The following is a 922,746-nucleotide window of genomic DNA, read 5'->3' on the forward strand; positions in this document are numbered from 1 at the left end:
GGCGCTCGCCCAATGCGTTGAACGAGTCGATTGCGCGGGCCTGGGCTTCGGCAAAGCGTTCGAGCGCGGCGGCGGGGCTGGCGTCGGCAGTAGCGGGCGCGGGGGCGGCCGGAAGATAGCGAACGGCGCGCCCGATCGCGATGCCGGGCGCGCCGCCGGCCCCATGGAGCTGGGTTGGCATTGCGGGTACCTCGTTGGATAGTGTTTGTGGGGTGTTATTCTTCGCCGAAATTATCGGCAATTATCTGCGTCAGCGCGTCGATTGCGGCTTGCTCGTCGTCGCCCTCGGCACGCAGGCGCACCTGATGGCCTTGCAGCACGCCCATTTGCAGCAGGTTGAATGGGCTGACGGGCAATTCTTTGCCGCCTTCGCGGCTCAGGTTCTGGATGGTAATTTTGCTTTTGAACTCGCGGGTTTTCTTGTAGAACATGGCTGCTGGCCGCGCATGGAGCCCGACCGCGTTGGTGATGGTGAGCGTTGCTTCGGTCATTGTGTGGGTTCCTTCGCATGAATTGGGCGAGTGCGATTGCGCGGAAGCGTGGTTTTGGTTAACTAGAGCGGAACTTCGGAACCGCAGAACCGCAGAACTGCGGCATCGAGAAAGGCGTATTGCGTAGGTCAGAACCCAGAACTGAGGTCTCCACAGATTACACAGAGAGCGGTCGGTCGCGACATACAATCTGTGCAATCTGTGGATTTCCTGAGCGTGAAATGTTCTAGTGCATGAGCAAAAAGCGATGCGGAAATCAGGGAAGAGTTTCTGCATTGCAATCACCAAACCCTATTCCCTAACCCCTAATCCCCGCGCTGAAAGTGCCCTAGCTGTGAATTTTGACCATCTCGCGCGCCTGAAGCGCGGCGGCGGCGGTTTCGTCCAGGCTGGCCTCGGCGGCGGCCTCGAGCGCGGCGAGGTAGGCTCCCTCCACCAGTGGCGCGTCGCTGATCTGCACCTTTGCGTCGGCCCCAAGCGCCTCGATCGCCATCTCCACGCTCAGCACGGCGCTGCCCAGGTCCACCAGCACAAGCGTGCCATCGGGCGATGCGATCTGTTCCAGCGCCTGCTGGATGCGGCCAATGCTGGTGCCGAGCGCGCCATCGTCGGTGCCGCCAGCATCCATTATCTGGACGCCCGCGCCCGCGACCTGGCTGGTGAATTCCCGAACTCCGGCGGCGAGCTGTGCGCTGTGCGAAACGATAAGCAGGCTGACCATCGCTCACCCCATGGCAATGTACGATTGGGGGTTGCGATGGACGATTAGCAGCAAGAAACTACCAGATCGCCCACCGTAAACCGCAAACGCAAATCCTACTCAACCCAATCGAACGTGCGCGTGACCGCCTTCTTCCACATCTTGTACTGCTCGTCGCGGGTTGCGTCGTCCATCTTCGGCTCCCAGGTATGGTCGACCTGCCAGTTCTGCTTCAGGTCTTCCAGGTTGCTCCAGAAGCCCGTCGCCAGGCCGGCGGCGTAGGCTGCGCCGAGGGCGGTTGTTTCGGCCACCACCGGGCGAATGACCGGCACGCCCAGCACGTCGCTTTGGAACTGCATCAGGGTGTTGTTGAACACCATGCCGCCGTCGACCTTGAGCGCGGTGAGCTTCACGCCCGAGTCTTTCTCCATCGCGTCGAGCACTTCGCGCGTCTGCCAGGCAGTCGCTTCCAGCACGGCGCGGGCGATGTGGCCACGGTTGACGTAGCGCGTCAGGCCGACGATTGCGCCGCGCGCGCTCGACTTCCAGTAGGGCGCGAACAGGCCCGAGAAGGCCGGCACGAAGTAGATGCCGCCATTGTCCTGCACGGTGCCGGCAAGCGCCTCGACCTCGGCGCTGTTCGAGATCATGCCCAGGTTGTCGCGCAGCCACTGCACCAGCGCGCCGGTGATGGCGATCGAGCCTTCCAGCGCGTAGACTGGCTTGGCGTCGCCCATCTTGTAGCACAGCGTGGTGAGCAGGCCACTGTTCGAGGGCACCATTTCTTCGCCGGTGTTGAGGATCATGAAGCAGCCGGTGCCGTAGGTGTTCTTGGCCTCACCGACGCCGAAGCAGGTCTGGCCGACAGTGGCGGCCTGCTGGTCGCCCAGGATGCCAGCCACGGGCACGCCCGCCAGCGCGCCGACCGCTTCGCCGTACACTTCGCTGCACGAGTGAATTTCGGGCAGCATCGAGCGCGGGATGCCCATGATCTTCATGATCTCTTCGTCCCAGTCGAGGGTCTTGAGATCCATCAGCATGGTGCGGCTGGCGTTGGTCACGTCGGTGTAGTGCTTGCCGCCGTTCACGCCGCCGGTCAGGTTCCACAGCACCCAGGTGTCGATATTGCCAAACACCGCGTCGCCACGGTCGGCGGCTGCACGCGCGCCATCGACATTGTCGAGAATCCACTTGACCTTCGGGCCGGAGAAGTAGGTTGCCAGCGGCAGGCCGACTTTCTCGCGGAAGCGATCCTGCCCGCCGTCCTTGGCGAACTCATTGATGATTGTGTCGGTGCGGGTGTCCTGCCAGACAATTGCGTTATACAGCGGCTTGCCGGTGGTTTTGTCCCACACCACGGCGGTTTCGCGCTGGTTGGTGATGCCGACGGCGGCGATGTCCTTGGGGTCGATATTGCCCTTGGACAACGCGCCACGGATCACGCTCTGCGTGCGCTCCCAGATCTCCATCGGGTCGTGCTCGACCCAGCCGGGCTTGGGAAAGATCTGCTCGTGCTCTTTCTGGTCGAAACATACGACGCGGCCTTCATGATCGAAAATCATGCAGCGCGTGCTGGTGGTTCCCTGGTCGATAGCGGCGGCATACTTTGCCATGAGTGTGACCTCCTTGTCGATTTACGATTGACGATTTGCGATTTACGATTGCCGTAGCAACGAAAAATCGTAAATCCAAAATCTGAAATCGTAAATTATTCCTCAATGCCTTCGATTGTTTCCAGCATAACCTGGGCCATGTAAAATGCCGAGGTCGCGCCGGGGTCCTGGTGGCCAATGCTGCGCTGGCCGAGGTACGATGCGCGGCCCTTGGTTGCCAGCATGGGGATGGTGCCCTTCATGCCAGCCTCGACGGCGGCGACCGAGCGGCGCATGGCGGAATGGAAATCCTCGCCGCTGGCCTGTGCCTCCTTCAGCACATCGATGCCCGGCGCAATCGCGTCGATCATGGTTTTTTCGCCGCGCTGCGCCTTGCCGCGCGCCTGAATGCCTTCCAGCGCGGCTTCCAGCGCGGCCACCACCTCGGCGGGCGTCAGCTCGTAGCGGTCGGCCAGCGCCATGCCCGCGCGAATAAACGCCGTGCCGTAGAGCGGGCCGGATGCGCCGCCAACCGTGGACACCAGCGTCATGCCAACCGTTTTCAGGATCGTGCCGATGTCTTTATCAGCCACGGTTGGCAGCTTGTCGAGCACGGTGGTAAAGCCGCGATCCATGTTGACGCCGTGATCCGAGTCGCCAATCGGCTGGTCGAGCTGCACCAGCTCGTCGCGGTGCTCTTTGATTCGCGCGGCGACGCCTTCGATGAATTTAATGACATTTTCGGCTGTGATGCGCATCCTTCGCCTCCAGTATGCAGTTCGCAGTATGCAGTTCGCAGTAGTATGGCACTGCCGACTGCATACTGCAAGCCGCTACCTGCTTATTCGCCCCAGCGGAGCGCTGGCGTGTTCACCGGCGCATCCCACAGCGTGGTGAGCTCGTCGTCGAGCTTGAGCAGCGTAAACGAGCAGCCCGCCATTTCGAGCGAGGTGATGTAGCTGCCAATCAGGTTGCGCGTGATCGTGATGCCGCGCTCGCCCAGGATCTTGGCCAGCTCGTTGTACATGATGTACAGCTCGATCTGGGGCGTGCCGCCCATGCCATTCACAAAGGCCAGCACATTGTCGCCGCTCTGGAAGGGCAGGTCGTCGACGATTGGGCCGGCCAGCATGCCCGCGATTTCGGCGGCGCTGGCGAGCTTTTCTTTGCGGCGTCCCGGTTCGCCGTGGATGCCAATGCCAACTTCCATCTCGTCGTCGCCAAGCTCGAAGCCGGGCTTGCCGGCGTGCGGCACGGTGCAGGCGGTGAGCGCCATACCCATCGAGCGCCCCTGCGCGTTGACCTTCTCGGCAATGCGCTTGCACTCGGCCAGGTTTGCGCCGCCCTGAGCCGCCGCGCCAACGATCTTCTCCAGCAGCACCGTCACGCCCACGCCACGGCGTCCGGCCGTCCAGGTGCTATTCTCCACCGCCACATCGTCGTCGGTCACAACAGCAGCAACCTCGATTCCTTCGGCGGCGGCCAATTCTGCCGCCATCTCGAAGTTCATCACGTCGCCGGTGTAGTTCTTCACGATATGCAGCACGCCCGCGCCGCCATCGACCGCCTTGGTAGCCGCCAGCATCTGGTCGGGCACGGGCGAGGTAAATACCGCGCCGGGGCAGGCGGCGTCGAGCATACCTTTGCCAACGAACCCGCCGTGCATTGGCTCGTGGCCGCTGCCACCGCCGGAAATAATGCCGACTTTGCCCTTCACCGGGGCGTCGGCGCGCACAATGTAGTCGGGGTCGTAGTGCACCGTGACCACATTGCCGTGGGCGGCGGCGATGCCTGCCAGCGCGTCTTTGACCACGCCTTCGGGCGAGTTGATCAGCTTCTTCACTGCAAGTATCTCCTTTGAGCGGAAGAGGCACCGACGCGAACGCATCGGGCGGTCGCGCCGCGCCCCTACAGTTTTAGCCTGCCAGCGCCTTGAACAGAATCAGGCCGACGATCGCGCCAATGATCGGGCCGACGACCGGAATCCACGAGTAGCTCCAGTCGGAGTCGCCCTTGCCGGGGATCGGCAGCACAAAGTGCGCGATGCGCGGGCCGAGGTCGCGGGCCGGGTTCAGGGCGTACCCGGTTGGGCCGCCGAGGCTCAGGCCCAGGCCCCAGATCAGCGCGCCGACCAGATACGGTCCCAAACCACCCGGCAGCGTCGAGCCAGCCGCCTTGAAGATCGAGTTGACGATGAAGATCAGGGCGAAGGTGGCGATTGCCTCGGTGAGCAAGTTCGCGCCGGTGTTGCGGATGGCCGGGCCGGTGCTGAACACGGCCAGCTTCAGGCCCTTATCCTGCGTTTCGGCCCAGTGGGGCAGATACACCAGGTAGACCAGCACAGCACCAACAAAAGCGCCAACGAACTGCCCCAGAATGTTCATAATCGCGACGGCCGGATCCGCGCCGCCTGCCACAATACCGGCGATCTCGCCGGCCGGATTGAGCGAGCCAGGCCCGCCCAGCGCCGAAGACGTGAAGACACCGCACATAACGGCAAACGCCCAACCGGCCGTGATGACGATCCAGCCGCCGTTCTGGCCCTTCGACTTGTTCAGCAGCACGTTGGCGACAACGCCATCACCGAGCAGAATGAGCACCATTGTACCGAACATCTCGGCGAGGAACATACTGTTTCTCCTTTAAAAGTGACACGAAAACCTGTGTGTCCATGCAGATCATCGCTGATCTGTCCGCGCAGCATGGCGCGGCGAGGTGCAGAGCTTTGCTGCGCCTTCAGTCTGTCGCGCGCAGCACCGCGATGCCTCCTTTCTGTACGACTTCAGTGCGGCAGTGTTGGCCGTCGGCTTCGCCATTCGGGCACGGCAACGCTCATGTGTAAAGAATACACATGGCATACGCCCGGGCTATTCACCCCAGGGGCGCATCAAAACCACGCCTGGCCGAGTGCTCGGATGGCGAGGAACGAGTTGTTCTCTAGGCGCAAAACAGGTGCTGGTGTGAGGGCATTGCTACATGTGGATGCCAGCGCGAGTACCGACAGCGCCCCGTTGCACGTCAAACCCACCTGGATAATTCAGACACAGCCACGCCGATTAGCGCATTTCAATGCACCGCAAGGTGCTTCGGGCTATATGGCTAGGTCGCATCTGTGGTGAAATCGTATCACATGTTTAAATAAAGTCAAGGGCAGATTCCGCAGTGGTATGAAATAAATGTATTGCAATACTGAAACATTTTGTTTCAAGCACAGGCCTGATGCTGGCGCAAACCCCGCCGCCCGTGCCGGAGGTACTATGCGCCCGTGGCATAAAAAACGCTTAACAGTTGGGGATGTGGCGCGTCTAGCGGGGCGGGGTGCTGGCCGCCTGCCAGAAGTGATCTTTGGTCAGGCCATACAGCTTCATCTTGCGCCACAGCGTCGCCCGGCTGATGCCCAGGCGCTCGGCCATGTGCCCGAGGTGCCCGGCCGACTCGCGGCCCGCCCGCACAATTGCTTCGCGCTCGGCGGCGGCGTGGCGGTCGTACAGGCGGCTGTCGGGCAGCGGGGCCAGCCCGGCGGGCAGCGCCTGCGCAATTGCCGGCGGCAGGTCGGCCAGCGCCAGCACGCTTTTCTCGCTCAGGTGCAGCGTGCGCTCAATCACCGACTCCAGCTCGCGCACATTGCCGGGCCAGGGGTAGGCGCACAGCGCGCTCAGCGCCTCGGGCGCGAACAACACCTGCCGGCCCAGGCGGCGCGCCAGCCCGGCCAAAATCTGGTCGAGCAGCAGCAGCACGTCGTCGCCGCGCGCACGCAAGGGCGGGATCTCAATCGACAGCACGCTCAGGCGGTAGAACAATTCGTGGCGGAAGCGGCCGTCGGCCACGGCGCGCTCAAGATCGCTGCTGCTGGTGGCGATCAGGCGCACGTCCACGGGCACCACGCGCTGGCCAGCCATGCGGATGAGGTGCTGCGTTTCGATCACGCGCAGCAGGCTGGTTTGCGCCTCCACCGTCAGCGCGCCAACATCTTCCAGCATCAGCGTGCCGCCGTGCGCCAGCTCCAGCTTGCCGGGCCGGCCTTCCGGCGAGCTGGCGTGCCCGCCTTCATAGCCAAATAATTCGCCCATCAGCAGCGTGCGCGGCACCGCCGAGCAGTTGAGCACCACCAGCGGCTCTTCGGCGCGGGCGCTGGCATTGTGGATGGCATGGGCAAATAATTCCTTGCCCACGCCAGTTTCGCCCATCAGCAGCACCGGCGCGGGCGAATTCGCGGCCACGCGCGCGTGCCGCACGGCCACCTGCATGGTATTGCTTTCGCCCACAATGTCGGCAAACGAGAAGCGCGCCTGCGCGCCAACCACGCGCTGCACCAGGCGCTGCACGCTGTCGGATGGGCGCAGGGTGATCAGCGCGCCCAGGTAGCGCCGGCTGCGATCCCACACGGGCCGCACGCTGCACAGCGCCGCCACCGATCCTTTGCGGCCGGGAAACAGCAGCTCGTGGTCGCTGATCTCGCGGCGGCGCTCAAGCGCGGCCGCCAGTGGCGCGGGCAGCTCGATCAGCTCGTCGAGCATGCGCCCGGCCGCGCTGCGCGGCGAGAGCCCCAGCAGCTGGCCGGCGCGCGAGTTGATTTTGCTCAGGTGGCCCTGCGCGTCGAGCAGGATCAATCCTTCGCTCATGGCCTCGATTGCGGCATTCAGCTCGGCCAGGTGGTCATTCGTTTCGGCCAGCAGCATGTTGTTGCGCAGTTGCGCCTGAATCGCCTGCGTGACGGCAATGACCATGCCAAGCGTGTGGGCGTGCGCGGCGTCATTCGGCCCCAGCACGCCGATCAGGCCAATCGCCTGCCCGCCCACGTCGAAGATGGGCGCGGCCGAGCAGGCAAAGCTGTGGAATGCCGCGCAGAAGTGTTCGGCCCCGCGCGTCTGCCAGGGCAGCGCTTCGTGCAAGGCCAGGTTCAGCGCCAGCGTGCCGATCTGGTCTTCGCGCAGGCTTGCGCCGCGCAGCAGGCCGTGGTCGCGCAGCGCCGCCAGCATCGGCGCGTCGCCCAGCGCTTCCACCACCAGCGGGCTGGCGTCGGCCAGCAGCACGGCCAGGCCCGAGCCTTCGACAAACTGGTACAAATCTTCCATGTAGGGCCGCACCAGCGTGAGCAGCGCCTGCTGGGCCGGGCTGAGCGCCCAGGCGGCCGGCGAGCTGGCGGCGCTGCGCTCGGGGTTCACGCGCGCGGCCACGCTGCGCTGCCACGAGCGCACAATCGGCGGCGCAATCACCGTTTCGTCACACGCGCCACTGTGCAGAAAGGCGCGCCATTCCTGGAAAATCTGGTCGTTTGCTGTCATAGGTGTGGGTCGGCGGTTTCGCGCACATTATAGCGCGAAGTGCGGGGCAGTGGGGGCGAGGGAGCCACACGCCGTTGTGTGGGGAAGCAATGGCGCAGCGGCGCGCCGGGTCGCGTTCCGTCAGGATGCGCCGTCGTCGAGCCGTGTGCGGAGCCAGTTGGTCACGTCCTGCAGGCTTTCCGAGCTGACCTCGTGGGCCATCGGGTATTCCTTATAGGTCAGGTCGACTGGCAACTTCTCAAGGATGGCGCGGCTGGCGCGGCCATTCTGAATCGGCAGCACCGTGTCGCGCACGCCATGCACCACCAGGAAGGGTTTGCCTGCCAGGCGCTCGGGCGGCGCGATCAGCGGCTTCAGCTCGTCGGGCACGCGCCCGCTCATCAGCACCGCGCCGGCCACCAGCTCGGGCTGGGTCAGCGCCACGCTCGCGCTCAAAATCGCGCCCTGCGAAAAGCCGCACAGGTAGACCTGCCTGGGGTCGGCGCCATAGGTGTCGATTGCCGCGCCCAGGAATTCAAGCACCAGCTTGCGGCTGGCCTCGGCCTGGCGCGCGTCGATGGTGATTCCGCTGTTCGTCCAGCCAATTTCGAACCACGCATAGCTGCCGTAGGTGAGCGTGTAGGGCGCGCGCGCGCTGACAACCAGAAAGCGCGGGTCGACGTAGGGGGCCAGCCCGAACAGGTCGGCCTCGTTGCTGCCATAGCCGTGGAGGAGCAGGAGCAGTGGCGGCGGCCCGTCGCCGCGGCGGCGCGGCTGTTGCGTGAGGTGGACCAGCGCCAGCGTTGATTTGGTGGTCATGCCTTTCTTTCACCATTACAAGCGGCGAATGGCACCAGGCGCGCGGCCTGATGCCCACAAAGGTTAAAAAATTGTAGCGGAGAAGTGCGCCGCTATTGTACCACAGCTCCCGGCGGCATTTCCCACAGCAGCAGGTCGTCGCGCTGGCCGCTGCGCTGGAAGCCGGCCTTCTCAAGCACGCGGGCTGAGGCGGGGTTGTCGGCCAGACACTCGGCCACCACGCGCCGCACGCGCGGCTGCGCCTGCGCCCAGGCCACCAGCGCGCGCGCCGCCTCGGTTGCCAGCCCACGCCCCTGCCACGCCGGCAGCACGCTATAGCCGATCTCGACGGTGCCATTCGCGTCGGGCGGGCCTTTAAAGCCAATGTCGCCGGCCAGCGTGCCTTCGGCGGGCAGCAGAATCAGCCAGATGCCCCAGCCGGCATTGGCGGCGGCTTCGCCCACCATCTGGCCGTAGACCGGCAGGAAATCTTGCAGATCGATGGCGGGCCATTCTTCTGGCACCCGCACGCCAAGCTGCGCTTCAAGGGCGGCGCGGTCGGTGCTGGCGGCCTGCGCCGCAGCCACGGTGCAGGGGTGTAAGTGCAGGCGTGCGGTATCGATAGTGAGCATAGCGGGTTCCTTGTTATCAGGTTTGAAAGTTTCAGGTTGCAGGTTTGAAAGTTTCAGGTTGCAAACGAACGAAGGCCAGTATTATTCACCGCAAAGAACGCAAAGAACGCAAAGGGTTGCAGGTTTGAAAGTTTGAAGGTTGCAGGTTCAAGGTTGCCGGCGAACGACGAACGACGACAACCACGTTAGAAGTTACAGGTTGCAGGTTTGAAGGTTTCAGGTTGCCAACGAACGGCGAACGACGACGACCACGTTAGAAGTTGCAGGTTGCAGGTTTGAAGGTTTCAGGTTGCCAACGAACGGCGAACGACGACAACCACGTTAGAAGTTCCAGGTTGCAGGTTTGAAGGTTTCAGGTTGCCTGCGAACGACGAACGACGACCACCACCGGCGAAGGACGACGAATAAACACGACTATGGCATCCTGAGTAGCGCGCAGCGCGTATCGAAGGACGCTATCTGGCTATTTCTCATCTCTCAAGCTGCCCGCCAACTGCAAACTGCCGACTGTCATACGCTCTGCGCTCGCTCCTTCACCCTTTCACCCTTTCACCCTTTCACCCTTTCACCCTTTCACCCTTTCATCCCGTCATCGTGTCACCCTCTCACCCGCCGCCCAGGATGCGCCACCCGAACAGGCCGAGCAGCACGTCGAACGGGGCGGGGTTTTCGGGGTGGTGTTCAAAGCGCGCCCGCTCGAAATACTGCACCACATAGGGCTGGCCGTCTTCCAGCGTCTCGGTGAACTCTTCGCTCAGCGGGTAGCCGAACTGCGCCAGGCCGCCATTGCGCTGCCAGTAGCGCAGGAAGCTCGTGCGCACATTGTGGCCGGTTTCGGGGAAGTAGGTTGCGCCGGCCATTTGTGGCGCGGGCGGGTCGGCCGGGTGCAGGCGGCGACCAAACTGCCCAAGCAAAATGTCGAAGGGCGGCGCGTTGTTCGGGTGGTATTCCATGCGCACGCGCTCGAAATATTGCACGGTGTAGGCGTTGCCGTCTTCCAGCACCTGCGTGAACTCATTGCTGATCGGGTAGCCGTTGATCGCCAGCGCGCCATGCGCCTGCCAGTAGCGCAGGAATGGCCCGCGCGCGCAGAAGTTCGTTTCGCTGAAGCACTGTTCGGGCGCGGCGATGTCGCCATACAGCTCGGCGCTGGTCAGGTCGACGCCGTTTGCGCCACCGGGCAGCGGGCCACGCCCGCCGTCGCTGTAGCCGCCAGCCACCAGCAGCAGGGCGTTGGGCAGCGAAAGGGCGATATGCCCGGCGCGCGGCGTGCGGAGCGGCGTAGTCACGACCCAGCGGTCGATCTGCCAGTCGTACAATTCTGCATTGGCGAGGATGTGCAACTGCGCGCCGCCATTGCTTTGCAGCCAGCCGCCGGCCACCAGCACCTGCCCGCTGGGCAGCAGCGTGGCGCTGTGCTGCGCGCCCGTGCGTGCCGTCAGCATTGGGGCAGCTGCGCGCCATGTGTTATTGGCCGGGTCGTAGATGTCGGCTGTGCCATCGCCAACCACCAGCACGGTGTTATTTGGCAGCCATGTCGCAGTGTGCTCGGCGCGCGAGCGTGGCGGCGCGGCGGCGGGCGCAAAGCTGTTGCTGGCCGGGGTGTAAATTTCGGCCGTGCTGTCGCCATCATCGCCGCCAACGAACAGGAATCGCCCATCGGCCAGGAAGGTGGCGGTGTGGCCGGCGCGCGCCTGCCCCATCGCCGGACCGGGGCTCCAGCTATTGCTCGCCGGGTCGTAGATTTCGGTGCTGTTGGTGCGAATGCCCGTGTCGGCAATCTGGTCGATGCCGCCAGCGGCGAGCACGCGCCCATCGGGCAGCAGTGTGAGCGTGTGGCCGGCACGCGGGTGGCCCATTGGCGCAGCGGGCTGCCAGGTATTGCTCGCCGGGATGAAGCGCAGCGCGCTGGCAAAAACGCCGTGCGGGCTAAGCAGCGGACGCCCGCCCGACACCAGCACGCTGCCATCGCGCAGCACAACTGGCGTGCCCAGGCTGTTTTCAATATCGCCGGCCGAAGTCCAGCTATTGGCGCGTGGGTCGTAGACTTCGGTGGCGGCGGTGTTTGCGCCGCCAAGGATGAGTGCGCGGCCATCGGGAAGAACAACTGCTTTCGCAAAGGAATGCTGGCCGCGCATGGCAGCGGCGGGCTGCCAGCCGCCCAGCGCGCGTGCGGAGTGCGGGAGCGCGAGCAGCATCAGAAGGATCGTGCCAGGCAGCAGCCATTGGCGCTTGCGCATGGGTGCCTCCTCCAGTCAGGGCATGGCTCTGCGCCCTGGCGCTATTCTTCGCCAGCCCAGGCCGGCCGGTAGTCTTGCCCGACGATCAGCACAATGTCGGTGCGCGCGAGCGGGGTTGGCGCATCGGCGGGGGGCGAGGATGTGATGTAGCGCGGGTCGATGCCGAGCACGTCGGCGAGGTGCTGGCGCGTTTCGGGCTGGCCAGTGTAGTCGATGATCATGGAATGCGCGTAAGTTTGTTCAGCCTGGCCGGGCGTGGCGAGCACAAAGCCCTTATCTTTCAGGAAGGTGCTGACGCGCCCGGCGATGCCCTGCACGGCTGCGCCATTCAGCACCTGAATGCGGCCGCGCAGCTCGGCGGACTGCGGGCCAGCCAGCCACTGAGCCACCAGCGCAGCCACGTCATTCTCATCCCAGTAGATATCGGAGCTGTCTTCCTGTGCAATAGCGACATCGAGCGGGTTGATGCTGAATTGCAGCACGCGGTCGCCGCGCAGCTCGCGCGCCAGCCCGGCCAGCCCGTTGATCATTCCCAGATCGCCGATTGGCAGGGTGGTGCGGACGTTGTCTTCCAGCACCGCCGCCCACTCGGGCAGCGCGGCCACATTATTCAGCAGGCCACGCGCGCGCACCTGGTCGAGCACCGAGCGCAGCACGAGCTGCTGGCGCTTGCTGCGGTCGAAGTCGTTGCTGGAATGGCGCGAGCGGGCGTAGATCAGCGCGTTGCGGCCATTCAGCACCTGCACGCCAGCGGGGATGTAGACGCGCTCGACGCCGTAGTCTTCGGTCGGGTACTCGGGGTCGAGCAGCGTCCGGGGCACATCCACCAGCACCCCGCCAATCGAGTCGACCAGCGCCTCGAAGCCGTGGAAATCGACCTGCGCGGTGTAGTCGATCTTCACGCCCAGGAATTTTTCCACGGTTTCGGCCGCCAGCGCCGAGCCGCCAGCCTCAGGCGTGGTGCCATCGCCATACAGCTCGGCGGCGTTTGCGTAGCCATGCCCATAGGCCGAATTGATTTTGGCGTAGCCCAGGTGCGGCACATAGACCACCGAGTCGCGCGGGATGGACAGCATCGAGGCCCATTTCGCCACCGGGTCGACATGCACCGCGATCAGGGTGTCGCTGCGCACGCCTTCGGTGGGGTCGGGGCGCAGATCGACGCCGATCAGCAGCATGGTGAATGGCTCGCGCAGCGCGTCGGGCAGGGGCGGCTGGGTAGGGTAGAGCTCGCCGCCGCCAATAATCCGGTCGATAATTCCACGCGGCGTTGGCGTCGGCAGGCGGCGCGCGTCGGGCTGCTGAATATGATCAAGCGCCTGGTTGGTGCGCAGGTAGAATATCCCTGCGCCGCACAGCACCAGCCCAATAGCCATGCCAATGGCGAATGGCAGCCATTTGCGCCAGCTGCGGGCAGGGCGGCGCGGCGCGGGGTGCGGTGTTGCCACGTGTAGTCCTTTGACGTGCGTTGATGTCGTGTCGCGTGCGATTATACCAGCCGCGCGCGGCGCTTTCAACTGGGGCGCGGCGCAAGGTATGGTGCGTGGTTGGCATTCGCGCCTGCCCGGCCGTAAACGACCGGGCTTCGAAGCGACGCCCGCTGAAGCGGGCTTGTACGGCATGTGGCAAGCCCGCTTCAGCGGGCGTCGCTCCATAGCGCGGGGCTTCAGCCCCGCGTGCTTGGAAAGGTTCATCACATCCGTTTCAACTGGGGCGCGGCGCAAGCTATGGTATACTCTGCGCTGCGAACCACAAGCACGCGGAGGAGCCGATTTTGTGACCACCTACCAACAGGCTGGCGTCGATATCGCCGCCGGCACGCGCGCCACGCAACTGATGGCCGATGCTGTCCGCTCAACGCATACCAGCGCCGTTCTCGCCGGCCTGGGGGCGTTCGGCGGATGTTTTGATCTTGGGGCCGCGCTGGGTCAGGGCACGCCCGGCCCGGTGCTGGTCGCTTCCACCGACGGCGTTGGCACGAAGACGCTGGTGGCTGGCGCGCTGGGCCGCTACGACACGGTCGGCCAGGATCTGGTCAACCATTGCGTGAACGACATTCTGGTGCAGGGCGCGCGCCCGCTGTTCTTTATGGATTATGTCGCGGTCGCGCAGCTCGACCCGGCGCAGGTGGCCGAGCTGGTGGGCGGCGTGGCGGCGGCCTGCCGGGCGGCTGGCTGCGCGCTGCTTGGCGGCGAAACCGCCGAGATGCCGGATGTCTACCACGCTGGCGCGTTCGATCTGGCCGGCACAATCGTTGGCGTGGTCGAGCGCGAGCGCCTGCTGCCGCGCGATGTTGCGGCTGGCGACGCAATTCTGGCGCTGCCGTCGAGCGGGCTGCACACCAACGGCTTCTCGCTGGCACGGCGCGTGTTTGCCACCCGCTACGACGAGCGTCCGCCCGAGCTGGGCGGGGCTACCATTGGCGAGGCGCTGCTGGCGGTCCACCGCCCGTATGGGCGCGAAGTCGCGGCGCTGTGGGATGCGGGCGTGCCGATCCACGCGCTGGCGCACATCACTGGCGGCGGCGTGTACGACAACCTGCCGCGCGTGCTGCCCGCTGGCCTGGGCGCGCTGATCCGCCGCGAATCGTGGGATGTGCCGCCGATCTGCGAGCTGCTGATGCGCGACGGCGGGCTGGCCGAGCGCGAAGCCTTCCACGCGCTGAACATGGGCCTGGGCATGCTGGTGGTGCTGCCCAAGGCCGCCGCCGACGCCGCGCTGGCGCTCCTGCCCGAGGCGCGCCTCGTCGGTGAAGTCGTGCTGGGCTCTGAGGTACAACTTGTATAACCACCAAGACACCAAGGCACCAAGTTTTTCTTTTCTTGGTGCCTTGGTGTCTTGGTGGTGAAAGAAGGGCAAGATGGATATGGGTTCGAAACTTGCCGAGGGCAAGACCAAAATCATCTACGCGCACCCGAGCGACGACGCGCTGGCGGTGATGGTGCAGAAAGACAGCATCAGCGCCGGGGATGGCGCGCGCCGCAACACCATCGACGGCAAGGGCGCGCTGAGCGGGCGCACCGCCGCGAACGTCTTTGCGCTGCTCAACCGCAGCGGCATCCGCACGCATCTGGTCGAATCGCCCGAGCCCGGCACTATGGTCGTGCAGCGCTGCGCCATGATCCCGCTTGAGGTCGTGATGCGCCGTATGGCGACCGGCTCGTTTCTGAAGCGCAACCCCGCCACCGCCGAAGGCACGCGCTTCGACCCGCCGCTGGTCGAGTTCTTCCTGAAGGACGATGCGCGCCACGACCCGCAGATCAGCGAGGGCGAGATCGCCGCACAGGGCATTGCCAGCGCCGCCGAGGTCGAGCAGATGATCAGTGATGGGCGGCGCGTGTTTGCCGCATTGGAAGCGGCCTGGGCCGCGCAGGATGTTGCGCTGGTCGATCTCAAGATCGAGTTTGGGCGCGACGCGGGCGGGGCGCTGATCGTGGCCGACATGATCGACAACGATTCGTGGCGGCTGTGGCCGGGCGGCGAGAAAGATCGCATGCTCGACAAGCAGGTCTACCGCAACATGCAGCAGGTCGACGAGGCCGGGCTGGCGCAGGTGCGCGACCTGTACGAAACCGTGGCGGGCCTGACGGACGGGTGGCGTGCCTAAAGCTGAGTGCCAAAGATTGAGCCACAGAGCGCACAGAGCGCACAGAGTTGGATGGTCAAAATTCGGTGTTCTCTGTGGCTAACGTATTCCGCATGATTCAAGCGTTTTTGGTTCTGCGGTTCCGTAGTTCTGTGGTTCTCGGTTCTCGGCTCCCTTCGTGCCTTCGTGGTTCCCGGGGCGTATGCAATACGCCGGTTCCGCAGTTCTGTGGTTCTTGGCTCTTGGTTCTCCCTGACGGAGACAGCGAATTTATGCAAGCACTTGTCGGCATCATCATGGGCTCGAAGTCGGATTGGGAGACGATGGCGCACGCCGCGCAGACGCTCGAAGACCTGGGCGTGCCGTTCGAAGTGCGCGTGGTGTCGGCGCACCGCACGCCCGAGCTGCTGTTCGAGTATGCGGGCGGCGCGGAGGCGCGCGGCATCGAGGTGATCATCGCGGGGGCGGGCGGCGCGGCGCACCTGCCGGGCATGGCCGCCGCCAAAACCGCGCTGCCCGTGCTGGGCGTGCCGGTCGAGTCGAAGGCGCTGAAGGGGATGGACTCGCTCTTGTCGATTGTGCAGATGCCGGCTGGCATTCCGGTTGGCACGCTGGCGATTGGCCGCGCCGGGGCGATCAACGCTGCGCTGCTGGCAGCCGCCATCCTGGCGAACAAGTACCCGCCCATCCGCGCGGCCCTGCACGAATTCCGTGCCCGGCAAACGCAGCGCGTGCTCGATCAGCCCGACCCGCGCGATGGTTAGGAAATGTTGAGTGCTAAATGCTAAATGTTGAGTTTTGATTATTGGAACTCAAAACTTAGCATTCAACACTCCCTACAGATCGCTTTCGCCCGCCAGCACGCCCGTCGCTTCATACTGCGCCAGCGCGCGCGTGGCCACTTCGAAGCTGTAGTAATAATCGTGATTGCGCCATGCGCCAGTGGCCGGGTTGTAGCCAACCGACACCTCGATCTCGGCCGCGCCATCGGAATACACTGTCGCCGTCGCCAGCCAGTCGTTGCCGCAGCGCACCTCGTGCGCGCTCAGCAGCTCGCCGCGCAGCTTGTCGGCCCCGGCGGGTGTGGCGATCTGGCCGCGCGCCAGCTCGGTGCTTGTTGCCATGCTGTTTTCTCCCTGTGTGAAGCTCGCCCGTATCATAGCACACCGCGGCGAGCCAGAAGGAGTTGTTCCAATGACGGAAACGCCCGGCACGATGCCCGACATTATTGCGCGAAACGAGCAGGCCGTGCAGCGCGCTCTGAAAGCGCTTGGACGCCTTTCGCCCGCGCAGATGGTTGCGCCGCTGCTGACGGATGGCCGCACGGTGAAGGACGTGCTGGCGCATATGACATGGTGGGATCTCTGGCTGCTGGCGACTCTGCCGGCCGTTCCGGGCGCACCGCCAATCGTGCTGCCGCTGGCCGACCAGATCCCGGCAAGCGGGCAGTGGGCCGACGAGATGAACGCCAAAGTCTTTTCCTACAACCAGTCGCGCCCGCTGAGCGAGATTCTGGTGGAGTTCGCGACCACGCTGGAGCGCCTGCTCGACCGCGTGGCGCTGCTGACGCTCGATGACCTGTACGCGCCCGATGGCATGTCGGCCGTGGTGGGCCAGCCAGTCGCCCCGCTCATTCTGGGCATCTACGAGCACTACGAGGAGCACGCCCACGAGTTCGAGCAGCTTTGTGCTTCGTTGGGTGTGTGAGCAGAAAAGACGGAACCACGAAGGCGCGAAGACACGAAGAGAACGGAACCACGAAGGCACGAAGACACGAAGGGCGAGAAGAACGGAACCACCAAGACACCAAGACACCAAGTTTCGAAAAGACGGAACCACGAAGGCGCGAAGACACGAAGAGAACGGAACCACGAAGGCACGAAGGCGCGAAGGCACGAAGAGAACGGAACCACGAAGGCGCGAAGACACGAAGAGAACGGAACCACGAAGGCGCGAAGGCACGAAGAGAACGGAACCACGAAGGCACGAAGACACGAAGGGCGAGAAGAACGGAACCACCAAGACACCAAGACACCAAGTTTCGAAAAGACGGAACCACGAAGGCGCGAAGGCACGAAGGGCCAAGAGAACGGAATAACGCACTACGCACTACGCACCACGCACTACGCATTAGGTCGCCAGTTTTGGCGAAAGGAACAGCGAACGCCATGCGGCAGACAACCATTGGCATTCTTGGCGCGGGGCAGCTCGGGCGCATGCTGGCGCTGGCGGGTTACCCGCTTGGGCTGCGCTTCCGTCTGCTCGACCCGGCAGCCGACGCGCCGGCCGGGCAGCTTGCCGAGCACCAAGCTGCCGGCTACGACGATGCCGCGACGCTGGAGCAGTTCGCCGCCGGGCTGGACGTGGTGACCTACGAGTTCGAGAATGTGCCGGTGGCGGCGGCGCGCGCGCTGGCCGAGCACGTGTCGGTCTTCCCACCACCCGCCGCGCTTGAGGCCGCGCAGGATCGCCTCGCCGAAAAGACTTTTTTCCAGAATTTGGGCATTGCCACGCCGCCCTTCGCCCCGGTCGATTCGCGCACCAACCTCGACGCGGCGATTGCGCAGATTGGGCTGTCCGCCGTGCTGAAAACGCGCCGCCTCGGCTACGACGGCAAGGGCCAGCAGGTGCTGCGCGCCCCCGCCGACGCCGACGCAGCCTGGGATGCGCTCGGCGGCGCGCCGCTCATTCTTGAGGGGTTTGTGCCGTTTGTGCGCGAGCTGTCAATCCTGGCGGCGCGCGGTCGCGACGGACGTGTGGCCTGCTTTCCGCTGGTCGAAAATCACCACCGCGACGGCATCCTGCGCCTGTCGCTTGCGCCAGCGCCGGGGCTCACGCCCGCGCTGCAAGCCGCCGCTGAGCGTATCGCGCACGCCGCACTCGACGCGCTTGGCTATGTGGGTCTGCTGGCGATTGAGCTGTTCGAGACGGCGGGGGATGGGGGATGGGGGAACGGGAATGGTGGGACAGACCCGCATCTCCTTGTCAATGAAATGGCCCCGCGCGTCCACAACTCGGGCCACTGGTCGATTGAGGGCGCGGAAACGAGCCAGTTCGAGCAGCACCTGCGGGCGGTGCTGGGCCTGCCGCTCGGCCCCACGGCGGTGCGCGGCGCGGCGGCGATGGTCAATCTCATCGGCGGCTGGCCCGACCCGGCGGCGGTGCTGGCAGTGCCGGGCGCGCACCTGCACCTGTACGGCAAAGCGCCGCGCCGCGCCCGCAAGGTCGGCCACATCACCGTGCGCGCCGACAGCCCGGCCGCGCTCCATGCGCCGCTCCATGCCATTCAGGCGCTGGTCGCGGCGAGCGAGGATGGGTGACGGTGAAAAGGTGAAAGGGTGAGCGTAGAGCGTAGAGCGTTCACCCTAATCGTCAATCGTAAATCGCAAATCTTCGCGCTCTTCGCGCGCTTTGCGGTGAAATAAACTGGTCATCATTCGTCGGAGGTCGGTCGTCGCAACCTGCAACCCGCAACCTTCCAACCTGCAACCTGCAACCCATCCCCTAGCCGCACCCATACACCCAGTCGGTCCAGCCGAGGTTTTTGCCCGGCCGCGCCGGCAGCGCCACGCGGAACTGCTGCTGGTAGGCGTGGTTGACCACCCAGGGCATCCACTCGTCGTCGCCGGCGGCCCACCAGCGCCCCTGCTCGCGATCCAGCTCATCCAGAAACTGCGTTGCCCGCAGCAGCGCCCGGTCCGACCAGTTCCAGGCGTCGTAGCCCGCGCGCGCGAGCAGTTCGGCCTGCACCAGCGCGCCTTCCATCGCGCCCCACGGATAGTTGGTGCGCTTGGGCGGCCAGCGAAACGAGTCGCCGCGCCGCATGTCGTCGGGGATAGCGCCGTCGAGGCGGTGGCCGTCGCGCGCTGCGCCGGGCGGGTTGATCCCCACCGGGTTGGCCGGGTCGGCCTGCCACGACAGGTCGCCGTCGTAGATGAAATCGGCGTAGGTGGCGCGGTCGCCCAGCCAGCCGCGAAACACCTGCGCGGCGCGATCCAGGTCGGCGCGGTCGCCCAGGTACAGGTCGGCAGCGATGCGCCCCGCGCCAGCGTGCGTGCCCCAGTTGTTCGGGCGCTGCTCGTGCGTGCTGATCAGCGTGCGCCCATCCAGCACGGTGAAGCGCACCGCATTCAGCCAGCCGCTGAACTGCTGCTCGCGTGCCGGGTCGTACGTGCGAAAGTCGATCAGGTCGGCGGCGAGCACATACGACACCAGATTGCGCCCGAGCGCCAGCGTGCGGTCGCCCTGCTCGGTGCCAATCGCCGCCATAATGCCGTCGGCGGCTTTGGCTCGGAAGCGCTCGTCGCCACTGCGGGCATACACCAGCGCGGCGGCCAGCGTGTTCACGTCGTGGTTGCTGTCCTGGTCGGAAATATCGGCCTTGCCGGGCTTGCCCTCGGCGGCGGCGCGCAGCTGCTCCCAGGCCGGCCCGGCCATCGGCAGCCGCGCCAGCTCGGCGCGCGAGGTCCAGATCCCGCCGCTTGGCGGCACGGGCGGGCCGCACACCGCCGCGCCAGTTTCGCGCCCAAGCAGGCCAAGCAGCACATTGTAGGGTGGCGCGTTTTCGGGGTGCAGCTCGAAGCGCGCGCGCTCGAACCACTGCACAGTGTACTCTTTTCCCTCGATCTGCTCGGTCTGCGGCTCGCTCAGCGGCAGGCCAAACAGCGCCAGATTTTCGGCCTCACTCTTGCCGCGCCGGCCGTCGAACTCAAGCCCGCTGGCGCGCCACGCCTGCAAAATCTCGCCGCAGACGTTGTGCTGCGTTTCGGGGAAGTAGCGGCAGCCGGGCTGCGCCGCGTCGCTGCGCGCAAAGGTGAAGGGGTCGCGCCCCTGCTGCGCCAGCACGTCGGCGCCAAGCCGGCCAAGCAGGACATCATACGGGCGCGGGTTTTCGGGGTGAATTTCAAGCCGGTTGCGCTCGAAGCGCTGTGCCAGGATGCCCCGCCCTTCAATCATTTCTTCCTGCTGGGGCGCGAGCGGCAGACCAAACACGGGCAATCCGCCATTCTGCTCCCAGAACTCGCGGATGCGCCCTTCGATACAAAAGCCAGTTTCGGGAAAGCAGCGCTGGCCGGATTGCGCCAGTGCGGCGGGTGGCGCCAGCGCGCCGGCCAGCACAATACTGCCGGCCAGCAGCGCAAAGAGTGCGTGAATATGTCGTTTCATTGCTGCGGAACTTCTCCTGTGGCCATGCGCGGTCGTCGGCGGAGCAGGGGCAATCGCATGGCGGTGCGGCGGCGCGCGCCTGAGGGGTGGACGGCGCGCGGCCGGGTGCGGCCCACGCACCATTCCTCTCACCTTGGAGAACGTTCGAGGCGGCGTAGGAGATTCGCGCGGAAAAAGCGAGGAGCAACCAGTACGCAGTTGGCAGTTGGCAGGAGGCAGTTTTGAGTGCTGAATGTTGAGTTTTGCGTTTTCGCGAACACGCAACCTGTAACCTGCAAAACCTTTGCGTCCTTCGCGCCCTTTGCGGTAAAAGCTATTGTCATCTCGTGTCCCGTGTTTTCTTCGCTGCGCCCTGCTCACTGCCTCCTGCCTTCCGCCGCCCGTCTCGTGTCTCGTCGTCGGTCGTTCGTCACGCGCCGCCAGCAATGTTGCCCAGCAGCGCGGCGAGGTCGTGCGGGCGCGAAAACATGGGCCAGTGGCCGGTGGGCAAATCGACAAACTGCCACTGCGGGCCGGCCAGCTCGGCAAACAGCGGCCCGCCGGAAGCCACCATGGCGCGCACCTGCTCGGAGCTGAGCGTACACCAGATTGCAGTGCTTGGGATTGCGCGCCGCTGCGGGTTGTGCAGCCGGCCCGGCTGCCGCGCTGCGTTGAATGGCTCGTCGGTGGCGCGCTCGCGCATCAGTGCGCGGTCGGCATCGCTCAGGCCCGCCAGCGCGCCGTTCTGCCCCAGATCCTCCCACGAAGGCATGGGCCAGCGCCAGCCTTCGCCCGTCGCTTCCACCTGCTGCTCATAGGCGGCGCGCTGCTCGGGCGGGTAGAACTCGATCTGCGCAACGCCATCGGGCAGCGGCGCAGTGTCAACATACACCAGCCGCGCAATTCGCTCGGGGATGCGGTCGGCCGCGCCCGTGACCGACATATTGCCGCCGCTGTGGCCCACCAGCACGACTTCGCGCAGGTCTTCGTACGTAATCAGGTTCACCACGTCGTCGATGTGCGTGTCGAGGTTGACGTGCGGGCCGGCCAGGTGCACGCGCTCGCCCAGCCCGGTGAGAGTGACCGCATAAACTGTGTGCCCGGCCGCGCGCAGATCGTCGGCCACGGCACGCCAGGCCCAGCCGCCGAGCCAGTAGCCCGGCACAAGAATAAATGTTGCCATTCGATGGTTCTCCTTTTTAGAGCGCCAGCGCCTGCGCGCCAACAAACGCGCGATACTGCTCGGCGGCGGCGGCGCAGGATTCGCGCTGCGCCGGGCTGAGCGTGCCAAACGGCGCAAAGCTGATCTCCACGTCCTTCTTCCTGAATGTGCGCTTCCAGGTGCCCAGCACTTCGCCATCGATCACAATGATTGGGTTGAAAATGCCATTGCCGCCCGGCATCACCAAGTCCTTATGTGCTGGGTCGAGCGAGGCACTGCGGTCGCGGTAGGCCACCAGAAATTCGTCGAAGGGCGGCAGCAGAAAGGCCTGCGCCGGGTCGATCGTCACGTCCTGCACGTCGTGCGAGAAGAAATATTCCTGCCCGCCAATAGTCTCGCTCGCAAGCTCGCCGCCCACCGCACCCAAACCCTGCCGCACCTCAGCGGTCGTCAGCCCCGACCACCACATAAAATCCTTGATCGTGGCCGGGCCGTGGCTGCGGAAGTAGCGCAGCGTCAGCCGCGCCAGCGCTTCGTCTTTGGGCAGCGATTGCGCGCCCGGTGCGTACCGTTCGAGCAGCGCAAACGTCGGCTGTTTGCCCGCCCGCGACCCAAAGCACAGCAGCCCCTGCATGGAAAGCTGGCCGAGAATGTGCAGCCCGCGCGAGCCACTTGCCACGATGCCAACCTCCCCCAGCACGTCATACAATGCAGCGCGTGTTAGTTGCTCGTGTTTCTCAAGCGCCTTCGAAAGCGCTTTGGCGCTGGTCGCCAGCACCGCGTCATCGATTTCCAGCCCGCGCAGGCGGCTTTGCGTGCCACGAATCACGCGTGGCGCGAGCAGTTCGAGCATCCAGCGCGCATCTTCCGGCGCAACAAAATGGATCGTGCCGCGCATCGGCCAGGTGCGCACGATCTGGTGGGCCGCGATTGCCGCCTCGACATCCTGCTCGGTTGCGCCGGGCGTGCGCAGCGCCACCGCCCACAGCGCGCCCAGGAAATCCTGCGCCTGCACGGCACCCAGCCAGCGCACCACCTCGGCGGGCGTTTCGCCCACTGGGCGCGCAATCTGCTGGCTGACGAGGCGGCGGTGGGCAATTGCTTCTCGGCTCATCGAGGCTCCTCTTTATTTTTCTTGCTGGCCGCCACAGCCGTGGCGGCCAGCAAGAATTTATATATCTTTGGGAAGGCTCCGCCTACCCAAACCCCACCGCGCAATATGTGTAATGTAGCCATTCTAGCAGCAGTAGTGGACAGAAACGGTCCTCGTTGTTTGCGAGATTATTCGGCCTCCGCCGCGACGGACGCCTCAATTGCGGCAATCGCATGAGCAGTGTCGGTGGGGTGAAAATACCAGAGCGAACGCAGGCTGCTAGCCATGCCATGCAGGCAACCGCATAAGGCTTGCCGTATTATAGGGCGATCATAGGGGCTTGCAGATGCCAGCTGCCAACTGCAATAGGGCATTCAGCGCGTGTGCCGCTAGCCGCGCAGGGTGCGGAAGAAATCGCGCATGTCTTCGGCCAGCAGCGCGGGCTGCTCCATCGCAGCGAAATGCCCGCCACGCGGCATCTCGGTCCAGTGCTGCAGGTTCACGCGGCGGGCCACCCACTCGCGCGGCGGCGGGTTGATGTCTTTGGGGAATGACGCGAACGCGGCTGGCACGTCGGGCAGGCGCTCGAACGGCTGCATGCGATTTTCCTTGTAGGTGCGCATCGACGAGTTGATCGTCTCGGTCAGCCAGTAGATCATGATGTTAGTGAGCAGCTCGTCCGTGCTGACCGCGCCATCGAGCCGGCCGCCGTTGTCAGTCCAGGCATAAAATTTCTCGGCCAGCCAGGCCGCCAGCCCCGCCGGCGAGTCGTTCAGGGCGTAGGCCAGCGTTTGCGGCTTGGTCGATTGGATCATGAAGTAGCCGCCCTCGCGCATGCGCCACTCCTGATTGCGCTGCATATAGGCGCGCTCGGCGGCGCTGAGCGTGGCAGGGTCGGGCGCGCCGGCGTAGAAGCCGATGTAGGTCGGGTGCATGCCAATCAGCAGTTCGGGGCGCGTCGCCGCGAGGTGCTGCGAAACAATCGCGCCGAAATCGCCGCCGGCCGCGCCAAAGCGCCGGTAGCCCAGCACGTCGGTCATCAGCGTGGCAAGCATGCTCGCGGCGCGCTCGGTCGATGCGCCGGGCTGGCTCGGGCGGTCGGAAAAGCCATAGCCCGGCAGCGAAGGAATCACGACATCGAAGGAGTCGGCCGGGTCGCCGCCATGCGCGGCCGGGTCGGTCAGCGGGCCGATCAGCTTCACGATTTCGTAGAACGAGCCGGGCCAGCCGTGCGAAATCACGATTGGCGTGGGATTTGGGCCTTTGCCGCGCGCATGGATGAAGTGCATGCCAAGGCCGTCGATCTCGGCGCGAAAGTGCGGGATCTGGTTGAGCTTCGCTTCCTGCGCCCGCCAGTCGTAGCCGTGCTGCCAGTACTCCACCAGCTCGCGCATCACCGCGCGGTTTGCGCCATATTCCCACCCCGAATTTTCGATCTCGTCGGGCCAGCATGTGCGCGCCAGCCGCGCCTGCACGTCGTCGAGCGCCGCTTGCGGAATGGCGATGGTAAATGGTGTTGCTGCCATTGTTTCCTCCTGTTTTCCTGCTCATTTGCAGTGTAGCACCAGAAGCGGTTACAATTGGTCCGCTATTGTGCTGGTGGAGCAAAACGATGTACAACCCAACCACGCGGCTGCTGACCATTCTGGAGCTGCTGCAAACGCACGCCTCGCTCAGCGGCGACGCGCTGGCGCGCCGGCTGGAAGTCGAGCCGCGCAGTGTGCGGCGCTATATCACCATGCTGCAAGATATGGGCATGCCGATCGAGGCGGTGCGCGGGCCGGGCGGCGGCTACCAGTTGCGGCCGGGCTTCAAGCTGCCGCCGCTCTTGTTTTCCGAGGAAGAAGCGACCGCAATTGTGCTGGGCTTGCTCAGCACCTCGTGGCTGGCGCTTGGGCAGCCCACTGTGGCGGTGGAGGGCGCACTGGCGAAGGTGATGCGCGTGCTGCCAATGCGCGCGCGCGAGCGATTGAATGCCATGACCAACAATCTGGTGCTGTCGCCCAACGAGCGCGACAACACGCCACCCGCTGCGCGCCTGCTCGACCTGAGCGAGGCGATTCAGCAGCGCCGCCGCCTTGCGATCAGCTATCGCTCGCTGCAAGATGAAGTGACGGCGCGGGTGGTCGAGCCCTACGGACTGGCGGGCTGGTGGTCGCAGTGGTATCTTGTAGCGTACTGTTGCCTGCGCAAGGGCTTTCGCCTGTTTCGGCTGGATCGCATTGAGTCGCTGGAGCTGCGCGCCGACACCTTCACCCGCGCCGAGGATTTCGATGTCGCGGCCTATGTGCACGACAGCCTGGCGCGCACTGCGCCGCGCTGGCGCATCAAAATCCTGTTTCACGCGCCATTGCGTGCCCTGCGCGAGAAGATCCCGGCCAGCTATGGCACGCTCACCGAGCAGCCCGACGGCGTGCTGTTTGAAAGCGAGCACGGCGACCTGAGCGATGTGGTTCGCCTGCTGGTGACGCGCAATTTCCCGTTCGAGGCGCTGGAGCCGCCCGAGCTGCGCGCCGAGCTGCGGCGTCTTGCGGCTGAGCTGGTGCGCAGCGCCGGGGGCGAATATGTGGCCGATTCATAGCGCAGGAGTTAGGGAAGGGGGATCGGGACTGGTGAATACAATGCATCTCCCCTGATTTCTGCATGGCTTTTTTGATAATACAATAGGCACGACACTCGGGCCTCTCCATACCCCATCGCGCGATAGAACGCAGCCGCTTTTGGTCGTTCGTCGTTCGCCCGAAAAAGGAGCACCGCATGAAACAGCCGCCTGTGCGCTGGGCACCGCGCCTGCAACCGCAAAAGCTGCGCCGCCTGTACGAGCGCGACGCGCACGGGATTGTCGACGCCGAGCTGATTGACGATGTGGGCTACACGCTGTATGCGCGCTGCCGCAGCATTCTGCAGGTTGCTGACGCCATGCAGGGGCGCGTGCACTGCCCCGAGTGCGACACAATCATTACGCTCGGCGCGCCGCAGCCCGACGACCCTGTGCGCTGCCCGCAGTGCGGCTGGGAAACGACGTGGCATGCCTACGCAAGCACCTACCGCACGCAGGAGCTTGGCGCGGGCGGCGCGGCCGACATCTTCAGCGATTTTGTGCGCGATTGGGAGCAGGCCGGCGACCCACGCAGCCGCATGCTGCTGATCGACCAGCTCATTCACCGCTGGCACTGGGAAACTGCCAGCACGCCGCAGCCGTTTGGCCTGGGCCGGCCAACCGGGCTCAACCTGATTGAGGGGAACCGCGCGCAGGTGCTCGAATTGCTGGACACGCTGACCTATGGCACGGGCAGCACCGCCGACCCGGCCGCGCAGGCGGCATGGCGCGCCCGCCGCGAAGAGGTGCGCCAGCGCAGCCGGGGCGATGGCTAAACACAGGACGTGATAATCTGCAACAAAAGCCGCATACGGAAGCCACGGAGGACACGGAGGGCACTGAGTTTAGTATCATCCTCCTCTGTGATCTCTGTGGGCTCTGTGGCTCAATCGTATTGCATTCAGGCGGTGGGAGCCATCACCGACGCGTGCTCGGCGTAGGCTGCCTCGGTCAGCGCACGCACGGCGTCGCGCTCGGCTGGGCGCGCATCACGTATCACCAGAGCGGCGCTCATTTTTCCAGCACCTCGCGGCCATGCGGCGCGTCCCAGTCGCTGTGCGGCCCTTTCGGCACGATCCGCGAAGGGTTGAGCTTGTCGTGCGTCATGTAGTAGTGGCGCTTGATATGGTCGAAGTTCACGGTGTCGCCAAAGCCGGGGCGCTGGTAGAGGTCGCGCGCATAGGCCCACAGGTTCGGGTACTCGATCAGGCGGCGCAGGTTGCATTTGAAGTGACCGTGGTAGACCGCGTCGAAGCGCGCCAGCGTGGTGAACAGGCGGATGTCGGCTTCGGTGAGCTGCCCGCCGACCAGGTAGCGCTGCGTGGCGAGCCGCTCGTCCAGCCAATCGAGCCGGGCGAACAGCGCGTCGAACGCGGCTTCGTAGGCTTCCTGCGCGGTGGCGAATCCAGCTTTGTAGACGCCATTATTGACGTCGTGATAGACAAGTTTGTTCACCGCGTCGATCTCGTCGCGCAGCGCGGGCGGGTAGAGGTCGGGCGCGCCGGGGCGGTGGAAGGCGCTGAACTGCGTTTCGAAGTCGATGGTGATGTCGGGGTAGTTGTTGGTGACCAGCCGGCCGCGCACGCGATCCCACAGGCAGGGCACGGTGTAGCGCCCGGTGAACTCGGGGTCGGTGGCGAGGTAGGCTTCGGAAAGAAACGCGAAGCCGTTGATCGGGTCGGGGCTGTAGCCGGGGCCATCACGAAACGCCCAGCCGCGCTCGTCGCGGATCGGGTCGACCACCGACATGGAAATCACGTCTTCCAGCCCAAGCAGGCGCCGCACAATGATCGAGCGGTGCGCCCACGGGCAGGCCAGCGAGACGTACAGGTGGTAGCGGCCCGGCTCGGCCGGAAAGCCCGACGAGCCGTCGGCGGTGATGCGGTCGCGGATCGAATATTCCTGGCGAACGAACTCGCCGCGGGCGCTGGTTTCGGCCTGGAATTGTGGCGTGCTGACCATGGGCTGCCTTCCTGCTGGGGCGCGAATGCTGCGGGCATTCTACGTCGCGCAGCGGGAAGGCGCAACTGCGCTGAAAGCGCGCTACGCCTCGGCCTGCCATTCGGCCAGCGGGCGCACAGGCGCGTCGCCAGCGTCGGGGCCGGGCGCAAACAGCACGGTGATGCGCAGGTTAGTTGCCGGGGCTGCCAGCTTCACGCTGAGCTTGCTGATGCCTTTGGTGGGTTTCTGGGGCGCTTCGAGCTTTACTGGCTCAGCCACGAACTGCGCGCCGGCTGGCGAAAGAATGCGCGCGCTCAGGGTCGTGCCTTCAATGGTCAGCGTCGCGCGCTCGCCAGCGGCCTGCACCTCGGCGGCGGTGTGCATGGCCCAGGTGGGCGCAAGCGCGGATGTTCCGGTCACTTCATCCTGTAGGAGCACGCGCCGCCGTCGGTCGAACAGCATCACGCCGCGCCGCGCACGCTCCACACCATCCAGCTTGTAGGCTGCGGAAAGATCGGCCACGGCGAAGCCGCCGCCCGCCGCCGAGCCAAACGCCACCAGCGGCGCGACGGCGGTTTCGTCCTGGTTCGCGTTTTCGAACGCGAGCGTGTTGTGGCCCTCGGTGCGCAGGCGGTAGTAGCTCCAGCGGCGCGCGCCAAAATAGCCCGGCAGGGTATAGCCGTCGCGCCCGAGATCGAGCGCCCAGCGCTGGCCCTGCGCGTCGAGCACAAAGGTGCCCAGGTCGAGGTGCGCGTGCGACACGCGATTGTCGCCACCCTTGAAGGCGAGGTAGAGCGCGTTGGGGTCGTCCCACGCCGAGCGGAAAAAGGCCAGGTGCGCGCCGGTGAACTGGCGGTCGAGCGGCAGCTTGGCCAGGTCGGCGCCGCCCCCGTTGGCCTCGTACCAGAGCAGATCGCGGGCGGAAGGGTTGCGGGCAGCGGCGCGGCCAGCCGCCGCGAAGGCGGGCTGCCCATAGGCGCGGGCCAGCCAGAACAGCGCCGGGTCGTCGCCAACCTTTTCTTCGGAGTCGGCATAGTTGAAATACGCTTTCGTCGGCCCAACCACATGCAGGCGATAGTCGCCGGTTGCCGCCAGGCCGGGCGAGCTGCCCAGCCCCAGGTCGCTGCCGAGCGCGCTGTGCAGCGCGGCCAGGGCAACCGTGGTATAGCGCGTGGCGTAGCTCCAGTAGCTCGGGCCTTCGGCCCATGCGCCGTCGGGCGCGTAGGCGGCCAGCGAGTGCGGCAGGCTGTTGAGCGCGTGTTTCAGCACCGCGCCGGCCGGGTCGGGCTCTTCGTCGGCCACGGCCAGCGCGCCGCAAATCAGGCCGCCATTGCAGACGTTGTTCCAGTTCGAGGGCGAAGCGACCCAGTCGGCGTTATTCTCATACTCGCTCAGGCCCGGGCGCAAACCCTTTTCGACCAGCGCGCTGCGCAGGAGGGCACGGTCGGCGGGCGCGAGCGCATCGTAGAGCCAATCATAGCCAATCGCCACGGCGTGCGTCATTTCCGCAGTGTCGAGAAAGTGGCCGGGGCTCCAGTCGGGGAAATTAGCAACCGCGCGCAATTCGGCGATGGCGCGCTCGGCGTTGGCTTGCCCGCCGTCGAGGCGATACAGCAGCGCCAGCGCATACACCCGGTCGACCGTTTCGCGGCTAACGCCCAGCAGGTCATCGGCCTCGGCCAGCTCGTAGCGCGCGGGCGGCTGCGCATGCACGTCGGCGGCATCTTTCGCCAGCGCGTCTTTGTACTTGCGCAGGGTTTTATCGGTGGCGAAGAGCGACTGCACGCGCGCAATATCGTCGGGCAGGGCCAGCAGGCGCGGGTGGCTGGCGCGCAAATTCGCCAGCGGGTTGGCCGGCAGCGGGCTGGGCAGGGTGGTGGGCAGCGCGGGCGGGTCGGGCGGGCCAAACACGCGCGAAGAACTGCACGCCGCCAGAATTCCGCTTGCCAGCGCCATTCCGCCAGCGCGCAGCACACGCCGGCGGCTGAAGCCAGGGTATTTCACATTCGCTCCTTCCACACGCCCATATTGTAGCATCGCGCCTGGGCCGGCAACATGAACAATTGATGAATCATGCGCCAAACGCCCGGCCAGGAAGCGCGTGTTCTGGCATACATCCTGCATTTATAGCGAAGAGCAGATCAGTTGAGCCACAGAGCGCACAGAGGCCACTGAGTTTGGTTTTACCGCTCGGTGATCTCGGTGTTCTCCGTGGCTCAACCGTTTGGCCCTCGGCTTTAATGCTGCGCACCATGTCGCGAGGTTTGGGCTATCGGGAAGCATTCTGGGGAGGAAGGTCGTTGGAAGAACGTTTGGGGAAGCGCGAAGGGGATGCGCGTAAAAGCTCGCCACCCGCCCCGCTCAGCCGCCTGATCGGGCAAAGCCGCTATATCGTCCTGCTGGCGGTGCTGGCAGTGATCCTGGTCGCGCTCTCGCTGTTTGTGCTGGGCGCGCTGCAGGCCGTCACGGCGGTATGGCATGCGTGGGCGGCCTTGTTCGGCGCACAGCTCGATTCCACCAACCTGACGGTCGAGTTTCTTGAGATCGTCAGCGTCATGCTCAAGGCCGTCGTTTTTTACATCATCGGCCTGGGCCTGTACAGCCTGTTCATCACCCCGCTGAACCTGACAACGGCGCTGGGCGTGCAGACGCTCAACGATCTGGAAAGCAAGGTCGTCAGCGTGGTGATTGTGATCATGGCGGTCACGTTCCTTGAGCACTTCATCCGCTGGGAAAAACCTGAGGAGATTTTGTGGTACGCTGGCGCGCTGGCGCTGGTGGTGGTGCCAATGGTTGCGTTCCAGGTGCACAGCCACATGGTCAAGCGCGACGAGCAGCCGGTTGATGCCACTCAGCAGACGCGCGCGCAGGACGAGCTGTTCAATAAAGACCACGACGAGCAACGGGTTGATGGCGAAGAGCAGGCCGCGCCGGCGCGTTAGGACGGCATAGTTGGCTTTCATTTGCCTTTGCTGAGACGAAGGACGGAGGACGAGTGACCAATGAGGCTTCGTCATTCGTCCTTCGTCCTTCGTCGTTAATCAGAACCGGCAACGGATTTTCGAAAAACTGCACCAGCACTTGCCTTCCTGCCAAGTTGCGCTATCATCCCGCCAGATCATCGCCACGGGCAATTGCCCGAGTAACACATCCCAAGGAGCAATCTGTGGCACGTTTGGCGCGGCCGGCACGCTACCCGGCCTTGCAGCACCGCAACTTCTCGCTGATCTGGGGCGGTCTGCTGGTTTCGAACATGGGCACATGGATGCAGAACGTCGCCCAAAGCTGGCTAATCTACAAGCTCACCGGCAACAACCCGCTCTACCTGGGCTGGCTGGGCCTAAGCTTCGCCATCCCGATGGTGCTGTTTCCACCAATTGGCGGCGCAGTGGTGGATCGGGTTGACCGCATCAAGCTCCTGTACGTCACGCAAACGTGCTCGCTGCTGCTGGCCGCGCTGCTGGCGCTGCTCAGCTGGAGCGGCGCGATTCAGCCGGCGCATATTCTGGTCGCTTCGTTTGTTGGCGCGCTCCTGCTGGCCTTCGATAACCCCGCCCGCCAGTCGCTCATTCCCGAACTGGTGCCGCGTGAGCACCTGCTCAACGCCATCTCGCTCAACTCGGCCACCTACACCGGCGCGGCGCTGATCGGCCCGGCGCTGGCTGGCCTGCTGCTGGATGTGGTGGGCGCGGGCTGGCTGTTTATGCTCAACGCGCTGAGCTTTCTGGCGGTGATCGGCGCGCTGCTGGCCATGCGCAATCTGCCAGTGCGCCCGCGCCGCCCGGTTTCGCTGCGCGACGCCTTGTTTGGCGGCTTTGCCTACGCCGGGCGCGACCGCATTACGCTGCTGCTGCTGCTGCTTTCGGCGCTGGCGGCAGTGTTTGGGCGTTCGTACCAGCAGCTGCTGCCGATCTTTGCCGACGACATCTGGCGCGTGGGTTCGGGCGGCTATGGCGTGCTGCTTGGCGCGGGCGGCGCGGGCGCGCTGGCGGGGGCGTTTGCGATGGCCTCGGTGCGCCAGCTCGACCGCTACGGGCGCGGGATGATCATTAGCGGAATAGCGTTTTGCGCGCTGCTGACGGCCTTTGCGCTGTGCCCATTCTTCCCGCTGGGCGTGGTGCTGCTGGTGCTGGTCGGCATCGCCTCGACGGTCTTCACCACGCTGATCGCCACGGTCATTCAACTGCGCGTGCCGGGTGAGCTGCGCGGCCGGGTGATGAGCCTGTACGCCATTACGCTAATTGGCCTGCCTTCGCTGGGCGCGCTTGGCGTGGCGGCCGTAGCAAATGGGCTGGCCGCACCCGCACCAGCTGGTTGGGCGCGCGCACTGCTGGCCCTGCTGGGCGCGCTCGGCGTCGACGCGCTCACGGCCGAGCTGGGCAACGCGGCCGGCGCCCCGCGCGCGATTGTTGCGGGCGTGCTCGTGCTTGTGCTGGTGCTGGCGGCGGTGACGCCGCGACTGTTTGCGCGCCGCACCTCGGAAGAAGCGCCCGTGGCAGCAGAATAAGGAGTTTGCTATGCAATTGCGCAATGGTACATCGGCCAGGAGCATTCGCAGCCGGGCGAGCTACCGCAGCATTTTGAGCATCGGGAGCACGCACAGCATTTTGAGTATCGGCAGCGCGGGCAGCATTCTCAGCATTGGCAGCGCCGGCAGCATTCTCAGCATTGGCAGCGCAGGAAGCATTTTGTCGGTGCTGAGTGCGGGTAGCATTCTGGCGGTGCTGAGCGCCGGACGGATTCTGGGCAAAGGCCGAAAATAGCGTCTTTGGCGCAGGGGTTTGGGGAATAGTCGGAGTCGTCTCAGCCTACAGGCCTTGCTTGACAAAGATAAGAACGAGAACCGGCCAGACGCAATCGCACTGGCCGGTTCTCTTAGTCTGGGCGTATCGCATACGCCCTTCGCTTAGTCTGGGCGTATCGCATACGCCCTTCGCTTAGTCTGGGCCTATCGCATACGCCCTTTAGTCTGGGCGTATCGCATACGCCCTTCGCTTAGTCTGGGCGTATCGCATACGCCCTTCGCTTAGTCTGGGCCTATCGCATACGCCCTTTAGTCTGGGCGTATCGCATACCGCAGCTCAAGATTTGACGCGCTGCACGCCAAACTCGGCGCGCGCCGCGCCCGTGTCGTAATCGGGCAGGTGCTGCCCGACCAGCGCGAACACCTCTTCGATCAGCGCATGCAGCTGCGCCACGCTTGCTTCGGGCGCGGCGCGCAGGAGGCTGCGCAACCGCTCCGCCAGCGCGGGCGGGGCGATGGCCATGCGCGCAATCTCCCAGTCCAGCCACTTGTGGTAGGGGTGTGGCAGGTACAGCTCATTCAGCGCGTGGAGCACGTCCATGATGCGCTGGCTCCCGTCGTGTAAGTTACGGTGCAGCAAGAGGGCGTTGTCGCGCGCGGCCAGCATTTCCAGCTCCATGCGCGGCTTGAACCACAGGTGCTCGGCCAGCATGGCGTGCTGGAGCGCGGCAGGATAGTGCTCGGCCTGCGCGCGCCAGTGTTCGATCAGCGCCGGGTTGGCGAGCGGCTGGCCGTGCTGCAGCGCCGTGATGCGGATCTGCTTCTCGACCTCCATGTCGGCGCGCTCGACCACATCGGCAATCCACTGGTCGAGCGTGGAAACCAGAAACTGGCTGGTGTCGACCTTCACGCCCGCGATGTAGAAGCCATCGGCCCACTCGTAGTCGTCGACATGCTGGTACAGCAAATCCCAGCCGTTCGCCAGAATTGGCGCCATGCGGTCGGCCTCGCTGGGCGGCTGGTGCCAGTAGACATCGATCTCGATATCGGAAAAACGGTCGGCGGTGCCGCGCGCAACCGAGCCGGCCAGCAGCACAGCCGCGACCTTTGGGTTCGCAGCGTAGGCGGGCGCAATTTGCTCGGCCAGCTGCCGCCGGCGCGAAACTTCATCCATGATTATGCTCCTTTCACAACAATAGACGCTTCGGGCGCGGCGTCGGCTTCTTCATGGAACCACAGCTGCCGCAACTCCTCGCTGGTGGCAAGCAGCTCGTCAAGCGTGCCGCGCGCCTCGATCCGCCCTTCCTTCAGCACAATGATCTGGTCGGCGCGGCGCAGCGCAGCGCGGCGGTGCGAGACGGCGAGGATGGTGGGCAGTTGGCGGTCGGCAGTGGGCAGTGCGCCATTCTCTCCCTGCTGACTGCTGGCTGCTGACTGCTGACTGCTCAACCGTTCCCACAATGTCTTTTCCGTCTCGACATCCAGCGCGCTCGACAGGTCGTCGAACACCAGCAGCGCGGGCTGGCGCACAAACATGCGCGCGGCGGCGCTGCGCTGCACCTGCCCGCCCGAAAGGCGCACGCCGCGCGGCCCCACCACTGTGTCAAGGCCGTGTTCGAGCTGCGGCAAATCGGCTTCAAGCACGCTGGCGTGGAGCGCGCCTTCGAGCGCGGTGGGGGTGGCCGGCGCGCCCAGCAGAATGTTTTCGCGCAAGGTCTCGCTGAACAGGCGCGGCGTCTGCGGGGTATAGGCGCAGCGCGGCGGCACCATCCACGCAGCCACGTCGGCGACGGGCGCACCATCCCACAGCAGCGCGCCAGCATCGGCGGGCAGCAAGCCCAGCAGCGCGCGCAGCAAAGTGCTTTTGCCCGCGCCAATGCGCCCGGTCACCACGGTGAACGAGCCGGGCGGCAGCGCCATGTCGATCTCCGCGATGCCATTCGTGCTGCCGGGGTAGCGGTAGCTCAGCCCATGCGCGGCAAGCGTGGGGGTTGGGAGTTGGGAATTGAACCGCAGAGGCGCAGAGGGCGCAGAGTTTATTCCTGTTTCCCATTCTGTTCTGTCGCCTGTCTCGCGTCTCGCGTCTCGCGTTTTCTGCCGCTGACCCTCGGCATCGCCCACCGGCAGCGGCTGCACCAACGCCTCCGGCGGCTCGTCGGGCAGCAGCTCGGTCAGGCGGCGAATCGCGACCGCCTGCTGATTGTAATCGCCAATAAAGCCGCCAATCGTGGACGGCAGGCGCGTGGTGAACCACATATAGTACACAAACAGCGCGAAATCGCCCACGCTGAAGCTGCCCGCCGCCAGCGCGCGCCCGGCCAGCAGCAGCACCACGCCAATGCCCACGGTGCCGGCCACATCGGCAAAGGTGAAGAAAATGCCATACAGCATATGCACGCGCAGCGCCGCCCGCCCGCGTGTGGCGTTCAGGGCGTCGTAGTGGCCCAGCACGGCCTCTTCCGCGCCAGCAACCTTGACCGCCTGCACCGCGCCGAACAGCTCACCGACAAAGCCCGTGACATGATCGACGGCGGCGCGCTCGGCTTCCTGCGCACGCATAAACCGCGCCCACACCAGCCGAATCACCCACACCAGGCTGAACAGCGGCACGAAAATGATGAGCGTGATCAGCAGGTTGATGCGCGCCATGATAATCACGGCCAGCGCAAAGGCCAGGCCCTCGCCCACTACCTGTGGCAGCCAGGTCGGGAAATCGGACACCTCGCCAACGTCGTCGCGGTAGCGGCTAATTGCCTCGCCGGTGGAGACGGGCATGGGCAGCGCGCCGGGGCGGCGCAGCAGCGCGGCCAGCATGTTGTGGCGCAGCCAGCCGCCCACGCGGTAGCGAAAGGTCACATCGCCCCAGATCGCCACGAATGAGCTGGCCAGCCGCGCCAGCCCAACCGTCACATACAGCGCGATCAGCGTCCACAGGCCAACCGTGGCCGGTTCCGCGCCAGAAAGTGTATCGAACACCGTTTTTTCGATCAGGCCCAGCGCCACCGGCAAGCCGAGGAACAGCGCCTGGAACAGGCAGTGGATGGCGAACACCAGCGGCTCGCGCCGCATCAGCGCGCCGTTGAACGGCCAGATTTTAAGCCCTTCGCGTTGGGCGTTCGGTTCAATCATGAATGACCTCCGTGGCGATTATTGACGAACGACGAATGACGGCCAGATATTCACCGCAAAGGACGCAAAGAGCGCAAAGGATTTGGAAACAGATGACCGACCACCTACGAAAACTTGCGTCCTGAGTAGCGCGCAGCGCGTATCGAAGGGCGGCGGTTTTACAACCTGCCAACCTGCAACAGGCGTATGCAATACGCCCCGCCCGGCAATCAAGAACGGGCGTATCGCATACGCCCGCACCGCATACGCCCGCACCGCATACGCCCGCACCGCATACGCCCGCACCGCATACGCCCGCACCGCATACGCCCGCACCGCATACGCCCGCACCGCATACGCCCGCACCGCATACGCCCGCACCGCAACTCTTCCTCACGCCAGCACCTCCTCCATGCCGGTGCGCAGCAGCCCGGCGAAGCGTGAATCGGCGTCGGCGGCGAGCGCGGCGCGCGGGCCATGCTCGGCCACGCGCCCGCCGTCGAGGATCATGATCTCGTCGGCGCGCTGCACCGTGCCCAGGCGGTGCGCGATCACAATCGCGGTGCGGCCTTGCAGCAGGCGGCCAATTGCGCGCTCCAGCAGGCGCTCGGTGGCGGGGTCGAGCCGCGACGACGCTTCGTCGAGGATGACCAGCCCGGGGTCGCGCAGAAACACGCGCGCAAAGGCCAGCAATTGCGCCTCGCCGGCCGAAAGGCCCAGGCCGCCCGCGCCAATGCGGGTGTCGAGGCCGGCGGGCAGCGCGGCGGCCCACTCGCGCAGGCCCAGCTCGCCCAGTGCGCGCTCGATCCGCGCGTCGTCAATCGTGCGGTCGAACAAGGTCAGGTTGTCGCGAATGCTGGCGGCGAACAGCTGCACATCCTGCGTCACCATGCCCACCCGCGCGCGCAGATCGGCCAGCGCCAGCTCGCGCAGGTCGCTGCCGCCGAGCAGCACGCGCCCAAGCTGCGGGTCGTACAAGCGGAACAGCAGGCGCGTCAGCGTGGTTTTGCCGCTGCCGGTGCGGCCAAGCAGGCCCAGAATGCGCCCGGCCGGCAGCTCGAATGTGATGTCCGAGAGCACAGCGTTCGACGAATGACCAACGACGGTGGACGAATCGCTTTCTCCTTCGTCGTTCGTCGTTGGTCCTTCGTCGTCGTAGGCAAAGGTCACGCGCTCGAAGGCGACGTGGAGCGCGCCAGCTGGCAGCGCAGCGCGCACGCGCTCGGTCACGCGCGGCTGGAGCGCGAACAGCTCGCCAATCCGGCCCATGCCCGCGCTGGCCTGCTGCAGCTCCTGCGCCTGCCCGCGAATATTTTCGATCGGCGAGGACAGCATGCCAATGTAGTACACGATCACAAACGCGCCGCCCAGGCTGACGCTGCCCTGTGTGTACAGGTAGGCGCCCAGCGCCAGACCCAGGCCGTAGCCCAGCACAAACAGGAAATTCGTGATCACAAAGGCGATGTTGCTGGCCAGGCGCGCGGCCCGGTTGCTCAGCATCGCCCGGTGCATCAGCGCGTCGAGCTGGCCGAGCGTGTAGGCTTCCGCGCCGCTGGAACGAATGTCTTCGGTGCCCGCCAGGCGCTCTTCCAGAAAACCGAACAGCTCGGCGTCGGCCTGGCGATACGCGGCCCAGCGGCTGGTGCCAAGTGCCTGCAGACGGCCCAGCCCAAAGAAGGCCAGCAGCGTGTAGATGGTGAGCGCCAGCCCGGCCCGCCAGTCTTCGCGGAACAGCAGCGCCAGAATGCCCACGATCAGAATGAGATTGCCGACCAGCCACACGACGAACTGCGCGAAAAACTCGCTCAGCGTGGTCACATCGCCGTCGATACGCTCGATCAGTTCGCCGGGGGTGTGGCGCTTGTGGAAGCTCATGTCGAGGCGCAGGCAGTGGCGCGCCAGGTCGCGGCGCAGGGCGTTGGTCGCCACCCAGCCGGTTTGTTCGCCCACATAAAGCGCGCCCTGAAGCGCGGCGCGCTGCGTTAGCCCGGCCGCGATGAACACAAGCCCCGCCAGCGCCAGCGTGCCGCCGCCCGCCGTCTGCGCGGAGTCGATGAAAAAGCGAATGATCTGCGGGTTCAGCAGTTCCAGCGCGATGCTGGTGAACAGCAAGAGCGCCAGCAGGCCGACGCGGCGGCGCTGCGGGCCAAGATAGGTCGCGAGAAGATTCCGATATGGGTTCAGTGAGCTAAGCATATGGCTCCTTTTCAGAAACAAAAAACACCACGGGCGTACCCGTGGCGGCGTGGTGCGGCCAGGCAGGCACATATGGGGCCGCCTGGGCAACAAAAAACCAGGCGGCGCACTGCGCCCCTGGCGGGAACAGGCTCTGAAATGCTTTCTACACTTTCTACACAATGCACGCGCCACCAGCACATAGCTGGCGCGCGGCGCACCTGCAGGAAAGCATGCTCGGCGGGCTGGCGCGCAAAAGCTGCGGCGCAGCGCCGAGAGATCAGAGCAAGGCTTTAGTTATGGGGCGCACTCAAACGCGGATCGCACCACCGTTCTGGCGATTCGACCCGAACAAATTGTTGAGTGGTGTTGTCATGGTGCGCGCCTCCTGTGTGTGTTTGTGTTTTCCTGAGGCTACCACGCGGGGAAGGGCGGGTCAAGTCGGTCTTTCGCCCGATATAGAGCAGGAGTCAGGAGCCAGGAGCCAGGAGTCAGGAGTCAGGAGTCAGGAGCCAGGAGTCAGTATATTTTCGCGTTCCGAAGCTTTCGTACAGTGTGAATACTGACTTCTGAATCTTGACTCCTGACTTCTCGTAAACGACGTAGAAACGGCTGCCCAATTGCTTGGGCAGCCGTGAGGAGAATATGGGGTGCGGCTGAGGCCGTGCATCAGCGCGGTGCGGCGCGCTGGGAACGACTACCGCTGTCGTTCCTGTATTTCACTTGTGCTCGTTGTTTCGAGGTGATGCTATTGTGCCATGCAAAAATGAGCCTGGCATTAGTTCGCCGTGAGCGGAGCGTTAAGATTGGCCAGCGGCACTCTGCGCAAAAAAAACGGCTGCCCGCAGGCAGCCGTGAAAGAGAAGGTTGGCGGCGTATGGAGGTGAAGGATGTGCTAGCTTCACGTCGTGCGGGGCAACCGCCGGTATTGTTCCTGCACGCGCATCGTCAAGCACTGGGACGATTGAGCTACCTGTATTGTTGCATAGCGAAATGAACGGCACTTGAATAGCGCGTGAGAGCAGAATGAACGTTTTGCGAACCACACGGGCCGCCAAACGTGCCAGAGACCGCTCCAATGCCGAAAGAAGGTGCTACAATGCCGCTGCGTTTTTTGTCACAATAAGGAGAGCGGCGGTGGACTACCAGCAGGCAATCGATTACCTTTACTCATTCCCCGACAGCGAGTCGCGGCTGCCACGCACGCCGGCCGAGTTTAATTTGCCGCAGACGGCCGCGCTCTTGCGCGCTTTCGGCGAGCCGCAGAAAGAACTGCGCTGCGTGGTGGTGGCCGGAACCAAAGGCAAAGGCTCGACCTCGGTGTTTCTGGAAGCGATTGCGCGCGCGGGCGGCCTGCGCACCGGCCTGTGGACCTCGCCGCACCTGCATTCCTACCGCGAGCGCATCCAGGTGAGCCGTCAGCCAATCAGCCAGGCCAATTTCATTGCCGCGATTGAGCGCCTGCCGGGCGTGCTGGAAGGCTACAACCGCGCCGAGTTTGGCGAGCCGACCATCTTCCAGCTTGGTTTCGCGCTGGCGCTGCGCTACTTCGCAGATCAGAAAGTTGATCTGGCGATCTTGGAAGTCGGGCTGGGCGGGCGCTACGACAGCGCCAATGTCGTCACGCCGATGCTGTCGATCATTACTTCGATCAGCTACGACCATATGGCGATTCTGGGCGACACGCTCACCAAAATTGCCACCGAGAAGGCCGGCATCATCAAGCCCGATGTACCCGCCATCACCATCGCGCAGGACCCCGAGGCGATGAATGTGATCGTGCGCACGGCTGCGCGGGTGGGCGCGCCGCTGTATGTTGCGGCTGCGGGCGACCACGCGCTGGTGCTCGATGGCGTGCTGCCGGCCGGCGCGGCGCTGCCCACGCAGTTCGACCCATACGAGCGCTACTCCGGCCCAACGAAAACCGCTCTGCGCGGCAGCTTCCAACGCGAAAACGCCCGGCTCGCTACCGGCGCGGCGCTGCTGCTGCGCGACGCCGGCCTGCCGCTTGGCGACGACGCGATTGCGGCCGGGCTGGCCGGCGCGCAGTGGCCGGGGCGCATGGAAGTGGTGGAAGGCGCGCCGCCAATCGTGCTGGATGGCGCGCACAACGGCGACTCGGCCGCCAAGCTGCTGGCCTCGCTGGAAGCGGCATACCCTGGCCGGCCAATCGTTTTTGTGCTGGGCGTGTCGCAGGGCCACAGCGCCGACCATATTCTCGAAACGCTGCTGCCCCGCGCCCGCGCCGCGGTGCTGACGCAATCCACGCACCCACGCGCGATGGACACGGCGGCGCTGGCCGAACTGGCCCGCCCGCTCCTGCCGCCCGGCGCGCCACTGGATGTGGCGTTCACCCCAACTGAGGCGCTGGCGCGCGCCCGCGAACTGGCCGGTGCTGATGGATTAGTGTGCGTCACCGGCTCGCTGTTTGTGGTGGCCGGCGCGCGCGAGGCGCTGCATATTCCGCTGGAAAAGGATTAGCACGTGCGCGTGAACGCGCAGGGGATTGGGAAAAATTTTATCCACAGATTACGCAGATTACACAGATATGAGGTCGTGCATCTGCGTAATCTGCGTAATCTGTGGACAGATATATTGGCTCTGGCTCAGTGCGATCTATCGCCTAGCTGGCCGTTAGGCCTCGTTCAAAGCGCGCCACACCGCCTCTGAGCGAATGGGTGCCTCGGTGATGCGCGCGCCGACTGCTGCCCGCACCGCGTTGGCAAGCGCCGCCGCGCCCGCCGTGATTGGTGGTTCGCCAATGCCGCGCGCGCCAAACGGCCCGTTCGGCGATGGGTTCTCAATCAGAATGGCCTCGACGTTAGGCACCGTGTCGATCTTCGGCAGGTCGTAGTCCATAAAGCTGCCGGTCAGCAGCTGGCCGTACTCGTCGTAGATCATCGCTTCGTGCAGGCCCCAGCCCACGCCCTGAATCACGCCGCCGTGGATCTGCCCCTCCACCATCATCGGGTTGAGCGCGAAGCCCACATCCTGCACGGCCACGTAGTCCAGCGGCGTCACCTGCCCGGTGCTGCGATCCACGCGCACGCGCGCCAGGTGCACCACAAAGCCGGCGGTGCCGCTTTCCACCGCCGCAGTGCCTTCGCCCACAATCGGGCCAGCGCCACCCGATTTGCTTTCGGAAACCTCGACCAGGTCGCCAATCGGCATGGCGCTGGCGGGCACGCCCTTGACCTGCACCTTGCCGTCGGCAATTTCCAGGTCGTCCACCGCCGCCTCAAGCTGGTCGGAGGCGAGTTCAATCAGTTTGCGGCGCACCTCGCGGGCGGCATTCGCCACTGCGCCCGAGACGCTGTAGGTCGTCTGGCTGCCGCCGCTCGGCCCGGCGAACGGGCCGGATTGCGTGTCGCCCTGAATGAGCTCGACGCTATCGGGCGAAACGCCGATGATCTCGGCAGCTACCAGCACCAGGCTGCTGTTCACGCCCGAAATATCGACCGAGCCGACATGCACGCGAATGGTGCCGTCGGTGTCGGCGCGGCACACCGCTGCGGCCGGCGTTGAGCCAACCGGCCAGCCGCCCACCGCAATGCCAATGCCCTCGGCCACGCCATTGCTCGCGCCATTGCCGTTCGCGCGGCCCTGCCACAGCGGGTGCTCGCGCACGCGCTCCAGGCACTGCCGCAGGCCGATATTCGGCCACTTGCCGTTGTTGCCCATCGCGTCGCCGCTTTCCACCGCATTCTGCATGCGGAACTCCAGCGGGTCGAGGCCCAGCTCCAGCGCCATCTCGTCCATGTTCGACTCAATCGCGAAGGTGGCCGAAGGTGCGCCGGGCGCGCGGTAGGCACCAGCCTGCGGCTTGTTCGTGAAGACCTCGTAGCAGTCGATCTGCACGTTCTCGCACTTGTAGTAGCCGCCCAGCAGAATGCCCAGAATGCCGCCGACAGTGAAGGGAAACACGCCGTTGTCGAGCATCACGCGCGCCTGGATGGCGGTGAGCGTGCCGTCGCGCGTTGCGCCCGTTTTCAGCTCGATGATCGTGGCAGGGGCGGGCGTGGTGGTCAGGAAATCTTCCGAGCGCGTGAGCACCATGCGCACCGGCCGGCCCGACTGAAGCGCGGCCGCGCCGGCCAGCGCCTCGATGATGCCATACTTCGCGCCAAAGCCGCCGCCCACCGTCATCGGCACCACGCGCACCTTGCGCTTGGGCAGGCCAACAATGCGCGCAACCTCGTCGCGCACGCTGAACTGGCCCTGCGTGCTGACATACATCGTCAGGCCATCGCTCAGCGGCGTGGGCTCGGCCAGCACCGCGCATGGCTCCAGGTAGCTCTGGTGCACGATTGGCGTGCGGTAGGTGCGCTCGAACACCACGTCGGCGACGGCCAGCGCGGCAGCGGCGTCGCCACGCGAAAAGTGGTTTTCGGCATGGACGTTGGAAGGCGTGCGCTCTTGTTCCTCGGTGCCTTTATCCACCTGCGCGTGCGCGGCGGTCATGTCCACGCCTTCTTTTGGCAGGCCATTCGGCCAGATCAGCGGCGCACCCGCGGCGGCGGCCTGCTCCATATCGACCACCGGGTCGAGCGGGGTGTAGTTCACCTCCACGAGGTCGGCCGCGTCGCGGGCAATTGCTTCGCTTTCGGCCAGCACCACCGCCACCGGCTGCCCGCGAAAGAAGACCTTGCCACGCGCCAGCACTGCGCTGTGGCGCGAATTAATTGCGCGGTTGCGCGTCGGCAGGTCGTCGGCAGTGTATACGGCCACGACACCGGGCAGTTGCGCGGCTGCGCTGGTGTCGATCGACTCAATGTCGGCGTGCGCATATGGGCTCAGGATCGGGCGGGCATGCACCATGCCAGGGAGCTTGAGATCCGACACATAGCGCGCGCTGCCGGTCAGTTTTTCCAGGCCGTCGATTGCTTTGCGGCCCTTGCCAAGGTACTGGTAGTTCGCCATACCCTCTCTTTTCTTGTCTCGCTACGGGATACCCGCTATTGTACCCGATACCAGCTTCGGCTGCATGGCAATCATTTCGGATGATGTGCAAAATATTGTAAACCTTTTGTTAACTTGAAAGTGGGCGCAGGTATGAGTATAATGCAGAAGATAATCAGCTATACGTTTAAGCGGGGAAGCACTTTCTGGCAACCATGTCGTCCGCGGCTGGTGCTTTTGTTTATTTTTGTTGGCACTTGTTCAGTTCCTGAGCTTCCCCGCCTTCGCGTCACACAGCACCAGTGTAGGTCTGCGCGCCGGCCCAAAGCCGGCCACCATGCAGCGCCTGCTGAGTAGTTGTGTGCTGCGCGAGGAGTTGTTGCATGGCCACGCAGCGCCACACCACCACGGGCAGCACCCGCTGGGCGTTGCTTGTGGGTGTGCTGTTTCTCGCAATACAATCGGCAGTGCTGCCCCCCACAACCTTGCTGGCCATGCCCGCCCGCCCCGATGTCGCTGCGCCCGATCCCGCCCCCGACAGCATTGCTGTCACCACCACGTCCGACGCTGCCGACGGCAACACGGCGTCGTTTGCTGCGCTGCTGAGCCAGCCCGGCGCGGATGGCGCGGTTTCGCTGCGCGAGGCGCTGCTTGCCAGCGTCACAATGACTACGCCAGCCGCGCTCACAATCACCTTCGATATTCCGGCCAGCGGCGCGGGCTACAGCAGCGCGCAAAACACCTGGACAATCACGCTTGGCATCCAGGCGCTGCCGACCCTGGCGCGCGGCCATGTCACGATTGACGGCACCAGCCAGCCCGGCCCGGCCACGCGCCCGCGCATTGTGCTCGACGGCGCGGGTGTGTACGAGGCACCCGGGTTCAGCAATGGCTTTACAATCACCTCGGGGCATAACACCATTCGCGGCCTGACACTGATGAATTTTTACGACGACGGCGTGCTGCTGGATGGGCCGAGCGCCGCGTTCAACCGCATCGCCGGCTGCTCGATTGGCGTGGGGCCAACTGGCAGCGCCGCGCCAAGCGCAAATTACTTTGGCGTCGAAATCCGCAATGGCGCGCACGACAACATCATCGGCGGTGCCGGCGCGAGTGAGCGCAACCTGATCGGCGGCGCGGAGCACTCGGGCCTGCTGATTAGCGGCGCGGCGACAAGCGGCAACATTGTGGCGGGCAACTGGATCGGCGTCGACGGGAGCGGGCAAGCCGCGCTGCGCAACAAGGTCGCGGGCGTGGTGCTGAGCGATGGCGCACAGGCGAACACCATTGGCGGCGCGGGCCAGGGCAATGTTATTTCTGGCAATGATATTGGCATCTACCTCGACAGTGCTGCTGGCAACCAGATCAGCGGCAACATCATCGGGCTGGCCGCCGACGGCAAAACCCGGCTGGGCAACAGCACTGGCGGCATTTTCGCTATCAATGCCGCGCAGAACAACCAGATCGGCGGCACGACGCCCGCGCTGCGCAACGTCATCTCGGGCAATGGCGCGCCCGGCACAACCTTCGGCCAGGGCATCTATATTTCCGACACCAACAGCGCGGCGAATGTCATTCTTGGCAACTATATCGGCACCGACAGCAGCGGCATTGCGCCGGCCGGCAACTACCGCCAGGGCATCCTGATTGCGGCTGGTGCGCAGAATAACCAGATCGGCGGCACAGCGGCGGGCGCGGGCAATGTGATCGCCTATAACGGCCTGGGCGGCATCCGCATCGATTCGGCCTATAACCGCGTGCAGGGCAACCTTGTGGGCGTGGGCGCCGACGGCCGAACGCGCATTGGCAACCAATCGAATGGTCTGCGCATTGGCGGCAACAACAACACCGTCGGCCCGAATAATATTATTTCGAACAACCAGCACTCGGGCCTGCTGCTGCTCGGCAGCTACACCACCGTGCAAGGCAATACCTTTGAGCAGAATGGCCGCTCAGGCATCTGCGTGGCCGGGCCGAACACCACCCTCGAGGCCAACGCCGTCCGTGGCAACGGCACCGCCAGCGGCCCCTGGCCCGAGTGTTCCATTCGCGGCGGCATTGTCATCACCGAGACGAACAACACGCTGGTGACTAATAACACCATCACCGGCAATGCCGATGCGGGCATAACCGTGTATGGCGGGCAGTCGAACAGTCTGCTCGGCAACAGCATCAGCGGCAACCCCGGGCTGGGCATTCGGCTGCTGAGCGGCGGCAACAATAATGTGAACGCGCCATTGCTGCGCAGCACCGCCAACGACACCCTGCGCGGCCAAAGCTGCGCCGCCTGCCGCGTCGAGGTCTTTACCGACACAAACAACCAGGGCCGCGATTTTGTGGGCGCAACCGTGGCGGGCAGCGACGGCAGCTTTACGCTCGCGCTCGACCCCGAAAAGCTCAGCGGCCCGCGCCTGACGGCAACCCAGACCGACTCGCTTGGCAACACGTCCCCATTTGCCGCCGCCGTCGCTGCGCCAAAGCCTGCCCCACCACCACCACCGGCCACAAGCTGGCTGTACCTGCCCGTCGCCCGGCGCTAGGCGCAGACAGCAGTTCGCAGTTGGCAGGAAGCAGACGGCAGGAACATTTTCCGCTCCACAACGCGCTCTCGCTGGCACATACCAGGTCAGTTGTTCTGCAAATCGCTATGCGCTTGCTGGAACGAGCTTCAGCGACAGCGCACAAGTGGCAGCTGCGGTACAATCCGTTCAGGTGTGATTCCATATCGGCGTGAATAGGTACGGTTTACGCACTACGCACTACACAGCCAAATACAAGTGCATGGTGTGTAATCAGCGAACCCGGTATACAGTCAAAACAAGCCCATGCCACAATCGCCAAAAACTCGCCCGCCCGCGCTGCGCCACGCCTACCAAGAACACGGCGCGCAGGGCTACTACGAGCGCTATGGCGCCGAGTATCGCAACCCGCACGAGCCGATCGTCGCGGCGCTGCTGGCGCAGGCGGTTGCGCACTGGCAGCCGCCACTCGGGCGCGTGCTCGACCTTGCGTGCGGCAGCGGCGAGGCCACCCTGGCGCTGCGGGCGCTTGGCGCAGGCCAGATCGAGGGCATCGACCCCTACACGCATGCCGCCTACCTGGCGCGCACCGGCCAGCCCGCCGAGCGCCTGAGCTTCGAGCAGATTGCGGGCGGCGCACTGGCTGGCCGAGGCTACGACACAATTGTGTGCAGCTTTGCGCTGCATCTCGCGCCGCTTTCGCGCCTGCCCGCGCTGGCTATTCAGCTGAGCCTGCTGGCCGGCACGCTGCTGGTGCTCACGCCACACAAGCGGCCAGAGATCCGCGCCGCCTGGGGCTGGGTGCTGGAAGGCGAGCTGCTGCACGAGCGCGTGCGCGCGCGTTGCTATCGCAGCGGCGCAGAACTGAGCAGTTAGCAGTGGGCAGTGGGCAGCTACCTGCAACCGCACGCGGGTTTAGGGTCTGGGGTTTTGGGATTGGGCCTGCAACACGCTTCGCGTTCTTTGCGCTCTTTGCGGTGCGATATCTCGTCGTCAATCGTCAATCGCCAATCGTAAATCGTTCGGGGGTTTACCGCATGGCCCAGCGCAGCTTTGAGCAATCGATCACTATCGCCGCCGCGCCCGCGCAGGTCGCGCCCTTCTTCGCCAGCTACGATCAGCACACCGCGCTGCACCCGCTGATCGTCGCCATCCGCCCGATTGCGGTGCGGCCGGCCGCGCCCGACGCGCAGTGGTACGCGATCACCGACCGCATGCAGCTTGGGCCGCTGCGCTTCCGCTTCACCTACACCGCCGCGCTGCGCGACGCCGACAACGGCACGTTTATTTCCGACGCCTTTCAGTTCCCGCGTGTGCACCTCCATAATGTCACGCGCTGCCAGCCCGCAGGCAGCGGCACCCATGTCCACGAACAGATCACCATCGACGCGCCGCGCCTGCTGATCGGCTATGTGTACCAGCAGGCCTTCGCCGCGCACCGCGAGCTGCTGTCACGCCTTAAACAGCACGTCGAAGCGGCGCAGGGTGCTGGCATGGTATAATCTCGGCCGGCGGATCAACGAATTACGGACGGATGGCCATGCCCAAAACCTGGCGCGACTACAACTACTTTCTGCTCACCTGCGTGATCGTGCTCACCGGCTTCAGCCTGGCGATGATCTATACCACCACGCTCACCAACTCCAGCACACACGGCTACTTCGCGCGCCACCTCGTCAACCTGATCGTTGGCGCAGTGGCAATGGTGCTGCTCACCACGCTCGACTACCACGCGCTGCAGGCATGGTCGCGCCCGCTCTATCTGGGCGCAATCGCCATTCTCGCCGTCGTGATGGTGCTCGGCCACACGCGTGGCGGCGCGCAAAGCTGGCTCGAACTGCGCACGCGCACCTTTCAGCCTTCCGAGCCGGCCAAGCTCGCCATCATCATCGCGCTGGCCGCCTACTGGGAGCGCTTTTCGAAAATTGGCGGCGACTGGCGCGTGCAGCTTGGCGGCCTGATCCTCGCCGGAATCCCAATGGGCCTGGTGTTTATTCAGCCCGACTTCGGCACCGCGCTGGTGTTTGCCACGATCTGGATTATGATGGCGTGGACGGCTGGCATGCGCTGGTGGCAGATCCTGCTGATCGCGTTGGCCGCTGCGCCACTGGCCTACTATGGCTGGACGCATGTGCTGGAGACGTATCAGAAAAACCGCATCCTGATCTTCATCGACCCGCTCAAATACGACCCCAAGCTCGAAAATGGCGCGTGGAACATCCTCCAGTCGCTGAATGCGATCGGCTCGGGCGGCGTCACCGGGCAGGGCTGGACGCACGGCCCGCTCACGCAGGGCAACTACATCCCGGTGCAATATTCCGACTTCATTTTTGCGGCGGCTGGCGAAGAGCTGGGCTTTATTGGAACCACCATTCTGGTGCTGTTCGAAGGCCTGCTGATCTGGCAGGCGCTTTCGGTGGCCAGCGCCGCGCGCGACATGCTGGGGCGGCTGATTGCGGTGGGCATCGCCGCAATGTTTATGTGCCATCTGCTCGTCAACGCCGGCATGAACCTGAGCATCATGCCGATCACCGGCATTCCGCTGCCGTTCATCTCCTACGGCGGCAGCTTCAACATGACCGCGCTCGCTGCGGTTGGGCTGCTGCAAAGCGTGGCCCTGCGCCGCCGCCGAATCGTGTTCTAGCAGCAAATAGATCGAAATGGTAAAGACCACCACAAAACGCGGCGCGGCGCTCGCCTCGGTTGGATCGGGCGCGCTGCTCACCGTGCTCAAGCTCACGGTTGGCTTTAGCACGGGCAGCCTGGCGATCCTGGCCGAAGCGGCGCACTCCGCGCTCGACCTGCTGGCCGCTGGCATCACCTTTCTTGTCGTGCACATCGCCGATATTCCGCCCGACGACAACCACCCCTACGGGCACGCGCGCGCCGAACACCTGGGCGCGCTTGCCGAAGCCGTGCTGCTGGTTGTCACGGCGCTGCTGGTGCTCCGCGAGTCGTTTCTGCGCGTGTTTGTGCACACCGAAATGCCCGAAACCAGTGTGTGGGCCTTTGCGGTCATGCTGATCTCACTCGTCGTCGATTGGCGGCGCTCGCGCGCGCTGCGGCAGGCCGCCGCAGAGTTCAAAAGCCAGGCGCTGGCCGCCGACGCAGCCCACTTCACCAACGACATGATTTCCACCGCAGTGGTGCTGGCCAGCCTGACGCTAATCGCCATCGCGCAACGGATGACACTGGTGCCGGAATGGCTGCTGCTGCGCATCGACTCGGTGGCCGCCGCGATTGTCGCCCTGATCGCGCTGTGGGTCTCGTGGGGGATGAGCGTCCACGCCGTGCGCGCGCTGATGGACGACGTGCCAGCCGACCTGAGCCGCCGCCTGGTGCGGCAGGTCACCGCGCTGCCCCACGTCATCCCCGAGAGCGTGCAGATGCGCACGCGCTTTGTCGGCCACCAGCCCTATGTCGAAGTGTCGCTCGGCACGCCGCGCGGCGGTTCGCTTGAGCAGGCGCACCAGCTTACCGAGGCAGTCGAGCGCGTGGTTCAGGAAGAGCTGGAAGGCGCGAATGTGCTGGTGCATGTTGTGCCGGCGCGCACCGCCACCGAGCCCTACGCCACGGCGGTGTATGCCTCGGCCAACCGCCTGGGCCTGCATGTCCACAACCTCGACATCTACCAGCTTGCCGATGTGGTGCGCGTGGATATGGACCTGGAGCTGCCAACCGACCTGACGCTGGGCGAGGCGCACACCTCCTCGGAGCGGCTGGAGCGCGCGATCTGCGAGGAGCTGGGCGGCGCGACGGTGGTGGCGGTGCATCTGGAGCCGCGCCGCGACCATGTGCAGCCAGCGGTGCGCTATGCCCCGCTCAACTCGACCATCCGCGATGTGGTGGCGCAGCTGCCCGGCGCGGCCACCGTCGCCCAGGTCGAAACGCTGCTCACCGACGCCGGCACGATTGTGACGCTGCGCTGCGCCTTTGCGCCCAGCACGCCGCTGAGCGAAGTGCACACGGCTATGGCCGCGATGGAGCGCGAACTGCGCCGCGCCGTGCCCGACATTGTGCGCGTGCAGATCGACCCCGAGCCAGCTAGCGGGCCATGATTGGCAGAGTCATTTCAACGTTGGGATAGGACGCGATCTATCCACAGATTACGCCGATTACACAGATAAGGGTCGCAAATCTGCGTCATCAGCGTCATCTGTGATAAATTTTCGGACTTTGACATAGCCCTGAATCGATTGCTGAGCGCAAGCACTTCCGAGACAGCTATGCTACACTTATCCTGAAATGAGCGGGCTACTGTGTTACTGAGGATTGGGCATATGACCACACAGATCATACGTCGCCTCTTCACCACCAGCGAGTATGAACGCATGGTTCAAAGCGGCATTCTGCAGGAACACGAGCGCGTCGAACTCCTGGCAGGAGAGGTGCGTGAAATGAGCCCGATTGGTAGCCGGCATGTCGCCTGTGTCAACCGTCTCAACACTATTTTCAATATGCACATCGCCGGCCAGGCGATTGTGAGCGTGCAAAACCCCATTCGCCTGTCCGATTACTCTGAGCCAGAACCAGATATTGCCGTGCTTCACGCCCGCTCAGATTATTATGCGGCATCACTTCCCACCCCCGAAGACATCATTCTTGTTGCAGAAGTTGCCGACGCGTCGCTGGAATACGATCGCGACGAAAAGCTGCCGCGCTATGCAGAAGCAATGATCCCAGAAGTGTGGGTTATCGACCTCAGCCACGATACAATTGAGCGCTACGTTCGGCCCATTCGCGGGCGCTTTGCCGAGGCGATTACGTATCAGCGTGGCGAACAGTTCACCACCACTGTACTCACACCCCTGACGGTCAGCATCGACACTATCCTCGGGTAGCGCTTTCTGTAGCCACCACCTGCCCCGCATCAGCGGACAGCGCACGCCGGCGCAGCAGCACCAGCACCATCAGCACCAGCCCCAGCGCCACAATTTGCGCACCGCGCATGCCACCCACCAGCAGCCAGCTATCCCCACGAAATGCTTCGAGCAGCAGGCGTGTGACGGCTGCGCCGCCCAGCACCAGCAGAAAGGCCGCGCCCGCGAAGGGCAGCCAGTCGCGCAGCCGCCACCACGCCAGGAGCAACAGCAGCGCCGCAGCAATCTCGTAGAGCTGCGAGGGGTGGCGGCGCGCGCCCCACAGCGTGATGCTCCAGGGCAGGTCGGCTGGCGCGCCAAAGGCATCGCCGCTGGCGAGGTGCGCCACGCCCAGCGCCAGCAGCAGCGCGGCCAGCCCGGGCGCAAGCGCGTCGAGCGTGGGCCAGAGCGGCAGGGCGCGCCGCCAGCCAAAGACCAGCCCGGCCAGCGCGGCAAGCAGCAGGCCGGCGCGCGGATCGAGGGTGGCGGGGTTGGGCGACAGGAGGCTGAGTGGATCGGCGGCGTAGGTGGCGGCGAACTGCGCGGCGTAGCCCAGCCTCGCGCCGACTACCCAGCCGGCCAGCAGCACCAGCGTGAGCGTGCTGATCGTGTCGGCGGGGAGTGCAAGACGCGCCGCCTCGCGCTCGGCCAGCCAGGCCGCCAGCCACGCGCCCAGCATGATCGCCAGCGGCGCGGCGGGCAGCGCGAGCCGCCAAATTTGCAGCACGGGCAGCATCAGGGCGCCTCGTCGAGCAGCGCGCCCACTTTGGTTTCCAGCACCGCCGCGCTGATCGGCCCGCCAAAAATCACCGAGCGAATCACGCCCTTGCGATCGACAATAAACGTATTGGGCAGGGCGCGCACCATGTAGGCGCGTGTGACTGCGCCGTCGGTGTCGAGCAGGATGGGGAAGCTCAGGCCAAGCTCACTGATGAATGCCTCGGCATGGGCGGCGGTGTCCTGCACGGTGCTGTTGACGGCCAGCACCTGCAGGCCGCGCTCGCGCTCGGCGTCGTAGATCTGCTGGATGGCGGGCATCTCGGCGCGGCAGGGGCCACACCAGCTCGCCCAGACATTGATGATCACGACCTTGCCGCGCTGGCTACTCAGGGCGAGGGCAGCGCCATCGGGGGTGCTGAGCGTGAAATCGGGCGCGGCGAAACCTTCGCGCGGGCTGGCGCTGGCGACGGTGGGCGGCGCGGGTGTGGCCGACAGCGCGATCCACGTGCCGCCCAGCAGCAGGGTTGCAAGCACGAGCGCGCGCCAGCGCCGGGCATCACGCAGCCATTCGAGCATGGGTATTCCTCGCAGCAAAGAGCAGAAATAAAGCCACAGAGCGCACTGAGGGCACGGAGTTCAGCTGAGAAATTATTGCCAGCATGCCGCCCGGGTATCGGCGGCGGGGTGTGAAAAAGCGCCAGGCACAGCACGGGCGCTGCGGCGCTGCCAAGCATCTGGCTCGCTTTTTTCCAAATCATAACCACCAAGACACCAAGGCACCAAGGCTTCAGAATGCTCTTCTTGGTGTCGTGGTGTCTTGGTGGTAAATCTTTCTGGTATCTCGTATTTGAAGCGCTGCGCCTAGCCCAGAATACGCGCCCGCACCGTAGATACCACCGCTGCCACGCCTTCGTCAAGCCCTTCCAATAGCTCGGCGGCGCGGGCGCGGGCCTGCTCGGCAAAGGCGGCATCCTCAATCGCGCCGAGGTTGATGTCGACGTTCAGCAGCGCGGTTGGCACCGCCGCGCGCACGGCCAGCGCCGCCGCGCCAACATCGCTTACGGCGCTGCGGTTGCCGCTTCTGGCCAGCGGGGCGCACAGCGGCAGCACGGCGCGGGCGGCAGCGGCCATGGCCAGCGGCACTTCGGTGGCCTTGATCGTGGCCGCCTGCACGGCCGCCTTGCGCGCAGCCTGCTCGCTCTCGGTGGCCTTGGGCAGCTTGTAGGCGGCCATCAGCGCGTCGAAGGCGTCGGTGTCGGCCTGAATGAAATCCTGCAGCTGGGTGCGCAGCACTTCGGCCTGGGCCAGCAGCGCGCGCGCTTCGGGCTCGAAGGCGGCGTAGGCCTTTTTGCCAATCGTCAGGTTGCAGACCATCGCCACCAGCGCGGCGGCCTGCGCGCCCGCCAGCGCCGCCACCGAGCCGCCACCGGGCGTGGCACTGCCGCTGGCCAGCGCGTCGAGGAAGCCGCCCAGCGGGCTTTCGAGAAATGACTCGCTCATGCTTCTTTGCCTTTATTTTTCATCAAAAACGGTAGCTACCGCAACCTGAAACCCGGCCAGCAACGCCGATGGCACAACGTCGCCGCGGCGATACTCGCCTTGCGGCTGATACGCCGCGCCCTGGAGGCGCAGCACGTTTATCTGCTCTATGCGCGGGTCCACAATCCAATATTCGGGAATACCGCCTTGCGCATACTCCTGGCGTTTGGTCACAATATCGCGCTCGGGCGCGTCGTCGCTCACCACTTCAACGACAAGATCAGCGCCATCGAAAAACGCCTCATGCTCGCGGCTGCGATGGTCGGCCAGCATCACCACCAAGTCGGGCTCGCGAAATTTGCCTTCCCAGAGGCGTACACGCAAAGGGGCGCAGAGCACCGTGCCTAAGCTATTGGCGGCCATAAACTCATAGATCAGGCGATACAAGAGCAGCACGATCTTCTGGTGGCGGCGCGTTGGCATAGGCAGCACCTCGACATAGCCATCCGACAGCTCGACAAGATGGTTGGTGTGTTCGGTGAGGTTGAGGTAGTCGCTTTCCGACCAGCGACCCTGCACCGGAAAAAGGTGTGCGACTTCCCAGCTTGGCGCAAGAAATCCGCGCGATGGTTCGGTTGTTGTCGTCATAACAGGCCTCCTGCCCGCGCTACTCGCCCGAGCGCAGCGCCGCCGCAACGTCATTGCGTGCCACGCTGCGCTGCTCGCCGCTGCGCAGGTTTTTCACCACCACCTCGCCACGCGCCAGGTCGTCGGGGCCAAGCACGAGCGCGAAAGGAATGCCGCGCTGGTCGGCATACTTGAACTGCTTGCCGAGCTTGTCGCCCGCGTCGAGCGCGGTTTCGACCTTGAAGCCGGCCGCGCGCAGATCGTGCGCCAGCGCCAGGCTGGCCGGGGCGCGCTCGCGGTCGAACAGCGTCACAAACACCTGCGCGACGGTGCGGCTGGCCGGGCCCATGCCCAATTCTTCCATCAGGTCGTGCAGGCGCTCGATGCCAAAGGCCAGCCCGACGGTTGGGATGGGCCGGCCGGCAAACGCGCCCACCAGCTCGTCGTAGCGCCCGCCGCCCAGCAGCGAGCCCATTGGCGGCGACTCAAGCACGCTTTCGAACACCACGCCGGTGTAGTAGGACAGGCCACGCGCCAGCTGCGGCGAGACGGCGTAGGTGTTGGCTGGCACGCCTAGCTCGGGCAGGTAGGCCAGAATGGCGCGCAGGTTTTCCAGCGCGCTTTGCGCCCGCTCGTCGCCAGATAGCTGCTCGGAAAGCTCTTCGAGCACATCGCCGGGCGCGCCATGGAGCAGCACCATCTCAAGAATGCGCGCGGCCGCGTCGGCGGCGACACCGCTTTTCAGCAGTTCTTCGCGCACGCCATCTGGCCCGATCTTGTCGAGCTTGTCGATGGCGCGATACACCCCGCCAGCCGCCGCCTCGTCCAGGCCCGAGGCACGCGCCACGCCAGCGAGAATCTGCCGGTGGTTGATCTGCGTGGTGAAGCCGCTGAAGCCCAGCGCCTGCAGCGACTCAGTCAGCACCGCGATGATCTCGGCGTCGGCAATCGGCGAGGCCGAGCCGATGATGTCGATGTCGGCCTGCCAGAACTCGCGGTAGCGCCCGCGCTGCTGGCGCTCGCCACGGTACGATTGCCCGATCGCATAGCGCCGCCACGGAAACACCAGCTGCCCCTGATACTGCGCAATCACGCGCGCCAGCGGCACCGTCTGATCGTAGCGCAGGGCGACCTTATCACCGCCCGCCGTTTCGAAGTGATAGATCAGCTTTTCCTCGTCGCCGATCTTGCCTTCGAGCGTGCGCGCATATTCGATAATCGGCGTCTGGAGCGGCTCGAAGCCATGGCGCTCGAACACGCTGCTCAGCGTTGCGATGATATGCTGGCGCAGGATCATCGCCGCCGGTAGGTGATCGCGCATCCCTTTGAAATTTTGTGGCTTGTTGCTCATACCGCTCCTCCATACGTGCTGGAATGTGCCAGCTATGATACCATACGTCGTTCGCAGTATGGTCGGCCAAATGGCGGGTGCAGTGCGGCGCGTATCTGGTATACTGGCAGCAGCGTGACGAATTGCCAGCGCCGGCAAGTCAGCGAAATGCGCACGATCGCGGCATTCGTCCGATCGTTTCGCCGCCCACTGCATATGAGGCACGCCATGCACCTGAAAGACCACGCCGTTCGCGCGCCGCTCGATCTGTTCCACCGCACCTACCACTCGCTTCTGCGCAGCAGCGGCGAGATACAGATTCAAGCTCTGGTTGAACAATACGCGGCCTTCGAGCCAAGCCTGCACCACCAGCTCCGCCAGCCCACGCCCGACCCCGCCGCGCTGACCTATACCTCCCTGCGCCTGCCCGCCTGCATCGACGCGGTGCGCCTGGTGCTGATGGGCCAGTCGCACGAAGTATTTGCGCGCCACGGCTACGGCGATGTGCTCACCTGGCAGCCGGTCAGCGCGCCGGGCCGCCGCCGCAAAATGTTCTTCGATGGCAAAGAAACCCTGGCCGTGCTGATCGCCAGCCCGTCCGATGTCGACGACCTCATTCCCATCCTGGTCGCCTTCCAGATCGAGTGGAACAAAATCCACACCCTGCTGACCGACCACCACCTGCTTGGCGCGCTTGAGCGCCTGCGCGACCATGTCGACATTCCCGCCGACGAGCAGGCCACCCTGCTGGCGCGCGCCGGCATCGAGCGCGACGACGTGGCGCGCCTGCGCACGATCTGGGGCGACCAGATGCCCGCGCGGCTGCTGCGCATTGGCACCTGGAAAAAGCGCTTCGCCGTGCGGATGCTGGGCGGCTCGATCATGGACTACGAGCGCGCCACGCTGCGCTGGTGGTGGAAAATCGAGCACGAGCTGGAACCGATCCGCCTCAGCCAGCGCCCGGTCTACTTTGTGTCGAGCAACACCCACAGCCTGATCAACCTGCTGTCGGGCTTTGCGCTGCGCAACACCGACGAGCTGCTAAGCTTTATTCGCGAGCGCGAGCACGGCGGGCTGCTGGCCGAGTACGAGAAGATTGTTGACGAGCAGGTGCCGTCGTCGCTGGAAAACTTCTTCTACTACGTGCAGAAAAAATACCAGTCCGAACCCTCCAGCGCAGCCTATTTCGCCCGCCGCGCCGCCGAAGAGCAGGAGCTTGGCATTCATCGCGTGCCGAGCAAATTTTATGTCGATGTCGATGCCCAGGTGATCGAGCTGAACAAGCTTGAGCCATCCTGCCTCGACCCGCGCATCCGCGTGGATGGGGTCGAGGCGCTGCGTGAGAGCAACGCCATTCTGATCAACATCGACTACCCGCTCGGGCTGGCGGCCTACCACATTCTGAAGATCGTTGGCCGCACCGTGGGCGAGCTGCGCGGCGTGTATGTGCTGGGCAAGGCCGCCACGCTCAACGGCAAGATCGGCGACGTGCTTATTCCCAACATCATCTACGACGAGCACACCGACAACACCTACAGCTTCGCGCCCGCGTTCAGCGCCGCCGATGTCGAGCCCTACCTGGCGCACGGCAGCGTGCTCGACAACCAGAAGGCCGTCACGTCGCGCGGCACCTTTCTGCAAAACACCGCCTTCCTCGACGCGCTGTACCGCGATTTCTTCACCGACGTGGAGATGGAAGGCGGGCCGTACCTGAACGCGATCTACGAGCACACATTTGCCGAGCGCTACCCGAGCGACCAGAACGTCAGCTTTCTGCGCCCGCCCTTCGACCTGGGCTTTCTGCACTACGCATCGGATACGCCCTACAGCAAAGGCCTCAACCTCGGCTCGCGCAACCTGTCCTACTTCGGCATGGACCCGACCTACGCCACGTCGCTGGCAATTGCGCGGCGCATTTTGCAGCAGGAAGTCGGCCACCTGAAGGGGTGAGCAGGGAAGTTTTGAGTGTTGAGTGTTGAGTTTCAGTGGCGATGAACCGCAGAACCGCAGAACCGAGAACCGTAAAACCTTCGCGCCCTTTGCTTTCTTTGCGGTAAATATTTACTCTTTCCAGTATCGGCAACCTGCAACCTGAAAACCTGCAACTTGAAAACCCATCCTCTCGTACCCAATAGCAAAGGAGCGTAGCCCCGCGACAATCGCGCCCAAACGTTGTAAAAGCGAAAGGAACGCATATGGTCTTTGCAGGAATGATCTTTGGTTTTGTGGCCTGGTTTCTGGTGCGCTACCTGATCGGCGGCTTCTACACCGTCAACCAGAACGAGCGCGCCGTGAAAACGATCTTTGGCCGCGCCGAGCGCATTGGCAAATCCACGCTCGAAGACCCGTTTGTCGAATATCTGCGGCCCGAAGAGCGCGACCGCTACGCCTACCCGCAGGTGCGCGTGATTCAGCCCGGCGGCCCCTACTGGAAATGGCCCTGGGAGCGCATCTACAAGGTCTCGATTGCCACGCAGACTGTCAACATGGCCTTCGACCCGGAAGACCCGGCTGCCAACCGTGGCGGCACCGAGCTTGCCGCCGTCACCAAAGACCAGCTGAATATCAACCTGACCGGCCAGATCCGCTACCGCGCCTGCGAGCGCAATCTCTACGCCTACCTGTTTGGCGTCAAGCAGCCGGTAGTGCATGTGCTGGCCTACTTCATCTCCATCCTGCGCGAGCGCATCGCCAACTTCGAAGCGCCACGCGTCGGCAACCCGCTCGACACCGTCCAGCTCGACAATAATATCGTTACGGGCGTGTCGATAAACGACTTGCGCAAAAACCTGCGCGACCTGAACGAGCTGATGGACCGCGAGTGCCTTTCTTCGGAAGCGCGCTACGGCATCACCTTCGACGCCTCGCTGATCACCGGCATCGACCCGCCGCCCGAGGTCGAGTCGGCGCTGGCCGCAATCAACACTGCCCACAACCAGGTGTCGTCCGACATCAGCCTTGCGCAGGCCGCCGCCGACCAGAAGATCGTGCAGTCGCGCCGCGCCGTGGAGATCGAAACGCTCAAAGCCCAGGCCGAAGTCGAACCGCTGCGCGCCATGGCGGCGCAGCTGACCGAGCTGAAGCGCAACGGCCCGCGTGCGCTGGAGCTCTACCTGCGCAACGTCCGGCTGCGGCTCTACAACCTGGCCCAGCGTGCTATTCTGGAGGTGCGGGAATGAGCTTTATTATTGCCGCCTTTATCACGTTCGTTCTGAGCTTCCTGATCGTTCCGATCATTCTGGCCTTTGCGCGCATGTTCGGGCTGTACGCAATCGTCAGCGAAGGCACCTGCCACGTCTATGTGCTGTTTGGCAAAGTCGTGGCCGTGCTGCGCGAGCCGGGGCTGTACTTCCTGCCCCTGAAACTCGGCCCGGCCGCCTTTTTCATCAACTTCGCCGGCCGCCGCCACGTGCTCGACATGCGGCGCGACCAGATCTACCTGCGCTCGCAGCCGGTCAACTCCGAAGAAGGCGCGCCAATGGGCATTGGCATCTGGTACGAAATGTACATCAGCGACCCGGTTGCGTTTCTGTTCAAAAACGCCGACCCACGCGGCTCGCTGGCGGCGAACGTCAGCAACGCCGTGGTGCGCAACCTCAGCAATATGCCGCTCGCCGACATGCTCGAAACGCGCCACACCATGAGCCAGGCCGTGCGCTCCGAAGTGTCGCCCAAATCGCACGAGTGGGGCTACCAGCTTGGGTCGATCTACATTCGCAAGGTTCACTTCCGCGACGAAGGCATGATTCGCCAGATCGAGGCCAAGGTCGTCAACCGCCTGCGCCAGGTCACCTCGGCGATCCGGCAGGACGGCGCGAACCAGGTCAGCATCATCACCAGCACCGCCGAGCGCCAGGCCGCGATTGAGTTCGCCAAAGCCGAGGCGATGCGCCCCTCCATCGTTGGCGCGGCGCTGAACGAAATTGCGCGCGACCCCGAGGTGGCGCAGGCACTGTTCGAAATTCTGGAAAACCAGCGCCTGGCCGATGGTAAGGTGCCAATCACGCTGGTGCCGCCGCGCAGCGAGATCATGACGCAGCTGCTGGCCAGCCAGCCAACGCCACCCGCCACGCCGCGCCTGCCCGACGGGCGCTAGCGCAGGGTCGCACGACGACTGTCAAAACAGCGAGCATACAAAAAACAGGCGCGGATGGAGTTTCCATCCGCGCCTGCCGCTTTTCGCGAGCCAGCCTTACTGCACAATATTGATCGCATAGACACCTGTGTCCACCGAGCCATTGCTAAACGCCCCGGCCATATGCGTTCCCATGGCTACATGTCAAAGTTGTGTGACTGTGAACCAACGCTGTATCAACGACTGCCGGCAAGCGGGAATGGCATACTTCAATACCCCTCACCCATCGAACCTGCAACGTCTTGGTGGCACTCCGTTCAATACATCTCATGGTATGATTTGTCGATATAACAGCGTTACAGAAAGGCGCTATTACTCATGGAGATTAAATTCACGCCCTGGCGCATGGCCTATATCAGCAATGCCGATTCGCCCAACACACCTGGCTGCGTGCTCTGCGCGCGCGGCGCGGAAGAACCTTCCTCCGAAAATTTGGTCCTCTTTCGTGGCGCGCATTGCTATGTACTAATGAATCTCTACCCCTACAATACCGGCCATCTGATGGTGGTTCCCTATCAGCATACAGCCGACCTGTCTGGCCTCGCTATAGAAATCGCCACCGAGCTTTTCGAATTAACAAGAAAGAGCACAGCCCTGCTTCATGCTGCATTTCAGCCCCACGGTTTCAACCTGGGCATGAATCTCGGCCGTACTGCCGGTGCCGGTATCGATGAGCATCTCCATATGCATATCGTCCCGCGATGGACGGGTGATGCGAACTTTATGCCAATCGTTGGCGGCACCAAGCTCGTCCCAGAAGCACTGGATCAAACCTACGGGCGCCTACGGCCCTTGTTCGACGCATTATAAAGAAGATTCGGGGGCGGCGAAGCCGCCCCCGAACCCCCACGGCGTGCAAATATTCTTGCGGATGTGGTATCACATAGGCTTCCTGGAAGTTTCCGTTATATAGACTTATTTCCAGAGTAATTAGCACCAACACAAAAAACCAGCCGTTTGGCGGCTGGTTTTTCGTATACGGGCAGCGCTGGGACAAAAGCTGAAACAGTGCAGAGAACGTGTGTCGCCCGATTACAGCACGGGAAAAGCTACAAATCTTACAGAAGCATATCGTTGACAAGGCGGACGAACTGATCAACCTCGAAAGGCTTCTGGAGAATTACAGCCCCATCGGCTTCCATGTCGGCAAACCAGGGCTTTCGGTTCAGCGCCGTCATGATGAATACCGGAATGCCTTCATCCTGCAGCTCTTCCTTGATCAGGTGGAATGCTTCGACGCCATCCATCTGGGGCATCATAATATCGGAAACGACCAAGTCAGGTTTGAGCGCACGGATTTTCTCGATCCCTTCCTGGCCATCGTTCGCCAGGATGACTTGATACCCCGCCTCGCGCAGCGCAATTTCGAGCACTGTCTGCATGGCAAGATCGTCGTCCATAATTAAAATTGTGCGTTTTTGCTCCATGCTCACGACACTCCTACGTCGTCTAGACCAAGGCGGCGGTCTCGGTTATTATACCAGAAGATGCAGACTTACCATACGTTCGGGCTGCAACAGCCTGAGATGTGACAAACTCGTTATCTAAGAGCGTAGCATCACACGGCCCATCGGCGTTTACTACATAAAGCGTATCAAATATCTTCTTAATATTTTGAGCACAGGAGGAATATGTATGCAGCGAAATTCCATTATTGGTGTTGCGGTTGTCTTTTGTGTGATTGCTGCTCTCGCCGGCTATCTTGTCACAGGTATGTCATCTTCGGGTGGCGCAACGATTAGCGCGCTGCCCGGGGTTCCAACCGTAGCAGGCCAACCCACTGAGGTGATTGAAGAGCTGCCCAGCGCAATTCCAACCGATGAACCAACGCCAACGGCAGGCAGCGCCGCCGAGCCCGAGCAGCCCACCGCCGCAGCCGAACCAGCCACTGCTGCGCCCGAAGCGACCGCCGCGCCGGCGGAACCCACTGCCGCGCCCGAGCCACCAACTGCCGCGCCAGCCGGCCCTGCGTTTGTTGAGTATACGGTAAAGAAAGGCGATGTGCTGCAAGTAATTGCCAAGCAATATAACGTCACAGTTCGCGATATTATTGCCAATAACACAATCGCAAACCCCGATAGCCTGATTGTCGGTCAGGTGCTGCGCATTCCTCAATAAGAAACGAATCAGCAACGCAATTTTTGGCAGGGCGGCGCAGGCCGCCCTTTTTGTTTTTCGGCCCGATCACACACGCGGCAAAACGTGCTACCATGGCCGCATTGTTTCCCCGCACGGCTGAAGCTAGCAGCAAGGAGCCAGCATGGAACGCGCGAATCTCAATGCCGAGCTACGGCGAATTGTTGGCGACCGTGCCGTCGTCGATGATGCCGCCGCGCTGATGACATACGAGGCCGATGGCTGTGTGATGGACCTGCACGCGCCAAACCTGGTGGTGCTGCCCAACACCACCGAGCAGGTTGCTGCGGTGGTGAAGCTGGCAGTGCGTGCCGGCGTGCCGATTGTGCCGCGTGGCGCGGGTACCGGCCTGGCTGGCGGCGCAACGCCGATGCAGGGCGGCATTGTGATCGCCACCACGCGCATGGATAAAGTTCTTGAAGTCGATCCGCGTAACCGCCGCGCACGCGTGCAGCCCGGCGTGATCAACTGGGAGTTGTCGCAGCACCTCGCGCCGTTTGGCTACCAGTTCGTGCCCGACCCGTCGTCGCAGCGCGCGTGCACCGTGGGCGGAAATATTGCAAATAACAGCGGCGGCCCGCACTGCCTGAAATATGGCACTACCACCGACCATGTGCTGGGCCTGCGCGTGGTGCTGCCCGATGGCAGCGTGGTGTGGACGGGCGAGGGCAGTGCCGACCGGATCGGCTACGATGTGCAGGGCGTGCTGACGGGCAGCGAGGGCATGTGCGGCGTGATCACCGAGGCGTGGGTGCGCCTGACGCGCCTGCCCGAGGCGCAGCGCGTGGTGCTGGCCTTGTTCCCCGACATTCCTTCCGCCTCGCAGACAGTTTCGACGGTGATTGCGCGTGGCTTGCTGCCCGCCGCGCTGGAGATGATGGACCAACTGGCGATCAAGGCCGTGAATGGCATGTACCGGCTGGGCCTGCCCGAAAGCGCGGGCGCGGCGCTCTTGATCGAGCTGGATGGCGTCAGCGACGGAATTGACGACCTGCTGGCCGAAATAACCGGCACCTGCCGCGATTTCGGCGCGATGGAGGTACGGCCCGCAAAGACTGCCGAGGAGCAGGCGCAGGTGTGGGCGGCGCGCAAAAATGCGTTCGGCGCAATGGGCCGCCTTTCGCCCAGCTACTACCTGGTCGATACGGTGGTGCCGCGCACGCGCCTGCCCGCCACGCTGGCTCGCGTCAGCGAGGTGTCGCGCGAGTTCAAGCTGCCGATTGCGAATGTATTTCACGCTGGCGATGGCAACCTGCACCCGCTGATCTTGTTCGACCGACGCGACAAGAGCGAGCTTGAGCGCGCGCTGCTGGCGGCCAGCGCCGTGCTGCACGAGTCGATCGAGCAGGGCGGGGTGATTAGCGGCGAGCACGGCATTGGCGTCGAGAAGCGCGATTATATGACGCTGCTGTTCTCCACCGACGACCTGGCAGCCATGGCCGGCCTGAAGCAATGCTTCGACCCGCACGAGCTGTTCAACCCCGGCAAGGTTTTCCCGGCCGGGCGCGGCTGCGGCGAGCTGGCGGCCCTGCGCCGCACCGGGCTGCGCCCCGCCGACGTGGCTGGCGCGCCAGCGGGCGCGTGGCTGTAACGCTTTTCCTCGTGGCCCATGCACGACGGCTAGCCTTTGCGCTAGCCGTTCTGGCCCCATCAAGCACTAGCACAAGGACGTGATATGACTCAGCACGATCGGCTCGGCGCTGCCCTCGCCGCCATACTTTCGCCCGAGCACGTTCTGGCAGGCCCTGAAGCATGTGCAGCCTACGCCGTGCAGGGCGTCGTTCCTGGCTGTGTGGCCGCGCCGGGCAGCCTGGAAGAGCTTGCCGCGACCATGCGCGTGGCGCACGAACATGGCGCGGCAATCGTGCCGTGGGGCGGCGGCACGCAGCAAAGCCTGGGGCACCCTCCGCGCCAGCTCGACCTCGTGATTCACACGACGCGGTTGAACCAGGTGCTGCAGCACGAACCCGACGACCTGACGATCTCGGTTGGCGCGGGCATGACAATTGGCGCGCTAAACGACTACCTCAGCACCCACCGCCAGATGCTGCCGCTCGACCCGCCGCGCCCGGCCCGCGCCACGCTGGGCGGCCTGCTCGCCACTGCCGCCGACGGCCCGCGCCGGCTGGGCTATGGCACGCTGCGCGAGCTGCTGATTGGCATCACGGTTGTGGAAGTGGGCGGGCGCGTCTCGCGTGGCGGCGGCATGGTGGTGAAGAATGTCAGCGGCTTTGACATGATGAAGCTGTACCACGGCAGCTTTGGCACGCTGGCCGTTATCGCCACGGCAAACTTCAAGCTGCTGCCCATCCCCCGGGCGGCCGCCACGTTCCTGTGCCGCTTTGCGCGCCCCGGCGCGGCCTTCGCCATGCTCGACGCCGTGCACGCCACCCAGCTCACGCCTACCGCCGCCGAGTACCTCAACCGCGCCGCGCTGGCCGAGCTGGGCTTTGAAGGCGGCTGCGCGCTGGTTTTGCGCGCCGAAGGGCTGCCCGCCGCCGTCGAGCGCCATATGAACGACCTGGCCGCGCTGGCCGAAGATCAGCGCGCCAGTGGCGCGGCGCGGCTCGATCACGAGCAGGAAGCCGAGCTGTGGCTGCGGATTGCCGACCTGCCGCAGCTCGACACCTTGCCCGCTGGCACCGCACTGCTGAAGTTGGCTGTGCTACCGGGCGACGTTGCGCGCACAATCGAGCAGATCGAGCAGCAGGCCGGCGGGCAGGCACTGATCAGCGCGCGCGCGCTCAACGGCGTGATCTATGCGCGCCTGCCTGCCCCCGCCGACCCACGCGCGCTGGCGGCGCTGCCCGGCCTGCAATGGGCCGCCAGCGACGCGAACCTGCCGCACTGGGGCGCGCTTCCGGCTGGCTTCGAGCTGATGCAGCGCATCAAGGCCGAGTTCGACCCCGGCGGGCAGCTCAACCCTGGTCGCTTTCTCGAAGGCCTGTAAAGTTTACATTCTGAAAGAACATACGAGCCGTTTTTATGACAAGCAACGACCTGGTTGGCCTGCTTGCCTCTTACGCCTATGCGATTGGCCTGATCGCGCTGGCCGAAGTTTTGCGCCGCGCAGTGGGTGTTTCGCAGGAACTCACGCGCAAGCTTGTGCATATTGGCGCGGGCATGTGGGTGTTTGGCACGCTGGCGCTGTTCGATCACTGGCAGTGGGGCGTGCTGCCATTTGCAACGTTTATCGCGGGGAATTATTTCTTTTACCGCTACCGCATGTTTGGCTCGATGGATAGTGAGCATGGCACGCCCGGCACGGTGTATTTCGCGCTCGCCATCACGGTGCTGTTTGCGCTGCTGTGGCGGCCGCAAGGCCCAATCGACCGCGCGCCGGTGGCGGTGGCGGGTGCAATGGCGCTGACCTGGGGCGACGCGCTGGCGGCGCTGGTGGGCTTGCGCTATGGCTGGCACCGCTACCGCGTCGGGCGCAGCCAGCGCTCGTGGGAAGGCTCGGCGGCGCTGGTGGTGGCGGCGGTGCTGGCGATCTGGCTGGTGCTGGTGCTGCTGCCCGGCTCGCCGCTTAGCCCGCTGGCCGCGCCTGTTTCGCCGGGGCGCGCCGCGCTGGCAGCCACGTTCGCCGCACTGGTCGCCGCCGCTGCCGAGGCAATGTCGCCGCGCGGCACCGATAACCTGAGCGTGCCGTTTGCCGCCGCGCTGGCGGTGTTTCTGGTGGTGGGCTAGCAGAATTTCGGGCTAGCCGCCCGAAATGGGGATGGTGAGCGTGAAGGTCGTGCCGGCACCTTCGGTGCTGGTGAAGGCAAGATCGCCGCCGTGCAGCTGCGCAATGCGCTGCGCGATCACCAGGCTCAGGCCGCCGTAGCGCCCTTCTTTCAGTGGGTTGTCGCCCCGGAAGAAGGGCGTGAAAATTTTGGGCTGGTCGGCGGCGCGGATGCCCACGCCCGTGTCGGCCACATCGACGCGGATGGCATTGCCGTCGCGCGCGGCGCGCAGCGCAACGCTGCCGCCGGGCTGGGTGTAGCGCAGCGCATTATCGAGCAGGGCCAGCAGCAACTGGCGCAGGCGCGTGCGGTCGGCGGCAATGTTGGGCAGGCCATCTTCCAGCTCGACCGAAAACGTCAGCGGGCGGGCGGCAAAGTGCTTCTCACGCTCGTGCTCGATTTCGTGCAGCACGCCAGCGATGCTGATTGGTTCGGGGTGCATCTGGGCAATATCGTTGCTGAGAACATAGGCGTCGTAGATCAGCGAAAAAAGCGCGCCCTGGTGGCTGGCATTTTCCTTGATCATGGTCGCGAACTCGAGCTGCTCGTCGTTGAGCGGGCCAAACCAGCCGCGCATGAGCCCTTCGGCCGCGCCGCCAATTGCCTGGAGCGGCACGCGCACATCGTGCAGGGCGCGGTTAAGATATTCGTACTGGCGGCGCTGCGTTTCGACATCGGCGCTCAAATCGCGCAGCAGCAATAGTTCGCCTTCGGGCTTGCCATCTTCATCGAGCAAGGTCTGGCGCTGCACGGCAAGTGGCCGCCCCGCAACTTCGCACGCCACGCCCGCGCCAATTTCAATCGCCGCAAACTGCTCGGCACCCGGCAGCGCCGCCACCGGCTGGTCGATCACCCGCCCGGCCTGCACGCCGAGCAGCTGCTCGGCGCGCGCGTTGATCTGGCGCACTTTGCCGGCCATGTCGATCAGCAGCGCACCACTTGGCAGCGCGCGCAGCACGCTGGCACTGGTGGCGAAGAGGTGTTCGCGTTCGGTTTGTGTGGCGGAAGCGGACATTGCGATCTCCTCAGCACATACTTCAATATCGCTGGGCCGGAACATAGGGAGTGAGCTAGCGCGCTGCGTGGCGAAGGCTGTACTTAACTATAATCAAAAAATCCGATTTCCGCTATAAGAATTTGATTACAAAGATGTCAGCTACTGCGCCCGCCGCAGATCCTTGATGTTCAGCTGAAGCGTGCGGTTGCCGTTCCACTCGTGCGCTTCGAGCACATAGGCAATATCGATCCAGGGGTATTTCGCGAAATAGCCTGCCAGGTTGCCCAGCCGGAAGGCAATTGCGTCGAATGAAGGGCCGCCGCGCCCGTCGTCGATGCGCAGCTTGAGATGCTGGCCTTCCGCGCCGCGCGGCCACGCGCCCGAAACATGCACGCGCCGGCTCATCAGCACGGGCTGTGGGTTGGCCTGGCCGAACGGTTCCAGCACAGCAATCTGCGCCAGCAGTTCCCAGCTCAGGTGCGCCAGCGGCACCTCGGCGTCGATATCGAGCGGCGGCAGCTGCTCCGTGTCGGGCAGGTGCTCGGCGGCGTAGGCCAGCAGACGCTCTTCCAGCTTGGGCAGCTTTTCGGTTTCGATGGTGAAGCCCGCCGCCGCCGAGTGCCCGCCATAGCGCACAAACAGGTCGTCGCAGCTGGTGAGCGCCTCGATGATATTGAAATCGGGCACCGAGCGCGCCGAACCGCGCGACGTCGTTTCGCCGCGCTCAAGCATCAGCACGGGCCGACCGAGATCTTCGACCAGGCGGGCGGCCACCAGCCCAACCAGACCGGCCGGGAAGTCGGCGCTGTCGAGGATGACGATCGGGCGCTCGGCTTTGCCCAGGTCGTCGGCCTGCTGGCGCGCAACCTGCTGAATTTCCTTGGTCATTTCCTGGCGGCGGCGGTTGGCTTTGTTGAGCTCTTCGGCAAAGCCCTGCGCGGCGGCCGGGTCGTCGGCCAGCAGGAGCTTGTAGGCCAGCACGGCATCGTCGAGGCGGCCGGCGGCATTCAGGCGCGGACCAAGCATGAAGCTAATGTCGGTGGAGGTGACTTTGCCCTGCACCAGCCCGGCCGCGAGGATCAGCGCCTTGAGGCCGGCGCGCTGGGTGGCGTTGATCGACTCAAGGCCGGCGCGCACCAGGATGCGATTTTCGCCTTGCAAGGGGCCCATGTCGGTGACGGTGCCAAGCGCCACGACATCCAGCAGGTCGCGCCCGCGCAGCGGCATTTTCAGGCCCAGCCGCGCCAGCGCCTGCACGAGCTTGTAGGCGATGCCAACGCCAACCAGCTGCTTGAATGGGTATTCGCAGCCGGGCTGCTTGGGGTTCACAATCGCGAAGGCGTCGGGCAAAATTTCGGGCGGGGTGTGATGGTCGGTCACGATTACGTCGAGGCCCTGCTCGCGGGCGTAGGCGACTTCGCGCACGTTGCTGATGCCGCAATCGACGGTGAGCAGCACGCGCACGCCTTCGGCGGCAAGCTGGTCGATCGCTTCGGTGTTGAGGCCATAGCCTTCGCGCAGGCGGTGCGGGATGTAGGGCCGAATCTCGCCGCCCATTGCGGTAATAGCCTGCACCAGCAGCGTCACAGCCGTCACGCCGTCGGTGTCGAAGTCGCCATACACGACAATCGGCTCGCGTTCGGCAATAGCGGCGGCAACCCGGCGCGCGGCGGCATCCATGCCTTTCAGCAGGAATGGGTCGTGCAAGCCGCTCTTGTAGTCGGAAGACAGAAATGCGTCGACGCTGGCTTTGTCGCGAATGCCGCGCTGGTAGAGCAGGGTGGCGACAACCGGCGCGAGATGCCGCATGGACGACAGAACAGCGGGCGGGGCCGGGTCGCGCAGCACCCAGCGCTTTTTACGAGCGGACATGCAGCCTCATAGTGTTGCAGATTGGAGATCGCTAGGCGCGCATTGAAGATGTGGCCTGTATCGGGTGAGTATAGCATCTGCCACACGGCGGCGCAAACCCTGGGAGTGGGTTTTCACCACGAGGGCACGAAGGCACGAAGGACGAAAGAGACCGAGAAGCGCAGAACCACAGAACCACAGAACCACAGAACCGCAGAAGCACAGAAGCACAGAAGCACAGAAGCACAGAAGCACAGAAGCACAGAAGCACAGAAGCACAGAAGCACAGAAGCACAGAAGCACAGAACCACAGAACCGAAGAACCTGCAACTCGCAACTTTCAAACCTGCAACATGTAAACCCGCAACTTGAATCTTCTGTGGTGAATCTTTCGTCCTCGGTCCTCGGTCCTTCGTCATCAAGCTAGCGATCAAAGCGGAAGATCGCCACGTCGGGGTTGGGCGTGCCGGTGAAAAGGTCGCGGATGATCTCAGCGGCGATCAGGCTGTAGGTGATGCCATTGCCGCCATAGCCCAGCGCGAAGTAGCCATTCGGCCACTCGGGGGTTTCGCCAATGTAGGCCAGCCCATCCTTGGTTTCGCCAAAGGTGCCGACCCAGGCGTAGGCCACCTCGATTGGGCCACGCGGGAACATGGCGTTGTAGCGCTTCAGCAGGCGCTCGGTCTTTTTGGGCAGGCGGTGGTCGCGCTTGGCATCGCTGTCGAACAGGTCGTCTTCGCCGCCCACGAGCACGCGCCCGTCGTCGGTGGTGCGCATGTAGAGGTAGGGCCGCGCGCTTTCCCAGATCAGGCAGCCATCCTCGCCCCAGCCCTCGACCGGGCTGGTTGGCTCGCTGATGAATGCGTAGGTGCTTTTGAACGAAACGACTTTCTGCTTAAGGTATTGCTGCGTCTCGAAGCCAGCGGCAACGGCCACGCGGCGCGCCTGCACGCGGCATCCCCGCTCGGTGGTGAGCGTCACGCCGTCGGCTTCGTGCTCGTACTTCTCAATGGTGGTGCGGTCGTAGATGCGTGCGCCCATGCCTGCGGCGGCATGGAGCAGGGCGTGCGTGAGGCGGTAGGCATCCACCTGCGCGGCGTCGTAGGACAGCAGCGCAGCGGGGTAGTCGAACGAGAAGCGACTGGTGATGTCGCTGCGTTCGAGGAAATCGAGCCGGATGCCGGCGGCGCGGCGGGCTTCGTACTCGTCGCGCAGGGCGGGAACGTCGCGCCTGGTGCTGGCGAGGTAGAGGCTTTTTTTCGGCATGTAGCCGCAGTCGTCGCCCAGCTCTTCGGTCAGCTTGCCGATTTTGTGGATGGCTTCGAGGCAGAGGTGGTAGCTGCGCACGGCGTGTTCGCGCCCAACCATGCCGATCAGGTCGGCCAGGTGCGTATCGACTTCATATTGCAGCAGGGCGGTGCTGGCGCTGGTGCTGCCGGTGCCGATGTCGCGCCGGTCGAGCACAACCACGCCAACGCCGGCTTTCGCGAGATGATAGGCAACCAGCGCGCCGGTGATGCCGCCGCCGATCACGGCCACGTCGCAGCGCAGATCTTCGGCCAGGGTGGGGTAGCTGCGGATTAGGCCATTTTTAATCGGCCAGAACGGGTAGCCCGATTTGAGATCCATGAAAGCTCCATTGCAACAACAGGTGAACAAGGCAGCCGCCAGGCGCCCGCGTCGTCAGCATCCTTCACAACAATGGCCCCAACCCCGCCCCATCCCCGCACCTGGCGGCTCCATGTCCTACGAAATCGTATGCGCCGGGGATGCACGCTGCGGGCGGCAAAAGGGCTTCTGCTATAATAGCCGCGCCGCCCGGCGGCATTGTTGAGCGCATAAGGAGAAAACCAATGGCCTATGGTGTGAAACTCGATCCGCGGCCAATCGGGCCGGGGCTGAGCGTGCGCGACCTCGTCGACCAGCACCTGTATGCCTATAACGGGGCGCGGCTGCGCGAAGCCTGCCAGCTCTTCGCCCGCAAAATCGCCCAGCCCGACGTGACCGTGGGCGTGACGCTTTCGGGCGCGCTGACGCCAACCGGCCTGGGCACGTCGGCAATTGTACCGCTGATCCGCGCCGGCCTGATCGACTGGGTGGTGAGCACGGGCGCAAACCTCTACCACGACATGCACCGCTCGCTGGGCTTCGAGCTGTTCAACACCACGCCCTTCACCGACGACCGCGAGCTGCGCGACAAGCATATTATTCGCATCTACGACATTCTGTTCGACCAGGACGTGCTGCTGGAGTCGGATGAATTTCTGCGCCAGTGCATTCGCGGCCCCGAGTTCCAGCGCACCATGGGCACGGCCGAGCTGCACTACCTGCTGGGGCGCTACACGCAGGCGCGCGAAAAAGCGATCGGCACCGAGTATGTGTCGATCCTGACGGCGGCGCACGAATGCGGCGTGCCGCTCTATACCTCCAGCCCGGGCGACTCGACGATTGGCATGAATGTGGCGGCGCTGGCGCTAGCTGGCAACCAGCTCAAGTTCGATGTCGAGCGCGATGTGAACGAAACGACTGCAATTGTCCACCGCGCCAAAAAGGGCGGCGGCCAGAGCGCCGTGATGATCTTTGGCGGCGGCTCGCCCAAGAACTTCATTCTGCAAACCGAGCCGCAGCTTCAGGAAATCATGGGCATCTCGGAAAAGGGCCACGACTACTTCATCCAGTTCACCGACGCGCGCCCCGACACGGGCGGCCTGAGCGGCGCAACGCCCAGCGAGGCAATGACGTGGGGCAAAGTCGACCCCGACCAGCTGCCCGACACGATTGTGTGCTACGCCGACAGCACGATTGTGATGCCAATTCTCACCGCTTACGCGCTGGAATGTGTGGGCGCGCGCCCGCTGAAGCGCCTGTACGACCAGCGCGACTCGCTGCTGCAAGATTTGCAGGACGACTACGCCAAGGCCAGCACGCCCCACCACAGCGACGACATTCTGGGCGGCGGTGGCGGCACGGCCATCGGGCGCGGCACGCCGGACGCGGGGCATTAGGGCGCTGCTTTGTGCGCAGTTTTCGCGCGTAGCGCGAAAACTGCGCACAACAATAATCGAAATACCATGCTGCCGCAGGCTATAAATCAGTTCTTTCCCAAGCAGCTTAGAGAAGAAATGCAATGACCATCATCGACCGAAACGTCGACGTGGCAATGCGCCGCGCCAACATGGACAACCTGCCCAATTTCGCGCTGCCGCCCGGCTTCAGCGCGACATACTACCATCACGGCGACGTCGCGGCATGGCTGGCGGTGCAGCAGGCCGCCGAGCGCCACTTCCCAATCGACGAAGCGCGCTTCTGGCGGGCGTTCGGCTCGCACCCTGAGGAGCTGCCGCGCCGCCAGATCTTCATTCGCAATGATGCGGGCGCACCGATTGGCACAATCACCGCCTGGTTTGGCAACGATAAAGACGATGACGAGATCGGCCGCATTCACTGGGTGGCGATTGTGCCCGACTACCAGGGGCGCGGCCTGGCCAAGCCGATGCTGGCGCTGGCCTGCTGGCGGCTGCGCGAGCTGGGCCACACCCACGCTTTCCTCGACACATCGAGCGCGCGTGTGCCGGCGATCAATCTGTATCGCTCGTTTGGCTTCGCGCCCGACATCGCGACGCCCGAGGACGCGGCGAACTGGCAGGAGTTGATGCCGTTTTTGAAGTGAATCGCTTCGGGAAAAAGCCACAGAGCGCACAGAGGCCACCGAGTTTTCTTCTCTGTGACCTCGGTGCGCTCGGTGGCTCTTTTGCGTGTGGGATCACATCGGCAGAAGCAGCGCGCCCAGGCTCGCGCCCACCACCAGCGCCAGACAGAAGTAGTCGGCGCGGGCGAGCGGGCGCTCGTAGAGCAGGGTGGCGGGCTGTTCTGCCGTGAAGCCACGCGCCTCCAGCGCGGTTGCCAGCTCGCCCGCGCGGCGCAGCGCCCCGGCGTAGGCAGGAACCAGCAGCGCGGCCAGGCTGTCGCGGCGGGCGCGCAGCGAGCCGTGCCGGAAGTCGGCACCGCGCGCAAGCTGCGCCTTGACCAGCAGCTCCAGCTCGTTCGCCAGCGTGGGAATGAAGCGCAGCGCCAGGAGCGCCATCAGCGCAAAGGCATCGACGGGCAGGCGCAGGCGGCGCAGCGGCCCGAGCAGAATCGTCACCCCTTCGATCAGCGCCACCGGCGAGGTCGTCATCGTCAGCAACAACGCCAGCAAGTACAGCGCGAGAAACGACACCGCCAGTTGCGCGGCCACCCGCACGGACTCATAGGTCACTACCAGCGGGCCGAGCGCGAACCAGGTCGTTCCTTCCACGCCCAGCAGCAGAATCGCCGGGATGGTGCCGAGCAGCGTCAGCAGCGTGAGCCAGCGCATGCGCCGCCACAGCGCCCGTGCGCCCACGCGCGCCAGCGCCGCGCCAAGCAGGGCCAGCAGCACCAGCGCGGCGTAGGGCGCAACGCGGCCAAGCTGATTTGCCGCCGTGGTGTAGCCAACCAGCCAGACCAGCGCCAGCAGCTTGGTACGCGCACGCAGGCGATGGAGCGGGCTGTCGATTGGGAAGTAGGTGCCGGGCGCAAACTGCTCGAACATCAGCGCCCTCGCAGCGCGGCAACGGCCTGCGCAACTGTGGAAATGCCGTCAGGAAGCGCAATCCCCTCCATACGCAGCAGCGCCAGCAGCTCGAACAGCGGCGGCGCGGCCAGCCCCCAGCCACGCAGCGCGGCCGGGTCGGCAAAAATCGCGGCGGGCGGGCCCTGCGCCACCAGCCGCCCGCCTTGCAGCACCACCACCCAATCGGCCAGCGCGGCCACTTCGGCCATGTCGTGCGACACCAGCACCACGGTGACGCCACGCGCCTGCCGCGCCGCCCCAATCGCGCGGAGCAGCTCGGCGCGACCAGCCGCATCCAGCCCAACCGTCGGCTCGTCCAGCACCAGCACCTGCGGGTCGAGCGCAAGCACGCCAGCCAGCGCGGCGCGGCGCTGCTGCCCGCCCGAAAGACTGAATGGCGAGCGCAGGGCGTAGTCGTGCGGCGGCAGGCCCACCAGCGCCAGCGCGTCGGCGGCGCGGGCGGCGGCGGCAGCCGAAGGGAGGCCGGCGCGCTGCGGGCCAAACATCACGTCGGCAAACAGCGTTGGCGCGAACAGCTGCGCCTCGGGGAACTGGAACAGCATGCCCACCGCGCGCCGCACCGCCCGCATATCTGCCCCGGCGAGGTCGGCGCCGTTCAGCAGCACGCGCCCGGCAGCGGGCCGCAGCAAGCCATTAAAATGCTGCACCAGCGTCGATTTGCCCGAGCCGGTGACGCCCACAATCGCGGTGCAGCCGCCACGCGCGATCTGCACGCTGATATTTTCCAGCGCAAATCGGCCGGGCGGGCCGGATTGGTAGCGGTAGGCGAGGTTTTCGACGCTGATGATCGGGTCGGTCATTCGGGCGCGCCCTGAGCGGTTGCGGCGTGTTCCACCAGCGTATCGGAAAAGTGGATGAAGGGAAAGCACTCGGGGATGTGCGAATCCCACACGCCGTGCGGGCTCCAGGCCCAGCCGCTCGAGTCCTCGGCGGGCGGCGCGGCGCGATACTGGTTGAAGCGCGAAAAATCCATGCGCCAGGTGTCGCCGTGGCGTGGCGGCAGCGCGCGACCATCGCCATGCGCCAGCCAGCCCATTCCCGCCCACGGAAAAGCCAGCTCGACCGTCCAGCCGCGGTCGCGGTCGCTGTCGTCGTTGAGCGTGCCGTCCACATGCACGGCCGAGCGCAGGCCAGGGAAATCCCAGTTCCAGAAGCCAATACGCGGCCCGCGAGGGTGCCTGGTGAAGCCCACGCCGTTGAACGGCAGCACCTGCGGATGGTCGCGCCCGAACTCGGGCGCTTGCGCGTAGCCGCCGCGCGCATAGGCTTCTTCCCAGATGAAGAACACTTCGTAGATCGTGCCAAGCGCGTTGATCTCGAACTCGTAGTAGGCATCCTGGCCGGCAATAAAGACCTCGACGTCGTTGTTGGTGTAGATCAGCGAGTCGCGCTCGGTGAGCGTGGCGGCGACGTGCGGCTCTTCGACCCAGAAGCCAACGTAGAGGTTTTCGTCATCCCACAGCACGGCGGCGCGGGTGTCGTGCACGGCGCGCGCGCCGCTGATCAGGTCAGCAAAGCGCGGCGAACGCGGCGCAGCCTGCCAGCATGCTTCATCCAGCTTGCCATCGACGGTGGGCGGCGCGCCGACGCGGTAGGCGGTGTAATGGGCGATTTTGTCTTCGGGCCAGGGAAATGCGGCCATGCGCAAACCTCGCTTTGCTGTGGCGGTGGTGCATGGCGCGTATTGTAGCAGGAGTCAGGAGCCAGAAGTCAGGAGTCAGCAAGGCGGCACCCTTCTGCCACTCAGAGTGCCGCCTTTCGTCGTTCATCATTCGTCATTCGTCATTTGTCGTTCGTTGTTCGCCGGCAGAAGCGGGACGCTACGCGCCCTTGAGCAGCGCGCTTATGCGGCTCGCGAGCGCCTCGTCGGCGCGCACGATAAGGACCACTGCGGCGTCGTGCATCTGCTCCACGATGCGCTGCGCAGCATCAGCGTCGAGCCCGGCGTCAGCCAGCTCGCCAGCAAATGCGCCGGTGGCGAAGCTGCCAACCCGGTCGCGCTCGGCGTTATGCGCGTGCGCGCCCGCGTCGGCAAAACTGCCCATGTGCTCGCGCGAGGTGTCACTCGCGCTCTGGCCGCTGGCGAAGCTGCCAACCCGGTCGCGCTCGGCGCTGTGCTGGTGGCCGCCGCTGTCGGCAAAGCTACCCGTATGTGCGCTGCCGCCCGGCGCGAGCATGCGGATGGCCGCGCGCGGCACTCCTGCGCCCTCAAGCTGTTTGGCGGCTTCCTCGGCGGCGTGGGCGTCGGCGTAGACCTGGTACAGCGTTGTTTCCATGGGTCGCTCCTTTCGTCGATCACAAAACCAATCGGCTGTGAGCGATTGCGGTGCGATGAAGGCGCACTTTCAATTCGCTCTCTGCACCTATGGTCTCGGCAGGCGGCGTTGTGTTACACGACTGTTTGGATCAACAGATACCACCCGCGCGCATCCTGTATAATAGGGGCATGAGCAACCAACAAACCATCTATGAGCTTGCCGGCGGTGATCCGCCGTTTCGCGCGCTGGTCGAGCGCTTCTACGCCCGCGTCGAGGCCGACCCGCTGCTGCGCCCGCTATTCCCCGACGATCTTGAGCCGGGGAAAGAAGGTCAGTTCCTGTTTATTGCGCAGTATTTTGGCGGCCCGCCGCGCTATAATGCCCAGCGCGGGCATCCACGCCTGCGCATGCGCCACATGCCCTTTGCGATCGGTCAGGCGGAACGCGACGCCTGGGTGGGGCATATGCTCGCCGCCGTCGACGAGGTGGGCTTTGCCGAGCCGGTGCGCAGCGCCCTGCGCGAGTATTTCGAGCGCGCCGGGACGTTTATGATCAACCAGCAGGGTCAGGCCGGCATCGAGCTGCGCGGCTGAGAGAACATCCACAGATTACACAGATTACACAGATTTTGGCACACGCAAAAGGACGAGGGAAAATCCCTCGTCCTTTTGCTGCTCCCCCTCGGCAGGTGCTAGTGCGTTTGCGGCACGTCGTCGCCGCCCCACCAGTCCTGATACCAGCGCGCAACTTCGCTGATCTCATACGAGCTGCCGTCGCTGAAGCCGTAGACGTGCAGCTTCCACTCGCCCCAGCCGCCCCAGGCGTACACACTTTCGTTGAAGCCGGCGCCATTCGTGCTGCGCGCCATCTCAGAAAAGCCGCGATACAGGTAAAGATCGGGGTCGCCGCCGGTCCACGCCAGGTTAGCCCAGGTTTCGATCACACTGCTGTCGAACATGCTCCAGATGTCGCAGGTGCCGCGCGCCACCGACGGGTCGATGGTGAACTTCAGGAAGTAAGGCGTGCGCGGCTTGCGCTCGTCGAGCACCTCGATCTGGATCAGGCGGTCGCGCTGCAGGTTGGGCTTGTCGTGATCGTGCTCGGGCAGCGGGTCGGATGCTTCGCGCAGCAGCTCGGCACGATCTTCCTCCGACATTTCCTTCACGGCGGCGGGGTCGGAAAGCTTGTGCAGCGCTTCGAGCTGGCGCTGGAGCCGTTCGCTCTGGAGCTTGCACGCTTCGGCCTGGCGCTCGCGCATAAAGGCGAAATCGGCGTCGGTGCCGGGCGCAAACTCCATGGAGATGATGCTGGCCTCGGCGGCAAACTTATCGACGGCCTCGGGCTGGCCGTGCACGTAGATGCGGAAGTTGCCCTGGCCCTGCGGGTTCGAGTAGTAGGCGATGCCGGTCACATAGCCGTCATGCTTCAAATACTCTTTGAACTCAACCGGGGTGCCCTTGCGCGACGTGTCGGTTGTGCTTGGGTAGATTTTGCGTGGCTGCCACCTTGCTTCATCACTCATTGCATCCTCCCATTGTGTGTCAGTTTCTTATCTAAACGCGGCCTTGCCGGGTTTTCGCGGATGGCACGCGATTACAGGGTGTCGTTTTCTTGCATTGGCAGTGGGGATTGTGGAGAAAGCAGACGATGCGCAACGAAAATACGCACCACGCATTACGCACTATGCTCTTGGCTCTGTAGTGCATAGTGCATAGTGCGTGGCGTAGTGCGTAATGGTTTACTGGGCGCCAAGCGTGCTGCGCAGCTGCTCAAGCGGCACGCCGTCGAGGCAGCGAAAGCCGAGGTAGCTGTAGGCCTGATTGGCGAGCAGCGGGTAGCGGCGCGTGGCGTCGGCGCCGTCGGCGGTGGTGTAGAAGCTGCCGCCGCGCACCACTGCGGGCGCGGGCTTCTGGCCGGCGTCGGCGGGAGCGGGCCAGGTGGCGGCCAGCGCGCCCGGCTGCGTGTAGGGAAGGTAGAGCGAGCTGGTCCACTCCTGTACGTTGCCAGCCATGTCGGCCACGCCGTCGGGCGTGCGATCAGCGGGGAGGCTTGCAACCGGCTGGGACGCGCCGCCGCCACTGCTCGCGCCGACATTGACCGCGCCGGGGATGGGCGGGCTGTCGCCGGTGGGGAAGCGCCGCCCATCCGGCCCGCGCGCGGCCCACTCCCATTCCACCTCAGTAGGCAGGCGGCGACCCAGCCAGCCGCAGAACTGGCTGGCCTGCGGCAGCGTCACGTTGGTGACCGGCAGGTCGGCAATCGCGGCCTCGCAGACCTGCTGCGCGGCGTAGGCCGGGTCGTTGCCGCAGCCGCCCGCCTCGCGGCACAGGCAGAACTGCGCGTTCGATACTTCGTGCGCGTCGATGGCGAAGGGCGGCAAGGCAACCGTGCGGGCCGGGCGGCTGGGCGGCGCGGCAAAGGCGTCATTCGAACCGATGGTGGCGCGGCCACCGGGCACGGCAACGGCGACCGTGGGGCTAGCCCAGATTGCCTGCTGACGCAGCCACAGCGGGCGGGCCAGAACGGTGGCGCTGGCAAGCACCAGCACACTAAGCAAAACTACCAGTGCGCGCAGGTTGCGCACGGCGCGGCTTTGCGCCCGGGCGAGGGCCTGAGCCTGTGCCAGCGCAGCCGCCTGGGCTTCAGCGCGGGCCTGCTCGGCGGCAAGCAGGGCATCGCGGCTGGCTTGCGCCAGGGCTGGCAGGGCTTCCTCAAACCCTAATTCAAGGGCGTCGGGGCCAGATAACCAGCGCTCGGCCTCGGCCAGCTCCAGATCGTCGAGCAGACCGTTTGCGCCGCGCCCGAGGCGCAGCCATTCGTCCGCCTTGCTTTCCAGGCGGCGGCGCTCCAGCTCGGCCTCGCGGCGCTCGGCCAGCCAGGTTTGCAGCGTCGGCCAGCTGGTGATCAGCGTTTCGTGGGCGATGTCGGCGTGGCGCGGGCCGCCCTGCGCGCCGCTGAGCGTCAGCAGGCGCTGTTCGGCAAGGTGCAACACGGCGCGCTCGAACGCCCGTGGGTCGTCGGCGTGCGCGCGCAGGGCGTCGAGCGACTGCTGGCGGCGGGTGTCGGCCCGGCCCGCGCCAAACTGCACCAGGCGCAGAAAGACGCGCCGCGCAATCGCCTGACCGGCGAGGTCGAGCGCGGCCAGCGCGGCGTCGGCGCGGCGCGCCAGCACCACGTGCAGGCCGGCACGCGCGCCCGCACCCGGCAGCACAATCGCTTCGTAGGCAGCCAGCGGCAGGCTGCGCGCATCGAGCCGATCCCAAAGCAGGCGCAGCGTTTCCTGCACAATCGGCAGCACGCCCGGCTCACCAGCGGCGTCGGCCACCAGCCGCTCGGCCAGCGCCGGCTCGACTTGCACGCCAACCGCCTGGGCGGGCTGCACAATCGCGGCGCGCAGGCCGCGCGCATCGAGCGGCACGACCTCGGCGCGCTGGCGCTGGATCAAGGGCCACAGCGGCGCAAGCATCAGGTCGGGGTAGAAATCGGCGCGCACCGTCAGCGCCACGTAGCAGCCCGGCTGCGCCACCAGCGCCAGAACGGCCCCCTGGAACTGCGCGGCGTCGGGTGGCGCGGCGGCAAACACTTCCTCGAACTGGTCGATCACCAAGAGCAGGCGGGCGTGCGCGGTGCGCGCCAGCAGCGCGGCGGCGTCGTTCCCGGTTGCTTCGGCCAGGGCCGCCAGCGGCGCGCTGCCCGGTCGCATGGTGCGAACCAGCCACTCGCCCTCGCCAAACAGCGTGCTGCGGCGCAGCGCGGGGATGAGCCCAGCGAAGACGAGCGACGACTTGCCGCTGCCCGATGGGCCGATCAGCGCCAGGAACGGGTGCAGGTGCAGCCGCGCCACAAGATCCTGCACCTCGGCCTCGCGCCCGAAAAAGAGCTCGCTGGTGTATTCGCTGAAGGGCACCATGCCGGGGTAGGGGCAGGGCGGGCGCGGCGCGGGCGCGGCCGGGGTGCGGCGCGGCGGAACCAGCGCGTCGAGGTTGGGTGGGGGCAGGCGACCGACCCGCAGCGTGCCACGCGCCACCTGCACAAAGGTTTCGCGCTCGTCGGGCGCGAGGCGCAGCGGCTCGGCCAGCTTCTGCGCAAGGTCGCGCGAAGGGCGCTGCCCATCCGACTCGATCTTGCGGATGGTGGCGACGCTGTAGGCCACGCGCTGCGCCAGCTCTTCCTGCGAGAGATCGAGCGCCCGACGGCGCAGGCGCACCCACTCGCCAAACGAGAATACTTCCTCAATCACCTCGTCGTTCACTGCCACGCGCCACCTCTGCGATTTGCCGCTGTTCATGCGAGAGCGGCGCGGTTCCCCCCAAGACCATCGCCTCCCCGCCGCACCGCTCTCATAGATATAAACGGGCAAAAACGCCAATTATCGCTTTTTATCTCACTTTTTGTAGCGCAAAGTCATACTCCTGCGCGGGGCCGCCATGCTTCACTGTGGCCACGAACACAAGCACGGCAACACAGGAGGAAAGCGATGAACACCCCGACTATTGAACTGACCGACCACGAGGGCTACGACATGTTCCGGCGCGCAATCGTCGGGCGCGACGGCCAGGCATGGGCTGTGATCTACACGCGCTACCGCGGGCTGCTGCTGGCCTGGGCGCGCCGCTTCAGCGTGCGCCTGTCGGTCGATGAGCGCGCCGACGACGTGGCCGATCAGGCGTTTGCGCGGGCGTGGTCGGCGCTGACGCCCGAGCGCTTCGGCCAGTTCCCAACGCTGGCGAGCCTGCTGGCCTACCTGCGCAGCTGCGTTTCCAGCACGGTGATCGATATCGCCCGCGCACAGCTGGCGCACGAGCGGCGCATCCAGCCCGCCACCGAGCGGAGCGGCGCGTCGGCAGAGCAGCTGGTGATTGGCGACCTGGAGCGCGGCGAGCTGTGGCAGCTGGTGAACGCCGTGGCGCACAGCGCCGCCGAGCGCACGCTGCTGGTCGAGAGCTTTGTGCACGACCAGCCGCCGCGCGCCATACAGGCCCGCCACCCCGACCTGTTCCCAAGCATCGACGCGATCTACCGCACCAAGCGCAACTTGCTGGAGCGGCTGCAGCGCAACCCGGCGCTGCAAGGGCTCGCCGTCGGGTAAGAAACGAGTTGCAGGTCAGAAGGTTGAACGTTCGCATGTTTCCGTCAACCTGCAACTTGCCAACTGGCTACTGCCTACTATCGCTGGGGAGGATGTGATGAAGATCGTGAAACATGTGGAAACAGCGCCGCCCGCGCGCTACCCCGGCGATGCAAACGCGCACGGCGTGCCGCTGGTGGGGCAGAATGGCGAGCAGGCGATCAAAAACTTCCAGCTGATTCTGAGCCGTCTGTCGCCGGCCGAGCGCGCCGCCTTCGAGCAGCTGCGCGCCCAGGCGCTGGCCGAGCTTGCCGCCGACGAAGAGCCGCCGCTGCTGGAGCGCGCCGTGGGCGGCTAGCGCGTCCTGATGCGGCGAACTGACTTGTACCTGCGCATGCTATACTGGATCATCCGTGAGCGCCGCGCCCGCGCCCGCCGCCATAGCGTGAAGAAACAGCCGTGTAAGGAGAACAAAGATGTACACCATTTCCGGCCGCTTCAACGGGCAAACGATTGAACTTCTCGAAGACCCGCCAACCGGCGGCGAGGCCTATGTGCTGGTCACGTTTCTGGAAGGCAGCATGGAAGTGGCCGCCGCGCGCGGGCAGCGCCGCTCGGTCAGCGTCGCCATGTACAACCTCGACGCCTACCGCCAGTCGCTGGCGAAAAGCATGTCTAAGCCCTCGCCCGCCGTCGACCGCCAGCGGCCCTTCAGCGTTGGCGAGGTGATGACGCGCAAGGTGATCTCGATTTCGCCGGGCGAAAACGTGATGAACGCCATGCACCTGATGCACCAGCAAGGCATTACCAGTGTGCTGGTCGAGCCGGGCGACGAGGGCGACTGGGGGATTATGACCATGCGCGACGTGCTGAAGCGCATTGTGAACGCCAATCGCGCGCCCGAAGAGGTGAAAGTTGGTGAGATCGCCACCCGCCCGCTGATCGATGTCACCGCCGAAACCAGCCTGCGCGATTGCAGTCAGCTCATGATCGACAAGAACATTCGGCGCGCGGTGGTGAGCCAGGGCGGCGAGCCGGTGGGCATCATCAGCGACACCGACCTGTTCCAGGTGGTCGAGGAGCGCGGCTGGGGGCCGCCCGAGCCAGTTGAGGAAGATCACCTGTAGGAGTTTTGAATGATAAGTGTTGAGTTTTGAGTTGATGTCTTTTCAACTCAAAACTCAACACTCAAAACTCAAACCTACATATGGCTAATCATCGCGTCGGCAAAGCCCGAGCAGCTCACCTCGGTCGCGCCGTTCATCAGGCGCGCGAAGTCGTAGGTCACGGTCTTGGCGGCGATGGCGCTTTCCAGCCCCTTGATGATCAGGTCGGCCGCTTCGCTCCAGCCCATGTAGCGCAGCATCATGTCGCCCGACAGGATGACCGAGCCGGGGTTGACTTTGTCGAGGTTGGCGTACTTCGGCGCGGTGCCGTGCGTGGCCTCGAAGATCGCGTGCCCGGTGACATAGTTGATGTTCGCGCCCGGCGCAATGCCGATGCCGCCCACCTGCGCCGCCAGCGCGTCGCTCAGGTAGTCGCCATTCAGGTTCAGCGTCGCAATCACATCGAAGTCGTCGGGGCGCGTCAGCACCTGCTGCAAGGTAATGTCGGCAATCGCGTCCTTCACCAGAATTTTGCCGCTGGCCAGTGCTTCTTTCTGCTCGGCGTTGGCGGCTGCCTCGCCGCGCGCGGCCTTGGTGCGCTCCCACTGGCTCCAGGTGTAGCACTGGTCGCCAAACGCGCCTTCGGCCAGGTCGTAGCCCCAGTCGCGGAACGCGCCCTCGGTGAACTTCATGATATTGCCCTTGTGGACAAACGTGACATTGCGGCGCTGGTGCGTGATCGCGTACTGGATGGCGGCGGCGATCAGGCGCTGCGCGCCCAGCTTGCTCACCGGCTTGATGCCAATGCCCACCTCCACCGACGAGTCGGCGTCCTGCCCGATCAGCTGCCGCCAGTCGGATGACTTCGCGGCGTCGCCAAAACGCACCTTGGCGAAGTCTTTCGGGAAGGTCGCGCTTAGGAAATCGAGCACCTGCTGCGCCTCGGGCGTGCCGGCGCGGTACTCAACACCCGCGTAGATGTCTTCGGTGTTCTCGCGGAAAATCACCATATCGACCAGCTCGGGCCGCTTGACTGGCGAAGGCACGCCGGTGAAGTAGCGCACCGGGCGCAGGCACACATACAGGTCGAGCAGTTGGCGCAGCGCGACGTTCAGCGAGCGGATGCCGCCGCCGACCGGCGTGGTGAGCGGGCCTTTGATGCCGACCAGGTACTTCTGGAAATCCGCCACCGTCTCGTCGGGCAGCCAGTTGCCGGTCTGCTTGAACGCCTTCTCGCCCGCCAGCACCTCGTGCCACATCAGCTTGCGCTTGCCGCCGTAGGCTTTCTCAACCGCCGCATCGAACACGCGCACGCTGGCGCGCCAGATATCGGGGCCGGTGCCATCGCCCTCCACAAACGGGATGATCGGAAAATCGGGCACTTGCAGGCTGCCATTCTGGATCGTGATGATCTCACCCGCTGGAGCCTGTGAGCTTGTCGCGGTCATTGTGTCTCCTTAAGCTGTTCTAGATTGCACCCGCCAGGCGCGGCGCGGCACGCCGGGGCACGAACCGCCCGCTATTATACCATCACGCGGGGCGCTGCATTCCAATCGGGCACTTCGGCCATGGGGCTACACCAAAAATGTACAGGAAACGGCAAGTATCCACAGATTACGCAGATTACGCAGATGAGAGACCTGATATCTGCGTAATCTGCGTAATCTGTGGATACATTTTGGAACCTTGACCTGGCCCTGCTTTAACATCCTTAATCTTTGACACTGCCTACCCGCTATGCTACACTGCCGCCGCACCACACCCCGCCCCATTGCTGGCCGCCTCCATGGCGGCGCGATTGCTTGAAGGAGCACTGCGTGACTGTTGCTGCCGCATCGGCGGTTCGCGAAATGGCCGACCGCATTCGCGCCAATATCGCGCGCGTGATCATCGGGAAAGAAAGCTGTGTCGACCTGATGCTGGTGGCGCTGCTGTGCGAGGGCCACGTGCTGCTGGAGGATGTGCCCGGCACTGGCAAAACCACCCTGGCGCGCGCGCTGGCCCGCTCGATCGCTGGCGAGTTCCGCCGCATCCAGTTCACGCCCGACCTGCTGCCCACCGATATTACCGGCCTGTCCTACTTCAACCAGAAGCTGGGCGAGTTTCAGTTCCGCGCCGGCGCGATTTTCACCAATGTGCTGCTCACCGACGAGATCAACCGGGCGACGCCGCGCACGCAAAGCGCGCTGCTGGAAGCCATGCAGGAGCGGCAGGTGACGATCGACGGCGCGACGCACGCGCTGCCGCGGCCGTTTCTGGTGCTGGCGACGCAAAACCCGGTTGAGCTGGAAGGCACCTTTCCGCTGCCCGAAGCGCAGCTCGACCGCTTTATGCTGCGCCTGGAGCTGGGCTACCCCGCCGCCGAAGAAGAAGTCGCAATTCTGGAGCGCTACGAACAATCCGAGCCGCTGGAAGGCATCGCGCCCGTGGCCGACGCCGCCGCCGTGCTGGAGCAGCAGCACGCCATCCGCAGCGTGCCCGTTTCCGACCCGGTGCGGCGCTACCTTGTCGATGTTGTGCGCGCCACCCGCGCCAGCGACGACGTGCAGCTTGGCGCGTCGCCACGCGCCTCATTGGCGCTGCACCGTGGCGCGCAGGCGCTGGCCGCGTTGCGCGGGCGCGATTTCGTGCGGCCCGACGACGTGAAGGAGCTGGCCGTGCCCGTACTGGCGCACCGCCTGATCCTGGCGCCCGAGGCGCGGCTGCGCGGCCGCTCGCCCGCCGAGGTCGTGCGCAATGCCGTTGCGAAAGTGCCCGCGCCGGTTGAGTAAAGCGCGAGACGCAAGCGACAAACCGCAAAGAGCGCAAAGAACGCGAAGTGCGTATTGAATACGCAACCACGAAGGCACAAAGACACGAAGGTTTCACGAAACAGCTACTCATATTTCGCAGTATGCATAATAAAAATATCTTGGTGTCTTCGTGTCTTGGTGGTAAACGGTTTCGCTCGCCGTTTGCGGGCAAGAGTTTCCTGAAGGACGCGGATGTTCCGTCGCCAAACCATCCAGGGCCTGATCGTCCTGACCTTTCTGTCGCTGCTCACCGGGCAGGGCCTGCTGGCGCTGATCTGCATTCTGCTGCTCACCACCGCGTGGCTGGCCTGGCAGTGGGATCGCTGGTCGCTCTTGCGCCTGAGCTACAGCCGCGAACTCAGCCAGCCACGCGCCTTCCCCGACGACGAGGTTGAGCTGACCATCCGCATCGCCAATCGCAAGCCGCTGCCGCTGGTGGCGCTGGTGGTGCGCGACATTGTGCCCGCCCCGCTCGCCATCATCGGGCACGACCGCCGGCTCGACACCGAGGGGCGGCAGGTGATCAATCGCATCACCAGCCTGCGCTGGTACGAAAGCGTGGTCTGGCGCTACCGCCTGCGCTGCACCGCGCGCGGCGCGTACCGGCTCGGCCCGGCCAGCCTGGAAGGCGGCGACCCGTTTGGCTTCTACCGCAGCGAGATGCAGCAGCCCGCCCAGACGAGCATTATTGTCTACCCGCGCCTGCTGCCGCTCGACGAACTGGGCCTGCCGCCGCGCAACCCGCTTGGCGAACTGCGCGCCCGCCAGCTCATCCGCGACCCCATGCGCACCGTCGGCGTGCGCGACTACCACCCCGACGACCCGCTGAAAGACGTGCACTGGACGGCGACCGCGCGCACGGGCACGCTGCAAACCCGCATCTACGAGCCAACCACCTCGCGTGAGCTGGCAATTTTTCTCGACCTCGACTCGTTTGAGTTCTACTGGCAGGGCATCGACGAAGCGCAGATCGAGCGACTGATCAGCGCGGCGGCTACGCTGGCGCAGGTCGGGCTGCGCGAGGGCTACGCCGTCGGCCTGTATGTGAATGGTGCGCCCGCCGAGTTCGAGCGCTTTGTGAGCCTGCCGCCCGGCCGCAGCCCGGCCCAGCTTGAACGAATCATGGAAACACTGGCCCGCCTGACGCACTATTCCGTCACGCCCATGGCGCGGCTGCTGCGCACCACCGCCAGCACGCTGCCCTGGGGCGCAACGATCCTGCTGCTCAGTGGCATCGCGCCCGAAGGCACGCGCGCCGCGCTGCTGCGCCAGCGTGAGGCTGGCCGCTCGGTGGCGTGGCTGTACCTGGGCGAAGACGCGCCGCCCACCGTGCCGGGCGTGCTGGTGAAACACGCGCCGCCGCACACCGACTTTCGCGGCAATGGGCGCGCTTCCGCCCGCAGGCCCGCCACCAACGGCGCGCAGCCGCACGCCGCGCAGGAGGCGCTATGAACTTCCCTACGCCACTCCATGTCGCGGTCGGCTCGCTCAACCCGATCAAGGTCAACGCCGTGCGCTCGGCGCTTGAGCGCGCCAGCATCCCCGCCGAGGTGCATGCTATTGATGTGCCTTCGGGCGTGCCTGCCATGCCACTCGGCTACGGCGAAATGGCGCGCGGGGCGCGTCAGCGCGCCCTGGCCGCCTGCGCTGCCCTCGGCGCGCACTGGGGCGTTGGGCTGGAAGGTGGCGTGGAGTTCGACGCCGATGGCGCGGCCTGGCTGTACAGCGTGGTCGCGATTGTGGATGGGCAGCGCGAGTCGCTTGCGCGGGGCGGGCAGATTCTGGTGCCGCCGCGCTTTGTCGCGCAGTTGCGCGCCGGTGCCGAGCTGGGCACGCTGATGGACGGGCTGCTTGGCACCAGCAACATCAAGCAGAAGCAGGGCGCAATTGGCTACCTCACCGGCGGCCTGATCACCCGCGAGTCCGCACTGAACGATGTGTTTTGCCGCGCGCTCGCGCCGTTTCTGCACGCCGAGCTGTATGAAGAAAGATGACGAAGGACCAATGACAAAGGACGAAACAGCCAGCCCAGTCATTCGTCCTGTCTCTGTCAAGGTTTCTCACGATGGGACGCAGATGAACGCCGACACACACGGACAAATAGCGTTATGCACTGATCCGCGTTCTCCGCGTGCGTCAGCGTCCACTCACTCCCGACTCCTGACTCCTGAATCCTGGTAAAGGTCCCGCCCATGCTTTCATGGCAGCGCATCATCTACTACCTGAGTCTGGCGGTGGTCGAGGCCACCCCACCAACGCTGCTGCTCGCCATCACCGGGCACGACGCCTGGGGCGCCCTGCTGCTGGTGGTGCTGGCCGGCGCGCTGGCCGACTGGGTGGTGCTGCGGCGGCTGCGCCCCGAGCGCCAGGGCCTTGCGCTGGCCGGGCTGGGTTTGCTGGCCGCGCTGTGGGCCGCCAAAGTCTCGGCCTTCGATAATGCCAGCCTGCTCAGCGGCTGGGGCGACGCGCTGGGCGCGCTCGTCACCTTCAGCGACCCACGCGCCGGCGCGGCCTACCTCGCGCTGCTGGTCGGCCTGTACTGCTTCTGGCGGGGCACGCGCCTGGCCCTGCACGACAGCGTCAGCCTGCACCGCCTGTTCCGCCTCGCCACCGTCATGCTTATGCTGATTGTTGGCGTGGGCTTTCTGGGCAGCGGCGGGCGGCCCGGCCTGAGCGAGCTGGCCTCCACCGAGGTGCTGAGCTTCTTCGCGGTTGGCCTGCTGGCGATTGCGCTGGCCGCCGCCAGCGACGAGCGCGAAGCCGAGTTGCAGCGCATGGGCTGGCGCGGCCTCCTCACGCTAGCTGGCGCGATTGTGCTGGTGCTCAGTCTGGGTGTGCTGGTCAGCGCGCTGTTCGGCCACGAGGCCGCGCAGATCGTGCGCGTGGCCTGGCAGGCGTTTATTTTCCTGATCGCGCTGATCATCGCGCCGCTGCTCTACCTGCTTGCCACCGCCTTCGAGTGGCTGTTTCGCCTGCTGCACCTTGAGCGCATTTTCGACATCGCGCCGCCGCCAGTGCAGCCGCCCGCCACCGATCTGCCGCCAGCTGCCCAGGGCGTGCTCGGCATTTTTCCGCCGTGGGTTCAGGTACTCATTCAGGCAGTGCTGGCGATCGTGCCAGTGCTGATTATTCTGTTGCTGCTCTATTTTCTGCGCAGCCGCAGACGCCGAAGCACAAGCCCCGACGAGGAGCGCGTTTCGCTGTGGAGCTGGAGTGGCCTGGCCGACGATTTGCTTAGCCTGCTGGGCAAGCTGCGCCCAGCCGCGTCTGCCGGCGGCCTCCGCGATGCCCTGGCCCGCCTGCGCGGCACCGACCCGGCCAGCCGCATTCGGCGCAGCTACATTCGCCTGCTGCTGCTTGGCGAGGCCCGCGATCAGCCGCGCAACGCCCCACAGACCGCGCGCGAGTATGGGCCAGTCGCCAAGGCAATCGTGCCCGGCGCGGCGCAACCCGTCGCCACCCTCACCGACGCCTACGAGCGCGCGCGCTACAACCCGGCCGGCGCATCCCCCGCCGACGCCGACGCCGCCGAGCGCGCCTGGGCCGCAATCGAGCAAGCCAGCGCCCGCAAGGAGACATGATGAAAGGGTGACGGGGTGACAAGGTGACGGGTAAGCGTAAACCGCAGAACCGCAGAACCGAGAACCAAGAACCCGCCAACCCTAACCCTCAGATCTTTGCGCTCTTTGCGGTTTATCTTCTGGTGGTTGATGGTTGAGTATCGGTCGCCCAACCTGCAACCTCCAACTTTCAAACATGCAACTCAAACCTCCGTGCCTCCGTGCCTCCGTGCCTCCGTGGTAAAATCTTCGTCGCAACTCGCAAAACTGCAAACGAGGAACCTATGAGCGACAGCCTGCTCGCCCGCCGCGACGGCGCGGTGACAACCATCACCATCAACCGCGCCGCCGTGCGCAACGCCGTCGATGGCCCGACCATGCTGGCCCTGCGCGACGCCGTCGAAGCCTGCAACGACGACGGCAGCACCCGCGTGATTGTGATCACCGGCGCGGGCGGGGCGTTCTGCTCCGGCGCCGACATCACCATGATCGCCGGGGCCGAGCTTTCTGCCGATGCAGCCTGGCGCGTGCTGACCGACGCCTACCACCCGGCGCTGCTGGCAATTCACAACGCCCGCTGGCCGGTGATCGCCGCCGTGGATGGCGTGGCGGCCGGCCTGGGCTGCGATCTCGCGCTGGCCTGCGATATTCGGCTGGCCTCGGCGCGCGCCCAGTTTGCCGAGCTGTTCATCCGCGTCGGCCTGATCCCCGACGGCGGCGGCACATGGAACCTGCCGCGCCTCGTCGGCATGGGCCGCGCGCTCGAACTGTTCTACAGTGGCGCAAGCGTGCCCGCCGACGAAGCGCGCGCCATCGGCCTCGCCAGCTACGTCTACCCAACCGAAGACTTTGCCGCGTCGGTGGCGGCCTACGCCAGCCGCCTGGCCGCGCAGGCTCCCCTCGCGCTCACGCGCATCCGCCGCGCCGTGCGCGACGCGCAAGACAGCAGCTTTGCCGAGGCGCTCGCCCGCGAAGCCGCCTTGCAGCGCGAAATCCTCAGCAGCGCCGATGGCTTCGAGGGTTTTCGCGCCTTTCTCGAAAAGCGCCCGCCCGTCTGGCGTGGCGAGTAGGCCTGCACTAAAATGTAACTCCCTCGCGCTATGATCGCGCCAGAGCACAGCACCGCGACCCAGGGCCATGTCAACGATGGAAAAAGAACGAGATCGATCCACAGATTACGCAGATGAGCGGTCTCATATCTGTGTAATCTGTGGATAAAGTTTGGGAACTGTGACATAGCCCTGGCCGCTGCCAGCCGAGCGTTGACACCCTCCCCCCTGCGTGTTAGATTATCGCTACGCTCTGTGCAACCTATCACAAGGGCGCCCGCCACGCGGGCGCTTTTGGCTAGCGAAAGGGATAACACGCTGTGGCAGAACCACTTGGAAGCGCTGCGCGGCCGCTGCGCGTCGCAATTATTGGCGCGGGGCCGGCCGGCTTCTACGCCGCCGAAGCGCTGCTCAAGCAAGCGAATCTGAACCTCTCAATCGATTTCTTCAACCGCTTCCCCACCCCCTTCGGCCTGGTGCGCGAAGGCGTCGCGCCCGACCACCAGTCGATCAAGGCCGTCACCCGCATCTACGACCGCATTGCCGGCGACCCGCGCGTGCGCTATTTCGGCAATGTAACCTTTGGCGTAGACCTGATGCACGAGGACCTGAAGCCCTTCTACGACCAGATCATCTACGCGGTCGGCGCGCAAACCGACCGGCGCATGAACATTCCCGGCGAAGATCTGGTGGGCAGCTACCCGGCCACCGCCTTTGTCGGCTGGTACAACGGCCACCCCGATTACCGCGACTACGAGTTCGACCTGAGCACCGAGTGCGTGGTGGTGATCGGCAACGGCAATGTCGCGATGGACGTGACGCGCATTCTGGTGACCAACCCCGACGAGCTGGCGAAAACCGACATTGCCGACCACGCGCTGGCGGCGCTGCGCGCGAGCAAGGTGCGCGAGGTTGTGATGCTTGGCCGGCGCGGCCCGGCCCAGGCGGCCTTCACCAACGCCGAGCTGAAGGAGTTTGGCGAGCTGGAAGACGTGCAGGTCGCGCTCGACCCGGCTGAGCTGCAGCTCGACCCCGACAGCGAGGCGGCGCTGGCCGAAGACAAAATCGCGGCCAAGAATGTCGAGCTGATGCGCGCCTACGCCGCCCGCACCGACTGGGCTGGCTCGAAGACGATCCGCATGCGCTTTCTGGCCTCGCCCGTCGAGATCCTTGGCGCGGATGGGCATGTCGCGGGCGTGAAGATCGAGCGCAACCTGCTTGTGTCCGACGGGCGCGGTGGCCTGCGCGCCAAAGGCACCGGCGAGTTCGAAACGCTCGACTGCGGCATGGTGCTGCGCTCGGTCGGCTACCGGGGTGTGCCGCTCAAAGGCGTGCCCTTCGACGAAGCCTCCTACACGATTATGAATGTCGTTGGGCGCGTGACACACGCCAGCAGCGGCGAAAGCATCCCCGGCGAGTATGTGGTGGGCTGGGCCAAGCGCGGTCCCTCCGGCGTGATCGGCACCAACAAGCCCGACGCCGTTTCGACTGTGGCGGCGATGGTAGAAGATGTGCCGACGCTCGATGGAATTGATGATGCGAAGCGCGACCCCGACGCCGTGCTGGCGCTGCTCAAGGCGCGCAAACCCGATTATGTCACCTATGCCGACTGGAAGAAGCTCGACGCCCACGAGCTGGCGTCGGGCGCGGCGCAGGGCCGCCCGCGCGTCAAGGTCACCCGCGTGGCCGAGATGCTGGATGTGATCAAGGGCTAAACCAGCACATTTCAAAATGGGTGTTGGGAACGTTTACCACCAAGACACCAAGACACCAAGGGCTTCGTATGCAATATAACCTCGGTGCCTTTGTGCCTTGGTGGTTACTATAAAAAAGGTATTGGGGCTAGAACACTAAACGATGGAGGCACGGAGAAAATTCAACTTCTCCGTGCCTCTGTGTCTTGTCTAAAAAGCCGCCAAGTGGGGCGGGTCAACAAAAGACCAATGAAGGCTCGCAGAAGTGGCTTGGCTCTGCTATCCTATGCCTTGATGCATCTCAAGGCCGCAAAAGACCGATGCGCTCGACGCTGTCACAGAGAATGGCTTTCGATGCATCGTATCGCTTGTTTCACAAGACCGTGTAAGATCCCAGTGCCCACGAGCACGTAGCCTCAAGACTGGTCCGAAACAAGCTCCTTTTCTTGTCCTTTGGAGAGCTATCATGCACATTCTCGGCATTGACCTCGCCAAACTCACCTTCGATGTCACCCTGCTGCGTGAGGGTGGCGACCGTCGCCACAAGCAGTTTCCGAACACCTCCGCTGGTTTTGAGCAGCTCCAGCAGTGGCTTCGCTCCCAGCACATTGAGCACGTGCATGCCTGTATGGAGGCAACCAATGTCTATTGGGAAGCGCTGGCTGCCTTCCTCGCCGATGCTCAGCACATCGTCAGTGTGGTTAACCCTGCCCGTATCAAGGGTTTTGCCCAAAGCCAGATGATGCGCACCAAGACCGACAAACAGGATAGCCGCATCATTGCGTTGTTCTGCTTGCAATGCCAGCCCGAAGCCTGGACACCACCCTCTGCCGCCCAGCGCCGCTTGCGTGCGCTCACACGCCATCGCGACGACTTGCTCCAAACGCGCACGCAACTGTCCAATCGCTTGGGCGATACCAGCGACACGGTGGTGCGCACGTCGCTTGAAACGGTTCTGGCAAGCGTAGAGGAGCAGATCACAAGCGTCGAGGCACAACTCAAACAGCATCTCAAAGACGAGCGTGACCTGGGCGAGCAAGCTGCGCTTCTCACGGCGATTGTCGGAATAGGTACAATCACTGCCGCTAAGTTGCTGGGGGAGTTCTGCGATATCGACGCGTATACATCGGCCAAGGCGCTGGCGGCAGACGCGGGAGTAACACCGGCGCAGCACGAATCGGGAACGAGTGTGCGGCGGCGAACACACCTCTCGAAAGTGGGCAAGGCGAGCGTGCGAGCGGCGCTGTACTGGCCGGCAATTGTGGCGATGCGACGATGCGAAGGGTTCAAGGCGTTTGCGGAACGGCTGGCAGCGCGCGGCAAAGCCAAGGGTGTGATCATCGGTGCGGTGATGCGCAAGTTGTTGCACGTGGTCTATGGTGTACTCAAGCATAAAACGCCCTTTGACCCAAACAAAGTCCTTGGCCCGACCCGTTCTTCAACGTAATATCTCTGTGGTTCAAAATCTGGCGCTAGCGCAGGCCCGCGAACAGGTCGCTTTCGTAGCCCTCGCGCGGCGGCAGCGGCACCCGCGATTGGAGCAGCGTAAAGTACTCGGTGCCGAACCAGGTGCGCCCAATGTCGTCGGGCATGCTCAGAAACGGGCCGTCGGTGGCGATCTGCGTGCGGTGCTCCAGCAGCGCGGCGCGCTTCAAAGGCATATACTCGGCCACGTCAATCGCGGTGGTAATCACGTCGTCGGGCGCGGTGTAGTTTTCGATCTTATAGTCGGGGTTGTCGAGCGGGGTTTTGATGCCCTGCGCGCGCATCGCTTCCCACGCCTGGCGCGAACGCTCGCGCGGGCGGTTCATTTCGTAGAGCTTGTCAACCGCCCAGGCCGGCCCGGCCTCGGGGTAGCGCGCCGGGTCAGCAGCGGCCTCGAAGGCTTCCTGGGTGGTCTTGTAGCAGGCAATATGGTCAGGGTGGCCGTAGCCGCCGTGCGCGTTGTAGGAAATCAGCACCTGCGGGCGGTAGGCGCGGATCAGCTTCACCAGGCGCTCGGTCGCTTCGTCGGGGTCGGCGCAATGGAAGCACTCGGGGTGCGCGTTCGACTCGCGCCCATCCATGCCCGAGTCGCGGTAGCCCAGAAACTCCTGGTGCGCAATGCCCAGAATATCGGTCGCGGCGCGCAATTCTTCGCGGCGAATCTCGGCCAGGCGCGCGTGATTCTCGGGCGTGTCGATCTCCTTCACCACAATCTCGCCTTCTTCGCCCAGCGTTGCCGTCACCAGCACGGTTTGAACGCCTGCTTTCGCATAATGTGCAAACGTGCCGCCCGAGCCAATCACCTCGTCATCGGGGTGCGCATGAACAATCATCAAGGTCAGCGGGTTTTCCATGGGTTCGCGTTCTCCTGTTCCACCGGTCGATACCAGGCGTTTGGCGCAACAACACGGCCATTCGCGCGTCTTATAAAATGAGATGAATCGTATGCACGTCGCAGATAAAGCCACACGTACGTGCCTTCCTCCGTGTTCTCGGTGCTCTCTGTGGCTTTTGTACGAAACACCGCATCGGGCCGGGCAAAATGAGAGCCCGATGATAGTTGCGCGCCGCCAGTTGCCGCCAACGCCTGCCGCGTGATACTATACACCCAGACGATGTATTGTGCTGGAAACAATACACAGTATTGAGCCGAATATGACAGAGTTACCAATCACCGATATCCACCAGCTCATTCAGGACGGGCGCGCTGCCGCCCTGGCCGGCGACACGCTGGCCGCGCGTGCGTCATTCCGCCGCGCCACCGAGCTCGACGCGAGCAGCGTTGAGGCGTGGGTGGGCCTGAGCAGCGTCGTGCCAATTCTGGCCGAAAAGCGCGAATACCTGCAAAAGGCGCTGGCCTTGCAGCCCGACAACGCCGACGCCGCCGCCAGCCTGCGCTATGTCGAGCAGCTGATCGCGCAGGGCATGCAGCTCGAACCCTCGCGGCGGCGCGAGGAGCGCAACAGCTCGGGCGATGCCTCGCCGCTGCTGAGCGCGCCCGACACAGCCGCGCCCGCCACCGCCATCGAGTTCTGCTACCGCCACCCCGACCGCGAAACTGGGCTGCATTGTACTCAGTGCGGCCGGCCGATCTGCGCCGAGTGCGCGACCATGACGGCGGTGGGCCAGCTTTGCCCCGACGACCGCCGCGCGCGCCGGCCAAGCAACTACAAGGTCGCCCCGCGCGACGTGGTGGTGGCGGCGATTGTGGCGCTGCTGGCGGCGGCGCTGGTGGCGGTGCCGGTAGCATTCTTCGCGCGCGGGCTGTTTGGCTTCTTCATTGTGTTTATGGCCGGGCCGGCGATTGCCGAGTTCATTGTGCGGATCGTCGACAACGTCACCAAGCTCAAGCGCGGCCGCCCGATGCAGATTACGGTTGGCACGGCTATGGCGCTCGGCACCCTGCCGATGATGCTCGTCAACCCACTGATGGTGCTGATCTACCTGGGCATCAGTATTTCGACGGCAGTGGCGCGGCTGCGATAGGACGGGAACAATCCGCAGATGACACAGATTGCCCAGACTATGGTGCTTGACCTTCTGTGCAATCTGCGTAATCTGTGGATACATGACGCACTTGGGCGGCAGGCACCCGGCAGCGGGCGGCTCGCCGCCTTACGATTCTTCCCACGGAATCGGGCTGACGTCGTCGTGGCGCAGCGTACGCGTGCCAACCCGCTCGATGTGCATAATCAGGCGGCAGGCCGGGTCGGGGCAGGTCACGCGCGCGTCGGTTTCCATCCAGTCGGCCGGGTGGTTGCGGCGCTGCTTGGCGGGCAGCAGCGGAATCGCCGCCTGGAGCGCGTACAGGCAGAAATCACGGCCGTCGGGCAGCGCGAGCTTGCCACCGCGCAGAAAGAAGCAGTCGCCAACCTGCATGGCGCAGGTGCAGTTCCCCGCAATCGCCTCGACCGACACCTTCAGATCATAGAGTTCGAACTCATCACTGCGCGCCATGCTGGCTTCCTTTCAGTCGTGGCAGCACCTGCTCGCCCAGCAGGCGCAGACCGCTCGCCTCGCTCAGACCGTGCGGCGTGCCGAACTCCACGCGGTTGCAGCCGGCCGCAAACAGCGCCTCGGCCTGGGCGGCGACCTCGGCGGGTGTGCCAGCAAAGGCCAGCCGCGCCAGCAGCTCGTCAGAAATACAGGCCGCCGCAGCGTCGAAGTCGTAGGCAGCAGCAGCGGCGTTCACGCGTGCCAGCAGCTCCGGCTCGATCCCCAGGGTCGGGTCGAGCGGCGCGATCACGGGCAGGTAGAGCGCAGCCTGGCGGCGGGCCAGCGCGCGCGCCGCTGCGCCATCCTCGTCCACCACGGTCACTGCGCCCACGCAGATGCGTAACGCGCCCGGGTCACGGCCAGCGGCGCGCGCGGCAGCATCGGCAGCCTGGCGGACATGCGGCAGCACAGCCGGGTTGGCGGTGCCGCCGATCTTGATCTCGTTCACCAGCGGCGCGCAGGCGCGCATGGCTGCCGGCCCCCAGCTTCCCAGCAGAAACGGTATGTCGGGCCGCAGAATGCGCCAGCGCAGCGCGTCGCCGCCGACTAGCGGGAATATTGTGCTCTCGAACGGCTCGCGGCGCTGCTCCAGCAGGTGGCGCACACATGCAAAGGCCTCGCGCAGCGCCGCGACTGGGCGCTCGGGCGCAAGGCTCACAAAATCGAGCCACGCGCCGCGCGCCAGCCCGAGGTAGGCGCGCCCGCCCGATGCTTCGTCGAGCAGCGCGATGTTGCCCGCGATGTTGATTGGGTGGCAGGTGAAGGGGTTGACCGCCGCTGGCCCCAGGCGCACCCGCCGCGTGGCGCGCGCGATCTCAAGCAGCGGCAGCCAGGCCGGCTGGTACAGCATGTCGTTGTAGACCGTCACGCCGTCGAAGCCATACTGCTCGCACTGCGCGGCCATTGGGCCATACGCGCTGAGCGGGTGGTCGGTCTGGAAGGCGATTGTGATGCTGTGCGGCGCTGTCATGGGCGCAGGTAGCGGTCGAAGAATTCGGCCATGTCGCTGTACATACGGCGCAGGTTGGCGCGCGTGCGCACGTAGTAGCACTCGCCGGGGTAGGTTTTGTACTCCACAGTTTTGTACTCGCGGCGCATGGCCTCCACAAAGCGGCGCGAGTCGTCCGAGCGCGGCAGCAGCCCTTCGCCATGCAGCACCAGCGTGGGTGTCTGCGCCCGGCGCACATTGTATACGGGCGAACAGTGGCGGTACACCGCCCGGTTCTGCTCGAAGTCGCCAAATTCATAATGCATAAGCTGCAGGTGGCGGCGCTCCTGCTCGCCCATCACAAACACCCAGTCGGCATAGCCGGCGTGCGGCGCGGCGGCCTGAAACTCGCCCGGCGCGTTGCACACTGCCGACATGCTCAGGCAGCCGCCGTAGCTCGTGCCAGTGATGCCGATGTGCGCGCCGTCGGCCCACTCCTGGGCGCGCAGCCAGTTCGCGCCCGCAATCGCGTCGTGCAGGTCGCCGTGACCCCAGTCGCCGTTGTTCAGGTCTTCAAACTCTTTGCCATAGCCCGAGCTGCCGCGAATATTCGGCATCAGCACGGCATAGCCACGCGCCGCCAGAAACTGCGCCAGCGGGTCGAGCGCGTCGTAGAACTGGCTGGTTGGCCCACCGTGAATGTGCAGCACCGCCGGGGCGCGCGTGCCGGGCGGCAGGGTCGGCGGGCGGTACAGGTAGGCGTGAATCGTGCGCCCGTCGAAACTGGGGTAGCTGATTTTCTCGGGGCGAACCAGCTGGCCGCGCAGCCCCACCGGCAGCGTGTCGGTCACGCGCCGCGCCACGCCGCTGGCCGCATTCACCAGCCACAGGTCTTGCGTGTCGTCGGGCGCGGCAAGGAAAAAGGCGATTGTGCTGCCGTCGGGCGACCAGACCGGCGCGGCGCACACGCCCTGCTCGGGCGCGACCAGCGCGCGGGCGTTGCCGCCGTCGGCGTCGCACAGCCACAGCGCCAGCGTGCCGTTCGTGTTCGAAAGGAATGCCACCTGCCGGCCATCGGGCGACCATGTTGCGCCACTTTGGTCGGCGGCTTGCGGGCAGAACTGGCGCGGCTCGCCGTTCGCTTCCAGCGGCGCGGCCCAGTAGTTGATCCAGCCGCTGCGGTGCGAACGAAACAGCAGCGCGCTGCCATCCGGCGCGACGGCTGGCACGCCAAAGGTGCGCCCGTAGTGGTAGTCGAACAGGTCGCTGTCGGTGGCGATCACGCGCTCGTCGCCGCCGCCCGGCGCAATGCTCACAATCTCGTGGTCGGTCCAGCCTTCGCTGAGGCGCACATACAGCACGCGCGCGTCGCCCGGCGTCTCCACCGGCGAAACCTCGTAGCGCTCATCGCCGGTCAGGCACTGGGTTGCGCCATCCGCCACGCCCACACGATAAATGTCGTAGCCGCCGCGCGTGTTCGCGGCCACCAGCAGGCTCTGCCCATCGCGCGCCCAGCTATAGCCCGCAATATGGTTACCCAGGCGCGTGAGCTGGCGCTGGCGGCCAGTTTCCGCTTCCCACAGCCATAGCTCGGTCGCGCCGTTCGCTTCAGAAAGAAACGCAATCAGCCGGCCATCGGGCGAAAAGCTCTGCATCGGGCTGGCCAGAAACTGCAGCGCAATCGGCATGGTGGTGACACGGCGCGGGAAGCCGCCCGCCGCTGGCACCAGCCACAGCGCCAGCTCGCCGCCCAGACGCGCCGCCACCAGCAGCTCGCGGCCATCGGGCGACCAGCGCGCCACGTCGCCGCCGCCATAGGGGCCGCTGCCCAGCCCCTCAATCGCCAGAAGCTGGTCGAGCGTGAGTGCAGTATCCGAAGTATCCATCGAAATCTCCCTGTAAGGGCGAAGCATTCTGCTGACCGATGGCCATCGGTCAGCAGAATGCTTCGCCCCACGAACGCCAACCATCGCGCAACATCCTGCCCGCCCCAACGAATCGCACCGGCGTCACCGATCCCGAAAATGCGGCAGCACCTCGCGGCCCAGCACATCGAGCGCGGCCAGCGGCTCGGGCCCGATCGGCGGGCCAAAGCTCAGGTGCGTCGCGCCGAGCGCGGCAAGATGTTCCAAACGCGGGATCAAGTCGCGCGCATCGCCAGCCACGCCCACGCTCAGCATGGCGTCAGTAACAAGACTTTTCGCTCTGGCAAGATTATTTTCCACCTGCACCGCGTGGGCGATTGGGGCAAACTCGGCGCGCGCCACGCCCAGCCGCGCCAGGATCTGGTCGCTAAAGGCGTGGCCGTAAAAAGCCACTTTTTCGCGCAGGGCATCTTCGGCGGCGGCGCGGTCGGCGCTCACCGACACCCAAACGCAGGCGGCCACATCGATCGCGCCCATATCGCGCCCAGCCGCCGCCGCGCCAGCGCGCACCTGCGCAATCACGTCGGCGTACAGCTCGGGCGGGAACAAGAGCGGCAACCCGCCATCGGCCGCCTGCCCGATCAGCCGCTGCATGCGCGGGCTCATCGCGCCCAGGTAGAGCGGGATCGGGCGCGCGAGGAAGCGCAGGTAGGCTTCGTCGGTCCAGCCGCGCAGTTCCTGCCCGTCGAAGCGCACGCGCTCGCCGGCAAAGAGCTGCCGCAAGGCGGCGAGCGTTTCAGCCATGCGCGCCAGCGGGCGCTCCTGCGCCAGCCCAACCCAGCCCAGGAAATCGCCGGCGCCCGCGCCCAGCCCCAGCAGCATGCGCCCGCCGCTCAGCTCATCCAGCGCGGCGGCCTGCATGGCGATCTCGACCGGGTGCATGGTGTAGGGATTAACGATGCATGTGCCGATTTCGATGCGCTCGGTCGCCAGCGCGCAGGCCGTCAGGATCGGCCAGACGCCGCGCAGAAACAGGTCGTCGCTCACCCAGAACTGGCTGAAACCGGCGGCCTCGGCGGCGCGCGCCAGGCGCGGGTAGTCCTGCGCAGGCAAGTCGTTGTTGAAGCGAACAGAAAATCGCATACTTCCTCGGTCGGCAGTTTGCAGTTGGCAGTAAGAACGCAAGCGCGACTGCCGACTGCACACCGCCTACTGAATGATCGCGACGGCTTCGATCTCAACCAGCATCTCGGGTTCGATCATCTCGGCGCGCACCAGCGTGTTGGCCGGGCGGATCGCGCCAAAGACCTCGCCATGCACGCGCGCAACCGCTTCCCAATCAGCCAGGTTGCGCACGAAAATGCGCGTCCGCACGACATCTTCCGGCGTTGCGCCGGCCTCGGCCAGCGCGGCGGCGATTTTGTTCAGCACATAGCGCGCCTGCCCAGCCGCGTCGCCGGGGTGCTGCACCGCGCCGCTTGCGTCCGAGGCGGTGGTTCCCGAAACATACACCTGCTGGCCCACCCGCACTGCGCGCGAGTAGCCGGCCATGGCTTCCCACGGCGTGCCGCTCGAAACATTCTGGCGTGGCATCAATGCTCCCTTCGCAGAACCAAGAACCAAGAACCGAGAGGCATGGTTCTCGGTTCTCAGTTCTTCGCTGCGCTACTCCACCACGTACAAAGGCTGGAAGCCGGTGGTCAGCGGCTCGCCGCCATCGTCGCGCACCACCACCACGTCTTCGACACGGCAGCCAAGCTGGTGCGGTATGAAGATGCTCGGCTCAACGGTGAAGCACATGCCGGGCCGCAGCACCGTCTTGTCGCCAGCGGTCAGGAAGGGCGGCTCGTGCACATCCATGCCGATGCCGTGGCCCAGCCGGTGGCGGAAGGCCTCGCCATAGCCCGCGTCGGTGATCACGGCGCGCGCGGCGGCATCGGCCTGCTCGCATGTGTTGCCGGCCCGCAGCGCGGCAATGCCAGCGGCCTGCGCGCCCATCACCAGACCGTACACCTTGCGGTATTCGTCGCCCGGCTCGCCAAAGAAGACCGAGCGCCCAAAGTCGTAGCAATAGCCGTCGAGCACGCCGCCAAAGTCGAACGATACCGACACCGGCGCGTCGAGCGGCAGCAGCAGGGTTTCTTCGCGGTTATGGAAGTCGAAGGGGAAGTTCACGCCCATATTGTAGAAGGCCGTCACAAACGAGGGCGCGAGCGAGCCGTGCCGCCGGAGCTGGTAGTTCACCTCGGTAATCAGGTCGAGCGTCGTCATGCCGTGGCGCAGGCGGGGCAGCACATCCGCAAAGGCCGCCTCAGTGATCGCGCCGGCCTGCCGCATAATCGCCAGCTCGTCTTCGCCCTTGATCAGCCGCAGCGGGCGCATGATCGGCGCGGCGGAAACAAAGCGCGCGGCCGGGCGCAGCGCCTGCAGGCCCATCAGCGTCTCGGCCCAGGCGCGGTCGTCGAGCGCGATTGTGGCGCTGGCCGGCGCGCCCAGCGCGTCGAGCACCTCACGCGCCAGCGCGGCTGGGTCGCCAGCATCGGGCAGCACGCGCACGTCGTAACCTGTGATGTCGAGATGGAAGGCCGCCAGCATGCGCGGGATCGTCAGGATGGGCGCGCGGCCCGGCGCGATCCACGCGCCAGTCAGCCACTCGCCCGGGTACATCGTGTTGCCGAAATTCTGCTCCTCGCGCTCGATGCCGGTGAGGTAGTGCAGGTTGGCCGAGCGCTGCAGAAACAGCAGGTCGATGTTTTGCGCGGCCATCAGCTCCTGCACGCGCTGGAGGCGGGCGGTGTAGTCTGGCATGATTGGTCATCCTTTTTAGCCGAGAAGAAAACGGTTGCGCCAGCGAGGCCACCGAGACACTGAGGAAGAGTATTAAACTCGGTGGCCTTGGTGTTCTCTGTGGCTTCATATACCTCAATGGTCTGGCAAACGGCCTACTGCACACTGTTCCGCAGCTGCGGGTCGAGCGCGTCGCGAATGCTGTCGCCCACGAAGTTGAATGCCATCACCACAAGAAAGATCGCCAGCCCCGGAAAGGCCGACATCCACCACTGGTCGAAGAACTCGATGCCGTCGGCGATCATGCGCCCCCACTCGGGCGTGGCCGGGTCGGGCCCGAGGCCCAGAAAGCTCAGGCCGGCGAACACCAGCACCGCGTTGCCCAGGTCGATTGTGGCGACCACCACCGCAGGCGCAAGGCAGTTCGGCAGCACCGTGCGCCACAGGATGCGGCCCTCGGGTACGCCCAGCGCGCGGGCAGCCTGCACGTAGTCGTTCGCCTTCACCGAGAGCACCAGGCCGCGCACCACACGCGCGTAGCTCGGCCACCACACCACCACCATCGCCAGGATGGCGTTGATCAGGCTTGGCCCAAGCGCGCTGGCAATCGCCATGGCCAGAATGATCGTTGGGAAGGCCATAAACACTTCGGTGATGCGCATCATCAGCTCGTCGAGCCAGCCACCCGCAAAGCCCGAGATCGCGCCAATTGCGGTGCCAACAATGCCCGCCAGCAGCACCACCGACAAGCCGGCTGGCAGCGAAAGCCGCCCGCCGTACAGCACGCGCGTCAGCACATCGCGGCCAAGCTGGTCGGTGCCAAACCAGTGCGCCGCCGAGGGTGGCTTGAGGCGCTGCACGATTTTCTGTTCCAGCGGGCCATAGGGCGCGATCAGCGGCGCCAGCAGACTGATCAGCACCCACGCAATCACCAGCGCCAGACCCACCAGCGCCACCGGGTTTGCGCGCAGAAAGCGCCACGCCCGCGTCAGGCGCGTGGGCCGCACGGGCCGAAGTTCAATTGTTGGTGCGAGTGTTGCCATAGGCGTGTTTCAGTTGGCAGTTGGCAGTTAGCAGGTTGCAGGTTGCAGGTTGCAGGTTGCAGGTTGCCGCCGGGGCGTATCGCATACGCCTGCGGCGGGCAAGTTGCAGGTTGCAGGTTGCAGGTTGCAGGTTGCCGCTGGGGCGTATCGCATACGCCTGCGGTTGGCAGTTGGCAGTTAGCAGGTTACAGGTTACAGGTTGCCGCCGGGGCGTATCGCATACGCCTGCGGCGGGCAGGTTGACGGAAACTTTCGAACCTTCTAACCTTTAACCCACCCCAACCGTCAGGCCATCCGCAGGCGCGGATCGAGCACAAAGTACAGCACATCGACGATCAGGTTGGTCAGCACAAAGATCAGCGCGATCAGCAGGCTCACGCCCATGATCGCCGGGAAATCAAGCGAGGTCGAGGCGCGAAAGGCGTACTGCCCGATGCCCGGCCACGCAAAGATGCTTTCGGTCAGCACCGCGCCGGCCAGCAGCCCACCATACGAAAAGCCGATCACGGTGACCACCGGGATGAGCGCGTTGCGCAGGGCGTGGCGCAGCACCACCGTGCGCTCGCGCAGGCCCTTGGCCTGGGCGGTGCGCACATAGCCCTGCCCGAGCACCTCCAGCATCGACGAGCGCGTGACGCGGGCGATCAGGCCGGTGGTGTAGCTGCCCAGCACGATGGCCGGCAGCACCAGGTGGCGCAGCGCGTTCACAAACGCTGGCCAGTTGCCACTTGCCAGCGCGTCGATGGTGAAAAAGCCGGTCAGGCGCGTGGGCGGCTTCATGCCGGCGTCGAGACGGCCCGGCCCGGCGGCCCAGCGCAGCCGCGCATAGAAGATGAACAGCAGCACCAGCGCCAGCCAGAACACCGGCACGCTCACGCCAATCAGCGAGAAAAAGCGCACCAGCTGATCCAGCCAGCTATTCCGCCGCACCGCCGAGAGCACGCCAAAGAGCACGCCCGACAATACGCCCAGCACAATCGACGCGGTCGCCAGCTCGATTGTAGCGGGCAGGTATGCGCGCAGGTCGTCGAGCACCGGGCGGCGGCTTTTGATCGAGCGCCCCAGGTCGCCTTGCAGCAGCTTGCCGACGTAGATCACATACTGCTCGTAGGCGGGTTTGTCCAGCCCCCACTCGGCGCGAAACGCCGCGACGATCTGCGGGTCGGACATGGCCTTTTGCCCGAGGTTAGCGGTCACCGGGTCGCCGGGCACGGCGCGCGCGATTGCAAACGCAATCAGCGTAATGCCGACCAGCAGCGGCAGCGTGACTACCAGCCGGCGCAGAATGTAGGTGAGTATGTTCATAGTGCCTGCGCGCCTCTCCCTTTTGGTGGCTGTCGGTCACATTCGTGGCCGACAGCCACCAAAAGAGGGAATTCTTTGGAGGGCGAATGCCCTCCAAACCTCCCAAGCTCTGCAAACGTCGTGCTACTCGCCCATGCCGAGCTGCGCCAGGTCGACGCGCCACTGCGGGTTGTAGGCGAAGTTCTGTACCTTGCTGCTCAGGCCGATCTGCACGCTTGGCTGCACCAGTGCGGCATACGGGCCTTTGCTCAGCAGGTAGTCCTGCATCTGGCCAAAGAGCTGGTTGCGCGCATCGACGTTCGTTTCGACCTTGACCTTGTCGCGCAGCGAAATCACGTCCGCCTCGGCCTTGTCGCCCAGCCAGTTGGCGCGCTTGCCCACCACGCCATCGGGCAGGAACTCGACGTAGTCGAGCGAGTCGCGGTAGTCGGGCAGCCACAGCCACAGGCCAAACGCTTCCTTGCCCTGGCGGTAGTTTTCCAGCGCCACCTGCAGCTCGGCCGGCTTGAGGTTGACGGTGATGCCCGCCTCGGCCAGGTCGGCCTGCACCTTCTGCGCCATGGTGCCGAAGCTCACGCCGCCAAAGGTGAAGTCGGGATACTCCAGGTCGATTGTTGGCGCGGTCTGGCCGGCATCGGCCAGCAGCTTCTTGGCGGCCTCGACATCGCGCTTGAGCGATTTGTCCTCGCCATACGCGCCCGCAAAGCCCACCGGCAGGATCGTTGGCGGCGTGACCGCCTGCCCGCCCGCCAGCGCCTTGAAGCCCTCGTAGTCGAGCGCCAGGCGCACGGCCTGCTGCACCTTCGGATCACTCATCGGCCCGCCAATCGTCTTGTCCTGGTTCATCAGCAGGAAGAACATCGTGTCGCTGAGCGTCTGGAAGATTGTTACATCAGGGTTGTTCTGCAGCGAGCCAAGCTGGTCGGCGCTCAGGTCCATCGCGATCTGCACGTCGCCAGCCTCAAGCTGGAGCTTCTGCGTCGCCGCCTCGGGGATGTTGCGAATGATCACGCGCTCGATCTTGGGCGCGGTGCCAGTGTACTTCGGGTTGCGCTCCAGCACGGTCTCAACGCCCTTTTCCCACTTGGTGAGCATGTAGGGGCCACTGCCGGCCGAGTTGCTGTTGAACCAGGTTTCGGCCTTGTCGCCCTTGTCGGCGTCGGCCGCGTCGGTGGCGCCATTGGCCTGCGCCACTTTCGAATTTACGACACTAAAGGCCGAAAATACCAGCTTAGAAAGAATGGCCGGATCGGGCGCTTTCAGCTTCAGCTCGACGGTTGTGTCGTTGGTCGCGCTGACGCTGTCGATCGTTTCGGCCAGGAATGACGGGTTGCCCTTGATGTTCTTCATGCGATTGAACGAGAACACGACGTCGGCGGCAGTGACCGGGCTGCCATCCGAGAACATCGCGCCGTCGCGCAGCGTGAAGGTGTAGGTCTTGCCGTCGTCGCTGATCTTCCATTCCTTGGCCAGCAGTGGCTCGATCTTATCGACCGAGGCGGCCGGGAAGGTCACCAGCGTTTCGTAGGTGGCCTTGTGCACAATCGAGGGCGTGGTTTCAAACGCGCGGCCCGGGTCGAGCGAGGCCGAGTCTTCGGCAATCGCCATCACCAGCGTGCCGGGCTCGGCACCCGTGGCTGGCGCGGCGGTCGCTTCCGCTGCGGCGGTGGGCTCGGGCGCGGCAGTGGCCTCGGCGGCGGGCGCGGCCGTCGTCGGGGCGGGGGCAGCGGTAGCCTCGGCGGCAGGGGCTGCTGTGGGGGCGGCAGCCGGGGCCGCGCCACCGCAGGCGGCCAGGCTCAGCAGCATAATCGCTGCTACGAGCGCGGCCAGGAGCTTGTGTCGAGCGAACATGGCTTCTCCTTTATTGGGGTTGGAAACGGTCAGCGGCGCGTGCTCGGCCGGGCCGAACGAGAGCGCCACGGGCAGATCAGTGGGAGCAGCACGTCGTTGTGGGATTTAGCGCCCGAGTGAGCCGGGCAGTGTTTCGCCAAAGCTGGTGATGTGGTGCAGCATTGCGTGCGCGGCCTCCGCGCTGTTGCCCACGCGCAGCGCCGCAATCAGCGCAAACAGCTCGTCGATCACAGTATCAAAGCGGCGCTCAAGCGCGAAGCTCAGGTGGTCGCACAGGCTGCGCATGGTTTCGACCATGTCGTACATGCGGCGGTTGCCCGCCACAGCCAGGATCTCGCGGTGCAGCGCGTTGTCGATCTGGTTGAGCTGGTCGATCGCGGCAGCCGTTGGCGGCGCGTGGTACAGGTCGCGCAGCTGCGCCTCAAAATCGTCGAGCCTGGCGGGCGACATGCGGCCAGCGGCCATGCGCGCCGCAAACGGTTCGAGCTGCGCCAGAATCTGGCCGATTTCGAGGTAGTCGTGCAGATCGAGCTTGGCGACAATCGTGCCACGGTGCGGGATTGTCGTCACCAGCCCCAGCCCCTCCAGGCGCGAGAGCGCCTCGCGCACGGGCGTGCGGCTGGTCTGCAAATCGCGGCAGAGCTGCGAGTGACTGAGCGGCGTACCCGAGGCCAGCTCGTTCCTCAGAATGCGGGCCTTCAACGTTTCGAAGATGCGCTGCGTTTCGGTTTCGCGCGGCTCACTCATGCGCTCGCTACCTTTGCTGCCCGGCTCGTCTGTGAAATTAGTGTATACAAGCTGTATACAGTCTGTGTGCGCGGAGTATACCGAAAAGCGCGGGCGCTGTCAATTATGGCTTGCGCAGCCAGCGTTTTAGCCTTCGGCAGAGCGGTACTCAATTTTTTCTTTGTGTGCGATTTTTGCGCGCTACGCGCGCAAAAATCGCACACCATAATAATCGTTTGTACCTTGCTGCCGCAGGCGAAGAGTACAGCGTCGGGTACCCGCTGAGTGATGCCAATTCGCAAAAAAGGAAAAAATAACGCCCGGCGAGCGTTTCCGCTGCGGGCGTGGGGTGGGATGCTGTGGAAATTACACCGGCGGCCAGGGCACATTGCGGCCGGGGCCGGGGTCGGGGTAGATGCCGGTGTTGATCAGGCGGTCGAGGCGGCGGCGCAGCGCGCGCATTTCGTCGGTGTCGAGCAGATTTTCGAGCAGGCGGGCCATGTCGCCGGTGAGGTTAGCGCGAAACGCCCGCAGGTCGGCCAGAATGTCGGGGCGCATTGGCTGGCCGGCATAATCCCACAGCACGGTGCGCAGCTTCATTTCGGCGTGGAAGCAGATGCCGTGGTCGATCGCCCACAGCCGGCCGTCATTGCCTTTCAGGCAGTGGCCGCTCTTGCGGTCGGCGTTGTTTGCCAGCACATCGAAGACCGCCAGCTGCTCGATCGCCGCGTCGAAGCCGCCTTCCTTCTGCATGGTAAACAGGTGCGACTCGTGGTCGGCGTCGATGAACAGTTGCAGCGAGCCCACGCCATACGGGCCGTCGCGCAGCACCGTGGGCGGAACAAGATTCCAGCCCAGCGCGGCGTTTAGCACATAGGCGGCCACCTCGCGCTGGCAAAGCGTGCCACGCGGGAAATCCCACAGCGGGCGCTCGCCGCGGCGCGGCTTGTAGACGGCCAGGCCCTGCAGGTTGCCGTGGCGCACAGCGGTGAGCAGGGTGTAGTTGCTGCTCCACGGCAGCACGCCCTGCACATCCAGGTCGCCCTGGGCCAGCAGTGTCAGCACATCAGCGACGTTCAACTCGGAAGATGGTGTTTCTGGCATGGTGTCTGTGTCATTCAGAACGAGTGTGAGCGGTCGCCTCGTTCCAGTTACTATTCAGCTCGCCACAAAAGCTCGGCGTTTACAGATTTCCAAAGCCCTTCGTGCCTTTGTGCCTTCGTGGTATTCGCTCCTCGCAACCTCGATTGAGCGCTTAGTTCATCTGCGGGCAGAAATGACCAGTTGGGTCGATTGGCCGGCCGCAGTTGCCACAAATGCGCCGCCCGCGCGAGACCACCTGCGCGGCGTGCTCGCTCAGGGCGCGCATCTGCTGGCGCGTGGCGGCAAAGCGGGCAGTTGGCGCGTCCTCGCCTTCTTCTTCGGCGCTGCCCTGCATCAGCAGGATGATCAGGTCGCGGTCGGCGTCGTAGCCAATGCCCATCTGGGCAATGCGGAAGCGCGACTCAAGCGGCTCTTCCAGGCTCATGTCGGCGGCCAGCACCAGCATGTCGTCGCTGGACGACAGGAGCGGGTTTTTCTCGGTCAGGTCTTCGAGCAGCTGGGTAATATGCTGGGCCAGCGCGCGCACCTGCTCTTTCTCGCAGATCAGCGACACCAGCTGGCGGTCGCGGCGCGCCTGGATGTAGAACACGCGCTTGCCCGGCTCGCCAACCGCGTTGGCGGTGATGCGCGAGACTGGGTCGAGCTCGTAGGTATAATCGGGCATGAACTCTTACGTCCTCACTGGTTCAGGGCTTAAAACGTGGCCTGGAATTCGTGCGCCGCATCGGGCGACGCGCCATTGCCAGGCATTTCGGGCAGCACCGGCGCGGCGGGGCTGCTGGCGGCTTCGGCGGCAACCGGCTCGGCAGCGGGCAGTTCCGCCACTGGCGGCTCAGCGGCTGGCGCGGCTGGCGCTTCTTCGGTCGTTGTTATTTCTGCGGCCGGCTCGGCGGCGGGCATATCTGCTGCGACTGGCGCAACTTCGGCCACTGGCGCATCTTCCGGCTTCGGCGCATCGGCGGCGGGCTCAGCGCCATTGGCCGGCGCGTCTTCAGCCTTAGGCGGCTCTTCGGGCTTGGGCTTCAGGTATTCCAGCGTGCCAACATCGTTGTAGGCCAGCAGGCGCGGCCCCATGTTGGTGAAGCGAATGGCAGTCAGCGCGCAGGGCATAATTTCCAGCCGCTGGAACAAATCCATGTGCATGCCGACGTAGTAGGCAATCGCCAGCTTGATAATATCGGCGTGTGAAACTACTGCAATGATGCCTTTCGGGTGCTGAGCGCGCAGGTTGTCGAGCGTGGCGACCATGCGCATCTGCGCCTCGCCCAGCGTTTCGCCGCCAGGGAAGCGCGTGCCGCTGGGGTAGAACTGCACGCCCGGCCACAGCTCGTGCTTGTACAGTTCTTTCAGCTCGGCGCCCTGCCACTCGCCATATTTCACTTCGCCCAGGCTTTCGACCAGGCGCAGCGGCATGGTGCGCGGCCCGGCAATCGCCTGCGCCGTTTCGACCGTGCGGTCGAGCGGGCTGGCGTAGATCGCGTCGATTGGCAGAAATGCCAGCCGCTCGGCCAGCGCTGCGGCCTGCCTGCGGCCTTCCTCGTTCAAGTGCACGCCCGGCGTCCAGCCGGCAAGGCGGCCATGCACCCAGTCGTTGGTTCCATGGCGAATCAGCAGCAGCAGTGTCACGGGTGCTCCTTTGGCGTTCGGTCGGTGCAGCGCGTATGATACCACATCTTCCCGGCGCATGGCGGTTTCGGCGGGCATCACGGCGCTATGGTATAATCCCCCGCGCACCCGAACGAGCGGCGCGCACCGCCGCAACAGTATGCGTGGCCAGGCTTATGCAACGCTTCGACTACAAGACCTTTCTGCTGATCGTTGGCGCAGCTGCCCTCGGCGCGGCCTGGGCAGTGTACAACCGTGGGCTGGTGCCCGATCTCAGCGCCGACGAGCGTTTGCGCGCGCAAACCTGGGTGATTTTCGCCACGCCATTCGCCACCTTCTGGGGCTGGTTTTTCGCGCGCCGTGGCGAGCGCCTGTGGGCGGCGGCGGTGTGCTTCTGCATCTACTTCTTTGCGCCATTCATCGCTGCGCGCTACGAGTCGTGCGCGGTGGTGTGGGGGCAGTATGGCCCGGCCGGCTGCTTTACGGCCACCGCCGAGGCCCGCCAGCTCGCCAACGAGGCCAGGCACGCGCTCTACTTCCAGGCAATTGTGATCGTGCATCTGCTGGCCGCGCTGGCCGTGGCTTTGCAGCGCGCCCTGAGTCGTAGTACAATTTCAGTGCGGCCCCCCCACCCCGAAATCGAACCATCCAACGTGTAACGCGCATTTGTCAATTGCGGCAACTACCACCCGCCAGCCAATTGGCAGATGCATTTCATACCGCCACCCACGCATGCTGGCGCCAGGGAGGAATGACTCTATGTCACGCCCGACACACGCCGGCATTCGCGAGCGCGCTGAAGCAGACGAGCACGAGCGGCTTTCGCCACTGGCGGCCATGAGCGGCGCGGCCGTGCGCGACCGGCCCGAAGACGAGTCGCCGGTGCGCACCAGCTTTCAGCGCGACCGCGACCGCATCTTGCATTCCAAGCCGTTTCGCCGGCTGAAACATAAGACGCAGGTATTTATCGCACCGCTTGGCGATCACTACCGCACGCGCCTCACGCACACGCTCGAGGTCACGCAGATTGCCCGCACCGTTGCGCGCGCGCTGCGCCTGAACGAAGACTTAGTGGAAGCGATTGGCCTGGGGCACGACCTCGGCCACGCGCCCTTCGGCCACGCCGGCGAGGCGGCGATCTCGCACGCGCAAGGCCACTCGTTCCGCCACAACGAGCAAAGCCGCCGCGTGGTGGAGGTGCTGGAGAAAGACGGCCAGGGCCTGAACCTGACCTACGCCGTGCGCGAGGGCATCTACCTGCATTCCAAAGCCCGCCGTGACATCATGGCGACGGCCTGGGGCGTGGCGAGCACGCTGGAAGGGCAGATCATCAAAATCGCCGACTCAATCGCCTACATCAACCACGACATCGACGACGCCCTGCGCGCGGGCTTGCTCCAGCCGAGCGACCTGCCCGCCGATGCGGTGGCGGTGCTGGGCGACACGCACGCGCTGCGTATCAACACCATGGTGTGCGACCTGATCGACTATAACTGGTGGGCCAGTGGCACAGGCGCGCCGCCCGACCCGCCGCTGCTGGCGATGAGCCCGCACACGCTGGCAGCCACCAACGCCCTGCGCGAGTTTATGTACCAGAACGTGTACCTCGACTCGCGCGCCAAAGCCGACGACCAGAAAGTGCGCCAGCTGATCGACCTGCTGTACCGCCATTTTGTCGCGCATCCCGATCAGCTCCCGCCCGACCTGCTGCGCATCAACGCCGAGCGCAGCGAGCCAATCGAGCGCGCCGTGGTCGATTACGTCGCCGGCATGACCGACCGCTACGCGATCAAAATTTTCAACGACCTGTATGTGCCGCGCACGTGGGGAGCCTAGCGATTTACGATTGCCGATTTTGGATTTACGATTTTGGGCGTGCAATCAATCATTTACGATTGAAGATTTGGCGCAATGAATGAGGAAGAATTCAAAGAACGAACCAAGCAGCTTGGAGTGCGGATCGTTCGATTAGTTGAAGCTTTGCCTCCAACACGCTCAGCAGATGTACTGGGTCGCCAGATCCTTCGGTCCGCAACATCAGTCGGGGCAAACTATCGGGCAGCGTGCCGCGCAAAATCTACTGCCGATATCATCAACAAGCTCAAAATCGTCGAGGAAGAAGCCGACGAAACATTATTCTGGCAAGAGCTTTTGATCGAGGCTGGTCTGGTTCCAGCACAGCGCCTGAGCGAACTGATGCAGGAAACCAACGAAATCATTGCTATGACGGTTGCTTCTATCAAGACACTGCGCAATCGCAAATCGTAAATCGCCAGTGATGAGTTGCTAATCGTAAATCGTAAATCATAAATCGTAAATCAATATGTCAACAGTCATCGACACAATCAAAGAGCGCATCGACGTTGTCGATTTCATTTCGGGCTACGTGAACCTGCGCAAGTCGGGCCGGAACTTTGTGGGCTTCTGCCCCTTCCACCCGAACACCAAGTCGCCGGCGTTCTACGTCTTTCCCGAAACGCAGAGCTACCACTGCTTTGGCTGCAAAGCCTCGGGCACGGTGTTCGACTTCCTGATGCAGCGCGAAGGGCTCGATTTTCGTGGCGCGCTTGAGCAGCTGGCCCAGCGTGCCGGCGTGCAGCTCCACGACCGCACCGAGGAAGAAACCCAGCAGGAACATCAGCTCACGCGCATGCTGGAGATCAACGCCGCCGCGGCCACCTTCTTCCAGCACATGCTGCAAAAATCGCCGCGTGGCGAGGCAGCGCGCGCCTATGTCGCCAAGCGCGCCATCGACGCCGAAACGCAGGAAGCCTTTCAGCTTGGCTACAGCCCCGACGAGTGGAGCGCGCTGCTGGGCTACCTGACCGACCGCAAGGGCTTCGAGCCGGAAGAAATCGAGGCGGCCGGGCTGGCGATCAAGCGCGACCAGGGCGGCTACTATGATCGCTTTCGCGGGCGGCTGATGTTCCCAATCCGCAACGTCAAGGGCGAGATCATCGCCTTTGGTGGCCGCGCGCTTGGCGACGCCCAGCCGAAATACCTGAACTCGCCGCAGACGCCACTGTTCGACAAGAGCCGCGTGCTGTACGGGCTCGATCTCGGGCGCGAGGCGATTCGCGCATCGCAGGCAATTGTGATCGTTGAAGGCTATGTCGATGTCATTATTGCGCACCAGTACGGCTTCCGCAATGTCGTCGCGCCACTCGGCACCGCGCTCACCAGCGAGCATGTTGGAGTCGTCAAAAAATTGCAGGCCAAACACGTCTACCTCGCGCTCGATGCCGACGCGGCCGGCGTGCGCGCCACGCTGAAGGGCTTGCAGACGCTGCGCGACAATCTCGACGGCCACGAAGTACCCGTGCCAACGCCGCAGGGCTACATTCGCTGGGAGCGTGATGTCGACGCCGAGGTGCGCATCATCGCCATGCCCGATGGCAAAGACCCCGACGAGGTGATTGGCGCCGACCCCGAGCAGTGGCGCGCGCTGGTGGCGGCCGCCCGCCCAGCCATGGACTTCTATATCGACGCGCTGACCGCCGACCTCGACCTGAACAGCGCGCGCGGCAAAGCCGAAGCCGTCAACCGGCTCGGGCCATTGCTGGCCCAGGTTGTAAATCCGGTCGAACAAGCACACCATATTCAGCAGATCGCGCGTTTAGTACAAGTAGAGGATCATATTATTCGGCAGGGGCTGCCGCGCCCCGAGCGCAAAGCCGCCCCGGCCAAGGCAATCGTCGGGCTGACGAGCAGCGCCCCCAGCCAGGAAGACCATATGCTGGGCTGGCTGCTGCGTTACCCTTCGGTTTGCACAGCGGTACAAGAGAAGATCCGCCGTGACCTTTTACCATTCTCGTTCGTCGGAGAGTTCATCCAGGGTTCGCTGCTTGAACTGTTCGCGCGCATCGAAAACCGCGCCATCTGGCAGGCCTGGCACGAGCAGCCCACCGGCACCGATCCACAGGCGTGGGTCGAAACGCTCGACGACAGCCTGCGCGACCATGCGCGGCGCGTGCTGGCGCTGGAGCTGCCGCAGCCACAGGCCTACCGCCTTGTGAACGATGCGCTGGAATGTGCTAGAATGCTGCAACTCGATCTGGCACGCCGTTGGAAGAACCAGGCCAAGCATCAGGCCGTCGCCGCCACCAGCGAGGACGAGCAGCTCGCCGCCTACGAGCGCCTGGCGCAGATTATTGAATACATCGACGCAATCAGTGTCCCCAAACGCAGTTCGGCCTACGATGATCTTCACAATTTGCGCGCGGTGTAAGGGAGCGCTGCTATGGAAAAATACAAGGACGCTATGATCGACGACGATACCTCCTTCGAAGACCTGGGGCCGGAAGAACCCGAAACCACGCGCCCGCAGGAACCTGAAGAAGAAACAAATACAATCACCAGCATGCAAGAGCTGATCGCCCACGGCAAGCAGCGTGGCTTTGTCACCGAGGGCGAAATTCTGCAGCTGGTGCCCAACCCCGAAACCGACATCGACAAGCTGGAAGAGATCCAGCGCGCGCTGGCGCAGGCTGGCATCGGCACCCGCGACGAAATGATCGCTGGCGGTGCCGAGGTCGAGGGCATGTTCGACGAAGAAGCCGATCTTGAGGACGGCCTGAACGTCGATGGCATCAGCGTGAACGATACCGTGCGCATGTACCTGCGCGAGATCGGCCGCGTGCCGCTGCTGACGGGCCGGCAGGAAACCGACCTGGCGCAGCGCATCGAGGTGGGCGAGTATATCAACACCTACAAAGTGCAGTACGGCCCCGACTGGAAAGCTGCGGCGGTGCCTGAGATCGGCGCGATCATGTATGGTCGCTTCCAGAAAAACTGGCCCGTGGTCGAAGAAGGCATTCATCTGCTCTACGCGGTGGCCGAAAACCCTGCGCCCGACCCAGTGACCTATGGCATGGTGCGCGACATTCTGAGCCTGCAGGACAAGCTGAACTTTGAGCTGCGCCAGAACTACGAGCGTCGCCGCCTCGAAATCACCAAGCGCCGCGGCATCACCGCCGAGCAGTACGATCAGTCGATTGCGCACGGCATGGTCATCCACGGCCTGCTGCCGAAAGACATTCAGCAGCGCCTGCTCGAGGGCGGCGAGTGGCCCACAGTCGAAGACGTGATAGCGTCGTTCACCGCCCAGCGCGACCAGATCTGGCGCGAGTGGCAGGCCGCGATCGACTCGGGCGAGATGGCGCGCAAATACCTGACCGAAGCGAACCTACGTCTGGTCGTATCGGTGGCGAAAAAGTACATTGGGCGCGGCCTGCAGCTGCTCGATCTCATTCAGGAAGGCAATGTCGGCCTGATCCGCGCCGTCGAAAAGTTCGACTACCGCAAGGGCTTTAAGTTCAGCACGTACGCCACCTGGTGGATCCGCCAGGCGATCACCCGCGCAATTGCCGACCAGGCGCGCACCATCCGCATCCCGGTGCACATGGTCGAAACGATCAACCGCCTGATGCGCGAAAGCCGGCGCATGCTGCAGGAGCTGGGGCGCGACCCAACCGACGACGAGCTGGGCAAGGTGATGGGCATGCCGGTCGAGAAGGTGCGCTCCATCCGCAAAACCTCGCTCGAGCCGGTGTCGCTGGAAACGCCGGTGGGCCAGGAAGAAGACAGCCAGCTGGGCGACTTCATCGAAGACTCGAAGGTGCTTGCGCCTTCCGACGCGGCCAGCCACCAGATGCTGCGCGAACAGGTCGAGCAGGTGCTCAACCAGCTCACCGAGCGCGAGCGGCGCGTGCTGCAGCTGCGCTTTGGCCTGGAAGACGGCCACAGCCGCACGCTGGAAGAAGTGGGCAAGGAATTCGGCGTCACCCGCGAGCGCATCCGCCAGATCGAAGTGAAAGCCCTGCGCAAGCTGCGCCACCCGCGCCTGGGCAAAAAACTACGCGACTATCTTGAGTAGTCAGAATTGAGAAGTCAGGATTCAGAATAGCCCAAAATATGCGTATACTGTAGAGTGATGGGCTATTCTTGCTTCTGGCTTCTGTCTCCTGAATTCTGGCGGAGTATTTTGTGTCGGATTTCGAGAACCTCGACTACTACGAACTGCTCGGTGTTTCGCGCACGTCGTCCTTCGAAGAGATCAAGCGCGCCTACCGGCGAGAAATTTCGAAATACCACCCCGATCGGTTTGTGAACGCCCAAGCCGACCAGCAAGCCTACGCCAGCGAGCGCAGCCAGCGCCTCACGGAGGCGTATAGCGTTCTCGGCGACCTTGCGGCACGGAATGCCTACAATCGCGGGCAATCGCCCGACCGCAACGGCCGCGCCCCGCGCCCAACCGCCCCGCCGCAGCAGCGCGACCACCAGGCCGAGCTGTATGCCCAGGCGCTGGCGCACCTGAGCGCCGGCCGTTTGCTGCAGGCGGTTGGCGCGCTGCGGCAGCTCCAGCAGATCAATCCCTTCTACCGCAACAGCGCCGAGCTGCTGGCGCAAACCGAAGAGCAGCTCAACCGCCGCGCCGAGCGCCCGTCGCGCAAGCTCAGCCCGCTGCTGATTGGCGGCAGCATTGCAGGCGGCGTGCTTGTGGTTGCAGCCCTGGGCTGGGCGCTCGGCGTCGGGCGCACGCCCAGCACTGCGCGCCTGGCCACCAGCACCGCAGCCCCGATTGCCGCTGGCGCAACTGCCGTCGCTGCGCCAACCGCCGCTCCCGAGCCAACCGCCGCGCCACAGCCGACTCTTGCTCAGGCAACCGAACCGCCAGCAACCGAACCGCCAGCGACCGAGCCGCCGCCGACTGCCGCGCCCCCAACCGCCGAGCCGGCTACTGCCGCGCCCACAGCCCTGCCAACCGCTGCCGCCGAAGTTGGGCAGGTGCTGGTTTCCGACTCGTTTGGCGGGCCGGGCTGGGCAACGCTGAGCGGCGCGGCCTGGGAAGTTGGCTACCGGGGCGGGCGCTACCACGTGCAGGGCAGTGCCGGCAGCGGCCCGATCTGGAGCTACCGCGCCGCGCCGCAGGCCGACGCCAGCATCGGCATCGATATGCAGGTCACCAGCGGCGAAGGCGGCCTGATCCTGCGCTTTCTGGACGCCAATAACTATGTGAGTGTCGTGCTCAACCCCGCGCAAACGAGCTACCGTGTCGAACAAGTGCGGCGCGGCCGCACGAGCGTGCTGGCTGGCGGGCAAAGCGCCGCAATCAACGCCGGCCCCGACGCGATCAACCGACTGGTGGCGCGGCTGCGCGGCCCAAGCCTGCAGGTTTATGTCAACGACCAGCTCCTTGCCGATGTGACTGCAACCGAGCCGCCTGACACCGACCGCTACGGCCTGCTGGTGCTGGCGCGCGACAGCGACTCGGAAGCCTTCTTCGATAACCTCGCCATCCGTACCCTCGAATAGCGCCGTATAACCTGTGGTATGATGCTTCGCCAGAAGCACGCAGCGAGGGAGCGGCAGCATGAGCACCCGAATTATTGCGACCTTCTCGATCGTCGCGCGCGACCCCGCGAATGGCGACCTGGGCGTCGCTGTGGCCTCGAAGTTCCTGGCGGTTGGCTCGGTGGTGCCCTGGGCGCAGGCTGGTGCGGGCGCGGTTGCTACGCAGGCGCTGGCCAACATTGGCTTTGGGCCGCGCGGCCTGGCGCTGATGGCGGAAGGTCAGCCGGCAGACGCCGCGCTCGCCGCGCTGCTGGCCGACGACCCCGACCGCGAGCAGCGCCAGGTTGGGCTGGTCGATGCGCAGGGCCGCGCAGCTGCTCACACCGGCGCGGCCTGTTTCGACTGGGCTGGGCACAGGGTTGGCGCGGGCTTCGCGGCGCAGGGCAACATCCTGGCCGGGCCAGAGGTGGTTGATGCCATCGCGCACACCTTCGCCAACGCCGATGGCGAGCTGGCCGAGCGCCTGCTGGCAGCGCTGGCGGCTGGCGATGCCGCTGGCGGCGACCGGCGCGGGCGGCAAAGCGCCGCGCTCTACGTGGCGCGGGCGGGTGGCTCCTACGGCGGCACGCTCGACCGCTACATCGACCTGCGCGCCGACGACCACCCCACGCCGGTGAACGAGCTGGCGCGTCTGCTGAAGCTGCACCGCTTCTACCTGACCCCGCCGCGCGAAGACGATCTCCTGCCAATCGATGCCACGCTGGCGAACGAGCTGCAGACCCTGCTGGCGCGCGCCGGTTTCTTCCACGGCCCGCCCACCGGCCAGCTCGACACGGCGACGCGCACGGCGCTGGAGCAGTATGGCGGCGTGGAAAACCTCGAAGAGCGCCTGATCAGCCCCGACAAGATCGACCCGCAGGTGCTGGCTTATATGCGCGAAAAGCTGAACGTGGGGCAGTAGGGTTTGCAGGTTGCAGGTTGGCAGGTTGGCAGGTTGACGCCGGGGCGTATCGCATACGCCTGTTCGCAGGTTGACGCCGGGGCGTATCGCATACGCCTGTTCGCAGGTTGACGCCGGGGCGTATCGCATACGCCTGTTCGCAGGTTCGCAGGTTGACGCCAGGGCGATCGCATACGCCTGTTCGCAGGTTGGCAGGATGACGCCAGGGCGATCGCATACGCCTGTTCGCAGATTCGCAGTTTGACGCCAGGGCGATCGCATACGCCTGTTCGCATACATTCACGCAGGAGCATTGGTTGAGCAGGAAACGCACGTCACGGTTCGCATGCTGGCTGTTCCTGCTCGCGCTGCTGGTGGCCTGTGGCGCGCAAACGCCCGCCGGCCCGCTCCCCACGCCCACGGCTGCAAAGAATCAACTGCTGGTGGGCGGGCGGGCCTTTGAAGTACGCGGCCTGAACTACATTCACCCCAGCACCGCGCGCCTGCCCGACTGCGCGGCCCTGCAGTTCGGTGCCGACGCCAGCTGCCCCTGGGATCAGTCGCCAATCAACGCCGACCTCGACCGCCTGCGGGCGCAGGGCGTGAATACGGTGCGCATTTTCCTCAACTACTATGTGTTTGGCGGCGCACGCGCAGCCGACCCGAACTACTCGATGGACGCGGCGCTCGCCCACCTCGACACCTTTCTGACCGAGGCCACCAGGCGCGACATCTATGTGCTGCCGGTGCTGCTGGCGAAATACCCGCAAGATCGCTTTCGGGCGGAAGATGTGGCGGGCGCGATTGAGCTGCATGTTCGCCCGCTTGTGCAGCACCTGGCCGGCAAACCCGGCCTGCTCGGCTGGGATCTGTTCAACGAAATCGATCTGGGCGGGCCGGTCGATCAGCGCTGCTGGGATTGGGACAATGCCGACTTCCCGCTCTGCTTCCCGCTGGCGAACGAGCGATTGCACTTCATCAAGGCCATTCACGACGAGGTCAAGCGCCTCGACCCTGCGCACCTCACAACCGTGAGCCTGGGCTTTGGCAAGAACTACTTCCGCCCCGAAAAGGCCGACCTGCGCCTGGCCGATGTGGTTGATTTCTTCTCGTTCCACTACTACGATAACGACCCCTACGACAGCGGGCGCTATGCCGCGCACTGGTACTATGGCCAAGGCTTCCCGGCCGACTTGCAGCGCGCGATTGACGAACTCCACGCCTTGCAGCTCGGCAAGCCAATCGTCGTCAGCGAGCTTGGCTTCCCCACCGGCGACGGCGCGACCCGTGACACCGCCGCGCTCGCCCGCGATTTACAGGCCAGCCTGCAAGTCGTGCGCGACACCAGCGCGAATGGCGTGATCCTCTGGCCATTCCAGACCGACTATACCACGCTGCCCGGCGACCTGTTCACACGCTAGAATATTTGGTTGATCTCGCAAAGTATGTGGATTATACTGTGGATAACTATCCACATTGCGAGGTGTGCCATGAAGACGATTCAAATGACAATCGACGACGACCTGCTTGCTGAAGTCGATCACCTCACGGCAGCGCTCCAGACCACCCGTTCGGCCTTTATTCGTTCCGCCCTCCAGCTCGCACTGCGCCATCACGCGATGCTCGAAAAAGAGCAACAGCACGCCAAAGGCTATGCCCAGCACCCGATCGCGCCCGGTGAATTCGATATCTGGGAAGCTGAGCAATCGTGGGGCGAGGAATGAATCAGGGTGATGTGTACTGGTACACCTTCAAAGAGCCCGATAAGCGGCGGCCCGTGATCATTCTGACGCGTGATTCGGCGCTTCCCTACCTCACTGCAGTGACAATTGCACCGATTACCACAACCATACGCGCTATTCCTTCGGAGGTCGTTTTGTCAGAAACCGATGGTTTACTGGCGGAATGTGCGGCAAATTGCGATAATCTTCAAACAATCGCAAAATCAAAGCTCGGCGGGTATATTACACACCTTGCGCCCGAGAAAATGCAAGAACTGCGAGAAGCGATCAGTTTTGCGCTTGGCTTTGATACGCTTGAGTAAGAGCAACTCGGCACGGCCTATTCTCACAAACTCCCACTTATAACCTCTTCACAAACGCCGCATGTCCTTGTAGGATACAGGCAGCGCAGACGTATAGAGCGAGAGCATCATGGAATACATCCTGTTTGATCTGCAGTTCTTTCCGCCGGCCCAGGGGCGCTACAGCGTTGCAGTGAATTGCCCGCTGCTACAGGGCGACGCGCTGGGCGATTTTGTGTCGCCAGCCAGCGACCCTGCCTACGCCGCGCGGTATGCGCGCTTGCAGGCACTGGATACCGACGAGGATTTGCTTATCGCGCTTGGGCGCCAGCTCTTTGCTGCCTTATTCCAGGGGCAAATCCGCGACGCCTATACCGCCGCCCGCTCGGCGCTGAAGAACGACCAGGGCTTGCGGCTGCGTTTCAATATCGACCCGCGCCAGCTGCCCGAGGTGGCCGGGCTCCCCTGGGAGTTTTTGTGCGACGACGAGGAGCAGCCGCTGGTACTGTATGACACGCCAATCGTGCGCTACCTGCCGCGCTTCACGGCTCCTCCGACGATCAAAACGCCGCGCCCGCTCAGGCTGCTGCTGTCTGCCGCTGTCACCGAACCCACGTTCGACGTTACGCGCGAGCTTGAGCAGGTACGTTTGACTCTGGGAGAATTCGAGCAGTCCGGCGCGATTGAGGTCGTGGTAGAAGAGCACCTGACCATCGACCGGCTGGAAGCGCGGCTGCGCGAAGGCTTCCATCTGTGGCATTTCATTGGGCATGGCAAGCTGAACAGCGACGGCAGCAGCGGCATGCTGGTGTTCGAGGATACTGATGGCGAGGCGGCCGATTTCGGCGCGCGCGACCTGCGGGTGATGCTGAACGACAGCAAACTGCAGGTGATCATTCTTGATGCTTGTAACAGCGCCCAGCTCACCACCCGCCCCTACCGCAGCATCGCGCCGTCGCTGATGCTTGCCAATATCGGCGTGGTGATTGCCATGCAGTTTGGCTCGCCGCAGGAAAATACCAGGCCGTTTGCCCGCGATTTCTATCGCGCACTCGCGGCAGGCGAGCCGCTTGACAGCTGCGTAATGCGTGGGCGCAAAGCCGTGCAGCGCGTATCGCGCCTGCGCAACCCCGACTGGGGCATTCCCACCGTGTACTCGCGCGCGCCCGACGCGCAGCTCTTCCTGCCTGGAGAAACGCCCGCCCCAACAAGCGCGCCCGCCAACACCACACAGCCGCCAACCAACAATCAGGCGGGCGGCATCAACATCAATATTGGGAACAACAATGCGCTGAGCAACTCGCCGATTAGTGTGAGCGCGGGCGGTGCGCCGCAGCCCAGCAGCCGCGAGCAGGCCGAAGATGCCAGTTACCATGAGCAGGCTGACGCTCTCGGCGGGGAAGTGGCGGTGCTGCGCCAGAAGCTGAGGATTTTGCAGCTAAAAAAAGCCAGGGGCCAGCTCACCACTGGCGATATGGTCGAGCTGGAAGATAGCAAAAAAGAACTCGATGCGAAAGCTGTGGATCTGCTAGTTGTGCGGCAAGATCGGCTCGCCCAGCTCGAACGGCGGGCGGCGCAACCCGGCCGCGCCAGCGACGCCGCGCTCGCCGCCGACCTGGCCGACATGCGCGCAATCGTGGTTGAGGAAACCCTGGCAGTGCGCCAGCGCGAGCTTGAAAAGCAGCAGGCGCTGTTCCGCATCCAGCCCAGCGACCGTGGGCGCGCGCAGGTGCAGCAAAAGATCGACGCGCTCCAGGCCGAGATTGCCGACCTCAAAAAGCGTCGCGACAGCTAAATAGGACGTAATGCGTAGCCATAGGTTTCTACGCACTACGTCCTACGCACTATTTCTCACTTCACCACATCTTCGCCCAGCACCACCACAATATCGGCCCCAACTTCCTCGCCGGGGGGAGCGCCCTGCTGCACGGTTGCGTGAAGCTGGCTGGCCACGCGCTGTGCCGTGCGCGGCTTGTTATTCACGTTGTATACGACGGTTTTCGCCACGCCACTGGCCGCCGCATTGCCCGCCGGGATCATCGTGAAGCCAGCCTGCTCGAGCTCCAGCGAAATGCGCCCGGCCAGCCCACCCGTCTCGGTGGCGTTCAGCACCTGCACCGTGGCCGATTCGCTGGCCTCGCTTGGGCGCGTGAGAAATGAATCGACCACCTTCTGCACGTCGTTGGGGTCCCAGATCAGGTCGGAACCTTCTTCGCGGTAGTTCGGCGCCGACTCGGGGCTAAGCCGCACCTGCCCGATGGCGTCGGGGCTGATGCCGCTGGCGACCCAGCCCAGGCCAGCCAGCACATCCAGCCGCGCAATCGGCAGTGTTGTTTTCACTGCGCCTTCGAGGCTGCCAAGCAGCGTGGGCGCAAACAAAAGCTGCCCAAGCGTGCCTCGCGCGCGGATCTTCGCCACAATCGCCTGCATCACCTGCTGCTGGCGCTCGGCGCGCCCAAAATCGCTGTCGGCGTGGCGCGTGCGCGCATAGATCAGCGCGCGCTGGCCATCCATTTCCTGCACACCGGGCTGAAACTCCACCCGCGTAATGCCGAAATCGGGCGTGGGGTATTCGTCGTCCACAATCGCGCGCGGCACGTCGATCGTCACGCCGCCGAGCGCATCAATCAGGCGGGCAAAGCCATCAAAATTGATCTGGGCGACGGCGTCGATCTGCTGGCCACGCTGGCGCAATTGCAGGAATTGCTCTACTGTTTGCGCGGCCAGCGACATACCGCCCTGCTGCGGCGTGGTGCCGGGGCCGAAATACTGCTCGGCGGCGGCATAGCCCTGCCCATAGGCGACATTGATCTTGGTTTCGCCCAGGTCGCGAATGGTCGCGCGAGTGTCGCGCGGGATGGAAAGCAGGCTGGCCCAGCGCCCGTTCGGGTCGAGATGCACGACGATCAGGGTGTCGCTGCGCACGCCTTCTTCGGGGTGGTCGGGCCGCTCATCGACGCCAACCAGCAGGATGTTGGTGCCGCTGACCAGAGGGGCCACCAGCGGCGCGTTCGGGCGCGCATCGCTCACCACAATCTGCCCGGCGGCGGAGCGAATGCGCAGGTAGAAGATCACTGCCAGCACCAGCAGGAGCGCCAGGAGGCCGAGCAGCACGCGCAGAATGATTTTGCCGGGTGAGCGGCGCGGGCGGCGCAGGGCGCGGCGCGGTGGCGCGGGCGGCGGTTCGTTTGCGGGCAGGCGGCGCGGTCGTGGGGCGATGGGAGGCTCGCCCGGCGGCGCGCCGCGCGGCATCGGGATGGTTTCGCCGGTATATGCTTCGTCGTTGGGCAGTTCATACTGAGGGCGCGGCACCGGGCGGCGCGGGCGCTGAGGGTCGCTCATGATCATCACTTTCTGGCGTGCCAGTGGTCTGCGCGCAGTATAGCACAGCCCCCGCCCGCCCCGGTGACAGGCGGCTGCAACGCTGCTGAGAGCGGGTGATGTGAAGGGGCAACGGGGTGAGCGCAGAACCACGTGAGGGTTTAGGGTCTGGGGTTTTGGGATTTGGTTTGCAAACCCGCAACCTGCAAACCTGCGACCTTCAAAATCTCCGTGCCTCCGTGCCTCTGTGTTTCATCTTTCTTGTCGTTCGTCCTTCGTCCTTCGTCGCTCGCAACCTGCGAACCTGTAACATTCAAACTTTTAAATTCTTCGCGCCCTTTGCGCGCTTTGCGGTGGAATATTTCGCGGTCGGTCGTCCTTCGTCGCTCGCAACCTGCAACATGCAAACCTTCAAACCTGCAAACACACTCGTGGCACGCAGTTTGCTTTCACTGTGGCATACGCACACTGACAAGCGAACAGCTGGCGCGGCAGGGAACGAAAACCGTGGCACGCGAGTTGCATTACCAGTTCAGTGTGAACTCATTACAAGCTGCCGGCGGCAAAGCGCCAATGGCAAACTGATACACTCAATAGGAGAGGAATACCATGATCAACTTCATTCTGTGGCTGCTGTTCGGCGCGCTGGTGGGCTGGTTGGCGAGCATCGTGATGCGGACGGACGCGCAGCAGGGTGCCCTGCTCAACATCGTTGTCGGTATCGTGGGTGCGTTCCTGGGCGGCTTCCTGTTCAACCTGTTTGGCGCGGGCGGCTCGAACATCAACAACAGCGACTTCAGCCTGGGCGCGCTGGTTGTTTCGTTCATCGGCGCGGTTGTGCTGCTGGGCATCATCAACCTGTTCCGCCGCGGCTCGGTTCGTTAACCGAATTACGCAATTTCACGAACGACGCGCGGGGGCTTTATTGCCTCCGCGCGTTTTACGTGGCTGTGTAGCAGAGTTCTTGCAGTTTGTTATACGTTTTCGCCCGTTTTGCTCATTTCTTTGTCATCTTCATTTTCTATACTACCCCTGCGACAAAGGCGCCGCTCGAACAGAGGGCGCGTTTGCTTTGTTTAGCGGCAAGGAGCCGAGCATATGGCAACCATCGAACCACAACACTACACCCCGCAGCTCGACCTCGTCACTGAGCGGGAAACAACGTTTACCACCATTGATGAGCTTTCGGGCGGGCTCGGGCGGCTGACCACCGAGCGACCTGAGCGGCACCCGCTCGACCCGGCGCGGCTGGTGAACAACCCGGCCTGGCTGGGCGTGGGCGCCGCCGCCGCTGGCGTGGGCGCGCTGGCGCTGAAAGTGGCTGGCCGCCGCGCCGCCGCTGGCATGGGCGCGCTCGGCCTGGCTGGCGCGATCTACTCCAAAGTCTGGGAGCCCTCGCACCCAACGCTCGAGCAGGTCACGCTGCGCTTCCCAACGCTGCCGCCCGCGCTGGATGGCCTGCGCATCGGGCAGATCACCGACACACACCTGGGCCTGCGCTACACCGCCGAAAATCTGCGCTGGGCGGTGGGCGAAATGCAGCGTGCGCAGCCCGACCTGATCGCGGTGACGGGCGACCTGGCTGGCCTCAAAGCCGGCGTGCCGCTGATCACGCCGCTGCTGCGCGATTTGCGCGCCCCGCTGGGCGTGTATGCCGTGCCGGGCAACCACGATTACTGGGAAGGGCTGGGCGATGTTCAGGGCGCGCTGGCGCTGGCGGGCATCCCGCTGCTGATGAACCAGAACCTGCGCATGTCGTGGCGTGGCGCCGATTTCTGGCTGGCGGGCGTTGACGATGTGTTCGACGGCCGGCCCGATTTTGTGGCGGCCAGCGCTGGCATTCCGGCCGGCGCGTTCAGCATCCTGCTTGCGCACGCGCCCGACCTGGCCGACAATGCGCTGGGCCACGGCTTTGCGCTGCAGCTTTCGGGCCACTCGCACGGCGGCCACCTGCGCCTGCCGCAGCTTGGCGCGTACACACACCCGCGCTATGGCGCACGCTATGTGATGGGGCACTACACCGTCGGCAACATGCAGGTGTATGTGTCGCGCGGGCTGGGCGGCGCGCCGCTGCGCTGGCTGTGCCGGCCCGAAGCAACGATTTTCACCCTGCGGCGCGGCGGCTAGATGACCCCACCAATAGATCTCCAAGAACGGCGCTGGCTTCGGCTGGCGCTGTTTCTTTTGCGCGCCGCTTCTCAAGCGCGTGTATGGTATACTGCACCGCATTACACGTACACCACAAGGAGGCGCACATGGCGCTGACTGACCGCACGCAGGCCGCACCCGATCTTCGCCAGATCGGCACGCTGGTGGCCGGCGATTACATTGCGTTTAATATTGTTACGGCAATTGGTCTGCTGAGCCACGGCGAGCTAACCGGGCTTGGGCGCATTGGCGAAATCCTAACGATTGCCACGCCCTTCGCGGCCGGCTGGTTTGCCGTTGCGCCGTGGCTGGGCGCGTTTCGCGCCGACGTGGCGACACAGCCGAAACGCACGCTGGCGCGCTCGGCGCTGGCCTGGCTGATTGCCCTGCCAATCGGGCTCCTGCTGTGGTCGCTGGTGCGGCAGAAAAGCGTGCAGCCAGCCTTTGCGATTGTCACATTCATTACCAATCTGATTGTGCTGCTGGGCTGGCGCGGAACCTTTGCGTGGCTGGCCGGCCGCGTGCGCAGCCGCTAGGGCCAGCGATGGCGCGGGCAGCAGCCGGCAAGCGCAGGCGAGCCAGCCGGCCAGACGTGCCAGCCGGCCAGATCGCGCCATCGCGCATTCGGAGCGCTGCGCTGGGCAACGAGCGGGCGATCTGGGTATACGCGCCGCCGGGCTACAGCGAAGCCGGCCCGCCTGCGCAGCTGCTGTTCCTGTTCGATGGCGCTGCTTACCTGCAAGCCATCCCTGCGCCCGCCACGCTCGACGCGCTGCTGGCGAACGGACGCATCGCGCCCACACTGGCCGTGCTGATCGACAGCCTGGATGAAGACACGCGCGACCGCGAGCTGCCGTGCTACGCGCCCACGGTGGAGTTTCTGGCGGGCGAGCTGCTGCCGTGGGTGCGCGCACGCTGGAACGTGAGTGCCGCGCCCGCGACCATTGGCGGATCGAGCTATGGCGGGCTGGCGGCGGCCTTTGCCGCGTTTCGCGCGCCCGAGCTGTTCGGCCAGGTGCTGGCGCAGTCGGGCTCGTTCTGGTGGCGGCCACCCGGCGAAGCCGAGCACGAATGGTTGACGCGCCAGTTTGTAGCCAGCCCGCGCCTGCCATTGCGCTTTTACCTGAGCGTTGGCCGCGGCGAGGCGCGCGCGCGCATCCGGCCCAACCAGCTGATCGCCAGCCGGCACATGCGCGACGTGCTGCTGGCCAAAGGCTACCCGGTGCGCTATGCCGAAACCGACGGCAAGCACGACCATGCCGCCTGGCGCGCAACGCTTGCGGATGCGCTGGCCGCGCTGCTGGGGCCGGCCACGGAAAGAAATAGCGATGATCCTGGTTTCACCCAGTAACGCCGGAGCACCCGCGTGAGCGAACCGTCCACCCCGCTATCGCCACTTGCTGCCTATACCTTCGCCGACGAGTCATTGTGGAGCGATCTGCCCGCCGCCGAGCACGCCCGGCTCGAAGCGCGCATTACCAGCGAAACCTTTCCGTCGGGGCATATTTTCTATGCGCCCGAAGAAGGCGGCGACCGCCTGTTCATTCTGCGCAGCGGGCGGGTACGCATCTACAAGCTCTCGCCCGAGGGTCGCGCGCTGACGCTGCTGATCCTTGAGCCGCACGCGATCTTTGGCGAAATGGCGCTGAACGCCGACTGGGTGCACGACAGCTTTGCCGAATCGATGAGCGAGTGCACGGTCGGCGCCATCCCGCGCGACGAGATGCGGCGCATTCTGAACAGCAACCCGGCGCTGGCGCTGCGCTTCATGACGATTATCAGCCAGCGGCTGCGCGCGCTGGAGCAACGCCTGGCCGATATTGCCTTCAAAAGCGTGCCGCAGCGACTCGCAACTGTGCTGATCAACCTCGCGCAGCAGCCTGCCAGCGACGAAACGCCGCTGGTGACGCGCTATACCCACCAGCAGCTTGCCGAGATGATCGGCTCGTACCGCGAAACCGTTACCAAGGCAATTGGCGAATTTCGCGAGGCCGGGCTCATTCGCGTGGAAGAAGACAGCATCTCGCTCACCAATATGCCGCGCCTGCGCGAGCTGATGGCCGGCAAGTCGTAGGGCGTAAGCGCTTGTTCCGAAAGCTGTAATACTTTTCACTTGCACCGCTTGCGACGGATCGTGTACAATGGCGCCGATTTAGGCCGTTTCTGTGCGGCCCCAGCTAATGCGGCGGCCAGCGCCCACGCCGGCCACGCGCGACTCACCAATCACCATGTCTGTTGCTGAACTACCCCCACCAGCCGCGCCGCTGCGCGCAACGCCCACGACTGTTGCCGCGCAGCGGGCGCGCTTCGCCCCCACCTACGAGCAGCTTGCCTACGCCGGGCTGCTGATCTTTGCGCTGCTGATTCGGCTGTGGGGGCTGGGCGACCGCTCGCTGCACCACGACGAAACGCTCCACGCCGCGTATTCCTGGCAGGTCTACACCGGCCAGGGCTTTATTCACGACCCGCTGCTGCATGGCCCGTTTCTCTACCATATCGTCGCGCTGATGTACTTTCTGTTCGGCGATAGCGATTTTACGGCGCGGCTGAGCGTGGCGCTGTTCGGCACCGCGCTGGTGGGGCTGCCTTTCCTAATCCGCCGCGAGCTGGGTCGCAGCGCCGCGCTGATGGCTGCCTGCTATCTGGCGATCTCGCCGGTGTTCCTGTATATCAGCCGCTTCATCCGCCACGACATGTACAGCGTGGTGTTCGAGCTGCTGACGATCATCAGCATTGTGCGCTACGCAAGCACGCGCCAGGCGCGCTGGCTGTACATTGGCGCGGCTGCGCTGGGCCTGATGATCAGCAACATGGAAACCTTCTACCTCTTCATGGCGATCATCGGCTCGCTGCTGGGGCTGGTGCTGCTGTGGCGGCTGTGGCGGCCGGGCCTGGTGATTGGCGGGATTGTTGGGGTGCTGGTGGTGGCGCTGGTGTTTGTGCTGCCCGGCAAGCCACTCGCGGGCGCGGGTGAAAGCGCAGGCCGCGCGAATGGCCCATATGTCTGCCCGACGGCGGGCCAGCCCTTGCCGCCCGATAACCCGATGCTGTTCACGCCCGGCCCGATCTTCGGCTGGGCGCCGCTGGCAACCGCCGACAACGACTACGCGCTGTGCGTGCGCAACCAGTACGACGACAACCTGCCGATCTATTTCGTGAAGCTCGGCCAGTTCTTCGGCCACCCCGCCATTCTGCTGGGAATAGTGGTGGCGCTGGGCGGCATGGCTGCGCTGTACTGGCTGATTGGCCGGCAAAAAGGGCGCGATGGCCTGACGCCCTGGCAGCGCGCGCGCGCCAACAGCGACGATTTTGTGGACGTTGCCGCCAGCCTGGGCCAGGATCGGCGGGTGTGGGTGGCGCTGGCAACCTTTCTGGTGCCGTACACGCTCTTATTCACCGCGTTTTTTGGCCGGCCCTCGGGCGTGGTCAGCGGCGCAACCGGTTCGCTGCTGTACTGGCTGGCGCAACATGGCGTGCAGCGCGGCAGCCAGCCGAACTACTACTACCTCGTGCAACTGGTTGTGTACGAGCCGCTGCTGCTGCTCTGGGGTGGGCTGGGTCTGCTCTTCACCGTTGGCATGGCAGTGCGGCGTTTGCGCCGCGCAACCTGGACGCCCGGCGTGCTCGACTGGTCGATTGCGATGCCGCTGCTGCTGAGTTGGTGGGCGCTCACGACTTTTGCGCTGTACTCGTGGGCGGGCGAAAAAATGCCGTGGCTGACGGTGCATGTTGCGCTGCCGCTGGTGCTGCTGGGCGCGTGGGCATTTGCGCGCGTGCTGCGCTGGTGGCAGCGGCGCGCCTTCCCGCTGACCCTCCAGCCCGACGATGCCGCCAACGGCGCGGAGCCGCTGCGCATGCATGCCGTTAAGCCGCCCATGTGGGATGGCGCGCTACGGCTCTACCTGGCGCTGTTTGGCGTGATCGGCGTCTTGTTCTTCCTGATGGTGGCGATTGTCAGCGGGGCCGAGGCCCAGCAAGCGATTGCGCCATATATCTTCCCCGGCGCGCTGCTGCTGGTTGGCGTGCTGACGCTGTTTGGCGGGCTGCTGCGCGGCTGGCACTGGGCGGTGGGCGCGCTGGCGCTGGCGCTGACCCTGTTTGGCACGGTCGCTGCGACGCGCAACGCCTACCAGCTAAGCTACCGCTATGGCGACGATGCGCGCGAGCTGATGATCTTCGTGCAAACCTCGCCCGACGTGTCGCGGGTGGTGCGCGCGCTCGACGACGCGGCCACGCGACGCAGCGGCAAGCTCAAAATCTGGTACGACAACGAAACCGTCTGGCAGTGGTATATGCGCAACTTCAAGCAGGCCGAGCGCCAGTCGCCCAGCCTGCCCGCGCCCGGCGACGACGTGATGGCCGTGCTGATGCTGCAGGAAAATATCGACAATAATTCGCAGAATCTACAGGCGCTGCAAGGCTTCCGCATCCAGCGCTACCCGTTGCGCTGGTGGAACCCCGAGTATGAGCTGTATCGCCTGCCGCAGGATTGGACCACCGCCGAAGTGCAGCCCAACTCCTCGCTGCTGATGCGCCTGCTGCGCACGCCGCTCGACGGCAAGACGGCCAGCGAGTTCTGGCAGTACATGCTGTTCCGCCGCCTGCCTGCGCCGCTCGGCTCGACGGATTTTGTGGTGGCGGTGCGGCCTGAGCTTGGCGACGAAATGGGCCTGGGCACTGGCACAATCCAGAAATAAAATTCTTCTATTTGAGGACGCTATGGCCGCCATCCCCCGCGAAACCCGTGATTACCGCGCGCCGCGCTTGCTCGACCGGGCGCTTGATTTTTCGTGGCTGAACCTCGAAGTGCTGGCCTTTGGTCTGCTGGTGGTGCTGAGCATCGTTGCACACCTGTGGGCGCTGGACCATATGGCCATGCACCACGACGAATCGGTGACGAGCTGGACGAGCTGGCGCTACTATACCGGCGCGACGGGTTTCAACTGCGCGGGCCAGCGCACCGCCCCGAGCTACTGCTACGACCCGGTGTACCACGGGCCGGCCTACTACGTCCTCACGCTGATCTCGTTCTTTCTGTTTGGCGATGGCGAAGCCCAGGCGCGCCTGCCCGAAGCGCTGGCCGGCATTCTGCTGACTGTGTCGGCGTGGATGCTGCGCCCCTACTTTGGCCGCACCGGCACGCTGGTCGCCGCCGCGCTGCTGACATTCGCGCCGTCGCTGCTCTACTTCACGCGCTTTTCGCGCCACGACGCACTGATCGTCCTGTGGGCATTCTGGATGGTGATTGGCATGTTCCGCTATATCGACAGCGGGCGGCCACGCTACCTCTACCTCACGGCGGCGGCGACGGCGCTGGCGATGGCGACGCACGAGCTGTATTACATTCTGTTCTTCCTGTTTGGCTCTTTCCTGCTCATTCGCGTTGGCGCTGAGCGCCTGCCGCGCCGCACGCTGATGATTGGCCTGGGCGTGGCGCTGGCGGTGACGCTCGCGCTCACTGCGCTCAACCCGCAGATCACCGCGAACCTGCGCGGCGGCGGTCTGGGCCTGCTGTTTAGCACGGTTCTCGCCGTGGGCCTGCTCTCCATGCGCATCTGGGATTCTGAGCCGACCGTGAGCACGCGCCTGCTGGCGCTGTGGCGCGACGAGCGATCGGTGCTGTGGACGGCGCTGGGCATTCTGGTCGGCATTTTCGTGCTGTTGTTCAGCAACTTCTTCACCGACCTGCGCGGCGTGCTGGATGGCTTATACCAGGGCCTGGCCTACTGGCTTGGCTCGCAGCACGAATACGCGCGCGGCAAGCAGCCCTGGTACTACTACCTGATGCTGCTGCCGGTGTACGAACCGATTGCGCTGCTTGGCGCGGTTGGCGCGGCCTCGGTGCTGCTGGCCTGGGGCCGGGCGCGCATTGCTGCGCTGGCGTGGATTGTTGTGGGCGCGCTGCTGATCTACGCGGCTGGGCTGTTTGGCGGCGTGGGCGTGCTGATCAGCGCGGCGCTAACGGGTCTGGTGGTGTATCTGGTGATCAGCGGCTGGTGGCGCGGCCCGCAGCCCCTTGCCGAGCCTGCCGCGCTGGTGCTGCCCGAAAGTGAAGCAGTTGCCGACGGCGCAACCACCGAGCTGGCCGAAACCGAGCTGAATGGCACCGAACACGCCCCGCTGCCGGAAGCCGTGGCGGTTGCGCCCAGGCCCGCATTCGCGCCCGCACCGCTGTTCCCACTGTTTCTGGCCTTCTGGTTCGTTGGCGCGCTGGTGGCCTTCTCGTGGGCCGGCGAAAAAATGCCCTGGCTGCTCACACACATCGCTCTGCCCGGCAACCTGCTGGCCGCATGGGCGATTGGCCGCCTGATCGACTCGGTGGAGTGGCGCGACCTGCCCGACCGGCGCGCTGGCCTGATCCCGATCGCGCTGACGCTGGCGCTGGTGGCGATTGGCGTGGCGCTGTGGCGCTTCTCCTCGGCGGGCGAGGGCCAGGCCGGCCAGGCGGCGATGCTCCAGGCGCTGGTGCCATTGCTGATTGCCGGCTTGCTGATCTTTGGCCTGCTGACGATTGGGCAGCACCTGGGGGGCCGCGCCACGCTTACGATCTGCGCGCTGACGATTTTCGGCTTACTGACGGCCTATAGTGTGCGCGCAAGCTGGATGGTGGTGTACGACCACCCCGACACGCCGATCGAGATGCTGATCTATGTGCAAAGCCCGCCCGACGTGCCGCTGATTGTGAACGACATTCGCACCCTGGCGATCAACCAGACGCGCAACCAGCGCAACGCCGAGGACCCGACCGGCGGCCACACCATGCCGGTGATTATGGACTCGGGCGACGCGGGCGGCGAAGGCAGCCTGGCCTGGCCGTACCAGTGGTATCTGCGCGATTTCCAGCGCATCGAAAGCCGCAAGGCCGATTTCTTCCAGAACGCTACTGCCGACTCCTTCCAGGTGCCGGTGGATCGCAACCAGCCCGACGGCGAGAAAGAATTCGCGCCAGTGGTGCTGGCGTACGTGCCGCACATCACCGAGATGACGCGGCAGGCCCTGGAAGAAAATTATGTCAAAAAATATAGCTCCAAGCTGAACTGGTATTTCCCCGAAGGCGACCTGAGCGGCTGCGACCCCAGCCAGCCTGGCTACAAGCGCTTCTACTACAGCAGCGCCACCGTGGCCAACGCCAAGGCCGACCCACAATGCAAGAACCTGAATGTCGATGGCTTCTCCTACGCGCCGGTGTATGCGCCGCTGGTGTGGCCCTTCCAGCCGGAAAACTGGAACACGGTGAAGAACTACCTGCTCTACCGTGAGCTGCCCGACCCGCTGCAGGTGTATGGCCGCGAGATGGAAGTCTGGGTGCGCAAAGACCTGGTGGCGAGCGGCGAGGCAACTGGCGGCACCGGCACCAGCAGCGAAACGGTGAAGCTGGTGTCCGAGCAGGTGTTTGGCAGCCCGGGTAATGGCGAAGGGCAATTTGCCGACCCACGTGGCCTGGCGATCGACCCGCAGGGCAATGTGTATGTGGCCGACACTGGCAACCACCGCATTCAGGTATTCGACGCGCAGGGCGAGCCCAAGTTTGCGGTCGGTTCGCTCGGCAGTGGCGAGGGCCAGTTCAACGAGCCGCACGGCGTTGCAGCCGACGCGCAGGGCAATATGTACGTGGCCGACACCTGGAATGCGCGCGTGGTCAAGTTCGACTCGACCGGCACATTTGTGAAGAGCTGGGGCACCGGCAACGACATCGGCAATGGCCGCAGCGCAATGATGACCGACGGCACCGAGGCGGGGAATAATGCCGCGCCGCTCGGCTTCTATGGCCCGCGTGGCATTGCGGTAGACGCGCAGGGCAATGTGTATGTGGCCGACACCGGCAACAAGCGCATTGTGGTGACCGACAGCGAGGGCAAGTTCCTGTTCCAGTGGGGCCACGCCGGCAACGAGCCGGGCGCGTTCAACGAGCCGATTGGCGTGGCGGTCGATGCGCAGGGCGATGTGTATGTGGCCGACACCTGGAATGGCCGCGTGCAGGTCTTCGGCAAGGGCGAAAACGGCACAATCAGCCCGACGCCCACGGCGACGTGGCGCGTGCAGGGCTGGCAGCCCAGCACCTACGACGACCCGTTTATTGCGGTGGGCGCGAACGGGCAGGTGTTTGTAAGCGTGCCAGGCCGCAACCAGCTGCTGTACACCACCACCGCCGGCGACGCATTGTTGCGCTGGGGCGGCAAGGGCAACGACTTTGCGTCGATCACGCTGCCGAGTGGCGTGGCTGTCGCGCCCAACGGAAATGTCTATGTCGTCGACCGGGGCAACAGCCGGGTGATGAGCTTCAAGCTGCCAGCCTCGGGGCGCTAGCGCCTGCCGAGCGGGGCACGGGGGATGGGAGATAGGCGTTGGAAGGCGCGCTGAGTGCATAGCGGCATCGCGCGCCCGAAAGGCGAGATCTTGACTCTTTCAACGGGAACGGTTATGCGCAAAATCATTGTCTACAACGTCATCTCCCTCGATGGCTATCACACCGGTCTCGGGAATGATGTTACGGTCATGTTCCCAATGATGGGCGATGTCTTCGATTCGTATAATACCGAACTGCTAGGTACCGCCGACATACATCTCATGGGCCGCGTTTCCTTCGAGCTTTTCCAGAGTTTCTGGCCCAAAGTCGCTGATAATCCTTCCTCGGAAGAGTGGACCGACGCGCAACGTGATCTTTCCCAGGCGGGCAAGTCCATTCAGGGCATCGTCGTCTCGGATACGTTGACGGGGAAATGGCAGAATGTAACCATTATCGGGCGGCAAGACATCTACGAGCAGCTTGCCGAGCTCAAGCGCCAGCAGGGCAAAGATATTTTGATCACTGGCAGCAGCACGCTCTGGAACGATCTGCTGGCACACGACCTGATCGATGAGATCCATTTGCTGATTGGCAATCGTGTTTTAGGGCAGGGTGTCCCGGTTTTCGTGGGCAAGGCAGCCACATCGCTGCGGCTCATCGGCACCCGCAGGTGGGAAGGCTCCAACAACATCTTGCTGCGCTACGACGTTGTTCACAAACGCGTGTAATGCCCAGCAAAAGGATACAATAGCCGCTGCAAAGATGCACGAAAGGCGCCGAGCGATGTTTGCTCGGCGCCTTTGGTATGCCTGACTTCTGAAGCCTGACGACTGACTCCTGCGCCTTAGCGCGTCAGCACTGTCACGCACTCGATGTGCGCGGTTTGCGGGAACAGATCGACCGGCTGCACGCCTGTGATTGCATAGCCGCCTTCGGCCAGCAGCTTCAGGTCGCGGGCGAGGGTGGCCGGCTGGCACGACACATACACAATTCGCGCAGGCGCGAGCCGCAGCAGCTCCGCGATTGCCTGCGGGTGGCAGCCGCGCCGGGGCGGGTCGAGCACCACCGCGTCGGCTGGGCCATCGGCCAGCGCCAGCATAGCCTCGACGCGCCCGGCCAGAAACTGGACATTCGCCACGCCATTCAGCTCGGCGCTGGCGCGGCCATCTTCGACTGCGCCGGCAAACTCCTCGATGCCAACCACCTCGCGAGCGTGCGCCGCCAGCGGCAGGGCAAACGCGCCCGCGCCGCAGTACAGGTCGAGCGTGCGCTCTTCGCCCGTAAGCGCCAGGCCCTGGCTTGCCAGCGCCAGCAAGCGCTCAGCCGAGGCGCGATTCACCTGAAAAAAGGTGCCGGGCCGCAGCTGGAAGTTGATCTCGCCCAATTCTTCGATCAGGTTGGCCGCGCCGAGTGGCAAGTCGGGCTGGCCGGGCGCGCGCACCGTAACGCCTGCCAGCGCGGGGCAGTTTGCGCGCCAGCGCTGCACCAGCAGCAGCGGGTTGGTGTTGGCGGCCGGCCGCAGCGCCGCGAGCGCATAGCCATGCGTTTCGCTTGCGCGCAGCACCAGCTCGGCCGGGGCGTCGTCGCGCAGCACGGCGCGCAGGGCCGCCAGCGCCTCGTTCAGCACCGGCAGCAGCAGCCGGTCGCTCTCGATCGGCTGGAGGTCGCGCGAGTCGGCGGCGTAGTAGCCTAGCGCGTTGCCCGCGCCGTGCAGGCGCGCGCTGTTGCGGTAGGCCCATGGTTCGGGCGCGGGCAGGGTTTCGGCCACCGGCAGGTCGGGCATGCCGCCAATTTTCGCTAGCTGGTCGGCCACGATTTGCTGCTTGAAACGCAGCTGCGCCGCGTAGTCGATATGCTGCCACGGAATATGATCTGCGCCGGGCAAACGCGGCTCGACGCGCTCTGGCGCAACTTCGAGCACCTCGGTGACCGTGCCGCGCGCGTAGCTGTCGTGGCGCTCGCTCAGGCGCACCTGCACGCGCTCGCCGGGCAGGCCGCCGCCCGCAAAAACCACGCGCTCGTTCCAGCGGCCCACGCCCTCGCCGCCCTGCGCAATGCCGTCGAGCGTTATTTCCAGTGTTTCCGGCCAATTACTTGTCATGCTATCCATCTACTTGCTGTGTGAACCGCCGGGCAGTATAGCACGGATCAGCGCGGGTGCGGGCGCTTCGGCGTGGGCCGCGCGGGGCTCAAGCCACCGCGCTACTGAGCGACGCCCCGTGAACGGGGCTTGGTGTGTTGCACTTCAAGCCCGCGAGGCGGGCGCACGGATGCGGCGGAATCGCGTATAATCCCCGCATCGCCGCAAACGAAAGCGAGGAGCATATGGCGCGGAAACGCCTGTTGGCCGGGGCCGCCGGGTTGGGTATTGCCGCCGCGCTGGGCGTGCCAGCCGTGCGCCAGCGCATCTGGTCGCGCGTGCTGAAATTGCCGCCAGCGCAGAATGCTGTGCGCGCCCAGCGCAACATCCCGGTGCCGGTGGGCGATGGCGTGACGCTGACCGCCGACCACTACGCGCCACGCGGGCCGGGTGCCTTCCCAACGATTTTGATCCGCTCGCCCTACGGGAAATGGGCCGAGGCCGGCATTGCGGGGATGATCTGGGGCCTGCTGGCGCAGCGCATGGCCGAGCGCGGCTACCATGTGGTCGTTCAGCTCACGCGTGGGCGCTTTGGCTCGGGCGGCACCTTCGAGCCGCTGGTGGACGAGGCCGCCGACGGCATGGCGACACTCGAATGGCTGCGGGCGCAGCGCTGGTTTGATGGGCGGCTGGGCACATGGGGGCCGAGCTACCTGGGCTATGTCCAGTGGGCGCTTGCCGCCGCCGCGCCGCCCGAGCTTCAGGCTATGGTGCCCATGGTCACAGGCGCGCAGCTTGGCTCGCTCACGCACATGGATGGCGCGTTTGGCCTCGACACGCTGCTGACCTGGGTGGGCATCACCGAAACGCAGAGCACTCCCGAAAACCCCACGCCCTCGTGGCCTGCGCTGTTCCTCGCCGTTGCGGGCATGGAAAAACGGCTGGAGCGCGGTTTTCGGCAACTGCCGCTGGGCGCGGCCGACGCGCAGGTAGTTGGGCATAGCGTCGGGTTCTACCAGGATTGGCTGCGCCACACCGACCTGCACGCGCCCTACTGGCAGCAGCGCGACCACACCGCGAAGGTGCCGAACGTGGCCGTGCCGATGCATTTCTTTGGCGGCTGGTACGACCTCATTCAGCGCGAGATGCTGGCCGACTACAGCGCGCAGGTGGCGGCTGGGCGCGCGCCCTTCCTGACGATCGGGCCGTGGATTCATGCCGACGACGAGATGGTGCTGGAGGCATTGCGCGGCGGCCTGCGCTGGTTCGACCGGCACCTGAAAGATGCGCCGCCCGAAGCGAGGGAACCAGTGCGCGTGTTCCAGATGGGCGCAGACGAATGGCGCGAATACCCGGCCTGGCCGCCGCCCGCGCAGATCACGCCCTTTTTCCTGCACGGTGGCTTTGCGCTGGGCCGCGAGCAGCCCGCCGACGCCCTGCCCGACCGCTTTCGCTACGACCCAAGCGACCCCACGCCCGTGATTGGCGGGGCGCGCCTGAACAGCCCGATAAACGGCCCACAGGATCAGCGCCCGCTGGAAGCGCGTGCCGATGTGCTGTGCTACACCAGCGCCCCGCTCGACCGCGACGTGGATGTGATTGGCCCGGTGCGGCTGGTGCTGTATGTGCGTTCCAGCCTGCCCCACACCGATTTCCTCGGGCGGCTGTGCGATGTGCATCCCGACGGGCGCTCGGTCAACCTCTGCGAGGGCTTGCTGCGCCTGGTGCCCGGCAGCGGCGCACCCCAGCCCGACGGCAGCCTGCGCATCGAGATCGACATGTGGAACACAGCAGTGCGCTTTCGGCGCGGCCACCGCATTCGTTTGCATGTGGCGAGTGGCGCGCACCCGCGCTGGAATCGCAATCTCGGCACCGGGGAGCCGCTGGTCAGCGGCACGGCCATGCGCGCCGCCGACCAGACGATCTTCCACGATGCCGAGCATCCTTCGGCCCTGATGCTGCCGCTCGTTTAGCGGAAGCTGAGCGCGCGCGTGTTGCCGGGGCGCGTGTCGAGTACATATACGGCGCTATCGCCCGGCATCCACAGCACCGTCGCGCCGCTGCTGAACTGCTGCACCACCGCGCTGCCGCCCTGCTCGGGCGCGAGCGGCCAGCCCAGCGCCTCGCGCACAAACTTGTTGCTGACCCACAGCTTGCCAAAGCCCCGCACCGGCGCAACATGCCCGGCTGGCGGCGTCAGGCCATACTCAGCCGGCTCAGCTTCGGTCCAGGTGTCGTCGTTCACCTGGAAGGTTAGCGGGCGGCCCGGCGCAACCGGCGAGTTGTAGATGCTGTAGATTTTCTTGCCGCCCGCGCCCAGGTCTGCCCAGATCATGCGGCCGTTGTCGTAGGGCTGGAAGGCCGCCGGCACATTGACGAGCGCCTGCGCGGGGCAGCCCAGGTTTTCGATCAGGCCCGCTGCCTGCTCGAGCGAAGGGCGCAATACTGGCTCAATCGCTGTGACGCAGAGCTGCGGCGGCGCAGCCGCATACACATCTGCCCCAAGCCGGCCCAGCAGCACCTCATGCGGCGTGCCGCGCAGCTCGGTGTGGTGCTCCAGCCGTCGTCGTTCGAAATACTGCACCGTGCCCGTCCAGCCGCCAATCGTCTCGGTCATTGGCTCGCTCAGCGGGTAGCCAAAGCGCTCAAGCCCGCCATTGCGCTGCCAGTAGCCCAGGAACGGCTGGCACACGCTGTGGCGCGTCTGGTCGAAGTACACGCAGCCAGCGGGCAAGCCACCCGCAAAGGGCGGGAAATCGAACCACGAGCGGCCCTGCAATTCCAGCACGCGCGCGCCCATGCGCCCGGCCAATACGCCTTCGCTGTGCAGCTCCAGCCGGTCGCGCTCGAACCACTGCGTGTGGCCGACCCACGTTCCTTCCACCGTTTCGTTTGGTAGCTCGTCGCTGATTGGGTAGCCAAAAACGGCCAGCCCGCCATTGCGCTCCCAGTATTCGAGCAGCGCGCCCGACACGCAATGGCCGGTTTCGGGGAAGCAGCGCTGACGCGCTTGCGCGCCCGCCGCCGCAGCCGGCAGCAGGGCGAGAAGAAGAATCAAACCTATCCATAAAACACGCTTCATCGCGGAAAAACCCCTTTCGTAGAGCAAACTGTATGGAGAAAGTTGTTTCAAAACCACCAGGGGAGAAGAAGCCAGCGGATTCTGTGAACGCTATTCCTGACGCCTGGCGGCCTTGACAAGTTACAGTGTAGCGCGGCGCGGCGCGGCACGCCCATATACGCCATTCACAGGGAGATTATGCGAGGATGATAGGAAGCTGCGCGTGATATCAGGCAGCGCAGACTCGTGAGGGAGAAAATAAAACCGCAAAGTGCGCGAGGGGTTAACAGGTTGGCAGGTCTCAGGTTGGAAGGTTCGCGCGTCCGGGCTGGAACTTGCGACCCGCAACGTTCAAACCTGCAACGTTCAAACCTGCAACCCTTCCCGCCGCCAGAGCAGCAGCGCCAGCAGGGGCAGGTAGGCCGTCACAACGACGGCAAGCGCGACATGCGGCTGAGTATCGCCCAGCCAGAGGAGCAGCGGCCAGTAGAGCCAGCTCGCACCAGCCCACACCAGCATCTCGGTTCGGGTGCGCAGCGCCGCCGCCAGAATCGGCGCGTCGTAGAGGGCGCGCTGCGGCACAAGCGCACACAGCAGCAAAAAGCGCGCGTCGGGGTCGCGCCAGCGCACGAGCGCCAGCACGAGCAGCGCGCCCGGCACTGTCAGCAGCGGCACAAAGCCATTGAAGCCGCCCACCTGCGCCAGCCAGCGCCACGGCCAGTCGGGCAGGAACAGCAGCGAAAGCAGCACAAAGGCCGCGCAGGCCAGCGCGCGCCGCCAGGTCAGGCGGGTGAGCGCGACGGGCAGGCCAATGTGCGGCTTCGCCAGCGTGAGCGGCAGCAGCGCGGGCAGAAATGCCACCGCCAGCAGCAGCACCGCCCATTGCGCGAACCACAGCGCATACACGGCCGGCGCGGAGGCCAGCGCCAGCAAGCGCCACGGTGCCCCGCCGCGCAGCAGGCCAAACGCCGCCAGCCCGCCGCTCAGCGCCGCCACCAGCGCGGCGGTGTGCGCCTGCGAAAGGGGCGCGAAGGGCAGCAGCAGCACGGCAGTGGTGAGCGGGTTGGCTGGGTAGAGCCGGCCCGTTCCCGGCTCATAGTACTGGCAAACCGGCCCGTAGGGGTCGCGCCCGGCCAGCACCTCGCGGGCATAGCAATGCGGCCACGCGGTGTCGTTGCCGAAGCGCGCAATCGGCAGGAGGCGAATGAGCAGGATGGCGAGGCCGATCGCCACGCTGATGTAGATGCGGGTGCGCAGGCTCATTGCGCAAGTGTAGCAGAACTGCGCGGGCGCGGGCAATATCATTCCTGCGGCGGTTTGCTGCCGATTGCGCTGCTGCTACACTCTTTTCTTGGCGGCACGACAGAAACGACCAGGCCACAGAGCGCACAGAGGACACCGAGTTTTAGTTCCCGACTCAGTGATCTCTGTGTACTCTGTGGCTCAAATGCATCACGCTTGGCTATTTCGTGTCTTCGTGGTTGCTGTTTTACCCATTCTGAAAGGAAATTATTAATGAGCCAGTCACCACTGATGATCCTGGTTGCCGGGCCATACCGCTCGGGCACCAACGACGACCCGACCCTGATCGCCGCCAATGTCGCGGCCATGAACCAGGCCGCGCTCGCACTCTTCCGCGCCGGGCACATCCCCGTGCTGGGCGAGTGGTTCGCGCTGCCGCTGATCGAAACCGCTGGCGGCCACCACGGCGACGCAATCTTCAACGAAATTTTCCACCCGGTTGCGCACGCCATCGCCACGCGCTGCGACGCCTGTTTGCGCATTGGCGGGCCATCCGCCGGTGCCGACGGCATGGTCGAGCTGGCGCGCTCGCTGGGGCAGCAGGTGTTCCGCGGCATCGACAAGGTGCCAGCGGCCGGGGCATAGGCATGCAACTTCAGCCACTGCTTCAGCGTACATTCTAGCAACGACACAGCGGTGCCGGTCGGCTTGCCGATTCAGCAGCCATATGCTACGCTACCGCAGGAGAATGACTATGGCGAGCGTTATGCCGCCGCCCACGAGGAAACCCATGGCCGAGGTGCAGCAAATCCTCTGCCCAATTTGCCATAAGCCCAACCCGCCGCGGGCGAAATTCTGCATGCACTGCCAGTCCGACGTGATTTTGAACAACGACGGCCCGCTGTCGTTCAAAATTACGAAGGTGATCAAGGAAGGCGGGCAGGGCGCGGTCTACCAGGCGGTTGCGGCCGACACAAACGGTCAGCCGCATGGCGACCCGGTGTATGCCGTAAAGGAAATGCTCGACCGCTTCACCGACCCGAAAGAGGAGAAGGAAGCAATCGAGCGCTTCAACGAAGAAGCCCAGCTGCTCAAGCGGCTGTCGCATCCGCGCATTCCGCGCATCTACGCCAGCTTCAAGGACGAAGAGCGCCAGTATCTGGTGATGGATTTTGTGCGCGGCAAGGATATGGAAGACATTATTCACGAGCGCGGCGCGCTGCCCGAGGACGAAGTGCTGGCCTGGGCCGACCAGCTCTGCGATGTGCTGAACTACCTGCACAACCAGCGCCCCGAGCCGATCATCTTCCGCGATATGAAGCCTTCGAACATCATGGTCGAGCCGGATGGCAATGTCAAGCTGATCGACTTTGGCATTGCCAAGGTCTTCCAGCGCGCCCAGCGCGGCACGCAGATCGGCACGCCCGGCTATGCGCCGCCCGAGCAGTACCAGGGCCTGGCCGCGCCCACATCCGACATCTACGCGCTGGCGGCGACGCTGCACCACATGATCACCGGGCGCGACCCGCGCGACGAGCCGCCCTTCTCGTTTCCGCCCGCCTACGGCCTGAATCCTGTGATCTCGAAGCGCACTTCCGAGGCGCTGCAAAAGGCGCTGCAGATGAAGCCCGAAGATCGCTTTCAGTCGGTGGCGGAATTCCGCGCCGCGCTGCGCCCCTTGCCGGCCGCCCCGCCGCAGGTGCGCGTTGCGCAATCGACGCGCGTGCTGCCGCCCCAGCCGCAGGTGCAGGCTCCGCCGGCAGCCAGCGCCGCGCGCCCGGCCGCGCCGGCTGCTTCGGCTACGCCCGCCGCAGCACCGCCCGTTGCCACGCCCGCGAAGCCTCCGGTGGCGCAGCCGCGCCGACGCGGCGGCTTTCTGCGCGGCCTGATGTCGGTGCTGGTGCTGGTGCTGGTGCTCGGCTGCGTCGGCGGGGGCGTGTACCTGTTCTCCGACCAGCTGGGCGCGCTGGTGGGGCAGTACATCCCCGGCGCGCAGGCAGCGCCAACGGCTGCGCCGCAGCGCGTGTATGTGCCGAAAGGTACGTTCACCCTGCGCGACCAGGAGATCATCGTGCCGACCGGGCAGGACGTGCGGGCAGCCTTTCTGGAAACGTTTATCAAAGTTGCGCGCACCGACCCGCAGTACGGCCCCGATGCGATCACCAGCCAGAATGCGCCGCCAGCTTTTATTGGCGACCCGGTGAAGGTTGCCGACGAAGCGAACGGCACGCGCTACCGCGCCACGGTGCAGGGTCTCATATTTGTGCCGCAGTAGGCCCACCCAAGAACGACCCTCGACGCCGCCCCGCATTGCTGCGGGGCGGCGTTCGCGTTCCTGCTCCCGATTTGCGCGCATCCTGCCACAGTCGCCGCGCCCCGGCGGGCGTATGCTGTGCGAAAACCGCTAGCATGGAGCACACTGCATGACCCGCTTCGATATCGTTCTGTTTGTCGCTGGCGCGCTGCTGCTGCTGCTGGGCATCGCATGCGCGCTGCTCGCAACCAACCGCGAAGATCGCATGCTCGCCAGCACCGATACGCCCACCTCGCCCATCGCCGACCTGCCCGCAATCGCGCGGGCGCAGGGCGCGCTCGGCCAGCGCTGCGAAATCACGGGCGTGCTCGAAGCCGACAACTACTCGCTGACCAGCCCGATCAGCGGGCAGCTCTGCGCGGCCTTCACGCTCACCACCGCCTGGGAAGAATGGGGGCCACCGCGTTTTGTTGACGTGAAAAAGAGCCGCGACATGAATGGGCAGGTTTGCCGCGACACCGGCACGAACTTCGACGACCAGCGCGTGCCGAGCTTCTGGGTGCGCGACGCGAGCGGGCGCGTGCAGGTTGAGCCGCCAAACGCCACGCTCGACATGGCGCAGACCGAGCGGCGCTACGAGGTGATGACCGCCAGCTTCGGCGATAGCGAGCGGCGCAGCTGGCGCACCGAACACAGCCTGCCGCTCGGGCAGCAGGTGTATGTGCTTGGCTACCTGGGCGAGCGCAATGGCGAGCCGGTGCTGCGCTGCCACCCGCGCGACGGCAAGCAGCCCTTTCTGATCAGCCACCGCAGCGAGCGCCAGCTGGTGAGCGCAAACCGCTGGGCCGCGTATGGCTACTATTTCGCGGCTGGCATCAGCGGCAGCCTAGGGCTGGTGCTGATCGCGTGGCGCGTGCTGCTCCTGCGCGGAATGATTTAGCCATCCTTACGCTTAAAATTAACCACCAAGACACCAAGGCACCAAGGTTTTATAGCTTCATGCTGACCTTGGTGTCTTGGTGTCTTGGTGGTAAACGTTCTTCGTACTTTCTTTAGCTGGTGAATTCGTCGAGCTGGTCGAGTGGCAGGGTGGCGAAATAATCCTCGACGGTCTCGGCGCGGCGGATGGGCAGCACGGTGCCGTCGGCGCGCAGCAGCAGCTCGGCCGAGCGCAATTTGCCGTTGTAGTTGAAGCCCATGGCGTGGCCGTGCGCGCCCGCGTCGTGAAGCACCAGCAGGTCGCCCACCGCCACTGCCGGCAGCGCCCGGTCGATTGCGAACTTGTCGTTGTTCTCGCACAGCGAGCCGGTCACGTCGTAGAGCGTATCAGCGGGAATATCTTCTTTCCCCACCACGCTGACATGGTGGTACGCGCCATACATCCCCGGCCGCATCAGGTTCGCCATGCAGGCATCGGTGCCAACAAAGCGCTTGTAGCCTTCTTTCATGTGCCGCACGCGCGTGACGAGGTAGCCATACGGCCCGGTAACGACGCGCCCGCACTCCATCAGCAGCGCCAGCGGGGCCAGCCCGCGCGCGGCAATCATCGCCTCATAGGCCGCGCGAATGCCTGCCGACACGCGCGCCAGATCGACCGGCTGCTGCTCGGGGCGGTAGGGAATGCCAATGCCGCCACCAATATTCACGAACACGCAACGGATGCCCAGCCGTTCGTGCAGCTCGCCCACCAGCGCAAACAGCATGGCCGCCGTATCGACAAAATACTGCGGGTCGAGCTCGTTCGAGGCGACCATGGCATGCAGCCCGAAGCGGCGCACACCACGCGCCTGTGCATCGGCGTAGGCTCGAAACAGCTGCGCGCGCGTCAGCCCAAACTTGGCTTCTTCGGGGTGGCCGATGATGGTGTTGCCAGCGCGCTCCGCCCCCGGGTTGTAGCGGAAGCTCAGCGGCTCGGGCAGGCCCGCGCCCGCCGCGAGGTAGGCAATATGCCCGATGTCGTCGAGATTGATCACCGCGCCGAGCGCGCGCGCCAGCCGGAATTCCTCGATTGGCGTGTCGTTCGAGGTGAACATGATTGCGTCGCCGCGCAAGCCGGCGCGCTCGGCCAGCAGTAGCTCGGGCAGCGAGCTGCAATCCGCGCCCAGACCCTCGGCGGCCAGCAGCTTGAGGATGAACGGGTTTGGCGTGGCTTTCACCGCAAAGTACTCGCGAAAGCCGGGGTTCCAGCGAAAGGCGTGCAGCAGGGCGCGGGCGTTTGCGCGGATGGCCGCCTCGTCGTAGAGGTAGAAGGGCGTGGGAAAGTCGGCCGCGATTGCCTCAAGCTGCGCGCGGCTGAAGGGCAGGGTTTTCTCGGGCATGCAAAGTCCTCATGAGTTGCAGGTTTTCAGGTTTGAATGTTGCAGGTTGACGACCGACGACCAGATATTTCACCGCAAAGGGCGCAAAAGAATAAACCGCAAAGAGCGCAGAGGGCGCAAAGAGTTGCAGGTTCGCAATACGTTCACCCCGTCACCCCGTCACCCCGTCACTCATCATCTGCGCCATCGCAATCGCGTCCTGCCAGCCATCGCCGCCATCCTCAATCGACCACCAGGCCGAGAGGACGTTTTGCGCACAGCCCCAGGCCAGCAGCCGCGCTCGCTCAATTCCTAGCGCATCAGCGAAAATATCGACGCGGCGGGCGAGCAGGCGCGCAGGGTCCGCAGCGCGGAGCACGCGCCCGTGCGGGTTGCGCAGAAAGGCCGCCACCTCGAAGGCCGGCTCGCCAACCACGCCCTTCGGGTCGATTGCCAGCCAGGGCGCGCGCCCCGCCGAGAGAATATTGTCGTGATGCAGGTCGCCGTGGAGCAGAGTGGGCGGCCCGGCCGACGCCAGCAACTCCGCGAACAGCGCCTCGGCGCGGCCAACCAGCGCGGCCGGCAGCGGGCCAGTGCCGCCGCCAAAGCGCGCCCGCATACGCGCAAAGCCCTGCCCCCAGCGCGCCACGGTCGGGAAATCGTGCTCGGTGGGCGCGGGCTGCCAGAGCGCACGCATGACCCCGGCGGCGAGCGCAGTGGCTTCCTCGTCGTTGGAAAGCTGCGCCAGCGGCACGCCAGGCGCCAGCCGCTCGATCAGCAGCGCGCCCGCATCTGCGTCGGCATCGAGCAGGCGCACAATGCCGCGCCCGCCGTAGTGGCGCAGCGCGGCGATCTCGCTCAGCAGCTCGGGGTTGGGCACGCCCACTTTCAGCACCGCCGCCGTGCCGTCGGCGCGGGTGGCGGGCGCGACATAGTTGTACGAAAGCGTGAAGGGCGCGCCAAGCGCCAGCCCCCAGCGCTGCGCAAACGTGCCGAGCAGGGCCGGCAATTCGGCCAGCCAGCGCTGCCCGCGCTCGCCATAAAGCTGCGTGATGGTGCGCGAAAATTCGGCAGGAAGCTGCATGGTTCCTCCAGAGCAAAACAACAGCAAGTACTACACCCTATGGCAGCCGATTCAATGGTATAATCAGAATTCGCACACGTGTTTTGAGCTTAGTGCAGCACTATGTCCAACGTTCCTACGCGAATCGGCAACTACAAACTTGAGCGCCAGATCGGCAAAGGCGGCACCGGCGAGGTCTGGCTTGGCCGCCACCAGACGCTGGAAAACCGCCTGAGCGCGATCAAGCTGCTGATGTCGCAAGACCCCGAGTGGGTCGACCGCTTTGGCCGCGAGGCCAGCATCACCAGCCGCCTGCGCCACGACCATATCATCCAGATCTTCGACCACGGCTACCAGCCGCCATTCTACTATACGATCATGGAATATGTGACGGGCGGGGCGCTGCGCAGCCTGCTGAAGCCCGGCCGCCCGCTGCCGCTCGAGCTCACGATGCGCATTTTCACCGACGCTGGGGTGGCGCTCGACTACGCGCACGCGAACGGTGTGATTCACCGCGATATTTCGCCCGGCAATATTCTGGTCGAGCAGCAGACCGGGCGCGTGCTGCTGACCGACTTCGGCATTGCGCGCGAGTCGGGGCGCACGGGCATGACCACCACCAGCAAGGTCATGGGCACGCCGGGCTACCTCTCGCCCGAGCACGCCTCTTCGGCCACCGCGGTCACGCACCTGTCCGACATTTACAGCATTGGCGTGGTGCTCTACGAGATGCTGAGCGGCACGCTGCCCTGGGATCACACGCCCGGCATGCCCGACCAGACTGGCGGGCCGTTTACCGTGCCGCCCAAGCTGCGCGAGCGCGGCGTGCAGGGCCTGCCGCCCGATGTCGACCGCGTGCTGCAGTCGCTGCTGGCGATTGACCCGGCCAAGCGCTACCCAAGCGTGCGCGCCGCCATCGACGACCTCGACCAGGTGCTGGCCCGCCATACCGGCCCGACGCAGGTGGTTGGCGGCGTGCCAGCGCCCATGCCGCTGGTTGTGCCAGGATTCAGCCCGCCCGCCGGTGCGCCGCAGACGGTGCCAGCCAAGCCCGCCGAGCCGCACCCGGTTGAAAAAGTGCTTGGCCCCGACCTGATCAAAGGCCCGATGCAAAAGGCCCGCGAGCGCGCTGAGGCGCTGTCACAGGCGCACGTGCTCACCGAGCTGCTCAACAAGTGGAGTGTGTCTGGCCTGTTTCGCACGCCGCTGCTGGGCCGCCAGGCCGCTCTCCACCGCGCCACCAGCAACAACGTCTACTTCTACACCCTGAATGTGCTGTACGAAACGCGCGAGCCGGTGCAAACAAGCGAAGAGCCCGACCACCAGGCCCATCCGCCGCAGCTGGAGCGCGAGCAGGATCGCTGGGGCGTGCAGTTGCCAACGCCCAAAGGCTTCCAGCCCGAGCGCGATACTGTGCTGACGCTGCCTGGCTCGACACGCATTTTGCTGTGCGACGTATGCACCGGCAATGGCCGCATCACCTGCCCGCGCTGCAAAGGCTCGGCGCGCGTGCTGGTGAAGCGCGAAACGCCCAGCAGTCGGCGTGGCGACGCCCAGGCCGATGCAACCAGCAGCCAGGCCGCGACGGCGGTTGCGCGCCCGGCCGAGACGCTGATGCCCTGCCCGGAATGCGCCGGCTCGGGCAGCCTTAAGTGCGATCGCTGCGACGGCGTGGGCCGCCTGATTCAGCGCAAAACCACCACCTGGCGCCGCCGCCCTGAAGCGTTTGAAGGCAACGACGACCTGCCGCTGATCGACGAGAAATGGCTGCAGCGCACCTGCAAGCTCACCACGATCTACCACGAGCAGATGGCTGGCGATGTTCGGCCGGAGTGGAAGCTGGTGCCCGAGCTGGCCGGCCTGATCAGCAAGGCGCAGGGCAGCACCAATGCCGATACACGCATTATGCTCAGCGAAGTGGTGATCAAATTCATTCCCGTCACCGAGCTGCTGTTCGACCTCGGCACGGTGCCGCCGCCCGCCCCACCGCCTGCACCAGCCAAAAACGGCAAGCCCGCCAGGGCAGCCAAGCCCGCACCCGACGACGAGGGTTTGTTTCGGATGCACATCTATGGCTTCGAGCGCGCCTTGCCCGGCGACTGGCGCTTCCTGAACTGGGATCGCGTGCTGATGTATGTGTTCCTGGCCCTGCTGGTTGTGCTGCTGGTCTCGCTGCTGGCGATCTCGCTGCTGCGCGGCTAGCAAGAGCAGGTTTCAGAAGTCAGCAGCTTTTGGCTTTGCACGAAAAAGCACGGCATCGCGCGATGCCGTGCTTTTTCGTGCCTTTGCGCCAGAAAATTACACCAGCGGAATGACCATGTGGTCGGCGGGGACGAACAGGCTGCCCTCGGTGACGCCCTGCGGCGCAACGCGCTGGAGCTGGCGGCTCAGCTCGGCGCTGCTTGTGCGGCCCTCAAGCGTGTCGCGGAAGGCGCGGGCCACGCGCGTGACCTGCTCGCCGCTTTCGTGCACAAACTCCAGGCGGAAATGCGCCACGCCCGCCGCGCGCCATGCGTCGAGGTGGCGGCTGGCTTCCTGGGCCTGCGCGCCAAACACCGTGTTGCGGCAGCCCACATCGGCCATAACCGGGTGGGCGCGCCCGCTTACGTCGCGCAGCGCGACGCGGTGCTGCTCGCAGGGGTGGCCGCAATCCTTGTAGCTGGTGCCATCCGAGAGGAAGCGGCAGAACACGCAGTGCTCGGTGTGGAAGACTGGCAGGTGCTGGTAGGCCACCACTTCCACGCGCTCGGGCCCAAGCGCGGCGGCAAGGTCGGCCACCTGCGCGGCGTTGAGATCGTGCGTGGGCGTGATGCGCTCCAAGCCCATGTCGAGCAGGAGATTGGCCGAAAGGGTGTTGGCCGCGTTCAGGCTGAAATCGCCAATCAGCGCGGGCGCGTCTTCGGCGCGCAGGGCGTGTAACAGGCCGCCCGAGCGCACCACAATCGCGCAGCCGAGCTTGAGCAAGAAGCGAATAATGCGCTGCTCGCTGGGCTTGAGCACGCGCGGGCTGGCCACACGCGCCTCGATGCCGGCTTCCTGCACGCGCTCGACCGCCGGGCGCAGGCCGTACAGCTCAAGATAATCGAGGGTGATGCTGGCGGGGCGCAGCGCGATTGCGGCCTCAAGCTGCTCGGGCGTGCGCACCAGCAGGTGCAGCTGCGGCGCGAGCGGCGTGGGAACTTCGACGGCGGGCGCGGGCAAAACCTCGGCCAGCGCGTCGAGCGGATTGCGCAGCTCGGAAGTGCGCGGCTGGCTTTGCACTGTTTGAAGCTGCTCCACGGCGGCGCGGCGCAGGGTGTTGAGCAGCGAGCTGGGCGCGAAGGGGCTGCCCTGCACGTCAAGTGTCAGCTCGGCCAGCTCATAAGGCGTGTTACCCAGGCGGCCAAGCTGTTCGCGCAGGAACGAAACGTCAAGCGGGCGATTCTGCGACACGACCAGCGGGGCATCCGAGCACACCGTTACGCACGCATCCGGCCTCTCTTCCAACTCCCACACCAGCTCCAAAGGCTGGCCAGCGTGTGCCGTCGCCCGCACGCGCACGGGCTGCTTCGCCACCGGCGCGCCCGCCTCGGTGAATGGCCGCGCCGCCCGGTCGAGGTCGGGGTCGTGCGTGCGCCAGACCCAGTCGCCGGGGCGGATACGCGCCGGGGAGATCGCGCCCGCGCCAAAGCGCAGCTCAAGCTGGCCGCCGCGCGCCGGCAGCACCCCGTAGACATGCCCGCCTTCCTCGCGCTCTTCGGGGCTGCGCCAGCCGGCCGCGTCGAACACCAGGCCATCGCCGGGCTTGAGCGGCGCGGCCTCGGCCGATGGCTCGGGCGCGATGATGATCGCGTCGGCCAGCACGCGCGCCACGCGACCCACCAGCACGCCCCGGTGGCGCGGCGAGCGCCCGCGCACGACGGTCTGGTGGTTGGTGCCACCGACGAAGAACGAACCCAGCCCGCGCGAGTAGACTTGCTCAAGCTGCAACTCTTCGGCGCGGCTGATGCTGAGCGGCCGCCCGGCCCAGGCTTCGTCCACGGCCTTGCGGTAGGCAGCCGTGGTGAGCGCCACGTAGTTCGCGTCTTTGTAGCGGCCCTCGATTTTCAGCGCCGAGACGCCAAGCTGGACGATTTCGGGCACCAGCGGCAGCGCGTACAAGTCGCCGGGCGACAGCAGGTAGCGCGCGTCGCCCAGCGGGCGGTGCTGGCCGTCGACAAACAGCTCGTAGGGCAGGCGGCAGGCCTGCGCGCACTGGCCGCGGTTGGCGCTGCGCCCGCCCCACGCCTCGGACGAGAAGCACTGGCCCGAGTAGGAAACGCACAGCGCGCCGTGGACAAACATCTCCAGCTCGCAATCGGTCTGCTTGCGGATCGCGCCGATCTCGTCGAGCGACAGCTCGCGCGCCAGCACCACCCGCGTCACGCCCTGCTGCTGCGCCAGCGCCACGCCCTCGGCGGATGTGATGCTCATCTGCGTCGAGCCGTGGATTTCGAGGTCGGGCGCAATCTGGCGGGCCAGGCGCGCCACACCCAGATCCTGCACAATAATCGCATCGGTGCCGGCTGCGGCAATGCCAGCCAGCGCGCGCGCCGCCTCGGGAAGCTCGTGCTCGAACACCAGCGTGTTAAAGGTGACATAGCCCTTCACGCCACGCGCATGCAGGGTGCGAAAGACCTCGGGCAGCTCTTCGAGCGTGAAGCCGACCTTGGCGCGGGCGGTGAAGTGCGTCAGCCCAAAGTAGACCGCGTCGGCGCCGGCCTCGATGGCGGCGCGCAGTTGCGGCCAGTAGCCGGCCGGGCTCATGATTTCTGGTTTGGGAAATGTTTTGGTTTCGTGTTTCATGGCTTTATGTATAAATATTTGGCGGGAGTCTAGCTGTAGCGCGTTGTGCGTAGTAATCCCGCGTTTCTGGGCCGCAACTTGCAACTTTCAAACCTGCAACCTGCCAACCTTCCAACCCGCATAGGATACCACAAACTGCCGCGCACTGACGTGGTCCCCTTCTTGCTATAGTTTCTGGCGACACGCCGGTTCAGCCGGCACACAGAGGATTTAGGAGGAACGCGATGCGAAAACTTCTTGCAACCACGATGCTGGGCGGCGCGCTGCTGCTCGGCGCGTGTGGTGGTACACCCACAACCGTCAACGATGCTGCCAACCAGGCCGGCACCGCCGTGAGCGACCCCACGGCCGGCTCGCTGGTGAATGACGCCGCCACCGCCGTGAGCGACCCCAGCACCGCCACTGACGTGGCTGGCACCCTGAACGAGGCCGGCACCGCGCTGGCCGACCCGACCAACGCCGCAATGATCAACGAGGCCGCCACCGCCATCACCGGCCCCGAGGCCGCCACCGCCGTCACCGACGTGGCCGGCGCGCTTGCCGCCGCCGCCGACGATGTGACACTGGCGCAGGGCCAGGCGCTGGTGCTCGACGCCACCAAGTCGGCCGGCGACATCAAGGACTACAAGTGGACGATCACCAAGGCCCCCGCTGGCGCCGAGAGCGTGGTGGGACAGATCATCAAGGAAAACTCGAACGGCAACGTGTCGATCGACCCGGCCGACTACAACAAATACTTCCCACAGGCCGGCACCTACACGGTGCAGCTGGCCGTGACCGATAACGCCGGCAAGACGGCCACCGACGACTTCGACGTGATGGTGCCGTAAGGCAAGCTCGCTATCGAGAACAACAGCGCGGGCCGGGAGCAATCCTGGCCCGCGTTTTTGCGCCCTGCCCATCCGATCAGCACGCCGCCCGCCCTGCGGGTGATCCATATGCGCCCGAAAGCGGGTATAGTATCTGAGATAATGCGAAATCTTCCGTTCAGGAGAGGCAGAGGCAATGGTGCAAGACGTTACCCAAAACTCGCCGGCCACGGCGCCGGCTGCGCCCAGCGTCTGGGATCGCGCACACTGGCAGATCACGCTTGGCTTGCTGCTCGTCATCTCGGGCGCGGCCTTTGAGGCGCTGGCAGTGGCAACGACCCTGCCCGCCACCGTGCGCGATCTTGGTGGTTTGAATTTATATGGCTGGGCTTTCAGCGCCTTTATGCTCGCCAACCTCGTTGGCATTACCATCGCCGGCGCAGAAGCCGACCGGCAGGGGCCAGCGCGCCCGCTGCTGCTGGGGGCAGGCGTGTTTGTGGTGGGCTTGCTGATCGTTGGCTTTGCGCCCTCGATGCTGGTGGTGATCGCCGGGCGCGCGGTGCAGGGCTTCGGCTCGGGCGTGATCTCGTCGGTGGCGTATGTCAGCATTGGGCGCGGCTACCCCGAATCGCTCAAGCCGCGCATGCTCGCCATGTCGGCCAGCGCCTGGGTCATCCCCGGCCTGATCGGGCCGGCGCTGGCGGGCTTTATTGCCGATATGCTGGGCTGGCGCTGGGTGTTTCTCGGGCTGGTGCCGTTTATTCTGCTTGGCGCCGGCCTTGCGCTGCCGGGTCTGCGTCCGCTGGGCGGCAATAGCGACCGCCCGCGCGAGTGGCGCACTGCCCGCCTTGCCGTGATGCTGGCTGCGGGCGCGGGCATGGCGCTGGCCGCGCTGACAACACCCAACACCCTGCTGGCAGTCGCGCTTGGCGCGGCGGGGCTGGCAATTGGCATTCCTTCCTTGCTGCAGCTTCTGCCTGCGGGAACCCTGCGCCTCGCGCCGGGTCTGCCCGCCGCGATTGCCACGCAGGGCTTGCTCAATCTGGCCTTTTTCGGCGTCGACTCGTTTGTGCCGCTGGCGCTCACCAGTGGGCGCGGCCAAAGCGCCTCGGTGGCTGGCCTGGCACTTACTGCCGCCACGATCTTCTGGACCACCGGCTCGTGGGTGCAGGCGCACCTGGCCGCGCGTCAGAGCCGCCGCCTGGTCGCAAGCGCGGGCCTGGTGCTGATCGGCGTGGGCATTGCGGGCGTGGCGGCTGCGCTTTCCCCGGCAGTGCCATTCGCGCTGGCGATTGTCGCCTGGGGCGTGGCTGGTCTCGGCATGGGTCTGGCCTTTTCGACCATGCAGCTGGTGGTGCTCGAAACAGCTGAGCCCGGCCAGGAAGGCAGCGCCTCGGCCGCCCTGCAGCTTGGCAATGTGCTGGGCGTGGCGCTGGGCGCGGGGCTGGGCGGCGCGCTGGCGGGCAACGCCGGCACAGGCAGCGTTTCGATGGGCGGCTTGCTCACCCACGACCTGATTATGATCGGCGTGGCGGTTGCGGCGCTGCTGGCGGCACAACGCCTGCCGGGCAAAAAGCAGGCGCAGTAGCGCGTGTCAGCGGCGTGCCACAGGATTACGCACTACAAGCTACGAACTATCGGCGAGGGCCAAACGGTTGAGGCACAGAGAACACCGAGATCACCGAGCAGTACAACCAAACTCAGTGGCCTCTGTGCGCTCTATGGCTCAATTAATCTGCTCTTCGCTATATTCATGCAGCAGGGCCGGGGCAACAATTGCCGCCGGCCCTGCGTCTTTCCTGTGCACGCTGACGCGCAGATTGTATGGTACACTAGCGCCGTTTATCGGAACACAACCCACGTTAAAGGAAGGGCAAGTATGCGACGGATTTCCCTGTTTCTTCTGCTGTTTGCGCTCGTGCTGGCCGGCTGCGGCGGTAGCTCGGGCGATGTGACGGTTCCCGAACCGCCCAATACAACGGCATTCGAGAAATCGGATAGCGACCAGATCAACAAGATTATTGAGGGCTGGCAGGCGCAGGTGCCCACGACCCTGACCCAGAACCAGATCAAGCAGGAAACGATTGAGCAGAAGGTCTACGACTCCACGGCGTCGCTGCAGGAAGTCGTCGATTTCTACACCCAGCAGATCAGCAGCGCCAACGGCTGGACCGAAGTGCGCAACATGCCGGGCCTGCAGAACAACCTGTTCCTGAAGGCCTACGACCACGGCAATGTCAGCCTGGTGGTGGGGGCGCTCGACGCCAAGCAGTTTGGCGGGACGGGGACGGTGATTTACACCGCGAAGGGAAGCAAGTAATTCTGAATTTTAAATGCTGAGTGTTGAGTTGCGGGTTAACCGAAACTCAACACTCAGCATTTAGCATTTTGCCCTGAGATTTAGCGCCCCAGCGCCAGCACCGAGCTTTGCACCAGGTCGATCACTGGCGTCGGGATGATGCCAAACACAATCACCCCCAGCGCGGCCAGGCCCACGCCAATCGCCAGCGTGCGATCCAGCGCGGGCGTCACTTCACGCACCGGCTCGCGCATAAACATCTGCACGATGATCCGCAGATAGAAGAATGCCGCAATCGCCGAAGTGATCACGCCGACGATCGCCAGCCACTGCAGGCCAGCCTCCCACGCCGCCGCAAAGACATAGAACTTACCCCAGAAGCCCGCCGTTGGCGGCACACCCGCGAGCGAGAACATACACAGCGCCATGGCCACCGCCAGGAACGGGCGGCGGTACCACAGGCCCGCGAAATCGTCCATGCTCCAGGCCGCCTCGCCGCGCTGCTCCAGCGCGATCAGCACGGCAAACGCGCCCAGGTTGGTCAGCGAGTAGGCCAGCAGGTAGAACAGAAAGCCCTCGATGCCGCGATTTGCGCCGGCCGGGCCGCCCGCCGCCAGCACGCCCATCAGGATGTAGCCGGCGTGGCCAATGCTCGAATAGGCCAGCATGCGCTTCACATTCGTCTGCGCAACGGCCGAGATATTGCCCACAAACATGGTCACGGCGGCCAGCAGCGCCAGGATGATGCTCCAGGTGGCGAACTGCGAGCCAAGCCCCACCAGCAGCAGCCGGGCCAGCGCGGCAAAGCCCGCGCCCTTGGTGCCAACCGACATAAACGCCGCCACCGGCGTCGGCGAACCCTCATAGACATCGGGCGTCCACATATGGAAGGGCGCCATCGAGATCTTGTAGCCAAAGCCGATAATCACCAGCGCCGCGCCAGCCAGCATAAAGGCCACATCGTCGGCGGCCAGCCCGCTGCCAAGCTTCTCGGCAATGCCCGCCAGGCTCGATGTGCCGGTCGCGCCATACAGCAGCGCAATGCCAAACACCAGGAAGCCAGCCGCAAACGCGCCGATCAGCAGGTACTTCATCGCCGCCTCTTCCGAGGCGAGGCGCGGGTAGGCGAAGCCAGCCAGCACATACAGCGTGATCGACAGCAGCTCCAGGCCCAGGAACAGCACAATCAGGTCGGTGCCCTGCGCCAGCAGCATCATGCCGCCGAGCGCGAACAGAAGCAGCGCGTAGTACTCGCCGCGCTCGATGCCCTGGCGCGGCAGGTAGTCGAGCGAGATGATGATCGTGATCGCAGTGCTCAGCAGGAAGATCCAGTTCAGCACCAGCGCGAAGTTGTCGAGCACCAGCATGCCATTAAAGGTGCTGCCGTTGCTGCCCCAGGAAGGAATGCCAGCCGCAGCCGCCACCACCACGCCGGCCAGCGCCAGGTAGCCAATGATGCGCTTGCTGCCCGCGCCCACAAACAGGTCGACCAGCAGCAGCAGCATGGCCCAGCCAAACACGATCAGCAGCTGGAGCGACACGCCAAGGTCAATCGGGGGAATTTGAATAGGAGGCATAAGGAAACCTTCTCAATTGGCTTAGCGTACTGCCGCGACCACTGCCGTCAGGTGCTGCGCGATCTGCTCAACCGCCGGCTGCATTGGCGCAAACATAAAGTTCGGGTACAGGCCAATCGCCACAATCGGCACCAGCAGCAGCGCCAGCAGCGCGATCTCGCGCGGCGTAATATCGGCCAGCGCAGCATTCTCCGGGTTCGTCACGTCGCCCATAAAGGTCAGGCGGAACATGCGCAGCAGGTAGGTTGCCGCGAAGATCACGCCAATCACCGCAAAGGCCACAAACCCGCCGCCGAGCGCATCCGACAGGTAGGCGCCCTGCATAATCGTGTATTCGCCAATGAAGCCGTTCAGGCCCGGCAGGCCCACCGACGACATCACCATCGCCAGCGCGAGGCCGCTATAGATCGGCATCACCTTCCACAGCCCGCCAAACGCCGCCATCTCGCGCGTGTGCCGCCGCTCGTAGATATAACCGACGACCAGGAACAGCGCGCCGGTCGAAAGGCCGTGGTTGATCATCTGGATGATCGCGCCCGAGATGCCGGTCTGGTTCAGCGCGAAGATGCCCAGCACCACAAAGCCCAGGTGGCTCACCGACGAGTAGGCCACCAGCTTCTTCATGTCGGTCTGCGCAAACGAAACCATCGCGCCATACAGAATGCCAATTACGGCCAGCACGCCAATCGCCGGCGCGGCCCAGCGCGACGCTTCGGGGAAAAGTTGCAGGTTGAAGCGGATCAGGCCGTAGCCGCCGAGCTTCAGCATCACGCCGGCCAGGATCACCGAGCCAGCGGTTGGCGCTTCGGTGTGCGCCAGCGGCAGCCAGGTGTGGAACGGCCACAGCGGCACCTTGATCGCAAAGGCCAGGAAGAACGAGGCGAACAAGAGCCGCCCAACTGTCGGGTCGATCTTCAGCGTGCCATTCGCAACATTCTGCTGCAGGGTAGCGATGTCGAAGGTGCGGGACGCTGCGGGTTGCAGCAGGTACAGGGCAATAATGCCCAGCAGCATAAACACCGAGCCGGCAAAGGTGTACAGGAAGAACTTCACCGCCGCGCGCACGCGATTGCTGCTGCCCCAGATGCCAATCAGCAGCGCCATCGGGATGAGCGTGAACTCCCAGAAGATGTAGAACAGGAACAAATCCTGCGCCACAAACACGCCGAGCATGCCGGTTTCCAGCAGCAGCAGCAGCAGTTGGAAGGTGCGGAAATCCTTGTGCACCGAATCCCAGGTCGAGATCAGCGTGATCGGCGTGAGGAAGGTGGTCAGCAACACCAGCCACAGGCTCACGCCATCGATTGAGATGCGGTAGCCGATGCCCCACGACGGCACCCAGGCCATGCTTTCGGCGAACTGGTAGCCCTGCGCGCCATCAAACAGGAAGTACAGCGGCAGCGACACCGCCAGCGATGCCAGCGCAAACAGGAGCGCCACCATACGCTGCGCGCCGATGCTTTCGCGCGGCACAAACAGCAGCGCCAGCGCACCGAGCGTCGGCAGCCACAGCACAAGCGAAAGCAGAGGAAAGCCTAGCTGATTCACATCAGTCCCCAGTTGGCAGATGGCAGTTTGCAGCTTGCAGTAGCACGAATGTGAACTGCGGACTGCGGGCTGCGGACTGCCTACTAACTTACACGAACGCGAAATACCCGACCAGCACGACCACGCCGACAAAGAACACCCAGGCGTAGTTGCGGATGTAGCCCGTCTGGCCGCGCCGGAAGATGCCCGCCAGCCCGCCAAAGGCGCGCCCCACGCCATCCACCAGCGTGTTGTCGATGCCCTGCTGGTCGAACACAGTCGCCAGGAAGCCGCCAATCATATGGTAGCCGCGCACCAGCACCCGGTTGTAGAACCAGTCGAAGCCCCAGGCCAGCTCAGCGCCGCGCCAGATGTCGCCGGCATAGTAGTAGCCCGGGTCTTCCTTGGCTGGCTTGATCTTGCTTTCCAGCACCCGCGCATACAGGTACCAGCCGCCATACATCGAGGCACCGGCCAGCAGCGTCACCACGGTGGCCAGCACGCCCTTGCCCACCGTGTAGGGGGCGGCTTCTTCGCCCAGCACCGGGTGCAGGAAGGTTTCAAGCCAGTGGAGGCCTGGCAGGTTCATCACGCCGGCAATCGCCGCGCCAATGCCCAGGATGATCAGCACATTCTTCATGCTGCCGGTGCTTTCGTGGGCGTGCGCGGCGTGGTCGTCGCGCGGCTTGCCCCAGAAGACCAGCGCCACCTGGCGGCCCATATAGAAGGCCGTCATCAGCGAGGCGAGGATCAGGATCACGCCAGCGAAGGGATTGCCAACATCAAAGGCGTGCGCAATGATCTCGTCCTTGCTCCAGAAGCCAGCGAAGGGGAAAATACCCGCCAGCGCCAGCGAGCCGACCATATAGGTCCAGAAGGTGGTTGGCATGCGCGTGCGCAGGCCGCCCATGCGGCGCATGTCCTGCGTTTCGTGCGTGCCGTGGATGATCGAGGCCGAGCCCAGGAACAGAAGCGCCTTGAACACGCCGTGCGTGAGCAGATGGAACATACCGGCGACATACGCGCCCATGCCCACCGCCGCGACCATATAGCCCAGCTGCGAAACGGTTGAGTAGGCCAGCACGCGCTTGATATCCCACTGCGTCACTGCCGCCGTGGCCGCCAGCAAAGCCGTCAGCACGCCAATGCCCGCCACCCAGCCATTCACGCCATTGCTGGCCTCGAACAGTGTGTGGTTGCGCGCAATCAGGTAGACGCCCGAGGTGACCATGGTGGCGGCGTGAATGAGCGCCGAAACCGGCGTAGGGCCGGCCATTGCGTCGGGCAGCCACACAAACAGCGGGATCTGCGCCGACTTGCCAGTCACACCAATCAGCATCAGGAAGGTGATCAGCGTCACCATGCTCATCGCGCCAAAGATGCCAACATTCACCACCTGTGCGCGCGCTTGCTCGGCGCCCTCAAGGTAGCCGCCAACGCCGCCCGCCTGGTTGTAGAAGGTCAGCGTGCCAAAGGTGGCGAAAATCGCCATCATGGCCAGCAGCATGCCGGCGTCGCCAACGCGGTTGGCAACAAACGCCTTCACCGCCGCTTCCGAAGGCACAATGCCGGGCGGCACGCTCTTCCGGTCGAACCAGTGGCTGATCAGCAGGAACGAGCACAGGCCCACGCCTTCCCAGCCGAGGAACAGCAGCAGCATGTTGTCGCCCATAATCAGGAAGAGCATGGCGACAATGAACAGGTTCAGGTAGGCGAAGTAGCGCACCGGGCGGGCATCGCCGTGCATGTAGCCAATCGAGAAGAAGTGGATCAGGCCGCCCACGCCCGTCACCAGCAGCGCCATCACCGCCGTGAGCTGATCGAACAGAAAGCCGAACGGCACGCGGAACGCGCCAATCGTCATCCATTCCCACAGCACAAAGTCGATATGCTGCGACGCGCCCTCGGCACCTTCGGCCCCGGCAACCTGCAGCGACTGCAGCACCACAATCGAGGCGATCGTGGCGATGAATGAAAGCGCGACCATTGCGCTCGCCAGCAGCCCGGCCTGGCGCTCGTTGCGGATCACAAAGGTGTTCAGCAAAAAGCCCAGAAACGGGAACAGCGGGATGAGCACGACAATCCAGGTCAGGTCAGACATCTGCGTTCCTCGACAATACCGACCACTAAGCCCCGCCACCCGGCCGCACATGTCGCGGTCGCTGGCCGTCGGCGTCGGTCGTCATTACCCTTTGAGCGTATTAATCTCGTCGATATCGGTGGTGCGCTTGGAGCGGAAGATCGTCACCAGCAGCGCCAGGCCCACGGCCACTTCGGCGGCGGCAACAGTGATCACGAAAAACACCAGGATCTGGCCATTTGCCGACTGCCAGCGCTGCGCAAACGCCACCAGCGCGAGGTTGGCCGAGTTGAGCATCATCTCAACCGACATAAACACGATCAGCGCATTGCGGCGGGTTAGCACGCCCACCACGCCAAGCGTGAACAGCACCGCGCTCAGCAGCACATAGTAGCTCACAGGAACCATTGCTCTCTCCCGAACGTTGCTTGCCGACTAGGGCTTCGGATTCTCGACCTGGTGCTGGTGCAGCACCACCACGCCCACCAGCGCCGCCAGCAGGATCACCGAGGTGATCTCGAAGGGCAGCAGGTAGGTGCTGAACAGTGCTTCGCCAATCTTCACCGGCGTGGCGAAATCGGCCACCTGGTTGGCGGCATCGGCCAGGTTGGTGTTGGCGCGGGCAAAGAACACATACAGCGCCTCGGCCAGCAGCAGCGCAGCCATCAGCAGCGCCAGCGGCCGCTGCCAGCCCAGCCGATCCTGCTCGTCTTCGGCGCGCTCGGCGCCCAGCAGCATCACCACAAACAGGAACAGCACAATGATCGCGCCAGCATAGACGATCAGCTGCACCGCAAACAGGAAGGGCGCGTTCAGCAGCAGGTACAGCACCGCAATCGAGCTGAAGTTCAGCAGCATAAACAGCGCGCTATGCACCGCGTTGCGGCTCAGCAGCATCGCCACCGCGCCAATGATCGCAACCAGCGCCGTGATGACAAAGACAACGAATTCCATACGTTCTCCGATTTACGATTTTGGATTTACGATTGTGGATTTCGGCTTTACGGCTGGTTCAGCGCACTCGTAAATCGTAAATCGTCAATCGTAAATGGCAATCGGCAATCTACAAATCGATCTGGGCGGGCGGGCTTGGCCGGCGGTTGAGCTGCTGCAGAATCGGCGGGATCTCGCCATGGCCCTTGTCGGCCGGCACCAGGAGCATGTCCTTGGTATAGATCGACGATTTGCGGTCGTAGAACGACAGCTCATACTGGTGCTCAAGCACAATCGCGTTGGTTGGGCAGGCATCTTCGCAGTAGCCGCAGAAGATGCAGCGCAGCATGTTGATCTCATACGTGGCGGCAAAGCGTTCGCCCGGCGAGTTCGGCTGCTCGGGGTTGTTTTCGGCCGGCACCACCAGGATCGCGTCGGCCGGGCATGCCGCCGCGCACAGCGCGCAGCCGATACAGCGCTCCATGCCGTTCTCAAAGCGCTTCAGCTCGTGGCGGCCACGGAAGCGCTCGCGCACCGGGCGCTTGACTTCCGGGTACTGCACGGTGACGGGCTTCTTGAAGAGATATTTCAGGGTTGTGCCCAGACCTTTGACAATTTCGCCGAGCATAGATTTCTCCGTAGTAGCTTGTTCGCTTGCCGCGCGGGCTTACTTGGCGGTAGGGGCGCTCTTCTTCACCAGCGTAACCTGGCCGACGGCGGGCTTGCGCGGGCCATTCACCACCGACACGCCCACCACCACGGCCACGCCAATCACAAAGGCGATAATGCCAGCAATGATCTTGTCGGGAACGAGCACATTCACCACGGCGGTCATCGCCACGTTGAACAGCGCCATCGGCAGCAGGATCTTCCAGCCCAGGTTCATCAGCTGGTCGTAGCGCACGCGCGGCACGGTGGCGCGCACCCACACCGACAGGAACGACAGCAGCGTGACTTTCAGCAGGAAGGCACCCAGCGACAGCAGGCCGAACACGGCGTTGCCGGCAAACTGCCCGACGTTCGCGCTGACGAACTGCGACAGCGTGTACAGGCCGGGAAAGTGCCAGCCGCCCAGGAACAGCGTCACGGCGATGGCGTTCATCGCCACAAGCTTGATATATTCCGACATAAAGAACAGCGCGAATTTCATCGAGCCGAACTCGGTGTTGTAGCCGCCAACCAGCTCCTGCTCGGCCTCGACCAGGTCGAAGGGCGCGCGCACCACCTCGGCGGTGGACGACAGCAGGAAGATAATAAAGCCCAGGAACTGCGGCACAATGAACCACCAGCCCCACTGCTTGTTGACGATCTCGGCGGTGCTGAAGCTCTCGGCCTGCATCACCACGGCCAGCACCGAAAGGCCCAGCGCCAGCTCGTAGGAAATGACCTGGGCCGAGGCGCGCACGCCACCCAGCATCGAGTACTTGTTGTTCGACGACCAGCCCGCAATCGCGATGCCATACACGCCAACCGAGGTAACGGCCAGCAGGTACAGAATGCCAATGCTGATTTCGGCCAGCTGCAGGAAGTTGCTGCCACCTGCCGGCGCGCAGCCGCCCAGCGGCAGCACACCATCGCCGCCCACCGGCCAGCAGCCGAGCGGGATCGTCGCCCAGATGATCAGCGCGGGGATGGTGGCGAAGGCCGGCGAGATCAGGTACACCCACTTGTCGGCCAGCGCGGGCGTGACATCTTCCTTGAAGAAGAGCTTCACGGCGTCGGCGGCGGGCTGCAGAAAGCCGCCAAGCAGCTTGCGCCCACCCGGCAGCGGGATGTAGCCGGCGCGGTTCGGCCCAACGCGGTTCTGCAAGCGCGCCAGCAGGATGCGCTCGAACAGCGTGAAGTAGGCGAACAGCGTCGTCGTCGCCAGCGCCAGCACCAGGCACTTGACGATCAGGATGATGATGTCGAGGAAGGACATTTCCCCTCCGTTAGCAGGTTTGCAGGTTTGAACGGTGCAGAAGCGCGCTGCCAGCACAGGCCATTCGTGGCGAGCACAGGCGCGGCTGCTCGCTACTCCGTTTTGCCAACACTCACGCGCGTCTGCGGGCCAGTCAGCAGGCTCCCCAGGTCGGCGCCCTTCACCAGCGGCAGCAGCACCACGCCCGCGCCCAGGCCCGAGTCGATCTGCGCCCGCAGGTCGAGCGCGCCGGCCGCCGAGCTTACGCGCACGGTTTCGCCAATACCCACGCCCAGGCGCTGCGCGTCGGCCACGCTCAGAATAACGTGCGCCGGCACAGCGCGGGCCGCCAGCTTCGAGTCGCGCATCCACTCGCCGCCGTCGTAGGCGCGCACCGCCGTGATCAGCGTCAGCGGGAACTGCTCGTCGGCGGCGGGCGCAGCTGGCTCGCGGTAGGCAAGCTGGAACACGCTCCTGCCATCGTCGGCCAGGGTCGGCAGCTGCACACCCACGCCTTCGGTGTTCTCGTAGGATGTGCCGTCGTAGTAGAAAGCTTCGTTCGGCTGGCGGCCCCACGATTTGCGCGTCAGCTCCAGGCTGGTGTAGCTGGTGCCCTTGTAGCCGGCCACCGTGCTGCTGATCTCGTCGGCCACGTCGCTGGCGACGACGTAGCCCCAGCCCGAGGGCGGGGCAGCCACGGCAACGGCAGTGTTCGATTCGGCGGCGCGGGCTTTGGCGCTTTTCTTGGCGGGCGCGACAACCGCCGGTGAGGCCGGCTCCATCGCCAGCACGGCGCGGGCAACATCCTGGAACAGCGCCCAGTCGGCCGGGGCATCGCCCTCGGCGCGGCGGGCCTGCCGGAAACGCTGCACGCGGCGCTCGGCATTCGTGAAGGTACCATCGCGCTCGATAAAAGTCGCGGCCGGCAGCACCACATCGGCCAGTTCGGCCGTCTCGGTCATAAACAGGTCTTGCACCACCAGGAACTCCAGCTTGCCAAGCGCGTCGGCAACCGCCTTGCTCGACTTGGCCGGGTTCATGCCAGCGATGTACATACCTTTCAGCGTATCGGCGCGGGCGGCGTCCCACATTTCGCGGGCGCCCATGCCGGCGGCAACCACCGCGCCACCTGCGCCACGGTCGGGCCGCACGCCCATGTCGAGCGCGCCGCGCGTATTGCCTTCGGCAGTCAGCGCGATCAGGCCGTTGTTGGCGCGGCCGGCTTTGCCGCCCACCAGCGCCAGGTTCGCCAGCGCCTGCGTGAAGGCCGGGCCAGCGCCCAGCGCCGCGCGACCATAGACGATGATGCCGTTTTCGGCGGCGACGAAGCTGCCGGCAATTGCGCGAATGGCGTCTTCGGCCACGCCAGCAGCGGCAGCCAGCTCGCTCAGCGGCTTGCCGCTCACGCTGCGCTTCAGCTCGTCGGTGCCGCGCAGGCGTGCCGCCAGGGCTTCGTTCGCGCTGCCTTCGCTCAGGATGGCGCTCAGCAATGCCTGCACAAACGCGATCTCCGCGCCGGCCTTTACCGTCACGGCATTCTTGGCGAAGCGCGCCAGCTTGGTCGGGTAGGGGTTTACCACCGTCAGGTCGCCGCCACGGTCGGCAATGCCGCGCAGACGCAGCACATACAGCGGCGCTTCTTCCTCGGGGTCGGCCCCGATCACCAGCACCGCCGTGCCTTTGCCCAGCGTCATCAGGTTGGTGCCCGCGCCGACGCCCAGGATGTTCGGCAGGTCGTCGAGGCCGGCTGGCTCGTCGGGCGTGCCGCGCCGGTGGTCGATATTGTTCGAGCCAAGCACTTCGCGGAACAGCTTGCCAAACAGGAACAGGTCTTCGTTGGCGAGCTGCGCACCGGCCAGGCCGCCGAGCGCGTTCGCGCCATAGTTCGCGCGGATCAGCGTCAGCCGGTCGGCAACATAGCGCGCCGCTTCGTCCCAGGTTGCCGCCGCCCAGTTGTTGCCACGGCGGATCATCGGGGTTTTCAGGCGTTCGCCGCTGGCGATGTAGCGCATGCCATAGCGGCCTTTGTCGCAGTTCCAGATCTCGTTGACGAAGTCGTTCTCACGCGGCATCACGCGCATCAGGTCGTTGTAGCGCATATCAATCGAGATATCGCAGCCAACCGAGCAGTGGTTGCAGACGCTCGGGGTCGAGCGCAGTTCCCACACGCGTGCCTTGAAGCGGAAGTCGGAGCTGGTGAGCGCGCCCACCGGGCAGATGTCGGTGGTGTTGCCCGAGAACTTCGAGTCGAAGCCCGGCTCGCTCTTCGAGATGATTTCCCAGTTGCGCCCGCGATTATCGAAACCCAGCACCGGGTCGCCGGCGATCTCGTCCTGAAAGCGCACGCAGCGCGCACACAGGATGCAGCGCTCGCGGTCGAGGTAGATCAGGTCGCCCAGCGGCACGGGCTTGACGTTGTGGTGCTTGTCGGAATAATCGAAGCGCGAGTTGCCGGGGCCCCATTCCATCGTCAGGTTCTGGAGCGGGCACTCGCCGCCTTTGTCGCACACTGGGCAGTCGAGCGGGTGCGAGGTCAGCAGGAATTCCAGCACGCCGCGCTGCGCGAACTCAACGCGCTCGCCCACCGTCTTCACCACCATGCCCTCGCTGACGGGCGTGACGCAGCCGGCCTGCAGCTTGTTCGCCATCAGCGCCAGCTCGGGCTTGCCGTCGGCGCCAATCACCGGCTGGCGGGTCGCAGGGTCCATCTTCGGGGTATAAACCTCGACCAGGCACATGCGGCACATGCCAACCGGCTTCATTTTGGGGTGGTAGCAGAACACCGGGATCGCCACCCCGCCCACGCGCGCCGCGTCCACCACGTTCGTGCCAGCTGGGACGCTCACCGTCTGGCCATCTATCGTTAGGGTCACATCAGGCATAGTTTCCCGCCTTTATGGGTCGAAATCGAGTCAACCGTGCGTTCGAAAGCTTCGGGCTAGTGCCGCGACGAAACAAGCGGAATGGCGTTGCGGCCATTGCCGGCCGGTGCCGCGCCAATCTTGCCTTCAAACTCTTCGGGGAAGAGCTTCAGCGCGCTCTTGATCGGCATCACTGCGCTTTCGCCCAGCAGGCAGAAGCAGTTGCCGGCCATCTGGTTGTAGATATCGTGAAGCGTCGGGATGTCGCTGGCGCGACCGTGGCCCGCGTTCATGCGGTGCAGCACGCTCACCAGCCAGGTGGTGCCTTCGCGGCAGGGCGTGCACTTGCCACACGACTCGTGCTTGAAGAATTCGTCCATCTTGTAGGCCGTCTCAACCGCGCTGGTTGTTTCGTCCAGCACAATCACCGCGCCCGAGCCAAGCATCGAGCCAGCCGCCGCCACGCCTTCGTAGTCGAGCGTGACATCAAGGTGCTGCTCGGTCAGCCACGGGGCCGACGCGCCGCCCGGAATGATGATCTTGACCTTGCGGTCGCCGCGCATGCCCGCGCCATAGGCCGGGTCGTAGATCAGCTCACGTAGCGTGCGGCCAAAAGGCAATTCGTAGTTACCGGGCTTGTTCACGTGGCCCGAAAGCGAAAACGCCTTGGTGCCCGGGCTTTTCTCGGTGCCGAAAGTGCGGTACCACGCCACGCCCTTTTCGATGATGCGCGGCACGTTCGCCAGCGTTTCGACGTTGTTGATGATCGTCGGCTTGGCGTACAGACCGGCCACGGCGGGGAAGGGCGGCTTCAGGCGCGGCTGGCCGATCTTGCCTTCGAGCGACTCCATCAGCGCGGTTTCTTCGCCGCAGATATACGCGCCCGCGCCGCGATGGACGTAGATGTCGAGGTCGTAGCCGGTGCCAAGAATATCTTTGCCAAGAAAGCCTTTGTCGTAGGCCGACTTGATTGCGCGCTCCAGCGTGCGCGCGCCGTGCGCGAACTCGCCGCGAATGTAGATATAGGCGGTGTGCGCCTCGATCGCATAGGCCGAGATCGCCACGCCTTCGATAAGCTGGTGCGGGTTTTTATCGATGATCTGGTGGTTGTTGAAGGTGCCCGGCTCGCTTTCGTCGGCGTTGCAGAGCAGGTAGCGCGGGTAGACACCCTTGGGCAGGAAGCTCCACTTCACGCCGGTGGGGAAGCCAGCGCCGCCGCGACCGCGCAGACCCGCGTCTTTCACCATCTGCATCACGTCGGCTGGCGTTTTTTCCTTCAGCGCTGCTCGCAGCGACTCGTAGCCGCCGTGCTTCAGGTAGACCTCAAAATCCCCGATGTCGGGGATGTCGAGGTCGCGCATCACGATATGTTCAGTCATCGGGGGCATGGCACACACTTTCCAGGCCGATCGACAGGCACTCGTCTATGGCGATAAACAGGCATATAAAAGGGGCCTCTTTGCGGACGCTAATGTACCATTTCCGTTCCTTCGTGTCAAATCGCACAAACCTTACAGATGCGCTAGAGCGCGATCGAATCGACGCTTATTTCGAAAGTTTCCGCTTGACAAAGTTTCTTTATTAGCATATGCTAACCCGCGCTCGAAGATGATGCTAATACGCACTGTATCAACCGCAAACCTCGAGGAGCCCTGTATGCGAATCGCCCCCCGCAGATCACTCGTCGCCGCTGGCGCCACTGCCCTGGCGCTCGCACTCGCCGCCTGTGGCGGCCAGCCCGCCGCCGTTGCGCCCACTGCCGCGTCCGCCGCCCTTCCTACCGCCGCGCCCGCCGCTGTTGCGCCCACCACCGGCACGGCCGCCAGGCTCGACGGCATTAAAACCTACCTGCTTGGCAAAGTTGCCGACCTGAAGGCCAGCAGCGCCGCGCTCAAGGCCTCATCCGACAGCTACTACGCGCTGGCTAAAGAAGCCAACTTCGACTATGCCGCGCTGCGCGACCAGCACGGCGCTGAGGTTGCCACCACGCTTCAAGCGGCGCGCAGCCAGTGGAAAACTGCCAGCCCGCTCTACGAGCAGGTCGAAGGCGTGGTGGCCGGCGTGCCCAGCCTGGCCGAGTACGACCTGATCCTCGACGCGGGCGCATCCGGCGCAGAAGGTGGCGACTCGGTCGTGCCGTTCGACCTGACGCTGCCCGACGGGCGCGTGCTGCCCAAGCCCGGCAACCTGTTTGGCGTCACCGAAAGCACGCTGTGGGGCACCTACGCCGACTTCACCGCCAAAGACGTGACCATGGACGTGGATGGCGACGGCAAGGACAGCCTGGGCGATGTGCTGCCCGACGCAAACGTGCTCAAGGCCGCCGCCGACGCGCTCGACAGCTATGTCGGCCAGCTCGAAGGCAGCGCGCAAACATGGCAGCCCACCGACTCGGATGCCTTCACCGCGCTGGTGGTAATGGTGCCAACCATGAACGAATATTTCGACTCGTGGAAGAACTCGCGCTTTGTCGCGGGCGACACGAGCACCCAGCGCGACTTCGTGGCGATTTCGCGCCTAGCCGATATTCAGGACATTCTTTCGGGTTTGCAGGTCGTGTATGGCGAGGTCAGCCCGCAAGTGGCGAATGTCGATGCCGCGCAGGCTGCGCAGGCCGGCCAGCGCCTGAACGACCTCAAGGCGTTTGTGGCCGATGTCTACCAGCAGGAGCAGGGCGGCAAGCGCTTCTCGCCCGAAGAAGCCGACCTGCTTGGCGCTGAGGCGCAGAACCGCGCGACCGCAATTGCCGGCCAGCTCACCCAGCTTTCGGCCCAGCTCAATGTGCCGCTGCAAGGACAATAAGCCATGCGCCGCTTGCCACTGATTCTGCTCGCGCTCCTGCTGCTGCTGGCCTACGCGCCCATCACCAGCGCGGCAACAATCGCGCCCGCCCAGGCCGCCGAAACCGTGCGCGCCGAGCTGGTGCGCGCCCAGCTTGCGCTCGCCAGCGACCCGGCCCGCGCCCAAAGCGCGCTCGATGCCGCCCAGAGCGCCTACGCCGCCACGCTGGCCGATCCGTTCGGGAGCACCCTGCCCGCAATCGACGAACGCGCCCGCGCTGGCTTTGCCGCCGCGCAAAGCGCGCTCGAATCTGCCGACGCACCGGCCTTTGCGGCAGCGCGCGCCAGCACATGGGCTGCGCTGCTGGCTGGCGGCTACGGCATGGTCGAACACGCGCTGGCCGCCAACGACGCCGCGAGTGCCCAAAGCTGGCTGCCACTGCGCGAGTTCCGCCACGCCACGCGCTTTTCGCGTCCCGACTCCGACGCAACGCTGGCGGTGGCTGCCGCCGCCGCTGGCACGCGTCCGGCCGCCGAAGCGCTCGACGCCGTGCGCGCCGACCTGCTCGATACCTATCAGGCACGCCTGACCGAGGCCATTCACGACCTGAGCACCGCCGACGCCCAGGGCTTTGCCACCCGCCGCAGCGAGGCCGCCGCCCTGGCCGACGGCTATTTCGCCATTCTTGCGCCGGCCTACGCCGCGCAGCGCGGCGACGCGGCCCTGCAAACCGCTCAGGCGGCGTTTGCCGCATTGGGGCGCGCCGCCCACGATGGCAGCGCCCTTGCGCCCGCGCTCGCGCCAGTGGAAAACGCCCTGCGCGGCTTCCGCGCCGCGCCACTGAGCGCCGCCGACCAGGCCCGCCGGGCCGGGCAGCTCCAGCGCTTCCTGGCGCTGGTGCCGGTGGAATACGGGCGCGGCGTCAGCAACGGCCAGGTCACACAAGACCTCGAAATCCGCGAAGCAACCACCTTCCGCGATGGCGCAGCCGCCGCCTTTGCCGACCTGCAAACCGCGCTCGACGCCCGCGACCCCGCCGCGACCACACGTGCCGCCGCGCTGTTCGGCACACTTGAGCAGCAGCTTGCCGGCGCCAGCGCGAACAAAGATGTTCCCGACCCCGACGACGTGCAGGCCACAGTCGACGAACTCACCACCACGCTGCACGGCGTTATGCCTGCCGAGTGGCAGAAACGCGACACTGCCGGCGACTTCGACGTGATCAGCACCATGCTCGACCAGATGGTCGCGGCAGCCAGCGCCGGCCAGTATGAGCTGGCCGAATCGGCGCGGCTGGAATCCTATGCGGTGCTGGAAAGCGGCCCCGAGGCGCGGCTGGTTGTATTCGCACCGCAGTTCAAGGCCCCGCTGGAAGACCTGTTCTGGTACGGTCAGGGCGACAACAAAGGGCTCGCCTACCTGATCGAGCAGCGCGCCCCCCTGAGCGACATTCAGGTCAGCCGCGCCGCCCTCGACCGCGAGCTGGCCGCCGCGCAGGCCGCGCTCGGCTCGACCAACGCGCCCGTGGCAGTCGCCTCGAACGCGGCGATCATTGTCTTCCGCGAAGGGCTGGAAGCCGTACTGATTCTTGCCTCGCTGATGGGCAGCCTGAAGCAGGGCGAGCAGCGGCGCTACCGCCGGCCATTGTGGTGGGGCGCAGCGGCGGCGTTTGGCGTCACCGTGCTGACATGGCTGCTGGCGCGTGGCGTGCTGGCCTCGCTGGCGCGCTATGGCGAGCGGCTGGAAGCGATCGTTTCGCTGATTGCGATTGCGGTGCTGCTGCTGATCACCAACTGGTTCTTCCACAAGGTCTACTGGACTGGCTGGATGGCGAATTTCCACACCCGCAAGCGCCGCATCATCGGCGGCGAGATGGGCCAGTGGCTGGGCCTGGCAACGCTGGGCTTCACCAGCATCTACCGCGAAGGCTTTGAAACCGTGCTGTTTCTGCAGGCGCTGGTGCTCGAAGCCGGCACCCCCGTGGTGCTGGGCGGCGTGGCGCTTGGCCTGGGCGGCACTGCGCTGGTGGGGCTGGTGGTGTTTGCGCTGCAGGCGCGGCTGCCCTACAAGCGCATGCTAATCGTCACCGGCATTATGATCGGCGGCGTGCTGCTGCAAATGGTTGGCAACACTGCGCATGTCATGCAGGTGGTTGGCTGGCTGTCCATCCACCCGATCCGCTCACTGGAGCTGCCCTACTGGACGGGTATGTGGTTTGGGCTGTATGCCACCTGGGAAGGCATTGGCTTGCAGGTGGCGGCAGCAGTGTTTGTGATCGGCAGCTACTTCCTGGCCGAACACATGCAGCGCCAGCGCCCGGCCCCGGCCCGCGCCGCGCAGCCCACCCGCAAGGTGGCCTGATGCGCTTTCAGCGCAGGGGTTAGGGGATGGGGAATAGGGATTGGCTATTGCAACGCGAATGTTCTTCCCTGATTTCCGCAGCGCTTTCTTGAAGGCACGCATTCTTGGAATAATGACGCGGGAGACGCAGAAGCCGGCGGGAATTTTCCCGCCAGCTTCTGCGTTGGTTGGTGCCGTATTCAGAAACCAGGATTCGGAAGCCAGTATGTTTTGGCTTTCTAAAGCCAAAGGAGAATAATCAAGCTAAACAGAACACAGAAATCGCGCAGCAAGAAAGCAAACTCAGTGCCCTCTGTGTTCTCTGTGGCTCAATCAGGTCGTTCTCTTCTTCGTGCCTTCGTGGTAAAGAATGCACGCTGCCTAGAAGAAAACCTTGAGCACTTTCAGCACGCCCTGGCTCCACGGCACGCGGTGCGATACGCCCGAGGCATTTTCGAACTCGTGCATGTGCGCGATATACCAGTCGTAGTTGCGCACCATGGCGTCGGCAGTCGAGTATTTGGGCTTGTAGCCCAGCACGCGCTCGGCCTTCTCAATCGACACAAACGAGTCGGTGCTGGCCGTTTCGTACACCCACTTGTACAGCGGCGAAAGTTTCATGGCTTCCAGCACGCGCAGCGCCAGGATCACCGGCTTGGCCGGAAAGCCAAGAATTTTCTTGCCCTTGCCGGCGCGGTCGAGCACTGCCTGATAGTCCTGCTTCATGGTTGTGAAGATCTTCGCGCCGATGTTGAACGTATCGTTGACCTTCTCGCGATCAAGCGTGGCGCACAGGTAAATCGCCTCGCACAGGTCTTCCACATCGAGCAGCTGGTAGCGGTTTTTGCCGTTGCCGATCATCGGGAAGTTCTTGCCGTCTTTCGCCCAGTCGTACAGCAGCGCAAACACGCCCAGCCGCTCGGGGCCAACAAACGACTTCGGGCGCACGATTGGCACGCACATGCCCTTTTTGCGGAAATCGAGGCAAACCTGCTCGGCCTTGACTTTGGCCTCGCCATACGGCCCGACGCCCTCAAGCTTGTCGTCTTCCAGCAGCGGGTGGTGGTCGGGAATGCCATACACCGCCGTCGACGAGACATGGATGAAGCGCTCGACCTTGTGGTCCATTGCCGATTGCAGCAGGTTGCGCGTGCCGTCAATGTCGGTCGAGTAGATGTCGGCGGGCTTGTACAGCGGCAGCGCGGCGGCGGTGTGAATGACGATATTCACGCCTTCCATCGCCCGGTCGACCGCCGATTTGTCGCGAATGTCGCCGCGCACCTCTTTGATGCGATTCTTCTCGGGGTAGTCGAATGGCGCAATGTCGAGCGAAACGACGTTGTGGCCGCGATCGAGCAAGTAGCGCACCATGTTTATGCCCAGAAAGCCTGCGCCACCGGTAATAAGATAGGTTTGTGCCATACGTTTCACCTTATTCGTTTACTATCCGGCTGACACATAGGTCAGCCGTTACATGCATAACTAAGCTAATAATAAATCAAGTTCTGCCCGACCCTTGTCTCGTCCGACCTACGTGTCGGACGTGCACGACCTACGTGTCGGACGTGCACGACCTACGTGTCGAACGGCAGACTATACGTGCCGGGCCAACGCGCCACCAGCGCGCGAAACTCGCCCGCGCCAGTGCCCGGCGTGTTGGGCGCGGCGATGTGCTGCGCAAACCACTCGTCCAGGCGGCGCAACAGCTCGGCGTGCTGCTCATCGCTGAGCGACCAGTCGGCGCTGTACATGCGCGCGCTCAGGCGTTCGCGCATCTCGCGGTGCGTCATTGGCGGGCGCTCGAACGGCGTCAGCGCCACCTGTTCGACATGCGCGCCCAGCGATGTGAGATATTCTGTGATGCGCTCATCGCCGCCCCACAGGTTCGAGCGCCCGCTCGGCCGGCCCACGCCCAATTCTTCGCGCAGGCGCAGCCAGCGGTCGCGCACCTGCACCGCCTCGGGCACGCTTTCGCCCGCGATTGGCCGGCCGTCGCCGGGCGCGCTGTCGTAGCCCAGCACCAGCGCGCCGCCGGGCCGCAGCACGCGCCGCGCCTCGCGCAGCATCGCCTGCCAGTCGTCCACCAGATGCACGACATGCACGCTCACAACCAGGTCGAACGACGCGTCGGGGAAGGGCAGCGCCGTCACGTCGCCCTGCCGCAGATCGAGCCGGTAGGTTGCGCGTCCCGCGTCGCCAGCAAGTTGCGCCCGCAGCCGATCCATCATCGCCTGCGAGAGATCAATGCCGGTGAAGTCGTAGCCAGCACGAATGAACGGAAGCGCGATTCGTCCCGTTCCAACGCCAAGTTCCAGCACCCGCGCATCCGGCCCAATGCAGGTGTGCGCCACAATCGCGTCGCGGATGCGCTCGGCCGAGCCGGCCGCGTAGCCGCGCGTCGCGTCATAATACTCGGCCGCCCGGTCGAACGAAACTCCTGGCATGCTTCGCCTCCTACGCCTGCTCGCGGCTGCGCGCCGCGCCATAGCCAGCGGCAGCGCGCGCTACATCGCGCCCGAGTTCCACGGCGAAGTTCGTGCCACGATCCCACGGATACACCTGGCTCATGCTGGCCCAGAACAAGCCCGGCAGCGGCGTCGCCAGCGGCGGGATGTTGCGCGAATGGTTCACCGGCACGATTGGCTGGGCGTAGCGCTCGCGATGCACCCAGAAATCGCGCACCCAGCCGCGCTCGAAGCGCGGATTGACCCGTTGCAGCGCGGGCAGAAAACGCTCCAGCAGCGCGTCGTTGCTGAGCTGGAAGTACTCGTGCGACGGGTCAAGATAATCGCCGCAGTAGATCAGGGTGTCGCCGCCATAGTGCGCCCGGTCGACGAAATTCGTGTGCTCCACCAGCGCCAGAAACGGGAACTGATCTTTGGGCATGTTGATCCAGTACAGCCCGCCGGTCAGCGGTTGATTGAGCGCCAGCGTCATCACCACCGCGCCCATCGAGCGCAGGTTGTCGAGCCGGCTCAGGTAGCTCGCTGGCAGCTCGGGCGCGAGCTTGCGCAGCAGGCCCGGCGCGCCGGTCACAATCACCGCGTCGGCCTCGTAAGGCGCGCCATCGGCAAGCGCCACGCGCCAGCCGCCACCCGGCTGCGCTGCCACGCCGCTCACCGGCGCGCCGAGCGCCACAGTCGCGCCACGTTTCTGCACCGCCGCGACCATTGCGTCGGCCAGGCCCTGAAAGCCGCCCGCGAAATAGCCCAACTGCACCGAGCGCGCCTTGAAGCGCGACCACAGCCAGGCCATGTTCACCTGCTCGGCGTAGGGGCCAAATTTCCCTTCCAGCAGCGGTTCGAAAAAGCCACGGTAGAGCGTTTCGCCGCCCCAGCGCCGCGTCCAGGCCGCCGCCGTCTGGCGCTCCAGCGGCCGCCAGTCGCGCACGCCCAGCTTCAGGTAGGCCATCAGCGCGTTCAGGCGCACCCGGTCGAGCGGCGGCAGGCCCGGGTAGCCCAGCACCGTCAGCGCGCCAGCCGCCAGATCGGGCACGGGCAGCTCGCGCGGGGCCGCCATGCCGGGCAGGCGCACAGTGGGCTTCGAGCCGGTCAGCGCATAGCCGCGATTGCCCCACCACTGCGCGGTGAGCGGGCGGCGGAAAAACATCTGGTCGCCAAAGCCAATCTCGCGCACCAGCTCGATGATTGCGGCGTCGGTGGTAAAAATATGGTGGTAGAAGCGCTCCAGCGGCCAATCCCAGCGCGCGTCGCGAAAACCCGAGGCCAGGCCGCCCGCCTGCGCGCCCGCCTCGAATACGGCAACTGAGTGGCCCGCCTTCGCCAGATCATAGGCGGCTGTCAGCCCGGCAATGCCCGCGCCAACAATAGCAATTTTCATAGAAAACCTTTTAATATCACAAAAACAAACTCTTTACACTTTGCGCTCTTGGCTGTTCAATTCATGCTGCCCCTTACGGCGCAGCTTCGACATTGCGTTCTTCCACTGCGCGGCCAAAATCGCGCCAGCCAACATGTTCCAGCAGCATAAACACCGCGCCCAGCAGCGTAATCGGCAGCCACAATGCGATATGCAGCACCAGCGTGTAGCCAGTGGCGATCGCCTTCGGCACGCCATAGGCCGCCAGAATCGCAATGCCCGGCGCGTCGAAGGTGCCAACATAGCCGGGTGTGGAGGGCAAGGTCGTCGCCAGATTCACCACCGCGGTCATGAGCATCAGCACCAGGAACGAGACGTGGAAGGGGAATGCCTGCATCACAAACCAGTATTTCGTGGTTTCGGTGAGCCAGATCAGTGTGGAGGAAAGAAAGATCAGCAGCAGGTCGCGCGGGCTGCGCAGCGATTGCAAACCCACCACAAAGCGATCAAACACGCCATGCACGCGCGGCCGCAGCCCGGCCGGCACAACATGATCAACTACCCAGGCATACACGCGGCTCATGCGCGCCGGGCGCAGCGCCAGCGCCAGAAAGACGATCAGGGCGGCAAAAAACACCACGCTGAATACCGTAACCAGCACGGCATAGCCGGCCGGCAGCGGCGCGAACGGCAGCGTCAGAAACACGAACAGCAGCATCACCAGGCCATCGAACAGCCGCTCCAGCACCACCGTTGCCAGCGACGCGCTGACCGGCACGCCTTCTTTGCGCCGCAGCACATACGAGCGCAGCACTTCGCCGGCGCGCGCGGGGTAGACATTGTTGCCCATGTAGCCGATCACAACCACGGGGAACAGGCGCGTCAGCGAGACCGGCTTGATGTGGCGCAGCATATAGTGCCAGCGCCAGGTGCGCGCCCACACCGCGCCAAAATACACCGCCACGCCGGGGATGAGCCACCAGTAGTTCGCGTGGCGCACCGTCGTCCAGAAGCCGGCAAAATCCAGGCCGCGCAGCGCGAGGGCGAGAAAGATGATGCTAACAACTACCCCGAGCCAGAATTTCCAGCTTCGCAACGAACGTACCTCCATTGGATGGCGCGCACGCCAATGCCTTGGCTACATCTCGGCAGCCAGCGGCTATCATACTCGCGGGCCTAGTGCCTGTCAACGAACGGCGCGGAATTATGTACCACAGAGACACAGAGAACACTGAGATTTGGCAGTTGAAGGTTGAATGTTTACAGGTTGCAGGTTACTGTCCTCTGCTTACTGCCTACTGCCTACTGCTCACCCCGTCACCGCTCCCAGCGCGGCCAGAGTGTCCAGATCACCACCAGCACGGCAGCGATCCAGGCCCAGCGCGTTTCGCTGGCGAAGCCATTGATGCGCAGAAACACCCCGCCCAGAAACAGGCCCGTTGCAATGATACCGCCCGCCAGCCGCCCAGTGGCCCGCTCGACGCGGCGCATGCTGCGCTCCAGCCGGCTGAGATCGACGCGCAGCTGCAAATCGCCGCGGTTGGCCGCCTTGTAGAACTCATCCATCTGGCGTGGCAGCGTGGCGAGCAACTGCCCCGCGCCGGTCAGCTCCTTGCGCGCGCGGTCAATCCAGTCGCCGTCGCGCGACTCGCGGGCAACGAGTTCTTCGGCAAAGGGGCGCAGCGTGTCGAACAGGTTGATGTCGGGGTCGATAGCCGTGGTCATGCCGCTTACCATGCTCACCGCACGACCCATGTAGATCAAATCCTGTGGCATCTGGAAGGGCAGATCGCGCACAAGGTGCTCGACCTCGCCAAACACATTTTCGGCCACTTCGGCGCTGGTCAGCTCGCGGATGCTGCGGTCGTAGGTGTGGCGGAACAGGATTGTCGCGGCCTGGATAATGGGCCGCCGGTCGGCGTGGGGCAAAATCACGCCCAGGCGATCGAGCGCGCCAACAAAGCGCGCCGGGTCGTTGGTGGCGACCGCCACGGTGCCTTCGCGCAGCGCCTCGGTGGCGCGCGGGCCAAGCCGCCCAACCATCCCAAAGTCGATAAAGATCAGTGTGTAGGGCGCAGCATCGGGCATTGGCGGGGCATGATCCACCGGCGTTGGCTCTGCCCCATTGGCGTTTTCAGCCACCATCACCAGCGGCGCGGGTGCCAGCACGGCCGGCTCGGGGCGCACAAACAGGTTGCCAGGGTGCGGATCGGCGTGAAACACACCGTCGAGAAACCACTGCTGCAAATAAGCGCGATAAAAGCGCTGCGCAAGATCGCTGCGGTCGATCCCGGCGCGATCCAGCGCGGCAATATCGGTGATCTTGATGCCGCTGATGCGCTCCATCACCAGCACGCGCCGCGTCGACATTTCCTGGTAGGGTTCGGGAATGTATACACCCGGCATCTGCGCGAGGTTGGCGCGCACGGCGAGGGCGTTTTGCGCTTCCAGAAGGTAATCAAGCTCTTCGATCAGCACGCGCTTGAACTCTTCAAACAGCGCCAGCAGGTCGGCGCGGCGCTTGATCGCGGGGTAGTGGCGGATGATGCGCACGGCCCATTCCACTGCGCGCAGGTCGATCTGCACGATCTCGTCGATGCGCGGGCGCTGCACTTTGATCGCGACCTCGCGCCCGTCGCGCAGGCGGCCAAAAAACACCTGCCCAAGCGAAGCCGCCGCAACCGGCGTGGGCGTAAACTCGGCAAACAGCTCGTCGGGCGCTGCGCCGAGGTCTTCCATAATAGTTGCAAGAATGTAGGGCAGCGGCGCGGGCGGCACTTCGTCCTGCAGGCCGGCAAGCTCGTCGGTGATCTGCACGGGCAGAATGTCGGCGCGCGAGCTAAGGAACTGGCCGAGCTTGATCAGCACGCCGCCCATCTGCACGGCCAGCCCGCGAAAGCGGCGCGCAATGCCCACCCAGCGGCGCATGCCGGTGCGGCGCGGGTACCAGCGCGTCAGGCGCGAGCGGCTGAGCAAAATGTCGATTAGGAAGACGTGAATAATCACCCCGAGGAAATACCACGAGATGCGCAAAAAACGACGGCGCGGGCGGATGTTGAGCGGCGGCAGGTTGGTGGGTGGCCGGGCCGGCGCTGTTTGTGGGGCATTCGTGATAGTTTGCACATGCCTATTATACACGACGGAACCGATTGACGCGGCCCGCCTCGCGTGCTAGCATCTCTACGACATGGCCTTCCGCTGCCGCACGCTTGCACAAAGGTCGCTATGCGCACCAGCATCTGGCTCGTTCGCCACGGGCAAACCGAGCTGAACCGGGCCCGCCGCTACCAGAGCCGCACCAACAGCCCGCTTACGCCCTTTGGCGAGCGCCAGGCCGCCGCGCTGGCCGGGCGTCTGCGGCGCATCCCCTTCCGCGCCTGCGTGCTCAGCCCCGAGCTGCGCGCGCAAACCACCGCCGAAACGATCATTGGCGAGCGGGCGGCAACGTTTTTTGAAGATGCGCGCTGGGCCGAAACCGCGCAGGGCGTGTGGGAAGGCATGACCTACGCCGAAGTGCGCGCGCAGTTCCCACGCGAGGCGGCCGCCCGCTTTGCCGACCCGCTCCACGGTCGCGCGGCTGGCGGCGAAAGCCTGGCCGAAGTGGCGGCGCGCGTGGTGGAAGCCTGGCGGAGCTTGCTGGGCCAATTCCCTGGAGGTCGCGTGCTGGTCGTCACCAACGCCACGCCCATCCAGCTGGTGCTGTGCATGCTCAGCGGCATGCCGCCCACGCTGCACTGGCGCTGGCGGGCCGACCTGGGCAGCGTGACGGCCGTCGACGTGTATGGCACCAGCGCGATTATTCGGATGGTCAACGAGGTCCCACGTCTATGAATACATCTGACGAAATCGCGCTGCGCGACCTGTGCGCGCGCGTGCGCGGCCCGAACAGCGCGGCCCAGTCGGCGGCGCGCACGCGGCTGGAGCGCCTGAGCCGGCAGCCCGGCGCGCTGGGCGCGCTTGAGCCGCTGATCATTCGTTTGGCCGCGATCACCGGGCAGGTGCGGCCCGAGTTCAGCGCGCCCGCCGTGCTGCTTGCCGCCGCCGACCACGGCATTGTGGCCGAGCGGGTGAGCCCACAGCCGCCCGGCGCAACTGCCCAGATGCTGCACAACGTGCTGCGCGGCGGCGCAGCGATCAATGCGCTGGCGGCGGCTGCTGGCGCGCGCATTGTTGCGGTGGATGCTGGCCTGGCGAATACGCTGCCCGACCACCCGCGTTTGCGGCGGGTTGCGATTGGGCCGGGCACGCGCAACATCGCCCGCGAAGGGGCCATGACGCGGGCGCAGGCCGCCGCCGCGCTGCTGGCTGGCGCGCGCATTGTCACGGCTGAGGCGCAGGCCGGGCTGGATCTGCTGCTGCTTGGCGAGCTTGGCGCGGGCAATACGACAGCCGCCGCCTGCCTCACGAGTGTGTTCACAGGCGTTGCGCCCGAACTGACCACCGGGCGCGGCGCGGGCCTCGACGAAGCGCGCCTGCCGCACAAGCGCAGCGTCGTTGCCGGGGCGCTGCGCCGCGCCCGCGCCCGCCCGGCCGACCCAATCGGCGTGCTGAGCGAGCTGGGCGGCTTTGAAATTGGCGTGCTGGCTGGCGCGGCAATTGCGGCCGCCGAGCGGCGCATTCCGGTCGTGCTCGACGGATTCACCAGCGCGAGCGCCGCGCTTGTGGCACTCGCACTCGCTCCCGAGCTGCGCCACGGCCTGCTGGCCGCGCACCGCACCGCCGAGCCGGGGCACCGCGTCGCGCTGGAGTTTCTGGGCCTGCAGCCGCTGCTCGCGCTCGACATGCGCCTGGGCGAAGGCTGCGGTGCGGCGCTGGCGCTGCCGCTCATCCACGCAGCCACGCGCCTCATGCGCGACATGGCAGCGCCCGAGCAGCCCGCCAGCGAAGACAGATCGGCGCGCTGAGCGACTTTGGGCCGAGGAGATGTAAAGCGCTCAGGGTGATATTCTATGACAAAGCAATCGCATTATTGCCACAAACATCGATAAATCGTTTATACTAGGGGCAGTCATACCGTTTGCGCTCATCGCCACATGCAGCCGTACGGCCGCCAGCCGCTGGCACGTACATGCCGTCATACAGGCGTTTAGCGCCAAATCAAACGCGCGTCTCTGTCGCAACATTGATTACGTTTTGATCAGGTATAATCAGAGCCGACCGTTTAGACTCTGTAGTAAGTGCCGCACGAATCGGCGCCAGTTCGATTCGTGGTCGCTCGTAGGCGATGAGCATCACCAGTCCGTGTACCTGTAAGGAGCCAACTCATGCCAGAGGAACGTGGCACCGCAACTGACCTTGAGCCGCGCTTTTACCCGAACCTGATCGGGCGCTTGTATTTGATCAGCCTTGAGGACGTGATGGGCCGCAACGGCGTCAACGCCTTGCTTAACCTGGCTGGCGCGCGCCACCTGGTCAACACCTACCCGCCCTCCAACCTCAAGCGCGAGTTTCCTTTTGCCGACCTGACCACCATCTCCAAATCGACCGAGACGATGTATGGCCCGCGCGGCGCACGCGGCATGGAGCTGCGCGCCGGTCGCTACGCTTTCAACCTCGGCCTGAAGGAGTTTGGCCCGCTGCTCGGCATGGCCGACCTGGCGCTCAAGCTCATGCCGATGACCATGAAAATGAAGATCGCGCTGAACGCGACCGCGCAGACCTTCGACCGTTTTTCGGATCAGCCGACGCGGGTGGAAGAGCGCAAGGGGCAGTTTCTCTACATCATCGAGAAGTGCCCGGTGTGCTGGGGCCGGCACAGCGACAAGCCGTGCTGCCACCTGGCGCAGGGTATTCTGGAAGAAGCGCTGACCTGGGTGACGGGCGGGCATTCCTTCCACATGGAAGAGATCGAGTGCCGCGCGATGGGTGGCACCACCTGCACCTTCGCCATCGACAAAGACGCCATCGACTAAGCAAGATACTTTCTTCCGACGCACCCCGGGCCGAGAGCTACATCGCTCTCGGCTCTTTGTTCTTCCCCCGGTGCTATAATGCCAGCTCGATGATGAGCAAAAAAGGACACAACGATGAGTGATTCATACGGTTTTGCGACCCGCGCCATTCACGCCGGGCAAGAGCCCGAAGCCACAACTGGCGCGGTGATCGTGCCGATCTACCAGACCTCGACCTTTGCCCAGGAGGCGGTGGGCGTGCACAAGGGCTACGACTATGCGCGCTCGGGCAACCCTACCCGCACCGCGCTGGAAACTGCGCTGGCCGCGCTCGACGGCGGCGCGCACGCGCTGGCCTTTGCGTCGGGCCTGGCTGCCGAAACGGCGGTGCTGCTGGCGCTTTCGGCGGGCGATCATGTCATTGGCGGGGATGACTGCTACGGCGGCACCTACCGCCTGTTCGACAAAGTGTTTGCGCGCCACGGCATCAGCTTCGACTTTGTCGACACGCGCGACCCCGAAGAAGTCGCCGAGGCCATCCGCCCCGAAACCCGGCTGGTCTGGCTCGAAACGCCAACCAACCCCATGCTCAAGCTGGCCGACATTGCGCGCATTGCCGAGCTGGCGCGCGCGCGCGGCGTGCTGACGCTGGTCGATAATACGTTCGCCTCGCCCTACCTGCAGCGCCCGCTGGAGCTGGGTGCCGACATTGTGCTGTACAGCACCACGAAGTATATGGGTGGGCACAGCGATGTGGTTGGCGGCGCGCTGGTGCTGAATGACGACGATCTGTATGCGCGGCTGAAATTCTTGCAGAACGCGGCTGGTGGCGTGCCGGGGCCGTTCGACTCGTGGCTGGTGCTGCGCGGCCTGAAAACGCTGGCGCTGCGTATGCGCGCCCATAGCGCCAACGCAATGGCCGTGGCACAGTTTCTGGAAACACACCCGGCCGTCGCCCAGGTGATCTATCCGGGCCTGCCCAGCCACCCGCAGCACGCGCTCGCCAAGCGCCAGATGCGCGATTTTGGCGGCATGATCTCGCTCATTCTGCATGGCGGCGAGGCGGCGGCCAACGCCCTGGTAACGCGCACACACCTGTTTACGCTGGCCGAAAGTCTGGGTGGTGTCGAGAGTTTAATCGAGGTGCCGGCGGGCATGACGCACGCCAGCGTGGCTGGCTCGAAGCTGGAAGTGCCGGGCGGGCTGGTGCGCCTGTCGGTTGGCATCGAAGAGGCCGAGGATTTGATTGCCGACCTGGCGCAGGCGCTGGGGTAAAAGCAAGGGCCGGGGCCAGCAGTGCTGGCTCCGGCCCTCATCACCATACAATGCGGAAAGTGCTGTCTTGCTCGGTGGGCGCTTCCCACTGGACATCAACCTTTTCAACGCGGGCGTAGCGCGGCCCGCCGTAGCACCAGCTCACCATGCGGCTCACCGCTGCGCGCGGCCCTTCAAACACTGCCTCAACGCGCCCATCGTCGAGGTTGCGCACCCAGCCGCTCACACCCGTGGTAGCAGCCTGCTGCTGCGTCGATGCGCGGAAATTGACCCCCTGGACGCGCCCGTTAATCGTGACATGCGCCCGCACCCGTTCCATAGCCGCCCCCTCCGCAGTTTCGTGCGTATCTGCCATCGAGCCAACCTACCAAGAACCAAGAACCCGCCAGCGTAACAACCCATTTTCTTTTTACAAATCATCTGGGATTGTTGTAGCTTCTCAACACGAGCTGGGCTAGCCCCAGTATCGTTCAAATAACCACCACGAAACCAAAACACCAAGGAGGTTGGAGCATCCTAAAGCTCTCTATGCCGCCGTATCTGTTTGGTATAACTTCCTGGCGTTCTTATTCTTATGTGGATGGTATTGGGGTTAGAAGCAAAGCCCAACACGGGCGAAATTTGTGGAGGACATTATAGCAGTTTTCAGAAAAGAAGGCGTGAAGGGGCAGGAGGTTTAGGGCATTCTGAAGCGTACTACGCATTACGCACTACACACTAAGATTCATAGTGCGTAGTGCGTAGGGTGGCGTTTGTTCGTATTTGCCCGAGCTGGGTTTCAGGTGTTGAGCTGCTCGGTGACGTTGGTGGCGATGAAAATCACCCGCTCGGCGATGTTGGTGGTGCGGTCGGCCAGGCGCTCAAGCGTGCGCGCCACATCGAGCATGTAGATCACGCTGTCGAGCTTGGTGGGGTCTTTGCGCGCTACCGCCATCAGCTCGGCCACCACGCTATCTTCCAGCTCGTCCACGCGCTCATCTTCGCGGGCGAGCGAGCGCGCCAGCCCAACGTCCAGCCGCACAAAGGCATCCTGGCAGGTATGCAGCATTTCCTGCGCGAGCGCGCCCATGCGGTGCAGGCCGGGCGGGGTTTCGATCAGCGAAGGGGCGCGCAGGCAGCGATCGACACGCTTGGCGATGCCCTTGGCATAATCGCCAGCGCGCTCAAGCTCGCCCGCAATCGCGATCGTCGCGTTCAGCGTGCGCAGGTCGGTGGCAAGCACGGGCTGCTGGGTGGCGAGCAGCTCAAGGGTCGCTTCTTCAATCGCGTTGCGCGCATCGTCGATCTCGCGATCGCCCTGGATCACCTGATTGGCAAGGCCAGTGTCCCAGGTGGCAAGCGCGCGCATGGCGTCGGCAAGCGCATGCTCGACCCGGCTGCCCATGCGCAGAAGGTCATCGTGAACAAGTTTGAGCTGCCGGAGGTAACGATCGCGCATGGAAAGGCTCCTTCAATATTACCAGCGCCTGGTCGGCACGAGTGCGAGTATTCAACGGCTCAGCGCGGTAGCGACATGCTATCATAGCTGCCCATGCACCGCAACAGGCTTCAGGCACTGTGGCACATCATTTCACACCATGCTATGCGCGCAATGCTAAGGGTGTGTTAAGGATTGGTAAGAGTTTCCTCATCCGCGCAGCTTTGCGTTCCCCGCTTGATGCTGCTATACTGAGCCGAAGCGCATCATGCCACTGGCGCGCTGTGCCTTTTGTTCGTGCCTGCCACGCCTGTCACTTGCCGCGCGTGCTATCGCGTCCTCCCGACGCTATTCAATACAAACCCTATGCAAGATCAACAGCGGATTCGGAACTTTTCTATTATTGCGCATATCGACCACGGCAAAACCACCTTGTCGGATCGCCTGCTTGAAACGACCGGCACGATCAGCTCGCGTGAGCGGCGCGACCAGCTGCTCGACGGCATGGACCTTGAGCGCGAAAAAGGCATCACCATCAAGGCCAAGGCTGTGCGCATGGCCTACCGCGCCAACGATGGCGAGACATACGAGCTGAATTTGATCGATTGCCCTGGGCATGTCGATTTTACCTACGAAGTGTCGCGCGCGCTGGCCGCCTGCGAAGGCGCGATCCTGGTGGTCGACGCGGCGCAGGGTATTGAAGCGCAGACGCTGGCGAATGTGTACCTGGCGCTGGAGCACGACCTGACGATTGTGCCGGTGCTGAACAAGATCGACCTGCCTGGTGCCGAGCCGAAGATGGTGGCGCAGGAAATCGAAGATGTGCTGGGCATGCCAAAAGAAGAAGTGCTCCATACCTCGGCCAAAGCCGGCATCGGCATCACCGAAATCCTGGAAGCAGTCGTTGAGCGTATGCCGCCGCCGAGCGGCCAGCGCGACCAGCCGCTGCGCGCGCTGATCTTCGACTCACACTACGATGCCTATAAAGGCGTCATCGCCTACGTGCGCGTGCTGGATGGCGTGCTGGCGAGCGGCGCGCGCATCCTGCTGATGGGCACGCAGGTGGAAGCCGATACGCTGGAGCTTGGCGCGTTCCGGCCCGGTATGACGCCACTGCCCGAGCTTGGCCCTGGCGAAGTTGGCTATATCGCCACCGGGCTGAAGTCGGTAGTCGACTGCCAGGTGGGCGATACCGTCACCCTGGCGAGCCGGCCAGCCGCGACGCCAATGGAAGGCTACCGCCCCGCCAAGCCCATGGTCTTCGCCGGCCTGTACCCCGTCGAGTCGAACGCCTATATCGACCTGCGCGAAGCACTGGAAAAGCTCAAGCTTAACGATGCCGCGCTTGCCTACCAGCCGGAAACATCGGCCGCGCTGGGTTTTGGTTTCCGCTGCGGCTTTCTTGGCTTGCTGCATATGGAAATTGTGCGTGAGCGGCTGGAGCGCGAATACAACCTCGATCTGCTGATTACCGCGCCCAGCGTCGAGTATCAGGTGCTGCTCACCGACGGCGAGGTCGTTGCCGTGGATAATCCCTCGGATATGCCCGAAGTTGTGCGGATCGCCAGCATCGAAGAGCCGGTCATGCAGATCAGCGTGTTTACGCCCACGCGCTACATCGGCACGATTATGGATCTGGTGACGAACAAGCGCGGCGCATTTGAAACCATGGATTATCTCGACCCGCAGCGCGTGCTGCTCAAGTACAAAATCCCGCTGGCCGAGGTTGTGATCGATTTCTACGATCAGCTCAAATCGCGCACGCAGGGCTATGCTTCGCTCGATTACGCGCTGGCCGGGTATCAGGAAGCCGATCTGGTCAAGCTCGACATTCTTGTCAATGGCACGCCTGTCGACGCGCTTTCGCTGATTGCACACCGCGATTTCGCTTTTGCCAACGGCCGCACACTGGTGGAGAAGTTGCGCAAGCTCATTCCGCGCCAGCAGTTCGAGGTGCCCATCCAGGCCGCCATTGGGAATAAAATCGTAGCCCGCGAGACCGTCAAGGCCATGCGCAAGGACGTGCTCAGCAAGTGTTACGGCGGCGACATCACGCGCAAGCGCAAGCTGCTGGAAAAGCAAAAAGAAGGCAAGAAGCGCATGAAGATGGTTGGCAGCGTCGAGATCCCGCAGGAAGCATTTATGGCGATTCTGTCGCTGAACGACGACTAAAACAGCGTTTCAGGAATAAGATTTCTGGCTCGGCCGTTCGGCTGCCAAAGAACTGCAGAGCCGCCGAGCTGGCAACAAAATCCACTTTTAACAGCGTCATTGGCACGGTACCATATAAGGAGCAATGTAGTGTTCAAACGATGGATGGTTGGCCTGGTTGCGGCCCTGGCCCTGGTAGCCTGTGGCAGCCCGGCCGCCCAAACGGTGGCGCGCGTCGATAACGTCACGCTTTCACGCCAGGATCTCGACAAGCGAATTGACCGCATTCTGGACGCGTTTGCCAAGCAGCCGCAGAGTGGCAGCCCAACGCCTTCGCGCCAGGATGTCGAGAAAGAGCTTGTCGACGGCACCAATGGTTTTATTAATCAGAATCTTGTGCTGGCGCTGGCCAAGCAAAAAGGCGTGGCGGTGAGCGATGCCGAGGTTGAGAACCTGATCAACCAGTTTCGCCAGCAGATCAGCCAGAGCGGCCAGAACACCACCTTCGACGAAGTAGTGCAGGGCGCGCTGGGCTTGCCCGGCGGCGACTCGCCCGAGTTCCGCACGTTTGCTTCGTTCTTTGTGGCCCGCCAGAAGCTCTCGGAGACGCTGGTGACGACCGACACTGTGCGCGCGCAGATCGAGCCGCAGGTGCAGGCGCAGGCCTCGCAGAAGGTGAAGGAGTTCCACTCGGCGCATATTCTGTTCGCGGCGGGCGACCCGCAGAGCGGCGCGACCCCCACCGACGGCGATTTTGCGGCGGCGCTGGAAAAGGCCAATGCTGCGCTGGCACGCCTGCAAAAAGGCGAGGACTTTGCCGCGCTGGCGAAGGAGCTTTCCGACGACCCCGGCTCGAAGGATAATGGCGGCGAGTACGACTGGACGCGCGTGGGCTCATTCGTGCCCGAGTACGAGCAGGCCGTCGAGGCGCTCAAGCCGGGCGAGTACACCACCACGCCAGTGAAAAGCCAGTTTGGCTACCATATCATCAAGCTGCTCGAGCCGCTGCGCGAGGTGCCTGCGATGTCCGCCGACCAGGTAACCACGCAGATCGACCAGCAGGTGCTGCAAGAGCTGAACACGCAGCGCAACGCGGCCTTCGAGAAGCTGCTGAGCGATGAGCGCGCCAAGGCGCAGCAGTCTGGCCGCATCGTGGTGCCAACCTACCCCGACCCGACGGCCGCGCCGGTTCCGCCGGCCCAGGAGCAGCCGGCACCCACTGCCGCACCGTAAGGCCATGCAAGTCGGGTCGGGGCGTATGCAATACGCCCCGACCCGACCCCGACCCTGACCCCGACCCGACCCGACTTGCTCTCTACGCCCCGACTTGCATCACAAACTCTGATTTGCTCAACACGCCCCGACCCCTTGATTTCCCATCAGCAAAGCACTGACTCCTGAATTCTTCCTTCTGACTCCTCGCTCAGCACAGCACTTCGAGCACAAAGCCGCCCGGCGCAGTGAAATAGAAGGTCCACGAGCCGTGCTGCTTGCTGGGCGGCGCGACATCGTAGCCGTCGTCCTTCAGGCGCTGATTGATGGCGTTGACCTGCTCCTCGTTCGGCTGCATAAAGCCGACGTGGAAGGTGGCCGGGTAGCGCACCTCGTCTTCCTTCCCAATCTTGACGTTGGTGAGCGAAATCACTGCGCCGTCGTCGTCGGCCAGAAAGGCCATGTTTTTGTTGCCGCCCAGGCTGCGCAGGCCAAAATATTTTGCCAGAAAATCGTGCGTCTCCATCGGGTCAGTGACCGTCAGGTTCAGGTGGTTCAGTTTCATTGGTTTTCCTCCTTTTGCTGGCAGGACGTGAGGGGTTACATTCCAGGCGCTCACGAATCGCACGCAGCACGCCGAGCGCCGCTTCCAGGTCTTCGGGCGCCTGCCCGCCGCTGATCTGCTCGGCCCACGCCTGCTGCTGCGCCTGCACGTATTCAAGCGCCCGCGTTCCCTGCGCGGTGATCTGCATGAGCTTGGCGCGACGGTGGTGCGGGTTTTCGCGGTAGGTGATGAAGCCGTCGCGCGCCAGACCGTCGGCGGTTTGCTGCACAGTCTGGCGGCTCAGGCCCAGATTGCGCGCAACATGCGCCACCGGCACCGCGCCGTGCTCGACAATGCCAAGCACCTGCCAGCGCGCGCTGGTGAGGCCAACCGGCTGCGTGATGCGGTCGCCGTCCTCAAGAATGAGGTTGTTGAGGCGAAAGATTTCGATGATGATGGCGGTGAAGGCATCATCGTGCTGCTGCGGCTCGTCCATATGACAGTATATTACCAATATGACAATACCCTGTCAATACATCGCTGGGCGGAGCAGTCGGCAGTCGGCAGTTGGCAGTTGGCAGGAAGCAGTTGGCAGTTGGCAGTGGGCAGTTGGCGGTTGGCAGTTGGCAGTTGGCAGTTGGCGGCATCTCAAGCCCTCGTGTCTTCGTGCCTTCGTGCCTTCGTGGTGAAATCTCCCGCCTCCGGTCGTCAGTCGTCGGTAGTTGGTCGTTCGCCAAACCTTTGCGGTTAGATAAGCGTACCGCCACACGCATTCGTTGACGCGCGGCGCATGCCTCACCTATAATGACGCCGATTCCATTACCAGGCACAATCGCCCGCCTGTTTGCCCCATTGCCCTGTTCTTGCGCAACTGTCGAACCCATTCAATGGCATACGTTAGGCAATCGACCGATATCCAGCTTATAATGGCGCATTGGCAAAATACGCTGGTGCCCGGCTCGTAAACGAGCGGGCTAGGCATTGCAAAGCCCGCCTACGCGGGCTGCTTTCTATATTTGCACAACATCATCATTAGGCGGAGTTATGCTACAAAACCAACGCCCAGGGCATTTCCAGCCGGCAACACGAGGCCGCGCAGGCGGCCTTCGCAAATGGAGCCGAGGGCTTTAGCCCCACGGCAGGTACCACCACCTAGCGCGAGACATTGCAGCTATGAGCGACGACGAGATTCTATTCAACTTAAAGCGCCGCCTAATCTTGTTAAGGCAGCAGCAGGCACGCGCCGGCTTTGACACGCGGCCGCAAATCACAATGGAAATCGAAGAGCTGGAAGCTGAGATCGCGCGGCTGGAAGAAGCGGCTGCGCGTGCCGGTCTGCCCAGCCCACCCGATCCCGATTTTGTGCATCCCTACCCGATCCAGTCGGGTTTTACCGGGCGCGTGGCCGAGCGCACGATGCTGAGCGCGTGGCTCGCCAGTGGCGCGCAGCCAGTGCTGGTGCTGATTGGCATTGGTGGCATGGGCAAATCGGCGCTGAGCTGGGCTTGGCTGCAACGCGATGTGCTCGGCCTGCCGCTGCCCGGCGCAAGCACAGACACACCCGATGCTGCGGCGGCCTGCCGCCTGCCCGAGAACGCCCGCCCAACCGGCGTGCTGTGGTGGTCGTTCTACGAAACGGGTGCTGGCTTTGAGAATTTTCTAGACGAAGCAATTAGCTACGCCAGCGAGCGACGCACCAATGCACGCGACATCGCATCCACCTACGACAAAGTGCGCATGCTGCTGAGCATGTTGCAGAGCCAGCGCCTGCTGCTGGTGCTGGATGGCTTTGAGCGCGAGCTGCGCGCCTATGCCAGCCTGGGCGCGGTCTACCAGGGCGATGACGTAGAGAAAGAAAAACAGGGCGAGCATCGCGCCTGCATCAGCCCGCACACCGCGCGCTTTCTGCGCGACGCCGCCACGCTGCCGCTCAAGAGTCGCATCCTGATGACCAGCCGCCTGTTCCCGCGCGAGCTGGACGAACTGGCCGGCTGCGAGCGCAAGGATTTGGCACGAATCAATCCTGACGATGCAGTGGCCTTTTTCCATGGGCAGGGCATTCGCGGCACACGCGCCGAGATCCAGGCCGCCTGCGCACCCTATGGCTACCACGGGCTATCGCTGCGCCTGCTGGCCGGCGTGGTGAAGAAGAACAAGCGCATGCCCGGCGACATCAAGGCGGCGGCGCAATATCCCATCCTGCCCGAGCTGAAAGGGCAGGCGCAGCACCACATTCTGCAAGTCGCCTATGATCAGCTCGACGCGCCAAAGCGCGGGCTGCTGAGCCGCCTGGCTGCTTTTCGTAGCCCAATGACCTACGATGCGCTGCTGGCAATGAACAACTACACCGACACTGTGCGATTTGACCAGGCGCTGGAGGAGCTTGAAGATCGCGGTCTACTGTTTTTCGACCCAGAGCAAGAACGCTACGACTTGCACCCGGTGGTACGCGGCTATCCCTATGAGCGCTTGGTCGATAAATTGCGCGTGCACGTCCGCTTGTACGATTATTTTGTGGTCTTTTCCGCGCCAGAAAAAGACAGAATACAGAGCCTGGACGACCTGCTGCCGGTGATTGAGCTTTACCACCATAGTGTACGCGCCGGACGCTACGAACAGGCGTTTGAGCTATTCCGAGACCGTCTTATAATTCCGCTCTACTTCCGCCTGGGCGCATATCAGACCTGCATTGACCTGCTGATTGCCTTATTCCCCGACGGCGAATCACAGCCTCCCCGGCTAAAGGATGAAAGCGATCAAGCATGGACGCTGAATTCATTGGCAAACGCCTACAGCATGGCCGGCCAGCCGCGCCGAGCCGTGCTGCTGTTTGAGCAACAGAATGCAATTCAGGAAGCAGTAGATGACAAGCAAAATCTCGCCATTGGCTTGGGCAACATTGCTTATATGGCTCAAATCATCCTTGGCGAACAGGCCGCCGCCGAGCAGAACCTGCGCCACAGCATCGCGCTGTGCCGCGAGATCGAAGATGAGCCTTGGGAAGCTGTTGGACACCAGGAGCTTGGGCGACTGCTGGCTTATCAGGGCATGTTTGAGGAAGCTGCGACGGAACTGGACATTGCACAAGCAACATTTCAGAAACAAAGCGAGCAACAAAGTGAGGGTGTCCTGTCGGCCAATCGCTCCCTGCGAGCTTTACTCGTTAACGAGCCAAAAGCTGCTTTGGCAGGCGCACGCCGGGCGCGCGAGCTTGCCGATGTCGCGAAATATGAGCGCGACATTATTCGTACCGAGTGGTTGCTTGGCGCGGCGCTACTGACAGGAATTGATGAAGTTGAAAGCAAAGCTAATATATTGACCGAGGCTGAAATTCACCTCTCCGATGCACTCACGCGCTGCCGTAAGATTAATTTGATTTATCATGAACCAGATATTTTGCTAGCGTGGGCACGCTGGCATCAACTCAGTGGCAACGTGGCCCAGGCGCGCGGATGCGAATGAGGCGCTCCAAATTGCGGACCGCTGCGAGTACCGGCTTGTGCAGGCCGACGCGCACCTGTTTCTGGCACGGCTGGAGATGGCGGAGAACCAGCGCACCGCCGCACGCCAGCACGCGGAGAAGGCGCGCGAGCGCGCGTGGTGCGATGGCCCGCCGCACTGCTACAAGCCCGCGCTCGATGCGGCCGAGCGGCTGCTGGGGGAGTTGGGTGGGTGAGTTTTGAATGTTGAGTGCTGAATGCTGAGTTTGCAGATGGCAGTAGGCAGTCGGCAGCAGCAAGTCGTTTTCCTAGACCTCCGCGCCCTCTGCGCTCTTTGCGGTTAAATACCCTAGCGGGTGAGTGCTGAGTTTTGAGTGCTGAATGCTGAATTTGCAGTTGGCAGTATGCGGTAGGCAGCAGCAAATCGTTTTCCTAAACCTCCGCGCCCTCTGCGCTCTTTGCGGTTAAATACCCCATCGGCGCTCGTTTGCTGGCACCTCCTTCGGCAAGCCATACGATCCATTTCTTCAAAACCTTCGTGCCTTCGTGTCTTGGTGGTAAATCTCCCCCTCTGCGGTAAATTCGCCGCCCTCACGGCAAACCTGCAACCTGCAACCCGCAAACCTGCGAACCCGGCACCGTTCGCGGTATAATGGGGAGCCACCGGCCGCACGCATGCATGGAAGAGGTTTTGCTTGGCAACGATTACTATTCTGGGCCTTGGCCCCGGCGACGCCGGGCTGCTGACGCGCCAGGCCTGGGATCTGCTCGAACACACGCCGCTGCTCTACCTGCGCACAGCCATCCATCCCACCGTCGCCGCGCTGCCGCCGCAGATCGAGCTGCGACCCTTCGATGCGCGCTACGAGCAGGCCGGCGCGTTTGGCGATGTGTATGCGCAGATCGTTGGCGAGCTGATCGAGCGCGCGGCGGGCGGCGAAAGCCTGGTCTACGCCGTGCCGGGGCACCCGCTGGTGGCCGAGGCAACCACGCGCCTCCTGCTGGCGCAGGCGCGGGCGCGCGGCATCGAGACACGCATTGTCGGTGGGCTGAGCTTTATCGAGCCGGTGTGCGCCGCGCTGGGGCGCGACCCGCTGGAGCACGGCATGCAGCTGATCGACGCGCTGGACATGGTGCCCAGTGTTGAGTTCACAGTGTTGAATTCTGAGTTATCCGAGGCAAGCACAACTCAACACTCAACACTCAACACTCAAAACTCACAAGCGGCGTGGTCCGAAATTCAAGGTGTTGGCCCATATCAACCGCCATTACTGCCTTTCCCGCTGCTGCCCACGCGCCCGGCCCTGATCTGCCAGATCTACAACCGGCGCGTCGCCTCGGAGGTGAAAATCTCGCTGATGGAGCGCTACCCGGCCAGCCACCCGATCACGCTGGTGCGCGCGGCTGGCGTGGATGGCGACGAGCAGGTGTGGACGGTGCCGCTGCATGAGATCGACCATCAGGACGCGCTGGATCACCTGAGCTGCGCATTTGTGCCCGCGCTCGACCCACTGGCCGACCGGCGCAGCCCCGAGGGGATTGGCTACGTGGTGGCACGCCTGCTGGGGCCGGGCGGCTGCCCGTGGGATCGCGAGCAGACCCACCAGTCGCTGCGGCCCGAACTGCTGGAAGAAACCTACGAAGTGCTGGAGGCGCTCGACGCCGACGACAGCGACGCCCTTTCGGAAGAGCTGGGCGACGTGCTGCTGAGCGTGCTGATGCACAGCGAGATTGCGCGCCAGGCCGGCGAGTTCGACATTGGCGACGTGTATGAGCAGATCGCTTCCAAGCTCATTCGCCGGCACCCGCATGTGTTTGGCGATGTGACGGTGAGCGGCAGCGGCGAGGTGCTGGTGAACTGGGACGCGATCAAGCAGGCCGAGCGCGAAGCTGGTGGAAAAGCGCCACGCGGCTTGTTCGACGGCATCCCGCCCGGCTTGCCCGCGCTGATGGCCGCGCAGGAAACCGTGCGCAAGGCCGCCAAGGCCGGCTTCGACTCGGACGACCCGCAGTGGGCCTGGGAGAAGCTGCACGAGGAGCTGAACGAAGTGCGCGCCGCGGCGACGACCGAGCCCTACCCCGACGATGCGGCCCGCGCCGAGCGCGTGGCGGAGGAGTTTGGCGACCTGCTGCTGGCGATTGCCAAGCTGAGCATGCGCTTGAAGCTCGACGCCGAAAGCGCGCTGCGCGGGGCGATTGCCAAGTTCCGCCGCCGCTTCGCCGCCATGCAGCGCGTGCTCGCGGAGCAAGGGCGCGACTTCACGGCGCTGAGCGTGCCCGAAAAGGAAGCGCTGTGGGCACAGGCGAAAGACGAGAGCGCGGCGGAGTGAGGGACAAATGCCGCGTGGTGAGTTGGCCTTATTTATCCACAGATTACGCAGATTACGCAGAGAGGACCAAGAACCACAGAACCACAGAACCGAGAACCACAGAACCGAGAACCAAAGAACCGAGAACTAGGAGCCAGCTCGTTAGAAATGACGCTAACGAATACTCAAACCCTTAATCTGCGTCATCTGTGAAATCTGTGGATACTGAATCTACGAAATCTGTGGACACAGATAGAAAGACCCATGCCAAAGCCGCCGATTGAACTGTATATTGGCGATGTCGTGCAGACGCGCAAGCCGCACCCGTGCGGAGGCAGCACCTGGCGCGTGGTGCGCCTGGGCGCCGAGATCGGGATGCGCTGCGAGCAGTGCGGGCGGCGCGTGCTGCTGCCGCGCTCTACGTTCGAGCGCCGGATCAAGAAGTTTGTGGCGCGTGGCACGCCCGGCGCTGCGCCCGAGCCGGATGCCGCCGATGCCTAGCGCCCGCCGTTTCTTGCTGGCTTTGCTGCTGCTGCTTGTGCTCATTGGCGCGCAACCCGCCGGTGCGCAGCAGCCCGCCGCCGCTGGCCCGATCTATCGCGCAGCCGTCGGCGGCACAATCACATCGGTCAGCACCGGCTACCTGCGGCGCGCGTTGCAGCTGGCCGAGGCCGCCAACGCCAGCGCGCTCCTTATCGAGCTGAGCAACCACGGCGCGGTGCTGAGCGAGGCGCGCGCCTTTGCGGGCGAGATCGCCGCCGCGCATGTGCCGGTGGTGGTGTATGTCACGCCGGGCGGCACGCACGCGGGCGCGGCTGGCGCGCTGTTCCTGAGCGCCGCGCACATTTCGGCGCTCGCGCCCGGCACCAGCTTTGGCAGCCCCGCGCCGCTGGCCGATGTCGATGCGGCACTGAGCGAGCAAACCCGCGATATGCTGCTCGACAGCGTGGCTGGGCAGCTGCGCGAGTGGAACGCCACGCATGGCCGCAACCTGGCCTGGATCGAGCAGGCCGTGCGCGCGGGCGTAGTGCTCGACAACCAGCAGGCCAGCGTGTTGAAACCGCCCGCCGTCGATCTGGTTGCCGCAAATGATGGCGAGCTGCTGACGCTGCTTGAAGGCCGGCGCGTGGCCGTGCAGGGTGGCGGCAGTGTGACGATCAGCGCGTTAGGGCGCAACGTAGTCGATGTGCCGCCGACCGCGTGGGAAAGCCTGCGCCTGGCGCTGGCCGACCCAACCGTGGCGTTTGTGCTGCTGGTGCTGGGCGTGATTGCGATTGGGCTGGAGTTTGCCGCGCCGGGAACGAGCCTGTTTGCGGGCGCGGGCGTTGTGCTGCTGGCCGGGGCCGCGCTGGGCTTGTTCGTGCTGCCGCTCCAGCTTTGGGCGCTGGGCCTGCTCGTGCTGGCGCTGCTGCTGCTGGTGGCCGAGTTCATTGCCCACGCGCACGGCGCGCTGGCCGTGGCGGGCGTGGCGCTGCTGGCCGTCAGCGCGCTGAATATCATCGACCCGGCCCAGGCTCCCGGCGCAGTGGTGGCCGTCTGGGCAATTGTGCTGGTGGGCGTGGCGCTGGCGGCCTTCGCGGCGCTGGCGCTCTGGCTGGCCCTCCGCAGCCGCGAGCGGCCGATTTCCACCGGCCAGGAAGCGATGGTTGGCAAGCTGGCCGAAGTGCGCCAGCGGCTCGCGCCCGACGGCATGGTATTTGTGGAAGGCGCGCTCTGGCAGGCGATCATCGACGGCGAGCCGGCCGAGGCGGGCGAGTGGGTGCGCGTGGTCGCAACGCACGATCTGCGGCTGATTGTGCGCCGCCTCGACGCGCCGGCTGCGGCGAGCTAGCAATCGAGGTAAGGTAATCCACAGATTACGCAGATTACGCAGATACCGAGAGAACCAAAGAACCAAAGAACCAAAGAACCGAGAACCGAGAACCAAAGAGCGAGAACTTGCAAACCCGCAACTTTCAAACCTGCAACTCAGTTCAGCAGTTTTCGTCATTCGTCCCTGGTCATTCGTCGTAGAAGGAGCTTCCCTATGAACGGTGCCATTTTACTGCTTTGTATTGCGGTCATTCTCTTTCTGGTGCTGATGGTTGTGCTGTCGGCGGTGAAGATTGTGCCCGAGTACGAGCGCGGCGTGGTCTTCCGCCTGGGCCGCCTGGTTGGCGCGCGCGGGCCGGGCCTGTTCTTCCTCATCCCGGTGTTCGAGCGCATGGTGCGCGTCGATACGCGCGTGATCACGATGGACGTGCCGGCGCAGGAGGTCATCACGCTCGACAACGTGACGATCAAGGTCAATGCGGTGCTCTACTTCATGGTCGTCAACCCGAACTACGCGGTGGTCAAGGTGATGGACTACATCCGCGCGACGATGCAGATCGCCCAGACGACGCTGCGCAGCGCGGTTGGTCAGGTCGATCTCGACACGCTGCTGGCGCACCGCGAAAAGCTCAACGAGCGCCTGCAAAAGATCATCGACGAGCAAACCGAGCCGTGGGGCGTGAAGGTCACGATTGTCGAGGTCAAGGATGTCGAGCTGCCGCAGAGCATGCAGCGCGCCATGGCCAAGCAGGCCGAGGCCGAGCGCGAGAAGCGCGCCAAGATCATTCACGCCGACGGCGAGTTCGAGGCTTCCAAGAAGCTGGCCGAGGCCGCCGACATCATCGCCCGCGAGCCGGTGACGCTGCAACTGCGCTACCTGCAAACGCTGACGGAGATTGCGGTGGAGAAAAATAGCACGATCATCTTCCCATTGCCCGTCGACACGATCAAGGTCTTCACCGATATGGCCAACTACGCCGGCGTGAATGGTGCGCCTGGCAATCGCCCCACCCCGGTGGTCGCGCCCCCCACCGACCAGCCGCCGCAGTCCGGCGACACTCGCCGCCTCGACGGCTAAGCGCACCCACCGTTTCGTACAGAACACACGGCGCCTTGCACAGTGCAGGGCGTCGTGTGGCGTTGGGGCGCGTTGTGACGACCGACGACAAGATGTTTCACCACAGAGACACAGAGGCACGGAGGTTTTGAGTTACAAGTTTGCAGGTTGGCAGGTTGCAGGTTGAGCGACGACCGACGACAGACAACTGACGACCAATAGCGGAATAGTCAACCGCAAAGCGCGCAAAGAACGCAGAGAAGTTGCAGGTTGGCAGGATGCAGCCGGGGCGTATCGCATACGCCTGTTGCAGGTTTGAAAGGAATGCACCACCCGGCAATGGCAATGCACCAGCCGGGAATGGCACTGTACCGCCCGGCAATGGCAATGCACCGCCCGGCAACGACACTGCACCACCCGGCAACGACACTGCACCAGCCGTCAACGGCACTGTACCGCCCGTCAATGGCAATGCACCGCCCGGCAACGGCACTGTAGCGTCCGGCAACGACAATGTACCGGACGAAGACAAGCTTCTCCTTGTCTCCTGTCTCCTGTCTCCTTGTCTCCTGTCTCCTGTCTCCTGTCTCCTGTCTCCTGTCTCCTGTCTCCCGGCATGGTACAATGCCGCCCATGAACAATGCACGACGACGCGCCGGCTGGCTGATGCTGGCGCTGCTGCTGGCCGGCTGCGACGTGGTCGCGCTTGCGCCGCCGGCCGCCACCACCGGCCCGGCCACCGCCGCGCCCACGCCAGCCGCCACTGCCACACCCGCCCTCACCGCCCTGCCCGCCCCCGAGCTGCTGAACCGCGCGCTCGCGGCCCGCAGCGTGGGCGACTACGATGCCGCCGCCATTGATCTGCGCGCGCTGCTCGACGCCCACCCCGCCAGCGCCGAAGCGCGCCCGGCCAGCTTCTACCTGGCCGAAAGCTTTGTGCTGCGCGAGCGCTGGACCTCGGCAATCGAGGCGTTGCGCGCATTTCTCGCCAGCGAGGCGCAGCCCGCCGCCGGCCAGCCGCCCGACGACCTGTACGCGCGGGCGGTCTTCCTGCTGGCGCGCGGCTACGAGCAGGCCGGCGACTGGACCAGCGCCGTCGCCCAGTACGAGCGCTACCGCAGCTTTGCCACCGTGCTGGAGCCATATGCGCGCCTGCGCCAGGCCGCCCAGCAGCAGGCGCTTGGGCAGAACGACGCCGCCGCGCAGAGCTACGAGGCCGCCGCGCAAACCGACATCGTGGCGGGCGAGCGCGCCGGGGCCTATGAAAAAGCCATCGCGCTGCGCAAACAGCTTGGGCAGAACGACGCGGCGCTTGCGCGTTACCGCACGCTGCTCGGCTTTGCCGAATCGCCCGACTATCGCGCGCGCATTCTCTTCGACGCGGCGGCGCTGGCCGACACACAAAACGCGCCCGACGACGCGCGCACCTGGCGGCGCGAGATCGCCGCGGAGCTGCCCGCCACGCCCCAGGCGCTCGACGCCGCTAACGCGCTCGCCGCCGACCCACAGGGCGGTCTGTCTCCTGCTGATGCCGCGCAGGTCTACGCCACGCACGAGCAGTGGGCCACTGCGCTGCCGCTCTACGATGCCGCGATTGCCGCAGCCAGCGGCGACGGCGCGCTGGAGCTGCGGCGGCTGCGGGCGCTGGCGCAGCGCGCCACCGGCGATTTCGCCGGCGCGCTCGATGCCCTCGCCGCAATTGGCGCTGAATCGCCCAACAGCGAGCCCGGTCGCCAGGCGCAGCTCGATTGGGTGCAGACGGGTGGGCAGAACGGCGACACCCAGGGCGCGATCGACGGCTACCGCCAGTTCGCCGCCGCCTACCCCGACGACGCGCGCGCCCCCGAGGCACTTAGTCGCGTCGCCACGCTGCTGGGGCGCTTGAACGACGCCGAAGGCGTGATTCGCCAGCAGCTTGAGCTGGGCCAGCGCTACCCCGACAGCGAGCAGGCCCACGACGCGCTGTATGTCGCTGGCTGGTCGCTCTTCAACACCGGGCGCGGCGACGAAGCACGCGCAGCCTGGGAAACCCTGCGCCAGCACAGCCGTGGCGTGGCCGCCGCGCAGGCCGCCTTCTGGGCCGCGCAAACCCTTGGCGCAGAATCGCCCGAGCGGCGCACGATGCTCACCGCCGCGCGTGACGCCGCGCCCGACTCTTACTACGCGGCCCGCGCCGACGAGCTGCTCGGTACCCCAATCACTGGCACGGTCGCGCTCGACACGCCAATCAGCGCCGAAAGCTGGCGCGCCGCCGAAGACTGGATCGCCTCGTGGTCAAAGGAGCCAGCCGTGCACCTTGCCGACCAGGGCTACCCGCCCGAGGTCGTGCAGGCGCCGTCGGTGCTGCGCGCAATCGCTCTGAGCGATGTTGGCTTGCAGCCCGAAGCAATCGCCGAGTGGAATAGCGCCCGCGCCGCCTGGCACGACGACCCGGGCAAGCTCTACCTGCTGGCGCGGCTGGCGCACGACCACGGCGTGCCCTACATCGCGCTCAAAGCCGCCGAAGATGTAGCGCACGCGGGGCCAGACGCGAGCTTCGCGCACGCGCCCGAGGCACTGCGCCGCCTGATCTTTCCCACGCCCTACAGCGATGTCCTGCTTGCCCAGGCCCGCGAGCATGGCCTCGACCCGCTGGCGCTCTACGCCATGCTGCGGCAGGAAAGCCTGTTCAACCCCGGCGCAACTTCGTGGGTTGGCGCGCGCGGTCTGGCCCAGGTCATGCCTTCCACCGCGCAGGGCATCGCGCAAAACCTGCAAGTGGCCGATTTCCACGAAGACGACCTGTATCGCCCGGCGGTGAGCATTCGCTTTGGCGCGTTCTACCTGGGCCACCAGATCGAAACCATGGAAGGCAGCTTGCAGGCCGCGCTGTCCGCCTATAACGGTGGGCCGGGCAACGCCCAGCGCTGGGCCGGCGGCACACGCGTCGCCGACCCCGATCGCTTCACCGAGGCGATTGACTACGACGAGACACGCAATTACGTCAAGCTGGTGTATGGCTACTATGGCGCATACCAGCGGCTGTATGCCGTGCCGAGCAGCACAGGCTAGCGCGAGCGCGGGGATGGGTTTTTTGAAACCCGCATAACGCAAAAGGCGAAGCCGGCTGGCTTCGCCTTTTGCGTTATAGAAACGAAACTTACTTCGAGCGGCGCTTGCGGTCGCGGCGCGAATCGCGGCGGGTCGTCATCGCGGGCGGGCGCGGCGCGCTAATCGCTGGCGTGCTGTTTGCGCCATTTGCCTGAAGCGCGGGCTGAGGCCGGCTGGGGCCGCGGCGGCCACCTTTACGATTCGAAGCATCGTAGGCAGCAACCCGGCCGGGCAGCACTGAAAACAGGAAATAGGCCGCGTAGATCGCGAGCACAAGCTCGAGCACCGTCGCAATCGTGAACCAGATCGGCATGGTAAAGAGCTGCACCGGAACCAGGCGCAGGATGCCGAAGAGCAGACCCAGCACACCAACCGCCAGCAGCGCGTAGCCCAACATGCGCGATGCTTCGCGGCGCACCGGGTGTGGCTCGGCGCGCAAGAAAACAAGGTACGCCCCGGCACCTGCCAGCACCACCTGTGCAACCAGGTAGAGCCATTCAAGCGCTCCAAAATCGGAGGAAAAGGTCGTTAGGTAGGTAACCGGGTCCATCGTACTGGCCTCCTGGCGCGTAATCTGTGAAAAAACGAACGGTTACGCCGATTATACCAATCTCCTGCCTGCGAGTCAAACTGGCACGCCGCCCATCGGCGGAGCGGATAGGGCTTTCTATCGCAAGATTCGCCTGCCAGTCATTCGCGCCGAAGTTGTTTTTCGGGTTTTGATTTTTTTGACCGGCGAGAGTTGCAGGGATGCCCACGCAACCGCACAAACTGGCACAACGTCACTTCCTCGCCCTCCAAAAACGACATACGTTCGCACATAGCGCCGCCGAATATTTAAAACTTTTTACAAAATCACTAAAAACCTTTGTCAAAGACTGGTAAATCTGGTAAGATGAAAACCCTATATTTACCGAGCGCATCCGGCCCGGAGCCACAATGGCACATGCCACAGCAGCCGATATGGAGCTGAGCCAGCTTAACCAGCAATTTACCGTTGCCCTGGCCCAGGCTCGCACGCTGGGCGAGGCGGCGCGCCTGTGCCTGCCTGCCATCGAAAGTATCACCGGCGCACGGCAAACGCAGGTTGTCTGGCTCGCTGGTGAAGCGCATCAGCTTCTTGCCGGCAGCGGCGAGCCTGTTCAAATTCCCACAGCTGGCGAACAGCACGAACTCGTCGCCGGGCAGCCCGTTGTGCGCTGGCAGGCCGGCCAGGCGCTGGCGTGTTTTGTTCCGCTGCATGCTCGTGCCGACCTGCTTGGCTGGTTCTACCTCGAACAGCCGCATTGGAGCGACGAAAGCGCCAGCGCGCTCGCCATGCTGGCCAGCCAGGCCGCTGCCCCACTCGCGCTGATCGATATGGCCGCGCGCCGCGACGACCGGGTCGCGCAGCTTCACACCCTGAACGATATTGGCCGCCTGCTCAATGGCGTGCTCGATCCCGATACGCTGCTGGAGTCGATCTACACCGCCACGCGCCAGCTTGTCGATGCGCCAGTGTTCTTTCTGGCCTTCTACAACGAAACCACCAGCGATCTCGATCTGGCCTACCTCGTCTACGATGGCGTGCGGCAGAACCAGGAACTGCGCTGGTCGTCGCAGGTGGGTCTGGCGGGCGTGGTCGTGCGCGAGCGCCAGCCGCTCCACACCGCCGACTATGGCGAAGAATGCCGGCGGCGTGGCGTTCAGCCGCGCCCCTTCGATGGCTACCACAACTCGCGCGCCTGGCTTGGCGTGCCGCTGCTGTCGCGCGACCGGCTGCTCGGCGTGATGTCGATCAGCAGCTACCGCCCCGGCTACCAGTATAGTGTCGAGCAGATCGAGGTGCTCACCACCATCGCCGCGCAGGCGGCGGTGGCGCTCGAAAACGCGCGGCTCTACCAGCAGAGCGAGCGTCAGGCCCGCCAGCTTGCCACCCTCAACCGCATTGGCCGCACCCTCACGTCCTCGCTCGACCCCGAGCGCGTTCCCGCGCTGATTATCGAGCAGGTCACCGAGCTGCTGGAAGCTGAAGAGTCGTCGCTCCTGCTGGTCGACGAAGAAACTGGCGAGCTGGTATTCACCTACACCACTGGCACGGTTGGCGAGCAGCTGCTCGGCCAGCGGCTGCCACGCGGTGCCGGGCTGGCCGGCTATGTCGTGGAAAACGGTCGCTCCGTGATTGTGAACGATGTCCAGCAGGACACGCGCTTCGATGACCGCACCGACAAAAATACCGGCTACAAAACGCGCACCCTGCTGGCCGTGCCGCTGCGCGGCGTGGGCGGCGTGCAGGGCGTGATCGAAGCGCTTAACCCGCGCAGCGGCGGCCATTTCACCCTTGAAGACCAGCACCTGCTCGAAGCCCTGGCCGACCAGGCGGTGATTGCGCTGGAAAATGCGCGCCGCTTCGCAAAAGTCGATCAGGCGCTGGCCCGCCGCGCCCAGGAGCTGGTTGGCATCAATGCCGAGCTTCAGCACAACCTGCGCAGCCTGACGGCGCTGAACGGGCTGGGCATGGCGATCAACACCACGCTGCGCAGCGCCGACGAAATTTTTGGTATGACCACCCATGGCGTGGTTGAAATCGCGGGCGGGCTGGGCGCGGCCGTGCTGCTGCGCGAAGCCGAAGGCCTGCGCACCGCCGTGCAGATCGGGCCGACGCTGCCACAAACGCCCGAGGTCGCCGACATTGTGCAGCACGTGATTAGCAGCGGGCGCACCGAAATTCTGGCCATCCCGCCCCCGGCGCTGGCGCGTGCTGGCGTGCGCTGGATGCTGTTTGTGCCGCTGCGCGCCACCCAGCGCACGCTTGGCAGCATTTGCGTTTACTATGGCGAAGAAGCGCCCAGCGCATCGGATCGCGAGGCCGTAGTGCTGTTCGCCACCCAGGCGGCCGTCGCCGTCGAGAGCATCGAGCTGTTCAACGCCGTGCGCAATGGCCGCGACCAGATGGCGTCCATCCTCGCCTCCACCCGCGACGGTATTATGCTCGTCACGTCCGACGCCGAGGTTGCGATTGTGAACAGCGCGCTGGCGCAGCACGGGCGCCTGCCCGCCGAACGGGCTGCAAAACAAAACCTCCAGGAATTTCTGGCGATGTGGGAGCAGGCCGCCAGCTATGTGCCCGAAGAATGGCAGTCGCTGCGCCGCGAGCTTGCGCATGTCGTGGCGGGCGAGGTGTCGTTTGCCAGCGGTGAGCTGAACGAAGGCGGTGCCGCGCCGCGCGCATTCGAGTGGGCCGCCCTCACCGCCCAGCGCAGCGGTGGCAGCACCGGCGGGGCGCTGCTCGTCGTGCGCGACATCACCGAAGACAAAGAGTCGGCCCGCCTGCGCCACGACCTCACCAACATGATTGTGCACGACCTGCGCAGCCCGCTGTCGAGTGTCATGGCCTCGATCGAGCTGATGCAGAAAGGCGTGGCCGGCGAGCTTGCGAAAATGCAGCAAACCGTGATGGGCATCGCCTATAACAGCGCCGTGCAGATGCTCGACATGATCAATGCCCTGCTGGACGTAAGCCGCCTTGAGTCGGGGCGCATGCCCGTCAACCAGCGCGCCACCGCGCTGCGCCCGCTGATCGAGCACGCCACCGAAAGCTTGTCGTCGCTGGCAAACGAGCAGCGCGTGAAGATCAGTTTCTCACTTCCCGCTCAGCTGCCCCTGGTGCACGCCGACGGCGAGCTGATTATGCGCGTGATCCAAAATCTGCTGGGCAATGCCTTGAAGTTCAGCGGTCGCAGTTCCTCAATCACCCTGCGCGCCGAAGCCAGCCCGCCCGACAGCGCAAAAACCGCACCCATTACGATCTCGGTTGCCGATCAGGGGATTGGGATTGCCCCGCAGGATCAGGAGAAGATTTTTGCGAAGTTCAGCCAGGTTGGCGAGCGCCGTGGCGGCACTGGCCTGGGCCTGACCTTCTGCAAGCTCGTGGTCGAGGCACACGGCGGCCGCATCTGGGTGCAGAGCACGCCCGGCCAGGGCAGCACGTTTTTCTTCACACTGCCAACAACCTGAACAAAATACAAATCTGAGTAAACACATAAAACTACGCACGACGCACTATTGAGATAGATAATAGTGCGTCGTGCGTAGTTTTATGCGCGAACTGAGGGTAACTTCGCCCAGCCCAGCTAGATAATTATTTCCAGACCTTCGTATGCCGCGCACACGTTGGGGAATGTTTTCCGAGCATTTTCCTCGATCGCCGTCACGGTGTCGTCGGCATAGGTTGGCTCGTGGTGGAACAGCACAAGCTGCTTGGCGTTACACGCCTGCGCCACTGCCATCGCCATTTCGGGCGTGCTGTGGCCCCAGCCCTGCTTCGGCTTGGAAGGGTTGGTATAATCCTCGATCTGGTACTGGGCGTCGTGAATCAGCACGTCGGCGTCCTTGGCAAACTTCACCAGCCGCTGATCGCTCTGCACATAGCCTTCTGTATCAGTCGCGTACACCACCGTCTTGCCGCGCCACGAAATACTATACACATTCACGCCGCTTTTGGGGTGGGCATAGCTGTGGTAGGTGCGCACGCGCACTAAATCTGGCGAAGGGTCAATTTCATTGTGGTAAATATTAAGCACTTGCACATCGGCTGGGCGCGGGCCGATCAAGACAATATCGGTTTCGTTGACATTGCGCAGAATTTTGAGTGAAGGCAAATCTTCTAAAGCCACCGGGAAGCTGGGCGGCAGCATGGCGTGCGAAAGGGTTTCTTCTAAATCGCTTTCAAACACTTTTGGGCCAAGGATGTGCAGCGTGCTCGCGCCCACATACGCCGGGTCGAAGAAAGGAAAGCCCTGCGTGTGGTCGTTGTGCATATGGCTGAACAAAATCGTTGCCGTCACAGGCGCGCCATTCGCACGCGAGCGGCGCATGAGCTCGGCGCCCAGGTTGACAATGCCAGTGCCAGCATCAAGAATCAAGGTGTGCTGGCCGGCCTGGATTTCGACACAGGCTGTATTGCCGCCAATGCGAACAGTGCGCGGGCCGGGCACGGGGTAGCTCCCGCGCACGCCCCAGAAACGAATGATTAGGTTGTCGTCCGGCATGTGACAGCCCCTCCTCGTGAGCGCGCCTCATTACGCGCTGGCTTTGCAAGATTGTGTGAGTAAAATAGCAGCCTGCTGGCATGCCTGGCGCCACTGCTCGGGCGGCCCCGCACCCCAGCTCACCTGGCCCGCAAATAAAACCCCCGGCTGCCCGCGCCCTTTGGAGCGCCCACAGCTGCCGGCGGCCATACGCTTGCGCTGCCAACAAGGCTCAGCGCAAGACACTGTGCATGAATGAACGCATTCACACCGCAAATTTACCATGCGCCGGGCGATGATTTTTTGTATTTGTTCACAGCACTCGCGCCGGCTGCCCAGGCGATCCGTACGCGCCAGGCATGCTTATCGGGGCACTCGGACCGTGTGGCCGAGAGCATATGAACGCAGCAAAAGCCGTGTGAACCGAGTGATCGAAAGCCGCGGCGGAGCGGTCAAAATGCATTATATCATGGTGAGCAAGTATTTCAGACCTACTATACAGCCGCGCAGAGCAACAATTTGGCGTTGAAACGGGCAATCCTTTGTTCAGGGAAATGCGAACATTTGTTTTAATATCACCGTCGTGCTATAATGCCGGCTACCAAGAGTCGTAACGTGTGAATGGAGTATGGTCCAATGAGCCAGCTCGACCGCCGCCTCCAGCAGCGCCAGCTGCGCGATCGGCTTGCCGCCGAATTCCCCGAATTTGAGCTTCTCAACTGGTATATTCAATACCGCGAGCTCAAAGCCGCCCACCCCGATACCGTGCTGCTGTATCGCCTGGGCGACTTCTACGAGACCTTTGACGACGACGCCAAGCTGATCGCTGAGCTGCTCGAAGTCACGCTCACCTACAAGAAATTCGCCAACCACAAGAAATCCAAAACCGAGCAGCGTGCGCCCATGGCTGGCATGCCCTACCACGCAATCGAGCGCTATGTTACCGCGCTGGTGAATGCGGGCTACCGCGTGGCGATTGCCGAGCAGGTTTCAGAAACCGCCTCCAGCAAATCGGACACCCGGCCGCGCTCGGTGTTTGCCGCTGGCATCGAGCAGGGCGAGCGCCGCCGCGATATTGTCGACCGCGAGGTGGTGCGCGTGATCACGCCCGGCACCGTGATCGACAGCGGCATGCTTGCGCCCACGCAAAATAATTACCTCGTGGCGGTACTGGCCGACGGCGAAGTCGTGGGCGTGGCCTATGCCGACCTGAGCACCGGCGAGTTTTGCTGCACCGAGTTCAGCGGGCCGCGCGCCGCCCACCAGGCCCATGGCGAGCTGGCGCGTCTGCAAGCCAGCGAGGTGCTGGTGCCCGACGACCCGGCGCTGCGCCTGCCCGGCCTCGATCCTTCCAGCGCGCAGCTTGAGCACGACCTTGAGTTTATGACCAAGGGCGAGCGCGAAAAGCTCCTGCCCGGCGAGCGCGTGGCCCGCCGCGTCGAGCGCGAAAATGTAGCGCGCTGGGCGCACGGCCATGTGACTGGCTGGCCCGGCTGGCGCTGGAAGCTCAACAACGCCGCCGAGGCGCTGCAACTCCAGCTGCGCGTGCACTCGCTCGATGGCTTTGGGCTGCGCGGCAAGCCATTAGCCGTGCGCGCGGCTGGCGCAATCATCCAGTATATTCACGAAACCCAGCGCAACGCCGCCAGCCAGATCACCTCGCTGCGCACCTACACCAATGGCGGCACCATGTTCCTCGACCCGCAGACGCGCCGCAACCTTGAGCTGCTCGAAGGATCAAGCGGCAAAGCCAAAGACGCGCTGGTTGGCGTGCTCGACCACACGCGCACGCCAATGGGTGGCCGCCTGCTGCGCCGCTGGATCTCGCAGCCGCTGATCGACCTGCCGCAGCTCCAGGCGCGCCAGGACGGCGTGCAGCACTTCTTCGACGATACTTTGCTGCGCGCCAGCGTGCGCGATGCGCTGAAACTTTCTGGCGATCTTGAGCGCGTGGTGAATCGCGTGCTGCAGGGCATCACCGTGGCCACGCCGCGCGATATGGTGCGCCTGCGCGATGGCCTGCGCGCCCTGCCCGCCCTGGCCGATGCGCTCAATGGCTGGCTGCCGCCCCAGGCCGAAGCGCCCGCCGCCGAGCCCGCGCCAGCCGCCCCCGAAGACAACGGCGCGGCGTGGGAGTGGGAAGCCGAAGACGACACAGCCCCGCCCGATGCAGCCCCCGCCAAGCAACCAAGCCTGCGCGAGCAGCGCGAAGCCCGCACCACCGTTGCGCCGCGCTACGACGACGACGACCTGTTTGGCGAAGACGATTGGGACGATACGCCAGCGCCAGCCCCCGCCCCGCGTCCGGCGGCGGTTGCGCCTGCGCGCCGCGCCCCCGCAGCGGCGGCGGCTGTGGCCGCGCCCGCGCCACAAACCGCGCTCGATACCTGCGCCGAGGTGCTGGCCTTTCTCGAAGAAGCGCTCGACGACGACCCACCAGCGCTGCTTGGCGCCTCGAACTACCTGCGCGCCGCCGAAGAAAATGGCGAGCAGCCGCGCCGCGTGATTCGCCCCGGTTTCGACCAGCATATGGACGAGATCATCGAGCGCAGCCTGAGCGCGCAAACGTGGATCAACGACCTCGAGCCGATCGAGCAGGAGCGTACCGGCATTAAATCCCTGCGGGTGGGCTATAACAAGGTGTTTGGCTACTACATCGAAGTAGCGCGCAGCTTTGCCGACAAAGTGCCCAGCGACTACATCCGCAAGCAGACGCTGACGACCGGCGAGCGCTATATCACGCCCGCGCTGAAAGAGCACGAAGACGTGGTGCTGCGCGCCAAAGAAAAGCTCAACGAGCTTGAGCTGGATGTGTTTCGGCGCGTCTGCGCGGCGGTGGCAAAGCACGGCCCGCGCCTGCTGGCAACTGCCCGCACCCTGGCCGCCATCGACGTGTATGCCGCCCTGGCCGAAGCCGCTGTGCGCGGGCGCTATATTCGCCCCGAGCTGAACGAGGGTACCGCGCTGGAGATTAGCGGCGGGCGACACCCGGTGGTCGAGCAGCGGCTCGACGAGTCGTTTATTGCCAACGACACCACGCTCGACACGGCTGCCACACAAATTATGCTCATTACCGGCCCAAACATGGCCGGCAAAAGCACCGTGATGCGCCAGGTCGCGTTGATTGTGCTGATGGCCCAAATCGGCTCGTTTGTGCCAGCCGACAGCGCCGCGATTGGCCTGGTTGATCGCATTTTTACGCGTATTGGCGCGCAGGACGACATTGCCACCGGCCAAAGCACCTTTATGGTCGAAATGACCGAAACCGCCGCGCTGCTGGTGCAAAGCAGCCCGCGCAGCCTGATCGTGCTCGACGAAGTTGGGCGCGGCACCAGCACCTACGACGGCATGGCCATCGCCCGCGCCGTGGTCGAGTATATCCATAACGAGCCGCGCCTGGGCTGCCGCACACTGTTCGCCACGCACTACCACGAGCTGACCGAGCTGGAACAAACCCTGCCGCGCGTGAAAAACTACCACATGGCGGCGGTCGAGCACGACGAAGGCGTGGTCTTCCTGCACGAACTGCGCCCCGGCGGCGTCGATCGCTCCTATGGCATCCATGTTGCCGAGCTGGCCGGCATCCCGCGCTCCGTCATCCGCCGCGCCAACGAGCTGCTGGCCGAGCTCGAACAGCCGGGCCGCAGCGCGCCGCCCGCCAGCGCACGCCAGCCCGAGCCGCGCCCACAGCGCGCCGCCCGCAACGCGCCGCCCGCCGAGCAGATCGGCCAGCTTGGCCTGTTCGACATGGCGCCAAGCCCGGTGCTGGAAATGCTGCGCCGCCTGAACGTCAACGAGCTGACGCCAATCGAAGCGCTCAACAAGCTCAACGAACTACAGAAGCTCGCCAAATAGCAAATGGGTTTTCGCGGCCTATGAACACACTGCGCGACGACATTTTTACGTCGGTGCATAGCGCCAACCCGCTTGAAGAAACCATGGAGCGCATTGTCGGGGCGATCAAGGCGCGCCTGCTCAGCCCCGGCGACCGCTTGCCGGCCGAGCGCGAGCTGGCGGTGCAGCTTGGCGTCAGCCGCTCGACACTGCGGGTGGCGCTGCAAAACCTGGTGCAGGCCGGCTGGCTGGAGGTGCGGCGCGGGCGCAGTGGCGGGGCCTTTGTGGCGCGCTGGCCGCTGATGCCCGGGCCGCGCCGCCTGCCCGAAGTGCTCACGCGCTACCGCGAAGGCTTGCCGGCCCTGCTCGACTACCGTCGCGCCGTGGAAAGCGCCGCCGCCGCCTTTGCCGCCGAGCGCGCCAACGCCGACGAGCTGGCCGAGCTCGAAACGCTCACCGGCGCAATCGACGGCCACGAGCGCGATTTCGAAGCCTACCGCGCTGGCGACGCGCGCTTCCACATCGGCATTGCGCGCGCGGCCCACAGCCCGCGCCTGCTCGAAGCCGTCACCGAGGTGCAGGCCGCAATGACCGAAGTGCTCGACGCGATTATCTACCACTCCGTCGAGGTGCTCGGCCACTCAACCGACTACCACTGGCGCATTCTCGACGCCATTCGCACCCACGACAGCGAAGGCGCGCGCCGCTCCATGCTCGATCACGTTATGGCCACCGAAAATGTGATCTACGGCCTGGTTCCCGAGATCATTGCCAACCCCAACCATCAGCCGGAAGAATAGCCGCGCCAAAACAAAAACTACGCAATGCGCACTCTAAAGCCAAGTGCGTATTGCGTAGTGCACGCCAGGAAATTTGCCCAAACACAGCTTCGCTGCTCAGCGAACAGCTATTGCTTCTGCTTCTGCTTGATGTGCAATTCTTCGGTGCGGCCAGTGCGCTCGCTTGAGCGGGCGCGGTCGTCGTTGAGGTAGGGCAGCAAGATCAGGGTAAGAATAATCATGGCCACAAGCAGCAGGCCCGGAAACGATTCCATCATGCGCAGCTCCACTCATCCTGCGCATTCTGATTGCGCATGACTAGAGCTTAGCAATTTGTGCATTCGTACACAATGACAACTGCCTGAAACACGACTGATTCGGCGCGAGCTAGCGGAGCACGTCGCGCACAATCTGCTCAAGCCGATCGAGGGGAAATGGCTTAGGGAGGTAGTGATCAACGCGATGCTCGCGCGCGCGCTTTTCGAGCTCGGGGGTGGCGTAGGCTGTGATCAGCACCACCCGCGTCTCGGGCGAGGTTTCTTTGATCGCGTCGGTAAGCTGCAGGCCGTTCATGCCTGGCATGTTGTAGTCGGTAATTACCAGCGGCACTTCGCGCAATGCAATCTGCGCCAGCGCCTGCGCCCCGCCATTGACCGTCACAATATCGTACCCGCCGGTCAGATCGCGCATCAGCCGATGGAGAATAATGAGAATATCCGGCTCGTCTTCCACAAGAATAATCGCCGGATTTCGGACGGGTTGGTCGGGCATACAATTACTCCTCAAGCGGCGCGCTGCAGGCGCGGCTCTTCCTGCGCATCCATTCTATCATACAGCGCAATCACGGGCAACCACGCAAGGCAAAGCAATCGCGCATGCTGCGCTGCCGACTATCGTTTTCTGTTCACGCAGCATGCCCATGCCAAAAAACTATACTGTCGATAGCATTCTGTTGCGGATCTGTTCGGAAGCAGAATGCCCCGGCATACTATAATGTGGGGCACACTTTACGCCGAGCAGAGCACCGTGGGCGCTGTTTGCCCGCGCAATGCAACATATACTACCCCGGTGAAAGCAAACACATGAAAGTACTCATTGCCGACGACGACCCCGTTTCGCGCATTATGGTGCGCGTGCCGCTGCTGCGTTTAGGGTATGACGTTCGCGAAGTAGCCGATGGCGAGCAAGCCTGGTCGCTGCTGCAAAGCGAACCCTTCTCGATTATGATCACCGACTGGCTGATGCCACGCCTGGATGGCCCTGGGCTGATTCAGCGCATCCGCAATGCCGACTTCCCCAACTATGTTTACAGCATTCTGCTCACCAGCAAAGATGCGAAAGACGACATTATCGCCGGGCTCGACGCGGGTGCCGACGACTACCTGAGCAAGCCGCTCCACCCGAACGAGCTTCGCGCGCGCATCTCAATCGCCACGCGCATCATCGACCTGGAAACGCGCCTGCGCGCCGAGCGCGACACGGATGCGCTGACCAGCCTGCGCAACCGGCGCGCAATTTCCGTCGCCGCCCATGCCGAGCTGTCGCGCGCCGCGCGCGAGCATACCGCCCTGAGCGTTGTGCTGATCGATATCGATCATTTCAAGCAGGTGAACGACCGCCATGGCCACCAGGCCGGCGATCAGGCCCTGCGCCTGGTGGCAGCAACAATTACCCAAAATTTGCGCCCGTACGACAGCGTGGGGCGCTGGGGCGGCGAAGAAATTCTGCTCCTGCTGCCCAGCACCACCTCTGAGCACGCCGCATCGGTGGCCGAGCGTGTGCGCGCCGCCATTGCTGCCACGCCCTTGCTGCTCGAAACCGGCCAAGCCGTGCCACTGAGCGTGAGCATGGGCCTTGCCAGTACCGATTCAGTGGATCTCAATCAGTTCGAGCCATTGCTCCAGTGTGCCGATTCTGCGCTCTACCAGGCCAAGCAGCACGGGCGCGATCAGGTGGCGATCTACCAGCCTGCCCCGGCTTCGTCACCATAGTAAACACGTCGCAATCCCACACGTACTTCTAAAACAGTCGCGTTTCCGCGTATGCCCATGATATACTGAAGCCATGCCAGAGTGTCTTCTGTGACGAGAATGGAGCAGCGCAATGGCCTCCCTCACCGAACGACTTGCCGACGTAATCAAGCGCAAACGCCAGCGCGATCGCTTTACCCAATCCGACCTTGGGGCGCGTATTGGCGCGAGCGGCTCGTATATCAGCGCGCTTGAGGGCGCGACAACCAGCCCGCGCATCAGCGATATCGAAGGGCTGGCGACCGCTTTCCGCACCACTGGCTTCGACCTGATCTGCGAGGCGGCGAAGCAGGACGGCTATACCTTTTCCACATCGAACCGCGAGCGCGACGCATTTCTTTCGCTTTACGATGCGCTTTCCCCCGAAAACAAGCAGCAGGCGCGCACGTATTTGCTGTTTCTGCGCGAACTACAAGATCGCCCACCGCAGGAGTAAGTGCAGCGAGTGAGTTTGTGATACAATACACAAGCACCTATTCAGTCGCTACTGCCACGAATGAACCAAGCTCCCGGCCTGGGTGAAAGGAACAGCAATGAAACAGGGCGATCAAAAGGGCAAGCCGAAACTCGGCCCGCCCGCGCCGCGCAAACCATACCACGACCTGCTGGACGAGATTTTTGCCAAGGCTCAGGCTGATGGCCATTTCACCAACTTGCCGGGCGAAGGCAAGCCGCTCAAGCTCGATGACGATGACCTGGTGCCAAACGATGACCGCCTGGGCTACCGGATGCTCAAAACAGCTGGCTTCGCGCCACCCTGGGTCGAAGCGCGCCGCTCGATCGACCAGGAGCGCAGCGAGATCGCCCGCTGGCTGGCCGACGCGCAACGGCGCCTGCGGCACCTCGATGCCAAAGGGCAGGCAGCGCTCCAGGTGTCGTACAAGCGCAAACTCACCGCCCTGCAGGGCATGATTACAAACTTCAACCTGACGGCACCGCCCGGCGTCGAGCACCTTGAAGGCCTGCGCATGGCCGAAGAGCTTGCCAAACTCAGTATGTAGTACCGCGCTGTTCCAGCCAAAAAAAGCACTGTGGTATAATGGCCTTGATTCAGCAGCCCTCCCCAATGGACACCAGCGTCTTCGGAGCGGCCAATCTACTTACCACTATGCTGTTGCAACTTAACGACTTGCTGTCGGCTGCAGTGCTGATCGTTGGCTTTTCGCTCCTTGCCTATATTGCGCTTCAGAACTGGCAAACGGCTATTGCGCGCGCATTATGCGTGTTGTTGCTGGGGGTAGTCGTTGTTTTCGGCGGCGATGTGCTGCTGGGCCAGGCCGAGCGTGAGACAACGATCCAGTTTCTGCTTCGCGCGCAGTGGCTTGGCATTACCCTGGTCCCGGCGGGGTATGTCCACTTATCCGACGCGCTGCTAACGTACAGCGGCCTGCCAAGCAAAGGGCGGCGCTGGCTGGTAGCCTTGGGCTACCTGATCAGCCTGGTATTTTTTGGCCTGGCGCTTGGCAGCAACCTCTTGCTCTCGGGCGGCATCGCGCGCGGCTCGCTCGCACAGTTTGGCGCAGGCCCGCTGTTTGGCCTGTTTGTTCTGTATTTTGCAGCAACCAGTGTCTGGGGACTGTGGGTGGTCTGGCAGGTGCGCCATATTGCCCTCACACCAACCCTGCGGCGCCGCCTGACCTACCTTGGCGCAACATTTCTCGCGCCTGGCCTGGCGGTCTTTCCTTACCTGATCATTGCCGGCACATATCGCGTCCTTTCGGATAATATTATTTTGCTGCTGGCGGCATTAGGCAACATTGGCGTTGCTGTGATGATCACGATCATGGTCTACAGCATCGCATTTCAGGGCTTGCTGCTGCCCGATCGCCTGATCAAGCAGGATTTCATTCGCTGGGGGCTGTATGGCCCGTTCATTGGCGTCACGATCATCTTGTTTTTGCGCAGCACGCCGGTGCTGGCGCGCTGGTTCGGGCTCCCTGCCGCAACACTCGTCATTTTTGGTGTGATGATTATGACGGTGCTGATGCCGATTTTTGTGAGCAAGATCAAACCGTACCTCGACGCGCTGGTCTACCGGCAGGATCGTGCCGAGATCGCGTATTTGCGCACGCTGCCGCGCAATACGTTTACCTATGCCGATCTGCGCAGCCTGCTGGAAAATACGCTGGTGGTGATCTGCGGCGCGCTGCGCGTCGATACGGGCTTTGTGGCCGCGCCCGACGATGGCCCAAACTATACGATCAAGACGATGGTGGGCGCGCGACGCGAGGTCAAGCGCTTTGTTGCCGAGCACCCGCTGGCCGAGGTGATGCCGCAGATTGCCGCGCTGCCGCCAAACAGCCCGGGCGAAGTGCCGCCGATCGAGTCGTTTCTGCGCTACGATGGCTTTTGCATGCTGTCGCTGCACGGGCCGGAAGGCGATTTCCTTGGCGCGCTCGGCGTGGCCTACCCATCGGGCGGGCTGACGGTGGAAGCGCGGCGGCTGATTGGCGTGCTGGCACACCAGATGGAACTGGCGCTGGCAACCGTGCATATGCAGCAGCGCCTGTTCGACACGCTGCGCGGCATGGGGCCGGAAATGCAGTCGCTGCAAGCGCTGAACACCCGGCTCGAACAGGCCACGCCTGCCTCGCTGGAAACGCTTGAGTCGGATGTGGCCCTGCTGCCCGAGTTTCCACAGCTGGTGAAAGACGCGCTGACGCACTACTGGGGCGGCCCCAAGCTTTCCGACAGCCCGCTGCTGAAGCTGCGCACCGTGCGCCGCCTGCTGATCGAGCAGGGCGGCAGCCCAACCCGCGCGCTGCAAACCGTGCTGCGCCAGGCGATTGAAAACCTGCGCCCCGACGAACAGCTCGACCCGACCGCGCAAGAGTGGTTGCTCTACAATATTCTGGAACTACGCTTTCTTCAGGGCAAACGCACCCGCGACATCGCCGAACGGCTGGCTATGAGCGAATCCGATTTTTACCGCAAGCAGCGCATCGCGGTGGAAGAAGTCGTTCGCCAGCTCGCGCTGATGGAAGAGTCGGAGTCGTCATGAAAATTCTGCTGGCGGAGGATGAACCCGATATTCAATTCGTTACGCGCCTGGCGCTGGAAGATGCCGGGCATGAGGTAGTGCTTGCCGATGATGGTATGGCAGCACTTGAACACGCCCAGGCAGAGCTGTTTGACGTGATTCTGCTGGATGTCATGATGCCGCGCCTCGATGGTTTGGCGGTGTGCCACAAGCTAAAAACCGACCCGCAGCTCTGCCACATGCCAGTGATTTTCCTGACTGCGCGCTCGCAGCAGTATGAAGTCGAAGCCGGCTTGCAAATGGGCGCAGTTGGGTATATTGTAAAGCCCTTCGATATGTTTGGCCTGAGCCGCGAGATCAACGCGATTTTAGCCCAGCATGGCAGTTCATGAGTGGAATCCAGCGAGATGCACATCAACGCCTTCTGGCCGCAGTCGATGCGTTTGACGCGATCGCTCATGTTCCCGGGCGGCCATCGCCACTGGTGTGTGCCCACGCGCTGGCTAGCATGCTGAACGTGCTGGAGGTTCCCGAAGGCGCGATTTTCCTCTACCAGCCTCAGCTGCGCCGCATCGATCTGGTAGCGCACAGCCCCGCCGATAGCATTCTGTCCCAGCACACTCCCCAGCGCGTGTTCACCGCCGATAGCCCCAACCTCGCCGCGCTGGCTGCGCTGCATAGCTCGGTGCAGGTTGGCGAGCTGGCAAGCGGCCTAGTTCCCCGGCGCTCAATGGCCGCGCCCATGTACGATGGTGCCACACTGTTTGGCGTGGTGCAGATTGTGGCTGGCCCTGAGCAAACCCTGAGCGCTGAGCAGCGCTGGCTGCTGGAAACACTGACGCAGCGCCTGGCCGCCGCCATGTGCTATGCCCAGCACGACCCCAGTACCCAGCTGGCGCAAGAACACACCCGCGCATTGGTCGATGCCAGCAACGATGCCATTCTGATGCTCGATTCGCTTGGCGTGGTGACGATGATTAACCGGCGCGCCAAGTATTTTTTTGGGCTGGCCGAGCGCGACGTGGTTGGGCGGAACCAGGCGCAGCTGCGCGCCGTGTTTGAGCGCATTTTTGAAGACAGCCGGGCATTCGAAGCGTGGCTTGCGCCGCTGCTGGCCTCGGCAGAAGAGCGGGCCGTTACCGAGCTGCGCGTGCTGCGCGCCGCCCCGCGCCTGCTGCAATGCTTTAGTGCGCCAGTCCTCGATCATCGCGAGCAGCTGCTGGGGCGCATGCTCGTGTTCCGCGACATTACGCGCGAGCGCGCCGTCGAGCAGATGAAAACCGACTTTGTTTCGACCGTCTCGCACGAGCTGCGCACGCCGCTCACCTCGATCCGCGGCGCGCTCCAGCTCGTGGTGGGGCGGCCGCAGCAGCCCGAATTGGGCCATCGAACGCGCGAGCTGCTGGAAATTTCGCTGAAGAACAGCGAGCGCCTGATTCGCCTGATCAACGATATTCTCGATATTTCGAAAATTGAACAAGGCTCGCTGCAGCTTCGCCGCACCGCACTCGATCCACTGACGCTCTGCCAAAATGCCGTGCAGGAGGTCGAGGCTATCGCCGCCGGGCGCAATGTTGCGCTGCACATTCAGGCGCCGAACACCCTGCCGCCAGTCAGCGCCGACCAGGATCGCGCGCTGCAAGTGCTGACAAACCTGCTCTCCAACGCGATCAAATTCTCTGAACCTGGCCAGCAGGTTGAGCTTTCGGCGGTGCAGGGCGGGGCGATGATGTATTTTGCGGTGCGCGACCACGGGCGGGGTATTGCGCTGGAAGATCATGAGCGGATCTTCGAAAAATTCTCTCAGCTCGACAGCTCGCTGACGCGCAACGCCAGCGGCACCGGCCTGGGCCTGGCGATCTGCCGGGCGCTCGTGGCCGAGCAGGGCGGCCGTATCTGGCTCGATAGCGCGCTGGGCAAAGGCGCAACCTTCACATTCACGCTGCCACTGGCCGGCCAGGAAAATCAGTTGTCCGCGCACAGTGATTTCAACCAGCCCACAATTCTTGTCGCCGACGATAATAGCGCGACACGACAGATCATCCGCGCGATGCTCGAGCACGCTGGCTACCAGGTGGCCGAAGCCGACGGCGGCACAGCGGCCTTGCAGCTGGCGCGCTTTCTGCAACCCGCGCTGATAACGCTCGACGTCATGATGCCCGATCTCGACGGCTTCGACGTGGCACAGCTTCTGCATACCGATTTGCTGACACAGGCAATTCCGGTACTGTTTGTATCGGCCAGCGGCGAGGAAGACCGTGCAAAAACACTGGGAACGTATCTTTCCAAACCTTTTACAGCCGACGAACTGCTGCGCGAGATTCGCCGGCTCACCGGGACGCCGCGCCGCCATGTGCTGGTAATGGACGATGACTACCATGTTCGTCCAACCCTTGTTCAGCTTCTGCAACGAGGTGGCTTTGTTGCAAGCGAGGCTGGGGATGCCCGCAGCGGGCTGGCAATGCTCGAGAATAACCCGCCCGATCTTGTGCTGCTCGATCTGCGCATGCCCGATGCCGATGGCTTCGAGCTTATTTATAAGCTGAAACATGACCCGCGCTTCAGCCATATCCCAATTGTCGTGCTGACCGTGCGCGATGGGCATCCCGACGCTGAAATGCGCGCCATGGCCCTTGGTGCGGTACGCTACCTTGAAAAACCGATTTCGGCAGACGAGCTGCTGGCCGAAATCGAGCGACTGCTGCCCTGAGCCGCGCGCAGCCACGCGATTGCGGTGCTAGGCTATTGAGACACTATGAACGAACATTCTTCAGAATACGATAGCGATGCGTATTTCATCCACGCATTCACCTCGCCGATCACTGCCATGCGCGGCGCGCTTGACCTGCTGCACAGCCCCGCCCGCACGCCCGACGACCCGCTGACCCAAAGTTTGCTCGCGACTGTCGAGCGCAACCTGCTGCGCCTGAGCGGCTACCTCGATATTCTGCTCAAGCATCATTCGCTGCGCGGCCAGCAGATCGAAATTATGGTGCCGCTCGGCCTGCTTGGCATTGGCGCGCACGCTACGCCGGCAGCGGCCCCCGCCAGCACCGCCGCGCCCGCCGCAGCACTGGCCGCCCCGGCGCTGGAAGCAGCCCACGCCGCTGCGAACAATCCGCCGCCGGCCGACACCAGCCTGCTGCTGATCGGTGCCTTTCGGGCCACAGCACCCTCTGTCGTGGCGCAATTGCAGCAGCTTGGCTACCACCTTAGCGAAGTCGAAGATGGCGTGGCGGGCATCGACAGCGCGCGCGATTTGCGCCCCGACATGATCCTGGTGGAAAGCGAGCTGCCGAATATTGGCGCGCAGCAGATCGTTCGCGTGCTGCGGGAAGATCCGGATACCAAAACGATCCCGCTGCTGCTGGCCTCGCCACACCTGCCCGCCGAACAGCATAACGACACGCTCTGGCTTGGCGCGCCGGTTCAATCCACCATTCGGCGCATCGAGCAGGCGCTGGCGGCGGCGCGCGCAGCCGACTCGCAAACACCAACCCTGCTGATTATCGACGACGATGCCGACATCCAGCGCATTCTGATGCTACGACTACAGCAGGATGGCTTTCGGGTGGTGCAGGCGATGAATGGCGCGCAGGGCCTGATGGCCGCGCAGAAGCAAACATTCGACCTGATTATTCTCGATCTGCTCCTGCCCGACATCGACGGCTTTTCGGTGCTGGGCGCACTGCGGGCGCGCAACGCCACCGCAACCACGCCCATTCTGCTGCTTTCGGCGCGCGACAGCGCCCCCGAGAAAGTGCGTGGCCTGCAGCTCGGTGCCGACGATTATGTCACCAAGCCTTTCAGCCCAGCCGAGCTGCAGGCGCGCGTGCGCGCAACGCTGCGCCGCTTCGAGCGCGAGGCCGGCGCGAACCCTTCCACCCGCCTGCCGGGCAACACCGCAATCGAGCGGACGCTGCGCCGGCGCATCGAGCTGGGCATTCCCTTTGCGGTGTGCTACGCCGATATCGACAACTTCAAGGCCTATAACGACACCTACAGCTTCCTGAAGGGCGATGCCGTGATTCACCAGACGGCCAATGTGCTGATGGAAGCGGTGGCGCAGCAGGGCAATTACGACGATTTTGTGGGGCATATTGGTGGCGACGATTTTGTGGTGATCACCACGCCCGAGCGCGCCGCAGCCGTGGCCGGCTACGCCATTCGCACTTTCGATCTGCTCAGCCCACTGTTCTACGACGCAGCCACGCGCGCGCGCGGTTATATCGATGCGAAAGATCGGCAGGGCCGGCCAATGCGCTTCCCGTTTGTGAGCTTATCGATCGGAATCGTGAGCACGGATCGCTACCCGATCCAGCATGTGGCCGAGGTTGCCCAGCGCTCGGTTGAGCCCAAGAAGCTGGCCAAAGAGCACGAGGGGAGCGTCTTCATCTTTGAAGAGTGAAAGTGTGGAAGAGGTTTACGCGGCAGCGGCGTGCTGGTGCAGAAGGTGGGGCGCAACCGCGCGCCGCAGCTGCTCGGTGGCAAGCGGGCGCTCGATATAGCCATCTGCGCCAAGGATTTCGGCCTGCTGGGCCAGCGGCTTGCCGGCCGTCGATACCAGAATGATTGGTGTGTTGCGGGTGACACTGTCGGCGCGCAGGAAGAAGTACAGGTGTGGGTTATCGGTGGCGTGCGACAGCTCGAGCAAAATAATGTCGGGCGCAATATTCTGCACTGTTTGCCGGAGCGAACTCGTCAGCTGCGAGGCCGACAGCAGGTGAATCGTGTGGTTGCCTTCGCCCAGCCCCTGCTGAACCGCATTGACCACGGCAGCGTTGTCGGCAAAACAAATGATCCGTGCCATTTCAGCATTCCTTTACGGTCACAAACCTCTCTACTTTCTAATAATGCGTTAACATGGGCACAAGTTACGCGCCGGCTCGATTGTGAATTCTGGCTTTACTACTTATTCTCGTAAAACCGCTGGCTCAGATCAGCACCTCGAGCCCGGCCGGCAGCAGCTCCACGCGCACCTCGCGCGCCGAGGTCGAAACCACCTCGCCGTCGGTGGCCACGGGCATTGCCGCCGGGCAGCGCACCATCACGCTGCGCGCCCGCCCGATCCACACCTGCTTCAGGCGCGTGTGCGTGCCCTTCATCACCAGCGGCACCGCGCGCACAATCTGATCCATGCGCATGTTATCAACCAGGCACAGATCAAACATGCCGTCGTCGATGATCGCTTCGGGCGTGAGCCAGAAGCCACCGCCCTGGCATTGCGCATTGGCCACGCTGGCGAAGAGCAGCCGCCCTTCGCGCCGCTGCCCGTCGTATTCCACGCTCATGGGGTGGGCTTTGTAGCGTGTCAGCGCGCGCAGCACCGCCACGATATAGACCACAAAGCCCTTGAGGCGCGTAAGCTTGAGCGACTCAACCGCGACCTGCGCATCGAAGCCCATGCCCAGCGCATTAATGAAATAGCGCGGCGGCAGGGTATCCACATAAATGCGGCCAATATCGACCGGGCGCGTGCGTTCGCCTAGCGCGCGCGCGACACCGCCCGGAATATCGTTTGCCACCACGCCATCGAGCATTTTAATAAAATCGCTGCCGGTGCCAAGCGGAATGATGCCCATGCGCGGGCGCGGGCCGCCGGCTGCCTCGGCCTGCTTGATGCCATTCACCACCTCGTTGATCGTGCCGTCGCCGCCAACCGCGACGATGCGCTCGAAACCGCGCTCTGCTCCCTGCCGCGCCAGCTCGATCGCGCCGCCCCGCCCGGTGGTGAGCGCCAGCTCGTACTCGACGCCCGACTGGCGCAGCGCGGCTTCCAGATCGGCACGATGGCGGCCAGCATTGCCCCGGCCCGCCCACGGGTTGAGAACGATCAACAGCTTGGTCATGCAGCACTGCCTTTATATTGTTGCGTAACGCTTCGGTGCAGCGATAATACCATTTGGCGTGCGTATGGGCAAATCGCAAGCTTTTGCGCCCGATTCGCTCCCAATTCGTTCGGTCAGCGGCGCGCCTACCACGTAGACTGAGGGCATTGCAAAAGCCGAACGCACGCCATCACTTCGCGAGCGTACCAAAAAGGCTCCTGGCCAGCGTTTGCTTTAGTGATACTATCTTTCGCATAAAACGCAGGGAACGTTTGCCACGAAGACTCGAAGAGCGGAAGAACGCCTTTGTGGCTATTTGAAAAGTTTTAGCCCTGGCAGAACCTTGTGTGGAGCCGAGCATGGCGTCCGAATTAGCCACAATTCTTGCTTCCCTGACCAGCGCAATCGATCAGCAACTGCACCCCGACGACAACGACTTCGTTGGGCGAGCGTATGTGCGCGACGAAATAGCGAAATTTCTGGCGGTGCGCAACCGTATGTTCGTGCTGGTTGGCCCGCCCGGCATTGGCAAAACCGCGCTGGCGGCGCAGCTTGTGCGCGAAAACATGGCCGCCGACACGCCCTACCTTGCACACTTTTGCAGCCTGAGCGGCGACGACAATCCCTACACTTTCTGCGACGCGCTGGCCCAGCAGCTTCAGGCGCTGCTGGGCGAAGGCTACAGCCTGCCCGACACCGTGCGCAAGCAGCAGGTGACAATTCAGGCCAGCGCGAATATTGCGCAGGCCAGCGGCCAGACCAACGTCAAAGTGCTGACGCTGAACATTGGCGGCATGCATCCGCGCGAAGCATTTCGGCAGGCAGTGCGCGAGCCGCTGCGCGCCTTTCACGAACAGCACGGCGGCCTGCCAAACAAAGCCCAGCTGCTGATTGTGATCGATGGCCTGGATCGCGCCTGGGACTGGGATGGCGGGCAGGATGGCAACATTGTGAGCGTGCTGGCCGACGCGCAAGACCTGCCGCCGTGGATCAACCTGCTGTGTACGGCGCGGCCCGGCCCGGCTGTGCAAACCCTGCGGGCGCAGGCGGGCGTGCGCGTGATCGACCTGCAAGGGCCGGCCAACCTCGATGACATTGCCACTTTTTTTCGCGAGCGCTTTCTCGGCACGCTGCCCGCCGAGCTGCGCAGCCAGTTCGAGCAGCTGGTGGCCGTGGCACGCCCAGGCGCGGGCAACCCCGCCGAGGCATTTGTGGCGCAGGCCGTGGCCGCCAGCCAGGGCAACTTCCTGTTTGTGCGGCGCTATGCGGCCGCGCTGCGGGCTGCACTACTCCCCGGCGACACGCAGCCCACCACCGATCCCTCGGCACTATTACGCTTCGAGAATACGAGCCTGGCCAGCGTGCTCGACGCTACCTACGCCGCAACGCTCGATCAGCTGCGCCGCTCGCTCGAAGCCACGCCCAACGACGCCGACGAGGACGTGCTGGCGGCGCTGGCGATTGCATTCGAGCCGCTGAGCCTGCCCGTGCTGGGCTGCATCAGCGGGCTGCCGGCCAGTAGCATTGCCGAATCGCTCAACCAGCGCCTGAAGGCCGTGCTTGTAGCCGAAGGCAGCGACGAAGCGCGCACCTACGCCTTCTACCATCACGCCTTTGGCGACTATGTGCGCCGCCAGCTCAGCCAGCAGGGCCGCCCAACCGACGTGCTGGCCGCGCAGCGCCTGGAACTGGCCGACGACAACAACCCGCAGTTGCGCGGGTATCGCGACCGTTTCCGCTGGCCGCACCTGCTGCGCGGGCTCGACCTGGCCGACGCCGCGCGCGACCAGAACGCCGAGCAGGAAGCTGCGCCGGCCCCGGCTGCCACGCCCACCGCCATCACTGCCGACAGCGTTGCACAGATTCGCGAACATGTGCACGACCCGATTATTCAGGCCCAGCTGCTGCGCGGCCTCGCCACCCGCGCGCTCGATCCCTCGCAATCGAATGCGATGGGCAGCTGGCGCTCGGCGCTGAGCTGCCTGCGCGCAGCCGAATATGCGCTGCGCCACAGCCGCGCGCTGAGCTACCTGCGCCAGCGCGGCTGGCAGCTCGACGGCAGCACGCCGGCCTCGGCCGAGCTGATTGAGATGGAGCGCACGCTGATGGCGCTGGGCGACGCCTACAGCACTGTTGCGCGGCGGATGGACCCCAGCACCACGCGCCCGCGCCGGCCCAGCGGCATTGTGCTCTGGCTGCACCTGATCTGGGATACGCTGGCACGCCTGCCACTCACGCTCTACCTGCTGTTTGTGCTGATCCAGCAGGGCGTGCGCGAAGTACATATCCCTGGCGCGCTGCAAAACCTCGGGCGCGGCCAGGATTGGACGGTGGCGCGCCTGTGCGTGCTGAGCGTCAGCGCCTACCGCCGCGCCCGCGCCCTGGCGCGCGCCCGCAACGACGACGACAGCTATGGCGAAGTGACGCAGCGCCTGGCGCGCCTGTACCGGCTGATGGGTGCCTACGACGCCGCCGCCGCCACCTACGACTCGCTGCTGGCACGCCCAAGCACCCTGACACGTGTGTGGCGGCAGGCGATGTGGCGGCTCGAGCTGGGCGAAGTGCTGGTGGCGCAGGAGCGCGCCGAGCAGGCCGTGGAAGTGCTGAACAGCGCGCTGCCGGTGTTCATGCGCCAGGAAGCACCCACCCAGCAGGCGCGCGCCCTGAGCGCGCTGGCCGCCGCCAACAGCCTGCGCGCCGATGCCGCCGACAGCCGCCGCGACGGGCAGATTGCCGCCGCGCTCGACGACCTGACCATTCGCAACTCGCGCGAGGCGCTGGACGCCTGGGCCAATGTGACCACGCTCCAGGGCGACGAAACCGCGAGTGTCGACCCGGCGCTGGCGGTCAGCACGATCTCGCACCAGCTCTGGCGTGCCGCCCGCCAGCCGCGCATGAGCGACGAACAGCGCTACCGCATCCGCGCCATGCTCGACGGAATTGGCGAACGCCACTTCCCCCAGCGCTTTGAGCACCCGTTTCTGCGTTTGTTCCGGGTATCGGCGGCGGTGTTTCTACCAGCCTACCTGCTGTTCGGTTTGCTGATGGCGGTGCAGTTGCCAACCGATGTGACGATTCAAACCCAAACCCAGCTCACCTTTCCGCCGCCGCTGATCGATATGGCACGCTTCCCGAATGACCTGGTGAACGGCAGCAGCAACGCCTCGACCACCAACGACCTGGTGGCTGGCCGCCTGTCGGGCCGCACCGCGCTCGACATCGGCTCGTTCGACGTGCTTTCGCTCACGCAGCTCGCCAGCAGCCGCGTAACGCTGCAACCCAGCCCGCCGCTGCTCGACCCGCTTGGCACGACGCGGCGGCTGCTGTGGATCATGGGCCTGTACCTGCTGACCTACACGGTGCTTGGCATCACGGTCATCAGCTTGTCGTCGCCCGCGCAATTCCAGAACCGCCGTCCCGGCCGCCTGATCCTCGGTCGCGCCAACCTTGCGTGGCATGGGCCAGCCGGGCAGGGCTCGCTGATGGATGCGGTGATCTGGTTGCGACAAGATCTGCGCAGCCTTCTGAAGCGTCTGCTCCAGCCGGTTATGCGCCTGCTGCGTGCCGAAACCCCGCAGCCCGCGCCGAAGGGGCCATCCATCCGCGCGCTCGGCTTTGCCGAAATCGGCGCGATGATCAGCGTCGACCGGCGCGCGTTTGGCTACCTGCTGCCCGATTTCTCGATGACGCTCATTCAGCCGCACGACGCCACGCGCCGCGCCCTGATCATCCCCGGCACGCTCACCAACTACCCCGAGCTGTGCGACGAGCTGGAAATGCGCCTGCGCCGGCCGCGCCGCTTTTTCAGCGTCGAGATCATTCGCAGCGTGTGGGGTATGTGCTTTCTGGCTACGCTGCTGTATGCGCTGGCGCTGGTGCTGCTGCTCGCGCTGCGCCCCGCGCCGGTGAACCAGCCCATGCTGCTGGGCTACTCGCTGGTGAACCTCTATATTGTCGCCACGCCCGGCCTGCTCATCCCGCTGCTGTGGTGGTTTGTGGCCCAGCCGCTTGGCGCGAACAGCTTCACGGCGGGCGCGCCCACGCCGCTGATTGCCACGGCAATTGTTGGCGGCGGCCTGACGGCGGGCGTGCTGGCGAACCAGATCGATCTTTCCTTGCTGGGGCTGCGGCCCGACCTGGCGACGCCGGTGCTGGCGGGCGGATTTATGCTGGCAATTGCCTGCTACGCGCCGCCACGCCCGTTCCGCCTGATGTTTTCGCCCCGGCTGCCGCACCTGCTGCGCAACCTGCTGGCGCTTGCCGCGCTGGCTGGCCTGCTGCTGCTGTGCTGGCACACCGGCACCACGCTGCGCTGGTACGATGCGCTGGTGCGCGGCAATCGCTTCACCGAGCAGGCGCTGGCCTCGCCCGAGTGTGCTGCCAACCCAGGCGGCTGCGCGCCGATTGCCGAGGCAATTGCGAGCTACAGCCAGGTGATCTGCCTGCGCCCGCGCGACAGCGACGGCTATGCGTTTCGCGGCTTTGCCTACCTCGTGCAGGGCGAATACGCGCAATCGCGCGACGATTTTGCGCGCGCGCTGGGCGAGGCTGCCCCACGCGATGCCTGCACGCATGGCGCGCAGCCCGCGCCAAGCGCGGCGCAGCAAGTCGGCCTTTACGCCAACCTCGGCGCGGTCGATACCCTGCTGGCGCGCAGCCAGAGCCAGCTCGCCGCCGAAACGCACTACACCAGCGCGCTTGGCAACTACGCCCGCGCCCTGCATCTCGACACGCCCAGTGTCGTGCCCGACTGCAGCCTGCTCGCCGCGTCGCTGGCTGGCGACTCGGCCGTGCTCGATCTCCAGCAGCTTCCGTCCTTGCACCTGGCGGCAGGCCAATCGCAGATCGTGCTGCAGCTGGCCGACACCTGCTACAGCCGTGGTTCGGGCCTGGCCGGCGCGCCCACCCGCGACGCCCGCGACATGGCCTGGCGCGACCTGGCCGCCGCGATTGCCGAGTACCGCGCCGCTGCCGACGCGAGCGATGGCCATATTCGCGACATAGCGCAGCGCGGCGAGGCCGCCGCCTGGCTGGCAATCGGCCAGATCGACCAGCCGCCGCCCGGCCAGCCCAACCGCGCCACCGCGCTGCTGCACGCGCTGGCCGCCTATGGTGCGCTTGCGGCGGCCAGCGCCGACCCGGCGGCCTACACCGGGCAGGCGTGGAGCAGCATCCAGCTTGGCGCGTGGGGCAATGCGCGCGCGCCGCTGGCCGCCGCCGCCGAACTCAACCCCACCGACCCGACCTACCCCGCCCTGCAAGGTTTAACCTACTGGCTCGACAGCACCCAGTACGACGCCGCCCGCAAAGGCGCGCCCTCGCTTGGCTACACAATTGCAATCAACAATGCGCTTGAGCGCTACACCCGCGTGATCGACATGGGCGGGGCCGACATGACCCGCGCCTACGCCACGCGCTCGCTGCTCAACTTCAGCCTGCGCAACAGCCCGCGCCCCGGCGCCGCCCCCGACGCGCCCTACCAGGACGCCGACTACAGCATCTGGATGCGGCACGCCATTGCCGACGCTGGCAGCGCGCTTCAGGCCGCCGAGCGCCAGAACGTGCCGCCCGAGCAGCAGGCTGGCTACCGCTACTGGCGCGCGCGCATGCAGCTTGTGCTGGCGCTGACCCTGCAGGAAAAAGGGCGCGGTCTGCACGATTGGAATGAGCTGGCCGCGCTCTACAGTGGCGCATATGCCGACTACAGCACAGCCGCCAGCGCCGACACGCTCGACCGCCGCCGCGCGATTTTCACCAGCTTCTGGATTCCCTGGACACACGCGCTGCTCACCAACGCCAACCACCTCCAGCTTGCGCAGGAAGCGCTGCGCAGCGGCAAATACGCCACCGCGCGCGCTGAGCTGGCGCTGGTCGATATGCGCGTTTCGACCTTCCAGAAGTGGGACAAGCTGTCTGCGCCGCTGCCCGACGCGCTGTATATGCAGGGGCTGGTCGCGCTGGGCCTGGGCGACACAAGCAGCGCCGCCAGCAGCTACGCCGCCGCAGTCGCCGCCACCGAAAACCAGGCGATTGTGCCGCAGCGCGGGCCAGCCTACCCCGACGACGCGCGCCCGGCGATCTACCATGCCGAAATCGCCAGCCTCGACCGGCTGCTCGCGAACCCGCCGCGCAACTGGCCCGCCACCGCCCGCGCCGCCGCCGAGCGCACACGCGCGCAGCTTGCCGAACGCCTCGACGCTGCACAAAACGGCAGCGGCGGGCTGGCCGGCGTGCCCGCGCCCGACGACACCGCCAGCCCGTTCGCCAACCGTTAACGCCGCCCTTCCATCTGCTATCTGCCCGCTATCTGCACAAGGAGCGCGTATGGACGATGCCGACTGGACCTGGATGATCTACCTCGCCACCCATAACGATGCCGCTGAGGTTGGGGAAGCAAGCGTGGTGCGCATGGGCCGCGCCGTGCTGAACGATCGGGTGCGGGTGCTGGTTCAGCAGGCCACGCCTGCGCGCACAGTGCGGCGCGCGATTGGCACGGCGGCGCCCGACACCGATCTTGGGCCAATCGACTCGGGCGCGCCGGAAACGCTGCTCGATTTCATTGGCTGGGCTGCGCAGACGGCCCCGGCGCGGCGCTACGCGCTGGTGCTGTGGAGCCACGGCAGCGGCTGGGAGCCGCGCGAGATCGAGCGCATGGCGCAGCAAAACCCCGCCGCCGTGCCCGTCACCCCCGGCGAGCTGCAGCAGCGCGGCCCGGAAGACACGGGCGGGCAGGTCTTTTTTTCCTCCACGCTACGCGAGCTGATCACGCGGCCCACACCCAGCGAGCGCGCCATCGCCCGCGACGACGGCAGCGGCCACTCGCTCGACACGATCGAGCTGGGGCGCGTGGTGGCGCAGGCCGCGCGCGCGCTGGGCCGCCCACTCGATTTCGTGGGCATGAATGCCTGCCAGATGAGCTGTGCCGAGGTGGCCTATCAGCTGCGCGGCAACGCCGAAGTGTATGTTGCTTCCGCCGAAGACATGCCCGCCGAGGGTTGGCCCTTCGACGACCTGCTGACGCGCCTGGCCGCCGCACCCGACTTGGATGCCGCCGCGCTCGGCCAGCTTGTGGTCGAGCGTTACTGCGCCACTTTTCGCGAGAGTACCTTGCCCTGGGGCAGCGAGGGTTTGCCCGAGGGCGTCACGCTCACCGCCCTCAAGCTCGACGGCATCCCGCTGCTGGCAAGCGCGGCTGGCGCGCTGGCAGACACCTTGCGCGAGCACATCACCGAGCTGAGCGATGCGGTGTGGGCGGCGCATCGCAAAGCCCACAAGTTCAAATTCCAGCTCTATGATCTCGCCAGCTTCTGCCAGGTGCTCGCCACCGAGCCCGGCGCGGAGCTGGCTGGCGAGGCCGCCCGCGCCGTGCTTGCCGCCCTCGCCAACCCTGCCCTCACCCTGGCGAGCGAGCATGTCGGCACGGCCTACGCCACCGTCGGCGGCCTGACGACCTACCTGCTGCCGCCCGGCGCGGGCCTGCCGATTTCGCCCTACTACGCCGCCACCGCCTACGCAAAAAACACCGGCTGGGGCGATTTCCTGGCCGCCTACCACACCAGCGTTGGCTAGTGCACGCGACGCGCAGGGCTTAGGGGTTATAGCAGTTTGCCGTCGGCAGGATACAGTTAGCAGTTTGCAGTTGGCAAACCACGAATTGCAGATCAATCGAGCTGCAAAGAACACCGAAGCTGGTTTTATACTCTGTGATCTCTGTGTTCTCTGTGGCTCAGCATATTTGCAGTCTGCCATATGAAGATAGCAAGCGAGGAATTGCAATGCGCTACCACGACATGACCATCGAGGCGGCCAGCGCCACGCTGGAGCGCACGCCCGACAAGCGCCGCGTGGGCGGCTTCAGCGTGCGCGTGCTAGCATCGCCAGCGGGCGAAATGCGCCCCGAAGACGCCGCCGCCGTTTCTTACGACGACAAGGCGCTGCAGCTGAGCTTGCAGCAGCTCGAAACCCGCGCGCTCGATCACGCCGGCATGGTGGCGCTGGGCCGCACTCTTGCAAGTTTGCTGCTGCCGCCCAAGGCGGCGGGCGCGCTAGCTGGCGCGGGCGACCTGCTGGCAGGCAGCCTGCTCACTATCGGCCCCGACGAGGGCTTGCGCCTGCGATTGCGCCTGCCGCCGCAGCTGGCGGTGCTACCGTGGGAATATGTGTATGTCGAGCGGGTGGGCGGCGGCGATGGCATGGATGGCTTTCTGGCGCTCGACCCGCGCGTGGCGATTGTGCGCCACGAGGCGCTGGCCGCGCCCGATTCGCAGCCGCTGGCGCAAGAGCCGCTGCGCGTGTTGGCGGCGCTGGCCTCGGCCGAGGGGTTGCCGCCGCTCGACCTGGCGCGCGAGCAGGCTGATCTGCAGGCGGCGTTTGCGAGCCAGCCCGGCATCGCGCCGGTGTGGCTACCCGACGCTACGCTCGACGAACTACTGGCCGCGCTGCCCGGCACCGCAATCTTCCACTTCGCCGGTCATGGCGTTTTCACGCGCCAGATGGCCGACCAACCCGGCACCTACACTGGCACCGGCGCGCTGGCCTTCTACGATCAATCGGTTGATGCCGAGCAGCTTGGCATTAACCTGCGCGGGCAGGGCGTGCGCCTGGCGGTGCTGGGCGGCTGCGAAACGGGCCGCCGCGATGGCGTGAATGTGTGGAGCGGCGTTGCGCCCGCGCTCGTGAAGCAGCAGATCCCGGCGGTGATTGCCAACCAGCTGCCGATCAAGGATGCCTGCGCGATTGCGTTCAGCAAGCAGCTGTATGGCGCGCTGGCCGGCGGTCTGCCGATCGAGCAGGCGCTGGCGGCCGGGCGCGTGGCTGCCTACAATGCCGACAAGGATGGGCGCGACTGGGGCGTGCCGGTGCTGTATATGCGCGACGCCGACGGCGTGCTGTTTGCCGCTTCCGGCGCGGGCGCGCAGGCCGCCGCCGCGGCGCATGCCGTGCTCAACATCCGCGTGGGCGAGCTGGCGGCGGGTGGGCATGTCGTTGGCCCCAAGGCGACAATCAAGCAAGGTACGCTCGACAGCACCATCACGGTCGAAACGGCCGCCGACAGCAGCATCGAAGCGGCGCAGCTCGACATGAGCGGCGGCACGGCACATATCAACGTCGACGTGGGGAAGACCAGCGGCAACACCACAATCGAGGGCGGGGAGATTACGCTGGGGTAGGTGGCAGTGAAGGAGTGAGCGGGTGACAAGATGAAGGGGTGAAAGGGTGAAAGGGTGACAACCTGCAACGCGCAAACACGCAACTTCGCGCCCTTTGCGGCGAACGATCTGGTCGTCGCCCTTCGATACGCGCTTCGCGCTACTCAGGACGAAATTGCTGGTCGTCGCTCAACCTGCAACCTTCAACCCGCAAACCTGCACCGTGCAAACACGCAACTTCGCGCCCTTTGCGGTGAATTATCTGGTCGTCGCCCTTCGATACGCGCTTCGCGCTACTCAGGACGAAATTGCTGGTCGTCGCTCAACCCGCGACCTGCAACCTTCAAACCTGCAACACGCAACTCGCACCCTTTGCGCCCTTTGCGGCGAACGATCTGGTCGTCGCCCTTCGATACGCGCTACGCGCTACTCAGGACGAAATTGTTGGTCGTCGCTCAACCTGCAACCTTCAACCCGCAAACCTTCCACCCAAGACCTGCAACCTCTCATACCTTCGTGTCTTCGTGCCTTCGTGGTAAAATTCGGTCGTCGGTCGTCAGTTGTCGGGCTACGAATTGCCGGCCCTGGCGCGCTTCCAGTTGCGGAACACATCCAGCAGCGTATCGCGCGCTTCCGGCTCAATCGACTCTTCGGTGAGATGGCCAGTCATGCGAATCGTGGCGCGCATCTGCTCGAAGTAGGCGGTGCAGCCCGGGCACACGGCCAGGTGCGCCTCGAAGATCGCGCGCTCACGCGGCGGCATTGCGCCCTCAAGATATTCGGTCACCAGCTCGACCATTTCGCGGCAGGTTAAATATTCTCGAATCATACTATATCTGCATTCAGGTATTGATCGACTTCCTTGCGCACTTTTGCCCGCGCGCGATGCAGCAATACCCGTTGGTTGGTCTCAGTTATTTCCAAAATGTTACAAACTTCTTCCGAACTCCAGCCGTCGATGTCGCGCAGCGTAATAACTTCGCGCTGGGTGGGCGGCAGCGCCGCGATTGCCGCGCGCACGCGCTCCATCACTTCCCGCGAAAGCAGGCGATCTTCGGGCAGCTCGTTCCAGTTGCGCGGGTAGGAAACCCAGATATTCGCCCAGGACGGGTGATCGGCCGGCCAGAACTGGTCGGCGTCGACACTGGTTTCAGATGCGCTGGCGTCGGCGGAGGCAAGATCGGAAAAGGGGACAGTGCGTCCTTCGCGCTGGCCGCGTGTTTTGGCGCGATTGGTGAGAATGCGGAAGATCCAGGTTTTCAGCGACGAGCGGCCTTCGAAACGCGCCAGCCCCTGCAGCACGCCCAGCCAGGTTTCCTGCACCACATCCTCAGCCACGGCGCGGCTTGGCACATACATCATTGCCAGGCGCAGCAGCGGCGCGTTGTAGCGCTCGACCAGCGTCATAAAGGCAGCTTCGTCGCCCGCGCGCAGCGCCGCAACCAGCTGCAGATCGTCGTCGCTGGCCGGTGGGCCGGAATTCGTCGGTTCCTGTTCGATCTCGGCCATAAAAATGGCGCCTCCAATCAGCCAACCACGCCGCCAGACCCGCGCTCGCGCCACATCCATGCGGTTTGCTCTCGGCACGCGCAGTATAATACAAAACCCGCCTGCGCGGAAATAGCAGCGCCTATTGCCGAAGGCCACACTATTATGCCACAGAGCGCACAGAGGCCACCGAGCGATAAACCAAAACGCTGTGCCCCAACTGATCTGCTCTTGGTTCACCGCCTGTAACAAATCCGCCGCGCCGCAGACTACACTCGCAGAACCGCATGCGAGAACAAAGGAGACATTCCCCATGTCCCACACAAACCTAACGGTGTATGGCGCAACCTGGTGCAGCGACTGCAAGCGCGCCAAGAAGTTTCTGGGCGAGCAGCGCGTGCACTACAACTGGGTCGATGTCGAGCAGGACGCCGACGGCCTGGCGCTGGTCGAGCGCGCCAACAACGGCAAGCGCATCATCCCGACGATTGTGTTCGACGACGGCAGCATGCTGATCGAGCCGAGCAACGCCGAGCTGGCCGCCAAGCTGGGCCTGCAGACGCGCGCCAAGATGGATTACTACGACCTGATCTGCATTGGCGGCGGCCCAACCAGCCTGACGGCCGCGCTGTATGGCGCGCGCGAGGGCCTGGATGTGCTGGTGATCGAGCGGAGTGGCTTGGGCGGGCAGGCCGGCGTGACCGAGCGGCTCGACAATTTCCCCGGCTTCCCCGATGGCATTGGCGGCGCGGAATTTGCCGACCGCCTGACCTTGCAGGCGCGCCGCTTCGGCGTGGAGCTGCTGCAGGCGCAGGAAGTGACCGCGCTGCGCAGCGAGGAAGAATCGCACTACGTGACAACCGCCGACGGCAACAGCTATGGCGCGCGCGCCGTGCTGATCGCCACCGGCTCGACCTACAAGCGCCTGGGCGTGCCCGGCGAAGACGACCTGATCGGCGCGGGCGTGCATTTCTGCGCCACCTGCGACGGCCCCTTCTACAAGGGCAAGCAGGTCGCGGTGATTGGCGGCGGCAACAGCGCGGGCGAAGAAAGCCTGTTCCTGACGCGCTTTGTCGATAAGGTGACCATCCTGGCGCGCGGCGACCGCCTGACCGCCAGCAAGGTTGTGATCGACAAAATCGAAGAGACGCCCAAGGTCGAGGTGCGCTACAACACCGAGGTGACGGCGCTGCACGGCGAGAGCAAGCTCAGCGGCATCAGCATCCGCAACCGCGCCACTGGCGCGAGCGAGGAACTGGAGCCGGCGGGCGTGTTTGTGTTCATCGGGCTGACGCCGAACAGCGGCTGGCTGCCGCCCGCAATCGAGCGCGACAAGTACGGCTTTATCGTCACCACGCCCACGCTCGAAACCAGCGTGCCGGGCATTTTCGCGGCCGGCGACGTGCGGCTGGGCAGCACCAAGCAGGCGGCCAGCGCTGCCGGCGAAGGCGCCACCGCCGCGCTGATGATCCGCGAATACCTGAAGAACGTGTAGCGGGCAGGACGAAAGACGAAGGACGAAGGGGGCAGAGAACCACAGAACCAAGAACCACAGAACCAAGCACTTGCAAACCTGCAAACCTGCAAACCTGCAAACCTGTAACTCTTCGCGCCCTTTGCGTCCTTCGTGGTTCACTCTTTCGTCGTCGGTCGCCTGCCCTGAGCTTGTCGAAGGGTCGGTCGCCTGCCCTGAGCTTGTCGAAGGGTCAATCGTACACCCTTCGTCGTCATTGCAGACAGGAAGCCTGAGCCATGCCAGAGTTCACTTCAGCCGAGCACGAGCGCCTGAAAAACGCGCACTGGAAACTGTGGGGGCCATACCTGGCGGATCGCGCCTGGGGCACTGTGCGCGAAGACTACAGCCCCGGCGGCAGCGCCTGGGACTACTTCCCCCACGACCATGCGCGCTCGCGGGCCTTTCGCTGGAGCGAAGATGGCATTGGCGGCATGTGCGACGACCAGCAGCGCCTGTGTTTCGCGCTGGCGCTGTGGAACGGGCGCGACCCGATTTTGAAGGAGCGGCTGTTTGGCCTGACCGGCCCGGAAGGCAACCACGGCGAAGATGTCAAGGAATACTACTTCTACCTCGACTCGACGCCAACGCATTCGTATATGCGTATGCTCTACAAGTACCCGCAGGCCGCCTTTCCCTACGACGAACTGCTGGCTGCCAGCCGCGCCCGCACCAAAGCCGACCCCGAGTTCGAGCTGATCGACACGGGCGTGTTTGCCGAAGATCGCTACTTCGATGTCGAAATAGAATATGCGAAATCAAGCACGCACGCCATGCTCATCCGCATCAGCGCCACCAATCGCGGGCCAGAGCCCGCCGAGCTGCACCTGCTGCCGACGCTGTGGTTCCGCAACACCTGGGCCTGGGGCGATGAACACGACGGCGCAGATCGCCGCCCGGTCATCCGCCGCGCCGCGCCCGACAATGATGCCTCACACGCCTGCATGCTGGCCGAACACTGGAGCCTGGGTTCCTACACGCTGGTAGCCGAGGGCGGCCCGGCGCTGCTGTTCACCGAAAACGACACCAACGCCGCGCGCTTGTTTGGCACGCCCAACCCCACGCCCTACGTCAAGGATGGCATCAACGACGCGGTGGTGAATAGCCGCGCCGAAGCCGTGAACCCGGCCCAGACCGGCACCAAAGCCGCCGCGCACTACCGCCTGAGCATCGACGCGGGCGAGACGGCCACGATTCGCCTGAACCTGATCCACGCCCGCGCTGAGCCGCAGCCCGCCGCCACCGACGGCGCGGCCGACACGCCCGCGATCCACCTGCCGCCCTCGGCCTTCGCCGACTTTGACACGATCTTCGCCCAGCGCAAGGCCGAGGCCGACGCCTTCTACGCCGAGATTCAGCCCGGCGCGCTCAGCGACGACGAGCGCATGATCCAGCGCCAGGCCTTCGCGGGCATGCTCTGGTCGAAACAGTATTACCACTACGATGTGGACGTGTGGCTGCGCGGCGACCCCGGCCAGCCCACGCCGCCCGCCGAGCGCTGGGACGGGCGTAACCGCGATTGGATGCATCTCAACAGCGCCGACATTCTTTCCATGCCCGACACCTGGGAATACCCCTGGTTTGCGGCCTGGGATCTTGCCTTTCACTGCATCCCGCTGGCGCTGCTCGACACCGAGTTTGCGAAAAACCAGCTGGTGCTGCTTGGCCGCGAGTGGTTTCAGCACCCCAACGGCCAGCTTCCCGCCTACGAATGGGCCTTTGGTGATGTCAACCCGCCCGTGCAGGCGTGGGCGGCCTGGCGCGTGTACAAGATCGAGCAGAAATGCACTGGCGAAGGCGATGTGGCGTTTCTGGAGCGCATCTTCCACAAGCTGCTGCTGAACTTCACATGGTGGGTCAACCGCAAGGACACCGAGGGCAAGAACGTCTTTCAGGGCGGCTTTCTCGGCCTCGACAACATTGGCGTGTTCGACCGGAGCGCGCCGCTGCCGACCGGCGGGCATATCGAGCAGAGCGACGGCACCAGCTGGATGGGCATGTTCTGCCTGAATATGCTCACGATCGCGCTGGAGCTGGCAACCAAAAATCAGGTCTACGAGGACATTGCCACCAAGTTCTTCGAGCATTTCCTGTATATTGCCGAAGCGATGAATAATATTGGCGGCGAGGGTATTCCGCTCTGGGACGAGGAAGACGAGTTTTTCTACGATGTGCTGCACCTCGGCCCGCACCAGAACATCCCGCTGAAAATCCGCTCGATGGTCGGCGTCATCCCGCTTTTCGCAGTCACAACAATCGAGCCGGCGATGCTGGCGAAGCTGCCCGAGTTCGCTACGCGCATGGAGTGGTTTCTTGAACATCGCCCGCATCTCGCTGATCTGGTTTCGCACTGGCAGGTGCCGGGCGCGGGCGAGCGCCGCCTGCTGGCGATCTGTCGCGGCCACCGCATGAAGCGCGTGATTGCGCGCGTGCTCAACGAAGCCGAGTTTTTGTCGCCCTACGGCGTTCGCGCCCTGTCGCGCATCCACGCCGAGCATCCCTACCAGCTGGAGCTTGACGGCACGACCTACGAGGTGCATTACGAGCCAGCCGAATCGCGCAGCGGCTTGTTCGGCGGCAACTCGAACTGGCGCGGGCCGATCTGGTTCCCGGTCAATTTCCTGATCATCGAGGCCTTGCAGCAGTTCCACCACTACTACAGCGACGATTTCCAGATCGAGTGCCCGGCCGGCTCGGGCCAGCTGCTTTCGCTCACCCAGATCGCCGACGAGCTGTCGCGCCGCCTGATCAGCCTGTTCACGCGCGGCGATGCCGGCCAGCGCGCGGTGTTTGGCGACACAGCGCTGTTCCAGAACGACCCGCACTGGCGCGATTACATTCCGTTCTACGAGTACTTCCACGGCGACACGGGCGCGGGCCTGGGCGCAAGCCACCAGACCGGCTGGACCGGGCTGGTCGCCAAGCTCATTCAGCAGCAGGGGCTGCACCGCGTCACCCCGCAGCCCGCCGACCAGAGCAGCGCGCCTTCCAGCACGCAGGCCAACGCCGAAGACATGGCGCATGTGCCAGGCTAGCGGCGTGGGACCGAGGGTTAGGATCAATTCAAATAAAGACGACAGAAACGTTTACCACAGAGACACAGAGGCACAGAGGGCTTGAGAATCACACAAAAACTTGCTGCCTCGGTGTCTTGGTGCTTATTTGAATGATATTGGCTTTATAGCGGTTTCCAGAACGATTGACCATGTATGTGCTGGCGAGAAACGCAATGCAAAGCGGAAAGACCACTGCCTCCTGCATCCTGCCAACTGCAAACTGCTATAGGGTTGGCGTTTCTGCAATTTCGCGCTTCGTGTCTTCGTGCCTTCGTGGCAATCGTTCTTCACAATTTCGTGGAATGGTATTGAATTTGAAATAGCTCGAAAGGAGCACCCCAATGCGATTTCTGGTCGAATCAGCATTTACCCAGGCGCCCACGCCCGAGCTGCTGGCGCTCATCCCCGCCGAGATCGAGCACGGCATGAAGCTCGACGCTGCCGGCGTGCGCGAGGGATTGTTCGTCGCCGCCGACAACTCGCGCGCCTGGCAGGTGCTGCGCGCCGGCTCGCTGAATGAGGCGCAGGAAATCAGCAATTCCTTCCCGCTTGCGCCATTCGTTGCGGTGACAATCACGCCGCTGGCCGAGCCACAAATGTAGCGCGGCGCGCACATCAGTTCCCGCACACCAGCGCCAGGGCCTAACCAACCCTGGCGCTGGTGTGTTCAATTTTGTTCAAAACAGGAGGCATGGCACGCTGACGGCGACTTTGTGCTCTTTTCTGCCAGAAGAAGGAAAAATGGCAGCAATCGCAATCAATGGCACAGTTTTTGAAGAGAAGGCGCTGCCTGAAGTGAAGCATCTGCACAGAAATATCGGCAAAGCGGTTGAAAGGAGCGATTATGCCACAGGTACGCAAACTCAGCGACCAGGAAGTAACGGCGCTACAGAACAAAGGCAAAGGCAAACGGCAGCTGGCCGAAGAAGCATACGATACCATGCTCAGCGAATACGAAACGGGCGATTACGGCGAGGCATCGCTTGACCCGGGCGAAAAACGCCTGACCGTGCGCAACCGCATGAAAGCTGCTGCCAAACGGCGCGGCATTGGCCTTCTGTTCCAGCGCACCTCCGGCGACATGGTGCGCTTCAAGGTTGTGCCCGCCGCCGAGATGCGCGATAACGAAGGCGACCTCGAAACGGCGGTTGCCTCGGATGCGCCGCCAGCCCGCCGCAAAAAAGCGCGGGCTAAATAAGGCGGGCCGCGCCAGCATCGAAGCCGCCCGGCAATTGGGCGGCTTCGATGCTGGCGCGGCGTTTCGCGCTCGTGCAGTATCAAAAAAAGCGATGCGGAAACGGGGGAGCGTTTCTGCTTTGTAATCACCAACACCCCATTCCCCACGCGCTAACCCCTGCGCTGAAAGCGCGCTAGCCAGCGTTCGCGGGCAGCGCTTCGCCATGTTCCTGCCACTGCTCGTAGAGCGCGGGCAAAAAGCGCTCGAAGTTGCCAACTTCTTCGACATTATGCTGCAGCCAGGCCCGCCCCATGTCGTCGGGCATCACCAGCCAGGGCAGAATGCGCCGGTTCAGCAGCAGCCGGCCAAACAAGCTGTCGCGGCCAACCAGCATGCGCGATTCGTAGCGCGTGCCAGCGGGCGCAGCAATGAAATCGTGCTGCAGCGTCGAAACATCGACGCCGAGCGGCAGCAGCGGCGTGTGCACGCGCCCAAAAGTCAGCGCGGCCTGCTCAGTCGAAAGCAGAATGCCGGTTTCGTCGAGCTTCACCACCCGGTCGATAATATCCACCATATAGCGCCGCTGGCGATCAAATGCCTCGACAATGCGGCGCAGCGTCCCGGCGCTGCCGGTGCCGTCGGCGGCGCGCGTGACATCGCGGTAGAAAATATGATCGCGCGGGTGCCAGACACGGTAGCGCGGCACGATCTGCCCGCTATACTCCATCGTCCCGTCGATCCGGCAGAACCACCACGCCAGCATCTCGCGGCTTACGCCACGCAGCAAATCGTGCTTGATCGTCAGCTCCAGCTGCCCATTCGGCAGGTGCGCCAGCCGCGTTTGCGCGCTGCTGACCGATTTGAACTGCCACGGCATCGGCAGCGGCGCGGGAAGTGTATAATGCATTGCGTCCGATCCTCATTAAAGCTCATTCATCACCATTTCCATGCATACAGACGCGCAAGGCAGCGCCCGAGGTTACAGCCATGCCAGAACATGCCGAGGCAATCCTTAGCCGCCCGCTGGTGGCATTTGGCCGCGAGGTCTGCGGCGACCTGCTGGCCGGGCTGCGCCGCGAGTGGCTGGTGACCAACGGCCTGGGCGGCTACGCCTCGGGCACGCTGGCCGGCCCGAACACGCGCCGCTACCACGGCTTGCTGGTGGCCGCGCTGGAGCCGCCAGTGGCGCGCACCGTGCTGGTGGGCGCGGCGGTCGAGTGGGCCGAGTATGCCGGCACGCGCACGCCCCTGTTCGCCTTTGAGTATGCGGGCGGCACAATCGACCAGCACGGCTTTGCCTTTTGCGAGTCGTTTGCGCTGGAAGGTATGCTGCCGGTGTGGCGCTACGCGCTGGGCGATGCGATACTGGAAAAACGAGTGTGGATGCCCGATGGCGCCAATACCACCTATCTGCGCTACCGGCTCATCCGGGGCAGCACGCCGATCGCCCTGGCGATTACGCCACTGGTGACGTATCGCGATTTCCACACGCTCAGCCGCCGCGCCGACCACGCGTTTCATGTCGATGCTGGCCCGCAGGGCGCGACGATCCTGGCCGCGCCGGGCGCGCGCCCGCTCCACATGCATGCCAGCGCAGGCAGCTTCACGCCACAAAACGACTGGTTCGAAAACTTCTTTCACCGGGTCGAGCACGAGCGCGGCTTCGACGACACCGAATCCGACATGTTTGCGCCTGGTACGTTCCGCGCTACCATCCAGCCCGGCGAGGCGTGGACGCTGGTGTTTTCCGCCGAAGCCCAGCCCGACACCGACGCCGAGCGCGCGCTCTTCGCCGCCCAATCGCGCCAGGGCGCGCTGCTGCGCCAGGCCCGCGCCGACCATGCCGACCCGGTGGTGCAGCAGCTTGTGCTCGCCGCCGACCAGTTCGTTGTGCAGCGCGGCGAGCCGCCCACAGCCGCCAAGCCCGCGCAGCCCGGCAAAACCGTGATCGCCGGCTACCACTGGTTCAACGACTGGGGGCGCGACACCATGATCGCCCTGCCTGGCCTCGCGCTGGCGACTGGCCGCCCCGCCGACGCGGCCGGCATTCTGCGCACCTTTGCGCGCTATGTCGCCGATGGCTTGCTGCCCAACAATTTCCCCGACAGCGCGGGCGTCATCCCTGGCTACAACACCGTCGACGCGACCTTATGGTACGTCGAGGCCATCCGCGCCTACGAGCACGCCACCGGCGACGCCGCGCTGGTGGACGAGCTGCTTCCCACACTGCACGACATTGCCGAAAAGCACATTGCCGGCACGCGCTTTGGCATTGGCGTGGATGCGCGCGACGGGCTGCTGCGCGCGGGCGAGCCGGGCCTGCAGCTGACATGGATGGACGCCAAGATCGGCGACTGGGTGGTGACGCCGCGCATTGGCAAGCCGGTTGAGATCAACGCGCTGTGGTACAACCTGCTGCGCACGCTGGGCGGCTGGCTGGCGGCGCGCGGCGACGCGGGCGCGGCACGCTACCACGCCCTGGCCGAGCAGGCGCGCGATTCCTTCGCCCGCCGCTTTGTGCGCGCAGACCGCGTCCATCTTGCCGATGTGGTCGACGGGCCGGGCGGCGACGACTGGACGCTGCGGCCCAACCAGATTTTCGCGGCATCGCTGCACCACCCGATTGTGGCGGGCGAGGCCGCCCGGCGCGCAGTCGACTCGACGGCGGGCGCGCTGCTCACCAGCTATGGCCTGCGCTCGCTCGACCCCGCCGACCCGGCCTACTGCGGGACATTTGTTGGCACGCCAAAAGCGCGCGACAGTGTGTACCACCAGGGGCCGGTGTGGAGCTGGCCGATTGGCGCGTTTGCCGAGGCGCACTTCCGCACCTACGGCGATGCTGCGGCGGCACTGGCCTTTCTGCGCCCGTTCGAGCACCACCTGCGCGACGCGTGCCTGGGCAGCGTGTCGGAAATCCTCGAAGGCGACCCGCCGCACCTGCCGCGTGGCGCGGTGGCGCAAGCCTGGGGCGTGGCCGAGGTGCTGCGCGTGTGGCGGCTGCTGGCGAGCGCGGGCGACAAGATGACGGGGTGAGGGGGTGAAAGGGTGAGCGGCGGTACATTGTCATTCCCGGCTGGTACATTGCCTTTGCCAGGCGGTGCAGTGCCTTTGTCGGCTGGTGCATCGTCGTTGCCGCCTGGTACATTGTCATTGCCGGGCGGTACATTGTCGTTGCCGGCAGGTGCAGTGCCTTTGTCGGCTGGTGCATCGTCGTTGCCGCCTGGTACATTGTCTTTGCCGACAGGTACAGTGTCTTTGCCGACTAGTACATTGTCGTTGTCGGCTGGTACATCGCCTTTGCCGGCTGGTGCAGCGCCTTTGCAGGCTGGTACAGTGCCCTTCGCAAACCTGCAACCTGTAAACCTGCAACTCTTGTCGATCGTCGCTGGCACCCCTCGATACGGCCTGCGGCCTACTCGGGATGCCATAGATTTTTGGTTCTTCTCAAAACCTTTGCGCTCTTTGCGGTGAGTTTTTCCGATCGTCAGTTGTCGCAGCCTGCAACCTGCAACATTCAAACCTGCAGACCTGCAACCCCTCCGTGACGAATTGTATAAGGAGCGAATCGTGCGTATCATCGATCTGCGCGCCACCGACACGGCACTGATTGAGCAAATCGCGGACCTGCTGGTGGCTGCCTTTGCCGAGCACTGGCCCGATGCCTGGCCCACGCTGGAAGAAGCGCGTGCCGAAGTACACGAATCCTTTGCGCCAGAGCGACTCAGCCGTGTGGCGCTCGATGACGACGGCGCGGTGATGGGCTGGGTTGGCGGGATCAGCGGCTACAGCGGCCTGGTGTGGGAGCTGCACCCGCTGGCAGTGCAGCCGCACCTGCACGGGCGCGGTGTGGGCCGCGCGCTGGTGGCCGACCTCGAGGCGCGCGTGCGCGAGCGCGGCGGCCTGACGCTCACCGTCGGCACCGACGACGAGGACGACATGACCAGCCTCTCGGGTATCGACCTTTACCCGAACGTTTGGGAGCACATCGCCAGCATCCGCAACCTGCGCGGCCACCCCTACGAGTTCTACCAGCGCTGCGGCTTTGTGATCACGGGCGTGGTGCCCGACGCAAACGGGCGCGGCAAGCCCGATATTCTGATGGCGAAGCGGGTGTAGGGTATGGGGAATAGGGTTTGGGGGTTGGGGTTTGGGGGTTGGGAGAAAACGAACGACCAGGGAAACTTGCCCCCGGTCGTTCGCCTCTCAAAACCTTTGCGCCCTTTGCGCTCTTTGCGGTGAATCATCCCGTCGTCAGTCGTTCGGGCACGATGCATCGTGCCCTGACGGGCGACATGCTACTAATCGTCGTCATCACCCCGCCAGCGCGGCCAGCCGCGCGCGCGCGCTTTGCTCAAGCTCGGCAATCGCCGCGTTCATGCGCGTTTCCTCCGCGCCCAGCGCCGCCAGCCGATCCTCAAGGCCGCCGAGCGTGGCGACATAGCGCGAGCGCAGGGCACCTTCTTCGCCCTCGCGGCCAAGCGGGGCCAGACTGCCCTGAATTTGCTGCTGCTGGCGGTAGGCAGCCTCGCGTTCGCGCGCGATCTCTTCCAGGCGGCGCTGGTGCGCCTCGATCTGGCCGTAGATCTCCAGCACGCCCGACAGCTCGCGGTAGGTCGCTTCGTCCAGAAAGCGCTGCTTGAGGAATTCTTGCAGCGTGCTGGGCGCCAGGCTGCGCACCTGCTCCCAGCGGCTGGTTTCGGCGCGCTGGCGCACCTCGAACGTCGTTTCGGCATTGGCAGCGCACGCCACCGCCCAGCGCGCCTGGCCCTGTGCCTGCTCCTGCGGCGCGGCTGTATCGTGCAGCGCGTAGCCGGGAATCAGCCCCAGCTCGATTGTGACCGTGGCGGGCGCGACGAGCGAGTTATGGATGCGGAAGCGCGTGGTGTGCACATCCCACTCCTGAATGAGCAGGTATTCGTCGCGCACCTGCATGCTGCTGGTGATGCGCGTGCTGTCGTATTCTTCCAGCACATTGATCCCAAGCTCAACCGCGTAGGGCACAATCAGCTCGCCGCCCGCCCGCGTGAATGGCAGCACCGCCTCGCCGGCATAATCGCCCATGTCGAGCACCGTCACCGGCCCGCGCTCCAGCGTCAGCCCGGTTTCGTTGCGCAGGCGCAGGCTGGCGACCGGGTGCTTGGGCAGCTTGGCGTTGTTGTACAGCAGCTCTTTGCTGCCACCCAGACGCTGGCTCACAATCGGCACCATGGCCGACTGCCCGCGCGCCACGCTGACCGGGTGGGCAACGCGGTACTGGAACAGCGCGCCACGCTCTTCGCCCGTGCTGGCCGCCGCCGTGGAGGCCTCCAGCGCGCCAGCCGAAAAGCGCTCGGTCGCAACAGAATCGGCCGCCATGTTGATGGCGCGCGCGCGCTTCATCATGGGCGCGGGCGCGGCCATGGCCATTGGCGCGGCGGCAGCGGGTGGCGGCATGCCCGCAAACTCGATTGGCGCGTTGACCGTGCGCTCCTCGTCGGCAATCAGCGGGCGCTCGGGCGTGTGCGGCTCGTACAGGCGGTAGCGGAACGACACCGGCATGCCTGCCACCAGCGTCAGCTCCACATCCTCCAAATCTTCGTCGAGCTGGTTGTCGAACAAGCCCCAACCTTGCAGCAGGCAGGTTGCAGCTTGCAGTTTGTTCTTGTCAGCATCAGACTGCTGACTGCTATCTGCTGACTGCTCGCTTTCTTCGAAGAGAATGCGGTAGCTCACCCGCCATGCCGGCGCGGGCGCGATGTAGCCCACCAGCAGGGCGTGCTCGCCGTCGGAAAGGCGCAGGGTCGCGGCGCGGCGGTCTTCTTCGCTCTGGGCGGCGCGCAGGAAGTAGCTCAAATCCTCGGCCGAGCGGTCGTCGAGAATTTCGACGCGCTGAATGTCGCGCACGGCGAACGAGCGCACCTGGCGCGTGTCGGGCTGGTAGATCGACACCAGCGGAATGCGCAGCGGCTCCTTGTCTTCCACATCCACACCCACCACCAGCCCCTCGGCCTGCGTGCGCCCGCCAGCGGCGGGATCGGCCGGCGGCGGCGCGGGCGGCGCGTTGCGCGAGCCGCCCAGGCCAAAACCCGGCCGCTCGGCCGGGCGCTCGTCGCTCAGGTGCAGGCGCACGCGCCGCCCGCGCAAATCGCGCAGCAGATCGAGCAGGCTGCGCTGGTCGGAAAGGTGGATCGAGCCACGCGCAATCTGTGCCGCGCGATCTTCGGGCGTTTCGAAATCGATGCCGCGCACCTGCCCCGCGCCCGTGTCGAGCGCCACCAGGCTTTTTAGCACATCGTCCATGGCGGCGCGCGGAAAGCTGAGCCGCAGCTCGGTGCCGCTCACGTCGCCACGGCGCTCGAAGTAGCCAACCCCGTGCTTGTAGAGGATCATGCGGCGAATAGGAAGATCGGGCATGGGCGCGCTCCTTCTGGCTAGCGGCACAAACAGCGGGCCGCGCAAGCGAGTTCAGCATTCACAGGGGCAGCGGGTGGTGCGCGCAGCAGCCGGTCATTCTGCGCGCTGCTGTATAGACGCAGCGATGGGCGCGGCAGTTGCATTGCGCGAGCATGATTTACAGCCCACGCCGCAAAAGAACCGAGCCACAGAGCACACGGAGGTCACGGAGGAGAATGCGCGCTGGCTTCAGCCAATTCTGCTTTTCTCTCTCGCACCTTCGTGTCTTCGTGCCTTCGTGGCAAAAATAGGCCCGCGCCGCAGGCGCATCACTTCGGAGCGATTGGCACCGGGTTGTAGTAGGTATAGACCAGCCGCGTAAACGCTCCCAAATAGGGCGCGAACACCTTGTCGGCCAGCGGCACGCCTGGCTTGGTGGCGCGGTACAGGTAGGTTGCAATCACGAAATCGCCGCCGGGCGAGCGCACAATGCCCGCGTCGGCCTGCATGTCGTCGATCCAGCCGCTCTTGTGCTCAACGCGCACGCTCTTGTCGAGCCCGGAGCGCATGCGGCTGCGGTCGGCATTTTCAAACAGCCGGTCGAGCATTTCGCCGCAGCGTTTGGCGTTGAGCTTGGGGAATTTCTCGATCAGCGGGCCTTCGCCCTGGCTGCACTGATCGATGTAGAGGTAGATTGTCGCCATCTCGCCCGGGGCGGTGCGCAGCGCGCGGCCCGAGTCGGTGTAGGGCGCTTCGCCAGCGCGTTTGGGGCCAAGCTGGAACTTGAGCTTCTTCTGCGCCAGGTAGTCGGTTGCCTCGAAGGGCACGTACAGGTAGGTATTTTCCAGCCCCAGGCCCTTCAGCATCGCGCTCATCTGCTCGGCACCCTTGAGCGCATCCTCGGTGCCCGCGCCCTCGACCGCCGCCGCCAGCACGGTGTTGGCCGCGATGTTGTCGCTGTTGATGATCATCTTCTTCATCGCAGCGTCGAGCTTGGACGAGATCGTGTCGAGGTGGGCGTAGGCGTTGAGCATGATCGCGACTTTGATCGTGCTGGCGGCCGAAAAGACCGTGTTCTTGTGAATGCTGGCGAGTTCCTTGCCGGTGGCCAGGTCGTAGACCATCACGCCCGCGATGTCGCTCCAGTCGTCGGCGATGATCTCAAGCTGCGCTTGCAGCTGCTCGGGGGTGGGGCGCACGGCGCTGGCGGCCAGGGGCAGCTCCAGCGTGCGCGTGCCGGTGATCGTGCGCAGCTGCGTGTCAATTGCCGCCAGCGCCGCATCGACATCGATTGCCTGCCCGCCGCTGAGCGCAAAGCTGCGCGAAATCGTTTTGGTGCTGCTGATCACCGAGATCGCGGGCGGCTCGCCCATGCCGGCGGCCAGCTCGTCGAGCGCATCCTGCACTTTAGCCTTGTCGTAGGAAAGCTGCAGGTCGATGTCATCCCCGGCGCTGGCGTCTTCAGCGGCCTTCAGCATCGCATCGAGCGGCAGTTCCAGCCCAATATCGGCCGGCTTGAGCGTGGCGCGCTCGCTGCCAGCGCGCAGTTCCAGCGGCTCTTGCAGTGGCGCAAGCTCAGTGGTGAGCTTCTGCAGCGCAGCTTCGGCCGTCAGCCCGCCAAGATCGATTCCGCCAACCATCAGCGGCTTGGGCAGGGTTGGCACGGCTGTGGGCGGCACGGCGGTGGGGGCAGCTGTTGGCGCGGCGGTGGGGGCGGCGGTGCCCGCAAGGGTGGGTTGTGGCGCGGTTGCCTGGGCCTGCGGGCTGGCGCACGCGGCCAGCAGTACAATCAGGCAGGCGAGCGCGGTTGCGGCACGCAAGCGGTGAACCATAGCGCGATCTGTTCCTTGTGTGTTAAGAATTGGCGCATCCTGCGCGCCGCGTAGTATAGTCGAAGTGCAGCGGTTGAACAAATTGCGTTGCGCGCCGCCCGCGCCTGTGGTATCATAGCCCGCGCTGTCATTCGCGCAGCCACTGTGGCTGCTATCCCTCTGAGCCGGTAGCGGCACCGCCGCTACGTCGTGGGTTGATGAAGGAATTTCACACCAATGGGAACCAAAATGAAGGTCCTGCTGACGCAGGACGTTGAGAAGCTGGGCAAGACCGGCGAGGTCAAGGAAGTGTCGGGTGGCTATGGCCGCAACTTCCTGCTGCCCAAGGGCTTTGCAGTGCTGGCCACGCGCGGCCAGGTCAAGCAGGCCGAAGAGCGCATCGCCGCCAACCAGAAGCGCGTGCAGGCCGCCCGCAAGGACGCCGAGGCGCTGGCGGCGCGCATTTCCGGCCAGACGCTGCGCTTTGTGGCGCGCGTCGGCGAGCTCGACCGGCTGTATGGCTCGGTCACCAGCGCCGACATTGCCGAGAAACTGCAGCAGCAGACTGGCGTGGAAGTTGATCGCCGCCGCATCGACCTCGATGAGCCGATCAAGCGCATTGGCATCTACCCGATCAAGGTGCAGCTGATGGCCGGCCTTGAGCCGGTGCTGAATGTCGTCGTCGAGGGCGAGGCCGGCTCGCTCGAGCTGCCCGCCGACCCCGACGCGGCCGAGTAGGTTGCGGTTAGAAAGTTACAGGCTAGCAGGTTCGCGGCGCTACATTCGTAGAACAGCAACCTGCAAACATTCAAACCTGTAACCTGCGAACCAACGTTGAAACATTCAAACCTGTAACCTGCAAACCGTTTAATTCATAGCACAGACATGCGATAATGTGTCACACCCACGGCGCGGTGTGGCACATTATCGCGTCTATGGGGCATGTGGATAACTTTGGGGAAGAGTTGTCAATGAGCTGCGTAGACATTGGGCATAATTCCAAGAGGCACGGATATGACGCACCCTGAGCTGCCGCACAACCTGGAGGCCGAAAAAGCCACGCTGGGCTCGATTCTGCTGAACCGCGAGGCGATCGTGGCAGTGGCGCCCTGGCTCATGTCCGAGTTTTTCTATATGGAACGGCACGCCCAGATCTACGAGGCGATGCTGGCCTGCTACAACGCGCGCATCCCGCCCGACACCCGCACCGTGGCGGAGGAACTGCGCCGCCGCAACCGCCTCGACACCGTCGGCGGCGTGGCCTACCTGAGCGACCTCGTCGACACCGTGCCAACCTCGTACCACGTCGAGTACTACGCGCGCATCATCGAGCGCACCGCGCTGCTGCGCAAGCTGATCAACGCGGGCGGCAAGATCGCCGCGCTGGGCTATAACGAAGAAGACGAGCTGGAAGACACGCTCGACAAGGCCGAGCAGACCCTGTTCGACATTTCGCAGCGCCGCGCCACCCAGGATTTTGTGCCGATCAGCCAGGTGATCGACAACTACTACGAGCAGATCAACTACCTGCAAGAGCATCGCGGCGAGGTGGTGGGCGTGCCAACCGGCTTCCGCGACCTGGATGAGATCACCGGCGGCCTGCAGCAGTCCGACCTGATCATTCTGGCTGCGCGGCCTAGCGTGGGAAAGTGCGTAGCCGCCTGGACGCTGATCGACGACCCTGTGAGTGGCGAGCGCATCACCATCGAAGAATGCGTGCGCCGCAAGCTGCCCAGCGTCCACGGGATCGACGCTTTCGGGCGCGTGCGGCCGGCGCTGATCGGCGCGTGGATCGATAGCGGCGTGAAGCCCTGCTTTCGCGTCCGCACCTGGAGTGGACGCACGCTCGATGTGACGGGCAATCACCCGCTGCTCACCGCCAGCGGCTGGCGGCCAGTGAGCGAGCTTGCGCCCGGCCAGGCGATCGCTGTGCCGCGCGCTGTTCCAGCCTTCGGGCACCGCGAAGACTGGTCGCTCGCGCAGGTGCGTCTGCTGGCGTATTTCATTGCCGAAGGCAGCCTGACGGGCTCATCGCCCGCATTTACAAACACCGATCCGGTCATTATCGACGATTTCACGCGCACGGTTGGCGAGCTATTCCCGACCTGCCACATCCGCCAGCACGGCATTTCCTATGCAGTGTCGCGGCCAGGGCGCGGCGGCGTCCCCACTACGAACCCGGTCTACGCCTGGCTTGAGCAGCTGGGCCTGCGCGGCAAACTTGCCCACGAGAAGCGCTTCCCCGATTGTGTGTGGATGTGGAGCAAGGGCTACCTGGCTGAGTTTGTGCGCGCCCTGATGAGCTGCGACGGCTCGATCTACCAGGTGAGCGGCATTCCGCGCATTGAGTTTACCGTCGCCTCGCAGCACCTCGCCGCCGACCTGCACCACGCCTTTGTGCGCTTCGGTTTGATTACGCGGCTCTACCAAACCAAGGCCGGCGCATGGCGCGTGCAGATGACTGACCCGGACTCTGTAGCGCGCTACCAGCGCGAGATCGGCTGGATTGGCGAGAAAGCCGCGCGCTTTGCCGAACACACGTATAGCTTGCCGCAGCGCCTGAGCAATGTTGGCCACCCGCCGCCGGAAACATGGACCTTGGTACGCCACGAACTGCAGCGCCAAGGCCTATCGTTTGCTGAACTGGCGCGACGCAGCGGTGAAACCGTGAAAACGGGCAAATACGCCGGCTACAACCCACATACACAGCGCAGTGTGCCGCGCACGCGTCTCGCCCGCTATGCCGATGTACTGGGCAACCAGGCGCTGGCCCAAATTGCCAGCCCAGATATTTTCTGGGATCCGATCGTTGCAATTGAACCGCTGGGTGAACATCAGGTGTATGACCTGACTGTGCCCGAAGGGTCGAACTTTATTGCGCAGGACATTTGCGCGCACAATACGTCGTTTGTGCTCAGCCTGGCCTACAACATCGCGCTGCGCAACCAGCGCAACGTCGGCATTTTCAGCCTGGAAATGAGCCGCGACCAGCTGGTGCAGCGCCTGCTGGCGATGGACTCGCGCATCGACACGCACCGCCTGCGCACCGGGCACGTGGGTGAAACCGAGCTGCAGGTGGTGATGAGCTCGATGGCGCGGCTGGCGGCGGTGCCGATTTATATCGAAGACACGCCCGGCCAGAGCATCATGGAAGTGCGCAGCAAAGCCCGCCGCCTGCAATCGCAATATGGCGTCGACATTATTATCATCGACTACCTGCAGCTCATGGCTGGCAAGCGCAGCGAAAACCGTGTGCAGGAAGTCAGCGAGATCTCGCGCGGGCTCAAGGCGCTGGCGCGCGAACTGAACGTGCCGGTGATCGCGCTCTCGCAGCTTTCGCGCGCGGTGGAAGGCCGCACCTCGCACGTGCCCATGCTCAGCGACTTGCGTGAGTCGGGGTGCCTGACCGGCGAAACGCAGGTTTACCTGCCCGATAATGGTGGCTATCGGCGGATCGACGAGCTCGTAGGGCAGCGCGATTTCAATGTTCTCGCGCTGAATACCGAAACATGGAAACTCGAGCCGCGCCGTGTGCTGAACGCATTTGCAACCGGCACAAAACCCGTCTATCGACTGACGACCCGGCTTGGCCGAACACTGCGCGCAACCGCGAACCACAAATTTCTTACCATCCAGGGCTGGAAGCGGCTCGACGAGCTTTCGCCAAAGATGCGGCTGGCCTTACCACGTACACTGCCCAGCCCAGCAGTGGCAACAATGGCGGAAGCCGAACTCGCACTGCTTGGGCACCTGATCGGCGACGGCTGCACGCTGCCGCGTCAGCCCATTCATTACACTACGAATGATATAACGCTGGCTGAAACAGTGGCAGCGCTCGCCATCGAGCAATTCGGCGATGCGATTCGGCCACGCATCAACCGAGAGCGGCAGTGGTATCACGTCTATCTCGCCGCTGGATATCGCCTGACACACGGCGTGCGCAACCCGATTGCACAATGGCTCGACGAGATGGGCGTGTTCGGGTTACGCTCGCATGAAAAGCACGTTCCACAACGCGTGTTTGCACAGCCTGCCAAGAGCATTGCGCGCTTTCTACGCCATTTATGGGCAACCGATGGGTGCGTCCATCACAGCAGCGGTGCCAAACATTACATGGGTATCTATTACGCTTCCAGCAGCTTGCAGCTAGCGCGTGATGTTCAGTCGCTATTGCTCCGGCTTAGTATTAATGCCGTGCTGGCGCGCCGCTCCCAGGGTGCAAAGGGCCGCGACCAATACCATGTCATTGTCAGTGGCAAGGGCGATATTGAGCGTTTCTTTGCACAGGTCGGCGTCATAGGGCAGAACAAAATCACTCACGGTGCAGCTATTGTCGATGCGCTTGACGGCAAAATTGCCAATACTAACCGCGACGTGTTGCCGCGCGAGATCTGGCGCCAACATGCAGTTCCCGCTATGCAGGTAGCTGGTATGTCTGCCCGCAATATGCAGGCGCAGTTGGGCACTGCCTATTGCGGTACAGCCCTCTATAAACAGAACGTGAGCCGTGAGCGCGCGCTGCACCTTGCGCAGGTGGTAGGTTCTCCCGACCTGCTGAAGCTGGCAGACAGCGACGTCTATTGGGATGAGATCATTGCGATCGAGCCGGACGGTGATGCCGAAGTCTACGATCTCACTGTGGAAGGGCTTCATAACTTTGTTGCAGGCGATATTGTCGCGCACAATAGCATCGAGCAGGATGCCGACATCGTCATGTTCATCTACCGCGAAGAGCTGTACGACAAGGAAACCGACAAGAAGGGCATTGCCGAGCTGCATATCGCCAAGCACCGCAACGGCCCGATTGGCGTGGTGCCAATGCGCTTTGATGCAGCGACCACGCGCTTCGACGACCTGACCTACCGCACGCCTGAGGGATATTAGCTGGTTGGCGGGTTGCAGGTTTGCAGGTTGCAAGTTGCGGGTTTGAATGTTGCAAGTTGCAGGTTTGCAGGTTGCAAGTTGCGGGTTTGCAGGTTGCAAGTTGCGGGTTTGCAGGTTTACAGAGGCGGGGCGTATCGCATACGCCTGTGCAGGTTGACGGGTTTGCGAGTCGGCACGGGCAACTTGTAAGGTATCGCTCTGTCAGTTCGGCCCGAACAGGCGTATAATGATAGTGACCGCCCAAACGAAAGCACCATCTTCGATGACCAGCGCACCTGCTACAACCTACGCAGCTGCCACGCCCGCGCGCCTGCCCGAAGAGGCGCTGCGTGTGACTGGCGCGGCGCGGCTGGTGTTGGTCATCAATCTTGGCAGCTTTGTCGCGCCCGCCGACGCCGACGCCTTCCGCCACCTGCGCGGCTCCGAAGCATTCGCCGCCGCGCTGCGCGCGCTGCGCCCAAGCGCGCCTTTCGGCATCGACACCGCCACGCAGGCGATTGAGAAAAATGCCTACACGCTGCGGATCTTCCGCTCGCGCCTGATCGCAAATCACTTCTTCCCAACCTATAAAATCGCCTGGGACGCAACCATGCGCGAGCGCATGCAGCAGCTTGGCTGCGACGACATCGAGCACTGGCAGCGCTGGTCGGCCCGCATTCGCCTGACGCGCAACGGCCTGGCGCAGATCACCCTCGATCAGCCGTTTGAAGATATTTCGCTGATCGAGTGCACCGAGCATATTCTTGAGCTGCCGGCCCACGGCCAACACTCGCACGCCCACGACCAGTGGACGATCGCGATGAGCGTGCTCGAAGCCTTTCTCGACGCAATTGGCCGCACGCTGACCTTGCAGATTGGCGATCAGCCACGCGCGATCAGGTTTGAAACGCCCAAGCAGCCCGAGCATACGCTGCGCCTCGACCGTTATGTCATCTATGCCTTCCGCAAGATCACCCGCGACGGCGCGCTGCTGATGCCGCCCGAGCTCAAGCGCGACTACCCGCAGACGCTTTCGGCCTTCATGGAAAACATGCTGATCGAGTACGACGGCGTGCGGCGCTTTTCGCACCACGCCCTGCATGAAGCGAACGAGCTGGTCGCGGCCGATGTCTCGTCGTGGGAGGATGAGCTGTGCCTGCTGCGCGGCGAAAGCGCGCTGCTCTATTTCCCGCTGATCGGGCGCGGGGTTGCGTATGTTGGCGGGCCGCTCGGGCTCGACGCGCGCGCCTATGGCGCCTACTGGGACGGCATCATGCGCGGCATTGAGCACCTGGTGGCATTTCGCGCCGAGGCGCAGCAGGCCGAGCGCCGCACCACTGGCCTGCTCAGCCAGGTGCCAAGCCTGACCCATAAAGTGAATGACGGCCACCTCAGCACCGAGGATCTGGAGCTGCTCGATCACCTCGCCGCTGGCCTGTCGGACATTTTCGACAGCCTGCCCGAGCTGCGCAGCCTGGCGGTTTCCACCACCGCCGTTCGTGCCGATTTCGCGCGCCGCAAGTTCGATGCGCTCCTGCGCGAGCTGGCCATTCACGAAACGCTGGAGCTGGTGAACACCAACGTCGAGCAGCTCAACTTCTTTCTTTCCTACTACAACGACATGCGCCTGCAATGGCAGGGCATGCGCAGCAACAACCTGGGCATCATCCTCGGCACGGTGGTGCTGTTTATGGCGATCTCGTCGTTTCTGGCCGACACCTTCAACGTTGTCGACCGGCTGGGCGGGCCGCAACAGGATGGCTGGGATATTCTGGCCTGGGTTGTGGTGGTGGTAGTTGGCCTGGTGATGTTTGTGGTGCTGATGGGTTCGGCGCGGCGGGTGTTCAACCGTTTGCTTGGGCGGCTTGCGCGCAAACAGGCGCAGATGCACGAGCACGATCCGCACGCCGAGCGAATGTAGCAGGCCGCCCTGAAATCATTGCAGCGCAACACTATGCCTTTTACTGGCTTCACAACCGATAAACTGGTGGGTCTGCCGCCCGAGCTGTTCACCGAGGTGCTGCCGCAGATCACCCTGCCCAGCGAGCTGAAGGTCACACTGCACGTGTTTTATCGCATGAGCCGGCAGCGTGGCAGCGCGCCGCGCCGCGTGAACTGGGACGAGCTGGCCGCCGACAAAACGCTGCGGCGCGGCCTGCGCGCGATCTCCAAGCTGCGCGCGCCCGACGAGCTGCTGGCCGAAGGGTTGGAAGCCGCCGTGCAGCGCGGATCGCTGCTGCACGTTGTGCTGCCGGACGACGGGCGCTCGGTCAACTGGTATGTGATTAACACCAGCGCCAACCGCCTGTGGGCCGAGCGCATTGGCCTCGCTGGCGCGGCCATTGCACCCAACGCCGCCGCGCCCGACGAGCGCCCGGCGCTGATCACCCTGTACGAACACAACATCGGGCTGGTGACGCCGCTGCTGCTCGACGAGCTGCGCGAAGCCGAAGACCGCTACCCGATGCACTGGATCGAAGACGCTATCCGCGAAGCGGTGCGTGCCAACGCCCGCTCGTGGCGCTATATCAGCAAGGTTCTTGAGAGGTGGGCCGCCCATGGACGACAAGATGCGCCGAATCGGGCCGAACGACCTATTGATGTTGACAAATACACGAATGGATCCTATGGCGACCTTTTCCGACGCGGCAGCGACACCTCCGACCTCTGAGCCGGTCTGCCCGCACTGCGGCGACGCAGGGTACTTCAAAGAAGCGGTGCCGTTCGGCCACCCGCACTTTGGCGTGCTGTTCCCCTGTGAGTGCAAGCTGGCCGAAAAAGAACAGCGCCGCGTCGAAGAGCTTGATCGCCTGAGCAACCTCGAAGTGCTGCGCGACAAAACCTTCGAGGCGTTTGTGGCCGACGTGCCGGGCGTGCGCCGCGCCTACCTGCGCGCGGTCGAGTACGCCAAGCGCCCGCAGGGCTGGCTGGTGTTCTTTGGCAACTATGGCGTTGGCAAAACCCACCTGGCCGCCGCAATCGCCAACCACGCGCTGCGCCGCCAGATCCAGGTGCTGTTCACGATCGTGCCCGACCTGCTCGACCACCTGCGCTCGACCTTCGGGCCCTCCAGCGAGGTCGAGTACGACGAGCGCTTTGAAATGATCCGCACCGTGCCCCTGCTCGTGCTCGACGACCTCGGCACCGAGAACACCACGCCTTGGGCGCGCGAAAAGCTCTTCCAGATCATGAACTACCGCTACAACGACGCGCTGCCCACCGTCATCACCAGCAACCGCAAGCCCGAAGACATCGACCCGCGCATCTTCTCGCGCATGAGCGACCGGGCGCTCTGCGAAGAGCATATCATCATCGACGCGGCCGACTACCGGCGGCTGACCATCCAGCAGCGCTACCCCTTCAACAGCAACGTGCGGCGACGCATGCAGGGCTAACACAACCATTTACACTCTCCACAGTGGCGGGGCGGCGCGGGCTGCCCCGCTTGCGCTCCGTGCGGCAATCGCTGCGCCACAGCATCGCACACCGTTTGTTCCTCATTTCTTGCCATTCTGTGCTATGATAGAGCACATGTCACGTTCTGGTTCCGATTCATGTTCGCGACTTCCTTGCTGCCGACACCGGGAGGCAATCGATGCCAGGCAACCGAGCTCTGTTCGACCGCGCCATGGAGCAAAGCCGCGAGGCGGCGCGTCAGAAACAATGGGATGAAGCGCTGAAGCAGGCCGCTCGCGCGCTGCAGGAGTTCCCAACCGACCTCGACGCGCGCTCGTCGATTGCGGTTGCGCTGTTTAACACCGGGAAACACCCGCAGGCCCTGCAAATACTTGAAGAGCTCCGCGCCGCCGATGCCACGAATCCGTTCTTTCTGGAATACATCGCCCGCACCCACGAGCGCATGGGCAGCGTCCCCGCCGCCGTGGCCGCCTACACGCAGCTTGCCGAGCTGCAGCAGGGCCGCCGCCTGACGGCGCGCGCGGTCGAGGCGCTGCGCGAGGTGCTGCGCCTGCGCCCCGGCGCCGACGACCAGCGCCTGCAACTGGCCCGCCTGCTCGAAGAAACCAACAGCCCGGCCGAAGCCGCCGCCGAATATCTGGTGCTGGCGCAAAACTTCCAGCTTCAGGGCCGCATCGAAGAAGCGACCACCCACGCCGAAACTGCCCTGCGGCTCGACCCAGGCAGCCGCGAGGCGAAGGAACAGATCGCCGCCCTGCACGAAAGCCTGGCCAGCGCCGCGCAGATTGCCGTCACCAGCGCCCCGCCCGCCACCGAAGCCGCGCCCGCACCCAGCTTTGTGCCCCCCGGCGCCACCGGCGCGCTGCGCTCGCAGCAGTTCGCGATCGAGCAGATTGTGGCGCTGGCGCAGAAGCACCAGGAAGCTGGCGACTCCGACGGTGCGATTGCGCAGTACGAGCGCGCGCTTGGCATGGGGCTGGAACGCAGCGACGTTTTCTACAGTCTGGGCTTGCTCTACCAGGAGCGCGGCGACCACGCCCGCGCCGCCGATGTGCTGGCGCGCTCGACCCACGACTCCGAGTATGCCCTTTCGGCGCACTATGCGCTCGGCTCCTCGTACCAGGAGCTGGGCCGCCTGAAAGAAGCCGCCCAGGAATACGAGCAGACGATTCGCCTGGTTGATCTGCAAACCATCGGCAAGGCCGAATCCGACGACCTGATCCAGATGTACGAAAGCACGTCGCAGATCTACTCGCAGCTCGGCGACATTGCGCGCGCGGCCTCGCTCTACTCGACGCTGGCGAATTTCCTCAACAGCAAGCGCTGGGGCAAAGAGCGCGCAGAGGAGTTCCGCCAGCGCGCCAAAGAGCTGACCGAGCGCAACATGTTCGCCAAGCTGCGCACGCTCGGCACTGGCGCGCTGACCATGCCCGAACCGCCGCCGGAAGCGCCCACGCAGCCCGAAGCACCCATGCCCGAGACATGGGGCAAAATCCGGCCGATCACCGACTTCCTGCGCCCCGAGCGCCAGGCCGAATCGAGCAGCATCGATATTTTTGCCGTCACCGCCTCGCCCGAGCAGGCCACGTCGATCGACCCGCTCGACGAGCTCGACGCGCTGCCCAGCGCCGAGCGCCCAGCATTCGAGCCGCTCACCCCGCTCGATACCACTGGCCTCGACGAGCTGTGCGAGCGCTACGTGATCGCCAGCGAGAAATATATCGAGCAGCGCCTGATGCTGAGCGCGGTTGACGCCTGCATGGAAGTGATTCACCTCAACCCCGATTACCTGCCCATTCACCTGCGCATGGGCGAGATCTATGAGCGCGAAGGCCGCCCCGACGAAGCGCTGACGAAATATCAGCTTCTGATCGATACCTTTCTGGTGCGCAACGAGCCGTCGCGCGCGATCGACGTGTACCGGCGCCTGATCAATCTTTCGCCCGACACGATCAGCGCGCGCTCGCGCCTGGCCGACCTGCTGAAGAACGACGGGCGCAACGAGGAAGCTGCCGAACAGATCGCGCTGGTCGCCTCAACCTATTTCCGCATGGGGCAGACCAACAAAGCGCTGGAAGAATACCGCCGCGGCGTGCAGCTTGCGCCAAACAATGCAACCCTGCGCGCGCAGTACGGCGAGGCCCTGCTCAAGCTCGAACGCTACGAAGCCGCGCTCAGCGAATTTGGCCGCGCGCTCGACCAGAACAAGGACGACGCGCTGGGCATTTCGCGCGTCAACATGACCCTGGCGCTGATGCACGACCAGGCCGCGCCGATCTGGCAATCGCTGGCGACGCTGCTCGATCAGCTGAAGCACCAGCCGCAACAAGTGTCGCCAGTGCAGGCCGAATATCGCTCGGCGCTGATGGTTTCCGACGACCCGCTGCTGCACTATATTCTGGGCATTATTCAGCAGCAGGCCGGCCAACATCCTTCGGCCCTGCTGGAATTCGAGCAGGCCGAGGCGCTGCTGAACGACGATGCCGACCCGCTGCTGCCGCTGGTGCTGGTGCACCAGATGATGGCCGACAGCCATATCGCCATGGGCCAGCCCGACGAGGCGCTGGAGCAGCTGCAAAAGGGCCAGGCCGTGGCCGACCGCGCCGCGCTGCCCGAGCCAGCCGCCCGCTACCCCTTCTCGTCGCCGCTCTCGCAGGGCGACCTGGTGCGCCGCATGGCCGAGGCATACGCGGCATCGGGAAATATGCCGGGCGCAGAGCAGGCACTCCAGGCCGCCAAGAAGCATCTGCCCTACGACCGCGCGATCTACACCAAGCTCGCCGATGTCTACTTTCAGCAGGGCAAGCTGAACGAGGCGCTGGCGCAGCTCGACGAGCTGGCGACGCACTACGAAAATCGGCAGGATCTCGACCGGGCGATTGAGTCACTGGAATATGGCGAGCAGATCGCGCCCAACAACATCCCAATTGTCAACCGGCTCGCCAAGCTGCAAATCCGGCGCGGCTACCTCGACAAAGGCGTCGATGGTCTGATTCGCTCGGCTGAGCTGCAGCGCAAAGCCGGCCAGCTAAAAGATGCCGTTGCCAGCCTGCAGCAAGCCGCCGAGGTGCACTGGACACTTGGCCAGCAGGACAAGGCCCGCGCCCTGTACGACAAAATCGTCCAGATCGCGCCCAACGACATCGAGGCGCGCCAGTGGCTTTCGTTTATGTATACACTGGCCGGGCGCACCGCCGACGCGATCAACGAAAAAAAGCAGATCGTGCGCGTGCTCCTGCAGATGCGCGATTTCGACAACGCCATTGCTGAAATGCACCAGATCTACGGGCTCGACCAGAACGACGTCGACAACCTGTACGCGCTTGGCGACGCCCTGATGCGGCGCAGTGAGTTCGAGCAGGCCGTGCGCATTTATGGCCGCCTGGCGAAAATGCCGAATGTCGAAGCCGAGCGCATCGAAGCACTTCAGGCGGCCGCGCGGCGCATGTACGAACAACAACGGGCCAAGGCTTAGCCAAAATTCTTGTATGCCACCGCCCGGGCTTGGGGCGCGCCGTGCGCCCGCCTGCGGCGGTGGCATTCTGATGCAATCGCTTTATGTCTGAGATACAAACGCTGCTGGAAAGCCTGAACCGCGTTTTTGCGCGGCTCAATCCACTAAGCGACCCCAAGCCGCTGATCGATATTCTGATCGTCGCGCTGATCTTCTACTGGCTGCTGGGCGTGATTCGCGGGACGCGCGCAGTGCAGCTGCTGCGCGGCATTGGCGTTCTGCTGGCACTCTCGATCCTGCTCAGCTCGGTGCTGCCGCTCGACACCCTGCGCTGGCTGCTCACCAATGCCATCCAGCCCGCCCTGTTCGTCGCCATCCCAGTGCTGTTTCAGCCCGAGCTGCGCCGCGCGCTCGAAAGCCTGGGCCGCACCAACGACCTGTTCGGGCGCGGCTTTGGGCGCGCAAACCGCTCGGAGCTGCTGGAAACGATCAACGGCGTGTCGCGCGCGGCGCAGCAGCTTTCGCAGCAGGGCGTGGGCGCGCTGATGGTGCTGGAGCGCGAAGTTGGCCTGCAGGATTATGCCGACCGCGGCGTGATCATCGACGCGCGGCTGGCCATCCCGCTGCTGCTGAATATTTTCTACCCGAACTCGCCGCTGCACGACATGGCGGTGATCTTGCGCGGCAACCGCATTCTGGCGGCTAATGTCGTGCTGCCGCTGAGCGAAGACGTGGGCGGGTCGCGCCGCTATGGCACGCGCCACCGCGCCGCCAAAGGCATTTCCGAGCAGTCGGATGCGATTGCGGTGGTTGTTTCCGAAGAAACTGGCGCGATCTCACTGATGAATGACGGGCGCATGGTCAGCTACCTCAACGAGGCCCGGCTGCGCAGCATGCTGGCGGGGCTGCTGAAAGTCTCGCTTGAGGAGAACGAGAAGTGAGCTGGCTACGCACCTTTGGTCTGCGGCTCACGCTGGCGCTGGGCCTGGCGTTTGCGCTGTGGGTGTTTGTATCCTACACGCAAAACCCCGACCGCGACACATCCTATGATAGCGTGCCGGTCGATATTGTTGGCCGGGCGTCGGAGCTTGTGCTGGTGGATCAGGACGGCTTGCCGCGCACGAGCCTGCCCACGGTGGATGTGACGGTGGAGGGCGACACCGAGACGCTGACAAAACTTCAGCTTAGCTCGCTCCGCGCCCTGGTCGATCTGAGCGCGCTTGGCCCAGGCGAGCATCAGGTGCCTGTGGATGTCGAAACAACACGTTCCGATCTCAAGCGGCTGACTTTTTCTACCAGCCCCAACTTCCTGCCGATCCGCCTGGAGCAAGAAATCACGCGCACTGTGCCGCTGACGGTGGAACTCGAAGGCAGCGTGCCGTTCAGCTTCGAGGCCGGAACCGCACGCCTCGCTGTGCGAAACCAGGAAATCAAAGAAGTGCAGGTGCGTGGCCCGCAAAGCCGCGTCGAGCGCGTGACTTTGGTGCGCGTGACCGCGAATATCGACCGGCTCACCGCAAACTACAGCTCGCCGCGCCCGGTGCAGGCAATTGCCAGCGACGGCCAGCCCGTTGCGGGTGTAACAGCCGAGCCGGGCAATATCGACGTGCTGGTGCCAATTGTGTCGAGCGCGGGCATCAAGCGCGTGCCAGTGGTGCCACAGATCGTTGGCCAGCCAGCGAGCGGCTTTATTGTCACGAACATTTCCGTCGCGCCACAGTTTGTGCGCCTGACGGGCAGCTCGGGCCCGCTCGACGCGGTGCAAAGCCTCGCAACCGAAAATGTTGACATTACTGGCGCGGCGCAAACAGTGGAGCGCACGGCCGCCCTTCGCACGCCGCTCAATATTGGCCTGGCGTCGGGTGAGCCAAGCGTGGTAACAGTCACGATTACCGTCGCCCCGATTGATCGCCCTTTTGAGGTTACGCTGCCTGTGCCAATTGTGGCGGTCGATATTCCAAACGGTCTGAGCGTTTCGTTCAGCCCTTCGATTGTTCAACTCGCGCTCACCGGCTCGGCCGGGCGCCTCGCGGGAATAAACGCAAGCGCGCTGCAAGGGGTGGTGAGCTTGCGCGGGCACAGCGCCGGCACGAGCCCATTCACGCCCGAGTTCAACTTGCCGGAAGGCGTTAGCATCGCTGGCGAGCCGCCCCGTGTCACGGTGACGCTGCGCGTGATCGAGCAGCCCACCGAGGCAGCAACCGAAACGCCAACCGCAGAAGGCACGCCAGCTGAAGCCACGCCCCGCCCTGCCGAGACGCCCGAGCCGCCCACGCCCGAGCCGCCCACGCCCGAGGCACAGGCCAACCCGACTGCGGTGCCATAGCGCGCTTTCAGCGCCGGGTATACCAAATTCGAGTAAATACTTTGGTTTTGTCATTGCTTGCTTCTGAAGCATGACCCCTGAATACTGGCAGTATTGACAGCCCGCGCAAGGCGCTGTACTGTATGCCGCAAGCATAGAAGGAGTTCCCACATGGCGCTGACGATTGAAGAAGTGCAGCACGTTGCGCATCTGGCGCGCCTGCGGCTTTCCGATGAAGAACTGGCCAAGCTCCAGGGCGAGCTTTCGCATATTCTCGGCTACATCGACATGCTCTCGGAAGTGGATGTGAGCGATGTTGCGCCAACCGCGCAAGTGACCGACCTTGCCAACGTGATGCGCGAGGACGAAGTGCGCCCCTCGCTGCCGCGCGAGGATGTGCTGGCCAACGCGCCCGACCAGCGCGACGGCATGTTCCGCGTGAAAGAAATCTTCTAGCGCCCGCCGCAACAATTGCCGCACCACCAGCGTCACACCCTCACAAGCCAGAACATGGTGCAACAAAGGGGGCAGTAATGTATAACGGAAATGGCAATTCGTATAGCGGCGGGCCGTACCGGCGGCGAACCGGCATCCCGCCGCTGTACCTGTATATCGGGATTGGCGTGCTGGCGCTGTTTGGCATCTGGGCGCTGCTCAGCTTCTTCCGCGTCGGCATCGACGGTTACTTCGCGCTGGTGGCGGGCATCCTGCTGGTGCTGGGCAATCTGCGCGACCTGATCGCCAACCCGTACATGCAGCGCGGCAACGTTTCGCTGCTGAACACGCTGATCGGTGGCGGGCTGATCTTCTTCTTCCTGGGTAAGGGTGGCTTCCCACCGATTGGCTGGGGCTGGTATGTGCCGGCGATTGTGCTGATGCTGATCGCTGCGCCGCTGATGCTGGGCCGGGCAGTCGTGTACACGGCCTACCTCAACACCGCTCGCCGCGCCATCGGCACGGTGAAAAGTGCAGTCGGCAGCCGGATCAAAACTTACTGAGTTTTAAGTCTTGAATGCTGAGTGCTGAGTGCTAAGTTCTGAGTTCATAACTCAAAACTTAGCACTCAGCATTTTGCATTTTTATGGATAAATCCGGTACAGCATGCGCGGGAACGGGATGGTCTCGCGAATGTGATGCGTGCCGGCGATCCAGGCTGTGCAGCGCTCGATGCCCATGCCGAAGCCCGAGTGCGGCACGCTGCCGTAGCGCCGCAGGTCGAGATACCACTGGTAGTTTTCGACCGGCAGGCCATGCTCCCTGATACGCCGCTCAAGCATATCGGCGTTGTGGATGCGCTGCGAGCCGCCAATGATCTCGCCATAGCCTTCGGGCGCGAGCAGGTCGGCGCAGAGCGCAACCTCGGGGCGCTGCGGGTCGGGCTCCATGTAGAAGGCCTTCACCACGCTCGGGTATTTTTCCACAAACACCGGCTTGTCGAACTTGCTGGCGATCAGCGTTTCGTGCGGCGCGCCAAAATCCTCGCCCCAGGGGATGGGCGTGGCGTTTTCGACCTGCCCCTGATTGTCGGCAATCAGCTGGAGCGCGTCGTCGTAGGTGATGCGCGGGAAGGGCGGCAGGCAGCGCTCCAGCGTGGTGGTGTCGCGCTCCAGCACCTTCAGGTCTTCGCTGCGCCGCTCCAGGCAGCGCTGCACAATCGCGCTCACGAAATTTTCCTGCAGCACCATATTGTCGGCGTGCGACGCAAAGGCCACCTCGGGCTCGATCATCCAGAACTCGGTGAGGTGGCGACGCGTTTTGCTCTTCTCGGCGCGGAACGTTGGGCCAAAGCAGTAGACCTTGCCGAAGCTCATCATGCCGCTTTCGACATAGAGCTGGCCAGTTTGCGCCAGGTAGGCCTCGCCTAATTCGAAGTACTTGGTGGCGAACAGATTCGTCGTTCCCTCAGCGGCGGTGGGCGTAAGAATGGGCGTGTCGTAGCGCACAAAGCCCTGGTCGTTCAGCCACTCCTGCGCGGCGGCGATCACCTCGGCGCGAATGCGCAGCAGCGCGTGCTGCTTGGCCGAGCGCACCCACAGGTGGCGGTGTTCCATCAGGAACTCAGTGCCATGATCCTTCGGCTGGATGGGGTATTCCTGCGCCGGAACCTGCACCACGTCCACATCATTCACATCCAGCTCGTAGCCGCCGGGCGCGCGCTCGTCGGCGCGCACCGTGCCAGTGACGCGGCACGAGCTTTCGAGCGTGAGCTGCTGCGCGGCAGCAAATGCCTCCTCAGACACATTCTTCTTAAACACCACACACTGAATGGTTCCGCTGCCATCGCGCAGGCGAATGAAGATCAGCTTGCCTTTGGCAGTTTTATTGGCCACCCAGCCCGCCAGCGTGACCGTCTGGCCGTCGTGGCCAGCGATCTGGGCAATGGTGGCAGTTGGGAGAAGCGACATAGCGCAACCTTTCCAATGCAGAATTGGCGATTCTGCCGGGCAGTATAGCATAAAACGCTGCTGCGCCCACGCCATTCCGCAGGCTGGTAGTAGGAAATTTTGCCCCGGCCAGACGTTTACTGTGTATGAGGGAATGCCGCTGCGGAGTACCGCCGGCAGAATAGGAAGCATGGCCGATTGCCGCCCGGCGGCAGCATTGCTACACTCGCACTATGGCCTGGGAAATCGCAGCCCTGCCCGCGCTGCCCCAGTCGCTGGTCTTGCTCTCGCCCTCCACATTTGCCAAACACTTTTTGTTTCGTTCAACTCACATCCAAACAGGGAGGAATCGCATGCGTATTTTTCGAGCACTCGGGTTTCGGCTGGTCATCGTCGTGGTGGTGCTGCTGGTGATGGGTGTTGGCTGGGCAGTCAACAGTGTTATGCGCTCGCAGGCGCGCGGCGACGCCCAGAAGACCGTGAGCTGGTTTTACGACGATGCGCGCTTCGAGGATTTTTCGCAGTTCGTTTCGAGCAACAGCGACTACCTGGCCGAAGCCGAGCGCGCCCAGGGGCAGGATATTGAGACGGCGTTTAGCTGGCTCGACCGCGATGATTTTGCCAATGAGTTTCAGAGCACGGGCCTGATGTCGCCCGAGCAGCTTGTGTTCAAGGTCGATAAGCTGACCGAGCAGGACAACGACGGCAACACGGCGCATGTGCTGGTGAATGGCGCGATCCGCCCGGCTGACGTGAAGCGCGGCAAAACCAACTACCAGTTTTCCGACGACACCTTCGAGCCGTTTACGCACATAGTCACGCTGACCAAAAACGGCGGCAGCTGGTATATCGCCAGCGTCGAGCCGCGCAACTAATGCGCGTGAACGCGCAGGGGTTAGGGGATGGGGAATAGGGTTTGGGTATTGCAATTACACCAACACAAAGCCCGAGCAGCTTGGCTGCTCGGGCTTTGTGTTGACGCGTGAAAATTAGGCCAGCGCGTCCAGCAGCATGTCGCCTTCCTCGGGTGAGATGCGGCCTTCGGCAACCATCTGCAGGATGGCGGCGCGCTCGGTTTCGATGTCGCGCGGGGCGGCGGGCGCGATGTCGGGCACGTCCAGCGGCGCGGGCGCCGTGTCGATGCGGATGGTCTGCCCGGTCATGGGCGTGGGCGGCGCGGGCGGTGCAGGCGGAACCGGCGCGCCGGGCACCGGCGGCTCGGGCGGCACACCCAGCCCGGCCAGCGCCCGCTCAACTGCGGAAAGTGCGCCGCTGATGCCTTCCTGCGCGGCGTCGCGGGCCTGCTGCTTCAGGCGCTCCAGCCGCTCGGCGTCGAAGCGCCACTCGCGGTCGTTGATACGCACCTGCATGCGGCCCGGCCCGCCCGTGCGGCGCTCGGCTTCTTCGGCGGCGCGGCGGGCCTGGCGCTCGGCGCGGCGCACCTGCTCTTCGGCGTTGCGCACCTGCTCCTCCACGCGCCGCTCGACCTTGCGCTCCCACTTTTCGCGCCCGGCGACATCCTCGGGGCCAAACGCGCCGCTCAGATCGTGTGCCAGCTTCTGGCCGAACTGGCTGAACTCCTGGCCGATGTCTTTGCCGAGGCGGCCCATGTCCTGCCCGAAACGGCCCCAATCCCAGCCGACGCTGGATGTGCGTGGCGCGCCGCCGCCGTCGAGCGAAAGATCGCCGCCGACCAGCAGATCGAGCCGGGCCGCGCCTTCGCCATACACAGCCGTGAACATGCCGCCGTCGCTGGCCACCAGCCGCTCGCCGTGGATGTCGCCGCCGACGGTGGCGCGCAGCGTCAGGTTGGCGTCGCGCGGCAATTCAATGCTGGCGTCGCCACCAACCGTCGCGCCGGTGGTGCTGTCGGGCGGGAAATCGGCGCGCAGCTGCAGGTCGCCGCCAATGTTGCCCAAGCGCACGCTGCTGCCCTCAGCGTCGATATGCGCGTCGCCGCCGACGCTGCCCAGGCGCAGCTCGCCACCAATATGGTTAAGGGCACAATCGCCGCCAATGCTGCCCATGGAGAGCGCGCCCTGGATGTTGTTAGCGGCGCAGTCGCCGCCGATGCTGCCAAGCTGCGTATCGCCGCGAATCTCGTTGATCGCGCAGTCGCCGCCAATGTCGCCAAGCTGCGCACTGCCGTTGTTATGCAGCGCGGCATCGCCGCCAACCTGGCGGCAGCGCAGCTCGTTCACGCCCTGCGCGCTGAAGTCGCCGCCGACGTTGCCAAGCGTCGCGCTGTCCACATCGTCCACATCGGCGTCGCCATCGACGCGCTCGACCTGCAGTTGCTTGATCGACTCGACGCGCAGATCGCCGTCTACCCGGTTGCTCACCTGCAGCGCCGCGAGGTCGCTTGCGCTCAGGTCGCCGCCCACGCGCCCAAGCTGCGCCGCGCCGCTCAGCTCGTTCAGCTCAGCATCGCCGCCAACCGACTGCGCCGCCAGCGCGGCGAAATCGCGCGCCCGCAGATCGCCGCCAACGCGCTCGATCACAATCTCGGCGTCGGACGGTACGCTCAGCTCCAGGTCACGGGCGGCGCGCTCGATCACCAGCGCTTCGTCGGTCTGCTGCATGCGGTCGGGCATCTGCGATGAGCCAATCTCGACCACGCCATTCTCGCCCACAGTGATCTCCAGATCGCCGCGGCAATCGCCAATGACGATGCGCGGGGCGCTGCCCACCGAAAAAGTTCGCGTTTCCATTCGTGTTTCTCCATTATCTTCAGGGTGCGGAACGTGCCAAACGGTGGCGCGCCCTCACTCGACAAAAATCTCGATCCGTTCGTTTTCGTCCAGATCCTGCAGCTCGAAAATGCGCCCGGTCGCGCCGGTTTCGAGCGCGCGCAGGATGTCGCTGGGGTTGGCGTTCGCCACACGCGGGGCCAGCCGCGCGCCCAGCTTCAGGCCAACTTCCACCAGGCTCACCGGAATAGTCACGTTGATCGTCTGGCGGCGCGTGGCCAGGTTGGTCACTCGCACGCGCAGGGTGCGCGAGACGGTTGGGCGCGAGCGTTCGCGCGATTCGCCCAGCGCGTCGATCAGCTGCGCGCCTTCTTCTGCGTTGACCTGCCCGTCCTCGATCAGCTTCAGGATGCGCAGACGCTCATCTGCATTCGGCATGGCTTGCTCCCATTGCGCGCTAGCTGCGCAGCAGTTTCATCGCTTCCTCAACCGAAATTTCCTTGGCGGCCAGTCGATCCAGCACGGCGCGGCGGTCGGGCCGGCCATTTTCTTCGGCGGGCGGCGCAGAATAACCCAGCGCAGCGACCACATCGTCCAGGCGGTTACGGGCGGTATTGTAAGCCACGCGCAGGTCGCCCGCCACGCCGTTGATGTTGCCGCGATTCTTCACCAGCAGCTCAACGAACTCAAGCTGCTCGCGGGTGAGCCGGCCGATCCAGCCCAGCGTGAACTGCCCATCGATGCCACTATGGCAGTCGTTGCAGGCCAGCCGCACGGCGTGCAGCTCGCCGCCGCAAACCGGGCATGTGGTCAGAAGTGGGTACATTGTGTTTCTCCTTTATTTGTAATGGAAGCGAATAATGGTTAGAGTTGCGGGGCTGCCTGCGCCGGCGCGGCCTCGTGGCGGGTGATTGCGCGCCCGCCCAGCAGCACGAGCACTGCCAGCCCGGCCAGCACATACGCCAGCCCCTGAATATTCAGCACCGCCACCACTGGCACGCGGTCGCCCAGCGCGCCAGCCAGCACCGTGCCAGCGATCGCCAGCAGCGCGCCGGTGGTGCCGTAGGTGCCGAACACGCGCCCACGGTACTCATCGGCCACCGCCAGTTGCAGCAGCGCGTTCATGCTGGTGAACATGACCACGCCAGGAATGCCCACCAGCACAAACAGCAGCACAATCGGCAAAAAGCCCGGAAAGAACAAAGGGTAGTTGAAAATAGCCAGATCGATCAGCCCGAACAGGATTCCGGCCACGCCAATCATCAGCGCCGGCCGCCCGCCGCCCAGCCGCCCAACCAGCAGCGCGCCCAGCAAGCCGCCCACCGCCTGCGCCGACATCAGCCAGCCGATCTCCTGCGCGCCGCCGCCCAATATCTTATTGACAAACAGCACGAACATCACGCCCATCACACCTTCGCCAAGAGAAGTAATTGCGATCAAGGCGAACAGCACGGCCACCGGGCGGCTGCGGGCGATCACGCGCAGGCCCGCCAGCCACTCGCTGCCGAGGGCGCGCAATGCGCCGAGCGGGGTGGCAGGCGCGTCGGCGGCGGGCGTGGCGCGGTAGTTCCCACGGATCAACCAGACCAGCAGCGCGGCGATCAGGAAGGAAGCTGCGTCGAACAGGGCCACGCCACCCAGGCCGAGCGTCACTGCCGCGAGCCCGCCCAGCGCCGGGCCAATCAGCCGCGCAATATTGTTGTTCAAGCTGTTCAGCGCGTTGGCCGGCACAATATATTCTTCGCCCACCAGTTGCGGCAGCAGCGCATTTTCGGCCGGGCTAAAGAACTGAATGATTGTCGACTCGATCAGCGCCACGAGGTAGACGATCCAGACCTGCTCGGCCGAGCGCACCGCCAGCAGAGGCAGCAGCGTCAGCGCCAGCAGCAGGTTTGCCACCAGCATGGTTCGCCGCCGGTCCCAGCGATCGATAAACACGCCCGCCAGCGAGCCAAACAGCACGCTTGGCGCCCGGCTCGCAATGAACATGATGCTCACCGCCGCCGCCGAACCCGTGAGCTGGTAGATATAGATTGGCAGCGCAATCATCAGCATCCAGTCGCCAGCCAGCGATATCAGCCCGGCAAACCAGAGCAGCGCAAAGTTCCGTTGGCGAAGCGTGGCAATCATGATCCTCCTCGTTTCTCGCGTCTGCGAAGCCCTTGCTGGTGCGCTTTCAGCGCAGGGTTTAGGGAATAGGGTATAGGGTTTAGTGATTACAATGCAGAAACTCTACGCTGAATTCCGTATCGCTTTCCTGATAATGCACTGGGAACGTTTGCCACAAAGGCTCGAAGACTCAAAGCGCGTACGAGTGTCATTCAATTCTTCGTGCCTTTGTGTCTTCGTGGCTATTTGAAGGGTAGTATTCCCCATCCTCCATCTCCCACCCCCACGCTAATGCATGCTCAGCGTGCCGCGCACCTGGCAGTAGCGCTCGACGCGCTTGAAGACGAAATAGCCCAGCGGCGTCATCACGAGCATAAAGGCCAGCAGAATGCCGATTTCATACGGCACGGCCAGCAGCGGCGTGACGCCCAGCAGCATCGCCCGCACGGCGTCGAAGCCGTAAGTGAGGGGGATGGCCAGCGAGAGCGGCAGCAGCAGCCGTGGCAGCGCCTGCACCGGGAACTGGCTGCCCGACAGGATCGACACCACGTAGTTCGAAACATCGACCAGCGTATTCGATTCACGCATCAGCAGCACGATGGCGGCAAAGGCGAAACCGAAGCCGTAGAGTGCGACCAGCATGGGCACGAGCGTCAGCGCCGCTGCGAGCACATTGCCCGAAATCTGGAAGCCAAAGATCAGCCAGCCCAGGAAGAGCATGCCCGCGCTGTTGAAAGTCGTGATCGCCAGGCTCGCCAGCGTCTGCCCGACCAGCAGCAGCGCGCGCGGGATGGGCGTCATCCAGTTGCTTTCGAGCACGCCCGAGTCCATTTCCGATTTCAGCGCGTAGCCCATGCCCCAGAACACGGCGGCGATGTAGTTCGCCAGCACCGCGCCCAGCAGAATGAACGACATATAGTCATTCGTGCCGGTGTAGGCTGCGAAGCCGCTGTTGCCAGCCGGCCCGGCGAAGCTTTTGCCCAGGAAGTACACAGGCGTCAGCCAGGCGATTGGCTCGATCACGCGGAACAGCGCATTGGCCGGGTAGCGAAAGAACACCAGAATATCTTTGCGGGCAATCGCCAGCGCGGCGCGCACAGTGGAGCGCCAGCTTGGTTGCGCGAGGCTTGTGAGTGCCATGAGCTTCTCCTTAATACTGCCCGAGGTCGCCGCGCCGGCGCGCGCCGCGCTCGACAAGCCCAAACAGCGTGTAGCCCAGCAGCGGCGCAGCCACCGCAAAGCCCGCCAGCACCAGCAGATCGCCCGACAGCTCGGCCCAGCCGGCATTGGCCAGCAGCGCGCCGCGCACCGCGTGGATGCTGTAGGTGATCGGCAGCACGGCGGCGACCGATTGCATCCAGCCGGGCAGAATCGCCACCGGGAAGGTGATGCCACAGAAGATCATCACAATACCGCGCACCAGAAAAACCATTGCGTTGGCTTCTTTGAAGCGCAGCACCAGGCTGGCGAAGGCGATGCCGATGCCGTGAATAATCGGGATGGTCAGCAGAAAGGCCAGCAGCGCCGGGCCAAAGTTGCCGTACAGTACATTCACGCCCAGCAGCAGGCGAAATTCGAGCAGCCCCACAAAAATGAACACAACCGATATCAGCATTTTGGTCAGCGCGCCGCCCAGCATGATCGAGACGCGCCAGGTCGGGCAGAGCCAGTTCGACTCAAGCGTGCCGTGCATTTGCTCGTTGCGCAGGTACATGCCCACGTCCCAGAGCGTCATATTCAGCCACATCCACATCACGCTGCCCAGCACAATAAAGCTCACGTAGTCGCTTGTGCCGGCGATGCGCTGGAAGCTGGCGACCGCCGCGCCATCCGGGCCGCCGAGCGCCCGCGCCGTGAAGATATAGCCCAGCGGCAGCAGCACCGGCCAGATGAACATCGCGATCACCCAGCTTGGGTAGCGGCGGAAAATCGTCCATTCTTTGCGGGCGATCATCAGGATGGCGCGTACTTCGGCGGCAAGCGAGCGGCCCGCGCGCCAGGGTTCGGCAATTGGCGCGTGCATGGCTAGTCCCTCAGCTGCTTGCCCGTCAGGGCGATGAATACGTCTTCCAGCGACGGCTCGGCCACGGCCATGTGGCGAATGCGCCCGCCGCTGGCGGTGATCAGCGCAATGGCCTGCGGCAGCACGGCGCGGCTGTCGGCGCTGTGGAGCGCCAGCGCCCAGGCGCGTTCGTCGTCGCGGTAGCGCGCGGCGCAGTGCTCCACGCCGGGCAGCGCTTCCAGACCGGGCAGCAGCACCTCGTCAAAGGCTTCGACTTCGAGCTGCATCACGTCGAGCTGGCGAATTGAGCGCTTGAGCGCGGCGGGCGTGTCGAGCGCGATGATTGTGCCCAGGTCGATGATGCCCACGCGGTCGCACAGCAGGTCGGCTTCTTCCATGTAGTGGGTGGTAAGCAGCACCGTGCGCCCTTCACTCTTGATTTCCAAAATCAGCTCGCGCAGGTTGCGCGCCGACTGCGGGTCGAGGCCGATGGTGGGTTCGTCGAGCAGCACGACCGGCGGGCTGGCGAGCAGCGCCTTGGCGATGGCAATGCGCTGCTTCATGCCCGAGGAATAGCCTTCGACCGGGTCGTTGGCGCGATTAGCCAGGCCCAGGCGCTCAAGCAGCTCGGCAACGCGGCGGCGCGCCACGTCGGGCGGCAGGTGGTAGAGCGCGGCGAAGTACTCGAGGTTTTCGCGGCCCGTCAGCTTCCAGTAGATGCTGCGCTCGCCAGTGAGCACCGCGCCCAGGTTGCGGCGCACCATGTCGGGCTGGGTCGCGAGGTCGTAGCCGTTGATGGTGGCGTGGCCGGCGCTGGGCTGCAAGAGTGTCGAGAGCATGCGGATGGTGGTGGTTTTGCCCGCGCCATTCGGCCCGAGCAGGCCAAAAATCTCGCCCTCGGCAATGCCAAAGCTCACGCCCGCGACGGCCACGCGCTCCTCGGTGGGGCGCGCGCGGAAGGGCAGCCGCTGCCAGAAGCTGGCGTCGGGCGGGGTGGTGGCGCGCTTGGCGAAGACCTTGCGCAGATCGCGCACATCGACGATCAGGCGCGTGGCGGGGGCAGCCGTGTGCCCATTCGCGGCCGGCGCCAGGGTTGGCTCGTGCGGCGGAAGTTCGAGTAGGGTTGAAGGGCTGGCCATTGCTTCTTTTTCCTTTAATAACTGAGCCACAGAGCGCACCGAGACTACTGAGGAGAAATATCAAACTCGGAGTGCTCCGTGTTCTCTGTGGCACAATACGTCTTGGTATCTCAGGCAAGCTCGGCGGCGGGGCGCGGATCGGCGGCGCGCAGCTGGTAGCTATGCAGCAGCGCCAGCGCGAGCAGGCCACAGCCCATGTAGAGCAAACCGACGAGATCGACCATTGTGACAAGATTGATGTGGTCGCCCAGCGCGCTGGCAAGCACCTGCCCGACGAGAGTCGCCAGCCCGACCGCCGCGCCATATGCGCCAAACACGCGCCCGCGAAAACGGTCAGCCACGCTTTGCTGCAAGAGCGTATCGACGCTGACAAACATGCCCATCACCGGCAGGCCCTGCAAAACCTTGATGAACAGCGCGGCGGGCAGCCACAGCGCGGGCGCAATAGGCAGACTGGTGACATTGGCGTAGGCCAGTGTCAGCAAGCCCAGAATGACGCCGCTCGCGCCGATCAGGTGGGAGGTGCGCACCTGCCGCGCCAAACGGCCGACCAGCAGGCCGCCAAGCAGACCACCCACGGCCTGGGCGCTGGTGAGCCAGCCGCGCTCAAGCGCGCCGCCGTGCAGCACCTGCTTGAGCCATGGAAAGCCCAGCACGTTCAGAATGCCTTCGGAGATCATCGCCACGCCGACGACGATAAAGATTGCGCGGATCGGGCCGCTGCGCCGCACCAGCGCTGCGCCCTCGCCAAGCTCGCGCACCACGCGGCCCAGCGCGCCAGCCTCGCCCGCCTCGGCAGGGATGGGGCGCTCGCCCGGCGCAAGCAGCGCAAACAGCGCCGCCGCAGCCAGAAAGGAAATTGCGTCGATCACCACCGCGCTGTGGAAGCCGAGCGCGACCATTGCCAGGCCGCCCAGCGGCGGCGCGATCAGGCGCATCAGCTCCCAGTTCAGCGCCAGCAGGGCGTTGGCCTGCAGCAGTTCGGGCTCGGGTACCAGGGACGGCACCAGCGCGCTTTCGGCGGGCATAAAGAATAAGGAAAGCGTGGTATGCAGGAATGCCACTGCGTAGACCAGCCAGAGCTGGCTGGCGTCGTTCACTGGCAGAAGCAGCAGCAGCACCGCCGCCGAGAGCAGGTTCGCGACGATCATGGTGCGGCGGCGATCCCAGCGATCGACAAACACGCCCGCCAGCGAGGCGAACAGCAGGCGCGGCAGCGACAGCGCGATAAACGCGCCGCCCGTCGCCATAGCCGAGCCGGTCAGGTCGTAGATGAACACCGGCAGCGCGATCAGCATGGCCCAGTCGCCAGCGAAGGAGATCATGCCGCCGAGCCAGAGCAGCGCGAAGTTTCGGTTGCGAAGCGGTGCAAGCATTGCGTCCTCGCTAGTTCAGCTCGGCGCTGCGGGCGGGCACATAGGCGGCGGGCTCGGGGTTGGCGTAGCGGGCCAGGCGCGCGCCCAGGCTCAGCAGCGCGCGGGCGATTGGCCGCGCCACGCGGTGCAGGCCATCTGGCGCGCAGCTGGCGACCAGACGGCGGCGGGCGGCATTGGCGCGCTCGTTGCGCAGTTGTTCGGCAATATAGTTCTGCTCAAGCTCGATTCGGCTATTCATGGCGGGCCTCCTTGTGAGAAGTGACATTCGACATGGCACTTTCAATCAACTTGGTGGCGATAATATCATAGCGCTTGTAGAATGTCAATACATGAATAGCAATATTTGCCATATTCATTGAAAAATTTAATATCGGCTTGCAAATCTCTTGCAGCCAGCTGGTGATTATTACCATGCGCGTGAAACACAAGCTGCGCAGGCGCGCATAGTTCGCCGAGGATAGGGGATGGGGTTTAGGGGTTGGGGTTGCGATGCGCAAATGTGGAACGGATTGGCCACTGCGCCAGCGCCGCGTAGGGAAGCACCCCGCTGCCGCAGGCGAGCAGAATGTGCTATTATGCGCATAGCATCGAGGAATGGAGCATACCGTATGAGCGAACGCGAGCAGCTGCGGCCGCACGCCTTGCCGGCCAGCGCCGCGCCTTTCGTTGGGCGCGAGCAGGAATACGCGCATATTCTGGAGCATCTGCGCGCGCCTGAACGCCGGCTGATCTCGGTGGTTGGGCCGGGCGGCGCAGGTAAAACGCGCCTGGCGATTGAGTGCGCGCGCGCCTACGCCGCCGAGCGCGGCCCGCGCTTCCCCGATGGCATCGCGCTTGTGCCGCTGGCCAGCCTTGCGCCGAGCGAACAGTTGCCTGCACAGCTTGCCACCGCCATCGCCAGCGCGCTTGGGCTGGCGCCTGCGCCCGTCCAGCCCGCCATCGGCCAGCTGATCGACCAGCTTGCGGGCAGCGCGCTGCTGCTCATTCTCGATAATGTCGAGCAGGTGTTGCCCGCCGCCCCGGCCCTGGCCGAACTGCTGCAGGGCATTCCCGGCCTGGCCATCCTCGCTACCTCGCGCGCGCCGCTGCACCTGCGCGGCGAATGGTGCGTGACGCTGGCGGGCCTGCCCTTTCTGCCGGTTTCAGGCCAGAGCGACCAGCCCCTCACGCCGGCCGCGCTGGAGCCATTTGCCGCCAGCCAGCTCTTTGTGCAAATTGCGCGCATGGCCTCGCCCGATTTCGCGCTGACCGACGCAACCGCGCCAGCGGTGGCGCAGATCTGCCAGTTGCTGGAAGGGCTGCCGCTTGGCATCGAGCTGGCCGCGAACTGGCTGCGCACGCTTTCGTGCGGCGAGCTGGCCGCCATGCTTGCCGACGACCTCGACCTCGCCGCCAGCACCACCCTCGACCTCGACGAGCGCCAGCGCAGCCTGCGCGCCGTGTTCGATACCTCGTGGCGCCTGCTCAGCACCGACAAGCAAGCCGCCTTGCGCAAGCTGGCAATCTTTCGCGGCGCATTCACGCGCCAGGCCGCCAGCGAGGTGGCACAGGTTTCGCTGCCCGAACTGGCCGCGCTGATCGACACCTCGCTGCTGCGCCGCGAGACGGGCAGCGCCGCCGTTGCGCCGGGGCGCTTCCTGATGCCCGAGCTGGTGCGCCAGTATGCCGCCGAGCACCTCGCGCAGTCGGGCGAGCAGCCCGCGCTGGCCGCAAGCCACGCCCGCTTCTACGCCGACATGCTGGCCGCCCAGGTTCCCGAGCTGCGCGGCAGCGGCCAGCGCGCCGCTCTGGCGCTCCTTACCGCTGAAATGCCCCAGCTGCGTGCCGCCTGGCAAACCGCCTGCGCCGCCGCCGACGCCAGCACAATCGGCCGCGCTGCCAATGGACTGTTCCACTGCTACGACATGCTGAGCTGGTTTCAGGAAGGCGCAACCGCCTTTGCCGCCGCCGCCGATGCGCTGGCCCCGCAGCAAAGCGACCCGGCCGCTGGCCCGGTGTGGGCGCACGCCCTCGCGCGCCAGGGCTGGTTCACCTTCCATATCGGCCAGCAGCGCGAGGCCCAGGCGGTCATGCAGCGCGCGCTCAACGCCCTGCGCGCGCTGGGCGCGCGCGCCGAAATGCTGTTCCCACTGAGCTATGGCGGCGCGGTGAGCGCCTACCTCGGCGAGTATGCCACCACCGAGGCGCTCTGCCACGAGGCGCTGGCGCTCGGGCAAGAGCTGGGCGACCGCTACAACCAGGCGATTGCGTGCAACATTCTCGGCCAGGCCGCCTATGATCAGGGCCAGTACGCCACCGCGCAAGGGTGGTCGCAGCAAAGCCTGGCGCTGGAGCAACAGCTTGGCAACCGCTGGAGCATGGCCTACTCGCTCACCAACCTCGGCAAGGTCGCCTACATCACTGGCGCCTACCCCGAGGCGCGGCGCATGTTTGAAGAAAGCCTGCGCATCCGCCAGTCGATGGGCGACACACGCGGCGTGGCGGTGTGCAACGTGCGCCTGGGCGAAACTGCCGTCGCGCTGGGCGCGCTCGACGAGGCGCGCGAGCAGTACGACCAGAGCCTGCAGCTGTTCCGCGCAATCGGCAACCGCTGGGGCGAGGCCGCCACCCAGATCAGCCGCATGCAGCTGGCGCTGGCGCAGCACAATACCACTCAGGCGCTCGACCCCATGCAGGAAGCGCTTCAGATCGCGCTCGACCTCGAATCGCTGCCGCAGCTGGTGACACTGCTTGCCACTGCCGCGCCGCTCATCCGCCAGGGCGGCGACGAAAGCTGGGCCGCCGCGCTCGACCAGCTGCTGGCCGCCGCGCCCACCTCGCTGCTCGACTATCAGTCCGACGCCTACCGGCTGCTGGCATGGATCAAGCGCGGCGGCGCGCAATTGCTTGTTGCTGCGCCCGCCAAGCCCGCCGCCGAAGCCCCAGGCGAACAGCCCGCCGCCCGCCGCCAGGGCAACCCCGGCGGCCTCACCGCCCGCGAAGTCGATGTGCTGCGTCTGGTCGCGCAGGGCCTCACCGACGCCGAAGTCGCCGAGCGCCTGGTCGTTAGCCGCCGCACCGTCAGCACGCACCTTTCCGCGATCTACGGCAAGCTGCAGGTCAACTCGCGCAGCGCCGCCACCCGCTTCGCCATCGAGCACGGCCTGGGGTAGGTTTGCAGGTTGCAGGTTTGCAGGTTGCAGGTTTGCAGGTTGCAGGTTGCAGGTTTGAAGGTTTGCAGGTTGCGACGACCGACAACTGACGACTGAACACCCCTCGCCAGCGACAGCACCCAGCAACGGCAATGCACCAATCCCCAATGACAAAGCGCCTTGTCATCCCCTTGTGATACCAATTACGGATGATTACTTCCGAATTGTTATGCTTCGATTCGCTGAGCGTGCCTCGGCGCTTGGGATAGAAGCTTCTTCATTCCGCTATCGCTCCGTTCATAATGACAAAGCGAAACTGATCATTTTCGACCGGTGTATTTCAAACGCAAAGGACGTACATCCATGCCTCGCCGAACATCGCACACTGCATTGCTGCAACTTACAGGCTTTTCTCGTCTGTCGTCCTGCTTGCCGTGGCGCTTGCGCTGCTGGCCGGGATACTTGCGCCTGCCCCGGCGCAGGCCGCTGCACCACCATCCTCCACCGCCATCGCGGCAGTCAGCGTTCACACCTGTGCGCTGCTGAGCAGTGGCGCGGTCATGTGCTGGCATGAACTGGGAGGGTCAGCTCGGCGGCGGGACCATGACGGATAGAAACACGCCAGTGGCGGTGGCGTGGCCCAGTCCTCCCGCGTTCACCAGTGGCACGCCGGCCGCTGGCTCCTTCGGCACCAGCTTCAGCCAGCTCTACGACCTCGCCACCAAAGAGCCAGCGCCGCCCAGGCCCGAGCCAATGACTCGTCGCAGAAACACATAGCACTGCATTGCATTGTTGCTGTTGGACCGACCTACGTGTCGGCCCTTAGCTTGTGCGCCTCCTATCTTCCTACGTTCTGCAATCCAACCGATCCACAATCGAAAGCTCCTCAGGTGTATCGTACGAACAAATACAACAAAGGAGCTGCCATGCCATCTTTCACCCGCTCTACTTGCACACCAACTCCGGGCCGACACGTATGCCGGGCCTAAACCGTCCCGGCGAACCGGAGCTTGCCCTGAGCGCAGGGCAGGGTGTTCGCTGTTGTATGTTCTATGTAACGCAGTTCGCCGCAGTTATTGAAAATCAGGTACAGCTTGAAGCCAAAAAACCAGTCAACCGATTTGCTACGCTTTGGCTTCAGCATCCACAGTGTAGCCGATTTGGAGCCTTCCTCCTCTGTTTATCCCGCACTGACGTAAATCATGTAGCTCAGCAAACAGAAAGGTTCATTGACGTATGCGTAGCCAATTGCACACTTCTGTATCCCGCCGTACCCTGCTCCTCATGCTCCTGATCCTCAACGCCCTCTTTCTCTCGACCATACCACCTATTCACCTCACAAACGCAGCCGACCATACCCAACAATCAACCGCACGGGTGTGGCTCCCGTATGCTGCTATGCATCCGCCTTTCAACCCCAGCGTGAATGGATTCAGCTTCGCTAACTACGGCGGCTCGCAATACAGCGGTATCACCTCGGTTGAAATGCGCCGCCTCTTCGGCAAGAACGTATGTTCCTCTGCTGTTCAGACGGACGGGAGTTGTACACTCACTCCGGGGGGCCAACGTTGGATGGAGGAGACCAACAGCTATATGCTGTTCGGACGGTGCGAGGGCATGGCAGTGCTGAGTGTCTTGATGTTTAACGGACAACTCAAGCCCCAGGATTTCGGGGCTGCACGGGTCAGTGATCTCGTATTAGAAGGCAACACCAAGCTGCAACGCGAGATCGCCTACTGGTTCACCACGACGCGTGTGCAGAAAACGGCGACGGTGAAACGTTCCCCCAACGATGTGTTAGCCGCGCTACGGGCAAGTATTGCTCGCAACGGCAGTCCATTTGGCACACTGCGTTTCTCCAAGGTCGATCACTCTGGTGCCCATTCTGTGACACCAATCAGCATCGTTGAACGACCGAATAATCAGGTTGCTATCAGCGTGTACGATAGCAACTACCCAGGGGAGACTCGTGAGATCACGATTGATACAGCAGCCAATACCTGGTTTTATTCGCCGGAAGCGAACTTGATCGAGGACAACTACACCGGTGATGCACAAAGCCAGACGCTTGGCTTCGCCCCGATTCAGCCTCGAATAGGCACACAAGCGTGTCCATTCTGCCAAAGTACGCCAACCACAACACAGTTATTGCTGCCTGCACAAACCTCAAATACTTCTACTGCTGATAGTCTAGTCTGGCCGAGTGATTCTTCACATTATTCAGGTGTCGGCGTTAGTGGTAATAAGCCTATGGACTTTGAGATGGCCCCAAGCAGTAATCAGGTGCTTCGTTCATGGGAGACGCCAGCGATCCCACACTATACTGTTGTCCCCACAGAGACAATAACATTTGATCTGTTCGGAAAAAGTGACGCAACCACAGCGGACGCTTGGAACTTTGATTACATTGGTCACGGGTACGTCTTCGAGATCAGTGAGTTACGCTTCGAGCCAGGCGAGAAGGATAGGGTAGAGATCGCTGATGGTGGCACAACGATCACCTATACAACAGGTTCCGGTAGCGTGCCAGAACTCTTCGTCGGCTTTGAACGGCCCGACGCCGACTTTGGTTTCTCGTTCTTTGATTTCGATATGCTGCCCACCGATAAAGTACAGTTGCAGATCGATACAGTCAACAATCTGCTTGATGTACAAATTGATACCGTTGCAGCTTCGGGTCAAGTCGTCTTCGACTTTGAAATGTCTCGCGTCAATGAAACCAGCGCAGAGATTTTTCATTCACCCGAGGGAGGGTTCGATCTCCGCAACGGTGAAACCTTGCTGATCGACTATAGCTCCTGGCACGGTGGCACTAATCCGCTACGAGTAGGCTACGACGCCAACAACAACGGTTTGCTCGATCCTGACGAAGTATTTACCTGGGAAGAAACCCCTTAAAAGACCTTACAAGTGCAGTCTTGAAGGTAGCCTGAAAGCACATCGTTCGCCCACCATCACAAAGCCTGCGAACAACACGCCGCCATAGGCAAACGTATTGCTCACCTAACACTTCCCGCTGGCGGTCGGCTAGCGACGCTGCCCGGCCTTAGCCCACCAAACAGATGCCCTGCCGATTGGCAGGGCATCTGTTTTATATTGCACAGCAACAGCATCGTGTCGTCGCCGAAGTTGCCGAGCGCCTGGTCGTCAGCCGCCGCACCGTCAGCACGCACCTTTCCGCGATCTACGGCAAGCTGCAGGTCAACTCGCGCAGCGCCGCCACCCGCTTCGCCATTGAGCACGGCCTGGGGTAGGTTTGCAGGTTGCAGGTTGCAGGTTGCATGTTTGAAGGTTTGAAGGTTTGCAGGTTGCAGGTTGCGACGACCGACAACTGACGACCGACGACCAGGAATTTCACCGCAAAGCGTGCAGAGAGTTGCAGGTTGCAGGTTTGCAGGTTGCAGGTTGCGACGACCGACAACTGACGACCGACGACCGGGAAATTCACCACTGAGGCACAGAGGCACGGAGGGTTTGCAAGGGAAATGGCGTATGGCACCCTTCGATACGGCCTGCGGCCTACTCAGGATGCCCGTGACGACCGACCCTTCGATAAGCTCAGGACAGACAGACTGGCAATCAAACTCCACCCGTCAACGACAATGTACCAGTTGCCTCCTGCCAACTGCCGACTGCTAACTGCCTCCTGCCGACTGCTAACTGCCTCCTGCCAACTGCCAACTGCCAACTGCCCCCTTCACCCCGTCTCCCCTTCACCCCCTCGCTTCCGCTGATCGGGTATAATGCCCAGGTTAGCAAAACAAATGAGCGAGGATCGTTGATGGACCGGACCTTTGTCGCGATTGACGTCGAAACCACCGGGCTGGAAGCCGGCACCGACGAAATAATTGAAGTCGCCGCAGTGAAATTTAACGGCGACCAGGTGCTCGAAACCTTCCAGCAGCTCGTCAAACCGCGCCACGCGCTGCCGCTCAAAATCACGCGGCTCACCGGCATCAGCGACGACATGCTGAAAGACGCCCCGCGCTTTTCCGAGATCGCGCCCGATCTGGTGCGCTTTGTAAAGAGCTACCCGCTGATCGGCCACTCGGTCGGCTTCGACCTGAAGATGCTCCAGGCCCAGGGCATGCGCTTCGGCCAGGCCTCCTACGACACCTTCGACATGGCCACGCTGCTCATCCCGCAGGCGCCCGCCTACCGCCTGAGCGCGCTCGCCGCCACGCTCGGCGTCACGCACGACGACGCCCACCGCGCGCTCAGCGACGCCGACGTGACGCGGCAGATCTTCCTGCACATGCTGCGCCGCATCGAGTCGCTCGATCTCGCCACGCTTGGCGAAATCAGCCGGCTCACCGCCAAGCTCGAATGGCCGCTGCGCGACCTGTTTGGCGAAGTCGAGCGCAGCAAAGCCAAAAACATCTTTGTCGAGCTTGGGCAGAAGAAGGATGAAGAAACAAGCGCGCCGGCTGATGGAGCGCCCGAAACGTCCCTGCGCGCCACGGCAAATGAGCCCACGCCGCTGAAACCCACAGGCGACACCAACCCAATCGATCTTGGCGCGGTGCGGCGCTTTTTCGCGCCCGATGGCGCGCTGGGCAGCACCTTCGACGGCTACGAGCAGCGCGAGCAGCAGGTCGAAATGTCCGAGCAGGTCGCCGCCGCCTTCAACAACAGCGACGCCGTCATGGTCGAGGCTGGCACCGGCACCGGCAAAGGCATGGCCTACCTGGTTCCCGCAGCCATGTTTGCAGCCCAGCGCGGCGAGCGCGTGGTCATCTCCACCAACACGCTCAACCTGCAAGATCAGCTTTTCTTCAAAGACATTCCGGCGCTCCAGCGCATCATGGCCGCCGACGGCACGCTGCCCGCCAACAAAAAGCGCAAAAGCGCCGCCGAGCCGCCCTTCACCGCTGCGCTGCTCAAGGGGCGCGGCAACTACCTGTGTTTGCGCCGCTACAAAGACCTGCGGCGCGACGGGCGGCTGCTTTCCGAAGAGATTAAAACCCTGCTGAAAGTGCAGCTCTGGCTGCCCAGCACCAACAGCGGCGACAAGGCCGAGCTGCTGCTGATGGACAAGGAAAATGCCGCCTGGGGGCGCATCAACGCCACGCCCGAAACTTGCACTGGCGCGCGCTGCCCCGATTTCAAAGAGTGCTATTTCTTCAAAGCCCGCCGCGCCGCCGAGGCCGCCCACCTGATCGTCGTCAACCACGCGCTCATGCTCGCCGACATGGCCACCGAGGCGCAGGTGCTGCCCGAGTACGATCACATCATCATCGACGAGGCGCACAACCTCGAAGACGTGGCGACCGACCAGTTTGGCTTTTCTGTCAATCAAACCCAGCTGCTCGATTTCCTCGACAGTCTGTTTGAAACTGGCGGCGCGCAAACCAGCGCGGGCCTGTTTGCCGAGCTGCCGCGCCACTTCCAGCACAGCGCCGCCGGCTCGGGCGACATGGACAAGACCAACGCCATTGCCCAGGCCGCCGGCCCGGCCGTCACGCGTGCGCGCCAGAGCGTCTACGATTGTTTCAACCTGCTCACGGCATTCATGGCCCAGTCGCCCGATTCTTCGGCCTACGACGCGCGCCTGCGCATCACCGACGGCGTGCGCAAAAGCGAAAACTGGGGCGTGGTCGAGCGCGCATGGGACAACCTGTCCGTCCAGCTCACCGCCATTGGCGACGCGCTCGGCAAGCTCGACACGCTGCTGGGCGAGCTGAAAGACGCCGAGCTGCTCGACTACGACATGCTGCTGCTGCGTGTGCAGTCGCTGCGCCGCTACGCCACCGAAGTGCGCATCAACATCGGCTACGTCGTCAACGGCGGCGACGAGCAGAAAATCACCTGGCTGGTGTACGAGCGCGCCCGCGACACGCTAGCCCTGCACGCCGCGCCGCTTTCCGTGGCCGAGCTGCTGGAAGCCAACCTTTTCTCGCAAAAAGCCACGGTCGCGCTGGCCTCGGCCACCATGGCCGTCGGCGGCGATTTCACCTACATCAAAGATCGCATTGGCCTGCGCGAACCCGAAGAATTGCAGCTCGAATCGCCCTTCGACTACCAGAAGCAGGCGCTGGTCTACATCCCGAACGACATCCCCGAGCCCAATCAGCGCGGCTACCAGCAGGCGCTCGAAGAAACCCTGATCGGCCTGTGCACCGCCACGGGCGGGCGCGCGCTGGTGCTGTTCACGGCCAATAGCGCCTTGCGGATGACCTACAAGGCCATTCAGGAGCCGCTTGAAGAGCAGGGGATCGCCGTTCTCGGCCAGGGCATCGACGGCTCGCGGCGCAATCTGCTCGATCGCTTCAAGGAGTTCCCGCGCACGGTGCTGCTTGGCACCACCAGTTTCTGGGAAGGCGTGGACGTGGTGGGCGACGCGCTGAGCGTGCTGGTGATCGCCAAGCTGCCCTTTAGTGTGCCGAACGACCCGATCTACACGGCGCGCTCGGAAGGCTTTGACGACGCCTTCAACGAGTATGCCGTGCCGCAGGCGATCCTGCGCTTCAAGCAGGGCTTTGGCCGGCTCATCCGCTCGCGCGAGGATCGCGGCATTGTGGCCGTGCTCGACAAGCGCCTGCTCAGCAAGAAGTATGGGCAAGTCTTTCTCGACTCGTTGCCGCACACCACTGTGCGCAGTGGGCCGGGCAAGCACCTGCCGCTGCTGGCCGCGCGCTTTCTGGTGTGATACTTCGGCACTAATGTCATGCACTGCGAACTATGTTCTTGGCGTCATAGTGCGTACTGCGCATCGCGGAAAGTGCTTCACGACAAAAAACGCAGCACCCATTTCGTTTGAAGGCGAAATGGGTGCTGCGTTCGTTTTCTGGCAAAGCCACGATTATGTCGTGTTCAGCACCTGAAGCGCGAAATAGAGTTCGTTGGGCGTGAACGGCTTGGCCAGCAGTGGGCGGCCAGATTCGCCCAGAAAATCATACGACGCGATGTTGCTGGTGTCTCCACTGATAAAGATCAGCCGCTCGACATACTCGGGCGCGGCAGCCTGAATCTCGGCATACAGCTCGTTGCCGCGCATGCCCGGCATTTTCAGGTCGCACAACACCACATCGAAGGTACTCTGCCCGAGAAGTTCCATGCCCTCGTAGCCGTTCTGCACGATTGTGACGGCATTTTCCGGGCTGAGCGCATCGTGCACCAGGCGCTGCACCAGCTCGTCGTCGTCGATCACCAGTACGCGCCGGCCAGCTGGTCGCTCCTGCGCCGCCGGGCGTTTCGTGTTTGCAAGGTGCTGTGGCAGCGGCAGCTCGGCAAACAGCGACGCGCCCTGCCCCTCAGCCGACTCCGCCCAGATCCGCCCGCCATGTTCACCAACAATGCCATAGCAGACACTCAGGCCCAGGCCCGAACCTTGCCCCTGTGGCTTGGTGGTGAAAAACGGCTCGAAAATTCGGCTCAGCACATGCGGCGGCATGCCCGGCCCATTGTCGGACACCGCGACCTGAATGCAATTGGCTTCGGGGCGGTGCTGCACCTGAATGAGCAAACGGCGCCCGTGCGTCCGGCTGCGCAAGGCATACTGTGCATTGTGCACCAGGTGAAGCAGCACCTGGCTGAGCGCCCCGCCATCCCCCCAGATATTGGGCAAATCGATGGGCAAATCGCGCTCAACATCGATCTGGTCGATCATCAGTTCGCCCTGTTTCAGCGCCAGCACCTGATTGATCAGCAGCAGAATGTCGACTTCGCCCTGGCCGTGGCGCTGCTGGCGGGCAAACATTTGCAGGTTGCGCACCACCTCGCGCATGCGGTTTGCGCCCGAGCGAATATGCAGCAGTGCGTCCATCGCGTCGTCGGAAAGCTCTTCGAGCTGCAACAGCTCGGTGTAGCCAATCACCGCCGTGAGGGGGTTGTTGATTTCGTGCGCGACGCCGGCCACCAGCCGCCCAAGCGACGCAAGCTTTTCGTTTTCGGCCAGCTGCGAGTGTGTGCGCCGCAAATCCTCAAGCAGCTGGGCGTGCTCGATCACCGCGCCAGCCTGCTCAGCCAGCAGCATAGCAGTCGCTTCGGCGGCGGGCGGGAAAGCATCGTAGCTTTCCAGATTGTCGAGCACAAGCGTGCCAAAGAAGTTGCCCGAAACAAAAATTGAGCTGACCATCGAGCGGCGAATCAGGTGGATATCGCCGTGCATACGGAGGGTGCGGTTGGATTCCGTATCAAGAAATTCGGAATTCCACTCATCGTAGCTCAGCACTTGCGTGCCGCGCTGGCCGGCTGGCAGCAGCTGTAAAATCTGCTCGATCGGGAAGCGCACATTTTGCAGCTTTTCGAAATCGTAGCCGTGCAGCGCACGATAGCGGAAAAATGCGCCTTCGCGCACCACCAGGCTGCCACGCTGCGCGCCCGGCACGCACTCCACCGCAGCATCAAGAATGGCTTGCAGCAGGGTGTCGAGCGATTGGGGGGTTCGCAGCAACTGGTAGAAAGAAAGCAGCGATTGCAGTAGTTTCTGCGTTTGCTGATTGGGGCCGCGCCAACGGCGGTGCATTGTATATGGACGCCGAACCAAGCACGTTTCCTTTAGCGATATGTACGTTGTATGCCAGGCAGGCAGCATAAAATTCTGCCATCACCATACACGATCGCCAGGGATGGTGGGGTGCAGAGACGGCGACGGAACATTGCCAAAATGGCAGCAATTCAACCGGCGCTTAACCGGCGGCGCTGCGCTGCGCCAGGATTTTGGCGATCTGTTCAAGGTGGGTTACGTCGTGATGCCCGACCTGGATGGCTGCGTCGGTGAGGGTGAAGTGGCCGCGCTCGGGGTGTATGCCAGCCCGCTCCCACTGCTCGGGCGCGAGGTCGCTGAAGAAGCCGCGGGTTTGCTCGCGCGAGGCGTTGAATTCTTCAAGCATGGCGCGCAGGTCGCCCGCGTTGTAGGCGCGCTCGATCGCCAGGGCCTCGTGGTCGTAGGCGGGCAGGGTGGGGTAGTGCTGCGCGCAGATCTGTTCGGCACGCCCGCGAAAAAAGCCGTCGAAGTCGCGCAGGTGGCCCAGCACGTCGAGGAGCGTCCAGCCGTCGCCGCCGTCGCGCAGGGTGGAAGCGTCGCGCTGGCTCACGCTTTCGAGCAGGAGCGTGATGGTTGCGGCGGTGGTGCGCATCAGGCCAAGGTGGCGCGCGCGAATTTCGTGCAGTTGGTCGTACATGGACCGAGGCTCCATTCTTTCAGAAAAGCGAATTTATTCCCACAGCAGCGTATCGCTGGCTTCGCGCCAGCGCGCCAGGTCGGGCGCGGCCGCCCCGCGCGCCCACACGCCCGCGCCGCCAGCGGCGGCCCAGGCACGCAGCGGCGGTTCGTCGCCGGGTGCCAGCTCGTAGGCCCAGATGATTTCGGCGGCGGCGCGATAGGCTTCTGGCTCGGCCTGCGCGACCCAGGGCAGCACCAGCCACAGGCGCGGGCTGGCGCGCTGATATGCCGGCGCAGACTGTTCGGCCCGGTACACCGCCACCCGGTCGAGGTAGCCGGGCGTGAAGGGCAGCGCATCGCGCCACGATTGCAGCGCGGCTGGCGCGGGCGGCTGCATGCCGGCCAGCAGGTAGCAGTCGAACAAGGTGCTGGGGTTGGCGGCGATGGCCGTTTCCAGCCATGCGGCCAGCCGCTCGGCATCGGCCCAGCGCGCAATCACATCGACATGGCGCGCCAGCCGATTCGCGCTGCGCACCGCCTCCCAATCGGCTGCTTCGCCCGACAGGTCGACCCGCGTGACGGCTGGCCCGTCATCTGCGCGCCCGGCGAGCGCATCCGGGCGCGGCGCGGGGCAGCCCTCGATCTCGTCCGGGTCGAGGCCGGCGCCGCGCTTGAGCGTGTGGCGCAGCCGGCGCAGCTCGGCGTAGGGCAGGCGGTCGGTGCCGAGCACGTAGTAGGGCGGGCGCGCCTGATATTCCAGCGCGTACTCGGCGGCCTGCTGGCGCGTGGCCGTGCCGGGCAGCACCTGCAACGTGAAAATATCGTACGACCCCAGGTCTTCGCGGGCAATGAAATCGAGTGTTTCGGCCACGCCAGCGGCATCGTCGGCGGGCAAGCCCAGAATGACATCGAGGAAGATCGCGACCCCGGCGCGCTGCAAGCGGCGCGTGCCGGCCGCCCATTTGCGCAGGTCGGTGCGGCGATGCGCTACCTGCAAGGCCAGCGGGTTGGCCGTCTGCAAGCCCACTTCTGCTACCTGCAGGCCGGCGCGGCGCAGCATACTCACCGCTTCGTCGGTCAGGTGCTCGCCGCGCAGCTCGGCGTAAAGCGCCAGCGCGCCGTCGGCATTCAGGTCGGCCAGCGCGGCCATGAGCGGGCGAAACAGTGGCACCAGGTTCAGGTTGGCTTCGATGAAATGCACCTGCGTCGCGCCGCGCTCGCGCCCCCACGCGATTTCGGCCAGCACGCGTTCGAGCGGGAAATAGCGATTGCCCAGGCGCGGCCCCATGTTGCGGCCATACAGGCAGAAGGCGCAGGCGTAGGGGCACCAGCGCGAAATTTCGACCATGAGCATGGACGCGGGTTCGAGAAAGCCCAGCAGGTAGGGCGACGGCACGGCCGCAAGATCGTTCAGCGCCACGCGCTCGGCAGTGAAGCATATTTTGCCAGAAGCATCGCGCAGGGCCAGGCCAGGGATGGCTTCCAGCTCGCGCAGATCGCGCGGAATGCCGTTTTTCGTAAGGTGTTGCAGCAGCTCGCAAAAGGTCTGCTCGCCCTCGCCGATCACCGCAATATCGACGGCGGGGTGACGCAGCACCCAGTCGTTGTCGCGCTGCACCTCGGGGCCGCCAACCAGCACCAGCAGGCCGGGCAGGCGCGCGCGGGCACGCTCGGCCACCAGCAGGCTGCGCTCGCTGTTCCAGGTATACAGCGAAATGCCGAGCACCTGCGGGCGGCGCGCTACAATCGCATCCACCAGCATGGCATCGCCAGCGTGGTCGGCCAGCGCGCGCGGCAGAATATCAACCTGCACGCGTTCGAGCAGGCCCTGAGCGTGGGCATAGGCTTTGAGGTAGCCAGCCGCCAGCGGCACATTTGTGGCCGGGTTGTTTGGCACCGGCAGCTGCATCAGCAGGACGTTGAGCGTTTCCATAGACACAGTATTATACCCGCTTGAAGCGCAAACAAAAAGCAGAGGCGGATTGCCCGCCCCTGCCCAGGTTTAGTGCGTCATGCGTAAATATTTCAACGGATTTTTCATTCGCATCAGCCACAAATCTGCGTCATCTGCGGATGTCGCTCTTCCTTACCCCCCATACAGCGCGCGAATGACCTGCGGCGTGAGCAGCCCTTCGATCAGGCCGGCGAGCAGGAACAGCGGCACCAGCACATACAGCCAGACCTTCGCCAGCTGCGCCAGCGCCCACAGAATATTCTGCCCGACGGTGAAGCCCTTCGGCGGCGACATCAGCGCCGCGCCCACGCGCAGGCCCATGGCCGAGCCCAGGATGGCCGTGGGCAGCTCGATGATTCCGTGCGGCACAATATAGCCCAGCAGAAACTGCAGCGGGCTGGTGTGACCAAGCGCGAACCAGCTGCCGCCGCGCTCGGCCAGCGTGCTGGCCACAAAGCCAATTTGCGCAAACGCCACCGCCGGCACCAGAAACGCGAATATGCCAAACACAAACAGCGAAAACACGCCCGACAGCAGCGCCACGCGAATGTTATTCAGCGCAATGCCGATGCCCAGGCCAAAGCTTGGCGCGGGCGGTGCGCCAATATTCGAAAGGTAGGCATCAAGAAAGCGTACGCGGTAGGTGCTGCCGATATAGCCGCCGCTCAGCAATCCGCTCAGCGCGGCGACAAGCGCCACCCCGATTGGCAGCCGGTAGTCGCGCAGCAGGGCGGGCAGCTCGCTGCGGTAGAAGCGCGCCACCGAAAAGCGGCGCTGTGTGTACTGGTCGGGTGGCACGCCAGCGGGCCGGTATTCGTGGAAAAAGGTCATAAACGTGCGGCCAACTTGCCGGATGTTGAGCTGCTCGTGCTCGCGCGAAAGAATTTCTTCGCGGTTGAACGCGCCCATACCCGTGCGGATCAATGTAATCGCAATCACCGAGAGAAGCAGCACAATAATCCATAGCACGCTCCAGGCGCGCGCCGTTCGCCCGATGATCAGAATCGCTTCGAGCTGAACCACCGAAGCGGTTGGCAGCAGCACAAAGCTCGCCAGCAGGTTGGCGGCGCGCACGCTGGTGGTGTGGCTCGAAATAATCACCGCGCTGGCAACCATCACAATCGCTTTGGTGGTGATCAGCAGGAAGATCACCAAGATGTACTCGGGCGTCAGGCCGCGCGCAAAAAGCTGCGGGTAGCCCAACGCCAGCGCGCCGCAAAACACGCCCATCGCGGTGAAGGCCGAAAACAGCGGCGGCAGCAGCGACGAGGCCAGTTTGCCCAGGTACAGCGCGCCATCCGAGATCGGCATGGCCAGCAGCGCTTCCAGGCTGTTGCGCTCGCGCTCGCCCACAAAGGTTTCGAGCGCGGTGATCAGCGAGAATGATGCAGGTATGAAACCAACCAGCAGCATCACAAACGGCACCAGCAGCGGCACGGTATTTTCGTCGGCAATGAAGCGAATGGCGAAGTTAGCCGCGCTGACCAGCAGAAGCGGCAGGATGAAGGCGAGAATGAACATCGGCGCAAGGATGCGCCAGTCGGTCAGCGTGTCGCCGACTTCGCGGCGGGTGATGGTGCGGATCGCGCTGATGCTCATGGCTGCACCTCCTCGACTTCGGGAAGCGGCTCGCCCGGTGCGGGCGGCGCATCGCCTGCGCTCCAGGTGCGCTCGTTTTCGTCGGCCACAATGCTGAGGTAGACATCTTCCAGGCTGCGCGGCAGCTCGGCCAGCGCAACCACCGGCACGCCGCGCGCGGCCAGCCGCCCGAGGATCTGCGGGTTCAGCGCGCGCGGGTCGGCGCAGCGGAATTGCAGCCAGTCGTCGCCAACCGCCTCAACGGGTGCAAGATCGGCCAGCACGCCGGCCGCCACGTCGGAGGGCGCGGCCAGCCGCAATTCCCAGATCGGGTCGCCCAGCAGCTGGCGGGTGAGCTGGGCGCGCGTGCCCTCCGCGACGATCCGGCCGCCGCGCACCACCACGATGCGGTCGGCCAGCGTTTCGGCCTCGACGAGGTTGTGGGTGGTGAGCAGAATGGTGCGGCGGGCGGCACGCAGCTCGGCAATCGCGTCGCGCACGGTTCGCGCGCTATGCGGGTCCATTGCAGTGGTCGGCTCATCCAGAAACAGCACCGGCGGGTCGTGAATCAGCGCACGAATCAGCGCGATCTTCTGCTTCATGCCTTTCGAGTAGCTGTCGAGCCGCTTCTCACGCGCTTCCCACAGCCCAAACTGCTGAAGCAGCGCCTCGCCGCGCCGGGCGCACTCGCGCGCGCTCATGCCTTGCAGCGCGCCAAAAAATGCCAGGTACTCCTGGGCGCGCATGCGATGGTACAGGCCGGGAAACTCAGTCAGCAAGCCCACAACGTGCCGCACCTCGCGCGCCTGCTCGACCACATCGTAGCCTGCGATGCGCGCCGAGCCGCTGCTGGGTTTGAGAATAGCGCCCAGCATGCGCACCGTGGTGGTTTTGCCCGCGCCGTTTGGGCCAAGCAGTGCCACCACTTCGCCTTCGTCAACCTGCAGTGAAATCTCGCGAACCGCTTGAAAGGTGCCAAATTCTTTATGGAGTTGGACGGCTTCGATCATGCAATGCTCCATGGGCGTACAATTGTCGCACAGGCAGTATAGCAGGATGCTTCGTGCCGCGGCAATGGCAGAAGGTGTGCGTTTCGCCAACGATTGGGCAAACGTGGCGCATGAATGAGCCGGGCAAGGCGCGCGGGCGTAGTATAATTGACCGCTACCATCGCTTTCAGCAAAAGGCCGGCCGCACGCATGCCAAGCCGCGAGGACATCGAGCAAACCATCGCCGCGATCGAGCAGCGCCGCGCCACCCTGGGCGATGCGCTCACCGATGCGGCGCTGGCACCGCTGCGCCAGCAGCTGGCCGCGCTCGACGAGCAGCGCAAGCAGGTGACGGTGCTGTTTGCCGATATGGCGGGCTTCACCGCCACCGCCGAGACAATGGACCCCGAAGACGTGCGCGACGTGATTCGGGCCTATTTTGGCCGCCTGTCGAAAGCGATCACGCACTACGGCGGCTGGATCGAGAAGTTCATTGGCGACGCAGTGATGGCGATCTTTGGCATCCCCACCGCCAACGAGCGCGACCCCGAGCACGCCCTGCGCGCGGCGCTCGACATGCACGCCTCGCTGGCCGAGCTGAACGCCGAGCTGGAGCGCGAGCGCGGCATTCGCCTGGCAATGCGGATCGGCATCAATACCGGGCCGGTGGTGGTGAGCTTTCTGGGCGGGCGGCAGGGCGAAGATTTCTCGATTGTGGGCGATACTGTCAACCTCGCCAGCCGGCTTGAGCACGCCGCGCCGGTTGGCGGCATCCTGATTTCGCACGCAACCTATCGGCATATACGCGGCCTGTTCGATGTGCAGCCGCAGCCGCCACTGGCAGTGAAAGGCAAAGTCGAGCCGATCCAGGTCTACGAGGTGCGGCGCGCCCGCCCGCGCACGCAGGAAACGCAACTGCGCGGCGTGCAGGGCGTGGCCACGCCGATGATCGGGCGCGATGCCGATCTGGCCGCCTTGCAGGATGCCTTGCGCGCTTGCGGGGCGCAACAGCGCGCCCAGGTGGTGACGCTGCTGGGCGACGCAGGAGTCGGCAAGTCGCGCCTGGTCGAAGAATTTCTCGAATGGGGCGGCCAGCAGCCCGAGCATGTCTGGCTGTTTCGCGGGCGCGGCGGCCAGGAGCCGGGTCGGCGGCCCTACGCGCTCATCCGCGACCTGTTCGCCTTCCGCTTCCAGATCCACGACAGCGACCGCGCCGCCGAGGCGCGCCAGAAACTCGAACGCGGCATTGTGAGCTTTATGGGCGCGGCCGGTGCCGAGCGCGCGCCCTTCATCGGCCACCTAATCGGCTTCGACTTCTCGGCCAGCCCGGCGCTGCACGGCATTCTCGACAACGCCCGCCAGCTGCGCGACCGCGCCTACCACTACCTGGCGCAATTCTTTGAAGCCGCCACCGAAGTGCAGCCGGCGCTGATCTGCCTGGAAGATATTCACTGGGCCGACGACAGCTCGCTGGAAGTGATCGACTACCTGGCGCGGGCCTGCGAGCGCCTGCCGCTGATGCTGCTGGCCGTGACGCGGCCAGTGCTGTTCGAGCGGCGGCCTGCCTGGGGCAGCGAGCACCCGAACCCCACACGCATCGCGCTGCGCCCGCTGAACGAAACCGACAGCCGCAGCCTGGTCGCCCAGATTCTGCGCCAGATTCCCAACACCCCGCCCGAATTGGTTGATCTGATCGTCAGCCGCTCGGAAGGCAACCCGTTCTACCTTGAAGAGCTGATCAAAATGCTGGTGGAAGATGGCGTGATCGTGGCCGAAGGCGAGCAGTGGCGCGTGGAGGTGGCGCGCCTGGCCGAGACGCGCGTGCCGCCCACGCTGACTGGCGTGCTTCAGGCGCGCATCGACGCGCTGGCGCCCGAGCAGCGCGCAACCCTGCAGCGCGCTTCGGTGATCGGGCGCGTGTTCTGGGATGCCGCCGCCGAGCGGCTGGCCTCCGACGGGCGGGCCGGGCGCAGCGCACGCGTTCAGAACGACATGCGCGCCACCCGCGACATGGCCAGCATCATGCGCACACTCACCGACCTTGAAACGCTGCACACCAAAGGGCTGACGGTCGCGCGCCCGGTGTCGTCGTTCGCCGGCACACAGGAATTTATGTTCAAGCACGCCCTGCTGCACCAGGTGACCTACGACAGCGTGCTGAAGCGCCAGCGCCGCCAGTACCACACGCAGGCGGGCGAATGGCTGATCGAGCGCAGTGGCGAGCGCGTGGCCGAGTATGCTGGGCTGATTGCCGAGCATTTCGAGCGCGCTGGCGACGCCGACCGCGCCGCCGACTGGTATGCGCGCGCGGCTGGGCAGGCGCAGGAAATCTATGCGTCGGATGTAGCCGCCGAACACTTCCGCAAGGTGCTGCGCCTGCTTCCCACTACCGAAGAGCGCGATGTAGCTGGCGCAATGCGCAAAGCTGCTGCTTACGAAGGGCTGGGCGAGATGCTGCTGTGGCAGGGGCGCTACAGCGATGCAGCCGCCAGCTACACCGCCATGCGCTCGGCCGCTGAGCTGGCCGGCGACGGCATTGCCCAGGCGCGCGCGTGGTATGGGCTGGCCGAAGTGCGCGAGCGGCAGGCCGACTACCCGGCTGCCCAGGCCAGCGCCGCCCAGGCCGAACAAATCGCCGAGCAGGTCGGCGCGCATGTCGAGCGCGCCATGGCCCAGCAGCTCCAGGCCTGGTGCCTGTTCCAGCAGGGCGATGCAGCCGCCGCGCAGGAGCGCGCCGAAGAGGTGCTGCTGCTCGCCACCGAGCACGACGCGCTGCGCGAAATGGGCCGGGCGCTCAACCTGCTTGGCGCGATCCACAAAGCTGCCGCCAACTTCCCGCAGGCCAGCCGCGCCATGCGCAGCGCGCTGGAGCTGCACCGCGAACTGGGTGATCGCCTGCGCGTCGGCGGCACGCTGAACAACCTTGGTCTCACCGCCGAAAGCAGCGGCGATTACGCTGCCGCCGCGCAGCATTACGACGAGGCGCTGGCAATTGCGCGCGAGATCAACGACCCCGAGCTGGAATGCCAGTCGCTGGCAAACCTGGGCGGCACGCAGGTGGCGCTGGCGCGCTTCGCCGAGGGCGAGCAGAACTTGCGGCAGGCGCTGCGCATCGCTGCCCCGAATAACCCCGGCCTGCCGCGCGTTCACTGCCGCCTGGCAGCGGCATGCCTGGGCCAGAATGATATTCCCGGCGCACTGGCCGCTGTGCAGCAAGCTTTTGAGCTGGCCCAGGCCCTGCGCGATCGCCCGGCCCTCGGGCTGGCGTGGCGCGTGCTGGGCCAGCTTGCCGCCCAGCCGCAAGGCGCAATGGCGCTGCGCGAGGCGGCGACCCAGTTGCCCGCGCCAATGCGCCAGCCACACGCCGCAGCCTGCTTCGCCGAAAGCACGCGTATCTTTGCCGAGCTGGGCATGCCATACGAGCGCGCACTCACCCAGCGCGAGCTGGCTCGCTATGAGCTGGCGCGTGGCAACCGCCTGGCCGGCCTGGCGCTCTGGCGCGAGGTGCGCGCGGTTTTCACGCGCCTGGGCATGCGGAGCGACCTTGCTCAGATGGATGGGCACAGTGGGGAGGAAGGGCAATGACCACTCCCGTGACACACCAGCAGCGTGCCGGCAGGGAAACTATCCGCAATGCTGTAAACAAATTCTTATTTCCTTATGACAAGTAAGCAACGCGCTGCATGGCGCTGACGCTTCGCGGCGCGGCATGTCATGGCGCGACTGTCAGCATCCTGTCAGAAAGGCGCGACAGCAACCTATGGTATAATGGCGCCATATTCGCTTGACATATCGGCAACACCGCCCCGATCCCTGCTCGACGCGGGTCGCGGTTGGAGGAATACACACGTGGCGATTAACCCGCTGAACTCACTTTTTGGCGCATTCAGTCGCGATCTCGGCATCGACCTCGGCACCGCCAACACCCTCGTGCATGTGCGCGGCAAGGGCATCGTCATCAGCGAGCCTTCGGTTGTCGCCATCGATAAAAAAAGCAAAGAAGTAAAAGCCGTCGGCGCGGAGGCCAAGGCGATGGTGGGCAAAACGCCTGCCAATATCATCGCCGTGCGCCCGCTGAAAGATGGCGTGATCGCCGACTTCGACGTCGTCGAGAAGATGATCACGCACTTCATCAAGAAAGCGCACGATCGCTCGTTTGGCGTGATCTCGCCGCGCCCGCGCGTGGTGGTGGGCGTGCCCTCGGGCGTGACGCAGGTGGAAATGCGCGCCGCCCGCGATGCCGCGCTGAACGCCAACGCCCGCGATGCCTATGTCGTCGAAGAGCCAATGGCCGCCGCGATTGGCGCTGGCCTGCCCGTCGACGAACCAATGGGCTCGATGATTGTCGACATTGGCGGCGGCACCACTGAGGTGGCTGTGATCTCGCTGGGCGGCATTGTGATCAACCACTCGATCCGCACCGCTGGCGACGAGATCGACGAGGCGATTGTCAACTTCGCCCGCCGCGAGTACAACCTGCTGATTGGCGAGCGCATGGCCGAGAAGGTCAAGATCGCCGCCGGCAGCGCCTACCCGCTCGACGAAGAAATTCGCGTGGTGCTGCGCGGCCGCGACATGCTGACCGGCCTGCCCAAAGCCGTCGAGGTATCCAGCGTCGAGCTGCGCGAAGGCATTTCTGGCCCCGTCAACACGATTGTGGCCGAGGTGCGCGCCGCCCTGGAAGAAACACCGCCCGAGCTGGTGGCCGACGTGATGGAGCACGGCATTATGCTGGCTGGCGGCGGCGCGCTGCTGCACGGCCTCGACCGGCGCATCGCCGCCGAGACGAAAATGCCCGTGCATATCGCCGAAGACCCACTTTCATGCGTGGCGCGCGGTGCCGGCAAAATGGTCGAAGAATTCCACAACCCGGTGTACCGCGACATTCTGAACAGCACGCAGCGCACCCGGCGCGTTCGCTACAAGTAGTTGCCGATTGGGGAGCGCTGAACCCGGCGCTTCTCCAATTCGCAATGTGCCTTCTGACTATGCGTGACTCCGTTCGCAATCGCTCCATGCGGCTCCCCCGCCCATCGCCCTACCGCTCGCTGACCCTGATCGTTTCACTGCTGGTGCTGGCTCTGCTGCTGGTAGTGCTCGACCAGGGCGGCATGCTTGGGCCGCTGCGCGCGCGGGTGCAAACCTACCTTACCCCGCTGATGCAGCCCCTGCGCCAGTTCGGCGACCGCGTTGGCGGCATCGGGCAGAGCATCAGCGAGGTGCAGCAACTGCGCGACCGCGTGGCTGCGCTGGAGCAGGAAAACGGCAGCCTGAAGGCCGAAAACATTAAGATCCAGGAAATGCAGCAGCGGCTTGACCAGCTCGAAACGCAGCTTCGCATTGAGCGCGAGCGCAAATGGCAGCTACTTGGCGCCGATGTCAGCGCGCGCTCGCCCGACGGCGGCCGCCGCATGCTGATGCTGAATGCCGGCGAAGAAAAGGGCATCAGGCCCGGCATGGCGGTGCTGGGGCAGGAAGGCAGCAGCCCGCCCGCCCTGATCGGCGTGGTCGATTCGGTTGGCCCCCGCAGCGCCAGCGTCCTGCTGATCACCGACTATAGCAGCGCGGTGAGCGCCAAGATCTACCACAATAATGTCGCTTCCACCGGCGTAGTGCAGGGCCAGTGGCAGGTTGGCTCGCGGCTCAGGCTCGAAGCGATTGATCGCTCGCTGCCGCTGACGGCTGGCGATATTGTCTTCACCGCTGGCCTGACGGCTCAGTTCGACACCGAGCTGCCCCGCGCCGCGATTCTGAAAGACATCCCGATTGGCACCGTCGAGGAGATCGAAATCGACGGCCACAACCAGAACGCCGACGTGCGGCCGTATGTCGATCCCGACCGTGTGACGTATGCATGGGTTCTGCTGAACCAAAACGACTAGAAGAGCGCATTGTGCGCGAGCTGTGGCTGGCGCTGGTGCTGCTGGCCGCCGCAATGCTGCAGGCTACTGTGCTGCCCAAACTGTTTGGCAGCACGCCCAACCTGCTGCTGCTCATCATTATCTGCCGGGCGCTGCTGAATGGCCCGCGTAACGCCGCCCGCTGGGCTTTCTATGCAGGCCTCGGCCTCGATCTGTTCGCCGACACAGCGTTAGGCTCGCACGCGCTGGCGCTGCTCTTGGCAGTGTTACTGGGCACGCTGCCACTGGCCTGGCTTAGCCGCAGCAACTGGCTGCTGCCACTGCTGGGTATTATGCTTGGCACGGTTGGCTACCATGCCATGATGATTCTGCTCAGCACACTGCTCACCGCGCCAGTTGATGTGCGCACCTACCTGACCGTGGTGGCACTCCCTGGCACCTTGCTGCTGCTCATTCCGGCGCTGCCGCTGTTTCTGCTGATGCGCTGGCTGGAAGGTCGCCGCCGTGGCGAAGTCGCGCTCGATGTGTATTAGTGCGCGTGAACGCGCGGGGGTTAGGGCCTGGGGAATAGGGATTGGTGATTGCAATGCGTAGTGAAGCCCTTCACTACCCTATAACCTCACTTGGAATTACACCAGAGCAGGGGAGGGAGAATAGTGGTTAGTGTTCGTTTGCTCAGGCTGCAAATCGAATGACCGACCACGCCACATCGTCAGGAGTTTTGAGTGCTGAATGTTGAGTGTTGAGTTGCATCGCACCAACCCTCAATCGCACCATCTCCGTGTTCTCTGCGCCTCTGTGGTGAATTTTTCCGGTCGTTTGTCCGCGGTCGGGCGTCACAATCGTAAATCGTAAATCCAAAATCGCAAATCGTGAACCGTATTATTCTGCCAAAACTGATCGTGCTGGCCATTCTGGTTGCCCTGGTTGGGCGGCTCTACCAGCTGCAGGTCGTGCCCGACGAAGCCGAACGCTACAGCGCCTCGTCGCGCGCGCGCACACTGCGCTACCTGCCGGTGCGGCCAACTCGCGGCGAAATTTTTGCGGCCGATGGCAAAACGCTGCTGGCCGAAAGTGTGCCGATCTACACGGTTTCGATCCGCCCGGCCGACCTGCCCTCGCTGATCAGCGAGCCAGAAGCGCGCGCCGAGGTGTTCAGCCGCCTGAGCCAGCTGCTTGGCATCTCGAACACGCTCACGATCTCGCCCGCCGCCGCGCTCGACGAGAGCGTGCTGCACAACGACCTGCTGCAAGGGCTTGGCGCGCCCAGCTTAGCCACTGCCCAGCGCCTCGAATCGCACCCGCCCGCCACGCTCCAGCTCGCGCCCGAGCTGCGGCCCGGCGCGGCGCAGCTGGTTGCGCAATACCGCCCGGTGGCCGAGTTTGGCCCGCCGCGCCGCACACCCAGCAGCGGCGGCACGCCCGTGCCCGACCTGGTGCCCGTCACGCTTGATGGCGGCACGGTTGTCACCACCACCAGCACGCTCGTCATCTCGCCCGCGAGCAGCCTCGACACCAGTTCCACCCTGCGCGACGATATTGCGCGCCTGCTTGGCACGCCTGCGCTCAGCGCAATCAGCCGCCCCGCCGACACCGACTGGATCGAGCTGACTGTGCCGCCGAAACAGCTTCGCAATGCGCTTACGCTCAGCGCCGCCTACACGCAGACATTGGCGCTCACCAACCCGCTGGCCGTGAAAGTTGCGCAGGCCGACGTGCCGGGCTACCAGACCGTGCCAATCAAGCAGGATATTCCGCGCGAGCTGGCGCTGATTCTGCGCGAAAACGCCACCAGCCTGCCCGGCGTTGTGATCGAGCAAGACTATCGGCGCAACTACCCACTCAGCGGCCAGATTCAGTCGTTTTCGCACCTGCTTGGCTATATTGGCAGCGTGACGGAATGCGAACTGGTGCGCAAAAACAGCGCGCGCTCGTGGGTGGGCAGCCTGCTCGAGTCGCTCGGCCACGCCGAAGAATGTGGCATTGTCACCAAACAGCTGCGCCCCGACGAGCTAGGTGTGCCGCGCTACCTTGAAAACCAGGACCGGATTGGCAAGGACGGGCTGGAAGCGAGCTACGAAGACGAACTGCGTGGCCAGCTCGGCTGGAACAGCCTGCTGGTCGATGCCGCCGGCCGGCCCGTGCAGGCGCCCACCGAGATGAAGGCCACGCACGATGGTAATAACCTTGTGCTCACGATCGACGCGCCTTTCCAGCAGCAGGTCGAGCAGATTTTGCGCAACTGGATCGACATTGCCGAAAAGCGCCGCCTGGCGCAAAGCGGCCAGTTCGCCTTTAAGCGCGACTACAAACCGCTGCGCTCGGGCGTTGCAATTGCCATGGAAGTGAAAACCGGGCGGATTCTGGCCATGGCCAGCTGGCCAGGCTACGACAATAATGTCTGGTCCGATCCCAAGCGCACCAGCGACCTGAGCGCACTGCTCGATCTTTCCAACCCCGAAAATCGCCGCCTGACGCCGCTGCTGAACCGCGCCGTGCAGCTGCAATACCCGCCCGGCTCGACACTCAAGCAGTTCGACGCGCTGGTGGCGCTGCAGGATGGCGTCATTACGCCGCAAACGCGCGTCCACGACCCAGGCACGCTGGTGGTGGAAAACCGCTTCGCGCCGGGCGTCACCACCACCTTCCGCAACGCCGGCTCGCGCGGCTATGGCGACATCAACGTTTCCGATGCACTGCTGCACTCGTCGAACATTTTCTTTATGTCGGTGGTGGGCGGCAACAAAGAGCAGGTGGTCAACCTCAGCGACCCGCAGAAAAACATCCCGCAGGGTTTGAACGACCAGCGCTTTGCCGCTGGCATGGGCTTGTTCGGCCTGGGCCAGAAAACCGGCGTGATGCTGGCCGGCGAATTGCCCGGGCGCGTGCCAACGCCCGAGTGGAAGCAAAAAGCCAAGCTCGAAGCATGGACTACCGGCGACCTGTACAACGCCGCGATCGGCCAGGGCGACCTTGAAGTGACGCCTTTGCAGCTCATCACGGGTGGCGTGGCGGTGGCGAATGGCGGCACGCTCCTGCGCCCGCAGATCGTTCAGGCTATCACTGATTCGCGCGGCAATGTGGTGCGCACGGTCGCGCCCGAAGTGCTGCGCAACGTCCCGGTCGACCCGGTGTATTTTCAGGTGGTGCACGACGGCATGCGCCGCTCGGTAACCGAGGGCGCGAACGTCGCCGCGCGCGACCAGTGCTCGGGCCTGCAGATCGCCGGCAAAACTGGCACCGCCGAGTTCGGCCCCGAGATCCAGCCGCCGCCAGTAAACGGCCGTGCGCGCCTGGCTGTGCGCCAGAGCCATTCGTGGTTCGTTGGCTTCGCGCCCGCCAACGACCCGCAGATCGAAGTGCTCGCTCTGGTCGAGGGTTCGGGCGACCTGGGCGACGGCTCGGCCACCATTGCCGTGCCAGCCGTCACGCAAATCATGCAAGCCTACTTCGGCACCACCCCGCCCAACCCGCTGCCACGCGGCTGCCAGACCGACATGCCGCCGCTGCCGCCGCGCCCAACCATCGGCGCAGTCGCGCCGCCACTGGTTGGCCCTACGTCGCGCTAGCCTGCTGCGGTAAATGAACTACAAAACTGCAAAACCACGGAACCACAACGCATAAACGCCAGCCATTCTCAGTTCCACGGTTCTTGGTCCACGGTTCTTGGTTCTTGGTCCTCGGTTCTTGGTTCTCACTGCATGGGTTTTCCACAATTGCGCCGCACGACTCGTGATAAGAGCGGAACATGCTTGTGTGTAGTTTTCTGAAATACTTGACAACATATGGTATTATGGTGAGTACCAACTGCAACATGTGTGCGACGAACCAGCCATGGCGAACCTGATCGCAATCAAAGGCAACAAAGACGGCCTGCGCCTCCAGCTTGACGAAGCGGCGGCATGGGATGAGCTTGTGGCAGCGCTCCGTGGGCAATTCAGCCAGGGGGCGAACTTTTTTCATGGCGCACACATTATTATCGACATTGGCGAGCGCACACTGAGCGATAATCAGCTCACCACCCTGCTGGATCTGATGAAGCAGCACGGCGTGCGGCCCGAGTCGCTCGCCTCGACCACGCGCGAAAGCCGCAATGCCGCCCGCAATGCTGGCATTACTGCGCGGGCACTGGCGCGCACCCCCGAGCCCGAAGAGCGCGGCGACGCCGGCTTTATCACCCGCACCGTGCGCTCGGGCCAGGTCATTCGCCACCACGGGCATGTCACCGTTCTGGGCGATATCAACGCCGGGGGCGAGATCATCGCCGCCGGCAATGTGATCGTGTGGGGGCGGCTGCGCGGGATCGTGCATGCCGGCGCGCTGGGCGACCGCAGCGCAATTATTGGCGCGCTGGAGCTGGCACCCATGCAGCTGCGCATCGCCGACCTGATTGCACGCTCGCCGGAAGGCGGCAGCAATAGCTACCCGGAAGTCGCATTTGTCGATAACGACCAGATCAACGTCGAGGCATGGGATGCCTATCGAAAGTAAGTATGGGTTTTGAGTTTTGCGTTTTGCGTTGAATCCTGTTTCAATTCAAAACTCAGCACTGAAAACTCAAAACTTCGGAGGGAATATGTCGCGCGTCATCACCATCACATCCGGCAAAGGCGGCGTCGGAAAGACGACCACAACCGCCAACCTGGGCACCGCACTGGCCATGCAGGGCCTGCGCGTGGCTGTTGTCGATGCCGATATCGGCCTGCGCAACCTCGACGTTGTAATGGGCCTGGAAAATCGGATCGTCTACGACCTGGTTGATGTGGTGGAAGGGCGCTGCCGGCTGCGCCAGGCGCTGATCAAAGACAAGCACCTGCCCGACCTGTGCCTGCTGCCCGCCGCCCAGACCCGCGACAAAGACGCCGTGAACCCCGACGACATGATCGCGCTGGCGAACCAGCTGCGCGCCGAGTTCGATTACGTTCTGTTCGACAGCCCGGCCGGCATCGAAGCGGGCTTTCGCAACGCCATCGCTGGCGCGGATGAGGTGCTGATCGTCACCACGCCCGAGGTTTCGGCCGTGCGCGACGCCGACCGGATTATTGGCCTGGTCGAAGCCTTTGAGAAGGGCCACCCGCGCCTGATCCTCAACCGCCTCAAGCCACGCATGGTCAGCCGCGGCGATATGATGAGCGTCGACGATGTGCTGCAAATTCTGGCGATCGACCTGATTGGCGTGGTGCCCGACGACGAAGCGATTGTGACGGCAACCAACCGCGGCGAGGTGGCCGTGCTTGAGCGCGCGTCGCTGGCCGGGCGCGCCTTCTTCGACATTGCCCGCCGCCTCAAAGGCGAAAAAGTGCCCTTTATGGTGCTCGAAGAGCAGCAAGGCATGATGGATCGGCTGTTTGGCATGTTTGGGCGGCGGCCACGCGGCAGCGAGCGCTAACCACCGGGTGGCGCAACATTCGCGTATAACCATTCGTCCTAACGAAGGAGACGAGCGTGAGTTTTTTCAACTCTCTTTTCGGCGGAAAGCGCGAGCGCAGCTCGGATGTGGCCCGCGAGCGGCTGCTGACCGTGCTGGTGCACGATCGCGTCAAGCTGACCCCCGAGATGCTCGATCAGCTGAAAGCCGAGCTGTCTGCTGTGATCGCGAAATATGTGCCTTCCGTCGAGCCTGGCGAAATCGAAGTCTCGATATTGCGCGGCGAAGCCAACGATCACATCAAAGCCGATATCCCGCTGCGCCGCACAACCTGAACAATCATTCAACCCAGGCTGCCTGTTCCTGACATAATTGCCATCCGTAGCAGGCGCGCGGTCGCTTCTCTTTCGGCCCGTCATGCAGTACAATAAGGGTATTATATACAACGCCGCTCGGTATCAGCCGGGGGCGTTGTCGTATCACACACCTGAGGTATCGCTGTGAGCGTCGAACCAAAACCAATCCGGCTTTCCTCTGCAGGCAAGTTCATAACCGTGCTGCTGATTGTGACCATGAGCCTGCTCCTGATCTGGCTGGCACAATCGATCCTGGCCCCTTTTATTGCAGCGCTGATCACTGCATATCTGTTCAACCCGCTGATTAGCTGGCTCAACCGCCGCACCAGCATTGGGCGCGCGGTCTGGATCCTGGTGCTGTATGTGCTCGTGGGCATTGTTGTCTACGGCCTGATCCAAACCTTTGGCCCGCGCCTGGCCGCACAGTATGGCGAAATGGTGGCGCAGCTCCCAGCCATGCGCGCTCAGATCGAAAAGTTGCTGGCCGACAATCAGATCTGGGATCTGGGTGGCGTTACCTTCGATCTGCGCGAGCTGGAAGCGCCGATCTACTCCTTTGTCAGCGATCTTGCGACGACCTTGCCCGCCACCGTGCCGCATCTGGTCGTGTCAGCGCTCGAAAGCGTGGTGCTGTTCGTCACCTACCTGATCGTCACCTTCTATCTGCTGCTGCAAGCCGAGCAGCTTACCGACTGGATGTATGGGCTGGTGCCCGCGCCCTACCGCGCTGAGATCCGCACGCTTGGCCAGCAGGTCGATGCCACACTCAATGGCTATATTCGCGGCACACTTATGCTCATCCCAATTATGTCGGTGCTGACGTATATTATGCTCACCTTCCTGCAGGTGCGCTATGCATTGGTGATCGCAATCGCCAGCGGCGTGCTTGAGATCATCCCGCTGATCGGCCCGTGGTCGGCGGCTGGCCTGGCGGTTTCGGTGTCGCTGCTGCAACCCACGACGCCTTTCGGCTGGAGCCACCTGCTGCTCGCAGTGGTGATTGGCGTCGGCTATTTCGTGCTGCGTATGGCCGAAGATAATTTTATTATTCCGCAGGTGATGGGCCACGCGGTGCATCTGCACCCGGTGCTGGTGCTGTTCGCCATTCTGGCCGGCGGCGCGATTGGCGGGCCGTTTGGCCTGCTGATCGGTATTCCCGCTGTGGCTGTTGGCCGGCTGCTGCTGCGCTATCTCTACCGCAAGCTGATCGACGCGCCCGAGCCGCCGCACGACGTCACCACACCACCTCCCGAAACGCGCCCGCTCACCAAGCCGCTGAAAAAGCCAGCGCAGCCGCTTGCGCCGCAGCAACTGCGCAAGCGCCGCTCATAACGTTCAGGGCAAAAAAATGGGGCCGGCCGGTACGATGTACCAGCCGGCCCCGTGTATTGCTTGGCTAATCCTGCAGCGTCACGCTGATATTGTGGAAGCCGCCATCCACATAGATCGTCTCGCTCGTCACGCCCGCCGACCAGTCGCTGCACAGCCACAGCGCGGCCTTGCCCACATCGTCAATCGTAATATTGCGGCGCAGCGGCGCGACACTGGCAAACTGCTTGTGCAGGTTGCGGAAGCCCGCAATGCCGCTGGCGGCCAGCGTGCGGATGGGGCCAGCGCTGATCGCATTTACGCGAATGCCCTCTGGCCCCAGGTCGTTCGCCAGGTAGCGCACACTGGCCTCGAGCGCGGCCTTGGCTACGCCCATCACATTATAGTTCTGCGCAACCTGCTGCGATCCGTGGTAGGTGAGCGTAAGAATCGACGCGCCCGGGTTGAGCAGGCCGCGCGCAGCTTTGACAAGGGCAGTGAGTGAGTAGGCGCTTACTTCGAGCGCAAGCCGGAAGCCTTCGCGGGTCGTGTTCAGATAGTCGCCGCTCAGCTCATCCTTATTCGCAAACGCAATGCCGTGGATCAAAATATCGAGTGACCCGAACTGCTCGCGCACGCGCCCCATCAGCGTGTCGATCTGCTCATCACTCTGCACATCGCACGGCTCGATCAGTGTCGCGCCCAAGCTGGTGGCCAGCGGGCGCACACGCCGCTCCAGCGCCTCGCCCACATAAGTAAAGCCTAGCTCGGCACCTTCGGCGTGCAGCGCCTGCGCGATGCCCCAGGCGATCGAGTGATCGTTCGCCACCCCCAGAATCAAGGCTTTCTTGCCATCGAGCAGACCCATAGTGCAATCCCTTCTGTTCGGGCGCGGCGCGCCCACTCCATACGCATGCCACGCCCGGCGGCCAGCAGCCGCCCGCAGCCGGCACAATGCGTTGCCAGGGCAGAATGGGCGCTATAATACACCGAATGCGAAATCAGGACAAATATCGCAGGAGTCAAGGGTCAGAAGTCAGGGGTCAGTTTATTCTTGGCTTTTTGAAGCCTTTATCGAGATATGAAATCGCTTCGTTGATCTGAAAAGCGCAATACGGAATGAAAACATTTTCGGCACTGGGGCGCGCGCTGCTGTTCTGGCTGGGCGCGCTGGAATGGCTGGCTGGCCGGCAGGGCTGGTGGGGCCTGAGCTGGCTTGGGCGCGGATCGCAGCGCACACTGGTCGGGGCCTTGCTGGCCGCGCCACTGGGCATGCCGGCTGGGCGCTGGCGGCGGGCGCTGAGCTTCGTGCTGGCCGCGCCGCTCGCGCTCGCCCTCCAGGTCGGCGCAAGCAGTTTGCGCAACCGCCGCGCCGACCCGCGCAGCGGCTTGCGGCCCGGCGCGCATCCCGGCCGGCAGGTCGAGCACCTCCACATCGCGATGGAGCAGGGTTTTCTGCCGGGGATTGTGGCCGCCCCAGAGGAAGAAACCAGCGCCGCCGTGTGCATTCTGCACGGCTCGGGCGACCACAAGGGCGCGTATACATGGTGGATGGTCGATGCGCTGCTGGCGGAAAATATTGCCGTGCTGCTGGTTGATCTCGACGGGCATGGCGAGAACCCGCGCACGCAGCAGTTCCCGGCCATTCTGGAAGACGTGAGCGCGGCGACCGACTATTTGCGCGAACGCTACCGGCGCGTGGGCGTGTTAGGCATTAGCCTGGGCGGCTGCATTGCCGCGCGCGCCGTCGCCGATGGCACCCCCGTCGATGCGCTGGTGCTGATGGAAGCGCCGCCCCTGCTGCACTTCACCCGCGCCGACATGCGCCGCGAGGCGCTTGCGCTGGCCCACTGGCCGGCCATGCAGGTCTTCCGCAACACCAGCGTTCACCAGATCGCCGACACATGGTCAACCGCGCCAATTCGCGCGGCGATCAGCACCTGGGATTTAATTGCCGCGCTCGATCTGCTGGCTAGTGTGAAGCGCATCCAGGCACCGCTTTTTCTGCTGTACGGCGGGCGCGACGCGATTGTGAAGCCCGCGCAGGCTGCTGAGGTGCAGGCTGCTGCGCCACCACACGCGACGTTCTGGACGGTGCCGGGCGCGAGCCACCTCACGCTGTTTCTGCGGCGCGATGTGCAGGAGCGGATTGCGAGGTGGTTTGCCAGCCAGCTGCACAGCTAGAACAAACACCCTTCTCATAGGGCAGCCAGGAACGTTTACCACGAAGACACGAAGGCACGAAGGGCTTTCGAAAGCTATCGAACTTCGATTCTTCGAGCCTTTGTGGCAATCTGAATAGTATTTTTTAGAGCAGAGTGTAAACAGATCTATTTACTAAGATCATCACCTTTCGTAAAAATCTGCATAATCTGCGTAATCTGCGGATAGTACTTCTTCCCCGTTTGCATTCAGTTTACACAAGCGGTGTATCTTCTGCCGGTGCAGCAGAAAGGAAACCCGGCGCTATGAGTGCCATTCTGGTTGTAGACGACGACCCGCATATTCGCGAGCTGGTGCGCGTGTTTTTGCATAACGAGGGCTTCGCCGTGTTTGAAGCCGCCGATGGCCGCGCCGCGCTCGATCTGCTCGAAACTGAGCGCGCCGATCTCGCCATCCTCGACGTGATGATGCCGCGCATGGACGGCTGGGAGCTATGCGCCGAGCTGCGCGCCAGCTACGACATGCCGGTGCTGATGCTCACCGCAAAGGGCGAAACTGCCCAGAAGATCAAGGGCTTTCAGCTTGGCGCGGACGACTACCTGGTCAAGCCCTTCGAGCCGCTGGAGCTGGTAATGCGCGTGCGCGCGCTGCTCAAGCGCTACCGCATCGCATCGTCGCAAACGGTCCAGCTTGGCGAGCTACGCATCGACCGCGCGACGTTTGTAGTGACGGCGCGCGGCCAGGATCTGACGCTGCCGCGCAAGGAGTTCGATCTGCTGTTCAAGCTGGCCAGCTACCCGGGCCAAACGCTTTCGCGCGACCAGCTGATTGAAGATGTGTGGGGCTACGATTTCGCGGGCAACGAGCGCACGCTCGACGTGCATATCAACCGCTTGCGCGAGCGCTTCCCCGAAGCGCAGTTCGCCTTCAGGATTCGCACAATTCGCGGGCTGGGCTACCGCGCCGAGGCCAGCCGATGAAGCGCCGCAGCAAAACGCGCGAAATTGGGCGCGGCATTCTCGCCACGCTGGCTGCCTTCGGCTTTCTGCTGGCGATGATTGCAGTCGCTTTTTTCATCACGGGCTGGCTGTATGGCCAGATCGGCTACACGCCGCCCGCGCTGGCCGCGCAGCTGCTGAACGCGCTGCTGGGTTTGCTGCTTGCTGTCGCCGTGGTGTACGTGCTGGTGCAACTGTCGGGCGCGGCGCGGCGCAGCCAGGAACTGGGCATGTTCCGCCCGATTGTCGAGGCGCTGGAACGGATTGCCAAGGGCGATTTCAGCGTGCGGCTCGAGAACGACCAGCCGATGGGTGTGGTTGGCACGCTGGCGCAAAGCGTGAACGCCGTGGCGCTGGAGCTCGACCAGCTTGAGAAAATGCGCCAGGAGTTCATTTCAAATGTCTCGCACGAAATCCAGTCGCCGCTGACCTCGATTCGCGGCTTTGCGCGCGCGCTGCGCGACGAGCAGCTCGCGCCGGGCGACCGCGAGCGCTACCTGACGATCATCGAGGACGAGAGCGTGCGCCTTTCCAAGCTCAGCGACAACCTGCTGAAGCTGGCCGCGCTCGAAGCCGAGAACATGCACTTCGCGCCGCACGCCTACCGCCTCGACCGCCAGATCCGCAGCGTGCTGCTGGCCTGCGAGCCACAGTGGAGCGCCAAATCGCTGGATGTCGACATCGCGCTCGACGAGCTGAGCGTCACTGCCGACGCCGACCTGCTCAGCCAGGTGTGGACCAACCTGATCCACAACAGTATCAAGTTCACGCCCGAGGGTGGCAGCGTGCGGGTCGAGCTGCACCGCCGCCTGAGCGAGGTCGTATTCCGCATTACCGACACCGGCATCGGCATTGCCGAGTGCGACCTGGCGCATATTTTCGAGCGCTTTTTCAAAGCCGACCTGGCGCGCGACCGCTCGCAGGGCGGCAGCGGCCTGGGCCTGGCAATCGCCCAGAAGATCGTGGCGCTGCACAATGGCACCATCGGTGTCGCGAGCGCGCTGGGCATGGGTACGACGTTTACGGTTTCGCTGCCGGCCGAATAGCTGCACCGGCCGGTTTCTTTCCCTTTTGCACGTTGAAGCGATGCATGGCGCCCACATGCGCCAGCATAGCATTGCCCTGCCTGCGAAACATCGTTAGGCGGCTACAAGGAGATCCCTCATGGTTCGCGATATTGAGGCCGAGCGCGCGGAAATGCTGCGCAACCGGCAGGAAAACCCGCCCGCGCCCCTGCAATCGATCAGCTGGCGGCGCTTGCTCGCCTACCTGCGGCCCTACGCCGGGCGCATGGCCGTGGCCGTGCTGGCGCTGCTGCTGTCCAGCGGGTTGGGGCTGGCCTTCCCAATGGTGATCGTGCGCCTGCTCGATTCGGTCACGCAAAGCCAGAGCTATGGCCCGCTCAACACGCTGGCCGCCGCGCTGGTCGGCCTGTTCCTGCTGCAAGCCGTGTTCACTTTTGCGCAATCGTACCTGCTGACCTACATTGGCGAGCATATTGTGTACGACCTGCGCGTGGCTTTGTACACGCACCTGCAGCGCCTCTCGCTCGATTTCTTCGCGGCGCGGCGCGTGGGCGAGCTGGTATCGCGCCTTTCGAGCGATGTGACGCAGATGCGAACGATGCTGACCACCAACATCACCTCGCTGCTCAGCCAGATCATCACACTGGTGGGCGCGGTCGTCATCATTCTGTCGCTCAACACCAGCCTGACGCTGCTGATCGCGGGGATGCTGCCGGTGCTGCTGCTGGTGGCGTTCACCTTTGGCCGCCGCCTGCAGGGAATGAGCGTGCGCGTGCAGGACGACCTGGCAAGCTCGACCGTGATGGCCGAAGAAGGCTTGCAGGGCGTGAGGATTGTCAAGAGTTTTGGGCGCGAGAACTACGAAACTGGCCGCTACAGTGCCGCCATGCAGCGGACCTTCCGTTCATCGCTGAGCGTGGCGCTGTTCAACTCGATCTTTATGGCGGTGATGATGTTTCTCGGCTTTGGCGCGATAGCCGCGCTGGTGTGGTATGGCGGGCGCGAGGTCATTGCTGGCCGGCTGACGCTGGCGATGATCACGGGCTTTTTGATTTACGGCGTGACGATTGCGATGACGCTGGGCGGGCTCGGCGGCCTGTATGCGCAACTGCGCATGGCGGTGGGCGGCATTCAGCGCGTGTTCGAATTGCTTGACACGGAGCCCACAGTTCAGGATGCGTCAGCCGCCGCCGCGCTGCCGCCCGCCGAGGGGCGCATCAGCTTTGAAGACGTGGCGTTCAGCTACGAAGATGGCGCGCCCGTGCTGCGGGGCGTTTCGCTTGAGCTGCATGCTGGCGAGATTGTGGCGCTGGTTGGGCCGAGCGGCGCGGGCAAAAGCACGCTGCTCAACCTCATCCCACGCTTCTACGACCCTGCGGGCGGGCGCGTGCGCATCGACGGGCGCGACCTGCGCGGCGTGACGCAGGCCAGCCTGCGCGCCCAGATGGCAATCGTGCCGCAGGATACGATGCTGTTTGGTGGCAGCATCCGCGAAAATATTCTGTACGGCCGGCTCGATGCCAGCGAGGCCGAGGTACAAGCCGCCGCGCAGGCCGCCAACGCCCACGATTTCATTATGGCGCTGCCGCAAGGGTACGACACGCTGGTGGGCGAGCGCGGCACCAAGCTCAGCGGCGGCCAGCGCCAGCGCGTCGCCATCGCCCGCGCAATTTTGAAGGACCCGCGCATTCTGCTGCTGGACGAGGCCACCAGCGCGCTCGACAATCAATCGGAAGGATTGGTGCAGGAGGCGCTCAATCGCCTGATGCAGGGCCGCACGACCCTGATCATCGCGCACCGGCTCAGCACGATTAAGGTCGCGCACCGCATCGCCGTGATGGACGCGGGCAGGATTGCCGAGCTTGGCACGCACGCCGAGCTGATGCAGCAGAATGGGCTGTATGCGCGGCTGTATGCGATGCAGTTCAAGGAGGCGCTGCACGCTGAAGCAGTTTTATAAGCATTATTCTACTCGGGGCGCTTCGCCCCCGTGCCCCCGATTAGGGAAACCCTTCCGGCAAAGGGCGCTGGTATCAAATAAACGCTCGTTGTCATGCTTTGCGACGAACATACAAGCTTGTACTGGCTCGCTCGGCAGATGCCTGATTTCGGCATAACGGAGGCATGACACGCTAACTTTTAGTTTGCCAGCTAGCTAAAATTTGGGGTTCGGGGCGCGAGCCCCGACGCCGGGTGCCGGGCGGCGCGAGCCCCGGCGGCCCTGCGGCCTGAGCAACACACCTTCAATACCAGCATATCTTTAAGCCAAAGGCGTAAATAAAGCACCGACGACATTCTGCTTGAGAATATCGTCGGTGCTATCTGAATGTCAGGATATTGCGAAAAGTAACCTAGCCAGCCGAGCGATCAAGAATATGGTCGATCAGGCCGTATTCTTTGGCTTCCTGCGCGGTCAGAAACTTATCGCGGTTGAAATCACGCTCGATCTGCTCGGCAGTTTTGCCCGCGCCCTTGCCCACCAGCTCGCTCGTCACGCGCTGCAGGCGCAGCAGCTCGTTCACGGCGCGCTCAACGTCCGGTGCTGAGCCTTCCATACCCGACGAAGCCGGGTGAAAGTGGACGGTCGAATTCGGCAGTGCATAGCGCTTGCCCGGCGCGCCGCCCGCCAGCAGCACCGTTGCCATGCTGCCAGCCATACCAATGCAGACGGTGTTGACGTCGGGCGCGATCAGCTGCATGGTGTCGTAGATCGCCAGGCCATCGCGCACGCTGCCGCCCGGGCTGTTGATATAAAACCAGATATCGCGCTCGGGGTCGCTGTGCTGCAGAAACAGCAGCTGGGCCACAATCGGCACCGCCACTTCATCATCGATGGGCGTGCCAAGCATAATTACCCGCTCCTGGAGCAGACGTGAGAACAAATCCCACGCTCGCTCGCCACGGGGTGTTCGTTCGATAATCGTTGGAATGCGAACCGATGGCATAGCGGTTTCTCCTCGCGACGAGCCATTCTTTGTGGGCCTAAGTATAGCACATTCATCCGCGATTCAGAGGTGCCCAGATCACACGCGCCAACCTGCCCATACCGAGATAGTACCATGGGTTCATTGAGGCGCCCGCGCCGCCGATTTATCATAGAGCTACTCGCGGTTTTTAACCCCCAATCCAAAGAAGGAGGCCCCGATGGCAGTCGCAGAGATGGTTCAGCCAAGCAAAATTCGCGTGCCGTGGTCGCTGCGGGGCAAGGTCGAAATCAGCCATCTGCAGTTTGTTGGTCAGAATCAACTTGGCCTGCCCTACATTCAGGGCGCGATACGGAATCGTTCGGGGCGGCCGCTGAGCCTGCGCATCGTGATGCGTGTGCTGAACGAGCAGCGCCAGCCGATTTTCAGTGGCACACCGGGCGTGCTCGAAACCATCACGCTCGACTCGCAGCAGCAGCGCGCCTTCCGCATTAGTTTGCGCGACGACGGGCAGGCCGGCCAGCGCGACCGCCAGCGCCTGTGGCTCACGCGCGCGGGGCTTGAGGTCAGCATCGAGGAGTAGGGTCCGGGGGAATAGCCATAGATGCAGGGGCGGCGCACACACGCCGCCTCTTTTTTATGACCGCTTCGTGGCATGTTAGCCCAGCAGGCCGCCATGCCCCAGCGCCACAATATCGGCGCGGCGGATGTGCTCGCCAGCGAGCAGGCGCGGCAGCAACAGATCAACGATGTTGGTGTCGCGTGAGCGCACGCAGCCGGGCGCGCCCAGCACCGCCAGCTCGCCGCCCGCTTCTTCGAGGTAGGCCAGCAGCAGGAGGTTGCCCGGCTCGACCGGCGCGCCATAGTGCTCGACGCGCCCACCCGCCAGGCGAATGCCCTGCGGTGTGACATCATCACGGTCCATGATCGAGGTTTCGCCCGCGATAATCAGCAGGCGCGCGCCCGCCGCCCGCAGTTCGCCAATTGCCGCCGCCACAGCAGCCTCGTCGGTTGGCACATAGCGCGTCGCGCACACCGCCGACCCCAGCTCAGCGACACGCGCCGCAATTGCGGGGAACACGCCATCCATGATCCGCTCGCGCGCGGCTGCGCTGCCCACCAGCGCCACGCCCACCTGCGTTGGCCGCAGCGGCGCAAGCGCCACCACCGGCGCGCCGGCCAGCGCAATCGCCTCAGCCGCACACAGGTCGGTTTCCAGCACCGCGAAGGGAATAATCTTGATTGTGGCGACGCGCTTGCGTGCGCGCACCAGCGCGTGGTTCGGCAGCGTGGCAATCGTCAGCCCGTCGATCTGGTTGATCTCCAGCAGGCGCGCCACGTCGATCTGCACCACGCCATCGGCCTCGGCCAGCAGGTTGACGCGACTGGCAGCCGGGCGACCAGCCAGCACGCCCGCGCCGCACACTGCCGCCGCCAGCCGCCGCGCCGCCTCGTCTTCGTGTACGTCGCCCGGCTCCAGCACCGCCACGCGCACTTGCGCAATGCCCAGCTCGCGCAGGCGCGGCAGGTCGGTTTCGGCGATGCGATGCCCCTTGGCGAAGGCTTTGCGCCCCTGCGCGTCGGCAAGGTTGTGGCGCAAAATGTGGCCGATGGCTTGTTCGGGCGGCAGAATTGTTTGGTACATAATGCAGTTGGCAGTAGCCAGTCGGCAGTAACAGTTTGCAGTCAATCCACTTCCGGCGACTGCGTACTGCTGACCGCCGACTGCCGTAGTCGCTCATATTCTTCGGGCGTGTCGATGTCGGCCAGCGGGCGGGAATCCTCGAACGGCACCAGCGTCACGCGCTCGCGATTGGCGGCGAGCACGCTGCGCGCGCCCTGGTCGCCCTGCACCGCCAGCAGTTCGGAAAACACCGTTCGCGCAAATAATACCGGGTTGCCGCGCTGGCCCGCATACACCGGGGCAACAATCGCGCCATCGCCGTTCTGCCACGCTGCCAGCAAGCGCCCCACAATCGCGGGCGTGACAAAGGGCTGATCGCCCAGCAAAACCACTGCCGCCGCAACCGAGTGCCCAAGCGCGGCAATACCCGCCCGCAGCGAGGTGCTTTGCCCCTGCGCATACGCCTCATTCACCACAAGATGCACCGGCAGATCGGCCAGCGCTTCGGCCACGGCGCTGCGGGCGTGACCAACCACCACCAGCACGGGAAACAGCCCGGCGGCCAGTGCTGTCGTGGCGGCGGCGCGCACCAGTGGCTGCCCATCCCAGTCGAGCAACTGCTTGGGCTGGCCCATGCGCGAGGCCGCGCCCGCCGCCAGCACCACGCCCGCCACCACCGGAGCAGCCGTCGCGCCATTCGCAACTGTGCGTTCGGCCACAATCTCGCCGTCGGGCAGGGTGCTGGTGGGGCGAAAACCAACCCCGGCGTAGGTGAATGCCGCCGCGAGGTCTTCGGGGCGATAACTCACGAAAGTGCCGTTGCCGCCCGGCTCTTGCGCCAGTGCGTCGAGGGCGGCAAGCAGCCCGGCGTGGCCGTAGCCGCGCCCCTGGTAGCGCGCGTCGATCATCAGGCGCACAATCCAGTCCTGCCCGCTTGCAGGGTCGCGCCCATACATCACAAAGCCAACCATGCGGTCGCCGGCGTAGATTGCGCGCGGGACAAAGGCCGGCTCGACCAGCGACTGGATCAGCGACACGGTGTTCGAGGCGACAAAGTGCTTCTGGTGCGGCGCGACATGCAGGCGCAGGCAGTCGCCAATGTTCTGCGCGGTGATTGGTTCAAGATGAATGTGCATGTTGGTTGCAGGTTACACGGGGCGTATGCGATACGCCCGTTCGCAGGTTGAGCGACGATCAGCAATTTCGTCCTGAGTAGCGCGAAGCGCGTATCGAAGGGCGACGACCAGATTATTCACCGCAAAGAGCGCAAATGTTTTGGGTGCAGCTTATCGCTTCCGCCTTCGTGTCTTCGAGTCTTCGTGGCAAACACTCGCCCGCACCGCGCTAGCCCTTGCCGGTGTGGCCGTGCCGCGCCGCGACGATCTCGGCGATGATGCTGACGGCAATTTCTTCGGGGGTGTTGCCGCCGATCTTCAGGCCGATTGGCGCGTGGAGGCGCGCAAGCTGCTCTTCGGGCATGCCTTCGTCGCGCAGGCGCACGAGGCGCTTGGCGTGCGTGTTCGGGCTGCCGAGCGCGCCGACATAGCGCGCCGGGCTGGGCAGCGCCACTTTGAGCGCCGGGTCGTCGAGCTTGGGGTCGTGCGTGAGCAGCACCACAAAGCTGTTGCTGTTGAGCCGCCCTTCCAGCGCCTCGTCGGGCCACTGGTTCACCAGCTCGTCGGCGTGGGCGAAGCGCTCGGGCGTGGCGAAGGCACCACGCGCATCCACCACCACGGTGCGGAAGCCCAGCACTTTGGCGAAGGTCACGAGCGGGATGGCGATGTGCACCGCGCCAACAATAAACATCGTTGGCGGGGGCGGGTAGGCTTCGATAAAGACCTCGGCCTCGCCGGCGGGGGTGGCGTAGCGCCGCGTGCCGCTTTCCGCGCGCGCCAGCATGGCGAGCATTTCCTGCACAACCGGCTGCTCGGGCAGGCCCGCGCCCAAACTGCCAATCGTTTCGCCGCCGGGCCGCGCCAGCAGCTTCGCGCCCACCTCGCCCGCGCCGCCAATGACTGTCGCCACAGCGACCGGCTGCTCGGCGGCGAGCGCGGCGGTCAGGGCCTCGTAGATGCTCATATGTGCCTCAGATAGCGCTGCGGATTTGCAAGAAACTCCCGGGTGACGCTGACGTGTTCAAGCTCGTGGTAGGCAACCGCCCGCACCGGCGCGGCGTCGAAGCTGTAGATCGTCGCGTCGGGGTAGGCCATCAGGATGGGCGAGTGCGTGGCGATGATGAACTGCGCGTTGTGCTCTTCGACCATCATTTTGATCATGGCGAGCAGGCCGATCTGGCGCATGGGCGAAAGCGGCGCTTCCGGTTCGTCGAGCAGGTAGAGGCCGTTGGGCACAAAGCGCGAGCGAAACAGGCGGAAGTAGCTTTCGCCATGCGAGTTGGCGTCCAGATCCGCGCCGTAGCGCTGCTCCATGTCGTGCAGCTCGCGCAGGAAAGGCATGCGCGCCAGGCCGCGCGCTTCTTCCGAGCGGTTCTTATATTCTTCCTCGATGGCGGCCAGGTCGCGCTCGAAGCCTTCGCGCGTGGCGCGCAGCCACTTCACATAGCCGAAGAAATCTTCCGAGCGCATGAAGAAGCCAGCGTGCCGGCGCGCAGCCCACGAGAGCTTCAGCCGGCGGGCCAGCGCCCGCGCCGACTCGAGCGTGATGTCGTGCTCGGCCCCGGCGCTGCCCACGGTGATCGAGCGCGCGGCGCAGGCCAGCCCTTCCAGCAGCGTCGATTTGCCCGAGCCGTTTTCGCCCACAAAGAATGTGACGGGCGTGCCGAACTCAAGCTGCGCGCCTGCCAGCGCGGCGATGGCCGGGACGCTGAACGGGTAGCGCGCGGCCTCGCCTTCGGGCAGCGTCGGCAGGCTGATTGTGCACAGATGCGGCACCTACGGGCCTAGCGGCTCGACAAAGACATCGATCATGCCGCCGCAGGCCAGGCCGACATCCCAGGCGTCGTCGTCGGCGACGCCGAAGTGCAGCAGGCGCGCCGTGCCGGTGGCGAGCGCTTCCTGGCAGGCGTCGAACACTGCGCCCTCGATGCAGCCTCCGCTGACCGAGCCGGCCATGCTGCCGCCCGACGAGACGGCCATCTTTGCGCCGATGCCGCGCGGCGCGGAGCCAAGCGTTTTCACAACCGTGGCAATTGCCACGCGCTCGCCGCGCGCGCGCCACTGCTCGATCGCGGGCAGTACGTCGTTCATAGGGGTTCTCCTCGCTGTTGGTGTGGGCGCATGGTAGCACAGTTTGGGGCTTTGCGGTTGGAGTTTATATTGGGGGCTGCGCGCCCCCAAACCCCGCGGCAAAGGGGGCGGGCTGCAGCTATCTTCATTGGGGGCTACGCGCCCCCAAACCCTGCGGCAAGAGGCTGCCGCCAGCCTCCTGCACCTCGCCGTCGGGGCGCTGCCCCGAACCCCAAAAAGAGCGTGGCCGGCTTGCGAGATGCGGGTGTGCCATGCCTCCGTTATGCGATTAGGCCGGCAACAATCGATTGATGGTGTACCAGCTTTCTAACTAATTCCTTTCACTCATCGTTTGATACCAGCGGACGGCACAACGGAGGCAGGACAGATAGATTTTGTTTTGTCGATCACATCAAATTTGGGATTCGGGGCGATAGCCCCGACGCCGGGCGGGTACCCACAAAGTGGGTGGGGCGGCGCGAGCCCCGGCGGCCCTGCGGCCTGAGCAAGCTGGTTTGAAGCTGGTACTGCCTGCGATTATGCGAATTATAATGAGCGTGGTGAGTCTATGCGATGCTGTGCGCTCATGCCCCCGTCACGGCAGGGCTTGGCAAGCGAGGGGTTGGTATTTTTCCTTTGCTCAGAATTGTTCTTGCTTCAGTCGTCGGTGGTTCCCGGTCATTCGTCGGTGGTGTGCGGTCGCTCGTCGGCAGTGCTCGGTCATTCGTCGGTGATGCGCAGTCACTCGGCGGCGGTGCGCGGTAGCTCGGCGGTGGTGCGCGGTGGCTCGTTGGTGGTGCGCAGTCTGGGCGTATAGCAATACGCCCTTCCGGTGGTGGTGCGCGGTGACTCGTCGGTGGTGCGCGGTGGCTCGTTGGTGGTGCGCGGTGGCTCGTCGGCGGTGCGCAGTGGCTCGTCGGTGGTGCGCGGTGACTCGTCGGCGGTGCGCAGTGGCTCGGCGGCGGTGCGCAGTCTGGGCGTATAGCAATACGCCCTTCCGTCGGCGGTGCGCGGTCGCTCGTCGGCGGGGCGGACACGTAGGTCCGCCCAGACAGGTCCGCCCAGACAGGTCCGTCCTGACAGGTCCGTCCTGACAGGGATGAGGGAGCGGCCGAGCACACCTAGCTCGCCACCCGCAGGGCCTGAATGCGATCGAGCCGGAAGGTGCGCTCGGCCTGCTGCCGCTGGCACGTGCCGCGCAGGTACCAGTGCTCGTCGCGCGCTTCCAGCGCCAGCGGCTGCACCTGCCGCCGTTCCGCTACCCCGCGCCCGCCCGTGTCGTACTCCAGCTCCAGCAGCTGCGCCCCCGCCAGCGCCGCCCGCACCACCGCCAGCGCCTGCTCGGTTTGCACAGGCGGCACCGCGCTCGTTTGCGCGTGGGCGCGGGCCAGCGCGGCCAGTGCCTCGGCGACGGCGCGACCGAGCGCGGACGACAGGCCGGTGCACAGCCGTTCGCTCAGGGCGGCGTGGGGAAGCAGCGGCGCATCGGGTGGGGCGTGCTGCCCGTAGAACGCGCACGCCACCGCCAGCGCGGCCCGCTCGCCCGCTGCCAGCGCGCCCGGCTCGTTTGCTGCGCGTGGAGCCTGCTCGGCGGGCGGCGCGGTGCCTTCCCAGCCGATGCCGGCGCGGTCGAGGGTGCGCGCCAGCCGCGATGCCTCGCCCGTGCGGAGGCGCGCCACCGCTGGCCCGAGCCGCTCGACGGCGCGCCGCACACTGCGCTGCCCGAGCAGCTGCGTGAGCTGCGCGGGCGTACGCGTGAGCAGCAGCGGCCCCTGTACCAGCCGCACATCTGGCGCGGCGCTGTGGAAAAGCTCCTGCCACTCGGGCGGCAGCGGCCCGGCCTGCCCTTCGAGCAGAGCGACGCACGCGGCGAGATTGTGCCCCTGCCGCGCTGCCCGCGCCAGCGTGGCACGGCTCAGCTGGTAGCGGCTGCCACGCGCGTCGGAACCCTGCCAGCGCGCATAGGGCAGCAGGCGCGCAACGGCCGCGCCAGGGGCGCGGTGCGGGATGCGCACGATGCCCGGCGCGTCGTATTCCCAACACGCTGCTGTATCCGTGGTGCGGTGTGGCAGGCCCGGCGCGGGCGCTCCTTCCTGCCAGCGTGTTGCGCGCGCGGAGTGTTTGGGCCGCCCAGCCGTTCCCCAGCTGCGGCGCATGCGGAACGGGTGCGTCGGCGCTGCTGTCGCCAGCCGGCCTTCCACCGAGCCGCCACCTTCTTTATTATCATTATCATCCGACGGCTCGGGCGTGTCGCCAATCGCGCCCAGCCAGCCGAGCGGGCCAGCGAGCGCGGCCGCCCAGACCTCGGCGGCGCGGCGCGGGTGCCAGGGCGCGCGGCTGCGCGTGCGCAGGCCGTGGGTTTGGGCGTTGCCCAGCGGGCCGAAGGCGGCCGCCAGCGGCGCATAGCTCGCGAGCCCCTCAGCCTTGGGCGCGGCGTGCGCGGCCCAGTCGAGCAGGCGGCGGCGCAGCGCCGGCCAGTCCACCCCATCCATGGCCACGCGCAGGCGCAGCAGCCAGGCGTCGGGCGTGGGCGCGGCGACCCACAGGCGGCGCAGGGTGGCAAGCTGCTCCGTCGCATCGGCGGCCAGCCAGCGCTCGCCAGCCGGGGTGATCTGGGCGCGGCCCGCGTGCGCTTCGAGCAGCGCGCCATCGACCAGGATGGGCAGCAGCCAGCTGATCTGCGCGGCGGCTTCGGCGCCATCGAGCGGGGCGAGGCGGGCGGCCAGCGCGTGGAGGAGTGGGCGCGGGAAGGCGCAGGCGCGGTTGAGCAGGCGGCGCGGCCGTTCGGCACAGGCGAGTAGGAGCATTGTGGCGGCGCGCAGGGCCGGCGCGGGCGGTCGTTCGGCAGCAGGAAGGCGCGGCCGGGCGGGCAGGGGCGTGGGCAGGGCGCGGCGCAGCTCGGGCGGCACGAGAAAGTGGGCCGGGTTGTTCGGGCGGGCCGGGCGCAGAAACAGCCAGCCGAGCAGCACGAGCTGTTCGCTGACGGACTGGGGCGCGCGGTGGGCGGCGAGCGCGGGCCAGGGGCGCACGGGGCCGTAGCGGCTCAGCACATAGTTGGTCGGGATGACGCCACGAAAGGCGCGCAGGTCGTGCAGGGCGGCCTGCACCTCGGGCGGCAGGACGGCGTACACGGCGCGGACGGACGGGGCCGGGCAGAGCGCGTGGCGCAGGCGCAGCAGGCGGGTGGCGGCATCGGTGCCGTGGGGCAGCGAGATGCGGTGCGCGCGGGCGATGGTGCGCTGAGCGAGCGCGGGCGCGGCGGCAAGCAAACGAGCCCAATGATTCATGGTTGACCTCCGGCGCGTAACCGCGTATACTGAGCAAGCGAGCACATGATAGCAAGATGTGGCCAGAAGCGCAAAACGGCGCAGCGAAGGCCGGCAGGCGCAGAACAGCGCGAGCTGCCAGCAGCGGCACAGGCGCGGCGGCCACTGGCACGACGGACTGAGGAACCCTGCCCCGCTATGAAGGGGTTTGAAACCCCTCTGACTTCGATCTTGTCATCCTCCTTCTTTCGCTGAGGAACCCTGCCCCGCTATGAAGGGGTTTGAAACAACGTCCCCCCGACCGGTGCCCGATGAGGGCACCTTACTGAGGAACCCTGCCCCGCTATGAAGGGGTTTGAAACTCGGGCCGCACGACGTCGATCTCCACCCACTTTGCACTGAGGAACCCTGCCCCGCTATGAAGGGGTTTGAAACTCGAGACCACCAAAAGCTCGACCGAAGTCGTGCTGGTCTGAGGAACCCTGCCCCGCTATGAAGGGGTTTGAAACACGTCGACGCTTATGACGTCGACGGACACTGGCCTGCTGAGGAACCCTGCCCCGCTATGAAGGGGTTTGAAACCGAGATCGCCTTTGATTTCGTCTGCTATATCCCTATCCTGAGGAACCCTGCCCCGCTATGAAGGGGTTTGAAACTCTGTTGTTCCATGAACGGAGTCCTGCTGCTTTCTTCTGAGGAACCCTGCCCCGCTATGAAGGGGTTTGAAACAGTGTTAAGGTTCTGTTCAATTCGTAGTACCCCCTTTCTGAGGAACCCTGCCCCGCTATGAAGGGGTTTGAAACCCCAACAGACAAAGCAGGTCGGTCATGTGCGTGGGCTGAGGAACCCTGCCCCGCTATGAAGGGGTTTGAAACATCACGCCCTGGAGGGCTTCGGTGAAGATCGCCTTGCTGAGGAACCCTGCCCCGCTATGAAGGGGTTTGAAACTCGTACCCGGGCGTGAGGAAGTTCACCGAGAAGATGCTGAGGAACCCTGCCCCGCTATGAAGGGGTTTGAAACCTGTAGCCGCCCTTGCCGCCGGAGCTGCTGCTACCGCCCTGAGGAACCCTGCCCCGCTATGAAGGGGTTTGAAACGTGATCCGATTGTTCTGCTTCATCGTGGTCCTGCACCTGAGGAACCCTGCCCCGCTATGAAGGGGTTTGAAACAAGAGTGTGACTCGCCAATGCTCTCCATTGGCATCGTCACTGAGGAACCCTGCCCCGCTATGAAGGGGTTTGAAACTTCTCGGATACGAGGCTTTGGCGGGAAACCCGCCTCCTGAGGAACCCTGCCCCGCTATGAAGGGGTTTGAAACAATCCGCCTTTCTCGGATACGAGGCTTTGGCGGGAACTGAGGAACCCTGCCCCGCTATGAAGGGGTTTGAAACTCGCTCCAGAACTGTGAGAACTGGTTGTAGCCAACGTCTGAGGAACCCTGCCCCGCTATGAAGGGGTTTGAAACACTGTGATCCGTCTTAAAATGCAGTGCTGCGATGTGTCTGAGGAACCCTGCCCCGCTATGAAGGGGTTTGAAACCCAGCTCCAGCTTCCAGCTGGTTTCGAGGCTGACTCCTGAGGAACCCTGCCCCGCTATGAAGGGGTTTGAAACACTTGTCGCTCGAGTTGCTGATCTCCAGAGTGTAGTCTGAGGAACCCTGCCCCGCTATGAAGGGGTTTGAAACTGGCGGCCGTCGGGGCGACGAGCTCGATCAGGTTGCCTGAGGAACCCTGCCCCGCTATGAAGGGGTTTGAAACATAGCGCCTTTGGTGTCAACAGCGGTCTGGCGCATCCTGAGGAACCCTGCCCCGCTATGAAGGGGTTTGAAACACAACGCCAGGGTACGTGTGGTCTCCGGCGTCCGCCACTGAGGAACCCTGCCCCGCTATGAAGGGGTTTGAAACGATAATATTGGGCAACTCCTTAGGCTGCGAGTATGTTCTGAGGAACCCTGCCCCGCTATGAAGGGGTTTGAAACATGGCAACCTGAATGGCTGCAACACAACACTGTGTCTGAGGAACCCTGCCCCGCTATGAAGGGGTTTGAAACTTGGCCGTACGCCCGTTTCCTATCCTGTCGAACCGCCTGAGGAACCCTGCCCCGCTATGAAGGGGTTTGAAACATGCAAATGACGGTATTCCTACTGTTGAGCTGAGTCGCTGAGGAACCCTGCCCCGCTATGAAGGGGTTTGAAACTAGAAATAAACCGTAAGGTCGGTAGCAAAAGATGTGTCCTGAGGAACCCTGCCCCGCTATGAAGGGGTTTGAAACAGAGCTTACCGTCAGAAGAACGGTGGACTAGCCACTCTGAGGAACCCTGCCCCGCTATGAAGGGGTTTGAAACCATGGAGACCCGCTTGAAACCTTTATCTGGGTCGAACTGAGGAACCCTGCCCCGCTATGAAGGGGTTTGAAACACGCTTATCACGACTGGTCTGATGGTAGTCACCTTCCTGAGGAACCCTGCCCCGCTATGAAGGGGTTTGAAACATGGCCGGGACCTGCCCTGGTTGTGCATCGGGCGCGACTGAGGAACCCTGCCCCGCTATGAAGGGGTTTGAAACCTCTATATTCATATCTGCGTCCGAAAGACTCGGCCGCTGAGGAACCCTGCCCCGCTATGAAGGGGTTTGAAACGCGGGGCGGAACGCTTGGTTTGTGACTTTGTGTTCGCAACTGAGGAACCCTGCCCCGCTATGAAGGGGTTTGAAACACCTCGACTGGGCCCTGCGGGATGATGCGAATGGCTTCTGAGGAACCCTGCCCCGCTATGAAGGGGTTTGAAACGGGTTAGCCGCGTCCGTGGGTGTTGGCTGCGCCTGCCTGAGGAACCCTGCCCCGCTATGAAGGGGTTTGAAACCCCAGTTGGGGACGAATGCCTTATCCTTCACAAAGCTGAGGAACCCTGCCCCGCTATGAAGGGGTTTGAAACATCTCGCCGCCTGCGCAGTCATCGCAGGGGCGGGCGACTGAGGAACCCTGCCCCGCTATGAAGGGGTTTGAAACTCCACCTTGCCGACCTTGTACAGGTTGTACTGCTCGTACTGAGGAACCCTGCCCCGCTATGAAGGGGTTTGAAACCCGCTGATGTGCGGCGTGCCATGGTTCGTGTCTTGAACTGAGGAACCCTGCCCCGCTATGAAGGGGTTTGAAACGGTGAGGAGCCTTGTGGCGCCTCACAATGCACCGACTGAGGAACCCTGCCCCGCTATGAAGGGGTTTGAAACATGTGTGTCCCTTCGGGTGCGTTATGGGACGCCTGAGGAACCCTGCCCCGCTATGAAGGGGTTTGAAACAAAAGGGGTGTAGTTTTTACCATCCAAGGAATAGCCCTGAGGAACCCTGCCCCGCTATGAAGGGGTTTGAAACTTGAATGTTATCATCAGCGCCAGAGCGGCGCCGATGCTGAGGAACCCTGCCCCGCTATGAAGGGGTTTGAAACACCACGTTGGTGTCTGGATCAATTGGGTTGAACAACCTGAGGAACCCTGCCCCGCTATGAAGGGGTTTGAAACAACCACCAAATGGATCAGTCTCAATCCATGCAACCTTCTGAGGAACCCTGCCCCGCTATGAAGGGGTTTGAAACTTGCCGAGAGGCGGCACCGCCTTTCGGCAAATGCCTTCTGAGGAACCCTGCCCCGCTATGAAGGGGTTTGAAACTGGAACGTGACCTTACCCGCGATGGGCTGGCACTTCCTGAGGAACCCTGCCCCGCTATGAAGGGGTTTGAAACAGGCCAGGCTCGCACTCGAGGCTAATGGTGCCGCTGACTGAGGAACCCTGCCCCGCTATGAAGGGGTTTGAAACACGAAGTTCTTGAACATGCGTTCAAGGAGCTCTCCCTGAGGAACCCTGCCCCGCTATGAAGGGGTTTGAAACCCGATGATCAACAACGCCACGAACGCGAGGCCCCCCTGAGGAACCCTGCCCCGCTATGAAGGGGTTTGAAACCTGGCAGGCCGCCGTTCTGTTCCCAGAACTCACGGATTCTGAGGAACCCTGCCCCGCTATGAAGGGGTTTGAAACCCGAACGGCTCACTGGCTGTGGAACAGAGCGTGGGCACCTGAGGAACCCTGCCCCGCTATGAAGGGGTTTGAAACGCAGCCATGCTTATTGGCGCACCGTTTAACCTGGCGACTGAGGAACCCTGCCCCGCTATGAAGGGGTTTGAAACAAATATAGCCCAAAGAGCCCCACTATTATCGCCACTGAGGAACCCTGCCCCGCTATGAAGGGGTTTGAAACAGCAAACCATTCCGCGATCCGGCTTAATACGAGAAGAACTGAGGAACCCTGCCCCGCTATGAAGGGGTTTGAAACGGGTTGATGAGCAACCAGACACTCTTACGGCCATGCGCTGAGGAACCCTGCCCCGCTATGAAGGGGTTTGAAACTTTGTTCAGAAGCAATATACGCTACAGCAACCAATGTCTGAGGAACCCTGCCCCGCTATGAAGGGGTTTGAAACAAAAATGCCTGTACCACCAATCAGCAATGCCACACCACTGAGGAACCCTGCCCCGCTATGAAGGGGTTTGAAACAAATAAGCATAGCGTACAGGTTTGATCACAACATGGCTGAGGAACCCTGCCCCGCTATGAAGGGGTTTGAAACCAGAAGCCAGGTAATAACACCGCCAAGCCCACATCCTGTCTGAGGAACCCTGCCCCGCTATGAAGGGGTTTGAAACCAGCGTATGCGTGCCCGAGATTGGCTTGGAAACTCTGAGGAACCCTGCCCCGCTATGAAGGGGTTTGAAACAGGGCCAGGAACCATGTTCCCAGTCACCTGGTGGAAATACTGAGGAACCCTGCCCCGCTATGAAGGGGTTTGAAACTTGGATCTGGAACACTGGTCGCGGCCTGGGTAGCCGTCTGAGGAACCCTGCCCCGCTATGAAGGGGTTTGAAACCTGCAACCTAAACTACTTAGATTGCTGTAGGGACCTACTGAGGAACCCTGCCCCGCTATGAAGGGGTTTGAAACGCGACGATGTTCTGCTGCGCGCGGGCCGCGGAAACGCTGAGGAACCCTGCCCCGCTATGAAGGGGTTTGAAACAGGCAAGTCCACCGTTGGTGAACTCCATGATATATTCTGAGGAACCCTGCCCCGCTATGAAGGGGTTTGAAACGTGGCGCCAAGAGAGGTAAGTAATTGTTGGACAGATGCTGAGGAACCCTGCCCCGCTATGAAGGGGTTTGAAACATGGGGTTGGGCTGATTTCCAGCCAACCACTGAATGAACTGAGGAACCCTGCCCCGCTATGAAGGGGTTTGAAACCGGTGGCGTCCCTTGCGGGACGCCACGATGACCTGACTGAGGAACCCTGCCCCGCTATGAAGGGGTTTGAAACGACGAATAAGGGCCGGGAGTGCGCGCATTGCGCACTCCTGAGGAACCCTGCCCCGCTATGAAGGGGTTTGAAACGATCAACAGCGTGCTGTCACCGTTCGCGTCCATCGCCTGAGGAACCCTGCCCCGCTATGAAGGGGTTTGAAACACCGAGGTATTGGTGGCAGTTGCAGTGGGAGTTGGCTGAGGAACCCTGCCCCGCTATGAAGGGGTTTGAAACTTAGCCACGTCCGACTCCAGTGAAACCCGGTCACCCGCTGAGGAACCCTGCCCCGCTATGAAGGGGTTTGAAACCAGAATATTCACATGAACCGTAGCCACGAGGTACGAACTGAGGAACCCTGCCCCGCTATGAAGGGGTTTGAAACAGGCCGAGCATGAGCAGAGTGAGCAGTGTCGCTACTCCTGAGGAACCCTGCCCCGCTATGAAGGGGTTTGAAACGCCAAGGTACTACATTCGCTTGGCTCAACGAAGACCTGAGGAACCCTGCCCCGCTATGAAGGGGTTTGAAACACTGCCAGCCGAGCTGAGAATACACAGCCGCCCGGCTCTGAGGAACCCTGCCCCGCTATGAAGGAGGGGTGCGCGAAACATAAGGAGGTGGATTTCTTGGCGCGCTGAACATAAGAAAGTGCGCACAGTCGTGGTGCCTGTATTTGCCGGCTGACGGCAGATCCAGCGCCGCATTCCGCCCGCGCCTGGCGACACACGCACTGGCAGATGCCCGTTTCTGGCGCATCACAGCGCTGATGTGCCCTTTCACGCACACGCGCTCTCGACCCGCTCTCGCAACTGTGCGAGCAGGTGCTCGAGCTGTCTGGGTTGTCGTCCCTGGCTGTGGCGTCTGTCTCGGCGACCTGCTGCTATCAACCTACCCACCTTCGTGTACTGTGCAGGCCGCCTCTTGAGCTATGCCGCCAGGGCTGTCCTGCTCGCGCTCGGCCGCGCCTCCTGTGCGGCTCGGATGCGCTGCAAAGCACGCAGGTTGATCAGCACGTAGCTCACGCTGTTCTGGTTCGCAATCGCCCGACCACGCCGCAGCTTCGGCTGCAGCATGCCCAGCGCCTCTGCTTGCGAATTGACCCGCTCGACCATCGTGCGCTTGGCGTAGAGTTGCTTGTACCCCTCACTCTCGCGGTCGAGCGTGTGGCGCAGGCGTGAGCCGGCATCGGCTGCCAGCGTCGTCGTGCAGCCGCCCTTCGCGAAATGCGCGTCATCAATCGGGCAGGGCTGGCCGTTCGGCTGTGGAAACAGCAGCGCGCAGCCGCACTTCTCACGCCGGTGTGGAATCAGACCGCTCGTACGGTCGAGATAGGTAAACAGCTGTGGCATGGGCAGACCAGCCGCGCACAGCGGCCAACCATCGACGTCGAACAGGCGCTTGCCGCCTTTCTTGCCGGGGTTGAACGGCACCGCCGCGAAGCCGCCAGCCTGGTGAAAGTAGTCGTAGACGTAGTGCGCGTCGAAGGCACAATCCCAGGCGCCAAAGCGCGGCTTGCGACCGAGGCGGCGCTCGACCTGCTGCATCAGCGGGAAGAAGTAGGACGGGTCGCTCTCGTTGAATGGGCGAGTGCGCTCGGCCAGCACGACTTCGCTGCCATCAGGCATTCTGGTGACTACAATGCCACTTGCGTAGCCCCAGAAGATCTCGACGCCAAGCTGCACGTCGCGAGCGGGTTTGGCGTCGCTGGTGGGAGCAGGAGGGTCATCGCCGTCGGCATCGGCAGGAGCGGTGTTTCGGGCTTTCTTGATGCCAAGCTTGCAGTCCGGGTCGGCCTTGGGCTGCTTGGTCTTGTCCAGACGTCCTTCCTTGATATATTGCTTGGGGTTGTTTTCCTTGACCCAGGCGAGCAGGGCTTGGGTATCGCCGGCGATGGTGTCGCCAAAGCTGGCGTGCTCGTCGGGCGGGAGCGTGGCGCGGAGCAACTCGACCGATGCAGACAGCAGCCACTGCAGGGCCTCATTGGGCAGAGTGCGCAAGACACGACTGAGCTGACGGCGGTCGGGGACGGTTTGGGTGACGGCAAAGCCGTGGAGGCTGGAGGGGTCGGGCACGCGCTCGAAGCCGAGCCAGTACACCAGCGCAGGATGCTCGAGGAGGAACGAGCGCAGTTCAGACATAAAGCGCTTGCCTTCGTGGAGTTTGACCAGATAGGCGGCGACGAAGGGCGCGCGCGGGTCGGGGGAGGGACCGGGCCAATTTCGGTCGGAGGAACGCTCGGGGAAGCACTCCCAGGGCAGGTCGCCGATGAGCGCGCGATACTTTTGGACGATGGGGTCGGTCGCGACCCAGGCGGGCAGCGGGGCGGAGGGCTGTTTGAGCGGGCAGGCAGGCTCGGGGTGGACAGGCGGACAGGGCGGCTGGCGCCAGAGGGTAGCGCCGAGGCGCTTGAACGAGGCGAGAAAATCGAGTAGCATGGCAGTGTCTCTCACAGGTGGTGGGTGGGTTGTTAGCGCTTCCATGCTACCACTGGTGGGCGGCACAGCGACGCCGGATGAAGATCCGGCGTCGCTGGGAGACACGAGCGCGACACCAAATGGGAACTGGCGTCGGCGAGTGATGCCGATCTTATGTTTAGCGCTCCCCTCATGAAGGGGTTTGAAACCCGCACCCGCGCCTTCGAGGGCCTGGATAGTGCATTCCTGAGGAACCCTGCCCCGCTATGAAGGGGTTTGAAACTTCGGTTTGATGTGGGTGGTCCGGTGTTGCTGTCGGATACTGAGGAACCCTGCCCCGCTATGAAGGGGTTTGAAACAATGTGGATGTGTTCCAGGGGTTGAAACGTCATTTCTGAGGAACCCTGCCCCGCTATGAAGGGGTTTGAAACTGCGTCATTGCTTGGCGTGGCCGTGTCATCGAACAGAGCTGAGGAACCCTGCCCCGCTATGAAGGGGTTTGAAACAAGGGGTTGGATGGTTCCGAACTGTTGAAGGTCAAGCTCTGAGGAACCCTGCCCCGCTATGAAGGGGTTTGAAACTTAGACACCTACGATGTCTAGGGACGTCCAGTCGCTCTCTGAGGAACCCTGCCCCGCTATGAAGGGGTTTGAAACCTGAATCAGTAACACCGTGTTGCTGACCGTCGCGCTTCGCTGAGGAACCCTGCCCCGCTATGAAGGGGTTTGAAACGCCTAAAAACACGCCTGCAGTCACAAACACACCTCGCTGAGGAACCCTGCCCCGCTATGAAGGGGTTTGAAACTCGGCGTTTCAAGCGTCATCGCGGTCGGCGTGGCAGTCTGAGGAACCCTGCCCCGCTATGAAGGGGTTTGAAACCCTCTCCTTTCCCGCCATCCGGCGGGACACAAATTTCCTGAGGAACCCTGCCCCGCTATGAAGGGGTTTGAAACCAGGGGACCAAGTTCGTTCCGGCAGAGCAGGTTGAGCCTGAGGAACCCTGCCCCGCTATGAAGGGGTTTGAAACTATTTACCGCGCTTACAATATGTAATCTTCGAGGAGACTGAGGAACCCTGCCCCGCTATGAAGGGGTTTGAAACCCTTCTGTATTAGATCACACTTTAATCAACAAGAACTGAGGAACCCTGCCCCGCTATGAAGGGGTTTGAAACTTTTAGCGTTTGCTCCTGGCCCCACGCGGGACGTTACCTGAGGAACCCTGCCCCGCTATGAAGGGGTTTGAAACCACGTCGTGCTGCCCAAGGACTGGCACACATGGGGCAGGGCTGAGGAACCCTGCCCCGCTATGAAGGGGTTTGAAACAGCAGCGCCGCCGCGTACCACAGTTCCATTGACTTCCTCCCTGAGGAACCCTGCCCCGCTATGAAGGGGTTTGAAACTTTCCGCAAGATGCAGAGCGCCATCATGTCAGGGTTCTGAGGAACCCTGCCCCGCTATGAAGGGGTTTGAAACAGCGGTCAGCTGCTCGAACTCGGCACGCTCACCCAGCCTGAGGAACCCTGCCCCGCTATGAAGGGGTTTGAAACTTGACATCCCTGCGATACCGGCTATCGCTTTTTTTTCTGAGGAACCCTGCCCCGCTATGAAGGGGTTTGAAACGCGATGAAGCAATCGCCTTCCCAACCTGTAATCTCCAGCTGAGGAACCCTGCCCCGCTATGAAGGGGTTTGAAACAAGGCGGCAACTTGGGGAACAGCTGCTCCATGTCCAACTGAGGAACCCTGCCCCGCTATGAAGGGGTTTGAAACTTCCCCAGCTCGGCTGGGGTCTGGTTCTCGCCTTTTCCTGAGGAACCCTGCCCCGCTATGAAGGGGTTTGAAACTCAGCGTTTCAGCTTCCGGTCGGGTTTGGGCCCAATCTGAGGAACCCTGCCCCGCTATGAAGGGGTTTGAAACTTGCTTGGCTGATGCCCAAGGCAACGTTGATCGCGTTACTGAGGAACCCTGCCCCGCTATGAAGGGGTTTGAAACACAGCCCGTTTGTCCTGTGACAGAGACGGGCAAGCGATCTGAGGAACCCTGCCCCGCTATGAAGGGGTTTGAAACTGGTGAGGGCAAACCAAAGTACAGTGGCAGTCAGGGTCTGAGGAACCCTGCCCCGCTATGAAGGGGTTTGAAACCCTGCTGCAAATGCAAACAGGGTGATCAGTGCCAAAAGCTGAGGAACCCTGCCCCGCTATGAAGGGGTTTGAAACCTTTCGACTATAGCGCGCGAGTCTGTATATGATAAACTGAGGAACCCTGCCCCGCTATGAAGGGGTTTGAAACGAGTCCAGGACTCATGGTTGTCTTTATGTAAGCTGCATCTGAGGAACCCTGCCCCGCTATGAAGGGGTTTGAAACAAGCCCCGACACCCAAAAGCTTACGCATGACATCCTCCTGAGGAACCCTGCCCCGCTATGAAGGGGTTTGAAACTCGACTCCAAGAATCGTTTCGTCCGAGATGTCTAGCTGAGGAATCCTGCCCCGCTATGAAGGGGTTTGAAACATTTTTTTAATTTCTACCTCAAAACGGTAGAAAGTTACTGAGGAATCCTGCCCCGCTATGAAGGGGTTTGAAACTACACAGGATTTTCGGGGTAAATGGGTTGACTTCTCGCTGAGGAATCCTGCCCCGCTATGAAGGGGTTACAAGTTGTTTGGTGCTTTTCTCGGGCGCTTCGCTCCCGTGTTCCCGATTAGGGAAACCCCTGCCGGTTTCCCTAAAACCCTTCCGGCAAAGAATGCCGGTATCACCCGAACGCTCGTTGTCATGCCTTGCGGCGATAGTGCAAGCCAGTACTACATTATTGGCCGATGCCAGCGGTCGGCACAACGGAGGCATGAGCGCGCAGCTTCGCAATTGTTCGCCACATCAAATTTGGGGTTCGGGGCGATAGCCCCGACGCCGGGTGCCGGGGCGGCGCGAGCCCCGGCGGCCCTGCGGCCTGAGCAAACTGGTTTGAAGTTGGCACTGCCACGGCCCTGCGGCCTGAGCAAACTGCACTCAAACAGGCGCAAGCCTCCCTACCCTGCCCCGCTATGAAGGGGTTTGAAACGTGGCTGGACAGCTTGCCTGACTTGATTGTCCTGCGGCTGAGGAACCCTGCCCCGCTATGAAGGGGTTTGAAACACCTTTACAAAAGTCGACAATTCTCCGGTCTCCAAACCTGAGGAACCCTGCCCCGCTATGAAGGGGTTTGAAACCAGGGAACTCCCGCATGATGCCACGCTCGAAATACTGCGTCTGAGGAACCCTGCCCCGCTATGAAGGGGTTTGAAACTTGGTATCAGCCACCAGGTCGTTGGCGAGTGTTCTGTCTGAGGAACCCTGCCCCGCTATGAAGGGGTTTGAAACCAGAAGATCGAGTTGGACGTCATAGGGAGCCTGGTCTGAGGAACCCTGCCCCGCTATGAAGGGGTTTGAAACTTGTTGGTTGCTGTTGGGGTTGGGGCGCAGGCGGGCTGAGGAACCCTGCCCCGCTATGAAGGGGTTACAAGTTGTTTGGTGCTTTTCTCGGGGCGCTTCGCTCCCGTGTTCCCGATTAGGGAAACCCCTGCCGGTTTCCCTAAAACCCTTCCGGCAAAGAATGCCGGTATCACCCGAACGCTCGTTGTCATGCCTTGCGGCGATAGTGCAAGCCAGTACTACATTATTGGCCGATGCCAGCGGTCGGCACAACGGAGGCATGAGCGCGCAGCTTCGCAATTGTTCGCCACATCAAATTTGGGGTTCGGGGCGATAGCCCCGACGCCGGGTGCCGGGGCGGCGCGAGCCCCGGCGGCCCTGCGGCCTGAGCAAACTGGTTTGAAGTTGGCACTGCCACGGCCCTGCGGCCTGAGCAAACTGCATAACGGGCTGGCACAGCCACGGCCCTGCGGCCCGAGCAACCCACAAAGCTCCCATCTGTCACCGAACCGCCCCCAAATTGCACACAAAGCCCTCTATCCTTCTGCGCTCTGCGCCCCGTATAATCGCCCAAACATTATTCACCGTTGGGCGACACTCGCCGCCCGACCATACACCAGCAGGTGAGGAGCATTTATGCACCGAAACGGAAAAACCTCCCCATCGACCAATGGCGCGCTGCTGAGCGAGCCGCTGCCGCCGCGCAAAACCCCGGCTACGCTGCTCGACACCGATGCGCCCACGCCCACAACCGCAGCGCCCTCCGGCGACACAGCGGCGCGCACCTTCGGCCCCAGCGCAAACCACTCGATTGCCGGCCAGCTCTTTGCCGCGCGCATGGTGATCGAGACCGTGCTGAACAACGCGGATGTGCAGGCAGCGCTGGAGCCATACGGCTACGACGCAGCGCGCATGCGCGAGGGCCGGGCGCTGTTCGAGCAGGCGTTGGCGCTCCATCAGCAGCAGCAGGCCGGACGCGGCGAGCGCTATGCCGCCACCGATGCCCGCGACGCCGCCCAGGCCCATGCCCACGCGGTGTACATCCGCCACTTGGCGGTTGCGCGCGTGGCGCTGCGCGGCGACCGTGGCGCGGCCCAGGCGCTTGGCCTGGCGTCGCGGCGCAAGAAGAGCCACGCCGACTGGCTGGCGCAGGCGCAGCAGTTCTACACCAACGCCCTGGCCAGCAGCGCGATCTGGCAGCGGCTGGCGCCGTTTGGCGCTGGCATGGCGCAGCTGATGGATGCGCAGGCGCTGGTGGCCGGGGTGGCGGCATCGCTGGTGGCGCAGGGGGCGGCGCGCGAGGCGGCGCAGGCACTGACCGAGCAGCGCGATGCGGCATTGGCGGCGCTGCGGGCGTGGATGCGCGACTTCCGGGCGATTGCGCGCGTTGCGCTTGGGTAGGGGTTTCTCTTTTTTCGCTCGCGCCGGGGTGTATTGCATAGGCTCCGGCGCGTTTGTTGTTGGGGCTACACTATCTTTATTGGGGCTGCGCGCCCTAAACCCTGCCCTTCGACAAGCTCAGGATAGACGGCAAAGCGGCGGCTGCAACTATCTTCATTGGGGGCTACACGCCCCCAAACCCTGCGGCAAGAGGCTGCCGCCAGCCTCCTGCACCTCGCCGTCGGGGCGCTGCCCCGAACCCCAAAAAGAGCGTGGCTGGTCTGCGAGAAGCTCGTGGTCATGCCTCCGTTGTGGATGGAGCCAAGGCATCGAACGACATAATCATCGTCAGTTAAAGAGCGCCGCGAACTGGTTTGACATCTATCGGTCGCTGCCAGCGATCGGCACAACAGAGGCATGACAGACTAACGTTAACCAAGATTACCACATCAAATTCGGGGTTCGGGGCGATAGCCCCGACGCCGGGTGCCGGGGCGGCGCGAGCCCCGGCGGCCCTGCGGCCTGAGCAAGCTGACCTGAAACTGGCACTGGCATAGATGCAAAAGAAGGCCCTGCGGCCTGAGCAGGCTGGTTTGAAGCTGGTACTGGCCTGAAGGCAAAAGAAGGCCCTGCGGCCTGAGCAGGCTGGTTTGAAGCTGGCACTGGCTTACAATCGCACAAGTATGGGGCGGACACATAGGTCCGCCCAGACAGGTCCGCCCAGACAGGTCCGCCCAGACAGGTCCGCCCAGACAGGCCCATCAAACTGGCAGAGTTTGGTATACTACGCCCCGTGCAACGGCATCATCGCCCGCGCAGCGGGCCAGCGAGGAATACAGTGAACTACGAAACTCTGCCGCCCCAGAACTTCCTGGGGCTCGATGACGAGCACAGCGCCTACGAAACCAGCGCCGCCCTGATCCTGCCCATCCCCTACGAGGGCACGGTCAGCTACGGCCAGGGCACCCGCGAAGGCCCGCGCGCCATTCTGGAGGCGTCGCGCCAGGTGGAATTGTACGACCGCGAGCTGGACGACGAGCCGGCGCTGACCTATGGCATCCACACGCTGCCCGCGCTTGCGCCGGTCGTCAGCGGGCCGGCCGGCATGGTCGATGCGATTGCGGCCTGCGCCGAGGAGCAGCTGCGCAGCGGCAAGCTGCTGGTGGGTTTGGGCGGCGAGCACACCGTCTCGGCGGGGATGGCGCGCGCGGTGCAGGCCGTGCACGGCGACTTTGTGCTGGTGCAGATCGACGCGCACAGCGACCTGCGCGACGAGTACGAGGGCAGCCCCTACAGCCACGCCAGCGTCGCGCGCCGCGTGTTCGACCAGGGGATGGCGATTGTGCAGTTTGGCATTCGCTCGATCTGCCGCGAGGAGATTGACCTGATCCGCGCTGAGCCCGAGCGCATCCACGTCTGGTTTGCCGAGGATGTGCATGCCGGCGGCCACCTGCCCCGGCTGGCCGAGCTGGTGCGCGGCAGGAAGGTCTTTCTGACGATTGACCTGGATGGCTTCGACCCGGCGCTGGTGGGCGCGACCGGCACGCCCGAGCCGAATGGGCTGAGCTGGAACCAGGGGCTGGAGATCGTTCGCACGGTGACGCGCGAGGCGCAGGTGGTGGCGATCGACTGCGTGGAGCTGGCACCCTTGCCCGGCCAGCACGCCAGCGATTTCCTGGCGGCCAAGCTCGTGTACAAGGCGATTAGTCTCACACTGGCGAGCAAGGCAACTAGCAATTAACCACGAAGAATAGAAGACACGAAGGGGCACGAAGTTTATAATTCTTCGTGCCCCTTCAAACTATTACATTTTCAGTTCTTCGTGTCTTCGTGCCTTCGTGGTTACGTTCTCTCTCGTGTCTTCGTGTCTTCGTGCCTTCGTGGTTACGTTCTCTCTCGTGTCTTCGTGTCTTCGTGCCTTCGTGGTTATGTTCTCTCTTCGTTTCTTCGCAGTATAAATCACGCGCTTGGCGCAAGGCCACTGTTCTCGCGGCGGGCCTCGATCACATCCGGCAGGCGGTTAAGCTTGTCGAGGATGTTCGAGAGCTGCGAAATACTCTGGATCAGCATGGTCACATTCAGCACGGCGCGGTCGGGCTTGCGCGTGGGGATCTGCTGCACTTCCTGAATGTTGATGCCCGCGTCGGCCACGCTGCCCGAGATGTCGCGCCACAGGCCCACGCGATCCCACGCCTCGACACGCACCAGAACCGGGTGACCGTGCTGCGGGCTGGCTTCGCCCCAGGTCACTTCCACCAGCCGCGCGGTGTCGCGCTCGTTGATTACCGTCCGGCAATCGGCGCGGTGGACGGTTATGCCCTTGCCGCGCGTCACAAAGCCCAGGATGGGCTCGCCCACTACTGGATGGCAGCACTTCGCCAGGCGCGTCAGCACGCCATCGACGCCGCGCACCGAGATGCCCTTGGGGTCGGTTTTGCGCTCGGGCGGCGGCGTGATCTGCGGCAGGCCGGCCAGGTCTTCTTCGTGGCGGGTGCGCTGTGCGACAATCCGCTGCACCAGCGTGCGGGCGGTGATGTCGCCGCTGCCAATATTGGCGAACAGATCCTCGATCGAGCGCACGCCCGCGAGCTGGGCGATTTCTTCAAAGGCAATGCTCAGGCCCAGGCGCTTCAGCTCTTTTTCCAGCAGGTCGCGTCCGGCGGCCTCGTTTTCGTCGCGGCGCAGGCGCTTGAAGTAGCGACGGATGTGGTTGCGCGCGCCCGAGGTCTGCACGAAGTTCAGCCAGTCGCGGCTGGGGCCACGCGCGTTCTTGGTCGTCATCACCTGCACGATTTCGCCGCTCTGCAGCTGGTAGTCGAGCGGCACCAGCCGGTTGTTGACTTTCGCGCCCACGCAGCGGTTGCCAACCTCGGAGTGAATGCGGAAGGCGAAATCGACCGGCGTAGAGCCAACCGGCAGGTCGATGATCTTGCCCTTGGGCGTAAAGACGTAGACCTGCTCTTCCAGCACGTCCGACTTGAGCGACTCCACGAACTCGCGCGCGTCGGTCAGGTCGCGCCGCCATTCGATCAGGCCGCGCAGCCAGGCCAGCTTGGCTTCGAACGATGCGTCGGAGCGGCCAAAGCCTTCTTTATAGCGCCAGTGCGCGGCAATGCCATGCTCGGCAACTTCGTGCATTTGCTGGGTGCGGATCTGGATTTCGCAGGGCTGCCCGCCGGGGATGAGCACCGTGGTGTGGAGCGACTGGTACATGCTTTCCTTGGGGTTGGCGATATAGTCGTCGAACTCGCCCGGCACCGGCGGCCACATGCCGTGCGCGATGCCCAGCGCCTGGTAGCAGTCGCCCACGCTTTTGACGATCACACGCACCGCAAGCTGGTCGTAGATCTGGTCGAGGCTGACGCCCTTGCGCTCCATCTTGCGATAGATCGAGTAGATGTGCTTGGGCCGGCCCGTGATGTCGGCCTTGATGCCTTCTTTGTCGAGCGCCTGGCGCAGCCGGCTAATCACGCGGTGGATGATCTTCTCGCGGGCGTCGCGGCGCAGCGCCAGCGCCCGGCTGATCTCCTGATACTTGTCGGGGTTCAGCAGCGCGAACGAGCGATCTTCCAGCTCCCACTTGATCTGCCAGATGCCGAGGCGGTGCGCAAGCGGCGCGTAGATGTCGAGCGTTTCTCGGGCGTTGCGCTGCTGGCTTTCGGTCTTCATCGCGGCGATCGTGCGCATGTTGTGCATGCGGTCGGCCAGCTTCACCAGCACCACGCGCGGGTCGTCGGCCATGGCGATGAACATCTTGCGGTAGGTGCCAACCTGCGCTTCTTCTTTGGTCTGCGCTTCGAGCGCCGAAAGCTTGGTGACGCCATCCACAAGGTGCGCGACCTCGCCGCCAAACGCCTGCGCCACCTGCTCTTTCGTGACCGAGGTGTCTTCCACCACGTCGTGCAGCAGCGCGGCGGCGATCGAGTTCACGTCGAGCCGCAGCTCCAGCAGCAGGTTAGCGACTGCCACAGGATGATCGATATAGGGCTCGCCGGAAGCGCGCTTCTGCGTTTTGTGGGCCTCGTGCGCAATCGCGTAGGCCGCGCGGATGGTGGATGTGTCGCGCGCAAGCTCGGCGTTATGCTGCTGGTAGGCGCTGAAACGCTGCACAAGATCGTCGGCAACCGGGCTGGACATTTTTTCGGGGTCGGGGCGCAGCGGCTGAACCTGTGGCGTGGCGCTGACGCGACGGGGCGGGCGGGCGGGGTCGGTCGTGGTATCGCTCGCGACCGGTGCCGGTGTGAGTCTCGTATCCATAATACTACGTTCTGCCGCAGCGTTGCGAGCCGATTGCGCGTGGTGGCGGGGTCACGCGTTGTTGGGTGCGGTTTAGGTAGCGCGTAGGATAGCACGGAGGGTGGGGGCTGTCAAGGAATTTTGTGTGGGGCAGTAAGGGCCGACACATAGGCAGCAAGGGCCGACACATAGGTCGGCCCGAACAATCTATTATATTTGTTCGGGCCGACCTGCTATGTCAGGGCCGACCTGCGTGTTCGGGCCGACCTGCGTGTCGGCCCCCCTACGCCTCGGGCACGTACACGATCAGGGCATTGGAAGAAGCGGTGATCTGCCCCTCGTAGGCGGCGCGCGCCTGCAGGGCGTCGGCGGTGAAGCTGCCAATCGAGAGTGTCGAAAGGTGGATGTAGCCGTCGTCCTTCGCCATCAGCAGCAGTGCGGTTTGCTCATCCTGCCAGGCGATATCGGCGTAGATGCCCGGCGCGGTGGCCCCGCCAAGCGTGAGCGACTGCTCGTCGAGGCCGTTCGCCTTGAAGGTTTGCAGCGTGGTCTCGTTCAGCGAGTAATCGCTCGACGAGGCGATCAGCAGCTGGCTGCCGCTGGGCGACCAGCGCAGGTGGCGCACATAGCCCTGGCGCTCGGGGATGATCACCTGCTCGCCGGGCGCGCTGGCCGACACGACCTTGACGTTCATCGTCGGAACCGAACCCATGCCCGGGTTGCCGGTAATGATCGCGACATGCGCGCCATCGGGCGCAGGCACCGCCCCCAGGAAATCGCCCTCGTAGACCATGCGCTGCGAGCCGTCTTCCGTATTCACCAGCGTGACATTGCGCGGCGGGGCGTCGGTGGCCCACATGATGTCGGCGGTAAACAGGCCACCCCGGGTCCATTCCATCGGGCGCGCAATCAGCGGCAGCGGGCCGTTTGGCGAGGCGACGGTGGTAGTGCCTTGTTGCACTTCGTGCATGGTGCCGGCGGCCAGATCGTGCACCTGCAGCGACCACGCCGGTTCGTTCAGCATGGTCAGCGCCAGCGAGTGGCCGTCGGGCGCGAAGGCAAAGCCCACCGTCATACCGCTGAGTTCCTTTTCGAGAATGCGCGTGAACGTGCTCATATCGACAACGACGAGCTTGCCATCGGGGCCGTTGTAGGCGATATACGCGCCACCAGGCGCGCTTTGAATAATGCCAGCCGGCGCGGGCAGGCCACGGGCTTCAAGGCTGAGCTGTTCGTCATCACCGTTGAGCGCGCCATTGGCAAAGACCCACGGCACGTCGCGTGGCAGGGCGCTATTCAGGGCCGGGGCAGCTGTTGGCGCGGGCGCGCTCGTCGGCGCGGGCGCGTCGGTCGGAACAGGCGCGTCGGTCGGAACAGGCGCGCTGGTTGGGGCTGGCGCGCTGGTTGGGGCGGGCGCGCTGGTTGGGGCTGGCGCGCTGGTTGGCATGCCTGCGCCGGGCGACGACGTGCTGCACGCGGCCAGCGACAGCGCGATCAGCAGCATGCCCAGCGAACGCCGATCTATATGAAGCTTTCGCATGAATTCCTCCTGCACGATGAAACAAAGGTCGCAAACCCAGACGTTGTTTGGGCGTCGCAGGTTTCAACACAATGCTAGCGTGCAAGCGGGCACAAAACGATGATCGCCTGATGATCGGCGCGTGATAGGGGAATTGTGAGGGTATCAGGTTGGTAGAGGGAGAAGGGCGTATTGCTATACGCCCGAACGCACAACCAAGGGCGTATTGCTATACGCCCAGACTGAGGCACAACCAAGGGCGTATTGCTATACGCCCAGACTGTCTGCGTGATCTACCTTAACCACCCACATCGCCAGCGAACACGGTGTGGAGCGTGCCGTCGGCATCACGCACGCGCAGCGCGCCGCTCGGCTCGACATCTTCGGCGGTGCCGTGCAGCTCGCCAGCGGGCATGCGCACCTGCACCGGCAAGCCCAGTGTTGCCAGCCGCGCCCGCCAGCGTTCGAACAGGCGCTGGCGCTGGCCCTGCCGCAGCGCGCTGTATTCCTGGTCGATTTGCACCAGCAGGGCGCGCAGCAGCGCAAGGCGCTCGACGGGCTGGCCGAGCGCTGCGCTCAGGCTGGTGGCTTGCTGCCCGAGGTCGCGGCCATCTACCACGCCCTGCGGCGCCCAGTTGACGTTGATTCCCATGCCCAGCACCACCCAGCCGATCCGGTTGCCGTCCAGCTCAAGCTCGCTGAGCACGCCAGCCGCTTTGCGCGGCCCGGCCGGTGTGGGCAGCAGCAGGTCGTTCGGCCATTTCAGGGCGGCGTGCATGGGCGCGGCCTGCTCGACTGCCGCGCACAGCGCCACGCCCGCCAGCATGGTCAGCAGAAAGGCGTCGGCGGGCGCGAGCCACGCGGGGCGCAGCAGCACCGAGAGCAAGAGGCTGGTGCCCGGCGGCGCGGCCCAGCCCCGCCCCAGCCGACCACGCCCGGCCACCTGCTCGTCGGCCAGCACCACCAAACCTTCGGGCTGGCCGGCGCGCGCCCGCTCGCGCGCGATGTCGTTGGTGGAGCCAAGCTGCGCGTAGCACTCCACTGCGGAGCCAACCACCGTGGCGGGCAGATCGCGCTGAATGAGGGCAGGGCTCAGATCCATGCGTTGGCCTCAGAATAGAAAGCCAGCAGGAAGAAATGCAACTGCTCTCTGCATCCTGCCGACTGCTGTAGTGCGTTGTGCGTATCTCCATGCCTGGCAGTTGTATCTGTGTAATCTGCGTAATCTGTGGATTAACTCGCGCTCACCAGCCGATCAAAGGCGTCGTCGTCGAGCTCGGCCAGCGTATCGACCACAACGTCGGCGTGGAGCTCGGCGTGCGAGGAGCGAATGCCCACCGTGCGCATGCCGCCGCGCCGCCCACCTTCCAGCCCGGCCGGCGCATCTTCCAGCACCACGCAGCGCGCGGGTGGCACGCCCAGGCGCTCGGCGGCCAGCAGAAACACCTGCGGGTCGGGCTTGCCGCGCTGCACATCTTCGGCGCTGGCAATCGCCCCGAAGAAGTCGGCAATGCCAAGCGCTTCCACAATCGCCTCGACATTCGCGCGCGGCGCGGCCGACGCAATCGCCTGCCGCCAGCCTGTGTCGCGCAGACGGTGGAGCCAGCGCTCGACGCCTGGCAGCAGCACAATGCCGCGCTCGCGCACAAACTCGCGGTAGCGCTGTTCCTTGGCGTCGCCAATGCGCGCCATCTCGCTGAGCGCCAGGTCGTCGCCCAGCCAGCCGCGCAGGATCGTGTCGTTGCGCTGGCCGAACGAGGCAAGGAATCGCTCGTGGGTCAGGTCGACGCCCTCGCCCGCCACGATCTCGCGCCAGGCCAGCCAGTGATACTCTGCCGAATCGAGCAGCGTGCCGTCCATATCCCACAGCGCCCCGCGCAGCTGGTGTGTTTCGCTTGTCATGAAATGCTCCTCGTGCAGTGCTATTACAGGCGGTTTATTAGAACGTACGTTGTGCGCAATTCTTCATTCCAACGCCGTACTTCTTGCCTGCCCTTCGACTTCACTCAGGAAGTTCGGCAGCAAGGTATTTCCAATTATTATAGTGTGGGTTTCCCGCGCTACGCACGGAAAAACCCACACAAAGAAAAGATGAAGACTGCAAATTCCAAACGTAATAAGAAGCTACTTTTCGTCCCGGGCATGGCAAAGGGAACACGCAAGAGGCCAGGTGCGTAACTCCCATTCTGCGTAATCTGCGTAATCTCTGGATTGCTTTACGCTCCCAGAAATGGCACTACGGCGAAGAAGGCGTCAGCGTCGGCGTCAGCGTGTCGGTTGCGGTCAGCACGGCGGTGCCGATTGGCGCGGGCGTTTCCAGCTCGAGTGTCCCGCTGATCAGCGAGGGGATGAGCAGCGTCTGGCCAACCTGAATGGCGTTGGCGTCGGTCAGGTTGTTGGCTGCCATCAGCTCTTCCACGGTGGTGCCGAAATCTTCGGCCAGCTTGCTCAATGTGTCGTTTGGCTGCACCACATACAGGCCGGCGGGCGTCGGCGTGGGCACCAGGCGCACGGCATAGGCCGTGGCAGTGGCGTCGATGTCCTGCGTTGGTGCGGGCGTGATCTCAATAATCGTGGCAGCGGTGGGCCGGGGCGAGCTTGGCTGCGGCGGCGCGCAGGCCGCCAGGAAAAGGGCGGCGGCCAAAAGCAGATGGCGCGCGGCCCGCGAATTCAGATGGTAGGGCATGCAGATCAACCTTGTTTCCAAACCTCAAAGCGGCGCGGATTGTAGCAGCAGGATCTGGCTCTGTCAATGGCTGCGCGTGGCCGCCGAGCGCGCCACAAACGAGAAGGGCGCGCCCGATCGTCGATCAGAGCGCGCCCCCAGGCAAGAATGGAGCTACACCAGAAGTTTACTTCTTTGGCGTTTTCTTGGCTTCTTTTTGCTTGTTCTGCTTCTGGTTGTTTTTCGGACTTTTGTCGCCCATGGTGCTCCTCCTTTAACGGACTTACAAGGCCATCTTTGTTCCCAATTCGTCCGGTGTCTGGATTATAGCATGCCATGCAAGAGGAAGACTACCCCCTGCACCCTGGGGAAAATTCCTACTCCTCGGCCACAACTTCGTCTGCTTCATCCAGGTCTGCGACACTTTCCGCCCCGTTGCTATGCGGTTCGGCGTGTGTGTCGGCCCCAGCAACGGCGCGGCGCGTCTGGCCGTCGCCATTATTCAGCTGCGTGTAGATCTGCGTGGTCGAGATCGAGGCGTGCCCAAGCAGCGCCTGCACCGAGCGAATGTCGGCGCCGCTGTTGAGCATGTGCGTGGCGAACGAGTGCCGCAGCGTGTGTGGCGTCAGGTCGCCAATGCCCAGGTCTTCGGCATAGCCCTTGAGGATGAGCCAGAAGCCCTGGCGCGTCAGGCGCTTGCCGCGATGGTTCAGGAACAGCGCGTCGGTCTTCTGGGCCGCGCCGCGCGCGAGCTGCGTGCGGGCGATGTCGAGGTACTCTTCCAGCGCGGTCGTCGTCGAGCCGCTAATCGGCAGGATGCGCTCGCGCCCGCCCTTGCCAACGCAGCGCACGCTTTCCGACTCCATGTTCAGGTCGCGCAGGTTCAGCGCCACCAGCTCGCTCACGCGCATGCCCGTGGCATACAGCAATTCGAGCATGCCCTTGTCGCGCAGGCGCTCGGGCGTGGGCTCGCGCAGCGGCAGCTCCAGCAGCTCATCGACCTGGGTGGGCGTGAGCGACTTGGGCAGGTAGCGGTCGACCTTGGGCGAGTCGATCTGCTCGGTCGGGTCGGCGGCGATGATGTTCTCGTTTTTCAGAAAGCCATAGAACGATTTCACGGCTGCGGTGCGGCGCGCCACGGTTGAGTTGGCGTAGCGGCGCTCGCGCAGGAACAGGAGAAATGCCAGGATATCGCCGTGCGACACCGACACCCAGTCGGGCACCTGGCGCTCGCGAATAAACTCGCCAAACTGCTCGAGATCGGTGCGATACGCTGCGGTAGTATTTGCCGACAGGCCCCGTTTTTCAGCCAGGTTTGAAAGAAATAGTTCGACTTGCTCGTCCATACCTACTCCATAACGCGGGCGGACCGCGTCGCCGACCGCACGGATGGTAGCACGCAAATGCTGGTCGCACAGATGCCAAACGGCCCCATGCAGCCAGGGGCTATAGATGATGTGTTGCGTAACTTAGGGAAATGCTCGTAGTTTGTCGTGGTGACCCGTAAACCGTTGGCGTATGTTACCGCAAGCCTTGCGCTATGTCAACCGAATCGGCGGCGTTTTTGCGGCTGGCGCGGCCGTTCGATTCGCCCGACACCTCAGGCAATAGCTGCGTTCCCGCAAGCCCATGATACGCATTGTAACATCAATTCGTTTGCCATTCCAAAGGCATGCGTGCCTCACCGCACTCGATACATCACCTGCCGAAGGAATACGCCCTGCTCACATGCAACGGCGCGTGGGAAACGCGCCCGCGAAGAGAAGAGAACGGAGAGGATCATGGCAAAGAATAGCAATGGCAATGGCCAAAATAAAGATCACGACCTGGCCCGCGCTACCACCGAAGCGGCCAGCTACCTGACCGACAACCAGGGCCACCCGGTTGGCGACGACCAGAACTCGCTGCGGGCCGGGCCACGCGGCCCAACGCTGCTGGAAGACTATATTCTGCGCGAGAAGCTCCAGCACTTCGACCACGAGCGCATCCCCGAGCGGGTGGTGCATGCGCGTGGCGCGGCGGCGCATGGCTACTTCCAGGTCTACGAATCGCTGGCCGAGTACACCACCGCCAACGTGCTGCAAGACCCATCCAAGAAAACGCCGGTCTTTGTGCGCTTCTCCACCGTCGCCGGCTCGCGCGGCTCGGCCGACACCGCCCGCGACGTGCGCGGCTTCGCGGTGAAAATGTACACCGAAGATGGCAACTGGGACATTGTGGGCAACAACATCCCGGTCTTTTTCATTCAGGACGCGATCAAATTCCCCGACCTGATCCACGCCGTCAAGCCCGAGCCGCATAACGAAATCCCGCAGGCGGCCAGCGCCCACGACACCTTCTACGATTTCATCTCGCTCACACCCGAGTCGATGCATATGCTCATGTGGGTGATGAGCGACCGCGCCATTCCGCGCAGCTTCGCCACGATGGACGGCTTTGGCGTGCACACGTTTCGCCTGATCAACGCGCAGGGCAAATCACACTTCGTGAAATTCCACTGGAAGGCCGTGCTGGGCGCGCACTCGCTGGTGTGGGACGAAGCCGTGAAGATCGCCGGCCAGGATGCCGACTTCCATCGCCGCGCCATGTGGGAATCGATTGAGCAGGGCAACCCGTTCGAGTGGGAACTGGGCATCCAGCTCATCCCCGAGGGCGAAGAAGGCAAGTACGACTTCGACGTGCTCGACGCGACCAAGCTCTGGCCGGAAGATCTCATCCCGGTCAAGATCGTCGGCAAGATGACGCTCGACCGCAACCCCGACAACTACTTTGCCGAAACCGAGCAGGTTGCGTTTATGACCACCAATATCGTGCCGGGCATCGACTTCACCGACGACCCGCTCCTGCAGGGGCGCAATTTCTCCTACCTCGACACGCAGCTGAGCCGGCTGGGCAGCCCGAATTTCTCCGAGCTGCCGATCAACCGCCCGGTGGCGCAGGTTTCGAACAACCAGCGCGACGCGCATATGCGCTACACAATCAACAAGGGCCGCGTGTCCTACGCGCCCGCCACGCTCGACGGCCACTCGCCCGACGAAACGACCTCGGCGCGCGGCTTTCACAGCTACCCGCAGGATGTGAGCGGCCAGAAGGTGCGCGTGCGCAGCGAGAGCTTTGGCGACCACTACGGCCAGGCGCGCTTGTTCTGGAACAGCATGGCCCCGGTGGAAAAAGAACATATCGTCAAGGCGCTGCAGTTCGAGCTGAGCAAGGTCGAAACCCGCGACATCCGCGTGCGCATGCTCGGGCATCTCGCGCAGATCAACGAGGTGCTGGCCGCGCAGGTGGGTTTGGCGCTGGGCGAGAACGTGCAGACCAGTGCGAAAACCGCCAAGCCCAATGGCACCGCCGACTCGGCGGATGAGATCGCGGCGCTGGCGAACGCAAGCTCGCCCACCAGCGCGTCGGGCGGCGTGCAGCGCACGGGCGGCCTGAGCCTGGAAGCGGGCCAGCCGCAAACCGCCACGGGCCGCAAGGTCGCCATCCTGGCTGCGCCGGGTGTGGCTGCCGCGCAGGTGAAAGCCATGCAGGACGCGCTCAAGGCCGCGGGCGCAATGGGCGAGGTGGTTGGCCCCTACCTGGGCGCGCTTGGCGACTCGGGCGTGGAAGCGGCCAAGACCTTCGCCAACAGCAGCTCGGTGCTGTTCGACGCGGTGTATGTGCCGGGCGGCGCGGAGGGCGTGGCAATGCTGCAAAAGCAGGCCGACGCGCGCAAGTTCATCGACGAGGCCTACAAGCACGGTAAGGCAATTGCCGCCTCAGCCGAGGGCGCCGACCTGGTGATGGCGACCGAGCTGGGACGTTTTGCGCAGGGCAATGGCGGCGCGGGCGGCTTGGCCGAGCAGGGCGTGCTGCTGGGCAAGGACGGCGCGGCGCTCGCCAAACAGTTTGTCGCCGCGATTGCGCAGCACCGCTTCCGCAACCGCACCTACGCCGAGATGGTGGCGGCGTAGAGCGTTTCGAATGATTTTATCCACAGATTACGCAGATTACACAGCTATATGAGGGCGCAGAACTACGCACTACGCACTCTTTATGGTAGTGCGTAGTGCGTAACCGTAAAGCTAAACTCGGCTAATCTGTGAAATCTGTGGATATATAAAAGGGTGCTTCTGCATTGCGCGGAAACACCCTTTCGCTTTACCCGCGCTCGCGGGCGCGCAGCGGCTCGGCGCGCGGGCGGAAATGCGGCGTCGGCAGATCCAGCACCGTCATCAGGCCCGGCGCGGCGGCCAGCACCTGCGGAATGGCGTGCACGATCAGCGCGGCGGTGGCATGCTCGCCGTGCAATCCCCCCTGAATGAGCACATCCAGCGGCGGCGTCGCATCAATATAGATCGCGTCGTGGGCCTTGCGCGAGCCAACCGCCTGCTCCCACGTCAGCGAGATCACGTCGCGCCCGTGCATCCAGCCGCGCGCATTCTGGCGCACACCGGCCACCTGCCCCGGCGCAATCGTGCCGTAGGGCGTCGTCAGCCACTCGCTGGCAAGAATCGGGTCGATCTGCTCGGTGATGCGGTAGAGCTGCCACCCCAGCCCATCGGCAATCAGCCCAATCGACTCGGGCAGGCCAACGTGGCGCACATCGCCGCGCGCCACATGCTCGCGAAACTGGTCGAGCGACAGGCCCGCGCCAATGCGCTGGTGCACGCCCACCCGGCGCTTGGTCGCGTCGATCACGCGCGTGACGCTGATGCGCTTGACGTTCACGCACGGCGCGGTCAGCATCAGCGGCAGCAGGTCCATCACAAAGCCGGGGTTGACGCCCGCGCCCACTACGGTTGCGCCCGCCTGTGTTGCGGCGCGGTGCAGCTCCTGGGCGGCGGCTGGCTCTTTGCCAAAGGGGTAAACCAGCTCTTCGCAGGTGGAAATGACATTGGCGCGGGCGTTCAGGCAGGCCCGCAGCTGGGGGTAGACGTTGTGGAAGCGCGGGCCGGTGGCGTGAATAACCAGATGCGGCTGGGCATGGCGCAGCGCCTCGTTTGCATCACCCGAGACAGCCACGCCAAGCGGCTCGCCCAGCCCGATCACGTCGCCCAGGTCGCGGCCAATCTTCTGCGGGTCGTGGTCGATGCCGCCCACCAGCTCAAGGCCGCGCTGCGTGGCGGTCAGCAGCGCCACCGCGCTGCCAATCGCGCCAAGGCCATAATGAAGCACACGAATCGCTTCCATCACCTACCTCCCATTCCGCATGTGCAAGGTGACGGGCGGGCAGCGACACGATGCCGGTACGCGCCTGGGTATAACGATCGCGCGCCACTGAGCGATCGGGCCATTGTCCGCCGGTTCAGACGGCGACAAGCTCCAGATACGGTGCGAAGAAGCGCTCGATATGCTCGCGCGCTTCGTCGGGTGTTGCCGAGCGCTGCACCGCCGAGCGCAAAACCGCGCTGCCGGGAAGCGCCACCGAAAACTGCCCGATCAGCTGTTTCAGCTTGTTCAGCGCCAGCCGCTCGCCCATGTCTTCCTGGCAGATCGCCAGGTAGCGCAGCAGCCAGGCACGCTTGTCGGCGGGGCTGGGCTCGAAGGGCAGCTCGCCGCGCCGCACCTGCGCAATCTGCTGGAAGATCCACGGGTTGCTCATTGCGCCGCGCCCGATCATCACGCCGTCCGCGCCGCTGGCGCGCAGCTTGGCCAGCGCCTCGGCTGGCTCGCGCGCGTCGCCATTGCCAATGACGGGAATGCCCACCACCTGCTTCACTTCGGCAATATGGTCCCAGTTCGCCAGCCCGCTGTAGGCCTGCGCGCGCGTGCGGGCGTGCAGCGCCAGCGCGGCCACGCCAACCGACTCGGCCATGCGCGCCGTGTCGAGGTAGTTCAGGCTGGTTTCGTCCCAGCCCGAGCGGAACTTCAGCGTCACCGGGATCTGCACCGCCGCCTTCACGGCGCGCAGCAGCCGCTCCATCTTCGGCAGGTCGCGCAGCAGCGCCGAGCCATGCCCGCCGCCCGTGACCTTGGGCGAGGGACAGCCGCAGTTGATGTCGAGAATATCGGCGCCAAGCTGCTCGACCATGCGGGCGGCGTTGGCCACCAGCTCGGGCTCGTTGCCGCTGAGCTGCATGGTGATCGGCCGCTCTTCGGGCAGAAAATCGAGCTGGTGATGATGCTTGATCGCGCGCGCGCTGACGCTGGCGGCGTTGGTCATCTCGCTGCTCACCAGGCCGCAGCCGCCCTGCCCGAGGATCATGCGCCGGAACACGCTGTCCGTCACGCCCACCATTGGCGCGAGCGTGATATTCGGCTGAATAAGAATATGCCCAACCATGTAACTGGTGGGCAGGTCGTCATACTGATTCATTCGCCCATACCTTATGTTGACAGGCACCTATTATAGCACGCCCTGCCAGCAACGGTCGTTTGCATGGCGCAACTTCGTTCGCGATTTCGATCACAGAATTTAACATGCCGCTAACTTGCCATTGATGTGCGGCGGCTAGTCTTGATACATCCACATTGCCTGAGGCATGGCTGCGATGCGTGCCCATGCCGGGCCGCCAACCACCACTGAAGGAGGAGTTTGCCCATGATTCGCCTGCCAAAATCGCTGGCATCAACTGCCGCTGCTGCGCTGGCCGCGCTGGCAATCGGCACGGCTGGCGCGGCCAGTGTCGGTGGCCCAGTCGGGCCAAGCACCAGCACCACGCCCTATGTTGTGCCAACCGAGCCCGGCGTCGCCACCAAATCGATCCTGACCGTCGGCGACTCGGTCAACGCCAAGCCCGACGGCACGCCCTACCGCATGGTCGGCATCCCCGACGGCCTGGGCGCGTTCGACAATGGCGACGGCACCTTCACCGTGCTGATGCACCACGAGCTTGGCAACACCGCCGGCGTTGTGCGCGCGCACGGCGCTGCCGGCTCGTTCGTTTCGAAATGGACGATTCGCAAGCGAGACCTGACGGTGCTGCACGGCGAAGACCTCATCCAGCAAATCGCAACCTGGAGCACCGCCAGCAGCAGCTACAACGCCCCGGCCAAGGGCATCGCGCTGAACCGCCTGTGCTCGGCCGACCTGCCCGCGAAATCGGCATTTTATGACGATGGGCGCGGCTACAACGGGCGCATCTTCATGGATGGCGAGGAAGCGGGGGCCGAGGGCCGCGCCTTCGCCCACCTGATGAACGGCACCAGCTACGAGCTGCCGCGCCTGGGCAAGTTCAGCCGCGAGAACTCGCTGGCGAACCCCGAAAGCGGCGACAAGACCGTGGTCGTCGGCACCGACGACAGCAACGGCGGCCAGATCTACATCTATGTCGGCACGAAAAGCAACAGCGGCAGCCCGATCGAGCGCGCGGGCCTGACGAATGGCTCGCTGTTTGGCCTGGCCGTAAGCGGCTTCCCTGCCGAAAACGCCGCCAGCGGCATCCCCTCGGGCACGGCGTTTACGCTTGCCAGCCTGGGCAATGTCGAAAACAAAACTGGCGCGCAGCTTGAAAGCATGAGCGTCGCTGCCGGCGTAACGGCCTTCCAGCGCCCTGAAGATGGCGCGTGGGACCCCAAGCACCCGAACGACTTCTACTTCGTCACCACCGCCAGCTTCACCGGCAACAGCCGCCTGTGGCGCCTGCGCTTCGTGGATGCTGAGCAGCCCGAGCGTGGCGGCACCATCGCCATGCTGCTCGACGGCAGCGAAGGCCAGAAGATGATGGACAACCTGACCATCAGCGAGCGCGGCCAGATCATTATTCAGGAAGACCCGGGCGGCAACGACTACCTGGCGAAGCTGCGGCGCTACAGCATCAGGAACGACACGCTGGCCGAGATCGCGCAGCACGACCCCGCGCGCTTTCTGCCGGGCGCGCCAAACTTCCTGACCATCGACGAAGAGTCCTCGGGTGTGATCGACGCGTCGGGCATCCTGGGCGAGGGCTGGTACCTGTTCGACGTGCAGGCGCACTACAGCGCCGGCGACGCCGAGCTGGTGGAAGGCGGCCAGCTGCTGGCGCTGCACATCCCGCCCGGCCGCCAGTAAGAGCTGCTTCGACCAGCAGCTTTTGGAGTTACCAATAACCACCAAGACACGAAGACACCAAGATTTAGCAGGTACTCGAAATAAAGATTCTTGGTGCCTTGGTGCCTTGGTGGTTTATGCAAACACTCCCCAACTGGAGCGGGCGCAAGTATGCGCCCGCTCCGGCTTGCCAAAAGCCGCCCCCGGCAGTACCATAGCGTCACATCCACATGCTGCGCCGGGAGGCACCGCTATGCCCGACCCATGGCTCCGTGATGCGATTGCGGCAATCAACGCCGACTTCACGCGCTCGGCCGACACGCACCTCGTGCCGGTGCCGCTGCATGCGCTGCCGCAGATCAAGCTCTACATCAAAGACGAATCGACCCATGTGACTGGCAGCCTGAAGCACCGCCTGGCGCGCTCGCTCTTCCTGTACGCGCTCTGCAACGGCTGGATCACGCGCGACACGCCGGTGATCGAGGCGTCGTCCGGCAGCACCGCCATCTCCGAGGCCTACTATGCGCGCCTGCTGGGCCTGCGCTTTATTGCGGTGGTGGCGCGCAGCACCTCGCCCGAGAAGCTGCGCCGCATCACGCAATACGGCGGCGAGTGCGTGCTGGTGGACGACCCGCGCCAGGATCGCGCGCACGCCCGCGCGCTGGCCGCCGAGCTGGGCGGGCATTTCATGGATCAGTTTACGTTTGCCGAGCGCGCCACCGACTGGCGTGGCAACAATAATATTGCCGAGTCGGTGTTCAAGCAGCTCGCCGACGAAGCGCACCCCTGCCCGCGCTGGATCGTGTGTGGCGCGGGCACCGGTGGCACCGCCGCGACGTTTGGGCGCTACATCCGCTACCGCAGCTACACCACCGAGGTCTGCGTGGTCGATCCCGAGCGCTCGGTCTTTTACGAATATTTTCGCACCGGCGAAGCTGGCGCAAGCCCGCCCGGTGGCTCGGGCGTCGAAGGCATTGGCCGCCCGCAGGTCGAGCCCTCATTCATGCCCGAGCTGGTCGATCATATGATTCGCGTGCCAAATGTGGCTTCTTACGCGGCGATTCATGTGCTGGAATCGCTGGTGGGCCGGCGCTACGGCGGCTCGACCGGCACGATCTTCTTTGGCGCGTGCTGCCTGATTGCCGACATGGCCGCGCGCGGCGAGGCGGGCGCGCTGGTGATGCTGGGCTGCGACGCGGGCGAGCTGTATCGCGACACCTACTATAATGCGGAATGGCTGCGCCAGCAGGGCATCGACATCGAACCTGCCTGCGAGCAGATGCGCGCCTTGCTGAAGCACGGCGTGTGGACGCCCGGCCCGGTTGAGCGTGCCGACGCAATGGCACGCAAGTTGCCTGCCGTGTAGCAGAAGTATTTTCTTTCTTTGTTTCGTATAGTTTTCGAACTTTACCGTTCGGTGGGGGTGTGGGGGCGGCGAAGCCGCCCCCACAAAGAACCCTTTTCTGGCACTGCCAGAGCCGTAGCTCTGGCAGTGCCAGAAAAGTATATTCTTTTAAGGAGGCACAGCTATGGCGCTTGACCGACTTCAGGAAATGTTGGGCGGCAGCCCGCAGCAGCAGCAAGATGCGGCCGACTTCCTGCGGCGCTACCAGGACCAGGGCCAACGCATTATGAATGAAGCATAAAACGACGTTTTGTCTGTCAAACGCTTTCAGTATGGGCGAAACAAAGCAATGTGGTTCTTTATGCTGTTTTTCGTGCACTCGTGCATCAGAGTGAGCAACTCGCCATCGCGTTTCTGATGCTATAATCACCTCTCTGAATGGTTTCCAGCAGCAGGAGGTGTGTGGTGGAATTACCGACGTCGCTTTCTCGCCATTTTGGCGATCTGCCCGACCCGCGTATCGACCGCTGTAAACACCACAAACTGATCGACATCATCTCGATTGCCATTTGCGCGGTTTTGAGCAGTGCTGATGGCTGGACCGACATCGAAGCCTATGGCCACGCCAAACACGCCTTGCTGGAGCAGTTTCTCGAGTTGCCCGCTGGCATTCCGTCGCACGACACCTTCGCCCGTGTCTTTGCGCGTCTTAATCCCACCGCGTTCCAATCCGCCTTTCTCGCCTGGGTCGACACCATTCGTGCCAAACTGCCCGGCGATGTGATTGCGATTGACGGCAAAACCGAACGTCGTACCCACGACCGTGCGATCGACCTGTCGCCACTGCATATCGTCAGCGCGTTCTCGGCGGCCAATCACCTGGTTCTCGGTCAGGTTCGCGTGAACAGCAAATCGAATGAGATCACCGCCATCCCGCTGCTGCTCTCGCTGCTCGACATCAACGATTGCATCGTGACGATTGATGCGATGGGCTGCCAGGTGGCGATTGCCGAACAGATTGTGGCGCAGGGTGGTGACTATGTGCTGGCGTGTAAAGACAACCAGCCGCAACTGGCGCGCGACATTGCACGCATCTTTGCCGAGCCGATTGAAGAGGAACACCTGGATCGATGCATCATCACAATGGAAGGTCACGGACGGAGCGAACGGCGCGAATATCGCAGCTGTGACCAAGTGGAGAGCATCGTCGACCGCGCGCGCTGGTCGCAGTTGCGCTCGGTTGTAAGGGTGCATTCGACGCGCACGTGTGATGGTGTGACGAGCGAGGAGACACATTCGTACATATCAAGTTTGCCGCTGGGAGCCGAGCGGGTTGCAGACGCCATTCGGCAGCATTGGGGGATCGAAAACCGGCTGCATTGGGTGCTGGATGTGGTGTTTGCCGCCGATGACAGCCGCGCGCGAATTGGTCACTCAGCGCATAATCTGGCAATTATTCGGCACTTGGTGTTGAACCTGCTGCGCGAGGAAACGACGTTGAAGGCGAGTGTACGTCAGAAGCGGCTGCGTGCGACTTGGGACGATGCCTATGCGATGAAAGTGCTTCAGGTTGAGCCACGTCTGTAGAACATTTGTAATGCGTTGGCCCTGCTACCAGGACGACCCGGGCAGCATTTCCGACGCCGAGGCGGCCCGCCGCTACCGCGAGATGATGCGCAATGCCCCTGCCGACATGGCCGCCGACGCGCACAGTTCCGCGCTCGACCAGCTTTCGGCCGAAGAGCGCGCCAAGCTCGCCGATCAGTACAAGCAGGCGCACAACGACCCGAACAGCCCCTTCGACGGCTACCAGCACGACGACCCCTCGCAGGCCGCCGACCCGAGCAACATTGGGCGCATGGCCCACCAGGCCGAGCAGCAGGACCCCGACCTGTTCGACAAGATTTTCGGCCAGGGCTCGCCGCTGGGCAGCACACTGGGCAAGCTGGCGATGGCTGGCGTGGCCGCGTACATGGCCAGCCGCGTGCTGGGCGGGCAGAATCAGCAGGGCGGCGGCTTCCCGGCCGGCGGCGGGCTGGGCGGCCTGTTCGGCGGCGCGGGCAGCAATGCCCCCACGCCCGCGCCCCAGGCCGAGCCGGGCCTGCATGTCAAGGGCAGCAAGCGCGGCTAGAAGCGGCGCGAGAAAACAGCAAAGGGCGCGGCAAGCGTTTGCCGCGCCCTTCTGCATGCCTAATTGTTGCCTAGCCCAGCAAATCCTCGAAAAACACATTCGCTGCTGTGGCCGTCAGGAAAAACAGCGTCAGGCTGGCGATGCTGATCAGCAGCCACACAAGCCGCTCGGCGCGCGAAAGCGGCAGCCGCGCATTGGAAGCGGCAAACGCCAGGCCCACCGCCGCAGGCAGCGCCAGAAACGCCATTGCCAGCGCGCTCCAGCCGCCCGCCTGCGAGCCCAGGCCTTCGCCAATGGTATCGGCCCCTCCGTCGGCGCGCGGCCCGTCGGCGCTGGCCGCCACCGACACGCCGATACGATGCGTTTGCAGGGGAATAACCACATTTGCGAGGTAGAAGGCGGTGATCGCAATCACCAGCACGCTCATGGCGAGCAACGGAAGACGCGAGTTGAATGCAGTGCTCATATCGACCTCCTGTGCAGAAACGCTCCCATGCATTATACCGCCCAGGTTCGCCAACAGACCTAACAATTTGCTTATGTCTACGGCAGGAGTCACGAGTCAGGAGTCAGGAGTCAGCATAGTACTCTGGCAAGAAAGTTCGTGTATACAACGGGCAAGCTTCCAGGAAGCTACTCTGGCTACCAGATTGAAGGAAAACTGGCTTGAGCTTCCTGAAAGCTGAGTACAGGGAAATTTATTTTCCAGCGTAATGGTGGCTCTCCGCATACATCAGAAGCACGCTACACCGCGCCTGCAGGTGACCGCGCCGAACGCTCCACACGCTCGCTCAGCAGCACGGTCGGGAATGTGCCGGCGCGTGGGGAGTCTTCGGCGCTGCCGCTGCGGTACTGCACCTGCACGGCCCACACCAGGCGCGTGCGCACGCCATCGCGATCGACCAGCGCGCCCTGCTGGACTGCTGCCACAATTGCCCCTACGTTCCAGCCAGTGTCCTGCAAGTAGGCAAGCAGCGCCAGGGTGCGGGTTTTGGCGCGCTGCAATGCCACGCCTTCCAGCACATAGCGGTAGCGCACGCTGGTAAGCTCGCCGCGCGAGTAATCTTCGGCCTGCAAGGTTAGCGGGCCACGATACACCTGGTGCGCGCGGGACTCGCCGCCCTGCACCGGCACCCACGCGGCGCTCAGGATGCCCTCGGCGCTGTCCGGCCAGCGCGCGCCCGATGCATCCGGGCGATCCAGTGTTACGACAGCATCGAGCTGGATCGAAAAAGCAATCTGCTCCACTCTCGCTCCTTTCGCGGCCCGAGGCAGCGCTGCCTCCGTGGCACGCTCAGTTCATTCTCGGCACTATAGCACATGGGCGTGCTGCTTGCGCAGGCTGCTTTTACCTGCGGAGCAGTGGCTTGTTTGGCTTGGGCCGCAGGGCTTGCCTGTCGGCAGGGCTTTGTTCTCACAGTGAAGCGCAGTGCCAGTTTCAAGCCAGCTTGCTCGGGCCGCAGGGCCGCTGTTTTTATCTGTGGGCCAGTGCCAGTTTCAAGCCAGCTTGCTCAGGTCGCAAGCAGTGCCAGTTTCAAGCCAGCTTGCTCGGGCCGCAGGGCCGCTGTTTTTATCTGTGGGCCAGTGCCAGTTTCAAGCCAGCTTGCTCAGGCCGCAAGGCCGCTGGGGTTCCCACCCCAGCACCCCGGTCGGGGCTATCGCCCCGAACCCCAAATTTGATGTAGTCGGCATCTTCAGCGTTTGTCTGTCATGCCTCCGTTGTGCCAAAAAGCTGGCAACGAACGATGAAAGTATCGTTGTGTATGAAAGCATTCAAGCTGACGCGCACTCTATTGCCGCGCAGCCCTCGCACAAAAGCACAAACAGTCGTTCACGGGTGCTCTGCGCTTACTCCCGAGTGCTCTGCGCTTACTCCCGAGCGCCTTGCGCTTACTCATGAGTGCTCTGCACTTACTCCCGAGCGCCTTGCACTTACTCATGAGTGCTCTGCACTTACTCCCGAGTGCTCGTCAGTTACTCATGAGTACTTGGCGCTTGTTCATGAGCGCTTGGCAGTCGTTCCGAAGTGGTCTGCGGCCAGCCGCAGAGGTTATGAGTTTGTTCGCAGAGGTCGAATAGTCATTTGGAGGAGTCATGCGGTTGTTCGTGAAGCTTGCATGCTTGCTCGCAGGGTTCGAATGCTCATTCGAGAGGGTCATGTGGCCGTCTGGAAGGCGTGCCGCGTCGTGTGCAGAGTTTCTCCGTTCAGCCGCGAGGCTCACATGGTTAGCCATAGTGGTCACAAGGTCGTTCGCAGGGGTTGAATGCAGTTCCCACGCTGCACGCGGGGCACTTGCGCCGCAGCCATAGTTCCCAAAGATTGCCCACCACGGGCGAACACGCAGGTTCGCCCTGACATTCTTTTCCCAAAATTCGTGCGGGTCACCCTGTCCGCGCTGACCGTGCGCGCCGACCTATGTGTGAGTGCGTCAGCGCACACCCCTGCGAGGATTGGCCAGCACGGGCGAACACACAGGTTCGCCCTGACATTCTTTTCCCACGAATTCGTGCGCGTCCCTGTCCGCGCTGACCGTGCGCGCCGACCTATGTGTGAGTGCGTCAGCGCGTGCCCCTGCGAGAATTGGCTACCACGGGCGAACACGCAGGTTCGCCCTGACATTCTTTTCCCAAAATTCGTGCGGGTCACCCTGTCCGCGCTGACCGTGCGCGCCGACCTATGTGTGAGCGCGTCAGCGCGTGCCCCTGCGAGGATTGGCCACCACGGGCGAACACGCAGGTTCGCCCTGACATTCTTTTCCCACGAATTCGTGCGCGTCCCTGTCCGCGCTGACCTACGTGTCAGCGCGAACCCCTGCGAGGATTGGCCACCACGGGCGAACACGCAGGTTCGCCCTGACATTCTTTTCCCACGAATTCGTGCGCGTCCCTGTCCGCGCTGACCTACGTGTCAGCGCGAACCCCTGCGAGGATTGGCCCCTTCGTTACCTGATCGCGCAAAACGACCCGAGCATCGCCGCAGGAGGTCACAGTCCCCCTGCGAGGATTGGCCCCTTCGTTACGGATGCGTTCACCTGGGGAATTAAGGCTAAGGCTGGTGTCACAGTCCCCCTGCGAGGATTGGCCCCTTCGTTACCTGGCCATTCTAATCTATTCGACGGGAAGCTGTCGCTACGTCACAGTCCCCCTGCGAGGATTGGCCCCTTCGTTACCTGATCGCGCAAAACGACCCGAGCATCGCCGCAGGAGGTCACAGTCCCCCTGCGAGGATTGGCCCCTTCGTTACGGATGCGTTCACCTGGGGAATTAAGGCTAAGGCTGGTGTCACAGTCCCCCTGCGAGGATTGGCCCCTTCGTTACGGAGCAGCCATGGTCTGTGCTGCCCCCATAAACACTACAAGCAACATCATCCATTCCCCAACTCCCATCCCCCATCCCCTCCGTCATGGCGTCAGCGTCAGCTGGTCTGCAGCAGCCGCATCGACGCTACTTTGCGCAAAGCGCATGGGCAGGTACTCCACCCGCTGCCAGCGCGCGATCAGGTCGGCGTAGTGGCCGCTGAGCACATAGCCCGACTGCCCAACCGTGTGCATGAAGCGCGACGAATCGAGCGCGCTCAGGTCGATGATCTCGCGATAGGACGGCACGTGCGTCTGGTTATACACATTGCCCTGCGCGATCGGCGCAACATCGACGGTGAAGCCATCGCCGCCATTCGGCACGCTGCGGCTGAAGACCGGCTTGAGCGCGCCCACGCCGTCGAAGACGTTGTGCGGGAACAAGGTGTGGTGGGCGGCATCCCAGCGCCAGCGCGTCATGTCATCGCTGCCCTGCACCTGCGCCATGCGCGCCAGCCCGTCGTCGAGCGCGCGGGCAAGCTGCGTGGGGCAATCTTCCTTCGCCGGGGTTGTCACGTCGTCGCACCAGGGGTCGTTGGCGTTTTGCAGCAGCGTGGGCAGAATAATCGCGTGGTAGTTGCGCTCGTCGGAATAATCGTCCCAGATTTCGCCGCCAACTTCATCCTGGAAGACGCGCGCCGGCACTTCCTGATACCAGGCCTGGAACACCGCCGCCGCCGCGCTATCGCCGCTGGTGGTGCCATCCCAGTCGCGCAGCAGCGCCAGCGCCTGCTTCTGCCGGTCGTTTGCGGGCGGCGTGGCGAGCATGGCGGGCAGCACCGCGCGCGCCAGCGCCGAGCGTTGGTCGGCCTGCATGGCCGCGATGTCGTCGGGGGCGAGCCTGGGCTTGGCTTCGATCAGCTCGACAATCCGTTGGGCGCGGTAGGGCGCGGCCCAGTCACTGCTGATCAGATACGGGTAGCTGTCGTCCACCACTTTATTATTCGCGGTGGCGATGTAGCCTTGCGGCGGGTTGAAGGCGTGCGGCAGCTCGGCAAACGGCACATAGCCAGTCCAGTCGTTTGCGCCCGTCCAGCCCTCGGCGGGCGCGCGGCCATCGCCGCCGGCGCGGATGGGCAGCTTGCCCGGCGCGTAGTAGCCGATATTGCCATCCACGTCGGCGTACACGAAATTCTGCATGGGCGCGCCATACACCTGCAACGCGCCAGTGAACTCATCCCAGCTCTGCGCCATGTCGATGTTCAGGAATGCCTCAAAGGTGCGATCCTCGGGGTCGAGCGCGGTCCAGCGGAAGGCCAGCGGCTGGCCGGTGCCGTCGATCACATCCGAGATCAGCGGGCCATGGCGCGACACGCGCACCTGCAGGGTGACGTCGGGCTGGCCTTTGACTTTGATCGTCTCGGGGATGATCTGCAGCGGTTCCCACGCGCCTTTATACTCGGCCTGATTCTGGTCGTTGACATGCTCGACGAACAGATCCTGCACATCCGGCCCGGTGTTCGTCACGCCCCAGGCGATGCGCTGGTTGTGGCCGATCACGATGCCGGGCACGCCGGGCAAGGTCGCGCCAATTGCGTCGAGCTTGCCGCCGGTGATGTGCGCGAGATACCAGATCGAGGGGATGCGCGCGCCGAGGTGCGGGTCGTTCGCCAGCAGCGGCTTGCCCGTGGTGGTGCGCGCCCCGCCGATCACCCAGTTGTTGCTGCCCACCATCGTGCCGCCCAGGTCGAGTTCGTTTTTCAGGGTGCGGTTGATGGCCAAGAGGGGGGAAGCATTCGCGGCGGCGTTCGCAAGCACTGTGCTTGTTGTGGCGAATGCTTCCCCCTTACGAGGCGAGGATCCCTCGGCGGCGTTCGCAAGCACTGTGCTTGTTGTGGCGAATGCTTCCCCCTTACCAGGCGAGGATTCCGCGGCGGCGTTCGCAAGCACTGTGCTTGTTGTGGCGAATGCTTCACCCTTACGAGGCGAGGATAGTGGATTGCTTGCACTCCCCCCCGGCAGGATCAGCGGGCCGTCGGCGGTGTAGGCGGGCATGAGCGCGGCGGCCTTTTCGGGGCCAAGCTTGGTGGCAAGGTGGGCGAACATCAGCTCGTTGCTCCAGTTGCCGCCCAGATCCCACGACATCATCTTGCTCCAGGCCAGCACGTCTTCCGGCCGCCAGGGCTCGGGGGTGATGCCGAGGATGGTGAACTCGACGGGCAGCTCGCGGCCGCTGTGTGTGCTCACAAAGGCGTTCACGCCCGCCACATAGGCCTCAATCAGCGTGCGCGCCTCGGGGCTCATGCTGGCCCAGGCGGTTTTGGCGGCGCGTGCCACGCCCAGCGTGCGCAGGAACTTGTCGGTGTCGAGCTGCGAGGGGCCGGCGAACTCGGACAGGCGGGCGTTGCCGATGCGGCGCTGGAATTCCATCTGCCACAGGCGATCCTGCGCGTGCACATAGCCCAGGCCGAACAAGGCGTCGGTTTCGCTTTGCGCGCGAATATGCGGCACGGCGTCGGAGTCGCGCACGATCTCAACCGGCGCGCTCAGCCCCTGCACCTTGATGCTGCCCGTGGTTTGCGGCAACGCGCCGCGCAGCCACAGGTAGCCCCCGCCGCCGACGAGGAGCAGCAGCACCACCAGCACAACCAGCACCCAGCGCAGAATTCGCAGCAGCAACCGCATTGTCGCCCCCTCTGTGGTCAGGAGTCAGGAGTCAGAAGACAGGATTCAGGAAGAAAGAGCATCGGCAGATTTCGCAGATTGCACAGATGAAACGCTCTGCGCTCTTACGCTTTATGTCGTTCGGCCAAGAATGTCGCGCAGCGTTGCGTAGAGTGGGCTTTCGCGCAACTGCGCCTCGGTGGCGTCGCCGCGATACACGCGATTCGCCAGGTCGCGGTTGAGGCGGGCCATATGCACGCGCCCCTGCACGGCATCGCGGAAGGCGGTGTGCTTGAGCAGCAGCGCGGCTTCGTTCTGCGGGCGCAGCTTGCCAGCGTAGAGCGAATAGGGCGCGCGCACCGGCAGGTTGAGCGTGTCGCAGCGCGCCAGCAGCTCGCGGTCGCGGTTAGCGCGGTAGCTGGCGTCGGGCAGCGGCTGCGTGCCATACAGGTCGCGGTAGTAGCTCGGCGGGTAGCTGCCAATGCGCGCCAGCATCTCGCCAATGCGCGCGCGATGGCGCTCGCTCGGGATGTTCAGAAAATCCCACACCACGAAATCCGCGCCGGCATCGCGCACGGAATGGAGCGTCGTGCTGAGCATGTAGTCGGTGTCGGTGACGTAGGGAATGACCGGCAGGTAGGCCACGCCCACCGGGATGCCGGCGCGCTTCAGCTCGGCAATCGCGTCCAGGCGCAGCGCGGGCGCGGGGGCTTTGTCTTCGAGCTTGGCCGAAAGATAGGGATCGGTCGTCAGCAGCGTGAACATGACAATCGCCAGGCTCTGCTTGTTGATCCGCTCCAGCAGCACCAGATCTTCAAGGATTGTGTGACTCTTGGTCAGGATCAAACAGGGCTGACCCCGGTCGGCCATGCGCTGGAGCAACTGCCGCGTCAGGCGGTAGCTCGCCTCGGCAGGCTGGTAGGGGTCGGTCAGCGCGGTGATGCCAATCAGGTCGCCGCGATCGACGTTTTCCAGCTCTTTCTCGGCCAGCAGCGGCAGGTCGGTATCGATCCGCACCGTCTCGTTGAATGGGCGCAGCCGCGCGGCCCAGCCATCGCAGTACGGGCAGCCGAACTCACAGCCGTCGTACACGGCCATGCTGTAGGAAGAAAGAAAATATTCGTTGATCGTTGGGCGCCGCTCGCCAAGCGCTGGCCCTTCGATCTGATCTTCGAGGTAATAGGCCATGGGAACATTCCGCTAGGTGAGAACCGGGAACCGACAGTATGCAGTTGGCAGTTGGCAGTTGGCAGTTTTGAGTGTTGAGTGTTGAGTTTCAGTAACTTGCAACCACACAAGGGTTTAGGGTCTGGGGTTTTGGGATTGGGCCTCAACCTTATACACCTTTGCGACCTCTGCGCCCTTTGCGGTTCATTTATCTGGTCGGCAGTTTTGAATGTTGAGTGTTGAGTTTCAGTAACTTGCAACCGCGTGAGGGTCTAGGGTCTGGGGTTTTGGCATTGGGCCTCAACCTTATACACCTTTGCGACCTCTGCGCCCTTTGCGGTTCATTTATCTGGTCGGCAGTTTTGAATGTTGAGTGTTGAGTGTTGAGTTTCAGGTAACTTGCAAACCTGCGAACTTGCAACCTCAAAATCGCAAACTCTCCGTGCCTCCGTGGTGAACTATTCCGTTCGTCCTTCGCCTGCCCTGAGCTTGTCGAAGGGTCGGTCGCCCCAATCGTAAATCGTCAATCGGCAATCGAAAATCACTCGCCGCCCAGCACGCCAATCAGCTCGTCGTGGATCAGGCCGTTCGAGGCCAGCGCGGTTTTGCTCCACAGCGACCACGCGCCGCCCTGGGTGTCGGTCAGGCGGCCACCGGCCTCGCGCACAATCAGCGCCGCCGCGCCAGTGTCCCACGGCTTCAGCCCGATCTCCCAGTGCGCGTCGAGCCGGCCCATCGCCACGTAGCAAAGGTCGAGCGCGGCGGCACCGGCGCGGCGCACGCCCTGGCAGCGCGCCTGCACGCGCGCAAAATCGGCCAGGTTGTTGTCCGCGCGCGAGCCGAAGTCGTAGGGGAAACCGGTCGAGGCCAGCGCGCCCGCCAGCGTCGCCACCCGCGACACGCGAATTGGCTGGTCGTTGCATGTCGCGCCCGCGCCCGCCTCGGCGGCGAACATCTCGTCGCGCAGCGGGTCGTAGATCACGCCCAGGCGCGGCTGGTCGTCTTCCCACAGCGCGATCGACACCGCAAAGTAGGGGAAGCCGTGCGCGTAGTTATTTGTGCCGTCCACCGGGTCGATCAGCCATGTGGGCCGGTCGATGCCCATCGCGCCGCCGCTTTCTTCGGCCAGAATTGCGTGGCCGGGAAAATGCTGGTGGATCGCCTGGACAATCAGCGCCTCGCTGGCGTGGTCGACATCCGTCACCAGCTCGTAGGGGCTTTTCAGGTCGATGCTGCGCTCCTGGCGCAGCCCGTCGCGGAGCAGAGCGCCAGCGCGGCGCGCAATATCGAGTGCAATTTCTCGCATGGTAGTCGCATTCGGCAGCGTGGAACTGCGGCCGCGCGCGCAACGTCCTTCCTGTGTACAATGCACACTGGCGGGGCGCAGCGCCCGCACCAGACATTTAGGAACAATAGCCGGACGCGCGCTATTGTAACAGGGAGTTTCCGATGCGTAAAATATTCTTGCCGCTGCTGCTGGGCGCATTTGCGCTGGCCGCGTGCGGCACGCCAGCCACGGGTGGCACGGCCAGCACGCCAGCAGCGAGCACCCAGCCCACCGCGAACACGCCGCCCACGGCCGCGCCCGAGCCTACCGGCGCGCCAACCGATGCGCCCGCAGCCGCGCCAACCGATGCCCCGACCATCCCGCCCGCGCCAACCCACACGCCCGCGCCCAGCGCCGCGCCGGGTGGCCCGAAGCCGGGAGTTGGCGCAGGCGGCACCTCGGTGCGCCCGCCCGACACGCTAATCCAGGCCGCGCAGCAGCAGCTCGCCGCCTTTCTCAAACGCCCGTTGAACGAAGTTGTGCTGCAAAGCGCCAACAAGCAGGAATGGCCCGACGGCTCGCTGGGCTGTCCGGTGGAAGGCATGCTCTACCCACAGGTCGTTACGGACGGCTTTTTGCTCGTTTTCACCACCGATAGCCAGGCGCAGCAGTACGAAGTGCACACGGGAATGACGCCCGCGCAGATGCTTCTGTGCGCGAACGGCAAAGCCACCACCATTTCCGCCGCCAGCAACGCCGAGCCGGGCGCGGCCAACCCGCCCGCGCTTGATGCGCAGGGGCAGGCCATGCTGGCGCTGGCGCGCGCCACGCTGGCAAAGGATCTTGGTGTGCATGAAACGGCGGTTCAGGTGCTGAGTGGCGAGCCGGTGGAGTGGAACGACAGCTCGCTTGGCTGCCCGACGCCCGACCAGATGGCGCTACAAGTCGTCACGCCGGGCTATCGCTTTGTGCTGCAGTCGGGCGGGCAGAGCTACGAGCTGCACACCGACGCGGGCAAGCGCGTGGTGCGCTGCGACGCGCTGAAGTAAAACATCAGGCCACAGAGAACACAGAACGCACTACGGACTACGCACTATACTGCCAAGTGCGTAGTCCGTAGTGCGTAAGCCTATATGATATCTGGTGGTGCGCAGCCGCCCGTTGCTATTTCTTGGGGCGCTTGCGGAAGAACTCAAGCCATTCTTCGACCTCGGCCTCGCTCAGGGGCTTTTCGCGCTTTTCCTCGGCAGTAGGGGCGGCCGGGCGCTGCTGGCCGGCCTGAAGCTGCTGGGCAAACTCGCGCGAGCCAATCACGCGCACGCCCCGGTCGTTTGCCTCGCGAATGATCGCCCGGTCGGAAGTGACCAGCGTCCAGTCGCGCGGGCGCTTTAATGCGCGCAGCCGCTTGATCAGCTCGGCGTCGGCATCCTGCGGCGAGCGCGCAAAGTGGCATGTAATGCCGTAGCCATTCAGCTGCTGCGGGTGCCCGTACACCCCCCGGTCGAACACCACCACCACCTGCCGCCCGCGCTTGGCCGTGCTATAACGCCGCAGCAGCATCACCAGCTGCGCCTCGTCGTCGGCGTCGGCCAGGCTCAGCCCCGGCACCTGCCCAATCAAATTATGTCCATCGACCAACAGCGGCATTGTTTCGTCCCCGGCGCAAACGCGCCCACCCGGCATTATACCGTACCCTGCTGCGCTTTTTCCATTACGCAACACTGCCCTGAATCAGATGCAAACCTTTGCGCTTTCAGCGCAGGGGATAGGGGTTAGGGAATAGGGTTTGGCGATTGCGATTTTTATGCTAAGAAACACGAAAACACCAGGACATCAAGAGCCGCGAAACACTCTTGGTGCCTTGGTGTCTTGGTAGTGAAATTTCTGGCACTCGTTTTTGAAATGTATCGAATGTAAAACGTTTGCCCAACCTATTGACAGGTGACATCGCGCTTGCTATACTCTATCTAAATTATTCACTTAAGTGAGTAATTTAGATAATTGCATTAGACGAGAAACCAATGCCAGCGACACTCACCGCCGACCTGATGCGGCGCAGCTCCGAGGCCAAGCTCAGCCTCGGCATCGAACCCGCGCCAAATATCTTAACCAGCATGCAATTCATCAACTCGGTCGAGGCGCTTTCGGGCCTGGGCGAGTGGGTGACGCGCACGGCCGCGCAGCTCACGCGCGCGCAGCTGCACCGCAACCGGCTGGTGTTCGATGGCATCTACTACGCGGTGCAGCCGGTGCAGCGCTGGCCGAGCTTCACGACCTATCTCGATAATCTGGGAAGCATCGATCCCGCCATTCTGCGCGACCGGCTGCTGGCCCAGATCGCCTGCCCGCTTACGCCCAGCAACCCCGAGCGGCGCGTACTGATCTCGCATGCCGAATTGCTCTCAAGTGCAGAGACCTACCTGAATTTCGTGCGGGCGCACTTCGAAACGATTGACGAAACGATTGAGCGTGAAGCGCACGCCCTGCTGTGCGACCCGCCCGCACTCCAGCGCGTTGCGACCGGCCATATCCGCGAGCTGTGGGACAGCAGCATGGCCGCCGAGTGGGAGCGCGTGCTGCCGATGCTGCACGAGTCGGTCGCGGCCTTTGAGCGGCTCGACCTGGCGGGCAAGAGCAGCAGCGAAGTGGTGCGGCTGGTGACTGGGCAGGAACCCGACGAAAAGTGGGAGCGGCTGGTGGCCGAAGCGCAGCAGATCGTGTTCGTGCCGTCGGCGCATATTGGCCCCTACCTGCGCAAATGCCTGGCGCGCCCGGTGATGTGGCTGGTGTTTGGCGCGCGCCTGCCCGACGGCGCGCCCGCCAGCGGCTCGGCGCTCAGCCGCTCCGACCTGCTGGTGCGCCTGGGCGCACTCACCGACGACACGCGCCTGCGCGTGCTGGCGCTGCTGGCCCAGCACGACGAGCTGTGCGCGCAGGACATTATGACCATGCTGGATCTTACGCAGTCGGCTACGTCGCGCCACCTGCGCCAGCTCAGCGCCACCGGCTACATCACCGAGCGGCGGCGCGAAATCGCCAAATGCTACACGCTCAACCGCGCGCGCCTGGGCGATACCTTTCGCGCCGTCGAGCAGTTTCTTGCGCAGCCAGAACCGTAGGCGCAGGGGATGGAGCATAGGAACTGGTCATTACAATGGCGAAATTTTCCCATACTGGTCATGACCAAAGACGAATGACGAACGACGAAGGCAATCTGGTCATTCAGCAACCGGAACGAATCCGACCGACCTCGGACTATCCAAGCGCACAGGAGGGAACCATGAGCACGCAAACACAGTTTGACGCCATGCCCGCATTGCAGGGCGGCATCGCCACGCTTGCCACCCGCTATCTGGACGCGCTCCAGCAGGCGCAGGCGCAGTTCAGCATCGACGGACCCAAGCTGCATATTCTGCTGAGCGCGCAATCGGCTGCGCCGCTGGGAATCAGCATTGCGCAGCAGCGCCGCCAGATGCCCTACGGCTCGGCGGCTGTGCTGCAAGGCCACTTCGATGCGCTGGCCGAAAACGGGCTGCTGCGCCTGACGGATGGGCTGTACTACCTGACCGAACGGGGAAGCGCGGCGCTTGAAGGCGGCTTCGCTGTGGTACACCAGTCGCTGGCGGGCTACACGCCCATTCCCGCCCTGGATCGCCTGCTCGCCCTCGCGCAGCGTCTGGTCGAGTCCGCGCTGGCCGCACCAGCGCCCGCCGCCAAACCCGACCTGCTGGCCAGCCGGCGCACCGATCCCGGCGCATCCGGGTCGGCGGCGGCGCGGCTCGACCAATACCTGACCGATCTGTTCTACTTCCGCGACGACGCCCACCGCGCGTCGTGGCAGGGTCTGGGCGTGGATGGCGGCGCGTGGGAAATGCTGACCGTGCTCTGGCGGGGCGAAGCCAGCACCCTGCCCGAGCTTCAGCAGCGGCTGGAGCGCCACGCCTACACACATGCCGAGTACGACCAGGGGCTGGCCGAGCTGACCGAGCGCGGCTGGCTGGCGCGCGACGGCGAACGCTACCACCTCACGCCAGCCGGGCAGGCCGTGCGCGACAGGAGCGAAACCACCACCAACCAGCTGTTCTACGCACCCTGGGCCGCGCTCAGCGCCGACGAAACCGCCGAATTTCTTGCGCTGCTTGAGCAGCTACGCGATGCCGCACCACCTTCTTCACACCAAACCGCTGGATAGCACCCGGAAAGGAGCACCCCATGATCACCTGGCTCGATGAAACCGTCGCCCGCGCGCGCTATGCCGATATGCAGGCCAGCGAACGCCAGCGCGCGCTCGTTCGCGCCGCCGCCAGCTATCGCCCGGCTGCGCCACACTTCTACAACCCGGCGCTGGCGTGGCTTGGCCGGCGCATGGCCAGCTGGGGCAGCAGCATCGAAGCGCGCTACACACCCGCCGCACTCGGGCCGTGCGAAGGCTGCTAAAACCCTGGTACAAAACCTGCCACACGCTCGCTGGGGCCACCCGGCGGGCGTTTTTTTTGTGCCGCAACACCGCCCGCCCGGCAAGCGTCTTAGCAGCAGAACGATGAACCGTATGAACGCAGCCATGCGAGGGATAACGATATGACCGATCAGGAAACCTACCAGGCCCGGCCCGACGCGCCACCCGCCCCCACCATGCCGACGCTGCCTAACGAGCCCTATTACCAGAACCCGCCAGCCCCGCTGCGGCGCGGGCGCAACGCCGGCCTGGGCATTGCGCTGGTCGTCGTTGGGCTGGTGCTGCTGGCCTTTCAGGCATTTGGCCGCACGGTGCCGTTTGGCGGAACATATAAGCTGGTTGATCAGGAGCTGCCCGGCAAGCACCTTGAGCTGGTGGCCGGCAATTCCGATGTTGAAGTGCGCAGCTGGGATGGCGATACGATCAAGATCGAAGCGATTCAGCACGGCGGCGCGCGCGGCGACTATCAGGTGAATGTCGAGCAGATGGGCGATGTCATACGCATCGACGAAAGCTCCGGCAACTGGTTCTGCTTTTTCTGCTCGCGCGGCATCTCCTACCGCATCGACGTGCCAAAATCGGCGGATGCTTCGTTGCAGACCACCAGCGGCACTATTGATGTGAATGGCCTGGCCGGCGCTGTCACGCTTGCAAGCACCAGCGGCGATATTCACGCCGACGAGCTTGATGGTGGCCTGACCGTCAACACCACCAGCGGCGAAGTACGCCTGAGTTCGATCAATGGTCGCTTGCAGGTCGAGACAATCAGCGGCGATGTGCAGCTGGGCGATGGCGCCGTGGATGGGGCGACGGTGAACACGACCAGCGGCGAGATCAACCTGGACGGCGTGGGCGGCGAGCTGCAGATCGGCACCGTATCGGGCGATATCAGCGTGCGCGATGGCAATGCCTCGCAGCTTGATATTTCCACCACCAGCGGCGAAATCAGCTACGACGGCGCGTTCCGGGCCGGCAGCGACAGCAAGGTTTCGACGATTTCGGGCGATGTGGGTCTCAAGATGCCCGAAGACAGCAGCTTCTCGCTGAACGCCAGCACCGTCAGTGGCGACATCAGCAACGAGTTCGAGCTGGCCGGCGCGCAAGATGACCAGCGCAGCCTGACGGGCACGATTGGCAGCGGCGGCCCGACCCTCACGGTCGAGACGACCAGCGGCGATATTAGCCTGGACCAGCGGTAGTCGCCATTTTCCGCATAGCAAACGGCCGCGCCTGAGCGTGCTCAGGCGCGGCCTTCGTGTGTATATTGGTTGCGCTACGGCGCGATCGTGATCTGCGCGTCGTCGGCCTCGCGCCAGGGCTGCTGGTGGCCCAGCCAGTCGGTGGCGCGTGCGCGGAAGGCGTAGCTGCCCGGGCCGGGCGGCACAAACGCCGCTTCGAGCGTGGTTGCGCCGGTCTGCCAGTCGCTCCACCCGCCGTCGGGCAAGGCGCGCGCCTGCACATCGTAGGACGCCACGCCGGCCACGTCGTCGCTGCCGGCCCAGCGCACCAGCACGCTGCCGTCGGGCTGGCGCGCGGCCTCGGTCACGCGCGCATCGGGCGCGGCGGTGTCGGCGCGCGGCCGCCACTTGATCGCGTCGAAGCGCACGGCCTGGCCGTCGTCGCCGGTCACGTCGGTGAGCTCAATCGCCACCCCTGGGTCGTTCACCTGGTACACACCCAGCGACACCCAGGTGCCAGCCGCGGCGGCCTGGTTCACCGCCACCTCGTTTGTTTGGCCGTCGTGCAGCACATGGTAGCGTGCGGCTTGCGTGGCTGGCTGGCCGCAGGGCGGGATGAAGGCAAAAGCCTCGTAGAAGCCGCCGCCCGGCAGCTGCGCACCCCAGCGCGACCGATTTTCGCCCTGCGCGGCGTCGGCGGTGCCGTAGGTCCAGGCGTGCCGGCCGTTCTGGCCGCAATCCTCGCTGTACCACTTCACCGCCGCCTCGCCGCTGTAGCCAGCCGCGCCATCGTCCACCACAATCGCGTCCGGCTCGGGCGCGGCAGTGGGCGGCGGCGGTGGTGGTGGCGGCGCGCCGGCATCCTGGCCCAGCCACAGAAACGTCACATCCACCCAGTCGGCCTGGTTCATCCCCAGGTCGTCCCAGAATGCGCCGTCGGCAATATCAATACCGTTCGGCATCCGAATGCGGCGGCCAAACTCATCGCGCCCGCCGTTGTAGCCATCCTGGTAGGCGGCCTGCGCCATTGGCCGGCCAACCGGCAGGTCGCCATAGCGGCGCTGCGGTGCCCAGTAATTGTCGCGCGTGTTCCAGGGGCCAACATCCCACACAGGCAGCACCACGCTGCGGCCCCGGTATGTCACGCGCACCTGAAATTCATTTCCGCCATTGCTGGCCACTACGCTGGCCGAGGGGAGCGCCACAAAGCGATCGCGCGGGCGAATGCGGTGGCCGTTGGCGGTACGGTGGCCCACCAGCCCTTCGCGCGTGGCAAAAACGGTGTAGGTTGGCGCAGTCGGCGGCTCTTCCGCGCGCGCAGGAACGGCCGGCAGCGCCAGAACAGCGCCCAGCAGCACCAGCGACGCCGCAGCCAAGAGGCGTCGATTCACACAGGTTTCCTTTCACGAAGCCAATACAAAAGTGCGCCGCCAGCGAACACACCGCTGGGCGCAGACGCGATCGGCCGGGGAAAGTTGCGGGTAGGGGGAAATACGCCGGAGAAAAAGGCATCCCGCTGGGGAATGCCACCGGAGAAGCCGATGCGGGCAGGAAAACGAATTGTTCGGGCGCGCGCACGCAGGCTGGCCGGCACCCACTCACACCGTGTGGTACCGCGTTGCACTGCGTCGCGCCCGGGTCTATGCGTTTGCTCCATGCTGGCGGGCAATTATAGGCAGGCGCACCGAATTGTCAAGAAATGTTAATCTTCCCGCCGCACCAAGCGCCCGCATTTCCGCCGCATTGCTGCGTTTCGGCTAGCGTTTTATCCCGTTCCAATGCCATATTCGCAAACACGCCATTTACTACAAATAATAGCAATACGTATATCTATGCCAACACACAAACATGGTGTTCGACAGCGCGTGAGGAACTGCCCGGACCGTGCGTCATGAATAACAAGCGCGTGAGAATCACAGGAAAGCTGGCCAGCTATTCGAACACGCGGCATGCAAGCGTTGCACGCCGATGCACACACAATAGGAGAACCACAATGGGCAAACGCACATGGGCATGTCTCGCTGTCACCCTGCTCGCACTCCTCGCGGGCGCGGCGCCGGCATTCGCGGGCGGCTGGGCAATCATCTCGCTCGACGCGCTGCCAGCCGATGTTCGCGCCGGCCAAACGCAGCAGATCGGCTTCACCGTGCGCCAGCATGGCATCACCCCCACCAGCCGCGATCTCGACGGGAACACGCTCGTGCCGGTGCTCACCATCACGCCGCTCGACGCGGCGGCCGGCAAGGCGCAAGAGTTCACCGCCCGCCCCGAAGGCAGCACCGGGCACTTCATCGCCGACGTGACCTTCCCCGCCGCCGGCCGCTGGGCCTGGTCGATCCAACTGCCCACCTACATGGTGCAGACCAACGGCACCAGCAGCAAGGGCGCGGAGTTCGAGCCGCTGACGGTTCTGTCGCCCACGCCAGCCGCTGCGCCAGCGCCCGCGCCAGGCATGCTCCCCGCTGCGCTGCGCTGGGGTGGCGTCGCTCTGCTGCTGGCCGCGCTCGGCGCGCTGCTGCTTGGCCGGCGCGCCCGCCCCGTCGCCACTCGCGGGAGCGAGCGGGTGGCGGGATGAGCGAGTTTGCAGGTTGCACGTTTTGAATGTTGAATGTTGACTTTCGATCAACATGCAAACCTTCTAACCTGCAAACCTCTGCGCTCTTTGCGCCCTTTGCGGTTCACATTTTCGTCGTCGGTCGTCGTTTGCGCGTATGCGATACGCTGGTACTTCACCGTGTTCGGGCGTATCGCATACGCCCGCGCCGTCGTCCTAATCGCAAAGGCCACCCACTATGTACCGAATCAGCGCCATCCTCGCCACAGCCGGCCTGCTCTTGCTGGCAGGCTCGGCATTCGCCGCGCCACCCGCAACCGTTCCACCACCTGCCGCTACGCCGGCCGTCGATCTGGTTGCGCAGGGGCGCGCGCTCTTTGTCGCTAAAGGCTGCGTTTCGTGCCACAGCCACGCCGCCCTGCCCGGCTCGGGGCCATTCCGCGGCGACGACGTTCCCGACCTCAGCACGCCCCGCAGCGACGCCGATTTCCTGCGGGGCTGGCTTGCCAACCCGGCGGCGATGAAGCCCGGCACGTACATGCCCAAGCTGGGCCTGAGCGACGCCGAGATCGACGCGCTGATCGCATTTCTGGGCCACGGCTAGCCGTGCGTGCTATGATACCGAGCTGCCGGAACCGCCCCACAGGAGCTGCCCACCGTGAGCGAAGCCAGCGCGAGCCGGGACGAGCGCAGCGCGGATGCCGCCCTGGTGGCGCGCATCCGCGTTGGCGACGCCGACGCCTTCGAGCTGCTGGTTGCGCGCTTTCAGGCGCCGCTGTTTCGCTACCTGCACGGCCTGGTCGGCAGCCACGAGCAGGCGCAGGATCTGCTGCAAGAAACATTTCTGCGCGCCTACCGGGCGCTCGCCAGCCTCGACGACCCGGCCCTGCTGCGCGGCTGGCTGTACCGCATTGCGCACAATCAGGCCGTGTCGGCGCTGCGACGGCGCCGCCTGATCAGCTGGCTGCCACTGAGCCTGGGCCAGCCGCTGGCCGCGCCCGAGCGCAGCAGCATCGAAGCGCTGCATGTGAACGATGCGCTGGCGCGTGTGCCAGTACATCAGCGTGAGCCGCTGCTTCTGCACCTGGTTGGCGGCTTTTCCTACACCGAAATCGCCACCCTGCTCGGCCAAAGCGAGGGCACCGTGCGCATGCGTATCAGCCGGGCGCGGGCGGCCTTTCGCGCAGCCTACGGCGGCGAGGAGAACGACAATGCATCCTGACACTGCGCGCCTGGCCGCCTATCTCGACGGCGCGCTGCCCAGTGCTGAGCTGGCCGACGTGCGCGCCCACCTGCTGACATGCGCCGCCTGCACCGCGCAGCTTGCGCGCCTCCGCGCCGACGCGCAACGCATCGAGCGCGCTCTCGCCGGCCCCACGCCCGACGTTCGCGCCGCTGTGCGCGCGCGCCTGCGCGCAAACCCGGCGCGCTGGTTCGCGCCAGCATTAGGCATTGTGGCGGGGCTGGCGGCGCTGCTGGTGTTTGCTTTGCTGCTTAGCGCGGGCGAATTCCGCACGGCGGCCAGCCCGCCCGCCCGCCTGTTCATCACCGAGCGCAGCCGCGCGCAGGTGCTGGCGCTCGATCCCGCCACTGGCGCGCAGCTTGCCGTCGGCCCACTTGGCGAAACGCCCGCCGCAATTGTGTACGACCCAACGCGCGCGCAGCTGTATGTCGCCCTGCCGCACGCCATCGCCGCGCTCGACCCGGCCACGCTGGCGGTGCGCTGGCGCTGGCAAGCTCCGCAGGAGATTTCCGCAAATGCGAACATTGCGCTCCAAGCGGCGGGCGGGCGGCTGTACCTGCCGCAGCCCGATGGCGTGCTCGCGCTCGATGTGGGCGGCGACGCGCCCGCCGTTGCGCATGTATTCACGCTAGGCGCAGCCCCGCAGGCGCTTGCGCTCACGCCCGACGGCGCAACACTGCTGGCGCTTGCGCCGACCGAGGCGCGTCTGTGGAGCATCGGCACAGGCGAAGGAACCGCCAGCTCGCAGCAGCTCGCCCAGCCCGACGCCACGCGCAGCGGCTGGCTCGCACTCAGCCCCGACGGCGCAACATGCTACGTGCTGCTGACGCGCGCCAGCCCCTCAACCACCCCGATGGTCTGGCAGATCAACCGGCGCGACGGCGCGAGCACCACGCTGGCGCTGGGCAGCGCGCCCGCGCCGTGGGATTTCGCGCCGCTGGCAGGCGGGCTGCTGGCCGTGCCACGTGGCAATGGCACGCGTGGCGGCATCGAGCTACTGTCTACCGCGCCGCTCAGCAGCGCCGCCCAGCTCGACGCGAACTACGACCAGCACCACATCGTTGTGGGGGCAAACGGCGCGCTGTTCGGCCTGAACTTCTCGCACGGCACTGTCACCCGCTACGACGTGGCGGCGCGGCGCGTGCTGTGGCGCACGCCCGCCGATACCGGCATGTCGCCCTGGGATGGCGTGCTCGTGCCATAAAGTATATGTTGACCAGCCGCGCCCTTCGATACAGCCTTGCGGCTTACTCAGGACGCGGCGCCGAAGAAGTTATTTTTAGAACAAGCAAACTATGCAGATGAGCGACCTCATATCTGTGTCATCTGCTTCATCTGTGGATTGATCGCGTTCTCATTCCAACGTTGAGATGACCCTGTTCTGCTACAATCGCTCGTTGACATGCGGCGCGCGGGCGTGCCATAATGCGCTTCTTTACGCGAAAGGAAGCGCGCCATGGCCGAAGCAAGCGACCTGCTCACACTCTACACCCGCCTTGCAACGCTCAAGCTGCTGCCGCGCGCCGGATGGCTGCAACGCGGCGTCGCCCAGCCCGAAAGCGTGGCCGAGCACACTTTTGGCGTGGCGGCGCTGGCGCTGCTGGTGGGCGACATGCTGCCCGACCTGGATCGCGGGCGGCTGCTGGCGCTGGCGCTCGTGCACGACATGGCCGAGGCGCTGCTGGGTGATCTGCCCGCTTCGGCGCGGCGCCTCCTGGGCGCAGATGTGAAACATGCCGCCGAGCGGCGCGCAGCCGATGAGCTGTTCGGGGCGCTGCCGCAGGGCGCGAATTACCTGGCGCTGTGGGAAGAATATGCCAGCGCCGCCACACCCGAGGCGCGGCTTGTCAAAGGGCTCGACCGCATTGAGATGCTGGCGCAGGCGCTGGCCTACGAGCGCGCTGGCAGCCGCGCCCTGGCCGAGTTCTGGGAAGGCGCAGAGCGGGGCTGGGGCGAAGAATTCCCGATACTGGCGCAGCTTGCCGCAATGCTGCTGGAACGGCGCTAAACGCGCCAAACAGAAAGACGCCCCGGCGTGATGCCGGGGCGTCTTTCTGTTTGGCGTACCAACCGTGCAACTTCACAGAGCAACGTGCTGGTAGTATGTGGTTCCCCACTGCTCGGCGAAAGTGTGGCGACGTGTGCAAAAACGCGAGTGTGATGTGTGCGAAAGCGTAGTGCAGCGATGTCGAGTACGACGCAAGTGCGATGTCGGGTTGAATTTTTCGCGAGCAAGATTGCGTTGATACGCCAGCCTGTGGTTCGGGTGTTCAAAATGGAATTCACATTGCCGCCCCACGTGCATACTCTAGCACGCGTGGGCAGCAACGGCAATCCGCCATTGGTCATCCCTGGCGCAACCCACAGTACTAGCCGCACCCCTGCCGCAAAGTACTACCGCGCCCGCGCTTGCGCCCCCCCGCGACTTCGGCTATACTACGGGCGTGGCGCAAGCCAATGGGGCGGTAGCTCAGTTGGGAGAGCATCTGCTTTGCAAGCAGAGGGTCCGGGGTTCGAGTCCCCGTCGCTCCACCAGTCTCTGACGCGGTTTTCCGAAATGGAAGCCGCGTCTTTTTCGTTGGCCGGGAGAGGTTACGGCGTTAGAACGGAATGCGCCCTATCCGAAAGCCTACTCGCCCGCCATTAGCTCCTCGGCGTCGAGGATGGAGTAGGCGTAGCCCTGCTCGGCCAGGAAGAGCTGGCGATTGTGGGCAAACTCCAGCTCCTGCGTGTCGCGGGTGACGAGGGTGTAGAAGTGCGCCGCGCCGCCGGCCTTGGGGCGCAGCACGCGGCCCAGGCGCTGGGCTTCTTCCTGGCGCGAGCCAAACGCGCCCGACACCTGAATGAGCAGCTCGGCGTCGGGCAGGTCGAGCGCGAAGTTGCCGACTTTGGAGATCACCAGCGCGGGGGCTTCGCCGCGCCGGAACCGATCGAACCAGCGCTCGCGCTCGCGCTGTGGCATTTTCCCACTGATCAGCGGCGCGGCCAGATTGTCGGCAATATATTCGAGCTGGGCCAGATACTGCCCGATGATCAGCGTGGGCGCGCCCGGGTGCCGCGCCATGATGGCGCGCAGCAGCGGCAGCTTGCGCGGGTTCTCGGCGGCGATGCGATACATGTCGCGTGGCTCGGCGCGGGCAAAGCGTTCGCGCTCGGCGGGCGGCAGGCCCACCCGTACCTCGGCGCAGGTGGCTGCGGCGATCCAGCCGCGCGCCTCAAGCTCGCGCCAGGGCGCTTCGTACTTCTTTGGGCCAATCAGCGAAAATACGTCGGCCTCGCGGCCGTCTTCGCGCACCAGCGTGGCGGTGAGGCCAAGCCGGCGGCGGGCCTGGATGGCGGCGGTGGCGCGGAACACCGGCGCGGGCAGGGCGTGCACTTCGTCGTAGATGATCAGGCCCCACGCGCGCGCGTCGAACAGGCGCAGGTGCGGCAGCTCGCCCGCCGCGTCGCGGTAGGTCAGCATCTGGTAGGTGGAAAGCGTGACTGGCGCGATGCCCTTTGCGCCGCCGGTATACTCGGCCACCTGCTCGGGCCGCGCCCCTGTGCGCGCCAGGATTTCGCGCCGCCACTGGTTTACCGAGGTGCGGTTGGTGGTGAGCACCAGCGTCGATTGGCCGACCAGCGCCATGGCTGCCAGACCAACCACGGTTTTCCCCGCGCCGGGCGGCAGCACCACCACGCCCGAGCCGCCGCGCGCCGCGCCCCCGGCGTAGAAGGCCTCGGCGGCGGCGCGCTGGTAGTCGCGCAATTGCACACGATCTTCGCGCAAAGCCAGCGCAAAGGCCTCGCCCTCGACATAGCCCGCCACATCATCGACCGGCCAGCCGGCCGCGAGCAGGGCTTGCTTGAGCAGGCCGCGATGCGCGTCGGGCACGGCATAGCCGGCGGGCGCGGCCTCGCCCACGAGCGCGGCAATATCGGGGCGGGCCGCCAGCTCGGCCAGCAGCGCGCCATCGCCGGTGAGAACGAGCGCGCCAGCGGCACCGGCCAGGCGCAAGCGACCCCAGCGCCCAGCCAGATCGCGCAGCCGGGTTTCGGCCTCGGGCGGCACGGGGTAGCGCGCCAGCGCGTGCATCGCAGCAAGGAGCGATTCCACATCCAGCCCGGCGGCAATCGCGCTCCACAGCGAGAAGGGCGTGACGCGGTAGGTATGCAGGTAGGCGGGGCTTTTCGCCAATTCAGCGAAGGGCGCAACAGCGGCGCGCGCCTCGGCGTAGCGCGGGTGCTGGGTTTCAAGCAGCAGCGTGCCGTCGGCCTGGGCGATCAGGGGCTGCGCTGGGTCGTAGCTGGTCATGCGCATATTGTAGCGCGAATTTACGATTGACGAACGAGGCAGGCGTATGCGATACGCCCCGTCCACCCTTTCGCCCTGTTCACCCTTTCGCCCCGTCCACCCTTTCACGTCCCTTTCGCTGCGTCGTTTATAATCGCGCGAAACGCAGATGCCGCGAAAGAGGAAACGAATGACTGAACAGTTCCGCCCGGCCTATCACTTCACGCCGCCGCGCATGTGGATGAACGACCCGAACGGCTTGGTGTATGCCAATGGGCAGTATCACATGTTCTACCAGCACCACCCGCATTCAACCGTGTGGGGGCCGATGCACTGGGGCCACGCCACCAGCCGCGACCTTGTGAACTGGCAGCATCGGCCCATCGCGCTCGCGCCCGACGAGCACGGCACCATGTTCTCGGGCAGCGCCGTGGTCGATTGGCAGAACACCGCCGGCTTTGGCGCGGGCGCGCTGGTGGCGATCTTCACGCACGATAACGATGCAGGCGAGTACCAGAGCCTGGCCTACAGCACCGACGATGGCGCAACATGGCAGAAATACGCCGGTAACCCGGTGCTGCGCCCGGCTGGCGCGTGGCGCGACTTCCGCGATCCCAAGGTCTTCTGGTTTGCGGAAGGCGGCGCTGGCCACTGGGCTATGGTGCTTGCTGTCGGGGCGGGCCTGCGTTTCTACACCTCGCCCAACCTGATCGACTGGACGGCGGGCGGCAGCATTGGCTACACCGAAGGCGAGAACATCACCTGGGAAACGCCCGACCTGTTTCGCCTGCACGCCAACGACGGCACGGCGCGCTGGGTGCTGACGGCTGGCATGTCGCGTGGCGGGCCGGGCGGCGGCTCGGGTACGCGCTACTTTGTGGGCGAATTCGACGGGCGCGCGTTTCATGCCGAAACGCCGGCCGAGCCACCGCTGTGGGCCGATTTCGGTGGCGATTTCTATGCCGCGCAGTCGTGGAGCGACGAGCCGCAGGGTCGGCGCATCTGGGTGGGCTGGATGAGCAACCTGGCCTACTCGGGCGCAACGCCCACCGACGATGAAGGCTGGCGCAGTGTCTACTCGGTTCCGCGCGTGCTTGCGCTGGCACACACGCCCGCGGGCTTGCGCCTGCGCCAGCAACCCATTCCCGAGCTGGAGTCGCTGCGTGGCCCGGCGCAATCGTGGCGCGATGTGCGGGTGGAACCGGGCGCGAACCTGCTGGCGGGCATGGGCGGCACGGCGCTGGAAATTGTGGCCGAGTTCGAGCTGAACGCAGACAGTGAGCGTTGCGGCGTGCGCGTGCTGGCCGGCGCGGGCGAATACACCGAGATCGGCTACGACGTGCAGGCGGGCGAGCTGTACCTTGATCGCACGCGCTCGGGGCAGGCCGATTTCCACGCGATCTTCGCCGCCCGCCATGCCGCGCCACTCGCGCTTGAAGGCGGCGTGCTGCGGCTGCGCATCCTGGTCGATCATTGCTCGGTGGAGGCGTTTGGCGCGGATGGGGTGGCGGTATTCAGCGAGCAGGTCTTCCCCGCGCCGGGCAGCGACGGGCTGGAACTGTTTGCGGAAGGCGCGCCCGTGCAACTACGCGCGCTCGATCTTTACCCACTTGGCGCGGCGCAGTTTCTGCCGGTAGCCGGTGGCAGCGGGTAGCGGGCGAGAGGTTTGAAGTTACTCGCCCAGCAGCGCGGCGATCCGGGCCAGCGCGCCGGCTGCATCTGGCCCAACCTGGGGATGCGGGCCCTGGAGCGCATCGAGCGCCGGGGCGGCCAGCGCGTCGAGCGTAGCACGCGCCTGCGCATAATCGTCGATACTGGCGAGCGCAGGCACTTCGGGCGGGGCAGGCAGCACCTCGAGGCCAAGCGCGAGCCCGTGCCGGCATGCCAGCTCGGCGGCGCTGTGCAGCGCCGAGGCGCGCGCCCGCAGCATAGCTGCAAGGTAGAAAGCAATCCGGGCGGGCAGGGTGGCGCTGGCCGAGCCAACCAGGTAGCAATCGGTCTGGCCAAGCGTATCTTCCGCGACATAGGGCAGCGCAAGGTGCTTGCCTTCGATCAGAAGCGGGGCGGGCACAAGCGCGCCGCCAAGCAGCAGGCGAAATGCGAGAAGCTCGCTCCACGGCGAGCGGGCACGCACCTGGAAGCGGCTGTTCTGGGGCGCAAAGGCCAGCAGCGTGCCTTCGCAATCGACAATGCCAGCCGAGCCGTGGCTGAAGACCACGCTGGAGTACATGCCGCGCACCAGCCAGCCGCCCTCGGCGCCATCGCCCTCCACCGCCGCGCCAAGCACATCGTCGTCGCGCATCATCAGCACGCCGCCGCGCCCGGCGCCCAGCGCCACATGGGCATGGAGCACCGCGCCATCGGCGGCGCGGTAGGCGAGCGTGCCGTTGTATGCGTGCGGCTGGCGGTTCTCGACGAACAGGTAGGCATTGGCCACGCCATACAGCACGCGCAAAGCCACGCCCGGCGCGTCGGCCCAGGCGTAGCGCGCGCGCCCGCCGCGCAGTTCCAGCGCCTCGTAGAGCTGTTCCACCGCCAGCGGCCAGGGCAGGTGCGCGCCGCTGCCAGCGGCGGCACCGGGCGGGCCGGCGAGCATGGCATTGCCATTCGGCGCGAGCAACTGCTGGGCAGCCAGGCGCCCGGCCAGCGCGGCGGGCGCAAGCACCAGCGCGTAGCTGGCGAGCTGCTGTGGCGTGGCGGCCGCAATATCGAATGCGTGAAAGGCGGCCCCATCGGTGGCGAGCTGCGCGAACAGGCTGCCCAGCGTGGGATCGTTTTCGGGTGGGCCATCGGCAAGCAGCGCAAGATCGGCTGGCGGCGTGGCGGTGGCGAAATCGGGGGTGGCGAGCAGGGCGCGGATGCTGCGCGCGCGCCAGAACTCGGCGCGGGCGCTGCCGTCGGCGCGCAGTAGCGGCGGGCCGGCAGGGGTGGGCCGCGCCGACAAGTGCGGAAACACTGCCGACAGGAGCACGGGCGGGAAATCAGGGCCGGCGGCGGCAGTGCCAAGCGGGTGCGGCCAGCCGCCAGCGCGCAGCCACTCGGCAGCGAGGGCGGGCACATGCAAGGCAGCAAGCGACCCGTGTGGGGCGTAGCATGGCGCGAGGGCCGTGGCAAGCGCGGCAGCCCACTGTGCAGGCAGGCGTTCGGCGCCGGGGCTGGCTGGCAGCTCAAGCGCAAGCACCAGCGCCAGATCGAGCCGGCCACATTCTTCCACAAAACCCAGCAGATCGCGCTCGGGCAGCGTCGCGCCCGCAAGATCAAGATCGCCACCCGCCGCAGTGTGATGCGCAAGCGAGAATGGCGCAATAATGGTGGTAGCGCCAAGCTGGCGCGCCCGCAGCAGCACCACACCCCACACAGCCCGCGGGAATGCGCGGTAGTGGACAGTGGCGGCCTCCAGCGCGCCGGCAGACTGTTGGGCTGAAGCCATGGCTTGCTTTCACGCGGGAGCGAGGGAACGAACGATGCAATGGAACGACTATACCATAAAAACGTTGAAAGAACGTTATCCGGATGTCACAGCCAGATGACAGTTTCTGCATCCCAGGGCCGCCGCTTGCGAGTATAATGGGAAGGAGAAGACGCGCCTTCGCCGGCCATTCGGCTGGCGCATAATACAATGGAGGGGCCAATGAAGGTAAACCCTGGAATTTTCAAAGCATACGACATTCGCGGCATCTACCCAACCGACCTGAACGAAGAGGCGGCTTACGCAATTGGGCGGGCGTTTGTGTCGTTTTTGAAGGTGGACAAAGTGCTGGTGGGGCGCGACATGCGCACCTCAGGCCCGCAGATCTTCGAGGCCGTGACACGCGGCATTATGGATCAGGGCGCCGACGTCGTGAATATTGGCATGGTCAGCACCGACCAGTATTATTTCGCCTGCGCGCAAACCAGGCTGCCCGGCATGATGGTGACGGCCTCGCACAACCCCAAGGCCTACAACGGCTTCAAGATGGTGCGGCAGATGCCCTACCTGCTCAGCGGCGACGAGGGCATTCAGGATCTGCGGCGGATTGTCGAGAACGACGACTTTGCCCCGGCCAGCGGCAAAGGCAGCATGAGCGAGCTCGATCTGTCGGAGAAGTTTATTGAGGCGGTGCTGGGCCTGATCGACATCGAGGCATTGCGCGCGCACCCGATGAAAGTGGTGGCCGACACCGGCAACGGCATGGTTGGCCCGATCCTCCAGCGCGTGTACGCACGCCTGCCGGTGGAACTGACTGGCCTGTACCTCGACCCGGATGGCACGCTGCCGAACCACGGCCTCGACCCGCTGCAGCCCGAGAACCGCGCCGAGCTGGAGCAGCGCGTGCTGAGCGAGGGCGCGGCGGCTGGCTTCGCCTTCGACGGCGACGGCGACCGCTTCTTCACGATCGACGACCGCGGCGAGTTTGTGGCCGGCGACTACATGACCGCGCTGCTGGGGCGCTACCTGCTGGCGAAAAAACCCGGCAGCAAGATCGTCTACGACGTGCGCGCTTCGTGGGCCGTGCCCGACCTGATCACCGACGCGGGCGGCACGCCGCTGATCGAGCGCGTGGGCCACGCCTTTATCAAGCGGCGCATGGCAGCGGAAAGTGTGCTGTTTGGCGGCGAGGTTTCCGGCCACTACTACTTCCAGGATTTCAACTACGCCGACTCGGGCCTGATCCCGTCGCTGCTGATCATGGAAATGATCGCCAAAACTGGCACCAAGATGTCCGACCTGCTGGCCCCGCTGGAGGCGAAGTACTTCATCTCGGGCGAGATCAACTCGCAGGTGGCCGACTCGAAGGCCAAGATGGCCGAGATCGCCGAGCGCTACAGCGACGGCACGATCGAGCGGCTGGATGGCATTTCGGTGAGCTACGACACCTGGCACTTCAACGTGCGCGGCTCGAACACCGAGCCGCTGCTGCGCCTGAACCTCGAGTCGGTGGCGAGCCGCGAGGAGATGGAGCAGAAGCGCGACGAGGTGCTGGCGCTGATTCGCGGCTAGGGTTGGTTCAACTTGGTGGGGTGCAGGGGCGGCTTCGCCGCCCCTGCAAAAAATCCTTTCTGGGTTTGTCAGTGCCGTGGCACTGACAAACCCAGAAAGGATTTTTCTTTGGAGGGCTCCCGCCGGGCAGGCGAGCGCGAGCCGCGCTAGCGTGCGAACGGCGCGTAGACCTTGTAGTCGGTCGGCAGCTCGTGCGTGACGCTGGGCGCGGGGTTGTAGTTCAGGTCGCCCGGCTGCTCGGCAGTGACATAGCACTTCTGCGGGCCAGTCAGCGTCAGCAGGTTGTCGTCGGTGATTGTGCATGCGCCCGATGTGCTGAAGATGATCGCCAGACCCGACGTTGCGCTGCCGTTGATGCGGAACGGCGGATCGCCGTAGCGATTGTCGGGCGGCAGATTGAACGAAATATTCTGGAAGGCCTTCAGAATCGTGAAGCTCTGCGTCACTGGCGTGGCCGCGTCGAAATCGGCATTGCCAACCTGGCTGGCCGTAACCGAGCAGGTGCCCGCGCCGACAGTGGTGATCACCGCGCCGCTGACGGCACAGGCATCGTTCGGGTTGGTGTCGCTGTAGCTCACGGCCAGCCCCGACGAAGAGGTGGCGCTGATGGTGAACGGCGCGTCGAGGTAGCGCTTGCCCACGGGGGCCGGCGCAAAGGTGATCGCCTGGCTGGCCTTGCTGATGTTGAATGCCGCGCTTTCGATGGCCTGGAAGCCGGCGCTGCTGGCGGTGAGCTGGTAGGCTGTGCCGGCCTTGTTGACTGCCAGGCCGCTGAAGCTCGCCACGCCCGCGACAGCATTCACGGTGGCGGTGCCGGTGAGCGCCGCGCCCGAGGTGCCAGTGCCGCTCTTGATCGCCAGCGTCACCGGGCCATTAAAGGTCGTGTCGGTCTGGCCCTTGTTGTTCAGCACCGTCACGACCGGCTGCATGGCCAGCGGCTTGTTGATCTCGGCGCCGTCGGGCTGGCCGTTGAAGATCAGGCGTGGCGTTGGCGTGCCCAGGTCGAGCACGTTGTGCAGGTACACGCGCTTGCTTTCATCGCTCGCCATCACCACCAGGTCGCTCACCGCATCGACGGTTTGCTTGGTGCCGGTGACGTTGTTGATGCAGGTGTAGGTGCTGCTGCTGATGAACGGCGTACCCTTGCCGGTTGGGAAGCTCAGGTTGTCCATGCTGGTCGATTTCATGTAGATCACGCCGCAGCTTGTGGGGGCGGTGGCGAACATATACACTTTGCGATTGGTCGTGTCGAGCAGCACCAGCGGGCGGGTGTGCTGATCGGTGGTCGTGCCAAACGTTGCCCAGTCCCATGTGTTATTCGGTCGGCGCACCACCAGCCGCAGCAGGTCTTTGCCGCCGGTGCAGCTCCCACTATCACCAGTGGAGGTCTTGAGGGCAGCATAGAGCGAGCCGCTTGGATCGGCCTGAAGCGACTTGATATTGAGGTGGTCGTCGGCAAGGCAGGTGCCAGAGCCGGTGCCGCCATAAATGGATTCGATTGGTTGCCATGCGCCGGGGGCATCGGCGTCGCGGTGGAAGGCGAAATTCATCATGGCTGGCGCAGATGCGGATGTGTGGTTGCTCCAGATCACGCCGATGCTGGGGCCGGTCTGATCCTTATACGCGACGATTGAGGCAATATCGTCGGAGCCGATGGTGGTTGAGCCAGGCAGCTGGAATGGCGTGGCCCAGACAGTATCGGCGGTGGTGCTGTGATTGACGAACACCTTGCTCGACTGGGTATAGGCAATCCACAGGCGTCCGGTCGAGTCTTTATCCATCGCCAGCGTTTCCGAGCTGCCGGTCATAATCGTCGCCGGGAAGCCGGTGTCGAGCGTGTACGACTTGCTGGTGCTGTTGTAGGAATAGCGCGAGAGCTTGGCCTGGTTGCTGGCCGAGAAGCGCACCAGCGAGGAAATGTACAGGTGCCGGCCATCCCACAGTGCGTCGGCGCGTGAGGTGGCGCGGGTGTCGACGACGGTGCTGGTCGGCGTCCATTTATCTGGCCAGGTCAGCTTGTAAATCAGCCAGGTGTTGGCGGGTTTGGTCGGGTCGACATTCGTGTGGAACATCACTGCCCACCACGAGCCGTCGTTGAACCACAGCTTGCTCTGGGGCTTGTCGGCAGTCGGGTCGGTGCCGGGGGCGGTGCTGAAGGGGTCGTCAACAAAACCGACATTCGCGTTGGCGCCGCTAGCCGTGGGGATGGCGCCGGAAGTAGGAATAAAAACCGCGAGCAGAATACTTGCTACAAGCCCAAGGACTGCAATGTGATAGCGCCGCATAGCCCACACTCTCCATCTTCTTTAAAACTGAAAGCTTTGCTGCAGTTCATCTACGCATTCTCCGCACCAGCCCAAAAGCCGCTTTCGCCCGGGCACGCGCTGCTGTCATCGCAGTATTTTCTCTCGAAGGGCAACGAGAGGGTTATGGCAATACCTGGCTGGTGCAAACATTAGGGCCAAGTATACGGCACGCAAACATCAAGATGAAGTGACACTTTTGTTAAGCGCAGGGTCAATAATCGTAAAACGAGCTTTAACGATTGGGCTTTGCGGTGCGGTATACGGAGATTATTCGCACGCAGGATCCAGCGCGCTCAAGATGACAATCCTTTGTAATAGAAGCATTCGCGGCGGCGATGCAGGCGGTGTATAATTGCCGCCGGAGCCGCGCGGGCCAGCCCGCACCAAAGGCGAGCAAACACATGCCCCCCACCCTTGTTCTGCCGGCCGAGCGCAAACGCCGCGAACCCGCGCCGGCTGAGTCGCGCCGCACGGTTGTGTGTTCGCGTGGCGGCGAGTGCCGGCCCTCGGTCGATGCCGCAGAGATCAGCGATTTGCTGCAGCAGGCCGACACCTTTGTCTGGCTCGATCTGCAAAACCCGCTCAGCGCCGACCTGCAGCTGCTGCACGACGAATTCCACTTCCACCCACTTTCAATCGAAGACGCCACGCGCCACCACGAGCGCCCCAAGCTCGAAGCCTTTGAGAAGTACTATTTCATGGTCTTCTACGAGCTGGGCTACAACAGCCAGGATCAGCGGCTGACCAGCCAGCCCATTGGCCTGTTCATCGGCCCGAACTATATTGTGAGCGTGCACAACCAGCCGATCAAAACAATCGACGAGACAATCACGCGCTGGCAGAACAACACGGCCGAGTTTGGGAATGATGCGGGCGCGCTGCTCTACTCGCTGCTCGACTCGATTGTGGACGATTATTTCCCGGTGATCGACGAGCTGGCCGAGCGGGTGGAAGATATCGAGCAGCAGATTTTCGAGCACTTCCAGGAAGAAGCCCTGCAGCAGGTATTTGCGCTCAAGCGCGACCTGCTGGGCGTGCGGCGGGTGGTTTCGCCCGAGCGCGATGTGCTGAATGTGCTGATCCGCCGCGAAGTGCCAATCTTCGAGCGCAACACGATTTTGTACCTGCAAGACGTGTACGACCACATCGTGCGCATCACCGACAGCATCGACACCTACCGCGACCTGCTGTCGAGCGCGCTGGATGCGTTTCTGTCGCTGCAATCCAACCAGCTCAACCAGATCGTCAAGGTGCTGACGATCACCTCGATTGTGCTGATGTGCGACGCCCTGATTGCCGGCATTTATGGCATGAACTTCGAGTTCATGCCCGAGCTGCACTGGCGCTATGGCTACCCGTTCGCGCTGGGGCTGATGGTGGTAATCAGCGTCGGCCTGGTGTTGTTTTTGCGGCGGCGCAAGTGGTTGTAACACCAAAAGCTTTCACATAACCACCAAGACACCAAGGCACCAAGATTCAGTAGATTCTTGGTGCCTTGGTGTCTTGGTGGTAAATTTTGGTGACCTAAGGGCAATAGGGAGGAAGTCAAGAGGCTTGGTGATGCATTAGCTTCGCGAACAAACAAAAAAAGGCGCGGGCGCACTGCCCGCGCCTTTTGCTTTTTTGTGCGCGGCTAATCGCGCGGCAGGCTGATCTTGCGCTTTTCGGCGTCGGGCTGGCGGCGGAAGAGGATCGCGGTGTTGCCAATCACGTAGATCAGCTCAGCGCGGGTCTGGTCGGCCAGCTCCTGCGCGACTTCGCGCTTCTGGTCTTTGAAATCGATGAACTTGACCTTGATCAGCTCGTGCGAATCGAGCGCGATCTCGGTGGAGCTGAGCAGGTTCTCGCTCAGGCCGTTTTTGCCAATATGCACAATCGGCGCGAGGCCGTGCGCGGTTTTGCGCAGAAATTGTCGCTGGCTTTGCGAAAGGGTTGTTGCCACGGGTTAAACTTCCTTGAATAACGAACGCAGCGCCAGGCATTCCCGGCGCTGCCCCAAGTATACACGATCCGCGCCGGGGCGCAATTTTCCCGATTCTCGCGCACCCTTCGATACGGCCTTTGGCCTACCCAGGATGCGCATATGCTTGATTCACGGGCGCAATTACGCGGTGCCGAGCTGCCAGCCCTGCGCGTAGCGGATTTGCGCGCCGTCGAGCGCGTCGAGCTGCACGCCCAGCGCGGCCAGCTTGAGCTGCGCCACCCGCTCGTCGATCTGCGGCGGCACATCGTACACGCCTGCCGGCAACTGCTGGCCCACCTCGAACAGGTAGGCGGTGCTGAGCGCCTGGTCGGCAAAGCTCATGTCCATCACGGCGGCGGGGCTGGCTTCGGCGGCGGCCTGCCCAACCAGCCGGCCCTCGGCCAGCAGGTAGAGCGCGTTGCCGTTCGGCAGGCGATATTCGACCATGTTGTCGCGGGTGGGAATGGCGGCGACGGCCAGCTTCTGCAAGCCCGCCACATCCACCTCCACATCGAAGTGGCCCGAGTTCGCCAGAATCGCGCCATCCTTCATGGCCTGCATGTGCTCGGTGCGAATCACGCCGGCCATGCCCGTCGCCGTCACAAACAGGTCGCCCAGCGGCGCGGCGGCGGCCAGCGGCATCACGCGGTAGCCTTCCATCACCGCTTCCAGCGCACGAGTGGCGTTGATCTCACTCACAATGACATTCGCGCCCATGCCGCGCAGGCGCATGGCAATGCCGCGCCCGCACCAGCCAAAGCCGGCCACAACGGCGGTGGCACCGGCCAGCAGCATGTTGGTGGCGCGCAAAATTCCGTCGATGGTGTTTTGCCCGGTGCCGTAGCGGTTGTCGAAGAGGTGCTTGGTGGGCGTGTCGTTCACGGCAATCACCGGGAAGGCCAGATCGCCGTTGGCGGCCATTGCCCGCACGCGCGTGACGCCGGTGGTGGTTTCTTCAATGCCCAGGTATGTCGAGCCGCGACTCGGGCGGGTGTGCAGCGCCACAATCAGGTCGGCACCGTCGTCCATCACCAGGTGCGGGTCGGTGGCGAGGGTTTGCTCGATGTGGCGATTGTAGGTCGGCAGGTCTTCGCCGTGGAAGGCAAACACGTCCATGCCATCGACCACCAGCGCGGCGCAGATGTCGTCGCGGGTGGAAAGCGGGTTGGACGCGCACAGGGCGATCTGCGCGCCGCCAGCCTGCAAGGCCCGCATCAGCACCGCCGTCTCGGGCGTGATGTGCAGCGCGGCGGCGATGCGGCGACCCTCGAAGGGGCGGCTGGCGGCAAACTCAGCAGTGACCTGGCGTAGCACGGGCATGTTGCGCGCGGCCCAGGCAATCCGGTGCTGGCCGCGGTCGGCCAGGGCAAGGTCGCGAATTTCGTGTGCCATGAGAATTCCTCCTGTATATAAGCAGTGTTAAGTGTTGAATGCTGAGTGTTGAGTTGGCGAGACACGAGGCGCGAAACACGAGAACCGCAGAACCGCAGAACCGCAGAACCGCAGAACCGCAGAACCGCAGAACCGCAGAACCGCAGAACCGCAGAACCGCAGAACCGCAGAACCAAGAACCAAGAACCACAGAACCAAAAACCAAAACTCTGCGTCCTTTGCGCTCTTTGCGGTTCAAATTTTCGCCATTCGTCGTTTGTCAAGCGTATGCGATACGCCAGTACGGTCGGCGGCGATACGCCAGTACGGTCGGCGGCGATACGCCAGTACGGTCGGCGGCGATACGCCAGTACGGTCGGCGGCGATACGCCAGTACGGTCGGCGGCGATACGCCAGTACGGTCGGCGGCGCTACGCCAGTACGGTCGGCGGCGCTACGCTGCGCTTTGCTCGGAGCCGCTGCTGAGCAGGCCGCGCTGTTTGCGCTGCTCCCAGTCGAGCCATGCCAGCGACTGCGCGTCGCGCGCGGGCAGGGTGGGCGCGCTGTTGCGCAAGGCGGGCGCGGCGGGCTGGAGGGCATGGCGCAGCGGCGCGACAAAGCCCGGGTTGCTGCTCGCAACAGCCTGGCAGTGTTCGGCGGGGGCGAGCGTGCCCGCCAGCCCGTCCCGGTCGTCGGCAAGAAGCTGGATAGTAGTTGCGCTTGCGGCCAGCGGCTGCAGGGTAACGCGGCAGCCGCGCGCGCGGGCTTCGGCCAGCACCGGCTCAAGCTCGGCAAGAACGGCTGGCGCGGCGCTGAGCGCGACAATGCGTTGCGCCTGGGTGATCGCCGTGCGGGTGTGCGCAAGGATGGGCGCGCGCCCACGCAGCACCCAGAAGCCGTCGGCGGGGGCAGGGCGGGCAAGCTCGGCCAGGGCGGTGCCAAGCGCGTCGAGAGTGGTGAGGGTGGCGGCACGCGTGCGCGCAACAAACTGCTCGGGCGGCTCGGCGCGGTAGCGCGGTGGGTCGCCCGGCTGCTGAAGCGCCAGCCCCTGCGCAAGCAGCCGCTCCAGGATCTCATAGCTGCGCGAAAGGGGCACACCCGACTTTTTGCCCAGCTCGTACCCGGTCAGCGGGCCATGCAGCACCAGCGCCGCATATGCCTCGGCCTCATATTTATTCAATCCAACCTGCTGCAATAGCTCGGTAACCATACGCCCTCGTTAGTAACCACTCCAGTGGTTACTATAGTACGACGCGAATCAGGTGGCGTCAAGTGCGACTTTTGGAGGAGCAGAAGAAGCGAGGTGTCTAGGATGCGGGAGTGTGCTGCTCCTGCTGCCAGAGAGCGCGCATGGCTTCGGAATGGGTCAGCAGCTCGCTGAGCGTGCCCTGTGCGGCGACCCGGCCATCTTCCAGCACAATAATTTGGTCGGCACGGCGCAATGCGGCCGGGCGGTGCGAAACGGCGAGAATCGTCGGGGTTTGGGGTCTGGGGTCTGGGGTCTGGGGGGTATCGTCGCTCCCAATCCCTAAACCCCATACCCCACACCCCTCGCTAAGGCGTTCCCACAGCAGCTGCTCGGTTTCGACATCCAGCGCGCTTGAGACGTCGTCGATGGCGAGCAGCGCGGCGTCACGCAGAAGCATCCGCGCCACGGCGGCGCGCTGCACCTGCCCGCCCGACAGGCGCACGCCGCGTGGGCCAACCAGCGTGTCGAGGCTGTTGGGCAGCGCATGGAGATCGGCATCCAGCACGGCGCGGTGCGCGGCGCGTGCCAGCGCGCCCGGTTCGTCGGGCAGGCCAACCAGCAGGTTTGCGCGCAACGATTCGCTGAACAGGCGCGGGGCCTGCGCGGTGTAGGCGCAGCGCGGCGGCACCATGAACGCGGCAGGATCGGCCACGGGCGCACCATCCCAGAAGATTGTGCCGGCGTCGACGGGCAGCAGGCCGAGCAGCGCGCGCAGCAGCGTGGTTTTGCCCGCGCCCACCCGCCCGGTAATCACTGTGAACGAGCCTCGCGCAATCGCGAGATCAAGTGGGCCGACGCCGCGCCCGCTGGCGGGGTAGTGGTAGCGCAGCCCGCGCGCTTCGAGCAATGCGGCGGGTTGTGGCTCGAACCGCAGAGGCGCAGAGGGCGCAGAGATTTCTGCCGTTGGGCGTATGCGATATGCCTGCTGCGGCTGGCTATCGTCGGATTCGCGCGCCAGGAACTCGCGCAGCGGGCGCGGCTGTACCAGCGCGGCGGCTGGCTCGCCGGGCAGCGTGGCCAGCAGCCGACCCAGCGCCACCTCGCTCTGGCGGTAAATCGCCAGCAGGCGGCCAGTCCACATCGTGCAATCGCTGATGCGCGGCAGCAGAAAAACAAACAGCGCGAAATCGCCCACGCTGAACGTGCCGGCGCGCATGGAGCGGCCGACCATCAGCAGCACAATTGCCGCGCCAACCTGGGCAATGTTGTTCACCAGCGTGAAAATCAGCGTGTAGCTGACCAGCGTGTCGCGCAGCGCGGCGCGGCGGCGTTGCTCGTTCAGCCCGCGCAGGCGCGCAACCACGTGCGGTTCCGCGCCGGCAACCTGCAACGCCTGCGCCGCGCCAAGCGCCTCGCCCAGAAACGCGCTCACCCGGCCGTCGGCGGCGCGGCTGGCCTGGTTGAAGGCAAACAGGTGCCGGCTGGCAAGCTGTGCCAGCGCCGTGGTGAGCAGCAGCGGCACCAGCACCACCGCCGTCACCAGCGCGTCGATGCGCAGCATCAGAATTACCGCCACCAGCGCACCGGCCAGCGAACCGACCTGGATGTTTAGCTGTGCAATGCAGGTTGCGAGCGTGCCGGCGTCTTTTTCCAGCCGGTTGACAATATCGCCGGCCGGCACCGCCAGCGCCCGCACATCGGGGCGGGCCAGCAGGCGCGCAAAGGCGTTGGTGCGCAGCAGCCCGGCGCTCGTCAGGTAGCCGGTCAGCTCGGCAAAGATTGCGCTCAGCAGCACGGCCACGCGCGCCAGCGCCACGCCTACCAGCAGCGCAATCAGGCCCCACAACCCCCAGCCGAAGCGATCCGCGCCGGCCAGCGTGTCGAAGATGCGCTGGATGACCAGGCCGGGCAGCACCAGAATGCCGAGCCGACCGATCTGGAGCAGCAAACTCCCGGCGTAGAGCCAGGGCGTGAAACGTAGCAGCCGCCAGAGCAGCGTTCGTGCGCTCATGCCAGCACCTCTGCGAGGCCAGCGCGGCGCAGGCGCGCAAAGCGCGAAGCCGGGTTGGCGGCCAGCGCGGCACGCGGGCCAAACTCAGCCACGCGCCCGCCGTCGAGCAGCAAAATCTGGTCGACCTGTTCGACCGTGGCGAGCCGGTGCGCGATCACAATCGCGGTGCGGCCAGCGAGCAGGCGCGCGGTGGCGCGGGCGATCAATTGTTCGGTGGCGGGGTCGAGCCGCGACGAGGCTTCGTCCAGAATCACCAGCGCGGGGTTTTGCAGAAACACGCGCGCAAAGGCCAGCAGCTGCGCCTCACCCGCCGAAAGACCGCCGCCGCCTGGCGCAAGCTCGGCATCCAGCCCGCCCGGCAGGCGGCCGAGCCAGGGCAGCAGCTCCAGCGCGGCCAGCGCCGCCATGATCCGCTCGTCGGAAATCGCCGGGTCGAACAGGGTCAGGTTGTCGCGCACGCTGGCGTGAAACAGCTGCACCTCCTGCGTGACCATGCCAATCTGGCGGCGCAGCACCGCCAACGGCAGCGACCGCAGATCGGCGTCGTGCAGCAAAACCTGGCCGGCCTGTGGATCGTAGAAGCGGAACAGCAGCCGGGCAAGCGTGCTTTTCCCGCTGCCAGTGCGGCCAAGCAGGCCAAGCGAGCAGCCCGCGCCCAGCGTGAAGGAAACATCGCGCAGCACGCGCCTTTGCTCGCCATCGCCCGTCGTTTCATAGGCGAATGACACCTTTTCGAAGGCCAGCGCGGGCGGGCCGGACGGCACCATTGCAGAACCAGTATCGGGTACGGCGCTGCGCAGTGCGCGCAGCTCGCTAATGCGCTGGATGCCAGCAGTGGCCTGCTGAAGATCGTCGAGCTGCTGGGCGATCAGGAGGACGTTCCATGCCACCAGATCGGCGTAGGCGAAGGCCAGGTAGACCGTGCCAAGCGTGATGCTGCCGCGAAACAGCAGCCATGCGCCAAGCGCAAACATAGCCGCAGTTGCAACGGCCACCAGCAGCTCGCCCGCACTCTGCATGATTCGGCCAGCGGTGTTGCCGAGCCGCGCACGCACCAGGTGCGCGCCCAGCAGCAGGGCGTGGCGGCGCATCGTGAAAGGGAGCGCGCCAATGCCGCGCAGGTCTTCGGTGCCGAGCAGGCGCTCTTCCCAAAAGCCGCTCAGCGTCGCAAAGCTTTGGCGGTGCGACTTCATGATCGGCACGGCAAAGCCTTGCAAGCGGTAGAACCCCAGCGCGCCGATTAGTGCGAGCGCCAGCATCGCCATGCCCAGCCGCCAGTCGTCGCGCAGCAGCAGCGCCACAATCCCCACAATCAGCAGCAGGCTGCCGAGCACGCGCACCACAAACTGCGAGAAGAAATTCGCCAGCGCCGCCACGTCGCCATCCACGCGCTGGATCAGCTCGCCGGGCGTGTGCGCGCTATGAAAGCGCAGATCGAGGCCGAGCACATGGGCCAGCAGGTCGGCGCGCAGCAGGTTCGTCGCCACCCAGCCCACATCCGTGCCGAGGTAGACCACGCCGGTTTCGAGCGCCTGGCCGAGCAGAACCACCAGCAGGTAGATCAGCGCGATGGTAGTGAGCGTTTCGAGTGGGCCGCTGCTGCGCGCGGTGTCGATAAACTGGCGCAGCACGCGCGGCCCGCCCAGCTGAAAGGCCGTGCTGCCAAGCAGCAGCAGCGCAAGCAGCGCCGCGCGCCCGCGCTGCGGGCGCAGGTAGGTGGCGAGCAGCTGCCATATCGGGTGGGACGCGAACGTCATTGGCGCTCCCTTTCGCTGGGTCGGTGGAAATATGTGAAATATATCACGATATAGGGATAGTGTCAATGGAAAAGGGAAGGGCGTATTGCTATACGCCCAGACCGAGAGCCTGCAACAGGCGTATTGCTATACGCCCCGGCTGCAAACCTGAACAGGCGTATGCTATACGCCCCGGCTGCAAACCTGCAACCCGGCAATCGCCTGCGCGACGAACCAATCGTAGTGATCGCGAATGTGCTGCGCGGTGATGTCGGTGCGGCCAAAGGGGTGGAAGAATGCCGCCCAGCCCTGGAGATCATCGCCGACAAGGCGCGCAAGACGCAGCGCGGCAAGCGCATCCCAGCGCGCGAGGCGCGGCACATCGAGCGGGGCGTGCTCGCGGTAGTGCGCGGTGAAGGCCAGCATGGCGTCGCGCCCATAGATCCACAGGAGGTCGAGCCGACTGATCGCCAGATCGCGCAGTGGGTCGCCCAGCGCGGCGTCCTCCCAATCGATCACTGCGGCGAGCCGCCCGCCACTCCAGAGCACATTGCCGGGCCAGAAGTCGCCATGGAGCAGCACGGGCGCAGCCAGCGGCAGCGGCGGCGCAGCAGCGAGCGCGGCGCGAATGTGCGCAGTTGGCAGCGTGGCGCTGGTGGGCGGCCCTGGCTCGGCGGGCGGCGCGGGCAGAAACGCCAGCCCCGGCGAGCCAGCGTCGATCTGGTGGATTGACGCAAGCTGCGTGGCAAGCTGGCGCGCGGCATCGACAGGATCGGCGGGCACAAAGTCAATCGCGCCGTCGATGTATTCCATCGTCAGAAAAGGTTCCGGGAAGATCGCGCCCGAGGCGTCGAGCAGCAGCGGGCGCGGCACGAGGACGCCGTGGGTGTGCAGCAAGCCGAGCAGCACATGCTCGTCGTGGGCGGCGCGTGGGTTACGTGCCAGCGCCGCAGCACCGGGCTGGCGCACCACGGCGCGCATGCTTTCGCCAGCGGACAACGCGATCTCCAGCGCGGTCATTCGTGCCGAGATGCCGCCATCGAGCGTCCAGGCGCGCAGCAACTCCCCGTGCGGTGCAAGCTGCGCGGCAATGCGTGTGTAGGCGAGCTTATCGGCTGGTGGAGGCATAGCAGCGGTAAGGAGTTTTGAGTGCTGAATGTTGAGTGTTAAGTTTCAGCTAACTTGCAACCGCGTAGGGGTTTGGGTCTGGGGTTTTGGGATTGGACCTGCAACCTATGACCTCAAACACCTTTGCGCCCTCTGCGTCCTTTGCGGTTCATTCTTCAGTCGGCAGTTGGCAGAAACCTGCAACAGGCGTATGCGATACGCCCCGGCTCTGCAACCTGCAACTTCCGTGTCGCTGTGGTTTGGTCGTCGGTTGTCAGTCGTCGGTCGTCGCCTACGAAGGATACAGCCGCCCGTTTTCCACGCGCACCTTTTTGGCGCGCTCCAGAAACGCCGCGTCGAAATCTTCCATGCCCGTGGCCGTTACCAGCGTCTGCTGGCCGGGCTGCGCAAGCGTGGCAAGCAGGTGGCTGCGCCGCTCGGCATCCAGCTCGGAAAGCAGGTCGTCGAGCAGCAGCACCGGCGCGTCGCCAGCGCGATTACGCATCAGCTCGGCCTCGCCCAGCTTGAGCGCGAGGGTGGCGCTGCGCTGCTGCCCGCGCGATCCATACGTGCCAACGCTGATCGTGCCCATGCTCAGCAGCAGGTCGTCGCGATGCGGGCCAACCAGCGTCTGCCCACGCCCAATCTCGTCGTCGCGGATGCGGGCGAGGTGCGCCAGAAATGCCGCTTCGATGCTGCGCTCGTCGGGCGTGCCGCTCAGGCCGGTCACGCTGCTCTGGTAGGCCGCCAGCAGCGGCGTGTCGCCAGCGGTGACGCGGCAGAAAATCGGCCCAAGCAGCGTATTCAGCTCGGCTACGGCGACCAGGCGCTCGTGGAGCACATACGCGCCCGAAAGCGTCAGCTCGCGATCCCAGAAGGCCAGCTCGTCGTCGGCGCCGCGCAGCGGGCGGCGGCGCTCGCGCCAGGCGCGCAGCAGGCTGTTACGCTGCTGCACAACTTTGTTGTAGTGCGAGAGCGTGCGGACATAGCGGCCATTCAGCTGCGACAGCGTGACATCCAGGTAGCGCCGGCGCTCGGATGGCGCGCCCGTCACCAGCGCGAGGTCGGCCGGCGTAAACAGCACCACGCGCAGGTTACCCACCAGATCGAGCGCGCGCACGGCCTTGCGGTCGATCCGCACGGTTTTCAGCGATGCGGCGGTGAGCTGGCCTTCGTCGTCGGCGCGGCGCTGCACCACCACTTCCAGCCGCACCTTGCCGTCGGTGCGCTTCACGTCGCACAGCAGGCGCGCAAAGGGTGGCGTGCCAATATCGCCCTGCGCGTCCCAGCGCACCAGCTCACGGTCCGCGCCCGCGCGCGGCGAGCGCGTGGTGGCGAGGTAGAACAGCGCTTCGAGAATGGTAGTTTTGCCGGCGGCGTTTGGCCCGTAGAACAGCGTCGTGCCCGGCTCCAGCGCCAGGTCGAGCCGGTCGTACGAGCGGAAATCGCGCAGACTCAGGCTTGTAACAAGCATAGTATTCAGAAGTCCGGAGTCAGGAATCAGAAGTCGCGGCGTGATGCGATGGAGCGAGCCACAGCCAGGGATGCGAGGTCAACTTCTGTTCGTCTTCTACATTCGTTCCAGCGGGAGCGCGCGCAGGGCCTGCAAGTCGCCGCAGCCGCTACAGAACATTGCCACGCGCAGCTCGTCGATATACGCCTGCAGACCAGCAATGACCGCTTCGGTTTTGCCGGTGTTGGCAGGCTCCAGCGCGGGCTTAGCCGTCGCGCCCAGGTCGGCGCCCAGCGCAATCGCTTTTGCAATATCCACGCCGCTGCGCACGCCGCCGCTACCGATCAGCGGCACGTCGGGCAGGGCTGCGCGCACCTGCCGGATCGCCTCGGTGGTAGGCAGGCCCCAGCCGGCGAACGCGCCCGCAACGCGCCCGCCCTGCGCGGTGGTGTGGCGGAATCGCTCGACCTCGCTCCAGCTTGTTCCGCCCGCGCCGGCCACATCGATGCCCCACACGCCCGCTTCCACCAGCCGTTGCGCGGCGGCGGCGCTGATGCCGTTGCCAACTTCTTTTGCGATCACCGGCACGGGCAGCGCGCGGCAGACCTGCGCGATTTTGCCGAGCAGCCCCTTGAAGTTGGTGTTGCCTTCGGGCTGAACGGCTTCCTGAAGCGGGTTGAAATGCAGGATCAGCGCGTCGGCCTCGATCATCTCAACTGCGCGGCGGCACTCGTCCACGCCGTAGCCATAGTTGAGCTGCACCGCGCCAAGATTCGCCAGCAGCGGAATATTGGGCGCGACTTTGCGCACCTGATAGGTGTAGGCCAGCCGTTCGTCGCGAATGGCCGAGCGCTGCGAACCAACGCCCATCGCCAGCCCAAGTGTTTGCGCGGCTTCGGCCAGCGCGAGGTTGATACGGGCGACATCTTGCGCGCCGCCCGTCATGGAACTGATCAGCAGCGGGGCGCGCATGGCTTTGCCAAGAAACGTTGTGCAGGTGTCGATCTCGGCCAGGTCGAGGTCGGGCAGGGCATCGTGCGGCAGGCGGTAGGCCCCGAAGCCGGTATAGACGCCCTTGGCGGCGACGTCTTCGCCCAGCACAATACGAACGTGATCGAGCTTGCGGCTACTGGTTGGGTCGTTTTCTGTCATGGTGTTGTGTGTGTCGGCAGTGCGCGGCTATCGGCAGCGATGATACGAATATACGCATGGCGTGTCAAATTGGCTTTCGGCGCTCTCAGCATTTCTTTAGATCGCCGCCGAACGCGATCGAGTATAATAGCCGCTGGTTCTGCGTTCAAACCAACTATTTAAGGAGTGTTCTTCGTGAGCCAAGCAAATCGCCCCAAGCGCGTGGCGCCGCCGCCGCGCCAGAATCCTTTGCCCGGCATCATTTCGGCCCTGGTGGTCGTGCTGCTGCTGGCCGGCCTGATCATTATGCTGGTGACGAACCGTGGTGGCGGTTCCACCGCTGCCGCGCCCACCGCCGCGCCCTTCGCTGCCGAGCCGACCGCCGCAGCGCCTGCGGCTGCTGCCGGCGGGGCCGACGGTGTGGCCGCCCGCAACGATAAGTATGCCGCTCAGGGCGCGCCGCCGATGACAATCGACCCGAGCAAAAACTACACCGCGACGATCACCACGCCGCGCGGTGATATTGTGATCAAGCTGCGCCCCGACATTGCGCCCAAAACCGTCAACAGCTTTGTGTTTCTCTCAAAAGAAGGCTTCTACAACGGCGTGACGTGGCACCGCGTGCTGTCGGGCTTCATGGCGCAGGGCGGCGACCCGACCGGCACCGGCACCGGCGGCCCCGGCTACACCGTCCCGGGCGAATTCACCGACAAGGTGCTGTTCGACAAGCCCGGCATTGTGGCGATGGCGCGCCCCGGCAACGACGTGAATGGCAACGGCTCGCAGTTCTTTATCACCACCGCGCCAGCGACCAGCCTGAACAACCAGTATACCGTATTTGGCGAGGTTCAGAGCGGCCAGGATATTGTAAATGGTATCCCGCTGCGCGACCCCGACCAGAACCCAACCACGCCCGGCGAGCAGATTGTGAAGATCACAATCAGCGAATCGTAGCGCAAAGCATTGTTCTAACCGAAAACCAAACGATTAGGCCACAGAGAACACCGAGGACACCGAGTTAGGATTTCCACGCTCAGTGCTCTCCGTGCGCTCTGTGGCCCGATCATTCTGCGCCGCACGCTTGAAATCGAAAATCGTAAATCGTCAATCGTACATGCACTAGCCCAGACTCACACCAAACCAGCCCAGCACCGTGATGCCAATCAGCCCCACCGACAGCACGCTGACGATAATCGCAATCGCCCAGGCCAGCGTGTTGTAGCCGCCGCGATTCGTGTACTTCCCCATCAGCTCGTGGTTGTTGACCAGCGCCAGAATCGCGAATAGCTCAATCGGCAGCAGCACGCCATTCAGCACATACACGCCCACCAGCACCTGAAACAGCGGCAGGCCGGGAATCAGCGCGATCAGTGCGCCGAGCGCCACCAGGCCCGTGAACAAGCCCATAAAGATCGGTGCTTCGCTCCACGAGCGCGACACGCCACGCTCAAATCCCAGCGCCTCGCTCATCACATAGGTCGTCGCCAGCGGCAGCACGCCCGCCGCCAGCAGCGACGCGCCCAGCAGGCCCATGCCAAACAAGAGGCGCGCATACGGCCCGGCCACCGGCTCCAGCGCCGTGGCGGCGTCGGCGGCAGTTTCGACGGCAATGCCGCGCGGGAACAGCGTAGCCGCCGTGGCGATGATGATGAACGCGGCCACGATGCCGGCGAACAGCGTGCCGGCAAACACATCAAAGCGCGTGTAGGGGTATTCTTCCGGCGTCACGCCCTTTTCCACCACCGACGACTGGACATACAGCTGCATGTAGGGCGAGATCGTCGTGCCGATCAGCGCGATCAGCAGTTGCAGGTAGCCCACTTCCAGGCGCGGCATGGGCCGCACGGTTTGCAGCAGCACATCGCCCCAGTCGGGCCGCGCCAGCACCGCCGCGCCGATGTAGGCAAAAAAACCCAGCGTCAGCACCAGAAAGATTTTTTCCACCCGCTCGTACGAGCCGCGCGTGATCAGTGCCCAGACCAGCGCCGCCGCAATTGGCACGGCGATGTAGCGGCTCACGCCAAAGAGCTCGGCGGCGGCGGCGATGCCAACAAACTCCGAGACGATAATGCCGAAATTGGCGACGAACAATGTCATCAGGATCAGCGCGGTGACGCGCAGCGAGAAGTTTTCGCGCACCAGGTCGGAAAAGCCTTTGCCCGTCACTGCGCCGAGCCGGGCGCTCATTTCCTGCACCACGCCCACAAACAGCGTAACGATTACCATGGCCCAGAGCATTCCATAGCCATAGGAAGCGCCCGCCGAGGCGTAGGTTGCGATGCCACCGGCGTCGTTGCCCGCGCTGGCCGCCAGCAAGCCGGGGCCGAGTGCCATCAGGTAGGGCCAGATCCGCCGCCGCCGCGCCCGAATGCGCTCGCGCACGGTGCCGCTGCTGGCCGTATTGCGTGTCGTCATAATCGTGATTCCTTGTCGTAACGCTTGTCGCCAGCGATCTCGCGCAATTCCCAGTGAGGTTTTATAGCGGTAAAAGGCTTCGTTGCGCATCGCAATCCCCAAACCCTAAACCCCAACCCCTGCGCTGAAAGCGCACTAGCCAAAAGCCCGCGCGCCGCGCCGCTGCCAGATCTCGGGCAGCAGAACTGCCAGCGCGTCGTCAACCGTCACAATGCCAATCATGCGTCCGTCGTCGTCGAGCACTGGCACAGCCAGCAGGTTATACTCGGCCAGCACGCGCGCCGCGTCTTCCGCGCGGTCTTCCGGCCCGACGGTCGGCACGTCGTCGTCCATCAGCTCGGCCAGCGGCGTGGCCGGGTCGGCCAGAATGAGGTTGCGCAGCCGCACAATGCCGTGCAGAAATGCGGGCGCGTCGTCGTCGGGCGGGAGGTCGGGTGGCGTTTCGACGATATAAACCGCTAGCAGCGGGTCGGGCGCTTCTTCCAGCCCGCGCACAATCGCCAGCGCGTCGCCTACCGATGCGCCCACCGGCACGCGCACGAAATCGGTGGTCATGATGCGGCCAGTGCTGTCTTCGTCGTAGGCCAGTAACTGCTGAACATCGGCGGCTTCTTCCGGTTCCATGCGCGCCAGCAGCTGCTCGGCCACTTCGTCGTCGAGGTCTTCCAGCGCGTCGGCGGCCGCGCCAGGCGTCATTTCTTCCAGAATATCGGCGGCGCGCTCCTGATCCATGCCTTCCAGCAGGTCGGCCAGGCGCTCGTCGCTGACTTCTTCCAGCGTCTCGGCGGCGGTTTCGTCATCCAGCGCGGCCACGATCTCGGCGCTCTCGCGGTACGAAAGCGCATCAACAATCCGCGCCAGGTCGACCGGGTTGATCTCGGAAAGGCGATCGTAGGAAACCCGGAGCTGCACGGGTGCGGCGCTGGCGAGGTACTGCGCCTCGCGCCAGTCGATGATCTGCCGGCCGATGATTCGGTCGGACAGGCGGCGCGGCCCGAGCCGGCGCACCAGCGCCTGCGGGCTGACATCCACGCCAATCAGGCGGTATGCGCCTTCGACGCGGGCGAGCTGCACGTCGTTGACGCGCACAATCCGCCGGCCAGTTATGTCGATAATCTGGTGGTCGAGCACGTCTTTGCGCAGCAGCACTTCGCCGTCGCGGCGGCTGAACGGGCGCAGATTAACGGTGGAACTTAAGAGCTTGGCGACGCCGTTGATCGACTCAAGCTGTGCGGCGGGCACAAAAAACAGCCGCCGCCGATCGCGCACCACCAGGCCGCTGATCGGGGGGTACAGATCGTCGCCGATGCGCACGATCACATCTTCCAGCCGGCCAAGCGGCTCGCCGCGCTTGCCATGCACGGCGCCATCAAGAATCGTTGCGAGAAACAGCATGGCGTGCCTCCGGTTGCCGCAAACTGGCAGCAAACCGCGGGCCTGCCGCCGCGCGTGGTGCGCGGCTTAGCGCCTGCCGCTACGGGGTGGCAGGAACGGGCCGGCGCAGCACGCTGGGGAAGGAGCGCTGCCGACAGATTGCGGATGCACATTGCACCGTCGCGGAATGACCGTCGTCCATATACCATCCATCAAAACGCCCCCTCGCAGATGCAAGGGGGCGGAAAACGCAGACGCTGCGTCGTCCTCTCCCCCCTGGTTGAGCTTAAGCCCCCACACAACGTAGCAATCGCTGCAGTCACCTTGACATGACCCTTAGGCCGGGCCGCGCCGTGTGCCCCTTAGCGTCTTTCGACGGTTCGGGACAGTGACCTGTGTTTGTGTGAGCGCCGCGCCTAACGAAGGAGCGACCAACTCCGTGATTTTTGTCACCGCGGCTAGTATACGCCGGGGGCGGGGGGCTGTCAAGGCGCACAAAAAACCGGGGTGTAGCGCGGGCCGTGGGGCTTAAGCCCTCGGCTGCAATTGCAAAGGCCGCCTTCGCGGCCTGCTCCAGCCCGCGAAGGCGGGCTTCGCCGCAATTTAGCCCGCTGCTTTAGCGGCCAGGGCAAAATGTTTGCCGGATTATTTTGTACATCTTCATCCCGGGCCGGGCGTGCCCACACAAAAAACCGAGGCCCGGTGCAAACCGGAACCTCGGCGTTTGGTGGGCGTACCTGGACTCGAACCAGGGACCTCGATCTTATCAGGATCGCGCTCTAACCAACTGAGCTATACGCCCGTGCCCGTATTATAGCATAACTTTACCACAGGAATGCAAGCCAGACGATGCAGGCAAGGAAGAGTGCCTGAGCTCCCTAGAAAGGAGGTGATCCAGCCGCACCTTCCGGTACGGCTACCTTGTTACGACTTCGTCCCAGTCGCTGCCCCTGCCCTCGGCCGCTGCCTCCGCCGAAACGGTTGGCCCACGGACTTCAAGCATTGACAACTCCCATGACGTGACGGGCGGTGTGTACAAGGCCCGGGTACGTATTCACCGCGCCATGGCTGATACGCGGTTACTAGCAACTCCGCCTTCATGGGGGCGAGTTGCAGCCCCCAATCTGCACTGGGTCGGTGATTGGCGATTTGCTCCCTGTTGCCAGGTCGCTGCGCATTGCCACCGACATTGTAGCGTGTGTGTCGCCCCAGGCGTAAGAGCCATGCGGACTTGACGTCATCCCCGCCTTCCTCCCAAGATGGGCAGTCCGGCCAGACACAGGTAACTGACCGTAGGGGTTGCGCTCGTTGCGGGACTTAACCCAACATCTCACGACACGAGCTGACGACAGCCATGCAGCATCTGTGGCACACCCTCGAAGGCGACCGGCTTTCACCGGCTTGCAGTGCCATGTCAAACCTGGGTAAGGTTCTGCGCGTTGCGTCGAATTAAACCACACGCTCCGCTGCTTGTGCGGGCCCCCGTCAATTCCTTTGAGTTTTAAGCTTGCGCTCGTAGTTCCCAGGCGGAATACTTACCGCGTTAGCTGGGGCACCCGGCGGACGAATATCGCCCCCCAGATGCCGAGTATTCATCGTTTACGGCGTGGACTACCCGGGTATCTAATCCGGTTCGCTCCCCACGCTTTCGCACCTGAGCGTCAGCTCTGGCCCAGTTCGCTGGTTTCCCCCTTGGTGTTCCTGCCGATCTCTACGCATTTCACCACTACACCGGCAATTCCACGAACCTCTGCCAGGCTCAAGTCGGGCCGTATGGGATGGCCTCGGCCCGTTAAGCGGGCCGCTTTCACACCCCACGTGCCCAACCGCCTGCGTGCGCTTTACGCCCAGATCAATCCGGACAACGCTTGGCTCCTCTGTCTTACCGCGGCTGCTGGCACAGAGTTAGCCGAGCCTTATTCCCGGGGTACGGTCACAATCATCCCCCGGAAAAGGAGTTTACAACCCGAAGGCCGTCATCCTCCACGCGGCGTTGCTCGTTCAGGCTTGCGCCCATTGACGAAAATTCCTTGCTGCTGCCTCCCGTAGGAGTCTGGGCCGTGTCTCAGTCCCAGTCTGGCTGGTTGTCCTCACAGACCAGCTACCCGTCAGTGGCTTGGTGGGCCGTTACCCCGCCAACTACCTGATGGGCCGCAGGCTCCTCCGACCGCGCATTACTGCTTTCCTCTTGCGAGCGTATGCGGGATTAGCACGCCTTTCGGCGCGTTATCCCCCACGGTCGGGCAGATTCCCACGTGTTCCTCAGCCGTGCGCCACTCAGAGCCCGAAGGCTCTCCGTGCGACTTGCATGCATTAGGCACGCCGCCAGCGTTCGTCCTGAGCCAGGATCAAACTCTTCATAAAATGGTTTTCCGATCATAATGATCGGGTTCACCGCACTGACTTGCATTTCTGTGTTGGTAAAGTGCAGACGCAAGGCCCTTGGCAAATAAAAACCAGCACGCCAGAGGCTGTGCTAGCTGTATTGCCTTGTAAAATGTTTACCTCGGGGAGGTGAAACAGGTTGCCTCACGTCAACGCCCGCGGATTATACTACAGCGGCGCGGCCTTGTCAAACGCGATTCACGCTAGCGCGGCTTTGCGGAAAGCCATTATGTTTTTCATAGTTGTGATGCGCTTTTGCCTGCGGCAGCAAGGTATGTACGATTAATTTGTGCAGGATTTTTGCGCGTTGCGCAAAAATCCTGCACAAAGGAAATTGATCATGCTTTCCGCAATAGCACCCTGAGTAGCGCGCAGAACCTATCAAAGGGTGCAGCCCAAGAAGTATGCTATAATGCCGCCCGCAATCGTGCCTTTCTGCCCACCAGAATAGCTTGCGCTGTGTATCTCAAACGCCTCGACATCCAGGGCTTCAAGACGTTTGCCACCCGCACGATCCTTGAGTTCCGCCCCGGCATTACCGCGATCATTGGCCCGAACGGCTCGGGAAAGTCGAACGTGGCCGACGCGGTGCGCTGGGTGCTGGGCGAGCAAAGCTTCAGCGCGCTCCGCTCGAAACGCACCGAAGATCTGCTGTTTTCGGGCGGCAGCAAGCGCGCGCCCGCCGGCCTGGCCGAAGTTTCCCTCACGATCGATAACGCCGACCGGCTGCTGCCCCTGCCCTACGGCGAGGTGACGATCACGCGCCGCGCCACGCGGGCTGGCGACAACGAGTATTACATCAACCGCAACCGCGTGCGCCTGCGCGACCTGCAAGAGGCGGTTGGCCCGCTGGGCGGCTCATACACGATCATCAACCAGGGTCTGGTCGACGCGGCGCTGACGCTGCGCCCGGAAGAGCGCCGCCGCCTGTTCGAAGATGCGGCCGAGATCAGCGTGTTCGAAACACGCAAGCACGACGCCGAGCGCCGCCTGCGCGAAACGGGCACGAACCTGGAGCGCAGCGAAGATGTGCTGGCCGAGCTTGAGCCGCGCCTGCGCTCGCTGAAGCGCCAGGCCAGCCTGGCCCGCACGCACCGCGAATATTCCACCGAGCTGCGCGCCCTGCAACTGCGCCAGTATGCCGCACAATGGCACGCTGCCCAGGCCGCCCGCGCCGCCGCCGAAATCGCCGCCGCCGAGCACGAGCACGCCCTGGCTGCGCGCCGCGCCGCCCAGGCCGCCGCCACCGCCGAACTGCACAGCACCCGCGAACAGCTGCGCGCCCTGCGTGAGCGGCTTGGCGCGCTCCATGCCGAGTCGAGCGCGCTCCATACCCGCGCCGAGGCCGCCCAGCGCGACCTTGCGGTGGGCACCGAGCGGCAGGCCGCATTGCTGCGCCGGGGCGAAGAGTTTGCCCGCAGCCTGGGAGAGTTCGATCTGCGCCGCGAGGAGCTGGAACGCGAGCGCGCCACCGTGGCCGAGCGCCTGGCCGCCGCCGAAGCGCGCCTGGCTGAACAGCGCGCCGCCGTCGCTGCGGTCGAGCAGGAGCTGGCCGCGCGCGAGGCCGAGCGCCGCGCCGCCCAGCGCACCCTGGATGCCGCTCAGCGCGCCGAGATGGAAGCCACCGCCGCGCTGGCCGAGCGCCGCCGCCGCGCCGAGGGCTTGCAGGCGCAGCGCGCCCGCCTGCTGGCCGAAGAAGCCAGCGCCGCCGAAGGCTTGCAAGCTGCCGAGCGCGTTCTGGCCGAGCGCCGCTTGGCACTTGAAGCCGCGCAGACGCAGTTCAGCAGCGCCGAGCAGGCCCAGCAAGCCGCCGCCAGCGCAGCCGAGCAGGCCCGCGCCGCGCTCGATCAATCCCGCGCCAAGCGCGCCAGCGCCGACGAAGCGCTGGCCCAGGCTCGCCGCGCCGTGGCCGATTCCGAAGCGCGCCTGGAAACGCTCACCCGCCTGCAGCGCAGCTATGCCGGCGCCTTTGCTGGCGTGAAAGCTGCCATGCAGTGGGCCGAAACGCAGGGGCGCGACGGCTTTGTGCTGGTGTCGTCAATCATTCGCACGCCCGCCAACCTCGAAACCGCAATCGAAGTCGCACTCGGCTCGCGCCTGCAAAATGTGGTTGTCGAGCAGTGGGCCGACGCCGAAGACGCGATTGCGGCGCTCAAGCGCGGCGGGCAGGGTCGCGCCACCTTTCTGCCGCTCGACACCATCCGCCGGGGCGACGACCGGCGCGCTTCGGTGAATATTGCTGGCGTGCTGGGCGTCGCCACCGACCTGATCGATTTCGACGAGCACTACCGCCCGGTCGTGCAAAATCTGCTTGGCCGCACCCTCGTGGTAGAAGATTTGCCGACTGCACGCCAGGCGCTGCGCCAGCTCACGGGCGGGTGGACGCTGGTGACGCTGGCGGGCGAGCAGGTCAGCAGCGGCGGGGCGGTGACGGGCGGCGCGCAGGTAAAAGAAACTGGCACGCTGCGCCGCGAGCGCGAGCTGCGCGAGCTGCCCGAGCAGGTGTCGCAGGCGCGCGCCACCGCCGAGCGCGCGGCCCAGGTGCGCGCCACGCTGGAAGCACAAACCGCTCAGGCCGAGCGTGCCTTGCGCGAAGCCGAAGGCGCACGCCAGCGCGCCGGACAGGATCTCGACGTGCAGCGCGGCGTGATCGAGCGCGCGCGCCGCGCCGCCGCCCAGGCCGAAGCCGACCTCGACCTGCAAACGCGCCGCCACGCCCAGCACGCCAGCACACTGGCCGACATTGGCGAGCAGCAAGGCGCGCTGGCGCAGGAACAGGCTGCGCTGGAAGCCCGCGCCGCCGAGGCCCACGCTCATCTTGAGCAGCTACGCACCGACGATCAGGGCCGCGCCGAGGCCGAGCGTGGCGATCAGGCGCGGGCGGGTGCCTTACGCACCGCCGCCGCCACTGCCGAAGGCGAAGCGCGTGCCGAGCGCGCCCTGCTGCAATCAAGCGCGCAAAACCTTGCGCGTCTGGCCGAGCAGCGTGCCGCCGGCGAGCACCGCGTCGATGAACTCGCCAGCGAGCGCGCCGCTCTCGACGCCGAGCTGGCGGCTTTGCACAGCGCGCACACCAGCCTGCTGGCCCAGATCGACGCCTTGCGCGCGCAGATCAGCCCTTCCGAAGCCGAGCAGAGCGCACTGGAGCGGAGCCAGGCCGAGCTTGAGCGCGCCGAAACCGAGGCAACAAGTGCCCTGCTGGCGGCCGAATCGGCGCATGGCCGCGCCGCCCTGGAGCTGCAGCGCACCCGCGACCGCATCGACGCGCTGTGGGAGCGCGCCGCCGCCGACGACATCGATATTGAGAGCGCGACGACCGATGACCAACCACTGACGACTGACGACAAGCCACACGATCCTGATGCCGTTCCATCTTCGCCCGATGCGGAAAACACAGAGTCGCTCGAAACCAAAATTCAAAATCTCAAATCCAAAATCCAGCGCCTCGGCACCATCAATCCGCTGGCGCTGGAAGAGTTCGAGGAAGAGTCGCAGCGCCACACCTTTCTGACCGGGCAGATCGCCGATCTGCGCGCGGCCGAAGGTTCCCTGCGCGAGCTGATCGCCGAGCTCGACAGCTCGATGCAGATGCGTTTCGAGGCGACATTTCGCGCCGTCGCCGCCGAGTTCGAGCGCAGTTTCACGCGCTTGTTTGGCGGCGGGCAGGCCCAGCTGCTGCTCACCCGCCCCGGCAGCGCGGCCGCAGCAACTAATGGCGACGGCAATGGCGAAGAGCACGAAACCGTCGCTGGCCTGGGCGTGGAAATTCTGGCCCGCCCACCCGGCAAGCGCCAGCAAACCCTGTCGCTGCTTTCGGGCGGCGAGCGCACGCTCACGGCGGCGGCGCTGCTGTTCGCCATTCTGAAAGTGAACCCGTCGCCCTTCTGCGTGCTGGATGAAGTCGACGCCGCGCTGGACGAGGCCAATGTCGGGCGTTTTCGCGACGCGCTGATCGACCTGGGCGCGCAGACGCAATTCCTGCTGGTGACACACAATCGCGGCACCATCGAAGCCGCCGACACGATCTATGGCGTCTCGATGGGCGATGACAGCGCATCAAAGGTGCTTTCGCTCCGCCTTGAGGAGCTGGTAACCGACGAATAAGAGGTGCATATGAGCGCCCCGCAACTCCCGCAGCGCGTGCTCGATCAGCTGCACGCGAACCTGCGCGCCGCCGGCATCACGCCCGACCCGGCCGACATCCAGGGCATTATCGACAAAGGCTTTCTCAGCCGCCTGCTCGACTTCGAGCAACTGGTCGCGGCGCTGCCCAGCGACAGCACGCCCGGCTACTTATCGGCTTGGGCACCCCCGCCCGCGAACGCAGGGAGCGCACCGGCGACGGGCTACGCCGACTCGCCAATTGGCGAATTAGGCGCGCAGCTGCGTTCCGGCGCAATTTCGCCCACCGAGATGGCCGAACAAACACTTGCCGCAATCGCCGCGCGCGACCCGGAGATGAACGCGTTTCAGCTCGTGCTTGGCGATTACGCCCGCGCCGCCGCCGCGCGCGCCGAGCGCGAGCTGGCCGGCGGGCAGGCTCGCGGGCCGCTCCACGGCATCCCAATCGCCGTGAAAGATTTGCTGGCGATGCGCGGCACCCGCACCACCGCCGGCTCGAAAATCCTGGCCGACAATATTACCGACTTTGATGCGGCGGCGGTTGAGCGCCTTGAGGCGGCTGGCGCGGTAATTGTCGGCAAAACGCGCCTCTCGGAATTCGCCTACTCGCCCGGCTCGAACAACGCGCACTACGGCCCGACGCGCAACCCCTGGCACGCCGAACACGACACCGGCGGCTCCAGCAGCGGCTCGGCGGCTGCCGTGGCTGCCGGGCTGGTGCTGGCCGCGCTTGGCAGCGACACGGGCGGCTCGATCCGCATTCCCGCGTCGTTCTGTGGCATTGTTGGCTTCAAGCCGACCTATGGGCGCCTGAGTCTCCATGGCGTCGCGCCGCTGTCGTGGTCGCTCGACCACCTCGGCCCGCTCACGCGCAGCGTCGCCGATGCCGCGCTGCTGGTCGGCACGCTCGCCGGCCCCGACTCACGCGACAGCCGCACGCGCCCCGGCAGCGAGTTTGCCCTGCCCAACCTCGACACGGGCGTGCGCGGCCTGCGAATTGGCATGCTGGGCGACGATGGCTCGGGCGCGGCGCTGGGAACGCCTGCCGCGCTGGCAGGCTGGCACGCCGGGCTCCATGCACTGGAGCGCGCTGGCGCAGAGCTGGTGCCGCTCGACATGCCCGCGCTCGAGGCGCTGCGCCTGGTGAATGGCGCAATCCTCGCGCTTGAAGCTTCGACCCTGCACGAAGCGAACCTGCGCGCGCGCCTGGCCGACTACGGCGAGTTTATGCGGCAGCGCGTGCTGGCCGCCTATGCCTATGGCCCACGCGCCTTTGTGCAGGCCCAGCAGGCCCGCGCCACGCTGCGCCGCGAGTGCGATGCGCTGTTCGAGCGCGTTGACCTGATCAGCACGCCCGCGCAGCCGGGCACCGCGCCCGCGCTCAGCACCATTGGGTCGACGGCATTCACCGGGCCGTTCAATGCGCTGGGCTGGCCAGCGATCAGCGTGCCGGTTGGCCTCGACGGGGGGCTGCCACTGGGCTTGCAGCTGGCCGGCAAGCCGTGGGACGACGCGACCGTGCTGCGGGCGGCGCGCGCCATCGAGCAGGCGATTCGTTTGCCGGCACCGGCGTAGCTCTTCCACACAAATTGCGCGCAAAAAACGCCGAAGGACGAACAGTGTGTTCGTCCTTCGGCGTTCGGGCAGCGGAAAAATTTTACTCAGTTCATTGTCAAGAAAGCGATGTGGAAATCAGGAAAAATTCCGTAGTGTAATGACCAAACCCTATTCCCCGTCCCCCAAACCCTGCGCTGAAAGCGCATCAGGGATCGATGCCGCACTGCACGCGCAAGACGTGGAGCGCCGCAAGCGAGCTATCGGTGTTGCGCTGCAGCAGCTCGTAGAAGGCCATTGCGTCGGAGCCGGAAAGATGCCCCTGCGCCAGCATATCGGCGGCGAGCACCAGCACCGTCAGGCTTTGCGACAGGTCGGTAAGCGCGGTCGATGTGATCACGCGCATGTCGCGCAGCTCGTGCATCGTTGATTCGGCCTGGCGCGCATTGGGCTGAAGCCACTTGCGCAGCGATGGGCGGGCCAGCACATTCGGCTCGTTGATAATAAGGGCCGAAAAGTGGCGGAGCGATTCCAAGGCTTGGGCGAGCTGGCCAAACAAGCCTTGCAATGTCTCGCGCGCTTCGCCGCTGAGCAAAAAGCCCGAGGCCGAGATGCCGCGCGCCGGCGCGGATGCACCGTTATTCGCGAGAGATGCTGACGTAGCTCCGACAGAACGTGGTAGTGTCATTTTCCACCTTCCTGCTCGCAAGAATGGAGCAACATGGCAGCCGAGGTGGCAATATTGGTAAACATGGAAGTGATTATACCGAGCGCCTCCCCAACCATGCAACGTACTCATGGTCCTATTAAGTACAGTACTTATGTTTCGGGGAAAGCTTGGAGACGCGGCGCGTTTGCGCTATAATCCATTTTCGTCGCCGCACACAGGGGCATCGCGCATGATCGACAACCGCCGACCGGGCAGTTCCTGGCTGCTTTTCCTGCTGATTGGGATAATTGTTATTCTTTCTGGCACGCTGGCCTTGCGCTGGAAGATTCTGTTTCCGCCCGAATCAGCTGCCGCGCAGCCCGCGTTCAGCGTGCGCCTGCCCACCGCCGCTGTGCGCGCCGCCGATGCCTCCGCCCAGGTGGCGGTAAAACCGGGCGCGGCAATTGCTGTGGCCGACTCAGTCAACCTGCCCGCCGCGCCCGCAGCTGCCGCCCCGACCGTACTTCCCGCCACGCCCGAAATCCTTCCCACGCCAACAATCACGCCCGTGCCATTGGGCGAGGTTGGCGCGCCCAGCCAGCCCATCCCAACGCTGATGCCAACCATTCCGCCCGCCGATGCGCCGCCCGCGCAGCCGGGCACCGCTGCGGGCGTGCCGGTGGCCGTGCCGATCCTGATGTATCACTACATTCGCACGGTCGACCCAAATGCCGACCCGATGGGCTACAACCTGTCGATCACGCCCGACGAGTTCGAGCAGGAAATCGCGTGGCTGCAGGCGCAGGGCTACACCGCCGTGACCATGGCGACGGTGCAGGCGTGCCTGCGCGGCGAGGGCTGCCCGGCCAATCCGGTCGCGCTCACCTTCGACGATGGCTACGAGGATGCATTCACTAATGCCCTGCCCACCCTGCAGCGCCACGGCATGACCGGCACGTTCTATGTTGTGAATTCGTTTGTCGGCCAGCCTGGTTATATGAGCTGGGAGCAGATCGCGCAGCTGCGCGACGCGGGCATGGAGATCGGCGCGCACTCGGTGAGCCACCTCAACCTGACCACGCTGGACCAGGCGATGGCGACGGATGAGATCGCGCGCTCGAAAGGTGAGCTGGACGCGCGCCTGGGCATCAATGTCACCAGCTTCTGCTACCCGGCCGGTTTCTACGATGGCACTATCGAGGGAATTGTGCAGGCGGCCGGTTACAGCAACGCCACCACCACGCGCTGGGATGGCGACTACAGCGACATACTAGCCCTGCCGCGGCGGCGGGTTGCGGGCGGCACCAGCCTCGACGGCTTCGTGGGCATTGTCGCGGGCGGGTAGGGCCATCTTCCAGGGCCAACGCATTACAAATGTTCTACAGACGTGGCTCAACCTGAAGCACTTTCATCGCATAGGCATCGTCCCAAGTCGCACGCAGCCGCTTCTGACGTACACTCGCCTTCAACGTCGTTTCCTCGCGCAGCAGGTTCAACACCAAGTGCCGAATAATTGCCAGATTATGCGCTGAGTGACCAATTCGCGCGCGGCTGTCATCGGCGGCAAACACCACATCCAGCACCCAATGCAGCCGGTTTTCGATCCCCCAATGCTGCCGAATGGCGTCTGCAACCCGCTCGGCTCCCAGCGGCAAACTTGATATGTACGAACGTGTCTCCTCGCTTGTCACACCATCACACGTGCGCGTCGAATGCACCCTTACAACCGAGCGCAACTGCGACCAGCGCGCGCGGTCGACGATGCTCTCCACTTGGTCACAGCTGCGATATTCGCGCCGTTCGCTCCGTCCGTGATCTTCCATTGTGATGATGCATCGATCCAGGTGTTCCTCTTCAATCGGCTCGGCAAAGATGCGTGCAATGTCGCGCGCCAGTTGCGGCTGGTTGTCTTTACACGCCAGCACATAGTCACCACCCTGCGCCACAATCTGTTCGGCAATCGCCACCTGGCAGCCCATCGCATCAATCGTCACGATGCAATCGTTGATGTCGAGCAGCGAGAGCAGCAGCGGGATGGCGGTGATCTCATTCGATTTGCTGTTCACGCGAACCTGACCGAGAACCAGGTGATTGGCCGCCGAGAACGCGCTGACGATATGCAGTGGCGACAGGTCGATCGCACGGTCGTGGGTACGACGTTCGGTTTTGCCGTCAATCGCAATCACATCGCCGGGCAGTTTGGCACGAATGGTGTCGACCCAGGCGAGAAAGGCGGATTGGAACGCGGTGGGATTAAGACGCGCAAAGACACGGGCGAAGGTGTCGTGCGACGGAATGCCAGCGGGCAACTCGAGAAACTGCTCCAGCAAGGCGTGTTTGGCGTGGCCATAGGCTTCGATGTCGGTCCAGCCATCAGCACTGCTCAAAACCGCGCAAATGGCAATCGAGATGATGTCGATCAGTTTGTGGTGTTTACAGCGGTCGATACGCGGGTCGGGCAGATCGCCAAAATGGCGAGAAAGCGACGTCGGTAATTCCACCACACACCTCCTGCTGCTGGAAACCATTCAGAGAGGTGATTATAGCATCAGAAACGCGATGGCGAGTTGCTCACTCTGATGCACGAGTGCACGAAAAACAGCATAAAGAACCACATTGCTTTGTTTCGCCCATACTGAAAGCGTTTGACAGACAAAACGTCGTTTTATGCTTCATTCATAATGCGTTGGCCCTGGGCCATCTTCCAGCAACAAGTACCAAAAAATCCACAGATTTCGCAGATTATACAGATAGCGGCAACTTACGAACGTTTATCTGCGAAATCTGCGAAATCTGTGGACTATACCAAACGCCATAAACCTCCTAGCGCCCCGCCGCCCCTTTGCCAAGCTGACGCCACGCGACGTAGGAATAGCCGAACGAAAAGACCAGAATAGCCACCACGCCTGCCATCACAATCGCGGCGGTGGCCGCGAAGGGCAGCAGCAAACCGGCCAGCACAAACACCAGCCCAATCGCCACGAACAGCCGCCCGCCCACGCGATGCGTGCGCCGCCAGACCTCGGGGTCGGCCAAAGTCCAGGGTGTGCGGATGCCCACAAACCAGTTCGGCTTGATGCGCCCCAGCTCGTTGCCCAGCGCCGCAAACAGCAGCCCCACGCCAGCGATCACGATACGCGGGAACGGGATGTTCCAGCCCAGCGCCACGCCAAGCATGCCAGCGTGCAGCAACGCCAAGAACAGCATCAGGATGTTGACAAACAGCTGCAGCGTGCCGCTGAATGCCGCATACGACTCGCGGCGCGGGTCGATGCGCGGCAGCACGAGGATCAGCAGCCAGACGAACAGCGCCAGCACCGGCGTGAAAAGCGCGCCCCAGGGGCGGCTCATTGTGCCGTCGACCTGGCCATCGATGCCCCAGTGGCTGGGAACGGTCGCCGGCAGGCGGCTGTAGACGGCGGCGCTGAACGCCAGCATGGCCACAATCACAATTGGCGCAAGCCATCGATTACGCATGATTATCCTCCCCCACGCGCAGCAACTGCATGATTTCCTGAAGAAATTCCTGCACCACTGTGCTGTTCAGTGAATAGACGATCGTCTGGCCGTTGCGCTCGCTGCGCACCAGGTCGGCATGTTTCAGCACGCTCAGGTGGTGCGAAACGCTCGGCGCGGAAATATCGAAGCGCGCCGCCAGCTCGCCAGCGGTTTTGTCGCCTTCGCCCAGCATCTGCAAAATTTCGCGCCGCTTTGGGTCGGCCAGCGCCTGCAAGGTTCGATTGAGTGATAGTTCCATAGATACTTAGCCAACTGTCTAAATGTCAACTTCAGTATATCATACGTTTTTCGCCGCAACAAGTTGCGCGGTGGGAACTATCTTTTTTTGGCCATGACTTTCGCTCAAGCCGATTTTACGCCTGCGGCGAGCAAGGAAGACGATCTTTTTCTTGTCGCTTTTTTGCGCTACGGCGCAAAAAAGTGACAAGGGCTGTTTCGAGCCGCTGCTGCAAGCGAAAGTCGCGTTGACATCGGTCGTCACAGCTAGGATGGTCTGCGACCCTCCAAACCACCTGCCGAGAAGGTGTAGGAAATGGTCATGCTGCGCGCTCGGGCGCTATTCATCTGCGCAATCTGCGTCATCTACGGATGATTGCTCCATGTCGATTATATTTAGGGAACAAGAAACCGATGCGAATTTGAGGAGGGTGCAATGGATCTGGCAGGAAAAGTAGCCATCGTCACTGGCGGCGGCTCGGGCGTGGGCACGGCGATTGCGGGCCAGCTCGCCGCTGCGGGCGCGAAAGTGGTGATTGTGGGGCGGCGCGCCGAGCAGCTCGACGCCGCGCGCGAGGCGATTGGCGCGGGCGAGGCGGTGCAGGCGCGCTCCGCCGACGTGGCCGACCGCGCGCAGGTGCGGGCGCTGGTCGAGGAAGCGGTGGCCGAGCACGGCGGAGTCGATATTCTGGTGAACAATGCGGGCGTCAACATCCCGGCGCGGCAGCTCGCCCAGCTTGCAGACGAGGATTGGGACCAGCTCTTGCAGGTGAATACCACCGGCTCGTTCAACATGATCCAGGCCGTGCTGCCGCATATGCGCGCGCAAAACTCGGGCCTGATCATCAGCATATCGTCGATTTCCAGCCTGCGCGCCAGCAGCCTGGCCGGCGCGGCCTACAGCGCTTCCAAGCACGCGCTCAACGCGCTGACCTTTGTGGTGGCGCAGGAAGAAGAGCAGAACGGCATTCGCGCCACAGTGATCGCGCCCGGCGACATCAACACGCCGCTGCTCGACAAGCGCCCAAACCCGGTGAGCGCCGAGCACCGCGCGCGCATCCTCCAGCCCGACGATATTGCCGCCACGGTGATGTTTGTCGCTGGCCTGCCCGACCACGTCGCCATTCCCGAGATTGTGATCAAGCCAGTCGGGCAGTCGTTCAGCTAAGGTTTCGCCGGCGCGCCGAATGTGGGGTTTTCCTGCCTGCGCACGGAAAACCCCACCCAGCAGAACAGCCTACGCACGCTTGGCCTGAGGCGATATACCTGCCTTGCTTCTGCGCCAGAAGCAGCAGACCAGGATCACGAATTCAAGCACAATGGTGGTGACGCCCCAGATGCGCGTTTGTGGAGACCCAAACAAAGTTCCCATGATGCTTGCGAGCAGCATCAGCACTGTGCACACAACCACCAGCGCAACGCCCCAGCGCCGCCCGTTCCAGCTACCGTATGCGCCAAGCAGGGCTGCGAGGGAAGTAATGGTTTGCACAATCACCACGGCAAAGGGCGGCCCCTCGCCGGTGCTCGCGATCTGATCCACAGCCGCCGCCCCGCTCATAAGCCCAGGCAGGTCGTAGACGAACAGTTCAACCAGGGCCAGGAATGCAATGATGGCGGCGGCGATCTTGAGCGCGGTCGGTCGGTCCAGACGGTTCATACACGAATCTCCTCGAAGCATAGTTGGCACAGCCAAACAAGCGCGCGAGGGGCGCTGCGCTCCTGAACGGCATGTGCGACACGATTGGCACGCTCACTATAAAGCGATCAATCGGGCTTGTCTTGACTATTCTCGTCAATAGTGTGAATATTCTTGCCACGCGGCAGCAGATCGTGGGGAGCCACGCCAAGGTGGCGCTTGAGGCTGCGCGCAAGGTGGCTGTGGTCGGCAAAACCGGTGGCGTGGGCCACGTGCGCAACACTGAGCGTGCCGCGCTGAAGCAGCATGCGGGCATATTCGATGCGACGCCGCAAGAGATACTGGTGCGGCGCAAGGCCCGTGGCGCGCTTGAACTGGCGCGTAAGCGTGGAAGGGCTGATCTGCGCGGCGCGTGCCAGATCGGTCAGGCCAATCGACTCGCCGATGTTCGCTTCCAGGTAGTCGATCGCGCGCCGAATTGCCGCAGGCATGGCATAGACATGCTCGACGTTCCGCAGCTGAACGCTGGACGATCGGTGCCGCAACAAGTGCAGCGCCAAGGATTGCGACAAACTTTCGGCATACAATCGGCCTACCGGGCCAGGATTGTACAACTCTGCCCGCAGCGCCGCGAAGATCTGCTCAGCAAGCGGATCGCGCGCATTAAAGCGAAATGGCAGATCGAAGCGTGTGGGATCGCCTTTCGCAAACTCGGCGGCTGCGTTCACAAACAGCTCGGGCGAAAGAAACAGATGGCAGACCTGGGCTGCCGCACTGCTATCCCAGTACGAGGTGCCGTGCGGCGGCAGCAGGCTGAAATGCCCAGCCGACGACCATTCGCGGCCCTGGAAGCCTTCATAGCGCGAGCCTAACTGCACGCTTCCGCTCACCGTCAGGCTAATACTGTATGCTCCGAGGCGAACCTCTTCATTGACAATCGAACCACCCGGCATTGGCCCAATCGCCGCCTCATATATCACCAGGTTCTGCCAGTCGCGATCAGCGCTTGCGGCAAGGGAATGATATTCATACACATACATCTGGTTGTGGCGCAGTCGATCAAAAACCTGCACAAGTTCGTGTGTGGCGATTGCCATCCGTGCCATCCTTCTTGGTATTCAAAAGAATCTGCAGAACAGCAAAGAAAACAGCTGCAACTTCAATCGAAGCACCTTTAGGGCAGTAGGTGCTGTTCTCAGCGCGGAAAACGCATACTTTTGGGGAAGCGTTGCGCCAATACGCCCTGTATTGTAGCAGATATCAATGCAACTGCTTGGACAAGAACAGCAGAAACGGGCGAGAACGGCTGCACAAGTGTGTTGGCGAACAGGCACTGGCAACGGAGGGTTTCGAGCCGCCCGCCAAGGCAGACGGCGAAGCTTCGTAAGAAGATCAAACAACTGGGCCACAAAGCGCAGGGAGGGTGCTGAGTTTTATTGCTCAGTGCCCTCCGTGCGCTTTGTGGCTCAACTGATCTGCCGTTTTTCCAATTGCTCAGGCGGCGCTACGCCGCTGGCCAGGCCGCCACCAGCTCGGGCAAGCCGGCGAAGATCGCGTCGGGCGTGATCGGGCCGGCTTCGGCTTCGGCCTGCGTGGAAACGCCGGTCAGCACCAGCGCGGATGCCAGCCCTGCGCCAGCCGCGCCGGCAATATCGGTATCGAGCCGGTCGCCAACGGTGAGGGTGGTGCTGGCTTCAGCGCCCAGAATGTCGATCGCAATCTGAAACATCACTGCGCCGGGCTTGCCGATCACGGTTGGCGCAACATCGGTGGCGGTTTGCAGCAGCGCAATGATCGAGCCAGCGCCCGGCACCAGCCCTTCCTCCACCGGCAGCGTGCGGTCGGCGTTGGTGGCAACATAGCGCGCCCCGGCGCGAATCGCCAGCGTTGCAATCTTCACTTTCTGGTAGGTCAGCTCGGAATCCAGCCCCGACACCACCACCTGCGGGCGGTGCTCGTCGTAGACGAAGTAGCCGTCGCTGAACAGCGCCTCGTGCAGGCCCTTCATGCCCACGTAAAAGGCTGGCGTGCCGCGCGGAAAATCGCGCTCCAGCAGGCGGCGCGTCGCCACCGACGAGGTGATGATCTGCGCGGCGGGAATGTGAATGCCCATGCCAGCCAGCTTGCTTTCGTACTGCGCGGGCGTTAGCGTGGAGTTATTCGTCACGCAGGCGTAGCGAATGCCGCGCTGCGCGCACAGTGCCAGCAAGTCGTTCACGCCGGGCAGCGGCTGTGGGCCGCGATAGATCACGCCGTCCATGTCGAGCAGAATGGTTCGGAAGTGCCCAAGATCAAGCACAGGAACACCTTTCCAGCAGATCAGCGCGGTTCAAGCGTTTTCTGCATGAGCACATTGGTTACTTCGTAGCCCAGCTTGGCATACAGCGCCTGCGCGCCCTGGTTGAGCCCGAAGACGTGCAGGCGAATGGCATGGAGCCCGAGCCCGCGCACCAGCGGCTCCATCGCGAGAAACGCCTGCGAGGCATAGCCACGGCGGCGGTACTGCTGATCGACCAGCAGGTTATACACAAACGCCACGCGCTTGCCGGCAGCTTCGCGCACCGCAAACCAGAGCATGCCGACATTCGTGGCGATATCGGGATCATAGATGGTGAAAAGGTGATGGTCGGGCGTCGCAGCGCCGTTTGGCAGCAGTTCGCCAAACTCAGCCGCCGAGCGCTCGACCGCGCCTTCGGCGGGCCAATCGCCGGCCTGCACATGCTCGTTTGCGTAATCGGGCACTGCAAACGCCAGAAAATCGGCATACTCTGCGTCGGTCATTGGGCGCAGCTCAACCATCACCACTCCTCCCTACATTCGCTCGGGCACGCGCAGGCCCAGCAAGCCCAGGCCGTTATGCAGCGCCTGGGCCGTCGCCGCCACCAGGTGCAGGCGGGCGGCGCGCAGCTCGGGCGTTTCGGCCTTCAGCACCGAGCAATCGCGGTAGAAGCCCGACAGCGCGCGCGCCATTTCGTAGCACCATTCGGCCACGACAAAGGGCGCATAGCGCGCGCCGGCCTCGCGCACCGCGCCGGGCAGCCTGGCCATCTGCTTGAGCGCGGCCTGCTCGGAAGGGTGCTGGAGCAGCGCGGCATTGTAGGGCGGCAGCTCCGGCCCTTCTTCGGCGGCGCGACGCAGGATCGAGCGGCAGCGCGCATACATATACTGAATATAGGGCGCGCTGTTGCCTTCCAGCGCCAGCATGCGGTCCCAATCCAGCGTAATGTTGCGGCGCGGGTCCTGGTACAGGTCGTTATACATCACCGAGCCAACGCCCACGATCTCGGCCACTTCGTCCTTCTCGGCATCGGGCAAGTCGGGGCTGGCCTGCTCGACCACGGCGCGCGCGCGCTGGTGCGCGTCGTTCAGCAGGTCGGCCAGGTAGATCATGTTGCCGCGCCGGGTGGAAAGCGGCTGGCCGTGCTGGTCGAAGATCGTGCCGAACTTGATGTGCTCCAGCTCGACATCCTGCGCGTAGCCCATGGCGCGCACCAGCGCAAAAAGCTGGCGGAAGTGCAGCTCCTGCGGCATGCCGACAACATACAGAATCTGCGCGGGATCGAACTCTTTCAGCCGGAACAGGATCGTCGCGACGTCGCGAGTGTGGTAGAGCGTGCCGCCGTCGCTGCGCTGCAGCAGGAAGGTTGGCAGGCTGCTGCCCAGGTCGACCACCACCGCGCCGCCTTCGTCGCGGTAGGCGACTTTTTTGTCGAGCGCTTCCTGAATCACGCCCGCCAGCATCGGCTCGTAGAAGCTTTCGCCATAGTTGTGGTCGATATGCACGCCCAGGCGGTCGTAGTTGCGCTGGTTGGCGCTCAGCGTCAGGTCGACCATCGACTGCCACAGATCGCGCGCGATCGGGTCGCCCTGCTCGAGCTTCAGCGACCAGGCGCGCGCCTCGTCGTCGAGCGCGGAGTCGGTTTTCGCCATGTTGGCATACTGCGCGTAGAGTTTGTCGATTTGCGCCAGGGCTTCTTCGCCCTCGCCGTCGGGCTTGCCCCAGCGCACAATCGCGGCAATATTCATGCCAAACTGCTTGCCCCAGTCGCCCAAGTGGTTGTCGCCAACCACGTTGTAGCCCAGGAATTTGAAGATGTTGTAGAGCGACTGACCGATGATCGTCGAGCGAATGTGGCCGACGTGCATCAGCTTGGCGACGTTGGGCGACGAGTAGTCGATCACCACGGTTTTGTTGCCGCCCACGCTGTCGCTGCCATAGCGCGGGCCAAGCTCCTCAACTTCTTCGAGCACGGCGTTTGCGAGGCCAGCCGCGTCGAGGCTGAAGTTCAGAAATGGGCCGGCCGCAGCCACCGCGCCGATCAGCGTTTCGGCGGGGGGCTGGATTGCGCCGGCCAGGCTGGCGGCAAGCTGCGGTGGCGGCGTGCCAAGCTGCTTGGCGGCCTTAAAGGTGGGAAAGGCCAGGTCGGCCGGAATATTTGGCTTGGGCGCGGTCAGCTCCACCGCCGCCTCGGGCACCTGCCCGGTGGCAGCGATGGCAGCGCGCACCTGCTGTATAAATCGGTCTAGCGCGTAGTCCATCAGAATCTCCCAGAAATCGCAACAACGGCATCTGCTTGCCGCAAGTATATGCGCAAGCGGGTTGCCGCGCAACCGGATGCGGGAGCCGACGAAGGGCGTATTGCTATACGCCCAGACTCAGAACCGCAGAACCTGCAACTGCATGAGAGTTTAGGGTCTGGGGTTTTGGGATTGAGTCTGCAACCCGCAACCTTCCAACTTTCAAACCTTCAACCGTAAACGCCTTTGCGCCCTTCGCGCTCTTTGCGGTTCATTCTTCTGGTCGGCGACCCGCAACTTTCCAACTTTCAAACCTGCAACCTGCCAACCTTCAACCGTAAACGCCTTTGCGCTCTTTGCGTCCTTTGCGGTTCATTCTTCTGGTCGGCGACCCGCAACCTTCCAACTTTCAAACCTGCAACCTGCCAACCTTTAACCGTAAACGCCTTTGCGCTCTTTGCGCTCTTTGCGGTTCATTCTTCTGGTCGGCGACCTGCAACCTTCCAACTTTCAAACCTGCAACCCGCAAACCCGCAAACCCGCCGTCGCTCAATACGCAACGCCCACCGCGCGCAGGTCGTCGGCCAGCTGTGCGGCATTCTTGAACTGGATCGTATGCATGCCCAGGATGCGCGCCACCTCCACATTCATGGGCCGGTCGTCGATGAACAGGCACTCGTCGGGCGCGCGCTGCGTGATCTGCAAGGCGCGGCGGTAGCACTCGGGCTGCGGCTTCAGCAAGCCCAGGTAGCACGATGTGAAGAAGGCCATAAATCGCTCGCGCAGGCCGAAGCGCGCGATGCGGTACTCGTTCAGCTCACGCGATTCGTTGTTGAGCGTGGCCAGCAGGTAGCGCCCGCTCCCGCGCAGCGCCGACACAATGTCCAGCGTGTCGGTGAACGGCGCGGAAAGCTGCTCGATCGAATCCACAACCGCAGCGGGCGTGAACGGGCGCGGCGCGTAGAACAATGTCCACTGCAAATACTCGTCGAGCGTAAGCTGGCCGCGCTCCAGCGCATCGACCACCTGGCGGTGGCGGCTGTCGAACGCCTCGTAGTCGAAGCCGAAGGCGCGCGCCAATTCCTGGCGCTGCTCGTGATCCCAGCCATTGCTCAGACACACCCCGCCCAGGTCGAAAAAGATCGTTGTGATGGCTGCCATGATCGTGTCCTCAATTCCACTTATCGCCCGCAAAACGGCGAAGTCCGCCAGCGCATCCATATCCGCATAAACTGGGCCAGCGCCCGCCGCAACCCCCCAGCGTAGGCCAGCAAAATGAGAAATCGAATAAGCCGCTGTTAAGAATGAACGCATTTTCACGAATTGTAAACGAACATTCATCTGGCACTCTTGAATCGCCCGCGCAGCGCGTGCTAGGATCGCAACCAGGCAACAAGCTGTTTTCACCGTATCAAAGACGCATACGCGCCATCCCGCCGAGTTCGAACCGCGCTTGCCGCTGTGGCGGCGAGGGTAGCGCGAGCTTTCACTCGACATGGGCAATGGCTTCAGCTGGGCGCGTGCTGCTTGGCTCTGCGCGCTCGGGCAGGCGCAAACGATCATGGGGCTGTTTCGCGGCATTCGTTTAAGCATACGCACCAAAGTGCTGCTGCTGGCGCTGGGCCTGGCGCTGGTGCCGCTTCTGAGCGTCAGCGCGCTGGGGCTTTCCACGCTGCGCACCGCCCGCGACACTGCCACCGACACCAGCATTGCCGCGCTGCGTGAGCAAGCCGAGCAAAACCTCGCCAAGCGCGCCGCCGACAAGGCCAAGCTCTATAACGCCACGCTGGAAGACATTCAGCGCCAGGTCGAAGGCGTGGCCACCAACGTCACCTCACTGCTGGCGGCCAGCCAGGCGCCCAGCAACTCCAGCGGGCGCGTCTGGGTTTCGCCCAACGGCCCCATGCCCGAAGCACTCGCCCAGCACAGCCAGTCGGTTGCGCGCGCGCGCCAGTTCATCCCAATTCTCTCGACGGTGGTGCAGCGCTACCCGCTGCTGAGCCTGGGTTATGTCGCGCTGGACGACGGCGGCGTGATCGCCTTCGACCACGATATTATCGACAACCTGATGCCGCACCGCCCCTTCGATGCGCGCACCCGCCCCTGGTACACCAGCGCCCGCGTGGCCGGCCACACTGTCTGGGTCGATACCTACATCGACGCGAATACCGGCAAGCTCACCACCACCTGCGCCGCGCCATTCTACGACCAGCGCGACAACTTCATGGGCGTAGTTGGCTTCGACCTGCTGCTCGACACGATTCAGCAAGACCTGCTGAAGCTCGATATGGGCGCGGCGGGCTATGCCTTTCTGGTGAATGGTGAAGGGCAGGTGCTGGTGCGGCCCGACCTGCAGGCCAACGGGCAGCGCTGGAACGAGCCATTCAATGGCGAAAACCTGCTCACCACCAACGACGACACCGTGCGCGCCGCCTTTGAGCGCATGGTGCACCACCAGCAGGGCGTCGATCGGCTGATCTACAAGGGCGAAAGTGTCTACCTCGCCTACGCGCCAATCGAAAGCACCGGCTGGAGCGTCGGCATCGTCATTCCCGAAGCCGAGATCATCCGCCCGGCCGCGAACGTGGGCAACGCCATCGCCACCAGCCAGGAGCGCCTGCGTGAGCTGATTGTGGTGGTGGGCATTCTCAGCGTGATAGGCGTGCTAGTGCTGGGCGCGATCTTCTCGTGGCTGCTCACCAGCCCGCTGCTGCAGCTGCAGGGTGGCGCGCAGCGCGTGGCCGCCGGCGACCTGCAATACCGCCTGCCGCAGCCCAGCAACGACGAAATTGGCGATCTGGTGCTGTCGTTCAACGTCATGGCGAACGCGCTGAACCAGAAAGTTGCCGAGCTGGAAGAAAACCTCAGCCAGCTTGCCACGCTGAACACCGTCTCGAATCGCTTCAAAACGATCCTGTCGCTGCCACAGCTGTTTCAGGCCATTCCGCAGGCGCTGTGCGACGAGTTTGGCTTCGAGCGCGCCGTGCTGTATTTGCGCGACGGCTCGCATCTCAATGTCGCCGGCACCGCCTTTGGCGCCGAGCACATCAGCGACGCGGCTGCCTTCATGAACGAAGTCAACGCCCAGCCGATCATGCTCGACAGCCCAACGCTGGAAGCCGATATCGTTCGCAGCGGACAGGCCGTAATTGTGAATAACCCGTGGCAGCACCCGCGCGTGCTTCAGAGCAAGCAGCAGCTTTCGCGCAGCGAATCGTATGTGCAGGTGCCAATTTTCGGCCACGAAAAGCAGGTGATCGGCCTGATCTCGGCCGACTACTACTACAGCGGGCGCGCTGTCAGCCCGCGCGACGCCGCGCAGCTGCTGGCCTACGCCAGCATGGCCGGCCTGACGATTGAAAATGTGCGCCTCTACACCGAGCTTGAGCGCCAGGTCGCGCAGCGCACCACCGAGCTGCGCAACGCGCTCGCGCGCGCTCAGGAAGCCGACCAGCTCAAGGGCCAGTTTCTCGCCGCGATCTCGCACGAGCTGCGCACCCCGTTGAACGCGATCATCGGTTTCTCAACAGTCATGCTCGACGAGCTGGATGGCCCGATTTCGACTATGCAGCGCGAAGACCTGCGCACGATCAACCAGAATGGGCGCTTTCTGCTGCACCTGATTAACGAGCTGCTCGACCTGGCACGCATCGACGCCGGCAAGCTCGAACTCGATCTGGAGACCATCGACCTGCCCAAACTGCTGGGCGAAGTGCTCGACACGGTGGGCGGCCTGCTGCGCAACAAGCCCGTCACGCTGCACGCGCAGATCGAGCCGGGCCTGCCGCTGGCGCGCGCCGACGCGGCCAAAGTGCGCCAGATCGTGCTCAACCTGCTGTCGAACGCCGTGAAGTTCACCGACCGGGGCGCGATCACGCTGTCGGCGCGCTGCGTGATTGCGGCGCACGACTTGCCCGCCGACACGCACGAATCGGCGGTGCGCACCCGCGATGGCCGCTGGGTGAAGCCGTATATCGCAATCAGCGTGCGCGACACCGGCATTGGCATTTCCACCGAGCACCTGCCGCTTATTTTCGAAGAATTCCGCCAGGTGAACACGCGGCGCGGCGAAAAAATGGGCAGCGGCCTGGGTCTTTCGATTGCGCGCAAGCTGGTCGAGGCGCATGGCGGGAATATCTGGGTGGAAAGCCGCATGGGCCAGGGCAGCATGTTTACCTTCACCGTGCCGTGCGCCATCACCGAAACCGACATCGAAGCCGAGCCGCGCGCCATTGCCGTCGGCGAATCGCTATAGAACAGGTCGAAGCCATGCCATCACAGCCATCAATTCTCTATATCGAAGACAATGCCGACAACCAGCGCCTGGTGCGCCGCATTCTCGAATCGCGCGGCTACGACGTGCAGCTCGCCGACGACGGGCCGGATGGCATTGCGCAGGCGCGTGCCTCGCAGCCCACGCTCATCCTGGTCGACATCAATATCCCCGGCCTCGACGGCTACGAAACCACCACGCGCCTGCGCGGCATGACCCACCTGCATGGCGTGCCAATCATCGCCGTGACGGCCGATGGCCGGGCTGGCGCGCGGGCGCGGGCGCTGGTGGCCGGCTGCGATGGCTATATCACCAAGCCGATCGAGCCGCGCCGCCTGATCGAGCAGCTGACCGAGTTCATGGGCGGCAAGCGCGAAGCCCTGCCCCAGGCCGCCGAAGCGCCGCTGCTGCGCGAATACAACCAGAAGCTGGTCGAGCGGCTGGAGCAGCAGGTGCGCGAGCTGAGCGCCGCCAACGCCGAACTGCACGAGCTCGACCAGCTCAAGAGCCAGTTTCTTGCCACGCTCTCGCACGAGCTGCGCACGCCGCTTACGTCCATCCTGGGCTACCTCGAACTGTTCGAGCGCGGCACATTGGGCGCGCTAACCGACACGCAAAGCCAGGCGCTCGACGTGATCACGCGCAATGCCCACACGCTCACGCGCCAACTCAACAACCTGCTGTACCTGCAGGAAGTGCGCTCGGCGCAGCTCAAGCCCACGCCCGTTTCGATCTACGACATTCTGCTGCGGCTGACTGTGGAGCACCACGCGCAGGCCGGCGAGCAGGGCGTGCAGCTCGAAAGCGCGATCCAGCCGGCCCAGCCCTACATCGGCGACATGATTGCGCTGGAGCAGGCCTTTCGCAACCTGATCGAGAATGCGCTAAAGTTCACGCCGGCCGGCGGCCACATTCGCGTGTCGCTGCACGACGACGAGCAGCGCGTGATTGTGCGGATCGAGGACACGGGGATTGGCATGACTGGGGATGCGCTGGAGAAGATTTTCGTGCCGTTCTACCAGGTCGATTCATCGCTGGCGCGACCGCACGCGGGCACCGGGCTGGGTCTGGCAATCGTGAAGCACGTGATTGAGGCGCACGGCGGGCATGTGAGCGTGCGCAGCGTGCCGGGCAAGGGCAGCGTGTTTACGGTGGTGCTGCCGCGCACGGCCAGCAGCCAGGCGCGGGCGTAAGCACCAACCAACGGGAAATTTACCACAGAGGCGCAGAGGCGCGGAGAAGTTAGGGAGAACCGAGCAGTGAGCAGTCGGCTGTTGGCAGGAAACAACGACCGCAACCTGCAAACCTTCCAACCTGCAACCTGCAAACCTGCAAACCTGCCGAACCACGGAACCGCAGAACCGAGAACCGAGCAGTGAGCAGTCGGCTGTTGGCAGGAAACAACGACCGCAACCTGCAAACCTGCCGAACCACGGAACCGCAGAACCGCAGAACTGAGAACCTGTCAACCTTCCAACGCCACTTTCACCCCTTCATCTGGTCATTTTGTCATCGTGTCTCCCCATCTTGTGTCTCCCCATCTCCCTGCCCCGGCGCTTCCTGCTCGGCGGCAGGCGCGGGCATGCGCAGCAGCACACGGTAGCACACTGCCGCGACTGGCAGCATCAGCCAGAAGGCCAGCAGGCGAAACAGCACCGTCGCGCCCAGCGCCGCCTCGATTGGCACGCCCTGCACGCTGAGCGCCACTGCCAGCGCCGCTTCCACCGTGCCGCCGCCAGCCGGCAGCAGCGTGTAGGCGCTCACAATCAGCGAAAGGCCGTAGGCCGCCAGCACCGCCAGCGGCGGCAAGCGCACGCCCAGGGCGTGCAGAATCGCCAGCAGCGCCAGGCTATGGAGCGCAAAGATCAGCAGCTGCAAGCTCACCAGCAGCAGCACGCGCTGTGGCTGTTCCATCACCAGCTGCCGGTTGTGCGCCAGCTCGTCGACCATCTTGCGCACGTGTTCGTCGCTCCACACCCGGCCAAACACGCGCTCCACGCCGCGCTTGATGCGCATAGCCCACAGCAGCATGGTGTCGCGCGGGCGGCTGCCGAGGAACACATACACACCAACCATCAGGCCCACCGTGCTGAAGCCGGTCAGCGACGCGCCCGCAACCGTTTGGTCTGCGGTTGAAAGCAGCACATACACCAGGCCATAGACAAACAAGAGCAGCATCGCGCCGCCCCAGCTCAGCAATTCCAAACTGGCGATCACCGCCACGCTGGTGCCGGGAATATTGCGCCGCCGCAGGCTGGTGGTCAGAAAGGCGTAGCTCGCCACTGTGCCGATTGGCAGTGCCTGGCTGAGCAGCATCGTCACCAGCGCCGCGCCCGAAAGCCACAATGCCGGCGCGCGATAGCCCAGCGCCACCAGCACGCGCCCGTAGATCTGCCCGGCGCACAAGTAGCCCGCCACTACCGCCAGCGCCGCCAGCACCAGCCAGCCTGGGCGGGCGGCGCGCACCAGCTGCCACGCCTCAAACGCTTTGACCTGAATGTGCGGCCAGTTCCGTATGGCAAGCGCGGCGAGCAGCACAAACACCACCGCCGTGAAGATTTGTCCCCAGGGAATTCGTCGTCGTGAAACCGCCATGATCCAACCTTTGCTCAAGGATGCGGCGCGAACGGTTCGCGTTCAAGCTCCATTGACAAAACGCAGCACGTTCGGCAATTTCGCACATGCGGCGCTGTGTGCCTGTAAAGAAACCGCTCCAGCGGCGGTTTGGGGCACGCAGCAAGGCGTTGTAGCAAAGACGCGCCGTATTTTCGAAAGGTTGCAACCGATTACGTGAGAGAAAGGCGAGCCACAGGGCACGCAGCGACCGCACAGAGAAAGCAAAATTCAGTGGCCGCAGTGTATTCTGTGGCTCAAAATGGCCTGTGCTTTTTGCGTTATTCGTCGCCGAGCGTGTAGCTGAATTCGTAGGCGTGCTCACCATCGGCGATCACAATACCCATTGTACCAGATAGACCCGCCAGCTCGCCCGTGCCCGAACCCGGCGCAACGGTGATGGTCAGGCTCTGGCTGTCGGGCGTCATGACGCCATTGTGCACGAGCACAAAGCTGCCGCTGCGCCCCTGCAACGTGCCGGTGACGCGCTCCATGGCAACATATGTGGCCGAGCCGGTTTCGTTGCCGACGCTCAGCATCTCGCCCTGGCTGGTCGCATCCAGATCCCCGAAAAAGCGCTTGTCGATCGAGAGGCGCGCAGTGCTGACCCCATCGGCGGCGGCCTGCGCTTGCGGCTGGAGCTGAACTTCGAAACGGCCCTGAACCTGCGTTGGCATTCTTTTCCTCGATTCTCATCAACTTTTACTGCACCCAATCAAGCAAAGCATACCACGCGCCGGCAAATGGCAGAAACCACGGCCGCCCGTCGTAGAGGCCCAGCGGCGCGCCGGGGAAGGGCAGGCCGGCAAATGGATTTGTGAAGGGCGCACCGGCCAGCTGCGCGCCAAGCTGCGTGCCCAGGTAGGTGGCCATTGCGACACCGTGGCCCGCGTAGCCGACCGCGTAGTGGCAGCCGCCGTGCTGGCCGGCGTGCGGCATCATGTCGAAGGCGACGTCGAGCGTGCCGCCCCAGGCGTACTCGGCGGGCGTGCCGCGCAGCTGCGGGAATACCTGCGCCATGTCGCGCTCCAGCACCGCCGCGCTCGCGCGCACCATGGCCGGGCTTTCGGGGAAGAAGCGCGCGCGCCCGCCAAACAGCATGCGCCCATCCGGCGTGAGCCGGAAGTAGTGCAGCAGGTGGCGCGTGTCGAAGGCCATGCGCCCGCGTGGCAGCAGCTCGCGCGCCAGGTCGGGCGGCAGCGGCGCGGTGGCGATGATGTACGAGCCAAGCGGCACGATCTTGCGCTGGATGCGCGGCGTGGCGCGGCCCGTGTACGCGCCGCTCGCCACAATCACCGCGCCCGCCTGCGTGCTGCCGCGCGGCGTGCCAACCCGCCAGCCGCTGCCGTTGCGCGCCAGCTGCGTCACCGGCGTCTGCTCGAAGACCTGCGCGCCCGCCCGCAGCGCGGCGCTGGCCAGCCCGGCCACGTAGGCCGCCGGGTTCACGCCCGCGCTCACTGCATCAAGCAGGCCACCGTGGTAGATCGACGAGCCGATCTCGGCGCGCAGATCACCTGCGGCGAGCAGCTCGGTGCGGTGGCCGAACTCGCGCGCCAGCAGATCGGCTTCGGCGGCGAAGGCGCGCGCGTGCGCAGGCTTGGAGGCGAGCAGAATGTGGCCGGCGCGCTCGAACGCGCAATCGATCGCTTCTTCGCGCACAATCTGCTCCACGCAATCGATTGACGCGAGCGAGGCGGCAAACATCTGGCGCGCGGCGGGCAGCCCATAGCGCCGGGCCAGCTCGCCCACATCGAGCTTGAGCCCGCTCAGCACCATGCCGCCATTGCGTGAGCTTGCGCCCCAACCGGCGCTGCGCGATTCGAACACGGCCACGCTGGCGCCGCGCCGCGCCAGCTCGCGCGCAGCCGCCAGCCCGGTGTAGCCCGCGCCCACAATCGCCACATCCACGCGCGCCGGCAGCTCGCGCCCCGGCTCAATCGTGGGAAATGCCACCCCTTCGCGCCAGACCGGGTATTCTTTCAGCGCCATTGCGTTCCTTTTCTGCCTCAGATCCATCCACAGATTACACAGATTACGCAGATTATAGACCTCATATCTGTGTAATCTGCGTAATCTGTGGATAAATCTCGTCCCCATTTCAACGTTGATATGCCTTGTCTGAGCATATCTCTTGCGGTCAGTTGCGCGCCTGCGCAGCTTTGCAGTACAATACGCGGCACGGCCATTCGCCGCCGCACGGCCGCCCAGGCCAGCAACGGCGGCCTACGGAAGAGCCATTCGTGCGACTGATCCAACGCCCACACGCGATTATTCTTGGCGCGCTGCTCATCCTGCTGTTCACCACCAGCCCGGCGTGGCCGGTTGCCGCGCCCGCGCCGCGCCTGCCCGCAGCCAATGCCAGCCAGCCGCCAACGCCATCCGCCGCTGCGCGGTCTGCTGCTGCGCCGCCGGCCACCGCGCCACTGGCGACTCAGCGCGTGCCCAGCCCCGCGCCACCCACCCGCACGCCGCTGCTCATCCCAACGCCCGGCGCGGCGCTCACGCCGCTCGGCCAAACGCTCGACCGCTACCTGAGCGATCTGGTGCCGGCTGGCCTGTTTCAGGGCAGCGTGCTGGTGGCGCGCAACGGCCAGATTATTATCGACCGAGGCTACGGCTACGCAAATGTTGCCCGGGCCGAGCCAAACACCAGCGCCACGCGCTTCCAGATCGCTTCGATGACCAAGCAGTTCACCGCAGTGGCGGTGCTGCAGCTGGTGGCGCGCGGGCAGCTCGCGCTCGACGACCCGGTGTGCAACTACCTGAGCGACTGCCCGGCGACGTGGCGCACTATTACTATTGCGCAGCTGCTGAGCCATCGCTCGGGCCTGCCCAACTACACCGACTACGCCTCATTCGACGCGACCCAGATGCTGCCAACCACGCCGGCCGAGCTGGTAGCGCGCTTTCGCGACCAGCCGCTGCTCTTCACGCCCGGCACAGGCTATATGTACGAAAACTCCGACTATGTGCTGCTTGGAATGCTGATCGAGAAGGTAACAGGCAGGCCCTACGCCGATGTATTGCAGACCAGCATCTTTGGGCCGCTCGGCATGCGCGACACCGGCGCTGATACCGACACGCAGCCCGGCCGCGCGCAGGGCTACCACCTCAGCGGCCAGCCTGCCCCGCCGCTCGACCCCAGCACACTCTTCGCCGCTGGCGCGCTTCACTCCACCACCCACGATCTGCTGCGCTGGGACCAGGCGCTCTACACTGACCAGCTGCTGCCGCCCGAATTGCGCGACCTGATGTGGCAGCCGAACCAGGGCAAGTATGGCTACGGCTGGCTGATTGGCAGCCGGGGCGGCCACCGCGTGCAAAGCCACCCCGGCCTGATGGATGGCTTCGCCAGCGTGATCGCGCGCTACCCCGACGAGCACCTGACGGTGATTGTGCTGGTCAATATGTCCGCCGCCGACCCCGAGGGCATTGCGGGCTACCTGGCCGATCTGGTGCTTGGCGCGGGCTAGGGCAGGCGAAACGACCGAGCCACAGAGAACACGGAGATCACCGAGCCGTAAAATTAAACTCAGTGGCCTCTGTGCGCTTTGTGGCTCAATCTATCTGCTTTTCGCCCTAATGCGCGGCCGGGCGGCGGCTCAGCCCGCGCACTGCCTCGCGGATCTGGCTGCGGTTGCGGAACGCGAAAAACACCGCCAGCACAATATAGATAATCGTGATCGCCGTGTGCGTGGACGGAATAACCAGCTGCACCAGGAACAACACCACCAGCGCCGCCGCCTCGAAGATCGAAAGGTGCAGGCCCAGCAGCATCGCCACCGCAAACGCCGACTGTGCCGACGTCAGCAGCAGATCGTCGCGCTGCACCTGGTCGAGCTGAAGCGACGTTGGCACGGGCTTGCCGATTGTATATGAGGCCAGGTTGAACACCAGCGGCACCGTGCCCACCAGCAGCGTCCACTGGTTCACCTTGGACGAGACCAGCGCGCCGAGGCTGGCCGCGCCCAGCAAGCGCCAGGCGAATATGCCGGTGATCAGGAACTCGGGCGCTTCCGAGGCCAGCGGCGCCAGCCACTGCACCAGCGTGCGCCGGTCGAAACCCAGATCCACGCCCGCGTCGATCAGCGATTCTGCGAATGGCTCGGCCACCATGAAGATCGTAAAGCCAGCAATTGCCAGAAACAGCACCGTCACCAGGCGGCGCGGGCCATCGGCCAGCTCGCCAATCACGCGCGCCGGGCCGATCAGGTCGGGCTCGACGTGCGCCGACTTCGAGACCTGCCAGGCGTAGAAGCCAAAAATCGTCACCAGCACCGCCACGTCAATCAGGTCGAGCGTGCCCTTGATTGGCAGAATGAACGAGTACAGCGTCGCCAGCCCCAGAAACAGGATTTCGGTGTTCTGCCCTTCGTCGAGCGTAATACCGGTGGTGGGCTTACCCACCCGGCGCGATTGCCACCAGTAGAGAAACACGACCGTCGGCCAGCCCAGGCCGATCAGCAGGCGGTTTGCGCCGGTCATGTTCACCAGCGCCAGCGGCCCATAGGTCGCCGGGTCGTCGGCGGCGCGCCAGGCCAGGTACATATCGACGGCATATTCCGGCAGCACCGCGATCAGCGCAAGGATGGTAAGCGCCAGCGCGCGCGGAATATCGTGCTGGGCCACTTCGGCCGCCCACGAAAGCAGGAATGCCGCGCCGACCACGGCCAGGCCGAAGATTGCGGCATCGGCCAGCGGGTTGATGTGAATGCCGAACAGGCGCAAAATGACACCGGGCAGTGTCAGCAGAATTGCGCCGATCATAAAGAAAATTTGTCCCATACGCTGCGGCAATTCCTTTCATACATGGCCGCCCCGCCTGCGCCGCGCTCCCTCTTCGCTGCGCGCCCGGGGCCGGCCGTTCACCATAATACGGTCGCCCATCATTATACGTTCAAAGTACCCTGGGCGATGCTCAGAACAGATGCAATAGCTGTGCCTAAACGCGGTACAATAGCGCGAACAAAACCAGCCACCGGCGGGCGTGGGCGCTGCCGCAGGGCAGGCGCGCGCCAGCCAGGAAGAGATGCGTGACCGATAGCATGATCCCGATCACGGCAGCGGTGGAAGATTTCAAGCGGGCGCGACGCCGCGCCGCCATGCGCGAGCTGATTGCGCGCTTCACCGGCCAGCCATCCGACCTCTTGTCGTACGAAGATGTGCGCCAGAAGCTGCGTGCCCACCCGAGCGGCCGCCGCGAACTTCACGATATTCCGGTCGATGCGATTGTTGGCAGCGTGGGGCGCTATGGCGATTTCACCCGCGATTTCCTGCCGCGCAAGGACAGCGATGCGCCGCGCTGGGTTGGCGTGCGCCGCGCCATCGAATCCGGCCACGGCGTGCCGCCAATCGAGGTCTACCAGATCGGCGATGCGTATTTCGTGATCGACGGCAACCACCGCGTGTCGGTCGCGCGCGAAACCGGCGCAACGCACATTCAGGCCTACGTCATCGAAGTGCGCACGCGCGTGCCCTTCACCCCCGGCGACTCGCCCGACGCGCTGATCAGCAAGGCCGAATATGCCGATTTCCTCGACTCAACGCGCCTGGGCGATCTGCGGCCCGATGCCGACCTGAGCGTGACCGCGCCGGGCCAGTATGGCTTTTTGCTCAGCCAGATCAGCGCCGAGCGCGACAAGCTCAGCGCCGGCGGACAGCCCGCCGACATGGCCGCCGCCGCCACAAGCTGGTACGACACGGTGTACATGCCGGTGGTGCAGACCATCCGCGAGCAGGGCGCGCTCCACGAGTTCCCTGGCCGCACCGAAACCGACCTGTACATCTGGGTGGCGCAGCACCTCGCCGCGCTGCACGAATCGCTTGGCTGGCATGTCGAACCCAAAGCCGCGCTAACCGACCTGGCCAGCCAGCAAAGCCCGCGCGGCCCGGTCGCACGCCTGCGCGAGCTGGTGCTGCCCGACACGCTCGAAGCCGGGCCGGCCCCGGGCGCGTGGCGGCACGAGCGCGGCATGAATTCCTATGGCGAAAGGCTGGTTTCCGACCTGCTGGTGGCGGTGAGTGGCGAAGAAGCGGGCTGGAATGCGCTCGGTCAGGCGCTGCTGGTGGCTCGCCGCGAGCGGGCGCGCCTGCTGGGCCTGCATGTCGTGCCAACTGAAGCTGCGCGCTACAGCCCCGCCGCCCAGGCCCTGCGCGCCGAATTCGAGCGGCGCTGCACAGAAGCCGGCGTTGCCGGCCAGTTCGCCATCGACGTTGGCACCGTCACGCGGCAGATCTGCGAGCGCGCCCGCCTGGCCGATCTGGTAGTCGTCAGCCTTTCCTACCCACCCGGCGCCGAACCACTGGCGCGCCTGCGCTCGGGCTTCCGCACCCTGCTGCAACGCTGCCCGCGCCCGATCCTGGCCGCGCCCGTGCCAGCCATGCCAATCGCCAGCGCGCTCTTGCCCTACGACGGCAGCCCCAAAGCCGAAGAAGCACTGTTCGCCGCCACCTACCTCGCGCTGAGCTGGAAGATCGATCTGACGGTGCTGACCGTGAGCGACGGACAGGAAACCACCGAGTCCACGCAGCAGCGCGCGCGCGACTACCTGGAACGCCACGGTGTGCAGGCGAGCTATGTGCTGGCCGAAGGCGCGGCCGGCGCGGCCATCAGCGAAACTGCCCGCGAGCGCCGCTGCGACATGGTTGTGATCGGCAGCTATGGCTTCAACCCGCTGCTCGAAATCATGCTGGGCAGCTCGGTCGATCAGGTGCTGCGCGAAAGCCGCGTGCCCGTCCTTCTGTGCCGCTGAAACGACAGATATGCTGAGCGAACTGCTTGATCAGCTCATTAATGGCCTGCTGCTGTTTGTTTCCTACCTGCTGATCGGCCTGCTCAGCGTGCTGGTGTTTGCGCTGATCGGGCAGGTGCTGGGCTGGCTGATCTGGCGGCTGGCCTACTACCGGCGGCGTCTGCGTGGCGGCATCACCCAGCAGCGCAGCCTGACCATGCGCCAGCTCATCCAGTCGCTGATGAACGCGCTGGCAGTGCTGCTGGGCGTGATCTTCCTGCTGGGGCAGGTGACGACGCCAACCGCGCTCACCACCGCGCTCGGGCTGTTTAGCGCCGGCATCGGCTTTGCGGCGCGGCCCTTCATCAGCGATGTGCTGTGCGGCATTCAGCTGCTGGTGCAGGATCAGTTTGCAATTGGCGAGAAAGTCGAGATCGGCGACCGCAGCGTGATCGGCGTGGTGGAGGAAGTCTCGCTTACGCGCACGCTGCTGCGCGGCGAGAATGGCGAGCTGTGGACGGTGCCAAACGGCGATGTGCGCACCATCCGCAACTTCACGCGCGGCAGCTTCTCGGCGGCGCACATCCACCTCACGCTGCCCACCGCCCAGTTCGAAGACGCGCTGGCCGTGCTGCAGGAAGTCATTGCCGACCCCGGGCCCGACGTGCTGGAGCCGCCCGAGATCATCAGCGAGACCGGGCAGATGGGCGAAAGCACCGAGCTGATGCTGAAGGTGAAAGCCCGGCACGGCGCGGCCCCGCAGGTGCGCCGCCGCCTGCTTGCGCGCCTGCACGAAGCGCTGGCCGCCCACGCCATCTTCCCCCGCGCCAGCGACGGCGCGCCACCCACTCACAGCGATGTGACGAATTCGTAGGCCGGTCGTCTTTTTCCTGCCGCCCACGTATGGCGGAGCAGGCGGGCGCATGTGCGCCGGCAAGAACAGGAGGTTTCTGTGCTGAAGGAATTTCGTGAGTTCATTGCGCGCGGGAATGTGCTGGAGCTGGCAGTGGCCGTGATCATCGGCGCGGCGTTCGGGTCGATCATCGACTCGCTGGTGGCCGATATCATCAACCCGATCATTGGCCTGATCTTCGGCCAGCCCGATTTCTCAAGCGTATATATCAACCTGTCGGGCCAGGTCTACCCCACCTATGCGGCGGCGAAGGAAGCCGGCGCGCACGTGATCGGCATTGGCGCGTTCCTCACTGCAATCATCAACTTCTTAATCATCGCCTTTGCACTTTTTACGATTGTGCGCGCCGCCAACCGCATGCAGGCCGAGCGCGCCGCCGACCCCGCGCCGCCCGCGCCATCGAAGGAAGAAGTGCTGCTGACCGAGATTCGCGACGCGATTCGGGCGCAGCGCTAGCGTGGGAGATGGGAGTTGGAGGTTAGGGGAATAGAAAAGACGCCCGCGTTCGCAATGAACTTGGGCGTCTTGTCTATCTCGGCAAAGAGAACACCAAGTCTTGTTTGCTCGCTCAGTGCCCTCGGTGCGCTCTGTGGCCCTATTTTTGTGCGCTCAGGCACGCTACTCAGCGGCGGCTACCTGGTTGCGCAGCACGCCAATCGTGTCGATCTCGGCTTCCATCACATCGCCGGCCTGCATGTAGCGCGGCGGCGTGAAGCCCATACCCACGCCGCTGGGCGTGCCGGTGGTGATGATCGTGCCCGGCTCCAGCCGCTGCCCGCGCGACAATACCTCAAGCGTGGTCGGGATGTCGAAGATCAGGTCGCCCACCGTCGAGTCCTGGCGCGTTTCGCCATTCAGGCGCAGGCGCAGGCCCAGCGCCGCCGGGTCGGGGATCTCATCGGCGGTCACGATCCACGGCCCCATCGGGCAGCTATTGTCGAGGCTCTTGCCCTTGTAGAACTGCTGGTGGCGGTTCTGCAGGTCGCGCGCCGACACATCGTTAAGGATGGTGTAGCCGAAAATGTACCCCATCGCGTCGTTCTTGGCGATGTTCTTGCCGAGCTTGCCAATCACAAACGCCAGCTCAACCTCGTAGTCCAGCTCGCTGGTCACGTTCGGGTCGAGCGGGATGGTGTCTCCGTTGGCGCAGACCGTTGTGGCGGCCTTGGTGAAGAAAACCGGGTGCGGCGGCAGGCTTGGCTCCAAGCCCTTGGCGCGCATCGACTCGTAGGCGTGCTCGACATAGTTCATGCCCAGGCAGATGATGTCCTGGCGCGGTTGCGGAATCGGCGCGAGCAGGATCACCCCGTTGAGCGGCACGCCCTCGGCATCGCTGGCGACAATCGCGCGCGCCTGCTCCAGCGCCGCTTCCCCACCCTCGATCAGCGCGAGCATGCTCGGCGCCACCTCGTCCAACGGCACAATGGTTGAGTCATCGCGCAGCGCCCCAACGTGAACGCCAGCATAATCTCGGTAGGTAAGCAGCCGCATGTGGGCCTCCTTTGCTCGATCGGCAGTGTTCGCGGCAGCCGCGCGGCCGGGCGCAGCGCCTGCCCGATAGTACCACACTTCTGCGCGAGCATGGGCGGAACCGGGAAGCGCAGAACCGCAGAACCGAGAACCACGGAACCGCAGAACCACAGAACCGGGAAGCACAGAACCGAGAACCGAGAACCACGGAACCACGGAACCGAGAACCGGGAAGCACAGAACCGAGAACCGGGAAGCGCATACGCTCAGTCTGCAACCCGCCAACCTGCAACCTTCAAACCTGCAACCCGCCAACCTTCAAACCTGCAACCTTCAAACTTGCAACCCGCCAACCTGCAAACTTCAAACCTGCAACCTTCAAACCTGCAACCCGCCAACCCGCACTTCTGCTGTTAGCCCAACGCAGGTGGCTGCGGCGCGGGTGGCGGCAGAACGCGCCGCTCGTTCAGCGCCCGCAGGGCGCCGCGCAGCGAGCCGGCCAGCCGCTGGAAGGGCGCGGGGTGGCGGCCCAGCAGGTGCGCGTCGAGGTATTCCAGCGCGGTGCGATGGCCAGCCGCCACCAGTTCGGCACTGTGGCTGAAATCGTTGTATGGCAGGTTTTGCCCACTGGTGAGCTGAATATCGTGAATGGTGATGCCGCGCGCGTGCGCCAGCGCCACCGTGCGGCGCTCCTGCTCTTGCTGGCGGTGCAGCATGGCATTGAGCGACGACGTAAGCGTGAAGATCAGGCCCTGGCGCGAACCGCTGGCCATATCGTCGGCGATCTCAAGCGTGTAGATCGTGCGCGCGCCGCGCAGGATCGCCAGCGAGAGCGGCAGGTTCGCCACCAGCGCGCCGTCGAGGAATTGCTCGTTCTGGTAAGCGTAGGGCGCAAAGAAGGGTGGAATGGCGGTGCTGGCCAGCAGCGCGTCGAGCAGGCGCTCGGATGGATCTTCGCCAAACAGGTGCAGGCGCCCGGACGACAGCGCGGTGGCCGTAACGACGCAGGGGATCTTCAGATCCTTGAAGCGGCGCGCATTCGGCGGCAGCGTGGCCAGCACAAAGCGCGCAAAATTCTCGCGCCCATGGAAGCTGCCGCGCCCCGTCAGAACGCGCCAGCCCACCGTCAATGCGTTGCCAGGGAAAATGTCGTTCCGCCGGATGTTTGCCCAACCGGCGGCCTGCCGCCGCGCCCCTTCCACCGACGGGTCGCCAGCCAGCACCACACCGTTCAGCGCCCCCACCGACGTTGCAACAATCAGGTCGGGGACGATGCCGCGCTCGATCAGCGCCTGGAGCGCGCCGGCCTGAAGCGCGCCACGGTTTCCGCCACCACTCAGTACAAATGCGATCATAGATCGTGCTCCTTGTGCGCCACGTCGTTGTGGTTTTGGGTCGTCAAATTCCCTGCATCGGCATTGATGCAAGGGTAGCAAGAGCCCGGCCGCGAATACAGGAAAAAAGAGAGAATAAGAGCATGCCGGGTTCGGCATGCTGTGCTGCCATGATACCGCAAATCGGGTGCGTTGTCATGCGCCAAAAGGCTTATGTCGACTCCTGCGTTCCAACATTCTCCACATCGTTCCTTCACACAATCTGAACGCGGGCACGCTAGCATAACCCCATACCATTCAGCACATCGCAGCGCGCAACGCAGCACGACATACAGAAAGGATACTTCCATGAACGCAATTTCGTTCGCACATCCGCAGCCGGCCCGCCCGATCATGAGCGGCGCGCTTGTTCGCGACAGCCTGTGGGCCGGCCTGCTGGGTGGCAGCGCAATGGCGGCGGCGGGCGTGCTGCTGGCCGAAATTTCGGGCTACGACGGCTGGTTCCCGCTCAAGGCGCTGGGCAGCCTCGTGCTTGGCCCGGGCGCGCTGAGCGCCAGTGGCTTTGTAGCCGCGCCAGTGATTGCCGGCCTGCTGATCCAGCTCGCGGTGGCCGCGCTGCTTGGCCTGCTGTTCACCTTTCTCACGCGCCAGCTTGGCCGGCTCCCCACCGACTATGGCATCCCGGCGCTGAGCGGGCTGGTGTTTGGGCTGGCAGTGTGGCTGGGGCTTTCGCTGGCGCTGCCCGCTCTGCTGCCGCAACTGCTGGCCAGCACCGCGCCGGCATTTATCGCCCAGTACATGATCTATGGCACGCTCACCGGCCTGATCGTCGCATGGCTGCACCCGCGCGTGTACGCCGCGCGGCCTGCGGGCGGCAGGCGCTAAATCGCGCTTTGACAGGGCCGAATGAGTATGCTAGAATCGGCCCTGTGGCGACGTAGCCAAGTGGTAAGGCAGAGGTCTGCAAAACCTCCATTCACCGGTTCGAATCCGGTCGTCGCCTCCAGTGCAGTCCCTTCCTTTTCCAGAGGAAGGGACTGTGTGCTTTTCGCACGGTCGCGATACCCTGGCTCCTGCGTCGTAACACATTTCGGTTCTGCCACTGCTGACCAATACTTTCGGCCATGCTGGCCGCCCCAGCCGCTCGCCGCCTGAGCGCGCATCGATTTGGCGTTGGCGCCATTTCCGCAAAAGAGAAACTCCTGGTCCGTTTAGTTCGTATAAGTAGGTAACAAGGACGTCATCGTCGCTGGCGCACACTTTTGCAAGGATGCGCGTTGCCCGAACAGCCCGTTGCGGTCGGCAATTCAAGGCATACTTATTGCCATTGGCTTATCACCAAAGCAAACGGGAATTGTAACAACTTTCTTATTTAATAATCGCGTTCTTTCTTTATAATGGGAGTGTCGGTTATACGAGGAATCTCACGAACAGCTACCGACGGTTCGCAATCTGCGCGGGCGATCACCCTGGCACTGTGATCGCAAAACGTCCCCTGACATCCGCGCCGGCGAGAAAGGAAACCAGGCCATGATAGACATACAAACCCTCGACGTTTATCAGCTGGAACAACTCCGCGATGCTATTAACCGCCAGCTTCTGCGCGTCCGCCGCACCGAAGGTCTTCGCCTGCCTGAACTCCTGCAATTGTTTGAAGAAGTAAAGACGACGCTCCACGACCAGGGCAAAGAGTGGCACTCGCTTGAGCGCTGGCAGTGGATGGAAGGCGGCATCAAGTTCTGGCTCAACCCCAGCGAGCAAGACATTTATCGGCCAGGCTGGTACACGATCGATGACCTGATCGCCTGGGCGCACGACACTGGCCCGGTGCTGATCGAGGAGTTCGATTTCGAGGACGAAGGGCCCGACCCGTTTGGCCTGCCCAGCAGCGACCGGAATGTGCCAATCCGCTGGCTGCCGAGCAGCGACACGGCCGACACACCCGCGAATCACGAGTAGCCCCAGCTTCGCGCTGAATTGATACACAAGCCCGCGTGCTATACTGGCCCGGCCAGCCGCACGCGGGCTTGTGTGATTCTTGTGAAAAGAAATTTCTATGCCCGAACGAACCGAGGCTCTTTCGCTCGACCTCGCGGCGCTGAGCGCGCTGGCCGGCGCGCCCGTGCTGGCCGCCGAGCGCTGCGGCTGGGGCTTTGAAAACGAAACCGCGCTGCTCACCCTGAGCAACGAGCAGCACCTGATCGTGCAGCTGATCTCGAACCGGGCGCGCGCCGCGCAGACGCTGCGGCTGGCAGGCGAATTGCCCGCACGGCTGCTGGCTTCTGGCATTGGCGCGCCACGCCAGCTCGCCGCCGACGCCAGCGCCAGCCCGCCCTACGCCATTCGCGAGTACCTCCTCGGCACGCCCGCAGCCAGCCGCATGGGCACAATCGCGGGCGCACGCACGGTGGCCGGGGCAATGGGCGCGCTGCTGCCGCGCCTGGCTGGCCTTGCTACCCACGGCATTGAGCTGGATACCACCTGGGCACGGCCAGACGCGCTTGCCGCCCACGCACGCGGCCTGCTGGCGCGCTGCGCGCCCCTGCTTGCGCCGGGCGATGCGGCGGTGCTGGAAGAAAGTATTGCGGCGCTGCCGGCACAGTTCGCCGGGCGCGAGGTTGCGTTCGCACACGGCGATTTCTGCCCGGTGAACGCGCTGCTGGCGGGGGATGAGGTAGCGGCGCTGCTCGACTTCGAGTTTGCGCGCCTGGCCGACGCGCTGTTCGACGCGGCGTGGTGGGGCTGGGTGGTGCGCTACCACCACCCCGAGCGCTGGCCCTTCGCCTGGCCGGCACTGCTCGCCGCTGGCGGCATCGCGAACGACCCCGCCAACGCCGCGCGCATGCGCAGCCTGCAATTGCTGCGCTGCCTGGAAATGCTCGACGACCACGCCCACGGGCGCGCAGCTGGCCAGGCCAGCATGTGGGCCGAGCGCCTTCATACGACCGTTGGGTGGAAATAATAATATTTGATGGATGAGTGCGTATCTGAAAGGCGCACCCTTCGATACGCGCTTTGCGCTACTCAGGATGCGCACGCAGTTCATTCCCCTCAGCTTACGCCGCCCGCGTGAAGCGCGCCCGCCGACCGATTCGCGCAAAACCCAGCCGCTCATACACACGCGACGCGCCTGGGTTATTGACATTCACCGTCAGCAGGGTGCTGGTTGCGCCAGATACCTGGGCGCGCCGCAGCATCTCAGCCGCCAGCGCCGCCGCCAGGCCGCGCCCGCGCCAGGCCGGCACCACGCCCACCTGCACCAGCCAGCCTTCCGCGCCAATTAGAAAACCAATCGGCGCATCGCCGTCGCGCGCCAGCAGCGACAGCTCGGGGCGGAAATCGTCGTCGTCGGTGGCCCACTCGATCCACTGCTCGGCGCTCCAGCCGGGGAAGCCCGGCCGCGTGCGGAACGAGCCGTCGTAGGCGGCGAAGAACTGCGCGGCACGCTCGGGTGCCCAGGTGTCGAGCGCGATGCCAGCGGGCAGCGGGGCATCTGGCACGTCGCCGGCCATGTCGCGGCGCATCACATCTTCGGCAAAGCTCTGCGCGAAACCATAGCGCGCATACAGGCGCTCGGCGTCGGGCACAAGCCCCTCGGTGGCGATGCGCAGCGCGCGCGGGCGCGGGTGCTCGGCCCCGGCCAGCAGCGCCTGCCCCTGCGCAATGCTCCATTCGATCAGGTGGCGGCCAACGCCGCGCCCGCGCGCGCCGGGGTGCACATGCCCAACAATCGCGGCCACGGTTTCGTCGGCACCTTCTTGCAGGCGCACGGCGCACCCACCCAGCAGTTCGCCATTTTCGCTCCACGCGCCAATCGCCGGCGCGCTGGCATCCAGGTAGCCCGCAATCGGCAGCGGCATAAAGCCGCCATCGGCCGCCTGGCAGGCGTGGGCAAGCGCTTCCACCTGCGCGCGGTCGGCGGCGAGAAGCGCGGCCCAGCGCACGCCCGGCAGCGCGGCAATATCTGTAGTCATAGCATAATTCTTTCTAGCGGGCAGCGACGGCGCGGCCCAGCCTCGCAAAGCACATCGTTAGTGCGCTTTCAGCGCAGGGTTTAGGGAATGGGGGATAGGGTTGATCGATTAAATGCAGAAACTCTTCCATAATTTCCGCATCGCTTTCTTGATAATGCATTAGGTATAGACGCACAACACACGCGCTGCGCTTCATTCTCGAAAGAGAGCCATTGTGATCATCGCCTGGCATCACGCGCTGGCGCGACGGGTAGCTGCACCGTGACGCACAGCCCACCACCAGGGCGGGGGGCCAGCGTAAGCGTTCCGTCGTGTGCCTGCGTGATGCTCCTGACGATTGCCAGGCCCAGGCCCACACCTGCATGGTCGCTGCGGATGCGCTCGCTGCCGCGGCGAAACGGCTCGGCAAGCGTGGAAACCAGCTCCGGGGCGAGCTTCTCGCCAGTGTTTTCGACGGTGAGCATCACACATTTTGCGTGAACGCTGGTGGTGGCCCATACGCTGCCGTGTTCGGGCAGGTTATGGACAATTGCGTTGTGCACGAGGTTCGTTGCCAACTGCAGCAGCAGCGCGTGCGAGCCAGCCGTTGGCGCCAGATCGCCACAGGTTTCGATTGTGACGCCGCGCTTTTCCGCAAGCGAGAGAAGTGTTTCTGCGGCTTCTTCCACGACGAGCGACAGGTCGACAGGTTCGCGCGCAAAGGCGCGCTGGTCGGCGCGGCTGAGCACAAGCAATGCCTCGGTGAGGTCGATTGCGCGGGCGTTGACGGCGTGGAGGCGTTCAAGGAGCTCGCCGTCGCTGCGGTTCGGGTCGTTGCGGGCTGCGTCGAGCATTGTTTGCGTAATGGCCAGCGGGGTGCGCAACTCGTGCGATGCGCTGGCGGCAAAGCGCTGCTGCTCGGCAACATGCGCTTCGAGCCGCGCAAGCATGCTGTCGAAGCTGTCGGCTAGCTCGCGAAACTCGTCGTTGCTGCCCAGGAGCCGGATGCGATGAGCCAGCGACCCGTTCGCAGCCAGGCGCGTCGCGTTGGTGATGCGCGCCAGCGGGGCCAGCATGCGGCCAGCGAGAAGCCACCCGCCCACAAGACCAAACACCAGCAGGAACTCCAGCATCATGATCGCCTTCGGCGCGAACGCGCGTATGAGGTCGGCGCGGCCAGGGATAAAGATAACCGGGGATATAAGCGAGTCGGGAGGCATGTCGCGCATGGGGATTGTATACGCATCGTCGGGCACGTAGCGCAGCAGGAAGACCCACACGACCGCGAGCAGCAGCACGCCCGCGACCATCAGGAAGCCGGCATAGCTGAGGGTGAGCTTCAGGCGAACGCTCAGGCCCGGCGCTCTATCCACGGTTTTCTCCCTCGCGTTCGCTTTCTGTGTCGATGCGATAGCCAGCGCCCGCCACGGTGGCGATCAGCCAGGGTTCGCCCAAGCGCTTGCGCAGCCCCGAGACGGTGATGCGCACGGCGTTGGTGAACGGGTCGGCGTTCTCGTCCCAGGCTCGCTCCAGCAGCTCTTCCGCGCTGACGATACCGCCCTCGGCAGCGACCAGAACTTCGAGCACAGCGAACTGCTTGCGGGTGAGCGCGACATAGCGCCCGTCGCGGTAGACCTCGCGGCGGAATGCATCCAGCCGCAGGCCCGCGATCTCGCGCACGGGCGGCCGGCTGTGGCCGCGGCGGCGGTCGAGCGCCCTGAGCCGCAGCACGAGCTCGCGCAGCTCGAACGGCTTGGTGAGGTAGTCGTCGGCACCAAGCTCGAAGCCGCTGGCCTTGTCGTCGAGCCGGTCGGCAGCGGTGAGCATGAGAATCGGCATGCCACTGCCGGAAGCGACAATGCGGTGGGCGATCTCGTCGCCCGACGGGCCGGGGATGTCGCGGTCGAGGATGGCGATGTCGTAGGCGTTGAGGCTCAGCAGCTCCAGCGCGGTGTGGCCGTCGCCCGCAATGTCGGCGGCAATCGCTTGCAGGCGCAGGCCATCGCGGATGGCTTCGGCCAGGTAGGGTTCGTCTTCAACAATCAATACGCGCATGTGCCGATTATACCAGCCACCACTTATCGCCAGCATATCGAAAACTGCATACGCGCTGGCAACATTGTGCTGTCTACACTGGCGGCATGAATTACAGGAAATCAGCACGAACCCGCATTTCTACAATCTTTGTCGCCAGCCTGCTCGCCGCCATCGCATGGATCGGCTACCCGCTGCTGGCGTCCTCACCCTCGTCGGCCGCGATGCCCATTGCCATCCTGCACGATCCGCCTCGCCGCGAGGTGCCGGGGGTGGCTGATGGCGTTGTTCCCAACGGCACCACAGTCTTTGATGATGAAATTGTGGGCGTTGCCAAACTAGCTCCAGCGCTGCTGGACGCCCTGCGGCGGGCTGCAACCGATGCTGCGAATGACGGCATGACATTCTACGTCACCAGCGGCTGGCGTTCGCCGGCGTACCAGAATCAGCTGCTGCGCGAGGCGGTTGCCGAGTATGGCTCGGAAGCAGAAGCCGCGCGCTGGGTCGCCACAGCGAGCACGTCTCCGCACGTGACGGGCGGCGCGGTCGATATTGGACACACCGACGCCATGACGTGGCTGGCCGAATATGGCGCGAGGTACGGGCTGTGCCAGATCTATCGCAACGAACCCTGGCACTACGAGCTGCGCCCCGACGCGATCGAGCACGGCTGCCCGCGCCTGTACGCCGACCCCACGCACGACCCGCGCATGCAGCGGTGACGGGCAAGACGAACGCCTGAGCGCACACTTTCGTCCTTCGTGGGGGAACGCAGCAAGCGCATCACCACCGTCGGCCCTTCTCACTTGGCCAGCGCATGTGGCACGACCGCAAAATTCACTCGTTGTTGCCATACGGATACCACCAGCTTTTGCGCTCCTGGTTGAAATCCCAGTGAACATGCTTGGTTTCCAGAAAGGCTTCGAGTCCTTCTTCGCCCAGCTCGCGCGAGCCGCCCGAAAACTTCATGCCGCCGAACGGCCCGGCGTCGTTGTCGGTCAGCGGGTCGTTCACCCAGCAGGTGCCGGCTTTGACTTCCTCGTAGTACTGCTTGACCTTCTTCGGGTCGCTGGTGTAGAGGTTTGCGCCCAGGCCGTAGTCGCAGTCGTTCGCCAGCGCAATCGCCTCGTCGAAGCTGCGGAAGCTCATGATTGGGATGGTCGGGCCGAAGGTTTCTTCGCGCATAATGCGGTGCGAGTGATCGATGCCCGCCAGCACAGTTGGCTCATAGAAGAAGCCGCGCGCGAACTGCGGCGGGCGCTGGCCGCCCGTGAGGATACTGGCGCCCTTGTGGCGCGCTTCATCCACATGCTCTTCGACCTTCTGGCGGTAGCGCGCGCCAATCAGCGGGCCAATGTCGGTGGCGGGGTCGCTGCCGGGGCCGAGCCGCAGCGTGCGCACGAAATCAACAAGATTGTCGGTGAAGCGTTTGGCAATGCTTTCGTGCACATACACGCGCTCGGTGCTGGTGCACACCTGCCCGGCATTCAGCAGCGCAGCCCAGGCCACGCCCGGCACGGCCACATCCAGGTCGGCATCTTCAGCAACAATAAAGGCATCCTTGCCGCCCAGCTCCAGGTGCGTGCGTTTGACGCGCTCGGCAGCCAGGCGCGCAATCTCGCGGCCGGTGGCGAACGAGCCGGTGAACGCGATCATCTGCGTGTCGCGGCTCACCACCAGCTCGCGCCCAACCGTCGCGCCATAGCCGGTGACGATATTCACCACGCCGGGCGGCATGTGGTCGAAAATCTCCGCGAACATGAGCGTGCTGAGCGGTGTCATTTCGCTGGGCTTGATGATTACCGTGTTGCCGGCCGCCAGCGCGGGCGCGACCTTCCACGACATCAGCAGGATGGGGTAGTTCCACGGCACAATCGCCGCCACCACGCCATAGGGCTCTTTCAGCACCATCGCCAGCTGCGAAGGCTCGACCGAGGGGATGACGCGGCCACGCGTGTTGCGCTGAAGCTCGGCATAGTAATCGAAGCAGGCTGCGCTCCAGCCCATTTCGTCGCGGTTTTCGAGCAGCGGCTTGCCGCCTTCGCGGGTAAGCTGCGCGGCCAGCTCTTCGGTGCGGGCGCGGATTTTGCGGGCGACTTCGTGCAGCAGCTCGGCGCGCTCGTGCGCGGTGGCGGCGCGCCAGCTGCGGAAGGCCGTGCTGGCGGCAGCAATCGCCCGGCGCGCATCGTCCTCATTCGCCATGGGCGCCTGCCCAACTACTTCTTCCGTGGCCGGGTCAACCACGTCGAACCACTCGCCAGTGACGCTCGGCACGCGCTCGCCATTGATCAGCATGGCTTCGGTCATATGTATTCTCCTTGCAGGTGGCGGTTTCTGCGCGCAGTATAGCCAGCTCGCGCGGCGCGGGCAAATCAAAGAACTCTCGCGCTGTTGGCGCAACCAGGCTTCGGCAGAGCGGTATGTATCTGTTCTTTGTGTGCCATTTTCCGCGCTGTGCGCGGAAAATGGCACACAACAATAATGGGAAGTACCTTGCTGCCGCAGGCAAAATACAGCGCAATGGTGCAGAAGAAAAGATAATTCCATCTTGACAACCATGACGCAGCGTGTTATACTCCCATCATAACGCAATGCGTTATTCGAAATAGACGATAACTATCTGAGCGATATAAGGAGGAAAATCATGACCGAGGAAGTTGAAGTCAAAGTTCGTGAAGTGGTTGAGAACGGCAAGGAAGCCGGCAGCACCTTTGTCGAGGGCCTGCGCAAGCTTTTGCTGGCCGGCATTGGCGCGGTGGCGCTGAGCCGCGACGAAACCGAGACATTCGTGAACAAGCTGGTCGAGCGCGGCGAGCTGGCCCAGAAGGACGCCGAAAAGCTGCTGAATGAAGTTCAGAGCCGCCTGCGCAAGAACACCTCGGGCGTCGAAGAGCGCGCCGAGCGGGTTGGCACCCGCGTCGAGCAGGGTATGGAAGAATTCCTGAACCGCCTGAACATCCCTTCCAAGCGCGACATCGAAGATCTGAGCGCAAAGATCGCCCAGCTTTCGGCCCGTGTGGAAGAGCTGCGCAAGCAAAAGTAACACACCGTTCACCTCCCACCCTGGCCGCGCGCTGGCAGTTTTTGCCGGCGCGCGGCTTTTTGCTGCCTGCTGCTGCCCCAGCTACGGCGCTGGCTCGTGAACGTTTTGTTAACCTCCTCTCAACTTTATTCATTGGCGGCTCAGCCACACCCCCTACAATACACCTACGACTTTAGCTACGCCGGCGTTGGCGTGGACTCCAGGCTCAGGAAGGTTGCTATGAAAATAGCATTCATTGTGCTCCCCAATATCGAAGATCCCTGCATCACGCCGCCACTCCCGATCGGCTACCTTGGCGCGCTGCTCGAGCAGCAGCGGCATATTGTGCGGATCTACGATCTGGCCTTGCACGACACCTCAAACGCCTCTGAGGCGCTTGCCCCGCTGCGCGCGTTTCGCCCGCATATGGTGATTGTTGCCGCCAGCAGCCCTTCGGCGCGCACCCTGATCGAGGCCGCACTGGCCGGCATCACCGCCAATGTCATTCATATCGAGCTGCATATGCGCAGCGCCACGCCCGCCCAGGCCGTCGCCCGCGCGCTCTGGTCGCTGGAGCGCCCAACCGACCCAAGCGATGAACAGAGTGTCATTTTCGAGGCCCTGCTCGGGCTCGACGACGACCTTGACACATTGCCCTTCCCGGCACGCCATCTGCTACCGCTTGAGCAATACCCGCTGTTCACGCCCATGGGTGATTTGCAGACGACGCTGCTCACCGGGCAGCAGTTCACCAGCACCAGCTACATCCCGCGCAACCCGGCCCTGATCAGCGCCGAGCTGCGCAGCGTTGCGCGCGAGCACGGCATCCGCCACTTCATCCTCACCGGCCCGCTGCTGACGCTCGACGCTGTCTGGCTCCACGATCTGCTCTACCACCTGGCCACCTCCGACGTGGGCGTGTGCTGGGAAGGCAGCGCGGAATACCGCCAGCTTACGCCCGATCTGCTGCGCAAGTTTCGCCGGGCCGGCTGCGAAGTAATCAGCCTGCCCTTCGACGCGGCCGAAGTGCTCGACTCGAAAGATGCCCGCGCGGCGCTGCTCGACGTGGTGCGCATGGCCCACGAGCTGGGCATGGCGGTGCGCGGCCAGATCGACCTCGACCCGTCGTACTCGGCAATGCCCACGCTGGTCGATCTTGCGGCGACGTTTGGGCTGGATGACATGCGCTTCTCGATGCCCAGCGCGGCCAGCGCCCAGCCCATAGCTGGCAGCGACGAGCTGGATAATATCACCGAGATGGTGCAGTCGCGCTACCGCTCCAGCCAGAGCCGCCAGTTCTTTGTCGAGCGCTTTGGGGCACGCATGGGGCCGATCCTGTGGCGCGTGGGCCGCTCGGGCCTGCTGGGCCGCGCCTGGCAGCGCCGCGCCGGCGGCAGCGACGAGGTCGCCCATACCCTGACGCGGGGCGCGAGTGCCTAGTGCGCTTTCAGCGCAGGGTTTAGGGCATGGGGAATAGGGATTGGCGTTTGCGATGCTGGTATTCTTCCCTGATTTCCGCATCACTTTCCTCATAATGCACTAGCCGATTTGCGATTTGCGCATGCTAGAGCCGTTTGCAGAACAACTAACCACTCATTGCTCTGGAAAATAAATTTCCCTGTACTCAGCTTCCAGGAAGCTCAAGCCAGTTTTGCTTCAATCTGATAAGCAGATGAGCTTCCTGGAAGCTTACCCGTTGTAGAAAAGAACTTTCTTTCCAGAATACTCATGCGCTGGCAAGAAGCGTAGTGGAGTGCGGAAAATGCAACTGCCTTCTGCATTCTGCCGACTGCAATCTGCTATACTACGCTCGCCCATCCTCGCACACGTTTCCTCACATCGCGCTCAAACCATCAATTTCGCCTCTCCGCCGTGCCCCTCGGCGTAGTGTGTGTCGGAAAGCCCAGGGCAAACTCCCTTCTGATTCCTGACGCCTGAATACTGTTTTCTGGCCCGAAATGGCTTCAGAAAGCCAAGCGAAAACGGGCAACTGATTCCTGATGCCTGAATACTGGTATAATAGCGAACCTTCCATTGAGACAGGCGAAGCTATGAGCGGCTTTTTTGCGGATGGCGACCTTTCGCCCAATCGAATTGAGCTTGCCCGCCAGCAGGCCGCCGCCGGCCCCGGCTATATCGACCTCACCAGCAGCAACCCGACCGCGCAGGGCCTTCTGTTCCCAGAAGATGTACTTCAGCAGGCCGCCGCCGCCTACCTCGCCACGCGCCGCTACACGCCCGACCCACACGGCAACCCAGCCGCGCGCGACGCGATTGTGCGCTACTACGCCGGCCGCACGCCCGCGCTGGCGCTCGCGCCCGACGATATTTTCATCACGGCCAGCACCAGCGAAGCCTACGGCCTGCTGTTTGCGCTGCTCACCGAGCCGGGCGACAATGTGCTTGCGCCGGTGGTGAGCTACCCGCTGTTCGAATATCTTGCCGCGATCTACCGCGTTGAGCTGCGGCCCTACGCCCTCGATGCCGCGCGCGGCTGGCGGATCGACCCGGCCAGCCTGCACGCCCAGGCCGACGAGCACAGTCGCGCGGTGCTGATTATTTCGCCGCACAACCCCACCGGCATGGTCGTGCAGCAGGCGCTGCCCGCGCTGAGCACCCTGCACCTGCCGGTGATCTGCGACGAAGTATTTGCCGGTTTCCCATATGGCGTGCCGGCCGTGCCGCCGCTGGGCGCGCTTCACCCCGAGCTGCCGATCTTCCACCTGAACGGCATCTCGAAGCTGTTTGCCCTGCCCGACCTCAAGCTCGGCTGGGTGGCGCTGAGCGGGCCGGCTGGCGCGCAGTTCGGCGAGCGGCTGGAGCTGCTGAACGACACATTTCTGGGCGCAAACTCGCTCACCCAGTCGATGCTGCCGAGCCTGTTCGAGCACGGCGGTGCGTTTGTGGAAGCCATGCGCGCGCACGTGCAGCGCAACCTCGACATGGCGCTGGCGCGACTGGCCGGCCACCCGAGCCTGAGCGTGCACGCGCCCGACGGCGGCTACTACCTGTTTCTGGAAGTGCGCGGCTGGAGCGATGAAGAAGAATTGGTGTTACACTTACTGCGGCAGGGCGTGCTGGTGCACCCCGGCTATTTCTATGGCTACGAAGTTGGCACGCACATTATGATCTCGGCACTGACCGAGGCGGCGCAGTTTGCGGCGGGCTTTGAGCGGCTGCTTGCGGCGCTTGGCCAATAAGGGCCGAAAACCACGAAGACACGAAGACACGAAGATTTTATAGAACGATAGAACGTTGGACGCGAATATAGCTGCCTATCAAGCTATCCTATATCTGTGTAATCTGTAAAATCTGCGGATAACCTTCTGCACATGCATTCCCAGGAGATAGTTTCATGGCGATCTCGCTTCGCTCGCGCGCGCAGATTGAGCTGCTGCGCGAAGCAGGCCGGCTGGTGGCGCAAACCTTTGAGCTGCTGCGCCCACACGTCCAACCCGGCATGACCACCCGCGAGCTCGACCGCATGGCCGAGAAATTCATTCGCGACCACGGGGCAATTCCCGTGTATAAAGGCTATAACGGCTTCCCCGCCACCATCTGCGCTTCGGTCAATAACGTCATCTGCCACGGCTTCCCCAGCAAAACGCCACTGCGCGAAGGCGATATTGTGGGCATCGACATTGGCGCCAAGCTGAACGGCTGGATTGGCGACTCGTGCGTGACCTACGCGGTGGGCGCGCTGGCGCCCGAAACGCAGCGCCTGATGGATGTGACCGAGGAAAGCATGTGGCGTGGCATTCGCGCCGCGACGGCGGGCAACCGCCTGGGCGATGTTGGCGCGGCCATTCAGCAGTATGTCGAATCGAATAAGTTTTCGGTGGTGCGCGAATACACTGGGCATGGCGTCGGCCAGGTCCTGCACGACGAGCCGCGCAACATCCCGCACTATGGCAAGCCCGGCACCGGCCTGCGCCTTCAGCCCGGGCTGGTCTTCACCATCGAGCCAATGGTGAATGCGGGCCGCGCCGAAACCAAGCTCGACCAGCGCGACGGCTGGACGGTGCGCACCGCCGACGGGTCGCTTTCGGCGCAGTTCGAGCACACGATTGTGGTGACGGAAAACGGCCCCGAGATTCTGACTGCACTGTAACGGGTTTCACGGCGAAAGCCGCTCGATCAGCCAGCCCGCGCCCGCGCGCCGGTAGCGCAGCCGGTCGTGCAGGCGGCTGGGGCGGCCCTGCCAGAACTCAATCGCGTCGGGCACCAGCCGGTAGCCGCCCCAGTGCGGCGGGCGCGTCACCGTGCCGTCGGCATACTGCGCGGCCAGGTCGGCCACACGCTGCTCAAGCGGCTCGCGCCCGGCAATCACCTCGCTCTGCTGCGAGGCCCACGCGCCGATCCGACTGCCCAGCGGGCGGCTGGCGAAATAGGCGTCGGACTCCTCCGGCTCGACCTGGCCAATGCGCCCTTCCACGCGCACCTGCCGCTCCAGCTCAGGCCAGTAGAACACCAGCGCGGCCCAGGGGTTGGCGGCCAGCTCGCGGCCCTTGCGGCTGTCGTAGTTCGTGAAAAATACGAAGCCGCGCGCATCCACGCCTTTGATCAGCACCGTGCGCGCCGAGGGCCGACCCTCCGGCGTGGCGGTTGCCAGCGTCATGGCGTTAGGTTCGGGCAGCTGGGCGGCCAGCGCCTGGCTGAACCAGCGCTCGAACTGCACGAACGGGTCGGCGTCCACATCGCTTTCCAGCAAGCCCTGGCGCGTATATTCTTTGCGCAAATCGGCAACGGACATGGAGATTTCCTCTTTCCTGTTTGATCGACGACCGGGATAATGAACCGCAAAGAACGCAAAGAACGCGAAGGGTTGCAGGTCTGGGCGTATTGCTATACGCCCGTTCTCGGTTCTCGGTCTGGGCGTATTGCTATACGCCCGTTCTCGGTTCTCGGTCTGGGCGTATTACTATACGCCCGTTCTCGTCCCCTCACACCCGCAGGCGGCGGGCCAGCGCCAGCACCGCCACGCCGCTCAGACCGACGATCAGGAGCGCGGCGCGCAGGGAAACCGCATCGGCCACCCAGCCGGTGATTGGCGGGATGATTATAAAGCCGGTGTAAGCCACCGACATAATGCCGCCGGTCACCAGCCCGCTGCGGCCGGGTGCCAGCCGCGCGCCCGCGCTCAGCACCGTTGGCACAATCCCGGCCACCGCCAGGCCCATCAGCATAAACGCGGCGACGGCCAGCCACAGCCCGCCCGCCAGCAGCACATTCGCCAGCACCAGCCCCGCGCCCGAGAGCAGCAGCGACGCGCGCATGCCCCAGCGGCCCACCACCCAGGCATTCACAACGCGCCCGGCAAACATCGCGCCATTAAACAGCCCAAACACCGCGCCGCCCAACAATGCGTCGGCCCCAAGCTCGTGCAGGTAGATCACCGACCACAGGTTCGCCACGCTCTCGCCTACCACGCCCATCACGCACAGCGCCGCCAGAATGAGCATGGCGCGCTGGCTGAACAGCAGGCGCAGCGTTGCCAGCGGGCCGGGCGACTCCTGCGCGGCGCTGTCGGTCGGCGGGAAACGCGCCGGCAGCGAAAGGAGCAGCATCACACCGCACAGGCCGGCCAGCGCGAACAGCACCACCCCGTAGCCAAGCCCCTGCCCGAGCATCAGGCCGGCGGCAAACGCGCCCAGCACCGCGCCCGCGCTGAAACCGGCATGCAGCAGATTCATCACACTGCGGCCAGTGGCCTGCTCCCAATCGAGCGTCGCGCTGTTCGCAGAGGTTTCCAGCAGGGCCGCGCCCGCGCCAGCCAGCAGCAGCGCCACAATCAGCATCGAAAGGTCGCCCGCGACAGCCAGCAGCGCATTGGAAGCCGCCAGCAGAACGAGCGCAACGATAGCTAAGGTTTTTTTGCCAAACCAGTGTGCAAGCTGCGCGCCGATCATCAGCAGCCCAACGGAAAGCAGCGGGCCAAGCAGTTGGGCCGCGCCAAACTGCGCTTTGCTCAGCGACAGGGCGCGAATCACTTCGGCCCACAGCACGCCCTGCGCGCCGATCAGAATGCCAAACAAGGCCAGGTAGCTCAGCAGAAGCGCAAATACAGCCCGCGGGCGCCAAGCAATGCCCGGCGCGAGTGGTTGCGAAATCATAGTGCCTCGAAATTTTTGCGCACAGCAGGGCAGCGTGTACGCGTAGGGGGTATGCTGCCAGTATAGCGCATTCCCCCCAGTTTTCTGGTATAGAAGTTATCTATCGAAGAAACAGAAAGCATTTATTTCTCAATTGGCGCGGGAAGGGCTATAATACAGCGCATAAGAAAGCACCCGCATGCGGTACAATACGTCCCAGCCAGATAGGGTCTAGCCCAAGAAAGGTTTGTTGCTATGAGTGACGCTCTCACCGATCCGTTTGGAGCGCGCGCACCATTAAGCGTGGGCGGAAAACAGTACATCATCTATCGCCTCGATCAGCTGGCGGCGCGCACTGGCGCCGACCTGAGCACGCTGCCGTTCTCGGTAAAAGTCGTGCTCGAGGCGCTGCTGCGCAACATTGGCGATGGCTTTACCGACGAGGCAGACGTTCGGGCGCTGGCGAGCTGGACGCCCAGCAGCGCCGGTAAGCGCGAGATCGCCTTCAAGCCCGCGCGCGTGCTGATGCAGGATTTCACTGGCGTGCCGGCCGTTGTCGATCTGGCGGCAATGCGCAATGCGATGCAGCAGCTTGGCGGCGACCCGGCGCGCATCAACCCGCTGTCGCAGGCCGATCTGGTGATCGACCACTCGGTGCAGGTGGATGCGTTCGGCAACGGCATGGCGCTGCAGATCAACGCGCAGCTTGAGTTCGAGCGCAACCGCGAGCGCTACGAGTTCCTGCGCTGGGGCCAGCAGAGCTTCAGCAACTTCAGCGTGGTGCCGCCGGCCACCGGCATCTGCCATCAGGTCAATCTCGAATACCTGGCGCAGGTTGTGCTGACCAAGACGATTGATGGCGAAACCGTGGCCATGCCCGACACCCTGGTTGGCACCGACAGCCACACGACCATGATCAACGGTCTGGGCGTGCTGGGCTGGGGTGTTGGCGGCATCGAGGCCGAGGCCGTGCTGCTGGGCCAGCCGCTGGCAATGCTCACGCCCGAGGTGATTGGCGTGAAGCTCACCGGCACGCTACGGCCGGGCACCACCGCCACCGACCTGGTGCTGCGCGTCACGGAAATGCTGCGCAAGCAGGGCGTGGTCGATAAGTTTGTCGAGTTCTGCGGGGCGGGCCTGAGCGCGCTGAGCCTGGCCGACCGCGCCACCATCGCGAATATGGCCCCCGAGTATGGCGCAACCTGTGGCTTCTTCCCGGTGGATGAAGAAACCCTGCGCTACCTGCGCGGCACCGGCCGCGACGAGGTCGCCCCGCTGGTGGAAGCCTACGCCAAGGCCCAGGGCATGTTCCGCACCGACGACTCGCCCATCCCGACCTTCAACACCCTGCTGGAGCTCGACCTGAGCACGATCGAGCCGAGCATGGCTGGCCCGCGCCGCCCGCAGGATCGCGTGCAGCTGAACGACCTCAAGCGCTCGTTCTGGCAGGCCATGAAAACGACCTTTGGCCGCGAAGTAAACACCAACGACGAGGCTGGCAAGGGCTACATCCGCTGGATGGGCGAAAGTGGCAACGAGGCCGAGCCCGAGCAGGCGCCGGTCGTCAGCCGCTACGACATCTACAAGGGCAGCGCCGCATCCGTCACGCTCGACGGGACAAGCAGCACGCTCACCCACGGCGCCACCGTAATCGCCGCGATTACATCCTGCACCAACACCTCCAACCCTTCGGTGATGATCGCCGCTGGCCTGCTGGCGAAAAAGGCGGCGGCGCGCGGCCTGAAGCCGCAGCCCTATGTCAAAACCAGCATGGCCCCTGGTTCGCGCGTGGTGACCGAGTACCTCAAGAAGGCCGACCTGCTCGACGACCTCGACGCGATGGGCTTCAACGTGGTGGGCTATGGCTGCACCACCTGCATCGGCAACTCCGGCCCGGTGGCCGACGAAATCGCCGCCGCGGTGAAGGACAGCAACCTGGTGGTGAGCGCGGTGCTCAGCGGCAACCGCAACTTCGAGGGCCGCATCAACCCGGTGGTGCGCGCAAACTACCTGGCCTCGCCGCCGCTGGTGGTGGCCTTCGCCATCGCCGGCACGGTCGATATCGACATGCGCTACGAGCCGCTCGGCACCGGCAGCGACGGCAAGCCCGTCTACCTTGCCGACATCTGGCCGACGCAGGAAGAAGTGCAGACCGCGATGGCGAATTCGGTCACGGCCGAGCTGTTCCGCGAGCAGTATGGCAACGTCTTCACCGGCAACGAGGACTGGAACCAGATCCCGGTGGCCGGCGGCGACCTGTACGCCTGGAACGACAGCTCGACCTACATCCAGAACCCGCCCTACTTCGTGGGTATGACCCGCGACGTGCCGGCCCTGCGCTCAATCGTCGGGGCGCGCGCGCTGGCCGTGCTGGGCGACAGCGTGACAACCGACCATATTTCGCCAGCCGGCAGCATCGCCAAGGATAGCCCGGCGGGCCGCTACCTGGTGGAGAATGGCGTCCAGCCGAAAGATTTCAACTCGTATGGCGCGCGGCGTGGCAACCACGAAGTGATGATGCGCGGCACCTTCGCAAACATCCGCCTGAAAAACGCCATGGTTCCCGGCGTCGAGGGCGGCTACACGGTCTACCTGCCCACCGGCGAGCAGATGAGCATCTACGACGCGGCCATGCGCTACCAGACCGACGCAACGCCGCTGGTGGTGCTGGCCGGCAAGGAATACGGCACCGGCTCCAGCCGCGACTGGGCGGCCAAGGGCACCTTCCTGCTGGGCGTGCGCGCCGTCATCGCCGAAAGCTTCGAGCGCATTCACCGCTCGAATCTGGTGGGCATGGGCGTGCTGCCGCTGACCTTCCTGAACGGCGAAAGCGCCGCGTCGCTGGGCCTGAACGGCACCGAAACCTTCACCATCGAGGGGATCGAAGACCTGCGGCCCGGCCAGGAGCTGACGGTACGCGCCGAGCGCACCGACGGCACGACGCTCAGCTTCCCGGCGCGCGTGCGCATCAACTCAGAAGGCGAGCTGGCCTACTACCGCAATGGCGGCATTCTGCACTATGTGCTGCGCAACCTGGCCGCGCAGGGCGAGCCAGTGTCGGCGTAAGCACACTCGGTTCTGGCAACACAAAGCGCCGCCCGAATTGGGTGGCGCTTTGTGCTGGGAAGCTGGTTGAATTTCGATCAGCTCGTGTGGGCGCGGCCCGTGATCTTGCAGTAGAACGAGTACAGCGCATCGCCGGTGCTGTTCACCGCTGCCGCTGCTGGCGAGCCCCAGCCGCCCGCGCTGGCAGAAGGTGCGCCGCTCTGCGGATCGACCGTGAAGGTAGCAAGCATGCCTGCCAGAATATGGTCGTTCACATGGCAGTGGAACAGCCACGTACCGGGGTTGTCGGGCGTCATGTCGAGGATCTTCATGCTGCCCGGCAGCAGCTCGACCATGTCGGTGCGCATGCCCATCTGCCCGCCGCTCATCAGCAGGGTCTGGCCGTGCCAGTGTGGCGTATGCAGATCGACTTCGGTGCCCATGCCAATCGTGTACCAGCGCACCCGCTCGCCGACGCGCATCCGCAGGCCGGGCAGGTTGCCAAACACATAGCCATTGATCGAGTGCATCAGGTTGCTTTCGCCGAACTCTTCGTCACCTTCCGGCGGTGCATCCGGCGCGTTGATGTGGGCCTTGATATTTTCCGGCAGGTAGGGCGACTGGTTTTCATCCGACACCAGGAACATCGTGACGAATTCGCGATCAATGTCGGCCGGCGAACCATCTTCCCGGGCTTTGCCACGCGCCGTAATGATCATCGGGCCAATCAGGCCGCTGTAGCTGTCGCCCACTTCGTCGGTGTGCGAGTGATACATCCACAGCACCGAGCTGCCATCGCCGGGGCCAGGGCCAGCGCGCTCGGGCACCTGCCAGGTGTAGGTGTAGGTCGTGCCGGGCGCAACGCCATCGTCGCCTTTGTCGGCGCTGCCGGTGCCGTCGTTGTAGGGCGCGCCTTCGGCATTTTTGTTATAGAACACGCCGTGCGGGTGAATGCTCACCGGCAGCTCGGTGTTGTTCTTGAACTCGACAATAATCGTGTCGCCCACCTCGGCGTGGATGGCCGGGCCAAGCGTACCCAGGTGCTCCCACTCGGGCGCAGCTGGCTTGCGCGTGCTAAAGGTGTTATCCGTGTATTCACGGTAGAGCGCCTTGCGGTAGACGCGCCCGATGCGGCCAGGGCCAGCGCCAACAAATACGTTTGCCGCATCGTCGAACGGCTCACCGGTAATTTGATTTTTGCCGCTTGGCGCGTAATCCCAGTTCACCATGTCGGCGGCGATGTAGTAGTGGCGCGTTTTTCCCGCCGCTGCACTGCTCGGGCTCACCTGCCGAAACGCAAAAAACCCGATTACCGCCAGCAGCGTGCCATACCCAACAATCATCATCCACCGCGGCCCAATTGACCCTAAGAGCTTCTTCATGCCATCCTCGCTTTGTGCGATAGGGTGCGGCACCGCGCCTGGGCAATGGTGGGGCCACATACGATAGAGCGCATTCTGAACACATACGGCGAGCCGCCCGAGAGCAGGGTTTCGGCGCTCGCGCTGAATCATTCTTTTGGCCTGTGCCAGTGTCGAACAAAGGCAGTATATCGGCCAAATGCTGGTTTTTGGTGATCTGCGAACCAGCACAAATGACGAAACCTTTATGGTGCAATAGTGGCCCTTTACCGCTCTCTGATGCCGAATACATCACAATAAGCGTTGATCTCTCAGCTACTATGAGCAGTGACAAAACGTTTATTCTTTGGAAGCTTAATCAAAAACTAAGATTTGTGTGGTAGTGCGCAAATTTGCTTCTCAATACATCGAACGCGCGCCAGGTTGCTGTTTGAACCTGGCGCGCGTCCGACTTTTGGCGGAGTTTATACGAATGTATGGTGCGGTTAGCTATCCACGAGCGGCACCCAGGCGCGTGGCAAGAGCTCCAGCGCGCTGCCTGGCTGGAGGCGCATGCGCGCCACGACCGGCACAGCGATTGTCCCGTCGCCGCCCACTTCTACGGTGAACAGTGTCATGCTGGCGCTTGCGACCGAGCCAACCAGCGCGTCGACGGTGTAGGTTTCAACCTGGCCGGGCGCGAGCGCGCCACCCGTGAAGCCGCCGTCGGTTGCGACAAAGCCACTGCCCTGGCCCTGCGCCTTTCCACTACCCAGCAGGATGAGGGTGTTGCGTGGCGTGTCGAAGGGGAGGGGCGCGCTGTGAATGCTGATGATATTGACCGGGCCGGTGTTGGTCATGGTGACCGTGAAGCGTATGATATCGCCGGGGCTGGCCGGGCCGCCCGGGTCGCCGCTCAGGTTGGTGGCGCTGGCGGTGGCGGCCAGCTGCGGCTCCGCGCCGCTGACGATCACGGCGCGCGGGCCGGCCCATGCGCTTGAGCTGCCCACCCGATTGGGATGCGCCGGGTCGGCCAGGGTGCTGGCTGCATAAACGGTGACGGTGCCGCTGGGCAGGGTGCTGGTGAAGGTGTAGTTACCAGTTGCGTCGGCGGTGGCGCTGCCCGCGCGCGCAACGGTGAGCTGGTTGTCGAAGAAAATATCGACCAGCGACAGCGGGTTGGCCGTGCCAGAGACCGCAACGCTCAGGCCGTCGGCGCTTTGCGCGCTGCCGATTGTGGGCGTTGCGGCCCAGTTGTTGGCGTGGGTCGGGTCGTCGTCGCCGCCAAACGCGCCGGGCGGCACAAAGCCCGCCAGCCCGCGCGGGAACGGATCGCGGATGCTCACGCGCTGCGCCGCGCCCGTGGCATCGGCCCCAACCGTCACGCTGGCGTTGCGTACACCGGCATTCTCATCGCCGCTGCCGCCGGGCGCATCGCCCAGGCGCGTATCGCTGCCGGCCGGCGTGACGCTCACCGCCTGGGCGATGTAGTTGCGGCGGATGATGGCGTGGTCGCCGTCGATCACCAGCGCGGCGTGCCAGGGCGGCTGGTTCAGTGGCATGCCATCGCCATCCACCGAGCGGCCCAGCCCCACGCCGCAAACCTCGACATCGGTGCCAGCGATGCGCACGCTGACCAGGCCGCGCAGCAGCGCAATATGGCGCAGGGTTGCATGGGCGTTGAGCACCATCAGCGTGGGCATGGCCTGCGCGGGCGCAAGCACGGGGTCGGCAATAGTTACCTGTGGGGCAGTGTAGCTGCCGCAATCGGCCTGGCTGCGGCGGCCGCCAACCGCGACATTGGCCGGCACCACCAGCGGGCCGTTCTGCGGGTCGAGGTAGATCGTGTCGGCCCCGATGTCGCCGAACTGAACATCTTCGCCGTCGGCAACATGCGCCAGCACAAAGCGCAGCGAGCCGCGCCGGCTGGCCAGGTCGCCATCGGCGGGGTTGTCGCCGGCGCGATCAACCAGCCAGCTGCTGGACCATGCATACACTGGCAAGACGACGCCCGCCAGCAGCACCGCCAGCCACCAGGCGCACAAACCTGCAAAGCGCCGCCAGCGCCGGGAAGAAAACCGAGCAGAATTCATGGCACATTGCTCCTGTACGAAGCCACCGGCACAGCCGAGCCGGTGCACGCGAAACTGCCAATGCGCAAGATCATGAGACAAAATGTAGCACTTCTGTATACGTCGCAGATTGGCGGGAAAAGTAACGGGGCGCGGGCACTGATGTGCATGCAGGTTGGGATGTGTTCGGCAGGCGTGCCACGTTGCCGTGGCAGAAGCAAAAACGCTGGAGATGTGCGCTCAACCGGGCACAGCGCCCGTTTCCTGTGCCAAAACAGCTTGCCCAGGCACCAGGGCCATATCACAGTGCCAAAACTTCATCCACAGATGGCGCAGATGAGAGACTTCATATCTGCGTCATCTGTGGAGCGCAGCACCAGTTGACATTGCGCTACGGCCCGATCAGCGTGGTGCGCGTGGAAACAAAGGCGTCGAAATATTCGGTGCCGCTGCTCTTCGAGCTGATGCTCGAGGGTCCAAGCCGGACGGTTTCGAGCGTGTAGGCACTGGTGTTCAGGCTGGTGATGGTTTGCTTCAGCGCGCCGTCGATATACAGGCTGAATGCCGCGCTTGCGGCCGACTGCCAGGCGATTTCGATTGGGTGGGCGGCGTTGCTGATGGTGTACCAGCTTGTGCTGGTGGTGCCGCCGCTGCGCTGCACCACCGCACGCAGCTGGTAGGCGCCGCTGCTGAGGCGGTACTGCACGCGGAAAAGAACGGTGCTGCCGCTGTTCAGGCCGATAAAGATGTCGTGCTGGCTTGAGCCGGTGGTGGTGCTGTTTGGGTGGAAGTAGAAGCGGGCGTGATAGGCGACTTCGCTGGCGGGCGTGGTATCGGCCACGTACATGGCCGTGGTGCTGCTGATCTGCGCTTGCATGCCACGCGTGCCTTGCAGCGCCGCCGCGCTCGAAACGCTGAGCTTGCCGCCATTGGTTGCCGAAGAAGCCCAGGCACCCAGCGTGCCGCTCTCGAAGCCATCGGCAAATAGTGTGCTCGGCGTTGGCGTGCTGGTTGGCGTGGTCGTCGGCGTTTTGGTGGCGGTTGGCGTGTTTGTGGGCGTGCTGGTTGGTGTGTTTGTGGGCGTGCTGGTTGGTGTGTTTGTGGGCGTGCTGGTCGGCGTGTTCGTCACCGTGGGCGTGTTTGTTGGTGTGTTGGTTGGGATGTTGGTAGCGGTGGGAGTGTCGGTGGCGCTTTGCGCGGTGGGCGTTGCCGCGCCGCCGCCACCTGCCGCGCGATTATAGGCGGCCAGCGCATTGACTTCGCCCGCGCCAAAGGTATTGTCGGCGCCAGCCACGCCAAGATCGGAAACACTGCCAAGCAGGGCGTCGCGCTGCTGCGCCACCGTCAGGTTCGGGAAGGCGCCAAGCAGCAGCGCCAGCACGCCACTGACGTGCGGGGCGGCCAGCGACGTGCCGGAAGGCGTGTAGTACCAGCCGTACAGGTCGGTGGTGTTGATCAGCACGCCGGGCGCGACCATGTCGGGGTAGGTGCGCGAGCCGCTGCCGCAGGCGGTTGGGCCACGGCTGCTGCCCGAATAAATTGCGCCGCTGTTGTTCACCGCGCCAACCGACAGCGCCTCGGGGTTGTTGGCCGGGCTGGCGCTGGACGATGTGCCCGGGCCGTAGTTGCCGGCCGCAAACACGGGCGTGATGCCGGCCACCACCAGGCTTTGCAGATCGGGCTGGAAATCGAGGTTGCAGCCGCCAATATTGCCCAGCGCCCAGGAATTATTGACGACGTTGGGCGCGTCGGCGGTATTCGGATCATTGTCGGGGTCGAGCAGCCACTGGTAGCTCTGGTGAATCGCGCTTGTTGCTGCGGTGCCGCTGTCGTTAAAGATTTTAGCCGCGATCCACTGGGCCTGCGGCGCAATGCCGATTGAGGTGCCGCCAGCATCGCCGCCGACCATCACGCCCATTGTCCAGGTGCCGTGGCCGTTGGTGTCGAATGGGCTTGCATGCTGGCCATAGGGATCATACCAGCTATTGGAACCGCCACGCCAGCGCCCGCTCAGGTCGGGGTGCGTTACGTCAACTCCAGTATCGAGATTCGCCACCACCACGCCCTGGCCCTGAAAGCCCAGCGCCCAGAGCGCCGGGACATTGATCGCGTTCAGGTTGGCTTCGGGCGCGCTGGAGCTTGTGCTGGCAGTGCGGGGCGGCGCTTGAATTAAGACATCATCGGCAATGCGCGCGATCTGCGGCTGCGCGGCGATCTGCGCAATGGCGTCGGGCGTGCCGGTGATGGCGATGGCGTTGAACACCCACAGTGGCGTGTAGCGCTGCACGTCGCCCGATTTCTTGAGCTTTGCCAGCAGCGTCAGCAATGATTTCTGCTCGTCGTCAGATTTCTTTCGCAGCGCCTTGACCAGCTTTTTCTGGCGAGCCTTGCGATCCGAGCCAGAGATCGTTTTCACGTCGAGCTGATTTTTCAGGATCGCAATGAATTGGACGGGCTGCGCCGTTTGGGCTGCAAGCGAACGCGCAATGCTGGCGTCGATCTGGGTGGGCGCAGATGCGCCAGCGCGGGCCGGGCCCAGCATGCTCAGGCCAAGCGCGGCGGCAAGTGCGATCATTCCGATCCAGTGGGCAGAGCGTTTCATGGCAGTGTTCCTTCGGCACCAGGCGCGCGGCCCGGCTGAGTGTTCGAGATCGTCGGCTGCAATGTACTCGTCGGGGACTGAACAGCGCGCCGCCAGAGCAACAGCCAGCTTGCAAGCGCCATCAAAGCGGCGGCAAGCAGCGCAGCGGCCCATGCCCACGGTGCCAGCGGCGCAGCCGAGATCAAAACCGGGCGGGTGGCCTGCGCGGGCGGCAGAACGGTCCACGGAAGCGTTGTTGTAGCGTCGGGCAAACCAGCGCGCCGGACGGTGACTGTGAGCTGCCACGCGCCGGGCTGGGCCAGCGCGGCGTCCACAATTTCGTAGCGGCCAGCGCCCTGCGGGCGGGCGTTCAGCTCGGGCGTTGCCGCGCCCCCCTGCGAAACCAGCCGCGCGCGAACTTCGTCGATCGGCCCGGGGGCGGGGCGGCGCGTATCGAACACACCCAGGGCGATGAAGTTCTGGCCCGGCCGGTTCGGCTTCAGCGCCACCGTCACCACCAGATCGTCGGCGTGCGTGGTGGCGAGCGCGGGAACCTCGGCGGCGGGCGGGTCGAACTCGGGGCCGCGCGCGGGCTGGCTGGCCGCAAGCACGGCAGCGCACAGCACAACCGCCCCGCCAACCAGCGCCTCGGCGCGCACAGCGCGCCAGATCGGCGGGCGCGCAGGCACGGGCAGGCGGCGCAGCAAGCTGGATACACGGGCGTGCAGGCGCGCAGCGTTGCCGAGGCCCAGCAGCGCGCCAATCACCACCAGCGCGAGCTTCAGCAGCAGCGCGCGGCCATACAAGGTGGTAAGCAGGGCATCGGGCGAGGCGACGTCCCGGGCCATGAGCGCAAGCCCGCTGAGCAGCAGCAGCGCCATGCCGGCAGCGGCCTGCATGCCGAAGCCGCGCAGCATAGCGCGCCCCAGTGGCCTGGCAGCCTCGTCGGCACGCGCCAGCGGCCACACTGCCAGCGCAAGCCCGGCCAGGCCACCGGCCCATGCGCCCGCGCCAAGCAGGTGCAGCAGGCTGGCGGCCGCGCCTAACGGTACTGCACCATCGGCGGCGGCGGCATGGCCCTGAAATGCCTGCGCCAGCAGCGCAACCAGCACGGCCAGCGCCTGCCCCGTCGGGGCGAGCCGCCCACGCGACCGGCGGGCCAGCGGCAGCAGCATCCCCAGCGCCACCAGCGCGCCCTGGCGCAGCAGCCAGGCGTGGCCATAGCCGGTGCCGCTCATGATCTGCCATGCGCCAGCCAGCGCGCTCGTGATGCGGGGGCCAGCAACAATAAACGATTGCAGCAGCAGCAGGGCCACCCCGCCCAGCAGCGCCAGCACGCCCGCCCATTCAGCCAGGGCCAGCAGGCGCACCCGCAGCACGGCGCCCGTTTCGGCAAGTGCCGGCTGTGCGCGAAGGGCGCGTGGCAGCACCAGCAGCGCCAGCGCCAATGCGCCGGCCAGCACCAGCAGCGCGCCCATGTCGGCCCAGCGCAAGGCAACTTCGAAAGGCGAAGGCGTGGCTTCCAGCGCGGCAACGGCTGTGGTATTGGTGGCGTGCTGCACACCAAAAACGATCAGGCCACTGGTGGCATGCAGGTCGGTGTTCGAAAGCGCGCGCCAGCGCAGGCGGTACACGCCCGGCTCAAGGCGGGGCAGATCGACCATCACCTGCACGGCGCTGCTCTGCTCGTTGCGCACGGCCACGGCCAGGCCAGCCGCGTCGGCATGCACGCCCTGCACAGCAACTGCGCGTCCGGCCCCGTCGATCAGCTCGACGGCGCTCATGTTCAGGGCGACAGGTTCGCTGAACCACAGGCGAATCTGCTGCGGCGGGGCATCGAGCACCGCGCCGTCGGCTGGCTCGCTGCGCAGCACAATGGCATGGGCGCTAACAGGCTGCGCGCCCAGCGCAAGCACGAGCGCCAGTGCTATGCAGCTGGCCAGAAATGCGCGTTTCAGCATGGGTTCACCAACCTGTCGTTTCAGAATTCCGCCGCGCCTACTGCGCGATCAGGTGCTCCAGGCGCAAATCGCCAATCACCACCGTCAGCATGCTGCCCGGCTTCACTACGCCCTTCGGGTTGCGATACAGCTCGAAGTAGGTCAGGCCAGGGTTGAGGATATGTTTGTGCGACATGGTGGGCGACGAGTTGATAACTACGCCGCTTGCCTCGTCGATGATATAGGGCTGCGTCGTGGGGTCCTGGTGCATTGCCATCGACTTGTCGGTGTCGAGCACGAGGTAGCGGAAATCGAGCAGGCCGCCGTCGGCAGTGACGCCCACCTGCTTCACGCGAACGCCCCAGCGCTCCTCGATCGCGGCGCTGGTGGGCGGCGGCGCGCCGAGCGGGGCCAGCACGGGTGGCGGGGCGGCGGTTCGCCACCAGAAGCCATACACCGCTGCGACGACGCCAAGCACCAGCACAAAGGGGAAAAGGCTACTGGCAAAAGTTTTCATGCGCGGGTTTGCTTGCAACATATTGTTACCTTTTGGAGGCTTGTGGCTGGGCGCGCGCGACCGTTTCGCACACGCCCAGCCACTCGGGAAAGCAGGGAACTACGGGCCGATCAGCGATGCGACCGAGCGCTTCGAGCTAAAGGCATCGAAGTACATCAGCGTGTTGTTGCCGGTGTTTGTCACACTACCCATCCGCACTGCCGTCACAGCGCCAGTGCTGGTTGTGTTCAGTGACTGAACCTGCGTGCCGCCGACATACAGCCGCAACGTGCCGGGGTTCGGGCCGCCGCTTCCCACGGCCTGCCACACAACCTCGATAACATTGTTAGTAGTCGCGCTGAGGTTCGACCAAGTCGTGTTGCTGGTGCTTGTGCCAAGTTGGATCTGCACCTGCGGCGTCGAACCATTCAAGCGGTAACGCACCCGGAACAGGGTTTGCGAACTGCTAAACCCAGTTCCGCTGGCAGCAACCAGGATATCCTTGCCAGAGCTGTTGTTACCGTTTGGCCGGAAGTAGAAACGCGCGTCGTAGGTGGCCGAGGCCGGGTTGGTGCTCGAGCCAAAGTTGTACTGAACGTAGTTGGCGTTGTCGCCCTGCGCCTGCATGCCACGCGAGCCCACCAGTGCTGCCGTTGTGGTGTTGTTCAGGCGCGAGGTTGTGTTGGTCGAGCGGCTCGTCCAGTTGCCTGGCAGCGTCGTCGGCGACTCGAAGCCGTCGCTGAAGATCGTGTCGGGCACGAGCGAGAACGACCGCGTACCGGTCGCGCTCCAGTTATTCGCGCCGTCGCGCACGCGCACGCCAATGGTATGCGTTCCAGTCGTCAGCGCGCTGACGTTGATCGATGCGTTCAGGTTCACCGTGGCTGCTGGCGAGGCGATCGTCAGCGCGGTGGCGCTGCCAATGCCCGGGTCGGTGTCGATGTAGTACTCAGCCGCCACGATGTTCGAGCTTGGCGACGCGTCGGTGGCAGTGGCCGTCAGCGTAACGCTGTTGACCGCGACCGCCGGGTTGGGCGTAACGACCGGGGTGGTCAGGGTCGGCGCAGTCTTATCGACCAGCAGGGTGATCGACGTTGCCGGGCCCCAGTTGCCGGCCGTGTCTTTGCCGCGCACATACAGCGTATGGTTGCCGGATGCAAGCAGGCTGACGGTTGGCAGCGGGATGTCGGCGTAGGCCGGTTCGTTGCTGCTGTTGAACACGCCATCGACGGCCTGGAACGGGAAGCCCGCGCCCTGCGCGCCCAGCGTGTCGATGAAGCCTTCGCCAGTGGCAATTGCTGTCGCGGCGTCGGAGAGCGTGGCGAACATACGCACGGCGCTGACGCTGGAGTTGAATGGTGTCGTGCCATTGTTCGGGTTCGGGCTGGCGCTCACCGCCGTTGGCGCGGCCGGGCCAACCTTATCCACCACCAGCGTGATTGTGTTGGGCGTGCCCCAGTTGTTCAGCGCGTCGCGGGCGCGAATGCTGATCGTGTGGTTGCCCGCCGCCAGCGCATTCACGGTTGCCGCCGCGATGGTGGCGTTGATGCTGGCGGTTGGCGCGCTTGCGCTCACGCTCATGGCCTGCGCCGTGCCGCCGTCGATCGTGTATTCGGCAGCAGCGATATTGCCGTTGCCGTTCGCTGCGTCGCTGGCGGTGGCCTGAATGCTCACCGCAGCCGTGCCATTGCTGGCTGGCGGCGTCAGCGCCATTGCGCTCACATCCGGGCCCTTCTTGTCGAGCACCAGTGTGCCGGAAGAAACTGCGCCCCAGCCGCTGGCGTTCTGGCCATGGACATAGAAGGTGTGCGAGCCGCTTGTCAGGGTCGTCAGGTTGGCACAGGGCGCGCTGCCGCCCGAAACCGGGATGGTTGCGCTGGCCGTGCCCGCCGAAACGCTCATCGCGCAGCCAGCACCGTTCGCGCCAACCGCATCGACAAAGTACTCGGCTGCGGTGGGCGCGTTGCTCACCGAAGCGGAAAGGGTGATGTTCGCCGTGCCGCTGGTGGGCGACTGGCTAAACGCAACATTGCTCGTCACCGGCGTGCTGCCGCCCGACGAGGTACCACCAACCGCGAGGAAGGTCATCATGCCGCCGAAGTTCAGCACGCCGCTGCTGCGCTGGCTGGCATTGCGCGGCTGGCCGTTGGTGTTATACACGGCATACTTCGCGCCAGCCGGGGCGGTGGCCGGGATGCTGGCAATCACGTCGAGCGTCTGGCCTGCGCCAATCGTCTCGGCGATCACTGTGCGCGCAAACGGGAGCACGCTGCCGTCGGTTGCCAGCACCGTCTGGCGCAGGCCCAGCGCGCCCATCGAGTGCGGCTGCACGCTGGCGTTCACATAGCGCAGCAGCACTTTGTCGCCAGCGGCTACGGGAATCGCGTCGGTGCTGGGGTAGGCTTTGCCGTTGATCAGCCAGAAGTTCGGGTTGAACTTCGTCATGCTGTAGGTCGTGGGCGCGCTGTTCAGGTTGGTGTCGATCTCGCTCAGCACCAGCAGCGCCTCGTCGACATAGGTGCTGGCCGCCGTGCCGTAGGCCGTTGTCGTTGGGTTGGTGCTGGGCCGCACGACAAGCGCGCCGAACAGGCCCATGGCCACCTGGCGCGTGCCGTTGGCGGTCAGGCCCGCTTCGTAGAGGTAGGTGCCGGGCGCGCTGGCAACGAAGGAATAGGTTTTGGTGCCGCCCGCCGCCGCGCCGGTTGTGTCAGGCGCGAGCGCCTGGCCAGGGAACGACAGCGAGCTCGCCTGGCTCAGGCTGTTGTGCAGGATGACACTGACCGACTCGCCCTGGTTGACGATCAGGGTCGGGCCGGGCAGGCCCGCCGCGCCGCCCGAGGTGGCGCTGTAGCCCCAGATCGTCACGCTCGGCATGCCGGGCAGCGCGACGGTGCCAGTCTTCGCCCACAGATCGCAGGTACGAACGCCACTCACAAGGCTGCAGCTCGTGGCAGGCAATGTGGCGGCTTGGGGCGCGGCGGCAGCCCGCGAGGCAGCGCCCATCGCACCCAGCAGGGTCAGCATTGTGACCATTGCCAGGGCTGCGCCAACTCGCAAGAGCCGGTGGATGATTGTGCGCATGATGCTCTCCTACTTCGAAATGGTTGCTGTGCGGCGCGTGGCCGCGCGCAGACCATCAGAAATATCGTTTAGGGGCAGCCGCCGGGCGGGTCGATGCGGGTGTAGGTGATCTGGCCAATGGCCGTGATGCCCCAGCCCGCAATCTGCGTCAGGTTGTGGTTGTGCGCAATATGGTAGTACTCGCCGCACACATTCTGGTTTTCGGTGCCGGCTGGCTTCGAGTCGAGCGTGCCCAGGTAGGGGCTACCGTAGTACGGCCCGAAGGTCAGGTTCTGGTCGCGCGGCACTGTCACCACACTGTCGATCGGCTTGCTGTTGGGGTTCCAGCTTTCGGCGTCGCTCCACACAAAGGTCGCGTCCCAGGTTTGGCCCGAGCCAACCGGAATGGAGAACTCGTCGGAGCTGAGATCTTCGCCGCCGGGGCCGGCGTAGGGCTGGCCGTCGCGCCCGATGATCTTGCTATGGTTGCCGTGCGGGTGGAAGGGAACGTCGGTGGTGCCAACATTCAGGTAGCGCACCAGCGCCGGCTGCGGGTTTGTGCTTGAGCTGTAGGGCTGGATGTGCGTCAGCGAGCCATAGGGCTGATCGGGCAGCCAGCTTGCGTTGTTCGGCGCGATTGTGTCGGGGAAGCCACGGCCGTTGATCAGGAAGTAGCGCGGCACGTAGTTCACCATGTTGAACGAGATCGCGGCCGGCGGGTTCTTGTGGACATTGACATCGACCGCGTGGTGCAGGATCGGGTCAATTTCCGAGAACAGCTCGATATACTCGTTGTTCAGGCTGAACTGCGAGTCGGCGCGATTGTAGGCATAGCCTGCGCCCATGCTCGGCCGCACCACCAGCGCGCCAAACAAGCCCATCTGCACCTGCAGGCCGGGCTCGGTGCCGCTTTCGTAGAGGTAGGTGCCGGGCTGGCTCGCAACAAAGCTATAGGTCACGCTGCCGCCATTCGCCGCCGCCGTTTTGGCCAGCGAGGTCAGCGCGCCGCCGCTATCGAACTGCGGCTGATCGGCCGCGCCATCGGCCTGCACGTCGGCCTGGCCGGGGAACACCAGCGAGGTCGGGCGCGGCAGGTTGTTGTGCAGCACAATCGTCACGGTGTCGTTCTGGTTGACGCAGAGCACCGGGCCGGGGTGCTGGAAATCGCCGCTGCCGCTGGCGTAGCTCCACATGTACACGATATTGCCGTCAGGCACGCCAATGCTGCCTTCGGTGGCGGTGAGCGAGAAGCTCGGGTTCGGGCTGCTGCTGGTGGTGCAGGCAATGCCCGATTCGCCGGAGCTGGCCGCGCGCGCGGCGGGTGCGCTGCCGCGAGGGAGCGCCCCAATCAGCAGGGCGCCGAGCGTCAGCGCCAGCCCCCACCTGATTCGCTTGAATAACGATGTTTGCATCGTCTGAATGCTCCTTTATCACGGTTTCGAGCCGCGGTTCGCCAGGGCGGGGCCGCTTGGCTCAGAACGGAGTGGCTAGGTGTTCGGGCTGGTTTGCGCCGCCAGCGTGCCAGGCTGATACACACGGATCTCGGTCATCTGCCCGCCCACGCCCGCGCCGCCTGCATTGCTCAGGTGGTCGTAGTTGCGGTTGTAGAACAGATATTTGTTGTACGTGGGCGAGCCCGCCAGCGCCGTGTCGGTGAAGACCTGCGCGCTGGTGGTGTAGGCCGGCGCCTGGAAGATCGCGTCGTAGCTCTCGCCCGCGCCAAGTGTGACGGTGTTGGTGTAGAAGGTCTTGTCGGCGGAGCCATTCTTCTGCAAGGTTGCGTCTTTGCCCACCACCCGCATCTTGATGCCTGGCAGCGTCATCGACTGGCGCAGGAAGCCCAGGTTCACAATCCGCAGCAGGCCCTTTTCGCCCGCGTTGATGCGCACCAGCGACGAAATCGGCTGGTATTGCAGGTGCGCGTTGGGCGAAGCCGGAACATTCAGGTAGCCGTCGGTATCGTAGCCGGTGCCGTTCGGTGCCAGCGTGTCGGGGTAGCAGCGCCCGTTCAGCAGGTAGAAATCGGGCTTATAGTCGGTCCAGTCGGGCAGCTGAATGTGCGCGTCGTCCCAGTGCGCTTCGGCCCACACCTCGCTCAGGAACATCACAAACTCGCGGTCGAAGCCGGTGCTGGCATCGTTATAGGCGAAGTTGCGGCCCATGGTCGGCCGCACAAACACGGTGCCCGTCATACCCATATGCACGTGCTCGGTATCTTCGAAGTGGCAGTGGTACATATAGGTGCCGGCAGCGTGCGGGTTGAAGTAGTAGGTAATATTGCGCCCAATCGGCACCGAGAGCGACGAAGTTGGCTCGCCGTCGAAGAGCGGGATGGCGTTGCGGAAGCCGTGCCAGTGCATGGTGTGCGAGTCCACCAGGTCGGGGCGCAGCGCCAGGCCGATGTTGGTGAGCTTGATCGTCATTTCGACGTTTTCGGTGGCTTCCAGAATGGGTGCCGAGACCTGAGCATGGTTTTTCTGGTTCGCAATCTGACCGTCGTTCATGCCCGTCAGGTTGCGGAAGCCAAAGACGTAGGTGTTGAACGGGCTGGGTGCCAGCGTATCGGGAAAGTAGGGCGAGATCGCCGGCGCGCTCGGCGGCATTGCCACCCAGCCATCGGTGCCGCCCAGATGGTAGGTCGGGTTGATCGTGGCGTTGGCCACCGAAGCCGCCGGCTGGAGCAGGTTGGCCACTGCGCCGGGCAGCAAGCGCGCCCCGGCAGCAGCCGCCACCGCGCCGCCACCTAGCTTCAGGAAGCCGCGCCGCGATATGTCAAATCGCTTGTTCATGCATATCTCCATAGAGAGCGGTGTGAGCTTTGGGCGTTGGGTGCGGGAACACCGGCCCGCCCAAAGCCCACACCTGCGAGCTAACTGTCGCTAGGGAAGCGTGCCGCCACGGAAATCATCGATCCGCGCATTCGCCGGTAGCTGGATGCCAACCCGACCACTGCCGGTGAAGGTGGAGGTCAATGTATGGCCCAGGTAACTGGTAACGTTCGCCGCCGTGATCTTCCACACATCCACCGAGCCGTCAGCATTGGCCTGGGCCAGCAGCCGGTCGCCGCTCGCAAAGGTTGCTGCAAACGAGCCAATGGTGTTGTAGGTTGGGTTCGCATTCGTGCCATTTGTGGTGGTTGCCACAGTCACTGTGCTGCCACTGTACAGCACTCGAATGAAGCTCGACAGCGCCGGGGCGGTGCCACCACTCGCCTTCAGCAATAGTGCCGTGTTATTCACTAACGTGGGCGTGTTGGCAAAGGTGAAGCCGGCAGCCTGCTTGGCGTTGAAGCCGCTGGTCGGGTTGTTCCAGTAGGCAGTGCCAGCCGAGTTCGCGAACGCCTGATTGCTATTGACGCGGATCGCAGCGTTACCGCTACTCACCGTCTGGCTCCAGTTTGTGCCATTGTTAAGCGTGTTCGCATTGGCGCGGTTGAAGTTATCAAGCGGGGTATTCAGCACAGGCGTTGTCGGCTGGATCGTGTCAGCGTCGGCGGCCGAGTTGTTGCCGCTGTTGCTGTCCGTCACGCCGCTCGGGGCCGCAACGCTGGCGCTGTTGGTGATCGAGCCGCTTGCGCTGCTCGAGACGGTGGCGCTGCCGGTAAAGGTTGCGCTGCCGCCGTTCGCCAGTGTCACCGTGCCGGTGCGGTTGTTGCCCGAGCCGCCGGTGGTGCAGCTCGAACCCGCGCTTGCCGAACAGGTCCAGCTCGTTACGGTGAGCGAGGACGGGAAGGTATCCGTCACTGGCGCGCCGGTTACCGGGCTGGGGCCGCTGTTCGTCACCACAATCGTGTAGGTGGTACTCCCGCCTGCGGTCACGCTGGTCTGGCCGTTGGTCTTCGTGATCCCCAGGTCAGCCGTTGCGCCAAGCAGCTCATCCGCGCCGATGTCGAAGCTGCCAAACTGCGGGCGCACGTCGTGGTCGAAGTCGAAGGTTTGCGCGGTGACGCTGCCCTTGCTGGGCGTGCCAGCGTTGTATGCCGGCGAAGTGTTGCTCGCCAGGTGGTAGTTGCCCAGCAGGTTCGGCGGCGCCTCAACCGCCACAATCGCCGCGTTGACGAAGTTGGGGTTGGTGCGCCACGGGAACACCGCCACCGACAGGTCGTACACGCTCGTCACAGCCGGGTTGGTCAGCTTGTTGGTTGACGAGGTGGTGTAGTTGTGTGTTGGGCTGCCCGCAACGGTGTTCTGCTGGATGACCGAGTTTGTTGGCGCGAGTACGCCCGAGCCATCGGCGACGCCCAGGTCCCAGTAGTTCGGCGTCGTTGCCGGGTCGCCGGTCAGGCCAATGCCCGAGACGCCGCCGCCCGTCCAGGTGCCGGCGCGGTTGTCCCAGAAGATATTGTTGAACAGCACCGGGTTGCTGAACACGCCAGCGCTCGGCACGGCGGCGCGAAGCTGCGCGCTGTTCTGCGCCGTCGAGAGGCCGGCGGGCGCGGGCAGGCCATTGCTGGTTGCCGCCGTTGCGGTGGTGATGTTCTTCATGATCGTGTTGCCATACACCCGCACGTTGGGCGCATCGTCGATGGCAACGCCGCCGCCCTCGTGGGTGCTGATGTTGTTCACGATCATGTTGTTGTAGACGTTGAAGGCGTAGTTGCTCGGGCCAGCCGCCATCAGGAAGCGAATGCCACCGCCGTCGTCGTTCGCCAGGTTGCCCTGGATGAGGTTGTTGTAGATGTCGACGGCGCCCGCGCCCGGCGAAAGCGTCGCTGGGTTGGCCGGCAGCTGCCCGGCGATCATGATCGCGCCAGCCTCGTCGTACGAGCGGTTGAAGTAGATCCGGTTGTCGTGGATCTTGCCGTTCGTGCTCAGGCCATAGTGGCTGATCGCGCCGCCATACTCGGCCGAGAAGTTGCCGCAGATGTCGTTATTGGCGATCTCGTAGTTGTCGGCGCCGGCGAAGATGCCGATGCCGCCAGCCAGGTTGGTGCCGCCATTGGCGATCACGCGGTTGTTGGCGATCACGAGGTTTTCGTTATGGTTGTTCGTGTCGGGCGCGGGCAGGTCGGGCGTGCCCATGCGGATCGCGCCGCCATATGCGCCACCATTGTTCTGGAAGATGTTGTTGGTGATTTGCAGGTTGCGCACGTAGCCGTTGACGAACACGCCGCCGCCCTGCGTCTGCACCGTCGCCGGCAGGCCGGTTGGGGTGCCACCAATGACGTTGATATTGTTCGGGAAGCCGGCCTGGTCGCCACCCTGGATCGAGAAGCCGTCGATTGCCGGCTTGTAGGTGGCGTTGGTCGGGAACTGGTTGGTGTTGCGCGCCAGCCAGTAGACCGTCTGCCCTTCGTAGGGCGTCTGGTTGCCGGCCCAGGTCATGTTGCCCAGGCGCGTGCGCCACGTGTCGGCCAGCGGGGTGTCGCCGCCAAACGCGCCGCCATCGATGATCGAGCCTTCCACCACCGAGCCGTCGGGGTAAACGCCGCCCGGGCCGACGCCCTGGAGCTTCACCGGCGACGAGATGATCAGGTTCTCGAAGTAGGCCTTGCGCGGGTTATAAGTTGGATTGGTCGAGTCGGGCACGCCGCCAGGGTAGACCACCACCAGCGCCTGCGCGGTGTTCTGCGCGGCGTCGATGGCGGCCTGGATGCTGCTGTAGGTCTTGCCCGGGCCAACTTCGTAGACCGTCGGGTTGTATGAAGGGTTGAACGTGCTCATCACATGGATGCTCACGCCGTTCACCGACTTCATGCCGTTCGCGCCAACAATGCTGAGCTGCTGCGGGCCAGATGCAATTGCGGGCGGGCTTGGCACAAGGAATGAGATTGACCGATCCGTCCAGCTGCTCACGCCCATCTGGGTCGAGCCCAGGTAAAGCTTGCCCGCCGTCGCGCCGAAACCCACGCCCGTCACGGTAAGCGTGCGTGAAGCAGGGCTTGTATCGCTTGTCTTCAGGTAAGGCTTGCTGACGGCAAAGATCTGCGGCGTCGTCGTGTCGAGCGCGCACGCCACCGCGCTGTTGAACTGCGAGCCCGGGCCCTGGATCGAGACGCCCACCTGGGTTGGCGCAAGGTCGGCCGGGACGATGTCGCCGGGGAAGAGCTCGAACGTGGCCGCAATTGTGCGGAATTGCGGGTTGTAGTTCGGGTTCAGCTTGCCCGGCACGCCTGGGTCGTTGCCAACCATGCGGTACAGGTTGGTACACACGCCTGTCGGCGACGGGCAGTTGATCGTGGTGGTGGACGGCAGCAGTATGTCGAAGATGCCGTTCGGGTCGGAGTTGACCGTCATCACCAGGCGGTTGCTGAAGTCGTAGATGCCGATCGGCGAGTTGGGCACGCCGGCTTTCTCACCAAACAGCAGGTCCTGCGGGTTGGTCGAAAGGTTCAGGTCGTCCACGATATAGCCGTAGAAGCGGCCCGGCACCGGCACGTCGGTGAACAGGTTGAAGGTCGGCGCAATCGAGCGGCGGTCGTTGAGCGACACCAGTTTGGTGCTGCACAGCGGGAGCGCCTGGCCCTCGTAGGGGCTGCCGCCGCCGTCGGCGAAGTCGGGGTTGTCGGTTGGCGTCGAAGCGCCCACCGTCACGCCATTCGCCAGCGTCTGAGATGCGTAGCCGTCGGTGCCAGAATCGGTAACGTCCACAATGTGCAGCGGGCCGGCGCACGGCGGCGGCGGCACCTGCGGCACATACTGGTCGCCGCTGAAGATATTGATATCTTCTTCGCGCGTTACCTTGTAGATGGGCTTGCCGAAGCTGTCGTTGGGGATCGCGACATCGACGAGGTAGTCGCCCGCCGGCAGCGGGTCGAAGCCACCCGAGCAGGATGGGGCGCTCGGGTCGCTGGCGTCGAGCGTGCCGGTGAAGCAGCCGTCGCCAAAGCCGTAGTTGCCATCAACCGCGGCAAACTCTTCGTCGAACTGCACGCCCATCAGCGGGCCTTCGAGGCAGTCGTAGCCGCCGGTGGCCGGGGGCAGCACCTGCTGATCGACCGGCTTGCCATCGACATCGCGGGCCTGGCAGTCTTTCGGGCGCTGCCACGACTCGGTCAGGTAGGTGTTGAGCAGGCGGCCTTTGGCATAGGCGCCGGCATTCGGGCCGCTCGCCACCAGCTCGTACAGGCCGCTGTCGTCGCAGGGCGCGCTTGTCGTGCCGCAATCGACGGGCTGGTACAGGCCAACCGTCAGGCCGGGGATGCCGGGCTGCCAGTTTTCCACCGCCGCAAAGCGCGGGTTCAGCTCGTTGCGCGTGGTGTCGTAGCTGACGGTGCCAACAATGCCGCCGTTGGTGCCGGCCGCGTAGGGCTTCACGCCCCAGTCGAGCTGGCCCGACTGGCCGATGATCGGCAGGACGTTGACGTCCACGCCCGCGCCCACAACTGTGGTTGCGGTTGGCTGGTTGTCGGTCTGGTAGGTCACGCCCGTGGTGTAGTAGCGGTCGCTGTAGGCTTCCACAACCAGCCACTGCGTCAGCGGGTAGGCGTTCTCCATCACGTAGTGGCCGTTGGCGTCGGTAATCACCAGCGTCGAGCCACGATCCATGAGGGTGTTGGTGCGGCGCTTCAGCGCAACGGTGTAGCCTGCGATGCCCGGCTCGCCCGAGTCGCGCTTGCCGTTGCCATTCACGTCGTTGAACACATAGCCGTCGACCGTGGTGAACCAGCCGGTCAGGAACAGGTTGCCGAGATCAATCGTCTCGCCGTCCTTCACTGTCACATTCACCAGGTCAAGAATATAGTTTTGCGGGCCATCCCAGTAGGTCAGGGTGTAGTCGCCTGCCGGCACATTCGGGATGTCGAACTGGCCGTTGGCGTTGCCCTGGCCGACGTAGATCGCCACGTCGCCGTTGTTCAGGTCGCTGAGCGAGATCCAGGGGTTTTCAATTGGGTGGTCAATCTTCGCGCCCGAAAGGCCGCCCCAGATGCCACCGTTATACGGCAGGCCACCATTCAGCGGCACGTACACCTTCGCGGCATCGACAACGCCCTTGATGCGGCCCGTGCCGCCACCTGGCAGCGATTTCGGGTGCACAAAGCCAGCGATGGTGAAAGGGAAGGGCTCGCCGGCAATCGCAAATTCGGTGTCGTTGCCGGTGGCGCCTTCCTGCAGCCAGGTGTCCCAGTCGTGGTTGCCTTCCAGCGTCGTCGTCTGCACCCAGTCGGTGCCGTCGGGCGGGATGGCCGAAAAGGCATAGCGGTTCGGGCCGAGGTTCGGGATAGTGATGATGCCGTCTTGATCGCTGATGCACGAGCCGCCCGTGCCGGGGATCGGGTCACCATTTGAGTCGTACTTGGTGCAGAGCGGGTTGCCATAGACGTCGGTTGTCACCTCGCCGAGGCTGTCGGTGATGGCCGCGCGGAAGCCCGCCAGGCCACGCTCGGCCGGCAAATCGGGGCCACTGTTTACCGGCGCGTTGTCTTCAAACACCTGCGCGCGCAGCGTGGCGGTTGGCAGCGGCAGCGGCTGCAATTCCACCTTCACTGGGGTGCTGTTCGCCAGCGGCACGGTGAAGTGCGCGCCGTCGAGCTTGAAGTGATCGGCCATGACCGAGATCAGGTATTTGCCGTTGGGCAGGTTCAGGCCATGCAGCGCCGCGTCGAGCGAGGTTTCGTCGCCCTGTGTCACAATCGGGCTCGAGCCGTTCATGGCCTGAATCGAGGGCCAGTGGCAGTTCGCCGGGTAGCTGCCCGAGGAAGGCGAGCAGTTGGGCGAGCGCGACTGGTTGGGGTCGCCAACATTGTCTTCGTTGATGATGTACTTATAATGGGTAATTGCGGTGCCGGCAGTCACTCCCGGCGCGCCTGGCGCGCCATCGGGGTATTTCGGCTCGGTGCGCGCGCTGACAACACTGATGTGCAGGGTGTTGGTAGCGGCACTCGCAACCTGCGCGCCACCCGGCCCACCCGGGAGCGCCGCCACCGCGACCACTGCCAGCAGCGCCAGGCGCAGCAGGCTCGACCATACTGGTCGTCGCTGATTCATTCTCTGACCTCCTACGAAACGTGTTCCTGCCCAAACCATACTGATCAATCTGCCAATTTCTGGCAGGCTGATGCGGGCGATGAACAATGAGGGGGATGTCCGTGGAGGTCTTGGCGGGCGTAGAACCAGCTTTTGGCAGCTGCCACCCACACAGCGTCTTGAAAAAAGACGCACAAAACCCCACTCCCCGAACGCCAGCAGCTTCGGAAGACTATGAAGATACGCAATGGGAGTGCCTGAATGCATGTGCCGCCAGGGCACCATGGCCAGCTCGGCTCTCGCACAGCCAAAACTAGCCTCGCATCAGAGTTACTCGCTAGGGGGGTGCTGGGTAAGGCATACATTCCTCCGCTCTGTAGTCGTCAAACGGCGCGCACCCTTCCCGCGGGCACAGCAGGAGCGCCAGGGCACAGTTTGTAATAATACATACTGTGATAATTACGTTAAGATTTTTTTGCTTTTTACCTTGACCAGCGTGCTATAATTTACGCAGACAGACGCCCCCACTCTGAACGCCAGCAGCTTCGGAGCAATCGTTTGTCAGCGGTACCGGAAGTTCTCGCACAACTTCCGGTGCCTTTTTATTTTCCCAGCTCGGAGTGTATAAATACAGAGATTAGCAAGACGATGCGTATCACCAGCACATCGAACGCGATGTGCCTTGAAACCTCAGCTACGACCCAAGCAGTGCTGGCAGCATAGCAGCGACCAGCAACAGCATTCCCAACATTACCGCACCGACAACCGAGGCCCGGCCCGGCCGGCCGGATGGCTGGCTTAGCCGGATCATTTGTTCCACCCGCGTGCGCGGCGTATGGCCGGCCCGCGCGAACATATTCGCAGTGGAAAGCGCAGGAAGAGAAGTATTCTGCTTGCTGGCTGCAACCTTCACAAGTGCCCGCGCCAGCACCAGGGGCTGGCGCGTCATGCGCGCGGCCAGGGCATCGCAGGCTTCGTCCTGGCTGGCTGCCATGGCCTGCCAGGCAGTATGGCTGCTGGGCAGGAACCACAGGACATCGCGCAGCAAGCGCACTGCCGTATTCCACAAAATATCGCGCCGCTGCACGTGCGCCCACTCGTGGCACAGCACAGCCACCGCCTCGTCGGTGGTGAGCGAGTCGAGCAGGGCCGACGACACATAGATGCGCTGGCGGGCGATACCCGTTGTGAATGCCAGCTGCACCGAAAGATCGCACACATAGATTGGCGGCAAGGCACCGTAGTGCGGGTCAACCACCGAGAGCATGCGGTTCATCACACGTGTGTAGGGCGTTTCGGCCAGCAGTGTGGTGGTGCTGAGCGCGCGATCAAGCCGGCGCGTGCCAATAATAAAACGCGCGATCGAAATCACGGCCAGGCCGCTCAGCATCACAACCAGGGTTTCTTCGACCGTGGGTGAAAGAAATGAATCGATTGGCAGGCGCTGGAGATAGTATGCGTGAAAATGCGTCAGCAGGTAGCCTAATGGCGTTTCGGGCGCGGGGCGAATGAGGTTGACCAGATAGCCCAGACCCTCGCCAAAAAGTGGCAAGCCAATAACAAGCGCATACAGCAGCACCCGCAGCCGAGGCGCGTGCGTAAGAAACCAGCGACTATACAGCGTAACGCCGCCCCAGGCAATACACGCAATCACGAGCGTATAGGCCAAATGCGGGTGATACGGATCGTAAGGAATAACGTCAGTACCCATAATTGCCGGCCTCCGTTGCCTGTAGCATTCGGGGATACGTTTATAACGTTGGCTTATTCGGCTTTGGGTTTCTTTTTCTCGGCCTCGTTGATCATCTGCGTAAGCGCATCGATCTGCTCAGGATCGGCTTCCTGCATTTGATCGAGGAACTGCGCATAGACTGGTGTGCCAAACCCTGAGAACAGGCCGTCGAGGATTTCGCGGATGGCCGAGTTGGTGAACTCTTCGCGATTCAGGCGAGCATGGTAAATATACTGATTACCATCAAGCATGCGCACCAGCACCTGCTTCTTCACCAGCCGGTCGAGCACCGTTTTTGTTGCGCCATACGAAAGGCGCTGCCCCTGATCGCGCAGGCCCTCGAAAATATCGCGCGCCGATGCGTTTTGCCGTTCCCAGATCAGCGCCATAATGTCGGCTTCAAGCGAGCCGAACAGCTGGCGCAGCCCTTCACCATGTGGTTTGAACACCGATACGATCGCGCGTTTCATCTTGCTCTCCCTAAGTGCACCGCGTCCCCGCCGTACTGAAATCGCCGCAAATGCCAGTTGTGGTTCAGCGCCGGGGCTGCCTGGCCAAAACTATTGTTCACTTGGAGCCTTTTCGATGAAGCTATTATATCATGTCATACAGACCCCTTCAATGGAATGCTTTGCAGGTGAATATGACATTTTATTCATCATATTATTACATGATGTATCACTACTGGACGCGAAATATGCCGCTCGTATGCGGGCGAATAGCAGCGTTCTTCTGCGCTTACCACGCGATTTGAAGATAACAAATTTTTTAGCGCGGCCTTGTGCAGCACATTTTCAGGATGTTGACAATATCACCGTTCACGCCTACGATGGCGCAAAACCCAGCCATACAGTGAGTGATCAATGCCGCATTGGGATAGGCTAAAACGGCAATATCGCATGGTATTTCCTGGCATACTGGTGTTGCTGGCTTTAGCTCTGTGCTGGTATGTGCGTGGTGCTCCGTTTGAGTATGGGCTGTTTCGCATCGATGCCTTAAGCGCCTGGTTGTTTGCCATCATCATTCTCGGGTTTAGTACAGCATTTTGGCAAAATAAGGGCAACGAGCATCCAACACTCTTTCTTTCCGTGGCATGCTTATTGCTAAGCGTATTAACTTCTTTTATACTTTTTATTTCTCTGGCCTTGCTGCTGGCCAGTTTGGGTTTTGCACGGACGCCTCAGGCAAGCAGCTGGCGCGCTCGCCCGTTGTGGGTGGGCGCGGGCGTATGCATCTTCCTCGGCTACAGCGCGCTTTTTGCGCGTGGCATTGTGCGCTACACAGACGCAAACCCTGGTGGCGCGCTGGTGAACGCAGCTTTCTGGTGCACGTTGGCTGGCACGCTGATGGCCTTGCTGGCGCTGCTGCCCGGCCGCGCGCCACGTGCAGCGCGCGCATTCGCGCCGGCCTGGCTGTATCCACTGGTTAGGCTCTACAGTTTGGGCGAATGGCAGATTGGCTGGAGCCTGGCGGCGCTGCTGCTTGGCGGGGTACTGGCCGGCTGGTGCGCGCTTGCCGCACTGGCCGAACCGCGTTTGTTGCGGCGGGCGGCTTTGCGCAGCGTGGCGGTGCTGGCTGGCGCGCTTGCAGGCGTTGGGCTTGGCAGCAGCGCGGGGATTATTGCTGCGTGTTACGCGCTATTATGCTACGCCGTGCTGCTCGCGGGCGAACAGCGCAGTGCCGGGGCAGGCGCGCACCCCTTCAGCGCAGCTTTTGTGGCGGGCTGGATGCTGATTGGCGCAAGCATGGCGGGCGGCGCGGGCGTGCTGGCCGGGCTGCTGTGGCTGGCCGCGCTGCTGGCCGGGCTTGGCTGGGCTGTGTGGGGGGCGCAGCCGGGCGGGCGCGCGCTGGGTGCTGCCAGCCTTGGGCTGGGCGTTGGCGCGCCGCTGCTGGTGCGCGCCTTGCTCGCGCCGGTGGCGGGGCAGCTTGCCGACGGCTTGTCGCCCTATGGCGATTTCGGTACCTGGCCGTGGGTTGGGCTGGCCGCCACCGACGCCGCGCAAACGCCGGTGGCAAGCTGGCCTGTGCTTGCGGCGGCGCTGCTGCTGCTGGTGATACTGGCGCTGCTGGCGCTCCTAACGCGCTTATACCCTGCCGCGCCAGCCACAGAAGAAACGCAAACCAGCGCCGCCGCAATTGCCGAACTGCGTGAACACGTGCCCTGGCTTGGCTTGCTGCTGGGCGCGCCAGCCTCCACGAAAGGCGCGGGCGATGAGCCCAGGTGAGCTGATCGGGCTGATTGGGCTGGCCTGGGCGCGTTTGTTTGTGTACCCCGGCGGCATGGCTGCCGTGCTGCTGGCGGCGCTCCTCTGGCGCGGCGACACCCGCCCGGCCTTCCGGCTGCCACTCCATGCCGCCGCCCTGCCCTGGCTGGCGCTGGCGCTCTTGCCGCTGCCGTTTGCCCGCCCGCTCGGGCGCGGCGTTGACCTGCTGGTGATTGTGGCGCTGCTGGAGTGGCCACAGCTGCTGGCGCTGCGCATGCTCCTGCGCGCCGCCGACCCGGCCACGCGCGCGGCGGGCATCCGCCGATTGGCTGCCGAGCTGAATGGGCTACTCCTGCTGGCGCTGGCAGGGCTGGCGCTGGCCACGGCCGCCGGTACCTTCGACCTGCTGCCAATGATGCGGGGGCCAGGTGCGCCGCGCCCGCCCGAGGTGCAGGTATTACGCTGGCTTGGCGCGCTGGGGCTGATCGCAGCACTGCCGCCACTGCTCGGGCTGGGGCCGTTTGCAGCGCAGCAGACCTCTGCATCGGCGGCGGGGTTAGAACCGGCGCACGTCCCCGATCTGCCGGCACCCGCGCCCGAAACCGGCACGCGCTCTTTTTTTCCTTTTGCGTTTGTGCGGGCGGCCTGGGCCACCGTAGCCGACGGGCTGCGGCTGCGGGCGCTGGGCTTTGCGGCGCTGGCAACGCTGCCGTGGCTCGGCGCGGGCGGCGCGCTGGAAACCGAAGGGGCGCTGGGCGCGGTTGCGCTGGCGGCCTGCGTGCTGGTGCCGCTGGCGCTGGCCGGGCTGCTGTGGGCCTGTGCGCGCATGGCGCGTGGGCCGCTGCGCCGCTGGAGCTGGCTGTGTTTCGGGCTTGGCGCGCTGCTGCTGGCCGGGCAGCTTGCGGCCAGCCTGGGCGGGCTGCTGCGCCGCTAGCCGAGCGGGATGACGTCGAGCGGGGCGTCGCCTTCGCCCAGAAAGCGCTCGATCATTTCGGGGCGGTAGATGCCGCGGTGGGTGATGATTGCGCTGATCTGCGCGGGCGCGACCACCTCGGCGGGCGCGAGCTGTGCGGCGCTGGCACTATCGGGGTCGGGGCCGTCGGTGCTGAGCAGGTAGCAGGGCAGGCCGTTTTGGCGCGCTTCCAGCAGCACCGCGCCATCGCCGGGGCGCACGGCGGCGCTGCCGTCGCGGGCGATGCGCGCGGCAGTGAGCATGCAGATCGTCGCGCCAGTTTGGGCAGTTGCGACACCAAGCTGCGCGGCCAGCGCCGCCGCCCAGGCGTGGTTGGTTTGGAACACAAGCGTGGGCTGCTTGCCTTCGGCGCGGGCGGCAACAAGCGCCCAGGCCAGCGCCGGGCCAGCATGTCCCCCGCACGCAACTGCGTCGTGCTCGTCGAGCAGGCCGGCGGCAATGCGCCCGCAGCGCTCGGCGGCACGGTCGGCGCGGGCCACGTCGGCGTCAGCAAATTCCACCAGCGCGGCTTCGGCACTGTTCCCGGCAAGGATTGCCGCGTCGGCACGCGCCAGCGCCGCGTCGATCAGGGCGGCTGCGCGCGCGTCGGCTGGCAGGGCATTACGCAGCCACGCGCCGGCCTGGATGATCGCGGCGCGGCGCGCTTCGGAGGGGCGGGCAGCCCAGTGGTGCGCGGCCAGCGCCAGGCCGTAGCCAACCAGAAAGCGCGCAGCTTCGCCGCCCAGGCCCGCGCTCAGCGCTTCGGCCAGCGGCTCGGGCGCGCTGAACTCGGCCCACTGCGCGGCGGGCAAGGCGTGTGGGTCGAGCGCGGCCAGGATGCCACGCGCGGCGTCGTAGCGCAGCTGGCTTCTGTAGCGCAGGAGCGGATTGTGTTCTGTCACAGGTTTGTTCCTTGAGTAGGACGATATATCCACAGATTACGCAGATTGTGCAGGTTGGCAGATTGCAGGTTGGCAGGTTGCAGGTTGCAGGTTGGCAGGTTGCAGGTTCACACGTTTGAACGTTGCAAGTTACCGAGCATGGCTCCCTGCTCACTGTTAGGTTTTACGGTTTTCAGTTCTCGGTTCCTGGCACTCTTTAGGCCGGCTGCGTCAGTGCGGTGTACACCACGCGATGCACCACGGCGCGAAAGCGGCCCCAATCGGCCCACGAGCCCTGCACCTCGTCGTCGCTGGTGTCGGGCACGCTGGCCAGCGTTTCGGCCTGCGCGGGCAGCTCGTCCACTCGCAAAAAGCGAAACGCGCCAATCCGCTCGTCGGGGTCGCTCACCACCAGCTCGCCGCCAAGCTCATCCAGCAGAAACGCGAAGGTGGCGAAGCGCTTGCCCGCCAGCGCGGGCAGCTCGTACTCGATCACGGCCAGAAAGCGGCGCACCGCTACATCCAGCCCGGTTTCCTCGGCCACCTCGCGCACGAGCGCGTCGGCAATTGCTTCGCCGAAATGCACGCCGCCGGTAAGCAGGCGAAACGCGCCGGCCGGGTAGAAGGTTTTGATCGCCGTGATCAGCGTGCCGTCGGGCCGGCGCACCACCATGCACACCTCGCCATAGCGGTCGCGCATAAACAGCGGGTCGAACAGGCCGCCGGTGAGCGGCTGCACCACGCGCAGCGGCGCGCCATAGCGCCCGGCCAGCGCGGCGATCTCGATTTCGATTGATTCGGCAAGCATGGCGACCTCACGAATACGCTTTCAGCGCAGGGTTTAGGGAATAGGGTATAGGGTTTCACGATTACAATGCAGAGTATCTGCGCATAATTCCGCATCGCTTTCCTGATAATGTGCGAGAAACTTTGCGCCTGCATTATAGCGGATGATCGGCGGCGATGGCGTCCCAGACGGCCAGGGCCGAATTTTCAAAACGCGCGAAATTCGCCCGTTACTTTTTCGCAGGGTTTGCGACTGTAGGTGTGGCGCCGATGGAATAGCATAAAAACAGGACAAAGGAGCTTCCCTATGATATCGCGCATGTCATCTGCAATCCGTTCCGCTCGTTTCGCCATGCTGGCGCTGATCGCCGTCCTTGGTCTGGCCCTTTCTGCCTGTGGCCAGGTGGTGCAGGCCCAGCAAGGCACGCCCACGGCCATCCCAAGCCCAACCAGCGACGATGGCACGCCCACCGCAGCGGCAACCGCTGACGCCAGCCCCGAGCCAACCAGCGACGCAACTGCCGAGCCCACAGCTGACGCCAGCCCCGAGCCCACCAGCGACGCAACCAGCGAGCCTACGGCTGACGCCAGCCCCGAGCCCACCAGCGACGCGACCGCAACACCGCTGCCCACGGTCAGCGCGCCCGCTGTGCCGACGGTTACGGCCGACACCGAGGTGAAGTTCGCCGGGCATGTGATGGCCTATAGCGGTTCCTCCATAACGGTTGGCAAGCGCACCGCTGCAATCACCGGCGCGACCGAGATTAAAGGCACGATTGTGCTGAATGCGATTGTGCAGGTTGAAGCGACCGTGACCGCGAATGGCCTGGTGGCGCGCGAGATTCGCCTGCTGACCACCGCGCCCGCCGACGCGAACCCCACGCCTGGCCCGCAGGGCAATGGCGCAGACGACGGCGCGAACCACGACCAGAACGACGACCACGGCAATGGCGGCAATGGCGCGGATGACGGCGCGAACCACGACCAGAACGACGACCACGGCAATGGCGGCAATGGCGCGGACGACGGCGCGAACCACGACCAGAACGACGACAAGGGCGGCAACAGCGGCGGCGGCGGCAACGACGACGGCGCCAACCACGACCAGAACGACGACAAGGGCGGCAACACTGGCGGCGGCGGCAACGACGACGGCGCGAATCACGACAAAAACGACGACAAGGGCGGCAACACTGGCGGTGGCGGCAACGACGACGGCGCCAACCACGACAAAAACGACGACCACGGCGGCAACAGCGGCGGTGGCGGCGGCGGCGGCAAGAAGTAACACGGTAAGCACAAACGTGTACGGTGCTACGTAGACTCAACCAGAGCGGTGATATATCGGGAACACACCCAGCCCGGCACCTTCCCTGCCACGCGCGGGGAAGGTGCTGGCACTCACACTTTCCTGGTATACTTGGCACACCCGAACAGGCCGTCGCCAACGCCCACATGCCGATTAGCCTGCTGAAAGATAGCAACCGTGCTGGACGAAGCTGCGCTGCTCAAGCGCGCACGACAATTTGATACCGACGCGCTGGCCCAGATCCACGACGCATATTACGGGCCATTGTTCCGATACATTAGCTTTCGCGTAAGCGACCGAGATGTTGCCGAAGACCTGACGAGCGAGGTCTTTACGCGTTTTCTCAGCTCGCTGCGCCAGCGCAACCCGCCCGAAAGCACCCTGCGCGGCTGGCTCTATGGAGTCGCCGCCAACGTCGTCGCCGACCATATGCGCAAGCGCTACCGCGCCCCGCAGGTGGCGCTCGACGAAACCATGCCAAGCCGCGCCGCCGGCCCTGCCGAGCTGGCCGAAGCCGCGCTCACGCGCTCGGACCTGCGCGACGCGATTGGCGACCTGACCGACGAGCAGCAGCATGTCATTGCGCTGCGTTTTGGCCGCGAACTGCCGATTCAGGAAGTGGCCCGCACGATCGGCAAAACCGAGGGCGCAGTGAAACAATTGCAGGCGCGCGCAATCGCGGCGCTGGCCCGCAAACTCATGCCAGAAACGGCCGAATGATGGACGCGCAGCTTGAACGAAAACTGATCGAGTGCCTGACGCTGATCGACGAAGGTGAGCCGATCGAGCGCATTCTGGCGCGCTTCCCCGAAGATGCCACCCGCCTGCGCCCCATGCTCGAAACCGTTGGCCTGATCCAGCGCCTGCCCGCCGATCCCGACCCAGGCGCGCAGCGGGCTTCGCGCCGCGCTTTCCTCAACCAGGCCGCCGAGCTGCGCGATCAGCAGGCGCGCCGCCCGCGCTGGTTGCCCTCGCGGCTGGTTGCGAGCCTCGCGGCCGTGCTGGTGGTGCTGTTTATGGCGGGCGGCGCGGCGGCGGCTTCGCAGCAGGCCCTGCCCGGCAGCGCGCTCTACTCGGTCAAACGCGCAGTCGAAACCGCCGGCCTGCTGCTCGCGCCACAGGGCGACAAAGCCGCGCTGGCGGCCAGCTTCGATCAGCGCCGCCGCGACGAAGTGCGCGCCCTGCTCAGCAGCGGGCGCGAGGCCGAGGTGCGCTTCACCGGCGCGATCGAGTCGCTCACGCCAGGGCAGTGGCTCGTGGCGGGCATCCCGGTGGGCCTGAACGCCGCCACGTCGATCACCGGCACGCCGGCGGTGGGCGCGCGCGCCGAGGTGCAGGGCATCACAAGTGGCGGGCAGGTGGCTGCTTCATTTATTACAATAGACGTGGTCAGCGTGCCAGCGCCAACTGCAACACCAAACCTGGTGAGCACGGCAACCGCGGTCGCGACACCCACACAGCCTGCGGCGATTGCCACGCCAACGGCCCTCGCCGCCACGGCCACGCCATTGGCCGAGCCAAGCGAGCAGGCCAGCACCAAAGCGCCGCTGCTGCCCAGCAGCACACCAATCGTTCCAACCGCAACCAGTGTTCCGCTGCCAAGCGCAACGCCTGTGCCACCCAGCCCGGTGCCACCCACGCCAGTTCCGCCCAGCCCGGTGCCGCCCACGGCAGCGCCCGCCCCGCCCACCGAGTTCGAATTCAGCGGCACCGTCGAGCGCATTGGCAGCACCTGGCAGATCAGCGGCCAGATCGTCGAGATCGACGGCAGCACCGAGATCCGCGACACGATCAACATCGGCACGCGCGTCAAAGTGCGGGCGCTGCGCTACACCGACGGCCGCGTTGTGGCCCGGCGCATCGAGCGCGACAACAGCGGCAGCGGCGGCGGCGACGGCAACAACAATGGCAATGACAACAGTGGCGGCGGTGGCAGCGACGACAACGGCAACAACAATGGCAATGACAACAGCGGCGGCGGCGGCGGAAATGGCGACAACAGTGGCAGCGGCGGTGGCGGCGGCGGCGGTGGCGGCGATGACAAAAACAACGACAACAGCGGCCATGGCGGCGGCGGCGGCGACGACAACAAGAACGACAACGGGAAAAAGTAGCCTGGTGCGCGTGACCGCGCAGGGGTTGTGGGTTAGGGATTGGATGCGCAGCGAGGCTTTCTCTGCCCTATAGCAGGAGGCAGTCGGCAGGTGCATTTTCCGCGCTCCAACGTGTTTCTTGCCAGTGCATGAGTGGTCAATTGTTCTGCAAAACACTCTACTTGTGCAAAGCCCTGCCAAATGCACACCGTATGCCGAGGCTTACGCACTACGCACTATTTTTTGAAAATAGTGCGTAATGTTGTTGGCGGGCAAATCTTTTCGGATATTGCGGCCACGCCTGCTCCCCTGAGCGGGCGCACACCGCCGCAAACGCATCAAGCAGGCGAAAACGTGATATAGTCAGCCGGCAAGGGTTGCAGGTACGCGTACCGACTTCGCGCAGGTGGCGCTGTACCAAAGGAGGTTGAGATGAATTCCACGCTCCAGGGGCGCGTGCAGCAGGTGATCGACGACCTTGTCGATTCGGGCAACGAAATTGGCTTACAGGTCGCGGCATATGTCAATGGCGAGCTTGCGGTTGATGCGTGGAGCGGCGTTGCGAACCAGGCGAGCGGGCAGCCGGTTGATGGCGATACGCTGTTTACTTCCTGGTCGACAACCAAGGGCTTTGTTGCAACCTGCCTGCATATTCTTGCCGATCGCGGGCGCGTCGACTACGACGCGCCGATTGCGCGCTACTGGCCCGAGTTCGGCGCATACGGCAAAGAAGCCGCAACCGTGCGCGATGCGCTCACCCACCGGGCGGGCGTGCCGCAGATGCCCGATGATGCTACCCCCGAGATGATGACCGACTGGGAGGCGATGTGCGCGGCGATTGCGTCGCTTACACCGCTGTGGCAGCCGGGCACGACGGTTTGCTACCACGCATGGACTTTCGGGTGGATCATTGGCGAGCTTGTGCGGCGAATCGATGGCCGGCCAATTGCGCAGTTTGCGCGCGAAGAACTCTGCCAGCCGCTGGGAATTACGGATTTCTACCTGGGCATTCCCGAGGCTGTGGAAAGTCGCGTCGCGCCGCTGGTGGAAGCGCCATCCGAACCCGAGACCAACCCGCTCTCGCTGCGGGTGATGCCGCCGCACCTCACTTCTGCTGCGGTCGTCAATCGGCCCGATTTCCGCCGCGCGTCGATCCCGGGCGGCGGCGGGATTATGAACGCCCGCGCAATTGCCCGCCACTACGCGATGCTGGCGCAGGACGGTGCGCTGGATGGGGTACGCATCCTTTCCGTCGAACGGTGCAAGCGCATCCGCGCCCTGCAAACCGACGCGCCCGATGCCCGCTCGGGCATGCCACGACGCCGCGCGCTTGGCTATGCGCTTGGCGGCAACCCCGAGCAGGGCGGCGATATTGCGATGGGACGCGGCGGGAGTGAGTTTGGGCATGCGGGCAACGGCGGCTCGCTGGGCTTTGCCGACCCGGCGCGGAAGTTTAGCTTTGGCCTCGCCAAAAACCGTATGCGCTGGCCGGAGGAAGATGAAGACGAGCCATCGTTCATTGTTGCCGAAGCCATTCGCGCCTGCCTCAACGAGATACGGGCGTAGGAGGTTTGCGAGTTGCAGGTTGGCAGGTTTGAAGGCCCAATCCCAAAACCCCAGACCCAAAACCCTCATATGGGTGTCATTCTGGGCGTATAGCAATACACCCTTCGTCGGTTCTGCATTTCATCAGGCTAACACCGCCCACGCGCCCGCTCACACGCCCATCCGCTCCAGAAAGGCCGCGCACCACTCGGCCGGCCACTGCGCCAGCGGCTGCTGCGGCCCGTGCGAGTCCGAGCCGCCCGTGACAAGCAGGCCCAGGCGCTGGGCCACGTCGCGGTAGAACGCGCGCTGATCCTCACTATGGCTGGGATAGAATGCCTCCAGGCCATCCAGCCCGGCCTCGGTCATGGCGGCAAGGTCGCTTTCGGTGGCGGGAATGGCGTAGATGCCCTTGGAGCGGCCAGGGTGCGCCAGCACCGCCACGCCACCGAGCTGGTGCGCCACGGCAATCACTTCGTCCACACCAACTGGCTGGTAGCCGCCAGGCACATGCGTGAGGATATAGCGCATGCCCGCGCTCTCGTCGTCTTCGCCGGGCTGGCGCGAGGGCAGCGCGTGCTGGCGGGCCAGCGCCGTGCCCACGTCGGCGACGTTCGGCAGGCGGCCCAGCGCGTCGAGCCCAGTGATGGGAAAGCCACGCGCGGCCAGCTCGCCCTGCAAGGCCACGGCGTCGGCGGCGTTGCGCGTGAACACCGATTCGCACAGTTCGAGCAATGCGGGCGCGTCGGGCGCTGCGCCGTAGATCAGCGTGTGCCAGAGCTTGCCGCCAAAGCCGCTGTCGATCTCAACGCCCGGCACGACGCCAACGCCAGCGCGCTGCCCGGCCGCCACGAGCGCGGCCACGCTCGCAGTGCTGTTATGATCGGTTGCTGCAATGGCGCGCAAACCCAGCTCGGCGGCGTGCTGCGCCAGCGGCTCGGGTGCCCAGCTGGCGTGGTGGGGCGTGGCAATCGTGTGGATCTGCAGGTCGATGTGCATACGAGCGCCTTCTTCTGTGTGAATGTGGCGCTAGTATACACCAGGGGCGGCCAACAGGGAGACACGAGACGAGGAGACGCGAGAGTGGGAGGCAAGACGAGGCACACAACCGCAGAACCAGCAAAGGGCGTATTGCTATACGCCCAGACCACGGAACCTTCAAACCTGCAACCTTCAAACTTTCAAACTTGCAACCTTCAAACCTGCACCCTCACAGCCCTTCGCGTCCTTTGCGCTCTTTGCGGTTAATATCTACTCACCCTTTCCGCACGGCGAGAGCGCGCTCGGCGTCGGCACGGCCCATGGCGAACAGCGCCTCGTGGTTGGCCGTCTCATAGTCGATGATCCAGTCGAGGGGCATGAGTGCCTCGGGTGCGATCACCGTCGGTGGGGCGATTGGGCGCGGCACCGCGCCCTCCAGGCGCAGCGAGGCATCGCCCAGCTGCTCGGCAGCACGCGCCAGCTTGTCGGCGGCGGCAGCCAGGCGATTGCGATGCTCGATGGCCTCGAAGGCCACGCGGTACGACGCCAGCAGCGCCCAGTCGAGCGTCAGCGACAGCGCCTGCACAAGATCTTGCGGCATCTGGCGAGTTTGCAGCCGCATGGCGTCGGGGTCGGCGTTCCAGGGCGTCATCATCACCACCAGAATATCCACATCGTCGTCGCCAGCCAGATCGATCACCGGCTCTAGTGGCGTGTTCGCCAGCACCGCGCCATCCCAGTACTTGCCGTCGCCAATTGCCGTCCAGGGGTACACAATCGGGATGCTCGACGAGGCCATCAGGTGGTCGAGCGCGATTGTGTCGGCGGGGCGGCCTTCCAGCGGGCGGTTACAGAACACGCGCAGCGCGCCGCTTTGCAGCTCGGTGGCGGCCAGCAGCAGGGCGGGCGCGTCGGCGCTGTTGATGCGCGCAAAATCCATCCACTTCCCAAGCGTTCTGCGCCAGGGCGTGGTATCGAGCAGGCTGCGGAACGGGCGGCCGTGAAACAGCGCGCCCAGGCGGCTGAACAAGCCTTCCGCGCTCATGTCGCGCTCGGAGGGGGGCAGGGTGTCGCGCGCGCCGCCGTGCGCCTCGGAGGTAAGCACGCTGCGCAGCAGAAAGCGCAGCAGCGGGCGCGAAACGGCGGGCAGGTCGCCCGACAGGCGGTGGACTTCTTCGGTGTGCATGCCCAGCCAGCGCCGCCGGAGCTGCGCCACCGTCAGGCCCGAGGCCAGCGCGGCAGCATTGATCGCACCAATCGAGGTGCCAGCAATAATATCTGGCCCTTTGCCGTCTTCCATCCAGCCAGCCGCGACCAGCGCCTCGAGCACGCCTATATGGTATGCGCCGCGCCCACCCCCGCCCGAGAGCACCAGCGCTTTTTTCGTAGCAGCCATGTCTTTCCTCCGCGACGTTAGGTTGTACGTTTGCATGAAAGAACGTAGCCAGCAGAAGAATTTGGCAGGCGAACCGACGAACAAATAATTCACCACAGAGACACAGACGCACGGAGATTTTGGATTTACGATTTACGATTTTCGATTGGGACGACCAACGACCGACGACCGACGACCGAAAGATCACCACAGAGACACAGAGGCACGGAGATTTTGGATTTACGATTTACGATTGGGATGACCGACGACCGACGACCGACGAATGACAAACGACGGAGGAGCAGAGGATCTGGAAGACAAAAGTATGGCATCCCGAGTAGGCCGAAGGCCGTATCGAGGGGTGCTGCTCAGCCGCGCCCTTCGATACGGCCTTCGGCCTACTCAGGACGCTATTTACAACGCCGTATCTGTGCCCACCACTGACCGCTAACTCAACATTCAACATTCAACATTCAAACTTGTAACCCATGACCGCTAACTCAACATTCAACATTCAACATTCAAACTTGTAACCCATGACCGCTAACTCAACATTCAACATTCAAACTTGTAACCCACCCCCTCACCCCGCCGCCGCAATCACCAGAATGCCGGCGAAAATCAGCAGCGCGCCAATGATGCGCGTGCGGCCAAAGTCCTCGCCCAGCCAGCGCCAGCCGATCAGCGCGGCGAACACCACGCTTACCTCGCGAATTGCGCCCGCATAGCTTACGCGCCCGGCGCTGTAGGCCGCCAGCACCATCGCATAGCCCAGCAGAACCAGCCCGCCCGTCACCAGAATGCGCGGCCAGTTTGCGCGCCACTCTGCCGCCAGCGTCGCAGGCGGGTAGCGCCGCAGCATCACTGGCGTGAGCGCCAGCACCGTGACCAGGAAGACCGCAATGGTATAGGGCAGTGGCGCGGCCAGCTGCACCGCCGCGCCGTCAATCACCGAGTAGATCGAGATCGCCAGCGCCACGCCCAGCGCCGCCAGCACTGCCGCGCCCCGCACCGGCTGGCGCGCACGCCCAAACAGCCCGCCCACCGTCATCAAGCCCAGCAGCAACAGCGCCAGCCCCAGCAGCCCCGCCACGGTCGGGCGCTCGCCCAGCAGCAGCGCCGCCCAGAGCGCCAGCAGCGCCGGGGCAGTGCCGCGCGCCAGCGGGTAGACCTGTGAAAAATCGCCCAGCGCGTAGGCACGCGTCAGCGCCAGCGAATAGCCCGCTTCGGCCAGACCGCTTGCCAGCACATACGGCCAGACCGCCCGTGGCAGCGCGGGCAGGAAGGGCAGCAGCGCCGCGCCAGCCAGGCTGCCTGCCAGCCATGCCCACCACAGAAATACATCCTTCTCACGCGCCTGCTTCACCAGCAGGTTCCAGCCGGCGTGCACCAGCGCCGCCGCCAGCAGCAGCAATAAGGCAAACGGTGGCATCGGAGTGTTCCTATCGATACGACGTACGCAGTCGGCGTTTTTAGCCTTCGGCAGAGCGGTACTTTACGATTAAGTGTGCATCGATTTTGGCGCTGCGCGCCAAAATCGATGCACAAAGTTGTCAACGCGATGGAGAGGGGAAATGCAACTGCCTTCTGCGTCCTGCTGACTGCAAACTGACATAGAGATTACGCATCCCCGCCCAGCTGCGCGCGCGCCGCGCGGCTCAGGCCCGCCACCACCAGCCGGTACGATTCCTCGATCATCGACTGGATGCCCTCGGCGGGGATGCTGCCATCCAGCAGCACCGTGTTCCAGTGCTGCTTGTTCAGGTGGTAGCCGGGCGTGACGGCGGGGAAGCTGTCGCGCAGAAACTGGGCGTGCGCCGGCTCGCACTTCAGCGAAACACTCAGCGGCTCGCCGGTTTCATCCAGCAGCGCGAACATTTTCCCCATCACTTTCACCACCAGCGGCTGCGGGCCGAACGGGTAGGTTGGCGTTGCGCCGGGCAGCGCCAGCAGGCGCGCGCGCACATCGTGAAGCTGCATCGAAAATCTCCTATCAAACATACGTTCTGGCAGTATTGTATGCGAAAGTGCAGATTCATATATCAAATTCCATTCATCGCATCGAAAGCATGCCGTAACCTGCACGGAACAAAGCGCCGCAGCATGTATGGTATAATCGCGCCAAGTGTATGAGTTGTTAAAAAAGTGTATCGGGCATTGGCCCATTAAAGGGCAAGAGTTATGAGCCAGCTTGGCGAGCGGTTGCGCGAAGCCCGCGAAAGCCAGGGTATCAGCATTTCACAGGCATCTGTCGAGACGCGCATTCTCCAGCGGTACATTGTCGCCCTCGAAGATGGCGAATTTCAGCATCTCCCCGGTGATGTGTATGCCCGCGGTTTCCTTCGCAATTATGCCGAATATCTGAATATTCCAGCCGACGAGCTGATTGATATGTACCGCCATGAGCGCGGCCTCAGCGAGCCGATTCGCGTAGTGCCGGTGACATCCGCGCCACGCGTGCGCAGCATGATGGTGCCGAGCTTCTTTGGTGTATTTTTTGTGGTGCTGGTGCTGATTGGCGCGAGCTACCTTGCGCTCAGCACGCTGAATGTCGTCGGCCAGGGCTCGCAAACGCCCGTGGCCCAGGCTCCCACGCAGGCACCCACGCCCCCGCCGCTGCCCACGTCTGCGCCGCGCCCCACCGATGCGCCAGCCGTTGCGCTCGCGCCCACCGAGGTGAGCGGTGCCGCCGGTGGCGTGCCGCTGAACGCGCCAACCGCCAGCCCGACGGTCGACCCCAGCGCGCCAATCGTCGCCGAGGTCAGCATCGACCCGAACGGCGGCCCTGGCTCGTGGCTCGAAATCCGCGTGGATGGGCAGACGGTCTTCCGCAAGGTGCTCGGCGCGGGCCAGTCGCTGCCCGCCTACAAGGCCCAGCGCGATTTCTGGGTGCGTGCCGGCAATGCGGCGGTGGTTTCGGTGGTGGTGAACGGGCAGAAACAGTGCTGCACCGCTGCCCCCGGCGACGTCGTGACCTTCTCCTGGCCGCCGCGCTAAACGCCCTCACAACGCGAAACGCACAGCAGGGAGCGCAAGCTCCCTGTTTTTTATGGTATACTGGCGCGGTTTGCGCGGCGCGTGCCGCGATGTGGGGGTTAGCTATGCCTGCTGAAAGCACCTTTGATATTGTCTCGGAGTTCGACCGCCAGGAGCTGGTGAACGCCGTCGATCAGGCCCAGCGCGATGTTCGCACACGCTACGACCTGAAAGACAGCAAGACCGATATCGACCTGAGCGAGAAAGAACTGACGATTACCTCGGGCGCGGAAATGCACGTCGATGCGGTGCGCGATATTCTCGAAACCAAAGCCCTGCGGCGCAACCTGTCGCTGAAAATCTTCAAGTGGGGCACGGTGGAAGAGATCGGCGGCCTGCGCGTGCGGCAGGTGGCGACTTTGCAGCAAGGCATCCCCGACGACGTGGCGAAAAAGCTGCAAAAGCTCATTCGCGACAGCTTCCCGAAGGTGCAGCCGCGCATCCAGGGCGATGCGCTGCGCATCGGCAGCAAAAGCCGCGACGATCTGCAAGCCGTGATCAAACTCGTGAAAGAGCACCAGGACGAATTCGCCGTGGCGCTCCAGTTTACTAATTATCGCTAGAGGTTTTCGGTTCTGAGTTTTCCATTTTGAGTTCGTGCTAACTCAACATTCAAAACTCAAAACTCAACATTATGAAATACCATATCATTACCCTGGGTTGCCCCAAAAACTCGGTCGATAGCGAAGGCATGGGTGGCATTCTCGCCGCGCAGGGCCATACCGCCGTCACCGCGCCAGCCGACGCCGATGTTGTGATTGTGAATACCTGCAGCTTTATCGCCGCCGCGCGCGACGAAACGCTGGATGTGCTGCGCGACATGGCCGCCAGCAAAACCAGCGGCCAGCAGCTGATCGCCGCTGGCTGCATGGCCGAGAGCCATGGCGCGCTGGTCGGCGCGGTTCCCGGCGTCGATGCGATCCTGAGCACGCGCGAGTGGATGAAGATTGGCGATATTGTTGGGGTTACGGAAACACGGAGACACGGAGACACGGAGACGCGAAAAACGTCTGGCGGCTTTAGCGATATTATTCCGCTGACAGCCAGCCCGCTCCAGGCACCGTCTTCAACGATTGCCTTGTCTCCTAGCCTCCCTGTCTTCGAATCTGACGATCTGGTTGTGCCCGGCGAATATGCCGACTGGCGCACCGCGCCGATTCGCCGCCATGCCGGCGGGCCGTCGGCCTACCTGAAGATTTCGGATGGCTGCAATCTGCGCTGCGCCTTCTGCACCATTCCCTCGTTCAAGGGCGACATGCGCTCCAAGGCGATGGGCGCGATTTTGGGCGAGGCGCAGGAGCTGGCCGCGCAGGGCGTGAAGGAGATCGTGCTGGTTGCGCAGCACCTGACCGACTATGGGCGCGACCTGAAGCTGAAGGATGGGCTGGCGACGCTGCTGGAGGAACTGTGCGGGGTGCTGCCGCGCGACATGTGGGTGCGCCTGATGTACGCCTACCCGCACGGCATCAGCGAAAAGCTGATCGCGACCATGGCCGCGCACCCGCAGATCTGCGCCTACCTCGACATGCCATTGCAGCACGCCCACCCCGAGACACTGCGCCGCATGCGCCGCCCGCCGGATACCGACCGCACCAAAGGCATTCTGCGCGATCTGCGCGCGGCCATGCCCGATATTGCGCTGCGCTCGACCTTTATTGTCGGCTTTCCGGGCGAAACCCGCGAAGAGTTCAAGGCGCTGCTGGCCTTCCTGGAAGAAGTGCAGCTCGACCGCGTGGGCGTGTTCCGCTACTCGCAGGAGCCCGGAACGCACGCCGCCACGCTGCCCGGCCAGGTGCGCGAGCGCGTGACCGACCGGCGCTGGCATGAGGTCATGCAGCTTCAGCAGGGCATTTCGCTGGCGCGCAACCGCCGCTGGCAGGGCCGCATGCTTTCGATGCTGGTGGAAGGGCAGGGAACATCCGAGGATGGCGCGCCGCTGGTGGTCGGGCGCTCGTTCCGCGATGCCCCCGAGGTCGACGGCCAGGTGTTTGCGTGGGGCACCGCGCCGGTGGGCAGTCTGGTGCCGATGCGCGTGACGCAGCCGCTGGAATACGACCTGTGGGGCGAGCTGGCCTAGAACCAAGAACTGAGAACCTTTTGAATGGAGCTGGTTCTCGGTTCCTGGTTCTATTCAGGGTCCGGCTCTCTTCAAGCGGCGACGCGGGCCTGCAGAGCTTTCTGCAGGCGGCGCAGCTCGCTCGGGTTGCGGCGGGCCAGGTAATCGACCATGTAGTCGATCGCCGTCTCGCTGTAGTCGTCCAGCAGGCCATCGAGCACCTGCTGCACCACCATCGTCACAAAATCGTCTTCGGTGATGGCAGGCGTGTAAACATAGGCCAGGCCCTCGCGGTGGCGGTTCAGCACGCCCTTCTCGGCCAGGCGGCTCATGGTCGTCATCACGGTGGTGTAGGCAATGTCGCGCTGCTGCGAGAGCTTGCGGTGCACTTTCTTCACGGTGCTGCGCTCATCCTGCCAGATGATCTGCATAATGTCGGTTTCCAGCGGACCCAGCACTTTGACAAGGCCGTCCTTCGTTGGGCTGAAACGGAAGCGCATGTTGAGGGGCATCGGAGGTCTCCTTTCAAATGGCGTGTCCGCCGTTTGTGTTGCGTGTTTGTTTGGTTGCGCGCTGTCGACACTGACACTGTGCTGAGCGCCGAGTACAACCTTGTGTACGAAGTGTTGCGTTTATTTGCGGCCCGCGTATGTAGTGTATTAGTTTACTGCTCTAACAACAAGAGTATTTGATTACTAGGCGGTTACATAAGATTACTGGAAGATTACAACGTTTTGTCATACTATACAGTATGCATACACGAAAAGCAGCTTCTCTATTTATACATTTATTCATCACCCAATTGCCAAACGTGTTACTATTTTCAATAGTATTATCGGAATAAACGATGACACATCCTGAAATTCGCGCGCAGATCCAGGCAGCTATGCGCGCAGCTTTCCCCGCCGCCGAAACGCGTGTCGCGCAGTTCTATGCAATGCAGCAGTATCAGCTTGGCTGGCGCGACGAACAGCTGGCCCCGGCGGATGTCGACCCCGGCAAGCTCCTGCGCCCCTACCTCGCATTGCTGGCCTGCCGCGCCGCTGGCGGCGACGAGCGCCAGGCCCTGCCGCTGGCGGCAGGCATCCAGCTCGTCCACGATTTCTCGCTCATCCACGACGACATCGAAGACAATAGCGACCTGCGCCGCGGCCGCCCGACCGTCTGGAAGCTGTGGGGCCTGCCACAGGGTATCAACACCGGCGATGGCCTGTTCACCGTGGCGCACCTGGCGCTCCATGGCCTGAGCGACGCGGGCGTGCTGCCGGCAGTCGCGCTCGAAGTGCTCAAACGCTTCGACCAGACCATCCTGACGATCTGCGAAGGCCAGTTTCTCGACATCAGCTACGAGGGCAACCTGGCGATCAGCGAGAGCGACTACCTGGCGATGATCAGCCGCAAAACCGCCGCGCTGATTGCGGCAGCCGCTGGCCTGGGCGCGATTGTTGGCGGGGCTTCTGCCGGCACCGCCCGCGCCTTTTACGAGTACGGCGAGAGCCTGGGGCTGGCCTTCCAGGTGCAGGATGATGTGCTGGGAATCTGGGGCGACCCCGAGCTTACCGGCAAGCCGTTCGCGGCCGATCTGTACCGCCGCAAGCTCAGCCTGCCAGTGATTCACGCGATCCAGGCCACCGGCAGCGACGGCCCAATCGCGCAGTGCTACCGCAAGCCCGAGGTTGGCGACGCCGACGTGCGCACCATGCTCGACGCGCTCGACCAGACGGGCTCACGCGGCTACACGGCTGGCGTGGCCGAGCACTACCATCGGCAAGCACTGGCCGCGCTCGATGCTGCGGATGGCGAAGCGGCCACAATCGGCACGATTCGCGGGCTCACCGAACAGCTGCTGGATCGACGATTCTAACACATCCTGCGCCGATATGGAATAGCCAGCGCGCCATTTCAAAGGCCGCATGGGAAACGAGAGCAATCCACAGAGTACGCAGATTACACAGATATGAGGTCTCTCATCTGCGTAATCTGCATACTCTGTGGATTGATTTTAGGACTTTGACCTAGTGCTGCAACGTGGCCCAGGCGGCAGTAAATCCATGCGAATTGCGCTTCTCAGCGGCGAATATCCCCCACAGCCCGGCGGCATTGGCGATTACACGCGGGCGCTTGGCGTGGCATTGGCCGCGCTCGGGCACGGCAGCCTGGTGCTCACTATTCAGGGCGGGCAGCTGCTGCGCTACGACCTCGCCGCAGCCGAGCGCGCGCCCCAGCCGATTGCCCCGGCGCGTGGCTGGGGCTGGGCCTCGTGGCCGGCGCTACGGCGCGCGCTGGCGGAAACCCGGCCCGATGTCCTGCACATCCAGTACCAGACCGGCGCGTTTGCCATGCGCCCGGCAATCAATTTCCTGCCCTGGCGCCTGCGCGCACAGGCACAACGCCCACGCATCGCCGTCACCGCGCACGACCTGCTGCCACCCTACCTCTTCCCAAAAGCTGGCCCGGCGCGGCGCTGGGTAACGACGGCCCTGCTGGCTGGCGCGGATGCTCTGGTGCTCACCAACAGCGCCGACCTCGCCACCGCCGCCGACATGACACGCCGGCCCGCGACGATCATCCCAATTGGCAGCAACATCGAGGTTGCGCCGCCGCCCGATTTCGAGCGGGCAGCGTGGCGGGCGCGCCTGGGCGTAGCCGCCGAAGGGCCGCTGATCGCGTTTTTCGGCCTGATGTCGCGCAGCAAAGGGCTCGACACGCTGCTGGCGGCGCTGCCGCAGCTGCCCGATTATACGCGCCTGCTGGTGGTGGGCGGCGCGGCCACAGCCCCCGCCGACCGCACCTACGCCGCTTCGATCCAGCAGGCAATTGCCGCCACGGGCCTCAAGCCGCGCGTGACGATCACGGGGCACTGCCCGCCCGCCGAAGTGTCGGCGCACTTGCTGGCGGCCGACGTGGTGGCGCTGCCCTTTGCCGACGGCGCATCGTTTCGGCGCGGCAGCCTGCTGGCGGCGCTGGCCCACGGCCGCCCAGTCGTCACCACCCGGCCCGCCACGCCCACGCCCGAGCTCGCCGACGGCGAAAACGTGCTGCTCATCCCGCCCGGCGACGCGCCCGCGCTGGCAAGCGCAATACGGCGCGTGCTGGCCGACATGGCGCTGCGCACGCGGCTTGAAGCGAACGGAGCGGTGCTGGCGCAGCAGTTCGGCTGGGACGCGATTGCGCGGCAGCACGAAGCGCTGTACGTCGGCATGCTTGCGCGCAAGACCTAGTGCGCGTGAACGCGCAGGGGTTAGGGGTTAGGGGTTAGGGATTGGGGTTACGATGCGCAACGAAGCTTTTCCCTGGTAGTTGCTGGTTCTGCGGTTCTGCGGTTCTTGGTTCTTCGGTTCTGCGAAATCTGTGGATCATAGACTCATAGGCTTGGGCGAAAGGCATTTGCCGCAACCACATGCCACGATTGTGCGTCGTATGATGCAGGCAGGCAATAACGAGGCGGGAGAGGCATGATCAGCTACGCGAACGAGGTGTTTGCTGCTATCGACCACGACCACGTGCTGGAACGAATTGCTGGCGGCAACGAAACCGAGGTCTACCGCACCGACGACCAGCGTTATGTCGTGAAGCTGAAGTGCGACCTGGGCAACACGCTGCCCAGCGCGCTTGCGCACGCCCGCGCCATGCGCGATGCCGCCGAGCGCTACACCCGCTGCCTCGGCCCGCGCCACACCATCGCCAGCCACTACATCGTCGCGCGCGACACCGACGGCCGCATTCAGGTGCTGGTTCTTCAGGAATTTCTGGCCGGCGCGCAGCCGCTGTTCGCGCTCGATTACGCGGGAATGAGCAGCGAGGAGCGCGCCCACATCGCCGCCGAGCTGCGCGACATTATTCGCCGCTCGCTGGAATTCTTTCGCGCCACCGGCAGCATGCCCGACCTGTATGGCCGCACCAGCGCCAGCAGCGACGAGCGCGCCAAGCAAAAGCGCCTGGCGAACCTGCCCCGGCGCGTGTGGAGCTTTGTGGCGCAGCGCAACCTCCTGCGCTCGCACAACCTGATGCGCACCGCCGAAACGCCCGCTCGCGTGGTGCTGGTCGATTACGACTTTGTGCGGCGCGGGCGGCTGTATCGGCTGGTATATTTTACGGTGCGCTGGATGCTGTTCTGGCGCGACCACGCGCTGATTCTGCTGATGCGCGAAAGTGGCAAAACCCCGGCTCAGCCGCGCTGATCGAGCAGTTCGCGCACATGCGCGCTGAGCACCTCGAGCCGGTAGGGCTTATACAGCAGCAGCGTGCCGTCTGGCGCTTCTTCGCGCACCTGCTGGTGCGGCAGCGACTCGCCGTAGCCCGTGACGAACAAAGCGCGCAGTTCGGGCCGCAGGTTGCGCATGTGTTTGAAGGTATCGCGCCCGCTGAAGTGGGGCATCACAAGATCGAGCAGCGCCAAATCAATCCGCAACGGGTTGGCCTGAAAGCATTGCAACGCCTCCAAGCCATCTTCGGCCTGGATCACGGTGTAGCCCAGGCGCTCCAGCATCGCCGCGACCATCCGCCGCAGCGCCGGGTCGTCTTCCGCCACCAGAATGGTCTCGGTGCCACCGCGCACCTGCACTGGCGGCGGCGCAGCTTCTGCCACCTCGGGCGCGCTGGGCAAGGGCAGCACAATCGTAAAGGTCGCGCCGTGGCCGGGCACGCTTTCCACGCCAATCGCGCCGTCGTGCTGCTGCACAATGCCATACACCACCGAAAGCCCCAGCCCGGTGCCGCGATCCTGCTCTTTGGTGGTGAAGAACGGCTCGAAGATGCGCAGCTGCGTGGCGGCATCAATGCCCACGCCTGTGTCGCGAACCGTTAGGCGCACGAAGCATCCTTCTTCGATCACAGGAACAAAGCCACCCGCCCGCGCCGGCAGCCGCACCGTGTCGGTGGTGAGCTGAAGCCGCCCGCCACCGGGCATGGCGTCGCGCGCATTCACGGCCAGGTTCATCAGCACCTGCTGGATCTGCGCCGGGTCGGCCAGAATGCGCGGCAGCTCGGGCGCGAGCGCCAGATCGATTGCCACATCTTCGCCAATAATCCGCATCAGCATGCGCAGCAGATCGCGAATGGTGCCGTTCAGGTCGATCAGGCGGCGCTCGATTGGCTGGCGGCGGCTGAAGGTCAGCAGGTGGCGGGTAAGCTCGGTGGCGTGCACGGCGGCCTGCTCGATCTGGCTGAGCAGCGGGTGGTCGGCCGAGCTGGGCGGGTTGTTTTCCAGCACCATCTGCACATTGCCCATGATCACGGTGAGCATGTTGTTGAAATCGTGCGCAATGCCGCCCGCCAGCGTGCCAATCGACTCAAGCTTTTGCGATTGCAGCAGCTGGTGCTCCAGGCGCTTGCGTTCTTGCCGGGCGCGCTGGCGCTCGCTGATGTCGCGCGCAATGCCCTGTACGCCCACTGGCTCGCCATCCTCGAAGATCAGGCGCGAGCTGACTTCGACCCACACGCGCTCGCCAGTTTTGGTGACGAACTCCAGCTCTTCGGGAATGGCCAGCTCGGCTTCGGAGCGGGCGCGCAGCAGCTCTTCGGCGCAGAGGTGCAGATATTCGGGCGCAAACAGGTCGCCCACGTGCATATGCAGAAACTCTTCGGCAGCGTAGCCTGTCAGGCGCTCGCCACGGCTGTTGACCGACGTAAAGCAGCCGTTCAGGTCGCGCGTGTAGATCATGTCGTTGGCGTTTTCGAACAGGTCGCGGTAGCGCGCTTCGGCGCGGCGCAGTGCTTCCTCGGCCTGCTGGCGCTGCTGCTGCTCGCGGCGGGCACGCAGGGCGCGGGCGGCAACCCTGCCCAGGCGGTGCAGCTGTGCTTTGGCGACATAGTCGGTCAAACCCGCCTTGAAGCACTCCACGACTTTTTCTTCGCCCAGCCCGTTTGCAATCAGAATAAAAGGCAGGTCGGCATCGCGCTCGCGCACCTCACGCAGCGCCTGCAGGCCATTGAAATCGGGCAGGCTGTAATCGCACAGCACGAGGTCGAAAGGTTCGCGCGCGAGCGTTGCCTGAAAATTGGCGAGGGTATGCACAACCGTGGGGTGGCAGTCGCAGCCGGCTTGTGCGAGCAATTCGAGAAAGTGCTCAATATCGCCTGCATTCTGGTCGACGATCAAAACGTATAGCTCAGAAACCATATATTCGTCTCGAAATATGTACTTCAATTGCGCCGATGCCGCCAAACACTCTGCAGCAGTTCTCAAACTGCAGCGACACCCGCGCCACGCAACGATGCCAGCCGCTGGCCCGCTGCGCCGTGTGTACGCAGAACTCCCCCCCATCACCCAGCATATTTGATTTGAATGGCGCTGCGAGCGATGACAATGCCCTGGCGTGGGGCGTATCGCGAGCGCATAAGAAGAACCCGGTGGAGAGCTGGCCCGCCCCTATGCGCGAGCCAGCGAACGGCGCAGTGCCGCCGGGAAGAAGATGCACAAGCCCATTACAAGGTCAGCTTGCGCTCTTTCACCAGGCGCTGCTTGGTTTTCTTGAACAGCTCGTCGTAGTTCATGCGCCCCATGGTTATTTCATATTTGTAGGCTTGCAGCATCTTGTGAATCTCGGCATCGAGGTTCTCTTCGACCATCAGCTCGTCGGTGATGATCTGCTGCGCGGCCATGCGGATCTGCCCATCGTCGCCCTGAAACAGCACGCCGTCGATCTCGGCAAGCTGGTCGACCAGCGCGGCGGCGAGTTGCTCAACTTTTTCCGGGGAAAGTTTCATAGCTGCTCCTCAGTTTGCTCCCGCTTAGTGTAGGCATGATCGCGCAAGTCGTCAACCGGGGGGCAGTAGGGGTTTGGTACCATTTTCGGGCAAAACGAGTGGGCGTATGCAATACGCCCTTCGTCGGTCTGTCGGTCTGGGCGTATGCAATACGCCCTTCGTCGGTTGCAGGTTGGCAAGTTGCGCATCACAATCCCCATTCCCTAACCCCCATACCCTAACCCCCGCGCTGAAAGCGCAGGAGGTTGCCAAGCCCCGCCCCTTCTGGTACACTGCCCGGCGCCCGCGTGGTGGCGCGGCAAGGCAACAGCAAGCGGTTAGTATGGAACACGCCGAATATGAAGTGATGGCGGCCGTGGAAGATCGCCACTGGTGGTATGGCGGCATGCGCGCAATCAGCGCGGCCCTGCTCGACGAAGCCTTCGCCGGCCGCTACGACCTCGCGATCCTCGACGCGGGCTGCGGCACAGGCGGCAATGCGCGCTTTCTGCGGCGCTACGGCCGCGTGGCCGGGATCGACCTGGCGGCCGACGCGCTGGCGCTGGGCGGGCCACGCGTGCCGGGCGCGCTGGCGCGGGCTTCCGTGCTCGATCTGCCCTTTGCCGACGGCTCGTTCGACCTTGTGACCTCGTTCGACGTGCTGTACCACCGCGCCGTGCCCGACGAAACCCGCGCCCTGCGCGAAGTGCGCCGCGTGCTCAAGCCGGGCGGCCGCCTGCTCATTCGCCTGCCCGCCTATGAATTCCTGCGCAGCAAGCACGACCGGGCAGTACACACCCGCCGCCGCTACACCGTCGCCAGCGCCCGCGAGCTGATCGCGGCCGGCGGGCTCGAAGTCGAACGGTGCTCATATATCAACACGCTGCTTTTTCCCATCCCGCTGGCGCAGCGCCTGCTCGAACGGGCCATGCCCTCGCTTGAGCACAGCGATTCCGACCTGGCGCTGCCCGCGCCGCTGGTGAATGAAGCGCTGCGCTGGCCGCTCGCCACCGAGGCGGCATGGCTGGCGCGCGGCGGCTCCTTCCCGATCGGCCTTTCGATTGTTATGCGCGCGCGCCGGCCTGGCGCGTAGCTGTGGGGAAATATTATGCTTGAGCAAGCCCTTGATGGCGTATCGAAGAACCCGCAGGCGTGGAACATCCTGCGCCGCGTGGTCGAAGCTGGCTTTCACGGCGAGAAAGAGGTGATCGCGCGCGAGCTCGACCCGTGGCGCGATGCCGGCCAGCGCGAGTTTCTCGATTTCGGCTGCGGCACTGGCGAGTTTGCGCCATGCTTCCCGCCCGCGCACTACACCGGCGTCGATCTGGCCAGCTACTATGTGCGCTTTGCCGGCCGGAACCACGCCGGGCGCTTTGCGGTGGCCAGCGGCGCGGCAATTGGCCTCGCGCCGGCCCAGTTCGACGCCGCGCTGGTGCTGGGCGTGTTTCACCACATGCCCGACGAGCTGGTGCGCAGCAGCGTGGCCGAGCTGCACCGCGTGATGAAGCCCGGCGCGACCATGCTGGTGATGGAAGACACACCGCCGCCCGACCCGTGGAACGTGGGCGGTCACCTGATGCACTGGCTCGATCGCGGCGGCTACATTCGCACCGACAGCGAGTACCGCGCGCTGCTGGCCCCGCATTTCGGCGTGCGGCGCAACTACCTCATGCGCAGCGGCATCTGCGACTACGAGGTCTATGTGCTCGACCGAGTGGCGTAGGGCAAGCTTCGGGCGGCATACGCCAGTTGCAGGTTGCCGCCGGGGCGTATCGCATACGCCAGTTGCAGGTTGCCGCCGGGGCGTATCGCATACGCCAGTTGCAGGTTGATACCAACGAGCGAGGGCCGAAAATTTACCACGGAGTTGGCAGGTTCTAGGTTTGCGGGTTCACAGGTTTTCTTTCTCCTTCGTGCCTTCGTGCCTTCGTGGTTACGGTTCTCGATTCTTGGTTCTGTGGTTCCGCGGTTCCCGGTTCCGCGGTTCTTGGCGCCGCGCTAGCTCTCGCTGCCAATGGCCGCAGCCGCTTCCGGGGCAGGCGCCTCGCGCGCAGGTATGAGCGCCCGAAACACCGAGCCAGCGCCCACCTGGCTGCGCACCTCAATGTCGCCATCCATCAGCTGGCAGAGCTTGCGGCTGAGCGCCAGGCCCAGGCCAGTGCCACCTGAGCGTCGGCCTTCAACACTCACCTGCGTAAACTCCTGAAAAAGCTGCTCGATCTCCTCCGCGCGCATGCCAATCCCAGTGTCGCGCACCTCGAACACCATACACTCGCCGCCGGGCAATGCCTCGCGCGCCACGCGCAGCGTCACCGTGCCCGCGCTGGTGAACTTGGCCGCATTCGACAGCAAATTAAGCACGACCTGCCGCACCCGCAGCTTGTCGCCGTACAGGAGGCCCAGGCCATCCTGCACATCGAGCACAAAGCTATTCGCATTATGCTCGATCAGCGGGCGCGCCACCGTGCCAAGCTCGGTGATCAGGTGATCGACCTCGAACAGCGCATGATCGAGCACCAGCTTGCCCGCTTCGATCTTCGAATATTCCAGCACACTATTGATCAGATTCAGCAGGTGCTGGCCCGAGGTTTTCACGCGCTGAATATCGGCGGCCAGATTGCCGAACTCGCCGTACTCCACTTCGGCCTCGATCAGCTCGGTGTAGCCCAGAATCGCCGTCAGCGGCGTGCGCAGCTCGTGGCTCATGGTCGAAAGAAACAGGCTCTTGGCCTGGCTGGCGGCCTCGGCGGCTTCTTTGGCTTCCTGCAGCGCAATTGCATTATTTTCGAGCTGCTGGCGCTGCAGCTCGAGCTGCTGCTCGGCGCGCTTGCGGCTGGTAATATCGCGCCAGATCACCAGCCGGCCCGACTGGTGGTTGCGCCAGTCGGTGAGCGGCGAAATTTGCAGCTCGAAATGCAGCGTGTGCCCGTCGGCAACGAGCGAGATCTCGTCGCGCGCGACATGCACATCGCGGTAGCGCTCCAGCAAGTCGTGCCAGCCCATCAGCACCTGGTTGATCGGCATGCCAATCGCTTCCTCGGCTGGCACACGCAGCCCGGCATGCACCGCCGGGTTCAGGTCGATCACGTGGCCGTTCATATCGACCACAACCATTCCATCGCCCATCTGATCGACAACATAGTGGCGCGCAATTGGCGCAAGCGTCAGCAGGCGGTAGCGAAACACGCCCCAGGCAATGATCGGGTTGGCAATCGCAAAGGTGATCGGCGAAAGATCGAGCCCTTCCATGCCGCGAATTGGCACCGCCCGCAGCACAGTGACGAGTGAGCCAAGCAGCGGCACCAGGAAGCCGCAGCTCACCGCCAGAACCTGCTGGCGGTACAGCCAGCGCGAGTGCTGCAAATGGCGCAGCAGCAGGCCAAGCGCGATCAGATCGAGCGCATAGGTGTAGCCAAGCGTTAGCCACATCCACGGCCCGTAGGTATAGACGAGCGCCGGGAAGGCCCCGGTAGTGTCGAGCTGCGGGGCCGTGCGCACCAGGTGGTGGAGGGTATCAGTCCATACCAGCAGCGCATTCGCCACCGGCTCGACCAGAAGCAGCGGGGCAAGCTGGCGCGCAGTGTGCTCGCGCTGGGTGTAGAACAAGGCAAACAGGAAGATGCCAAGCGTCGCAATATCGACGGCTGTGAACTGCAGATTATCCCAGAAACGCTTGCCAGCAAAGCTCTGCGAAAGCAGCTCGCCGCCATAGCCGAGCATCCAGGCGCTTTCGCCGGCAAGGATAATTGCAAACTGCAATGCGCCGCGCACAATTCGGTGGCGCAGCGCGCTGAAAATCAACCCCACCGCAATAATTGTCGAGCACGTCAGTAAAAATAAAAAGAGTGAGAATAGATTCATGCTGATCGTATGATGAAGCGCGACACAACAGCGACCAGGGGCAACACCAGCGCGCCAGGCAAAGCCTGACCGGCGCACACCTGCCGCTACCCATATAAACGGGCGGCGTGGCACACATTGTAGCGAAGAGCCAGGCAATCGGCAACCGTGTGCAGCCCGACTGGTGCTACAATAGCGCCACCAGGCAACCCGGCGCGGCCAGGAAACAGTGCGCGGTGCTGCGAGCGCGCCACGTCACGGAGCATTACAAACCCCATGACAGCGAGACGAAATATGCTGATCTATATATTACTGCTGGTAGCAATCGGCCTGACCGTCACTGGCGAGGTGCTGCTCAAGCTCGGCATGAACACCGTGCGCGCCGACGTAGGGGCATTCAACGCCTCGCTGCCGGTGCTGCTGCGCACCTTTACCGAATGGCGCGTGGTGCTGGGCTTTGCGCTAATCTTTAGTGGCGCGCTGTTCTGGCTCGGCGTGATCTCGCGCGCCGACTTCTCGTTTGCCTACCCGCTGCTGGCGCTCAGCTACGTGGTTGCGCTGCTGCCTGCGCACTTCGTCATCGGCGAGCGCATAACGCTCAGCCGCATTATTGGGGCGTTTGTGGTAGTTGTTGGCGCGGTGATCATCGGCTGGGAACAGAAGTAGGCCCATGCGCGATCTTCGCAGCATTGTCGCATGGCTTCGGCACGAGCTTGGCTTGCTTGCGCAGTTCGCACGCGAGCCGCAGCTGTGGCTGGCGCTGCTGATCGGGCTGGCGCTGTGGGCGCTGGCCTACCAGGCACCCTTCGCCTACCAGATCGACATTGGCGGCAACCAGGCCACCCGCCACCAGCGCCACGACGACCCTTTCCTGAGCGATTTCAACGACCCCGAGCCAAAAAGCCTCTACGACAACCCTGAGATCACCCCCTACCGCTGGACCAGGGAACACTCCGAGATTGTGCTGCCGGGGGTGGGCGGCGGGCGCTGGCATGTGCGGGTGCGCGCCACCAGTGGCCGCCCCGATGGCAGCGCGATCCAGACGCAGTGGGATGCTGGCAGCGGCCCGATCCGCATTCAGGTGGATGGGCGGCCAGTGCTGTATGCGCTCGAAGCCAGCGCCACCCCGGCCGGCGACCTGCGGCTGGCGCTGGATGCCCCGGCGCTGCCCAATGCCGCCGACCGGCGTGTGCTGGGCATGGTGCTGTATGAGATGGCGGTTGAGCCCGACACCGGCCCCATGGTGCCCGCGCCGGGCCAGCTTGCGCTGATGGCCGCGCTGCTGGTGCTGGGCTACCTGCTGGCGCGGCGGCTGGTGTGGCGGGTGCGCGGCGCATTCTGGTGCGTGCTGCTGCTGGCGGCGCTTGGCGCGGCGCTGCTGGTGTGGGCGCGGGTGGGGCTTGCGCTGGCCACGCCGCCGCTGGCGCTGGTGCTGGCGGGCTGCTACCTGCTTGGCATCCTGGGCGACGCGATCTACCGGCGCTGGCTGATGCCAGCCGTGGGCGCGGGCCGGCAGCCGCTGATTGTGGCGCTGGTGCTGCTGGCGCTGGCGCTGCGCCTGGGCGGCGTGCTGCACCCCTATGCGATCTTCAGCGACCTGGGGCTGAACCGCCATAACCTCGAAGGCGTTGCCCGCGGCGAAATCTACTTCACCGAAGGGCTGCCCTCCGAGGCCGGCGGCGGCGATGCGCCCTACCCGCCCGGCCAGTATCTGCTGCTCGCGCCCGCAATGCTTGCCCTTCCCGGCGGCGACGCCGCGTTGAATGCGCTGATCAAAGTCGGCAACGCGCTGGCCGACAGCCTGGCGCTGGCGCTGATCTGGTTTTTGCTGCGGCGCGGCGGCTACTCCGAGCGCGCGGCGCTGCTTGGCGCGGGCTTGTACCTCCTGCCCGGCCCGATGCTCAGCTCGCTCTCGGTGGGCGAGTTTGCCAATGTTGCGGGGCAAGCGCTGGCGCTGCCGCTGCTGTTCTACGCCGGGGTGCAGGCGCGCGATCTGGGCACGCGCCACGCGCGCGTGACACTGGCGGCGCTGCTTGGAATCGCGCTGATCGGCCACCTGGGCGTGACGATCTCGCTGTTTGGCGTGCTGGCCGCCCTCCTGCTGGCGTGGATGCTGCGCCCAGCCACGCGCCTGGCTGCCCGCGCGCTGCTGGTGGGCGGCGCGCTGGTGGCCGCGCTGATTGTGCTGTTCTACTACACCGCGCTGCTGGACGTGCTGCTGGCGCGGCTCGGCTCGCCCGGTGCCGCCAGCGCCAGCCTTGCGAAGAAGGTGCAGGACCAGATCAACCGGACGACTGTGCTGCGACTGACTGTGCTGCTGGTGGGGCTTGGGGCAATTGGCGGCGTGCTGGCGGGCGTGCGCACACGGCGCTGGGCGCACGCCTGGGCGCAGCCGGCCATTGGCACGCTGCTGAGCGCCTGGTGGGCCGGCACCGTGCTGTCGCTGGGGTTGCTGCTGTTTGCCAGCCAGGGCGTGCGCTGGCAGGCCTTCTTCTACCCGGCGCTCTGCTTAGGCGGCGGGCCAGCACTTGATCAGTTATGGAAACGCGGGTGGGCTGGGCGTGCGGCGCTGATCGCAGCCGCCAGCTTTCTGCTCTGGAATGGCCTGGAGTTCTGGATCAGACAAATTTATTATTATCTTCACTAGCGCCGCCCCGGCTGCCACGCCGCCCGCGCCACCACAGCACAATCGCAACCACCCAGCCAGCCCACGCCAGCATCCCCAGGCCGAAACGCGCCACAAACAGCGTGCCAAACAGTGCCGCCCGCAGCACGCCGATCAAGGCGCGGCCACGCACGGTTGGGCGCGCTGGCGCGTCCCAATCGAGCGCAACGATGCGCGGCAGCAGATCGCGCGCCACGCAATCTTCCAGCGAGTACACATAAATCAGCTCGGTGTGCTGCGCGGCCAGCAGCAGATCACGGCGCAGCGCCAGCCACGGCAGCGGCGTGTAGCCTTCGGCGTCGGGGTCGCCGTCGCCCGCGCTGCCAATGCTGATCGCGTCGGCGCCCGCGCCATAGCTGGCAATCAGCGCGCCGCCCAGGTCGTTGCGAAACGGGTCGAGCGGCAGGCTGCTCGAGCACATCAGCACATCGACGTCGGCGGGCAGGTCGACGATGTCGAGCGCGCGCTGCAACAGCGAGGTGCCGGCGCGACGGTCGTCGGCAATGACCGGCATCTGGAAGACATGCGCCTCGTAGCCGTCGAGGTGCATGGTGACGATCAGCTCGCCGTAGGCATTCTGCGCCGACGGGTACAAGATATTTTCGCGCGCCAGCCACAGCCGCCGCAGGAGCGCGCGCGCCAGCCCAAAGCTGCCCGGCCGCTCACCCAGCGCCAGGTCCTCCAGCGGCGGCTCGATGTTCAGGCTCACCGCCGCAAAGCGCAGGCCGTTAGCGCGCGCCCAGGCGTGAAAGGCACTGTAGTGCTCAAAAGCGCGCGGGTAGTTTTGCAAGTTGAAGGCAAAGCCTTCTTCGGGCGGCAGGCACAGGCTGGCAACCACATCGATGTTGTGGCGGGCCAGCAGCCGCGCCGCCTCGATACGCGTTTCGTCGAAGCGCGGCAGCATCAGTGCCACGCCATAGCCCTGCGCGCTCAAGAGTTCCAGCACGCCGGGACGCGCCAGGGCGCGCAGCAGCTCGGCGCTATCGAGCTCGGTGCTGAACACCAGGCGCGGATGTTCGTTCAACAACAGGTTGGCATGCGGTTCTTGCTGGGTAGCCACGGCAGATACGGCTTTCTGATGGTCGGCGGTGCGCCGGTCAGTGTACCATAGGAAATCACCGGTTGGGGCGCGCTGGGGCGTCCTGTGGTACACTAGCGGCGCAGCAGATAAAAGCGAGGCCCCATGACCGCAATTGTGCAGACGCGCGACCTCACGCGCCGCTATGGCTCGACGCTGGCGCTTGATCACCTGACCCTGGAAGTGCCGCAGGGCGCGATTTTCGGCTTTATTGGGCCGAACGGCGCGGGGAAAACCACGACCATGCGCATCCTGACCACGCTGCTCACGCCCAGCAGCGGCGAAGCCTGGGTGGCGGGCCGCTCGGTGCTGCGCGAGCCGCTGGAAGTGCGCAAAGTCGTTGGCTTCATGCCCGATTTCTTTGGCGTGTACGATAACATGAAGGTCTGGGAATATCTCGACTTCTTTGGCCGCTCCTACGGCGTGGCACCCGGGCGGCGCAGCAGCATGATCGGCGAGCTGCTGGAGCTGGTGGACCTGAGCCACAAGCGCGACGATTTTGTGATGGGGCTTTCGCGTGGCATGAAGCAGCGCCTGAGCCTGGCCCGCACCATGATTCACGACCCGGCGCTGCTCATTCTCGACGAGCCGGCCAGCGGGCTCGACCCGCGCGCGCGCATTGAGCTGCGCGAGCTGCTAAAAGAACTGCGCGCGCTCGGCAAAACCGTGATGATCAGCTCGCATATTTTGACCGAGCTGGCCGAGATGTGCACACACATTGCGATCATCGAGCGCGGCAAGCTGCTGGCCGCGGGCGATGTGCAGACCATTCTGCGCTCGCTGCAGCCGCACCGCACGCTGGAGGTGCGCGTGCTGCGCGGCATCGGGCAGGCCGAGGCGCTCTTGCGCCCGCGCGCCGACGTGCTGGGCCTGCGCCGCGAAGAAACTCCCGCCGAGGCAGCCGCGCCCGCGCCACCTGAGACCGCCCCAGAAGCCCCACCCGCAGAGACCGAGCTAGCCGCTCCGCCCGAGGCCGCGCCAGAAGGCGAGCCGCCACAAACCCTGCTGGTCGATTACACTGGCGACGAAGCGGGCATGGGCGAACTGCTGGCCGCGCTGATCGGCGGCGGCGTGGTTGTCACGCGCTTTGCCGAGCAGTCGAGCGACCTGGAAGATATTTTCATGCAGGTCACCAAAGGCATTGTGCAGTAGCGCGCTGCGTAAGAAGCGCCAAACCACGAAGACATAAAGACACAAAGGAGCGCGATTTTCTATTGTGCTGCCCAATGTGCCCAATGATTTCGGCAGCCAAACGCTCTGTGCCCTCCGTGTTCTCTGTGGCTTATCCGTTTGTTGCGATTATGGCGAGAAATGCCGGCGCGGAGAAGGAGAGATTATGCGCACACGCATCAACAATATCAACCTGCTGGTTCGCGATGTCCAGGCCGCGAAAACCTTTTACACCACGGTGCTTGGTTTAGCCGAACCCGAGGAGCGCGGCGGCCCGCCGACCATGGCGCTGCTGCTCGCGGGCGGCTGCACCATCAGCCTGCAAGACGCCGACGCGATGGGGCTTGCGCCGGCCGCGTGCGAGGGCATCGAGCTGGGCTTTGAGGTGGAGGATGTTGACGCGGCGTGGCAAGCCATGCAGGCGGCCGGCGCCGAGGTGCTGGGCGAGCCGGTCGATCAGTCGTTTGGGCGCACCTTCGACGCGCGCGACCCCGACGGCCACCGGCTGGTGATTTTCCACCTGAAAGGCGAGTAGAACCGCGCTATGCCGTTTTTCCCCGCCCTGCCGCGCAGCAGCGAACCCGAACTGCTCGACGCGCCTGCGCCCGACCCCGCCGCGCTGGACGACAACCTGCGCGATCTTCGTTCGCTCGACCGCTGGCTGGGCGGCACCGCCCTGACATGGCGCGCGCTCCGGCCCATGCTGCGCAGGCTGCCGACTGTCGCTCCACTCACCCTGCTCGACGTGGCGGCGGGCGGTGCCGATGGCCCGCGCATACTCACTGCCCGCGCCCGCCGCCTGGGCTACACCCTGCGCCCGCTCGCCTCCGACCGCCTGCGCGAGGTGCTCTTGTGGGCATGGGCGGCGGGCGGGCGCTTCCCGCTCGTCCAGCACGATGCGCTCGCCATACCGCTCGCCGATCGCGCCGTCGATTTCGTCACCTGCTCGCTGGCCCTGCACCACTTCGAGCCGCCCGCTGCCGCCGCGCTCTTGCGTGAGCTGGCGCGCGTGGCCCGCCGTGGCGTGATCGTCAACGACCTGCGGCGCGGCCGATTGCCCTACCTCGGCGCGCGCGCGCTGGCGCTTGGCCCCTGGCACGCCATGGCCCGCCACGACGGCCCGCTTTCGGTGCTGCGCGCCTACACCCTGCCCGAAGCGCACGCACTTGCCGTGGCCGCGGGCCTGCCACACGCGCAGGTCGAAGCGCGCCCCCTGTTTCGCCTGCTGATCACCGTGCGGGTTACAGACGACCGACGACCGACGACTGACAACTGACGACCAGAAGATTCACCACAGAGACACAGAGTCACGGAGATTGTGGTGTTGTAGGTTGTAGCGCCAATCCCAAAACCCCAGACCCTAAACCCCATACGGTTGCAGGCTCCAAGTTACTGCCGGCTGCCCACTGCCTCCTGCTTCCTCCTGTCTCCTGACTCCTGAATCCTGACTCCTCGCGGTAACGCCCGCCCGCTACAATACGGCAGATAACGCCACAAGGAGCCTGCCGTGAACACATCCCCTGCCACCCAACCCCGCCACCGCCTGCTGCGCTACGCCGCACTGCTGGCGCTTGCCCTCGGCACGCTCGCATGGCGCGCCTGGCCCGACGGCACCCTGCGCGTGATCTTTCTCGAAACACCCGGCGACGCCGTGCTCATGCAAACGCCCGCCGGTGGCTATGTGCTGATCGACGGCGGCAGCGACCCGGCCGCGCTGGCGGCGGCGCTCGGCAAACACATGCCCTTCTGGCAGCGCACGCTCGACGCCGTGGTGCTGACGGGTGCGGGCAGCGAGCGCCTGCCCGGCCAGGTGGCGGCGCTCGGGCGCTACCACGCGCGGCTGGCGATTGCCGGGCCAGCAAGTTCGCGCAGCCCGCTGATGGCCGAGTGGCAGCGCCTGCTGCGCGCCGACAGCACGCCCATTCACATCGCGCAGGCGGGCCAGCGTTTTGCCTTTGGTGGTGCGCAGTTGCGGGTTTTAGCGATTGGGGAAGGAAAAGAAGGTGGGATGCTCTTGCGGCTGGAGTACGGTTCCACCAGCGCCGTGCTCGACCAGAACGCCCTCGCAGGTGCCGTTGGCCAGCGCGCCGCCGACATGCTGGCCTTTCCGTGGGAGTACGACCCGCGCAATGACGCAGTGGCGGCGATGCACCCGCGCGCAATCATCTTCACCGACGGGGCCAGCGCGCCCGACCCCGCCGAGCTGAGCTTTCGCGACCGCGCAGTTGGCGGCGCGCAGCTTTTCCACGAGCGCCTGAACGGCACAATCACCTGGGCCAGCAACGGCCGCCGCGCCACCGTCACCAGCGCGCGCTAAGCCCCGTGCCGACGGCGCGCTCCTGCGCGTCTAGTAACTCGCTCAGGGCACCAGGCAGCCAAATGCTGCGGTGGGAATACCAGTGAATTAGGACGACAAACCCCCAGTAATCACTCTGGTCATAATGTTGGCAAAACGCAATGGGTCGGGATGTGGCTGCATCCCGACCCATTGCGCTCTTCCCACCCCCCAATCCCTATCTCCCATCCCCTCTCCACAGGCACTACGCATAGCCCATGCGCTGGCGCAGGTCGCTGTTGCGGCCCAGGCGGCTCAGGACATTGCGCTTCACGTTATACACGTCGTTGACATTGCTGAACAGGTCGGGGCGCTCGCCATAGATCTCGCCCGGCTTCAGACCCAGCACATACGAGCCGATCACCACGGCGCGCTCGGCATCGTCGTTCAGCAGGTCGCCAATTTCCTGCCAGAACTCGCCGCGCTGCACGCGCTCAAGCGCTTCCTCGTCGGCCGAGCTTTGCGGCATCTGGCTGGGCGTCAGCGACTCTTCGGCCACCATTTCCGACCACGACTGTGCGCGGACGCTGTCGATCACCACCGAGCCGGTGCAGAGCTGCAGGTAGTGCAGCAGCGCCGCCACCGTCCCGAAGGTCGCAAAGCGCTCGGGCGACATTGCGCGCCAGAACTTGGTGAAGGCTGCGCCAACGAAATACTCGCTGCTTTCGCCACAGCCGGCAAACGCGCCACTGCGCCGCACCCAGCTATCGACCAGTGGGCTGTACTGCTGGTAGACATATTCCCACGCCTGCTCGTTGCGCTCGGCCAGCGCGCGGCGGAACAGCTCGTAGGCAAAGGCGGTATCGTGCGGGCGGCCGCGGTAGAAGTGCTCGCTCTCGACGATGCAGCGCTGCGCCAGCGCGCCCAGGCTCAGCGCGCGTGGGTCGACCATAGTCGGCCCAACAAGGCGCTCGCCAGTGGTGCGCGCACGGCCTTCGCCGCCGTGCTGCGAGTGGTTCATGCCAGCATTCAATGTCATCATCGCAGTCTCCTTGTTCGCTATGCCGATAAGCCAGGCGGCGCGTGCCGTATTTCTGTGCACAGCATAGCAAAGCCGCACTGCGGTATCAGTGCGGCCCGACTGCGGTGAAACTGCGGTGACGGAATCTCGTGGAATTGGGCGCTGCGCGGGAGGAAAAGCTCCCTGCTTTTCACATGATCTTAACGAGTGTGGGGTGCGATTTTTGCGTATGGGGCAATATAAATACTTCGGCTTTCGCGCTGCGCCCGCCGCTAAAGCAGCGGGCTACATATGGCAAAGCCCGCCTGCGCGGGCTTTCGGGGTTATTGAGACAAGCCAAGAATATGCTCGCGCAGCGGTGATCGCAACCTACATAGTGGGCGCAGTTGTCCCGGCGCGGCGCATACTCTTCTTGCGCTCGCTCATGCGCGTGCCACCCATCATTTCGTACTGCGATGAATCGTCTCCATAAATGCCCTTGATGGTTGCGCGTGCGCGCTTCACCACTTCCCAGATCGCGGCGAGCTGGTCGTCGCGGCGGACGCGCAGGTCGATCAGTTGCAATTCCAGCTCGGCAATCTGCGCCTGGATGCTTTCGGCCTGGTCGAGCTGGGTGCCAAAGGCAGCCAGACTGGCATTGCCGACGTTGAGCGTCGGATCGATCTGCTTGCAGGCGGCCAGTACCATGGTTGCCTGCTCGAACGTGTCGGTTGGGAAGTTCTTTGTGGGCATACTTTATTCCTTTGTAGTGGTAAATGCGCACGCAAGTTGTGCTGCTACAGGATATAGCACGTTGGGTAATACTATTTCAAGACGCAAAGACACGTTGGTTTGTAGCAAAAACATTGCGAAAGGCGATATTCTTCACGCAGGAATCATACATTGAGGAGTCTGTCTAACGGGCTGTGTAAATGGCGTCCGTTAGGATTAGGCCCGGAAGCGGCCTTCGAACCGAATGGCAAGCTGGTTGAGAATACTGGCCCAGTTTTGCGGCGGCATCGTCCACTTGCGGGTGATATCGCGCGTGACCAGGAACAGCAGCTTGCGTGCCGCCTCGGCGGTCGGAAAGGCGCCCTTGGTCTTGGTCACCTTGCGCAGCTGCCGATTGTAGCCCTCAATCGTATTGGTAGTGTAGATCAGACGCCGTATCTCGGCTCCATAGTCGAACATCGTCGCCAGATCTTCCCAATTGGTCTCCCACGAGCGGACCGCCACGGCGTAGATCGCTCCCCACTTCTCTGACAGCTTGAGCAGCTCGGTCTCCGCCGCTTCGCGCGTCGGTGCTTGATAGATCGCCCGCAGGTCACGCGCAAATACCTTGCGGTCCTTCCAGGTCACGTACGTCAGGCTGTGCCGTATCTGGTGGATGATACAGCGCTGGATCTGTGTCCGAGGGAAGACGGCTTGAATGGCTGCTTTGAACCCTGTCAGCCCATCAACACAGGCCAAAAAGATGTCGCTCACACCGCGTGTTTGCAGGTCGGTCACGACCGAGAGCCAGAAGTTGGCGCCTTCGGCCCCGTCGCCGACCCAGTGTCCAAGCACGTCGCGCTGGCCCTCCAGATCAATCCCAAGCACAATGTAGACGGCCGTGTTCAGCACCTTCCCATCACGTCTCAGCTTAAGATGGATCGCATCGAGGTACACGATCGGATAGATCGCGGCCAGTGGGCGGTTCTGCCACGCCTCCACCAGATGCCAGACCTTGTCGGTCACGGTGCTGACCGTCGCAGCCGACACCTCAACCCCATAGAGGTCCTTGAGGGTGGCCTGAATATCGCGTGCCGACATGCCCTTGGCGTACAGGCCGATGATCTTGTCTTCCAGTTCGTTGGTGCTGGTCTGATACGGCTCGAGCAGTGGCGATTGGAAGGAGCCGTTGCGGTCTCGCGGCACGGTAATGGTGGTATCACCAGTCGAAGTGCGGAGCGAGCGCGTGCGCTTGCCGTTGCGGCTGTTGCCCGAGTTGCGCCCCTGTGGAGCGTAGGGCTCGTAGCCAAGATGGGCTGTAAGCTCGGCTTCGAGCATCTGCTCGAGCGTGCTCGCGAAGAGCCGTGCGAAAATGCCCTCCTTACCAAAGAAATCGTCCAGGCTGGTCGCGCTAGCCAGCTCCTGCTGCACACGCTCGACCGATGGCATCGTTACTGGAGCCGCGGAAGCGGCTTCCCTGTCAGTCGTCTCTGGCGTTTGTCGCGCATCAGTCGTTGGTCGTTTGTCAGGCATGATGTCATCCTTTTCTTGGCCAGCGAGAGGCGGTAGTATACCGCAAACTGGCTCTTCTCAGGACGCATCTCTTACACAGCTTATTTTACACTCTCACATTGAGCGATACTTAAGCCAGCGCATGCAAAAGTGCAGGCAGCGATCCGCACCTGACTAGGTTTCAGGCGGCGCTTCCCGCACATTTGCTGCCGAGCCTTGCGTAATATCCCAGCCCATATGCGCAGAGAGCACGCGCACAACCTCAATAATGTCCTCCTCAGCGATATTGCAAGCCCTGGCTGCCTCTTCAATATGTTCCAGCGGCACCGGTTCGGTTGGGTCGAGGTAGGGCTCAACACCATCCAGGTCGCGTGTAAACACTATCCGGCCAAACTCTGAATGTTTCGCGCCAACATGCGTGGCTGCAAATCCATTTACGCAAGCCTCCTGCTGGAGAAGTGACTGGGTTTGCTCATCATTCCAGAGCGCCGTCAGCTGCTCGAGCGCCGTTCGGCGCACACCTACATCAGCATCCTCGACCGCACACTCGGTTAGCAGTCCCCGCGTCCCCTCTTCCTTCCACCCCTGACCCAGCTGTTCGAGCGCCGTGCGGCGCACATATGCATCAGCATCCTTGACCGCACGCTCGGTTAGCAGTCCCCGCGTCCCCTCTTCCTTCCACCCCTGACCCAACTGCTCAAGCGCCCCACTGCGCACATATGCATCAACATCCTTGACCGCACGCTCGGTTAGCAGTCCCCGCGTCCCCTCTTCCTTCCACCCCTGACCCAACTGCTCAATCGCCGTAATGCGCACATTCGCATCAACATCCTTGACCGCACGCTCGGTTAGCAGTGCCCGCGTCCCCTCTTCCTTCCACCCCTGACCCAACTGCTCAAGCGCACCACTGCGCACATATGCATCAGCATCCTGGACGGCACGCTCGGTTAGCAGTCCCCGCGTCCCTTCTTCCTTCCACCCCTGACCCAGCTGTTCCAGCGCTGTGCGGCGCACACCTGCATCAGCATCCTGGACGGCACGCTCGGTTAGCAGTCCCCGCGTCCCCTCTTCCTTCCACCCCTGACCCAGCTGTTCCAGCGCTGTGCGGCGCACACCTGCATCAGCATCCTGGACGGCACGCTCGGTTAGCAGTCCCCGCGTCCCCTCTTCCTTCCACCCCTGAGCCAACTGCTCAAGCGCCGTGCGGCGCACACCTGCATCAGCATCCTCGACCGCGCGCTTGGTTAGTAGCCCCCGCGTCCCCTCTTCCTTCCACCCCTGAGCCAACTGCTCAAGCGCAGTGAGGCGCACACCTGCATCAGCATCCTCGACCACACGTTCGGTCAGTAGCCCCTGCGTCCCTTCTTCCTGCCAACCTACCGCCAACCATGCGAGCGCGGTGCTACGTACACCTGCATCGGCATCTTCGACCGCGCGCTCGGTTAGCAGTCCCCGCGTCCTCTCTTCCTTCCACCCCTGAGCCAGCTGTTCGAGCGCTATGCGGCGCACAACTGTATCAGCATCCTCGACCGCGCGCTTGGTTAGCAGCCCCCGCGTCCTCTCTTCCTTCCACCCCTGAGCCAACTGCTCAAGCGCCGTGCGGCGCACACCTGCATCAGCATCCTCGACCGCGCGCTCGGTTAGCAGCCCCCGCGTCCCCTCTTCCTTCCACCCCTGAGCCAGCTGTTCGAGCGCTATGCGGCGCACATACGCATCAACATCCTCGACCGCACGCTCGGCCAGAAACTGACGCGTCCTCTTCTCCTGCCAGACCGCTGCCAACTGCTCAAGCGCCCCACTACGCACATACGCATCAACATCCTCGACCGCACGCTCTGCGAGCAGTTGCTGTGTCTTCTCTTCCTGCCAGCCCTCCGCTAATGCTCCAAGCGCCGTTCGGCGCACACTTGCTTCCACCTCCTGGACTGAACGCTCGACCAGAAGCTGACGCGTCCGCTCGTCCTTCCAGTTTTCCGCCAGCATACTAAGCGCGCTCCCACGAACGTTAGGGTGTTCATCTTTGAAAGAGCAAACACTAAGTACTTTATAGGTTTCATCATCTGGCCAGTGGTTAGCTAATGCCTCAGTCGCATCCCAGCGCAAAGCATAAGATGGCGCATCCAAAAATTTATAGATCAATGCCTTGTTAGGATGTAAGGCTGCAACGAATTGAGGCCAATAGAGCATACCCTGGTGTGAAAGCTCCTCTGCGATTGACATTGCAATAGGTGCAATCTGCTCGCCTGAAGGCCATTGTGTTCCTAGTTCCTGAGCGGCCACAAGCATTTCATATATGTCTGTAGAATTATCCTTACGATAAATTATGACGGCTTGCTCTAACAAATCTTTGCCAATCCGAGTAAGTTTGCTCTTGTTGCGCGCCTCACTTAGACAAAGAATCGCCAACGGTAAAATAGGTGTTGTACTTTCAGATCCACCATCTGAAGCCGTCTGATTGACTAGCGCGATTAGCCGTTCAATAATATTTCCGACATACTGTTCATTGATTTGCCCACAAATTAAGCGCAGCACTTCACGCCACTCGTCGTCGCGGCAATGTTGCTCAAACAAGGCGAGCAGGTCTTCAAGCGTCAATGTTTGTGGCTGCCGGTCAAAGCGTAGAACATATTCAGTCGCGGTCAAATATTCCAGAAAGGTACGGTGGACAAAGCCATACAGTTGCGGACCACGCAGACAAAGAATGTAGTTGCGCTCGCGTAGTTGTTGGATGACGCGATTGGCGGCCTGTTTGGCGCCAACACGATCAGTCTGCCCCAGGTCATCAACCAAGAATGCCTGGATCTCTTGTTCCAGCTCATGCTCCTGAATGAAGTTGCCTTTTAGCCCTCCCATACCACTTTGCATTCGCATCGCCACCCGCCGCAAGAGCTTTTTCTTGTCATCGGCTTTGAGGTAGGCATCATCCGGCAAATCGAGATGGCGGTTGACATCCCAATGATGGCACAGGGATTCAACCGCCTTTTCATAAAAACTCACGCGTTCGCGCGGCAGCTCGGCTTCGCGTGCCAGCAGCGCCATAATTGTCAGCAGCATGGGGTTGCCTGCCAGCAGCCGCAGCGAGGCCGAACGCTCTACGCTGCCAAGTACGCGCTCGCTGCGCTGTTTTGCCCGCACGACATCCTGGGGGAAGGTTAGCGCGAACCAGCCGCGAATAAAGGTGTTGATCTGCTGATCGTCAAGGTCTTGCAGGCCAAAGTGGGCAAAACCGGCTTCGCGCAGGATATGCGGCTTGTAGCCCACCGGGCGCGAGGTTACGATGATGCGGGCGTGTGGGTAGCGCATGGCAAAGCCGGCGATTTCGTGCATGGTGCGCTGGCGGTCCACCGGGTCGAAAATCTCATCCAGGCCGTCGAACATCACCAGAGCCGGCCCATCATTCAGGTAGTTTTCGGCTGCCTGGGCGTCGAGAAACCATTGCTCGGTTTTGCCCATATAGCCAACATATTCCAGAAAGCTGTCGCACTCATTCTTCTGGCGCTGGCCATAAAAATCGCGCAGCTCGATCAACAGCGGGAACGCATCCTTGAATGCCTGCGTCCAGGGAAACGGTTGACCGCTCTGTGGATCAAGCGGTGGCTCAATGATGCCAGTCAGCAGGTAGCGCAGCAGTGTCGATTTGCCCGCCCCTGGCTCGCCGGTAATGACTAGCAAGCGGTTAGCCGGTGCAGCGATCACATCCAGCACTGGGCGCGGCGATTGTCGCCCATAGGCCGCGCGCAACTGCTCGATCTGACGCGTATCTAATTCGTGTTCCTTCTCTGCATCGGCATTGCTCTGCCCATCTTTGCCGAGGAGCGCCAGTACATCCTTTGGCAGCTCGACTGGCGGTGGGTTTTCGCGTACATGCTGCGCAATAAACACATCGCGAATTACCATACGCCCGGGGTCGTCGGCAGTAGCTGGCATAACATTCGCCAGGTCCACTGGTGCGTACTTCAAGCGCATGCGCTGCCGGTAGCGATCTATCTGAACAGGCGTTGGGACACCGACCTGGCGTTCGAGCAGCTCTTTCACTTGCTGTATGTTCTGCGCATTCAACAGCTCGCGCAGCTCGGGCGAAAGGAGCGCGTTCTTGGTGGCCTGGCGGCGAAACGCCCTGGCTACACCTTGCCAGACCAGGTCCGATGGCAGCTCAAGGCCGCCAATTGCTTCCCAACGTTCGCGCAGAAGGTTGGCTGAAGGTAAGTCGGCGCGCTCCGGCTCGCGAATGGCACTGAGCAATTCTGCGGCAACGCGCTTGTCTTTCACGAACTTCTTCAGCGACGCTGCATATTCCTTCAGCTCGTCGTCGTTCAGGCCCAGCGCTTTGAGGTTTTGCAGCAGCATGTCGAGGCACACCGCATATGCTCGCTCCATGGCATCCTGGTAGGCTAGTGCAACTTTGTCGCCCTCGCCTAGCTTCTCCAACCAGCCCAATACCGAAAGAACGTCGCCTTTCAAGTAGTCTTTACAGGCGTCGGCAATGACATCGGAGGCGAGTTTGCCAAGGACTGTAAGCACAAGCGGGGTGATGATTGGATCCATTGCGCGGCGCTCCTTTGCAGGTGTGGCGAATAATCCTAGCCAGGCAGGCCCAGTGCCGAAGGAACATTCTCAATCGATAGGCGGATTGTTGCTGTGATCTACGCAGTATAGCTATTATGGTTGCATACTAGCGTTTATCTCGATCATCTAGCAAACGTGCGCCACATCGTTTTTCGCGCATCGATTTCAAAATTGTCATCATGGTTGCATCTGGGCTTCGCCTCCACACCCACAGGGTTTAACTCCACGCGTTGGGGGTTTGACTCCCTGCGCGGAGGGTTTGATCAGGAGGTCGCAGGGTTTGACTCCATGCACGGAAGGTTTGATCGGGAGCGCGTGCGGTTTGCCTCCGCGCGACCGGGGTTTGATCAGCAGGGAGCGAGGTTTGATCGGGAGGGCGTGAGGTTTGAATCCGCGCGTCCAGGGTTTGACTCCCTGCTCGAATGGTTTGATCAGGAGGGCGTAGGGTTTGACTCCCTGCTCGGAATGTTTGATCGGGAGGATGCGGGGTTTGCTTGGCTGAAATTAGAGCTGCAAATCATTGATTCTCAACGTCGGGCGGACACGCAGGTCCGCCCCGACCAATGAAGCTCCAAGAAAATCATCGAATATCACTGCGTCCAGGCGGACCTACGTGTCCGCCCCCAGTTCCCCAATCACCACCTGCGCGGCGTTGTGGCCGGGAATGCCCGTCACGCCACCGCCGGGGAACGCGCCCGACCCGCACAGGTACAATCCCGCCAGCGGCGTCCGGTAGTCCGACCAACCAGCCAGCGGGCGCAAATTAAAGCTCTGGTCGGGTGTCATTTCGCCATGGAAGATATTGCCGCCCGTCAGGCCAAAGCGCCGCTCCAGGTCGAGCGGCGAAAGCATCTGGCGCGCAATCACCGCGCCCGTGATATTCGGCGCGTACTCGGCCAGCTTCGCCACGATGCGATCGGCAACCTCTTCGCGCAGACCATCGTCCCAGCTGCGGCCAGCCACTTCGTAGGGGAAATACTGGCAGAAGCACGACAGCACATGCTTGCCGGGCGGGGCCATCGTCGGGTCGGTGGGCGACTGCGAGAAGATCTCGATGAACGGCTCGCGCGAAGGCTGCCCGGTCTTGAAGTCGTCCCACGCGCGCTCAAGGTAGGCCAGCGACGGCGCAATATCAACCGTGGCGCGCGAGCAGATTTCGGGCGCAACATCGGGCGGCGCGGCAGTGTAGCGCGGCAGCTCATCCAGCGCCAGGTTCAGCTTGAACACCGTGCCGCCAATGCGGTAGTTCCGCTCGATGCGCTGGCGGAACTCAGCGGGCAGCGCGCTGGCGGGCGTGAGACCCAGGAAGGTGCGTTTGGGATCGGCGTTCGAAAGCACGGCACGCGCGCGGATCGTTTCGCCATTCGCCAGCACCACGCCCGCTGCGACGCCGCCCTGCACCAGCACCTCGGCTACAGGCGCTTCGGTGCGGATTTCCACGCCCAGGTCGCGCGCCGCCGCTGCCAACGTGCGCGTCACCGTACCCATGCCGCCCTTCACATAGCCCCAGATGCCGCGCCGCCCCTGGATCGCCCGGCCAATCGCGTGCACCAGAAACACAAACGGCGAGCCCGGCGTGCCCGGCCCGGCCATGGTGCTAATCAGCGATTGCGGGGCCATAGTCGCCTTCACCCGCTCGCTCTCAAAAAACTCGTTCAGCAGGTCGGTGGTGCTCAGCAGCATCAGGCGGCGGAAGTCGTCGGCGCAACCGGCTGCGTGGAAACGCTCGGCCAGCTCGCCAAGCGAGATCGGCGGCTGCATCAGCGTCGGCTCGATGATGTCGCAGCAGCGATCCCAGAAATCTTCCCAGGCGTCGTAGGCCGCCGCGTCGCGCTGCGAGAAGCGCGCAATCGCCACCTTGCTGCGCTCGCGGTCGCCCGCGTAGAGGAACAAGTGCTCGCCGTCGGGAAAGGGCATGAAGTAGGATGGCTGCTTGGGATACACCTCGAAGCCATAGCGCGCCAGCCCAAGCGTTTCGATAATCTCGGGGCGCATCAGGCTCATCGAGTACGAGGCCACCGACACGCGAAAGCCGGGGTGAATTTCCTCGGTAATTGCCGCGCCACCAACCGTATGGTAGCGCTCCAGCACCAGCGCCTTGTAGCCAGCGCGCGCCAGGTAGCAGGCCGCCACCAGCCCGTTGTGGCCGCCGCCAATAATAATCGCGTCGTAGGATGCCACGCTCGCCTCCTTGTTTCACAGCACCATTGCCGCGCCACAGTAGAGCGAGGGCTTCTTTTTGTCAAATAGCGTGGTCGGCCGGGCAGCGTCTTGTGGCAACGCAAAGTTCGGGGCAAAACAAAACCCCGCCGCCGAATGGGGCAGGGCTGGGCGTGCAGGTAGCAGTTGGCAGTGGGCAGTGGGCAGTTCGCAGTAACCTACAACCTTCAAACCTGCAAAAGCATTGGGGTTGAGGGTCTGGGGTTTTGGGATTGGCTCTGCAACCTGCAAACCTTTAACCCGCAACCTGCAAACCCGCAACGCCCTACGCCGCCAGGCGCACTCGCACCACGTCGAGCAAATCGTCGATCTCAAATGGTTTTTCGAGGAACGTTTCGACCTTGAGGTTTTCGGCCAGGGCCGACAAATCGTGGCGGGCCGAGAGCAGCACCACCGGGATGTGCAGCGTCGTGGGGTTGGCCCGCAGCGCTGCCAGCACCTGCCAGCCGCTCATCTCGGGCATCATCATATCGAGCAAAATCAAGGCGGGCTGCTCATCGCTGGCCCATGTCACGGCGTCGCGGCTCTCAGAAACCGCAATCACCGGGTAGCCCTCGTAGTCGAGCAACTCGGAGACCATGTCAAGAATCGCACGGTCGTCGTCCACAACCATGATCGGTTTTGCAGGAATGCTGTGCGCCATACACGCCCCCTTCCCCTCCGCTCAAGCAGCGCCGCCTCTGCAGCGCCCCACATTATACAGCGACAATTGTGGCCTTGCGCGGAATGAAACTATTTAACCCTATGAACGCACATCCTTTCCCGAAAGATACGCGCAGACCGCCGCCACAGTTGACGTGCGCGCGCGCACTCGCTATCATTCCACGCCAGCGGCGCGCTGTATACGCCCGCTCATAGACCAGGCGAGGTGTGCGTGCACGCAATGGCTTCTCGCACCATCCGAATACTGCGCGCCGCAATCGTGCTGCTTGGCGCGGCCTGGCTGCTCACGCAAAGCGCGCGCGCCGCTCTGCCCGGCAACCCACGCGACGCGCTGCGCGAGGCCGACGCGCTGTTCGCCGCTGGGCGCCTGTTCGAGGCGCGCGGGGCCTATGCGGCGCTGGCCGGGCAGCAGCCCAATCTCGCGCCCGCCTGGCTGCGCCTGGGAATTGTCGCCACCCTGCGCGCCGAGCCCGAAGCCGCCGACAGCGCATTTCTTGGTGTGGTGCGCGCCGGCCCTGCCGCCGACGACAGTGCGCTCCTGCGGCTCTACCAGGGCGAGCTGGCCGCGCGCGCCGGAGATGCTGGCCAGGCCCAGCAATATTGGGCGCGCATCAGCGACGATTCGCCGCTGGCGGGGGTGCGCCACCTGCTGGCCGCCGAGCTGCTGCTTAACAGCGCCGACTACCCCGGTGCCGAGGCCACCTACCACGCCGCGCTGGCGGCTGGTATGCCCCCGTCCGGCCGGGCGCTGGCGCAAAGCCGCCTGGCGCTGCTGCGCGCCTCCAGCGACCCGGCAGCCGCCCGCACGCTGCTGGCCGAAGCGCCCGCTGGCCCGGTCGCCCGCGCAAGCATGTGGGTTGCGCCGCTCCTGCCGCCCGCCACACCCAGCGCTGGGCAAATCGCTGCCGCGCTGGATGCGCCCGCCGCAGAACGCCCGCAGCTGCTCGGGCAGATCTACCTCGGGGCGCGGCTTTATGCCCTGGCCGAGGCTCAGTTCGCCGCCGTCGACCCGCGTGGCCCGAACGCGCTGGCGGCAGCAGCTTATGCCGCCTACACGCGCTGGAGCGCGGGCGACCGCGCCGAAGGGCTGCGCCGCCTTGAGTCGCTGGCCGCAGATAACCCAGCCGAGCTCCGCGCCCGTGCCCTGCTGGCCCTCGCCCTGCTCAACAATCGCGACGACGAAGCCGCCCGCCGCGAGCTTGCAATGGTGCGCAAGCTGGCCCCGCGCTCGCCCGACACGCATCTGGCCTGGGGCCAGTGGTACGTCGCTCAGCACGATTATATTGCCGCCGCCGACGCCTACCACCAGGCACTGCGCGACGCCCCGGCCGAGCAGCGCGGAAATTATGCGCTGGCCCTGGCGCGCTTCTATGTCGACACCGACTTTCAGCTCTGCGCCAGCGGCCAGCCCGCCGCCACCACCGCGACGCGCGCCCTGCCCGACGACCCACGCGCCTGGGCCGCGCTGGCCGCCGCCGAGCTGAGCTGCGCCAACCCCGGCGGGGCGCGCGCCGCCGCCGATCACGCGCTTCAGCTTGCCCCCGGCGATGCCGAGGCCGCCTATTACCTCGGTCGCGCGCTCGCCGCACTAGGCGAGCGTGCCCCCGCCCGCCAGGCGCTCATCCACGCCGCCGACAGCGCGCCGGCATCGGCGTGGCGTGTGCGCGCCGAGCAGCAAATGGCCGCGCTAGGCCTGTGAGTGCAGAACCGAGAACCACAGAACCGCTGAAGGGCGTATTGCTATACGCCCAGACTGAAGGGCGTATTGCTACACGCCCAGACCGAGAACCGAGACCTGAAACCTGCAAACCTCACAACCCCTTCGCGCCCTTTGCGCTCTTTGCGGTAAAAAGGCGGTCGTCAGTCGTCGGTCGTCGGTCGTCGGCTACACCGCCAGCGTCTTCCAGCGCCCACGCCGAAACTGCCACAGCGCCAGCAGCGCCTGCACCGCGAAATCGCTGCCCATCGCCACCCACACGCCGTTCAGGCCCCAGCCGAGCGCCAGCAGCGCCAGCACGAGCGGCAGACGCACACCCCAGGTACTCACCAGCTTGGAGTACAGCGGCCAGCGCGTGTCGCCCGCGCCGCGCAGCCCGCCCGACACCACAAAACTCAGCGCCAGAAAGGGCTGCATGGCCCCGGCAATTCGCATCGCGCCCGCGCCCACGTCGGCCACCTGCGGGTCGGCCACGAACAGCGCAATCAGCTGATGCGGCAGCAGCATCATGCCCATTCCCAGCAGGCTCATCAGCAGGGCGCACTGGCGCAGCGCCTCGTAGGTGCTCGCCTCCGCCAGGTCGGGCTCGCCCGCGCCAAGATACTGCCCCACCAGCGCCGAGGCCGCAATGGCGTAGCCCAGGCCGGGCAGGAACGACAGCGACTCGATGCTGATCACGACATTGTGTGCGGCATAGGCGGCCGTGCCAAGCTGAGTCACAAAGCTCACAAAGATCAGCAGCGCGCCCTGAAACACCAATTGCTCGGCGCCACTCGGCCCACCAATACGCGCCAGCCGCTTCAGCAGCGACCAGTCGGGGCGCATGTCGGGCACGAGCCGCAGCCCCGAGCGCCCGCGCAGCAGCACAGCCACCAGCACCAGCCCGCCGCCGCCGCGCGCCACCGCTGCGCCAATTGCCGAGCCCGCAACACCAAGCACCGGCGCGCCCATGTTGCCATTGATCAGCAGCCACGAAAGCGCGATATTCACGACATTCACGCCCAGCATCACCACCAGCGGCGTGCGAGTATCGCCCACGCCACGCAGCGCGGCCGTGCCAATAAACAGCAGCGCAGCCGGCGCAAATGTACTCGACGCGATCTGCAAAAACAGCACGCCGCGCGCAAGCACGCCCGCGTCGGGGCCAAGCGCCTGCAGCATTGGCCGGGCCAGCCCCACGCCAATCAGCGTTGCCAGCACGCCCATTGCCAGCCCGCCCAGCAGCGACTGGCGCAGCACCCGGTTCGCCAGCGCGTCGTCGCCCGCGCCGCGCGCCCGCGCAATCATGGCCGTGCAGCCGACACTCACCGCCATAAAGCACACCGTGATCAGCCAGATTAGCTGGCTGGCCAGGCCCACGCCAGCTAACGCCTCGGCGCTGGAATAGCCAAGCTGCGCGCTCGCCTGCGCGTTGAGGTGCCCGACCAGAAAGGTATCGGACAAGCCCACCAGCGTGTTCAGCATCTGCTCGCCCACCGCAGGCAGCGCCAGCCTTACCACAGCGCGGCGGAGCGCCGGGCTGCGCGGCTGCACAGCAGCGCTCGATTCACTCACAATCGCCACAGAGTTTGCTCCTTTGCCTGGGTGCTTCGGCGCACAAAGTGTAAATCATTCTATTGGCCCAGCCCGCCGGGCGCGCGCATGCGCGGTAAACAATGCTCCATGAAGCTGTAGTACGAAGCAGGGTCGCGAATGCAGGCATTGCCGCCGGCATCGTGAAGCGACCTGAAGCCCGAAACTGCCCGCATAGTAGCAGAAAATTGCGCCTCTATCCCCCGCCGCCGATCCAAGCCTGATTCGCGTGCTGCGCCAAATTGGTTCAGGATTCGTCAAAATTTCAGCTTGACGTGAAACACATGTTCTGATATACTGCACGCAACCCGATATTAGAACATACGTTTTACACAACCGCGATTGACGCCAAGCAGTTCGGGTGGCAGACGGGTTGCTCAGGATCGCATAGGAGCTGGCAAAGGAGGCCCCAGCAATGGCAGTACGTAGTCAAGAAATGCGCAACACCACCACTCGAACCGGGTCAGCCGCACCGCGCGCGTCGATCACTGTTCCGCCGATTTCGTTCCACACGCTCGCCTATATCGTCACCGCCGTGCTGGCCCTGCTCGCCATCTATGCGATCATGGGCAATGTCATGAGCTGGGGGCAGAGCAAGGTCGATGATTTCCGCTATGGCGCCACGCGCACCTACCAGGTCGACGCAGTGGTGGGCCACGACGACGGCGCAGGCACGCCCTCGCACTTTATCGCGATGAACCTCAACCGGCAGGTGATGGTGATCGAGATCCCGGGCGGCGATGCCAGCAAAATCCGCACGCTCACCGGCCCCTACCTGTTCGGCGCAGGCGAAGACAAGACGCCCGTGCTGCTGCGCTTCCAGGATTTGAATCGCGACGGCTCGCAGGACCTGATTGTGAACGTCAAGAACGAGGAGATCGTCTACCTGAACAAGGAAGGCCAGTTCCAGCCGATCACACCCGAAGAGCGCGCGCGCCTGGTGCAGAATCAATAGCCGGCCTTCGCGCCTCATCGCTTCTGGCATACAGCGCCGCCCACCCGATCAATTCGTGTGGGCGGCGCTGTATCTTCTCGGTTTGCGTTTATGGCATATTGGGATAGTGTTGGTTGAGGGCGAGCAGCTTAACAGCGCCAAGAGATGCTTCGCTACGCTCAGCATGACAATACAGAAGTAATCATCCGTATTTGGCATAAGCATGCGGGGTTCTGCACCGGCCTGGCGGCGGCACGTATTGCTGGCTGGGCGCTCGCAACCGATCAGGCTTCTTCTTCAAAACCACCAAAATGCTCTACCAGGCTGGCATATGCCTCTTCCAGCATGGGCAGTTCGTCGGCTTGTTTGAGGCGCACGCCTAACACATCGGCGAGCGGCGCGAGCAGCAGCATTGGCGGCGGGGCGCCAACGCGCACTTCCTTGGGGCGCACGCCGACCTGCTCAACCAAGGCCAAAAACTGATTTTGAAAATCAGCGCGATACTGATCGGGGCTCGAAAGGTGTGTGCCAAGCACCATGCCGCTGCGATGCTCGACCCACAGTGACATGAGCGGGAAATAGGGGCGCTGGTCGCGTTCTTCCTGAACGGGGGTGGGGGCTGGCACGACACCCGCTTCCCACACCGAGCGGCTGCTTTTCAGGGCCTTGAGCTGCTTTGCACGGCCCAGATCGGGTTCGGGGAGTGTGGCTTCCGGCTGCTTCGGTTCGGCTGGCGCAAGCCAGGCATCGTGCCAGACCAGGCCATCGCCGCTCGGCTCGGGCACGCGCACAAAGAACTTGCCTTCGGTCGGCGGATCAAACAAGTCGGCATCTTCGTCGAAGCGCTGCGCCACCAGCACGGCCTGCTGCAGGGCAAGCGTCAGAAAGCGCGCCTGGGCTGCGGTAAGGTACCAGGGGAAATAGCCGGGCGCGTGGTCGCGGAATTGTGTCCAGGCGTTACGCCCACGAAACTTCAGGCCCAGCGACTTGATCACCGCAAGATCCTGCTTGCTAAGGAACTCGCGATCTTCAAACGACGCCATCAGGCACGATTGCGAGAAGATTGCCGCCATTGGGTCGGGCTCGTCGCCAAACGCGCCGGTTTGCAGCGCCATGTAGCCCGCCAGGCCCAGGCTGCCTTTATACACACCCAGCGCAAAATGCTCGCCCAGGTTGCCCATCACGCAGCAGTAGCCAATTTCGCCATCTTCCGGGTTCTGCACGCCAAACATGTCGGAATCGTACATCCACTGCCACGGCGCGGCGGCCTTAAATGCTTGCGCAGCCTGGTAGAGCGCGCGCCATTCTTCCTGCGAAGGTTGCTGATCAGTCATCGATTCTCCTCTCACCCGCCGCGCTGGGCGCTTTTCTCCACCGCCATTGGCAGGGGCGTGTTCAGGCCGTGATAGCGGCCGCGCAGCGCATACCAGCGCACGGTAAGCACATCGCGCAAATTGCGCCACGAGTCGCGCAGCGGGCTGACTTTGGTTTCCGTGCCGTAGCGCCACATCACCGGCACTTCGGCAATGCGGAAGCCGCGCCGCCGCGCCAGAAACAGCAGCTCGACATCATAAGCCGTGACGGCCGCGCCCTGCACGGTGGGCGCATGTTCGCCATACACCTGCGCGCGCTGAAACAGGTCGTGCGCCACGTCGCCGCGCAGGGCTTTGAAGCCACATTGAGTATCCTGAATGCCGCCGACCGCCACCGCCTGCACGATCAGGTTGAACACGCGCCCCATCAGGTGGCGATACCACGGCTCGCCCAGACGGTGCGCGCCTAACCCCTCGCGCGAGCCAATTGCCACTTCGTAGCCCTGGCTGAGCCAGCCATAGAGCGTTTCCCACTCCTCAATCGGCACGGCCAGGTCGGCATCGCACAGCAGCACATACTCGCCGCTCGCGTCGAGCGCGCCCGCCCGCACAGCAAAGCCCTTCCCACGATGATCGAGTGAGAGCAGGCGCAGGCCAGGGTGCTGGGCCGCCATCGTATTCACAATTGCCGCTGTGCTGTCGGTGCTGCCGTCGTCGGCCACAATAACCTCGAACGCGAATTGCTGCTGCTCAAGGTAGCCAAGAATCTGGGCCAGTGTGTCGGGCAGACGCAGCTCTTCATTATAGGCCGGCACAACCACCGACAAGAACAGCGGTTCAGAGCGGAAACTCACGGCGGGCTCCTTACGAGGTTAAGGTCGACGCCAGCTCCGGCGTCGCAGCGTGCGCAAAACGGTTCAGGCGCTTGCGCAGAAAGAGCGGCAGGGCAACAATGCCGGCCAGCTGGCCGCGCAGCCGCGCGCGCGCAGCTTCTTCACGTACATGCAGCAGCGCCGCAGCGGTGAAGCGCAGCTGCGCCAGAAGAAAGCGCGGCCAATTGCGGCGGATCAGCGCGCCGGGCATGTTCTTCGCCCACACCAGAATGAAGTTGCGCCCACAGTAGTAGCTGGCCAGCTTGCCGCCGCCGGTTGCGCTCAAACGATGATACACCACCGCCTGTGGCACAAACACGGTTCGCAAGCCACGCAGCCGCGCGCGCAGGTTCAGGTCAACATCTTCGCAGTACATCACCAGGTCTTCGTCGAGCACTTTGCCGCGCTCGCTCAGCGCCTCAAGCGCCTCGCGGCGGTAGGCAGCCGCGCCAGCGCACGGGCCAAACACTTCCTGCATCACCGAAAACTGTGGCGCGTCGTGCTGCCACACGCCCCGGTTGCCCGGCACGCCATCGGTGCGGTAAAAATCGCCCGCCGAGTGAATGAACTCGCGCCGGTCGAACAGCATGAGCTTGCTGGCGGCAAAGGCGTATTCGGGGTAGCGATCCAGCGCGCCCACAAGCTGCTCGAGCCAGCGCGGCTGCACTTCGGTGTCGTTGTTCAGCAGCACCACATATTCGCCACCGGTCGCGTCAAACGCGGCGTTGACCGCCACGGCCAGCCCACGGTTCTGCTGCAGCGCAATCACCTGCACCTCGGGGTAGTGGCGGCGCAGCAGCTCACACGAATCGTCGGTCGAGCCGTCGTCGACCACCACCACGCAGAAATCGCGGCGCGTCTGGCGGCGCAATGCCTCCAGACAGGTGGGCAGAAACGCGGCCCCATTATAGTTTGGGATAATGATGTCGATCATGATGTGCTTGGGCTCGAAAGCGCGCCCTGCTGAATGCCTGCAATATTTTCGGCCAGCGCTGCCTGCCAGGGCCGCAGCTGAATACCCAGCGCCGCCGCAGCCAGGTTCGCCAGCGGGGTGAATGGCGGCACCACGCTGTCGCGCTTGTAGTCGGCCAGCCCAATCGGGTCGAGCGCGGTGCGGAAGCCGGCCTGGCGCACAATTTCGGCGGCAAACTCGTAGCGCGAGCAATGCCCGCTGTTGACCAGATGATAGGTGCCGTAGAAAGGCGTTTCGATTAGCTGGGCGATGCCAGCCGCCACATCGGGCGCGTAGGTCGGGCTGCCCACTTCATCCGCAACCAGCGCCAGCCGCTCGCGCTCGGCGGCCATGCGCAGAATGGTGCGCACAAAATTGCGCTCGCCGCCAAACAGCCACGCCACCCGCACAATGTAGAAGCGATCCAGCAGCTCGCGCACGGCCTGCTCGCCGGCCCACTTCGAGCGCCCGTAGGCATTAATCGGCGCGGCGCGATCATACTCGAAGTACGGGCTTGTTCCTGCCCCGTCGAACACCTCGTTAGTGCTGATATACACGAGTGGCGCGCCCAGTTCGCGGCAGGCCAGCGCGACATACTGCGTGCCCAGGCCATTCACCCGAAAGGCCAGCTCGGGGTCGCGCGCGCATCCATCCACATTGGTATAGGCGGCGGGGTGTATCACCAGGTCGGCGCCGGTAGCGACAAGCTGCGCCACACAGGTTGGGGAACCGAGTTCCAGCTCGGCGTGGCCGAGCGCAACAAGATCGTGCGCCGGGCCGAGCTGGCGCTGAAGCGCCTGCCCAAGCTGGCCGTTTGCGCCAGTAATCGCAATTCGCATGGTAAGCCTGTTCCCTGCTGCTTCGCGCCCTGCATGATAGAAGATCGTTTCCTGAACGTCAAATCTGCCGGCGCTGCAAAAATAAAACGCGCTTCCCGAGCCTGTGTCGTTGAGTACTGCTGAATTGAATACCCCAGTACCACTGTTAGGCTTGACCTTGCCATTGTTTCCGTAGTATCCTGCCAGTAACGTTTCCGGCTGTCTGAAGAGGTAGATCTACCTTGACGACGAGCGCAACACACCTGCCGCCCGCCGCGCCCCTCGACACGCTGCTGATCTCGCTGGGCGGCGAAACATACGCCCTCCCGTCGAGCAGCGTGCGTGAAGTTATTCGCTACCGTGAGTACACGCCGGTGCCGGGTGCGCCGCCAATCCTGCCAGGTATTCTCAGCCAGCGCGGCCAGATCCTGCCGATTGTAAACGCCTACCCACTGCTTGGCCTGGCAGCGCCGCCCGTGAGCCGCGCTACCCGCCTGGTGATTATTGCGCACAACGATATCGATCTGGCTTTACTTGTCGAAGCGGTGCACGATCTCGCCGCGATCGACCTTGAAACGATTGAGCCGCTGCCAGTCGCGCTCGATCCCGCTCGCGCGCGCTTTCTGCGCGGCCTCGTTCACGCCGGCGAACAGCTTGTCCCTTTGCTCGATCTTGCAGAGCTCATCGCCAGCGTGCGCGCTTGAGATACTATGACGGCCGATCCGCTGCTGATAATTCAAACCGCCTGCCGCCACTACGCCGTGCGCCGTCGTGATATTGCTTCCATGCGCCTGATCGCCGATCTGGCGCAGCTGCGCGCCCCCGGTGCCTTCGACCGCCCCTGCCTCGACGTGGAACTTGGCCCGCTGCTCGACCCAGCCGACCAGAGCACCAAGCGGCGACGCCATGCCCTGGTTGTTTCGATTCGCCGCCGCTATGTCGCGTTTCTGGTCGACACCGTCGACACGTTTGTCGATGCCGAGGCTGCCGAGCCGCTGCCGCTCTTGCTGAGCGAGCACTTGCAGCAGCCCTGGGCCATTGGCGTTCTGCGCCAGAGCGAACAGCTTATCGTTCTTCTCGACATTCTTGCCATTGCCCGCAGCGCAGTGCATTCCCCGCCGTCAGCCGCCGATACCAAAGGTAGTACGCCATATGTCTCAGGGTTCTAATTCAAATCGCCTTGCGCGCACCATCGCAAGCAGCTCAAATAGTGAGCACGAGCGCAGCCAGTTGCTTGGGCGCAGCGCTATCAGCCTGGGTGCGGCCGCAGCCGTAGGCAGCCTGATGCTATTGCTGCTCAATGTGTTCAGCGCCCTGCCCGCGCCACTATTGAATGGTGTTGTGATCTTTCTGCTCGTGCTGGACGCCGCATTCACCATAGCAACGCTCTGGCTGCTTCGCCAGAACATGTATCAGCTGGCAACCGTTGTGTTTCTCTACTCCGCTGTTGCATTTATTACCATCGCCGTATACCTTGTTGGTGGCGCATCCAGCCCGCTTGCGCTCTTTTATTTTGTGCCAATCACTGCCGGCGGGCTGTTTGGGCGCGGCCGCGACAGCCTTCGCCTGTTTGCTGTTTCGGTGCTGTGCTATGGCACGATTGTGGTGCTTCAGGGCTTGAACATCCTCACCCCCATGATCGAGTTGCGCGGGCTGAGCAACGACATACTGGAGCTGGTGGCCTTTGCGTCGATCGGCGCGCTGATGGCCTACCTTGCGATGGTGTGGGCCAGCAGCACCGCGCATTTTGCCGATCAGGCCGGCGCGCAGGCCGATGCGTTGTTTCAATCAAACCAGAAACTGCTCGAAAAGAATATTCAGCAAATCGAGCTTGGCAGCGAGCTTTCCACCGCCGCCGCCGAACTTCTTGCCGCATCGCACCAGCAGGCCAGTGGCGCAACCGAGCAAGCCAGCGCGGTGTCGCAGGTCAGCACCACCATCGAAGAATTAGGATCGACCGCCCGCCAGATTGCAATTGCCGCCGAGCAGGTTGCCGATGCATCGCGCCAAACGCTCGAAAACCTGAGCGAAGGCCAGGACGCAGTTGACAACAGCATTCAGGCAATGGAGCGTATTCGCGGGCGCATGCGCGATGTTTCATCGCGCGTGCTGAACCTGGGCGAGCGCTCGCAGCAAATTGGCGAAATCATCGACCTGATCAACGATCTTTCTGACGAAACGCATCTGCTGGCGCTCAACGCCGCGATCGAAGCCGCAGGCGCGGGCGAGCACGGCCGCCGTTTCGCGGTCGTCGCTGCTGAAGTCAAGAGCCTGGCGAATCGCGCGCTCGCCGCCGCCAAGGAAGTGAAGGGTGTGATCGCCGAAATTCAGCAAGCCACGAACTCGGCGGTGCTGGCGGCGGAAGAAGGTGGCAAGGAAGTCGAGCAGGGCGTTGAGCTTGCGCACAGCGCCGGCGAGGTGATGAACGCGATTGTGATGGTGGCCGAGCGCACAGCGCAAAGCAGCGGCGAGATCAGCCTGGCAACCGCGCAGCAGCAAAGCGCCAGCGAGCAGGTGGTTGAAACCATGCGCGAAATCGCCGACGTGGCCCGCCAGACGGCAGCAGGCTCGCGGCAAATGGCCGAATCGGCCCAGATGCTTACGGCCATTGCCGAGCGCCTGCACGGCCTGGTATACGACGAGACGCACAACAGCTCAACAGACGCCGAAATGGCCGCAATCGACCGCCGCATGCGCGCGATTGCTGGCAATAATGGAATGACATAGCCGTGGATCTTACGTCATTCTACAACCAGTTTCGCGACGAAACCGCCGAAAATGTGCGCGTGCTGAACGAAGGCCTGCTGGCGCTTGAGCCGCTCGCCGCCGACGACCCAGCCCGCCGCGCGCATATCGACGCGATCTTCCGCGCTATGCACACGATCAAAGGCTCGGCACGCCTGCTGGGCTTCGAGGCGGCTGGGCGTCTGGCGCACACCTGCGAGCATATTCTTGGCGCGGTGCGCGAAGGGCGCCGCGAGCTTGATCGCACCCTCGCCGACGACTTGCTGCGCGGCGGCGACGCCATTCTTGAGCTTGTGAATGCCGGCGTCGAGGGTCGCGCTTCAGAAATTGACGCTGAAGAAATGGCGCGCACGCTTGGCCGTGGCACCCGCGCTGAACTCGCCACAGAACTGCCAGCACCGCGCCCAGCCGACACCCCGCCAAGCCCGCCCCTGCCCGAAGCAAACACTGCTGCGCGCGCGGCGCGCGGCCCGGCACGCCAGACCATCCGCGTGCGCGTCGACCGGCTTGATCGCCTGCTCAATCTTGCTGGCGAGCTCGCGGTTGGCCGCCAGGTTCAGGTTTCGCACAGCCAGACGATGCACGATATTCTCGACCTTGTTGTGCAGCAAGAGCGGGCACTCGTTGGCCTGGAGCGCGAGCTGAAGCAGCTGCGCTTTTCAGCATTGCAGCGCGAAATGCTGGATAAACATCTCAACACTGCGCTGAATACGGGCGAGCGCGCAACCCGCCTGCTTCGCGCGCACACCGAACGATTTGGCCAGCACGTCAACCAAACCAACCAAATCATCGAAGATCTTGAGCAGGAAGTAATGTCGGCGCGCCTGCTGCCAATTTCAACGGTTTTTGCCACCCTGCCGCGCGCGGTTCGCGAACTTGCGCATGAAACCAGCAAGGAAATCGAGCTTGTGCTCGAGGGTGAAACCACCGAGCTGGATCGCAAAATCATCGAGGCGCTGAACGACCCGCTGCTGCACCTCATCCGCAATGCCGTCGATCATGGCATTGAAGTGCCCGATCTGCGCGAGCAGAAGGGCAAACCGCGCAAAGGCACAATCCGCGTAAGCGCGCAGGCAATGGGCGCGTTTGCCCAGGTGCGCGTGCACGACGACGGGCGCGGCATGTCGCCTGCGAGCATGCGCGAGGCAGCGGTGCGGAAAAATCTTTTTGCCCCCGAGATGGCCGCCGCCCTGACCGATCAGGAAGCACTCGATCTGATCTTTCTGCCCGGCTTCAGCACCGCCCAGATGATCACCGATATTTCGGGACGCGGCGTGGGCATGGATGTGGTGCGAACGAATATCATCGAGCTGGGCGGGCAGGTACAGATCGAATCATCACCCGGGCACGGCACGACGATCACGCTCTCGCTCCCCCTCACGCTGATGACCACGCGGGTGCTGCTGGTGGAAGTTGGCGAGCAACTGTTTGCGTTGCCCGCCTCGGGCTGCCAGGGCAGCACCTGGGTCTATGCCGAGCGCCTGCAAACCGTCGAAGGGCGCGCCATGCTGCCGCACAATGGCCGGCTCGCCTCGCTGCTGCGCCTGGCCGATCTGCTCGATGTTGGTGGGGCACGCCTGCTGCCCACGCGGCAGCGCATGCCCGCTGTGCTGGTTGGCACGCAGCGCCCGCTGGCGGTGCTGGTCGACCGCCTGATCGACGAGCGCGAAGTTGTGGTGAAACCGCTCGGGCCACTGCTCGAAAAGCAGCGCCGTTTCAGCGGCGCGATTCAGCTTGGCGATGGTCGGCTGATCCTGCTCATCAACCCGAGCGAATTGCTGCACACTGCGCGTGGCATGACACTCACCGCCCCGCCCGCCGAGCGCGTTTCTCAGCGCCGCCAGGCGCACCTGCTGGTGGCCGACGATTCCTTCACCACACGCGAGCTAATTCGCTCGATCCTGCAATCGGCCGGCTACCAGGTAACAACCGCAATTGATGGCTTCGATGCCCTTGACAAACTGCGGGGCGAATCCTACGATCTAGTTGTGAGCGATGTTGAAATGCCGCGTATCGACGGATTTTTGCTCACAAATACGATTCGAACTGAACTGGGCTTAGCCGATCTGCCCGTTATTATTGTCACCAGCCTCGCCTCTGAAGCGCATCGCCGGCGTGGGCTCGAGGTTGGCGCGCAGGCGTATATTGTAAAAAGCCAGTTCAACCAAAATAGCTTGCTTGAAACAGTCCAGCAGCTTCTTGCATAACCACCCTTCACGCTGGGGCGAAAATTGTTTCGCCTCACCCACTGGAGCATCCAATGTCCGAAAAAATTCTTGTCGTTGATGATAGCAAGCTGGTGACCGATATTGTGAAAATGCGGCTGAGCATGTATGGCTACGACGTGCGCCTGGCCCACAGCGGCGAGGAAGCGCTCGAAAAAATAGCAGAAGAAATGCCTGATCTGATGGTACTGGATGTGCAGATGCCAGGTATCGACGGCTATGAAGTATGCCGCCGGCTGCGCGACAATCCAGCCCTCGATGAATTGCGTATAATCATGTTAACATCGAGTGATGATAAGCACGCCGCCTTTGAAGCTGGCGTGGACGATTATCTTAACAAAGATATCGACCTGCTCAATTTACCCAATCGCGTCAAGCATATTCTTGAAATGCAGTGAGTTGTTGGCCTGGCGTTCATGCGCCAGAGTACGGCTCGGCATCCATATCGAAGCCGGGGGTGAACCCTCGGCAATAGCTAACCGTCGCTTCAAAGCCGGCACGCAGGCACATTAGCACGACAATTTCGAAACAGGCACCCATGAGCGAATCAATTCGCATTCTTATTGTTGACGACTCCGCGCTGATGCGGCAAGTGATTGCTGGCCTGCTCGAGCAGGACCCGGCGCTTAAGGTCGTTGGCAAAGCGCGCAATGGCCGCGAAGCCATCGCGCTGGTCGAAGAACTCCGGCCCGATATCGTGACCATGGACGTGCGCATGCCAGTGATGGATGGTCTTGAAGCGACCGAATACCTGATGGCGCACAGCCCGACGCCGATTCTTGTCGTCACCTCTTCGCTTGAGCGCTACGACATTGATATTACGTTCAAAATGCTCGCCGCTGGCGCACTTGAAGTATTTGAAAAGCCAGCTGGTCGCGATCAGGCCCAGCTGGCGCGAGCCGGCCAGATGCTTATTCAGCGCATCAAGGTGCTTGCACGCGTCAAAGTCGTTACGCACCTGCGCGGGCGCCGCCGCAGCAACCCAGAATCGCGGCGCGAGGTCGTTGCGGTTGTGCCGCCGCCCCTGCCGCCCGAAAAAATGCCAGCAGTGCTGCCGCAGCCGCGTCTCGGCCCACTGCCACCTTTCCCGCTGGTGGTTATTGGGGCCAGCACTGGCGGTCCGCGCATCGTGAACCAGATCATTAGCGCCTTGCCGAAGGATTTTCCGGCGACTGTCCTGGTGGTTCAGCATATTGCTGCCGGGTTTAGCAGCGGCATGGCCGAATGGCTGAGCTACAGCAGCTCGCTGCCGGTGCGGCTAGCCCAGGAAGGCCAGGAACTGCTGCCTTGTACTGCACTGATCGCCCCCGACCAAACCGACTTGCTGATCACGGCCGAGCGTAAAGTGCACCTGAGCGATAACCCGCTGCTGCTGCAACGCCCCTCGATCGACATTTCGATGCAGGCCGCCGCCGAGATGTTTGGCGCACGGGCGATTGGCGTGCTGCTCACTGGCATGGGCCGCGATGGCGCATACGGCATGCTCACGATCAAGCGCGCCGGGGGCTACACCATTGCGCAGGACGAAGCCACCAGCACGATTTTTGGCATGCCACGCGCGGCAATTCACCTTGGCGCAGCGTGCGATGTATTGCCCGCCCATGCCATCGCTGCGCGCCTGATTGAAGTGGTTAGCCGCCAGATGCGCGCACCTGTTGCGCTGGATGCGCGAGATAGCCTATGAACCGCCACGCCAAGCCAAGTGAATCGTCCGACGCAGGGCCACCCAAGTCTGCGGCAGCGTTTTCGCCTGAAGTGTTTCTGTTCTTCCGCGATGCGCTGGCACGCTACAGTGGCGTTTTCCTCGACCACGCGCGGCAGCGCCTGCTTGAACAGTCGGTGGCGCGGCGCCTGGCAGCCACCGGCGACACGCTCGCGGCCTACCAGCGGCGAATTGGCATGCCGCAAGGCGCGGCCGAACTTGCGCGCCTCGCTGAACTGGTGCTCAATCACGAGACAATGTTTTTCCGCAACGGGCCGCACTTTCAGGCATTGCGCCAGCAACTTCTGCCCGAGCTTCATGCGCGCAAGCCCGCTGGCGCACCACTGCGCATCTGGAGCGCTGGCTGCGCCACTGGCGAAGAACCATATTCATTGGCAATTGCCGCATTAGAAACACTCGGCCAGCCGCTTCCCCGCCCGGTAGAAATTCTCGCAACCGACCTGAGCGAACCAGCCTTGCAGAAAGCACGCGCTGGCCTGTATCGCGGCCGAACGCTTCAAAATATCACGCCAGAACAGCTTGATCGCTATTTTACCCCGATCGCAAACGATTATGCGGTTGGCGATTCCGTGCGCTCACTGGTGCGTTTCGAACAATTAAACCTGTTGGAGCCGTTCCCGGCAATTACGCAGGGAATAGATATCATCTTTTGCCAGAATGTGACGATCTACTTTCAGCTCAAAACCTGCCAGGCACTGATTGCGCGCTTTTATGAGTGCCTGCCCACAGGTGGGCTGCTTTTCCTGGGTTTTTCGGAAACACTTTGGAACGTATTCGAACATTTTTCGACGCGAGAAGTTGCTGGCGCATACGTTTATTCGAAAGGACACACGCAATCGGCCCGGCCTTTGGGGCCAGCGCCCGCGCCCCAGGCGCGCCGCAACAAAACGGGCGCATTGGCTCAGCCGCCGGCACAGCGCGCCCCCATAGCAGCGCCGCTCGCGGGCGGGCGGGCAGGCCACATGACGCCGGCCAGTGATCGCGCGCTGCTGACGCGCGGCTCTGAATTGCTGCACGCCGGCCACTACGATGAAGCCCTGGAGGTGTTGCGCCATATTCCTTTGCGCTCGGCAATTGTGCCCGAAGCACTGACTTTAATTGCGCGCGTGCACGCCGACCGTGGCGATCTCGATTTGGCGAGCGCCGAAGTGCAGCGCGCGATTGAAATGGATGCGCTGCACCACGATGCCTACCTGCTGCTGGGACTGATTGCCAGCCGCCAGGGCCAGTGGCTCGCCGCCATTCAGCAGCTCGAGCGCGCCCGCTACCTGAATCGCGATGCGCCAATTGTCTCGTATCACTTAGCTGAGGCATACCGGCAGGCCGGGCGCGCAGAAAAAGCTCTACATGAATATCGCAATACACTGCAAAAGCTGCAAAAACACCCGCCCGGAGAATTATTAGATGGGGTGGCGGTGAGTTGGCTCGCTGAAACGTGCCAGCGGCATATCGAATCTATATCGCGCTCGATATCGAGTAAACCAGGGGCGTAAAGCCCCTTTACTATCTACACTAGTATATGTCAAAGTACTCTCTTGCTCTAAAACGTCGACTACCTGCGAGCTTATTCGCTCATGCTGCGCAGCGCCGAACGGTGCGAAAAGCCCAACCTGTGCCAGCACCTGCTGCGCCCGCACCAAGCATGGAAGAATTACGCCGCCAGGCCGAGATCGAGCATGATCTGCGATTGGCGCGCGATATTCAGCAAGGCTTGCTGCTCGAAGCGGTGCCACGCCTGCCCGGCTGGGAAATCAGCGCGATCTCGCTCCCGGCGCACGATCTGGGCGGCGACCTGTATGATTTTCTGCCAATGGCGAATGGATGGCATGGCATCATGATTGGCGATGTTTCGGGGAAGGGCTTGCCCGCAGCGTTACGCATGGCAGTGGCGCGCACGGTTTTTCGCCACGCGGCCCGGCGCGATGAAGGCCCTGGCATAACCCTTGCGGCAACCAATAGCGGTATCATGTCCGAGATCCCGCAGGGAATGGTCACCATGCTCTACGCCAAGCTCGACACGCTGCGTGGCGATCTCTGGCTGGCGAATGCCGGGCACAACTACCCGATTATTATGAGTGGGCAAGTTTCCGAGCTTGAGCTTTCCGGGCTACCACTCGGCGTCGATGATGAGGGCCAGTACGAAGAAGCACACACGTGCATCGAGCCGGGCAATACCGTCGTACTCTACACCGACGGCGTGGTTGAGGCCGGGCCACCAGAAGGCGAAATTTACAGCTACAGCCGCCTGGAGCACATGCTGCGCGCCCATGCACACCTGAAGCCGCGCGCGCTGGTGGCGGCGCTGCTGCAAGAGCTGCGTGCCTGGAATGGCCACCAGCAAGCCGACGACATTACCATGGTCGTAATTCGGCGGCGGCTGGCCGACCCCGGGGCCGAACTGCGCAGCATTGCCGATGATGTGCTGGGCGCAGAGCGCGCCGCTGAACTGTGGCAAACGCTTGATCTGGGCGGCACGGGGGCAAGCGCGGCGCACTGGGCCGAACGCCTGCCACTGCTGATCGGCCAGGTGCAAAGCCGCTTTGGGCGCGGCTTTGCCCGCGAGCTGCAGGCACAGCTGCGGCTGGCTCTGGAAGAATATCGTTTGGGTGGGGAATGATGCGGGGCCACGTGGCCATTGGAGCTAAACACAACCCTGTTGGATACGAATGACTGGCGGAACCACACGCGTCGCCAGGGAGCGACTCTATGACGACCAATGAACCCCTTAATTTCATGCCGCTCGACCTCGACACCTTCAGTGGGAGCGAGCGATTCATGGCCGGCACGCGGCTTGGCGCGGCGTTTAGCCAGGGTATTCGCGCCTATTTGCGTGCAGCCTACAGCGACGCGATCGAGCATTTCAAGGCCGCCCTGATTGCTGCCTATGTCGAGGGCGAAGAGCAAGCTCAGATCTTCGACCGCGAGCGCGCAATTATCTACCTCTACATTGGGAACGCGCTGGCGTTTCAGGAAGATTGGGAAGGCGCGCTGCGCGAGTACCTGGAAGCAGTGCAGACCGACCCGGAACTGGCCGAGGCGCACTACAACCTTGGGGTGGCGTTTGCCTCGCGCGGCCAGATCGACCGGGCGATTGCCGCCCTGAAGGAAGCGCTTGAGCACAACCCACGCCTGTACGAGGCGCATTTCTCGCTGGGGCGCTGCTACCAGCGGCTCGACGACGCCGGGCGCGCGTATATTCACTACGATCAGGCGTGTAATGCGCGGCCGCAGGCCGCCGAGCCGCGCTACTACATGGGCCTGATGCACCAGGACCACGGCGCGCACGAGCTGGCCCAGCGCTGCTTCACCGAGGCCCTGCGCGTCGAACCAACCTTTATTTCGCCCGAAGTGCAGGACGAAGTCCTGGTGATGCGCTCGGAAGAAGAAGTGACGCAGTGGTACTACCGCCTGAGCCAGGACCTCAAGCACCAGGGTTATGAAGAAGAAGCCGAGCGCATTTACCGCGCGCTGCTGCAATGGCGCCCGCAAGAGTATCGCGCGCACTACATGCTTGGCAACCTGCTGGCGCGCGCACGCAAGCTCGAACAAGCGCTCGACGAATACAGCCAGATCCCCGCGCACAACCCGCATTACGCCGATGCGCGCATTCGCCTGAGCGCGATCTACAAGCTGCAGCGCAAGCTGCGCGAAGCGTATTTGGTATTATTCGAGTGCGCCAAACTCTACCCTCAGCAGGGCAAGCTCTTCCTGAACATGGGCAAGCTGCTGTACGACATGGGCCGAAATGCCCCAGCCACACGCGCATTCGAGCGCGCCGTGCAGCTGCTGCCGCGCGACCCGCAGGCGCACTACCTGCTTGGCTTTATGTACAACCTGACCGGGCATGAAAACTGGGCGCTCGCAGCATGGCGCAAAGCCGTCGAACTCGCGCCCGATGCCCATTCGCTGCGCTACGACCTGGGCTACATGTATGTGCGCCGCGAGCGTTTTGACCTGGCCGCCCAACAATTCGAGCATGTGCTACACTATTGGCCAGAAGATGTCGAAACGAATTTTATGCTGGGCGTGTGCTACAAAGAGCTGATGGAGCCTGGGCTCGCCGTTCCGCTCTTCGAAAAAGTGCTCCGGCGCAACCCGCAGCACACTCAATCGCTGTATTACCTGGGCGCAGCCTACCTGCAGCTTGGCAATACATCGCTTGGCAAAGCCTACCTGCGCCGCTACGACCACCTGCAGCGGCAAGCAGAGCAGAGCAGCGGCGCGCAGCGTTCGCAGCAGGCGCGCGCGCGTGCCGGGCGCGCAAGCGGCGCGGGAATGCGGCCTGCTTTGCTCAGCGCCGGGCGCGCTTCTTCCTGAGCATATGGTATGACATCCCGGCATACTGCTTTATAAAGGACAATACGCATGGAACAGGTGCTGGTTCATATTCCTTCCGACCCCCTGTTTGAGCGCGTGGTGCGCGCAAGCGCCAGTGAGATTGGGCAAGTGCTCGGCTTGACGCCCGAGCGCCTGGAAGACCTGAAGCTCGCCGTGAGCGAAGCCGTCAATAACGCAATTGATCATGGCAACCATCGTGAAAGCACAAAGCTGGTTGAAGTGACCTTTATGCTCGACAACGACAAGCTGGAAGTGCGAATCAGCGATCAGGGCAGTGGTGTCGAGCAGCCCGATTTTTCGCGGCGTATTGTTGAAGAACAAAATTTAGACAGCGGCATGCATCGCGGCTTTGGCATGTATTTGATGAGTGCCCTGGTTGACGATTATGAAGTTCGCTCGTCGCAGCATGGTACGATTATGACCCTGCGGCTTTATCGGGAGGAGCGATCACATGACTAATAACGAACGAACAAGCAATGATGTGATTCGCCGCGAAGAATTTGGCGATGTTGCAGTTCTGCATATCCTGACAACCAGTGTAGATACGAACTCAGCTGCGGCAATCGAAGCCAGCGCCACAATTTCGGCGATGCGGCCGATCACCGTGCTGGATTTTGCCAATGTCGCGTTTATCAATTCTGCTGGTATTTCGGCCTTGCTCAAGTTTGTTGTTTCGGCGCGCAAAGCTGGCAACAAATTGTTCGCAATGAACGTCAGCCCACACCATCAGAAAATCTTCAAGATGGTTGAAATGTCGCGCTTTATGCCAACAATTGAGGAGCGCGATCTGGCGGCCTATCGCTGAGCTTTGCACCCCGCCCTGAGCACATGACAGCCCGATTACAGATACGTCACCCATGCACGAAATACGTAACTTTACTGTCGAGATTTCGTTCACATGTGGTAAAATAGGCAATATCTGCATCAGGTCTATGCGTACAAGTACAGTCTGAATGCGGCCGCCTCACAGTGAAATCGCCCAAATAGTTATGTGTTCATAAGGATACGGAGGTCTTCCCATGTCATTGCCGACCAGCCCGGCCGTAACCAATGGTAGCACCCCACAAGTTTTGATTGTTGAGGATGATGCCGCGACCCGCAGACTCTATAAATTTATGTTAACAAATGGCGGCTACCCGGTGCTCGAAGCCGAAGATGGCGTTGCCGCCCTTGAGCAGTTAGCGAAAAATCACTGCGATCTTGTTATTACTGACATGAACATGCCGCGCATGGATGGCATGGAATTGATTCAGGCGATTCGCCGCGATTATAACGATGTGTATGTCATCCTGATCACGGCGTTCGGCACCCCCGACACCGAGAAGCAGGCGCGCCGCATTGGCGCGAACGATTACCTGGCCAAGCCGTTTGATTTCGAAGAGCTTGAGCGCCGCGTGCGCCTGTTCTTCGAAAGCCGCGCGCGCCCGGCGTAGCGTGATGCGCACACTGCTGGCTGCATAAGTGGCTGTCGAAGGCCATGGTTTGTTTTCGCCCGCAGTGCTGTTCACCATGGAGCCAGAACGCAGCGCTATTTATGAGCAGCTCGTGGCCACGCTGCACGAGGTGCTGGGCTGTAGCGGAATTGCCGTGCTCGCCCGCAACAACGCGGGTATCACCATCCATGCCCAATATGGCACCCCCGCGCTTCCTGCGCTTGTTGAATCATCCCCTTCGTTTACACCTTTTTTGGAACAGCTGGCGCTAACACACGAACCCGTGTTAGCGCTGCGTTCGTTGGCGGGTCTGCCGACGCCTGGCTCAGGCCGCGATTGGCTTGCATTACCCCTGGCCGCAAACAAAATTGTCTATGGCTATATCAGTTTGCTGGGCGAGTTCGATGGCGGCAGCGCATTGAGCGCACATGCGGTGATGCTTCAGGCAGCGCAAACCCTGCACTGGCTTGCCCGCTGGCAGGCAACACAAACCCAACAGGAGCAACTGCTCGATCTCGACGCCCGCATTCGCCACGCGCCCGACCAGGCCTCGGCGCTGGCGCTGATTGTCGATACGTCGATCGAGCTTACGAAGGCGAGCCACAGCTGTATTTTCGCAAACAATCAGGGGCGCGCGGTGATGCTGGCGCGGCGCGGCTATAGCCCCGAGGAAGCCGTGCTGGTGCAGCAAATCCCGCCGAGCCTTGAGCATGGCCTGAGCGGACGCGCATTTCGCGAGCGCGCGCCGGTTCGCTCCGACGATATCGAGCACGACCCGCAGGTGCTGCCGGCGCTGGCGAGCACGCGCTCGCAGCTGATTATTCCAATTGTAGCTGGCGAGCAGAGCCTGGGCATTATCGACCTGCAATCGCCGGCACTGGCGGCTTTCGCGGGGGCCGATGTTACGCTGCTTCAGTTGCTGGGGCAGCTTGCGGCAGTGGCGATGAAGCACCGCGGCGCACGCGCGCTGGCACCTGCTTCCGAAACAGAAATCATTGCTGAGCACGATCTGCTGCTTTCGTCGCGGCTGGCGGTGGTGAACGACCTGGCCGCAGGCGTGGCGCACGAGATCAACAACCCACTCACCACCATTCTGGGCTATACGCACTTGCTGCTGCGCAACCAGGACCTGCCAGAGGCCGCCCGCGACGATATTTCCCACATCATGGTGGAAGGTCAGCGCATTGCGGCCCTGGTCGAGCGCTTTCTGCGCTTTGCGCAGCCATCCTCAGGCGGCAAGATCCCGCTGCCAATCGACCAGCCGCTGAACGAGGCGCTGGGCCTGCTGCGCAACCGCGTCAACGAAGGCGGCATTCAGCTCACGCTCGATCTGCCAGCGGTGATGCCAATGGTGCTTGGGCAGGCCGGCCAGCTCGAGCAGGCATTCCTTGAGCTGCTGCAAAACGCCATCGAAGCTATGAGCACCAGCGATCAGCGCCAGCTTGGCATTGGCGTTGCCGAGCAAAACGAGTGGGTGCGGGTGACGATTTCCGACACTGGCCGCGGCATCCGCCCCGATCTGCTGACGCGTGTGTTCGAGCCGGGCTTTACCACCAAAGTCGACAAAGGCATTTCACGCGGGCTCGGGCTGGGTTTGTATGCGGTGCATATGATTGCGCAAGACCACTGGGGCCGTGTGGAAGTGCAGAGCCAGGTATGGCGCGGCAGCACATTTACGGTGTGCCTGCCGGCAATCTGACGATTTCGCGATATACGAGCGCAGCGCGTATCTCTCACTTTTGGCATAGCGATATACCTAGTAGCGAGTTGCACAATGAGGTAGAGTTCATGAGTACGATTGTTCAGCCAGAGCAGAATACAACACCCACGCGGGTGCTGATTGTTGAAGATGATACAAATGTCCGCGATTTCTGTGTGCGCCTGCTGCGCATGAATGGCTACCAGGTGGTCGCAGCCGAAAATGGCCGTGTCGCGCTGGGCGTGCTTGAGCAATCGCGCTACGATCTGGTATTTACCGACCTGCAAATGCCCGAAATGGGTGGCATCGAGCTGCTGCACGAGCTGCGGCAGCGCTACCCCGAAACCGATGCGATTGTGTTTACCGCGCACGCAACCGTCGAAACGGCCCGGCAGGCGCTCAAGCTTGGCGCGTTCGATTACCTTACCAAGCCGGTAACGGTCGATGACCTTGAGCGCACCGTGCGCCGCGCAATGGAGTGGCGGCACGTTCGCGAAGAAAAGCAGCGCCTTTCCGAAATTGTTGCGCTGCACGAGGTGAGCCAGACCTTTGCGTCGACGCTCGATACGGCGACGGCCGTGCGCGAAATTACGCGGCTGCTGTGGCGGCGCTTCGCCCCGCGCTCGCTTTCGCTCTCGCTGCTGCACCCCGAAGATAACGAGCTGGAGCTGCTGGCCCAGCGCGGCACCGGCATCGACCGCGCGCCGAATAGCCGCGTAACAGTCAGCGCCGCCGACGAGCGGGCGATCCTGGCCGGGCATGTCGAGCTGGTGGGCGAGGACGATGGACAGCTCGGCCCAAGCCACCTGGCGCGCATTACGCTGCGCAGCAATCAGCGGCCCGTGGGCATGCTCGAACTGTCGCGCGGCGTGGATCAGCCGGGCTTCGATGCCGAGGACCGCACACTGCTGAATGTATGCGCCTCGCATATCGCGGCCTCGCTCGATAATGCGCGCCTGTACCGCCAGCTGAAAGACCAGCACCTGGAAACGATCTCCGCGCTGGCCGCCGCGATCGATGCGCGCGACCCCTACACTGCCGGCCATTCCGAGCAGGTGCGCCGCTATGGCGTGCGCCTGGGCGAGGTGCTGCGCCTGCCCGCCGAGCGGGTCGAGTATATTCACTATGGCGCGCTGCTGCACGATATTGGCAAGATCGGCATTCGCGACTATATTCTGCTGAAGCCCGGCCCGCTCAACGACGAAGAATACGCGATCATGCAATCGCACCCAACGATTGGGGCCGACATTCTGCGCAAGATCAAGGCGCTGCGCGATGTGATCCCGATTATTGAGTGCCACCACGAGCGTATGGATGGGCGCGGCTACCCGCAGCACTTGCAGGGCGTGGCAATTCGCGAAGAAGCGCGCATTGTGTCGATTTCGGATGCGTATGACGCCATGACCTCGCACCGCGCCTACCGGCGGGCGATGGAGCCCGAGCAGGCATTCCAGATTTTGATGAATGGGCGCGGCACGCACTGGGACGGCAATTTTGTCGAAGTCTTTATTGACCTGATCAGGCAGGAAGGCCCGGCGCTGCTTCTGCCGCGCCCACGCCCGCCGCAGCTGGCGGTAAACAGCCTGCTCGACCGGCCGCGCGAAGTGGAAATGAAGCCGCGCTAACCCGGCCCATCGCAAACAATACAACGGCCCAGGCGAGTTTCGCCTGGGCCGTTGTGCATGGGCGGAGAAAGCTACTTGCCGCTCACTTCGTCGTGGTTGCCCTCGCCATTCATGTTGATCAGAACGTTCTGGCTGCGCTCGTCGTCGTCGCTCGGCTCTTCCACCGAAAGCGCGGCGACCTTATCGCCCTTGACGAGGTTCAGGATCGTCACACCCTGCGTGGAGCGGCCAAGCTGCGAGATATCCTCAGCCAGGCAGCGCATGACCGTGCCGCCAGTTGTGATGAAGGTCAGCAGCGAGGTTTCGTACACCACGCGCGCGGCGGCAACTTCATCGCCAGGGCGCAGCTTGAGCGTAATCACGCCGCCAGTGCCACGGCCCTTGGGTGGGTATTCCTCCACCGCAGTGCGCTTGCCGAAGCCGTTGGCAGTGACTACCAGCAGCAGGCCGTTGCTCTGCACCAGATCCATCCCCACCACGCGGTCGCCATTGCCCAGGTTGATGCCAATCACGCCACTGGCCGGCCGGCCCATCGAGCGCACTTCTTCCTGGCGGAAGCGGATTGTCTGGCCGCGCGCCGTGGTGATCAGCACATCCTCGTTGCCCTGTGTCATCGACACCCAGCCGAGCATGTCGCCATCTTCCAGGCCAATCGCGATCAGGCCGTTCGAGCGCACGGCGCTGTATTCCTTGAGAATGGTGCGCTTGATCTTGCCGCGCTGCGTCGCCATAATCAGGTACTCGCCTTCATCGAAGTCGGGCACCGACAGGATCGACGTGACCTGCTCGCCCGGTTCTAGCGAGATCAGGTTGACCAGCGGCAGACCCTTGGCAGTGCGGCCCGCGTCGGGCACTTCGTGCGCCTTGAGCTGGTAGACCTTGCCGCGATCGGTGAAGAAGAGCAGGTCGTCCATGGTCATGCAGGTCACGATGTGGCGCACAACATCCTGCTCGCGGGTCATCATGCCCTTGATGCCACGCCCGCCGCGCCGCTGCGTGCGGTAGGTGTCGGCGTTGATGCGCTTGATGTAGCCGCGCTCGGTGATGGTGACCAGCACCTTGATGTCGGGGATCAGGTCTTCGTCGCTGACTTCGCCATCGGCATCGGGGATGATGCGCGTGCGGCGCTCGTCGCCATATTTCTCTTTGAGGTACTGCAGGTCGGCCTTGATCAGGTGCAGCACCTTGCGCGGGTTAGCCAGAATATCTTCCAGCTCGGCGATCAGCTTGATGACTTCCTTGTACTCATCTTCGATGCGCTTGCGCTCCAGCGCAGCCAGGCGGCGCAGCTGCATGTCGAGGATGGCTTGCGCCTGAATTTCGCTCAGCTTGAAGTTGCGCATCAGGTTGTTGCGCGCGCTGTCGGCATTGCGCGACTCGCGGATCATGCGGATCACTTCGTCGAGGTTGTCGATTGCGATCTTCAAGCCTTCGAGCACATGGGCGCGCGCGCGGGCCTTCGCCAGATCGAACTCGGTGCGGCGGCGGATGACTTCGCGCCGGTGGTCGATATGCTCCTGCAGGGTGCGCTTGAGCGTGAGCACGCGCGGCTGCAAGCCCCCTTCGACCAGCGCCAGCATATTGACGCCAAAGGTCGTTTGCATCTGGGTATGCTTGTACAGCGCGTTCAGCACCTTCTTTGGCTGCGCATCCTGCTTCAGCAAAATCACCAGGCGCATGCCGCTGCGATCCGATTCGTCGCGCACGTCGCGCACGCCTTCGATCTTGCGCTCTTTCGCCATTTCGGCGATGCGCTCTTGCAGGCGCGCTTTGTTGACCTGGTAGGGCAGCTCGGTGACCACGATGTTGTAGGCGCTGCGGGCAGCTTCTTCGATATGTGCCTTGGCGCGCAGGGTGATGTGGCCCTTGCCAGTGCTGTAGGCATTGACAATGCCCTCGGTGCCGAGGATCATGCCGGCAGTCGGGAAGTCGGGGCCGGGGATGATTTTCATCAGGTCTTCGACAGTGGCCTCGGGGTTGTCGATCAGATGCATAATCGCGTCGCACAGCTCGGTGAGGTTGTGCGGCGGGATGTTCGTTGCCATACCCACGGCAATGCCAGATGCGCCGTTGAGCATCAGGTTGGGCAGGCGCGCGGGCAGCACCGTCGGCTCGCGAAAGGTACCGTCGAAGTTATCGCGGAAATCGATTGTGTCTTTGTCAATATCGAACAGCAGCTCTTCGGCAATCGCCGAGAGACGCGCCTCGGTGTAGCGCATGGCTGCGGGCGGGTCGCCGTCGACACTGCCGAAGTTCCCCTGGCCGTCGACCAGCGGGTAGCGCATGTTCCACGGCTGCGCCAGGCGGGCCAGCGCATCGTAGACCGACACGTCGCCGTGCGGGTGCATCTTGCCAAGCACATCACCAACGATACGGGCGCTTTTCTTGTAGGGCGTGCTGTGCCGGATGCCCATGTCCCACATGCCATAGAGGACGCGCACGTGCACCGGCTTGAGGCCGTCGCGTGCGTCGGGCAGCGCGCGCGACACGATTACGCTCATTGCGTAATCCAGGTATGCGGTTCGCATCTCGTCGTTGATGCTTACCGGCCGAACGATCCCGATTTCCATGCTGCCTCCAAAACGCGATCAGCGGCGGCATGTTGGCCGCCGGCTGACAATAACTCGTACTAAGCGTACAACTCGATTCTTGGCATATTATACCGCTAAAACGCGATTTTGTCCACCAAAATCAGAACATATTTTCTATGGATTTAAAGCGATGTGGCAGCTGGTTTTGAGGGGGAATTTGCGTAGCAGCGTGGGTGCCGTCAGGCGCAGGTACCCGGGGTGCTGTTCGCGTGGCGCGCTAGCTCGCTGGCTCGGCGGGGCTGGGTTGGGCAGCTGGCAGGCCACGCACGGCAACCGGCCCAAAGCCCAGGTAATCGCAGGAGGTGAGCTGGTAGTACACGCCTTCGATCTGCCCCTGCATGGCCATGGTCCAGTCGTGCGGGCGGTGGAGGTGCCCGTAGATACAAACGGCCGTGCCGGCGGCGGCGATTCTGCGGGCGAACTCGGTTGGTTTCCGATCAAGAAAGGGCGGGTAGTGAAACATCACAATGATCGGTTTACTACCGGCCGCCAGTTTCTGCGCCGCCTGCAAGGCCAGGTCGAGCCGAATCAGCTCGCGCTTGTAGACGGTTTCGTCTTCGCTGGGCTTGAAGCCGGGCGTGTCGGGAGTGATCCAGCCGCGTGTGCCGCACACCACCGCCTCGCCCACGTCCAGCGCGTCGCCCTGCACCACCGACATGCCGGGCGGCAGCTGGCGGCGCACGCGGCCGGCGCTTTCCCACCAGTAATCGTGGTTGCCGCGCGAAAGCACCTTGTGGCCGGGCAGCTCAGCGATCCACTGCAGGTCGGGCAGGGCTTCGGGCAATTTCAGCGCCCACGAAATATCGCCGGCAACCAGCACAGTATCGTCGGGGCGCACGCGCTCGCGCCAGGCCACCGCAATACGCTCGGGGTGCTGCTTCCAGCGATCGCCGAAAATATCCATCGGCTTGGGCTTCACTGTTGAAAGATGCAGGTCTGAGATCGTCCAAATCATCGCGCTATGATACCAGAGGCGTGCGTGCTTGCCAAACCAGCGCGCCGCACCATTGAAACGATTTGTTAATCCGTGATAAAGATCATAGTGTAAACGCAGCAGCGATCCTATAATAGCGTCAACATAACCACTACCCACGGGGGCACCAATGGACAAGCTCGAACTTCTTAAACACGTCAACGCCTTCGCCCGGCTCGACGACAGCCAGCTCGCCTTACTGGCGCGCAGCGTAGGGTCGCAGACGTTTCAGCGCGGCGAGACCATCTTCCACGAGGGCAATATTGGCAGCACCCTGTTCATGATCGTTTCGGGCCAGGTCCGCATTTATACCACCAGCGAGGCCGGCCAGGAACTCACGGTCACACTCTTCCGCGACGGCGACTTCTTTGGCGAAATGGCCCTGCTCGACGGCCAGCCACGCGCCGCCAGCGCCGAAGCGATGTGCCGCACGGTCACGCTCACGCTGCAACGGGCCGCCTTTCTGCACACCATCGACGTCTGCCCGGCAATCGCCGCCTCGGTGCTGGAAGTGATGACGGCGCGCCTGCGGCAAAGCAACGCCATTGCCGATCAGCTGGCGAATATGTCGGCCTCGCAGCGGGTGGTGCGGCAGCTACTTGGCCTGGCCTCGCGCTATGGCACGGCAGACGGCGGCATCATTCGCATCGACCTGCACCTCACGCAGGACGACCTGGCCAGCCTGTCGGGCACCACGCGCGAGACCGTTAACCGCGTGCTGGCGCAACTGCGCGATCAGGGCTTGATCCGCGTGGAACGCGCGCGCGTGAGCGTGCTCGACTACGAGCAGCTTGAGCAATCGCGCGAATAATTTCCCGTGTCCCTGAGCATTCTTTCGGCATATGCTCACCAGCGCTTCTGCACGCGTGCTTTCTCTACCATCAACGGTAGTTTGTATATTCATCCGGCCATCTTGCCGAATGCTTGGCAGCGATTTCATCCACAAGGAGAACCATGATGTTGTACCTGTTCCTGTTTGCGCACCTGTTTGCCGATTTCGTGCTGCAGCCCTACTGGCTGGTGTTGCGCAAGCGGCGGCTGGATGGCCTGCTGATCCACTGCGGCATTGTGCTGCTGTGCATGCTGGCGCTGCCGCTGTTCGAGCCCGCCACCCTGGCGCTGATCCCGGCAATGCTGTTGATCACGGTGGTGCATTTCGGTGCCGACTGGTCGAAGGTACATTATGGGCACCACATCCCCGGCCCGCCAATCGGCCCCTTCCTGCTTGATCAGGTCGTTCACATCACCACAATCATCGCCGTGCTCAGCCTGGCGCTGCCGCCCGCGACAGTGTGGAACGTGCATGCGTCGCCGCTGGCGCTGCTGGCCCTGTACGGCTCGGCCTATGTGGTGGCAGCTTTTGCAACCCCTATCGGCGTGATGATCTGGCTCGACCCAACTTCGTCGAACGCGGCGCTTTCGGGCGGGGCGCGATTGCGCAGCCTGCTGACGGGAATCTCGGTGGTGTCGATCACGCTGTTTGGCGGGCTGATTGCGCTGCCGACCACGCTGCTGGGAATGGCGCTGCTGCGGCGCTACCCGCAATCAAACCACCCGCTCGATCTGCCCTCGGGCACGCTGGCGGTGCTGTTCATTGGCGCAACAATGGGGATGCTGCTGGCCTTCTTGCGCTAAGGTTCGGTGGCTGGAAACAAAAACGGGCTCGGCTGATGAATGATCATCAGCCGAGCCCGTTGCTGTGCGTGCCTTATTCGAGGTAGCCGCGCAAGTGGCGGCCATAGTGCGGGTGGCGCAGCTTGCGCAGCACCCGCGCTTCGATCTGGCGGATGCGTTCGCGGGTGATGCCGAACTCGCGGCCCACTTCTTCAAGCGTGCGATACTGCCCATCGGCCAGGCCGTAGCGCAGCTGAATGATCTTGCGCTCGCGCTCCGGCAGCTTTTGCAGGGCAATGTCGATCTGTTCGCGCAGCAGGTGTTGCGCGGCTTGCTCCAGCGGCGCTGGCCCGCCCTTATCCTCGATGAAATCGCCGAGAACGGCTTCGCTTTCGCTGCCCACCGGCGCTTCCAGCGAGATCGTCTGGCGCGAGGCGGCCAGCGCGCGGCGCACTTTATCGGGCGAAATGCCCAGCTCGTCGGCGACCTGATCGGGAGTTGGGTCGTGCTCCATCGACTGCTGAAGGCGGTTGGTGGTGCGCAGCACGCGGTTGATCGTTTCGCCGACGTGTACCGGCAGGCGGATGGTACGGCTCTGGTCGGCAATCGCGCGGGTGATCGCCTGGCGAATCCACCAGGTGGCGTAGGTCGAGAACTTAAAGCCGCGATGGTAATCGAACTTCTCGGCGGCGCGCATCAGGCCAATGTTGCCTTCCTGAATCAGGTCGAGAAACGACAGGCCGCGCCCGAGGTACTTCTTAGCAATCGAGACCACCAGGCGCAGGTTGGCCTGAATGAGATGATCGCGGGCGGTGCGCCCTTCGTACGAGCAGCGCAGCAGGTGGGCGCGCTCATCGGCGGTGTAGCTACCGTGTTCCAGACGCTCGGTTGCTTCCTCGCCGCGCTCGGCCTTTTGCGCCAGCAACTGTTCTTCCTGCGATGTCAGCAGCTCGACGCGGCCGATCTCGCGCAAATAGATGCGCACCGGATCGTCGGCGGCGATGCCATGCTGGTCGAGGTCAGCGTCGAGCTCATCGCCATTGTTGGCTTCGGCGTGTTCGTCGGGGGCGGCTGCGGTTTCATCGAAATGAAGCTCGGTTTGAGCGAGATGTTCAGGAAGGAGTTCTGGGGAGAGTTCGTGCTCGAAAGCACGTTCGGTGGGGAGGTGCCGCTTCGCGCGGGCCGTAGACAACAGCAGATCGAGTGTATCGTTCACTGGGTCCGGCTTTCTATCTAGACGGCTTTTCATGTTATGCAAAGTGTACTATAGCACAAAAAGGCTTCTCTTTCAAGAGGTATTTTTTACGATTTTATATATATTGCGCAGAATTTAACGAGCATAGTGCGATAGACGCTTACTATACATAGTGTTGGTGATAACACTTTTTTTACAAATACCGCAGTTGCAGGTGGGCCTAGCGCGAGCTTGCAGCGATGCGATTCAGCATTGGGGCGGTGTATGCGTGGCAGATCGCAATCGCCACGGCGTCGGCGGCGTCGTCGGGCTTGATGATCGCGGGCAGCTTAAGCGTCATTCGCACCATGTCCTGCATCTGTTTTTTGTCGGCACCGCCATAGCCCGCCACGGCCTGCTTGACTGCCAGCGGCTTGTACTCGTAGATCGGCACACCCGCCTGCGCCAGCGCCAGCAGCGCCACGCCGCGCGCCTGGCCGACGTGGATGGCGGTGTTGACATTCTTGCCGAAAAACAGCTCCTCGATTGCGGCAGCCTGCGGTGCGTGCTTTTGCAAAATGGCTTGCAGTCCGTCGTACAGGATCAAAAGGCGTTCCTGCTGCGGCATGCCGGCGGCGGTGGTCAGCGCGCCGCATTCCACCAAAGTGGGTGTGCTGCCCTGTTCGTCGATCACGCCCCAGCCCATGATAGCGGTGCCAGGGTCAATGCCAAGAATACGCATAGTGCCTCGTTTCGTGTGTTTAGAAAGCAAAAACCGAGAACCAGCCTTGCAGCCAGCCCTCGGTTTCTGAGCTTTGCGGGTATGCGTTACATGTTCGCAAACTGCTCGGCCAGTTCGTCGGTGACTTCGAGGTTGCTATAGACCTTCTGAACATCGTCGAGGTCTTCGAGCTTCTCGATCAGTCGCATCACGCGCAGGCCGTCGTCGACCTCGGCTTTGACTGTCGTTGTTGCGAGCATCGTCTTTTCGGCGCCACTCAGCGGCAGGCCAGCAGCAATCAGCGCCTCGCGCACAACTGCAAGCTGCTGGAACTCGGTGTACACCTCGATAATGTCATCGCCAACCTCGACATCGTCGGCGCCCGCGTCGATTGCGGTAAGCATGACCTCGTCGGGGTCGAGCTTCTTGACGGTCATGTCAATGGTGATCAAGCCTTTGGTCTTGAACATCCAGCCGACCGAGCCAGGTTCGCCGGGATTGCCACCAGCCTTGGAGAAGGCTGCGCGCACTTCGGAATTGGTGCGGTTGCGGTTGTCGGTGGCGGTTTCGACCATGAGCGCGATGCCGCCGGGCGCGTAACCCTCGTAGTAGATTTCTTCGAGCTTGGCCTCGCCGCCCTTACCCATGCCGCGATCAATCGCGCGCTGGATGTTGTCGGCGGGCATGTTGCTGCCCTTCGCCTTATCGACTGCGATGCGCAGCCGGAAATTTGCGTCGGGGTCGCCGCTGCCCCCTTCGCGCGCTGCAATCGTAATATCGCGCGCGAGCTTGGTAAAGAGCTGCCCGCGCTTCTGATCAAGAATGCCTTTTGAGCGGCGAATCGAATGCCATTTCGAGTGGCCGGACATACCATCTGCCTCCTGTGGTTGTGTTGCAGGCCGTATTATAGCACAGCCCTTCCGCCAACGAAAACCGGGGCACTGCGATGCAGCGCCCCGGCTCGTGCGGTGAAGAACGTTAGGCCAGCGTGTTCGGTACGTCTACCAGCGGCGTGGTGGCAGTGCTGCCATTGCCGTTAACGTTCGGCTCGGGCAGCGCAAGCTGCTTGACGCGGCCCAGCAGCTCGCGCAGGCGCTCGCCGTCGATCGTCTCGTACTCGATCAGCGCGCTCGACATGTCGTTCAGCACGGCGCGGTTGGTCGTGAGGATCTCACGCGCGCGGCTGTAGGCTTCGTCGACGATGCGATGCACTTCGCTATCGATCGAGCGGGCCACATCGTCGCCATAGTTGCGCTGCTCGCTGATCTCGCGGCCGAGGAAGATCAGCTCGTCCTTCTCACCAAAGGCGATTGGGCCAAGCTTCTGGCTCATGCCGTAGCGCGTCACCATTGCGCGGGCGATCCGTGTGACAGTGGTGATGTCGCTCGACGCGCCGGTGGTGACATCGCCAAAGACGATCTCTTCGGCAACGCGCCCGCCCAGCGCCACGGCCAGCTGCGCCTCGAACTGCGACACGCTCATGTAGTTGCGATCTTCGTCGGGCAGGAACAGCGTGTAACCGCCAGCACGCCCGCGCGGGATGATCGTCACTTTCTGCACACCGTCGGCCTTGGGCATGCCGCCGCCAACAATCGCGTGGCCAGCCTCGTGGTAGGCAGTGATCAGCTTTTCGCGCTCGGTCATCACGCGGCTGCGGCGCTCGGGGCCACCCATCGCCACGCGCTCGATCGCGTCTTGCAGCTCGGCCATGCCGATTTTCTTCTTCGAGCGGCGGGCTGCCAGGATGGCAGCTTCGTTGACGGCGTTGGCCAGGTCGGCGCCCGAGAAGCCCGGCGTCTGGCGTGCAATCACTTCAAGCTGAATGTCGTCGGAGAGCGGCTTGCCCTTGGTGTGAACCTTGAGCACGGCCACGCGACCTTTGACATCCGGCGCATCGAGGATGACCTGCCGGTCGAAGCGGCCCGGCCGGATCAGCGCCGGGTCGAGCACGTCGGGCCGGTTGGTGGCCGCGATCACAATCACGTTGGTGTTGGTGTCGAAGCCGTCCATCTCAACCAGGATCTGGTTCAGCGTCTGCTCGCGCTCGTCGTGCGAGCCACCCAGGCCGGCGCCGCGCTGGCGACCGACTGCGTCGATTTCGTCGATGAAGACGATACAGGGCGCGTTGCGCTTGGCCTGGTCGAACAGGTCGCGCACGCGGCTGGCGCCGACGCCGACAAACATTTCGACGAACTCCGAGCCCGAGATCGAGAAGAAGGGCACGCCGGCTTCGCCCGCCACCGCGCGCGACAGCAGGGTTTTACCAGTTCCAGGCGGGCCCACCATCAGCACGCCACGCGGGATGCGCGCGCCAAGTGCGGCGAACTTGTCGGGGAATTTCAGGAACTCGACCACTTCGGTCAGGTCCTGCTTGGCTTCTTCCTGCCCGGCAACATCGGCAAACGTAATCGTCGGCTTGTCGCCCGAGAACATGCGCGCACGGCTCTTGCCGAACGACAGGGCCTGGTTATTCGAGCCCTGCGCCTGGCGCATGAAGAAGATAAAGAAGCCAATCATCAGCAGCACGGGCAGCAGGATGGTGAAGATATTCAGCAAACCACCCCACGCCGGCGCGGGCTGCACGATCACCTGCACGGTGCTCGGGTCGACGCCCGACTGCACCAGCAGGTCGGTGATGCTGTCAGTCGCTTCCAGCCGCGAGCGATACCGCTGCTTGGGGTTGTCTTTCAGCGTAAAGAAAATATCGTTGCTGGCTGACTGAGGCTCGATTCGATCGATCTTGCCCTGCTTGGCCAGCGCTATCACCTCGGTGATACCCTTTTCATCCGGCGCGCCCTGCTGGTTGTTGAAGTAGTTGAAGAATAGCGCCAGCGCAGCTACCAGAATGATCAGGTAGACAAAGCTATTCTTAAGCCATCGGTTATCGCCCATAGTCGTAATCCGCTCCCCTCTTCAGGAGCCAGGCTCCTCACTAGAAGGCATCATGCAGAACATTGCATTCCGCAGCGATTGTATGCGCGCATTATAGCAAACCCGCCCGCCCGCCGACAAGGTAACGAGATCACAGATCAGGGCGATTTTGGAAAAGATTTGCCCGAATACTGCCAGCGCCGCGCTAATGGGTGTAGATCTCGGGCTTGAGCACGCCAATATAGGGCAGGTTGCGGTAGTGTTCGCCGTAGTCGAGCCCGTAGCCAACCACAAACTCATTCGGGATGTCGAAACCCAGGTAATCGACTGGCACATCGGCCTCGCGGCGATCGGGCTTGTTGAGCAGCGAGCAGATCCGCAGGCTGGCCGGGTTGCGCCGCCGCAGCTGGCTGGTCAGATACTCAAGTGTCAGCCCGCTGTCGATGATGTCTTCGACGATCAGGACGTGCCGGCCAGCGATGTCGGTATCGAGGTCCTTCAGCAGGCGCACCACGCCGCTGGACTGGGTGCTGTGGCCGTAGCTGGATGTGGCGATGAAGTCGATGGCGAGCGGCAGTGGGATGGCACGCGCCAGATCGACCATGAACATGATGCAGCCCTTGAGCACGCCAACCAGCAGCAGATCGCCCAGTGGGCCGTAGTCTTGCCCAATCTGCGCGCCCATTTCACGAATCTTGGCTTGCAGGTCGTCGGAAGAAATCAGGATTTTGGCGATATCCTGGTCCATAGATGTGTGACTCCATTTCTTGATTGTACGGAAGCGCGGCGGCGCGTGGATGTCAGCCGTCTTCGGCGCGAAGCAGGGTGAGCGTGATTGTGTCGCGGGTGGACGGGCCGGCGCGAAAGGCACCGGCAAGGCGCACACCCGGCACCCAGACGACGGATTCGGCATGCACCAGCAGCGGCCAGGCGTTGCGCAGCGCGCGCGGCACTTTGGCGTCGGTGAACAGATCCTGCACGCGCCGGTGGCCGCCCGCCTCCAGCGGCATCCGGTCGCCGGGGGCGCGCCGCCGCACCAGCAGCGGGCCGGGCAGCGTTGCCGCGTCAAGCCGTGCCGCCCACGGGCCGGCGGGTTCGGGCAGCGGTTCGCGCGAAACCTGGAGCGCCCAGCCACTGCCCAGCGCGACGGTGCCCTGTTCAGGAAGCACGATGCTGGCAGCCGCGAGCTGCGGCCCCTCGGGCACGGGCGCCGCGCCAAGCGCAAAGCTGCCGCCATAGCCAACCTGCAGCCCCACCCCGCCCGGCAGATCGAGCTGCCCGCCCACGCCGCGCCCGATTATGGCGCGCGCCTGCTCGACATGCTGCAGCCCAAGCGTTGCGCCCGGCGCAAGCCGCGCATGCGCCCGCCGAAGCGCGGCCTGCTGCAGGGCGGGGGCAAGCATGCCCCATTCTGCGCCCGCGATGTCGATGCCGCCAGCGCGGAGTGTTGCCAGGGCCGGCCAAACTGCATCCAGCGCCGTTTCAACAAACTCATGCTCACCGGCGCTCAGGGCAGCAGTGCGCCCAAGCGCGGCGACAACGTGCGGATTATACTCGATCAGCAGGGGCAGCAATTCGTGGCGGATGCGGTTGCGCGTGGCCGCACGGTCGAGGTTGGAGGGGTCGTGGCGCGGCGCAAGCTGGTGCTCGGTGCAGTACGCCTCTATCGCGGCGCGCTCGACGCCGAGCAGCGGGCGGATGAGCGCGGCGCCGCTGCCAGTGCCACCAGACCAGGCCTGCCAGGGCTGCACTGTCCGCATGCCGCTCAGGCCTTCGGGGCCGGCGCCGCGCAGCAGGTGCAGCAGCACCGTTTCGGCCTGGTCGTTGGCGTGGTGGGCAACGGCAACGGCCTGCGCGCCAGTGGCCTGGGCAACTTCTGCAAGAAAGCTGTAGCGCACTGTGCGGGCGACGGCGTGGAGGTTGGCGCGCGTGGCGGCAGCCTGGGCGGGCACATCGCGGGCGGCGACGGTGGCAGGAATGCCCCACTCCTGCGCCAGCTGCGCCACGAATTGCGCCTCGGCGGACGATTCTGCGCCGCGAATCTGGTGATCGAGATGCGCGACATGCAGGCCAACGCCAAGCTCGGGCGCGAGCTGGTGCAGCATGTGAAGCAGCGCGAGCGAATCGGGGCCGCCGGACACCGCCACGACAACCGGCGCGGGGCCAGCGAGCATCTGGTGTGCGGCAAGGGCGGCACGCACCGCCGAAACGAGATCGCTCATGGTGTTATCGATTGTGGCACGGCTGGCGGCTTTAGCTGTTCAGCCGCACAACATAGAGCGTGAGGCTGTTCTGCGCGCTGGCCTGGCCATTGACAGTTGCGGGCAGCACCGGCTGGCTGACCCAGCCCAGCAAGTAGACGCTGTTGGTATCGAGGCCGCTGGCGGGCGTATTGGGGTTGCGGAACTGCAGCATATCGCGGTCGAACAGCAGGTTGATCATGGGCTGGCGGTCGAACACGCCGCTTTGCGACAGATTCAGTCCAGTGGGGAAATTGGGCTGCAAGGAGCCGTTCGCAATCTGCGCAGTCGCGCCCGGCGCAAGCGTGCCAAGCTGGGCGAAGGTATCGCCGCGCACAAGCACCGCATCGTCGAGCGCGACCTGCCCGGTGTTACGCAGCTCGCCGCTAAGGCCGTTTGCGCCCACTGTTAGCTTACTCTGCACCTGCACCGGCAGATCAACCAGCGACTCGGCCACAAAGGTTGTTACCGAAGAAATATCGGCCAGCAGCTGCACCGACGGTATGCCGGCCTCATCGACGACCACCGGCTCGAACTGCGCGTTCAGAAACTGCTGGTTAGGGCCACTGGTGACCTGCGTGGTGGCGGGAAAGGCCAGGGTATAAGTCGCTCGGCGCGGCGAGAAAAAGCCAACAAACGAGGTGGCCTGGCCGCGCGCCTGCCCTTCGCTGCTTTCCACAATTGCAAGCTGGTTGTACTGCGCGCTGCCACCGCGCAGCAGCGTGCCCACGACATACAGCCCGGCAGTGAACACCAGCACCACGGCTGGCACGGTAATCCAGGCCAGCTCCAGCCGGCCCATGCGGCGCAGCACAATGTAGTTGAGCGGCCCAAGCACCACCACATACGCCAGAATAAACAGCAGCAGCGACCACGTCGAAGGCAGGCTGAGCGACGGCAGCTTCAGCACGCCGCGATCCAGCAGGTTGAACTGGCTCAGATGCGCGCCGGTGCCGGGCGTTGCAGTGGCAAGCTGGCGCAGCGCATTGCTCCACAGCGCAGCTTCACTTTCCCAGGCGCGCAGGGCAGCAATATCAAACGTGGTGAAGGTAACCAGGCCGGCACCGTAGGGCTGGCGGAACAGCAGCCCGCTGCCGGGCGGCACTTCTTCGGCCCCAGGCTGCGGCTCAGCGCGGCTGAGCGTGGCGCTGGCCGGCAGATTCGCATTCGTGCTTCCCGCCAGTGCCGCCAGTGGCGCAAGGCTGCCCTGCGCCAGATCGCCAACCGAGCGCACCGGCAGCAGATCGCCCAGACCGGCAGCGGCAGCCTGGCCGCCCGGCCCGCCGCTCACCACCAGCTGCCCGCCCAGGCTGGCCCACAGCGCCAGCGATTCGCGCTGGCTGGGAAGCAGGGCGGCCGTGTCGATATTGTGCAGGAAAATCGCGTCCAGGCCGCGCATGGCCGCAACCGACTCGGGAAGGTCGGCGGGGGCGAGGTGGCTGATATGCGCCGAGGTAAAATTGCCGATCTGCGCGCTTGTGAGGCTATTGAGCAGTGCTGGGTCGCTGCTGACAACCCCGATCAAAAACACGCTTTCGTCAATCGCGTCGAGCTTGATATCCTGGTTCAGCAGCTCGGTCGTGCCATCGAGCAGGCGCAGCTGGCCGTTGCGCACAAAGCCGGGGGTATACACATCGAGCGTTACGCGCTTGCGCGAGCCACGCGGCAGATCAACCAGGCGCTGGAAGACCTGCTCATCAAGAATCCGTCCAGGCAAGCGCCATTCCAAAGTAGCGCGCACATCCGGGCCGTCGTTGGCAATATCGACCACCACCGGGAACCATTCGGCCAGGCGGTACGCGCCGTCGTAGCCCACGCGCGCGCGCATAGAGATCGCGTTCTGGGCGCGCGCATGACCCGCAAGGCCCAGCTGCGCCAGAAACGTCGCGATCAAAACCAGCAGTGGCGCATAGCGCCGGGCAGAGCGGAGCATGGGTTTGGCCTTACGATTCGGAGCGGCGGCGGAGCATGCGGCTGCGCGCCGCGCTGCGGCGGAGCGCAAGATTCACCTGGCGGCGCACCTGCGCATTCACATGGCTGGCAACTTCGCGCTCGACCTTGGCAGGAATTTCTTTATCGGCGTACTCGGCCACTTTGGCAGAAACAGCGGCGTCGATCTTGGTCTTATCGACCAGCTCGTCGTGCACAATCTGCATGTCGTGGTAGTGCTTGAACATCGCCACGGTAGCCTGCTGGGCGCGCTCGCGCTCGCGCTTTTTGAAATCGGTCATGTAGTCGGTGATGGTGCGCGCAACATTTTCCGGGTCGGGCACGTGGTGAAAGGTAAGCTTGCCACCGCTGCCGCCGGTTTCAATAATGACATCGCCAAATCCCAGCCAGCTTTCGATATAGCCCTGGTCGAAGCGCACATCCTGCAGCTTATCGAGCTGGGCGTTGCGCTGGCTTTCCGGGCCAAACGGGCGCTTGTCGATGTCGATGACTTTTTCGCGGTTGAGGATATATTTGTCGTTTTCGTGCTCTTCGCGAATCCAGATGATCCGCGCCAGGCTACCAAGCGCAATTGGCAGCCAGATCAGCGTTGCAATACCGCTGCTGAGCAGCTGGAGCCGCACAACAATCACAAGAATGATCGTGCTGACGATCAGCAGTGCCAGCGGGCGCGACATGGCCAGCACCAGAAAGATCCAGAAAGGCCGCCAGGTAATTTCTTCTTTTTTATAGTCGATTTCGGGGTTGGTAGCGAACAGCCACGGGAACATGCCGTGATGCTCTTCGACATGGATGGGCGGCGGGCTCTTCTGGGGCGGTTTGTTGCCATACACCTGATCTTCGATCAGCTGGCGCACGGCGTCGAGGTCTTGCTGCTTGCGCAGCTTGCTGACTTCGCCATTGATCTTCTGCTGCATGGTCGAGGGGTCGGCGCACCAGGTGAACTGGATTTTGCTGAGCCCCAGCGAGCTGACCGACAGGTTGCCATAGGCAACCGACGATTTGGCGGGCGGCGGGTCTTTGCGCAGCCCAATGTTATAGAAGAAGCTTTGGCGCCACAGCGCCATGTTGCCGAGGAAGTGCGCAAAGTAGCTCTGGGCCTTGAGATCAATCTGCTGAATATTGTCGACCAGAATTTCCTGCTTGACATGCCGCACCAGCAGCTGGGTGTCGTCGTAGATCACGCGCGTGGTCGTGAGGATCAGGAAGTCGTTCGACCAGTCGATAAAGCTGTAGATCATCGAGCCAAGTGCGGTCAGCGCGATCAGGAACAGCACAATATTAATGATGTCGGCGCCGCGCGCGTAGGCGGGGTCGATATAAAAGACGCGACCGCCCTGGTAGCGGAAGTAGATCATCACAACCAGCAGCGCCATGCCCAGCACCAGCAGCGCGTCGGTGGTGACGCCAAGCCAGGCTTTTTTCTTTTTCTTGGCGTCGCGGTTGCTGCGCAGCCAGAGGATAACCAGGCCAGCCAGCAGCGCAAAGAAGATGATGTTCGAGATATCGAAAAGGCGATTGGGCACGCCGACATTACCAGGGAAGAACAGACCGCCGGCAGCGCGATACAGGAACACGCCAAGCGTCAGAATCATAACCACCAGCGGCACAGTGATGCGCTGCAGCAGCAGCAGCCAGTGGCGCCGCGCGAAGTGCAGTATCCGCTCGTTTTCTTCAGCTTCCAGATCGACCCGGGGTGTCATGAACCTGAACATGAAGACCTCCTCGGTCAAGCCAGTATGTGGTGCTGCATTCTATTGTAGAGAACTGCGCCCGGGCCTCGCTGGTTACGCCCATGCCGGGGCAATGTCAGCCCTGCGCCCGCAACTGCGCAACGATCGCATCAACCTCGGCCTCGGGCGAGAGCGCGTCGTTGTTGAGCACCAGCGCATCGGGCGCGCGGCCCATGACATGCTGGTCGAGCGCGTCGCGGCGGGCAACATCGGCCTCGATCGCGGCGGTGTCGGCGGCAAGGCCGCGCGCCTGCAATTCGGCCGCGCGCCGCGCCGCCCGCGCCTGGAGCGATGCTTCGAGATAGACCTTCAGCCGCGCCTCGGGCAACACAATCGTGCCAATATCGCGCCCAACCATCACAACGTTGCCGCGCATGCCAATCGCGCGCTGGCGCGCCCGCATGATCGTGCGCACGGCCGGGTGCCGGGCTACCTGCGAGACGCTTTTTTCAACACTGGCGCTGCGCAGTTCCCATGTTGCGTCGGTAGTATCGACGAGCACGGTAAACTGCCGCCCATCGTCCTGCGTTGGCGGCGCAATATCAATCGCGAGATCCTGCGCCAGTGCGGCCAGCGCATCGGCATCGCTCAGATCGAGCTGGCGGCGCAGCGCGGCCCAGGTAAGCGCGCGGTACATAATGCCGGTATCGAAATACAGATAGCCCAGCCGCTGCGCCAGAAGCGCGCCAAGCGTGCTTTTTCCTGCGCCGGCCGGGCCGTCGATCGTGATCGTGTCAGGGTTGTTTGGTGCTGTCATTGCCTGGCTATATCTGTGTGCATGGCGTGGGAAGCATTTCCGCGCTATTGTAGCACGGGCGCGCAAGAGCCGGCAAGCGTTTCATATTGGACGCACACCGCATTCATGCCTATAATACGCTATCGTTTCCCGTGCAATACCTGCCCGCGAGCCACAACCATTTATGAATAGCACCTTCGCCCCCGACGAGAGCACTGAGCCACGCCCGCAACACCGCCCAAAGTTTGCGGCCGCATCCTGGCACCACTGGGCGATGCTGGCAGCGATTATGCTGCTGGGCGCGTATTTTAATACGCTGAACCTGTTTGGCTGGGATGGCAGCACCGGACAGCACCCCGACGAGCGCTTTATGTCGCTGGTAGCCGACCACCTGAAAGCGCCAGCAAGCCTGGGCGAGTACATCGACTCGCAGCGTAACCCGCTCAACCCGCGCAATGCCGGCTACCCATTTTATGTCTATGGCCTGCTGCCGCAGACGATCACGCACTACACGGCGGTGATGCTCACGCCAAACAGCGCGCTGCCGCCGACGGTGATGCCCGCCAGCCCCGACAGCTATGGCGCTCAGCAACCCGTTCCTAACCCCGACCTGAACGTGCCGAAGCTGACGCTGCTACAGCCGCTGTTCAACCCTTCCGGCAAGGACATGACCAGCTACTACAACGTTTCGAAAGTTGGGCGCTCGTGGTCGTCGCTGTTTGCGGTGCTGAGCGTGCTGGTGGTGTTTTTGATCGGGCGGCGATTGTATGGTGCGCGCACCGGCCTGGTGGCCGCGCTGCTGCTGGCGCTGTCGGCGCTGCCCATTCAGCTCGCGCACTTCTTCACAGTCGACTCGGCCACGGCCTTCTTTACGCTGCTGTCAGTATATGTTGCGGTGCGGCTGGCGCAAAATGGCGGCTGGCCCACAGCCCTGTTCCTCGGGCTGGCAATTGGCGCGGCGATGGCCTGCCGCGTAACGATGGCAACGCTGGGCATGCTGGCGGTGCTGGCAGTTGCGCAGCGCCTGTGGGCCGCGCGCAACGATGTGCCGCCGGCCAGCGATATCTACTTCATCCCGGCGCGCCGCCGCCTGACCTTCTGGAGCGCCGCCGGCATGGTGGTGCTGGCGGGCGTGCTTTCGATCCTCACCTTCCGCATGCTGCAGCCCGACGCATTCGTCGGCAGCTCGTTCTTCGATCTGCGCATCGAGCCGCGTTTCATTAGCAATATTCAGGAAATTGGCGCGGCGGTGAATGGCGAGGCCGACTCGCCGCCCAGCCAGCAGTGGGTCGGGCGGGTGCGCTACCTGTTCGCCCTGCAAAACATGGTGATCTGGGGCATGGGCTTTGCGCTGGGCCTGACGGCCTGGCTTGCCTGGCTGTGGGCCGGGGCGCAGCTGGTGCGCGGCCTGTGGGATGCCTGGACGGGCGCGGGCTGGTCGCGGCTGCAGCGCGCACTGCGCCACACGCTGCCGTGGTTCTGGATCGGCTTCTACTTTGCGTGGCAGGGCGGCATTTTCGGCATGACCATGCGCTACTACCTGCAGCTGTATGGCTTGCTGGCGCTGTTCGCGGGCTGGGCGCTGGTGCGCGCGCTCGATTTCCGCCTGCTGATCTCCGATTGGCGGCCACGCCGCGCCCGGCTGTATAGCCTGCAAGCGGCGGTGCGCTGGGTGCCGCTAGTGCTGGTGGTGGCGCTGACGCTGGCGTGGGCCTATGCCTTCACGCGCATCTACACGCGCCCGCACTCGCGCATCATCGCGTCGCGCTGGATGTACGATCACATTCCGCCCGGCTCGGCGGTAAGCTCCGAGCAGTGGGACGACGCGCTGCCAATCTCGATTGACGACCGGCGCGCCTTCGACCCGGGCGTGGGCGGCTGGTTCTATAACGTCGAAACCTACCCCTACGCCGAGGACGACCCGACCAAGTACACCGGCTTTATCGACCAGAATGGCAAGCCCTCGCTCGGCTTGCTCGATCACCTCGACCAGATCGACTACATTGTGCTGAGCAGCAACCGCGTGTATGGCTCGGCCACGCGCTCGCCAATGCGCTACCCGGCCCTCACGCGCTACTACCACTACCTGTTCAACGGCCAGCTTGGCTTCGAGCAGGTGGCCGATATTACATCGTACCCAACACTCTTTGGCATCCCAATCCCCGACCAGGGCGCGGAAGAAGCGTTCAGTGTCTACGACCACCCGCGCGTGCTGATTTTTAAGAAAACCGCCGCCTACAACCGCGCCAACGCCACCGACCTGATCACCGGCGACGTTGTGTGGAGCGAGGTCTACAAGCTCTCGTCGCTGCGCGCCAGCCGCGTGCCCACCGCCCTGCGCCTGACGGATACGCAGTGGGACGCCTTCCGCGACGCTGGCACCTGGGCGGCGCAGTTCAACCCGGCCGGGCTGGCAAGCCTGGTGCCCTGGCTGCCATGGCTGCTGGTGCTGGAATTACTGGGATGGAGCATGTTCGCGCTGCTGTTCCGCGCGCTGCCGGCCCTGCCCGACCGCGGCTTTGCGCTGGCGAAAATGCTGGCGCTCCTGCTGGTGGCCTACCTTGCGTGGCTGCTGGGCAGCTTGCGCCTGCTGGCCTTCGGCACATTGAGCGCGTGGCTGTGCGCGGCCGTGCTGATTGTGGCCGGCGCGGCGCTGGCGTGGCGCAACCGGGCGGCCTTGCGCGCCTTTTTCCGCGAGCGGCGCACGGCGCTCCTCACCGCCGAAGGTCTGTTCCTGCTGGCCTTCCTGGGCTTTGTGCTGCTGCGCGCGCTCAACCCCGACCTGTGGCACCCGGCGCGTGGTGGCGAAAAGCCGATGGACCTGGCCTTCCTGACGGCGGTGGTGAAAAGCCCCTACTTCCCGCCCTACGACCCGTGGTTTGCGGGCGGCTTTCTCAACTACTACTATTTTGGCTTTGTAATCGTCGGCACGCTGGTGCACCTCACTGGCATTGCGCCGGCCACCGCCTACAACCTTGCCGTGCCAACACTGTTTGCGCTCACGGCGCTGGGCGCGTGGGGCGTGGCGTTCAACCTCGTTGCGCTTGCGAAATCCGCCACTACGGAAGAAAAATCAGACGCGACCGAACCCTTCCTGGGGCGCGAACGACGCGCAATTGCAAGCGGTCTGGCGGCGGCGGCGTTTGTGGTGCTGCTTGGCCCGATCACGCAGGCGCTGTGGTTCCTGCCCGGCTCGGCAAAAGCCGACCCGACGCTGCCGGCCGATTGCCAGCAACTGACGAGCTATGCCAGCCAGCAGGCCTGCCGCGGCCGCAGCGAATGGGCTTTCTGGGACGCGACGCGCCTGGTGGGCATGAGCCAGCAAGACAGCACGATCAACGAGTTCCCATTCTTCACCTTCCTGTTCGCCGACCTGCACGCCCACATGATGTCGCTGCCGCTGGCGCTGCTGGCGCTGGGCCTGATGGTCGCGCTGATCAAAGGCGCTAAACTGCCCAACGAGCGGCGCTGGCGCTTCGATGGCGCGCAGTGGCTGGCAATCGCTCTGCTGGCGCTGGCCGTTGGCGCGCTGCGCGCAACCAATACCTGGGATTTCCCAACCTACCTGGCGCTTGGCATGCTCACGCTGGGTCTGCTGGCCTGGCGGCGCTTGCAGCTTGGCGCGAGCCTGCCGCACACGGCGCTGGCCTGGCTCGGCGGCGCGCTGGCGCTGCTGATCGGCAGCAGCGTGCTGTTCCTGCCATTCCTGCGCAGCTTCGCCACCGACTATGCTGGCTTCGATCTGTGGCGCGGCGCGCGCACTTCCGCCGCCGACATTCTGCGTATCAACGGGCTGTGGCTGTTCTTGCTGCTGAGCGGCGCAGTGCTGATCTACTGGCGGCGCGGCGCGGGCCTGGTGCAGCTTGCGCTGCTGGCGCTTGGCCCGCTGCTGCTGGCGCTTGGCGTGGTGCTGCGGCAGGGGAATGCGCTCTGGCTTGTGCTGCCACTGGCCGGCGCGGCAATTGTCGTCGTTGTGGATCACCTGCTGGAGCGCAGCACGCGCCCGCTCGCGCCGCAGATCGCGCCCGCCGATCAGGACAGCAGCGAGCCGTATATGCAGCTGGAACTGCCGCTGCTTGGCCCGCCGCCACTTGGACCGTCGCCCGACGCACGCGATCCCTTCACGCCGCTGCCCACGCTGCTCGCGCTCGTGTGGGGCGCGATGGCCCTGCTGCTCACGCTCGTGACTGAGGTGGTGGTGGCGAAGGGCGATATCGGGCGCATGAATACGGTGTTCAAGTTCGGCATGCAAAGCTGGGTGCTGTTTGCGCTCACTGGCGCGCTGGCGTTTGGCTATGTCTGGCCCGCGCTGGCCGCCCGCACCTACCCGCTGCGCAACGCGGCCTGCTGGCTGTGGCGCGGCGCGGCGGCGCTGCTGGTGCTGGCCGCGCTGGTCTACCCGCTCACCGCCACACCCGCGCGCCTGGCCGACCGCATCGACGACTCGATTGGGCCGACGCTTGACGGCGTGGCGTTTATGGCCTCGCCCAAGGGCAGTTGGGCCGAAAACGACAAGCAGTTCAATTTCGTGGAAGATGCGGCGGCGCTGAGCTGGATGCAGCAGAACATCGACGGCACGCCGATTGTGCTGGAAGCGCATACCGAAGCCTACCGCTGGGGCGGGCGCGTGTCGATCTACACGGGCCTGCCAACGCTGCTGGGCTGGCCCTGGCACGAAACGCAGCAGCGCCAGGTTGCGCAGGTCGGGCCAATTCTCGCCGGCCGCCAGGCGCTGATTCCGCAGCTGTATGGCGAGCTTTCGCCGGAAAACACCCTGCGCCAGTTGCAGCTTTTTGGCGTTGAATACGTGTACATTGGCAAGCTGGAGCGCGCACTCTACCCGGCCTCTGGTCTGGCGAAATTCCAGACAATGGCCGACGCTGGCACGCTCGAACGCGTGTATAGCGAGGGCACAACCCAGATCTTCCGCGTGCCGCGTGGCAACAATGCCCTGGCCGTGCTTTCGGCCACGCTGGACACACGCGCGCCCACGTACCCCGCGCCGCGCAGCACGCAGTTGGCGCAGCCGGTGTATACGCTCAAGGCCGTGCCCGAATATAGCTGGAGCGCGCTCGGCCAGTCGCAGCCGGTAGCGATTGTGCTGTGGCTGCTGGCGATCTATGCGCTACTGGCACTTGGTTTACCGGTTGCAACGATCCTGTTTGGCGGCATGGCCACGCGCGGCGCGGGCGCGGCCGATGGCGGCTGGGCATGGGCGCGGCTGATCGGCCTGCTGCTGCTTGGCTACGCGGTCTGGCTGCCCGTGAGCATGGGCCTGTTCCACTACACGCGCTGGAGCATCCTGTGGGGCGTGCTGCTGGTGCTGGGCGCCGACGCGATTGTGGTGTTCTGGATCGGCCGGCGCACCGACGCATCCAGCGACCGGCGCATTCGCGCCGCGCTCGGGCGCGGCTGGGCAGAGTTTCGCGCACACATAGCGGGCCGCCGCCGTGCAATCCTGATCAGCGAACTGCTGTTCCTGGCGGCCTTTGCGGCCATGGCGCTGCTGCGCGCCTTCAACCCCGACCTGTGGCAGCCCTACTGGGGCGGTGAGAAGCCGTTTGAGTTTGGCTTCCTGAACGCGATCCTGCGCAGTCCGGTGATGCCACCCTACGATCCGTTCTTCAGCGACGGCACAATCAACTACTACTACTACGGCCTGTTCCTGGCTTCGCTGCCGATCAAGGCCACTGGCATCAACCCGGCGGTAGGCTTTAATCTGGTGATCGCCACGCTGTTCGCGCTGACCTTTGGCGGCGCCTGCGCAGTGGTGGCGCGTCTGACCGGCCGCATGCGCTATGGGCTGGCCGGTGGCGTGGCCGTGGCGCTGCTGGGCAACCTGGCTGCCGCCTTCCCGGTTGGCTGGGGCGCGGGCCTGCGGCCAGTGCTGGATGCGCTGAAAGGCGGGCTGAATGGCTTTGGCACGCGCCTCGACGCATGGTTCGTCGGCCCGAGCCGCGTGATCATCGTGCCCGACAAGTTGATCACGATCAACGAGTTCCCATTCTGGAGCTACCTGTTCGCCGACCTGCACCCGCACCTGATCGCCATGCCAATCGCGCTGCTGGTGATTGCGCTGGCCTACGAGCTATTCAGCGCGCAGCCGCTTGTTCGCGGGCGGCGCGGCCTGGTGCCGATTGGCGCGCGCTGGCTGCTGGCCGCGCTAGCGCTGGGCGCGCTGGCCATCACCAACTCGTGGGATTTGCCGACCTACACACTGCTGATCGCGGGCGCGCTGTTCGGGCGCGCGTGGCTCGGGCGCGGCAAACACCGCTATGCGCTCATGCCACGCCTGCTTGGCGCGCTGGCGCAATCGGCGGGCGTGGCCGTGGGCGCGCTGCTGCTGTATTTGCCCTTCTTCCAGAACTATGTGCGCCCGGCCGGCGTGAATGGCATCGGCCTGGTGCGCGACGGCTCGCCGCTCGGCGGCTTTGTGCTGATCTACGGCCTGTACCTTCTGATTCTGTGCATGTGGGTGGTTGGGCTGGCAATTCAGCTCTTGCAGCGCCGCCGCGCGCCGCAACCCGCCCCGCTTGCGCCCGCCGAGCCGCCCGACCAGAATGTCGTGCTGGGCATTGTGGCGCGCCCGCCAGCGAATCCGCTGCGCAACCCGGGCATGGCTCTGATCGTGGTGGGCGTGCTGCTGGCCGCGCTGGTGCTTTCGAACAGCGCCATGCTCGCGCTGGTGGCCGCAAACACCATGCTGCTGAAGGTGCTGCTGGTAGTGCTGCTGCTGATCAGCATGCCGGCCCTGCTGGCGCGGCACCTGCCCCGCCGCGTGTGGTTTGTGCTGTGGCTGGCGGTGCTGGCCTGGGCGGTGTCGCTTGGCGTCGAGCTGGTGTACATTCGCGATCACCTCGACACGCTCAACAGCGATTCCTACCGCATGAACACGGTCTTCAAGTTTGGGCTGCAAGCCTGGATGCTGATGGCGGTGGCCGCTGCGGCTGCGCTGCCCTGGCTGGCGCGCGGGCTGCGGCGCGCGGGCGCGATTGCGCAGGCGCTGGCCTGGGGCGTGATCTGCGCGCTGGTTGGGCTGGCGCTGGTGTTCCCGCTAGCCGGCATCCCCAGCCGGCTAGCCTACCGCTTCCCGGTGTCGCCCGGCCCCACGCTCGACGGACTGGCCTTTATGGAGCAGGCGCAGTTCGAGCTGCTGCCCGAGTACCTGGGCCAGGCGGGTGGCGTGGCAACGAGCATCACGCTGAAAGACGACCTGGACGCGATTCGCTGGCTGAACACGAATATCGAGGGTACGCCGATTGTGCTGCAATCCGACCTGTGGTTCTACCGCACCTATGGCGTGCGCGTGGCCGCCAACACCGGCCTGCCCACAGTTGTCAGCCCGCTGCACGCCAGCGAGCAGCACGACCCCGCCGAGGTCAGCGCGCGCGACGCCGACGTGCAGGAAATCTACTACACCCCCGACGAGGGCCGCGCGCTGCGGCTGCTTTCGAAATATCACGTGGCCTACGTCTATGTCGGCCAGATCGAGCGCGCCGCTTATGCCAGCGCCGGCCTCGCCAAGTTCGATCAGATGCTTGGCTCGTACCTGAGCATGGCCTACGAAAACCCGACGGTCAAAATCTACAAGGTGAACGACAGCGTTTACACGCTCACGACCGCCTCGGAGCTGACGCCACCGCCCGCAGTGCCGCAGCTGGAACCGCAGCAACCAGCCGCAGAGCAGCCCGCGCAAACGCCCGCCGAGCCAGCACCGCAGCCGGTTGGCAAGCCCTCGCTCGAAGAATTGGAACAGCAGTCGGCCGCCGACCCAACCGCCGCCGGCCCGGCCTTCGAGTTGGGGCAGCGCTACCGCGAACTCCAGCGGCTGGACGATGCGCTGCGGGTGCTGAAGCTCGCCGCCACCGCGCACCCGGCCGATATTGCGCTGAACCAGCTGCTGGGCGACAGCCTGCGCGATGCGGGCCAGTTCGACGAGGCGGTGACGGCCTACCGCGCCGCCATTGCTTCCGACCCAACCGCGGGCAACTACAACAAGCTGGGCATCGAGCAGCTCAAGGCGAATCGCACCGCCGACGCGATCACGACGCTGAATGAGGCCGTCGCCGCCGACGCCAATGCCGCCGAGCCGCACTTCCACCTAGGCGAAGCCTACGAATTGCAGGGCGATACCGCCAAGGCGCTGGAGGAATACCGCGCTTATCTGGCTATCGCCACCCAGAACGACCCGTACTACCCGCAGGCTACCGCCGCCGTGGCGCGGCTGCAACCGTAGCCAGCCGACGATAAAAGGTTTAGAAACGCCTGTGATCACAGCAATTTTCGTCTGGTGGCTCACAATCCAGCTGCTTGGCGTGCTGGCGCTGCCGCTGACACAGTGGTTTTTTCGCGCCCTGCCCGACCGTGGCTATGCCTTCAGCAAAGCGTTTGGCCTGTTGCTGACGGGCTACACGACCTGGCTGCTGGCCATGCTCGGCATTGCGCCATTCGAGCGCGGCCCGATTGTGGCGTGCGCGCTGGCGGTTGGCGGGCTGGGCCTGCTCGTCGGCGGCGGGCGGCGCGGCCTGGCGGCGCTACGCGCGTGGCTTGTGGCGCACTGGCGGCGCGTGCTGGCCTACGAGGCACTGTTCCTGCTGGCCTTTCTGGCGCTGCTTCGTATGCGCGGCTACGACAATGGCATCATGATCAGCCCGAACCCGTATGGCACCGAACGGCCGATGGATTATGCGCTGTTCAACGCCATCCGCGTCAGCGGCAATTTCCCACCGCACGATCCCTGGCTGTCGGGCTATAGCATCAACTACTACTATTTCGGCTACCTGCTGATGGCGCTGATGTCGCTCCTGAGCGGCATTGCGCAAGGCACCGCCTACAACCTCTCGCTGGCGCTGATCTTTGCGCTCACCGCGCTGGGAGTCGCGGGCGTGGTTTTCAACCTGATTGATTTGACGGCTGGCAAGCCACGAGCGGCAAATGAGAAAGAAACGCCACGCCGCGTCTGGCTGCATCGCGCTGGCCGGCTGGGCGCGGCGGCGCTGGCAATTGTGCTGGTGCTGCTGGCTGGCAACCAGGGTGGCGCGCTGGAAATCATTTCTGGCTCGCACAAAATCCTCGAGCTCGGGCAGCAGGATTTTGTGCGCGCAGTGGCGAATGGCCTCGGCGCGCGCGCCCCGCTCACGCTCGATGCGCCGTATACCGCCTGGGGCGACCCCGACCTCACCACCGAGATCACGCCCGCCGACACCGCCGCCGACTTCAACTGGTGGAATCCCTCGCGCGCGCTGTGGGACACCTCACCGCAACCGGGCGACAGCACGCGCTACTACACCATCACCGAGTTCCCGTTCTTCTCGTTCTGGCTGGGCGACATGCACCCGCACGTGATGTCGCTGCCGTTTACGCTGCTGGCGCTGGCGCTGGCTCTGCAAACACTGGCCCGCCCGGCTGCGCCAAACTACACCATGGGCTGGCGCGGCTGGGCCGAACTGGCGCTCACCGGCATTGTGCTCGGCAGCCTGTACCTGATCAACAGCTGGGATCTGCCGACCTACCTGCTGCTCTACCTCGGCGCGCTGCTGCTGCTGTATGTGCGCCTGGGCACCCCGCCCGCGTCGCCTGACGCGGAGGAAACACCGGCAGGCGCATTCGCGGCGCTGGGGCGGGTATGGTGGCGGCATTTTGCCAACCAGGCAATTATTGCGCTGATGGCGGCAGCGATCCTGTTTGTGCCATTCCACCTGACCTTTCGCTCGCTGGTGGGCGGCAACGGCTCGCCGCTGCTGCTGGTGACGTGGACGCGCTCGCTGCTGCACAGCTTTCTGGTGATTTTTGGGCTGTTTCTGGTGCCGCTGCTGGCGTATGTGTTTGCGCAGCGCCGCGCCACCCAGCCCGCTAACCTGGCGCTGGGCATTGCGCGCACCGGCGCGCGCCCGGTTTCGTTCGGGGTTGCCGCGCCCTGGCTGATCGGCGGGACGCTGCTGGTCGGGCTGGCGATCGGCTTCCCGCTGCTGGCGCTCGTTCCGCTGGCGCTCTACGCCATTAGCCTGGCGCTGGAGAACGTGCAGCGCCCCGCAGCCGCGTTTGTGCTGTGGGCCTTTGCGCTGGCCTGTCTCGTATGTTTCGGCACCGAAATCATCTACCTGCGCGATGTGTTCAACTCGCGCATGAATACAATCTTCAAGTTCTACTATCAGGTCTGGCTGATCTGGGGTGTGCTGGCGGGCTACGCGGTCTGGTGGCTGCTGGCCGCGAGAACCGAAAACCGAGAAGCAAAAACTGAGAAGCGCACGAGCACGTTGCGCCGCTTGCTGGTTCCTGTTTCGCTTGGTATCTTCGTGGTATTGCTGGCCGGCGCGCTGGTGTACCCGTGGATGACGGCCGGCAAGCTGCTGCGCGAAGCGCCGTGGGTCGGCATTGCTGGCGTCACGCCGCGCGAAAAAACGCCCGATGGCGCGGCCGCGATTGCCTGGCTGCGCGCCTACGTGCCAAGCGATAACGTCGTACTAGAAGCGGTTGGCGGTTCATACGACAATGGCTATTCGGGGCTGGGCTTCGGGCAGGTTTCGGGCAGCACCGGCCTGGCAACCGTGCTGGGCTGGCCCGGCCACGAGGATCAGTGGCGCGGGGGCGACCCGGGGGCGCGCGCGCAGATCGAGCCGCGCAAGGCCGATGTAACGACGATCTACAGCACCACCGACACGGTGCAGGCGGCTGATCTGCTGCAAAAATACAGCGTCGATTACATCTATGTTGGCGAGGCCGAGCGCGCAACCTACCCGGCCGAGGGTCTTGCCAAGCTCGCCCAGCTCGGGCAGGTGGCCTTCCAGCAGGGCGATGTGATTATTTACAAGGTGCAGTAAACAGGTGCAGGGGCGCGGCAAGCCGCGCCCCTGCACCTGTTTACCGATACCCCGCCGCCTGCATCTCGAACAGGCGCGCATAGGTGCCGCCCAGCGCCAGCAGCTCGGCGTGCGAGCCAAGCTCGCTGATTTGCCCGTTCTCCACCACCGCAATCCGGTCGGCCATGCGCACGGTGCTGAAGCGGTGCGAGATCAGCACGGCAATCTTGCCGGCGGTCAGGTCGCGGAAACGCTGGAAGATCTCGAACTCGCGCTCGGCGTCAAGGGCGGCGGTGGGCTCGTCGAGCACCAGCACCTCGCCGTCGCGCATAAAGGCGCGGCTGAGCGCGATCTTCTGCCACTGCCCGCCCGAAAGCTCGTGCCCCTTGTCGAACCAGCGCCCCAGCATGGTGTCCATGCCTTCGGGCAGCTCGGCAACGACCTCATCCGCACCGCCGCGCTCAGCCGAGCTGTTCAGGCGTTCGGCGTCGTCCAGCCGGTCGATCTGCCCAAAGCCAATGTTCTCCTTGGCGCTAAGCTGGTAGCGCACGAAATCCTGAAAGATCACGCCAATGCGCTTGCGCAGCTCGTCGGGGTCGTACTCGCGCAGGTCGACTCCGTCGAGCAGGATCTGCCCCTCGTTCGGGTCGTACAACCGCGTGAGCAGCTTGATCAGCGTGGTTTTGCCCGCGCCATTCTGGCCCACCAGCGCGAGCTTTTCGCCCGGCGCGATCTCCAGGTTCAGGTCGCGCAGCGCCCAGTCGTCGCGGCCGGGGTAGCGGAACCAGACGTGGCGGAACTCCAGCCCGCGCGTCAGGTCGCGCGGCATTGGCACGGGCGTGGCGTTTACCGACATCTGCGGGGCCAGCTTCAGAAAGGCGAACAGGTTGTCCATAAACAGCCCGTTCTCGAACAGGCGGTTCACATTGTCGAACAGGCCCTGGAAGGTGCCCTGGCTGTTGCGGAACAGCGCGAGGTAGAAGGTCATCAGGCCCAGCGTGATCTGGCCGCCCGCCGCCAGAAAGATGATCCAGGCGTAGGCGCCATAGTAGCTGGCCGAGGCAAGCATGCCCCACAGCAGGCTGATCAGCGAACGACGGCGCGCCAGGTGCTCATCTTCCTCGAAAATCTTCCAGAACATGTCGGTATAGCGCTGCAGCAGCGGCTCGCCCAGCCCAAACAGCTTGATCTCCTTGACGGTGTTATCGACCGTGAGGACGTGCTCAAGGTAGTTCATGCGGCGCGACTCGGGCGCGCGCCAGGTGAGCAGGCGGAACTGGATTTTGCTGTATTTGTTCTGCGCGATGAACGACGGAATGGTTGCGCCAAACAGCAGCAGCGCGACGATTGGGCTGAACGCAAACAGCGCCACCCCAAACGAACCGAGCGTGATGATGTTCTGCACCACCAGAAAGCCGCCGTTGATAATGCCGAGCGCCCGGAAATCAGCTTCGCGGCGGGCGTTTTGCAGCTTGTCGTAGAAACTCGCGTCTTCGAAGTATTGCAGGTCGAGCGCGAGGGCTTTGCGAATTACCGACGTATTGATGAAATGCCCCAGCCGCGCATTCAGCACGTGCTCGGCCAGCCGCCGCGCCTGCGAGATGATTGCGCCGAGCAGGATCAGGCCAAACTCAATCGCCAGGTAGGGCAGCGCGGCTTGCAGGCCCACCTGCGAGCCAACATTGCCATTGATCGATTGCACCACCGAATCGACGATCAGCTTGCCGATCCACGCCTGCGAAATCGGCAGCGCCGCGCTGATGAGCGTCAGCACCGCCATCACAATCGTGCTGCGCTTGTCGGCCCCCCACACCAGCCGGAACGCGCCGGGAATGTTGCCATATGCCGTGCGGACATCCTGCAAGCGCTCGCGCCAGGGCTTCGGAGCGTCGGGGGTGCCGGGTTTGCCCGCGCGAACGTTGCTTGACTGTACGATCATTCACACCTCTTGAATATGACGGCCATCGGGGCCATCACTTTAGCTTGAAGATAATCAATAGGTTTAAATAATACCACGTTTGTGTAATTTTGTAATCGTCCGAAAGGACGGGTTTGAACATCCACCGGCAAGCTGATGCCGGGACGAGTCGCGCGGTCTATACTGCGGTCTATACTATAGACCACTATAGGCTATAGATCACTATAGACTATAGACCACTATAGACTATAGACCGCTATAGACTATAGACCGCTATAGGCCTCGCTACTATACAACCATGCCACGACATGCAGTGTCACATGCAACTCACGCGCCCGCCCAGCGTAGAATCATCAGGCAATATTTTCATTCAGTTATATCCATGCGGCAGGAGCGATATGGGAACATACCTTCGCCTATTCGCACGCTATTCCCTCGCCGTGCTGGCCGCGCTGCTGCTGGCCGGCATCGCTGGCAGCGCGCGCGCGCAGGCCGGCTACCCCCAGCGCGCCGACCCGACGATCAACGATTTTGCCGGCATTCTTTCCGCCAGCGACCGCGCCGCCCTGCTCGAAATCCACGACGACATGATGCGCCAGCGCGGCGCGGAGCTTGTGATCGTCACGATTGGCGGGCTGGCCGACTACGACGTGCCCGACCGCACGATCGAAGCCTTTGCGACGGGCTTGTTCAACAGCTGGGGCATTGGCGACCGCACGCGCAACGATGGCGTGCTGCTGCTGGTGGCGTTTCGGGATCACAAAGTGCGCATCGAGCTTGGCAAGGGCTACGGCGGCGGCTACGACGATGCGCTGCGCGTGCTGATCGAGCGCGACATGGGGCCGCTATTCCGCGCTGGCAGCAACGGCGAGGCGATTCTTACCGGCGCGCGCGGCATTCAGGCGACCCTGGCCGCGCCACCCGCCACCAGCATTGCGGGTGTGCCGCTCAATCGCGCCCTGGGTGGCGCGCTGGCGGCGCTGGCAATTGGTGGCGCGGTGGGGCTAGTTGCGTTTGCAGTGCGAAAATCAGGCCGCCGCTGCCCGAAATGCCGCGGCGCAATGCGGCCATTGCTGCGGGCCGAAGCGCAGCAGGTGCTGACCGAGGGCCAGCTTGTCGAGGAGCGGATTGACGCGATGCACTATACGGTTTGGCGCTGCCGGCGCTGCCAGAACACCAGCAGCGTCGGCGCGGTGGGCAAACGGCGGCTGGAGCGCTGCCCAAGCTGCCGCTACCAGACCCTCGCCAGCACCAGTACGCGCCAGCCGCATAAAAAACTGAAAGGCCGCACGCTGGTACGCACCGAGCGCCATTGCTACAACTGCAACTTCCACGACCACCGCAGCGAAACCCTGCCCAAGAGCGGCGACACCTCGCAAGCTTATTCCGCGTCCAACTCGTTCACCACCACCTCCGACTATTCGAGCAGCTCGTCGGATTATTCGAGCTACTCAAGCAGCTCATCGTCGGATTATTCGAGCAGCTCATCATCGGATTACTCAAGCAGCTCGTCGTTCGACTCGGGCGGCAGCTCTTCGGGCGATGGCGCGAGCGGCAGCTGGTAGGGAACAGGGCTATAGCAACGTTGGAACGAGAACGAGATCAATCCACAGATGACGCAGATTACACAGACATAAGGTCTATAATCTGCGTAATCTGCGTCATCTGTGGATAAATTTTGGGGCTGTGACGTGGCCTTGGGTACGGAATTTATCGCGGGTACTCGGGCCAGCGGTACGGCCCGCCGCCCGGCAAGCGCATGAATTCGTCGCCCAGCGCGCCAGCACGCACGGCCCCGCCAGCAACGGGGCGCTCCAGGCGGGCGTAGCGCGTGTATTGCACAATCATCGCCCCGCGAATCAGCTCGCCGGTGATCGGCGGGCCAAACTGCTCCGCGCCGCCCTGCTGCTGCCAAAAGCTCTGAAACTCAGGGCTGATTGTGCCAGCCGCGCCCGCGCCATTCACGCGCAGGCCAGCGTCGGCCAGGTGCACCAGTTCGCCCAGCGGCAGGCGCTCGGCGGCACCATTCACAAGCCGCAAACAGGCGCGTGCAAAGCATTGGAGCGTACCCGTATCGAACGGCACCGCCGGCATGATTGGGTCGCCCGGGCCGGCTGGGTCGTCGCTGCCGAACTGCCGCCAGGCCGCCAGCAGTGGCGCGGGCACATAGTAGCCGCGCTCACCCATCTGCCGTCCATTCGCTTCCGCCACTTGGAGCGTTGCAAAGGGCTGCGGCGCGCCCGCGCCGCTGAGCGCCAGCGCAAGCTGGTAGCTGCCGGGCGGCAGCTCGGGCGGTAGCGCAAGGGGTTGCAGGTGCTGCACCGTCGCCCCGCCCCAGCCGCTCGGCGCGAGCGCGCCATACAGCAGCGGGCGCGTGAACTGGAGCAGCCTCTGGCCCTGCGCATCGCGCAGTTCCACCAGCACATCGCGCGGGGCATCGCTCGCGCCAGCGCTGGCCTGCCACTCAAGCGTCAGCAGCGCCGTTTCGCCGGGGTGAAAAGCCGGGCCACCCGGCGCGGGCGCGAGATGGTAGCCAACCATGCGCAGGCCGGGCGCAGGCTCCAGCGCCGCCGCCACTGCCGGGCCAGGCGCAACCGGGCGGTAAAGATCGTAGGTGCCGCGCGAGCCGTCCTGGGCGTAGCGGTGCGTGATCAGCGTGATCATTTCGGGCGTGAGCCAGTTGCCCAGGTAATCGAGCACGACCAGCGGCACGCGCCCGTTCGCCATATCGCGCAGAAGGCCGCGCTGGTCGGCCAGGCCGGCGTCGAGCAGCTGGCGGTATTCAAACGCCTGCACGCGCGCGAGCTGCCCAGCCTGCGCGGCCACGCCCGGCACATCGGTGAAGATTGGCGCGCCAGCAGCCTGCACTTCGCCCACCAGCGCCGCGTTGATGCCGCCAAACGCCTGCAAGAGGTCGCGCTCGCGCCGCAGATCCTGCCAGACACCATAGCTGCCAAGCGCCAGGCGCGGCGGGTTGCGCCCTTCGATCAGGCCAGCCGTCTTCAGGTAGGTTTCGCTCCACTGCGGGTAGTAGCGCAGCTGCGCGCCCAGCGCCAGCAGCACAATGCCCAGAATGGCAAGACTGTTGGCGAGCGGGCGCGGCGGCAGGCGGCTGCCGGCGGCGGCACGCCACGCGCCAGCGGCAGCCAGCCAGACCAGCCCGGCATAGAATTCCAGAAAATAGTTTGTATACGCGCCAACCTTGCCGACGCCATAGGCCACGCACGCGCCAACGAGCGTGTAGTACAAGGGCAGCAGCAGCGGGCGTGGCCGTTCTTCCGCAAAAAACAGCACCAGCGCGCCAAGCGCCGCCGCCGCCACCAGCGGCCACAGGATCACGAGCTGATCGTGCCAGAAGCCATAGGCCAACTGCGCATCCCAGGCGTTGGCGTTTGCCGCAACGACGTGGAGCAGGAACCAGCCGCCGCTGGCGTATTCGAGCGCGCCCACGGCGATGCCGCCAATTGCGGCGGCCAGCAGGCCCACCAGCAGCGCGCGCCGCCAATCGCGGAACACGAGCCACAGCAGCGCGGCACCGGGCGCGGCCAGCAGCGAGGGCTTGACCAGCAGGCTCAGCGCGAGCAGGGGCGCGGCCCACAACACGCTGCGGCCAGCATTCCGCTGCACCGCCACCAGCGCCCACAGGCCCAGCGCCACGCCCAGCATATCGACACGCACCACTACCGCCCACTCGCGCACAATTGGGATGGCCAGAAAGGCCGCCACCAGCAGCACGCGCGCGCCAAGCGCGAAAAAACGCACCCGCCAGCCGCCGGCCGGGGCGGGCGCGGTTGCGCCCGTCAGCAGCCACAGCGCCGCCAATGCCGCGCCAGTTGCCAGCAGCGACACAACGCGCCCGGCCAGCAAGGCATCGCTGGTGAGAAATGCGACCACTGCGGCGGCGAGGTGGTACAGCGGCGGGTAGTTGACCACCGCGTAGGGCGGCTGGTCGGGGCTGGCGTAGAGCTGCCAGAAGGGCAGGCCGCCACGCAGGAGCGAAATCTGCGCGAGCAGCGGGCCTTCGCCGTAGTCGAGCGGGAAGGGGTAGCCAAGCATGTGCGCGGCGTGCAGGGCGAAGAACACCAGCTGCGCCGTGACAATCAGCGCAAAAACCACCAGTGCCGCGCGGCTGGCCAGGCGCGCCAGGCGCGAAAGCAGCGCGGCAAAACGAGACGTTGGGGCGGATGCGGTGTGCGACATTGCGTCTACGATGCTACAAAGGCCAGCGATTGTTCCGCCAGCTGCGGCCAGTGTTCTGCCTGCGCGAACGGTACCTGCACCCACTTGCTCATGGCGCGCTTCTGGCCAGGCGGGTGCCATACCTGCGCGCCCGGCAGGGCCAGCGCGGCGCGGTGCTCGTCGCCACCAAGCTTGAAAATCATGCTGTCGTGCTGAAACAGGGCAAAGAGCTTGCGTTCCACCAGCAAACAGTCGACGCCAAACATGCGGCTGGCCGAAATATCGCCGCGCTGAAGCAGCAGCGCCTGGGCGATTGCATCGTAGGCGGCGCGCGGGTTTTCGGGCGGCGGGCTGGGCATTGCGAGGCTCCTTGCTGGCGGCGCAAGTATACGCGCAGGGTGCGCGGGCCGTCAAGCACGGCGGGCACGGCAACGGCGAAGGGGGAGCGCCACCCTTCGCCGTTCGTGTTTACCCATAGCACATAAATATTGGGCCACAGAGAACACAGAGTACTCCGAGTTTATAATTTATCCTACTCTGTGCACTCTGTGACTCAACTGTTGCTCACGGCTTTACTGGCAGCCGTTTAGCCCTTCACGCCGCCAACCGTCAGGCCGCCGACGATGTATTTCTGCAGCGCCAGGTACACAATCGCCACCGGCAGCGCAATAATCAGCGCCATGGCGGTAAAGCGCGACCAGGGCGTCTGGCCGGCGTACTGCCCGACCATGTTATACAGCGCCATCGCCAGCGTGAAATTCTTCGGGTCGGTCAGGAACTGCCACGACAGGTAGAATTCCGTCCAGCCGCCCAGAAACACCAGAAAGGCCGTCACTGCCAGCGCCGGGGCCGCCAGCGGCAGAATAATGCGCAGAAAGGTCTGGGTGCGCGTCGCGCCGTCGATCGTGGCGGCTTCTTCCAGCTCTTTCGGAATGGTGTCGAGGTAGCCCTTCAGGTTCCAGATCGCAAAGGGCAGCGCGCCCGACGTCATGGCCAGGCCCACGCCCAGCAGCGAGTTGCGCAAATTGAAGCCGTTGATCACCACGCGATTGAGCAGCACAAACAGCGGCGCGATGCCCGCAACTGCCGGCAGCATCAGCACGCCCAGCACCGCCAGCATCAGCTGCGAGCGCCCGCGAAAGTTGATGCGCGAAAAGGCGTAGGCCGCGCTGACCGCGATAGCAAGCGCAAACAGCGTCACGCCGCCCGCCAGCATAATCGTGTTGATCGCCAGCCGCGCAAACGACACGGGGTTGGTCGTTGGCTGCGAGAGCACGGCGCGGTAGGCATCCAGTGTCGCGCCCTCGGGAAGGAGCGACGTTGGGCGGTTTAGCGAGCTTGGGTCGATCGAACGCGCCACCACCCAGAAGATTGGGTAGAGCACGGTAAAGGTCAGGAACAGGCAGATCGCCTGCAAAATAAGCTGGGTGCGCAGTTTCAGCGGGCGGCCCGAGGAGGTGCCGCGCTGGCGCCGGCCAAAGGTGCGCGTTGTCTGCGGTGGGGTTACTGTCGCCATATCAACCTCTTTCCCTGGCTATCAGCGAGCCGTGGTCGGTCGTGCCTTGTTCAGATCATCGGTGCCGGAAGCGTCGGCTAGATATCGGCATAGCCCGACGTAACTTTCGCCAGGCGGTTGGTGATCAGCGTGAGCACGAGCAGAATAAAGAACTCGTACACCGCAAATGCCGATGCAATGCCATAGACTTTTTGCTCGTTCACCAGGCGGTAGGCCCATGTCACAAGCAGCTCGGTACGATGATCAGGCCCGCCGCCCGACAGGAAGTACGAGAGGTGGAAGAGGTTGAAGGTCGTGATAAAGCCAAAGATTGCGTAGGGCAGCAGCGCCGGCCGCAACATCGGCACCGTAACGTTGAAGAACTGCTGCGTGCCGCTCGCGCCATCGATCTCGGCGGCTTCGTACAGCTCTTTCGGGATGCTTTGCAGCGCGCCCGTAGCCACCACCGCATTGAGCGGCCAGCCCAGCCAGATGTTGGTGATCAGCATCGCGTAGTAGGAAAGCGGCAGCGGGATGAAGGGAATTGGCAGATCAAACGAGTCGAGCCAGCGAATATGCACTTCGCCGGTGGAGCCAAACCAGTGGCTGATCGTCGTGAGCATGCCGTTGATCGGGCCGTAGTCGGCGTCCCACAGGTTCTTCCACACCGTCGCAATAATCAGCGCGGGGATGACCACTGGCAGCACATAGATCGCCCGGTAGACCTGCTTGCCCCACAGGCCCTCGGTGTTGAGCAGCACCGCGATCAGCACGCCCAGAACGACATGGATGACCACATTGGAAAGCGCCCACCACAGGTTGAATGCCAGCGTGCCCCAGAAGTTGAAGCCGGGGATGTTGACTTCGTTGGTGAGCAGACGCATATAGTTGCTCAGGCCGACGAAGTTTGGCGCGGCCGAGTTTACGCGCAGGTTCTTCAAACCAAAGTCGGTAAACGACATGTAGATTTGATACAGCAATGGGTAGAAGGTGATGACGCCCATGACGAGAAAGGCCGGGAGCAGGTAGAGATAGGCCGTGCGTGTGGCCTCCGAGCGCTGCCAGAACGCTCGTCGTCGGGCGGTCGGAACATTTGACTGCACATCGAATGTGGCCATGAGGCGCTCCTTAGTGTACGACCGAGGACTGAATTAGCGCTTGGACGGGGAAGGGCCCGTATTATAGCACGAAGTGCTGTTCGTGCGTGCCTTGCGCTGGTATGCGAGCCAGGGCTAAGCCCAGCTGGTTTGGCGATATTCATCATTTTCTTCTATGCAGTTTTTCGCGCTCCGCGCGAAAAACTGCATAGAAGAAAATGCTGCCGCAGGCTAAATGAGTGTGGGCGCTGGCAGAAGCCAGCGCCCACACAGCCGTTTACTTGTTGTTGGCCTTGTCCATCGCGGCGCAGGTGTCGGTCGAAACCTTGGCCGGATCTTCGCCCTTCTCGATGACGTTGTTTACAGCGTCGCCGAACGGGCCCCAGAAGTTGTCGAGCTCGGCAACCTGCGGGCGCGGGTAGCCAGTGGCAGCCGCCTCGGCAAAGCCCTTGGTCACCGCATCCGCGATCTCGATGGTTTTGTTAGCGGGCACGTGGCCGGCCTGGTCGACATAGATCTTCTCAGAGGCCGGGCTGGTCAGGTACAGGCCCAGCGCCACCGCGCCATCGACGTTCTGGCTGTTGACATTGATGTAGAAGCCGTCGGTGCCAGTCAGCGGGCCGGCCGGGCCCTTCGGGCCAGCGGGCACAGGCGCAACCGCAACCTTGTCGCCCAGGCTCTTCTTGTAGTCGCCAGTGGCCCACGGGCCATTGATGATCGCGTCGGCCGCGCCGGTCTGGAAGGCGTCATTCGCCTTGCCGCCGTCGGTGTAGAACTGCGCGCCAGCGTCTTTCAGCTGCTTCAGGTAGGTCATCGCCTCACCGAAGGCCGGGTCGAGCGCGCACTTGCCGGCGTCATCGACGATCTTGCCGCCAAAGCCGACGAAGAAAGGCACGTTGTGGTAGGCGTTCTGGTTGATCGCCAGCTTCAGGCCACCCTTCACCGCAGTCAGCAGCTCGTCGGTGGTAGTCGGAACCGTCTTGACCTTGTCGGTGTTGTAGAACATCGCCACGGCCTTGAGCGACTCGGGCACGCAGTAGAGCTTGCCATCAACCTTGCAGCCTTCGACCGCAACCGGCAGGAGGTTGTCGAGGTGGCCGGCCATCTTGTCGTCGATCGGCGCGAGCAGGTCGGCGCGAACTTCCTTGCCCAGGCTGTCGTTCGGGGCAATGAACATGTCGGGGCCGCCGCCAGCCGCTGCCTCGGTCTCAAACTTGTTGTAGACCTGGTCGAACGGAACTTCGAGCACGGTGATCTTGGCGTCGGGGTTGTCCTTCTGGGCGTTCGCAATCAGAGTGTTGATCGCGGCCTCTTCGGCGCTACCCGCGCCATAGGCGTGCCACAGCGTCACTTCGCCAGTGACCTTCGGCATCGCCATGGCTTCGCCACCAGCCATTGCAGCGGTGGGGGCTTCAGCCATTGCAGCAGTGGGGGCTTCAGCCATTGCGGCGGTCGGGGCCTCGGCCATTGCGGTTGGCGCTTCAGCAGCCGGGGCGGCGGTGGCCTCAGCGGCCGGGGCCGGAGCCGACGTCGGAGTCGCTGCTGTGCCACCACCACATGCGGCCAGCAGGAGTGCCATCAGCGAGAAGGCACCCAGGAGTTTGAGCATCCGTTGCATACCTGTTTCACTCCTTTGCTTTGACAGGAATCTGAAAACGTGGGAAATTCGCCTTGGGAAAACGCGGGATACCATAACGTAGTGTTGGTTCGAGCGGATGGACGCGCCTGGTCGGTTCCCGATGCGGCGCAGCGCAACACCCCCTTTCCAGCACAGTTGCCGGAAGCCGCGCCCTCGCGCAGCCACTGGCAGCTTCCCCTAGCCCAACAGTACGTCCGCATGGAAATCTGTGGATGGCCGAACCATTGATGGCGCGCTCAGCGCGTGATGCACCACCAGCGATACAGCCCCAACCGCCACCACATCAGCACCAAGCGTGCCCAGAGTTATTGCGACATTGTCGGCGGCAACTGACAGGCCGCGCCGACGCATGGTGCTGCGCAACGATCCCAGCAGCAGGTCGCCTGCGGCAGCCAGGCCGCCACCGATCACCACGCAGCCGGGGTTGATCATATTCAGAATATTTGCGACGGCGATGCCAATATATTCGCCGGTCGCGTCGAGCAGGGCAACCGCTTTGGCGTGGCCGCCACGCGCCAGCGCCAGCAGTTCGTCGAGCGTCGCAACGGGCAGGCCAATCGCCTGGGCGCGGCGCAGCACGGCGGGCGTGCCGGCCAGCGCCTCCAGGCAGCCACGCGATCCGCAGCGGCAGGGTGGGCCATCTTCCTCAACCATGACGTGCCCGATTTCGCCAGCCGAACCAACGTCGCCGCGATACAGCCGCCCGTCGAGGATCAGGCCGCAGCCAATGCCTGCGCTGCCCAGGTAAAGGTACACAACATTTGGGCGGCCCTGCGCCGCGCCCCAGCGCTGTTCGGCCAGCGCGGCCAGGTTGGCGTCGTTTTCCACAAACACGCGCATGCCGAGCGCCTGCTCAAGCCGCGCCTGAAGCGGCACATCATGCCAGCCCGGCATCACGGGCGGCGCGATTGGCCGGCCAGTGGCGTGCGCCAGCGGGCCGGGAATGCCAACGCCCACACCAACGATCTTCTCGCGGGCGATCTGCGCCTCGGCCAGCAGGTCGTCCACAGCCGCAGCAACGCGCGCAATGCCCGCGCGCGGCCCATCCGTGATGGTAAAGGGCAGGGCGACACGCCGAAGCACTGTCGCGTCCAGGTCGGTCAGCAGCAGGGTGAGGGCAGTGTTGCCAAGCTCAATGCCAAGCGCAAACGCGGCCTGGTAGTTGAACTCGATCATGATCGGTCGCCGGCCGCCTTGCGAGTTCCCAATGCCGGTTTCGCGCACCAGGCCGGCGCCAAGCAGGGTGGTGATAATGCTGGAGATGGTGGAGCGGCTCAGATTACTGCGCCGAGCAAGCTCTGCGCGTGAGATCGGCCCTTCCTGCCGCAGCAGGCCCAGCACAATCCGCTCGTTGAGCTCGCGCATCAGCGCAAGATCGGCCGGTTGCTGCTCGCCCATTCCCCACTCTGCTCTGCCGCCAGACCCACGGGCCGGGCGTAACCATCATTGGTAAATCGGTTTAGAAATCTGATGGCTGTGATACTAGCATACTCTCAAAAGTTTGTCAAGAGAGCAAACAAATGCGACTCGACAGATGGCGCTTCTTTTCGTACAATGGCTCGGTATACACCGACGAAGGACGAATGGCGAAAGCGATGCCGCGCAATGCTGGCGCTTTTGTTTTTCGTCCTTTCTTCTGAGTCGTTGCGCTCTGTACGGTGTTTTGGCCGACTAAAGGAGGTTCCGTGAATATTACGACCGCCGACATCCTCTTCACCCCGATTCCCGCGCGCATCAGCCGCCTGCGCGAACTGGCATTCAACATCTGGTGGAGCTGGCACCCCGAAGCTCAGGAACTGTACCGGCAGATCGATCCCGAGCTGTGGGAGCAGGATTACCACAACCCCGTCGATTTCCTGCGCGATGTGCGCCAGCGCCGCCTGGAAGATGCCGCCGATAACCCGGCCTATACCAAGCAGTACGATCAGGTGCTGGAAAGCTTCGACCGCTATATGGGCGAGCCGAAAACCTGGTTCGCGACAACCTTCCCGAACTCCAGCAACAAAACAATTGCCTACTTCTCGGCCGAGTTCGGCCTGCACGAATCGCTGCCGATCTACTCGGGCGGCCTGGGCGTGCTGGCCGGCGACCACGCCAAAGAAGCCAGCGACATTGGCCTGCCCTTTGTGGCGGTCGGCTTTCTCTACCCGCAGGGCTATTTCCGCCAGCGCCTCGACCACAGCGGCTGGCAGGAAGCACAGTATGTCAAGCTCGATTTTGCCGACGTTGCCGCGTCGCCCGCGCTCACGCCCGACGGCCGCGAGGTGGTGGTGGAAGTTGAGCTGCCTGGCCGCACAATCTACGCAAAGGTCTACCGCATTCAGGTTGGGCGCATCCCGCTGTTCCTGATGGACACCGACATTCACCCGAACAGCGCGCAGGATCGCGAGCTTTCGGCGCGCTTGTATGGCGGCGACCAGGAAATGCGCGTGGCGCAGGAGATCGTGCTGGGCATTGGCGGCGTTCGCGCGCTGCGCCAGATGGGCATCGACCCGCAGGTGTGGCACATGAACGAAGGCCACTCGGCCTTTCTGGTGCTGGAACTGGCCCGCGAGCAGGTGCAGAAGGGCACGCCCTTCGCTGAAGCGATCAGCAATGTGCGCCGCGAGTCGGTCTTCACCACGCACACGCCCGTGCCAGCCGGCAACGACGCCTTCCCGCTGCCCATGATCGAAAAATACTTCTGGCAGTACTGGTCGCAGCTGGGCCTCACGCGCGACGAGTTTGTGAATGTGGCCTTGCAGCAGCAAAGCTGGGGCCCAACCTTTGCGATGACCGTGCTGGCGCTCAAGGCTTCCGAACGCCACAACGGCGTGAGCAAGCTCCACGGCCATGTGGCGCGCGGCATGTGGCAGTGGATGTATGAGGACAAGCCGCAGGACGATGTGCCGATCACGTCGATCACGAACGGCGTGCACACCGCCACCTGGCTCGCGCCCGAAATGCGCCGCGTGTTCGAGGCCTACCTCGGCAAGGATTGGGAAGACCATATCGACGACGTGGACATGTGGAAGAAGATCCACGACGTGCCCGACGATGTGCTGTGGCAGACGCGCCAGGGCCTGAAGAAGCAGCTGGTCGAGTTCGCCCGCGAGCGCACCCGCGCCCGGCACCTGCGCCTGGGTACCTCGCCAGCGGTGTGGCCCGTGCTCGACGAAACGGCTTTCACGATCGGCTTTGCGCGGCGCTTCGCGACCTACAAGCGCGCAACGCTGCTGTTCAAGGATCCCGAGCGGCTGAAGGCAATTCTGAACCGCTGGGATCGGCCGATGCAGATTGTGTTCGCCGGCAAGGCGCACCCCGCCGACGACCCGGGCAAGCTGTTCATCCAGCAGGTCTACCAGATGTCGCAGCAGCCGGGCTTCCTCGGCAAGATCCTGTTCGTGGAAGAATACGATATGTGCGTGGCGCGCAAGCTGGTGCAGGGCGTCGATGTGTGGCTGAACACGCCGCGCCGTCCCTACGAGGCCAGCGGCACCAGCGGCCAGAAGGCCAGCCTGAACGGCGCGCCCAACCTGAGCATTCTCGACGGCTGGTGGCCCGAGGCGTACAACGGCAAGAACGGCTGGGCGATTGGCGAGGAGCGCGAGTACAGCAACCTCGACGAGCAGGACTGGCGCGATTCGCAGCACCTGTACCAGCTGCTGGAGAATGAAGTGCTGCCGCCCTTCTACGAGCGCGGGAGCGATGGCGTGCCGCACAACTGGATCGCGCTGACCAAGGAAGCGATTGCGACGGTTGCGCCGATGTTCAGCACACGCCGAATGGTGAAGGAATACGCGACGCGGCTGTATATGCCGGCGGCGGGCGTGGTGAAGGACTAGTGCGCTTTCAGCGCAGGGGTTAGGGGCTGGGGTTAGGGGTTTGAGATTGCAGTGCGCAACCAGACCTTTCACTGCCCTAAAACCTCACTTGGAAAAGACGAAGGACGAAGGGCCGTCTGGTCATTCGTCCTTCGTCTTTCGTCTTTCGTCTCAGCAAACATGGCCGAACTTCAACCGAGTTGCATGGGGCGAGAAGTTCGCACAAACACAAGCGCGGGGCGGCTGGGCCGCCCCGCGCTTGTGTTTTGCAGCAGAAACGCGATTACTGACCGAGTTTTTTCTTCAGCTCGGCCAGCTCGGAATCGACTTCCTGATCGCGCTCGAGGTCGCGGAACTTGCTTTCGAGCGTGCCGGCCTCCAGCTTCGCCATTGCGTCGGCGCGCGCCAGCCGGTCGTCCACACGCTCCTCGAGCTGGTCGAGCTTGTCGAGCGCGCTGGCATTGCCAAGGCCGCGAGCCATGCGCTGCATCGCTTCCTGCGTCTGGGCGCGGTTCTTCTTGGCGACGATCAGCTCGCGCTTGGCGCGCGTTTCGGCAATGCGCGTTTCGAGCTGCACCAGCGCCTGCTGCAACGCCTCGACCTGCTGGTCCTGTGCGTCGGACTGCTGCGTGTACTGCTGGGCCAGCTTCTGCGACTGCACCTTGCGGGCCAGCGCAGCCTTGGCCAGCGTTTCGTCGCCGGCGCGCAGGGCAGCCTCGGCCTTCAGCGACCACTGCTCGGTTTCGGCAAGGTACTGCGCTTCCTTGTTGTTGAGCTTGGTGGCGTCGGCCATGGCCGAGGCGACGCTGGTTTTGGCCTCGTACAGCTCGTTGTTGAGCTGGCGCAGGTATTCGTCGGCCATTTTCTCGGGGTCTTCGGCGGCATCGAGCATGGCGTTGATATTGGCGCTGAGCAGATCGCGAACGCGTGAAAAGATCGACATGCTTGCTTCTCCTTATGCAATTCCAGCTACAGCCTGATCGGCAACATGAGAACGGCAGCTTTGCGGGAAATGCTGCCCTGCTGTCATTCTAGCACAAACGCCGCATGGCTGGCGGATTATCGACAAAGCACGAAGGACGAAGGGCGAAAAGTTCACCACAGAGGCACAGCGGATTTTGGATTTACGATTGACGATTTGCGATTTACGATTGAGGAAAGGGCTACCAGCGAAGGGCGACTGGAAAATAAACCGCAAAGAACGCAAAGGGCGCGAAGGGTTTGAGTTGAAGGCTTGAGGGTTATTTTCCAGCCACTGCCAACTGCTAACTGCCTGCTGCCGACTGCTTACTGCCGACTGCCGACTGCCTGCTGCAAACTGCCGACTGCCTGCTGCAAACTGCCGAGTGAACTTGGTCGTTCGTCCTTCGTCTCGGGGCTAGAGCGGGCGCTTGGCTGGCACGCCCGGGGCGCGCGGGTACTGCGGCGGGGTAGGGGAGACTTTCGACACCACCACCAGCGAGCGCGGCTCGACGCCGGGAACCGCAACTTGCTCGACGGGCAGGGCGCGACCGCCCAGCAGCGCAATAGCTGGCTGCGCCGCCGCAAGCTCGGGTTCAATGTTCGGGCCTTTGGGCGCGAGGAAACGCCCGCCCACGCGGCACACGGGCAGGCAATACTCGGCCAGCACGCGCAGATCAGCGACGGCGCGGGCCACTGCCACGTCGTAGCGCTCGCGGTGGGCGGTTTGCTGCCCAATGTCTTCGGCGCGGGCCACCAGCACGGTTACCTGGGCGAGGCCAAGCTCGCCAGCAATGTGCTCAAGAAAAGTAGCTTTTTTGGCGATACTTTCGACCAGTGTGAGCCGTAGATCGGGGCGCAGGATTTTGAGCGGCAGGCCCGGGAAGCCCGCGCCCGCGCCGATGTCGATCAGGGTTGTTGGCGCAGCACCCCAGCTTTGCGCGCAGCGCAGCGAATCGAGGAAGTGGCGCGCCACGATGCCCGCGTCGTCGGTGATGGCGGTGAGGTTGACGCGTTCGTTCCAGCGCTGCAGCTCGGCGGCGTAGTGCGCAAACTGATCGAGCTGGGTGTCGGAAAGGGGCAGGCCCCATGCGGCGGCGGTTTCGGCGAGCTGGCGGCGGTGATGCATACTTCCCCAGATACGTGCAGCTACGTGAGAAGCCAGCCATGCGGGCACCTGCGGCGCGGCGCAGCATGACGACCACGTTTCCACGAAGAATACGGCCCAAAACGGCAATGCGCGCATTATACCAAGAACCGCAGAACCCGCGAAGGGCGTATTGCTATACGCCCAGACTGAGAGCCCGCGAAGGGCGTATTGCTATACGCCCAGACTCGCGAAGGGCGTATTGCTATACGCCCAGACTCGCGAAGGGTGTATAGCAATACGCCCAGACTCGCGAAGCAACGCAGATCGACAGCCGCCCCAAGCTGGGCTATACTCTGGCGCAGGAGATGCAACGATCCACAGATTTCGCAGATTATTTTATCGCTTTGTAAAGATACGCGATGATCGACCTTGCGCCCCACAACCCGTATGGCCTGCGGCTGCGCGCCCCCGTGCTGGCGGCGGCCGGCTGCTTCGGCTATGGCGTCGAGTACGCGCACAGCATCGAGCGGATGCGCGCGGGCGCGATTGTGACGCGCAGCACCTCGCTCGCGCCGCGCCGGCAGCGCCAGCCGCGCCTGCTCGAAACGCCGGCCGGGCTGCTGATCAGCGGCGGCTGGCACAACCCCGGCATAGAGTTTGTGCTGACGAAATATGCGCCGGTGTGGGCGGGCTGGGATACGCCAGTGATTTTGAGCCTCGTGGGCGCGAATGCCGAAGATTTTGCGACGCTGGCCGGCGCGCTTGAGGGCGTCGAAGGGGTTGCGGGCGTCGAGCTGAACCTGGCCGAGTTGCCCGAGCAGGCGGCGCGCATTACGGCGGCGGCGCGGCGGGCCACGCAGCTGCCGATCCTGGCGAAACTGCCGCAAGCCGCCGCGACCGAGCGCCTGTGCGCCGAGGTGGCCGCCGCTGGTGCGGATGCGCTGACGCTGTTTGCGCCACCGCGCGCCGCTGTGGCCGACGCGAGCGGGGCGCTGGTGACGGGCTGGCTGGCTGGGCCAGCGATTCGGCCGCTGGTGCTGGCGGGAATTGCCGAGCTGGCGGCAAGCGTGGGCGTGCCGATGGTGGCGTGTGGCGGGGTCGCTAGTGCCGAGGATGCGCAGCAGATGCTGGCGGCCGGCGCGGTGGCGGTGCAGGTGGGCAGCGCGCTGCTGGCCGCGCCCGAGCTGCTTGGGCAGATCAGCGCGGCGCTGGCCGCCGAAGATTGAAATCCTTTTTCTGGCACACAAAAAGAGCGCCCGCGTGGGCGCTCTTTTGTATTGAAACCGGGTGCGTGTTAGCGAACCGAGCCGCGGCGAACAAGGTTGACAATCGCCAGCAAAATCACCGCGCCGACGAACGAGATCAACAGAGCCGTCAGGTTGAACGCGCTGCTATTGATCGTCGGGCCGCCGAACAGAAAACCGCCGATCATCGCGCCAATAATACCGACGACGATGTTGAGAATCGCGCCCTGCTGCCCATCGGTCCGCATCACGATGCTCGCCAGCCAGCCCACCAACGCGCCGAACAGTAGCCACAGAATAAGGTTGATCATGGAAGTCCTCCTGCTTTGTTGTTTGTGGCTCAGCACCGTGGCTGAACCCTTATTTGCTCTCCTGCCATAACTAAAGCAAGGGGCGTGCCACGGTTCCTATTTGTGGGCAGAGTTTTCCAAAAAATTCGACAAATGTTTTTTGCCTACGCTTCGGCAGCCATGCCGCGCAGCAGCCCGGCGGCGTTCTCGCCCAGCGCAGCGACGGCATAGCCGCCTTCCTGCACCACCAGTGTGGGCAGGCCAAGCGCGCTGATGCGCTGGCCAATGGCGGGGTAGGCCGCGCCACCGAGCGCAAAATCGCCGATCGGGTCGTCGCGAAACGTGTCGAAGCCAGCCGACAGCACCAGAAAGCGCGGCGCGAACGTACGAATCGCCGCCAGCGCCCCATCCAGCACCGCCAGGTAGCGCGCATCGTCGACGCCGGCTTCGAGCGGCAGGTTGAGGGTGAAGCCTGTGCCCGCGCCGGTGCCGCGCTCGTCGGCATAGCCGCCAAAGTAGGGATACTCACGCGCCGGGTCGGCATGGATCGACACAAACAGCACGTCGTCGCGCCCGTAGAAGATTTGCTGCGTGCCATTGCCGTGGTGAAAGTCGATATCGAGAATGGCGACACGCGCCGGCCCGCTGCGCACAAGCTGCTCGGCAGCAATGGCGGCGTTGTTCAGGTAGCAGTAGCCGCCGTACATATCGCTGCCGGCGTGGTGGCCGGGCGGGCGGCACAGCGCGTAGGCCAGCCGCTCGCCTTCGAGCAGCAGGGCCGCGCCCGTCAGCGCACTATCGGCAGAGGCACGGGCGGCGCGGTAGGTGCCGGCCACAATTGGTGCGCTCAGGTCGAAGCTGTAGTAGCCGGGCGCCACCAGCGGGTGCAGGCAGCGCCGATCCATCCAGCGCACCGCCAGCGTGCTCGGCAGCACGGCGGCCGGGTCGCCGCCTGCCGCCACCCAACGATCATAGGCGTGTTCCAGGTAATCGAGAAAATCGGGCGCATGCACGGCATGCAAGGGAGCATCGCCAAACGCGCGCGGCTCCACAATCGGCCCAAAGCCGGCGCGCGCAACTGCCGCGAGAATGATCTCGGCGCGCTCGGGCGACTCGTAGGGTGGGATGAGCCGGCCATCGAGGAATTCGTGCGGGGCGCGGTGTTGCGCGTGCGCGGGCGAAGCAATGGTGATCATGCGGGCCTCCGTGGTGGCAATTCTCGCGCGCAGTGTACCATATGCTTCATGCGGCAGTGTGGTACACTGTTGGTGCGTCGCGCGGAGCCTGGGCACATTTCCTGCCTGTGCGCCTCAAACTCTGTATGATTGCAGCGAGCAGCCGTGGCGCGCAGGGGCCCCAACAGCATTATGCTAGGCTTACTCAACAAACACAGCTACATCGCGATTTTTCTGGCCATCCTGCTGGAGGAGCTTGGCATTCCCATGCCCATCCCCACCGACCTGCTGATTGTGCTGGCGGGTGTGCGCGGCGCGGCTTCGTTCGAAAGTCTGGCGATCTGGTTTGCCTTGCTGAATATCGCCTCGGCAATCGGCGCAAGCGGGTTGTACGCGATTATTCGGCGGGGTGGCCGCCCGCTGGTGGCGCGCTTTGGCCGCTATGTGCACCTGGGGCCGCGCCAGCTCGACCGGGCGGAGCGCTTGCTGGCGCGCGGCGGCTGGACGAGCATTGCGGTTGCGCGGGCGGTGCCGGGGCTGCGCTACCTGGCGGTGATTGCATGTGGCCTGCTGAATATCCCCTATTCACGTTTTATCACCGCGCATATTGTTGGCTCGTCGGTGTATATCGCGCTGTTTCTCGCGCTTGGCGCAGTGTTCGGGCCGACGGTGATGCGCTATGTGCACCTGCCAGCAGTTGAGCTGCGCCTGGTGTGGCTCCTGCTGCTGGCGCTGGGCCTGCCCTTGCTGCTGGCCTGGTTCTGCTACCGTGGGCATGCCGAATATACGGTTGCGCCGTCGCGCCGCCGCACCTGGGGCGCAATTCTGCTGGCAAGCTTTGCCGGCGCGACGGCGCTGGGCGCGGCCTGGGCTGCCGCTGCGTCGCTCGCCGAGGTATGGCACGAGCCGCGCCAGCTCAATATTGCGTTTATGCTGGCGGATGTGTTGCTTGGGCGCGGGCTCAGCCCGGGCAGCGCGTATATGCTGGTGTACAGCGCGCTGCTGCTGCTGTGCATCGGCGTGGGTGTGCTGTACTACGAAGTCGTGCTGCCAATTATTGCGCCACGCGGCACGACGCTTGTGCTGCAAACGCTGGGTCTCGCGCTGCTGGGGCTGGTGCTGGTATGCAGCTTCCTCGGCTCGGCGCTGGCCTTTTCGCGCGGCGGGCCGATCGACCGCTGGTGGGAAACAAGCGGGCCGGCCTACCTGACGCCGGCGCTGCTGGCGGGCTTGGTGAGCTTTGCACTTACCACGGCCTGCGCGCGGGCGCTTGCCATCGCCATCCTGCCCTCGAGGCGGCGCAGCGAGAAACTGCCCGTGGTGGTGGTTGAAACGCTCGCGCCAGCCACCGAGGAAAGCCTGCCTCACCCGCCGCTAGTGGGGCTGCCCCACCCCGCAACGGTTGAGATCGAACCACAGGCGAACGAGCCATAGCGGGCGTTCAAGGGCCGATGACTAAAAACCGCAAAGAACGCAAAGAGCGCGAAGAGGTAGGGAGGGTTACAAGTTTGAAGGTTGCATGTTTGCAAGTCTCAGGTTTGCACGTTCAATCCCGAAACCCCAGAAAGCAGTTGGCAGTATGCAGTTGGCACTAACTCGCAACCTGAAAACCTCAGTGAACAAGTAGACAGTCGGCAGTTATTCATACTCTTTGCGTTCTTTGCGCACTTTGCGGTGAATAATCTGGCCGTCGGCCATCGGCAGGCCCAATCCCAAAACCCCAGGCCCTAAACCCCAGAAAGCAGGTGGCAGTATGCAGTTGGCACTAACTCGCAACCTGAAAACCTCAGTGAACAAGTAGACAGTCGGCAGTTATTCATACTCTTTGCGTTCTTTGCGCACTTTGCGGTGAATAATCTGGCCGTCGGCCATCGGCAGGCCCAATCCCAAAACCCCAGGCCCTAAACCCCAAAAGCAGTTGGCAGTATGCAGTTGCCACTAACTCGCAACCTGAAAACCTCAGTGAACAAGTAGACAGTCGGCAGTTATTCATACTCTTTGCGTTCTTTGCGCACTTTGCGGTGAATAATCTGGCCGTCGGCCATCGGCAGGCTCAATCCCAAAACCCCAGACCCTAAACCCCAAAAGTAGTTGGCAGTATGCACTATGCAATAACCTGCGAACCTGCAACCTGCAAACCTCAACACCCAACGTGCAACACTCACAGCTCGGCGCGCGGCGTGACGCCGTGGCCGGCGCGGATCTGGCTCAGGTCGATGCGCGCGCTTTCGTAGATCATGCCGCCGTCGAAGGGGTTTTCGGCCATGAACAGCGGCGTGTCGAGATCGACGAACTGAAAGCCGCCCTGCCCGGCCGCAAAACATGCCGAGGTCGTCATCGCCAGGGTTGACTCGACCATGCCGCCGATCATCAGGCCCAGGTGCGCGGCGCGGCAGATCGCGGCAATGTCGAGCGCCTCGGCAATGCCGCACTTCATCAGCTTGATGTTCACCACGTGCGCGGCCCGCTCCTGCACGATCCGCAATACTGCCGCCGCGCCGTCGGCGGTTTCGTCGGCGGCCACCGGCACCCCGCCCCACTCGCTCACCTGCTGCATGCCCAGCCAGTCGTCCTTTTTCACCGGCTGCTCCAGCAGCGCCACGCCCACCCCGCGCTCGCGCAGCTGCGCCACCAGCTGCAATGCGTCGTCGGCGCTGAAGCCGGCGTTGCCATCAATAATGATTGGCGATTTTGGCGAAACCTCGGCAATCGCCTGCACGCGCGCAATGTCGAGCGCGAGGTCGCCCGAGCCGACTTTGACCTTGATCGTGCGAATGCCGCGCGCCACAATTGCGCGGGCGTCGGCAGCGGCCTGCTCAGCCGTACCAGTCGTCACGGTCATGTCGGTTTCCAGGCTGACGCCCACCCCGCCGAAGAAGGCCCACAGCGGCATGCCAGCCTGGCGCGTCAGCGCATCGAGCACGGCCGTCTCAATCGCGCACTGCGCCGAGCCAACCGGCCCAATCGCGCTGCGCAGCGCCTGCGCCAGCCGCCGCCATTCGCGTGCATCCGCCCCTTCGATTAGCGTAGTGGCTGCCTCAACTGCCGCCTGCGCAAGCGCCTGGGTTTCGCCATTAAAGGCCGGGAAGGGCGCGGCCTCGCCATAGCCGCGTGTGCCGTCGGCCAGTTCGACCGTCACAAGCAGGTTGCGGGCAACATCCTGCGCGCCGCCGGCAATGCCGAAGGGCGTGTGCAGCGGGATATCGAGTGCGGCGACGCTGAGTGAGTGGATGGTAGTTGGCGCAGGCATAAGGCACCTTTCAGCAAGCAATAATGGCGTGATTATACTACGGCCAGCCACCGCGCCATTTAACCAAACCCTTATACTTTCATAATGCCAAACGCGCCTGCTGCGCCGCCGAAAGCGGGTAGGATAGTGCAAGGATTGCAGTATTCCGCCCGGCCGCACACGCGGCGAGCGTAGCAAAAGAAGGCTCGTATGGCACCGCTTCCCCGCCAACCACAACCAGGCGCGCACTCGCCCGGCCTGCGCCCGGCCCGCCGCGCCCTGCACAAGCTCAACAACCCCGCGCTGCTTGAGCCGCTGTCCTGGCTGATCTGGCTGCTGGCCGTGGCCGGCTTCGCGCTGTGGACGCTCCATTCCTACCAGGCACCCGCCAACCCGGCCTGGATCGGCATGACCATCCACACCACGGTGTTCGCGCTCTGGGGCCTGATCATGCGCGAATGGGCCGCGCTGCGCTGGCGCACACCGCGCGATAGGTAGTGCCAAGTTTGCGAAAATGCTGCGCACCCTTCGATACGGCCTTTCAGGCAACTCAGGATGCGCTTTTCTTGCAATGTCATTTCTTTATAAGCCGCCGAATCAGCGCGCCGCTGGCCGGGTTTACCAATAACTACAGCGGTTTGCAGAACTATTAACCATCAATGGACTAGCGAGCGAGGCGTTGCAGAGCAGAAAATGCAACTGCCTTCTGCAAACTGCAAACTGCTACAAGGACGGAGAGAAGGAACACACGCTCGTATGATCGACACACTCAAACGCATTCTGGTCGGGCAGCCGCTCGAAACCTCGGCGCAGCAGCACCAGCGGCTCAGCAAAACCATCGCCCTGGCTGTCTTCTCGTCGGATGCGCTTTCGTCGGTGGCCTATGCCACCGAGGCAATTCTGTTTGTGCTGGTGCTGGCCGGCTCGTCGGCGCTGCCGCTGGTAATACCGGTGTCGGTTGGCATTGCGCTGCTGCTGTTGATCGTCGGCTTTTCGTACCGCCAGACCATCCACGCTTACCCGAATGGCGGCGGCGCGTATATTGTGGCGCACGAAAACCTGGGCGAAGTGCCGGGCCTGATCGCCGCCGCCTCGCTGCTGATCGACTATGTGCTGACCGTCGCGGTGTCGGTGTCGTCGGGCGTGTTTGCAATCACGTCGCTGGCGGCAACCTGGGGCTACCCGAACCTGGCCGACTACCGGGTGGAGATCGCGCTGGTGCTGATTGCGCTGATTACCATTATCAACTTGCGCGGCGTGAAGGAAAGCGGCGCGATCTTTGCGGTGCCGACCTATGTGTTTGTGGTGAGCATGTTCGGCCTGATTATTGCCGGGCTGGTCAGCCGCGTGTCGGGCGGCGCGCCGGTTGCGCCAGCTGCGCATGTGCCCGCGCCAAGCGAGGCGCTTGGGGTGTTTCTGCTGCTGCAAGCCTTTTCGGCGGGCTGCACCGCCATGACGGGCGTGGAAGCAATTTCCAACGGCGTGCCGGCCTTTCAGCACCCAGAATCGAAAAATGCCTCGCGCACGCTGATTGTGATGGTTGGCATCCTGGGCTTTATGTTCCTCGGCACCAGCGTGCTGGCCTATCTGTACGGCACCGCGCCGCGCGAAGATCAGAGCGTGGTTTCGCAGATCGCCAGCATGGTGGTTGGCACCGGCCCGGCCTATTTCGTCATTCAGGTCGCCACCGCGCTGATCCTGGTGCTGGCCGCCAACACCAGCTATGCCGACTTTCCGCGCCTGGCGTCGCTGCTGTCGCGCGATCGCTTTCTGCCGCGCCAGTTCTCCAGCCGCGGCGACCGGCTGGTGTTCTCGAATGGCATCCTGGCGCTGGGCGTGTTCGCGGCGCTGCTGGTGATTGCGTTCAATGCGCGCGAGCAGGCCATGCTGCCGCTGTACGCAATTGGCGTGTTCATCTCGTTCACACTGTCGCAGTGGGGCATGGTGCGCCACTGGCTGCGCACGCGCGAGGCGGGCTGGCGCAGCAGCGTGGTGGTGAATGGCGTGGGCGCGGCGCTGACGGCCGTGGTGTTTGTGGTGATTATTGTGACGCGCTTTCTGCACGGCGCGTGGGCGGTGCTGGTGCTCATCCCGATTCTGGTGCAGATCTTCCGCCTGATCCGCCAGCATTATGTCGATGTGGCGCGGCAGCTTTCGCTGGCGGCCGCCAAGCCAATTGGCGCGATCAAGCGCCACACCGCGCTGGTGCTGGTGTCGGGTATTCACCGCGGCGTGATTCCGGCGCTGGAGTTCGCCCGCTCGATCGCGCCCGACAACACCACGGCGCTGTATGTCGAGTTCGACGAAGAAGACGCACATCGCGTGCAGACAAAGTGGGCGCAGTGGGGCTGCGGCATGCCGCTGGAGGTGCTGCCCTCGCCGTATCGCAGCTTGCTGCGGCCAATTCTGCGCTATGTCAAAGAGGTCGATGCGCGCTACGACGACGATGTGCTGTCGGTGATTATCCCCGAGTTTATCCCTTCGAAGTGGTGGCAGCACCTGCTGCACAACCAGACGGCGCTGGCGCTGAAGGCGGCGCTGCTGTTCCGGCGCGGCGTGATTGTGATTAGTGTGCCGTATCATCTGGGGGATAGGGGATAGGGTTTGGGGTTTAGGGAGTTGCCGGTCTGGGCGGGCTTGTCTCGGAGAATCTGTCTGGGCGGACCTGTCTCGGAGAATCTGTCTGGGCGGACCTGTCTGGGCGGACCTATGTGTCCGCCCTTTCCTATTTCTCATTTCAGCGCAGCTTGCTCGAGCCGCAGGGCGCTTTTTGCATCCAAGCAATGCCTTTTTCAAACCAGCTTGCTCGGGCCGCAGGGCGCTTTTTGCATCCAAGCAATGCCTTTTTCAAACCAGCTTGCTCGGGCCGCAGGGCGCTTTTTGCATCTAAGCAATGCCTTTTTCAAACCAGCTTGCTCGGGCCGCAGGGCGCTTTTTGCATCCAAGCAATGCCTTTTTCAAACCAGCTTGCTCGGGCCGCAGGGCCGCAGGGGCTCGCGCCGCCCCGGCACCCGGCGTCGGGGCTTCGCCCCGAACCCCGAATTTGATGTGATGAGCAACAGCAAAGCTGCGCGGTCATGCCTCCGTTGTGCCAAAATGCTGGCAGCCAAAGAGCAAAGAATTCCAATTTTGGAAGTGTTTCAAAGTGGCACTTCTTGAATCGCATGATGCCAGCGTCGAGCATAACGGAGGCATAACTGGACGCCATTTCGTCAGCCGATCACGTTCTTTTTGGGGTTCGGGGCAAGGCCCCGACGGCGAGGTGCAGGAGGCTGGCGGCAGCCTCTTGCCGCGGGGTTCGGGGGCGCGTAGCCACCGATACGACCTCCAAACACCCTAATATGGAGCACGGGGCGAAGCACCCGAAACGTGCGGGCTGCGGCGCACACAACACGCCGCAGCCCGCACCTGCCTACCAGCCGAAGGCACTCACCCGGTCGGCGGCGAGGCGGCCCAGCAGCACCTTGTAGGGCGCGGGATTGTTCGGGTGGTACTCAAAGCGCGCCCGCTCGAACCACTGCACCAGCAGCGTCTCGCCGGTTGGCAGCACTTCGTAGGAAGGCGGCGTGAGCGGGTAGCCCCACAGCGCCAGCGCCTCACGCTCGCTCACCCCACGGTCGCCCAGCTCCAGGCCGTGTGCGCGCCAGTAATCCCAGAACTCGGGCGCGATGGCCTGGCCGGTGGCGGGGTAGTAGTGCGGCGTGGCTGGGTCGGCTTTCGGCAGCGATTGCCAGTCGGTGCCGCGCGTGGCCAGCGCCTCGGCGCCAAGACGGCCAAGCTGCACAAGGTAGGGCGTGCCACTGTTCTCGGGGTGCAGCTCGTAGCGCTGGCGCTCGAAATATTGCACCACATAGTCCATTCCAGTGTCGGCGCTAGTTTGCTGGAACTCCTCCGTCAGCGCGTAGCCAAACACAGGCAGGCCACCATTACGCTGCCAGTAATTGCGGAATTCGCCGCCCAGCGTGTGGCTCGTTTCGGGGAAGAACAGCTGACCGCTGGCGGTTTCGGTTGCGTTGCGCGGCGCGCCGGGCAGCAGGCTGCTGATCGGGCGGGCGCGCACGGTGTAGCTGTTCGTTGCTGCGCGCTCCACCCAGGCCAGCCAGCCATTACCAAGCGCCGGTGCTACCACTTCGTCGGCGGTGCTCACCTGAAACGTGCTGGCCGACTGCGCGTCGAACCCAAACACCCCCAGCGTGGCGACATGGTTCCAGAATGTGTAGCGCCCAGCCAGCGCCAGGTCGGCGTTGGCGAGCGGTCCGCTGCGCGTGGTCTGGCCGCTCGGCAAATCGCGATTCATCAGCACATGGTAGCTGTCCAGGTAGGCCAGATGATTGCCATCCAGGTCGAAAATCACCATCTGGCTATCGAAGCACTCAGTGTCGTCGATTGTGTACAGGGTTTTATTGCTCAGCGACAGCGCATAGAGCAGCGGGCAGCCGAAGTTCCCGCCCGACCGCGCTCCCCCTTGCACCCAAACCGCCCAGTCGCTATTTGTGCGCGCCGCGCGCAGATCGTAATCGTGCGCAAGCGAGATGCGGTGCACCTCTTTTGCGGCGACATCTCCGCGCAGCGGGCGCTGCATCAGGGCAGCAGTGGCGGTGCCATCGGCGGCGGTTGTAATATCCCACCAGCTCACCTGATCGCTGGCGATGTTCGGGAAGGCGCCGCTGTTGGCCGCAAGCATCCACGACTCACCACTACGCAGGTCGAGCGCCCTGAGCGGAAAAGGGTTCTGGCCATCGACGCCGTCGCGCCATACCAGCACGCCATTGTCTAGATCGAACGACGGCCCCCACTGCCCGCCGTAGTTCCCGAAAGCCAGCTGGTTCAGCTCCAGAACGCTTTGCCCATCGGCCAGCGACGCGACGTGAATGTTCGCATAGCGCGTAAAGCGGTTAGGCTGCGCCAGCTCGACCCAGGCGACATAGGTGCCGTCGGTGCGGAGCGCAAGCGGCATGCCCGTGCCGCCAAGGATGTCGGTGGCAGGTGGGGCTGCGAGGGTGGCGTGGGCCGGCACGCCCAGAAAGAGCGCGCTTATGACCAGCGCGAGTGCCAGATATATTCGACGCATACGTTCCTCCTCGATCAGTAGTCAGCCGTCAGAAGTGAGGAGTCAGGAGAGTTGGCGTTCAACCGTTCTTGCGAACTATGAATCGCTTTTCTCTGCTCACACCTACATCAACGATAGAACGATCGTTTTCTGTAGCATAGCCACGCTGCGGCAGCCGCGCGAGTGTGGCACAGTGAAGTGATTCTGATGCGCTGGTGATGAGGATGAAATGCGAGGAGTGAACGGGGGAAGTTTTGAGTGATGAATGCTGTGTTTGCAGGTTGCGGGTTGGAACGTTGCGGGTTACTGCCCCTGCATACTGTCTACTGCTTTTTGGGGTTTAGGGTCTGGGGTTTTGGGATTGCGCCCTCAGCCTGCAGTTGTCAAAAACTTCGTGTCCTTTGCGCACTTTGCAGTTTATTTTTCCAGTCGTAGGGGGGGCGTATTGCTATACGCCCGTATGGCCCTTCGCCGGCTAGTCAGGCGTGGCGCGCAACGCGATCAGGCGGCCGGTGCCGATCTGCTCAAGGTCTTTCGCCACACGCGTGTCGCCCGAAAGCAGCGCCTGCACGGCAGCATGTGGCAGCGCCAGCGCCACCAGCGGCGTGAGCGTCACCACGCTGGCCACGGGCGGTGTGCCACGCAGCAGCTCCAGCTCGCCAAAGAACTCTTCGCTGCCAAGCTGGGCGACTTTGCGCACTGGCGCGGGCGCGTCGCCGTTCGGCTCGTCGCGCACCAGCACGGCGGCCTGGCCCTGCCGAATGATATAGAACACGCCCGACGGCGCGCCTTGCCGCACGATCACGCTGCGCGGCGCAAACTGCTGCTGGCGCGCAATATTCGCCAGCCCGCGCAGAGTGTTGCGTGGCAATTCAGCAAACATGGGCACGCGCTCCAGCAGCTTCAGGCGCGCGGCAGCCTCGCTGCGGCCGCTGCCCGGCGCGCTGGCGCGCAAGGCTGGGGCGCATACCTCCGCCGGGATGAACAGCAGATCCGAGCTGATATTGGCGCGAAAGGTCAGGTCGCTGGGTGCGCCGTCGGGCAGGAACTCTGCGCCAAAAGCATCACCGCGATGAAGTTCTTCCACAAGCTGGCGGTTGCGCGTGGCCGCCACTTCGCCAGCCTCGATCAGCCAGATGCCGGGCGCATGCGCGCCAGCCTGAAGCAGCGAAGCGCCAGCCGCCACATGCCGCTCCTCAATCGCGTGTGCCAGCGCGGCCAGCTCGTCGTCGTCGCAGGCGAGAAACAGGTCGAGCTGGCGCAGCAGCCGCAAGCGCGACTCGCGCACATCGCCAAACGCATTCGAAAGCTCACGCGCCCAGGGCGTGTCGGGGAAACAGTAGCGGCTGGCGGTTTCGCGCTCGGGCCAGGGCAGGGCGTCGTAGGCGGCTTGAATGGCGCGGCGGGCAAATGTCGCGCCGGCAATCGCCTCGACCGACGCGACCGTGTAGCGCAGCACCTCGGCATAGCGCGCGCCCTGCATGTCGAGCGGCAGCGCCGCCACCAGCGGGCTGATGCGGGCGCGTTCGCGATCCAGCGTGACATCCCAGTTCGCCGTGGCGGCCAGCACATCCATCCGGTCGTCGAGCGCGCGCGTGCGGCGGGCGCCATACACCGCCAGTAGCAGGCGGTAGCAGCCGGCGTAGCAGAACTGAAAGGCGCGCTGCAAACGCTCGGTGTCGCTGGTGCTGGGCTCGTGCGGCCAGGCAATCTCGTCGGGCGCGATCTGGCGCAGCGTGGCGAGGTGCACCAGCCACGCCCCGGCCCACAGGCCCGCCGCCAGCACGCCCAGCGCCGAAGGCCGCCCGCTCAGGTCGGCAACATACGCGGCGGTATATACCAGCGCGGCGCACCAGAGCAGCACCCACGACCACACCAGCCGCGAGTCGTGCAGGTCGAACAGGTGCGGCAGGAACAGCGCCAGCGCCAGCGCGCCGCAGTAGGCGGGCGAAGCAACGGCGATCTGGCCCGCCAGCGATCCACGCAGTGGCGCAATCAGCAGCGCAGTCGCGCCCACGCCAAACGCAGCAAGCAGCAGCAGCGCGGTTCCTGCCAGCTCGCGCGGCGTGGAAAGGCGCAGATCGACATCCAGCAGCGCGGCAAAGCCAGCGATCAGCAGAAAAATAAATGCCACGCCCTGCGCCAGCAGTTGCAGCGGCTCGGGCACCTGGCCGTAGCGCGCCGTGGCCGCCAGCGTCGCCAGCCCCAGCATAATCGCCAGCGCGTGCACGGTGGTACCAATCGCGGCGCGCCGGTAGTCGGGCAGCACGGCCAGCAGCGCGGCCAGCGCCACCGCCCACAGCAGCGGTGCGGCCAGCCCGGCCCAGGGATTGCCCGGCCCTGCGCGCCACACCAGCGCGGCCAGCAGCACGCTTGTGCCCGCCGCAAGCCCGGCCAGCAATGCCGGCTGGCGGCCATAGCCGCGCCGCAGCAGCCAGCGCAGCCCCGCGCGCCCCACGCCAATCAGCGCCAGCACCAGCGCGGCCAGCACCGGCAGGGCCACCAGCAGCACCAGCAGCGCAGCCACGATTTTGGGCAGCAGTGTGTCGGCCCCCCACAGCGCGCGGATCGTACCGAGCAGCTTCCCATTCCAGAACTGCACTGCGAAGACAATTGCGACAATCGCGTACACGAGCGTCAGCACGCCATAGATCGCCAGAAAGCGCTCTTCGTGCGAGAAGCTGCGCGGCGCGGCCGGGGCGTCGGCCTGCGCGGGCGGCGGGCGCAGCTTCTGCCAGAGCGGGCCGCGCACAAAGGCCAGCGCGCGGCGGCGCAGATCGGGCATGCGCAGCCAGTCGACCAGGATGAAATAGCCGTCGAGTTCGAGCAGCGGGTTGAGGTTGAACAGCGTGGCGATATAGCAGGTAAACGCGAGCTTGTAGGCCACGCCAGCCGCCGCAAGGTCGGGGCGCAGCAGCACCAGCAGCGCGGCCAGCCCGCCCACAAACAGGTCGGACATAGGGCCAGCCGCTGAGACAAGCATGCGCGCGGCGCGCGGCGAGCGCCAGATGTCGCTGGTATCGACAAAAAAGGCGGGCATGCCGAAGTAGAGCATCGCGCCGCCTGAGCGTAGCTCGCGGCCGAAGTGCTTGACCGTCAGGGCGTGCGCGCTTTCATGCAGGAAAAAAGAGACCAGCAGCGCACACCAGAGCGCCACCAGCTCGGCTGGCACTGCTGCGCTGTTCAGCACCTGCGGCGACGTGCCCAGGCCCAGCAGCAGCGCCACAAACGCGCCCAGGCCCACCAGCGCAACGGCGACCCAGATCGCGGCAAACAGCCAGGTGAACAGGAGCCAGCCGCCAGCGCGGTAGATCGCGCCATAGAAGCCATCGATAGTCGCAAACTGCCAGCTCGCCCGCGTGACGCGCCGCACCACGCGCCGGCCCCAGCCTTCGGCAGTGCGCGCTTCCAGCCGCCCGCCGAGCGCGTGGTACAAGCTCACCGGCGACTCGGTCAGGAAGCCTTCAGCGCGCAGCGTTGCCACCAGATCGCCGACAGGCAGGAGCTGCCTGGTGCGCAGAAATGCCTGCGTGGCAAGCTGGGCCACCGTGCGCGTGCCATCCATCTGGTGCCACAGCTCGCGCTGAGGCGGCGTGAGGCGCAGGTAGTTGCCGCGCGGGCTGCGGATGACGGTCATCACCTGCTCGCCATCCTGCACCTGCTCTTCGGCGACATCGGGCACGGCGCAGGGGCAGTATTGCGCTGGGTCGGTGCGGGCGGCCAGCGCCGGCCACAGCCCTTCCTGGGCGGCAGGCCGGGCCAGCAGCAGGCGGCGCGCCAGGCCGCGCCAGATGTCGCCGCTGCCCATGGCGGGCGCGTCGGCGGCGCTGGCGAGGCGGGCCCACAGGCCAGCGGGCCGGGCGTGGGCGTGCGTGTGCGGGTGGTGTGGCGTCGTCATAGAGTAATATTCAGCATTCAGAATGCGTAAAGATTAGAGTTCGCACAGGCCTTAGAAAATCAGAAGCTACCGACTCCTGACGCCTGGCTCCTGACTCCCGCTCTAGTATAGCGCGCCGTGTCTAGCTTCTGCCAATACAAACGCTCCATGCGGCGCAAAGTTGCATATTCGCACCCAACAGAACAGGTGCAGGAACAGTTCGCCGGCACTTCTGCCAGTTGCCCGTGCCACCCGGGTGTTGAGGCGCAAAAGGCCCAGGGAATGGCTACACTGAATCGCTCTATGCACGTTTGTGGTATAACCTTTATTATGCCGCAAACACTAGACAAAGCTATTCGCATCAGGTATGCTACCGGCAGAGCTACAGGCGCCAGGAGGATGTATGGACCAGAGCGATGAGGCGCTTGTGCAGGCTTGTCGCGCTGGGAACCAGGCCGCCTGGGAACTGCTCGTTGAGCGGTATCAGCGCCTGGTTTTCTCGATCGCGCGGCACACCGGCCTTGACCAGGAACAATCTGCCGATGTGTTTCAGCGCGTTTTCACCACGCTTGTAGAACGTGTCGACCGCATTGAGCAGCCCGCATCGATCCGCTCCTGGCTCATTACTACCACGCGGCACGAAGCCTGGCGCCTAAGTCGGCAAGAGCGTGCGCGCCGCCATGGCACCGAGCAAGAAAACTCCCTCGAGGTCTCGCAGGCCGATGAGGCACAGATGCCCGACGTACTGATTTTGCGTCTGGAAGAACAGCATATTGTCTATAATGCCGTGCAGGGGCTGAACGAGCGCTGCCGCGAGCTGCTCGTTTTGCTATTCTACCATCCCGAGCCGCCAGCCTACGCCGATATCGCAGCGGCGCTGCACATGAGTGAAGGTAGTATTGGCCCAACCCGCGCCCGGTGTTTGAAGAAGCTTCGGCAGCTTCTTGAAGATGGTGGGATTTAAAGTATTTTTAAACCCATGCGCGCCTCTCTTTAAGTGAGTATAATGAAAGGCTCACAGGAAGCATATGGGTCGATTACTTGCACATATTCCGTTTACGAGCTTAATCGATGTCGCAGAAGGCCGCGATCGGCTGGATGACGCAGCACAGCATCACCTAACGATCTGCCCGCGCTGCACTGCCGACTTCGAATGGCTCACACGCACGCTTGGCGTGATGCGCGCCGATGCGGGTGATTCGGCCCCTGCCCATGTGCTTGAACAGGCCAAACGGCTTGGCGCGCGCCTGAAGCGGCCGGCAAATCGCCTGCAGGCGCTGGCTCGCCTTCTGTTCGATAGTGCCCAGGCTCCGCTGGCTTTTGGCATGCGGGGCGGCGCGAACGAGCAGCGCCATTTGCTCTTTGAAACCGAGCACTATACAATTGATCTGCGCGTGAAGCCCCAAGGCGAGCTGTGGAGCATTGCCGGCCAGCTGCTTGGCGCCGACAGCAGTGGCAGTGCCTCGCTGGGCGGCGCTACCGGGGCCACTAATGCGCTGAATGAGAACAGTGAATTCAGCCTGCCGCCCGTGCCACCCGGCACCTACACGCTGACGCTGAATCTTGAGGCGCTTGAAATTACGCTGCCCGAGTTTGAGATCAAATGAGCGCATACGAGCAGGTTTCGATCGCCAATCAGGTGGCAGCCGCCAGCCCGGAAGAACGTTCGGCCTTGCTCGTGCAGTTCTCCAGCGACCCAAACGGCCTCGCCCGTGCCCTCAAAAACCTGTACTTCGATTCCTACAGTAGCCTGCCCGCCCTGGCGGCCGGTGCCGCCGACGCCCTCGACGATCTGGCTGTACTCAGCCCACAAGCCGAGATCCTTGCGCTTGCAAGCTGGACGCGCGGCATGGCTGCGTTGCAGCTCGAAGGTGCGTTTGAACGGGCCATTCAGCTGATCGACGCCGCAGCCGAGCAGTTCGGCGCGCTTGAACAGCCGCAAACCGCCGCTGCTACGCAGGTGAGCAAAATCTACGCGCTGGCGATGCTTGGCCGCTACGATGAGGCGATCGCATGCGGGCTGCGCACGCGCGAGGTTTTCCTGGCCTATGGCGACATCCTGTCGGCCGGCAAGGTCGAGCAGAACCTCGGCAACCTCTACCACCGCCGCGATCAGTACCCCGAGGCCGAGCGCTTTTATCGTGCCGCGCGCGACCGCTTTCTGGCGCTGGGCGACCAGAAGCTGCTGACCTACGCGAATAATGGCCTTGCCAACGTCCTCAGCCTGCAATATCACTTCCGCGATGCGGCGCAGCTCTACGAGCAGGCGCTCTTTCACGCCGAGGCCGCCGACCTGGAAGTCACGCGCGCGGAGATCGAGTGCAACCTGGGCAATCTTGAGCTGTTTCAGGGCCACTACGACCGCGCGCTCGATTACCTGGAGCGCTCGCGCCGCCGCTACGCCGACCTGCACATGCCGCTCGACTCGGCGGTGGCCGAGCAGGAGCTCGCCGACGCCTACCTGGCGCTGAATCTTGCGCCCGAGGCCGCCGCAATCTACGAGCGCGTGTCGGGCATGTTTACCGAGCTGGGGCGGCGCGCCGAGCAGGCCCGCACGCTGCTGAACCACGGCCTGGCCTGCTTGCAGCTTGGCCAGCACGACAGCGCACACAGCCTGCTTGGCCAGGCGGCAGCGCTGTACCAGGCCGAAGGCAATAAAGTTGGCCTGGCCGATGTGCTGCTGGCCGAGGCGCAGCTGGCGTATACGGTGGGCGAATATCGCACCGTTTTGCAGAAAGCCGAGCAGGCCGAGCGAACGCTGCTCGCGGCCGGGGCGCGTGGCCGGGTCTTGCTGGGGCGCTGGCTGCGCGGTGAATCGTACCGGGCCCTGAGCTACGTTGCCTCGGCCGAAAACCTGCTTGACGCAACCCTGCGCGACGCCCAGCAGCATAACATTCCACAGATCGCCCAGCGCTGCCTGACGAGCCTAGGCATGCTGGCTGCGGCGCGCGGCGACATGGCAGCCAGTGCCGCCGCGTTTCAGCAGGCGATTGCGCTGATCGAAACCATGCGCGCGCCGCTGCCGGCGGATGAGTTTCGCACGGCCTTTATTGCCGACAAGCTGGCACCCTACACCGAAATGGTGCGCCTGTGCCTGAACGACCCCGATGGCGCGCGTGTGGCCGAGGCATTTCACTACGCCGAGCGCGCCCGTGCCCGCGCACTGCTCGAACTGCTAGGCACCACCGAGCAGCGCCTCATACCACGTGATACGTTTGAAGCCACCCTGCTGGAACGACACAACGAGCTGCGCGCCGAGCTCAACTGGTTCTACAGCCAGATCAACCGCCCGTTCGAGGGCGATGGCGACGCCTACCCCAACACGCTCAATGGCTGGCAGGCAGCAGTGCGCGATCGCGAAGCGGCACTAGCTGGCCTGATGCGGCAGCTTCAGCAAAGCACCGCCGCAGAGACGCGCAGCCCAACCCAGGCGCTCGACCATGGCCGGCTGCAGCAAGCGCTCGGCAGCGACACCGCGCTGATCAGCTTTTTCGATCTGAACCAGCAGTTTGCGGCCTTTGTCGTCACGGGCGACAAGATCAGCGTCGTGCAGGCACTTGGCTCGGTTCCGGCAGTTACCGTTATTGTCGAGCAGCTGCGGTTTCAGCTCGAAACGCTGCGCTATGGCTCGGCCAAGCTGCACAGCCACATGGAACAGCTCACCACGCGCACACGCCGCCACCTGGCCGAGCTCTACACCCGGCTGATTCGCCCGCTTGAGGAGCACATTGGCACGCGCCGCCTGATTATTGCGCCACACCAGGTACTGCACTATGTGCCATTCCATGCCCTGCACGATGGCGCGCGCTACCTGATTGAGCAGCGCGAAGTGGCATACACACCCAGTGCCCAGGTGCTGCTCCATGGCCTGGAGCAGGCCCGCCGCCCGCTCAACCACGCCGTGCTCGTAGGCATTCAGGATGCGCGAACACCCCACGTGCGCGAAGAAATTGAAGCGGTGGCGGCGCATTTCCCCACACACACACTCCTGCTCGACCAGCAGGCGACCCTTGATGCCGTGCAGCGTGCCGCGCCCCGCGCCGACGTGCTCCACCTGGCCTGCCACGGCCATTTCCGCCCCGACAACCCGCTGTTCTCGGCAATTGAGCTGAGCAATGGGCAGCTGACGGTGCGCGACACCTACCGGCTGGAGCTGCAAAGCGAGCTGGTGGTTCTCAGCGCCTGCGAGACGGGCGTAAACGATATTGCGCCGGGCAACGAGCTGCTTGGCCTGGCGCGCGGCTTTATGTCGGCTGGCACGCCCACCCTGCTGATGAGCCTGTGGGCCGTCGACGATGCCTCAACCGCACGAACCATGGAAATTTTCTACACGCATCTGCGCAATGGCAAGCACCCCGCTGCAGCCTTGCGTCAGGCGCAACTGGCGATCATCCAGGAGCAGCCCCACCCTTTCTTCTGGGCACCGTTTATCTTGCTCGGTCGTTGGTGACAGTTTTGACATTTCGCGATCTAAGAGCTTAACAAGCAATCCAAGCTGCGCTATAATTCGCATATTCTTCCGAACATTCCATACTATCCATACGACATCCTTATTATGCTGCAGGTCTGAATACCCTGCTCTGCCGCGCAATGCTGCGCACGCTTGGTAGGGAGCCAATAAGGAGTTTTCTATGCGTCTTTCGCGACGCCTGCCATTCGGTCTTTTCGGTTTGCTGGTAGCGCTGGCTGTGCTGCCAGTGCAGAGTTTTGCGGCCCCTGCCCACGATCGCCGCGCTTCCTCGATTATTGCCAAGCTGGCGCCTGGCACCGATGTGCGTATGTTTGCGGGGCTGAATGGCCTTGAGGTGCCGGAAGCGCAGGCCGATAGTTTAACAAGCATGTCGGCGTACCGCTTCAAAATTGACGATGGCAGCACGGTGAGCCAGAAGCTGGCGCAACTGGGTGGCAACACCCAGGTAGCCTATGCCGAGCCAAATACCGATGGCCAGATCCCCGAAGCGCGCCAGCGATCATCGTGGGTGGTGGGCGGCAGCGATGGCGAGTATGCCAGCCAGTGGGCCAGCGATAATATTCGCCTGCCAGCGGCGCACACTGCTACCACCGGCGCGGGTATTGTGGTAGCCATCCTCGATACGGGTATCGACATGGAGCACCCGGCGCTGCGCGACCGGCTGGTGCCCGGCTACGATTTCATTGGCGAAGACAGCGTGCCGCAGGAAGAAGGCGAAGAAGGGCGCGATGCCGCGTTTGGCCACGGCACGCATGTGGCCGGCCTGGTGGCGCTGGCCGCGCCGGGCGCGAAAATCATGCCGCTGCGCACGCTGCGCCCCGACGGCACGGGCGATGTCTGGGCGCAGGTGCGCGCGATTCGCTATGCAATCAACAATGGCGCGGATGTGATCAACCTGAGCTATAGCTTCGAAGTGCGCTCGCAGCTGCTCGACGAAGTGCTTGGCCAGGTGACATGCGTGGCCGGCGGCGTTCCGGATTGCCGCCAGCTTACCCGGCCCGGCGCAGTGGTTGTGGCTGCGGCCGGCAACAGCGGCATGCGCCTGCGCGAGTACCCCGCCGCTGACCAGGCTCCGGGCATTCTGGGCGTGGGCGCGAACACCAGCGATAACGCACTGGCGGCCTTCTCGACCTATGGCGCGTGGGTGCAGGTGATGGCGCCGGGCGACCATATTATGAGCACGATCCCGGGCGGCGGCTATGCAAGCTGGAGCGGCACTTCCATGTCGGCGCCGCTGGCGGCCGGCGTGGTTGCGCTGGTGCGCGCAGCGAACCCGGCGCTGCGGCCAAATGAGGTGATTTCGCGCATTACGACCACCGCCGCGCAAACGAATAGCGCGGTGCGCCGCCGGCTGGATGCAGCGGCGGCGGTGGGTGTGCTGCCTGCCAGCAAATAGCGCACACAGAAACGGCACTACAAGGCGGCTCGGGGAAACCCGGGCCGCCTTTCTTATGGCGCGACGTGCACCGTGCCAAGCGTGATCGCGTCGGCGGGCTGGCCGCCCACGCTGGTGGCGGGGTGCCCGCCGCTCGCCGGGTCGAACATGCCCACCACCAGCGTGTAGTCGCCGGGCGGCAGGCTGGCGGGCAGCGGCACGTCGTTGATGTCGACGGCGAGCGTGCCAGCGCGCCACGAGCTAGTGGGGAACAAGCCCTGCCAGGGGGGGGCGTCGCGCTGCGCCACGGTTGCACCAGCAGCATCGCGCAGGTGCACGAAGATGAAATAGTCGCGGTCGAAGGGCTGGCTGACCTGCCAGAAGGTGCGCAGCGCCAGCACTTGCCCGGGCGCGAATTTCTGAGCAGGTTCCAAGCCCAGCGCAGGCGTTTTGGTGTCGGGGGTGCCGAGCGCCACGCCAGCAAGCTGCGCGCCGCCCACCTGCGCGTCGCCAGGGATAGGCTGGGGCGCATCGGCGGCGCTGAGGCCGGTGGCGTAGATCGCGAGGTGCGGGCCAAGCTGCGCGCGCGGGTCGTCGCCGCCGAACTCGGCGGCGGGCGTGCCGGCCAGCTGCGCGTATGCGGGCGGAATAGCCCACTGCCGCCATGCATCGGAAGAGGCGAGCAGGAAGGCATAGCCCTGCCGGCGATACCAGGCCATGTCGCGCGCGGGCAGCGATGCCACCTCGGCCCAGCGGCTTTCGGGCGCGCCGGGCAGCGGGCGCATTTCGGCGGCGATGCGTGCGCCGGGCGGCACGTTTGCGGCGATCCAGGCGATTGCCTGCACGCGGGTATCGCCGCGCCGCAGGCGCTGGGTATACGCCCAGGTTTCCAGCATGCTGGGCAGCAACAGCGCCAGGCATAGCGCAAATGGCACGAGCGCAAACGCGACACCGGCACCTTTTCCAGCCCGCCCCTGCTGCCTGCGGGCCAGCGCAAAAACTGCCTCGCCAGCCACGCCAACTGGCAGCGCGCACAGCACCACCACGGCCACCATGTTGCGGTTGAAGTGGCTGCTTTGCGCCATATGGAGCAGCAGGTAGGGCAGCACAAAGCTCAGCCAGAGCAGGCCGGCGGCGCGCTGGCCGGGGCGCGTGGGCCGCGCCAGCAGCAGCGCCAGCCCGGCGAGCGCGGCGGCGAGCGCCAGCACGCCCAGCCCTTCGCTGGCGAAGAAGCTGGCGTAGCCGGCCAGATTCCACGCGCCAGTGAAATCGCCATGCGCGGTTTCGCTGTAGTCCTTCACCTGGCCGAGAATGCCGCCCAAAAACTCGTTCCAGCTCAGCAGCGCGTAGGGCGTGCCGGCCACAAAGCCCAGCGCCGCCGCTGCGCCCGACGCAAACAGGCGCGGCGCGCGCCAGATCGCCGCTCGGCGCGCCCAGAGAAGATGGGCGACGCAGGGCATCAGCGCGGCCACGCCAGCATTGTACTTGGTTGAAGCGGCCAGGCCGACAAACGCGCCCGCCGCCAGGTAATCGGCCCAGCGCCCGCGCCGCGCCACCGCCAGCGCCGCGCCAAAGGCCAGCAGCACCAGCCAGGCGGTGGCGACGTCGGTGGTGACATATTGCGAGTGGCGCAGGTGGAAGGGCGCGAGCGCAACGAACAGCGCGGCCAGCAAGCCCGCCCGCCAGCCAGCAATGCGCCGCGCGATCACGCCCGCGCTGACGACGGTGAGCGCGCCAATCGCGGCGGTGAGCACGCGCCCCCATAGGAAAAAGTCCGGGATGGTGGTGTACAGATGCGTGGTGACGGTCATCTCGCCAAGCGGGACGTAGAGCCCGTTGGCGCGGCCCCAGGCGTAGTGCGGGCCAAGCACCGCCAGCAGCAGGTAGACGTAGAGCGACGGTTTTTGGAAGAAGTGCGGGTTGGGGTCGCCGGTGCGCAGCATTCCCACGACATAGTTGATCGGGTTGGGCTCGTCGGGGTGATCGACGTAGGGCAGGTTGAGGCGCAAGGTCCACGCGCGCAGCGCAAAGGCGGCCAGCGCGATGGCGGCCAGGGCCAGCCAGGGCCAGCGCGGCGCGGCGGGTTTGGGTGGGTTGTGCGCGGGGGCGTGCTGCATAGCGCCGCCGGGCGGCGGGGTGTGCATTTGCATGGGCCGCCCGGCGCCGCGCCATTATAGCGGAAAACCGGCCCTAGTCGTAGAGCACGCGCAGGGTATAGGCGTGGTCAGGGTCGGCCACGCCGTTGGTATACAGGCGAACGACATAGGTGCCAGCCTGTGGCAGCGAGCACAGCCTGCTGAAGTGCGCATCCAGGATATTGGTCTGCTTGCAGATCTCGTGGTTCTGGCGCAGGTCGGTGCTGGCGTAGAGCCAGAAGTTGGTTTGGCCCACCAGCCGCGCCGGCAGATCGATATCGACCTGGATCTGGTTGCTGGTTGCAGTGGTGAAGAAGTAGTTGTCTTCGTCATTTGCGCACAGATTGGCAATAATTTCCTGGTTAGACGCGATCGGGCCAGTGCGCTGGCTGGCGCGGTTGTCGTTTGGCTCATACTCGTCGCAGCGGTCGCGGGGGTGGAACACCGCCTGCGGCACATACACCGGCTCGGAGCCGTTGGAGTGCAGCGCGTCGAGGTACTCGCCAAAACCCGATTCGCTGGCCCACTCGCTCGCGGATTCAATCGACGCGCCTTCGCCCCAGCGATTGAACGTGGCGATCAGCTGGAAGTCGGCGCCTGAGGCGGCCATGGAGCGGACGTTGGCCTTCCAGCGCGTCAGGTTGCGCGGCAGGCGCGGCTCGTCGCCATATTTCCAGTAGCCCGGGCTGATCGAAACGCTGTAGGGCGCCTGCCAGTCGAGCGCGGTGGTGGGGCTGTACTGGTGCCAGCCGTCGGCCTGGCCGGCGCAGGCGGGGTAGCCTTCGAAGACCTGAAACACGAGGTATGCGCCAAAGGTGTTGGCCTGGTTCCAGCGCTGGACCATGGCGCAGCCGTCGGCGGCGTCGATCGACACAAACACCACAAAGCGCCCGCCAATGCGCAGGTAGGCCGGGTGCGTGCCAAACTGCTCGTGGATGTGCTTCAGGTCGTTGGCGATGACGTCGGGGGCGGGGTCGCCGCGCCCTTCCAGCGCGTCGTACAAAGCCCAGCGAAAGGGCGTGTTTTCTGCGGCGGCCAGCAGCGCGGGCATGCGCGCGTCGGTGGTCGAGCTTGCGCCTTCCCACCAGACAATGCCGGCCCCGATGTTGGCATACTGCATGGCTGCGATATGGTTGGCGATCACGCCGCTGTTGCCTGAGTCGTAGAAGCCGAGCGTGGGTGTGTAGTTACTGAACGGGTAGATATTGCGCACCGTCCAGGCTTCGGGGTACCAGGCGTAGTAGAAGGCCGCGCGCAGCGGCAGGGTGGGCTGGGTGTCGGCGGCATGCCCACCTAGCGGCGACAAGCCAGCCAGCCCCAGCCCTAGCGCGAATAACAGCCCCAGTTGGCGAAAAACGGCTTTCATATCGTGTTCCTACCAGAACCGAGAACCGCAGAACCGCAGAACCACAGAACCACAGAACCACAGAACCGAGAACCGGTCGGCAGGCAGTAGGCAGTAAGCCAACTTTCAAACCTGCAACCTGCAACCTGCAACCTGCAACTTTCAAACCTGCCGACCTGCAACTTTCAAACCTGCCGACCTGTGCTATGGGCCAATCGGCGCGGTGTTGAAAACGGCATCGTCGAGCACAAGGTTGTAGGTGCGGCCCGATTGCACCTCGCCAATTTGCATGCGCCCAACCGGCGTGATGCCCAGGTCGGTTGTGACCGAGAGCGACGTCATTTTCACGCCATCGAGCCAGACTTCGGTGCTGCTCGCCACGCCATTAATCACGGCGTGAAGCTCAAGCGCATGCCAGCCGCTGCCGCTGCTGACCGTGGTGGTGCTGGTGAAGGTTGCCGCGCCAGCATCGTTGCGCAGGGCCAGCTTACCGGCGGTATCGACATACACGTAGGCGATCGAGCCGTCGGCGGCAGTGCGCAGGCGCAGAAGGTTGATCTGGCTGGTTTGGCTGAGAATGTTGAAGTAGACCCGCGCATAGGCGTTGGTGTAGGTGCTGGGCAGCGTTTTCTTGGCGTAGGTTGCGCCCGTGGTGGTGTTGCCCTGCGCGGCGAACGTGCCGGCGTGCGCGGTGATGCTCTGCACCGTCAGGCCGCCGCTGCTTGTCCATGCCGACATATTGCCGCTTTCAAAACCATCGCTGAAGATCGGCGCGCTTGGCGGCGTGCTGGTTGGCGTATTCGTGGGTGGGATGGCAGTGTTCGTGGGCGTATTCGTGGGCAGAACGGCAGTGTTGGTTGGTGTATCTGCTGGCGGAATGGCGGTATTTGTGGGCGTGTCTGCGGGCGGAATGGCCGTGCTGGTGGATGTGCTGGTGGGCGGAATGGCCGTGCTGGTGGATGTGCTGGTGGGCGGAATGGCCGTGCTGGTGGATGTGCTGGTGGGCGGGATGGCGGTGTTCGTGGGCGTGCTGGTGGGCGGCGCGCTGCCAAAATTATAGGTCTGCACATCGAATGTTTGGCCGTTCGAGTCGGTGGGCGCGACCGTCACCTGGTTGCCATTGATGCTCACCAGCAGGAAGTGAAACACGCGCGCGCGCGAGCTGGGCGGGCTGGCGCTGCCGCACGCACTGCCCGCGCCCGCGCCGCCGTTCGCCGAGTACGACCAGCCGATGCCATAGGCGTCCATTGAGCTGCATCCGTTCGGGCCGATCGGCTCGGCTTTCGCGCCGCCCGCGCCGGTCACATACGAGATCAGGCTGTTCGCATTGGGCTTGGTGTTGCGCTGGTAGATGTGCGAATGCCCGCTAAAGGCGATGCCGACGCCATTATTGCTCAGCAGGCGCTCGAGGCTGCCCGGCCCCTGCAAAAAGGTGTCCGACGAGTGATCGCTCTTGTCGGAGTAGAGCGGGTAGTGGAAGAAGGCGAACTTCAGGCCGCCCGGGTGCGCCGCGAGGTCGGCCGCCAGCCAGTTGTACTCGGCCTTGCCCGACACCCAGTGATTTGCAGCATCCATGCCGTAGTCGGTCGACGTGCCAACATTCGAGTCGGCCCAGGCGGCATCGAGGATATAGAAGCGCGCCACGCCAGCGTCGAAGGCGTACCAGGCGCTGGGGTAGCTTGCCGAGCTGCTGCCATTCAGGCAGCAATAGGTATCTTTGGTGTAGCGCCCGCCCGAGCTGCTCACCGCCACGCTTTGCGGCCAGTTCTGGAAGTGCGGGTGGTTTGTGTCCGAGCGCGAGAGGCCGTGGTTGCCGAGCGTCGGGAAAAGCGCCATCGACGCACCCGCGCGCTTCCAGAACGATGGCCCGAAGATCGCGCTCAGGTCGGCGCCAACTTCCACAAGGTCGCCATAGTTGTTCTGGCTGCCCGAGGGGTAGGCGTTGTCGCCGGTGGTAATGGCGAAGCGCGCCCCGCTGCTGGCGATGCGCTGCATCAGGTTGGCCTGCTCGGGGTTTGCGCCCGCCGAGTCGACCGCGCCCCAATCGCCAAAGACGGCGAAAGAGAAGGGCTGCGTGTTGCCGGCTGGCAGCTGCGTCCAGAAGCGCGGCGCGGCGTCGGTGCCGAGCAGGTCGGTGCTGCTGAGGTAGACGCGGTAGCAGTACTGCGTGTTGGCCGCAAGCGCAATTGTGGCGGCCCACTGGTATTCCGAAACCGAGTTGACCGTCAGGCTGGTTTTGCTGGCGGTGACGGTGGTGCTGGGCGTGCAGTTGCCGCCGGCATCGACCGCGCCCCACTTCACGCTGCCCGTGCTGGCCGAGCGGTCGGTCGCCCAGTTGATGGTTGCCGACGAAAGCACGACATCGGTGAGGTAGGGGTAGCGCTTGAGCTTGCTGCTGTAGGCTGCGGCGGCGGCCGCTTGCGGCGCGGCGGCCAGCTCGGTGCTGGGCAGGGCAGCCAGCGCCCCGAGCGCATCGGGCGAGCCGGCCAGCGCGCGCACTGCCCCCTGGCCGCGCTGCTTCGAGCGGTGGCCCACGGTGTCGATGGCCTCAAGCGTGTAGCTATGCGTTTCGCCGGGGCGCACGCGCGTGTCGAGGAATTGCAGCGTGCCGGCCGGCACGACGATCAGGCGCTTGCCGTCGCGCCGGATCAGGAAGGCGGTGATGTCGCTGTCGTCGATCGAATAGTACCAGTTGAGCAAAATACCGTCGGCGCGTGGCACCACATCGAAATCTTCCGGCTCGGTTGGCGGCAGGGTGTCGGCGGTGTCGGGTTTGGCGGGTGTTTGCGTGTCTTTCGATTGGGCTGTGGCGAGCTTCTTGCCGCCCGAATCGAGCGCCTCGACAGTGTAGCGGAAGCGTTTGGAGGAGGCGATGCCCGGGTCGGCATAGGTCAGCGTGGCGGCGTCGAGTGTAGCAAGCAGCTGCTTGTCGCGCAGCACGCGATAGCTGGCAACACTCGGCGCGAGGTCGGCGCTGATCGCCCAGTCGAGCTGAATTTCCTGCACACTGGTGGCAACGGCGCTCAGCACCAGCGCATCTTTGGGCGCGGGCACGGCCACGCGACCCTGCGCCGGCAGGATGAACGCGAGCGCCAGCAGCAAGGCAAAGCCCAGTGCCATGCGGCCCCCAGAGTGAACGAGTTTTTGGCTTGCCATGGTTTTTTCCTTCACGATAGATGCGGAGTGGCGCGAATGTGCTCAGCTATGGCATGACGACCTGGGCCGGGTTGGATGGCACGGAGCTATGCTCAACAACGTCGATCGCTTCGATGGTGTAGGTGTAATTCGCGCCAGCCGCCACGCCCGTATCTTCATAGCGCAGTGTGCCCGCGCCCAGCAGCGCCAGCGGCAGGCCATCGCGCCGCAGCAGGTAGGCGCTGATGTCGGTGTCGTCGTTGGCGGGGTACCAGTCGAGCAGCACTGCGCCCGCGTTCACGGCGGCGCTCAGGTTCTCAGGCGGGCTGGGCGGCGTCAGGTCGGGCGTGTCGGGCAGCGGCGGCACCTGCACGGCAAGGCTGTTCGATGCGGCGGAGGCTTCTTCGCCTTCGATTGCGCGCACGCTGTAGGTGTAGGCGCGGCCGGGCTCCACGGTCGTGTCGATATAGCCGAGCTGATCGCCATTCACCACGGCAATGCGCGTGGCGTCGCGGCGGATCGAGTAGCGAATCGCGGCCGGGTCGATTGGCGCGGCGGCCCAGCGCAGCACCACTTTCTGCACACTCAGGGCAAAGCCGCTCAGCTCGCCGGGCGCGGGCGGGTTGGGCGCGGCGCTGGCCGCGCCAGTGGGCGTAATTGCCAGCACAAGCGCAGCGGCGACAAGCAGCAAACCTGCAAGCAGCAGGCGGTCGGGCCGATGGGCGATGTTCATGCGTTCACTTCCTTTTCCCATTGATCACGGTTTTCTGCTTGCCAGCGGCCCAATCAGCGCCGCGCCACAGGTACATACTGCACGGGCGGCGGCAGCGCGGCCGGCGTGCGCAGCACTGCCTCGGGCGAGGGTGCCGAGCGGTTGCCAGCGCGATCGAGCGCGAGCACGCGGTAGCGATAGGTTGAAGCGGGCCGAACGGTTGCATCCAGGTAGCGCAGCTCGTCGCGCGCGAGGCGGGCCAGCTCGTCGCCGTCGCGCAGCAGCACATAGCCGGTCACGCCCACATCGTCGCTGCTGGCGGCCCAGCGCAGGTCGGCACCCTGCGGGGCCATCGCCACGCTCAGGCTGGCGGGCGCGACGGGCGCGGTGGTGTCGGGCGGCGTGTGCACATCCAGCCACTCGCTGCGGTCGGAACGATTGCCCGCCGCGTCAAAGGCCGCCAGCGCATAGCGGTAGGCCGTGTCGGGCGCGACATTGGTGTCGGCAAAGGCGAACAGGTCGGCGCTGAGTGTTTCGTACTCCGCGCCGTCGCGGAAGAGCGTGTAGCCCGCCACGCCCACATCGTCGCTGGTGGCGGGCCAGCTCAGCTCGACGCGCCCGGCACCCACCGCAACCGCGTTTGGCGTGGCGGGCGTGAGCGGCGGCTGCGTGTCGCCAGAAGCGCCAAATTCGTAGGTTTGAACATCGAACGATTTGCCCAGCGCATTGATCGGCTTGACCATCACGCGCGTGCCCTTCACCGTTACCAGCAGGAAATGAAACACCTGCGTGTCGGAGCTGGGCACCTGCGCCGCGCCACAGGCGCTGCCCTTGCCCCTGCCACTGTTCGCCGAGTACGACCAGCCGATGCCATAGGCATCCAGCGCGCTGCAGCCAAATCCAGCAATTGGCTGCACCTTCGCGCCCCCCCCGCCTGTGACATACGTAACCAGGCTGTGCGAGTTGGGCTTGATGTTGCGCTGGTACATGTGCGCGTGGCCGCTAAAGGCGATATTGACGCCATTTCGGCTCAGCAGCCCTTCCAGCCGATCCGCGCCCTGCAGGTAGGGGTCTTGCCCTTCGGTGGCGTTATCGGAATGAATCGGGTAGTGCAGAAACGCGAACTTCAGCCCGCCCGGGTGCGCCGCCAGATCGGCCACCAGCCAGCGATACTGCGCGGTGTTGCTGGCCCAGTGGTAGGCATAATCGACGCCATATTCGTCGCTGCGGCCCACATTCGCTTCGCTCCAGGCGGCATGCAGCACATAGAAGCGCGCCGCGCCAGCGTCGAAGGCGTACCAGGCGCTGGCGTAGCTGGCCGAGGCGGTGCCGCTCTGGCAGCAGTAGGTTTCTTTGGTGTAGCGCCCGCCCGAAAGCGCCACCGCGTGATCTTGCGGCCAGTTGAGCAGGTGCGGGTGGTTGGGCGTGGTGCTGCCCAGGCCGTGGTTGCCAATCGCCGGGAAGAGGGGCATCGACGCGCCGGCCACCGCCCAGAACTTCGGGCCAAACACGGCGCTTATATCTTGCCCGCGCTGCACCAGATCGCCATAGTTGGCCTGGCTGCCCGAGGGATAGCCATTGTCGCCGGTGGTGAGGGCGAAACGCGCGCCGCTGCTGGCGATCAGACGCATGATGCTGGCCTGCGGCGCATTGCTGCCGTCGGCATTCACCGCGCCCCAGTCGCCAAATACCACAAACGAGAACGACTTGTCGCTGCCGACTGGCAGCTGCGACCAGAAGCGCGGCGAGGCGTCGCTGCCAAGCAGGTCGGTCGTGCCCTGGTAAACACGGTAGCAGTACTCGGTGTCGGGCTTGAGCTGCAGGCTGGCGCGCCACTGGTAGAGCGCGGCCTGGTTGACGCTGACGACCGTGCTGGTTGCGGCGGCGCTATGGGCCGTGCACGATTCCACGCCACGCTCGCCCCAGCGCACGCTTCCCTGCGCGGCGGCCTGGTCGGTCGCCCAGTTGATCGTCACCCAGCCCTGCACAAGGTCGGTCAGGTAGGGGTAGCGGCGCAGGTGGCTGCTGGCCGCGCGCGCGGGGGCTGGCACGGCTGCGAGCAGCGCGCCAAGCAGCAGCAGGCACAGCAGAAATCGGCGGGCGATCTTATGGTGTGTGTGGCTCGGCATCGTCGTACTCATACAGCGTTGTATCTTTCTCGTCGGGTTGCGCGCCGCCCGGGCCGCGCCGCATGCTGCGCCACACCAGCACGCCCAGGCTGCCGGCGATCAGTGCGGCCATGCTCACCAGCGGCGCAAGCACCTCGGGGCGCACTTCCACATCCACGCTGCCGGGCATGCTCGAATCGAGGTCGGTGGCGGGCGTGGGCACGCTGCCGCGCCCGTAGTTTGCGAGCACGTCCAGGTAGCGCTGGCCGTAGTTGCGGCTCGGCTCGATGTAGGAATTTTCGCTGAACTCGTTCCAGCTAATCAGCCCAACCGCGTCGGGCGACGAGCGCAGCGCCGCGTCGAGCTGCGTGCGCAGGGTCGCGCCGTCGTTGCGCTCGACCACCTGCGTGCCGCCGATCAGGCGCGCATCGAAACCCGAGGCGGCGGGCGCGATCCACAGGCCGCCGCGCTCGTGCACGGCTTTCGCCATGCTGTCGAGCTTGGTCTGGTAGTGCGGGAAAGTCGCCGGGTTGACCGACGACCAGTAGTAGGCGTCGCCATCCACCAGGTCGGCAATGCGCGTGTAATCGTCTTCGTTGCGCTCGGAAGCGAGCAGCAGCATGCTTTTGCGGCGCGGGCCAGCCACCTGCGCAATCTCGTCGCGGCTGAACTTCCATGTGCCCGACCAGATCACCGCCGGGCGACCAAAAACGTTGAACACCGGGTTGCTGGCGTAGTTTTGGGCGAAGAAATCGAGATCGGCGGCGACGCGATCAGCGGGCAGCGGGTTGCGGTCGAAATCGAGGCCCTGGTAGATCACCACCAGCTTGAACTGTTCTTTGCTGGCGACGTCGATTAACTGTTCAAGGCGGCGGTTCAGCGCGGGCGTGCTTTTCCAGCTCACAATAAACCCGCCAATGCCGGCAGCCTTGGCCCAGCGCACATGCTGCTCCATCACGCCCCGGTCGTCGCTGGAATACGCGCCAAGCTGCGGCAGGTCGGTTTTGGCGCGATCCCACGAGCCGGTGTCGAACCAGATGTAGTAGTAGGCCAGCACCGGGATGGGCGGCGCAGGGGCGGCCTGAGCGCGCCCGGCGACGGCCAGGCCGACCAGCAGAATGCACAGATACAGTTGCTTCCACCAATGCTTCATGGGTCACCTATCGCTTGTCTCGGTCGCGGCGGCGCGGCAGGCGCTGTCGCAGGTGTTGAGCGCCGCCAGCGTGGCCGCGTCGGCTTCGCCAGTGACGGCCAGGCCGCGCGCCCGCTGAAACTGCCCAACCGCCTGCGCGGTCAGGGCGCCATAAAAGCCAGTATTCTCCGGGTAGGTGAAATAGCCCAGCTCGCGCAGGCGCTGCTGAAGGTGCACCACCGCCGCGCCATCGCTGGCCCGCGCAACTGGCGTTTCGAGCGCGGGCGGCGGCAGCGGAGCGGCAGGCTGCACAGTGGCGCGCGCCGGTTCGGGCACAGGCGTGGGCGTCGGCAGGTCGGGTGGCGCGGCGACCCCGAGCGGCTGGCTGGTGGCGGTGGGCACGGGCGCAAGCTGCGGGCGCACGGCCACGCCGGGGCCAAGCGCGCTGCCCAGGCCGCCCAGCGACACCAGCGCAACGGCGGCCAGCACAACCGGGTCGGTGCGGGCCAGCCGCGCGCGCACCACAGCGGGCGATTGCCTGCGCAAACGCGCAAGCCAGAAGGCAGCCGTTTTTCGCAGGCGGGCAGGCGCAAGCCGCACGGCAGCAAGCCCCTGCCGCGCCAGCCCGAGCGGGTCGCGCAGCAGGCCCGGCAGCCAGGGCCGGCCAACCAAGAGCAGGCTCAGCGCCAGCAGCGCCAGAAAGCCGCCGATCACGGCCATGTCGAGGTAGCTCAGCACCAGCAGGCGCACTTCCTGGTCGTGCGAGATCGCGGCCGGCGTGATTCCGGCCATGCCCGGCGCGTCGAGCTTCACGCTGTACTGCCCGCGCGCCAGCCCATCAAAGGTTGCGATGGCATCGGGGCCAAGCACGCGCGTCTCGGTCTGGCCGTCGGGAAAGGTCAGGCTCAGCGATGTGCCGGAAGAAATGCCGAACAAGGCGTCGCGCGCCACAAAACGCGCCGAGTAAAGCTGCAAGTGAATGCGCCAGTGCTCGCCCGGCCCGGTTGTAAAGCGCTGCTGGGCTTCATTCACCACATTCGCCCCGTCGATCATCACACTTTCCACCGCATAGGCCACGCTGCTGGCGGCCAGCCCGCCCTGCCCACGCACGACATGAATGCCGCGCAGCCAGCGTGGTGCGAAATCGGTGGTTTCGTAGTTGGTGCCGTAGCTGCTCGTGAAATGGAAGCGCGTGATGCGGGCCGGGTCGACGCTGCGGCCAAGCGGGTCGACAAAATCGTGCGCCACCAGGTAGCTCACATCGAAGCCGGCTGCCAGCGGCTGGCGCATGGGCAGCGTGATTGTGCGCACCGGCTCGAATACCGGGTCTTCCCAGCGGTCGAACTGGGCGCGCATGCCGGTGTCGTCGCGATCCCAGGGCAGCACCGCCAGCCGGTACGCGCCGGGGCGCAGCACCTGCACGCGTGCCACGCCATCCTCGCCCGACACAAACACGCGGTCGTCGAGCGCGAAGCGCACGCCCGCCAGCGCGGGCACGGTGCGCACCGCCAGCAGCGCCGGGCCAACCGTCAGCGGCAGCTCGGCGCGCGCGGGCAGCAGGCCGGGCGCACCGGGGAACTCAGCCGCCAGCAGCAGCGCGCCGGCTGGTATTTCGCCCTTGAGCGTGCGCTGGGCGATGCCATTCGCGTCGGTGCGCAGCTCGGCGCGGCGCGCCCCACCCACGGCCAGCAGCACCCGCGCCTGCGGCACTGGCGCGCCATCCGCGCCAGTCACACGCGCGCGCACCACCAGCGGCTCGCCCACGCGCGGGACGTCTGGCGTCACGCTCAGCGCGATACGCGCGGCGTCAATCGCCAGCGGCTGCGTGGCTTCGGCGCGCAGGTCGCCTTCTTCAAACATGGCTGTGACACGGTAGCGCCCGGCCCCCAAACGATGGCGCAGCCGCCAGCTCGCCTGGCCAGACGCATTGGTGCGCGCCTGCCCGTCGTAGGCATCGCCCACATAAAAGCGAACGGTGGCGTTGGCAATCGCCCCGCCCTGCGCATCCGCAAGCTGCGCCGCAACACGCGCGCGCTCGTCGCCAGTGGGGGCAATAACCTGCAAGCGCAGCGCCGGCCCACGCCCTTGCGCGCCGGCAATGCCCGGCAGCAGGGCGGCAAGCAGCGCGCCTACCAGCAGTTGCACGAGCCGCCGCTTCATGGCCGCACCCCGGCGGGCAGGCGGCGTGGCGCGCGCCCGGCAATCAGCGCGGCGGCGGCGAAGATCAGGCCGGCCAGGATCATCGCTGCGCCATAAAAGCGGTAAATAATTTCGCGGCGCGGCTCGGCCACCGTGGTGCTTGCGCGCGTCAGCGGCACCAGCCGCGCCGGGCGCGGCGGCTGCGCAAAATCGAACGCGCCCAGCAGCGAGCCAGCCGCCGCAACGCGCGGCGTCAGGGGCGCGAGGCCGTAGTTCTCGGCAATAAACTTCAGAATCGTGGCGTGATCGAGCTGCGTGTGGTCGACCTGGCCGCGCCGCGCATACGGGCTCACCAGCAGCGCCGGCACGCGAAAGCCATAGCCATAGCCATCGGCGCTTGTGGGTGGCGCGACATGGTCGTACCAGCCGCCCCAGTCGTCGTAGGTCAGCAGAAAGGCCGAATCATTCCAGGCCGGGCTTTGCATCAGGGTGTTGAGCAGGCCGCGCGCGAAGCGCTGGCCGTTTTGCGGGTGGCCGGGCGGGTACTCAGTCGCGCTGGTTGGCACAATGTAGGCGACCGAGGGCAGGTTGCCGGTGCGAACATCTTCAAAATACTGGTCGGTGCTGGCAATATGCGCAAACAGCGCCGGGTCGTCGACAAAGCGCGGCATAGCAAGCAGCGGCATGCGCAGCACCTGGGCCGGCATCTTGCCGCCCTTCTCCACAACATGCAAGGTCTTGGCCGGGTCGTAGTTCTGGATGTAGACCTTCCAGCTCAGCCCGCGCCCCTCCAGTGCGTCGAAGATCGTTGGCACGCTGGTGTAGCCGCCGGGCGGGATGCGATACTGCGCCGCGCCGGGCGCACCGCTCAGCCAGAACATGCGGTTCCACACATTCCCGGCCGCCGCGCTGCTGAAATAGCGATCAAACAGCACATACTCATCGGCCAGGTTCCAGTAGAACGGCAGATCGGCGTCGGTGTAGTAGCCCATCGCCACCGCGCCATCCTGGTTGCGGCGGCGCAGCGCGTCCACAAAGCCGTTCATCTGCCCGCCGTGGCGCTGGAGCGCGAAGGTCTGGGCGGTATGGCTCAGCTTCTCCACCGAGCGCTCGCCAATCGGGTAGGGGCGAATGCACGAGGTGCGCTGCGCCCGGCTCAGGTCGGCGGGCAGGCAGGTGTCGGCGGGCAGGCCATCCGCGCCGGGGTAGGTGCCAAAATAGTTGTCGAAGCTGTGCCCTTCCTGCATCAGCACAAAGAAGTGCTTGATCGGCGTGGTGGGCGCGGGCGCAGCGGCTTGCGCGGGCATGGCCGGCAGGGCCAGCAGCACAAGCGCGCCAAGCAACATCGCGCAGCGAGAGGCACGGATCATGGCCGCACCTCGTAGATAATGATGATCGGCTTCAGCGCCGTGCTGCCGTCGGGCAGCGTCACCGGCACCGACTCGCTGTGCACCACGCGCCCGTTGTAGCGGCGCACATAGCGCATCAGCGACTCGGTAAAGTGCTTGGTGCGCGCCTCGGAAAACACGTCGTACACAAAATAGTGCAGGTCGCCATCGCGGATGCGCCGGTCGGGGTTCACCACCGGCTCGTAGACGGGGTTGCGGTGCAGCGGGTTGCTGCTCACCGAGATGCCATAGCTGCGGCGGTGCCCGTAGAACTGAATGATATTCGCCATCGACGGGCCGATCGCCACCAGCCGCGCGCCGGGCGGCACATGCTCGCGCACCCACTCGCCGGCCTCGCGCCCGCCCGGGATGCCGCCCGTTCCGGCAAAAAACTCATCCGAGATCACAAAATTGATCTGCGCCCAGCTTGCCCACACCAGCGAGCCAAGCACCACAGCCGTTGCCAGCGGGCGCAGCGCAGGCCGCCACGCCGGGCGAATCTGCCGCCCAAACGCGGCAGCGGCGCGGCGCAGCGGGCGAGCGAACCATTCCCACACGCGCTGCAAGAAGCCCAGTTTGCGCCAGCGCACGGGCGCGCCCGGGGCAGCTGCCGGGATGGGGCGCATCAGCGCGCGCGCCGCCAGCACCGCCATGGCCGGCGCGGTCGGCAGCAGGTACTGAAAACCTTTCACCGGCCAGAGCTGGAAGAACACCGTTGGCACCAGCACCCAGGCCAGCAGCAGCGTTTCGCGCCAGCTTGCCTGGCGGCGCAGCAGCCACAGGCCCGCCAGCGCGGCCACAATCACCAGCGGGCCAATCGCGGGCGGCACCGAGGTGGGGTAGAAGCTGGCCTCGTGATTCGGGCGGCGAAACAGTTGCCAGAGCAGGAACTGCTGCGCGGTTTTGGTGCGCCCTACCAGCGAAAGCGCCATGAAGTGCGGGGCCATGACCGCGGCCAGGCAGCCCATGGAGATGACCAGATCGCGGATGCGCACGCGAATGCGCGGGCTGAGCGACAGAAAGGCGTAGATCGCGCCCATCAGCACCAGCCCGGTTTCTTTGGTCAGGAAGGTCAGGCCCATGCCTGCGCCAACTGCGTACAGCCAGAAAGGATGCTGGGTTGTGCCGAAGCGCGCCAGCAGGTACAGGCTCAGCGTCGCGAACAGCACCATTGGCCCGTCGAGCAGCACCTGGCGCGTCACAATCACGTGGTAGGGCATGGCCGCCAGCAGAAAGGCCGCCAGCAGCCCGACCCTGCGGCCATACAGCTGCTTGCCGAGCTGAAAGACGATCACAATCGTCACCAGGCCAAACACAACCGACAAGAGGCGGCCAAGCAGGTCGCTCACACCGAAAAAGCGAAAGGTGATTGCCAGCAGGAACTGGAACAAGAGTGGGTGTGCGCGAAAGATCGGGAAGATGTCTTTCAGCGTGGCGTCGGCGGCAATCGACGCGCCCTGGCCGGCGTACACAGCTTCATCGCTGTTGTAGCCCAGCCGGTTCAGCGCCCACAGGCGCAGCGCCGCGCCCAGCAGCACTGCCGCCAGCAGCAGCATGCGGCTGAGCGCCACCCGCCACTCGAACGCCAGCCCCTGCCAGCGCTCGCGTGCCGGCACGGCCACCAGGCGCGGGGATGCAATTGGCACCCAGCTTGCGCGTTTGGAAGAATAATCTCGCGCCATACCTACGCGTTCCTTTGCGGCCGGGCGCGCTGGCACCATAAAATGCCAGCGCGCCCGGCGTCAATCAGGCGATGCTCGCCCCCGCCGGCAGGCCCGGCATTTCGCCCACCGCCCGCTCGCGTGGTTCGCGTGGCTCGCGCGCGCCGGGAGCATCCACCAGCAGCGGGATGCGCTGCGACCAGTCCATCGTCGTGCTGCGCAGCAGGGTGGCTGGCAGGCCATGCAGCGCCCGCCCGATGATGTCGCGCTCGATCGCGCGCAGGTCGGTGTCGTGCGCGTTGTGCAGGGTGGTTTTGATCACGTCGTAGGGCGGGAAGCCATAGGCGTCTTCGCAGTTCGCCAGCAGAATGTCGAGCCCTTCCTGCTCGGCCAGCTGCTCGTCGCCCACGCCGCCGCGCTGAATGATGATCAGGCCGGCCAGCGTGGCGCGCTGCTGCACGCGCGCGTGCGGCACCAGCTGCTGCACGTGGTACTTCGGCGGCGGCACCAGCAGCTGAACAATGGTGTTGATCGTGGCGACGGGCAGGCGCGTGTTCGTTAGCCAGAAGGCGAACTGGCGGCCTTCGCGCGAGTGCAGGCGGCTTTGCAGCGGCAGGGTCAGTCGTTCCTGCCAGGCCAGCTGCGGCGTGTTGATCGCGGCCACGGTGTGGTGGCTGATCGTCATGGGCTTGGGGTAGGTCAGCACGCCGCCGTCGGGCGTCACCAGCGTCAGGTCGTCGGAAAGAAACGCGCCGCTGTCGCTGGTGCGGCGCTGCCGGTCGAGCAGGCGCAGGATGGTGGTGGTTTTGCCCGTGTCGGTGCGCGCCGTCACCATGTAGGCCCGTTCGCCAAAGCTGATGCACGCGCCATGAACCAGCGCGTAGCCCTTTTCCACAAACGTCCAGCGCAGGATCGGCTCGACGACGTTGGTGTAGAGCACATGCGGCGACCAGCGCAGCAGCGGCGCGGCCAGCACGTCAATCGTTTCGCCCAGCGTTACGTCAATGCCGAAGCCGAGCGCGCCCATCCCCTCGTCATACACGATCCGCCGCGCGCCATCGCTGCTGGGAGCTGCGGGCGCGTGTGGCTTCACCGCGCCGATGCGCACGCGCATGGTCGGCGGGGCTTCGAGCGTTGCGACGCGAAACTGCTCCAGCTCGGGCAGGCCCACATCCGACGCCACGGTGATGATGCCGTGGATGTCGTAGCTGTGAGTGGCCGGCACATAGCTGCGCGATTTGGCGCGGCCCCAGATCACGCGGTCGGCCACGGCGTAGCGCAGCACAGTGAGCGCCACCAGCGAGAACAGGTTCGAAACCAGGTAATACATGCCAAGCTGGTCGGTCAGCAGGTAGATGATCGGGCCGCGCAGCAGCAGCGCCGCGTTATTCATCGCGAAGAACAGCAGCATGCGCCAGCGCGCGCCCTCGCGCCGTTCTTTTTGCGAAAACACCCAGTGCTCGGTCAGCTCGAAATTCCACAGCGTCGAAACCTCGGTGGCAAATACTGCCGACACGAGATAGTGCAGGCCCAGCAATTCGGTGGCGAAGGCCAGCGCCAGCGTATTCACCACTAGGCCAGAAAGGCCAACCAGCAGGAACATCACGAACTGCACAAAACCCTTGCCAAAGCGCAGCTGCGCCAGGTGGCTCAGGTAGCGCATGCCCTCGCGCAGCGACGCCTTGCTGTCGCCCGCGTGGCGCTGCCCAAATGCGAAGCCCAGCTCGGCTACATGCAGGTGTGGGTGGCGCACCAGAATTTCCAGCAGAATCTTGAAGCCGTTCGGGCGCAGGTCGTCGAGGTTGAGCGCCGATTTGCGCGCCATAAAAAAGCCGCTCATCGGGTCGGTGACGCTGCGCAGCTGGCCGGGAAACAGCAGCCGTGCCGCGCTGGACGACATCCGCGACACCAGGGTGCGCGGGCGGTTCAGGCCGGCCGCCGCGCCTTCTTCCCAGTAGCGGCTGGCCACCACCAGGTCGGCGCCGCTGCCCTGCAGGCGCGCCAGCATCTGCGGCACCAGCGTGGGCGGGTGCTGCAAATCGGCGTCCATCACACACACATGCGTGCCACGCGCAGCGCGCAGCCCGGCCAGCACCGCGCTGCCCAAACCGCCGTCGCGCAGGCCCTGCGGCCGATGCAAAAGCACAATGTCGAGCGATGTGGTCGCGCGCGCGGCCTCAATGGCCGCCTCGGTTTCGTCGTCGCTATCGTCGACGAACACCAGCTCGGCTGGGGTGGCGGCAACAGCGGCAGACAGTTGCGCAACCAGGGGCGCGATGTTGCCAGCCTCGTTGCGCGTGGGGATGATGATCGACAGGAATGTCGCGGCTTGTGCGGCTGGCGCAGCTTCGTAGTGGCGCTGTGCGTCGAAATCGGCACGCAGCGGCATGGGGGCCACAGTTGTGGTCATGAATACCTCCGTACGCAATACTTGGTTTGGATGCTCGCAGCTTTCTTCTTTCTGATGGGCGGGCAGCACGCATCAGGCATGCAGCGCCGACCGTGCGCCAGGGCCGGTGCGGTGCTCAAATGGTTCCCACGCCATTTGGCCCGCAAGATCGCCCTGGCGGCTTGTGCTTATGCCATGCAGCTCCTCCTTACATCAATATGAGCTAAATGCGTATAAACGGCACGCGATGCGCTTTCAAGGCAAGCGCATCGCGCTGCGAACTATGCGTCACTTTGCTGCCATATACGCGGCGATCAACCACGCAAGCGTCAGCGTTTGCCATACCGCCAGCCAAAACCACGCGGGCAACCAGCAGGTCATGCGATATTTTCGCCCAGTAAACAATATCAAAATTATGTATACTGAGGTGAATATACTCTATTGTATTAATATACACGCTAAAGTATATCTTCAAAAAAAATACATATTGCGAACAGATCTTTATTATTGATTTCGACAAATCGAGGCTAGTTCGTATATAATGGAGATGGCCGTACGCATGCACTTTGGTTTGGATGCTCGCAGCTTTCGAATGCAAAGCCCATGCAGGTCAGTGGCGAGAAGCGGTCCCACACGCTTCTCGCCTTTTTTTGCACAGGTTGCAACGAAGCTGGAACGTTCAACGTGCACGAACCTCCCACCGCCCGCCAACGTCCGCCACCACAACGAGGCTACAAACCAGCACATCAATCGGTCGCTCTGGGCTGCTTCCGATGATGCACACACGCCGATAAGGCAGTTGAGCCTACCAGCCGGTTGCACAATGCACATGCGAAGATAAGGAAGATGAAGCTAGAATGTTTGGCTCACAAGAGCCATTATTCTGGTGAGTTGAGGCTTGATTGCAAGAAAATGCAACAAACAAGTACCGTAAAAAAAGACTGACACTTTTGTCAGTCAACGGCGACTTGTTCTTTGCCTGACTACGTCAGTGTGTACTTAACTGGACTTTTGCAGATTTGCGGCAACAAGCTTCTGAGCATATGATCAGGCGAGCGTTGGTCTACCAGTTGGGAGGCACAGGTGCCAGCAATTGTCGCGATACCACAGGTGGTCGAGGAACTGCTGGTCCAGTTCGCCGACCTGTTTCCAAATGAGCCTTCACGCCGCCACTTTGCCGAATACCTGACCGGGCTGTTTGTAGCGGAGCACAAGACCGTGAGCGGTATCACGCGAGAGTTTGCCGCCCCACCCGACCAATCCACTCTCAATCGATGGTTGACTGAAGCGCCCTGGGATGTCCAGCGCATCAACGCGCACCGGCTCGAATGGCTTCAACAGGACGCTGCAACGCGCTATCGTCACGACGGCGTTATCGCGATCGATAACACTTTGATAGATCATGACGGCAAACTGATAGAGGATGTCGGCTATTTCTGGGACCATGCCGACAAACGCCACCTGATCGCCCACGATTACCTGTTTGCCAACTACGTCAACCCGAGTGGGAAGCATTATCCGCTCGATTTCCGGCGCTTCCGCAAGCGCGAGCAGTGCGACGACGAGCGCCCGTTCAAGAATCACACCGACCTCGCTAAGGAACTGATCGATTGGGTTGTCGCTGAGGACATACCGGGCGACTTCACCTTCGACAGTTACTTCACCAACGCGCCAATTATGAACACCCTCCACGCCAAAGGTCGCAGCTACATCGGTGATTTGAAAGCCAACCGAGTGATTGTAGTCAGCGGGAAGCAGACCAGCGTGACTGAGTGGGTCAAAACGCTCACGCCGCTTGTTCGCACCAAGTTTACGGTCGGCGGTCACACGCAATGGTACTTCACCAAGTCCGTTCGTCTGCCCAATGTCAACCACCCAGTGCGTATTCTGGTGTTGTGGTCAGAAGCAGAAGCTGCGACGCCACGCAAGATCCTGATCAGCAACCGAACCCAGTGGGAAGCTCATCGCATTTTGAAGGTCTACAAAAAGCGCTGGACAGGGACGGAGACCTTTCATCGGGACGGGAAGCAGCATTTGGGCATGGGCGAGTGTCAGCTCAGGGACGGGATGGGCCAGACCAGGCACATGCACCTCGTCGTCCTGGCGTACACGGCTCTGATGCGCCAATTGAAGCATGATCGTGCCTTCGAATGGGCTCACACACGCCTGATGACCATTGGCGAGTCCTGTCGCACCATCGCTCGCGAGACCTTGGGCAAAACGCTTGCTTGGGCCATCGAACAATCGCACCAAGGCATGACTCTGTCCGATATCAAGCTCCGTTTGGCTTTACCCTGAGCTTTCGCCTATTTCTGCAAAACCTTAGATCCATGATAAAAAAGACGGGCTCGCCATCCTGCAACAAACCGTCCCGTTTGCGAGCATCTGGATGAGGTTGATTGCCTGGAAACGATTGTTCCTGCCAGGCTGTTACTTGGTCATCGTCTTCAAACCGCCGTATAAGATCAGTGCTCAGCGAATGGGTTGCGACGATAGAGTCGAGAAAGACAAACTCCATATGTTTGTTTTGCATATGGCCCGTGATAACTAAGGTGCCTTTTGAAAAGCTAGGCTGCATAACCCAGTCTGCCTGATGCACAGCACGAAACAGAAGATATTTATCACCAAACTGGTACGGATTAGGTGTCATATCCGCTTGTACATAGATGGTTTGATGCTGAAAGTGCCAGTTTGGATGAAAGTTTGCGTTGTTACCTGATTTATACGGCACACCACTCCGCATGGGGATAGAGGTGATAACTGGATGATCTGGCTTATTAAAAATGCGGGCGACATCACACTCCTCGATAACGTAGCCACCGGCCTGTTTTCTGAGAAAACCCGTGCGTACGAGCGACTCGTATACTGGCAGTCTGCCGATATCGGTGCCACGACGCGCAAAGGCCTCTCGGTAGTGGGCGTTTCTGACATCGCGGTAGAACAGTTGCTGATCCGTCACCTTATCCATCTTGCTGTAGCTTGTAATTTCAACCAGAGCGCGCAGCATTCCGCGAAGGCTGCTGCCAGGAATAGTTGGGGAATCAGAATTACCGTAATGAAAAAATTCCGCACGTCGGCGCTTTTGTTCCTCCGTCAACTCATGAAAGGGTTTGGTACCGAAGGTTGCGTACTCTTCAGGTGTATACCCACACCGCACATAGAGTGGCGATGCAGTCGTTAACGTGCAGGCAATACGGCCTGTGTAGCGCGGTTTCGCTCCTTCGCTCGAATAGTATCGGTCGTGAGGCATATCGATACTATCAGGTTCAGCTGGCACTACTTTTTCAGGAAGCGGGACAAAGTTATACGGTGCAATCGCGGCGCGGCTTTCTAGAATACTTTGCATTTGTTGTGGCAGTGTCATGACGATTCTCCCGGCCTCAACAACATCACCACCCGGCTATGCGTCACCCGCACCACTCCCGCTGCATCCTCATCAACATAGTGGCGTACTTTCAGCCGAACACGCTCCTGCTCTGTTGGCACTTTGTCGCCAATCGGCGGGGCATGGATAATGCCCTGCGACCCTTCAACAATCGGCATGAAGCCCGGGTTGGCTGTAGCTGATTTGTCTTCGCGATTGCCCCACAGCATCTGGCACTCATCGATCCATTCCATGGCGCTACCCTTGCCATCCTCGATCAGCCGCGCTTTCCATTCCTGCGGCCCTTGCCACACAAAGAGTTCAGCATTGTCGCTAAATAATCGTGCTTGCTGGAGCATGGCCCAATCGAGGGTATTGCCCACTGAGAGGGCAAGCGTGGTAGTACGCAGTTCCCCCCAGATTACGCCAGTTTCGGAGTGAAGCAGCAACGTGCGCAGACCACTGCTGATTGCCTGTTGCGCAAGCCAGTTGTGCAGCGGTGTTTGTGTCGTTACAACCACCGGCGTTGTTATGCTTTGCCCTGAAACAATCGTGCGTCGTGCGGTTTGTTGCTGCGTCACTACGAGGCTCCTTTCGACCCATTCAGCGCGCCAACATAGCTGCTGAATGCTGTTCGTGCCTTGTCATCCAGTTCGATACGCCCATCCACCTCACGCATTTCCCAGGGTTGGCCTTCACCTTCATCCTTTATAGTGGCGTGCAGGCCGCGCAAACGTCCGCGCCCAATGCTGCTGGTGCCGCCAATTGGCAAGTCGCCCGTCCACAGATCCTTGAGTAATTGCAGCAGCAAGCCTTTTTCTGCTGGCTTTGGGTCACGGATGACGATTACGAGTTCGATATCGCCACCAACCTGTGGGGCTTCGTCGAACAGTGCGGTGTCAAGCGCGCCCCCGGTAAAGCGATCAATCGCTACACGGTTCTGCACCAGTGTGCGTCCCCCGGTAATAGCCGACTCGCGGGCAATCAGGCGGCTGGCGCTTGGATCACCCTTGGCGCGATGCATATCGCGGCCAAACAGATCGTTGAGATCGAGCGAAGCGCTAATGGTGTTGATGATGCGATTTGCGCGCCCGCGCAGCACACCGGCCAGGCTTGTTCCCGGCACAATTGGCTCATTGTGGCTATTGTGAAGATGCACCTGATCGGGCTGCGCGCCGTTTTCCAGCGCGTCTTCCGAACGAATAAGCATTGGGCTGGCAAGCGCGAAAGTTGCTTTAATAGTGAAGCTGCGACGCAGGTCACCTTGTGGCGCCTCAACATCCAGCACTTCTTCCGCTGTGCCAGTACGAATGGCAGCATCTGCCAACGCATATCCCCAATCGGCATGATCGGCACTTAGCCAGGCCAGCAACTGGGTTGGCTCGCACAAGTCATAGGTCGTTGCGCGCCACTGCTCAACAATACAGTGGCCAAAGCCGCGTGTTTTGCGCCCACCCAGATCGATCTCGCTCGCTTCAAGGCCATGGAGCGCCAGCGCCAGTGTGCTCTTGAGCAGTATTTCGTCGGCATCTTCGAGCACAAGCAATTCAAAGCGCAGTGGAAATATCACGCCCGCCGGGAGGAGCTCAAGATCATATTTGAACTTGTCTTCGGCGGTGCGGGTGCGACCGTCGATACGTACACCATCGCGTACCTCGGCCTGGGTTGGCATGCGCGCCCGCGCATCATCCACTATCAGGCGGCTTTGCTCACCGCCGGGGTCGTTGTCGTCGCCATTGCCTGTATCGCCCTTCACTGCGCCAAACAACAAAACTGCTAGGCTATCGCGCTCCTGCTTTCCTTCCGCAGCACCAAAACCTTTTTCTCGGCTGCGCACGTAGTTGCGCAGCGCGCCGGCAATCGATGCGCCGGTAAGCAGCGGCAGCGGCTCATCGCCAGCCGTATCAAGCAGCAAGGGCATATCGGTCAGGCTTTCCGCGTCGCCATTACCAAGCGCGGTCGGCGTCAGCAGCCGCAGATCGCCTTCAACAACGATGCGTTTGAGGATCTGGCGGCTTTTTGGCTTTGGTATATCGGTCATTATCGCGCCTCCTGCTGCCGTTCATCGCGTGCCGGCGCTGCGAGCACTGCAGCAATCAGCTGCAGGGCAACACGCGGCGCGTTCCGTTGTGCCTCCTGACCAGCAATTGGCGGCGGGCGGAAGTCGTAGAGTTGATTCCATACCTTTTCAGGGTCTTTGAGGAGCATACCGATCCATTCTTCGAATGTGTCGTGGCCTATGTGTGCCCGTTCGTACTGCCGCCTGGCAGTTGGTTTAAAGGCGGCAAAGTGCGCGCGCACATATTCTGCGTCGGCCTTTGGCAGCGCCTGCCGCACCAGCGTGCGCAAACGGCCAAGTTGGCTGTTCTCGGGTGGTTTGTCGATCGGGTTATTTTTGACGAACTCAACAATACTCTGCTCAACACTGCGCGTATACAGCTGGCGCGCCATTCGCTGTGCAAGCATCACGGAATGAGAAGTTTTTACTTCCTGGCTGGCCGCATGCGCATAGCGAGCGATCGTGCCACTATACATTTGCCCTTCGCGTGACCACCGCCAGTTAAATGCAATGCGTCCAAAGCCTTCGGCGCGGCGCGTGCCAATCCCACGCTGTTCGAGCGCGGTAGTTTGGTCGGCGCTCAGTGGCTGGGTAAGCGTAAAACTAATCACGCTTCCCGCTGCCAGGGCATATTCCTGCTCCAATGGCAGTCGCCAATAGCGATTAAAGCCACCGCTTTCGCTGGCTTCGCTGAAACTATGCAGCGAGTTGATCTTCACCGCATCTTCAGGCACATTGAGGTAGGCAGCAAGCGTGGCATCGTCGAGATCTGCTATTGGTTGACCATCAGCGTCATGCAAGAGCGCGTCGCTTAAGAATGTGATGCTATGGATTCGCTCATCCCCGCCGTCGAGTGCCGGTGTATTTGCGTCCTGGGCATTGCATTCGCGAAAGCTATTGTGAATTGCGATCTTGCTGATTGTCGTCTTGCCATAGTGCGCACTGCGCGATCGCCCAAGCCAGCAAGTATCCAGTTCTTTCAGTAGGCTTTCTATTTCTGCTGCATCTTCGTCATCATCAGCTAGCACAACGCCAGCAAACTGCTGCTCAGGTGCGAGTGCATCATAGCGAAACACCGCTCCATCCGGCGCTTGCTGCGCAGCTGTACCACCACCCGTGCGCAATGAGCGCCCTTTCACCGGGTTGCGCTGAATATGAACCGCAATCGTTCGGTCGGGACGGTAGGTATAGATGTTTTCGCCAGCCATTGCGCAGAATGGTTGCCCAAGCGGTTTGAGCGTGTCGTCTTGCTCAAAGCGCGTGCGCACTGCAATGCTGTAATCGGGATGGCTGGCATCAAGATAGTCAATGCTTGATGTTGGGTCCGTTGCATCCAGCTCGTCGCGCTTTCGGCGCAGCACGGACTGAGGCGTTGGCAATGTTCTCTGCATACCTTCTTTTGCCAGCGGGTATGCATGCAAAAAACGGGTACTGCCATTGATAAACAGCCGGTGAGTCTTCTCATTCGTTGGTTCCAGCAGCTTGCCTTGCAACTGGTGCTTATGAATGTAGTGCTGAATCAACGCGCCACGCACCAGGCTGCCAGGAACATAGGGCAGCGAGACGCTGCTATTCGGGTCGCCTTGCAATGATGTTGCCAGCAATGGCTCGTGCAACGTGAGCGTATAGGTAACAGCACGCATTAGCGCACCTCCTGAGCAAATCGCTGAAACTGCGCTTTGGTGAAATCTGCATGGTTATAGTCGTCGGGCTCGTGATCGTGGATCAGGAGCGAAAGGCGACCGCGCCCGCGATTGCGCACACTACCGCCGCGCCGCACGCCGAGCGCACATGCTGCAAGCAAGGCTAATGTCATCTCGTTTGGCTCTTCCGCAAAATCGAGCGATGCGATCATGGGCGTTTCGCGCAGCAGCACGCGAAAGGCGCGCAACGAACCGCGCTCTGGTGCGCCGGTTTCTGCGTCAATTGCTGTCTGGCGGCGAATAGTTGTGAGCGATGCCAGAACCTGATCGCGGCCAAGTTCTTGCGCCCGCACTGCGCCGATCAACTCAGGCGGAAGCGTTGCTTTAGCAATGCGCAGAATGGCCGCACCTTCCAGCAATGCGCCGGAAGCACCAAAGAGTTCGTTTGCAGCTTTGTTCCATTGTGTACTTTTGCTTTCGCCAAGCGCGTAGCGCAGGTTTTGCCATTCTTCCTGAAGCAAGCCTTTTAAGGCGCGCGCGCCAAGAAAAGGGAAGCCATATTCGTCGTGCTCAATTTCAACATCGACAAGCCCGGCCACACCTTCACCTCGCCCGAAGGTTGCATCGCTGCACAAACGCACTGTCAGATAATAGTGTTTCACGATGCAATTTCCTCCTGCTTCACTGGCTCGACCGGCAGGTAGAATTCGAGCGCCTCGATTGCATCGAAATAGCCCGAACGCATCTTCGCATGTTTGGCAGGTTTTTTCTCACCACTGTCAGCCCAGCCTGTTCTGCGGAGATTTGTGTCGTCACCCGCGAGCTTCGGCAAAAAGTCGCGGAACTGGTAGTTACGCAGGAAGTGCTCAACTTCTTGTTCGCCCCCACGCAACGCCTCACGCAGCGCCACCACCTTGTTATGCCGTTCGCGCCACGCATCCTCATTTACAAGCGTTTCGATCAGGGCGCGCAGGCTGTTCCATTCGCGCCATCGCTGGCCAATTCCAGGGCCATCGACTGTGATCGGCCGCATCGTCAAGTTGCCATTTTGTGGCGATGGAACCCCGTATTGCCGCTGGCGCATTTCGCCGAGGCTGGCATTGATACCAGTCGCTGCAAAGTGCCAATCCATCGCCGACGCACCTTCGGAATGTTCGGCTCGCACGACGCTTTTGGCGTGGTCGCAGAGCGCGCTGCTCAGCGCATAGGCGCGCGCGAATGGGTAATGAGCCTTCACAATTGCGACGCCAGCGCATGCATACGCTGGTTTCTTGAGCTTTTCTTTGAGCGTTTCATCCTGAATGGGCAGCTTCGTAAAATGCTCGGTTGTGTGCGTATGGAAGGCGCGCAGATACACTGCCGCAAGCGGAAGACCCAGGCGCCCATCGCACACCAGTGTGAGATCGTCGCCGCCGAACACCAGTGGGCGTACTGGGAAAATGGCTTGATCGGAGCCTTTTTTGAGTTTCAAGTCTGTTGTGAACTCGCGCATGCGCTCGTCAAGTTCAGTTTGACCATGCGTTTTGAACGACTGATCAAGCTGGTTCAGGGCATCGTGCAATGCCTGGCGGCCGCTCGCCTCGACAGCTTGCGAAAGTGCGTATATCGTATCCAGACATTCACGATTCTGCGAAACATCACCGAAATACTCGACCACTTCTTCGAAGCGCTTGCCCATACCGTTGCCATCGGCGTGGATAACCGCGATATAGCTGCTATCGTCGCGGCTGCGCCCGAAGTCGTCGAAATCGAGACCAAGGGCGTATGTTTGAAAGATAGCGCTAAAGTCCGTAAGCCGGGTATTGGCAGCATTGACGGCTTTGAGCTTGGCATCAATTTCAGCGCTGACGAAGCGATTCTCTTCTGAATCGAGCGCCACTGCTGGGAGCCCGGTAGCGCGGCACGCCAATGTAACGCTTAAACCAAGCTGAGGCACCGAGCGACGGCGTTGCTGCTTCGTAGTGCTGAGTTTTTGAAGCAAGATGTTGTAGGCACCGTTTTTGCCGCCGATTGCTTGTTGGGATTCGAGGACGAGATGCGCAGCACTAATCTCAAGCCCTGGCGCTTGCTGAAGCAATATCCGGCTGAGTGCGCGAACGACATTTTTCGCAGTATCTTCATTTTGCGAGAGGAACACAACATTGCCGCCGCCGCTGTAGATGACTTCGACCTGTTGAGCGCCGCCCCTGGTAAGCGGATTTCGGGCAATGGTTCCGTCGGGGCTGAAGTTATGCGCACCTGGGCCAGCTTGTTCCAGTGCTGCGTGCAGCCAGCCTTCGCTCACCTGCACAAGCAAGTGCGACGCGCCGATATTCTCTTTGAGCTTGTTGCTGCCAAAGATATATTCCTGGATTCCGGTGGTGTCGACGATACTCAGCGCCCACCCTGCCATATCTTCCATAGGTATTTCCTCGCAACTCTGTGCTTATGGCTTACTTGTCAGACGATCCAGGCTCACAACCCATTGTTCGATAGCTTTCCGCAGGTTTGGCAGATCGTCGCGCGCAAATACGCGCGCCTGGTTATCGCGCACCAGCGCATCGACCTCGTTTTGAAGATCGCGCGCATCTTCGTAGCAACATACCAGTGCAATGCGTGCTTCAGAACCGCCGAGCTGCCGCGCCCGTGCCACAGCTTCGAGCAGCTTGTGTTTGCATGCGCGCCGGTTTTGAGTGACAGTGCAGGAAAAAGCGAAGAACTGGTAGTTACGGATGGCTACGACATCAAACTCAAAATCGCGGTTACCAATTTTTGGCTGGAGATTAAGTGCGAATTCTCGAAAAGCATGACTCTCTTCCAGCTGCATAAGCTCAGCGAAGACATGATCCTCTAGCCAGCCGCCGGTCAGCCAATCGAAAAGAGCAGATGACTCCGCAAACGGGCTCTGTTGCAGCAGGCTCTCGACAGTGGCAGGAAACGAAACACCAGTTGCTGCTTGCCATTGTTTATAAACGTGCTCCCGAAATTGCGGGTGTTCCAACAACTCGCTGCTGGAAACAAACTGTTCGAGTGTGCGGATCTTTCCCTGGGCATCCCTGAACCAAATAGTGCGCAAAGACTCTGAACTATAAACAATCGCAAGGCCACGAGCTACACTCGGCCAGATAGCCGCCGTGCGCACAGGCTTTTTCAACTCATCGCGCCGGTGCAAGGCTAATAAATCGCACAACGAAACATCGACATTGTTGCCAACATACTGCGCTTGAGCGCCGCGCCAGTCCGATCGTTCGGCCCACAAGTGCAGTGTGCCGGCATCGAGATATGTCGAGCAGACGCGCCGGTTTTTCGGTTTTTCGCGCTGCCAATCCTGAAGGGCTCGGAAGGAATGTACAGCCATAACCTTTGTGCCACCAGTATAGTGCAAACCGACGCTGGCAGAGTCAGGGATAGATTTCAGGTGACCAGTTATAGCTGTGAAAATACTGGAAGGGTTCGCCGCCTGGGTGGGTACGTTGATAATCTGGCATTGGGCAAGCTGTTGCATGATTTTCGCCATAGCTTCCGACTGAGCTGGTGCAGTTTCTTTCGCTGGCCAGCACGAAACAGATTGGTGCCCTTGCTTCAGCACTTTCTCCAGCGCCTGGCGCTGATCGGCAGTTTCTTCGGAATACACTAGGTATATAACGGCTTCGGGAGTGGTGAGCAGACATGCAGCAACATAATTTGGCAGAGTGTTGCCGCCAATGAGCATAAAAAGGTATTTTGTTTTTACATCATCAAGTCGAAACGGCATTTCATACTCCTGCACAATTCAATACATGCTCGTAACGTTTCTTTTCCTATCGACGGATAGAGTGTCTCCTTCTTTCCCCAAAACGCGAGCGCCGCAGCATCGGCACCAATCCCCCATGCCGCTCGATCGCGCTGCAATGCGGCGCGCTGCCATTGCGCCACCAAAGCATGCAGCGCAATTGCCCACTTGTGCACCGCCGCTCGATTCGTGGTCGCTATAGCGCATTCCAATGCCTTCTGCGCGAGGCACTGTTTCCAAACCCTTCATAGCGGGTCAGTGCCTTCAACCAGGGCGACGGCAGCGGCGCGAGTACGCTTGCCGATCAAAGTTTCCAAACCCTTCATAGCGGGTCAGTGCCTTCAACCCCAGCACGCCCGATCCCATGCCGCTCTGCATGAGGCGTTTCCAAACCCTTCATAGCGGGTCAGTGCCTTCAACCTGCTCGTCAGCAGCCAGTCGAGCAGGGCATACTTGTTTCCAAACCCTTCATAGCGGGTCAGTGCCTTCAACAGCGCCCAGGTCGTGCCGCTCGACTTGGTGCCGAGGTTTCCAAACCCTTCATAGCGGGTCAGTGCCTTCAACGCCAGCGCGAACGTGTGGCGCGTCCAGGGATAGAGTTTCCAAACCCTTCATAGCGGGTCAGTGCCTTCAACTGCGGGGCTTCCTGCGGGGCAACAAGGGGGCGCATAGTTTCCAAACCCTTCATAGCGGGTCAGTGCCTTCAACATGAACGGAACCACCGCCCGCGCCGCACTGGCCAAGTTTCCAAACCCTTCATAGCGGGTCAGTGCCTTCAACCATGTGGATTGAAGGTCGCCAGCCGGTGCGATTCAGGTTTCCAAACCCTTCATAGCGGGTCAGTGCCTTCAACCAATCACGCCCTGTGCGATCAGGCGCTCAATATTGGCGGTTTCCAAACCCTTCATAGCGGGTCAGTGCCTTCAACCGGGCGCGGGTGCGGGTGCGACCTCCTCGACAGGTGTTTCCAAACCCTTCATAGCGGGTCAGTGCCTTCAACTTGCGGCTGGCTTGTCGAGCCCGAGCACCGCGAGAGTTTCCAAACCCTTCATAGCGGGTCAGTGCCTTCAACCCCTTGATGAGCGCGCCCGCAGTGGGAACGTCAGCAGGTTTCCAAACCCTTCATAGCGGGTCAGTGCCTTCAACTGCACAGCTGAGCAGCAAGCTGCTCAGCTGTGCTATGTTTCCAAACCCTTCATAGCGGGTCAGTGCCTTCAACAATGGCCCGCCCGCCATTGTGAGATTATTGTGATGTTTCCAAACCCTTCATAGCGGGTCAGTGCCTTCAACATACAGCGCATCATAGCCCCCGAGCGAGACATAGCGTTTCCAAACCCTTCATAGCGGGTCAGTGCCTTCAACGCAGCCGTCGCTGTGGCGGCTGCACATCCTATATCGTTTCCAAACCCTTCATAGCGGGTCAGTGCCTTCAACAAGGTCGCGCCACAGCAGGCCCGACGCTTCGCCCTTAGTTTCCAAACCCTTCATAGCGGGTCAGTGCCTTCAACGCCCGCGCAAAATGGGCAGTAGAGCCGGCCAACAATCGGTTTCCAAACCCTTCATAGCGGGTCAGTGCCTTCAACACTTGCATTACAAGATGCACACCGTATTGATTTACAGTTTCCAAACCCTTCATAGCGGGTCAGTGCCTTCAACGTGGCCTGGGAGAAGCTCGGCGAGACGTGTAATCAGTAGTTTCCAAACCCTTCATAGCGGGTCAGTGCCTTCAACTGCGGGTGCTCGATTTCAGTTATGAGGTGCAATAATGGGTTTCCAAACCCTTCATAGCGGGTCAGTGCCTTCAACGACCTGCGCAGCGCGATCATGCTCCTGCGTGATGAAGTTTCCAAACCCTTCATAGCGGGTCAGTGCCTTCAACACGACCAGCGCGCCAAGCTTGCCGATGAGAACGCCAAGGTTTCCAAACCCTTCATAGCGGGTCAGTGCCTTCAACTGATGGTCGTGATGGAGGGGGCGGGGGCCTTGGCGGCGTTTCCAAACCCTTCATAGCGGGTCAGTGCCTTCAACAGTCATGTTGGTGAGTCAATCGGGCGGCGCGGATTGGTTTCCAAACCCTTCATAGCGGGTCAGTGCCTTCAACCGTGGCTTCAGGTAGTCATTGATTGCCTTTTCAATCGCAGTTTCCAAACCCTTCATAGCGGGTCAGTGCCTTCAACCGCCGGCTGCCGAGCGAGCGCGAGTACGAGCGCTTTCTGTTTCCAAACCCTTCATAGCGGGTCAGTGCCTTCAACCTACTGGCCGTGCAACGTGTACACGATGGGCTGCACCGTTTCCAAACCCTTCATAGCGGGTCAGTGCCTTCAACCCGTGTGCGCGCTCGTACAGCTCGGATGTGATTATATGTTTCCAAACCCTTCATAGCGGGTCAGTGCCTTCGGGTGGCGACTTGCGCGAGTGAACCTTGTTTGCTCAGGCCGCAGGGCCGCTGGGGCTTCCCGCCCCAGCACCCCGGCCAGGGGCATCGCCCCTGGACCCCAAATGGACGTGGGTAGCGATTGCAAAGCTCTGCAGGCATGCCTCCGTTGTGCCAAAACCTGGCAACGTTTGATACAGGATGTACAAGCGAGTTTTGCCTGCTTCGAACAAGGTTTAAGATTATTTGCCCAAACTCGACATCAATCCAGTGTTAGCTTCCTTCACCCCACATGGCACAACGCTGCATCTGCCATTCAATCCAGTATTGGCTTGTACCATCGCCGCATGGCACAACAACGAGCCTCGCAATCGGCACCAGCACCCTTTGCCGCAAGGGTTTCCCTCGAGTTTTGCCTGCTTCGAACAAGGTTTAAGATTATTTGCCCAAACTCGACATCAATCCAGTATTAGCTTCCTTCACCCCACATGGCACAACGCTGCATCTGCCATTCAATCCAGTACTGGCTTGTACCATCGCCGCATGGCACAACAACGAGCCTCGCAATCGGCACCAGCACCCTTTGCCGCAAGGGTTTTAGGGAAACCGGCGAGGGTTTCCTTAATCGGGGCATGGGGACGAAGCGCCCCGAGAAAAAACAATTAAGAACCTCAATCAGGGGCACGAAGGCTGGGTGCCTTTGGGCGCCCCGAGAAAAGCACCAAACAAATCTGTCCCCCTTCATAGCGTGCCGGGCCTATAACGATACCGTAACGATGCCTACTCTATAAGAGGCCAAATTGCTGATCCTGTTTCATGGCTCCATACGGCCAGATGTAATAATCTTGTCGCCACGCCCCAGGCTTCTTATGATCGACCATAAGCTTCTTATGATCGACCATAAGCTTCTTATGATCGACCATAAGCTTCTTATGATCGACCGTAAGCTTCTTATGATCGACCGTAAGCTTCTTATGATCGACCATAAGCTTCTTATGATCGACCGTAAGCTTCTTATGATCGACCGTAAGCTTCTTATGATCGACCGTAAGCTTCTTATGATCGACCGTAAGCTTCTTATGATCGACCGTAAGCTTCTTATGATCGACCCTTAATGCCTAATCAACAAGGCGATGCAGAAATCAGGAACATGTTTCTGCATTGCAATGCGCAAACCCTATTCCCTATTCCCCAAACCCTGCACTGAATATGCGCTAGCGCAGCTCGGCCAGTTCAATCTTGCCATGCCCAAATACCGCCGCCTTGCCGGCATGCGCCAGCGTGCCTGCCAGCAGCAGCGCGCGCAGCTCTGGCGGCACGTTGCGCAGCACCGCCGAACCCACCAGGCCGCCCAGCGTCATCGTGCGCGGCTTGCCACCCCGCGTCGACGTGCGCTCCCAGTCGAACCACTCGGTGCGCGCCTGTTCAAGCGTCACACTGCGCGCCTGTTCCATCAGCGCGCGGTGATCGACTTCCCACGGCCCGCCGCCGTGAAAAGCCGCCAGCGCGCTCAGTCGCCAGCACAGCGTCTGCACCAGCGCGGGCAGCTCCAGCTGGCTAAGTAGCTCGCCGCGCGCCTTGATGCGCAAGGGCGTTGGCAAGGTTATGCGCAGGTCGCGTGGCAGCCGCCCGGCCCGCTCGGCAATACATGCCGCGCTATAGGTATAGCCCACGCTGTCGCCGCGCAATCGCGCCGCCTCGGCAGTGGCGCGGCCCTCGCTATACACCGCCACGCCGGTCGGCTCCCAGGGTCGCAGCGCCTCGACACGCTCCAGCCGGGCGCGCGCCTGCTCGCGGCCCAGGCCCATGCGCCCAAGCTGCTCGAAGCTATACAGAAAATAGGCCAGGTGATCGATGGCGCGGCCAAATAGCACCAACCCGAACTCCAGCGCGTCGCCGGCAGCGTAGGCGCGCTTCTGATCCAGCGGCGGCTCGATCACAAACGGGCGCGGAATATCCTGAAGATCATGCAGATGCGCAACGCCGGGCGGGTGTGGCGTCTCAAAGATCCAGCGGTAGGGGCAGAGCGCGCCCACCGCGCAGGAGTCGGAGTGGCCCCAGCAGGTTTGCGGGCAGGAAGCGCGCTGAAAGGCGTAGCCAAAGCCGCCGCGCAGCATCGCGCCTTTGTATGGCGGCAGGGTTGTTGCGTCGAGCAGGCGCAGAGTCACGCGCAGGCGCGCGATCGGCAGCTCTAGCCCGCTGAGCGCGGTGTGAGCCGGTGCGGTTAGAGGCTCGGTCATCCTTCCCTCCCTTGCGCGGCGCTGTGCCACAATGATGTGGCCGGCGTACCCCATTGTAGCAGACGTATGCGTCGCATTTGCGACGTGGCGCGCCCTTGGATTTTTCTTTTTTGGGTTCTTCGTCTACTAAACGGAGCACGCGCGATTTTTGGTTGGGGAATTTGCAACGATTTTGGGTCGTATTTTGGTGAGGGACCGTGTAACGATGTTGGGTCGTAATACTGTGAAAGAAGCGCCGGCACAGATTCGCGCCAGCCGAGGCACCACGCAATCGTGCCGCTCACGACACCGGGCAGGTCTGCGTGCTATCGGAGATGCCGTACGCTGCGCGCTCCCCCGGCGTGAAATCACGCAGGAGCTGATGGCAGAGACTCAGAATTGCGTCGCGCAGATCGATATCCCAGATGCGCGCTCCCATCATCACTGCTGGTGATCACCTGTATAGTGGCTCAACTTGTCAAGACACTTTTTTCGGCAGTTATCCGTTGACTGCGAGCGCAAAACGATTGACAGTCAAGACGAGCAGCGTCGAGCAGAATGCCTCCGCACTACGCCCGGCGTGAGCTGTCCACAGCCTAATGGAGCGACTTGATTGGCCGACTTGCTCTCTCTCCGGTAGAGCCTGCTGTGGGCAGGTCATGCCGGGCCGCCGAAGGCGCCAAGGTCGGCTCTGTCTGCCGTCAGGTAGGCATTCCAAAATACCAGGTCACTGGGGTTTGGTAACCGAGCGCCTCATGTGGGCGCTTATGATTGTACAAACCGATATATCGCGTGATGCCAGCCCGCGCCTCACGTGGAGTGCCATAATCGTGGAGATACACCTCCTCGTACTTGAGTGAGCGCCAGAAACGCTCCGTAAAGATGGTGTCGAATGCACGACCACGCCCATCCATACTGATCTGCACGCCTTTTGCTTTCAAAAGCTCGGTACACAGTGGGCTTGTAAAATGACTGCCTTGATCGCTATTCCAAATCGTCGGCGTAGCGAGGTTGAGCGCGCTCTCGATCGCCTCGAGCACAAACCCAATTTCCAGACTGTCAGAGAGTGCCCAACTGATCACATAGCGCGAATACCAGTCCAAAATCGCCACCAGATACAGCCAGTTTCCACGCAGGCGGATGTAGGTGATATCGATGCCCCAAATGTGGTTGGGATATCCGGCACGCACATTCCGCAGCAGATAGGGATAGACGGCATGCTCGGGATGCTTCCGAGAGAGTTTTGGACCGGGATAAATCGCCTGCAGCCCCATCTCGTGCATATACGAATGCACGGTATTGCGCGCAAGTGGCGCAAAGTCTGGAAGGAGGAGCGCGTGCAGCTTCCTCGAACCATAGAATGGGCACTCCGTGAAGAGTTCGTCAATGCGATGTTTGATCGCAACTTCACGTTTTGATGGCGCGACTGGCCGATAGTAACAATGTGTCCGGCTGATGCTGAGGAGGCTGGCTTATGTTGCCACCGAGAGTTCTTCAGCCTCTGGCTCTATGAACGCTCGTCGGGTTGGATAAGCGAGGGTGGCAGCTTTTTTTTCAACCAGTTGATCTGCGTGGTGAGCCGGCCAATCTGGGCATACAGGTCTTCCAGCTGCTGAGCGTGTGTGGCTTTGAGGTCGGCCACGTCGTTTTGCCGCTCAAAAACGGCTGGTAAACCCTTCAGTGCTTGAGCACGCCAATCGCGCAGTACATTGGCATGGACACCATACTCCGCGCTGAGCTGAGCGAGCGTTTTCTCTTCCTTGAGCAACTCAAGCGCAACCTGAGCTTTGAACGCTGGAGTGTAAACCTTTTTCATCGAGAGGACTACCTTTCATTAGCCGTTTCAAGTGTCTGAATTTGTGTAGCCATTATAGCCGCGCCGCAATGAATCACAAATGCGGCACCGCGCGTGCATGCGCGATACCGCATTGTGATGCTGGTGCCGGAGGCGGGACTCGAACCCGCACGGACTTGCGTCCAAGGGTTTTTAAGACCCCAGCGTCTGCCATTTCGCCACTCCGGCGCGCCCCAATCATACCATGCCGCGTTGCGGGCGGCAATAGCCTGCTAGATCAGCTGGCTGAGCGCCAGCACTATCACCGCGATTGGCAGCCAGGGAATGCCAGCAAGGCCAGTGAAGGCCAGCAGCGCCAGCACAATCGCCGCCGCCGCCAGCATCTGGCTGGTGCTGAGCCGCCGCCCACGTCGTCGGGACATTCCTGCCTCCTTATGAGCGGTTCGCCAGCGCGAAGATCAGCTCGGCCTCGCAGGCAAGCTGCCCATCCACTGTCGCCACGCCTTTGCCTTTGCCAATGCCCATGCGAATTTTGTCGAACTGCACCTCCAGGCGCAGCGTGTCGCCGGGGCGCACCATACGCTTGAAGCGCACTTTGTCCAGCCCGGCGAACAGCCCGATCTTGCCGGCGTTTTCGGGCAGCACCAGCGCGGCGACACATGCCGTCTGGGCCAGCGCCTCGACGATCAGCACGCCCGGCATCACCGGGTAGTCGGGGAAGTGGCCCTGGAAGTAGGGTTCGCCTATGGACACTTGTTTTTCGCCAACCGCGCGCACGCCCGGCTCAAGCTCGACGATCCGGTCGATCAGCAGAAACGGGTAGCGGTGCGGGATGATGTTCATGATCTCTTGCGCGCTGAGCGTGGCCATGGGCAGTCCTTTTATGTGTTGCGCTATCGGCGGGCGGCTGGATGCGCCTATGGTAGCATTGGTCGCGTTGGCGTGCAAGTGCGCCGCGCCTTGCCGCCACGCCGGGCTGCGCGTATAATCCGCGCCGCAGGAGGGCACATGCGCATTGTAATCAACGGGATGTTCTGGGGTGAGCCGAATGTTGGCAGCGGGCAGTACCTGCGCGGGCTGGTGGCGGGCCTGGCCGAACAGCGCGCCGGGCACGAGTATACACTCCTGCTGCCGGCCTACCGCCAAGCCGAGCCAGCCGACGCGCCGCCAGCGGGCTTTTCGCTTGCTTCAGTGCGCACGCCCTTCGATGGCCGAAATGCCAACCTGGCCAAGCTATGGTTCGAGCAGATGGGCGCGCCGCGCGCCGCCGCCTGGTTGCGGGCCGATCTGCTCCACGTACCCTACTTCGCGCCGCCGCTGGTTTCGGCGGTGCCGGTGGTGGCAAGCGTGCTCGATCTCATCCCGCTGCTGCTGCCCGAGTATCGCGGCGGCGCGGCGGTGCGTGCCTACATGCGGCTGGTTGCGCTGGCGGCGCGCCGCGCCCACGCAGTGATCGCAATTTCGGAAGATTCGCGGCACGATATTATTGCGCACCTGGGTGTTGCGCCTGCGCGTGTGCGCGCCATCCCGCTGGCCGCTGGCGCGCAGTACTGGCCGCGTGAGCCCGCACAGGCGCAAGAAGCTGCTGCGCGCTATGGCCTGCGCGGGCCGTTTGTCTACTATGTTGGCGGGCTGGATGCGCGCAAGAACGTGCCGACCCTGCTGCGCGCCTGGGCTGCTCTGCGCCGCGCCGGTGGGCCGGCTGCCACGCTGGCGCTGGCCGGGCGTGCGCTCGGCAGCGACCCGCTGCTGTTTCCCGACCTCGACGCGCTGGTTGCCGAGCTGGGGATTGGCGACTCGGTGGTGCGCATCAGCGTGCCGCATGCCGACAACCCGCTGCTCTACAGCGCGGCCACGGTGTTCGCCTTTCCGTCGCGCTACGAGGGCTTTGGCCTGCCGCCGCTGGAGGCGATGGCCTGCGGCGCGCCGGTTGTGTGCAGCAGCGCCTCCAGCCTGCCCGAGGTGGTTGGCGATGCCGCGCTGCTCGCCGCGCCCGACGACGTGCCAGCCTGGACGGCGGCGCTGTGGCGGCTGCTCGCCGACGCCGGGCTGCGCGCCGACCTGCGCGCGCGGGGGCTGGTGCAGGCGGCGCGCTTCAGCTATGCGCAGAATGCCCGCGACACGCTGGAGGTGTACCGGGTTGCAGGTTCGCAGGTTTGAAGGTTGGCAGGTTGCAGGTTGAAGCACGGAAAACTACCGCAAAGGGCGTAAAGAGCGCAGAGTTTTTGAGTTACAAATTGCGAAGTTGCAAGAGTGTACGTTGTAATAGGCGAATACTCAACACTCAGCACTCAAAACTGCCAACTGCGCGCTGCCTGCTGCATACTGCCCGCCGCCGTCATTGTCTTGTAATCTACGAACACTTGTTCGTATTGCCATCGCTGTAGTACACTCGCTTTTACCGCTTCTTCATGGTTGCGCGTGGCGCGGCCGCAGGAAATAGTAAAAGCGATGAATGAAGATGAGTTGATCGAGGAGATCAGCCACCATGACAATCTGCTGCGCATCCATCGCCGCAACTTGCGCGCGCTGGAGCTTCAGATCGCGCAGCACGGCCCGTTCGATGTTCCGCTGCATATGCAGCTTGCGCAGGACGATTTGCGCGCCGAGCTGGCGCGGCTCGAGCGGGCAGTGCGCGATCTGCGTGCGCGCCTGCGCCGCAGTCAGCGGCGTCGCGGCACGGGCTAGCGCGGCGCTGCGTTTGTTCTTCCGAAGCTGATGCTGTGAGCGTATGATGCGTGTGCTTATTCTTTCCAAGGCGCTGGTGGTTGGCCCCTACCAGCGCAAGGCCGAAGAGCTGGCCGCCCTGCCCGATATCGACCTGACGGTGGCGGTGCCGCCCAGCTGGCGCGAGCCGGGCGCAGTAGAGCAGAAGCTGGAACGGCGTTTCGTGCGCGGCTACCGCCTGGCCGAGCTGCCGATCTGGTTCAATGGCCGCCACCACGAGCATTTCTACCCCGCGATTGCGCGCCTGCTGGCGGCGGTGCGCCCCGACGTCTTCCATATCGACGAAGAGGCGTTTAACTTCGCGACCTTCCACGCCATGCGGGCGGGCGTGCAGGCCGGCGCGCGCTGCTGCTTCTACAACTGGGCGAATATCGAGCGCCACTACCCGCCGCCCTACGGCTGGTTCGAGCGCTACAACTTCCGCCACGCCGCGCACGCGATTGCTGGCAACACCGAGGCCGCCGCGATCATTCGCGGGCACGGCTACGCCGGGCCGGTGGCGGTGCTGCCGCAGTTCGGCGTCGACCCTGCGCTTTTCTCGCCACGCCAGAGCAACCCGGCTGCGGCGAATAGTTCGCGCTTTGTGGTGGGCTACCTCGGTCGGCTGCTGCCGCAAAAGGGCTTGCTCGACCTCGTGGAGGCGCTGGCGCAGACGCCCGAGCGCGTGCAGCTGCGCATCATTGGCACGGGCGCGCAGCGCGCCGAGCTGCTGGCCCGCGCCGAGGCGTTGGGTGTGCGCGCGCGCGTTGAGCTGGCAGAATGGACCGACGACGTGCCGGGCGCGCTGCGCGGGCTCGATGCGCTGGCGCTGCCGTCGCGCACCACGCGGGCCTGGAAAGAGCAGTTCGGGCGCGTGCTGATCGAGGCCATGAGCTGCGCCGTGCCGGTGATCGGCTCGTCGTCGGGCGAGATACCGAACGTGGTGGGCGATGGCGGGCTGATCTTCCCCGAGGGCGATGTGCCAGCCCTCGCCGCTGCGATTGGGCGGCTGGCGGCAAGCCCGGCCCTGTGCGCTGAGATTGGCGCGCGTGGGCGCGCGCGCGTGCTGGCGCACTATACGCAGGCCGCGCTGGCCCGCCAGTACGCCGAGGTGTATCGCGCAATGCTTGGCTAGCCTGCGTGCCGCGCTGGAGCGCGCCAGATCGAATACGGCTGTTCTGGCCCCAGGCGCGCTTGCCGCGCAGAGATTATTACTCTGGAAAATACATTTCCTTGTACTCAGCTTCCAGGAAGCTCAAGCCGGTTTTGCTTCAACCTGGTAGCCAGATGAGCTTCCAGGAAGCTCAAGCCGGTTTTGCTTCAACCTGGTAGCCAGATGAGCTTCCTGGAAGCTTGCCCGTTGTATGAAATAACTTTCTTTCCAGAGCACTCAGCTTCCAGGAAGCTCAAGCTAGTTGTCCTTCAATCTGGTAGCCAGATGAGCTTCCTGGAAGCTTGCCCGTTGTATGAAAGAACTTTCTTTCCAGAGTAATTACGGATTCGCGAGAGTACTACTTCTATAAGTGATACAAAGCGTAATAATAACTATTGAATTTATTCAATAGTTATTATTACGCTATTATTGTGTATTCTTGCATACTAAGACCGAAAATGACAAATTATTAAGACCTTTAACCTAATCTTAACTTGATTTTAGCCAAAGCTCTATGATATATTCACATTGTCGCAACTATTTCATTAAGTACTAAGGTTTTGCAGAAATAGGCGAAAGCTCAGGGTAAAGCCAAACGGAGCTTGATATCGGACAGAGTCATGCCTTGGTGCGATTGTTCGATGGCCCAAGCAAGCGTTTTGCCCAAGGTCTCGCGAGCGATGGTGCGACAGGACTCGCCAATGGTCATCAGGCGTGTGTGAGCCCATTCGAAGGCACGATCATGCTTCAATTGGCGCATCAGAGCCGTGTACGCCAGGACGACGAGGTGCATGTGCCTGGTCTGGCCCATCCCGTCCCTGAGCTGACACTCGCCCATGCCCAAATGCTGCTTCCCGTCCCGATGAAAGGTCTCCGTCCCTGTCCAGCGCTTTTTGTAGACCTTCAAAATGCGATGAGCTTCCCACTGGGTTCGGTTGCTGATCAGGATCTTGCGTGGCGTCGCAGCTTCTGCTTCTGACCACAACACCAGAATACGCACTGGGTGGTTGACATTGGGCAGACGAACGGACTTGGTGAAGCTACCATTGCGTGTGACCGCCGACCGTAAACTTGGTGCGAACAAGCGGCGTGAGCGTTTTGACCCACTCAGTCACGCTGGTCTGCTTCCCGCTGACTACAATCACTCGGTTGGCTTTCAAATCACCGATGTAGCTGCGACCTTTGGCGTGGAGGGTGTTCATAATTGGCGCGTTGGTGAAGTAACTGTCGAAGGTGAAGTCGCCCGGTATGTCCTCAGCGACAACCCAATCGATCAGTTCCTTAGCGAGGTCGGTGTGATTCTTGAACGGGCGCTCGTCGTCGCACTGCTCGCGCTTGCGGAAGCGCCGGAAATCGAGCGGATAATGCTTCCCACTCGGGTTGACGTAGTTGGCAAACAGGTAATCGTGGGCGATCAGGTGGCGTTTGTCGGCATGGTCCCAGAAATAGCCGACATCCTCTATCAGTTTGCCGTCATGATCTATCAAAGTGTTATCGATCGCGATAACGCCGTCGTGACGATAGCGCGTTGCAGCGTCCTGTTGAAGCCATTCGAGCCGGTGCGCGTTGATGCGCTGGACATCCCAGGGCGCTTCAGTCAACCATCGATTGAGAGTGGATTGGTCGGGTGGGGCGGCAAACTCTCGCGTGATACCGCTCACGGTCTTGTGCTCCGCTACAAACAGCCCGGTCAGGTATTCGGCAAAGTGGCGGCGTGAAGGCTCATTTGGAAACAGGTCGGCGAACTGGACCAGCAGTTCCTCGACCACCTGTGGTATCGCGACAATTGCTGGCACCTGTGCCTCCCAACTGGTAGACCAACGCTCGCCTGATCATATGCTCAGAAGCTTGTTGCCGCAAATCTGCAAAAGTCCAGATGGATGGAACGGAAGTAGCGTTTTTTGGCCGCGCACAGCTTTTCCGACGCCCATATGGTTCTTCACCATACGAATTTATATCAGCCATTGTTCGCTACGGCGTAAACGGCACTGCCGCTTTGCCAGAGATTGATCTGGCCGAAGCCATCTTTGGCTTTGTGCCTCAAAGAAAAGACGATCGACGATCAGCGGTAGCGGGGCGCGTCTTTGTCAGTGATGCACGCTTGGCCGAAGGGCAAACAAACGTCCTTTTTGCTCAACCACTGACCCCACGCGTTCTGGGGTCGCCGAAGCCGACGACCTTCCAACATTATCTTGTTCAAACGGATCAAACACAGGCTGCCCAAAATCGATTGCAGGGATATAACACCACATGGGAACAAACAACCATCCGTGGTTATAAGCTGTACTGGCATAAGGATAACGTTGGCAGCGAAGCTATTCGTGAGCACGATCAGCAGAAAATCGAAAAAGCATCAAAGCAATATACCAAGATGCAGCCAGTAAATTCAGGAGTGACATTCTCGTTTGATATTCATTTTGAAAATCTGACTGCGGTTGAGCTTGGCGCACTGCTTTGGGTACTTCAACTTGCTGCTGATTCCAATTATCGTTTGAAACTAGGCATGGGTAAGTCGCTTGGCATGGGCGCTGTCGCAATAACGCACAATATTATTCTCAGCAACCAGACTGAGCGCTACAGTCATCTCTTTACGACAACCACGGGATGGTGTACGGGCGAGGCATTAATGTCTGCAACGCAAGCCGAAACCCTGAGAGGCGAATTTGAGCGGTATGTCCTGCAAAACAGTGAGGAAACGGCACCACAGCTCGCTGACACACTGCGCATGCGCTGCTTATTGACCCTGCTTACCTGGCCTGGGCCTGATCCCGCTAAGACGCGTTCCATGGAAATTGAACGAGACGCCTCGGACAGTGCGAATATTGTTTCTTCAGCACGACAAAACCGCCGACGCTGGTCACACGAACGCAACGTACATGTGATAAACGAATTCTACACACGCCCAGTGCTGCCATTACCAATCGCTGTTTACCCTAACCACGAACGCATCCAGGGTGATGAAAATGCGGACACACTGGACGCAGTACCCCTTGAGGTGCAAACGGTACAGGCGCGTATTGGAGGAGTCGGCACCGTAGATGCAGCAGTTATACCTCTTGACGGCAGAAAACCAGGCCGAGCGCGTTTTGGCTCATCTTTGCCGCGCAAAGTGAAGGCTGGAGATATTGTTCTGGTGCAACTGAATACTGAAGGCCGTCCTGAGGTAATAATTGGATTTGTCAACATAAATGAGACACCACAATGACCTTCACACATATCACATCACTACCTGAAGAACGCGCCGCAATTGCACCCTACAATTTCGTGCCTTTGCCGAATACTGTTGTGCAAGCAGAGCCAGCGGCGCTACAGAATACGTACCACGCTGCTCGCCATACCGGCACGATTGCCTGCACACTTACCACATCATCGCCACTGTATGTGCGTGGCGGGCTGACGCCCGAACAGTTTGCGGAAGGGCTGGAGACTAAGAATCTCCCTGATTTCTTCAGCCTGCTCGAACGAAGCAAACCCGTCATCCCTGGCAGCAGCCTGCGCGGCATGCTGCGCGCACTCGTTGAAGTTGCCAGCTACGGCAAGATGGAGAAAGTTACCGATCAGCCGCGCTATTTCTACCGCGCAGTAGCGGCGAAAATGGATGATCCGCTTGCTTTGCCATATCGCAACCAGTTGCGCAATGTTCGCGCGGGCTACCTGGTGCTACACGGCCGGGATTGGTTCATTCAGCCGGCGCGATTGATCGGCAGCGAAGGGTACTTGAAGGCGCGTGAGGGCGATATTCCCCCGGCGCTTGGCCTGATGCGCCTGAATGAACGCAACTACCATCTGCAAACCATCCCGATCAGCTTCACGACCAAAAAGCTTAAACCGAGCCCGCGTAACCCGCAAGGCCGCTGGGTAGTCGATTTGATTGGCGCACCAGGCAAATATAATGAGCATCAGGGCATGATCGTTACCAGCGGCAATATGCTGGAAACCGGCAAGGGTTCGCAGCGCAGCCCGCGTAAAAATCATGCGGTGATCGGCGAAGCTGGCAGTGGTGAAATCAAGATTGCCAATACCGCAATAGACGATTATCGCAACGGCCTGAGCACCTTTGTTGTTGAGCAGCTGGGCGATAATGGCGTGCTGCAAGATGGCCATCCGGTGTTCTACTGCGAGCCGGCACGTGGCAGCAATGGCGAGGTTGTGTACTTCGGGCATAACCCTAACTTCCGCCTGCCATTTCGTTTCCCTGGCAGCGAGCGCGCCGCAAGCCCGCGCGACTTTGTCCCAAAAGAATTGCGCGACGACACAACGATCGATCTTGCCGAGGCGATTTTTGGTTTTGTGCGCGGTTCACGACGCGACGAAGGACAGGCGCTGGCCGGGCGAGTATTCGTTGGCGATGCCTTGCTCGACGCAGGCCAGGCCGATATCTGGTACAGCGATGAGCCGATTACACCGCGCATTCTGGCAACGCCCAAGCCGACGACATTTCAACACTACCTTTCGCAACCTTCGGCAATTCGGCCCGAACTGAAGCATTACGGGAGCAAGCCGGGCGAAGAGACAACAGTGCGCGGCCACAAAATGTACTGGCACAAAGGCGACCAGCCAAACATTGGCTTGCCAGCCGAGCAGAATGACATTAAAGACACACAGAAAACACAGACCCGCCCGGTACGCGCCGGGGTTAGCTTTACCTTCGATGTGCGCTTCGAAAATCTGAGCAATGTCGAACTGGGCGCGCTGTTATGGGTGCTGCAACTTGCTGCGCATGACGATTATCGTTTGCACGTGGGCATGGGCAAGCCGCTGGGAATGGGTGCGGTGAAGATCGCGAGTACCGTGACCCTGACGGAACGCGTGGTGCGCTATACGGCGCTATTTGACGGTGAAAGCTGGGCGACTGGGGCACACGACCAGCTTGAGAGCGCTGAGCGGGACCAAATTATCAAGGCATTTGAGGATTATGTGCTTGAGGAGAGCAAAGACCCAAGCGCAACGGGCAAGCTCGCTGATACCTTGCGGATGCAGTGTCTGTGCGCGCTCTTGCGCTGGCCAGGCCCACAACCGCAGATAACTCGCTATATGGAAATAGAGCGCGATACACGGCAAGGAGCAATTGCCGCCGCCGAGCCGAAGCGCAACGAGCAGAAAGTGAACGAGTACAAGCTGCGCCCGGTGCTGCCCAGTCCGCTCCAGGTGATCAACGAACTGCGTGCAGATATGTCGACGACAGGAGCACCTGCGCAGCCTGTTTCGCAAGCTTCACCAGCCGAGCCACCGAAACCCACTGCCCCGCAGCTGCCCGCTGTCGGCGATGTTGTTACGTGGAAGATTATTGCAGCCGATGAAAGTCTCGTCGTGCTTGAGGTGCCTGGCTTCAGTAATGATAAAACTTTCGGTGCATTGAAAGCCGAGAACATAGAGGATGGACGCACTACGCGCTACAAAGTTGGCAATACAGCTCGTGTTGAGGTCATTGATGTACGAACGTTAAAAAGCGGGCGAGTGATCGTGGAGCTGAAGCCGGGGGCGAAAAAGCAGTAGCTAGACCGTCTCGTCAGGCGAGCCGGCAAAGAAGCTCGCGACGGCAGCGCGGATCGGCAAGGTCGGGGAGATGAGCTCGTGCGACTGGGCGAACGTGACGGAGTGGAGATACTCGCCCAATGCGGCGTCGGGCTGCGAGAGTACCAGCACATCGCGCTCAGCAGGCCGCACGATCCAGTATTCTGGCAATTCGGCGCGAGCGTACGCCGTGCGCTTGATCGTCGTATCTTTCTCGGCATTGCCTGGCGACAGCACTTCGACAATCAGCGATGGCACGCCATTGATGCGCCGGTCGTAGATCATGCCGCGGTCTTCGCTTCGCACGGCCACAATATCCGGCTGCACCGGGTCGCATCCGGGCATAAGCAGGCCGATCGGCGCGAAGGCGACAATACCGATGCCGGGATCTTCAAGCTGTGTTTGAAGCACACGCGTAATGCGGCTGATGATCCACTGGTGAAAAAAGCTCGGCGCGGTGGTCATATACAGCACTCCATCAATCACCTCGTAGCGGTTGCCGTCGTCGGGCAGCTGCGACCAGCGCGCATAGCTCCAGTTCGCATCGAGCGAGCGCGTGGTGAACTCAGGAGGGGCTGTGGCAATGTCAGCGGTCATAACGAACCTCGTTATTTGCGTGTAGCCATATTGTAGCACGGAACAGCAGGCAGACAGTCCACGATATTGAGGCTCTTGATGGAATATCTCAGCACTGCCGCCGACATCATCGGCATTCTAGGCGCGGTTTTCGCACTGTTTGCCTGGCAGAAAGCGCGCCAGGTGCAGCAGGAACTCAGGCATGAGCAGCAGCGCCAGCAGAAGAAAGTCACGGTGGTGCTGCAGTGTGGCGCGAAAGAGCGCGAATTGCCGATTCAGCTGCAACGCGCCGAGCTGACCCGCGCCGAGGTGATGGGCATTCTGGGCATGCTGCCGATGAAAGAACGCGGCAAGCGCTTTTCGATTGATTCGGTGTCGACCAGGGATTTCCTTGAGCGCATTAACGCCATTATCACCAGCGATGGCGACCGGCGCTTGATCATTCACTGCCAGCAGGCTGAATTCGACCAGTTCGACTTTGATGCCTTCGGTAGAAAGATCGTATGAATTTTCCTGAAGAGCTCGCCGCCTTTCGCGCGCGCACCACCGACCCTGGCTACGCCGTCTTGATTGTGCTTGGCACGCGCCAGGCTACTACAGCGGCGCTCCTGCTCGGCACGCTCGCGGTGGAGCGCGTGGCGTTTCTGCTCACCGACGACACGCGCGCGATGCCGGGCGATGTTGCCGCGCTGCTGGGCAGGACGACCGACGGCTGGCTGCAACCGGACGGCGACCACAGCACCACGCTGGATGTGTATCGCGGGCTGCGGCGCGTGCTCGATGCCTGGCCGGATGTGGAGCGCGCGCGGATTGCGGTGGATGTGACGGGCGGTCTCAAGCCGATGTCGGTGGGGGTGGAGAAGGCTGCGCACGTGCTTGGTCTGCAGACAATTTATATTCAGAGCGATTATGAACAGCAGCCCGACGGACGTTTTTTCATTGTGCCTGGTACGCAGCGCCTGGTCATCCCGCCCGATCCCTATGCAGTGTTTGGCGATCTCGAAGCGGCCGAGGCGCGCCGCCTGTACCACGCGCACGACTATGCCGGGGCGCAGCGCGGCTTTGCCGAGCTGGCGGCGCGCGTGCCGGGCGCGGATGGCGCGCGCTACACTGCGCTGGCCGAGCTGTCGCATATGTACGCCGCCTGGGATGTGCTCGATTTCCCGGCCGCGCTCGCGCACGCCGATATGCTGCTGGCCCTGCTGCCCGACGAGGCGGGGGAACTTGCGCCACACGTCGCCACCCTTGCGCGCCAGCGCGCCATGCTGCGCGAGCTCGACACGGTGGCGCGCTCGGTGGTGGGGCGCGGCGCGGCAGCGGTGCAGACGCTGGCCAGCCCGGCGGCGATGCTACCACTACTTGGCACGCTCCACGCCAATGCGCTGCGCCGCGCCGCGCAGGGGCGCTACGATTTCGCGGCGCTGTTTCGCTACCGCTGCCTGGAGCTGATCAGCCAGCACCGTCTGGCGAGCTATGGCCTGCTGGCGAATGCGCCGCAGTTCGATGTGCTTGATGAGAAGGCGCAGGTCAGTGAACGCTTTCAGCAGCAGCAGCGCGACGCCGGCCGCACGGCCGTGCGCGGGCTGGGCAAGCTGCGCGTGGTGGGGATGTTCGACGGCTACATGCTGCTGGCCGCGCTGGATGACCCGCTGGTGCGCGATTTCCCGATCCGCCAGATCGAGGAGCGCAGCCAGGCGCGCAACACCAGCGTTTTGGCGCACGGCTACCGCCTGATTGGCGCAGCAGAGTACGAACAGTTTGCGGCCGTGGTCGATGCGGTGCTGGACCGCTTGTTTGGCGCGGTGCTCGGCCAGCCGCGCACCGCGTGGGAGCAGGACGCAACCTTTGTGGCGCTGTGAGCGGCGTGTAGGAAGGCGGGCATTCTGATGGCAGCTTCGGGCGGCACGCGCCGCGACAGCAGCATGGCAACCCTGCGCCGCCTGCACCTGGTGCGCGTGCTGCTGCGCGGCCCGGCCACCGCCGACGCGCTGATCGCGGCGTTGCAAGCCGCGCTGGGCGACGATATCTACCCCACGGCGGCGCGCACGGCCCTGCGCCACGATCTGAGTGCGCTCGGCGAGACGTTTGGCTGCGCGTTTGTGTTTCGGGCTGCCGAGGGCTATTTTCTCACCAGCCTGGGCACCCTGACGCTGCTCGACCTGGCCGATGATGAGCTGGCGGCGCTGGCGCTGGTGGCGGCGGCCATTCGCGCGGGCGCGCTGCCGCAAACCCAGCCGCTGCTGCGCCTGCAAGAGCGCCTGCATGCCTTGCTGCCGCCGGCGCAGCGCGTGCAGCTGGCCGCGAGCGACCCGGGTCTGCGGCTGGATCTGCCCGTGGCGCGTGGCAGCTCGGCTGGCCGGCTGATTACACGGCTGCACCCGGCGTTGGGCAAGCGCGAAGTGGCCTTCCAGTATCGCAGCCCGTACACCAGCGCCGAAACGCTGGAAAGCCACCGCGTGGCGCCGTATGCCCTGGTGCAGCGCGACGGCATGACCTACCTGGAGGCGCATTGCCTGGAGGCGAGCCTGCCCAAGCTGCACGGGCGCACGATCTTCTACCGGCTCGACCGGATTGTGGCAAACTCGCTGCGCCGGCTGCCGCAGCAATTGCCGCCGGTGCGGCACGCGCGGCGGAACTACCAGCTGCGCTACTGGGTGGGGCCGCAGGCGGCGCGGCGGCAGGATCTGCTGCTGTGGTTCGACGGAAGCACGTGCAGCTATGCCGACGACGGCAGCGCGCTGGTGGAGGCGTGCATCAGCGATTTGTGGCAGGCGCGGCAGGTGCTGCTGCGCTACCGCGAACACTGCCGGGTGCTCGAACCGCCCGAGCTGGTGGACATGATGCGCGAAAGCATTGCCGCGCTGGCGGCGGTGTATGCGCCAGAGGCAGGTGGCGAGCAATAGCACAGAAGGGGGGATTTCTGGCACATGGGACTTGACGAGGAACGAATGACTCACTATACTGAGCAAACCGAACAGTATCCACGCAATCTGGCCAAAATGGCGCAGCAGTTTCGGCACTGTGGTCAGTCGTTGTACACGCAGAGCGCATCAGGAAGCCGAATGCGTGAAGGCTGCTGATACGACGGAGTGCACCGCAATGCCCCGCTATGAAGGGGTTTGAAACATTCGGCGGCCGAACTACGTCAGGCCGCCGCAACGCCGTGCACCGCAATGCCCCGCTATGAAGGGGTTTGAAACCAGGCGGCTACGGTTGGTAACCGTACCGACCATCCCTTTCGTGCACCGCAATGCCCCGCTATGAAGGGGTTTGAAACAGGCAGCGAGCGTTGCCTTGGATTGTCCGTCCGGCGAGTGCACCGCAATGCCCCGCTATGAAGGGGTTTGAAACTTCCAGGGTCTTCTTCGACCCTGTAGTAACAGTCCACGTGCACCGCAATGCCCCGCTATGAAGGGGTTTGAAACCTGGCGCGTTCTGCGTGTACTGCCACAGGGGCAGCACGTGCACCGCAATGCCCCGCTATGAAGGGGTTTGAAACTCGCGCGGTTGAACTCGGGGATGTTGTCGCCGAGTTGTGCACCGCAATGCCCCGCTATGAAGGGGTTTGAAACTCTACGGCTTCTGGTTGGGGTGGCGGGGCATCTTGCCGTGCACCGCAATGCCCCGCTATGAAGGGGTTTGAAACTATTCAATGAATAATCCTGCAGACATACACAACAGCGTGCACCGCAATGCCCCGCTATGAAGGGGTTTGAAACCTGCCTCCAGCCGTTCAACTTATACTCAGCATCACGGTGCACCGCAATGCCCCGCTATGAAGGGGTTTGAAACGTCGGCGTATTCGTCGGCAGGGTTGTCGGCGTATTCGTGCACCGCAATGCCCCGCTATGAAGGGGTTTGAAACGCGGACCTCCACGCTGACATTAGAATGCGTGTCTACTGTGCACCGCAATGCCCCGCTATGAAGGGGTTTGAAACGTGATGTACCACTTGTTCAGGGTAGATGTCGCCTCGAGTGCACCGCAATGCCCCGCTATGAAGGGGTTTGAAACTTCTTGGCTAACTTCCGGCTGTGACGTGCGCCATTCCGGTGCACCGCAATGCCCCGCTATGAAGGGGTTTGAAACTTGCGGCGTTGATGTTGCATCGCCTCCTGGGGTGATGAGTGCACCGCAATGCCCCGCTATGAAGGGGTTTGAAACGTCGATACTGTACGTGGAACATTGGTTTGCGTTGTGGGTGCACCGCAATGCCCCGCTATGAAGGGGTTTGAAACCCAAAGCCAGGGCGATCCACGCTGCTGTCGTCCGTTGGTGCACCGCAATGCCCCGCTATGAAGGGGTTTGAAACACGAACCAACCGAGACACACGCTTGCGACACCGACGAGTGCACCGCAATGCCCCGCTATGAAGGGGTTTGAAACCCTTCGAGATCGGCGTAGCTGGCTGGCAAATTCTCCAGTGCACCGCAATGCCCCGCTCTGAAGGGGTTTGAAACGAGGCCAACGGCGGCGAGGAAGGCGACGATGCCCGTGCACCGCAATGCCCCGCTCTGAAGGGGTTTGAAACAGCGTGCGTCTTGACCGAGCGCTCGTGGTACCAGTCGTGCACCGCAATGCCCCGCTCTGAAGGGGTTTGAAACACAGCATGGTGCCTTCAGCAATCATGCCGTAGACCCCCCTACGTAGCACTGCCCCGCTCTGAAGGGGTTACAGGTTTGTTTAGTGCTTTTTTCCGAGGCGCTTCGCCCCCGTGCCCCCGACCGGTGGAACCCTTGCCGGTTCCCCCGGACCCCCTCCGGCAAAGAATGCCGGTATCACTCGAAACGCTCCGTTGTCATGCTTTGCGGCGATGGTGAAAGCCAGTACTCGATTGACTGGTAAAGTTCGCAGCGAATACAAGGCTCACCAATTTTAAGCGGAGCAGAAAGATGCATTCTGCATCCTAAAACTGGCATTGTTTTGATTTGTGGATGCCAGCGGTCAGCACAACGGAGGCATGACAGCACCGCCTCATAGATGCTCATCACGTTCATTCGGGGTTCGGGGCGATAGCCCCGACGCCGGGTGCCGGGGCGGCGCGAGCCCCGGCGGCCCTGCGGCCTGAGCAAACTGCATTCAATGTCAAATTGCGCTGAGGATATGGGGACTGAATCTAGCGGCCCTGCGGCCCGAGCAAACAGAGCTAAAGTGGCACTGTCGCCGAAGCAAGAACAGCGGCCACGCGGCCCGCGCGAACCCGCTATAATACCCAGCACGCGCAGCCAAACAGCGCAGCCCGCGACCAAGCGAAGGAAACCGCGATGATCAACGCCCACACCGAACTGCTGCTCACCACCCGCCAGCACCACCTCGCCGCGCTTGAGCAGCAGCGCGCAACGTTTGGCGCGCACACCCCAGCGCACATCACCGTCGAGATCGCGCAGATCACCGCTGAGATCGCGCAGCTGCGCCGTGAGCGCACCCAGCAGATCCCCGAGCCGCGCACGCTCAGCGCCGCCCGCCCCGACCCCGCGCCCGGTCTGATTGTGCTCATCAGCCCGCAGCGTGCCACCGAGCGGCTCGAAGACCTCGCCAGCTATCAGGCGCTCGCCTTCCACCAGCGCCGCCTGTCGCACTGCTGGCTGATCGCCACCAACGGCCCGGGCGGCTCGCTCGCCACGGCGCAGGCGCTGGCCCAGCACTTCGGCGCGTACGGCGTCAGCTCAACAATCTGGCAAGTACTTGATGCCACCCACGCCGACGAAACCTTTGCGCTGGTCGAGCAGATCTACAGCGCCGAGGTGCCCGAGGCCGGCCTCGCCGAGCAGGATGTAATTGCCGACATCACCGGCGGCACCAAGCCGATGACGGCGGGCATGGTGCTGGCCTGCGGCGAGCGCCGCCCGATGCAATACATGGTTTTCCAGCAGAACGGCCCCTCGCTGCCAGTGGCGCTGCGTCTGCGCGCACCCTAAAGCCCCAGATTACAGCACGCTAACACCACTTCTGCCGCGCAGTCACGCGACGGAGCGCAGCCTAATGCGCCCGGCGCACGCTTTCGCCTTGCTCTTTCTATGCTGTCCTGCCCAACATGTGTCTGCCGCCGCCGCCGCGTCGCAAATGTGACGCGGCCCGCTGCTATGCTCGGCGCACGAGTAGTCGATTGCAGCAACAAGAAAGAGGTGGTGGTATGAACACATCGTCCTGGTTCACACGTGCGGCAATGCTCTGCCTTGCCGCCCTGCTCGCGCTGGCGGTGGCTGCGCCGGCGCTGGCGGCTGGCCCGCTGACCATCCGCTACATCAGCCAGTACACCGGCCTGACGACGGAAAAGGTCGATTGCGGGCCGGCGGCGGTGGCGATGATCCTCGACGCGTATGGCAAGCGCCCGGCTGGCTGGACCGATAAGCAGTTTGTGGCCGATATTCGCGCAAAGACTGGCGGCACTGGCACGACCGGCTTTGCGCAGTTGGAGCGCGCCATTGCCGCCTATGGCCTGAGCTTTGCCGAGGTGCCAAACACGGCAACGCCACAGCCCGACGCGCAGATGCAGACCATAAAGGCGGCGCTGGGGCGCGGCCAGCCGGTGATTGCACTGCTCCACGGCGCGACACTTGGGCGCGGCACGGCCTACGGGGACCACTGGGTGGTGGTGCGCGGCTTCTCCGACGATGGGCAGACGGTGTGGTTGAACGACCCGGATAACCAGCCGGCGCGCTCGGCCGCGTGGATCGCCGGCGGGCAGATTGCGCTGCCCTACGCGACCTTCCGACTGGCGGCGTATCAGGCTGCGCCGGGGCCGTATGGCATTATTGTTGGCGCGGGCCTGGTGAGCGGGCCACCAGCGACGCCGGGTGGACTGGCGATGGTTGGCGTGGGGCCAAACGCTCTGACGCTGGGCTGGCAAGCGGTGGCGGGCGCGAGCGGCTATCGTATTTACCGCTGGGCCTTTGCCGAAAACCGCTGGGACTTCTTCCCGCTGGCGACGACCGCCAGCACGAACTACACGCAGGGTGGGCTTCCGTGCGGCAATTCGTTCAACTACTACCTCGTGACGGCCTACAACGCCGTGGGCGAGTCGCCGCGCAGCGGCTGGGTGCAGGGCACCACGCAAGCTTGCGCAGCCCCAGCCACGCCAAATGGGTTGGCGGTGGTTGGCGTGGGGCCAAACGCGCTGACGCTGGGCTGGCAGGCGGTGGCGGGCGCGAGCGGCTATCGCATCTACCGCTGGGCTTTTGCCGAGAACCGCTGGGATTTCTTCCCGCTGGCAACGACCGCCGGCACGAACTACACGCAGGGTGGGCTTCCGTGCGGCAACTCGTTCAACTACTACCTCGTGACGGCCTACAACGCCGTGGGCGAGTCGCCGCGCAGCGGCTGGGTGCAGGGTAGCACGCGCGCTTGCACAGGCGTGCAGCCGCGCGTACCTGCCGCCCGTGGCGAAGAACCGCAAGCGCAGCCAGCACAGCCAGCGCCACCAGCCGCACCAACGCAACCAGCGCCGGCTCCGCAGCCGTAGCGATGGTATCGACTGCCGCAGGCCAGATCTGGATTGATCTGGCCTGCGGCTTTTTGGTGTTCGTTGGGCTAAAGGTGCGCCTAAACTGAGAAACTCTACGCCGAACTCCTTCTTTCTTCCCCCCGAGTATTATTGACTTCACCGTGAAGCCCGCTATAGTAAAACAATTGATTGCACTCGCCAGGAGGACAGCAATGCTACACCTGACCCGTGTGAGCGATACGCTCGTATTCCCCCGCCGCCGGCCACGACGTAATATTTTTCTGCGGGTTGCACGTAGCCATGCTCTGTTAAATGGCTTGCTGATCACGCTGACGATTGCTTGTTCGGCTCTGCGCTATGCTCCCAGAATGGTTGGCGGTTGGTTGCTGTGCTTCTGGCTATATAAGCTTGTACGTCCACTTTTTTTCAGCATTCCATCCGCTCATGCATCGCTCAAAAATCGTATTGGTGAAATGCTGCGCCTTACGGCCATTATGATCTCGGCAACCGCGCTCGTTTGCTACCTGTATTTCTGGACAAACTATGTGCAGGAAAATGGCTTGTCGAGCACGATCTGGCTGCTTTATATCCTGCCGATCTTTATTACCATTCAATACAGCGAAAACAGATCGATTCTTGCCACTGTGCTGGCATCTATCGCCAGCATGACAGCGATCAATTTTATCTATGCGCTGATCCATTTTCAGTATATTGCGATGCCCGTGGTTTATGCCACTCTCGCCGACATATTTTGGCTAGTGCTGCTTTCGTTTATGCTGTATGTACTGGTGCGCATCATTAACGACCGCTCGGCCAATCTGCGTTTGCTACACGATCTTGGCAATGAGTTACTCGGCATTCCGGCAGCCGACGATGAGCCGGCTTTGTTTCAAACAATTGCCAGGAAAATTTCTGAGCAGTATCCCTATAACCACATCCTGATTTTTTTGCAGAAGGATGGCGTGCTTCAATGTGTAGCTGGCTCATCGGCAGAGAGCGAACTGCTGGCGCGCGAGCATTTTCCGCTCTCGCGCGACGATCCCGAAGCACTTGGGATTATTCGCCACGTGTTCGAGACGCGCAATACCTACTATACAAACTATGTGCGACGCGATCGATACTACCGGCCGCATGCGGCCCTCAAAAATACACAATCCGAGCTGGCCGCGCCAATTTTTGTGGACGATGAGATCGTTGGTGTGCTCGATATTCAGGATCACCGGCGCGGCGCATTTCTCGCCCAGGATCGCGAGATTATGGCCATTCTGGCCGAGCACATCGGCCGCGTGTTCGATAACAGCACCTCGCTTCATGCAATCGTTCGCTCGGTGGCGCGGCGTTTCATGTCGCACCACGAGCTTGAAGCGACCCTGAACGATATTGCGCGCGCCGCCCACGATGAGCTGAAAGCCGATATTGTTCTGCTGTACGAGCACGATCCGCTGATCAATCAGGTGCAGCTTGGCGCTCATGCAGGCATACCAATGGCACAGGATCAGTTCCAGCAGCTGATTGACCACAGCTGCGCAATCGTCGATCGTCTGCTGGTTGCCGAGGATGACTATTATTTTCAGGCCGACGTACACGAGCCGACCGACTACGCGATCTTGCGCTGGGCCAGGCGTTTTACGCCGAGCTATATGTTTTTTGAGCAAGAAAATATTGTTTCGCTCGCAACGCTGCGTTTTCGCGCAAACAATGATGCCGTTGGTGTCATGTTCCTGCTGTTCCGTAAGCCGCGCACGTTTAAGGATAGCGAGCAGCGCAAATTTTCGGTATTCGCCGATCTTGCGGCGCTCGCCATTCAGAAGGCGCAAATCCAGCAGCAGCAAATTCGCCATCAGCGCGAGCGCCTGGCAATGCAGCTGCACGACGATATTATTGCCAATGCCTTCGGCATTTCTAAGCTTATTTCTGCCGCTCAGCTGGATCGGTCGTTCACCCCGCCGCAGCATGCACGCCTTGCGACCATGCAGGAGGCGGTGCAAGAGCTTTCGCGTAACACCAGGCAGTTGCACCGCGCCTGGGCTGAAACCAGCGCGCTCGATCTCTGGCTCACCGTCAATCGTATTGTTGACAAGGCGAAGCAGATACACAATATCGCCTTCGAGCTCAGCTATGATCGGAATGAGACAATCGTTCAGCCGCAGCTAATCGAGCAGCTGCGTTCGATCTTGAACGAAGCTATCACCAACGCCATTCGGCATGGTGGTGCAACGGCAATGCGGCTCGATTTCAAAGTCATCAACCACTCGCTGCGCATTACAATCGAGGACAATGGCGTGGGCTTTGAAGCTGACGCCCAGATTGGATCGGGTATTCCCAATATGCGCGCCCGTGTGCAGCGCTGCCACGGCTCACTTCAGATCGAAAGCGTGCTGGGCCAGGGTACGCGCCTGTGCTTAACGCTTCCCATATAAAAGGAGGTTTCTGATGGTTGAAACTGTTCGTGATGCTGCTGCGGAAACGCCAATGCTGGTTGTTGCGGTGCTGGAAAATGACCGATTTGCCCGCAAAGGCATTCTGGCCGAGCTCGAAAGCGACCAGATCGCAGTGGCTGGCTACACCGGCGATGCTGGCGAGATCGTGCAGATCGTTGCCGAGCGCCAGCCCGATGCCGTGATTATCGATTTGAAATTAAGCCGCGATGATGACGAGTTCCGTGGCCTGGAGGTGATCAGCGCGATCAAGCAGGCCTCGCCCTACACGCGCTGCATTGTCGTCACTGGTTTCCCAACGCTGGCCAACTTTCGCGCGTCGGTGCTGGCGGGGGCCGAAGGTTTTATTGCCAAAGAAAACTCGATCCAGGTTGGCCTGACCATGGGCGAAGCAGTGCGGCGGGCGGTGCGTGGCGAGCGCTGCTACGATGGCGACCTTGTGGCGCAGTTTGTGATGCTGGCCAAGCCGCAGCCAACAATCCAGGCGAACCCGCTCACCGAGCGCGAGCAGGAAGTTTTACGGATGGCTGATCTGAGCAATGAAGATATTGCCGAGCGACTGATGATCGCAGAAAGCACCGTCAAAGCGCATTTCAAAAATGCCTTTGAGAAGCTGGCGCAGGTGTCTGGGCGCAAAATTCAGAATCGCCGCGATGCTGCTGAGGTAGCCCGAGTATTAGGCTTTCTAGAATCATAGCGCCGCGCGGCTGAACAGGGCTTTGTACCTTCCTCCTCCCTGACCTACTCCCATAGTCAAACCAAATGCTTCCTGGCCTCCACCGTCGAGGCACGAGATCGATCGATAAGATCGGTCTCTTTTTTCTACCCAGGAGAATGGTAATCCTGCACCGTCTGATCTAACCTCATGCCATACCAGTCAACAAATCAGCGTAGCAAGGAGGTTTGCGATGGTACTGAACAGCCAGCAGCTACAGCGCTTCAGCTATGCGCCGCAGGCGGCCGCACCCCCGAGCGACATTGCTCGTCCACCCGCCGAGCTCGATACCACCGTGATCTGTATGGGCAACTCGGCCGAGGCGCTAGGCCTGCGCTTGCAGGCGCTCGCCTACCAGGACAGAACGTGGCTCAACGTCAACGGCTTGAACAATGATCGCCTGCCGCCGCGTGCGCTGGCGGTGAGCGGGCTTGCCGAACCGCTCACCTTGACCGAGCGGCTGGTGCTCGACGCCGAGAACCCACGCGAGCAGCTGCTCGATGATCCGCTGCTGGCCAGCCGCTATGGGGCGGTGCTGCGCGGCATTTCGGTGTTCGAAACTTATCCGCGCGCCGGTTCCGGCGGGCACGGCCTGCCAGCCATCTCTGGGCTCGACATTGACCTGAACAGTGGCCGGGTGCATGGCTGGCTGCGCGGCATTGCCCGCCAGCTGCGCGGCCTGGCCACACCTGCGCCCGGGCAGGGCGACATCGGGCGGCTGCTTGCCGAGCACGGCCAGCGCAACGCCCCGGCGCGCGAAAAACGCATCCTGGTGATTGGCGGCGCGTGTGGCGCGATGGGCAATGCCGGCCACCAGCTTGTTCCCCCGCTGCTCCACACAACGCTGGCCGAGCAAGGCATCCGCCCCTACGAGGTCTGGGGCGTGATGCTTGGGCCGCGCGCGTTCACCGGCCTCACGCCGTATGTGCGCCATAACTTTCGCGCGCTGCTGGAAACGATTGAGCATCTCAGCCAGCACGGTATGCGCCGTCGCTACTCCGCCGACCTTGAGATTGTGATGCAGCGCCCACCCTACGACCGCCTCTTTCTGCTCGACGACCCGCGCCTGCCGGGCAGCGCCGCCAGCGTCACCGAAGCCGAGATGGAGCACTTTCTCGACCAGTCGGCGCTCAGCCTGTACACGCTCCTGCGCGGCACGATCTGGCCAACCATTGCCAGCCACACCGCCAACGACGATGGCGTGGTGCGGCCCGATGGGCGGCTGTGCTATCTGCACACCGTTCGCGGCGCGCTGCTGCACGCCGATCGTGCGCAACTGCATGGTGCGCTGGCGGCCGGGCTGGCCGTGCGAACGCTTGACCGATTTCTGAGCCAGTTTGGATCATAAGGAGGAGAACCGTGATGCCTGCATTAGTGAAGCACCCGGCCGCCACGGCCGAGACGCCCGCGTACCAGGAAGATGAACTGCTCGACGCCTTTGGGCTGGACGCTGGGCTGCCGAATGCGTTGCTGCAAGACGCAACGGGCCGCGTGTTCGAGCCATTCCAGCTCAGCACGGATCACGACCTGGCGGAGCAGCTTGCGCTGCTGCTCCGCTCCGAGCCGCTGGGCGGTGCCGAAATGCTGGTGGCCGAGAACGCGCAGCGCGCCGATGCCCAGGCCGACCAGCAGCTACGGCAGGCGCTGACGGCCTTGCGCGACGTGCCGCGCTCGTTTTTCCAGGCCTTGATTGATCTGGCGCGCAACCGCCGCGAGCCGCTAGCCGCCCAGCTTGCACAGCAAAGCGAGCAGTTGCAGCGCGTCCAGGAGCGTTTGCACGCCTGGCAGAGCCGCCAGAGCGAGCCGGAGCAGGGTTTCGGCGGCGCGCTGCTGCGCTGGATCATCGGCGGCGAAGATCGCCTGTCGCTGCCCGATGCCATTGCGCTGTGGAATCAGCGCGAGCACCTGGCAGCCCGGCGCGTGGCCCTGCACGCTGCCACACAGCGGTTTGCCCGGCTGATCGAAACGTTGAGTCTGCTGCTTGCCCAGATGGATACGCGCCTGGGCGAAGCCCGCGACGCCCGCGCTGCCGCGCTGCGCGCCGCCGAGCAGGCCCGCCAGCCCGCGACCACCTATAGCCCATGGACGCTGCACCTCGCTCCTGCCATGATTGCGGACGCGCTTATTGCCCAGGCCGACCCGGCCCTGCTGGTCGCCGATCTGCTTGCCCGACTGACGGCCGAGGAAGGCGCATCGCTCAGCGAGCAGGTGCAGGCGCTGGCCGCCGAGGCCGCCGACGCAGCGCTGGCCCGACTGACAATCGCCGACCTGGCGGCGCTTGAAGCTGGCGCATATGCGGCCGGCGCTGCCGACCCGCTGCTGCCGATTGGCCAGGCCCTGCTCGACCTGGCGCAGCAGCCCAGCTGGCAGCTTGCGCGGGGCGCTCGCCCGCGCAGCGAAACGCTCCAGATCACGCCGGATGGCCGACCGATCTACCAGCTGGAAGGGCTGGGCAGCGCCGCCTATGGCGGCAACACGCTCTGCCTGGGCTTTGTGCAGGTGCAGCTTGGCGTTGCCAAAGCCGATCTGGCGGCGCTGCGCGATGATGACGACGGCTTTCGCGCAACGCTGCGCCAGCGCAACCTGTTTGTGCTGGAAGAGCTGGCGCTGGCCTGGGCACCGGAGGCGGGCGATGTGACCAGCAACGGCCATGCTCCACTCGCTGAGCACGATGCCCTGGAGGCGCTCTCATGAAAGGGCGCGGCGCACTCCTGCCGCGCCTGACGCTCAGCCGTCGCAGCATGACCTTCAGCCTGCGCGTGCCTGGCACCCGCATGCGCCTGCGCTGGCATTGGCGCTGGCGGCACGTGCTGGCACGGCAACGCACACCTCAGCGTGTAAGGAGGCGGAGATGAACTGGCACTATGCGTTGCCGATGGCCGCCGCGATGCTGCTCACCCTGGTGGGTCACCAGCCGGCCCCGCCAGCGGTCTGGCAGCTCGCCCCGGCGATTGCGCCCGCGCCGCCGGCACGCGTTGCACGCAGCACATTCTTCAGCCGCAGTCAGGCGCTCGTGCTGCCCGGCAGCACACTCTGGCTGGCCTCGACGCCGGATGGGCGTGGCGAGCTGTGCAGCGACGATCGGGCGACGGTGAGCGTGCAGGATGCGCAGCAGATCGTGTGGCGCTGGTCGCATGTGTTTGCCAGGGCCGATCGGCAAGGGATTGCGTGCGTGGAGCCGCAGCCAGTGCCTATTCCATCGGCTGGCACCTACACGGTCACGATCACGCTGGACGACCTGTTTCCCGATACGTACAGCTCGCGCCCATATTTTCTTGTGTTCGAAGGTAGTGGTGAGAGCGCGCCGGCAGCGACTGCGCTTCCGCAGCCGCAAGCCATGCCAGCACCAACGCGCGCGGCGCCAGTGCCCACAAACGCGTCGGCCACCGCCATCCCAAGCCCGGCACCGCCAACTCGCGCACCACTTGGCGAACGCAAAGAGCCGCCACAGCCCATCAGCATGTTCTGGCTTGGTGGTGCGATGATGGCACTGGTGCTTGTGCTGCTGCTGACGCGCCGACTTCGGCGGCGAAGCGCCGCACCATCTGCCCAGGCCATTCTCGACCTGTTCGACCAGGAAACGCGTGAAGCGCGCACGCTGGCGCTGCCCGCCGGCACCGCGCTGATCGCGCGCCACCCTTTACGTATCGTAGCGCAGCCCGTTGCTGGCGATGCCACAGCGCAGATCGGGCGGGTGCAGCTTGCGGCTGGCGGCGCACAGCTTTCGTTTCCCGGCCTGCCCGAGCGCGCGCCAATCGTGCTGCACCCCGCGCAGCGCTACGAGCTGGCCGGCGGCGCGGTGGTGCTGCGCTACCGTGGGCCAGCGCCGAGCACGCTCAGGCGCAGCGCGGCGCTGCCGAAAAGGAGGCCTCGATGAGAAGCGACCCTCACTGGCGCACTCTGCGCGCCGCACCTCACGACCCGAAAGGAGAAAGCGATGACACAGAACATGATCGCCTTGTGGTGCCTGATTGGCCTGGCCGCACTGGCGGGCGCGGGCGCGCTTGCCACGCTGCTGGTGCGCCCATCGCGGCTGCGCGTGCCGCGCCCGGGGCGGATGATTCGCGGCTGCGTGGCGCTGCTGTTCCTGCTGGCAGCCCTGCTGATTGCCCTGATCGCGCTGCTGCTCGCGCGGCCGGGCTGACGCCGGTGCTGGTTCAAGTCGATGGCACGCCCGGCATGCCGATGCGCGGCATTGCGGGGATTGGCGTGGTGGTGCGCGACGCAGCGGGCCATGTGCTGATGTGGCGCTGCCTGCGCGCACCCGCCCGCAGCAACAACGAGGCCGAGTATCAGGCTGTGATCAGCGGGCTTGGGCTGCTGCTGGCGCACTACCCGGGCCGGCACGCGATCTGCCTGACCGACAGCCGCATTGTGGTCGAGCAGCTGGCCGGGCGCAGTGCCGTGCGTGCCGCCGCGCTTCAGCCCTTGCATGCGCGCGCTGCTGCGCTCGCCAGCCAGTGCGCGTCGCTGCGCCTGCTGGCGATCCCGCGCGAGCTCAACCAGCTTGCCGATGCATTGGCCTGGGAGGCGTTGAGCGGGCGGCAGCAGATCGCCGGCCTGCTGCGCCGCGAGACGGAGTGAAACTGGTGAAAGGAGACGATCATGCCACTCTTTCCGCGCTATAGCGGGGCGACGCTGATGGCCGAGGTGTGCAGCGTTGAGAACCTGACGCAGGCGTGGCGGCGCGTGCGCCGAAACATTCAGGTGGCGCGGCGCGGGCGCAGCGCCGGCCCTGACGCCGTGACGCTGCGCGATTTTGAAGCCGACTGGACCCGCCAGATGATGGTGCTGGCCGACGAATTGCGCAGCGGTGCCTACCGCCCGCTGCCGCCGCGCCACGTCCAGATTCCCAAAGCCAGCGGCGGCGCGCGCGCCATTGCCATCCTGGCCGTGCGCGACCGGATCGCCCAGCGCGCGGTGCAGCAGGTGCTGGAGCCGCTGTTCGACCCGCTGTTTCTCGATTGCTCGTATGGCTGCCGGCCGCTGATTGGCGTGCCCGAGGCGGTTGCGCGCGTGGAGCGCTATGCCCAGCAGGGCTTGCAGTGGGTGGTGGATGCCGATATCGCCAGCTATTTCGATACGATCGATCAGCGCATTCTGCTGGGCCTGGTGCGCCAGCGCATTGGCGACCCCGCGCTGCTGCAGCTGATTGCGCAGTGGCTGGCGGTGGGTGTGTTTCAGCAGGATGATGCCCTGCCGCCCACCCCCGCCGAAACCACGTTGCAGCGCTGGGGCCGCGCCCTGCGAACCGCTGCGCCGTGGGGCAGTTCCGCCGCGCTGCCGCTTCTGCCCGCCGAGCTGCCACCCGCCGATACCGATCTGTATGCGGCGGCGCAGTGGGAGCGGCCCGGCCTGAATATGCCACCCGGCCCGGCGCCGCTCGGCCAGAACAGTCTTGAGCAGCACCTGTGGACGGCGATGATGATGGCGCAGCCAGTGCTGAATGGCGCGCGCCATGCCTGGCCCTACATCCGTCGCTTTGGCGGCCGGCGTATTGCGCTGGCTGGCGCGGTCGCGGCCGGGGCGCTCGCCGCCGGCGAGGCAGTGCGCCGCACCGCCAGCCCCGAGCGGCGCGGCACGCCACAGGGCGGGGCGATCTCACCGCTGCTGGCAAATGTCTACCTGCACCCCTTCGACCTGGCGCTGACCAGCCAGGGCATGCGGCTGGTGCGCTTTGTCGACGATTTTGTGGTGATGTGCGCCACCCAGGCCGAGGCCGAGCGGGCCTTGCTGCTGGTGCAGCAGCAGCTGGCCGTGCTGCGCCTGCGCCTGAATGAGGATAAAACGCAGATCGTGAACTATGGCGACGGCCTGGCATTTCTTGGCCGCGCGCTGCTGCCACGCGCCCGTGGGGTGCGCCTGGAGCAGGGGCTTGAAACGTTTGAGGAAGCGCAGGCGGCGCTGCGCACTGTTGCGGGCAAGGCCCGCCGCACCAAAGAATAAGGAGGAACGCCATGCCAACGCTGTATGTTCAGGAACAGGGCGCGAAGGTGCGCAAGAAAGATCAGCAGATCATTGTGACCAAGGATGATCGCACGCTGCGCGAGGTGCCAATGGCGCAGCTCGATCAGGTGGTGCTGATGGGGCGCGGCGTGCATATTTCCACTGCCTTGCTGGTGGATTTGCTAGAGCGCGGCGTGCCGGTGACAATTACAAACCAGCATGGCAACCGCCACTACGCCACGCTCACCGCCGGCCCTTCGCGCTTTGGCGAGCTGCGCAGCGCGCAGATGCTGTTTGTTGGCGCGCCCGAGCGCGCCCTGGGGCTGGCCCGCGCAATTGTTCAGGCCAAGCTGCGCAACCAGCGCCAGCTGCTGACGCAAACGAAATGGCCGGCCGCGCTGGCGGCAATCACGCAGATCGATGCCGCGCTCGGGCAGCTGGCGGGCGCGGCGACGGTGGACAGCCTGCGCGGTTACGAGGGCGCGGCGGCGGCAGCCTATTTTGGCGCGTGGCGGGTGTCGGTCGGGCCGGGCTGGGGCTTCGATGGGCGGGCCTTCTACCCGCCGCCCGACCCGATCAATGCCATGCTTTCGTTTGGCTACACGCTGGCGCTGCACGATGTGCTGACCGCCATCCAGATCACCGGGCTCGACCCCTACCTCGGCACCTTCCATGTGATTGAAGCCGGCCGCCCGTCGCTGGCGCTCGATCTGCTGGAAGAGTTCCGCCCCCTGATCGTCGACCGGCTGGTGCTGGAGCTGGTGCAAAGCAATGCCCTGCCGCCGGCGCGTTTCAGCCAGCCCGCCGAGCGCCCCGGCGCGGTGTACCTGGACGCGGCCGGGCGGGCACTGCTGGTCGACCGCTACGAGGCGATGATGCAGAGCCGCGCGCGCCTGCCCAGCGGCGAGCAAACCACGCTGCGCCAGATCATGCTGCTGCAGGCGCGCGCCGTGGCCCGCGTGATGCGTGGCGAGCAGGCCGAGTATGGGGGCTACACGCCACGCTAGCAGGGGTTAGGGGATGGGGCGCAGGGGCTGGGGATTGCGATGTGCGACGAGCAAATTCCCGGCCCTGCAAGCTCAGGTGTAACTGCTTCAAGAGGCCTGCCAATGCTGACACTGATAAGCTATGATGTGGTGATCGACAAGCGGCGCACCCAGGTGATGAAATACCTGCTTGGCTATGGCTCGCGCGTGCAGTATAGCGTGTTCGAATGCGACCTGACGGCTGAGCAGTTCGCCGCAGTGCAGCGCGACATTGCGCGCCTGATCGACCAGCAGACCGACAGCGTGCGCTGCTACCGGCTGGATGCGGGCGCGATCAAGCAGATCCGCATTCTTGGGCGCGGGCAGGTGACAACCCTGCCGCCGTATTATCTGGTTGGCTAGCTGGCCACGCGCATGCAGCTTCGGGGCGGACCTGTCTGGGTGGATTTGTCTCAGTCGGACCTATCTCGGCGAACCTATCTCGGCGGACCTGTCAGGGCTGATCTGTCAGGGCTGATCTGTCAGGGCGGACCTGTCAGGGCGGACACCTGCGTGTCCGCCCCACCCAACCACCCGCCCCAACCAAAAAATTGCCTGAAAATCGGCCAACGAAAAATGCAGGCACGCACGTTCAATATATAAGTGCGGATGAAAACGGGCGACCAACCTGCTTCACTGCGCGGATTAGCACATACTGTGGCGCCCTGGCCAAAATCGCGAAACTGTGCGATTATAGGGGTCAGCCGCTGGAAGCGACCGGCGCAGGGGAGCAGGCCAGACGAAACTGCTGCTGGCACGACGGACTACGCAGCAATGCCCCGCTATGAAGGGGTTTGAAACGACCTCCTTTTCTTGCTACAACGTACTGGTTATCCACTACGCAGCAATGCCCCGCTATGAAGGGGTTTGAAACCTCATGCTTCCTTGGTAATGACCTCCTTTTCTTGCCTACGCAGCAATGCCCCGCTATGAAGGGGTTTGAAACGAGCTGGTTCTGCTGCACGCCCTCCTTGAGGCCGTCCTACGCAGCAATGCCCCGCTATGAAGGGGTTTGAAACAAGAAAGCAGGTGTGCAAACACCCCTGGACGCGCTGCAACTACGCAGCAATGCCCCGCTATGAAGGGGTTTGAAACACGATACATGCGAGCGGTGCCATCAGGGTGATCCGATCTACGCAGCAATGCCCCGCTATGAAGGGGTTTGAAACACGAGCGCCCCGAAGATCAGCGGAACCATGCGTCGCGCTACGCAGCAATGCCCCGCTATGAAGGGGTTTGAAACATCAATATGGTCGGCTTCACCTTGCGGTGCTTTCGGTCTACGCAGCAATGCCCCGCTATGAAGGGGTTTGAAACCCGCCGAGAACGTGCCGAGGGCGCCCATGAATGGCCCTACGCAGCAATGCCCCGCTATGAAGGGGTTTGAAACCAGTCATGCCAATTTCTACGGTAATGAGAAATGCCACTACGCAGCAATGCCCCGCTATGAAGGGGTTTGAAACCTCGCCATTTCATGTCGTTGCCTCCATGCCCCGCGTCGCTACGCAGCAATGCCCCGCTATGAAGGGGTTTGAAACTTGCTGCACGGGAGCAGCGGCGGCGGTTGCCGCAGCACTACGCAGCAATGCCCCGCTATGAAGGGGTTTGAAACGCTGATGCACTGTCCCGTTTCCGGAAAGCAGCGCACTTCCTACGCAGCAATGCCCCGCTATGAAGGGGTTTGAAACCTGTGGGCAATGAAACAGCCGTTGCCGAGTTGATCGGCTACGCAGCAATGCCCCGCTATGAAGGGGTTTGAAACGCCGAGGTAGTTAGTGATAGCGCGATAGGCCTGAACCCTACGCAGCAATGCCCCGCTATGAAGGGGTTTGAAACCCCGACTACCGCGGCCTTGCCTACAAGTGCTAACGCTACGCAGCAATGCCCCGCTATGAAGGGGTTTGAAACACCAAAGATCGGGCCGCTCATGCCAAGGATCCAAATACTACGCAGCAATGCCCCGCTATGAAGGGGTTTGAAACAGCAGTAACCAGATCCGGTTAGCCTTTAACTTCTGAAGCTACGCAGCAATGCCCCGCTATGAAGGGGTTTGAAACTTGTGCAAGGGCGATGAGCTGAAATGCGGCCCCAACCCTACGCAGCAATGCCCCGCTATGAAGGGGTTTGAAACTCCTAGCATATCGCTAATAATCGCGAATCTCAAACCCTGCTACGCAGCAATGCCCCGCTATGAAGGGGTTTGAAACTTGGTGCGTTGGGGTCGCAGACCCCAGCCATGACTTCTACGCAGCAATGCCCCGCTATGAAGGGGTTTGAAACTAGTGAACCGATCACGCGTTTCATATCAAACACCTTTCTACGCAGCAATGCCCCGCTATGAAGGGGTTTGAAACCCGCTGGGTTGGAGGCACTCTACTGGTTGGAACTGAACTACGCAGCAATGCCCCGCTATGAAGGGGTTTGAAACTCCCGCGATCAGACCCTCCCACCAGCGCGATCGCTGACTACGCAGCAATGCCCCGCTATGAAGGGGTTTGAAACAAGACAATTCCCACCACAACCAGCAACAGACCAAGAGCTACGCAGCAATGCCCCGCTATGAAGGGGTTTGAAACTTCCCACCACAACCAGCAACAGACCAAGAGCACCAGGCTACGCAGCAATGCCCCGCTATGAAGGGGTTTGAAACTTGACGTATTTCAGTTGATCGCGCTCGTCGTAGGTACTACGCAGCAATGCCCCGCTATGAAGGGGTTTGAAACGAGGATATCCTCGATCTTAGTTGGCCTGTCGGGCATGCTACGCAGCAATGCCCCGCTATGAAGGGGTTTGAAACGCAGAGTCCTCAGTGTGGTCATCATCTGGAAGGTGGTCTACGCAGCAATGCCCCGCTATGAAGGGGTTTGAAACTCGGCGATCGGAATCGCCGCGTACTTCACGAATTGCTACGCAGCAATGCCCCGCTATGAAGGGGTTTGAAACAGAGCGGCGCCGATGATTTGGAGCAAGCGTTTAGCGCTACGCAGCAATGCCCCGCTATGAAGGGGTTTGAAACTCGGCGTTGATGTTGCATCCTTTCCGGGTGTAATTTCCTACGCAGCAATGCCCCGCTATGAAGGGGTTTGAAACGCGACGACCACGGCCAGTAGGTGGCGCAGCCATGCTTCTACGCAGCAATGCCCCGCTATGAAGGGGTTTGAAACCTGGCTACCATTTTTCACGCTTCTAGCCAGAACCTCTCTACGCAGCAATGCCCCGCTATGAAGGGGTTTGAAACTCCGCCGACGCGATGTCCATGCACATTTTTATTAATCCTACGCAGCAATGCCCCGCTATGAAGGGGTTTGAAACTCGCCTTCCAGCGATCATAGGCAGCCTCTCTCTCATCTACGCAGCAATGCCCCGCTATGAAGGGGTTTGAAACGCTCTGGTTGCGGCACATGCAACCAGGTTGTCATTCTACGCAGCAATGCCCCGCTATGAAGGGGTTTGAAACAAGATGATCAGATAGTTGTTGAGGTCGTGGCCGACTACGCAGCAATGCCCCGCTATGAAGGGGTTTGAAACTAACGGTACAACACCATCTTCAACATTCGAGGTAAAACCTACGCAGCAATGCCCCGCTATGAAGGGGTTTGAAACCAGGACAACATAGAACCTAGATTCGGGGAGATCAGCCTACGCAGCAATGCCCCGCTATGAAGGGGTTTGAAACTTCGTTGCGGAGACAGCGTCGATCGGGAGATCCAGGCCTACGCAGCAATGCCCCGCTATGAAGGGGTTTGAAACCCGCCAGTGTTTTAGCGTCACCCAAAAAGGGGATGAAACCTACGCAGCAATGCCCCGCTATGAAGGGGTTTGAAACCTTAGAGGCATAGAACATCTTGCGACGTTCGCCTATTACTACGCAGCAATGCCCCGCTATGAAGGGGTTTGAAACATGCTTCCATCAGCTTCCGTGCCGACCTTGGTCATCGCTACGCAGCAATGCCCCGCTATGAAGGGGTTTGAAACTCGCATTCCTCATGATTCACCTCTTCTTGCTAAAACTACGCAGCAATGCCCCGCTATGAAGGGGTTTGAAACACCCTGCGCCCCAACAAAGCGTCCGATGTCACAATTCTACGCAGCAATGCCCCGCTATGAAGGGGTTTGAAACATCGATATCTTCGCGGATGAAGTCCATGTAACTCTGGCTACGCAGCAATGCCCCGCTATGAAGGGGTTTGAAACGGGCTGGGGTCAAAGGGAAGCTGATGAAGGTCGCCAGGCTACGCAGCAATGCCCCGCTATGAAGGGGTTTGAAACGAACTGGGTCATGGCAACGAACGTAACGCTCGCCCCCCTACGCAGCAATGCCCCGCTATGAAGGGGTTTGAAACGAGTAGGGCTGACCGTTCGGGTTCCAGCCCCACTTGACTACGCAGCAATGCCCCGCTATGAAGGGGTTTGAAACCACACAATTCACCGAAGTGAAATGTGATTTACAATCTACGCAGCAATGCCCCGCTATGAAGGGGTTTGAAACATTACACCATACACAATCTCCTTTCCGTTCAGGGAACTACGCAGCAATGCCCCGCTATGAAGGGGTTTGAAACCAGGTTCTTGTTCGACTCCAAGAATCGTTTCGTCCGACTACGCAGCAATGCCCCGCTATGAAGGGGTTTGAAACTCCAGCTGTCGCGGAAGAAGCGGTTGAATACGCGCGAGCTACGCAGCAATGCCCCGCTATGAAGGGGTTTGAAACGCCAGGACAGCGCCGACTTGGTCAGTCCCAGGTAGCCGCCTACGCAGCAATGCCCCGCTATGAAGGGGTTTGAAACATCTCGTATACCGTTCCAAGCGGCGCCACGATCACCCGCTACGCAGCAATGCCCCGCTATGAAGGGGTTTGAAACTTCCTTGCAACCAATCAAGGCACCTTCACCGAGCGTTGCTACGCAGCAATGCCCCGCTATGAGGGGGTTGTAGTGTGTAGCGCTTTATGCAGGGCGGCTCCTGCCCCCTGCACCCCCGCTGGGGAACCCTCGCCGGTTCCCCAGACCCCTCGTATACTAGTGATGTTCCACGGTGGTGGTGTGGCTGCCAGACCCCTAGCGGCAGTGACCGCGTGACGGAGATTAGCCCCCACCACTGCGGGCAACCTGAGTCAGTACCGTATCGTGTGGCTCTGACCACGTATCACGAGGAACGATGGGTGTTGCCCTGGAGCTTGGTATCCATTTGTGCTGTGAGGTGGACTATGCTCGTGTCTGCGCCTTCCTATCGCCTGTTTGTCGGCGTCGACATTGCCGCAACTTCCTTCGCCTCCGCCTGGACCCTGAGTGGCCCGGCTCGTGGACGCGCTCAGACTTTCAGCCAATCCCCTGACGGCTTTACAGCCTTTCAGGCAGCCCTCGCCCGTACTGGCGTGGAGGCTGCCCAGACGCTGATCGTGCTCGAAGCCACCGGGAGTTACTGGATTACGCTCGCCGTCACCCTTCACCAAGCCGGCTATGCTGTGAGTGTCGTCAATCCGGCGCACGCACATAACTTCTTGCGCTCGCTGCCGCGTCGCGCCAAAACGGATGCCCTGGACGCGCAGATGCTGGCCCAGTTTGCCGCCGAGCGACAGCCGCCACGCTGGAGCCCGCCCGAGCAGGTCTACCACGAGCTGCGCCAGCGCTTGCTGGTGCGCGATGGTTTGCTGACGATGCGTCAGCAGGCACGCAACCAGCGCCACGCGCTTGAGCAGTGGCCAGTCACCATCGAGGCCGCACTGACGGCTTTGGATAAGGTGGTGGCCGAATGCGACCGCCAGCTGCAGAGCCTGGAGCGAGAGATTGCGACGGTGTTGCAAGAAGGCGCCTGGGCTGAGACGGCAGGCTTGCTCGCGAGCATCAGCGGTGTGGGACTGGTCACAAGCGCCTGGTTGCTGGTCAGCACAGTGAACTTTACCGCCTGCGCTTCGGCGGAAGCCGCAGCCGCGTATGCCGGGCTGGTGCCGCTGGCGCACGAGTCGGGCACGAGTGTGCGCGGACGACGCCAGATTGGGCACGCTGGAAACGCACGCTTGCGGACGGCATTGTATATGGCGACGTTGAGTGCGGCACGCTACAATCCAGTGATACGCGCACAGTATGAGCGACTGCGAGCAGCGGGCAAGCCGACGAAAGTGGCGCGCTGTGCGTGTGCGCGCAAGTTGTTGTATTTGGCGTATGCGGTGGTGACAAAAGGACAGGAGTTTGACCCGCACTACAGAGAGCACAGCGGGTAAGCCGACCAGGTGAGGCAAGACGCAAAAGGCAACGCCTGCGCGGAGCTGTCCACAATCCAGTGGCACAGCGGTGAAGGTGCGCGCAGCGATTGGTCGGTGGGAAAGCTTGTTGTGGGCAGGTCGGTGCAGGCCGCCGCAGGCAAACTGGAAGAGCATCACATATTCCCACTTGACAATCAATACCGTATCTCCGGCAATGAGCGCTGGTGTCAGTTATAGCGCACGTTGTTATGCCTTGCGGCGATGGTGGAAGCCAATACTGGATTGATTAACAGACTCCGGCTTTCTGGCATAACGGAGGCATGAGCGCGCAGCTTCGAAATTGAACACCACATCAAATTTGGGGTTCGGGGCGATAGCCCCGACGCCGGGTGCCGGGGCGGCGCGAGCCCCGGCGGCCACGCGGCCTGAGCGACCAGCGCTCAAAATGAGGTAGCGTTGGGGAAATGAATAGGGCCACGCGGCCCGAGCAAGCGGCGCTTCACACGAGAGGCGTGTGATATTCAGATGCCAGCTTTCTGGCACAACGGAGGCATGAGCGCGCGGCTTCGCAATTGAAATCCACATCAAATTCGGGGGTTCGGGGCGATAGCCCCGACGCCGGGTGCCGGGGCGGCGCGAGCCCCGGCGGCCCTGCGGCCTGAGCAAGCTGGTTTGAAGCTGGTACTGCCTGCGATTATGCGAATTATAATGAGCGTGGTGAGTCTATGCGATGCTGTGCGCTCATGCCCCCGTCACGGCAGGGCTTGGCAAGCGAGGGGTTGGTATTTTTCCTTTGCTCAGAATTGTTCTTGCTTCAGTCGTCGGTGGTTCCCGGTCATTCGTCGGTGGTTCCCGGTCATTCGTCGGTGGTGCGCGGTGGCTCGTTGGTGGTGCGCAGTCTGGGCGTATAGCAATACGCCCTTCCGGTGGCGGTGCGCGGTGGCTCGTTGGTGGTGCGCGGTGGCTCGTTGGTGGTGCGCGGTGACTCGTCGGTGGTGCGCGGTGGCTCGTCGGTGGGGCGCAGTCTGGGCGTATAGCAATACGCCCTTCCGGTGGCGGGGCGCGGTCGCTCGTCGGTGGGGCGGACACGTAGGTCCGCCCAGACAAGTCCGCCCTGACAGGTCCGCCCAGACAGGTCCGCCCAGACAGGTTCGCCCAGACAGGTCCGCCCAGACAGGTCCGCCCTGACAGGGATGAGGGAGCGGCCGAGCACACCTAGCTCGCCACCCGCAGGGCCTGAATGCGATCGAGCCGGAAGGTGCGCTCGGCCTGCTGCCGCTGGCACGTGCCGCGCAGGTACCAGTGCTCGTCGCGCGCTTCCAGCGCCAGCGGCTGCACCTGCCGCCGTTCCGCTACCCCGCGCCCGCCCGTGTCGTACTCCAGCTCCAGCAGCTGCGCCCCCGCCAGCGCCGCCCGCACCACCGCCAGCGCCTGCTCGGTTTGCACAGGCGGCACCGCGCTCGTTTGCGCGTGGGCGCGGGCCAGCGCGGCCAGTGCCTCGGCGACGGCGCGACCGAGCGCGGACGACAGGCCGGTGCACAGCCGTTCGCTCAGGGCGGCGTGGGGAAGCAGCGGCGCATCGGGTGGGGCGTGCTGCCCGTAGAACGCGCACGCCACCGCCAGCGCGGCCCGCTCGCCCGCTGCCAGCGCGCCCGGCTCGTTTGCTGCGCGTGGAGCCTGCTCGGCGGGCGGCGCGGTGCCTTCCCAGCCGATGCCGGCGCGGTCGAGGGTGCGCGCCAGCCGCGATGCCTCGCCCGTGCGGAGGCGCGCCACCGCTGGCCCGAGCCGCTCGACGGCGCGCCGCACACTGCGCTGCCCGAGCAGCTGCGTGAGCTGCGCGGGCGTACGCGTGAGCAGCAGCGGCCCCTGTACCAGCCGCACATCTGGCGCGGCGCTGTGGAAAAGCTCCTGCCACTCGGGCGGCAGCGGCCCGGCCTGCCCTTCGAGCAGAGCGACGCACGCGGCGAGATTGTGCCCCTGCCGCGCTGCCCGCGCCAGCGTGGCACGGCTCAGCTGGTAGCGGCTGCCACGCGCGTCGGAACCCTGCCAGCGCGCATAGGGCAGCAGGCGCGCAACGGCCGCGCCAGGGGCGCGGTGCGGGATGCGCACGATGCCCGGCGCGTCGTATTCCCAACACGCTGCTGTATCCGTGGTGCGGTGTGGCAGGCCCGGCGCGGGCGCTCCTTCCTGCCAGCGTGTTGCGCGCGCGGAGTGTTTGGGCCGCCCAGCCGTTCCCCAGCTGCGGCGCATGCGGAACGGGTGCGTCGGCGCTGCTGTCGCCAGCCGGCCTTCCACCGAGCCGCCACCTTCTTTATTATCATTATCATCCGACGGCTCGGGCGTGTCGCCAATCGCGCCCAGCCAGCCGAGCGGGCCAGCGAGCGCGGCCGCCCAGACCTCGGCGGCGCGGCGCGGGTGCCAGGGCGCGCGGCTGCGCGTGCGCAGGCCGTGGGTTTGGGCGTTGCCCAGCGGGCCGAAGGCGGCCGCCAGCGGCGCATAGCTCGCGAGCCCCTCAGCCTTGGGCGCGGCGTGCGCGGCCCAGTCGAGCAGGCGGCGGCGCAGGCGCCGGCCAGTCCACCCCATCCATGGCCACGCGCAGGCGCAGCAGCCAGGCGTCGGGCGTGGGCGCGGCGACCCACAGGCGGCGCAGGGTGGCAAGCTGCTCCGTCGCATCGGCGGCCAGCCAGCGCTCGCCAGCCGGGGTGATCTGGGCGCGGCCCGCGTGCGCTTCGAGCAGCGCGCCATCGACCAGGATGGGCAGCAGCCAGCTGATCTGCGCGGCGGCTTCGGCGCCATCGAGCGGGGCGAGGCGGGCGGCCAGCGCGTGGAGGAGTGGGCGCGGGAAGGCGCAGGCGCGGTTGAGCAGGCGGCGCGGCCGTTCGGCACAGGCGAGTAGGAGCATTGTGGCGGCGCGCAGGGCCGGCGCGGGCGGTCGTTCGGCAGCAGGAAGGCGCGGCCGGGCGGGCAGGGGCGTGGGCAGGGCGCGGCGCAGCTCGGGCGGCACGAGAAAGTGGGCCGGGTTGTTCGGGCGGGCCGGGCGCAGAAACAGCCAGCCGAGCAGCACGAGCTGTTCGCTGACGGACTGGGGCGCGCGGTGGGCGGCGAGCGCGGGCCAGGGGCGCACGGGGCCGTAGCGGCTCAGCACATAGTTGGTCGGGATGACGCCACGAAAGGCGCGCAGGTCGTGCAGGGCGGCCTGCACCTCGGGCGGCAGGATGGCAAAGACGGCGCGGACGGAGGGCGCGGGGCAGAGCGCGTGGCGCAGGCGCAGCAGGCGGGTGGCGGCGTCGGTGCCGTGGGGCAGCGAGATGCGGTGCGCGCGGGCGATGGTGCGCTGAGCGAGCGCGGGCGCGGCGGCAAGCAAACGAGCCCAATGATTCATGGTTGACCTCCGGCGCGTAACCGCGTATACTGAGCAAGCGAGCACATGATAGCAAGATGTGGCCAGAAGCGCAAAACGGCGCAGCGAGGGCCGGCAGGCGCAGAACAGCGCGAGCTGCCAGCAGCGGCGCAGGCGCAGCGGCCACTGGCACGACGGACTGAGGAACCCTGCCCCGCTATGAAGGGGTTTGAAACGCAATAATCATGCCTGGTGTCCGCAACGTCTGCGACACTGAGGAACCCTGCCCCGCTATGAAGGGGTTTGAAACTCTCGACCTCGGCGCTCTGCGCCGTGCCGGCCTTGGCTGAGGAACCCTGCCCCGCTATGAAGGGGTTTGAAACAGGGAGACGCACGGCATCTCGGCCGTGCACCCCCCCCTGAGGAACCCTGCCCCGCTATGAAGGAGGGGTGCGCTAAACATAAGGGAAGCGATTTGGTGGTGCGCTGAACATAAGCAAGCGCAAGCCCTCTTGGTAGATGTCGTCAGGCGCTCAACGCTGGTGCTGCACGCCTGTGCCGGGGCTGCTTGAGGGCGCGCTCGTCCTTTTCGGCACGTTTTGCCGCATCACAGCGCTGGTTTGCCGTTTCGAGCGCACGAGCTCACGACCCGTCCTTGCGTCCTCGCGAACAGGTGTGTGCGGTTTGGCTTATCGTCCCTGGTTCTGGTGTCTCTCTCGGCGGCCCGTTTGCCACTCCCACCCACCCTCGAGTATCACAGGCCGTCCGCTTGAGCTATGCCGCCAGGGTCGTCGTTCTCGTGCTCGGCCGCTGCTCCTGCGCGGCACGAATACGCTGCAGGGCACGCAGATTGATCAGCACGTAGGTTAAGCTGTTCTGGTTCGCAATCGCTCGACCACGCCGCAGTTTGGGATGGAGCATACCTAGCGCTTCGGCCTGCGAATTGATCCGCTCGACCATCGTGCGCTGGGCATACAGTTGCTTGTACGCTGCACTCTCACGGTCAAGCGTGTGCCGAATACGCGCGCCGACATCAGCCGCCAAGGTCGTGGTGCAGCCACCCTTCTCAAAATGCGGATCGGCGATTGGGCAACTCGTACCTGTCGGTGCTGGGTGCAGCAGTGGGCAGCCACACTTCTCACGCGTGTGTGGAATCAGACCACTGGTGCGGTCGAGATAGCGCAGCAGCTGTGGCATTGGCAAGCCAGCTGCACACAGCGGACGACCGTCGGGGTCAAATTGGCGTTTGCCGCCTTTGCGTCCGGGGTTGAATGGCACAGCTGCAAAGCCGCCGGCTTGGTGGAAATACTCGTAGACGTAGTGCGCGTCGTAGGCGCAATCCCAGGTGCCGAAGCGCGGTTTGCGACCGAGACGCTGCTCGACGGCATCCATCAGCGGGAAGAAGTAGGAAGCATCACTTTGGTTGAACGGTCGGGTGCGCTCGGCAAGCACGACCTCGGTGCCGTCGGGTATTCTGCTGACCACTGATGCCAGAAGCGTAGCCCCAGAAGATGTCCACGCCAAGCTGGAGGTCGCGAGCCGGTTTGGCGTGAGTGGCGGGAGCCGGAGGGTCGGCAGCACCATCGGCGTCGGCAGGGGCAGAGTTGCGGGCTTTCTTGACGCCGAGCTTGCAGTCCGGGTCTGCGATAGGTTGGCAGTCCTTGTCGAGGCGACCTTCCTTTATATACTGCTTGGGATTGTTCTCTCTGACCCAAGCCAGCAGCGCCTGGGTGTCGCCAGCGATGGTGTCGCCAAACAGAGCTTGCTGCTCGGGCGGAAGCGTGGCTTGGAGCAAGTCGAGTGAGGCGGACAGCAGCCATTGGAGCGAGTCATTGGGCAAGGTGCGCAAGACCCGACTGAGTTGACGACGGTCGGGGACGGTTTGGGCAACAGCAAAGCCATAAGGAGAGGAGGCATCCGGCACACACTGGAAGCCAAGCCAGCAGAGCAGGGCAGGATGCTCGAGCAGGTACTCGCGCAGTTCGGACATGAAACGCTTACCTTCGTGAAGTTTGACGAGATAGGCGGCGACGAAGGGAGCGCGCGGGTCAGGCTGAGGGCCAGGCCAGGGGCGGTCGGTGGATCGCTCGGGGAAGTCAGCCCAGGGTAGGTCGCCGATGAGTGCACGATACTTGGCGACGATCGGGTCGTTTGCGACCCAGGCGGGCAGGGGCAGGTCGGGGTGATTGAGCGGGCAGACAGGCTCAGGGGCTGGAGGCGAGCAGAGCGGCTGGGGCCGGAAGGCGGCGACGAGGCGCTTGAACGAGGTTGACAAATCGAGTAGCATGGCAGTGTCTCCACAAGTGGTGGGTGGGTTGTTAGCGCTTCCATGCTACCACTGGTGTGGCGGCACGGCGACGCCGGATGAAGATCCGGCGTCGCTAGGAGACACGAGCGCGACGCCGAATGGGGAACTGGCGTCGGCGAGTGACGCCGATCTTATGTTTAGCGCACCCCTCATGAAGGGGTTTGAAACCAGCGGGCGCTGCCGGCGTCGAAGGCGCAGGTAGCGCCTGAGGAACCCTGCCCCGCTATGAAGGGGTTTGAAACCTGGCGCAGCGGGCGCTGCCGGCGTCGAAGGCGCAGGCTGAGGAACCCTGCCCCGCTATGAAGGGGTTTGAAACATGATCTGGAGGTGGTCGGCCACCTCGTCAAGCGCGGCTGAGGAACCCTGCCCCGCTATGAAGGGGTTTGAAACGTGGCGCGTGCGTGACGGAAGGAGTGGTACTACCGCTGAGGAACCCTGCCCCGCTATGAAGGGGTTTGAAACGTTAAGGTTCTGTTCAATTCGTAGTACCCCCTTTGGACTGAGGAACCCTGCCCCGCTATGAAGGGGTTTGAAACGCCGGACTTACCCGACTTGCCTGCCGAGCGCGCTGTACTGAGGAACCCTGCCCCGCTATGAAGGGGTTTGAAACCGGGATATCCGGGATCGGGAGCCGAGGGTGCAAAGACTGAGGAACCCTGCCCCGCTATGAAGGGGTTTGAAACCTCGAGCATGTGCCGGACTTACCCGACTTGCCTGCCCTGAGGAACCCTGCCCCGCTATGAAGGGGTTTGAAACAGGGAACTGTGGCAAACCATGTCGGTGGGGAATACGACTGAGGAACCCTGCCCCGCTATGAAGGGGTTTGAAACTCACCGCACTTGAGCGACCCGTTGAAGGTATCACTCGCTGAGGAACCCTGCCCCGCTATGAAGGGGTTTGAAACTCCTAATTGCGACAATACGTCGCGTAGGCCGAATCCCTGAGGAACCCTGCCCCGCTATGAAGGGGTTTGAAACGCCGCGATCACCTTGACAACATCCTCGGCTGCTGTGCTGAGGAACCCTGCCCCGCTATGAAGGGGTTTGAAACGAGTACCACTAGCGCAGCCAGCGCTAGGCGAAAAGACTGAGGAACCCTGCCCCGCTATGAAGGGGTTTGAAACATCGGGAAGCACGTCAATCGCTTCCGATACGGCCGGCCTGAGGAACCCTGCCCCGCTATGAAGGGGTTTGAAACACTGATCTTGTCGCCCAGGTCGTCGAGGCGCTGGTTGCTGAGGAACCCTGCCCCGCTATGAAGGGGTTTGAAACCTCCACCCCCAGCCAGCCGATCGCAAGGTAAATCCCCCTGAGGAACCCTGCCCCGCTATGAAGGGGTTTGAAACCCTGAATCGTGCTCGGGTCGCCCAGCTGGGCGTTGCCCCTGAGGAACCCTGCCCCGCTATGAAGGGGTTTGAAACGGATCGGCGTCATCCAAATCGAGGATACTCGCCAACGCTGAGGAACCCTGCCCCGCTATGAAGGGGTTTGAAACACGCCGTTACCAGTGCATACCCACGTAATCGTCAGCACTGAGGAACCCTGCCCCGCTATGAAGGGGTTTGAAACCAGCCGTAGCCGGCGCAGTGGTGGGCAGGGTGTCCGCCTGAGGAACCCTGCCCCGCTATGAAGGGGTTTGAAACGTCCACATCACCTCTGCCGTCCTTGTTTGTCCACAGATCTGAGGAACCCTGCCCCGCTATGAAGGGGTTTGAAACACGAACAGGGTGGTCAGGCAAACGATTCGCCTTCGATCTGAGGAACCCTGCCCCGCTATGAAGGGGTTTGAAACAAGATTAGCCGGATAGTGCCGGGGCAGAGCGACCGGACTGAGGAACCCTGCCCCGCTATGAAGGGGTTTGAAACACGTGAACGGCCGGGCCGTGCCACGCGGCAAACCCGACCCCTGAGGAACCCTGCCCCGCTATGAAGGGGTTTGAAACAAGCTAGTTGTCCACATCCGGCTCCGGCCGCTGACACCTGAGGAACCCTGCCCCGCTATGAAGGGGTTTGAAACACTAACGTCGTCATAATGAGTGAACATTCCGAGAAACTGAGGAACCCTGCCCCGCTATGAAGGGGTTTGAAACACGACGCCTGCGAAGTATAGCTTCGCGTCGTAGCCCCTGAGGAACCCTGCCCCGCTATGAAGGGGTTTGAAACTTCATTGTTTTATCTCCCTTTATCTATATTCATATCCTGAGGAACCCTGCCCCGCTATGAAGGGGTTTGAAACAAGTCGTCGCAGCATATCCGATACCGCCGTTGGCCATGCCTGAGGAACCCTGCCCCGCTATGAAGGGGTTTGAAACGTAGCGGGGCCGGCGGCGAACCGCCAGCAAGAGAATGACTGAGGAACCCTGCCCCGCTATGAAGGGGTTTGAAACATGTTAACGCATTTACCGCGCGTAGCGGGGCCGGCGCTGAGGAACCCTGCCCCGCTATGAAGGGGTTTGAAACTCCGCTCCACATCCGGCTCCGGCCGCTGACACAATCCCTGAGGAACCCTGCCCCGCTATGAAGGGGTTTGAAACTTGGCCAGGCCAAGTTGTATCAGCGTTTGCGAATTCCCTGAGGAACCCTGCCCCGCTATGAAGGGGTTTGAAACTTCAAGTAGGAATCGCTCGCTGTCTCGAGGACAGATGCTGAGGAACCCTGCCCCGCTATGAAGGGGTTTGAAACATGTGGGCAACGGTGCGCCCTTTTCTGCCCACGGCTTCTGAGGAACCCTGCCCCGCTATGAAGGGGTTTGAAACATATAAGCCTGTTATTATTATGTCTTATAGTATAGCACTGAGGAACCCTGCCCCGCTATGAAGGGGTTTGAAACATCGCACGCCGACGTTACCGTCGTAATCCTTAGGAACTGAGGAACCCTGCCCCGCTATGAAGGGGTTTGAAACAAAAGTGCCAAGGGTAGGTTGAGCAAGTCGCTCTTTTCTGAGGAACCCTGCCCCGCTATGAAGGGGTTTGAAACAAGAAATATCGGGCTTCGGCCAAATGTTTCGACACCAGCTGAGGAACCCTGCCCCGCTATGAAGGGGTTTGAAACCTCTGGTGTCCCCGGCGTTGCTGTGTCTATCGTGGTGCTGAGGAACCCTGCCCCGCTATGAAGGGGTTTGAAACATCCAATTGCTGCCGAACCGCTTCGACTGAAAAAATACTGAGGAACCCTGCCCCGCTATGAAGGGGTTTGAAACAGAGCTCGCTGTTGCGGTCGAGCTGGGAACGGGTGTTCTGAGGAACCCTGCCCCGCTATGAAGGGGTTTGAAACAGCGTTGGTTTCGAGGTGTAGTCGATAACGACTCCGACTGAGGAACCCTGCCCCGCTATGAAGGGGTTTGAAACTTTCTCCTTTGTTTGTTGTTGTGATTGGCGTACGCCGCTGAGGAACCCTGCCCCGCTATGAAGGGGTTTGAAACTAGTTGGTCTTGGTCGTCGCCTGCACGATGATGCGCACTGAGGAACCCTGCCCCGCTATGAAGGGGTTTGAAACAAGTAGCGGGTCATGTAGCCAAGCAGGGCGCCGATCTGAGGAACCCTGCCCCGCTATGAAGGGGTTTGAAACTTCACGCGCCTGCCGGGTAAACGGCAACCACTCGGGCCTGAGGAACCCTGCCCCGCTATGAAGGGGTTTGAAACTAGCCGTAATTTTCAGCGACATCGGCTAGCGGGGAGCCCTGAGGAACCCTGCCCCGCTATGAAGGGGTTTGAAACAATAGTATGCATTAGGGCCTAGCAAGCCTGCTGCGCTGAGGAACCCTGCCCCGCTATGAAGGGGTTTGAAACCAGGATGCTACCCGGCCCGTAGTTCGTGAACCGTACGCTGAGGAACCCTGCCCCGCTATGAAGGGGTTTGAAACACGAGAGCCAGGCTTTTCGCCTTGTCCAACATTCAAGCTGAGGAACCCTGCCCCGCTATGAAGGGGTTTGAAACAACAAACACACCAGTACTCAGTCCAAGGATTGTTCCTCTGAGGAACCCTGCCCCGCTATGAAGGGGTTTGAAACTTGAACAGGATTACCAGTACGACAAGGATCAGAAAGACTGAGGAACCCTGCCCCGCTATGAAGGGGTTTGAAACGAGATGGTAAGATCGTAATGATCGTTGTGCGCCTCAACTGAGGAACCCTGCCCCGCTATGAAGGGGTTTGAAACGTAAGCAGCATTACAACTCGCCAGAAGTTGCCATAACTGAGGAACCCTGCCCCGCTATGAAGGGGTTTGAAACAACCGATATGGTCGGCGCTGTGGCCAGGAGCTGGCCTCTGAGGAACCCTGCCCCGCTATGAAGGGGTTTGAAACTAGCGGTGTCATCCTCGGGGGTCGCGGTGCAGAGCGCTGAGGAACCCTGCCCCGCTATGAAGGGGTTTGAAACAAGGCGGTATCGGCATGCGGCCGGGATACGGCTGGGTCTGAGGAACCCTGCCCCGCTATGAAGGGGTTTGAAACCAGCGGATGCGAAAACCCCGACTGATGGCCGGAGCTCCTGAGGAACCCTGCCCCGCTATGAAGGGGTTTGAAACTCGAAGTAGTTGGTGGTCACGACCGTGCCGGTTGGTGCTGAGGAACCCTGCCCCGCTATGAAGGGGTTTGAAACGGGCGAAGTGAACAGGTCAACGTTCGCACCGAGCTTCTGAGGAACCCTGCCCCGCTATGAAGGAGGGGTGCGCTAAACATAAGGGAAGCGATTTGGTGGTGCGCTGAACATAAGCAAGCGCAAGCCCTCTTGGTAGATGTCGTCAGGCGCTCAACGCTGGTGCTGCACGCCTGTGCCGGGGCTGCTTGAGGGCGCGCTCGTCCTTTTCGGCACGTTTTGCCGCATCACAGCGCTGGTTTGCCGTTTCGAGCGCACGAGCTCACGACCCGTCCTTGCGTCCTCGCGAACAGGTGTGTGCGGTTTGGCTTATCGTCCCTGGTTCTGGTGTCTCTCTCGGCGGCCCGTTTGCCACTCCCACCCACCCTCGAGTATCACAGGCCGTCCGCTTGAGCTATGCCGCCAGGGTCGTCGTTCTCGTGCTCGGCCGCTGCTCCTGCGCGGCACGAATACGCTGCAGGGCACGCAGATTGATCAGCACGTAGGTTAAGCTGTTCTGGTTCGCAATCGCTCGACCACGCCGCAGTTTGGGATGGAGCATACCTAGCGCTTCGGCCTGCGAATTGATCCGCTCGACCATCGTGCGCTGGGCATACAGTTGCTTGTACGCTGCACTCTCACGGTCAAGCGTGTGCCGAATACGCGCGCCGACATCAGCCGCCAAGGTCGTGGTGCAGCCACCCTTCTCAAAATGCGGATCGGCGATTGGGCAACTCGTACCTGTCGGTGCTGGGTGCAGCAGTGGGCAGCCACACTTCTCACGCGTGTGTGGAATCAGACCACTGGTGCGGTCGAGATAGCGCAGCAGCTGTGGCATTGGCAAGCCAGCTGCACACAGCGGACGACCGTCGGGGTCAAATTGGCGTTTGCCGCCTTTGCGTCCGGGGTTGAATGGCACAGCTGCAAAGCCGCCGGCTTGGTGGAAATACTCGTAGACGTAGTGCGCGTCGTAGGCGCAATCCCAGGTGCCGAAGCGCGGTTTGCGACCGAGACGCTGCTCGACGGCATCCATCAGCGGGAAGAAGTAGGAAGCATCACTTTGGTTGAACGGTCGGGTGCGCTCGGCAAGCACGACCTCGGTGCCGTCGGGTATTCTGCTGACCATGATGCCAGAAGCGTAGCCCCAGAAGATGTCCACGCCAAGCTGGAGGTCGCGAGCCGGTTTGGCGTGAGTGGCGGGAGCCGGAGGGTCGGCAGCACCATCGGCGTCGGCAGGGGCAGAGTTGCGGGCTTTCTTGACGCCGAGCTTGCAGTCCGGGTCTGCGATAGGTTGGCAGTCCTTGTCGAGGCGACCTTCCTTTATATACTGCTTGGGATTGTTCTCTCTGACCCAAGCCAGCAGCGCCTGGGTGTCGCCAGCGATGGTGTCGCCAAACAGAGCTTGCTGCTCGGGCGGAAGCGTGGCTTGGAGCAAGTCGAGTGAGGCGGACAGCAGCCATTGGAGCGAGTCATTGGGCAAGGTGCGCAAGACCCGACTGAGTTGACGACGGTCGGGGACGGTTTGGGCAACAGCAAAGCCATAAGGAGAGGAGGCATCCGGCACACACTGGAAGCCAAGCCAGCAGAGCAGGGCAGGATGCTCGAGCAGGTACTCGCGCAGTTCGGACATGAAACGCTTACCTTCGTGAAGTTTGACGAGATAGGCGGCGACGAAGGGAGCGCGCGGGTCAGGCTGAGGGCCAGGCCAGGGGCGGTCGGTGGATCGCTCGGGGAAGTCAGCCCAGGGTAGGTCGCCGATGAGTGCACGATACTTGGCGACGATCGGGTCGTTTGCGACCCAGGCGGGCAAGGGCAGGTCGGGGTGATTGAGCGGGCAGACAGGCTCAGGGGCTGGAGGCGAGCAGAGCGGCTGGGGCCGGAAGGCGGCGACGAGGCGCTTGAACGAGGTTGACAAATCGAGTAGCATGGCAGTGTCTCCACAAGTGGTGGGTGGGTTGTTAGCGCTTCCATGCTACCACTGGTGTGGCGGCACGGCGACGCCGGATGAAGATCCGGCGTCGCTAGGAGACACGAGCGCGACGCCGAATGGGGAACTGGCGTCGGCGAGTGACGCCGATCTTATGTTTAGCGCACCCCTCATGAAGGGGTTTGAAACTTGACGTCTCCCAGCACCAGATACGGGGCGTACTCAACTGAGGAACCCTGCCCCGCTATGAAGGGGTTTGAAACACTGCGGTTGCAGTGGCGGTTGGCATGCTTGTGGGCACTGAGGAACCCTGCCCCGCTATGAAGGGGTTTGAAACTGGTCGGCAGGGTTGTCGGCGTATTCGTCGGCAGGGCTGAGGAACCCTGCCCCGCTATGAAGGGGTTTGAAACCTTGCTCAGGGGATACATACGAAGTCATCATGAGGTCCTGAGGAACCCTGCCCCGCTATGAAGGGGTTTGAAACCATCTTCGTGTCGCTGTTGTTCGGTTATGAGTTCCGCAACTGAGGAACCCTGCCCCGCTATGAAGGGGTTTGAAACTCAACGTACAGCCGGCGTTTCTTTTTAATCAGGTCAACCTGAGGAACCCTGCCCCGCTATGAAGGGGTTTGAAACGCGGCACGCTCATCGGAATCGAGGTCGGGCATGCGCGTCTGAGGAACCCTGCCCCGCTATGAAGGGGTTTGAAACACGAGCGGAGTAGCAGAATGATCACGACTGCGGCGATGATCTGAGGAACCCTGCCCCGCTATGAAGGGGTTTGAAACACAACTTGTGTTGCCGCCGGGGCCGAGGTAGCCCTGAGGAACCCTGCCCCGCTATGAAGGGGTTTGAAACTCCAATGCCTAGCAATAGTAGAACGATGCCACCAATCTGAGGAACCCTGCCCCGCTATGAAGGGGTTTGAAACATGACCGATGGATTTTCGACGAAATGTGTCGCTGCCTGAGGAACCCTGCCCCGCTATGAAGGGGTTTGAAACGCCACCGCCGCACCCGCAGCGGCAACGGCGGTGGCGGCCGCGGGTTTGGCTGAGGAACCCTGCCCCGCTATGAAGGGGTTTGAAACTTGGCGGTAGTAGTTACACTACCGTTCCCACTTTGCACCTGAGGAACCCTGCCCCGCTATGAAGGGGTTTGAAACAAAAATGAGCCCGTCAACTTCGTTTACATCGCCGTCCCCTGAGGAACCCTGCCCCGCTATGAAGGGGTTTGAAACTTAGTTGTCTGCTTTTGCGGTTGGCACAAACGTGAACCTGAGGAACCCTGCCCCGCTATGAAGGGGTTTGAAACGAAGTTGTCATTCGACAGAGAACTCTTGACTTTTTGGATCTGAGGAACCCTGCCCCGCTATGAAGGGGTTTGAAACGAGCAGCCACGCATGACCACCACAGGAACTTCACCCTGCCTGAGGAACCCTGCCCCGCTATGAAGGGGTTTGAAACGTCCGCCAGCCGTTTGGTGGCCGCGTCGGTGATCTCCTGAGGAACCCTGCCCCGCTATGAAGGGGTTTGAAACCACAACCTAGTACCCCCTATTCGGACGCTTCCCGTGACTGAGGAACCCTGCCCCGCTATGAAGGGGTTTGAAACAATAGCCGGCCACGGTGTAGAGCACCATCTTCATCTGAGGAACCCTGCCCCGCTATGAAGGGGTTTGAAACTTGGGTCGCCTTGATGACCGCCGTTGTCTGTCCGGCGCTGAGGAACCCTGCCCCGCTATGAAGGGGTTTGAAACAGATTGGTCGTCTTGTTGGCGTACAGCGCGACAGAAACTGAGGAACCCTGCCCCGCTATGAAGGGGTTTGAAACACGACGATGATCACGGCCGGGTTGAATCGAGCCGAGACTGAGGAACCCTGCCCCGCTATGAAGGGGTTTGAAACCAGGTCATACACGCCAACCTGCACAGCCTTGAAGATACTGAGGAACCCTGCCCCGCTATGAAGGGGTTTGAAACTCCCCGCTAGTTCTGGCGGGGGCAGTCTAAAAGATCTGAGGAACCCTGCCCCGCTATGAAGGGGTTTGAAACGTCGAGGCAACACCCGCAATCACCACCAGGGCAACGACTGAGGAACCCTGCCCCGCTATGAAGGGGTTTGAAACACGGGGCAACGCGGGCAAAGATTGCTTTTAACACGACTGAGGAACCCTGCCCCGCTATGAAGGGGTTTGAAACCGCCCGTCAACAGTGTTGAGGATCTCGACTCGACCATCTGAGGAACCCTGCCCCGCTATGAAGGGGTTTGAAACATAATAATCACTGGCGCCACCAAGCCTAACGGAATACTGAGGAACCCTGCCCCGCTATGAAGGGGTTTGAAACGTCTATTCTTGGATGCTGGCTTTGTGGGTCACCACAACTGAGGAACCCTGCCCCGCTATGAAGGGGTTTGAAACGTCAGCGCCATAGCGTTAACATCGATAATGAACAGGCCTGAGGAACCCTGCCCCGCTATGAAGGGGTTTGAAACAAGATTGTAATACCTCCGTTAGCGTTGTGATCGCCCAACTGAGGAACCCTGCCCCGCTATGAAGGGGTTTGAAACGATCAGAACCATGAGAGCCGTCATGGCGCGGTTGTCTGAGGAACCCTGCCCCGCTATGAAGGGGTTTGAAACGTCTCGGTCACCGGGTTCGGCGTGTCTGGCCCAGCCCTGAGGAACCCTGCCCCGCTATGAAGGGGTTTGAAACACAGCGTCCGGATCAGTCTCATCGATCAGGTCATTACCTGAGGAACCCTGCCCCGCTATGAAGGGGTTTGAAACATCGACAGTCCCCGTTTTGGCATATCCGCGGGGGCCGCTGAGGAACCCTGCCCCGCTATGAAGGGGTTTGAAACGCGACTCGTTCAGATGCCGCCAGCCGCTCCAGACCTTCCTGAGGAACCCTGCCCCGCTATGAAGGGGTTTGAAACTTGCGTCAGCGTGCCGGTCGGCGTGATTATGGTGCCCTGAGGAACCCTGCCCCGCTATGAAGGGGTTTGAAACCCGACACGAACGACTCACCAATGAACGGAATACCCAACTGAGGAACCCTGCCCCGCTATGAAGGGGTTTGAAACTCCCCGGAAAATTATCGGCGAACGTCGGTGTCGCCGCCTGAGGAACCCTGCCCCGCTATGAAGGGGTTTGAAACAAGTAGTCGTCGGGGTCATCGACCATCGTGCGCTCGTCTGAGGAACCCTGCCCCGCTATGAAGGGGTTTGAAACGAAAACGATGCCGATCTGCCGGGGTGCTGTGTTCACCTGAGGAACCCTGCCCCGCTATGAAGGGGTTTGAAACCTCTGGAACAGTCACCTGACTGTTCCGTGCCAAGGGCCTGAGGAACCCTGCCCCGCTATGAAGGGGTTTGAAACCTCTCTCTTTTGGTCGGCTGTCTCTTAAAGACTACGCTGAGGAACCCTGCCCCGCTATGAAGGGGTTTGAAACGATACACGGTGAACCCGAAAGTCTGGCCGTCTTCGCTGCTGAGGAACCCTGCCCCGCTATGAAGGGGTTTGAAACAAATATCTTCATTCCACGACACGCGTCGTGGAAGCAGCTGAGGAACCCTGCCCCGCTATGAAGGGGTTTGAAACCTGGGCGGGGTTGACGGTGGGCTCGGCGGTGGGCTCTCTGAGGAACCCTGCCCCGCTATGAAGGGGTTTGAAACTGGCCGGCACCAATGTCTGCGTGCCGTTGACACCGCCTGAGGAACCCTGCCCCGCTATGAAGGGGTTTGAAACGAAGGCGAGAACCAGTTGACTAACGAGTCGACAGTGCTGAGGAACCCTGCCCCGCTATGAAGGGGTTTGAAACACCAGGTGCCGCTGGCTGGATTGCTGGCTGGGTCGGTCTGAGGAACCCTGCCCCGCTATGAAGGGGTTTGAAACCTGCTGGCGTACAACCTCGTAGCTTCCGGTATAGACTCCTGAGGAACCCTGCCCCGCTATGAAGGGGTTTGAAACTTGGATCTGACTTTCGTCTGATCAAAAAGGGAAGGCCTGAGGAACCCTGCCCCGCTATGAAGGGGTTTGAAACACGCCTACGTACGTAACTGCGTTCGTTTTGGCGAACACTGAGGAACCCTGCCCCGCTATGAAGGGGTTTGAAACATGAACCGCCATGCGTTGAACAGTAGTGCGGCAAAAACTGAGGAACCCTGCCCCGCTATGAAGGGGTTTGAAACACCACCAGATGGACGCACGTCGCCTTCAGGTGGTTCTGAGGAATCCTGCCCCGCTATGAAGGGGTTTGAAACTCCGGGACAGGAGAGCGCGCACCGCCCAGATCAGGAGCTGAGGAATCCTGCCCCGCTATGAAGGGGTTTGAAACACCCGCCTTCACCCAAAACGCGTTTTGGTCTGCGTTCTGAGGAACCCTGCCCCGCTATGAAGGGGTTTGAAACTAGGTCGACATTGAGATGAACTCGTTCGCCCTCATGACTGAGGAACCCTGCCCCGCTATGAAGGGGTTTGAAACCAGCACGTTGCCCGCACGAGAGAGTGCGGCGGGCTTTTTCTGAGGAACCCTGCCCCGCTATGAAGGGGTTTGAAACACGCCGCCGGAGTCGCAATCGAGGTGGTGCGCCAGCGCTGAGGAACCCTGCCCCGCTATGAAGGGGTTTGAAACGTGTGGAAGGTGTTCCTCATCCGGGCGATGAGCCTGAGCTGAGGAACCCTGCCCCGCTATGAAGGGGTTTGAAACAATTACCGTCTCCGGCCAGCTACCGATATATTGATCCTGAGGAACCCTGCCCCGCTATGAAGGGGTTTGAAACGAACGCCCGCGGGAACACCCTGCGAGGCCTGGAACACTGAGGAACCCTGCCCCGCTATGAAGGGGTTTGAAACGTAAACGCATATCGATCCGGCACGAGCCCCTGCGCTGAGGAACCCTGCCCCGCTATGAAGGGGTTTGAAACAAGTCAAGGGTATTGTAGCGCCATGTCCGCAATTTCTTCTGAGGAACCCTGCCCCGCTATGAAGGGGTTTGAAACTTGCGGTGTTGGTTGCCGTGGCCGTGGCCGAAGCTTCCTGAGGAACCCTGCCCCGCTATGAAGGGGTTTGAAACCAGTGTCTGGCGTCTCGGTCGGTCCGGTGGTCGGCACCTGAGGAACCCTGCCCCGCTATGAAGGGGTTTGAAACACCTGGGCCCACAGGTGTAGGCTCCTTATCGTCGCACCTGAGGAACCCTGCCCCGCTATGAAGGGGTTTGAAACCACGGTCTGCAACGCCTTGGCAGGATCGCAGCTCACTGAGGAACCCTGCCCCGCTATGAAGGGGTTTGAAACAACCGAGTGCTTGACGCTGCCAGGGGCTGCGCCAACTGAGGAACCCTGCCCCGCTATGAAGGGGTTTGAAACGTTGCCCATCACAACGCCCATGATCAGGTCGCCGACGACTGAGGAACCCTGCCCCGCTATGAAGGGGTTTGAAACAAATCGATCCTCGCCGATAATAGTTACTTCGGGCCCTGAGGAACCCTGCCCCGCTATGAAGGGGTTTGAAACCTGAGACTGTCTATGTACACCGGAGCATAGAACTCCACTGAGGAACCCTGCCCCGCTATGAAGGGGTTTGAAACCTCAAGGACACGACAGGGAGCCAGATATTCTGTCTCTGCTGAGGAACCCTGCCCCGCTATGAAGGGGTTTGAAACAACATCACGTCCTTCATCTGGATCATGTTGCCTTCTTCTGAGGAACCCTGCCCCGCTATGAAGGGGTTTGAAACAAGAAACCCGCGTCGTGGGCACCGAACAGCGTCATACTGAGGAACACTGCCCCGCTATGAAGGGGTTTGAAACATCAGGAAGTGCCGGTGCCTGATTTGGGGCCGTTAACTACGCAGCAATGCCCCGCTATGAAGGGGTTTGAAACATCATCGCCCAAATAATGGGGAGCGGCACCATAAACCTACGCAGCAATGCCCCGCTATGAAGGAGGGGTGCGCGAAACATAAGGAGGTGGATTTCTTGGCGCGCTGAACATAAGAAAGTGCGCACAGTCGTGGTGCGTGTATTTGCCGGCTGACGGCAGCCCCAGCGCCGCTTTCCGCCCGCGCCTGGCGACACACGCACCGGCAGATGCCCGTTTCTGGCGCAGCACAGCGCAGCCTGGCCGTTTCGCGCGCAGGCGCTCTCGACCCGCTCTCGCAACTGTGCGAGCAGGTGCTCGAGCTGTCTGGGTTGTCGTCCCTGGCTGTGCCGTCTGTCTCGGCGACCTGCTGCTATCAGCCTACCCACCTTCGTGTACTGTGCAGGCCGCCTCTTGAGCTATGTCGCCAGGGCCGTCCTGCTCGCGCTCGGCCGCGCCTCCTGTGCGGCTCGGATGCGCTGCACGGCACGCAGATTGATCAGCACATAGGTCACGCTGTTCTGGTTCGCAATCGCCCGACCACGCCGCAGCTTCGGCTGCAGCATGCCCAGCGCCTCTGCTTGCGAATTGACCCGCTCGACCATCGTGCGTTTGGCGTAGAGTTGCTTGTACCCCTCACTCTCGCGGTCGAGCGTGTGGCGCAGGCGTGAGCCGGCATCGGCTGCCAGCGTCGTCGTGCAGCCGCCCTTCGCGAAATGCGCGTCATCAATCGGGCAGGGCTGGCCGTTCGGCTGTGGTGTCAGCAGCGCGCAGCCGCACTTCTCACGCCGGTGTGGAATCAGGCCGCTCGTACGGTCGAGATAGGTAAACAGCTGCGGCATGGGCAGCCCAGCCGCGCACAACGGCCGACCGTCGGCGTCGAACAGGCGCTTGCCGCCTTTCTTGCCGGGGTTGAACGGCACCGCCGCAAAGCCGCCAGCCTGGTGAAAGTAGTCGTAGACGTAGTGCGCGTCGAAGGCACAATCCCAGGCACCAAAGCGCGGCTTGCGACCGAGGCGGCGCTCGACCTGCTGCATCAGCGGAAAGAAGTAGGACGGGTCGCTCTCGTTGAATGGGCGAGCCGGTCGCATACCTTTTGAAGCCTTCCAACGATAGGCGCGGCATAGTTCGTCCGGTGTCCAACGCTCGGTCGGCTTGCGATTCTTGTCATAGAGCTGGTTAGTTTCAGATACTGGCGCAATTGTGTAGCCGGCACGCTGGAGGTGGAGCGCGGCCGAGGCGTAGCGTTCTGCCTCGTGCGCAACCGGCGTCTTCGGATGTGAAACGGCGAGGTGCGTCATTATTACACCTCACCGCAGGATGTAATTTGGGATGGAATCGATAGATATTCTGTGCTACTGTGCGACACAGTTGCAAATGGTTTTTGGCATTCTGACGCGCTTGGGGCGGTGTGTGGCAGGCTGTGAAAATCGGGAATAAAGAACTTAAAAACCCTTGGACGCAAGTCCGTGCGGGTTCGAGTCCCGCCTCCGGCACCAGCAGCACAATGCGGCATCGCGCACACATGCGCGGTGCCGCATTGGTGATTCAGCGGGGTGGCACTGCATAATTCATGCTTGACAAAATACCGCTCCATTGTTATTATTAATTCGAATTAGTGAACGAAGCGAATGGTGCGATTTCTCCCGCTGCCGCAAGTTTGTGTGATCCAAGGAAGGCCGCGCTCATGGCGCCACAACGCAAATCTACCAAGCGCAGCACCCCTTCGATGTACGACGTCGCGCGCGTGGCTGGCGTATCGCAAACAACCGTGTCGTTTGTGGTCAACGACGTGCCCAACACCAACATTCTGCCCGAAACGCGCGCGCGTGTCTGGGCGGCGGTGAAAGAGCTGGGCTGGCAGCCCAACGCCATCGCGCGCGGCCTGCGCTCGGCCCGCTCGCACACCATTGGCCTGATCTCCGACGAGATTGCAACATCGTCGCACGCGGGCAAGATCATTCAGGGCGCGCAGGATGCCGCCTGGGCCGGCAATACTATGCTGCTGGTGATCAACACCGACGGCAAGCCCGAGATCGAGCGCGCTGCGATACAGATGATGGCCGAGCGCCGCGTCGAGGGCCTGATCTACGCCACCATGTACCATCGCACCGTCGCGCCCGCGAGTGATCTGGCGCAGGTACATATTGTGCTGCTCGATTGCTTTGTTGCCGATCGCTCGCTGCCGTCGGTGGTGCCAGATGAGGTGCAGGGCGCGCGAACGGCAACCGAGCTGCTGCTGCAAAAAGGGCACCGCCGGATTGGCTTTATCAACGAGGTTGGGCCACTTCCCGCAATGTTTGGCCGGCTTGAAGGCTACCAGCAGGCCCTGGCAGCGCATCGCATGCCGTTTGATGCCGGGCTGGTTCGCACCGGCACAGTCACCGCGACCGAGGGCTACCGCTGCGCGCTTGAGCTGCTCACCCAGCCCGACCGGCCGACCGCGCTGTTCTGCTACAACGACTCGGTGGCAATGGGCGCGTATGATGCCATTCGCCAGCTTGGGCTGGCAATCCCCAATGATGTGGCGGTGGTTGGCTTCGACAACCTTGAGGTGATTGCCACACAGCTGCGCCCAGCCCTTACGACCATGGAGCTGCCGCACTATGCAATGGGCCAGTGGGCCGTGCAGTATCTGCTTGACCATGCCCAGGATGGCGAGCTTGCGCCCGTGCAGCAAACAATTCCCTGCCGCCTGATCGAACGCAAATCGGCATAAACGGCGGGTTTGACCAATGTTCTCAGCAGATAATTCGAATTAATATTACTACTAATACGTATTGAGCAATTTATGAAGCATATGCCGCAGCGTCACAGATTACTAATTCGAATTACTAAACGACATCTCGATCCGCTTTCCCTGCCGTCTATGAGTTTTTCTTACATATGCCCAGCCGCCCCGCAATGCCGCCTGGCACATACCCCATGCCGCCCGGGCTACGCGGCAGGAAGGCACTGAGATGGACGCTCGGCATCAGGCCGCGCTGGCAGAGCTGGCCGAAGCCACCCGCGCAGGCACCGACCTGCCCGCGCTGCTGAGCCTGGCAGTGCGCCTGGCTGCAGCGACGCTTGGCGTGGCATACAGCGCGATCTGGGAGCTTCGGCCCGATGGGCGGCTGGTGCTGCGCGCGGCGGCTGGCTGGCCGGGCGAGCTGGCAGAACCGCCAACGCTTGCAGCAAGCCGGCCATCGCACCTGGCAAGCGCTGCGCGAGCTGCCGCGCCGCTGATCATCGCAGATTGGGCGCATGAAACGCGCTTCGAGCAAATACCTGCCCTGCGCGGCAAAGGCGTGATCAGCAGCGCCGCACTTGCCATCCCTGGCCACCCAAATGCCTTTGGCTGCCTGGCGGTGGATGCCACTGCGAGCCGACAGTTTGGCGAAGAAGAGATCGTTTTTCTTGGCATGCTCGTAACCACCATCACGTTCGCCATTGAGCGCGCCCAGCTTGCCCAAACCATCGAGCGGCGCGTTGGCGAGCGCACGCGCGCAATCGAAGAGTTGCTGGTTTCGGCCGCGCAAGAGCAGGCCGTGCTGGAAGAACGCCAGCGCCTGGCGCGCGATCTGCACGACTCGGTGATCCAGGCGCTGTACAGCGTGACTCTGCACGCCCAGGGTGCGCGCGGCCTGCTGGTTTCCGGCAATCTGCCCCAGGCCGCCGACGCGCTGCGCGGGCTGCAGGAAACCGCGCAAGAGGCGCTGGACGAGATGCGGCTGCTGATTTTCGAGCTGCGCCCGCCGATTCTCGAGCAGGTTGGGCTGGTGGCGGCACTCCAGGCGCGGCTGAACTCGGTGGAAGGCCGCGCCAGCCTGCACACCCGCCTGCTGGCCGACCGCGTTACCAAGCTGCCCGAGGCGGTCGAACAGGCCTTATATCGCATCGCGCAGGAAGCGCTGAATAATGTGCTGAAGCACGCGCAGGCCCAGCATGTTACGGTGCGGCTGGAGTGCGCTGAAAGCGCGGTGCTGCTTGAGATCAAGGACGACGGCATTGGCTTTGAACCATCGCGCATGGATACCAGTGGCGGGGTTGGGCTGCGCGGCATTGCCGAGCGGGTGGCGCAGCTGGCGGGAACCTTCACCCTGCTGAGCGCGGTGGGTTCTGGAACATACCTGCATGTGGAGGTGCCACTATGACGTGCCCGATTCGTGTGTTGGTAGCCGATGACCATCTGGTGGTGCGCCTGGGCATTCGCACCCTGCTGGCGGCCGAGCCCGATATCGACGTGGTTGGCGAAGCGCGCGATGGCCTGGAAGCCATTGCCGAGGCGCAGCGGCTCCAGCCCGACGTTATTCTGATGGATTTGATGATGCCGCATGTCGATGGCATCGCGGCGATCGAGCGCATCCGCGCCCACCAGCCGTCGGCGCGCATTCTGGTGCTCACCACCTTCGAGGCCGACGACAAGGTTTTTCCCGCTATTCGCGCGGGCGCGCTGGGCTATACGCTCAAGGATTTTGGGCCCGACGAGCTGGTGCGCGCAATTCAGCGCGTTTTCCGCGGCGAGTCGTCGCTGCACCCGGCGATTGCGCGCAAGGTGCTGCACGAGCTGGCGCACCCCGCGCAGCGCCAGGCATCCGAGCCCCTGAGCGAGCGCGAGCTGGCCGTGCTGCGCCTGATTGCGCGCGGCGAAAGCAACCAGGAAATCGCTGCGGCGCTTCAGATCAGCATCGCCACGGTGAGCAAGCACGTCAGCCATATTCTCGACAAGCTGCACCTGGCCAGCCGCACCCAGGCGGCGCTGTATGCCCTGAGCGAAGGGCTTGCGAGCCTCAGGGAGCGCGAGCAGGGGGCGTAGCTGCGCCGCCCGGCGTCCCCCTAACCCCAAGACGCTTCAAATCAGGACGATAGAACCGTTCACCACAGAGACACAGAGGCACGGAGAGTTGCAGGTTTGAACGTTTGAAGGTCCCTGCCTCCCGCTGACTGCCAACTGGATAGATTCTAAACCCCTTCCCGGTTCTGACAGACTTTCCGCACACTACTTCGGGCATACCCAGTTGCGCATTTTGCGCACCAACGCTGTGCATTTTGCCTGCGGCACAGAAAGATTCCTCACCCCATTTCCCCTCCCAGCATAAAGCACTACGCATTTTGTGGTAGTGGCCATACGCATTTTTGGGTATGGTTAAATTCTCGTTTTTATCAATGACACAGGCGGTTTCCGCTGGCATACTGAGGGCATCAATAGCTTGCACAATAGCTGACACGAGTGCGAGGAACGATGATGGTGCAGCCCATTCGTGTCTTGGTTGCCGACGATAGCGCGCGAACTCGCGACGGCCTGCGCGTGCTTTTCGCTACATGCCCGCAGGTAACCGTCGTTGGCGAAGCCCCGGATGGGCAGGAAGCATTGCGCCTCGTCGCGCTCTTGCGCCCCGATGTGGTGCTGCTCGATCTGCACATGCCGCTGCTCGATGGCTTTCAGGTGGCGCAATGCATCAAGCAGCGCTGGCCGGAAATCCTGGTCGTGGTGCTGACGGTCTATGCAGCCGAGCAGAGCGCGGCGCTTGCAGCCGGGGCCGATGCCTTTGTGATCAAAGGCACCTCGCCCGAACGGCTGCTGAGCGCGATCGGGGTGCTGAATGGCGTTGAGCCATAGGCCATGCCGGGGTCGCCATTCGCTCCGCTGCCAGAACATCGCTGGGCGCTTGCGCCCGCGCCAATACCGTCGTTCACATATGCCGCCCAACCGCCGAACCGCCGCCTGGACGATGCGCCGATGCATACATCAAAAGCCAACAATGGCCTGATGCGCGAGCTGAACGAGCGAATTGTGCTGAGCCTGCTGCGCCAGGAAGGCACGATCTCGCGCGCTGAGCTGGCGCGGCGCAGCAGCCTGAGCCGCTCAACTGTTTCGAGCATTGTTGCGGGGCTGCTTGCAGCCAAGCTGGTGCGCGAAACCGGCAGCGGCGATTCACGCGGCGGGCGGCGGCCAATCATGATCGAGCTGAATGAGCAGCCACGCTATGCCGCGGGCGTGGAGATCGGCAGCGGCGCGCTGACGGTGCTGCTTGCCGATCTGGTCGCTACCGTGCTGCTGCGCAGGCAGCGATCCTTCCCGATTGCCAGCGGCCCGCACGCATGCGTCGCGCAGGTGGCGGCCTTGCTCGGCCAGATGCTGAGCGAAACCGGGATCGCGCGCGGGCAGCTGCTGGGCGCGGGCGTGGGCGTGCCGGCTGCCGTCGCGGGTGGCCGCCTGGCCGCGCCCGCGCTGCCGCCCGGCTGGCACGATGCCCCGCTGCGCGCCATGCTGGAAGCTTCGCTGGAGCTGCCCGTGCTTGCCGAGAACGATGCCAACCTTGGCGCGCTGGCCGAGCACCGCTGGGGCGCGGCGCGTGGCTGGAGCAATGTCGTCTACCTTTTTCTGGGCGGCCTGGGCCCTGGCTGCGGGCTGATCCTCGATGGGCGGCTGTATCGCGGCGACATCGGCGCGGCCGGCGACATTGGCGGGCTGCCTGCGCACGAGCCGGGTGCTGGCGATCTCGCAGCTTCGCCCGGCAGCGTGCAATCGGCGATTGGCACCGCTGCGCTGCTGGCCCGCGCCCGCGAGCATGGCCTGGCCTGCGCCGGAATTGACGAGCTTGTGCAGCTGGCGCAGCACGGCAACGCCTGCGCGATTGCGCTGGTGGAGCAGGCCGGCGCACACCTCGGCGGCGTTCTGGCCAGCCTGCTCGCGATCGTCAACCCCGGGATCGTGGTGATCGGCGGGGGGCTTGCGGCGGCTGGCGACACCCTGCTGCACGCGGTGCGCGGGGCGCTGGCGCGGCAATGTTCCACGCCTGCAAGCGCGCGCGTGCCGATTGTGCCGGGCGATCTTGGCGGGGATGTGGTTGCGCTTGGCGGCGCGGCGCTGGTTCAGCAAACGTTCGACATGCCGGCGGCAATGCTGCCAAGCATGGTTATCTGACGGCCGGGCGGCACCACAAGCAGCCGTTCCCCGGCCAGGCTGCGTAGCGCGGCACTCGATGCACAAGAAAGGGGGATGAACAAACGGTGGCGCATTGCCGAACAACTGGCCTGCGCCGGGACACACCGATGAACGCCCGCTTTGATATCGGATCTGGAAGCAAAGGAGCGCACAGGTATGCAACGAATGCTCAAAACTTTTAGCCTGCTGAGCCTGCTGGCCTTGCTGCTGGCAGCCTGTGGCGGCGGCACGGCAGCAACCCCCACCGCCGCGCCAGCAGCGGCTGGCGAAGCAACTGCCGCGCCCGCGGCCGGCGGCGGCACAACCAGCAGCGTCGCGAACTGCGCAACCAACGGCCCCAAAGTCGACAAGCTGACGCTCTGGACGCGCGCGGCCGAGCAGGCAGATGATCCCAACTCGGAATTCGCCCTGCTCAAATCGGTGACCGATGCCTACACTGCGGCTGCTGGCACGCCAGTCGAGCTTGTCACTGTGCCCGACGCCGACTTCAAATCCAAGATGTCGATCTCCTCGCCAGCAGGCGAAGGCCCCGACGTCTACGGCCCGATCGCCCACGACTGGCTTGGCGAGTTCGCCATCCAGAAGATCGCGCTGGAAATCCCCGACAGCGCAATCAAGGAAAAGAGCGACTTCCTGCCCACCACGCTCGACGCCGCGACCATCGACGGCAAGCTGTATGGCCTGCCGCTTTTCGTCGAGTCGGTTGCGCTGCTCTACAACAAGAAAATGGTGCCGACCCCGCCCAAAACCTGGGACGAGCTGGTCAAAGTCGCCACCGACCTGACCAAGGACGACGTGTATGGCTTTGGCTTCCCGCTGCTCGAGCAGTACCACGAAGGCGCGTTCTTCATGGGCTTTGGCGGCTATGTTTTCAAGTACGACGCCGGCAAGTTCAACACCGACGACATCGGCCTGAACAACGACGCCAGCATCCAGGCCGCCGAGTTCCTGCGCGACATGTACCAGAAAAAGCAGCCGCCCATGCCCGATGCAGCGATCGACCGCGCGAACATGCACGGCGTGCAGGAAGGCATGATGGAAGCCGGCAAGCTGGCCATGACGATCAACGGGCCGTGGCGCGAGTCGCCGCTGAAGAAGGCCGGCATCGACTATGGCGTTGCCAAGCTGCCGACACTGCCGAACGGCCAGCCCATGCGCCCCTTCCTTGGCGTGCAGGTGTTTGGCGCTAATGCCTTTAGCAAAAACAAAGAAGCTGCGCTCGACCTGGTCAGCTTCATGACCTGCACCTCCAGCGCGGTCAGCCTGTACAAGTTCAACCTGCGCGCGCCGGCCCGCACCAGCGTGGTAGAAAACGCCGACGTAAAATCCAACCCGAACATTGCAACCTGGAACGCGCAGGCCGCCGATGGCGTGCCAATGCCAAACATCCCCGCGATGAGCAATGTCTGGAAGCCGTGGGGCGACGCAATGGACTCGATCATCCCGACGAACGCGCCCGATGATCAGATCAAGGGCCTGCTCGACAACTCGGTGGAGCAGATCAAGACGGCAATCGCGCAAACCAAGTAGGCCGGTTCGTGACGTATGAGCGCGGGTGTGGCGCATGCGCCGCGCCCGCGCCATAAGAGGGAGACTCGCTATGGCAGCAAAAGTCGTTGCGCCACCTGCCCGGGCCGCGCAGGCGCGCCCGATCGACCGCGCAGCATACCTGTACCTCGCGCCCGTGCTGATCGCCACGGTGCTGTTCATTATTCTGCCGTTCCTCTACACCGTCTACATCTCCTTTACCAACTACAGTCTGTTCCACTTCCTGGAATTCGAGTGGGCCGGCTTCCAGAACTACCAGCAGATCTTTGCCGGCGGCAGCGCCTTTTTCCCGGTGCTGGGCTGGACGATCATGTGGATGATTTTGTGCACGCTGTTCAACATCGGCGTGGGCATGGGCCTGGCCATGATGCTGAACAACTCGCGGCTGCGCGAGCGCAACCTGTACCGCACCATCCTGATCATCCCCTGGTCGATCCCGTTTATTCTGACCTCGCAGGTGTGGGCCGGCATCTACAACACGCAAGGCCCGCTCAACCTCATCCTGGGCTGGTTCGGCGTTGAGCGGATCAACTGGCTGAACCAGGCCGGCCCGGCTCGCGCGGCCCTGATTATTGTCAACCTGTGGCTGAGCTACCCCTTCTTTATGACGGTCTGTCTGGCGGCCTTGCAAGCCATCCCGGCCGAGCTGTACGAAGTAGCCGACCTCGACGGAGCTAACAACTGGCAGCGCTTTCGCGCAATCACATGGCCGTTTATGCTCACTGCCATCACGCCCCTGATCATCACGCAGCTGGCATTCCAGTTCGGCAATGCCGGCGTGATCATTCTGATCACCAACGGCAACCCGCTGGCCTTCCCCGGCGCGAACTATGGCGCAACCGACACACTGGCAACCTTTGCCTACAAGCTGATCTTCCAGCTGCGCCTGTATGGCCTGAATGCGGCCTATAGCATCATCATCTTCTTTATTCTGGCGGCGCTGACGATTTTCAACGCGCTGGTAACCGGCTCGTTCAAGGAGATTGAGCGATGACAACAGGAACACAGCCGGCCGCCCGGCCCGCAAATCGCACCTCGATTGCGCAGTCCTACCGCTTTCAGCAGGCGCTGGGCCTGTGGGCGCTGCGCATTGTGCTGATCATTGCCTGCCTGATTTCGCTGTTTCCCACGCTGTATGTGGTGATGTATTCGTTTAAGGGCGGCGGCAACAGTCTGTACAGCCCAACGCTCATCCCGCAGCAGCTGACGCTGGCAAACTACCAGAAGCTGCTCAGCAGCCAGTTCCCGCTGTGGGTGCGCAACAGCCTTATTTTGGGCGGCGTCAGCGCGGCCGTGTCGGTGATGCTGGCAACTTTTGCGGGCTACGCCTTTTCGCGGCTGAATTTCGTGGGCCGGCGCTACGGTATTTTGATCTTGCTGATCATCCAGATGCTGCCAACCGTCGGCTCGATGGTGGCGATTTTCCGCGCCTTCCAGGTCTTTCACCTGCTCAACTCGCTGTTTGGCCTGATCCTGCTGTTCGGCTTTGGCGGCAGCGCGCTGGCCGTCTGGCTCATGAAGAATTTCATGGACAGCATTCCGAAGGAGCTGGACGAAGCCGCGTCGATCGATGGCGCGACGAACTGGCAGATCTTCTGGCAGATTCTGTTCCCGCTGCTGCAGCCCATGCTGGTGGCGCAGTTCATTTTCGGCTTTATTGGCATCTACAACGAGTATATCGTCACAACCGTGTTTCTGTCGGATTCCAAGCTCTACCCGCTTGGCGTCGGCGTTCGCACCTTCTCGACGCAGTTCGCCACCAACTGGACACAGTTCTGCGCGGCGGCGGTGCTTGGCTCGATCCCGATTATGATTGTATTCTTCCTGGCGCAGCGCTTCCTGGTCGAGGGTTTGACCAAGGGCGCGCTGAAGGGCTAGCGCGCTTTCAGCACAGGGTTGGGTGTATGGGGAATGGCTTATATCCACAGATTACGCAGATTGCGCAGATATGAGGTCGCCGATCTGCATAATCGGTGTAATCTGTGGATGGTTTTTGCGAATTTGCCCCTGTTCTGCCTGTTCTGCCTGTTCTGCCTGTTCTGATGGTTGATTCGATGCTGTGTGGATGAGCGACTGCATATGACCGACAAAAACACCCTGTCACGCGCGCTGGCCAGCAGCCTGGCACAGCTCTTTGCCGAACACCCGGCCGTGGAAGCGGTGGCGCTTGGCGGTTCGCACAGCGCCCACGCCTCCGACGCGCAATCCGACATCGACCTGTGTGTGTACACCCGCGCCGAGATTTCGCTGGCCGAGCGGCAAGCCATAATCGAGCGTGCCGGCGGGGCGGCGCGCGCAAATATTGGCATGACCATCTGGGGGCCATGCGACGAATGGTTTCACCGCGTGACGGGCATCGAAATCGATAGCATGTACTTCGATTGCGCCTGGATGGAAGGGCAGATCGCGCGCGTGCTGGACGAGCACCAGGCCAGCCTGGGCTATAGTACCTGCTTCTGGCGCACGGTTCGGCAATCGCAGCCGCTGTTCGACCGGAGCGGCTGGTTTGCGGGCCTGCAGCAGCGCAGCCAGGCCGAATACCCTCCTGAGCTTCAGCGCAACATCATCGCGCTCAACCATCCTGTGCTGCGCAATGTCATTCCTTCCTACTTCCAGCAAATCGCGAAAGCTGTGCAGCGCCAGGATCGCGTAAGCGTGAACCACCGTTTGGCGGCGCTGCTGGCCAGCTACTTCGACGTGATCTTTGCGGTCAATCGCGTGCTGCACCCCGGCGAAAAGCGCCTGCTGGCCTTTGCCGCCGCCGAATGCCACACGCTGCCGCTGGAAATGGCCGTCGATCTCCACGCCGTGCTGGATGGCGGCCCCGAGATTGTGGCGCGCATCGCCACGCTGCTCGATCAGCTCGACGACCTGCTGGAGCGCGAAGGCTTTGATCACCGCGCATGGACGTGAACATATGAAGCAGACCTCATGGTTGCGCGCGCTGACGCTGGCGCTTGGTGTGCTGGCGGTCGCTGGCTGCGCGGGCGGCAATTCAGCCAGCGCGCCGCCCAGCAACGCCCCGGCGGAAGCAGCAACAGCGGCACTGCCCGCCACGCCCACCCGCAACCTGCCCACGCCCGCGCCCACCATCACCGTCGGCCCAACCGCCACGCCCTTTCCGCTCGCGGCCGGCTGGTGGGATGGCGCGGTCTGCTACGAAATTTTCGTTCGCTCGTTCTACGACAGCAATGGCGACGGCATTGGCGACCTGAACGGCATTGCCCAGAAGCTCGACTACGTCAACGACGGCGACCCCAAAACCACCAAGGACCTGGGCGCAAACTGCATCTGGCTGATGCCAATCATGGAATCGCCGAGCTACCACGGCTACGACACCACCGACTACTACACGGTCAATCACGAGTACGGCACGAACGACGACTTCAAAACCCTGGTGGCCGAAGCGCACAAGCGCGGCATCAAGGTCATTCTCGATCTGGTGCTCAACCACACATCCAAGCAGAGCCCGTGGTTCCAGCAGGCCGCCAAAGACCCGGCCTCGCCCTATCGCGACTGGTATTTGTGGTCGAAGGACAAGCCCGGCTACAAAAACCCCTGGGGCGACGACCCCTGGCGACAGTCGTCGGCGCGCAACGAATACTACTACGCGATTTTCTCGGTCAGCCAGCCCGACCTGAACTATCGCAACCCGGCCGTCACCGCCGAGGCGCGCAAGATCAGCGCCTTCTGGCTGAACGACATGGGCGCGGATGGCTTCCGGCTCGACGCGATCAAGCACCTGATCGAAAATGGCCCGAACCAGCAGCACACGCCCGAAACGCACGCCTGGCTGCGCGACTACCGCGCCTTCCTTCAGCAAACCAAGCCCGGCGCGTTCACCGTGGGCGAAGTTTTTGGCGACCCGGTTGCGACCCTGCGCACCTACTACCCCGACCAGCTCGACGAATATTTTGAGTTCGATGTAGCCCAGAATATTGTGGCCGCTGCCAGCGGCGGCATTGCCCCGCCATTTATCAGCGCCGTCACCACCGCAGAAGCCGTGCTTCCATACAATCGTTGGGCGCCATTCCTGACGAACCACGACCAGAACCGCGTGATGAGCACGCTGGGCAACGACATGGGCAAAGCCCGAATTGCGGCCACGGCGCTGCTGACGCTGCCCGGCCTGCCGTTCGTCTACTATGGCGAAGAAATTGGCATGACCGGCCAGAAGCCCGACGAGCGCATCCGCACGCCCATGCAGTGGAGCGCCGATGGCGCGACCGGGGGCTTCACCAGCGGCAAGCCGTGGGAGGCGCTGCAAAAAGACACGCCCACTGTCAACGTGGGCGCGCAGGATGCTGACCCCGGCTCGCTGCTGAACCTGTACCGCGCGCTGATCACCCTCCACACCACCAACCCGGCGCTGCGTGACGGGGCGTTTGTGCCGCTGCGAACCAGCAATGGCGCGGTGGCGGCGTTTCTGCGCCAGGCCGCCGACGAAACCGTGCTGGTGGTGCTGAACTTCAGCAAAGTTGCTGCCAGCAATGTCACGCTCGATCTTGCCGAGAGCACGCTTGGCGCGGGCGACTACCAGCTTGCGCCGCTGCTTGGCGAGCAGGCCAGCGCGCCGCTGACGGTTGGCGATGGCGGCGGCATCACTGGCTCCATGCCCTGGCCGAGCCTCGCGCCACAAACCGGCTACATCGCCACACTCCGCCGCTAGCGCGCTTTCAGGGCAGGCTTGAAGGTTGCAGGTCGACAGGTTGCAGAGGCGGGGCGTATCGCATACGCCTGTTCGCAGGTTGGCAGGTTGGCAGGTTGCAGAGGCGGGGCGTATCGCATACGCCTGTTTGTAGGTTGCAGAGGCGGGGCGTATCGCATACGCCTGTTTGCAGGTCGGCAGGTTGCAGAGGCGGGGCGTATCGCATACGCCTGTTTGCAGGTTTGCATGGCGGGGCGTATCGCATACGCCGGTTCGCAGGTTGCAGAGGCGGGGCGTATCGCATACGCCGGTTCGCAGGTTGCAGAGGCGGGGCGTATCGCATACGCCCTGCTGCCAACTGCCAACTGCCGACTGCTTGCTTCTCGGTCTCGGTTCTTGGTTGCAGGACTCACAGCTATGACAGACAACGTCTCGCAGGATTTCGTTTTTGGGACGCTGGCAACCGACGCGCTGCGGCTGGCGCAGCTGCGGGCTGCCAGCGCGGGCGTGGCCCACCAGCACGACATCAGCCCGCCCGACCCGCGCCCCGGCCAGGCGGTCGAGGTGCGCGTGAGCCTCGGCCCAGGCGTGGCCGCCGAGCACGTCACCTGCTACTACACCACCGATGGCCGCGACCCGGCCGGCGGGCGCGGTGTCGCCAGCACGGGCGTGGCGCTGGGGCTGGCGCGGGCCGAAACAATCTGGGACACGCTGCTGTGGGGCTATCGCGAAATCTGGGCGGGCAGCATACCGCCACAGCCCGACCAAACGCTGGTGCGCTACCGGCTGGAAGCGTGGTCGGAACAGAGCAGCACCTGGGCTGCCGAGATCGCGGGCGTAGCCGGCGGCGAGCGCCCGCCCGGCGTTGCCGAGCTGGATGCCGAAATGTTTGCCGACTGGGGCCTGTGGCCCGTGCGCCGCGCCGGCAGCTATGCCTACCACGTCGACGACGAGCGCGTGCCGGGCTGGCTGCGCGATGCCGTCATCTACCAGATCTTTATTGATCGCTTTGCAACCGCCGGCGGCCAGCCATTCCACACGCCCGACACCCCCGGCGGCCTGTATGGCGGTACGCTGCGCGGCGTGCTCGAGCAGATCGACTACATTGCCAGCCTGGGCGCAAGCTGCATCTGGCTGTCGCCGCTCTTCCCCAGCCCCTCGCACCACGGCTACGACGCCACCGACTACCGGAGCGTCGAGCCGCGCCTGGGCAGCGCCGACGACCTGCGCGCCCTGACCGACGCCGCGCACGAACGCGGCATACGCGTCATTCTCGACTATGTGGTGAACCATGTGTCGTGGCATCACCCGGCCTTTGTGGCGGCGCGCGCCGACCAGGGCAGCCCCGAGGCGGCCTGGTTCACCTTCACGCGCTGGCCCGACCAGTACCTGACCTTTTTTGGCGTGCAGGATCACCCGCAGATCAACAGCGACGACCCGGGCGCGCAGCATTACATGATCGAAAGCGCAACCCACTGGCTCGCATGCGGTCTCGATGGCTTCCGCTGCGACTATGCCAACGGCCCATCGCACGCCTTCTGGAGCGCATTTCGTGCCGCCACGCGCGCCGCCAGACCGGGCAGCATTACGCTTGGCGAGGTGGTCGAAACGCCAGCCTTGCAGCGAAGCTACCAGGGCCGCATGGATGGCTGCCTGGACTTCATGCTGCTCCAGGCGCTGCGCCAGTTTTTTGCCTTTGAAAGCACGAGCGCACCAGCCTTCGACGCATTTCTCCAGCGGCATCTGGCCTTTTTTGCGGGCGATTTCGTGCTGCCCTCGTTTCTCGACAACCACGACATGAACCGCTTTCTGTGGGTTGTGCGCGGCGACACCCGGCGGCTGAAGCTGGCGGCGATCTGCCAGTTTACCCTGCCGCACCCGCCGATTATTTATTACGGCACCGAAGTGGGCTTGGGGCAGCAGCGCGACGTGCGCTACGCTGACGGCAGCGGCCACCCGGAAGAATCGCGCCTGCCAATGCTGTGGGGCGAGCAGCAGGATCAGGCGCTGCTCGATTTCTACCGCCGGCTGGTGTGGTTGCGCCGCTCGACGCCGGGCTTGTGGCGGGCCGCGCGCACAACGCTGCAGGCGAACGACGCCGGACTGTATATCTACCAGTGCAGCGACGCAACCCGCGCCGCCACCGTCGCCCTGAATCGCAGCAGCAGCGAGCGGAGCGTGCGGCTCGCCAGTGGGGGCGCGCACCGCCTGCTGCTGGCCAGCGAGGATGCAACCGCGCTGTATGGCGACACGCTGTTTCTGCCGCCGTTTGGCGGGGCGGTTGTTGCGCAGGGCGAGTGGTGAGCGCTGTTAGCTGCGTGGCAGCGGCGGCGCGGGAATGCGCAGAATCGGGTGGATCGACCCGCGCGAGCCAAAGCGCAGAATGACATAGACCGTGTACTCACGCGGGCACCAGCCTGGTGGGTGCCGGTGGTGCGCCACGTCGTCGCGGCAAAAATCGCCCACCCAGATCGGCCCCAGGTCGAGCAGCTCGGCGGGCGGCGCAACGTGCAGCCGGTTGGTTTGAATGCCGATCACGGCAAGCGCGCCAGCCAGGCCGAGCACAATGCAGCAGGCCAGAATCACCATTACACAGCCGCGTCGCCATCGGCCAGCCATGGCAGCACCTCATTCGTGCGCTCGGAGCGCAGAGTTTAAGGGATGGGGAAGCCAGTAAGGCCCAGTATAGCACTCCGCTGCGTATGCAGTATTCAGCCGTCAGGAGCCAGAAGTCAGGATTTTTTGGCTTTCTACAGCGGTTTGCAGAACAACTGACCACGCATGGACCGCTGAGAAACGCGCTGTAGCGCGAAAAATATAACTGCCTCCTGCCAAGTGCCAAGTGCCGGCTGCAAACTGCTATCGGGGAGGCTAAAACCCCCAACTGCGCAAGCCCTGTGAACGAGACGCCAACTATGAGCGAAGCCCTGTGGTCACAGCCCCATCACGATGGCTCGGAAATCTACGTTCCCGAGCCGAACCCCACGCTTGGCGACACAATCAGCGTCTTCTTGCGCGTCCCGCACGCGAGCGACGTGACCAGCGCCTGGGTGCGCGTGATTTCCAACGGCGAGCCCGAGCTGGTGCGCGCAACGCTCGACCGCCGCGACGCGCGCGATACCTGGCTGCGCGCGCAGCTGCCGGTGGTGAACCCGGTGCTCAGCTACCGCTGGCTGCTCGACGGCGGCCCGCACGGCTACCAGTGGCTGAATGGCGTGGGCCTGCACAGCCACGATGTTGCCGACGCCGCCGACTTCCGGCTGAGCACCTACGAGCCACCGCCAGCGTGGGCCACGCGCACGATGTACCAGATCTTCCCCGACCGCTTTGCGAAATCGTGCGAGCGGCCCGCGCCCGCCTGGGCCATTCCTGCCGCTTGGGACGACCCGGTGATTGGCGAAGGGCCAGACACGCCGCGCCAGTATTTCGGCGGCGACCTCGACGGCATTGCCGCGCATCTCGATCACATCGCGTCGCTTGGCGTCGGCACGCTCTACCTCACGCCCTTCTTCCCGGCCGAGTCGAACCACCGCTACAACGCCTCGACCTTCAGCGAAGTGGACCCGCTGCTTGGCGGGGATGCGGCCATGGCGCGGCTGGCCCAAGCTGCCCACGCGCGTGGCCTGCGCCTGATGGGCGACCTGACCACCAACCACTGCGGGCACACGCACGAATGGTTTCAGGCCGCGCTGGCCGACCCAACCGCGCCAGAAGCGGCGTTCTTCTTCTTTCGGCAGCACCCCGGCACCTACGACGCATGGTGGGGCATGCGCGAAATGCCGATCTTCGACCACCGCAGCCCCGAGCTGCGCCGCCGCCTCTACGACGGCCCCGACTCGGTGGTGGCGCGCTGGCTCGGGCCGCATGCGCTCGACGCCTGGCGGATCGACGTTGCGAATATGACCGGCATTCGCGGGGCGATCGACCTCAGCCGCGAGGTTGCGCGCATCATCCGCCGCACCATGGCGCAGGCAACGGGCGGGGCATTTCTTCAGGCCGAATCCAACCACGACGCCAGCCGCGACCTGCTTGGCGACGGCTACCAGGGCACCATGAACTATGCAGCATTCACGCGCCCGCTGTGGCAGTGGCTGCTGCCGCCGCAGCCTCGGCCCTACGCGCACGCCAAATATCCCGCGCTGCCCAACCTTCCCGGCCGCCTGGTTGCCCGCGCCATGCGCGAGCTTTCGGGCGTGACGCCCTGGCAGGCTACCCTGCACGCCATGAACCTGATCGGCTCGCACGACACGCACCGCGTTGCATCGCTGCTCGGCGACCCGCTGCGCACCGATGTGGCCTTTGGCATGCTCGCCGCCTACCCAGGCGTGCCAATGCTCTACGCGGGCGACGAGCTTGGCCTGTCCACAATGGGGCCAGAGTACGCCCGCATTCCCATGCCCTGGGCGCACCCCGAGCGCTGGGACGCGCGGCGGCTGGCGCTTACCCGTGCGCTGTTCGGTGCCCGCGCCAGCAGCCCGGCTTTGCAGCGCGGCGGCCTGCGCTGGCTGTGGGTGGGCGACGACGCGCTCGTGTTTCTGCGCGAGGCCCCCGGCGAAGCGGTGCTTGTCCACGCCGCCCGCGCCGCCCACGCGCCCATCCACATCCCCGCCGCCGCGGTGGGCGCGCAGCTCGAAGGGCTGGCCGGCAGCCCGAACCTCCGCGCCAGCGCCGACGGCACAGTCGCGCTCGCCGCCAGCGGGCCGGCGTTTGGCATGTGGCGCTTGACTAACCAGGATGGAAACGAGCGCTGAGTTGAGCCACAAAGCGCACAGAGGCCACTGAATGTTGAACTAAACACTCGGTGTTCTCCGTGTTCTCTGTGGCCAAAATTTTTGCACTTCGCTTTATTTCTGTTACGCCGCCTTGCGAGCGTAGGCGCGCGCCGCAAAGAAATATGCGACAACAGTGATCCCCAGGCACCACGCCAGTGCAACCCAGAGATCGCTGCCCACCGATTGGCCCGCCAGCAGCGCGCGAATCGCTTCCACAATCGACGTCACCGGCTGGTTTTCGGCAAACGCGCGCACCAGCGGCGGCATCGATGCGGTGGGCACAAACGCCGAGCTGATAAAGGGAAGAAAGATCAGCGGGTAGGAAAATGCGCCTGCGCCATCCACCGATGTTGCCGACAAGCCAGCAATCACCGCGACCCAGGTCAGGGCCAGCGTGAACAGCGCGAGGATGCCAGCCACAGCGAGCCACGCCAGCACGCCTGCCGGCGAGCGAAAACCAATCAGCAGCGCGACCAGAACAATGACAACCAGCGAGATCGCATTCGATACCAGCGAGGTGAGCACATGGCCCCACAGCGGGGCCGAACGAGCGATGGGCATGGAGTAGAAGCGCTCGAAGATGCCGCGCTGCATATCCATAAACAGCCGGTACGACGTGTAGGCAATGCCGCTTGAAATCGCAATCAGCAGGATGCCGGGCAGCAGGTAGTTCACGTAGCTGTCCGTGCCGGTTTGGATCGCGCCGCCAAACACAAACACAAACAGCAGCATAAACATGATCGGCATGATCGTGACGGTGATGATCGTATCCAGGCTGCGGAAAATATGGCGCATGGACCGCCCCAGCATCACGCTCATATCGCTGAAATAGTGTGTCTTGGCCGTCTCCATCACTTGCCTTCCTTTTTGCCAATGATTGCGAGGAAAATATCCTCCAGGGTCGGCTGCTTTTCCACATACTCCACCGTCGCCGGCGGGAACAGCGTTTTCAGTTCGGCGAGCGTGCCGCTGGCAATGATTTTGCCCTCGTGCAGAATGGCGATACGGTCGGCAAGCTGCTCGGCTTCTTCTAAATACTGGGTGGTAAGAAAGACGGTGGTGCCGTTCGCCGCAAGCGCTTTGACCGTTTTCCACACCTCGATGCGCGCCTCGGGGTCAAGCCCGGTGGTTGGTTCGTCGAGGAAAATGATCGGCGGTGTGCCAACCAGGCTCATGGCAATATCGAGCCGGCGGCGCATCCCTCCCGAATAGGTGGAAACTCGGCGGTCGGCGGCATCGCTCAGGCCAAAGCGCCTCAGTAGTTCGTCTGCGACCTGACGCGGGCCGGTGAGATGCCGCAGCCTGGCGATCATCACGAGGTTTTCCCGCCCGGTCAATATCTCGTCCACCGCGGCAAACTGCCCGGTCAGGCTGATCGACTGGCGCACGCTGTCGGCCTGAGCCGCGACATCGAAACCGTTGACAGCGGCGCTTCCGCCATCCTGGCGAAGCAGCGTGGTGAGGATTTTGACGACCGTGGTTTTGCCTGCGCCATTGGAGCCGAGCAGCGCGAAAATGCTGCCTTGTGTAACTTCAAGATCCACGCCCTTCAGAACCTGAAGCTGCTTGTAGGATTTTTGCAGCCCGCGTACCTGGATTGCCTGGTTTTGCATATTCGATCCTCCTGAACGCTAGATGATCGTCACGGTTGGCAGATCGACGCCCATGCCTTTGAGCGCGGCGTAGGTCAGTTTGTCCATCATCGCGCCATCGAAGTTGATGGTTTTGAGCGCGCGATAGTATTTGTTCGTCAGGGCAAAGCCCGGCACAAAGGAGACATTTCTGAGCGTTGCGCCCTGGAACGATGCTTCACTCAGCGCCGCCTTATCGAACTTCACGCCGACAAAGGTGTGGCCGTCGAGCCGCATGCCGCGCATGTCGCACTGCCGAAAGTCGGTGCCGTTGAAAACACATCGTTCAAAGAGTGTTTTTCGCAGATCGGTTACGCTTATGTTAACATCGGCCAGGGTAGCATCGACGAATTTGACGCCCTCGAGCCCCGATGCGCTGAAGTTGGTACGCACAAGAATCGTTTGGCGGAAGCTCGCACCCGCCAGATCCAGGGCATAAAAGCTACAGTCGGTGAGGTTTGCGCGGTCGAAATTGGCTTCGCGCGCATCACTGCCTTTAAACGAGCTGCCGGTCAGGTCGGCGCCCGAAAAGTCGGAGCCGCGCAGTGCGCTTCCTTCAAATTTACTCTTATGCGCGGTAACGCCCGCGAAGTCGCTTGCGGGCAGGTTGGTTCCGCTAAAATTCGTCAGAACCTGCCGCTCCAGCGAGCGGGTGGCGTTCGCAACTTCCTGCACGGTTTGCTCAATATCGCCAATGCTGCCAATGGTTATCTCAAAAGCAGTTGCATCGTCCTTGCCTTCGGCTTTCAGTTCACGAAAGCGCTCCTGCAGATCGGCAAGCAAGTCGGCCTTAAGCTCGTCGACGCTTTTTATGCCGCTGTATGGCGCAAAAACGCCATTCACATAGTTGGTTAGTTTTTCGCTCATGCCCTCACCTCCCTAGAGTAATGTGTCGAGCACGCGCTTCGCGTACTCCCAGTTGCTCTTGTTGGCAGCGTATGTGGCCCGGCCTTTGTCGGTGATGCGGAAGTATTTGCGCCTGCCGCCCTGCGATTCGTCGCCCCAGTACCACGCAATGTCGCCATCGGACTCAAGCCGCCGCACGCTGGAGTACATGGTGGCTTCCTTCAGTTCGTACTCGCCGCCCGAGCGCTCGGCAATCAGCTTGACGATTTCGTAGCCATATCGGTCAGCTTCGCAGAGCAGCCGCAAAATCATCGTATCGGCATTGCCGCGCAGCAGGTCGGATGTGATTTTGTTTTCGTTCATTGTTTCCACCTCGCGCGATCAGTATATGTCACATTACTATGTCTGTCAAGGTAGTTTAGCAGGTATATTACAGCGGCTTGCAGAAGCATTGACCATGCGGGTGCTGGCGAGAAACGCATTGTAGAGCGAAAAATGTAACTGCCTTCTGCCAACTGCTATACTGAGGGCGGATGGCGTGGGTTTCGTCGATGACAAACAACACAAAAAGGGAGCGGCAGTGCCGCTCCCTTTTTGTGTCCCTGCCAGGTGCGTGCCTGGCGCGTTTGGGTTTCTACGCCACTGGGTGCAGGCCGAAGCGCTGCGCCACCGCCGGAGTGATCAGGCCCAGCAGCGCGTAGCCCAGGCCGGCGATCACAAGCCCCAGCGCCACGAAGGCGATACCCAGAGCAATTGCGCCATAGGAAGCGCCAATCGCCATTGCCGACAGGCTCAGCGCCGTGACCAGGCTGGCAGCCGTGAGCTGCGTGTTGCGGGCCTGGTTGGCAACTGGCTTGCCAGCGGCATCCTTCAGCGCGTCCTCGGCCTTGTTTGTGCCGGCCGGGTCGCCACTCGCCACTGCGAAGCGGCCCATCTGGGCGTAGGTCAGGTTGTTGCCACTGGTGGCAGCGTGATGCTGAATAATGTTCGCCATGCTCAGCGCAGTCGCCATGTTGTTCACGGGCATGTTCGGCATGCTGGCGTCCTCAGGGGTGGTAATTTGCTGCGAAGCCAGCTGCTCGGTCACAAAGCCGCGAATGTAGATGCCAGCGCCGGCCACAACCAGGCCAGCAACTGCGAACGCGATACCGACAACGATCACCATCTTCGGGAAGAGACGTAGCGCTTTCATTGGGTTCCTCCATATATTGTGCATGTTTCGTGATTGCTTGTACAAAGTATAGGCGAGGAACACATACCATTTAATAAATAATCGACTACGTATGGAGAACGCACCGCAACCAAATACACGCGCCCGGGTGCGCAAGCCGCCGATCCGCGCTATAATACGCGCCTAGCACAGATTTTCGTATAGTTGCCGCACGCGGCAGGGGGCAGGCATGAAATTTGGCGCGCATATGTCGACATCGGGCGGGCTGCACCGCGCATTTGCGCTTGGCGAACGCGCCGGCTGCGATACCATCCAGATTTTCAGCAAGAACCAGCAGCAGTGGCGCGGCAAACCACTTACCGACGCCGAGATTGCGCAGTTCAAGGCCGAGCAGGAGCGCAGTGGCCTTGGCCCGCTGATTGTGCACGATTCCTATCTGATCAACCTGGCCTCGCCCAAGGACGATCTGTGGGAAAAATCGATTGCGGCCTTTGGCGACGAGCTGGAGCGCTGCGCGGCGCTGGGCATCCCCTACCTCGTCACGCACCCTGGCGCGCACACCGGCTCGGGCGAGGCGGCCGGCCTGCAGCGCGAGATCGCCGCGCTGAACCGCCTGCTCGACGCGGGCGTGGGCGGCGACACGATCATTCTGCTGGAAACAACCGCCGGCCAGGGCACCTGCCTGGGCCATCGCTTCGAGCACCTGGCCGAGCTGATCGCCGGCGCACATCACCCCGAGCGCGTTGCCGTCTGCGTCGATACCTGCCACCTGCTCGCCGCCGGCTACGACATTCGCACGCCCGAGGCATGCGCCGCCACCTTTGCCGAGTTCGACCGCGTGATCGGCATGGAGCGCCTGAAGGCCTTTCACCTGAACGACTCGCAGAAAGACCTGGGCAGCCATGTCGATCGGCACGCGCACATTGGCGATGGCTGCGTTGGGCTGGAAGGCTTTCGCGCGATTGTGAACGACCCGCGCTTCGAGGGGCTGCCTATGCTGCTCGAAACCCCCAAGGGCGACGACCTGGCCGAAGACATTGCCAACCTGGCGAAATTGCGCGGCCTGATCGCGGCACAGGACTAAGCCACAGAGCACACAGCCGGTCACTGAGTATATCAAACTCGGTGCCTTCTGTGTGCTCTGGCTAATGTTTTGCCCTCGGCTAGCGAGCGCGAACGGTTCCTGGTTCTGTGGTTCTCGGTTCTGTTTTAAGACCAATACCTTTCAGATAGCCACAAAGGCTCAAAGACTCCAAGATTTTATCGCATCCTGATGCTCTTCGTGCCTTCGTGTCTTCGTGGCAATCGTTCCTGGCGGCCTTCTCTGAAAGGTATTGGTTTTAAGACACCTTACCCTGAAACTGCAAGATCGTGATCGACACAGCCGGCGCTTTTACCGAAACCGCGTTGCTGCTGAGCGACAGCGACGATAGTATTTTGATGGCTGGTTGGGCGTCTTCCGGGCTACTACCCACAAACAGGGTTTGCCTCACTGTTTTGCTGCTGGCCTTGTAGTTGGAAAGCTTCACATTCACCGACTGGCTCGACGTCTTCTTGTTCAGCACCCACACAGTTAAAGCGCCCGTTTTTGTGTTGTAGCTGGCAAACGTGCGCAGTGTACTGTTGCTGCTGGCTTTCACCATCGAGTCGTGCATATAGTTCGAAAAGAGCGTCAGCGATTGCCCAACCGGCGTAGGAGTGTTATCGGGCGTTAGTGCATCAAATAGTTTGACACCATCATTATTCGTAATCCAGCGCGTATTCCAGAATAGCGAAAACATTACCTGTGGGTATTGCAGCTGCTGGCCAAGAATATCGAATGCCACCAGCGCGTGGCCAGTGTCGTTTGCTTCGCCCCAACCACCCCACGAAAGCGCGTTATACTCGGTAATTGCGATTTTCAGGCGGCTGCGATCGCTGGATTTGGCGAAGCGCGCAATTGCTGAAATTGCCCGATCAACATCTGAGGTAAGCGCGGTTTTCGAGCTATAAGTGCTGTACGAAGCCCAATTGTAGGCTGGGTAGTTATGCACAACCAGGAAATCGATATATGGGCTTGTGATCGGCAGAATTGTGCTCCACCAGGCGTCGTTGCCGCCATTCACACCTATTTTGATGCTTGGGTCGGCCGCTTTCATGGCTTGCGCAAATATCACCGCTTGCTCGGCATACTGCTGGGCGCTTGGGCTGCCATTGAACGAGCCCTGGTAGCTTTCGTTGCCAAGCTCCCAGTAGCGCGCGTTGTAGCTATGATCCCTGGCATAGCGCACCCACGCCACGGCGGTGTCGAGCAGATCCTGCTGCGTGGGCGCGGTGCCATCCGGCTCGGCTGGCTTGAACATGCTGTCGAAATCAACCACCAGCACCGGCTCGGCACTGCGCGATTGCGCAATCGCCATAAACTGATCGAAATCCAGCGGCGGGCGCACAAACGAGCCGTCGGCGTTCACCAGGGTGCGGTCGCCACTGGGCCACTCATTCGGCCCGGTGCGTGCAAGCGACGGCTGCACCTGGGTGAAGGGCGGAACCGACCACAGATAGCTGTCGGACTTCTCGCCGCCGGGGTAGCGCAGCGCGCCAACATTCAGCGCGGCAATGCCATCGGCCGTGTTTGTTGCGCCGTCCATCAGGTAGTTGGTATTCAGCCCAACCGACTGAGGCGACACGGTGCTGAGGCGGCTTTTGGGATCGACGGTGAGCGTTGTGGCGGCTTGTACCGGCAGCGGCAGAAGGATCAGAAAAAGCAGAATAAGTGAGAGGAATCGACGACGCATGGCATTCTCCTGTGCTTGCACGCACCAAAGCCGGGCAGAAAGCGCTACCCAGGTTGCAGACGTGACATTGCAAACAAATATGCCAGAACGTGTGTGGTGGCAAACGCGCCACCTTGCCGATAGTATACCCGAAAAAAACCGAATACTTGCGAAACAGTCCTGCAGCATTGATTAGTGGCAAACACCTTGCTTTTTCATTTTTGCGCAGCCAAATCGCCGCCGGCTTGTGGTATGATGGCGGCGCACCACGCTGTATTCGCCCCGCTGTTGGAGCATAAGCTATGGTAAAACGAAGCTTCTGGCTGCTGCTTGCCGCGCTTGGCGCGTGGCTCGCGTGGCAGTGGATGCAGCAGCGCCGCGACGAGATGCTCGACCGCTCGCCGCAGTTTGCGCCGCCGCGCCCATATGTGCCGCCCGCCCCAAGCATCCCCGCCGACGATGATCAGGTTGCGGCGGTGACGGTGCCGCCACCCGTGCCAGCGGCGCCACCTGCGCCACCTGCGCCCGCGCCTGCACCCAGCGTGGCCTTCACGCCCGCCGACGACGACCAGATCGGCGCGCCACCTGCGCCGCCGAGCGATGCCGCGCTTGACGCGCTGTTCGCGCCCGAAGAAAAGCCTGCCGCGCCAGCTGAAGCACACGCCGACGACCTTGCTGACGCTGTGGCGGTTGCGCTGGAAGAAGCTGGCGATGCTGCTGCCGAAGCGCCGGCCACGGTTGCCGCTGCCCCGGCAAGCGAAGCCCCCGCCAGCGCGCCCGACACACATGGCGCGGCTGCCGAATCGGGCGCGCCCATCGAGGAAGAGGTGCTGGGCTACTGCGTGCGCTGCCGCGCCAAACGCCCCATGCAGCACCCGCACGAAGAGTTCAGCGAAAGTGGCCGGCGCGCGGCGCGTGGCACCTGCCCGGTGTGCGGCGCGACCATGTTTACCTTTCTGGCAGCCAACGACGAGGAGCAAGGAGCCAGCGCGTGAAACAGGACCTCGACCGCCTGATGGCGGAGCGCAACCTCGACGCGATCGTCGTGGAAGGGCCGGATGGCTTCGACAACGCCAACCCCGACTTCAAGTACATGACGGGTGGCATTGGCCTGACCGGCACCGTGATCAAGCGGCGCGGCGAGCCGGCCATGATCGTTTACCGCACCATGGAGCGCCAGCAGGCCGCCGAAACCGGCCTTGTGATGGTGCCCTACGACCGCTGGGACATGCGCGCAATCCGCGCCCGCACCGCCGATAATTTTGCCGCGCTGGTGGAACATCGCCGCCAGATGTTCACCGACCTGGGCATCAGCGGGCGGGTGGGCATGTACGGCACGGTGAAGGCCGGCCCGTTCTTCGCCACCATGGTCGCGCTGGGGCAGCAATTGCCGAATTTCGAGATTGTTGCCGAATTCGAAAACGACCTCTTCTCAGCGGCACGCCTGACCAAAGATGCCGCCGAGGTCGAGCGCATGCGCGACCTGGGGCGCAAAACGTGCGAAGTGGTGCAGGCGGTGGTTGATTTCATTGCGGGCGGGCATGCCGAGGGCGAGCGCGTGCTCGACGACGCTGGCCAGCCGATTACCATCGGGCGGGTGCGCGCACTGGTTGGGCGCGAGCTGGCAGCGCGCAGCCTTTCCGCGCCCTACGGCACGATCTTCGCGCAGGGCCACGACGCGGGCATGCCCCACGCCGAGGGCGACGACGCGGCGACCCTGATGCTCGGGCAGGCGATTGTGTTCGATATTTTCCCGCGCGACCTGGCGGGCTACTACCACGACATGACGCGCACCTTTGCGATTGGCTATGCGCCGCCCGAGCTGCAGCGCACCTACGACGAGGTGTTGGGCGCGTTTGAGCATGTGGTGGGCGAGCTCGAGGCGGGCGCGCCAACCAAGCCCTACCAGGACATGGTGTGCAGCTACTTCGAGGCGCGCGGCCACGACACGATTGGCCGCACATCGCCGATTGAGGAAGGCTACACGCACGGCCTGGGCCACGGCCTGGGGCTGGAAGTGCACGAGGATTTTGGCTTCCCCTCGGGCGCGGATCGCGGCGACGTGATTGTGCCGGGCGCGGTGTTCACGGTGGAGCCGGGGCTCTACTACCCCAGCAAGGGCTATGGCGCGCGCATCGAAGACACGCTCTACTGCACGCCCGACGGCGAGTTCGAGAGCCTGACGCCCTTCCCCAAGCAGCTTGTTATTCCCATTCGGGGCGCGTGAAACGGGCCGAACCACGAAGACGCGAAGGCACGAAGATTCGTATTACAACTGAGCAAGCGCGTGCCTATACACAATTACGCACTACGCACGTGTCATCATAGTGCGTAGTGCGTAATTTTCGTGTCTTCGTGGTAAAAGCGCCTTGTTAGCCCTGCGCGTCGCGCCAGGCCACCAGCTTCTTCAGCGGGGCCATATCCCACGGCGCGCCCATGCCCAGGATGAAGTGTGTGGCCCCGGCCTTGACGTAGGCATCCAGGTCGTCCAGTTCGCTCACATTCGGGCAGACGGTGCGCTCGATCTCGGCCGGGTTGCGCCCAAGCTGGTTGCACCAGTCGGTCAGCACCTGGTTTTTGTGGCCCCACTTTTCGGGCGGGCCAAAGCTATTCCACTGGTCGGCGTAGCGCGCGGTGAGCTTGAGCGTAACTTTCTCGCCGCCGCCGCCAATCATGATTGGGATTTTGCGGGTGGGCGGCGGGTTGAGCTTGCCCCAGCGCTCGACGATCACTGGCAGGCTCGCGCCAAGGTCTTTCAGGCGGCTCGGGCCAGTGCCGAACTCATAGCCATACTCGTCGTAGTCGCGCTCGAACCAGCCCGAGCCAATGCCCAGAATGAGCCGGCCGCTGCTGATATGATCGACCGTGCGGGCCATGTCGGCCAGCAGGTTGGCGTTGCGGTAGCTGTTGCACGTCACGAGGCAACCCACCTCGGCGCGGCTGGTGAGCGTCGCCATGGCAGTCAGCAGCGTCCAGCCCTCGAAGTGCGGGCCGTCTTTTTCGCCATACAGCGGGTAGAAATGGTCCCAGTTCCAGATCGTATCAACGCCCAGGTCTTCGGCGCGCTTGACGGCGTCGGCGAAGGCGGCGTAGGTGGTCTGCTGCGGATGAAGCTGGACTCCAACGCGGAATTGTGGCATCGAGGCACCTCAGTTAAAGAGTGTAATCGCGTAATCATGATACACCCGATGCCGCGTTCCGTCGAATAAGAAAGAGACGATCACCGCGAAGACATGAAGGCACGAAGATTCGACTTTTGAATCTTCGTGCCTTCATGTCTTCGCGGTTGTGAAACGGTTCTAGCCCTCAGTCGCGCGCGCATCGCTCTGGAGCACGCTGGTCCACACGCCCGAGATCGCCAGCGCCAGCAGCAGCATGCCCATCAGCGCAATGCCGAACTGGTGCGAAAAGGCGATAAAGCCCACCCCCATCACGCCCAGCGCGACGCTGGCGAACAGCACAATCCAGCGCGGCAGCGACATCGCGCCCTGCCGTCGGGCCAGCGCTACCAGGCCAAAGATCGCCAGCAGCCCCATGAGCGCGCCGGCCGGGAACATCGCCGGGATGCTGTCGAGGCCAATGCCCAGCAGCAAGGTGGCCGAGCCGCCGAGCGTGCAGAGGATCAGCAGCGCCAGCAGCGAGGCCAAGCCCTGGCGGGCATGCAGCGCCTGGCGCGTGGGCGGGTCGTGCGCGGCGATGCCGGCGCGGGCATTATTATCGCGGCGCAGCTGCGAGCGCACGCTTTGCGCGCCGGCCAGAAAGCTTGCGCAGCGCTCGCAGCGCGCCAGATGCTCGACAATCGTGTCGCGGCTGCCGGGGCTAACCTCGCCTTCGAGGTAGAGCGGCAGCAGATCCTGGATCAGCGCGCAGCTGCCAAACTCGGGCTGCGGAATTTCGGTGGTCACCGATTCATATGACTCATAGGCAGGTGTCATTCGTGTTCTCCTTCGGGGCGCTCGAAAGCGGTGTAGGCGGCGCGAAAGGCGGCGCGGGCGCGAAACAGGTTTACTTTCACGGCGGCCATGCTGATTTCCAGCACGTCGGCAATTTCGGCGTAAGCCAGCCCTTCGGCGTCGCGCAGCAGCAAAATCGTGCGGTGCCGCTCGGGCAGCTGCGCCAGCGCCAGCGCGATCTGGCTGCGCTGCTCGGCCGCTGCGTAGGCGCGCACCGGGTCGCCCAGCGGCGTGGCATCGGGGATGGCCAGCAATTCGTCGGTCTCGATGCGGCGCGGATCGGGTCGGCGCAGGCTATCGAGGTAGGCGTTACGCGCGATGCGGAACAGCCAGCTTGAGATCGAGCATTCGCCGCGAAAGCTCAGCAGGCCGGCGCAGGCCTTCACAAACGTCACCTGCGTGAGCTCTTCGGCAATGTCGGCCGAGCCGCACATCTGGAAAAGAAATTGCTGAATCGGCCCGCGATAGCGCCGGTACAGCGCGTCGAGAGTGCGCAGATCGGCCCGCATCGCCTGCTCGCTAGCGCCGCCCTGGATGTCGGCATAGTCGTTCATACCCGTGCTCCGTGTGTGCTTCTTGTTGGGTTAGACGCGAGGCGGCGGGGAATGTTACACAGCCACGCGCTCGATATCGGCGAAGCTGATGGCGATCTGTCCGTTGGCGTCGATATGCTCGGCGGCGCTGGCGGGGAAGACCAGCAGCTCAACGGGGGCGCTGCGGCGCACGCCACGCAGGGCAGCGGCCAGCATACCCGCGAAGGGCTGCGGGTTGATCGCCCATTTGGCGAAGACGAGGTGGGTGGCGCGGTAGCGGCTGCACAGGGCGCGCAGTTTTTCCGCCCCAACTTCGCCGGCCTCGCCCCAGAACTGCGGCCCGCCGTCGGGCGCAAGCTGCACCAGATCGGGGCGGTAGCGCGCGCCAATCGGCACGTCGATGCGCAACTCGGGGTAGCGCGGCAGGTAGAGCGACCACATCAGCGCCATCATCAGGCGGTGTTCGATCTTTTCGTTGGGGCGTTTGACGAGCACAAGCGTGCGCCCGTGGGCGTGGAAGGTGAGCTTGCGCTGAAGGTGGCGTTCGGTCATGCCGCCATGGTAGCGCGGAAGTGCGGCGCGGGCAAGCGTGGTGGTTGCCCTCACCCCGAATTTTATGTGAGTATCACGGGCGAAGCTGTATTGTTATGCCTCCGTTGTGCCGGCCGCTGGCATCAAACGATGGGTGAAGGAAATTGGTTGGAAAGTTGGTACATCATCATTCGACTGTTGCCAGCCCAATGGCACAACGGAGGCATGACCGCAGAGCATTTCGTAAGCCGGCCACGCTCTTTTTGGGGTTCGGGGCAGCGCCCCGACGGCGGGGTTGTTAGGGGCGGGCGGCCGCCCCTAACCGCGGGGAACGGGGCCGCGCAGGCCCCGGCTCAACCACCCGAGCGGGGTACAGGGGCGAAGCGCCCTGCGAAAAAGCCCCCTAACCGCGGGGAACGGGGCCGCGCAGGCCCCGGCTCAATACCCAGAGCGGGGTACAGGGGCAATGCGCCCGCACCCTTCGATACGCGGCCTCGCCGCTACTCAGGATGCAAAACACATCGCCCCGGCGAGGAAAATAAACCTACGACGCGACGCGAATGCCCAGCTTTTCGAGCAACTGCGGCTGCCCGGCCAGCGCCACGCGCGCGATCTCAATGAAATCGCCCACCCACTCGTTCAGCGCATCCAGCGCCGCGTCGCGCACTTTGGTGGAGGTTTGGGCGTCGCCGCGCTCGCGCTCTTGGGTGTGGCGCGCGGCCAGCACGGCATCCACCTCGGCTTTGCCCGCTTCGAGCCGCGCCTGGGTGATGTTGTAGCGCGCCAGCGTGGTGAGCACGGCGGGGGTTTCGAGCGCGTTGGTGTAGAACTGGCACGCCTGATCGAGCCAGCCCGTCAGGCTGATTTTGCGCGTACCCACAAGGCCCAGCGCGGTGATGGCCTGGTGATCGCCTTTGAGCGCGACGCGCGCGATTTTCAGAAAGCCCATGTAGGTTGCATCGGCCTGCTGGCGCGCGGCGTCGAGCGCGGCGGTGGCGGCGTTTTGCTCGCCATACTCACGCTCCTGCGTGCGGTTGAGGTCGTGTGCCTGCTCGTACAACGCCTGGCCGGCTTCGAGCGTGGCCTGATCGTAGCCGACGCCAGCGAGCAGCGTGGCGATGGCGGGGTCTTCCAGGGCGTTGCTGATCGCGGTGTTGGCGCGTTCGAGCTGGCTGGCGACGCTGCTTGGGGGAGGAACGGAGTTGATTGTCATACAAAGCTCCTGTGTGGTGGCCCGCGCACCCATGATGATCAGCCATTTCCGGCAGGTGATCAGCCATTTCCGGCAGGTGATCAGTCGTTTCCGGCAGGTGATCAGCCATTTCCGGCAGATGATCAGCCATTCCCGGCAGGTGATCAGCCATTCCCGGCAGGTGATCAGCCATTCCCGGCAGGTGATCAGCCGTTCCCGGCAGATGATCAGCCATTTCCGGCAGGTGATCAGCCATTTCCGGCAGGTGATCGATCATTTTTGCGCGCAGGCAATGCTGTTTATGCGGCTATGTATGAGCGGCGTGGCGAAGTGGCTGCCACCTGGCGGCCCGTGCTCCTTCCCATTGCGCGCGGCTGCGGGGCAGCGCGCTTGCGTGGGTTCCCTCACCCCCGGCCCTGAGATTGCCTCACCCCCGGCCCTTCTCCCAGGCCCGGGAGAGGGGAGAAAAATTGCTCCTTACAAGAACCCGATGAGCCCCGGCCGCTAAAGCAGCGGGCTACGTATCGCGAAGCCTGCCTGCGCAGGCTGCACCCGGCAGGCTGCAGCAGGCCGCGAAGGCGGCCTTCGCTCCATGGAGCCAAGGGCTTCAGCCCCACGGCATCCATTCTACTCAATCGGCCACGCGCCGATGCGCGCATCGATGGCGGCCATGACCCGCCGCGTTTCGGCGAGCGCGATGTAGACGCGCTGGTAGTGCAGCAGGTCGTCGAACGACAGCGGGCGGCCTTTGCGATCCTTGAGCCATTTGTCGAGCACCTGGTAGCCGCCGACGCGAAATTCCCAGGTGGCCGGGTCTATGCCTTCGAAGTAGCTGGTCTTGCTGATATACACGCGCCCGTCGGCGGCGTCGTAGCCAATCTTTTCGACCATGTTGGCCCCGCCGCCCTGGAAGCGCGTGCGCGACTTGAGGAGCGCGGGATGCCCGCCATTGCCGCCGACCGCGCCGCGCGGCACTGCGCCGGGCAAACGCAGCAGGTGTAAATCGACCAGTTCGGCCCCGAGCGCGGCCAGATCAGCGAACAGCGCACGGTCGCCGGTGAGCGGCAGGCGCGGGAAATCGATCTTGAGCAGTTCGGCATAGCGGCTGCGGTAGGTCGGGCTGTGGAACACCGCGTAGGCATAGTGAAACACATCTTCCGGCCCGACGGTGAGCACCTCACCCCCTGGCCCCCTCTCCGAGTTCGGAGAGGGGGAAGTTGCGAACGATGGTCCTCTGTCCGAGTTCGGAGAGGGGGAAGTGGCGAGCGATGGTCCTCTGTCCGAGTTCGGAGAGGGGGAAGTGGCGAGCGATGCCTGGATGATTTCAAGCACGCCTGGCAGATTGTGAAGCACCGTGTCGTTCGAAAAGCGCACAACACGATAGCCCGCACTTTCAAGGAACGCCTGACGAACCGCATCTTCTTCAGGAGTATAATCGTGAATCGGCCCATCGACTTCGACAATCAAACGAGCTTCCGGGCAGTAGAAATCGACAACGAAGCGATCGATGGAATGTTGACGACGGAATTTCAGTCCATTGAGTTGATTGTTTCGTAGAGCTTGCCACAGGGCATTCTCGGCAGGGGTTGGCTCGTGACGCATTTGTCGGGCAACGGGTTTGAGCTTGGCCCATAATTCTGGCGACGTTTGCCAGGAATACTCTGGTTTCACATCTCCCCCGTCGCCGTCACCGCCACCGCGACTCCCGCTTACCTCTCCCCCGCCGCTGCCGCGACTCCCCCTTACCTCTCCCCCGCCGCCGCCGCGACTCCCGCTTACCTCTCCCCCGCCGCCACCGCGACTCCCGCTTACCTCTCCCCCGCCGCTGCCGCGACTCCCGCTTACCTCTCCCCCGCCGCCGCCGCGACTCCCCCTCTCCGCTTGCGGAGAGGGGGTTGGGGGGTGAGGTTTACCCACGCTCCCCCGCCCATCCGGCACCCACGCCGCGCCGAGCCTGCCGGTGAGATCGGCGATGAACTCCGCGCTCAGGTTCGCCCGCCGCCCGCCCGGCCCCGCGCCTTCGTCGCCCGCGTCGTCGAACAGCGATGCCTGGCTTTGCTTCTTCTCCGTGGACGGGTAGAGGTAGAGGGGGAAGACAAAATTAATATCGTATGCAGCGTATGATTTATGACCACTGACAGACTCAGTAACAAGTCCGCCCCAATCATCTCTCGTCTGACGAGTGGTTATCAATGCAATATTTGAAAGCAATGCAATATGTTGCATCACACGCTCGCGGCGATGTACCGCAACATTTGAGTCAAAGACTGTCCAACGAACATCAAAGGGCCGATAGAGAATTGGAAGTGTTTTGCTCCGCCAATCTGTCCTTGGCAACTGCTCTTTTGCACGCTGATAGTTCCATTGCTCTTGGCTACAAAGACGCCAAATTGCGCGTGCTTCTTCTTCTGTGTTCGTCGCGAGTAATCGTTCGACTTTGTGAACCGCTTCGTTTCGATCCCAAGAAATAGCAAATTCGTCTTGTGTGGTCACAATGCCAGGTGCCGGGTCGCCATTGACGCCCATATATTCTGATAGCTTCTGCCCTTTTTCATATTCTGTTTTTAGGTCAACATCCTGTGGCACAAATAAATAGAACGTGCTGGAGGGCGAAAGTGTGTCCCACTGGATGGAGTCGATGTGGTGCTCGGTTAGCTCAGCGTACTTGCTTTCGCGCACGCCCCAAAGATCGGCGTAATGGATGGTGGCGACCTCACCCCCGGCGCTGCGCGCCTCCCCCTCTCCGCGTGCGGAGAGGGGGTTGGGGGGAGAGGTTCTTTTCACAAACAGGGCAATCGCCACACCCTGGCGGATGTCGAACACATTCTCGTCCGGCCCGCCGTTCGGGGCGCGCTCCTTTTTGTTGGCGTTGCCGTGCAGGTTCAGGATGTAGATGTCGTCGAAGCTGCGCATGAGGCTTTGCCGCATGCCGCGAAACGTCGGGTTGTCGAGGTAGCTATTATCACTAATGTATGCCAGTATACCCTCGCCGGTCTGCCCGATCCGCCATTGCCCAAAGCGAATGAACTTTACGTAGTCATTTTGCAGCCACTTGGCTTGTGCAGGCTTGGAAAGCTCAGGAACATTCCGCTTGTAATCGTCGATCAAGCCGCGAATAAACGGGCTGTTGTTTTCCGAATGGCCGGAATACGGCGGGTTGCCCAGCACCACCATGATCGGCTTGCTGGATTTGACCTCAGCGGCGGCGGCGCTTTCGTCGGCAATATAGCGCGCAAAGGGCATGGTCGTTTGCGCGGGCACGCCTTCGTCCAGCGCATTGGTCAGGTACACGCCCAGGCGCTCGTTGCGCCCGAAGTCGTAGCCTTTTTCCTGCAATTGCAGGCCCAGCTTCAGGTGCGCCACCGCGTAGGGTGCCATCAGCAGTTCAAAGCCGAACAGGCGGCGCAACAGGCTGCGCGGGCCATCGCCCACATAGCTGTTCCAGCCACTTGCCAGCCCGTTCTGGCGCAGGGTTTCGTAAATCTGCTCGACGACAAAATACAAAAACGTCGCCGTGCCGGTCGCCGGGTCGAGGATCAGCGTGTCCTGGTCGGCCAGCCCGAGCGCCTTGCCAAAGCGCGTGCGCAGTAGGTGATCGACCGAGCGCACAATAAACGACACCACCGGCTCGGGCGTGTAGTACACGCCGCGGCTTTCGCGCATCTTGGGGTCGTAGGCCGCCAGAAACGTTTCGTAGAAATGCACCACCGGGTCTTCCTGGCGGGTGCGCTTGCCGAAATTGCGCAGAATCTCGGACATATCGGCGCGGGCGAGCAGCGCGGCAATGTCGTCCACCGCCCAGGCGATTCGGTCGTCCAGGTCTGGCCCGGCGATCTCGTAGAACAGCTTGCTCAGGAACGGGTTGGTTTTCGGCAAAAGCTGCGCGGCGCTGTAGCGGGTAAACGAAACCTCACCCCCGCCGCCGCCGCGACTCCCCCTCTCCGCCTGCGGAGAGGGGGCCGGGGGGAGAGGTGTGTTAACGCGCGCCGCGAACAAGCCATACGCCAGCGTCTGGGCGTACATATCCGCGAACTCATCGGCATCCAGGCCGGGGATCAGCGCCTTGCGGAAGGCGTCGTACTGTTCGTGCAATTCGCCGCGCTGGTCTTCGCGCTTGAAGGTTTCGGCGATCAGGGTGCGCGTCAGGCGGGCCATTTCGGCCAGGCGCAGGGCCAGGTCGCGCGGTGTCCCGACGACGGGTGGCTGCTGGGAAAGAAAGCCCTGGAGCAAGCGGTTCAGATCCATCTCGCCCTGCGGCTCGCGCACTATTTTATACCCCCCACTTTCCCCCCGCTGGCGGGGGGACGAAAGGGGGGTGTACCGCCCGATGCGCGCTTCCTCGCGCAACTCGCCATTCACGAACCAGCGGAAATCGAGATAGTTCGTCAGAATCAGGTTGGGCAGCGCCTTGAGGTAACGCGCCATCTGGCTGCTGCGCGCCTCCTTGTCGAGATCGACGTGCAAATCCTTGGCCTCGACATGGCCGACGGGGAGATTGCCGCGCGCCACCTGGTAATCCGGCGCGCCACACGCGATCCGGCGCGGCTCGTTGGTCGCGGCGATTCCAGTGTCGAGGGATTCCAGCAGGGCTTTCAGGGCGGGGCGAAATGTATGTTCGGTGGCATTTCCGCGCGCGGCTTCGGCCTGCACAGCGGCGATGTATGCATCGATGGGCATAGCGCATCCTTGAGCTTCCAGGGCGAACGGTTGACACGGCCAAGGCGGGCGCGGCGGGGGATACAGCACCAGCAACGGGGCGGGATGCGCTATGCTAGCATAACGAAACACGGGTTGTCAAGAGTTTGGGGTTGTTTTGCATTGATTGCCCTCATCCCCTGCCCTGTTGCCCTCACCCCGGCCCCTCTCCCAGGCGCGGGAGAGGGGAGAGAGGTGCTCCCCTTCTCCCCTTGTGGGAGAGGGGGCCGGGGGATGAGGGGCAAAAATCCTACACCACCACGTTCACCAGCTTGCCCGGCACGACGATCACCTTGCGCACGGGCTTGCCCTCGATAAAGGCCAGCACGCGCTCGTTGGTCAGCGCCCACTGCTCGAGCTGGGCTTTGTCGGCCTGGGCCGGCACGTTGATCTTGCCGCGCACCTTGCCATTCACCTGCAGCACCACCTCGATCTCGTCCAGCACCAGCGCGGCCTCGTCCCACTCGGGCCAGCCGGCGTCGTAGACGCTGCCTTCGCCGCCAAACCAGCTGTGCAGCTCTTCGGCCAGGTGCGGCGCGAAGGGCGCCAGCAGCCGCGTGTAGGTGTGGGCCAGCCAGGCGAACACCGGCGTGGCCGCGCCCGCCGCCGCACGGTAGCTGATGGCGTCGTTCAGCAGGCTCATCAGCGCCGAGATGGCGGTGTTGAAGTGGAACGCCTCGGTGTCCTGCGTGACCTTCTTGATCGTTTCGTTGACGCGGCGGTACAGCTCTTTATCGGCGGCATCGGCGGGGGCGGCAAATGCCCCGCGTGGCGCAGCCGCAATCGCCTCGCGGTCGGTGCTGAACATGCCAACAATGCGGTTCAGGAAGCGCTGCGCGCCGCTCACGCCTTCGTCGGTCCATTCCATGCTATTTTCGGGCGGCGCGGCAAACAGCACCACAATGCGCGCCACATCCGAGCCGTACTGGCGCACAAACGGCCCAACCGGGATGCCATTGCCGGCGCTTTTCGACATTGTGACCGGGCCGCTGGTCGCCAGCCACTCGTCGCCGCTCTGGTCGAGCGAGTAGCCGTGGCCGCGCAGCGCGCCGCGCGCGTGCTCAACTTCCTGCGCCTCGGCGGGCAGCTCGATCTTGCGGCGCAGCTCTTCGGGGAAGCGCACAATGTCAGCAGAAACGCTTTCCAGCGGCGTTTGCACGCGGCGCTGCACCATGCCCTGCGTGAACAGCGCGCGGAACGGCTCGTCGTCGGGCACCAGCCCTTCGTCGTACAGCACTTTGGTGATGAAGCGCGAGTACAGCAGGTGCAGAATGGCGTGCTCGATGCCGCCAATGTACTGGTCGACCGGCATCCAGCGGTCTGCCGCCGCCTTGCTGAAGATCTCGTTCGCGTTTTGCGCGTCGCAGAAGCGCAGGTAGTACCACGACGAATCGACAAACGTGTCCATGGTGTCGGTGTCGCGGCGCGCGGGCTGGCCGGTTTCGGGGTCGGCAACGTTCACCCAGTCTTCGGCGGAGGCCAGCGGGCTGCGGCCTTTGGGCAGGTAGTCGTCGATCTCGGGCAGCACCACCGGCAGCTGGTCTTCCGGCACCGGCACAATGCTGCCGTCGGCGCGGTGAATCATCGGGATGGGCGTGCCCCAATAGCGCTGGCGGCTGATCAGCCAGTCGCGCAGGCGGTAGTTGATCGTGCCTTTGCCCTTGCCGCGCTCTTCCAGCCACGCAATTGCGGCTTTCACGCTTTGCCCCGCGCCCTTGCCGGCCGGCACACCGTCGAGCGGGCCAGAGTTGACCATTACGCCTTCGTCGGGCCATGCTTCGGTCAGCTCGTCGGCGCTGATGTTCTGCCCCTCGGGCTGAACAACCAGCACAATCGGCAGACCAAACTGCCTGGCGAACTCGAAGTCGCGCTGGTCGTGGGCGGGCACCGCCATGATCGCGCCAGTGCCGTAGCCCGTCAGCACATAGTCGGCGATCCAGATCGGAATTTGTTCGCCGTTGACCGGGTTGGTCGCATATGCGCCAAGAAACACCCCAGTCTTTTCTTTCACGGTGCTGGTGCGGTCGATCTCGCTCTTCAGGCGTGCCTGCGCCACGTAGGCATCGACCTCGGCCTTGCGCTCGGGCGTGGTGAGCTGCGCCACCAGCGGGTGCTCGGGCGCCAGCACCATAAATGTCGCGCCCCACAGCGTATCGGGGCGGGTGGTAAATACGGTGATCGGCTCCGTCTGTAAGGGCGAAGCATTCGCTGCCGTGCTGGCGCCAGCTGCCTGGTTATCGGCGAATGCTTCGCCCCTGCTTGGCACGATGGCATCGAATACAACCTCCGCGCCCTCGCTTTTGCCGATCCAGTTGCGCTGCATCACCTTCACGCGCTCGGGCCAGTCGGCGAGCGTGTCGAGATCTTGCAGCAGGCGCTCGGCGTAGGCGGTGATTTTGAAGAACCACTGCTCCAGCTCGCGCTTCTCAACCTTCGCGCCCGAGCGCCACGAGCGCCCTTCGGCGTCGACCTGCTCGTTCGCCAGCACGGTCTGATCCACCGGGTCCCAGTTCACCAGCGATTTGGCGCGGTAGGCCAGGCCCTTCTTGTAGAGCAGCTGGAACAGCCACTGGTTCCACTTGTAGTAGTCGGGCGCGCAGGTCGTGACTTCGCGGCTCCAGTCGTACATGATGCCGGCGATGTCGAGCGAGCGCTTCGACTCCGCGATGTTGTTGTAGGTCCACTCGCGCGGGTGCTTCTTGAACTTGATCGCCGCGTTTTCGGCGGGCAGGCCGAAGGCATCCCAGCCAAAGGGGTGCAGCACATCGTAGCCACGAATGACGTAGTAGCGGGTCAGCGCGTCGCCGATCACGTAGTTCTTCAGGTGGCCGACATGCAGGTCGCCGCTGGGGTAGGGGAACATTTCGAGAATATAGCGGTTGGGCGCATCGGGGCGGCGGCCCGCGTTGAAAATGCCTTCGCGCTGCCAGAACTCGCGCCAGCGCGGCTCAATCGCCGGGTCGAAGCGCTCGGCGCGCGGCTTTTTGGTCGGTGTCGTCATGCGTGGCTCCTCGATAATTTTGAATAGTGAGTGTTGAGTTTTGAGTTCGTTCGTTAGAGCGTAACCCCGTAGGCCGCGCGCGTTTCGCGGCGCAGCATCCACCACAGGCCCACAAATGGCAGCACCAGCGGCATGAAGAAATAGCCAATGCCGTAGTTCGACCAGACGGTGGCATAGGGAAACGGCTGCCAGATCACGTCGATTGTGCCGACGATCAGCACGCCCAGCAGCTCCACCGACAGGAGCGCCAGCGTAGCCCACCACCAGCGCGGCGTGCGCTTGCGCAGCCCAACGATGATGAAAATGTACAGCACGCCCACAAAGGTCGAAAGGTGCGCCGGCACATAGGTGGCGACATTTTTCTTAAACAGGTATTCCCACGACGAGCGGCCCAGCGCCGAGAAGGCCCACAGCCCGTAGAAGAAGCCGAGCACATCCGACGCACCGCGCGATTGCTTGTTCGTTGTAGTCACCATATGTTTCACCAGAGATCGAGGTTAGATTTACCACGGAGACACGGAGACACGGAGTAATTAAGTTTTATATCAAAGCACAAGTCGTTTGATACCGCTTTTAAGAACTGGCACATTGAAATTGATAAGCAAGCCCACTTTACATCTGGTTAGTTTCAAATATGTCAAAAGCTGAGCTTCGTGTATTGCGATAATCTGCTCTACTGTTTTCAATTCAACTATAATTTTGTTAGCCACAATAAAATCAAGACGATAGCCACAATCGAGTAATACACCTTTATATTCAAGCGGAAGCGCTTTTTGCTGCTCAAACGGCATCTGGCGTAATGTTAATTCCTGAGCTAAACAGGCTTGATATGCAGATTCAAGCAGCCCAGGGCCAAGCGCACGATGTACCTCAATTGCTCCACTGATAATTTCGGCTGTTAATTCTTTTTCGAGTAGCACGATACACCTCTTGGCTTCATTTGTTATGTGTATCTTCCTCTCATCAATCCTCCGTGCCTCCGTGTCTCCGTGGTATATGTAAAGCCCTGTGCCTCTGCGGTGAGTTAGAACGGCTCGATTGGCGGCAAGCGCAGCGCCATCGCATTCATCCACACGCCGATCGTCAGCCAGCACACATACGCCGCCATCGCCAGCGCCACCACGCGCGCCGAGCGCCCGCGCCGCCACAGCATCGCCAGGCCGATCGCGCCGGCCACGGCCACCGCCCAGCCGGCAAACATCAGCCAGCGCGTCGTGATCGACGAGAGCGTAACGAAGGGCAGCAAGCCCTGCGACGCGCTAATCAGCAGCGTCAGCCAGAACAGCGGCGCGACCACGCGGCCCAGCCGCCCGCGCCCGATCAGCAGCGCGCCTGGGATGAGCAGCAGCACCGGGAAAAAGCCATAGTGCGTGATCAGGCCGCCTTCCCACAGCACGCGCAGGCTGGTTTCACGCGGAATCGCCGCCCGCCCGGTCGCGCCATTCAAACCGCCCTCGGCCACGCCGCCAAGCTGCGCCAGCACCACATCCAGAAACGACGTGTAGTAAAACAGCGCGACAAACGCACCCACCAGCACGCCCGCCAGCGCAATCGCCCCAGCCGCCCGCCGCTCGGCTGCATCGCGGGCGCGCCACCACAGGATCGGCGCGAGCAGCAAGCCCAGCAGCGACACGTTGATAAACAGGCCAATGTGGCCGAGAAACACGCCCGCCAGAATGATGATCAGCATCAGCAAGCCCGGGCCGTCGGCCAGGCGCGGCCAGCGCAGCGCCACCAGCAGCACCAGCGCCACCTCGAACCACTGCGCGCCCACCTGCGTTTCAAACGCAAACCAGCTGGTCATGTAGCCCGCCGCCGTCAGCGCGTAGATCGCGCCGGCCAGCAAGCCCACGCGCGCGCTGGCGGTGGTTCGCGCCACCAGCGCGTACAGCAGCAGCACCGTGCTGGCCTCGAACACGCCCGTCGCCAGCTGAAACACCAGCCGGATCGGTGCGCCCAGCAGCGTGAACGGTGCCAGCATCAGGTACAGGCCGGGCGGGAACGGAAAGGGCAGGCCGCGATGCCGCGCCACCACAAACAGCTCGCCGTTCAGCGCCGCCGTGTAGCGGTTGATGTGCAGCTGGATGTCGCCGCCCATCGAGGCCGGGTAGAGCCGCGCCGCATACTTCAGCACAAAGCTGATCGTCACCAGCAGCAGCAGCCAGCGCAGGATGTGCGGCGGCGCGCTTGTGCCAAGCCAGCGCAGCAGCGGCGGCGCAAGCCAGGCGCTCAGCGCGGCGCACAGAAGCGCCAGCGCGCCCGCCTGCAACACCCACGGCACACCAAAGCCCAGGTGCGGGGCATCGACGAGCAGCAGCAGCGGAATGACCACCGCCAGCGGCAGCAGCAGCGCCAGCGCCAGCCGCGCCGCAAAGCCCATGATCCGCAGCGCCAGCCACAGAAGCGCCAGCGCCAGCGGCCATGCCAGCAGCATCACCGCGCCCGGCAGCACAACGCCATCGCGCACACTATCGACACGGAGCGCCTGCCCAATCGCCACGCCCAGCTCGCGCCGGTCGCCGGCTTGCTGCCAGGGCGTGCTGTGCAGGCCCACATGGAGCGCGCCGTCGAGCGGGCTGGCCGGCACATACACATAGTAGCGCGCCGGCTCAGGGCGCAGCGCCAGCTTCACGGTTGCGCCGTCGGGCAGCGCAAGGTCGAGCGCGCCTGTGTCGCCGCCCTGCTGCTGGCCCTGGTGCGAAATAACATCGAACGAGAGCAGCGCGCCGCGCCCGCCCAGGCCCGGCACCGTAATGTCGGCATCGCCGCGCGACCAGCGGAAGCTCGCGTCGCCGTCGCCCTCGGGGTCGTTGAAGTTCGACAGAAACGGCAAGTCGCTGCCCGGCCCGCGATCCTTGCCGACCTTGATGTCGTAGCTCAGCGGCGCCTGGTTCAGCAGCACCAGCAGCAGCACGCACACGCCCAGCAGCAAGGCCAGCCGCCAGTCGCGCAATGTCGCCAGCGCGCGCACAACCGCCGCCAGCAACTGCCGCACTGCCGTTTGCGCCGCGCTTGCGCGCTGCAGCCGCAGCTCTTGTGTTTCGGCCTTCACTCCCGCCCCTTCCGCGCACAGTAGATCACCCGAAACGATGCGTCGCTGGCCGGCTCGCCGCCGGGTGCCAGCCGCGCCACCAGCGCCATGCCAGCCGAATCGAGCGCGGCGCGCAGCTCAGCATCGGTCCAGGCGCGCTCGGCGTGCGTTTCCTCGCCGCGCCACCAGCGATCCAGCTCGCGCACAAACCACACAATCCGGCCCGCGGCCAGGCGCGTGTCGTGCTGATAGTGAATCTGGTTGTACACCAGAATGTCCGGCCCGTCGTGCGTCACAATATCACGCTCGTGGTAGGCCCGGAACACCGCCTCGGTATTCACGTCGAAGATCAGCCAGCCGCCCGGCCGCAGCGCCGCCGCCACGCCGCCAAACACCCGCTCCAGGTCGCCGTCGGCGCTCAGGTAGTTCAGGCTGTCGTAGAAGCATGTGGCCAGGTCGAAGTGCGCGGGATGGATGGAAAAAGCTGCGCTGTCGCCATCCTGCAATGCCGTGCTGTCTGGCCCCGCTCCTGCCCGCAGCACATCGCGAATATCGCCTTCCAGAAAGCGTATTGCCTGGCTGGCGTCGCGCGCGCGGCCACGGGCGATCTCAAGCATCGGGCGCGAGCGATCGACGCCAGCGACATAGCTGCCCGCCGCCGCAAACACCTGCGCCGCCGCGCCCGTGCCGCACGCCAGGTCGAGCACGTGCGCAGGGGTTTCGCCGCGCGCCGCCAGCCATTCCAGCGCCCACGCTGCCAGCCGCGCGCCCAGGCGCGCCTGCCCGATCGCGTCGTACACGGCCGCGTACGACTGGTAGATCTCCGCTTCAGGCATACTATTTTCAGCCCATGAATGAGGAGTTTCGTGGTGATGTGTGAGCAGCAACGCCGGAACTCAGCACTCAGAACTGAAAACTCAACAAAAAACCCCGCCCCATGCCAGGGACGAGGCGTGTGCTCGTGGTACCACCCTGCTTCGGCGGCGGCGTGTGGCCGCTGCCCTCGCATTGCGCGCTATCGGGCGCACCCGGGGCCAACTACCTGCGGCGATTGCGCGCTGGCAACGGCCGCCATTCCCTGGCCCGGCGCTCACCCAGGCGAGTTCGGCGCGGGCGCGGCCTCGCACCACCCGGCCGCTCGCTGCTATTGCGCCTACTACTCCTGGATCTGGCCTGTTATTGCGGCGCAGTATACCATAAAAGGGGGGCTGCTACAAAGCCGCAGAGATGACAATGCGCTGGCGCGGATGTCTGCTCCGATAGGAGCTTGTTTGGCTTCTTTTCGGGGCGCTTCGCCCCCGTGCCCTGGCGTCTGCCCCGATAGGAGCTTGTTTGGCTTCTTTTCGGGGCGCTTCGCCCCCGTGCCCTGGTGTCTGCCCCGATAGGAGCTTGTTTGGCTTCTTTTCGGGGCGCTTCGCCCCCGTGCCCCCGATTAGGGGAACCCTTGCCGGTTCCCCTAAAACCCTTCCGGCAAAGAGTGCCGGTATCAAACGAACGCAAGTTGTCATGCCTTGCGGCGAACATGAAAACCAGTACAAGGCTGATCGGCAGATGCCAGCCCAATGGCACAACGGAGGCATGAGCGCACAGCTTCGCAATCGTCAACCACGATCATTTCGGGTCCAGGGGCGAAGTTCCTGGCCGGGGTGCTGGGGCGGGAAGCCCCAGCGGCCTCGCGGCCCGAGCGACCTGCGCTGAAAGCGCCACGAGCTTTGCAGTTCAAGCAACCAATGTGCCCTCGCGGCCCGAGCGACCTGCACTCCAAATAGCTTGATGTTCATCTCTAACGGCCTCGCGGCCCGAGCAACCTGCTAGGCGCAGCCATTTGTCAGCAGCTGCTGCTCTTCGGGGCTGCCCGGCGCAACCGCTGCGTGCGGCGCAATCTTTGCCCCCTCGATATGCCAGCCCAGCTTGTCGAAGGGCGGCACGTTGGCGCGGCGCATCGTATAGGTGCCGCAGAAAGTCTGCTGGCTGCCGTCGGCGCTGGTGGCCTGCACCACCGCAGGAATCTCGCTGTACAGCGAGCCAGCCGCGCCCTGCTCCTGCCCCGTGCCAAGCGCAACCGTCGCGCTCTTCGTCTGGGCGTAGCCAGCGGCAAACGGCTCGAAAGTCTGCTGGCTGGCCTGGCCGTTGCCATTCCAGATCGTAAAGGCGTGGGCCAGCGCATGGCTGGTAATCGCCGCGTAGAAGGCGTTCAGCGCGCTTGCGGGCGTGGCCAGCTCGGCGGGCGGCAGCGCGCCACCATTGGCGGCGGCAATGTTTGCGCTGGCGATCTGCCAGCCGCTCGCGGCTGGGGCCAGCGTGTAGGTGCCTGTGTACTGCTCAATCGTCTGGTCGGCGGTGATGCCGGGCGCGTTGACCACCGAAAGAATCGTGGCCGGAACCGCAACTGTGCCATCGGCGGCGGGGGCTGGCTCGCCCAACATCACGTCCACGCGCACGGTTTTGGCGAAGCCTGTTTTGAACTGATCGAGCGACTGGCCGCTGGCCGCGCCGTTGTTCGCCCACAGCGCGTAGCTGGCGTCGTATTCCTGCTGGTTGATGTGGTTGTAGTAGTCGAGCAGCGTTTGCACCGCGCCGGCTGTGCTCCCCGCAGGGGCGGCAGTTGCGGCGGGCGCGCTGGTTGCGGCGGGCGCGCTCGTCGGCGCCGGGGCATTGGTCGCGGCGGGCAGGGCAGTTGCGGCGGGCACGGCAGTTGCGGCGGGCGCGCTTGTCGGCGCAGCGGGAGCAGCGGTCGCTGCCGGGGCCGCCGTTGCAGCGGGCGCGCTGGTGGCGGCGGGAAGGGCAGTGGGCGTGCTGGCCGCCGGTGCGCCACAGGCCGCCAGCAGCAAACCCAGCGCCAGCGCCGCCGCGCCACGGGCCGCCCACCCGCGATACATTCCGATGTTCATGATCATCTCCTTTTCCGGCCACGATGTTGGGCCGGGTCGGCTATGATCATACTACGCGGGCGGGCAGCGTGGGGTGATAGCGGTGTGAACCGAAGGTGAAGCGGGCCTTGCTCGTGCAGTTCAAAATGAGATTGGGGCAGGGAAAAGCTTTGTTATGCATCGCAATCCCCAAACCCCATACCCTATCCCCGCGCTGAAAGCGCACTACGCGCCCGCCGGCTCCGCGAGGTGCAGCAGCGGCAGCAGGTCGTCGCCATCTTCATACGGCCCGATCACCGCCATGTGCAGCGCGCCTTCCTGCAGCACGCGCCCGGCCACGCGCAGCACATCGTCGCGCGTCACCTGCTCCACTTCGCTCACCACCTGCTCGACCGGGATGACGCGGCCGTAGCGCTGCTGGTGCGAGCCATTGCGCGACGCCACCGACCATGTGTCTTCCAGCGAAAGCAGCATGCCGCCCTTGACCTGCTCTTTCACGCGCGCCAGCTCTTCGTCGGTGATGCCCTTTGCGAGCGCGGCGCGCAATTCGCGCATGGCCGTTTCCACGCAGGGGCGCAGGTTGTCGGGCTCGACGCTGCCATACACCACCCACTTGCCGGCATCGTGATGCTCGCGGCTGTACGAGCCGACGCTGTAGGCCAGGCCCAGCTCTTCGCGAATTTCCTGAAACAGGCGCGACGACATGCCGCCGCCCAGGATGGTGTCGAACACCTGCATCGCCCGCCGGTCGGGGTCGTCCTGCGGGATGCCGGGGAAGCCAATGCAGAAATTACCCTGCTCGCTGTCGTCGGTGCGCAGCGCCAGCGCCGGGCCGGGCTGGGGCGGCTGGCTGGGCACGAACGATGCCGGCGCACCGGCGGGCAAGGCATCAAAGGCCTGGGCAATTGCTGCCACGGCGCGCTCGGCGCTGATGTTGCCCGCAATCGAAATCACGGTGTTGGCGCGCGTGTAGTAGCGCTGCCAGTGCGCCAGCACCTGCGCGTGGGTGTAAGCAGCCACGGCGGCTTCGTCGCCGGCAATATCGCGGCCCAGCGGCTGGTCGCCCCACATCGCGCCGTCGAGCAGCAGGTGCACCAGTTCGGAAGGCGTGTCTTCGGTAGCGCGCAATTCTTCCGCGATCACGCGGCGCTCCTTCTCGACATCGCGCGGGTCGAAGCAGGGGAACAGGAGCATATCGGCCAGCACATCCACCGCGCGGTCGAAGTGAATATCGGCCACTTTTGCGTAGTAGACGGTGGACTCGAAGCTGGTATAGGCGTCGAGGATGCCGCCAATGCCCTCGATCGCATCCGAGATCAGGCGCGGGTTGGGGCGCTTGCGGCTGCCCTTAAACAGCATATGCTCAATGAAATGCGAGATCCCGCAGTCGGGCGGGTTTTCGTGGCCCGAGCCAACGCCCACAAAGCAGCCAACCGACACAGAATGCGTGTGCGGCAGCTCTTCGACGAGCACATGCAGGCCGCCGGGCAGGGTAACAGTATGCAGCATGAAGTTCCAATCAATAGCTATTCGCGTGCGTGCGCCCGCCGCGCCGGTGCAGCAGGCGTTACCATTATACGCCGAATATCGGGGCAGTGGCGGGGGTAGGGGCTGAGGCCGGGTGCGCGGGCAATCTATGCTATAATCGCGGCCAGAGAATCGCTACACCCGGGAGGATGTTGTGTATAGTAAACTTGGCACTGTTGTCGCCATTGCAATGGCGATCTTCCCCTTTTCGGTCGTGCTGGCCAAGCTGGCCGAAACCGAAAGCACCCTTACACTCATTGTTGTGTCGGCCATCTTCATCATCTTCTTTGCGACGATTTTTATCGCTACGCGCATCACGCTCGATCCCGAAACGGAAACAGCCGCCGCCCCGCGCGCGCCCGCCCCGCCAATCGCGTGGAGCTGGGATGGTGTGAACCGCCAGCCCGGTGCGGAAGACGAATCGGCAGCTACTTCGAGCGAAACTCAGCACTAGAGCAGTCGGCAGTCAGCAGAAGCCAGTCGGCAGCAGCACTAAGGCATCAGAAAGCTATCGCGTACAAGATTGACGGCTCATCCATTGTGACGAATGCTGTAAGCTGGCGCGCTGCCAGAATACAAAGGGCCGCCCGTTACTTCGGGTGGCCCTTTTGATTCGTGCCGAGGAACCGGCGCGGCAGACTTACCTTTGCACATGCGCCGGCTTTGTTGATGCACAAAGGCTTTGGAACGCCAGCAACCTCCTGCCTCCTGCTATAGCGCCTCGAGCATTTCGAGGGTCTGGCGCGCTACGTGTTCGACTTCGGCGGCCAGCGCGCGGGCCGTGTGGCGCTCGCCGCCCTTGCCGGCTCGCTCCAGCTCAACGCACAGCTCGGCCAGGCGTGTCGCGCCAAAATAGGCGCTGCTGCCGCGCAGGCGGTGCGCTGCGTGCGCCAGCCCAAGCATATCGTCGGTGCTGTGCGCCTCGCGAATCGCGCTGATCTGCGTTTGCACCTCGTCCTGGTACGTGCGCATCAGCTCATCGAACATCGCCACATCGCCCGTGTCAAACGAGCGCAATTCCTCAAGCACGCGCAAATCCACCAGGCGCGGCGCGCGCAGTTCCGGGCTCGGCGCTGCGCTTGGCAGCACCCAGCGCTCGATCATGCGCCCCAGTTCGGCAAGCTGCACCGGTTTCGCAAGGAAGTCGTTCATTCCCGCCGCGTGGCAGGCATCGCGATCGCTCTGGAGCGCGCTCGCCGTCATGGCAATAATTGGCATGTCCGCCCCGGTTTCGTGGGCGCGAATAGTGCGTGCTGCTGTAAAGCCATCCATCTCGGGCATATGGCAATCCATCAGTACCATGCGGTAATTATGCTCGGCCCCGAACAGGCGCTCAAGCGCCTGGCGGCCGTTGTTGGCCACATCGGCGCTGTAGCCCAGGCGCTGAAGCTGGCGCAGCGCGATCTGAACATTCACCGGGTTATCTTCCACCAGCAGAATGCGCCCGCGCGCGTTGCTGGCAGGCTGTGGCAGCTGCGGCTTTGGCGTTTCCGCGGCGGCTGGCGCGCCTTCCACAATGCCAACGCGGGCCGTAAACCAGAAGGTTGTGCCCTCGCCTTCGGTGCTTGCAAAGCCAATCTCGCCGCCCATCATCTCAACCAGCTTGCGGCTAATCGCCAGGCCCAGGCCCGTGCCGCCATACTTGCGCGTCACCGAGCCGTCGGCCTGAGTGAAGGGCTGGAACATGCGCGTCTGCGCGGCGGCCGGGATGCCAATACCGGTATCGCTCACCAGGAAGCGCAGCACAAGCATATCGGCCTCGCGCTGTTCGGTTTCAACGCGCATCGACACACTACCCTGATGCGTGAACTTCACGGCATTTCCGATCAAGTTCAAAAGTATCTGCCGCAAGCGCCCGGCATCGCCTGCGAGCTGTGTTGGCACATCGGCGCTGATCTCGGTGACAAGCGAAAGCCCTTTGCTGCGCGCGCGCCCATTCATCAGGCTCACCACGCTGGCCATCAGGTCGGCAATCGACAGTGGCTCGATCGCAAGCGAAATATGCCCGGCTTCGATCTTCGAGAAATCAAGAATATCGTTGATAATCGTGAGCAGCGCCTGGGCCGAGCTATTGATGGTATCCACAAATTCGCGCTGCGTCTCGTCGAGCGTTGTGTCAACCAGCAGCTCGCTCATGCCAATCACGCCATTCATTGGGGTGCGGATCTCGTGGCTCATGGTCGCAAGGAATTCCGACTTCAGGCGCGACGACTCCAGCGCGGCATCGCGGGCCTGTGCCAGCTCGGCCTCGGCCAGCTTGCGGTCGGTAATATCGCGCGCAATAATCGCAAAGCCCGCCAAACCATCCGCGCCTTTGATCGGCGAGATCGTGAGCGCCACATCGATCAGTTGCCCATCTTTATGCTTCCAGACCGTCTCGTTATGCACCACCTCGTCGCCGCGTGCCAGCTCATCGTAGAGGGCCATGCGCTCGTTGCGCATGCTCGCGGGCACCATTTTCAGAATCGAGCGGCCAAGCACTTCCTTGGCGTCGTAGCCGCACATGCGCTCGGCGCCAGCGTTCCAGCTCATGATCCGGCTGTCCATCCCCACGCCGATGATCGCATCGCCCGATGAGTCGACGATGGCGGCCAGCCGGGCGCGGGTTTCTTCGGCCCGGCGCTGCTCGGTAATATCGATGGTCAGGCCCTGCATAAACAGCGGGTTGTTATGTACATCGTAGACAGTTTTTGCCGTGTCGCGCAGCCAGATGATCTCGCCATCGCGGCGAATGGCGCGGTATTCGCTTGAATAGGACTCGGTGCTGTTTTGCACCTTTCCCACCGCCGCCAGCACGCCTGGGCGGTCGTCGGGGTACACCTGCTCGAGCCACAGGTTCGGGTCGGCCAGCCATTCGGTTGGCGTGAAACCCAGAATATCCTTGATCTGCGGGCTGACATAGCGCGTGGGGCTGGTCGGATCGAGGTCGGCGGTGTAGATAATCGCCGGCAACTGCTCGATCAGCGTGCGGTGGCGGGCTTCGCTTTCGCGCAGCGCGGCCTCGGCCATCTTGCGCGAGGTGGTGTCGTCAACCACATAGGAAAAGCGCGTGGTAGAGCCGGCGGCGAGGTTGATCGGGCAGACAGTGGCCGAAAACCAGCGCGTCATGCCAGTGTCTGCCTGCTTATACTCAAATGTCATCGGGCCGCCGCGCCGCTGGCTTTCGCGGTAGTGCTTGACCCAAAGCGCCAGCTGCTCGGGCGGCACGCCCATGGCGCTGGCGCGCTGATTGCGCATTTGCTGCTGCGTGCGGCCAAACAGCCTGGCAGTGGCTTTGTTATCGGACAAGTGGAGGATATCGTCTTCCTGCAGCTCGACAACGCCCATCATCAGGGGCGTGCTATCGTAGAAGCTGCGCAAGATCGCTTCGCTGGCGCTGAGCGCTTCCTCGGCGCGCTTGAGGTCGGTAATATCCTGCCCATAGCCCATGATATAGGGCGTTTCGCCATCTTCGGCGTAGAGCATGTTGCGATACAGCAGCACGCGCGTATCGCCGTCTTTGGTAAAAATATGCAGCTGGCCGTTGGCCACGCGCTTTGTGGTGATCTCGTGCAGGTAGGTATCGAAGTATTTCTGCGCCTCTGGGGTGAGGAAATCGCGCAGATTGTGCCCGATCAGCTCATGCGTCTTGTAGCCCAGCAGCGCAGTCGCCGCCGGGTTGATCGAGCGCAGCACGCCGTCGAGATCGTGCGAGCAGATCAGGCCCTGGCTGTTATCCACCAGCTCGCGGTAGCGCTTTTCGCTATCGTGCAGGGCGGCTGCGGCCTGGCGCTGCGCAGTGATATCGATGCCAGTGCCAATAAAATATTCGGGCTGGCCGCTGGCGTCGCGCAGCAGCGCATACGACCATGCAATCAAGTGGCGCTCGCCGCTGCGCGTAAGCCAGAAGCTCTCATCGGGTTCGGGCAGCGCACCAGCCAGCATGATCGCCATGCGCGCCTGAACCCCGGCGATATCTTCCGCCGCAACCAGCTTTTCCCAGATCTGCGTGTGGCGCACATCATCGAATGTGTAGCCGGTGATTCGCTCGCACGCCTGGTTGAAACGCACGATCTGGCCGGCGCGATCGACCACAACCACCAGGCTGCCAAGCGTATCGACCAGCGCGGTGTTGAAGTCGCGTTCGCGCCGCGCCTCGGCGAACAGCCAGGCCCGGTTGATGGCAATATCGATCTGTTCGCCCATCACCGTCATCAGGCGCAAATCATCGATGGTAAGCGACTGCTCGGCGGTGCTTTCGATATTGAGCACGCCAGCGACCACGCCCTGGTTGAAGAGCGGCACGCACAGCTCGGCGCAAATGCCTTCGTACACGCCAATATAGTCTGGGTCGTTCTGCACATCCTCGATCAGCACGGGCTTGCCGTTCTGCGCCACCCGGCCAATAATGCCCTGCCCAGGCGGCACGCGCATGAGCATCTGGTCGTAGCCCTTCTGGTGCTGCAACACCAGATCATCGCCTTCGCGCAAAAACAGGCTCACCAGCGCATAGCCAAAGGCGCGCGAGATCGCCTCGACAACGGTGCTGAATATCTGCGCGAGGTCGGTTTCGACTGCCAGCGCGCTGCGCACCTGCTCCAGCAGCGTTAGCTCACGCGCCTGGCGGTTGGCGGCGGCCAGCAGGTTGCGATAGCGCTGCTGCGCTTCCTGCAGCTCGTGGTTGCGCGCCAGCAGCTCGCCGCGCTGTGCTTCGAGCTGGGCGGCCAGCGTCACCGAATCGCTCAGCGCGGTGCGCTCCGAGCGCAGCAGCAGCAGCATGTCGGCGATTGGGTCGTGCACGGCGAAGTCGTTGAGCGAGAGCCCGGCCGCGCCAAGCTCGTCAACATTCGTCAGCCAGGGCGAGCCAAGAAAGGCCAGCAGCGAGCCGTTTGCAATCAGCAGCATCTGGCCGCGCAGTTGCGGGCCGCCCTGCACAGCTTCGAGCAAAAACACCATTTTCTGCCGCCGGCTGATTGCAGCAAAGGTCGCCGTATTCAGCGGGCGGCGAATGCTGTAGAAATCGGTTATTGGCTTGCCCAGCTCGATCGTTGGGCAAAGCTGCGCGAGCGAGGCGCCAAATTGCATCACGCGCAGATGTTCATCCACAACGAAGTGAAATGGGAAGAGCGCGCTAAGCTCGGCAGCGGAAAGTCCTGTGCTGATGCTGTTCATAGTGTTACACAATCTGGCAGTTCTTCGTGGGTGGGCCGCCGTGCCGTTTCGCACAAAAATGCTGCGCCGGGTATTTCACTCGGCGCAGCAGTACAGGTCTATGCTTCTCGCGACACGCGGCCCCACCGAGTGGCGCTGCGCCACTATTGGCATTATTTATAGTCGATCCGAAAGATTTCGTGATCGTCACCTGCCTCTCGGCTCGCGATCATTTCGATAGCAATCAGCGTCTGGAAACGCTCGGCCAGCCCTTCCAGCAGGCCAACGACCATGGGCGCGAGGCCCTGCCGATCGGAGTAGTAGTGCACCAGCACGCCACCTTCAAACGGCTCGGTATCAAAGGTTGGCGGCACAAGCTGCGGGTAGCTAAAGCTCACGCGGGTATGCAGGTTGGGCAGGTTTTCCATAAACTCTTCAAACGTGCGCCCGGTGACGTTGAGCAGCTCACCATAGCCTTCGGTGGCGGTATACAGCACCCAGTAGCGGCCAAACGCGCGCAGAATGTCGGCGTGGCTCAGGCCAACAGTGTGGTGCGCCGAATCGACCAGCTGGTAGGTGATGTCGTCGGGGTAGGGCCGCAGCGACACAAATGTCGAAATATCGACCCCGGCGTGCTGTTTGATCGCTTCCCAGGTTTCGGGGTTGAAGTGGCTGCACACCATTTGCTCTACGGCTTTGTTGACTAGTCCGTACATATTGTTTTGCTCCGTTGAGTTAGCCGACCAGCCGGCCAACCGTGGCCAGCAGATCGCGCGTGCTGGTGGGTTTTGTCAGGAAGTCGCTGGCGCCAGCCGCCTCGGCCAGCGAGCGATCGTGCTCCTGCCCGCTGGCCGTCAGCATCACCAGCTGAAGATCGCGCAGCTCCTGGTCGGCGCGAATGGCTTCGAGCAGGCTCAGGCCGTCCATCTCGGGCATGGCAAGGTCGGAAATCACCAGATCGACAAGCTGAACATTCAGAATATCGAGCGCCTCGCACCCATTCGAGGCCATCACAACAGTGTATCCGGCCCGCTGCAGGGTGTAGCTCAGCAGGCGCTGGCTGACGGGTGAATCGTCGACTACGAGAACAATCGCCATGGCGTGCCTCAAAAATCTTTCATTGCGGCGCTGACGCTTTCGGCCATGGTAAAGACCTGATCGAACTTGGTGAGCCGCAGAATGCGCTTGGCGGCTTCTTCGGTGGGCCACACCAGCCGCACATCGCCGCCAAGCTGGCGAGTGCGCTTCAGCAGGCTCACCAGCACGGCCATGCCGGCGCTGTCGAGAAACGGCACCGCCGAAAGATCGAGCACGAAACGGGTGGTGCCCTGTTCGAGCATGCCATCCAGGCGGGCGCGCAGCTTGGGCGCGCTGAAGGCGTCGATGCGCTGGTGCGGCGCCACCAGCATGATGCGCACGATATGTTCCGTTACTTGCATGTCCATTTCGGTTTCTCCTTACAGATGTTTTGCTAAGTGCCAGTGGTTGCCGTCGGGCCGGCGCTGATATTCCACCTGTTCCATCAGCTGCTCCACCAGGAACAGGCCATAGCCGCGTATCTGGATGTCGTCGAGGTTGGGCGCGGCCACGCAATCGGGCTTGAATTCGCAGCCGCTGTCGTGCAGCTCGATAATGAACTGCCGCGGTTCGTCGTGCAGGCTGAAGACGATATCGACCCAGTGGCCAGCCTGGCCGGCGTAGGCGTGGTCCACAATATTGGCGAAAATTTCGTTGACGCCAAGCTGCACGTTGTAGCTGAGTATTTCCGCGTCGTCGACGTTGTCTAATCGCTCGATCAGGCTGCTGATGCAGGCGCCAAGAACATTTAAGTACTGGTGTTCGGCCAGGATCTGGAGCCGCAGCAGTATAGTTGCCTGGCTCATCGCCTTACCCCCTTTATGACAATAACGGTCTGGTCGTCGTCTTGCTCGTGGCCCGCGCCAAAGGCCTGCACCGCCTCGAAGAGCTTGAGCCCAATCTGCTCAGCGGATTCTGCGGCCAGCGTGTCGACCAGTTCGAGCAGGCGTTCGTAGCCCAGCATCTCGCCAGTGAGGTTGGCTGCTTCGCTGAAGCCATCGGTGGCCACCACAAGAATGTCGCCAGGGCCAAAGGCGACCGATTGGGTTTGGCTCAGGCTCATGGGCAGCACGCCCACCGGCACGCCATCGCCTTCCAGCAATTCGGACGCGCCGCCGGCCGGCCGGAAGATCACGGGGGCGTGCCCGGCGTTGGCATAATCCATGCGCGCCTCGGCCGGGTTGTACGAGCAGACAAATGCCGTGGCAAAGGTGTCGAGCGTGGTGAAATCGTCGTACAGGTATTCGTTGGCGCGCGACAAGATCGCCGCCGGGTCGGGCACGGGCATGAAGCGCGCGGCGCTGTTGGTAATGGCGTGGATCATGCCCATAATCAGCGCCGCTGAGATGCCCTTGCCCGAAACATCGCCCAGAATGGCGATCAGCGGGCGATCGGGCTGCACCACGAAATCGTAGAAATCGCCGCCAACCTCGCGCGCCGGCCGCGACGATGCATACACATCCAGCGAGGGCAGGCTGGGGCGGTGCTGGGGCAGCATTTGCAGCTGCACCTTGCGCGCCACTTCCATTTCGGCCTGCAGGCGCGCCTGGCCCAGCAGCTCCCGGTGCAGCAGCGCCTGCTCGATCTGGGAGCTGGCGTGCTCGGCCATGGCGCGGGCGAGCTTGAGCTCGGGCGCAGAAAACAAGGCCGGCGTATTGATCAGGCCAAGCGCGCCGCGCACTTCGCCCTGAATGGTCATTGGCAGCAGGCAGAAGGTCAGCGGCTCGCTTTCCTCGTCGGCCCCGCTACCCGCCACCAGCTCGTGGCCGCTGGCGCGCAGCTGGGCAAACTTCTCAGCCAGCACATCGGCGGCGATGCGCGGGCTTGGGTAGTGGGCGCACATGTCGTCCATCAGGAACAGCGCGCCCTCGGCTTGTGCCAGGCGCATGGTTTCGCTGGCCAGCAGGTGCAGCATTTCTTCAATGCCGATCGCGCCGCGCGTGGCGCGCATCAGGTCGTAGAAGGCCAGCAGCTGATCCTGCATTTCGACCATTTCGCTGGTCATCTGCTGAAGCTCGCTTTCGCGGGCCAGCAGCTGCTCCAGCAGCCGTGCATCGGCGGCAAGGCGCTGCTCGGCGGCGCGGCCAGAGATGCCGCTCACGCCGATTTCGCCCACCGTTTCGCGGCCCTGATGGATGGGCGCAGACAGGCCGGGCAGCTCAGTATCACCCCATTGCATCTGAACCTGGCTGCCACGGGTGAGGTAGAAGCCGCGCGCGCCAGAAACCAGCCAGGTGTCGGCCAGCGCCGCCAGATGTGCACGATACGCTCTAAACACAGTGTCTATCCCATTCTTGCGAACTGATGATGCTGCCAACCGCAGACATTAGCGAAATGCAGCGACGGCGTCCTGCTCGGTCGGGAAAATTCTGAAGGCTTTGTCGAGCTTGGTCAGCTCGAAAATAATGCGCACGGGCGGCTGCATGGCGCACAGGTGCACATCGCCGCCCTGCTGGCGGCAGCGCTTCAGGCCGCGCACCAGCATCGCCAGCGCCGACGAGTCGATAAAGGTCACGCCGGCAAGGTTCACGACGACATGGTTGCGGTCGGTGGTGCTGTCCTGCCATTCTTTGAGCTGTGGGGCCATATGGGCATCGAAGCGGCCGCGCAGGTTCACGATCTCGATCGCGCCCTGCGATTGGGCATGGATGGTCATCGGTTTCTCCTGTTGGATGTGTAATGAGAAAGGGCGAGTGGCGCGCTCAGGCGGCCCGTGTGCTGGGCACACGCGGCGTGGCGTGGCGGCCCCGCAGCAGCGTTTGCGCGTGGAGCAGGTACCAGTCGACCACGTCGGAGATCGGCAGGCCGCAGGCGGCCAGGTAGTTGCGCATGCCAAGCTCCTGGCGGTGCGCCGGGTCGGCCAGCACGCGGTCGAGCGCGGCGGCCAGGCTGGCGGCGTCGCCCGGCTCGAAGAATTCGCCGACATAGCCTTCTTCGGCAATGATCTCGGCCAGGTCGCCAATGTTGGGCATCACCACGGCGCGGCCATAGTTGCCAGCCTGGTGCAGCACGCCCGAGCTGCCGGTGGTGCTGTCGTAGGGGAAGGCGACCACGCTGGAGTCGTAGAACAGCTGCGGCACTTCCTGCTCGGAAACATAGCCCGTGAAGCGCATGCCGTGCAGCTCGGGATGGGCCTCGCGCACGCCTTCAAGGTAGCCGGCCGCGTTTGGGCTGTCGGTGCCGGCGATCACCAGCTCCAGGCCGGGGTAGCGCGCTTGCAGCAGCTTGAACGCCTCGATCAGAATTTCGACCTTTTTGTAGGTGCCAAACTTGCCAAAGGTCATAATTTGCAGCGGGCCATCGCCTGTGAAGGTTGGCGGCGGCGGGGCCTGCTCGAAGGTGCCATGCGGCGCGAGCAGGACGTTCTGCGCGTGGTAGGTCGTTTCCAGAATTTCGACGTATTTGGGGATGGTGAGCGCGACGAGGTTGGCGCGCAGCAGCATGCGGGTGATCGCCGCGCCAGCCAGGCGAATAATGCGCTCGCTGAGCGGGTTGGCGCTGTAGCCGGCCTGCTTGAGATCAACCGTTTCCATGATGTTGTGCAGCAGCACAATGCAGGGGAAGCCGGCCGCCCGCACCATCGCCGGCGCAAGCAGGCCCAGCGAGGCCGGGACTTTGCCGCTGCCAAAGGTGGCGAACTGGATGTTGAACAGCACGACGTCGGGCTGCTCGGCGCGCACGGCTTGCAGAATGCGCCAGGCATTCGTCAGCCCGCCGAAGCGCCAGCAGGCCAGCCGCCGCAGCGGTGCCATGCCCGGGCTGGTATCCACAATCGTTGCGTTCGGCATGTCGGGCAGCTCGTCGCCCAGCACAATCACTTCGCGCACGTCGGGCTTCTGGCGCAGGAATTTGACGAAGTGATAGGCGTATTCGTTGAGCGTGCCGGTGCTGGGGGCGTAGGTTGAAACAAAAGCAACTCGCATGATGGGCCTCGTTGTGCTAATGGGTTGATAATCAGGAGTCGCGGGGTGGCAGGGCGGGCCTCGTGCATTTTCGATTTACGATTCGCCCAGGGGGCACCCGATTTACGATTATGCCGAGGCGCCTGCTGAACGAGCGCCGCAGGCACCCGTACAGGTCGTTTGAAAATGCGCTAAACGTACACGCCGCGCAGGTCGTTCCACTTGATCTTCAGCAGGTCGCGCATGAAGCGGCGCGCTTCTTTCAGCGCATCGACTTTCGAGCCGGGTGCGTCGATCCAGGCCACGGGCACTTCGGCCACCTGGTAGCCAAACTTCGCGGCCAGGTACAGGATCTCAAGGTCGAATGAGAAGCCGGCAATGGTTTGCGAGCGGTACAGGCGCTGGGCGGCCGTGCGCGAAAAGAGCTTGAAGCCGCACTGTGTATCGCGCACGCCAATGCGGAATACGTGCTTGACGATCCAGCGCAGGCCGTTGCTCATCAGCTGGCGCAGGGCCGAGCGGTGCGCTTCTTCCGCGCCATTGGCCGCGCGCGAGCCCACCGCAATGTCGTAATCTTCGTGCGCGACTTTCGCCAGCAGCTTGCCCAGCTCCTCAATCGGCGTGGAGTTGTCGGCGTCGTCGAACAGGATGTACTGGCCGCGCGCCGCCAGCATGCCCCGCCGCACTGCGCTGCCCTTGCCGCCATTGCACTCGGCGCGCAGCACGCGCAGGTTCGCGAAACCCAGCTCTTCCACCAGCTCCACCGTCTCGTCCTTCGAGCCGTCGTCGGCGATGATCAGCTCCCACTCGAAGCCCAGGTCGGAAACGTGGGCAGCAATTGCGCCAATCGTGGGAACAATGCGCACTGCCTCGTTGTAGGCGGGAATGACAATCGAGAGCAGCGGCGCATCGCTCACGGGCGTACTTTTCCACTGCATTTAGCTGTCGTATAGTTGCACATCGCTATCAATCATAGTTGCGTTGCTCCTCAGCCTCAAAAGTGTCGCGTCGGGCCGTCGCCGAACTGTTTTTAGGATAGCAAGTAGTTGATTTTCCGTATAGAATTCAGGATGACGCCCAGATTACTGGACATAGGCGGAACAGTATCAGCAATGTTGCCGTTTGATCGCGGGCCGGACGACCGACGAATGACGAACGACGAACGACGAACGACGAACGACGAACGACGAATGACGAAGGGATTATTAACCGCAAAAAGCGCAAAGAGCGCGAAGATATTTCGCTCACGGATTGCACCTGCCGACTGCCGACTGCCGACTGCTAACTGCTATAATGCCCCGCTGAAACCCACACGCCTTTTGCAAATGAAAGAGAACGCCCATGGCAAGCGCAGAAGATATTGGCCGCTACCGCACGAACTGGCAGGACGAGATCGAGAGCGCCGCGCTGTACGGGGCGATTGCCGACCACGAGCAGCAAGCCCAGCTTGCCGAGGTCTACCGCCGCCTGGCCGCCACCGAAGAGCAGCACGCCCAGTTTTGGGAAACGCAGCTGCGCGCCGCCGGCCAGCCAATCCCACAGCGCCGGCTCGGCTGGCGCACGCGCACGCTGATCTGGCTGGGGCGGCGCTTTGGTGCGCAGTTTGTGCTGCCCACAATTGCCTCGCTCGAGCAGGCCGACGACACTGGCTACCGCGCGCAGCCCGAAAGCCGCGCCACGCCCATGGCCGCGCAGGAGCGCTCGCACTCGCGCCTGATCCAGACGATTGTGGGTGGCATGCGCGGCGGCATGGAAGGCAGCGCGATCGCGCAGCTTGAAGGCCGGCATCGCGCCGCCAGCGGCAACGCCCTGCGCGCGGCGGTGCTGGGCGCAAGCGATGGCCTGCTGTCGAATTTCAGCCTGGTGATGGGCGTGGCCGGCGCGGAGATGAACGGCAATGGCGTGCTGGTGGCCGGGCTGGCCGGCCTGCTGGCGGGCGCGTTCTCGATGGCCCTGGGCGAGTGGATCTCGGTGCAAAGCTCGCGCGAGCTGTACGAACGCCAGATCGGCATCGAGCGCGACGAGCTGGCGGCCAACCCCGCCGAGGAGCAGGAAGAGCTGGCGCTGATCTACCAGGCCAAGGGCTTGCCCGAAGACCAGGCGCAGGCGCTGGCCGCCCGCCTGACCGCCGAGCCCGCCAACGCGCTCGACACGCTTGCCCGCGAGGAGCTGGGCGTCGACCCCGAGGAGCTGGGCGGCTCGGCATGGGAAGCCGCGCTCACCTCGTTCTTTCTGTTTGCGCTTGGCGCGATCATCCCGGTTGCGCCGTTTCTGTTCCTCGGCGGGCTGACCGCCGTGGTGGTGAGCGTGGCGCTGTGCGGGCTGGGCCTGTTTGGCATCGGCGCGGCGATCACGCTGCTGACCGGGCGGAGCGTCCTGCGCTCGGGCTCGCGCCAGGTGCTGATCGGCTTTGCGGCGGCGGCGATCACGTTTGCCATCGGCCGGCTGATTGGCGTGTCGATCAGTGGCTAGGGCGAGGAGATTTTCACCACGAAGACACGAAGGCACGAAGGTTCTCTAGCAGTTTGCAGTCGGCAGGATGCAGAAGGCAGTTGCATTTTCCGCGCTACAATGCGTTCTTCCAGCATATAAGCGTTCTATTGCTCTGCAAACCGCTATAAAGCACACAAACCAGCTTCGTGAATTGGGTTTGATGAGCGAGACGAGGAGATTTTCACCACGAAGACACGAAGGCACGAAGGTTCTCTAGCAGTTTGCAGTCGGCAGGATGCAGAAGGCAGTTGCATTTTCCGCGCTACAATGCGTTCTTCCAGCATATAAGCGTTCTATTGCTCTGCAAACCGCTATAAAGCACACAAACCAGCTTCGTGAATTGGGGTTGATGAGCGAGACTCGTTGGCTCTTGGTTCTCGGTTCTCGGTTCTCGGTCCCTGGTTCCTGCTCACTGCCTACTGCCTACTGCCTATTGCGGTAGAGCTGTAACGCAACGTTAAGGTTGCACGCTTGAAGCGCGCCCAACGAAAATGGATAATCGTGGTGTTCCGTTATCAATTTCAGAAAGGACACCCGATGCTCACCCATGTTTGGCAGCGCGCCCACCAGCATCGCCTGTGGTTTATGCTGTTCTGGTGCGCCGTGCTGGCCGCGATTGTTGCGCTGGCGCTGCCGGCCCGCGCCGCCGAGCACACGAATGCGCTGCCGTTTGTCAACAATTTCGCGACGGCGCGCTTCAAGCTGCTTTCCACCATCAGCAGCGGCGACCAGAAAATTTCGCTCTATGGCGGCGGCGAAGCCGTGCTTCCCGACCGCAGCAGCACCTGGCTGGGCAGCGCCTTCTCGAAAGATTTAATTTACACCATCCAGATTGGTCCGGCCGTCTACCAGCGCATTGGCAGCGGCCCGTGGAAGCGTACCGACGGCTCGGCGATGGGCGGCATTCAGGCCCAGCCGCTGTCGGCGCAGTTCAACTTGCTGCAGGAAAAGGCCAGCGCGATCATCAACTTTGGCCCCGAAAATGTGGGCGACGTGCCGGCCACGCGCTACCAGGTCTGGCTGAGCGGCACTAACGCGCTGGCGCTTTCGGGCGAAAATGCCGACATGCTGCCCGCGCAAACGCGCGACGAAATTGCCAAGCTGACGATTAAGTACGATTTCTGGATCGGCACGCAGGATAGCTTCCTGCACCAGCAGAACATTGAGATCGCGGTGCCGCAGAGTGGCGACACGCCCGCCGTCACCACCAGCATCCTCACCACGTTCTACGATATCAACGACCCGAACATCAGCGTGAATGCGCCGCAATAGCGCGACAGGCGCTCCCAGAAAAAGCCGCGTGGCAATTGTTGCCGCGCGGCTTTTTCATGCACTGCGCACCGTTCAAACAAGTATCAAGGCACGGCTATTTTGAGTATTCTGATGCCTTCGTGTCTTCGTGGTAAACGTCCTTATCTGAGCAGTGTTATCCCAACACCAGCGCCTCAAGCTCGGCCAGCAGCGCGCCAAGCATAGTTTCGGCGTGGGCGCGTGCCTGCGCGCAGGCGGCTATGTCGCCCGCCGCCTGCGCGGCCATTGCAGCGGCGTGGGCGGCTGCCACGGGCGCGTAGCGTTCGGCCAGGGCGCGCTGCTGCGCGGGCGCGAGCTGCGGCACCTGCACCTGCAACAGCTCGTCGACGCTCAGGTTCACCGTGCCAACGCCGTTCTGCAAGCGCAACAACTGCTCGCGGCCGGCGCGGCTGGCCAGAAACAGGAACAAAAACACCGGGTCGAGCGCGCGCGGCCGGATGATCAGCACATCGCCAGTGCACGACGCGCCGGGCTGGTGCGTCAGCAGGCACACCCGGCCGCGCCCCGCGCCGCCCACCCCCGCGCACGACACCAGAACGTCGTGCTGCTGCACGGCAGTGTGGCGCAGCCGGGCATGGGCGCGCGCGTCGCAGCGTTCGAGCCGGGCGTAGTTGTAGCCAGCCGGCAGGAATTCGCGGGTTTGGTAGTACTCGTAGGGCAGGCCTGCGCCACGCGCCTCGCCACGCGACGGGCGGACATGGTCGCCGGCAATCACCTCGCCGGGGCCGAGCAGCGCGCCCATTGGCTGCAAAGGCCAGCGCGCCCGCATGCGTTCGATCAGCGCGCGCGCGGCTGGCCGCCAGAAGGCTGCGTCGAGCCGGGACAGGCCGGGCTGCTGTGCCAGCCAGAAACATTCGGGCTGGCGGCCAGCCGCGCCGCTGCGAAAGGCCGACACCACGGCAGGCAGTTCTTCCAGCGTTTCGGGCAGGGCGAACAATATTTGATGTTCGGGTGATGGCGCAGCACGGCGCAGCAGCAGCAGGCTGCACGCCGCTGTGGTGCCGGTGCCGTAGAAAGTGCCACGCGGCAGCGCCACCACCGCCAGCACCGTGTTGTGCGCAAGCAGGCCGGCGCGCAATTCGCGCAGGCGCTCGTTCGCCAGCACACCGTTTGGCAGCACCAGCGCCACCGAGCCACCCGGCCGCGCCAGCTCCACAGCGCGCAGCAGAAAGCGCACTTCGCTCGCCAGCGATGCGCTGCGTGAAGCGCGCACGCCAAAGGGTGGGTTGCCTACCACCGCATCGAACGCGCCCGCCGGCAGGCTGGCCGGGTCGAGGCCGTCGGCGCAGCGCACACCCGCCAGCCCGGCGCCCTGCAGTTGTGCCACCAGCGCCGCGTCCAGGTCGCAGCCGGCCAGCTCGGCCTGCGGGGCAAATTCGCGCGCCGCCAGCAGAAATGCGCCATCGCCGCAGGCCGGGTCGGCAATGCGCGGCGCGGCGGGCAAGCACCCTTCGAGCAGGGCGTAGGCGCAGGCAACCACCGGCGCGGGCGTGAAATATTGGCCAAATGCGCGCCGGTGCGCGCTTGCTTTCGGCATAAATCGCTATTCTCCGCCTCGGCTCAAGCCCTTGGCAGTAATCTATCCACATTTTGTGGAAATTGTGGAAGAAGCATACAACATCTAGAAAATGGGTATAAACGCGCGTGTAGTAATCACCTCCTGCCTGCCCGGCGCAACAGCCAGCACCATCGGCGAACGGCGCGGAAACAGGCATTTTCGCCATTCTGGTGCTGCAACACGCTAAACGGTAAAATGCACATTAAAACAAAAAGTAGTATATACTAGCGTCCTACGTTTCAGGAACAGTCATATTGGCGGCTGTGCGCAAGTGCAGCCAATGCAGCACCGAATCCGATGCGGCAGCTTCATACGCCCGCAATCCGCCCGAAGCAGCCCCGGAGGCTCGGCAAAGCCGAGTCACTTCATTCGATCTGGTTTCGTATCACGGCATTTTGCACAGTCGCTCAATTGTTGCAGCAAGGCTGTGTTCCTTTAGCAACCCTTCGTTCCATCACATAAGCCTGCGCTGGCGCTGTTTCGATGCGCCAGGCGCATCTAGCGCAGAGTGAGGGTCTTCATGAAGCAACCGTTCTACGCGCGCCGCACCACCCGCCGGCTGCTGATCGCCCTGCTGATTATAGCGCTGCTGCCCGTGAGTGGCCTCACCAGTGTGCGCCCAGCCCAGGCTGCCTACGTCAACCGTTTCAGCATCACCACGCAGGGCGCAATGACGTTTACCGGCAACACGCTGGGCCTGAGCAAGCGCGCCGGCGCAAATGCGCCCGGCACGGTCGACGGCATTGGCGCGTTTATCAGCACCAACCCGGCCCTGCGCGACGCAACCTACCCGGCTGGCACCACCGCCCTCTGGCAGCAGAATGGCTCGTCGGCAGTGCTCGCTATTCCGGCTGGCAGCACAATCATTCGCGCTGAACTGATCTGGAGCGGCAGCTACAGCTATGGCGGCGAAGATGTCAGCGCATCGCTCGACCAGAGCATCAGCTTCACCACGCCCGCCAATGCGGCTGCCCCCGTCGCGCCCGCGCCAGCCGCCGGCACGACGCTGGGCACCAAAGGCCCGAATGGCACCTGCGCTTCCGACCCTGAGACGATGGTGCCGCCCAAGGTTGTGCCCTGTTTCTATGTGCGCTGGGCCGATGTCACGGCGCAGGTGCGCGCGGCTGGCGCGGGAACCTATAGCGTTGGCGGCGTGCCCGCCACACAATCCGACACGCCCGGCCTGGGCCAGGAAACCCGCAACAACGCTGGCTGGACGCTGGCGGTGATCTATGGCAACCAGACGCTGCCGGCCCGCAACCTGACCTTGTTTGTGGGCAACGAAGTAACCAACAAATCGGAGCAAAGCGACGCGGTGGTGCAGGGCTTCTGCACGCCACAAACCGGCCCGCTCTCGGGGCGGCTGATGCTCAGCGCCTCGGAAGGCGACGCCAACCGGGTGGACGACCAGATGCAGTTTGGGCGCGACACCGCAACACTCACTGCCGTCTCGGGGCCAAACAACCCATTGCATAACTTCTTTGGCTCGCAGATCAATCAGGATAACGGCACGCTGAACACCACTGGCTCGTTTGGCACGCAAAACCAGAACGCGCTCACCGGCGTCAACCGCGCTGGCGCCCGCCAGGGCTGGGATATTACCAACCTCGACGTGTCGGCGCAGCTGCAAAACGCCCAGACCAGCGCAGTGGCGCGCGGCACCTCGGCCGGCGACCAGTATGTCATCAATGCGCTTGGCACGCAGATCGACATTGGCGCGCCCTTTTTCCCGCCCGATGTCAAAACCGTGGACAAGGCCGCAACGTTTGCGGGCGACACGCTGACCTATAGCGTGCGTGTGGAAAACCAGGGCACCGCCACTGCGCTGAATGTTATTTTTACCGACGCGCCGCCCGCTGGCACCAGCTTCATCCCAGGCACCTTCACGATTGGCGGCGTCGTGCAGGCTGGCGCGAACCCAGTGGCCGGCGTGCCGCTTGGCGATATTGCCGAAGGAACCGGCAAACTCATCTCGTTCAAAGTGCGCGTCGATAGCATCCCGGCCTCGTTTCAGTTCGAAAATCGCGCATCGTGGACGTACAGCTATGTAAGCTGCCAGGGCCAGACGCCGCTGAACGGCTCGGTGACGACCAACCCGGCGATCACGCGCGCGGCCAGCATTGCCCCCGTGAAAAGCGCCAACCCGACCGGCCCGGTTGGCCCCGGCCAGGTGGTGACCTACGATGTGCGCGTGCCGAATGTTGGCCTGGCACCCACGGCCGGCAGCACGCTGGTCGACCCCATGCCGGCGGGCGTGACGTATGTGGCGAATAGCACCACGCTGAACGGCGCAGCCGTGCCCGACCTGCCCGGCGGCATTATGCCCTTCACGCAGCCGCGCCTGATCAACAGCCCCGGCGCGCCAGCCGGCCAGATCGACTCCGGCGCGGCGGCAGTGGTGCAGTTCCGCGCCACCGTGAACGCGAACGTCAGCGCGGCAATCGTCAACATCGCCACCGCCGACGAAGATGGCAGCGGCCCGATTCCGCCCAAGCAGGCGCGCGCCTTCAACCCGGTGGTGAACCTGCGCGCCACCAAAACCGACGCGATTGTGGCCGACACCGCGCCGCCCGGCGGCTCGCCCGGCGACACAGTAGAATACCGCATCAATGTGCAGAATACCGGCACCGGCACGGCCTCGGGCGTGGCATTCACCGACGCGGTGCCAGCCAACACCAGCTATGTGCCGGGCAGCACCACGCTGAATGGCGCATCCGTGCCCGACCTGCCGGGCGGCATCATGCCCTTCACACAATCGCGCGCGATCAACAGCCCCGGCGCGCCAGCCGGCCAGATCGCGCCAAACGCCGCCGCAGCGATTGTGTTCCGCGTGGTGGTGGCAAACCCGCTGCCGCGTGGCGTGCGCGAGATCGCCAACCAGGGCACCGTCACCAGCAACGAGCAGCCAACCTTCTTTACCGACGACCCGGCCACGCCCACGGCTGGCGACCCAACGATCACGCCCGTCACCGCCGCGCCCGTGCTTGCAGCCGATAAGTCGCCCGCGCTGCTGATCGACGCCGACGGCAACAATGTCGTTTCGCCCGGCGACACGCTGGGCTACACCATCATCATTCGCAACACCGGCAACACCGAAGCGGCTGGCGTGGTTTATTCCGATACGCCCGACGCCAATACCACGCTGGTGCCTGGCTCGGTCACAACCACGCAAGGCACAATTACGTCGGGCAACGCTGGCACGCCGCCGATTGGTGTCGATATCGGCAGCATCCCCGCGCCCGATGGCACCGTCACAATCAGCTACCGCGTCGTGGTGGTGAACCCGCTGCCGGTGGGTGTGACGCAACTGGTGAACCAGGGCGTGGTTGGCAGCACCGACCTGCCCGCCGTGCGCACCAACGACCCGCGCACCCCGCAGCCGAACGACCCGACCCGCGTGCCAGTGTCGGCCGCGCCCGAGCTTAGCGCCGACAAAACCGCGCGCCTGCTGAACGACGCCGACGGCAACAACGTCGTTTCACCCGGCGACACGCTGGTCTACCAGATCGTCATTCGCAACACCGGCAACACCGCCGCGCTCGACGTGGTCTATTCCGACACGCCCGACCCCAACACCACGCTGGTGCCAGGCAGCGTGCAGACCGACGCCGGAACCGTGACGGGCGGCAACACCGGCACGCCGCCAGTGGCCGTGCAGATCGGCACGCTGGCGGTTGGCTCAGTCGTCACAATCAGCTACCGGACCACCATCAACAAACCGCTGCCGGCTGGCGTGACGCGGCTGGAAAATCAGGGCCTGGTGACGAGCAGCAACCACCCGCCCGTCCCCACCAACGACCCAACCACGCCGCGACCCAACGACCCAACCATCATTATTATTGTGGCGCAGCCCGAGCTGAGCGCCACCAAAACCGACACGCTGGTTGGCGATGCCGACCTGAGCGGCGCGCCTTCCGCCGGTGACACCCTGCTCTACCAGATTGTGGTGCGCAACACCGGCAACATCGCCGCCGCCGACCTTGCGCTGGCCGACACGCCCGACCCCAACACCACGCTGGTAGCGGGGAGCGTGCAAACCAACCTGGGCACCGTCACGCGCGGCAACACCGCTGGCGACCGCAGCCTGGCTGTGGCGCTGGGCGATCTGCCGGGCGCGGGCGGCAGCGCCACAATCAGCTTCAGGGTGCGGATCAACAGCCCGCTGCCCGCTGGCGTGACGCAGGTTGCCAACCAGGGTGTCTTTAATTCCAGCAGCGGGCCGGCTGTGCTCACCGACGATCCCGACACGCCCGCGCAGGACGACCCGACCATCACGCCGCTGACGCCCGCGCCCGCGATTGCAGCCCAGAAAACCGACGACCTGGCGCGCGACGCCGATGCCGATGGCGTGCCTTCGCCCGGCGACACGCTGCGCTACACGATTGTGGTGCGCAACACCGGCAATGGCACGGCCACCGGCGTCGCCCTGGACGACACGCCCGACCCGAACACCACCCTGGTGGCTGGCTCGGTCACCAGCACGCTCGGCACCGTCACACGTGGCAACACCGCTGGCGACCGCAGCGTGGCCGTGGACATTGGCGGCCTGCCAAGCGGAGGCAGCGCCACCGTCACCTTCCAGGTGGTAGTAAACGACCCGCTGCCCGAAACGGTGACGCAGGTGGCTAACCAGGCGCTGATCAGCGGCAACTTCCCCACCGTGCCCTCCGACGACCCTGCCACGCCGCCAATTGGCGACCCAACCATCACGCCGCTGGTGCGCGCGCCACGCCTGAGCGCCAGCAAAGTCGATCTGCTCGACACTGATGCGGATGGCAATGGCGTGGCCTCGCCCGGCGACACCCTGCTCTACCAGATCACGCTGCGCAACACCGGCAGCGCCAGCGCCACAGGCGTGCTCTTCACCGACGCGCCCGACGTGCGCGCAATCATCTCTGGCACACTCACCACGACGCAAACCAATGTCGTCCTGGTGAGTGGCACTGTGCGAAGCAGCCAGGGCACGGTGGAAAAAGGTAATGCGAACGGCGACCAGACCATTCGCATCACCATCGGCACGCTGCCCGCGCGCACCGGCATTGTCACCATCAGCTTCAAGGTGCGGATCAAGAACCCCGTGCCGGCCAGTATTACCCAGGTCTCGAACCAGGGCGTCGTCAGCGGCGACTTCCCCAGCCTCGCCACCGACGACCCCGACACGCTGCCGGTGGGCGACCCGACGGTCACGCCCATTCGGCTCGACCCGGCCATCAGCGCCGACAAGACGGTGAGCCTGGCGGTCGATGCCGACAACGACAAGCGCGTCTCGCCCGGCGACACGCTCCAGTATCGCGTGATCATCACCAGCCGCGGCAACATCCCGGCGCTGGCGCTGGTTTATACCGACACGCCCGACCCGAACACCACGCTGGTTCCCGGCTCGGTGAGCACCAGCCTGGGCAGCGTGCAGAACGGCAACACCGGCACACCGCCCGTGCGCGTGGCAATTGGCGACCTGCCGCCCGGCGCAAGTGTCACTATTAGCTACCGCACCACCATCAACAAACCGCTGCCATCAAATGTGACGCGCATCGAGAACCAGGGCCTGGTCACCGGCTCGAACATTCCCGACACGCCCACCGACGACCCAAGCACGCCCGCGCCCGGCGACCCAACGCGCATACCCGTCACGCCCACGCCAACACTCGTTGCCGAGAAGTCGGATTTCCTGACTGGCGACGCCAACAGCAATGGCAAGTTCAGCGCAGGCGACACACTCACCTACCTTGTGCGCATCACCAACAAGGGCCAGGTGGCGGCAACCAACGTGACATTCAACGACAACCCGACCAGCTTCTTCCGAAACGTCACATTCCAGGTCGGCACCGTTGTCGCCAGCCAGGGCACGATCCTGAAAGGCAATAATGCGGGCGATACTACCATTCAGATCGCAATCGGCACCTTGCCGCCCGGCGCCAGCGTGCACATCAACTTCGACGTGCTTATCAACAACCCGGTCAGCCCCAATTTTGTGAAAAACCAGGGCACCATCGGGGCCTCAAATGCGCCGACGACGCTGACCGACGACCCCGACACGACTGAGCCCAATGACCCAACCATCACGTACATACCGCCGGGGCAGGGGCCACCCACCGCGATTCAGCTGCTGAGCTTCACCGCGCGCTGGCAGGGCCAGCAGGTAGCAGTGCGCTGGGCTACCGGCGCGGAGCGCAATACGTGGGGCTTCCACCTCTACCGCAGCGCCTCCCGGCAGCGCAGCAGCGCCAGCCGCATCACGTCCACTATCATTCTGGCGGCGGGTCGTAATGGAGGTGCAAGCTATTCATGGATTGACACGCCCAACTCTCAGGCTACAATGTATTATTATTGGCTGCAGGAAATCGAGCTCGACGGCACGATCCACGAATATGGGCCAATTGTAACGAGCAGGTAGTTCAGCGTTGATCTGTGTTCGGCTGGGTCATGGCTTGCTTCAGGCACATGACCCAGCCCGCGCGTCTTCGCTCGCCTGCGCAGCGGTTCTATAACAAACGAAGGAAAAATCTCTTATTCTTTTTGCAACAGGAGTTATTTATTATGAAACTGGCAACCTGGAAAGTTATTTTTTTAATATTTTGGGTTAGCATTCTTTCGATCGGCCTGTTCACCAGCTCATTGCCGCGCAGCACAGCCGCGCCGCTCGCCGCCATCAGCGAAACGCCGATTGAACAACCCACCCGCACGCCCACCAGCACACCCGATACACGCACCCCAATCGCCACTCCCCACCGCGACAAACCCGGCATTGCCGACCCGGCAGTGACCAAGTCGGTGAATGTAGGCGAGGCGCGCATTGGCGACGAAGTGACCTTCACGATCAAAGTCACGAACCGGGGCAACGATACCGCCAACGACGTGGTAGTGACCGACCCCATCCCCGATTATATGGATGTGATTGAAGCGACCACCACGCGCGGCAATGTGTCGAGCAATGGCCGCACTGTGATTGTGAATGTCGGGCCGGTTGCGCCCGGCGAGGAAGTGACCATTCGCATTCGCGTGCGCATCAACGAGCGCGCCCAGCCGCCGGTTGGCCGCAATGGCGTCAGCATCACCACCAGCAGCCCCGGCGACGACCCCGGCAATAACAGCAGCGAAACGACGTTCAGCATTATTGGCGAGGCCACGCCCACCGCCGAGCCGCTCACAGCCACACCTGTGCCCACGGCCGCGCCGCGCCAGCTCCCACGCACCGCCGCAGGCGATGATAATAAGGAACTCATCGTCCTGGGCGTGCTGGTTGGCCTGGTGGCGTTCGCCCTGAGCTTGCTGATGCGCCGCCTGCGGCAGTTCTAAGCAGCTTCCCCATCACAAACAGCAGAGCCGTCGCACAGTGCGACGGCTCTGCTGTTTGCTGGCCACCGGCAGAATTGCAACCGCATTATTAAAAGACAAGGCGAAAACAGGGAAAGAACGTCAGCATTGCAATTCCCAAACCCTATTCCCCACACCCTAACCCCTGCGCTGAAAGCGCCCTAGCCCACTTCCAGCAGATCGAGCCGCGCCGCGCCAATCGACAGCGCGCCCCAGGCCACCAGCCCGGTCAGCGCCAGAAACAGCGCCCAGCTTAACAGCACCAGCGCGGTGGCGAACTCGGGCGCGAACTGGCCCAGCACGGGCAGAAACAGCACAATACCCAGCCCAAGCACGATGTACACGAGGTAGGCGATCGGCGCGAGGCAGCCAGCGCGAAACGAATTCTGCTGGCGCGGGTTCTCCCAGTTCAGCTTGGGAAAGGCCGCGCCAATGCCGACCGTGATGCTCACCACGCCCAGGCCCGCCACCAGCACCAGCGCCAGCGAGCGCGCAACGTCGGCCGGGCTGCTGCGCTGCAATACGCCCAGCGCCACCGTAAACAGCACGCCCACGGTTGGGTACGGCAGGTAGGCCAGCGCAAGTTTGCCCAGCAGCAGGCGCATCGAGCTGATTGGCGCGGTTTTCAGCAGCCAGAAGCCACGCCCTTCGCGGCTTACGCCCGCGCCGCCCATCGCGCCCGAAAGCACCAGGCAGATGTAGAAGCTAATGCCGGCCGAGGTAAAGGCCTGCAAGGAAGCGAACCACGCGGGCGTCTCGGGGTCGGGCGCGCTCGCACCACCGCTGATCAGCCGAAACGACCAGATCGCCGCCAGCACCAGCGGGAAAATCAGCTGCTGGAGATTGCGCAGGTCGCGGGGAAACACGCGCAGGTCTTTTTCCAGCACGGCGCGCGACTGCGCGGGCAACACCCACGACCACAGGCCGAGCGCCCACGGCCTTTTGCTGGCCGCGCCTGCGCGCCGCTCGTCCTTCACGCGCCTGCGAACGCGCCCACCCTGCGTCGCCATATTCGACCAGCCGGCGTAGTACAGCCGCTCGGCCAGCAGCAGGCACGCGCCAAACACCAGCGCCGACAGCGCCACAAACAGGCCGCCGTAGAGCGCCAGGGTGCCCCAGCGCCCTTCGCCCGCCGCAATCAGCGCGCGGCTGGCCCACGCCGAAGGCGCGAGCGGGGTGTCGAAGCGGCGCAGGTAATCGAGCATGCGCGTGTTGCTTACCTGCGGGGCCAGCTCGCGCGAAAACTGGCTGAAAATATACCAGGCAATGCCGACCATGCCACCCAGCACGCCAACGATCTCGCGCGCGCGCCGCGCCGGGATCACGCGCACCACCGCCATTGTGAGCAGCGCGCCCAGACCCATGGGCAGCAGCGGCAGCAGCAGCAGCGTCACAATTGCCACGACGAAGTAGGCCGCGCCAAAGCCTAACCCCTGCCCAAAGCCCACCAGAAACGGCCCAAGCAGGAAAAACAGCAGCAGGTAGGGCACCAGCAGGCCGCCAAAAAACTTCACCACAAACACGGCGCGCATCGGCACGGGCGCGGCCAGCAGCATGTCGATATCGCCCGACAGGTACAGCGACGACAGCACCGTGGTGAAGCTGGTGAGCACCAGAATGACCAGCGCGCCAAACAGCACCACCGACGGCACCGCCAGCAGGTAGGTGCGGAAATCGACGCTGAAGCCCGGTGGCAGGGCCGCGCCCTCGCGGGCGGCGCGCGCCAGCAGCTCTGCGAAGCGCGGGCTGGTCAGGCCGCGCACAATGCTGCGCGACAGCCAGTAGAGGCCGTAGGCGGCCGCGCACAGGCCCACCGCCAGCAGCAACAGGCCAATTTTATTCGCCACTTTGCCGCGCCAGAAGCTATTGCGCGCAATGATGAAGCGCGTGCGGATCAGCACGCCAATTGCATGAATCATTGTTTCTTACTACACACAGGTTTGTGCGGCTCTGAACAGGTACGCACTACGCATTACTGACTATATGCCAAGTGCGTAGTGAGTAGTGCGTAATTCTTCCACCGAGTTCGTGGTTTTACAAACACAACGCTACGCCAGCGCCGCCGCAATCTCGGCTTCTTCCGAGCCGCCGGTCAGCTCCAGAAAAATATCTTCCAGACTCGCGCCCGTATGCCCGGCGCGCAGCTCGTCCATTGTGCCGGTAGCAATCACCTGCCCGCCGCTGATAATTGCCACGCGGTCGCACATGCGCTCTGCGATCTCAAGAATGTGGGTGGTGAGAAACACCGCTGTGCCGCGCTCGGCCACGCCGCGCAAAATGTCTTTAATCAGGCGGGCGCTGCGCGGGTCGAGGCCCACGGTTGGCTCGTCGAGGAAGAAGGCTTGCGGGTTATGCAGCAGCGCGCCGGCCAGCGCGGTTTTCTGGCGCATGCCATGCGAGTAGCCGCCCACCAGCTCGTCGCCGCGATTCTCAAGGTCGAACAGCTTCAGCAGCTCTTCGCCGCGCCGCTGCGCCGCCGCCCGGTCGAGCTGGTAGAGGCCGGCAATGAAATCGAGAAACTCGCGCGCGGTCAGTTTTTCGGGCAGGTAGGGCTGGTCGGGCACGTAGCCAATCAGCGATTTCGCGGCAATCGGCTCGCGCTGGATGTCGTGCCCGCCGATGCGCGCCACGCCCGCCGAGGGGCGCAGCAAGCCGATCAGCATTTTGATGGTCGTGGTTTTGCCCGCGCCATTCGGCCCCAGAAAGCCAAAAATCTCGCCAGGGCGCACCTGCAGATCGACGCCTTTCACCGCCAGGGTATCGCCGTAGCGCTTCTGCAAGCCAACGGCTTCAATAATCGGCGGCAGGCCGTTCGGTGGGTTCATCATCATCTCGTTTCAGTGGGTGAGTGCATGTGGCTGGGATGTATGCGGCTGTAGGGTATACGCGCCTGCGGCGCGCAGGGTTGCATGATAGCACAAAGTGCGCAGGCACCCTCGTGTTGGGCAGCCGCGCACCAAATACGCCACAGAGAACACAGAGGCCACGGAGAAGGAAAGCTCCGTGGCCTCTGCGACTCAATCACCTGCCGTTATTCGCTCAGCGCGGCCGGCGCCACGATTGGCGGCAGGCGGCGTGCAATCTCGTCGCGCTGCCCTTCCAGCCAGGGCGGCAGCTGCAATTGCGTGCCCAGAGTCGCAAGCGGCTCATCGACGGCGAAACCCGGCGCGTCGGTGGCGATCTCAAACAGCACGCCGCCCGGCTCGCGGAAGTAGATCGACTGGAAATACTTGCGCTCGCGAATTTCGGTGACGCCAACACCCTGAGCCAGCAGCGCCTGCCGCCACGCCTCCAGCGCCGCCGCTTCGGGCACGCGCCAGGCGACGTGGTGTACCGAGCCGGCCGCAATCGAGCCACGCGGCACATTCGGCCGCTCAAGCAGCGTCACGCTTGCGGCGCTCGCGCCTTCGCCGAGCACAAGCGCACCCTCGGCGGCGTGGAAACCGAGCAGTTCGGCCAGAAACGCAGCGCTCGGCGCCGCCTGCGCCACGGTCAGCGTCACGCCCGCCAGGCGCTGGATCGCCACCGCCGGGGGAACGTCGCCCGCAGCCGAGCGGTGCGCCTCGCCCACTGTTTCCACCAGCTCAAGCAGCAGCCCGGCCGGGTCGTAGAGCTGGATCACGGCTGCGCCGTTGCGCGTTTCCGGGCCGCCATAGCGCCAGCCAACATCGGCAAGCCGCGCCTGCCAGAAGGGTAGCGCGCCAAGCGGCACCGCAAACTGGATGGCGCTGATCTGCCCGGTGCCGCTGCTGCCGTGGCGGCTGGCCGGCCACGGGAAGAAGGTGATGATCGTGCCGGGCTGGCCGCTTTCGTCGCCATAGTAGAGGTGATAGGTGTAGGGGTCGTCGAAGTTCACGGTTTGCTTCACCAGGCGCAGGCCAAGCACGCGGGTGTAGAAATCAATATTTTCCTGCGGCTCGCCAACAATCGCGGTGACGTGGTGAATGCCGAGCAGTTGCGTGTTCATAGGTTCTCCAAATTGTTTAGCACTAAACATTCCGACCGAAAAGAACGCCGCATCGCGGCGGGTGGTTTGTGTGCTGACAATAGTTTACCACTAAACTATCATGATGTCAATAGCTAGGGGAGCGGAGGTTTCAGGTTTGCAGGTTGGCAGGTTCTCAGGTTGCGACGAGCGGAGCTATCAACCGCAAAGAGCGCAAAGAGCGCAAAGAGTTGCAGGTTTGAATGTGGCAGGTTTGAATGGTGCAGGCTCAATCCCAAAACCCCATACCCTAAACCCACATGTGGTTGCAGGTTGCAGGTTGCAGGTTGCAGGTTCGCAAGCACAGCTCACTGCCGACTGCCAACTGCCGACTGCTTGCTTTTCGGTTCCGTGGTTCTGCGGTTCTGTGGTTCTGCGGTTCTGTGGTTCTGCGGTTCTGTGGTTCGTATCAGGCGGCCTGCGGCTCGGCGCGCTCCAGCCACTCGGCGGGCGTCCACTCCTGCGCATCGAGCGGCAGAGTGAATGAGAAGGTCGTGCCTTCGTCCTCGTTCGCGTCGAACCAGATCTCGCCGCCGTGCAGCTCGACCAGACGCTTGGTGATGCTCAGGCCCAGGCCGGTACCGCCCACCTCGTCGCGCAGGGGGTTGTCGGCACGGAAGAAGGGTGTGAAGATGTAGCGGCGCGCGTCTTCGTTGATGCCCACGCCCGTGTCGCGCACATCGACGCGCAGGCGATTGCCGCCATTCCGCAGCGTTATGTCCACATGCCCGCCAACCGGCGTATATTTGCACGCATTGCTCACCAGATTTACGGCAACCTGGCGCAGGCGCTGGCGGTCGGCCATGATGCGCGGCAGCCCCTGCTGCACATCAATTGCCAGCGAGATCGAGCGCTCGGTGAACTGCGAGTACAGCGATTCGCCCACTTCGTACAGCACTTCCGACACGTCGATTGGCTCGCGCCGCAGCCGAATCTCGCCCGCCTCGACCTTGGAAACATCAAGCAGGTCGTCAATCAGCTCGACCAACCGCGCGACGTTATTCTTCACGACTTTGAGGAATTCACCTTGCGACTCGCTCACCGGGCCGAGCGTGCCAAGCAGCAGCAGGTCGACATAGCCGCGTATCGAGGTGAGCGGCGTGCGCAGTTCGTGCGAGGCGGTGGCAATAAACTCGCTCTTGAGGCGGTCGGAAAGCACTTCGCGCGTGATGTCGTGGTACACAATCACGCCACCCAGCCACGTGCCACCCGCCGAGCGCACTGGCGCAAAATGGGCATGCAGCGACCGCTCGCCCACCTGGAGCTGCTGCACGCCTTCGGCCTGAGTTTGCTGCAAATCGGCGGGCACACCGGGCAGGTCGTTCATAGGCCGGCCCAGGAAGCTGGTTGCCTGAATGCCAAGAATCTCCTCGGCAGCCGGGTTGATCATGCGCACGCGCCCGAGCCGGTCGCTCACGACCACGCCATCGGCAATCGAGCGCAGGATCGCAAAGGTCTTGCTGATTTCTTCTTCGCGCTGGCGCACCGTCACGCCCAGGCGCTCGCTCTGCTCAGAGACATAGCGGTAGAGCTGGGCTTTGGAAAGCGCAACCGCGATCTGGCCAGCCGCCGCCAGCGCCAGCTGGCCGTGCTCGGCGCTGAAATGCGCGGGCGCGGAATGCACCAGCACCAGCACGCCCAGCACTTCTTTTTCGAGCATCAGCGGCGCGGCCAGCACCGAGCGGTCGCCCGATTCATCGCCCGCCGGCCAGCGCGTGTCGCTCGCAGAATCGTCAATCACCGCAACTTCGCGGCTGGCAAGCACCCAGCCGGCCAGTGCGTGCGCCGGCTCAAGCGCGTTCACTGCCGCGCTGCCCGCCACAACCCCGCGCTCGTGATCAAAGGCCGTGCGCAGCACCAGCCGCCCGCCGGTTGGTTCCACCAGCATAATGCCGCCATGCAGCGCGCCAGTGGCCTGCGCAATCAGCGTCAGCGCCTGCGCCAGCACCTCGCGCTCATCGAGCGTGACGGCCAGCGTGCGCGCGATCTGGTAGAGCGTCTCGGCGCGGTCGCGGGCCAGCGCAAGGTCGGCGCGCGCCTGCTCGATAGTAGCGGTGGCGGTGATCACGCGCTGCTCCATGGTGCTGTAGAGCGCGTTGTTATCGAGCGCGGCGGCGGCCTGGTTCGCCAGCAGCTCCAGCAGCGGCAGAGCTTCTTCCAGCGCATCCTGCTGGTTGCTTGCAGCCGAAACCGTCATCAGGCCCTGCACTTCGGCGAACTGGCTACTCAGCGGCAGCACCAGATGCGACTGGCCGCGGATCGAGCGGAATGGCAGCTGGTCGGCGCGGTAGGTGCTTTGCCCGGCACGCCGGTTGGCGTTCAGCAAGGGCGAGAAATCGTCCCACGGCAGCTGCAAGCCTTCGAGCGCGCGCAAGCGCCGCCCGCTCGCGCCCAGCGCCATGGTCACTGCCACGGTGCCAGCGTGCCAATCGACCTGGCTGAGTGTCACGCAGTCGAAGTTGCCGCTGGCCTGCACCGCCTGCGCCACTTCTTCCAGCACCTGCTGCGGCTGGCTGGTCACGCGCAGCCGGTTCGACACCTTGAGGAACTCGTGCAGCACCTGCTCGCGGCGCTGTGAGCGCTGGCGCACGCCTTCCTCAATCGAAAGTGCGCGGTAGAGGACCACGCCGATCAGGCCCACGCCGGCCGCCCGCAGCGCCCACGTCAGCGCGGCCGGCACCAGCGCCGCGGGGGGCACCTGAAGCAGGAACAGGCCATCGACCAGCCAAACCGAGCCAATCAGCAGGGCCGCCCAGCGCCCGCGCAGCAAGAGCGGCGTGGCGGTAGAGACCAGCAGCAGCGCGACCCACATGGGCGAGCTTGCGCCGCCGGTGGTGGCGATCAGGCCCAGCGCCGCCACGCCATCGACGGCCAGCAGCGTCAGCGCCAGTGGCCGGTGCCGCATGCGCCGCCCGCGCCCGAGCATCAGCCCGGTGAGCGGGCCAGCAACCGCCAGAATGATCAGAAAAATGGCGACGCGGAACTGCCCAACCACGTTGGCAACCTGGATGGCCGCAAGCACCAGCAGCGCCAGCGCAAACGTCGCATAGCCAAGCGCAACCCAACGGCGGGTGAGCATCCCACCAAACGAGCTAGCTGAAGGCTTCGGACGGATCAATGCACTTCCTCCACTCAACGGTGCCGGCGCGCGTTCAAGTGCGCTCGGGCAGCGTTTCGAGCACCAGCGCGAGCCCGATTGTGCCCCAGAACAAGGCCACCATGTGGCTGAATTCGATGTTGAAGAAATAGTGATCGAGCAGGCCGACCGCCAGCGCAGCGGCAATTGCCGCCTGCAAACCCAGCAGCGCCGCGCCGCGTTCCATCTGGGCGTGCGCAAAGGCTCGCCGCATGGCGGGCAGGCTGCGCGCAAAAAACGCGGCCATCAAGCCCAGGAACCAGAACAGGCCCACCAGGCCCACGCGCTCGGCCAGCGCCAGGTAGATGCTCGAAACGCCCACGCCCAGGTCGATATCGGGGCCGCTTTTGCCGAAGCCAATGCCAAACACCGGGTAGCGCTGGATTATCGTCCACGCATTCTGAAACTCGTTCAGCCGCATCTGGTTGGCCTGGTCGCGGAACTGCACGCCTTCGGTGATGCGCGTCACGAAATTTTCGCCAATGCCAAAAGCCAGGTAGGCCACCAGCACCAGCAGAATGCCGCCCAGCACCGGCCACCAGAGTTTGCGGTAGCGCAGCGCCGCCACATACAGCACGCCCACCATCAGCCCGCCCAGCGCCCCACGCGATTGCGTCAGGAAGGTCGCCAGCCCCAGCGCGCCGGCCATAGCAATGGCCCACGGCCGCGCCACAATTGGGCGCTCGGCGACGGCCTGCGTGGCGGCGAACGCGCCCACCAGCGCAAGCATGCCGCCAAAGCTGTTTGGGTCGACCGCCAGGCCAATTGCGCGCTCGACGCCGCTCGGGTCGTCGGCGACATAGCGCAGCACGCGCCCGCTGGTGGGGTAGCCAATCGGCCCGAGCGCCACCAGAATGCGCTCGGCCAGCGCGTCGGGCATGGCAAACAGCAGCAGGCCGATCAGTGCTGAAAGCGCGCCGCCAATGAGCAGCACGCGCATCAGCAGGTTGGCCTGCGCGGGCGTGCGCACGCAGTTCACAACACTGAAAAAGAGCAGCACCGCCAGCACAAACTTGAAGTAGTTGTGCAGCGTCAGAGAGTCGGGGCTGGCGTTGGAGCCAAGAATGAAGGAAAACAGCGTGACGCCCAGGAAGCCAATCAGGGGCAAGCCCAGCGGCGTCAGCTCCAGCGATTGGTCGGGATTGATCAGCAGGCGCAATATCCAGATCGCCAGCAGAGCAAGCAGCGCCAGCTCCAGGAAGTTTGGCGTGACGCCGGCCTTGAAAGGGAGCGTGCCAAAGGGCAGGATCGTGGCGATCAGGACGCTGCTGGCCAGCCCAACGTCCGTCGAGCGCAGCACCAGGAACACGGGAACCAGCGCCAGCAGGGCCGCAAAGGCGATCCAGGGCGGGGCAAATGCCACCGCCGCACCGCCGGCAAGGCCCAGCAGCACCGCCACGCCCGCCACCAGGGCGTTGCGCGCAAGCGCGCTGCGCTCGAACGCGCGACTTATGCGCGCGCGCCGATTGTCAAGCAGTGCACTCACAATTGCCTATGTATATCACTATCGGGTGAATCAAGCAACTTACTCCGAGGAGCTTACTACAAATGATAGTATTCTTTAGGAAACAAACGTATGGCACCCTAAATATTATACATGCCCTGGCAAGCATGAATCTATAACAATTAGGACTTACGCAGTTGCGCATTTGGCATTTGAACGCTGTGCTTTTCGCCTGCGGCAGCAAGGTAAAAACGATCATTTTTGTGTGCAGTTTTTCCGCGCTACGCGCGGAAAAACTGCACACAAAAGAAAATCGAGTACCGCTCTGCCAAAGGCTCAGCAGACCAACTGCGCAAGTCCTAACAATGACTAAAATTCATGCTCATCGGGCCAGTCGATCTCGACAAACACATCGTCGCCGTCGATATGAACGGGATAAACCGGTATGCGAATTCCCACCGGCGGGACGATCGCCTTGCCGGTGCGGATGCTGTAGGTCCAGCCGTGCCAGGGGCACGTCACCGTTTCGTCGATCAGTGCGCCGGCCGAAAGCGGCCCGCCTTCGTGGCGGCAGACGTCGCCAAAGGCGTAGATTGTGCCGCCAGCGTTGGCCAGCGCAACCGGCAGGCCGTCGAGGTCGAAATAGCGCATTGCGCCGGGCGGAATATCGCCAACAGCGGCGACGCGAATTCGTTCTGTTGGCATAGGTATGCAGGATTATTAGCCAGAGTGATCTGGCTTGCTCGCGTTGCGCGGCCTTTAGAATGACGTTTGGTTCACTTCAAGTATAGTTCTGCGAAATCTGCGTAATCTGTGGATGTATTTCGCTGGCAGCATTTACAGCCGCCCGGCCACATGCCCAACCGTCAATTCTTCGGTGGCCATGTAGGCGGGCTGCGCGGCCAGCTGCGCAATCGCCGCGCCAACGTCTTCGGCGCGGAGCATATTGGCGCGGTTCCACTCGCCCGGCAGCGCATCCCACAGCGCGGTGTCGGTGGCGGCCGGCAGCACCATGCTCACGCGAATGCCGCGCGGGCGCAGTTCTTCGCGAATGGCGCCCGAAAAGCCCAGCAGGCCATGTTTCGCCGCCACATAGGCCGACCAGCCGGGGAATGCCTGGCGTGCTGCCACCGACGCGACATTGACGATCAGCCCGCCCGCGTCCATGCGCGGAGCGACATGCTTACACGCCAGAAACACGCTTGTCAGGCCAATGCGCAGCGCGCCTTCCCAGTCGGCCAGCTTGATCTCCTCGAAGGGTTGCACCAGCGCGCCGCCCGCGCTGTTCACCAGCACATCGATGTGCCCGCTGATCGCGGCAGCGGTTTCGGCCAGGCGGCGCATGTGCGGCTCGGCGGTGGCATCGCAGGGCACAACGGTCGCGCTCGCGCCGCGCTCACGCGCCGCAGCAGCCACGTCTTCAAGCGCGGCGGCATCGCGCGCGGCCAGCACAAGATGCGTGCCCGGCGCGGCCAGCGCCAGCGCGGTGGCCCGGCCAATTCCACGCGACGCGCCGATCAAAACAATAACGCGATCCTGCTGCCGATCGCTCATAAGTTCCTCTCATACGCTATGGGCTATTCTGGGGGATGTTCGGGCGAAGCAGGTGACGTTGATACATGCGTATCAACGTCACCTGCTTCGCCCAGACCGATAGCAATATCCCGTGATTTGGCCAATTTAATCGTGATCGATGTGGCTCATAAACTCGGCGCGCGTGCGGGCATCCTTGCGGAACACACCGCGCATCGCCGACGTGACCATTTTGGCGTTGGCTTTTTTCACGCCCCGCATCACCGAGCACATATGCACGCCCTCGGCCACCACCGCCACGCCCTGCGGGTGCAACGCGTCGTTGATGAAGTTTGCAATCTCGACCGTCATGCGCTCCTGCACTTGCAGGCGGCGCGCAAAGGTTTCGACAATGCGCGGGATTTTGCTCAGGCCAATGACCTTGTCGTTCGGGATGTAGGCCACATGCACGCGCCCCATGAAGGGCAGCATATGGTGCTCGCACAGGCTGTAGAAGTCGATATCCTTCACAAGCACCATCTCGTCGTAGTCGACCGAAAAGATCGCGTCGTTGATCAGTGCCACCGGGTCGACATGGTAGCCAGCCGTCAGTTCGGCATACATTTTTGCGACGCGGTAGGGCGTGCGCTGCAAGCCTTCGCGCGCGGGGTCTTCGCCAATATTCGTGAGAATGGTGCTGACCGCAGCCTCGATCTGGTCGTTGCTGGCGAAAGTCATGCCTTCGAGCTTGCCCTGACCCGGCAGCACAAGGCCGTTTTCTTCAGCCAAGAGCGCGCGCGGCAGGGTGCTATTGCCATTCGTATGCCCATTGCTTGTCATGTGTATCTCCACATAGGGTTCGGGTGCTGAAAACACATCTGCCCGATTGCAATGCGCTATTCCTACCGCTCCCCGCTATATTCAAATACGTTGTTCCGCGTTTCCCACAGGCGCAGGTGCCGCAGCTGGCCTTCCAGCCGCGCGGCGAGCAGTTCCCACAGGTACAGCACAATATGCTCGCCGGTGGAGGCGCGCGCCGCAAACCAGGGCACCTCGCGGTCGATGTGCTTGTGGTCGAGCGTGTCGATCACGCCGCGCACCTGCCCGTCGAGCGCAACCATATCGATCACCATGCCGGTCTGCGGGTCGACCGCGCCGTCGACAGTTACCTCCAGCGTGTAGTTGTGGCCGTGGCCGTTCGGGTTGTTGCACTTGCCGTACAATTCCTGATTTTCCGCGTCGGAAAGCTGTGCCGAGTGCAGGCGATGCGCCGCCGAGAACACATACGAGCGGCTGAAACTCGCTTCGTCGCTGCCATCGTACTCGGCCCACAGGTCGCGCATTTCGTACAGGCGCAGATGCGCCAGCGCCACGCCAGCGGGCAGACGCGGGGCGATCAGCCGCCACAGCACGCGCACAATATTTTCGGTGGTGGGGATCAGCTCTTTGAAGTAGGGCGTGTCCTCGTTCAGATGTTTATGATCAAATCCGTCGAGCACCTCGTTCACCAGCGCCTTGAGATCGACCATGTTCATGATCATACCTGTGGCCGGGTCGGGAGTGCCGCGTATTGTAACATCGAGCGTGTAGTTGTGCCCGTGGCCGTAGGGGCTGGTGCATTTGCCAAACACGCGCTCATTTTCCTGCTGGCTCCATTCGTCGCGCCAGTAGCGGTGCGACGCCGAAAAATCAAATCGCCGACTTGCTCCAACCATTCTTAACCACCTATTCTGTGCATGCCAGGGATTGCCGTGGCGCAGCCGCCTTGCTTCATGTACGTGCGCATTCGCCTGTTTGAATCGCTGCCACTCTACGCCAAGCGCGCCGAGCCGGTGCCGAAAATCCTGCGCCCCTGCCAACTTGCGCGACATAGGGCACAGGCCGTGCCGCCGGAAAACAGCGCGCTATATGAGGAGTCTCGCAGACGCGCGAAACGTTACACCAGGCCACAAAACAAACTTCGGAGGCGATTGCTCGCTTCCGAAGTTGCAAAGAAGCATATCAGAATACGCGAAAAAGAACTTTCACCACGAAGGAATTGCGACGGATTTTTCTGTGGCGCGCGGGGCTTAAGCCGCCGCGCTACCGAGCCACGCCCCATGAATGGGGCTTGCTATTGCCTCATTCAAGCCCGCTTCAGCGGGCGTCGCTTCGAAGTCCGGTCGTTTACGGCCGGGCGGTGCGCAAAACAAAGAAGGCGCGAAGCTTTCAGAATATCGCCAGCCTCGCGCCGCCGTAGTCAGCAAAACTCTCCACTCTACAAATCAAACTCAACCTTGGTCGGGTCGCCGAACGAGCGGCGGAAGCGGAAGCCGAGCTTCTGGAACACGCGCTGCATTTCGCGATTCTCGGGCAGCACGTCGGCAATAATGCGGTCGAGCTTTTCGTTGCGGCCAATCTCGATCAGGCGGCGCAGTATTTCGGTGCCCAAACCCTGCCCGTGAAAGCCGTCGGCCACCACGGCGGCGAACTCACCATCATTCGTGCCGGGCACTTTCAGCAGATTACCCACACCAATGATCGAACGCTTGCCGGTCTCGTGGTCGGTGTGCTCGGCCACTAATACCATCTCGCGGTCGTAGTCGATAAAGCAGATCCGCGCCAGGCGCTCGTGCGCAATGCGCTGGTCGAGCGACATGGGGTAGAAATAGCGCAGGTAGACGCTCTGCTCCGACAGCGTGCCATGAAACTCGACAATCAGTGGCTCGTCTTCGGGGCGGATGGGTCGGAACAGAATTGTCGTGCCGTCGCGCATGGCCCATTCTTCGACATAGCGCGTGGGGTACGGGCGAATCGCGGTGCGCGGCAGGTCGGCGGCGGTGATGCTCGGGTCATGCAAGATCACGCGGGCGTCGAGCGCAATGATGCGCGCTTCGGACACCAGCAGCGGGTTGATCTCAATCGACGCGATCCAGCGCTGCTCGATCACAAGCTGACTGAAGCGCACCAGCAAGTGTTCAATCGCGGCAAGATCGACCGGCGGGCGGCCATTGCGCCCTTCCAGCGCGGCGTAGATGCGCGTCTGCTCGATCATGCGGCGGGCCAGCGTGGTAGTGAGCGGCGGCAGGCCCAGCGCGCGGTCGCCCAGCACTTCCACCAGCCGCCCGCCCGCGCCAAACAGCAGCACCGGGCCGAACTGCGGATCGAGGCTGCTGCCCACAATCAGCTCGTAGCCGTCGTCGGCAATCATGGGCTGAACCGACACGCCCTGGAAATGTTCGGGGCCGGCCTTCGCGCTCACCGCTTCCCGAATTTCGCGAAATGCGCGCCGCACCGAGCTTGTGTCGTCGAGGTGCAGCTTCACGCCGCCCACGTCGCTTTTGTGGGTGATTGTGTTCGACAGGAGCTTGAGGACGACCGGGAAGCCAATCTCGCGCGCCAGATGCACCGCCTCGGTTTCGCTCGCGGCGACGCGCGACTCAGCGGTGGGGATGCCGTAGGCCGCCAGCAGTTCCTTCGACTCGATTTCGTTCAGCAGGGTGCGGCCCGAGGCGCGCGCCGCACCGATGCGCTCACGCACTTCCGCGCGCTGCGCCGACACCGGCTCGGAGGCTTGCGGCAGAATGGGCGTTTCGTAGAGGCCGCGCAGGTTGTAGCTGTAGCGCCACATGTAATGAAACATGCGCGCCGCCGTGTCGGGGTAGGGGAAAGTCGGGATGTTTGCCCGATTGAGCACGCTCTCGCCCTCGGCCGTGTCGGCGCCGCCCATCCAGCTCGCCAGCAGCGGCTTGCCACTGTTGCGGCTAAACGCCACCAGCTGCTCGGCGGTTTTGGTTGGGTCGGTCACGGCTTGCGGGGCCAGAATGACCAGCAGGCCGTTGCTGTTCGGGTCTTTCATCGCCACCTCAAGCGATTTGGCGTAGCGCTCGGGGCTGGCATTGCCAACGATATCGATCGGGTTGCCGTGGCTCCAGTGATAGGGCAGCAGCTGGTTCAGCGCGGCAACCGTACCCTCGGAAAGCGGCGTCAGCTCGCCGCCGCTGGCCAGCAGCTCGTCGGCGGCGAGCACGCCCGGTCCGCCAGCATTGGTCACAATCGTCAGGCGCGGGCCGGCCGGGCGCGGCTGCTTGGCAAGCACCTCGGCCATGTTGAACAGGTCGGCAATCGAGTTTACGCGCACCACGCCACAGCGCCGCAGCGCCGCATGCAGCACTTCGTCGCTGCCGATCAGCGAGCCGGTGTGCGAGGCGGCCGCCTGCGCCGTGGCGGCGGTGCGCCCCCCTTTCAGCACAATGATCGGTTTGCTCAGCGCCACTTCGCGCGCGGCCGACATAAACGCCCGCACGTCGCCAATCGATTCCATGTAGAGCAGGATACTTTTGGTGTGCGGGTCGTTGCCGAGGAAGTCGATCAGGTCGCCCCAGCCCACGTCGAGCATCGAGCCGACCGAGATGAACGCACTGAAGCCGAAATGCTCGCGCATGCTCCAGTCGAGGATGGCCGCGCCAAGCGTGCCGCTCTGGCTGATAAAGGCGACATTGCCGGGGCGGGCGATGCCGGTGGCGAGCGAGGCATTCAGGCCGGTGGTTGGGCGCATCACGCCCAGGCAGTTTGGGCCAATAATGCGCAAATTGCCCTGGCGGGCCTGCTCCAGCACGCGCTGCTCGAGTGCAGCACCTTCCGGCCCGGTTTCGCGAAAGCCCGCCGAGATGATGATTGCCGCGCCCACGCCCGCTGCAATGCACTCGCTAATCACACCGGGCACGGTTGGCGCGGGCGTGATGATGATGGCGAGATCGGGTGGCTCGGGCAGGTCGGCCAGTTTGGGGTAGGCTTTGATGCCCAGCACGCTGGCACGCTTGTCGTTGACCGGGTAGACGGTGCCGCCGAACGGGCTGCTCACGAGGTTCCACAGCACGGTGCGGCCAACGCTGCCAGGCACTTCCGAAGCGCCAATCACGGCAATTGCCTTGGGCGCAAAAAACACCTTCACTGGCCGCGGGCGGCGGCTCGGGCGCGGGGCTGTTGGTTCAGTCATAGGTTTCTGGCCTATTGTTGCAAAGGTGCCGCGCCGATGCGGTTCTGGCGGTTCGGGATAGGGTTATCCGCAGATTACGCAGATTACACAGATGCCTAGAGCAATTTCAAATGACCGATGCGGATTTCGGTCGCGCTCATTCAACATCAGTATGCGCCTCAGCACAATCGTAAATCCAAAATCGTAAATCGAAAATGCACTAGAGCATTAGCAAGCCATATCTGCGGAATCTGCGTAATCTGTGGATCGAAACGCATAGGTTCAAGATATAACTGTCGGTGTTGTGGCCAGTGGGCGCGGCGCGACGCCAACGAGCTTTGCGCCATTCTGCTCGGCGGCGTGCGGCACGCGGCTCATCGCATACTCGGCCAGCGCGGTGATCGTCAGGCTCGGGTTCACGCCCGGGTTAGCCGGCACAATCGAGCCATCGACCACAAGCAGGCCGGGGTAGTTATGCACCTGGCAATCGAGATCGACCACGCCTTCGCGCGCGTCGCGGCCAAACGGGCAGCCACCCAGAATATGCGCCGTCATTGGGATGTTCAGCAGCGCCTCGTTGATTGTGCCCGAGGCGATGCCGCCGGTCATTTCGGCAAAACGTTTGGTGACGGCGTGGCCGATTGGGATCGACGTGGGGATGCTGCTCTCGTCGTCGGGCTGCGAGGTCAGGCCGCGCCGCCAGAGTGTCGTCAGGCCGCGCCCCAGCCGCAGCTTGATGCGGTTGTCCTCGGTCTGCATCACCAGCATAATTGTTGTGCGCTTGGCCCAGCCGGGCAGGACGTGTGTGCGCAGAAAGTCGGCCGGGCGGCGAAAAATATCCACCACCGAGCGCAGCAGGCGCTCGCGCAGCGTGCCGGTGTCGAGCAGCGGGCCAGACAGAAAGCGCATCAGGTCGGAGCCAGCCGAGTAGCGCACCGGCTCGATTGTCGTCACGTCGTCGGCATTAAAGATCGACGTGATCGCAATTCCTTCGGAATAATTCGTCTTCAGGCTGCGGTTCACCACACCCAGCAGCGCCTCGCTGTTCGTGCGCACAATATCGCCCAGCCGCCGCGAAATCCCCGGCAGCGAGCGCGTGATGTCGCGGCAGCGGAACAGGAGCCGCAGCGTGCCCAGCGTGCCGGCCGAAACGACGACATTGCGGGCGCGCACAATGCGCGGGCGGCCCTTGCGCCAGGCCGTCGCGCTGCGGTACACCACCTCGTAGCGTGCGCCATCGGCCTGGCCGGCCGGCAGCGGGCGGATGTCGCGCACGTCGCACTCGGCGCGCACCTCGGCGCCCCACTGCTCAGCGAAATACAGGTAGTTCTTCATCAGGGTATTTTTGGCGTTGTGCCGGCAGCCAACCATGCAGCCGCCGCAGTGGATGCAGCCGCGCCGCGCCGGCCCCGCGCCGCCAAAGTAGGGGTCGGGCACTTCCTCGCCGGGCGTGCCGAAAAACGTGCCAACCGTGGTGGGCCTGAAGGTGCTGGCCTGCCCCATGTCCTGGGCGATCAGCTTGAGCGTGTTGTCGGCCGGCCACATGCGCGGGTTGGGCGCCACGCCCAGCATGCGCTTGGCCGTGTCGTAGTGCGGGCGCAGAATGGCTTTCCAATCGGCCAGGTGGTGCCATGCCGGCGCGGCAAACAGCTCGTCGCTCGGCTCCATCAGCACATTCGCGTAGCCCAGGCTGCCGCCGCCCACGCCCGCGCCATGCAGCACAAACACATTGCGGAACGGGCTGATCTGCAAAATGCCAAAGCAGCGCGCCATTGGCATCCAGATATATTTCCGCACATTCCAGGTCGTTTTTGCAAAATCCTCGTCGCGGAAGCGCTTGCCGCGTTCGAGCACCAGCACACGGTAGCCCTTCTCGGTCAGCCGCATTGCCGACACGCTACCGCCAAACCCGGAACCAATGACCACATAGTCGAAGGTCTCGCTGGTTGCGCTCATACCGTCTCCTCTTCTGCCGTCGTGCGCGGGCGTGCCGCGCATGGGCAGCGCAATTGCTGAGGGTGCTGGCCGCCACACAGCGGCGCAGGCCTTGAGAAAGCCACATTCCAGCGGGCGCAGGAACGGTGGCGTTGGTGTAGAATTTTCATGACGCAGTGTACCATAAACCAGGGTTCACGCAAGTTCAGCGCCGCCGCCAGGCCCGCGCAGAAGCCCACATTTAGTGCATTACAAAGGCATTGTGCCGCCAGGCAGGGCGTAGGCTGGCAGCAAAATCGCACCACCCGCGCAGGAAACTGCACGCGCGCTTGCCGCGCCGCCGCCCATGCCGTATGATCATGCTGGCCGCAACGAGGCGGCCCTAACCCTACAAGCGAGGCGGTATGATGATGCAGGCCTTAGTGAAAGATCAAGCCGGGCCGGGGCTGCGGCTGATGCAGGTGCCGGTGCCCGAAGTTGGGCCGAACGATGTTCGAATCAAAGTCTTGCGCACGTCGATCTGCGGCACCGATGTGCATATTTACAACTGGGATGCCTGGGCGCAGAAAACCATCCACCCGCCCATGGTCATCGGCCACGAGTATGTGGGCGTGATCGACGCGGTGGGCAGCAACGTGCCCGACCACAAGCCCGGCGAGCTGGTGGTGGGCGAGGGGCATATTGTCTGCGGAAGCTGCCGCAACTGCCTGGCCGGGCGGCGGCACCTGTGCCCGAACACCCAGGGCGTGGGCGTCAACCGCGACGGCGCGTTTGCCGAGTATATTTCCATTCCCGTCGCCAATGTCTGGCACTGCGACCCCAGCATTCCGCTCGATATTCTGTCGTGCTTCGACCCGTTTGGCAACGCGGTGCACACTGCGCTGTCGTTCAACCTGGTGGGCGAAGATGTGCTCATCACCGGCGCAGGGCCAATTGGCGCAATGGCCACCGCGGTCGCCCGGCATGTTGGCGCGCGCCATGTGGTGGTGACGGATGTGAACCCGGCGCGGCTGGAGCTGGCCGCGCGCATGGGCGCAACCCGCACCGTCAACGTGGCCGAGCAATCGCTGCGCGATGCGATGGCCGAGCTGGGCATGCGCGAAGGCTTCGACGTGGGGCTGGAAATGTCGGGCAACTCGGCCGCGCTGAACGACATGCTCGGCACCATGTGCCACGGCGGCAAAATCGCCATGTTGGGCATCATGCCCGCGCCCGCCGCAATCGACTGGAACACCGTGGTATTTAACGGGCTGACGATCAAGGGTATCTACGGGCGCGAAATGTTCGAAACCTGGTACAAAATGACGTCGATGGTCCAGTCGGGGCTCGACATTTCGCCAGTGATCTCGCACCGCTTTCCCTACCAGCAGTTCGAAGAAGCGTTTGAGCTGATGCGCTCGGGGCGCTCGGGCAAAATTGTACTCGACTGGAGCGCGTAGCGAGGAAGCGGCGGGCACAGCAAAGGGGCCGGCGCAATGCCAGCCCCTTTGCTTTACCCACAAAAGCGCTATTCTTCGTCGTCGTCGGATGGCCCGAGGCCGCCAATCGTTTCGGGCGTTTCGATCCAGCCGCGCCGCAGCGCCATAATCACGGCCTGTGTGCGGTCGTTCAGCGAGAGCTTGCGCAGAATAGAAGAAATGTGGTTCTTCACGGTTTGTGTGCTGATGCCCAGCGAGTCGGCAATATCCTTGTTGCTGCCGCCCGCCGCAATGCGCTCAAGCACCTCGATCTCGCGTTCGCTGAGCTTGTTGTAGAGCGCGAAATCGGCATCGCTGGCGTCGTAATCCTGCGGCAGGTTGCGAAACTGCGAAAGCACCCGGCTGGCGACTTTCGGCTTCTCGACCATGTCGTTGATCACATACTCGCCACGCGCCACCCGCCGGATCACGTCGGCCAGTTCCTTGGGGTTTACGTCTTTCGAGCGGTAGTCGGCCGCGCCGGCCTGCAATGCGTTAAAGGCGTGCTCGTCGCCCTCGTGGATGCTGAGCATCACCACGCCCAGGCTGGGATACTGGTGGCGCAGCTGGCGCGTCAGCAGCAATCCGCTCACGCCCGGCAGGTTCAAATCAACCAGCGCCACGCTTGGCTCGCGGTTTGGCGGCGCAGCGTCCAGCCAGGCCAGCGCTTCTTCGGCGCTCGCCACATCCGACACAACGTCGATATCTTCGTAGCTGGCCAGCGCGGAACGCACCCCCTGCCGAAACAGCGGGTGGTCGTCCACAATCAGCAGCTTTATGGAAAGGTGGGGGGGCATGGCAGCGGCTCCTTTCCTTGAGCGTGAAGCCAGCGCCGATACGCATCGGCTGGATCGTGCAGGGCGGAAATGCCCGCCCCCACAAGCATTGCGTGAGTTTCGACCAGCGGCAAACCCACCACGCACGTATAGCTGCCGCTCACCGACTGCACAAGCTGGCCGCCGAGTCCCTGAATGCCATACGAACCAGCTTTGTCCATTGGCTCGCCAGTAGCAACATAGGCAGCAATCGCCTCTGCGCCAACCGGTGCAATCAGAACGTCGCTGGCCACCAGGGCAAGCGCGGGTGTCTGGGAGCCCGGTCGCGCGACCACCAGGCCCGTGTAGACGGTGTGCTGGCGGCCAGCCAGCCGGCCAAGCATCGCCCGCGCATGATCTTCGTTGCGCGGCTTGCCCAGCACATCGCCGCCCAGCACCACAATCGTGTCTGCACCGATGATAACACTATCGGGGGCTTCGGCGCAAGCCGCCTGCACTTTCCGCCACGCCAGCAGCGTCGGGTGGGTGGCCAGCGGCACCGGGCAGGGCGGCAGCGCCGCAACAAGCTCGGCGGGTGGCGCGTCGTCCCGCTCTTCGCCATCGGTTGCAATCGCCTGGAACACTGCCCCCAGCCATCCCATCAGCTCGCGCCGCCGTGGCGATGCCGAAGCCAGAACAAGGCGGAGCGCCGGGCCAGCCAATCGAGCGCCAGAGGTTTCCCCCTGGCGCTCGTTCGCAAAACGCTGTTCGTCGTTCATCAAAACACTAATGGTTATTTTGATAGGGCGTTCGCTCGCTTACTGGCTCGTTAATGTACAAATTACCCTTATGAATCTTCAAATTGAAGCCACAAGACGGATTCGTACACACCCAGGCCTTATATGTTACCGTTGCTCCATCAGTACCATAATCGGAGAGCGGAATAAGCTCACCATCGGAGCATTTACGGCATTTCGGCCACGTTGCTACTACCATCAGACTGCCTCCTACTAGATGCTCTCCACAGTAAAGTGTATCGCACTGCGGCTGGCCAGCATCTTCAGGGACCAGCGCACAACTGACAAGAAGAATGTGCGCATACCATTGGAATGTGTATTGTACCCAGCCTTGTGGTACACGCCAACTTGTTGTTCCGCTATCCTATGCAATTCCTATGCCATGCTCAAATGAGAACACTTCTTTTTCCACTTCTCCATCAAATATTCATAAATCAGCAGTACAATACCGGCATATGCGCGAGTATTGCCCACATTTCGCCAAGCTTAGCGCAGAAGTGGCGTAAAGGAATGAGAACGTGGCGCAGCGAATTCTTATTGTCGACGACGAGCGCAAACTGGTGCAGGGCCTGGCCGCCTACTTTCGGCAGGCCGGCTTCGAAACACTGGCCGCCTACGACGGGCGCGCAGCCCTCGAGTCGGCGCGGCGCGACCAGCCCGATCTCATTCTGCTCGATCTGATGCTGCCCGAGTTGGATGGCAGCGAGGTATGCCGCCAGATTCGGCGCGCTTCGGCTGTGCCGATTATTATGCTCACCGCCCGCGTCGACGAAGCCGACATGCTGATTGGCCTGGAAATTGGCGCCGACGATTATATCACCAAGCCGTTTAGCCCACGCGAAGTGGTGGCGCGCGCGCGGGCCGTGCTGCGCCGCACCACGGGTGCAATGCAGCCAGCGGCGGTGCTGCGCGGCGGCGATGTCCAGGTCGATCTCGACCGGCGCAGCGTGCTGGTTGGCGGCCAGGTCGTCGAGCTCACGCCCACCGAGTTCGATCTGCTGGCCGCGCTGCTGCGCCACGCCGGCCGCCCGCTTTCGCGCGCGCAGCTGCTCGACGCAACGCAGGGCGATGAATATGCCGGCTTCGAGCGCACCATCGACGCGCACATCAAAAACCTGCGTCGCAAGATCGAAACCGACCCAGCCAGCCCGCGCATGATCGTGACGGTGTTTGGCGTTGGCTATAAATTCGCCGAGTGATGCCTATGCGCAGTCTTCGTTCACGCCTGACCTTTACCCACGCGCTGGTGGCGTTTGTGGGCGTGGTCATTGTTGCCGTGCTGGTCACAATGGTGCTGCGCCTGGCATTCAATCGCCTGACCGACCGGCGCATCCAGGCCGAGGCCGACGCCGCCGCCGACGTGATCGCGGCCGTCTACCAGCGCCGCCAGAGCTGGGATGGCGTGGCGCAGGTGCTGCAGCGCCGTGTGGCCCAGAACCGCCCAAATGATTTGCTGCGCCGCCGCCGCCTGCTGGTGTATGATGCCGCGGGCAACCTGATTTTCGACAACAATGGCGCGGCACAGGCGCCACGCGCGGGCCAGCCGCGCACGGGCCTGGAAAGCCCGATCATCGTTGACGGGCGCACGGTAGGCAGCGTGGTGATGGGCGGGCAGGTTGGCGAATTCACCCAGGCAGAAACCGAATTTTTGCGCATGGTGCGCTGGAGCCTGATTGCAGGCAGCGCGCTGGCCGTGCTGATTGCGCTGATCGTTGGGCGGGTCATTACTGGGCGAGTGACGCGCCCGCTGCGCTCGATGCAGGGTGCGGCGCACCGCCTGGCCAGCGGCGGCGACCACCAGCCGCTGGCAATCCCACCTGATCGCGAGCTGGCCGAGCTGGCGGTGTCGTTCAACACCATGGCGGCTGAGCTTGGCCGGCAGGAGCAATTGCGCCGCCAGCAGGTAGCCGATATTGCGCACGAGCTGCGCACGCCGCTGAGCGTTCTGCGGCTCCAGCTCGAAAGCATTGAAGACGGCATCGCCCAGCCCACGCCCGACACCCTGCGCTCGCTGGCCGAAGAAACCAGCCTGCTCACGCGCCTGGTCGACGACCTGCGCTTGCTTTCGCTTGCCGACGCCGGGCAGCTTTCGCTGGCGATTGAGGCGGTCGATGCTGGCACGGCCGGCGAGCGCGTGGTGGGGAATGTCGCGCCGCGCGCCCGCCAGCAGCAAATCGATCTGCGCATCGAGCGGCCCCACGCCGCGCTGGCGGTGCTGGCCGACCCACAGCGCCTGCTGCAAATTCTTGGCAACCTGATCGAGAATGCCCTACGCTACACCCCGGCCGGCGGCACGGTGACGCTGCGGCTGGCGCAATCGGCGGCCAGCGGCGCGCCCAGCCTGCCAGCGCGCCCGGCCGGCTGGGTCGTGTTCGAAGTGGCCGATACTGGCGCGGGCATCCCAGCCAGCGAGCTGCCGCAGATCTTCGAGCGCTTCTACCGCGCCGACAAAGCGCGCGCCCGCGAAACTGGCGGATCGGGCCTGGGGTTGGCGATTGTGCAGCGCCTGGTTGAAATGCAGAGCGGGCGCATCTGGGTGAGCAGCGCGCCTGGCCAGGGCACCACGTTCCACGTCGCTTTGCCGGCCGCGCAGCCGGAAGCCGGGGCCGCATAAAACTTGCACAGTCAGCACTGGTATGATATGATAGCCTGCATAGGCGGGTAGCTCAATTAGGCAGAGCAGCGGTCTCCAAAACCGCAGGTTGCAGGTTCGATTCCTGTCCCGCCTGCCATCGCGCCCCCAGTGGCGCAGCGGAGAGATGGCCGAGCGGTTTAAGGCAGTTGTCTTGAAAACAACCAGGCGCAAGCCTCGTGGGTTCGAATCCCACTCTCTCCTCCAGTCGACGACGGCACGCACATGTGGGGAGGTCGCATAGTCGGCCTAGTGCGGCGGTTTGCTAAACCGCTAGGGGAGCAATCCCCTCGAGGGTTCGAATCCCTCCCTCCCCGCCACAATGCTTTAATCGGCGTGCTCCGCACTGTAATGGTGCGGAGCAAAACTCACAAACGCGCACGGCCGCTCAAAAGGTTAAAACCTTAGAACGGATGTGCACTATAATTGAGGCACAACACTGTGCCTTTACCTGTGCTGTTAAGGTACGGGTCGGCGGCCTCGTAGTGACTGTTTCTCAGGCGGACGCTACGAGGCCGTAATTATTTCCCTTTTCCTCGCCGTAATTTCCTTCAGTGCGAACTCGTTCAACCTCAGCGGCATCGATGAAATAGCGCGGCTTTGTCTTGTTGAGCCCACGCCGTTTCGCTGTCATCAGCCCGGTGCGAATCCAGCGATAGATTGTCTCATCACTTACGCCAAGCTCTTCGGCGGCCTGCTTCGGTGTGTACGAGGGTTTGTCGCTCATCACACCTCCATATGGGTTGCGTGGAACGTGTGGATTATAGATCGACTCGGTTTGGTCGTCAAAAGTGGCTACCCGGCGGCGCGCTCGTGCATCCATTCCTCAGCGGCTTCGCGAGCACCACCTTGGCCGCCGTACTTCGCGTCGCTGAAGTAGCGTCGCCGGTCGGCGTAGGCGAGCCACCCGTTGAGGCGCTCGTAGTCGGCGCGCGTGATGTACCAACGGCGCGGCTTCTTTGGGCGCGGGCCGGCCAGCTTGCGCATATGATCGCGCCAGTTGATGGCAGCCTGTAGCGCGGCCAGCGTCCCGCCGTGAAGGCTGTCGGCGAACTGGCGGTGCAGCTCGATGCTGCGGGTATAGACGCGTGCGCGCCAAGCGTGTTCGCCGGCGATGTCGATGCGCGTGAGGCCGCGCCGGTCGGGCACATTGGCGAGCAGCTTTTTGGGGTCGGCGTTAGGGAGTGTGGGCGGAAATGATGGCGACCAGGTGGCGGCTTCGTGGGGGCTTACTTTTCGAAACTTTGGCATTATACGTTTGGGTAATCCTTTATATTGTCATTACTTTTTTAGTCAGACGGCGTGGCATAGGAGTGTACATCTATTCGTTCGTTTCTGCGACAAATAAGACTTCCATGGCATCTTGCTGAGTGATTTTGGCAGCTTCTGCGTAAGCGCGGGCAATTCGTGCAGCAGTAGTCATTCGCATTGGGCGAAAATGGCGCAACTGAGTACTGAGATTGGTATGATTGACGTCTGCATTGCGTGCAAGATCTGCTTGACTAATGCCAGCCATGGCAATGATTTGGGCTGCATCTTGTTTGAATTTATAGTACATCATGCCATCCATATTACCATGAAAAGCAAATGAAAGCGATTATTTACAAGGTTCTATCTTTCCCTTTTAATCCTCGGCGATCATCGGCAGCTCACAGTCGCCACAGATGAGCCGCGCGCCTGGCTTGGCCCAAGCGTTCTGGCCGCACCCTTCGCACGAATATTTTGTCTTGCTGGCGCGCTTCTTGGCGGCAGCATCGCCGCCGATGCCTCGGCCGGCAGCCTGCCAGCGTAGGGCGAAACCTCCCGCGAGCAGGCGCGCGCAGGCACGCGCGAAATGGCCGTTTTCTTCGATATAGTGCGTCATTTTCTGGCCGGTCGGCTTGCCGCCGAGCTGGCCAGTGGCGGAAGGGATGAGGCCAACGGCGCGCATCATTGCGCCCCACTCGGCGTTATGGTAGGCGTTGCGGCTGGGCTTGCCGAAATGATGCTGCTGCAGGTGGCACATCTCGTGCACCAGCGTCGACAGGATCTCAGCGTCCGTGCGGTCGGCGAACGTCTCGGGATTCATTGCGATTTCGTCGGTGGCCTGGCTACCGCTACGCGCGCTGAACTGCGCGGCCCAGAAATAGCCCCGCGCGCCGTGTTTCCTCTGGAGTGTGATCAGGCAGTCGGGGAGCTGTCCGGCGAACAGCTCGGCGTTGAAAAAGTCGTAGGCCTGCTGAAACACGAGGTATTCGCCGGTGGGCTTTGTATCGTACGATGCAATCATGTTCAATCCTCGGTGGGCGGCTCGACCACGAACACGCGCGGCGCGGCTGGTGCTGGTTGGCGACGCTGGCGTGCCTGGCGCGCCTGGGCCTGTCTCTTCCTGATGTGCTCCCAATCGACCGGGGGCAGGCCGGGCATGCTCAGCTGCGCGGCTGCCGTCGGCGCGAATGGCCGCTCGGTGGCTTCCTGGCTGCGCAGGGCGAAAGGCTCGTCGGCGAATAGCTCGGGAAACATATAACCGGCCGCGAGGTCGGCGGGGTCGACCCGCTCGGGCTCGTTGTTGCGTCGTCGGGGCATGCTCGTGTCCTCGGGTGCGTGGATCGCGCCGCCCTTCGATAACCTCAGGACGGCGCGATCGGTCTGGAATGTCATGTGCTGGCGGGGTCGTTCAAGATGGCGACGATCTGCTTGGCGGCTTCTACGCTCACGCTGCCGATGCGCTCGAAATACACGCCGTACTGCTCGACTCGGGCGTGGAAGTAGGCGCCGCCGGGGCGGTTGAATACCTGCCATTCCTGCCAACTGCCCACACAGCCGGCCGCGATCATCTCCTGGAGCCACATGGCGCGCTGTGCTTCGCGTTGGCCATGCTGGCGCAGCGCTTCGCGGGCTTGCTGCCAGGCCTGCCGCGCCTCGGGCAGGAGCCGGCGCGTGATCTCGCGGGCGAATTGCATGCTGCTGCGGTCGGCGCGGACGGTGATACTCCGAAGCGCGCTGCGATCAACGAACTGGTAGGCATCGCCGAAATCAACCCCGATCTGGATGCGGTCGGGGTGGAGCTTGTGCAACGTGAAGGTCAGCTCGTCGGGGGCGACCACGCGCTGGCTGAGCTTCTCAGCGTGATACTGGCGCTTCCATTCCTCGCCGGTGGTGACCGTCAAGGCGTCAGCGAGGTCTTTGTACAGTTCTTCGATACGTGCCTGGATGTTCATGGCTGTCCTCTCGATGTGATGGTGGGTCGTGTCCTGCCGCGCTGCCGGCAGGCTGTGCCCGGCGCAAGCGCAGCGCAGCGGGGGCCGATTCGATACAAACGGCGCGCACCGTGGCCGCGCCAGCGGCCGTGAATCGAGCGCGCATCCGCATCTGGCCCAAACGGCGCGTCCTGAGCTTGTCGAAGGGCGCATCGGCCAAAACTGCCAACGTGCGCGCAGCGCTGGGCAGCGCGGCCGAGTCGGCCGCGCCGTCTGCGCCTCGGGCGCCTGCACTCGGCGGGAGCTGCATAGGTGGCCCATCCTTTTCTGCTGATTTCTGCGCCTGGTCGGTCATGTCGTCCTGGGTGGTGGCGCACCGCCCTTCGATGATCTCAGGGCGGCGCGGCTGGGGCTGCTACGCGGCGCGGCGGCTGGCGCTGCGGCGGGTGCTGGCCGGCGGGGGCGGCGGTACTGCTTCCTCGTCACGCTGCTGCTCGGCTTCGGCCTGGTCGCGCACGGCTTCGGCGGCGCTGATCCAGCCGTCGATGGTCTGCGGCTTCGGGTGGTTGTGGCCCAAATATGCCCGAACGTCGAGCCAGCTCTCGCCGCCGATGATGTCCTTGTAGCGCGCGAAGAATCGCGCCTCGGCTTCCTCGGGCGTGGCGGGCTTGCGGTAGGGTGTGGGCTGCGCGGCCGGTGCGGGCGTGGGCGGCGCAGCAATCGCGGCGATCAACTGCTCCTGAATCGCCTGGCGGATCATGTCCAGGCTGGCCGCGATGCAGGCGCGGATCTCGTCGGCTTCGCCGGTCGTCTCGGCTTCGATGCTGATGCCGTAGCCGGTGATCTTGCCGGCGGGGTCGGTGGCGATGGTCGTTTTGACGCTGTGCATGGTGGGGTTTCCTTTCGGCCGGGCGCGCCCAGCATGGACGCGCCTGGCGGTAGATTGCTAGAAGGGTGGCTCCATGTCGGCGGGGAATTCGGGCGGCTGCCAGCGCGGGCGGACGTAGGACAGCAGGCCGGCGCGGGCGCGGCTTCGGATGCGCTGCCGGTCGTGCTCAAAGGCTCCGTTCTGCGGTACGGCGTCGGTTGCGGCGAGGCCAAGCGCGATGATGTAGTTCATGTAGGCGCGCGGATCGCCGTTCCAATGCTTGAGCACGGTGGCCCACCATCCGCGCCTGCCGATCAGCTCCATGTAGGTGCTGCCGTGCTTCTCGGCGGTGCGGCGGCCGCCCTTCGCGCCCATCGCGGCGGCGTTGGCTTTGGTGAAGGGCCGGCCGCGTGCGGGCTTGGGGGCTGGCTCGGCGGGTGCGGGGCGGCGGCGCAGGATCTCGCGTTCGTGATCGGCCGCCAACTGCTCGGCGTCGTCGCGGCGGGCGCGGTAGCCGAGGAATTCGCCGTCATAGTACGCGGCCCAATCGCCGGTTTCGGGGTCGCGCTGAACATGCCGCCCAGATGGTAGAATGGGTGGTGACATACGGGTGCCTCTCGTTGTGTCAATGGCGCGCCAGTGGTACGAACACTGGCGCGCCGCTGCGTTGGTGGGCGCTATGCCCGCCGGTAGATGTTGAGGCCGATCTTGATCTCGGCGTCGCCCGGCGCGGCCTGGTTGCCCTCGCTGCTGGCAATGATGCGGCTTTTGCCTGAGCTGCTGAGGCCGTAATCCTTGGCGATGTCGATCACCAGCGTGAGCGTGCTGCCTTCCAGCGTGGCGCTGATGTTCTTGCCGATCTGCTTCGTCTGCTTCGGTGTGGGTGCCATGATTCTTTGCTCCCTTGTGTGGTGCTGGGCGCGGCGCACGATACGCCGCGCCAATGGGCCGCGATACGCTGCGGCGGGCGCTAGTCGTCGCCCTTCTTGCGCTTAGGCGGCGGGTAGTAGTAGGTCGGCTCGGGGCGCTGCACCGGCGTGTAATTGCTGAGGATGATGCCGTAACAGCCATAGCAGAAGCGCATGCCTCCGCCGGCTTTCTTTTTGCCGCATCCCTCACAGATCGTTTTTTCGCTTCGTCGGGCCATGGCTGATCTCCCTAAAACATGACGAGCTGCTGCACAGTGGCTGCCTGCTGGGCCAGCGCGCCAGGCTGGGCGAGAAACCAGCCGCGGCCGAGCGGGCCGAGTGGCCAGGCGGCCGGCGGCTGGAGTGGTGCGGGCGTGTACACCAGGCACGGCAGGCCGAGGCCGAGCGCCAGCGCGAGCGCTGACCAGGTGCCCGAGCCGAAACCGCCGAACGTGGCGGCGGGCTTGGCAGATGGGGCGAGGCTGGCGGGCGCAGGCCGGGCCGGAAAGCTGCACCACACGCCGCCGGCACGGGCGCAGGCCTGCACGCAGGCGACCGAGCGCGCGACGAGCTGCGCGCGGTAGGGGGCACGCGGGCTGCCGTGCGCGCCAACCTGGAAGATGCGCGCCTGGGGCAACAGGGCGGCGGCGGCGGTGTCGATGCCGGCGGCATCGCCGACCAGCACGGCGGCGCAGGCCGGCACCAACGCTGCCAGGCTGCGCAGGGCGGCCAGGCTGGCGGAGCAGGGCGTGCGGCTGCCGCTGATGCCAACGGCGGCGGCGGTGGTGATGAGCTGGCGAGCTGCTGACATGCGGCACCTACTGCGCGGACGAAACCGGCACGGGAACGACCCAGCCAGGGCCGGCGCGGCGGACAAACGGCGGCACCACGCCAAACAATGCCGGGCAGGCGCGGGCGAAGCGGCAGGCCTGGGCGAAACCGTGCGGGCCGGCGAAGGCGCACAGCGCGACCAGGCCGCAGGGGGCGCGGCGGGAGCTGGCGACGACGACCGAGCCGGCACCGACGCCGAGCGCGCGCGGCGCGACGGCGGAAAAGGCGCGCCCGCAGCGACAGAACGACGAGCCGGCGCGCTGACCACAGGGGCAATGGTGAGATGACGACATAGAGCACCCCAATGCACTAGAACGATGAATGACCTACTAGTATTATAGCACGAAAAGCAAACTAAAGCAAACTAAAGCAAATTAGAAATGCAGCCGGGAGCGCGAATGAGAACACCGCGACCAGCGCCGAGCTGCCCAGCGAGAACGCTGCACCGCTCGGCGGCGCGCCCGGCCGGCAGGCCGGCGCGGAGGTGGGAGAAGGAGGAGGAAGGGGTGGGGGTTTGGGGGCGGGGAGGGTGTCCATGGCACCCCGCCCCCAAATAAGTGGAGTACCGCTGGAGCGAAGCGAGGCCAGCGCCCGCACGCGGCCGCCGATTCGTGGCGGCGTGCGGGCGGGGCACGTGGTGGTGCGCAGCTACCGCGTAGACCGCCTGGTGGGGTGTGGGGCACGCGGCGGCGGAGCGGTGCCCCACAAATAATAGACGCGCGCACCGTGGCCCCGCAGGGTAGAGAGACGGTCGCGCGCACCGGGCAAGGCTTGGACACCGTGGCCGCGCAGCGTGGGTGCCGTGGGCGCAGGCGACGGCTACCGCGTTTTGATGAATGTGTGCTCGGGCTGGCCGGCGCGTGGCCGCTGCAGTCGGAGCGCAGCGTAGTCAGCAGCGGGTATGCGCCGGGCCGGTGGGTGGAGCGGTCGCGCGGGAGCGCGCGGTGGTGGCGGCGAACCCTACCGCTTTGGCTTCTGGCGCGCACAAAAAAAGCCGACGCCGAGCCGAAGCCCGACGCCGGCGAAGAACCTAGCGGCAACGAAGCGCTGGGCGACCGTGAGCGCGACGGAAGCGACGAACTGGCAACGAAGCACGCACCTGGGCAATGGCCGTGACGTGGACGCAACCGGCAGCGCTGAACTGGAAGCCGCGCGTGACGAACGCGAACACAGCCGCCGACGTGCGAGCCTGGCCGAACGAGAACACGAACGCACCGGCGCGGGGCGAAAGCGGGGCGCTGGAAACGAGAGAGCCGCCGTTGTTAGCTGCAAAGAGCCGAACTGTTGAGAGAAGCATGACACAACCCCTGAGCGAGAAGACGAAAACGCTGCGACACAGCGCCGCAGCTACGTGCAGCACAGCGCCCGAGCACGCCGCAGGCCGGCCGCTTGCGAGTCCGCAGCGCTTGCGCTGGTGCCGGGTGCTATGCTGAGAAGTGCTGCGCGCATATCACTTTCAATTTGCAGATCGATAATCTCCACCTTGCTGCCGGCAGGCTTGCTGCATTGCTGAGCGCGCGAGGCAGGCGGCCGAATCAAATGCCGTGCGCGGCTGCGTAGCGGCGATGCACGGCGGGGCGCTCGGGATGGTTCGGCGTGTGGCTGAATAGTGCGAGTGAATTCGCAGAAAGTTGTAGTTTTCTCAAAAGAGATTGCGAGTGAATTCGCAGAAAGTTGGATTTTTTCTCCCCGAATAGTGCGAGTGAATTCGAAAATAGTGCGAGTGAATTCGAAGACCTAGTACAAGCATGGACTTGGGAACTATTGCTGTAAATAGGTTGCTATGCGAAGATACACACGTCAGCAGCGATAATGCGCGGCATTAGGTGAGAACACGGCTTCTCCCTGATGGCCGCGCTTTTTGGTGGCCGAAGTGAGCACAGCACCACAGCAGAACATCGAGGACTACGGCAGCGACGGCTACACCTATGTGCGCGGCGACCTGCAGCGGTATCAGACCAAGCGGGTGCGGACGATCCTGCCGATGGACGGCGAGAGCAATGCCGCGTTTGAGCTGCGCATGCACGGGCTGGCGCTGCAGCTGCTGGCGCGGCCAGAGATTTATAGCGTGAGCACGGATATCGACCGGATGAACGGCTCGCATGTGAAATGCACGATCACGATTGTCGAGGCGCCGCGCGCTGCACCGATTGCGCCGGATCATCGGCCGGCCGGTGGACGCTGGAGTGGCAGGGGTGTGCGGGGCGGGCGATAGGAGCCTGGGAGACACGAGACACGAGACGGGCCAGCAGCGGAAAGATCGCGCGGCTACTCCTTCGGGGGTGGCCGCTTTTATTTGGGAAGAAAACGAGATGGCAGTTGAAATGATCGGGCTGCGGGGCGACGTCGAGCGGATTGAGTCGCGGCAGCTGGAGCTGATTACGGATGTTTCGAAACTTTTGCGGCGCGTGGATTGGCTGCTGGTGGCCGTTTTGGCGCTTGGCGTGGCGTCGATGGTGTTGTCGTTCGTGGTGTTTGTGGTCGTTCTTATCCGATTGTAGCGAGGTAATGAGCATGTCTGGTAATGGCCTGGTAACAGCGTTTTTCGTTGTGGCGGCGCTGATTGGCGCGGTGGTGGGCGTGGCGACAGTGCTGGCGCTGCGGGCGCTGGGGGCATTGAAGTAGGGCGCATGCAATGCGCCCGTACCGCGCCAGGAAGCGGCGCGGTCTGCTCAGCCTGATAGCAGGGAGATTTTGGAATGGGACGCTTTGTGAAGGGCAAAAGTGGCAATCCAGCAGGGCGAGCACCGCGAGCGGTGGAGAATGCGCAGCGCTCGGTGCTGCTCGAGCTGTTCGATGAGCGCGCCGAGCGCCGCGTGATCGCGGGGATGATCGAGGCTGCGGCGGGCGGGGATGTTGGCGCGTTCAAGGCGCTGTACGAGCGGAAATACGGCAAGGTCAAGGATGTGGTGGAAGAGAAGAACGAGGTGGTGGTGACGGTGGAGTATGCGGCCGACACATAGAGGGCGAAGCACCTGCTCTCGGGTTCAAGGTGAGGGGCAGGAAAAGGGCAGGTGCTTCGCCCGAACAGGCAGGGCAGGCAGGTGCTTCGCCCATACGATCAGCAGCGGAACGCGCGACTGACAGCCGACACGTAGGTCGGCTGGTGACAGGAGCGCGTTTTTATGCCTCAGATTTCACTGAAACTTCGGCGCCCGCACGATGGGCAGGCCAAGATTTACAAGGGAATGCGCCGCTTCAATGTGGTGAGCTGCGGGCGGCGGTTTGGCAAGACAATCATCGGCACGAACTTGCTGCTCGAAGCGGCGCTGGAAGGGCTGCCGGTGGCGTGGGCCTCGCCGACCTACAAGATGCTGCTGGAGGTGTGGCGGGATTTCTTGCAGCTGGCCGCGCCGGTGATTGCCAAAAATGGGATTGACAAGCAGAACAAGCGTGTGACCTTGATCACTGGCGCTGTTGTCGACTTCTGGAGCCTTGCGAGCGCGGACTCAATCCGTGGCCGGAAATATCGCCGTTTCATCATCGACGAAGCGGCGATGGATGGCGCGCTGCTGGACCATTGGAACCTGGTGATTCGCGCCACGCTCGCCGACTATCGTGGGGATGCGTTCTTTCTCTCGACGCCGAAGGGCAGGAATGGCTTTTGGAACTTGTTTCAGCTCGGGCTTGACGATGCCCAGCGCGATTGGGCGAGCTTCCAGATGCCGACGGTGACAAATCCGCATATCGACCCCGACGAGATCGAGAGCATGCGGGCGTCGGTGCCGGAGATTGTGTTTATTCAGGAATTTCTGGCGCAGTTTGTCGACGACAACGCCGGGCTGTTCCGCAAGGTGATGGCGGCGGCGGTGGCCGAAGCGCAGGCTGCGCCGGTGGCGGGGCATAGCTATGTGTTCGGCGTCGACTGGGGGCGCAGCGGGGATTACACTGTGATCAGCGTGGTCGACATGAACACGCAGGAGCAGGTGGCGCTCGACCGGTTCAACCAAGTCGACTATGAATTGCAGCTGGGGCGGCTGGATGCGTTGTATCGTACGTTCAAGCCGCGGCTGATTGTGGCTGAAGCAAACAACATGGGCGGGCCGCTGGTTGAGCAGCTGCGGGGTAGGTATCCAGTGCAGCCGTTTGTGACGACGAACGCCACGAAGAAGGAGATTATCGACGACCTGGCGCTGGGGATGGAACAAGGATGCTTTCGGATACTCAACGACGCAGTGCAGATCGGGGAGCTGCTGAGCTTTGAGCAGACGCGGCTGCCCTCGGGCTTGTGGCGCTACGCTGCGGCGGGCAATGGGCACGACGATACGGTGATGGCGCTGGCGCTGGCCAAGCACGCGGCGAATGTGACGCCGGCGGTGGGCGGGAATGTGGGGGTGTGGAAAAGGTAGCGGCGGACACCCTTCGACAGGCTCAGGGCAGGCGTAGGTCCGCCGGGACGGTGGCAGCAAACACCCTTCGACAGGCCCTTCGACACGCTCAGGGGAGCCTCAGGGCAGGCGTAGGTCGGCTCGAACATAACTTTTAATGCAGTATATCTGATACGTTGCAAACGCATTAATACAGAGTCGCCACGCCAGCTATTGCGCGGGCGGCACTTCAGTAAGACCGGATGTTTCGTTCCAAAAGAGGCGCGCGCCACTTGATTCGCTATATTTTCTTAAAAGTTCCCAGGCTAAATCGCGCACAGTCTGTTCCCCTGATCGAGCTGGAGCTAGCCGATATTGAATTATATGAGTGTCATCGTTTAGGTATTGGCCCAGCTGAACTATATGGTGTGATGTTATGGATGATGCACTATCGGATTTGTCGAAGAAAGACAGAAGATGCTTTGATACTTCGTTGCGAATTTGAATATCATCGTGAGCTAGCAAAGTTAATAGGAGGAGACAAATCTCGCTTTGTGCGGATTCAATATTCTGACAGGCTCTGGCGGCTGCGATTCGAATCTCAGGCACAGGATCTTTCAGAAGCCCTAGCAGTGTAGGTATGGCCTCAGAAACAGGAGTTTCGTCGACACCAGGTGTTAAGGCATCGATAGCTGTTAAACGTATTTTCAAATCTGCTTCGTTTACACTTGATAGTAATTCAGGGATGAAACCAGAGATAGGGCGGCCTGCTCGTGGCCTTATAAGCGATCTCCTATTTTGATACAGTTTATAGCCAGCACCTACTCCCTCAATGACAGCGATCCGCACCTCGGGTACGATATCCTGAAAACGGGACGATAAAGGAATAATTATTTCAGGCACTAATAGAGAATCTTCATCAGATCTTCTTGTGAAAACCTGAATTGCTGCTATACGAACCTCTGGATGTGGATCTTCCAGAAGAGCCAGTGGATTAGCTACTGCTTTTGGGAGCGGCTCGGCTTCTGTGAGCCAGGCTACAGCTTTGACAGCCGCAGCGCGCACTGCGGGCTGTGGATCATCAAGCAGTGGCAGTAGTCCAGATATAACTTCGGCCGAAGGATATTTGGTCAAGCTACGGCTTAAAGCGTCGATTGCTGCGATACGTATTTCTGTTTCAGGATCATTGAGAAGCTTGACCAGGGCAGCTATAACGTCAGGGTGGAGTTCATAATTACGCCCTAGCGTAGCTATAGCCGCGATGCGCACTTCTGGTTGAGATTGATCGAGAAGTTCTAGGAGCGCGGATATAGCTTCGTCAGAAAATTCCCGCTGCACTCGCCCTAATGCACTTATAGCTGCGATAGCGGTTTCGGCTTGAGGAGATTTGAGAAGTTTCAGCAGCATTGGTATGGCTGCTGGTACATTACCTACTGCCCTAATAGCTGTAATGCGTATCTCGTCGTGGGGATCGTTGAACAGCTCCAGGAGGGCAGGTATGGCTTCGGGAATAGGAACACCCCAAATGTTGCTGCCTACAACTTCGATAGCAGCGATACGCACCTGTAGTTCCTGATCATGGAGAAGTTTCAGCAAGGCAGAAGCAAATTCAGATGGGAAATTTGTGAAGAACGGCCCGCGATACATAGCATTGATAGTGGCAACGCGCATGGCAAGGTTATTATTTGTAAGTTTCGATAGAAATGCTGAAGCAATTGCTGGTGTACTGAAGAGAACGGACTTTCTTGAACCTAGCTGAGAAAGAGTTTGGGTACACACAAATGGATCTGGATCGTGCAATAACACTATTAATCGTTCGACCGCTTGTGTCGCATGAGAACTACCAGCAAGCTTTTCAAGTACATATAATGCGGTTCTTCGCAGATTTGCGAAGGGCGATTTACGAACAATATGTGCAAGTTGATCAAGCACTGTTTTTTCGACTTCAGGATCGACTCGTAAACGATCTTCCAGACATTCGGCGGCGAGCAAGAGATTGTTTTGGAACATGTCATCGGGCAGAGCGAGTATATCGCGAAGCAGGGGCGATGCGTTGCCGGCAGCGGCGTAGAGAAGAACGACTTCGTGCCACCAGGATTCGGCAAGGTGGGTGAGTAGTTCGGCGCGACCTGTTTCGTCTTGTGAGAGTAAGTAGTTGGCAGTGAGATATTCCTGAAAAGTGAGGTGTGAGAAGCCATAGATGTTCATACCGCGTTCGACGAGCAGACCGCTGCGCTCTTTGACGTTTTCCAGAAATTCAAGCGCATCTTCTGGTTTTGCGCCGACGAGTGGCAGGGCAGCGGCGATCTGCTGCTGAGCATCGGCGTGTTCCACATCGCGTATGCTGTTTTTGTGCATCCAATAGGCTAGAGCTTCTAAAACTGTGCGCTTGCTGGCCCATTTCATTTGGCTAAAGGATACGCCTTTGGCTTCATCCCAGGAGCCGAGCAAGACCTGGACGCATTCATCGTAGAGTTCGACGCGACGCTCTGGGAGCGTTGCGCGATAGCGATGCACGGTGGCAACAATGGTTAATAAGAGTGGATTGACTGTGAGGCGGCGAATGCGATCGTTGCTTTCAATAGCTTTCACGAGGGCATTTGTATCTTGCTCAGCTTTACGGCGTGCGACTTCTTCGCCCATTTTGGTATCGCCGCGGCCGGCGAGCTCGACCGCGAGGCACCAGTGCTCGGCAAAATCGCGAATATCCTGATCGGCAAAGTCACAGACATCGAGCTGAACAAAGCCTGGAATGGTTACACCTTCGTAGCCAATAGGCCGCGAGGTGATGATGTAGCGATTATTGGGGTAGAGATTTACGAAATCTTCGACCTGGCTTGCGATGAGATGGCGCTGCTCAAGCGATGCGACTTCGTCGACACCATCGAGGAGTACGAGGCATTTGCCCTCGAGAAGGCGATTTGTGAAAAGGGTGGGCGAATATTCACGAGCAAGATCTTCTGGCAGGCAGACAGCAGGCAAATTCTCGGCCGATAATTTTGTGTTGGTGCGAGCGAGTGTGCGAAGCGGAATAATGATCGGCAGGCGTTGTTCGTCGAGGCCGAGCTTGCGATCGGCTTGCGAACGCGCAAATGTGAGTGCAAGAAAGCTGAGCAATGTTGTTTTGCCTGAGCCTGGGCCGCCAATAATGACCAAGCGGCGTGAGAAGGCAAGGGCTTGGCTGATGGATATTTGTTTGTTTTCTGGCTCTTGTATTGTTAGAGTGTCTTGCTCTTCTGGCGCTGGAGCGGCGGCCTTTGTACGCCACCAGATAAGTCGGTTCCAAATATCTGGGTTAGGAGCTTTTTTTAATGCTTCCCAATCAAAATCTTGCTTGAGTGCGGATGGATCGAGCCTGAGAGAGACGTAGACACGATCAAGTTCGATGGATGAAACACCAGAACGCGTGCGGATGCCACGTATTTGCAGGAAGCGGTGTTCTTCGCAGAGCCAACTGCGATAACGACGCTCGAAGCTTTTGAGCGAGCGGCGGCCCCCTAGCAATTTCCAGAGTTTGGCGATGATTGCACCAAGCCCTTTCCAGATGCCTGGAACGATGAGTTGGAATATGAGAATCGCTACTGCGCCGACGAGTGCGCCAACAACAGCCGCTATAACTGCATCGGATGGATTTTGGAGTTGCTGCCAGATGTTCATAGTGTTTCCCTAGTGCAGCTTGGGGCCGACACGTAGGTCGGCCGGGACGGGGCTTGGGCGTGGGCCGACACGTAGGTCGGCCGGGACAGGGCGGCGGACACGTAGGTCGGCCGGGACAAGCAGTTAGGGCGGCCATTGGTAAGTATCGGATTTGGTGGCGTGGTAGTTTGCATCGAGCGCGGGGGCGAGCAGGATGATGGCGGCGATGCGGCGGGCGATGGCGGTGACTTCGCGGACTTCGTCGGTGGTGAGGGCGCGGCCGAGCAGTGGCTTTTCGCGGTAGCTGAGCCACTTTTTGATGACCTGGTAGCCGCCGATGGTGTATTCCCAGACGGCGGCGGGGATGTTATTCCAGTAGGCGACGTTGTTGAGGTAGATTTCGTGTGTGCTTGCGCCGAGCAGGATGTGTGCGCCGGGCAGGGCTTCGAGGGCGGCACGCTCGGCGGGGGTGTAGGCGCGGGCGATGGCGCGACCTTTGCCGGGCATGGTGACGCCGCCCTGGCCGGCGTGGCCCCAGCCAGCGGTGAGATCGAGCTCGCCGGCGGCGGGCTGGAGCGCGCCACCACCGACGCGGGTGATTGCGCCGATGGCGCGCAGCTCGGGGCGGATGGGGCCGGTGGTGACGCCGGCGACGGGTGTTTCGGGATCGAGGAGGGCGGCGAGCTGGCGGCCGAGCGCAGCGGAGGCGCGCAGGGCTGCCGCGCTGGCGGGCAATGGTACGCGCGGCCAATCCTGGCGCAATGCGCCGGCGTTTTCTTCGCGGTAGGCGGGCGCGTGCAAGCTGGCGATGGCGTGGTGGAATAGCTCGGGCGCGCCTGCGCCAAGGCTGGCGAGGTAGACGCTGGCTGCGTCGCTCAGGTTGGGCCTGGTGTCGGCGTCGTGCTGATCGAAAAGTGTCTGCTGTTTGCTTTTGAGATAGAGTGGAATATAGCTTGCGCCACGATCCATCAAATCAAGATTACCAAGTTTATGTGTAACTTGGGGAACTGACCATTCACGTCGTGGCTTTTGTTGGGATACTATCCATATATTTCCTGCGAACACATGCGGAAAATATGCGGGTGATTTTTCGCCTAACAACCGAGTTTCCGGCTCCCAATAAATCCATCGAACATCAAAGGGGCGGTAACTGTAACGTACAAAATACTCAGGCAATAGACCGCGCCTTATTAGATAATCCCGTGTCGTACGCGCATCAAAGCGTGCAGTATCCTCCATACTTCGGGGTAGTAACTTCGACATCATTTCATGAGTTGTTTTTGGATCGAAATACTGTTTCATTCGATAGACGAGAGCACTGTGTTCAATATCGACAACCAAGTCATCACGTTTGGTCTGAACACCTGCGAAAAACACCGGGAATAGCTCAGGCAGCAGCGGCCAGGCGGTGTACGCGGCGGCGACCTGGGTGGGCATGAAGGGCAGGCCGATAGCGAGCGGCGGATCGAGCGGGGCGTAGCCGGCCGGATCGGGGCGCTCGGCTGATTCGAGCAGCTCGGCGCGCTTGTTTTTGCCCCAGAAGTGGCGGAAGGATAGGGATGCTGCTGGGCGGATAGGATCCGCTGGGCGGATACGCAGATCCGCCCCGACGGTGGATGAGGATGAAGAGCGGCGGACGAGCAGGGCGATGGCGGTGCCGACCTGGATGCCTTCGGGGTTGAAGGGTGTGGAGAAGACGCTGGGATCGGGCTGGCCTTCGGGCGTGAGCTTGCCGGTTTTGTATTTGTCGCCGTTGAGGCTGTCGATCCAGATGCGGTCGAAGGTTTCGAGGTAGCGCTCGCGCATGCCGGTGAAGGACAGACCATCGAGCCAGGAGTAGTTGGAGATGAAGCAGATGACGCCCTGGCCGGTCTGTTCGACGATGCGGCGCTCGGCCATGCGGTAGAAGCGGATGTAGAGATCGTTGAGGCCCTGGCCCTGCGGCTTGGGCGCGCGCACGGTGGTGCGGTAGGCGGTGGTGAGATCGCGCTCTTCGCCCATGGCGATGCCGGCATAGCCGGAGTAGGGCGGGTTGCCCAGGATGACCAGGATGCGCTCTTCGCGTTTGACCTGGCGGGCGAGGTCGCGCTCTTCTTGCAGGCCGGGGATGCCGGCGAGCTGGAGCTGGACGACGCGCTCTTTCTGGGCGTCGGGCGGTTCCCAGCCGGTGAGAGCGTTGGTGAGATAGACCCCGACGCGCTCGCCGTCGTCGGCCAGTGGCGCGCCAAGGGTGCGCAGCAGCAGGCCAAGCTGGAGGTGGGCGACGACAAAAGGCGCGGGCAGCAGCTCGAAACCGAAGATGCGCTCGCGCGCGGCGCGCTTGAGATCGTCGGCCAGGAGGGCGTCGCCGCCTTGCTCGCGCAGGGTGGTGGCGATGTGACGCAGGACTTCGACCAGGTAGGCGCCGGTGCCGCAGCAAGGATCGAGGACGACGACGCGCGGATCGGCCAGGCCGTCGGCGATGCCAAGCTCGGTGCGCAGGACGGTGTCGACGCGGGCGACCTGGTAGCGCACGATTTCGGTGGGGGTGTACCAGACGCCCAGCTCTTTGCGCAGCTCGGGGTCGAAGGCTTCGAGAAATGGCTCGTAGAAGTATTGGACGGCGTGGCCTTCTTCGAAACGCTGGAAGAAGGCGGCCCGATCGACGCGATTGAGGGCGGCGGCGGTCCAGTCGAGCACTTCCATGAGGCCGAGCGGGCGCAGGCGGGTGGGCGCGGCAACCTGGCTGAAGAGCGCTTCGATCATGGGCACGTGCAGGTAGTAGGCGGCGGAGCGCCAGTCGAAGCGGTCGTCGGCGCTGGTGTGTTCTTTGGACCAGAGCACCCAGGCGGAGAAGATGCCGTAGAAGAGCGTTTGGATGAGCGTGGAGCGGAAGAAGTGATCGCCACGCTCGCCCTGGAAGGCGATGCCGAGGGCTTCTTCGAGCGCGGTGCGGACGGTGTCGAGGGCGGGCAGGGCGGCACGCTCAACGCGGATGCGGGCGTCGCGGGCGTAGGAGGCGAGGAACGAGGCGACGTCGCGCGGGTCGGACAGGGCGGCACGGCTGAGCATGACGCGGCGCAGGTATTCGGCCAGGCGCTCGGCGTGCTCGTCGGCAAGGGCGGCGGGGTCGGCGAGCGCGGCCAGGAAGGCGGCTTCATTGGCTGCAAGGCGGTAGCGTTCGAGCAGCTGGGGCTGGCCGGCGCGGTCGCGGCCGACGAGCAGGAAGTCGCGGTAGTTGGTGACGAGGACCTGGCCGTAGCGGGCGAGGTATTTGGCGACTTGCGGGCTGGCGGCGACGTGGTCGACGCTGTCGGCGATGGGTTTGATTTCGATGACGCCACGGGCGGGGACCTGGGCGGCGATGCTGGTTGCATCGACGTTGCGGGCGAGCTGGTCGGGGGTGTAGAGGCCGCCGTCGGGGATGCCAGCGCCGAGGCTGCGCGGGTGCATGATGCAGCGCACTTTGGGCTTGAGGGTGCCGCCGATGGTGTTGAGCAGGTTGGCGAGCGTGGCGTAGAAGGATGTTTCGGCGACGCCGATGGCGCGGCCGTCGCGCAGTTCGCGCAGGTAGGTTTCGAGCGGGTTGAGGGCAGGCATGCGGTGCTCTCGGCTAGGCGCTGGGCCGCCGAGCGCGGGCTTGCCAGAGGGCGAGCGATGCGCTAGAATCAGCACAGCTTCAAAAACTACAGGAAACCCACTCTTGCTTGGCGGCGGGGTGGGTTTTCTGTTTCCTTTTTTTGCGGCGGACACACAGGTCCGCCGGGACGCGTGGCGAATACGCAGGTTCGCCGGGACATGTTTGGGCGTATGCGATACGCCGGGACGGGCCGACACCCTTCGACAAGCTCAGGGCAGGCTCCGGTTCGCCGGGACAGCCGACACGTAGGTCGGCCGGGACATGTTTGGGCGTGCAACGAATGGCGGAATTATATCATGTTAAGTAAACGGATGTGGAGGATTTTTTGGTGTGTGATTTTTGGGCAATTTTGAATTTGTGGCGTATGCGATACGCTGGTGCGTAGGATTATGTGACTGCGAGGGCTACGCGCCCTCGTGCTCCGCGGCAAAGGGCCGGCCGCGGCCCTCTGCACTCCCCGGCCGGGACTGCGTCACACCCACTGCGTGGGTACCCGACCCTGCAAAGGACGTGGCCGGCGTGCGAAACGCCCGTTGTCATGGCTCCGTTGTGGATGGGGGCTGGCAGCCGGCGATTGGCACTGTACGCTTTCGTGACTCGCGGCAGCTATGACTCGTCGCAAGCTGAGCAAACTGTCATCCTCCAGCCGTATGGATGACTATACAATCTCACCGCACTGAACTATACTAATGCCGCTTCTCTGATTTTCTCTGTTGAATCGGTGAGGGCCAGGAGGCCACACAACCATCTCTCCTTTTTCGTTGTAAAGGAAAAAAGCTCATGGTTTGGCGCTCAGCATGGTTGCGGTGTATGGTTGCTGTTGTGCTGCTGGCTTCATTTCCATCGCTTGGTTCAGCGGCTGACCATGCTCGCGTGCGTATTCGCTATGTCGCTGACGATATTCTGGTGCGGCTCGCGCCGGGTGTGGATGCCCGTGCGTTCGCCAAGGCCAAACAATTGCGCGATGACGTTCAGTCGATCGAGCGCCTCGGCACACTGCCGCTGTACCGCTTCAAGCTCACCGACGGCGATGCGCCCCCTACCAAGGCGTTGAAGCTGAATGCCGACCCACAGGTGATCTACGCCGAGCCAAACTACGAATCCTTGCTGCCCGAGGCACGCCAACGCTCTTCCTGGGTAGTTGGCACCGCCAGCGACTATCAGGAACAATGGGCACCCGCACAGATGCACCTACCCGAAGCGCACGCCATCACAGAGGGGGAGGGCATTACGGTTGCGCTGCTTGATACCGGGGTGGATACGCAGCATCCATTGCTGCGTGATCGGCTGCTTGCCGGGTACGACTTTGTGGATGGTGACGATGACCCGAGCGAAGAAGGAAGCTATGGCATCGATGCTGCCTACGGACACGGCACGCATGTGGCGGGGCTGATTGCGCTGGCGGCGCCCCAAGCGCGGATTTTGCCGTTGCGAACGCTCGACCGCGATGGTGTTGGCACGGTGTGGGCGCAAGTTGAGGCGCTGCGTTATGCGGTTCGCCAGGGTGCCAGCGTGATTAACCTCAGTTATAGCTTTGCCGTTCCTTCTGCAATGTTGGATGATGTGCTGTCGCGGATCACGTGCGCGCGTGGTGCTGATGTGGCTTGCCAATCGCCGACGCACCCTGGCGCGGTGGTGGTGGCGGCGGCCGGGAATAGTGGCGCGTCCAGCCGAGAGTATCCGGCCGGAGATAGTGCGCCAGGCGTGCTGGCGGTGGGCGCAAGCACTGCGGCAAATACGATTGCGTCATTCTCGAACTATGGATCGTGGGTGCAGGTGGCTGCGCCAGGCGATAGAGTCACGAGTAGTATTCCGGGTGGTGGGTATGCGACCTGGAGTGGGACATCGATGGCGTCGCCGCTGGCGGCGGGCACGATTGCACTCATACGCGCACGGTTCCCGGCATTGCGTCCTTCTGAGGCGGTGGTGCAGCTGAAGACGACGGGCGATCCGCTGAAGCTGACGATCCGCCGGCGCGTGGATGCCTTTACGGCTGTGACGTTGCAGCGTTGAGCAAACGGGCGATGGTGGCGTGGACAACGACGAAGGAGCGAGGCACCACCTCGCTCCTTCGTCTTGCAGGCGGCCAGCGTCGGTATCGATGATTTTTTCGCACGCTCCGACATTCGCCGAGATAGCGCTTCGGCGATTTTTTTGTGAACGCAGAGGCCAGGGCGTAGGCGGGGCGGTGGGACTTTCCCCCCAACGGCCTGAGGAAACTGCTTTGAGAAACGAGCCTAAGGGCTGGCGTAGCTGATCGGGATGGCAGTGTTATGCGCGCCACTGGCTGCGATGGTTATGCCGGGTAGGAAGATGGCGGTGACGGTGGCGGTAGCGGGCCTGGTCGTGGTCACAACGGTGCTGGTATGATAGTGCCTGGCCGACTGATCGGACACGATCACGACATGTTCTTTGCTGCCAAGAAGCCTGGTTGTTTCAGACCCAAGTATCTTCACCGATGTTGCGGTGACGCCGCGCGGAACATGGACGGTGTAGGTGATATCGGTGACGGAGGCTACATCGATGGTGACGGCGAGAAAGATCTGGATCCGCATGCCATTGGAGAGGTAAATAATGGGGTCGGCGCGGCAGCCTACGACGGCGGCAAAGGTTTGCCCGGGAATGAGCACCAGAGTAAGCGCAAACACCAACGCTGCCAGGAAGCGCTGCTGTGCCCTGGCGCGGGACGAAGCAAGACTGTGCGACATGGCACTTCTCCTCTATAGTTATGCACGATGGTCGTGCGAATGATGATACATAGGGTAGCATAGGCGAAGGCAATTACCAGGTGAGCACCAGGGCCTGGATTGCCACTTTACAATACGCACTGACGTGCTATACTCGCGGCATGTCGAAGCGTCACAAACTGTTGTGGCAAGCGCTGCGGCGCGCCCTGCTGATACTCGCCGATGCGATCAAGGTGTTCATTGAGAGCGCCGACGAGCAGCCCGCGCCGAAGTAGCCGCTTCGCACTCTAATCCCGTGTCACGCGCCGCCTACGGCCCCGTGTGGTTGTACCCGGCGCGCGTGTGAGCGCCCCGGTACACGGCCCGCTCTTTCGTATTTACGATTTACGATTGTAGATTTTCGATTGCGTGCAGCGTAATCGTCAATCGTCAATCGGAAATCCAAAATCGATTGAGCGCGGCATGCCCTCAATTCTCGACCTTCCCCAATTTGAACAGTTCCGACTGCCGTGGCAGGCGCGGTGCGCGCGCTATGCGCGGAATCGGGCGTACTACACTGGCAAAGCCTACGAAAAACTAAGCCAGTACGCCTGGGCGCAACAGCTCTACAGCGGCACACGCACACTGTTTAGCCCGCTGCGCCGCTGCGTGCGCGTGGATGTGGCGAAAGTTCCAGGCGGCTGGCTGCTGCCTGATTCGGCCTCGGCGTACACGCGCCGCGAGGTGGATTCGCTGCGCGCGCGAACCGGTGCGCTGGCCGCCTATGAGCGCTTTCTGCTCTATGGTGCGGTGGCGGGCGAGGCGGCGCTGATACTCGCGGGGCGGCCGGGCGCGCCGGCGCCGCTGGCGCTGCGGGCCGACGAGGTGATCGTTGGCCCTTCGACAGGCTCAGGACAGGCGAGCGAGGCGCTGATCATCAAACGCAAAGCTGCGGGTCTGGTGTCGGAAGAGTATGCGCAGGCGATCACGCCTGAGTGGGTGCAGGTGTTTGTCGACGGCGCGGCGCGGCCGGCGGTGCGCAATGCCTACGGCTTTGTGCCGGTGGTGCTGGGCCAGTACATCGCGGGCGAAGATGGCGCAGGCGAGCCGGCATTCGGTGGGGTGCTGGAGCTGCTTGACCGCGTAAATGAATTGGCCTCGCTGACGCTGGATGTGGTGGCGCGCAACGCCGAGCCGCTGCTGGTGGCGACGGGCGTGCAGGATATTGTGATGCAGCCGGGCCAGGACGCGATTAAGGAACGCAACCCTGACGCGAAATTCTACACCGTGAACCCTCAACTCGCCATTGCTGAGACGCTGGAGCTTATTCGCGACGTGCGCAGCGAGTACAAAAGTCTGCTGCCGCAATTGCACCTGGATGAGCTCAGAGTCAGGGGCGACCTGGCGTATGACACGGTGGTAACGATGCTAAGCGAGCTGGGCGACCACGTGCTGGCGGTGCGCTCGGGTGTCGATCGGGCGGTGGAGCAGGTAGAGCGCTGGATGCTGGATGCGACCGGCGGCACGCCCAGCGACTATGCGCTGCACCACGAGCGGCGCTGGCTGGCGCTGAGCGAGGCGCAGCAGATTGATCTTCAGCTCAAACGCCAGCAGCTGGAAGAGCGCCGAAGGGGCCAAACCACGGAGGGCGGGAGAGACATGAGACACGAGACACGAGAAGGGGAGCGGGGAAACCGAACCACGAAGGCACGAAGACACGAAGGGGAAGGCCGAAGAGACCAAACCACGGAGGCACAGAGGCACGGAGGGTAGGAGCGAGAAGGGGAGCAAGGAGACGCGAGGCAGGGAGCAAAGGCATCGGAAAGCCAAGGGCATACTGCATACTGACTTCTGACTCCTGCTCTTTGTGTCGTACGAAACAATGGTGCTGATGCGCGGCAGGACTGCGCTGGGCATATGAGGGCACGAGCATCGTGCCCGAACACGGCGGCTGATGCGCGGCAGGACTGCGCAGCGGCCAGGATACCCGCCAGGCGCGGGGAAAGGAACGATCATCATGGCAGAGGAACAGACTGGTTCGGAGACGGTGACGGAGCGCGTGACTGAGCGGACGACGGTGGCGCAAGCGGAGCAGCCGGCTGGTTCGGCAGCTTCGGGTGCGCAGCCGTTTGATGACCTGGGGCGGGCGAATGCGGAGATTGCGCGGCTACGGCATGAAAATGCTGAGCGGCGCGTTGGCAATCGCAGCCTGCAGGAGCAGATCGACGCGCTGAAGGGCCAGGTGCCGAGCGCGGATGTGCAGCGGCAGCTTGACGATCTGCAGGCACAGCTCCAGCGCTACCAGGCCGCCGGTGAAGCGGGCATCTCGCCCGAATTGCTGGCAGCGAATGCGCGCCTGGCGAACGCGACGACGGCGGACGAGATGCGGGCGGCACAGGAGCAGATCGCGCGCGTGATGACGCCGGCTGCGCCTCCGGCCAGCAACCCGGCGCCGCCGGCGGAGCCGACACAGCCCCTGAGCCGAGAGGAACAGACCGCAGCAGCGATGCACACCGGCAATATGCGCGAGGTCGAGCGACTGAACGCGGAGAAGCTGGCCGAGCTGAGCCGCAGCGGGTAGCAATGGGGCGGCGGCGGGTGCGAGGGCGGAAACCGCGTGCAGGGCGTATGCAATACGCCCCGGCCTACCCAGCCCGCCGCCGCCACTCATGTGAGGACAAACAACCATGCCAACAATTACGGATCTGGCGACGACCTACAACCTGCCGCAGTATGCCGGGCCGATCATGATGGGAACCAGCACCGACACGCCGTTTTTGGACGCGATTGGCGGGCTGGCGTTTGAGGACGCCGACCTGCTGGTGGCGTCGGTGATTTTTCAGTGGGGCGTGGAAGAGCTGCCGGCGGCGAGCCAGCCGGCCGTGCTGGAAGGCGCCGACGCGACCTACGGCGAGGTCTCGGGCTCGGGGCCGTTCAATGTGGTGCAGATCTTCCAGGAAGCCGTGAATGTCTCGTACTCGCGCCAGGGGTCGTACTTGCAGACGGCGGCAGTGGGCGGCGTGGCGACCGGCCAGCAGGCGATGATCCGCGATATTCTCGGGCACCAGATCGGGCTGAAGCTGCCCAAGATGCGCCGGGATATCAACTACTCGTTTGTGGCGGGCACCTACCAGCTGCCGGCGAATAACCTGAGCGCGCGCAAGACGCGCGGGATTATCGCGGCGACGACGACGAATGTGACGGCGGCGGGTGGGGCGGCGCTGACCGAGGATATGACGCTGGATATGATCCAGAGCGTGTTCGCGTCGCGCGGGGTGGTGCAGGCCTGGGAGCCGACGCTGATGGTTGGGGCGACGCAGAAGCGGGCGCTGACCGACCTGTTTGTGCGCAACGCGCGCTTCCAGCAGGTGAGCCGGCGGGTTGGCGGGGCGAATGTGCAGGCGATCGAAACCGACTTCGGGATCATCAATGTGATGCTGGAGCGGGTGGTGCCGGCGGATACGGTGCAGTTTTGCCACTTGCGGCTGTGCCGGCCGCGCTTTATGCCGGTTCCGTCGAAGGGGGTGTTCTTCGGCGAGCCGCTCGCGAAGACCGGGGCGTCGGACAAGTACCAGCTGTACGGCGAGGCCGGGCTGGAGTATGGGGATGAGGGGTACCACGGCAAGATTACTGGGCTGGCGTAGCTTTGTGCGGGGCGCTGCCCCGTGCCCCCTAGCTTTCGCTTTCTATCGGAGTGGGTGAGGATTTTTGCGGGGCGCTTCGCCCCCGAAAACCCCCGATTAGGGAGGGAGATCAGTCGGGGGCTACGCGCCCCCGTACCCTGCGGTTAGGGGCGGGCGGCCGCCCCTAACAACCCCGCCGTCGGGGCCTTGCCCCGAACCCCTCAAAGAATGTGGTACATGCTCGAAATGTAGGGGTGTCATGCCTCCGTTGTGGATGAGGGCAAGGCACCGGACGAGGACAGCCATACCAGCTATAGAACACTGAGCTCCAGGGGGCTTTCACATTGCTGCAAGGTTTGTTGAACGCTGCCAGCGGTGGGCATAACGGAGGCATGAGCGCAGGGTGCTGAACAGGGAACCACCTAAAATTTGGGGTCTGGGGCGCAAGCCCCAGCGCTGGGGGTTGTAGGGGCGGGCGCCGCCCCTGCGGCCTTGGCCTGAGCAAACTGGCTTGAACACGGCACTGGATTGAGAGAAGCGGAAAGGAAACGCAATGCCACGAGCAAAGCACCCGGCGGCTGCGCCGGGAGATCACGATGAGCACGATGAGGGAGCGCCGGCGGCGGGCGAGGAGCCCAATGAGAAAGGGCAGATGCAATCTGCCCCCACTTCCGAGAAGCCGGCAGCGGTGACAGCGGTGTTCGAGAGCGAGCACGCGAGCCTGATTGTGTACCGCAAGGGCAAGAAGATCGCGATGTTTGTGGGCGGGCGCTTTGCGACGAGCGACCTGGGCGCGATCGAAGCGCTGCGGGGTAGCGAGCTGGTGCGCGAGGTTGGAAGCGATGACTGAGGCGGAGCTGGCGGCGCGGCTCGCGCGCGACCTGGGGCCGCTGGCGGCGGATGCCAGCTGGAGCACGGCGGCGACTGAGGGGCAGGCGCAAGGCCACTACTCGGACGCGATCAGCGATGCGAAGGCGGTGCTTGGGGTTGATGGTGCGCTGGCTGATGCAACGCTGAACAGTAATCAGCAGCTGGAGCTGATGGCGCGGGCGCTGCTGGGGTGTCTGGAGCGGCTGGAGCTGCACTATACCACGCTGGTGGATAGCTCGGCGGGAACGGGCGCGGGTGCGCAGCAGCAGAAGCTGAGCCAGGTACAGGCGGGGATTGCGAAAGTGCGGCAGCGGCTGGCAGCGGCGGTGTATGCGCAATCCTCGGTGGCGAGCGCGCCGGCGACGGGGGTGAATGTGCGCGGGCAGCGGCGGCCGGACTACTCGCTGGGCGATGGGAATGAGGCAGAGGACGCATGAGCCTGGGGCACACGATTGTGCGGACGCCGCGCGGCGCTGGCACCTGGAGCGTGCAGGGCGTGACGGGCGAGCTGAACCTCAGCGAGCGCGCGGTGGTGGAGCTGGGCGGGCAGCTGGGCCCAGGCGCGCAGGAGCTGGTGCTGACGCTGCGGCCACGGGTGGGGGTGGATGTGGCGCAGCTGCGCCGTGACCTGCTGCCGTTCTGCCGGCCTGAGACGAATACCTTCACGCTGGTGTATGTCGGCGCGGCGCGCTCGGTGGAGCTGGCGTGCGCGTATCGCGGCGGCCTGGAGAGCCTGGCGCTGCGCCTGTTCGCCCCGGAGCTGCGCTGGATCGGCGGCGGCACGCAGTCGTTTGGCCTGCCGGCCAGCACGGTGATTCTTGGCTCGGCGGCGACCGCGCCGACGCTGCGGCTCAGCGGCGCGGGCGCGGTGGCGCGCATTCGCAGCACGTTCAACTATGGTTACCTGGTGCGCGACCTGCTGCTGAACCTGATGCTCGCGCCGGGCGAGATCGTGGCGATCGACACCGCCGCGCTGACGATCACAAGCTCGACGCGGGGCGCGCTGCTTGGCGCGCTGCAGGCCGGCTCGCAGCTGGCCTCGTTTCGACTGCTGCCCGACGGCCTCAACCAGCTGGAGCTGACCGCCGATGCGGGCGTGAGCTGCCAGTGCCGCTATGCGCCGGCGTGGTGGAGCTGGGAGGATGCCGATGCTTGAGGTGTGGGTGCATGCGCCCGACTACGGCGAGCGGCTGGCGATCATTGCCGAGCGCGGCGACGGCTGGGTGTTCCGCTCGGCGGTGGTGCCGCGCGCGCTGAACCAGGTGACCGAGGCGGTGCTGGCGCTGCCGTACCAGCCGGGGATCGTGGCGCTGTTTCCGCTCGATGCGCGGCTGGAGTTCTGGGACGATGGCCGGCTGGAAGGTGAGACGCAGTGGTTTGTGCGCGTGCCGCCGAAGCTGATCTATGACGACGCCGGCGCGCTGGTGGTGGAGGTACACGCGGCCTGCGCGCTGTACCTGCTGGCCGGGCGGATCGTGGCCTACCCGGCTGGGTCGGCGCAGGCGGAGAAGACCGGGCCGGCCGACGACCTGATCAAGCAGGTGGTGCGCGAGAACCTGGGCGCGCTGGCCGGCGCGGAGCGCGACCTGAGCGCGTATCTGGATGTGGCGGGCGACGCGGGGCTGGGCGCGACGGTGCGCAAGACCATGCCGCGGCGGAATGTGCTGCTCATCTGCCAGGAGCTGGCGCGCGCGAGCGCGCAGGCGGGCGTGGCGCTGTTCTTTGATGTGGTGTGGGTGGCGGCGACGCGGCGGCTGGAGCTGCGGACGTATGTGGGGATGCGCGGGGCGGATCACCGGGCGGAGTCGAGCGCGCCGGTGGTGCTCTCGCCGGAGTTCGGCACCCTGCGCGAGGCGGCGCGGTCGTTTGACCACCGGAATGAGGCGACGGTGGTGTACTGCGCGGGACGCGGGCGGGGCGACGAGCGGGTGATTGTGTCGGTGGCGGATGATGCGCGGCGGCTGGCGACGCCGTTCAACCGGCGCGAGGTGTTTGTGGATGCGCGCTACCTGGCGCTGGCGGAGAGTGTGGCAACGGAGGCGGACGCGACCTTGTGGCGACGGCGGCCGGTGCAGGAGCTGAGCGGGGTGTTTGCGGACACGGCGACGTGGCGGTATGGGCGGGACTGGGGCTGGGGCGACCTGCTGGCGGCGGAGTTTGCGGGCGAGGTGCTGACGGTGCTGGTGCACCGCACCGAGCTGCGGGTGGCGGGGGGCGAGCGGCGGGTGGTGGGCGAGCTACGAGCCGACTCGACCGAGGCGGACGACGCGGTGCGGCGGATCGAGGGGGCACTGGATGCGACGGCGGCCGACGAGCTGCCGGTGTTTTCGGCGACACCGCTGGCGGGGGCGGCGGTGCTGGCCTTACCAACGGGCTTTCTTGATGATGGCTGGCTGAGCGCGAGTATTGCGAGGACGCTGGACATTGCCAGTGAAGCGGCGGCGCGGGCGGCGGGTGATGCGGGCCTCTCAGCAGACATCGCTGCTGAGGCGACAGCGCGGGCAGCTGGCGAAACGAGCCTGGCGGCGGATCTATCGGCTGAGGCGGCAGCGCGGGCCACGGCGGACAGCACGGAAGCCAGCACGCGGGCGGCGGGGGATAGTGCGTTGGCTGCCGATATTGTAACGGAAGCCGCCGCGCGATCGAGCGGGGATAGTGCGGAAGCGACGGCGCGGGCCGCTGCGGATGCCTCGGAAGCGAGCACCAGGACGGCGGCTGATACAAGTCTTTCGGCGGCGATCTCGGCTGAGGCGTCGGCGCGGGCCTCGGCTGATAGCTCGGAAGCCAGCACCAGGGCTGCGGCTGACACGGCGCTCGCTGCTGATATCGTGGCGGAAGCTGCGGCGCGAACCTCTGCGGATAGTGCGCACGAAGCGCTCACCACTGGCGCGCACGGCGGGATCGTGTCGTCGGCTGATGCGCGCCTGAGCGATGCCAGGACGCCAACCGTGCACGCGGCCACGCACAAACACGGCGGCTCGGATGAGATCGCCACAGCGACGCCGGCGGCGAACGCGATACCGAAAACCGGCGCGGCGGCGAACCTCGACTCTTGGATTTCGACGGCGCTGGCGCGGATCGGAACTGCAAACAACTGGACTTCGGCGCAGGCTTTTTTGCCAACGCACAGCACGGCCACCACGCCGCTGACCGTGATGTCCTACAACGTGATCGCCTCGGGCGTAACGCCGGCGGCAGGCTTCGGGCAGGATCATGTATTCAACGCATCGAGCGACACGCAAAACCGCAACCAGCATCTGCAACGAACGAGCTGGGTTTCGGCGGTGGATGCCAGCCGCAAGGCGCGCACGATCTTCTACACGTTCGACACGGCGGCGCGCGAGGCGTTCAGGATCGAGGCCTCGGGCAGCGCGCCGATGATTGGCTTCCTCGGTGCGGCGGCGGTGATTCGCCAGGTGGTTACGGCGCTGACGGTGAGCGTGGGTACGGCTGACGGAACGGTGGCTGATGTGGGCGCGACGTTCAATCAAACCACGCTGAATAACAACTTCCGCGACCTGGCTGACAAGATCAACCAGCTGCGTACGGCGCTTGTGAACCTGGGGTTGGTGGGGTAGGCGTATGATTCTTTACCGTATCGTCGTGACCATTCCCGCCGCCGCGTAGCGCCACAGCCCGCTTGGCTGCCGCGTCTGCTCAAAGCTCAGCAGCTCCCCGATCTGCACCGCATGGTTGAGAATGCAGAACATACGAACAGTATCAGCCATGATCGATCAATCTGTATTCGGCACAAACCTGTGCTCTATGGTATACTTACACCAACCCCAAATACATTGTTGAGCATCGCTCAACTTCATCACCTGGCGCCTGATGCCGAAATCAAGCGGTTCGTGATACGAAAAGGACCACTGATGCGGATATCAGCCGCTATTCTTGTCGCCGAGACCGACCAGGTCATCGCCGAACGTATCACCGAAATTCTGCACGATGATGGCTATGCATGCCAGCTACGATAGCTTGGCGTACCTGGCAAACCCTTCTCGCTCGATACGCTGATTGCGCTCGTCAGGCCCCACTCCCTTTGCATGGCCTAGCCACCGCATACTCAAGTGTCAGAAGACGCAACCGGGCTACCCCATGCACTGCGACTCAAGCGTGCTTCCTTGTAGAGTGCTTAGCGACTATATCCACTCTTTGCCCGATGAAACGGTGCGCTTTCATCGCTGGGGAGCTTCTCTTTCACCCTTTCCGTTTAGAAGAAGTGACCGCGAGCAATCCCTACGCGTGCTGGTATGCCAAATTATCAAGGAGAACACAATGAACCTCTATGTAGGCAATCTTTCACTCGAAACCAGAGAAAACCAACTCCAATCCGTATTCGAATCATTCGGTCAAGTTGAGTCGGTTACCATCATTCGTGACAAGTTTAGTGGCGACTCGCGTGGCTTTGGCTTTGTCGAAATGCCAAATCACACTGAAGCACTGGCTGCCATCTCAGGGTTAGCGGGTCAAGAAGTCGACGATCGTACGATTACTGTGAGCGAAGCGCGGCCACGGAACAATGCTGGCCAAAGTGGCCGCAGCGGTGGTCACGGTCGTGGTGGCCACCGCTCGTGGTAAGTCAGTGCTGGCTTGCCTATTCGCCAAGCAAAACGGCAATCACCATCGCCGCTGCCGAAGGCAAGAAAGGAAATAGCATATGAGCATCTTATCAATTAGTGAATCCGGCGAGGTAAGCCTCACGCTGCGCGGGATCGAGGAAAACCGTATCCTTGCAACCGTGCGGCGATGGCCCTATTGGCGGCGCGTGGCGCTCGAGCATCATCCAATCGATACCGAACAATGCCTTGCAGTAACACTCTTTGCCGATCAAATTCACGAAACAATCGTTCGCGATATCCTCAAGCGCAGCTTCGGGATGACCTTTCCACAAGCGGGCGGTGCATGTGAGCTACTTCCCGAGCCTTCACCTCCTATTCGCCTGCGCCGGCGTGGCAGCTAGCCCTAACTGCATCTCAGCAGCGCACAGGAGCGGGCAGAATAATGCTGCCAAAAACGGCGCAGCCGACAACGATCCAATCGTGTATATGCTCAAATCAGTAACGCCAGAGTACATGAGCATTGGCATCCTCACCCTGCACACCAAGGGCCTGCCAGAGCAAACAGCCCATCAGGCCAGGGCCTGGCGCAAGCGGCAAACACGGGGCGGTGTACGCCGTCCATAAGCGCAAGGAGCGTTGACCATGATAATGAACCGAGATGCCGCTCGCGTCGGCTGGCATTACGATCCACTCCACCGCCAACCAGTCTATCTATTCTGGAGCCAGGGGGTTTGGCAGGCACGCTTTGTGTGGCAAAATCCGAGCGCCGAAGAGCGAGTCGACTCTGGCGGGCGCTTCAGTGGCCACGACGAGAAACTGACCCACACCATGTACGAGCGGCTGATACCGCTTGGGCAAGCAGAAAAACAAGATTACACAGATATTGGCGGCTGCGCCATTCGCGGCCTCTATGGCATGCGCAAATCAGTTCAGGTGAAACCGGCAGCGAGCGGCCAGGGTGTATTTATTCAGGCCCCAATCGTCGGCGACTTCGGGCAGTGCGAGCCAGGTTGCCAGGCTGTGTGGCTATCCGACGACGAAATACCAACAATAATCCGCGCACTGCAAGCGCGTCGCCGTGCTGTCCTTGATCCTCATGCGGAGGCAGATGAGGAGCCACCCCAGCCCGAGCATTGAAATAACACCAACGCGCGTTCGGGTACGCTCCCAGCACCTGAACAATCCTCTCCACTCGTCCCTCGCCGAGGCTCATCGCAGCACAAAACCAATTGCGGAAGCAATCACTACCCTCCACACCCCTGCCAAGTCCGGCTCGCAAAATTGCAGCAAACACCCCTATCCGGCCAGCATGCTGAATTGAAACCTCACTATGTTGATCGCTGGCCATATCACGCCGAGTCTAAGCTGCTTGCAGACCTCTTCTCTTCGCACTCGTCGCCAGCATCTTGAGCAGGCTCGCATCCAGCGCCGTAATGTGGATACCAGCCTCGTCCAACACCAGCTCCCGAAGTGTGTGATCAAAGAAACTAAGGCGCATCCGCAATACTGCTAGTATACGCCGAAGAGCTCCGGCAACCTCATACTGCTGCATCACAATCACGTTGTCGCCCAAAACGGCTAACGGCGAATTCGCCAAATCCACTCGCAACCCATCGAATGCCGCAATTTCGTGCAGGTACATTCCGGTCGCATGCGCACCATACACAAGCTCGTTGAGCGCACCGAGATAGTCGCGTGTCCGCTCACCCAGCTCGTGCAGCAGAACACTTATATCATCGATCACCAGGCGGCGCACCTCTGCTGCCGCAAGCTCACGGAGCAAAACCGATGTGATATAGTCAGGATTTATATCCGCCGCTCTGAAACGCACGATTCGCAGGCTACCATCATCAAGCGCACGCTGCAAATCGAGCCCAAATGCTGCCGCCTTACGCACCAGCTGCTCTGAGTGTTCCGCAAACGACACAAATATGCTGGCTGCGGCAGGTTCAGCCTGCGCCAAAGCCCAGTGGAGCCCAAGGGTTGTTTTACCTACGCCTGCTGCTCCAGCAAGCAAGGTAGTCGTCCCAACGTTCGGTCCGCCACGCAGAATGTGATCAAGCTCTGGAAGCTGAAACGGCATCCGTTCGTGCGTCGGTGGGCGCGCTGCAAGTGGTGGTGAGCTTTCAATCCGTGGAAAGACCTGGACACCCGCCTGATCCATCTGGTAGCTATGCAGTCCCGGCTGTTGTGCTCGCCCGCGCAGCTTTACAATCTCCACAAGGCGCTCATGGCGCCGTCCCTGCACCCTATAGCGTAGCGCAATTGCCGCGTCCGCGATGGTCATTTCCGTATGGAATTGGGCATCGCGCGCGTCCCCGGCAATGGTCACAAGCACGGTAGCGTCAAGATAGCGGATCTGGGTCGCCAGCGCCGAGAGAAGCGCACGCACCGAGCGATCGGCAGGAAGCTGCGCTTCAACACTCTGAAATCCATCCAACAAGACAACCTTGGCTCCGCTTGCGCGGATGGTGCGAGCAATCGCCGTATCAGGCGAAGCATCCTCCGTCCGAATTTGGCTTGCAAGTGTAAACACTTGCACTGCATCGCCAACCATGGCCGTATCAAAGAATTCAAGCGGCTGCATATGTTGTATATACTGCTCAACACCCTCAGAAAATGATGTGAAGACAATCGTCTTCAGCCCGCGTCGGGCCGCGTGGAACAGAATCTGACTTGCGAGTACCGTTTTCCCAGCCCCCGGCGCTCCAATGATCGCCACCAACGATGGGCGGCTTAAACCGCCGCCCAAAACGGTGTCGAGACCGAACACACCAGTCGGAAGGAGCATATCCTTATTAGTCATAGACAAATTCATTCCTTTGAGCTTGTGTTCAAATCCACCAGGCTACCTTCTGCCCCGCTACGGCAGCCTACCTTGCTCGGCAAGGCGCTGCGCAACCTCAGCAAGGCGTCGGGCTGTAAGCTGCCGCGACGTTCCAAGGTATACTGTGTCGCTCTTCCTGGCACCTCGCCGGGAGGCGTACCAGTAGCCTAAACCTCTGCGAACCTGCTTTCGCGCCGTGAATGCCCCACTTGGCGACTGAAAGTAAAACGTTGTTTTTGCCATCAGCCACGCAAACCAATGCGGGCTATCAAGTGCCAGCGTCTCATTATCGGCATATAGAAAGTCATTCTCAACAATCGGGATTGTTCTCATGCGGTTCACACCATACTATGCGGTCGCCGCCCAACTCGCTCGTTTCGTCAGCGGGGGGATGGCTAGCATCAGTTTTCTAATTCTCACCGTCTATCGCTTGCCACTTAGAAATCCGTCTCATCGGCAGGTCCCGCACCACCCGCCCGCCCCTCGGGGATGTCGGTGATCAGCGCCTCGGTGGTCAGCAGCAGGCCCGCGATTGAAACCGCATTCTGCACTGCACTCCTCGTCACCTTCACCGGGTCGACCACGCCCTGCTCGAGCATGTCGCCGAACTCGCCGCTCAGCACGTTGTAGCCGTAGGCCGTATCGCCGTGCTCGTGCTGGTGCCGGCGCACTGCGTTGATAATGAGCGAGCCTTCCTCACCGGCATTCTTGGCGAGCTGGCGCATCGGCTCCTCAAGGGCGCGGCGCAGGATCTGCACGCCAAAGCGCTCGTCGTCGTTGTTCGTCTGCACGTGTTCCAGCGCGCCGAGTGCGTTGATCAGCGCCACGCCGCCGCCCGGGACGATACCTTCCTCAACCGCAGCGCGCGCCGTCGAAAGGGCGTCCTCAACGCGGTGCTTCTTTTCCTTCAGCTCAGGCTCGGTAGCACCACCGACCTTGAGGACCGCCACGCCGCCGGCCAGCTTCGCCAGCCGCTCCTGCAGCTTCTCGCGGTCGAAGTCGCTGGTGCTTGCCTCGCTTTGTGCGCGGATCTGCTCGATGCGGGCGCGAATGGCCGCCGCATCGCCGTGGCCCTCAACAAAGGTGGTGGTATCTTTGTCGGCCACAACCTTGCGGGCGCGGCCCAGGTCTTCCAGCGTCGCGCTGTCGAGCTTGCGGCCAATCTCTTCCGAGATCACCGTGCCGCCGGTCAGGATCGCGATGTCCTGCAGCATGGCCTTGCGCCGGTCGCCAAAACCGGGGGCTTTCACGGCCAGGATGTTGATCGTGCCGCGCAGGCGATTGACCACCATGGTGGCGAGTGCCTCGCCGTCGACATCTTCTGCGAGGATGAGTAGCGGGGTGCGGCTTTGTGCCACTTTCTCCAGCACCGGCAGGATCTCGTTGATCGCCGAGATCTTCTTGTCGGTGATCAAGATGTAGGGGTCGTCCAGCTCGGCTTCCATGCGCTGCTGGTTGGTGGCGAAGTAGGCCGAGATGTAGCCGCGGTCGATCTGCATGCCCTCGGTGTATTCCTTCTCGAAGGCGATGCCCTTGCTTTCCTCGACGGTGATGACGCCGTCCTTGCCAACCTTCTCCATCACCTCGGCGATCAGGTCGCCAATTTCGGAGTCGGCGGCGGAAATGGTGGCGACGTGCGCAATGTCGGCGCGGTCGCGCACCGGCTTGGCCAGCGTGCTCAATCGCGCCAGGATTGCCTGCGCACCCTTGTCGAGGCCGCGCTTGATTAGCATCGGGTTAGCACCAGCGGCCACAATCTTCAGGCCCTCAGTCACAATCGCCTGAGCCAGCACGGTGGCGGTGGTGGTGCCGTCGCCGGCGACGTCGTTGGTCTTGGTCGCGACCTCGACGAGCAGGCGGGCACCCATGTTCTCAAACGGGTCCTTGAGCTCGATCTCTTTGGCAACCGTCACGCCGTCGTGGGTGACGGTCGGCGCGCCGTACTTCTTGTCGATCGCGACATTGCGGCCGCGCGGGCCAAGCGTCGTCTTGACGGCATCGGCCACGACATCGACGCCGCGCTTGAGCGCGCGCCGGGCCTCTTCGTTGAAAAATAACTGCTTCGGCATATCCCTTCGATTTCCTCCATATACAGAAGTTCTGAGTTTTGGGTGTTGATTACCTCAAAACTGAGCACTCAAAATTCAACCCTACTCCTGGATGATGCCCAGAATATCTTTTTCGCTAAGGATCAGGTATTCGACATCGTCGATCTTGTACTCGGTGCCGCTGTACTTGGCGAACAGAACCTTGTCGCCCGACTGCACGTTCATCGGCACGTGCTTGCCATTGTCGTCCAGGCGACCCTCACCAACAGCCAGGATGGTGCCTTCCATCGGGCGTTCTTTGCTGGCGGTGTCGGGCAGGAAGATGCCACCCTTGGTCTTTTCCTCGCGCTCCGCTGGCTTGACCACAACGCGGTCGCCTAGCGGCCGAATCCGAAAATCGGCTGCCATCAATAGAAGTACCTCCAATATGCTTGAATAAACCACCATTCTTGGGCCAACAAAAAGCGCAGCAAATACTCAGGAAGTGTGAGTGTTCGCTGCCCTTCATAGTTACTCACTTGAAATGGGTCGTGCGCTTGTATAAAACCCTATTCGCGCAGTGCCTTTCTCCCTTTCCAGCTAACAAACTCCTGTATCCGGTGCTCGCCTCTATCCGCGCATCTAGCGAACATAGACAGTGTCAGGCGTCGGCGTTAGCGGATACTCTGGATGGTGCTGCCGGAGTAATTCCCAGCGCCATCCATAGCGCCATGTGCTGCCACTGCAATCGAAATACGGGCAAAGCGCTAAGGCCGCCGGGTGGGGATGGAGTGCATCGGCCGTAAACCGAACCATTCGCGATGTCCCCGTCAAGTATGCACGCTGACAGTGCGAACACCACGTCCACGGCAGTGACAAGCCTGGTCCTGCATCCAACTGTTCATTGTTCAAAGCAACCTCTTTATGCTTATATCCGTCGCCACGTCTCGTGCTAAATCGATGCGCTATGCGCGGCAAGCCATTGGAGCAGCGCCTCCCGTACCGCAAGTGAAGTCGGGCCGGTCTGCTCTGGCACGTATGCATTCCCTTCGATCCGCCCACGAAATCCTACACGTATTTGCCAAACAAACGCCGCATAGTCTGTGCCCGCATGCGAAAAGCGGTAAACCTGTCCTTGCCGCTGCACACGACTTTGGATTTTTTTCATGGAATCGATCTCCATTACGGCGAGTCAAATGACACCACTTTTATCCAGCGCGCCTGGTTGAGCCTGTTAACGAAGGTAAAACGGACCGATCTCGTCTCGACGTCGATGTGGTGACCGCCCCAGCGCCACGGTGCCGCAAGCCGGCCATTCGCATCAATCGCAGGCATCGGCGTACACAACTGGGTCGAAGTTGTCGACAAGTTGATTTGGACGATAAAGGTAGCCCCGCCATTGGGCGCGAACACCACAGCCGGGTATCGTAACCGCATCGCTGAAAGCCTTTCTCCTACTACTGCGGAGCTGGCTAAGCAGCCGGCTCGGCGAGTAGCACCATCACCATAAAATAGCCTATTTCCTTGCCTACTGCGTGGTATCTGGCAGATCGTCGCTCCCTGCTACCATTCTTAGCGCCATTGCAAATGTGGCGCTGCGGGTCCGGCCAGGTCAAGTGTGTGCAGCCGAGCTACAAGTCGTAAGGTATGCTCAGCGGCCAACAGCCAGGTCCCGCAAGAAGCAGTTCCCCAGGGCTATCGTCGGCACACAATCACAACTTCGTGCAACATCAAGCTCAGTAGCCCAAGTTTGGCCACCTCGCAGCACCGAGGAAAATAGAGAGGATGGGGTAGGAAAGGGCTGAAACTCAGATCTCAGAACGCCTAAGCGGAATACTTCGTAACGCTCAAGATCTAAGCTCCAGGCAGCTCATACCATATTGATGTTCGCCAATGAAGATAGCGCCCAAACACGATAGAGCGGTCCTTGCTATCGCGAACCGCATGAGTGCCGATCAAGCGCTGGGCGATATGGTCGAGCGCGTCGCTCGGGTGGGAAAGCACAAACTGTGCGTGTGGAAGTGATGGATTTAGTATACCACAGTTATCACTACAGTATGGCGCGTCACTCATACCTTCTTTCCCAACAAGCGAGATATGCACGTTTCTCAAGCAGCAGACTCTGCCATACAGCTTCCAAAGCAAGACACCACGCGAAAAGGCGTGCAGAAAAATGCTTGTCTGTATCACCGCAAGGAAATATACAGCATTACGATTTCCATCCACTCAGCATTTCGATCTTCGCCAACGCTCCCATAAAACACAACTTGTCGGTGATCAGGATGTAGGGGTCGTCCAGCTCGGCTTCCATGCGCTGCTGGTTGGTGGCGAAGTAGGCCGAGATGTAGCCGCGGTCGATCTGTATGCCCTCGGTGTATTCCTTCTCGAAGGCGATGCCCTTGCTTTCCTCGACGGTGATGACGCCGTCCTTGCCAACCTTCTCCATCACCTCGGCGATCAGGTCGCCAATTTCGGAGTCGGCGGCGGAAATGGTGGCGACGTGCGCAATGTCGGCGCGGTCGCGCACCGGCTTGGCCAGCGTGCTCAATCGCGCCAGGATTGCCTGCGCACCCTTGTCGAGGCCGCGCTTGATTAGCATCGGGTTAGCACCAGCGGCCACAATCTTCAGGCCCTCAGTCACAATCGCCTGAGCCAGCACGGTGGCGGTGGTGGTGCCGTCGCCGGCGACGTCGTTGGTCTTGGTCGCGACCTCGACGAGCAGGCGGGCACCCATGTTCTCAAACGGGTCCTTGAGCTCGATCTCTTTGGCAACCGTCACGCCGTCGTGGGTGACGGTCGGCGCGCCGAACTTTTTGTCGATCGCGACATTGCGGCCGCGCGGGCCAAGCGTCGTCTTAACGGCATCGGCCACCTGATCCACGCCACGTTTCAGCGCGCGCCGGGCCTCTTCGTTGAATTTCAGTTGCTTGGACATAGGGTTTGTTTGCCTTTGCTATAAAGAACGCAGGAGGGATTTGTGGATATATTCTCGCGGATTTCGAATGATTATTGTATATACAAATACATTTCGTTATGATTATATTTTGCTTTTGCCCAGCCATAACCATATAATAACCGTATATACTAATATCGAGAAAGGCGACAACCATGAAGATAACACGGCGATCAGAAAACGGCAAGAGTGGGCACCTGCTGATCTCTGTACCCGCCAGCCGGGTGGCTGAGGTTGAGGCTGCGTTGACCTTTCTTGAGGAAAAACGTCAGCAGCGCGGGTCACAAGTTGTGATCGATCTGATCATTCGCGCGGCGCTCCGCAACGGTTGGCGGCCGCTGCCTTCGGAGGGCAGTTCGGTCACCGACTTGTAAGGGTACGGCGAGAGTGCAGCGCGGGCACTCACCAAGCTAGGAAAAGCATGGTGCGTGTGTTACCGGCCTACGGCTCTCATCACTGGTGCGAAATCAGACCAAATATAGACTAGCCGCCTTATTCCTACCCGCGTTTCCTCAAATGCCAGCTACTGATCTACAAAGATCATGGTTATAAGCCCACTAATGAGAAAAATAAACCCAATACCAAGCCAGAGCACTTGTATACTGTCGGTTTGTATCCTTGGTGTATCAATTGCAGACGCCATCACGAGCCATCCGAGCAAAGCAAGCATAAGGCCAGCCCGGGCTTTGATAGCGACGAGTATATGTGCGAGCATTGATATGCCTTTCCAATCTTCATGAGATGGGTATTGCCATGCGAATACTGCCCTATACCGAGCGCGTGTAGACAACGTTCGGCTGTGGTGTGAAAGGGTATTCAGGGTGTTGCAAGCGTACACTTGACCACAACCATCCATTGCGGCTGATGCTGCCGCTACAGCCCACGTATGGGCACATTTTTAACACAGGCGGATGTGCGTGGAGCGCATCTGGAGGAAATCGAACGATACGGCAGGTGCCGCTCACGTAGGCGCGCTGGCATACCGAGCACCACGACCAGGGTACCGCTAGCCCGTCAGCGATTGCTTGGGACGACTCTGGTTTCATTGCTTCCCTCTTTATACCTCATACAGTGCAACTTCATCGTGGTAGCAGAACAGCTCTGGTTGCCCAGCGCGGTCGCCATCGACCCGCACCAGGCAGCTGTCGCGCGGCACGCGGAAGAGCTGGACCACCGTTCCGATCTGGCCAAGAAACGCGGGAATAGTGCGCCGCCCCTGCTGAATGACCACTCGATCACCGATCGCCGGCTCGCGTGTGGTGGGCGCTGGCGCATCTGGGTTGCGCGGACGCTCCCAGGCGTCTTGCTGAATGACGCGAATGGCTCCGGCGCGGGTATTCTGGCGCTGCAGCGCGCGAGCAGGAGCGTGTTGCAGCAGCGGCACGATGGCGGGCTGTTCGGCGACTGGGTGCGGCAGTGTGGCGAGTGTTGCGACCAGCAAGGTGACGGCGCGCCCAACATTGGCCTGGGCAAATAGCGTGGATAGTGGCGTGACGCCAAGAAAGAGCGCCGGATGATCATCATAGATTGCCGGCCAGCCGGCCGCGATCGCTGCTGCCAAAGTCGCTGAGCCGCTGTCGGTGGCTGGCCCGCGCGGGTAGCGCTCTAGCCACATGGAAGGTGTCAGCACCGCCAGCCAGCCCTCAATTACGTTGCCGCCGACCGCGGCGCCATTTTCGGCAAAGCGGGCGAGCTCTGTGGTGTTGAGGGTTCGCTTTCCGAGGTGAATAGAGGTTTCGCTGGAGCCACTCGGCACAATCATGATCGCAACTTTTCGTTCGGTGCCATTCGGGCACAGAATGGCGTCCAAAGCACGGTCGCCGATCCACATGCGGCCATTGATGGGCGGCCCAACCTGGCCCGTGATTATCGTAATGTCGAGATCATGGGCAGTGGCTAGCAAGGTTTCGAAGTTCGGGTGCATTTGAGTCATGGCTGTATTCCTTCCGGCGTGGCCACGCTATAGTGGAGGAGGGGCATTCCTTGAGCGACGGCTCTGCCCGAACTGCCCAGCCACGCGGCCAGTGCATTACCTGGAACAGTGCGCTCACTGGCAAAAGCTGCTTTTCTAGTAAATTATTTTTGTATATACATATTCTAACACATTTATTGAATTTATGGTCTTTAATAAATACAATAAAATAACAATTGTATATACAAAAAATAACGGCAAATTATTTGTTTATGCCCTACAATACAATTTCCATTAGACTCAGGGCACACGGGCGCCGCTGGTGTGGGTTCAGCGGAGAGCACGCAGATGAAGCAGAGGCCGACCTGTGTGTCGGCCCGGACGACAAGGAGGTTGGTCTGGACGACCAGGGCGGATACGCAGGTCGGCCGGGACAGGATCTGCTATACTGAGGTGAGAAAACGCGACACCCACCCCTGCTTTGGCTGGCGGGGTGGGTGCGCTGACATCCGTGTGATGCTGCGCCTATTGTAGCACTGCCGGCGCGACGCTGGCAATCCCCTACGCTCGGCGCGGCCGGGAGCCACGCATGGCCGCCCTCGATCCCTCAGACGAAACGAAGCAGACACAACCGGAAGCCGACCCTGCGCCGGCTGCGCGCCAGCATACCGTGAACATTGGCGATTCAGCCGTGGTTGGCTTGGCTGTGGCCGGTGATGTGCTTGGCTCGGTGACGGTGCAGTACCTCGACCTGCCCCCGCTGCCGCCGGTTGACCAAGTAGCGGCCGAGGCGGCGTTTGCCCAACTGCCCGTTGCTGCCGTGCCAGATGTAGCGCGCACGCTGCCGCTTGGCTCGCGCATGCCGTACCAGCCGAATGCGCTTTTTACCGGGCGAGACGACGAGCTGCGCGCGGTGGCGGCGGCACTGGCGGCCGGCGATGCGAATGTGATCAGCACCGGTATTGGCGGCGTGGGCAAGACCAGCCTTGCGATTGAAGCAGCCTGGCGCTATGCGCCGCACTTCCTGGGCGGCGTGTTCTGGGTGAACTGCGCCGAAGCCGTGAACATCCCCAGCGAAATTGCGCAGTGCGGCGGGCCGGGTGGGCTGCGCCTAGCAGGAATGGCAGGGTTGAGTCTTGACGACCAAGTGCGGCTGGTGCGGGCAGAGTGGGCACGTGAAATTCCGCGCCTGCTGATCTTCGACAACTGCGAAGATCCTGAGCTGCTGCGCGAATACCGGCCGCAGGGCGGCGGCTGCCGGGTGCTGGTAACCAGCCGGAATGCGCTGTGGCCGCCCACGCTGCGCGCCGCGACACTTGCGCTCGATGTGCTGGATAGCAATGCAAGCGTGGCGCTGCTGCAAGCGCTGTGCGCGCGGCTGACGGACGATGAAGCGGCGCAGGTCGCTGAGGTGCTGGGGCGGCTTCCACTGGCCCTGCACCTGGCCGGCAGCTTCCTCCAGCGCTACGGCACGCCGGTGCCGAAGTACTTGGAAGCCCTGGAAAGCCCAACCCTGCTGGAACACGCCTCGCTGACCGGGCGCGGCGTGAAAGAGCGGCCAAGCGGGCGTGAGATGCATGTAGCGAAAGCGTTTGCGCTCAGCCTCGACCGGCTCGCAGGCGACGATCCGATTGACGCGGCGGCGTGGGCGCTGCTGGCGCGGGCGGCGTGCCTGGCGCCAGGCGAGCCATTCCCGCAGGAGCTGCTGGAAGCCACGCTGGCGGTAGACGCGGGCGACGACGAGGCGGAGCTGGTGCGCAGCGACGGCGTGGCGCGGCTGCTGGAAGTGGGGCTACTGGAGCGGGCAGGCGACGACAGCCTGAAGCTGCACCGGCTGCTGGCGCGCTACGCCGGGCGGGCGGTGGTGGATGAGGCGGCGCTGGGCGCGGTGGAAGACGTGGTTGACAAGCGCGCGAGAGCCCTGAACAATGACGGCTACCCGCTTCGATGGGGGCCGATGCAGACGCACCTGCGCCACATGACCGACCGCGCGATGGCGCGCGACGACGAACGCGCCGCGCAGCTTTGTAACGAGCTGGGTGCACTGCTCCAAGAACAGGGCAATCTCCAAAACGCGCGACTCTACTTTGAACGGGCGCTCGCCATCACCGAGAAAGTGAAGGGACCAATTCATCCTTACACCGCTCGCAGCCTGAATAACCTAGGTACTCTGCTGCAAGCCCAAGGCGACAATGTAGGCGCGCGACCGTACTATGAGCGGGCGCTAGCAATTAATGAGCAAGCGCAGGGTTCAACCCATGTTTACACTGCTCGCACCTTGAACAACCTGGGTGTTCTGCTGCAAGCACAGGGTGACCTCCAAGCCGCACGGCTCTGCTATGAGCGAGCGCTGACCATCACTGAGCAGGCGTTAGGAAAGGACCACCTCGACACCGCTCATAGCCTACACAACATGGGCTACCTGCTGCAAGCCCAAGGCGACAATGTAGGCGCGCGACCGTACTATGAGCAGGCGCTTACTATCTATAAGCAGGTGCAAGGTCCGACCCACCCCAACACCGCTCGCAGCCTGAACAACCTGGGCTACCTGCTGGAAAATATGGGCGAGTATGCAGGCGCGCGACCCTACTACGAGCAGGCGCTTGCAATACGCCAGCAGGTGCTGGGACTTACGCACCCCTATACTGCTCGCAGTCTGAACAATCTTGCCACCCTATGCTACTACGAAGACAAGCTTGATGAAGCGGCAAGGCTGATGCGGCGAGGGCTGGCGATATTTGAGCAAGCGCTTGGTGCGGATCATCCCGACACGTGCAACTCACGTGATAATTTGGCGGCGATTGAGAAGAAGCTACGGGTGCAGAGCGAAGAGGCACGGGACGCGAGGCAAGAAGATGGGGAGAAACAAGCAAACTAATGTCCATGCCTACGTCTCCCCTGTCCCTGCCTCATTACTTATCGCGAAGTTATGCGCGCCGGGTGATCTTGATCTCGGGCCTGGGCGGGGGCGCTGGCTCTTTGATGGCGAGATCGTAGAGCTGGCTGGCACGCTTATAGCGTGGGTCGGTGCCGGAGCGGGATAACCCCCATCCGGCTTTGATTGCCCCTGATTTGGTCTTGTCTGCCGAGGTGAGATTATGTCGCAGGGCGCGCCCGAGTGCCTGCAGCTCGTCTGCGGTGGCGGGTGGGAAATCGGCCTCGGTGGGCGGTGGACCGCCACCGTGGAGATCGGGGTTTTCGGCGGCGGGTAGCGGAGAAGTGGGTGGCACCGGTGGGGGGAGGGTGGGCGTGTGCAACACGCCCCCAACGGTCGGGAACATTGCGCCCGTGCGGGCGGCGGGGTCGCGGCCGGTGACCAGGCGGTACAGCATTGGTTCGACCAGTCGGCCAAGCTCGATGCAGAAACGCCAGGCATAGGAAAACAGGATCGCCATGTGGGCAGCAAGCCAGCGAAGCAGCGCCGCCGCGAACGGCACGGCATAGGCTGGCGCGTTGGCGACCTTCGTTGTGATCCGTCTCGGGAGAAACGAGCTGAGAAAGAGCAGGATCATAGCGGCGTAGAACAGCCCTTCAAGTGTCTGCCACATGGCGATCTCCTTATCGGTCGGCCATTTGATCGAGTCGGATGGGCAGCACAGACAGCAACACGCCGATGCCCAGCGCAAGTGCGAAGGCTAGGCCAGTGTTCGCCGCGCCGGTGGTGGTGTCGAGGCCGGCGATGGCGGCCAGCGCTGCGAGGGGTGGCCAGGCGGCCAGGCGGCCCATCTTCGGGAACAGACCACCCGCGTTGATAATGCTGTCGATCGCGAAGCCCGCCCAGCCCACTGCATCGTTGCCGTGGCTGTCGTCGAAGAGCAGCCGCTTCATCTTGTGCAGCACAAAGAACTCGATGATGATCGAGATCACGCCGACGATCACGCGGCCCTCGTCGGTGGTGGGCTGGCCGACCCACTCGCAGAGCCAGTAGGTGGTGAGCCAGCTGGCGGCGTGCGTGGCCCACGCGCCAACTCTGTAGCCGTTGAAGTAGGTGGTGCCGGCCACCCGTTCCTGTTGGGTTCCCATGTGACTCTTTCTGTATCGTACGATACAATTGCGCCCGGCGGGGGCGCTGTGGTGACTCCGGCGCTGTGGCGTGGTGAGACACGCCACAACCCCGCCAATGTTCGACGACTGACGACCGACGACCGACCCTTCGACAAGCTCAGGGCAGGCGACCCGCTATCCTCTCAGCGCTTCTTTCGCTGCCTCTAATCCCTTCTGCAAGCTCTCGATCTCTTCCAAGAGTGTGCGGCGCTGCTGGCCAACGAAGTGCCTGGCCTGGAGCTGCACGGCGCGGGCCTGGGCCTTTGCGCCGCGAAACTGTGAGAGTGCGTCACGCCAGATTTCGTGGGCGGGCGGTGTGACCCATTCCGCCGATTCTTCGGGTGAATTCGTCAAATTCACGAATTTGGCATTGTGGCTGGGTGGCTCGGACGTTGGTGGATCGGCTGGCGCTGTACTTTTGCTGGCTGGCGGCTCGGCGGATGGTTCGCGGCGTTTCTGCTGGTAGGTGGTGCCCTTCCGCGCGACGGTGCGTGTCTCCATCTGGCTAATTTCGCCAGATAGCTTTTCGCGCACAGTTGCTACTGTGTTGTGGTGGCAATGCACCTGACGAGCGATCTCCCGATCAGACCACTGGCCCCATTCGGTATCGCGCAGCAACGTTTCAATCGAGCGGCGTACATCCTCGCGCGTGCGCCGCAGGCCGTGCGTGTCGTTCGCGCCCACCGCCCACAGGATCGCATCGCGCCGGGTGCCGGGGCGCACGTCGGCGACGACGGCGCGGCCGGCGCTGCGCGCCGCAGCAACGCGGTGAAAGCCATCGGCCAACCAGTAATCGCTGCCGTCGTAGTAGACCACGATTGGCGGGAAAATTGCACCTTCCTGCATTGCCTGGGCATATTCCTCGACCGTGGCGACATTCAGCTCGGCGCGGGCCTGCGTGCCACCATCGGTGCGTATCGCCTCGGGCTGCAGCTCCTGGGCTGGCGTGCCAACGGCGTAGGCGGTTCCCTTCGCCGGTGTCGTCCGCTCGCGGATTGCGTCCTTGAGATTCTTCACTGCCATCGCTGCCTCACTTCCTTGGCCAGCGCGCGGTACGCCTTCGCGCCGGCGCTCTCGGCGGCGTACTCGGTGACCGGCACGCCAGCCGCGGGGGCCTCGGTGATCTTGGTGCTGAACGGGATCGTGGATTGAAACACCAGATCGCCGTAGCGCTCGCGGGCCTCGCTCTCGATGAGTGCATTCACCGACGTGCGCCGATCGACCATGGTAATGACGATGCCGCCGATGGTAAGCGTAGGATTCAGCTGGCGGATCATCGAGATCGTATCTTCCAGCTGCGACATGGCCCCGAGCGCAAACACATGCGCCTGGAGCGGCACGAGCACCGTATCGGCAGCGGTGAGCGCGTTCACCGTGAACAGCCCTAGCGATGGCGGACTGTCGATCAGAATGTAGTCGTACTGCCTGCGCAGCGGCGCGAGCGCGGAACGGAGCAGCAGCTCGCGGCCGAACCTCCCGGCGAACTGCAGCTCGGCGCCGGCGAGAGCCAGGGTGGCGGGCAGGAGATCGAGACAGGGGTATCGGGTTTCGGGATTAGAGTCTAGGAGTGACAGCGTTTCTCCCAAACCCCGAACCCCAGACCCCAGACCCCCAGCGTGCAGCATATAGCTCGCGGCCTGCTCGGGGTTGAGCATAGCCTCATAGACGGAGTTGCCGACGAGCTCGCTCGGATCGAAGCCCAGACCCTGCGTCAGATTCGATTGCGGGTCGAGGTCGACCAGCAGCACGCGCCGGCCGGCGTGGGCGAGCTCGGCACCCAGCGCGAGGGCGGTGGTGGTTTTGCCCACGCCGCCTTTTTGCATTGCGGTTGCGATGATCATGTGCCTCTCCTTGTGTGAATGCGGTGGGCGAAGCATCACTGGCGAACGGTGGTTCGCCAGTGATGCTTCGCCCCTACGATGGACGACGACGGCGCGGCCGGTCTGCGGGCAGCTCGATGCTGCCGTAGCACAGCCAGCGCGGGGCGGTGGCGTAGCGCGGGTTGGCGCCGGCGCGGGCGGGCTGCATCTGGCAATTCAAGGTGGCGAGCAGCTGCTCGATTAGCCGCCTGGCCTGCTCGGCCTCAGCTTCGGTGGCGGCACTGATGCGCAGGCGGATGCGGCGTGGGCCAGCGGGCGAATGCAATTCGCTCGTGCGCGGGGCGGCATCGCGCCGCTGAAGCTCGTCGATGTCGAACTGGATGGCGCGGGCGAGCTCGGCCACGCGCTGCGGATCGGTGCTCATGCGGGTGCTCCTTCTTCAAGCACAGCGAATGGAACCAGAACCTGGCGCGCCCGCGACTGGCCGGGTGCGCGACAGATATAGCCCAGCGTATCGAGGTAGTAGATCGCCAGCTGGATCGTGTCGAGCGGCAAACCAGTGCGCTGCGCGATCTCGCGCGTGCTGGCCTGCGGATGGCGGGTGAGATCCGCCCATACGCGGCGTGTGTCGGCGAAATGATTCATGGGCGACCTCCAAAACGGCGCACAAGCACAAGCTCGTGGTCGACCCTTGGGCGCTGGGCCTGGTCGAGGCGGCGAAGCTGCCAGGCCAGATCGAGGGCACGCGTAATCTGCCGCAGCTGCTCCTGCTCGGCGGCGGTGAGCCAGCGCCCCGACGACGCGGCGTAGATCTCGGCGCGGCGCGCTTCGAGGGTGGTGATTTGGTCTTGGATGCTCATGCGGCACCTCGCGTGAGCTTGGCGAGTGCCAACGTGATGCTGTGATGATCAGCGGATTGCACTCGGACCAGCGCCTCCTGGGACGGGTTGCTGCCTTCGCGCGGCGGTACAATCTGATCCGCATTCGTGATTTGCTTGCCGTTTTCAAAGGTGGCGACGGTGCGCGGATCGAGCCGATCTGTGTGCGGGTTGAGCCGTCGGTATTCCACGACAACGCACCGCCGCGTTGTCGTGCTGTGCTGCTGCGCCGCTGCAATGGCGGCGCGCCGGGAAAACGCAACGTGTCCGATCTGGGTGCCGCCGACCGGCGTGCATTCAATCACGTAATAGCTCATGCCGCATCTCCGTAGGTCATGGCCGCGAGTGCGCTAGTGATCGCGGCGCGGTCGGCGGATTGCACCCGGGCCAGCGCCTCCTGGGGCGCGGTGCCGGCTTCGAGGAGCAGGTAGAGGTAGTGCAGCTCCAGCGGCGTGCCATTGGGCAGCAACGCGCGGGCCTGCGTATACTCGGCCGCTTCCTCGGCGACGTAGGATTGGGCAGTGGGCGCGGCCGGTGTTGGGAGTGTGGGCGGGCGGACTTCCCAGCGATCGAGCAGCCCGCCAATGCGCTTCTGGCGCTCAGGCTCTGCGACCTGGCCGCGCACGGGAATGGCCTCGTTCCACTCATGCTGAACGGCGTGGATGTCAAAACCGCTGTAGAGCTTCGCCTTTTTCTTCGACACACCTTCCGCGCGGAGCCAGATTTCGGTCACAGTTTGTGCGTGCGCGGTTGCTGCTGTTGGTGATCTTTTTTTAGAGGTAATAGAACCAACAACAACATGTGCGGCAGAAATGCGTTTTGCGGCTGTAGAATGCGGAGTTTGCGAATCTCGATGGACAGGAGAGTCCAAACCGCTGATCGTAGTGTCACCGATTTGGACACCAGGATCAGAATCGGTGATCGTAGTGTCACCGATTTGGACACTGGTGTCAGTTTGGACATCTGTGTCAGTTTGGACATCTGTGTCAGTTTGGACATCTGTGTCACTCTGGCCAAGGACGCGGCGGATATCGTGAATGGACGGCTGGCCGGCGGCGAAGAGGGCGCGGATCTGGGCAAGCGTGATCTCTTCCTGGCTATTGCTCTGGCGCAGCTCGTAGCGGCGCCAGGGATCGGCCGCGCCCTTGTTCCAGGTGAGCCAGTGGGCATCGTGCAGCTCGGTGATCCAGCGACGCACGCTGCGTTCAGTGACACCAAGAAGCTCGGCGATGGTTTCGGGCTCGGGCGGGATGCGATTGCGCTTGAGCCAGTCGATTACCCCATAGACGCGGTACGCCCCCGCGCTCAGCTCTTCGTCGACACACATTTGATGCGGATGGGCAGCTGCCGAGTACTCTAATTCTCCTTCGTTCATGCGCAGCCTCGCAGCTGCGGTGGTTCGGGTTCCTGCCAGCGCCGGCGCTGCGGCCGGCCGGTTGCTATTCCCATGGTTGTTTGCCTCGCTCAAAGAAATTCTCCTTCCGCCATTGAACAGAGCGTGGTACAATGGCGCTGCTCTGGTTGATGCGGGATTTCCGCACCAACGCGCCCCAATGACCTGCACAGTCTTGGGGCATTTCTCTGCCGCAAACGGCCTGCACGCCGCTGAGGCGGGGCTCCACACTGCGCCGCACCTCCGTGCGGCAAGCCACCTCCTTTCGTTCTGCGCGGCTGATTGCACCAGCCCGCGCGGCTGCGCCGATCCACGCACGTTCGACGCAATCGCCCGCCCTGGTGCGATCGAGAAAAAACCAATGACTAAAAAACGGTTGTCCTCCGTTCAACACATGGGCGCGCACTCGCAGACGCGCCCAACGATCGGAGGATTAGAAGCGATGAGGAGCGTACCGAGCACTCAGCTACGGCTGCTGGCATCCGCGAACGCAACACCACCACGCCTAATTGACCAGATCGAGGGGTATGAGGACTACCTGATTGGCGAGCAGCGGCGGCCGAAGGGGCGCGCCAAATACCTGTGGACCATCCAGCAGGTGATCGAGTGGCTAGGGGAAGAGGCCACCCATGCAGAACTGAACCCTGCGACGGTTCAGCGCTACAAAGAAGTGCTTGGCAAGCGCGGCAGCGCCGGCTCATCAGTGATCAATGCGCTGGCTGTGATCCGTGATTTCTGCCTGTGGGCGAAATTCATGGGCTACCGCAACGACGAGCCGACCGAGGGCATCAAGCGCCCGCCGAAACGTGGCCCAAACCCAAACCCTCTGTACCCTGATGAGATTGCGCTACTGATGGCGGCGATCGAGCAAGAACCGCCAGCGGCAGGCAGCCGCGAGCGGTGGTACTGGGAGCGCAACCGGCTGGCAGTGCTCTTATTTTTGAATACGGGGCTTCGGATCAGCGAGCTCGCGGCGCTGCGGTGGGGTGACATTCATCTGCGCGCGGGCGTGTTGGATGTGCGGCCAGAGGCCGCCAAGAACGGGCACCCGCGCACTGTGCCGATACCACCAGCGCTGAAAGAGGAGCTAACGAAAATTTCGCCTGAGAAGCGGAAAAGCAGCGCGCCGGTGCTGACCAATGTCAAAGGGAAGCGCCTGAGCTCAAATGGCCTGAACCATATCTTCGACCGCTGGCTGCCGGAGCGCTTGGAGGCGTTCGCGCAGCGAACCGGTGAGAATGCGGAGATCCACCTGTACGCGCACCGGCTGCGGCACACATTTGCAAGCTTGCTCGTGTGGGAGGACATCGATCTGCGCACAGTACAGGAGATACTGGGGCATCGGCAGCTCGACACAACGGCGCACTATACCAAGACCGATGCGCGGCGTAAGCAGGAAGCGGCGGCGCGACTGCCCGATTTTGCAATGCTAGGCCGGCAGTTCAGTAATAAGGATTTTTGAGCCGCCTAATTGGCCGTTGGGCTGATTACTGATATTTCGTGCGCCGAACGTTTAAACCCTGTGGAAATATAATCCCTCCCTCCCCGCCACAATGCCCTAATCGGCACAACGGCCCCACAGTGTATGCTGTGGGGCCGTTGCCATGCCTGCGCTTCGCTGCTACTTCTGGCGGCGAAGCGATGCTGGCTGCTGAAACACCAGCGTGAACACACTGCCCTGCCCGTAGCTGCTTTCGAGCGAAACAGTGCCCTTCAGCAATTCAACTAATCGCTGCACGAGGTGCAGGCCCAGGCCGGTCCCTTCACGAGCGCGCACCTCGGCCGAATTGATTCGCCCAAACTCTGAAAATAAACGTGCCTGATCTTCAAACTTAATACCAATCCCAGTATCAGCAACCCGAATAGTCAGAGTTTCTTCAGTGCTACCCGCCCCGCGCTGTAGCTCAACCTGCATACGCACACCACCGAGATCCGTAAATTTAATTGCGTTACTGAGTAAATTCATCAGGATCTGGCCCAGCACCCGCGCATCGCTCAAAAAATGTATCGGCTCGCCGGTAATCTCCAGCTCGCAGGAAAGCCCTTTCTGCTGGGCAAGTGGCAGCAGGCTTTGCCACACTTCTGCCACAACATCCTGCACCACAAGCGTTTCAACATGCAGATCAATCTTGCCACTCTCGATCTTCGCAAGATCGAGCAGGTCGTTAATCAGCGTCAGCAAGTGCTTGCCATTGCGCTGTACGGTCTTCAGCTGAATTTCTTGATCGGCAGTCAGCGGGCCAGGGAGCTGCATAAGCATTGTGCCAGTGAAGCCGAGAATCGCATTCAGTGGGGTGCGCAGCTCGTGCGACATTGTTGTGAGAAATTCGCTCTTGGCGCGGTTAGCGTGCTCAGCATCAGCACGCGCCTGCTCGGCAGCGGCAAACAAGCGCGCGTTCTCGATCGCAAGCCCAGCGCGCTCGGCTACGTCTTGCAAAAAGGTTTGCTCATCGATCGTATGCACATGGCCAATGCCCGCGCGCAGAAGGCTAATCGTGCCCACAATGCGGCCGTGAATTGGCAAAGGCACGACCAGCACGCTCACAAACACTGCGGATGACAATGTAAAAATCATCTCAGGCACAAGCTCGTTCCAAACCTCGCCTGCCAGCGGTTTCTCGATAATAAGCGGCTGGCCGGTGTGTGCCACCTGCCTGATCCAGCCATTCCGCACCCGCCGCGCCACCAGCGAGCCATTATTACGGAACAATGAGACCGTTTCAGGCGATGAATGTGCGATATAGGTTGCCTCGATCCATTCCCGATCGGGGCCAAGAATATTAATAATGCAGGTTTCGGCAATCACCTCAGCCAGCGACTGGGCCACCGCGCTCACAATCGCCGCCGCATCGAGGTGGGCTTCTTCCAGGGCTTGCGATACCACCAGCAAGCCCGTGGCATGGGTAGCTTGCTGCTCAAGCAGGCGCGCCAGCTCGGTGCGCTCGACGACTTCCTGCTCAAGCTGGCTGTTCGTCTGCTGAAGGCGCGCAGTCAGGCGCGTCCGAGCATAGGCAAGCGAAAGCTGGCCAGCGACGGCGATCATCAGGTCGATATCGGCGGCAGAAAAATCTGGCTCTTCAGGTTGATTGATTACCGTAAGTGTGCCGAAGACAATATTCAGATCCATCAGCGGCACAACCACAATCGAGCCGCACGCGGTTTCAATGCGCCGCCGTAATGAGAGCTCGCTTTCACGCGGGTCGAGGAGGGTTTTGGGTGAAATCGCCGGCTTGCGCTCGCGAATTGCCCATCCGCTCAGGCCGCCCATCACTTCCTCAAATGTAACATCCTTATAAATCTGTTCGTAGCCAACACCAGCATACAGGAACTGCTCAATGCTCTGCGTATTCCAATCGAACAGCAGCATTACCACTCGGTTCGCTTTCACCGTCGCCGCAACCCGATCAAGCGCGCGCTGCAGCGCCGCAACCAGGTCATTCGACGCAATCGCATCGTTGGTTATTGCATACAGCGCAGCCATGCGATCAAGCGCGGCGCGCAGCTCTGCAGTACGATTTTGCACACGCTGTTCAAGCACATCGTTCGCATGCTGCAGTGCTGTATAGAGACGCCTGTTGCTGATAGCCAGCGCAGCACGGCCCGCCAGATCTTCAGCCAGCCGCAGGTCGTCATCGCTAAAAGGCTTTATGTCATCGCTCAGGCGGGCGAGCAAAAGTGTGCCGATCATGCGGCCGCTGACACGCAGCGGTATCAGCATTGCGCTATGCGCCTGGAATCGCTCAAAGGCGGGCCACAGCTCAGAATATAAGAGGTGGCTGCTCACAGGCTCAATTAAGGAAAAAAGCATCGATTGGCCACGCTGAATCATTTGAAAAAGCGGGTTGCTGACACTACTGGAATAACTCAGGCGCGGCAGGGATTGCAGCCAATACTCCCTTACCACCGGGTTTGGGGCGTAGATTGCGGCAACATCGAACCACTGACCATCATCCGACAGCAGGCGAACCACGCAACTCGCGTTGAGTTGCAGGCCAAGCATCTGTGCGCTCTGATCGAGCATTGTCCACTCATCGGCGTTTGTTTCTGCAAAACTGCGCGATGCATCGACAAGAAATTGCAGGCGTGTATTGGAACGCTGCAATTCGAGCTCAACGCGCTTCAGCCGGGTGATATCGGAAGCCACAAATACTGTGCGCCAATCGGGAAAATTAACTGGCACTGCGCTGACATTGGCCCACACAACACTCTGATCATCCTGTTCAATCGATGTCTCAGCATTTTGAACCAGGCCTTGTTCGACAAAGGCGCGCATACCCGCAACATTGTCGGCGCTCATCCTTTCGCCCACGCTATCGAAATACGCACGGTGCTGGTGTGCCTGCGCGCTCAGCTCCATGTGAGGAAGATCAAGCATCGAGCGCAAGGCCGGGTTGGTATACAGCATGGCGCGCTGATCATCCATGATGGAAACGCCCACGGGCAAGAGGTCGAGCAGCGTGCTCAGCTTCTGCTCCCGTTCGCGCGCAGCCGCCTCGGCGCGCGTGCGTTCGGCCAGTTCGCTTTGCAGCTGCATAAGGAGCCGCGCATTAGAAATCGCGAGCGCAGCGCGATCGGCCAAATCCTGCACCAGGTGCAGATCGTCTTCGCCAAAGGGCAGCGGCTCGGCGCGGGTGCGCATCAGGGCCAGTGTGCCAATTGCGTTTCCATGCACTCGCAGCAATGCGTTCAGCAAGCTATGCACATGGAAGCGCGCCCAAAACTCTTGCACCGCGGCATGGGCCACACTTTCGAACTTGGCAGGGTTAAGTATTGGAACAAAGAGTGTGCTGCCCCGGCGCAGCGCAATAGCAGGTGGGGCTGCGTCGTCAACATGAATGCGCAAGGTGGCTACATGGTCGCGCACAATTTCAAGCATTTCCGGGTCGCTGTGGTATGTGGCGACAGCATCGAGCCATTTTCCATCGCCCGAAAGCAGGCGCACAATGCAGATTGCATCAAGCTGCTCGGCGGCCGTGCGCGCAACCTGTTCCAGCACTTCTTGCGCGTCGTCGCCCGCTTCGGCAAAGGCGCGCGAGGCATCGGCGAGCACGCGCAGGCGTTTGGCCGAGAAAACCATTGCGCGCTCGGCACGGCGCGCGCCACGTGCCATCAACAGCACAGTGCTGCAAATCACCACCAGCAGCGCTGCCGAAATGCCAAGTACCCACAGAAAGATCAGATCGGCACGTTCGGATTGCCGCCGCAAGTTTGTGCGAAGCTGCTCATCCAGGTGATCCGCGGCCCGCTCTAGCTGCTCAAGGGCACTATTCAGGCTGAGTAGGGTTGCAGGTGTGGCATGGGGGTGCCACGCTGTTAGCTGTGCCCGAACGGTTTCTACCTGCTGTCGAAACTCAAGCACCGATGCGTCGCGCTGATCAAGAAGCGCAGCCGCAGAATCGAAGGACTGAACCGATTGTGTTAAGAGCGCAAGGCCCTGCTGCCGATCAAGAGGTATCGCATTCTCGTTGGCTAGCGTGATCCACAGAAAGCCTTCAGTCACGTCGATGCGAGCCTGCCGCAGCGTATCCATCACTGCAACCGATTGGCTAAGCGCGCGACGCTGCTGATAGTAGAGGCATGATATCAGCAGGCAGATTGTGATGGAAAGCAGAACCACAGCCCAGATCCAGCGCCAAAGCGCAAACGACTGGCCAGCATTCTTGCGAGTTTCTGCTGCATTGTTTCTGTCGTTCATTGCGCAAGAACCTCTTTATTTATGGGTGGCTGGCTATTGTGCGGTGCCAAAGCCCCAGAGGCTCATCGCCTGAAGATGCGCGGGGCCATGGATAAACGCCCGGTTGGACAATACTGCAGGCGTTCTGCAATTGGCCGTCACCAGCAGCAACCACGCAGCAGCAGCGGGCCACTGGTTCGCGAAACAAAGGCTTGAACAGTGGCACGCAGAACCCTCCATATCTGCGCGCCGAGATCGCCGCCAGTGGCGCGGCTACACCGAAAACGACGACACTCGCGTTTCAGCGAGCTGCTGATAAAATGGAAAATGCACGCGAAACGTCGTTCCGTTCTGCACGACGCTCTTCACTTGAATATTACCACCGTGCAGTTCCACAAGCTGCCGCACGATTGCCAGGCCCAGGCCGGTGCCACGCTCGCCGGCCGTGCCGCGCGGGTGAATCTGCTGAAATTTGTCAAAGAGGCGTGGTAGCGCATCGGGGGGAATACCCAGCCCAGTGTCACTAATCTCCATGCACACCCCATCGGCCTCGGCCGCAATATGAACGTTGATCTGCCCGCCGCTGGGGGTAAATTTGATCGCATTGCTCATAAGGTTGGTCGCGATCTGCCCAATTTTGTGGGGGTCGCCAACAACCAGTGGCTCATCGGGCGCGGCGTCGATCGCGACGGTTATTTCTTTGGCCTGCGCGCTCGAACTCAGCACGCCAAAGGCCTGCCGCACGGCCGAGCTGATATGCAGCTCGATCGCGTCGAGCTGCACTTTGCCCGCTTCCAGCTTCGACAGATCGAGCATGTTGTTAACCATAGCGATCAGCCGCTGCACCGTTTCGTAAATCTGCTGCGCGAAATAGCGCACATCCTCGGCCGAGCTTTGATCGTCTAGCAGCATTTCGGCCATGTTCTGAATGCCGCCCAGTGGCGAGCGCAGGTCGTGCGAGGTGATTGCCATCAGGGTATCTTTCAGCGCGTTCAGCTCGCGCAGGCGGGCGTTTGCCTCGCTCAGCTCGGCGGTGCGCTCGGCCACGCGCTGCTCAAGCTCAGTGTTCATCTGGCGAATTTCGCGCTCGGCGCGCGCGCGCTCATCGAGCAGGCGACGGTAGCGGTTGATGCGGGCAATCGCGTTCACGCGCACGCGCAGCTCGACCGTGTCGACTGGCTTGGAGAGGAATTCATCGGCGCCAACCGCCAGGCAGCGCAGCCGCGATTGCCGGTCATCCAGCGCGGTGGCCATGATAATCGGCACCTCGGCGGTAGCGGGGTCGGCGCGCAGCTGGCTGCACACGGCAAAGCCATCGAGTTCGGGCATCATAACATCAAGAATGATCAGGTCGGGATCCAGCTCCCGCGCTAGCTGCAAACCCTCGGCACCGCTCGCTGCCAGTGTCACTTTATGCCCGTGGGCGCTCAGCATATCGTTCAAAATTGTGCGATAGCTGTCGTCGTCGTCAATAATTAAGATGTGTATAGCTGGGCGATGTGTCATCAACGCATCCCTTCCGTGGATGAATATGATTTGCGTGAAGGTTTCACGGGCGCGCTGGCTTGGGCGGCAGGTGCCAGTGATGGGTGGGCAACGCGGCCATCAGGGGCAGCCCATCTGTGGTGTGCACTGGCTCATCAGCGCAAAGCGGTATCTGCTTAAGAAAAGGTCTGTTGCTTGCGTTGCGGCGCGGCAGCGCAAAGGAATGTGTTCATAAAGATTGCGACGTTGCCGACCACCTCAGCTTCACAACCCAGCAATAACGTTGCACAAACACAGTGCGCTATGAGAGCAGGCAGAGGCTCAAGTCTGCTAACACGGCGGGGGAAGTAGGGTTACATCCCTTCAGAATGCGTTACACTACTGCGTGCTTCACGCAAGAACCATTTTCAGAAGGGCAGGCAGCCCTCGACGCCATGTCAGCAGGCGAACGCGTTTCTTCAATCATAGTAAGTGAATGCTATGGTATTGGATTTTGGAAGGATTTTCAACATTGGGAAGGACTCAGAGTTGATACAGTTTATGCATGTTCACCATACGCTTTTGAGTATTCTCATCGCTTGCCGCATAAGAACGCGATATTGGGTGAATACCTCTGTCCTTATACGTATCAGGTTTTGGGATGTCTTATTTACGGTCGTAGAATTAGTTTCGTGCTGCTCTGGGTGTGTCCGGCAAGCGTGTCGCCCCCTCCCCGAGCGCCGAAAGCCACAGCCTCTGGCACATTGGCTGTTCGCAGCGCGCTGCACAGGCGAGCTACAGCAATGGCCCGGGTGGCCGGGCGAAAGGCGCGCACACGATACACAGCATATCCACAGGGCGCAGACGTATGGTGAAGAGCTCCCTGCATAAGACAGGCTGTTTCGCAACAAAATGCAGCGGGCAGCACCTTTCAATACAGGTGCTGCCCGCCCAAAATTCTTGCCTGTGAGCTTCCCGATTTTATGCTGCCGGCGACTCGACAATTTTGAATATCGCGCCCTGCGGATCGGCCAGGGCGGCGATGCGCCCAAACGGCGAGTCGTCGATCGAGCCCATGATTTTGCCGCCATTCGCCTGCACGCGGGCCACCGTTTCGTCGACATTGGCAACCGCAAAATAGGTTACCCACTGCGCTTGCATGCCACCCCACGACGGGTCGATCTGCATGATTCCGCTGAACATCCACTCGCCCTGCTTAAGCACATAGTATTCCATCCCGCCCGGCATGGGGTCGGCGCTGGCACCCAGCAGCGCAGTGTAGAAATCGCGCGCGGCTGCGGCGTTGGATGTATACAGCTCGTGCCACGCGGCTGCGCCCGGCTCGTTCACCATCTGCGAGCCAATGTGGCTGCCGGCCTCCCAGAAGCTGAACGCCGCGCCCTGCGGGTCGGCGCAGGTGGCCATGCTGCCGAAATCGCCCACCGCCATGGTTGGGTAGAGCACCTGCGCGCCGAGCGATACCGCCTTCGCCACATCGGCCTCGATGTCATTCGTGGCGAAATACAGGCCCCAGGCGGCTGGCATGGGCGGGGCATCGGGCTGGTTGCCCACCACGCCCGCCACCGAGCGGTCGCCAATGCGCGCGGTGGCGTAGCCGCCAAACTCAGGCGCGCTGACATCATACTCCCAGCCAAACACTGCCTGGTAGAAGGCGCGCGCCGCTTCGGCATCGGGCGCGACCAGATCGAGCCATGTGGGTATGCCAGCTGGCTTCGGCTCTGTGAATGTGGTCATGCTTCCTCCTTTATGCTGGCCGCCCTGCGCTCATCTCTTGGGCAAGAAAAGCAGGCTGGCGGCACTGACGCAAACGATTCTACGCCCGCCATTCCGCCACGTCAATGCCAACATTCCAGCAAGCACCGCCGCGGCTTGGGGTACAATAGGCGCATTCTGCACAAACATAGTAAGGTGAGGTACGACATGAGCTACCAGCCGACACCAGCCGATACGTTCACATTTGGCCTGTGGACGGTGGGCAACCCAGGGCGCGACCCGTTTGGCGAGCCGGTGCGCCAGCCGCTCTCCGCGCCCGAGATCGTCCACCTGCTCGCCGATGCGGGCGCGTATGGCGTCAACTTCCACGACAACGACCTCGTGCCGATCGACGCCACCCCCGCCGAGCGCGACCGCATCGTGCGCGATTTCAAGGCTGCCCTGCAGGAAACTGGGCTGGTCGTGCCGATGGCGACCACCAACCTCTTCACCGACCCGGCCTTCAAGGATGGCGCCTTCACCGCGAATGACCCGGCCGTGCGCGCCTATGCCCTGCAAAAAACCATGCGCGCCATCGACCTGGGCGTGGAGTGCGGCGCGGGCGTGTATGTCTTCTGGGGCGGGCGCGAGGGCGTCGAGACTGACGCCGCCAAGGACCCGCTGGAAGCTGGCAAGCGCTTTCGCGAGGCGCTCAACTTCCTGTGCGCCTACAGCAAAGACCAGGGCTACAGCCTCAAGTTCGCGCTCGAACCCAAGCCGAACGAGCCGCGCGGCGACATCTACCTCGCCACGGTCGGCCACGCGCTGGCGTTCATCCAAACGCTGGACGACCCGGCGATGGTTGGCGTGAACCCCGAGGTCGCGCACGAAACGATGGCCGGGCTGAACTTCCTCCACGGCGTGGCGCAGGCGTGGGACGCGGGCAAGCTGTTCCACATCGACCTGAACGACCAGGCGCCGGGACGCTACGACCAGGATTTCCGCTTTGGCGCGGTGAACCTGAAAAGCGCATTCTTTCTGGTGAAGTTTCTGGAAGACGTGGGCTACGCCGGCTCGCGGCACTTCGACGCGCACGCCTACCGCACCGAGGGCGTGGAGGGCGTGAAAGACTTTGCGCGCGGCTGCATGCGCACCTACCTGATCCTGAAGGAAAAGGCGCGGCAGTGGAACGCCGACAGTGAGATTCAGGCGCTGGTGCGGGATGTGCAGCAGGCCGAAGGCGGCGCGGCGGTGCCAGCGTGGAGTGGCGGCTACAGCGCGGCGAACGCCTCGGCGCTGAAGGAGCACGCCTTCGACCGGGTGGCGCTGGGGGCGCGCAACCTCGCCTACGAGCGCATCGACCAGCTCACCGTCGATCTGCTGCTTGGCGTGCGGTGACGGGGAGGTATCCACAGATTACGCAGATTACGCAGATTTATGAAAACTTTATCTGCGTAATCTGTGAAATCTGTGGATGATATTTTCCAGCAGGTCTCCTTGTCTCGCCCCGCCACCCCCGCCGCTTGCCGGAAGCGCCAACCTGATCCATAATGCGCGGCGCGTTTCCGGTGCTCATGGTGCGCGCCCGCATATGATGCTGCGATGTTTGGCAGCGCGAACAGTCGCGCTGCTGTTTTTATGTCTAACACACTATACATTTGGAGAACAACATGACCGCCCCTTCGACGGACCAAAACACCTTGATCACGCCCTACGGCGGCGCGCTGGTGAACCTGCTGGTGGCAGGCGACGAGCGCGCGGCGCTGATTGCCGAGGCCGGCCACCTGCCCACGCTCCAGCTTTCGGCCCGCGCGCTGTGCGACCTTGAGCTGATCGCCACGGGCGGCTTCTCGCCGCTGGATCGCTTCATGGGCCAGGCCGACTACGAGCGCGTGCTGGGCGAGATGCGCCTGGCCGACGGCACCCTGTTCCCGCTGCCGATCACGCTCACCGCCAAGCGCGACGCCATTCCCAGCGGCACGCGCCGCCTGGCGCTGCGCGACGCCCGCAACAACCTGCTGGCGGTGATGGACCTCGACGAGGTGTTTGCGTGGGACCCGAAAACCGAGGCCGCGCAGGCGCTCGGCACCACCGACGCCCGCCATCCGCTCGTTTCCGAAATGATCCGCTGGGGCGATGTGTGCGTTTCGGGCGCGCTGCGCGTGATCGCGCTGCCGCAGTACTACGACTTCCTTGAGCTGCGGCGCACCCCGGTGCAGGTGCGCGAGCAGCTGGCGGCCATGGGTAATGCCAACGTCGTCGCCTTCCAGACGCGCAACCCACTGCACCGCATCCACGAAGAGCTGACCAAGCGCGCCGCCGACGCGATCGGCGGCAGCCTGCTCATCCACCCGGTCGTCGGCCTGACCAAGCCCGGCGACGTTGATCACTACAGCCGCGTGCGCATCTACCGCACCCTGGTCGAGAACTACTACGACCAGAGCCGCACCATGCTGAGCCTTCTGCCGCTGGCCATGCGCATGGCCGGCCCGCGCGAGGCGCTCTGGCACGCGCTCATCCGCCGCAACTTCGGCGCGTCGCACTTTATTGTCGGGCGCGACCACGCCGGCCCCGGCAACGACAGCACCGGCAAGCCCTTCTACGGCCCCTACGACGCGCAGGAGCTGGTGGCGAAGCACGCCGACGAAGTGGGCGTGACCATGGTGCCCTTCCAGGAGCTGGTGTACCTGCCCGACAGCGAAGAGTATGTCGAGGCGAACAAGGTGCCGGCCGGCGCGCGCGTGGCGAACATCTCGGGCACGCAGGTGCGCGACGACTACCTCGCCAAAGGCCGCCAGCTGCCCGAGTGGTTCACCCGCAAGGAAACCTCCGAGATCCTGGGCCAGATGTTCCCGCCGCGCCAGCGCCAGGGCTTCTGCATCTGGTTCACCGGCCTGAGCGGCTCGGGCAAATCGACCACGGCAGAAGTATTAACATCGCTCCTGCTCGAACGCGGGCGCCAGATCACCGAGCTGGACGGCGACGTCGTGCGCACGCACCTGTCGAAGGGGCTGGGCTTCAGCCGCGACGACCGCAACACCAACATTTTGCGCATTGGCTTTGTGGCCGGCGAGGTCGTGCGTCACAACGGCGTCGTGATCTGCGCGGCAGTGAGCCCCTACCGCGACGCCCGCAACGAGTGCCGCAAGCTGGTTGGCGCCGACCAGTTCATCGAAGTGTTTATGGACACGCCGATTGAAGTGTGCGAAGAGCGCGACATCAAGGGCTTCTACGGCATGGCGCGGCGCGGCGAGATCAAAGGCTTCACCGGCGTCGACGACCCCTACGAGGAGCCAGTCAACCCCGAGCTGACGCTGCAGACCGTGGGTGTCTCGCCCGAGGCCAATGCGCGCGCAATCATCGCGCTGCTCGAAGAGCGTGGCTTCCTGGATCGCGTGGGGTAGGCAAACGAGGCGAAGGTGCTGTGGGCGAGCTTTCCTAACACCTGCCCACAGCACCATATCCTTGCGAGGCAAAAGTTTTGTGCTATAATGCGGCCCACCCTAATCCCGAAGCGAGGCCGGTTCCCATGCTTCGTTGGAGTATGCTGAGCGCGAGCAGTGTGGCACGGTGCGCTACCACAGAAACAGGTTATTGTAGTGCAACTGCCTGATAGCAAGCTACACAATTGCAGCCCCTCACCCGAGTTTGGGCTACCGCCCGCACAGCACCATAGCGCATACCTGCGCTGCATTCGTCGCTCCACCAATGGCACCTAGCAGGTTTTCATGATCGCTGCGATTTATCAGTATCGAAGATTTATTGTGCGCTCGGCCTGGAACGAGATGCGCGACCGCTATGCCGGCTCGGGCATTGGCGTGTTCTGGAATGTCCTTGTGCCGCTGATCCAGATCGCCATCTATGTCTTTATTTTTTCGGCGATCATGGGTGCGCGTGTTGCCGCAGCCGGGCAGGCCGCGCCGCCGCGCTTTGCGTTCGTACTGTTCCTGTGCGCGGGCATGCTGCCCTGGCTGGCCTTTGCCGATGCGATCTCGCGCGGCACACAGGCGCTGGTGCGCAATTCGTCATACCTGCAGAAAATGGCCCTGCCCGAGGCGATCTTCATTGCCCAGTCGTCGGTGGTTGGCTTTTTCTCGGCGGGCATCTCGCTGGCGCTGTTTGTGCTGGCCGGCATTCCAATGGGCCTGCCGATTGGCTGGTCGTATCTCCTGGCGCCAATCGTCTTGCTGCTGTTTCAGCTGCTCGGCTTTGGTTTCTCACTCATCCTTTCATCGCTGAATGTGCTGTTCCGCGATATTGGCCAGGCGATTGTGCTGCTGCTGCCGATGTGGATGTGGCTGACACCGATTGTCTATGCCGAAACGATCCTGCCGCCGTTTGCGCGCACGTTCATTCACTGGAACCCGGCCTACGGCTTTATCACCTCGTTCCGCGACATCTTTCTCAATAATCGGGTCCCCGCTCTTTCAACATGGGGAATGATGCTGGGCTGGGTTGCCACAAGCATTGTGCTTGGCTATTTCATCCTCTCGAAGCTGCGCGTAGAAATCCGGGATGTGCTATGAGTGCAGAGCCTGTGGTTCAGGTGCGCAACCTGAGCAAGCAGTTCAAAATTTATAAGAAACCCTGGGATCGCGCCCGGCAGTGGCTGCTGGGCCGTTCGCGCACCTACTACGATTCTTTTTGGGCGCTGAAAGATATTTCGTTTGAGCTGCGCCCGGGCGAATCGCTGGGACTGATCGGGCAGAATGGCGCGGGGAAGAGCACGCTGCTGAAGATCCTTACCGGCGCGCTGTACCCCACCGAAGGCGAGTTCACTATTCGCGGGCGCGTGCTCTCGATGCTTGAGCTTGGCACCGGCTTCAACAATGAGCTGACGGGCCGGCAGAATGTGCAGAATAGCGCGCACCTGCTGGGCTTCCCCGAAGATTACATCAGCGCGCGCATGCAGGACATCGAGGATTTTGCCGATATTGGCGATTTCTTCGACCGGCCGATCAAGATGTACTCCTCGGGCATGCGCGCGCGCCTGGCCTTCGCCATGTTCGCCTTTCTCGAATGCGATGTGCTGATCATCGACGAGGTGCTCTCGGTCGGCGATACCTTCTTCACGCAAAAATGCTACGAGCGGCTCGACCAGCTGCGCCAGCAGAATACCGCCATGATTATGGTCACGCATAATACCGGCGTGATCCAGCAGTATTGCCAGCAGGGCATTGTGCTCGATCACGGCAAGGTTGTCTACACTGGCAACGCCTCTGAAGCCGCCAAGCACTACTTTTTTGTCCAGAACAGGCCAGCTGAGAAGATAAGTAATGGTGCCAGCAATGTGCGCCGGCCTGCCCAACTAGCAGCTTCGATTGTTCAGCGTTCGATAAGCCCTGAAAGCACTAGCCAATGGGAAAGCGGCACGCTTGACTGGCCCGCGCCCGAGGCATTTTTGCGCCTTGATACGGTTGCCAGCATCGGCGGCGATTGGGCGCGCTGCACTGGCATAGCCCTGTGCGACGACCTTGGCAACCCGTGCATGTCGTTTAGCCCCGCTCAGCGCGCACACTGGTATTACGAATTCGAAGCGCTCCGCGATCTTATCGCGCCAAGCGGTTCGGTTGCTATTACCAACGACAAAAACGTGCGCGTGCACGGGAAAAATTCTATGCATCTTGGCATCAAGCCGCAGCGCATGATTCTCAAAGGCGAGCGGATGCGCTTTCACCAGACCATATCACTCAGCGTTGCGCCGGGCAATTACAGCTTTAGCATCGCGCTGGCGGCAATGCGCCCAGAAGACATGCACACGAGCGCCGCGGAAAGGCGCCGTTTCATTGCGCTTGATATGGACCAGGCCGGAACCTTCCGTGTGATGTGGGCGATCGTTCCGTACGCTGGTGTCTGCGACCTGCCAGGCGAATGTGAGATGGAAATTGCACCGCCCGAGGCTTTGGATCTGCTTGAGGCGCAGCCAGCGACATTTTCAAGAACAGTATTAGCAACAGCGGGAGCATCTAATGACGCCGCAAACCACTAAATCACAACCAGTCAATACCCTGATACAACGGCTCAAAGCGCGTTTCCGCCGCACAGTGCTGCCAATCGTTGTCAAGCCGGCCGGCGCCCGCATTGTTATTACCAGCGTACCGAAAGCTGGCACACACTTGCTCGAAAAAACCGTTGCCACCCTGCCGGGCTACTACACTGCAAACATGTATATTGAGCAGTTTGAGATGCCCGCGCAAACCTTTACTGGCGACGCCAACGGCCAGGGTGAGGTAAAACAGGCGCGCGCGCGGCAGCTCACCATCGACGAACTGCAGGCGATTACCGACAGCATCAAGCCGGGCCACTATGCCGTCGGCCATCTGGTTTTCTCAAAGCCGCTCGCCGAAATGCTGGATCGCACCGGCGTAAAAGTGCTGTGCATCTTGCGCGACCCGCGCGATATTGCGGTGTCATTTTCAAAATACGTCGCACGCATAGAAACGCACTACCTCTACAGCTACTACCAGAGCCTTTCCGAAGCCGATCGGCTGATGACCACAATTGAGGGTACGGCGGATGTCTCGCCATTTGTGCCGCGCCTGCTCGATATCAGCGTGCAGATGAAAAATATGCTTTTGTGGCGGCTGCAACCACATACCTACACCACTTATTTCGAAAAACTGGTTGGCCCAGCCGGTGGTGGCTCGCGCGAGGCGCAAATCACCGAAGTTCGCAATATCGCTGCGCATCTGGGCGCACAGTGCACCCAACAACAGATTGAGTCGGTCGCCGATAATCTCTTTGGCAACACCGCAACATTCCGAAAAGGCGAAATTGGTGGCTGGCGCAATCACTTCACTCCCGATCATACGGCAGCGTTCAAGCGCGTGGCCGGGCAGATGTTGATTGACCTTGGCTACGAACAAGATATGAACTGGTAGAACGTGCATGACATCCCTGAGCAGCATTGAATCACCAACACAAACCGAGCATCCGCCGCGCATTCTGGTTAACTCTATTCCTAAAGCAGGCACGCATTTACTTGAGAAAGTGCTACACCTTCTGCCAGAGTTTACATCCTCGGGCCTGCATATCGACCAATTTGTCCGAGCAAGCACAATCCAATACCCTCTTCCCAAAGATGAAGTTGGCGATCCTTTTGTCGAGGCCCCCAAAGCCGATTTCGTCAAGCTTGTCTTGCGTATTCCGCCCGGCCAATATGCAACATCACATCTTATCTACTCAGAACCAATTAGCGAGGCATTGGATCAGGCTCAGATTACGCTTTTAGGAATTATTCGCGATCCTCGGGATATTGTCGTATCTTTCACAAAATATGTAGCTTCCCAGAATTATCATTATCTTTTTAATGATTATAATAAGATGTCACTGGAAGAGCAATTATCAACGACTATTATTGGGATACCCGAACTTTTCTCTGAGTATATTTCACACCTTCCAATATTAATGGATATCAATTCAAACGTTCGATCATATCTAGGATGGTCTCACTATCCAAATGCGTATGTTACTACTTTTGAAAAGCTCGTTGGTTCCCAAGGTGGTGGTTCAGATGCAGCACAACTCATTGAGCTGCGTAATATAACAGCTCATGTTGGCGTATCGTATAACGAAATTCAATTAGCTGAGCTTGCTCAAAACCTTTTTGGTGGCAGTGCAACGTTTCGCAAAGGTTTGGTTGGCGACTGGCAGAATTATTTCACGCCAGCGCATAAAAGTATTTTCAAGAAGATAGCTGGGCAATTATTAATCGATTTAGGATACGAATCAAATCTCGATTGGTAATATTTCCATATAATTACTCTACGTCAGAATGAACAAATGGGCGATTATTCTAAAAAAGAAACATTTGAACACCAGGCAATTTTTGGAAAAAACACTCAATTGCTTGGCACAATAAGTAGACGCCATCCCAATAGTAGTATTATTATTGGCGATGATTGCTCAATTGATGGCTATATTGCCACCGAAAAGCATGACAGCAATTTGTGTATTGGCAACAACGTTTTTATTGGTGGAAGCACAGTTATAGACTGTGCAGATACAATAATCATTGAAGATGATGTTCTGATATCGTACCAATGCCTTCTCTCTGATAGTGACAATCACAGTCTCAGCTATACAACTCGAAAAAACGATTTATCGGCCTGGAGGCAAGGAAAACACGACTGGAGTACAGTAGAAAGCGCTCCAATTCGCATTTGCCAGGGGGCTTGGCTGGGCGCCCGTGTGATTATTCTGAAAGGCGTGACGGTTGGGCAAGGCGCTATCATCGGCGCAGGATCGGTTGTAACCCACGATATTCCTGCGTGGTGCGTAGCAGCAGGTAACCCGGCGCGCGTTATTCGCAAGGTTCCCATAGAAAATATACCGGCTTCATCACAAATTAATCTGTCAGCCACATCTTCGCTATCACAATCGAAAGCAGCATTTATGTCTCAGGAATCAATGGGTATTAAGGATGTTCCTGCTACGGATCTGGTTTGCTGGTGTGGCAATACCTCGCTTGTCCCATTTTCGCCACACTACCTGCGCTGCCCGGTATGCGAAACGCTGGTTACTGCTGAAATACACGCGCCTGAGTTCACCGCTGTGCGCGACGATGAGCAGGATTTTTACGGGCGCGAGTACTGGTTTTCGCATCAAGAAGAAGACCTGGGTCAGGCGAATATCGTTGAGCGCGCCCGCGCCGACATGCCCGAGCGCGCCCTGCACTGGCTGCGTGCACTGCTGAAGTATAAGCTCCCGCCCGGCGACGTGCTGGAGCTTGGCAGCGCCCACGGCGGCTTTGTGGCCTTGCTGCGCTGGGCTGGCTTCGAGGCGAGCGGCCTTGAGCTTAGCCCCTCGATTGTCGAGTATGCGAAGCAGACCTTTGGCGTGCCCATGCTGCTCGGCCCGGTTGAGGAGCAAAACATCGCTCCTGGCTCGCTCGACGCGATTGCGCTGATGGATGTGCTGGAGCACCTGCCCGACCCGCTCGGCACCATGCGCCACAGCCTGAGCCTGCTCAAACCCGATGGTATTTTGCTCATCCAGACGCCGCGCTACGCTGAAGGAAAGACGTTTGCGGCAATGGAAGCTGAGCGCGATCCATTTTTAATTCAGCTCAAGCACGAGCAACACCTTTACCTGTTCAGCCACACTTCGGCTCGCGAGCTTTTCCAGCGCCTGGGCGCCGAGCATATTGCATTCGAGCCGGCGATTTTCGCCCACTACGATATGTTCATTGCCGTAAGCCGTGCGCCGCTCGTCGAAACGAACTTGCAAGAGCGCGAAAGCCGGCTGCTTGCCACCGCGAACAACCGCATGGTACAGGCCCTGGTCGACTTGGACAATGCGCGCCTACGGGTTGTCAATCAGCTTCAGGAAGCAGATCGCGACCGCGATGCGCGAATGGCCGTCATCGAGCGGCAGGGCGCCGAATTAGGACGCATCCCCGCGCTGGAAGCCGATGTGGAATTCTTGAAGAACCAGCTGATCGCCTCCGAGGCCGATCGCGCGGCACGGCTGGCAGTGATCGAGCGCCAGGGCGCAGAGCTTGGGCAGGTGCAGCACCGGCTTTCAGCTGCCGAACGCCAGCTCGCCGAGATACGCGGGCTGATTGCCGATATTCGGCGACTGGCCGGCACACACAAGCGCGAAATTGCGCTCCGGGCTTTGAGCCCCAGAACATGGCGGCGCGTGCGCGGTAAAGTAAAGCAACTTCTGGCAGTACACGCACTTTCTCAGTCTTCAGCACTTCCCGCGAGTTTGTCTGCTGATAGTAGCCAACTGGCTCAATACGTGGCGAAAATTGATCAGTTTAATGCTGGCCAGCCAAACGCCCAACTCCTGAACGCCATCCGCAGCTACAATCACCAGATGGTCGATACGCTGCACGGGATCGTGCCGCTGGCCGGGAAACGCCTGCTCGATATTGGCGCTTCGCCGCATGGCTACGCGCTTGAGCGCGCGCTGACCCACCAGGTCGCAGAATATGTGGGCATTGGCCTGGATGTTGAGCAGCCGCTGACGATTCGCGCGGCACAGGGCAGCGGCACGCTGCTGTTCATGGACGCAACCAAGCTCGACATGCCCGACAATAGCTTTGATCTGGTCATCTCCATGTCGACATTTGAGCATATCGGCGACGTGGCCACCGCACTGGCCGAAATTCGGCGCGTGCTGAAGCCGGGCGGCAAAGCGCTGCTTTCATATGAGCCGATCTGGACCTGCTCGTATGGGCATCACCTGCATCACTTTGGCCCAATTGCGCGGCACATGCCCGATTGGGCACACCTTGTGTGGGACAAAGCGGCGATGCTGCGCGAGCTGGCCGATGTATGGCCCAAAGATGGTGTTCCGTCGCTGCAAGAAGCCGCCGACTGGGTGTATGATAGCCCGGCGCTGAACCGCATCGGCATGCAGCAGATGCTCCAGCTCCTGCGCGAATCGGGCCTGGCGATCGAGTGGCTGACCAAAATCCCCGATGAACCGCGCTCCGCAGCGCGCCTGAAGGAAATTGAGCAAGCCACTGGCCTCTCGCGCGAAGACCTGATTGCAAAAGGGCTTTCGGTGTTTCTGGCAAAACTATAACCGATTTTGCACCCGCAAATGCATATCTGTCACATCATACCGCTGCAACGAGGGAGGATAGACTCACGGCGCAGGCGCGATAGCGCCGCCGTAAGGCCGAAGGAAGTCGCACATGCTGCCCAGCCCACCAGTTCAATCATCGTTTGAAGAACACCCTGACACTTTGCCACAGCCTGATACACGGCTAAGCATACTGTCTCTCAATACGCACCTGCCAATTTTTCCGGGCGGCGGCGGCGTCGAATACCTCACAACGCTGAACATGGCCCAGCTTGCCGAGCATGTTGGGCTTGTTTCGATGGCGCATCTGCGCGCCGATCTTCAGAAGGTGCAGGGGCTGGCCGAGGCAGGCGTTGAGCTGTACCTGTGGGAAAGCCCCAACCTGGATGCGCCGCAGACTATAATGTCACAGCCCTCGCTGCTGCGCCGCGCCCACGCCCAGCTGCGCACCGTGGTCGATATTCTGAAAGCCGGCGCGCGCCAACCCGCCGACACAATCATCATCGATAGCTGCTTTCGCAACATGGCGCCCGGGCTGCAGCAGGCGCTGGCGCTGCGCCCCTGGCAGGCAATTGCGGTGATCGAGAGCAGCGCCGCGAAGATGATCGACTATGTGCCGGCGCAGGCAGCCAGCGTGCTGGTGATGCACGATATTCGCGCACTGGTGTACCAGCGCCAGGCCGAAACGAGCGCGCGCTGGCTGGAGCGCCAGTGGCTGGCCTACCAGGCGCGGCGCTACTACAGCTTTGAGCGCGCCTACACGCGGCGCTACGACCTTGTGACAACCGTATCCGAGCCGGACGCCGCCTGGGTGCGCGAGCACTACCAGCCGCGCCGCGTCGCGGTGGTGCCGCTGCCGGTTGACGCAGACTATTTTCAGCCGCAGCCTGCAGCGGAACAGGCCAATCGGATTGTGTTCACAGGCCTGATGAACCACCCGCCGAACGCCGACGCGGCAATCTTCTTTGCGCGCGAGGTGTTTCCCGCCATTCGCGCCGCCACGCCCGCAGCGGAATTCTATATCGTTGGGCGGCACCCCACCCCGGCCGTTCAGGCGCTGGCCGCCTTGCCTGGCGTGCACGTTACCGGCGGCGTGCCCGATATTCGCCCATTCCTGGCCAGCGCCGCCGTGGTGGTAGTGCCGCTGCGCTATGGCTCGGGCGCGCGCCAGAAGATCCTTGAAGCCTGGTGCATGGAAAAGTGCGTCGTTTCGACCAGCATTGGCGCGGAAGGGCTGGCCTATACCGATGGCGTGAACCTTGCGATTGCCGACACGCCCGCCGCACTGGCGGAAACGGTGACGCAGGCGCTCGCTTCCCCAACCTACCGCGACCGGCTGCGCTTCGCCGGGCGCGCCGTGGTGCTCAACCGGCACGACCCGCTGCGCGTGGCTGAGGGCTATTACGGGGCGCTTGCCACCACTGTCGAGGAAAAAAAGCGCGAGGAGCAGCCGATGCGCGTCGCGCTCGACATGCGCTGGATGATCCCGGGCATGGCCGGCGGGCTTGAAAACCTGGCGCGCTCGTTCATGCGCGAGCTGCTGGCGCTCGACTACCAGAACCACTACACGGCGATTCTGCCGGCGCGTGTGGCGCACGATTTCGACCTGCGCGGCCACCAGAATGTACGCGTTGTGAGCAAAGATTCGGCGCGTGCCTATGCTGACCGCGCGCTTGCCAAACTGCTGCGCGTAGTGCATGGCCGCCTGCACCTGGATTACTGGAAATCGCCCGAGGTGGCGAACCTGCTGTTTGCGCGCTCGCTCGACGCCGAGATCGCCTACTCGTTCCCGGGCTATATTCACCCGGATGTCTACCCGCTGCGCCAGGTGTTGATGGTGCCCGATATTCAGCACGAATTCTTCCCTGAGTTTTTTGGCTCGGCTGCGGTGGCAGAGCGCCAGCGCCTGTACGCCGACGCAATTGGCCGCGCGGCGCATATCTGCGCGATCTCGGAATTCACCCGCCAGACATTGATCGAGCGGCTGGGCGTGGCGCCCGAGCGCATTTCGGCCATCCCGCTCGCGGCCGATCCGATCTTCTTCGCGGCTGGGCAGCCCGCCAACGACGCGGCCGTGCTCCAGCGGCATGGTCTGCAGGCCGGCGAATACCTGTTCTTCCCGGCGCATACCTGGCACCACAAGAACCACCGCACCGCCATCGAAGCACTGCGCATCTTGCGCGACCGCTACGGCCTGCGGCCAGCGCTGGTGTGCACCGGCGGCGCGCGCGAAGCCCAGCCGCTGATTGAGGAACAGATTGCCAACAGCGGCCTGAGCGATCAGGTGCGCTTTCTCGGCTATGTGCCGCGCGGCGACATTCCGGTGCTGTATCGCGGCGCTGCAGGCCTGCTCTTCCCATCGCTCTTTGAAGGCTTTGGCATGCCCGTGCTGGAAGCGATGGCCAGCGGCTGCCCGGTTGTGTGCAGCAACACCACCAGCCTGCCCGAGATCGCGGGCGACGCGGCGTTGCAGGCCGACCCGAACGACCCGGAAGCCTTCGCGGCGGCGCTGGCCGAACTGCTGCGCAACGCCGACCTTGCCGCCGACTTGCGCGCGCGCGGCCGGCCGCAGGCGGCCAGCTTCTCGTGGCGCCGCCACACAATCGAGACTCTTGGTGTATTCTATCGGGTGCATCGGCAGATTCACCAGGCGTGAGCATAGAAAAATTTATGGAAACATTTCCCCGCATATCGGTGATCACCAGCTCGTACAACCAGGGCGCGTTTATTGCCGAAACGATTGAAAGCGTGCTGGCGCAAGAATACCCGAACCTCGAGCACATCGTCGTCGACGGCATGTCCACCGACGACACGCCCAAGATCCTGGCGCGCTACCCGCACCTGCGCGTCATCCGCGAGCCCGACAGCGGCCAGGCCGACGCGATCAACAAGGGCTTCCGCGCCGCCACCGGCACGATCTTCTGCTTTCTCAACTCCGACGATACCTTTCTGCCGGGCGCGCTCCACCGCGTGGCGCAAGAGATCGACCCGGCGCGCGGGCGGCATGTCGTGATGGGGCGCTGCCGCTTTGTTGACGAAGCCGGCAACTTCATTGGTGTTGAGCATCCCAGCGCATTCGAAAGCCATCGGCGCGTGCTCGAAATCTGGAAGGGCTATTGCATCCCGCAGCCGGCCGTCTTCTGGGCGCGCGAGGTGTGGGAGCGCTGCGGCCCGCTCGACGAACGCGAGCGCCTGATGCTCGACTACGACCTGTTTTGCCGCTTCAGCAAGGTCTATCCTTTCCATATGGTCGATCAGGTCTTCGCTACCTACCGCCTGCAAGCCCAATCGAAAACAAGCTCGGTGACCGACGCGCAGCGCCTGGAGCAGGCGATTGAAGTCAGCCGCCGCTACTGGGGGCCAGCGAACAGCGCGCAGGGCGCGCAGATCCGCGCCTCGCTTGCGCTGCACAAGCTCGATCGGCGGCGGCGCGCGGCTGAGTGGCTGCGCAAAGGGCGCGAGTCGTGGCGGCAATCGCGGCGGCTGCAAACATTTCCCTACCTTGCGGCTGGCGCGCTGCTCGCGCCCGATATTGTGACCGACATCGTTGTGATGCCCTACGTCAAGCCGCGCCTGTGGCAATTGCTGCAAAAACGTGGCGTCCTGCGGCGGCTGCGGCGCATGATTCGCCCCGACCCGCTGCACCCGGCCACGCTGGCGTGGCGCGATTTCACCACCCAGCACGCTGATCGCTGGGTTGGGCCGACGTATATCACCAGCATCGACATTGCGCCCGGGCAGAACCAGATCACCCTGGCTGGCGGTACCGAAGGCTTCCGCATGCCCAAATCTATTGCGGTTGAGATTTTTCTTGACGGCACGTCGCTGGGCAAGCACGAGCTTGGGCGCGGGCAAAGTTTCGAAATCGCCATTCCGCTGCCGCCGACCGAGCCGGGCCAGCATGAAATTAAAATAGTTTCCAATACCTTTGTTGTGCCGTACAATTACTTCGGCATCAACGATTACCGGCCGCTGGCTTTCAAATTGAACGATCTGGCGGTTCGCAACGGCAACTGAAAGGAACTGCGCGATGAGCGATTTCTGGAATAACAAGCGCGTCACCGTCACGGGCGGCTCGGGCTTTCTTGGCTCGTATGTCATCGACGCGCTCCACCGCCACGGGGCGCAGCCCGACATGATCACCATCCCGCGCCGCGCCACCGACGACCTGCGCCACTGGGAGGTGTGCCAGCGCGTGGCCGAGGGCCAGGATGTGATCATTCATATGGCGGCCACGGTTGGCGGCATTGGCATCAACCGCGAAAAGCCGGGCGAGTTTTTCTACGACAACCTGATGATGGGCGTGCAGCTGATGGAAGCCGCCCGTCAGGCCGGCGTGAGCAAGTTCGTCGCGCTTGGCACGATCTGCGCCTACCCCAAGTTCACGCCCATCCCCTTCCGCGAAGAAAATCTGTGGGATGGCTACCCCGAAGAAACGAATGCGCCTTACGGTCTGGCGAAGAAAATGCTGCTGGTGCAGGGGCAATCGTACCGCCAGCAGTATGGATTTGAGTCGATCTACCTGCTGCCAGTGAACCTGTACGGCCCGCGCGACAACTTCGACCCGCGCTCGTCGCACGTGATTCCTGCGCTGATCAAGAAGTGCGTCGACGCGATTGCGCAAAACGCACCCGCGATCGAAGTTTGGGGCGATGGCTCGCCCACGCGCGAGTTCCTGTATGCCGAAGACGCGGCCGAGGGCATTGTGCTGGCCGCCGAGCGCTACACTGGCGACGAGCCGGTGAACCTGGGCAGCGGCATGGAGATCTCGATCCGCGATCTGGTGGAGACGATTGCGCGCCTGACGGGCTACCAGGGCGATATTGTGTGGGACACCAGCAAGCCCAACGGCCAGCCGCGCCGCCAGCTCGACGTGAGTCGCGCCGAGGAGCTGTTTGGCTTCCGCGCGCGCACCTCGTTCGAAGAAGGGCTGCGCCGCACAATCGAGTGGTATCGGCAGGCAACTATGAACGTGCAGGGCTGAAATTAATAGCTTTAGACCATGCCTCCGCTAGAGCATTTTCATTAGCGCTGCTGAGCGGTATAGCTATTACGGATAAAGACGGTCTCCTGATGATTGTAACTATCTGGTGCGTTGCGGTCATACTGTTAAGCGTATTTTTAGTTGGCACACCACTTAGCTGGATTCTCAATAAGCGCAATTGGTCAGGCGAACAAGCCTGGCTTGAGACACCGTTTCTAGGGATTGCGGCAATTCTCCTGCTGCTACAGAACTTAATCTATTTCGACTTGCCGCTCCAATATACGGCGCCACTAATATGGATTACTGGGCTGGCGGGATGGTTTTGGATGTATCGGGCCAGGCAGCTGTTGGCCGCGATTGCAACGATCCCACGTGCGCTGTTTGGCATGGCGTTGGCCGTATATTTTCTGCAAGGTATTGGGCTCTTTATCATAGGCGCGAAATATTATGTTGGCCGTGCATGGCTTGATCAGTATAACTACACGGTGCTGGCGGAGTTTCTAGTTGGCAATCGCTTCAGTTTGAGCATGTCCGAGGTTGGCAATCGACCATACTTAGTAACGGCGATCACGCTAAAAGACGATCGTATTGGCCAGTCGGTGTTACATGGCTTTTTTGCAGTAAGCAGCTTCCAAAATATAAAAACGCTATTTGAGCCAACAATTTTGCTGGGTTCGGCACTAACAGTAATTGCCATCTACGTTCTAGCTTGTCGATTTAGAATTTCCAAACCCTTTGCTGTGCTGACTGGGGGCGCTGCTGGACTGCTCCCAGCGATCTCCATGGTTCATTTAGAAAGCTTTTTCTCGCAAGCGTTGGCAATTCCAATCCTGTTGATCTTCCCTGCACTCTTGATAAGTTTGAGTGAAGAACTGACTTGGCGACGTTTGATCGTCTGTTCCTTAATCAGTGCGGCGCTAACAAGCATTTATACTGAATTCTGGATAATTCTTGTTGGCTTAACAATCCTTATTTTGGGGATTGCAGCGCTACGCACTCCATCTTTCATGCGGCAGCTTACCTATTGCGTGGTGATTATTTTATCACCCTTTATAGTTAACCCCCTGTTTATAGGTTCGGCGCTAAAAATTTTCGAGCGCATCGATGCACCACTTTTGCCCCAGAATCAGCTTTATCCATGGGCACTTTCGATTGAGGGTTTTATGCGTCTCTGGCTTGGCGACCTCGTTGAGGGCCATAGCGTACCGCAGCCTTTACTTCTGATATATGCGTTAATCGCAACTGTGCTGGGATATTATGGTTTATTTCGAATATCTTTTGGTCGATTAGCTATTTGGCATCGAATATGGGGTGATCCAGATAAATGGCGCGATACAGCGTTTGCATTCGGTTTGTTGGCATTAGCACTGCTACCAGCCGCAGTGATCGTACGCGATAGCGCACACGCATATCAGTTTTACAAACTCCTGCTCACGATTAGCCCATTGCTTGTTTTGGGTATAGGGCTCGTATGTCAGCCGCATCAAGCCGACACTCCTCATAAATCTACAAAGCATCTTCTTTTTTCGAAGACACTAAGTTTCAAAAGGTTAAAAGCGATTGATATTCGATTACTGACTAGACTAATGCTTATTTGCGTGTTGATCGCGGGTGCTTTTGGAACAATATCAATGGCCCTACAATCAACTTCGCTCCAACCGAAAGCGCGCTACAATGGCAGTGTTTTTATTGCGCCCGAAATGCAGCAACTACAAGAGCGGTTAGAAGCTCTTCACGATACTAACCTGTTCATCTATAACCCGTCGAATACTCCGTTGCTAGATGTCTGGTTGACGTATTTCGCGCGCCACAACAATATTTGGCTGAGCAAATCTATGCTTAATCGCATAGATCTGGCAGACAATCCAGAAACAAAGCCAATCGTAGACGCAAGCACGCTCCCCTCAGATCTAATAATTCTAAGCCACACAGCTACTATGGATCTGATGCCCAACCAGATAGTACTTTGGTCGAACAAATCCTATCAACTGTGGAGACCTGCCAAATCTAAGGAAATCATACCTCTGCGAATCGAAAATGAGAATGGCATTCAGGTTGTTAATGGTCAATCTTTTTTCTGGGTTGGGCAGAAAGATACTCAGATCGTCATGCTTGTGACCAAAGAAGGGCAATTGCGCATGACGGCTACATTTAATCTAGGGCCTAGTGCGCCAAATCTTACAACACGGCATGTGCGGTTCACAACAGATCAAGGCCATCAAGCAGATGTCGTGTTTAAAGGCGGACTTCAAAGCATTACAGTGCCAGTCATAGCTGGCATAAATACGATTACATTGCATTCATTGGATCAGCCCTCTGTTGCAAAACTACCGAACGGTGACACACGGCAATTGCTATTAAGCGTCCGTGGCTTGCAATTTAAGCTAGATCCATGAGAAAAGATCATACCTGGCTTTGTGGTCTCAGCCAAAAACGTGCGGCGCTTGTCGGCCTATAGTCCTATTTATGGTACAATCCGTGCGTCAGCCAACCGAGTTAAAGATTATGCTGGTATATTATCGCAAACAATCAAAAAAAGGCGTAACTAAGGAGCAATATGTATGGCAGTTCTCCCATACTTGAGCGTAATCGTTCCAGCATACAATGAAGCCAAAAGCATTAATCGCACTCTTGATGCCATCCAAGCATACCTTAACCAGCAGCCGTATCAATATGAGATTATTGTTTCTGCCGATGGCAACGACGGCACGCGCGAGCTAGTATCCAGACGCGCGGCGCGTGACGCACGGGTGAAAGTTATCGGCAGCGCAGAGCGTGGTGGCAAAGGCCTTGGTATTCGCAAGGGCGTGGCGCTTGCGCGCGGCCAACTCATTGGCTTTGTGGATGCTGACTATAAGACGCCAATTGAAGAACTGGCCAAGCTGTTGCCCTGGTTTGATCAGGGGTCCGACGTGGTGATTGCGTCGCGTGGCCTGGCCGAATCGCGCATTGAGGTGGCTCAGCCGTTATACCGCCGCCTAGGCTCACGCGCGTTCGCGATCGCGATGCATTTGACCATTGGCCTCTGGTCGATTCGCGACACACAGTGTGGCTTTAAATTCTTCCGCGGCCCAATTGCACGCGATCTTTTTAATCGCCAACGCGTTGATGGGTATATGTTTGATGTCGAAATACTGTATCTGGCGAAACGTAGCGGATATCGTATCAAGGAAGTTGGCGTGCGATGGCACGATGATGGCGACAGTCGCCTGGATATTGTGGCCGGTAACTGGCGCAACATGAAGGATATCCTGCGTATACGTTTTGCACGATATGAATCAGCTGCGCTCGCGCCCGAATTCTCCGCCCAGGAAAAAGAGGTTTCGGCCTAAACACCGCCAAGGAACTATGATGACATCATCAATACATACTGGTATGGAAGTAGTGCCTTGCAACCTATGCCAGTCGGCAGAAGCAAAGCCGTTTGCCGAGCGCGATGGGTTGCAGGTAGTGCAGTGCGCATCTTGCGGGCTAGTGTATGTCAATCCTCGGCACGATGCCGAGCATATCTTCCAGCACTATAACAGTGGTCAGTCTTCGCGCATCCAATATTACAAGGATGTAGAGATAGCTGATCGGCGCACCTTTAACGCGATTCTTGATTTAGCAGGGCAACTTTCGCCACAGTATGGCGAGCTGCTGGATATTGGGCCGAACATCGGCACGTGCCTAGCGCTGGCCCGCGAGCGCGGCTGGAATACCTTTGGTGTCGAGATTAACGCCGATGCGGCGCGCTATTGCCGCGAACAGCTCGACCTGAATGTTGTGGCAGGCGCGCTAGATGAAAATACCTACACTGCAAATAGCTTCGATATTGTGCTCATGGGCGATGTTATTGAGCACTTGCGCGACCCACTGGCCTTGATGCGGGTGGTGCGGAATATCCTCAAGCCCGGCGGGGCTGTAATTATTTCGACGCCTGATATTGCGGGATGGGCGGGTCGCTTGCTGCAGATTAAACCCGAAGAGCATCTTTATTATTTCTCACCCGCCACCATCACAACCTTGCTTGAAAAAGCGGGGCTTGACGTTGTGGGCGTAAAGTGTCTTGATCGATATCACAATTTGACAGCAATGACACATAGCACAACCTTAGGCGGGCTTTTCCAGAAGCTATCGCCTGTGTTTGCTCTTACCCACCGCATCTTTGGCGATATGGTCGTTAAACTGCCACTACGCGAAAATCTGCTAGCAGTTGCGCGCAAACCTCAGTGAATGTGTGAGCTGTAGTGTTACGATTGAGGAATAGATAGTGTCTGAATTAAATATACATACAAGTGCGGGCGATTTTGCGTTCAGCAGCAATAACCCGCCTATGGAAAAGCATATTTATGAACTGGTTGATTCTCTGGCTGAGACATACTGGCGCTATGTGGCGCGCCACGAAGCATTTGCCCAACTATGGAAACAGTATCAGCGACCACAGCCGCAGTATAATGTGCTTGATGTTGGCTGCGGTACAGGTGGATTGCTGAGCTATCTAATGCGCCGTGCCCCTGTAAACGCCGTTGGGGTTGACCTGTTTGCGGGGACCTTACCATACTGTCAGCGACGCGGCATTCGCTCGGTTGGAGTGGCCGACGCCACAGCGTTACCGTTTGGAGCAGGAACTTTTGATTTCATTGTCACACAGGATGTTGTAGAACATGTTGCCAACGACCGTGCCGCTCTACAGGAAATCGCTCGGGTGTGTGCCCCAGGTGGGCTGGTTCTGGTGCTCGTGCCTGCCTTTCAATTTCTATGGAGTGCGCGCGATGTCGAACTTCATCACTATCGCCGATATACCGTTCCGCAGCTGGCTGATCTTATTCAACAGAGCGGCCTTGTAGTATCGCACCGTACCTACATGGACGCCTGGCTGTTGCCGCTCTTGTGGGCAGCCGTTCTGACCGCACCTCGTTCAGCCGATGGCACGGCGCAACTCGCATCAGATGCAGCGCCTGGCCAGAATGGCTGGCTGAACCAGGCGTTGCTCGCAGTTTCGCGAATCGAATCAGGCATAGCAAACCGTTTCGGTTTGCCGTTTGGCGTTTCAGCGGTGGTGTTAGCGCACAAACCGCTGGCGCAGGATCCACACAAATAATGCAAGTTTTTGTTACCGGCGCGGCCGGTTTTATTGGCAGCAATCTTGTGGATCGTCTCCTGGCCGAATCTCATACTGTCACTGCCTACGACAATCTCTCTACCGGCCAGCCTCGATTTCTTGAGCAAGCCCACCAGCATTCTACCTTCCAATTCATCAATGGCGATTTGCTCGACCTGCCGCGCCTCACCGAAGCGCTTGCGGGCCACGATTTTGTGTTTCACCTGGCCGCCAACGCCGACGTGCGCTTTGGCACCGAGCACCCGCGCAAGGATCTCGAGCAGAATACGATCGCGACGTTTCATGTGCTGGAGGCGATGCGCGCCAATGGCGTGCGCCGAATCGGCTTTTCGTCGACCGGATCGATCTATGGTGAGCCGGATGTCTTCCCAACCCCGGAAAACGCGCCATTCCCGGTGCAAACCTCGTTATATGGCGCATCCAAACTGGCTGGCGAGGGGCTGATTCAGGCATATTGTACAGGTTTCGGCTTTCAAGGCTATATTTTCCGCTTTGTGTCGATCCTGGGTGAGCGCTACACGCACGGTCATGTGTTCGATTTCTATCGGAAGCTGAGCGCCGACCCCACCCGGATCACGGTGTTAGGCAATGGCAAGCAGCGTAAATCGTACCTCTATGTGCAGGATTGCGTTGATGCTATCCTCACCGTGATTGAGCGAGCGCAAGACCCAATAAATATGTATAACCTCGGCACAAACGAATATTGCGCCGTGGATGACTCGCTCGGCTGGATCTGCGAGTATCTGGGTGTCACCCCCGAGCGCCAGTATTCCGGCGGCGAGCGCGGCTGGATCGGCGACAGCCCGTTTATTTTCCTCGACACCAGCAAAGTACGCGCGCTGGGCTGGCAGCCCAAGCTCAGCATCCGTGAAGGCGTGATCAAAACACTGGAATACCTTCAGGCCAACCAGTGGGTGCTGGCGCAGCGGGCGGACCAGGCACTATGAAAATTGTCGTGTATGGGCTATGGCACCTTGGCTGCGTCACAGCAGCCTGCCTCACGGCTGCTGGGCACGAGGTGCGCGGCCTGGATCGCAGCGCCGGGGTAGTCGCAGCATTGCGGAATGGACATCCACCGCTGCACGAGCCAGGCCTAGCCGAATTGATACGTGCAGGCCTGGCGAGCGGCCAACTGTCGTTCACCGATAGCCCAGCCGATGCGCTGCGCGATGCAGAGCTCTTGTGGGTGGCGTTTGACACACCAGTGAACGATCAGGACCAGGCCGATGTGGCGTTTGTGCGCGGCGAGCTTGAGGCGATCGCTGACGCAATTGCGCCAGGCACACTGGTGCTGATCTCGTCGCAGGTGCCGGTGGGCTTTACCGGTGCCCTGGCGCAGGACTGGGCTGCGCGCGGCTTGCGCTACGCCTACTCGCCCGAAAATCTGCGGCTGGGCAAAGCGATCGACGTGTTTCAGCATCCCGAGCGTGTGGTAGTGGGTTTGCGCGACAAAGCCGACCAGCCGACGATGGCCGCGCTGTTTGCGCCCTTCACCGAGCGCATCGAATGGATGTCGCTTGAGTCCGCCGAGATGACCAAGCATGCACTGAACGCCTTTCTGGCCACTTCTGTCACGTTTATCAATGAGCTAGCGCGATTATGCGAGCGAGTTGGCGCGGATGCCAAAGAGGTCGAGCGCGGCCTGAAAAGCGAGGCACGAATTGGCCCGCGTGCTTACCTTGCGCCTGGCGGGGCATTTGCTGGCGGCACGCTGGCACGCGATGTGCGCTTTCTGGTCGAGTTCGGGGAGCGCTACGATGTGGCAACACCGTTGTTCGAGGGCGTGCTGGCGAGCAACGACGCGCACAAAGATTGGGTGCGCGACACAATGCAGCGCTTGCTGCGCGGGCGTAACCAGCCAGTGGTAGCATTGCTTGGGCTGACCTACAAGCCCGGCACCAGCACGCTGCGGCGCTCTGCGGCAATCGAACTGGGCAACTGGCTGCACCAGCAAGGCGTGCACGTGCGCGCGCACGATCCCGCCGTGGCCGCCCTGCCAAATGAGTTACTGCCGGTTATCACGCTGTGCGCCACAGCTGAGGCGGCGCTGGAGGGTGCCGATATTGCCGTGGTAGCAACCGAATGGCCAATATTTCGCACACTCGCTGCCGATGATGTTGTGCGTGCCATGCGCGTGCCACAAATCATCGATCAGAACCGATTCTTAGCCGCGACCGTGGGCGGCGACCCGCGCATAACTTACGTGGCAGTAGGTACACCAGATGCGCTCGGGACCGGCGACAGTATGCAAAAGTAACAAACAACTCCGGAGCAACATTTATGGAGCTGACTGGTCGTTCTGCGGTTATTACGGGCGCAAGCATGGGGCTGGGGCGCGCGATCGCCGAACATTTTGTACGCGCTGGCGCGAGTGTGCTGCTGGTAGCACGTGGAGCTCAAGCCCTCGATACGGCGCAGCGCGAACTGGCCCCCATGGCGACCCAGCCAGGGCAGCGTGTTGAAGCGGTCGCCGGCAATGTCGCCGATGCGGCCAGCTGCGCTAAGATCATTCAGCAAGCCCAGACGCTCCTCGGCGATATCACAATTCTGGTGAATAACGCCGGCGTGTATGGACCGATGGGCAATATTGAAAATATCGACTGGGATGCGTGGGTTGAAGCCATGCAGATTAACCTGTTCGGCACCGTGCTTATGACTCGCGCCGTCATCCCGCATTTTCGCCCGCGCGGCTATGGCAAAATCATCAATCTTTCCGGCGGCGGGGCAACTGCGCCGCTGCCACGCTTCAGCGCGTATGCAGCTTCGAAATCGGCAGTGGTACGCCTTACGGAAACATTTGCGCACGAACTGCGCGATGCCCATGTAGATGTGAACGCGATCGCGCCAGGTGCCTTGAATACGCGCCTGCTCGACGAGGTACTGGCCGCCGGCCCCGAACACGTCGGCGACGACTTCTACGCCCGTTCGCTCAAACAGCGCGACCAGGGCGGCGCGCCGTTGGAAAAAGGCGCGGCGCTGGCCACCTTCCTCGCTTCAGCAGCGAGTGACGGTATCACCGGCCGGTTGCTCAGCGCGGTGTGGGATGACTGGGCCACGCTGCCCGAGCGGCGTGAGCATCTAGAAGCTACCGATATCTACACGCTCCGGCGGATCGTGCCCGAAGATCGAGGACAGCAATGGTAAGAAATCTCTTCACCAGCCTGCCAATACGAGGCCGCCCATGCTCGGCGTAGGAATTGTTGGCTGCGGACTGATCGGGCACAAGCGTGCCCGCGCACTGGGCGAAGATCGCCTGGTGGCAGTGGCCGACACAGCCGCGGCTCGCGCCGAAAAGCTTGCGGCGCAATATCCAGGCTGCGCGGTAAGTGCGGACTGGAACGAGCTTGTGGCGCGCGATGATATTGATCTCGTGATCGTCGCGACAACCAACGATGCCCTGGCACCAATTGCGCTGGCGGCGATCGAGCGTGGCAAGCACGTGCTGGTGGAAAAGCCGGCTGCGCGTAATGCCGCCGAACTGCGCCCGCTCCTCCGTGCCGCTGAGCGCGCAGGCATGACTGTAAAGGTTGGCTTTAATCATCGCTTCCACCCGGCGTTTCAGCAGGCCCACACAATCTTCGAGAGCGGCGTGCTTGGCCCACTGATGTACGTGCGGGCACGCTATGGCCACGGCGGGCGGCTGGGCTACGAGCGCGAGTGGCGCGCCGACCCAGCAATCGCTGGCGGCGGTGAGATGCTCGACCAGGGCGTGCACCTGATCGATCTGGCGCGCTGGTTCGCTGGCGATTTCGTCGATGTACAAGGCCACGTCGGCACATTCTTCTGGAATATGCCGGTAGAAGACAACGGCTTTGCAATGCTCAAAACCGCACAGGGTCAGGTTGCCTGGCTCCATGCGAGCTGCAGCGAGTGGAAAAACTTGTTCTGCTTCGAAATTTTTGGCCGCTATGGCAAGCTGCAGATCGATGGCCTGGGCGGCAGCTATGGCGTCGAGCGCCTTTCCTACTACCAGATGTTGCCGCAGATGGGCCCGCCGCCAACAACAATTTGGGAATACCCTGGCGAAGATCGGTCGTGGCACGACGAGTACGCGCACATGCGCAACTGTATTCGTGAGCGCAGCCAGCCCATGGGCACACTTGCCGATGCGCTCGCTGCACTTGAAGTGGTTGAAACGCTGTATCATCTGTCGGCGCCAGCCAGCCAGCCGGGAGAAGCCCATGATTATCACGCGTAGCCCGCTGCGCATCTCGCTTGGCGGCGGCGGCACCGACCTGCCATCGTATTACCGTAAACACAGCGGTTTTCTGATCGCTGCGGCGATCGACAAGTATGTATATATTACGCTGCATCAGACGTTTGTCCAAGAGCTGATCGTCAAATATTCTAAGCTTGAGCGTGTGGCAAGCGTCGATGAAGTGCAACACCCAATTATCCGCGAGGCGCTGCGGCTCACCAGCATCGACGGGCCGAACCTTGAGATCACCAGCATGGCCGACATCCCGGCCGGCACCGGGCTTGGCTCATCTGGCAGCTTCACCACAGCCCTGCTAAAGGCTTTGCATAGCCACAAGAAGAACTTAGTACACCCGCGCGATCTAGCCGAGCAGGCCTGCCAGATCGAGCTTGATCGCCTTGGCGAGCCAATCGGCAAGCAGGATCAATATATTGCGGCATACGGTGGCCTGACATGTTTCCAGTTCTTACCAAACGATCAGGTTGAGGCCTGGCCGCTGAAAATCGACACGGAAACGCTTTACAATCTTGAAGACAATTTATTGCTCTTCTTCACCGGCTACAGCCGCTCGGCTTCAAGTATTTTGAAGGAGCAGGACGATAAGAGCAAGCAAAGCGACCAGAGCATGGTTGATAACTTGCATTTCGTGAAAGAGTTGGGTTACCAGAGCAAAGACGCCCTTGAGGCCGGCAACCTGCGACGCTTTGCTGAGCTCATGAATGTGCACTGGGAATACAAAAAGCAGCGCAGCGGCACGATGAGTAACCCCGATATCAATACCTGGTACGAAATTGCGATGAAAAATGGCGCGCTGGGCGGTAAGCTGATTGGCGCAGGCGGCGGCGGCTTCCTGATGTTCTACGCTGATGATAAAAGCCGCCTGCGCCACGCGATGGCACAAACAAGCCTGCGCGAGGTGCGCTTCCGGTTCGATTTTGAAGGCACCAAAGTGGTAATTCAGTAGGATGGCGCACGTGATTGCAGTGCTAAAACGGCCGTGGGTACGTGTGCTCCTTCAAGGGCTTGTGAGCCTGGCACTGATTGCAGCGCTAGTGTTTGCGGCGCGCAGCGCGAACCTGCTGTCAAGCTTTCGCGCCATCAGCCCGGCGGCAGTTGTGCTCGCGGGCGGGCTTCAGACTGTTGGATTTGTGCTGAACAGCCGGCGCTGGCAAATCCTTCTAGCCAGCGCCGGCATCAGCGAGCGGCTGGGCAACCTCACAGTCCTCTATTTTATTGGCCAGTTTTGCTCGCTTTTTTTACCCACCGGCACGGGCGGCGATGTCGTGCGCACCTATGAGGTGGCACGGCGCAACGGTCGACCTGCCGAGGCGGTGCTGGCCACGCTGCAAGAGCGCCTTCTGGGCCTGGGGGCATCACTGCTGATCGGTGTGGTGGCGGTGCTGTACTACCTGCCACTCGTGCCGCTTCAGCTACGCATCTGGGTGCTGATAATAGTTGCTGCAGGTTCAGTAGCCATTGCGCTACTGCTGTATCCGCGCTTGCTCTTTGCACTGGCGAATTGGGTATGGCACGCATACGGCCAGCGGCCACTGCTCAAACGACTCGTTCAACATCGGTTTGTGCAGCGCGTGATTGCAGTGCTGCGCCCGATTGGCGAGCTACCGCCCCTGCCGCTGGCTCGGCTGTTACTCCTACTGTGTATGGCGCTTGCAGCCGTGCTTATGGGCATCAGCATGTATTACGTTATTGGCCAGTCGATGGGACTAACTGTGGGGCTGATGAGCTTTTGCCTGGCAGTGCCGCTGGTATGGATCGTGCGGATGGCGCCAGTTTCGCTGAATGGCATCGGTGTGGGTGAAGGGTCGTTTGTCTTTTTGATGAGCCTGTTCGGTATTCCGGCAAGCCAATCACTGGCGCTGGCGCTGGCAGTTCTGGCTGTCATGAGCGCCGCAGCACTGGCGGGAGGTGTCCTGCTGGCCTGGCGCGTCGCGCGTGGGAGCTGGGGCGTCGCTCGGCGTATACCGAACGAGCCAGCTACCGGGGTAGCGCATGAACATCGCTGATATTCCAGTAGCATTACTGGCTGGCGGGCTGGCAACGCGCCTGCGGCCAATCACGGAAACAATACCTAAAGCGATGGTCGAGATCTGCGGCCGGCCCTTCATTGATCATCAGCTCCGGTTGCTGCACCGCAATGGGGTGCGCCGGGTGGTACTATGCCTGGGCTATCTGGGCGAGCAGGTCCAGGCACACCTCGGCGATGGCGCGGCGCTCGGTATGGAACTGCGCTATTCATTTGATGGCCCGCAGCTCTTAGGCACTGGCGGCGCATTGCTGCGCGCCGCGCCACTGCTCGGGCCAGTGTTCTGGGTACTCTATGGCGACTCATATCTTGAGATCGAGTACCAGGCAGTACTGGCGCATTTCGCCCAGGCTGGGGCGCAAGGGTTGATGACGGTGCTGGAAAATGCCAACCGCTGGGATGGCAGCAACGCCCTATTTCGTAACGGTGAGCTGCTGCGCTATGACAAGCGCCAGCCAACGCCAGACATGACTTTCATTGACTACGGGGCGGCGCTGCTGCGCGAAAGCGTACTGGCACGGATCCCGCCCGATCGGGCTGCTGATCTAGCCGATCTGTACCATGATCTGGTGGAAGAGCGAGCCATGATCGGCTATGAAGTGACGCAGCGCTTTTATGAAATTGGCTCGCACACGGGGCTAGCAGAAATCAAGGCATACCTGTGTGGTTCGTAAACGTACCAGACTTGTGCCGCTACGAGGAAACTGATGACATTTGCAAACCAATATATTGCCGAAGCGACCCAGATCCTCGCGCAGCTCGACATAGCTGCGATTGAGCGGATGGCGACACTGCTGCACGAACTGCGCGAGCGCCAGGGCCGACTGTTCTTTCTGGGCGTTGGCGGAAGCGCAGCAAACGCATCGCACGCTGTAAACGATTTTCGGAAGATCGCACAGATCGAAGCTTACACCCCCACTGATAATGTGTCTGAGCTTACTGCGCGCGTCAACGACGAAAGCTGGGAAAGTGTGTTTGTGAACTGGCTGCGCGGTAGCCGCCTAAATGGCAAGGACATGATCTTTGTGCTTTCTGTGGGCGGCGGCGATCTCGCGCGTAGTATTAGCCCGAACCTGGTGCGCGCGCTGCAGTATGGCAAAGAAGTCGGCGCGACTATTTGCGGTGTGGTGGGCCGCGACGGCGGCTATACTGCCAAGGTCGCCGATGCCTGTGTAATTGTGCCAACGATAAACGCCGAAACTATCACACCGCACGCTGAAGCCTTTCAGGGCGTGATCTGGCATCTGCTGGTGTCGCATCCTGCGCTGAAGGCGGTGGAGACGAAGTGGGAATCGACCCGCTGATGCAGCGTGCCGTGTTTCTGGATCGCGACGGCGTGCTGAACCGAGTATTTGTGCGCGATGGCGTAACGTACCCGCCCGCCAGCATAGCTGAGCTTGAGCTTTTGCCTGGCGTCGTGCAGGCAGTGCGTACCCTTGCGCAGCACAATCTGCGCCGAATTGTGGTTACTAACCAGCCTGATGTCGCACGTGGCACACAAACTCGTGCCATGGTTGAGCAGGTCAATCAGCAGATCGCCGCGCAATTACCGCTCGACGACATAGTAACCTGCTTTCACGACAACACTGACCACTGCGCGTGCCGCAAGCCCAAACCAGGGCTTCTAATCCTAGCTGCCCAACGCTACTCGCTTGATCTGGCGCATAGCTTTATGGTTGGCGATCGCTGGAGCGATATCGTCGCCGGGCAAGCAGCTGGCTGTTATACTATCCTCATTATGACACCCTATAGCCAGGCGGCGCGCTGCATGCCAGATGCCGCCGCAGCAAATCTGCCGGAAGCCGTGCAGCATATTATTGAACATATCCGTAAGGAGCCGCACGATGACGCCAACGATTGATGCGCTGCGTATTAAAATATTTGCAGATGGAGCCGATAAAGCCGGCATGCTGGACATGATTCAAAAGCCGTATATTTCCGGCCTTACTACCAACCCCACGCTTATGCGCAAGGCAGGTGTGGCTGATTACCGCGCTTTTGCGCAGGATGTACTTGCCGCGCTGCCCAACGTGCCAATCTCGTTCGAGGTTTTTTCCGACGACTTCGCGGATATGGAGCGTCAGGCATACGAGATCGCGTCGTGGGGCACCAATGTATATGTAAAAATACCTGTGACGAATACACAGGCTGAGCCAGCATTCGGCCTGGTTCGCCGCCTTGCGCAGGCTGGCATCAAGCTCAATGTCACCGCGCTCATGACATTAGAGCAAGTGCGCGAGGTGTCTGCAGCGCTGGCTGGCGGCACGCCAAGCTGCATCTCTGTATTTGCTGGAAGAATTGCTGACACCGGCCGAGATCCGCTGCTGATTATGCGTGCTGCACTGGAAGTTATGCGGCCCCATCCCGAGCAGGAGCTGATCTGGGCGAGCCCGCGCGAGCTGCTGAATATCTTCCAGGCGGATGCGATTGGCTGCCACATTATCACGGTAACAACCGATATTCTGAAGAAACTGGATCTGGTGGGCCGCGACCTGGATGAGTATTCACTCGACACTGTCAAAATGTTTTACAATGATGCACAACAAGCACACTATCAACTCTAATCGAGCCTGTGAAGCGAGCCACTCATGCACATCCTGATCACCGGCTCCAGCGGCCAGATCGGCACGAACCTTGCGCTGCGCCTCCTTGATGGCGGGCACACGGTATTTGGCATCGACAAGCGCGTGAATAGCTGGACCGACCGCATCCCGACGCTGCTGCAAGATTTGGGCGCGCCGTTCCGCGATTTCGTGGGCGGCATCGGCAGCGTGCCCTACCCCAGCGTCGATCTGGTGGTGCATCTGGCCGCCAACGCCAAGGTGCACGAGCTGGTGCAGCTTCCGCACCGCGCCATGGAAAACATCGCGCTGACCTTTAACGTGCTGGAGTACTGCCGCCACAACAAGCTCCCGCTGATCTTCTCGTCCTCACGCGAGGTGTATGGCGACATTCATCGCTATATTACCGAGGAAACGCACGCCGATTTCTCCTTCACCGAAAGCCCCTACTCGGCCAGCAAGGTCGCGGGCGAGGCGCTTGTCTATTCCTATGCGCGCTGCTACGATGTGCCCTACATCGTCTTTCGCTTCTCAAACGTATATGGCCGCTACGACAACGACAACGAGCGGATGGAGCGCGTGATCCCGCTGTTCATCGAGCGCATGCGCGCCGGCCAGCCGGTGACCGTTTTTGGCCGCGAGAAGACGCTCGATTTCACGTATGTGGACGACTGTGTGAATGGCATTATCGCGGGCATTGAGCGGCTGCTGAGCGGGCAGGTGCGCAACCAGACGATCAACCTCGCGTATGGGCAGGGCAATACGCTGGTACACATGGCCGAGCTAATCGCGGACGCGCTGGGCGTGGATGGACAAATCACGGTCGAACCTTCCAAGCGCGTGGGCGAAGTGACGCGCTATATTGCCGATATTAGCCGCGCCGCCGAACTGCTCGACTACGCGCCGCAGGTGCCGCTCGACGAAGGCATCCGCCGCGCAGTCGCGTGGTCGCAGGCGTGGGCCGCGCGCGAGAAGTAGGCAACTGTATGGCTGCGCCGCTTATCTCAATCGTCACGCCCTCGTTCAACCAGGGCGAATTTATTGCCGCCACCATCGACTCGGTGCTGGCGCAGGACTACCCGCAGATCGAGTATCTGGTTGTCGACGGCGGCTCGACCGACGGCACGCTCGATATTCTGCGCGGCTATGGCGAGCGCATTCGCTGGCTTTCCGAACCCGATGGCGGCCAGGCCGATGCGGTGAACAAGGGTATTGCGCGCACCCGCGGCCCAATTGTGGCCTGGCTCAACGCCGACGATGTCTACCTGCCGGGCGCGGTGGCGCGCGCCGTTGACGAGCTGGAAAAACACCCTGAGGCCGGGCTGGTTTATGGCAATGCCGAATTTATCGACCGCGCCGGCACAGCGCTCGGCCCCTGCCCGCAGGTCGAGCCGTTCAGCCTCAACCGCTTGATTCACCATCTCGATTTCATTGTGCAGCCGGCAACTTTTTTCCGCCGCGCCGCTTTTGACACGGTCGGCGGGCTGGATGCCGGGCTGCGCTACTGCCTCGACTACGACCTGTGGATCCGGCTGGCGCGCCACGCCCCGGTGCGCTACCTGCCCGCAACGCTGGCCCAGGCCCGCATCTACGCCGAGACCAAAACCGCCAGCGGCGGGCTTGAGCGCCTCGACGAGATCGAGCGCATGATTCGGCGGCATGGCCGCGCGCTGCTGCCCAACCTGTTCTATGGCGAAATGGTCAAGGCCAGCTGGCGCGCAGGGTTGCGCGCACTGGCGGGCGGGAGCCTCAGGCGCGGCGCCGATGCATGGCGGCGCGGCGCATTCTACAGCGGCGCCTACCTGTTTCGCAAGGTGCGCTATGGGCGCTGAAACGCACGCCTGGCCCGCGCTTGGCCCGCAGCCGCTTGTCACGATCGTGACGCCGTCGTTCAACCAGGGCGAGTTTATTGCCGCCACAATCGAATCGGTGCTGGCGCAAGACTACCCGCAGATCGAGTACATTGTGATGGACGCCGGCTCGGCCGATGGCACGCTCGACATTCTGCATAGCTATGGCGAGCGCATCCGCTGGGTTTCCGCCCCCGACAAGGGCCAGGCCGACGCGATCAACCAGGGCTGGCGGCGCGGCGCGGGCGCAATCGTCGCCTGGCTGAATGCCGACGACCTCTACGAGCCCGGCGCGGTGCGCGCCGCCGTCGAGCAGCTATGCGCGCATCCCAATGCCAGCGGCGTGTATGGCGACTGCGCCTATATCGACGAGCGCGGCGACCCGATTGGCGCGCACCCCAGCGCCCCGTTCGACTACCTGCGGCTGGTGCGCACCGGCATGACGCCAATTGCCCAGCCAGCCACCTTCCTGCGCCGCGCTGCGGTTGAGCAGGCCGGCGGGGTCGATGAGCGCCTGCACATGGTGCTCGATCTGGATTTATGGCTGCGCCTGGGCCGGCTTGGCCCGCTGGTCTATGTGCCAGAACGCTGGGGCGCATTTCGCGAGCACGCCAGCAGCAAAACCATCGCCCGGCAGGCGCGCGCCGCGCCCGAGGTGCTGGCCACCTTCGAGCGCTTCTTTGCCGACCCCACGCTGCCGCCCGAAATTCGCGCCTTGCAGGGCGAAGCGCTCAGCAGCGCGCAGGTGTTTGCCGGCAATGCCCTGATGATGGGCGGGCAGCTCGCGGCAGCGCGCCGCTACGCCCTGCGCGGACTGCCCGGCGCCGCGCCGCGCATCCAGCTCATGGCGCTCAAGGTGCTGCTGGTGAGCGCCCTGGGCCGCGCTGGACTGGCCGCCTACCTGTGGGGGCGGCGCGGCGCGCGCGCGGCACTGCGCGGCGCAACGCCACGGGGGTAGCCGCATGCCGCGCCCGATCCTCTACATCCAGCACACCGCCGACCTGTATGGCGCCAGCCGCGCGCTGCTCAACCTGCTCGGCGCACTCGACCGAAGCGCGTATGCGCCGCTGGTCGCCTTGCCCGGCCCCGGCCCGCTGGCCGAGCACCTGCGCGCGCTCGACGTGCCGGTGATTGCTGCGCCCTACCTGCAAACGCTCTGGGGCCACATTTTTCGCTCGTGGCGCGTGCTGCCCTTTGCAGCGCGCCAGCTTCCCGCCGCGCTGGCGCTGCGCCGCGCCATCCGGCAGCACGAGATCGCGCTGGTGCACAGCAATGTGTGGACGGTGCTAACCGGCGCGTTTGGCGCGCGTGCCGCTGGCGTGCCGCATCTCTGGCATGTGCGCGAGGTGCTGCCGCGTATGGGCGGCATGAAAGCCGGCCTGGTCCAGCTCACGCTTCGCAACGCGGCGCGGGTGGTGTGCATTTCGGAAGCGGTCGCTGAACAGTTTGCTGGGCATCGCAGCGAGCATGTGCGCGTGATCTACGATGGCCTGCCGCTCGGCCCAGCCCGCCCGCCCGAGCCGCCGCACAGCCCGCTACGCGTGGGCCTGGTGGGGCGCTTGCATCCCCAGAAAGGCCAGGCCGATCTGCTGCACGCCTTTGCCATGCTGCCAGCCGACCTGCGCGCCAAGAGCCGCATTCTGCTGGTTGGCGGGGCGTCGCACGGCCAGGAGGCGCAGCCAGCCGCGCTCGCCGCACTGGCGGAGCGCCTCGGTATTGCCGGCCAGGTCGAGCTCTGTGGCTTTGTCGCGCAGCCAGAATCGCTCATTCGCTCGCTCGATCTGCTGGTGCTGCCGGCTACGCGCGCCGAGGGTTTGGGCGGCGTGCTGCTGGAAGCCATGGCCGCGCAGGTGCCGGTGCTGGCCAGCGCAGTGGGCGGCATCCGCGAGATTGTGGCAGACGGTGAGAATGGCGTGCTGGTGCCGCCCCAGCAGCCGGCCGCGCTGGCTGCCGCGCTCGAGCGCCTGCTCCGCGATCCGCAGGAATGCGCGCGCCTGGCGCAGGCCGGCCGCGCCACCGTCGAGCAGCGCTTTTCTGCCCGCGCCATGGCCGCCCAGATCGAAGGCGTGTATCGCGAACTGCTTGGCGCGCCCTATGCCCATATGTCGTAAATACTTCCTTTCCGGGCAAAAGCAGCGGCGCACCCAACGACACACTTGACGACCTGTGGTACGATCCGCACAATGCCGGTCGAAACGCGCCTGCGCCGCCCGGCCCGCCCCATCGCTCCAGTGCACAGACATATGGGAGGAGGAAGGATGTCGCTTTCCAATGCGCAGCGCGTCAGCGCAGCGCTGCTGTTCGCCATGCTGCTGCTGGCTGGCTTGCCCGCCTCACCGCCAGCCGCGCACGCCCAGCCCCCCGCCCGCGACAAAGGATCACCTTTCGGGATGGTCACCGCCATCGGCAACCGCGTGCGCTCCGACGAGATCGACCGCTACGTTGGGTTGCTGCGCGAGGCCGGCGTGCAGTGGGTGCGCGAAGAAATTTTCTGGGATCGCGTGCAGCGCGAGCCGGGCGGCCCGTTCTTCTGGAATGGCGACGGCAGCGGCTTCTACGACTACGACCGCAGCATCAGCGCGCAGGCCAGCGCGGGCATTCATGTGCTCGGCCTGCTCGACTACAACCCGCTCTGGTTCAAGGGCCAGGCCCCGCCGCTCGACGCCTGGATCAAAGACTGGGGCGATTACGTCTACCAGACTGTTGCGCGCTATGGGCGCAGCGGGCAGATCAAGCACTGGGAAATATGGAATGAGCCGAATTTGACCGGCTCGGGCTATTCCAGCGGCTTGTACGAAATCAAAGACTACGCCCGCATTCTGGGTGTGGCGCACGACGCTGCCAAAGCCGCCGACCCTGAAGCGACCATCGTGCTGGGCGGGCTGGCGGCGGTGTGGAGCTACCCACCTTCGCCAACCACCTACGACTATTTCGACTACCTCGACGCGCTGGGCAAGCTCGGCGCGTGGGGCAGCTTCGACGTGGTGGCGGTGCACCCCTACCGCCCCGACCCGCCCGAAGGCCAGCCGCTGCGCCGCGACGGCACGCTCACCTTCCCGCAGGAAATGCAGCGCCTCGACGACCTGATTGCGCGCTACGGCCCCAAGCCGGTCTGGCTCACCGAGGTGGGCTGGGCGACCAATCGTGTCTGGCCGGGCGTGCCGGAAGATCGGCAGGCGCAGTTCCTGGCGCGGCTGTATATCATGGCCATTGCGACGCCAAATGTCGAAAAGGTTTTCTGGTACGACTTCCGCAACGACAGCATTCCCACCGCGCCCTACGATCAGCCGGTATACAACGACAACTACCACGAGCTGAACTACGGCCTGCTGCGCCGCACCTACCCGCTCGACCCGAACGCGCCGAACCTGCGCAAGCCCGCCTATATCGCCTACCGTGCCATGACTAGCGCGCTTAGCGGGCTGTCGCTCACTGAGGTGCCTGCCGACGGCCGGCGCGGCGACATGCCAAATACCTACTGGTATCGCTTCGGCGGGGGGCGGCGCGTGGACGTGCTGTGGAACACCGACGTCGGCAATCAGATCGTCCAGATTCCGTGCAGCTGCCGCGAGGCGCTGGTGCGCCACTGGAACGGGCGCGTGCGCTTCCTGATCTTCCCTGAAAATGGCGTGCTGAACCTGCGGCTGGATGAGCAAGGTTCGCCGGTCTATGTCGAGTACGACCCGCCGGCCGCGCAGAACGCGCGCATCTTCCCCGAAACCGGCCACTCGCTGCGCGGCTCGTTCCGCAGCTTCTGGGAGGCGCATGGAGGCCTGGCCGGCTTTGGCTACCCGCTCACCGAAGAAATCACCGAGCCCGAGGCGGGCAGCGGCCGGCCGCGCGTGGTGCAGTATTTCGAGCGCGCGCGCTTTGAGTATTTCCCCGAGTTCGCCGGCTCGCCCTATGAAGTGCAGCTTGGCCTGCTGGGCGTTTCGCTGCTCAGCCGCTTCGGCGTCGAGTGGCAGGCGCAGCCAAAGGTTTCGGGCGCGCCGCCCGGCTGCCAGTTCTTCCCCGAAAGCGGGCACTCGCTCTGCCAGCCCTTTCTGGCGCGCTGGCAGCAGCTTGGCGGCCTGGCGCTCATGGGCCTGCCAATCACCGAGCCGTTCGAGGCCACGCGCCCCGACACCGGGCAGAAATACACCGTGCAGTACTTCGAGCGCGCGCGTTTCGAGTACCACCCCGAAAACGCTGGCACGCCCTACGAAGTGCTGCTTGGCCTGCTTGGGCGCGAGCTGATCACGCGCTTCGACAACCCATGATGCGTGTGAACGCGCGGGGTTAGGGTTTGGGGAATGGGGTTTAGTGATTACGCGCAAGTCCGATCCGAGCACTGGTCATCACAACGGTGGTGGCCAGCGCTTCTTCGCGCCCGCCCACAACCAGGCGAAGCACGCCGCATAGCCCCGCACAGAGCGAGATCTGTTTACGCCTCCAGCAACGTAGTATGCTACAATACGGCCCATCCTTCCGCTGAACAGACAAGGCCCCGACCATGAACATCGCGTCGATCGAAGCGCTGCAAGAAGCCCTCGCCAGCCATCGCTACGTGGCCGACCGGCCGCTCGCCACTGCACTATTTCTTGCCCTGAAGCTGCAAAAACCACTGCTGCTCGAAGGCGAGGCCGGCGTCGGCAAAACTGAAATTGCCAAAACGCTGGCCGCCATGACTGGCCGGCGGCTGATCCGCCTGCAATGCTATGAGGGCCTGGACGTTAATACCACGATCTACGAGTGGAACTACACGCGCCAGATGCTGCAAATTCGCCTGCTCGAAAGCGCCGGCGCGGCCAACACCCAGCAGACCATACACGATATTTTCGGCCCCGAATTTCTGATCAAGCGCCCGCTGCTCCAGGCAATCGAGGCCAGCGCGGAAGACGCCCAGCCGCCAATTCTGCTGATCGACGAGCTGGATCGCGCCGATGAAGAGTTCGAAGCCTTTCTGCTCGAACTGCTGTCCGACTGGCAGATCAGCATTCCCGAAATTGGCACGATTCGCGCCGCCCAGCCACCCACCGTCATCCTCACCAGCAACCGCACCCGCGAAGTCCACGACGCGCTCAAGCGCCGCTGCCTGTTCTACTGGATCGACTACCCGTCGCTGGAAAAAGAACAGCAGATCGTGTCCGCCAAAGTGCCCGACGCATCCGAGCGCCTTTCGCGCCAGGTCACAATATTCGTGCAGGAGCTGCGCAAGCTCGACCTGTACAAGCTGCCCGGCGTGGCCGAAACGCTCGACTGGACGCAGGCGCTGGTCGCGCTCGACACGCACGAGCTAAGTGTGGGCGCGGTGGAAGATACGCTGGGCGCAATTCTGAAATACCAGGACGACATCAACCAGGTGCGCGCCGGCGCGGTGAAGTCGCTGGTGGAAAAGGCCGCGCGCTAAACGCAGCCGCCACGCTGAGCCCACTATCATTCAAATGAGAACGGCAGGAACGTCACCACAGAGGCGCAGCGGCACGAGGGCACGGGGGTTGCAGGTTTACACGTTTGAAGGTTCCAGCTTCCTGCCAACTGTTTAGTTCTACGATTCCGCGGTTCTTCTCGCCCTTCGTGTCTTCGTGGTTCCGTTTTTCGGCCCTTGATGCCTTAGTGACTTGGTGGTTATTTTAAAATAGTGCGCCCAGCCACGAATAGAGTAATTATGACAAGCGATCAACCTGCCTCGCAACCCGGCTTCCTGATGCAGCATGTGCTGGCCTTCACTTTTTTGCTGCGCGAAATGGGCGTGGATGTGAGCCCTGGCCAGGCGCTGGAGCTTGTGCACGCGCTGGAGTTTGTGCCGATCACCAGCCGCGAGGATTTTCGCTCGGCGGCGCGCTGCACGCTCATCCGCCGCCACGAAGATCTGCCGCTGTTCGACACGGCCTTTGCCTTCTACTGGCGCGTGCAAAACAACGACCCGATGATGCTGGCGCTGCCGGTGATGAAAGTGCCGGCCAAGCCGCTGCGCATCCCGCGCCGCCCGCGCGACCAGGGCGATGGCGCGGGCGAGCAGCCCAAAGAAGAAAAGCAGATCGAGATCCTGCTTTCCTACAGCCGTGGCGAGTCGATTCGCACCAAGGATTTCGGCACGTTTAGCTGGGAAGAAGTGCAGGCCTGCAAGGCGCTGCTCAACAACCTCGAATGGCGCATCGAGCAGCGCAAAACCCGCCGCCAGCGACCCAAGCGCACCGGCCGGCGGATCGACATGCGCCGGGTGCTGCGGCGCAACCTGCGCTATGGTGGCGAGCCGCTTGAGCTGGCCTGGCGCGCGCCGCGCCTGCACCAGCGCCCGCTGGTGGTGCTGTGCGACATCAGCGGCTCGATGGATCGCTACAGCCGCATTCTGCTCCAGTTCGTCCACACCATCTCCAACGGCCTGCACGACGTCGAGGCGTTTGTGTTTGGCACGCGCCTCACGCGCATCACGCGGCTGCTGCGCGAGCGCGATATTGACGACGCGGTTGGCATGGTCAGCAAGCAGGTAAACGACTGGTCGGGCGGCACGCGCATTGGCGAAACCCTGAAAGAGTTCAACTTTCGCTGGGGCCGCCGCGTGCTCGGCCATGGCGCGGTGGTGCTGCTGATTAGCGACGGCTGGGATCGTGGCGACCCCAAGCTGCTTGGCCGCGAAATCGCGCGCCTGCAACGTTCCTGCCACCGCCTGATCTGGCTGAACCCGCTGCTCGGCGGGCGCGACTACCAGCCGCTCACGCAGGGCATCCAGGCCGCCCTGCCCTTTGTCGACGATTTTCTGCCAGTGCACAACCTGCTCAGCCTCGAGCAGCTTGGCGCAAAGCTCTCGGCCATCGGCGAGCGCCGCCCCGAGCGTCGCCAGCGCCCGCTGCTCACGAACACATAGGCATACGATTCCGCACTTCTCTGAAATGGCAGGCTCACAAGCCTTTTGGCGCGATGACTTGTGGCAGCACCTCATCACATTTGGCGGCCGCAGCCCTTATTCTTTCCTGTGTGCAGTTTTTCCGTGCTCCGCACGGAAAAACTGCACACAATAATAATGAAAGTACCTTGCTGCCGAACTTCCTGAGCGAAGTCGAAGCCCGTCCTGAGCGAAGCCGAAGGGGGCAGGCAAAAATGCACGGCGTCGAGCTATCGCCTTGGATGATGCGAACGAGAAGATAAATCTGGAAGGAGAAGGAGCAACCGATGGGCATTGCGATCATCGGAACGGGTTGGGGCGCGCGCGTGCAGGTGCCGGCCTTCCGCAGCGCCGGGCTGGATGTGGTGGCGCTGGCCGGTAGCGACGCGGCCAAAACCGAGCGAATTGCCGGCGAGCTGGGCGTTTCCTCGGCCACGGGCGACTGGCGCGACCTGCTGGCGCGCCCGGATGTCGATGTGCTCAGCATTGTCACGCCACCCGATCTGCACCACGAAATCGCGCTGGCGGGGCTGGAAGCCGGCAAGCACGTGCTGTGCGAAAAGCCCACCGCGCGCGACGCCGCCGAAGCCGAGGAAATGCTGGCCGCCGCGCAGGTGCGTCCCCGCCAGCTCGCACTGATCGACCACGAGCTGCGCTTTCTGCCCGCGATCATCCGCGCCCGCCAGCTGCTGGCCGATGGCGCAATTGGCGGCGTGCGCCACGCGCTCTTCCGCGTGATCGGCAACTCACGCGCCGACCTGAGCCGCCCGTGGAACTGGTGGAGCGACGCGGGGCGTGGCGGTGGCGCGCTCGGCGCATATGGCTCGCACCAGATCGACCTGCTGCGCTTTCTGATGCAATCCGAGGTTGCCGAGGTCGCCGCCACGCTGCACACATTCATTGCCCAGCGCCCGGCAGACGATGGCCTGCGCCCGGTAACCAGCGACGACTACTACAGCCTGCGGCTGCGCTTCGCCAATGGCGCGCTCGCGGCAATTGAGTGCAGCGCGGCGGCGCGCACCCAGGAGCCAAACAGCCTGACGCTCTACGGCGCGGGCGGCTCGCTGCGCTGGCTGGACGGCGCGCTCCACTATGCCGAAGCCAGCGGCGACTTCCAGAATATCACGCCCGCTGCAACGCAGGCGCTTCCCGCCGGCCTCGAAGGCGATTTCCCACACGGCACCGTCTACCTCGCGCACGCGCTCAGCGCCTACCTCGCCGGAGATGCAGATGCGCTTGCGCTGGGCGCAACCTTTGCCGACGGCCTGAGCAACCAGCGCGTGCTCGACGCCGCGCGCGAATCCGAGCGCCAGGGCGGGCGCTATATCGCGCTGTAACGCCCGCCAACGCCAGCAGGGGCGCTCCCACAGTGTGGGAGCGCCCCTGCCTTTGCCCAAGTAAGAAAAACTTACTTGATGTCGGCCGTCGCGCCGGCCTCGACCAGCTTGGCCTTGGTGGCCTCGGCTTCTTCCTTGCTCACGCCTTCCTTCACCGGCTTCGGCGCGCTCTCAACCAGGTCCTTGGCTTCCTTCAGACCCAGGCCGCTGACCAGCTCGCGCACGACCTTGATCACCTGGATCTTGTTCGCGCCGGCCGCCGTCAGGATGACGTCGAACTCGGTCTTCTCCTCGACGGGAGCAGCTGCCGCCGCGCCGTCGCCGCCGCCCGCCGCCGGCATAGCGCCAGCCGCAAACATCGGCGCCGCCGCCGTCACGCCCCACTTCTCTTCCATGGTCTTCTTCAGCTCGACCAGCTCGAGGACGTTCAGGCCCTCCATGCTCTCAATGATGCTGTTTATCTTGTCGCTCGCCATGATTTCATCTCTCCTTGAGTGATACACTTATCAAATATTGAACCAATCCAACCGTCAAACATTGGCACACTACGCCGCGACCTCGCCAGCCGGTTCGATCTGATCGATGCGCGCCTGCAGGGCATAGAGAACATTCGTGATCGCAGCGTTGATGACGTTAACCACGCCCGACACCGGTGCGGCCACGCCGCCAACGATCTGGGCCAGCACTTGCTCGCGGGTGGGCAGGCTCGAAACCTGGTCGAGCACATTCTCACCGAGCAGGGCATTGCCCAGCATACCGCCGCGCACTACCAGCTTCTTCGGGCCTTTGTTGAAGTCCGAAATTGCCTTAGCTGTCTTGGCAGCGTCCTGGAACGCAAACGCCAGCGCCGTCGGGCCCGAAAGCAGCGACTCAAGCGCCTCGTGGCCAGTTTCCTTGGCCGCGCGCAGCGTCAGGGTGTTCTTCGCCACAATCAGCTCGGCGCCTGTGTCGCGCAGTTTCTTGCGCAGATCAGTGATCTCCGCCACGGTCAGGCCGCGGTAGTCGGTCACCAGCGTGAGCTGTGTGCGCGTTAGTTTGTCGGTCAAATCGGCAACCGATTCAACCTTGCGCTGTGTAGGCATTGTATTCACCTCCTCCCACTGTGGGATGTGTTTGGAATGGCAACAAAAAAGCCGCAGTGCCTAGACACAGCAGCCAATCAACGGCGAACGCCGCTGGAAGTTCTGCCTCGGCGGGCGGCCCGAGGGCCATTAAGCCAAACACCCGCTGTCTAGGGCTATGAAGTTTTGCGTTGTAGGGGCGTACTATAGTGCGCCCCTACAACGCGCTCGTTACTCAGCCGCGCTCCCGACGCTCATTGCCTGCGCCGCAACCGGGTCGACCCGGATGCCAGGGCCCATGGTGCTGGTGAACGTCACGCTCTTGACAAACACGCCTTTGGTCGCGGCCGGCTTGGCGGCTTTGACGGCGTCCATCAGGGCGGCGATATTGTCCTGAATCTGGCCTTCGCTGAAGCTGACTTTGCCAACCGCCACATGCAGCAGGCCGGTGCGGTCATTGCGGAACTCCACGCGGCCACCGCGCACCTCGCGGATCGTGCGGGGCAGATCCTCGGGCTGCACGATCGTGCCGCTCTTCGGGTTCGGCATCAGGCCACGCGGGCCAAGCTTGCGGCCCACCCGGCCAACCTTGCCCATCATGTCGGGCGTGGCGATGGCGATGTCGAAATCGAAGAAGTTCTCTTTGTCGATGCGGCCAATCAGGTCGTCGGCGCCAACAAAGTCCGCGCCAGCGTCCTTGGCGGCCTGCGCAGCTTCGCCCTGCGCAAACACCAGTACGCGCACGCTCTTGCCTGTGCCGTGCGGCAGGGCCACCGTGGTGCGGATGTTCTGGTCGGCGTGGCGCGGGTCGATGCCCAGCCGCAGGTGGACTTCCACCGTCGCGTCGAACTTGGTGTACGACGTCGACTTGATCAGCGCAACCGCGTCCTGGGGCGCATACAGCTGCGCGCGGTCGACCTTCTTGAGTGCTTCAGCGTATTTTTTGCCGTGATCGCGTGCCATTGAGTGTTCTCCTTTGTGGTCAAGCGGGCCGAAGCCCTCCCACAACTGCTGCCCGGTCAGAAGCGCCAGGCGTTTAGTCTTTAATCGTGATGCCCATGCTGCGGGCAGTACCGGCCAGGATCTTCTCTGCGCCAGCGATGTCGATCGCGTTCAGGTCGCTCATCTTCTGCTCGGCCAGCTTGCGCAGCTGCTCGCGCGTGATCGAGCCAACCTTGGTGCGGTTCGGGATGCCCGAGCCTTTGTCCACACCCGCTGCTTTACGCAGCAGGTCCGCCGCCGGCGGCGTCTTGAGCACAATCGTAAACGAGCGATCCGAGTACACCGTAATCTCGACCGGAATGACGCTCCCGGCCTGCGAAGAGGTTTTCTCGTTATACTCTTTTACGAAGGCCATGATGTTGATGCCGTAGCTACCCAGCGCCGGGCCGACCGGCGGTGCCGGGGTGGCCTTGCCGGCCGGAAGCTGCAGCTTCACGACACCCGTGACTTTCTTTGCCACAATCTACTCCTTATGAACGTATGTCGCTGAAGAAGGACGAACGAACGAGCGTTGAACACCTGTTCCGACGCCATTGTCGGGCCGGCGCACGGCCGTTCGTCGTTCGCCCTTCGCAGGAGAACAGCGCGATAGTTAATCGACCAGCCGCGTCACCTGAAGGAAATCGAGCTCCACCGGCGCTTCGCGGCCAAAGAACGAAACCAGCACCCGCACGCGCCCGCGCTCGTGGTCAATCGCATCGACCACGCCCTCAAAGTCGGTGAAGGGCCCATCGGTGATTTTGACGGCCTGGCCGACCTGGTAGCTGACGCGTACCTTCGGGGCTTCCTCTTCCATCTGCTTGAGGATGGCCTTGACCTCAGTGTCGTCGAGCGGGGTTGGGCGGTTGCCGTGCCCCACAAAGCTCGTCACCCCCGGCGTGTTGCGCACAACGTACCAGGAGTTGTCATTCATGCGCATTTGAACAAGCACATAGCCTGGGAAGACTTTTTTATGCACCGTGCGGCGCTGACCGTTTTTAATCTCAATTTCTTCTTCGGTCGGCACAATCACACGGAAAATCTGATCTTGCATCTCCATCGTTTCGATGCGGTGCATCAGATTCTGGCGCACTTTATTTTCGTACCCCGAGTAGGTGTGGATGACATACCAGTGCCGGCCATCATCCGCCTGAAACTCCGAGTCGCTCTGTTTGTCGTTTCGGTCTGACAACGGTGCCCTCGTACCTTAGCTAGCCCACCGCGTTCTGAAGAGCAAGGATGAGATATTGAAAGATCGAGTCAGCAGTAAACAGAACAATACTAATGATCGCTGAAAGAACAACAACAACAACGGTCAGGCGCACGGTTTCTTCGCGCGTCGGCCAGACAACTTTTTTCATTTCGGAACGAACTTCGCGCAGCGTCCGCACGAGCGAGTTCTCGTTCTGCTCTTTCTCAACCGCCATTGGGGTTTCCTTTTATGCTGACGACATACCTGAGGGTGAGGGCAGACAGGTAGCAGCGCCACCCGCATCGCCCTCACCCTCTAGCACAAGCTACGACTCAATCTTAGTCACAACGCCCGAGCCGACCGTGCGGCCACCTTCGCGGATTGCGAAACGCAAGCCTTCCTCGATCGCCACCGGCACGATCAGCTCCACGCCCATCTCCACGTTGTCCCCCGGCATCACCATCTCCATCCCCTCCGGCAGCGTGATCGAACCCGTCACGTCCGTCGTTCGGATGTAGAACTGCGGCCGGTAGCCTGGGAAGAATGGCGTGTGCCGCCCGCCTTCCTCTTTCTTCAGCACATACACCTGCGCCTTGACCTTCTTGTGCGGCTTGATCGACCCCGGAGCCGCCAGCACCTGCCCGCGCTCCACGTCCGTCCGCTCAATACCGCGCAGCAGCACGCCCACATTGTCGCCCGCTACGCCTTCGTCCAGCGTTTTCTGGAACATTTCCACGCCCGTCACCACCGTCTTGCGCGGCGCACCCTCGCTCATACCGATGATCTCGATCGTGTCGGTCATCTTGACCTTGCCGCGCTCGATCCGGCCCGTCACCACGGTGCCGCGACCCTTGATGCCAAACACGTCTTCGATTGGCATCAGGAACGGCTGGTCGATCGCGCGCTGCGGCGTGGGGATGTAGCTGTCCACCGCGTCCATCAGCTCCAGGATGCTCTTGTACTCCGGCGCATTCGGGTCGGTCGAGGTCGACGACAGCGCCTGCAGCGCCGAGCCGCGAATAATCGGAATGTCGTCGCCGGGGAAGTCGTACTTCGAAAGCAGCTCGCGCAGCTCCAGCTCAACCAGCTCCAGCAACTCCGGGTCGTCCATCATGTCGACCTTGTTCAGGAACACGACCATGGCCGGCACCTGCACCTGGCGGGCGAGCAGGATGTGCTCGCGGGTCTGCGGCATCGGGCCGTCTGGCGCCGACACGACCAGGATCGCGCCGTCCATCTGGGCAGCGCCGGTGATCATGTTCTTGATGTAGTCGGCGTGGCCCGGGCAGTCGACGTGGGCATAGTGGCGGTTGTCGGTCTGGTACTCGACGTGGCGGATGGCGATGGTAATACCGCGCGCGCGCTCTTCGGGCGCGTTGTCGATCTGGTCGTAGGAGGTATACTTGGCCGCGCCCTTCATCGCCAGCACTTTGGTGATGGCGGCGGTCAGGGTCGTCTTGCCGTGGTCGACGTGACCAATCGTCCCGACGTTGATATGCGGTTTGGTTCGCTCGAATTTCTGCTTCGCCATTACGGTTCTAGGCCTCCATAACTTCTGCTGCACCGGCAGAGCCGACACAAACAAAAATAGGAATGATCCGCGCGGTGCGGATCGTCAAACATCTGGAGCCCATGTCGGGACTCGAACCCGAGACCTCGTCTTTACCAAAGACGTGCTCTACCAACTGAGCTACATGGGCAAAGAAAAGTTTTGAGTGCTGAGTGTTGAATTTTGAATGAGCAACTCAAAACTCAACATTCAAAACTCAAAACTCGATGGTGGGCCGGGCTGGATTCGAACCAGCGAAGGCGTAAGCCAGCAGATTTACAGTCTGCCCCGGTTGGCCACTTCGGTACCGACCCATCTTTAAGCTACCGCTTGCGGCAACGCGTGGCATTATACGCGACACACGCGGCGCTGTCAAATCTGCATTGGGGAGGCATGGAGATGGAGCCGGTGGTCGGGATCGAACCGACGACCTGCTGTTTACAAAACAGCTGCTCTGCCAGCTGAGCTACACCGGCCTTGCTTTATTGTAACACGGGGGCTGGCGGGAAGTCAATCGGTTGCCTGCTGCCAGCAGGGCCTGTCAAGGTTGGGTAAGCTCATGTATCCACAGATTACGCAGATTATGGACCTCCTTTCTGTGTAATCTGTGTAATCTGCGTAATCTGTGGATGATTTTGAGGCTTTTACTTGGCTGCGCCGGCACGAAATTACAGCGACCGCTTCGGTGTACAATTCTTGCAGCGAGGCGGCGCGGGAATGGTATAATAGCGCCCAGCAAACCCGCAAGCGAGGAACAGCATGACACAAGATTCTGCCCGCGTGCCAAACCTGGATGCACTCGGTTTCGATCTGCCGACGCCCGAAGAAGGGCTGGCCGAGGCCAAACGCCGCCTGGCCCGCACACTCCGCCCGAAAGAGATGGTCTGGGTCGTCGCCGAGCGCTACGACCCGGTGACGCCAGCCTGGAACCTCGACATTGTGCGCCAGGGCGCGACTGGCCGCTGGGTGCGCCAGCGCTCGCGCTTCGATGAGCAGGCGCAGGTGCTCTACTACCTCGGCGAAACGCCGCTCACCGACGAGCAGTTCCGCGAGGTGCACCGCGCATTCCGGCCCTTCCCAACCGCGGAGTGGCTGGCGCGCTGAGCAAGCCGCACCACAAGGCCACCGCCGGCGCGCCCACGAATGGCGCGCGGGCAACGGCCAGCATACCCGAGGCCATGCCGCCCGCCACGCAGGCACCCACGCCCTGGGATGTCGATGATCTGTATGCGCTCGACGCGCTGGAAGATCCGCGCTGCAACCCTTCTGGGCTCCAGGTTGCGTTTGTGCGCGTTTCTGCCGACCGGGTGGAGAACCGCTACCGCCGCGCAATCTGGCTGGCGGCCACCGATGGCGCAACCCCGCCGCGCCGCTTCACCAGCGGCCTGTGCAGCGACACCGCGCCGCGCTGGAGCCCCGACGGCCAGTGGCTGGCCTTTGTGTCGGATCGCGCGGGCGGGCCGCCGCAGCTCTACCTCATGCGCGCCGACGGCGGCGAAGCGCGCTGCCTGACGACCCTGCCCGGCGGCGTGAGCGAGCCGGCCTGGCGGCCCGATGGCACGCAGATCGCCTTTCTCAGCCGCGCCAACGCCGACGAGCGCGCCACCGAAGATCGCGGCGAACAGCAGCCCGCGCCTGCGAGCGCCTGGGAGCGCGACCGCGCCATTGCCGCGCGCGCCCACGCCGAGGCCGAACGCTTCGACCCGCGCGTGGTGACGCGGCTGCCCTACCGCGCTGGCACCAGCTTCTTCGACGACCGGCGCGTGCATGTGTACCTGCTCGACCTGCCCGCCGACGACGATGCGCCGCCTGCCGCGCCGCGCCGCCTGAGCGACGGCGACATGCACCACGGCGCGCCGGCCTGGATGCCCGATGGCAGCGCCATTCTCACCACCGCTACCCGCGACCCCGAGGCCGACGCGATTTTCGCCTTCTACGACGTATTGCGCCTGCCCGTGCCGCCGAGCGGGCGCGGCGAGGCCGAGCGCCTGAGCGAAGCCGGCTTCTCCTTCTACGACCCGCAGCCCTCGCCCGATGGCGCGTGGATCGCGCTGCGCCGCCGCGCCGACGACCGCCCGCTCGCTGCGGGCGCGCACATCGCCATTATGCCCGCGAGCGGCGGCGCGCTGCGCGACATTTCCGGCGGCGCCGACCTGAATGCCGAAGCGCTGCGCTGGCAGCCCGACGGCGCGGGCGTGCTGTTTACCGCCAACTGGCGCGGCACGCAACCACTCTATTGTGCAAATGTAGAAACACATGCCGGCAGCGCGCCAACGCCCGACGCCAGGGGCGAAACACTGGCGCAACCCACGCCCCCGTCGCTGATCCCCGCAGCCGATCGCTTCGTCGAGGCGTTCGACCCGGCCCCGCGCGGCATTGCCTTTGTGGCCGGCAGCGCTGCCAGCCCCTGCGAGCTGTTTTTCCGCCACGCCGACGGCCGCGAAATGCAGCTTACGCACTTCAACCGTGCGCTGCTGGCCGGCCGCGCCACCGCGCCCTTCGAGGAGCTGCTGTACCACGCGCCCGACGGCGAAGAGGTGCAGGGCTGGCTGCTCCGTCCGCCCGCCTTCGACCCGGCGCAGAGCTACCCGCTGGCGGTGCACATCCACGGCGGGCCGCACTACATGTGGGCACCCGGCTTCCGCCATATGTGGCACGAGCTGCAAGCCACTGCCGGGCGCGGCTACGTGGTATTTTTCTGCAACCCACGCGGCTCCGAAGGCTATGGCGAGCGCTGGCGCGACGCGATTCATGCCAACTGGGGTTTTGCCGACGCGCCCGACATCCTGGCCGGCATCGACGCGGTGATTGCGCTGGGAGGGATCGACCCGGCGCGCATAGGTGTGACGGGCGGCTCGTATGGCGGCTATATGACGGCATGGCTGCTGGCGCATACCGACCGTTTCGCGTGCGGGGTGTCAGCGCGCGGTGTCTACAACCTGCTGACGCAGCACAGCACCAGCGACGCCCACGAGCTGATCGAGTATGAGTTCGACGGCTACCCCTGGGACATGGCCGAGAAGCTGTGGAAGCATTCGCCGCTCGCCTACGCGCACCAGATCAGCGCGCCGCTGCGGCTGCTGCACAGCGAGCACGATTACCGCGTGCCAATCAGCGAGGCCGAGCAGCTGTTCGCCTTGCTGCGCCGCCGCCGCCAGGTGGTGGAGCTGGTGCGCTACCCCCGCGAGGGCCACGAGCTAACCCGCGCTGGCGAGCCGGCCCACCGCGCCGACCACATGGCGCGCACGCTCGAATGGCTCGACCGCTACTGCAAGAACGACCCAGGCGCGTAAGCTGCGCTGCGGGCAAGCATCTTGCATATACCCCTTCCACGCTTTGCGCTTGCATACATCGATCATTCGATGATACACTAGCGGCCAAGCTGGCCGGCTGCGCATAAATGGAAAGTATCGATGACCAACACGAAATCCATGCTGGGGCTGCTGAACCGCCGCAAAATGCTCACCGAGCGCCAGGAAGCCCTGCTCGAGCAGGAACGGGCCGCGCTCGCCGGTTTGCGGGCGGCACTCACCCGCTTTGGTGCCGATGTCGCGCCCGGCGACAGCCGCACCCTCGACGATACCATCACCCACCTCGATGAGCTGTTTCTGCTGGTGATTGCGGGCGAGTTCAACTCGGGCAAATCGAGCTTTATCAACGCGCTGCTGGGCGACAAAGTCGTGACCGAGGGCGTCACGCCCACCACCGACCGCATTACCCTGCTGCGCTACGCAGCCGAGCCCGCCGAGCAGAATATCGAAGAATTCCTGATGGAGCGCGGCTTCCCGGCCGATGTGCTCAAGCGCCTCACGATTGTTGATACGCCCGGCACCAACGCGATCATCCGCCGCCACGAGGAGCTGACGCGCGAGTTCATCCCGCGCTCCGACCTGGTGCTGTTTGTGACCTCGGCCGACCGCCCGTTTACCGAAAGCGAGCGCGCCTTTCTGTCGGCGATTCAGGAGTGGGGCAAGAAGATTGTGATCGTGCTGAACAAGGCCGATCTGCTGGAACCCCACGAGATCGAGCAGGTGGAAACCTTTATTCGCGAAAATGCCCGCGACCTGCTCGGCTTCACGCCCGAGATTTTCCCCGTTTCGGCGCGGCTGGCCCAGCGCGCGCGCGCCGGCGCGGGCGACGAGGTCTGGCAGGCCAGCCGCTTCGACGCAATCGAGCGCTACATCCTCGAAACGCTGGATGAAGAGCAGCGCGTGCGCCTGAAGCTGCTTTCGCCGCTGGGCGTTGCGCGCCACCTGAACGACAAATACCTGGCCGTGGTCGAAGATCGGCTGGCGACCCTGCAAGACGATTTCAGCACGCTCGACAATATCGAGCGCCAGCTCGACCTGTTCCAGGGCGACCTGAGCGAAGATTTCAAATATCACCTGACCGAAGTGCAGAACGTGCTGAACGAGTTCGAGCTGCGCGGCAACGAGTTCTTCGACGAGACAATCCGTCTGGGCAATATCTTCCGCCTGATGCGCAGCCAGGAATTGCGCGACGACTTCGAGAAGTATGTCGTGGCCGACGTTCCGCGCCAGATCGAGGAAAAAGTCCACGGCCTGATCGATTGGATGATCGACAAAAACCTGCGCCTGTGGCAGTCGGTGATGGATTACCTGCGCCGCGAGCGTGTGCCGCACCACCAGGCCGGCCTGATCGGCGATATCGGCGGCTCATTCGATTACAATCGCAGCGCGCTGATCGACTCGGTGGCGCGCAAAGCCCAGCAGGTGGTCGCTTCCTACGACCGCGAGGCCGAGGCGCAAATGCTGATGGACGACGTGCGCGGCGCGATTGTGGCCACGGGCCTGACGGAAGCGGGCGCGGTGGGCCTGGGCGCGCTGCTGGTGGCGATCTTCCACACCGTCGCGCTCGATTTCACCGGGCTGCTGGCGGCGGGGCTGGTCGCTGGCGTGGGTTTGTTCATCCTGCCGGCCAAGCGTCGCCAGGTGAAAAAAGAATTCCGCGCCAAGCTGGCCGATATGCGCGCGCAGCTGATGGAGACAATGCGCCGCCAGTTCGACACCGAGCTTGAGCAGATGATGACGCGCATCCGCGAGGCGATTGGTCCGTACACGCGCTTTATTCGCTCGCAGCGCGAGCTGCTGGTTGAGGTGCAGCGCGAGCTTTCCGATGTCGATGTTGAACTTGGGCGCTTGAAAGCCGAGATCGGCTAAAGCACAGCCGGGGCGAAGGCGCACTTCGCCCCTTTTACAACTTACCCATCACCACCCCGGAGGTCGTATGCGTCACAGCGGCGTGATAACCCTGACCACCGATTTTGGCACCTCAGACAGCTATGTCGGCGCAATGAAAGGCGTGATCCTCAACCTTGCGCCAGCCGCCCGCCTGATCGACATTACCCACGAAATCAGCCCGCAGAACGTTCACCAGGCCGCCTACATCGTTCAAACCTTCTACCACTATTTCCCACCCGGCACCATTCACCTCGTAATCGTTGACCCAGGCGTCGGCAGTGCGCGGCGGGCAATCGCGCTTGGCACGCCTTCCTCGATCTTTGTTGCGCCCGACAATGGCGTGCTCACCTACGCCTGGCGCGACGCGCACGAGCGCTGGGGCGCCGATTCGTGCGTGGCGTACGAGCTGGCCGAATCGCGTTTCTGGCTGAATGAAGTGAGCCACACCTTTCACGGGCGCGACATTTTTGCGCCAGTGGTGGGCCACCTGGCCGCGGGCGTGCCACTCGACGCGCTTGGCCCGCGCCTGCCCGGCATCACCGCCGCCGAGCTTGAGCAGCCAGTGGCCGGCCGCAACGGCGGGCTGGTCGGGCGGATCATTCATGTCGACCATTTTGGCAACTGCATCACGAATATTACCTCGCAGCAGCTCGAAGCCGCCGGCCTGGGCCAGCGGCTGGTAGTACACATTATCGATCAGCAGATTGCGGGCCTGCAGCGCACCTTCAACGATGTGCCGGTCGGCGCGCTGATGGCGCTGCTTGGCAGCAGCAACCGGCTGGAGCTGGCGGTGCGCAATGGCAGCGCCGCGCAAACCCTGGGCGTGGGCCTGGGCGACACGGTGCGCGTTTATGCGCTTGGCGCAACCGTGTGAGCGCGGCGGCTGGCGTGCCACTCGGCGGCCTGCACCACCACGATCGAAAACACCAGCCAGATCGCACCCGCGATAAAGCCACCCAGCACGTCGGTGGGGTAGTGCACATTGAAGTAGATGCGCGAAATGCCGATGCACAGAATCAGCAGCGCCGCCGCAATACCTACCGCCACGCGCGAAACAGGATGCTCCAGCAGCTTGATAGCAATGTAGGCCAGCATGCCATAGCAGGCCATTGAACCCATAGAATGGCCGCTTGGAAAGCTATAGCTCGTCAGATGAAACGGGCCATCGAACAGCGACGGGCGCACGCGCTGGAAGATTTCTTTCAGCAGCTGGTTGAGCAAGCCCGCGCCGCCGCCCGCCAGCAGCAGGCCAGCCGCGTCGATCCAGCGCCCGCGCGCCCACAGCGCAATGCCCACAAACAGCAGCAGTGGAATGAGCACCGCCGGGTCGCCCAGCATGGTAAATACAAGCATAAGCTGGTTCAGGCCCGGGCTCCAGTAGCCGTGAAAGAATGTGAGCACGCCATCATCGAAGGCCACAAAACGGTCGCCCAACACGCCCTTCGCCAGCCAGCCAAAACCAATCGTCGCCAGGCCACAGAAAATAATTGCCGCGATCACATACGCAATGATCCGGCCCATTGGGAGGAGCTGCGGGGCCTGTGTGGCCTTGCCCGGCTGGGGTGGCACTCGCGCCTCCAGCATATTGCCTTGTTCTTTCATTATTCGTACCTGTTTGCGTTAAAATGCGCCTCTATAGCAGAACATATGCCAGCACCATGCCGCATTTATACACATGGTAACTGCTGAATTCTGTCACCCGAATACTGCGTTATAATCGGGCATTCCGTATAGCAAGAAGAGGATGGCTATGCCTGAGGTCATCACCAGCATCGGCGAAATCCTGATCGATTTCCTGCCGATCATCGAGAATGGCGCAACGGTGGGCTTTCGCATGCACGTTGGCGGCTCGCCCTACAACGTGGCAATGGGTGTGGCGCGGCTTGGCCAGCCAGTGGCGTTTGCCGGCACGATCGCCACCGATTTCTTTGGGCGCTCGATGCGCGAGCATGTCGAGCGCGAGGGCATCGACACGCGCTTTTTGCTGAATGTCGATGCGCAGACGACCCTGGCGTTTGTGGCCTATGAGCATGGCGAACCGGCCTACTCGTTTTATGGCGACAACGCAGCCGACACGGTGCTGAAGGTGGGCGACCTGCCAGCGGCGCTGTTCGACGACACGCGCATTTTCCACTTCGGCTCGATCAGCCTGCTGCGTGGCAGCACGCCCGCCGCGATCGAGGATGCCGCCGGCCGGCTGAAGGGCCGCGCGCTGCTCTCGTTCGACCCGAACCTGCGGCCGGGCCTGATCCGCGATGAAGCCGGCTACCGCGCGCTGCTCGAACGCCTTTTCCACCAGGCCGATCTGGTGAAGATCAGCCAGGCCGACCTGGGCTGGCTGATGCCGGGCGCGTCGGTGGAAGAAGCGGCCGCCGCCCTGCGCGACTACGGCCCCGCGCTGGTGGTGGTGACGCGCGGCGGCGATGGCGCGCTGGCCGTGCGGGCAAACGACCCGCAGCCGCTGACCACGCCGGGCATGCGGGTGAATGTGGTCGACACGGTTGGCGCGGGCGATTCGTTTAATGGCGGGCTGCTCGCGGCGCTCTACGAGCGCGGGGTGAACTCACGGGCGGCGCTCGAGGCGCTCAGCAGCGACGAGCTGGTGCAGTGCATGCGCTTTGCAGCGACGGTGGCTGGCATCACATGCTCGCGCGCAGGCGCCGACCCGCCCACCCGCGCCGAGGTGATGGCGATGCTGTAGCAGTATTCGGAAGCCAGGAGTCAGGATTCAGCAAGTCTTCGGCTTTCTAAAGCTGTATTTTGCAGCCAACGACATCAACAATTCGAAACCACTACGAGCTTTCGATAGGGCTCACTGGTACAGAGAGAGCCGAGCCGTTTTCTTTGTATACGTTTTCCGCGCTATGCGCGGAAAACGTATACAAAAATAATCGTAAGCTCCTTGCTGCCGCACGCAGAATTGCGCCTGGCGCAACACCCGCTTACGTCTGCACGCGCCACCAGTCGCACTCGTTGCGGTTGGCCTGCGCCATGGTGCTGGTGAGGCCCTGCAGCTCTTTGCAGCGCGATTCGAGACGGAACACGCAGTTATTGCAGCAGTGCACCGCCGCATGGCACTGCCAGCAGTAGGTCGCCACGCTATACAGCGACGCGCCGCACTGGTAGCACGCCAGCTGCTCGACATCGTCGGCGGGGCGCGGCGGGGGCGGCACCCACTCGCCGCCGGGACTGGGCGGCGCGGGCGAAACCACCGTCGGGCCGGCGTTGGCCTGCAAATGCGCAAGGCCTTCCTGCGCGGCGCGGTTGTTCGGGTTGATCGCCAGCACATTCTCCAGCGCGACCTGCTGGTCGGTTGGGTCGTCGACCGCGCCGCTGAGCCAGAGCCAGGCCTGCTCGTTCTGCTCATCGCGCTCGATCACCTGCATCAGCAAGCCCTGGGCATCGGCGCGGCGGCCTTCGCGCACGGCCAGCGCGCCTTCGTAGAGCAGTTGGGCTAGATCATCGCTCATGCTTCCTCCCGAGCAAGAACCAAGAAACCGAGAACCAAGAAACCGAGAACCATATGAGGGTTTTGGGTCTGGGGTTTTGGGATTGGGCCAACGACCCGCAACCTTCAAACATTCAAACCTGCGAACTTGCAACTCGCAACCTGCAACCCTTACGCCAGAACGTTGCGCGCTATTGCAATCAGATCATGTTCCTGTGCGGGCAGCACGGTGCGCACATCCAGCAGCAGCCGGTCGCCGGCAATGCGGCCAACCACAGGCGGCGAGCCAGCGCGCAGCGCGCGGGCCAGCGCGTCGGGCGGGCCGGGCAGCGCCACCGCAAAGCTCGGCAGTGTGTCGCCGGGCAGCGAGCCGCCGCCGACCGCGCTGGCGCAGGGCAGAATTTCCGCGCCACCACCAATCGCCGCCGCCAGGCGCTCGGCGCGGGCGCGGAGCTGCTCGGGCGCGGCAGCAATCATGCGCCAGACCGGGATTTCGTCGGAGGCGCGCCCGCGCAGGTATGAAAGTAAGGTCGCTTCCAGCCCCGCCAGCGTGGTTTTGTCGACGCGCAGCGCGCGGGCCAGCGGGTGCGCCCGCAAGCGAGCCACCAGCGCGGCGCGCCCAACGATCAGACCAGCCTGCGGCCCGCCCAGCAGCTTGTCGCCGCTGAAGGTCACAAGATCGGCGCCAGCGGCCACGCTTTCGGGCACGGTTGGCTCGGCGCGCAGGCCGTAGGGCGCGGTTGGCAGCAGCGTGCCGCTCCCCAGGTCGTCGAGCACGGCCACGCCGCGCGCGCGCGCCACGTCGGCCATCTCGGCCAGCGGCGTTTCGTGCACAAAACCTTCCAGCCGGAAATTGCTGGTGTGAATGCGCATCAGCAGCGCGGTGCGCTCGGTGATGGCGTCGGCATAGTCGCGGGCGTAGGTGCGGTTGGTGGTGCCAACCTCCACCAGCGCCGCGCCGCTCTGGCGCAGCACATCGGGGATGCGAAAACCGCCGCCGATCTCGACCGCCTGCCCACGCGAGACGATCACCTCGCGCCCGGCAGCCAGCGCGCTCAGCGCAAGGTAGATCGCGGCGGCGTTGTTGTTAACCGCCAGCGCGGCCTCGGCCCCGGTGAGCCGGCACAGCAGCGCGGCCAGGTGCTGGTAGCGCGATCCGCGCGCGCCCGCGCCGAGATCGTACTCAAGGTTCGAGTAGCCCGCGCCCACGGCATGCATGGCGGCTAGCGCGGCATCGCTGAGCGGCGCGCGCCCGAGGTTGGTTTGAATGATCACGCCGCTGGCGTTGATGACGGGCAGGAGGCTGGGTTGCACGCTCTGGCGGGCGCGCGCCGCAGCAGCCTCGGCCAGCACAGCCGGCTCGGGCGCGGGCGCGCCGGCTGCGATCTGCGCGCGCGCCTCGGCCAGCGCCCCACGCGCCGCGTCGACGACCAGCTCGGGCGGCAGGGCGTCGCCATTCAGGCGGGCGCGCGCGGCCTGGGCCAGGGCATCGACGGCGGGCAGCTTGCGAAAGGATGCGGACACTCGGCGCTCCACTCGTGCGGCGGATCTGCGCGCTATTGTACCATTATTGGGCGCGCGGCGCGGGCAGGGCCTGCGAAGGGCGTATTGCTATACGCCCAGACTAAGGGCCGAAGAACGGAACCACGAAGGCACGAAGACACCAAGGGCGAGAAGAACTGCAGAACCAAGAACCGTAACCACCAAGACACCAAGACACCAAGGGCCGAAGAACGGAACCACGAAGGCACGAAGACACGAAGGGCGAGAAGAACCGCAGAACCGCAGAACCAAGACTATAACCACCAAGACACCAAGACACCAAGGGCCGAAGAACGGAACCACGAAGGCACGAAGACACCAAGGGCGAGAAGAACCGAGAACCGCAGAACCAAGACTATAACCACCAAGACACGAAGGGCGAGAAGAACCGCAGAACCGCAGAACCAAGAACCACCAAGACACCAAGACACCAAGGGCTGAAGAACGGAACCACGAAGGCATGAAGACACGAAGGGCGAGAAGAACCGAGAACCGAGAACTGATGACCGTAACCACGAAGGCACGAAGACACGAAGGGCGAGAAGAACCGAGAACCGATTGGGAACGATCGGCAGCGCAGCAACGTCCATACTCTACTGTTATTGATTCATAAAGACGCGCGCCAGCAGCCCAACGCCCACCTGGGATTGCAACAGGCCATTCTGGCGCGACCGGCTCGGGTGCCTGCCGGGCATGCACTACCCACGCCGCACTGGCGAAAGGAGTTCGTATGAACAAACGCAGGGTTTCTCTTCTTGCGGGCCTGGCGATGATGGCCGTGCTGCTGACAAGCGTTTTCATGCGCCCAACCGCGTCGGCAAATCCTGATGTGCAGGCTGAAAATTCCTTCAGCCAGATGACGGCAGTGCCGTCGAGCACGCCCGAACCGGCAAGTACCTCAACCGCCACCGCGACGCCCTTCCCCACCAACACCTCGACGCCGATACCCACAAACACGCCGAGCGCGACCGAAACGCCGATACCCACCAGCACGCCGCCTGCCACGCCCATCCCGACGATCCCGCCGGACACCGTGCCCACGCGCCATTTCTGGAGCTACAGCGTGCCGTTTGTGTGCGGCGCACAGCAAGCCAGCCCGGGCACAGAAGCGGTTGCGCCTGGCAACTACAGCACTGCAATTACGCTCCGCAACCCGTTCTATCGCGGCGAGCTGTGGGTGTATATCCAGCCCCTAGCGACGGCGCTCAATGGCGTGCCGCCCGCCGCACAGCCCTTTGTCGGGCCGCTGCTCCTGGGCAATGGCGCGGCAGCCGTCACCGATTGCGCGAGCCTGTGGATCATGCTGCACCCGGGCGGGCCGGTCCCTCAACCTATTCCGCTGACAATTGGCGAGGTGGCGATTGTCAGCGCGCGCAACATCGACGTGAGCAGCGTGGTGACGGCTGCGGCACCGGGCGGCGCGGCGGCGGTGCCGGCACTCAGCGCGCAGACGGTTGCGGGCAAGCGCGTGGGCATCCCGGCAAATGCCTTCCCCAATGGGCAGTACCCGCCCGACGATCAGTTTGTGGAAGACGACTGACGAAGGAATATTGAACCGCAAAGAGCGCAAAGGGCGCGAAGGCTTTGGGTTGAAGGTTGCAGGTTGCCGTAAGGGCAAAGCTTGTCTTTGCCCGGAGCGGCCTTATGTACAAGTTCACCACGGAGGCACGGAGACACGGAGTTAGGAAGGTTGGCGAGTTGAAGGTTGCAGGTTTGCATGTTTAGCGCACGCTGCTCCCTGGGCCCCTGAATCCTGACTCGCGCGCATCAGCGCAGCGTTTCGGTGAGGGTGGTGGGGTGAAAACCCTGCGCGGTCAGGCGGTCGAGCCAGCCGGGCAGCGCGGCGACAGTGGTAGCGCGGCCGTGCATCAGCAGAATGCCGCCGTTGGCCTCGTCAGGGTGCTGCGCGGCCCAGTCGATCCACCCGCCAATCGAGCCGTCGTCGGCGACCCAGTGGTAGGCAACAAAGCCATCGCGCCCAACGATGCTCAGCGTGTCAGCGGTGACATCGCCATAGGGAAAGCGGAAGTATGGGCGCGAGGTCACGCCCAGTGTATCCTGAAAGATCTGCTCGGTCTTGGCGATCTCGGATTCCGCACCGTCGAGGCCGATGCGCGCAAACGAGGGGTGCGTGAGCGAGTGGTTGCCAACCTCGTGGCCCTCGGCAATGATCGCGCGCGCGGCGTCGGGAAAGGCCATGACCCAGCGGCCAGTGAGGAAGAAGGTGCCGTGCAGGCCGCGCTCGCGCAGGATCGCCAGAATGTCGTAGAGCGTCTGCGCGTCGATCTCAATATCGAAGGTGAGCGCGACATTGCGCGCGGCCGGGTCGCCGCGCCGAATGACCTGCCCGCCCACACCAGCGTCGGCCACGCGATACACCGGGATGACCAGCGGGCGCTCGGCGCGCAGCGGCTCGTCGGCGGCCATGTGGTTGAGCGCGGCGATTGCGCCGGGGTCGCTGCCCATGCGCTCGGCCAGCGCGCCGAGGGTTTCGTCGGGCCGGGCGAGCGCTTCGGCATAGGCGATGGGCGGCGCAACGCTGGCGGGCGCTGGCTCGGCGGTTGGCGCGGCGGTTGGCGCGGGCGTTGGCTCGGCGGTTGGCAGCGGCGAAGGGCTGGGCTGCTCGGACAGTGCCAGCGCTGCGGTAGGCACAACCGACTGGGTGGTAAAGACAAAGGCCTGCGCGCCACGAAGCTGCGGCAAACCCAGCGCCAGCGCGCCTGCAACCAGTGCGCCCGCGCCACCGAGGGCTGCGCCGCGCCACCAGCGGCCAGCCGGCACACTCCACGCCTTCCCAAACGTAAAGAGCTGCGCGCTGCCGGGTGCCATGCGCAATTGCGGCATGCCCCAGCCGCGCCCATCGCCGGCTTCGGCCAGCGCGCACCGGCCGGCAGTAACCGCCAGATCGACAGGCTGGCCGGCGGCCAGCGCGGCATAGCACGTTGCCGCAAAAAGCGCCGAAAGGCGGGCCGGCAGCGCGCCGCCAAACGCGATTGCGGCGGGCAGGTGCGGCGTGAGCAGCGCTGCCGACACAATTGGCAGCGCGGCGTGAAGCGCCATGGCGTCGCCCTGTGGGCCAGCCAGCGTCACCAGCCGCAGCCGGGTCGCGTCGGCCAGCAAGCCCGCGAGGTCGAACAGATCGAGGCCGCGCCGCAGCAGCAAGCGCGGCGCTCCGCGCTCGGTGCGCGCCACGGGCGCGGCGCAGTGCAGCACATGCACGGGGCGGGCGGCCAGCGCGCGCTCAAGCGCGGCAGGTGTGGCGTCGCTCACCAGGCGCAGCTCGATTGCGCCCGCGCGCACCGGCTCGGCCAGGGCTTCCTGCAGGGCGGCGAGCTGCAATTCTTCGCCGGGCGCGGCCAGCGCCAGCACCTGCAGCGGGCCAGCCACGCGCAGCGGCGGCACGGGCGGCAGGCTGCGGCTCACGCGCGCCAGCGCATACTCGCCGCGCACGGCCGGCACCCACGGGCGCTCGCCGCCCACAGCAAGCCATTCCCACGGCAGCGCGGCCACTTCGGGCGGCGCGATCTGAAACTGAAGCTGCACGCGCATGCCATCGCGTGCGGCCTGGCGGGCCGTGCCAAGCAGCATGTCGCGCAGTGGCGGCGAGAACAGTGCGCGGCCCAGCGCCCGCCCAAGCGCGGCGGGATCGGTCAGGGGCTGCGTGCCGGCATGCGCCAGCCGCTCGGCAACGGGCGCGAGCGCGGGCGGCAGCACCAGCTCGGCGGTGCGCTCGGCCTGGCGCGCTATCATGCGCACCGGGTAGGCGTCGCCAAATGCGCGCGCGCCAATGTCGATGCGCAGCGGCAGGGTTTGCGGCGTTGTGCTGGGGTTTTGCTTCATTGCGCGCTATGATAGCACGAACAGCGCCACCTTTTCAAGCATAGCGTGTATTGAGAAGCAACGCCCAACCCCACCTGCGAACGGCGCGCAACTGCGACCGGCGATCGTACGTTATAATAAGCCCGCGCATGCACGGGCATTTTTTATCACAGGAGTCAGGATTCAGGATTCAGAAAACAGGAGCGCTTTCGCTTTGTAAAGCCTTCGCGAACGACAAGCCCTGCGCAATTGATCAGTGCGGCGCAGGTAATCGGGCGGCAGGCCTTTCCACACGCATCGCAACCGAGAAACGCAGCGCGCCGCGTATATTGGGCATACAGAACACAAACAACCATGAACGACACGCCACCCTGGGGCCGCTACGCCGAGCTGCGCCCCGACGACCTTGAATGGATTTTGGAAACCGCGCCGATTGCCTATGTGCCGTGGGGCGCGCTGGAATGGCACGGCGCGCACCTGCCCTTTGGCCTGGAAGGCATCACTGCCGAGGCGCTGGCCGAGCGCGTGGTGCGCCGCACCGGCGGGGTGCTGCTGCCGGCCACCTGGTGGTCGATCAGCGCGCTGCCGCACCGCTTTTCGCTTGCCCTGCCCAGCGAAGTGATTCAGTCGCTGTGGGACAGCATTTTTGCCGAGCTGGCGCGCGCCGGCTTCCGCATGGTGGTGCTGATCAGCGGGCACTACACGCAGGGCCACGAGCTGGTGCTGATGGATTCTGCCGAGCACGCAATTGCCGAGCACGGCATTCTGGTGCTGGCGGTGCCGCCGCTGGCGCTGGTGGACGAGGCGATGCTCGACCACGCCGGCCACTGGGAAACCGCGCTGATGCTGGCGCTGCGCCCCAAGCTGGCCGACCTGAGCCAGCTCGACGATGCGCCGCTCGACCCGGCGACCAGCGCGGTGCTGGGCGACGACCCGCGCCGCGCCACGGCCGGCCACGGCGAGTCGGCGCTGAAGCTGGCGACCGAGCGGCTGGCGGTGGGCGTGCAATCGCTGATGCAGCACGGCGGGCCTTCGGTGCTGCGCGAGCTGTATGCGCGCCGCCGCGCCCACTATCAGCAGTTTGTCGAGCGCTATTTTCGCGGCTCGTGGGACGACGCACTGGCGGCGTGGTGGGAGGAACAGAGCAAGCTATGAGTTTTCGCTTTGCAATCCCTTCCAAGGGCAGCCTCTACGACGACACGCTCGGTTTTTTCGAAAGCTGCGGCCTGAAGATCACCCGCCCGAACCCGCGCCGCTACACCGCCGGCATTCGCGCCCTGCCCGATGTCGAGGTGCTGCTGCACCGCGCGCCCGACATCATTGAGAAGGTCGCGGCGGGCGAGATCGACATGGGCGTGAGCGGGCTGGATCTGGTAGAGGAAATGCGCGGCGACCGCGACGACCTGCTGGTGCTGTACGACGACCTGGGCTTTGGCGGGGCCGAGCTGGTGGTGGCCGTGCCAGAAGCGTGGATCGACGTCAGCTCGTGGCACGACCTGGCCGACCTGGCGGTGGAGCTGCACGCCGAAGGCCGCCCGCTGCGCATCGCCACCAAATATCCCGCGCTGGTGCGGCGCTTCTGCTACGCCAATGGCATCACCTACTTCCGCCTGGTCGACTCGCAGGGTTCGACCGAGGCCGCGCCGGGACTGGGCTACGCGGACATGGTGGCCGATATTACCTCGACCGGGACGACGCTGCGCGACAACCAGCTCAAAATCGTGGGCGGCTCGCTGCTGCGCTCGCAGGCGTGTTTGGTAGGCAGCCGCCGCAGCCTGCGCGACAACCCGGCGCGGCTCAATATCGTTCGCACCGTGCTGGAGCTGGTGGAAGCGCGCCGACGCGGACGCAACTACGTGCAGGTAACTGCCAACATCGCGGGCGAATCGGCCGAGGACGTTGGGCGGCGGGTGGCGTCGCGGCCCGAGTTTGCGGGCATGCAAGGTCCCACGGTCGCGCCGGTGTACTCAGGCGGCGCGGGCTGGTTCACCGTCACGCTGTTCGTGCCGCAATCGCGCGTGATGGCGCTGGTCGATCACCTGCGGGCATTGGGCGGCGGCGCGCTGGCGGTTGTGCCCGCGCAATATGTCTTCGACGGGCAGTGCGAAGCCTACCAGCGGCTGCTGGCCGCGATAAATGAGCGGTAAGCGCGAATCTTTCAAGCAAGAACGTTAGAAATAGTTACCACCAAGGCACGAAGTACTCTGGAAAGAAAGTTCTTTTCTACAACGGGCAAGCTTCCAGGAAGCTTATCTGAGTATCAGGTTGAAACAAAACTAGCCTGAGCTTCCTGGAAGCTGAGTGCAAGGAAATTTATTTTCCAGAGTACGAAGGCACCAAGATTTCTAGCATACTAAAGCCCTTGGTGTCTTGGTGTCTTGGTGGTTATTTGAAAGATATTTGTGCCAGGTTTTGGAGAAACAGCAATGAAACTTGCCGAAGCGCTGATGCTGCGCGCCGACTACCAGAAGCGCGCCGAACAGCTCAAGCAGCGCCTGAACCAGAACGCCAAGGTGCAGGAAGGCGACACGCCGGCCGAAAATCCCGCCGACCTGCTGGCCGAGCTTGAGCGCATTGTAGGCGACCTGACTGTGCTGATTCAGCGCATCAACCGCACCAACTCATCCACCACGCTCGAAGGCGCGCAAACCCTGGCCGACGCGCTGGCCGAGCGCGATATGCTTCAGCTCAGGCTGGGCGCGTATCGCGAGCTGGCACAGGCCGCCTCGATCACACAGACGCGCGCCACCCGCTCGGAAGTGAAATTCCACAGCACGGTGAATGTTGGCGAGGTGCAGCAGGGCGCCGACCGGCTGGCGAAAGCCTACCGCGAGCTGGATGCGCGCATTCAGGCCGCCAACTGGCTGACGGAGGTGCTGGAATAGGTGCGATGGTAGCCGCAGAACGCCAGGCGAGCACAACCCGCCAACGGGGTACGTTGGGCTTGGAGGCGCGGGGCGCGCTACTCGGATTCGAAACCCGAACCGTACATCGTATGCCCAGCACTGTCACAAGCGTACCGCGTATTGTCACTGTTACTCCCATGTGCTGATGGCGCGCTGCGGCGAGGGTGGGAACGGGGTTGCACCTATATTCGAGAGCAAACGGTTGGGCCACAGAGAACACCGAGGGCACCGAGTTTTTGACTATCGCCCTCAGTGGCCTCTGTGCCCTCCGTGGCCCAATATTCCTGCGTTTACTTGAGGCTGAGCGGCTCGCCATACACGGCTGCGTATTCGCTCGCCAGCAGCGCCGGGCTCAGGCCGGGAAAGGCCAGATCGCGCGTGGTGACGCACAGGCCGCTGGCGATGGTGCCGAGGCGCAGGCACTGCCGCACCCCCAGGCCCTGCGCGTGGCCGTAGAGCATCCCCACAAAGAAGCTGTCGCCCGCGCCATTCGCATCCACCGGGGCGTATTTCGGAATGATCGGCGTTTCGATCCACTCGCCCGCCGCCGTCAGCGCCGTCGAGCCGTGCGCACCGTGCGTGCACACCACGAGCTGCTTGCCCTGCGCAATCATCCGCGCCATGAAATCGCGGTAGCCCGGCAATGCGTCCGAGCTGAGCATCAGGAAATCCGCCGCCGCAATGAAATCGTCGTAGTAGGAGTTTGCGCCGTCGTAGTCGTGCAGGTCGCACCAGATCGCCTTGCCGGCGGCCTGAATGTCGGGAATGAGCTGGCGGCAGTAGTTGCTGATATTCAGCAGCACATAGTCGCTGCCCGGCACGAGTGCCGCCAGCCGCGCGCGATCAAACGCTGGCTCGAACGTGCCCGGCACGATGAAGATCGACACGCGCTGGCCGGCGGCGTCCATCAGGTTGACGTGGCGCTGCGTGCCGCTCGGGTCGATGTCGGTGAGAAAGCGCACGCCGGCTGCTTCGAGGTAATTCGCCACCCAGCGACCATTCGCGTCGTCGCCAACGGGCGCGTGCAGGGTGGTGTCGAAGCCGAGCTTGCACAGGTTGAGCGCCTTGCCCGCGCCCGTCGAGCCAATCGTCTCGTGGAAGCCGCGGCTGAAGATGCTGTGCGGCACCGGCTCGGGCAGCGCGTCGAGGTAGACCATGATGTTGAACGAGACGCCGCCGATCACAAGCGCGCTTGGCATAGCTGGCCTCAGTCGTCAGGAGTCAGGATTCAGCAGTTTTGAGTTTTGAATGCTGAGTGTTGAATTAGCACTGGGCAGTTTGCAGGTTACAAGTTTACAGGTTTGAATGTTGAATGTTGCATTTGGGAACCTTCTAACCTGCAACCTTCAAACTTTCAAACCTGCAACTCTCGAACTCCGTGTCTCCGTGCCTCCGTGGTGAAATCATCCTTACACCGGTTGATGCAAGCGCAGCGCCGCGTAGACGGCCAGGTTCGCGGGTGTGGGCACGCCAGCCGCCTGGCCCAGGCGCACCGCTGCGCCGTTCAGCGCCTCGATCTCCAGCCGCGCGCCGCGCTCAAGGTCGCGCTGCATCGACGACTTGGTGTCGAACGAAAAACGCTCGGCGGTAGCCATGCCAGCCGCCACCGGGTCGGCGGCGAACTGCACACCCTCGGCCTCGCCCACGGCGCGCACCTCGGTCATTAGCTGCTCCAGCAGCGCCCGCCCGGCCGGGTCGGCCAGCAGCGCGCCCAGCGAGCGGCGTGCCAGCGCGGTGCCGCCGCCCATCGCGCAGATAAAGGCGAACTTGCTCCACAGCGCGCCCAGGATGTTTTCGCTGGCAGTGGTATCGACGCCCGCGCCGGCAAAGGCGGCGGCAAAGACCTGCACACGCGGCGTCAGGCGGCTGTTCAGCTCGCCCAGCACGATCCGCCGCACCGGCGCGCTCTGCACAATCACGCCCGGCTCGCGCACCGACACCTCGGAGTAGACCATCCCGGCCAGCGCAGTTTGCTCGCCATAGGCCGCGCCCACCTGCCCGGGCGCCTCGACGCCATTCTGGAGCGTCAGCACGCTTGTGCCCGGCCCAACCAGCGGGCGCATCTGCTCGATTGCCGCGTCGAGGTCGTAAGTTTTTACGCACAGCAGCACCAGCTCAACCGGCCCAATGTCGGACGGGTCGTCGGTGGCGTCGGCGGGCGCGACCACAAAGCCGCCATCGGGCGTCTCGACGCGCAGGCCGCGCGCGCGGATGGCTCGCAGGTGCGCGCCGCGCGCCACAAAGCTCACATCGTGGCCGGCCTGCGCCAGCAACCCGCCGAAGTAGCCGCCCACGCCGCCCGTGCCAACAACCGCGATTTTCATCGGTTGTGCTCCATATACAAACACTTCTACGCAGTTCAAAAATGCCTGTAAAAAAAGCGATCAGCTTCGTTTACCATGTAGCAGTCTTATTTCCTATTGTAGCAGCAATTCTCATTTCGCCACGTATATGCGCTCCATGCCTGCAAGCGGCACACCACGAGCGGCAAGTTTGAAGCAAAGGGGGCTTTGTAATGCAACGCATTCACCTACTTTTCCTGTTCTTCTTGCTCGTACTGTTCGTGCCGCCAGCAAATGCAGATGCATTTTCCTCAAAAGAATTTCATGGCCGCAAAGCCAGCAGTAGAATCGTACCCTCTGCCGCCCCATCTTCGCCAGCAATAGCTCCGCATGGCAAAACTGCTGCAGCCGTTGCCAGACAAACGAATCTGTCGATCGCTACGATTCAGGGCACGCCGTTCCAAATCAAGAGCTACAGCGATGGCAGCGTGGCGGTACATCGCAATGGTGTTCAACAATTCTACGGGCAGAATGCCAGCGGAGTTTATCTTTGGGCTGGGGGCAGAGCCTGGGGCCCGTCTGTACCAGCCAACCGTTCGCTACCATTCGGGTACACCGAACTCGGTGTCACAGGGCCAAGCGGAAATGGAACAGCAGAATCACCGTGGGTTCTTCGCTGCATGCTCATGGTGCCAGATTCGCAACTACAGATCGAGCAGCAAATTTCTTATATCAATGGCACCGATTATATTGCTTACGAATGGCTTGTGCAGAATAATGGCACAGAAAGCCAGGAATATACACTTTTTCATGCTGCCGATCTGTTCTTAAATGGCGACGATCGTGGTACCGGCTACTACAACCCCGAAACTGGCTCGATCGGCGGCCGAAACCGCGCGCAGGACCAATTCGAACTGTTTGTGCCAGCCACACCGGCGAGCGCGTATCAGGAAAGTGACTACAACAGCATCTGGCAGGCAATCTCCAATGCTAACCTACCCGGCTCTGGATTCAACAACACAACAGTTGCAAGCTATATTGATAATGGCGCGGGCCTTGAGTGGCGTGGGCGCACACTGTTTCCTGGCGAAACCCACTCCATTCGCGATTATGTCAGCTTTTCCGATCAGCCGCTCAACCCAGTGCTAACCGCCGATCCTGTGCAGTCGAAGCTGGAGGTGGTACCATCCGATGTGCTTGCCGATGGTCGCGCCAGTGCCAAAATAACAGTCACGCTGCTCGACAGCCAGGGCCGCCCGGTTCCAGGCAAACAGATCGAACTACGCTCTGATCGCGCCAGCGATCGGGTAACTCAGCCAGGCATACCCTCTGATGCAAGCGGACAGGCCGTTGGGTATATTCGTTCGGCCACAGCAGGCGTAGCGACCATTACCGCGAATGATCTTTCTGACGATCTTACCCTTACCAGTCAGGCCCTTATGAACTTCGTCGACCCGCCAACAAGCGATTTCGCTACGGCTGTGCGAGAGTTTACCCAATCGGGGCAAGATGATATTGCCCAGGCCGCTGCTCATAATAACAACGTTGCCGAAGTTGGCCGGTATTTCTCAGGCGAGCTTACCGCCGATGTAGCCAGTGCTATTACTGACTTGATTTTAGATAGTGTGTCGCTTGGAGAAGCGTTAGGTGGCCTGAATGCATCGCTTGCCAGCACTGGCCTGCGCCATATAGGAACACCTGGTTACAAAGCCGCACTGCATGCTTCATGGGGCGGCTATACCACTGACAGCGCTGCCCAGCGCCACTTCTATAAACCATTGTATGATGTATTTCATAATAATCGCGTGCTGACCGGCCCAGTTATCGACAAAATGCTCGATGCAGGCAAAGAATTTGTAATAGAAGATATTCAGAAGGACTTGATTAACGAAGGAGCTGTAGATCTCGCGGGCCTGACAGCGCGAGAAATATTCTTCCATTTACTTACGAAAACGAATGACCCTTTTGCATACTACAAGAGCAGCCTAGAAGCGCTGGCGGCTTCTTACGATGACGAACTGGCATTACCACGCGACGACGTACTAGCAGCTTTGCCGGGCCTGGCGCTTCTGCCTGAAGAAGAGGCTATGTACCGTGCCGACATGAAAGCGCGCAAAGATGCCAACCTTATGCTTGCAGAACGCATTGCTGGTGAAACATCGTATCTGCAAGCCGCGCGGGACGAAAGTGAGCGGCTCGACAACGACTTCTGCCATAAATGGTGTCCGTTCCTGATCAAAAATGTTGCCATTGGCACTGCCACCCTGATTTGGGATGGGCCAGGTTACTATATTGCCAATGCGCTTGGCGAAGGTGCCGAGTTTGTTTGGAGTCGCTGGGAGGATGCAAAAGCAATTAGCCAGGACTACCGAATGATACTTGACAGCCTGGCATACTTGAATGGTGCCGAAGCATCGCTAACACTCCAGCGTATCAACCAGAATACAATGAACGGCTTGTACCTGGTCAAAACACGCGATATCGCAGTGATACCGCAGGTTTCACTTGGCCCGCCGACTCAGTACAGCGTGGGCGAGTGTCGCAGCTGGCTGGGAAGTAAGTTTGTGGAAGACTCTGCGTATACAACCCTCGATCTGTTCAACAGCACAAGCGAAGCCGTGACAATCGAGGCCTGGGCTACGTATCAGCATAAGCCCGGGTGGTTCAGCAGCCCGGTGCCACAGTATCGCGAAGCGCCCGGTGTTACGCTGACGCCCGAAGAAGGTGGCACCCTGCGCTTCGATTACCGTCATGGCGCTGAAGGAGATGCGCCAATCGATCCATCACCTGTTTCAATCACTGTCATCGGTTCAACGTCTACTGGCACATATCTGGTTGGTACGCTCGACGCTCAGTACGCGCACCCCCAGCGTATTGATTCTGCCGGCAACCCGGTGAACTGCCTGATTGGCGCGCCACCGCACACCGCAGCCACAGCCGAGCAATCGGTGCCGACAGTGAGCTTCCCATTGCGATCCTGGATCAGCCAGGCTAGCGGCAGCGATGGACATGTATTGACAGCGTTTGCTGAAAACCCACTGACTACGGCGCTCGAGGCAACTATTGCGCAGACCATTCCTGATGGGATGGCCGTAGTTGATGCGGGGGGCGGAACCGTGGCTGACGGAAAGATTGAATGGTCGCAAACGCTCGGGCCAGGCCAGCCAGCTGTGTTTTCTGCTACGCTTCAGCCCACAGGCACACAAACAGGCGGAATGTTGCCGGGCGCGCAATTAACTTTTACCAACCCCGATACTGCCGAGGTAACGCAATTCAACACCCCCGACCGTCCACTGATTCCCTTGATTGTAGCCGACCTCGACGCTGCAATCCCCGATAGCGTTTCTGTCAGCGCGCCAATCGACATCCCAATACAGATTCACAATCGCCAGAGCACCACCTCGCTCAGTGGCACCCTGCAGCTCGAACTGCGTAATTCGGACGATACCCCGCTAGCGCGTACAAGCCAGTTTCTAACGATTGACCCTAGCGCCAGCGCCCAGATCACCCTGACACTTGACGCCCCAAGCACGCCAGATACGTATATGGTTATTGGTTCGCTTGAAGGCGTGCCTGGCATCGAGCGCTCATTTGCTAGTTTCGTACGTGTGGAAGAGCCCCCACCTCCGCCGCCAGCACCCGCAATCACCTTTGTGTCACACCGCGACGGCAACGACGAGATCTACCGCATGAGCCCCGATGGCAGTAATCAGCAGCGCCTTACCAGTACTTCCAGCACCGAAGGCTGGCCAGGTATGTCGGCTGACACAGCGAAAATAACGTTCTGGTCGGCGCGCGATGGCAATCAGGAAATTTATGTAATGGACGCTGATGGCAGCAATCAGCGCCGGCTTACTTTCAATAACTCAATCGACGAAGCCCCCGCATGGTCGCCGGATGGCCAGCAGATTGCGTTTATGTCCACGCGCGATGGAAATAACGAAATTTATGTGATGAACGCCGACGGCAGCAATCAGCACCGGCTCACCTTCAATAACATCGACGATAATGCGCCGGTATGGTCGCCAGACAGCCAGTTAATCGCCTTTCGTTCGCGGCGCGACGGTAACGACGAAATTTATGTGATGAACGCCGACGGCAGCAGCCAGCGCCGCATCACCTTTAACAGCGCAGACGATCGCGCAGCCGCCTGGTCGCCAGATGGGCAGTCGATTGCGTTTCACTCACGGCGTGATGGCAATTGGGAAATTTACACGGTGAACGCTGACGGCAGCAACCCGCGCCGCCTGACTACCAGCGCAAATACCGACCAAACGCCATCGTGGTCGCCAGATGGCAGCCAGATTGCGTTTATGTCTACACGCAATGGCAACCAGGATATTTATGTCATGAATGCCGACGGAAGTAATGTGCAGCGCCTGACGTTCAACAGCGCCGACGACCATTCGCCTGGATGGTGGTCGCGCTAATGCCTTCTGGTGCAGTGGCAGGTGTGCCAGCAAGACATTCAATTTACGATCTGCTATAAAGCGGGCGGTACATCGAGCACAGTTATTCGCCGCTCGGCGCGGCTGGCCATGTCGCGCCACACGAGCTCGCCACGCGCCTGCTCTTCGGGGCCGACCTGCACCAGCGCCACCACGCCGCGCCGCGCGCCATCGCGCTGGTTGCTGGCGGCGCTGCGCCCACGCACATCGACCAAGGCCGCATAGCCGCGCGCCCGCAGCTCGCGCGCCACCTGGAGCGCGTAGGCATAGCTCGCGTCGTCGGCGGCAGCCACCAGCACCTCGGGCGCGCGCGGCGGCGGCGCGAACTGCGCGGCGGCCACCACGCGCTCCAGCCCGTAGGCGAAGCCAACCGCTGGCGTGGCCTGCCGCCCGCCCAGCGCCGTCACAAGGTCGTCGTAGCGCCCGCCGCCGCACAGTTGCAGCTCATCGTCATCATAAATTTCGAAGATCACGCCGGTGTAGTAGTGCAGGCCGCGCCCCAGCCCGAAATCGATCAGCAGGCGCTCGGCTGGCAGATCGTGCGCGGCGGTGGTTTCCACAATTGCGCGCAGCTCGTCGAGCAGGGATTCGGGCAGCTCGTACTCGCGCAGCAGCGCCGCCGCCTGCGGAAATGCCTCGGCCGGCGCGCCGCGAATCGCGCACAGCCGCTCCAGCAGCGCCAGCGCCCGCTCGACCTGCGCCTGCGGGTCGGCGCGGCGCAGCTTGCGCACCAGCCGCCCAACAATCGCCTCAGGCGCGCGCGTGCCAAATTCGAGATTCACACCAATCGCGCCAAGCGAGCCGAGCAGCAGCGCCTCGGCCTGCGCATCGCTCATGCCATCAAGCAGCGCCGCGTCAAACGGCAGCGGGCTTTGCGCGGCATCAAGCCGTTCGCGCACCGCCGCCACACCGCGCTCGCGCATGCGCTCCAGGCTCCACGCCAGAATGCCCTGCGTGCGTTCGGCCAGGCCCAGCCGGCGCAGCACCTGCCGCACCAGCCCAATGTGCCCGACTCGCACGCGATAATTCGCCACGCCCACGGCATCCAGCCCGGCACAGGCCAGCGCAAGGCACTCGGCGTCGGCGCGCGGGGCCGGCCCGCCAATCAGCTCCACACCCACCTGCATGAACTGGCGGTAGGTGCCACGCTGCGGGCGCTCGTTGCGAAACACCGGCCCGGCGTAGCGCAGGCGCAGCGGCAGCGGCAGCCCCTGCATGCGGCCCACGTAGGCCCGCAGCACCGAGGCCGTCCACTCCGGGCGCAGCGCCAGGTCGCGCCCGTTGAAGTTCCACTCGTACACCTTGCCCACCAGCTCCTCGCCGAGCTTGCGGCCATACAAGTCGCGCTGCTCGATGATCGGCAGCTCAATCGGCTGGTAGCCATACGCGGCCAGCGTGCCTTCAAGCCGCGCCGACACGGCCTGCTGCGCGGCCAGATCGCCCGGCAGCACGTCGCGCATCCCGCGCACCGCGTCGATGGTTGTGGTTGTGCTCATGTCGCTATCTTGCTGAACGGCGGAATTCCTTTGGTCGCGCCGCATTGTACCCGATCGGGTGCGCAGCAACAAGCGTGCGCGGGCGCTGCCGCGCGGGGCTGAACCCGCCGCACTATCAGCAACGCCCCGTGAACGGGGCTAACGCGCTTGCACCTTGCATTCTAGCCCGCTTCAGCGGGCGTTGCGTCGTAGCCGGGTCGTTTACGGCCGTCCAGGCGCGATGATCATAAGCCCGAGATCATAACCCGCGGTTGTTTTTCCTTTACCCGCCGCCGGGGGCGCGATTCTATACTGATCGCATCGCGCATCTCCATGCGCTCAATCCGCTTTCATCCACACCGCTTGCTGCCGGCGCCTGCGCGCCGCTCGATAACCGGGGAGGAACCCAATGGCTCGGATACACATGACGATCGAGGGCAACGAAGCCGCCGCGCAGGTTGCCCATAAGCTCAGCGAGGTGATTGCAATCTACCCGATCACCCCGTCGACCGCAATGGGCGAGCTGGCCGACGCATGGTCGGCGGCGGGGCGGCCGAACCTGTGGGGCACGGTGCCGCAGGTGATTGAGATGCAGTCGGAAGGTGGCGCAGCTGGCGCGGTGCATGGCGCGCTGCAAACCGGCGCGCTCACCACCACCTTCACGGCATCGCAGGGCCTGCTGCTGATGATCCCAAATATGTACAAGATCGCCGGCGAGCTAACCTCGGCGGTTTTCCATGTCGCGGCGCGCTCGATTGCGGCGCAGGGCCTGTCGATCTTTGGCGACCACGCCGACGTGATGGCGGTGCGGCAAACCGGCTGGGCGCTGCTTTCCTCGCACTCGGTGCAGCAGGCCCACGACATGGCGCTGATCGCGCATGCCGCCACGCTTGAGGCGCGCGTGCCGTTTGTGCATTTCTTCGACGGCTTCCGCACCTCGCACGAGATCAACAAAATCGAACAGCTCAGCGACGACGACATGCGTGCCATGATTGACGATGGGCTGGTGCGCGCCCACCGCGCGCGCGGCCTTTCGCCCGACCGCCCGGTGATTCGCGGCACCGCGCAAAACCCCGATGTTTACTTCCAGGCGCGCGAAAGTGTTAACCCGTTCTACGCGGCCTGCCCGGCGCTGGTGCAAAAGTATATGGACAGATTCGCCGCGCTGACGGGCCGGCAATATCGCCTGTTCGACTACGTGGGCGCGCCCGACGCCGAACGCGTGATTGTGATCATGGGCTCGGCAGCCGAAACCGCCGCCGAGACCGCGCAGTTCCTGGCCGCGCAGGGCGAGAAAGTCGGCGTGGTGCAGGTGCATCTGTTCCGCCCCTTCTCAGCCGATCATCTCGTGCATGCCTTGCCGCCCACCGTCAAAGCGATCGCCGTGCTCGACCGCACCAAGGAGCCGGGCAGCGCCGGCGAGCCGCTGTACCTGGATGTGGTTGCGGCATTGGCCGAGGCTGGGCAGAACCAGAACACCACGAACGGTTCTCAGTTCTCAGTTCTCGGTTCTCCCGCCGTCATTGGCGGGCGCTATGGCCTTTCCTCGAAAGAGTTCACGCCGGCGATGGTGAAGGGCATTTTCGACGAGCTGGCCAAACCCGCGCCCAAGAACCATTTCACCATTGGCATCAACGACGACGTGAGCCATACCAGCCTGTCCTACGATCACGCCTTTGCGATTGAGACGCCTGAAACAGTGCGCTGCGTGTTCTGGGGCCTTGGCTCCGACGGCACCGTGGGCGCGAACAAAAACTCGATCAAAATCATTGGCGAGTACGGGCGAAGCAATGTTTCGAACGCGCCAGATGCGAGCGCCGAGCACGATGTTTCGCCCCAACTCCACGCACAGGGCTACTTCGTCTACGACTCGAAGAAATCCGGCTCGGTCACGATCTCGCACCTGCGCTTCGGCCCGCAGCCCATTCGCGCGGCCTATATGATCGACCAGGCGCAGTTCGTGGCGTGCAGCCAGTTCTCCTTCCTCGAGCGCTTCGATGTGCTGAAGTACGCCGCGCCCGGCGCCGTCTTCCTGCTGAATACCACCTTCGGCCCCGACGAAATATGGGGCGAGCTGCCCTGCGAAGTGCAGGAAGCGCTGCTCGAAAAACAGCTGCATCTGTATGTGATCGACGCCGACAGCGTGGCGCGCGCCACCGGCATGGGCCGCCGCGTCAACACAATCATGCAGACGGCCTTTTTCGCGATCAGCGGCGTGCTGCCGCGCGAGCAGGCGATTGAAGAAATCAAGCACAGCATCAGGAAGACCTACGGCAAGCGCGGCGAGGCCGTGGTGCAGCAGAACTACCGCGCCGTTGACGAAACGCTTTCGCACCTGTACGAAGTGCGCGTGCCGCTGGCGGTCGGCGCGAACGGCGGCAGCGACACGCTTCTTACCGCCACGCTGCGCCGCCGGCCGCCGGTGCCCGAAGCCGCGCCCGCCTTTGTGCGCGACGTGCTGGGCCGCATGATTGCCGGCGAAGGCGACATGCTGCCGGTCAGCGCGCTGCCCTGCGACGGCACCTACCCCAGCGGCACCGCGCAGTGGGAAAAGCGCAACATTGCGCTTGAAATCCCGGTGTGGGACGCCGACCTGTGCATTCAGTGCGGCAAGTGCGCGCTGGTCTGCCCGCACGCCGTCATTCGCATGAAGGTCTACGACGAAGCCGATCTGGCCGCCGCGCCAGCCGGCTTCCTCCATGCCGATGCGCGCTTCAAGGAGTTCCCCGGCAAGCAATTCACGCTGCAGGTTGCGCCAGAAGACTGCACCGGCTGTAGCCTGTGCGTGGAAGCCTGCCCGGTGAAAGACAAGCGCCAGGTCGGGCGCAAGGCGATCAACATGGCCGAGCAGCCGCCCATCCGCGAGCGCGAAGCCACCAACTGGGAGTTCTTCCGCGCCCTGCCCGACACCGACCGCGCCACACTGAATGTCGGCACGATCAAGAACTCGCAGCTCATGGTGCCGCTGTTCGAGTTCTCGGGCGCGTGCGCGGGCTGCGGCGAGACGCCCTACATCAAGCTGGTGACGCAGCTCTTTGGCGACCGCTCGGTGATTGCCAACGCCACTGGCTGCTCGTCGATCTATGGCGGCAACCTGCCCACCACGCCCTATACCACCAACGCCGAGGGGCGCGGCCCGGCCTGGGCTAACTCGCTGTTCGAAGACAACGCCGAGTTCGGCCTGGGCATGCGCCTGACGCTCGACAAGCAGACCGAGCAGGCGCGCGAGCTGCTGGCCACGGTGGGCGATATTGTGGGCGATGATCTGGTGCAGGCGCTGCTGAATGCCGACCAGCGCACCGACGCGGGCGTGAATGCCCAGCGCGAGCGCGTGGCCCAGCTCAAGCACCGCATTCTCGATTGGGAAGGCGCAATTGGCGAGTTCGACGACCGCGAGCTGAACACGCAGCTCGCCAACCTCCTCTCGCTGGCCGACGCGCTGGTGAAGAAAGACGTGTGGATCATTGGCGGCGACGGCTGGGCCTACGACATTGGCTTTGGCGGGCTGGATCACGTGCTGGCCTCGGGCCGCAACGTCAACATTCTGGTGCTCGACACCGAAGTGTATTCCAACACCGGCGGCCAGTCGTCCAAATCCACGCCGATTGGCGCGGTGGCGAAGTTCGCCGCCAGGGGCAAGGCCACGCCGAAAAAAGACCTGGGTCTGCTGGCAATGGCCTACGGCAATGTCTATGTGGCGCGCGTGGCCATGGGCGCCGACGATCAGCAGACGCTGAAGGCGTTTCTGGAAGCAGAAGCCTACGACGGCCCCTCGCTGATCATCGCCTACAGCCACTGCATCGCGCACGGCATCGACATGCGCAAGGGCCTGGCCCAGCAGAAGCTCGGCGTGCAAAGCGGGCACTGGATGCTGTACCGCTACAACCCCGAGCTGGCCGAGCAGGGCCAGCACCCGCTGGTGATCGAGTCGAAGGCGCCGAGCGTGCCGCTGGAGCAGTATGTGTACAACGAAACGCGCTACCGCATGCTGCAGCAGAGCGACGAGCAGCGCGCCGAGGAGCTGCTGGCACAGGCCAAGCAGAGCATCAAGGCGCGCTGGGCGCACTACCAGGAGCTGGCGGCCGAGCCGCGCGGCGATGGGAATGGCGCGAAGTAGGAACCGGTTTTGACGTTTCAGGTTGGCAGGTTGAACGAAACAGAACTTTGCAACGTGCAACCTTCCAACCTGCAACCTCGTGTAACCTCAACGAGGAGCCAGATAATGAACGAAGTTTTCCCTGATAAAGTCGACCTCAGTACCAGCTACCTCGGCTTCACGCTCGAAAACCCGATCGTCGCGTCGGCATCGCCGCTTTCCAAAAAGCTCGATCTGGTCAGGCGGATCGAGGATGCCGGCGCGGGCGCGATTGTGCTCTACTCGCTGTTCGAGGAGCAGATCACCCACGAGAGCCGCGAGCTGGATCACTACCTGACGCGCGGCACCGACCACTACGGCGAGGCGCTGAGCTATTTCCCCGACATGGCGCACTACAACATCGGGCCGGAACCGTACCTGGAGCACCTGCACCGCGTCAAGCAATCGGTGAACATCCCGGTGATCGCCAGCCTGAATGGCGTTTCGAATGGCGGCTGGATCGACTATGCGCTGCGCATGCAGGAGGCCGGGGCCGACGCGCTGGAGCTGAATATCTACTACTTGCCGACCGACCCCACGCTCAGCAGCGCCGAGCTGGAAGCGAGCTATGTCGAGCTGGTGCGCAGCGTGCGCGCCTGTGTGCGAATCCCGCTCGCGCTGAAGATCAGCCCCTTCTTCACTGCGCTGCCGCATATGGCGCGGCGCTTTGCAGATGCGGGTGCCGACGCGCTTGTGATGTTCAATCGCTTCTACCAGCCCGATTTCGACCTGGAGCGCCTGGAGGTGGTGCCGAACCTGACGCTCAGCACCTCGCAGGATCTGCGCCTGCCGCTGAGCTGGATCGCCATGCTCTACGGGCGCGTGCCGCTCGACCTTGCGCTCACCAGCGGCGTGCACAGCGCACAGGATGTGCTGAAGGCGATGATGGCCGGCGCAAACGTGGCAATGATGACATCCGAGCTGCTGGCGCACGGCATCTACCGCATCCGCGACGTGCTGGCCGACCTGCGGGCCTGGATGATCGAGCACGAGTACGAGTCGATCGAGCAGATGCGCGGCAGCATGAGCCAGCGCGCCGTCGCTGAGCCAGCCGCCTTCGAGCGCGCGAACTACATGAAGGTGCTGAACTCCTTCGACATGCAGCTGCCGTAAGGCGGAAAATAAAAATCCACAGATGGCGCAGATTTCACAGATATGGGCCGTACCCAAATAATCTGTGAAATCTGCGCCATCTGTGGAAGAATCAAGCCGACCGAAAGGCGTCCTTATGCGCGGCGCGTGCGGCCTACCAGCAGCATGCCAGCCAGCACGAGCAGCAGCGCGCCGATCAGCAAGCCCATGCCGCCTTCGTCGCCGCCAGTCTTCGGCAGGTTCGAGGGCGCGCTTGTGGTCGCCGGGGCTTCTGCGGTGGCAGCAGTGACGGTGATCTGCACCATCTCGGGCTTGCCACTCGCCGCGATCACAGGCGAGTCGGCGCCGGGGAACTCATAGGTGCCAATCGTGCCCGCGTCGATATGCAGCATCGGCCAGAGCTTGCCACCCACCGGCACGTCCTCGCTCAGCGTGATCTTGACGTTCGCGTTTTCGCCTTTCTTCACCGCCGTCTGGCCCAGCACTTTGCCCGGCGCGCCGCCCTCGTCGAGGTGCGCAACAATCCAGCCATCCTGCCCAGCCGTCACATTCGCGACGGTGATGGTCTTGCTGACCACCGGCTGGTCGCTGGCGGTGACTTTGCCAGTGGCCTGGCGGGCCGGGGCCGCGCCAACCACAGGCACCATCACCAGCAGCGCGAACAAAGCGGCGAGCATTCCGGCGATACGCATCCTGCGAACCATTCGCTCCTCCTTATGTCCAATCTGAAACCACACCGTTCCGGGGCTTATATATCAAACGTTGCAGCCAGGATTTTTTGCAGCTCCGAGCGGTCGGCAGCGGGTGTTGCGCTGCCCTGAAGGCTGCCGCTCAGCACGGCCGGGCCGCTGGGCGCGGCGCTGCCATCTGCTGGCTCGACGGTGACAAACACGCGCTGGAAGGCGCTGATCGGCCCGCCCGGCTCTACCAGAACCCAGGCGTTCCCGTTGCGGGCCGGGAAGGTACCGCCACTCACGGTTTGCGCGCCACCTTCGAGCCAGACCTGGTAGGCCTGGCCTTCCGGCAGGGGCGGCAGTTTCTGCGCCACCAGGCACACGACATCGCCACCTTCGGCCAGCCATGCGTGGCCGTTGGCCTGCGCGCCGGCGACAGGGTACCAGTGCAGGGTGTTGTCGTTCAGCAGGGCGACCATGGTCTGCCAGCTTTGGCGGTGGAAGCTGATCTGCGCGGCCTGATCGGAAACCTGGCTGCGCAGCGAAAGGTTCCAGCCGAGCATCATCACGGCCAGCGCGGCAAAGGCGCATGCCGCCCAGGCCGCCGGCGAAAAGATCTGCCGGCGACGGCGCGGCGGCACGATTGGCTCAGCGAAGCGGGCGGGCAGCGGGGCGCGGGCGGCCTGCTCGGCGGCGGCGCGCTCGACATTCGCGATGATTTGGGCGCGCAGGGCCGGGCGCGGCTCGTGCTCGGGCGCGGTGTAGGCCAGCAGCCCGGCCACGGCGCGATATTCGGCCAGCGCGCTCTGGCAGTGCGGGCAGCCCGCAAGGTGCGCCAGCTGCTCGGGCGCAGCCTCGGCCTCGCCAAGCGCGTAGGCGGCCAGCCAGGGCTGCATATCGTCACAAAGCGTTGTTGTTGGTTCAGATGCCATGCCGGTGCTTCTTTACCGTGCGAGCGTTCGCGGGGCGAACAGACTCGGAATGAGCTTTAGTTCGAGCGGGGAACACACTTCCCCACATGAGAATCTACGTTGCTGCGCGCGAAATGATTCTATTCGTCGGCAAACAATTGGCGCAACGATTCGCGCAATTTATCCATGCCCAGGCGCAGGCGCGTATGCACCGTGCCAAGCGGCAGCTGCAAGTGGTCGGCGACTTCGCGGCGCGTCAGGCCGGCCCAGAAGACCATTTCGACCACTTCGCGCTGGGCGGCGGGCAGGTCGCGCAGGGCTTCGCGCACCTCGCTGCGCAGAAGCGCTTCGTCGTAGCCCGGGTCGATTGCGGCCTGCGGCTGGAGAATATCGTCGGAAAGCTCGCGGCGGGCGGCCGTACCGCGCCGGCTGCGCAGCTCGTCGATGGCGCGGTTGTGGGTGATCGAGAGCAGCCAGGTTGCCAGCGTGCCCTGCCCGGGCTGGTAGCGGTCGAGGTAGCGCCAGCAGCGCATAAACACGTCTTGCGTGATTTCTTCTGCCGCGCCGCGATCGCCAACAATGCGCAGCGCCATGCTAAACACCAGCCGGCTGTAGCGATCGTACAGCACGGCAATGCCAGCGGCGGGCTGCTTCTGTAGCAGCGCCACCAGATCAGCATCGTTCATGCTGGCTGGCTCGGTGATGGCCTCGTCCAATCTCGCCGCTCCTTGCCGCGCCCGAATGCGCGGCGGTGTAGGCCGGGTTGTGCTGGCTGTGTGAGGCCGTATTGTAGCATGGAATGAAAGGCGGCGCGGGTGTGCTACAATGCGCGGCCGGGGGCTGACGACCGACGAACGACGAACGACGACCGAATAATTCACCGCAAAGAGCGCAGAGGGCGCAAAGTTTTTTTGGGTGACAGGTTGAAAGGTTGCAGGTTGCAGAGCGAAGCAGGCTCAACCTTCAAACTCGCAACCTTTCAACCTGCAACTGCCAACTCAACATTCAAACCTGCAACCTGCCAACCTGCCAACCGCCAACTGCCAACTGCAAACTGCCGACTGCAAACTGCCGACTGGACACTATGAGCCTACCTGACCCGATCCGCGTTGCGATGCTGGCCCGCGTAGTGTTTCCACTGCACGGCTTTGGCGGCATTGAGCGGCATGTCTTTCACCTTGTGACGCACCTGGCGCGGCTGGGCACGCATGTCACGCTGTATGTGCAGCCGGCAACCAGCCACGATCAGCCGCTGGTCAGCGAGGAGCTTGCGGCGGCGATGGCGGCGGGCGGCGGCGCGCTGGCGGTGCGCCACCTGCGCTACGACTACACTTCGCCACTGCTGCGCCCGAACTCGATCCTGGGCCGCCAGATCAACTATCCGTGGTACACCTGGCAGCTTGGCCGGCAGGTCGCGGCGGCGGTGCGCGCGGGCAGCTACGATGTTGTGCACGCGCAGGGCCTGTGCGCGTTTGGCTACGGCTGGCTGCGCCGCCGCGACACGGCGCTCCGGCGCGTGCCGTTTATTGCCAACCCGCACGGCCTGGAAGAATACCGCACGCCCGACTGGCGCAAGTGGCTGGCCTATGCCCCGTTCCGTGCGCTCTACTCCTACGGCACGCGCAGCGCCGACCGCGCGATTGCCACCGATGCCTGCACGCGCGGCGACCTGCCGCACTACCTGGGCGTCGACCCGGCGCGCGTGGTGGTGATCCCCAGCGCGATCGATGTGGACGAGTGCCTGGCCTGGACCCGCGACGACCTGCGGGCGGCGATGCGCGCGCGCCTCGGGCTTGACGAAGCTGACCTGGTGCTGCTGAGCGTCAGCCGGCTGGAGCGCAACAAGGGCTACCACATCCTGGCCGAGGCGCTGGCCCGGCTGCGCCCGCAGCTGCCGCCGCGCTGGCGCTGGCTGCTAGTGGGGCAGGGCAAAGAGCGCGCCGCGCTGGAGGCGCAGGTACGTCAGCTGGGCATTGCTGAGCACGTGACCTTTGTGGGCAAGCTGACCGACAACGAGCTGCACAGCCTGTACGAAGAGATCGACCTGTTTGTGCATCCAACCTTGTACGAAGGCTCGTCGCTGGTGACGCTTGAGGCGATGATCCACCGCAAGCCGGTGGTGGCTTCGGCGGCGGGCGGCATCCCCGACAAGGTGTTCAATGGGCGAAATGGCTTTCTGGTGCGCCCCGGCGATGTGAACGACCTGGCGGCGAAGCTGGCCGCCGCGCTCGCCGCCCGGGCGCAGTGGCCGGAATGGGGCGCAGCCAGCGTGGAGATTGTGCGCAGCACCTTCGACTGGCCGGTGGTGGCGCGGGCAACCCTGGCCGAGTACAAGCGCATGCTGGCGGGCGACGACTGACGACCGAAAAATGAACCGCAGAGGCGCAAAGGGCGCGGAGATTTTGACGGTTGCAGGTTTAAACGTTTGAGAGTTCCAGGTTGCTCTGCTTGCCGAAGTATTCACCGCAAAGAGCGAAAGAGCACGGGGATATGGCACCCTTCGATACGCGGCTGCGCCGCTACTCAGGATGCCGGCTGCCCACTGCCCACCGCCCACTGCCAACTGCCGACTGCCGACTGCCGACTGCCGACTGCCGACTGCCGACTGCCGACTGCCCACCGCCGACTGCCCACCGCCCACTGCCGACTGCCGACTGCCGACTGCCAACTGCCAACTGCCGACTGCCAACTACCAACTGCTAACTGCTAACTGCCGACTGCCCACCGCCCACTGCCGACTGCCGACTGCCGACTGCCCACTGCCGGCTGCCCACTGCTAACTGCCGACTGCCCACTGCTAACTGCCGACTGCTAACTGCCCACCGCCCACTGCTAACTGCCCACTGCCGACTGCCGACTGCCGACTGCCGACTGCCGACTGCCGACTGCCCACCTGCCGACTGCCCACTGCCGACTGCCGACTGCCAACTGCCGACTGCCGACTGCCCACTGCCGACTGCCGACTGTTTAGTTCTGTGGTTCCGTGGTTCTTCTCGCCCTTCGTGTCTTCGTACCTTCGTGGTTACGGTTCTTGGCTCTCGGTTCTTGGTTCTGCGGTCCCGTGGTTCTCGGTTCATAGCCCACTAAAAACTCAGCACTCAACACTCAGCACTTCCCCCTACCCACCTGCGTACGCACGGCGTTGGAGCCGCCGCGCCGGCACAGCCTGTGACGTTACATGACGCACATTTGTGCTACAATTCAAGCGCCAACACACAGCGACCAAGCCACGATCGAGCGCATTCTGATGGGGGAACCGAGTATGCCATACCGAGGAATGACCGAGACCGAGCTCCAAACGTTTGTGCAGGAATTCCGCGCATTTGAAACCTGGCGCGAGTATGTGGGCTACGCGCGCGACATCTACGGCCCACGCGCCGAGCGCATCGAGGTTGTCACCACCGCCGAGCGCAATGGCGCGGGCAGCTACGCGGTGATCGACGCGATTTATGTCTACGATGCGCAGCGCCGCCCGCTTGAGCCCGCGCTCAGCACAACCTGGTGGCAGAGCGCCTTCCGCGAATCCTTCCCCGACGACGAGCTGTACGACGACGACTTGCACGAAGACTGGATCGATGCGATGATGGGCGAGCGTCAGGCCGCGCTGCCCGTGCCGGCTGGCGGCTTCGATATGTTTCTGGCCAGCCGGCCGCCGCGCCGCCACCACACCACACTGTTTGTGGAAGAACGCGCCTTCGCGGCGTAACCGGCCTGTTACCGTGGGCTGCTACAACACCAGCCATGAGCGATCTGCGCAAAACAGTTGAGGCCCTGCTGCGCCACGCCGGCAAAACCGCCCGGCTCGCGCTGGAAGCCGACCGCGTGGCGGTTGGCCGCACGCCCCGCACGCTGGTCTGGTCGCTTGGGCCGGTGCAACTGTTTCGCTACACGCCCACGCTGCCGCCTGCGCAGCGCCAGCCCACGCCGCTGCTGCTGGTGTACGCGCTGATCAATAAACCGTATATCTTCGACCTGCTGCCGGGGCGCAGCTTCATCGAGCTGATGCGCGATCGTGGCTTCGATGTCTTTCTGCTCGATTGGGGCGCGCCCGGCCGCGAAGACCGCCACACCCGCTTCGACGATTATGCCGCCAACTACCTGCCGCGTGCCGCGCGCGAGGTGCTGCGCGCCTCGGGTGCCAGCCAGCTCGACATGCTGGGCTACTGCATTGGCGGCACGCTCGCCACGCTCTACGCCGCGCTGTTCCCCGAATCGCCGCTGCGCCGGCTGGCACTGCTCGCCCCCGCCATCGACTTCGACGCCGGCACGCCCAGCAGCTTCCGCGCGTGGCTCGACCCGCAGCACTTCGATGTGGAGCGCGTGGTCGAGGCGTTTGGCAATGTGCCGCCCGGCCTGATCGAGTTTGGCTCGAAGATGCTCAAGCCGGTGGAGAATTATGTGAGCGTGTACGCCAGCCTGTGGGATCGCGCCGACGACCCGGCCGCCGTGGAGGGCTGGCAGGCCATGCATCGCTGGGTGCACGATGGCGTGCCCTTCGCCGGGGCGGCCTTTCGCCAGTGGGTGAACGATTTCATCCGCGCGAACAAGCTGGCGCGCGGCGAGCTGGTGGTGCGCGGCCGCCACGCCGACCTGGCGAACATCCGCGTGCCGCTGCTGAATGTCATCGCCGCACAGGATCACATCGTGCCACGCGAGTGCGCCGCTAACCTGATGGCCCTGGTATCGAGCGCCGAGCGGCGGCTCGACGTTGTGCCGGGCGGGCATGTGGGCCTGATGGGCGGCAGCCGCGCCCAGCGCCAGATCTGGCCCGCCATTGCGGACTGGCTGGCAGCGTAGGCAGTTGGCGAGTTGCAGGTTTGAACGTTGAAAGTTGCGCTCGTTTCAGCCTGCGAACTTGCAAACCTTCAACCTTCAACCCGCAACTGCAAAACCTCCGTGTCTCCGTGCCTCCGTGATTAACTTTTCGTTCCTTCTGAGCAGCCCCCAATCGTCAATCGCAAATCGTCAATCGTAAATCCCCTAGTCCTTTCGGCATACCCCGTCGCTCGTCCCCATGCGCGGAAAAGCTAACGACGAAAGACGATGCGCCGCGCCTGCCCACGCTCTACCATAGCAACAGACCAAACACACGTAAGGAGACTGTTGCGATGCTTCAGCAAACCGCCCAATCATCACCCACCGGGCTGGCGCGCATAGCGCAATTCCGCCCGCTTGGCGCGCTCCGCCGCGCATACGCCACCAACCGCTCGCTCACGCTGCTCGGCGTGCTCATGCTTGTGACGCTCGTCGTCAGCGCGCTGGGCCTGATCTTCGACCCGCGCACCATCACGGGCGCGCCGGCCTGGCTCAAGCCGTTTAAGTTCGCAGTCTCGATCAGCATCTACTCGTTCACGCTGATCTGGGTGCTCAATTTCGTGCAGGGTCGGCGCTTCTGGGTGCGCCTGGTGTCGGGCGCGTCGCTGGCGATTTTGTTTGCCGAAATGGCGATCATCATCGCGCAGGTGCTGCGCGGCACCACCAGCCACTTCAACAATGCCACCAGCTTCGACACGGCAATGTTTGGCGCCATGGGTGCCATGATCATGATGCTGTGGCTCATACAGCTCATCGCCACAATTCTGCTCCTTCGGCAGCCCCTGCCCGACCGCGCTTTCGCCTGGGCGCTGCGGCTCGGCCTGCTGCTGACGCTGGTTGGCGCGGGCCTGGGCTTCCTGATGACCAGCCCAAACGCGGCGCAGATGGCCCAGTTCCAAACCGGCGCGCACGTCCCGGTGATCGGCGCGCACAGCGTCGGCGTGGCCGACGGCGGGCCGGGCATGCCAATCACCGGCTGGAGCATCACCGGCGGCGATTTGCGCATTGGCCACTTCATCGGCCTGCATGCGCTGCAAATACTGCCGCTGCTTGGCCTGCTGCTGACGCAAACGGCACTGGGCGCTCGGCGGCGGCTGGCGCTGGTGTGGCTTGGCGCAGCGAGCTACCTCGGCCTGATCGGGCTGGTCACTTGGCAGGCGCTGCGCGGCCAGCCGCTTGTCGCGCCCGATGCCACCACACTCATAGCGGCGGCCGCCTGGCTCGGCCCAACCGTGCTGGCTGGCGCGCTGGCCCTGCGCATCCGCGAGCGCGCCACCGACATGTAATTGGCTGCGCGCCGGCCCAGTGTAACGTTCGCCGGGCCGGCGCGCACTCATCAAGGAGCTTTGCTATGTGCCATTCCAAACATCGCCACGCCTACGACGGCAGCACCATCTCGCTCGAAGGTGAGCGCCGCGCCCGCCGCCACTTCCCGTTCTGGGCACTCTGGCTAATCTGGCCGCTAGCGATTGCCTTAAAATCGCTGCTGCCGCTCTATGCCGCCGTCGGGCGGGAGTTAGCCGGGTATGGTGGAAATAATGGGCCGGCGATGCTGGCGGGCGTGGCGCTCGTTATTGTCGGGCTGGTGCTTATTGGCCGCAACCGCTGAAGCCCGGGTGGCTACCCTTGTACACAGGAGAAGCGCAATGGAAACACTCTTTTCGCTGAGCAGCCTGCTGGTCATGCCCTTCTGGCTGCTCATGATCGCCCTGCCGCGCTGGCGCGTCACCCAGCAGATCCTGCGCTCGCCGTGGGTGGCTGCCGCGCCCGCGCTCGTCTACGCCGCGCTGGCCATCCCGCGCCTGGCCGAGTTGCTGCCCGCAGTTATGAACCCGCAGCTCGGCGGCGTGGCTGCCCTGCTCGGCACTCCGGCCGGCGCAACCCTGGGCTGGCTGCACTTCCTGGCATTCGACCTGTTTGTGGGGCGCTGGGCCTACCTCGACAGCCAGGAGCGCGGGGTGAGCGCGTGGCTTATGGCACCCATCCTGTTCGCCACGCTCATGCTCGGGCCGATTGGCTTTCTGCTCTACCTCGCGGCGCGTGCGCTTGCGCGTGGCGGGCAGCGCGCGGGGGAAGGACGCCAGTCAGTGGCGGGCGAAAGGGTGAGCGGGTGAAGAGGTGAAAGGGTGACATGATGACACGATGACAGGGCGAAAGACAATGCTGGTGTCTTGCATCTCGTATCTTGTGTCTCGCGTCTCATGTCTTGCATTTCACGTCTCGCGTCTTGCACTCCGCGCCCTTTGCGCCTCTGCGGTAAATTATTTATTCATCGGTAGTAGGCAGAGTTTATATGCTGTAACACGCAGTACGGCTGCACCACAAATGCACGCAACCATACTTTGTGTTCACGCAGCTGTACTTTGTATGCCTGCAGCGGCACTATGTCCTGACGCACCTGTACAATAAAGACATGCAGCTGTACTTTGTGTTCGTGCAGCTATACAGTGCATTTGCGCATGTGTACGTTGTGTTCATGCACCTGTACTTTGCAGGTGTGCAGATGTACATTGTGTTTGTGCGCTTGTACTAAGAACGGATGCATGGTGAAGGGTGAGCCACGGCAATGGGCAGTCGGCAGCGCGAAGGGGTGAAAGGGTGCCAAGATGACGGGGTGAAAGGGTGAAAGGGGTAAAGTACCTTTTGGCAAGTTATAGGTTTGAAAGTTGAACAATTCTAACGTGCAACCTGCAAACATTCAAACCCGCAACCCTCCGTGCCTCTGTGTCTCTGTGGTGAACGTTTTGGTCGTCTCGTGTCTCGTGTCTCACGCTCTGCGCCCTTCGCGCCTCTGCGGTGAATACTTCGTCGTTCGCCCCAATCGCAAATCGTAAATCGTCAATCGTAAATCCCTCGCTGGTCGGGCGTATAATAGCGCCAGCGCGGCGGGGTGGCCGCCCGCGCCCGAGAGGAGAACCCCGCGATGGATTTGGCTGCATCGATGCTCGACCGCGAGTGGCTTGGCAAAACCCTGGGCATGGAGGTCGTCGAGGCCGCGCCCGAGCGCGTTGTGATTAGCATGCCCGTCACCCCCGCCCACCACCAGCCCTTTGGCTACCTCCACGGCGGCGCATCCGTCGCCCTGGCCGAAACAGTGGCGAGCATTGGCGGCATGCTGAACGCGCCGCCCGGCAAAGCCGTGTTCGGGCTGGAGATCAACGCCAACCACGTGCGCTCGCGCCGCGACGGCATGCTGCGCGCCATTGGCACGCCCCTGCATGTCGGGCAGACCACGCAGATCTGGGAGGTTCGGATCGTGGACGAAAGCGACAAGCTGGTGTGCATTTCGCGCTGCACGCTTGCCGTTGTTGCGCCGCAGGGGATGTAGCAAACGCATGAACGCGCTGCTCTCGCCATTCACACGCCCGCCCGAGCTTGGCTACGTCGATTTCGGCCAGTCGATGCTGGGCGCGGGGCTGGTGGCCGGCCTGCTGCCCTCGCTGCTGCTGCTGGCAACGAACGGCGGCGCGATTCACGACCCGGCGCTGTATGTCGTCCTGCTGGCGATCTATGTCGCGCTGCTGCTGATTTTGGTTATACACAGCAGCATCAGGATCTGGCTGTGGCAGCATCTGTGGGCCTACCTGCTGGTGCTGAGCGTGGTGTGCTGCGCCATCCAGGCGCAAATGGCCGAGTCCTTTCTTCAGCCGATCATCTTTGTCCCACTGCTGGTGCAGGCCGCGCTGGTTTACCCGCCCGGGCGCGTGGCGCTGGTGGGCCTGTGGCTGCTGGGCCTGATGAACCTCGGCGTCGCGCTGAGCGGGCAGCTCTACGCCCCGGCAATGCTCTTCCCAACCTTTGGCTATGGTACGTTTATGACCTTCATCTACGCATTTGTGCGTGTGTCGCGCCAGCAAATGGCCGCCCGCAACGAGGCCAGCCGCCTCGCCGCCGACCTGGCGAGCCAGCGCGATTACCTTGCGCAGCTGGCCGCGATCACCGCCACGCTCACGCGTGACCTTGAGCTTGCCACCGTGCTCGGGCAGGTGGCCGAGGCTGGCCGCGCGCTGGCCCACGCCGCCTGGGCGCGCGTCTGGCTCGACGACGCCGACGACGAAGACGAGATGCGCCTGGCCGCTGCTGCCCCGCCCGATCACAGCGCGCCCGACGGGGGCGGCCCGCTGCTGGCGCAGGGCGACGAGCATATGGCGCTGCCGCTGGTGTTCAAAGACGCGACGATTGGCATGCTGGAGCTGCGGGCTGCGGCTGGCGCGCCATTCACGGGCGGCAGCGTCCAGCTTCTGCAACCCTTTGCCGACGCCGCCGCCGTGGCAATCGAGAATGCGCGGCTCTACGAGCAGGCGCGGCTTTCCGCCACGCTGGCCGAGCGCAACCGCCTCGCCCGCGAGCTGCACGACACCATCGCGCAGGGCCTAACAGCGGTGACCATGCAGCTCGAGGCGGCCGGGCGCAGCTTCGAGCGCGACCCCGCCCGCGCACGGGCGCGCATTGGCCGCGCGCACGAGCTGGCCCGCGACGCGCTGGAAGATGTGCGCCGCAGTGTGTGGACGCTGGCCGCGCCGCTGGTGGATGGCGCGGGCCTGAGCGCCGCGCTCGATGACATGACCACGCGCTTTGCCGAACGCACCGGGCTGGCGGCCTGCTACGAGCACCACGGCGGCGCGCCCACACTCGATCATGCGGCGGCGGCGCAGGTGCTGCGCATCGTGCAGGAAGCGCTCCAGAACGTCGAAAAGCACGCCCGCGCCCAGCAGGTGCAGGTCGTTTCGGAGAATGACGCGAATGGCCTGCGCGTGCAGGTGCGCGACGACGGCGTGGGCTTCGCGCCCGAAGCACCGGTTACCGGCGAAAATGGCAGCGGCTTCGGCCTGCTGAGCCTGCGCGAGCGCGCCCGGCTGGCCGGCGGCACCCTGCAGGTCGAAAGCGCGCCCGACGCCGGCACGCAGATCACCGTCACCATCGCGCCAGCGCGCTAAAATGCCGTCAGTTTTCTACGCACTACGCACTCCGCTCCCGCATCATAGTGCGTAGTGCGTAGCGAGCAAACGCGACTTTGGTTGAATTCTGCGCCATCTGCGAAATCTGTGGATTATCTAAACGAGACATCTATGCCAATATCAATTTTGATTGTTGAGGACCAGCGGATTGTGCGCGAGGGCTTGCGCGCCGTGCTGGAAGACGAGCCAGAGATCGCAATCGTTGGCGAGGCGGCCAACGGCCAGGAAGCGATTGATTTGTTTGCGCGCCTGCGCCCCGACGTGGTGCTGATGGATCTGCAAATGCCGGTGATCGACGGCCCCGAGGCCACGCGGCGCATCCGCGAGCTTGCGCCCGACGCGCACATTCTGGTGCTCACCACCTACGCCACCGACGAGTTTATTTTCAAGGCGCTGCGCGCCGGGGCCAAGGGCTACCTGCTGAAAGACGCCTCGGTGGATGAGCTGCTTGGCGCAATTCGCAGCGTGCACGCGGGCCAGACGCTGCTTGCGCCCACGGTGGCGGCGCGGCTGGTGGTGGGCGTGAGCACGGGCGGCCCCGAGGCGCTCACACCGCGCGAGCTGGAGGTGCTGACGCTGGTGGGGCAGGGACGCAGCAATGCCGAGATCGCCACGCTGCTCTCGATTGCGCCGCGCACGGCCAAAGTGCACGTCCAGAACATCCTGAGCAAGCTTGGCGCAACCAACCGCACCGAAGCCGTGAGCCTGGCCGTGCGCCAGGGGCTGATTAGCCTGTGAAGAAGTGTTAAGTGTTGAGTGCTGAGTGTTGAGTTGTGAGAGCGGAGAACCGCAGAACCGAAGAACGGAACCACGAAGGCACGAAGACACGAAGGTCAAGAAGAACTGCAAAACCGAGAACCGGGACACGAGACACGAGAACCGCTGAACTTTCAGCCCTGCAACCTGACAACGTGCAACTTTCAAACCTTCAAACCCGAAACTTGCAACTGTCCGCGCCCTTCGATACGCGGCTGACGCCGCACTCAGGACGCTAATAGTCGTCGGTCGAACCTGTAACCCTCCCCAACCCGCAACCCTCCGTGCTCTCTGCGCCTCTGCGTTTCAATTTCGCAACCTGCAAACTTGCAACTTTCAAACCCGAAACTTGCAATTCTTTGCGCCCTTCGCGTTCTTTGCGGTTCAATCTTCGCAACCTGCAACCTGCAAACCTTCGAACCCGCAATCTGCAAACCTTCCAACCGAATTCTAAATCGCCCCGCGCCCCTTTAATTCCAGATACTTGTTGATCACACTCACCGTCAGCTGGTCGGCGGGCACATCAATCGTCAGCACGCCATTGCGGTTCAGCGTGTCGAGCACCACGCGCCGCTCGTCGAGCAGCATCTCGGCCACGGCGCGCTGGTAGATCGCGCCCGAGTCGCGTGGCGGCTGCGCGGCCAGGCGCGTGAAGTTCGGGTCGGAGATGACGACGCAGAGCGGCAGGTGCCTGCGCGCCAGCCGCGCCATCTGCGCAATCAGCGGGCGCGCCGCGTCGAGCGTCACAAGGTCGGTGAACACCACCACCAGCGAGCGGCGCTTGTGCTTCAGGTCGAGGTAGGTCAGCGCCTGCGAGTAGTCGGCCTCGACCGGCTCGAACTGCACGTTGTAGAGCGCTTCGAGCATGCGATAAAACTGCCCCTTGCCACGCCGGGGTGCGAGGTAGGTGCGCACATCATCGGCAAAGGTCAGCAGACCCACATGGTCGCCCTTCAGCGTTGCCACGTAGGAAAGCAGCAGAGCCGTGTTGATCGCGAAATCGAGCTTGGCGAGCCCCGGCCCGCCATCGCTGGCGGGGTCGCCCACGGGCGGGCGCATCAGGCGGCCCGTGTCGATCACGCTCATCACATACTGGCTGCGCTCGGTTTCGTACTCGGCGGCAATCGGCTTGCCGCGCCGCGCCGTCGCCTTCCAGTTAATGCGGCGGAACTCGTCGTCGGTGTTGTATTCACGCAGCCGCTCGAACTCATTGCCCTGGCCATACACGCGCGCCGCCCGCAAGCCAAGCTCGAACAGCAGGCCCTTGCGCGCCATCAGGTCGTATTTGCGCACATCGAGCACGTTGGGGTAGACCTTCACCGGCGCGGCGGCGGGGTAGCGCGCCTGGCGCACAAAGGTTTTGAGCGTGCTCGTGTAGCGCAGGTTGATGTCGCCAAAGGCGTAATCGCCGCGCTGGAGCGGGCGCAGGTGGTAGCGCGCCTCGTGGATGTCGTATGGCGCAGCCGCGCCCGCCAGCGTCACCGCGTCGGATTCGAACTGGAATGGGAACTCGTCGCGCAGCTGGAAGTTGATCGGGCGCGCGCTGCGGTTCGCCACCAGCAGCGTCACGAGGTTCGCCGCCCCCAGCGAGAGCTTGCTGTCGTTGATCCGCTCGATCTCCAGCTCGCCGGGCTTGGGCGAAACGACATAATCAATCGCCACCAGCGCGCCGACGGCCAGCGTATAGGCCAGCGCCAGCCACACGAGCGCGGGCGCAAAAGCCACGCCAGCAACCAGCAGCGCGCCAAGCAGCAGAAACAGCAGCAGGCGGAAGGTTGGGATCATTGCGCACCACCCGCGCAATTGCCCAAAAGCTGCATCACAAACGGGCCACGCGGCTCGAGCGGGCCGGCACTGCACAATTGGCGCAGTCGTTTCGCAAGTTTCGAATCGCCAGGAGCCAGCGCGAGCAGCCAGACACGCGGGTGCTGCGCGAGCACAGCATCAAGCGGAATCGTCGCTGTGTATGGCGGCTGGATGTGCAAGATCGAAGTCGATTTCCCAAAGAGATAGCTGCCCGCATCGGCGCGCGGGCGGGAATAGAGTTCGGCATTGGGAACGTAAAAATCGACCGCTGCATCAAGTGAGTAGTGCTGCGTGATTACCGCATCGCCCGGCTGCATGCGCTCGCGCAATTCAAGCGCCACCAACCCTTCCGGGCTTTTCGTGGTGCTCCAGTAGCGCTGGAGATTCAGCACACTTGCATAGGCCGAACCAGCGAGCAGCGCAGCCAGCGCAATTCCCAGGAACATACGAACCGGCGCGCGCAGCACTGCGCTGCCCCACACCCAATCGCCAATCAGCTGAATGCCCTGCGCAGCCAGCACAAACATTGCGGGCAGCAGCACAATGAAGTTTTTCGCCTCGCTGAGCAGCAGCTGCATGTGCAGCACTGGCGCAAGAAAGCCAAAATACACCGCCAGCGGCAGGGCGATTTGCAGCACATAGTAGCCTGCCGAAACAAGGGTGCCGCGCCGGCAGGCGTGCCAGATGCCCAGCGCAATCAGCAAGCCAGTTGCGCCAGCCAGCCATGCGTGTGTCCAGTGCACTCCATAGCGCACAAAATCGCCGCCCAGCAGTGACTGAATGACCTGCTCGATGCGGATCGGGTCGCTGGCAGCGATTTTGAGCGACCCCATGACCGACCGGCTGGCGAGAAAGGCCAGTGGCACGATGCACAGCGCAATAATGCTGCCGTAGAATGCTGTGGGACGATACAGGCGCAGCACCGCAAAGAGGTAAACGAGCTGCGGGCCAAGCGCAAAAATGTACTCATAATCGGCGTACATGCCAAACAGCGACAGCGCCACGAACGCCAGCCAGCGGCGCGCTTCCTGCGGGCGCTCGCGAATGCGCCACATGAGCAGCGTTGTGATCGTGCACACGCACAGCGTCAGCGCGGGTGAGCGGGCTTCCTGGCTGAAATAGATGTGCGTTGGGCACAGCGCAAACAGCGCGCAAGCCAGCAGCGCGGCCAGCCGGCCCACTTCCTGACGCCGCGCCAGCCAGTAGGTAATCAGCACAGTCGCCGTTCCAGCCGCCACTACCAGCCAGCGCCATGCCCACGCGTTGCGAAATGCGCCAAAGCCCGCCGCCGCCCACTCAATCAGGTAAAACAGCGGCGGGTGTGGGTCGGCCAGGCTGTTTTCGAAGATCGCGCCAATGCCACGCTGGCCGAGCTGGAAGCCGTAAAACTCGTCGAGCCAGAGCGGATTGCCAGCCAGGCGATACACGCGCAAGCCAAGCGCAAGAACAGCCACCACCGCTATGGCAAGGTATTCCAGCCCAAGCGGCGATATGCCCGCGCCGAGGCGCTGCGGCAGCGCGCGCGAGCCGTTCGGGCGCTGGTTCGCTATCACCGCGGCACCTCCACCTTTGCCAGAATGCGCGTCATGGCGGTGTCGGCGTTCAGGCCCTCGATCTCGGCCTCGGGCTTGAGAATGATGCGGTGGCGATACACTGGCCGCACCAGGAACTTCACGTCGTCGGGCACTACAAAGCTGCGCCCCTGCATCGCCGCCCACGTTTTGGCGGCCAGCAGCAGGCCAATCGAGGCGCGCGGCGACCCGCCCAGCAGCAGGTCGAGGCTTTTGCGGCTGGCCTGCGCAATGTCGGTGATATACTTCAGAATGCCATCGTCCACCTGCACGCCACCGATCTCGGCGCGGCACTCGGCCAGCCCCGCGGGTGTGATTGCGGGCGTAAGCTGCGCGGCCTCGAGCCGGCGCGCATCGAAGCCCGCGTGGTAGCGCCGCAGCACCTCAATTTCCACATCCTGCGGCGCGTAATCCACCAGCACCTTGAACAGAAAGCGATCCAGCTGCGCCTCGGGCAGTGGGTAGGTGCCTTCGTACTCAACCGGGTTCTGCGTCGCAATCACGAAAAACGGCTCGGGCAGCGGCAGGCGCTGGCCCTCGATCGTGACCTGCCGCTCCTCCATCGCTTCGAGCAGCGCGCTCTGGGTTTTGGCTGGCGCGCGGTTGATCTCGTCGCCCAGCAGCACGCTGGTGAAGATTGGGCCGCGCCGCAGGTGAAACGCGCCGCTACCCATCTCGAACACCTGCGTGCCAATCACGTCGGAGGGCATCAGGTCGGGCGTGAACTGCACGCGCTTGAACTCGGCCTGCGTCAGCGCGGCCAGCGTTTTGGCCATCAGCGTCTTCGCGGTGCCGGGCACGCCTTCCAGCAGCACATGGCCGCCGCTCAGCAGCGCAATCAGCAGGTGCGTAAACGGCTCGTCCTGCCCGACCAGCACCTTGCCGGCTTCGGCGCGAATGCGCGTGGCGATATCTTGTGTCAGCATAGAATTCCTTCAGTATTCAGAAGTCAGGATTCAGGAGTCAGAAGAGTTGGCAGCTGATTCCTGCCTCCTGAATCCTTCTCCCATTCCCGAACTTTTTCCGCCAGGTCGGCGCCCTCGAACTGCGCGCGGTTGCGCCGGTACAGCAGCGCCATCCAGATCGGCAGCGGCGGCAGCACCAGCATCAGTCCGAGCAGCCACGCCCCGCTCGCCAGCGCCTGCGCCAGCGGTGATTCATTACCCAGCGCGTAGAACAGCGGCAGCGGCAGCAGCGCGCCAACGGTTGCCATCACCGAGATGCCGGCGGCAGCCAGCAAGAGCGCGCTCAGCAGCCACGCCAGCAGATTGCGCGGAAAGCGAAACACGATCAGCTCGATGCTGCGCTGCACGCTTGCGCCAAACGGCAAGCCTTCCTGCACCCACGGCTGCAAGCCATAGAACAGGCCGCTGCCACTCGCGCCCGAAAGCATCAGCGAGCCATATAGCCCGCCCAGCATCACCGCGACGATCAGAATGCCAGCCGGGGCCGCGCCCGCCGCGCCCGCGCCGCCGGCCAGCAGACCCGCCAGCGCAAAGCCCGCGATATAGAGTGGGCACACGCACAGCAGGCTCATAAACGAAGTCGCCACCTGCGCCAGCACCCAATAGACCAGCGTGAAACAGCCCATGCCGGTGGCGCGCAGCGGGTGGATGGCCAGCGCCTCGCGCAACCGCACCGGCCGCCCATCGGCAGCGGCAGCCGCCGCGCGCGAAAGCCCGCCCACCAGGTAGATGCTGAGCGGAAAGACCGCCAGCAGCGC

Annotated in this window: 694 protein-coding genes, 10 tRNA genes, 1 rRNA gene, 7 pseudogenes, 8 CRISPR repeat arrays and 1 riboswitch (2 of these 721 running past the window's edge); of the genes and pseudogenes, 351 read left to right on the forward strand and 361 right to left on the reverse strand. The window is 63.4% G+C overall.

The annotated features are described in order from the left end of the window. From ptsP to M1P90_RS17260, 12 genes are all read right to left on the reverse strand, one after another. Positions 1-181 carry the beginning of a phosphoenolpyruvate--protein phosphotransferase gene (gene ptsP / locus M1P90_RS17205; RefSeq protein WP_483704409.1) on the reverse strand. 1,490 nt of this gene lie to the left of the window's left edge, so only the first 181 of its 1,671 coding nucleotides appear in the window; its start codon is at positions 179-181; its stop codon lies off the left edge, out of view. A gap of 34 nt (positions 182-215) precedes the next feature. Beyond that, the gene (locus tag M1P90_RS17210; RefSeq protein WP_483704411.1) at positions 216-491 is read right to left on the reverse strand and encodes an HPr family phosphocarrier protein; all 276 of its coding nucleotides are present in this window, start codon (positions 489-491) and stop codon (positions 216-218) included. Between the two features lie 328 nt (positions 492-819). Further along, on the reverse strand, positions 820-1,212 hold the full coding sequence (dhaM, locus tag M1P90_RS17215; RefSeq protein WP_483704413.1) for a dihydroxyacetone kinase phosphoryl donor subunit DhaM: 393 nt from the start codon (positions 1,210-1,212) through the stop codon (positions 820-822). A gap of 95 nt (positions 1,213-1,307) precedes the next feature. Further along, a complete protein-coding gene (gene glpK, locus M1P90_RS17220; RefSeq protein ID WP_483704415.1) occupies positions 1,308-2,804 on the reverse strand; it encodes a glycerol kinase GlpK in 1,497 nt (498 codons plus the stop codon). 95 nt (positions 2,805-2,899) lie between these two features. After that, positions 2,900-3,541, reverse strand: coding sequence for a dihydroxyacetone kinase subunit DhaL (gene dhaL / locus M1P90_RS17225; protein ID WP_483704417.1), 642 nt, complete (start codon positions 3,539-3,541; stop codon positions 2,900-2,902). 83 nt (positions 3,542-3,624) lie between these two features. Continuing rightward, a complete protein-coding gene (gene dhaK / locus M1P90_RS17230; protein ID WP_483704419.1) occupies positions 3,625-4,626 on the reverse strand; it encodes a dihydroxyacetone kinase subunit DhaK in 1,002 nt (333 codons plus the stop codon). Positions 4,627-4,699: 73 nt separating this feature from the next. Further along, entirely contained in the window at positions 4,700-5,413 is a 714-nt protein-coding gene (locus M1P90_RS17235) for an MIP/aquaporin family protein (protein WP_483704421.1), read from the reverse strand. Positions 5,414-6,088: 675 nt separating this feature from the next. Then, the gene (locus M1P90_RS17240; protein WP_483704423.1) at positions 6,089-8,068 is read right to left on the reverse strand and encodes a sigma-54-dependent Fis family transcriptional regulator; all 1,980 of its coding nucleotides are present in this window, start codon (positions 8,066-8,068) and stop codon (positions 6,089-6,091) included. Between the two features lie 120 nt (positions 8,069-8,188). Next, a complete protein-coding gene (locus M1P90_RS17245) occupies positions 8,189-8,866 on the reverse strand; it encodes an alpha/beta hydrolase (RefSeq protein WP_483704425.1) in 678 nt (225 codons plus the stop codon). 92 nt (positions 8,867-8,958) lie between these two features. After that, complete coding sequence (locus M1P90_RS17250; protein ID WP_483704427.1) at positions 8,959-9,477, reverse strand: GNAT family N-acetyltransferase; 519 nt, start codon at positions 9,475-9,477, stop codon at positions 8,959-8,961. Between the two features lie 605 nt (positions 9,478-10,082). Then, complete coding sequence (locus M1P90_RS17255; protein WP_483704429.1) at positions 10,083-11,717, reverse strand: Kelch repeat-containing protein; 1,635 nt, start codon at positions 11,715-11,717, stop codon at positions 10,083-10,085. A gap of 41 nt (positions 11,718-11,758) precedes the next feature. Continuing rightward, entirely contained in the window at positions 11,759-13,165 is a 1,407-nt protein-coding gene (locus M1P90_RS17260) for an LCP family protein (RefSeq protein WP_483704431.1), read from the reverse strand. A 328-nt stretch (positions 13,166-13,493) separates the two neighbouring features. Between M1P90_RS17260 and purM the strand changes: the two genes are divergently transcribed. The 3 genes from purM (at position 13,494) to purE (ending at position 16,067) form a co-directional block, all read left to right on the forward strand. Further along, complete coding sequence (gene purM / locus M1P90_RS17265) at positions 13,494-14,504, forward strand: phosphoribosylformylglycinamidine cyclo-ligase (protein WP_483704433.1); 1,011 nt, start codon at positions 13,494-13,496, stop codon at positions 14,502-14,504. 73 nt (positions 14,505-14,577) lie between these two features. Next, entirely contained in the window at positions 14,578-15,324 is a 747-nt protein-coding gene (locus M1P90_RS17270) for a phosphoribosylaminoimidazolesuccinocarboxamide synthase (protein ID WP_483704435.1), read from the forward strand. Positions 15,325-15,575: 251 nt separating this feature from the next. Beyond that, entirely contained in the window at positions 15,576-16,067 is a 492-nt protein-coding gene (purE, locus tag M1P90_RS17275) for a 5-(carboxyamino)imidazole ribonucleotide mutase (protein WP_483704437.1), read from the forward strand. A 72-nt stretch (positions 16,068-16,139) separates the two neighbouring features. Here purE and M1P90_RS17280 read toward each other — a convergent pair whose 3' ends face one another. Continuing rightward, positions 16,140-16,427, reverse strand: a complete 288-nt coding sequence (locus tag M1P90_RS17280) for a hypothetical protein (protein WP_483704439.1) — start codon at positions 16,425-16,427, stop codon at positions 16,140-16,142. A 70-nt stretch (positions 16,428-16,497) separates the two neighbouring features. On the opposite strand from M1P90_RS17280, the gene M1P90_RS17285 reads away from it, so the two are divergent. Then, positions 16,498-17,010 (forward strand): maleylpyruvate isomerase N-terminal domain-containing protein, encoded by a 513-nt coding sequence (locus M1P90_RS17285; RefSeq protein WP_483704441.1) that lies wholly within the window; start codon positions 16,498-16,500, stop codon positions 17,008-17,010. Positions 17,011-17,471: 461 nt separating this feature from the next. Beyond that, positions 17,472-18,623 carry a 5-(carboxyamino)imidazole ribonucleotide synthase gene (locus M1P90_RS17290; protein WP_483704443.1) on the forward strand — a complete coding sequence of 384 codons (1,152 nt, stop codon included), beginning with the start codon at positions 17,472-17,474 and terminating at the stop codon, positions 18,621-18,623. Between the two features lie 184 nt (positions 18,624-18,807). Here M1P90_RS17290 and M1P90_RS17295 read toward each other — a convergent pair whose 3' ends face one another. The 4 genes from M1P90_RS17295 to M1P90_RS17310 all read right to left on the reverse strand — a co-directional run bounded on the left by M1P90_RS17295 (position 18,808) and on the right by M1P90_RS17310 (position 24,229). Next, on the reverse strand, positions 18,808-20,469 hold the full coding sequence (locus M1P90_RS17295; RefSeq protein ID WP_483704445.1) for an alginate lyase family protein: 1,662 nt from the start codon (positions 20,467-20,469) through the stop codon (positions 18,808-18,810). 409 nt (positions 20,470-20,878) lie between these two features. Further along, positions 20,879-21,631 carry an alpha/beta fold hydrolase gene (locus M1P90_RS17300; protein WP_483704447.1) on the reverse strand — a complete coding sequence of 251 codons (753 nt, stop codon included), beginning with the start codon at positions 21,629-21,631 and terminating at the stop codon, positions 20,879-20,881. Positions 21,632-21,647: 16 nt separating this feature from the next. After that, the gene (locus M1P90_RS17305; RefSeq protein WP_483704449.1) at positions 21,648-22,724 is read right to left on the reverse strand and encodes a winged helix DNA-binding domain-containing protein; all 1,077 of its coding nucleotides are present in this window, start codon (positions 22,722-22,724) and stop codon (positions 21,648-21,650) included. Positions 22,725-23,092: 368 nt separating this feature from the next. Then, positions 23,093-24,229: an epoxide hydrolase family protein gene (locus M1P90_RS17310; RefSeq protein ID WP_483704451.1), complete on the reverse strand. Its 1,137-nt coding sequence runs from the start codon at positions 24,227-24,229 to the stop codon at positions 23,093-23,095. 86 nt (positions 24,230-24,315) lie between these two features. Here M1P90_RS17310 and M1P90_RS17315 point away from each other — a divergent pair, with 86 nt between their 5' ends. Together M1P90_RS17315 and M1P90_RS17320 are read left to right on the forward strand one after the other, a co-directional pair. Next, positions 24,316-25,284 (forward strand): helix-turn-helix transcriptional regulator, encoded by a 969-nt coding sequence (locus M1P90_RS17315; RefSeq protein ID WP_483704453.1) that lies wholly within the window; start codon positions 24,316-24,318, stop codon positions 25,282-25,284. Between the two features lie 176 nt (positions 25,285-25,460). Then, a complete protein-coding gene (locus tag M1P90_RS17320) occupies positions 25,461-26,078 on the forward strand; it encodes a hypothetical protein (protein WP_483704455.1) in 618 nt (205 codons plus the stop codon). Positions 26,079-26,313: 235 nt separating this feature from the next. Here M1P90_RS17320 and M1P90_RS17325 read toward each other — a convergent pair whose 3' ends face one another. Then, a complete protein-coding gene (locus M1P90_RS17325; RefSeq protein ID WP_483704457.1) occupies positions 26,314-27,264 on the reverse strand; it encodes a glutathione S-transferase family protein in 951 nt (316 codons plus the stop codon). A gap of 81 nt (positions 27,265-27,345) precedes the next feature. Continuing rightward, positions 27,346-29,247, reverse strand: a complete 1,902-nt coding sequence (locus tag M1P90_RS17330; protein WP_483704459.1) for a heparinase II/III domain-containing protein — start codon at positions 29,245-29,247, stop codon at positions 27,346-27,348. 296 nt (positions 29,248-29,543) lie between these two features. On the opposite strand from M1P90_RS17330, the gene M1P90_RS17335 reads away from it, so the two are divergent. From M1P90_RS17335 to M1P90_RS17345, 3 genes are all read left to right on the forward strand, one after another. Continuing rightward, positions 29,544-30,185 carry a YqhA family protein gene (locus tag M1P90_RS17335; protein WP_483704461.1) on the forward strand — a complete coding sequence of 214 codons (642 nt, stop codon included), beginning with the start codon at positions 29,544-29,546 and terminating at the stop codon, positions 30,183-30,185. Between the two features lie 224 nt (positions 30,186-30,409). Beyond that, positions 30,410-31,750: an MFS transporter gene (locus M1P90_RS17340; RefSeq protein ID WP_483704463.1), complete on the forward strand. Its 1,341-nt coding sequence runs from the start codon at positions 30,410-30,412 to the stop codon at positions 31,748-31,750. 10 nt (positions 31,751-31,760) lie between these two features. After that, positions 31,761-32,006: a hypothetical protein gene (locus M1P90_RS17345; RefSeq protein ID WP_483704465.1), complete on the forward strand. Its 246-nt coding sequence runs from the start codon at positions 31,761-31,763 to the stop codon at positions 32,004-32,006. Positions 32,007-32,324: 318 nt separating this feature from the next. Here M1P90_RS17345 and M1P90_RS17350 read toward each other — a convergent pair whose 3' ends face one another. The 3 genes from M1P90_RS17350 to M1P90_RS17360 all read right to left on the reverse strand — a co-directional run bounded on the left by M1P90_RS17350 (position 32,325) and on the right by M1P90_RS17360 (position 37,291). Further along, positions 32,325-33,161: a DUF4037 domain-containing protein gene (locus M1P90_RS17350; protein WP_483704467.1), complete on the reverse strand. Its 837-nt coding sequence runs from the start codon at positions 33,159-33,161 to the stop codon at positions 32,325-32,327. Positions 33,162-33,163: 2 nt separating this feature from the next. Beyond that, positions 33,164-35,116, reverse strand: a complete 1,953-nt coding sequence (locus M1P90_RS17355) for an ABC transporter ATP-binding protein (RefSeq protein ID WP_483704469.1) — start codon at positions 35,114-35,116, stop codon at positions 33,164-33,166. A 372-nt stretch (positions 35,117-35,488) separates the two neighbouring features. After that, positions 35,489-37,291: an ABC transporter ATP-binding protein gene (locus M1P90_RS17360; RefSeq protein WP_483704471.1), complete on the reverse strand. Its 1,803-nt coding sequence runs from the start codon at positions 37,289-37,291 to the stop codon at positions 35,489-35,491. Positions 37,292-38,407: 1,116 nt separating this feature from the next. Here M1P90_RS17360 and M1P90_RS17365 point away from each other — a divergent pair. Further along, on the forward strand, positions 38,408-39,751 hold the full coding sequence (locus M1P90_RS17365; protein ID WP_483704473.1) for a bifunctional folylpolyglutamate synthase/dihydrofolate synthase: 1,344 nt from the start codon (positions 38,408-38,410) through the stop codon (positions 39,749-39,751). Positions 39,752-39,904: 153 nt separating this feature from the next. On the opposite strand, the gene M1P90_RS17370 is transcribed toward M1P90_RS17365, so the two are convergent. Next, a complete protein-coding gene (locus tag M1P90_RS17370) occupies positions 39,905-42,190 on the reverse strand; it encodes a xanthine dehydrogenase family protein molybdopterin-binding subunit (RefSeq protein ID WP_483704475.1) in 2,286 nt (761 codons plus the stop codon). A 362-nt stretch (positions 42,191-42,552) separates the two neighbouring features. On the opposite strand from M1P90_RS17370, the gene M1P90_RS17375 reads away from it, so the two are divergent. From M1P90_RS17375 to M1P90_RS17400, 6 genes are all read left to right on the forward strand, one after another. Next, the gene (locus M1P90_RS17375; protein WP_483704477.1) at positions 42,553-44,709 is read left to right on the forward strand and encodes a right-handed parallel beta-helix repeat-containing protein; all 2,157 of its coding nucleotides are present in this window, start codon (positions 42,553-42,555) and stop codon (positions 44,707-44,709) included. Positions 44,710-44,994: 285 nt separating this feature from the next. Continuing rightward, entirely contained in the window at positions 44,995-45,564 is a 570-nt protein-coding gene (locus tag M1P90_RS17380) for a class I SAM-dependent methyltransferase (RefSeq protein ID WP_483704479.1), read from the forward strand. A gap of 161 nt (positions 45,565-45,725) precedes the next feature. Next, the gene (locus tag M1P90_RS17385) at positions 45,726-46,190 is read left to right on the forward strand and encodes an SRPBCC family protein (RefSeq protein ID WP_483704481.1); all 465 of its coding nucleotides are present in this window, start codon (positions 45,726-45,728) and stop codon (positions 46,188-46,190) included. A gap of 38 nt (positions 46,191-46,228) precedes the next feature. Then, positions 46,229-47,332, forward strand: a complete 1,104-nt coding sequence (gene rodA, locus M1P90_RS17390; RefSeq protein ID WP_483704483.1) for a rod shape-determining protein RodA — start codon at positions 46,229-46,231, stop codon at positions 47,330-47,332. A 16-nt stretch (positions 47,333-47,348) separates the two neighbouring features. Continuing rightward, positions 47,349-48,746 carry a cation diffusion facilitator family transporter gene (locus M1P90_RS17395; protein WP_483704485.1) on the forward strand — a complete coding sequence of 466 codons (1,398 nt, stop codon included), beginning with the start codon at positions 47,349-47,351 and terminating at the stop codon, positions 48,744-48,746. Positions 48,747-48,968: 222 nt separating this feature from the next. Then, positions 48,969-49,529, forward strand: coding sequence for a Uma2 family endonuclease (locus tag M1P90_RS17400; protein WP_483704487.1), 561 nt, complete (start codon positions 48,969-48,971; stop codon positions 49,527-49,529). Here the strand turns inward: M1P90_RS17400 and M1P90_RS17405 are convergent. The 5 genes from M1P90_RS17405 to hisS all read right to left on the reverse strand — a co-directional run bounded on the left by M1P90_RS17405 (position 49,516) and on the right by hisS (position 53,724). Continuing rightward, complete coding sequence (locus tag M1P90_RS17405; RefSeq protein WP_483704489.1) at positions 49,516-50,283, reverse strand: prolipoprotein diacylglyceryl transferase family protein; 768 nt, start codon at positions 50,281-50,283, stop codon at positions 49,516-49,518. The genes M1P90_RS17400 and M1P90_RS17405 overlap by 14 nt on opposite strands. Next, positions 50,283-50,843 carry a peroxiredoxin family protein gene (locus tag M1P90_RS17410; RefSeq protein ID WP_483704491.1) on the reverse strand — a complete coding sequence of 187 codons (561 nt, stop codon included), beginning with the start codon at positions 50,841-50,843 and terminating at the stop codon, positions 50,283-50,285. Before M1P90_RS17410 ends, M1P90_RS17405 begins: the two co-directional genes overlap by 1 nt. 285 nt (positions 50,844-51,128) lie before the next feature. Then, positions 51,129-51,767, reverse strand: coding sequence for a cyclodeaminase/cyclohydrolase family protein (locus tag M1P90_RS17415; RefSeq protein ID WP_483704493.1), 639 nt, complete (start codon positions 51,765-51,767; stop codon positions 51,129-51,131). Positions 51,768-51,779: 12 nt separating this feature from the next. Continuing rightward, the gene (locus M1P90_RS17420) at positions 51,780-52,394 is read right to left on the reverse strand and encodes a Uma2 family endonuclease (RefSeq protein WP_483704495.1); all 615 of its coding nucleotides are present in this window, start codon (positions 52,392-52,394) and stop codon (positions 51,780-51,782) included. 19 nt (positions 52,395-52,413) lie between these two features. Then, the gene (hisS, locus tag M1P90_RS17425; RefSeq protein WP_483704497.1) at positions 52,414-53,724 is read right to left on the reverse strand and encodes a histidine--tRNA ligase; all 1,311 of its coding nucleotides are present in this window, start codon (positions 53,722-53,724) and stop codon (positions 52,414-52,416) included. 207 nt (positions 53,725-53,931) lie between these two features. On the opposite strand from hisS, the gene M1P90_RS17430 reads away from it, so the two are divergent. The 4 genes from M1P90_RS17430 to M1P90_RS17445 all read left to right on the forward strand — a co-directional run bounded on the left by M1P90_RS17430 (position 53,932) and on the right by M1P90_RS17445 (position 58,648). Next, positions 53,932-55,653, forward strand: coding sequence for a DUF6909 family protein (locus tag M1P90_RS17430; RefSeq protein ID WP_483704499.1), 1,722 nt, complete (start codon positions 53,932-53,934; stop codon positions 55,651-55,653). A gap of 245 nt (positions 55,654-55,898) precedes the next feature. Further along, entirely contained in the window at positions 55,899-56,882 is a 984-nt protein-coding gene (locus M1P90_RS17435) for an SPFH domain-containing protein (protein ID WP_483704501.1), read from the forward strand. Next, on the forward strand, positions 56,879-57,799 hold the full coding sequence (locus M1P90_RS17440; protein ID WP_483704503.1) for an SPFH domain-containing protein: 921 nt from the start codon (positions 56,879-56,881) through the stop codon (positions 57,797-57,799). The genes M1P90_RS17435 and M1P90_RS17440 overlap by 4 nt, the downstream gene beginning before the upstream one ends. Positions 57,800-58,156: 357 nt before the next feature. Beyond that, the gene (locus M1P90_RS17445) at positions 58,157-58,648 is read left to right on the forward strand and encodes an HIT family protein (RefSeq protein WP_483704505.1); all 492 of its coding nucleotides are present in this window, start codon (positions 58,157-58,159) and stop codon (positions 58,646-58,648) included. Between the two features lie 248 nt (positions 58,649-58,896). Here M1P90_RS17445 and M1P90_RS17450 read toward each other — a convergent pair whose 3' ends face one another. Then, positions 58,897-59,265: a response regulator gene (locus M1P90_RS17450; RefSeq protein ID WP_483704651.1), complete on the reverse strand. Its 369-nt coding sequence runs from the start codon at positions 59,263-59,265 to the stop codon at positions 58,897-58,899. A 208-nt stretch (positions 59,266-59,473) separates the two neighbouring features. On the opposite strand from M1P90_RS17450, the gene M1P90_RS17455 reads away from it, so the two are divergent. The 4 genes from M1P90_RS17455 (at position 59,474) to M1P90_RS17470 (ending at position 63,664) form a co-directional block, all read left to right on the forward strand. Further along, entirely contained in the window at positions 59,474-59,956 is a 483-nt protein-coding gene (locus M1P90_RS17455; RefSeq protein WP_483704507.1) for a LysM peptidoglycan-binding domain-containing protein, read from the forward strand. A gap of 142 nt (positions 59,957-60,098) precedes the next feature. Continuing rightward, positions 60,099-61,565, forward strand: coding sequence for an FAD-binding oxidoreductase (locus M1P90_RS17460; RefSeq protein ID WP_483704509.1), 1,467 nt, complete (start codon positions 60,099-60,101; stop codon positions 61,563-61,565). A gap of 84 nt (positions 61,566-61,649) precedes the next feature. Further along, on the forward strand, positions 61,650-62,924 hold the full coding sequence (locus tag M1P90_RS17465) for an FAD-binding oxidoreductase (RefSeq protein ID WP_483704511.1): 1,275 nt from the start codon (positions 61,650-61,652) through the stop codon (positions 62,922-62,924). Between the two features lie 35 nt (positions 62,925-62,959). Continuing rightward, positions 62,960-63,664, forward strand: coding sequence for a diacylglycerol/polyprenol kinase family protein (locus tag M1P90_RS17470; RefSeq protein WP_483704513.1), 705 nt, complete (start codon positions 62,960-62,962; stop codon positions 63,662-63,664). A gap of 12 nt (positions 63,665-63,676) precedes the next feature. On the opposite strand, the gene M1P90_RS17475 is transcribed toward M1P90_RS17470, so the two are convergent. The 3 genes from M1P90_RS17475 to M1P90_RS17485 form a co-directional block, all read right to left on the reverse strand. Further along, a complete protein-coding gene (locus M1P90_RS17475) occupies positions 63,677-64,717 on the reverse strand; it encodes a sensor histidine kinase (protein WP_483704515.1) in 1,041 nt (346 codons plus the stop codon). 141 nt (positions 64,718-64,858) lie between these two features. Then, positions 64,859-66,571, reverse strand: coding sequence for a single-stranded-DNA-specific exonuclease RecJ (recJ, locus tag M1P90_RS17480; RefSeq protein WP_483704517.1), 1,713 nt, complete (start codon positions 66,569-66,571; stop codon positions 64,859-64,861). A gap of 402 nt (positions 66,572-66,973) precedes the next feature. Continuing rightward, on the reverse strand, positions 66,974-68,179 hold the full coding sequence (locus M1P90_RS17485; RefSeq protein ID WP_483704519.1) for an NAD(P)/FAD-dependent oxidoreductase: 1,206 nt from the start codon (positions 68,177-68,179) through the stop codon (positions 66,974-66,976). Positions 68,180-68,403: 224 nt separating this feature from the next. On the opposite strand from M1P90_RS17485, the gene M1P90_RS17490 reads away from it, so the two are divergent. After that, complete coding sequence (locus M1P90_RS17490) at positions 68,404-69,555, forward strand: homospermidine biosynthesis protein (protein WP_483704521.1); 1,152 nt, start codon at positions 68,404-68,406, stop codon at positions 69,553-69,555. Between the two features lie 122 nt (positions 69,556-69,677). Then, entirely contained in the window at positions 69,678-70,220 is a 543-nt protein-coding gene (locus M1P90_RS17495; protein ID WP_483704523.1) for a GNAT family N-acetyltransferase, read from the forward strand. A 93-nt stretch (positions 70,221-70,313) separates the two neighbouring features. Here the strand turns inward: M1P90_RS17495 and M1P90_RS17500 are convergent, their stop codons facing one another. The 4 genes from M1P90_RS17500 to M1P90_RS17515 all read right to left on the reverse strand — a co-directional run bounded on the left by M1P90_RS17500 (position 70,314) and on the right by M1P90_RS17515 (position 73,441). Further along, complete coding sequence (locus M1P90_RS17500; RefSeq protein ID WP_483704525.1) at positions 70,314-71,123, reverse strand: energy-coupling factor transporter transmembrane component T family protein; 810 nt, start codon at positions 71,121-71,123, stop codon at positions 70,314-70,316. Further along, positions 71,123-71,965, reverse strand: coding sequence for an ATP-binding cassette domain-containing protein (locus tag M1P90_RS17505; protein ID WP_483704527.1), 843 nt, complete (start codon positions 71,963-71,965; stop codon positions 71,123-71,125). The genes M1P90_RS17500 and M1P90_RS17505 overlap by 1 nt, the downstream gene beginning before the upstream one ends. Then, positions 71,962-72,807 carry a carbohydrate-binding family 9-like protein gene (locus tag M1P90_RS17510; RefSeq protein WP_483704529.1) on the reverse strand — a complete coding sequence of 282 codons (846 nt, stop codon included), beginning with the start codon at positions 72,805-72,807 and terminating at the stop codon, positions 71,962-71,964. Before M1P90_RS17510 ends, M1P90_RS17505 begins: the two co-directional genes overlap by 4 nt. 178 nt (positions 72,808-72,985) lie before the next feature. Then, positions 72,986-73,441 carry a hypothetical protein gene (locus tag M1P90_RS17515; protein ID WP_483704531.1) on the reverse strand — a complete coding sequence of 152 codons (456 nt, stop codon included), beginning with the start codon at positions 73,439-73,441 and terminating at the stop codon, positions 72,986-72,988. A 170-nt stretch (positions 73,442-73,611) separates the two neighbouring features. Here M1P90_RS17515 and M1P90_RS17520 point away from each other — a divergent pair, with 170 nt between their 5' ends. Beyond that, the gene (locus tag M1P90_RS17520; RefSeq protein WP_483704533.1) at positions 73,612-74,016 is read left to right on the forward strand and encodes a globin domain-containing protein; all 405 of its coding nucleotides are present in this window, start codon (positions 73,612-73,614) and stop codon (positions 74,014-74,016) included. A 98-nt stretch (positions 74,017-74,114) separates the two neighbouring features. Here the strand turns inward: M1P90_RS17520 and M1P90_RS17525 are convergent, their stop codons facing one another. After that, complete coding sequence (locus M1P90_RS17525; protein WP_483704535.1) at positions 74,115-74,945, reverse strand: hypothetical protein; 831 nt, start codon at positions 74,943-74,945, stop codon at positions 74,115-74,117. A gap of 216 nt (positions 74,946-75,161) precedes the next feature. Further along, positions 75,162-77,681 (reverse strand): nSTAND1 domain-containing NTPase, encoded by a 2,520-nt coding sequence (locus M1P90_RS17530; RefSeq protein ID WP_483704537.1) that lies wholly within the window; start codon positions 77,679-77,681, stop codon positions 75,162-75,164. A 219-nt stretch (positions 77,682-77,900) separates the two neighbouring features. On the opposite strand from M1P90_RS17530, the gene M1P90_RS17535 reads away from it, so the two are divergent. The 3 genes from M1P90_RS17535 (at position 77,901) to M1P90_RS17545 (ending at position 79,618) form a co-directional block, all read left to right on the forward strand. Then, complete coding sequence (locus M1P90_RS17535; protein WP_483704539.1) at positions 77,901-78,512, forward strand: RNA polymerase sigma factor; 612 nt, start codon at positions 77,901-77,903, stop codon at positions 78,510-78,512. Between the two features lie 97 nt (positions 78,513-78,609). Next, positions 78,610-78,849, forward strand: coding sequence for a hypothetical protein (locus M1P90_RS17540; RefSeq protein WP_483704541.1), 240 nt, complete (start codon positions 78,610-78,612; stop codon positions 78,847-78,849). 118 nt (positions 78,850-78,967) lie between these two features. After that, positions 78,968-79,618 (forward strand): CBS domain-containing protein, encoded by a 651-nt coding sequence (locus M1P90_RS17545; RefSeq protein WP_483704543.1) that lies wholly within the window; start codon positions 78,968-78,970, stop codon positions 79,616-79,618. A gap of 74 nt (positions 79,619-79,692) precedes the next feature. Here M1P90_RS17545 and icd read toward each other — a convergent pair whose 3' ends face one another. After that, positions 79,693-81,045: an NADP-dependent isocitrate dehydrogenase gene (icd, locus tag M1P90_RS17550; RefSeq protein WP_483704545.1), complete on the reverse strand. Its 1,353-nt coding sequence runs from the start codon at positions 81,043-81,045 to the stop codon at positions 79,693-79,695. Positions 81,046-81,414: 369 nt separating this feature from the next. Between icd and M1P90_RS17555 the strand changes: the two genes are divergently transcribed. From M1P90_RS17555 to M1P90_RS17585, 7 genes are all read left to right on the forward strand, one after another. Further along, entirely contained in the window at positions 81,415-82,368 is a 954-nt protein-coding gene (locus M1P90_RS17555; RefSeq protein WP_483704547.1) for an AAA family ATPase, read from the forward strand. Positions 82,369-82,581: 213 nt separating this feature from the next. After that, a complete protein-coding gene (locus M1P90_RS17560) occupies positions 82,582-83,841 on the forward strand; it encodes a DUF58 domain-containing protein (protein WP_483704549.1) in 1,260 nt (419 codons plus the stop codon). Further along, positions 83,838-84,383 (forward strand): DUF84 family protein, encoded by a 546-nt coding sequence (locus M1P90_RS17565; protein ID WP_483704551.1) that lies wholly within the window; start codon positions 83,838-83,840, stop codon positions 84,381-84,383. Before M1P90_RS17560 ends, M1P90_RS17565 begins: the two co-directional genes overlap by 4 nt. A gap of 198 nt (positions 84,384-84,581) precedes the next feature. After that, positions 84,582-85,970 carry a DUF4129 domain-containing protein gene (locus M1P90_RS17570; RefSeq protein ID WP_483704553.1) on the forward strand — a complete coding sequence of 463 codons (1,389 nt, stop codon included), beginning with the start codon at positions 84,582-84,584 and terminating at the stop codon, positions 85,968-85,970. 263 nt (positions 85,971-86,233) lie between these two features. Beyond that, the gene (locus M1P90_RS17575) at positions 86,234-87,019 is read left to right on the forward strand and encodes an enoyl-CoA hydratase/isomerase family protein (protein WP_483704555.1); all 786 of its coding nucleotides are present in this window, start codon (positions 86,234-86,236) and stop codon (positions 87,017-87,019) included. A gap of 299 nt (positions 87,020-87,318) precedes the next feature. Further along, on the forward strand, positions 87,319-88,713 hold the full coding sequence (locus tag M1P90_RS17580) for an FAD-dependent oxidoreductase (RefSeq protein WP_483704557.1): 1,395 nt from the start codon (positions 87,319-87,321) through the stop codon (positions 88,711-88,713). A gap of 445 nt (positions 88,714-89,158) precedes the next feature. Next, a complete protein-coding gene (locus M1P90_RS17585; RefSeq protein WP_483698797.1) occupies positions 89,159-90,139 on the forward strand; it encodes an IS110 family RNA-guided transposase in 981 nt (326 codons plus the stop codon). A gap of 25 nt (positions 90,140-90,164) precedes the next feature. On the opposite strand, the gene mshB is transcribed toward M1P90_RS17585, so the two are convergent. After that, complete coding sequence (mshB, locus tag M1P90_RS17590) at positions 90,165-91,031, reverse strand: N-acetyl-1-D-myo-inositol-2-amino-2-deoxy-alpha-D-glucopyranoside deacetylase (protein ID WP_483704559.1); 867 nt, start codon at positions 91,029-91,031, stop codon at positions 90,165-90,167. 301 nt (positions 91,032-91,332) lie between these two features. On the opposite strand from mshB, the gene M1P90_RS17595 reads away from it, so the two are divergent. Continuing rightward, positions 91,333-92,163, forward strand: coding sequence for a hypothetical protein (locus M1P90_RS17595; protein ID WP_483704561.1), 831 nt, complete (start codon positions 91,333-91,335; stop codon positions 92,161-92,163). Positions 92,164-92,292: 129 nt separating this feature from the next. Here the strand turns inward: M1P90_RS17595 and M1P90_RS17600 are convergent, their stop codons facing one another. The 13 genes from M1P90_RS17600 to M1P90_RS17660 form a co-directional block, all read right to left on the reverse strand. Continuing rightward, positions 92,293-92,634: a TIGR04076 family protein gene (locus M1P90_RS17600; protein ID WP_483704563.1), complete on the reverse strand. Its 342-nt coding sequence runs from the start codon at positions 92,632-92,634 to the stop codon at positions 92,293-92,295. After that, on the reverse strand, positions 92,621-93,643 hold the full coding sequence (locus M1P90_RS17605) for an LLM class flavin-dependent oxidoreductase (protein WP_483704565.1): 1,023 nt from the start codon (positions 93,641-93,643) through the stop codon (positions 92,621-92,623). The genes M1P90_RS17600 and M1P90_RS17605 overlap by 14 nt, the downstream gene beginning before the upstream one ends. Beyond that, positions 93,640-95,487, reverse strand: coding sequence for an alpha/beta hydrolase family protein (locus M1P90_RS17610; protein ID WP_483704567.1), 1,848 nt, complete (start codon positions 95,485-95,487; stop codon positions 93,640-93,642). The genes M1P90_RS17605 and M1P90_RS17610 overlap by 4 nt, the downstream gene beginning before the upstream one ends. Before the next feature lie 123 nt (positions 95,488-95,610). Next, a complete protein-coding gene (locus M1P90_RS17615; protein ID WP_483704569.1) occupies positions 95,611-96,609 on the reverse strand; it encodes an LLM class flavin-dependent oxidoreductase in 999 nt (332 codons plus the stop codon). A 66-nt stretch (positions 96,610-96,675) separates the two neighbouring features. Continuing rightward, positions 96,676-97,059 carry a RidA family protein gene (locus tag M1P90_RS17620; RefSeq protein ID WP_483704571.1) on the reverse strand — a complete coding sequence of 128 codons (384 nt, stop codon included), beginning with the start codon at positions 97,057-97,059 and terminating at the stop codon, positions 96,676-96,678. A gap of 72 nt (positions 97,060-97,131) precedes the next feature. After that, a complete protein-coding gene (locus tag M1P90_RS17625; RefSeq protein WP_483704573.1) occupies positions 97,132-98,274 on the reverse strand; it encodes a M24 family metallopeptidase in 1,143 nt (380 codons plus the stop codon). Between the two features lie 134 nt (positions 98,275-98,408). Next, complete coding sequence (locus M1P90_RS17630) at positions 98,409-99,296, reverse strand: ABC transporter permease (RefSeq protein ID WP_483704575.1); 888 nt, start codon at positions 99,294-99,296, stop codon at positions 98,409-98,411. 285 nt (positions 99,297-99,581) lie between these two features. After that, complete coding sequence (locus M1P90_RS17635; RefSeq protein ID WP_483704577.1) at positions 99,582-100,601, reverse strand: ABC transporter permease; 1,020 nt, start codon at positions 100,599-100,601, stop codon at positions 99,582-99,584. Between the two features lie 123 nt (positions 100,602-100,724). Then, positions 100,725-102,452 carry an ABC transporter substrate-binding protein gene (locus M1P90_RS17640; protein ID WP_483704579.1) on the reverse strand — a complete coding sequence of 576 codons (1,728 nt, stop codon included), beginning with the start codon at positions 102,450-102,452 and terminating at the stop codon, positions 100,725-100,727. A gap of 105 nt (positions 102,453-102,557) precedes the next feature. Next, positions 102,558-103,199: a GntR family transcriptional regulator gene (locus M1P90_RS17645; RefSeq protein ID WP_483704581.1), complete on the reverse strand. Its 642-nt coding sequence runs from the start codon at positions 103,197-103,199 to the stop codon at positions 102,558-102,560. 345 nt (positions 103,200-103,544) lie between these two features. Continuing rightward, the gene (locus M1P90_RS17650) at positions 103,545-104,282 is read right to left on the reverse strand and encodes an SCO1664 family protein (RefSeq protein WP_483704583.1); all 738 of its coding nucleotides are present in this window, start codon (positions 104,280-104,282) and stop codon (positions 103,545-103,547) included. Between the two features lie 151 nt (positions 104,283-104,433). After that, positions 104,434-104,946: a DUF3090 family protein gene (locus M1P90_RS17655; protein WP_483704585.1), complete on the reverse strand. Its 513-nt coding sequence runs from the start codon at positions 104,944-104,946 to the stop codon at positions 104,434-104,436. A gap of 29 nt (positions 104,947-104,975) precedes the next feature. After that, positions 104,976-105,908 (reverse strand): MSMEG_4193 family putative phosphomutase, encoded by a 933-nt coding sequence (locus M1P90_RS17660; RefSeq protein ID WP_483704587.1) that lies wholly within the window; start codon positions 105,906-105,908, stop codon positions 104,976-104,978. Positions 105,909-106,063: 155 nt separating this feature from the next. Here M1P90_RS17660 and M1P90_RS17665 point away from each other — a divergent pair, with 155 nt between their 5' ends. The 12 genes and pseudogenes from M1P90_RS17665 to M1P90_RS17720 all read left to right on the forward strand — a co-directional run bounded on the left by M1P90_RS17665 (position 106,064) and on the right by M1P90_RS17720 (position 117,938). After that, a complete protein-coding gene (locus tag M1P90_RS17665) occupies positions 106,064-106,546 on the forward strand; it encodes a hypothetical protein (protein ID WP_483704588.1) in 483 nt (160 codons plus the stop codon). Between the two features lie 100 nt (positions 106,547-106,646). Continuing rightward, positions 106,647-107,723 carry a deoxyguanosinetriphosphate triphosphohydrolase gene (locus M1P90_RS17670; RefSeq protein ID WP_483704590.1) on the forward strand — a complete coding sequence of 359 codons (1,077 nt, stop codon included), beginning with the start codon at positions 106,647-106,649 and terminating at the stop codon, positions 107,721-107,723. A 75-nt stretch (positions 107,724-107,798) separates the two neighbouring features. Next, complete coding sequence (locus tag M1P90_RS17675; protein ID WP_483704592.1) at positions 107,799-108,155, forward strand: four helix bundle protein; 357 nt, start codon at positions 107,799-107,801, stop codon at positions 108,153-108,155. 55 nt (positions 108,156-108,210) lie between these two features. Further along, positions 108,211-110,115 (forward strand): DNA primase, encoded by a 1,905-nt coding sequence (gene dnaG, locus M1P90_RS17680; protein WP_483704594.1) that lies wholly within the window; start codon positions 108,211-108,213, stop codon positions 110,113-110,115. A 132-nt stretch (positions 110,116-110,247) separates the two neighbouring features. Beyond that, positions 110,248-110,574 (forward strand): annotated as a pseudogene (locus tag M1P90_RS17685) (sigma-70 factor domain-containing protein); the annotation flags it as partial. Positions 110,575-111,012: 438 nt separating this feature from the next. Then, positions 111,013-111,762: pseudogene (gene rpoD / locus M1P90_RS17690) on the forward strand (RNA polymerase sigma factor RpoD); the annotation flags it as partial. A gap of 110 nt (positions 111,763-111,872) precedes the next feature. Then, on the forward strand, positions 111,873-113,201 hold the full coding sequence (locus tag M1P90_RS17695; RefSeq protein ID WP_483696607.1) for a J domain-containing protein: 1,329 nt from the start codon (positions 111,873-111,875) through the stop codon (positions 113,199-113,201). A 58-nt stretch (positions 113,202-113,259) separates the two neighbouring features. Then, positions 113,260-114,141, forward strand: a complete 882-nt coding sequence (locus M1P90_RS17700) for a DUF1028 domain-containing protein (RefSeq protein ID WP_483696608.1) — start codon at positions 113,260-113,262, stop codon at positions 114,139-114,141. A 296-nt stretch (positions 114,142-114,437) separates the two neighbouring features. Beyond that, complete coding sequence (locus tag M1P90_RS17705) at positions 114,438-115,541, forward strand: cellulase family glycosylhydrolase (protein WP_483696609.1); 1,104 nt, start codon at positions 114,438-114,440, stop codon at positions 115,539-115,541. A gap of 69 nt (positions 115,542-115,610) precedes the next feature. After that, complete coding sequence (locus M1P90_RS17710) at positions 115,611-115,844, forward strand: ribbon-helix-helix domain-containing protein (protein ID WP_483696610.1); 234 nt, start codon at positions 115,611-115,613, stop codon at positions 115,842-115,844. Continuing rightward, on the forward strand, positions 115,841-116,164 hold the full coding sequence (locus M1P90_RS17715) for a type II toxin-antitoxin system PemK/MazF family toxin (protein ID WP_483696611.1): 324 nt from the start codon (positions 115,841-115,843) through the stop codon (positions 116,162-116,164). The genes M1P90_RS17710 and M1P90_RS17715 overlap by 4 nt, the downstream gene beginning before the upstream one ends. 109 nt (positions 116,165-116,273) lie before the next feature. Next, positions 116,274-117,938 carry a CHAT domain-containing protein gene (locus M1P90_RS17720; RefSeq protein WP_483696612.1) on the forward strand — a complete coding sequence of 555 codons (1,665 nt, stop codon included), beginning with the start codon at positions 116,274-116,276 and terminating at the stop codon, positions 117,936-117,938. Positions 117,939-117,994: 56 nt separating this feature from the next. Here M1P90_RS17720 and M1P90_RS17725 read toward each other — a convergent pair whose 3' ends face one another. Continuing rightward, positions 117,995-119,485 (reverse strand): LCP family protein, encoded by a 1,491-nt coding sequence (locus M1P90_RS17725; RefSeq protein ID WP_483696613.1) that lies wholly within the window; start codon positions 119,483-119,485, stop codon positions 117,995-117,997. Positions 119,486-120,073: 588 nt separating this feature from the next. Here M1P90_RS17725 and M1P90_RS17730 point away from each other — a divergent pair. The 8 genes from M1P90_RS17730 to M1P90_RS17765 all read left to right on the forward strand — a co-directional run bounded on the left by M1P90_RS17730 (position 120,074) and on the right by M1P90_RS17765 (position 130,627). Beyond that, a complete protein-coding gene (locus tag M1P90_RS17730; RefSeq protein ID WP_483696614.1) occupies positions 120,074-120,349 on the forward strand; it encodes a GlsB/YeaQ/YmgE family stress response membrane protein in 276 nt (91 codons plus the stop codon). Between the two features lie 213 nt (positions 120,350-120,562). Next, entirely contained in the window at positions 120,563-121,591 is a 1,029-nt protein-coding gene (locus tag M1P90_RS17735; RefSeq protein WP_483696615.1) for a metallophosphoesterase, read from the forward strand. 128 nt (positions 121,592-121,719) lie between these two features. Further along, the gene (locus M1P90_RS17740) at positions 121,720-122,148 is read left to right on the forward strand and encodes a DUF3054 domain-containing protein (protein ID WP_483696616.1); all 429 of its coding nucleotides are present in this window, start codon (positions 121,720-121,722) and stop codon (positions 122,146-122,148) included. Continuing rightward, complete coding sequence (locus M1P90_RS17745; RefSeq protein ID WP_483696617.1) at positions 122,118-122,963, forward strand: alpha/beta hydrolase; 846 nt, start codon at positions 122,118-122,120, stop codon at positions 122,961-122,963. Before M1P90_RS17740 ends, M1P90_RS17745 begins: the two co-directional genes overlap by 31 nt. Before the next feature lie 15 nt (positions 122,964-122,978). Further along, positions 122,979-123,686: a Crp/Fnr family transcriptional regulator gene (locus M1P90_RS17750; RefSeq protein WP_483696618.1), complete on the forward strand. Its 708-nt coding sequence runs from the start codon at positions 122,979-122,981 to the stop codon at positions 123,684-123,686. Positions 123,687-123,777: 91 nt separating this feature from the next. Then, complete coding sequence (locus M1P90_RS17755) at positions 123,778-126,309, forward strand: flippase activity-associated protein Agl23 (RefSeq protein ID WP_483696619.1); 2,532 nt, start codon at positions 123,778-123,780, stop codon at positions 126,307-126,309. Positions 126,310-126,331: 22 nt separating this feature from the next. Continuing rightward, a complete protein-coding gene (locus M1P90_RS17760) occupies positions 126,332-129,919 on the forward strand; it encodes a flippase activity-associated protein Agl23 (RefSeq protein ID WP_483696620.1) in 3,588 nt (1,195 codons plus the stop codon). A gap of 54 nt (positions 129,920-129,973) precedes the next feature. Beyond that, positions 129,974-130,627, forward strand: a complete 654-nt coding sequence (locus tag M1P90_RS17765; protein ID WP_483696621.1) for a dihydrofolate reductase family protein — start codon at positions 129,974-129,976, stop codon at positions 130,625-130,627. A 116-nt stretch (positions 130,628-130,743) separates the two neighbouring features. Here M1P90_RS17765 and rlmD read toward each other — a convergent pair whose 3' ends face one another. Further along, positions 130,744-132,000 carry a 23S rRNA (uracil(1939)-C(5))-methyltransferase RlmD gene (rlmD, locus tag M1P90_RS17770; RefSeq protein WP_483696622.1) on the reverse strand — a complete coding sequence of 419 codons (1,257 nt, stop codon included), beginning with the start codon at positions 131,998-132,000 and terminating at the stop codon, positions 130,744-130,746. A 224-nt stretch (positions 132,001-132,224) separates the two neighbouring features. Between rlmD and M1P90_RS17775 the strand changes: the two genes are divergently transcribed. Further along, on the forward strand, positions 132,225-133,952 hold the full coding sequence (locus M1P90_RS17775) for a CocE/NonD family hydrolase (protein WP_483696623.1): 1,728 nt from the start codon (positions 132,225-132,227) through the stop codon (positions 133,950-133,952). Here the strand turns inward: M1P90_RS17775 and M1P90_RS17780 are convergent. Then, positions 133,949-135,037: a hypothetical protein gene (locus M1P90_RS17780; RefSeq protein ID WP_483696624.1), complete on the reverse strand. Its 1,089-nt coding sequence runs from the start codon at positions 135,035-135,037 to the stop codon at positions 133,949-133,951. The genes M1P90_RS17775 and M1P90_RS17780 overlap by 4 nt on opposite strands. Positions 135,038-135,406: 369 nt before the next feature. Continuing rightward, complete coding sequence (locus tag M1P90_RS17785) at positions 135,407-136,339, reverse strand: hypothetical protein (RefSeq protein WP_483696625.1); 933 nt, start codon at positions 136,337-136,339, stop codon at positions 135,407-135,409. A 216-nt stretch (positions 136,340-136,555) separates the two neighbouring features. Between M1P90_RS17785 and M1P90_RS17790 the strand changes: the two genes are divergently transcribed. From M1P90_RS17790 to M1P90_RS17800, 3 genes are all read left to right on the forward strand, one after another. Continuing rightward, positions 136,556-136,927, forward strand: a complete 372-nt coding sequence (locus M1P90_RS17790; protein WP_483696626.1) for a hypothetical protein — start codon at positions 136,556-136,558, stop codon at positions 136,925-136,927. A 109-nt stretch (positions 136,928-137,036) separates the two neighbouring features. Further along, on the forward strand, positions 137,037-138,557 hold the full coding sequence (locus tag M1P90_RS17795; protein ID WP_483696627.1) for a protein kinase domain-containing protein: 1,521 nt from the start codon (positions 137,037-137,039) through the stop codon (positions 138,555-138,557). 148 nt (positions 138,558-138,705) lie between these two features. Continuing rightward, a complete protein-coding gene (locus tag M1P90_RS17800) occupies positions 138,706-139,476 on the forward strand; it encodes a GIDE domain-containing protein (RefSeq protein ID WP_483696628.1) in 771 nt (256 codons plus the stop codon). A 112-nt stretch (positions 139,477-139,588) separates the two neighbouring features. Here the strand turns inward: M1P90_RS17800 and M1P90_RS17805 are convergent, their stop codons facing one another. Both M1P90_RS17805 and M1P90_RS17810 read right to left on the reverse strand, forming a co-directional pair. Further along, complete coding sequence (locus M1P90_RS17805) at positions 139,589-140,854, reverse strand: diaminopimelate decarboxylase (RefSeq protein WP_483696629.1); 1,266 nt, start codon at positions 140,852-140,854, stop codon at positions 139,589-139,591. Positions 140,855-141,005: 151 nt separating this feature from the next. Further along, complete coding sequence (locus M1P90_RS17810; protein WP_483696630.1) at positions 141,006-141,917, reverse strand: aminoglycoside phosphotransferase family protein; 912 nt, start codon at positions 141,915-141,917, stop codon at positions 141,006-141,008. Positions 141,918-142,019: 102 nt separating this feature from the next. On the opposite strand from M1P90_RS17810, the gene M1P90_RS17815 reads away from it, so the two are divergent. Next, a complete protein-coding gene (locus M1P90_RS17815; RefSeq protein WP_483696631.1) occupies positions 142,020-144,098 on the forward strand; it encodes a protein kinase domain-containing protein in 2,079 nt (692 codons plus the stop codon). A 96-nt stretch (positions 144,099-144,194) separates the two neighbouring features. On the opposite strand, the gene M1P90_RS17820 is transcribed toward M1P90_RS17815, so the two are convergent. Next, positions 144,195-146,720, reverse strand: a complete 2,526-nt coding sequence (locus tag M1P90_RS17820; RefSeq protein ID WP_483696632.1) for a U32 family peptidase — start codon at positions 146,718-146,720, stop codon at positions 144,195-144,197. 224 nt (positions 146,721-146,944) lie between these two features. On the opposite strand from M1P90_RS17820, the gene M1P90_RS17825 reads away from it, so the two are divergent. The 3 genes from M1P90_RS17825 (at position 146,945) to M1P90_RS17835 (ending at position 149,849) form a co-directional block, all read left to right on the forward strand. Beyond that, positions 146,945-147,550 carry a PKD domain-containing protein gene (locus tag M1P90_RS17825; RefSeq protein ID WP_483696633.1) on the forward strand — a complete coding sequence of 202 codons (606 nt, stop codon included), beginning with the start codon at positions 146,945-146,947 and terminating at the stop codon, positions 147,548-147,550. Positions 147,551-147,725: 175 nt separating this feature from the next. Continuing rightward, positions 147,726-149,117, forward strand: coding sequence for an MFS transporter (locus tag M1P90_RS17830; protein ID WP_483696634.1), 1,392 nt, complete (start codon positions 147,726-147,728; stop codon positions 149,115-149,117). A gap of 291 nt (positions 149,118-149,408) precedes the next feature. Continuing rightward, positions 149,409-149,849, forward strand: coding sequence for a hypothetical protein (locus M1P90_RS17835; RefSeq protein WP_483696635.1), 441 nt, complete (start codon positions 149,409-149,411; stop codon positions 149,847-149,849). A gap of 80 nt (positions 149,850-149,929) precedes the next feature. On the opposite strand, the gene M1P90_RS17840 is transcribed toward M1P90_RS17835, so the two are convergent. The 9 genes and pseudogenes from M1P90_RS17840 to nuoF all read right to left on the reverse strand — a co-directional run bounded on the left by M1P90_RS17840 (position 149,930) and on the right by nuoF (position 162,094). Continuing rightward, positions 149,930-151,405: an NADH-quinone oxidoreductase subunit N gene (locus M1P90_RS17840; protein ID WP_483696636.1), complete on the reverse strand. Its 1,476-nt coding sequence runs from the start codon at positions 151,403-151,405 to the stop codon at positions 149,930-149,932. 21 nt (positions 151,406-151,426) lie between these two features. Continuing rightward, the gene (locus tag M1P90_RS17845; protein WP_483696637.1) at positions 151,427-152,953 is read right to left on the reverse strand and encodes a complex I subunit 4 family protein; all 1,527 of its coding nucleotides are present in this window, start codon (positions 152,951-152,953) and stop codon (positions 151,427-151,429) included. An 88-nt stretch (positions 152,954-153,041) separates the two neighbouring features. Next, on the reverse strand, positions 153,042-155,033 hold the full coding sequence (gene nuoL, locus M1P90_RS17850) for an NADH-quinone oxidoreductase subunit L (protein WP_483696638.1): 1,992 nt from the start codon (positions 155,031-155,033) through the stop codon (positions 153,042-153,044). 84 nt (positions 155,034-155,117) lie between these two features. Continuing rightward, on the reverse strand, positions 155,118-155,420 hold the full coding sequence (gene nuoK / locus M1P90_RS17855) for an NADH-quinone oxidoreductase subunit NuoK (protein WP_483696639.1): 303 nt from the start codon (positions 155,418-155,420) through the stop codon (positions 155,118-155,120). A 27-nt stretch (positions 155,421-155,447) separates the two neighbouring features. Next, on the reverse strand, positions 155,448-155,966 hold the full coding sequence (locus M1P90_RS17860; RefSeq protein ID WP_483696640.1) for an NADH-quinone oxidoreductase subunit J: 519 nt from the start codon (positions 155,964-155,966) through the stop codon (positions 155,448-155,450). Between the two features lie 109 nt (positions 155,967-156,075). Continuing rightward, positions 156,076-156,579, reverse strand: a pseudogene (nuoI, locus tag M1P90_RS17865) (NADH-quinone oxidoreductase subunit NuoI); the annotation flags it as partial. A gap of 33 nt (positions 156,580-156,612) precedes the next feature. Then, positions 156,613-157,866, reverse strand: a complete 1,254-nt coding sequence (gene nuoH, locus M1P90_RS17870) for an NADH-quinone oxidoreductase subunit NuoH (RefSeq protein WP_483696641.1) — start codon at positions 157,864-157,866, stop codon at positions 156,613-156,615. 92 nt (positions 157,867-157,958) lie between these two features. Next, positions 157,959-160,727, reverse strand: a complete 2,769-nt coding sequence (gene nuoG, locus M1P90_RS17875; protein WP_483696642.1) for an NADH-quinone oxidoreductase subunit NuoG — start codon at positions 160,725-160,727, stop codon at positions 157,959-157,961. Positions 160,728-160,783: 56 nt separating this feature from the next. Then, complete coding sequence (nuoF, locus tag M1P90_RS17880; RefSeq protein WP_483696643.1) at positions 160,784-162,094, reverse strand: NADH-quinone oxidoreductase subunit NuoF; 1,311 nt, start codon at positions 162,092-162,094, stop codon at positions 160,784-160,786. Positions 162,095-162,362: 268 nt separating this feature from the next. Between nuoF and M1P90_RS17885 the strand changes: the two genes are divergently transcribed. From M1P90_RS17885 to M1P90_RS17895, 3 genes are read left to right on the forward strand one after another with little or no spacing between them, the layout of a single operon-like run. Further along, positions 162,363-163,508 (forward strand): imelysin family protein, encoded by a 1,146-nt coding sequence (locus M1P90_RS17885; protein WP_483696644.1) that lies wholly within the window; start codon positions 162,363-162,365, stop codon positions 163,506-163,508. 3 nt (positions 163,509-163,511) lie between these two features. Next, positions 163,512-165,848: an FTR1 family protein gene (locus M1P90_RS17890; protein ID WP_483696645.1), complete on the forward strand. Its 2,337-nt coding sequence runs from the start codon at positions 163,512-163,514 to the stop codon at positions 165,846-165,848. Positions 165,849-165,888: 40 nt separating this feature from the next. Further along, positions 165,889-166,086 (forward strand): hypothetical protein, encoded by a 198-nt coding sequence (locus tag M1P90_RS17895; RefSeq protein ID WP_483696646.1) that lies wholly within the window; start codon positions 165,889-165,891, stop codon positions 166,084-166,086. Positions 166,087-166,208: 122 nt separating this feature from the next. Here M1P90_RS17895 and M1P90_RS17900 read toward each other — a convergent pair whose 3' ends face one another. The 5 genes from M1P90_RS17900 to M1P90_RS17920 form a co-directional block, all read right to left on the reverse strand. Beyond that, complete coding sequence (locus M1P90_RS17900) at positions 166,209-167,249, reverse strand: NAD-dependent epimerase/dehydratase family protein (RefSeq protein ID WP_483696647.1); 1,041 nt, start codon at positions 167,247-167,249, stop codon at positions 166,209-166,211. Between the two features lie 152 nt (positions 167,250-167,401). After that, positions 167,402-168,271, reverse strand: coding sequence for a class I SAM-dependent methyltransferase (locus M1P90_RS17905; RefSeq protein ID WP_483696648.1), 870 nt, complete (start codon positions 168,269-168,271; stop codon positions 167,402-167,404). 10 nt (positions 168,272-168,281) lie between these two features. Beyond that, the gene (locus tag M1P90_RS17910) at positions 168,282-169,667 is read right to left on the reverse strand and encodes an NAD(P)/FAD-dependent oxidoreductase (RefSeq protein WP_483696649.1); all 1,386 of its coding nucleotides are present in this window, start codon (positions 169,665-169,667) and stop codon (positions 168,282-168,284) included. Between the two features lie 73 nt (positions 169,668-169,740). Next, the gene (locus M1P90_RS17915; protein WP_483696650.1) at positions 169,741-170,742 is read right to left on the reverse strand and encodes a lysylphosphatidylglycerol synthase transmembrane domain-containing protein; all 1,002 of its coding nucleotides are present in this window, start codon (positions 170,740-170,742) and stop codon (positions 169,741-169,743) included. Between the two features lie 221 nt (positions 170,743-170,963). Then, positions 170,964-172,769, reverse strand: a complete 1,806-nt coding sequence (locus M1P90_RS17920; protein WP_483696651.1) for an ABC1 kinase family protein — start codon at positions 172,767-172,769, stop codon at positions 170,964-170,966. 102 nt (positions 172,770-172,871) lie between these two features. Between M1P90_RS17920 and M1P90_RS17925 the strand changes: the two genes are divergently transcribed. From M1P90_RS17925 to M1P90_RS17940, 4 genes are all read left to right on the forward strand, one after another. Beyond that, complete coding sequence (locus tag M1P90_RS17925) at positions 172,872-173,477, forward strand: histidine phosphatase family protein (RefSeq protein WP_483696652.1); 606 nt, start codon at positions 172,872-172,874, stop codon at positions 173,475-173,477. Further along, on the forward strand, positions 173,474-174,550 hold the full coding sequence (cobT, locus tag M1P90_RS17930; RefSeq protein ID WP_483696653.1) for a nicotinate-nucleotide--dimethylbenzimidazole phosphoribosyltransferase: 1,077 nt from the start codon (positions 173,474-173,476) through the stop codon (positions 174,548-174,550). The genes M1P90_RS17925 and cobT overlap by 4 nt, the downstream gene beginning before the upstream one ends. 360 nt (positions 174,551-174,910) lie before the next feature. After that, the gene (locus M1P90_RS17935; protein WP_483696654.1) at positions 174,911-175,558 is read left to right on the forward strand and encodes a V4R domain-containing protein; all 648 of its coding nucleotides are present in this window, start codon (positions 174,911-174,913) and stop codon (positions 175,556-175,558) included. Between the two features lie 114 nt (positions 175,559-175,672). Beyond that, positions 175,673-176,812: a cystathionine gamma-synthase gene (locus M1P90_RS17940; RefSeq protein ID WP_483696655.1), complete on the forward strand. Its 1,140-nt coding sequence runs from the start codon at positions 175,673-175,675 to the stop codon at positions 176,810-176,812. Between the two features lie 40 nt (positions 176,813-176,852). On the opposite strand, the gene M1P90_RS17945 is transcribed toward M1P90_RS17940, so the two are convergent. Next, positions 176,853-177,131, reverse strand: a complete 279-nt coding sequence (locus M1P90_RS17945) for an acylphosphatase (RefSeq protein WP_483696656.1) — start codon at positions 177,129-177,131, stop codon at positions 176,853-176,855. Between the two features lie 459 nt (positions 177,132-177,590). Then, complete coding sequence (phoU, locus tag M1P90_RS17950; RefSeq protein WP_483696657.1) at positions 177,591-178,250, reverse strand: phosphate signaling complex protein PhoU; 660 nt, start codon at positions 178,248-178,250, stop codon at positions 177,591-177,593. A 345-nt stretch (positions 178,251-178,595) separates the two neighbouring features. Between phoU and lepA the strand changes: the two genes are divergently transcribed. Then, positions 178,596-180,401, forward strand: coding sequence for a translation elongation factor 4 (gene lepA / locus M1P90_RS17955; protein WP_483696658.1), 1,806 nt, complete (start codon positions 178,596-178,598; stop codon positions 180,399-180,401). Positions 180,402-180,530: 129 nt separating this feature from the next. Continuing rightward, positions 180,531-181,613: a peptidylprolyl isomerase gene (locus tag M1P90_RS17960; RefSeq protein ID WP_483696659.1), complete on the forward strand. Its 1,083-nt coding sequence runs from the start codon at positions 180,531-180,533 to the stop codon at positions 181,611-181,613. A 190-nt stretch (positions 181,614-181,803) separates the two neighbouring features. Here the strand turns inward: M1P90_RS17960 and M1P90_RS17965 are convergent, their stop codons facing one another. Together M1P90_RS17965 and M1P90_RS17970 are read right to left on the reverse strand one after the other, a co-directional pair. Beyond that, complete coding sequence (locus M1P90_RS17965) at positions 181,804-182,157, reverse strand: VOC family protein (RefSeq protein WP_483696660.1); 354 nt, start codon at positions 182,155-182,157, stop codon at positions 181,804-181,806. Continuing rightward, positions 182,123-182,632: a MarR family winged helix-turn-helix transcriptional regulator gene (locus tag M1P90_RS17970; protein ID WP_483696661.1), complete on the reverse strand. Its 510-nt coding sequence runs from the start codon at positions 182,630-182,632 to the stop codon at positions 182,123-182,125. Before M1P90_RS17970 ends, M1P90_RS17965 begins: the two co-directional genes overlap by 35 nt. Before the next feature lie 677 nt (positions 182,633-183,309). Here M1P90_RS17970 and M1P90_RS17975 point away from each other — a divergent pair. The 8 genes from M1P90_RS17975 (at position 183,310) to M1P90_RS18010 (ending at position 193,805) form a co-directional block, all read left to right on the forward strand. After that, on the forward strand, positions 183,310-185,598 hold the full coding sequence (locus M1P90_RS17975) for a hypothetical protein (RefSeq protein WP_483696662.1): 2,289 nt from the start codon (positions 183,310-183,312) through the stop codon (positions 185,596-185,598). Then, positions 185,564-185,812, forward strand: coding sequence for a hypothetical protein (locus M1P90_RS17980; protein ID WP_483696663.1), 249 nt, complete (start codon positions 185,564-185,566; stop codon positions 185,810-185,812). The genes M1P90_RS17975 and M1P90_RS17980 overlap by 35 nt, the downstream gene beginning before the upstream one ends. A 459-nt stretch (positions 185,813-186,271) precedes the next feature. Next, positions 186,272-187,906 (forward strand): nucleoside triphosphate pyrophosphohydrolase, encoded by a 1,635-nt coding sequence (mazG, locus tag M1P90_RS17985; RefSeq protein ID WP_483696664.1) that lies wholly within the window; start codon positions 186,272-186,274, stop codon positions 187,904-187,906. A gap of 243 nt (positions 187,907-188,149) precedes the next feature. Continuing rightward, positions 188,150-188,386, forward strand: coding sequence for a DUF951 domain-containing protein (locus tag M1P90_RS17990; RefSeq protein ID WP_483696665.1), 237 nt, complete (start codon positions 188,150-188,152; stop codon positions 188,384-188,386). Next, a complete protein-coding gene (locus M1P90_RS17995) occupies positions 188,379-189,716 on the forward strand; it encodes an NfeD family protein (RefSeq protein ID WP_483696666.1) in 1,338 nt (445 codons plus the stop codon). Before M1P90_RS17990 ends, M1P90_RS17995 begins: the two co-directional genes overlap by 8 nt. A gap of 195 nt (positions 189,717-189,911) precedes the next feature. Beyond that, on the forward strand, positions 189,912-190,775 hold the full coding sequence (locus tag M1P90_RS18000) for a slipin family protein (RefSeq protein ID WP_483696667.1): 864 nt from the start codon (positions 189,912-189,914) through the stop codon (positions 190,773-190,775). A 318-nt stretch (positions 190,776-191,093) separates the two neighbouring features. Beyond that, positions 191,094-191,252: a hypothetical protein gene (locus tag M1P90_RS18005; protein ID WP_483696668.1), complete on the forward strand. Its 159-nt coding sequence runs from the start codon at positions 191,094-191,096 to the stop codon at positions 191,250-191,252. Positions 191,253-191,387: 135 nt separating this feature from the next. Then, a complete protein-coding gene (locus tag M1P90_RS18010) occupies positions 191,388-193,805 on the forward strand; it encodes a transglycosylase SLT domain-containing protein (RefSeq protein WP_483696669.1) in 2,418 nt (805 codons plus the stop codon). A gap of 88 nt (positions 193,806-193,893) precedes the next feature. On the opposite strand, the gene M1P90_RS18015 is transcribed toward M1P90_RS18010, so the two are convergent. Further along, complete coding sequence (locus M1P90_RS18015) at positions 193,894-194,394, reverse strand: hypothetical protein (RefSeq protein WP_483696670.1); 501 nt, start codon at positions 194,392-194,394, stop codon at positions 193,894-193,896. Between the two features lie 389 nt (positions 194,395-194,783). On the opposite strand from M1P90_RS18015, the gene M1P90_RS18020 reads away from it, so the two are divergent. Further along, positions 194,784-197,840 carry a sensor histidine kinase gene (locus M1P90_RS18020; protein WP_483696671.1) on the forward strand — a complete coding sequence of 1,019 codons (3,057 nt, stop codon included), beginning with the start codon at positions 194,784-194,786 and terminating at the stop codon, positions 197,838-197,840. Between the two features lie 116 nt (positions 197,841-197,956). Here the strand turns inward: M1P90_RS18020 and M1P90_RS18025 are convergent, their stop codons facing one another. Beyond that, complete coding sequence (locus tag M1P90_RS18025; RefSeq protein WP_483696672.1) at positions 197,957-198,874, reverse strand: MBL fold metallo-hydrolase; 918 nt, start codon at positions 198,872-198,874, stop codon at positions 197,957-197,959. Positions 198,875-199,489: 615 nt separating this feature from the next. Here M1P90_RS18025 and mutS point away from each other — a divergent pair. Further along, entirely contained in the window at positions 199,490-202,708 is a 3,219-nt protein-coding gene (mutS, locus tag M1P90_RS18030; protein ID WP_483696673.1) for a DNA mismatch repair protein MutS, read from the forward strand. A 20-nt stretch (positions 202,709-202,728) separates the two neighbouring features. Beyond that, positions 202,729-203,487, forward strand: coding sequence for a FadR/GntR family transcriptional regulator (locus M1P90_RS18035; RefSeq protein ID WP_483696674.1), 759 nt, complete (start codon positions 202,729-202,731; stop codon positions 203,485-203,487). Between the two features lie 107 nt (positions 203,488-203,594). Here M1P90_RS18035 and M1P90_RS18040 read toward each other — a convergent pair whose 3' ends face one another. Together M1P90_RS18040 and M1P90_RS18045 are read right to left on the reverse strand one after the other, a co-directional pair. After that, the gene (locus M1P90_RS18040) at positions 203,595-203,744 is read right to left on the reverse strand and encodes a hypothetical protein (RefSeq protein WP_483696675.1); all 150 of its coding nucleotides are present in this window, start codon (positions 203,742-203,744) and stop codon (positions 203,595-203,597) included. A 109-nt stretch (positions 203,745-203,853) separates the two neighbouring features. Then, positions 203,854-204,237, reverse strand: a complete 384-nt coding sequence (locus M1P90_RS18045; RefSeq protein WP_483696676.1) for a response regulator — start codon at positions 204,235-204,237, stop codon at positions 203,854-203,856. Positions 204,238-204,548: 311 nt separating this feature from the next. Here M1P90_RS18045 and M1P90_RS18050 point away from each other — a divergent pair, with 311 nt between their 5' ends. The 7 genes from M1P90_RS18050 (at position 204,549) to M1P90_RS18080 (ending at position 212,884) form a co-directional block, all read left to right on the forward strand. After that, the gene (locus tag M1P90_RS18050; protein WP_483696677.1) at positions 204,549-205,457 is read left to right on the forward strand and encodes a GGDEF domain-containing protein; all 909 of its coding nucleotides are present in this window, start codon (positions 204,549-204,551) and stop codon (positions 205,455-205,457) included. Positions 205,458-205,569: 112 nt separating this feature from the next. Continuing rightward, a complete protein-coding gene (locus tag M1P90_RS18055) occupies positions 205,570-205,932 on the forward strand; it encodes a helix-turn-helix domain-containing protein (protein WP_483696678.1) in 363 nt (120 codons plus the stop codon). 97 nt (positions 205,933-206,029) lie between these two features. Continuing rightward, the gene (locus M1P90_RS18060; protein WP_483696679.1) at positions 206,030-206,497 is read left to right on the forward strand and encodes a DnaJ family domain-containing protein; all 468 of its coding nucleotides are present in this window, start codon (positions 206,030-206,032) and stop codon (positions 206,495-206,497) included. A gap of 107 nt (positions 206,498-206,604) precedes the next feature. After that, the gene (locus M1P90_RS18065) at positions 206,605-208,497 is read left to right on the forward strand and encodes a histidine kinase N-terminal 7TM domain-containing protein (protein ID WP_483696680.1); all 1,893 of its coding nucleotides are present in this window, start codon (positions 206,605-206,607) and stop codon (positions 208,495-208,497) included. After that, positions 208,494-208,868, forward strand: coding sequence for a response regulator transcription factor (locus tag M1P90_RS18070; protein WP_483696681.1), 375 nt, complete (start codon positions 208,494-208,496; stop codon positions 208,866-208,868). The genes M1P90_RS18065 and M1P90_RS18070 overlap by 4 nt, the downstream gene beginning before the upstream one ends. Next, complete coding sequence (locus M1P90_RS18075) at positions 208,865-211,186, forward strand: response regulator (RefSeq protein ID WP_483696682.1); 2,322 nt, start codon at positions 208,865-208,867, stop codon at positions 211,184-211,186. The genes M1P90_RS18070 and M1P90_RS18075 overlap by 4 nt, the downstream gene beginning before the upstream one ends. Before the next feature lie 45 nt (positions 211,187-211,231). Beyond that, entirely contained in the window at positions 211,232-212,884 is a 1,653-nt protein-coding gene (locus M1P90_RS18080; protein WP_483696683.1) for a response regulator, read from the forward strand. 15 nt (positions 212,885-212,899) lie between these two features. Here the strand turns inward: M1P90_RS18080 and M1P90_RS18085 are convergent, their stop codons facing one another. Further along, positions 212,900-213,286, reverse strand: coding sequence for a response regulator (locus M1P90_RS18085; protein ID WP_483696684.1), 387 nt, complete (start codon positions 213,284-213,286; stop codon positions 212,900-212,902). Between the two features lie 124 nt (positions 213,287-213,410). Further along, positions 213,411-214,325, reverse strand: coding sequence for a diacylglycerol/lipid kinase family protein (locus M1P90_RS18090; protein ID WP_483696685.1), 915 nt, complete (start codon positions 214,323-214,325; stop codon positions 213,411-213,413). Between the two features lie 338 nt (positions 214,326-214,663). Between M1P90_RS18090 and M1P90_RS18095 the strand changes: the two genes are divergently transcribed. The 3 genes from M1P90_RS18095 (at position 214,664) to M1P90_RS18105 (ending at position 223,474) form a co-directional block, all read left to right on the forward strand. Further along, positions 214,664-220,579, forward strand: coding sequence for an AAA family ATPase (locus tag M1P90_RS18095; RefSeq protein ID WP_483696686.1), 5,916 nt, complete (start codon positions 214,664-214,666; stop codon positions 220,577-220,579). Between the two features lie 49 nt (positions 220,580-220,628). Then, positions 220,629-221,873 (forward strand): clostripain-related cysteine peptidase, encoded by a 1,245-nt coding sequence (locus M1P90_RS18100; RefSeq protein ID WP_483696687.1) that lies wholly within the window; start codon positions 220,629-220,631, stop codon positions 221,871-221,873. Positions 221,874-222,079: 206 nt separating this feature from the next. After that, positions 222,080-223,474 (forward strand): CHAT domain-containing protein, encoded by a 1,395-nt coding sequence (locus tag M1P90_RS18105; RefSeq protein WP_483696688.1) that lies wholly within the window; start codon positions 222,080-222,082, stop codon positions 223,472-223,474. A 547-nt stretch (positions 223,475-224,021) separates the two neighbouring features. Here M1P90_RS18105 and M1P90_RS18110 read toward each other — a convergent pair. Beyond that, on the reverse strand, positions 224,022-224,282 hold the full coding sequence (locus M1P90_RS18110; protein WP_483696689.1) for an anti-sigma factor family protein: 261 nt from the start codon (positions 224,280-224,282) through the stop codon (positions 224,022-224,024). Then, positions 224,279-224,962, reverse strand: coding sequence for an RNA polymerase sigma factor (locus tag M1P90_RS18115; RefSeq protein WP_483696690.1), 684 nt, complete (start codon positions 224,960-224,962; stop codon positions 224,279-224,281). Before M1P90_RS18115 ends, M1P90_RS18110 begins: the two co-directional genes overlap by 4 nt. 292 nt (positions 224,963-225,254) lie before the next feature. On the opposite strand from M1P90_RS18115, the gene M1P90_RS18120 reads away from it, so the two are divergent. The 4 genes from M1P90_RS18120 to M1P90_RS18135 all read left to right on the forward strand — a co-directional run bounded on the left by M1P90_RS18120 (position 225,255) and on the right by M1P90_RS18135 (position 230,708). Continuing rightward, a complete protein-coding gene (locus M1P90_RS18120) occupies positions 225,255-226,436 on the forward strand; it encodes an FAD-dependent oxidoreductase (RefSeq protein WP_483696691.1) in 1,182 nt (393 codons plus the stop codon). 257 nt (positions 226,437-226,693) lie between these two features. Then, the gene (locus tag M1P90_RS18125) at positions 226,694-229,489 is read left to right on the forward strand and encodes an MGH1-like glycoside hydrolase domain-containing protein (protein ID WP_483696692.1); all 2,796 of its coding nucleotides are present in this window, start codon (positions 226,694-226,696) and stop codon (positions 229,487-229,489) included. 362 nt (positions 229,490-229,851) lie between these two features. Continuing rightward, positions 229,852-230,112, forward strand: coding sequence for a muconolactone Delta-isomerase family protein (locus M1P90_RS18130; protein WP_483696693.1), 261 nt, complete (start codon positions 229,852-229,854; stop codon positions 230,110-230,112). Between the two features lie 242 nt (positions 230,113-230,354). After that, positions 230,355-230,708 carry a hypothetical protein gene (locus M1P90_RS18135; protein WP_483696694.1) on the forward strand — a complete coding sequence of 118 codons (354 nt, stop codon included), beginning with the start codon at positions 230,355-230,357 and terminating at the stop codon, positions 230,706-230,708. Positions 230,709-230,880: 172 nt separating this feature from the next. Here M1P90_RS18135 and M1P90_RS18140 read toward each other — a convergent pair whose 3' ends face one another. After that, positions 230,881-231,594, reverse strand: a complete 714-nt coding sequence (locus tag M1P90_RS18140) for a DAPG hydrolase family protein (protein ID WP_483696695.1) — start codon at positions 231,592-231,594, stop codon at positions 230,881-230,883. An 80-nt stretch (positions 231,595-231,674) separates the two neighbouring features. Here M1P90_RS18140 and M1P90_RS18145 point away from each other — a divergent pair, with 80 nt between their 5' ends. Continuing rightward, positions 231,675-233,720 (forward strand): amylo-alpha-1,6-glucosidase, encoded by a 2,046-nt coding sequence (locus tag M1P90_RS18145; RefSeq protein ID WP_483696696.1) that lies wholly within the window; start codon positions 231,675-231,677, stop codon positions 233,718-233,720. 534 nt (positions 233,721-234,254) lie between these two features. Next, the gene (locus tag M1P90_RS18150; RefSeq protein WP_483696697.1) at positions 234,255-234,803 is read left to right on the forward strand and encodes an N-acetyltransferase family protein; all 549 of its coding nucleotides are present in this window, start codon (positions 234,255-234,257) and stop codon (positions 234,801-234,803) included. A 195-nt stretch (positions 234,804-234,998) separates the two neighbouring features. Here the strand turns inward: M1P90_RS18150 and M1P90_RS18155 are convergent, their stop codons facing one another. Beyond that, entirely contained in the window at positions 234,999-237,080 is a 2,082-nt protein-coding gene (locus M1P90_RS18155) for a hypothetical protein (RefSeq protein ID WP_483696698.1), read from the reverse strand. Between the two features lie 308 nt (positions 237,081-237,388). Continuing rightward, positions 237,389-238,891 carry a serine hydrolase gene (locus tag M1P90_RS18160; protein ID WP_483696699.1) on the reverse strand — a complete coding sequence of 501 codons (1,503 nt, stop codon included), beginning with the start codon at positions 238,889-238,891 and terminating at the stop codon, positions 237,389-237,391. A gap of 216 nt (positions 238,892-239,107) precedes the next feature. On the opposite strand from M1P90_RS18160, the gene rplI reads away from it, so the two are divergent. The 10 genes from rplI to M1P90_RS18210 all read left to right on the forward strand — a co-directional run bounded on the left by rplI (position 239,108) and on the right by M1P90_RS18210 (position 253,907). Then, positions 239,108-239,608, forward strand: a complete 501-nt coding sequence (gene rplI, locus M1P90_RS18165) for a 50S ribosomal protein L9 (RefSeq protein WP_483696700.1) — start codon at positions 239,108-239,110, stop codon at positions 239,606-239,608. A 276-nt stretch (positions 239,609-239,884) separates the two neighbouring features. Then, entirely contained in the window at positions 239,885-243,754 is a 3,870-nt protein-coding gene (locus M1P90_RS18170; protein ID WP_483696701.1) for a replicative DNA helicase, read from the forward strand. A 262-nt stretch (positions 243,755-244,016) separates the two neighbouring features. Further along, the gene (locus M1P90_RS18175) at positions 244,017-245,654 is read left to right on the forward strand and encodes a hypothetical protein (protein ID WP_483696702.1); all 1,638 of its coding nucleotides are present in this window, start codon (positions 244,017-244,019) and stop codon (positions 245,652-245,654) included. A gap of 33 nt (positions 245,655-245,687) precedes the next feature. After that, on the forward strand, positions 245,688-246,404 hold the full coding sequence (locus tag M1P90_RS18180; protein ID WP_483696703.1) for a DnaD domain-containing protein: 717 nt from the start codon (positions 245,688-245,690) through the stop codon (positions 246,402-246,404). Next, positions 246,361-247,128 (forward strand): ATP-binding protein, encoded by a 768-nt coding sequence (locus tag M1P90_RS18185; protein WP_483696704.1) that lies wholly within the window; start codon positions 246,361-246,363, stop codon positions 247,126-247,128. Before M1P90_RS18180 ends, M1P90_RS18185 begins: the two co-directional genes overlap by 44 nt. 200 nt (positions 247,129-247,328) lie before the next feature. Next, the gene (locus M1P90_RS18190) at positions 247,329-250,625 is read left to right on the forward strand and encodes a tetratricopeptide repeat protein (protein ID WP_483696705.1); all 3,297 of its coding nucleotides are present in this window, start codon (positions 247,329-247,331) and stop codon (positions 250,623-250,625) included. Positions 250,626-250,708: 83 nt separating this feature from the next. After that, positions 250,709-251,545: a diadenylate cyclase CdaA gene (cdaA, locus tag M1P90_RS18195; RefSeq protein WP_483696706.1), complete on the forward strand. Its 837-nt coding sequence runs from the start codon at positions 250,709-250,711 to the stop codon at positions 251,543-251,545. After that, positions 251,542-252,930: a CdaR family protein gene (locus tag M1P90_RS18200; protein WP_483696707.1), complete on the forward strand. Its 1,389-nt coding sequence runs from the start codon at positions 251,542-251,544 to the stop codon at positions 252,928-252,930. The genes cdaA and M1P90_RS18200 overlap by 4 nt, the downstream gene beginning before the upstream one ends. Before the next feature lie 150 nt (positions 252,931-253,080). Further along, the gene (gene gatC, locus M1P90_RS18205) at positions 253,081-253,365 is read left to right on the forward strand and encodes an Asp-tRNA(Asn)/Glu-tRNA(Gln) amidotransferase subunit GatC (RefSeq protein WP_483696708.1); all 285 of its coding nucleotides are present in this window, start codon (positions 253,081-253,083) and stop codon (positions 253,363-253,365) included. Positions 253,366-253,442: 77 nt separating this feature from the next. After that, a complete protein-coding gene (locus M1P90_RS18210; RefSeq protein ID WP_483696709.1) occupies positions 253,443-253,907 on the forward strand; it encodes a hypothetical protein in 465 nt (154 codons plus the stop codon). An 81-nt stretch (positions 253,908-253,988) separates the two neighbouring features. Here M1P90_RS18210 and asnS read toward each other — a convergent pair whose 3' ends face one another. After that, positions 253,989-255,314 (reverse strand): asparagine--tRNA ligase, encoded by a 1,326-nt coding sequence (gene asnS, locus M1P90_RS18215; RefSeq protein ID WP_483696710.1) that lies wholly within the window; start codon positions 255,312-255,314, stop codon positions 253,989-253,991. A gap of 332 nt (positions 255,315-255,646) precedes the next feature. Between asnS and M1P90_RS18220 the strand changes: the two genes are divergently transcribed. Further along, the gene (locus tag M1P90_RS18220; protein WP_483696711.1) at positions 255,647-256,168 is read left to right on the forward strand and encodes a hypothetical protein; all 522 of its coding nucleotides are present in this window, start codon (positions 255,647-255,649) and stop codon (positions 256,166-256,168) included. A 114-nt stretch (positions 256,169-256,282) separates the two neighbouring features. Here M1P90_RS18220 and M1P90_RS18225 read toward each other — a convergent pair whose 3' ends face one another. The 9 genes from M1P90_RS18225 to M1P90_RS18265 all read right to left on the reverse strand — a co-directional run bounded on the left by M1P90_RS18225 (position 256,283) and on the right by M1P90_RS18265 (position 264,847). Then, a complete protein-coding gene (locus tag M1P90_RS18225) occupies positions 256,283-258,004 on the reverse strand; it encodes an SHOCT-like domain-containing protein (protein ID WP_483696712.1) in 1,722 nt (573 codons plus the stop codon). 54 nt (positions 258,005-258,058) lie between these two features. After that, complete coding sequence (locus tag M1P90_RS18230) at positions 258,059-258,421, reverse strand: SHOCT-like domain-containing protein (protein WP_483696713.1); 363 nt, start codon at positions 258,419-258,421, stop codon at positions 258,059-258,061. 19 nt (positions 258,422-258,440) lie between these two features. Continuing rightward, a complete protein-coding gene (locus M1P90_RS18235; RefSeq protein ID WP_483696714.1) occupies positions 258,441-258,809 on the reverse strand; it encodes a DUF2089 family protein in 369 nt (122 codons plus the stop codon). Between the two features lie 38 nt (positions 258,810-258,847). After that, positions 258,848-260,113 carry an MFS transporter gene (locus tag M1P90_RS18240; protein ID WP_483696715.1) on the reverse strand — a complete coding sequence of 422 codons (1,266 nt, stop codon included), beginning with the start codon at positions 260,111-260,113 and terminating at the stop codon, positions 258,848-258,850. Positions 260,114-260,380: 267 nt separating this feature from the next. After that, a complete protein-coding gene (locus M1P90_RS18245) occupies positions 260,381-261,232 on the reverse strand; it encodes an ABC transporter permease (protein WP_483696716.1) in 852 nt (283 codons plus the stop codon). 10 nt (positions 261,233-261,242) lie between these two features. Further along, positions 261,243-262,115, reverse strand: coding sequence for an ABC transporter permease (locus M1P90_RS18250; protein ID WP_483696717.1), 873 nt, complete (start codon positions 262,113-262,115; stop codon positions 261,243-261,245). A gap of 2 nt (positions 262,116-262,117) precedes the next feature. Beyond that, positions 262,118-263,233: an ATP-binding cassette domain-containing protein gene (locus M1P90_RS18255; protein WP_483696718.1), complete on the reverse strand. Its 1,116-nt coding sequence runs from the start codon at positions 263,231-263,233 to the stop codon at positions 262,118-262,120. A gap of 110 nt (positions 263,234-263,343) precedes the next feature. Beyond that, positions 263,344-264,609, reverse strand: a complete 1,266-nt coding sequence (locus tag M1P90_RS18260) for an MFS transporter (RefSeq protein WP_483696719.1) — start codon at positions 264,607-264,609, stop codon at positions 263,344-263,346. A gap of 10 nt (positions 264,610-264,619) precedes the next feature. Continuing rightward, entirely contained in the window at positions 264,620-264,847 is a 228-nt protein-coding gene (locus M1P90_RS18265; RefSeq protein WP_483696720.1) for a hypothetical protein, read from the reverse strand. A gap of 370 nt (positions 264,848-265,217) precedes the next feature. On the opposite strand from M1P90_RS18265, the gene M1P90_RS18270 reads away from it, so the two are divergent. Continuing rightward, positions 265,218-267,761 carry an ATP-binding protein gene (locus tag M1P90_RS18270; protein ID WP_483696721.1) on the forward strand — a complete coding sequence of 848 codons (2,544 nt, stop codon included), beginning with the start codon at positions 265,218-265,220 and terminating at the stop codon, positions 267,759-267,761. Between the two features lie 582 nt (positions 267,762-268,343). After that, positions 268,344-268,517 carry a hypothetical protein gene (locus M1P90_RS18275; protein WP_483696722.1) on the forward strand — a complete coding sequence of 58 codons (174 nt, stop codon included), beginning with the start codon at positions 268,344-268,346 and terminating at the stop codon, positions 268,515-268,517. Positions 268,518-268,725: 208 nt separating this feature from the next. Here the strand turns inward: M1P90_RS18275 and M1P90_RS18280 are convergent, their stop codons facing one another. Further along, the gene (locus M1P90_RS18280; protein WP_483696723.1) at positions 268,726-268,884 is read right to left on the reverse strand and encodes a transposase; all 159 of its coding nucleotides are present in this window, start codon (positions 268,882-268,884) and stop codon (positions 268,726-268,728) included. 92 nt (positions 268,885-268,976) lie between these two features. Here M1P90_RS18280 and M1P90_RS18285 point away from each other — a divergent pair, with 92 nt between their 5' ends. From M1P90_RS18285 to M1P90_RS18295, 3 genes are all read left to right on the forward strand, one after another. After that, positions 268,977-270,638: a hypothetical protein gene (locus M1P90_RS18285; RefSeq protein ID WP_483696724.1), complete on the forward strand. Its 1,662-nt coding sequence runs from the start codon at positions 268,977-268,979 to the stop codon at positions 270,636-270,638. A gap of 176 nt (positions 270,639-270,814) precedes the next feature. Beyond that, the gene (locus M1P90_RS18290; protein WP_483696725.1) at positions 270,815-270,994 is read left to right on the forward strand and encodes a response regulator transcription factor; all 180 of its coding nucleotides are present in this window, start codon (positions 270,815-270,817) and stop codon (positions 270,992-270,994) included. A 527-nt stretch (positions 270,995-271,521) separates the two neighbouring features. After that, a complete protein-coding gene (locus M1P90_RS18295) occupies positions 271,522-274,389 on the forward strand; it encodes a helicase C-terminal domain-containing protein (protein WP_483696726.1) in 2,868 nt (955 codons plus the stop codon). Between the two features lie 153 nt (positions 274,390-274,542). On the opposite strand, the gene M1P90_RS18300 is transcribed toward M1P90_RS18295, so the two are convergent. The 5 genes from M1P90_RS18300 to M1P90_RS18320 form a co-directional block, all read right to left on the reverse strand. Then, positions 274,543-276,207 (reverse strand): hybrid sensor histidine kinase/response regulator, encoded by a 1,665-nt coding sequence (locus M1P90_RS18300; protein WP_483696727.1) that lies wholly within the window; start codon positions 276,205-276,207, stop codon positions 274,543-274,545. Positions 276,208-276,370: 163 nt separating this feature from the next. After that, a complete protein-coding gene (locus M1P90_RS18305) occupies positions 276,371-276,865 on the reverse strand; it encodes a DinB family protein (protein WP_483696728.1) in 495 nt (164 codons plus the stop codon). A gap of 33 nt (positions 276,866-276,898) precedes the next feature. Beyond that, positions 276,899-278,779: a B12-binding domain-containing radical SAM protein gene (locus M1P90_RS18310; protein WP_483704653.1), complete on the reverse strand. Its 1,881-nt coding sequence runs from the start codon at positions 278,777-278,779 to the stop codon at positions 276,899-276,901. A 153-nt stretch (positions 278,780-278,932) separates the two neighbouring features. Beyond that, on the reverse strand, positions 278,933-280,399 hold the full coding sequence (locus M1P90_RS18315; protein ID WP_483696729.1) for a stage II sporulation protein M: 1,467 nt from the start codon (positions 280,397-280,399) through the stop codon (positions 278,933-278,935). After that, positions 280,396-281,388, reverse strand: a complete 993-nt coding sequence (locus M1P90_RS18320; protein WP_483696730.1) for an ABC transporter ATP-binding protein — start codon at positions 281,386-281,388, stop codon at positions 280,396-280,398. Before M1P90_RS18320 ends, M1P90_RS18315 begins: the two co-directional genes overlap by 4 nt. Before the next feature lie 189 nt (positions 281,389-281,577). Between M1P90_RS18320 and M1P90_RS18325 the strand changes: the two genes are divergently transcribed. From M1P90_RS18325 to M1P90_RS18365, 9 genes are all read left to right on the forward strand, one after another. Then, the gene (locus tag M1P90_RS18325) at positions 281,578-284,952 is read left to right on the forward strand and encodes an ATP-binding protein (protein WP_483696731.1); all 3,375 of its coding nucleotides are present in this window, start codon (positions 281,578-281,580) and stop codon (positions 284,950-284,952) included. 264 nt (positions 284,953-285,216) lie between these two features. Next, positions 285,217-286,296: a rod shape-determining protein gene (locus M1P90_RS18330; RefSeq protein WP_483696732.1), complete on the forward strand. Its 1,080-nt coding sequence runs from the start codon at positions 285,217-285,219 to the stop codon at positions 286,294-286,296. 59 nt (positions 286,297-286,355) lie between these two features. Then, positions 286,356-287,249, forward strand: a complete 894-nt coding sequence (mreC, locus tag M1P90_RS18335; RefSeq protein WP_483696733.1) for a rod shape-determining protein MreC — start codon at positions 286,356-286,358, stop codon at positions 287,247-287,249. Positions 287,250-287,260: 11 nt separating this feature from the next. Then, positions 287,261-287,761, forward strand: a complete 501-nt coding sequence (gene mreD, locus M1P90_RS18340) for a rod shape-determining protein MreD (RefSeq protein WP_483696734.1) — start codon at positions 287,261-287,263, stop codon at positions 287,759-287,761. 339 nt (positions 287,762-288,100) lie between these two features. After that, the gene (locus M1P90_RS18345; RefSeq protein WP_483696735.1) at positions 288,101-290,797 is read left to right on the forward strand and encodes a penicillin-binding transpeptidase domain-containing protein; all 2,697 of its coding nucleotides are present in this window, start codon (positions 288,101-288,103) and stop codon (positions 290,795-290,797) included. A 265-nt stretch (positions 290,798-291,062) separates the two neighbouring features. Continuing rightward, positions 291,063-291,719, forward strand: a complete 657-nt coding sequence (gene minC, locus M1P90_RS18350; protein ID WP_483696736.1) for a septum site-determining protein MinC — start codon at positions 291,063-291,065, stop codon at positions 291,717-291,719. A gap of 85 nt (positions 291,720-291,804) precedes the next feature. Then, entirely contained in the window at positions 291,805-292,617 is an 813-nt protein-coding gene (gene minD / locus M1P90_RS18355; protein WP_483696737.1) for a septum site-determining protein MinD, read from the forward strand. A 56-nt stretch (positions 292,618-292,673) separates the two neighbouring features. Beyond that, positions 292,674-292,931: a cell division topological specificity factor MinE gene (minE, locus tag M1P90_RS18360; RefSeq protein ID WP_483696738.1), complete on the forward strand. Its 258-nt coding sequence runs from the start codon at positions 292,674-292,676 to the stop codon at positions 292,929-292,931. A 165-nt stretch (positions 292,932-293,096) separates the two neighbouring features. Beyond that, a complete protein-coding gene (locus M1P90_RS18365; RefSeq protein WP_483696739.1) occupies positions 293,097-294,284 on the forward strand; it encodes an AI-2E family transporter in 1,188 nt (395 codons plus the stop codon). 64 nt (positions 294,285-294,348) lie between these two features. Here the strand turns inward: M1P90_RS18365 and M1P90_RS18370 are convergent, their stop codons facing one another. Beyond that, on the reverse strand, positions 294,349-295,128 hold the full coding sequence (locus tag M1P90_RS18370) for an enoyl-ACP reductase FabI (protein ID WP_483696740.1): 780 nt from the start codon (positions 295,126-295,128) through the stop codon (positions 294,349-294,351). 251 nt (positions 295,129-295,379) lie between these two features. Between M1P90_RS18370 and M1P90_RS18375 the strand changes: the two genes are divergently transcribed. The 4 genes from M1P90_RS18375 to M1P90_RS18390 all read left to right on the forward strand — a co-directional run bounded on the left by M1P90_RS18375 (position 295,380) and on the right by M1P90_RS18390 (position 300,406). Then, positions 295,380-296,444 carry an alpha/beta hydrolase gene (locus M1P90_RS18375; protein ID WP_483696741.1) on the forward strand — a complete coding sequence of 355 codons (1,065 nt, stop codon included), beginning with the start codon at positions 295,380-295,382 and terminating at the stop codon, positions 296,442-296,444. Positions 296,445-296,728: 284 nt separating this feature from the next. Continuing rightward, positions 296,729-297,403, forward strand: a complete 675-nt coding sequence (locus M1P90_RS18380; protein WP_483696742.1) for a response regulator transcription factor — start codon at positions 296,729-296,731, stop codon at positions 297,401-297,403. Continuing rightward, a complete protein-coding gene (locus M1P90_RS18385; protein ID WP_483696743.1) occupies positions 297,400-298,467 on the forward strand; it encodes a HAMP domain-containing sensor histidine kinase in 1,068 nt (355 codons plus the stop codon). The genes M1P90_RS18380 and M1P90_RS18385 overlap by 4 nt, the downstream gene beginning before the upstream one ends. 118 nt (positions 298,468-298,585) lie before the next feature. Then, positions 298,586-300,406: an ABC transporter ATP-binding protein gene (locus M1P90_RS18390; RefSeq protein ID WP_483696744.1), complete on the forward strand. Its 1,821-nt coding sequence runs from the start codon at positions 298,586-298,588 to the stop codon at positions 300,404-300,406. 391 nt (positions 300,407-300,797) lie between these two features. Here the strand turns inward: M1P90_RS18390 and M1P90_RS18395 are convergent, their stop codons facing one another. Further along, on the reverse strand, positions 300,798-301,391 hold the full coding sequence (locus M1P90_RS18395) for a ClpP family protease (protein ID WP_483696745.1): 594 nt from the start codon (positions 301,389-301,391) through the stop codon (positions 300,798-300,800). Positions 301,392-301,590: 199 nt separating this feature from the next. Between M1P90_RS18395 and M1P90_RS18400 the strand changes: the two genes are divergently transcribed. Then, entirely contained in the window at positions 301,591-301,953 is a 363-nt protein-coding gene (locus tag M1P90_RS18400; RefSeq protein ID WP_483696746.1) for a hypothetical protein, read from the forward strand. Between the two features lie 75 nt (positions 301,954-302,028). Here M1P90_RS18400 and M1P90_RS18405 read toward each other — a convergent pair whose 3' ends face one another. The 5 genes from M1P90_RS18405 to M1P90_RS18425 all read right to left on the reverse strand — a co-directional run bounded on the left by M1P90_RS18405 (position 302,029) and on the right by M1P90_RS18425 (position 306,200). Further along, positions 302,029-303,015 carry a molybdopterin-binding protein gene (locus M1P90_RS18405; protein WP_483696747.1) on the reverse strand — a complete coding sequence of 329 codons (987 nt, stop codon included), beginning with the start codon at positions 303,013-303,015 and terminating at the stop codon, positions 302,029-302,031. 41 nt (positions 303,016-303,056) lie between these two features. Then, a complete protein-coding gene (locus tag M1P90_RS18410) occupies positions 303,057-304,130 on the reverse strand; it encodes a GNAT family N-acetyltransferase (RefSeq protein ID WP_483696748.1) in 1,074 nt (357 codons plus the stop codon). Positions 304,131-304,338: 208 nt separating this feature from the next. Further along, positions 304,339-305,073 carry an XdhC family protein gene (locus M1P90_RS18415; RefSeq protein WP_483696749.1) on the reverse strand — a complete coding sequence of 245 codons (735 nt, stop codon included), beginning with the start codon at positions 305,071-305,073 and terminating at the stop codon, positions 304,339-304,341. Beyond that, positions 305,070-305,885, reverse strand: a complete 816-nt coding sequence (locus M1P90_RS18420; protein WP_483696750.1) for an AAA family ATPase — start codon at positions 305,883-305,885, stop codon at positions 305,070-305,072. Before M1P90_RS18420 ends, M1P90_RS18415 begins: the two co-directional genes overlap by 4 nt. Next, positions 305,886-306,200: an XdhC family protein gene (locus M1P90_RS18425; protein ID WP_483696751.1), complete on the reverse strand. Its 315-nt coding sequence runs from the start codon at positions 306,198-306,200 to the stop codon at positions 305,886-305,888. Between the two features lie 631 nt (positions 306,201-306,831). On the opposite strand from M1P90_RS18425, the gene M1P90_RS18430 reads away from it, so the two are divergent. Further along, positions 306,832-306,996 carry a hypothetical protein gene (locus tag M1P90_RS18430; RefSeq protein ID WP_483696752.1) on the forward strand — a complete coding sequence of 55 codons (165 nt, stop codon included), beginning with the start codon at positions 306,832-306,834 and terminating at the stop codon, positions 306,994-306,996. 15 nt (positions 306,997-307,011) lie between these two features. Continuing rightward, the gene (locus tag M1P90_RS18435) at positions 307,012-307,164 is read left to right on the forward strand and encodes a hypothetical protein (protein ID WP_483696753.1); all 153 of its coding nucleotides are present in this window, start codon (positions 307,012-307,014) and stop codon (positions 307,162-307,164) included. Positions 307,165-307,300: 136 nt separating this feature from the next. On the opposite strand, the gene M1P90_RS18440 is transcribed toward M1P90_RS18435, so the two are convergent. Together M1P90_RS18440 and M1P90_RS18445 are read right to left on the reverse strand one after the other, a co-directional pair. After that, the gene (locus M1P90_RS18440) at positions 307,301-309,466 is read right to left on the reverse strand and encodes a WYL domain-containing protein (RefSeq protein WP_483696754.1); all 2,166 of its coding nucleotides are present in this window, start codon (positions 309,464-309,466) and stop codon (positions 307,301-307,303) included. A gap of 157 nt (positions 309,467-309,623) precedes the next feature. Continuing rightward, a CRISPR array of direct repeats spans positions 309,624-315,318; the repeat unit is 37 nt; unit sequence CTGAGGAACCCTGCCCCGCTATGAAGGGGTTTGAAAC. Between the two features lie 396 nt (positions 315,319-315,714). Next, positions 315,715-317,223 (reverse strand): hypothetical protein, encoded by a 1,509-nt coding sequence (locus M1P90_RS18445; protein ID WP_483696755.1) that lies wholly within the window; start codon positions 317,221-317,223, stop codon positions 315,715-315,717. A 225-nt stretch (positions 317,224-317,448) separates the two neighbouring features. Then, positions 317,449-319,861: direct repeats of the CRISPR family, unit length 37 nt; unit sequence CTGAGGAACCCTGCCCCGCTATGAAGGGGTTTGAAAC. 1,387 nt (positions 319,862-321,248) lie between these two features. Between M1P90_RS18445 and M1P90_RS18450 the strand changes: the two genes are divergently transcribed. Both M1P90_RS18450 and speB read left to right on the forward strand, forming a co-directional pair. Next, complete coding sequence (locus M1P90_RS18450) at positions 321,249-322,013, forward strand: PQLLE family protein (protein ID WP_483696756.1); 765 nt, start codon at positions 321,249-321,251, stop codon at positions 322,011-322,013. A gap of 817 nt (positions 322,014-322,830) precedes the next feature. Next, positions 322,831-323,733 (forward strand): agmatinase, encoded by a 903-nt coding sequence (speB, locus tag M1P90_RS18455; protein WP_483696757.1) that lies wholly within the window; start codon positions 322,831-322,833, stop codon positions 323,731-323,733. Between the two features lie 218 nt (positions 323,734-323,951). Here speB and M1P90_RS18460 read toward each other — a convergent pair whose 3' ends face one another. The 6 genes from M1P90_RS18460 to xerD all read right to left on the reverse strand — a co-directional run bounded on the left by M1P90_RS18460 (position 323,952) and on the right by xerD (position 331,758). Continuing rightward, a complete protein-coding gene (locus M1P90_RS18460; RefSeq protein WP_483696758.1) occupies positions 323,952-326,249 on the reverse strand; it encodes a RelA/SpoT family protein in 2,298 nt (765 codons plus the stop codon). A 262-nt stretch (positions 326,250-326,511) separates the two neighbouring features. Beyond that, positions 326,512-327,768 carry a hypothetical protein gene (locus M1P90_RS18465; protein ID WP_483696759.1) on the reverse strand — a complete coding sequence of 419 codons (1,257 nt, stop codon included), beginning with the start codon at positions 327,766-327,768 and terminating at the stop codon, positions 326,512-326,514. Between the two features lie 277 nt (positions 327,769-328,045). Continuing rightward, positions 328,046-328,849, reverse strand: coding sequence for a biotin--[acetyl-CoA-carboxylase] ligase (locus M1P90_RS18470; protein WP_483696760.1), 804 nt, complete (start codon positions 328,847-328,849; stop codon positions 328,046-328,048). 131 nt (positions 328,850-328,980) lie between these two features. Continuing rightward, positions 328,981-329,649, reverse strand: coding sequence for an HAD family hydrolase (locus tag M1P90_RS18475; protein ID WP_483696761.1), 669 nt, complete (start codon positions 329,647-329,649; stop codon positions 328,981-328,983). 334 nt (positions 329,650-329,983) lie between these two features. After that, positions 329,984-330,433 (reverse strand): LysM peptidoglycan-binding domain-containing protein, encoded by a 450-nt coding sequence (locus tag M1P90_RS18480; protein WP_483696762.1) that lies wholly within the window; start codon positions 330,431-330,433, stop codon positions 329,984-329,986. A gap of 356 nt (positions 330,434-330,789) precedes the next feature. Continuing rightward, positions 330,790-331,758, reverse strand: a complete 969-nt coding sequence (gene xerD, locus M1P90_RS18485) for a site-specific tyrosine recombinase XerD (RefSeq protein ID WP_483696763.1) — start codon at positions 331,756-331,758, stop codon at positions 330,790-330,792. Between the two features lie 435 nt (positions 331,759-332,193). Here xerD and M1P90_RS18490 point away from each other — a divergent pair, with 435 nt between their 5' ends. Beyond that, on the forward strand, positions 332,194-334,365 hold the full coding sequence (locus M1P90_RS18490; RefSeq protein WP_483696764.1) for a catalase: 2,172 nt from the start codon (positions 332,194-332,196) through the stop codon (positions 334,363-334,365). Positions 334,366-334,552: 187 nt separating this feature from the next. Here M1P90_RS18490 and M1P90_RS18495 read toward each other — a convergent pair whose 3' ends face one another. Together M1P90_RS18495 and dusB are read right to left on the reverse strand one after the other, a co-directional pair. Beyond that, entirely contained in the window at positions 334,553-335,584 is a 1,032-nt protein-coding gene (locus tag M1P90_RS18495; protein ID WP_483696765.1) for an NAD(P)H-dependent amine dehydrogenase family protein, read from the reverse strand. Between the two features lie 115 nt (positions 335,585-335,699). Beyond that, positions 335,700-336,710 carry a tRNA dihydrouridine synthase DusB gene (dusB, locus tag M1P90_RS18500; protein WP_483696766.1) on the reverse strand — a complete coding sequence of 337 codons (1,011 nt, stop codon included), beginning with the start codon at positions 336,708-336,710 and terminating at the stop codon, positions 335,700-335,702. Between the two features lie 225 nt (positions 336,711-336,935). Between dusB and M1P90_RS18505 the strand changes: the two genes are divergently transcribed. The 4 genes from M1P90_RS18505 (at position 336,936) to M1P90_RS18520 (ending at position 341,839) form a co-directional block, all read left to right on the forward strand. Then, positions 336,936-338,384: an alkaline phosphatase PhoX gene (locus tag M1P90_RS18505; RefSeq protein WP_483696767.1), complete on the forward strand. Its 1,449-nt coding sequence runs from the start codon at positions 336,936-336,938 to the stop codon at positions 338,382-338,384. Between the two features lie 232 nt (positions 338,385-338,616). Then, entirely contained in the window at positions 338,617-339,729 is a 1,113-nt protein-coding gene (locus tag M1P90_RS18510; protein WP_483696768.1) for a PLP-dependent cysteine synthase family protein, read from the forward strand. A gap of 444 nt (positions 339,730-340,173) precedes the next feature. Next, positions 340,174-341,295 (forward strand): ISAs1 family transposase, encoded by a 1,122-nt coding sequence (locus tag M1P90_RS18515; protein ID WP_483696769.1) that lies wholly within the window; start codon positions 340,174-340,176, stop codon positions 341,293-341,295. Positions 341,296-341,305: 10 nt separating this feature from the next. Beyond that, entirely contained in the window at positions 341,306-341,839 is a 534-nt protein-coding gene (locus M1P90_RS18520; RefSeq protein WP_483696770.1) for a hypothetical protein, read from the forward strand. 70 nt (positions 341,840-341,909) lie between these two features. Here M1P90_RS18520 and M1P90_RS18525 read toward each other — a convergent pair whose 3' ends face one another. From M1P90_RS18525 to M1P90_RS18545, 5 genes are all read right to left on the reverse strand, one after another. Next, positions 341,910-342,305, reverse strand: a complete 396-nt coding sequence (locus tag M1P90_RS18525; RefSeq protein ID WP_483696771.1) for a hypothetical protein — start codon at positions 342,303-342,305, stop codon at positions 341,910-341,912. A gap of 278 nt (positions 342,306-342,583) precedes the next feature. Beyond that, positions 342,584-343,087, reverse strand: coding sequence for a hypothetical protein (locus M1P90_RS18530; protein WP_483696772.1), 504 nt, complete (start codon positions 343,085-343,087; stop codon positions 342,584-342,586). Positions 343,088-344,822: 1,735 nt separating this feature from the next. Further along, a CRISPR array of direct repeats spans positions 344,823-345,157; the repeat unit is 37 nt; unit sequence GTCACAGTCCCCCTGCGAGGATTGGCCCCTTCGTTAC. 83 nt (positions 345,158-345,240) lie between these two features. Then, positions 345,241-347,820, reverse strand: a complete 2,580-nt coding sequence (locus M1P90_RS18535; RefSeq protein ID WP_483696773.1) for a penicillin acylase family protein — start codon at positions 347,818-347,820, stop codon at positions 345,241-345,243. Positions 347,821-347,931: 111 nt separating this feature from the next. Beyond that, the gene (locus tag M1P90_RS18540; RefSeq protein WP_483696774.1) at positions 347,932-348,987 is read right to left on the reverse strand and encodes a radical SAM protein; all 1,056 of its coding nucleotides are present in this window, start codon (positions 348,985-348,987) and stop codon (positions 347,932-347,934) included. Between the two features lie 520 nt (positions 348,988-349,507). Further along, on the reverse strand, positions 349,508-350,272 hold the full coding sequence (locus tag M1P90_RS18545) for an inositol monophosphatase family protein (RefSeq protein ID WP_483696775.1): 765 nt from the start codon (positions 350,270-350,272) through the stop codon (positions 349,508-349,510). 143 nt (positions 350,273-350,415) lie between these two features. On the opposite strand from M1P90_RS18545, the gene M1P90_RS18550 reads away from it, so the two are divergent. Next, positions 350,416-351,282 (forward strand): hypothetical protein, encoded by an 867-nt coding sequence (locus M1P90_RS18550; RefSeq protein WP_483696776.1) that lies wholly within the window; start codon positions 350,416-350,418, stop codon positions 351,280-351,282. Between the two features lie 115 nt (positions 351,283-351,397). Here the strand turns inward: M1P90_RS18550 and M1P90_RS18555 are convergent, their stop codons facing one another. After that, positions 351,398-351,880 (reverse strand): NYN domain-containing protein, encoded by a 483-nt coding sequence (locus M1P90_RS18555; RefSeq protein ID WP_483696777.1) that lies wholly within the window; start codon positions 351,878-351,880, stop codon positions 351,398-351,400. 374 nt (positions 351,881-352,254) lie between these two features. Here M1P90_RS18555 and M1P90_RS18560 point away from each other — a divergent pair, with 374 nt between their 5' ends. The 4 genes from M1P90_RS18560 (at position 352,255) to M1P90_RS18575 (ending at position 355,888) form a co-directional block, all read left to right on the forward strand. Next, positions 352,255-353,352 carry an ArsR/SmtB family transcription factor gene (locus tag M1P90_RS18560; protein ID WP_483696778.1) on the forward strand — a complete coding sequence of 366 codons (1,098 nt, stop codon included), beginning with the start codon at positions 352,255-352,257 and terminating at the stop codon, positions 353,350-353,352. Positions 353,353-353,513: 161 nt separating this feature from the next. After that, on the forward strand, positions 353,514-354,425 hold the full coding sequence (locus M1P90_RS18565; protein WP_483696779.1) for a helix-turn-helix domain-containing protein: 912 nt from the start codon (positions 353,514-353,516) through the stop codon (positions 354,423-354,425). Between the two features lie 20 nt (positions 354,426-354,445). Then, on the forward strand, positions 354,446-354,670 hold the full coding sequence (locus M1P90_RS18570) for a hypothetical protein (protein ID WP_483696780.1): 225 nt from the start codon (positions 354,446-354,448) through the stop codon (positions 354,668-354,670). Between the two features lie 141 nt (positions 354,671-354,811). After that, entirely contained in the window at positions 354,812-355,888 is a 1,077-nt protein-coding gene (locus M1P90_RS18575; protein ID WP_483696781.1) for a DUF4097 family beta strand repeat-containing protein, read from the forward strand. A gap of 74 nt (positions 355,889-355,962) precedes the next feature. Here M1P90_RS18575 and M1P90_RS18580 read toward each other — a convergent pair whose 3' ends face one another. Next, positions 355,963-357,258, reverse strand: a complete 1,296-nt coding sequence (locus tag M1P90_RS18580; RefSeq protein ID WP_483696782.1) for a golvesin C-terminal-like domain-containing protein — start codon at positions 357,256-357,258, stop codon at positions 355,963-355,965. A gap of 602 nt (positions 357,259-357,860) precedes the next feature. Between M1P90_RS18580 and M1P90_RS18585 the strand changes: the two genes are divergently transcribed. The 6 genes from M1P90_RS18585 to M1P90_RS18610 all read left to right on the forward strand — a co-directional run bounded on the left by M1P90_RS18585 (position 357,861) and on the right by M1P90_RS18610 (position 362,199). Then, a complete protein-coding gene (locus M1P90_RS18585) occupies positions 357,861-358,442 on the forward strand; it encodes a hypothetical protein (RefSeq protein WP_483696783.1) in 582 nt (193 codons plus the stop codon). Between the two features lie 217 nt (positions 358,443-358,659). Continuing rightward, complete coding sequence (locus M1P90_RS18590; protein WP_483696784.1) at positions 358,660-359,025, forward strand: c-type cytochrome; 366 nt, start codon at positions 358,660-358,662, stop codon at positions 359,023-359,025. A gap of 54 nt (positions 359,026-359,079) precedes the next feature. Further along, positions 359,080-359,643 (forward strand): RNA polymerase sigma factor, encoded by a 564-nt coding sequence (locus M1P90_RS18595; protein WP_483696785.1) that lies wholly within the window; start codon positions 359,080-359,082, stop codon positions 359,641-359,643. Further along, positions 359,633-360,868 carry a zf-HC2 domain-containing protein gene (locus tag M1P90_RS18600; protein ID WP_483696786.1) on the forward strand — a complete coding sequence of 412 codons (1,236 nt, stop codon included), beginning with the start codon at positions 359,633-359,635 and terminating at the stop codon, positions 360,866-360,868. The genes M1P90_RS18595 and M1P90_RS18600 overlap by 11 nt, the downstream gene beginning before the upstream one ends. Positions 360,869-361,120: 252 nt before the next feature. Further along, positions 361,121-361,672, forward strand: coding sequence for an HD domain-containing protein (locus M1P90_RS18605; RefSeq protein ID WP_483696787.1), 552 nt, complete (start codon positions 361,121-361,123; stop codon positions 361,670-361,672). Between the two features lie 451 nt (positions 361,673-362,123). After that, positions 362,124-362,199, forward strand: a tRNA-Ala gene (locus tag M1P90_RS18610). Between the two features lie 94 nt (positions 362,200-362,293). On the opposite strand, the gene M1P90_RS18615 is transcribed toward M1P90_RS18610, so the two are convergent. Further along, positions 362,294-363,958 carry a DNA repair helicase XPB gene (locus M1P90_RS18615; RefSeq protein ID WP_483696788.1) on the reverse strand — a complete coding sequence of 555 codons (1,665 nt, stop codon included), beginning with the start codon at positions 363,956-363,958 and terminating at the stop codon, positions 362,294-362,296. A gap of 169 nt (positions 363,959-364,127) precedes the next feature. Here M1P90_RS18615 and M1P90_RS18620 point away from each other — a divergent pair, with 169 nt between their 5' ends. Then, positions 364,128-365,591 (forward strand): glycoside hydrolase family 32 protein, encoded by a 1,464-nt coding sequence (locus M1P90_RS18620; protein ID WP_483696789.1) that lies wholly within the window; start codon positions 364,128-364,130, stop codon positions 365,589-365,591. A gap of 18 nt (positions 365,592-365,609) precedes the next feature. Here M1P90_RS18620 and M1P90_RS18625 read toward each other — a convergent pair whose 3' ends face one another. Continuing rightward, on the reverse strand, positions 365,610-367,367 hold the full coding sequence (locus M1P90_RS18625) for a hypothetical protein (RefSeq protein WP_483696790.1): 1,758 nt from the start codon (positions 367,365-367,367) through the stop codon (positions 365,610-365,612). A 201-nt stretch (positions 367,368-367,568) separates the two neighbouring features. Between M1P90_RS18625 and M1P90_RS18630 the strand changes: the two genes are divergently transcribed. After that, complete coding sequence (locus M1P90_RS18630; protein ID WP_483696791.1) at positions 367,569-368,918, forward strand: phosphomannomutase/phosphoglucomutase; 1,350 nt, start codon at positions 367,569-367,571, stop codon at positions 368,916-368,918. 146 nt (positions 368,919-369,064) lie between these two features. Here the strand turns inward: M1P90_RS18630 and M1P90_RS18635 are convergent, their stop codons facing one another. Then, the gene (locus M1P90_RS18635; RefSeq protein ID WP_483696792.1) at positions 369,065-371,203 is read right to left on the reverse strand and encodes a hypothetical protein; all 2,139 of its coding nucleotides are present in this window, start codon (positions 371,201-371,203) and stop codon (positions 369,065-369,067) included. Positions 371,204-371,625: 422 nt separating this feature from the next. Between M1P90_RS18635 and corA the strand changes: the two genes are divergently transcribed. Then, positions 371,626-372,654: a magnesium/cobalt transporter CorA gene (gene corA, locus M1P90_RS18640; RefSeq protein WP_483696793.1), complete on the forward strand. Its 1,029-nt coding sequence runs from the start codon at positions 371,626-371,628 to the stop codon at positions 372,652-372,654. 203 nt (positions 372,655-372,857) lie between these two features. Here the strand turns inward: corA and yhbY are convergent, their stop codons facing one another. From yhbY to fni, 8 genes are all read right to left on the reverse strand, one after another. After that, positions 372,858-373,166, reverse strand: a complete 309-nt coding sequence (gene yhbY, locus M1P90_RS18645; protein WP_483696794.1) for a ribosome assembly RNA-binding protein YhbY — start codon at positions 373,164-373,166, stop codon at positions 372,858-372,860. Between the two features lie 162 nt (positions 373,167-373,328). Next, the gene (locus M1P90_RS18650; RefSeq protein WP_483696796.1) at positions 373,329-374,579 is read right to left on the reverse strand and encodes an adenosylhomocysteinase; all 1,251 of its coding nucleotides are present in this window, start codon (positions 374,577-374,579) and stop codon (positions 373,329-373,331) included. A 433-nt stretch (positions 374,580-375,012) separates the two neighbouring features. Then, a complete protein-coding gene (locus tag M1P90_RS18655; protein WP_483696797.1) occupies positions 375,013-375,768 on the reverse strand; it encodes a TrmB family transcriptional regulator in 756 nt (251 codons plus the stop codon). A gap of 97 nt (positions 375,769-375,865) precedes the next feature. Then, positions 375,866-377,758, reverse strand: a complete 1,893-nt coding sequence (locus tag M1P90_RS18660; RefSeq protein ID WP_483696798.1) for an ATP-binding cassette domain-containing protein — start codon at positions 377,756-377,758, stop codon at positions 375,866-375,868. Continuing rightward, on the reverse strand, positions 377,755-379,515 hold the full coding sequence (locus M1P90_RS18665; RefSeq protein WP_483696799.1) for an ABC transporter ATP-binding protein: 1,761 nt from the start codon (positions 379,513-379,515) through the stop codon (positions 377,755-377,757). Before M1P90_RS18665 ends, M1P90_RS18660 begins: the two co-directional genes overlap by 4 nt. Positions 379,516-379,677: 162 nt before the next feature. Continuing rightward, positions 379,678-380,622: a phosphotransferase family protein gene (locus M1P90_RS18670; RefSeq protein WP_483696800.1), complete on the reverse strand. Its 945-nt coding sequence runs from the start codon at positions 380,620-380,622 to the stop codon at positions 379,678-379,680. Positions 380,623-380,893: 271 nt separating this feature from the next. Then, complete coding sequence (gene recF, locus M1P90_RS18675; protein WP_483696801.1) at positions 380,894-382,075, reverse strand: DNA replication/repair protein RecF; 1,182 nt, start codon at positions 382,073-382,075, stop codon at positions 380,894-380,896. A gap of 96 nt (positions 382,076-382,171) precedes the next feature. Beyond that, positions 382,172-383,206 carry a type 2 isopentenyl-diphosphate Delta-isomerase gene (gene fni, locus M1P90_RS18680; RefSeq protein ID WP_483696802.1) on the reverse strand — a complete coding sequence of 345 codons (1,035 nt, stop codon included), beginning with the start codon at positions 383,204-383,206 and terminating at the stop codon, positions 382,172-382,174. A gap of 174 nt (positions 383,207-383,380) precedes the next feature. On the opposite strand from fni, the gene M1P90_RS18685 reads away from it, so the two are divergent. Further along, complete coding sequence (locus tag M1P90_RS18685) at positions 383,381-384,139, forward strand: peptidylprolyl isomerase (RefSeq protein WP_483696803.1); 759 nt, start codon at positions 383,381-383,383, stop codon at positions 384,137-384,139. Between the two features lie 165 nt (positions 384,140-384,304). Here the strand turns inward: M1P90_RS18685 and M1P90_RS18690 are convergent, their stop codons facing one another. From M1P90_RS18690 to M1P90_RS18705, 4 genes are all read right to left on the reverse strand, one after another. Beyond that, the gene (locus M1P90_RS18690; RefSeq protein ID WP_483696804.1) at positions 384,305-385,600 is read right to left on the reverse strand and encodes an Nramp family divalent metal transporter; all 1,296 of its coding nucleotides are present in this window, start codon (positions 385,598-385,600) and stop codon (positions 384,305-384,307) included. A 135-nt stretch (positions 385,601-385,735) separates the two neighbouring features. Beyond that, positions 385,736-386,995 (reverse strand): magnesium transporter MgtE N-terminal domain-containing protein, encoded by a 1,260-nt coding sequence (locus M1P90_RS18695; protein ID WP_483696805.1) that lies wholly within the window; start codon positions 386,993-386,995, stop codon positions 385,736-385,738. Between the two features lie 245 nt (positions 386,996-387,240). Further along, positions 387,241-387,405, reverse strand: a riboswitch (M-box (ykoK) riboswitch). A gap of 294 nt (positions 387,406-387,699) precedes the next feature. Next, a tRNA-Ile gene (locus M1P90_RS18700) sits at positions 387,700-387,776 on the reverse strand. Positions 387,777-387,856: 80 nt separating this feature from the next. Then, positions 387,857-389,338, reverse strand: a 16S ribosomal RNA gene (locus tag M1P90_RS18705). A 480-nt stretch (positions 389,339-389,818) separates the two neighbouring features. Here M1P90_RS18705 and smc point away from each other — a divergent pair. Together smc and M1P90_RS18715 are read left to right on the forward strand one after the other, a co-directional pair. Then, positions 389,819-393,463, forward strand: a complete 3,645-nt coding sequence (smc, locus tag M1P90_RS18710; protein ID WP_483696806.1) for a chromosome segregation protein SMC — start codon at positions 389,819-389,821, stop codon at positions 393,461-393,463. A gap of 9 nt (positions 393,464-393,472) precedes the next feature. Then, on the forward strand, positions 393,473-395,056 hold the full coding sequence (locus M1P90_RS18715) for an amidase (RefSeq protein WP_483696807.1): 1,584 nt from the start codon (positions 393,473-393,475) through the stop codon (positions 395,054-395,056). A 187-nt stretch (positions 395,057-395,243) separates the two neighbouring features. Here M1P90_RS18715 and M1P90_RS18720 read toward each other — a convergent pair whose 3' ends face one another. Beyond that, positions 395,244-395,723: a hypothetical protein gene (locus M1P90_RS18720; protein ID WP_483696808.1), complete on the reverse strand. Its 480-nt coding sequence runs from the start codon at positions 395,721-395,723 to the stop codon at positions 395,244-395,246. Between the two features lie 211 nt (positions 395,724-395,934). Between M1P90_RS18720 and M1P90_RS18725 the strand changes: the two genes are divergently transcribed. Then, entirely contained in the window at positions 395,935-397,029 is a 1,095-nt protein-coding gene (locus M1P90_RS18725) for a polysaccharide deacetylase family protein (RefSeq protein ID WP_483696809.1), read from the forward strand. Between the two features lie 34 nt (positions 397,030-397,063). Here the strand turns inward: M1P90_RS18725 and M1P90_RS18730 are convergent, their stop codons facing one another. The 4 genes from M1P90_RS18730 to M1P90_RS18745 form a co-directional block, all read right to left on the reverse strand. After that, positions 397,064-398,185: an ISAs1 family transposase gene (locus M1P90_RS18730; RefSeq protein ID WP_483696810.1), complete on the reverse strand. Its 1,122-nt coding sequence runs from the start codon at positions 398,183-398,185 to the stop codon at positions 397,064-397,066. 322 nt (positions 398,186-398,507) lie between these two features. Next, entirely contained in the window at positions 398,508-399,161 is a 654-nt protein-coding gene (locus tag M1P90_RS18735) for an SdpI family protein (protein ID WP_483696811.1), read from the reverse strand. Continuing rightward, complete coding sequence (locus M1P90_RS18740) at positions 399,154-399,441, reverse strand: autorepressor SdpR family transcription factor (protein WP_483696812.1); 288 nt, start codon at positions 399,439-399,441, stop codon at positions 399,154-399,156. Before M1P90_RS18740 ends, M1P90_RS18735 begins: the two co-directional genes overlap by 8 nt. A gap of 39 nt (positions 399,442-399,480) precedes the next feature. Then, positions 399,481-399,684: a hypothetical protein gene (locus tag M1P90_RS18745; RefSeq protein ID WP_483696813.1), complete on the reverse strand. Its 204-nt coding sequence runs from the start codon at positions 399,682-399,684 to the stop codon at positions 399,481-399,483. Between the two features lie 171 nt (positions 399,685-399,855). On the opposite strand from M1P90_RS18745, the gene M1P90_RS18750 reads away from it, so the two are divergent. Continuing rightward, complete coding sequence (locus M1P90_RS18750; protein ID WP_483696814.1) at positions 399,856-400,587, forward strand: SDR family oxidoreductase; 732 nt, start codon at positions 399,856-399,858, stop codon at positions 400,585-400,587. 69 nt (positions 400,588-400,656) lie between these two features. Here M1P90_RS18750 and M1P90_RS18755 read toward each other — a convergent pair whose 3' ends face one another. From M1P90_RS18755 to M1P90_RS18780, 6 genes are all read right to left on the reverse strand, one after another. Then, positions 400,657-401,076 (reverse strand): hypothetical protein, encoded by a 420-nt coding sequence (locus tag M1P90_RS18755; protein WP_483696815.1) that lies wholly within the window; start codon positions 401,074-401,076, stop codon positions 400,657-400,659. Positions 401,077-401,183: 107 nt separating this feature from the next. Then, positions 401,184-402,152, reverse strand: coding sequence for a helix-turn-helix domain-containing protein (locus tag M1P90_RS18760; RefSeq protein ID WP_483696816.1), 969 nt, complete (start codon positions 402,150-402,152; stop codon positions 401,184-401,186). A gap of 407 nt (positions 402,153-402,559) precedes the next feature. Further along, positions 402,560-403,354 carry an HAD-IIA family hydrolase gene (locus tag M1P90_RS18765; RefSeq protein ID WP_483696817.1) on the reverse strand — a complete coding sequence of 265 codons (795 nt, stop codon included), beginning with the start codon at positions 403,352-403,354 and terminating at the stop codon, positions 402,560-402,562. Positions 403,355-403,374: 20 nt separating this feature from the next. Beyond that, positions 403,375-403,854: a GNAT family N-acetyltransferase gene (locus tag M1P90_RS18770; protein WP_483696818.1), complete on the reverse strand. Its 480-nt coding sequence runs from the start codon at positions 403,852-403,854 to the stop codon at positions 403,375-403,377. A gap of 12 nt (positions 403,855-403,866) precedes the next feature. After that, positions 403,867-405,594, reverse strand: a complete 1,728-nt coding sequence (gene argS, locus M1P90_RS18775) for an arginine--tRNA ligase (protein ID WP_483696819.1) — start codon at positions 405,592-405,594, stop codon at positions 403,867-403,869. A 528-nt stretch (positions 405,595-406,122) separates the two neighbouring features. Next, on the reverse strand, positions 406,123-406,734 hold the full coding sequence (locus tag M1P90_RS18780; protein WP_483696821.1) for an HAD family hydrolase: 612 nt from the start codon (positions 406,732-406,734) through the stop codon (positions 406,123-406,125). A gap of 334 nt (positions 406,735-407,068) precedes the next feature. On the opposite strand from M1P90_RS18780, the gene M1P90_RS18785 reads away from it, so the two are divergent. Together M1P90_RS18785 and M1P90_RS18790 are read left to right on the forward strand one after the other, a co-directional pair. Next, positions 407,069-409,828 (forward strand): sensor histidine kinase, encoded by a 2,760-nt coding sequence (locus M1P90_RS18785; RefSeq protein WP_483696822.1) that lies wholly within the window; start codon positions 407,069-407,071, stop codon positions 409,826-409,828. Positions 409,829-409,842: 14 nt separating this feature from the next. Then, positions 409,843-411,039, forward strand: coding sequence for an ATP-binding response regulator (locus M1P90_RS18790; protein ID WP_483696823.1), 1,197 nt, complete (start codon positions 409,843-409,845; stop codon positions 411,037-411,039). 316 nt (positions 411,040-411,355) lie between these two features. Here M1P90_RS18790 and M1P90_RS18795 read toward each other — a convergent pair whose 3' ends face one another. From M1P90_RS18795 to M1P90_RS18805, 3 genes are all read right to left on the reverse strand, one after another. After that, positions 411,356-412,441 carry a lysylphosphatidylglycerol synthase transmembrane domain-containing protein gene (locus tag M1P90_RS18795; protein WP_483696824.1) on the reverse strand — a complete coding sequence of 362 codons (1,086 nt, stop codon included), beginning with the start codon at positions 412,439-412,441 and terminating at the stop codon, positions 411,356-411,358. A gap of 299 nt (positions 412,442-412,740) precedes the next feature. Next, on the reverse strand, positions 412,741-413,136 hold the full coding sequence (locus M1P90_RS18800; protein ID WP_483696825.1) for a DUF3224 domain-containing protein: 396 nt from the start codon (positions 413,134-413,136) through the stop codon (positions 412,741-412,743). A gap of 25 nt (positions 413,137-413,161) precedes the next feature. Further along, positions 413,162-414,448: an NAD(P)/FAD-dependent oxidoreductase gene (locus M1P90_RS18805; protein ID WP_483696826.1), complete on the reverse strand. Its 1,287-nt coding sequence runs from the start codon at positions 414,446-414,448 to the stop codon at positions 413,162-413,164. A gap of 251 nt (positions 414,449-414,699) precedes the next feature. On the opposite strand from M1P90_RS18805, the gene M1P90_RS18810 reads away from it, so the two are divergent. Further along, the gene (locus tag M1P90_RS18810) at positions 414,700-415,932 is read left to right on the forward strand and encodes a serine hydrolase domain-containing protein (RefSeq protein WP_483696827.1); all 1,233 of its coding nucleotides are present in this window, start codon (positions 414,700-414,702) and stop codon (positions 415,930-415,932) included. A 106-nt stretch (positions 415,933-416,038) separates the two neighbouring features. Here M1P90_RS18810 and M1P90_RS18815 read toward each other — a convergent pair whose 3' ends face one another. Beyond that, positions 416,039-417,244, reverse strand: a complete 1,206-nt coding sequence (locus M1P90_RS18815; protein WP_483696828.1) for a hypothetical protein — start codon at positions 417,242-417,244, stop codon at positions 416,039-416,041. A 248-nt stretch (positions 417,245-417,492) separates the two neighbouring features. Here M1P90_RS18815 and M1P90_RS18820 point away from each other — a divergent pair, with 248 nt between their 5' ends. The 3 genes from M1P90_RS18820 (at position 417,493) to mscL (ending at position 420,559) form a co-directional block, all read left to right on the forward strand. Further along, on the forward strand, positions 417,493-419,211 hold the full coding sequence (locus M1P90_RS18820; RefSeq protein WP_483696829.1) for a universal stress protein: 1,719 nt from the start codon (positions 417,493-417,495) through the stop codon (positions 419,209-419,211). Positions 419,212-419,221: 10 nt separating this feature from the next. Further along, on the forward strand, positions 419,222-420,064 hold the full coding sequence (locus M1P90_RS18825) for a mechanosensitive ion channel family protein (protein WP_483696830.1): 843 nt from the start codon (positions 419,222-419,224) through the stop codon (positions 420,062-420,064). Positions 420,065-420,142: 78 nt separating this feature from the next. Further along, positions 420,143-420,559 (forward strand): large conductance mechanosensitive channel protein MscL, encoded by a 417-nt coding sequence (gene mscL / locus M1P90_RS18830; protein WP_483696831.1) that lies wholly within the window; start codon positions 420,143-420,145, stop codon positions 420,557-420,559. 162 nt (positions 420,560-420,721) lie between these two features. Here the strand turns inward: mscL and M1P90_RS18835 are convergent, their stop codons facing one another. The 3 genes from M1P90_RS18835 to M1P90_RS18845 all read right to left on the reverse strand — a co-directional run bounded on the left by M1P90_RS18835 (position 420,722) and on the right by M1P90_RS18845 (position 422,928). Next, positions 420,722-421,594: a fumarylacetoacetate hydrolase family protein gene (locus tag M1P90_RS18835; protein WP_483696832.1), complete on the reverse strand. Its 873-nt coding sequence runs from the start codon at positions 421,592-421,594 to the stop codon at positions 420,722-420,724. Positions 421,595-421,839: 245 nt separating this feature from the next. Beyond that, positions 421,840-421,971: a pentapeptide repeat-containing protein gene (locus M1P90_RS18840; RefSeq protein WP_483696833.1), complete on the reverse strand. Its 132-nt coding sequence runs from the start codon at positions 421,969-421,971 to the stop codon at positions 421,840-421,842. Between the two features lie 15 nt (positions 421,972-421,986). Beyond that, positions 421,987-422,928: a patatin-like phospholipase family protein gene (locus M1P90_RS18845; protein WP_483696835.1), complete on the reverse strand. Its 942-nt coding sequence runs from the start codon at positions 422,926-422,928 to the stop codon at positions 421,987-421,989. Positions 422,929-423,255: 327 nt separating this feature from the next. Between M1P90_RS18845 and M1P90_RS18850 the strand changes: the two genes are divergently transcribed. The 4 genes from M1P90_RS18850 (at position 423,256) to M1P90_RS18865 (ending at position 425,869) form a co-directional block, all read left to right on the forward strand. Further along, positions 423,256-423,792: a hypothetical protein gene (locus tag M1P90_RS18850; RefSeq protein ID WP_483696836.1), complete on the forward strand. Its 537-nt coding sequence runs from the start codon at positions 423,256-423,258 to the stop codon at positions 423,790-423,792. Positions 423,793-423,838: 46 nt separating this feature from the next. Then, positions 423,839-423,913 (forward strand) — tRNA-Cys (locus M1P90_RS18855). 524 nt (positions 423,914-424,437) lie between these two features. After that, positions 424,438-424,866 (forward strand): hypothetical protein, encoded by a 429-nt coding sequence (locus tag M1P90_RS18860; protein ID WP_483696837.1) that lies wholly within the window; start codon positions 424,438-424,440, stop codon positions 424,864-424,866. 97 nt (positions 424,867-424,963) lie between these two features. Continuing rightward, entirely contained in the window at positions 424,964-425,869 is a 906-nt protein-coding gene (locus M1P90_RS18865) for a phosphotransferase (protein ID WP_483696838.1), read from the forward strand. A 94-nt stretch (positions 425,870-425,963) separates the two neighbouring features. Here M1P90_RS18865 and M1P90_RS18870 read toward each other — a convergent pair whose 3' ends face one another. From M1P90_RS18870 to M1P90_RS18880, 3 genes are all read right to left on the reverse strand, one after another. Then, on the reverse strand, positions 425,964-426,881 hold the full coding sequence (locus tag M1P90_RS18870; protein WP_483696839.1) for a GNAT family N-acetyltransferase: 918 nt from the start codon (positions 426,879-426,881) through the stop codon (positions 425,964-425,966). A gap of 218 nt (positions 426,882-427,099) precedes the next feature. Further along, the gene (locus M1P90_RS18875; RefSeq protein WP_483696840.1) at positions 427,100-428,233 is read right to left on the reverse strand and encodes a sensor histidine kinase; all 1,134 of its coding nucleotides are present in this window, start codon (positions 428,231-428,233) and stop codon (positions 427,100-427,102) included. Beyond that, positions 428,226-428,915 carry a response regulator transcription factor gene (locus tag M1P90_RS18880; protein ID WP_483704655.1) on the reverse strand — a complete coding sequence of 230 codons (690 nt, stop codon included), beginning with the start codon at positions 428,913-428,915 and terminating at the stop codon, positions 428,226-428,228. Before M1P90_RS18880 ends, M1P90_RS18875 begins: the two co-directional genes overlap by 8 nt. Before the next feature lie 86 nt (positions 428,916-429,001). Here M1P90_RS18880 and M1P90_RS18885 point away from each other — a divergent pair, with 86 nt between their 5' ends. Beyond that, on the forward strand, positions 429,002-429,616 hold the full coding sequence (locus tag M1P90_RS18885) for a M15 family metallopeptidase (RefSeq protein WP_483696841.1): 615 nt from the start codon (positions 429,002-429,004) through the stop codon (positions 429,614-429,616). Positions 429,617-429,731: 115 nt separating this feature from the next. Here M1P90_RS18885 and M1P90_RS18890 read toward each other — a convergent pair whose 3' ends face one another. Continuing rightward, positions 429,732-431,201, reverse strand: coding sequence for an aldehyde dehydrogenase family protein (locus M1P90_RS18890; RefSeq protein WP_483696842.1), 1,470 nt, complete (start codon positions 431,199-431,201; stop codon positions 429,732-429,734). Between the two features lie 337 nt (positions 431,202-431,538). On the opposite strand from M1P90_RS18890, the gene M1P90_RS18895 reads away from it, so the two are divergent. From M1P90_RS18895 to map, 4 genes are all read left to right on the forward strand, one after another. After that, positions 431,539-431,937 carry a phasin family protein gene (locus M1P90_RS18895; RefSeq protein ID WP_483696843.1) on the forward strand — a complete coding sequence of 133 codons (399 nt, stop codon included), beginning with the start codon at positions 431,539-431,541 and terminating at the stop codon, positions 431,935-431,937. Positions 431,938-432,156: 219 nt separating this feature from the next. Beyond that, positions 432,157-433,356 carry a radical SAM protein gene (locus M1P90_RS18900; protein WP_483696845.1) on the forward strand — a complete coding sequence of 400 codons (1,200 nt, stop codon included), beginning with the start codon at positions 432,157-432,159 and terminating at the stop codon, positions 433,354-433,356. A 611-nt stretch (positions 433,357-433,967) separates the two neighbouring features. After that, positions 433,968-435,116: a pyridoxal phosphate-dependent aminotransferase gene (locus M1P90_RS18905; protein ID WP_483696846.1), complete on the forward strand. Its 1,149-nt coding sequence runs from the start codon at positions 433,968-433,970 to the stop codon at positions 435,114-435,116. A 155-nt stretch (positions 435,117-435,271) separates the two neighbouring features. Continuing rightward, entirely contained in the window at positions 435,272-436,027 is a 756-nt protein-coding gene (map, locus tag M1P90_RS18910) for a type I methionyl aminopeptidase (protein WP_483696847.1), read from the forward strand. A gap of 6 nt (positions 436,028-436,033) precedes the next feature. Here map and pdxH read toward each other — a convergent pair whose 3' ends face one another. Together pdxH and M1P90_RS18920 are read right to left on the reverse strand one after the other, a co-directional pair. Then, positions 436,034-436,669, reverse strand: a complete 636-nt coding sequence (gene pdxH / locus M1P90_RS18915; RefSeq protein WP_483696848.1) for a pyridoxamine 5'-phosphate oxidase — start codon at positions 436,667-436,669, stop codon at positions 436,034-436,036. A 190-nt stretch (positions 436,670-436,859) separates the two neighbouring features. Then, on the reverse strand, positions 436,860-438,029 hold the full coding sequence (locus tag M1P90_RS18920; RefSeq protein WP_483696849.1) for an MFS transporter: 1,170 nt from the start codon (positions 438,027-438,029) through the stop codon (positions 436,860-436,862). Between the two features lie 234 nt (positions 438,030-438,263). On the opposite strand from M1P90_RS18920, the gene acnA reads away from it, so the two are divergent. Then, positions 438,264-441,074: an aconitate hydratase AcnA gene (gene acnA / locus M1P90_RS18925; protein WP_483696850.1), complete on the forward strand. Its 2,811-nt coding sequence runs from the start codon at positions 438,264-438,266 to the stop codon at positions 441,072-441,074. Positions 441,075-441,151: 77 nt separating this feature from the next. On the opposite strand, the gene M1P90_RS18930 is transcribed toward acnA, so the two are convergent. From M1P90_RS18930 to M1P90_RS18980, 11 genes and pseudogenes are all read right to left on the reverse strand, one after another. Next, positions 441,152-442,435, reverse strand: a complete 1,284-nt coding sequence (locus M1P90_RS18930; RefSeq protein ID WP_483696851.1) for a multicopper oxidase domain-containing protein — start codon at positions 442,433-442,435, stop codon at positions 441,152-441,154. 464 nt (positions 442,436-442,899) lie between these two features. Further along, positions 442,900-444,486 carry a hypothetical protein gene (locus tag M1P90_RS18935; protein ID WP_483696852.1) on the reverse strand — a complete coding sequence of 529 codons (1,587 nt, stop codon included), beginning with the start codon at positions 444,484-444,486 and terminating at the stop codon, positions 442,900-442,902. Between the two features lie 370 nt (positions 444,487-444,856). Then, complete coding sequence (locus M1P90_RS18940) at positions 444,857-447,067, reverse strand: S8 family serine peptidase (protein WP_483696853.1); 2,211 nt, start codon at positions 447,065-447,067, stop codon at positions 444,857-444,859. Further along, positions 447,064-449,007, reverse strand: coding sequence for a copper resistance CopC/CopD family protein (locus M1P90_RS18945; protein ID WP_483696854.1), 1,944 nt, complete (start codon positions 449,005-449,007; stop codon positions 447,064-447,066). Before M1P90_RS18945 ends, M1P90_RS18940 begins: the two co-directional genes overlap by 4 nt. Before the next feature lie 37 nt (positions 449,008-449,044). Continuing rightward, positions 449,045-449,503 carry a hypothetical protein gene (locus M1P90_RS18950; RefSeq protein ID WP_483696855.1) on the reverse strand — a complete coding sequence of 153 codons (459 nt, stop codon included), beginning with the start codon at positions 449,501-449,503 and terminating at the stop codon, positions 449,045-449,047. A gap of 2,538 nt (positions 449,504-452,041) precedes the next feature. Then, positions 452,042-452,563, reverse strand: a pseudogene (locus M1P90_RS18955) (multicopper oxidase domain-containing protein); the annotation flags it as partial. 68 nt (positions 452,564-452,631) lie between these two features. Then, positions 452,632-453,954: a multicopper oxidase domain-containing protein gene (locus M1P90_RS18960; protein WP_483696856.1), complete on the reverse strand. Its 1,323-nt coding sequence runs from the start codon at positions 453,952-453,954 to the stop codon at positions 452,632-452,634. A gap of 75 nt (positions 453,955-454,029) precedes the next feature. Then, the gene (locus tag M1P90_RS18965) at positions 454,030-455,331 is read right to left on the reverse strand and encodes a multicopper oxidase domain-containing protein (RefSeq protein ID WP_483696857.1); all 1,302 of its coding nucleotides are present in this window, start codon (positions 455,329-455,331) and stop codon (positions 454,030-454,032) included. A 90-nt stretch (positions 455,332-455,421) separates the two neighbouring features. After that, on the reverse strand, positions 455,422-461,469 hold the full coding sequence (locus tag M1P90_RS18970) for an SdrD B-like domain-containing protein (RefSeq protein ID WP_483696858.1): 6,048 nt from the start codon (positions 461,467-461,469) through the stop codon (positions 455,422-455,424). A gap of 673 nt (positions 461,470-462,142) precedes the next feature. After that, positions 462,143-463,159 carry a M56 family metallopeptidase gene (locus M1P90_RS18975; protein ID WP_483696859.1) on the reverse strand — a complete coding sequence of 339 codons (1,017 nt, stop codon included), beginning with the start codon at positions 463,157-463,159 and terminating at the stop codon, positions 462,143-462,145. A gap of 53 nt (positions 463,160-463,212) precedes the next feature. After that, positions 463,213-463,650, reverse strand: a complete 438-nt coding sequence (locus tag M1P90_RS18980; RefSeq protein WP_483696860.1) for a BlaI/MecI/CopY family transcriptional regulator — start codon at positions 463,648-463,650, stop codon at positions 463,213-463,215. A gap of 690 nt (positions 463,651-464,340) precedes the next feature. Here M1P90_RS18980 and M1P90_RS18985 point away from each other — a divergent pair. After that, complete coding sequence (locus tag M1P90_RS18985) at positions 464,341-465,405, forward strand: hypothetical protein (protein WP_483696861.1); 1,065 nt, start codon at positions 464,341-464,343, stop codon at positions 465,403-465,405. After that, positions 465,392-466,318 (forward strand): hypothetical protein, encoded by a 927-nt coding sequence (locus M1P90_RS18990; protein ID WP_483696862.1) that lies wholly within the window; start codon positions 465,392-465,394, stop codon positions 466,316-466,318. The genes M1P90_RS18985 and M1P90_RS18990 overlap by 14 nt, the downstream gene beginning before the upstream one ends. On the opposite strand, the gene M1P90_RS18995 is transcribed toward M1P90_RS18990, so the two are convergent. Continuing rightward, on the reverse strand, positions 466,315-467,238 hold the full coding sequence (locus tag M1P90_RS18995) for a hypothetical protein (RefSeq protein WP_483696864.1): 924 nt from the start codon (positions 467,236-467,238) through the stop codon (positions 466,315-466,317). The genes M1P90_RS18990 and M1P90_RS18995 overlap by 4 nt on opposite strands. 196 nt (positions 467,239-467,434) lie before the next feature. Further along, on the reverse strand, positions 467,435-468,025 hold the full coding sequence (locus M1P90_RS19000; protein ID WP_483696865.1) for an NUDIX domain-containing protein: 591 nt from the start codon (positions 468,023-468,025) through the stop codon (positions 467,435-467,437). A 297-nt stretch (positions 468,026-468,322) separates the two neighbouring features. On the opposite strand from M1P90_RS19000, the gene M1P90_RS19005 reads away from it, so the two are divergent. The 4 genes from M1P90_RS19005 to M1P90_RS19020 all read left to right on the forward strand — a co-directional run bounded on the left by M1P90_RS19005 (position 468,323) and on the right by M1P90_RS19020 (position 472,971). Next, a complete protein-coding gene (locus M1P90_RS19005; RefSeq protein WP_483696866.1) occupies positions 468,323-469,291 on the forward strand; it encodes a DUF5666 domain-containing protein in 969 nt (322 codons plus the stop codon). A 198-nt stretch (positions 469,292-469,489) separates the two neighbouring features. Then, positions 469,490-470,032 (forward strand): sigma-70 family RNA polymerase sigma factor, encoded by a 543-nt coding sequence (locus M1P90_RS19010; RefSeq protein WP_483696867.1) that lies wholly within the window; start codon positions 469,490-469,492, stop codon positions 470,030-470,032. Next, on the forward strand, positions 470,029-471,426 hold the full coding sequence (locus tag M1P90_RS19015; protein ID WP_483696868.1) for a DUF5666 domain-containing protein: 1,398 nt from the start codon (positions 470,029-470,031) through the stop codon (positions 471,424-471,426). The genes M1P90_RS19010 and M1P90_RS19015 overlap by 4 nt, the downstream gene beginning before the upstream one ends. Positions 471,427-471,837: 411 nt before the next feature. Further along, on the forward strand, positions 471,838-472,971 hold the full coding sequence (locus tag M1P90_RS19020) for a serine hydrolase domain-containing protein (RefSeq protein WP_483696869.1): 1,134 nt from the start codon (positions 471,838-471,840) through the stop codon (positions 472,969-472,971). 150 nt (positions 472,972-473,121) lie between these two features. Here M1P90_RS19020 and M1P90_RS19025 read toward each other — a convergent pair whose 3' ends face one another. The 4 genes from M1P90_RS19025 to M1P90_RS19040 form a co-directional block, all read right to left on the reverse strand. Further along, positions 473,122-473,949 carry a PHP domain-containing protein gene (locus tag M1P90_RS19025; RefSeq protein WP_483696870.1) on the reverse strand — a complete coding sequence of 276 codons (828 nt, stop codon included), beginning with the start codon at positions 473,947-473,949 and terminating at the stop codon, positions 473,122-473,124. A gap of 256 nt (positions 473,950-474,205) precedes the next feature. Next, on the reverse strand, positions 474,206-475,327 hold the full coding sequence (locus tag M1P90_RS19030) for a patatin-like phospholipase family protein (protein WP_483696871.1): 1,122 nt from the start codon (positions 475,325-475,327) through the stop codon (positions 474,206-474,208). A gap of 562 nt (positions 475,328-475,889) precedes the next feature. Beyond that, on the reverse strand, positions 475,890-476,738 hold the full coding sequence (locus tag M1P90_RS19035; protein WP_483696872.1) for an EamA family transporter: 849 nt from the start codon (positions 476,736-476,738) through the stop codon (positions 475,890-475,892). Positions 476,739-476,926: 188 nt separating this feature from the next. After that, positions 476,927-477,286 (reverse strand): MmcQ/YjbR family DNA-binding protein, encoded by a 360-nt coding sequence (locus tag M1P90_RS19040; RefSeq protein WP_483696873.1) that lies wholly within the window; start codon positions 477,284-477,286, stop codon positions 476,927-476,929. A 201-nt stretch (positions 477,287-477,487) separates the two neighbouring features. Here M1P90_RS19040 and M1P90_RS19045 point away from each other — a divergent pair, with 201 nt between their 5' ends. From M1P90_RS19045 to rimO, 3 genes are all read left to right on the forward strand, one after another. Continuing rightward, complete coding sequence (locus M1P90_RS19045) at positions 477,488-478,303, forward strand: helix-turn-helix domain-containing protein (RefSeq protein ID WP_483696874.1); 816 nt, start codon at positions 477,488-477,490, stop codon at positions 478,301-478,303. Between the two features lie 104 nt (positions 478,304-478,407). Continuing rightward, positions 478,408-478,905, forward strand: coding sequence for a YajQ family cyclic di-GMP-binding protein (locus M1P90_RS19050; protein WP_483696875.1), 498 nt, complete (start codon positions 478,408-478,410; stop codon positions 478,903-478,905). Between the two features lie 71 nt (positions 478,906-478,976). Next, the gene (gene rimO / locus M1P90_RS19055; protein WP_483696876.1) at positions 478,977-480,419 is read left to right on the forward strand and encodes a 30S ribosomal protein S12 methylthiotransferase RimO; all 1,443 of its coding nucleotides are present in this window, start codon (positions 478,977-478,979) and stop codon (positions 480,417-480,419) included. A 71-nt stretch (positions 480,420-480,490) separates the two neighbouring features. On the opposite strand, the gene M1P90_RS19060 is transcribed toward rimO, so the two are convergent. Continuing rightward, positions 480,491-480,910, reverse strand: a complete 420-nt coding sequence (locus tag M1P90_RS19060) for a BlaI/MecI/CopY family transcriptional regulator (protein ID WP_409569095.1) — start codon at positions 480,908-480,910, stop codon at positions 480,491-480,493. Between the two features lie 335 nt (positions 480,911-481,245). Between M1P90_RS19060 and M1P90_RS19065 the strand changes: the two genes are divergently transcribed. The 3 genes from M1P90_RS19065 to M1P90_RS19075 all read left to right on the forward strand — a co-directional run bounded on the left by M1P90_RS19065 (position 481,246) and on the right by M1P90_RS19075 (position 484,579). Beyond that, entirely contained in the window at positions 481,246-482,262 is a 1,017-nt protein-coding gene (locus M1P90_RS19065) for a polyprenyl synthetase family protein (protein WP_483696877.1), read from the forward strand. Between the two features lie 187 nt (positions 482,263-482,449). Then, the gene (locus M1P90_RS19070; RefSeq protein ID WP_483696878.1) at positions 482,450-483,619 is read left to right on the forward strand and encodes a glycosyltransferase family 4 protein; all 1,170 of its coding nucleotides are present in this window, start codon (positions 482,450-482,452) and stop codon (positions 483,617-483,619) included. A gap of 234 nt (positions 483,620-483,853) precedes the next feature. Then, entirely contained in the window at positions 483,854-484,579 is a 726-nt protein-coding gene (locus M1P90_RS19075; protein ID WP_483696879.1) for a hypothetical protein, read from the forward strand. Here the strand turns inward: M1P90_RS19075 and M1P90_RS19080 are convergent. Continuing rightward, positions 484,567-486,519, reverse strand: a complete 1,953-nt coding sequence (locus M1P90_RS19080; RefSeq protein ID WP_483696880.1) for a hybrid sensor histidine kinase/response regulator — start codon at positions 486,517-486,519, stop codon at positions 484,567-484,569. The genes M1P90_RS19075 and M1P90_RS19080 overlap by 13 nt on opposite strands. Before the next feature lie 305 nt (positions 486,520-486,824). Next, the gene (locus M1P90_RS19085) at positions 486,825-487,106 is read right to left on the reverse strand and encodes a DUF507 family protein (RefSeq protein ID WP_483696881.1); all 282 of its coding nucleotides are present in this window, start codon (positions 487,104-487,106) and stop codon (positions 486,825-486,827) included. A gap of 322 nt (positions 487,107-487,428) precedes the next feature. Between M1P90_RS19085 and M1P90_RS19090 the strand changes: the two genes are divergently transcribed. Together M1P90_RS19090 and M1P90_RS19095 are read left to right on the forward strand one after the other, a co-directional pair. Further along, the gene (locus M1P90_RS19090) at positions 487,429-488,178 is read left to right on the forward strand and encodes a class I SAM-dependent methyltransferase (RefSeq protein ID WP_483696882.1); all 750 of its coding nucleotides are present in this window, start codon (positions 487,429-487,431) and stop codon (positions 488,176-488,178) included. 15 nt (positions 488,179-488,193) lie between these two features. Continuing rightward, on the forward strand, positions 488,194-488,808 hold the full coding sequence (locus tag M1P90_RS19095) for a class I SAM-dependent methyltransferase (protein WP_483696883.1): 615 nt from the start codon (positions 488,194-488,196) through the stop codon (positions 488,806-488,808). Positions 488,809-489,083: 275 nt separating this feature from the next. On the opposite strand, the gene M1P90_RS19100 is transcribed toward M1P90_RS19095, so the two are convergent. Beyond that, on the reverse strand, positions 489,084-490,946 hold the full coding sequence (locus tag M1P90_RS19100; RefSeq protein ID WP_483696884.1) for a sensor histidine kinase: 1,863 nt from the start codon (positions 490,944-490,946) through the stop codon (positions 489,084-489,086). Positions 490,947-491,219: 273 nt separating this feature from the next. On the opposite strand from M1P90_RS19100, the gene M1P90_RS19105 reads away from it, so the two are divergent. Next, the gene (locus M1P90_RS19105; protein ID WP_483696885.1) at positions 491,220-491,591 is read left to right on the forward strand and encodes an EamA family transporter; all 372 of its coding nucleotides are present in this window, start codon (positions 491,220-491,222) and stop codon (positions 491,589-491,591) included. Positions 491,592-491,595: 4 nt separating this feature from the next. After that, entirely contained in the window at positions 491,596-493,572 is a 1,977-nt protein-coding gene (locus tag M1P90_RS19110) for a hypothetical protein (protein ID WP_483696886.1), read from the forward strand. Here the strand turns inward: M1P90_RS19110 and M1P90_RS19115 are convergent. Next, entirely contained in the window at positions 493,544-494,650 is a 1,107-nt protein-coding gene (locus M1P90_RS19115; RefSeq protein WP_483696887.1) for a hypothetical protein, read from the reverse strand. The two genes, M1P90_RS19110 and M1P90_RS19115, sit on opposite strands and share 29 nt — an antisense overlap. Positions 494,651-494,773: 123 nt before the next feature. Between M1P90_RS19115 and M1P90_RS19120 the strand changes: the two genes are divergently transcribed. The 4 genes from M1P90_RS19120 to M1P90_RS19135 all read left to right on the forward strand — a co-directional run bounded on the left by M1P90_RS19120 (position 494,774) and on the right by M1P90_RS19135 (position 498,155). Next, positions 494,774-495,820, forward strand: coding sequence for an ABC transporter ATP-binding protein (locus tag M1P90_RS19120; protein ID WP_483696888.1), 1,047 nt, complete (start codon positions 494,774-494,776; stop codon positions 495,818-495,820). Between the two features lie 184 nt (positions 495,821-496,004). Beyond that, on the forward strand, positions 496,005-496,373 hold the full coding sequence (locus tag M1P90_RS19125; RefSeq protein WP_483696889.1) for a VOC family protein: 369 nt from the start codon (positions 496,005-496,007) through the stop codon (positions 496,371-496,373). 9 nt (positions 496,374-496,382) lie between these two features. Next, entirely contained in the window at positions 496,383-497,114 is a 732-nt protein-coding gene (locus M1P90_RS19130) for a methyltransferase domain-containing protein (RefSeq protein ID WP_483696890.1), read from the forward strand. A 231-nt stretch (positions 497,115-497,345) separates the two neighbouring features. Then, positions 497,346-498,155, forward strand: a complete 810-nt coding sequence (locus M1P90_RS19135; protein ID WP_483696891.1) for a ComEC/Rec2 family competence protein — start codon at positions 497,346-497,348, stop codon at positions 498,153-498,155. Between the two features lie 223 nt (positions 498,156-498,378). Here M1P90_RS19135 and M1P90_RS19140 read toward each other — a convergent pair whose 3' ends face one another. The 4 genes from M1P90_RS19140 to M1P90_RS19155 form a co-directional block, all read right to left on the reverse strand. After that, a complete protein-coding gene (locus M1P90_RS19140) occupies positions 498,379-499,155 on the reverse strand; it encodes an RNA polymerase sigma factor (RefSeq protein WP_483696892.1) in 777 nt (258 codons plus the stop codon). A gap of 348 nt (positions 499,156-499,503) precedes the next feature. Next, a complete protein-coding gene (locus M1P90_RS19145; RefSeq protein WP_483696893.1) occupies positions 499,504-499,866 on the reverse strand; it encodes a hypothetical protein in 363 nt (120 codons plus the stop codon). A gap of 195 nt (positions 499,867-500,061) precedes the next feature. Further along, positions 500,062-501,357 carry an IS256 family transposase gene (locus M1P90_RS19150; RefSeq protein WP_483696894.1) on the reverse strand — a complete coding sequence of 432 codons (1,296 nt, stop codon included), beginning with the start codon at positions 501,355-501,357 and terminating at the stop codon, positions 500,062-500,064. 153 nt (positions 501,358-501,510) lie between these two features. Continuing rightward, positions 501,511-505,881 (reverse strand): HEAT repeat domain-containing protein, encoded by a 4,371-nt coding sequence (locus tag M1P90_RS19155; protein WP_483696895.1) that lies wholly within the window; start codon positions 505,879-505,881, stop codon positions 501,511-501,513. Between the two features lie 156 nt (positions 505,882-506,037). Between M1P90_RS19155 and M1P90_RS19160 the strand changes: the two genes are divergently transcribed. Next, positions 506,038-506,469 carry a hypothetical protein gene (locus tag M1P90_RS19160; RefSeq protein ID WP_483696896.1) on the forward strand — a complete coding sequence of 144 codons (432 nt, stop codon included), beginning with the start codon at positions 506,038-506,040 and terminating at the stop codon, positions 506,467-506,469. Between the two features lie 42 nt (positions 506,470-506,511). Here the strand turns inward: M1P90_RS19160 and M1P90_RS19165 are convergent, their stop codons facing one another. After that, complete coding sequence (locus tag M1P90_RS19165; RefSeq protein WP_483696897.1) at positions 506,512-508,083, reverse strand: phytoene desaturase family protein; 1,572 nt, start codon at positions 508,081-508,083, stop codon at positions 506,512-506,514. Between the two features lie 304 nt (positions 508,084-508,387). Next, on the reverse strand, positions 508,388-508,765 hold the full coding sequence (locus M1P90_RS19170) for a response regulator (protein ID WP_483696898.1): 378 nt from the start codon (positions 508,763-508,765) through the stop codon (positions 508,388-508,390). Between the two features lie 240 nt (positions 508,766-509,005). Here M1P90_RS19170 and M1P90_RS19175 point away from each other — a divergent pair, with 240 nt between their 5' ends. Then, positions 509,006-510,484, forward strand: a complete 1,479-nt coding sequence (locus M1P90_RS19175; protein ID WP_483696899.1) for a tetratricopeptide repeat protein — start codon at positions 509,006-509,008, stop codon at positions 510,482-510,484. 186 nt (positions 510,485-510,670) lie between these two features. Here the strand turns inward: M1P90_RS19175 and M1P90_RS19180 are convergent, their stop codons facing one another. After that, complete coding sequence (locus tag M1P90_RS19180) at positions 510,671-512,065, reverse strand: MATE family efflux transporter (protein WP_483696900.1); 1,395 nt, start codon at positions 512,063-512,065, stop codon at positions 510,671-510,673. A 424-nt stretch (positions 512,066-512,489) separates the two neighbouring features. Here M1P90_RS19180 and M1P90_RS19185 point away from each other — a divergent pair, with 424 nt between their 5' ends. Continuing rightward, positions 512,490-513,029: a hypothetical protein gene (locus tag M1P90_RS19185; RefSeq protein ID WP_483696901.1), complete on the forward strand. Its 540-nt coding sequence runs from the start codon at positions 512,490-512,492 to the stop codon at positions 513,027-513,029. A 263-nt stretch (positions 513,030-513,292) separates the two neighbouring features. On the opposite strand, the gene M1P90_RS19190 is transcribed toward M1P90_RS19185, so the two are convergent. The 4 genes from M1P90_RS19190 to rfbD are packed head-to-tail and all read right to left on the reverse strand — an operon-like array spanning position 513,293 to position 516,984. Then, positions 513,293-514,342, reverse strand: a complete 1,050-nt coding sequence (locus tag M1P90_RS19190) for a DUF7309 domain-containing protein (protein WP_483696902.1) — start codon at positions 514,340-514,342, stop codon at positions 513,293-513,295. Between the two features lie 11 nt (positions 514,343-514,353). Next, positions 514,354-515,175 (reverse strand): dolichyl-phosphate beta-glucosyltransferase, encoded by an 822-nt coding sequence (locus tag M1P90_RS19195; protein WP_483696903.1) that lies wholly within the window; start codon positions 515,173-515,175, stop codon positions 514,354-514,356. 10 nt (positions 515,176-515,185) lie between these two features. After that, positions 515,186-516,127: a glycosyltransferase family 2 protein gene (locus M1P90_RS19200; RefSeq protein WP_483696904.1), complete on the reverse strand. Its 942-nt coding sequence runs from the start codon at positions 516,125-516,127 to the stop codon at positions 515,186-515,188. Further along, positions 516,124-516,984: a dTDP-4-dehydrorhamnose reductase gene (rfbD, locus tag M1P90_RS19205; protein WP_483696905.1), complete on the reverse strand. Its 861-nt coding sequence runs from the start codon at positions 516,982-516,984 to the stop codon at positions 516,124-516,126. The genes M1P90_RS19200 and rfbD overlap by 4 nt, the downstream gene beginning before the upstream one ends. Positions 516,985-517,205: 221 nt before the next feature. Between rfbD and M1P90_RS19210 the strand changes: the two genes are divergently transcribed. From M1P90_RS19210 to M1P90_RS19275, 14 genes are all read left to right on the forward strand, one after another. Beyond that, positions 517,206-517,667 (forward strand): chemotaxis protein CheW, encoded by a 462-nt coding sequence (locus M1P90_RS19210; RefSeq protein WP_483696906.1) that lies wholly within the window; start codon positions 517,206-517,208, stop codon positions 517,665-517,667. Positions 517,668-517,673: 6 nt separating this feature from the next. Then, positions 517,674-518,132, forward strand: a complete 459-nt coding sequence (locus tag M1P90_RS19215; RefSeq protein WP_483696907.1) for a chemotaxis protein CheW — start codon at positions 517,674-517,676, stop codon at positions 518,130-518,132. Further along, complete coding sequence (locus tag M1P90_RS19220; RefSeq protein ID WP_483696908.1) at positions 518,116-519,690, forward strand: methyl-accepting chemotaxis protein; 1,575 nt, start codon at positions 518,116-518,118, stop codon at positions 519,688-519,690. Before M1P90_RS19215 ends, M1P90_RS19220 begins: the two co-directional genes overlap by 17 nt. Positions 519,691-519,692: 2 nt before the next feature. Then, on the forward strand, positions 519,693-521,915 hold the full coding sequence (locus M1P90_RS19225; RefSeq protein WP_483696909.1) for a hybrid sensor histidine kinase/response regulator: 2,223 nt from the start codon (positions 519,693-519,695) through the stop codon (positions 521,913-521,915). A 53-nt stretch (positions 521,916-521,968) separates the two neighbouring features. After that, positions 521,969-522,331: a response regulator gene (locus tag M1P90_RS19230; protein WP_483696910.1), complete on the forward strand. Its 363-nt coding sequence runs from the start codon at positions 521,969-521,971 to the stop codon at positions 522,329-522,331. Positions 522,332-522,471: 140 nt separating this feature from the next. Continuing rightward, positions 522,472-523,617 carry a chemotaxis-specific protein-glutamate methyltransferase CheB gene (gene cheB / locus M1P90_RS19235; RefSeq protein ID WP_483696911.1) on the forward strand — a complete coding sequence of 382 codons (1,146 nt, stop codon included), beginning with the start codon at positions 522,472-522,474 and terminating at the stop codon, positions 523,615-523,617. Then, on the forward strand, positions 523,614-525,149 hold the full coding sequence (locus tag M1P90_RS19240; RefSeq protein WP_483696912.1) for a CheR family methyltransferase: 1,536 nt from the start codon (positions 523,614-523,616) through the stop codon (positions 525,147-525,149). Before cheB ends, M1P90_RS19240 begins: the two co-directional genes overlap by 4 nt. A gap of 119 nt (positions 525,150-525,268) precedes the next feature. Further along, a complete protein-coding gene (locus tag M1P90_RS19245; RefSeq protein WP_483696913.1) occupies positions 525,269-526,273 on the forward strand; it encodes a PP2C family protein-serine/threonine phosphatase in 1,005 nt (334 codons plus the stop codon). Positions 526,274-526,362: 89 nt separating this feature from the next. After that, entirely contained in the window at positions 526,363-527,973 is a 1,611-nt protein-coding gene (locus M1P90_RS19250; RefSeq protein ID WP_483696914.1) for a tetratricopeptide repeat protein, read from the forward strand. A gap of 48 nt (positions 527,974-528,021) precedes the next feature. After that, complete coding sequence (locus M1P90_RS19255) at positions 528,022-528,453, forward strand: ATP-binding protein (protein ID WP_483696915.1); 432 nt, start codon at positions 528,022-528,024, stop codon at positions 528,451-528,453. Next, the gene (locus M1P90_RS19260; RefSeq protein WP_483696916.1) at positions 528,446-528,799 is read left to right on the forward strand and encodes an STAS domain-containing protein; all 354 of its coding nucleotides are present in this window, start codon (positions 528,446-528,448) and stop codon (positions 528,797-528,799) included. Before M1P90_RS19255 ends, M1P90_RS19260 begins: the two co-directional genes overlap by 8 nt. A gap of 214 nt (positions 528,800-529,013) precedes the next feature. Beyond that, positions 529,014-529,427: a response regulator transcription factor gene (locus M1P90_RS19265; protein WP_483696917.1), complete on the forward strand. Its 414-nt coding sequence runs from the start codon at positions 529,014-529,016 to the stop codon at positions 529,425-529,427. A gap of 76 nt (positions 529,428-529,503) precedes the next feature. Continuing rightward, positions 529,504-531,126 (forward strand): sensor histidine kinase, encoded by a 1,623-nt coding sequence (locus tag M1P90_RS19270; protein WP_483696918.1) that lies wholly within the window; start codon positions 529,504-529,506, stop codon positions 531,124-531,126. An 89-nt stretch (positions 531,127-531,215) separates the two neighbouring features. After that, positions 531,216-532,751 carry an HD domain-containing phosphohydrolase gene (locus M1P90_RS19275; protein WP_483696919.1) on the forward strand — a complete coding sequence of 512 codons (1,536 nt, stop codon included), beginning with the start codon at positions 531,216-531,218 and terminating at the stop codon, positions 532,749-532,751. Positions 532,752-532,822: 71 nt separating this feature from the next. On the opposite strand, the gene gyrA is transcribed toward M1P90_RS19275, so the two are convergent. Further along, positions 532,823-535,321 carry a DNA gyrase subunit A gene (gyrA, locus tag M1P90_RS19280; RefSeq protein ID WP_483696920.1) on the reverse strand — a complete coding sequence of 833 codons (2,499 nt, stop codon included), beginning with the start codon at positions 535,319-535,321 and terminating at the stop codon, positions 532,823-532,825. 238 nt (positions 535,322-535,559) lie between these two features. Continuing rightward, on the reverse strand, positions 535,560-536,297 hold the full coding sequence (locus tag M1P90_RS19285; RefSeq protein WP_483696921.1) for a metallophosphoesterase: 738 nt from the start codon (positions 536,295-536,297) through the stop codon (positions 535,560-535,562). 148 nt (positions 536,298-536,445) lie between these two features. Between M1P90_RS19285 and M1P90_RS19290 the strand changes: the two genes are divergently transcribed. Both M1P90_RS19290 and M1P90_RS19295 read left to right on the forward strand, forming a co-directional pair. Continuing rightward, complete coding sequence (locus M1P90_RS19290) at positions 536,446-537,126, forward strand: Crp/Fnr family transcriptional regulator (RefSeq protein ID WP_483696922.1); 681 nt, start codon at positions 536,446-536,448, stop codon at positions 537,124-537,126. A 143-nt stretch (positions 537,127-537,269) separates the two neighbouring features. Continuing rightward, positions 537,270-537,950, forward strand: coding sequence for a DUF3307 domain-containing protein (locus M1P90_RS19295; RefSeq protein ID WP_483696923.1), 681 nt, complete (start codon positions 537,270-537,272; stop codon positions 537,948-537,950). Between the two features lie 73 nt (positions 537,951-538,023). On the opposite strand, the gene M1P90_RS19300 is transcribed toward M1P90_RS19295, so the two are convergent. The 9 genes from M1P90_RS19300 to cmk all read right to left on the reverse strand — a co-directional run bounded on the left by M1P90_RS19300 (position 538,024) and on the right by cmk (position 549,375). Continuing rightward, positions 538,024-539,145: a sigma-70 family RNA polymerase sigma factor gene (locus tag M1P90_RS19300; RefSeq protein ID WP_483696924.1), complete on the reverse strand. Its 1,122-nt coding sequence runs from the start codon at positions 539,143-539,145 to the stop codon at positions 538,024-538,026. Positions 539,146-539,344: 199 nt separating this feature from the next. Continuing rightward, on the reverse strand, positions 539,345-539,845 hold the full coding sequence (gene ruvC, locus M1P90_RS19305; RefSeq protein WP_483696925.1) for a crossover junction endodeoxyribonuclease RuvC: 501 nt from the start codon (positions 539,843-539,845) through the stop codon (positions 539,345-539,347). An 86-nt stretch (positions 539,846-539,931) separates the two neighbouring features. Next, entirely contained in the window at positions 539,932-540,693 is a 762-nt protein-coding gene (locus M1P90_RS19310; RefSeq protein ID WP_483696926.1) for a YebC/PmpR family DNA-binding transcriptional regulator, read from the reverse strand. 109 nt (positions 540,694-540,802) lie between these two features. Further along, a complete protein-coding gene (gene ftsH / locus M1P90_RS19315) occupies positions 540,803-542,716 on the reverse strand; it encodes an ATP-dependent zinc metalloprotease FtsH (RefSeq protein ID WP_483696927.1) in 1,914 nt (637 codons plus the stop codon). 184 nt (positions 542,717-542,900) lie between these two features. Further along, entirely contained in the window at positions 542,901-543,443 is a 543-nt protein-coding gene (hpt, locus tag M1P90_RS19320; protein ID WP_483696928.1) for a hypoxanthine phosphoribosyltransferase, read from the reverse strand. A gap of 52 nt (positions 543,444-543,495) precedes the next feature. Beyond that, positions 543,496-544,917 carry a tRNA lysidine(34) synthetase TilS gene (tilS, locus tag M1P90_RS19325; RefSeq protein WP_483696929.1) on the reverse strand — a complete coding sequence of 474 codons (1,422 nt, stop codon included), beginning with the start codon at positions 544,915-544,917 and terminating at the stop codon, positions 543,496-543,498. A 31-nt stretch (positions 544,918-544,948) separates the two neighbouring features. Further along, positions 544,949-546,868: a hypothetical protein gene (locus M1P90_RS19330; protein WP_483696930.1), complete on the reverse strand. Its 1,920-nt coding sequence runs from the start codon at positions 546,866-546,868 to the stop codon at positions 544,949-544,951. A 10-nt stretch (positions 546,869-546,878) separates the two neighbouring features. Continuing rightward, the gene (locus M1P90_RS19335; protein WP_483696931.1) at positions 546,879-548,600 is read right to left on the reverse strand and encodes a PH domain-containing protein; all 1,722 of its coding nucleotides are present in this window, start codon (positions 548,598-548,600) and stop codon (positions 546,879-546,881) included. A 94-nt stretch (positions 548,601-548,694) separates the two neighbouring features. After that, a complete protein-coding gene (cmk, locus tag M1P90_RS19340) occupies positions 548,695-549,375 on the reverse strand; it encodes a (d)CMP kinase (RefSeq protein ID WP_483696932.1) in 681 nt (226 codons plus the stop codon). Positions 549,376-549,538: 163 nt separating this feature from the next. On the opposite strand from cmk, the gene M1P90_RS19345 reads away from it, so the two are divergent. Beyond that, the gene (locus M1P90_RS19345; protein ID WP_483696933.1) at positions 549,539-557,590 is read left to right on the forward strand and encodes a DUF2298 domain-containing protein; all 8,052 of its coding nucleotides are present in this window, start codon (positions 549,539-549,541) and stop codon (positions 557,588-557,590) included. 31 nt (positions 557,591-557,621) lie between these two features. Further along, complete coding sequence (locus tag M1P90_RS19350; RefSeq protein ID WP_483696934.1) at positions 557,622-560,174, forward strand: DUF2298 domain-containing protein; 2,553 nt, start codon at positions 557,622-557,624, stop codon at positions 560,172-560,174. A gap of 40 nt (positions 560,175-560,214) precedes the next feature. Here the strand turns inward: M1P90_RS19350 and M1P90_RS19355 are convergent, their stop codons facing one another. Further along, positions 560,215-562,092 carry an ABC transporter ATP-binding protein gene (locus M1P90_RS19355; protein ID WP_483696935.1) on the reverse strand — a complete coding sequence of 626 codons (1,878 nt, stop codon included), beginning with the start codon at positions 562,090-562,092 and terminating at the stop codon, positions 560,215-560,217. Positions 562,093-562,469: 377 nt separating this feature from the next. Between M1P90_RS19355 and M1P90_RS19360 the strand changes: the two genes are divergently transcribed. Then, entirely contained in the window at positions 562,470-563,636 is a 1,167-nt protein-coding gene (locus M1P90_RS19360; RefSeq protein ID WP_483696936.1) for a TPM domain-containing protein, read from the forward strand. Between the two features lie 145 nt (positions 563,637-563,781). Here the strand turns inward: M1P90_RS19360 and M1P90_RS19365 are convergent, their stop codons facing one another. From M1P90_RS19365 to M1P90_RS19390, 6 genes are all read right to left on the reverse strand, one after another. Next, the gene (locus M1P90_RS19365) at positions 563,782-566,271 is read right to left on the reverse strand and encodes a DUF2029 domain-containing protein (RefSeq protein WP_483696937.1); all 2,490 of its coding nucleotides are present in this window, start codon (positions 566,269-566,271) and stop codon (positions 563,782-563,784) included. A 5-nt stretch (positions 566,272-566,276) separates the two neighbouring features. Then, entirely contained in the window at positions 566,277-566,609 is a 333-nt protein-coding gene (locus M1P90_RS19370) for a TfoX/Sxy family protein (protein WP_483696938.1), read from the reverse strand. Positions 566,610-566,836: 227 nt separating this feature from the next. After that, positions 566,837-567,766: a sugar ABC transporter permease gene (locus M1P90_RS19375; RefSeq protein ID WP_483696939.1), complete on the reverse strand. Its 930-nt coding sequence runs from the start codon at positions 567,764-567,766 to the stop codon at positions 566,837-566,839. Positions 567,767-567,843: 77 nt separating this feature from the next. Further along, the gene (locus M1P90_RS19380) at positions 567,844-568,863 is read right to left on the reverse strand and encodes a carbohydrate ABC transporter permease (RefSeq protein WP_483696940.1); all 1,020 of its coding nucleotides are present in this window, start codon (positions 568,861-568,863) and stop codon (positions 567,844-567,846) included. 256 nt (positions 568,864-569,119) lie between these two features. Beyond that, positions 569,120-570,460 carry an extracellular solute-binding protein gene (locus M1P90_RS19385; protein WP_483696941.1) on the reverse strand — a complete coding sequence of 447 codons (1,341 nt, stop codon included), beginning with the start codon at positions 570,458-570,460 and terminating at the stop codon, positions 569,120-569,122. A gap of 198 nt (positions 570,461-570,658) precedes the next feature. Further along, positions 570,659-571,879 carry an ROK family transcriptional regulator gene (locus tag M1P90_RS19390; RefSeq protein WP_483696942.1) on the reverse strand — a complete coding sequence of 407 codons (1,221 nt, stop codon included), beginning with the start codon at positions 571,877-571,879 and terminating at the stop codon, positions 570,659-570,661. Between the two features lie 287 nt (positions 571,880-572,166). Between M1P90_RS19390 and glgP the strand changes: the two genes are divergently transcribed. Further along, positions 572,167-574,305, forward strand: coding sequence for an alpha-glucan family phosphorylase (glgP, locus tag M1P90_RS19395; RefSeq protein WP_483696943.1), 2,139 nt, complete (start codon positions 572,167-572,169; stop codon positions 574,303-574,305). A 262-nt stretch (positions 574,306-574,567) separates the two neighbouring features. Here the strand turns inward: glgP and M1P90_RS19400 are convergent, their stop codons facing one another. Both M1P90_RS19400 and rsmG read right to left on the reverse strand, forming a co-directional pair. Then, positions 574,568-575,227 carry a PspA/IM30 family protein gene (locus M1P90_RS19400; RefSeq protein ID WP_483696944.1) on the reverse strand — a complete coding sequence of 220 codons (660 nt, stop codon included), beginning with the start codon at positions 575,225-575,227 and terminating at the stop codon, positions 574,568-574,570. A 435-nt stretch (positions 575,228-575,662) separates the two neighbouring features. Further along, positions 575,663-576,373, reverse strand: a complete 711-nt coding sequence (gene rsmG, locus M1P90_RS19405) for a 16S rRNA (guanine(527)-N(7))-methyltransferase RsmG (protein WP_483696945.1) — start codon at positions 576,371-576,373, stop codon at positions 575,663-575,665. Positions 576,374-576,753: 380 nt separating this feature from the next. On the opposite strand from rsmG, the gene M1P90_RS19410 reads away from it, so the two are divergent. Then, on the forward strand, positions 576,754-577,560 hold the full coding sequence (locus M1P90_RS19410) for a tRNA-dihydrouridine synthase (RefSeq protein WP_483696946.1): 807 nt from the start codon (positions 576,754-576,756) through the stop codon (positions 577,558-577,560). Positions 577,561-577,628: 68 nt separating this feature from the next. Here the strand turns inward: M1P90_RS19410 and M1P90_RS19415 are convergent, their stop codons facing one another. Together M1P90_RS19415 and M1P90_RS19420 are read right to left on the reverse strand one after the other, a co-directional pair. Further along, positions 577,629-577,889, reverse strand: a complete 261-nt coding sequence (locus M1P90_RS19415) for a GlsB/YeaQ/YmgE family stress response membrane protein (protein ID WP_483696947.1) — start codon at positions 577,887-577,889, stop codon at positions 577,629-577,631. A gap of 143 nt (positions 577,890-578,032) precedes the next feature. Beyond that, positions 578,033-579,064, reverse strand: coding sequence for a histone deacetylase family protein (locus M1P90_RS19420; protein WP_483696948.1), 1,032 nt, complete (start codon positions 579,062-579,064; stop codon positions 578,033-578,035). 171 nt (positions 579,065-579,235) lie between these two features. Here M1P90_RS19420 and M1P90_RS19425 point away from each other — a divergent pair, with 171 nt between their 5' ends. Further along, positions 579,236-580,477 (forward strand): DedA family protein, encoded by a 1,242-nt coding sequence (locus M1P90_RS19425; RefSeq protein ID WP_483696949.1) that lies wholly within the window; start codon positions 579,236-579,238, stop codon positions 580,475-580,477. A gap of 727 nt (positions 580,478-581,204) precedes the next feature. Here the strand turns inward: M1P90_RS19425 and M1P90_RS19430 are convergent. Then, a complete protein-coding gene (locus M1P90_RS19430; protein WP_483696950.1) occupies positions 581,205-582,293 on the reverse strand; it encodes a dipeptide epimerase in 1,089 nt (362 codons plus the stop codon). A gap of 189 nt (positions 582,294-582,482) precedes the next feature. Between M1P90_RS19430 and M1P90_RS19435 the strand changes: the two genes are divergently transcribed. Continuing rightward, positions 582,483-582,770 (forward strand): hypothetical protein, encoded by a 288-nt coding sequence (locus tag M1P90_RS19435; RefSeq protein WP_483696951.1) that lies wholly within the window; start codon positions 582,483-582,485, stop codon positions 582,768-582,770. Between the two features lie 258 nt (positions 582,771-583,028). Continuing rightward, complete coding sequence (locus M1P90_RS19440; RefSeq protein WP_483696952.1) at positions 583,029-584,873, forward strand: APC family permease; 1,845 nt, start codon at positions 583,029-583,031, stop codon at positions 584,871-584,873. Positions 584,874-585,684: 811 nt separating this feature from the next. On the opposite strand, the gene M1P90_RS19445 is transcribed toward M1P90_RS19440, so the two are convergent. After that, positions 585,685-587,343 (reverse strand): hypothetical protein, encoded by a 1,659-nt coding sequence (locus tag M1P90_RS19445; RefSeq protein ID WP_483696953.1) that lies wholly within the window; start codon positions 587,341-587,343, stop codon positions 585,685-585,687. Positions 587,344-587,797: 454 nt separating this feature from the next. Next, positions 587,798-591,220, reverse strand: a complete 3,423-nt coding sequence (locus tag M1P90_RS19450; protein ID WP_483696954.1) for a cyclic nucleotide-binding domain-containing protein — start codon at positions 591,218-591,220, stop codon at positions 587,798-587,800. A 382-nt stretch (positions 591,221-591,602) separates the two neighbouring features. Between M1P90_RS19450 and M1P90_RS19455 the strand changes: the two genes are divergently transcribed. The 4 genes from M1P90_RS19455 to M1P90_RS19470 all read left to right on the forward strand — a co-directional run bounded on the left by M1P90_RS19455 (position 591,603) and on the right by M1P90_RS19470 (position 597,066). Then, positions 591,603-592,163 carry an RNA polymerase sigma factor gene (locus M1P90_RS19455; protein ID WP_483696955.1) on the forward strand — a complete coding sequence of 187 codons (561 nt, stop codon included), beginning with the start codon at positions 591,603-591,605 and terminating at the stop codon, positions 592,161-592,163. Positions 592,164-592,227: 64 nt separating this feature from the next. Next, positions 592,228-592,806, forward strand: a complete 579-nt coding sequence (locus M1P90_RS19460; RefSeq protein WP_483696956.1) for a hypothetical protein — start codon at positions 592,228-592,230, stop codon at positions 592,804-592,806. After that, positions 592,803-595,649 carry a CHAT domain-containing protein gene (locus tag M1P90_RS19465; protein WP_483696957.1) on the forward strand — a complete coding sequence of 949 codons (2,847 nt, stop codon included), beginning with the start codon at positions 592,803-592,805 and terminating at the stop codon, positions 595,647-595,649. The genes M1P90_RS19460 and M1P90_RS19465 overlap by 4 nt, the downstream gene beginning before the upstream one ends. Before the next feature lie 181 nt (positions 595,650-595,830). Then, entirely contained in the window at positions 595,831-597,066 is a 1,236-nt protein-coding gene (locus M1P90_RS19470) for a S8 family serine peptidase (protein WP_483696958.1), read from the forward strand. Positions 597,067-597,119: 53 nt separating this feature from the next. On the opposite strand, the gene M1P90_RS19475 is transcribed toward M1P90_RS19470, so the two are convergent. The 11 genes from M1P90_RS19475 to M1P90_RS19525 all read right to left on the reverse strand — a co-directional run bounded on the left by M1P90_RS19475 (position 597,120) and on the right by M1P90_RS19525 (position 615,646). Beyond that, positions 597,120-599,195 carry a glycosyltransferase family 39 protein gene (locus M1P90_RS19475; RefSeq protein WP_483696959.1) on the reverse strand — a complete coding sequence of 692 codons (2,076 nt, stop codon included), beginning with the start codon at positions 599,193-599,195 and terminating at the stop codon, positions 597,120-597,122. A gap of 40 nt (positions 599,196-599,235) precedes the next feature. Continuing rightward, a complete protein-coding gene (locus M1P90_RS19480; protein WP_483696960.1) occupies positions 599,236-600,546 on the reverse strand; it encodes a glycoside hydrolase family 71/99 protein in 1,311 nt (436 codons plus the stop codon). 183 nt (positions 600,547-600,729) lie between these two features. Further along, positions 600,730-603,681: a metallophosphoesterase gene (locus M1P90_RS19485; RefSeq protein ID WP_483696961.1), complete on the reverse strand. Its 2,952-nt coding sequence runs from the start codon at positions 603,679-603,681 to the stop codon at positions 600,730-600,732. A 46-nt stretch (positions 603,682-603,727) separates the two neighbouring features. Next, positions 603,728-604,393, reverse strand: a complete 666-nt coding sequence (locus M1P90_RS19490) for a hypothetical protein (protein WP_483696962.1) — start codon at positions 604,391-604,393, stop codon at positions 603,728-603,730. Positions 604,394-604,446: 53 nt separating this feature from the next. Further along, positions 604,447-606,513: a metallophosphoesterase gene (locus M1P90_RS19495; RefSeq protein ID WP_483696963.1), complete on the reverse strand. Its 2,067-nt coding sequence runs from the start codon at positions 606,511-606,513 to the stop codon at positions 604,447-604,449. After that, the gene (locus tag M1P90_RS19500; protein WP_483696964.1) at positions 606,479-607,633 is read right to left on the reverse strand and encodes an endo-1,3-alpha-glucanase family glycosylhydrolase; all 1,155 of its coding nucleotides are present in this window, start codon (positions 607,631-607,633) and stop codon (positions 606,479-606,481) included. The genes M1P90_RS19495 and M1P90_RS19500 overlap by 35 nt, the downstream gene beginning before the upstream one ends. A gap of 3 nt (positions 607,634-607,636) precedes the next feature. Further along, on the reverse strand, positions 607,637-609,772 hold the full coding sequence (locus M1P90_RS19505) for a peptidoglycan-binding protein (protein ID WP_483696965.1): 2,136 nt from the start codon (positions 609,770-609,772) through the stop codon (positions 607,637-607,639). Continuing rightward, entirely contained in the window at positions 609,769-611,121 is a 1,353-nt protein-coding gene (locus M1P90_RS19510) for an alkaline phosphatase family protein (RefSeq protein WP_483696966.1), read from the reverse strand. The genes M1P90_RS19505 and M1P90_RS19510 overlap by 4 nt, the downstream gene beginning before the upstream one ends. After that, positions 611,118-612,821 (reverse strand): ArnT family glycosyltransferase, encoded by a 1,704-nt coding sequence (locus M1P90_RS19515; RefSeq protein WP_483696967.1) that lies wholly within the window; start codon positions 612,819-612,821, stop codon positions 611,118-611,120. The genes M1P90_RS19510 and M1P90_RS19515 overlap by 4 nt, the downstream gene beginning before the upstream one ends. A gap of 64 nt (positions 612,822-612,885) precedes the next feature. After that, on the reverse strand, positions 612,886-615,210 hold the full coding sequence (locus tag M1P90_RS19520) for a glycosyltransferase (protein WP_483696968.1): 2,325 nt from the start codon (positions 615,208-615,210) through the stop codon (positions 612,886-612,888). A gap of 202 nt (positions 615,211-615,412) precedes the next feature. Next, entirely contained in the window at positions 615,413-615,646 is a 234-nt protein-coding gene (locus M1P90_RS19525) for a hypothetical protein (RefSeq protein WP_483696969.1), read from the reverse strand. A 626-nt stretch (positions 615,647-616,272) separates the two neighbouring features. On the opposite strand from M1P90_RS19525, the gene M1P90_RS19530 reads away from it, so the two are divergent. Further along, positions 616,273-617,487 (forward strand): IS701 family transposase, encoded by a 1,215-nt coding sequence (locus M1P90_RS19530; protein WP_483696970.1) that lies wholly within the window; start codon positions 616,273-616,275, stop codon positions 617,485-617,487. On the opposite strand, the gene M1P90_RS19535 is transcribed toward M1P90_RS19530, so the two are convergent. The 15 genes from M1P90_RS19535 to fabZ all read right to left on the reverse strand — a co-directional run bounded on the left by M1P90_RS19535 (position 617,462) and on the right by fabZ (position 633,264). Next, a complete protein-coding gene (locus tag M1P90_RS19535) occupies positions 617,462-618,553 on the reverse strand; it encodes a hypothetical protein (RefSeq protein WP_483696971.1) in 1,092 nt (363 codons plus the stop codon). The two genes, M1P90_RS19530 and M1P90_RS19535, sit on opposite strands and share 26 nt — an antisense overlap. Then, positions 618,550-619,134, reverse strand: coding sequence for a type III-D CRISPR-associated protein Csx19 (gene csx19, locus M1P90_RS19540; protein WP_483696972.1), 585 nt, complete (start codon positions 619,132-619,134; stop codon positions 618,550-618,552). Before csx19 ends, M1P90_RS19535 begins: the two co-directional genes overlap by 4 nt. Continuing rightward, positions 619,134-620,594, reverse strand: coding sequence for an RAMP superfamily CRISPR-associated protein (locus tag M1P90_RS19545; protein WP_483696973.1), 1,461 nt, complete (start codon positions 620,592-620,594; stop codon positions 619,134-619,136). The genes csx19 and M1P90_RS19545 overlap by 1 nt, the downstream gene beginning before the upstream one ends. Beyond that, a complete protein-coding gene (locus M1P90_RS19550) occupies positions 620,594-622,255 on the reverse strand; it encodes a hypothetical protein (RefSeq protein WP_483696974.1) in 1,662 nt (553 codons plus the stop codon). The genes M1P90_RS19545 and M1P90_RS19550 overlap by 1 nt, the downstream gene beginning before the upstream one ends. Continuing rightward, positions 622,255-622,917, reverse strand: a complete 663-nt coding sequence (locus M1P90_RS19555; RefSeq protein ID WP_483696975.1) for an RAMP superfamily CRISPR-associated protein — start codon at positions 622,915-622,917, stop codon at positions 622,255-622,257. Before M1P90_RS19555 ends, M1P90_RS19550 begins: the two co-directional genes overlap by 1 nt. Next, on the reverse strand, positions 622,914-624,656 hold the full coding sequence (locus tag M1P90_RS19560) for a hypothetical protein (RefSeq protein WP_483696976.1): 1,743 nt from the start codon (positions 624,654-624,656) through the stop codon (positions 622,914-622,916). The genes M1P90_RS19555 and M1P90_RS19560 overlap by 4 nt, the downstream gene beginning before the upstream one ends. A 24-nt stretch (positions 624,657-624,680) precedes the next feature. Beyond that, positions 624,681-625,988 (reverse strand): Card1-like endonuclease domain-containing protein, encoded by a 1,308-nt coding sequence (locus M1P90_RS19565; protein WP_483696977.1) that lies wholly within the window; start codon positions 625,986-625,988, stop codon positions 624,681-624,683. Beyond that, entirely contained in the window at positions 625,964-626,182 is a 219-nt protein-coding gene (locus tag M1P90_RS19570) for a hypothetical protein (RefSeq protein WP_483696978.1), read from the reverse strand. Before M1P90_RS19570 ends, M1P90_RS19565 begins: the two co-directional genes overlap by 25 nt. Positions 626,183-626,238: 56 nt before the next feature. Continuing rightward, a CRISPR array of direct repeats spans positions 626,239-628,406; the repeat unit is 37 nt; unit sequence GTTTCCAAACCCTTCATAGCGGGTCAGTGCCTTCAAC. Positions 628,407-629,165: 759 nt separating this feature from the next. Then, positions 629,166-629,366, reverse strand: coding sequence for a hypothetical protein (locus M1P90_RS19575; protein ID WP_483696979.1), 201 nt, complete (start codon positions 629,364-629,366; stop codon positions 629,166-629,168). Between the two features lie 228 nt (positions 629,367-629,594). Beyond that, the gene (cas6, locus tag M1P90_RS19580; protein WP_483696980.1) at positions 629,595-630,620 is read right to left on the reverse strand and encodes a CRISPR system precrRNA processing endoribonuclease RAMP protein Cas6; all 1,026 of its coding nucleotides are present in this window, start codon (positions 630,618-630,620) and stop codon (positions 629,595-629,597) included. A gap of 680 nt (positions 630,621-631,300) precedes the next feature. Next, positions 631,301-632,056 (reverse strand): IS3 family transposase, encoded by a 756-nt coding sequence (locus tag M1P90_RS19585; RefSeq protein ID WP_483704657.1) that lies wholly within the window; start codon positions 632,054-632,056, stop codon positions 631,301-631,303. 50 nt (positions 632,057-632,106) lie between these two features. Continuing rightward, on the reverse strand, positions 632,107-632,415 hold the full coding sequence (locus M1P90_RS19590) for a transposase (protein ID WP_483696981.1): 309 nt from the start codon (positions 632,413-632,415) through the stop codon (positions 632,107-632,109). 121 nt (positions 632,416-632,536) lie between these two features. Then, positions 632,537-632,622, reverse strand: a tRNA-Leu gene (locus M1P90_RS19595). Between the two features lie 44 nt (positions 632,623-632,666). Next, positions 632,667-632,816, reverse strand: coding sequence for a hypothetical protein (locus M1P90_RS19600; RefSeq protein WP_483696982.1), 150 nt, complete (start codon positions 632,814-632,816; stop codon positions 632,667-632,669). A gap of 10 nt (positions 632,817-632,826) precedes the next feature. Next, positions 632,827-633,264, reverse strand: a complete 438-nt coding sequence (fabZ, locus tag M1P90_RS19605) for a 3-hydroxyacyl-ACP dehydratase FabZ (protein ID WP_483696983.1) — start codon at positions 633,262-633,264, stop codon at positions 632,827-632,829. 138 nt (positions 633,265-633,402) lie between these two features. Here fabZ and M1P90_RS19610 point away from each other — a divergent pair, with 138 nt between their 5' ends. From M1P90_RS19610 to M1P90_RS19620, 3 genes are all read left to right on the forward strand, one after another. Continuing rightward, the gene (locus tag M1P90_RS19610; RefSeq protein ID WP_483696984.1) at positions 633,403-634,554 is read left to right on the forward strand and encodes a glycosyltransferase family 4 protein; all 1,152 of its coding nucleotides are present in this window, start codon (positions 633,403-633,405) and stop codon (positions 634,552-634,554) included. A gap of 291 nt (positions 634,555-634,845) precedes the next feature. After that, the gene (locus M1P90_RS19615; RefSeq protein WP_483696985.1) at positions 634,846-635,082 is read left to right on the forward strand and encodes a hypothetical protein; all 237 of its coding nucleotides are present in this window, start codon (positions 634,846-634,848) and stop codon (positions 635,080-635,082) included. Positions 635,083-635,125: 43 nt separating this feature from the next. Further along, a complete protein-coding gene (locus M1P90_RS19620) occupies positions 635,126-636,235 on the forward strand; it encodes a glycosyltransferase family 4 protein (RefSeq protein ID WP_483696986.1) in 1,110 nt (369 codons plus the stop codon). A 598-nt stretch (positions 636,236-636,833) separates the two neighbouring features. On the opposite strand, the pseudogene M1P90_RS19625 reads toward M1P90_RS19620, so the two are convergent. Then, positions 636,834-638,049 (reverse strand): annotated as a pseudogene (locus tag M1P90_RS19625) (IS701 family transposase). 80 nt (positions 638,050-638,129) lie between these two features. Between M1P90_RS19625 and M1P90_RS19630 the strand changes: the two are divergent. After that, a complete protein-coding gene (locus M1P90_RS19630; protein WP_483696987.1) occupies positions 638,130-639,458 on the forward strand; it encodes a TIGR03986 family type III CRISPR-associated RAMP protein in 1,329 nt (442 codons plus the stop codon). Continuing rightward, positions 639,455-641,749, forward strand: a complete 2,295-nt coding sequence (locus tag M1P90_RS19635; RefSeq protein ID WP_483696988.1) for a TIGR03986 family type III CRISPR-associated RAMP protein — start codon at positions 639,455-639,457, stop codon at positions 641,747-641,749. The genes M1P90_RS19630 and M1P90_RS19635 overlap by 4 nt, the downstream gene beginning before the upstream one ends. Here the strand turns inward: M1P90_RS19635 and M1P90_RS19640 are convergent, their stop codons facing one another. Next, positions 641,750-642,364, reverse strand: coding sequence for a Uma2 family endonuclease (locus M1P90_RS19640; protein ID WP_483696989.1), 615 nt, complete (start codon positions 642,362-642,364; stop codon positions 641,750-641,752). Between the two features lie 78 nt (positions 642,365-642,442). On the opposite strand from M1P90_RS19640, the gene M1P90_RS19645 reads away from it, so the two are divergent. The 16 genes from M1P90_RS19645 (at position 642,443) to M1P90_RS19720 (ending at position 666,130) form a co-directional block, all read left to right on the forward strand. Continuing rightward, positions 642,443-642,850, forward strand: coding sequence for a hypothetical protein (locus M1P90_RS19645; protein WP_483696990.1), 408 nt, complete (start codon positions 642,443-642,445; stop codon positions 642,848-642,850). Beyond that, complete coding sequence (locus M1P90_RS19650) at positions 642,847-644,202, forward strand: TIGR02710 family CRISPR-associated CARF protein (protein ID WP_483696991.1); 1,356 nt, start codon at positions 642,847-642,849, stop codon at positions 644,200-644,202. Before M1P90_RS19645 ends, M1P90_RS19650 begins: the two co-directional genes overlap by 4 nt. Before the next feature lie 27 nt (positions 644,203-644,229). After that, positions 644,230-645,246, forward strand: coding sequence for a WYL domain-containing protein (locus tag M1P90_RS19655; RefSeq protein WP_483696992.1), 1,017 nt, complete (start codon positions 644,230-644,232; stop codon positions 645,244-645,246). 186 nt (positions 645,247-645,432) lie between these two features. Next, positions 645,433-646,946: a CRISPR direct-repeat array (repeat unit 37 nt; unit sequence GTGCACCGCAATGCCCCGCTATGAAGGGGTTTGAAAC). 660 nt (positions 646,947-647,606) lie between these two features. Next, positions 647,607-648,260, forward strand: a complete 654-nt coding sequence (locus tag M1P90_RS19660; RefSeq protein ID WP_483696993.1) for a hypothetical protein — start codon at positions 647,607-647,609, stop codon at positions 648,258-648,260. A gap of 215 nt (positions 648,261-648,475) precedes the next feature. Next, positions 648,476-649,804: a C39 family peptidase gene (locus M1P90_RS19665; RefSeq protein ID WP_483696994.1), complete on the forward strand. Its 1,329-nt coding sequence runs from the start codon at positions 648,476-648,478 to the stop codon at positions 649,802-649,804. Between the two features lie 194 nt (positions 649,805-649,998). Then, positions 649,999-652,206, forward strand: coding sequence for a GAF domain-containing protein (locus M1P90_RS19670; RefSeq protein ID WP_483696995.1), 2,208 nt, complete (start codon positions 649,999-650,001; stop codon positions 652,204-652,206). Between the two features lie 13 nt (positions 652,207-652,219). Beyond that, positions 652,220-652,921, forward strand: a complete 702-nt coding sequence (locus M1P90_RS19675; protein WP_483696996.1) for a response regulator — start codon at positions 652,220-652,222, stop codon at positions 652,919-652,921. A 211-nt stretch (positions 652,922-653,132) separates the two neighbouring features. Beyond that, a complete protein-coding gene (locus tag M1P90_RS19680) occupies positions 653,133-654,287 on the forward strand; it encodes a hypothetical protein (protein WP_483696997.1) in 1,155 nt (384 codons plus the stop codon). A 14-nt stretch (positions 654,288-654,301) separates the two neighbouring features. Then, a complete protein-coding gene (locus M1P90_RS19685; protein WP_483696998.1) occupies positions 654,302-655,633 on the forward strand; it encodes a hypothetical protein in 1,332 nt (443 codons plus the stop codon). A gap of 157 nt (positions 655,634-655,790) precedes the next feature. Then, complete coding sequence (locus M1P90_RS19690; protein WP_483696999.1) at positions 655,791-656,816, forward strand: hypothetical protein; 1,026 nt, start codon at positions 655,791-655,793, stop codon at positions 656,814-656,816. Positions 656,817-656,876: 60 nt separating this feature from the next. Next, the gene (locus M1P90_RS19695; RefSeq protein ID WP_483697000.1) at positions 656,877-657,083 is read left to right on the forward strand and encodes a hypothetical protein; all 207 of its coding nucleotides are present in this window, start codon (positions 656,877-656,879) and stop codon (positions 657,081-657,083) included. A 5-nt stretch (positions 657,084-657,088) separates the two neighbouring features. Further along, positions 657,089-657,523, forward strand: coding sequence for a ribonuclease HI family protein (locus M1P90_RS19700; RefSeq protein WP_483697001.1), 435 nt, complete (start codon positions 657,089-657,091; stop codon positions 657,521-657,523). Positions 657,524-657,544: 21 nt separating this feature from the next. After that, positions 657,545-658,885 carry a reverse transcriptase domain-containing protein gene (locus tag M1P90_RS19705; protein WP_483697002.1) on the forward strand — a complete coding sequence of 447 codons (1,341 nt, stop codon included), beginning with the start codon at positions 657,545-657,547 and terminating at the stop codon, positions 658,883-658,885. 11 nt (positions 658,886-658,896) lie between these two features. Beyond that, a complete protein-coding gene (gene cas1 / locus M1P90_RS19710; protein ID WP_483697003.1) occupies positions 658,897-659,892 on the forward strand; it encodes a CRISPR-associated endonuclease Cas1 in 996 nt (331 codons plus the stop codon). Between the two features lie 96 nt (positions 659,893-659,988). Then, the gene (gene cas2, locus M1P90_RS19715; protein WP_483704659.1) at positions 659,989-660,273 is read left to right on the forward strand and encodes a CRISPR-associated endonuclease Cas2; all 285 of its coding nucleotides are present in this window, start codon (positions 659,989-659,991) and stop codon (positions 660,271-660,273) included. A gap of 401 nt (positions 660,274-660,674) precedes the next feature. After that, a CRISPR array of direct repeats spans positions 660,675-664,847; the repeat unit is 37 nt; unit sequence CTACGCAGCAATGCCCCGCTATGAAGGGGTTTGAAAC. 269 nt (positions 664,848-665,116) lie between these two features. Beyond that, entirely contained in the window at positions 665,117-666,130 is a 1,014-nt protein-coding gene (locus M1P90_RS19720) for an IS110 family RNA-guided transposase (RefSeq protein ID WP_483697004.1), read from the forward strand. Positions 666,131-667,327: 1,197 nt separating this feature from the next. Here the strand turns inward: M1P90_RS19720 and M1P90_RS19725 are convergent. The 6 genes from M1P90_RS19725 to M1P90_RS19750 form a co-directional block, all read right to left on the reverse strand. Beyond that, positions 667,328-668,695 (reverse strand): WYL domain-containing protein, encoded by a 1,368-nt coding sequence (locus M1P90_RS19725; RefSeq protein WP_483697005.1) that lies wholly within the window; start codon positions 668,693-668,695, stop codon positions 667,328-667,330. Beyond that, the gene (locus M1P90_RS19730; RefSeq protein WP_483697006.1) at positions 668,625-669,494 is read right to left on the reverse strand and encodes a hypothetical protein; all 870 of its coding nucleotides are present in this window, start codon (positions 669,492-669,494) and stop codon (positions 668,625-668,627) included. Before M1P90_RS19730 ends, M1P90_RS19725 begins: the two co-directional genes overlap by 71 nt. Positions 669,495-670,226: 732 nt before the next feature. Then, a complete protein-coding gene (locus M1P90_RS19735; protein ID WP_483697007.1) occupies positions 670,227-670,904 on the reverse strand; it encodes a hypothetical protein in 678 nt (225 codons plus the stop codon). Then, a complete protein-coding gene (locus tag M1P90_RS19740) occupies positions 670,867-671,739 on the reverse strand; it encodes a hypothetical protein (protein ID WP_483697008.1) in 873 nt (290 codons plus the stop codon). The genes M1P90_RS19735 and M1P90_RS19740 overlap by 38 nt, the downstream gene beginning before the upstream one ends. A gap of 226 nt (positions 671,740-671,965) precedes the next feature. Next, positions 671,966-676,360: direct repeats of the CRISPR family, unit length 37 nt; unit sequence CTGAGGAACCCTGCCCCGCTATGAAGGGGTTTGAAAC. Positions 676,361-676,751: 391 nt separating this feature from the next. Continuing rightward, positions 676,752-678,263, reverse strand: a complete 1,512-nt coding sequence (locus M1P90_RS19745) for a hypothetical protein (RefSeq protein WP_483697009.1) — start codon at positions 678,261-678,263, stop codon at positions 676,752-676,754. 226 nt (positions 678,264-678,489) lie between these two features. Then, positions 678,490-684,144: a CRISPR direct-repeat array (repeat unit 37 nt; unit sequence CTGAGGAACCCTGCCCCGCTATGAAGGGGTTTGAAAC). Positions 684,145-684,539: 395 nt separating this feature from the next. After that, complete coding sequence (locus M1P90_RS19750; protein ID WP_483697010.1) at positions 684,540-685,421, reverse strand: hypothetical protein; 882 nt, start codon at positions 685,419-685,421, stop codon at positions 684,540-684,542. 386 nt (positions 685,422-685,807) lie between these two features. Here M1P90_RS19750 and M1P90_RS19755 point away from each other — a divergent pair, with 386 nt between their 5' ends. The 11 genes from M1P90_RS19755 (at position 685,808) to M1P90_RS19805 (ending at position 699,551) form a co-directional block, all read left to right on the forward strand. Beyond that, positions 685,808-686,839: a LacI family DNA-binding transcriptional regulator gene (locus M1P90_RS19755; RefSeq protein ID WP_483697011.1), complete on the forward strand. Its 1,032-nt coding sequence runs from the start codon at positions 685,808-685,810 to the stop codon at positions 686,837-686,839. Between the two features lie 241 nt (positions 686,840-687,080). Continuing rightward, positions 687,081-688,256 (forward strand): GAF domain-containing sensor histidine kinase, encoded by a 1,176-nt coding sequence (locus M1P90_RS19760; protein WP_483697012.1) that lies wholly within the window; start codon positions 687,081-687,083, stop codon positions 688,254-688,256. Beyond that, positions 688,253-688,918 carry a response regulator gene (locus M1P90_RS19765; RefSeq protein WP_483697013.1) on the forward strand — a complete coding sequence of 222 codons (666 nt, stop codon included), beginning with the start codon at positions 688,253-688,255 and terminating at the stop codon, positions 688,916-688,918. The genes M1P90_RS19760 and M1P90_RS19765 overlap by 4 nt, the downstream gene beginning before the upstream one ends. 426 nt (positions 688,919-689,344) lie before the next feature. Beyond that, positions 689,345-689,722, forward strand: a complete 378-nt coding sequence (locus M1P90_RS19770) for a response regulator (protein ID WP_483697014.1) — start codon at positions 689,345-689,347, stop codon at positions 689,720-689,722. Between the two features lie 120 nt (positions 689,723-689,842). Next, positions 689,843-691,030, forward strand: a complete 1,188-nt coding sequence (locus M1P90_RS19775; protein ID WP_483697015.1) for an ROK family protein — start codon at positions 689,843-689,845, stop codon at positions 691,028-691,030. Between the two features lie 177 nt (positions 691,031-691,207). Continuing rightward, positions 691,208-692,581 (forward strand): sugar ABC transporter substrate-binding protein, encoded by a 1,374-nt coding sequence (locus M1P90_RS19780; RefSeq protein ID WP_483697016.1) that lies wholly within the window; start codon positions 691,208-691,210, stop codon positions 692,579-692,581. A gap of 70 nt (positions 692,582-692,651) precedes the next feature. Then, positions 692,652-693,593, forward strand: a complete 942-nt coding sequence (locus M1P90_RS19785; RefSeq protein WP_483697017.1) for a carbohydrate ABC transporter permease — start codon at positions 692,652-692,654, stop codon at positions 693,591-693,593. Beyond that, positions 693,590-694,477: a sugar ABC transporter permease gene (locus tag M1P90_RS19790; protein WP_483697018.1), complete on the forward strand. Its 888-nt coding sequence runs from the start codon at positions 693,590-693,592 to the stop codon at positions 694,475-694,477. Before M1P90_RS19785 ends, M1P90_RS19790 begins: the two co-directional genes overlap by 4 nt. 201 nt (positions 694,478-694,678) lie before the next feature. Next, positions 694,679-695,512 (forward strand): nucleotidyltransferase domain-containing protein, encoded by an 834-nt coding sequence (locus M1P90_RS19795; protein ID WP_483697019.1) that lies wholly within the window; start codon positions 694,679-694,681, stop codon positions 695,510-695,512. A gap of 4 nt (positions 695,513-695,516) precedes the next feature. Next, the gene (locus M1P90_RS19800) at positions 695,517-697,268 is read left to right on the forward strand and encodes an alpha-amylase family glycosyl hydrolase (RefSeq protein ID WP_483697020.1); all 1,752 of its coding nucleotides are present in this window, start codon (positions 695,517-695,519) and stop codon (positions 697,266-697,268) included. Positions 697,269-697,664: 396 nt separating this feature from the next. After that, positions 697,665-699,551: an alpha-amylase family glycosyl hydrolase gene (locus M1P90_RS19805; RefSeq protein WP_483697021.1), complete on the forward strand. Its 1,887-nt coding sequence runs from the start codon at positions 697,665-697,667 to the stop codon at positions 699,549-699,551. A 6-nt stretch (positions 699,552-699,557) separates the two neighbouring features. Here M1P90_RS19805 and M1P90_RS19810 read toward each other — a convergent pair whose 3' ends face one another. Then, complete coding sequence (locus tag M1P90_RS19810) at positions 699,558-699,866, reverse strand: hypothetical protein (protein WP_483697022.1); 309 nt, start codon at positions 699,864-699,866, stop codon at positions 699,558-699,560. A 296-nt stretch (positions 699,867-700,162) separates the two neighbouring features. Between M1P90_RS19810 and M1P90_RS19815 the strand changes: the two genes are divergently transcribed. Next, positions 700,163-701,998, forward strand: a complete 1,836-nt coding sequence (locus M1P90_RS19815) for an alpha-amylase family glycosyl hydrolase (protein WP_483697023.1) — start codon at positions 700,163-700,165, stop codon at positions 701,996-701,998. Between the two features lie 102 nt (positions 701,999-702,100). On the opposite strand, the gene M1P90_RS19820 is transcribed toward M1P90_RS19815, so the two are convergent. The 5 genes from M1P90_RS19820 to M1P90_RS19840 all read right to left on the reverse strand — a co-directional run bounded on the left by M1P90_RS19820 (position 702,101) and on the right by M1P90_RS19840 (position 705,688). Beyond that, positions 702,101-702,871, reverse strand: a complete 771-nt coding sequence (locus tag M1P90_RS19820) for an ABC transporter permease (protein ID WP_483697024.1) — start codon at positions 702,869-702,871, stop codon at positions 702,101-702,103. Then, positions 702,871-703,632, reverse strand: a complete 762-nt coding sequence (locus M1P90_RS19825) for an ABC transporter ATP-binding protein (RefSeq protein ID WP_483697025.1) — start codon at positions 703,630-703,632, stop codon at positions 702,871-702,873. The genes M1P90_RS19820 and M1P90_RS19825 overlap by 1 nt, the downstream gene beginning before the upstream one ends. A gap of 18 nt (positions 703,633-703,650) precedes the next feature. Then, a complete protein-coding gene (locus tag M1P90_RS19830) occupies positions 703,651-704,517 on the reverse strand; it encodes a pentapeptide repeat-containing protein (RefSeq protein WP_483697026.1) in 867 nt (288 codons plus the stop codon). Positions 704,518-704,529: 12 nt separating this feature from the next. Further along, positions 704,530-704,859, reverse strand: coding sequence for a PadR family transcriptional regulator (locus M1P90_RS19835; protein WP_483697027.1), 330 nt, complete (start codon positions 704,857-704,859; stop codon positions 704,530-704,532). A 271-nt stretch (positions 704,860-705,130) separates the two neighbouring features. Continuing rightward, positions 705,131-705,688, reverse strand: a complete 558-nt coding sequence (locus M1P90_RS19840; RefSeq protein ID WP_483697028.1) for a hypothetical protein — start codon at positions 705,686-705,688, stop codon at positions 705,131-705,133. Positions 705,689-705,896: 208 nt separating this feature from the next. Here M1P90_RS19840 and M1P90_RS19845 point away from each other — a divergent pair, with 208 nt between their 5' ends. Next, entirely contained in the window at positions 705,897-706,751 is an 855-nt protein-coding gene (locus M1P90_RS19845; protein ID WP_483697029.1) for a deoxyribonuclease IV, read from the forward strand. A 256-nt stretch (positions 706,752-707,007) separates the two neighbouring features. Here M1P90_RS19845 and M1P90_RS19850 read toward each other — a convergent pair whose 3' ends face one another. Continuing rightward, positions 707,008-708,441: a hypothetical protein gene (locus M1P90_RS19850; protein ID WP_483697030.1), complete on the reverse strand. Its 1,434-nt coding sequence runs from the start codon at positions 708,439-708,441 to the stop codon at positions 707,008-707,010. 281 nt (positions 708,442-708,722) lie between these two features. On the opposite strand from M1P90_RS19850, the gene M1P90_RS19855 reads away from it, so the two are divergent. After that, on the forward strand, positions 708,723-709,415 hold the full coding sequence (locus M1P90_RS19855) for a DUF5679 domain-containing protein (RefSeq protein ID WP_483697031.1): 693 nt from the start codon (positions 708,723-708,725) through the stop codon (positions 709,413-709,415). Further along, positions 709,412-710,647: a M24 family metallopeptidase gene (locus tag M1P90_RS19860; protein WP_483697032.1), complete on the forward strand. Its 1,236-nt coding sequence runs from the start codon at positions 709,412-709,414 to the stop codon at positions 710,645-710,647. Before M1P90_RS19855 ends, M1P90_RS19860 begins: the two co-directional genes overlap by 4 nt. A 145-nt stretch (positions 710,648-710,792) precedes the next feature. Here the strand turns inward: M1P90_RS19860 and M1P90_RS19865 are convergent, their stop codons facing one another. The 5 genes from M1P90_RS19865 to M1P90_RS19885 form a co-directional block, all read right to left on the reverse strand. After that, positions 710,793-711,560, reverse strand: coding sequence for an LLM class F420-dependent oxidoreductase (locus tag M1P90_RS19865; protein WP_483697033.1), 768 nt, complete (start codon positions 711,558-711,560; stop codon positions 710,793-710,795). A 159-nt stretch (positions 711,561-711,719) separates the two neighbouring features. Further along, positions 711,720-712,355 (reverse strand): zf-HC2 domain-containing protein, encoded by a 636-nt coding sequence (locus tag M1P90_RS19870; protein ID WP_483697034.1) that lies wholly within the window; start codon positions 712,353-712,355, stop codon positions 711,720-711,722. Next, positions 712,352-712,927 carry an RNA polymerase sigma factor gene (locus tag M1P90_RS19875; RefSeq protein ID WP_483697035.1) on the reverse strand — a complete coding sequence of 192 codons (576 nt, stop codon included), beginning with the start codon at positions 712,925-712,927 and terminating at the stop codon, positions 712,352-712,354. Before M1P90_RS19875 ends, M1P90_RS19870 begins: the two co-directional genes overlap by 4 nt. A gap of 54 nt (positions 712,928-712,981) precedes the next feature. Further along, on the reverse strand, positions 712,982-713,512 hold the full coding sequence (locus M1P90_RS19880; protein WP_483697036.1) for a hypothetical protein: 531 nt from the start codon (positions 713,510-713,512) through the stop codon (positions 712,982-712,984). A 469-nt stretch (positions 713,513-713,981) separates the two neighbouring features. Beyond that, on the reverse strand, positions 713,982-714,650 hold the full coding sequence (locus M1P90_RS19885; RefSeq protein ID WP_483697037.1) for a PQLLE family protein: 669 nt from the start codon (positions 714,648-714,650) through the stop codon (positions 713,982-713,984). Here M1P90_RS19885 and M1P90_RS19890 point away from each other — a divergent pair. Further along, the gene (locus tag M1P90_RS19890) at positions 714,640-715,137 is read left to right on the forward strand and encodes a hypothetical protein (RefSeq protein ID WP_483697038.1); all 498 of its coding nucleotides are present in this window, start codon (positions 714,640-714,642) and stop codon (positions 715,135-715,137) included. The genes M1P90_RS19885 and M1P90_RS19890 overlap by 11 nt on opposite strands. A gap of 119 nt (positions 715,138-715,256) precedes the next feature. Here M1P90_RS19890 and M1P90_RS19895 read toward each other — a convergent pair whose 3' ends face one another. The 8 genes from M1P90_RS19895 to M1P90_RS19930 form a co-directional block, all read right to left on the reverse strand. Beyond that, complete coding sequence (locus M1P90_RS19895) at positions 715,257-719,306, reverse strand: type ISP restriction/modification enzyme (RefSeq protein WP_483697039.1); 4,050 nt, start codon at positions 719,304-719,306, stop codon at positions 715,257-715,259. 268 nt (positions 719,307-719,574) lie between these two features. Beyond that, positions 719,575-722,325, reverse strand: coding sequence for a leucine--tRNA ligase (gene leuS, locus M1P90_RS19900; protein WP_483697040.1), 2,751 nt, complete (start codon positions 722,323-722,325; stop codon positions 719,575-719,577). A 53-nt stretch (positions 722,326-722,378) separates the two neighbouring features. Continuing rightward, complete coding sequence (locus M1P90_RS19905; RefSeq protein ID WP_483697041.1) at positions 722,379-722,801, reverse strand: hypothetical protein; 423 nt, start codon at positions 722,799-722,801, stop codon at positions 722,379-722,381. A 69-nt stretch (positions 722,802-722,870) separates the two neighbouring features. After that, positions 722,871-723,245, reverse strand: coding sequence for a GxxExxY protein (locus tag M1P90_RS19910; RefSeq protein WP_483697042.1), 375 nt, complete (start codon positions 723,243-723,245; stop codon positions 722,871-722,873). Positions 723,246-723,349: 104 nt separating this feature from the next. Beyond that, positions 723,350-725,377 carry a hypothetical protein gene (locus M1P90_RS19915; RefSeq protein WP_483697043.1) on the reverse strand — a complete coding sequence of 676 codons (2,028 nt, stop codon included), beginning with the start codon at positions 725,375-725,377 and terminating at the stop codon, positions 723,350-723,352. Next, a complete protein-coding gene (locus M1P90_RS19920) occupies positions 725,374-726,192 on the reverse strand; it encodes a class I SAM-dependent DNA methyltransferase (RefSeq protein WP_483697044.1) in 819 nt (272 codons plus the stop codon). Before M1P90_RS19920 ends, M1P90_RS19915 begins: the two co-directional genes overlap by 4 nt. A 975-nt stretch (positions 726,193-727,167) precedes the next feature. Then, positions 727,168-728,247, reverse strand: a complete 1,080-nt coding sequence (locus tag M1P90_RS19925) for a hypothetical protein (RefSeq protein ID WP_483697045.1) — start codon at positions 728,245-728,247, stop codon at positions 727,168-727,170. A gap of 204 nt (positions 728,248-728,451) precedes the next feature. Further along, positions 728,452-729,735 carry a M16 family metallopeptidase gene (locus tag M1P90_RS19930; RefSeq protein ID WP_483697046.1) on the reverse strand — a complete coding sequence of 428 codons (1,284 nt, stop codon included), beginning with the start codon at positions 729,733-729,735 and terminating at the stop codon, positions 728,452-728,454. A 172-nt stretch (positions 729,736-729,907) separates the two neighbouring features. On the opposite strand from M1P90_RS19930, the gene M1P90_RS19935 reads away from it, so the two are divergent. Next, positions 729,908-730,207, forward strand: coding sequence for a hypothetical protein (locus M1P90_RS19935; RefSeq protein ID WP_483697047.1), 300 nt, complete (start codon positions 729,908-729,910; stop codon positions 730,205-730,207). 257 nt (positions 730,208-730,464) lie between these two features. On the opposite strand, the gene M1P90_RS19940 is transcribed toward M1P90_RS19935, so the two are convergent. From M1P90_RS19940 to M1P90_RS19980, 9 genes are all read right to left on the reverse strand, one after another. Next, positions 730,465-734,904: a PAS domain S-box protein gene (locus tag M1P90_RS19940; protein WP_483697048.1), complete on the reverse strand. Its 4,440-nt coding sequence runs from the start codon at positions 734,902-734,904 to the stop codon at positions 730,465-730,467. A gap of 152 nt (positions 734,905-735,056) precedes the next feature. After that, positions 735,057-735,599, reverse strand: coding sequence for a heme NO-binding domain-containing protein (locus tag M1P90_RS19945; RefSeq protein ID WP_483697049.1), 543 nt, complete (start codon positions 735,597-735,599; stop codon positions 735,057-735,059). A 19-nt stretch (positions 735,600-735,618) separates the two neighbouring features. After that, positions 735,619-735,981 carry a response regulator gene (locus M1P90_RS19950; RefSeq protein ID WP_483697050.1) on the reverse strand — a complete coding sequence of 121 codons (363 nt, stop codon included), beginning with the start codon at positions 735,979-735,981 and terminating at the stop codon, positions 735,619-735,621. Between the two features lie 8 nt (positions 735,982-735,989). Next, complete coding sequence (locus M1P90_RS19955) at positions 735,990-736,328, reverse strand: STAS domain-containing protein (protein WP_483697051.1); 339 nt, start codon at positions 736,326-736,328, stop codon at positions 735,990-735,992. A gap of 12 nt (positions 736,329-736,340) precedes the next feature. Further along, on the reverse strand, positions 736,341-736,766 hold the full coding sequence (locus tag M1P90_RS19960; protein WP_483697052.1) for an ATP-binding protein: 426 nt from the start codon (positions 736,764-736,766) through the stop codon (positions 736,341-736,343). Further along, positions 736,763-738,238, reverse strand: a complete 1,476-nt coding sequence (locus tag M1P90_RS19965; RefSeq protein WP_483697053.1) for a PP2C family protein-serine/threonine phosphatase — start codon at positions 738,236-738,238, stop codon at positions 736,763-736,765. Before M1P90_RS19965 ends, M1P90_RS19960 begins: the two co-directional genes overlap by 4 nt. Before the next feature lie 48 nt (positions 738,239-738,286). After that, positions 738,287-738,616 carry an STAS domain-containing protein gene (locus M1P90_RS19970; protein WP_483697054.1) on the reverse strand — a complete coding sequence of 110 codons (330 nt, stop codon included), beginning with the start codon at positions 738,614-738,616 and terminating at the stop codon, positions 738,287-738,289. A gap of 46 nt (positions 738,617-738,662) precedes the next feature. Continuing rightward, positions 738,663-739,883: a glycosyltransferase gene (locus M1P90_RS19975; RefSeq protein ID WP_483697055.1), complete on the reverse strand. Its 1,221-nt coding sequence runs from the start codon at positions 739,881-739,883 to the stop codon at positions 738,663-738,665. 170 nt (positions 739,884-740,053) lie between these two features. Beyond that, a complete protein-coding gene (locus tag M1P90_RS19980; protein ID WP_483697056.1) occupies positions 740,054-740,800 on the reverse strand; it encodes a dolichyl-phosphate beta-glucosyltransferase in 747 nt (248 codons plus the stop codon). A gap of 403 nt (positions 740,801-741,203) precedes the next feature. Between M1P90_RS19980 and M1P90_RS19985 the strand changes: the two genes are divergently transcribed. Beyond that, a complete protein-coding gene (locus M1P90_RS19985; RefSeq protein WP_483697057.1) occupies positions 741,204-742,334 on the forward strand; it encodes a VIT1/CCC1 transporter family protein in 1,131 nt (376 codons plus the stop codon). A 558-nt stretch (positions 742,335-742,892) separates the two neighbouring features. Continuing rightward, positions 742,893-743,627, forward strand: coding sequence for a hypothetical protein (locus M1P90_RS19990; RefSeq protein WP_483697058.1), 735 nt, complete (start codon positions 742,893-742,895; stop codon positions 743,625-743,627). Positions 743,628-743,781: 154 nt separating this feature from the next. On the opposite strand, the gene M1P90_RS19995 is transcribed toward M1P90_RS19990, so the two are convergent. After that, a complete protein-coding gene (locus M1P90_RS19995; protein WP_483697059.1) occupies positions 743,782-745,203 on the reverse strand; it encodes an HsdM family class I SAM-dependent methyltransferase in 1,422 nt (473 codons plus the stop codon). A 541-nt stretch (positions 745,204-745,744) separates the two neighbouring features. Between M1P90_RS19995 and M1P90_RS20000 the strand changes: the two genes are divergently transcribed. Further along, the gene (locus M1P90_RS20000) at positions 745,745-751,618 is read left to right on the forward strand and encodes a beta strand repeat-containing protein (protein ID WP_483697060.1); all 5,874 of its coding nucleotides are present in this window, start codon (positions 745,745-745,747) and stop codon (positions 751,616-751,618) included. A 143-nt stretch (positions 751,619-751,761) separates the two neighbouring features. After that, positions 751,762-752,520, forward strand: a complete 759-nt coding sequence (locus tag M1P90_RS20005) for a DUF11 domain-containing protein (protein WP_483697061.1) — start codon at positions 751,762-751,764, stop codon at positions 752,518-752,520. 179 nt (positions 752,521-752,699) lie between these two features. Here the strand turns inward: M1P90_RS20005 and M1P90_RS20010 are convergent, their stop codons facing one another. The 11 genes from M1P90_RS20010 to M1P90_RS20060 form a co-directional block, all read right to left on the reverse strand. Beyond that, positions 752,700-754,457: a putative ABC transporter permease subunit gene (locus M1P90_RS20010; RefSeq protein WP_483697062.1), complete on the reverse strand. Its 1,758-nt coding sequence runs from the start codon at positions 754,455-754,457 to the stop codon at positions 752,700-752,702. 129 nt (positions 754,458-754,586) lie between these two features. Then, positions 754,587-755,363, reverse strand: a complete 777-nt coding sequence (locus M1P90_RS20015) for an ABC transporter ATP-binding protein (RefSeq protein WP_483697063.1) — start codon at positions 755,361-755,363, stop codon at positions 754,587-754,589. 206 nt (positions 755,364-755,569) lie between these two features. Next, entirely contained in the window at positions 755,570-756,505 is a 936-nt protein-coding gene (locus M1P90_RS20020; protein WP_483697064.1) for a ring-cleaving dioxygenase, read from the reverse strand. 427 nt (positions 756,506-756,932) lie between these two features. After that, a complete protein-coding gene (locus M1P90_RS20025) occupies positions 756,933-759,641 on the reverse strand; it encodes an ATP-binding protein (protein ID WP_483697065.1) in 2,709 nt (902 codons plus the stop codon). 34 nt (positions 759,642-759,675) lie between these two features. Then, positions 759,676-761,145 (reverse strand): O-antigen ligase family protein, encoded by a 1,470-nt coding sequence (locus M1P90_RS20030; protein WP_483697066.1) that lies wholly within the window; start codon positions 761,143-761,145, stop codon positions 759,676-759,678. 327 nt (positions 761,146-761,472) lie between these two features. Continuing rightward, entirely contained in the window at positions 761,473-761,808 is a 336-nt protein-coding gene (locus M1P90_RS20035; RefSeq protein WP_483697067.1) for a Rieske (2Fe-2S) protein, read from the reverse strand. Between the two features lie 132 nt (positions 761,809-761,940). Then, entirely contained in the window at positions 761,941-762,657 is a 717-nt protein-coding gene (locus M1P90_RS20040; protein WP_483697068.1) for an SDR family oxidoreductase, read from the reverse strand. A 126-nt stretch (positions 762,658-762,783) separates the two neighbouring features. After that, entirely contained in the window at positions 762,784-763,455 is a 672-nt protein-coding gene (folE, locus tag M1P90_RS20045) for a GTP cyclohydrolase I FolE (protein WP_483697069.1), read from the reverse strand. A 62-nt stretch (positions 763,456-763,517) separates the two neighbouring features. After that, positions 763,518-764,330, reverse strand: coding sequence for a 6-carboxytetrahydropterin synthase (locus tag M1P90_RS20050; RefSeq protein ID WP_483697070.1), 813 nt, complete (start codon positions 764,328-764,330; stop codon positions 763,518-763,520). Positions 764,331-764,872: 542 nt separating this feature from the next. Further along, the gene (locus M1P90_RS20055) at positions 764,873-767,593 is read right to left on the reverse strand and encodes a bifunctional acetate--CoA ligase family protein/GNAT family N-acetyltransferase (RefSeq protein WP_483697071.1); all 2,721 of its coding nucleotides are present in this window, start codon (positions 767,591-767,593) and stop codon (positions 764,873-764,875) included. A gap of 261 nt (positions 767,594-767,854) precedes the next feature. Next, a complete protein-coding gene (locus M1P90_RS20060; RefSeq protein ID WP_483697072.1) occupies positions 767,855-769,528 on the reverse strand; it encodes a GMC oxidoreductase in 1,674 nt (557 codons plus the stop codon). 383 nt (positions 769,529-769,911) lie between these two features. On the opposite strand from M1P90_RS20060, the gene tdh reads away from it, so the two are divergent. Next, a complete protein-coding gene (tdh, locus tag M1P90_RS20065) occupies positions 769,912-770,946 on the forward strand; it encodes an L-threonine 3-dehydrogenase (RefSeq protein WP_483697073.1) in 1,035 nt (344 codons plus the stop codon). Between the two features lie 68 nt (positions 770,947-771,014). Here tdh and M1P90_RS20070 read toward each other — a convergent pair whose 3' ends face one another. Continuing rightward, the gene (locus M1P90_RS20070) at positions 771,015-771,761 is read right to left on the reverse strand and encodes a response regulator (RefSeq protein ID WP_483697074.1); all 747 of its coding nucleotides are present in this window, start codon (positions 771,759-771,761) and stop codon (positions 771,015-771,017) included. Then, the gene (locus M1P90_RS20075) at positions 771,740-772,498 is read right to left on the reverse strand and encodes a Maf family protein (protein ID WP_483697075.1); all 759 of its coding nucleotides are present in this window, start codon (positions 772,496-772,498) and stop codon (positions 771,740-771,742) included. Before M1P90_RS20075 ends, M1P90_RS20070 begins: the two co-directional genes overlap by 22 nt. 536 nt (positions 772,499-773,034) lie before the next feature. Between M1P90_RS20075 and M1P90_RS20080 the strand changes: the two genes are divergently transcribed. From M1P90_RS20080 to M1P90_RS20100, 5 genes are all read left to right on the forward strand, one after another. Continuing rightward, positions 773,035-773,715 (forward strand): response regulator, encoded by a 681-nt coding sequence (locus tag M1P90_RS20080; protein ID WP_483697076.1) that lies wholly within the window; start codon positions 773,035-773,037, stop codon positions 773,713-773,715. A 5-nt stretch (positions 773,716-773,720) separates the two neighbouring features. Further along, positions 773,721-775,130 carry a sensor histidine kinase gene (locus M1P90_RS20085; RefSeq protein WP_483697077.1) on the forward strand — a complete coding sequence of 470 codons (1,410 nt, stop codon included), beginning with the start codon at positions 773,721-773,723 and terminating at the stop codon, positions 775,128-775,130. 41 nt (positions 775,131-775,171) lie between these two features. After that, a tRNA-Trp gene (locus M1P90_RS20090) sits at positions 775,172-775,248 on the forward strand. A gap of 21 nt (positions 775,249-775,269) precedes the next feature. Next, positions 775,270-775,355: transfer RNA gene (locus M1P90_RS20095), tRNA-Ser, on the forward strand. A 22-nt stretch (positions 775,356-775,377) separates the two neighbouring features. Beyond that, positions 775,378-775,468 (forward strand) — tRNA-Ser (locus M1P90_RS20100). A 176-nt stretch (positions 775,469-775,644) separates the two neighbouring features. Here the strand turns inward: M1P90_RS20100 and M1P90_RS20105 are convergent. The 12 genes from M1P90_RS20105 to M1P90_RS20160 form a co-directional block, all read right to left on the reverse strand. Then, positions 775,645-775,875, reverse strand: coding sequence for a helix-turn-helix domain-containing protein (locus tag M1P90_RS20105; RefSeq protein ID WP_483697078.1), 231 nt, complete (start codon positions 775,873-775,875; stop codon positions 775,645-775,647). A gap of 68 nt (positions 775,876-775,943) precedes the next feature. Further along, entirely contained in the window at positions 775,944-776,399 is a 456-nt protein-coding gene (locus M1P90_RS20110) for a hypothetical protein (RefSeq protein ID WP_483697079.1), read from the reverse strand. A 70-nt stretch (positions 776,400-776,469) separates the two neighbouring features. Further along, complete coding sequence (locus tag M1P90_RS20115) at positions 776,470-776,709, reverse strand: hypothetical protein (RefSeq protein ID WP_483697080.1); 240 nt, start codon at positions 776,707-776,709, stop codon at positions 776,470-776,472. A 63-nt stretch (positions 776,710-776,772) separates the two neighbouring features. After that, positions 776,773-777,417 (reverse strand): SprT-like domain-containing protein, encoded by a 645-nt coding sequence (locus tag M1P90_RS20120; RefSeq protein ID WP_483697081.1) that lies wholly within the window; start codon positions 777,415-777,417, stop codon positions 776,773-776,775. A 2-nt stretch (positions 777,418-777,419) separates the two neighbouring features. After that, entirely contained in the window at positions 777,420-777,713 is a 294-nt protein-coding gene (locus M1P90_RS20125) for a hypothetical protein (RefSeq protein ID WP_483697082.1), read from the reverse strand. A gap of 71 nt (positions 777,714-777,784) precedes the next feature. Then, positions 777,785-778,348: a hypothetical protein gene (locus M1P90_RS20130; protein WP_483697083.1), complete on the reverse strand. Its 564-nt coding sequence runs from the start codon at positions 778,346-778,348 to the stop codon at positions 777,785-777,787. Positions 778,349-778,742: 394 nt separating this feature from the next. Then, a complete protein-coding gene (locus tag M1P90_RS20135) occupies positions 778,743-779,216 on the reverse strand; it encodes a hypothetical protein (protein ID WP_483697084.1) in 474 nt (157 codons plus the stop codon). A gap of 57 nt (positions 779,217-779,273) precedes the next feature. Next, a complete protein-coding gene (locus M1P90_RS20140) occupies positions 779,274-779,801 on the reverse strand; it encodes a hypothetical protein (protein WP_483697085.1) in 528 nt (175 codons plus the stop codon). Between the two features lie 71 nt (positions 779,802-779,872). Next, on the reverse strand, positions 779,873-780,085 hold the full coding sequence (locus M1P90_RS20145) for a hypothetical protein (RefSeq protein ID WP_483697086.1): 213 nt from the start codon (positions 780,083-780,085) through the stop codon (positions 779,873-779,875). Positions 780,086-780,165: 80 nt separating this feature from the next. Beyond that, on the reverse strand, positions 780,166-780,342 hold the full coding sequence (locus M1P90_RS20150; protein WP_483697087.1) for a hypothetical protein: 177 nt from the start codon (positions 780,340-780,342) through the stop codon (positions 780,166-780,168). 11 nt (positions 780,343-780,353) lie between these two features. Then, entirely contained in the window at positions 780,354-780,914 is a 561-nt protein-coding gene (locus M1P90_RS20155) for a hypothetical protein (RefSeq protein WP_483697088.1), read from the reverse strand. Positions 780,915-780,921: 7 nt separating this feature from the next. Beyond that, a complete protein-coding gene (locus M1P90_RS20160) occupies positions 780,922-781,227 on the reverse strand; it encodes a hypothetical protein (protein WP_483697089.1) in 306 nt (101 codons plus the stop codon). Positions 781,228-781,469: 242 nt separating this feature from the next. Here M1P90_RS20160 and M1P90_RS20165 point away from each other — a divergent pair, with 242 nt between their 5' ends. From M1P90_RS20165 to M1P90_RS20185, 5 genes are all read left to right on the forward strand, one after another. After that, positions 781,470-781,646, forward strand: coding sequence for a hypothetical protein (locus M1P90_RS20165; protein ID WP_483697090.1), 177 nt, complete (start codon positions 781,470-781,472; stop codon positions 781,644-781,646). Between the two features lie 1,161 nt (positions 781,647-782,807). After that, complete coding sequence (locus M1P90_RS20170) at positions 782,808-783,149, forward strand: hypothetical protein (RefSeq protein ID WP_483697091.1); 342 nt, start codon at positions 782,808-782,810, stop codon at positions 783,147-783,149. Between the two features lie 97 nt (positions 783,150-783,246). Beyond that, a complete protein-coding gene (locus tag M1P90_RS20175) occupies positions 783,247-783,435 on the forward strand; it encodes a hypothetical protein (RefSeq protein ID WP_483697092.1) in 189 nt (62 codons plus the stop codon). A gap of 198 nt (positions 783,436-783,633) precedes the next feature. Further along, entirely contained in the window at positions 783,634-783,897 is a 264-nt protein-coding gene (locus tag M1P90_RS20180) for a DUF5681 domain-containing protein (protein ID WP_483697093.1), read from the forward strand. A 162-nt stretch (positions 783,898-784,059) separates the two neighbouring features. Next, positions 784,060-785,283: a terminase large subunit domain-containing protein gene (locus tag M1P90_RS20185; RefSeq protein ID WP_483697094.1), complete on the forward strand. Its 1,224-nt coding sequence runs from the start codon at positions 784,060-784,062 to the stop codon at positions 785,281-785,283. A gap of 189 nt (positions 785,284-785,472) precedes the next feature. Here M1P90_RS20185 and M1P90_RS20190 read toward each other — a convergent pair whose 3' ends face one another. Together M1P90_RS20190 and M1P90_RS20195 are read right to left on the reverse strand one after the other, a co-directional pair. Further along, positions 785,473-788,898 (reverse strand): sister chromatid cohesion protein PDS5, encoded by a 3,426-nt coding sequence (locus M1P90_RS20190; RefSeq protein WP_483697095.1) that lies wholly within the window; start codon positions 788,896-788,898, stop codon positions 785,473-785,475. 123 nt (positions 788,899-789,021) lie between these two features. Beyond that, positions 789,022-792,456: a type ISP restriction/modification enzyme gene (locus tag M1P90_RS20195; protein ID WP_483697096.1), complete on the reverse strand. Its 3,435-nt coding sequence runs from the start codon at positions 792,454-792,456 to the stop codon at positions 789,022-789,024. 850 nt (positions 792,457-793,306) lie between these two features. On the opposite strand from M1P90_RS20195, the gene M1P90_RS20200 reads away from it, so the two are divergent. Then, positions 793,307-794,509 (forward strand): S8 family serine peptidase, encoded by a 1,203-nt coding sequence (locus M1P90_RS20200; RefSeq protein ID WP_483697097.1) that lies wholly within the window; start codon positions 793,307-793,309, stop codon positions 794,507-794,509. A gap of 224 nt (positions 794,510-794,733) precedes the next feature. Here M1P90_RS20200 and M1P90_RS20205 read toward each other — a convergent pair whose 3' ends face one another. After that, complete coding sequence (locus M1P90_RS20205; RefSeq protein ID WP_483697098.1) at positions 794,734-795,204, reverse strand: hypothetical protein; 471 nt, start codon at positions 795,202-795,204, stop codon at positions 794,734-794,736. Between the two features lie 441 nt (positions 795,205-795,645). Between M1P90_RS20205 and M1P90_RS20210 the strand changes: the two genes are divergently transcribed. The 7 genes from M1P90_RS20210 to M1P90_RS20240 all read left to right on the forward strand — a co-directional run bounded on the left by M1P90_RS20210 (position 795,646) and on the right by M1P90_RS20240 (position 803,233). Continuing rightward, complete coding sequence (locus tag M1P90_RS20210) at positions 795,646-796,935, forward strand: hypothetical protein (protein WP_483697099.1); 1,290 nt, start codon at positions 795,646-795,648, stop codon at positions 796,933-796,935. A 244-nt stretch (positions 796,936-797,179) separates the two neighbouring features. After that, a complete protein-coding gene (locus M1P90_RS20215; RefSeq protein ID WP_483697100.1) occupies positions 797,180-797,743 on the forward strand; it encodes a hypothetical protein in 564 nt (187 codons plus the stop codon). A 106-nt stretch (positions 797,744-797,849) separates the two neighbouring features. Further along, positions 797,850-798,806, forward strand: coding sequence for an SU10 major capsid protein (locus M1P90_RS20220; RefSeq protein ID WP_483697101.1), 957 nt, complete (start codon positions 797,850-797,852; stop codon positions 798,804-798,806). A 532-nt stretch (positions 798,807-799,338) separates the two neighbouring features. Beyond that, positions 799,339-799,635: a hypothetical protein gene (locus tag M1P90_RS20225; protein ID WP_483697102.1), complete on the forward strand. Its 297-nt coding sequence runs from the start codon at positions 799,339-799,341 to the stop codon at positions 799,633-799,635. Next, positions 799,628-800,092, forward strand: a complete 465-nt coding sequence (locus tag M1P90_RS20230; RefSeq protein WP_483697103.1) for a hypothetical protein — start codon at positions 799,628-799,630, stop codon at positions 800,090-800,092. The genes M1P90_RS20225 and M1P90_RS20230 overlap by 8 nt, the downstream gene beginning before the upstream one ends. After that, positions 800,089-800,811, forward strand: coding sequence for a hypothetical protein (locus tag M1P90_RS20235; RefSeq protein ID WP_483697104.1), 723 nt, complete (start codon positions 800,089-800,091; stop codon positions 800,809-800,811). The genes M1P90_RS20230 and M1P90_RS20235 overlap by 4 nt, the downstream gene beginning before the upstream one ends. Next, the gene (locus M1P90_RS20240; RefSeq protein WP_483697105.1) at positions 800,798-803,233 is read left to right on the forward strand and encodes a Gp37-like protein; all 2,436 of its coding nucleotides are present in this window, start codon (positions 800,798-800,800) and stop codon (positions 803,231-803,233) included. The genes M1P90_RS20235 and M1P90_RS20240 overlap by 14 nt, the downstream gene beginning before the upstream one ends. 12 nt (positions 803,234-803,245) lie before the next feature. Here M1P90_RS20240 and M1P90_RS20245 read toward each other — a convergent pair whose 3' ends face one another. Further along, positions 803,246-803,383, reverse strand: coding sequence for a hypothetical protein (locus M1P90_RS20245; RefSeq protein WP_483697106.1), 138 nt, complete (start codon positions 803,381-803,383; stop codon positions 803,246-803,248). Positions 803,384-803,933: 550 nt separating this feature from the next. Here M1P90_RS20245 and M1P90_RS20250 point away from each other — a divergent pair. The 3 genes from M1P90_RS20250 to M1P90_RS20260 all read left to right on the forward strand — a co-directional run bounded on the left by M1P90_RS20250 (position 803,934) and on the right by M1P90_RS20260 (position 805,354). Then, complete coding sequence (locus M1P90_RS20250; RefSeq protein ID WP_483697107.1) at positions 803,934-804,236, forward strand: RNA recognition motif domain-containing protein; 303 nt, start codon at positions 803,934-803,936, stop codon at positions 804,234-804,236. Between the two features lie 79 nt (positions 804,237-804,315). Then, complete coding sequence (locus tag M1P90_RS20255; protein WP_483697108.1) at positions 804,316-804,618, forward strand: hypothetical protein; 303 nt, start codon at positions 804,316-804,318, stop codon at positions 804,616-804,618. A 241-nt stretch (positions 804,619-804,859) separates the two neighbouring features. Continuing rightward, a complete protein-coding gene (locus tag M1P90_RS20260) occupies positions 804,860-805,354 on the forward strand; it encodes a hypothetical protein (protein WP_483697109.1) in 495 nt (164 codons plus the stop codon). 223 nt (positions 805,355-805,577) lie between these two features. Here M1P90_RS20260 and M1P90_RS20265 read toward each other — a convergent pair whose 3' ends face one another. The 5 genes and pseudogenes from M1P90_RS20265 to M1P90_RS20285 all read right to left on the reverse strand — a co-directional run. Then, on the reverse strand, positions 805,578-807,023 hold the full coding sequence (locus M1P90_RS20265; RefSeq protein WP_483697110.1) for a DUF7125 family protein: 1,446 nt from the start codon (positions 807,021-807,023) through the stop codon (positions 805,578-805,580). A gap of 458 nt (positions 807,024-807,481) precedes the next feature. Further along, positions 807,482-809,113 (reverse strand): chaperonin GroEL, encoded by a 1,632-nt coding sequence (groL, locus tag M1P90_RS20270; protein WP_483697111.1) that lies wholly within the window; start codon positions 809,111-809,113, stop codon positions 807,482-807,484. 81 nt (positions 809,114-809,194) lie between these two features. Beyond that, a complete protein-coding gene (gene groES, locus M1P90_RS20275; protein ID WP_483697112.1) occupies positions 809,195-809,500 on the reverse strand; it encodes a co-chaperone GroES in 306 nt (101 codons plus the stop codon). Positions 809,501-810,023: 523 nt separating this feature from the next. Next, a complete protein-coding gene (locus M1P90_RS20280; RefSeq protein WP_483697113.1) occupies positions 810,024-810,239 on the reverse strand; it encodes a hypothetical protein in 216 nt (71 codons plus the stop codon). 1,098 nt (positions 810,240-811,337) lie between these two features. Next, positions 811,338-812,006, reverse strand: a pseudogene (locus tag M1P90_RS20285) (TCP-1/cpn60 chaperonin family protein); the annotation flags it as partial. Between the two features lie 173 nt (positions 812,007-812,179). Between M1P90_RS20285 and M1P90_RS20290 the strand changes: the two are divergent. After that, entirely contained in the window at positions 812,180-812,398 is a 219-nt protein-coding gene (locus M1P90_RS20290) for a hypothetical protein (protein WP_483697114.1), read from the forward strand. A gap of 683 nt (positions 812,399-813,081) precedes the next feature. Here the strand turns inward: M1P90_RS20290 and M1P90_RS20295 are convergent. Further along, complete coding sequence (locus M1P90_RS20295; RefSeq protein WP_483697115.1) at positions 813,082-813,957, reverse strand: hypothetical protein; 876 nt, start codon at positions 813,955-813,957, stop codon at positions 813,082-813,084. A 568-nt stretch (positions 813,958-814,525) separates the two neighbouring features. Here M1P90_RS20295 and M1P90_RS20300 point away from each other — a divergent pair. After that, a complete protein-coding gene (locus tag M1P90_RS20300) occupies positions 814,526-816,814 on the forward strand; it encodes a tetratricopeptide repeat protein (RefSeq protein WP_483697116.1) in 2,289 nt (762 codons plus the stop codon). 49 nt (positions 816,815-816,863) lie between these two features. Here M1P90_RS20300 and M1P90_RS20305 read toward each other — a convergent pair whose 3' ends face one another. The 9 genes from M1P90_RS20305 to M1P90_RS20345 all read right to left on the reverse strand — a co-directional run bounded on the left by M1P90_RS20305 (position 816,864) and on the right by M1P90_RS20345 (position 822,146). Further along, on the reverse strand, positions 816,864-817,484 hold the full coding sequence (locus M1P90_RS20305; RefSeq protein WP_483697117.1) for a hypothetical protein: 621 nt from the start codon (positions 817,482-817,484) through the stop codon (positions 816,864-816,866). Positions 817,485-817,494: 10 nt separating this feature from the next. Next, positions 817,495-817,959, reverse strand: coding sequence for a hypothetical protein (locus tag M1P90_RS20310; RefSeq protein WP_483697118.1), 465 nt, complete (start codon positions 817,957-817,959; stop codon positions 817,495-817,497). A 156-nt stretch (positions 817,960-818,115) separates the two neighbouring features. After that, positions 818,116-819,003: a ParB N-terminal domain-containing protein gene (locus M1P90_RS20315; protein ID WP_483697119.1), complete on the reverse strand. Its 888-nt coding sequence runs from the start codon at positions 819,001-819,003 to the stop codon at positions 818,116-818,118. Continuing rightward, entirely contained in the window at positions 818,994-819,821 is an 828-nt protein-coding gene (locus M1P90_RS20320; RefSeq protein WP_483697120.1) for a ParA family protein, read from the reverse strand. Before M1P90_RS20320 ends, M1P90_RS20315 begins: the two co-directional genes overlap by 10 nt. A 73-nt stretch (positions 819,822-819,894) precedes the next feature. Next, positions 819,895-820,224, reverse strand: a complete 330-nt coding sequence (locus M1P90_RS20325; RefSeq protein WP_483697121.1) for a hypothetical protein — start codon at positions 820,222-820,224, stop codon at positions 819,895-819,897. Continuing rightward, a complete protein-coding gene (locus M1P90_RS20330; RefSeq protein WP_483697122.1) occupies positions 820,221-820,445 on the reverse strand; it encodes a hypothetical protein in 225 nt (74 codons plus the stop codon). The genes M1P90_RS20325 and M1P90_RS20330 overlap by 4 nt, the downstream gene beginning before the upstream one ends. Then, positions 820,442-820,660, reverse strand: a complete 219-nt coding sequence (locus M1P90_RS20335) for an SH3 domain-containing protein (RefSeq protein ID WP_483697123.1) — start codon at positions 820,658-820,660, stop codon at positions 820,442-820,444. The genes M1P90_RS20330 and M1P90_RS20335 overlap by 4 nt, the downstream gene beginning before the upstream one ends. Then, positions 820,657-820,995 (reverse strand): hypothetical protein, encoded by a 339-nt coding sequence (locus M1P90_RS20340; RefSeq protein WP_483697124.1) that lies wholly within the window; start codon positions 820,993-820,995, stop codon positions 820,657-820,659. Before M1P90_RS20340 ends, M1P90_RS20335 begins: the two co-directional genes overlap by 4 nt. Continuing rightward, the gene (locus M1P90_RS20345) at positions 820,992-822,146 is read right to left on the reverse strand and encodes a hypothetical protein (RefSeq protein ID WP_483697125.1); all 1,155 of its coding nucleotides are present in this window, start codon (positions 822,144-822,146) and stop codon (positions 820,992-820,994) included. The genes M1P90_RS20340 and M1P90_RS20345 overlap by 4 nt, the downstream gene beginning before the upstream one ends. An 85-nt stretch (positions 822,147-822,231) precedes the next feature. Between M1P90_RS20345 and M1P90_RS20350 the strand changes: the two genes are divergently transcribed. Beyond that, entirely contained in the window at positions 822,232-823,533 is a 1,302-nt protein-coding gene (locus M1P90_RS20350) for a tyrosine-type recombinase/integrase (RefSeq protein ID WP_483697126.1), read from the forward strand. A gap of 159 nt (positions 823,534-823,692) precedes the next feature. On the opposite strand, the gene M1P90_RS20355 is transcribed toward M1P90_RS20350, so the two are convergent. The 3 genes from M1P90_RS20355 to M1P90_RS20365 all read right to left on the reverse strand — a co-directional run bounded on the left by M1P90_RS20355 (position 823,693) and on the right by M1P90_RS20365 (position 830,964). Continuing rightward, on the reverse strand, positions 823,693-827,766 hold the full coding sequence (locus tag M1P90_RS20355; protein ID WP_483697127.1) for a GAF domain-containing protein: 4,074 nt from the start codon (positions 827,764-827,766) through the stop codon (positions 823,693-823,695). A 252-nt stretch (positions 827,767-828,018) separates the two neighbouring features. Then, a complete protein-coding gene (locus M1P90_RS20360; RefSeq protein ID WP_483697128.1) occupies positions 828,019-829,251 on the reverse strand; it encodes a hybrid sensor histidine kinase/response regulator in 1,233 nt (410 codons plus the stop codon). A gap of 939 nt (positions 829,252-830,190) precedes the next feature. Beyond that, positions 830,191-830,964: a VOC family protein gene (locus M1P90_RS20365; protein ID WP_483697129.1), complete on the reverse strand. Its 774-nt coding sequence runs from the start codon at positions 830,962-830,964 to the stop codon at positions 830,191-830,193. A 186-nt stretch (positions 830,965-831,150) separates the two neighbouring features. Here M1P90_RS20365 and xylA point away from each other — a divergent pair, with 186 nt between their 5' ends. The 33 genes and pseudogenes from xylA (at position 831,151) to M1P90_RS20530 (ending at position 870,401) form a co-directional block, all read left to right on the forward strand. Further along, on the forward strand, positions 831,151-832,320 hold the full coding sequence (xylA, locus tag M1P90_RS20370; RefSeq protein ID WP_483697130.1) for a xylose isomerase: 1,170 nt from the start codon (positions 831,151-831,153) through the stop codon (positions 832,318-832,320). 272 nt (positions 832,321-832,592) lie between these two features. Further along, the gene (locus M1P90_RS20375) at positions 832,593-834,326 is read left to right on the forward strand and encodes a bifunctional sulfate adenylyltransferase/adenylylsulfate kinase (RefSeq protein WP_483697131.1); all 1,734 of its coding nucleotides are present in this window, start codon (positions 832,593-832,595) and stop codon (positions 834,324-834,326) included. A 324-nt stretch (positions 834,327-834,650) separates the two neighbouring features. Next, positions 834,651-835,448 carry an ABC transporter permease gene (locus M1P90_RS20380; RefSeq protein WP_483697132.1) on the forward strand — a complete coding sequence of 266 codons (798 nt, stop codon included), beginning with the start codon at positions 834,651-834,653 and terminating at the stop codon, positions 835,446-835,448. Beyond that, complete coding sequence (locus tag M1P90_RS20385; RefSeq protein WP_483697133.1) at positions 835,445-836,911, forward strand: ABC transporter ATP-binding protein; 1,467 nt, start codon at positions 835,445-835,447, stop codon at positions 836,909-836,911. Before M1P90_RS20380 ends, M1P90_RS20385 begins: the two co-directional genes overlap by 4 nt. Beyond that, positions 836,892-837,803: a sulfotransferase family protein gene (locus M1P90_RS20390; RefSeq protein ID WP_483697134.1), complete on the forward strand. Its 912-nt coding sequence runs from the start codon at positions 836,892-836,894 to the stop codon at positions 837,801-837,803. Before M1P90_RS20385 ends, M1P90_RS20390 begins: the two co-directional genes overlap by 20 nt. A gap of 7 nt (positions 837,804-837,810) precedes the next feature. Then, a complete protein-coding gene (locus tag M1P90_RS20395; RefSeq protein ID WP_483697135.1) occupies positions 837,811-838,668 on the forward strand; it encodes a sulfotransferase family protein in 858 nt (285 codons plus the stop codon). Between the two features lie 36 nt (positions 838,669-838,704). Next, positions 838,705-839,169, forward strand: a pseudogene (locus tag M1P90_RS20400) (acyltransferase); the annotation flags it as partial. Between the two features lie 147 nt (positions 839,170-839,316). Next, positions 839,317-841,458: a methyltransferase domain-containing protein gene (locus M1P90_RS20405; protein WP_483704661.1), complete on the forward strand. Its 2,142-nt coding sequence runs from the start codon at positions 839,317-839,319 to the stop codon at positions 841,456-841,458. Between the two features lie 262 nt (positions 841,459-841,720). Then, positions 841,721-844,114, forward strand: coding sequence for a glycosyltransferase (locus M1P90_RS20410; protein ID WP_483697136.1), 2,394 nt, complete (start codon positions 841,721-841,723; stop codon positions 844,112-844,114). Positions 844,115-844,128: 14 nt separating this feature from the next. Continuing rightward, positions 844,129-845,475, forward strand: a complete 1,347-nt coding sequence (locus M1P90_RS20415; RefSeq protein WP_483697137.1) for a glycosyltransferase family 2 protein — start codon at positions 844,129-844,131, stop codon at positions 845,473-845,475. A gap of 13 nt (positions 845,476-845,488) precedes the next feature. Beyond that, positions 845,489-846,442 carry a GDP-L-fucose synthase family protein gene (locus M1P90_RS20420; protein ID WP_483697138.1) on the forward strand — a complete coding sequence of 318 codons (954 nt, stop codon included), beginning with the start codon at positions 845,489-845,491 and terminating at the stop codon, positions 846,440-846,442. Between the two features lie 89 nt (positions 846,443-846,531). Continuing rightward, on the forward strand, positions 846,532-848,838 hold the full coding sequence (locus tag M1P90_RS20425) for a hypothetical protein (protein WP_483697139.1): 2,307 nt from the start codon (positions 846,532-846,534) through the stop codon (positions 848,836-848,838). Positions 848,839-849,003: 165 nt separating this feature from the next. Beyond that, positions 849,004-849,774 (forward strand): dolichyl-phosphate beta-glucosyltransferase, encoded by a 771-nt coding sequence (locus M1P90_RS20430; RefSeq protein WP_483697140.1) that lies wholly within the window; start codon positions 849,004-849,006, stop codon positions 849,772-849,774. 16 nt (positions 849,775-849,790) lie between these two features. Continuing rightward, entirely contained in the window at positions 849,791-850,657 is an 867-nt protein-coding gene (locus M1P90_RS20435; RefSeq protein ID WP_483697141.1) for a class I SAM-dependent methyltransferase, read from the forward strand. 37 nt (positions 850,658-850,694) lie between these two features. After that, positions 850,695-851,525, forward strand: coding sequence for a class I SAM-dependent methyltransferase (locus tag M1P90_RS20440; RefSeq protein WP_483697142.1), 831 nt, complete (start codon positions 850,695-850,697; stop codon positions 851,523-851,525). Further along, a complete protein-coding gene (locus M1P90_RS20445; RefSeq protein WP_483697143.1) occupies positions 851,525-852,493 on the forward strand; it encodes an NAD-dependent epimerase/dehydratase family protein in 969 nt (322 codons plus the stop codon). The genes M1P90_RS20440 and M1P90_RS20445 overlap by 1 nt, the downstream gene beginning before the upstream one ends. Further along, on the forward strand, positions 852,490-853,803 hold the full coding sequence (locus tag M1P90_RS20450; protein WP_483697144.1) for a UDP-glucose dehydrogenase family protein: 1,314 nt from the start codon (positions 852,490-852,492) through the stop codon (positions 853,801-853,803). The genes M1P90_RS20445 and M1P90_RS20450 overlap by 4 nt, the downstream gene beginning before the upstream one ends. A 23-nt stretch (positions 853,804-853,826) precedes the next feature. Next, positions 853,827-854,690, forward strand: coding sequence for an SDR family NAD(P)-dependent oxidoreductase (locus M1P90_RS20455; protein ID WP_483697145.1), 864 nt, complete (start codon positions 853,827-853,829; stop codon positions 854,688-854,690). A gap of 37 nt (positions 854,691-854,727) precedes the next feature. Continuing rightward, positions 854,728-855,744, forward strand: a complete 1,017-nt coding sequence (locus M1P90_RS20460) for a Gfo/Idh/MocA family protein (RefSeq protein ID WP_483697146.1) — start codon at positions 854,728-854,730, stop codon at positions 855,742-855,744. Beyond that, positions 855,653-856,708 (forward strand): GHMP family kinase ATP-binding protein, encoded by a 1,056-nt coding sequence (locus M1P90_RS20465; protein WP_483697147.1) that lies wholly within the window; start codon positions 855,653-855,655, stop codon positions 856,706-856,708. The genes M1P90_RS20460 and M1P90_RS20465 overlap by 92 nt, the downstream gene beginning before the upstream one ends. A gap of 1 nt (position 856,709) precedes the next feature. Further along, positions 856,710-857,768 (forward strand): lysylphosphatidylglycerol synthase transmembrane domain-containing protein, encoded by a 1,059-nt coding sequence (locus M1P90_RS20470; RefSeq protein ID WP_483697148.1) that lies wholly within the window; start codon positions 856,710-856,712, stop codon positions 857,766-857,768. Then, positions 857,755-858,462: a nucleotidyltransferase family protein gene (locus M1P90_RS20475; protein WP_483697149.1), complete on the forward strand. Its 708-nt coding sequence runs from the start codon at positions 857,755-857,757 to the stop codon at positions 858,460-858,462. Before M1P90_RS20470 ends, M1P90_RS20475 begins: the two co-directional genes overlap by 14 nt. 33 nt (positions 858,463-858,495) lie before the next feature. Next, a complete protein-coding gene (locus M1P90_RS20480; protein WP_483697150.1) occupies positions 858,496-859,092 on the forward strand; it encodes an SIS domain-containing protein in 597 nt (198 codons plus the stop codon). Further along, complete coding sequence (locus M1P90_RS20485; RefSeq protein WP_483697151.1) at positions 859,074-859,649, forward strand: D-glycero-alpha-D-manno-heptose-1,7-bisphosphate 7-phosphatase; 576 nt, start codon at positions 859,074-859,076, stop codon at positions 859,647-859,649. The genes M1P90_RS20480 and M1P90_RS20485 overlap by 19 nt, the downstream gene beginning before the upstream one ends. After that, a complete protein-coding gene (locus M1P90_RS20490; protein WP_483697152.1) occupies positions 859,633-860,352 on the forward strand; it encodes a transaldolase in 720 nt (239 codons plus the stop codon). The genes M1P90_RS20485 and M1P90_RS20490 overlap by 17 nt, the downstream gene beginning before the upstream one ends. A gap of 24 nt (positions 860,353-860,376) precedes the next feature. Continuing rightward, positions 860,377-861,327, forward strand: coding sequence for an NAD-dependent epimerase/dehydratase family protein (locus M1P90_RS20495; protein WP_483697153.1), 951 nt, complete (start codon positions 860,377-860,379; stop codon positions 861,325-861,327). 8 nt (positions 861,328-861,335) lie between these two features. Next, positions 861,336-862,181 (forward strand): glycosyltransferase family 2 protein, encoded by an 846-nt coding sequence (locus M1P90_RS20500; protein ID WP_483697154.1) that lies wholly within the window; start codon positions 861,336-861,338, stop codon positions 862,179-862,181. Continuing rightward, positions 862,171-863,157 (forward strand): glycosyltransferase family 2 protein, encoded by a 987-nt coding sequence (locus M1P90_RS20505; RefSeq protein ID WP_483697155.1) that lies wholly within the window; start codon positions 862,171-862,173, stop codon positions 863,155-863,157. Before M1P90_RS20500 ends, M1P90_RS20505 begins: the two co-directional genes overlap by 11 nt. A 4-nt stretch (positions 863,158-863,161) precedes the next feature. Then, a complete protein-coding gene (locus M1P90_RS20510) occupies positions 863,162-864,310 on the forward strand; it encodes a glycosyltransferase (protein WP_483697156.1) in 1,149 nt (382 codons plus the stop codon). A 147-nt stretch (positions 864,311-864,457) separates the two neighbouring features. Then, on the forward strand, positions 864,458-866,458 hold the full coding sequence (locus M1P90_RS20515; RefSeq protein WP_483697157.1) for a glycosyl hydrolase: 2,001 nt from the start codon (positions 864,458-864,460) through the stop codon (positions 866,456-866,458). Positions 866,459-866,691: 233 nt separating this feature from the next. Then, positions 866,692-867,588, forward strand: a complete 897-nt coding sequence (locus tag M1P90_RS20520) for an AAA family ATPase (protein ID WP_483697158.1) — start codon at positions 866,692-866,694, stop codon at positions 867,586-867,588. 258 nt (positions 867,589-867,846) lie between these two features. Then, on the forward strand, positions 867,847-869,046 hold the full coding sequence (locus M1P90_RS20525; RefSeq protein WP_483697159.1) for a vWA domain-containing protein: 1,200 nt from the start codon (positions 867,847-867,849) through the stop codon (positions 869,044-869,046). Between the two features lie 305 nt (positions 869,047-869,351). After that, the gene (locus M1P90_RS20530) at positions 869,352-870,401 is read left to right on the forward strand and encodes a Gfo/Idh/MocA family protein (RefSeq protein ID WP_483697160.1); all 1,050 of its coding nucleotides are present in this window, start codon (positions 869,352-869,354) and stop codon (positions 870,399-870,401) included. A gap of 71 nt (positions 870,402-870,472) precedes the next feature. Here the strand turns inward: M1P90_RS20530 and rplL are convergent, their stop codons facing one another. From rplL to M1P90_RS20580, 10 genes are all read right to left on the reverse strand, one after another. Beyond that, positions 870,473-870,877, reverse strand: coding sequence for a 50S ribosomal protein L7/L12 (rplL, locus tag M1P90_RS20535; RefSeq protein WP_483697161.1), 405 nt, complete (start codon positions 870,875-870,877; stop codon positions 870,473-870,475). Between the two features lie 69 nt (positions 870,878-870,946). Further along, entirely contained in the window at positions 870,947-871,483 is a 537-nt protein-coding gene (rplJ, locus tag M1P90_RS20540) for a 50S ribosomal protein L10 (RefSeq protein WP_483697162.1), read from the reverse strand. 210 nt (positions 871,484-871,693) lie between these two features. Then, a complete protein-coding gene (rplA, locus tag M1P90_RS20545) occupies positions 871,694-872,425 on the reverse strand; it encodes a 50S ribosomal protein L1 (protein ID WP_483697163.1) in 732 nt (243 codons plus the stop codon). A 73-nt stretch (positions 872,426-872,498) separates the two neighbouring features. Then, positions 872,499-872,924, reverse strand: a complete 426-nt coding sequence (rplK, locus tag M1P90_RS20550; protein ID WP_483697164.1) for a 50S ribosomal protein L11 — start codon at positions 872,922-872,924, stop codon at positions 872,499-872,501. A gap of 132 nt (positions 872,925-873,056) precedes the next feature. Further along, positions 873,057-873,635 carry a transcription termination/antitermination protein NusG gene (nusG, locus tag M1P90_RS20555; protein WP_483697165.1) on the reverse strand — a complete coding sequence of 193 codons (579 nt, stop codon included), beginning with the start codon at positions 873,633-873,635 and terminating at the stop codon, positions 873,057-873,059. Positions 873,636-873,654: 19 nt separating this feature from the next. Next, on the reverse strand, positions 873,655-873,870 hold the full coding sequence (gene secE / locus M1P90_RS20560; protein ID WP_483697166.1) for a preprotein translocase subunit SecE: 216 nt from the start codon (positions 873,868-873,870) through the stop codon (positions 873,655-873,657). Between the two features lie 90 nt (positions 873,871-873,960). Then, positions 873,961-875,166, reverse strand: coding sequence for an elongation factor Tu (tuf, locus tag M1P90_RS20565; RefSeq protein WP_483697167.1), 1,206 nt, complete (start codon positions 875,164-875,166; stop codon positions 873,961-873,963). A gap of 93 nt (positions 875,167-875,259) precedes the next feature. Beyond that, a tRNA-Thr gene (locus M1P90_RS20570) sits at positions 875,260-875,335 on the reverse strand. A 77-nt stretch (positions 875,336-875,412) separates the two neighbouring features. Further along, positions 875,413-875,498: transfer RNA gene (locus M1P90_RS20575), tRNA-Tyr, on the reverse strand. Between the two features lie 86 nt (positions 875,499-875,584). Continuing rightward, positions 875,585-875,660, reverse strand: a tRNA-Thr gene (locus M1P90_RS20580). 283 nt (positions 875,661-875,943) lie between these two features. Between M1P90_RS20580 and M1P90_RS20585 the strand changes: the two genes are divergently transcribed. The 4 genes from M1P90_RS20585 to M1P90_RS20600 all read left to right on the forward strand — a co-directional run bounded on the left by M1P90_RS20585 (position 875,944) and on the right by M1P90_RS20600 (position 881,259). Beyond that, positions 875,944-876,288, forward strand: a complete 345-nt coding sequence (locus M1P90_RS20585; protein WP_483697168.1) for a hypothetical protein — start codon at positions 875,944-875,946, stop codon at positions 876,286-876,288. Further along, entirely contained in the window at positions 876,273-878,477 is a 2,205-nt protein-coding gene (locus tag M1P90_RS20590) for a S9 family peptidase (RefSeq protein WP_483697169.1), read from the forward strand. The genes M1P90_RS20585 and M1P90_RS20590 overlap by 16 nt, the downstream gene beginning before the upstream one ends. Positions 878,478-878,597: 120 nt before the next feature. After that, entirely contained in the window at positions 878,598-880,364 is a 1,767-nt protein-coding gene (locus M1P90_RS20595; RefSeq protein ID WP_483697170.1) for a dynamin family protein, read from the forward strand. Between the two features lie 67 nt (positions 880,365-880,431). Continuing rightward, positions 880,432-881,259 carry an SAM hydrolase/SAM-dependent halogenase family protein gene (locus M1P90_RS20600; RefSeq protein WP_483697171.1) on the forward strand — a complete coding sequence of 276 codons (828 nt, stop codon included), beginning with the start codon at positions 880,432-880,434 and terminating at the stop codon, positions 881,257-881,259. Here M1P90_RS20600 and M1P90_RS20605 read toward each other — a convergent pair. Further along, positions 881,235-881,987 carry a phosphatase PAP2 family protein gene (locus M1P90_RS20605; RefSeq protein WP_483697172.1) on the reverse strand — a complete coding sequence of 251 codons (753 nt, stop codon included), beginning with the start codon at positions 881,985-881,987 and terminating at the stop codon, positions 881,235-881,237. The two genes, M1P90_RS20600 and M1P90_RS20605, sit on opposite strands and share 25 nt — an antisense overlap. Before the next feature lie 148 nt (positions 881,988-882,135). Here M1P90_RS20605 and M1P90_RS20610 point away from each other — a divergent pair, with 148 nt between their 5' ends. Next, positions 882,136-883,086, forward strand: coding sequence for a carbohydrate kinase family protein (locus M1P90_RS20610; RefSeq protein ID WP_483697173.1), 951 nt, complete (start codon positions 882,136-882,138; stop codon positions 883,084-883,086). A 241-nt stretch (positions 883,087-883,327) separates the two neighbouring features. On the opposite strand, the gene M1P90_RS20615 is transcribed toward M1P90_RS20610, so the two are convergent. Together M1P90_RS20615 and selA are read right to left on the reverse strand one after the other, a co-directional pair. Beyond that, positions 883,328-883,855 carry a tetratricopeptide repeat protein gene (locus tag M1P90_RS20615; RefSeq protein WP_483697174.1) on the reverse strand — a complete coding sequence of 176 codons (528 nt, stop codon included), beginning with the start codon at positions 883,853-883,855 and terminating at the stop codon, positions 883,328-883,330. 149 nt (positions 883,856-884,004) lie between these two features. Continuing rightward, on the reverse strand, positions 884,005-885,357 hold the full coding sequence (selA, locus tag M1P90_RS20620) for an L-seryl-tRNA(Sec) selenium transferase (protein ID WP_483697175.1): 1,353 nt from the start codon (positions 885,355-885,357) through the stop codon (positions 884,005-884,007). Positions 885,358-886,105: 748 nt separating this feature from the next. Between selA and M1P90_RS20625 the strand changes: the two genes are divergently transcribed. Further along, positions 886,106-886,915: a hypothetical protein gene (locus M1P90_RS20625; RefSeq protein ID WP_483697176.1), complete on the forward strand. Its 810-nt coding sequence runs from the start codon at positions 886,106-886,108 to the stop codon at positions 886,913-886,915. 227 nt (positions 886,916-887,142) lie between these two features. On the opposite strand, the gene M1P90_RS20630 is transcribed toward M1P90_RS20625, so the two are convergent. Continuing rightward, on the reverse strand, positions 887,143-889,215 hold the full coding sequence (locus M1P90_RS20630; RefSeq protein WP_483697177.1) for a polysaccharide deacetylase family protein: 2,073 nt from the start codon (positions 889,213-889,215) through the stop codon (positions 887,143-887,145). A 333-nt stretch (positions 889,216-889,548) separates the two neighbouring features. Here M1P90_RS20630 and M1P90_RS20635 point away from each other — a divergent pair, with 333 nt between their 5' ends. From M1P90_RS20635 to M1P90_RS20645, 3 genes are all read left to right on the forward strand, one after another. After that, the gene (locus tag M1P90_RS20635; protein WP_483697178.1) at positions 889,549-890,349 is read left to right on the forward strand and encodes a creatininase family protein; all 801 of its coding nucleotides are present in this window, start codon (positions 889,549-889,551) and stop codon (positions 890,347-890,349) included. Beyond that, complete coding sequence (gene hisG / locus M1P90_RS20640) at positions 890,346-891,341, forward strand: ATP phosphoribosyltransferase (RefSeq protein ID WP_483697179.1); 996 nt, start codon at positions 890,346-890,348, stop codon at positions 891,339-891,341. The genes M1P90_RS20635 and hisG overlap by 4 nt, the downstream gene beginning before the upstream one ends. Positions 891,342-891,620: 279 nt before the next feature. Further along, entirely contained in the window at positions 891,621-892,079 is a 459-nt protein-coding gene (locus tag M1P90_RS20645; RefSeq protein ID WP_483697180.1) for a DIP1984 family protein, read from the forward strand. Between the two features lie 311 nt (positions 892,080-892,390). On the opposite strand, the gene M1P90_RS20650 is transcribed toward M1P90_RS20645, so the two are convergent. Beyond that, positions 892,391-893,299, reverse strand: coding sequence for a carbohydrate kinase family protein (locus M1P90_RS20650; RefSeq protein WP_483697181.1), 909 nt, complete (start codon positions 893,297-893,299; stop codon positions 892,391-892,393). A gap of 210 nt (positions 893,300-893,509) precedes the next feature. Beyond that, positions 893,510-894,424, reverse strand: coding sequence for a 2-dehydropantoate 2-reductase (locus tag M1P90_RS20655; RefSeq protein ID WP_483697182.1), 915 nt, complete (start codon positions 894,422-894,424; stop codon positions 893,510-893,512). A 191-nt stretch (positions 894,425-894,615) separates the two neighbouring features. On the opposite strand from M1P90_RS20655, the gene M1P90_RS20660 reads away from it, so the two are divergent. Next, on the forward strand, positions 894,616-898,812 hold the full coding sequence (locus M1P90_RS20660) for a DUF5050 domain-containing protein (RefSeq protein WP_483697183.1): 4,197 nt from the start codon (positions 894,616-894,618) through the stop codon (positions 898,810-898,812). Between the two features lie 53 nt (positions 898,813-898,865). Here M1P90_RS20660 and hisZ read toward each other — a convergent pair whose 3' ends face one another. Then, positions 898,866-900,326 carry an ATP phosphoribosyltransferase regulatory subunit gene (hisZ, locus tag M1P90_RS20665; RefSeq protein WP_483697184.1) on the reverse strand — a complete coding sequence of 487 codons (1,461 nt, stop codon included), beginning with the start codon at positions 900,324-900,326 and terminating at the stop codon, positions 898,866-898,868. Positions 900,327-900,714: 388 nt separating this feature from the next. On the opposite strand from hisZ, the gene nifJ reads away from it, so the two are divergent. Together nifJ and M1P90_RS20675 are read left to right on the forward strand one after the other, a co-directional pair. Further along, on the forward strand, positions 900,715-904,422 hold the full coding sequence (nifJ, locus tag M1P90_RS20670) for a pyruvate:ferredoxin (flavodoxin) oxidoreductase (RefSeq protein WP_483697185.1): 3,708 nt from the start codon (positions 900,715-900,717) through the stop codon (positions 904,420-904,422). Positions 904,423-904,527: 105 nt separating this feature from the next. Then, a complete protein-coding gene (locus M1P90_RS20675; RefSeq protein ID WP_483697186.1) occupies positions 904,528-905,553 on the forward strand; it encodes a dihydroorotate dehydrogenase-like protein in 1,026 nt (341 codons plus the stop codon). 113 nt (positions 905,554-905,666) lie between these two features. On the opposite strand, the gene M1P90_RS20680 is transcribed toward M1P90_RS20675, so the two are convergent. The 3 genes from M1P90_RS20680 to M1P90_RS20690 all read right to left on the reverse strand — a co-directional run bounded on the left by M1P90_RS20680 (position 905,667) and on the right by M1P90_RS20690 (position 907,833). Further along, positions 905,667-906,236, reverse strand: coding sequence for a DUF7282 domain-containing protein (locus tag M1P90_RS20680; protein WP_483697187.1), 570 nt, complete (start codon positions 906,234-906,236; stop codon positions 905,667-905,669). A gap of 44 nt (positions 906,237-906,280) precedes the next feature. Next, positions 906,281-907,138 carry an anti-sigma factor gene (locus M1P90_RS20685; RefSeq protein ID WP_483697188.1) on the reverse strand — a complete coding sequence of 286 codons (858 nt, stop codon included), beginning with the start codon at positions 907,136-907,138 and terminating at the stop codon, positions 906,281-906,283. Positions 907,139-907,257: 119 nt separating this feature from the next. Continuing rightward, positions 907,258-907,833, reverse strand: coding sequence for a sigma-70 family RNA polymerase sigma factor (locus M1P90_RS20690; RefSeq protein ID WP_483697189.1), 576 nt, complete (start codon positions 907,831-907,833; stop codon positions 907,258-907,260). Positions 907,834-908,201: 368 nt separating this feature from the next. Between M1P90_RS20690 and M1P90_RS20695 the strand changes: the two genes are divergently transcribed. The 10 genes from M1P90_RS20695 (at position 908,202) to M1P90_RS20740 (ending at position 917,628) form a co-directional block, all read left to right on the forward strand. Next, positions 908,202-909,476, forward strand: a complete 1,275-nt coding sequence (locus M1P90_RS20695; protein WP_483697190.1) for a glycosyltransferase family 4 protein — start codon at positions 908,202-908,204, stop codon at positions 909,474-909,476. A 131-nt stretch (positions 909,477-909,607) separates the two neighbouring features. After that, positions 909,608-909,820: a hypothetical protein gene (locus M1P90_RS20700; RefSeq protein ID WP_483697191.1), complete on the forward strand. Its 213-nt coding sequence runs from the start codon at positions 909,608-909,610 to the stop codon at positions 909,818-909,820. A gap of 559 nt (positions 909,821-910,379) precedes the next feature. Next, positions 910,380-910,823, forward strand: a complete 444-nt coding sequence (locus tag M1P90_RS20705) for a hypothetical protein (protein WP_483697192.1) — start codon at positions 910,380-910,382, stop codon at positions 910,821-910,823. A gap of 35 nt (positions 910,824-910,858) precedes the next feature. Then, positions 910,859-911,914 (forward strand): alpha/beta fold hydrolase, encoded by a 1,056-nt coding sequence (locus tag M1P90_RS20710; protein ID WP_483697193.1) that lies wholly within the window; start codon positions 910,859-910,861, stop codon positions 911,912-911,914. A gap of 311 nt (positions 911,915-912,225) precedes the next feature. Next, a complete protein-coding gene (locus tag M1P90_RS20715) occupies positions 912,226-913,218 on the forward strand; it encodes a hypothetical protein (RefSeq protein WP_483697194.1) in 993 nt (330 codons plus the stop codon). Between the two features lie 65 nt (positions 913,219-913,283). Next, the gene (locus tag M1P90_RS20720; RefSeq protein WP_483697195.1) at positions 913,284-913,541 is read left to right on the forward strand and encodes a hypothetical protein; all 258 of its coding nucleotides are present in this window, start codon (positions 913,284-913,286) and stop codon (positions 913,539-913,541) included. Positions 913,542-913,578: 37 nt separating this feature from the next. Next, a complete protein-coding gene (locus M1P90_RS20725) occupies positions 913,579-914,046 on the forward strand; it encodes an ABA4-like family protein (protein ID WP_483697196.1) in 468 nt (155 codons plus the stop codon). 809 nt (positions 914,047-914,855) lie between these two features. Further along, the gene (locus M1P90_RS20730) at positions 914,856-915,260 is read left to right on the forward strand and encodes a hotdog fold thioesterase (protein ID WP_483697197.1); all 405 of its coding nucleotides are present in this window, start codon (positions 914,856-914,858) and stop codon (positions 915,258-915,260) included. Positions 915,261-915,267: 7 nt separating this feature from the next. Further along, on the forward strand, positions 915,268-916,869 hold the full coding sequence (locus M1P90_RS20735; protein ID WP_483697198.1) for a sensor histidine kinase: 1,602 nt from the start codon (positions 915,268-915,270) through the stop codon (positions 916,867-916,869). Positions 916,870-917,001: 132 nt separating this feature from the next. Beyond that, positions 917,002-917,628 carry a response regulator transcription factor gene (locus tag M1P90_RS20740; protein WP_483697199.1) on the forward strand — a complete coding sequence of 209 codons (627 nt, stop codon included), beginning with the start codon at positions 917,002-917,004 and terminating at the stop codon, positions 917,626-917,628. 468 nt (positions 917,629-918,096) lie between these two features. On the opposite strand, the gene M1P90_RS20745 is transcribed toward M1P90_RS20740, so the two are convergent. The 4 genes in view from M1P90_RS20745 to M1P90_RS20760 are tightly spaced (at most 23 nt apart) and all read right to left on the reverse strand, a layout consistent with a single transcriptional unit that may run on beyond the window. Further along, complete coding sequence (locus M1P90_RS20745; protein WP_483697201.1) at positions 918,097-919,431, reverse strand: DUF58 domain-containing protein; 1,335 nt, start codon at positions 919,429-919,431, stop codon at positions 918,097-918,099. Further along, positions 919,428-921,005, reverse strand: a complete 1,578-nt coding sequence (locus M1P90_RS20750; protein ID WP_483697202.1) for a phospholipid carrier-dependent glycosyltransferase — start codon at positions 921,003-921,005, stop codon at positions 919,428-919,430. Before M1P90_RS20750 ends, M1P90_RS20745 begins: the two co-directional genes overlap by 4 nt. Further along, complete coding sequence (locus M1P90_RS20755; RefSeq protein WP_483697203.1) at positions 921,002-921,949, reverse strand: AAA family ATPase; 948 nt, start codon at positions 921,947-921,949, stop codon at positions 921,002-921,004. Before M1P90_RS20755 ends, M1P90_RS20750 begins: the two co-directional genes overlap by 4 nt. A 23-nt stretch (positions 921,950-921,972) precedes the next feature. Next, a protein-coding gene (locus M1P90_RS20760) for a hypothetical protein (RefSeq protein WP_483697204.1) crosses the window boundary here: on the reverse strand, positions 921,973-922,746 show its 3' portion. 195 nt of this gene lie beyond the right edge of the window; 774 of the gene's 969 nt are visible here — the last part of the coding sequence; the start codon falls outside the window, past its right edge — the gene reads right to left on this strand; it ends in the stop codon at positions 921,973-921,975.

This window comes from Kouleothrix sp. 19917 (assembly GCF_057073505.1).

Bases quoted from the DNA above. Each gene is read 5' to 3' on its own strand.
- M1P90_RS17210 (WP_483704411.1), bottom strand. From the start codon at position 491: ATGACCGAAGCAACGCTCACCATCACCAACGCGGTCGGGCTCCATGCG.
- dhaM (WP_483704413.1), bottom strand. From the start codon at position 1,212: ATGGTCAGCCTGCTTATCGTTTCGCACAGCGCACAGCTCGCCGCCGGA.
- glpK (WP_483704415.1), bottom strand. From the start codon at position 2,804: ATGGCAAAGTATGCCGCCGCTATCGACCAGGGAACCACCAGCACGCGC.
- dhaL (WP_483704417.1), bottom strand. From the start codon at position 3,541: ATGCGCATCACAGCCGAAAATGTCATTAAATTCATCGAAGGCGTCGCC.
- M1P90_RS17235 (WP_483704421.1), bottom strand. From the start codon at position 5,413: ATGTTCCTCGCCGAGATGTTCGGTACAATGGTGCTCATTCTGCTCGGT.
- M1P90_RS17240 (WP_483704423.1), bottom strand. From the start codon at position 8,068: ATGACAGCAAACGACCAGATTTTCCAGGAATGGCGCGCCTTTCTGCAC.
- M1P90_RS17245 (WP_483704425.1), bottom strand. From the start codon at position 8,866: ATGACCACCAAATCAACGCTGGCGCTGGTCCACCTCACGCAACAGCCG.
- M1P90_RS17250 (WP_483704427.1), bottom strand. From the start codon at position 9,477: ATGCTCACTATCGATACCGCACGCCTGCACTTACACCCCTGCACCGTG.
- M1P90_RS17255 (WP_483704429.1), bottom strand. From the start codon at position 11,717: ATGCGCAAGCGCCAATGGCTGCTGCCTGGCACGATCCTTCTGATGCTG.
- M1P90_RS17270 (WP_483704435.1), top strand. From the start codon at position 14,578: ATGGATATGGGTTCGAAACTTGCCGAGGGCAAGACCAAAATCATCTAC.
- purE (WP_483704437.1), top strand. From the start codon at position 15,576: ATGCAAGCACTTGTCGGCATCATCATGGGCTCGAAGTCGGATTGGGAG.
- M1P90_RS17280 (WP_483704439.1), bottom strand. From the start codon at position 16,427: ATGGCAACAAGCACCGAGCTGGCGCGCGGCCAGATCGCCACACCCGCC.
- M1P90_RS17285 (WP_483704441.1), top strand. From the start codon at position 16,498: ATGACGGAAACGCCCGGCACGATGCCCGACATTATTGCGCGAAACGAG.
- M1P90_RS17290 (WP_483704443.1), top strand. From the start codon at position 17,472: ATGCGGCAGACAACCATTGGCATTCTTGGCGCGGGGCAGCTCGGGCGC.
- M1P90_RS17295 (WP_483704445.1), bottom strand. From the start codon at position 20,469: ATGAAACGACATATTCACGCACTCTTTGCGCTGCTGGCCGGCAGTATT.
- M1P90_RS17300 (WP_483704447.1), bottom strand. From the start codon at position 21,631: ATGGCAACATTTATTCTTGTGCCGGGCTACTGGCTCGGCGGCTGGGCC.
- M1P90_RS17305 (WP_483704449.1), bottom strand. From the start codon at position 22,724: ATGAGCCGAGAAGCAATTGCCCACCGCCGCCTCGTCAGCCAGCAGATT.
- M1P90_RS17310 (WP_483704451.1), bottom strand. From the start codon at position 24,229: ATGGCAGCAACACCATTTACCATCGCCATTCCGCAAGCGGCGCTCGAC.
- M1P90_RS17315 (WP_483704453.1), top strand. From the start codon at position 24,316: ATGTACAACCCAACCACGCGGCTGCTGACCATTCTGGAGCTGCTGCAA.
- M1P90_RS17320 (WP_483704455.1), top strand. From the start codon at position 25,461: ATGAAACAGCCGCCTGTGCGCTGGGCACCGCGCCTGCAACCGCAAAAG.
- M1P90_RS17325 (WP_483704457.1), bottom strand. From the start codon at position 27,264: ATGGTCAGCACGCCACAATTCCAGGCCGAAACCAGCGCCCGCGGCGAG.
- M1P90_RS17345 (WP_483704465.1), top strand. From the start codon at position 31,761: ATGCAATTGCGCAATGGTACATCGGCCAGGAGCATTCGCAGCCGGGCG.
- M1P90_RS17350 (WP_483704467.1), bottom strand. From the start codon at position 33,161: ATGGATGAAGTTTCGCGCCGGCGGCAGCTGGCCGAGCAAATTGCGCCC.
- M1P90_RS17355 (WP_483704469.1), bottom strand. From the start codon at position 35,116: ATGATTGAACCGAACGCCCAACGCGAAGGGCTTAAAATCTGGCCGTTC.
- M1P90_RS17360 (WP_483704471.1), bottom strand. From the start codon at position 37,291: ATGCTTAGCTCACTGAACCCATATCGGAATCTTCTCGCGACCTATCTT.
- M1P90_RS17370 (WP_483704475.1), bottom strand. From the start codon at position 42,190: ATGGCGAACTACCAGTACCTTGGCAAGGGCCGCAAAGCAATCGACGGC.
- M1P90_RS17375 (WP_483704477.1), top strand. From the start codon at position 42,553: ATGGCCACGCAGCGCCACACCACCACGGGCAGCACCCGCTGGGCGTTG.
- M1P90_RS17380 (WP_483704479.1), top strand. From the start codon at position 44,995: ATGCCACAATCGCCAAAAACTCGCCCGCCCGCGCTGCGCCACGCCTAC.
- M1P90_RS17385 (WP_483704481.1), top strand. From the start codon at position 45,726: ATGGCCCAGCGCAGCTTTGAGCAATCGATCACTATCGCCGCCGCGCCC.
- rodA (WP_483704483.1), top strand. From the start codon at position 46,229: ATGCCCAAAACCTGGCGCGACTACAACTACTTTCTGCTCACCTGCGTG.
- M1P90_RS17395 (WP_483704485.1), top strand. From the start codon at position 47,349: ATGGTAAAGACCACCACAAAACGCGGCGCGGCGCTCGCCTCGGTTGGA.
- M1P90_RS17400 (WP_483704487.1), top strand. From the start codon at position 48,969: ATGACCACACAGATCATACGTCGCCTCTTCACCACCAGCGAGTATGAA.
- M1P90_RS17405 (WP_483704489.1), bottom strand. From the start codon at position 50,283: ATGCTGCCCGTGCTGCAAATTTGGCGGCTCGCGCTGCCCGCCGCGCCG.
- M1P90_RS17410 (WP_483704491.1), bottom strand. From the start codon at position 50,843: ATGCTCGAATGGCTGCGTGATGCCCGGCGCTGGCGCGCGCTCGTGCTT.
- M1P90_RS17415 (WP_483704493.1), bottom strand. From the start codon at position 51,767: ATGAGCGAGTCATTTCTCGAAAGCCCGCTGGGCGGCTTCCTCGACGCG.
- M1P90_RS17420 (WP_483704495.1), bottom strand. From the start codon at position 52,394: ATGACGACAACAACCGAACCATCGCGCGGATTTCTTGCGCCAAGCTGG.
- hisS (WP_483704497.1), bottom strand. From the start codon at position 53,724: ATGAGCAACAAGCCACAAAATTTCAAAGGGATGCGCGATCACCTACCG.
- M1P90_RS17430 (WP_483704499.1), top strand. From the start codon at position 53,932: ATGCACCTGAAAGACCACGCCGTTCGCGCGCCGCTCGATCTGTTCCAC.
- M1P90_RS17435 (WP_483704501.1), top strand. From the start codon at position 55,899: ATGGTCTTTGCAGGAATGATCTTTGGTTTTGTGGCCTGGTTTCTGGTG.
- M1P90_RS17440 (WP_483704503.1), top strand. From the start codon at position 56,879: ATGAGCTTTATTATTGCCGCCTTTATCACGTTCGTTCTGAGCTTCCTG.
- M1P90_RS17445 (WP_483704505.1), top strand. From the start codon at position 58,157: ATGGAGATTAAATTCACGCCCTGGCGCATGGCCTATATCAGCAATGCC.
- M1P90_RS17450 (WP_483704651.1), bottom strand. From the start codon at position 59,265: ATGGAGCAAAAACGCACAATTTTAATTATGGACGACGATCTTGCCATG.
- M1P90_RS17455 (WP_483704507.1), top strand. From the start codon at position 59,474: ATGCAGCGAAATTCCATTATTGGTGTTGCGGTTGTCTTTTGTGTGATT.
- M1P90_RS17460 (WP_483704509.1), top strand. From the start codon at position 60,099: ATGGAACGCGCGAATCTCAATGCCGAGCTACGGCGAATTGTTGGCGAC.
- M1P90_RS17465 (WP_483704511.1), top strand. From the start codon at position 61,650: ATGACTCAGCACGATCGGCTCGGCGCTGCCCTCGCCGCCATACTTTCG.
- M1P90_RS17470 (WP_483704513.1), top strand. From the start codon at position 62,960: ATGACAAGCAACGACCTGGTTGGCCTGCTTGCCTCTTACGCCTATGCG.
- M1P90_RS17475 (WP_483704515.1), bottom strand. From the start codon at position 64,717: ATGTCCGCTTCCGCCACACAAACCGAACGCGAACACCTCTTCGCCACC.
- recJ (WP_483704517.1), bottom strand. From the start codon at position 66,571: ATGTCCGCTCGTAAAAAGCGCTGGGTGCTGCGCGACCCGGCCCCGCCC.
- M1P90_RS17485 (WP_483704519.1), bottom strand. From the start codon at position 68,179: ATGGATCTCAAATCGGGCTACCCGTTCTGGCCGATTAAAAATGGCCTA.
- M1P90_RS17490 (WP_483704521.1), top strand. From the start codon at position 68,404: ATGGCCTATGGTGTGAAACTCGATCCGCGGCCAATCGGGCCGGGGCTG.
- M1P90_RS17495 (WP_483704523.1), top strand. From the start codon at position 69,678: ATGACCATCATCGACCGAAACGTCGACGTGGCAATGCGCCGCGCCAAC.
- M1P90_RS17500 (WP_483704525.1), bottom strand. From the start codon at position 71,123: ATGTTCGAGCAGTTTGCGCCCGGCACCTACTTCCCAATCGACAGCCCG.
- M1P90_RS17505 (WP_483704527.1), bottom strand. From the start codon at position 71,965: ATGACCGACCCGATCATCAGCGTCGAAAACCTCGCCTACCGCTACCAA.
- M1P90_RS17510 (WP_483704529.1), bottom strand. From the start codon at position 72,807: ATGGCCGCATTTCCCTGGCCCGAAGACAAAATCGCCCATTACACCGCC.
- M1P90_RS17515 (WP_483704531.1), bottom strand. From the start codon at position 73,441: ATGGAAACAACGCTGTACCAGGTCTACGCCGACGCCCACGCCGCCGAG.
- M1P90_RS17520 (WP_483704533.1), top strand. From the start codon at position 73,612: ATGAGCAACCAACAAACCATCTATGAGCTTGCCGGCGGTGATCCGCCG.
- M1P90_RS17525 (WP_483704535.1), bottom strand. From the start codon at position 74,945: ATGAGTGATGAAGCAAGGTGGCAGCCACGCAAAATCTACCCAAGCACA.
- M1P90_RS17535 (WP_483704539.1), top strand. From the start codon at position 77,901: ATGAACACCCCGACTATTGAACTGACCGACCACGAGGGCTACGACATG.
- M1P90_RS17540 (WP_483704541.1), top strand. From the start codon at position 78,610: ATGAAGATCGTGAAACATGTGGAAACAGCGCCGCCCGCGCGCTACCCC.
- M1P90_RS17545 (WP_483704543.1), top strand. From the start codon at position 78,968: ATGTACACCATTTCCGGCCGCTTCAACGGGCAAACGATTGAACTTCTC.
- icd (WP_483704545.1), bottom strand. From the start codon at position 81,045: ATGACCGCGACAAGCTCACAGGCTCCAGCGGGTGAGATCATCACGATC.
- M1P90_RS17560 (WP_483704549.1), top strand. From the start codon at position 82,582: ATGTTCCGTCGCCAAACCATCCAGGGCCTGATCGTCCTGACCTTTCTG.
- M1P90_RS17565 (WP_483704551.1), top strand. From the start codon at position 83,838: ATGAACTTCCCTACGCCACTCCATGTCGCGGTCGGCTCGCTCAACCCG.
- M1P90_RS17570 (WP_483704553.1), top strand. From the start codon at position 84,582: ATGCTTTCATGGCAGCGCATCATCTACTACCTGAGTCTGGCGGTGGTC.
- M1P90_RS17575 (WP_483704555.1), top strand. From the start codon at position 86,234: ATGAGCGACAGCCTGCTCGCCCGCCGCGACGGCGCGGTGACAACCATC.
- M1P90_RS17585 (WP_483698797.1), top strand. From the start codon at position 89,159: ATGCACATTCTCGGCATTGACCTCGCCAAACTCACCTTCGATGTCACC.
- mshB (WP_483704559.1), bottom strand. From the start codon at position 91,031: ATGGAAAACCCGCTGACCTTGATGATTGTTCATGCGCACCCCGATGAC.
- M1P90_RS17595 (WP_483704561.1), top strand. From the start codon at position 91,333: ATGACAGAGTTACCAATCACCGATATCCACCAGCTCATTCAGGACGGG.
- M1P90_RS17600 (WP_483704563.1), bottom strand. From the start codon at position 92,634: ATGGCGCGCAGTGATGAGTTCGAACTCTATGATCTGAAGGTGTCGGTC.
- M1P90_RS17605 (WP_483704565.1), bottom strand. From the start codon at position 93,643: ATGACAGCGCCGCACAGCATCACAATCGCCTTCCAGACCGACCACCCG.
- M1P90_RS17610 (WP_483704567.1), bottom strand. From the start codon at position 95,487: ATGGATACTTCGGATACTGCACTCACGCTCGACCAGCTTCTGGCGATT.
- M1P90_RS17615 (WP_483704569.1), bottom strand. From the start codon at position 96,609: ATGCGATTTTCTGTTCGCTTCAACAACGACTTGCCTGCGCAGGACTAC.
- M1P90_RS17620 (WP_483704571.1), bottom strand. From the start codon at position 97,059: ATGCCACGCCAGAATGTTTCGAGCGGCACGCCGTGGGAAGCCATGGCC.
- M1P90_RS17625 (WP_483704573.1), bottom strand. From the start codon at position 98,274: ATGCCAGACTACACCGCCCGCCTCCAGCGCGTGCAGGAGCTGATGGCC.
- M1P90_RS17630 (WP_483704575.1), bottom strand. From the start codon at position 99,296: ATGGCAACACTCGCACCAACAATTGAACTTCGGCCCGTGCGGCCCACG.
- M1P90_RS17635 (WP_483704577.1), bottom strand. From the start codon at position 100,601: ATGAACATACTCACCTACATTCTGCGCCGGCTGGTAGTCACGCTGCCG.
- M1P90_RS17640 (WP_483704579.1), bottom strand. From the start codon at position 102,452: ATGTTCGCTCGACACAAGCTCCTGGCCGCGCTCGTAGCAGCGATTATG.
- M1P90_RS17645 (WP_483704581.1), bottom strand. From the start codon at position 103,199: ATGAGTGAGCCGCGCGAAACCGAAACGCAGCGCATCTTCGAAACGTTG.
- M1P90_RS17650 (WP_483704583.1), bottom strand. From the start codon at position 104,282: ATGCCAGAAACACCATCTTCCGAGTTGAACGTCGCTGATGTGCTGACA.
- M1P90_RS17655 (WP_483704585.1), bottom strand. From the start codon at position 104,946: ATGCCCGATTATACCTACGAGCTCGACCCAGTCTCGCGCATCACCGCC.
- M1P90_RS17665 (WP_483704588.1), top strand. From the start codon at position 106,064: ATGCAACGCTTCGACTACAAGACCTTTCTGCTGATCGTTGGCGCAGCT.
- M1P90_RS17670 (WP_483704590.1), top strand. From the start codon at position 106,647: ATGTCACGCCCGACACACGCCGGCATTCGCGAGCGCGCTGAAGCAGAC.
- M1P90_RS17675 (WP_483704592.1), top strand. From the start codon at position 107,799: ATGAATGAGGAAGAATTCAAAGAACGAACCAAGCAGCTTGGAGTGCGG.
- dnaG (WP_483704594.1), top strand. From the start codon at position 108,211: ATGTCAACAGTCATCGACACAATCAAAGAGCGCATCGACGTTGTCGAT.
- M1P90_RS17700 (WP_483696608.1), top strand. From the start codon at position 113,260: ATGAGCACCCGAATTATTGCGACCTTCTCGATCGTCGCGCGCGACCCC.
- M1P90_RS17710 (WP_483696610.1), top strand. From the start codon at position 115,611: ATGAAGACGATTCAAATGACAATCGACGACGACCTGCTTGCTGAAGTC.
- M1P90_RS17715 (WP_483696611.1), top strand. From the start codon at position 115,841: ATGAATCAGGGTGATGTGTACTGGTACACCTTCAAAGAGCCCGATAAG.
- M1P90_RS17720 (WP_483696612.1), top strand. From the start codon at position 116,274: ATGGAATACATCCTGTTTGATCTGCAGTTCTTTCCGCCGGCCCAGGGG.
- M1P90_RS17725 (WP_483696613.1), bottom strand. From the start codon at position 119,485: ATGAGCGACCCTCAGCGCCCGCGCCGCCCGGTGCCGCGCCCTCAGTAT.
- M1P90_RS17730 (WP_483696614.1), top strand. From the start codon at position 120,074: ATGATCAACTTCATTCTGTGGCTGCTGTTCGGCGCGCTGGTGGGCTGG.
- M1P90_RS17735 (WP_483696615.1), top strand. From the start codon at position 120,563: ATGGCAACCATCGAACCACAACACTACACCCCGCAGCTCGACCTCGTC.
- M1P90_RS17740 (WP_483696616.1), top strand. From the start codon at position 121,720: ATGGCGCTGACTGACCGCACGCAGGCCGCACCCGATCTTCGCCAGATC.
- M1P90_RS17760 (WP_483696620.1), top strand. From the start codon at position 126,332: ATGGCCGCCATCCCCCGCGAAACCCGTGATTACCGCGCGCCGCGCTTG.
- rlmD (WP_483696622.1), bottom strand. From the start codon at position 132,000: ATGACAAGTAATTGGCCGGAAACACTGGAAATAACGCTCGACGGCATT.
- M1P90_RS17775 (WP_483696623.1), top strand. From the start codon at position 132,225: ATGGCGCGGAAACGCCTGTTGGCCGGGGCCGCCGGGTTGGGTATTGCC.
- M1P90_RS17790 (WP_483696626.1), top strand. From the start codon at position 136,556: ATGAGCCAGTCACCACTGATGATCCTGGTTGCCGGGCCATACCGCTCG.
- M1P90_RS17795 (WP_483696627.1), top strand. From the start codon at position 137,037: ATGGCGAGCGTTATGCCGCCGCCCACGAGGAAACCCATGGCCGAGGTG.
- M1P90_RS17800 (WP_483696628.1), top strand. From the start codon at position 138,706: ATGACCCGCTTCGATATCGTTCTGTTTGTCGCTGGCGCGCTGCTGCTG.
- M1P90_RS17805 (WP_483696629.1), bottom strand. From the start codon at position 140,854: ATGCCCGAGAAAACCCTGCCCTTCAGCCGCGCGCAGCTTGAGGCAATC.
- M1P90_RS17810 (WP_483696630.1), bottom strand. From the start codon at position 141,917: ATGCAGCTTCCTGCCGAATTTTCGCGCACCATCACGCAGCTTTATGGC.
- M1P90_RS17815 (WP_483696631.1), top strand. From the start codon at position 142,020: ATGTCCAACGTTCCTACGCGAATCGGCAACTACAAACTTGAGCGCCAG.
- M1P90_RS17820 (WP_483696632.1), bottom strand. From the start codon at position 146,720: ATGAAACACGAAACCAAAACATTTCCCAAACCAGAAATCATGAGCCCG.
- M1P90_RS17825 (WP_483696633.1), top strand. From the start codon at position 146,945: ATGCGAAAACTTCTTGCAACCACGATGCTGGGCGGCGCGCTGCTGCTC.
- M1P90_RS17830 (WP_483696634.1), top strand. From the start codon at position 147,726: ATGGTGCAAGACGTTACCCAAAACTCGCCGGCCACGGCGCCGGCTGCG.
- M1P90_RS17835 (WP_483696635.1), top strand. From the start codon at position 149,409: ATGCGACGGATTTCCCTGTTTCTTCTGCTGTTTGCGCTCGTGCTGGCC.
- M1P90_RS17840 (WP_483696636.1), bottom strand. From the start codon at position 151,405: ATGCCTCCTATTCAAATTCCCCCGATTGACCTTGGCGTGTCGCTCCAG.
- nuoL (WP_483696638.1), bottom strand. From the start codon at position 155,033: ATGTCTGACCTGACCTGGATTGTCGTGCTCATCCCGCTGTTCCCGTTT.
- nuoK (WP_483696639.1), bottom strand. From the start codon at position 155,420: ATGGTTCCTGTGAGCTACTATGTGCTGCTGAGCGCGGTGCTGTTCACG.
- M1P90_RS17860 (WP_483696640.1), bottom strand. From the start codon at position 155,966: ATGGAATTCGTTGTCTTTGTCATCACGGCGCTGGTTGCGATCATTGGC.
- nuoH (WP_483696641.1), bottom strand. From the start codon at position 157,866: ATGTCCTTCCTCGACATCATCATCCTGATCGTCAAGTGCCTGGTGCTG.
- nuoG (WP_483696642.1), bottom strand. From the start codon at position 160,727: ATGCCTGATGTGACCCTAACGATAGATGGCCAGACGGTGAGCGTCCCA.
- nuoF (WP_483696643.1), bottom strand. From the start codon at position 162,094: ATGCCCCCGATGACTGAACATATCGTGATGCGCGACCTCGACATCCCC.
- M1P90_RS17885 (WP_483696644.1), top strand. From the start codon at position 162,363: ATGCGAATCGCCCCCCGCAGATCACTCGTCGCCGCTGGCGCCACTGCC.
- M1P90_RS17890 (WP_483696645.1), top strand. From the start codon at position 163,512: ATGCGCCGCTTGCCACTGATTCTGCTCGCGCTCCTGCTGCTGCTGGCC.
- M1P90_RS17900 (WP_483696647.1), bottom strand. From the start codon at position 167,249: ATGGCACAAACCTATCTTATTACCGGTGGCGCAGGCTTTCTGGGCATA.
- M1P90_RS17905 (WP_483696648.1), bottom strand. From the start codon at position 168,271: ATGCCAGGAGTTTCGTTCGACCGGGCGGCCGAGTATTATGACGCGACG.
- M1P90_RS17910 (WP_483696649.1), bottom strand. From the start codon at position 169,667: ATGAAAATTGCTATTGTTGGCGCGGGCATTGCCGGGCTGACAGCCGCC.
- M1P90_RS17925 (WP_483696652.1), top strand. From the start codon at position 172,872: ATGCGCACCAGCATCTGGCTCGTTCGCCACGGGCAAACCGAGCTGAAC.
- cobT (WP_483696653.1), top strand. From the start codon at position 173,474: ATGAATACATCTGACGAAATCGCGCTGCGCGACCTGTGCGCGCGCGTG.
- M1P90_RS17935 (WP_483696654.1), top strand. From the start codon at position 174,911: ATGCCAGAGGAACGTGGCACCGCAACTGACCTTGAGCCGCGCTTTTAC.
- M1P90_RS17940 (WP_483696655.1), top strand. From the start codon at position 175,673: ATGAGTGATTCATACGGTTTTGCGACCCGCGCCATTCACGCCGGGCAA.
- M1P90_RS17945 (WP_483696656.1), bottom strand. From the start codon at position 177,131: ATGGAACGGGTGCGGGCGCATGTCACGATTAACGGGCGCGTCCAGGGG.
- phoU (WP_483696657.1), bottom strand. From the start codon at position 178,250: ATGCGCGATCGTTACCTCCGGCAGCTCAAACTTGTTCACGATGACCTT.
- lepA (WP_483696658.1), top strand. From the start codon at position 178,596: ATGCAAGATCAACAGCGGATTCGGAACTTTTCTATTATTGCGCATATC.
- M1P90_RS17965 (WP_483696660.1), bottom strand. From the start codon at position 182,157: ATGAAACTGAACCACCTGAACCTGACGGTCACTGACCCGATGGAGACG.
- M1P90_RS17970 (WP_483696661.1), bottom strand. From the start codon at position 182,632: ATGGACGAGCCGCAGCAGCACGATGATGCCTTCACCGCCATCATCATC.
- M1P90_RS17975 (WP_483696662.1), top strand. From the start codon at position 183,310: ATGAGCGACGACGAGATTCTATTCAACTTAAAGCGCCGCCTAATCTTG.
- M1P90_RS17990 (WP_483696665.1), top strand. From the start codon at position 188,150: ATGCCAAAGCCGCCGATTGAACTGTATATTGGCGATGTCGTGCAGACG.
- M1P90_RS17995 (WP_483696666.1), top strand. From the start codon at position 188,379: ATGCCTAGCGCCCGCCGTTTCTTGCTGGCTTTGCTGCTGCTGCTTGTG.
- M1P90_RS18000 (WP_483696667.1), top strand. From the start codon at position 189,912: ATGAACGGTGCCATTTTACTGCTTTGTATTGCGGTCATTCTCTTTCTG.
- M1P90_RS18005 (WP_483696668.1), top strand. From the start codon at position 191,094: ATGGCAATGCACCAGCCGGGAATGGCACTGTACCGCCCGGCAATGGCA.
- M1P90_RS18010 (WP_483696669.1), top strand. From the start codon at position 191,388: ATGAACAATGCACGACGACGCGCCGGCTGGCTGATGCTGGCGCTGCTG.
- M1P90_RS18015 (WP_483696670.1), bottom strand. From the start codon at position 194,394: ATGGACCCGGTTACCTACCTAACGACCTTTTCCTCCGATTTTGGAGCG.
- M1P90_RS18020 (WP_483696671.1), top strand. From the start codon at position 194,784: ATGGCACATGCCACAGCAGCCGATATGGAGCTGAGCCAGCTTAACCAG.
- M1P90_RS18025 (WP_483696672.1), bottom strand. From the start codon at position 198,874: ATGCCGGACGACAACCTAATCATTCGTTTCTGGGGCGTGCGCGGGAGC.
- mutS (WP_483696673.1), top strand. From the start codon at position 199,490: ATGAGCCAGCTCGACCGCCGCCTCCAGCAGCGCCAGCTGCGCGATCGG.
- M1P90_RS18035 (WP_483696674.1), top strand. From the start codon at position 202,729: ATGAACACACTGCGCGACGACATTTTTACGTCGGTGCATAGCGCCAAC.
- M1P90_RS18040 (WP_483696675.1), bottom strand. From the start codon at position 203,744: ATGATGGAATCGTTTCCGGGCCTGCTGCTTGTGGCCATGATTATTCTT.
- M1P90_RS18045 (WP_483696676.1), bottom strand. From the start codon at position 204,237: ATGCCCGACCAACCCGTCCGAAATCCGGCGATTATTCTTGTGGAAGAC.
- M1P90_RS18050 (WP_483696677.1), top strand. From the start codon at position 204,549: ATGAAAGTACTCATTGCCGACGACGACCCCGTTTCGCGCATTATGGTG.
- M1P90_RS18055 (WP_483696678.1), top strand. From the start codon at position 205,570: ATGGCCTCCCTCACCGAACGACTTGCCGACGTAATCAAGCGCAAACGC.
- M1P90_RS18060 (WP_483696679.1), top strand. From the start codon at position 206,030: ATGAAACAGGGCGATCAAAAGGGCAAGCCGAAACTCGGCCCGCCCGCG.
- M1P90_RS18065 (WP_483696680.1), top strand. From the start codon at position 206,605: ATGCTGTTGCAACTTAACGACTTGCTGTCGGCTGCAGTGCTGATCGTT.
- M1P90_RS18070 (WP_483696681.1), top strand. From the start codon at position 208,494: ATGAAAATTCTGCTGGCGGAGGATGAACCCGATATTCAATTCGTTACG.
- M1P90_RS18075 (WP_483696682.1), top strand. From the start codon at position 208,865: ATGAGTGGAATCCAGCGAGATGCACATCAACGCCTTCTGGCCGCAGTC.
- M1P90_RS18080 (WP_483696683.1), top strand. From the start codon at position 211,232: ATGAACGAACATTCTTCAGAATACGATAGCGATGCGTATTTCATCCAC.
- M1P90_RS18085 (WP_483696684.1), bottom strand. From the start codon at position 213,286: ATGGCACGGATCATTTGTTTTGCCGACAACGCTGCCGTGGTCAATGCG.
- M1P90_RS18090 (WP_483696685.1), bottom strand. From the start codon at position 214,325: ATGACCAAGCTGTTGATCGTTCTCAACCCGTGGGCGGGCCGGGGCAAT.
- M1P90_RS18095 (WP_483696686.1), top strand. From the start codon at position 214,664: ATGGCGTCCGAATTAGCCACAATTCTTGCTTCCCTGACCAGCGCAATC.
- M1P90_RS18100 (WP_483696687.1), top strand. From the start codon at position 220,629: ATGGACGATGCCGACTGGACCTGGATGATCTACCTCGCCACCCATAAC.
- M1P90_RS18105 (WP_483696688.1), top strand. From the start codon at position 222,080: ATGCGCTACCACGACATGACCATCGAGGCGGCCAGCGCCACGCTGGAG.
- M1P90_RS18110 (WP_483696689.1), bottom strand. From the start codon at position 224,282: ATGATTCGAGAATATTTAACCTGCCGCGAAATGGTCGAGCTGGTGACC.
- M1P90_RS18115 (WP_483696690.1), bottom strand. From the start codon at position 224,962: ATGGCCGAGATCGAACAGGAACCGACGAATTCCGGCCCACCGGCCAGC.
- M1P90_RS18120 (WP_483696691.1), top strand. From the start codon at position 225,255: ATGTCCCACACAAACCTAACGGTGTATGGCGCAACCTGGTGCAGCGAC.
- M1P90_RS18125 (WP_483696692.1), top strand. From the start codon at position 226,694: ATGCCAGAGTTCACTTCAGCCGAGCACGAGCGCCTGAAAAACGCGCAC.
- M1P90_RS18130 (WP_483696693.1), top strand. From the start codon at position 229,852: ATGCGATTTCTGGTCGAATCAGCATTTACCCAGGCGCCCACGCCCGAG.
- M1P90_RS18135 (WP_483696694.1), top strand. From the start codon at position 230,355: ATGCCACAGGTACGCAAACTCAGCGACCAGGAAGTAACGGCGCTACAG.
- M1P90_RS18140 (WP_483696695.1), bottom strand. From the start codon at position 231,594: ATGCATTATACACTTCCCGCGCCGCTGCCGATGCCGTGGCAGTTCAAA.
- M1P90_RS18145 (WP_483696696.1), top strand. From the start codon at position 231,675: ATGCCAGAACATGCCGAGGCAATCCTTAGCCGCCCGCTGGTGGCATTT.
- M1P90_RS18155 (WP_483696698.1), bottom strand. From the start codon at position 237,080: ATGCCCGATCTTCCTATTCGCCGCATGATCCTCTACAAGCACGGGGTT.
- M1P90_RS18160 (WP_483696699.1), bottom strand. From the start codon at position 238,891: ATGGTTCACCGCTTGCGTGCCGCAACCGCGCTCGCCTGCCTGATTGTA.
- rplI (WP_483696700.1), top strand. From the start codon at position 239,108: ATGGGAACCAAAATGAAGGTCCTGCTGACGCAGGACGTTGAGAAGCTG.
- M1P90_RS18170 (WP_483696701.1), top strand. From the start codon at position 239,885: ATGACGCACCCTGAGCTGCCGCACAACCTGGAGGCCGAAAAAGCCACG.
- M1P90_RS18175 (WP_483696702.1), top strand. From the start codon at position 244,017: ATGACCAGCGCACCTGCTACAACCTACGCAGCTGCCACGCCCGCGCGC.
- M1P90_RS18180 (WP_483696703.1), top strand. From the start codon at position 245,688: ATGCCTTTTACTGGCTTCACAACCGATAAACTGGTGGGTCTGCCGCCC.
- M1P90_RS18185 (WP_483696704.1), top strand. From the start codon at position 246,361: ATGGCGACCTTTTCCGACGCGGCAGCGACACCTCCGACCTCTGAGCCG.
- M1P90_RS18190 (WP_483696705.1), top strand. From the start codon at position 247,329: ATGCCAGGCAACCGAGCTCTGTTCGACCGCGCCATGGAGCAAAGCCGC.
- cdaA (WP_483696706.1), top strand. From the start codon at position 250,709: ATGTCTGAGATACAAACGCTGCTGGAAAGCCTGAACCGCGTTTTTGCG.
- gatC (WP_483696708.1), top strand. From the start codon at position 253,081: ATGGCGCTGACGATTGAAGAAGTGCAGCACGTTGCGCATCTGGCGCGC.
- M1P90_RS18210 (WP_483696709.1), top strand. From the start codon at position 253,443: ATGTATAACGGAAATGGCAATTCGTATAGCGGCGGGCCGTACCGGCGG.
- asnS (WP_483696710.1), bottom strand. From the start codon at position 255,314: ATGTCGCTTCTCCCAACTGCCACCATTGCCCAGATCGCTGGCCACGAC.
- M1P90_RS18220 (WP_483696711.1), top strand. From the start codon at position 255,647: ATGCGTATTTTTCGAGCACTCGGGTTTCGGCTGGTCATCGTCGTGGTG.
- M1P90_RS18225 (WP_483696712.1), bottom strand. From the start codon at position 258,004: ATGGAAACGCGAACTTTTTCGGTGGGCAGCGCCCCGCGCATCGTCATT.
- M1P90_RS18230 (WP_483696713.1), bottom strand. From the start codon at position 258,421: ATGCCGAATGCAGATGAGCGTCTGCGCATCCTGAAGCTGATCGAGGAC.
- M1P90_RS18235 (WP_483696714.1), bottom strand. From the start codon at position 258,809: ATGTACCCACTTCTGACCACATGCCCGGTTTGCGGCGGCGAGCTGCAC.
- M1P90_RS18240 (WP_483696715.1), bottom strand. From the start codon at position 260,113: ATGATTGCCACGCTTCGCCAACGGAACTTTGCGCTGCTCTGGTTTGCC.
- M1P90_RS18245 (WP_483696716.1), bottom strand. From the start codon at position 261,232: ATGGCACTCACAAGCCTCGCGCAACCAAGCTGGCGCTCCACTGTGCGC.
- M1P90_RS18250 (WP_483696717.1), bottom strand. From the start codon at position 262,115: ATGCACGCGCCAATTGCCGAACCCTGGCGCGCGGGCCGCTCGCTTGCC.
- M1P90_RS18255 (WP_483696718.1), bottom strand. From the start codon at position 263,233: ATGGCCAGCCCTTCAACCCTACTCGAACTTCCGCCGCACGAGCCAACC.
- M1P90_RS18260 (WP_483696719.1), bottom strand. From the start codon at position 264,609: ATGCTTGCACCGCTTCGCAACCGAAACTTCGCGCTGCTCTGGCTCGGC.
- M1P90_RS18265 (WP_483696720.1), bottom strand. From the start codon at position 264,847: ATGAATAGCCGAATCGAGCTTGAGCAGAACTATATTGCCGAACAACTG.
- M1P90_RS18270 (WP_483696721.1), top strand. From the start codon at position 265,218: ATGAGCGAACGCGAGCAGCTGCGGCCGCACGCCTTGCCGGCCAGCGCC.
- M1P90_RS18275 (WP_483696722.1), top strand. From the start codon at position 268,344: ATGACGGATAGAAACACGCCAGTGGCGGTGGCGTGGCCCAGTCCTCCC.
- M1P90_RS18280 (WP_483696723.1), bottom strand. From the start codon at position 268,884: ATGCTGAAGCCAAAGCGTAGCAAATCGGTTGACTGGTTTTTTGGCTTC.
- M1P90_RS18285 (WP_483696724.1), top strand. From the start codon at position 268,977: ATGCGTAGCCAATTGCACACTTCTGTATCCCGCCGTACCCTGCTCCTC.
- M1P90_RS18295 (WP_483696726.1), top strand. From the start codon at position 271,522: ATGGACCGGACCTTTGTCGCGATTGACGTCGAAACCACCGGGCTGGAA.
- M1P90_RS18300 (WP_483696727.1), bottom strand. From the start codon at position 276,207: ATGCACCGCCGTTGGCGCGGCCCCAATCAGCAAACGCAGAAACTACTG.
- M1P90_RS18305 (WP_483696728.1), bottom strand. From the start codon at position 276,865: ATGTACGACCAACTGCACGAAATTCGCGCGCGCCACCTTGGCCTGATG.
- M1P90_RS18310 (WP_483704653.1), bottom strand. From the start codon at position 278,779: ATGGAAACGCTCAACGTCCTGCTGATGCAGCTGCCGGTGCCAAACAAC.
- M1P90_RS18315 (WP_483696729.1), bottom strand. From the start codon at position 280,399: ATGAGCATCAGCGCGATCCGCACCATCACCCGCCGCGAAGTCGGCGAC.
- M1P90_RS18320 (WP_483696730.1), bottom strand. From the start codon at position 281,388: ATGATCGAAGCCGTCCAACTCCATAAAGAATTTGGCACCTTTCAAGCG.
- M1P90_RS18325 (WP_483696731.1), top strand. From the start codon at position 281,578: ATGCCAAGCCGCGAGGACATCGAGCAAACCATCGCCGCGATCGAGCAG.
- mreC (WP_483696733.1), top strand. From the start codon at position 286,356: ATGCGTGACTCCGTTCGCAATCGCTCCATGCGGCTCCCCCGCCCATCG.
- minC (WP_483696736.1), top strand. From the start codon at position 291,063: ATGGCGAACCTGATCGCAATCAAAGGCAACAAAGACGGCCTGCGCCTC.
- minD (WP_483696737.1), top strand. From the start codon at position 291,805: ATGTCGCGCGTCATCACCATCACATCCGGCAAAGGCGGCGTCGGAAAG.
- M1P90_RS18370 (WP_483696740.1), bottom strand. From the start codon at position 295,128: ATGGGTCTGCTCGATGGCAAGAAAGCCTTGATTCTGGGGGTGGCGAAC.
- M1P90_RS18375 (WP_483696741.1), top strand. From the start codon at position 295,380: ATGAAAACATTTTCGGCACTGGGGCGCGCGCTGCTGTTCTGGCTGGGC.
- M1P90_RS18380 (WP_483696742.1), top strand. From the start codon at position 296,729: ATGAGTGCCATTCTGGTTGTAGACGACGACCCGCATATTCGCGAGCTG.
- M1P90_RS18385 (WP_483696743.1), top strand. From the start codon at position 297,400: ATGAAGCGCCGCAGCAAAACGCGCGAAATTGGGCGCGGCATTCTCGCC.
- M1P90_RS18390 (WP_483696744.1), top strand. From the start codon at position 298,586: ATGGTTCGCGATATTGAGGCCGAGCGCGCGGAAATGCTGCGCAACCGG.
- M1P90_RS18395 (WP_483696745.1), bottom strand. From the start codon at position 301,391: ATGCCATCGGTTCGCATTCCAACGATTATCGAACGAACACCCCGTGGC.
- M1P90_RS18400 (WP_483696746.1), top strand. From the start codon at position 301,591: ATGGCAGTCGCAGAGATGGTTCAGCCAAGCAAAATTCGCGTGCCGTGG.
- M1P90_RS18405 (WP_483696747.1), bottom strand. From the start codon at position 303,015: ATGTACCAAACAATTCTGCCGCCCGAACAAGCCATCGGCCACATTTTG.
- M1P90_RS18410 (WP_483696748.1), bottom strand. From the start codon at position 304,130: ATGCACATTCATCTTGAACCAATCACCGCGCAGAACATTGGCGACTGC.
- M1P90_RS18415 (WP_483696749.1), bottom strand. From the start codon at position 305,073: ATGAGCATCTACGAGGCCCTGACCGCCGCGCTCGCCGCCGAGCAGCCG.
- M1P90_RS18425 (WP_483696751.1), bottom strand. From the start codon at position 306,200: ATGAACGACGTACTGCCCGCGATCGAGCAGTGGCGCGCGCGCGGCGAG.
- M1P90_RS18440 (WP_483696754.1), bottom strand. From the start codon at position 309,466: ATGAATCATTGGGCTCGTTTGCTTGCCGCCGCGCCCGCGCTCGCTCAG.
- M1P90_RS18445 (WP_483696755.1), bottom strand. From the start codon at position 317,223: ATGCTACTCGATTTTCTCGCCTCGTTCAAGCGCCTCGGCGCTACCCTC.
- M1P90_RS18450 (WP_483696756.1), top strand. From the start codon at position 321,249: ATGCACCGAAACGGAAAAACCTCCCCATCGACCAATGGCGCGCTGCTG.
- M1P90_RS18460 (WP_483696758.1), bottom strand. From the start codon at position 326,249: ATGGATACGAGACTCACACCGGCACCGGTCGCGAGCGATACCACGACC.
- M1P90_RS18465 (WP_483696759.1), bottom strand. From the start codon at position 327,768: ATGCGAAAGCTTCATATAGATCGGCGTTCGCTGGGCATGCTGCTGATC.
- M1P90_RS18470 (WP_483696760.1), bottom strand. From the start codon at position 328,849: ATGGATCTGAGCCCTGCCCTCATTCAGCGCGATCTGCCCGCCACGGTG.
- M1P90_RS18475 (WP_483696761.1), bottom strand. From the start codon at position 329,649: ATGACAAGCGAAACACACCAGCTGCGCGGGGCGCTGTGGGATATGGAC.
- M1P90_RS18480 (WP_483696762.1), bottom strand. From the start codon at position 330,433: ATGCCCTACCATCTGAATTCGCGGGCCGCGCGCCATCTGCTTTTGGCC.
- xerD (WP_483696763.1), bottom strand. From the start codon at position 331,758: ATGGACGAGCAAGTCGAACTATTTCTTTCAAACCTGGCTGAAAAACGG.
- M1P90_RS18490 (WP_483696764.1), top strand. From the start codon at position 332,194: ATGGCAAAGAATAGCAATGGCAATGGCCAAAATAAAGATCACGACCTG.
- M1P90_RS18495 (WP_483696765.1), bottom strand. From the start codon at position 335,584: ATGGAAGCGATTCGTGTGCTTCATTATGGCCTTGGCGCGATTGGCAGC.
- dusB (WP_483696766.1), bottom strand. From the start codon at position 336,710: ATGAATCAGTATGACGACCTGCCCACCAGTTACATGGTTGGGCATATT.
- M1P90_RS18505 (WP_483696767.1), top strand. From the start codon at position 336,936: ATGATTCGCCTGCCAAAATCGCTGGCATCAACTGCCGCTGCTGCGCTG.
- M1P90_RS18510 (WP_483696768.1), top strand. From the start codon at position 338,617: ATGCCCGACCCATGGCTCCGTGATGCGATTGCGGCAATCAACGCCGAC.
- M1P90_RS18520 (WP_483696770.1), top strand. From the start codon at position 341,306: ATGCGTTGGCCCTGCTACCAGGACGACCCGGGCAGCATTTCCGACGCC.
- M1P90_RS18525 (WP_483696771.1), bottom strand. From the start codon at position 342,305: ATGAGCACTGCATTCAACTCGCGTCTTCCGTTGCTCGCCATGAGCGTG.
- M1P90_RS18535 (WP_483696773.1), bottom strand. From the start codon at position 347,820: ATGCGGTTGCTGCTGCGAATTCTGCGCTGGGTGCTGGTTGTGCTGGTG.
- M1P90_RS18540 (WP_483696774.1), bottom strand. From the start codon at position 348,987: ATGGCCTATTACCTCGAAGATCAGATCGAAGGGCCAGCGCTTGGCGAG.
- M1P90_RS18545 (WP_483696775.1), bottom strand. From the start codon at position 350,272: ATGCGAGAAATTGCACTCGATATTGCGCGCCGCGCTGGCGCTCTGCTC.
- M1P90_RS18550 (WP_483696776.1), top strand. From the start codon at position 350,416: ATGCGTAAAATATTCTTGCCGCTGCTGCTGGGCGCATTTGCGCTGGCC.
- M1P90_RS18555 (WP_483696777.1), bottom strand. From the start codon at position 351,880: ATGCCGCTGTTGGTCGATGGACATAATTTGATTGGGCAGGTGCCGGGG.
- M1P90_RS18560 (WP_483696778.1), top strand. From the start codon at position 352,255: ATGCCAGCGACACTCACCGCCGACCTGATGCGGCGCAGCTCCGAGGCC.
- M1P90_RS18565 (WP_483696779.1), top strand. From the start codon at position 353,514: ATGAGCACGCAAACACAGTTTGACGCCATGCCCGCATTGCAGGGCGGC.
- M1P90_RS18570 (WP_483696780.1), top strand. From the start codon at position 354,446: ATGATCACCTGGCTCGATGAAACCGTCGCCCGCGCGCGCTATGCCGAT.
- M1P90_RS18575 (WP_483696781.1), top strand. From the start codon at position 354,812: ATGACCGATCAGGAAACCTACCAGGCCCGGCCCGACGCGCCACCCGCC.
- M1P90_RS18585 (WP_483696783.1), top strand. From the start codon at position 357,861: ATGGGCAAACGCACATGGGCATGTCTCGCTGTCACCCTGCTCGCACTC.
- M1P90_RS18590 (WP_483696784.1), top strand. From the start codon at position 358,660: ATGTACCGAATCAGCGCCATCCTCGCCACAGCCGGCCTGCTCTTGCTG.
- M1P90_RS18600 (WP_483696786.1), top strand. From the start codon at position 359,633: ATGCATCCTGACACTGCGCGCCTGGCCGCCTATCTCGACGGCGCGCTG.
- M1P90_RS18605 (WP_483696787.1), top strand. From the start codon at position 361,121: ATGGCCGAAGCAAGCGACCTGCTCACACTCTACACCCGCCTTGCAACG.
- M1P90_RS18615 (WP_483696788.1), bottom strand. From the start codon at position 363,958: ATGACCAGCTACGACCCAGCGCAGCCCCTGATCGCCCAGGCCGACGGC.
- M1P90_RS18620 (WP_483696789.1), top strand. From the start codon at position 364,128: ATGACTGAACAGTTCCGCCCGGCCTATCACTTCACGCCGCCGCGCATG.
- M1P90_RS18625 (WP_483696790.1), bottom strand. From the start codon at position 367,367: ATGGCTTCAGCCCAACAGTCTGCCGGCGCGCTGGAGGCCGCCACTGTC.
- M1P90_RS18630 (WP_483696791.1), top strand. From the start codon at position 367,569: ATGAAGGTAAACCCTGGAATTTTCAAAGCATACGACATTCGCGGCATC.
- M1P90_RS18635 (WP_483696792.1), bottom strand. From the start codon at position 371,203: ATGCGGCGCTATCACATTGCAGTCCTTGGGCTTGTAGCAAGTATTCTG.
- corA (WP_483696793.1), top strand. From the start codon at position 371,626: ATGCCCCCCACCCTTGTTCTGCCGGCCGAGCGCAAACGCCGCGAACCC.
- M1P90_RS18650 (WP_483696796.1), bottom strand. From the start codon at position 374,579: ATGGCACACGAAATTCGCGACCTTGCCCTGGCCGACCGCGGCCAGCAC.
- M1P90_RS18655 (WP_483696797.1), bottom strand. From the start codon at position 375,768: ATGGTTACCGAGCTATTGCAGCAGGTTGGATTGAATAAATATGAGGCC.
- M1P90_RS18660 (WP_483696798.1), bottom strand. From the start codon at position 377,758: ATGAGCGCACGAACGCTGCTCTGGCGGCTGCTACGTTTCACGCCCTGG.
- M1P90_RS18665 (WP_483696799.1), bottom strand. From the start codon at position 379,515: ATGACGTTCGCGTCCCACCCGATATGGCAGCTGCTCGCCACCTACCTG.
- M1P90_RS18670 (WP_483696800.1), bottom strand. From the start codon at position 380,622: ATGCCTCCACCAGCCGATAAGCTCGCCTACACACGCATTGCCGCGCAG.
- recF (WP_483696801.1), bottom strand. From the start codon at position 382,075: ATGCTTGTTACAAGCCTGAGTCTGCGCGATTTCCGCTCGTACGACCGG.
- fni (WP_483696802.1), bottom strand. From the start codon at position 383,206: ATGACAGAAAACGACCCAACCAGTAGCCGCAAGCTCGATCACGTTCGT.
- M1P90_RS18690 (WP_483696804.1), bottom strand. From the start codon at position 385,600: ATGACGACACGCAATACGGCCAGCAGCGGCACCGTGCGCGAGCGCATT.
- M1P90_RS18695 (WP_483696805.1), bottom strand. From the start codon at position 386,995: ATGCTGTTTCTCGCAACGATTCTTGATGGCGCCGTGCATGGCAAGCGC.
- M1P90_RS18715 (WP_483696807.1), top strand. From the start codon at position 393,473: ATGAGCGCCCCGCAACTCCCGCAGCGCGTGCTCGATCAGCTGCACGCG.
- M1P90_RS18720 (WP_483696808.1), bottom strand. From the start codon at position 395,723: ATGACACTACCACGTTCTGTCGGAGCTACGTCAGCATCTCTCGCGAAT.
- M1P90_RS18725 (WP_483696809.1), top strand. From the start codon at position 395,935: ATGATCGACAACCGCCGACCGGGCAGTTCCTGGCTGCTTTTCCTGCTG.
- M1P90_RS18735 (WP_483696811.1), bottom strand. From the start codon at position 399,161: ATGCGTAATCGATGGCTTGCGCCAATTGTGATTGTGGCCATGCTGGCG.
- M1P90_RS18740 (WP_483696812.1), bottom strand. From the start codon at position 399,441: ATGGAACTATCACTCAATCGAACCTTGCAGGCGCTGGCCGACCCAAAG.
- M1P90_RS18750 (WP_483696814.1), top strand. From the start codon at position 399,856: ATGGATCTGGCAGGAAAAGTAGCCATCGTCACTGGCGGCGGCTCGGGC.
- M1P90_RS18755 (WP_483696815.1), bottom strand. From the start codon at position 401,076: ATGAACCGTCTGGACCGACCGACCGCGCTCAAGATCGCCGCCGCCATC.
- M1P90_RS18760 (WP_483696816.1), bottom strand. From the start codon at position 402,152: ATGGCAATCGCCACACACGAACTTGTGCAGGTTTTTGATCGACTGCGC.
- M1P90_RS18770 (WP_483696818.1), bottom strand. From the start codon at position 403,854: ATGGTTGAGCTGCGCCCAATGACCGACGCAGAGTATGCCGATTTTCTG.
- argS (WP_483696819.1), bottom strand. From the start codon at position 405,594: ATGGACTACGCGCTAGACCGATTTATACAGCAGGTGCGCGCTGCCATC.
- M1P90_RS18780 (WP_483696821.1), bottom strand. From the start codon at position 406,734: ATGGCAGCCATCACAACGATCTTTTTCGACCTGGGCGGGGTGTGTCTG.
- M1P90_RS18785 (WP_483696822.1), top strand. From the start codon at position 407,069: ATGGGCAATGGCTTCAGCTGGGCGCGTGCTGCTTGGCTCTGCGCGCTC.
- M1P90_RS18790 (WP_483696823.1), top strand. From the start codon at position 409,843: ATGCCATCACAGCCATCAATTCTCTATATCGAAGACAATGCCGACAAC.
- M1P90_RS18795 (WP_483696824.1), bottom strand. From the start codon at position 412,441: ATGGCGGTTTCACGACGACGAATTCCCTGGGGACAAATCTTCACGGCG.
- M1P90_RS18800 (WP_483696825.1), bottom strand. From the start codon at position 413,136: ATGCCAACGCAGGTTCAGGGCCGTTTCGAAGTTCAGCTCCAGCCGCAA.
- M1P90_RS18805 (WP_483696826.1), bottom strand. From the start codon at position 414,448: ATGGCGCTGAAAGAATACCCGGTCTGGCGCGAAGGGGTGGCATTTCCC.
- M1P90_RS18815 (WP_483696828.1), bottom strand. From the start codon at position 417,244: ATGGGACAAATTTTCTTTATGATCGGCGCAATTCTGCTGACACTGCCC.
- M1P90_RS18825 (WP_483696830.1), top strand. From the start codon at position 419,222: ATGCTGAGCGAACTGCTTGATCAGCTCATTAATGGCCTGCTGCTGTTT.
- M1P90_RS18835 (WP_483696832.1), bottom strand. From the start codon at position 421,594: ATGCGGCTGCTTACCTACCGAGATTATGCTGGCGTTCACGTTGGGGCG.
- M1P90_RS18845 (WP_483696835.1), bottom strand. From the start codon at position 422,928: ATGATCGCATTTGTACTGAGTGGTGGCGGAAACCGTGGCGCGCTTCAG.
- M1P90_RS18850 (WP_483696836.1), top strand. From the start codon at position 423,256: ATGAACGCAATTTCGTTCGCACATCCGCAGCCGGCCCGCCCGATCATG.
- M1P90_RS18860 (WP_483696837.1), top strand. From the start codon at position 424,438: ATGATAGACATACAAACCCTCGACGTTTATCAGCTGGAACAACTCCGC.
- M1P90_RS18865 (WP_483696838.1), top strand. From the start codon at position 424,964: ATGCCCGAACGAACCGAGGCTCTTTCGCTCGACCTCGCGGCGCTGAGC.
- M1P90_RS18870 (WP_483696839.1), bottom strand. From the start codon at position 426,881: ATGACTACAGATATTGCCGCGCTGCCGGGCGTGCGCTGGGCCGCGCTT.
- M1P90_RS18880 (WP_483704655.1), bottom strand. From the start codon at position 428,915: ATGCGCGTATTGATTGTTGAAGACGAACCCTACCTGGCCGAAGCCATC.
- M1P90_RS18885 (WP_483696841.1), top strand. From the start codon at position 429,002: ATGAATTACAGGAAATCAGCACGAACCCGCATTTCTACAATCTTTGTC.
- M1P90_RS18890 (WP_483696842.1), bottom strand. From the start codon at position 431,201: ATGACCGAAGCCATGCTGATCAATGGCGAGCGCGTGCCGAGCGTCACT.
- M1P90_RS18895 (WP_483696843.1), top strand. From the start codon at position 431,539: ATGACCGAGGAAGTTGAAGTCAAAGTTCGTGAAGTGGTTGAGAACGGC.
- M1P90_RS18900 (WP_483696845.1), top strand. From the start codon at position 432,157: ATGAAAATAGCATTCATTGTGCTCCCCAATATCGAAGATCCCTGCATC.
- M1P90_RS18905 (WP_483696846.1), top strand. From the start codon at position 433,968: ATGAGCGGCTTTTTTGCGGATGGCGACCTTTCGCCCAATCGAATTGAG.
- map (WP_483696847.1), top strand. From the start codon at position 435,272: ATGGCGATCTCGCTTCGCTCGCGCGCGCAGATTGAGCTGCTGCGCGAA.
- pdxH (WP_483696848.1), bottom strand. From the start codon at position 436,669: ATGTCCGTTGCCGATTTGCGCAAAGAATATACGCGCCAGGGCTTGCTG.
- M1P90_RS18920 (WP_483696849.1), bottom strand. From the start codon at position 438,029: ATGATTTCGCAACCACTCGCGCCGGGCATTGCTTGGCGCCCGCGGGCT.
- acnA (WP_483696850.1), top strand. From the start codon at position 438,264: ATGAGTGACGCTCTCACCGATCCGTTTGGAGCGCGCGCACCATTAAGC.
- M1P90_RS18930 (WP_483696851.1), bottom strand. From the start codon at position 442,435: ATGAAGAAGCTCTTAGGGTCAATTGGGCCGCGGTGGATGATGATTGTT.
- M1P90_RS18935 (WP_483696852.1), bottom strand. From the start codon at position 444,486: ATGAATTCTGCTCGGTTTTCTTCCCGGCGCTGGCGGCGCTTTGCAGGT.
- M1P90_RS18940 (WP_483696853.1), bottom strand. From the start codon at position 447,067: ATGAAACGCTCTGCCCACTGGATCGGAATGATCGCACTTGCCGCCGCG.
- M1P90_RS18945 (WP_483696854.1), bottom strand. From the start codon at position 449,007: ATGCTGAAACGCGCATTTCTGGCCAGCTGCATAGCACTGGCGCTCGTG.
- M1P90_RS18950 (WP_483696855.1), bottom strand. From the start codon at position 449,503: ATGAAAACTTTTGCCAGTAGCCTTTTCCCCTTTGTGCTGGTGCTTGGC.
- M1P90_RS18960 (WP_483696856.1), bottom strand. From the start codon at position 453,954: ATGCAAACATCGTTATTCAAGCGAATCAGGTGGGGGCTGGCGCTGACG.
- M1P90_RS18965 (WP_483696857.1), bottom strand. From the start codon at position 455,331: ATGAACAAGCGATTTGACATATCGCGGCGCGGCTTCCTGAAGCTAGGT.
- M1P90_RS18970 (WP_483696858.1), bottom strand. From the start codon at position 461,469: ATGAATCAGCGACGACCAGTATGGTCGAGCCTGCTGCGCCTGGCGCTG.
- M1P90_RS18975 (WP_483696859.1), bottom strand. From the start codon at position 463,159: ATGGGTACTGACGTTATTCCTTACGATCCGTATCACCCGCATTTGGCC.
- M1P90_RS18980 (WP_483696860.1), bottom strand. From the start codon at position 463,650: ATGAAACGCGCGATCGTATCGGTGTTCAAACCACATGGTGAAGGGCTG.
- M1P90_RS18990 (WP_483696862.1), top strand. From the start codon at position 465,392: ATGAGCCCAGGTGAGCTGATCGGGCTGATTGGGCTGGCCTGGGCGCGT.
- M1P90_RS19000 (WP_483696865.1), bottom strand. From the start codon at position 468,025: ATGCTTGCCGAATCAATCGAAATCGAGATCGCCGCGCTGGCCGGGCGC.
- M1P90_RS19005 (WP_483696866.1), top strand. From the start codon at position 468,323: ATGTCATCTGCAATCCGTTCCGCTCGTTTCGCCATGCTGGCGCTGATC.
- M1P90_RS19015 (WP_483696868.1), top strand. From the start codon at position 470,029: ATGATGGACGCGCAGCTTGAACGAAAACTGATCGAGTGCCTGACGCTG.
- M1P90_RS19020 (WP_483696869.1), top strand. From the start codon at position 471,838: ATGAATTCCACGCTCCAGGGGCGCGTGCAGCAGGTGATCGACGACCTT.
- M1P90_RS19025 (WP_483696870.1), bottom strand. From the start codon at position 473,949: ATGCACATCGACCTGCAGATCCACACGATTGCCACGCCCCACCACGCC.
- M1P90_RS19030 (WP_483696871.1), bottom strand. From the start codon at position 475,327: ATGGCTGCTACGAAAAAAGCGCTGGTGCTCTCGGGCGGGGGTGGGCGC.
- M1P90_RS19035 (WP_483696872.1), bottom strand. From the start codon at position 476,738: ATGCCACCGTTTGCCTTATTGCTGCTGCTGGCGGCGGCGCTGGTGCAC.
- M1P90_RS19040 (WP_483696873.1), bottom strand. From the start codon at position 477,286: ATGCAGCTTCACGATGTGCGCGCGCGCCTGCTGGCGCTGCCCGGCGCA.
- M1P90_RS19045 (WP_483696874.1), top strand. From the start codon at position 477,488: ATGAGCCAGCTTGGCGAGCGGTTGCGCGAAGCCCGCGAAAGCCAGGGT.
- M1P90_RS19050 (WP_483696875.1), top strand. From the start codon at position 478,408: ATGCCTGCTGAAAGCACCTTTGATATTGTCTCGGAGTTCGACCGCCAG.
- rimO (WP_483696876.1), top strand. From the start codon at position 478,977: ATGAAATACCATATCATTACCCTGGGTTGCCCCAAAAACTCGGTCGAT.
- M1P90_RS19060 (WP_409569095.1), bottom strand. From the start codon at position 480,910: ATGCCCCTCAACATGCGCTTCCGTTTCAGCCCAACGAAGGACGGCCTT.
- M1P90_RS19065 (WP_483696877.1), top strand. From the start codon at position 481,246: ATGACACATCCTGAAATTCGCGCGCAGATCCAGGCAGCTATGCGCGCA.
- M1P90_RS19070 (WP_483696878.1), top strand. From the start codon at position 482,450: ATGCGAATTGCGCTTCTCAGCGGCGAATATCCCCCACAGCCCGGCGGC.
- M1P90_RS19075 (WP_483696879.1), top strand. From the start codon at position 483,854: ATGATCAGCTACGCGAACGAGGTGTTTGCTGCTATCGACCACGACCAC.
- M1P90_RS19080 (WP_483696880.1), bottom strand. From the start codon at position 486,519: ATGGTTTCTGAGCTATACGTTTTGATCGTCGACCAGAATGCAGGCGAT.
- M1P90_RS19085 (WP_483696881.1), bottom strand. From the start codon at position 487,106: ATGAAACTTTCCCCGGAAAAAGTTGAGCAACTCGCCGCCGCGCTGGTC.
- M1P90_RS19090 (WP_483696882.1), top strand. From the start codon at position 487,429: ATGGAACACGCCGAATATGAAGTGATGGCGGCCGTGGAAGATCGCCAC.
- M1P90_RS19095 (WP_483696883.1), top strand. From the start codon at position 488,194: ATGCTTGAGCAAGCCCTTGATGGCGTATCGAAGAACCCGCAGGCGTGG.
- M1P90_RS19100 (WP_483696884.1), bottom strand. From the start codon at position 490,946: ATGAATCTATTCTCACTCTTTTTATTTTTACTGACGTGCTCGACAATT.
- M1P90_RS19105 (WP_483696885.1), top strand. From the start codon at position 491,220: ATGCTGATCTATATATTACTGCTGGTAGCAATCGGCCTGACCGTCACT.
- M1P90_RS19110 (WP_483696886.1), top strand. From the start codon at position 491,596: ATGCGCGATCTTCGCAGCATTGTCGCATGGCTTCGGCACGAGCTTGGC.
- M1P90_RS19120 (WP_483696888.1), top strand. From the start codon at position 494,774: ATGACCGCAATTGTGCAGACGCGCGACCTCACGCGCCGCTATGGCTCG.
- M1P90_RS19125 (WP_483696889.1), top strand. From the start codon at position 496,005: ATGCGCACACGCATCAACAATATCAACCTGCTGGTTCGCGATGTCCAG.
- M1P90_RS19130 (WP_483696890.1), top strand. From the start codon at position 496,383: ATGCCGTTTTTCCCCGCCCTGCCGCGCAGCAGCGAACCCGAACTGCTC.
- M1P90_RS19140 (WP_483696892.1), bottom strand. From the start codon at position 499,155: ATGATGACATTGAATGCTGGCATGAACCACTCGCAGCACGGCGGCGAA.
- M1P90_RS19145 (WP_483696893.1), bottom strand. From the start codon at position 499,866: ATGCCCACAAAGAACTTCCCAACCGACACGTTCGAGCAGGCAACCATG.
- M1P90_RS19150 (WP_483696894.1), bottom strand. From the start codon at position 501,357: ATGCCTGACAAACGACCAACGACTGATGCGCGACAAACGCCAGAGACG.
- M1P90_RS19155 (WP_483696895.1), bottom strand. From the start codon at position 505,881: ATGGATCCAATCATCACCCCGCTTGTGCTTACAGTCCTTGGCAAACTC.
- M1P90_RS19170 (WP_483696898.1), bottom strand. From the start codon at position 508,765: ATGGCGCACAGCATTCCTGCAAAACCGATCATGGTTGTGGACGACGAC.
- M1P90_RS19175 (WP_483696899.1), top strand. From the start codon at position 509,006: ATGGCTTCTCGCACCATCCGAATACTGCGCGCCGCAATCGTGCTGCTT.
- M1P90_RS19185 (WP_483696901.1), top strand. From the start codon at position 512,490: ATGGCAGTACGTAGTCAAGAAATGCGCAACACCACCACTCGAACCGGG.
- M1P90_RS19190 (WP_483696902.1), bottom strand. From the start codon at position 514,342: ATGACTGATCAGCAACCTTCGCAGGAAGAATGGCGCGCGCTCTACCAG.
- M1P90_RS19200 (WP_483696904.1), bottom strand. From the start codon at position 516,127: ATGATCGACATCATTATCCCAAACTATAATGGGGCCGCGTTTCTGCCC.
- rfbD (WP_483696905.1), bottom strand. From the start codon at position 516,984: ATGCGAATTGCGATTACTGGCGCAAACGGCCAGCTTGGGCAGGCGCTT.
- M1P90_RS19215 (WP_483696907.1), top strand. From the start codon at position 517,674: ATGACGGCCGATCCGCTGCTGATAATTCAAACCGCCTGCCGCCACTAC.
- M1P90_RS19220 (WP_483696908.1), top strand. From the start codon at position 518,116: ATGTCTCAGGGTTCTAATTCAAATCGCCTTGCGCGCACCATCGCAAGC.
- M1P90_RS19230 (WP_483696910.1), top strand. From the start codon at position 521,969: ATGTCCGAAAAAATTCTTGTCGTTGATGATAGCAAGCTGGTGACCGAT.
- cheB (WP_483696911.1), top strand. From the start codon at position 522,472: ATGAGCGAATCAATTCGCATTCTTATTGTTGACGACTCCGCGCTGATG.
- M1P90_RS19240 (WP_483696912.1), top strand. From the start codon at position 523,614: ATGAACCGCCACGCCAAGCCAAGTGAATCGTCCGACGCAGGGCCACCC.
- M1P90_RS19250 (WP_483696914.1), top strand. From the start codon at position 526,363: ATGACGACCAATGAACCCCTTAATTTCATGCCGCTCGACCTCGACACC.
- M1P90_RS19255 (WP_483696915.1), top strand. From the start codon at position 528,022: ATGGAACAGGTGCTGGTTCATATTCCTTCCGACCCCCTGTTTGAGCGC.
- M1P90_RS19260 (WP_483696916.1), top strand. From the start codon at position 528,446: ATGACTAATAACGAACGAACAAGCAATGATGTGATTCGCCGCGAAGAA.
- M1P90_RS19265 (WP_483696917.1), top strand. From the start codon at position 529,014: ATGTCATTGCCGACCAGCCCGGCCGTAACCAATGGTAGCACCCCACAA.
- M1P90_RS19270 (WP_483696918.1), top strand. From the start codon at position 529,504: ATGGAGCCAGAACGCAGCGCTATTTATGAGCAGCTCGTGGCCACGCTG.
- M1P90_RS19275 (WP_483696919.1), top strand. From the start codon at position 531,216: ATGAGTACGATTGTTCAGCCAGAGCAGAATACAACACCCACGCGGGTG.
- gyrA (WP_483696920.1), bottom strand. From the start codon at position 535,321: ATGGAAATCGGGATCGTTCGGCCGGTAAGCATCAACGACGAGATGCGA.
- M1P90_RS19285 (WP_483696921.1), bottom strand. From the start codon at position 536,297: ATGATTTGGACGATCTCAGACCTGCATCTTTCAACAGTGAAGCCCAAG.
- M1P90_RS19290 (WP_483696922.1), top strand. From the start codon at position 536,446: ATGGACAAGCTCGAACTTCTTAAACACGTCAACGCCTTCGCCCGGCTC.
- M1P90_RS19295 (WP_483696923.1), top strand. From the start codon at position 537,270: ATGATGTTGTACCTGTTCCTGTTTGCGCACCTGTTTGCCGATTTCGTG.
- ruvC (WP_483696925.1), bottom strand. From the start codon at position 539,845: ATGCGTATTCTTGGCATTGACCCTGGCACCGCTATCATGGGCTGGGGC.
- M1P90_RS19310 (WP_483696926.1), bottom strand. From the start codon at position 540,693: ATGTCCGGCCACTCGAAATGGCATTCGATTCGCCGCTCAAAAGGCATT.
- ftsH (WP_483696927.1), bottom strand. From the start codon at position 542,716: ATGGGCGATAACCGATGGCTTAAGAATAGCTTTGTCTACCTGATCATT.
- hpt (WP_483696928.1), bottom strand. From the start codon at position 543,443: ATGGACCAGGATATCGCCAAAATCCTGATTTCTTCCGACGACCTGCAA.
- tilS (WP_483696929.1), bottom strand. From the start codon at position 544,917: ATGAGCGATCTCGTTTCGGCGGTGCGTGCCGCCCTTGCCGCACACCAG.
- M1P90_RS19330 (WP_483696930.1), bottom strand. From the start codon at position 546,868: ATGCTCCGCTCTGCCCGGCGCTATGCGCCACTGCTGGTTTTGATCGCG.
- M1P90_RS19335 (WP_483696931.1), bottom strand. From the start codon at position 548,600: ATGTTCAGGTTCATGACACCCCGGGTCGATCTGGAAGCTGAAGAAAAC.
- cmk (WP_483696932.1), bottom strand. From the start codon at position 549,375: ATGACAGCACCAAACAACCCTGACACGATCACGATCGACGGCCCGGCC.
- M1P90_RS19345 (WP_483696933.1), top strand. From the start codon at position 549,539: ATGAATAGCACCTTCGCCCCCGACGAGAGCACTGAGCCACGCCCGCAA.
- M1P90_RS19355 (WP_483696935.1), bottom strand. From the start codon at position 562,092: ATGATCGTACAGTCAAGCAACGTTCGCGCGGGCAAACCCGGCACCCCC.
- M1P90_RS19360 (WP_483696936.1), top strand. From the start codon at position 562,470: ATGGGAACATACCTTCGCCTATTCGCACGCTATTCCCTCGCCGTGCTG.
- M1P90_RS19365 (WP_483696937.1), bottom strand. From the start codon at position 566,271: ATGTCGCACACCGCATCCGCCCCAACGTCTCGTTTTGCCGCGCTGCTT.
- M1P90_RS19370 (WP_483696938.1), bottom strand. From the start codon at position 566,609: ATGCCCAGCCCGCCGCCCGAAAACCCGCGCGCCGCCTACGATGCAATC.
- M1P90_RS19375 (WP_483696939.1), bottom strand. From the start codon at position 567,766: ATGGCGACAGTAACCCCACCGCAGACAACGCGCACCTTTGGCCGGCGC.
- M1P90_RS19380 (WP_483696940.1), bottom strand. From the start codon at position 568,863: ATGGCCACATTCGATGTGCAGTCAAATGTTCCGACCGCCCGACGACGA.
- M1P90_RS19385 (WP_483696941.1), bottom strand. From the start codon at position 570,460: ATGCAACGGATGCTCAAACTCCTGGGTGCCTTCTCGCTGATGGCACTC.
- M1P90_RS19390 (WP_483696942.1), bottom strand. From the start codon at position 571,879: ATGGGCGAGCAGCAACCGGCCGATCTTGCGCTGATGCGCGAGCTCAAC.
- M1P90_RS19400 (WP_483696944.1), bottom strand. From the start codon at position 575,227: ATGTCGATCTTTTCACGCGTTCGCGATCTGCTCAGCGCCAATATCAAC.
- rsmG (WP_483696945.1), bottom strand. From the start codon at position 576,373: ATGCATCACCGCCGCCAGCTCGCCGAAACCGCCGCCGCATGGGGCCTG.
- M1P90_RS19410 (WP_483696946.1), top strand. From the start codon at position 576,754: ATGATCGACCTTGCGCCCCACAACCCGTATGGCCTGCGGCTGCGCGCC.
- M1P90_RS19415 (WP_483696947.1), bottom strand. From the start codon at position 577,889: ATGATCAACCTTATTCTGTGGCTACTGTTCGGCGCGTTGGTGGGCTGG.
- M1P90_RS19420 (WP_483696948.1), bottom strand. From the start codon at position 579,064: ATGATCACCATTGCTTCGCCCGCGCACGCGCAACACCGCGCCCCGCAC.
- M1P90_RS19425 (WP_483696949.1), top strand. From the start codon at position 579,236: ATGCTAGGCTTACTCAACAAACACAGCTACATCGCGATTTTTCTGGCC.
- M1P90_RS19430 (WP_483696950.1), bottom strand. From the start codon at position 582,293: ATGCCTGCGCCAACTACCATCCACTCACTCAGCGTCGCCGCACTCGAT.
- M1P90_RS19435 (WP_483696951.1), top strand. From the start codon at position 582,483: ATGGCACCGCTTCCCCGCCAACCACAACCAGGCGCGCACTCGCCCGGC.
- M1P90_RS19440 (WP_483696952.1), top strand. From the start codon at position 583,029: ATGATCGACACACTCAAACGCATTCTGGTCGGGCAGCCGCTCGAAACC.
- M1P90_RS19445 (WP_483696953.1), bottom strand. From the start codon at position 587,343: ATGCGTCGAATATATCTGGCACTCGCGCTGGTCATAAGCGCGCTCTTT.
- M1P90_RS19450 (WP_483696954.1), bottom strand. From the start codon at position 591,220: ATGACGACGCCACACCACCCGCACACGCACGCCCACGCCCGGCCCGCT.
- M1P90_RS19455 (WP_483696955.1), top strand. From the start codon at position 591,603: ATGGACCAGAGCGATGAGGCGCTTGTGCAGGCTTGTCGCGCTGGGAAC.
- M1P90_RS19460 (WP_483696956.1), top strand. From the start codon at position 592,228: ATGGGTCGATTACTTGCACATATTCCGTTTACGAGCTTAATCGATGTC.
- M1P90_RS19465 (WP_483696957.1), top strand. From the start codon at position 592,803: ATGAGCGCATACGAGCAGGTTTCGATCGCCAATCAGGTGGCAGCCGCC.
- M1P90_RS19470 (WP_483696958.1), top strand. From the start codon at position 595,831: ATGCGTCTTTCGCGACGCCTGCCATTCGGTCTTTTCGGTTTGCTGGTA.
- M1P90_RS19475 (WP_483696959.1), bottom strand. From the start codon at position 599,195: ATGCAAATGCACACCCCGCCGCCCGGCGGCGCTATGCAGCACGCCCCC.
- M1P90_RS19480 (WP_483696960.1), bottom strand. From the start codon at position 600,546: ATGAAAGCCGTTTTTCGCCAACTGGGGCTGTTATTCGCGCTAGGGCTG.
- M1P90_RS19485 (WP_483696961.1), bottom strand. From the start codon at position 603,681: ATGGCAAGCCAAAAACTCGTTCACTCTGGGGGCCGCATGGCACTGGGC.
- M1P90_RS19490 (WP_483696962.1), bottom strand. From the start codon at position 604,393: ATGAACATCGCCCATCGGCCCGACCGCCTGCTGCTTGCAGGTTTGCTG.
- M1P90_RS19495 (WP_483696963.1), bottom strand. From the start codon at position 606,513: ATGAGTACGACGATGCCGAGCCACACACACCATAAGATCGCCCGCCGA.
- M1P90_RS19500 (WP_483696964.1), bottom strand. From the start codon at position 607,633: ATGAAGCATTGGTGGAAGCAACTGTATCTGTGCATTCTGCTGGTCGGC.
- M1P90_RS19505 (WP_483696965.1), bottom strand. From the start codon at position 609,772: ATGAAGCGGCGGCTCGTGCAACTGCTGGTAGGCGCGCTGCTTGCCGCC.
- M1P90_RS19510 (WP_483696966.1), bottom strand. From the start codon at position 611,121: ATGATCCGTGCCTCTCGCTGCGCGATGTTGCTTGGCGCGCTTGTGCTG.
- M1P90_RS19515 (WP_483696967.1), bottom strand. From the start codon at position 612,821: ATGGCGCGAGATTATTCTTCCAAACGCGCAAGCTGGGTGCCAATTGCA.
- M1P90_RS19520 (WP_483696968.1), bottom strand. From the start codon at position 615,210: ATGACCACAACTGTGGCCCCCATGCCGCTGCGTGCCGATTTCGACGCA.
- M1P90_RS19535 (WP_483696971.1), bottom strand. From the start codon at position 618,553: ATGACACTGCCACAACAAATGCAAAGTATTCTAGAAAGCCGCGCCGCG.
- M1P90_RS19545 (WP_483696973.1), bottom strand. From the start codon at position 620,594: ATGACCGATATACCAAAGCCAAAAAGCCGCCAGATCCTCAAACGCATC.
- M1P90_RS19550 (WP_483696974.1), bottom strand. From the start codon at position 622,255: ATGCGTGCTGTTACCTATACGCTCACGTTGCACGAGCCATTGCTGGCA.
- M1P90_RS19560 (WP_483696976.1), bottom strand. From the start codon at position 624,656: ATGGAAGATATGGCAGGGTGGGCGCTGAGTATCGTCGACACCACCGGA.
- M1P90_RS19565 (WP_483696977.1), bottom strand. From the start codon at position 625,988: ATGCCGTTTCGACTTGATGATGTAAAAACAAAATACCTTTTTATGCTC.
- M1P90_RS19575 (WP_483696979.1), bottom strand. From the start codon at position 629,366: ATGGTCGATCATAAGAAGCTTACGGTCGATCATAAGAAGCTTACGGTC.
- cas6 (WP_483696980.1), bottom strand. From the start codon at position 630,620: ATGACCGAGCCTCTAACCGCACCGGCTCACACCGCGCTCAGCGGGCTA.
- M1P90_RS19590 (WP_483696981.1), bottom strand. From the start codon at position 632,415: ATGAAAAAGGTTTACACTCCAGCGTTCAAAGCTCAGGTTGCGCTTGAG.
- M1P90_RS19600 (WP_483696982.1), bottom strand. From the start codon at position 632,816: ATGTCCCGACGACGTGGGCGGCGGCTCAGCACCAGCCAGATGCTGGCG.
- fabZ (WP_483696983.1), bottom strand. From the start codon at position 633,264: ATGGCCACGCTCAGCGCGCAAGAGATCATGAACATCATCCCGCACCGC.
- M1P90_RS19610 (WP_483696984.1), top strand. From the start codon at position 633,403: ATGCGCATTGTAATCAACGGGATGTTCTGGGGTGAGCCGAATGTTGGC.
- M1P90_RS19615 (WP_483696985.1), top strand. From the start codon at position 634,846: ATGAATGAAGATGAGTTGATCGAGGAGATCAGCCACCATGACAATCTG.
- M1P90_RS19620 (WP_483696986.1), top strand. From the start codon at position 635,126: ATGATGCGTGTGCTTATTCTTTCCAAGGCGCTGGTGGTTGGCCCCTAC.
- M1P90_RS19630 (WP_483696987.1), top strand. From the start codon at position 638,130: ATGGATGGAACGGAAGTAGCGTTTTTTGGCCGCGCACAGCTTTTCCGA.
- M1P90_RS19635 (WP_483696988.1), top strand. From the start codon at position 639,455: ATGACCTTCACACATATCACATCACTACCTGAAGAACGCGCCGCAATT.
- M1P90_RS19640 (WP_483696989.1), bottom strand. From the start codon at position 642,364: ATGACCGCTGACATTGCCACAGCCCCTCCTGAGTTCACCACGCGCTCG.
- M1P90_RS19645 (WP_483696990.1), top strand. From the start codon at position 642,443: ATGGAATATCTCAGCACTGCCGCCGACATCATCGGCATTCTAGGCGCG.
- M1P90_RS19650 (WP_483696991.1), top strand. From the start codon at position 642,847: ATGAATTTTCCTGAAGAGCTCGCCGCCTTTCGCGCGCGCACCACCGAC.
- M1P90_RS19655 (WP_483696992.1), top strand. From the start codon at position 644,230: ATGGCAGCTTCGGGCGGCACGCGCCGCGACAGCAGCATGGCAACCCTG.
- M1P90_RS19660 (WP_483696993.1), top strand. From the start codon at position 647,607: ATGATCAACGCCCACACCGAACTGCTGCTCACCACCCGCCAGCACCAC.
- M1P90_RS19665 (WP_483696994.1), top strand. From the start codon at position 648,476: ATGAACACATCGTCCTGGTTCACACGTGCGGCAATGCTCTGCCTTGCC.
- M1P90_RS19670 (WP_483696995.1), top strand. From the start codon at position 649,999: ATGCTACACCTGACCCGTGTGAGCGATACGCTCGTATTCCCCCGCCGC.
- M1P90_RS19675 (WP_483696996.1), top strand. From the start codon at position 652,220: ATGGTTGAAACTGTTCGTGATGCTGCTGCGGAAACGCCAATGCTGGTT.
- M1P90_RS19680 (WP_483696997.1), top strand. From the start codon at position 653,133: ATGGTACTGAACAGCCAGCAGCTACAGCGCTTCAGCTATGCGCCGCAG.
- M1P90_RS19685 (WP_483696998.1), top strand. From the start codon at position 654,302: ATGCCTGCATTAGTGAAGCACCCGGCCGCCACGGCCGAGACGCCCGCG.
- M1P90_RS19690 (WP_483696999.1), top strand. From the start codon at position 655,791: ATGAACTGGCACTATGCGTTGCCGATGGCCGCCGCGATGCTGCTCACC.
- M1P90_RS19695 (WP_483697000.1), top strand. From the start codon at position 656,877: ATGACACAGAACATGATCGCCTTGTGGTGCCTGATTGGCCTGGCCGCA.
- M1P90_RS19705 (WP_483697002.1), top strand. From the start codon at position 657,545: ATGCCACTCTTTCCGCGCTATAGCGGGGCGACGCTGATGGCCGAGGTG.
- cas1 (WP_483697003.1), top strand. From the start codon at position 658,897: ATGCCAACGCTGTATGTTCAGGAACAGGGCGCGAAGGTGCGCAAGAAA.
- M1P90_RS19720 (WP_483697004.1), top strand. From the start codon at position 665,117: ATGCTCGTGTCTGCGCCTTCCTATCGCCTGTTTGTCGGCGTCGACATT.
- M1P90_RS19725 (WP_483697005.1), bottom strand. From the start codon at position 668,695: ATGGGGTGGACTGGCCGGCGCCTGCGCCGCCGCCTGCTCGACTGGGCC.
- M1P90_RS19730 (WP_483697006.1), bottom strand. From the start codon at position 669,494: ATGAATCATTGGGCTCGTTTGCTTGCCGCCGCGCCCGCGCTCGCTCAG.
- M1P90_RS19740 (WP_483697008.1), bottom strand. From the start codon at position 671,739: ATGCTACTCGATTTGTCAACCTCGTTCAAGCGCCTCGTCGCCGCCTTC.
- M1P90_RS19745 (WP_483697009.1), bottom strand. From the start codon at position 678,263: ATGCTACTCGATTTGTCAACCTCGTTCAAGCGCCTCGTCGCCGCCTTC.
- M1P90_RS19750 (WP_483697010.1), bottom strand. From the start codon at position 685,421: ATGACGCACCTCGCCGTTTCACATCCGAAGACGCCGGTTGCGCACGAG.
- M1P90_RS19755 (WP_483697011.1), top strand. From the start codon at position 685,808: ATGGCGCCACAACGCAAATCTACCAAGCGCAGCACCCCTTCGATGTAC.
- M1P90_RS19760 (WP_483697012.1), top strand. From the start codon at position 687,081: ATGGACGCTCGGCATCAGGCCGCGCTGGCAGAGCTGGCCGAAGCCACC.
- M1P90_RS19765 (WP_483697013.1), top strand. From the start codon at position 688,253: ATGACGTGCCCGATTCGTGTGTTGGTAGCCGATGACCATCTGGTGGTG.
- M1P90_RS19770 (WP_483697014.1), top strand. From the start codon at position 689,345: ATGATGGTGCAGCCCATTCGTGTCTTGGTTGCCGACGATAGCGCGCGA.
- M1P90_RS19775 (WP_483697015.1), top strand. From the start codon at position 689,843: ATGCATACATCAAAAGCCAACAATGGCCTGATGCGCGAGCTGAACGAG.
- M1P90_RS19780 (WP_483697016.1), top strand. From the start codon at position 691,208: ATGCAACGAATGCTCAAAACTTTTAGCCTGCTGAGCCTGCTGGCCTTG.
- M1P90_RS19785 (WP_483697017.1), top strand. From the start codon at position 692,652: ATGGCAGCAAAAGTCGTTGCGCCACCTGCCCGGGCCGCGCAGGCGCGC.
- M1P90_RS19790 (WP_483697018.1), top strand. From the start codon at position 693,590: ATGACAACAGGAACACAGCCGGCCGCCCGGCCCGCAAATCGCACCTCG.
- M1P90_RS19795 (WP_483697019.1), top strand. From the start codon at position 694,679: ATGACCGACAAAAACACCCTGTCACGCGCGCTGGCCAGCAGCCTGGCA.
- M1P90_RS19800 (WP_483697020.1), top strand. From the start codon at position 695,517: ATGAAGCAGACCTCATGGTTGCGCGCGCTGACGCTGGCGCTTGGTGTG.
- M1P90_RS19805 (WP_483697021.1), top strand. From the start codon at position 697,665: ATGACAGACAACGTCTCGCAGGATTTCGTTTTTGGGACGCTGGCAACC.
- M1P90_RS19810 (WP_483697022.1), bottom strand. From the start codon at position 699,866: ATGGCTGGCCGATGGCGACGCGGCTGTGTAATGGTGATTCTGGCCTGC.
- M1P90_RS19815 (WP_483697023.1), top strand. From the start codon at position 700,163: ATGAGCGAAGCCCTGTGGTCACAGCCCCATCACGATGGCTCGGAAATC.
- M1P90_RS19820 (WP_483697024.1), bottom strand. From the start codon at position 702,871: ATGGAGACGGCCAAGACACACTATTTCAGCGATATGAGCGTGATGCTG.
- M1P90_RS19825 (WP_483697025.1), bottom strand. From the start codon at position 703,632: ATGCAAAACCAGGCAATCCAGGTACGCGGGCTGCAAAAATCCTACAAG.
- M1P90_RS19830 (WP_483697026.1), bottom strand. From the start codon at position 704,517: ATGAGCGAAAAACTAACCAACTATGTGAATGGCGTTTTTGCGCCATAC.
- M1P90_RS19835 (WP_483697027.1), bottom strand. From the start codon at position 704,859: ATGAACGAAAACAAAATCACATCCGACCTGCTGCGCGGCAATGCCGAT.
- M1P90_RS19840 (WP_483697028.1), bottom strand. From the start codon at position 705,688: ATGAAAGCGCTACGTCTCTTCCCGAAGATGGTGATCGTTGTCGGTATC.
- M1P90_RS19845 (WP_483697029.1), top strand. From the start codon at position 705,897: ATGAAATTTGGCGCGCATATGTCGACATCGGGCGGGCTGCACCGCGCA.
- M1P90_RS19850 (WP_483697030.1), bottom strand. From the start codon at position 708,441: ATGCGTCGTCGATTCCTCTCACTTATTCTGCTTTTTCTGATCCTTCTG.
- M1P90_RS19855 (WP_483697031.1), top strand. From the start codon at position 708,723: ATGGTAAAACGAAGCTTCTGGCTGCTGCTTGCCGCGCTTGGCGCGTGG.
- M1P90_RS19865 (WP_483697033.1), bottom strand. From the start codon at position 711,560: ATGCCACAATTCCGCGTTGGAGTCCAGCTTCATCCGCAGCAGACCACC.
- M1P90_RS19870 (WP_483697034.1), bottom strand. From the start codon at position 712,355: ATGACACCTGCCTATGAGTCATATGAATCGGTGACCACCGAAATTCCG.
- M1P90_RS19875 (WP_483697035.1), bottom strand. From the start codon at position 712,927: ATGAACGACTATGCCGACATCCAGGGCGGCGCTAGCGAGCAGGCGATG.
- M1P90_RS19885 (WP_483697037.1), bottom strand. From the start codon at position 714,650: ATGACAATCAACTCCGTTCCTCCCCCAAGCAGCGTCGCCAGCCAGCTC.
- M1P90_RS19895 (WP_483697039.1), bottom strand. From the start codon at position 719,306: ATGCCCATCGATGCATACATCGCCGCTGTGCAGGCCGAAGCCGCGCGC.
- leuS (WP_483697040.1), bottom strand. From the start codon at position 722,325: ATGACGACACCGACCAAAAAGCCGCGCGCCGAGCGCTTCGACCCGGCG.
- M1P90_RS19905 (WP_483697041.1), bottom strand. From the start codon at position 722,801: ATGGTGACTACAACGAACAAGCAATCGCGCGGTGCGTCGGATGTGCTC.
- M1P90_RS19920 (WP_483697044.1), bottom strand. From the start codon at position 726,192: ATGCCTGAAGCGGAGATCTACCAGTCGTACGCGGCCGTGTACGACGCG.
- M1P90_RS19925 (WP_483697045.1), bottom strand. From the start codon at position 728,247: ATGAACATCGGAATGTATCGCGGGTGGGCGGCCCGTGGCGCGGCGGCG.
- M1P90_RS19930 (WP_483697046.1), bottom strand. From the start codon at position 729,735: ATGCTGCATACTGTTACCCTGCCCGGCGGCCTGCATGTGCTCGTCGAA.
- M1P90_RS19940 (WP_483697048.1), bottom strand. From the start codon at position 734,904: ATGAACAGCATCAGCACAGGACTTTCCGCTGCCGAGCTTAGCGCGCTC.
- M1P90_RS19945 (WP_483697049.1), bottom strand. From the start codon at position 735,599: ATGTACGGACTAGTCAACAAAGCCGTAGAGCAAATGGTGTGCAGCCAC.
- M1P90_RS19950 (WP_483697050.1), bottom strand. From the start codon at position 735,981: ATGGCGATTGTTCTCGTAGTCGACGATTCACCCGTCAGCCAGCGCCTG.
- M1P90_RS19955 (WP_483697051.1), bottom strand. From the start codon at position 736,328: ATGGACATGCAAGTAACGGAACATATCGTGCGCATCATGCTGGTGGCG.
- M1P90_RS19960 (WP_483697052.1), bottom strand. From the start codon at position 736,766: ATGAGCCAGGCAACTATACTGCTGCGGCTCCAGATCCTGGCCGAACAC.
- M1P90_RS19970 (WP_483697054.1), bottom strand. From the start codon at position 738,616: ATGACCATCCATGCCCAATCGCAGGGCGCGATCGAGATCGTGAACCTG.
- M1P90_RS19975 (WP_483697055.1), bottom strand. From the start codon at position 739,883: ATGCGAGTTGCTTTTGTTTCAACCTACGCCCCCAGCACCGGCACGCTC.
- M1P90_RS19980 (WP_483697056.1), bottom strand. From the start codon at position 740,800: ATGCAGTGGAAAAGTACGCCCGTGAGCGATGCGCCGCTGCTCTCGATT.
- M1P90_RS19985 (WP_483697057.1), top strand. From the start codon at position 741,204: ATGGCAAGCGCAGAAGATATTGGCCGCTACCGCACGAACTGGCAGGAC.
- M1P90_RS19990 (WP_483697058.1), top strand. From the start codon at position 742,893: ATGCTCACCCATGTTTGGCAGCGCGCCCACCAGCATCGCCTGTGGTTT.
- M1P90_RS19995 (WP_483697059.1), bottom strand. From the start codon at position 745,203: ATGCCGAAAGCAAGCGCGCACCGGCGCGCATTTGGCCAATATTTCACG.
- M1P90_RS20000 (WP_483697060.1), top strand. From the start codon at position 745,745: ATGAAGCAACCGTTCTACGCGCGCCGCACCACCCGCCGGCTGCTGATC.
- M1P90_RS20005 (WP_483697061.1), top strand. From the start codon at position 751,762: ATGAAACTGGCAACCTGGAAAGTTATTTTTTTAATATTTTGGGTTAGC.
- M1P90_RS20010 (WP_483697062.1), bottom strand. From the start codon at position 754,457: ATGATTCATGCAATTGGCGTGCTGATCCGCACGCGCTTCATCATTGCG.
- M1P90_RS20015 (WP_483697063.1), bottom strand. From the start codon at position 755,363: ATGAACCCACCGAACGGCCTGCCGCCGATTATTGAAGCCGTTGGCTTG.
- M1P90_RS20020 (WP_483697064.1), bottom strand. From the start codon at position 756,505: ATGAACACGCAACTGCTCGGCATTCACCACGTCACCGCGATTGTTGGC.
- M1P90_RS20035 (WP_483697067.1), bottom strand. From the start codon at position 761,808: ATGCCAACAGAACGAATTCGCGTCGCCGCTGTTGGCGATATTCCGCCC.
- M1P90_RS20040 (WP_483697068.1), bottom strand. From the start codon at position 762,657: ATGAGCGATCGGCAGCAGGATCGCGTTATTGTTTTGATCGGCGCGTCG.
- folE (WP_483697069.1), bottom strand. From the start codon at position 763,455: ATGACAAGCAATGGGCATACGAATGGCAATAGCACCCTGCCGCGCGCG.
- M1P90_RS20050 (WP_483697070.1), bottom strand. From the start codon at position 764,330: ATGGTTGGAGCAAGTCGGCGATTTGATTTTTCGGCGTCGCACCGCTAC.
- M1P90_RS20055 (WP_483697071.1), bottom strand. From the start codon at position 767,593: ATGACTGAACCAACAGCCCCGCGCCCGAGCCGCCGCCCGCGGCCAGTG.
- M1P90_RS20060 (WP_483697072.1), bottom strand. From the start codon at position 769,528: ATGAGCGCAACCAGCGAGACCTTCGACTATGTGGTCATTGGTTCCGGG.
- tdh (WP_483697073.1), top strand. From the start codon at position 769,912: ATGATGATGCAGGCCTTAGTGAAAGATCAAGCCGGGCCGGGGCTGCGG.
- M1P90_RS20070 (WP_483697074.1), bottom strand. From the start codon at position 771,761: ATGCCCCCCCACCTTTCCATAAAGCTGCTGATTGTGGACGACCACCCG.
- M1P90_RS20075 (WP_483697075.1), bottom strand. From the start codon at position 772,498: ATGAACGACGAACAGCGTTTTGCGAACGAGCGCCAGGGGGAAACCTCT.
- M1P90_RS20085 (WP_483697077.1), top strand. From the start codon at position 773,721: ATGCGCAGTCTTCGTTCACGCCTGACCTTTACCCACGCGCTGGTGGCG.
- M1P90_RS20105 (WP_483697078.1), bottom strand. From the start codon at position 775,875: ATGAGCGACAAACCCTCGTACACACCGAAGCAGGCCGCCGAAGAGCTT.
- M1P90_RS20110 (WP_483697079.1), bottom strand. From the start codon at position 776,399: ATGCCAAAGTTTCGAAAAGTAAGCCCCCACGAAGCCGCCACCTGGTCG.
- M1P90_RS20115 (WP_483697080.1), bottom strand. From the start codon at position 776,709: ATGATGTACTATAAATTCAAACAAGATGCAGCCCAAATCATTGCCATG.
- M1P90_RS20120 (WP_483697081.1), bottom strand. From the start codon at position 777,417: ATGATTGCATCGTACGATACAAAGCCCACCGGCGAATACCTCGTGTTT.
- M1P90_RS20125 (WP_483697082.1), bottom strand. From the start codon at position 777,713: ATGCCCCGACGACGCAACAACGAGCCCGAGCGGGTCGACCCCGCCGAC.
- M1P90_RS20130 (WP_483697083.1), bottom strand. From the start codon at position 778,348: ATGAACATCCAGGCACGTATCGAAGAACTGTACAAAGACCTCGCTGAC.
- M1P90_RS20135 (WP_483697084.1), bottom strand. From the start codon at position 779,216: ATGCACAGCGTCAAAACGACCATCGCCACCGACCCCGCCGGCAAGATC.
- M1P90_RS20140 (WP_483697085.1), bottom strand. From the start codon at position 779,801: ATGTCACCACCCATTCTACCATCTGGGCGGCATGTTCAGCGCGACCCC.
- M1P90_RS20145 (WP_483697086.1), bottom strand. From the start codon at position 780,085: ATGGCACCCACACCGAAGCAGACGAAGCAGATCGGCAAGAACATCAGC.
- M1P90_RS20150 (WP_483697087.1), bottom strand. From the start codon at position 780,342: ATGGCCCGACGAAGCGAAAAAACGATCTGTGAGGGATGCGGCAAAAAG.
- M1P90_RS20155 (WP_483697088.1), bottom strand. From the start codon at position 780,914: ATGTCAGCAGCTCGCCAGCTCATCACCACCGCCGCCGCCGTTGGCATC.
- M1P90_RS20160 (WP_483697089.1), bottom strand. From the start codon at position 781,227: ATGTCGTCATCTCACCATTGCCCCTGTGGTCAGCGCGCCGGCTCGTCG.
- M1P90_RS20165 (WP_483697090.1), top strand. From the start codon at position 781,470: ATGGCACCCCGCCCCCAAATAAGTGGAGTACCGCTGGAGCGAAGCGAG.
- M1P90_RS20175 (WP_483697092.1), top strand. From the start codon at position 783,247: ATGGCAGTTGAAATGATCGGGCTGCGGGGCGACGTCGAGCGGATTGAG.
- M1P90_RS20180 (WP_483697093.1), top strand. From the start codon at position 783,634: ATGGGACGCTTTGTGAAGGGCAAAAGTGGCAATCCAGCAGGGCGAGCA.
- M1P90_RS20185 (WP_483697094.1), top strand. From the start codon at position 784,060: ATGCCTCAGATTTCACTGAAACTTCGGCGCCCGCACGATGGGCAGGCC.
- M1P90_RS20190 (WP_483697095.1), bottom strand. From the start codon at position 788,898: ATGAACATCTGGCAGCAACTCCAAAATCCATCCGATGCAGTTATAGCG.
- M1P90_RS20195 (WP_483697096.1), bottom strand. From the start codon at position 792,456: ATGCCTGCCCTCAACCCGCTCGAAACCTACCTGCGCGAACTGCGCGAC.
- M1P90_RS20200 (WP_483697097.1), top strand. From the start codon at position 793,307: ATGGTTGCTGTTGTGCTGCTGGCTTCATTTCCATCGCTTGGTTCAGCG.
- M1P90_RS20205 (WP_483697098.1), bottom strand. From the start codon at position 795,204: ATGTCGCACAGTCTTGCTTCGTCCCGCGCCAGGGCACAGCAGCGCTTC.
- M1P90_RS20210 (WP_483697099.1), top strand. From the start codon at position 795,646: ATGCCCTCAATTCTCGACCTTCCCCAATTTGAACAGTTCCGACTGCCG.
- M1P90_RS20215 (WP_483697100.1), top strand. From the start codon at position 797,180: ATGGCAGAGGAACAGACTGGTTCGGAGACGGTGACGGAGCGCGTGACT.
- M1P90_RS20220 (WP_483697101.1), top strand. From the start codon at position 797,850: ATGCCAACAATTACGGATCTGGCGACGACCTACAACCTGCCGCAGTAT.
- M1P90_RS20225 (WP_483697102.1), top strand. From the start codon at position 799,339: ATGCCACGAGCAAAGCACCCGGCGGCTGCGCCGGGAGATCACGATGAG.
- M1P90_RS20230 (WP_483697103.1), top strand. From the start codon at position 799,628: ATGACTGAGGCGGAGCTGGCGGCGCGGCTCGCGCGCGACCTGGGGCCG.
- M1P90_RS20235 (WP_483697104.1), top strand. From the start codon at position 800,089: ATGAGCCTGGGGCACACGATTGTGCGGACGCCGCGCGGCGCTGGCACC.
- M1P90_RS20240 (WP_483697105.1), top strand. From the start codon at position 800,798: ATGCCGATGCTTGAGGTGTGGGTGCATGCGCCCGACTACGGCGAGCGG.
- M1P90_RS20245 (WP_483697106.1), bottom strand. From the start codon at position 803,383: ATGGCTGATACTGTTCGTATGTTCTGCATTCTCAACCATGCGGTGCAG.
- M1P90_RS20250 (WP_483697107.1), top strand. From the start codon at position 803,934: ATGAACCTCTATGTAGGCAATCTTTCACTCGAAACCAGAGAAAACCAA.
- M1P90_RS20255 (WP_483697108.1), top strand. From the start codon at position 804,316: ATGAGCATCTTATCAATTAGTGAATCCGGCGAGGTAAGCCTCACGCTG.
- M1P90_RS20260 (WP_483697109.1), top strand. From the start codon at position 804,860: ATGATAATGAACCGAGATGCCGCTCGCGTCGGCTGGCATTACGATCCA.
- M1P90_RS20265 (WP_483697110.1), bottom strand. From the start codon at position 807,023: ATGACTAATAAGGATATGCTCCTTCCGACTGGTGTGTTCGGTCTCGAC.
- groL (WP_483697111.1), bottom strand. From the start codon at position 809,113: ATGCCGAAGCAGTTATTTTTCAACGAAGAGGCCCGGCGCGCGCTCAAG.
- groES (WP_483697112.1), bottom strand. From the start codon at position 809,500: ATGGCAGCCGATTTTCGGATTCGGCCGCTAGGCGACCGCGTTGTGGTC.
- M1P90_RS20280 (WP_483697113.1), bottom strand. From the start codon at position 810,239: ATGAAAAAAATCCAAAGTCGTGTGCAGCGGCAAGGACAGGTTTACCGC.
- M1P90_RS20290 (WP_483697114.1), top strand. From the start codon at position 812,180: ATGAAGATAACACGGCGATCAGAAAACGGCAAGAGTGGGCACCTGCTG.
- M1P90_RS20295 (WP_483697115.1), bottom strand. From the start codon at position 813,957: ATGACTCAAATGCACCCGAACTTCGAAACCTTGCTAGCCACTGCCCAT.
- M1P90_RS20300 (WP_483697116.1), top strand. From the start codon at position 814,526: ATGGCCGCCCTCGATCCCTCAGACGAAACGAAGCAGACACAACCGGAA.
- M1P90_RS20305 (WP_483697117.1), bottom strand. From the start codon at position 817,484: ATGTGGCAGACACTTGAAGGGCTGTTCTACGCCGCTATGATCCTGCTC.
- M1P90_RS20310 (WP_483697118.1), bottom strand. From the start codon at position 817,959: ATGGGAACCCAACAGGAACGGGTGGCCGGCACCACCTACTTCAACGGC.
- M1P90_RS20315 (WP_483697119.1), bottom strand. From the start codon at position 819,003: ATGGCAGTGAAGAATCTCAAGGACGCAATCCGCGAGCGGACGACACCG.
- M1P90_RS20320 (WP_483697120.1), bottom strand. From the start codon at position 819,821: ATGATCATCGCAACCGCAATGCAAAAAGGCGGCGTGGGCAAAACCACC.
- M1P90_RS20325 (WP_483697121.1), bottom strand. From the start codon at position 820,224: ATGAGCACCGATCCGCAGCGCGTGGCCGAGCTCGCCCGCGCCATCCAG.
- M1P90_RS20330 (WP_483697122.1), bottom strand. From the start codon at position 820,445: ATGAATCATTTCGCCGACACACGCCGCGTATGGGCGGATCTCACCCGC.
- M1P90_RS20335 (WP_483697123.1), bottom strand. From the start codon at position 820,660: ATGAGCATCCAAGACCAAATCACCACCCTCGAAGCGCGCCGCGCCGAG.
- M1P90_RS20340 (WP_483697124.1), bottom strand. From the start codon at position 820,995: ATGAGCTATTACGTGATTGAATGCACGCCGGTCGGCGGCACCCAGATC.
- M1P90_RS20350 (WP_483697126.1), top strand. From the start codon at position 822,232: ATGACCTGCACAGTCTTGGGGCATTTCTCTGCCGCAAACGGCCTGCAC.
- M1P90_RS20355 (WP_483697127.1), bottom strand. From the start codon at position 827,766: ATGAACGACAGAAACAATGCAGCAGAAACTCGCAAGAATGCTGGCCAG.
- M1P90_RS20360 (WP_483697128.1), bottom strand. From the start codon at position 829,251: ATGACACATCGCCCAGCTATACACATCTTAATTATTGACGACGACGAC.
- M1P90_RS20365 (WP_483697129.1), bottom strand. From the start codon at position 830,964: ATGACCACATTCACAGAGCCGAAGCCAGCTGGCATACCCACATGGCTC.
- xylA (WP_483697130.1), top strand. From the start codon at position 831,151: ATGAGCTACCAGCCGACACCAGCCGATACGTTCACATTTGGCCTGTGG.
- M1P90_RS20375 (WP_483697131.1), top strand. From the start codon at position 832,593: ATGACCGCCCCTTCGACGGACCAAAACACCTTGATCACGCCCTACGGC.
- M1P90_RS20380 (WP_483697132.1), top strand. From the start codon at position 834,651: ATGATCGCTGCGATTTATCAGTATCGAAGATTTATTGTGCGCTCGGCC.
- M1P90_RS20385 (WP_483697133.1), top strand. From the start codon at position 835,445: ATGAGTGCAGAGCCTGTGGTTCAGGTGCGCAACCTGAGCAAGCAGTTC.
- M1P90_RS20390 (WP_483697134.1), top strand. From the start codon at position 836,892: ATGACGCCGCAAACCACTAAATCACAACCAGTCAATACCCTGATACAA.
- M1P90_RS20395 (WP_483697135.1), top strand. From the start codon at position 837,811: ATGACATCCCTGAGCAGCATTGAATCACCAACACAAACCGAGCATCCG.
- M1P90_RS20405 (WP_483704661.1), top strand. From the start codon at position 839,317: ATGTCTCAGGAATCAATGGGTATTAAGGATGTTCCTGCTACGGATCTG.
- M1P90_RS20410 (WP_483697136.1), top strand. From the start codon at position 841,721: ATGGCCCAGCTTGCCGAGCATGTTGGGCTTGTTTCGATGGCGCATCTG.
- M1P90_RS20415 (WP_483697137.1), top strand. From the start codon at position 844,129: ATGGAAACATTTCCCCGCATATCGGTGATCACCAGCTCGTACAACCAG.
- M1P90_RS20420 (WP_483697138.1), top strand. From the start codon at position 845,489: ATGAGCGATTTCTGGAATAACAAGCGCGTCACCGTCACGGGCGGCTCG.
- M1P90_RS20425 (WP_483697139.1), top strand. From the start codon at position 846,532: ATGATTGTAACTATCTGGTGCGTTGCGGTCATACTGTTAAGCGTATTT.
- M1P90_RS20430 (WP_483697140.1), top strand. From the start codon at position 849,004: ATGGCAGTTCTCCCATACTTGAGCGTAATCGTTCCAGCATACAATGAA.
- M1P90_RS20435 (WP_483697141.1), top strand. From the start codon at position 849,791: ATGATGACATCATCAATACATACTGGTATGGAAGTAGTGCCTTGCAAC.
- M1P90_RS20445 (WP_483697143.1), top strand. From the start codon at position 851,525: ATGCAAGTTTTTGTTACCGGCGCGGCCGGTTTTATTGGCAGCAATCTT.
- M1P90_RS20450 (WP_483697144.1), top strand. From the start codon at position 852,490: ATGAAAATTGTCGTGTATGGGCTATGGCACCTTGGCTGCGTCACAGCA.
- M1P90_RS20455 (WP_483697145.1), top strand. From the start codon at position 853,827: ATGGAGCTGACTGGTCGTTCTGCGGTTATTACGGGCGCAAGCATGGGG.
- M1P90_RS20460 (WP_483697146.1), top strand. From the start codon at position 854,728: ATGCTCGGCGTAGGAATTGTTGGCTGCGGACTGATCGGGCACAAGCGT.
- M1P90_RS20465 (WP_483697147.1), top strand. From the start codon at position 855,653: ATGCGCTCGCTGCACTTGAAGTGGTTGAAACGCTGTATCATCTGTCGG.
- M1P90_RS20470 (WP_483697148.1), top strand. From the start codon at position 856,710: ATGGCGCACGTGATTGCAGTGCTAAAACGGCCGTGGGTACGTGTGCTC.
- M1P90_RS20475 (WP_483697149.1), top strand. From the start codon at position 857,755: ATGAACATCGCTGATATTCCAGTAGCATTACTGGCTGGCGGGCTGGCA.
- M1P90_RS20480 (WP_483697150.1), top strand. From the start codon at position 858,496: ATGACATTTGCAAACCAATATATTGCCGAAGCGACCCAGATCCTCGCG.
- M1P90_RS20490 (WP_483697152.1), top strand. From the start codon at position 859,633: ATGACGCCAACGATTGATGCGCTGCGTATTAAAATATTTGCAGATGGA.
- M1P90_RS20495 (WP_483697153.1), top strand. From the start codon at position 860,377: ATGCACATCCTGATCACCGGCTCCAGCGGCCAGATCGGCACGAACCTT.
- M1P90_RS20500 (WP_483697154.1), top strand. From the start codon at position 861,336: ATGGCTGCGCCGCTTATCTCAATCGTCACGCCCTCGTTCAACCAGGGC.
- M1P90_RS20505 (WP_483697155.1), top strand. From the start codon at position 862,171: ATGGGCGCTGAAACGCACGCCTGGCCCGCGCTTGGCCCGCAGCCGCTT.
- M1P90_RS20510 (WP_483697156.1), top strand. From the start codon at position 863,162: ATGCCGCGCCCGATCCTCTACATCCAGCACACCGCCGACCTGTATGGC.
- M1P90_RS20515 (WP_483697157.1), top strand. From the start codon at position 864,458: ATGTCGCTTTCCAATGCGCAGCGCGTCAGCGCAGCGCTGCTGTTCGCC.
- M1P90_RS20520 (WP_483697158.1), top strand. From the start codon at position 866,692: ATGAACATCGCGTCGATCGAAGCGCTGCAAGAAGCCCTCGCCAGCCAT.
- M1P90_RS20525 (WP_483697159.1), top strand. From the start codon at position 867,847: ATGACAAGCGATCAACCTGCCTCGCAACCCGGCTTCCTGATGCAGCAT.
- M1P90_RS20530 (WP_483697160.1), top strand. From the start codon at position 869,352: ATGGGCATTGCGATCATCGGAACGGGTTGGGGCGCGCGCGTGCAGGTG.
- rplL (WP_483697161.1), bottom strand. From the start codon at position 870,877: ATGGCGAGCGACAAGATAAACAGCATCATTGAGAGCATGGAGGGCCTG.
- rplJ (WP_483697162.1), bottom strand. From the start codon at position 871,483: ATGCCTACACAGCGCAAGGTTGAATCGGTTGCCGATTTGACCGACAAA.
- rplA (WP_483697163.1), bottom strand. From the start codon at position 872,425: ATGGCACGCGATCACGGCAAAAAATACGCTGAAGCACTCAAGAAGGTC.
- secE (WP_483697166.1), bottom strand. From the start codon at position 873,870: ATGGCGGTTGAGAAAGAGCAGAACGAGAACTCGCTCGTGCGGACGCTG.
- tuf (WP_483697167.1), bottom strand. From the start codon at position 875,166: ATGGCGAAGCAGAAATTCGAGCGAACCAAACCGCATATCAACGTCGGG.
- M1P90_RS20585 (WP_483697168.1), top strand. From the start codon at position 875,944: ATGACACAAGATTCTGCCCGCGTGCCAAACCTGGATGCACTCGGTTTC.
- M1P90_RS20595 (WP_483697170.1), top strand. From the start codon at position 878,598: ATGACCAACACGAAATCCATGCTGGGGCTGCTGAACCGCCGCAAAATG.
- M1P90_RS20600 (WP_483697171.1), top strand. From the start codon at position 880,432: ATGCGTCACAGCGGCGTGATAACCCTGACCACCGATTTTGGCACCTCA.
- M1P90_RS20605 (WP_483697172.1), bottom strand. From the start codon at position 881,987: ATGAAAGAACAAGGCAATATGCTGGAGGCGCGAGTGCCACCCCAGCCG.
- M1P90_RS20610 (WP_483697173.1), top strand. From the start codon at position 882,136: ATGCCTGAGGTCATCACCAGCATCGGCGAAATCCTGATCGATTTCCTG.
- M1P90_RS20615 (WP_483697174.1), bottom strand. From the start codon at position 883,855: ATGAGCGATGATCTAGCCCAACTGCTCTACGAAGGCGCGCTGGCCGTG.
- M1P90_RS20625 (WP_483697176.1), top strand. From the start codon at position 886,106: ATGAACAAACGCAGGGTTTCTCTTCTTGCGGGCCTGGCGATGATGGCC.
- M1P90_RS20630 (WP_483697177.1), bottom strand. From the start codon at position 889,215: ATGAAGCAAAACCCCAGCACAACGCCGCAAACCCTGCCGCTGCGCATC.
- M1P90_RS20635 (WP_483697178.1), top strand. From the start codon at position 889,549: ATGAACGACACGCCACCCTGGGGCCGCTACGCCGAGCTGCGCCCCGAC.
- hisG (WP_483697179.1), top strand. From the start codon at position 890,346: ATGAGTTTTCGCTTTGCAATCCCTTCCAAGGGCAGCCTCTACGACGAC.
- M1P90_RS20645 (WP_483697180.1), top strand. From the start codon at position 891,621: ATGAAACTTGCCGAAGCGCTGATGCTGCGCGCCGACTACCAGAAGCGC.
- M1P90_RS20650 (WP_483697181.1), bottom strand. From the start codon at position 893,299: ATGCCAAGCGCGCTTGTGATCGGCGGCGTCTCGTTCAACATCATGGTC.
- M1P90_RS20655 (WP_483697182.1), bottom strand. From the start codon at position 894,424: ATGAAAATCGCGGTTGTTGGCACGGGCGGCGTGGGCGGCTACTTCGGC.
- M1P90_RS20660 (WP_483697183.1), top strand. From the start codon at position 894,616: ATGCAACGCATTCACCTACTTTTCCTGTTCTTCTTGCTCGTACTGTTC.
- hisZ (WP_483697184.1), bottom strand. From the start codon at position 900,326: ATGAGCACAACCACAACCATCGACGCGGTGCGCGGGATGCGCGACGTG.
- nifJ (WP_483697185.1), top strand. From the start codon at position 900,715: ATGGCTCGGATACACATGACGATCGAGGGCAACGAAGCCGCCGCGCAG.
- M1P90_RS20675 (WP_483697186.1), top strand. From the start codon at position 904,528: ATGAACGAAGTTTTCCCTGATAAAGTCGACCTCAGTACCAGCTACCTC.
- M1P90_RS20680 (WP_483697187.1), bottom strand. From the start codon at position 906,236: ATGGTTCGCAGGATGCGTATCGCCGGAATGCTCGCCGCTTTGTTCGCG.
- M1P90_RS20685 (WP_483697188.1), bottom strand. From the start codon at position 907,138: ATGGCATCTGAACCAACAACAACGCTTTGTGACGATATGCAGCCCTGG.
- M1P90_RS20695 (WP_483697190.1), top strand. From the start codon at position 908,202: ATGAGCCTACCTGACCCGATCCGCGTTGCGATGCTGGCCCGCGTAGTG.
- M1P90_RS20700 (WP_483697191.1), top strand. From the start codon at position 909,608: ATGGCACCCTTCGATACGCGGCTGCGCCGCTACTCAGGATGCCGGCTG.
- M1P90_RS20705 (WP_483697192.1), top strand. From the start codon at position 910,380: ATGCCATACCGAGGAATGACCGAGACCGAGCTCCAAACGTTTGTGCAG.
- M1P90_RS20710 (WP_483697193.1), top strand. From the start codon at position 910,859: ATGAGCGATCTGCGCAAAACAGTTGAGGCCCTGCTGCGCCACGCCGGC.
- M1P90_RS20715 (WP_483697194.1), top strand. From the start codon at position 912,226: ATGCTTCAGCAAACCGCCCAATCATCACCCACCGGGCTGGCGCGCATA.
- M1P90_RS20720 (WP_483697195.1), top strand. From the start codon at position 913,284: ATGTGCCATTCCAAACATCGCCACGCCTACGACGGCAGCACCATCTCG.
- M1P90_RS20725 (WP_483697196.1), top strand. From the start codon at position 913,579: ATGGAAACACTCTTTTCGCTGAGCAGCCTGCTGGTCATGCCCTTCTGG.
- M1P90_RS20730 (WP_483697197.1), top strand. From the start codon at position 914,856: ATGGATTTGGCTGCATCGATGCTCGACCGCGAGTGGCTTGGCAAAACC.
- M1P90_RS20735 (WP_483697198.1), top strand. From the start codon at position 915,268: ATGAACGCGCTGCTCTCGCCATTCACACGCCCGCCCGAGCTTGGCTAC.
- M1P90_RS20740 (WP_483697199.1), top strand. From the start codon at position 917,002: ATGCCAATATCAATTTTGATTGTTGAGGACCAGCGGATTGTGCGCGAG.
- M1P90_RS20745 (WP_483697201.1), bottom strand. From the start codon at position 919,431: ATGATCCCAACCTTCCGCCTGCTGCTGTTTCTGCTGCTTGGCGCGCTG.
- M1P90_RS20755 (WP_483697203.1), bottom strand. From the start codon at position 921,949: ATGCTGACACAAGATATCGCCACGCGCATTCGCGCCGAAGCCGGCAAG.